Origin of the sequence: Streptomyces hawaiiensis, assembly GCF_004803895.1 — a bacterium.
In the GTDB taxonomy this organism is placed as follows: domain Bacteria; phylum Actinomycetota; class Actinomycetes; order Streptomycetales; family Streptomycetaceae; genus Streptomyces; species Streptomyces hawaiiensis.
This window is the reverse complement of sequence record NZ_CP021978.1, coordinates 5,393,525-6,304,467: the sequence shown is the minus strand read 5'-3', so window position 1 is coordinate 6,304,467 and position 910,943 is coordinate 5,393,525. Positions and strand designations below refer to the sequence as shown.

The 910,943-nt window shown below is 70.8% G+C and carries 820 protein-coding genes, 9 tRNA genes, 26 pseudogenes and 5 riboswitches (2 of these 860 running past the window's edge); of the genes and pseudogenes, 338 read left to right on the top strand and 517 right to left on the bottom strand.

Annotated elements, in window-relative coordinates:
- Together CEB94_RS29235 and CEB94_RS29230 are read right to left on the bottom strand one after the other, a co-directional pair.
- Positions 1 to 54, bottom strand: partial view of a hypothetical protein gene (locus CEB94_RS29235; protein ID WP_175435012.1) — the 5' end (the start) only. 471 nt of this gene lie to the left of the window's left edge; the window shows 54 of its 525 coding nt (coding positions 1–54); it begins with the start codon at positions 52 to 54; its stop codon lies beyond the left edge, outside the window.
- 112 nt (positions 55 to 166) lie between these two features.
- Positions 167 to 1,606: a gamma-aminobutyraldehyde dehydrogenase gene (locus CEB94_RS29230; protein WP_175435011.1), complete on the bottom strand. Its 1,440-nt coding sequence runs from the start codon at positions 1,604 to 1,606 to the stop codon at positions 167 to 169.
- Positions 1,607 to 1,770: 164 nt separating this feature from the next.
- Here CEB94_RS29230 and CEB94_RS29225 point away from each other — a divergent pair, with 164 nt between their 5' ends.
- The 7 genes from CEB94_RS29225 (at position 1,771) to CEB94_RS29195 (ending at position 8,740) form a co-directional block, all read left to right on the top strand.
- Complete coding sequence (locus tag CEB94_RS29225) at positions 1,771 to 2,310, top strand: Lrp/AsnC family transcriptional regulator (RefSeq protein WP_175435010.1); 540 nt, start codon at positions 1,771 to 1,773, stop codon at positions 2,308 to 2,310.
- Between the two features lie 13 nt (positions 2,311 to 2,323).
- A complete protein-coding gene (locus tag CEB94_RS29220; protein ID WP_175437208.1) occupies positions 2,324 to 3,691 on the top strand; it encodes an aspartate aminotransferase family protein in 1,368 nt (455 codons plus the stop codon).
- Between the two features lie 208 nt (positions 3,692 to 3,899).
- A complete protein-coding gene (locus tag CEB94_RS29215; protein ID WP_175435009.1) occupies positions 3,900 to 4,649 on the top strand; it encodes an ABC transporter ATP-binding protein in 750 nt (249 codons plus the stop codon).
- The gene (locus CEB94_RS29210) at positions 4,631 to 6,232 is read left to right on the top strand and encodes a hypothetical protein (protein WP_175435008.1); all 1,602 of its coding nucleotides are present in this window, start codon (positions 4,631 to 4,633) and stop codon (positions 6,230 to 6,232) included. The genes CEB94_RS29215 and CEB94_RS29210 overlap by 19 nt, the downstream gene beginning before the upstream one ends.
- Positions 6,233 to 6,350: 118 nt before the next feature.
- The gene (locus CEB94_RS29205; RefSeq protein WP_175435007.1) at positions 6,351 to 6,758 is read left to right on the top strand and encodes a VOC family protein; all 408 of its coding nucleotides are present in this window, start codon (positions 6,351 to 6,353) and stop codon (positions 6,756 to 6,758) included.
- Between the two features lie 24 nt (positions 6,759 to 6,782).
- Positions 6,783 to 7,904, top strand: coding sequence for an LOG family protein (locus tag CEB94_RS29200; protein WP_175435006.1), 1,122 nt, complete (start codon positions 6,783 to 6,785; stop codon positions 7,902 to 7,904).
- 146 nt (positions 7,905 to 8,050) lie between these two features.
- Positions 8,051 to 8,740 carry an LAETG motif-containing sortase-dependent surface protein gene (locus tag CEB94_RS29195; protein ID WP_175435005.1) on the top strand — a complete coding sequence of 230 codons (690 nt, stop codon included), beginning with the start codon at positions 8,051 to 8,053 and terminating at the stop codon, positions 8,738 to 8,740.
- A 60-nt stretch (positions 8,741 to 8,800) separates the two neighbouring features.
- Here CEB94_RS29195 and CEB94_RS29190 read toward each other — a convergent pair whose 3' ends face one another.
- The 13 genes from CEB94_RS29190 to rpsB form a co-directional block, all read right to left on the bottom strand.
- Complete coding sequence (locus CEB94_RS29190) at positions 8,801 to 9,598, bottom strand: maleylpyruvate isomerase family mycothiol-dependent enzyme (RefSeq protein ID WP_175435004.1); 798 nt, start codon at positions 9,596 to 9,598, stop codon at positions 8,801 to 8,803.
- A gap of 25 nt (positions 9,599 to 9,623) precedes the next feature.
- The gene (locus tag CEB94_RS29185; RefSeq protein WP_175435003.1) at positions 9,624 to 10,643 is read right to left on the bottom strand and encodes an ABC transporter ATP-binding protein; all 1,020 of its coding nucleotides are present in this window, start codon (positions 10,641 to 10,643) and stop codon (positions 9,624 to 9,626) included.
- Positions 10,643 to 12,244 (bottom strand): ABC transporter permease, encoded by a 1,602-nt coding sequence (locus tag CEB94_RS29180; protein ID WP_175437207.1) that lies wholly within the window; start codon positions 12,242 to 12,244, stop codon positions 10,643 to 10,645. The genes CEB94_RS29185 and CEB94_RS29180 overlap by 1 nt, the downstream gene beginning before the upstream one ends.
- A gap of 38 nt (positions 12,245 to 12,282) precedes the next feature.
- Positions 12,283 to 13,320: a thiamine ABC transporter substrate-binding protein gene (locus CEB94_RS29175; protein WP_425472554.1), complete on the bottom strand. Its 1,038-nt coding sequence runs from the start codon at positions 13,318 to 13,320 to the stop codon at positions 12,283 to 12,285.
- Between the two features lie 124 nt (positions 13,321 to 13,444).
- Positions 13,445 to 13,551, bottom strand: a riboswitch (TPP riboswitch).
- A 39-nt stretch (positions 13,552 to 13,590) separates the two neighbouring features.
- Positions 13,591 to 14,697, bottom strand: coding sequence for a dual-specificity RNA methyltransferase RlmN (rlmN, locus tag CEB94_RS29170; protein ID WP_175435001.1), 1,107 nt, complete (start codon positions 14,695 to 14,697; stop codon positions 13,591 to 13,593).
- Between the two features lie 168 nt (positions 14,698 to 14,865).
- Complete coding sequence (locus CEB94_RS29165; RefSeq protein ID WP_175435000.1) at positions 14,866 to 15,411, bottom strand: hypothetical protein; 546 nt, start codon at positions 15,409 to 15,411, stop codon at positions 14,866 to 14,868.
- Positions 15,412 to 15,511: 100 nt separating this feature from the next.
- Positions 15,512 to 16,366, bottom strand: a complete 855-nt coding sequence (locus tag CEB94_RS29160) for an acyl-CoA thioester hydrolase/BAAT C-terminal domain-containing protein (RefSeq protein WP_175434999.1) — start codon at positions 16,364 to 16,366, stop codon at positions 15,512 to 15,514.
- Positions 16,367 to 16,428: 62 nt separating this feature from the next.
- Entirely contained in the window at positions 16,429 to 16,878 is a 450-nt protein-coding gene (locus CEB94_RS29155) for an SRPBCC family protein (protein WP_175434998.1), read from the bottom strand.
- A 119-nt stretch (positions 16,879 to 16,997) separates the two neighbouring features.
- Positions 16,998 to 18,149: a phosphatidate cytidylyltransferase gene (locus CEB94_RS29150; RefSeq protein ID WP_175434997.1), complete on the bottom strand. Its 1,152-nt coding sequence runs from the start codon at positions 18,147 to 18,149 to the stop codon at positions 16,998 to 17,000.
- A complete protein-coding gene (gene frr / locus CEB94_RS29145; protein ID WP_031138209.1) occupies positions 18,149 to 18,706 on the bottom strand; it encodes a ribosome recycling factor in 558 nt (185 codons plus the stop codon). The genes CEB94_RS29150 and frr overlap by 1 nt, the downstream gene beginning before the upstream one ends.
- A gap of 166 nt (positions 18,707 to 18,872) precedes the next feature.
- Positions 18,873 to 19,628 (bottom strand): UMP kinase, encoded by a 756-nt coding sequence (gene pyrH, locus CEB94_RS29140; protein ID WP_175434996.1) that lies wholly within the window; start codon positions 19,626 to 19,628, stop codon positions 18,873 to 18,875.
- A gap of 184 nt (positions 19,629 to 19,812) precedes the next feature.
- The gene (tsf, locus tag CEB94_RS29135; RefSeq protein WP_175434995.1) at positions 19,813 to 20,649 is read right to left on the bottom strand and encodes a translation elongation factor Ts; all 837 of its coding nucleotides are present in this window, start codon (positions 20,647 to 20,649) and stop codon (positions 19,813 to 19,815) included.
- Between the two features lie 173 nt (positions 20,650 to 20,822).
- Complete coding sequence (gene rpsB, locus CEB94_RS29130) at positions 20,823 to 21,782, bottom strand: 30S ribosomal protein S2 (protein WP_175434994.1); 960 nt, start codon at positions 21,780 to 21,782, stop codon at positions 20,823 to 20,825.
- A 273-nt stretch (positions 21,783 to 22,055) separates the two neighbouring features.
- Here rpsB and CEB94_RS29125 point away from each other — a divergent pair, with 273 nt between their 5' ends.
- Entirely contained in the window at positions 22,056 to 22,646 is a 591-nt protein-coding gene (locus tag CEB94_RS29125; protein ID WP_175434993.1) for a murein hydrolase activator EnvC family protein, read from the top strand.
- Between the two features lie 105 nt (positions 22,647 to 22,751).
- Here CEB94_RS29125 and CEB94_RS29120 read toward each other — a convergent pair whose 3' ends face one another.
- The 4 genes and pseudogenes from CEB94_RS29120 to CEB94_RS29105 all read right to left on the bottom strand — a co-directional run.
- A complete protein-coding gene (locus CEB94_RS29120) occupies positions 22,752 to 23,309 on the bottom strand; it encodes a TetR/AcrR family transcriptional regulator (RefSeq protein ID WP_175437206.1) in 558 nt (185 codons plus the stop codon).
- 93 nt (positions 23,310 to 23,402) lie between these two features.
- Positions 23,403 to 24,245 (bottom strand): RNA polymerase sigma factor WhiG, encoded by an 843-nt coding sequence (gene whiG / locus CEB94_RS29115; protein ID WP_175434992.1) that lies wholly within the window; start codon positions 24,243 to 24,245, stop codon positions 23,403 to 23,405.
- Positions 24,246 to 24,517: 272 nt separating this feature from the next.
- Entirely contained in the window at positions 24,518 to 25,678 is a 1,161-nt protein-coding gene (gene dprA, locus CEB94_RS29110; protein WP_175434991.1) for a DNA-processing protein DprA, read from the bottom strand.
- Positions 25,675 to 26,595 (bottom strand): annotated as a pseudogene (locus tag CEB94_RS29105) (YifB family Mg chelatase-like AAA ATPase); the annotation flags it as partial. The pseudogene CEB94_RS29105 and the gene dprA, both read right to left, overlap by 4 nt.
- A gap of 160 nt (positions 26,596 to 26,755) precedes the next feature.
- Here CEB94_RS29105 and CEB94_RS29100 point away from each other — a divergent pair.
- From CEB94_RS29100 to CEB94_RS29080, 5 genes and pseudogenes are all read left to right on the top strand, one after another.
- The gene (locus CEB94_RS29100) at positions 26,756 to 27,892 is read left to right on the top strand and encodes a tyrosine-type recombinase/integrase (RefSeq protein WP_175434990.1); all 1,137 of its coding nucleotides are present in this window, start codon (positions 26,756 to 26,758) and stop codon (positions 27,890 to 27,892) included.
- Positions 27,889 to 28,221 carry a helix-turn-helix domain-containing protein gene (locus CEB94_RS29095; RefSeq protein WP_175434989.1) on the top strand — a complete coding sequence of 111 codons (333 nt, stop codon included), beginning with the start codon at positions 27,889 to 27,891 and terminating at the stop codon, positions 28,219 to 28,221. Before CEB94_RS29100 ends, CEB94_RS29095 begins: the two co-directional genes overlap by 4 nt.
- Positions 28,218 to 30,677 (top strand): hypothetical protein, encoded by a 2,460-nt coding sequence (locus CEB94_RS29090; protein ID WP_175434988.1) that lies wholly within the window; start codon positions 28,218 to 28,220, stop codon positions 30,675 to 30,677. Before CEB94_RS29095 ends, CEB94_RS29090 begins: the two co-directional genes overlap by 4 nt.
- A 431-nt stretch (positions 30,678 to 31,108) precedes the next feature.
- Positions 31,109 to 31,606 (top strand): NUDIX hydrolase, encoded by a 498-nt coding sequence (locus CEB94_RS29085; RefSeq protein ID WP_175434987.1) that lies wholly within the window; start codon positions 31,109 to 31,111, stop codon positions 31,604 to 31,606.
- A 94-nt stretch (positions 31,607 to 31,700) separates the two neighbouring features.
- A pseudogene (locus CEB94_RS29080) lies at positions 31,701 to 32,586 on the top strand (IS982 family transposase).
- A gap of 18 nt (positions 32,587 to 32,604) precedes the next feature.
- On the opposite strand, the gene CEB94_RS29075 reads toward CEB94_RS29080, so the two are convergent.
- The 4 genes from CEB94_RS29075 to CEB94_RS29060 form a co-directional block, all read right to left on the bottom strand.
- Positions 32,605 to 35,325 (bottom strand): tetratricopeptide repeat protein, encoded by a 2,721-nt coding sequence (locus CEB94_RS29075; protein WP_246111943.1) that lies wholly within the window; start codon positions 35,323 to 35,325, stop codon positions 32,605 to 32,607.
- A 292-nt stretch (positions 35,326 to 35,617) separates the two neighbouring features.
- A complete protein-coding gene (locus CEB94_RS29070) occupies positions 35,618 to 35,953 on the bottom strand; it encodes a hypothetical protein (RefSeq protein ID WP_175434985.1) in 336 nt (111 codons plus the stop codon).
- Positions 35,954 to 36,177: 224 nt separating this feature from the next.
- Entirely contained in the window at positions 36,178 to 36,378 is a 201-nt protein-coding gene (locus tag CEB94_RS29065; RefSeq protein WP_175430199.1) for a hypothetical protein, read from the bottom strand.
- Between the two features lie 467 nt (positions 36,379 to 36,845).
- Positions 36,846 to 37,064, bottom strand: coding sequence for a hypothetical protein (locus CEB94_RS29060; protein ID WP_175434984.1), 219 nt, complete (start codon positions 37,062 to 37,064; stop codon positions 36,846 to 36,848).
- 666 nt (positions 37,065 to 37,730) lie between these two features.
- On the opposite strand from CEB94_RS29060, the gene CEB94_RS41125 reads away from it, so the two are divergent.
- On the top strand, positions 37,731 to 37,883 hold the full coding sequence (locus tag CEB94_RS41125; RefSeq protein WP_246111942.1) for a hypothetical protein: 153 nt from the start codon (positions 37,731 to 37,733) through the stop codon (positions 37,881 to 37,883).
- A gap of 459 nt (positions 37,884 to 38,342) precedes the next feature.
- On the opposite strand, the gene CEB94_RS41950 is transcribed toward CEB94_RS41125, so the two are convergent.
- The 3 genes and pseudogenes from CEB94_RS41950 to CEB94_RS29045 all read right to left on the bottom strand — a co-directional run bounded on the left by CEB94_RS41950 (position 38,343) and on the right by CEB94_RS29045 (position 39,658).
- Positions 38,343 to 38,750, bottom strand: a complete 408-nt coding sequence (locus tag CEB94_RS41950) for a hypothetical protein (protein ID WP_342790455.1) — start codon at positions 38,748 to 38,750, stop codon at positions 38,343 to 38,345.
- A gap of 96 nt (positions 38,751 to 38,846) precedes the next feature.
- Positions 38,847 to 39,233, bottom strand: a pseudogene (locus CEB94_RS41945) (DUF6083 domain-containing protein); the annotation flags it as partial.
- Positions 39,234 to 39,394: 161 nt separating this feature from the next.
- Entirely contained in the window at positions 39,395 to 39,658 is a 264-nt protein-coding gene (locus CEB94_RS29045) for a helix-turn-helix transcriptional regulator (RefSeq protein WP_175434981.1), read from the bottom strand.
- A 610-nt stretch (positions 39,659 to 40,268) separates the two neighbouring features.
- Between CEB94_RS29045 and CEB94_RS41120 the strand changes: the two genes are divergently transcribed.
- On the top strand, positions 40,269 to 40,832 hold the full coding sequence (locus CEB94_RS41120) for a hypothetical protein (RefSeq protein WP_246111941.1): 564 nt from the start codon (positions 40,269 to 40,271) through the stop codon (positions 40,830 to 40,832).
- Between the two features lie 266 nt (positions 40,833 to 41,098).
- Entirely contained in the window at positions 41,099 to 41,677 is a 579-nt protein-coding gene (locus tag CEB94_RS29035) for a hypothetical protein (RefSeq protein WP_157851157.1), read from the top strand.
- A gap of 494 nt (positions 41,678 to 42,171) precedes the next feature.
- Here the strand turns inward: CEB94_RS29035 and CEB94_RS29030 are convergent, their stop codons facing one another.
- Positions 42,172 to 42,474 carry a helix-turn-helix domain-containing protein gene (locus tag CEB94_RS29030; RefSeq protein ID WP_175434980.1) on the bottom strand — a complete coding sequence of 101 codons (303 nt, stop codon included), beginning with the start codon at positions 42,472 to 42,474 and terminating at the stop codon, positions 42,172 to 42,174.
- Positions 42,475 to 42,503: 29 nt separating this feature from the next.
- Here CEB94_RS29030 and CEB94_RS29025 point away from each other — a divergent pair, with 29 nt between their 5' ends.
- The 7 genes from CEB94_RS29025 (at position 42,504) to CEB94_RS28990 (ending at position 51,365) form a co-directional block, all read left to right on the top strand.
- Complete coding sequence (locus CEB94_RS29025; RefSeq protein WP_175434979.1) at positions 42,504 to 43,634, top strand: site-specific DNA-methyltransferase; 1,131 nt, start codon at positions 42,504 to 42,506, stop codon at positions 43,632 to 43,634.
- A gap of 125 nt (positions 43,635 to 43,759) precedes the next feature.
- The gene (locus CEB94_RS29020; protein ID WP_175434978.1) at positions 43,760 to 44,884 is read left to right on the top strand and encodes a hypothetical protein; all 1,125 of its coding nucleotides are present in this window, start codon (positions 43,760 to 43,762) and stop codon (positions 44,882 to 44,884) included.
- Between the two features lie 42 nt (positions 44,885 to 44,926).
- A complete protein-coding gene (locus CEB94_RS29015; protein WP_175434977.1) occupies positions 44,927 to 47,140 on the top strand; it encodes an ATP-binding protein in 2,214 nt (737 codons plus the stop codon).
- Positions 47,141 to 47,169: 29 nt separating this feature from the next.
- Positions 47,170 to 47,502 (top strand): winged helix-turn-helix transcriptional regulator, encoded by a 333-nt coding sequence (locus CEB94_RS29010; protein ID WP_175434976.1) that lies wholly within the window; start codon positions 47,170 to 47,172, stop codon positions 47,500 to 47,502.
- A gap of 70 nt (positions 47,503 to 47,572) precedes the next feature.
- Positions 47,573 to 48,787 (top strand): PIN domain-containing protein, encoded by a 1,215-nt coding sequence (locus CEB94_RS29005; RefSeq protein WP_175434975.1) that lies wholly within the window; start codon positions 47,573 to 47,575, stop codon positions 48,785 to 48,787.
- A gap of 277 nt (positions 48,788 to 49,064) precedes the next feature.
- Positions 49,065 to 50,297: a hypothetical protein gene (locus CEB94_RS29000; RefSeq protein ID WP_175434974.1), complete on the top strand. Its 1,233-nt coding sequence runs from the start codon at positions 49,065 to 49,067 to the stop codon at positions 50,295 to 50,297.
- Between the two features lie 309 nt (positions 50,298 to 50,606).
- Complete coding sequence (locus tag CEB94_RS28990; protein ID WP_175434973.1) at positions 50,607 to 51,365, top strand: hypothetical protein; 759 nt, start codon at positions 50,607 to 50,609, stop codon at positions 51,363 to 51,365.
- A gap of 1,735 nt (positions 51,366 to 53,100) precedes the next feature.
- Here CEB94_RS28990 and CEB94_RS41115 read toward each other — a convergent pair.
- From CEB94_RS41115 to proS, 16 genes and pseudogenes are all read right to left on the bottom strand, one after another.
- A pseudogene (locus tag CEB94_RS41115) lies at positions 53,101 to 55,050 on the bottom strand (type I restriction-modification system subunit M); the annotation flags it as partial.
- 326 nt (positions 55,051 to 55,376) lie between these two features.
- Positions 55,377 to 56,081, bottom strand: a pseudogene (locus CEB94_RS28980) (magnesium chelatase domain-containing protein); the annotation flags it as partial.
- Positions 56,082 to 56,483, bottom strand: a complete 402-nt coding sequence (locus CEB94_RS28975) for a YraN family protein (protein WP_175434971.1) — start codon at positions 56,481 to 56,483, stop codon at positions 56,082 to 56,084.
- 85 nt (positions 56,484 to 56,568) lie between these two features.
- A complete protein-coding gene (locus tag CEB94_RS28970; RefSeq protein ID WP_003993268.1) occupies positions 56,569 to 56,877 on the bottom strand; it encodes a DUF2469 domain-containing protein in 309 nt (102 codons plus the stop codon).
- Positions 56,878 to 56,933: 56 nt separating this feature from the next.
- Positions 56,934 to 57,458: an NUDIX hydrolase gene (locus tag CEB94_RS28965; RefSeq protein ID WP_175434970.1), complete on the bottom strand. Its 525-nt coding sequence runs from the start codon at positions 57,456 to 57,458 to the stop codon at positions 56,934 to 56,936.
- Entirely contained in the window at positions 57,448 to 58,227 is a 780-nt protein-coding gene (gene lepB / locus CEB94_RS28960) for a signal peptidase I (protein WP_175434969.1), read from the bottom strand. The genes CEB94_RS28965 and lepB (CEB94_RS28960) overlap by 11 nt, the downstream gene beginning before the upstream one ends.
- Positions 58,228 to 58,278: 51 nt before the next feature.
- Positions 58,279 to 59,241: a signal peptidase I gene (gene lepB / locus CEB94_RS28955; protein WP_175434968.1), complete on the bottom strand. Its 963-nt coding sequence runs from the start codon at positions 59,239 to 59,241 to the stop codon at positions 58,279 to 58,281.
- Positions 59,129 to 60,220, bottom strand: coding sequence for a signal peptidase I (gene lepB / locus CEB94_RS28950; RefSeq protein ID WP_175434967.1), 1,092 nt, complete (start codon positions 60,218 to 60,220; stop codon positions 59,129 to 59,131). Before lepB (CEB94_RS28950) ends, lepB (CEB94_RS28955) begins: the two co-directional genes overlap by 113 nt.
- Positions 60,213 to 60,938, bottom strand: coding sequence for a signal peptidase I (gene lepB, locus CEB94_RS28945; RefSeq protein ID WP_175434966.1), 726 nt, complete (start codon positions 60,936 to 60,938; stop codon positions 60,213 to 60,215). The genes lepB (CEB94_RS28950) and lepB (CEB94_RS28945) overlap by 8 nt, the downstream gene beginning before the upstream one ends.
- Positions 60,939 to 60,983: 45 nt before the next feature.
- Positions 60,984 to 61,334: a 50S ribosomal protein L19 gene (gene rplS / locus CEB94_RS28940; RefSeq protein ID WP_086600014.1), complete on the bottom strand. Its 351-nt coding sequence runs from the start codon at positions 61,332 to 61,334 to the stop codon at positions 60,984 to 60,986.
- Between the two features lie 136 nt (positions 61,335 to 61,470).
- On the bottom strand, positions 61,471 to 62,304 hold the full coding sequence (gene trmD, locus CEB94_RS28935; protein WP_175434965.1) for a tRNA (guanosine(37)-N1)-methyltransferase TrmD: 834 nt from the start codon (positions 62,302 to 62,304) through the stop codon (positions 61,471 to 61,473).
- Positions 62,304 to 62,864, bottom strand: coding sequence for a ribosome maturation factor RimM (rimM, locus tag CEB94_RS28930; RefSeq protein WP_175434964.1), 561 nt, complete (start codon positions 62,862 to 62,864; stop codon positions 62,304 to 62,306). The genes trmD and rimM overlap by 1 nt, the downstream gene beginning before the upstream one ends.
- 82 nt (positions 62,865 to 62,946) lie before the next feature.
- Positions 62,947 to 63,186, bottom strand: coding sequence for an RNA-binding protein (locus tag CEB94_RS28925; protein ID WP_005479813.1), 240 nt, complete (start codon positions 63,184 to 63,186; stop codon positions 62,947 to 62,949).
- A 2-nt stretch (positions 63,187 to 63,188) separates the two neighbouring features.
- The gene (rpsP, locus tag CEB94_RS28920; RefSeq protein ID WP_175434963.1) at positions 63,189 to 63,608 is read right to left on the bottom strand and encodes a 30S ribosomal protein S16; all 420 of its coding nucleotides are present in this window, start codon (positions 63,606 to 63,608) and stop codon (positions 63,189 to 63,191) included.
- A 293-nt stretch (positions 63,609 to 63,901) separates the two neighbouring features.
- A complete protein-coding gene (locus CEB94_RS28915; RefSeq protein WP_175434962.1) occupies positions 63,902 to 64,504 on the bottom strand; it encodes a hypothetical protein in 603 nt (200 codons plus the stop codon).
- 319 nt (positions 64,505 to 64,823) lie between these two features.
- Positions 64,824 to 66,239: a proline--tRNA ligase gene (proS, locus tag CEB94_RS28910; protein WP_175434961.1), complete on the bottom strand. Its 1,416-nt coding sequence runs from the start codon at positions 66,237 to 66,239 to the stop codon at positions 64,824 to 64,826.
- 199 nt (positions 66,240 to 66,438) lie between these two features.
- On the opposite strand from proS, the gene CEB94_RS28905 reads away from it, so the two are divergent.
- Positions 66,439 to 67,293: a methyltransferase domain-containing protein gene (locus CEB94_RS28905; protein ID WP_175434960.1), complete on the top strand. Its 855-nt coding sequence runs from the start codon at positions 66,439 to 66,441 to the stop codon at positions 67,291 to 67,293.
- Positions 67,294 to 67,430: 137 nt separating this feature from the next.
- Positions 67,431 to 68,033, top strand: coding sequence for a hypothetical protein (locus CEB94_RS28900; protein ID WP_175434959.1), 603 nt, complete (start codon positions 67,431 to 67,433; stop codon positions 68,031 to 68,033).
- A 78-nt stretch (positions 68,034 to 68,111) separates the two neighbouring features.
- Here the strand turns inward: CEB94_RS28900 and ffh are convergent, their stop codons facing one another.
- The 5 genes from ffh to nsdA form a co-directional block, all read right to left on the bottom strand.
- On the bottom strand, positions 68,112 to 69,662 hold the full coding sequence (ffh, locus tag CEB94_RS28895) for a signal recognition particle protein (RefSeq protein ID WP_175434958.1): 1,551 nt from the start codon (positions 69,660 to 69,662) through the stop codon (positions 68,112 to 68,114).
- An 81-nt stretch (positions 69,663 to 69,743) separates the two neighbouring features.
- On the bottom strand, positions 69,744 to 72,194 hold the full coding sequence (locus CEB94_RS28890; RefSeq protein WP_175434957.1) for a [protein-PII] uridylyltransferase: 2,451 nt from the start codon (positions 72,192 to 72,194) through the stop codon (positions 69,744 to 69,746).
- 38 nt (positions 72,195 to 72,232) lie between these two features.
- Positions 72,233 to 72,571 (bottom strand): P-II family nitrogen regulator, encoded by a 339-nt coding sequence (locus CEB94_RS28885; protein WP_030231663.1) that lies wholly within the window; start codon positions 72,569 to 72,571, stop codon positions 72,233 to 72,235.
- On the bottom strand, positions 72,568 to 73,905 hold the full coding sequence (locus tag CEB94_RS28880; protein ID WP_175434956.1) for an ammonium transporter: 1,338 nt from the start codon (positions 73,903 to 73,905) through the stop codon (positions 72,568 to 72,570). Before CEB94_RS28880 ends, CEB94_RS28885 begins: the two co-directional genes overlap by 4 nt.
- A 338-nt stretch (positions 73,906 to 74,243) precedes the next feature.
- Positions 74,244 to 75,734 (bottom strand): transcriptional repressor NsdA, encoded by a 1,491-nt coding sequence (gene nsdA, locus CEB94_RS28875; protein WP_175434955.1) that lies wholly within the window; start codon positions 75,732 to 75,734, stop codon positions 74,244 to 74,246.
- 445 nt (positions 75,735 to 76,179) lie between these two features.
- Between nsdA and CEB94_RS28870 the strand changes: the two genes are divergently transcribed.
- Entirely contained in the window at positions 76,180 to 76,845 is a 666-nt protein-coding gene (locus CEB94_RS28870) for a bifunctional DNA primase/polymerase (RefSeq protein WP_175434954.1), read from the top strand.
- A gap of 108 nt (positions 76,846 to 76,953) precedes the next feature.
- Here CEB94_RS28870 and ftsY read toward each other — a convergent pair whose 3' ends face one another.
- A complete protein-coding gene (gene ftsY, locus CEB94_RS28865) occupies positions 76,954 to 78,153 on the bottom strand; it encodes a signal recognition particle-docking protein FtsY (protein WP_175434953.1) in 1,200 nt (399 codons plus the stop codon).
- 303 nt (positions 78,154 to 78,456) lie between these two features.
- Here ftsY and CEB94_RS28860 point away from each other — a divergent pair, with 303 nt between their 5' ends.
- Both CEB94_RS28860 and CEB94_RS28855 read left to right on the top strand, forming a co-directional pair.
- Entirely contained in the window at positions 78,457 to 79,428 is a 972-nt protein-coding gene (locus CEB94_RS28860) for an LLM class flavin-dependent oxidoreductase (RefSeq protein ID WP_175434952.1), read from the top strand.
- Between the two features lie 52 nt (positions 79,429 to 79,480).
- Complete coding sequence (locus CEB94_RS28855) at positions 79,481 to 79,858, top strand: hypothetical protein (protein WP_175434951.1); 378 nt, start codon at positions 79,481 to 79,483, stop codon at positions 79,856 to 79,858.
- 108 nt (positions 79,859 to 79,966) lie between these two features.
- Here CEB94_RS28855 and CEB94_RS28850 read toward each other — a convergent pair whose 3' ends face one another.
- The 4 genes from CEB94_RS28850 to CEB94_RS28835 all read right to left on the bottom strand — a co-directional run bounded on the left by CEB94_RS28850 (position 79,967) and on the right by CEB94_RS28835 (position 86,289).
- Positions 79,967 to 81,385 (bottom strand): sugar porter family MFS transporter, encoded by a 1,419-nt coding sequence (locus CEB94_RS28850; RefSeq protein ID WP_175434950.1) that lies wholly within the window; start codon positions 81,383 to 81,385, stop codon positions 79,967 to 79,969.
- 223 nt (positions 81,386 to 81,608) lie between these two features.
- Complete coding sequence (gene smc / locus CEB94_RS28845; protein ID WP_175434949.1) at positions 81,609 to 85,214, bottom strand: chromosome segregation protein SMC; 3,606 nt, start codon at positions 85,212 to 85,214, stop codon at positions 81,609 to 81,611.
- A gap of 211 nt (positions 85,215 to 85,425) precedes the next feature.
- On the bottom strand, positions 85,426 to 85,629 hold the full coding sequence (locus CEB94_RS28840; protein WP_030852030.1) for a hypothetical protein: 204 nt from the start codon (positions 85,627 to 85,629) through the stop codon (positions 85,426 to 85,428).
- 378 nt (positions 85,630 to 86,007) lie between these two features.
- Positions 86,008 to 86,289 (bottom strand): acylphosphatase, encoded by a 282-nt coding sequence (locus CEB94_RS28835; RefSeq protein WP_175434948.1) that lies wholly within the window; start codon positions 86,287 to 86,289, stop codon positions 86,008 to 86,010.
- A 161-nt stretch (positions 86,290 to 86,450) separates the two neighbouring features.
- Between CEB94_RS28835 and CEB94_RS28830 the strand changes: the two genes are divergently transcribed.
- The gene (locus CEB94_RS28830; protein ID WP_175434947.1) at positions 86,451 to 87,587 is read left to right on the top strand and encodes a CAP domain-containing protein; all 1,137 of its coding nucleotides are present in this window, start codon (positions 86,451 to 86,453) and stop codon (positions 87,585 to 87,587) included.
- Positions 87,588 to 88,257: 670 nt separating this feature from the next.
- Here CEB94_RS28830 and CEB94_RS28825 read toward each other — a convergent pair.
- The gene (locus CEB94_RS28825; RefSeq protein WP_175434946.1) at positions 88,258 to 88,647 is read right to left on the bottom strand and encodes a hypothetical protein; all 390 of its coding nucleotides are present in this window, start codon (positions 88,645 to 88,647) and stop codon (positions 88,258 to 88,260) included.
- 223 nt (positions 88,648 to 88,870) lie between these two features.
- Between CEB94_RS28825 and CEB94_RS28820 the strand changes: the two genes are divergently transcribed.
- The gene (locus CEB94_RS28820) at positions 88,871 to 89,269 is read left to right on the top strand and encodes a winged helix-turn-helix transcriptional regulator (protein ID WP_175434945.1); all 399 of its coding nucleotides are present in this window, start codon (positions 88,871 to 88,873) and stop codon (positions 89,267 to 89,269) included.
- On the opposite strand, the gene mutM is transcribed toward CEB94_RS28820, so the two are convergent.
- The 8 genes from mutM to CEB94_RS28780 form a co-directional block, all read right to left on the bottom strand.
- Positions 89,259 to 90,119 carry a bifunctional DNA-formamidopyrimidine glycosylase/DNA-(apurinic or apyrimidinic site) lyase gene (gene mutM, locus CEB94_RS28815; RefSeq protein WP_175434944.1) on the bottom strand — a complete coding sequence of 287 codons (861 nt, stop codon included), beginning with the start codon at positions 90,117 to 90,119 and terminating at the stop codon, positions 89,259 to 89,261. The genes CEB94_RS28820 and mutM overlap by 11 nt on opposite strands.
- Positions 90,120 to 90,228: 109 nt before the next feature.
- A complete protein-coding gene (gene rnc / locus CEB94_RS28810) occupies positions 90,229 to 91,080 on the bottom strand; it encodes a ribonuclease III (protein ID WP_381105723.1) in 852 nt (283 codons plus the stop codon).
- 7 nt (positions 91,081 to 91,087) lie between these two features.
- The gene (gene rpmF, locus CEB94_RS28805) at positions 91,088 to 91,261 is read right to left on the bottom strand and encodes a 50S ribosomal protein L32 (protein WP_003951102.1); all 174 of its coding nucleotides are present in this window, start codon (positions 91,259 to 91,261) and stop codon (positions 91,088 to 91,090) included.
- A 2-nt stretch (positions 91,262 to 91,263) separates the two neighbouring features.
- Positions 91,264 to 91,908: a YceD family protein gene (locus CEB94_RS28800; RefSeq protein ID WP_175434942.1), complete on the bottom strand. Its 645-nt coding sequence runs from the start codon at positions 91,906 to 91,908 to the stop codon at positions 91,264 to 91,266.
- Positions 91,909 to 92,033: 125 nt separating this feature from the next.
- Positions 92,034 to 93,101, bottom strand: coding sequence for a F0F1 ATP synthase subunit B (locus CEB94_RS28795; protein ID WP_175434941.1), 1,068 nt, complete (start codon positions 93,099 to 93,101; stop codon positions 92,034 to 92,036).
- Between the two features lie 121 nt (positions 93,102 to 93,222).
- Positions 93,223 to 93,702: a pantetheine-phosphate adenylyltransferase gene (gene coaD / locus CEB94_RS28790; RefSeq protein WP_179956584.1), complete on the bottom strand. Its 480-nt coding sequence runs from the start codon at positions 93,700 to 93,702 to the stop codon at positions 93,223 to 93,225.
- A 26-nt stretch (positions 93,703 to 93,728) separates the two neighbouring features.
- Positions 93,729 to 94,316 carry a 16S rRNA (guanine(966)-N(2))-methyltransferase RsmD gene (gene rsmD / locus CEB94_RS28785; protein ID WP_175434939.1) on the bottom strand — a complete coding sequence of 196 codons (588 nt, stop codon included), beginning with the start codon at positions 94,314 to 94,316 and terminating at the stop codon, positions 93,729 to 93,731.
- 112 nt (positions 94,317 to 94,428) lie between these two features.
- Positions 94,429 to 97,671 carry a helicase-related protein gene (locus CEB94_RS28780; RefSeq protein ID WP_175434938.1) on the bottom strand — a complete coding sequence of 1,081 codons (3,243 nt, stop codon included), beginning with the start codon at positions 97,669 to 97,671 and terminating at the stop codon, positions 94,429 to 94,431.
- Positions 97,672 to 97,858: 187 nt separating this feature from the next.
- Here CEB94_RS28780 and CEB94_RS28775 point away from each other — a divergent pair, with 187 nt between their 5' ends.
- Positions 97,859 to 99,697: an HSP90 family protein gene (locus CEB94_RS28775; protein WP_175434937.1), complete on the top strand. Its 1,839-nt coding sequence runs from the start codon at positions 97,859 to 97,861 to the stop codon at positions 99,695 to 99,697.
- A complete protein-coding gene (locus CEB94_RS28770; protein WP_175434936.1) occupies positions 99,694 to 102,642 on the top strand; it encodes a tetratricopeptide repeat protein in 2,949 nt (982 codons plus the stop codon). Before CEB94_RS28775 ends, CEB94_RS28770 begins: the two co-directional genes overlap by 4 nt.
- Before the next feature lie 9 nt (positions 102,643 to 102,651).
- Here CEB94_RS28770 and CEB94_RS28765 read toward each other — a convergent pair whose 3' ends face one another.
- Entirely contained in the window at positions 102,652 to 104,376 is a 1,725-nt protein-coding gene (locus tag CEB94_RS28765) for a DAK2 domain-containing protein (RefSeq protein WP_175434935.1), read from the bottom strand.
- Positions 104,377 to 104,644: 268 nt separating this feature from the next.
- Here CEB94_RS28765 and rpmB point away from each other — a divergent pair, with 268 nt between their 5' ends.
- Positions 104,645 to 104,830 (top strand): 50S ribosomal protein L28, encoded by a 186-nt coding sequence (gene rpmB / locus CEB94_RS28760; RefSeq protein WP_004924906.1) that lies wholly within the window; start codon positions 104,645 to 104,647, stop codon positions 104,828 to 104,830.
- An 83-nt stretch (positions 104,831 to 104,913) separates the two neighbouring features.
- Here rpmB and thiD read toward each other — a convergent pair whose 3' ends face one another.
- Both thiD and CEB94_RS28750 read right to left on the bottom strand, forming a co-directional pair.
- On the bottom strand, positions 104,914 to 105,711 hold the full coding sequence (gene thiD / locus CEB94_RS28755; RefSeq protein WP_175434934.1) for a bifunctional hydroxymethylpyrimidine kinase/phosphomethylpyrimidine kinase: 798 nt from the start codon (positions 105,709 to 105,711) through the stop codon (positions 104,914 to 104,916).
- On the bottom strand, positions 105,708 to 106,673 hold the full coding sequence (locus CEB94_RS28750) for a thiamine-phosphate kinase (protein ID WP_175434933.1): 966 nt from the start codon (positions 106,671 to 106,673) through the stop codon (positions 105,708 to 105,710). The genes thiD and CEB94_RS28750 overlap by 4 nt, the downstream gene beginning before the upstream one ends.
- 206 nt (positions 106,674 to 106,879) lie before the next feature.
- Here CEB94_RS28750 and CEB94_RS28745 point away from each other — a divergent pair, with 206 nt between their 5' ends.
- Positions 106,880 to 107,113, top strand: coding sequence for an Lrp/AsnC family transcriptional regulator (locus CEB94_RS28745; protein ID WP_003997603.1), 234 nt, complete (start codon positions 106,880 to 106,882; stop codon positions 107,111 to 107,113).
- A gap of 20 nt (positions 107,114 to 107,133) precedes the next feature.
- Positions 107,134 to 107,652: a DUF3515 domain-containing protein gene (locus CEB94_RS28740; RefSeq protein ID WP_246111940.1), complete on the top strand. Its 519-nt coding sequence runs from the start codon at positions 107,134 to 107,136 to the stop codon at positions 107,650 to 107,652.
- Positions 107,653 to 107,734: 82 nt separating this feature from the next.
- Here CEB94_RS28740 and CEB94_RS28735 read toward each other — a convergent pair whose 3' ends face one another.
- From CEB94_RS28735 to CEB94_RS28725, 3 genes are read right to left on the bottom strand one after another with little or no spacing between them, the layout of a single operon-like run.
- On the bottom strand, positions 107,735 to 108,892 hold the full coding sequence (locus tag CEB94_RS28735) for a D-alanine--D-alanine ligase family protein (RefSeq protein WP_175434932.1): 1,158 nt from the start codon (positions 108,890 to 108,892) through the stop codon (positions 107,735 to 107,737).
- 59 nt (positions 108,893 to 108,951) lie between these two features.
- Positions 108,952 to 109,962 carry an NAD(P)H-dependent glycerol-3-phosphate dehydrogenase gene (locus tag CEB94_RS28730; RefSeq protein WP_175434931.1) on the bottom strand — a complete coding sequence of 337 codons (1,011 nt, stop codon included), beginning with the start codon at positions 109,960 to 109,962 and terminating at the stop codon, positions 108,952 to 108,954.
- Entirely contained in the window at positions 109,959 to 110,744 is a 786-nt protein-coding gene (locus CEB94_RS28725; RefSeq protein ID WP_175434930.1) for a lysophospholipid acyltransferase family protein, read from the bottom strand. The genes CEB94_RS28730 and CEB94_RS28725 overlap by 4 nt, the downstream gene beginning before the upstream one ends.
- A gap of 158 nt (positions 110,745 to 110,902) precedes the next feature.
- Here CEB94_RS28725 and cofC point away from each other — a divergent pair, with 158 nt between their 5' ends.
- Together cofC and CEB94_RS28715 are read left to right on the top strand one after the other, a co-directional pair.
- Entirely contained in the window at positions 110,903 to 111,541 is a 639-nt protein-coding gene (gene cofC, locus CEB94_RS28720) for a 2-phospho-L-lactate guanylyltransferase (protein WP_175434929.1), read from the top strand.
- A 10-nt stretch (positions 111,542 to 111,551) separates the two neighbouring features.
- Positions 111,552 to 111,755 carry a hypothetical protein gene (locus CEB94_RS28715; RefSeq protein ID WP_031138097.1) on the top strand — a complete coding sequence of 68 codons (204 nt, stop codon included), beginning with the start codon at positions 111,552 to 111,554 and terminating at the stop codon, positions 111,753 to 111,755.
- A 71-nt stretch (positions 111,756 to 111,826) separates the two neighbouring features.
- Here CEB94_RS28715 and CEB94_RS28710 read toward each other — a convergent pair whose 3' ends face one another.
- The 4 genes from CEB94_RS28710 to leuC all read right to left on the bottom strand — a co-directional run bounded on the left by CEB94_RS28710 (position 111,827) and on the right by leuC (position 115,143).
- A complete protein-coding gene (locus tag CEB94_RS28710) occupies positions 111,827 to 112,468 on the bottom strand; it encodes an HU family DNA-binding protein (protein WP_030851950.1) in 642 nt (213 codons plus the stop codon).
- Positions 112,469 to 112,604: 136 nt separating this feature from the next.
- Complete coding sequence (locus CEB94_RS28705) at positions 112,605 to 112,835, bottom strand: SCO5555 family protein (RefSeq protein WP_031138093.1); 231 nt, start codon at positions 112,833 to 112,835, stop codon at positions 112,605 to 112,607.
- A gap of 277 nt (positions 112,836 to 113,112) precedes the next feature.
- Entirely contained in the window at positions 113,113 to 113,706 is a 594-nt protein-coding gene (gene leuD, locus CEB94_RS28700; RefSeq protein ID WP_175434928.1) for a 3-isopropylmalate dehydratase small subunit, read from the bottom strand.
- A gap of 6 nt (positions 113,707 to 113,712) precedes the next feature.
- Positions 113,713 to 115,143, bottom strand: coding sequence for a 3-isopropylmalate dehydratase large subunit (gene leuC, locus CEB94_RS28695; RefSeq protein ID WP_175434927.1), 1,431 nt, complete (start codon positions 115,141 to 115,143; stop codon positions 113,713 to 113,715).
- Positions 115,144 to 115,338: 195 nt separating this feature from the next.
- Between leuC and ndgR the strand changes: the two genes are divergently transcribed.
- The gene (gene ndgR, locus CEB94_RS28690) at positions 115,339 to 116,055 is read left to right on the top strand and encodes an IclR family transcriptional regulator NdgR (protein WP_175434926.1); all 717 of its coding nucleotides are present in this window, start codon (positions 115,339 to 115,341) and stop codon (positions 116,053 to 116,055) included.
- Positions 116,056 to 116,238: 183 nt separating this feature from the next.
- Here ndgR and CEB94_RS28685 read toward each other — a convergent pair.
- From CEB94_RS28685 to CEB94_RS28645, 9 genes are all read right to left on the bottom strand, one after another.
- Positions 116,239 to 116,311 (bottom strand) — tRNA-Glu (locus CEB94_RS28685).
- Between the two features lie 28 nt (positions 116,312 to 116,339).
- Positions 116,340 to 116,411, bottom strand: a tRNA-Gln gene (locus CEB94_RS28680).
- A 20-nt stretch (positions 116,412 to 116,431) separates the two neighbouring features.
- Positions 116,432 to 116,504 (bottom strand) — tRNA-Glu (locus CEB94_RS28675).
- 40 nt (positions 116,505 to 116,544) lie between these two features.
- Positions 116,545 to 116,617: transfer RNA gene (locus CEB94_RS28670), tRNA-Glu, on the bottom strand.
- A 21-nt stretch (positions 116,618 to 116,638) separates the two neighbouring features.
- Positions 116,639 to 116,710: transfer RNA gene (locus CEB94_RS28665), tRNA-Gln, on the bottom strand.
- An 89-nt stretch (positions 116,711 to 116,799) separates the two neighbouring features.
- Positions 116,800 to 117,531 carry an HAD family hydrolase gene (locus CEB94_RS28660; protein WP_175434925.1) on the bottom strand — a complete coding sequence of 244 codons (732 nt, stop codon included), beginning with the start codon at positions 117,529 to 117,531 and terminating at the stop codon, positions 116,800 to 116,802.
- 507 nt (positions 117,532 to 118,038) lie between these two features.
- The gene (gene gltX / locus CEB94_RS28655) at positions 118,039 to 119,523 is read right to left on the bottom strand and encodes a glutamate--tRNA ligase (protein ID WP_175434924.1); all 1,485 of its coding nucleotides are present in this window, start codon (positions 119,521 to 119,523) and stop codon (positions 118,039 to 118,041) included.
- On the bottom strand, positions 119,516 to 120,292 hold the full coding sequence (locus CEB94_RS28650; protein WP_175434923.1) for a fumarylacetoacetate hydrolase family protein: 777 nt from the start codon (positions 120,290 to 120,292) through the stop codon (positions 119,516 to 119,518). The genes gltX and CEB94_RS28650 overlap by 8 nt, the downstream gene beginning before the upstream one ends.
- Before the next feature lie 173 nt (positions 120,293 to 120,465).
- Positions 120,466 to 120,657, bottom strand: a complete 192-nt coding sequence (locus tag CEB94_RS28645) for a hypothetical protein (protein ID WP_175430198.1) — start codon at positions 120,655 to 120,657, stop codon at positions 120,466 to 120,468.
- Between the two features lie 602 nt (positions 120,658 to 121,259).
- Between CEB94_RS28645 and CEB94_RS28640 the strand changes: the two genes are divergently transcribed.
- The 9 genes from CEB94_RS28640 to CEB94_RS28600 all read left to right on the top strand — a co-directional run bounded on the left by CEB94_RS28640 (position 121,260) and on the right by CEB94_RS28600 (position 135,061).
- Positions 121,260 to 125,108, top strand: a complete 3,849-nt coding sequence (locus CEB94_RS28640; protein WP_175434922.1) for a sensor histidine kinase — start codon at positions 121,260 to 121,262, stop codon at positions 125,106 to 125,108.
- A 9-nt stretch (positions 125,109 to 125,117) separates the two neighbouring features.
- Complete coding sequence (locus tag CEB94_RS28635; RefSeq protein WP_175437203.1) at positions 125,118 to 125,531, top strand: roadblock/LC7 domain-containing protein; 414 nt, start codon at positions 125,118 to 125,120, stop codon at positions 125,529 to 125,531.
- Between the two features lie 110 nt (positions 125,532 to 125,641).
- Positions 125,642 to 126,037, top strand: coding sequence for a DUF742 domain-containing protein (locus CEB94_RS28630; RefSeq protein ID WP_030851927.1), 396 nt, complete (start codon positions 125,642 to 125,644; stop codon positions 126,035 to 126,037).
- Positions 126,018 to 126,593, top strand: a complete 576-nt coding sequence (locus tag CEB94_RS28625; protein ID WP_062929254.1) for a GTP-binding protein — start codon at positions 126,018 to 126,020, stop codon at positions 126,591 to 126,593. Before CEB94_RS28630 ends, CEB94_RS28625 begins: the two co-directional genes overlap by 20 nt.
- A 375-nt stretch (positions 126,594 to 126,968) precedes the next feature.
- Positions 126,969 to 130,295, top strand: a complete 3,327-nt coding sequence (locus CEB94_RS28620; RefSeq protein WP_175434921.1) for a sensor histidine kinase — start codon at positions 126,969 to 126,971, stop codon at positions 130,293 to 130,295.
- A 10-nt stretch (positions 130,296 to 130,305) separates the two neighbouring features.
- Entirely contained in the window at positions 130,306 to 130,719 is a 414-nt protein-coding gene (locus CEB94_RS28615; RefSeq protein ID WP_003993185.1) for a roadblock/LC7 domain-containing protein, read from the top strand.
- Between the two features lie 94 nt (positions 130,720 to 130,813).
- On the top strand, positions 130,814 to 131,398 hold the full coding sequence (locus CEB94_RS28610) for a DUF742 domain-containing protein (RefSeq protein WP_175434920.1): 585 nt from the start codon (positions 130,814 to 130,816) through the stop codon (positions 131,396 to 131,398).
- Positions 131,379 to 131,960 (top strand): GTP-binding protein, encoded by a 582-nt coding sequence (locus tag CEB94_RS28605; RefSeq protein ID WP_014675207.1) that lies wholly within the window; start codon positions 131,379 to 131,381, stop codon positions 131,958 to 131,960. Before CEB94_RS28610 ends, CEB94_RS28605 begins: the two co-directional genes overlap by 20 nt.
- Positions 131,961 to 132,040: 80 nt before the next feature.
- Positions 132,041 to 135,061, top strand: a complete 3,021-nt coding sequence (locus CEB94_RS28600) for an NACHT domain-containing protein (RefSeq protein ID WP_175434919.1) — start codon at positions 132,041 to 132,043, stop codon at positions 135,059 to 135,061.
- 59 nt (positions 135,062 to 135,120) lie between these two features.
- On the opposite strand, the gene CEB94_RS28595 is transcribed toward CEB94_RS28600, so the two are convergent.
- The 4 genes from CEB94_RS28595 to CEB94_RS28580 form a co-directional block, all read right to left on the bottom strand.
- Positions 135,121 to 135,315, bottom strand: a complete 195-nt coding sequence (locus CEB94_RS28595; RefSeq protein WP_030851540.1) for an acyl-CoA carboxylase subunit epsilon — start codon at positions 135,313 to 135,315, stop codon at positions 135,121 to 135,123.
- A 35-nt stretch (positions 135,316 to 135,350) separates the two neighbouring features.
- Positions 135,351 to 136,934, bottom strand: a complete 1,584-nt coding sequence (locus CEB94_RS28590; RefSeq protein WP_175434918.1) for an acyl-CoA carboxylase subunit beta — start codon at positions 136,932 to 136,934, stop codon at positions 135,351 to 135,353.
- A gap of 152 nt (positions 136,935 to 137,086) precedes the next feature.
- Positions 137,087 to 139,483, bottom strand: a complete 2,397-nt coding sequence (locus CEB94_RS28585; protein WP_175434917.1) for a polysaccharide lyase 8 family protein — start codon at positions 139,481 to 139,483, stop codon at positions 137,087 to 137,089.
- Positions 139,484 to 140,167: 684 nt separating this feature from the next.
- Complete coding sequence (locus CEB94_RS28580) at positions 140,168 to 141,025, bottom strand: SDR family NAD(P)-dependent oxidoreductase (RefSeq protein WP_175437202.1); 858 nt, start codon at positions 141,023 to 141,025, stop codon at positions 140,168 to 140,170.
- Between the two features lie 370 nt (positions 141,026 to 141,395).
- Here CEB94_RS28580 and CEB94_RS28575 point away from each other — a divergent pair, with 370 nt between their 5' ends.
- Together CEB94_RS28575 and CEB94_RS28570 are read left to right on the top strand one after the other, a co-directional pair.
- Positions 141,396 to 142,001 (top strand): YceI family protein, encoded by a 606-nt coding sequence (locus CEB94_RS28575; RefSeq protein WP_175434916.1) that lies wholly within the window; start codon positions 141,396 to 141,398, stop codon positions 141,999 to 142,001.
- Between the two features lie 217 nt (positions 142,002 to 142,218).
- On the top strand, positions 142,219 to 143,004 hold the full coding sequence (locus tag CEB94_RS28570; protein WP_175434915.1) for a S1 family peptidase: 786 nt from the start codon (positions 142,219 to 142,221) through the stop codon (positions 143,002 to 143,004).
- Between the two features lie 194 nt (positions 143,005 to 143,198).
- On the opposite strand, the gene CEB94_RS28565 is transcribed toward CEB94_RS28570, so the two are convergent.
- Positions 143,199 to 143,777, bottom strand: a complete 579-nt coding sequence (locus CEB94_RS28565; RefSeq protein WP_175434914.1) for a YdeI/OmpD-associated family protein — start codon at positions 143,775 to 143,777, stop codon at positions 143,199 to 143,201.
- 39 nt (positions 143,778 to 143,816) lie between these two features.
- Complete coding sequence (locus tag CEB94_RS28560) at positions 143,817 to 144,401, bottom strand: TetR/AcrR family transcriptional regulator (protein WP_175434913.1); 585 nt, start codon at positions 144,399 to 144,401, stop codon at positions 143,817 to 143,819.
- Between the two features lie 72 nt (positions 144,402 to 144,473).
- On the opposite strand from CEB94_RS28560, the gene CEB94_RS28555 reads away from it, so the two are divergent.
- Complete coding sequence (locus CEB94_RS28555) at positions 144,474 to 145,412, top strand: DMT family transporter (RefSeq protein WP_175434912.1); 939 nt, start codon at positions 144,474 to 144,476, stop codon at positions 145,410 to 145,412.
- A 166-nt stretch (positions 145,413 to 145,578) separates the two neighbouring features.
- Positions 145,579 to 146,748: a Cmx/CmrA family chloramphenicol efflux MFS transporter gene (locus tag CEB94_RS28550; protein ID WP_175434911.1), complete on the top strand. Its 1,170-nt coding sequence runs from the start codon at positions 145,579 to 145,581 to the stop codon at positions 146,746 to 146,748.
- A 407-nt stretch (positions 146,749 to 147,155) separates the two neighbouring features.
- Here CEB94_RS28550 and CEB94_RS28545 read toward each other — a convergent pair whose 3' ends face one another.
- Positions 147,156 to 148,517 carry a hypothetical protein gene (locus tag CEB94_RS28545; RefSeq protein WP_175434910.1) on the bottom strand — a complete coding sequence of 454 codons (1,362 nt, stop codon included), beginning with the start codon at positions 148,515 to 148,517 and terminating at the stop codon, positions 147,156 to 147,158.
- A 114-nt stretch (positions 148,518 to 148,631) separates the two neighbouring features.
- Between CEB94_RS28545 and CEB94_RS28540 the strand changes: the two genes are divergently transcribed.
- Complete coding sequence (locus CEB94_RS28540) at positions 148,632 to 149,318, top strand: SLATT domain-containing protein (protein WP_175434909.1); 687 nt, start codon at positions 148,632 to 148,634, stop codon at positions 149,316 to 149,318.
- A gap of 36 nt (positions 149,319 to 149,354) precedes the next feature.
- Here CEB94_RS28540 and cimA read toward each other — a convergent pair whose 3' ends face one another.
- The 8 genes from cimA to CEB94_RS28500 all read right to left on the bottom strand — a co-directional run bounded on the left by cimA (position 149,355) and on the right by CEB94_RS28500 (position 159,564).
- Positions 149,355 to 150,959: a citramalate synthase gene (gene cimA, locus CEB94_RS28535; protein ID WP_175434908.1), complete on the bottom strand. Its 1,605-nt coding sequence runs from the start codon at positions 150,957 to 150,959 to the stop codon at positions 149,355 to 149,357.
- 301 nt (positions 150,960 to 151,260) lie between these two features.
- Positions 151,261 to 152,505, bottom strand: a complete 1,245-nt coding sequence (locus CEB94_RS28530; protein WP_175434907.1) for a TolB-like translocation protein — start codon at positions 152,503 to 152,505, stop codon at positions 151,261 to 151,263.
- Positions 152,506 to 152,632: 127 nt separating this feature from the next.
- Positions 152,633 to 153,232 carry a TetR/AcrR family transcriptional regulator gene (locus tag CEB94_RS28525; RefSeq protein WP_175434906.1) on the bottom strand — a complete coding sequence of 200 codons (600 nt, stop codon included), beginning with the start codon at positions 153,230 to 153,232 and terminating at the stop codon, positions 152,633 to 152,635.
- An 8-nt stretch (positions 153,233 to 153,240) separates the two neighbouring features.
- The gene (locus tag CEB94_RS28520; protein WP_175434905.1) at positions 153,241 to 154,317 is read right to left on the bottom strand and encodes an agmatine deiminase family protein; all 1,077 of its coding nucleotides are present in this window, start codon (positions 154,315 to 154,317) and stop codon (positions 153,241 to 153,243) included.
- A gap of 9 nt (positions 154,318 to 154,326) precedes the next feature.
- Positions 154,327 to 156,039: an urease subunit alpha gene (locus CEB94_RS28515; RefSeq protein ID WP_175434904.1), complete on the bottom strand. Its 1,713-nt coding sequence runs from the start codon at positions 156,037 to 156,039 to the stop codon at positions 154,327 to 154,329.
- A 193-nt stretch (positions 156,040 to 156,232) separates the two neighbouring features.
- Positions 156,233 to 156,940: an urease subunit gamma gene (gene ureA, locus CEB94_RS28510; RefSeq protein WP_175434903.1), complete on the bottom strand. Its 708-nt coding sequence runs from the start codon at positions 156,938 to 156,940 to the stop codon at positions 156,233 to 156,235.
- A 249-nt stretch (positions 156,941 to 157,189) separates the two neighbouring features.
- On the bottom strand, positions 157,190 to 158,278 hold the full coding sequence (locus tag CEB94_RS28505) for a branched-chain amino acid aminotransferase (protein ID WP_175434902.1): 1,089 nt from the start codon (positions 158,276 to 158,278) through the stop codon (positions 157,190 to 157,192).
- 242 nt (positions 158,279 to 158,520) lie between these two features.
- Positions 158,521 to 159,564 carry a 3-isopropylmalate dehydrogenase gene (locus CEB94_RS28500; protein WP_175434901.1) on the bottom strand — a complete coding sequence of 348 codons (1,044 nt, stop codon included), beginning with the start codon at positions 159,562 to 159,564 and terminating at the stop codon, positions 158,521 to 158,523.
- Positions 159,565 to 159,718: 154 nt separating this feature from the next.
- Between CEB94_RS28500 and CEB94_RS28495 the strand changes: the two genes are divergently transcribed.
- Positions 159,719 to 161,299, top strand: a complete 1,581-nt coding sequence (locus CEB94_RS28495) for a purple acid phosphatase family protein (protein ID WP_175434900.1) — start codon at positions 159,719 to 159,721, stop codon at positions 161,297 to 161,299.
- A 46-nt stretch (positions 161,300 to 161,345) separates the two neighbouring features.
- Here CEB94_RS28495 and CEB94_RS41765 read toward each other — a convergent pair whose 3' ends face one another.
- The 4 genes from CEB94_RS41765 to CEB94_RS28480 form a co-directional block, all read right to left on the bottom strand.
- Positions 161,346 to 161,477, bottom strand: a complete 132-nt coding sequence (locus CEB94_RS41765; protein ID WP_104781486.1) for a hypothetical protein — start codon at positions 161,475 to 161,477, stop codon at positions 161,346 to 161,348.
- A 252-nt stretch (positions 161,478 to 161,729) separates the two neighbouring features.
- Positions 161,730 to 162,272 (bottom strand): GNAT family N-acetyltransferase, encoded by a 543-nt coding sequence (locus CEB94_RS28490; RefSeq protein ID WP_175434899.1) that lies wholly within the window; start codon positions 162,270 to 162,272, stop codon positions 161,730 to 161,732.
- 73 nt (positions 162,273 to 162,345) lie between these two features.
- Entirely contained in the window at positions 162,346 to 163,986 is a 1,641-nt protein-coding gene (pruA, locus tag CEB94_RS28485) for an L-glutamate gamma-semialdehyde dehydrogenase (RefSeq protein WP_175434898.1), read from the bottom strand.
- A 54-nt stretch (positions 163,987 to 164,040) separates the two neighbouring features.
- Positions 164,041 to 165,021, bottom strand: coding sequence for a proline dehydrogenase family protein (locus CEB94_RS28480; protein WP_175434897.1), 981 nt, complete (start codon positions 165,019 to 165,021; stop codon positions 164,041 to 164,043).
- Between the two features lie 152 nt (positions 165,022 to 165,173).
- Between CEB94_RS28480 and CEB94_RS28475 the strand changes: the two genes are divergently transcribed.
- The 6 genes from CEB94_RS28475 to CEB94_RS28450 all read left to right on the top strand — a co-directional run bounded on the left by CEB94_RS28475 (position 165,174) and on the right by CEB94_RS28450 (position 172,903).
- The gene (locus CEB94_RS28475; protein ID WP_425472498.1) at positions 165,174 to 166,511 is read left to right on the top strand and encodes a helix-turn-helix domain-containing protein; all 1,338 of its coding nucleotides are present in this window, start codon (positions 165,174 to 165,176) and stop codon (positions 166,509 to 166,511) included.
- 100 nt (positions 166,512 to 166,611) lie between these two features.
- The gene (locus CEB94_RS28470) at positions 166,612 to 167,931 is read left to right on the top strand and encodes a vanadium-dependent haloperoxidase (protein WP_246111939.1); all 1,320 of its coding nucleotides are present in this window, start codon (positions 166,612 to 166,614) and stop codon (positions 167,929 to 167,931) included.
- Between the two features lie 86 nt (positions 167,932 to 168,017).
- Positions 168,018 to 169,505 (top strand): ABC transporter substrate-binding protein, encoded by a 1,488-nt coding sequence (locus CEB94_RS28465; RefSeq protein WP_175434895.1) that lies wholly within the window; start codon positions 168,018 to 168,020, stop codon positions 169,503 to 169,505.
- Positions 169,502 to 171,265 (top strand): ABC transporter permease subunit, encoded by a 1,764-nt coding sequence (locus tag CEB94_RS28460; RefSeq protein WP_246111938.1) that lies wholly within the window; start codon positions 169,502 to 169,504, stop codon positions 171,263 to 171,265. The genes CEB94_RS28465 and CEB94_RS28460 overlap by 4 nt, the downstream gene beginning before the upstream one ends.
- Positions 171,255 to 172,223 (top strand): ABC transporter ATP-binding protein, encoded by a 969-nt coding sequence (locus tag CEB94_RS28455; protein ID WP_175434894.1) that lies wholly within the window; start codon positions 171,255 to 171,257, stop codon positions 172,221 to 172,223. The genes CEB94_RS28460 and CEB94_RS28455 overlap by 11 nt, the downstream gene beginning before the upstream one ends.
- Positions 172,220 to 172,903 carry an ATP-binding cassette domain-containing protein gene (locus tag CEB94_RS28450; RefSeq protein ID WP_175434893.1) on the top strand — a complete coding sequence of 228 codons (684 nt, stop codon included), beginning with the start codon at positions 172,220 to 172,222 and terminating at the stop codon, positions 172,901 to 172,903. Before CEB94_RS28455 ends, CEB94_RS28450 begins: the two co-directional genes overlap by 4 nt.
- Here the strand turns inward: CEB94_RS28450 and CEB94_RS28445 are convergent.
- Entirely contained in the window at positions 172,890 to 173,468 is a 579-nt protein-coding gene (locus tag CEB94_RS28445; protein ID WP_175434892.1) for a TetR/AcrR family transcriptional regulator, read from the bottom strand. The genes CEB94_RS28450 and CEB94_RS28445 overlap by 14 nt on opposite strands.
- Positions 173,469 to 173,553: 85 nt before the next feature.
- Between CEB94_RS28445 and CEB94_RS28440 the strand changes: the two genes are divergently transcribed.
- Positions 173,554 to 175,107, top strand: coding sequence for an MFS transporter (locus CEB94_RS28440; RefSeq protein ID WP_175434891.1), 1,554 nt, complete (start codon positions 173,554 to 173,556; stop codon positions 175,105 to 175,107).
- Between the two features lie 54 nt (positions 175,108 to 175,161).
- Here the strand turns inward: CEB94_RS28440 and serA are convergent, their stop codons facing one another.
- From serA to CEB94_RS28410, 6 genes are all read right to left on the bottom strand, one after another.
- Complete coding sequence (serA, locus tag CEB94_RS28435; protein ID WP_175434890.1) at positions 175,162 to 176,751, bottom strand: phosphoglycerate dehydrogenase; 1,590 nt, start codon at positions 176,749 to 176,751, stop codon at positions 175,162 to 175,164.
- A 271-nt stretch (positions 176,752 to 177,022) separates the two neighbouring features.
- Positions 177,023 to 178,021 (bottom strand): ketol-acid reductoisomerase, encoded by a 999-nt coding sequence (ilvC, locus tag CEB94_RS28430; RefSeq protein ID WP_175434889.1) that lies wholly within the window; start codon positions 178,019 to 178,021, stop codon positions 177,023 to 177,025.
- 121 nt (positions 178,022 to 178,142) lie between these two features.
- Positions 178,143 to 178,667, bottom strand: coding sequence for an acetolactate synthase small subunit (ilvN, locus tag CEB94_RS28425; RefSeq protein WP_175434888.1), 525 nt, complete (start codon positions 178,665 to 178,667; stop codon positions 178,143 to 178,145).
- Positions 178,668 to 178,693: 26 nt separating this feature from the next.
- Positions 178,694 to 180,541, bottom strand: a complete 1,848-nt coding sequence (locus tag CEB94_RS28420; RefSeq protein ID WP_175434887.1) for an acetolactate synthase large subunit — start codon at positions 180,539 to 180,541, stop codon at positions 178,694 to 178,696.
- Positions 180,542 to 180,771: 230 nt separating this feature from the next.
- Entirely contained in the window at positions 180,772 to 183,819 is a 3,048-nt protein-coding gene (locus CEB94_RS28415) for a putative bifunctional diguanylate cyclase/phosphodiesterase (protein WP_175434886.1), read from the bottom strand.
- A gap of 436 nt (positions 183,820 to 184,255) precedes the next feature.
- Positions 184,256 to 185,206, bottom strand: a complete 951-nt coding sequence (locus CEB94_RS28410) for a 2-hydroxyacid dehydrogenase (protein WP_175434885.1) — start codon at positions 185,204 to 185,206, stop codon at positions 184,256 to 184,258.
- 77 nt (positions 185,207 to 185,283) lie between these two features.
- Between CEB94_RS28410 and CEB94_RS28405 the strand changes: the two genes are divergently transcribed.
- Together CEB94_RS28405 and CEB94_RS28400 are read left to right on the top strand one after the other, a co-directional pair.
- Positions 185,284 to 186,282 (top strand): aldo/keto reductase, encoded by a 999-nt coding sequence (locus CEB94_RS28405; RefSeq protein WP_175434884.1) that lies wholly within the window; start codon positions 185,284 to 185,286, stop codon positions 186,280 to 186,282.
- Between the two features lie 126 nt (positions 186,283 to 186,408).
- Positions 186,409 to 187,578, top strand: a complete 1,170-nt coding sequence (locus CEB94_RS28400) for a PQQ-dependent sugar dehydrogenase (RefSeq protein WP_175434883.1) — start codon at positions 186,409 to 186,411, stop codon at positions 187,576 to 187,578.
- Between the two features lie 13 nt (positions 187,579 to 187,591).
- Here the strand turns inward: CEB94_RS28400 and CEB94_RS28395 are convergent, their stop codons facing one another.
- From CEB94_RS28395 to CEB94_RS28370, 6 genes are all read right to left on the bottom strand, one after another.
- The gene (locus CEB94_RS28395) at positions 187,592 to 187,759 is read right to left on the bottom strand and encodes a DUF6191 domain-containing protein (protein ID WP_246112197.1); all 168 of its coding nucleotides are present in this window, start codon (positions 187,757 to 187,759) and stop codon (positions 187,592 to 187,594) included.
- A gap of 59 nt (positions 187,760 to 187,818) precedes the next feature.
- Positions 187,819 to 190,863, bottom strand: a complete 3,045-nt coding sequence (locus tag CEB94_RS28390; RefSeq protein ID WP_175434881.1) for a helix-turn-helix transcriptional regulator — start codon at positions 190,861 to 190,863, stop codon at positions 187,819 to 187,821.
- A gap of 128 nt (positions 190,864 to 190,991) precedes the next feature.
- The gene (locus CEB94_RS28385) at positions 190,992 to 191,177 is read right to left on the bottom strand and encodes a hypothetical protein (RefSeq protein ID WP_175434880.1); all 186 of its coding nucleotides are present in this window, start codon (positions 191,175 to 191,177) and stop codon (positions 190,992 to 190,994) included.
- 198 nt (positions 191,178 to 191,375) lie between these two features.
- Entirely contained in the window at positions 191,376 to 191,912 is a 537-nt protein-coding gene (locus CEB94_RS28380) for a hypothetical protein (RefSeq protein WP_175434879.1), read from the bottom strand.
- Positions 191,913 to 191,947: 35 nt separating this feature from the next.
- The gene (locus CEB94_RS28375; RefSeq protein ID WP_175434878.1) at positions 191,948 to 192,520 is read right to left on the bottom strand and encodes a GNAT family N-acetyltransferase; all 573 of its coding nucleotides are present in this window, start codon (positions 192,518 to 192,520) and stop codon (positions 191,948 to 191,950) included.
- The gene (locus tag CEB94_RS28370) at positions 192,498 to 194,744 is read right to left on the bottom strand and encodes an MMPL family transporter (RefSeq protein ID WP_175434877.1); all 2,247 of its coding nucleotides are present in this window, start codon (positions 194,742 to 194,744) and stop codon (positions 192,498 to 192,500) included. Before CEB94_RS28370 ends, CEB94_RS28375 begins: the two co-directional genes overlap by 23 nt.
- 339 nt (positions 194,745 to 195,083) lie before the next feature.
- Between CEB94_RS28370 and CEB94_RS28365 the strand changes: the two genes are divergently transcribed.
- Positions 195,084 to 195,887 carry an SAM-dependent methyltransferase gene (locus tag CEB94_RS28365; protein ID WP_175434876.1) on the top strand — a complete coding sequence of 268 codons (804 nt, stop codon included), beginning with the start codon at positions 195,084 to 195,086 and terminating at the stop codon, positions 195,885 to 195,887.
- A gap of 62 nt (positions 195,888 to 195,949) precedes the next feature.
- Here CEB94_RS28365 and gatB read toward each other — a convergent pair whose 3' ends face one another.
- From gatB to CEB94_RS28340, 5 genes are all read right to left on the bottom strand, one after another.
- A complete protein-coding gene (gatB, locus tag CEB94_RS28360) occupies positions 195,950 to 197,464 on the bottom strand; it encodes an Asp-tRNA(Asn)/Glu-tRNA(Gln) amidotransferase subunit GatB (protein ID WP_175434875.1) in 1,515 nt (504 codons plus the stop codon).
- 16 nt (positions 197,465 to 197,480) lie between these two features.
- On the bottom strand, positions 197,481 to 197,720 hold the full coding sequence (locus tag CEB94_RS28355) for a hypothetical protein (RefSeq protein WP_031137961.1): 240 nt from the start codon (positions 197,718 to 197,720) through the stop codon (positions 197,481 to 197,483).
- On the bottom strand, positions 197,717 to 199,219 hold the full coding sequence (gene gatA, locus CEB94_RS28350; RefSeq protein ID WP_175434874.1) for an Asp-tRNA(Asn)/Glu-tRNA(Gln) amidotransferase subunit GatA: 1,503 nt from the start codon (positions 199,217 to 199,219) through the stop codon (positions 197,717 to 197,719). The genes CEB94_RS28355 and gatA overlap by 4 nt, the downstream gene beginning before the upstream one ends.
- Before the next feature lie 5 nt (positions 199,220 to 199,224).
- Complete coding sequence (gatC, locus tag CEB94_RS28345; protein WP_018531282.1) at positions 199,225 to 199,521, bottom strand: Asp-tRNA(Asn)/Glu-tRNA(Gln) amidotransferase subunit GatC; 297 nt, start codon at positions 199,519 to 199,521, stop codon at positions 199,225 to 199,227.
- A 105-nt stretch (positions 199,522 to 199,626) separates the two neighbouring features.
- The gene (locus CEB94_RS28340; RefSeq protein ID WP_175434873.1) at positions 199,627 to 199,998 is read right to left on the bottom strand and encodes a DUF4267 domain-containing protein; all 372 of its coding nucleotides are present in this window, start codon (positions 199,996 to 199,998) and stop codon (positions 199,627 to 199,629) included.
- A 97-nt stretch (positions 199,999 to 200,095) separates the two neighbouring features.
- Here CEB94_RS28340 and CEB94_RS28335 point away from each other — a divergent pair, with 97 nt between their 5' ends.
- Positions 200,096 to 200,683: a TetR/AcrR family transcriptional regulator gene (locus CEB94_RS28335; RefSeq protein ID WP_175434872.1), complete on the top strand. Its 588-nt coding sequence runs from the start codon at positions 200,096 to 200,098 to the stop codon at positions 200,681 to 200,683.
- A 56-nt stretch (positions 200,684 to 200,739) separates the two neighbouring features.
- Here CEB94_RS28335 and CEB94_RS28330 read toward each other — a convergent pair whose 3' ends face one another.
- The 6 genes from CEB94_RS28330 to CEB94_RS28305 all read right to left on the bottom strand — a co-directional run bounded on the left by CEB94_RS28330 (position 200,740) and on the right by CEB94_RS28305 (position 208,583).
- Positions 200,740 to 203,019 (bottom strand): putative bifunctional diguanylate cyclase/phosphodiesterase, encoded by a 2,280-nt coding sequence (locus CEB94_RS28330; RefSeq protein WP_175434871.1) that lies wholly within the window; start codon positions 203,017 to 203,019, stop codon positions 200,740 to 200,742.
- Positions 203,020 to 203,277: 258 nt separating this feature from the next.
- Entirely contained in the window at positions 203,278 to 205,473 is a 2,196-nt protein-coding gene (ligA, locus tag CEB94_RS28325; protein ID WP_175434870.1) for an NAD-dependent DNA ligase LigA, read from the bottom strand.
- A gap of 15 nt (positions 205,474 to 205,488) precedes the next feature.
- A complete protein-coding gene (locus CEB94_RS28320; RefSeq protein ID WP_175434869.1) occupies positions 205,489 to 206,496 on the bottom strand; it encodes a methionine synthase in 1,008 nt (335 codons plus the stop codon).
- A 30-nt stretch (positions 206,497 to 206,526) separates the two neighbouring features.
- A complete protein-coding gene (locus CEB94_RS28315) occupies positions 206,527 to 207,225 on the bottom strand; it encodes an SDR family oxidoreductase (RefSeq protein ID WP_175434868.1) in 699 nt (232 codons plus the stop codon).
- A gap of 18 nt (positions 207,226 to 207,243) precedes the next feature.
- The gene (locus tag CEB94_RS28310; protein ID WP_175434867.1) at positions 207,244 to 207,783 is read right to left on the bottom strand and encodes an LOG family protein; all 540 of its coding nucleotides are present in this window, start codon (positions 207,781 to 207,783) and stop codon (positions 207,244 to 207,246) included.
- Positions 207,780 to 208,583 (bottom strand): class I SAM-dependent methyltransferase, encoded by an 804-nt coding sequence (locus CEB94_RS28305; RefSeq protein ID WP_175434866.1) that lies wholly within the window; start codon positions 208,581 to 208,583, stop codon positions 207,780 to 207,782. Before CEB94_RS28305 ends, CEB94_RS28310 begins: the two co-directional genes overlap by 4 nt.
- 81 nt (positions 208,584 to 208,664) lie before the next feature.
- On the opposite strand from CEB94_RS28305, the gene CEB94_RS28300 reads away from it, so the two are divergent.
- Complete coding sequence (locus CEB94_RS28300; protein WP_175434865.1) at positions 208,665 to 208,988, top strand: DUF427 domain-containing protein; 324 nt, start codon at positions 208,665 to 208,667, stop codon at positions 208,986 to 208,988.
- Between the two features lie 61 nt (positions 208,989 to 209,049).
- Entirely contained in the window at positions 209,050 to 209,832 is a 783-nt protein-coding gene (locus CEB94_RS28295) for an alpha/beta fold hydrolase (RefSeq protein ID WP_175434864.1), read from the top strand.
- A gap of 57 nt (positions 209,833 to 209,889) precedes the next feature.
- Here CEB94_RS28295 and mnmA read toward each other — a convergent pair whose 3' ends face one another.
- Positions 209,890 to 211,020: a tRNA 2-thiouridine(34) synthase MnmA gene (mnmA, locus tag CEB94_RS28290; RefSeq protein ID WP_175434863.1), complete on the bottom strand. Its 1,131-nt coding sequence runs from the start codon at positions 211,018 to 211,020 to the stop codon at positions 209,890 to 209,892.
- 60 nt (positions 211,021 to 211,080) lie between these two features.
- Here mnmA and CEB94_RS28285 point away from each other — a divergent pair, with 60 nt between their 5' ends.
- Positions 211,081 to 211,740 carry an N-acetylmuramoyl-L-alanine amidase gene (locus CEB94_RS28285; RefSeq protein ID WP_175434862.1) on the top strand — a complete coding sequence of 220 codons (660 nt, stop codon included), beginning with the start codon at positions 211,081 to 211,083 and terminating at the stop codon, positions 211,738 to 211,740.
- Between the two features lie 26 nt (positions 211,741 to 211,766).
- On the opposite strand, the gene CEB94_RS28280 is transcribed toward CEB94_RS28285, so the two are convergent.
- The 3 genes from CEB94_RS28280 to CEB94_RS28270 form a co-directional block, all read right to left on the bottom strand.
- Positions 211,767 to 212,936, bottom strand: a complete 1,170-nt coding sequence (locus tag CEB94_RS28280) for a cysteine desulfurase family protein (protein ID WP_175434861.1) — start codon at positions 212,934 to 212,936, stop codon at positions 211,767 to 211,769.
- A 140-nt stretch (positions 212,937 to 213,076) separates the two neighbouring features.
- Positions 213,077 to 213,343: a DUF4190 domain-containing protein gene (locus CEB94_RS28275; RefSeq protein WP_175434860.1), complete on the bottom strand. Its 267-nt coding sequence runs from the start codon at positions 213,341 to 213,343 to the stop codon at positions 213,077 to 213,079.
- Between the two features lie 44 nt (positions 213,344 to 213,387).
- Positions 213,388 to 213,552 carry a hypothetical protein gene (locus CEB94_RS28270; protein ID WP_031103608.1) on the bottom strand — a complete coding sequence of 55 codons (165 nt, stop codon included), beginning with the start codon at positions 213,550 to 213,552 and terminating at the stop codon, positions 213,388 to 213,390.
- A gap of 116 nt (positions 213,553 to 213,668) precedes the next feature.
- Between CEB94_RS28270 and CEB94_RS28265 the strand changes: the two genes are divergently transcribed.
- Positions 213,669 to 214,307 carry a TetR family transcriptional regulator gene (locus tag CEB94_RS28265; protein WP_175434859.1) on the top strand — a complete coding sequence of 213 codons (639 nt, stop codon included), beginning with the start codon at positions 213,669 to 213,671 and terminating at the stop codon, positions 214,305 to 214,307.
- Between the two features lie 127 nt (positions 214,308 to 214,434).
- On the opposite strand, the gene CEB94_RS41110 is transcribed toward CEB94_RS28265, so the two are convergent.
- Entirely contained in the window at positions 214,435 to 214,572 is a 138-nt protein-coding gene (locus tag CEB94_RS41110) for a hypothetical protein (protein WP_246112234.1), read from the bottom strand.
- Between the two features lie 379 nt (positions 214,573 to 214,951).
- Positions 214,952 to 215,812 carry a thioesterase family protein gene (locus tag CEB94_RS28255; RefSeq protein ID WP_175434857.1) on the bottom strand — a complete coding sequence of 287 codons (861 nt, stop codon included), beginning with the start codon at positions 215,810 to 215,812 and terminating at the stop codon, positions 214,952 to 214,954.
- Positions 215,813 to 215,959: 147 nt separating this feature from the next.
- Between CEB94_RS28255 and CEB94_RS28250 the strand changes: the two genes are divergently transcribed.
- Entirely contained in the window at positions 215,960 to 217,195 is a 1,236-nt protein-coding gene (locus tag CEB94_RS28250) for an alpha/beta hydrolase (RefSeq protein ID WP_175434856.1), read from the top strand.
- Here the strand turns inward: CEB94_RS28250 and CEB94_RS28245 are convergent.
- The 9 genes from CEB94_RS28245 to CEB94_RS28205 form a co-directional block, all read right to left on the bottom strand.
- A complete protein-coding gene (locus tag CEB94_RS28245) occupies positions 217,086 to 217,760 on the bottom strand; it encodes a trimeric intracellular cation channel family protein (RefSeq protein WP_175434855.1) in 675 nt (224 codons plus the stop codon). The two genes, CEB94_RS28250 and CEB94_RS28245, sit on opposite strands and share 110 nt — an antisense overlap.
- Positions 217,761 to 217,824: 64 nt before the next feature.
- A complete protein-coding gene (locus CEB94_RS28240) occupies positions 217,825 to 218,946 on the bottom strand; it encodes an ABC transporter ATP-binding protein (protein ID WP_246111937.1) in 1,122 nt (373 codons plus the stop codon).
- 14 nt (positions 218,947 to 218,960) lie between these two features.
- On the bottom strand, positions 218,961 to 220,043 hold the full coding sequence (locus CEB94_RS28235; protein WP_175434853.1) for an ABC transporter ATP-binding protein: 1,083 nt from the start codon (positions 220,041 to 220,043) through the stop codon (positions 218,961 to 218,963).
- Positions 220,040 to 221,050 carry an ABC transporter permease gene (locus CEB94_RS28230; protein ID WP_062931643.1) on the bottom strand — a complete coding sequence of 337 codons (1,011 nt, stop codon included), beginning with the start codon at positions 221,048 to 221,050 and terminating at the stop codon, positions 220,040 to 220,042. Before CEB94_RS28230 ends, CEB94_RS28235 begins: the two co-directional genes overlap by 4 nt.
- Positions 221,051 to 221,141: 91 nt before the next feature.
- A complete protein-coding gene (locus CEB94_RS28225; RefSeq protein ID WP_246111936.1) occupies positions 221,142 to 222,875 on the bottom strand; it encodes an ABC transporter substrate-binding protein in 1,734 nt (577 codons plus the stop codon).
- A 41-nt stretch (positions 222,876 to 222,916) separates the two neighbouring features.
- On the bottom strand, positions 222,917 to 223,915 hold the full coding sequence (locus CEB94_RS28220; protein WP_175434851.1) for an ABC transporter permease: 999 nt from the start codon (positions 223,913 to 223,915) through the stop codon (positions 222,917 to 222,919).
- Between the two features lie 344 nt (positions 223,916 to 224,259).
- Entirely contained in the window at positions 224,260 to 225,060 is an 801-nt protein-coding gene (locus CEB94_RS28215) for an enhanced serine sensitivity protein SseB C-terminal domain-containing protein (RefSeq protein ID WP_175434850.1), read from the bottom strand.
- Positions 225,061 to 225,222: 162 nt separating this feature from the next.
- A complete protein-coding gene (locus CEB94_RS28210; protein WP_175434849.1) occupies positions 225,223 to 226,011 on the bottom strand; it encodes an enhanced serine sensitivity protein SseB in 789 nt (262 codons plus the stop codon).
- A gap of 103 nt (positions 226,012 to 226,114) precedes the next feature.
- Complete coding sequence (locus tag CEB94_RS28205; RefSeq protein ID WP_175434848.1) at positions 226,115 to 226,783, bottom strand: AAA family ATPase; 669 nt, start codon at positions 226,781 to 226,783, stop codon at positions 226,115 to 226,117.
- A 221-nt stretch (positions 226,784 to 227,004) separates the two neighbouring features.
- Positions 227,005 to 227,104, top strand: a riboswitch (glycine riboswitch).
- A riboswitch (glycine riboswitch) is annotated at positions 227,105 to 227,225 on the top strand.
- Positions 227,226 to 227,263: 38 nt separating this feature from the next.
- Here CEB94_RS28205 and gcvT point away from each other — a divergent pair.
- The 6 genes from gcvT (at position 227,264) to CEB94_RS28175 (ending at position 235,120) form a co-directional block, all read left to right on the top strand.
- On the top strand, positions 227,264 to 228,400 hold the full coding sequence (gcvT, locus tag CEB94_RS28200; protein WP_175434847.1) for a glycine cleavage system aminomethyltransferase GcvT: 1,137 nt from the start codon (positions 227,264 to 227,266) through the stop codon (positions 228,398 to 228,400).
- 103 nt (positions 228,401 to 228,503) lie between these two features.
- Positions 228,504 to 228,881: a glycine cleavage system protein GcvH gene (gene gcvH / locus CEB94_RS28195; RefSeq protein WP_175434846.1), complete on the top strand. Its 378-nt coding sequence runs from the start codon at positions 228,504 to 228,506 to the stop codon at positions 228,879 to 228,881.
- A 14-nt stretch (positions 228,882 to 228,895) separates the two neighbouring features.
- Positions 228,896 to 230,158, top strand: coding sequence for a serine hydroxymethyltransferase (gene glyA / locus CEB94_RS28190; RefSeq protein WP_175434845.1), 1,263 nt, complete (start codon positions 228,896 to 228,898; stop codon positions 230,156 to 230,158).
- An 87-nt stretch (positions 230,159 to 230,245) separates the two neighbouring features.
- Positions 230,246 to 231,613, top strand: coding sequence for an L-serine ammonia-lyase (locus CEB94_RS28185; protein ID WP_175434844.1), 1,368 nt, complete (start codon positions 230,246 to 230,248; stop codon positions 231,611 to 231,613).
- Between the two features lie 79 nt (positions 231,614 to 231,692).
- Positions 231,693 to 233,885 carry an McrB family protein gene (locus tag CEB94_RS28180; RefSeq protein WP_175434843.1) on the top strand — a complete coding sequence of 731 codons (2,193 nt, stop codon included), beginning with the start codon at positions 231,693 to 231,695 and terminating at the stop codon, positions 233,883 to 233,885.
- Positions 233,882 to 235,120, top strand: a complete 1,239-nt coding sequence (locus CEB94_RS28175; RefSeq protein WP_175434842.1) for an McrC family protein — start codon at positions 233,882 to 233,884, stop codon at positions 235,118 to 235,120. The genes CEB94_RS28180 and CEB94_RS28175 overlap by 4 nt, the downstream gene beginning before the upstream one ends.
- 12 nt (positions 235,121 to 235,132) lie before the next feature.
- Here the strand turns inward: CEB94_RS28175 and CEB94_RS28170 are convergent, their stop codons facing one another.
- From CEB94_RS28170 to CEB94_RS28130, 9 genes and pseudogenes are all read right to left on the bottom strand, one after another.
- On the bottom strand, positions 235,133 to 235,795 hold the full coding sequence (locus CEB94_RS28170) for an NADPH-dependent F420 reductase (protein ID WP_175434841.1): 663 nt from the start codon (positions 235,793 to 235,795) through the stop codon (positions 235,133 to 235,135).
- A 195-nt stretch (positions 235,796 to 235,990) separates the two neighbouring features.
- On the bottom strand, positions 235,991 to 236,203 hold the full coding sequence (locus CEB94_RS28165; RefSeq protein ID WP_031144255.1) for an EF-hand domain-containing protein: 213 nt from the start codon (positions 236,201 to 236,203) through the stop codon (positions 235,991 to 235,993).
- A 59-nt stretch (positions 236,204 to 236,262) separates the two neighbouring features.
- Positions 236,263 to 237,176: pseudogene (locus CEB94_RS28160) on the bottom strand (helix-turn-helix domain-containing protein).
- 57 nt (positions 237,177 to 237,233) lie between these two features.
- The gene (locus tag CEB94_RS28155) at positions 237,234 to 237,848 is read right to left on the bottom strand and encodes an ADP-ribosyltransferase (protein WP_175434840.1); all 615 of its coding nucleotides are present in this window, start codon (positions 237,846 to 237,848) and stop codon (positions 237,234 to 237,236) included.
- A gap of 91 nt (positions 237,849 to 237,939) precedes the next feature.
- Positions 237,940 to 239,118 carry a YncE family protein gene (locus tag CEB94_RS28150; protein ID WP_175434839.1) on the bottom strand — a complete coding sequence of 393 codons (1,179 nt, stop codon included), beginning with the start codon at positions 239,116 to 239,118 and terminating at the stop codon, positions 237,940 to 237,942.
- 76 nt (positions 239,119 to 239,194) lie between these two features.
- Positions 239,195 to 239,803, bottom strand: coding sequence for an ATP-binding protein (locus tag CEB94_RS28145; protein WP_175434838.1), 609 nt, complete (start codon positions 239,801 to 239,803; stop codon positions 239,195 to 239,197).
- 169 nt (positions 239,804 to 239,972) lie between these two features.
- On the bottom strand, positions 239,973 to 240,740 hold the full coding sequence (locus CEB94_RS28140) for an enoyl-CoA hydratase/isomerase family protein (protein WP_175434837.1): 768 nt from the start codon (positions 240,738 to 240,740) through the stop codon (positions 239,973 to 239,975).
- A gap of 78 nt (positions 240,741 to 240,818) precedes the next feature.
- Positions 240,819 to 242,051 (bottom strand): L,D-transpeptidase, encoded by a 1,233-nt coding sequence (locus CEB94_RS28135; RefSeq protein WP_175434836.1) that lies wholly within the window; start codon positions 242,049 to 242,051, stop codon positions 240,819 to 240,821.
- Between the two features lie 154 nt (positions 242,052 to 242,205).
- The gene (locus tag CEB94_RS28130; protein ID WP_175434835.1) at positions 242,206 to 243,450 is read right to left on the bottom strand and encodes a L,D-transpeptidase; all 1,245 of its coding nucleotides are present in this window, start codon (positions 243,448 to 243,450) and stop codon (positions 242,206 to 242,208) included.
- Positions 243,451 to 243,638: 188 nt separating this feature from the next.
- On the opposite strand from CEB94_RS28130, the gene glgX reads away from it, so the two are divergent.
- Entirely contained in the window at positions 243,639 to 245,891 is a 2,253-nt protein-coding gene (gene glgX, locus CEB94_RS28125) for a glycogen debranching protein GlgX (protein WP_175434834.1), read from the top strand.
- A gap of 210 nt (positions 245,892 to 246,101) precedes the next feature.
- Here glgX and CEB94_RS28120 read toward each other — a convergent pair whose 3' ends face one another.
- From CEB94_RS28120 to CEB94_RS28105, 4 genes are read right to left on the bottom strand one after another with little or no spacing between them, the layout of a single operon-like run.
- Positions 246,102 to 246,746, bottom strand: coding sequence for a response regulator (locus CEB94_RS28120; RefSeq protein ID WP_175437198.1), 645 nt, complete (start codon positions 246,744 to 246,746; stop codon positions 246,102 to 246,104).
- A gap of 7 nt (positions 246,747 to 246,753) precedes the next feature.
- Positions 246,754 to 248,007: a sensor histidine kinase gene (locus tag CEB94_RS28115; protein WP_246112196.1), complete on the bottom strand. Its 1,254-nt coding sequence runs from the start codon at positions 248,005 to 248,007 to the stop codon at positions 246,754 to 246,756.
- Between the two features lie 44 nt (positions 248,008 to 248,051).
- A complete protein-coding gene (locus CEB94_RS28110) occupies positions 248,052 to 248,801 on the bottom strand; it encodes an ABC transporter permease (protein WP_175434833.1) in 750 nt (249 codons plus the stop codon).
- Complete coding sequence (locus tag CEB94_RS28105; RefSeq protein ID WP_175434832.1) at positions 248,798 to 249,709, bottom strand: ABC transporter ATP-binding protein; 912 nt, start codon at positions 249,707 to 249,709, stop codon at positions 248,798 to 248,800. Before CEB94_RS28105 ends, CEB94_RS28110 begins: the two co-directional genes overlap by 4 nt.
- A gap of 269 nt (positions 249,710 to 249,978) precedes the next feature.
- Between CEB94_RS28105 and CEB94_RS28100 the strand changes: the two genes are divergently transcribed.
- From CEB94_RS28100 to CEB94_RS28070, 7 genes are all read left to right on the top strand, one after another.
- Positions 249,979 to 251,763, top strand: a complete 1,785-nt coding sequence (locus CEB94_RS28100) for an ABC transporter ATP-binding protein (protein ID WP_175434831.1) — start codon at positions 249,979 to 249,981, stop codon at positions 251,761 to 251,763.
- Entirely contained in the window at positions 251,760 to 253,622 is a 1,863-nt protein-coding gene (locus tag CEB94_RS28095; protein ID WP_175434830.1) for an ABC transporter ATP-binding protein, read from the top strand. Before CEB94_RS28100 ends, CEB94_RS28095 begins: the two co-directional genes overlap by 4 nt.
- 25 nt (positions 253,623 to 253,647) lie before the next feature.
- Positions 253,648 to 255,447 (top strand): ABC transporter transmembrane domain-containing protein, encoded by a 1,800-nt coding sequence (locus CEB94_RS28090; RefSeq protein ID WP_175434829.1) that lies wholly within the window; start codon positions 253,648 to 253,650, stop codon positions 255,445 to 255,447.
- Positions 255,444 to 257,216, top strand: a complete 1,773-nt coding sequence (locus CEB94_RS28085) for an ABC transporter ATP-binding protein (protein ID WP_175434828.1) — start codon at positions 255,444 to 255,446, stop codon at positions 257,214 to 257,216. The genes CEB94_RS28090 and CEB94_RS28085 overlap by 4 nt, the downstream gene beginning before the upstream one ends.
- Positions 257,217 to 257,386: 170 nt before the next feature.
- The gene (locus tag CEB94_RS28080) at positions 257,387 to 259,447 is read left to right on the top strand and encodes a M4 family metallopeptidase (RefSeq protein ID WP_175434827.1); all 2,061 of its coding nucleotides are present in this window, start codon (positions 257,387 to 257,389) and stop codon (positions 259,445 to 259,447) included.
- A 158-nt stretch (positions 259,448 to 259,605) separates the two neighbouring features.
- A complete protein-coding gene (locus CEB94_RS28075) occupies positions 259,606 to 261,327 on the top strand; it encodes a M4 family metallopeptidase (protein WP_425472497.1) in 1,722 nt (573 codons plus the stop codon).
- Between the two features lie 62 nt (positions 261,328 to 261,389).
- Positions 261,390 to 261,926, top strand: coding sequence for a DUF1990 domain-containing protein (locus CEB94_RS28070; RefSeq protein WP_175437197.1), 537 nt, complete (start codon positions 261,390 to 261,392; stop codon positions 261,924 to 261,926).
- Positions 261,927 to 262,002: 76 nt separating this feature from the next.
- Here CEB94_RS28070 and CEB94_RS28065 read toward each other — a convergent pair whose 3' ends face one another.
- Entirely contained in the window at positions 262,003 to 264,621 is a 2,619-nt protein-coding gene (locus CEB94_RS28065) for a glycosyltransferase family 1 protein (RefSeq protein ID WP_175434825.1), read from the bottom strand.
- Between the two features lie 276 nt (positions 264,622 to 264,897).
- On the opposite strand from CEB94_RS28065, the gene CEB94_RS28060 reads away from it, so the two are divergent.
- The 7 genes from CEB94_RS28060 to CEB94_RS28030 all read left to right on the top strand — a co-directional run bounded on the left by CEB94_RS28060 (position 264,898) and on the right by CEB94_RS28030 (position 275,642).
- On the top strand, positions 264,898 to 266,100 hold the full coding sequence (locus tag CEB94_RS28060; protein ID WP_175434824.1) for a S8 family peptidase: 1,203 nt from the start codon (positions 264,898 to 264,900) through the stop codon (positions 266,098 to 266,100).
- Positions 266,101 to 266,315: 215 nt separating this feature from the next.
- On the top strand, positions 266,316 to 268,439 hold the full coding sequence (locus CEB94_RS28055; protein ID WP_246111935.1) for an alpha-1,4-glucan--maltose-1-phosphate maltosyltransferase: 2,124 nt from the start codon (positions 266,316 to 266,318) through the stop codon (positions 268,437 to 268,439).
- Positions 268,436 to 270,136, top strand: coding sequence for a maltose alpha-D-glucosyltransferase (gene treS, locus CEB94_RS28050; protein WP_175434823.1), 1,701 nt, complete (start codon positions 268,436 to 268,438; stop codon positions 270,134 to 270,136). The genes CEB94_RS28055 and treS overlap by 4 nt, the downstream gene beginning before the upstream one ends.
- 191 nt (positions 270,137 to 270,327) lie before the next feature.
- The gene (locus CEB94_RS28045) at positions 270,328 to 271,770 is read left to right on the top strand and encodes a maltokinase N-terminal cap-like domain-containing protein (protein ID WP_175434822.1); all 1,443 of its coding nucleotides are present in this window, start codon (positions 270,328 to 270,330) and stop codon (positions 271,768 to 271,770) included.
- Positions 271,771 to 271,801: 31 nt separating this feature from the next.
- Positions 271,802 to 274,648, top strand: a complete 2,847-nt coding sequence (glgB, locus tag CEB94_RS28040) for a 1,4-alpha-glucan branching enzyme (RefSeq protein WP_175434821.1) — start codon at positions 271,802 to 271,804, stop codon at positions 274,646 to 274,648.
- A gap of 140 nt (positions 274,649 to 274,788) precedes the next feature.
- Positions 274,789 to 275,235 carry a hypothetical protein gene (locus CEB94_RS28035; RefSeq protein WP_246111934.1) on the top strand — a complete coding sequence of 149 codons (447 nt, stop codon included), beginning with the start codon at positions 274,789 to 274,791 and terminating at the stop codon, positions 275,233 to 275,235.
- Positions 275,232 to 275,642 carry a hypothetical protein gene (locus CEB94_RS28030; RefSeq protein WP_175434820.1) on the top strand — a complete coding sequence of 137 codons (411 nt, stop codon included), beginning with the start codon at positions 275,232 to 275,234 and terminating at the stop codon, positions 275,640 to 275,642. Before CEB94_RS28035 ends, CEB94_RS28030 begins: the two co-directional genes overlap by 4 nt.
- A 46-nt stretch (positions 275,643 to 275,688) precedes the next feature.
- Here CEB94_RS28030 and CEB94_RS28025 read toward each other — a convergent pair whose 3' ends face one another.
- The 4 genes from CEB94_RS28025 to CEB94_RS28010 all read right to left on the bottom strand — a co-directional run bounded on the left by CEB94_RS28025 (position 275,689) and on the right by CEB94_RS28010 (position 279,380).
- A complete protein-coding gene (locus CEB94_RS28025; protein ID WP_175437194.1) occupies positions 275,689 to 277,968 on the bottom strand; it encodes a HelD family protein in 2,280 nt (759 codons plus the stop codon).
- Between the two features lie 124 nt (positions 277,969 to 278,092).
- A complete protein-coding gene (locus tag CEB94_RS28020) occupies positions 278,093 to 278,419 on the bottom strand; it encodes a thioredoxin family protein (RefSeq protein WP_281292528.1) in 327 nt (108 codons plus the stop codon).
- The gene (locus tag CEB94_RS28015; protein ID WP_175437192.1) at positions 278,413 to 278,841 is read right to left on the bottom strand and encodes a MerR family transcriptional regulator; all 429 of its coding nucleotides are present in this window, start codon (positions 278,839 to 278,841) and stop codon (positions 278,413 to 278,415) included. The genes CEB94_RS28020 and CEB94_RS28015 overlap by 7 nt, the downstream gene beginning before the upstream one ends.
- A gap of 29 nt (positions 278,842 to 278,870) precedes the next feature.
- A complete protein-coding gene (locus CEB94_RS28010; protein ID WP_246111933.1) occupies positions 278,871 to 279,380 on the bottom strand; it encodes an Lrp/AsnC family transcriptional regulator in 510 nt (169 codons plus the stop codon).
- A 45-nt stretch (positions 279,381 to 279,425) separates the two neighbouring features.
- On the opposite strand from CEB94_RS28010, the gene CEB94_RS28005 reads away from it, so the two are divergent.
- Entirely contained in the window at positions 279,426 to 280,337 is a 912-nt protein-coding gene (locus tag CEB94_RS28005) for an NAD-dependent epimerase/dehydratase family protein (protein WP_381110263.1), read from the top strand.
- Position 280,338: 1 nt separating this feature from the next.
- Positions 280,339 to 281,238, top strand: coding sequence for an aldo/keto reductase (locus CEB94_RS28000; RefSeq protein WP_175434817.1), 900 nt, complete (start codon positions 280,339 to 280,341; stop codon positions 281,236 to 281,238).
- Positions 281,239 to 281,610: 372 nt separating this feature from the next.
- On the opposite strand, the gene CEB94_RS27995 is transcribed toward CEB94_RS28000, so the two are convergent.
- The gene (locus CEB94_RS27995) at positions 281,611 to 283,284 is read right to left on the bottom strand and encodes a DHA2 family efflux MFS transporter permease subunit (RefSeq protein WP_175434816.1); all 1,674 of its coding nucleotides are present in this window, start codon (positions 283,282 to 283,284) and stop codon (positions 281,611 to 281,613) included.
- A gap of 136 nt (positions 283,285 to 283,420) precedes the next feature.
- On the opposite strand from CEB94_RS27995, the pseudogene CEB94_RS27990 reads away from it, so the two are divergent.
- Together CEB94_RS27990 and CEB94_RS27985 are read left to right on the top strand one after the other, a co-directional pair.
- A pseudogene (locus tag CEB94_RS27990) lies at positions 283,421 to 283,942 on the top strand (IS607 family transposase); the annotation flags it as partial.
- Positions 283,943 to 284,259: 317 nt separating this feature from the next.
- Positions 284,260 to 284,874 carry a TetR/AcrR family transcriptional regulator gene (locus CEB94_RS27985; RefSeq protein WP_175434815.1) on the top strand — a complete coding sequence of 205 codons (615 nt, stop codon included), beginning with the start codon at positions 284,260 to 284,262 and terminating at the stop codon, positions 284,872 to 284,874.
- A 174-nt stretch (positions 284,875 to 285,048) separates the two neighbouring features.
- On the opposite strand, the gene CEB94_RS27980 is transcribed toward CEB94_RS27985, so the two are convergent.
- Entirely contained in the window at positions 285,049 to 286,440 is a 1,392-nt protein-coding gene (locus CEB94_RS27980) for a cation:dicarboxylate symporter family transporter (RefSeq protein ID WP_175434814.1), read from the bottom strand.
- A gap of 179 nt (positions 286,441 to 286,619) precedes the next feature.
- Between CEB94_RS27980 and CEB94_RS27975 the strand changes: the two genes are divergently transcribed.
- From CEB94_RS27975 to CEB94_RS27955, 5 genes are all read left to right on the top strand, one after another.
- Positions 286,620 to 288,287, top strand: a complete 1,668-nt coding sequence (locus CEB94_RS27975; RefSeq protein WP_175434813.1) for a sensor histidine kinase — start codon at positions 286,620 to 286,622, stop codon at positions 288,285 to 288,287.
- A complete protein-coding gene (locus CEB94_RS27970; RefSeq protein WP_175434812.1) occupies positions 288,284 to 288,973 on the top strand; it encodes a response regulator in 690 nt (229 codons plus the stop codon). Before CEB94_RS27975 ends, CEB94_RS27970 begins: the two co-directional genes overlap by 4 nt.
- A gap of 119 nt (positions 288,974 to 289,092) precedes the next feature.
- Positions 289,093 to 290,460, top strand: a complete 1,368-nt coding sequence (locus CEB94_RS27965; RefSeq protein ID WP_175434811.1) for an extracellular solute-binding protein — start codon at positions 289,093 to 289,095, stop codon at positions 290,458 to 290,460.
- A gap of 16 nt (positions 290,461 to 290,476) precedes the next feature.
- Positions 290,477 to 291,397, top strand: coding sequence for a carbohydrate ABC transporter permease (locus CEB94_RS27960; protein WP_175434810.1), 921 nt, complete (start codon positions 290,477 to 290,479; stop codon positions 291,395 to 291,397).
- 5 nt (positions 291,398 to 291,402) lie between these two features.
- Complete coding sequence (locus CEB94_RS27955; protein WP_175434809.1) at positions 291,403 to 292,242, top strand: carbohydrate ABC transporter permease; 840 nt, start codon at positions 291,403 to 291,405, stop codon at positions 292,240 to 292,242.
- A gap of 354 nt (positions 292,243 to 292,596) precedes the next feature.
- Here the strand turns inward: CEB94_RS27955 and CEB94_RS27950 are convergent, their stop codons facing one another.
- Complete coding sequence (locus CEB94_RS27950; protein WP_175437191.1) at positions 292,597 to 293,934, bottom strand: enolase C-terminal domain-like protein; 1,338 nt, start codon at positions 293,932 to 293,934, stop codon at positions 292,597 to 292,599.
- 25 nt (positions 293,935 to 293,959) lie between these two features.
- Positions 293,960 to 295,297: a gluconate:H+ symporter gene (locus CEB94_RS27945; RefSeq protein ID WP_175434808.1), complete on the bottom strand. Its 1,338-nt coding sequence runs from the start codon at positions 295,295 to 295,297 to the stop codon at positions 293,960 to 293,962.
- Between the two features lie 136 nt (positions 295,298 to 295,433).
- Here CEB94_RS27945 and CEB94_RS27940 point away from each other — a divergent pair, with 136 nt between their 5' ends.
- Both CEB94_RS27940 and CEB94_RS27935 read left to right on the top strand, forming a co-directional pair.
- Entirely contained in the window at positions 295,434 to 296,225 is a 792-nt protein-coding gene (locus CEB94_RS27940) for an IclR family transcriptional regulator (RefSeq protein WP_175434807.1), read from the top strand.
- A 106-nt stretch (positions 296,226 to 296,331) separates the two neighbouring features.
- Positions 296,332 to 297,285, top strand: coding sequence for an IS481 family transposase (locus tag CEB94_RS27935; RefSeq protein ID WP_175434806.1), 954 nt, complete (start codon positions 296,332 to 296,334; stop codon positions 297,283 to 297,285).
- 125 nt (positions 297,286 to 297,410) lie between these two features.
- Here CEB94_RS27935 and CEB94_RS27930 read toward each other — a convergent pair whose 3' ends face one another.
- Positions 297,411 to 297,860, bottom strand: coding sequence for a PPOX class F420-dependent oxidoreductase (locus tag CEB94_RS27930; RefSeq protein ID WP_175434805.1), 450 nt, complete (start codon positions 297,858 to 297,860; stop codon positions 297,411 to 297,413).
- Between the two features lie 177 nt (positions 297,861 to 298,037).
- Between CEB94_RS27930 and CEB94_RS27925 the strand changes: the two genes are divergently transcribed.
- Positions 298,038 to 298,796 carry a helix-turn-helix domain-containing protein gene (locus tag CEB94_RS27925; protein ID WP_425472496.1) on the top strand — a complete coding sequence of 253 codons (759 nt, stop codon included), beginning with the start codon at positions 298,038 to 298,040 and terminating at the stop codon, positions 298,794 to 298,796.
- Here CEB94_RS27925 and CEB94_RS27920 read toward each other — a convergent pair.
- Positions 298,793 to 299,818: an ATP-dependent 6-phosphofructokinase gene (locus CEB94_RS27920; RefSeq protein ID WP_175434803.1), complete on the bottom strand. Its 1,026-nt coding sequence runs from the start codon at positions 299,816 to 299,818 to the stop codon at positions 298,793 to 298,795. The genes CEB94_RS27925 and CEB94_RS27920 overlap by 4 nt on opposite strands.
- Before the next feature lie 220 nt (positions 299,819 to 300,038).
- Between CEB94_RS27920 and pta the strand changes: the two genes are divergently transcribed.
- The 3 genes from pta to pyk all read left to right on the top strand — a co-directional run bounded on the left by pta (position 300,039) and on the right by pyk (position 304,910).
- Positions 300,039 to 302,195, top strand: coding sequence for a phosphate acetyltransferase (pta, locus tag CEB94_RS27915; protein WP_175434802.1), 2,157 nt, complete (start codon positions 300,039 to 300,041; stop codon positions 302,193 to 302,195).
- Positions 302,192 to 303,409 carry an acetate kinase gene (locus CEB94_RS27910; protein ID WP_175434801.1) on the top strand — a complete coding sequence of 406 codons (1,218 nt, stop codon included), beginning with the start codon at positions 302,192 to 302,194 and terminating at the stop codon, positions 303,407 to 303,409. The genes pta and CEB94_RS27910 overlap by 4 nt, the downstream gene beginning before the upstream one ends.
- A 73-nt stretch (positions 303,410 to 303,482) precedes the next feature.
- A complete protein-coding gene (gene pyk, locus CEB94_RS27905) occupies positions 303,483 to 304,910 on the top strand; it encodes a pyruvate kinase (protein ID WP_175434800.1) in 1,428 nt (475 codons plus the stop codon).
- Between the two features lie 104 nt (positions 304,911 to 305,014).
- On the opposite strand, the gene CEB94_RS27900 is transcribed toward pyk, so the two are convergent.
- The 4 genes from CEB94_RS27900 to CEB94_RS27885 all read right to left on the bottom strand — a co-directional run bounded on the left by CEB94_RS27900 (position 305,015) and on the right by CEB94_RS27885 (position 309,276).
- On the bottom strand, positions 305,015 to 306,376 hold the full coding sequence (locus CEB94_RS27900; RefSeq protein WP_175434799.1) for a hypothetical protein: 1,362 nt from the start codon (positions 306,374 to 306,376) through the stop codon (positions 305,015 to 305,017).
- The gene (locus CEB94_RS27895) at positions 306,366 to 306,929 is read right to left on the bottom strand and encodes a DUF6114 domain-containing protein (protein ID WP_175434798.1); all 564 of its coding nucleotides are present in this window, start codon (positions 306,927 to 306,929) and stop codon (positions 306,366 to 306,368) included. Before CEB94_RS27895 ends, CEB94_RS27900 begins: the two co-directional genes overlap by 11 nt.
- Positions 306,930 to 307,047: 118 nt before the next feature.
- Positions 307,048 to 307,680, bottom strand: a complete 633-nt coding sequence (locus CEB94_RS27890) for a DUF6230 family protein (protein WP_175434797.1) — start codon at positions 307,678 to 307,680, stop codon at positions 307,048 to 307,050.
- A gap of 621 nt (positions 307,681 to 308,301) precedes the next feature.
- On the bottom strand, positions 308,302 to 309,276 hold the full coding sequence (locus CEB94_RS27885) for a tetratricopeptide repeat protein (protein WP_175434796.1): 975 nt from the start codon (positions 309,274 to 309,276) through the stop codon (positions 308,302 to 308,304).
- Positions 309,277 to 309,510: 234 nt separating this feature from the next.
- Between CEB94_RS27885 and CEB94_RS27880 the strand changes: the two genes are divergently transcribed.
- The gene (locus CEB94_RS27880) at positions 309,511 to 310,131 is read left to right on the top strand and encodes a TetR/AcrR family transcriptional regulator (protein ID WP_175434795.1); all 621 of its coding nucleotides are present in this window, start codon (positions 309,511 to 309,513) and stop codon (positions 310,129 to 310,131) included.
- Positions 310,132 to 310,185: 54 nt separating this feature from the next.
- Here CEB94_RS27880 and icmA read toward each other — a convergent pair whose 3' ends face one another.
- The 3 genes from icmA to CEB94_RS27865 form a co-directional block, all read right to left on the bottom strand.
- Complete coding sequence (gene icmA, locus CEB94_RS27875) at positions 310,186 to 311,886, bottom strand: coenzyme B12-dependent isobutyryl-CoA mutase large subunit (protein WP_175434794.1); 1,701 nt, start codon at positions 311,884 to 311,886, stop codon at positions 310,186 to 310,188.
- A gap of 117 nt (positions 311,887 to 312,003) precedes the next feature.
- A complete protein-coding gene (locus CEB94_RS27870) occupies positions 312,004 to 312,342 on the bottom strand; it encodes a DUF3817 domain-containing protein (RefSeq protein ID WP_175434793.1) in 339 nt (112 codons plus the stop codon).
- A gap of 43 nt (positions 312,343 to 312,385) precedes the next feature.
- Positions 312,386 to 312,895, bottom strand: a complete 510-nt coding sequence (locus CEB94_RS27865) for a MarR family winged helix-turn-helix transcriptional regulator (RefSeq protein WP_031140777.1) — start codon at positions 312,893 to 312,895, stop codon at positions 312,386 to 312,388.
- Between the two features lie 178 nt (positions 312,896 to 313,073).
- On the opposite strand from CEB94_RS27865, the gene CEB94_RS27860 reads away from it, so the two are divergent.
- Entirely contained in the window at positions 313,074 to 314,063 is a 990-nt protein-coding gene (locus tag CEB94_RS27860) for a glycoside hydrolase family 6 protein (protein WP_175434792.1), read from the top strand.
- A 12-nt stretch (positions 314,064 to 314,075) separates the two neighbouring features.
- Here the strand turns inward: CEB94_RS27860 and glxA are convergent, their stop codons facing one another.
- The 4 genes from glxA to CEB94_RS27840 all read right to left on the bottom strand — a co-directional run bounded on the left by glxA (position 314,076) and on the right by CEB94_RS27840 (position 318,675).
- Entirely contained in the window at positions 314,076 to 316,031 is a 1,956-nt protein-coding gene (gene glxA / locus CEB94_RS27855) for a radical copper oxidase GlxA (protein ID WP_175434791.1), read from the bottom strand.
- Between the two features lie 3 nt (positions 316,032 to 316,034).
- A complete protein-coding gene (locus CEB94_RS27850) occupies positions 316,035 to 317,846 on the bottom strand; it encodes a glycosyltransferase family 2 protein (RefSeq protein WP_175437190.1) in 1,812 nt (603 codons plus the stop codon).
- 194 nt (positions 317,847 to 318,040) lie between these two features.
- Positions 318,041 to 318,334, bottom strand: coding sequence for an MTH1187 family thiamine-binding protein (locus tag CEB94_RS27845; RefSeq protein WP_030854324.1), 294 nt, complete (start codon positions 318,332 to 318,334; stop codon positions 318,041 to 318,043).
- Positions 318,331 to 318,675 (bottom strand): DUF3817 domain-containing protein, encoded by a 345-nt coding sequence (locus tag CEB94_RS27840; protein WP_175434790.1) that lies wholly within the window; start codon positions 318,673 to 318,675, stop codon positions 318,331 to 318,333. The genes CEB94_RS27845 and CEB94_RS27840 overlap by 4 nt, the downstream gene beginning before the upstream one ends.
- Before the next feature lie 207 nt (positions 318,676 to 318,882).
- Between CEB94_RS27840 and CEB94_RS27835 the strand changes: the two genes are divergently transcribed.
- From CEB94_RS27835 to CEB94_RS27820, 4 genes are all read left to right on the top strand, one after another.
- Positions 318,883 to 319,515, top strand: a complete 633-nt coding sequence (locus tag CEB94_RS27835; protein WP_175434789.1) for an AIM24 family protein — start codon at positions 318,883 to 318,885, stop codon at positions 319,513 to 319,515.
- A gap of 1 nt (position 319,516) precedes the next feature.
- Positions 319,517 to 320,167 (top strand): AIM24 family protein, encoded by a 651-nt coding sequence (locus tag CEB94_RS27830; RefSeq protein WP_175434788.1) that lies wholly within the window; start codon positions 319,517 to 319,519, stop codon positions 320,165 to 320,167.
- On the top strand, positions 320,164 to 320,964 hold the full coding sequence (locus CEB94_RS27825) for an AIM24 family protein (protein WP_175434787.1): 801 nt from the start codon (positions 320,164 to 320,166) through the stop codon (positions 320,962 to 320,964). The genes CEB94_RS27830 and CEB94_RS27825 overlap by 4 nt, the downstream gene beginning before the upstream one ends.
- A 116-nt stretch (positions 320,965 to 321,080) precedes the next feature.
- Positions 321,081 to 321,557, top strand: coding sequence for a MarR family winged helix-turn-helix transcriptional regulator (locus CEB94_RS27820; protein WP_175434786.1), 477 nt, complete (start codon positions 321,081 to 321,083; stop codon positions 321,555 to 321,557).
- A gap of 7 nt (positions 321,558 to 321,564) precedes the next feature.
- On the opposite strand, the gene CEB94_RS27815 is transcribed toward CEB94_RS27820, so the two are convergent.
- Both CEB94_RS27815 and CEB94_RS27810 read right to left on the bottom strand, forming a co-directional pair.
- Entirely contained in the window at positions 321,565 to 322,974 is a 1,410-nt protein-coding gene (locus CEB94_RS27815) for a sensor histidine kinase (protein ID WP_175434785.1), read from the bottom strand.
- Positions 322,971 to 323,639, bottom strand: a complete 669-nt coding sequence (locus tag CEB94_RS27810; RefSeq protein WP_175434784.1) for a response regulator transcription factor — start codon at positions 323,637 to 323,639, stop codon at positions 322,971 to 322,973. The genes CEB94_RS27815 and CEB94_RS27810 overlap by 4 nt, the downstream gene beginning before the upstream one ends.
- Before the next feature lie 116 nt (positions 323,640 to 323,755).
- Between CEB94_RS27810 and CEB94_RS27805 the strand changes: the two genes are divergently transcribed.
- A complete protein-coding gene (locus CEB94_RS27805; RefSeq protein WP_175434783.1) occupies positions 323,756 to 324,397 on the top strand; it encodes a PepSY domain-containing protein in 642 nt (213 codons plus the stop codon).
- 514 nt (positions 324,398 to 324,911) lie between these two features.
- On the opposite strand, the gene meaB is transcribed toward CEB94_RS27805, so the two are convergent.
- Together meaB and CEB94_RS27795 are read right to left on the bottom strand one after the other, a co-directional pair.
- Complete coding sequence (gene meaB / locus CEB94_RS27800) at positions 324,912 to 325,868, bottom strand: methylmalonyl Co-A mutase-associated GTPase MeaB (RefSeq protein WP_030854298.1); 957 nt, start codon at positions 325,866 to 325,868, stop codon at positions 324,912 to 324,914.
- 34 nt (positions 325,869 to 325,902) lie between these two features.
- Positions 325,903 to 327,102 carry an acetyl-CoA C-acetyltransferase gene (locus CEB94_RS27795; protein ID WP_175434782.1) on the bottom strand — a complete coding sequence of 400 codons (1,200 nt, stop codon included), beginning with the start codon at positions 327,100 to 327,102 and terminating at the stop codon, positions 325,903 to 325,905.
- A gap of 148 nt (positions 327,103 to 327,250) precedes the next feature.
- On the opposite strand from CEB94_RS27795, the gene mce reads away from it, so the two are divergent.
- From mce to CEB94_RS27760, 7 genes are all read left to right on the top strand, one after another.
- On the top strand, positions 327,251 to 327,691 hold the full coding sequence (mce, locus tag CEB94_RS27790; protein WP_175434781.1) for a methylmalonyl-CoA epimerase: 441 nt from the start codon (positions 327,251 to 327,253) through the stop codon (positions 327,689 to 327,691).
- A gap of 233 nt (positions 327,692 to 327,924) precedes the next feature.
- Positions 327,925 to 331,872, top strand: a complete 3,948-nt coding sequence (scy, locus tag CEB94_RS27785; protein ID WP_175434780.1) for a polarized growth protein Scy — start codon at positions 327,925 to 327,927, stop codon at positions 331,870 to 331,872.
- A gap of 183 nt (positions 331,873 to 332,055) precedes the next feature.
- Positions 332,056 to 332,991: a coiled-coil domain-containing protein gene (locus CEB94_RS27780; protein WP_175434779.1), complete on the top strand. Its 936-nt coding sequence runs from the start codon at positions 332,056 to 332,058 to the stop codon at positions 332,989 to 332,991.
- 85 nt (positions 332,992 to 333,076) lie between these two features.
- Positions 333,077 to 334,045, top strand: coding sequence for an ABC transporter ATP-binding protein (locus CEB94_RS27775; protein ID WP_175434778.1), 969 nt, complete (start codon positions 333,077 to 333,079; stop codon positions 334,043 to 334,045).
- A 4-nt stretch (positions 334,046 to 334,049) separates the two neighbouring features.
- On the top strand, positions 334,050 to 334,820 hold the full coding sequence (locus CEB94_RS27770) for an ABC transporter permease (RefSeq protein WP_175434777.1): 771 nt from the start codon (positions 334,050 to 334,052) through the stop codon (positions 334,818 to 334,820).
- A gap of 121 nt (positions 334,821 to 334,941) precedes the next feature.
- The gene (locus CEB94_RS27765; protein ID WP_175434776.1) at positions 334,942 to 336,291 is read left to right on the top strand and encodes an ABC transporter ATP-binding protein; all 1,350 of its coding nucleotides are present in this window, start codon (positions 334,942 to 334,944) and stop codon (positions 336,289 to 336,291) included.
- Entirely contained in the window at positions 336,288 to 337,169 is an 882-nt protein-coding gene (locus tag CEB94_RS27760) for an ABC transporter permease subunit (RefSeq protein WP_175434775.1), read from the top strand. Before CEB94_RS27765 ends, CEB94_RS27760 begins: the two co-directional genes overlap by 4 nt.
- A 6-nt stretch (positions 337,170 to 337,175) precedes the next feature.
- Here the strand turns inward: CEB94_RS27760 and CEB94_RS27755 are convergent, their stop codons facing one another.
- Positions 337,176 to 337,508 (bottom strand): ATP/GTP-binding protein, encoded by a 333-nt coding sequence (locus CEB94_RS27755; RefSeq protein WP_175434774.1) that lies wholly within the window; start codon positions 337,506 to 337,508, stop codon positions 337,176 to 337,178.
- Between the two features lie 264 nt (positions 337,509 to 337,772).
- On the opposite strand from CEB94_RS27755, the gene CEB94_RS27750 reads away from it, so the two are divergent.
- Complete coding sequence (locus CEB94_RS27750; RefSeq protein WP_175434773.1) at positions 337,773 to 338,801, top strand: LLM class flavin-dependent oxidoreductase; 1,029 nt, start codon at positions 337,773 to 337,775, stop codon at positions 338,799 to 338,801.
- An 84-nt stretch (positions 338,802 to 338,885) separates the two neighbouring features.
- Here CEB94_RS27750 and CEB94_RS27745 read toward each other — a convergent pair whose 3' ends face one another.
- Positions 338,886 to 339,278: an SCO5389 family protein gene (locus tag CEB94_RS27745; protein WP_030246492.1), complete on the bottom strand. Its 393-nt coding sequence runs from the start codon at positions 339,276 to 339,278 to the stop codon at positions 338,886 to 338,888.
- Positions 339,279 to 339,531: 253 nt separating this feature from the next.
- On the opposite strand from CEB94_RS27745, the gene nucS reads away from it, so the two are divergent.
- A complete protein-coding gene (nucS, locus tag CEB94_RS27740; RefSeq protein ID WP_031140730.1) occupies positions 339,532 to 340,203 on the top strand; it encodes an endonuclease NucS in 672 nt (223 codons plus the stop codon).
- A 67-nt stretch (positions 340,204 to 340,270) separates the two neighbouring features.
- On the opposite strand, the gene CEB94_RS27735 is transcribed toward nucS, so the two are convergent.
- The 4 genes from CEB94_RS27735 to CEB94_RS27720 all read right to left on the bottom strand — a co-directional run bounded on the left by CEB94_RS27735 (position 340,271) and on the right by CEB94_RS27720 (position 345,206).
- Positions 340,271 to 342,778, bottom strand: a complete 2,508-nt coding sequence (locus tag CEB94_RS27735; RefSeq protein ID WP_175434772.1) for an ATP-binding protein — start codon at positions 342,776 to 342,778, stop codon at positions 340,271 to 340,273.
- A 267-nt stretch (positions 342,779 to 343,045) separates the two neighbouring features.
- The gene (locus tag CEB94_RS27730) at positions 343,046 to 343,369 is read right to left on the bottom strand and encodes an STAS domain-containing protein (RefSeq protein ID WP_003993003.1); all 324 of its coding nucleotides are present in this window, start codon (positions 343,367 to 343,369) and stop codon (positions 343,046 to 343,048) included.
- A gap of 150 nt (positions 343,370 to 343,519) precedes the next feature.
- Positions 343,520 to 344,368 (bottom strand): 3-hydroxyacyl-CoA dehydrogenase family protein, encoded by an 849-nt coding sequence (locus CEB94_RS27725; RefSeq protein WP_175434771.1) that lies wholly within the window; start codon positions 344,366 to 344,368, stop codon positions 343,520 to 343,522.
- Positions 344,369 to 344,459: 91 nt separating this feature from the next.
- Positions 344,460 to 345,206, bottom strand: a complete 747-nt coding sequence (locus CEB94_RS27720; RefSeq protein ID WP_175434770.1) for an RNA-guided endonuclease InsQ/TnpB family protein — start codon at positions 345,204 to 345,206, stop codon at positions 344,460 to 344,462.
- 370 nt (positions 345,207 to 345,576) lie between these two features.
- Here CEB94_RS27720 and CEB94_RS27715 point away from each other — a divergent pair, with 370 nt between their 5' ends.
- Positions 345,577 to 346,149 (top strand): cob(I)yrinic acid a,c-diamide adenosyltransferase, encoded by a 573-nt coding sequence (locus CEB94_RS27715; RefSeq protein ID WP_175434769.1) that lies wholly within the window; start codon positions 345,577 to 345,579, stop codon positions 346,147 to 346,149.
- Here the strand turns inward: CEB94_RS27715 and CEB94_RS27710 are convergent.
- The gene (locus CEB94_RS27710) at positions 346,146 to 346,334 is read right to left on the bottom strand and encodes a DUF5708 family protein (RefSeq protein ID WP_175434768.1); all 189 of its coding nucleotides are present in this window, start codon (positions 346,332 to 346,334) and stop codon (positions 346,146 to 346,148) included. The genes CEB94_RS27715 and CEB94_RS27710 overlap by 4 nt on opposite strands.
- A complete protein-coding gene (locus tag CEB94_RS27705; protein WP_175434767.1) occupies positions 346,331 to 346,912 on the bottom strand; it encodes a hypothetical protein in 582 nt (193 codons plus the stop codon). Before CEB94_RS27705 ends, CEB94_RS27710 begins: the two co-directional genes overlap by 4 nt.
- A gap of 152 nt (positions 346,913 to 347,064) precedes the next feature.
- On the opposite strand from CEB94_RS27705, the gene CEB94_RS27700 reads away from it, so the two are divergent.
- From CEB94_RS27700 to CEB94_RS27690, 3 genes are all read left to right on the top strand, one after another.
- The gene (locus CEB94_RS27700; protein WP_175434766.1) at positions 347,065 to 348,249 is read left to right on the top strand and encodes a sensor histidine kinase; all 1,185 of its coding nucleotides are present in this window, start codon (positions 347,065 to 347,067) and stop codon (positions 348,247 to 348,249) included.
- Complete coding sequence (locus tag CEB94_RS27695; protein WP_175434765.1) at positions 348,246 to 348,887, top strand: response regulator; 642 nt, start codon at positions 348,246 to 348,248, stop codon at positions 348,885 to 348,887. Before CEB94_RS27700 ends, CEB94_RS27695 begins: the two co-directional genes overlap by 4 nt.
- 122 nt (positions 348,888 to 349,009) lie before the next feature.
- A complete protein-coding gene (locus CEB94_RS27690) occupies positions 349,010 to 350,833 on the top strand; it encodes a glycoside hydrolase family 18 chitinase (protein ID WP_175434764.1) in 1,824 nt (607 codons plus the stop codon).
- A gap of 35 nt (positions 350,834 to 350,868) precedes the next feature.
- Here CEB94_RS27690 and CEB94_RS27685 read toward each other — a convergent pair whose 3' ends face one another.
- The 26 genes from CEB94_RS27685 to CEB94_RS27560 form a co-directional block, all read right to left on the bottom strand.
- Positions 350,869 to 351,315, bottom strand: a complete 447-nt coding sequence (locus CEB94_RS27685; protein ID WP_031140706.1) for a DUF2550 domain-containing protein — start codon at positions 351,313 to 351,315, stop codon at positions 350,869 to 350,871.
- Positions 351,316 to 351,445: 130 nt separating this feature from the next.
- On the bottom strand, positions 351,446 to 351,823 hold the full coding sequence (locus CEB94_RS27680) for a F0F1 ATP synthase subunit epsilon (RefSeq protein WP_175434763.1): 378 nt from the start codon (positions 351,821 to 351,823) through the stop codon (positions 351,446 to 351,448).
- A 117-nt stretch (positions 351,824 to 351,940) separates the two neighbouring features.
- Complete coding sequence (gene atpD / locus CEB94_RS27675; RefSeq protein ID WP_175434762.1) at positions 351,941 to 353,377, bottom strand: F0F1 ATP synthase subunit beta; 1,437 nt, start codon at positions 353,375 to 353,377, stop codon at positions 351,941 to 351,943.
- Positions 353,378 to 354,295, bottom strand: a complete 918-nt coding sequence (locus CEB94_RS27670; RefSeq protein ID WP_175434761.1) for a F0F1 ATP synthase subunit gamma — start codon at positions 354,293 to 354,295, stop codon at positions 353,378 to 353,380. It lies immediately after the preceding gene.
- Between the two features lie 20 nt (positions 354,296 to 354,315).
- A complete protein-coding gene (gene atpA, locus CEB94_RS27665; RefSeq protein WP_031140695.1) occupies positions 354,316 to 355,905 on the bottom strand; it encodes a F0F1 ATP synthase subunit alpha in 1,590 nt (529 codons plus the stop codon).
- A gap of 126 nt (positions 355,906 to 356,031) precedes the next feature.
- Positions 356,032 to 356,847: a F0F1 ATP synthase subunit delta gene (locus CEB94_RS27660; protein WP_175434760.1), complete on the bottom strand. Its 816-nt coding sequence runs from the start codon at positions 356,845 to 356,847 to the stop codon at positions 356,032 to 356,034.
- On the bottom strand, positions 356,844 to 357,392 hold the full coding sequence (locus tag CEB94_RS27655) for a F0F1 ATP synthase subunit B (RefSeq protein WP_142159450.1): 549 nt from the start codon (positions 357,390 to 357,392) through the stop codon (positions 356,844 to 356,846). The genes CEB94_RS27660 and CEB94_RS27655 overlap by 4 nt, the downstream gene beginning before the upstream one ends.
- A 38-nt stretch (positions 357,393 to 357,430) precedes the next feature.
- Positions 357,431 to 357,667 carry an ATP synthase subunit c family protein gene (locus tag CEB94_RS27650; RefSeq protein ID WP_031104199.1) on the bottom strand — a complete coding sequence of 79 codons (237 nt, stop codon included), beginning with the start codon at positions 357,665 to 357,667 and terminating at the stop codon, positions 357,431 to 357,433.
- A gap of 79 nt (positions 357,668 to 357,746) precedes the next feature.
- Complete coding sequence (atpB, locus tag CEB94_RS27645; protein ID WP_484422082.1) at positions 357,747 to 358,562, bottom strand: F0F1 ATP synthase subunit A; 816 nt, start codon at positions 358,560 to 358,562, stop codon at positions 357,747 to 357,749.
- 225 nt (positions 358,563 to 358,787) lie between these two features.
- On the bottom strand, positions 358,788 to 359,225 hold the full coding sequence (locus tag CEB94_RS27640) for a Cg1360 family ATP-synthase-associated protein (protein ID WP_175434759.1): 438 nt from the start codon (positions 359,223 to 359,225) through the stop codon (positions 358,788 to 358,790).
- Between the two features lie 297 nt (positions 359,226 to 359,522).
- A complete protein-coding gene (locus tag CEB94_RS27635) occupies positions 359,523 to 360,869 on the bottom strand; it encodes an MraY family glycosyltransferase (protein ID WP_175434758.1) in 1,347 nt (448 codons plus the stop codon).
- 129 nt (positions 360,870 to 360,998) lie between these two features.
- Positions 360,999 to 362,237 carry a serine hydroxymethyltransferase gene (locus CEB94_RS27630; RefSeq protein WP_175434757.1) on the bottom strand — a complete coding sequence of 413 codons (1,239 nt, stop codon included), beginning with the start codon at positions 362,235 to 362,237 and terminating at the stop codon, positions 360,999 to 361,001.
- Positions 362,238 to 362,305: 68 nt separating this feature from the next.
- Complete coding sequence (locus CEB94_RS27625; protein WP_175434756.1) at positions 362,306 to 362,986, bottom strand: arsenate reductase/protein-tyrosine-phosphatase family protein; 681 nt, start codon at positions 362,984 to 362,986, stop codon at positions 362,306 to 362,308.
- Positions 362,983 to 363,630 (bottom strand): L-threonylcarbamoyladenylate synthase, encoded by a 648-nt coding sequence (locus tag CEB94_RS27620; protein ID WP_175434755.1) that lies wholly within the window; start codon positions 363,628 to 363,630, stop codon positions 362,983 to 362,985. The genes CEB94_RS27625 and CEB94_RS27620 overlap by 4 nt, the downstream gene beginning before the upstream one ends.
- 70 nt (positions 363,631 to 363,700) lie before the next feature.
- On the bottom strand, positions 363,701 to 364,546 hold the full coding sequence (prmC, locus tag CEB94_RS27615) for a peptide chain release factor N(5)-glutamine methyltransferase (protein ID WP_175434754.1): 846 nt from the start codon (positions 364,544 to 364,546) through the stop codon (positions 363,701 to 363,703).
- Positions 364,547 to 364,595: 49 nt separating this feature from the next.
- Positions 364,596 to 365,672: a peptide chain release factor 1 gene (gene prfA / locus CEB94_RS27610; protein WP_175434753.1), complete on the bottom strand. Its 1,077-nt coding sequence runs from the start codon at positions 365,670 to 365,672 to the stop codon at positions 364,596 to 364,598.
- 108 nt (positions 365,673 to 365,780) lie between these two features.
- On the bottom strand, positions 365,781 to 366,002 hold the full coding sequence (gene rpmE / locus CEB94_RS27605; protein ID WP_031140670.1) for a 50S ribosomal protein L31: 222 nt from the start codon (positions 366,000 to 366,002) through the stop codon (positions 365,781 to 365,783).
- 210 nt (positions 366,003 to 366,212) lie between these two features.
- Positions 366,213 to 367,349 carry an LCP family protein gene (locus CEB94_RS27600; RefSeq protein ID WP_175434752.1) on the bottom strand — a complete coding sequence of 379 codons (1,137 nt, stop codon included), beginning with the start codon at positions 367,347 to 367,349 and terminating at the stop codon, positions 366,213 to 366,215.
- Positions 367,350 to 367,555: 206 nt separating this feature from the next.
- Positions 367,556 to 369,343, bottom strand: coding sequence for a trypsin-like serine protease (locus tag CEB94_RS27595; RefSeq protein WP_175437188.1), 1,788 nt, complete (start codon positions 369,341 to 369,343; stop codon positions 367,556 to 367,558).
- A gap of 124 nt (positions 369,344 to 369,467) precedes the next feature.
- Positions 369,468 to 371,525 carry a transcription termination factor Rho gene (gene rho, locus CEB94_RS27590; protein WP_175434751.1) on the bottom strand — a complete coding sequence of 686 codons (2,058 nt, stop codon included), beginning with the start codon at positions 371,523 to 371,525 and terminating at the stop codon, positions 369,468 to 369,470.
- A gap of 402 nt (positions 371,526 to 371,927) precedes the next feature.
- The gene (gene thrB, locus CEB94_RS27585; RefSeq protein ID WP_175434750.1) at positions 371,928 to 372,857 is read right to left on the bottom strand and encodes a homoserine kinase; all 930 of its coding nucleotides are present in this window, start codon (positions 372,855 to 372,857) and stop codon (positions 371,928 to 371,930) included.
- 341 nt (positions 372,858 to 373,198) lie between these two features.
- On the bottom strand, positions 373,199 to 374,257 hold the full coding sequence (thrC, locus tag CEB94_RS27580) for a threonine synthase (protein ID WP_175434749.1): 1,059 nt from the start codon (positions 374,255 to 374,257) through the stop codon (positions 373,199 to 373,201).
- A 6-nt stretch (positions 374,258 to 374,263) separates the two neighbouring features.
- A complete protein-coding gene (locus CEB94_RS27575) occupies positions 374,264 to 375,556 on the bottom strand; it encodes a homoserine dehydrogenase (protein WP_175434748.1) in 1,293 nt (430 codons plus the stop codon).
- A gap of 189 nt (positions 375,557 to 375,745) precedes the next feature.
- Entirely contained in the window at positions 375,746 to 377,137 is a 1,392-nt protein-coding gene (gene lysA, locus CEB94_RS27570; protein WP_175434747.1) for a diaminopimelate decarboxylase, read from the bottom strand.
- 16 nt (positions 377,138 to 377,153) lie between these two features.
- On the bottom strand, positions 377,154 to 378,197 hold the full coding sequence (nrtL, locus tag CEB94_RS27565; protein ID WP_175434746.1) for an ArgS-related anticodon-binding protein NrtL: 1,044 nt from the start codon (positions 378,195 to 378,197) through the stop codon (positions 377,154 to 377,156).
- Between the two features lie 104 nt (positions 378,198 to 378,301).
- On the bottom strand, positions 378,302 to 378,931 hold the full coding sequence (locus tag CEB94_RS27560) for a response regulator (protein ID WP_246111932.1): 630 nt from the start codon (positions 378,929 to 378,931) through the stop codon (positions 378,302 to 378,304).
- 64 nt (positions 378,932 to 378,995) lie between these two features.
- Here CEB94_RS27560 and CEB94_RS27555 point away from each other — a divergent pair.
- Positions 378,996 to 379,067: transfer RNA gene (locus CEB94_RS27555), tRNA-Arg, on the top strand.
- Between the two features lie 250 nt (positions 379,068 to 379,317).
- Here CEB94_RS27555 and CEB94_RS27550 read toward each other — a convergent pair.
- The 5 genes and pseudogenes from CEB94_RS27550 to CEB94_RS27530 all read right to left on the bottom strand — a co-directional run.
- Positions 379,318 to 379,614 (bottom strand): GYD domain-containing protein, encoded by a 297-nt coding sequence (locus tag CEB94_RS27550; protein WP_062931637.1) that lies wholly within the window; start codon positions 379,612 to 379,614, stop codon positions 379,318 to 379,320.
- Between the two features lie 243 nt (positions 379,615 to 379,857).
- Positions 379,858 to 380,757 carry a mobile element transfer protein gene (locus CEB94_RS27545; RefSeq protein WP_175434745.1) on the bottom strand — a complete coding sequence of 300 codons (900 nt, stop codon included), beginning with the start codon at positions 380,755 to 380,757 and terminating at the stop codon, positions 379,858 to 379,860.
- Positions 380,757 to 380,948: an RING finger protein gene (locus CEB94_RS27540; RefSeq protein WP_175434744.1), complete on the bottom strand. Its 192-nt coding sequence runs from the start codon at positions 380,946 to 380,948 to the stop codon at positions 380,757 to 380,759. The genes CEB94_RS27545 and CEB94_RS27540 overlap by 1 nt, the downstream gene beginning before the upstream one ends.
- An 18-nt stretch (positions 380,949 to 380,966) precedes the next feature.
- The gene (locus CEB94_RS27535) at positions 380,967 to 381,623 is read right to left on the bottom strand and encodes a DUF2637 domain-containing protein (protein WP_175434743.1); all 657 of its coding nucleotides are present in this window, start codon (positions 381,621 to 381,623) and stop codon (positions 380,967 to 380,969) included.
- Between the two features lie 80 nt (positions 381,624 to 381,703).
- Positions 381,704 to 382,292 (bottom strand): annotated as a pseudogene (locus CEB94_RS27530) (FtsK/SpoIIIE domain-containing protein); the annotation flags it as partial.
- On the opposite strand from CEB94_RS27530, the pseudogene CEB94_RS27525 reads away from it, so the two are divergent.
- Positions 382,291 to 382,572 (top strand): annotated as a pseudogene (locus CEB94_RS27525) (transposase); the annotation flags it as partial. The pseudogenes CEB94_RS27530 and CEB94_RS27525 overlap by 2 nt on opposite strands.
- Positions 382,573 to 382,793: 221 nt before the next feature.
- Positions 382,794 to 383,210 carry an Imm10 family immunity protein gene (locus CEB94_RS27520; protein ID WP_175434742.1) on the top strand — a complete coding sequence of 139 codons (417 nt, stop codon included), beginning with the start codon at positions 382,794 to 382,796 and terminating at the stop codon, positions 383,208 to 383,210.
- A 221-nt stretch (positions 383,211 to 383,431) separates the two neighbouring features.
- Here CEB94_RS27520 and CEB94_RS27515 read toward each other — a convergent pair whose 3' ends face one another.
- Both CEB94_RS27515 and CEB94_RS27510 read right to left on the bottom strand, forming a co-directional pair.
- Positions 383,432 to 384,235, bottom strand: coding sequence for a RipA family octameric membrane protein (locus CEB94_RS27515; protein ID WP_218945937.1), 804 nt, complete (start codon positions 384,233 to 384,235; stop codon positions 383,432 to 383,434).
- Positions 384,236 to 384,238: 3 nt separating this feature from the next.
- Positions 384,239 to 384,628 (bottom strand): TIR domain-containing protein, encoded by a 390-nt coding sequence (locus CEB94_RS27510; protein ID WP_218945936.1) that lies wholly within the window; start codon positions 384,626 to 384,628, stop codon positions 384,239 to 384,241.
- A 249-nt stretch (positions 384,629 to 384,877) separates the two neighbouring features.
- On the opposite strand from CEB94_RS27510, the gene CEB94_RS27505 reads away from it, so the two are divergent.
- The gene (locus CEB94_RS27505) at positions 384,878 to 385,249 is read left to right on the top strand and encodes a DNA-directed RNA polymerase subunit alpha C-terminal domain-containing protein (RefSeq protein ID WP_175434741.1); all 372 of its coding nucleotides are present in this window, start codon (positions 384,878 to 384,880) and stop codon (positions 385,247 to 385,249) included.
- Positions 385,250 to 385,457: 208 nt separating this feature from the next.
- On the opposite strand, the gene CEB94_RS27500 is transcribed toward CEB94_RS27505, so the two are convergent.
- Positions 385,458 to 386,204, bottom strand: a complete 747-nt coding sequence (locus CEB94_RS27500; RefSeq protein ID WP_175434740.1) for a hypothetical protein — start codon at positions 386,202 to 386,204, stop codon at positions 385,458 to 385,460.
- A 373-nt stretch (positions 386,205 to 386,577) separates the two neighbouring features.
- Here CEB94_RS27500 and CEB94_RS27495 point away from each other — a divergent pair.
- Positions 386,578 to 386,655, top strand: a tRNA-Ser gene (locus tag CEB94_RS27495).
- Positions 386,656 to 386,726: 71 nt separating this feature from the next.
- Here the strand turns inward: CEB94_RS27495 and CEB94_RS27490 are convergent.
- Positions 386,727 to 386,879 (bottom strand): hypothetical protein, encoded by a 153-nt coding sequence (locus CEB94_RS27490; protein WP_175434739.1) that lies wholly within the window; start codon positions 386,877 to 386,879, stop codon positions 386,727 to 386,729.
- 251 nt (positions 386,880 to 387,130) lie between these two features.
- Here CEB94_RS27490 and CEB94_RS27485 point away from each other — a divergent pair, with 251 nt between their 5' ends.
- A complete protein-coding gene (locus CEB94_RS27485) occupies positions 387,131 to 387,583 on the top strand; it encodes an Asp23/Gls24 family envelope stress response protein (RefSeq protein ID WP_175437185.1) in 453 nt (150 codons plus the stop codon).
- 141 nt (positions 387,584 to 387,724) lie between these two features.
- Here CEB94_RS27485 and CEB94_RS27480 read toward each other — a convergent pair.
- Positions 387,725 to 388,599 (bottom strand): annotated as a pseudogene (locus tag CEB94_RS27480) (MBL fold metallo-hydrolase).
- A 46-nt stretch (positions 388,600 to 388,645) separates the two neighbouring features.
- Complete coding sequence (ku, locus tag CEB94_RS27475; protein ID WP_484422081.1) at positions 388,646 to 389,665, bottom strand: non-homologous end joining protein Ku; 1,020 nt, start codon at positions 389,663 to 389,665, stop codon at positions 388,646 to 388,648.
- 63 nt (positions 389,666 to 389,728) lie between these two features.
- On the opposite strand from ku, the gene ligD reads away from it, so the two are divergent.
- Positions 389,729 to 390,610, top strand: coding sequence for a non-homologous end-joining DNA ligase (gene ligD / locus CEB94_RS27470; protein WP_175434738.1), 882 nt, complete (start codon positions 389,729 to 389,731; stop codon positions 390,608 to 390,610).
- Positions 390,611 to 390,705: 95 nt separating this feature from the next.
- Here ligD and CEB94_RS27465 read toward each other — a convergent pair whose 3' ends face one another.
- A complete protein-coding gene (locus tag CEB94_RS27465) occupies positions 390,706 to 391,509 on the bottom strand; it encodes a nuclease-related domain-containing protein (RefSeq protein WP_175434737.1) in 804 nt (267 codons plus the stop codon).
- 119 nt (positions 391,510 to 391,628) lie between these two features.
- On the opposite strand from CEB94_RS27465, the gene CEB94_RS27460 reads away from it, so the two are divergent.
- The 7 genes from CEB94_RS27460 to CEB94_RS27430 all read left to right on the top strand — a co-directional run bounded on the left by CEB94_RS27460 (position 391,629) and on the right by CEB94_RS27430 (position 398,319).
- Positions 391,629 to 392,132 carry a protein-tyrosine phosphatase family protein gene (locus CEB94_RS27460; RefSeq protein WP_246111931.1) on the top strand — a complete coding sequence of 168 codons (504 nt, stop codon included), beginning with the start codon at positions 391,629 to 391,631 and terminating at the stop codon, positions 392,130 to 392,132.
- A 180-nt stretch (positions 392,133 to 392,312) separates the two neighbouring features.
- A complete protein-coding gene (locus CEB94_RS27455) occupies positions 392,313 to 393,098 on the top strand; it encodes a hypothetical protein (protein WP_175434736.1) in 786 nt (261 codons plus the stop codon).
- Positions 393,095 to 394,360 carry an ATP-binding protein gene (locus CEB94_RS27450; protein ID WP_175434735.1) on the top strand — a complete coding sequence of 422 codons (1,266 nt, stop codon included), beginning with the start codon at positions 393,095 to 393,097 and terminating at the stop codon, positions 394,358 to 394,360. The genes CEB94_RS27455 and CEB94_RS27450 overlap by 4 nt, the downstream gene beginning before the upstream one ends.
- A gap of 114 nt (positions 394,361 to 394,474) precedes the next feature.
- Positions 394,475 to 394,873 (top strand): SH3 domain-containing protein, encoded by a 399-nt coding sequence (locus tag CEB94_RS27445; protein WP_175434734.1) that lies wholly within the window; start codon positions 394,475 to 394,477, stop codon positions 394,871 to 394,873.
- A 52-nt stretch (positions 394,874 to 394,925) separates the two neighbouring features.
- Positions 394,926 to 396,290 (top strand): FtsW/RodA/SpoVE family cell cycle protein, encoded by a 1,365-nt coding sequence (locus tag CEB94_RS27440; protein ID WP_175434733.1) that lies wholly within the window; start codon positions 394,926 to 394,928, stop codon positions 396,288 to 396,290.
- Positions 396,287 to 397,747, top strand: coding sequence for a penicillin-binding transpeptidase domain-containing protein (locus tag CEB94_RS27435; RefSeq protein ID WP_175434732.1), 1,461 nt, complete (start codon positions 396,287 to 396,289; stop codon positions 397,745 to 397,747). The genes CEB94_RS27440 and CEB94_RS27435 overlap by 4 nt, the downstream gene beginning before the upstream one ends.
- A 62-nt stretch (positions 397,748 to 397,809) precedes the next feature.
- Positions 397,810 to 398,319 (top strand): DUF3291 domain-containing protein, encoded by a 510-nt coding sequence (locus CEB94_RS27430; protein ID WP_175434731.1) that lies wholly within the window; start codon positions 397,810 to 397,812, stop codon positions 398,317 to 398,319.
- A gap of 7 nt (positions 398,320 to 398,326) precedes the next feature.
- Here CEB94_RS27430 and CEB94_RS27425 read toward each other — a convergent pair whose 3' ends face one another.
- Positions 398,327 to 399,439 carry a ferritin-like domain-containing protein gene (locus CEB94_RS27425; RefSeq protein WP_175434730.1) on the bottom strand — a complete coding sequence of 371 codons (1,113 nt, stop codon included), beginning with the start codon at positions 399,437 to 399,439 and terminating at the stop codon, positions 398,327 to 398,329.
- 121 nt (positions 399,440 to 399,560) lie between these two features.
- Between CEB94_RS27425 and CEB94_RS27420 the strand changes: the two genes are divergently transcribed.
- From CEB94_RS27420 to CEB94_RS27400, 5 genes and pseudogenes are all read left to right on the top strand, one after another.
- The gene (locus tag CEB94_RS27420; RefSeq protein WP_175434729.1) at positions 399,561 to 400,499 is read left to right on the top strand and encodes an AurF N-oxygenase family protein; all 939 of its coding nucleotides are present in this window, start codon (positions 399,561 to 399,563) and stop codon (positions 400,497 to 400,499) included.
- A 170-nt stretch (positions 400,500 to 400,669) separates the two neighbouring features.
- Positions 400,670 to 401,271 (top strand): annotated as a pseudogene (locus tag CEB94_RS27415) (RNA-guided endonuclease TnpB family protein); the annotation flags it as partial.
- Between the two features lie 30 nt (positions 401,272 to 401,301).
- Entirely contained in the window at positions 401,302 to 401,955 is a 654-nt protein-coding gene (locus tag CEB94_RS27410) for a TetR/AcrR family transcriptional regulator (protein ID WP_175437182.1), read from the top strand.
- A 10-nt stretch (positions 401,956 to 401,965) separates the two neighbouring features.
- On the top strand, positions 401,966 to 402,289 hold the full coding sequence (locus CEB94_RS27405; protein ID WP_175434728.1) for a hypothetical protein: 324 nt from the start codon (positions 401,966 to 401,968) through the stop codon (positions 402,287 to 402,289).
- 106 nt (positions 402,290 to 402,395) lie between these two features.
- Positions 402,396 to 403,592, top strand: coding sequence for a C40 family peptidase (locus CEB94_RS27400; protein WP_175434727.1), 1,197 nt, complete (start codon positions 402,396 to 402,398; stop codon positions 403,590 to 403,592).
- Here the strand turns inward: CEB94_RS27400 and CEB94_RS27395 are convergent.
- The 5 genes from CEB94_RS27395 to CEB94_RS27375 are packed head-to-tail and all read right to left on the bottom strand — an operon-like array spanning position 403,556 to position 409,927.
- A complete protein-coding gene (locus CEB94_RS27395) occupies positions 403,556 to 404,818 on the bottom strand; it encodes a styrene monooxygenase/indole monooxygenase family protein (RefSeq protein WP_175434726.1) in 1,263 nt (420 codons plus the stop codon). The two genes, CEB94_RS27400 and CEB94_RS27395, sit on opposite strands and share 37 nt — an antisense overlap.
- 13 nt (positions 404,819 to 404,831) lie before the next feature.
- Positions 404,832 to 405,479: a GTP-binding protein gene (locus tag CEB94_RS27390; RefSeq protein WP_175434725.1), complete on the bottom strand. Its 648-nt coding sequence runs from the start codon at positions 405,477 to 405,479 to the stop codon at positions 404,832 to 404,834.
- Positions 405,460 to 405,882: a DUF742 domain-containing protein gene (locus CEB94_RS27385; protein ID WP_175434724.1), complete on the bottom strand. Its 423-nt coding sequence runs from the start codon at positions 405,880 to 405,882 to the stop codon at positions 405,460 to 405,462. Before CEB94_RS27385 ends, CEB94_RS27390 begins: the two co-directional genes overlap by 20 nt.
- Positions 405,879 to 406,403 carry a roadblock/LC7 domain-containing protein gene (locus tag CEB94_RS27380; protein WP_175434723.1) on the bottom strand — a complete coding sequence of 175 codons (525 nt, stop codon included), beginning with the start codon at positions 406,401 to 406,403 and terminating at the stop codon, positions 405,879 to 405,881. Before CEB94_RS27380 ends, CEB94_RS27385 begins: the two co-directional genes overlap by 4 nt.
- Positions 406,400 to 409,927, bottom strand: a complete 3,528-nt coding sequence (locus tag CEB94_RS27375; protein WP_175434722.1) for a sensor histidine kinase — start codon at positions 409,925 to 409,927, stop codon at positions 406,400 to 406,402. The genes CEB94_RS27380 and CEB94_RS27375 overlap by 4 nt, the downstream gene beginning before the upstream one ends.
- 368 nt (positions 409,928 to 410,295) lie before the next feature.
- Here CEB94_RS27375 and CEB94_RS27370 point away from each other — a divergent pair, with 368 nt between their 5' ends.
- Positions 410,296 to 411,081 carry a protein phosphatase 2C domain-containing protein gene (locus CEB94_RS27370; RefSeq protein WP_175434721.1) on the top strand — a complete coding sequence of 262 codons (786 nt, stop codon included), beginning with the start codon at positions 410,296 to 410,298 and terminating at the stop codon, positions 411,079 to 411,081.
- A 14-nt stretch (positions 411,082 to 411,095) separates the two neighbouring features.
- On the opposite strand, the gene CEB94_RS27365 is transcribed toward CEB94_RS27370, so the two are convergent.
- Both CEB94_RS27365 and lon read right to left on the bottom strand, forming a co-directional pair.
- Positions 411,096 to 411,584 carry a MarR family winged helix-turn-helix transcriptional regulator gene (locus tag CEB94_RS27365; RefSeq protein ID WP_175434720.1) on the bottom strand — a complete coding sequence of 163 codons (489 nt, stop codon included), beginning with the start codon at positions 411,582 to 411,584 and terminating at the stop codon, positions 411,096 to 411,098.
- Between the two features lie 190 nt (positions 411,585 to 411,774).
- Positions 411,775 to 414,189, bottom strand: a complete 2,415-nt coding sequence (lon, locus tag CEB94_RS27360) for an endopeptidase La (protein ID WP_175434719.1) — start codon at positions 414,187 to 414,189, stop codon at positions 411,775 to 411,777.
- 175 nt (positions 414,190 to 414,364) lie between these two features.
- Between lon and CEB94_RS27355 the strand changes: the two genes are divergently transcribed.
- A complete protein-coding gene (locus CEB94_RS27355) occupies positions 414,365 to 415,024 on the top strand; it encodes a GNAT family N-acetyltransferase (protein WP_175434718.1) in 660 nt (219 codons plus the stop codon).
- 12 nt (positions 415,025 to 415,036) lie between these two features.
- Here CEB94_RS27355 and CEB94_RS27350 read toward each other — a convergent pair whose 3' ends face one another.
- The gene (locus tag CEB94_RS27350; RefSeq protein WP_175437181.1) at positions 415,037 to 415,837 is read right to left on the bottom strand and encodes a rhomboid-like protein; all 801 of its coding nucleotides are present in this window, start codon (positions 415,835 to 415,837) and stop codon (positions 415,037 to 415,039) included.
- 174 nt (positions 415,838 to 416,011) lie between these two features.
- On the opposite strand from CEB94_RS27350, the gene CEB94_RS27345 reads away from it, so the two are divergent.
- The 5 genes from CEB94_RS27345 to CEB94_RS27325 all read left to right on the top strand — a co-directional run bounded on the left by CEB94_RS27345 (position 416,012) and on the right by CEB94_RS27325 (position 423,060).
- The gene (locus CEB94_RS27345; protein WP_175434717.1) at positions 416,012 to 416,689 is read left to right on the top strand and encodes a spermidine synthase family protein; all 678 of its coding nucleotides are present in this window, start codon (positions 416,012 to 416,014) and stop codon (positions 416,687 to 416,689) included.
- Positions 416,690 to 416,825: 136 nt separating this feature from the next.
- Positions 416,826 to 417,566 carry a response regulator transcription factor gene (locus CEB94_RS27340; protein WP_175434716.1) on the top strand — a complete coding sequence of 247 codons (741 nt, stop codon included), beginning with the start codon at positions 416,826 to 416,828 and terminating at the stop codon, positions 417,564 to 417,566.
- Entirely contained in the window at positions 417,563 to 418,675 is a 1,113-nt protein-coding gene (locus CEB94_RS27335; RefSeq protein WP_175434715.1) for a HAMP domain-containing sensor histidine kinase, read from the top strand. Before CEB94_RS27340 ends, CEB94_RS27335 begins: the two co-directional genes overlap by 4 nt.
- Before the next feature lie 281 nt (positions 418,676 to 418,956).
- On the top strand, positions 418,957 to 422,790 hold the full coding sequence (locus CEB94_RS27330; RefSeq protein ID WP_175434714.1) for a multifunctional oxoglutarate decarboxylase/oxoglutarate dehydrogenase thiamine pyrophosphate-binding subunit/dihydrolipoyllysine-residue succinyltransferase subunit: 3,834 nt from the start codon (positions 418,957 to 418,959) through the stop codon (positions 422,788 to 422,790).
- A 90-nt stretch (positions 422,791 to 422,880) separates the two neighbouring features.
- A complete protein-coding gene (locus CEB94_RS27325) occupies positions 422,881 to 423,060 on the top strand; it encodes a DUF6104 family protein (protein ID WP_018544467.1) in 180 nt (59 codons plus the stop codon).
- Positions 423,061 to 423,082: 22 nt separating this feature from the next.
- Here the strand turns inward: CEB94_RS27325 and CEB94_RS27320 are convergent, their stop codons facing one another.
- Positions 423,083 to 423,913, bottom strand: coding sequence for a hypothetical protein (locus CEB94_RS27320; protein WP_175434713.1), 831 nt, complete (start codon positions 423,911 to 423,913; stop codon positions 423,083 to 423,085).
- Positions 423,914 to 424,061: 148 nt separating this feature from the next.
- Between CEB94_RS27320 and CEB94_RS27315 the strand changes: the two genes are divergently transcribed.
- Positions 424,062 to 425,033 carry a DUF4097 family beta strand repeat-containing protein gene (locus CEB94_RS27315; protein WP_175434712.1) on the top strand — a complete coding sequence of 324 codons (972 nt, stop codon included), beginning with the start codon at positions 424,062 to 424,064 and terminating at the stop codon, positions 425,031 to 425,033.
- A 1-nt stretch (position 425,034) separates the two neighbouring features.
- Positions 425,035 to 426,108 (top strand): PadR family transcriptional regulator, encoded by a 1,074-nt coding sequence (locus CEB94_RS27310; protein WP_175434711.1) that lies wholly within the window; start codon positions 425,035 to 425,037, stop codon positions 426,106 to 426,108.
- Between the two features lie 22 nt (positions 426,109 to 426,130).
- On the opposite strand, the gene CEB94_RS27305 is transcribed toward CEB94_RS27310, so the two are convergent.
- The 4 genes from CEB94_RS27305 to CEB94_RS27290 form a co-directional block, all read right to left on the bottom strand.
- Positions 426,131 to 426,703, bottom strand: coding sequence for a Clp protease N-terminal domain-containing protein (locus CEB94_RS27305; RefSeq protein WP_175434710.1), 573 nt, complete (start codon positions 426,701 to 426,703; stop codon positions 426,131 to 426,133).
- The gene (locus CEB94_RS27300; protein WP_004925761.1) at positions 426,703 to 426,912 is read right to left on the bottom strand and encodes an HTH domain-containing protein; all 210 of its coding nucleotides are present in this window, start codon (positions 426,910 to 426,912) and stop codon (positions 426,703 to 426,705) included. The genes CEB94_RS27305 and CEB94_RS27300 overlap by 1 nt, the downstream gene beginning before the upstream one ends.
- Positions 426,913 to 427,013: 101 nt before the next feature.
- A complete protein-coding gene (locus CEB94_RS27295) occupies positions 427,014 to 427,979 on the bottom strand; it encodes a zinc-binding dehydrogenase (RefSeq protein ID WP_175434709.1) in 966 nt (321 codons plus the stop codon).
- Between the two features lie 375 nt (positions 427,980 to 428,354).
- Positions 428,355 to 429,587 (bottom strand): NAD(P)-dependent malic enzyme, encoded by a 1,233-nt coding sequence (locus tag CEB94_RS27290; protein ID WP_175434708.1) that lies wholly within the window; start codon positions 429,585 to 429,587, stop codon positions 428,355 to 428,357.
- 626 nt (positions 429,588 to 430,213) lie between these two features.
- On the opposite strand from CEB94_RS27290, the gene CEB94_RS27285 reads away from it, so the two are divergent.
- The 3 genes from CEB94_RS27285 to CEB94_RS27275 are packed head-to-tail and all read left to right on the top strand — an operon-like array spanning position 430,214 to position 432,896.
- Positions 430,214 to 431,164 (top strand): ABC transporter substrate-binding protein, encoded by a 951-nt coding sequence (locus CEB94_RS27285; protein WP_175434707.1) that lies wholly within the window; start codon positions 430,214 to 430,216, stop codon positions 431,162 to 431,164.
- A 32-nt stretch (positions 431,165 to 431,196) separates the two neighbouring features.
- Complete coding sequence (locus CEB94_RS27280; RefSeq protein WP_175434706.1) at positions 431,197 to 432,138, top strand: amino acid ABC transporter permease; 942 nt, start codon at positions 431,197 to 431,199, stop codon at positions 432,136 to 432,138.
- A complete protein-coding gene (locus CEB94_RS27275; protein ID WP_281292525.1) occupies positions 432,135 to 432,896 on the top strand; it encodes an amino acid ABC transporter ATP-binding protein in 762 nt (253 codons plus the stop codon). The genes CEB94_RS27280 and CEB94_RS27275 overlap by 4 nt, the downstream gene beginning before the upstream one ends.
- Before the next feature lie 59 nt (positions 432,897 to 432,955).
- Here the strand turns inward: CEB94_RS27275 and CEB94_RS27270 are convergent.
- Positions 432,956 to 433,392, bottom strand: a pseudogene (locus CEB94_RS27270) (SAM-dependent methyltransferase); the annotation flags it as partial.
- A 193-nt stretch (positions 433,393 to 433,585) separates the two neighbouring features.
- On the opposite strand from CEB94_RS27270, the gene CEB94_RS27265 reads away from it, so the two are divergent.
- Complete coding sequence (locus CEB94_RS27265; protein ID WP_175434705.1) at positions 433,586 to 434,236, top strand: CGNR zinc finger domain-containing protein; 651 nt, start codon at positions 433,586 to 433,588, stop codon at positions 434,234 to 434,236.
- On the opposite strand, the gene sodX is transcribed toward CEB94_RS27265, so the two are convergent.
- On the bottom strand, positions 434,119 to 434,553 hold the full coding sequence (gene sodX, locus CEB94_RS27260) for a nickel-type superoxide dismutase maturation protease (RefSeq protein ID WP_175434704.1): 435 nt from the start codon (positions 434,551 to 434,553) through the stop codon (positions 434,119 to 434,121). The two genes, CEB94_RS27265 and sodX, sit on opposite strands and share 118 nt — an antisense overlap.
- A 145-nt stretch (positions 434,554 to 434,698) precedes the next feature.
- On the opposite strand from sodX, the gene sodN reads away from it, so the two are divergent.
- Positions 434,699 to 435,094, top strand: coding sequence for a superoxide dismutase, Ni (gene sodN / locus CEB94_RS27255; protein WP_175434703.1), 396 nt, complete (start codon positions 434,699 to 434,701; stop codon positions 435,092 to 435,094).
- Positions 435,095 to 435,307: 213 nt separating this feature from the next.
- On the opposite strand, the gene CEB94_RS27250 is transcribed toward sodN, so the two are convergent.
- On the bottom strand, positions 435,308 to 435,541 hold the full coding sequence (locus tag CEB94_RS27250) for a hypothetical protein (protein WP_175434702.1): 234 nt from the start codon (positions 435,539 to 435,541) through the stop codon (positions 435,308 to 435,310).
- 17 nt (positions 435,542 to 435,558) lie between these two features.
- Positions 435,559 to 436,713, bottom strand: coding sequence for an inorganic phosphate transporter (locus CEB94_RS27245; RefSeq protein ID WP_175434701.1), 1,155 nt, complete (start codon positions 436,711 to 436,713; stop codon positions 435,559 to 435,561).
- 105 nt (positions 436,714 to 436,818) lie between these two features.
- Between CEB94_RS27245 and CEB94_RS27240 the strand changes: the two genes are divergently transcribed.
- Positions 436,819 to 437,553 (top strand): VOC family protein, encoded by a 735-nt coding sequence (locus CEB94_RS27240; RefSeq protein WP_175434700.1) that lies wholly within the window; start codon positions 436,819 to 436,821, stop codon positions 437,551 to 437,553.
- A 22-nt stretch (positions 437,554 to 437,575) separates the two neighbouring features.
- Here CEB94_RS27240 and CEB94_RS27235 read toward each other — a convergent pair whose 3' ends face one another.
- The 7 genes from CEB94_RS27235 to CEB94_RS27205 all read right to left on the bottom strand — a co-directional run bounded on the left by CEB94_RS27235 (position 437,576) and on the right by CEB94_RS27205 (position 444,979).
- Positions 437,576 to 437,818 carry a hypothetical protein gene (locus CEB94_RS27235; protein WP_246111930.1) on the bottom strand — a complete coding sequence of 81 codons (243 nt, stop codon included), beginning with the start codon at positions 437,816 to 437,818 and terminating at the stop codon, positions 437,576 to 437,578.
- A gap of 45 nt (positions 437,819 to 437,863) precedes the next feature.
- Entirely contained in the window at positions 437,864 to 439,084 is a 1,221-nt protein-coding gene (locus tag CEB94_RS27230; RefSeq protein ID WP_175434699.1) for an RNA polymerase sigma factor, read from the bottom strand.
- A gap of 29 nt (positions 439,085 to 439,113) precedes the next feature.
- The gene (locus CEB94_RS27225; RefSeq protein ID WP_175434698.1) at positions 439,114 to 439,527 is read right to left on the bottom strand and encodes a YciI family protein; all 414 of its coding nucleotides are present in this window, start codon (positions 439,525 to 439,527) and stop codon (positions 439,114 to 439,116) included.
- A gap of 387 nt (positions 439,528 to 439,914) precedes the next feature.
- On the bottom strand, positions 439,915 to 440,499 hold the full coding sequence (locus tag CEB94_RS27220; RefSeq protein ID WP_175434697.1) for a dihydrofolate reductase family protein: 585 nt from the start codon (positions 440,497 to 440,499) through the stop codon (positions 439,915 to 439,917).
- Between the two features lie 650 nt (positions 440,500 to 441,149).
- Positions 441,150 to 441,776: a GNAT family N-acetyltransferase gene (locus CEB94_RS27215; RefSeq protein WP_175434696.1), complete on the bottom strand. Its 627-nt coding sequence runs from the start codon at positions 441,774 to 441,776 to the stop codon at positions 441,150 to 441,152.
- Positions 441,777 to 442,297: 521 nt separating this feature from the next.
- Entirely contained in the window at positions 442,298 to 443,467 is a 1,170-nt protein-coding gene (locus CEB94_RS27210; protein ID WP_175434695.1) for a family 2 encapsulin nanocompartment cargo protein polyprenyl transferase, read from the bottom strand.
- A gap of 105 nt (positions 443,468 to 443,572) precedes the next feature.
- Entirely contained in the window at positions 443,573 to 444,979 is a 1,407-nt protein-coding gene (locus tag CEB94_RS27205; protein ID WP_175434694.1) for a family 2B encapsulin nanocompartment shell protein, read from the bottom strand.
- A gap of 292 nt (positions 444,980 to 445,271) precedes the next feature.
- Here CEB94_RS27205 and CEB94_RS27200 point away from each other — a divergent pair, with 292 nt between their 5' ends.
- Entirely contained in the window at positions 445,272 to 446,180 is a 909-nt protein-coding gene (locus CEB94_RS27200) for a 1-aminocyclopropane-1-carboxylate deaminase/D-cysteine desulfhydrase (protein WP_175434693.1), read from the top strand.
- Between the two features lie 63 nt (positions 446,181 to 446,243).
- Here the strand turns inward: CEB94_RS27200 and CEB94_RS27195 are convergent, their stop codons facing one another.
- The gene (locus tag CEB94_RS27195) at positions 446,244 to 447,842 is read right to left on the bottom strand and encodes a Na+/H+ antiporter (protein ID WP_175434692.1); all 1,599 of its coding nucleotides are present in this window, start codon (positions 447,840 to 447,842) and stop codon (positions 446,244 to 446,246) included.
- 62 nt (positions 447,843 to 447,904) lie between these two features.
- On the opposite strand from CEB94_RS27195, the gene CEB94_RS27190 reads away from it, so the two are divergent.
- From CEB94_RS27190 to CEB94_RS27180, 3 genes and pseudogenes are all read left to right on the top strand, one after another.
- Positions 447,905 to 448,165, top strand: coding sequence for a UBP-type zinc finger domain-containing protein (locus tag CEB94_RS27190; protein WP_175434691.1), 261 nt, complete (start codon positions 447,905 to 447,907; stop codon positions 448,163 to 448,165).
- Positions 448,166 to 448,425: 260 nt separating this feature from the next.
- The gene (locus CEB94_RS27185) at positions 448,426 to 448,839 is read left to right on the top strand and encodes an ATP-binding protein (protein WP_003992877.1); all 414 of its coding nucleotides are present in this window, start codon (positions 448,426 to 448,428) and stop codon (positions 448,837 to 448,839) included.
- A gap of 17 nt (positions 448,840 to 448,856) precedes the next feature.
- Positions 448,857 to 449,992, top strand: a pseudogene (locus CEB94_RS27180) (RNA polymerase sigma factor SigF).
- Positions 449,993 to 449,995: 3 nt separating this feature from the next.
- Here the strand turns inward: CEB94_RS27180 and CEB94_RS27175 are convergent.
- A complete protein-coding gene (locus tag CEB94_RS27175) occupies positions 449,996 to 450,445 on the bottom strand; it encodes a hypothetical protein (protein ID WP_175434690.1) in 450 nt (149 codons plus the stop codon).
- Between the two features lie 116 nt (positions 450,446 to 450,561).
- Here CEB94_RS27175 and CEB94_RS27170 point away from each other — a divergent pair, with 116 nt between their 5' ends.
- Complete coding sequence (locus CEB94_RS27170) at positions 450,562 to 451,530, top strand: diacylglycerol/lipid kinase family protein (RefSeq protein WP_175434689.1); 969 nt, start codon at positions 450,562 to 450,564, stop codon at positions 451,528 to 451,530.
- A gap of 322 nt (positions 451,531 to 451,852) precedes the next feature.
- Positions 451,853 to 452,110 (top strand): WhiB family transcriptional regulator, encoded by a 258-nt coding sequence (locus tag CEB94_RS27165; protein WP_016639615.1) that lies wholly within the window; start codon positions 451,853 to 451,855, stop codon positions 452,108 to 452,110.
- Between the two features lie 212 nt (positions 452,111 to 452,322).
- On the opposite strand, the gene CEB94_RS27160 is transcribed toward CEB94_RS27165, so the two are convergent.
- Both CEB94_RS27160 and CEB94_RS27155 read right to left on the bottom strand, forming a co-directional pair.
- Positions 452,323 to 453,789, bottom strand: a complete 1,467-nt coding sequence (locus tag CEB94_RS27160) for a sensor histidine kinase (RefSeq protein WP_175437178.1) — start codon at positions 453,787 to 453,789, stop codon at positions 452,323 to 452,325.
- A 351-nt stretch (positions 453,790 to 454,140) separates the two neighbouring features.
- Positions 454,141 to 454,830, bottom strand: coding sequence for a TetR/AcrR family transcriptional regulator (locus CEB94_RS27155; protein WP_175434688.1), 690 nt, complete (start codon positions 454,828 to 454,830; stop codon positions 454,141 to 454,143).
- Positions 454,831 to 454,927: 97 nt separating this feature from the next.
- Here CEB94_RS27155 and CEB94_RS27150 point away from each other — a divergent pair, with 97 nt between their 5' ends.
- A complete protein-coding gene (locus tag CEB94_RS27150) occupies positions 454,928 to 455,680 on the top strand; it encodes an SDR family oxidoreductase (protein ID WP_175434687.1) in 753 nt (250 codons plus the stop codon).
- Between the two features lie 91 nt (positions 455,681 to 455,771).
- Here the strand turns inward: CEB94_RS27150 and CEB94_RS27145 are convergent, their stop codons facing one another.
- Entirely contained in the window at positions 455,772 to 456,845 is a 1,074-nt protein-coding gene (locus tag CEB94_RS27145) for an SIS domain-containing protein (protein ID WP_175434686.1), read from the bottom strand.
- 277 nt (positions 456,846 to 457,122) lie between these two features.
- Here CEB94_RS27145 and nagB point away from each other — a divergent pair, with 277 nt between their 5' ends.
- Entirely contained in the window at positions 457,123 to 457,908 is a 786-nt protein-coding gene (gene nagB / locus CEB94_RS27140; RefSeq protein ID WP_175434685.1) for a glucosamine-6-phosphate deaminase, read from the top strand.
- Between the two features lie 63 nt (positions 457,909 to 457,971).
- Here the strand turns inward: nagB and CEB94_RS27135 are convergent, their stop codons facing one another.
- The 7 genes from CEB94_RS27135 to CEB94_RS27105 form a co-directional block, all read right to left on the bottom strand.
- Entirely contained in the window at positions 457,972 to 458,517 is a 546-nt protein-coding gene (locus CEB94_RS27135) for a hypothetical protein (protein ID WP_175434684.1), read from the bottom strand.
- Positions 458,514 to 458,762 carry a helix-turn-helix transcriptional regulator gene (locus CEB94_RS27130; RefSeq protein ID WP_030851643.1) on the bottom strand — a complete coding sequence of 83 codons (249 nt, stop codon included), beginning with the start codon at positions 458,760 to 458,762 and terminating at the stop codon, positions 458,514 to 458,516. Before CEB94_RS27130 ends, CEB94_RS27135 begins: the two co-directional genes overlap by 4 nt.
- Positions 458,763 to 458,836: 74 nt before the next feature.
- On the bottom strand, positions 458,837 to 459,619 hold the full coding sequence (locus CEB94_RS27125) for a DUF899 family protein (RefSeq protein WP_175434683.1): 783 nt from the start codon (positions 459,617 to 459,619) through the stop codon (positions 458,837 to 458,839).
- 174 nt (positions 459,620 to 459,793) lie between these two features.
- Positions 459,794 to 461,332 carry a glycoside hydrolase family 3 protein gene (locus CEB94_RS27120; RefSeq protein WP_175434682.1) on the bottom strand — a complete coding sequence of 513 codons (1,539 nt, stop codon included), beginning with the start codon at positions 461,330 to 461,332 and terminating at the stop codon, positions 459,794 to 459,796.
- A 9-nt stretch (positions 461,333 to 461,341) separates the two neighbouring features.
- Positions 461,342 to 462,205 (bottom strand): carbohydrate ABC transporter permease, encoded by an 864-nt coding sequence (locus CEB94_RS27115; RefSeq protein ID WP_175434681.1) that lies wholly within the window; start codon positions 462,203 to 462,205, stop codon positions 461,342 to 461,344.
- A complete protein-coding gene (locus CEB94_RS27110; protein WP_175434680.1) occupies positions 462,202 to 463,191 on the bottom strand; it encodes a carbohydrate ABC transporter permease in 990 nt (329 codons plus the stop codon). The genes CEB94_RS27115 and CEB94_RS27110 overlap by 4 nt, the downstream gene beginning before the upstream one ends.
- A gap of 71 nt (positions 463,192 to 463,262) precedes the next feature.
- Complete coding sequence (locus CEB94_RS27105; protein ID WP_175434679.1) at positions 463,263 to 464,543, bottom strand: extracellular solute-binding protein; 1,281 nt, start codon at positions 464,541 to 464,543, stop codon at positions 463,263 to 463,265.
- 312 nt (positions 464,544 to 464,855) lie between these two features.
- On the opposite strand from CEB94_RS27105, the gene CEB94_RS27100 reads away from it, so the two are divergent.
- The 5 genes from CEB94_RS27100 to CEB94_RS27080 all read left to right on the top strand — a co-directional run bounded on the left by CEB94_RS27100 (position 464,856) and on the right by CEB94_RS27080 (position 471,398).
- Positions 464,856 to 465,620 (top strand): GntR family transcriptional regulator, encoded by a 765-nt coding sequence (locus CEB94_RS27100; RefSeq protein WP_175434678.1) that lies wholly within the window; start codon positions 464,856 to 464,858, stop codon positions 465,618 to 465,620.
- Positions 465,621 to 465,759: 139 nt separating this feature from the next.
- Positions 465,760 to 466,026, top strand: a complete 267-nt coding sequence (locus tag CEB94_RS27095) for a DUF3311 domain-containing protein (RefSeq protein WP_175434677.1) — start codon at positions 465,760 to 465,762, stop codon at positions 466,024 to 466,026.
- Positions 466,023 to 467,651: a monocarboxylate uptake permease MctP gene (mctP, locus tag CEB94_RS27090; protein ID WP_175434676.1), complete on the top strand. Its 1,629-nt coding sequence runs from the start codon at positions 466,023 to 466,025 to the stop codon at positions 467,649 to 467,651. The genes CEB94_RS27095 and mctP overlap by 4 nt, the downstream gene beginning before the upstream one ends.
- A 124-nt stretch (positions 467,652 to 467,775) precedes the next feature.
- A riboswitch (cobalamin riboswitch) is annotated at positions 467,776 to 467,915 on the top strand.
- A 124-nt stretch (positions 467,916 to 468,039) separates the two neighbouring features.
- Positions 468,040 to 470,391: a ribonucleoside-diphosphate reductase subunit alpha gene (locus CEB94_RS27085; RefSeq protein ID WP_175434675.1), complete on the top strand. Its 2,352-nt coding sequence runs from the start codon at positions 468,040 to 468,042 to the stop codon at positions 470,389 to 470,391.
- A complete protein-coding gene (locus tag CEB94_RS27080; RefSeq protein ID WP_175434674.1) occupies positions 470,391 to 471,398 on the top strand; it encodes a ribonucleotide-diphosphate reductase subunit beta in 1,008 nt (335 codons plus the stop codon). Before CEB94_RS27085 ends, CEB94_RS27080 begins: the two co-directional genes overlap by 1 nt.
- Here CEB94_RS27080 and CEB94_RS27075 read toward each other — a convergent pair.
- Entirely contained in the window at positions 471,311 to 471,553 is a 243-nt protein-coding gene (locus CEB94_RS27075) for a hypothetical protein (protein ID WP_175434673.1), read from the bottom strand. The two genes, CEB94_RS27080 and CEB94_RS27075, sit on opposite strands and share 88 nt — an antisense overlap.
- 93 nt (positions 471,554 to 471,646) lie before the next feature.
- Between CEB94_RS27075 and CEB94_RS27070 the strand changes: the two genes are divergently transcribed.
- Entirely contained in the window at positions 471,647 to 472,609 is a 963-nt protein-coding gene (locus tag CEB94_RS27070; RefSeq protein WP_175434672.1) for a GlxA family transcriptional regulator, read from the top strand.
- A gap of 12 nt (positions 472,610 to 472,621) precedes the next feature.
- Here CEB94_RS27070 and CEB94_RS27065 read toward each other — a convergent pair whose 3' ends face one another.
- From CEB94_RS27065 to CEB94_RS27020, 10 genes are all read right to left on the bottom strand, one after another.
- Positions 472,622 to 473,992 (bottom strand): bifunctional albaflavenone monooxygenase/terpene synthase, encoded by a 1,371-nt coding sequence (locus CEB94_RS27065; RefSeq protein ID WP_175434671.1) that lies wholly within the window; start codon positions 473,990 to 473,992, stop codon positions 472,622 to 472,624.
- Positions 473,989 to 475,074 carry an epi-isozizaene synthase gene (cyc1, locus tag CEB94_RS27060; RefSeq protein ID WP_175434670.1) on the bottom strand — a complete coding sequence of 362 codons (1,086 nt, stop codon included), beginning with the start codon at positions 475,072 to 475,074 and terminating at the stop codon, positions 473,989 to 473,991. The genes CEB94_RS27065 and cyc1 overlap by 4 nt, the downstream gene beginning before the upstream one ends.
- 295 nt (positions 475,075 to 475,369) lie before the next feature.
- Positions 475,370 to 476,020, bottom strand: a complete 651-nt coding sequence (gene def / locus CEB94_RS27055; RefSeq protein WP_175434669.1) for a peptide deformylase — start codon at positions 476,018 to 476,020, stop codon at positions 475,370 to 475,372.
- A 139-nt stretch (positions 476,021 to 476,159) separates the two neighbouring features.
- Positions 476,160 to 477,140, bottom strand: a complete 981-nt coding sequence (locus CEB94_RS27050) for a tetratricopeptide repeat protein (protein WP_175437177.1) — start codon at positions 477,138 to 477,140, stop codon at positions 476,160 to 476,162.
- A gap of 117 nt (positions 477,141 to 477,257) precedes the next feature.
- Positions 477,258 to 478,505, bottom strand: a complete 1,248-nt coding sequence (locus CEB94_RS27045; protein WP_175434668.1) for an HD-GYP domain-containing protein — start codon at positions 478,503 to 478,505, stop codon at positions 477,258 to 477,260.
- On the bottom strand, positions 478,502 to 479,839 hold the full coding sequence (locus CEB94_RS27040; RefSeq protein ID WP_175434667.1) for an HD-GYP domain-containing protein: 1,338 nt from the start codon (positions 479,837 to 479,839) through the stop codon (positions 478,502 to 478,504). Before CEB94_RS27040 ends, CEB94_RS27045 begins: the two co-directional genes overlap by 4 nt.
- A 152-nt stretch (positions 479,840 to 479,991) precedes the next feature.
- Positions 479,992 to 480,303, bottom strand: coding sequence for a mycothiol system anti-sigma-R factor (gene rsrA, locus CEB94_RS27035; RefSeq protein ID WP_033314427.1), 312 nt, complete (start codon positions 480,301 to 480,303; stop codon positions 479,992 to 479,994).
- Complete coding sequence (gene sigR / locus CEB94_RS27030; protein ID WP_175434666.1) at positions 480,300 to 480,986, bottom strand: RNA polymerase sigma factor SigR; 687 nt, start codon at positions 480,984 to 480,986, stop codon at positions 480,300 to 480,302. The genes rsrA and sigR overlap by 4 nt, the downstream gene beginning before the upstream one ends.
- A gap of 256 nt (positions 480,987 to 481,242) precedes the next feature.
- Positions 481,243 to 481,890, bottom strand: coding sequence for an alpha/beta hydrolase family protein (locus tag CEB94_RS27025; protein ID WP_175437176.1), 648 nt, complete (start codon positions 481,888 to 481,890; stop codon positions 481,243 to 481,245).
- Between the two features lie 10 nt (positions 481,891 to 481,900).
- Entirely contained in the window at positions 481,901 to 482,716 is an 816-nt protein-coding gene (locus CEB94_RS27020) for an SOS response-associated peptidase (RefSeq protein WP_175434665.1), read from the bottom strand.
- 50 nt (positions 482,717 to 482,766) lie between these two features.
- Here CEB94_RS27020 and CEB94_RS27015 point away from each other — a divergent pair, with 50 nt between their 5' ends.
- The 4 genes from CEB94_RS27015 (at position 482,767) to CEB94_RS27000 (ending at position 486,417) form a co-directional block, all read left to right on the top strand.
- Complete coding sequence (locus CEB94_RS27015) at positions 482,767 to 483,489, top strand: M50 family metallopeptidase (protein ID WP_175434664.1); 723 nt, start codon at positions 482,767 to 482,769, stop codon at positions 483,487 to 483,489.
- Positions 483,490 to 483,600: 111 nt separating this feature from the next.
- Positions 483,601 to 484,917, top strand: a complete 1,317-nt coding sequence (gene aroA / locus CEB94_RS27010) for a 3-phosphoshikimate 1-carboxyvinyltransferase (protein ID WP_175434663.1) — start codon at positions 483,601 to 483,603, stop codon at positions 484,915 to 484,917.
- 18 nt (positions 484,918 to 484,935) lie between these two features.
- Positions 484,936 to 485,946 carry a ribosome small subunit-dependent GTPase A gene (gene rsgA / locus CEB94_RS27005; RefSeq protein ID WP_175434662.1) on the top strand — a complete coding sequence of 337 codons (1,011 nt, stop codon included), beginning with the start codon at positions 484,936 to 484,938 and terminating at the stop codon, positions 485,944 to 485,946.
- A 147-nt stretch (positions 485,947 to 486,093) separates the two neighbouring features.
- A complete protein-coding gene (locus CEB94_RS27000) occupies positions 486,094 to 486,417 on the top strand; it encodes a DMT family transporter (RefSeq protein WP_175434661.1) in 324 nt (107 codons plus the stop codon).
- Positions 486,418 to 486,424: 7 nt separating this feature from the next.
- Here the strand turns inward: CEB94_RS27000 and CEB94_RS26995 are convergent, their stop codons facing one another.
- The 4 genes from CEB94_RS26995 to CEB94_RS26980 all read right to left on the bottom strand — a co-directional run bounded on the left by CEB94_RS26995 (position 486,425) and on the right by CEB94_RS26980 (position 489,733).
- Positions 486,425 to 487,030, bottom strand: a complete 606-nt coding sequence (locus CEB94_RS26995) for a TetR/AcrR family transcriptional regulator (protein ID WP_175434660.1) — start codon at positions 487,028 to 487,030, stop codon at positions 486,425 to 486,427.
- A 248-nt stretch (positions 487,031 to 487,278) separates the two neighbouring features.
- Positions 487,279 to 488,070: an ABC transporter permease gene (locus tag CEB94_RS26990; protein WP_175434659.1), complete on the bottom strand. Its 792-nt coding sequence runs from the start codon at positions 488,068 to 488,070 to the stop codon at positions 487,279 to 487,281.
- A complete protein-coding gene (locus CEB94_RS26985) occupies positions 488,067 to 489,029 on the bottom strand; it encodes an ATP-binding cassette domain-containing protein (RefSeq protein ID WP_175434658.1) in 963 nt (320 codons plus the stop codon). Before CEB94_RS26985 ends, CEB94_RS26990 begins: the two co-directional genes overlap by 4 nt.
- Positions 489,030 to 489,061: 32 nt before the next feature.
- Positions 489,062 to 489,733, bottom strand: coding sequence for a DUF4097 family beta strand repeat-containing protein (locus CEB94_RS26980; protein WP_175434657.1), 672 nt, complete (start codon positions 489,731 to 489,733; stop codon positions 489,062 to 489,064).
- A gap of 231 nt (positions 489,734 to 489,964) precedes the next feature.
- Between CEB94_RS26980 and CEB94_RS26975 the strand changes: the two genes are divergently transcribed.
- Both CEB94_RS26975 and hisN read left to right on the top strand, forming a co-directional pair.
- On the top strand, positions 489,965 to 490,711 hold the full coding sequence (locus CEB94_RS26975) for a GbsR/MarR family transcriptional regulator (protein ID WP_175434656.1): 747 nt from the start codon (positions 489,965 to 489,967) through the stop codon (positions 490,709 to 490,711).
- 33 nt (positions 490,712 to 490,744) lie between these two features.
- Positions 490,745 to 491,545, top strand: coding sequence for a histidinol-phosphatase (gene hisN / locus CEB94_RS26970; protein WP_175434655.1), 801 nt, complete (start codon positions 490,745 to 490,747; stop codon positions 491,543 to 491,545).
- 37 nt (positions 491,546 to 491,582) lie between these two features.
- Here the strand turns inward: hisN and CEB94_RS26965 are convergent, their stop codons facing one another.
- The 14 genes and pseudogenes from CEB94_RS26965 to CEB94_RS26900 form a co-directional block, all read right to left on the bottom strand.
- Complete coding sequence (locus CEB94_RS26965; RefSeq protein ID WP_175434654.1) at positions 491,583 to 492,818, bottom strand: tyrosine-type recombinase/integrase; 1,236 nt, start codon at positions 492,816 to 492,818, stop codon at positions 491,583 to 491,585.
- Positions 492,819 to 492,900: 82 nt separating this feature from the next.
- On the bottom strand, positions 492,901 to 493,143 hold the full coding sequence (locus tag CEB94_RS26960) for a helix-turn-helix domain-containing protein (protein WP_175434653.1): 243 nt from the start codon (positions 493,141 to 493,143) through the stop codon (positions 492,901 to 492,903).
- 166 nt (positions 493,144 to 493,309) lie between these two features.
- A complete protein-coding gene (locus CEB94_RS26955) occupies positions 493,310 to 494,470 on the bottom strand; it encodes a DUF3631 domain-containing protein (protein ID WP_175434652.1) in 1,161 nt (386 codons plus the stop codon).
- Positions 494,467 to 494,733 (bottom strand): hypothetical protein, encoded by a 267-nt coding sequence (locus tag CEB94_RS26950; protein WP_246111927.1) that lies wholly within the window; start codon positions 494,731 to 494,733, stop codon positions 494,467 to 494,469. Before CEB94_RS26950 ends, CEB94_RS26955 begins: the two co-directional genes overlap by 4 nt.
- An 83-nt stretch (positions 494,734 to 494,816) precedes the next feature.
- A complete protein-coding gene (locus tag CEB94_RS26945) occupies positions 494,817 to 495,710 on the bottom strand; it encodes a bifunctional DNA primase/polymerase (protein WP_175434651.1) in 894 nt (297 codons plus the stop codon).
- Positions 495,707 to 496,015 (bottom strand): annotated as a pseudogene (locus CEB94_RS26940) (DNA methylase); the annotation flags it as partial. The gene CEB94_RS26945 and the pseudogene CEB94_RS26940, both read right to left, overlap by 4 nt.
- A gap of 123 nt (positions 496,016 to 496,138) precedes the next feature.
- Positions 496,139 to 496,603 carry a hypothetical protein gene (locus tag CEB94_RS26935; protein ID WP_175434650.1) on the bottom strand — a complete coding sequence of 155 codons (465 nt, stop codon included), beginning with the start codon at positions 496,601 to 496,603 and terminating at the stop codon, positions 496,139 to 496,141.
- A gap of 204 nt (positions 496,604 to 496,807) precedes the next feature.
- Positions 496,808 to 498,943 (bottom strand): ATP-binding protein, encoded by a 2,136-nt coding sequence (locus CEB94_RS26930; RefSeq protein ID WP_175434649.1) that lies wholly within the window; start codon positions 498,941 to 498,943, stop codon positions 496,808 to 496,810.
- A gap of 79 nt (positions 498,944 to 499,022) precedes the next feature.
- Positions 499,023 to 499,217 (bottom strand): hypothetical protein, encoded by a 195-nt coding sequence (locus CEB94_RS26925; RefSeq protein WP_175434648.1) that lies wholly within the window; start codon positions 499,215 to 499,217, stop codon positions 499,023 to 499,025.
- A 2-nt stretch (positions 499,218 to 499,219) separates the two neighbouring features.
- Positions 499,220 to 499,396 (bottom strand): pRL2-8, encoded by a 177-nt coding sequence (locus tag CEB94_RS26920; protein ID WP_246112194.1) that lies wholly within the window; start codon positions 499,394 to 499,396, stop codon positions 499,220 to 499,222.
- Complete coding sequence (locus tag CEB94_RS26915; RefSeq protein ID WP_175434647.1) at positions 499,393 to 499,710, bottom strand: hypothetical protein; 318 nt, start codon at positions 499,708 to 499,710, stop codon at positions 499,393 to 499,395. Before CEB94_RS26915 ends, CEB94_RS26920 begins: the two co-directional genes overlap by 4 nt.
- Position 499,711: 1 nt before the next feature.
- Entirely contained in the window at positions 499,712 to 500,059 is a 348-nt protein-coding gene (locus CEB94_RS26910; protein ID WP_175434646.1) for an RRQRL motif-containing zinc-binding protein, read from the bottom strand.
- Positions 500,060 to 500,577: 518 nt separating this feature from the next.
- A pseudogene (locus CEB94_RS41940) lies at positions 500,578 to 501,177 on the bottom strand (protein spdB); the annotation flags it as partial.
- On the bottom strand, positions 501,174 to 501,443 hold the full coding sequence (locus CEB94_RS26900; protein WP_175434644.1) for a DUF6284 family protein: 270 nt from the start codon (positions 501,441 to 501,443) through the stop codon (positions 501,174 to 501,176). The pseudogene CEB94_RS41940 and the gene CEB94_RS26900, both read right to left, overlap by 4 nt.
- A 454-nt stretch (positions 501,444 to 501,897) precedes the next feature.
- On the opposite strand from CEB94_RS26900, the gene CEB94_RS26895 reads away from it, so the two are divergent.
- Positions 501,898 to 502,743, top strand: a complete 846-nt coding sequence (locus CEB94_RS26895; RefSeq protein WP_175434643.1) for a sigma factor-like helix-turn-helix DNA-binding protein — start codon at positions 501,898 to 501,900, stop codon at positions 502,741 to 502,743.
- Positions 502,744 to 502,811: 68 nt separating this feature from the next.
- On the opposite strand, the gene CEB94_RS41935 is transcribed toward CEB94_RS26895, so the two are convergent.
- The gene (locus tag CEB94_RS41935) at positions 502,812 to 502,991 is read right to left on the bottom strand and encodes a hypothetical protein (protein ID WP_342789940.1); all 180 of its coding nucleotides are present in this window, start codon (positions 502,989 to 502,991) and stop codon (positions 502,812 to 502,814) included.
- A 942-nt stretch (positions 502,992 to 503,933) separates the two neighbouring features.
- Between CEB94_RS41935 and CEB94_RS26885 the strand changes: the two genes are divergently transcribed.
- Complete coding sequence (locus tag CEB94_RS26885) at positions 503,934 to 504,326, top strand: CBS domain-containing protein (protein WP_175434641.1); 393 nt, start codon at positions 503,934 to 503,936, stop codon at positions 504,324 to 504,326.
- 70 nt (positions 504,327 to 504,396) lie between these two features.
- On the opposite strand, the gene CEB94_RS26880 is transcribed toward CEB94_RS26885, so the two are convergent.
- Complete coding sequence (locus tag CEB94_RS26880) at positions 504,397 to 505,848, bottom strand: catalase (RefSeq protein WP_218945934.1); 1,452 nt, start codon at positions 505,846 to 505,848, stop codon at positions 504,397 to 504,399.
- Between the two features lie 145 nt (positions 505,849 to 505,993).
- On the opposite strand from CEB94_RS26880, the gene CEB94_RS26875 reads away from it, so the two are divergent.
- Entirely contained in the window at positions 505,994 to 506,410 is a 417-nt protein-coding gene (locus CEB94_RS26875; protein ID WP_175434640.1) for a Fur family transcriptional regulator, read from the top strand.
- Between the two features lie 128 nt (positions 506,411 to 506,538).
- Here the strand turns inward: CEB94_RS26875 and CEB94_RS26870 are convergent.
- The 4 genes from CEB94_RS26870 to CEB94_RS26855 form a co-directional block, all read right to left on the bottom strand.
- Positions 506,539 to 506,612: transfer RNA gene (locus CEB94_RS26870), tRNA-Met, on the bottom strand.
- Between the two features lie 86 nt (positions 506,613 to 506,698).
- Entirely contained in the window at positions 506,699 to 508,519 is a 1,821-nt protein-coding gene (locus tag CEB94_RS26865) for a tetratricopeptide repeat protein (RefSeq protein WP_175434639.1), read from the bottom strand.
- A 234-nt stretch (positions 508,520 to 508,753) separates the two neighbouring features.
- Positions 508,754 to 508,827 (bottom strand) — tRNA-Met (locus CEB94_RS26860).
- 56 nt (positions 508,828 to 508,883) lie between these two features.
- A complete protein-coding gene (locus tag CEB94_RS26855; protein ID WP_246112193.1) occupies positions 508,884 to 511,823 on the bottom strand; it encodes a UPF0182 family membrane protein in 2,940 nt (979 codons plus the stop codon).
- A 163-nt stretch (positions 511,824 to 511,986) separates the two neighbouring features.
- On the opposite strand from CEB94_RS26855, the gene CEB94_RS26850 reads away from it, so the two are divergent.
- A complete protein-coding gene (locus CEB94_RS26850; RefSeq protein ID WP_175434637.1) occupies positions 511,987 to 512,529 on the top strand; it encodes a PPA1309 family protein in 543 nt (180 codons plus the stop codon).
- A 47-nt stretch (positions 512,530 to 512,576) separates the two neighbouring features.
- Here CEB94_RS26850 and CEB94_RS26845 read toward each other — a convergent pair whose 3' ends face one another.
- The 4 genes from CEB94_RS26845 to CEB94_RS26830 all read right to left on the bottom strand — a co-directional run bounded on the left by CEB94_RS26845 (position 512,577) and on the right by CEB94_RS26830 (position 515,726).
- Positions 512,577 to 513,668: a YlbL family protein gene (locus CEB94_RS26845; RefSeq protein ID WP_175434636.1), complete on the bottom strand. Its 1,092-nt coding sequence runs from the start codon at positions 513,666 to 513,668 to the stop codon at positions 512,577 to 512,579.
- A 101-nt stretch (positions 513,669 to 513,769) separates the two neighbouring features.
- Positions 513,770 to 513,934, bottom strand: coding sequence for a hypothetical protein (locus CEB94_RS26840; protein ID WP_175434635.1), 165 nt, complete (start codon positions 513,932 to 513,934; stop codon positions 513,770 to 513,772).
- Between the two features lie 115 nt (positions 513,935 to 514,049).
- Positions 514,050 to 514,511, bottom strand: coding sequence for a molybdenum cofactor biosynthesis protein MoaE (locus CEB94_RS26835; protein ID WP_175434634.1), 462 nt, complete (start codon positions 514,509 to 514,511; stop codon positions 514,050 to 514,052).
- A gap of 93 nt (positions 514,512 to 514,604) precedes the next feature.
- Positions 514,605 to 515,726 carry an SDR family oxidoreductase gene (locus CEB94_RS26830; RefSeq protein ID WP_175434633.1) on the bottom strand — a complete coding sequence of 374 codons (1,122 nt, stop codon included), beginning with the start codon at positions 515,724 to 515,726 and terminating at the stop codon, positions 514,605 to 514,607.
- A gap of 192 nt (positions 515,727 to 515,918) precedes the next feature.
- Between CEB94_RS26830 and CEB94_RS26825 the strand changes: the two genes are divergently transcribed.
- A complete protein-coding gene (locus tag CEB94_RS26825; protein WP_175434632.1) occupies positions 515,919 to 517,379 on the top strand; it encodes a zinc-dependent metalloprotease in 1,461 nt (486 codons plus the stop codon).
- Entirely contained in the window at positions 517,376 to 517,903 is a 528-nt protein-coding gene (locus tag CEB94_RS26820; RefSeq protein WP_175434631.1) for an NUDIX hydrolase, read from the top strand. The genes CEB94_RS26825 and CEB94_RS26820 overlap by 4 nt, the downstream gene beginning before the upstream one ends.
- 167 nt (positions 517,904 to 518,070) lie before the next feature.
- On the opposite strand, the gene CEB94_RS26815 is transcribed toward CEB94_RS26820, so the two are convergent.
- From CEB94_RS26815 to CEB94_RS26800, 4 genes are all read right to left on the bottom strand, one after another.
- Positions 518,071 to 518,826 carry an AIM24 family protein gene (locus CEB94_RS26815; protein ID WP_175434630.1) on the bottom strand — a complete coding sequence of 252 codons (756 nt, stop codon included), beginning with the start codon at positions 518,824 to 518,826 and terminating at the stop codon, positions 518,071 to 518,073.
- A gap of 16 nt (positions 518,827 to 518,842) precedes the next feature.
- Positions 518,843 to 519,523 carry an AIM24 family protein gene (locus tag CEB94_RS26810; RefSeq protein ID WP_175434629.1) on the bottom strand — a complete coding sequence of 227 codons (681 nt, stop codon included), beginning with the start codon at positions 519,521 to 519,523 and terminating at the stop codon, positions 518,843 to 518,845.
- Between the two features lie 11 nt (positions 519,524 to 519,534).
- A complete protein-coding gene (locus CEB94_RS26805) occupies positions 519,535 to 521,253 on the bottom strand; it encodes a TerD family protein (protein WP_175434628.1) in 1,719 nt (572 codons plus the stop codon).
- A 142-nt stretch (positions 521,254 to 521,395) separates the two neighbouring features.
- Positions 521,396 to 522,004: a M48 metallopeptidase family protein gene (locus CEB94_RS26800; protein ID WP_175434627.1), complete on the bottom strand. Its 609-nt coding sequence runs from the start codon at positions 522,002 to 522,004 to the stop codon at positions 521,396 to 521,398.
- A 335-nt stretch (positions 522,005 to 522,339) separates the two neighbouring features.
- On the opposite strand from CEB94_RS26800, the gene CEB94_RS26795 reads away from it, so the two are divergent.
- Positions 522,340 to 523,554 carry a ThiF family adenylyltransferase gene (locus tag CEB94_RS26795; RefSeq protein ID WP_175434626.1) on the top strand — a complete coding sequence of 405 codons (1,215 nt, stop codon included), beginning with the start codon at positions 522,340 to 522,342 and terminating at the stop codon, positions 523,552 to 523,554.
- A complete protein-coding gene (locus CEB94_RS26790) occupies positions 523,547 to 524,914 on the top strand; it encodes an ABC1 kinase family protein (protein ID WP_175434625.1) in 1,368 nt (455 codons plus the stop codon). The genes CEB94_RS26795 and CEB94_RS26790 overlap by 8 nt, the downstream gene beginning before the upstream one ends.
- A 16-nt stretch (positions 524,915 to 524,930) precedes the next feature.
- Here the strand turns inward: CEB94_RS26790 and CEB94_RS26785 are convergent, their stop codons facing one another.
- The 5 genes from CEB94_RS26785 to CEB94_RS26765 form a co-directional block, all read right to left on the bottom strand.
- On the bottom strand, positions 524,931 to 525,149 hold the full coding sequence (locus tag CEB94_RS26785; protein ID WP_175434624.1) for a hypothetical protein: 219 nt from the start codon (positions 525,147 to 525,149) through the stop codon (positions 524,931 to 524,933).
- Between the two features lie 142 nt (positions 525,150 to 525,291).
- The gene (locus CEB94_RS26780) at positions 525,292 to 525,615 is read right to left on the bottom strand and encodes a hypothetical protein (RefSeq protein ID WP_175434623.1); all 324 of its coding nucleotides are present in this window, start codon (positions 525,613 to 525,615) and stop codon (positions 525,292 to 525,294) included.
- Positions 525,612 to 525,980: a WhiB family transcriptional regulator gene (locus CEB94_RS26775; protein ID WP_031132355.1), complete on the bottom strand. Its 369-nt coding sequence runs from the start codon at positions 525,978 to 525,980 to the stop codon at positions 525,612 to 525,614. The genes CEB94_RS26780 and CEB94_RS26775 overlap by 4 nt, the downstream gene beginning before the upstream one ends.
- Before the next feature lie 172 nt (positions 525,981 to 526,152).
- Positions 526,153 to 526,482: a hypothetical protein gene (locus CEB94_RS26770; protein ID WP_175434622.1), complete on the bottom strand. Its 330-nt coding sequence runs from the start codon at positions 526,480 to 526,482 to the stop codon at positions 526,153 to 526,155.
- 164 nt (positions 526,483 to 526,646) lie between these two features.
- Positions 526,647 to 528,842 (bottom strand): ATP-dependent DNA helicase UvrD2, encoded by a 2,196-nt coding sequence (locus CEB94_RS26765; RefSeq protein ID WP_175434621.1) that lies wholly within the window; start codon positions 528,840 to 528,842, stop codon positions 526,647 to 526,649.
- Between the two features lie 183 nt (positions 528,843 to 529,025).
- Here CEB94_RS26765 and CEB94_RS26760 point away from each other — a divergent pair, with 183 nt between their 5' ends.
- A complete protein-coding gene (locus tag CEB94_RS26760; RefSeq protein ID WP_003992805.1) occupies positions 529,026 to 529,268 on the top strand; it encodes a mycoredoxin in 243 nt (80 codons plus the stop codon).
- 207 nt (positions 529,269 to 529,475) lie between these two features.
- Here the strand turns inward: CEB94_RS26760 and nudC are convergent, their stop codons facing one another.
- The 5 genes from nudC to CEB94_RS26735 all read right to left on the bottom strand — a co-directional run bounded on the left by nudC (position 529,476) and on the right by CEB94_RS26735 (position 539,683).
- Entirely contained in the window at positions 529,476 to 530,420 is a 945-nt protein-coding gene (nudC, locus tag CEB94_RS26755) for an NAD(+) diphosphatase (RefSeq protein WP_175434620.1), read from the bottom strand.
- 159 nt (positions 530,421 to 530,579) lie between these two features.
- The gene (locus CEB94_RS26750) at positions 530,580 to 531,983 is read right to left on the bottom strand and encodes a dipeptidase (RefSeq protein ID WP_175434619.1); all 1,404 of its coding nucleotides are present in this window, start codon (positions 531,981 to 531,983) and stop codon (positions 530,580 to 530,582) included.
- A gap of 10 nt (positions 531,984 to 531,993) precedes the next feature.
- The gene (locus tag CEB94_RS26745) at positions 531,994 to 535,596 is read right to left on the bottom strand and encodes an ATP-dependent DNA helicase (protein ID WP_175434618.1); all 3,603 of its coding nucleotides are present in this window, start codon (positions 535,594 to 535,596) and stop codon (positions 531,994 to 531,996) included.
- A gap of 90 nt (positions 535,597 to 535,686) precedes the next feature.
- Entirely contained in the window at positions 535,687 to 539,028 is a 3,342-nt protein-coding gene (locus tag CEB94_RS26740; protein WP_175434617.1) for an ATP-dependent helicase, read from the bottom strand.
- Positions 539,029 to 539,293: 265 nt separating this feature from the next.
- Positions 539,294 to 539,683, bottom strand: a complete 390-nt coding sequence (locus CEB94_RS26735; protein ID WP_246111926.1) for an MGMT family protein — start codon at positions 539,681 to 539,683, stop codon at positions 539,294 to 539,296.
- 186 nt (positions 539,684 to 539,869) lie between these two features.
- On the opposite strand from CEB94_RS26735, the gene CEB94_RS26730 reads away from it, so the two are divergent.
- The 3 genes from CEB94_RS26730 (at position 539,870) to CEB94_RS26720 (ending at position 545,825) form a co-directional block, all read left to right on the top strand.
- Positions 539,870 to 542,599, top strand: a complete 2,730-nt coding sequence (locus tag CEB94_RS26730) for a lysylphosphatidylglycerol synthase domain-containing protein (RefSeq protein WP_175434615.1) — start codon at positions 539,870 to 539,872, stop codon at positions 542,597 to 542,599.
- Positions 542,600 to 542,672: 73 nt separating this feature from the next.
- A complete protein-coding gene (locus tag CEB94_RS26725; RefSeq protein WP_175434614.1) occupies positions 542,673 to 544,220 on the top strand; it encodes an alpha/beta hydrolase in 1,548 nt (515 codons plus the stop codon).
- 135 nt (positions 544,221 to 544,355) lie between these two features.
- On the top strand, positions 544,356 to 545,825 hold the full coding sequence (locus CEB94_RS26720) for an alpha/beta hydrolase (RefSeq protein WP_175434613.1): 1,470 nt from the start codon (positions 544,356 to 544,358) through the stop codon (positions 545,823 to 545,825).
- Positions 545,826 to 545,896: 71 nt separating this feature from the next.
- Here the strand turns inward: CEB94_RS26720 and moeZ are convergent, their stop codons facing one another.
- The 8 genes and pseudogenes from moeZ to CEB94_RS26680 form a co-directional block, all read right to left on the bottom strand.
- Positions 545,897 to 547,075, bottom strand: a complete 1,179-nt coding sequence (moeZ, locus tag CEB94_RS26715; protein ID WP_175434612.1) for an adenylyltransferase/sulfurtransferase MoeZ — start codon at positions 547,073 to 547,075, stop codon at positions 545,897 to 545,899.
- A gap of 63 nt (positions 547,076 to 547,138) precedes the next feature.
- Positions 547,139 to 547,888 carry a spherulation-specific family 4 protein gene (locus tag CEB94_RS26710; RefSeq protein ID WP_175434611.1) on the bottom strand — a complete coding sequence of 250 codons (750 nt, stop codon included), beginning with the start codon at positions 547,886 to 547,888 and terminating at the stop codon, positions 547,139 to 547,141.
- On the bottom strand, positions 547,876 to 548,835 hold the full coding sequence (locus CEB94_RS26705; RefSeq protein WP_175434610.1) for an NAD-dependent epimerase/dehydratase family protein: 960 nt from the start codon (positions 548,833 to 548,835) through the stop codon (positions 547,876 to 547,878). Before CEB94_RS26705 ends, CEB94_RS26710 begins: the two co-directional genes overlap by 13 nt.
- Before the next feature lie 120 nt (positions 548,836 to 548,955).
- The gene (locus tag CEB94_RS26700; RefSeq protein WP_425472494.1) at positions 548,956 to 550,497 is read right to left on the bottom strand and encodes a hypothetical protein; all 1,542 of its coding nucleotides are present in this window, start codon (positions 550,495 to 550,497) and stop codon (positions 548,956 to 548,958) included.
- Complete coding sequence (locus tag CEB94_RS26695; protein WP_175434609.1) at positions 550,494 to 552,200, bottom strand: DUF3492 domain-containing protein; 1,707 nt, start codon at positions 552,198 to 552,200, stop codon at positions 550,494 to 550,496. Before CEB94_RS26695 ends, CEB94_RS26700 begins: the two co-directional genes overlap by 4 nt.
- 224 nt (positions 552,201 to 552,424) lie before the next feature.
- Positions 552,425 to 553,145 (bottom strand): annotated as a pseudogene (locus CEB94_RS26690) (ATP-binding cassette domain-containing protein); the annotation flags it as partial.
- Positions 553,146 to 553,197: 52 nt separating this feature from the next.
- Positions 553,198 to 554,457 carry a DUF3152 domain-containing protein gene (locus tag CEB94_RS26685; RefSeq protein WP_425472493.1) on the bottom strand — a complete coding sequence of 420 codons (1,260 nt, stop codon included), beginning with the start codon at positions 554,455 to 554,457 and terminating at the stop codon, positions 553,198 to 553,200.
- Between the two features lie 623 nt (positions 554,458 to 555,080).
- On the bottom strand, positions 555,081 to 556,127 hold the full coding sequence (locus CEB94_RS26680; RefSeq protein WP_175434607.1) for an alpha/beta fold hydrolase: 1,047 nt from the start codon (positions 556,125 to 556,127) through the stop codon (positions 555,081 to 555,083).
- Between the two features lie 256 nt (positions 556,128 to 556,383).
- Between CEB94_RS26680 and CEB94_RS26675 the strand changes: the two genes are divergently transcribed.
- The 4 genes from CEB94_RS26675 (at position 556,384) to CEB94_RS26660 (ending at position 558,348) form a co-directional block, all read left to right on the top strand.
- Complete coding sequence (locus CEB94_RS26675) at positions 556,384 to 556,608, top strand: hypothetical protein (protein ID WP_175434606.1); 225 nt, start codon at positions 556,384 to 556,386, stop codon at positions 556,606 to 556,608.
- 207 nt (positions 556,609 to 556,815) lie between these two features.
- Complete coding sequence (locus CEB94_RS26670; protein WP_175434605.1) at positions 556,816 to 557,463, top strand: TetR/AcrR family transcriptional regulator; 648 nt, start codon at positions 556,816 to 556,818, stop codon at positions 557,461 to 557,463.
- 135 nt (positions 557,464 to 557,598) lie between these two features.
- Entirely contained in the window at positions 557,599 to 557,826 is a 228-nt protein-coding gene (locus CEB94_RS26665) for a DUF3107 domain-containing protein (protein ID WP_030854792.1), read from the top strand.
- A 249-nt stretch (positions 557,827 to 558,075) separates the two neighbouring features.
- Entirely contained in the window at positions 558,076 to 558,348 is a 273-nt protein-coding gene (locus tag CEB94_RS26660) for a hypothetical protein (protein ID WP_175434604.1), read from the top strand.
- Positions 558,349 to 558,628: 280 nt separating this feature from the next.
- On the opposite strand, the gene CEB94_RS26655 is transcribed toward CEB94_RS26660, so the two are convergent.
- Complete coding sequence (locus CEB94_RS26655) at positions 558,629 to 559,378, bottom strand: ferritin-like fold-containing protein (protein WP_175434603.1); 750 nt, start codon at positions 559,376 to 559,378, stop codon at positions 558,629 to 558,631.
- Positions 559,379 to 559,853: 475 nt separating this feature from the next.
- Here CEB94_RS26655 and CEB94_RS26650 point away from each other — a divergent pair, with 475 nt between their 5' ends.
- A complete protein-coding gene (locus tag CEB94_RS26650; protein ID WP_175434602.1) occupies positions 559,854 to 562,421 on the top strand; it encodes a DEAD/DEAH box helicase in 2,568 nt (855 codons plus the stop codon).
- Between the two features lie 98 nt (positions 562,422 to 562,519).
- Entirely contained in the window at positions 562,520 to 563,392 is an 873-nt protein-coding gene (locus CEB94_RS26645) for an alpha/beta fold hydrolase (protein ID WP_175434601.1), read from the top strand.
- A 143-nt stretch (positions 563,393 to 563,535) separates the two neighbouring features.
- Here CEB94_RS26645 and CEB94_RS26640 read toward each other — a convergent pair whose 3' ends face one another.
- Positions 563,536 to 564,441, bottom strand: a complete 906-nt coding sequence (locus tag CEB94_RS26640) for an NYN domain-containing protein (protein WP_175437171.1) — start codon at positions 564,439 to 564,441, stop codon at positions 563,536 to 563,538.
- A gap of 219 nt (positions 564,442 to 564,660) precedes the next feature.
- On the opposite strand from CEB94_RS26640, the gene CEB94_RS26635 reads away from it, so the two are divergent.
- Together CEB94_RS26635 and CEB94_RS26630 are read left to right on the top strand one after the other, a co-directional pair.
- Positions 564,661 to 564,813 carry a hypothetical protein gene (locus tag CEB94_RS26635; protein WP_094057445.1) on the top strand — a complete coding sequence of 51 codons (153 nt, stop codon included), beginning with the start codon at positions 564,661 to 564,663 and terminating at the stop codon, positions 564,811 to 564,813.
- Positions 564,814 to 564,946: 133 nt separating this feature from the next.
- Positions 564,947 to 567,058, top strand: a complete 2,112-nt coding sequence (locus tag CEB94_RS26630) for a trypsin-like serine peptidase (protein ID WP_175434600.1) — start codon at positions 564,947 to 564,949, stop codon at positions 567,056 to 567,058.
- A 9-nt stretch (positions 567,059 to 567,067) separates the two neighbouring features.
- Here CEB94_RS26630 and CEB94_RS26625 read toward each other — a convergent pair whose 3' ends face one another.
- From CEB94_RS26625 to CEB94_RS26615, 3 genes are all read right to left on the bottom strand, one after another.
- Complete coding sequence (locus CEB94_RS26625) at positions 567,068 to 567,673, bottom strand: MarC family protein (RefSeq protein WP_175434599.1); 606 nt, start codon at positions 567,671 to 567,673, stop codon at positions 567,068 to 567,070.
- Positions 567,674 to 567,782: 109 nt separating this feature from the next.
- Positions 567,783 to 568,643 (bottom strand): PHP domain-containing protein, encoded by an 861-nt coding sequence (locus CEB94_RS26620; RefSeq protein WP_175434598.1) that lies wholly within the window; start codon positions 568,641 to 568,643, stop codon positions 567,783 to 567,785.
- A gap of 118 nt (positions 568,644 to 568,761) precedes the next feature.
- Complete coding sequence (locus CEB94_RS26615) at positions 568,762 to 569,403, bottom strand: DUF6758 family protein (RefSeq protein ID WP_175434597.1); 642 nt, start codon at positions 569,401 to 569,403, stop codon at positions 568,762 to 568,764.
- Positions 569,404 to 569,562: 159 nt separating this feature from the next.
- Between CEB94_RS26615 and CEB94_RS26610 the strand changes: the two genes are divergently transcribed.
- Entirely contained in the window at positions 569,563 to 570,786 is a 1,224-nt protein-coding gene (locus CEB94_RS26610; RefSeq protein WP_175434596.1) for an MFS transporter, read from the top strand.
- Positions 570,787 to 570,816: 30 nt separating this feature from the next.
- Here the strand turns inward: CEB94_RS26610 and CEB94_RS26605 are convergent, their stop codons facing one another.
- Positions 570,817 to 571,401, bottom strand: a complete 585-nt coding sequence (locus CEB94_RS26605; RefSeq protein WP_175434595.1) for a suppressor of fused domain protein — start codon at positions 571,399 to 571,401, stop codon at positions 570,817 to 570,819.
- A gap of 454 nt (positions 571,402 to 571,855) precedes the next feature.
- Between CEB94_RS26605 and CEB94_RS26600 the strand changes: the two genes are divergently transcribed.
- Positions 571,856 to 572,971, top strand: coding sequence for a magnesium and cobalt transport protein CorA (locus CEB94_RS26600; RefSeq protein WP_175434594.1), 1,116 nt, complete (start codon positions 571,856 to 571,858; stop codon positions 572,969 to 572,971).
- Positions 572,972 to 572,994: 23 nt separating this feature from the next.
- On the top strand, positions 572,995 to 573,507 hold the full coding sequence (locus tag CEB94_RS26595; RefSeq protein ID WP_175434593.1) for a hypothetical protein: 513 nt from the start codon (positions 572,995 to 572,997) through the stop codon (positions 573,505 to 573,507).
- A 4-nt stretch (positions 573,508 to 573,511) separates the two neighbouring features.
- Here the strand turns inward: CEB94_RS26595 and CEB94_RS26590 are convergent, their stop codons facing one another.
- Positions 573,512 to 574,267 carry a hypothetical protein gene (locus CEB94_RS26590; RefSeq protein ID WP_175434592.1) on the bottom strand — a complete coding sequence of 252 codons (756 nt, stop codon included), beginning with the start codon at positions 574,265 to 574,267 and terminating at the stop codon, positions 573,512 to 573,514.
- Between the two features lie 225 nt (positions 574,268 to 574,492).
- Here CEB94_RS26590 and CEB94_RS26585 point away from each other — a divergent pair, with 225 nt between their 5' ends.
- From CEB94_RS26585 to CEB94_RS26575, 3 genes are read left to right on the top strand one after another with little or no spacing between them, the layout of a single operon-like run.
- Positions 574,493 to 575,776, top strand: coding sequence for a magnesium transporter MgtE N-terminal domain-containing protein (locus tag CEB94_RS26585; RefSeq protein WP_175434591.1), 1,284 nt, complete (start codon positions 574,493 to 574,495; stop codon positions 575,774 to 575,776).
- The gene (locus CEB94_RS26580; protein WP_175434590.1) at positions 575,766 to 576,365 is read left to right on the top strand and encodes a DUF1003 domain-containing protein; all 600 of its coding nucleotides are present in this window, start codon (positions 575,766 to 575,768) and stop codon (positions 576,363 to 576,365) included. The genes CEB94_RS26585 and CEB94_RS26580 overlap by 11 nt, the downstream gene beginning before the upstream one ends.
- A 43-nt stretch (positions 576,366 to 576,408) precedes the next feature.
- Positions 576,409 to 577,542 carry an Mrp/NBP35 family ATP-binding protein gene (locus CEB94_RS26575; RefSeq protein WP_175434589.1) on the top strand — a complete coding sequence of 378 codons (1,134 nt, stop codon included), beginning with the start codon at positions 576,409 to 576,411 and terminating at the stop codon, positions 577,540 to 577,542.
- 135 nt (positions 577,543 to 577,677) lie between these two features.
- On the opposite strand, the gene CEB94_RS26570 is transcribed toward CEB94_RS26575, so the two are convergent.
- The 5 genes from CEB94_RS26570 to sigE form a co-directional block, all read right to left on the bottom strand.
- Positions 577,678 to 578,349 carry a hypothetical protein gene (locus CEB94_RS26570; protein ID WP_175434588.1) on the bottom strand — a complete coding sequence of 224 codons (672 nt, stop codon included), beginning with the start codon at positions 578,347 to 578,349 and terminating at the stop codon, positions 577,678 to 577,680.
- Positions 578,350 to 578,575: 226 nt separating this feature from the next.
- On the bottom strand, positions 578,576 to 579,016 hold the full coding sequence (locus tag CEB94_RS26565; RefSeq protein ID WP_175434587.1) for a sec-independent translocase: 441 nt from the start codon (positions 579,014 to 579,016) through the stop codon (positions 578,576 to 578,578).
- A gap of 217 nt (positions 579,017 to 579,233) precedes the next feature.
- Entirely contained in the window at positions 579,234 to 581,351 is a 2,118-nt protein-coding gene (locus CEB94_RS26560) for a trypsin-like peptidase domain-containing protein (protein ID WP_175434586.1), read from the bottom strand.
- A gap of 131 nt (positions 581,352 to 581,482) precedes the next feature.
- Positions 581,483 to 582,523: an anti-sigma factor family protein gene (locus tag CEB94_RS26555; protein ID WP_175434585.1), complete on the bottom strand. Its 1,041-nt coding sequence runs from the start codon at positions 582,521 to 582,523 to the stop codon at positions 581,483 to 581,485.
- A complete protein-coding gene (sigE, locus tag CEB94_RS26550; protein WP_246111923.1) occupies positions 582,520 to 583,293 on the bottom strand; it encodes an RNA polymerase sigma factor SigE in 774 nt (257 codons plus the stop codon). The genes CEB94_RS26555 and sigE overlap by 4 nt, the downstream gene beginning before the upstream one ends.
- Before the next feature lie 162 nt (positions 583,294 to 583,455).
- Between sigE and CEB94_RS26545 the strand changes: the two genes are divergently transcribed.
- Entirely contained in the window at positions 583,456 to 584,154 is a 699-nt protein-coding gene (locus tag CEB94_RS26545) for an O-methyltransferase (protein ID WP_269465895.1), read from the top strand.
- A gap of 117 nt (positions 584,155 to 584,271) precedes the next feature.
- Here the strand turns inward: CEB94_RS26545 and CEB94_RS26540 are convergent, their stop codons facing one another.
- Both CEB94_RS26540 and CEB94_RS26535 read right to left on the bottom strand, forming a co-directional pair.
- Complete coding sequence (locus CEB94_RS26540; protein ID WP_003966491.1) at positions 584,272 to 584,439, bottom strand: DUF3117 domain-containing protein; 168 nt, start codon at positions 584,437 to 584,439, stop codon at positions 584,272 to 584,274.
- Between the two features lie 153 nt (positions 584,440 to 584,592).
- Positions 584,593 to 584,757 (bottom strand): hypothetical protein, encoded by a 165-nt coding sequence (locus tag CEB94_RS26535; protein ID WP_175434584.1) that lies wholly within the window; start codon positions 584,755 to 584,757, stop codon positions 584,593 to 584,595.
- Between the two features lie 67 nt (positions 584,758 to 584,824).
- Between CEB94_RS26535 and chcB the strand changes: the two genes are divergently transcribed.
- On the top strand, positions 584,825 to 585,628 hold the full coding sequence (chcB, locus tag CEB94_RS26530) for a 2-cyclohexenylcarbonyl CoA isomerase (RefSeq protein ID WP_175434583.1): 804 nt from the start codon (positions 584,825 to 584,827) through the stop codon (positions 585,626 to 585,628).
- Positions 585,629 to 585,715: 87 nt separating this feature from the next.
- Here the strand turns inward: chcB and CEB94_RS26525 are convergent, their stop codons facing one another.
- Positions 585,716 to 586,303, bottom strand: a complete 588-nt coding sequence (locus tag CEB94_RS26525; protein ID WP_175434582.1) for a DNA-3-methyladenine glycosylase I — start codon at positions 586,301 to 586,303, stop codon at positions 585,716 to 585,718.
- Positions 586,300 to 586,689: a DivIVA domain-containing protein gene (locus CEB94_RS26520; protein WP_175434581.1), complete on the bottom strand. Its 390-nt coding sequence runs from the start codon at positions 586,687 to 586,689 to the stop codon at positions 586,300 to 586,302. The genes CEB94_RS26525 and CEB94_RS26520 overlap by 4 nt, the downstream gene beginning before the upstream one ends.
- A gap of 144 nt (positions 586,690 to 586,833) precedes the next feature.
- Between CEB94_RS26520 and folP the strand changes: the two genes are divergently transcribed.
- Positions 586,834 to 587,694: a dihydropteroate synthase gene (folP, locus tag CEB94_RS26515; RefSeq protein WP_175434580.1), complete on the top strand. Its 861-nt coding sequence runs from the start codon at positions 586,834 to 586,836 to the stop codon at positions 587,692 to 587,694.
- A 110-nt stretch (positions 587,695 to 587,804) separates the two neighbouring features.
- Here the strand turns inward: folP and CEB94_RS26510 are convergent, their stop codons facing one another.
- Together CEB94_RS26510 and dapE are read right to left on the bottom strand one after the other, a co-directional pair.
- Positions 587,805 to 588,563: an LOG family protein gene (locus CEB94_RS26510; RefSeq protein WP_175434579.1), complete on the bottom strand. Its 759-nt coding sequence runs from the start codon at positions 588,561 to 588,563 to the stop codon at positions 587,805 to 587,807.
- Positions 588,564 to 588,682: 119 nt separating this feature from the next.
- Complete coding sequence (gene dapE / locus CEB94_RS26505) at positions 588,683 to 589,762, bottom strand: succinyl-diaminopimelate desuccinylase (RefSeq protein WP_175434578.1); 1,080 nt, start codon at positions 589,760 to 589,762, stop codon at positions 588,683 to 588,685.
- Between the two features lie 85 nt (positions 589,763 to 589,847).
- On the opposite strand from dapE, the gene CEB94_RS26500 reads away from it, so the two are divergent.
- Together CEB94_RS26500 and CEB94_RS26495 are read left to right on the top strand one after the other, a co-directional pair.
- Positions 589,848 to 590,828, top strand: a complete 981-nt coding sequence (locus CEB94_RS26500; protein ID WP_175434577.1) for a VldE C-terminal domain-containing protein — start codon at positions 589,848 to 589,850, stop codon at positions 590,826 to 590,828.
- A 341-nt stretch (positions 590,829 to 591,169) separates the two neighbouring features.
- Positions 591,170 to 591,616 carry an ATP-binding protein gene (locus CEB94_RS26495; protein ID WP_175434576.1) on the top strand — a complete coding sequence of 149 codons (447 nt, stop codon included), beginning with the start codon at positions 591,170 to 591,172 and terminating at the stop codon, positions 591,614 to 591,616.
- 75 nt (positions 591,617 to 591,691) lie between these two features.
- Here the strand turns inward: CEB94_RS26495 and CEB94_RS26490 are convergent, their stop codons facing one another.
- Entirely contained in the window at positions 591,692 to 592,783 is a 1,092-nt protein-coding gene (locus tag CEB94_RS26490) for a bifunctional succinyldiaminopimelate transaminase/glutamate-prephenate aminotransferase (protein WP_175434575.1), read from the bottom strand.
- A 119-nt stretch (positions 592,784 to 592,902) separates the two neighbouring features.
- Complete coding sequence (gene fdxA / locus CEB94_RS26485) at positions 592,903 to 593,223, bottom strand: ferredoxin (RefSeq protein ID WP_003973842.1); 321 nt, start codon at positions 593,221 to 593,223, stop codon at positions 592,903 to 592,905.
- A gap of 140 nt (positions 593,224 to 593,363) precedes the next feature.
- Here fdxA and CEB94_RS26480 point away from each other — a divergent pair, with 140 nt between their 5' ends.
- Entirely contained in the window at positions 593,364 to 594,395 is a 1,032-nt protein-coding gene (locus tag CEB94_RS26480) for a GNAT family N-acetyltransferase (RefSeq protein ID WP_175434574.1), read from the top strand.
- Between the two features lie 17 nt (positions 594,396 to 594,412).
- Complete coding sequence (locus CEB94_RS26475; protein ID WP_175434573.1) at positions 594,413 to 595,264, top strand: transglutaminase family protein; 852 nt, start codon at positions 594,413 to 594,415, stop codon at positions 595,262 to 595,264.
- A gap of 91 nt (positions 595,265 to 595,355) precedes the next feature.
- Here CEB94_RS26475 and CEB94_RS26470 read toward each other — a convergent pair whose 3' ends face one another.
- The 10 genes and pseudogenes from CEB94_RS26470 to CEB94_RS41090 form a co-directional block, all read right to left on the bottom strand.
- A complete protein-coding gene (locus CEB94_RS26470) occupies positions 595,356 to 595,970 on the bottom strand; it encodes a response regulator transcription factor (protein WP_175434572.1) in 615 nt (204 codons plus the stop codon).
- On the bottom strand, positions 595,967 to 597,136 hold the full coding sequence (locus CEB94_RS26465) for a sensor histidine kinase (protein ID WP_175434571.1): 1,170 nt from the start codon (positions 597,134 to 597,136) through the stop codon (positions 595,967 to 595,969). The genes CEB94_RS26470 and CEB94_RS26465 overlap by 4 nt, the downstream gene beginning before the upstream one ends.
- Positions 597,133 to 597,873, bottom strand: a complete 741-nt coding sequence (locus CEB94_RS26460) for an ABC transporter permease (protein ID WP_175434570.1) — start codon at positions 597,871 to 597,873, stop codon at positions 597,133 to 597,135. The genes CEB94_RS26465 and CEB94_RS26460 overlap by 4 nt, the downstream gene beginning before the upstream one ends.
- Complete coding sequence (locus CEB94_RS26455; protein WP_175434569.1) at positions 597,870 to 598,781, bottom strand: ABC transporter ATP-binding protein; 912 nt, start codon at positions 598,779 to 598,781, stop codon at positions 597,870 to 597,872. The genes CEB94_RS26460 and CEB94_RS26455 overlap by 4 nt, the downstream gene beginning before the upstream one ends.
- 143 nt (positions 598,782 to 598,924) lie before the next feature.
- Positions 598,925 to 601,660, bottom strand: coding sequence for a hypothetical protein (locus tag CEB94_RS41095; protein ID WP_342789918.1), 2,736 nt, complete (start codon positions 601,658 to 601,660; stop codon positions 598,925 to 598,927).
- 156 nt (positions 601,661 to 601,816) lie between these two features.
- Positions 601,817 to 602,227: a DUF6113 family protein gene (locus tag CEB94_RS26445; RefSeq protein ID WP_175434568.1), complete on the bottom strand. Its 411-nt coding sequence runs from the start codon at positions 602,225 to 602,227 to the stop codon at positions 601,817 to 601,819.
- The gene (gene mshB, locus CEB94_RS26440) at positions 602,224 to 603,084 is read right to left on the bottom strand and encodes an N-acetyl-1-D-myo-inositol-2-amino-2-deoxy-alpha-D-glucopyranoside deacetylase (RefSeq protein ID WP_175434567.1); all 861 of its coding nucleotides are present in this window, start codon (positions 603,082 to 603,084) and stop codon (positions 602,224 to 602,226) included. Before mshB ends, CEB94_RS26445 begins: the two co-directional genes overlap by 4 nt.
- A 61-nt stretch (positions 603,085 to 603,145) precedes the next feature.
- Positions 603,146 to 603,763 (bottom strand): Uma2 family endonuclease, encoded by a 618-nt coding sequence (locus CEB94_RS26435; protein ID WP_175434566.1) that lies wholly within the window; start codon positions 603,761 to 603,763, stop codon positions 603,146 to 603,148.
- A 52-nt stretch (positions 603,764 to 603,815) separates the two neighbouring features.
- Entirely contained in the window at positions 603,816 to 604,778 is a 963-nt protein-coding gene (locus CEB94_RS26430) for a helix-turn-helix domain-containing protein (protein ID WP_175434565.1), read from the bottom strand.
- 225 nt (positions 604,779 to 605,003) lie between these two features.
- Positions 605,004 to 605,262 (bottom strand): annotated as a pseudogene (locus CEB94_RS41090) (ATP-binding protein); the annotation flags it as partial.
- Positions 605,263 to 605,321: 59 nt separating this feature from the next.
- On the opposite strand from CEB94_RS41090, the gene CEB94_RS26420 reads away from it, so the two are divergent.
- A complete protein-coding gene (locus CEB94_RS26420; RefSeq protein WP_175434563.1) occupies positions 605,322 to 605,525 on the top strand; it encodes a DUF397 domain-containing protein in 204 nt (67 codons plus the stop codon).
- Positions 605,526 to 605,594: 69 nt separating this feature from the next.
- Here the strand turns inward: CEB94_RS26420 and CEB94_RS26415 are convergent, their stop codons facing one another.
- A complete protein-coding gene (locus CEB94_RS26415) occupies positions 605,595 to 605,789 on the bottom strand; it encodes a hypothetical protein (protein ID WP_030842840.1) in 195 nt (64 codons plus the stop codon).
- 177 nt (positions 605,790 to 605,966) lie between these two features.
- On the opposite strand from CEB94_RS26415, the gene CEB94_RS26410 reads away from it, so the two are divergent.
- Positions 605,967 to 608,090 carry a S9 family peptidase gene (locus CEB94_RS26410; protein WP_175434562.1) on the top strand — a complete coding sequence of 708 codons (2,124 nt, stop codon included), beginning with the start codon at positions 605,967 to 605,969 and terminating at the stop codon, positions 608,088 to 608,090.
- A gap of 195 nt (positions 608,091 to 608,285) precedes the next feature.
- Positions 608,286 to 608,726 carry a GNAT family N-acetyltransferase gene (locus tag CEB94_RS26405; protein ID WP_175434561.1) on the top strand — a complete coding sequence of 147 codons (441 nt, stop codon included), beginning with the start codon at positions 608,286 to 608,288 and terminating at the stop codon, positions 608,724 to 608,726.
- Positions 608,727 to 608,889: 163 nt separating this feature from the next.
- Here the strand turns inward: CEB94_RS26405 and CEB94_RS26400 are convergent, their stop codons facing one another.
- From CEB94_RS26400 to CEB94_RS26365, 8 genes are all read right to left on the bottom strand, one after another.
- On the bottom strand, positions 608,890 to 610,038 hold the full coding sequence (locus CEB94_RS26400) for an ABC transporter ATP-binding protein (RefSeq protein WP_175434560.1): 1,149 nt from the start codon (positions 610,036 to 610,038) through the stop codon (positions 608,890 to 608,892).
- Entirely contained in the window at positions 610,031 to 611,089 is a 1,059-nt protein-coding gene (locus tag CEB94_RS26395; protein ID WP_175434559.1) for an ABC transporter ATP-binding protein, read from the bottom strand. The genes CEB94_RS26400 and CEB94_RS26395 overlap by 8 nt, the downstream gene beginning before the upstream one ends.
- 11 nt (positions 611,090 to 611,100) lie before the next feature.
- Positions 611,101 to 612,060, bottom strand: coding sequence for an ABC transporter permease (locus CEB94_RS26390; RefSeq protein ID WP_175434558.1), 960 nt, complete (start codon positions 612,058 to 612,060; stop codon positions 611,101 to 611,103).
- Positions 612,053 to 612,982, bottom strand: a complete 930-nt coding sequence (locus tag CEB94_RS26385; RefSeq protein ID WP_175434557.1) for an ABC transporter permease — start codon at positions 612,980 to 612,982, stop codon at positions 612,053 to 612,055. Before CEB94_RS26385 ends, CEB94_RS26390 begins: the two co-directional genes overlap by 8 nt.
- Before the next feature lie 131 nt (positions 612,983 to 613,113).
- On the bottom strand, positions 613,114 to 614,727 hold the full coding sequence (locus CEB94_RS26380) for a peptide ABC transporter substrate-binding protein (RefSeq protein WP_175434556.1): 1,614 nt from the start codon (positions 614,725 to 614,727) through the stop codon (positions 613,114 to 613,116).
- Between the two features lie 602 nt (positions 614,728 to 615,329).
- Positions 615,330 to 617,237: a translational GTPase TypA gene (typA, locus tag CEB94_RS26375; protein WP_175434555.1), complete on the bottom strand. Its 1,908-nt coding sequence runs from the start codon at positions 617,235 to 617,237 to the stop codon at positions 615,330 to 615,332.
- 236 nt (positions 617,238 to 617,473) lie between these two features.
- Positions 617,474 to 618,157 carry a hypothetical protein gene (locus CEB94_RS26370; protein WP_175434554.1) on the bottom strand — a complete coding sequence of 228 codons (684 nt, stop codon included), beginning with the start codon at positions 618,155 to 618,157 and terminating at the stop codon, positions 617,474 to 617,476.
- Between the two features lie 114 nt (positions 618,158 to 618,271).
- Entirely contained in the window at positions 618,272 to 620,458 is a 2,187-nt protein-coding gene (locus tag CEB94_RS26365) for an ABC transporter family substrate-binding protein (protein WP_175434553.1), read from the bottom strand.
- A 288-nt stretch (positions 620,459 to 620,746) separates the two neighbouring features.
- Between CEB94_RS26365 and CEB94_RS26360 the strand changes: the two genes are divergently transcribed.
- The 4 genes from CEB94_RS26360 to CEB94_RS26345 are packed head-to-tail and all read left to right on the top strand — an operon-like array spanning position 620,747 to position 624,661.
- On the top strand, positions 620,747 to 621,037 hold the full coding sequence (locus CEB94_RS26360) for a hypothetical protein (protein WP_031132495.1): 291 nt from the start codon (positions 620,747 to 620,749) through the stop codon (positions 621,035 to 621,037).
- Positions 621,038 to 621,094: 57 nt separating this feature from the next.
- A complete protein-coding gene (locus tag CEB94_RS26355) occupies positions 621,095 to 621,931 on the top strand; it encodes a hypothetical protein (RefSeq protein ID WP_175434552.1) in 837 nt (278 codons plus the stop codon).
- Between the two features lie 16 nt (positions 621,932 to 621,947).
- Positions 621,948 to 623,888: a fumarate reductase/succinate dehydrogenase flavoprotein subunit gene (locus CEB94_RS26350; RefSeq protein WP_175434551.1), complete on the top strand. Its 1,941-nt coding sequence runs from the start codon at positions 621,948 to 621,950 to the stop codon at positions 623,886 to 623,888.
- Positions 623,885 to 624,661: a succinate dehydrogenase/fumarate reductase iron-sulfur subunit gene (locus tag CEB94_RS26345; RefSeq protein ID WP_175434550.1), complete on the top strand. Its 777-nt coding sequence runs from the start codon at positions 623,885 to 623,887 to the stop codon at positions 624,659 to 624,661. Before CEB94_RS26350 ends, CEB94_RS26345 begins: the two co-directional genes overlap by 4 nt.
- 37 nt (positions 624,662 to 624,698) lie before the next feature.
- Here CEB94_RS26345 and CEB94_RS26340 read toward each other — a convergent pair whose 3' ends face one another.
- The 8 genes from CEB94_RS26340 to CEB94_RS26305 all read right to left on the bottom strand — a co-directional run bounded on the left by CEB94_RS26340 (position 624,699) and on the right by CEB94_RS26305 (position 632,656).
- Positions 624,699 to 625,802: a glycoside hydrolase family 18 protein gene (locus tag CEB94_RS26340; protein WP_175434549.1), complete on the bottom strand. Its 1,104-nt coding sequence runs from the start codon at positions 625,800 to 625,802 to the stop codon at positions 624,699 to 624,701.
- A gap of 68 nt (positions 625,803 to 625,870) precedes the next feature.
- The gene (locus CEB94_RS26335; RefSeq protein ID WP_175434548.1) at positions 625,871 to 626,098 is read right to left on the bottom strand and encodes a hypothetical protein; all 228 of its coding nucleotides are present in this window, start codon (positions 626,096 to 626,098) and stop codon (positions 625,871 to 625,873) included.
- A gap of 31 nt (positions 626,099 to 626,129) precedes the next feature.
- Positions 626,130 to 628,766: a SpoIIE family protein phosphatase gene (locus tag CEB94_RS26330; protein ID WP_175434547.1), complete on the bottom strand. Its 2,637-nt coding sequence runs from the start codon at positions 628,764 to 628,766 to the stop codon at positions 626,130 to 626,132.
- Between the two features lie 252 nt (positions 628,767 to 629,018).
- Positions 629,019 to 629,462 (bottom strand): ATP-binding protein, encoded by a 444-nt coding sequence (locus CEB94_RS26325; protein WP_175434546.1) that lies wholly within the window; start codon positions 629,460 to 629,462, stop codon positions 629,019 to 629,021.
- A 124-nt stretch (positions 629,463 to 629,586) separates the two neighbouring features.
- The gene (locus CEB94_RS26320) at positions 629,587 to 630,042 is read right to left on the bottom strand and encodes a (deoxy)nucleoside triphosphate pyrophosphohydrolase (RefSeq protein ID WP_175434545.1); all 456 of its coding nucleotides are present in this window, start codon (positions 630,040 to 630,042) and stop codon (positions 629,587 to 629,589) included.
- A gap of 59 nt (positions 630,043 to 630,101) precedes the next feature.
- On the bottom strand, positions 630,102 to 630,296 hold the full coding sequence (locus CEB94_RS26315; RefSeq protein WP_031132511.1) for an SPOR domain-containing protein: 195 nt from the start codon (positions 630,294 to 630,296) through the stop codon (positions 630,102 to 630,104).
- Between the two features lie 341 nt (positions 630,297 to 630,637).
- The gene (locus CEB94_RS26310; RefSeq protein ID WP_175434544.1) at positions 630,638 to 631,390 is read right to left on the bottom strand and encodes a GntR family transcriptional regulator; all 753 of its coding nucleotides are present in this window, start codon (positions 631,388 to 631,390) and stop codon (positions 630,638 to 630,640) included.
- Between the two features lie 147 nt (positions 631,391 to 631,537).
- Positions 631,538 to 632,656 (bottom strand): DUF4190 domain-containing protein, encoded by a 1,119-nt coding sequence (locus CEB94_RS26305; protein ID WP_175434543.1) that lies wholly within the window; start codon positions 632,654 to 632,656, stop codon positions 631,538 to 631,540.
- A gap of 84 nt (positions 632,657 to 632,740) precedes the next feature.
- On the opposite strand from CEB94_RS26305, the pseudogene CEB94_RS41085 reads away from it, so the two are divergent.
- From CEB94_RS41085 to CEB94_RS26260, 10 genes and pseudogenes are all read left to right on the top strand, one after another.
- Positions 632,741 to 633,058 (top strand): annotated as a pseudogene (locus CEB94_RS41085) (serpin family protein); the annotation flags it as partial.
- Positions 633,050 to 633,310: a DUF4258 domain-containing protein gene (locus tag CEB94_RS41760; RefSeq protein ID WP_281292582.1), complete on the top strand. Its 261-nt coding sequence runs from the start codon at positions 633,050 to 633,052 to the stop codon at positions 633,308 to 633,310. The pseudogene CEB94_RS41085 and the gene CEB94_RS41760, both read left to right, overlap by 9 nt.
- Positions 633,311 to 633,332: 22 nt before the next feature.
- The gene (locus tag CEB94_RS26295) at positions 633,333 to 633,554 is read left to right on the top strand and encodes a DUF2283 domain-containing protein (RefSeq protein WP_031132526.1); all 222 of its coding nucleotides are present in this window, start codon (positions 633,333 to 633,335) and stop codon (positions 633,552 to 633,554) included.
- A 222-nt stretch (positions 633,555 to 633,776) separates the two neighbouring features.
- On the top strand, positions 633,777 to 635,357 hold the full coding sequence (locus CEB94_RS26290; protein WP_175434541.1) for a S8 family peptidase: 1,581 nt from the start codon (positions 633,777 to 633,779) through the stop codon (positions 635,355 to 635,357).
- 192 nt (positions 635,358 to 635,549) lie between these two features.
- Positions 635,550 to 637,136, top strand: a complete 1,587-nt coding sequence (locus tag CEB94_RS26285; protein ID WP_175434540.1) for an SDR family oxidoreductase — start codon at positions 635,550 to 635,552, stop codon at positions 637,134 to 637,136.
- A 4-nt stretch (positions 637,137 to 637,140) separates the two neighbouring features.
- Positions 637,141 to 638,514 carry a cryptochrome/photolyase family protein gene (locus tag CEB94_RS26280; protein WP_175434539.1) on the top strand — a complete coding sequence of 458 codons (1,374 nt, stop codon included), beginning with the start codon at positions 637,141 to 637,143 and terminating at the stop codon, positions 638,512 to 638,514.
- 85 nt (positions 638,515 to 638,599) lie between these two features.
- Complete coding sequence (locus CEB94_RS26275) at positions 638,600 to 639,742, top strand: polyprenyl synthetase family protein (protein WP_175434538.1); 1,143 nt, start codon at positions 638,600 to 638,602, stop codon at positions 639,740 to 639,742.
- Positions 639,739 to 641,340 (top strand): annotated as a pseudogene (locus CEB94_RS40425) (phytoene desaturase); the annotation flags it as partial. The gene CEB94_RS26275 and the pseudogene CEB94_RS40425, both read left to right, overlap by 4 nt.
- 99 nt (positions 641,341 to 641,439) lie before the next feature.
- Complete coding sequence (locus CEB94_RS40420) at positions 641,440 to 642,279, top strand: phytoene/squalene synthase family protein (protein ID WP_425472553.1); 840 nt, start codon at positions 641,440 to 641,442, stop codon at positions 642,277 to 642,279.
- Positions 642,272 to 643,288 (top strand): Rieske (2Fe-2S) protein, encoded by a 1,017-nt coding sequence (locus tag CEB94_RS26260; RefSeq protein WP_246111922.1) that lies wholly within the window; start codon positions 642,272 to 642,274, stop codon positions 643,286 to 643,288. The genes CEB94_RS40420 and CEB94_RS26260 overlap by 8 nt, the downstream gene beginning before the upstream one ends.
- A gap of 58 nt (positions 643,289 to 643,346) precedes the next feature.
- On the opposite strand, the gene CEB94_RS26255 is transcribed toward CEB94_RS26260, so the two are convergent.
- The 4 genes from CEB94_RS26255 to CEB94_RS26240 all read right to left on the bottom strand — a co-directional run bounded on the left by CEB94_RS26255 (position 643,347) and on the right by CEB94_RS26240 (position 648,113).
- A complete protein-coding gene (locus CEB94_RS26255; RefSeq protein WP_175434537.1) occupies positions 643,347 to 644,909 on the bottom strand; it encodes an FAD-dependent oxidoreductase in 1,563 nt (520 codons plus the stop codon).
- A gap of 80 nt (positions 644,910 to 644,989) precedes the next feature.
- Positions 644,990 to 645,739: a class I SAM-dependent methyltransferase gene (locus CEB94_RS26250; RefSeq protein WP_175434536.1), complete on the bottom strand. Its 750-nt coding sequence runs from the start codon at positions 645,737 to 645,739 to the stop codon at positions 644,990 to 644,992.
- Positions 645,736 to 646,950, bottom strand: coding sequence for an FAD-dependent oxidoreductase (locus tag CEB94_RS26245; protein WP_246111921.1), 1,215 nt, complete (start codon positions 646,948 to 646,950; stop codon positions 645,736 to 645,738). Before CEB94_RS26245 ends, CEB94_RS26250 begins: the two co-directional genes overlap by 4 nt.
- A gap of 116 nt (positions 646,951 to 647,066) precedes the next feature.
- Positions 647,067 to 648,113 carry a MerR family transcriptional regulator gene (locus CEB94_RS26240; protein ID WP_175434535.1) on the bottom strand — a complete coding sequence of 349 codons (1,047 nt, stop codon included), beginning with the start codon at positions 648,111 to 648,113 and terminating at the stop codon, positions 647,067 to 647,069.
- Positions 648,114 to 648,275: 162 nt separating this feature from the next.
- Between CEB94_RS26240 and CEB94_RS26235 the strand changes: the two genes are divergently transcribed.
- The 3 genes from CEB94_RS26235 to CEB94_RS26225 all read left to right on the top strand — a co-directional run bounded on the left by CEB94_RS26235 (position 648,276) and on the right by CEB94_RS26225 (position 650,325).
- A complete protein-coding gene (locus CEB94_RS26235; RefSeq protein ID WP_175434534.1) occupies positions 648,276 to 648,908 on the top strand; it encodes an RNA polymerase sigma factor in 633 nt (210 codons plus the stop codon).
- Between the two features lie 106 nt (positions 648,909 to 649,014).
- Positions 649,015 to 649,842 carry a DUF4397 domain-containing protein gene (locus CEB94_RS26230; RefSeq protein ID WP_175434533.1) on the top strand — a complete coding sequence of 276 codons (828 nt, stop codon included), beginning with the start codon at positions 649,015 to 649,017 and terminating at the stop codon, positions 649,840 to 649,842.
- 195 nt (positions 649,843 to 650,037) lie between these two features.
- Positions 650,038 to 650,325: an SPX domain-containing protein gene (locus CEB94_RS26225; RefSeq protein ID WP_175434532.1), complete on the top strand. Its 288-nt coding sequence runs from the start codon at positions 650,038 to 650,040 to the stop codon at positions 650,323 to 650,325.
- 44 nt (positions 650,326 to 650,369) lie between these two features.
- On the opposite strand, the gene CEB94_RS41755 is transcribed toward CEB94_RS26225, so the two are convergent.
- Positions 650,370 to 650,504, bottom strand: a complete 135-nt coding sequence (locus CEB94_RS41755; RefSeq protein WP_281292521.1) for a hypothetical protein — start codon at positions 650,502 to 650,504, stop codon at positions 650,370 to 650,372.
- Positions 650,505 to 650,623: 119 nt separating this feature from the next.
- Between CEB94_RS41755 and CEB94_RS26220 the strand changes: the two genes are divergently transcribed.
- The 3 genes from CEB94_RS26220 to CEB94_RS26210 all read left to right on the top strand — a co-directional run bounded on the left by CEB94_RS26220 (position 650,624) and on the right by CEB94_RS26210 (position 652,358).
- Positions 650,624 to 651,034 carry an LLM class flavin-dependent oxidoreductase gene (locus CEB94_RS26220; RefSeq protein WP_175434531.1) on the top strand — a complete coding sequence of 137 codons (411 nt, stop codon included), beginning with the start codon at positions 650,624 to 650,626 and terminating at the stop codon, positions 651,032 to 651,034.
- 209 nt (positions 651,035 to 651,243) lie between these two features.
- The gene (locus CEB94_RS26215; protein ID WP_175434530.1) at positions 651,244 to 651,630 is read left to right on the top strand and encodes a CPCC family cysteine-rich protein; all 387 of its coding nucleotides are present in this window, start codon (positions 651,244 to 651,246) and stop codon (positions 651,628 to 651,630) included.
- Complete coding sequence (locus tag CEB94_RS26210) at positions 651,627 to 652,358, top strand: HEAT repeat domain-containing protein (RefSeq protein WP_175434529.1); 732 nt, start codon at positions 651,627 to 651,629, stop codon at positions 652,356 to 652,358. Before CEB94_RS26215 ends, CEB94_RS26210 begins: the two co-directional genes overlap by 4 nt.
- Positions 652,359 to 652,606: 248 nt before the next feature.
- On the opposite strand, the gene CEB94_RS26205 is transcribed toward CEB94_RS26210, so the two are convergent.
- Together CEB94_RS26205 and CEB94_RS26200 are read right to left on the bottom strand one after the other, a co-directional pair.
- Positions 652,607 to 653,791: a tyrosine-type recombinase/integrase gene (locus tag CEB94_RS26205; protein ID WP_175434528.1), complete on the bottom strand. Its 1,185-nt coding sequence runs from the start codon at positions 653,789 to 653,791 to the stop codon at positions 652,607 to 652,609.
- Complete coding sequence (locus CEB94_RS26200; protein WP_175434527.1) at positions 653,766 to 654,332, bottom strand: hypothetical protein; 567 nt, start codon at positions 654,330 to 654,332, stop codon at positions 653,766 to 653,768. The genes CEB94_RS26205 and CEB94_RS26200 overlap by 26 nt, the downstream gene beginning before the upstream one ends.
- Positions 654,333 to 654,471: 139 nt before the next feature.
- Here CEB94_RS26200 and CEB94_RS26195 point away from each other — a divergent pair, with 139 nt between their 5' ends.
- From CEB94_RS26195 to CEB94_RS26185, 3 genes are all read left to right on the top strand, one after another.
- Positions 654,472 to 654,636, top strand: a complete 165-nt coding sequence (locus CEB94_RS26195) for a helix-turn-helix domain-containing protein (protein WP_159024987.1) — start codon at positions 654,472 to 654,474, stop codon at positions 654,634 to 654,636.
- A gap of 116 nt (positions 654,637 to 654,752) precedes the next feature.
- Positions 654,753 to 655,712, top strand: a complete 960-nt coding sequence (locus CEB94_RS26190; RefSeq protein WP_175434526.1) for an AAA family ATPase — start codon at positions 654,753 to 654,755, stop codon at positions 655,710 to 655,712.
- A gap of 222 nt (positions 655,713 to 655,934) precedes the next feature.
- Positions 655,935 to 656,075, top strand: coding sequence for a hypothetical protein (locus tag CEB94_RS26185; protein ID WP_175434525.1), 141 nt, complete (start codon positions 655,935 to 655,937; stop codon positions 656,073 to 656,075).
- A gap of 169 nt (positions 656,076 to 656,244) precedes the next feature.
- Here CEB94_RS26185 and CEB94_RS26180 read toward each other — a convergent pair whose 3' ends face one another.
- The 5 genes from CEB94_RS26180 to CEB94_RS26160 form a co-directional block, all read right to left on the bottom strand.
- Positions 656,245 to 658,239: an ATP-binding protein gene (locus tag CEB94_RS26180; RefSeq protein ID WP_175434524.1), complete on the bottom strand. Its 1,995-nt coding sequence runs from the start codon at positions 658,237 to 658,239 to the stop codon at positions 656,245 to 656,247.
- 166 nt (positions 658,240 to 658,405) lie between these two features.
- On the bottom strand, positions 658,406 to 659,128 hold the full coding sequence (locus CEB94_RS26175; protein ID WP_175434523.1) for a M48 family metallopeptidase: 723 nt from the start codon (positions 659,126 to 659,128) through the stop codon (positions 658,406 to 658,408).
- Positions 659,115 to 662,228: a type I restriction endonuclease subunit R gene (locus CEB94_RS26170; protein WP_175434522.1), complete on the bottom strand. Its 3,114-nt coding sequence runs from the start codon at positions 662,226 to 662,228 to the stop codon at positions 659,115 to 659,117. The genes CEB94_RS26175 and CEB94_RS26170 overlap by 14 nt, the downstream gene beginning before the upstream one ends.
- Positions 662,225 to 663,460 (bottom strand): restriction endonuclease subunit S, encoded by a 1,236-nt coding sequence (locus tag CEB94_RS26165; protein WP_218945931.1) that lies wholly within the window; start codon positions 663,458 to 663,460, stop codon positions 662,225 to 662,227. Before CEB94_RS26165 ends, CEB94_RS26170 begins: the two co-directional genes overlap by 4 nt.
- Positions 663,457 to 666,000: a type I restriction-modification system subunit M gene (locus tag CEB94_RS26160; protein WP_246111920.1), complete on the bottom strand. Its 2,544-nt coding sequence runs from the start codon at positions 665,998 to 666,000 to the stop codon at positions 663,457 to 663,459. Before CEB94_RS26160 ends, CEB94_RS26165 begins: the two co-directional genes overlap by 4 nt.
- 258 nt (positions 666,001 to 666,258) lie before the next feature.
- On the opposite strand from CEB94_RS26160, the gene CEB94_RS26155 reads away from it, so the two are divergent.
- Positions 666,259 to 666,633, top strand: a complete 375-nt coding sequence (locus tag CEB94_RS26155) for a hypothetical protein (RefSeq protein WP_175434521.1) — start codon at positions 666,259 to 666,261, stop codon at positions 666,631 to 666,633.
- A gap of 243 nt (positions 666,634 to 666,876) precedes the next feature.
- Positions 666,877 to 667,149 carry a hypothetical protein gene (locus CEB94_RS26150; RefSeq protein WP_175434520.1) on the top strand — a complete coding sequence of 91 codons (273 nt, stop codon included), beginning with the start codon at positions 666,877 to 666,879 and terminating at the stop codon, positions 667,147 to 667,149.
- Here the strand turns inward: CEB94_RS26150 and CEB94_RS26145 are convergent.
- The 7 genes from CEB94_RS26145 to ychF form a co-directional block, all read right to left on the bottom strand.
- Positions 667,142 to 667,432 carry a hypothetical protein gene (locus CEB94_RS26145; protein ID WP_175434519.1) on the bottom strand — a complete coding sequence of 97 codons (291 nt, stop codon included), beginning with the start codon at positions 667,430 to 667,432 and terminating at the stop codon, positions 667,142 to 667,144. The genes CEB94_RS26150 and CEB94_RS26145 overlap by 8 nt on opposite strands.
- Positions 667,433 to 667,550: 118 nt before the next feature.
- Positions 667,551 to 667,772: a DUF7848 domain-containing protein gene (locus CEB94_RS26140; RefSeq protein ID WP_175434518.1), complete on the bottom strand. Its 222-nt coding sequence runs from the start codon at positions 667,770 to 667,772 to the stop codon at positions 667,551 to 667,553.
- Positions 667,772 to 667,942, bottom strand: a complete 171-nt coding sequence (locus tag CEB94_RS26135; RefSeq protein WP_234372094.1) for a hypothetical protein — start codon at positions 667,940 to 667,942, stop codon at positions 667,772 to 667,774. The genes CEB94_RS26140 and CEB94_RS26135 overlap by 1 nt, the downstream gene beginning before the upstream one ends.
- 93 nt (positions 667,943 to 668,035) lie before the next feature.
- Positions 668,036 to 668,866: a helix-turn-helix domain-containing protein gene (locus CEB94_RS26130; protein ID WP_175434517.1), complete on the bottom strand. Its 831-nt coding sequence runs from the start codon at positions 668,864 to 668,866 to the stop codon at positions 668,036 to 668,038.
- Positions 668,863 to 669,408: a DUF6879 family protein gene (locus tag CEB94_RS26125; RefSeq protein ID WP_175434516.1), complete on the bottom strand. Its 546-nt coding sequence runs from the start codon at positions 669,406 to 669,408 to the stop codon at positions 668,863 to 668,865. Before CEB94_RS26125 ends, CEB94_RS26130 begins: the two co-directional genes overlap by 4 nt.
- Positions 669,392 to 669,583 carry a hypothetical protein gene (locus CEB94_RS26120; protein WP_030145782.1) on the bottom strand — a complete coding sequence of 64 codons (192 nt, stop codon included), beginning with the start codon at positions 669,581 to 669,583 and terminating at the stop codon, positions 669,392 to 669,394. The genes CEB94_RS26125 and CEB94_RS26120 overlap by 17 nt, the downstream gene beginning before the upstream one ends.
- A 330-nt stretch (positions 669,584 to 669,913) precedes the next feature.
- Positions 669,914 to 671,002, bottom strand: coding sequence for a redox-regulated ATPase YchF (gene ychF, locus CEB94_RS26115; RefSeq protein WP_175434515.1), 1,089 nt, complete (start codon positions 671,000 to 671,002; stop codon positions 669,914 to 669,916).
- A gap of 168 nt (positions 671,003 to 671,170) precedes the next feature.
- On the opposite strand from ychF, the gene CEB94_RS26110 reads away from it, so the two are divergent.
- A complete protein-coding gene (locus CEB94_RS26110; protein ID WP_175434514.1) occupies positions 671,171 to 671,767 on the top strand; it encodes a DUF6542 domain-containing protein in 597 nt (198 codons plus the stop codon).
- 21 nt (positions 671,768 to 671,788) lie between these two features.
- Here the strand turns inward: CEB94_RS26110 and ppgK are convergent, their stop codons facing one another.
- Complete coding sequence (gene ppgK, locus CEB94_RS26105; protein WP_175434513.1) at positions 671,789 to 672,535, bottom strand: polyphosphate--glucose phosphotransferase; 747 nt, start codon at positions 672,533 to 672,535, stop codon at positions 671,789 to 671,791.
- Between the two features lie 68 nt (positions 672,536 to 672,603).
- Positions 672,604 to 673,629, bottom strand: coding sequence for a 4-hydroxy-3-methylbut-2-enyl diphosphate reductase (locus CEB94_RS26100; protein ID WP_175434512.1), 1,026 nt, complete (start codon positions 673,627 to 673,629; stop codon positions 672,604 to 672,606).
- Positions 673,630 to 674,065: 436 nt separating this feature from the next.
- Between CEB94_RS26100 and xseA the strand changes: the two genes are divergently transcribed.
- The 3 genes from xseA to CEB94_RS26085 all read left to right on the top strand — a co-directional run bounded on the left by xseA (position 674,066) and on the right by CEB94_RS26085 (position 676,241).
- Positions 674,066 to 675,274, top strand: a complete 1,209-nt coding sequence (gene xseA / locus CEB94_RS26095) for an exodeoxyribonuclease VII large subunit (RefSeq protein ID WP_175434511.1) — start codon at positions 674,066 to 674,068, stop codon at positions 675,272 to 675,274.
- Between the two features lie 9 nt (positions 675,275 to 675,283).
- Positions 675,284 to 675,529, top strand: coding sequence for an exodeoxyribonuclease VII small subunit (locus CEB94_RS26090; RefSeq protein ID WP_175434510.1), 246 nt, complete (start codon positions 675,284 to 675,286; stop codon positions 675,527 to 675,529).
- A gap of 121 nt (positions 675,530 to 675,650) precedes the next feature.
- Complete coding sequence (locus tag CEB94_RS26085) at positions 675,651 to 676,241, top strand: malonic semialdehyde reductase (RefSeq protein ID WP_175434509.1); 591 nt, start codon at positions 675,651 to 675,653, stop codon at positions 676,239 to 676,241.
- A gap of 55 nt (positions 676,242 to 676,296) precedes the next feature.
- On the opposite strand, the gene CEB94_RS26080 is transcribed toward CEB94_RS26085, so the two are convergent.
- On the bottom strand, positions 676,297 to 676,821 hold the full coding sequence (locus tag CEB94_RS26080) for a DUF4245 domain-containing protein (protein ID WP_175434508.1): 525 nt from the start codon (positions 676,819 to 676,821) through the stop codon (positions 676,297 to 676,299).
- A gap of 126 nt (positions 676,822 to 676,947) precedes the next feature.
- On the opposite strand from CEB94_RS26080, the gene glpX reads away from it, so the two are divergent.
- The gene (glpX, locus tag CEB94_RS26075; protein ID WP_175434507.1) at positions 676,948 to 677,982 is read left to right on the top strand and encodes a class II fructose-bisphosphatase; all 1,035 of its coding nucleotides are present in this window, start codon (positions 676,948 to 676,950) and stop codon (positions 677,980 to 677,982) included.
- A 79-nt stretch (positions 677,983 to 678,061) separates the two neighbouring features.
- Here the strand turns inward: glpX and CEB94_RS26070 are convergent, their stop codons facing one another.
- Together CEB94_RS26070 and CEB94_RS26065 are read right to left on the bottom strand one after the other, a co-directional pair.
- Positions 678,062 to 678,439, bottom strand: a complete 378-nt coding sequence (locus CEB94_RS26070; RefSeq protein ID WP_175434506.1) for a WhiB family transcriptional regulator — start codon at positions 678,437 to 678,439, stop codon at positions 678,062 to 678,064.
- 114 nt (positions 678,440 to 678,553) lie between these two features.
- Positions 678,554 to 679,273, bottom strand: a complete 720-nt coding sequence (locus tag CEB94_RS26065) for a DUF1707 SHOCT-like domain-containing protein (protein WP_175434505.1) — start codon at positions 679,271 to 679,273, stop codon at positions 678,554 to 678,556.
- A gap of 166 nt (positions 679,274 to 679,439) precedes the next feature.
- On the opposite strand from CEB94_RS26065, the gene CEB94_RS26060 reads away from it, so the two are divergent.
- From CEB94_RS26060 to CEB94_RS26045, 4 genes are all read left to right on the top strand, one after another.
- Entirely contained in the window at positions 679,440 to 681,107 is a 1,668-nt protein-coding gene (locus tag CEB94_RS26060) for a fumarate hydratase (protein ID WP_175434504.1), read from the top strand.
- Positions 681,108 to 681,184: 77 nt separating this feature from the next.
- Entirely contained in the window at positions 681,185 to 682,588 is a 1,404-nt protein-coding gene (locus tag CEB94_RS26055; RefSeq protein WP_175434503.1) for a class II fumarate hydratase, read from the top strand.
- An 82-nt stretch (positions 682,589 to 682,670) separates the two neighbouring features.
- Entirely contained in the window at positions 682,671 to 683,363 is a 693-nt protein-coding gene (gene fomD, locus CEB94_RS26050) for a cytidylyl-2-hydroxypropylphosphonate hydrolase (protein WP_175434502.1), read from the top strand.
- A 301-nt stretch (positions 683,364 to 683,664) separates the two neighbouring features.
- Positions 683,665 to 685,809 carry a SpoIIE family protein phosphatase gene (locus tag CEB94_RS26045; RefSeq protein WP_175434501.1) on the top strand — a complete coding sequence of 715 codons (2,145 nt, stop codon included), beginning with the start codon at positions 683,665 to 683,667 and terminating at the stop codon, positions 685,807 to 685,809.
- Positions 685,810 to 685,873: 64 nt separating this feature from the next.
- Here CEB94_RS26045 and CEB94_RS26040 read toward each other — a convergent pair whose 3' ends face one another.
- Complete coding sequence (locus CEB94_RS26040; protein WP_175434500.1) at positions 685,874 to 688,165, bottom strand: transglycosylase domain-containing protein; 2,292 nt, start codon at positions 688,163 to 688,165, stop codon at positions 685,874 to 685,876.
- Between the two features lie 261 nt (positions 688,166 to 688,426).
- On the opposite strand from CEB94_RS26040, the gene CEB94_RS26035 reads away from it, so the two are divergent.
- The 5 genes from CEB94_RS26035 to CEB94_RS26015 all read left to right on the top strand — a co-directional run bounded on the left by CEB94_RS26035 (position 688,427) and on the right by CEB94_RS26015 (position 693,352).
- Positions 688,427 to 689,362 (top strand): SPFH domain-containing protein, encoded by a 936-nt coding sequence (locus tag CEB94_RS26035; RefSeq protein WP_175434499.1) that lies wholly within the window; start codon positions 688,427 to 688,429, stop codon positions 689,360 to 689,362.
- Positions 689,359 to 689,631 (top strand): type II toxin-antitoxin system antitoxin, encoded by a 273-nt coding sequence (locus CEB94_RS26030; RefSeq protein WP_175434498.1) that lies wholly within the window; start codon positions 689,359 to 689,361, stop codon positions 689,629 to 689,631. Before CEB94_RS26035 ends, CEB94_RS26030 begins: the two co-directional genes overlap by 4 nt.
- Before the next feature lie 174 nt (positions 689,632 to 689,805).
- Positions 689,806 to 690,330: a PadR family transcriptional regulator gene (locus tag CEB94_RS26025; RefSeq protein WP_175434497.1), complete on the top strand. Its 525-nt coding sequence runs from the start codon at positions 689,806 to 689,808 to the stop codon at positions 690,328 to 690,330.
- The gene (locus CEB94_RS26020; protein ID WP_175434496.1) at positions 690,327 to 691,016 is read left to right on the top strand and encodes an ABC transporter ATP-binding protein; all 690 of its coding nucleotides are present in this window, start codon (positions 690,327 to 690,329) and stop codon (positions 691,014 to 691,016) included. Before CEB94_RS26025 ends, CEB94_RS26020 begins: the two co-directional genes overlap by 4 nt.
- The gene (locus CEB94_RS26015; protein WP_175434495.1) at positions 691,013 to 693,352 is read left to right on the top strand and encodes an ABC transporter permease; all 2,340 of its coding nucleotides are present in this window, start codon (positions 691,013 to 691,015) and stop codon (positions 693,350 to 693,352) included. The genes CEB94_RS26020 and CEB94_RS26015 overlap by 4 nt, the downstream gene beginning before the upstream one ends.
- Positions 693,353 to 693,380: 28 nt before the next feature.
- Here CEB94_RS26015 and CEB94_RS26010 read toward each other — a convergent pair whose 3' ends face one another.
- Positions 693,381 to 694,331: a LysR substrate-binding domain-containing protein gene (locus CEB94_RS26010; RefSeq protein WP_175434494.1), complete on the bottom strand. Its 951-nt coding sequence runs from the start codon at positions 694,329 to 694,331 to the stop codon at positions 693,381 to 693,383.
- A gap of 133 nt (positions 694,332 to 694,464) precedes the next feature.
- On the opposite strand from CEB94_RS26010, the gene CEB94_RS26005 reads away from it, so the two are divergent.
- Both CEB94_RS26005 and CEB94_RS26000 read left to right on the top strand, forming a co-directional pair.
- Positions 694,465 to 695,019, top strand: coding sequence for a peroxiredoxin (locus CEB94_RS26005; RefSeq protein WP_175434493.1), 555 nt, complete (start codon positions 694,465 to 694,467; stop codon positions 695,017 to 695,019).
- A 6-nt stretch (positions 695,020 to 695,025) separates the two neighbouring features.
- Positions 695,026 to 695,559 (top strand): alkyl hydroperoxide reductase, encoded by a 534-nt coding sequence (locus tag CEB94_RS26000; RefSeq protein WP_175434492.1) that lies wholly within the window; start codon positions 695,026 to 695,028, stop codon positions 695,557 to 695,559.
- A gap of 79 nt (positions 695,560 to 695,638) precedes the next feature.
- On the opposite strand, the gene CEB94_RS25995 is transcribed toward CEB94_RS26000, so the two are convergent.
- From CEB94_RS25995 to CEB94_RS25980, 4 genes are all read right to left on the bottom strand, one after another.
- On the bottom strand, positions 695,639 to 696,946 hold the full coding sequence (locus tag CEB94_RS25995; protein WP_175434491.1) for an AI-2E family transporter: 1,308 nt from the start codon (positions 696,944 to 696,946) through the stop codon (positions 695,639 to 695,641).
- A gap of 136 nt (positions 696,947 to 697,082) precedes the next feature.
- Entirely contained in the window at positions 697,083 to 697,787 is a 705-nt protein-coding gene (locus CEB94_RS25990) for an aggregation-promoting factor C-terminal-like domain-containing protein (protein WP_175434490.1), read from the bottom strand.
- 419 nt (positions 697,788 to 698,206) lie between these two features.
- Positions 698,207 to 699,532 carry an RNA 5'-3' helicase PhoH2 gene (gene phoH2 / locus CEB94_RS25985; protein WP_175434489.1) on the bottom strand — a complete coding sequence of 442 codons (1,326 nt, stop codon included), beginning with the start codon at positions 699,530 to 699,532 and terminating at the stop codon, positions 698,207 to 698,209.
- 354 nt (positions 699,533 to 699,886) lie between these two features.
- Entirely contained in the window at positions 699,887 to 700,660 is a 774-nt protein-coding gene (locus tag CEB94_RS25980) for an isoprenyl transferase (RefSeq protein ID WP_175434488.1), read from the bottom strand.
- Positions 700,661 to 701,465: 805 nt separating this feature from the next.
- On the opposite strand from CEB94_RS25980, the pseudogene CEB94_RS41075 reads away from it, so the two are divergent.
- Positions 701,466 to 701,845, top strand: a pseudogene (locus CEB94_RS41075) (DNA glycosylase AlkZ-like family protein); the annotation flags it as partial.
- 18 nt (positions 701,846 to 701,863) lie between these two features.
- On the opposite strand, the gene CEB94_RS25975 reads toward CEB94_RS41075, so the two are convergent.
- The 5 genes from CEB94_RS25975 to CEB94_RS25955 form a co-directional block, all read right to left on the bottom strand.
- Entirely contained in the window at positions 701,864 to 702,739 is an 876-nt protein-coding gene (locus tag CEB94_RS25975; protein ID WP_175434487.1) for a class I SAM-dependent methyltransferase, read from the bottom strand.
- 64 nt (positions 702,740 to 702,803) lie between these two features.
- Positions 702,804 to 702,932 carry a hypothetical protein gene (locus CEB94_RS41750; RefSeq protein ID WP_281292520.1) on the bottom strand — a complete coding sequence of 43 codons (129 nt, stop codon included), beginning with the start codon at positions 702,930 to 702,932 and terminating at the stop codon, positions 702,804 to 702,806.
- Positions 702,933 to 703,012: 80 nt separating this feature from the next.
- Positions 703,013 to 703,891: an LLM class flavin-dependent oxidoreductase gene (locus CEB94_RS25965; RefSeq protein WP_175434486.1), complete on the bottom strand. Its 879-nt coding sequence runs from the start codon at positions 703,889 to 703,891 to the stop codon at positions 703,013 to 703,015.
- Positions 703,892 to 703,959: 68 nt separating this feature from the next.
- Positions 703,960 to 704,937, bottom strand: a complete 978-nt coding sequence (locus tag CEB94_RS25960; protein WP_175437163.1) for a hypothetical protein — start codon at positions 704,935 to 704,937, stop codon at positions 703,960 to 703,962.
- A gap of 35 nt (positions 704,938 to 704,972) precedes the next feature.
- The gene (locus tag CEB94_RS25955; RefSeq protein WP_175434485.1) at positions 704,973 to 705,632 is read right to left on the bottom strand and encodes a hypothetical protein; all 660 of its coding nucleotides are present in this window, start codon (positions 705,630 to 705,632) and stop codon (positions 704,973 to 704,975) included.
- Between the two features lie 314 nt (positions 705,633 to 705,946).
- On the opposite strand from CEB94_RS25955, the gene CEB94_RS25950 reads away from it, so the two are divergent.
- Positions 705,947 to 706,330, top strand: a complete 384-nt coding sequence (locus CEB94_RS25950) for a DUF192 domain-containing protein (protein WP_175434484.1) — start codon at positions 705,947 to 705,949, stop codon at positions 706,328 to 706,330.
- Positions 706,331 to 706,386: 56 nt separating this feature from the next.
- Positions 706,387 to 706,521 (top strand): annotated as a pseudogene (locus CEB94_RS41070) (helix-turn-helix domain-containing protein); the annotation flags it as partial.
- A gap of 188 nt (positions 706,522 to 706,709) precedes the next feature.
- On the opposite strand, the gene CEB94_RS25945 reads toward CEB94_RS41070, so the two are convergent.
- The 4 genes from CEB94_RS25945 to CEB94_RS25930 form a co-directional block, all read right to left on the bottom strand.
- Positions 706,710 to 707,630: an SDR family oxidoreductase gene (locus CEB94_RS25945; protein ID WP_175434483.1), complete on the bottom strand. Its 921-nt coding sequence runs from the start codon at positions 707,628 to 707,630 to the stop codon at positions 706,710 to 706,712.
- Between the two features lie 258 nt (positions 707,631 to 707,888).
- On the bottom strand, positions 707,889 to 708,368 hold the full coding sequence (locus tag CEB94_RS25940) for a MarR family winged helix-turn-helix transcriptional regulator (protein WP_175434482.1): 480 nt from the start codon (positions 708,366 to 708,368) through the stop codon (positions 707,889 to 707,891).
- A gap of 11 nt (positions 708,369 to 708,379) precedes the next feature.
- Positions 708,380 to 709,441, bottom strand: coding sequence for an alkene reductase (locus CEB94_RS25935; protein WP_175434481.1), 1,062 nt, complete (start codon positions 709,439 to 709,441; stop codon positions 708,380 to 708,382).
- Between the two features lie 83 nt (positions 709,442 to 709,524).
- Positions 709,525 to 710,430, bottom strand: coding sequence for an NADP-dependent oxidoreductase (locus CEB94_RS25930; RefSeq protein WP_175434480.1), 906 nt, complete (start codon positions 710,428 to 710,430; stop codon positions 709,525 to 709,527).
- A 256-nt stretch (positions 710,431 to 710,686) separates the two neighbouring features.
- Here CEB94_RS25930 and CEB94_RS41065 point away from each other — a divergent pair, with 256 nt between their 5' ends.
- Complete coding sequence (locus CEB94_RS41065; protein WP_246111919.1) at positions 710,687 to 710,839, top strand: hypothetical protein; 153 nt, start codon at positions 710,687 to 710,689, stop codon at positions 710,837 to 710,839.
- Between the two features lie 182 nt (positions 710,840 to 711,021).
- Here CEB94_RS41065 and CEB94_RS25920 read toward each other — a convergent pair whose 3' ends face one another.
- The 16 genes from CEB94_RS25920 to CEB94_RS25845 form a co-directional block, all read right to left on the bottom strand.
- A complete protein-coding gene (locus CEB94_RS25920) occupies positions 711,022 to 711,756 on the bottom strand; it encodes a hypothetical protein (protein ID WP_175434479.1) in 735 nt (244 codons plus the stop codon).
- Between the two features lie 24 nt (positions 711,757 to 711,780).
- Complete coding sequence (locus CEB94_RS25915) at positions 711,781 to 714,252, bottom strand: Flp family type IVb pilin (RefSeq protein WP_175434478.1); 2,472 nt, start codon at positions 714,250 to 714,252, stop codon at positions 711,781 to 711,783.
- A gap of 175 nt (positions 714,253 to 714,427) precedes the next feature.
- The gene (locus tag CEB94_RS25910; protein WP_175437162.1) at positions 714,428 to 715,075 is read right to left on the bottom strand and encodes an OmpA family protein; all 648 of its coding nucleotides are present in this window, start codon (positions 715,073 to 715,075) and stop codon (positions 714,428 to 714,430) included.
- A gap of 11 nt (positions 715,076 to 715,086) precedes the next feature.
- Entirely contained in the window at positions 715,087 to 715,668 is a 582-nt protein-coding gene (locus CEB94_RS25905; protein ID WP_175434477.1) for a hypothetical protein, read from the bottom strand.
- A gap of 16 nt (positions 715,669 to 715,684) precedes the next feature.
- A complete protein-coding gene (locus tag CEB94_RS25900; protein ID WP_175434476.1) occupies positions 715,685 to 716,308 on the bottom strand; it encodes a pilus assembly protein TadG-related protein in 624 nt (207 codons plus the stop codon).
- A complete protein-coding gene (locus CEB94_RS25895) occupies positions 716,305 to 716,538 on the bottom strand; it encodes a hypothetical protein (protein WP_175434475.1) in 234 nt (77 codons plus the stop codon). The genes CEB94_RS25900 and CEB94_RS25895 overlap by 4 nt, the downstream gene beginning before the upstream one ends.
- A 145-nt stretch (positions 716,539 to 716,683) precedes the next feature.
- Positions 716,684 to 717,652, bottom strand: coding sequence for a response regulator transcription factor (locus CEB94_RS25890; RefSeq protein WP_175434474.1), 969 nt, complete (start codon positions 717,650 to 717,652; stop codon positions 716,684 to 716,686).
- 26 nt (positions 717,653 to 717,678) lie between these two features.
- Entirely contained in the window at positions 717,679 to 719,145 is a 1,467-nt protein-coding gene (locus CEB94_RS25885; protein ID WP_425472492.1) for a sensor histidine kinase, read from the bottom strand.
- A gap of 391 nt (positions 719,146 to 719,536) precedes the next feature.
- Positions 719,537 to 720,424, bottom strand: coding sequence for a DUF5936 domain-containing protein (locus CEB94_RS25880; protein ID WP_175434473.1), 888 nt, complete (start codon positions 720,422 to 720,424; stop codon positions 719,537 to 719,539).
- Between the two features lie 16 nt (positions 720,425 to 720,440).
- Complete coding sequence (locus CEB94_RS25875; protein WP_175434472.1) at positions 720,441 to 721,385, bottom strand: type II secretion system F family protein; 945 nt, start codon at positions 721,383 to 721,385, stop codon at positions 720,441 to 720,443.
- Between the two features lie 9 nt (positions 721,386 to 721,394).
- A complete protein-coding gene (locus CEB94_RS25870; protein WP_175434471.1) occupies positions 721,395 to 722,732 on the bottom strand; it encodes a TadA family conjugal transfer-associated ATPase in 1,338 nt (445 codons plus the stop codon).
- Between the two features lie 15 nt (positions 722,733 to 722,747).
- Positions 722,748 to 723,107: a TadE/TadG family type IV pilus assembly protein gene (locus CEB94_RS25865; protein WP_175434470.1), complete on the bottom strand. Its 360-nt coding sequence runs from the start codon at positions 723,105 to 723,107 to the stop codon at positions 722,748 to 722,750.
- Positions 723,097 to 723,432: a pilus assembly protein gene (locus CEB94_RS25860; RefSeq protein ID WP_381103352.1), complete on the bottom strand. Its 336-nt coding sequence runs from the start codon at positions 723,430 to 723,432 to the stop codon at positions 723,097 to 723,099. The genes CEB94_RS25865 and CEB94_RS25860 overlap by 11 nt, the downstream gene beginning before the upstream one ends.
- A 53-nt stretch (positions 723,433 to 723,485) precedes the next feature.
- Positions 723,486 to 724,739 carry a CpaE/TadZ family protein gene (locus tag CEB94_RS25855; RefSeq protein ID WP_175434469.1) on the bottom strand — a complete coding sequence of 418 codons (1,254 nt, stop codon included), beginning with the start codon at positions 724,737 to 724,739 and terminating at the stop codon, positions 723,486 to 723,488.
- A gap of 9 nt (positions 724,740 to 724,748) precedes the next feature.
- Positions 724,749 to 725,456: a Flp pilus assembly protein CpaB gene (gene cpaB / locus CEB94_RS25850; RefSeq protein WP_175434468.1), complete on the bottom strand. Its 708-nt coding sequence runs from the start codon at positions 725,454 to 725,456 to the stop codon at positions 724,749 to 724,751.
- A 70-nt stretch (positions 725,457 to 725,526) separates the two neighbouring features.
- On the bottom strand, positions 725,527 to 726,360 hold the full coding sequence (locus tag CEB94_RS25845) for a hypothetical protein (RefSeq protein WP_175437159.1): 834 nt from the start codon (positions 726,358 to 726,360) through the stop codon (positions 725,527 to 725,529).
- 354 nt (positions 726,361 to 726,714) lie between these two features.
- Here CEB94_RS25845 and CEB94_RS25840 point away from each other — a divergent pair, with 354 nt between their 5' ends.
- Positions 726,715 to 728,403, top strand: a complete 1,689-nt coding sequence (locus CEB94_RS25840) for a chitinase (RefSeq protein WP_175434467.1) — start codon at positions 726,715 to 726,717, stop codon at positions 728,401 to 728,403.
- 122 nt (positions 728,404 to 728,525) lie between these two features.
- Here CEB94_RS25840 and CEB94_RS25835 read toward each other — a convergent pair whose 3' ends face one another.
- The 4 genes from CEB94_RS25835 to CEB94_RS25820 form a co-directional block, all read right to left on the bottom strand.
- Positions 728,526 to 729,842: an Nramp family divalent metal transporter gene (locus CEB94_RS25835; protein WP_175434466.1), complete on the bottom strand. Its 1,317-nt coding sequence runs from the start codon at positions 729,840 to 729,842 to the stop codon at positions 728,526 to 728,528.
- 133 nt (positions 729,843 to 729,975) lie between these two features.
- A complete protein-coding gene (locus CEB94_RS25830; protein WP_246111918.1) occupies positions 729,976 to 730,458 on the bottom strand; it encodes an ATP-binding protein in 483 nt (160 codons plus the stop codon).
- Between the two features lie 80 nt (positions 730,459 to 730,538).
- Positions 730,539 to 731,438, bottom strand: coding sequence for an MEDS domain-containing protein (locus CEB94_RS25825; RefSeq protein ID WP_175434465.1), 900 nt, complete (start codon positions 731,436 to 731,438; stop codon positions 730,539 to 730,541).
- 37 nt (positions 731,439 to 731,475) lie between these two features.
- On the bottom strand, positions 731,476 to 734,010 hold the full coding sequence (locus CEB94_RS25820; RefSeq protein WP_175437157.1) for an ATP-binding protein: 2,535 nt from the start codon (positions 734,008 to 734,010) through the stop codon (positions 731,476 to 731,478).
- 274 nt (positions 734,011 to 734,284) lie between these two features.
- On the opposite strand from CEB94_RS25820, the gene CEB94_RS25815 reads away from it, so the two are divergent.
- A complete protein-coding gene (locus CEB94_RS25815; protein WP_175434464.1) occupies positions 734,285 to 735,637 on the top strand; it encodes a M14 family metallopeptidase in 1,353 nt (450 codons plus the stop codon).
- Here the strand turns inward: CEB94_RS25815 and CEB94_RS25810 are convergent.
- From CEB94_RS25810 to CEB94_RS25790, 5 genes are all read right to left on the bottom strand, one after another.
- Positions 735,634 to 736,152 (bottom strand): hypothetical protein, encoded by a 519-nt coding sequence (locus tag CEB94_RS25810; RefSeq protein ID WP_175434463.1) that lies wholly within the window; start codon positions 736,150 to 736,152, stop codon positions 735,634 to 735,636. The genes CEB94_RS25815 and CEB94_RS25810 overlap by 4 nt on opposite strands.
- A gap of 65 nt (positions 736,153 to 736,217) precedes the next feature.
- Positions 736,218 to 737,696 carry a GntP family permease gene (locus CEB94_RS25805; RefSeq protein WP_175434462.1) on the bottom strand — a complete coding sequence of 493 codons (1,479 nt, stop codon included), beginning with the start codon at positions 737,694 to 737,696 and terminating at the stop codon, positions 736,218 to 736,220.
- A 104-nt stretch (positions 737,697 to 737,800) separates the two neighbouring features.
- Positions 737,801 to 738,211 carry a RidA family protein gene (locus tag CEB94_RS25800; RefSeq protein ID WP_175434461.1) on the bottom strand — a complete coding sequence of 137 codons (411 nt, stop codon included), beginning with the start codon at positions 738,209 to 738,211 and terminating at the stop codon, positions 737,801 to 737,803.
- Positions 738,208 to 738,969, bottom strand: coding sequence for an IclR family transcriptional regulator (locus CEB94_RS25795; RefSeq protein WP_175434460.1), 762 nt, complete (start codon positions 738,967 to 738,969; stop codon positions 738,208 to 738,210). The genes CEB94_RS25800 and CEB94_RS25795 overlap by 4 nt, the downstream gene beginning before the upstream one ends.
- The gene (locus CEB94_RS25790; RefSeq protein WP_175434459.1) at positions 738,966 to 740,000 is read right to left on the bottom strand and encodes a sugar kinase; all 1,035 of its coding nucleotides are present in this window, start codon (positions 739,998 to 740,000) and stop codon (positions 738,966 to 738,968) included. The genes CEB94_RS25795 and CEB94_RS25790 overlap by 4 nt, the downstream gene beginning before the upstream one ends.
- 152 nt (positions 740,001 to 740,152) lie before the next feature.
- Here CEB94_RS25790 and CEB94_RS25785 point away from each other — a divergent pair, with 152 nt between their 5' ends.
- Entirely contained in the window at positions 740,153 to 741,436 is a 1,284-nt protein-coding gene (locus tag CEB94_RS25785) for an amino acid deaminase (RefSeq protein ID WP_175434458.1), read from the top strand.
- 13 nt (positions 741,437 to 741,449) lie between these two features.
- Positions 741,450 to 743,063, top strand: a complete 1,614-nt coding sequence (locus tag CEB94_RS25780) for an N-acyl-D-amino-acid deacylase family protein (protein ID WP_175434457.1) — start codon at positions 741,450 to 741,452, stop codon at positions 743,061 to 743,063.
- 21 nt (positions 743,064 to 743,084) lie between these two features.
- On the opposite strand, the gene CEB94_RS25775 is transcribed toward CEB94_RS25780, so the two are convergent.
- Complete coding sequence (locus CEB94_RS25775; RefSeq protein WP_175434456.1) at positions 743,085 to 744,011, bottom strand: S1 family peptidase; 927 nt, start codon at positions 744,009 to 744,011, stop codon at positions 743,085 to 743,087.
- A gap of 161 nt (positions 744,012 to 744,172) precedes the next feature.
- Positions 744,173 to 744,946 (bottom strand): hypothetical protein, encoded by a 774-nt coding sequence (locus tag CEB94_RS25770; protein WP_175434455.1) that lies wholly within the window; start codon positions 744,944 to 744,946, stop codon positions 744,173 to 744,175.
- A 126-nt stretch (positions 744,947 to 745,072) separates the two neighbouring features.
- Between CEB94_RS25770 and CEB94_RS25765 the strand changes: the two genes are divergently transcribed.
- Complete coding sequence (locus CEB94_RS25765) at positions 745,073 to 746,284, top strand: pyridoxal phosphate-dependent aminotransferase (protein ID WP_175434454.1); 1,212 nt, start codon at positions 745,073 to 745,075, stop codon at positions 746,282 to 746,284.
- Between the two features lie 132 nt (positions 746,285 to 746,416).
- Positions 746,417 to 746,833, top strand: a complete 417-nt coding sequence (locus tag CEB94_RS25760) for an SCO4983 family protein (protein WP_175434453.1) — start codon at positions 746,417 to 746,419, stop codon at positions 746,831 to 746,833.
- Positions 746,834 to 746,969: 136 nt separating this feature from the next.
- On the opposite strand, the gene CEB94_RS25755 is transcribed toward CEB94_RS25760, so the two are convergent.
- The 9 genes from CEB94_RS25755 to CEB94_RS25715 all read right to left on the bottom strand — a co-directional run bounded on the left by CEB94_RS25755 (position 746,970) and on the right by CEB94_RS25715 (position 757,588).
- Positions 746,970 to 748,208 (bottom strand): ABC transporter permease, encoded by a 1,239-nt coding sequence (locus CEB94_RS25755; RefSeq protein ID WP_175434452.1) that lies wholly within the window; start codon positions 748,206 to 748,208, stop codon positions 746,970 to 746,972.
- Entirely contained in the window at positions 748,205 to 748,915 is a 711-nt protein-coding gene (locus CEB94_RS25750; protein ID WP_175434451.1) for an ABC transporter ATP-binding protein, read from the bottom strand. Before CEB94_RS25750 ends, CEB94_RS25755 begins: the two co-directional genes overlap by 4 nt.
- Positions 748,912 to 750,096, bottom strand: coding sequence for an RND family efflux transporter (locus CEB94_RS25745; protein WP_246111917.1), 1,185 nt, complete (start codon positions 750,094 to 750,096; stop codon positions 748,912 to 748,914). Before CEB94_RS25745 ends, CEB94_RS25750 begins: the two co-directional genes overlap by 4 nt.
- A 62-nt stretch (positions 750,097 to 750,158) precedes the next feature.
- Positions 750,159 to 751,073: a hypothetical protein gene (locus CEB94_RS25740; protein ID WP_246111916.1), complete on the bottom strand. Its 915-nt coding sequence runs from the start codon at positions 751,071 to 751,073 to the stop codon at positions 750,159 to 750,161.
- A gap of 101 nt (positions 751,074 to 751,174) precedes the next feature.
- Positions 751,175 to 751,639 carry a hypothetical protein gene (locus CEB94_RS25735; RefSeq protein ID WP_246111915.1) on the bottom strand — a complete coding sequence of 155 codons (465 nt, stop codon included), beginning with the start codon at positions 751,637 to 751,639 and terminating at the stop codon, positions 751,175 to 751,177.
- 59 nt (positions 751,640 to 751,698) lie between these two features.
- On the bottom strand, positions 751,699 to 752,469 hold the full coding sequence (locus CEB94_RS25730; protein ID WP_246111914.1) for a hypothetical protein: 771 nt from the start codon (positions 752,467 to 752,469) through the stop codon (positions 751,699 to 751,701).
- Positions 752,466 to 752,924, bottom strand: coding sequence for a hypothetical protein (locus tag CEB94_RS25725; RefSeq protein ID WP_175434450.1), 459 nt, complete (start codon positions 752,922 to 752,924; stop codon positions 752,466 to 752,468). The genes CEB94_RS25730 and CEB94_RS25725 overlap by 4 nt, the downstream gene beginning before the upstream one ends.
- 10 nt (positions 752,925 to 752,934) lie before the next feature.
- The gene (locus CEB94_RS25720; RefSeq protein WP_175437152.1) at positions 752,935 to 755,172 is read right to left on the bottom strand and encodes a glycoside hydrolase domain-containing protein; all 2,238 of its coding nucleotides are present in this window, start codon (positions 755,170 to 755,172) and stop codon (positions 752,935 to 752,937) included.
- A 586-nt stretch (positions 755,173 to 755,758) separates the two neighbouring features.
- Positions 755,759 to 757,588 carry a phosphoenolpyruvate carboxykinase (GTP) gene (locus CEB94_RS25715; protein ID WP_175434449.1) on the bottom strand — a complete coding sequence of 610 codons (1,830 nt, stop codon included), beginning with the start codon at positions 757,586 to 757,588 and terminating at the stop codon, positions 755,759 to 755,761.
- A gap of 327 nt (positions 757,589 to 757,915) precedes the next feature.
- On the opposite strand from CEB94_RS25715, the gene trhA reads away from it, so the two are divergent.
- The 4 genes from trhA to CEB94_RS25695 all read left to right on the top strand — a co-directional run bounded on the left by trhA (position 757,916) and on the right by CEB94_RS25695 (position 761,686).
- Entirely contained in the window at positions 757,916 to 758,629 is a 714-nt protein-coding gene (gene trhA / locus CEB94_RS25710; protein WP_175434448.1) for a PAQR family membrane homeostasis protein TrhA, read from the top strand.
- Positions 758,630 to 758,739: 110 nt separating this feature from the next.
- On the top strand, positions 758,740 to 760,290 hold the full coding sequence (locus CEB94_RS25705) for an MFS transporter (protein WP_175434447.1): 1,551 nt from the start codon (positions 758,740 to 758,742) through the stop codon (positions 760,288 to 760,290).
- 5 nt (positions 760,291 to 760,295) lie between these two features.
- Complete coding sequence (locus CEB94_RS25700) at positions 760,296 to 760,922, top strand: TetR/AcrR family transcriptional regulator (protein WP_175434446.1); 627 nt, start codon at positions 760,296 to 760,298, stop codon at positions 760,920 to 760,922.
- A gap of 32 nt (positions 760,923 to 760,954) precedes the next feature.
- Positions 760,955 to 761,686: a Mut7-C RNAse domain-containing protein gene (locus CEB94_RS25695; protein WP_175434445.1), complete on the top strand. Its 732-nt coding sequence runs from the start codon at positions 760,955 to 760,957 to the stop codon at positions 761,684 to 761,686.
- On the opposite strand, the gene CEB94_RS25690 is transcribed toward CEB94_RS25695, so the two are convergent.
- The 5 genes from CEB94_RS25690 to CEB94_RS25670 all read right to left on the bottom strand — a co-directional run bounded on the left by CEB94_RS25690 (position 761,683) and on the right by CEB94_RS25670 (position 770,390).
- Complete coding sequence (locus CEB94_RS25690) at positions 761,683 to 764,088, bottom strand: galactose oxidase family protein (RefSeq protein WP_175434444.1); 2,406 nt, start codon at positions 764,086 to 764,088, stop codon at positions 761,683 to 761,685. The two genes, CEB94_RS25695 and CEB94_RS25690, sit on opposite strands and share 4 nt — an antisense overlap.
- Complete coding sequence (locus CEB94_RS25685) at positions 764,085 to 765,278, bottom strand: glycosyltransferase (protein ID WP_175434443.1); 1,194 nt, start codon at positions 765,276 to 765,278, stop codon at positions 764,085 to 764,087. Before CEB94_RS25685 ends, CEB94_RS25690 begins: the two co-directional genes overlap by 4 nt.
- Positions 765,275 to 766,924, bottom strand: coding sequence for an ArnT family glycosyltransferase (locus CEB94_RS25680; RefSeq protein ID WP_175434442.1), 1,650 nt, complete (start codon positions 766,922 to 766,924; stop codon positions 765,275 to 765,277). The genes CEB94_RS25685 and CEB94_RS25680 overlap by 4 nt, the downstream gene beginning before the upstream one ends.
- The gene (locus tag CEB94_RS25675) at positions 766,921 to 768,210 is read right to left on the bottom strand and encodes a glycosyltransferase (RefSeq protein WP_175434441.1); all 1,290 of its coding nucleotides are present in this window, start codon (positions 768,208 to 768,210) and stop codon (positions 766,921 to 766,923) included. The genes CEB94_RS25680 and CEB94_RS25675 overlap by 4 nt, the downstream gene beginning before the upstream one ends.
- Before the next feature lie 146 nt (positions 768,211 to 768,356).
- On the bottom strand, positions 768,357 to 770,390 hold the full coding sequence (locus CEB94_RS25670; protein ID WP_175434440.1) for a thioredoxin domain-containing protein: 2,034 nt from the start codon (positions 770,388 to 770,390) through the stop codon (positions 768,357 to 768,359).
- A gap of 169 nt (positions 770,391 to 770,559) precedes the next feature.
- Here CEB94_RS25670 and CEB94_RS25665 point away from each other — a divergent pair, with 169 nt between their 5' ends.
- The gene (locus tag CEB94_RS25665; RefSeq protein WP_175434439.1) at positions 770,560 to 773,757 is read left to right on the top strand and encodes a tetratricopeptide repeat protein; all 3,198 of its coding nucleotides are present in this window, start codon (positions 770,560 to 770,562) and stop codon (positions 773,755 to 773,757) included.
- Between the two features lie 243 nt (positions 773,758 to 774,000).
- Here the strand turns inward: CEB94_RS25665 and CEB94_RS25660 are convergent, their stop codons facing one another.
- On the bottom strand, positions 774,001 to 774,300 hold the full coding sequence (locus tag CEB94_RS25660) for a hypothetical protein (RefSeq protein WP_175434438.1): 300 nt from the start codon (positions 774,298 to 774,300) through the stop codon (positions 774,001 to 774,003).
- Entirely contained in the window at positions 774,293 to 775,174 is an 882-nt protein-coding gene (mca, locus tag CEB94_RS25655; RefSeq protein WP_175434437.1) for a mycothiol conjugate amidase Mca, read from the bottom strand. The genes CEB94_RS25660 and mca overlap by 8 nt, the downstream gene beginning before the upstream one ends.
- A 147-nt stretch (positions 775,175 to 775,321) precedes the next feature.
- Here mca and CEB94_RS25650 point away from each other — a divergent pair, with 147 nt between their 5' ends.
- On the top strand, positions 775,322 to 775,720 hold the full coding sequence (locus CEB94_RS25650) for a DUF4307 domain-containing protein (protein WP_175434436.1): 399 nt from the start codon (positions 775,322 to 775,324) through the stop codon (positions 775,718 to 775,720).
- A 178-nt stretch (positions 775,721 to 775,898) separates the two neighbouring features.
- Positions 775,899 to 776,396 (top strand): transcription elongation factor GreA, encoded by a 498-nt coding sequence (gene greA / locus CEB94_RS25645; RefSeq protein ID WP_175434435.1) that lies wholly within the window; start codon positions 775,899 to 775,901, stop codon positions 776,394 to 776,396.
- A gap of 55 nt (positions 776,397 to 776,451) precedes the next feature.
- Here the strand turns inward: greA and CEB94_RS25640 are convergent, their stop codons facing one another.
- From CEB94_RS25640 to ilvA, 3 genes are all read right to left on the bottom strand, one after another.
- Complete coding sequence (locus CEB94_RS25640) at positions 776,452 to 777,309, bottom strand: ABC transporter permease (protein ID WP_031132720.1); 858 nt, start codon at positions 777,307 to 777,309, stop codon at positions 776,452 to 776,454.
- Positions 777,306 to 778,283, bottom strand: coding sequence for an ATP-binding cassette domain-containing protein (locus CEB94_RS25635; RefSeq protein ID WP_175434434.1), 978 nt, complete (start codon positions 778,281 to 778,283; stop codon positions 777,306 to 777,308). Before CEB94_RS25635 ends, CEB94_RS25640 begins: the two co-directional genes overlap by 4 nt.
- A gap of 151 nt (positions 778,284 to 778,434) precedes the next feature.
- Entirely contained in the window at positions 778,435 to 779,664 is a 1,230-nt protein-coding gene (gene ilvA / locus CEB94_RS25630; RefSeq protein WP_175434433.1) for a threonine ammonia-lyase, read from the bottom strand.
- Positions 779,665 to 779,827: 163 nt separating this feature from the next.
- On the opposite strand from ilvA, the gene CEB94_RS25625 reads away from it, so the two are divergent.
- From CEB94_RS25625 to CEB94_RS25615, 3 genes are all read left to right on the top strand, one after another.
- Positions 779,828 to 780,334 carry a MarR family winged helix-turn-helix transcriptional regulator gene (locus CEB94_RS25625; RefSeq protein WP_031132727.1) on the top strand — a complete coding sequence of 169 codons (507 nt, stop codon included), beginning with the start codon at positions 779,828 to 779,830 and terminating at the stop codon, positions 780,332 to 780,334.
- Between the two features lie 185 nt (positions 780,335 to 780,519).
- Complete coding sequence (locus CEB94_RS25620) at positions 780,520 to 781,023, top strand: sigma factor-like helix-turn-helix DNA-binding protein (protein WP_175434432.1); 504 nt, start codon at positions 780,520 to 780,522, stop codon at positions 781,021 to 781,023.
- Positions 781,024 to 781,048: 25 nt separating this feature from the next.
- The gene (locus tag CEB94_RS25615; protein ID WP_175434431.1) at positions 781,049 to 781,297 is read left to right on the top strand and encodes a hypothetical protein; all 249 of its coding nucleotides are present in this window, start codon (positions 781,049 to 781,051) and stop codon (positions 781,295 to 781,297) included.
- A gap of 18 nt (positions 781,298 to 781,315) precedes the next feature.
- On the opposite strand, the gene CEB94_RS25610 is transcribed toward CEB94_RS25615, so the two are convergent.
- On the bottom strand, positions 781,316 to 782,470 hold the full coding sequence (locus CEB94_RS25610) for a cystathionine gamma-synthase (RefSeq protein ID WP_175434430.1): 1,155 nt from the start codon (positions 782,468 to 782,470) through the stop codon (positions 781,316 to 781,318).
- Between the two features lie 118 nt (positions 782,471 to 782,588).
- On the opposite strand from CEB94_RS25610, the gene CEB94_RS25605 reads away from it, so the two are divergent.
- From CEB94_RS25605 to CEB94_RS25585, 5 genes and pseudogenes are all read left to right on the top strand, one after another.
- On the top strand, positions 782,589 to 783,710 hold the full coding sequence (locus CEB94_RS25605) for a hypothetical protein (RefSeq protein ID WP_175434429.1): 1,122 nt from the start codon (positions 782,589 to 782,591) through the stop codon (positions 783,708 to 783,710).
- Between the two features lie 81 nt (positions 783,711 to 783,791).
- Positions 783,792 to 784,459: pseudogene (gene msrA, locus CEB94_RS25600) on the top strand (peptide-methionine (S)-S-oxide reductase MsrA).
- A 60-nt stretch (positions 784,460 to 784,519) separates the two neighbouring features.
- Positions 784,520 to 785,680, top strand: coding sequence for an AI-2E family transporter (locus CEB94_RS25595; protein WP_175434428.1), 1,161 nt, complete (start codon positions 784,520 to 784,522; stop codon positions 785,678 to 785,680).
- A gap of 126 nt (positions 785,681 to 785,806) precedes the next feature.
- Positions 785,807 to 786,508, top strand: coding sequence for a DUF4389 domain-containing protein (locus tag CEB94_RS25590; protein WP_175434427.1), 702 nt, complete (start codon positions 785,807 to 785,809; stop codon positions 786,506 to 786,508).
- 82 nt (positions 786,509 to 786,590) lie between these two features.
- On the top strand, positions 786,591 to 787,532 hold the full coding sequence (locus CEB94_RS25585; RefSeq protein ID WP_175437151.1) for a DUF5829 family protein: 942 nt from the start codon (positions 786,591 to 786,593) through the stop codon (positions 787,530 to 787,532).
- On the opposite strand, the gene CEB94_RS25580 is transcribed toward CEB94_RS25585, so the two are convergent.
- From CEB94_RS25580 to CEB94_RS25570, 3 genes are all read right to left on the bottom strand, one after another.
- Positions 787,529 to 788,350, bottom strand: a complete 822-nt coding sequence (locus tag CEB94_RS25580) for an SDR family oxidoreductase (RefSeq protein ID WP_175434426.1) — start codon at positions 788,348 to 788,350, stop codon at positions 787,529 to 787,531. The two genes, CEB94_RS25585 and CEB94_RS25580, sit on opposite strands and share 4 nt — an antisense overlap.
- Positions 788,351 to 788,441: 91 nt before the next feature.
- The gene (locus tag CEB94_RS25575; protein WP_175434425.1) at positions 788,442 to 788,825 is read right to left on the bottom strand and encodes a VOC family protein; all 384 of its coding nucleotides are present in this window, start codon (positions 788,823 to 788,825) and stop codon (positions 788,442 to 788,444) included.
- Positions 788,826 to 788,965: 140 nt separating this feature from the next.
- Complete coding sequence (locus CEB94_RS25570) at positions 788,966 to 790,006, bottom strand: NAD(P)-dependent alcohol dehydrogenase (protein WP_175434424.1); 1,041 nt, start codon at positions 790,004 to 790,006, stop codon at positions 788,966 to 788,968.
- A gap of 180 nt (positions 790,007 to 790,186) precedes the next feature.
- On the opposite strand from CEB94_RS25570, the gene CEB94_RS25565 reads away from it, so the two are divergent.
- Positions 790,187 to 791,101: a helix-turn-helix transcriptional regulator gene (locus tag CEB94_RS25565; RefSeq protein WP_175434423.1), complete on the top strand. Its 915-nt coding sequence runs from the start codon at positions 790,187 to 790,189 to the stop codon at positions 791,099 to 791,101.
- A 269-nt stretch (positions 791,102 to 791,370) separates the two neighbouring features.
- Here CEB94_RS25565 and CEB94_RS25560 read toward each other — a convergent pair whose 3' ends face one another.
- The 5 genes from CEB94_RS25560 to CEB94_RS25540 all read right to left on the bottom strand — a co-directional run bounded on the left by CEB94_RS25560 (position 791,371) and on the right by CEB94_RS25540 (position 799,063).
- A complete protein-coding gene (locus CEB94_RS25560) occupies positions 791,371 to 794,625 on the bottom strand; it encodes a S8 family peptidase (protein WP_425472551.1) in 3,255 nt (1,084 codons plus the stop codon).
- 267 nt (positions 794,626 to 794,892) lie between these two features.
- Complete coding sequence (locus CEB94_RS25555) at positions 794,893 to 795,576, bottom strand: ABC transporter ATP-binding protein (protein ID WP_175434422.1); 684 nt, start codon at positions 795,574 to 795,576, stop codon at positions 794,893 to 794,895.
- Between the two features lie 41 nt (positions 795,577 to 795,617).
- Positions 795,618 to 797,072: an ABC transporter permease gene (locus CEB94_RS25550; RefSeq protein ID WP_175434421.1), complete on the bottom strand. Its 1,455-nt coding sequence runs from the start codon at positions 797,070 to 797,072 to the stop codon at positions 795,618 to 795,620.
- 135 nt (positions 797,073 to 797,207) lie between these two features.
- Entirely contained in the window at positions 797,208 to 798,458 is a 1,251-nt protein-coding gene (locus CEB94_RS25545) for a L,D-transpeptidase (RefSeq protein ID WP_175434420.1), read from the bottom strand.
- Positions 798,459 to 798,733: 275 nt separating this feature from the next.
- Positions 798,734 to 799,063: a hypothetical protein gene (locus CEB94_RS25540; RefSeq protein WP_175434419.1), complete on the bottom strand. Its 330-nt coding sequence runs from the start codon at positions 799,061 to 799,063 to the stop codon at positions 798,734 to 798,736.
- 109 nt (positions 799,064 to 799,172) lie between these two features.
- Between CEB94_RS25540 and CEB94_RS25535 the strand changes: the two genes are divergently transcribed.
- A complete protein-coding gene (locus CEB94_RS25535) occupies positions 799,173 to 799,487 on the top strand; it encodes a hypothetical protein (protein ID WP_175434418.1) in 315 nt (104 codons plus the stop codon).
- Positions 799,488 to 799,533: 46 nt separating this feature from the next.
- Here CEB94_RS25535 and hutH read toward each other — a convergent pair whose 3' ends face one another.
- The 3 genes from hutH to CEB94_RS25520 form a co-directional block, all read right to left on the bottom strand.
- On the bottom strand, positions 799,534 to 801,072 hold the full coding sequence (hutH, locus tag CEB94_RS25530) for a histidine ammonia-lyase (protein WP_175437149.1): 1,539 nt from the start codon (positions 801,070 to 801,072) through the stop codon (positions 799,534 to 799,536).
- A gap of 94 nt (positions 801,073 to 801,166) precedes the next feature.
- On the bottom strand, positions 801,167 to 802,318 hold the full coding sequence (locus CEB94_RS25525; protein WP_175434417.1) for a GGDEF domain-containing protein: 1,152 nt from the start codon (positions 802,316 to 802,318) through the stop codon (positions 801,167 to 801,169).
- Between the two features lie 87 nt (positions 802,319 to 802,405).
- Entirely contained in the window at positions 802,406 to 803,206 is an 801-nt protein-coding gene (locus tag CEB94_RS25520) for an enoyl-CoA hydratase/isomerase family protein (RefSeq protein WP_175434416.1), read from the bottom strand.
- Positions 803,207 to 803,436: 230 nt separating this feature from the next.
- On the opposite strand from CEB94_RS25520, the gene CEB94_RS25515 reads away from it, so the two are divergent.
- Positions 803,437 to 804,114: a hypothetical protein gene (locus CEB94_RS25515; protein ID WP_246111913.1), complete on the top strand. Its 678-nt coding sequence runs from the start codon at positions 803,437 to 803,439 to the stop codon at positions 804,112 to 804,114.
- 18 nt (positions 804,115 to 804,132) lie between these two features.
- Here CEB94_RS25515 and CEB94_RS25510 read toward each other — a convergent pair whose 3' ends face one another.
- The gene (locus CEB94_RS25510) at positions 804,133 to 805,239 is read right to left on the bottom strand and encodes an adenylate/guanylate cyclase domain-containing protein (protein ID WP_175434415.1); all 1,107 of its coding nucleotides are present in this window, start codon (positions 805,237 to 805,239) and stop codon (positions 804,133 to 804,135) included.
- Between the two features lie 325 nt (positions 805,240 to 805,564).
- Positions 805,565 to 806,430: pseudogene (locus tag CEB94_RS25505) on the bottom strand (biotin--[acetyl-CoA-carboxylase] ligase).
- Positions 806,431 to 806,540: 110 nt separating this feature from the next.
- Between CEB94_RS25505 and CEB94_RS25500 the strand changes: the two are divergent.
- From CEB94_RS25500 to CEB94_RS25490, 4 genes are all read left to right on the top strand, one after another.
- Positions 806,541 to 808,145 carry an acyl-CoA carboxylase subunit beta gene (locus CEB94_RS25500; protein ID WP_175434414.1) on the top strand — a complete coding sequence of 535 codons (1,605 nt, stop codon included), beginning with the start codon at positions 806,541 to 806,543 and terminating at the stop codon, positions 808,143 to 808,145.
- A 25-nt stretch (positions 808,146 to 808,170) separates the two neighbouring features.
- On the top strand, positions 808,171 to 808,380 hold the full coding sequence (locus CEB94_RS25495; protein ID WP_031132777.1) for an acyl-CoA carboxylase epsilon subunit: 210 nt from the start codon (positions 808,171 to 808,173) through the stop codon (positions 808,378 to 808,380).
- Between the two features lie 75 nt (positions 808,381 to 808,455).
- Positions 808,456 to 808,584, top strand: coding sequence for a morphogenic membrane protein MmpB (mmpB, locus tag CEB94_RS41745; protein WP_107308373.1), 129 nt, complete (start codon positions 808,456 to 808,458; stop codon positions 808,582 to 808,584).
- A gap of 33 nt (positions 808,585 to 808,617) precedes the next feature.
- Positions 808,618 to 809,238, top strand: a complete 621-nt coding sequence (locus tag CEB94_RS25490) for a Maf family protein (RefSeq protein WP_175434413.1) — start codon at positions 808,618 to 808,620, stop codon at positions 809,236 to 809,238.
- On the opposite strand, the gene CEB94_RS25485 is transcribed toward CEB94_RS25490, so the two are convergent.
- Entirely contained in the window at positions 809,207 to 809,683 is a 477-nt protein-coding gene (locus CEB94_RS25485; RefSeq protein ID WP_175434412.1) for a hypothetical protein, read from the bottom strand. The two genes, CEB94_RS25490 and CEB94_RS25485, sit on opposite strands and share 32 nt — an antisense overlap.
- 336 nt (positions 809,684 to 810,019) lie before the next feature.
- Between CEB94_RS25485 and CEB94_RS25480 the strand changes: the two genes are divergently transcribed.
- Positions 810,020 to 811,792, top strand: a complete 1,773-nt coding sequence (locus CEB94_RS25480; RefSeq protein WP_175434411.1) for an acetyl/propionyl/methylcrotonyl-CoA carboxylase subunit alpha — start codon at positions 810,020 to 810,022, stop codon at positions 811,790 to 811,792.
- 716 nt (positions 811,793 to 812,508) lie between these two features.
- Here CEB94_RS25480 and CEB94_RS25475 read toward each other — a convergent pair.
- Together CEB94_RS25475 and CEB94_RS25470 are read right to left on the bottom strand one after the other, a co-directional pair.
- Positions 812,509 to 813,495 (bottom strand): DeoR/GlpR family DNA-binding transcription regulator, encoded by a 987-nt coding sequence (locus CEB94_RS25475; RefSeq protein ID WP_175434410.1) that lies wholly within the window; start codon positions 813,493 to 813,495, stop codon positions 812,509 to 812,511.
- Positions 813,496 to 813,660: 165 nt separating this feature from the next.
- Entirely contained in the window at positions 813,661 to 815,109 is a 1,449-nt protein-coding gene (locus CEB94_RS25470; protein ID WP_175434409.1) for an NAD(P)H-quinone dehydrogenase, read from the bottom strand.
- Positions 815,110 to 815,204: 95 nt separating this feature from the next.
- Between CEB94_RS25470 and CEB94_RS25465 the strand changes: the two genes are divergently transcribed.
- The 3 genes from CEB94_RS25465 (at position 815,205) to CEB94_RS25455 (ending at position 818,546) form a co-directional block, all read left to right on the top strand.
- A complete protein-coding gene (locus tag CEB94_RS25465; RefSeq protein ID WP_175434408.1) occupies positions 815,205 to 815,642 on the top strand; it encodes a gamma-glutamylcyclotransferase family protein in 438 nt (145 codons plus the stop codon).
- Positions 815,643 to 815,748: 106 nt separating this feature from the next.
- Complete coding sequence (locus CEB94_RS25460; RefSeq protein WP_175434407.1) at positions 815,749 to 816,573, top strand: purine-nucleoside phosphorylase; 825 nt, start codon at positions 815,749 to 815,751, stop codon at positions 816,571 to 816,573.
- Positions 816,574 to 816,908: 335 nt separating this feature from the next.
- Positions 816,909 to 818,546 carry a phospho-sugar mutase gene (locus CEB94_RS25455; protein ID WP_175434406.1) on the top strand — a complete coding sequence of 546 codons (1,638 nt, stop codon included), beginning with the start codon at positions 816,909 to 816,911 and terminating at the stop codon, positions 818,544 to 818,546.
- Between the two features lie 36 nt (positions 818,547 to 818,582).
- Here CEB94_RS25455 and CEB94_RS25450 read toward each other — a convergent pair whose 3' ends face one another.
- Entirely contained in the window at positions 818,583 to 818,942 is a 360-nt protein-coding gene (locus tag CEB94_RS25450; protein WP_175434405.1) for a DUF6204 family protein, read from the bottom strand.
- Between the two features lie 69 nt (positions 818,943 to 819,011).
- Positions 819,012 to 819,716 carry a PH domain-containing protein gene (locus tag CEB94_RS25445; RefSeq protein ID WP_175434404.1) on the bottom strand — a complete coding sequence of 235 codons (705 nt, stop codon included), beginning with the start codon at positions 819,714 to 819,716 and terminating at the stop codon, positions 819,012 to 819,014.
- A 125-nt stretch (positions 819,717 to 819,841) separates the two neighbouring features.
- Here CEB94_RS25445 and deoC point away from each other — a divergent pair, with 125 nt between their 5' ends.
- From deoC to CEB94_RS25430, 3 genes are read left to right on the top strand one after another with little or no spacing between them, the layout of a single operon-like run.
- Positions 819,842 to 820,804 (top strand): deoxyribose-phosphate aldolase, encoded by a 963-nt coding sequence (deoC, locus tag CEB94_RS25440; protein ID WP_175434403.1) that lies wholly within the window; start codon positions 819,842 to 819,844, stop codon positions 820,802 to 820,804.
- 5 nt (positions 820,805 to 820,809) lie between these two features.
- Positions 820,810 to 822,246, top strand: coding sequence for an aldehyde dehydrogenase family protein (locus CEB94_RS25435; protein WP_175434402.1), 1,437 nt, complete (start codon positions 820,810 to 820,812; stop codon positions 822,244 to 822,246).
- Entirely contained in the window at positions 822,239 to 823,123 is an 885-nt protein-coding gene (locus tag CEB94_RS25430; protein ID WP_175434401.1) for an aldehyde dehydrogenase family protein, read from the top strand. Before CEB94_RS25435 ends, CEB94_RS25430 begins: the two co-directional genes overlap by 8 nt.
- A 180-nt stretch (positions 823,124 to 823,303) precedes the next feature.
- On the opposite strand, the gene CEB94_RS25425 is transcribed toward CEB94_RS25430, so the two are convergent.
- Positions 823,304 to 823,699, bottom strand: a complete 396-nt coding sequence (locus tag CEB94_RS25425; protein ID WP_175434400.1) for a hypothetical protein — start codon at positions 823,697 to 823,699, stop codon at positions 823,304 to 823,306.
- 56 nt (positions 823,700 to 823,755) lie between these two features.
- On the opposite strand from CEB94_RS25425, the gene CEB94_RS25420 reads away from it, so the two are divergent.
- Complete coding sequence (locus CEB94_RS25420) at positions 823,756 to 824,460, top strand: uridine kinase family protein (RefSeq protein WP_381103054.1); 705 nt, start codon at positions 823,756 to 823,758, stop codon at positions 824,458 to 824,460.
- Between the two features lie 106 nt (positions 824,461 to 824,566).
- Positions 824,567 to 825,520: an IS481 family transposase gene (locus tag CEB94_RS25415; RefSeq protein WP_175434398.1), complete on the top strand. Its 954-nt coding sequence runs from the start codon at positions 824,567 to 824,569 to the stop codon at positions 825,518 to 825,520.
- 170 nt (positions 825,521 to 825,690) lie between these two features.
- On the opposite strand, the gene CEB94_RS25410 is transcribed toward CEB94_RS25415, so the two are convergent.
- Positions 825,691 to 826,464 (bottom strand): SigE family RNA polymerase sigma factor, encoded by a 774-nt coding sequence (locus CEB94_RS25410; protein WP_175434397.1) that lies wholly within the window; start codon positions 826,462 to 826,464, stop codon positions 825,691 to 825,693.
- Between the two features lie 237 nt (positions 826,465 to 826,701).
- On the opposite strand from CEB94_RS25410, the gene afsQ1 reads away from it, so the two are divergent.
- From afsQ1 to CEB94_RS25385, 5 genes are all read left to right on the top strand, one after another.
- Positions 826,702 to 827,379: a two-component system response regulator AfsQ1 gene (gene afsQ1 / locus CEB94_RS25405; RefSeq protein ID WP_175434396.1), complete on the top strand. Its 678-nt coding sequence runs from the start codon at positions 826,702 to 826,704 to the stop codon at positions 827,377 to 827,379.
- A complete protein-coding gene (locus tag CEB94_RS25400; RefSeq protein WP_175434395.1) occupies positions 827,376 to 828,980 on the top strand; it encodes a sensor histidine kinase in 1,605 nt (534 codons plus the stop codon). The genes afsQ1 and CEB94_RS25400 overlap by 4 nt, the downstream gene beginning before the upstream one ends.
- Positions 828,977 to 829,597, top strand: a complete 621-nt coding sequence (locus CEB94_RS25395; protein WP_175434394.1) for a hypothetical protein — start codon at positions 828,977 to 828,979, stop codon at positions 829,595 to 829,597. The genes CEB94_RS25400 and CEB94_RS25395 overlap by 4 nt, the downstream gene beginning before the upstream one ends.
- A gap of 85 nt (positions 829,598 to 829,682) precedes the next feature.
- A complete protein-coding gene (locus CEB94_RS25390; RefSeq protein ID WP_175434393.1) occupies positions 829,683 to 830,267 on the top strand; it encodes a VanZ family protein in 585 nt (194 codons plus the stop codon).
- Positions 830,268 to 830,329: 62 nt separating this feature from the next.
- Positions 830,330 to 830,542 (top strand): PspC domain-containing protein, encoded by a 213-nt coding sequence (locus CEB94_RS25385; protein WP_175434392.1) that lies wholly within the window; start codon positions 830,330 to 830,332, stop codon positions 830,540 to 830,542.
- A gap of 99 nt (positions 830,543 to 830,641) precedes the next feature.
- On the opposite strand, the gene CEB94_RS25380 is transcribed toward CEB94_RS25385, so the two are convergent.
- Both CEB94_RS25380 and CEB94_RS25375 read right to left on the bottom strand, forming a co-directional pair.
- Positions 830,642 to 830,998, bottom strand: coding sequence for an ATP-binding protein (locus CEB94_RS25380; protein WP_175434391.1), 357 nt, complete (start codon positions 830,996 to 830,998; stop codon positions 830,642 to 830,644).
- A gap of 139 nt (positions 830,999 to 831,137) precedes the next feature.
- Positions 831,138 to 832,295 carry an adenosine deaminase gene (locus tag CEB94_RS25375; RefSeq protein ID WP_175434390.1) on the bottom strand — a complete coding sequence of 386 codons (1,158 nt, stop codon included), beginning with the start codon at positions 832,293 to 832,295 and terminating at the stop codon, positions 831,138 to 831,140.
- 123 nt (positions 832,296 to 832,418) lie between these two features.
- Between CEB94_RS25375 and CEB94_RS25370 the strand changes: the two genes are divergently transcribed.
- Positions 832,419 to 833,177: an alpha/beta hydrolase family protein gene (locus CEB94_RS25370; protein WP_175434389.1), complete on the top strand. Its 759-nt coding sequence runs from the start codon at positions 832,419 to 832,421 to the stop codon at positions 833,175 to 833,177.
- 93 nt (positions 833,178 to 833,270) lie between these two features.
- On the opposite strand, the gene CEB94_RS25365 is transcribed toward CEB94_RS25370, so the two are convergent.
- Positions 833,271 to 834,233 carry a LysR family transcriptional regulator gene (locus CEB94_RS25365; protein ID WP_175434388.1) on the bottom strand — a complete coding sequence of 321 codons (963 nt, stop codon included), beginning with the start codon at positions 834,231 to 834,233 and terminating at the stop codon, positions 833,271 to 833,273.
- Positions 834,234 to 834,296: 63 nt separating this feature from the next.
- Here CEB94_RS25365 and CEB94_RS25360 point away from each other — a divergent pair, with 63 nt between their 5' ends.
- From CEB94_RS25360 to CEB94_RS25350, 3 genes are all read left to right on the top strand, one after another.
- Positions 834,297 to 835,571, top strand: a complete 1,275-nt coding sequence (locus tag CEB94_RS25360) for an MFS transporter (protein WP_175434387.1) — start codon at positions 834,297 to 834,299, stop codon at positions 835,569 to 835,571.
- 95 nt (positions 835,572 to 835,666) lie between these two features.
- On the top strand, positions 835,667 to 836,821 hold the full coding sequence (gene dnaN, locus CEB94_RS25355; RefSeq protein WP_175434386.1) for a DNA polymerase III subunit beta: 1,155 nt from the start codon (positions 835,667 to 835,669) through the stop codon (positions 836,819 to 836,821).
- 151 nt (positions 836,822 to 836,972) lie between these two features.
- A complete protein-coding gene (locus CEB94_RS25350; protein ID WP_175434385.1) occupies positions 836,973 to 837,989 on the top strand; it encodes a sigma-70 family RNA polymerase sigma factor in 1,017 nt (338 codons plus the stop codon).
- Here the strand turns inward: CEB94_RS25350 and CEB94_RS25345 are convergent.
- On the bottom strand, positions 837,873 to 838,259 hold the full coding sequence (locus CEB94_RS25345) for an STAS domain-containing protein (protein ID WP_175434384.1): 387 nt from the start codon (positions 838,257 to 838,259) through the stop codon (positions 837,873 to 837,875). The two genes, CEB94_RS25350 and CEB94_RS25345, sit on opposite strands and share 117 nt — an antisense overlap.
- Positions 838,260 to 838,382: 123 nt before the next feature.
- Between CEB94_RS25345 and CEB94_RS25340 the strand changes: the two genes are divergently transcribed.
- On the top strand, positions 838,383 to 839,315 hold the full coding sequence (locus CEB94_RS25340) for an AEC family transporter (protein ID WP_246111912.1): 933 nt from the start codon (positions 838,383 to 838,385) through the stop codon (positions 839,313 to 839,315).
- Positions 839,316 to 839,397: 82 nt separating this feature from the next.
- Here CEB94_RS25340 and CEB94_RS25335 read toward each other — a convergent pair.
- From CEB94_RS25335 to CEB94_RS25300, 8 genes and pseudogenes are all read right to left on the bottom strand, one after another.
- Positions 839,398 to 840,674 (bottom strand): annotated as a pseudogene (locus tag CEB94_RS25335) (thymidine phosphorylase).
- Positions 840,675 to 840,767: 93 nt separating this feature from the next.
- On the bottom strand, positions 840,768 to 841,172 hold the full coding sequence (locus CEB94_RS25330; RefSeq protein WP_175434382.1) for a cytidine deaminase: 405 nt from the start codon (positions 841,170 to 841,172) through the stop codon (positions 840,768 to 840,770).
- Positions 841,169 to 842,434, bottom strand: coding sequence for an ABC transporter permease (locus tag CEB94_RS25325; protein ID WP_175434381.1), 1,266 nt, complete (start codon positions 842,432 to 842,434; stop codon positions 841,169 to 841,171). Before CEB94_RS25325 ends, CEB94_RS25330 begins: the two co-directional genes overlap by 4 nt.
- On the bottom strand, positions 842,431 to 843,549 hold the full coding sequence (locus CEB94_RS25320) for an ABC transporter permease (RefSeq protein WP_175434380.1): 1,119 nt from the start codon (positions 843,547 to 843,549) through the stop codon (positions 842,431 to 842,433). Before CEB94_RS25320 ends, CEB94_RS25325 begins: the two co-directional genes overlap by 4 nt.
- Positions 843,549 to 845,120 carry an ABC transporter ATP-binding protein gene (locus tag CEB94_RS25315; RefSeq protein ID WP_175434379.1) on the bottom strand — a complete coding sequence of 524 codons (1,572 nt, stop codon included), beginning with the start codon at positions 845,118 to 845,120 and terminating at the stop codon, positions 843,549 to 843,551. The genes CEB94_RS25320 and CEB94_RS25315 overlap by 1 nt, the downstream gene beginning before the upstream one ends.
- A 210-nt stretch (positions 845,121 to 845,330) precedes the next feature.
- On the bottom strand, positions 845,331 to 846,377 hold the full coding sequence (locus CEB94_RS25310) for a BMP family lipoprotein (RefSeq protein WP_175434378.1): 1,047 nt from the start codon (positions 846,375 to 846,377) through the stop codon (positions 845,331 to 845,333).
- A gap of 290 nt (positions 846,378 to 846,667) precedes the next feature.
- Complete coding sequence (locus CEB94_RS25305) at positions 846,668 to 847,711, bottom strand: BMP family lipoprotein (RefSeq protein WP_175434377.1); 1,044 nt, start codon at positions 847,709 to 847,711, stop codon at positions 846,668 to 846,670.
- Positions 847,712 to 848,161: 450 nt separating this feature from the next.
- Positions 848,162 to 849,394, bottom strand: coding sequence for a M20 family metallopeptidase (locus CEB94_RS25300; RefSeq protein WP_175437147.1), 1,233 nt, complete (start codon positions 849,392 to 849,394; stop codon positions 848,162 to 848,164).
- A 301-nt stretch (positions 849,395 to 849,695) separates the two neighbouring features.
- Between CEB94_RS25300 and CEB94_RS25295 the strand changes: the two genes are divergently transcribed.
- Positions 849,696 to 850,382 (top strand): class I SAM-dependent DNA methyltransferase, encoded by a 687-nt coding sequence (locus CEB94_RS25295; protein ID WP_175434376.1) that lies wholly within the window; start codon positions 849,696 to 849,698, stop codon positions 850,380 to 850,382.
- A gap of 68 nt (positions 850,383 to 850,450) precedes the next feature.
- On the opposite strand, the gene CEB94_RS25290 is transcribed toward CEB94_RS25295, so the two are convergent.
- The 4 genes from CEB94_RS25290 to CEB94_RS25275 are packed head-to-tail and all read right to left on the bottom strand — an operon-like array spanning position 850,451 to position 855,294.
- Positions 850,451 to 851,638: a ferritin family protein gene (locus CEB94_RS25290; protein WP_246111911.1), complete on the bottom strand. Its 1,188-nt coding sequence runs from the start codon at positions 851,636 to 851,638 to the stop codon at positions 850,451 to 850,453.
- A gap of 44 nt (positions 851,639 to 851,682) precedes the next feature.
- Complete coding sequence (locus tag CEB94_RS25285; protein WP_175434375.1) at positions 851,683 to 852,621, bottom strand: N-acetylneuraminate synthase family protein; 939 nt, start codon at positions 852,619 to 852,621, stop codon at positions 851,683 to 851,685.
- Between the two features lie 13 nt (positions 852,622 to 852,634).
- Positions 852,635 to 853,879, bottom strand: a complete 1,245-nt coding sequence (locus tag CEB94_RS25280) for an N-acylneuraminate cytidylyltransferase (protein WP_175434374.1) — start codon at positions 853,877 to 853,879, stop codon at positions 852,635 to 852,637.
- 44 nt (positions 853,880 to 853,923) lie between these two features.
- The gene (locus tag CEB94_RS25275) at positions 853,924 to 855,294 is read right to left on the bottom strand and encodes a DUF6716 putative glycosyltransferase (RefSeq protein WP_175434373.1); all 1,371 of its coding nucleotides are present in this window, start codon (positions 855,292 to 855,294) and stop codon (positions 853,924 to 853,926) included.
- A gap of 198 nt (positions 855,295 to 855,492) precedes the next feature.
- Between CEB94_RS25275 and CEB94_RS25270 the strand changes: the two genes are divergently transcribed.
- From CEB94_RS25270 to CEB94_RS25255, 4 genes are all read left to right on the top strand, one after another.
- Entirely contained in the window at positions 855,493 to 856,479 is a 987-nt protein-coding gene (locus CEB94_RS25270) for a glycosyltransferase family 2 protein (RefSeq protein WP_175434372.1), read from the top strand.
- Complete coding sequence (locus CEB94_RS25265) at positions 856,479 to 857,810, top strand: alpha-2,8-polysialyltransferase family protein (RefSeq protein WP_175434371.1); 1,332 nt, start codon at positions 856,479 to 856,481, stop codon at positions 857,808 to 857,810. Before CEB94_RS25270 ends, CEB94_RS25265 begins: the two co-directional genes overlap by 1 nt.
- 171 nt (positions 857,811 to 857,981) lie before the next feature.
- Entirely contained in the window at positions 857,982 to 859,136 is a 1,155-nt protein-coding gene (locus CEB94_RS25260) for an acyltransferase family protein (protein ID WP_175434370.1), read from the top strand.
- A gap of 64 nt (positions 859,137 to 859,200) precedes the next feature.
- The gene (locus CEB94_RS25255) at positions 859,201 to 860,121 is read left to right on the top strand and encodes a class I SAM-dependent methyltransferase (protein ID WP_175434369.1); all 921 of its coding nucleotides are present in this window, start codon (positions 859,201 to 859,203) and stop codon (positions 860,119 to 860,121) included.
- Positions 860,122 to 860,135: 14 nt separating this feature from the next.
- On the opposite strand, the gene CEB94_RS25250 is transcribed toward CEB94_RS25255, so the two are convergent.
- Entirely contained in the window at positions 860,136 to 860,786 is a 651-nt protein-coding gene (locus tag CEB94_RS25250) for a TetR/AcrR family transcriptional regulator (RefSeq protein ID WP_175434368.1), read from the bottom strand.
- A 75-nt stretch (positions 860,787 to 860,861) separates the two neighbouring features.
- On the opposite strand from CEB94_RS25250, the gene CEB94_RS25245 reads away from it, so the two are divergent.
- Positions 860,862 to 862,265 carry an FAD-dependent oxidoreductase gene (locus CEB94_RS25245; protein WP_175434367.1) on the top strand — a complete coding sequence of 468 codons (1,404 nt, stop codon included), beginning with the start codon at positions 860,862 to 860,864 and terminating at the stop codon, positions 862,263 to 862,265.
- Positions 862,266 to 862,275: 10 nt separating this feature from the next.
- Here the strand turns inward: CEB94_RS25245 and leuE are convergent, their stop codons facing one another.
- Both leuE and CEB94_RS25235 read right to left on the bottom strand, forming a co-directional pair.
- Positions 862,276 to 862,923 carry a leucine efflux protein LeuE gene (gene leuE / locus CEB94_RS25240; protein WP_175434366.1) on the bottom strand — a complete coding sequence of 216 codons (648 nt, stop codon included), beginning with the start codon at positions 862,921 to 862,923 and terminating at the stop codon, positions 862,276 to 862,278.
- A 48-nt stretch (positions 862,924 to 862,971) separates the two neighbouring features.
- Positions 862,972 to 864,552 carry an acyl-CoA mutase large subunit family protein gene (locus CEB94_RS25235; protein ID WP_175434365.1) on the bottom strand — a complete coding sequence of 527 codons (1,581 nt, stop codon included), beginning with the start codon at positions 864,550 to 864,552 and terminating at the stop codon, positions 862,972 to 862,974.
- Between the two features lie 141 nt (positions 864,553 to 864,693).
- Here CEB94_RS25235 and CEB94_RS25230 point away from each other — a divergent pair, with 141 nt between their 5' ends.
- Positions 864,694 to 865,542: a L,D-transpeptidase family protein gene (locus CEB94_RS25230; protein WP_175434364.1), complete on the top strand. Its 849-nt coding sequence runs from the start codon at positions 864,694 to 864,696 to the stop codon at positions 865,540 to 865,542.
- Between the two features lie 202 nt (positions 865,543 to 865,744).
- On the opposite strand, the gene CEB94_RS25225 is transcribed toward CEB94_RS25230, so the two are convergent.
- The 4 genes from CEB94_RS25225 to CEB94_RS25210 form a co-directional block, all read right to left on the bottom strand.
- Positions 865,745 to 866,782, bottom strand: a complete 1,038-nt coding sequence (locus CEB94_RS25225; RefSeq protein ID WP_175434363.1) for a hypothetical protein — start codon at positions 866,780 to 866,782, stop codon at positions 865,745 to 865,747.
- Positions 866,782 to 867,456, bottom strand: a complete 675-nt coding sequence (locus CEB94_RS25220; RefSeq protein WP_175434362.1) for an RNA polymerase sigma factor — start codon at positions 867,454 to 867,456, stop codon at positions 866,782 to 866,784. The genes CEB94_RS25225 and CEB94_RS25220 overlap by 1 nt, the downstream gene beginning before the upstream one ends.
- Positions 867,457 to 867,839: 383 nt before the next feature.
- Positions 867,840 to 868,628: a hypothetical protein gene (locus CEB94_RS25215; RefSeq protein WP_175434361.1), complete on the bottom strand. Its 789-nt coding sequence runs from the start codon at positions 868,626 to 868,628 to the stop codon at positions 867,840 to 867,842.
- 153 nt (positions 868,629 to 868,781) lie between these two features.
- Positions 868,782 to 869,399 (bottom strand): RNA polymerase sigma factor, encoded by a 618-nt coding sequence (locus CEB94_RS25210; RefSeq protein ID WP_175434360.1) that lies wholly within the window; start codon positions 869,397 to 869,399, stop codon positions 868,782 to 868,784.
- Between the two features lie 217 nt (positions 869,400 to 869,616).
- On the opposite strand from CEB94_RS25210, the gene CEB94_RS25205 reads away from it, so the two are divergent.
- Positions 869,617 to 870,828, top strand: coding sequence for an N-acetylmuramoyl-L-alanine amidase (locus CEB94_RS25205; protein ID WP_175434359.1), 1,212 nt, complete (start codon positions 869,617 to 869,619; stop codon positions 870,826 to 870,828).
- A gap of 2 nt (positions 870,829 to 870,830) precedes the next feature.
- Here CEB94_RS25205 and CEB94_RS25200 read toward each other — a convergent pair whose 3' ends face one another.
- From CEB94_RS25200 to CEB94_RS25185, 4 genes are all read right to left on the bottom strand, one after another.
- Positions 870,831 to 871,226, bottom strand: a complete 396-nt coding sequence (locus tag CEB94_RS25200; RefSeq protein WP_175434358.1) for a hypothetical protein — start codon at positions 871,224 to 871,226, stop codon at positions 870,831 to 870,833.
- A 154-nt stretch (positions 871,227 to 871,380) separates the two neighbouring features.
- Positions 871,381 to 871,935, bottom strand: coding sequence for a hypothetical protein (locus tag CEB94_RS25195; protein ID WP_175434357.1), 555 nt, complete (start codon positions 871,933 to 871,935; stop codon positions 871,381 to 871,383).
- Positions 871,936 to 872,043: 108 nt separating this feature from the next.
- Entirely contained in the window at positions 872,044 to 872,550 is a 507-nt protein-coding gene (locus CEB94_RS25190) for a hypothetical protein (RefSeq protein WP_175434356.1), read from the bottom strand.
- Positions 872,551 to 872,645: 95 nt separating this feature from the next.
- Positions 872,646 to 874,247 carry a beta-N-acetylhexosaminidase gene (locus tag CEB94_RS25185; protein ID WP_175437146.1) on the bottom strand — a complete coding sequence of 534 codons (1,602 nt, stop codon included), beginning with the start codon at positions 874,245 to 874,247 and terminating at the stop codon, positions 872,646 to 872,648.
- Positions 874,248 to 874,537: 290 nt separating this feature from the next.
- On the opposite strand from CEB94_RS25185, the gene CEB94_RS25180 reads away from it, so the two are divergent.
- The 6 genes from CEB94_RS25180 (at position 874,538) to CEB94_RS25155 (ending at position 879,418) form a co-directional block, all read left to right on the top strand.
- A complete protein-coding gene (locus CEB94_RS25180; protein WP_175434355.1) occupies positions 874,538 to 875,011 on the top strand; it encodes a 2-oxo-4-hydroxy-4-carboxy-5-ureidoimidazoline decarboxylase in 474 nt (157 codons plus the stop codon).
- A 221-nt stretch (positions 875,012 to 875,232) separates the two neighbouring features.
- Positions 875,233 to 875,613 carry a succinate dehydrogenase, cytochrome b556 subunit gene (gene sdhC / locus CEB94_RS25175; protein ID WP_031107855.1) on the top strand — a complete coding sequence of 127 codons (381 nt, stop codon included), beginning with the start codon at positions 875,233 to 875,235 and terminating at the stop codon, positions 875,611 to 875,613.
- A gap of 5 nt (positions 875,614 to 875,618) precedes the next feature.
- Positions 875,619 to 876,101 carry a succinate dehydrogenase hydrophobic membrane anchor subunit gene (locus CEB94_RS25170; RefSeq protein WP_175434354.1) on the top strand — a complete coding sequence of 161 codons (483 nt, stop codon included), beginning with the start codon at positions 875,619 to 875,621 and terminating at the stop codon, positions 876,099 to 876,101.
- 19 nt (positions 876,102 to 876,120) lie between these two features.
- Complete coding sequence (gene sdhA, locus CEB94_RS25165) at positions 876,121 to 877,875, top strand: succinate dehydrogenase flavoprotein subunit (protein ID WP_175434353.1); 1,755 nt, start codon at positions 876,121 to 876,123, stop codon at positions 877,873 to 877,875.
- Entirely contained in the window at positions 877,875 to 878,654 is a 780-nt protein-coding gene (locus CEB94_RS25160; RefSeq protein WP_175434352.1) for a succinate dehydrogenase iron-sulfur subunit, read from the top strand. Before sdhA ends, CEB94_RS25160 begins: the two co-directional genes overlap by 1 nt.
- A gap of 152 nt (positions 878,655 to 878,806) precedes the next feature.
- A complete protein-coding gene (locus CEB94_RS25155) occupies positions 878,807 to 879,418 on the top strand; it encodes a Uma2 family endonuclease (protein ID WP_175434351.1) in 612 nt (203 codons plus the stop codon).
- A 3-nt stretch (positions 879,419 to 879,421) separates the two neighbouring features.
- On the opposite strand, the pseudogene CEB94_RS25150 reads toward CEB94_RS25155, so the two are convergent.
- Positions 879,422 to 879,994 (bottom strand): annotated as a pseudogene (locus CEB94_RS25150) (DUF7737 domain-containing protein); the annotation flags it as partial.
- Positions 879,995 to 880,201: 207 nt separating this feature from the next.
- Between CEB94_RS25150 and CEB94_RS25145 the strand changes: the two are divergent.
- From CEB94_RS25145 to CEB94_RS25135, 3 genes are read left to right on the top strand one after another with little or no spacing between them, the layout of a single operon-like run.
- Positions 880,202 to 880,609, top strand: coding sequence for a hypothetical protein (locus CEB94_RS25145; protein WP_175434350.1), 408 nt, complete (start codon positions 880,202 to 880,204; stop codon positions 880,607 to 880,609).
- 12 nt (positions 880,610 to 880,621) lie between these two features.
- The gene (locus CEB94_RS25140; RefSeq protein WP_175434349.1) at positions 880,622 to 881,116 is read left to right on the top strand and encodes a thiol-disulfide oxidoreductase DCC family protein; all 495 of its coding nucleotides are present in this window, start codon (positions 880,622 to 880,624) and stop codon (positions 881,114 to 881,116) included.
- A gap of 32 nt (positions 881,117 to 881,148) precedes the next feature.
- Positions 881,149 to 881,895 carry a TetR/AcrR family transcriptional regulator gene (locus tag CEB94_RS25135; RefSeq protein WP_175434348.1) on the top strand — a complete coding sequence of 249 codons (747 nt, stop codon included), beginning with the start codon at positions 881,149 to 881,151 and terminating at the stop codon, positions 881,893 to 881,895.
- 19 nt (positions 881,896 to 881,914) lie between these two features.
- Here the strand turns inward: CEB94_RS25135 and CEB94_RS25130 are convergent.
- From CEB94_RS25130 to CEB94_RS25120, 3 genes and pseudogenes are all read right to left on the bottom strand, one after another.
- Positions 881,915 to 883,470 (bottom strand): annotated as a pseudogene (locus CEB94_RS25130) (ABC transporter substrate-binding protein).
- A 190-nt stretch (positions 883,471 to 883,660) separates the two neighbouring features.
- Positions 883,661 to 885,331 carry a metallophosphoesterase gene (locus tag CEB94_RS25125; protein WP_175434347.1) on the bottom strand — a complete coding sequence of 557 codons (1,671 nt, stop codon included), beginning with the start codon at positions 885,329 to 885,331 and terminating at the stop codon, positions 883,661 to 883,663.
- A gap of 23 nt (positions 885,332 to 885,354) precedes the next feature.
- Positions 885,355 to 885,594 carry an SCO4848 family membrane protein gene (locus tag CEB94_RS25120; protein ID WP_030842131.1) on the bottom strand — a complete coding sequence of 80 codons (240 nt, stop codon included), beginning with the start codon at positions 885,592 to 885,594 and terminating at the stop codon, positions 885,355 to 885,357.
- 172 nt (positions 885,595 to 885,766) lie between these two features.
- On the opposite strand from CEB94_RS25120, the gene CEB94_RS25115 reads away from it, so the two are divergent.
- Positions 885,767 to 887,086, top strand: a complete 1,320-nt coding sequence (locus CEB94_RS25115) for a D-alanyl-D-alanine carboxypeptidase family protein (protein WP_246111910.1) — start codon at positions 885,767 to 885,769, stop codon at positions 887,084 to 887,086.
- Here the strand turns inward: CEB94_RS25115 and CEB94_RS25110 are convergent.
- The 4 genes from CEB94_RS25110 to CEB94_RS25095 are packed head-to-tail and all read right to left on the bottom strand — an operon-like array spanning position 887,022 to position 889,846.
- A complete protein-coding gene (locus tag CEB94_RS25110; protein WP_175434345.1) occupies positions 887,022 to 887,951 on the bottom strand; it encodes a YihY/virulence factor BrkB family protein in 930 nt (309 codons plus the stop codon). The genes CEB94_RS25115 and CEB94_RS25110 overlap by 65 nt on opposite strands.
- Positions 887,939 to 888,391 (bottom strand): GtrA family protein, encoded by a 453-nt coding sequence (locus tag CEB94_RS25105; RefSeq protein WP_175434344.1) that lies wholly within the window; start codon positions 888,389 to 888,391, stop codon positions 887,939 to 887,941. Before CEB94_RS25105 ends, CEB94_RS25110 begins: the two co-directional genes overlap by 13 nt.
- The gene (locus CEB94_RS25100; RefSeq protein WP_175434343.1) at positions 888,388 to 889,332 is read right to left on the bottom strand and encodes a decaprenyl-phosphate phosphoribosyltransferase; all 945 of its coding nucleotides are present in this window, start codon (positions 889,330 to 889,332) and stop codon (positions 888,388 to 888,390) included. Before CEB94_RS25100 ends, CEB94_RS25105 begins: the two co-directional genes overlap by 4 nt.
- Positions 889,325 to 889,846 (bottom strand): phosphatase PAP2 family protein, encoded by a 522-nt coding sequence (locus CEB94_RS25095; protein ID WP_175434342.1) that lies wholly within the window; start codon positions 889,844 to 889,846, stop codon positions 889,325 to 889,327. Before CEB94_RS25095 ends, CEB94_RS25100 begins: the two co-directional genes overlap by 8 nt.
- Before the next feature lie 133 nt (positions 889,847 to 889,979).
- Between CEB94_RS25095 and dprE1 the strand changes: the two genes are divergently transcribed.
- Complete coding sequence (gene dprE1, locus CEB94_RS25090; RefSeq protein WP_175434341.1) at positions 889,980 to 891,362, top strand: decaprenylphosphoryl-beta-D-ribose oxidase; 1,383 nt, start codon at positions 889,980 to 889,982, stop codon at positions 891,360 to 891,362.
- A gap of 22 nt (positions 891,363 to 891,384) precedes the next feature.
- Positions 891,385 to 892,140, top strand: coding sequence for a decaprenylphospho-beta-D-erythro-pentofuranosid-2-ulose 2-reductase (gene dprE2, locus CEB94_RS25085; RefSeq protein ID WP_175434340.1), 756 nt, complete (start codon positions 891,385 to 891,387; stop codon positions 892,138 to 892,140).
- Between the two features lie 12 nt (positions 892,141 to 892,152).
- Here the strand turns inward: dprE2 and CEB94_RS25080 are convergent, their stop codons facing one another.
- Complete coding sequence (locus tag CEB94_RS25080) at positions 892,153 to 892,731, bottom strand: 2'-5' RNA ligase family protein (protein ID WP_175434339.1); 579 nt, start codon at positions 892,729 to 892,731, stop codon at positions 892,153 to 892,155.
- A gap of 139 nt (positions 892,732 to 892,870) precedes the next feature.
- The gene (trpS, locus tag CEB94_RS25075; protein WP_175434338.1) at positions 892,871 to 893,884 is read right to left on the bottom strand and encodes a tryptophan--tRNA ligase; all 1,014 of its coding nucleotides are present in this window, start codon (positions 893,882 to 893,884) and stop codon (positions 892,871 to 892,873) included.
- 759 nt (positions 893,885 to 894,643) lie between these two features.
- On the opposite strand from trpS, the gene CEB94_RS41930 reads away from it, so the two are divergent.
- Positions 894,644 to 894,922, top strand: a complete 279-nt coding sequence (locus tag CEB94_RS41930; RefSeq protein ID WP_342789874.1) for a hypothetical protein — start codon at positions 894,644 to 894,646, stop codon at positions 894,920 to 894,922.
- Positions 894,923 to 895,015: 93 nt separating this feature from the next.
- Here the strand turns inward: CEB94_RS41930 and CEB94_RS25065 are convergent, their stop codons facing one another.
- The 3 genes from CEB94_RS25065 to CEB94_RS25055 all read right to left on the bottom strand — a co-directional run bounded on the left by CEB94_RS25065 (position 895,016) and on the right by CEB94_RS25055 (position 898,271).
- A complete protein-coding gene (locus tag CEB94_RS25065; RefSeq protein ID WP_175434337.1) occupies positions 895,016 to 896,464 on the bottom strand; it encodes a glycine hydroxymethyltransferase in 1,449 nt (482 codons plus the stop codon).
- A 33-nt stretch (positions 896,465 to 896,497) separates the two neighbouring features.
- Positions 896,498 to 896,583, bottom strand: a riboswitch (ZMP/ZTP riboswitch).
- A 148-nt stretch (positions 896,584 to 896,731) separates the two neighbouring features.
- Positions 896,732 to 897,907: a glutathionylspermidine synthase family protein gene (locus CEB94_RS25060; RefSeq protein WP_175434336.1), complete on the bottom strand. Its 1,176-nt coding sequence runs from the start codon at positions 897,905 to 897,907 to the stop codon at positions 896,732 to 896,734.
- A gap of 16 nt (positions 897,908 to 897,923) precedes the next feature.
- Positions 897,924 to 898,271 (bottom strand): hypothetical protein, encoded by a 348-nt coding sequence (locus tag CEB94_RS25055; RefSeq protein ID WP_175434335.1) that lies wholly within the window; start codon positions 898,269 to 898,271, stop codon positions 897,924 to 897,926.
- A gap of 124 nt (positions 898,272 to 898,395) precedes the next feature.
- On the opposite strand from CEB94_RS25055, the gene CEB94_RS25050 reads away from it, so the two are divergent.
- The 7 genes from CEB94_RS25050 to CEB94_RS25015 all read left to right on the top strand — a co-directional run bounded on the left by CEB94_RS25050 (position 898,396) and on the right by CEB94_RS25015 (position 907,919).
- The gene (locus tag CEB94_RS25050; RefSeq protein ID WP_175434334.1) at positions 898,396 to 899,241 is read left to right on the top strand and encodes a DMT family protein; all 846 of its coding nucleotides are present in this window, start codon (positions 898,396 to 898,398) and stop codon (positions 899,239 to 899,241) included.
- 127 nt (positions 899,242 to 899,368) lie between these two features.
- Positions 899,369 to 899,947 (top strand): antibiotic biosynthesis monooxygenase, encoded by a 579-nt coding sequence (locus CEB94_RS25045; protein ID WP_175434333.1) that lies wholly within the window; start codon positions 899,369 to 899,371, stop codon positions 899,945 to 899,947.
- Between the two features lie 30 nt (positions 899,948 to 899,977).
- Positions 899,978 to 902,827 carry an aminodeoxychorismate synthase component I gene (pabB, locus tag CEB94_RS41060; protein ID WP_246111909.1) on the top strand — a complete coding sequence of 950 codons (2,850 nt, stop codon included), beginning with the start codon at positions 899,978 to 899,980 and terminating at the stop codon, positions 902,825 to 902,827.
- The gene (locus CEB94_RS25030; RefSeq protein WP_175434332.1) at positions 902,824 to 904,347 is read left to right on the top strand and encodes an AMP-binding protein; all 1,524 of its coding nucleotides are present in this window, start codon (positions 902,824 to 902,826) and stop codon (positions 904,345 to 904,347) included. The genes pabB and CEB94_RS25030 overlap by 4 nt, the downstream gene beginning before the upstream one ends.
- A gap of 23 nt (positions 904,348 to 904,370) precedes the next feature.
- Positions 904,371 to 905,930, top strand: coding sequence for a class I adenylate-forming enzyme family protein (locus CEB94_RS25025; protein ID WP_175434331.1), 1,560 nt, complete (start codon positions 904,371 to 904,373; stop codon positions 905,928 to 905,930).
- Positions 905,927 to 907,105, top strand: coding sequence for an FAD-dependent oxidoreductase (locus tag CEB94_RS25020; RefSeq protein WP_175434330.1), 1,179 nt, complete (start codon positions 905,927 to 905,929; stop codon positions 907,103 to 907,105). The genes CEB94_RS25025 and CEB94_RS25020 overlap by 4 nt, the downstream gene beginning before the upstream one ends.
- A gap of 13 nt (positions 907,106 to 907,118) precedes the next feature.
- Positions 907,119 to 907,919, top strand: a complete 801-nt coding sequence (locus CEB94_RS25015) for an aminotransferase class IV (RefSeq protein WP_175437144.1) — start codon at positions 907,119 to 907,121, stop codon at positions 907,917 to 907,919.
- Positions 907,920 to 907,980: 61 nt separating this feature from the next.
- On the opposite strand, the gene CEB94_RS25010 is transcribed toward CEB94_RS25015, so the two are convergent.
- Both CEB94_RS25010 and pdxR read right to left on the bottom strand, forming a co-directional pair.
- A complete protein-coding gene (locus CEB94_RS25010) occupies positions 907,981 to 908,448 on the bottom strand; it encodes a carboxymuconolactone decarboxylase family protein (protein WP_175434329.1) in 468 nt (155 codons plus the stop codon).
- 49 nt (positions 908,449 to 908,497) lie between these two features.
- Positions 908,498 to 909,886, bottom strand: a complete 1,389-nt coding sequence (gene pdxR / locus CEB94_RS25005) for a MocR-like pyridoxine biosynthesis transcription factor PdxR (protein ID WP_175434328.1) — start codon at positions 909,884 to 909,886, stop codon at positions 908,498 to 908,500.
- A gap of 47 nt (positions 909,887 to 909,933) precedes the next feature.
- Here pdxR and CEB94_RS25000 point away from each other — a divergent pair, with 47 nt between their 5' ends.
- The 3 genes in view from CEB94_RS25000 to CEB94_RS24990 are tightly spaced (each overlapping or abutting the next) and all read left to right on the top strand, a layout consistent with a single transcriptional unit that may run on beyond the window.
- Positions 909,934 to 910,473: a carboxymuconolactone decarboxylase family protein gene (locus CEB94_RS25000; protein WP_175434327.1), complete on the top strand. Its 540-nt coding sequence runs from the start codon at positions 909,934 to 909,936 to the stop codon at positions 910,471 to 910,473.
- Positions 910,470 to 910,916 (top strand): carboxymuconolactone decarboxylase family protein, encoded by a 447-nt coding sequence (locus tag CEB94_RS24995; RefSeq protein WP_175434326.1) that lies wholly within the window; start codon positions 910,470 to 910,472, stop codon positions 910,914 to 910,916. Before CEB94_RS25000 ends, CEB94_RS24995 begins: the two co-directional genes overlap by 4 nt.
- Positions 910,913 to 910,943, top strand: the 5' portion of a protein-coding gene (locus tag CEB94_RS24990; RefSeq protein WP_175434325.1) for an isocitrate lyase/PEP mutase family protein. 689 nt of this gene lie beyond the right edge of the window; 31 of the gene's 720 nt are visible here — the first part of the coding sequence; its start codon is at positions 910,913 to 910,915; its stop codon lies off the right edge, out of view. The genes CEB94_RS24995 and CEB94_RS24990 overlap by 4 nt, the downstream gene beginning before the upstream one ends.

Genomic DNA, 910,943 nt, shown 5'->3' with positions numbered 1-910,943 from the left:
GAAGAAGACCAGCCAGGCGCGGATGCCCTTCACGAGGGCGGCTCTGTCGCTCATGGCGGCACTCTACGCCCATGTTGAACATGTTCAAAAACAGTTTCCGCGGGCAGCGGAACGGCCCCGGGCGAGGCAGAGTGCCGCCCGGGGCCGTGAGGTCAGAACCGCGTGACTACGCGTCCAGCGACGTCATCACGTGCTTGATCCGCGTGTAGTCGTCGAAGCCGTACCCCGAGAGGTCCTTGCCGTAGCCGGACTTCTTGAAGCCGCCGTGCGGCATCTCGGCGACCAGCGGGATGTGGGTGTTGATCCACACGCAGCCGAAGTCGAGCTTCTTGGACATCCGCATGGCGCGGCCGTGATCCTTGGTCCACACGGAGGAGGCCAGCGCGTACTCGACGCCGTTGGCCCACTCCACCGCCTGCTCCTCGCCGGAGAATGACTGCACGGTGATGACCGGGCCGAAGACCTCCTTCTGGATGATCTCGTCGGTCTGCTTCAGGCCCGAGACGACGGTCGGCGCGTAGAAGTAGCCCTTGTCGCCGACCCGCTTGCCGCCGGCCTCCACGCGCGCGTGCGCGGGCAGCCGGTCGATGAAGCCCTCGACCTGCTTGAGCTGGTTGGGGTTGTTGAGCGGGCCGAACAGCACGTCCTCGTCGTCCGGCTGCCCGGTCTTCGTCTCGGAGGCGGCCTTCGCGAGCGCGGAGACGAACTCGTCGTGGATGGACTCGTGGACGAGCACGCGCGTGGCGGCCGTGCAGTCCTGGCCGGCGTTGAAGTAGCCCGCGACCGAGATGCCCTCGACGGCCTTGGCGATGTCGGTGTCCTCGAAGACCACGACCGGGGCCTTGCCGCCCAGCTCCAGGTGGACGCGCTTGACGTCCTTGGAGGCGGACTCCGCGACCTGGATGCCGGCCCGCACGGAACCGGTGATGGAGGCCATCGCCGGGGTCTCGTGCTCGACCATCAGGCGGCCGGTCTCGCGGTCGCCGCAGATGACGTTGAAGACGCCCTTGGGGACGATCGAACCGATGATCTCGGCGATGAGGACCGTCGAGGCCGGGGTGGTGTCGGACGGCTTCAGCACGACGGTGTTGCCCGCCGCGATCGCCGGGGCGAACTTCCACACGGCCATCATCATCGGGTAGTTCCACGGCGCGACCTGCGCGCAGACGCCGACCGGCTCGCGGCGCACGATGGAGGTGAGGCCCTCCATGTACTCGCCGGCCGAGCGGCCCTCGAGCATCCGCGCCGCACCCGCGAAGAAGCGGATCTGGTCGACCATCGGCGGGATCTCCTCGGAGCGGGTCAGCCCGACCGGCTTGCCCGTGTTCTCCACCTCGGCCGCGATCAGCTCCTCGGCGCGCTCCTCGAAGGCGTCCGCGATCTTCAGCAGGGCCTTCTGGCGCTCGGCGGGCGTGGTGTCACGCCAGCCGGGAAAGGCCTCGGCGGCCGCCGCCATCGCGGCGTCCACGTCCGCCTGCCCGGACAGCGGAGCGGTCGCGTACGCCTCGCCCGTCGCGGGATTGACCACCTCGGTGGTCCGTCCGTCGGCGGCGTCCCGGAACTCACCGCCGATGTAGTTGCGCAGACGACGCAGCTCGGTGCTCACTGCCGGCCCTCCAGTTCGGATGTCCAGTACTTGAGACACCCACCCTAGTCGGCCGACCCACGTTTTCAACACCCCCGCTCCCTTCGATCGTGCGGAATCCGCAGGACTCGGGGACTTAAACAACGGATTTCATTGATCGTGGCTTGCGGAAGTGTCGAGACCTCGTGCACAGTGACCTCGTGGCCAGTCGAAGCGCAGACCAGAAGGGGTCGCGGGAGCCCCGCGAGCCCTCCCGCGAGTCCAGGAACGGCAGCTCGCCTCAGCTGGACGCCGTCTCCCTCGCCATCATCGAGCAGCTCCAGGAGGACGGCCGCCGGCCGTACGCCGCCATCGGCAAGGCCGTGGGCCTGTCGGAGGCGGCCGTGCGCCAGCGCGTCCAGAAGCTGCTCGACCAGGGCGTGATGCAGATCGTCGCCGTCACGGACCCGCTCACCGTGGGCTTCCGCAGACAGGCGATGGTCGGCGTCAACGTGGAGGGCGACGTGGAGTCGGTCGCCGACGCGCTGTCGGCCATGTCCGAATGCGAGTACGTGGTGATGACCGCGGGCTCCTTCGACCTGATGGTGGAGATCGTCTGCGAGGACGACGACCACCTTCTGGACGTCATCAACAAACGCATCCGGGCCGTACCCGGAGTGCGCTCCACCGAGAGCTTCGTCTACCTCAAGCTCAAGAAGCAGACCTACATGTGGGGAACCCGATAACCGTGAGGACCCGATAGCCGTGAGCAAGGACCTCTCCCAGACCGCGTACGACCACCTGTGGATGCACTTCACGCGCATGTCGTCGTACGAGAACGCCCCCGTCCCCACCATCGTCCGGGGCGAGGGCACGTACATCTACGACGACAAGGGCAAGCGCTACCTGGACGGCCTCGCCGGCCTCTTCGTGGTGCAGGCCGGACACGGCCGGGTCGAGCTCGCCGAGACCGCCTTCAAGCAGGCGCAGGAGCTCGCGTTCTTCCCGGTGTGGTCCTACGCCCACCCCAAGGCCGTCGAGCTGGCCGAGCGTCTCGCCGGGCACGCGCCGGGCGACCTGAACAAGGTCTTCTTCACCACCGGCGGCGGTGAGGCGGTCGAGACCGCCTGGAAGCTCGCCAAGCAGTACTTCAAGCTGGTCGGCAAGCCCACCAAGCACAAGGTCATCTCCCGTGCGGTCGCCTACCACGGCACCCCGCAGGGCGCCCTGTCCATCACCGGCCTGCCGGCTCTGAAGGCCCCCTTCGAGCCGTTGGTCCCGGGCGCGCACAAGGTCCCGAACACCAACATCTACCGCGCCCCGATCCACGGCGACGACCCGGAGGCCTACGGCCGCTGGGCCGCCGACCAGATCGAGCAGCAGATCCTCTTCGAGGGCGCGGACACGGTCGCCGCGGTCTTCCTGGAGCCGGTGCAGAACGCAGGCGGCTGCTTCCCGCCGCCGCCCGGCTACTTCCAGCGGGTCCGCGAGATCTGCGACCGATACGACGTGCTGCTCGTGTCGGACGAGGTCATCTGCGCCTTCGGCCGGCTGGGCACGTACTTCGCCTGCGACAAGTTCGACTACGTGCCGGACATGATCACCTGCGCCAAGGGCATGACCTCGGGCTACTCCCCGATCGGCGCCTGCATCATCTCCGACCGCCTGGCCGAGCCGTTCTACAAGGGCGACAACACCTTCCTGCACGGCTACACCTTCGGCGGCCACCCGGTCTCCGCGGCCGTGGGCCTGGCCAACCTCGACCTGTTCGAGCGCGAGAACCTCAACCAGCACGTCCTGGACAACGAGGGCAACTTCCGCGCCACCCTGGAGAAGCTCCACGACCTGCCGATCGTCGGCGACGTCCGCGGCAACGGCTTCTTCTACGGCATCGAGCTGGTCAAGGACAAGCACACCAAGGAGTCCTTCAACGACGAGGAGACCGAGCGCGTCCTGTACGGGTTCCTCTCCAAGGCGCTGTACGACAACGGCCTGTACTGCCGCGCCGACGACCGCGGCGACCCGGTCGTCCAGCTCGCCCCGCCGCTGATCTCGGACCAGTCGACGTTCGACGAGATCGAGCAGATCCTGCGCGCCACCCTGTCGGAGGCGTGGACCAAGCTCTGACCGGCCGTCGCTCCGATCGTCTGCCTGGATGATCAACACCGGCCCCGGTGCCGCCCGTTCGAGTGAGAAACGGCGGCCCGGGGCCGCGTGCTGTCCGGCGTCCCGCCGCCTTCTGCCTAGCGTGCCCAGTGACCGATCGGCCCTGCCTTCGTTCCCCCGCACGGGGGATGGACACGGGAACTACGGATCTGAACCGAGGTGTACGCGCATGGAGGCCCCGCCGGACAACGACGTGCTCTGGGCACGCGCCCTGCACTTCCAGCACGACGACGGCTCGCCCGCGCTCTGCGGCGTCTCGCTCGGCGTGCGCGAGGGCGAGATCCTCGCCCTGAGCGGACCGCGCGGCAGCGGCAAGACGACCCTGCTGCGGTGCCTGTCCGGCCTGGTGCCCGTCCGGCGCGGCGAGGTCTGGTTCAACAGCGTGCCCGTGCACACCATGGGCCCCCTCACCCGCGAGCGGCTGCGCCGCGACCGCTTCGGCTGGATCGACCCGGCCCCCTCCCTGGTGCCTGAGCTCAACGCCTGGGAGAACGCCGCGCTGCCGCTGATGCTGCGCGGCACCAGCCGGCGCCGCGCCAAGACCACGGCCCTGGAGTGGCTGGAGCGCCTGGACATCGGCGACAGCGCCCGCAAACGCCCGCACCAGCTGGTGCAGGCCGAGCGTCAGCGGGTCTGCATCGCCCGCGCCCTCGCCCCCGCGCCGTCGGTCCTGTTCGCCGACGAGCCCACGGCGCCCCTGCACCGCGCCGACCGCGCCCATGTGCTGCGCACCCTCACCACGGCGGCCCGCTCCCACCGCATCACCGTCGTCCTGGCCACCCACGACGCCGAGACCGCGGCCCTCGCCGACCGCACGGTGTCCCTGCTCGACGGGCGGCGCGTGCAGACGGTGCACCTGCCGCCGGTCAGCGAGAACGCCGAGCCGGAAGGCCGGGCAGCGTGCTCGCTCTCCGTCTGACCCGCGGCGCCCACCCCGCCGTCCAGCTGCGCCGCCTCCTGGTCGCGGCCGCCTCGGCGGGCACAGGTCTCCTGCTGCTCTGCGCCCTCGGCTACGCGATGGGCCACCCCGGCTCCACCGGCTCCGCCGTGCTGCGGCTGGCCTGGTGCGCCGCCCCGCTGGCCGCCACGGTGTACTTCGCGGTCGCGGTGGCCCGTACCGACCCCGGCACCAAGCCCCGCACGGGCCTCTCGGCGATCGGCCTCGGCCCGGTGCGCATGATGGCCCTCTCGGCGACGACGACGGCCCTGTCCTGCACGCTCGGCTCGATGCTGGCCCTGCTCGTCTTCCTGCACCTGCGGGGCGACCTGACGGGCATGCCCTTCGACGGCGCCGCCGCCGAGTCCCTCGCCGCGGGCCGGCCCCTGCCGCTGCCGGGCGCCCTGACGCTGCTGGCCTTCGTGCCCGTCGGCGCGTCGGTGGCGGTGGCGCTGGCCCTGCGACCGCGTGAGGCGCAGCCGACCGGGCCCCGGGCGGCCCGGATGTACGGCCGCTTCGGCGCCTACCGGCGCACCAGCACCCGCGAGACCTTCGGGGCGTACGGCCGGTTCGGCCGGCAGATCACCCGGCCCACGAACGGCGGCACCGCCGAGCCCGCCGCGAAGAGCGGCCCGCCGGCGGCCCGGACGAGCGGGTCGGCGGCGGCGGTCGCGGCCCCCGGCGGGACGGTGAGCGCGGTCGCGGACCCCCCGGCCCAGCTGCCCGGCCACCCGCTCGATGACCCGGCTCATGCGACCGCCCCGCACCCGGCCCGACCGGAAGCGGCGGATGCGAGCGCCCCGGCCGGCGATCCCGCCCAGTGGCTCAGCCCGCGCGCCGCGACGCCGGACGCCGCCGGTGCCATCAGCCCCGCCGGGGCCCTGACACGGCACCCGGGCCCGCACGCCGCGGCGCCCGACGACGCCGACGGTGCCACCGCCCCCGACGCGACCCTGCCGGACAGCACCGCCGCCCCCTCCGGTCTCCCCTGGGGCATCACCGTGCTGGCCGCGGGCCTCGCCGTGGAGAGCTACACGAGCCGCACCGCCCCCACGCCCCCCGACCTCTCCTTCTCCGGCGCCTCCCCCGGCGTGATGGCGGGCTGGGCGCTGGCCGCCGTCGGGCTGGCCCTGGCCGGTCCGGGCCTGACCCATCTGTGCGGACGGCTGCTCCAGTCGGCCCGCCCCGGTGCCCTGCGGCTCCTGGCCGGCCGCATCCTCATGGCGGAGGCCATGCGCATCGGACGCCCCCTCGGCGTCGTCTGCGCGGTCCTGTCCGCCGCGTGGGCCATGGCGCTGCTGCACGCCCCGGACGGGCTCTCGCTCGGCCCGCTCACCACCCTCGGCGTGCTCCTCGTGGCCGGCTGCACCGTGGCGACGCTCCTCACGGCCGCCGTCGAGGCCCGGCAGGCCCGCGCCGGAACCACCGCCGCACTGTTGCGGCTCGGCGCCCCCGCCACGATGCTGCGCGGCGCCGCCGCCCTGCGCGCGGGCGCGCTGCTCGCCCTGTTCGGTCCGCTCACCCTGACGGTCGCGGAACTGGCGGCGCTCCCCCTGGCGCGCTGAGCCCCACGGCCTTCGCCGGAGAACTCGTACGAAAAAAATCTCCGATCCGCGATGAGTTCCGGACCGGCGCCCGGTCTATCCCCGCGTAACGACACGGACTTGATGGGAGAGACCTCGCATGTACCAGCAGATGATCTTCGTGAACCTGTGCACCGGCGACCTGGACGCCTCGAAGAAGTTCTTCACGGAGCTCGGCTTCACGATCAACGAGCAGTTCAGCGACGACACCACCGCCTCCGTCGTGATCAGCGAGACCATCGTGGTGATGGTGCACACCAAGGAGAAGTACTCCCAGTTCACGAAGAAGGAGATCGCGGACTCGACGAAGACCAGCGAGGCGCTGCTCGCGCTGAGCGCCGAGAGCCGCGAGAAGGTCGACGAGCTGGTCGAGAAGGCGGTCGCGGCGGGCGGTTCCGTCTCGGGCGAGACCCAGGACCACGGCTTCATGTACGGCCGCGCCTTCGACGACGTGGACGGCCACACCTTCGAGGTCGTGTGGATGGACCCGACGGCCGTCGAGGGCTGAGATGCGCTGTGCCAGCATGGGCGGGTGCAGACGATGCCCGCCCATGCGGCCCACCATGACGACCGTGAGATAGAGACCCTCGAGGAGTTCGACGCGACCGTCTCCGCGCGCGGCACACTCGCCGGATACCGCGTCCAGGCCGTCGATCTGACGGATCGTACGCGCGAACTGCTCACCACGGACACGGCGGGCGCGGTCTTCCTCGGCTGCGCGATGCGCGAGGACGCGGCCGCGAAGATCCGCGGCGACGGCGCCCTGGTCTTCCCCCCGGTCCCGGGCCTGCCGTTCGACCCGTACCGCGGCCTGGTCTACTCACCGGACGAACTCTTCGCGTCGCTGGCCGACGGCTACGAGGCCACGCCCGACGCCCTCGCCTACGCCTGGTTCCAGCGCACGAAGGCGGACCGCGACATCCACGCGTCCATGCTCCGCGCGGTCCACGACGACTCCGTCTCGGACGCGCTCGACGAACTGCTGTCCGGTGCCCGGATCGTGGGCGTCATGGGCGGCCACGCGATGGCCCGCGGCACCGAGGAGTACGCCGGCGCCGCACGCCTCGGACGGGAGCTGACCCGGGCCGGGTTCACGGTCGCCACCGGTGGCGGCCCGGGCGCGATGGAGGCCGCGAACCTCGGCGCGTACGCCGCCCCCTTCGGCGACGAGATGCTCACCGAGTCGCTCGGACTTCTCGGCAAGGCACCGCACTTCACTCCGTCGATCACCCAGTGGGCGTCGGCCGCCTTCGAGATTCGCACCCGCTGGCCGCAGGGCGGCCGTTCGGTGGGCATCCCGACCTGGTTCTACGGCCACGAGCCGCCGAACGCCTTCGCCTCCCACATCGCCAAGTACTTCGCCAACGCCACCCGCGAGGACGGCCTGCTGGCCCGGTCCAACGCGGGCGTGGTGTTCCTGCCGGGCGCCGCCGGGACCGTACAGGAGATCTTCGACAACGCGACGCCCAACTACTACCAGTCGCGCGGCGAGCCGACGCCGATGGTGCTGGTGAACCGCGTGCACTGGACGGAGAAGCTGCCCGCATGGCCGCTGCTCCGGTCGCTGGCCGGGGGGCGTTCGATGGAGGCGCGGATCGCGCTGGTGGAGCGGATCGAGGAGGCGCCGGAGGCGTTGAAACGTCTCGGAGGTTAATAAGAAGGCAAAGCAAGTGCTTGCAAGCTGCATATGCGTTGACACTACTTATGTAGCGCTTATAAACCTGTGAGCCTCCCGGCAGTGCTGATGTTCAGTCAACACTGCCTCAGCCCCCCGCATTAGCAATCCTGTAAAGGACAAACGTGGCAGTTCTGTCCGTATCCCGCCGCGCACGTGCCGTGCGTGTCCTCGGTGTCGTCTCCGCCTCGGCCGCGCTCGCGCTCGGCACCGCCGGCAACGCGCTCGCCTGCGACATCAGCGAGTTCTCCGCCGAGGCGAAGTGCGACGGCGACAAGGGCGTCATCACCGTCACCGACGTGGACCCCGCTGGCATCCCGGCCACGGTCACCGTGTACCTGCAGAACAACGGCGCCGACGCGAAGAAGGTGGGCGAGCAGGTGGTCAAGGGCTCGCGCGAAGGCACCACCATCACCTTCGCCGACGACTGGAAGCCGAACGCCCAGTACCGCATCCACGTCAAGGCCGCTCAGTACGTCGACGAGGACATCAAGCCCAACCTCGTCACCCCGGCCACGGCCTGCAAGAAGGAGGAGGAGCCCCCGGCTTCGACTCCCCCGGCGACGCCGACCCCGTCGGCCTCCCCCTCCCAGCCGGCGGAGGAGACCGGGACCCCGGCTCCGGAGCCTTCGGAGAGCCAGAGCACCTCGCCGGCGGCCAACGCGCCCGCCCCGGCCGGTGACTCCAACCTCGCCGAGACCGGTGCCGACTCCAACACCGGCATCATCGCCGGCATCGCGGCGGCCCTGGTCGTCGTCGGTGGCGGTGCGGTGTTCTTCGGCATGCGCCGTCGCGGGGCGAACAGCGACAGCTGACGCCCGCGCACACCGTGATGTGGCCCGTCCCCGATCCATGGGGGCGGGCCACGTCCCGTCTCACCCGAACGTCGCCCGCTCCAGCCAGAACTCCAGCAACTTCCGCTCCCCCAGCACCTCCAGCTCCTGGGCGTCCAGCGGCAGCCGCCGGTAGAACGCGAGCAGCACGGAGGTGAGCGGCCCGCGCAGGGCGACCGTGGCCTGCTCGTGTCCCCGGCGCCAGCGGACACCGTCCTCGGCGAGCTCGACAACCCACTCGGCGTTCAGCCCGGCCCCGGTGTCGGTGGCGTGCAGGTGGATGCTGCGGCCCTCGCCGCGCAGTTCGCTCGCCACGTCGTGCGGCTCCGTGCGCTGCACGTACGCCACGATCTGCAGCCACTCGTCGATCGCGTCGGCGGCCACGTCGGGCGCGACCTCGTAGGGCAGCCCGGCGGCGAGCGTGGCGTCGGCGCGGTGCACGGTGATCTCGTGCGTCATCCGGCGGGCCCAGAACCCGGAGCTGAGGGTCCCCGCCCAGCCCCACACCTTCGCGTCCGGCCCGGCCGCCCGCAGCGCGGCGACGACCTGGTCGCCGGTCTCCGCCAGCCACGCGTCCAGGACGGCGGCCTCACCCCGGCCCTCGGGCCCTTCGACACCCGGCACCTGCTCCTCGGGCACCTCCTCCTGGGCCCGGGTCCGCACCATGAGCTCCACCCAGCGCAGGGCGCCGCCCATGTGCCGGACCAGGTCCTCCAGCGACCAGTCCGGACAGGTGGGCACGGTGCCGGACAGCTCGGCGCCGGAGGTCACGACCGACCTCAACAGACCGACTTGGTGGGCGATTTCGTCACAGTAGCGGTCGTGTGCGAGTAGCGTCATGTCCCGCACCCTAAGCGGGCGCCGATCAGTCGAGCACGGCGATTTCGGCCGCGTCGAACTCCACGCCGACCTCGTCCCCGACCTCCGGTGCCGCCCGCAGCGCACACGCCGCCTCCAGGCGCGGGGCGTCCTCGGGCTGGAGGCGCACGGCGACATGGGTGCCCTTGAAGGTACGCGCGGTCACCGTGCAGCGCAGACCCGCGTCGGCGGGCACCAGGCGCACTCCGGCGGGCCGCACCAGCAGGGTCCGGGTGCCCTGCGGGGCATCCTCCGGCACCGGCACCTTGCCCCACGGCGTGTCCGCGGCCTCCGTCCCGACCGTCGCCTCGACCACGTTCTCGAAGCCGAGGAAGCGGGCGACGAACGCGTCGGCGGGCCGCTGCCACACCTCGAGGGGCGTACCGGACTGGGCGATCCGCCCGTCCCGCATCACCACGACCCGGTCGGCCAGCGCGAAGGCCTCCCCCTGGTCGTGTGTCACGGCGAGCACGGTCGTGCCCAACCGGCCGAACAACTCCTTCAGTTCGACCACCAGCCGCTCCCTGAGCGACCGGTCGAGCTGCCCCAGCGGCTCGTCCAGCATCAGCAGCCGGGGGCTCGGGGCGAGGGCCCGGGCCAGCGCCACCCGCTGCTGCTCGCCGCCGGACAGCGCGGCGATCGCCCGGCGGCCCGCGCCCGGCAGCCCCACGAGGTCCAGCAACTCCTGCACCCGCTCGGCCTGTCGCCGCTTCGACTCGCCGTGCATCCGCAGCCCGAAGGCCACGTTGCCGCCCACGTCCCGCTGCGGGAACAGCTGGTGGTCCTGGAACATCAGCCCCACGCCCCGCCTGTGCGCGGGCACGCCCGCCTGGTCGCGTCCGTCGAGCACCACCTGCCCGGAGTCGAGCGGCTGCAGCCCGGCCACCGCCCGCAGCAGGGTCGACTTGCCGCTGCCGCTGGGCCCGAGCACGCACACGGTCTCGTGCTCGGCGACCTCCAGATCGACGGCGTCAAGCACCGCCCGCCCGCCGAAACGGACCGTCGCGCCCCGCAGAGCCAGCAGCATCAGAACTCCCCCGTCCGGTCCGTGCGGAGCCTCTCCAGCACCAGCAGGGCCACGGCGCACACCACCATCAGAATCGTCGAAAGGGCCATCGCCTGGCCGTAGTTGAGGTCACCGGGCCGCCCCAGCAGCCGGGCCACGGCCACCGGCAGCGTCGGCCGGTCGGGACGTGCGATGAACACCGTCGCGCCGAACTCCCCCAGGGACACGGCGAAGGCGAACCCGGCCGCGATCAGCAGCGCCCGCCGCACCATCGGCAGGTCCACCTCCCGCCACACCCGCCAGGGCGAGGCCCCGAGCACCGAGGCCGCCTCGCGCAGCCGCACGTCCACCGCCCGCAGCACGGGCAGCATGGTCCGCACCACGAACGGCACCCCGACCAGCGCCTGCGCGAGCGGCACCAGGATCCACGAGGACCTGAGGTCCAGCGGCGGCTCGTCGAGAGAGATCAGGAACCCGAAGCCGACGGTCACCGCGGACACCCCCAGCGGCAGCATCAGCAGCGCGTCGAAGCCACGCACGAACCGCCCGGCGTCCCGGCGCGTGAGCGCGACGGCGGCCAGAGCGCCGATCAGCACGGCGATGAGCGTGGCGGCGACGGCGTACGACAGGGAATTGCCGATCGCCTCGATCGGCGGGACCAGGAACACTCCCCCGTCCTCACGGGTCAGCGCCCGGTAGTAGCCGAAGCCGGGCGGGCCCAGGGACCGCTGCACCAGCACCGCCAGCGGCAGCACGAGCAGCACGGCCACGGTGACGAGCACCCCGCCCAGCAGCGCCCACTGCCCCGCGCCGCGCGGCCGGCGCGCGGTCGCGGAGGCGTCCATCAGCCGCAGCGCGGTCTCCCGCCGCCGCACGGTCCAGGCGTGCACCGCGAGGATCGCGCCCACCGCGACGAACTGGATCATGGTCAGTACGGCCGCGGTGGACAGGTCGAAGATCTCGGACGTCTGCCGGTAGATCTCCACCTCCAGGGTGGAGAAGGTGGGCCCGCCGAGAATCTGCACGACGCCGAAGGAGGTGAAGGTGAACAGGAAGACCATGAGCGCGGCGGCGGCCACGGCCGGGGCGAGGGCGGGCAGGGTGACCTGCCGCCAGGCCCTCAGCGGGGACGCGCCGAGCATCCGGGCCGCCTCCTCCTGCCGCGGGTCGAGCTGCGCCCAGAGCCCGCCGACGGTACGGACGACGACCGCGTAGTTGAAGAAGACGTGCGCGAGCAGGATCGCCCAGACGGTGGTGTCCAGCCGTACGCCCCACAGTTCGTCGAGCAGCCCGCCCCGCCCGACCAGCGCCAGGAACGCCGTACCGACGACGACCGTCGGCAGCACGAACGGGACGGTCACGACCGCCCGCAGAACCTGCTTGCCGGGGAAGTCGAAGCGCGCGAAGACGTAGGCGCCGGGGAGCGCGACGAGCAGCGTGAGCGCGGTGGAGACGAACGCCTGCCAGGTGGTGAACCACAGCACGTGCCGGACGTCGGACTGCGCCAGCACCTCCCCGATCCGCCCGAGGTGCCAGGTCCCGTCGGTCTTCAGGCCGCGCGCGACGATCGCGGCGACGGGGTAGGCGAAGAAGACCGCGAAGAACGCGACGGGCACGGCCAGCAGACCGAACCGCGCCGCCGCGCCTCGCCTGCGAGCGGCTACTTCAGTACGAGTGAGGTCCACGACTTGACCCACTGGTCACGGTGGTCGGCGATCTTCGCCGGGTCCATGGTCTCCGGGTCCTTCGCCTGCGGCCCGTACTTCACGAACTCAGTCGGCACCTGGGCGCCCTCGCGCACCGGGTACACGAACATGTTCATCGGCATGTCCTCCTGGAACCGCTGCGTGAGCAGGAAGTCCAGGAACGCCTTGCCGCCCGTGGGGTTCTTCGCGTTGCTGAGCAGCCCGGCGTACTCGACCTGCCGGAAGCAGGTGCCCTCGGCGACCCCGGTCGGTGCCGTGCTCGGCTTCGGGTCGGCGAAGACGACCTCGGCGGGCGGCGAGGAGGCGTACGACACGACGAGCGGACGGTCGCCCTTGGCCTTCTTGCCGCCGGCCGAGCCGGAGAACTCCTCGTTGTAGGCCTGCTCCCAGCCGTCGACGACCTTCACGCCGTTGGCCTTGAGCTTCTTCCAGTAGCTCTCCCACCCGTCGTCGCCGTACTGCGCGGCGGTGCCGAGCAGGAAGCCGAGGCCGGGCGAGGAGGCGGAGGCGTTCTCGGTGACGAGCAGGTTCTTGTACGCGGGCTTGACGAGATCGTCGAAGCTCTTCGGCGGCTGGATCTTGTGGTCGGCGAAGTACTTCTTGTCGTAGTTGACGCAGATGTCGCCGGTGTCCACGGGCGTGACCCGGTGCTTGTCCTGGTCGACGCGGTACTCCGCCTTGATCCGGTCGGCGCCCTTCGCCTCGTACGGCTGGAAGAGGCCGTTGTCGAGGGCGCGCGACAGCAGCGTGTTGTCGACGCCGAAGAAGACGTCGCCCTGCGGGTTGCCCTTGGTCAGGATGGCCTTGTTGACGGCCTGCCCGGCGTCGCCGTCCTTCAGGACGTCGACCTTGTAGCCGGACTGCTTCTCGAAGGCCGCGATGACGTCCTTGGACGCGGCCCACGAGTCGTGGCTGACGAGCGTCACGGTCTTGGAGTCGCCGGACCCCTGACCGCTGTCGGACGACCCGCACGCGGCGAGAGTACCGACCATGCCGAGCCCGACGACCACCGCCGTCAGCCGCTTTGCGTTGATGCTCACTGAATTCCTCCTGGAGTGACCAGGAGAAGACGCGGCCCTGCCCGGGACTTCCGAGGTCCCGGGCAGGGCGCAACAGCTCGAGTGGTGACCGATCTCCCTACCCAGAATGACCTGGGCCAGGTTCGGAGGGTCTGCGGCCGTGTGCCGCACTCTCAGCGCTGTGGCGCTCCCCTGTCGGAATATGCAGGTGTCGAATATGAAGGTGTGCTTACGACGGCCAGACTACCGTTCGGTGGCCGCGAGCTGACCACACGCCCCGTCGATCTCCTGACCACGGGTGTCCCGGATCGTCACCGGCACACCGTGGGCGGCGATGGCCTCCATGAACGCCTTCTCGTCCTCGGGCCGTGAGGCGGTCCACTTGGAGCCGGGCGTCGGGTTCAGCGGGATCAGGTTGACGTGCACCGGCCTGCCCTTGAGCATCCGGCCGAGCCGGTCACCGCGCCACGCCTGGTCGTTGATGTCCCGGATCAGCGCGTACTCGATGGACAGCCGCCGCCCGGACTTGGCGCTGTACTCGAAGCCGGCGTCCAGCACCTCGCGGACCTTCCAGCGCGTGTTCACGGGGACGAGGGTGTCGCGCAGCTCGTCGTCGGGGGCGTGCAGCGAGATGGCGAGGCGGCACTTGAAGCCCTCGTCGGAGAACCGGTGGATGGCCGGGACGAGCCCGACCGTCGAGACGGTGATGCCGCGCTGCGAGAGCCCCAGCCCGTCGGGCTCGGGGTCGGTGAGCCGCCGGATGGATCCGATGACCCGGTTGTAGTTGGCGAGCGGCTCGCCCATGCCCATGAAGACGATGTTGCTGAGCCGCGCGGGACCGCCGGGGACCTCCCCGTCCCGCAGGGCCCGCATGCCGTCCACGATCTGGTGCACGATCTCGGCGGTGGACAGATTCCGGTCGAGACCGGCCTGCCCGGTCGCGCAGAACGGGCAGTTCATCCCGCATCCGGCCTGCGAGCTGATGCACATGGTCACCCGGTCCGGGTAGCGCATCAGCACGGACTCGACGAGCGTCCCGTCGAACAGCCGCCACAGCGTCTTGCGGGTGGTGCCCTGGTCGGTGGACAGATGCCGCACGACGGTCATCAGCTCGGGCAGCAACGCCTCCTGCAGCCGCCCCCGGGCACCGGCCGGAATATCGGTCCACTGCTCCGGATCATGCGCGTACCGCGCGAAGTAGTGCTGCGAGAGCTGCTTGGCACGAAACGGCTTCTCCCCGACAGCGGCTACGGCCTCCTTGCGCTCGGCAGGAGTGAGATCGGCGAGATGCCGCGGCGGCTTCTTGGCTCCGCGGGGGGCTACGAAAGTGAGTTCTCCGGGTGCAGGCATAACCCTCCCAGTGTCGCAGATCAACTCGGGGAGCCCAGGCCGGAGAGGGGTGGGGGTGGTCACCTGTGGGTGCCGACTGTCAGCGTTGGTCGGTCTCGGACGGCCCAGGGGGCTCGCGGTCGCGATCACCGCTTTACGAGTTCGAGCCGGTCCCTAAGCGGACAACTCTCAGGTGTCCGCGCCGTTGGTGGTCGGCAGGAGTGCGGCCAATTCGGCGTCGTCCGGGCGGTGGGCCGCCTCGGCTGCCTTACGCAGAACTGCGCGGTCGACCTTGTCCACATCAGCGATTAGACGAATCACCACGCCGTCGTCGGGCACCGCGTATTCGTGGCTGTCACCGGCCTTGCGGTACCAGGCGTCGCCGTCGTGCTCACAGGTGACCTGCTTCTCTGACACCTCGCCCAGCGGCTGCTTGGGGCAGCTCTCCGCCGTCATCGTGCCATGCCCCACGAAGAGGCCGAACTTGGTGGCACCCTTCTCGGACCGATACGCGGCAACGAACTCGTCGTTGTACTCGCCAACCGACTCCTGGAACACGGTGTAGCCGGAGACCTTGGTGACATAGACGAGTTCCGGCGCGACCCCCCAGTCTCCCGCGGCGGCGTCAAGGTCGGCGCTGTCGGCGGCCGTACCGCCGCTCTTGTCCGCGTCGCATCCTGTAAGGAGAACGGGCAACAAGAGAAGGGGGAGCAGCGCACGCGCGGGTCGCATCATGCGCACATCCTTTCGCATGGGCATGCCACAGGCACAGCACTTTCTGGATTCCCTCAGATCCCGACCAGGCCGGTCACGGCACAGCCGACCTGGTGCGCGATCAACCACCGCCGAGCAGATCGAGGATGTGGGGCCACGCCGCCTCGCCCAGGAGCGCGTCGGCTTCAGCTGTGCCCCCGTACTCGAAGTGCCCGGACGCCGGCGCCGGGCTCTCGCCAGGAAGGCGTGGTCGGTGGCCGGCGTCGTCACGGGCGATCAGACGCACGGTCGCCCCGGTCGAGCGCCGGCGCCGAGCCAGCTGCCGAGCGAAGGGCAGCGACGGCCACATCGCGTCGTCGCCGCCTGCGACCAGGAGCAGATCGGCTCTGGCCGCTTCCACGGGGATCTCCGTCGGCGGAAGCGAGTGAGCGAAGGTCCGCTCGCTCAGTTCGTACCATCCGCGGATGGCCACGGGGCCGCTGTCCGGCTCCGCGGGAATCCAGGAATCGTCCATCGGGACGAACGGCAGCGGCCGCTCCCGCCACGTCCAGGACGAGCGGTACGGGCGGTGCGCTCCGTCGCGGCCCCGGCCGACGTTGCACCAGACCCGCGAGGTGGGTGACAGCGCAAGGGCCACGTCCACGCGCGGATCGTGCACCGCCGTGAGCAAGGCCGCTTCAGCGCCCTTGGAGGTGCCGAGGATTCCGATGCGTCGCGCTCCGCCCCGGCGAAGGAATTCGACGGCGGTGGTGAAGGTCTCCAGGGGAACCTCGCAGATTCCCGGGGGCTGCCCAGGCCCGCCGAACCAGCGGATCGCCAACGCTGTGAAGCCCTGCTGAGCAAAGAGGCGCGCGCGCTCACGTTCGACGCGCCCGCTGGATCCCCCAAGAACCAGGACGCCGACGTCGCTGCCGCGGGCTGGAGCGGCCAGAACACCTTCCCAAGGACCGGCCGGTTCGCGCTCGGTTATGTCCACGTGCCCCCTGTCGTCCTCACGGCTGGACCCCCCGTCGTCGGCACCGCAGGGGAGGCTACGCCCTACTCGCCCGTGTGCTCCAGCCGGTCCTTGAGGAGCTGCTCGTTGCGCGGGAGTTCCTTGCGGACCTGGGGGCGTACGACGAGGGGGACCATGACCTTGCCCATGCCGTGGCCCTCGAAGTCGATGTCGATCGTGACGTGGGAGCGGCGGCCCTCGTCATAGGGTTCGACCTCGCCGTGCACCTGCGCCCGCACCGGGCCGTCGACGCCGCGCATGCCCCAGCTGTGCGGCGGGTCGTACTCGGTGACCTCCATGGTCATCGGCATCACGCGGCGGCCGATGTGCCGGGTCACCCGGACCTTGCTGCCGACGCCGACGGGCCCTTCGTCGAGGCGCTCCGCGGACACGGCGCTCAGCTGCCACTCCGGCATGCGCGGAGCGTCCATGACGTACTGGTAGACCTCCTCGGGACGGCGGTCGACGTCGATGCTCTCTCGGATGATGGCCATGATGACCTCCTTTGGGAGATACATCTGAATCGTCCCACCTCAGGCCCCCGGACGTCTCCCCGAGACGTCAGCGAGCTCCCGCCCAGCCGGACGGGAGCTCGCTGACGAAGACGACCTGTTCAGCCGGAGCCGACGAAGAGCACGAGCAGCAGCCACACCACAGGAGCCGTGGGCAGCAGCGAGTCGAGCCGGTCCATGATGCCGCCGTGGCCCGGCAGCAGCGTGCCCATGTCCTTGATGCCGAGGTCCCGCTTGATCATGGACTCGCCGAGGTCGCCGAGCGTGGCCGTGACCGCGACCGCGAGGCCCAGCACCAGGCCCTGCCACCAGGCGCCGTCGTCGATGAGGAACTGCATGCACAGTGCCCCCGCGACCATGGCGAACGAGACCGCCCCGAGCAGGCCCTCGCGGGTCTTGCCGGGGCTGATGCGGGGGGCGAGCTTGTGCCGGCCGAACCGCCAGCCGACGGCGTAGGCCCCGGTGTCGCTGACGACCGTGAGCAGCAGGAAGGTGAGCACCCGCTGCGGTCCGTCGTCCGCGGTCAGCATCATCGCGACGAAGGTCGCCAGGAACGGCACGTAGAACGCCGCGAAGACGCCCGCGGTGACGTCCCTCAGGTAGCCCTCAGGCGGTTCCGTCATGCGCCAGACCAGGACGGCCAGCGCCGTGAGCGCCATGGCCACCCACGCGCCCTCGGCGCCCCGCACGTACCCGGCGACGACCATCGCGGCACCGCCGAGCGCGAGCGGCACGAGGGGCGCCCGGATGCCCTTGCGTTCCTCCAGCCGCTTGGTCAGCTCCCACAGGCCCACCACCACGGCCACCGCGACGACACCGACGAACACGGCCTTGACGACGAACAGCGACGCGACGATCACCGCACCGAGCCCGACACCGACCCCTATCGCGGCACTCAGGTCGCGACCCGCGCTCTTCTTCGGCGGCTTGGGCGCCGGCTGCGAGGGGTCGGGCATGGGCTCCGGATTCGTGTCGTTTCGGACCGGGGCGCCGCTCGGCCGAGCAGCCCCCCGGTCGTCATCCTGGTTTCCGCCGAATTCGGTCACGTCGGGCACGATGGGCATGGGGCGAGTCTGAGGCGCTTCATACGCATCGTATGCGGGACCCGCCGGAGCGGCCCCCGGGACGTGACCCTGGCCGGGGCTGTGGACCTGCCCGTGGCCGGGGCTCTGCACGTGCCCGTGGCCGTGCCCTTGGTCGGTGGGCCCCCAGTACCCGGCCTGTGGCGGCGCCCCCCAGGAAGAGTCGTTCATCAGACCTCGAGCAGCTCCGCTTCCTTGTGCTTCAGGAGCTCGTCCACCTGTGCGACGTACTTCGCGGTGGTGTCGTCGAGCTCCTTCTCCGCACGGCGGCCCTCGTCCTCGCCGACCTCGCCGTCCTTGATCAGCTTGTCGATGGCGTCCTTGGCCTTGCGGCGCACGGAGCGGATGGAGACCTTGGCGTCCTCACCCTTGCTCTTGGCGACCTTGATGTACTCGCGGCGGCGCTCCTCGGTCAGCTCGGGGAACACCACCCGGATGATGTTGCCGTCGTTGCTCGGGTTGACGCCCAGGTCGGAGTCGCGGATGGCCTGCTCGATGTTGCGCAGGGCCGTCTTGTCGAACGGGGTCACCACCGCCATGCGCGGCTCCGGCACGGAGAACGAAGCCAGCTGGTTGATCGGCGTCGGCGCGCCGTAGTAGTCGGCCACGATCTTGTTGAACATCGCCGGGTGCGCACGGCCGGTGCGGATCGCGGCGAAGTCCTCCTTGGCGACCACGACGGCCTTCTCCATCTTCTCCTCGGCCTCGAGGAGGGTCTCTTCGATCACCACTTGCTCCTGCGTGTCTTGAGTAGGCCCGGCTGCGGTTCCATGTGGGGCGGCGGCCGGCTGCGTCGCGTCTTCTTCCTGCACGGTTCCCGACCGACAGGACATTGTCCATCCCCCGGCCCGGCTCCGTCCCGTCCGTCCCCCGGACGGGGTTGTACCCGGGGTGTCAGTCCCGGCTGCCGGGGTCCCCCACCAGCGTGCCGATCTTCTCACCCTTGACGGCACGTCCGATGTTGCCCTCCGCCAGCAGCTCGAAGACCACGATCGGGAGCTTGTTGTCGCGGCACAGCGTCACGGCCGTGGCGTCGGCGACCTTCAGATCGCGCGTGATGACCTCGCCGTAGCCGAGGTGATCGAACTTCACCGCGTCCGGGTTGGTCTTGGGGTCGGAGTCGTAGACCCCGTCCACGCCGTTCTTGCCCATCAGCAGCGCCTCCGCGTCGATCTCCAGGGCGCGCTGGGCCGCGGTGGTGTCGGTGGAGAAGTACGGCATGCCCATCCCGGCGCCGAAGATGACCACACGGCCCTTCTCCAGGTGACGCACGGCGCGCAGCGGGATGTAGGGCTCGGCGACCTGGCCCATGGTGATGGCGGTCTGCACCCGGCAGTCCACGCCCACCTTCTCCAGGAAGTCCTGGAGGGCGAGGCAGTTCATGACCGTGCCGAGCATGCCCATGTAGTCGGAGCGGGCCCGGTCCATGCCGCGCTGCTGCAGTTCGGCACCGCGGAAGAAGTTGCCGCCGCCGATGACGATCGCGATCTCCGCGCCGTCGCGCACGACGGCCGCGATCTCACGGGCGATCTTGTGCACCACGTCGGGGTCGACGCCAAGGCCCCCGCCACCGGAGAAGGCCTCTCCGGACAGCTTCAGCAGAAACCGGCCGCGCACTTTGCCGTCGTCGCTCTTCTGGGCCTTGGTCATGGGGGATCCCGCCTCTTTCACGTGTTGCACATACCAAGAAGGCCATTGCCGGTGGGGCGGGTTTCGCATCCCATACGGCAATGGCCTCCTCGTCAGATCTGCTGTCGTCCGCCACTTATGTGACGGCGTACGCGGACGACTGCTGTCGACCCTATCGGGGTCGGGCGTCGAGCGCGGTACGGACTCAGATGCCGACCTTGATGCGCGTGAAGCGCTTCAGGGTGACACCGGCCTCGTCCAGGACCTTCTGGACGGACTTCTTGTTGTCGAGCGCGTACGGCTGGCCGAGCAGCGTGGCGTCCTTGAAGAAGCCGTTGAGGCGACCCTCGACGATCTTCGGCAGGGCGGCCTCGGGCTTGCCCTCGGCGCGGGTGGTCTCCTCGGCGACGCGGCGCTCGGACTCGACGACGTCGGCCGGCACGTCCTCCTTGGAGAGGTACTTCGGCGCGAAGGCGGCGATGTGCTGGGCGACGCCCTTGGCGATCTCCGCGTTCGGCTTGTCCAGCTCGACGAGGACACCGATCTGCGGGGGGAGGTCGGGCATCGTGCGGTGCATGTACGCCGTCACGTAGCCGTCGGCGAACTGCGCGAAGCGGTCCAGGACGATCTTCTCGCCCAGGTTGGCGTTGGCCTCGTCGACGAACGCCTGGACCGTCTTGCCGGCCTCGATCTCGGAGGCGAGCAGGGCCTCGAGGTCGGCCGGGGAGGTCTTGGCGACGTGCTCGGCGATGGTGTTGGCCGCGGCCTGGAACTTGTCACCCTTGGCGACGAAGTCCGTCTCGCACTTCAGCTCGACCAGGACACCGGAGGCGTTGTCGTCGGCGATGATCGAGACGACGGCACCGTTCTCGGCGGAACGGCCCTCGCGCTTGGCGACGCCCTTCTGGCCCTTGATGCGGAGTGCCTCGACGGCCTTCTCGACGTTGCCCTCGGCCTCGTCCAGCGCCTTCTTGCAGTCCATCATGCCGGCGCCCGTGAGCTCACGGAGCTTCTTGACGTCGGCGGCGGTGTAGTTCGCCATGAGTCTGTGAATCTCTCTCGAAGTCTGGAAGATCGAAGATCTGCGGATGCGCCCCATGGAGCCGGAAGGCGCGTCCTTGCGCTGACCTACGGGTCAACGGCGGGAGCGGACTCCACCGCGCCGAAGGCGCTGGTGGATACGGGCCGCTCCCGCCGTCAACTCGGACTGACGGGTCAGGCCTGCTCGGCCTCGGCCGGCTTCTCGTCCTCGGCCGGCTTCTCGGCTTCGGCGGCGGGGGCCTCGGCGGCCGGAGCAGCCTCGTCGGCGGGGGCGGCCTCAGCGGCCGGGGCAGCCTCGTCGGCCGGAGCGGCCTCAGCAGCCGGGGCGGCCTCAGCGGCCGGAGCAGCCTCGTCGGTCTTCTTCTCGCCCTCGAGCAGGTCGCGCTCCCACGCGGCCAGCGGCTCGCCCGCGGCCTTGTCGCCCTTGCCCTCGGTGGCGACACCGGAGCGGGAGATGAGGCCCTCGGCGACCGCGTCCGCGATCACACGGGTGAGCAGGGTGACGGAGCGGATCGCGTCGTCGTTGCCCGGGATCTTGTAGTCGACCTCGTCGGGGTCGCAGTTGGTGTCGAGGATCGCGACGACCGGGATGTTCAGCTTCCGGGCCTCACCAACGGCGATGTGCTCCTTCTTGGTGTCCACGATCCAGACGGCGCTGGGCACCTTCTGCATCTCGCGGATACCGCCGAGGGTCTTCTCCAGCTTGGCCTTCTCGCGCGAGAGCACGAGAAGCTCCTTCTTGGTCAGACCGGACGCGGCGACGTCCTCGAAGTCGATCTGCTCGAGCTCCTTGAGGCGCTGCAGACGCTTGTAGACGGTCGAGAAGTTGGTGAGCATGCCGCCCAGCCAGCGCTGGTTGACGAAGGGCATGCCGACGCGGGTGGCCTGCTCGGCGATGGCCTCCTGCGCCTGCTTCTTCGTGCCGACGAACATGACCGTGCCGCCGTGGGCGACGGTCTCCTTGACGAACTCGTAGGCGCGGTCGATGTACGACAGCGACTGGAGCAGGTCGATGATGTAGATGCCGTTGCGCTCCGTGAAGATGAAGCGCTTCATCTTCGGGTTCCAACGACGGGTCTGGTGACCGAAGTGGACGCCGCTCTCCAGCAGCTCCCGCATCGTGACGACGGCCATGGCCGTATCTCCTTGAATTTCTCGGTTGTGCCGCGGATGCCGGACGGCTTCCGCGCCTGACGCCCACTGCGCGCCGTTCCACGAGGGACCGAGGGGCGCTGATACGGGCCCGTTGCCGGGGTTCATATCGGGGCGTGCGAAGTCGACCCGATGACTCGGGTCGCCATCAGAAGTGTACGGGACCCGCGGGGTGCCGGATGACGCCGTTGTCCACAACCGGGCACCCGTCCACAGCCGCGAGCGGCGACACCGGCGTTCCGGGACGCTTTCCGCATGCGAGCGAACCGATGTGTGCGTGTCTGTGCGCGCCTGATCCTGCTGGTGATCGTCACGGCGACGGCCCTGCTGGCCCCTCCCCCACCCCTGTTCGCGGCGGGTACGCCCCTTGCGGACGCCGCCGTCCCGGCGATCGGCCGCACCTGGCCCGTCGGCTTACGTCCCCGGGTCCTGCGGGGCTGGGAGCCCCCGGCCACGGCCTACGGCCCGGGCCACCGGGGCGTGGACCTGGCGGCGCCCACGGGCACACCGGTTCGAGCGGTGGCCGCGGGCCGGGTCTCCTTCGCGGGCCGGGTGGCCGGCAAGGGGGTCGTCTCGGTGGACCTCACGGGGACGGGCGATCCCCCCTTGCGCACGACGTACGAACCGGTGACGGCAACGGTCGAGAAGGGTGCGGAGGTGGAGCCGGGCGAGGTGATCGGCACCGTGGACGCGAGCGGCTCCCACTGCACGGCGGCCACGTGCGTCCACTGGGGGCTGCGCCGCGGCGAGGAGTACATGAACCCGCTGTCGCTCCTGCCGCCCTGGCTCCTGCACAGGGGCCCGTCGAGGCTGCTTCCGGTACGGGGCACCCAGCTGCCCCACTGAGGGCGAGCCACCCCCTGACCTCAGCCCCGGCGCCGTCAGCCCCGCACAGTCCTGGGCACCCAGCCGCCCCCTGAGGGCGAGCCACCCGGCCCGGCTCCGGCGCCGTCAGCCCCGCACACCCCGCAGAGCCATGGAAACCGCCGCATCGACGATGGCGGCCGGCTCCTCCGCCGCCCCCAGCTCGATCCTCCGCACGGCCGCGTCCACCACCCCCTGCAACAACATCGCCGCCAGCCGGGGCTGCTCGTGGCCCAGCTCGCCCAGCGCCTCGACGATCATCGCGACCAGCCCGCCGTGCGCCGCCCGGATCTTCTCCCGCGCCCCCGCATCGAGCTCACTGGCGGAGATCGCGACCACGGCCCGGTGCCGCCGGTCCCCGACCAGCTCCAGCTGCTGCCGCACATACGCCTCGACCTTGGCCTCGGCCGTCTCGGCCCGCTCCATCGCCGCCGACACGTCCGCCGCCCAGACCGGGAAGTCGACCTCGCACAGCTCCTCGACCACGGCCGCCCGTGACCGGAAGTACTCGTAGACGGACGATCGCGCGAGGCCCGTCCGCTCGGCGAGGGCCGGGAAGGTCAGCGCCTCCGTACCGCCCTCGGACAACAAGGAACGAGCCGCGTCCAGCAGGGCGGCTCGCTGCATCGACCGGTGCTCGGCCACGGAGGCCGCTCGAATCCTTGGCACGTCAACACTCTACGGACGCCTCCCGCCGGACGGGAGTGCCTGTTGCCGGCCCGATCACATCCGGCCAGGTCAGCGGCCGAAGCTCGCCAGTTTCGCTCTCAGTTGCAGCACCGACTTGGTGTGGATCTGGCTGACGCGGCTCTCGGTCACACCCAGCACGTTCCCGATCTCGGCCAGGGTGAGGCCCTCGTAGTAGTACAGCGTGACCACGGTCTTCTCCCGGTCGGGCAGCGTGTTGATCGCCCGCGCCAGGAACCTCCGCAGCTCCCGGTCCTCGGCGACCTCGACGGGGTTGTCGGCGGCGGTGTCCTCCAGCGTGTCCATGACGCTGAGCCCGTCGCCGCCCTCACCGCTCCCGTGCAGCAGCTCCTCCAGGGCCACCACGTTGGCCAGCGACAACTGGCTGAACACCGCGTGGAGTTCCTCGACGGCGATGCCCATCTCGGAGGCCACCTCGCCCTCGGTCGGGGTCCGCCGCAGCCGTGCCTCCAGCGTGGCGTACGCACGCTCCACGTTGCGCGCCTTCTGCCGCACCGAGCGGGGGATCCAGTCCAGGGCCCGCAGTTCGTCGATCATCGCGCCGCGGATCCGGGTGATCGCGTACGTCTCGAACTTGATCTCGCGGCCGATGTCGAACTTCTCGATCGCGTCGATCAGCCCGAACACCCCGGACGAGACGAAGTCCGCCTGCTCGACGTTGGACGGCAGTCCCACGCTGACCCGTCCCGCGACGTACTTCACCAGCGGCGAGTAGTGCAGGATCAGCTGCTCACGCAGCCGCTCGTCCCCCGTCGCCTTGTACGACCGCCACAACTCGTCGAGTGTCGAGGGAGCGGGCGGCCGCACGCTGCCACCGTCACGGGCGGCTGGGGGGATCGCCGCCCGGTCGGACCCGGAGGTGTGCTGGGGCATTCGTCGCCTTGTGCCGTTCTGCTGCGCAGTGGTGCTGCTGGGGTGAGCTGTCTGTCTGATGTCGAGTTGCCTGTCCGTGTCGGGATCCACGTGAGCGTAGCGTGACTGCGGTGTCGCGGTGCGCGAAGGGCGGAGGCCGAGGCGGGCGCAGAGATGTTCCGGAGGACGTCCCTCCAGGGCGTCGCGGTCGCTCGGTGTGATCACCCAAGGGCCCCAACTGGGCGCATTTCCAAGGGATGTCGGGGTTCCCCCGGACGGCCGAACACAGACGGTCAACTCAGCCCGCGACCATCGCGGACCGACATCACCGCCTGGCGTGTCAACTTCCAGCCGTCGCCGTGTCGTTCGACGTAACCGAGTGCTCGGAGTTCGTACAGTCTCGCGATCGCGTCGTCCTGTGCGGTCTGTGCGGAGCGCGCGATCTCGTCCGGCCGGGCCACCCCGCGTCCGGGCAGTGCGGCGAGCACCTGCCGGGTGGCTGGTTCCAGCAGGTCCCGGGGCAGGACGGGGCCCCGCCGGTCGGGGGCCAGCTCTCCGATGTCACCGACCAGTTCGACGACGTCCGTGACGTCGGTGACCAGGGTGGCCTCTGCGCGCAGCAGATCGTGCACTCCGGCGGAGAGCCCGCTGGTGGCCGGGCCCGGCACGCCCATCGTGTGCCGGCCGAGGCGCTGGGCCGCCCGTGCGGTGACCAGGGAGCCGCTGCGGTGGGCGGCCTCGACGACCACCGTGCCGCGGGTGAGGGCGGCGATCACTCTGTTCCGCAGGATGAACCGGCTCGGCGTCGGATGATCGCCGGGTGGCAACTCGCCGATCACCAGCCCCTGTTCGGCGATTCTGCTGATCAGCCGGGTGTGGCCGCGGGGGTAGGGCCGGTCGACGCCGCAGGCGAGGACGGCGACGGTGGCGCCGCCGGCTCCGAGCGCTCCGCGATGGGCGGCGCCGTCGACTCCGTAGGCGCCGCCGGAGACCACGACCCAGCCCTGCTCGGCGAGACCGGCGGCGAGGGTCGCGGCCATATGGGCCCCGTACTCGGTGCAGGCCCGGGCGCCGACCACGGCGACCGACTTCAGCGCCCACATCCGCAGGCTGGGCCGCCCGCGCACCCACAGCCCCAGGGGCCGGGCATCCCCCAGATCGTCGAGCTGCCCCGGCCACTCCACGCCCCCGGGAGACACGAACCGCACGCCGGCGTCCCGGGCTGCCTCCAGGTCCCGACGCGGCCGGGCGGCCTGCGCCCTGGCCACCAGCCCGGCCCACCGCTTCCCGCTCACCCCTGGCAGCGCAACCCCGCCCTCCCCCAGCCGCCGTACCACTGCCCCGACGCCGAGCTCCCGAACCCAGCGCCCGCCGACTTCGTCACCGGGCTCGATGACACGAGTCAGCAGGATGCGGCCGAGCAGCTCGTCGTCAGGTTCGTCGCCGGCGCTCATGTCAGTGCCCCGATGGCCATGGGGACGCCTCGCGGCACACCGGTGCGCAGCTGGAGCGCGAGGGCGACGTCCGTGGCGTCGGGCCGGTCGTGGCCGACGAGGTCGGCGAGGGTCCAGGCCACGCGCAGGACGCGATCGAGGCCGCGGGCGGTCAGGACGCCCCGCTCCAGGTTCCGCTCGGCCTCGTCCATCGCGCCGGGCACGGCGTACCAGCGGCTGCGCAGCTCACGGCCGGGCACCTCGCTGTTCGTGCACCAGGGGGTGCCGGCAAGGCGCCCCGCGGCCCGTTCCCGGGCCGCCCGGACCCGGTCGGCGACGGTCGCGGTCGATTCGCCCCTGGCGCCGGAGGCGGTCAGTTCGGTGCGGGTGACGCGGTCCACCTCGACGCGCAGGTCGACCCGGTCCAGGAGCGGGCCGGAGAGCCTGGCCTGGTAGCGGCGGATGACCGAGGGCGGGCACTCGCACAGGTCGTCGCGCTGCGAGAACCGGCCGCAGGGGCAGGGGTTGGCCGCGAGCACCATGAGGAACTTCGCCGGGAAACGCACGACTCCCGCGCTGCGCGCGATCACGACATGCCCCGCCTCCAGCGGCTGCCGCAGCGCGTCCAGAGCCCGGCTGCTGAATTCCGGCGTCTCGTCCAGGAACAACACCCCGCGATGAGACAGCGACACCGCGCCGGGCCGCGCGATACCCGGGCCGCCGCCCACGAGTGCCTGCATGGTGGCCGAGTGGTGCGGGGCGCAGTAGGGGGCGACATCGATCAGCGGCTTGCCCGGGGGCAGCAGGCCCGCCACCGAGTGGACCGCGGTGACCTCGAGCGACTCCTGCCGGCCGAGGCGGGGCAGGATGGCCGGCAGCCGCTCGGCGAGCATCGTCTTGCCGGCGCCGGGCGGGCCTTCGAGGAAGAGGTGGTGCCCGAACTGCGCGGTATTGCACCTGATGCACGATCCGAAGGGGCCTCAGGCCGCTGATCTCGGACAACGCTCGACCACCTCCATACCGTACATCAACTCTGTGACCTGGCAGTTTGCTAGAGAGTTCCCGCCTACTGCAAGATTCGCGCATTGAACGGGAAGGATGTGTGGGGTGTCGAACGGCGTAAGACCGCCCATAACGGGGGCGGCCCGGCTGGAGTTGGTGGACGGGGTTGCCCTACTGCATCCCGAAGACGCGGTCTTCGAGGCGATGCTCAGCGGGTTCGCCAAGCAGCAGCGGGGCGGCCGTCGGCTCGACAAAAAGACGGTCAAGGGCCGTGACGGGCAGCTTCGCCGTTTCGCGCTGTTCACGAACGAGTACCCGTGGAACTGGACGGCCTCGCACATGGACGAGTGGATGATGTCCCTGATCAGCGAGAAAGGGCTGGCCCACTCGACGCTGCGGTCCTACCAGCTGACGGTGCGGCTGTTCTGCGACTTCCTGATTAGCCCGGCCTACGAGTGGGCGGACGAGTGCGAGAAGCGGTTCGGCACGCACCCGGTGCAGATCTGCCACGAGTGGAACACCGTCCAGCACCTGACCGACTACGAGGGCCGGGCCGAGAGGCGGCCGTTCACCCGGGAGGAACTGCAGAAGTTCCTCGACTACTGCGACGACCGGATCGACGTCGCGGCCCGCAGCCGCCGCAAGGGTGCTCTGGCGGCCTACCGCGACGCGACGCTGTTCAAGGTGCTCTACGGCTGGGGCCTGCGCCGGAACGAGGGCTGCAAGCTCGACCTGGTGGACTTCCACCGCAACGCGGCGGCGCCCGAGCTGGGCCGGTACGGGATGCTCCAGGTCCGCTGGGGCAAGGCGACGAAGGGCTCGCCGCCGCGGCGTCGGAACGTCGCCAGCGTGATGCCGTGGGCGGTGGAGGCTGTCGAGGACTACGTGGTCAACATCCGGCCGCGGTTCGGCGTCCCGGACCACCCGGCCCTGTGGTTGACCGAACGCGGGGGCCGCCTTCAGCCGCGCGAGGTCAACGACCGCTTCACCACCTACCGCGACGCGATCGGTCTGCCGCCGGAGCTGACCCCGCACTCGCTTCGCCACAGCCACGTCACGCACCAGATTGAGGACGGTGTCGACCCGAAGTTCGTACAGGATCAGGTCGGTCACCGCTACGCCAGCACGACCGCCATCTACACGGCGGTCAGCGGCGACTTCATGAACACAATGATGCGCAAGGCCCTGGACCGGGCCTTCGAACGGGACGCGGACATGGGAGGCACCGGATGACGGCCAAGCTGGACTACACCTGGCGGCTGCGCGAAATCATGGCCGAGCAGGGCATGTTCACCACTGCCGCCTTGCAGCCGCTGCTGGCCGAACGCGGAGTGACGCTGTCCACCAGTCAGGTCTACCGGCTGGTGACGGAGAAGCCGGAACGTCTCAGCCTGAAGGTACTGATGGCCCTGCTCGACATCTTCGGCTGCCCCATGGACGACCTGATCAAGCCGACCGCCTCCGCTAGGGCCACCCGCAGCAAGCGCACGGCCGACGGCACCGAAGCGGGCATCGGCACGCTTCGCCCGCCGCGGGCACGGATCACCGGGCCGGAGAAATGACCTCTGCACCTGCTGTTCCGCTTCCTGAACCGGACGACATCGTGGTCTCCGTCGTGGCCGGCGTCGAGCCGGACCTGACCGAGAAAGTCGTACGCCAGGCGGTCGCCGACGCGGCGGCTTCCCGGGCCAAGCGCCGCCGCCTGGCCCGCGCTCTCACCGACGACCCGGACCTGCTGACCTCCGGCCGCCCCGAGGGCCCACCCGTGGTCGGTGACTTCATCCGGTCCTTGCTCGCCCACGGCTCCCGCCGGGCCGTCCTGCCGAAGTGCGCCGACTGCGGAAGCGTGAAGAAGCTGACCAGTCTGCGGGCCGACGGCAAGCGCGTCTGCGGTCCATGCGCCCACAACACCCGTGCCGCGTCGCTGAGTTGCGTCGAGTGCTCCCGACCGGCTCGGATCTACCGCCGCACCCGCACCGGTGAGGTGATCTGCCGCGACTGCTTCCAGATGCCCGACGGCGACCCGGTCGCCCTGATCAGCGCGGCCGTCACCGCCGTCGCCCCGGACGCCGATCCTGCGACTGTCCGCCGGGCCGTCGAGTCGGTCGTCCCGGTCGGCAACGTCTACCTGATGTTCCGGCTGCTCTGGGAGATCGAGGACACCCCAGGCATGCTGACCGGCGAGGGCGCCAAGGGGTCCGCGCGGGCCGCCCGGCTGATCACCGCGCTAACCGACGCAGGTATCGCCGTCACCGCTCCGGCCTGCCACGGCTGCGGCGAGGTCCGGCCGCTCACCCACGTGTTCGACGGCCATCGCTGCTGCCTGCTGTGTTACCGCAAGGCCAACTCCGCGGCCTGCGGGCACTGCGGCAAGGAGAGGCCCGTCGCGACCCGCCGCCCGGACGGGACCCCGCTGTGTTCGGCTTGCACGCGCCACGAGGCCGACCATCTGATCATCTGCGTCCTCTGCGACCGGGTCCGCCCCGTCGGACGACGCACCGAGGACGGGCCGCTCTGCCGCGCATGCTTCCGGCCGACCCTGCGGACCTGCTCGTTCTGCGGCAAGGGGCCCCGCCGCTGTTACCGGGCGGCGACCGGGATGCCCCGCTGCGACACCTGCTCACGCACCCGCCGGACCTGCGTGGGCTGCGGGAAGAACAAGTACGCCGCTGCCCGGACCGAGGACGGCCATCTCTGCGAGACCTGCTGGCAAAGGAATCCGATCTCCTTCAACCCCTGCCGGCTCTGCGGCACGATCGAGTATCTGCACAGTTACGGCCGCTGCCACAGCTGCGTCCGTGACCAGCTGGTCCGCGACGCCCTCTCCCGCGACGGCGCCATGCCCCCCCGCCTCCAGCCGGTCCACGACGTCCTGATCGCCAGCGGAGCCATGGCCGGGTTGAAGTTGCTGGCCAAGCCCAGTACCCGCACGATCCTCTACGCGCTCGTGGACGGCACCTGCCCACTCACCCACGAGGGCCTGGACGCGCTCCTGCCAAACAAGTCCGTGGCCTTCCTACGGGCCGCCCTGGTCACCGCCGGCGCCCTGCCCGCACGCGACGAACGGTTCGCGGCCCTGGAACAGTGGATCGCCTCGACGACCGAGGCGGTCACCGACGACAGCGAACGCAAGCTCGTCCGGCGCTTCGCGACCTGGCACCACCTGCGGCGCCTTCGACGCGAAGCCACGAAGCATCCGGTCACCGCGACCCAGACGACGGCGGTCCGGGCCAGCATCCGCGGCGCCGTCGCCCTGCTGGTCTGGCTTCGCGAGCACGGCACTGAACTCGGGCTCTGCAGCCAGGTTCACCTGGACGAGTGGATCGACAGCGGGTCCACGACCCGCTATGACGCCCGCGGATTCGTCGAGTGGTGCCGCAAGAACCGGCACATCGGCAAGGGCCTGGAGATCGCGGCCCGCGAGAAGCTGAGCCACGTCCGGCCCACGGACGAGGACGAACGCTGGGCGCTCAGCCGTCGCCTGATGCACGACGACGGCCTCGCCATCGAGGACCGTTTCGCTGGGCTCCTCGTCTTGCTCTACGCCCAGCCCCTCACCACGGTCTCCCAGCTGCCGGTCACGGCGGTGATCGTCGCGGACTCGCAGACGTCGCTGATGCTGGGCGACAGTCCCCTGCTGCTGCCTGATCCATTGGACAAGCTCGCCCGGCAGCTTCTCGCTCGGCGACGCGGGCACGTCACTATCGGTGCTTCGTCAGACTCGCCTTGGCTCTTCCCCGGAGCCTTCGCGGGCCAGCCCCTCAGCAACGAACACCTGGGCACCCGGCTCAAGCGGATGGGCATCTACTCACGTCCGGGCCGGACCTCCGCGCTGATGGGGCTCTCCACACAGCTGCCGGCGGCAGTTCTCACTGAGCTCCTGGGCATCAGCCCCGAGACCGCCACCGCCTGGACCCAGGAAGGAGGCAACTGGGCACGTTACGCGGCCGAGCTTCCAGGTCGACCGCGCCCCGCATCCCCACAGCCCGGCCCTGGGTGTCTGCGCAACCCGGACTGACGATCCTGCTGGCTCATTCGGTCATGAGGCGGGGGAGAGACCGACGCCGGCAACGTGGTTGACGCCGCTGCGGTCGAGCGGGTGGCCGTTCCATCCTGCGGTCGAGGTCCAACGAGCAGCCAGCCCCGCTCGGCACGGAATAAGCCAGCAGGATCGTCACCGACCGCAAACGTCGGCATCAGCGCGGCCTGACGTTCTGTCGGGGTCCTGACATGACAAGTCGGCCGCGGCGCCCGACTGGGGCGTCTCATGAATGATCATTGCCCGATGTCCCGGGCGTCCTCTCCGCTTCCTTCCACCAGTTGGTCGATGATGTGTTGAACAATGCGCACGTCGGGGTGGTCGGGGCCCAGCATTCGCACCTAGATGATCGATTCCAAGGGATCGTGCACCGCCCGGCGCCGTCGCCGGTAGATGGATAGCCTGCCGGGATGTCCTCGGTGAACCTGCGTCACTCAGTCCGCGCGGTCGTCCTCGATGAGGGTGACCGCATCCTGCTGTGCCGCTTCACCATTCCCAGGCCGACCGGCACGGTGGTCGTGTGGGCGGCTCCCGGTGGTGGTGTCGAGCGTGGCGAGACGCCGCTTGCCGCGCTACGTCGCGAGTTGCATGAAGAGGTAGGGCTGGTCGTCGATACCGACCCTCCACATGTGTGGCACCAGCAGGTCGTCGCCCCTGGCCACGCAGCAGGCTACGACGGAGTGGTCAACGACTATTTCCTTGTCCGTACCGCCTCGTTCCCTCCACGCGGCGCGATGTCCGACAGCGAACTCGCCGCCGAGAACATCGATGGCTTCCGCTGGTGGTGCCTTCGGGATATCGCCGACTACTGCGGTTCCGAGCTGTTCTCACCCCGCGACCTCGCCACACCGTTGGCGGCGCTGATCGCGGAGGGCGTTCCGGCCAGACCGGTGCCGCTCGGCCTATAAGCCTCGCACCCGACGATGGGACACAGCCCCAAACCGCTGACGGGAACTTGCAGATGGCCTGCACACACGAGGCGAGGGAGCCCAACGTCAGTGTGTGAAGACAGAGCTGGACTCCCTCGCGACCGCACTTTACGTGAAGACCGACGACCTACTGAGGGACTCACCCCATCTCGCGCCATGGCGGCCAGCCGTGGGCATCGCCCCTAAGCTCACCGACGCCGAGCTGGTCACCTTGGCGATGATGCAGGCCATGCTCGGCGTCACCTCCGAGGCCAGGTGGCTCCGCCACGCCCGTTCCCACCTGCGGCATCTCTTCCCGTACCTGCCCCAGCAGCCCGGCTACAACAAACGGCTGCGCAAGGCCGCCGGACTGCTTCGGCGCGTCACCCGGCTCCTGGCCCCCGACACCAGTGCGTGGAGCGACGATGTGTGGATCGTGGACTCCACGCCGGTGGAATGCGGCCGCTCACGCGAGACCGTCAAAAGCTCCGACCTGACCGGATGGGCCGAGTACGGGTACTGCGCCAGCCACAGCCGCTTCTTCTGGGGCCTGCGGCTGCACCTGGTGTGCACCCTCCAGGGCCTGCCCGTCGCCTTCGCCCTGACCGGTGCCAAGGCCGACGAGCGCGAGACCCGGCTGGACCTCCTCGCCGCCGAACACACTGATCGGCGACAGGAACTACTTCGGAAGGGGCTTCGAGCACGAGCTGGCCGAGCAGGACATCCGGCTGCTGCGGCCGGCCCGCAAGGGCGAGCCGGAGCGGGCCGCAGCGCCGCTGTTCAAGCCGTTGCGGCAGGTCATCGAGTCGGTCAACGAGACCTTCAAGGGCCAACTCGATCTCGAACAGCACCGAGCACGCACGCCCGGCGGTGTCATCGCCCGCGTCATGCAGCGAATCCTCGCCCTGACCGCCGCGATCTGGCACAACGACCACACCGGACAGCCCGTCCTACGCTCACTGACCGCCTACGATCACTGACCCCTTGGAATAGATCATCTAGTCGGCCAGTGTCTGTGCCGCCCTGGCCGCATCCCACGCTTCCCCCCACCAGGTGGCGAGGTTGTGGCGGGTGGTGAGGGTGTGAGGGTGGTCGGGACCCAGCACCCGCACCATGTCGGCCAGCAGCTCGGCGAACGCCTGCACCGCCCCGACCGCATCCCCCGCCTCCCCCCGCCAAGCGGCAAGGTTGCCCCGGCTGGTGAGGGTGTCGGGGTGGTCGGGACCCAGCACCCGCATCCGGCTGGCCAGCAGGTCGGCGCACGCCTGTGCCGCCCCGGCCGCATCCCCAGCCCTCCCCCGCCAGGTGGCGAGGTTGTGCCGGGTGGTGAGGGTGTGGGGGTGGTCGGGACCCAGCACCCGCACGATGTCGGCCAGCAGCTCGGCGAACGCCTGTGCCGCCCCGGCCGCATCCCCCGCCGTCCCCCGCATGGCGGCGAGGTTGCCCCGGCTGGTGAGGGTGTCAGGGTGGTCGGGACCCAGCACCCGCACCATGTCGGCCAGCAGGTCGGCGAACGCCTGCACCGCCCCGACCGCATCCCCCGCCCTCCCCCGCCAAGCAGCGAGGCTGCTCCGGGCGGCGAGGGTGTCGGGGTGGTCGGGACCCAGTAGCCGCACCATGTCGGCCAGCAGGTCGGCGAGCGCCTGTGCCGCCCCGGCCGCGTCCCCCGCCTCCCCCCGCATGGCGGCGACGTCGTGCCGGGCGGTGAGGATGTCGGGGTGGTCGGGACCCAGCACCCGCATCCGGTTGGCCAGCAGGTCGGCGAGCGCCTGTGCCGCCCCGACCGCATCCCCCGCCCTCCCCCGCCAAGCAGCGAGGCTGCTCCGGGCGGCGAGGGTATCGGGGTGGTCGGGACCCAGTAGCCGCACCATGTCGGCCAGCAGGTCGGCGAACGCCTGTGCCGCCCCGGCCGCGTCCCCCGCCTCTCCCCGCATGGCGGCAAGGTTGTGCCGGGTGGTGAGGGTGTGCAGGTGGTCGGGACCCAGTAGCCGCACGATGTCGGCCAGCAGCTCGGCGAACGCCTGCACCGCCCCGGCCACATCCCCCGACTCCCCCCGCATGGCGGCGAGGTTGCCCCGGGCTGCGAAGGTGTCGGGGTGGTCGGGACCCAGCACCCGCATCCGGTCGGCCAGCAGGTCGGCGAACGCCTGTGCCGCCCCGGCCACATCCCCCGCCTCCCCCCGCATGGCGGCGAGGTTGTGCCGGGTGGTGAGGGTGTGCAGGTGGTCGGGACCCAGCACCCGCACCATGTCGGCCAGCAGCTCGGCGAACGCCTGCACCGCCCCGGCCACATCCCCCGACTCCCCCCGCCAGGTGGCGAGGTTCCCCCGGGCGGTGAGGGTATCGGGGTGGTCGGGGCCGAGACGGCTGCGGGCGCTGGCGGCGAGGTGGTCGAAGTGGTCGATGGCGGCGGTGACCTGACCGGATTCGCCGAGGCTGCGGCCGAGGCGGTACAGCACCGTGTGCGTGTCCGGCCGGTACAGGCCGTCGCCGGCGTGGCGGATGAGGGCATCGGTGTTGGTGCGCAGGGCCTGGGCGAGGGCGGTGTCGCGTTCGGTCTTCGGCCAGACGGCGGCCAGGGCATCGGCGGCGGTGTGCGCGGCATGGTCGTGCTGGTGGGGGGTGTAGTCCTCGCGGGTGGCGCGCTGGATGAGCTGGTGGACGCGAACGGCCTGATGGGGTGTGTCCGGTTGGTGGTCGATGAGGCTGAGCCGGTCCAGGGCGCGCAGGGCGCGTACCGCGTCCGAGCAGGAGACGGGGGCCGGTTGCGGGGTAGGACCGGTTGTGGTGCGGTGTGCGGCGAGGTGGATGCGGGCCGGCTCACTGGTCAGGACGGACTGGGGGATGCCGTTGGCGTCGAGCAGGGCAGCCAGGTGGAGCATAGGCCGGGCCAAGCCGGCGGGGCGCAGGATGTCGGCGCGGTCGATGGACAGGGACCAGGCAGCGGCGAGGGCGGTGGCCTGCTCGTCGGGCAGGGCATCAGGGGCGAGGTCGGTGAGTTTCGTGGCGCGGTCGGCCAGCAGACTGCGGTAGGTGGCCGCGGCCTCGCCGGAGTCGATGAGATAGGCGGCGGCCTGGGCCAGGGCCAGGGGCAGGTGTCCGAGGTCGGCGGCGAGGGTGGTGAGCTGGTCGGCGGGCTCGGTGCGGCCGTGGGCGTTCAGGGCTGCGGTGAGGTAGGCGACCGATTCGTCGGGGGTGAACAGGCCGACCTCGATCCGTCGGCGGCCGTCTCCGAACAGGGCGGCGTCGCGGCGGCGGGTGGTGAGCAGGGTCCGGCCGTGCGGGCTGGCGGGCGGCCACAGGCTGTAACGGTTGCCGGGGGCGTTTGAGTGGACGATGAGGTCGCTGGGGTCGGCGATGTCGTCCAGGACGATCAGCCACCGGCACGGCCGTTGTTCGGGCTTGGGGGTCAGCCAGGCCAGGAACTGTTTCGCGGCCTGCTCGGGGTCCTCGGGGTCGGCCCGGCACAGCTCGACGCCGGCCTGCGCGTATGCGCTCACCACGGAGGACTGGGCGCTCGCGGTGACCCAGACCAGGACGTCCAGGCCGTCGTCGTCCCATGCGGCGCGGGCGTAGTCGGCGGCGAGCTGAGTCTTGCCGACTCCGCCCATCCCGGTCAGCACCTGGGTGAGTACGGCGGTGCCCCCGCTCTCGACCGCCGCCCGCAGCCGGTCTGCCTCGGCGCGGTGCTGGAAGGACCGTGCCTCGGACGGGATCACACCGACCTGGTGCGGCCAGGAGGCTGGTTCTCGCGGTGGGTGCTGCACAGTCAGCCTGTGAACGTAGCCGGTGATGGCGGTTCCGCCGCCGGTGGCCACCGCGTCTCCGGTGCCAGACAGGTGTACCGAGGCGGGGGACTCAGGGCCGCTTCCCGGGGCCGGGCCGCAGTAACCGGTCACGGTCGTCTCATCATCGGCGGCCTCGGCGTTGCCGGTATCCACCACGGTCACCGACGGCTCAGGCTCCTCATCCCGTGCCGTGCGCGATGATGCCTTCGTCATGACCGCGGGCCTAGTTCGAGTAGTCGATGCCGGAGACGGAGTTCTTGCCGCTGGCCTCTCCCGTCCGCTTGGCTGTGGCCGAGCCACGGCCCCGGCCGCCGGGCCGCCGGATGCCGGTGATGCCGCCGCGGCTGGCTATTCCGGTCCGGACGGTCCTATCTGTGGGCCCGGCAGAAGACGGACGCTGGAACAGGGCCCAGAGCAAGGCGGCAATGCCGACGGCGGCCTGAACCGTGGCCCCGGCCAGTTGCCCCGCCCCGGGACTGTCCAGCAGCCAGATCAGCGGTGTGGACAGGACGCCGGCGATCGCCAGCACGATGACCGTGATCTTCCATCCCTGCGACATAACGGCTCCCTTTCGCCCCCACATGCCCGCCGCCAGATGACCGACGGCTCACCACTTCGCATCATCCCGCGCAGTTCTCGCCTGAACCAGGAAACGCACTTTTCGGCATCGCGGTTCCCGCCGCGACCGTCGCCCGCCATGCCGCCAGGCACTCCCCCCGCCGCACGTCGCCGAACATGACACCCCTCGTCTGCGGCTGGTGACGATTCTGCTGGCTTGTTCGGTCAAGTGGCGAGGGAGAGGTCGAGTCGGGCAAGGTGGCTGACGCGGGTGCGGTCGAGCGGGTGGCCGTTCCACCAGGCATCGAGGCGTATGAGGTTGAGCGCGACGGCGGAGAAGACGTGCTCCAGGTGGGTCTTCTGGAGGCCGAGTAGCGGGCACGTCGGGCCCCGTGCCGCGACCGCCCGCGCGGTCAGTTCGGGCACCTTCGGCCACGGCCTCCGCCGCATCGACATTCCACACCCCACCCGCGACCGGGAACGCCAAGACGGCCGCTGCTGTCCCCACCAACGAGCCGCCAGCCCCGCCGGGCACGGAATAAGCCAGCAGGATCACCACCGGGCCTGCGTACCCGGCCCAGAGGCTCCTCGCCGGCAACTTGCCGATAGTGACGTCGCCGGTCGGTTCCATGTCTTCCTCGTTGCTGAGAGTGATGATGCCAACCGGCCATTCTGCTGCATTGCCCGCCCAGGCGTGTAGGCGCTGCCGGCAGCGCGCCAGCGCGCCATCCCCGCGTCCTCCAGGTGCTGGCGTGCCGATTCCTGGATCTCCTCGTGGCCGAGGACGTACGCGAGGGATTCCGTGTCCGGTCGCGAGTTGCGCGCCTGGGCCACGGAGCTCCGCCCGGCCATCGCGTGCAGACGGTCCTTGATCCTCCAGACGGGTTCACCGGTCAAACGGACAGGTCGGCGCCGGTGAGCCCGCCACCGGCGGAAGTGATCAGCCCGAGGAGGCTCTGTTCCAGCAGGGAGCCGTTGAGCAACCGCTTGAGGTCGCGTTCCATGTCCTTGCGGGCGACCCGGACGTGTTCGGAAGGCAGCAGCGCCCACGTCGCGCAGGGGGTGGTCGGCGGCAACGGCGGGTTCAGCCGGCCCGAAACCACGATGCGCATGCCGTGCGGCGGCTCGGCCAGCAGCAGTCCGGCAACGCTGTACGAGTCGGGGGTGGAACTTCGCGTGATTCCCCAGGCTGAAGTTCATGGACGTCCCCATGGGGAAGGCGGAGTTGCTCCGCGGCGACCAGGCGGACGACGCACTTCCCTGGCCGCCCGGCAACCAGCCGATCCTTTAGGTCCGAGCCGGGCGGTCAAGGATGAGCGCAGCTCATCGCGGTAGCGACGCCGCAGGCGTCCTTGACGGCCCGGCTCGGACCGGACACTTCACTGCCGGGCGGCCCGCCCCCTTCCCCCCTCACCCGAATCGTACAAACGAGCGGGGACTACGGAGCCGGTCTGGGGAATTACATGACCGGCGACATCGGGGTCGGGGTCGGCGATCCCCCCGGTCCTCGTCCAGGCCGTCGACCACCAGCACCAGCCGCTCGCCCCGCTCGCGGGAGTGCCGCGCGGCCTCGGCGAGCCTGGGCGCGACCGACGCGGCCGTCAGGGACTGGCCGTAGCAGAGTTATCCACAGGCGTGCGCGGGGCTGGCTGCGGGCCCGTACGGTGTGGGCTTCACTGATCACGAGCACGGGGGTGCGATGTGCCGTACGAGGTCGCCTGGCGATCCAGGCGGAGGATGCGCTGGAGGAACTGCGGCCGCAGGGTCGCCAGGAGGTCATGGAGACGATCGCCGCGGCACTGGTGCAGCCGCGCGAGTGGCCCGAGCCCGGCGGATGGCATGCAGCGGTTGTCTTCGGGCCTCGCTCGTGGGTGGCGTTCACCGCGTTCCTCGGCGGCATTGAGGTGATCGACGTCGGCTGGGCGGGCTGACGCAGTCTGGTGCCTTCGCAAGGAGCGCGGCTGCGCAGGCCAGTACGTCTCGCGGCGTGTGTTCGGTGAGCAGACCGCGCAGCTGGGACTCAAGGCGGTGACGTCGCTCCCGCGTGAGTGCGGTTGTGATGCGTTCGCCCAGGACGTCGCGGGGGCGTCGGCCGCATGCGGCCGCCTCGCGGCGGATCGCGGCTTCGGCGTCCCGGTCAAGGGCGACATTGAGCAGGACGCGGCCACGGCGGTCGGGGTAGTGCGTGCTCAGCACGTCGATCGGCACCACCGTGTCCAGCCGGCGCCGCAGCCTGTGCAGGGCCCGGCCTGGGCTCCTGCCACTTTGTACCGTCATCAGCCGGGTGCGGTCGGCGTTCGCTGCGAACCTCACCCTGTGACGGGCCCGGTCGAGTTCCCGGGCAGTGGCGGGTCTGGTCAAGGAGATCTCGATGGCGTACTGGTGCGTCGTCACAAGTGGGTCCTTCGTCGTGTGTGGCTGCCGGGGTTGGGGCGGCGCCGGTGAGTGGGCAAGCGGGTGTGGACGTGCTCGTGGTGGCGCAGTGGGTCGAAGAGCTCCCAGTCGGCGACAGTGAGGTCCCCGGCTGTGGGGGTCGCGTCGTGCTGCGGGCACCGCTGGCTGCGCCAGCGCAGCTGTTCCTGGTACGGCAGCGCGGACAGGCTGTAGACGGCCATGACGTCCGAGGGAAGCGCCAGCTGTCCGCTTTGCGCGGTCACGGGCATCAGGGTCCACGCGCCCCGCAGGGCGGCAGGGCCGAGCACCTTGGCGGTGCAGCGGACGCGGCGCCGGGTCTGGGTGACGCACTGGATCTCCTCGACCGGGCAGGACGCCAGGTAGCGGACAAACAGCAGCTGCACGATCGGCCGGCTCGGACGGCAGACCTCCTCACCTGGGTTCGGGCCACCCGGTGCTGGGGCCTCGGACGGGGCAAAGAGCCCGGCATCGAGCAGCCTGCGCGTGCACAGGGCCAGAGACCGGCGCAGCCCGGACAGTCGGGGTGCATCGGGCGGCGCCGGACGCGCGGGACACAGCACGGCGTGGGCAACGCGGCACCAGGTGCTCCCGTCGCCCGAGGGGTGAGCGACGCCGGAGCTGACGTGCCAGCGGCAAGACTCCGGCACCTGGTCGGTCGGCAGTTCGTGCGGATGCAGTCGTACCCGGCGCTCGTCGCTGCGCACGTACCACTCGACCGGATTGCCGCACTCGCGGCAGGAGGCCGTCTGGCCGCAGCGCAACAACCGGCTGACACCCTCCGGGTCAACCCGAAGGGACCGCCGCAGGGGGGCGCTTGCACGGCTGCTGTCCCAGCGCCGCGTAGAAGGATGAGGCGAAGAGCACATGCGGGCGAACCTGCCAGCCAACACGCCGCTCAGACACCACCCGGCCCGCCGGACCCCCCAGCCAGCCCAATACTGGGCGACGCCAGTGCGAGCCATTGATCGAGCATTCGAAACGCCGTTGCCGTTTCGGGTGATTCGCGGCAGCCGTCGCACATCCTCGATCAGCCGTCGGCGGCCCCGGGCAGCCCGTGCCCGCGACAGAGGGCCACGAAGAGCTCGTCGAACGGCGTGTCGAATGCATGGGCGAGGGCATGCCAGGTCTTGAGCGTGCCGACGGTGCGCCCCTGCTCAATCTCGATCACAGTGCGCCTGGCCAGACCGCTGCGGGTCGCGAGTTCGTCGTAGCTCCACCCGCGGGCGGCCCGTAGCCGCGCCAGCTCCAGCCGTAGCGCGTCGAGGTCCGGATCGGGCGGAAAGATCGTCACCCGACCATCCGACGGTGCAGACCCCTGCCCTGTCAGTGCAGACCTCTGCCCTATTTCTCCGGCAATCCCGATACGGAGGGGGCAGAGGTCTGCACTACGGTGGCGGCCGCCCGGTCTGGGCGAGGAGGGGCCGGTGCGGGAACGGAAGGAGGGACACTTGTACACGCGACTGCACACAGCGTGCCCTGCGGCGCCGCGCGCCTGGACGGTGGAACTCCGGTCTCAGGCCGGCCAGCTAGTCCTGACATGCCTGCAGTGCCCCTCCGGCGGCCGACCGGTCACCGCGGCCTCCGCCCGCTCGGCGGCGCTGGCCCACCTTGCCCGGCATGCCCGCGCCGATCTGAGAGCGCCTCACCTGCGGACGTGTCACTGCCATGAACGTGGCTGCGGCTGGCACCGGCGTCACCGCGGGTGCGCCGGGCCCATCCGCCTGCTCCTGTCCTGTGAACGCGGCGGTCGGGTGTGGCGCCTCGCCGACGCCTGCGGCGCTTGCGCCGCGGCAACGGCTCACGCTGCCGTCGTACCTGACACCGTGTTGGCCCAGACGCCCTGCCTACCCTCTGGCGGGCTTCGCCGCAGGAGGACCAGAGGGCCAGGCGAGCACGTACGCGTGGCCGAGATCCTCAGCTACCTGGCCGTGGCCCTGCCTTCGGACACATCAGCCGGGGCGCGACTTATCGCCCTTCAGGTCGCGCTGCGAGTGAACGCCGTCCTGCGGGTTGACCTTCCCGCGGGCCTGCTGCGCAGTCTTCGTATCGACAGCCCGGCAGCCTGCCGTGAGCTGGAACGGGCGCGGTGGCTGAGCGTCGTTGCCGGCCCCGGAACAGAGGGGGTAGCACTGCAGCTTCGCGATGCCACGCTACTGACCCAGGCCCCCGCCCGTCCCGATCGAAGGCGCGCTGCCGACTGGGCACTGCGGCGTGGGAGCCTCGCGCGGACGCGCGGGACAGAGCCCAGGCTGCAGCTACTGGGCGTGTATCTCGCGGCGTACAGCGATCCGGACTTGGGAGTGGGACTGCGTGAATACGACCGGGTCGTGCACGACTGCGGCATGCCCGATCACCGCCTATCCCGGGCTCTGCACGACCTCGCGGACAACGGTGTTCTGAAGACGTGGCAGATCTGCCCTGACTCGGGTGACCTGCACTGGAAGCTTTCACCGGGGCAACGGTGAGCGTCCAGGTCCTGTGCGCCGAGGCTGCCCTACGGGACGTCCGAAGCATCACGGAGCCCTGGTGCCCGACGCACCTCGCCCCAGCCTCCAAGTCGGCATTCCCTCAATCAGGTTCAGAGACCACTGTCGGGTCCGGCCCTTCGGAGCCGACACGCGCGCCGGCCCTTGCGGCGGAGCAGAAAGCGGTGGCTCCGGGGAGCCTGAGCCGACAGGATCCAGGTATGTCAGATGAATGGCCCCCGCCCGGGCACTCCTTCCATTACCGGATGAGCACACAGCTGGACGGTGGACCGTCTTTCGACCTGGACATCACCACCCCCAGAGCCCGGTCGAGCGTGGACATCTCCACCTTCAGGGTCGGGCGCCACGGAGGCCCGGACGAAGCCGACCTCGCTTACCGTGAACGCCTCTACGGGCTGATCGGCGCCATCGTGGTCGCCGGCGGCCATGTCGAGGCGGCCATGAAGCGGCTCATACTGCTACTGAGAGACGAGCAGGGCGGCTTCTCGCTCGTCGACAAAACATGGTCCGACCTTCACAAACTGCTGGTGGCGCAATCCCGCAGGAGCATTCCACAGGCCACCGCACTCGCCGAGATCCTTGAGTGGGGCGAGGTCAACGAGCTCAAGCGCCGCCGTGACGATGCCGTTCACGCTTCCTGGTGGAACTGGGACGGCGTGGGCGTCATGCGCTCCCGCTTCTTCAGGAAGCAGGATGGCGCCAACATAGTCTGCACCCTTGAGGACCTCGAGGAGGATGCGAGGCTGCTCTTCGCGTACGCCGAGAAGCTCGACCTGCTTCTCGAAGCGGATTGGCCGCAGGCGAGACTGCCACGCCGGACCTGAGCACCCTCTCCTGCCGTTTCCCGGCGGAACGCGGACGTACAGGCACGACCCCGTGCGGGCGAGGGAGTCCGCCGGCAGGCAACGCGACGTCACCCGGTGTCCCGGGATCGCCTGTTGCTGACGCTCCGTGCTGGCTCCACGATTATCTAGGGCTGTCAAGTGTCCTAGCAGGTCGAGCGACTGATCTGGCGTAAGGCGCGTAAGGGACGCTACTCGGCGCACGGCTACAGGAGGGGTGAGCCGATGGAGGCGCCTGGCCTCAGCCGGACTGGAGGTTCCGGGAAGGATCATGCCGAAGATCTAAATGGGTCGAGCCTGTGGACAGAAGCCGCCAGCGTGCTGCCGCCAGGAGGGCTCGTGCTTACGTCAACTGTGCATCCCGCCCCGATTCCCGCGTTTCTGCGGCATCAGCAGGTCCGGGCCCGGCAGCAACATACCGTGCGGGACTGACAACACCCCCCTGTGGAGCGGAGTTCGCAAGTCGCAAGGCGGGTTCAGTCCGAGGTGTCGACGCTAGGGTTGTCGGCAGCGTGAAGATCGCTTCGGGGAGGCAGGCGGACGGACGCGTACAGCGTGTCGAGCGAAATTCCCAGCTCGGTGGCCAGAGCGGCGACGGTGAAGAACTCTGGTGTGGACGTACGTCCCTTTTCGATACTCCGCACGGTCTCGACGGAGATCCCCGCACTGCGGGCGACGGCCTCGGCCGAGCGCCCGGAGTTCCGCCGGGCCTGCGTCAGGCGGGAGGCCAGCATCTGCCCGCGCCGCCGTGCGTCGGGATCAAGCCTCCTCCGTGACATGGGTGTAACTATACCTGTATCATTACCCCATGACGGTGAACGCGGCGGCCCCTTCCCCCAGTTGGCCTGAGGACGCGCTGCGGCTGAACGCCGTCTGCCCGTACTACACAATGTTTCCGCTGGACTTCCCGCTCCAGCAGCTCGCCGCCCACCCCGAGGCCACCAGAGTGCTGGACCCGTTCTGCGGACGTGGCACCACGCTGTATGCCGCGCGCCTGGCAGGACTGCCGTCGGTGGGCATCGACATCAATCCGGTGGCCGCCGCCATCGCCCAGGCGAAGCTCATCCAGGTCACACCTGGCGCGGTGGTCCGCCTCGCCCAGCAGATCCTCGACGGCGACTCTCGGGGCGAAGTACCCGAGGGCGATTTCTGGCAGTGGTGCTTCGAGCGGGAGACGCTGCGCGAGTTGGTGACACTGCGCGAGGTACTGCTGGAGATGACCACGCCTACGTCGGCCATGCTGCGGGCGGTCCTGCTGGGCATCCTGCACGGCCCCCGCAACAAGAACCTCCCCTCGTACCTGTCGAACCAGATGCCGCGCACCTACGCCTCCAAGCCCGCTTACGCGGTGAAGTACTGGTCCACACGCGGCATGAAGCCGGTACGCGTCCCGACCCTGGAGGTCATCGAGCGGCGGGCCGCACGACTGCTGGACGCGGCCCCGCTCGCCCACGGCGGAAAGGTCCACCTGGGTGACTCCGTCGCGACCCTCAACGGCCTACGACAGAAGTTCGATCTGGTCGTCACCTCGCCTCCGTACTACGGCATGCGCACCTACGTGGCCGACCAGTGGCTGCGTTCCTGGTTTCTCGGCGGCCCTGCAGAGGTCCCCTACGGCACCCACGGGCAGATCGCCCGCCAGCCAAACCAGGAGTCCTTCATCCAGGCGCTTGCCGAGGTATGGGCCGCCGCCGCCCGCCGCTGCAACCAGGGCGCCCGGCTCGCGATCCGCTTCGGAGCCCTTCCCTCGGCCCGCACCGACCCGGAGGCCATGCTGGTGGCCTCCGTGAAGGAGGCGAAGGCCGGATGGGTCGTCAGGGAAGTCCGCCAGGCCGGCGTTCCGCCGAAGCGCACGCGGCAGGCCGAGCAGTTCGGCAAGGCCGGCTCCGCCGTCGACGAGATCGACCTGATCGCCGAACTGGTCGGACTGCCCCGCTGAACAGGTAACCCGGTTACTTCCCACAACTTCATAACTGATTGTCAGTGCCCCGTGGCATGCTGTGTGGGCCAGATGAGTGAACCACTCACCTGTGACAGTCAGAGCGTGGTGTTGGGGAGAAGCGCATGTTCGACGCGGACCAGATCAAGCAGCTCAAGCAACTGATCGGCGAACAGGTCGAAGCCGGCCGCGCGGAGCTGGACAAGCTGGTCGAGCAGACCCACGCCATCCGCTCCGAGGTCAGGGTGATCAAGCCGCGGGCGGCGACATCGGTCGCGCTGATGGCATCCGACGGCGGCAACAACAAGGTCGCCTTCAACCCCTTCTACCTCCAGGTCGTTCGCGTCGTGGACTCCAGCGGCAAAGAGCTGTGCATGGAGGTGGTCTCCCCGATCTCCGACATCGACGCCCTGGGCCGCCACCAGTTCCACGAGGACGGCAGCCCTCGCACCGCGCTGGGCCGGATGATGCACGGCCTGGGCGTCGAACGCCTCCAGGACCTCTCGCCGATGATGTCCGGCAAGTCCCCAAGCTGGGTGCAGGTCTTCCGCGACCTGTGCGAGTGGGCCACGCTGTACGACCTCATCTGCCACCGCGACTACGCGGTCGACACGCTGATCGTCCGCGACGGCCTGCTCCGCGCCAAGATCTTCAAGGGCGAACTGTTCGTAAAAATGGGTGGGTTGATGCATGACGCCATAGAGCGCATCCGGCGTCAGGACCGGCGCAAGGTGTGGCTGGTGGGACTGGCAAAAAACACCCAGGTCCTGGAGTACTACCGGCTGGCGATGTCGCTCTCGGGGGTGTTCAACAACGGCTCCCCCTGCTTCGCCAAGGTCCCCGCCGCGATGCTGGACGAGGTGTACCTCTGGGACGAATACACCCGGGACATCGAGGACGACTCCACGGGCGAGAAGCCGAAGTTCAACATTGGATCGATGTACTTCGTGCGCTTCGGCCCGCACTCTGGCGACCCCATCTGGACTGTGGACGTCATGTCCCGCCAGGACAAGGAGGCCCAGGCGATCTTCGGCTACCTGCAGGCTGACGCGGTGGCCGGTTTCCCCATCCCGTTCTACCCGAACTGCATCCAGCAGGCCGACAGCTACTCCCGCGTCGCCGACCTGGACATGGACATCATCGAAGACCAGCTCGTCGACGCCGTCCGTGACCAAGTCGGCGAGGACAAGGCCCCGGTCATCGACGCCCTGCGACTGGCCTCCGATGTGGCCGCCCGCCGCTACGAGTAACGCACCCTGCCCGTTCTGAATCCTGCGGAGTCACGAACCATCATGAGCCTGTTCGAGCGCGACAAGATCGTCGGAACCTTCCGCGGCTTCGCCGAAAGCGGCATGGAGTTCCACGCCGACCTCGTCCTGCCGCACCACGACGACTTTCAGACTATGGCCATGCACGGCCAATTCGTCCTCGTCCAGCTCGAACACGAGCAGGAGGCGATCCTCGGACGTATCACCACCATCTCTTCCCAGGGGCGCCTCGTCTCTCCCATCGGCGAGGACTACGCCACCCGCGCCGTGCGCGACCAGCGGCCTATCCCCGACGAACTGCGTGAGCGCTACCTGAAGTACAAAGTCGACATCCGCATCCTCGGCGTGCTCCGCCAGGAAGGCGACAAGTACATCTTCGTCCCCAGCCACCGCCGCCTCCCGCACGTCGGTGCCCAGGTCGCGCTGCTGGGCGACGACCTGCTCGCCGAGGTCGTCAACGCCAACGACACCGACGGAGGAGCGGTCCCCATTGGCTACCTCGCCTTCGGCGAGTTCGTCTACGCCGGCAACGACAAGCGCGTCGGCGACACCTCTTGGATGCAGATCCAGCAGCCCACCATCATGCCGACCTTCCAGATCGACAAGCTCGTCGCCCGCCGCAGCTTCGTCTTCGCCCGCGCTGGCTTCGGCAAGTCCAACCTCGTCAAGCTGCTCTTCTCCGCCCTGTACGAGGACCAGCCCAAGGTCCCGCGGCGTAACGGCGAAGCGCCGGTCGGCACGATCATCTTCGACCCGGACGGCGAGTACTTCTGGCCCGACTTCAAGGGCCGCCCAGCCCTGTGCGACGTTCCCCATCTGCGCGATAAGCTCGTCGTCTTCACCAACCGCAAGGGTCCCAGCCCCTTCTACCAGTCCTTCGTCGTCAACGGCGTCAAGATGAACATCAAGGAGCTGCAGGCTTCCCGTGTCCTGGGCATTGCGCTGCCGCCGGAGAAGCAGGACCAGCAGAACGTCGTCAAGCTCAAGTCCCTCAGCGGCCCCAAGTGGAGCCGCCTCGTTGACCTGATCCACCGCGACAAGTACGGCGCCGACCGCGACGAGGTTCGAGAGATCCTCAAGCTCGGCGAGAGCCAGGAGGCGGAGACCAACGCGGCAATCGGAAACATGACCCGTGTTGTCAACGCTCTGCACGACCCCGACAGCCAGTTGCTCAGCGCTCTGAAGGATTGCCTGTCGCAGGGCAAGCTGTGCGTCGTCGACATCTCCCAGATGCGCGGCTCTCAGGGACTCCAGCTCGCCGGCGTGATCCTCGGCGACATCTTCGAGCACAACCAGAACCAGTTCACCGAGGCCGAGCCGAAGTCCATCCCCACCATCGCCGTCATCGAAGAGGCTCAGTCCGTCCTTGGCGGCTCCAGCCAGAGCGAGGACGGCCCCTTCGTCTCCTGGGTCAAGGAAGGCCGCAAGTACGACCTCGGGGCCTTGCTGATCACCCAGCAGCCGGGCAGCCTCCCGCAGGAGCTCCTCAGCCAGGGCGACAACTTCTTCGTCTTCCACCTGTTGTCCCAAGGCGACCTGATCTCCCTGAAGAAAGCCAACGCCCACTTCTCCGAGGACCTCCTAGCCACCCTCCTCAACGAGCCTCTCGTCGGCAACGGTATCTACTGGTCCAGCGCGCCCGGCACCGACCGCCACTCACGTCCGTACCCTGTCTCCGTACGCGTCCTCAGCTTCGAGGACTCCTACAACATGGCCGATCCCGATTACGCGCTCCCTGCCCCCGCCAGCTTCGCCGTCCAGGCCCGCACCGCCGTCGAGGAACGCCGCTCCGAAGCACGGGCCGCTTCGGCCAGCCTGGCCGCCAGCCACCCCCAGAACGAAGGACCCACCCCCGACGACGGTGACGCCCCGGCGGCCGACGACACCGCCATCGCTATTGCTCACCTCAGGGACAAACCCGAGTTCCAGCGGAAGATCCAGACCCCTGAAGGGATCAAGTGGGGCCGGATCGGCTTCCTGCTCGCGGAGAAGGCGCCTGCTCACGCACAGCGCACCGACTCGGCGAAGGATTGGGGATTTGGCCTGGTCAAGGAGGCATTGGATCGTCTCTACCCCGGCAACTGGGAGTCCGTACCGCGGACGGAGCCCGGCAGCACCGAAACCCGCAAGTGGGTCATGCTCAAGGAACACGCTCCGAAGTCTGAGCCGCAAGCGGACACGAAGAACGACGCCAAGCTCTTTGACACCGTAAAGACTGAAGAGGAGCCCCCCTTCTAAGCTCGTGCCACCGCCGAGGAAGGAGTGGCATGACCGCCGGCAACCGCAGCACCCCGCTGACCCGGGCCGAGAGCGACCTTCTTCAGACTCTCTCGGCCCGGTGGACGATGCACATCCTGCTAGCACTGCATACCGCCGACGGCTCGGGACGATTCGGCGAAATCCAGGAAGCCGTCACCGGGATCTCCAACCGTGTGCTCTCCAGCCGCCTTGCGGACCTGGAGGAACGCAGGTTGGTATCCAGGAACGTGACAGCGACCCGGCCGGTCAGCATCACCTACCGGCTCACCGACCTCGGCCAACAAGTTGCTGCCGCTCTGACCCGCCTGCGCGAGGTAGCGAAGTCCCCCTTCAACGCTTAAGTCCGGTGCGCCGAGGGGCAATACCTGAGACTCTGTGATCCAAATCTCAGATCAGATAGAGGCTCAGAGCGTGATCATTCTCGATGCGTGCATCGTCCGGGGTCTCAGCCTGGACGACAGCAGCGCCGACCTGCTGCGGGCGCTGCGCGCCGTCGGCGAACGCGTCGCCATTCCTTGGATGGTGGCGGAGGAACTCCTCGCACAACGGGTCCTCAGCCACCAAGAAGGCCACGACGCGGCAGCCGCGGCGCTGGCCAACTACGCGCGCCACACGCCGTGGAAACCGAGGTATCAGGTTGAGAAGCCCGACGTCGAACGCGTCCGGAAGCACTGGACTGCGGCGTTCGGGACTCTCGTAGAGACACTTCCGCCGAGCCCAGCGGCCATGCAAGCGGCCTTTTTCCGCGAAGCGAACGCTCTCCCGCCCTGTAAGAAGCAGGGAAGGAACAAGACCGGGACGAGGGACGCCGTCATCTGGCTCTCGGCGATCGAGTACGCCCGCGAGCACCGCGAGGAGACCGTCTGCTTCGTCAGCGGCAACACCACGGACTTCGGGAAGGGCAGCGGGTATCCCCCGCCGATGGACCAGGATGTCGCTGACCTCGGCGACCGGTTCATTCACTTCACGAAGCTCGACGAGGTGATCGAACGGTTTACGAAGCGCACAGAGACAGACGAGGTTCTCGCGGCCGAGATCCTCGGCTCACGAACGGTGCTCATCAGCATGGGGGAGGCGGCAGAGAAGCGCCTCGGCGCCTTGAGTGAGACCTTCCCGTGCACGACGCTTGGCCGCGAGGTCGGGCAGGAGACGGCAGTTATGTCCGCTGCGGGCTGGGTCGCGGTCAGGGCGTCGCTCCGCTCCGTGGACAAGCTCCGGGCGTACCGGATCGGCGAGCACGAGTGGTACACGGCCGTCGTCCGGTGGCGTATCTCTGGCATCGCCTACTTCGGCGACGGCGATTTCAGTGCCGGTTCCGCAGGCTCGTCCTGGACCACGTCTGTCCTGTTCACCCCGGACGCCGCCAACCCCCGCTTGACGATCCTCCGCTACGACCTGCCCCTCCCACTTTCCTCCGAGGAGTTCATGTCCCTCGGGCTCAACCAAGCAGTCATTTCGCTCGCCCCGCTAGCCGACGTCATTCTGATGCTCGCTCCAGCGATCAAGAAGCTTGCGCCGCGCGGACTTCCTCGGGCCTACGAAGGGGCGCTGGTGAAGCAGGCTCGACAGAGTGCCCTGGAGCGGCGGCTGAAGGCCGTACTGGCGGACGAAGAAGACGATGCGTAGACGCGAACTGGTCAGCTCCGGTCCCGGCCGGATCCCCCGCCACCGCCGCCTCCGATGCTGCGCCCGTACCGCTGCGCCCTGTGGCTGACCCGTCCGCCGACCTGGCCCCTGCGCGCGGCCGGCGACTTCACGGACGACGTGCCGACGAGGTGTAAGCCCACGCAATGTTCACGACGCTGACCCTCGACTTGGGATGCCCCCCCGGAGGCCCAACAGGACCCGTGCTGGACGAGGGTGCGACCACTGAGTCAAGATCGAGTTGAGGGGGAGGGGAAACTTGAACGAGAAGACTTTCACCGAGATGGCGAGCCGGTTCCTGCGCGCGTCCCTGGACTCGTGGCGCCAAGGGAACCACGCTTTCGCTGTCCTACACGCTGGTGTCGGATGCGAGCACATCCTCAAGGCCTTGCTGTGCCGTCACAACCCCTTGTTGATCGCTGAGAAGGGTGACCAGTCCTTCCGTTTTCACTCTCTTGGCCACGGGGATGCGAACGGCGTCAAGCCTCTCTCTGAGGCAAGGACCATCGGCATACTCGAAGCCTTCAAGACTGCAGCCGTCTTCATGCGCGGCCGTATGCCGGTGAATGAACGGACTTTTCGGCCATTCGCTGACTCCCGCAACGGCGTTGCGCACTCTGCCTACCTCGATGACATGGCCGTCAGGAAGGTCATCGAAACGGGTGTCCAGGTCGTCGAGTCTGTCCGCGCCGAGCTAGGCCTGGACCCAGCTGACTTCTGGGGCGAATACACGAGCGTCTTCGCAGATCTAAGCCAGGTTGCCTCCGTGCCCGCCCCCGCAGGGCCGGCCGAACGGCCTCTTCTGGAACCCTTGGCCCAACAACTTGCACTCGCCGCGCGCGAGCGTGCCCGCTCAGGTGTCTCGGTAGCCCTCAGCACAGGCATTGAAGCCGCCTCCTGGGACGAGGCCACAATGTCCAGAGAGCTCGAAGGGGATGTCACCCGCACTGCGCTGGACGCTGCACTGGTCACTGCACTACGGATCGAGGGATCCCAAGCCGGGCAAGCCGCCGAGAGGCTGCTCGTAGAGTACGGAGTGCTCCCGCTCCCTGCATCGCTGTCCTCCCACGAGGACCCTGGCGTCATGCAGCGGTTCCATACTGCTGTAACGGTCAAGGTCATGATCGCTTCAGGTGTCATCGCTGGACTCGTCGACGTGCAGGGTCGCCACCGCGATATGCCCCTAGTTGACATGCTGATCTATCTCGACCAAAGAGGCTGCCTGATAGGCAGTCGGGCAAGCGGTGACCACGTGTGGTGGCGTGAGTGCCCGGCCTGCGGTTACGCCGGCAACGTGTACGGGGACCTCAGCCCCGTACCCTGCCGCTGCGATGAGTGGGCGCAGTCGTGTATCCACCCTGGCGGGGTTGTCGACGTCGGAACGGTCGAGTCCTTCTCCTGTCCCTTCTGCGGCCTCTCCCTGAGCAACCGCGGGGAAATCGTCACGGCGGGCATCGAATCGCGTACCGAAGCCCCGGAAGAAGATCGGTGAGCAAGCGCGACGGCTGGAGCACGAGTAGGTCTAAGGGCTTGCAGATCATTAACATGTCGTCTTGATCTTGTTGCCGGGTGTGCTCGTTTGGGCGTGGACCCGAGCCTGGGCGACCGATGGGGTCGTCGCGGGCAGAATGACGATGCCGTGTGCCTTGAGCAACCGCCTGTTCTTCAGGAGCATGCGATGGCGGTACAGCTGGTGGCGAACGGTACGGCTAGGAGTTCGGCGGCCAGGGCGATGCGGCCTGCCTGACCAGCGTGAAAGCCATGGCTGGTCAGCGCAAAATAGATTGTGAGAGGAGGCGGCATGGCGGTAAAGGCAAAGCTAGAGGGCCATACCTTCGATCTAGATGCCTTGGTGGAACTCTTCCGCGAGGGCGACCCGAGGGTTAGCAAGGAGGAGGACGGCTACTACCTGAACTCGGCTGAGTTGGTCGGCCTCATGAACGACGGTGGGCGGTTGTTCGAGGCGGCTACTCACCTTCTCCAGCGAGTGACAGGGGTGGCACGTGTCCTGGACAGCAGCTTTCGGCCCGTCAGTCTGCCCGGCACCTTCGTGGAGGATGACGGCACGGGTAACAGGCGGCGTCACCATATTGTGCAGGCTGACACCGCTGTGGTTCGGTCCAAGGCGTACGGCGTAGTTCTGTCAGTGGGTGATGGACAGTCGCCACCATCTCAACCCCCGCCCCCATCACCGCCAGAAGGACCGCCATACATGCAGTTGGCGTCGAGCCACGTCGATGTGGCCGAGACTCTGGAAATCCTGGGCAGGTCAAGCGTTTCGCTAACCTGGGTTGATCTCTACAAGGTCTATGAAATTGTGCGTGGCAACGTGGGAGGCGATAAGCAACTCAAGGCGACGCAGTGGGTGTCCAGTGGTGATCTGTCTGCGTTTACGGCATCAGCTAATCGACCTGATGTGAGTGGCAGCGATGCGCGTCATGCAAGGGCTACCGGGGCTGGACTTCCGAAACGGACGATGAACCTGGCCGAGGGCGAGGCTTTCGTTCGCAGTCTGGTATTGGCCTGGTGGAACTACCTCGGTGGTCAGCCTTCAGCTTAAGGGCTTGCAGATCATCAAGGTGTTGGACGACCTCACCAACTCTCTGGCCCCCGACGGCAATACGCGGCGGGGTCGCCGCCACCAGCCGCACCGCCATCGCACGCTCCTGAAGAACAGGCGGTTGCTGAAGGCAAGGGCATCGTCATTCTGCCCGCGACGACCCCATCGGTCGCCCAGGCCCGGAGCACAACCAGCAACAAGATCAAACCAACGCGTTGATTCCCGCAAGCCCTAAGCCACAATGCCTGCCCCAATGACAGTGGCGAGGCCTGCGGGGACGGGCAGCGTGGCCTTGGCGCGACGGCGCTGAGCCCGGTACTCGACAGCACGGGAAATGGTGGCGATCTACCCTGATCGATCCCTTCCTCAGGCCGTACTTCATGAAGGACGGAGGCTAGAGATCTGGATATGTAATTTCTTTGGGATGATCTCTCAGGCTCTTCAGCGTCAGCACGCCCTGTTCTACTTTATCAACGAGAAATAGCTCGCGAGTCTTGCAATCGGAGCATACGTCCACGGACGCCAGGGGCCAAAGGTCGAGCGGCGCTTTTGTAGGGCCATTCCCTATGTAGATGCGCTTGGGTCTCAACGGGCGCTGACTGGACTCCTCAAGAGGTTCCCAAGCCGGGTGGCTCCCACGGAGACGCTGCTTTACCAGGTTGAAAGAGGCCGTATCGAGGTACTCGCACCGCTCGACCCAATCCCAATGCGTAGTGGCGAGCCAAGATACCGATCTAAGGGTCCGCAGGACGAGGTGTTCAAGTTCATCTGCAGCGTCGCCGATCTCGTGCATTTCACGCACGCCATGAGCATGGGCTGACCCACTATTTCTGAATTCCTTGATCCCTCTAAGCAGCAAGTGTGCATCCCCGCGGGCGTCAGGATCTAGGATCGCCCCTGGTGCGGCCCGCCAGCCAAGAATCGTCGTCCATGTGCCGAAGGTGGCGCCGGATCGAAATTTCTGCCTCAAAGTCTTGAGGAACTCTTCCTTGTCAGCCTGCGCCAACTCTGCCAGGGCGATGATCCCGAGTGTTCGCGCGATACCTTCCCCGAGCTTCAGCAGGGAATCCATTCGCTCCGCCGGATGGGTACTTGGCGCAATACTGCTGATTCGGTACCTTCGGGCCAGTGCTGCCACATGAAATGGGTAGCTCCATTCTGCCCGCGATACTGGATCTTCGAGTGCCTGCGTCAGTCCACCAATCAATAGCGCCTCAGCATCAGCCGCCTGTATGGTCCTGCGTAGCTCTTGAATATTTGAGTCTGCTCCTGAGAATACGTTCGGCAGCAGATCAGATGTCGCGGCCCGGAGCCTGTGTCGGGCGGACTGCACATTCTCGAGGAGATCGTCAAATTCCTCGGCCCGGACAACGTCGACAGGAACCGGCAGCATCATCAGGTCAGATCCTGCGGGCAACTGCTTCGTAGCTGCTGGGGAATTCAGCCACTCGCAGAGGGCTCTACCGGTCCCTGGATCCTGAGGGCGAAGGACGATCAGGGATGTGACAGCTTGGCCGAATAGCTGAGGTAGAAGACGCCAGCTTCCCGACCGCCCCACGATGTCACCGCCGGCGCACGGCGTCAGCGCAGTTATTCCTTCAGGCGGAGAAGGAATCTCCAGAGCAGAATCAACCACGTGAAGATCTTGAGCTCGCAGATAGCGCAGCTTCTCCTTCAAGTAGGAGTTTGCGTCCTCGGGCGACTCCTCGGTTTCGCTGTTTTGGGGTCCGACTCTCTCAGTCACAAGGCGACAGAACTCTTCGAGCGGTTCAAAGGTAGCCTTGAGGCGGGCCACGAAAAACAGTTCCGGTCTGATCTGATAGCCCGTCTTGGTCTTGGCCGGGTCGATCCATGCGTCCGGGATTTTCGGTTTGATCTCGTGCGCGAGGTAGTCATCGACATCCGCGCCCAGGGGAATCCTTTTGTACTCACGCAACTTCGCGTCTGCCTCTACCACCCCTCTCACTCGCTGGATTTCGCCTCTTGGGTCCCGTACACCAATCGCGTCACGCACTGCTTTGGCGAACGGTCCTCCTGTGGGCCAACTCAGGCCAGCCACCGCCACGACCCTCTTCATCGCCGTCAGCGCCTGCGGCTGAGTGTCCCAGGATGAGCCCCGCAGTGTCCTCACGGCCGCCACGAACTGCTCACTCTTTTCAAGCCTCTGTACCGGCTTCGCCGCTGCCAACGCTGTCAGCGTTTCGTCGTTGGCCTCAAAGCGGAGCTTCAATGGCTGCTCCACCGTGACCTGCTGGTACCCGAAGTACTCGTTGTGGAGGACCTTCACCTTGGCATGACGTGGGCTCTTGGGGTCTTGCGCAACCTCCAGCGCCTGTTCGTATAGCTCAGTGATCGCACGGACGTGCTCGTTGCCTACTTCCCGACGCTTATCCCCCATGGACTTGCGCATCTTCTGCCACTCGTCACGCGCATCCAGCAAGACCACTCGGCCCTTACGGTCAGATGTCTTGCGATTCGTGATAATCCAGAGGTATGTAAAAACGCCAGTGTTGTAGAACAACTGTTCCGGAAGGGCGACGATTCCTTCCAGCCAGTCATTTTCCAGTATCCATCGCCGGATTTCCGATTCGCCCGATCCGGCCGCACCATTTGACAGGGGTGATCCGTTAAAAATGATCGCGACGCGGGAACCTCCCTCCCCGTTCACGTCTACCGGCTTCATTTTGGAGATCATGTGCTGAAGAAATAGAAGCGAGCCGTCGTTGATACGCGGCAGTCCGGCGCCGAAGCGGCCGGACGCCCCGAGGTGCTGGTGCTCGCGCTCGACCTCTTCTTTTGCTTTTTTCCATTCAATGCCGTATGGGGGATTAGCAAGGAGGTAGTCGAACTTTCGCTGCGCATGCCCATCATCGGTAAGGGAATCACCGAACGCAATATTGCCTGGGCTCTTTCCCTTGATCAAGAAATCCGACTGGCAGATAGCCCACGACTCTGGGTTAAGCTCCTGCCCGTACGCGTCGACGGTCGCATCTGGATTCAGCTCCTTAATGTGATCCTCGACAGCGCTAAGCATTCCGCCCGTGCCACACGCCGGGTCCATGACAGTGCGGACAGCGCCTGGAGCGGTGACGATATCGCTATCCGGAGAAACCAAAAGATTTACTGTCAGCCTGATGGCATCACGCGGGGTAAAATGCTCACCGGCCGTCTCATTGGAGTGCTCCGCGAACCGGCGAATGAGCTCCTCGAATACGATGCTCATTCTGTGATCGGGTACAACATCAGGGCGCAAATCGAGATCGGCAAATTTACCGGTCACATGTTGGAGCAGTCCAGCGCCGTCCAGCCGCCGAGTCTGCCCGTCGAAATCAAAGCGATCCAGAATCCCGCGAGCTTCGTCCGAGAATGCCCTGACGTAGAGTTGAAGATTTTTCGCCGTGTTCTCCGGATCCGAGGCGATTCCCCTCAGCGTCAGGTGACTCGTGTTGTAGAAGACGTGTCCAGAGGCACGCTGCAGGAGACCCTTCGGGACGATCTCGCTGTCCTCATACTGGTCAGAGAGATCCGCAACTTTGTCGCGCGTTGGCTCTAGTACGCACTCCAGTCGGCGCAACACAGTAAACGGCAGGATAACCTTCCCGTAATCGGATTGTTTATAGTCGCCGCGCAAAAGGTCAGCGACGGACCAGACCAAACCAGTTAGATGCTGCACGCCGTCGTTCACTGAAGCCCCCGAACAGATAGCCAATGTTCAAGGAGAATCGTCCCATGGGTGAGCAGCGTGACGGGTAGGAACTGCCAACAAGGCGCTCATGGGGCACTGTGCACAGCCTCGGTTCGGTGAAGCAGCGCTCCGATCCCTCGCTCCTGCGCACCGAGTCAAGGTCCTCATGCCCAACGGGGCGTCCGTACGGTTGAGATTTATGCTCAGCAGCTCGACCAGCCCATACATCCGGGTTTGCCCATAATGCTCTTTGGCCCGCGCGCTGGGCCGACCTCCAGCCAGGCAGCCAAGCTATTCCTCAGGTTCCGATAGCTGGGGTTACCAATACCCGCTGCGGCCACCTCCACGGCCGTGCGCGCCGAGGTCTGCCCGACGACGTCCGCCAGGTCATGGCCGTGGTCGTGCTGGGCCGCGCCGACGCTGTGCATGCCCGTGGCCGCGCCGGTCCCGGGCATGCGCAGCCCGGCCAGCAAGGGGTCCGGGCGGCCCTGCTCGTCCGGCTCCTCGTCGGGCACCGGTTCGTCGGCCAGAATGGCGATCAACTGCCGCAGGCTGCGGACGCCCAGCACCGACACGCCGGGCACGAGGGACGCCTCGGCGGCGGCGCACTCCGGCACCACCACCTGCTCATAGCCCGCGTCGGCCGCCGCCAGCACCGCCGGCAGCACCCCTCGCACCGGCCGCACCCGCCCGTCCAGCCCGAGTTCGCCGATCATCACGATGTCGGCGAGCACCCGCGGGTCGACGCGCTCCGCCGCGCCCAGCACGGCCGCGGCGACGGCCAGGTCGAAGCCGCTGCCGGACTTCGGTACCGAGGCCGGACTCAGGCCGACCGTGAGCTTCTTCTGGGGCCAGGCCGCGCCCGAGTTGACGACCGCGGCGCGCACCCGGTCCCGGCTCTCCGTGAGGCTCTTGTCGGGCAGCCCCACCAGCGTGAACGCCGCGACGCCGGGTTCGAGGTCGGCCTGCACCTCGACGACCACGCCCTCGACGCCCACCAGCGCCACCGAACACGTACGGGCGAATGCCATTCAGACCACCCCCCGCACATGCTCGACCACGGCGGCGCCGCGGGCCGGCAGCAGCACCCCGACCACGTCGATGCGGACCCCTCCGGGCGGTGCGCCTCCGTGTGCCTGGATCCACCGCTCGGCGAGATCCCGCAGCCGCTCCGCCTTCTGCGGGGTCACGGCCGCCATCGGATGCTCGAAGGGACCCTCCCTGCGGGTCTTCACCTCGCAGACGACCAGGACGTCCCCGTCCCTGGCCACGATGTCGATCTCGCCGGTCCAGCCGGAGCGCCAGTTGCGCTCCAGGACCGTCAGACCGGCCTCGGCCAGCCGGCGTGCGGCCAGGCTCTCCCCGTACTTACCCATGGCACTGCGTGCCAGATGTGCGGTCATGTCGGCACCACCTCCGGCGCCAACGATCACGCACCCACCACCGTGAAGTGGATCTTGGTGGACAGCTCAGCGACTGTGGACAACCTCGTCACCCTCCCGGGTGATCGAGCGGGCGTCACCCGCTCGGCAGCTCCAGGTCGCTCTTGTTCAGCTCCTCGATGTTCACGTCCTTGAACGTGAGGACCCGGACCTGCTTCACGAACCGTGCCGGCCGATACATGTCCCACACCCAGGCATCCGCCATGGACACCTCGAAAAACACCTCACCCTGGACCGAGTGCACCTGCATCTCGTAGTCATTGGTCAGGTAGAAGCGCCGCTCGGTCTCGATCACGTATTTGAACAGACCGACGACATCGCGGTACTCCCGGTAGAGCTTCAGCTCCATCTCGGTCTCGTACTTCTCGAGGTCCTCGGCGCTCATGGCATGTTCCCCTTCAGCCGTGCGATCCCCCCATTGTGCGCCAGTCCCGTGAGCCCCTAGACGATTTCCGGGTCAAGGATCACAGGCCTGGCCGGGGGACCTTCGTCGAGCAGCGTGCGCAGCAGCCCGGCGAGTCTGGTCGGATACACCGTCTCATGTGCCCGGCCCAGTTCCGGACACGTCCACCAGCGCGCTCCGGCGACACTGCGCCGTTCCAGCTCGGTCAGCCCGGTGGCGGCCACCGCCGTGCGCTCCGTACGAGCCAGGTAGTACCACTCGTCCTGGTCCCAGCGGCGGCCCGCGAACGGGAAGGAGCACCTCCGCCGCCACAGCACGGGGCCGAGCTCGACCTCGGTGATGCCCGTCTCCTCGGCGAGTTCCCGCAGGGCGGCCTGTTCACGGGTCTCGTCACCCTCCACTCCCCCGCCGGGGGTGAACCACCAGGCGTCGGCCGGATCGTCTGGCTCGTGCCCGTGCAGCATCAGGATGCGGTCCTGCGGGTCGAGCAGCACGACCCGGGCCACCTTGCGCAGCCCGCCCTCGTAGGTGTCCTGGCCCGCCCCCACGGCCTCAGCGGACACCTGTGGGCTCCGCGCTCGCCCGGCGGGCCCGGGCCGCGCCCGCCCGCTTGGCGAGGGGCCCGTAGGCGCCTCCGCCCAGGACGAGAACGGCGCCGGCGATCACGAGGACGGTGATCGTCCGCAGCGGGCCGGGCGAGGAGAGGGTGCTGAGCGCCTCGAAGCCGGTGGGGCGCTCCAGCATTCCCTTCATGGGCCAGACGACGGCGTCGACGCGGGCGTCCACGGCAGAGCTCGCCACCGTGCCGCTGGCGGCGTCGGTCAGGTGGGCCGTTGAGTCCACGGAGTTGCCTCGCTCGTCGCCGAGCAGGAAGAGACGGCCCTCGGGGACGGTCACCGTCGGGAAGTTGCTCATCTCGGCCGGTGTGCCCTTGGGCAGGTACGTTTCGTCGATCTCCTTGCCGTTGACCTTCAGCTTGCCGTCCTGGCAGCAGGAGACCGTGTCGCCGCCGACGGCGACCACGCGCTTGACCATCGGCGCGTTGGCCCAGGTCGCGTCCTTGAAGACGACCACGTCACCGCGGCGCACCTCGGCGCCGTCGACGCGCTGCGCCAGGATCCGGTCGCCCGCGTCGATCGTCGGAGTCATCGAACTGGTGGGGACGGTGTACGGCCGGTAGACCACCGCTCCCCAGGCGAAACCACCCAGGAACAGCACAAGGCCCAGTGCGACGGCCAGCCCGGACAACCGCTGTCCGGTCCGGCTGCCCACCGGGCCCGTGCCGGGGCCACCGCCGCGCGGGGCCGTGTGCGTCATGCTCTCGCCACCCATGGGTCCGCACCCTACCCGGGGGTACCGGCCGGGGTCAGCCCATGGCCGGGTTCACGGCTTCCTGCGGCGCCAGAGCACCACCGGCACCACACCGAGGAGCGCGATCCCCTGCGGTGCGACCGGCAGACCCGCCGCGTTCGGCTGGGCGTTCAGACCGGACTGGTCGAAGGTGTCCGGCACCGGCAGCGTGGACCAGCGGTTGATCGGCCAGGCGACGACGACGGCACGGCCGACGACATCCTTCACCGGGACCATGCCGTGGTTCTTGTCGGACTGGTTGTAGCGGGAGTCCCGCGAGTTTTGCCGGTGGTCGCCCATGACCCAGATGTAGCCCTCGGGGACCTTCACCTTGAACTTGCCGCCCTGGTCGTCGACGCTGCACGGCGTGTTACCGGCGTAGACGTACGACCGCTCGTCCAGCGCCTTGCCGTTGACCGTGAGCGGGCCGGTGCCAACGCACTGGATCGTGTCGCCGCCGACGCCGATGACGCGCTTGATGAGGTCCTTCTCCTCCGCGGACGGCATGAGGCCGATCCAGCTGAGGAAGGTCTGCAGGGCGTTCGGATCCGCGGTCGGCTCGCCGGCCAGCCAGTTGTCCGGGTCGTGGAAGACGACGACCTCGCCGCGCTCGGGCTCGGAGCCGAACCAGGGGGTGAGTTTGTCGACCAGGACGCGGTCACCCTGCTGGAGGGTGTTCTGCATCGAGTCGGAGGGGATGGAGAACGCCTGCACCAGGAAGGTCTTGATCAGCAGCGCCAGTACCAGCGCGATACCGATCAGGATGGGCAACTCCTTCCAGAAGGAGCGCGGCTTCTTCGGTGTCCGGGCCGTACCGCCCGGCCCCTGGCCCTCGGCTGTCGTGTGCTCGCCCGTCACCTTGTCGTCCTCGGCTGCCCCGGAGTCACTCCCGGAGGTCACGGCGCTGTCCGCGGCCGGGACGGCGGATTCCGCGGGGCGTCCGCGATGCTCCTCGCCGTCGTGTCCGGACCGTGCGCCAACCGCCACATCCCCCACGCCAACTCCTCACTCTGTGCCGCCGCCTGCCCCACACACGACGCAGGCCCACCACTCCCATAACGAGCGGGAGTTCCGCAGGGGTCGGGAGCTGGATCGTTCCGTTCGAATCGTAGGGGGCAACCCTATGCGACAGTTCGGGAGCAGCGGTCGACCCGGTGGCCGAGTCGGACACGGAGGCGTACGTATTCGGTTCCTCCAGCATGTTCCAGTGTCCGAAGGGCCAGGCGATGACCATGGCGCGGCCCACCACCTCGCCTTCGGAGACCGTGCCCCCGTAGTCGGTGTCCTGGTGGGCGCGGGAGTCCGCGGAGTTGTTCCGGTGGTCGCCCATCACCCACAGCCGCCCCTGGGGGACCGTGATGTCGAACGGCGTGTCGGACGGGGCGATTCCGGGGTACAGGTAGTCCTCGTTCAGCGGGACGCCGTTGACGGTCACGCGCCCCTGCGTGTCGCAGCACTGGACGCGGTCGCCGCCGACGCCGACGACCCGCTTAATGAGGTCCTTCTCGTTCTCGGAGGGCAGCAGGCCGATGAAGGTGAGCCCTTCCTTGACCTGCTTGATGACGACGGGGTCGTCCTTCTGCGTGGTGGGCTGCTCGTCCTTGAGCCAGCCGCCGGGATCCTTGAAGACGACGACGTCCCCGCGCTGCGGCTTGGAGCCGAACCACGGGGTGAGTTTGTCGACCAGGACGCGGTCGCCGATCTGGATCGTCTGTTCCATGGAGCCGGACGGGATGACGAAGGCCTGGACGAGGAACGTCTTCAGCACGAGCGCTATCAGGACGGCGACGCCCACGAGGAGCGGTATCTCCTTGACGGCACCGCGCCTGCGGCGCCGCTTGACCTTGCGCTGGAGTTTGCGGCGCTCGGCCCGCGTACGGCCCCCGGACGGGCCGGCGGCGCGCCGGGCGCCGGTGGGCAGCAGGTTCTCCGCGGGGCCCGCAGGGACGCCGCGCGGTTTGCCGCGGTTACCCATGGGCGCCCGCCCTTCCGGCGGCTGGCACACGCGCGTAGGCGTCCGGGCGGTGCAGCCGGGTGGCGTGGCCGAAGGGCCAGATGATCCAGTCGGCGCGGCCGATCACGTCGCCGACGGGGATCATGCCGCCACCCGGCGAGCCGAGGTGGTCGCGGGAGTCGCTGGAGTCGCTGCGGTGGTCGCCGAGGACGAACAGGGTGCCGCCGGGCACGACGACGTCGAAGGCCACCGTGGACGGGCTGTCGCCCGGGTACAGGAAGCCCGACTCGTCGACCGGCCGGCCGTTCACCCGGATCCTCCCCTCCCTGTCGCAGCAGACCACGTGGTCTCCCCCCACGCCCACAACGCGTTTGATGTAGTCCGCGTGCCCGAAGTACCCGGTCCCGTCGAACACGACGATGTCTCCCCGCTGCGGCGCGGCACCGAAACGGTATGCCAACTTATTTACGAGAACCCGGTCCCCGACCCTCAATCCCTGCTCCATGGATCCGCTGGGGATCTGGAACGGCCGCAGCACGAACGTACTGAGCGACAGCAGGAACAACAGGCAGACCAGCAGGGTGAGAGTGATCCGGCCGCCCGGGACCCAGTCGGTGACACGCGACACCAACACGAAACGCGACCGGCCCTCCGGCCCTGCGGAGTCCGAGGTTGTTTCCTCGGAATCGGAAGGGCGGGAGGAGCGGTCGCGCTCCGTGTGCTGTGCTTCGGTGTCCATCGGAGCCAGATGCTATCCGGCCCCGACGCGAACCCCGGAGAGCGCTCAGTTCTCGCGCTTCTCCTTGATCTTCGCGGCCTTGCCGCGCAGCTCGCGCAGGTAGTACAGCTTGGCGCGGCGGACGTCACCCTTGGTGACGAGCTCGATCTTCTCCACGATCGGGGTGTGCACCGGGAAGGTGCGCTCGACGCCGACGGAGAAGGAGACCTTGCGAACCGTGAAGGTCTCGCGCACGCCGGAGCCCTGGCGGCGGATCACGACGCCCTTGAACTGCTGCACACGGGAGCGGTTGCCCTCGATGACGCGGACGTGCACGTTGACCGTGTCGCCCGGGCGGAAGGCGGGGACGTCGCTACGCAGCGACGCGGTGTCGACGGTGTCGAGCAGGTGAGACATTTCGTCTGCTTTCCTCGCTGATGCCACAGGTCATCAACGGAAACTAGGTGTTTCGGAGTGAGGGTTGCGCGGGTCGGGGCGGACGTCGTCTCCCCCTGTGGCAGGGGCGCACGCCGGACGGACGCACAACAGCTGGCTATTCTTCCACGCCGTCGGTCCTGCGCCAAAATCGGTCGTACGGCTCCCCCGCCGGGTCGGGTGCCCAGCCCAGGATGGATAGCATCTCGCGGTCCTTCTTGTCGAAGGCCTTGGGGTCGCACCGCTCGATGAGGTCGGGCCGGTGGGCGGTGGTGCGCTTCAGGGCCTGGTCGCGGCGCCAGCGGGCGATCTTCCCGTGGTGGCCGCTGAGCAGTACGTCGGGGATGTCCCGGCCGCGCCACTCGGGCGGCTTGGTGTAGACGGGCCCCTCCAGCAGGTTTGCCATGGCGCCGGGCGCGAAGGAGTCGTCCCGGTGGGACTCGGCGTTGCCCAGGACCCCGGGCAGCAGCCGAGCCACGGCCTCGGTGACGACGAGGACGGCCGCCTCGCCGCCGGCCAGGACATAGTCGCCGATGGACACCTCGTAGACCGGCATCCGTGTCGCGTACTCGTCGACGACGCGGCGGTCGATGCCCTCGTAGCGGGCCGGCGTGAAGATCAGCCAGGGGCGCTCGGAGAGGTGGACGGCGAGTTCCTGGGTGAAGGGGCGGCCGCTGGGGGTGGGCACGATGAGGGCGGGCGCCCGGGAGCCCGTCTCGTAACCGTCGGCCAGGACGGAGTCCAGTGCGTCCCCCCACGGCTCGGTCTTCATGACCATGCCGGGGCCGCCGCCGTAGGGGGTGTCGTCGACGGTGTTGTGGCGGTCGTAGGTCCAGGAACGAAGATCGTGGACGTGCACGTCGAGCTGTCCACGCGCGCGTGCCTTGCCGACCAGCGAGACGTTCAGCGGTTCCAGGTACTCGGGAAAGATCGTGACGACGTCGAGGCGCATTACGACTCTTCCCGGCCGGAGGCGTCTTCCCGGCTGGAGGCGATCTCGGCGCGGTCGTCGATCAGGCCCGGCGGCGGGGTGATGACGGCCTTCTGCTCCTCGAGGTCGATCTCGGCGACGATCTCCTCGACGAAGGGGATCAGCACCTCACTGCCGTCGGGGCGCGCCACGATGAACAGGTCCTGCGAGGGTAGGTGCGAGATCTCCGTGATGCGGCCGACCTCGGTGCCGTCCGCGGTGACCACGTCGAGGTCGATGAGCTGGTGGTCGTAGTACTCGTCCTCGCCCTCGGGCAGTTCCTCGGGGTCGATGTCGGCGATCAGGAGGGTGTTGCGCAGGGCCTCGGCGCCGGTGCGGTCGCTGACGCCCTCGAAGCGCAGCAGGAGGCGGCCGCTGTGGACGCGGCCCGTCTCGATGGTGAGCGGTCCCGCGGCGGCGGGATCGGTGGTGAGTACGGCACCGGGGCCGAGCCTCAGCTCCGGCTCGTCGGTCCGCACCTCGACGGTGACCTCACCCTTGATGCCATGGGCACGGCCGATCCGTGCGACTACCAGCTGCACGTGTCCATTCTCCTGTCATACGACTGCGGGCCGGGGACGGCCCTGTGGCCCTCCCCGGCCCGAGCCGGTTGCGCGATTGGCGTCAGCGGACGTGGTCCACGTCGACGAGATCGACGCGGACGCCGCGACCGCCGATGGCGCCCACGACGGTGCGCAGGGCGCGTGCGGTGCGGCCGTTGCGGCCGATCACCTTGCCGAGGTCGTCCGGGTGGACCCGGACCTCGAGCACGCGACCGCGACGCAGGTCACGCGAGGCGACCTGCACATCGTCAGGGTTGTCGACGATGCCCTTCACGAGGTGCTCGAGAGCCTCCTCGAGCATGCTCAGGCCTCGGTCGAAGCGGACTCAGCGGCGGCCTCGTCCTTCTTCTCAGCCTTCTTCTTCTGGGTGATCGCCTCACCCTTACCCTCGTCGTCACCGCCGATGGCCTCGAACGACGGGCGCGCGGCCTTCTCGGGCTGCGTCAGCAGCGGAGCCGGGGCGGGCTCGCCCTTGTACTTCTGCCAGTCGCCGGTCTTCTTGAGGATGGCCATCACGGGCTCGGTCGGCTGCGCGCCGACACCGAGCCAGTACGCCACACGCTCGGCGTCGACCTCGATCACCGACGGGTGGTACGTCGGGTGGTACTTGCCGATCTCCTCGATGGCCCGGCCGTCACGGCGGGTACGGGAGTCGGCGACGACGATGCGGTAGTGAGGCGAACGGATCTTGCCCAGACGCTTCAGCTTGATCTTGACTGCCACGGGAGTGGGTTCTCCTGGTTTTGACGTGGTTGGGCACGGCGGGAATGCCGCGTGGGGTTGCGGTACCCGAGTGCCCGATGGACGCGTCAGCCGGAGGCGAGAGGGTTCCTATGCGGCTGTCGAGTACAGCTAGCCATTGTGCCACACCCCATGGGTCGCTCCGGCCCGGGGCCCGGGTCGGAGCGACCGGGCATGCCGACGGCGCACCCGGCGTGGAGGTGGGACACGTCGGGTGCGCACCGGCCGAGCCATGCGCCTTGAGACCGGCAGCCACGAGATGCCGGTGAAGGGCGTCAGCTCGCTACCGCTTCCACGACGTCCGGGATCCGGAACGGCTTGCCGCAGCCGCCGCAGACGATCGGCGCTTGGGCGAGGACCGACGGGACGACCCGGACGTTGCGGCCGCAGTCGCAGACCGCCTTGACGCGGACGCCGCCGCCGGAAGAGCCGTGCCGGGCGGCCGGGCCCCGGAAGGTGCGGGGGGTGTCGGAGGAGGTCGCTGCGGTGTGGGCCTTCAAGGCCCGCTGGAGACGCTCCATCGTCGGCCGGTAGCGGCGCTTCGCCTCGGGGGTGAGCGTGACCAGGGAGAAGCCGCTGCTGGGGTGCGGTTCCTCGGGGTGGTCCAGGCCCAGCTCCTCGGCGATCGCGAGGAATCTGCGGTTGTGGTAGCGGCCGGCGCGGGAGGTGTCGCGGACGCCGCGCGCGGCGGCGATGCCATGGACTGCCTCATGGAGCAGCCGCTCGAAGGAGAGCTCGTGACCGCACGCGGACGACGACTCCCCGATCAGGGACTCTGGCGCGGCAAGGTCGGGCAGCTCGGGGTGGTACCGCTGAATGTCGGCCCACGCCTGTGCCAGCTCTGCGGCGAGAACAGGTGGTGTCTGTGTCGTGCTCACGTAATGACAACGAGCCGGGGTGCCCCAGTGTTCCGATTCCGGGCCATCCCAAATAATTTGCACGTACCCGTCAGTTGCCTCTGATGCGTCCCGACGAGGGCGGGTGCGCTGATCTGTGGAGAAGCCTCACAGCTCACCACAAGGTGGTGCGTAGTCCCGCGTACGCCCACCCGTCTCCCGCCACCGCCCTCAAACGAGACTCTTCGGGCCCCCGAGCGGCGCGCAGACGAAGTCCGCGCGCCGGGGAAGCAGGGGGTCATGAGAACGCAAGAGGCGTTTCGGCCGCCTTGCGTCGCACCCGGTGAGCGCGTGCCCTGACTCAGTAAGCGCGTGCGACGACCGCGACGTTACCGGGTGCGTCACCGTCGTCCGGCACCGACCCGTCCTCGGCGACCAGACACCGTACGGTGACGGCGTGATCGGCCAGCTCGGCCTCGCCCTCCTCGCCGAGCACGGCCCACGGGATGCGCGCCCAGCCGCCGGCCGTGGCGGCCTCGACGGCCTCCGCGAGGGTCGAGACCTCGCTCGTACGGGACTCGCGGCGCTCGCGGGACTGCTTCAGCAGCAGCGCCTGGTCCTCTTCGAGGACCTCGGGGAGCAGTTCGGCCAGGGCGTCCAGGGGGACCGGCTCCTTGCCTCCGGGGATGCGCCGGGCCAGCATCGCGGTGCCGTTCTCCAAGTCGCGCGGGCCGATCTCGATCCGGACCGGCACGCCCTTGAGCTCCCAGTCGACGGCGCGGCGGCCGAAGGGGATGTCGGTGCGGTCGTCGACGTGGACACGGACACCGGCCGCCTTGAGCCGGCCGCCGAGCTCACGGACTTCGGCCAGAACCGGCTCCTCGCCCTTGATGGCGAGCACCACGGCCTGGATCTGCGCCAGCCGGGGCGGGACGCGCAGGCCGTTGTCGTCGCCGTGCATCATCACCAGGGCGCCGATCATGCGGGTGGTGGAACCCCAGGAGGTCTGCCAGACCAGCTCCTGCCGGCTGTCCCTGGACAGGTACCGGGTGTTGAAGGCCTTCGCGAAGTTCTGGCCCAGTTCGTGGCTCGTGGCCATCTGGAGGGCCTTGCCGTCGCCCATCATGCCTTCGAGCGTGAGGGTGTTGACAGCGCCTGCGAACCGCTCCTTGACGGTCTTGCGGCCGGGGACGACGTCCATCGCGAGGACGTTCAGCATGAAGTCCTCGTAGACCCGCCGGTGAATGTGCGCGGCGAAATCGCGTGCCTCCTCGTACGTGGCGTGCGCGGTGTGGCCCTCCTGCCAGAGGAACTCGGACGTCCGCAGGAACAGGCGGGGCCGCAGCTCCCAGCGCACGACGTTCGCCCACTGGTTGATGAGCAGCGGCAGATCGCGGTAGCTCTGCACCCACTTCGCGAAGTACTCGTTGATGATCATCTCGGAGGTGGGGCGGACCACGGCGGGCTCTTCGAGTTCCTTGCCGCCGCCGTGGGTGACCACGGCCAGCTCGGGCGCGAAGCCCTCCACGTGGTCGGCCTCCCGGGCGAGGTACGACTCGGGGATCAGTAGCGGGAAGTACGCGTTCTGGGTGCCCGTCTCCTTGATGCGGGCGTCCATCTCCGCCTGCATCCGCTCCCACAGCCCGTATCCGTACGGTCGGATGACCATGGTGCCGCGCACCGGACCGTTGTCGGCGAGCTCCGCCTTGGTGATCAAGTCCTGGTACCAGCGCGGGAAATCGTCCGCCCGGGGGGTGAGAACGGGTGCCTTGGCCATGGCGGGATGGTACGGGCCCAGGTTGCCGGAATGTGAAATCTCGCCATAGGCACATGACAACTCATAAGCCCTGCCGCATTCCACTGGACGACAGGTCGAGGGGGGAGTTTCCTGGCATACGGGGGTAGTGCGAGCGCACTGTCACGGGGGCCATGGAATCGGGCAAGAGGCAACTCTCGGCGGATTGGGGCGCTTACTTATGACACCTACGCTCGTGCGGCAGCACCTGCCTCACGCGGGGGCCGTACCCCGCGTGGACCTGCGTGCACGCGCGCGTGACTGGTCCGAGATCCAGGAGCGGATGCTCGTACCGCTCTACGAGGCCGTCTACGAGCGACTGGAAGTGGGTCCCGCCACGCGGCTGCTCGGCCTCGGCTGCGGTTCCGGGCTCTCCCTGCTGATGGCCGCCGCCCGGGGAGCGGCGGTCACCGGTGTCGACGCTTCCCCCGAAAGAATGGCCCTGGCGCGGGAGCGGCTGCTGTCCCGGACGCCGGGCACGCGTACGCGTCCAGACACCCGGCTGGTCGACGGCTCGCCCCGGGACACCGCGGTGCCGGGCGCTCCTGGGCACACCCTGGTGACCGCCTTCGAGCCGATCGGGTGCCTGGCGGGCGACTCGGAGGGGCTGGGCGGGCTGCTCGCGGAGGCGACGCCGCTCGCCCAGCGCGGTGCGGCCGTGGTGCTGGCCGGCTGGGGCCCGCCGGAGCGGTGTGCCACGGCGTCCGTGATGCGGGTGGCCACGAAGCTGGCGGAGCCTCTGCGCCAGTCGGGCAGCTGGCGTCCGGCCTGCCGCGACGACCTGGAGGACGTCGCCCAGCGGGCCGGGCTCAAGCCGGACGGCTCGGGGCGGGTGGCGTGCCCCTTCGGCTACGCCGACGTGGACAGCGCGGTGCGCGGCCTGAAGTCGACGGGCCTGTTCGACGCGGCGATGACGGCGACGGACCAGGTGCAGGTGGACAAGGAGCTGACCGAGGCCCTGCATCCGCACCAGCGCCAGGACGGGACGGTGTGGATGCCGAACGTGTTCCGGTACCTGATCGCCCGGACGCCCTGACCAAAGCGTCTTTCGATGCGGGTGTGAATGGTGTGAAGAAAGCACCATGGGGTGCTTTTGGTTTCCCCAAGTGGATCAAGAACGCTTAACGTGATCCACCGCTCGGGGAACCTACACATCTGCATACAGGAGCTGTTGTGCCGCACCACCAGACCGCGCTGCGTCTCGTCGCGCCCGTCGCCGTCCTCGCTCTGACGCTCACCGCCTGCGGTGGCGGCGACGACAACGCCGACGCGAAGAGCCCGGCCACCGAGAAGGCCAAGGTCTTCCCTTCGCCGGAGCCGGTTTCCGGCGGTGAGATGGGGGCCGGCGAGAGCGCCACGGGCAAGGTCGCGGAGGACCCGGGCGAGGTCACCTACGAGGTTCTGGCACAGAAGGTCGACGTAGGCACCGAGGCGGAGGCGGCGAAGGTCGTCTCCGAGCCGGACAAGGTCAAGGGCAAGGTGCTGGCCGTCGCGCACCTGAAGTACACGCACAAGAGCGGACCCGCCCTCACCGAGGGTTCCGACGTGCACGACGGCACCACGGTCTTCGCCGACGGACAGCGCGGCACCGTCCTCATCGGCGCGTCCGAGGACGCCGCGGGCTGCGAGGACCCCTACGACGTCGAGAGCTGGAAGCAGGGCGAGAGCCATGTCTTCTGCGAGACGTACGTGATCCCGGCGAACGCCAAGAGCGTCGAGGTCCACTGGGCCGAGGAGGACGGCGAGCCGTACATCTGGAAGTTCCCGAACGGCTGACCTGCGAGCCGCCTGCACACCACTGAGGGCGCCCCCCTCCAGACAAGGGGGGCGCCCTCACCGCGGTCCGGACGGCCGTCAGCCCATGAACTTCTTGAACTCGTCGGGGAGTTCGAAGTCCTTGCCGCCCTGCTGCGGCAGCCCGAAGGCGCCGCCGCCCTCGGCCGCGGCGGCCCGGCGGGCGGCCTCCTCCTGCTCCTGCTGCTTGCGCTTCATCGGGTTGCCGGAGCGCTGCTTGCCCTTGGCCTGCTTCTGCTTCTTCTTCGTCCGGCCGGGGCCACCACCCATCCCCGGCATCCCCGGCATCCCGGGCATGCCGCCGCCCTGGGCCATGCGGGACATCATCTTGCGGGCCTCGAAGAACCGCTCGACCAGGTTCTTGACCGCGCTGACGTCGACACCGGAGCCCTTGGCGATCCGGGCGCGGCGGGAGCCGTTGATGAGCGTCGGCTCCTGGCGCTCGGCCGGGGTCATCGACTTGATGATGGCGGCCGTGCGGTCGACGTCCCGCTCGTCCAGGTTGTTGATCTGGTCCTTCATCTGGCCCATGCCCGGCAGCATGCCGAGCAGCTTGGAGATGGAGCCCATCTTGCGGACCTGCTCCATCTGGGCCAGGAAGTCGTCCAGGGTGAAGTCCTGGCCCTTCTTGGACGCCAGCTTGGAGGCCATCTTCTCGGCCTCTTCCTGGCTGAACGTCTTCTCCGCCTGCTCGATCAGGGTGAGCAGGTCACCCATGTCGAGGATGCGGGAAGCCATCCGGTCAGGGTGGAAGGCGTCGAAGTCGTCGAGCTTCTCGCCGTTCGACGCGAACATGATCGGCTTGCCGGTGATCTGCCGGATGGACAGCGCGGCACCACCGCGGGCGTCGCCGTCGAGCTTGGAGAGCACCACGCCGTCGAAGCCGACGCCGTCGCGGAAGGCCTCGGCGGTGTTGACGGCGTCCTGGCCGATCATCGCGTCGACGACGAACAGGATCTCGTCCGGGGAGACGGCGTCGCGGATGTCCGCGGCCTGCTGCATCATCTCCTGGTCGATGCCGAGGCGGCCGGCGGTGTCCACGATCACGATGTCGTGGACCTTGGACTTGGCGTGCTCGATGGAGTCCTTGGCGACCTTGACCGGGTCACCGACGCCGTTGCCCGGCTCGGGGGCGTAGACCGCGACACCGGCACGCTCGGCGACGACGCTGAGCTGGTTGACGGCGTTGGGGCGCTGGAGGTCGCAGGCGACCAGCAGCGGCGAGTGGCCCTGCTCCTTCAGCCAGTGGCCGAGCTTGCCCGCGAGGGTGGTCTTACCGGCACCCTGCAGACCCGCCAGCATGATCACGGTGGGCGGCTGCTTGGCGAAGCGCAGACGCCGGGTCTCGCCGCCGAGGATGGTGACCAGCTCGTCGTTGACGATCTTGAGGACCTGCTGGGCGGGGTTCAGCGCCTTGCTGACCTCGGCACCGAGGGCGCGCTCCTTGACGTTCTTGATGAACGTCCGGACGACGGGAAGCGCCACGTCCGCCTCGAGGAGCGCGATCCGGATCTCGCGCGCCGTGGCGTCGATGTCCGCCTCGGAGAGCCGTCCCTTGCCGCGCAGGTTCTTGAAGGTCGCTGAGAGGCGATCGGAAAGAGTATCGAACACGGCGCTCGCGGTCCTCAGGGTTGGTGGCTACAGGGAATCGCCCTCCAGGGTATCCCGGCGTGACAAGTCGCCGGGTCGGCCTCACCCACGCAGTGTCTCCTCCAGCTTCCGTGCCACCGCCGCCGCCTCGTCCCCGGGCAGGGGCGCGCCCTCCTGGCCGGTCACGTAGAAGGCGTCGACGGCGTTGGCGCCGAGCGTCGAGACATGCGCGCTGCGCACCCGTACGCTCGCGTCCTCCAGGGCACGGCCGATGCGGAACAGCAGGCCGGGCGCGTCCTGGGAGCGGACCTCGATGACCGTGGCCAGCCGGGAGGCGGCCGGGTGGACCGACACCCGGGCCGCGGGGGCGACCACGCCCCGGCGGCGCGGATAGGCCGCGTCCCGTTCGGCGAGGCGGCCGGCGATGTCCAGGGAGCCGTCCAGGGCACGGACGAGGTCCGAGCGCAGGCGGGCGGCCTGCGGCAGGGAGCCGTACTCGGCGGCGACCCGCCAGTCCAGCAGCAGGACGGAGCCGTCGACGCCGTCCGGGAGGTGCAGGGAGCGCAGCTCGGCGGTGCGTACGGTCAGCCGGTGCATGGCGAGGACTCCGGCCACCGCGGGCAGTACCCGGGGCTGGTCGGGGACGGCGATGAGCAGCTCCACGCCGAGCGGCTCGGGCTCGCCGGACGGCTCCTGCCCGGCGGGCGGCTCGGTCTGGGCCCGCAGCGAGAGCACGGGGCTGCCCGTCGCTGCCGCCTCGAGGGCGAGCCGCTCCTGCTCGGCGGTCGGCGCTGCCTCCTCGGGGTCGTCCGGGGCGTCCCCGGCGAGCACCGCCGCGACCCGCTTGACCAGGTCGGCGACGAGCGAGCCGCGCCAGGAGGACCAGGCGGCCGGGCCGGTCGCGAGGGCGTCGGCCTCGGTGAGGGCGTGCAGCAGCTCCAGGGTGCCCTGGGAGCCGACGGCCTCGGCGACGGAGCGCACGGTCGCAGGGTCCTCCAGGTCGCGCCGGGTGGCGGTCTCGACGAGGAGCAGGTGGTGCCGTACGAGGGTGGCGATGACGGTCACGTCGTGGTGGTCGAAGCCGATGCGGGCGGCCACGTCCTTGGCGATGATCTCGCCGGCGACCGAGTGGTCCCCGGGCCAACCCTTGCCGATGTCGTGCAGCAGCGCGGCGACCAGCAGCAGGTCGGGGCGGCTGACCCGGCGGGTGAACTCGGAGGCGCGCACCGCGGTCTCGATCAGGTGCCGGTCGACGGTCCACAGGTGCACGGCGTTGCGCTGCGGGCGGCAGCGGACCCGCTCCCAGTCGGGCAGCAGCCGGGTGATCAGCCCCTCGGCCTCCAGCGCCTCCCAGACCTCGATGGTGGGGCGGCCGGAGCCGAGCAGGGTGACGAGCTGTTCGCGTGCCTCGGCGGGCCAGGGCGTGGGAACCGGGCGCACGGTGGCGGCCAGACGCCGTACGGCGTGCAGGGAGAGCGGGAGTCCGGCCTGCGCGGCGGCGGCCGCGGCGCGCAGCGGCAGCACCGGGTCGCGCTCGGGACGCGCGGCGCGGGCAAGCACCACCTCGCCGTCCTGCTCGACCACGCCCTCGGCCAGCGGAGACCGCTCGGTGGCCGGTTTCCCGCCGCCGCCCAGCATGGCGCGCAGCCGGGGCCGCACGGCGCGCGACCGCAGTACGCGTCCCACCTCGCGCCAGGTGACGTCACTGGCGTACGAGACGACCCGGGCCGCCTCGTACACCTGCCGCAGCAGCGTGTCCGCGTCGAGCAGGCCGAGTTCGGCGGCCACCTGGTCCTGTTCCTGGAGGGCGAGCCGGTCGGTGGCGCGCCCGGTGGCCAGGTGCAGGGCGTCGCGGACGTCGAGGAGCCGGCGCCGGGCGTCGGCGAGGCCCTCGCGCGGGGCGTCGGCGAGCCAGGAGGCGGCGACGGCGCGCAGGGCGGTGGCGTCCCGCAGCCCGCCGCGGGCCTCCTTCAGGTCGGGCTCCAGCAGGTACTGCAACTCGCCCTGGCGCTCGGCGCGCTCGGCGCACAGCTCCTGGAGTTCGGGGAGGCGTTTGGGTGCCTGGTTGCGCCAGTCGGCCAGGACGGCCGTGCGCAGTGCGGCGGTGAGGCCGAGGTCGCCGGCGAGGTGCCGGGCGTCCAGCAGGCCGAGCTGCACCTTGAGGTCCTCACCGGCGGTCTTGCGGGCCTCGGCGGGTGTGCGGACCGAGTGGTCGAGGTCCAGGCCGAGGTCCCAGACGGGGTACCAGAGCCGGTCGGCGAGGGTGGCGACCGCCTTGGTGTCGCTGCCGTCGTGCAGCAGGAGCAGGTCGAGGTCGCTGCGCGGGGACAGCTCACCGCGTCCGTAACCGCCGACGGCCACCAGGGAGACCCCGCGCAGCCCCTCGGCGCCCGCGCTGAACAGGCCGGTCAGCCAGTCGTCCGTCAGCTCGGCCAGGGCAGCACGGCGCGGCGGCCCGGACCGCGCCTCCTCGGTGAGGAGACGCAGCCGGGCCGCCGCGTAGCCGCTGGGTCCCGAGTCCTCTGCTTCTTTCTGCACGTCCGTACCCGTCACCCAGTGGCTCCTGTTCCGTTCGCCTGTCTAAAGGACCTTCAGAGCGCGTCGGGTCCGCGCTCACCGGTCCTGACCCGTACGGCCGTCTCGACCGGGATGGACCAGACCTTGCCGTCGCCGATCTTGCCGGTGCGGGCCGCCTTGACCACCACGTCGATCAGCTGCTCGGCGTCGTCGTCCTCGACCAGGACCTCGATGCGGATCTTGGGCACCAGGTCGACGGTGTACTCGGCACCGCGGTAGACCTCGGTGTGGCCCCTCTGACGACCGTAGCCGCTGGCCTCGGTGACCGTCAGGCCGTGTACTCCGAAGGCCTGCAGGGCCTCCTTGATCTCGTCGAGCCGGTGCGGCTTCACGACGGCGGTGATGAGCTTCATGCGTCCACCTTCTTGCTCGCGGCTGCGGCGACCGGGGCCACGGCCGTCTTGGCGGCACCGCCCCCGGCACCGCTGAAGTCGTATGCGGTCTCGGCGTGCTCGGCCTGGTCGATGCCGGCGACCTCGTCGTCCTCGGGGACCCTCATGCCCATGGTCTTGTCGAGGATGAAGGCGAGGATCGCGGAGACGATCAGGGAGTAGGCGAGCACCGCGAAGACACCGGCGCACTGCTTCCAGAACTGGGTCAGGCCGCCGCCGTAGAAGAGGCCCTCGACGGTGGACTGGCCCTTGCCGCTGGCGAAGAGGCCGATCAGCAGGGAGCCGAGGACACCGCCGACCAGGTGGACGCCGACGACGTCGAGGGAGTCGTCGTAACCGAACTTGTACTTCAGGCCGACGGCCATGGCGCACAGCACACCGGCGATGGCGCCGACGGCGATCGCGCCCATCGGGGTGACCGCACCACCCGCGGGGGTGATGGCGACCAGACCCGCGACCGCGCCGGAGGCGGCGCCCAGCGTGGTGAACGCGCCGTGGCGGATCTTCTCGTAGATGAGCCAGGCCAGCATGGCGGCGGCGGTGGCGACCTGCGTGTTGACGAACATCAGCGCGCCGACGCCGTCGTCGTTGCCGAGCCAGGAGCCGGCGTTGAAGCCGAACCAGCCGAACCACAGCAGACCGGCGCCGAGCATGACCAGCGGCAGGCTGTGCGGGCGCATCGGGTCCTTCTTGAAGCCGACGCGCTTGCCGATGACGAGGATCACGCCGAGCGCCGCGGCACCGGCGTTGATGTGCACCGCCGTACCACCGGCGAAGTCGATGACGCCCAGCTCGAAGGCCCAGCCGCCGGCGCCCCAGACCCAGTGCGCGACCGGGAAGTAGACGACCGTGGCCCACAGGGCGATGAACAGCGCCCAGGCGCTGAACTTCACGCGGTCCGCGAGGGCGCCGCTGATCAGGGCGGGCGTGATGATCGCGAACATCAGCTGGAAGACCAGGAACACGAACACCGGGATCGTGTAGCCGGGCCACAGCTCCGTCAGGCCGATGTTGCCGAGGCCGACCCAGTCGGAGTTCCAGCCGATGAGGCTGCCGGAGTCGGTGCCGAACGCCATGGAGAAGCCGTACAGCACCCACAGGATGGTGACGATCCCGAGGCTGATGAAGCTCATCATCAGCATGTTCAGGGTGCTCTTGACGCGGACCATGCCTCCGTAGAAGAAGGCCAGACCCGGTGTCATGAGCATCACCAGGGCGGAACAGATGAGCATGAACCCTGTGTTCGCGGCAGACAGCTTGGGAGCTTCTGCGGCAAGGGTGATGGCTGGTGCCATCGGCGTCTCCTCGTCATTGGTACGGCCCCGTGCGGGCGAAGCCTCGAGCGGAATGAGGGGTGGGCCGGTTATGCGCCACGAGATTGACGCAGCGCGGTTTCGGTGGAAGCCCCTCGTTGTTTCGCGGCCGTGACGAAGGCGCCTGCTGTGTTACGCCTCGATGAACTGCCGGATTGCGGTCGCGCCGATCGTTATCGTGGCGCAACCTTCGGTTTCAGGCAGACGGGGGGAACACAGACCGGCCGCGGTCGGCCTTCCGATGACCTGGCATGGGGGAGCCGAGTCGGGCAGTTCGGGAGGGCCGGCCGCGGCCGGGGTTCCGGGGGTGGTGCGGCTTCTCAGACCGCCTCGGCGGTCTCGGGCAGCTCGGCGGCGAGCAGCTCGGTGAGGTCGACGACCTCACCCAGGTCGCCGAAGTCGCGGGCTGCGGTGTCCACCGTCTTTCGGATACGGGTGTTGACGCGCTCGGAACGGACCTTCTTGGCGACCCGCATGGCCTCGGTGGCGAAGACCGTGCTCTGCTCGGGCTCGCGCTGGAGGAGGTGCACCGTGGCCATGCCGATGAGGTTCAGTGCGTACGACCGCTGGTGCTCGCCGTCCTCGGCGAAGAGCTCCACGGCCCGGTTCATCAGGGGCTCGGCCAGCGAGGCGTACGTGGGGCTGCGGCCGGCGACGTAGGCCAGGTCGCGGTAGGAGTGGGAGTTCTCGCCGTACAGCTCGGCCTCCGAGAAGAAGCGGATCCAGTCGGGATCCGGCTCATCCCACTCGTCGGCCTCGGAGAAGGTGTCCTCGGCCATCCGCACCGCCCGCTTGCACTTGCCGGGCTGCCCCATGTTGGCGTAGGCGCGGGCCTCCATCGCATACAGCATCGACTGGGTGCGCGGGCTCGCGCAGTCCCGGCTGCCGTACTGCGCGAGGTGGATCAGCTCCAGCGCGTCGTCGGGCCGGCCGAGGTGGATCATCTGGCGGCTCATGCTGGACAGCACGTACGAGCCGAGGGGCCGGTCACCGGCCTCCTTGGCGGCGTGCAGCGCGAGGACGAAGTACTTCTGCGCGGTCGGCTGGAGCCCGATGTCGTACGACATCCAGCCGGCCAGCTCGGCGAGTTCGGCAGCGACCTTGAACAGCCGCCGGGTGGTGCTTTCCGGCTGGGGCTCCTGGAGCAGATCGGTCACCTCGTGCAACTGGCCGACGACCGCCTTGCGGCGCAGGCCGCCGCCGCACTGGGCGTCCCACTGCCGGAACATCACCGTCGTGGACTCCAGCAGGTCCAGCTCGGGCTTGGACAGCCGGCCGCGGGCGCGCCCGGAACCGGGGTCGGGCTCGGAGCGCGGGGCCGCAGGTGAGGGGACGAGCCAGCGCTGCATGGGCTCGATGAGGGCCGGGCCCGCAGACAGGACCAGCGAGCTCCCGAGGAAGCCGCGCCGCGCCAGCATCAGGTCGCTGCGCGAGAACTCGCTGAGCAGGGCCACGGTCTGCGGGCCCGTCCAGGGAAGGTCGACGCCGGTCGCGGAGGGGGACTGGCGCGCGGTGCGCAGCCCCAGGTCCTCGACGGAGACGACGACGCCGAAGCGCTCCGAGAACAGCTCGGACAGGATCCTGGGGATCGGCTCGCGCGGGTTCTCGCCGTCGAGCCAGCGGCGCACGCGGGAGGTGTCCGTGGAGATGTGGTTGGCGCCCAGCTGACGTGCCCTGCGGTTGACCTGGCGGGCGAGCTCGCCCTTGGACCAGCCGCTGCGTACGAACCAGGAGGTGAGCAGCTCGTTCTGGCGCTTGTCAGCGTGCGTCGCGCTCGCAGCGTTCGTTCCGCTTCCGCCGTTGCCGCTCACTGGAACGCCCCCATCCCTGAGACCACTTGTCGCCGAGTGCGCCAAGCCCTATCAGCATGCCGGTTCGTACGACCGTCCGTCCGGCCCTTGTCACCCTTCGAACGCAATGACGACTTGCCTCCGGCATACCCACGAGTGCATGTGCCCCCAGGACTCGTGCACACAAAGTAATCCTACGATCACCCGTCCAGCCACGGCTCACACGGAAACGCCACCATTCGCCACCCCTTCGAATGAACTCACGTACGGCTACGCGCGATTCACTTGACACAGCACAACCAGGATCGGGTGCAGCGATGCACTCGGGGGCGCGCGTCGTCGGGCACGCCACCCTGGGCACTTCCGGACGCTGAGTGAACGCACCGCCATCGGGAAGGCGGAAACAGAGAGTCACGCACCGCGTCCGCAGCGTAACCACCGGTGCGTCGGACCCGTTGGAGGGGGCATGGGCTTCACGATCGGGATCAGCCGGGGCATGCGCGACATCCGGTCCGGCTCACGCCGCCGCGGCCGCACGTCGGACGGCACAGCCGTGGCCGAGTACACCGGACTGTGGGGCTGGGACGTGGTCCCGGGCGCCCGCGCCTCGGCGGGCGCCTGCTCCTGCGGCCGCGGCGACTGCCCGGCGCCGGGCGCGCATCCGCTGCACTTCGCGCCGGTGCTCCCCGGCGGCGCGACGCTGGACGACGTGACCGAGACCTGGGGCGAGTTCCCCGGCGCCTCGGTGATGCTGCCGGTCGGCCGGGCGTTCGACGTCATCGAGGTGGCCGAGCCCGCCGGCTGCCGTGCGCTGGCCCGGCTGGAGCGCATGGGCCTGCCCGTCGGCCCGGTCGCGGCGACCCCGGACGGCCGCGCCCACTTCTTCGTCGCCCCCGGCGCCGCCACCGACCTGCCCGGCCTGCTCTACCGCATGGGCTGGGACGACCCGGCCGCCCTCGACCTGCGCGGCCTCGGCCCAGGCGCGCACATCACGGCTCCGCCCTCCGACCGCGGCGGCCTCGGCCCCGTCCGCTGGCTGCGCTCCCCCGCCCTGGACTCGGCGTCCCGGCCGCCGGAGGCCCGCCTGGTGCTGGGCACGCTGGCGTACGTGGCACACCGGTCGCGGGCGTAGGCGCGGCAAGGACACAGAGCGAAGCGCCCGGCCCCGACTGGACCTCGGGGCGGGCGCTTCGCTGTGCACATACGACTTTCGTAGGTGATTCCCGGGCAGGTGCCGAGCTCACTCTCCGATAAGGGCGTCAACGAACGCCTCCGGCTCGAACGGCGCCAGATCGTCCGCGCCCTCGCCGAGCCCGATGAGCTTGACCGGGACGCCCAGCTCACGCTGGACCGCGACCACGATGCCACCCTTGGCCGTGCCGTCGAGCTTGGTGAGCACGATGCCGGTGATGTTGACGACCTCGGCGAAGACCCGGGCCTGGACCAGGCCGTTCTGGCCGGTGGTGGCGTCCAGGACGAGCAGCACCTCGTCGACCGGGGCCTGCTTCTCCACGACCCGCTTGACCTTGCCGAGCTCGTCCATGAGGCCGGTCTTGGTGTGCAGACGGCCTGCGGTGTCGATGAGCACGACGTTCGCGCCCATCTCCTTGCCCTCCTTGACCGCGTCGAAGGCCACGGACGCCGGGTCGCCGCCCTCGGGGCCGCGCACGGTGTGGGCGCCGACGCGCTCTCCCCACGTCTGGAGCTGGTCGGCTGCGGCGGCACGGAAGGTGTCGGCGGCGCCGAGGACCACGCTCTGGCCGTCGGCCACCAGGACGCGGGCGAGCTTGCCGGTGGTGGTGGTCTTGCCGGTGCCGTTGACGCCGACGACCATCACGATGCCGGGCTTGCGGTCCTCCGGCTCGGTCTTGACCGCGCGGTCCATGTCGCGGCCGACCAGCGTGACCAGTTCCTCGCGGAGCAGGGTGCGCAGTTCCTCGGGGGTGCGGGTGCCGAGCACCTTCACACGCTCACGCAGACGCTCGACCAGTTCCTGGGTGGGCAGCACGCCGACGTCGGCGGTGAGCAGCGTGTCCTCGATCTCCTCCCAGGTGTCCTCGTCGAGATGCTCGCGGGACAGCAGGGTGAGCAGTCCCTTGCCGAGGGCGTTCTGCGAGCGGGAGAGCCGGGTACGCAGCCGGATCAGACGGCCGGCGGTGGGTTCCGGGATCTCGATCTCGGGAGCTTCGGCGGGCGGCTCCTCGACTACGACCGGAGCCGAGCCGTCCGGGAGATCCACCTCCTCTATCGTGCGCCGCGGTTCCTCCCGCGGCGTCTCGGCCTCGTCGCCGACGTGCGGCTCGGCCGGTGGGGCGGTGATGTCGGGCGCTGCGGGCGGGGGCGGGGGCAGCTGCTTCTTGCGCCGGCTGCCGACGATGAGCCCGCCGAGCGCGCCGAGCACGACCACGGCGATGACTACAGCAAGGATGACGATTTCCATAACAAGCCCAGTATGGCGTGACCGCCCGCTCAGCCGTTCGTTGTCCACGCGGGGCCGCGAAAGCCCCACCGGGCCGGGCTGGCCCGCGGTCCGGCCTCGCGTCGGCCGGAAGCCTCTGAAGGCGGAGTCACACCGGGTCCAGTATCAGGACTCGCAGGGTGCGCGGAGCAGCGCCCCCAGGGTGTGTCACGCCCCATGCGGTGGGGCGTGACACACCCTTCCCGTCTCACCATGCATCTATGGCAACCTGACGGTACGTCAGCTATGGTCCCCCGACACCCGCCCGGCGGAGGGAGACACCCCATGCCCGTCACGGTCGTACGCTTCAACCTGGTCGCTCCCGGGGCCGGCCCCGCCGAGCTCGGCGCCCGGTACCGGGCGGCCCTGGAGATGGCGGCGTACGCCGACGACCGGGGTATGACCACCGTGCAGACGGAGGAGCACCACGGGGCCGAGAACAACTGGCTGCCGTCCCCGTTCGCCTTCGCGGGAGCCGTCTTCGGCGCCACCCGGCGTGTCGCGGTCACCGTCTCGGCGATCATCGGCCCGCTGCACGATCCGCTGCGGCTGGCCGAGGAGGTCGCCGTTCTGGACCTGCTGAGCAACGGCCGGCTGGTGACGGTCGCCGGGATCGGATACCGGCCGGAGGAGTACGACTTGTTCGGCGTGGACTTCGCCCGGCGCGGCAAGCTCCAGGACGAGCTGCTGGAGACCCTGCTCAAGGCGTGGACCGGCGATGCCTTCTCCTACCGGGGCCGCACGGTCCGCATCACGCCGCGCCCCTTCACCGAACCGCACCCGCTGCTTTTGGTCGGCGGCTCCTCCAGGGCAGCCGCCCGCCGCGCCGCCCGGCTCGGCCTGCCCTTCTTTCCCAGCGCGCATCTGCCGGAGCTGGAGGCGTACTACAAGGAGCTGCTCGTCGAGTACGGCACCGAGGGCTGGGTGATGATGCCCGCCGCCGAGACACCCCTGCTGCACGTGGCCGAGGACCCGGACCGGGCCTGGGCGCGGTACGGGCGGCACTTCCTGCACGAGGCGCGGACGTACGCCTCCTGGCAGTCCGGAGCGGTGCGCTCGGCGGTGAAGTCGGCCGCGACGACGGTCGAGGACCTGCGCGCGGAGGGCGTCTACCGGATCCTCACCCCGGACGCGTGCGTGGCGCTGGGGCTGGACTCCTATGTCCTGCATCCGCTGGCGGGCGGGATGCCGGTGGAGGAGGGGTGGCGCAGTCTGCGGCTGTTCTGCGAGCGGGTGCTGCCACGGCTGGCGGGCTGACGTCCCCGATATCCGCTGGCACGTCGCCGTCCGTCGGTGATGCACTGCGCGCATGACCTTGGCGGTGGATGTGTTCGTGCGCGACGCGAACGGCGAGTGGCGCGTCCTCGACGTCCCGCAGGGGTGCGACGACTCGGCGGGCTTCGAGTCCTGGCGCCGGACGGTGTGGGGCTCGGAGACGGTGCGCTCACTGGGCGCCCGCCGCCTTCCGGTCCTGGCCGAGGACAACCTGTTCGTCGAGGCCGACGAGGTGCCCGGTTTCCTGCGGGAGGTGGCACTGCTGCGGGCGAACCTCGATCTGATCGCCGCCACCACCGAGCGGCCGCGCGGGATCACGGAGCGCCGGGACCAGCTCGGCTCACGGCTGCGGAACATCGAAGCGACCGCCCTGCGCGCCCTGGAAAGCGGTGCCGGCGTACTGATCTGGTGAGGGACAGACCGCCGCCCCGGCTCGGGCAGTGGCCGAATCGGGGCGGCGGCGGTTACGGGGAGAGGGGCAGCGGGGACTTTGGCCCTTCTCCCCGAGCGCGGGGGCGGGTCAGCCCATCTCCTCCAGGGCCTTGCCCTTCGTCTCCTTGACGAACTTCAGGACGAACGGGATCGAGAGCGCGGCGAACGCGGTGTAGATCACGTACGTCACGGAGAGGTTCCAGTCGGCCAGCGACGGGAAGCTCGCGGTGATGGCCCAGTTGGCGATCCACTGCGCGGCGGCGGCCACGCCCAGCGCGGCGGCACGGATCCGGTTCGGGAACATCTCGCCGAGCATGACCCAGACGACCACACCCCAGGACAGGGCGAAGAAGAGGACGAAGATGTGCGCGGCGATCAGGGCGATCCAGCCCTGCGCGGCCGGCAGCCTGCCGTCGACCAGGTGGTACGAGAACGCCCAGGCCTCCAGCGCCAGGCCGACGACCATGCCGACCGAGCCGATGATCGCGAGCGGCCTGCGTCCGATGCGGTCGACGAAGATCATCGCGATGACCGTGCCGAGGATGTTGATGATCGACGTGGTGAAGGAGTAGAAGAACGAGTCCGTCGGGTCGACACCGACCGACTGCCACAGCGTCGAGGAGTAGTAGAACGCGACGTTGATGCCGACGAACTGCTGGAAGACCGACAGGCCGATGCCGATCCAGACGATCGGCTTGAAGAAGAAGCTGCCGCCGAGCAGGTCCTTGAAGCTCGACCGGTGCTCGCTCTGCATGGCGCCCTCGATCTCGGCGACACGGGCGTCGAGGTCCACGTCCTTGCCCTCGACCTCGATGAGGATCTCGCGGGCGCGCTCGTGCTTGCCGACGGAGATGAGGAAGCGCGGGGACTCGGGGATGGCGAAGGAGAGCAGGCCGTAGAGGACGGCCGGGACGACCATGACGCCGAGCATGACCTGCCAGGCCTCCAGGCCCATCAGCTTGCCGCGCTGGTCACCGCCGGCGGCGTTCAGCAGGCCCCAGTTGACCAGCTGCGAGACGGCGATGCCGATGACGATCGCGGCCTGCTGGAAGGAGCCGAGCCGGCCACGGTAGGCGGGCGGGGCGACCTCGGCGATGTAGGCCGGGCCGATCACGGAGGCCATGCCGATGGCGAAGCCGCCGACGACGCGCCAGAAGGCGAGGTCCCACAGCGCGAAGGGCAGCGCGGAGCCTACGGCGCTGATGGTGAAGAGGACCGCGGCGATCTGCATGCACCGGATACGGCCGATCCGGTCGGCTATGCGGCCGGCGGTGGCGGCGCCGATGGCGCAGCCGATGAGGGCGATGGCGATGACCTGGGCCAGGGCTGCGGAGCCGACGTCGTAGCGGCCTCGGATGGCCTCGACGGCACCGTTGATCACGGAGCTGTCGTAGCCGAAGAGGAAACCGCCCATCGCGGCCGCCGCCGCGATGAAGATGACGTGCCCGAGATGATCGGGGTGAGCCGTCCTGGCTCCTGACTTGGGTGCCTGCGCTGTGCTGGTCACGTGTACTCCTCGGGCCACCGGCAACGCTGCCGGAGGGGATCAGCCCTTCGAGGTGCCACCTGAAGGTACCTGAAGGTAAAAGGAACGTTGCCGAGACTATTCCTTCAAGTTTCGAAGTCAATAGCTCTTCTGCTGTGAATCAGGGCAGGCGTGTGGTGGCTATGTGTTCAAGAGTTGAAGTCACCGAGGAGCCGCAGGTGGGACCGGTGTACGCGCCACGCATCTAGCGGAGGCGCTGGCTGATGACCTTCGACACACCGTCGCCCTGCATGGAGACGCCGTAGAGCGCGTCGGCGACCTCCATCGTGCGCTTCTGGTGGGTGATCACGATCAGCTGGGAGACTTCCTGGAGCTCCTGCATGATCCGGATGAGCCGCTGGAGGTTGGTGTCGTCGAGGGCGGCCTCGACCTCGTCCATGACATAGAACGGACTGGGCCGCGCCTTGAAGATCGACACGAGCATCGCCACCGCCGTCAGCGACCGCTCCCCGCCCGAGAGCAGCGACAGCCGCTTGACCTTCTTGCCCGGCGGACGCGCCTCGACGTCCACGCCCGTGGTGAGCATGTTGTCGGGGTCGGTCAGCACCAGCCGCCCCTCACCACCGGGGAACAGGCGGCTGAAGACGCCCTCGAACTCCCGGGCCGTGTCGCGGAAGGCCTCGGTGAAGACCTGCTCGACGCGCTCGTCGACCTCCTTCACCACCTGCAGGAGGTCCGCCCGCGTCTTCTTCAGGTCCTCGAGCTGCTCGCTGAGGAACTGGTGGCGCTCCTCCAGCGCCGCGAACTCCTCCAGGGCGAGCGGGTTCACCTTGCCGAGCTGCTGGTAGGCACGCTCGGCCGACTTCAGGCGCTTCTCCTGCTCGGCCCGGACGAACGACTTCGGCCGGTTGCGCGGATGCTCCGGATCCTCCGGCAGCTCCTCGCCCTCGGCGGGGGGCGAGGGCGGCACGAGCTGGTGCGGTCCGTACTCCGCCACCAGTCCGGCCGGTTCGACACCCAGCTCCTCCAGCGCCTTGGTCTCCAACTGCTCGATGCGCAGCCGCTTCTCGGCGCCGAGTACCTCGCCGCGGTGAACCGAATCCGTCAACTTGTCGAGTTCCGCCTTGAGATCGCGCCCCTCGGTGCGGGCGCGGGCGAGTTCCTGCTCCCGGCGGGCCTTGGCGGCCTCGGCGGCGGTGCGCTCCTCGTCGGCTCGGGCCAGGGAGACCTCGACGTGCGCGAGCAGCTGCCGGGCGCCCGAGCCGACGGCCTCGGCGACGGCCGCCTCGTGCCGCAGCCGGGCCCGCCGCTGCTCGGCACGCGCGCGTGCCTCGCGCTCCGCGCGAGCGGCCCGGTCCAGGGAGTCGGCCCGTCCGGCCAGGCCCTTGACGCGTTCCTCGTGCGTACGGACCTGGAGGCGGGCCTCCATCTCGGTCTGGCGCGCGTTGGCACCGTCGGCTGCGAGCCGGTCCCGGGCAGAGGTGTCGGGCTCCTCCTCGATCGGCATCTCCTCGGCGACGACGAGCCGCTCGGCGAGTTCCTCGACCTCTTCGAGCGCCTTGTCGAGGGCCTCCTGCGCCCGGGCCGCGGCGGCGGTGGACCGCTCCGCCTCCCCTGCCGCGCCGCGCGCCTGTCCGCCGAGCCGGCCGAGCTGCTGGGCGACGGCGGACTTCTCCCGGTCGGCGGCCCGGCGCCGCGCCCCCAGCTCCTCGACCAGGCCGGCGCACTCCTCGCGGCGCTCGACGGCCGCGTGCTGGGTCTCGGCGAGCTCCTCGCACCGGACGGCCAGCTCTTCCAGGTCGGCTGCCGCCTCGTCGACGGAGGCCTGTACTTCGAGGAGGCTGGGGGCGCCCGCGGAGCCGCCGTGGGCGAAGTGCGCGCCGAGCAGGTCGCCCTCGGCCGTTACGGCGGTGAGGCCGGGGTGGGTGTAGACGAGGTCTTCTGCGTCTTCGAGGGTGCCGACTACGACGATGCCGTGCAGGAGACGGCGTACGGCGGGCATGAGGTCAGCGGGACCACGCACCAGGTCGGCGGCGAAGGGGTGTCGGGTGTCCGCGGGTTCGTCGTGGCTGGTCGCGCCCACGCGGCGGCAGCCGCACGTCGGATGCAGCCCCGCGCCCCCAGGGGAAGGATCTGCGGCCAGGAGCAGAGTCGCCCTGCCTCCGTCCTGTTTGCGCAGGAGTCTGATCGCGTCTGCTGCCGAAGACGGGCTCGTCACCGCGATCGCGTCCGCCGCAGCTCCGAAGGCGGCCGCGAGGGCGACTTCGTGCCCCGGGCTCACCGTGAGGAGTTCCGCCGCCGGGCCGAGGAGGCCGGAGAGACGGTCCTTCGCCGCGAGCAGTATCCCGGTGCCGTCCTTGCGGCGCAGTCCGAGTGCCAGGGCCTCGTGGCGGGCCTGCGTGGCGGCGCGCTTGCGTTCCGCCGCCGTGGCCGCCTCGCGCGCTGCCGTGAGGGCGGCCTCGGCCTCGGCCAGCTGCTGCTTCGCCGCCTCGTGCTGCCCGGCGAGTTCCGCGTCGCCGGCGTCGAGGCCGTCGACCTCGGTCTTGAGGGCCTCGTACTCCTCCTGGGCGGCGACGGCACGTTCCCGCGCCTCGTCGCGGGCCGCGGCCAGGCGCTCGATCTCGGCCTGGGCGGAGGCCGCGCGGGAGCGGGCCGCGTTGACCTGGCCGCTGAGCCGGGCCAGGCCCTCGCGCCGGTCGGCGATGGCGCGGGCGGCGTCCTTCAGGCGCCGTTCCTCCTGGGTGAGCGCGCGTTCCAGCTCCGCGCGGTGGGCGACCGTGTCCTCCAGGGCGCGCTCGGCCGCCTCCAGAGCCGCCTCCAGCTCGGCCTCCTGCTCACGGATGCGGGCGGCCTCGCGCTCCATGTCCTCGGGGTCGCGGCCGCGTCGCTCCTCGGGGGGCGCGGAGGTGGCGCTCTTCACGCGGGCGTCGGCCAGCGAGATCGTGCCCCGCACCCGCTCGGCCAGCTGGGAGAGCTCGTACCAGGTCTGCTGGGCGCCCTGGAGGCGCGGCGTGAGCTGCCGTACCTCGTCCTCCAGGAGGGCCTCACGCTGGAGCGCCTTGCGCAGTTCCTGTTCGGCGGACTCCTTGCGCTCCTTCAGCGCGGCCTCGTCGGCGACCTCGGCGTTGAGGGCCTCCCGGAGCCGTACGAGGTCGTCGGCCAGCAGGCGCAGGCGGGCGTCGCGCAGGTCGGCCTGGATGACGGCGGCCCTGCGGGCGACGGCGGCCTGACGGCCGAGGGGCTTGAGCTGCCGTCTGAGCTCGTCGGTGAGGTCCTGCACGCGCGCGAGGTTGGCCTGCATCGCGTCCAGCTTGCGCAGCGCCTTCTCCTTGCGCTTGCGGTGCTTGAGAACTCCGGCGGCCTCCTCGATGAAGGCGCGGCGGCCCATGGGATCGGCATGCAGCACGGAGTCGAGCTGGCCCTGCCCGACGATCACGTGCATCTCGCGGCCGATGCCGGAGTCGGAGAGGAGTTCCTGGATGTCGAGGAGGCGGCAGGTGTCGCCGTTGATCTGGTATTCGCTGCCGCCGTTGCGGAACATGATCCGCGTGATGGTGACCTCGGCGTACTCGATGGGCAGGGCCCCGTCGGAGTTGTCGATGGTCAGGGACACCTCGGCGCGGCCCAGTGGGGGGCGGCCGGTGGTGCCGGCGAAGATGACGTCCTCCATCTTGCCGCCGCGCAGCGATTTGGCGCCCTGCTCGCCCATGACCCAGCTGAGCGCGTCGACGACGTTGGACTTGCCCGAGCCGTTCGGTCCGACGACGCACGTGATCCCCGGCTCGAACCGGAGGGTGGTCGCCGAGGCGAACGACTTGAACCCGCGGAGGGTCAGGGCCTTGAGGTGCACGCCGCCGGACTCTACCGCCCGGGTTGGTCTCACTCCATGAACCCACGGTTTCGCCGTTGAACGCGCAGGGCACATCAGACGTTAAAGACGGTGAAAGGATGCGGGAGCAAGAAAGAAGGGACGCCGACAGGGCGTCCCTTGCACTTCTGACAACTAGGCGGTTATGACGAGCCGCCCAACCACTGCTGTACTGGTGTGGAGCGTGCAGTGATCAGGTGAGCGCAGGCTCCGCCTGGTGTGCGTCAACGCTCTCCATGATCCTGTCGTGAGAAGCGGCAGCCGTCAGCGCTTCGTTCTCCGCCTGGATTCGTCCGAGTTCGGATTCCAGGTCCTGGACGCGCTGCTGGAGCCGTCGCATCTCGGCGAGGAGTCGAGGGTCGGAGCCGCCGACGTAACCGAGAAGCGCCTTTGCCATGATGGATGGTCCTCCACAATGCGTGACCGACCGCTGCGGTGTGGGTCGTGAGGGATTCGCACCCGCAGTCTTGGCAGGGCCTGGAGTTGTACTGCCGTTCAGCCATGCCAAACAGCTAAGGTGCGCGGGGCTTTCAGCGTCTCACCAAAAAGTTTGACGGTCAACACGATCACGCCCCGTATTGGGGGGCGACCCGGGCACGCGCGGCCTGGAACGGCCGTACTGCGGCTTCTACGGGGCCCTCGGGGCGTGGCGATCATCCTTGCGTGCGGAACGTGCCAAGGCAAGCGGTTCTGGCAATCACCAGCGAGTTTCCGTCCTGGGCGGTCGCCTGCGAGCCGTCCGCGGGCGGCCTCGGGAGCCGCCCGGCGGGCGTGCTCAGCGGATGGCGAAGCCGTCGTAGCCGCCGCGAGGTGTGTCCCAGATCTCGGTGACGCCTTCCACGCGGCCGGGCGTGTCGTCACTCTGGAGCCACTCCAGCAACCCTTCGCAGGCCTCGCGCCCGCCCTCGGCGACCACTTGGACGCGGCCGTCGCCCAAATTGAGAGCAAAGCCACTCAGGCCGCCGATCTCCAGAGCCTTGGCCCGCGTGAACCAGCGGAAACCCACACCTTGGACGCGTCCACGCACCCAGGCGACCATTCGCACATCCTCGCTCATGACTGCAACCTAACCGCCCAATCTCCCTCCGGGCACTTCCTCCACTTGCGCCATGCGGTACCGTCCCCCCTCAACGAATCTCATATGAAACTCACACGATCGAGTGAGTTTGGTGTTGATCTCGAGGACGAGTCGACCGCCAGGACGAGGAAGGCCAGGACATGGGACGCCACCGACGCTCCGACGCCGGCCGCGCCGCCACGGGCCGCGCCACGGGAATCACCCACGCCGACGGCTTCGCGGAGGGCCACGATCCGCTGTACTCCACCGCGGAGGACGACGCCCCGACGATGGGCATCGCGCCCTATCTGAACCCGGAGGCGTACGCCGGCAGCTACGGGAAGAGCGAGGCCTACCTGTTCGGGGCGGAGGGGCCCACCGCGGGTGACCACGGCGATACCGCCGTCTTCGCGAGCGACGGCTTCACGCCCGACGGCGGCGCCCGGCGCGCGGGTTCGCACCGCCGCCGTAAGAAGACCGCGCGTCCGATGCGCACCGGACTGCTCGGCGTCTCCGCCGCCGTCGCCCTCGGCACGGTCGCGGTCGCCACCGGCGCCGTGCCCGGCCTCGAGAACTACCAGCTCGGCGGCAACGGCGGGGCCGACAAGGTCCAGGCCGGGGACACGCCGACGAACACTCCGGTCGAGCAGGGCGGCACCTCCGGCAGCGCCGACAGCCGGGACGAGACGTCCACCAGCCGGGACGCCGAGCGTTCCGGCTCTCCGTCGCCGTCCGCCTCGAAGTCGTCGGCCGCGCCGACGAAGACGCCGGAGAAGACGGCGAAGCCGGAGAAGACGCAGGAGAAGACTCCGGAGAAGAAGAAGCCGGCGGCCACTCCGAGCGAGAAGCCGGACCACACGCCCTCACGTGAGGCCACGAAGGCGCCGAAGGCGCCCGGCGCCTCCGCCGCCCTGTCCGGGGAGTCCGCGGCCGCGGCCCAGGTGCTCAGCCTCGTGAACGAGGAGCGGGCCAAGGTGGGCTGCAGCCCGGTCGCCGCCAACAGCGCCCTGACCGGCCTGGCCCAGAGCTACAGCGAGGACATGGCCGCGCGGGGCTTCTTCGACCACACCGACCCGGACGGCCGCACTCCCTGGGACCGGGCCGAGAAGGCCGGGATATCCAACCTCGGCGGCGAGAACATCGCCCGCGGCCAGGCCGACGCCGCTGCCGTGATGGACGCCTGGATGAATAGCCCCGGCCACCGCGCCAACATACTGAACTGCGACTTCAAGACGCTGGGCGTCGGCGTCGAGCTCGGCTCCGGCGGCCCCTGGTGGACGCAGAACTTCGGCTATTGAGATAATCGCAGGTCAGACGGTTAGGCACCCTCGTGGGCCGTCTCCGGGCCGTCAACGGCGGGTTCCGCCTCCGAGAAGATGCGGTCCACGGCGGCGCAGCACCGAGGCATAGAAGTGGTCTGCCCAGAGGTGAGTCACGAAGAGCTGTGGTCCCGCGTCAGCAAGCGGTATGTCCGGCACGAGGACGATCCGAACTCGATCTAGCGATTCGCGGCCCCGGAGCCCGACGAGCGGCACCTTGTCTACGTCGGGGATCCGGAGCCCGCCCTTAAGACGCTGCAATCGGAGCTAGACCGCTCATAGCCGGGACCACGAGGCCGCCAGGGCACGAGTTACAGGTTTCTCTACCTCATCGAGTTACAGGTTTCTACATCATCAAGGCCCGCTAGCGGCAGCGGGGGCGTGGGACGGGGGAAACCCTCTGTTGCTGGTGCGGTCGGCTCCACGGCTATAGGCAGCCACTTTGGGGCGAGCCTCTAAGATCATGGCCCCAACGTCGTGCTTTACCGGGCAAGTCCACGAACTGCCCGACGCGACGCAAGCTCACGGGGCCATGATCATTCGACCCGGGCAGCACCAGTTCGAAGCCGCTGCGCTGCCCCAGACAGTTCGGCCTGCGAAAACGGGAACAGCAGATCAGCCGCTGGTCGAACTACTCGACCGAACAGCGTCAACCACAGTGGCCCCAGTCGGTATTGTCGCCGGTGGTTCCGATTTCCCCACCAAATCGTACGCACGACCCTGCGGCATAGATTTTCACGGGACCAGCGTACTGAGTGTAGTAGCCCGAGTCTGTGACCTTTGTCCCCCCGAGCACCTCAATCCACACCTTCATGCGCAACTTGACCCCAGGAGTGCGCGAGGTGGCAACGGCGCAGTTATAACCATTGCTGTAATAGAGGTCTGCCCAGCCGGTATCGAAGGACACGTGATCAATCTTGGTTCCGGCGCACCCCGAAGCCGCTTGAGCGGTTCCCGTCCCCGTGAACAGCATCGATCCGGCAAGGGCCGCTACGGTCGCAGCCGCCCCAAAACCTTGAATTCCCTTGAATAGCTGCATTTACCCCTCTTCCGTCGAAAGCAAAAAGATACCCAAGGCGCGGAATTGCATCCTTATATTAAAGTAAGGTGACTCGCCTGTCCGTTCAGGCATCTAATTGCGGCCGTGCAGTGGCCGCCTGGATGACAACGCCGACGGAAAGCCCAGGCCGGCGGCCAGACCCTTGCTAACTTCTGGTTAGTGCAACCTGTCGGTTAGCGCTGCGCTGGCGTAGGCTGGGCATATGACCACCACCCAGGAGCTCACGGAGGGGCTCGACGACCTCCCGTACAACGTGTTCGCCAAGGCCTGTCCGTCGCGCGGCACGCTGGAGCACGTCACGGGCCGCTGGGGCGGCCTCGCGCTCGGCGCCCTGTACGAGGGCTCGCTGCGCTTCAACGAGCTGCGCCGCCGCGTCGACGGGGTGAGCGAGAAGATGCTGTCCCAGACGCTGCACGCCCTGGAGCGCGACGGCCTGGTCCACCGCGAGGCCCAGCCGACCAATCCGCCCCGGGTGGACTACGAACTGACGCCGCTGGGGCACGCCGTGGCGGAGCGGCTGCTCGCCCTGATCCACTGCGTGGAGGGCAGCATGGACGAGGTCCTGGCCGCGCGCGAGCGGTACGACTTCGCTAGGGCGTGATCCGCGGCGGCCGCTGGCACTTCGGGCAGTAGTAGCTCGACCGGTTCATCCAGGGCCGCCGCCGCATGGGCGTGCCGCAGCGCCGGCAGGGCAGGCCCTCGCGGCCGTACGCGTCGAGCGACCGGTCGAAGTAGCCCGACTCACCGTTGACGTTGACGTACAGGCTGTCGAAGCTGGTGCCGCCCACCGCGAGGGCCGCGTTCATCACGTCCCGCACATGGCCCAGGAGCATCAGGGTGCGCGGGCGCGTGAAGGTCGCTGTGGGGTGCTCGTAGTGGATGCGGGCGCGCCACAGGGCCTCGTCCGCGTAGATGTTGCCGACGCCGCTGATCAGCGACTGGTCGAGCAGGGCCCGCTTGATCGTGGACCGCTTGCGGCGCAGCGCCCGGTGGAAGGCCTCGTCGTCGAAGAGCGGATCCAGCGGGTCGCGGGCGATGTGCGCGATGACGTCGGGCAGGCCGTCGGGGGTGTTCTCGTGCAGCGAGAGGCCGCCGAAGGTGCGCTGGTCGACGAAGCGGAGTTCGGTGTCCAGGGCGTCGGTGAAGCGGACGCGGACGCGCAGGTGCTTCTCGTCCGGGGCCGTGTGCGGCTGGACCAGGAGCTGGCCGCTCATGCCGAGGTGGGCCAGGATCGACTGGTCCGTGTCCTCCAGGGGCAGCCACAGGTACTTGCCGCGGCGGCTGGGCACGCCGATGCGGTGGCCCTTCAGGCGGTGCGCGAAGTCGTCGGCGCCCGCGAGGTGGCGGCGTACGGCGCGCGGGTGCAGCACCTCGGTCTCGGCGACGGTGCGGTGGGCGACCCACCGCTGAAGTCCGCGCCGTACGACCTCGACCTCGGGCAACTCGGGCATGGGGGTCCCCCGTCACAAGCCTGCGGATGACCCGAGCGCCCGCCCCCGGCAGGGGCGGGCGCTCAGGTGCGCTGTGCTGGGCCGGCCGCCGGGTGAGGGCGGGCGGCTGTCAGCCGTCGACGCTGCCGTCGACGGCCGTGTGGGCGGCTTGAGCCGCTGCCGTCTGCGTCGCCTCGGCGTCTTTCGCCGCCTTGGCGCGCTCGTCCGCCGCGGCCCGGATGGACCGCCATGCGGACTCGGCGGCCTGCTGCTCCGCCTCCTTCTTGCTGCGGCCGGTGCCGGTGCCGTACGAGACGCCTCCGACGCGGGCGGCAGCAGTGAAGGTCTTCTCGTGGTCGGGGCCGGTCTCCGTGACCAGGTACTCGGGAACGCCGAGCCCCTCGCTCGCGGTGAGCTCCTGGAGACTGGTCTTCCAGTCCAGGCCGGCTCCGAGGTTCGAGGACTTCTCGATCAGGGGGTCGAACAGGCGGTGTACCAGCTCCGCCGCCGAGTCCAGCCCCTGGTCGAGATAGACCGCGCCGATCACCGCTTCCAGGGTGTCGGCAAGGATGGACGCCTTGTCCCGCCCGCCCGTGCCCTCTTCACCGCGGCCGAGCCGGATGAAGGAGCCCAGGTCGAGCCCGCGGCCCACTTCGGCGAGCGCACGCGAGTTCACCACCGCGGCCCGCAGCTTGGCCAGTTGGCCTTCTGGCAGGTCGGGGTGGGTGCGGTACAGCGTGTCCGTGACCACGAGGCCGAGGACGGAGTCCCCGAGGAACTCCAGGCGCTCGTTGGTCGGCAGACCGCCGTTCTCGTATGCGTACGACCGGTGGGTCAGTGCGCGTACCAGAAGGGCGGACTCGAGCTTGTAGCCGAGCCGCCCTTCCAGAAGCGTGTGGGACGAGGCCTGGTTGTTGTCCGCCGGAGCACTCCCGCTCACACGGGAAGACTTGTTCTTAGGCGTGGACACAGTGCCTCTCACCAGCCGCTCAGACCTCGAGGACCTGGCGCTTGTTGTAAGTGCCGCACGACGGGCACGCGATGTGCTGCTGCTTGGGCTCGTGGCAGCGCTCGCACGCAACCAGGGTGGGGACCGCAGCCTTCCACTGCGACCGGCGGTGGCGCGTGTTGCTGCGCGACATCTTCCGCTTCGGAACAGCCACGGCTACTTCTCCTGCTTCTCGTCGACGCCCGCTTCGGCGCCGCTCATCTCGTCCTTCTCGCCGTCCTTCATGGTGCCGGCGAGTCCCTGCAATGCCGCCCAACGGATGTCGACGGCGTCGTGGTGGTGGTCCGGGTCGTCCGCCAGCCGCGCGCCACACTCGGCACACAGACCGGGGCAGTCTTCCCGGCACACCGGCTGCATCGGCAGTGCGAGCACCACCGCATCACGCAGCACGGGCTCGAGGTCGAACAAGCCGTCCTCGAGGAAGAGCCTGTCCTCGTCGTCCTCGGCGTCGTCGCCCGGTTCCGCGATCACGCGGCCCCGGTCGTCGGCGTCAGGGTACGAGAACATCTCCTGGAACTCCGCTGCGAGCTGCTGCTCGAGCGGCTCCAGACACCTTACGCACTCCCCCTCGGCCGAGGCACGGGCGGTGCCTGTGACGAGCACCCCTTCCATGACCGACTCCAGGCGGAGTTCGAGCTCCACCGGGGCGCCTTCCGGCACTCCGATGACTCCCTTGAGACCGAGGTCCTGGGGAGCGTCGACCGTGCGAGTCAGGCGCTGCTGCGCACCAGGCCGCCGACCCAGCTCGTGTGTGTCGAACACGAGGGGGTTGCGGTGGTCGAGGCGGGCGTTCAGAACCATTCCTGCTTTCGATCTGCTGAGCGGGGACGCCGCCCTTCGGTGTTCCCGGGCAGCGTTGATCGCGGACGTACGCGCGACCGAAGAGCCAGGATACTGGACCTTTCGCCGTCGGCCCAATCCGGTATTCAGCCCTGGCCGCGGCCCTGCTCGTAGGCCCGCAACTGCTCGGCGCTGATCATGCCGGTGTCGAAGAGACTGGTCTCGTCGAGGGCGTACCCCTGCTGGCCCTGTTGCGCCTGTGAAGCATGCTGCGGCTGCTGCTGGACCTGGTGCGGGTCGTAGGGGGCCTGCTGGGGGTCGTAGCCCTGGTAGGCGTAGGGATCGGCCTGCTGGTAGCCGTACGGGTCCTGCTGGGAGTCGTAGGCCTGCTGCGGGTAGCCGGCGTAGGGGTCGGGCTGGTGCTGGTAGCCGTAGGCGGGCTGTGGCTGTGTGTAGTCCGGCTGTTCGGCGGGCCGCTGGGCCGGGGGCTTCTGCTCGGCCGGGGCGGCCAGGTCGGCGAGGTAGTCGGCGTCGCTGGAGTGCTGGACGGTGCTCGCGTCGTCGGCGAGGGCGCCGAGGTCGTCGGTGGCGATCCGGCCGTGCAGCTTCTGCCGACCGCGGCCGACGGCGTCCAGGGTCTTGGCGAGGACCGCCTCGAAGGCGCCGAGCTTGACGTCGACGTACTCGTCGGCGCTGCGGCGCTGGGTCTCCGGGTCGTGGCTGCGCTCGGGGGCGTCCTCGTCCTCGTAGCCCTGCTCGTCGGTGCCGGGGCCGGTGCCCAGGAGCTTCTCGCGGCCGCGGCCGACGGAGCCCAGGGTCTTGGTGAGGACGACCTCGAAGTTGGCGAGCTTGGAGTCGACGTACTCGTCGGCCTCGGCGCGGATCTCCTCGGCCTCCTGGCGGGCCTCGGCGAGGATCCGGTCGGCCTCGGCCTGGGAGCGGCGGGCGACCTCGGTGCCGGAGATCAGCGAACCGCGCTCGGCGTGCGCGCTCTCGATGATCCGCTGGGCCTCCTGGCGGGCCTGCTCGACCATCTGCTCTCGGCCGCCGATCAGCTCCTGGGCCTGGGCGAGGGAGTCGGGCAGCGCCGCGCGCACCTCTTCCAGCATCGCGAGCAGGTCGGCGCGGTTGACCACGCACGAGGCCGACATGGGCATGGACCGGGCGCCGGAGACCGCGGAGACGATCTCGTCGAGCTTCTTCTGCACGTCCACCGTGTGCTCGCCACTCTCTACAGATGCGTTGGAGACGGACGGGACGACTGTACGGCCATGGGGTGGCACCGGAACACCGGGTGACGGGCAGTCAGGCTCCGGGTGGACGTCCGGGCCCGGTTCAGTCCCTCCTCAGGCGCTCGGTGAGGACCCCCAGGACCTCCGCGGGCACCAGGTGGGAGACGTCGCCGCCCCAGGTCGCGACCTCCTTGACCAGGGAGGACGACAGGAAGCTGTAGGTGGGGTTGGTGGGGATGAAGAGGGTCTCCACGCCCGAGAGGCCGTTGTTCATCTGGGCCATCTGCAACTCATAGTCGAAGTCGCTGACCGCCCGGAGACCCTTGACGATGGCGGGGATCTCGCGCTGCTTGCAGAAGTCCACGAGCAGGCCGTGGAAGGCCTCCACGCGCACGTTGCCGTACTCGGCGGTGACCTGGCGGATCAGGTCGATCCGCTCCTCGATCTCGAACAGGCCCTTCTTGGCCTGGTTGATCATCACCGCGACGTAGACCTCGTCGTACAGCCTGGAGGCGCGGGAGATGATGTCGAGGTGTCCGTTGGTGATCGGGTCGAACGACCCGGGACAGACGGCGCGGCGCACTTGTGATCCCTCGCTCTCCGGTCCGGTCATCGTGCGTCTTCGCACGTAGAGGCGGCGCGACCGTACCAAAACGTTCCCTCGCCGTAGCGGCGGGCCCGGAGGGGTTCGAAACCCTCGGGCCAACGGAATTCACCGCCTCTGGTGCTGCGCTCCACGGTGACGAGGGCTTCCTCCGCGAGCCAGCCCTCTGTACGGAGTGTGAGGAGGATCTCCCGAAGATCGTCGTCCGTGACGGCGTACGGGGGGTCGAGGAAGACGAGGTCGTACGGCTCGCCGGGGGGCGGGGTGCGGATGATCTGTTCCGCTTTGCCTGCTCTGACCTCGGCGCCGGGGAGACCAAGGCTCTTCACGTTCTCGCGGACCGTGCGGACGGCTTTGGCGTCGGCTTCGACGAGGAGGGTGGGGCCGGCGCCCCGGGAGAGGGCTTCCAGCCCCACGGCTCCTGATCCGGCGTAGAGGTCGAGGACCCGTTCGCCTTGCAGGGGGCCGCCGAGGAGGGACTGCCAGGTGGAGAAGAGACCTTCGCGTGCGCGGTCGGAGGTGGGGCGGGTGCCGGTGCCTGGGGGTACGGCCAGGCGACGTCCGCCGGCTGTACCGGCGATCACGCGGGTCATCTGTGGTCCTTGGTCGTGGGCGGCTTCAGGTATCAGTTTGGCTGGTCGCGCCCCCGCGGCGGTAGCCGCATACGGATTACGCCCCGCGCCCCTGAGGGAGAGTCGGTCATCCTCACCCCTTGTCCAAGTACTGCTCTCTCTCCTCGTCCAGAAGGGCGCCCAGAGCCGTGCGCAGGCCGGGAAGGCCGGTCAGCTCCGGGTCGGCCGCCACGACGGCTGTCGCCTCCTCCCTCGCCTCCGCGATGATCTCCTCGTCCTCGATGACCGCGAGCATTCTGAGGCTGGTGCGGGCCCCCGACTGGGCCTGGCCCAGGACGTCGCCCTCACGGCGTTGTTCGAGGTCGATGCGGGAGAGTTCGAAGCCGTCGAGCGTGGAGGCGACCGCGTTGAGGCGCTGGCGGGCCGCGCTCGCCTCGGGCATCTCGGAGACCAGGAGGCACAGGCCGGGTGCCGAGCCACGGCCGACGCGGCCGCGCAGCTGGTGGAGCTGGGAGACGCCGAAACGGTCGGCGTCCATGATCACCATGGCGGTGGCGTTGGGGACGTTGACGCCGACCTCGATGACCGTCGTGGCGACCAGGACGTCGGTGTCGCCGGCGGCGAAGCGGCGCATGGCTGCGTCCTTGTCGTCGGGGTGCATCCTGCCGTGCAGGACTTCGACCCGCAGGCCCTGGAGGGGGCCCTTGGACAGGTGCTCGGCGACGTCGAGGACGGCGAGGGGCGGGCGCTTCTCCGCGGCGTCCTCCGGGGACTCCGGCGGCTTCTTCTTGCCGGACTTCTTGGCATCGTCCTCCTCGTCACCGATGCGGGGGCAGACGACGTACGCCTGGTGGCCGTTCTCCACCTCCTCGCGGACCCTTTCCCACGCGCGGGACAGGAAGTGGGGCTTGTCGGCGGCCGGGACCACATGGCTGGCGATCGGCGAGCGGCCGGCCGGCAGCTGGTCGAGGACGGAGGTCTCCAGGTCGCCGAAGACGGTCATGGCGACCGTGCGCGGGATGGGTGTGGCCGTCATGACCAGCAGGTGCGGGGGCTGTTTGCCCTTGCCGCGCAGGGCGTCGCGCTGCTCGACGCCGAAGCGGTGCTGTTCGTCGACCACGACCAGGCCCAGGTCGTGGAACTGCACCTTGTCCTCGATCAGCGCGTGCGTGCCGATGACGATGCCGGCTTCGCCGGTGGTGAGGTCGAGCAGGGCGTGGCGCCGGGCGGCCGTCCCCATGGAACCGGTGAGCAGCACCACCTTGGTGGCCTGCTCGGCCCCGCCCAGCATGCCGCCCTCGGCCAGCTCGCCCATCATCTCGACGATGGACCGGTGGTGCTGCTGCGCGAGCACTTCGGTGGGCGCGAGCATGGCGGCCTGGCCCCCGGCATCGACGGTGGCGAGCATGGCGCGCAGGGCGACCATGGTGTTGTGGGTGACCGTGAAGTTGTCCGTGACATACGCACGGCTCGGGTGGGCCACGCTGATGCACTGCACGGGCTTGCGGCCCACGTACTCCACGGCCCGGATGCCACGTCGGAACGTGTTGTCCTTCGGCCGCGAACGGAGGCGCTCGGCCTTGCGGGTGAGCCGGAACGGGGCGTACTCGTCAGGCAGGGCCACGGACACGGTGTAGGCGGCCTGCTCCGGGAGCACCCGTGCGCGCCCGCCGAGCGAACGTACGAGCCAGGCGACGTCCTCCGCGAGCCGGTGTGAAGCAGAGCGCAGGGAGATGCCCCTGTCGTCGGTGTGGACCGTGCCGTCCGTGTCCATGAGCCCTTGCAGCAGGGCGAGACGGTCCTTGATCGACGCGTTCTTGAAATCGTCCGGGACGAATGTGGCGTGGGACGCCGCTCCCCACAGGCCCAGTCCACGCAGAGCCTGGATGACGGGGTTCCGCACACCTCCGGTCCGCTCCACGAGCTGGATCGTGTGGTGGCGTCCTCCTCCCGTCACCGGTACCAGCCGGCAGTAGGGCGCCACTGCCGCTGCCACCGCGTCATGGATCTCCTCGTCGATGGTGGAGAGCCGGAGGTCGTGCCGGAACGAGCCGTCTCCCAGCAGCGCACCGAGCAGGTACGGGTCGAGGGGCAGTCCGGCGTCGCCGCCCAGATCGACCGGCCTGGCCGCAGGGATGTACCACTTCGGGGAACCGTCGGCCTTGAGGGTGTCGAGACGGATCTCCCGCGTCGTCCTGACCTCGGGTGCCTGGCCGCGGTGCCACCCGCGACCGGTACCGACGATCCAGAGGTGCTCGTCATCGCACTCGACGGAACTCCCGTCGGACAGGACGAGGCGCCACACGTCGCGCTCTCCCTGCGGGAAGACACCGTCGATCAGCGCGATCTCCCCCTCCGGCACCACCACCTCCTGACCGACCCGCAGATCGCCCATGCGGCGAAAGCCTGTGGGGGTGAGGACCAGCGAGTCGAGGGGCTGGGCCTTGCCCGATCCCACCTCCCCTTGCAGCAGCCGGTGCATCGGGTGGTCGGTGGCCAGGTCGTCGAAGATCTCCCGGGAGACGCGCTGCTGGCCGTCGGTGAGCGTGAAGGGGAGGCGGGCGTCGAAGGCGGTGAGGAGCCCGTCGGGGGCGGGTTTGCGGGGGACGGCGGGGAGTTGGGCGTCAGCGTGGCGGCGGCGGGCCAGGGCCACCTGGAGGACGAAGGCCTCGTCCCACTTGAGGCGGGAGCGGGCGTCCTCGATGTCCGCCTTGGTGTGCGGGCGGTGGATCTTGAGGAGGGCTTCGGGGAGCGGGACCAGGCCGCGGCCCAGGCGCAGGCCGTCCGGGAGCGGGTCGACGGCCTCCTGGGCCGTGGGCAGGACCGTCTGGATCGCCTTGCCGATCTTCCAGGACTCCAGCTTGGCGGTGGCGGGGTAGATCGGGATCAGGGCGCCCGCCCAGGTCTCGACGGACTCCTCCGGGTCGCCGCGCAGCAACTCGTAGGCCGGATGCGCGAGTTGGAGGCGGCGGTTGAAGACGGAGACCTTGCCCGCGAACATCGCGCGTGTGCCCGGCAGAAGTTCCTTGTGGGGCTTGTGGACGCCTGCGCCGAAGAAGACCAGTTGGAGCCGGCCGCTGCCGTCCGTGATCGTGACCTCCAGGCGCTGGCCCTTGCCGCGCGGGGCCTTGGCGGAGGCGAACGAGTGCAGGCGGGCGTCCGCGACCTGGGCGACCACCGTGACGTGCTCGTCCATGGGGAGGTCGGCGAGGTGGGTGAGCTGGCCGCGCTCCTCGTATCTGCGCGGGTAGTGGTGGAGGAGGTCGCCGACGGTGAGCAGGCCGAGATGCTCGGCCATCACCTTCGCGGTGGCGGGGCCGAGCACCGACTTCAGCGGTTGGCGCAGGGGTTCTTCCAGTGCGGGCACGAGATCCATTGCACACCACGCCACTGACAATGGCTCCCAGGCCGCGGCCGGGCCGCCGTAAAGATCCCGGAAGCCCCTGGTCAGGCGGCTGGTTCGGGCCTTAGGATGACGCGCTCCCGGCCCTCTTTCGCGGTCACCGCCCCACCGGGACCGCCCGACCCCGCGCCGTCGCGAGTCCCCCACCGGCGCCGTGAAGATGGACTCCCAGACCTCACAGGCATCCCAGCCCTCCCCTTCGCCCCCGCCACCTCATACGTTCCAGGTCGACCTGCGTGGTCTGGTGGACCTGCTCTCCCACCACCTCTACTCCAGTCCCAGGGTGTATCTGCGCGAGCTGCTGCAGAACGCCGTGGACGCCATCACAGCCAGACGTGCGGACGAGCCCGGCGCCCCCGCCCGGGTGCGGATCCATGCGGAGGGCGGTGCCTTGCGGGTCGAGGACACCGGCGTGGGACTCACCGAGGCGGACGTGCACAGCCTGCTGGCCACCATCGGGCGCAGTTCGAAGCGCGCCGAGGGGCTCGAGGAGGCCCGGTCCGACTTCCTCGGGCAGTTCGGCATCGGACTGCTGGCCTGCTTCGTCGTCGCCGAGCGGATCCGGGTGGTCAGCCGCAGTGCCCGTACGCCCGGGGCGCCGCCGGTGGAGTGGACGGCGTCCGACGACGGTTCGTACACCGTGCGAGAGCTGCCGGACGCCGAGCGGCCCGAACCGGGCACCACCGTGCATCTGGTGGCCCGGGCGGGGGTCGCGGAGTGGCTCTCGCCCGAGCGGGTCGAGGCGTTGGCCCGGGATTTCGGGTCGCTGCTGCCGTACGACGTCCGGGTCGGCGACGAGGCGGTCACCGACCTTCCGGCGCCCTGGGACCGTCCGTATCCGGGCCCGGCGGCCCGCCGTGTCGCCCTCGCCCGGCACTGCCACGACCTGTTCGGCTTCACCCCGCTGGACACGATCGACCTGTCCGTGCCGCTGGCCGGCATCCGCGGGGTGGCGTATGTGCTGCCGTCGGCGGTGAGCCCGGCCCAGCGCGCGGGTCACCGGGTGCACCTGAAGGGCATGCTGCTGACCGAGCGGGCCGAACAGCTGCTGCCCGACTGGGCGTTCTTCGTGCGGTGCGTGCTCGACACGGACAGTCTGCGGCCCACGGCGTCGCGCGAGTCGCTGTACGAGGACGAGACGCTGGCCGGTGTGCGGGAGGCGCTGGGGGAGCGGATCCGGGCCTGGCTGACGGGCATGGCGGCCGGTGATCCGGAGCGGCTGGCGGCGTTCCTGTCGGTGCACCACCTGGGCGTGAAGTCCCTGGCCCGGCACGACCGGGAGATGCTGCGCACGATGCTGCCGTGGCTGCCGTTCGAGACGACCGACGGGCGGCTGTCCCTGGAGGAGTTCGCGCAGCGGCACCCGGTGGTGCACTTCACGCGGACCGTCGAGGAGTACCGGCAGGTCGCACCGATCGCGTCCGCACAGGGCATCGGCGTGATCAACGGCGGCTACACGTATGACAGCGAGCTGGTGGAGGCGCTGCCCTCGGTACGCCCGGGGACCGTGGTCGCCGAGCTGGATGCGGAGACGGTGACCGCGCATCTGGACGCCGTCGACCCCGCCGAGGAGCTGGCCCTGTCCGGTTTCCTGGCGGCCGCTCGGGCCCGGCTCGACCCGCTGGGCTGTGACGTCGTGCTGCGGGCCTTCCACCCGCTCTCCGTGCCCGCGCTGCACCTCGACGACCGGGACGTCCGGCACGAGCGGGCCCGGGCGGACGCGGAGGCACAGGCCGACGATCTGTGGGCGGGGATCCTTGGCTCCCTGCGGGGCAGTGCTCCCCGCGCGCGTCTGGTGCTCAACCACCTCAACCCACTGGTCCGGCGGATCAGCTCGCTGCCCGACCCGGAGCTGATCGGCACCGCGACGGAGTCGCTGTACGGGCAGGCCCTGCTGATGGCGCAGCGCCCGCTCAGGCCCGCCGACTCCGCGCTGCTCAACCGCGCGTTCATCGGCCTCCTGGAGTGGGCCACGCACAGCGAGGACGGTCAGGCATGAGGGAGATCACGGACTTCGACGCCCTGCGCGAGGCGATGGCGGAGAACTCCGGGCAGCCGGAGGGGCCGGCCCGCAACGCGCGCGCGGAGGAGCTGCTGACGGCGGCCGAGAAGCTGGACGTTCCGCTCGCCGTGATCGAGGCGCTCGGCCACCAGCTGAAGGTCTACAACTACAGCTCGGAGAAGGGGAAGATGTTCGTTCCCTTCGCGCGCCTGCTGCGCATGTGGGACGAGCGGCCCGAGGACTTCGACGCGTACGAGACGCACTCGCTGCACTGGGTCTTCAAATGGGTCTCGGCGGGCATGCTCGACCAGCCGCACATCCCGCTCGCCTCGATCGAGAAGTGGCTCGGCGAGATGGAGCACCGTTACCGGCTCGCCGGGCACTCCGAGCGGGCCGTGCGCAGCGCCGAGCACAGTGTGGCCGCGCATGTCGGGGACGTGACGCGGGCCGAGCGGGCGTACGCCGCGTGGCTGGCCGCCGACCGGGACACCATGGCCGACTGCCACGCCTGCGAGCTGCACGGGCAGGGCTGGTGGCAGGCGGAGCAGGGCCGGGACGCGCAGGCGCTGGAGCTGTGGCGGCCGGTGCTGGAGGGTGAGTACGCCTGCGCTCACGAGCCGCACACGGCCCTCGCGTCCTCCTTGGTGCCACTGCTGCGGCTGGGGCGCGAGGAAGAAGCCCGGTCCAGCCATCTGCGGGGATTGCGGCTCGTCCGGGCGATGGAGAGCATGCGTGGCGCGTACGCGGAGCACGTGGAGTTCTGCGCGCTCACCGGCAACGAGGCGCGGGGCCTGGAGCTGCTCGCGGAGCGGCCGGCGTACTTCACGGACGACGGGCATCCGCAGAGCAAGCTGGACTTCATGAGCGTGGTGGCCCTGCTCATGGACCGCCTGACCGGGCTCGGACTGGGCGACCGGCAGGTGCCGGGCCCGGCCGGCCGGGAGTGGACCGCCCGCGAACTCGCCACGCACGCGCGCGGGGAGGCCCTCGCCCTGGCGGCGCGCTTCGACGAACGCAACGGCACGACGCATGTGGGCGAGCGGGCACGCGCGCGTATGGCGCGGCAACCGCTCGCGGAGCGGCTGCCGCTGGGGGTGCGGTCGGTACGGCCGGTGCCGCCGTCCGCTCCCCCGGCGGTCGTGGCCTCGAAGGCCTCCGGCACCGGGCAGCCGGACCTGCCCGCCCTGCTGGACGAGGCGCGGCGGCTGTCGGACGCCCTGATGCCGGGCGCCGTGGAGGCGTGGGCGGTGGCCGCCGAGGCCGCAAAGGGCGCCGAGCTGGATCCGCGCGACCGCGCCGAGATGGCCGACCACGAGGCGATGTCCCTCGGCCCCGAGGGCACCGAGCTCTTCGAACGGGCCGCCGGCCTCTACACGGAGGCGGGCGACCCGGGCGAGGCCCTGGCGGCACGCGCGCGTGGGGCGTACGTCCGCGCGCTCGCCGGCGACGTGGACGGCGCCGTCGCGGCGGTGACCGGCCCGTACGACGAGATCCTCGCGCTGTACGCCGCGGACGGCACCGGGATACGGCAGACGGCGTCCGTCGTGATGAGCCGGGCGCGGATCCTGACGCGCCGGGCGCATGGCGCCGAGGGCGACGCGGCTGCTCTCGCCGAGGCCGAGGCCGCCGTCCGGGAGGTCCTCGCGCTCGTCGACGGCCGGACCGGGAAGGACGTACGGCTGACCGCGCGGGTCGCCGAGGCTCAGGCGATGCTCGGGGAGCTGGCGGGGCTGGCCGGGGATCTGGGGACGGCCGCGGAGCTGTTCGCACGGGGCGCGGCGGCGTTCGTCGCGGCGGGGCTGCCCTGGTTCGCGGTGGAGTACGAGGCCCGGCTGGCCTCCCTGGCCCACCACCTCGGCGACATGGCGGAGGCGGAACGGGCGCTGCGGGCGGCCCTGGAGCACGGTGGATCGCAGCTGGAGGCGCCCGGACGGGCCCAGCTGCACCTTCAGCTCGCCGAGGTCGTCGGCGGCCGGGGCGAGGCCGCGGAGGCCGCCCGGCACGCCCTGGAGGCCGCCCACTGGGCGGACGAGGCGGGCGAGTCGGCGACGCTGGGTGCCTGGGCGCGACAGCAGCTCGGCGGGTTCCTGCTGCGGCAGGGGCGGTGGGCCGAGGCCGCGGAGGTGCTGGAGTCGGCGCTGCCCGACCTGACCGCCGAGACGCACGGCGACGGAGCGGTGGTGCAGACGCAGTGGTGGCTCGGCGACTGCCTGAGCGAGCTGGGCGAGCACCGCGCGGCCGCCGAACGGCGCCTGCGGGCCGCCGAGATCGCCCGGCACTGGCCCGAGCAGCACGACCACGCGACCCTCGCCCACCTGGCCGGCGAGTCCCTCGGGCAGGCCGGACTGCCCGCCGAGGCGGACCGGGCCTACGCACGCGCGGGCGACCTGTGGCGCGAACTCGGCAACGTCCACGGCCTGATCCGCTCCCTGCGCGCCCGCGCCTGGCTGGCGCTCCGCGCGGAGGACGGGCTGGGAGAGGCACGCGGCCTGATGGCGGACGCGGTGCGGGAGTGCGAGGCGGCGCTGGAGGCAGCGTCCGACGAGGAGTCCCGGCAACAGCTCGTCGCCGAACTCGGCCAGACCCACCAGCAGTTCGGTGACCTGCTGGCCCGCTCCGCCCCGGAGGACGCCGAAGCCGCCTCGGTCGCCGAGGTGTTCGAGGAGGCACTGGCCCAAGTGGTGCGTTCGGCCACGGTGTTCGCCTCCCTCGGGGACGGCGCCCTGCACAGCCGCACCGGCGCGGAACTCGCCGCGGGCCGGCTGGAGGCGGACCTGGGCCGGCCCGCCGACGCGGTGGCACGCGCGCGTGCGGTGCTGGCGGCGTACGACGGACACGCCGGCGCGGAGACGGGTCACGGGGACGGTGAGGGCGAGACGGTGCGGGCCCGCCGGGCGGAGGCGCAGCAGCTGTTGCAGCTCCTGACGGAGCGGCGGGACTGAGGCCCGGCCCTACTCCACGCCGATGAGGAGCAGGGCCCCCTGCCGTCCGCCCCGGTACACGACCGTGTCGACGGCGAGGTATCCCTCGCGGACCCGGCCCTCCAGATGCTCGGCGACGGTGTCGGGGACGTCGTCGCCGAGGACCAGGGTGACCATCTCGCCCCCGGCCGAGAGCATGCGGTCCAGAACGGTCTCGGCGGTCACCGCGATGTCCGAGCCGATCACGGCCACGTCCCCGTCGATCAGTCCCAGGACGTCGCCGGCCTGGCAGATGCCGGCCATGGTCCAGGACTGGCGTTCGGCGACGGCGACCTCGGCGTAGCGGGTGGCCCCGGCGGCAGAGGTCATGGACACGACGTCCTCGTCGAAACGGCGATCCGGCTCGTGCACGGCCAGTGCCGCGATGCCCTGGACCGCCGAGCGGGTCGGGATCAGGGCCACGCGGATGCCCTCCGTGCGGACCTGCTCGGCGGCGGCCGCGGCGGTGTGGCGCAGGTCGGCGTCGTTGGGCAGCAGCACGACCTCGCGCGCGTGGGCCCGCCGTACGGCCTGGACGAGCTCGCCGCTCGCGGGCGGCTCCCCGGGGCGTGCGAGCACGGTCGTCGCGCCGGCCTCGGTGTACAGCCCGGCCAGGCCCTCGCCGGGCACGACGGCCACGACGGCCCGCTGGGCGCGTTCCCGGGGCGGTCGCTCGGCTCCGGTGGCGTGGACGTCGTCAGCGCCGAAGTGCGTGATGCGGATCCGGTGGGGCCGCCCGGCCTCGATGCCGGCCTCGACGGCGGCGCCCGCGTCGTCCACATGGACGTGGACGTTCCACAGCCCGTCGCCGCCGACCACCACGAGGGAGTCCCCGAGGGCGTCGAGCCGCTCCCGCAGCCGCTCCACGGCCCGGTCCTCGGCCTCCAGGAGGTAGATCACCTCGAAGGCCGGCCCGTCCTGGTCCGGCACGGCGGCGGCGCTGTCGGCGCACTCGTCCAGGACGCCGTCGACCGGCACGGGGCCTGCCGCGGGGCCCACGCGCGCGCGGGGGCCCCCGGAGGGGCCGGTGCACGCGCTGCCGGCCACCCCCTCCCGTGTCCTCTCCCCCGTGAACGTCTCCACCAGCGCCCCGAGCACCGCGACCAGCCCTCGTCCGCCGGCGTCGACCACCCCGGCGCGTTCCAGGACGGGCAGCTGGCCCGGGGTCGCGGCGAGGGCCGTGCGGGCTCCGTCGTAGGCCGCCCGGGCCACGGCCCCGCAGTCGCCCTCCGCTCCGTCCGCGGCGTCGGCGGCGGCCGAGGCGACCGTGAGGACGGTGCCCTCGACGGGGTGGGCGACGGCCCGGCGGGCGGAGTCGGCCGCGTGCCGCAGGGCGAGCCGCAGGCCCCGGCCGTCGGCCTGGGCGGTGTCGTCGTCGGCCAGTACCTGGGCCATGCCGCGCAGCAGCTGGGCGAGGATCGTCCCGGAGTTCCCGCGGGCGCCGATGAGCGCCCCGTGCGCCATCGCCCGCGCGGCGTCGGCGAGCGTCGGCCCGTCCGGGCCGGACCCGGCCGCGTGCCCGGCGAAGACCGCCTCGACGGCCGCGACGGCCGACTCCACGGTCAGATACAGATTCGTGCCGGTGTCCCCGTCCGCGACCGGATAGACGTTGATCGCGTCGATTTCCTCACGCGCCCGCCCCAGTGTGCCGAGCGCGAGACCGCACCAGGTGCGCACCGCGAGAGCATCGAAGAATGTCTGCGGCACCTGCGCCACCACGCCTCCCTGAGCTGCCGGACGTGGCACGCAGCGTAGACCCCGGGGCGGTGTTCACCGGAAGAGGGAGGGGACCGGGCCCCTGAGCTGCCATGGTAGTTTCGTTGCACGGGTGCAGCCGTTGTATGCTGCTCCGGTTGCCCGATCTGATCGGGCCTTCTCCCTGGCAACGCCACTCAGATTTCGACCGGCTCCTCAAAGCCCGAGAATCTTGATCCCGGCCTGCCGGGATCAACCGTAAGTGCATCTGAAGTCTTTGGAGTGACCCGTGGCTGCCAACTGCGACGTCTGCGGCAAGGGGCCGGGCTTCGGCAACAACATCTCGCACTCGCACCGCCGTACGCCCCGTCGCTGGAACCCGAACATCCAGCGTGTGCGTACCGTGGTGGGCGGGACGCCGAAGCGCGTGAACGCTTGCACCTCGTGCATCAAGGCCGGCAAGGTCTCGCGCTGACGCTCAGCTAGCGCGCGGCCACTGCTGGTTCGCTGCAAAGCCGGCCCACCTCTGGTGGGCCGGCTCTTTGCCGTGCCTGGACATCAGCGCGCGGGACCGGCCCGGAAGCGCCAGCCGTGATCCACGGGCCCGATTCCCCCACCGAGCGCGAACCCGGCCGCGACGGCCCCCGTGACGTACTGCTTCGCCGCCGCCACCGCCTCCGGCACGGACCGCCCCTTCGCGAGCTGGGCGGCGATCGCGGAGGCGAGCGTGCAGCCGGTGCCGTGGGTGTGGCGGTTGTCATGCCTCGGCGCCCGCAGCCAGTGCTCCTCGGAGCCGTCGGTGAGCAGATCGACGGCGTCCCCGGGCAGGTGTCCGCCCTTGATCAGCACCCAGCGCGGCCCGTACGCGAGGACGGCCGCCGCCGCCTCCCGCATCTCCCGCTCCGACTCGACCCGTACGCCCGTGATCTGGGCCACCTCGTCGAGGTTCGGTGTGGCGACCGTCGCCGCCGGCAGCAGCTTCGTACGGACGGAGTCCAGGGCGGAGGCGGCGAGCAGGGCGTCGCCGTGCTTCGAGACGCCCACCGGGTCGACGACCGCCGGGGCGTCCGTGCCCCTGATCAACTCGGCGACCGCCTCCACCAGTTCCGCGGAGGCCAGCATCCCGGTCTTGACCGCCTGGACGCCGATGTCGTCGACGACGCTGCGGTACTGGGCGCGCACGGCCTCCACGGGCAGTTCCCAAGCCCCCTGCACGCCGAGGGAGTTCTGCGCGGTCACCGCCGTGACGACGCTCATGCCGTGCACGCCGAGCGCGAGCATCGTCTTGAGGTCGGCCTGGATGCCCGCGCCGCCGCCGGAGTCGGAGCCCGCCACCGTGAGGACGTTGGGGATCATGACTCTATGTCCCCGAAGTGGTCCCAGCCGCCCTTGCTGGTCCACGGCGCCCCGTCGACCGTCACCTGGGGCAGCGCCGAGGGGTTGAGGACCTCGCCGATGACCTTCCAGCGGGCGGGCAGCTTCACGTCCGGCGGGAACGTCGCCACGATCGCGTGGTCCTCTCCCCCGGTCAGCACCCACTGCATGGGGTCGACCCCGACGGCCTGCCCGATGTCGTTCATCTGGGACGGGATGTCGATCGCCCCGGAGCGGATGTCGATGCGCACCTTGCTGGCCTCGGCGATGTGCCCGAGGTCCGCGATCAGCCCGTCGCTCACGTCGCACATCGCGGTTGCCCCGAGCCCGGCGGCGGCGGGACCCGCGTGGTACGGCGGTTCGGGCCGTCGGTGAGCCTCCACGAACGCCCGCGGCGAGCGGAACCCCCGGGACAGCACCGCGAACCCGGCCGCCGACCAGCCCAGCCAGCCGGTCACGGCGACGAGGTCGCCCGGCTGGGCGCCCGCCCGCGTCACCGGCTCCTGGTTACGCAGGTCGCCGAGCGCGGTGATCGACACCATGATCGAGTCGCCGCGTACGACATCACCGCCGACCACGGCGGCGCCCGCCACCTGGCATTCGTCGCGCAGGCCGTCCATCAGCTCGCTCGGCCAGGTCACCGGCAGTTCGGCCGGGACGACCAGGCCGAGCAGCAGCGCGGTCGGTACGGCGCCCATGGCGGCGATGTCGGCGAGGTTCTGCGCGGCCGCCTTGCGGCCCACGTCGTAGGCCGTCGACCAGTCCCGCCGGAAGTGCCGGCCCTCCACCAGGATGTCCGTGCTCGCCACGACCCTGCGGTCGGGCGCCGCCACCACGGCGGCGTCGTCGCCGGGGCCTACCCGGACCGCCGGGGTGGTGGTCAGACGGGAGGTGAGCTCCCTGATGAGCCCGAACTCACCGAGCTCACCAACAGTGCCCTTCATTGCCCTTTCTCCCCTTCTGTCCCTGTCCGTGCCCGGTCGCGAGGCATCTCAGCCCTCGCTACGGTCGAGGTGACCGTCAAGTTCTGCCGGACCTGCACCCCGGCGCGCAAGACCCGGTCCCCGCAGGTCTCCCCGCGGCGAGCGGCGACGCGATACCGTGGCGTTCCTTTTCCCCACATGATCCTCGTGGCCGCCCTGGAGGTTCCGTGGTACAGGCGTACATCCTGATCCAGACGGAGGTCGGCAAGGCGTCGACCGTCGCCGAGACGATCAGCAAGATCCCTGGGGTCATCCAGGCCGAGGACGTGACGGGACCGTACGACGTGATCGTGCGGGCCCAGGCCGACACCGTCGACGATCTCGGTCGCATGGTGGTCGCCAAGGTCCAGCAGGTGGACGGCATCACCCGCACCCTGACCTGCCCGGTCGTCCATCTGTAGCCCCCGTCTACCCTGTGCCGGTGAACTCTTTCCGTCACCGGCACCGTTGTGTCTTCCGCGTGTTCCGCCTGCCCGCTGTCGCGCTGTTGATCACTGTCGCGGGCTGCTCCTCAGCAGACGACAGCGCGTCGGCGGCGGTTCCCAGTCCGGACGCGAAGGTCGCGGAACTGTGTCGGAACCTGGACAAGGTACTGCCCGCGAAGGTGGACGGTGAGCGCCGCGAGGATCCCGAACCCGCGTCGGCGCTGACGGCGGGCTGGGGCAGCCCGGCGATCATACTTCGCTGCGGTGTGCCGCAGCCGCCCAAGATGATCGACCCGAAGGTCGCGGACGGGCGGGATCCGGACGCGGTCGCCGGCGGTGTGAACGGCGTCGACTGGCTGATGGAGGAGCAGGACGGCGGCGGGTACCGGTTCACCACCGCCAACCGGGAGGCGTACGTCGAGGTCCGGGCGCCGCAGGGCGTGGACAGCTCGAGTGTGCTGATCGATCTGGCCTCGGCCGTGAAGAAGGCGATCCCCGAGGGGATCGCCTCCTGAGCGCCGCGCCAGTGCTCCCGCCCTGAGTCCGCGGGCCGTTCGTGGCTGATCGCGCAGTTCCCCGCGCCCCTTGCGGGTCGATTCAGCGCAGGCCCGTCGAGCGCCGCAGGGCCGCCCGCACCAGCCGGTCGATCAGCTCGGGGTAGCCGACCCCGCTCGCCTGCCACATCTGCGGGTACATCGAGATGGGCGTGAAGCCGGGCATCGTGTTGATCTCGTTGATCACGAACTCGCCGTCGTCGGTGAGGAAGAAGTCCGCGCGGACCAGGCCCTCGCAGGACGCCGCCTCGAAGGCGTCGACCGCAAGGCGCTGCACCTCGGCCGTCTCCTCGGGCGTCAGCGGCGCCGGGACGATGCCGGGCGTGGAGTCGATGTACTTGGCCTCGAAGTCGTAGTACGCCTGCGCCTCGGGCGGGGGGATCTCCGCGGGCAGGGAGGCGCGGGGGCCGTCCTCGAACTCCAGGACGCCGCACTCGATCTCGCGGCCGCGCAGGGCGGCCTCCACGAGGATCTTCGGGTCGTGCCGCCGGGCCTCGGCGATCGCCTCGTCGAGGCCTGAGAGGTCGTCGACCTTGGTGATGCCGATGGAGGAACCGGCGCGCGAGGGCTTCACGAACAGCGGCCAGCCGTGCTCACCGGCGAAGTCCACGATCTTCTTGCGGGCGGCGGCATCGCCGCGCTCCCACTCGCGCGGCCGGATCACCACGTACGGGCCCACCTTCAGCCCGAAGGAGGTGAACACCCGCTTCATGTACTCCTTGTCCTGGCCCACGGCCGAGGCGAGCACACCCGAACCCACGTAGGGGACTCCGGAGAGCTCCAGGAGGCCCTGGAGAGTGCCGTCCTCGCCGTACGGACCGTGCAGCACCGGGAAGACCACGTCGACCTCGCCGAGCGCCTTGGGAACCGATCCCGGCTCGCTGTAGACGACTTCGCGGTTGGCGGGGTCGACCGGGAGGATCACCGCGCCCTCGGCGGACTCGGCGAGGGCGTCGACGCTCGGCGGGCGCCGGTCGACGATCGCCATCCGCTCCGGTTCGTCCGCCGTGAGCGCCCAACGCCCGTCCTGGGTGATGCCGATCGGCAGGACGTCGTACTTCGTCCGGTCGATGGCCTTGAGGACGGCGCCGGCGGTGACCACGGAGATCCCGTGTTCGGAGCTGCGCCCGCCGAACACGACGGCCACACGCGGCTTGCGAGGCGGCTGCTCGGGGCTCTGGGGGAGGTTCTCGGTGCTCATATCGCGTTGAGGGTACCCGTTGGTAGGTCCGGTAGTAAGCGCCGTCGGCGTCGCGTCGCTCAGCGTCGTTCCGGCTTTGCGCTGCGCGACATCAGCTCTTTGAGGGCCACCACCGGGGGCTTGCCCTCGTGCACGATGTCGACGACCGTCTCCGTGATCGGCATGTCGACGCCGTGCCGGCGGGCCAGATCCAGCACCGACTCGCAGGACTTGACGCCCTCAGCGGTCTGCTTGGTGACCGCGATGGTCTCCTGCAGGGTCATGCCCTTGCCGAGGTTGGTGCCGAAGGTGTGGTTGCGCGACAGCGGCGAGGAGCAGGTGGCCACCAGGTCGCCCAGGCCGGCGAGTCCGGAGAAGGTCAGCGGGTCGGCGCCGAGCGCCATGCCGAGCCGGGTCGTCTCGGCGAGACCACGGGTGATGAGCGAACCCTTGGCGTTGTCGCCGAGGCCCATGCCGTCCGCGATGCCCACGGCGAGGCCGATGACGTTCTTCACTGCTCCGCCCAGTTCGCAACCCACCACGTCCGTATTGGTGTACGGGCGGAAGTACGGCGTGTGGCAGGCGGCCTGGAGCCGCTGGGCGACGGCCTCGTCGGTGCAGGCGACCACGGCCGCGGCCGGCATCCGCGCGGCGATCTCCCGGGCCAGGTTGGGCCCCGTCACCACGGCGATCCGGTCCGGGCCGACCTTGGCGACGTCGTCGATGACCTCGCTCATCCGCATCGCGGAGCCGAGTTCGACGCCCTTCATCAGCGACACCAGGACCGTGCCGGGGGCGAGGAGCGGGCTCCACTCGGCGAGGTTGCCGCGCAGGGTCTGCGAGGGCACCGACAGGACCGTGAAGTCGGCGTCCGCCGCGGCTTCGGCCGGATCCGTGGTGGCCCGCACGTTCTCCGGGAGCTCGACGCCCGGGAAGTAGTCGGGATTGGTTCGCGTGGAGTTGATCGCCTCCACGACCTCCGGGCGGCGCCCCCACAGGGTGACCTCGCACCCCGCGTCGGCGAGCACCATGCCGAAGGCCGTACCCCACGAACCGGCGCTCAGTACCGCCGCCTTGACCGGCTTGCTCACTTACCCAGCCCCTCTTCCTGCACGGTCTGCCCGGACTTCTGATGCGTCTGCGTCTGCGTGCGGCGCCGCTGCTCGATCCGCTCCCGGCGCGGGTCGTACGGCGTCTCGGGCGCCTTCTCGCCGCGGATCAGCTCCAGCTGGGCGGTCACAGCGGCCATGATGACCTCCGTGGCCTCCTTCAGCAGGTCCGCGGTCATCTCCCGGTCGTAGAACCGCGCGAGGTCCACCGGCGGCCCGGCGAGCACGCGGTGCGTCTTGCGCGGCAGCAGATGCGGCTTCTTCGCGTACGGCGGCAGCAACTCGTTGCAGCCCCACTGGGCGACGGGGATCACCGGGCACTTCGTCTGCAGGGCGACCCGCGCGGCCCCGGTCTTGCCGGTCATGGGCCAGCCGTCCGGGTCGCGGGTGAGGGTGCCCTCGGGATAGAAGGCGACGCATTCCCCGCGGTCCACGGCCTCGATCGCGGCCCGGAAGGCGCTCAGCGCGTCCGTGCTCTCGCGGTAGACGGGGATCTGCCCGGTGCCCCGCATCGCGGCGCCGACGAATCCCTTCTTGAAAAGCCCGCTCTTCGCGAGGAATCGCGGGACCCGCCCGGTGTTGTACTGAAAGTGCGCGTAAGCGAAGGGGTCGATGTGCGAATTGTGGTTCACCGCGGTGATAAATCCACCCTCGGCCGGAATGTGCTCCATTCCACGCCAGTCCCGCCTGAGCAGAACCACCAGCGGCGGTTTGCAGATCACCGCGGCCAAGCGGTACCAGAAGCCGATTCTGCGGCGGGGCACGCGGACACCTTCCTCTAGGGCCTGAAGCGGGGGCCACGGGGGGCCGCACAAGTGTCGCCCCAGCCCGCCGGTCTGTCGAGAACACCGTACGCCCCGGCACCTCGCCCACCCGATGCCCCGGGTGACAATGACCGCGACAAGAGGAGGACGGAACACCCGTGCAGTGGACCCTGGTCGTACCCCTGAAACCCCTGGCCCAGGCCAAGAGCAGGCTTGCGGACACCGCGGACGACGGGCTGCGGCCGGACCTGGCGCTGGCCTTCGCCCAGGACACGGTGGCGGCCGCGCTGGCCTGCCCGGCGGTAGGGGATGTGGCAGTCGTCACGGGCGACGCCCGCGCGGGCCGTGAGCTGACCGCACTGGGCGCCGCGATCATCCCCGACGAGCCGGGCGGCGGCCTCAACGCCGCCCTCGCACACGCGACGCGGGTCGTACGGTCCGCCCGCCCGGCCCGCGCGGTTGCCGCACTCAACGCGGATCTGCCGGCCCTGCGCCCCACGGAATTGTCCCGGGTACTCGACGCCGCCGCTGAATTCCCGCGTGCATTTCTCCCGGACGCGGCCGCAATCGGCACGACTCTGCTGGCCGCCGCCCCGGGCCGCGAATTGCGCCCGGCCTTCGGTACGGATTCCCGGGCCCGGCACCGCGCCTCCGGCGCCGTGGAACTGCCCCTCGCCGCGGTGGATTCCGTACGCCAGGACGTGGACACCGGCGACGACCTGCGCAGCGCGCTGGCCCTGGGGGTCGGCCCTCATACGGCCGCGGCCGCCGCGCGGTTGCTGATACCCGGGCAGTAGGCTGCGGCCCATGCAGGCGACCGCGTACACGTACGACCCCGAAAGCCGCAGCGGGCAGGTGCTTCTGGACGACGGCACCCCGGTGCCCTTCGACGCGGCCGCGTTCGACGCGGGGGGCCTCAGGCTGCTGCGCCCGGGCCAGCGGGTCCGTATCGAGGTGGAGGGTGCGAAGGACGCGCTCCGGATCACTCTGGTGACCCTGCAGACCCTGTGACCACATGCTGAACACGCCGCGGGCCGGACTCCGTGCGGAGTCCGGCCCGGCGCGTGAGTACCCCGGCGCCCTTACTTCTTGCGGGCAGTGGTCTTCTTGGCGGTGGTTTTGCGCGCCGTCGACTTCTTGGCCGGCGCCTTCTTGGCCGTGGCCTTCTTCGCCGGGGCCTTCTTCGCGGTGGTCTTCTTCGCGGCGGTGGTCTTGGACGTCGCCGTGGTCTTCTTGGCGGGCGCCTTCTTCGCCGTGGTCTTCTTCGCGGCCGCGGTCTTCGTGGTGGCCTTCTTCGCCGTCGTCTTCTTGGCGGTGGTCTTCTTCGCGGCGGCCGACTTCGTGGTCGCCTTCTTGGCGGCGGCCTTCTTGACCGTCGCGCCGGCACCGCCGGTCAGGCTGCCCTTCGGCGCCTTCTTGACGGAGACCTCGCCGCCGCGCGGCAGCTTCTTCGAGCCGCTGACCAGGTCCTTGAAGCCCTGACCAGCGCGGAAGCGCGGAACGGAGGTCTTCTTGACCCGAACCCGCTCGCCCGTCTGGGGGTTACGGGCGTACCGGGCCGGACGGTCGACCTTCTCGAACGAACCGAAGCCGGTGACCGAGACCCGCTCACCCGAGACGACCGCGCGGACGATGGCGTCCAGTACATGGTCGACAGCATCGGCGGCTTGCTGGCGGCCGCCCATCTTGTCGGCAATCGCTTCTACGAGCTGCGCCTTGTTCACGTCTTCCCCTTCGGAGACATCGCCAGAACGAAAGTGTTCAAGCTTTTTCGCACGTTAGGCAGATATATACCGCAAATCAAACACGAAACGGGCTTATCACCCTTGTGCCGCAACGAACTCGACGGTGTCGAGGGGTTCAGCGTTCCTCGTCGGGGATTCGCCCCTCGTCGAGGTCCGCGGTGAACCGCTCCAGCCGCCTTGCCGCGTCGGCGAGATCGTGCTTGGCCGCGGCCGTAATGACCAGCAGCTTCCGGGTCAGCGCCATCCGTACGCCCTCCGGGACTTGCAGTGCGCGCACCCTTGTGTGCGCTTCCTTGAGTTGGTCCGCGACTGCCGCATAGAGCTCGAGTTGGCCGTCGTGTTCCATGCACAGATTGTGCCATCTGGGGCGAGTTGTCGCCTGCGCAGGGGACAACTGTCGCCTCAAGCGGCCTTCCGAGCACACGTGGAAGTCACGGCTGTACCCCTCGGCTACCCCGGCAACCACCGGCATAACGCGGGAAGTTGGCAGCTGAACAGCGGGTGGGCAGGGCCGTTCGGGTGCAGACACAGCTGTACCCCCGATCGGGCTGATCGGGGGTACAGAGGGGGTGTTGCAGTGGCCGAAAGTCGCCTTGTTCCAGGGCGGCGGACCGTGCCCGGGGTCAGACCGGGAGCGTCCGCGGTTTGAACGCCGGGCGCTTCGCCTCGTACGCGGAGATGTCCGCCTCGTTCTGCAGGGTGATCGAGATGTCGTCGAGGCCGTTCAGCAGCCGCCAGCGGGAGTTCTCGTCCAGCTCGAAGGAGGCGGTGATGCCCTCGGCGCGCACCTCGCGGCTCTCCAGGTCGACGGTGATCTCGGCCTGCGGGTCCTTCTCGGTGAGCTCCCACAGCGCGTCCACGGTCTTCTGCTCCGACACGACCGTGAGCAGGCCGTTCTTGAGCGAGTTGCCGCGGAAGATGTCGGCGAAGCGGGAGGAGATCACGGCCTTGAAGCCGTAGTTCTGCAGCGCCCAGACGGCGTGCTCACGGGAGGAGCCGGTGCCGAAGTCGGGGCCGGCGACCAGGACGGTCGCGCCCTGCCGCTCGGGCTGGTTGAGGATGAAGGACTCATCCTTGCGCCAGGCCTCGAACAGCCCGTCCTCGAACCCGTCGCGCGTGACCTTCTTGAGCCAGTGGGCGGGGATGATCTGGTCGGTGTCGACGTTGCTGCGGCGCAGCGGGACGGCCCGGCCGGTGTGGGTGGTGAAGGCTTCCATGGGTGATCAGACTCCAGCGGGCGTGGGGGCGTCGGCGGCGGACAGGTCGGCCGGGGAGGCCAGGTGGCCCAGGACGGCGGTGGCGGCGGCGACCTGCGGAGACACCAGGTGGGTGCGGCCGCCCTTGCCCTGCCGGCCCTCGAAGTTGCGGTTGGAGGTGGACGCGGAGCGCTCACCCGGGGCCAGCTGGTCGGGGTTCATGCCCAGGCACATCGAGCAGCCCGCGTGCCGCCACTCGGCGCCGGCCTCCTTGAAGACGACGTCCAGCCCCTCGGAAACGGCCTGCAGACCGACGCGCGCGGAGCCCGGGACGACCAGCATCCGTACGCCGTCGGCGACTTTGCGGTCCTTGATCAGCTCGGCGGCGGCGCGCAGGTCCTCGATGCGGCCGTTGGTGCACGAGCCTACGAAGACGGTGTCCACCTTGATGGAGCGCAGCGGCTGCCCGGCCTCCAACCCCATGTACTCCAGGGCCTTTTCCGCGGCGTAGCGCTCCGATGCGTCTTCGTACGAAGCGGGATCGGGGACGGACGCCGAAAGCGGTGCGCCCTGGCCCGGGTTGGTACCCCAGGTGACGAACGGCGACAGTCCGGAGGCGTCGATGACGACCTCGGCGTCGAACTCGGCGTCCTCGTCCGTCCTGAGCGTCTTCCAGTACGCGACGGCCGCGTCCCAGTCCTCGCCCTCGGGGGCGTGCGGGCGGCCCTTGAGGTAGTCGAAGGTGGTCTCGTCCGGGGCGATCATGCCCGCGCGGGCGCCGGCTTCGATCGACATGTTGCAGATGGTCATGCGGGCTTCCATCGAGAGCTTCTCGATGGCCTCGCCGCGGTACTCCAGGACGTAGCCCTGGCCGCCGCCCGTGCCGATCTTCGCGATGATCGCCAGGATCAGGTCCTTGGCGGTGACGCCCTCGGGCAGTTCACCGTCGACCGTGATCGCCATGGTCTTCGGGCGGGACATCGGCAGCGTCTGGGTGGCCAGCACGTGTTCCACCTGGGAGGTGCCGATGCCGAACGCCAGCGCGCCGAAGGCGCCGTGCGTGGAGGTGTGGGAGTCGCCGCAGACCACGGTCATGCCGGGCTGGGTCAGGCCCAGCTGCGGGCCGACGACGTGCACGACGCCCTGCTCGACGTCGCCCAGCGGGTGCAGACGCACACCGAAGTCGGCGGCGTTCTTGCGCAGCGTCTCCAGCTGCACCCGGGAGACCGGATCCGCGATCGGCTTGTCGATGTCGAGGGTCGGGGTGTTGTGGTCCTCGGTGGCGATGGTGAGGTCCAGACGCCGCACGCCGCGGCCGCTCTTGCGGAGGCCGTCGAAGGCCTGCGGGCTGGTCACCTCGTGCAGCAGGTGCAGATCGATGAAGAGAAGGTCGGGCTCGCCCTCCGCGCGCCGGACGACATGGTCGTCCCAGACTTTCTCCGCGAGTGTCCTACCCATCGCTTTTCCCTCCGGACGGCGACGATCCGCCGACCCAACTAGAGATCTTGAGGAGGCGGTGCCCGTACCCCTGATTCCGGGCACACACCACCAGGCCCTTACGTCACGGGCCGTTGTGACTTCGTGATTCCAGGGTGGCGCGTTCCACGGAAAATTGAACTTGCGTTTCACAGAGTGAGACGCAAGTATCGTTTCATGGACAACAGTAGCGGCGTCGGCGTTCTGGACAAGGCGGCCCTCGTCCTGAGCGCTCTGGAGTCCGGTCCGGCCACCCTCGCGGGTCTGGTCGGTGCCACCGGACTGGCACGACCCACGGCCCACCGCCTGGCCGTGGCCCTGGAACACCACCGCTTGGTGGCGCGCGACATGCAGGGCCGTTTCATTCTCGGCCCTCGCCTGGCAGAGCTTGCCGCGGCCGCGGGTGAGGACCGTCTCCTCGCCACCGCCGGCCCGGTGCTCACGCATCTTCGTGACATCACGGGCGAGAGCGCCCAGCTCTATCGCCGCCAGGGCGACATGCGTATCTGCGTCGCCGCGGCGGAGCGTCTGTCCGGCCTGCGGGACACGGTCCCGGTCGGTTCGACGCTCACGATGAAGGCCGGCTCCTCGGCGCAGATCCTGATGGCCTGGGAGGAGCCGGAGCGGCTGCACCGCGGGTTGCAGGGGGCGCGCTTCACGGCGACGGCCCTGTCGGGTGTGCGGCGGCGGGGCTGGGCGCAGTCGATCGGTGAGCGGGAGCCGGGCGTCGCGTCCGTGTCCGCGCCCGTGCGGGGGCCGTCGAACCGGGTGGTGGCGGCGGTGTCCGTCTCCGGGCCGATCGAGCGGCTGTCGCGGCACCCTGGGCGTATGCACGCGCAGGCCGTGATCGATGCCGCGGGGCGCCTCTCCGAGGCGCTTCGGCGCACCGGCTGAACCGGCGGCGTGTTTGGAGGAGGTCGGCCTCAACGCCGCGGCAGGCCTTCTCCGACTCAGCGCCATGGCAGAGGCGGTTTCGTCGTCGAGTGCGGGGCGGCGGTGGTTGCTCGCGCGGTTCCCCACGCCTATGGGTTGGACATGAAAAGGCCCTCCACCGAAGTGGAGGGCCTTTTGCTGATGTACCCCCGACCGGATTCGAACCGGCGCTACCGCCTTGAGAGGGCGGCGTGCTAGGCCGCTACACAACGGGGGCCTGGACACTGCGTTTCCGCAGGTCCGAGCTGGTCTACCTGGACTCGAACCAAGACTAACTGAACCAGAATCAGCCGTGCTGCCAATTACACCATAGACCAATGTGGTTTAGACCAGTCAGTACCCCCGACCGGATTCGAACCGGCGCTACCGCCTTGAGAGGGCGGCGTGCTAGGCCGCTACACAACGGGGGCCCTAGCAGTCCCGCGAAGATCGTCGATCGCACGGAACCAGTACCCCCGACCGGATTCGAACCGGCGCTACTGCCTTGAGAGGGCAGCGTGCTAGGCCGCTACACAACGGGGGCGATGCAGATGAGCTCTGCGAGCTGGCCTACCTGGACTCGAACCAAGACTAACTGAACCAGAATCAGTCGTGCTGCCAATTACACCATAGGCCACTGGAACGCAAGCCCCCGAAGGGTTCGTGTTCTAGCTGTGCGCCTGGGGTTCCGGCCTTCCGGCCCGCTCCCGCGGCGCAGGAAGAACATTACCCGAAGGTGGACGGGGCTCCAAAACGAGTATCCGAGCCGAGCAGGGACGGCAGTTCGGCGAGGGAGGCGATGCGGTGCGGCCCGACGGGCGGGTCGATCGTGGCGTACAGACCACTGCGGTCGATCCACACCGACAGCAGTCCGGCGTCGGCGGCACCCCGTCCGTCGATCTCCGGGTGGTCACCGACGTAGGCGACCTGGTGCGGCGCCAGCCCGAGGAATTCGCAGGCCGCGAGGAACGCTCCGGCCTCGGGCTTGGAGACGCCGAGCTCGGCCGCGCACAGGATGGTCTCGAAACGGTCGTGGACGCCGAGGGCGCGCAGCTTGCGGTCCTGGATGTGGAGGCTGGAGTTGGAGAGCACGGCGTGCCGGTGGCTGGCGGAGAGCGCGTCGAGGACGGGCAGGACGTCCGGGAAGAGGGCCCAGACCTCCTCGTAGTGGGTGAGGTACCGCTGGAACCACGCGTCGGCCTCGGCGTCGGTGAGGCGCCGGTCCAGGAACACCCGTACGCGGTCGCGCCGCTGGCCCTCGAAGGTGGCCTCGCCGGCGGAGAAGCGGGCCCACTGCAGGTGGGTGATCTCCCGCCAGTGGTCGATGGCCTGCTCGACGCTGTCGTAGCGGTCGAGCAGGCCCTCGGCCGTGAGGTGGGCGTGCATGCCGAGGCGGTCGGCGGTGGTGTAGTCGAAGAGGGTGTCGTCGACGTCCCAGACCACGGCTTGGATGCTCATACTCCGACCGTACCCACCGCGTCCCGCGCTCAGCCCGGGTTCAGAGTGCCGGAGAGCTTCAGGTCAAGGCCCTGGCCGTCGCGGGGGTGGGCGGTGAGCTTCCAGGCGGGGGCGTACGGCGGCCCCGGTGGAGGCACCGGTCAGCGCGCGGACGAGCGTGCCGGAGGCGTCGCAGGCGGCGTCGCCGGTAAGGCGGGTGGACGGGCTCAGGGCAGGGCTGCGGCGGGTCTGGGGTCCGTCGGTCCGCTCCGGCGGCGTCCAGCTGGAAGCCGCCGGAGCGGACCGGGGCACCCGGCGTCGCGCCGTGGAGGAACAACTCGCCGCCCGCCACGGCCAGTCCCCGCACGCCGGTCGCGGCGGGGGCCCGGGTCACCCTGGCGGTGGTGGGGCCGCCGCTGCCGGTGGGGGTGATTGGCCGGAAGGGTGAACTCCGGGTGGCGGCTGGGCGGACATGGCGAGGGCGGCGCCCGAACCGGACGCCGCCCTCGCCGTGTGTGGTGCTTCGCGTTACGCGGCCAGCTTCGCCAGTGCCGCGTCGATGCGGGCCAGGGTGGTCTCCTTGCCCAGGATCTCCAGGGACTCGAAGAGCGGCAGCCCGACCGTGCGGCCGGTGACCGCGACGCGGACGGGGGCCTGGGCCTTGCCGAGCTTGAGGCCGTGGGCCTCGCCGGCGGCCAGGACGGCTTCCTTGAGCGACTCGGCGGAGGTCCAGTCGGCCGCCTCCAGCTTCTCGCGGGCCGTGCGCAGCAGGGCGTCCGAGCCCTCCTTCATGGCCTTGATCCAGCTGGCCTCGTCCTCCACCGGCTCCGGCAGGAACAGGAAGTCGACGTTGTCGGTGATCTCGGAGAGGACCTTGAGGCGGGTCTGCGCGTGCGGCGCGACGGCCTGCCACTTCGCCTCGTCGAAGGCCTCCGGGGCCCAGGGGGCGAACGGCGCCTGGAGCCAGGGGCGGCAGCGCTCGGTGAAGTCCTTCACATCCAGCAGGCGGATGTGGTCGCCGTTGATGGCCTCGCACTTCTTCAGGTCGAAGCGGGCCGGGTTGGGGTTCACGTCGGAGATCTCGAACGCCGCGATCATCTCGTCGATTCCGAAGACGTCCTGGTCGGCCGAGAGGGACCAGCCGAGCAGGGAGAGGTAGTTGAGCAGGCCCTCGGGGAGGAAGCCGCGCTCCCGGTAGAGGTTCAGGGAGGACTGCGGGTCGCGCTTGGAGAGCTTCTTGTTGCCCTCGCCCATCACGTACGGCAGGTGGCCGAAGGACGGGATCTCCTTGGCGAGGCCCAGCTCGGTCAGCGCCTTGTACAGGGCGATCTGGCGCGGGGTGGAGGAGAGCAGGTCCTCTCCGCGCAGGACGTGGGTGATCTCCATCAGGGCGTCGTCGACCGGGTTGACCAGCGTGTACAGCGGGGCGCCGTTGGCGCGGACGATGCCGTAGTCCGGGACGTTCTCCGGGGTGAAGGTCAGTTCGCCGCGGACCAGGTCGGTGAAGGTGATCGTCTCGTCGGGCATCCGGAAGCGGACGATCGGCTCGCGGCCCTGGGCCTGGTACTCCTCGACCTGGGCGTCGGTCAGCGCACGGCAGTGGCCGTCGTAGCCGGAGGGCTTGCCGGCGGCGCGGGCGGCCTCGCGGCGGGTGTCCAGCTCGTCCTGGGAGCAGTAGCAGCGGTAGGCGTGGCCGGCGTCGAGCAGCTTCTGCGCGACCTCCTTGTAGAGGTCCATGCGCTGCGACTGGCGGTACGGCGCGTGCGGGCCGCCGACCTCGGGGCCCTCGTCCCAGTCGAAGCCCAGCCAGCGCATCGAGTCGAGCAGCTGGGTGTACGACTCCTCGGAGTCGCGGGCCGCGTCGGTGTCCTCGATGCGGAACACCAGGGTGCCCTGGTGGTGCTTGGCGAACGCCCAGTTGAACAGGGCGGTGCGGACCAGGCCCACGTGGGGGTTACCGGTGGGCGAGGGGCAGAAACGGACGCGTACGGGGGAGCCGGGTGCGCTAGCCACGCTTGACAACCTTGTTGGTGAGAGTGCCGATGCCTTCGATGGTGACGGCGACCTCGTCGCCGACGTTCAGGGGGCCGACCCCAGCCGGGGTGCCGGTGAGGATCACGTCGCCGGGGAGCAGCGTCATGGCCTCGGAGATGTTGACGATCAGGTCCTCGACGGAGTGGATCATCTCGCTGGTGCGGCCCAGCTGGCGCTGCTGGCCGTTGACCGTGAGCTGGATGGTGAGGTCGCTCGCGTCCAGGTCCGTCTCCACCCAGGGGCCGAGGGGGCAGGAGCTGTCGAAGCCCTTGGCCCGGGCCCACTGCTTCTCGCGCTTCTGCACGTCGCGGGCGGTGATGTCGTTGGCGCAGGTGTAGCCGAAGATCACGTCCTTGACGCGCTCGCGCGGGACCTCGCGGCACATCCGGCCGATGACCACGGCCAGCTCGGCCTCGTGGTGCACCTCCTGGGAGAAGGAGGGGTACTGGATCTCGTCGCCGGTACCGATCACCGAGGTGGACGGCTTGAAGAAGGCGAAGGGGGCGTCGGGTACCTCGTGGCCCAGCTCGCGCGCGTGCTCGGCGTAGTTGCGGCCGAAGGCCACGACCTTGTTGGGGAGCACCGGCGGCAGCAGCCTGACCTTGCCGACCGGCACCTTCGTGCCGGAGAGCTCGAAGTCCGCGAACGGGATGCCCTTGATGATGTCCAGGACGAGTTCGTCCTGCTTGTCGCCCTCGATGGCGCCGAAGGCGACGTTCCCGTCGATGGAGAACCTGGCGATGCGCACGGGATGCTTGGCCCCTTGACTGAAGCGGCTGGAGTCTGACGCTCCAGGCTAACGCGGGGAGACCTCCCCGCCCCGCGCATTACGAAGGGGCGCCCCGTCGCGGGGGGCGCCCCTCGAGAATCCGTGTCCTGCCGCCCTGAGCAACCGGCGGCCGGTACGCGTACTACCTGGTGTCACTCAGCGGTCGCGGCGGCCGCGACGGGGATCTCCATGAGGACGGTGCGCTTGGGGTTTGCGGTCTGGGCCGGCAGTTCGACGGGGTGCTCCGGCTGCTCCGGCGTCTGCAGTTCGTCGGCGTCGTTCAGGTGCGCCAGCGTCGTGCGTCGCGGGTTGGCGATCTTGTGGAACATCGTCGTCGTCTTCACTGTTTACTTGACCCTGTCCTGTGACGGGCGCCGGACAGGGGTGTGAACCCCGGACGGGCGCGGGTTGTCGGTTGTGCCATCGCTGTAAAGCGTCAGGCTAAACATGCGATTCCCCGGCCCGGTCGCACGGATACCATGATCAGCATGTGAGTTTTCTCACGAATCAGAGGGCGAATCGGTCAATCCGGACTCGCACCCCACCCTAACGAAACGGACATTGGCTCACTGAAGCCATCATTCCGCTCCTGATCATGGCGACTGGGACACCCGGCACGGGTAGGCGACTCGCGGACTTACGTCCGAAATAGACGAACTCGCTTTCTACGGCCGGTGATCCGGCACTCACGTGGTGTCACCTACATCACGGCTCGGCCTACGGGCCTTGTTGGAGATCCTGTGCTGTGCTGGAATCTCACGGACCGCCGCAGGATCGAGCCGGCGCACAGGGGGCGCACAGTCGCGCCGAGTGGCGGCGAGAAGGGGGAGCCAGCGCCGGTCACTCAAGACCACCACGGGGGCGTATTTCAGGGCGTCCCCAGAACGCCGACACCGTGCCCCGCCGTTCAGGCGACGGGGTGCCTGGTCCAGAGGTTGCGACGCTAGTGCAGGGACGTTTCAAGAGGGATGGCAACGCTTCGGCGGAGCCGGAGCCGCACGGCGGGACTGGCCCCATGAATGGCGGCCCCTCGCCCCAGCACGCCCAGAACCAGGGCCCGGCCGGTGACGGCGGCGAGCGCTCCGGGCGCCCCGGCACGTCGACCCCCTCGGGGTCCGCGGGCCCTTCCCCGGCGCTGAAGCCGCCGACGGGCCCGACCGGCCCCGGGCCGCGAATAGCCCTGCGCAACTGGCGCATCTCCACGCGACTGGTGTCGCTGCTCGCCCTCCCGGTGGTCGCGGCCACCTCGCTGGGCGCACTGCGTATCAACCAGTCCATGGACGACATCCAGCAGCTCGACAACATGAAGCTGCTGACGGACATGACCAAGCAGGCCACCGAGCTGTCGGCGGCGCTCCAGGAGGAGCGCGACCAGTCGGCCGGCCCGCTCGCGCACGGCGGCAAGGCGACCGACTTCACGGTCAAGGGGCTTCGCGAGAAGACCGACCGGGCCAGGAAGAACTTCCTCGACAGTTCCGAGGAGATCGACGGCGCCAGCAAGGACGGCAACCTCAAGGGCGTCCGCGAGTACCTCGTCCAGCTCGCCGGTGAGCTGGGCGACCTGGAGCAGATCCGCAAGGGCGCCTACGCCTCCGAGGACAACTCCACACAGACGATCGAGGCGTACCACCGTCTGATCGAGAACCTGATCGACCTCTCCCAGGACATGGCCGAGGCGACCAGCAACCCGGACATGATCCAGCGCACGCGTGCGCTGGCGGCGTTCTCCTCCGCCAAGGAGTACTCCTCGATCCAGCGCGCGGCCCTGGCGGCCGCGCTGCCCGCGAGCAACACCACGACCGGCAAGCTCTCGCCGAACGACCGGCTCTACGCCGAGTCGGCCCTGGAGAGCCAGAATTCCGAGATCCGCAGCTTCAAGAGCATCTACGGCGAGGACTCCGCCGCCGAGCTGCTCAAGCCGATCGAGGACGGCGGCAACTCCACGATCAAGGCCACCGACCTCTACGCGGGCCGTGTCCTGGTCTCCGCGAGCGGTCTCGCCCAGCAGGACAAGCGGTCCTACCGCGACTGGCTGGACGACAGCTCCACCAAGATCCAACAGATGAAGAACATCGAGCACACGCTGCTCGAGGAGATGGAGCAGAAGGCCCGCGAGCTGCGCAGCGCCACCGAGCGCGACGCGATCATCTCCGGTGCCCTGATCCTGATCGTGCTCGGTGTGTCGCTGGTCGGCGCCTTCGTCGTGGCGCGGTCCATGATCCGCTCGCTGCGCCGCCTGGAGGACACCGCGACCAGGGTCGCCTCCGACCGCCTGCCCGAGCTGGTCAAGCAGCTGTCCGAGTCCGACCCGCAGGACGTCGACACGTCCGTGGAGTCGGTCGGTGTGCACTCCCGGGACGAGATCGGCCGGGTGGCCGCGGCCTTCGACGACGTGCACCGCGAGGCGGTCCGCCTCGCCGCCGAGCAGGCCCTGCTGCGGGGCAACGTCAACGCGATGTTCACCAACCTCTCGCGCCGCTCCCAGGGTCTGATCCAGCGCCAGCTGTCGCTGATCTCCGAACTGGAGTCCCGCGAGGCCGACCCTGACCAGCTGTCCTCGCTGTTCAAGCTCGACCACCTCGCGACCCGCATGCGCCGTAACGGCGAGAACCTCCTCGTCCTCGCGGGTGAGGAGCCCGGCCGGCGCTGGACCCGCCCGGTCCCGCTGGTCGACGTGCTCCGCGCCGCCGCCTCCGAGGTGGAGCAGTACGAGCGCATCGAGCTGGCCTCGGTGCCGACCACCGAGGTCGCCGGCCGCGTGGTCAACGACCTCGTGCACCTGCTCGCCGAGCTGCTCGAGAACGCCACCTCGTTCTCCTCGCCGCAGACCAAGGTCAAGGTCACCGGTCACGCGCTGCCCGACGGCCGGGTGCTGATCGAGATCCACGACACCGGTATCGGTCTGTCGCCGGAGGACCTGGCGGCGATCAACGAGCGGCTCGCCTCTCCCCCGACGGTGGACGTCTCCGTCTCCCGCCGCATGGGTCTGTTCGTGGTCGGCCGGCTCTCCCAGCGGCACGGCATCCGCATCCAGCTGCGCCCGTCCGACTCCGGTGGCACGACCGCGCTGGTCATGCTGCCCGTCGATGTCGCCCAGGGCGGCAGGAAGCCCCAGCCCAAGCAGCCCGGTCAGCCGCCGGTCGGTGGCGGCGGTCCCGCCGCCGCGCAGGCCGCCGCCGGTGCGGCCGCAGCCCGGCGCGCCGCCGGTACCGGCCAGGGTGGCGGTGTCCTCGGGGCCGGTGCGTCCGGCGGTGCCTTCGGCGGCGGTGCGTCCGGCGGTGGCCGGCTCGGTCCCGGTCAGAGCCCGCGGGCCGCACTGCCCGGGCGGGACGCGGACGGTGGCCGTCCCGGAGCGCCGGGCGGTGCGCGCGGACCGCAGGGTCCCGGCCCGTCGGCGTCCGAGCAGGGTGGTCCCTCGCAGGGCCGTCCGGCTCCGGCCGGTGCCGGTGCCGGGTTCGGCCAGCAGGCGCCGGGAGCCCCGCAGGGTCTGCAGGCCGCGGGCACCAACGGGCCGCAGGGCCAGGGCGCCTTCGGCGGTGGCCGCAGCCGGAAGAAGCAGAGCGGCAACGGCGAACAGGGCAAGGGCCGCAGGCCGCAGCTGCCGCCGCGCGGCGGGCCGCGGGCCGAGCTGCCCGGCGGCGACGCGCAGCCGCGCGTTCCGAGCTGGAGCGACGAGAACGCCCGGCCTCCGGTGCCGCGTGCCTCGCTGGACGCCCCGCGCGGCCACGAGGAGCAGGACGTCTCCCGTACGTCTTCCCTGCCGCGCGTCGACGACCGTCAGGGTCCCGGCGCGACGGCGGAGATGCCGGCCGTGCCGCGCGACGACGACCGGCAGGGCCTCGGCTCGCCGGCCGACTTCGGCGCCGCTCAGCACGCGGACCCGTTCGGCCCCGACGCGAACGCGCCGCAGGGCCAGGGCCAGTTCGTCCGCCCGGACGTCTTCGGCACCCCGGGCGGCCACCGCGACCCGTCGTCCACGTCGGGCCAGTACCCGGCGCCGCAGTCCTACGACAACGGCTCCACCGGCCAGTACCCGGCACCCCGCCAGGACAACGGCTCCACCGGCCAGTACCCGGCACCCCGCCAGGACAACGGCTCGACCAGCCAGTACCCCGCCCCGCGGCAGGACAACGGCTCGACCGGCCAGTACCCGGCACCCCGCCAGGACAACGGCTCCGGGCGGCCCACCCTCCCGGGTCCGGCCACGCCGGCCGACCCCGCGGGCACGGGTCAGTACGAGCGGCCGCAGGCCAACGGTGGCCGGGGTCCGGCCGACTTCGGCGCCCCGCGTCCGCCCGCCCCGCAGGCCCGGCACGTCCGGCAGGAGCCCGAGGCCCTGCCGCCGGCGTCCGGCCCGGGCGACGGTCGTACTCCGCTGTACGACACGCTGGAGACCAACTGGTTCCACGGCCAGCAGGAGCAGCAGCCGCAGAACGACGGCTCAGCTCCGGCCGCCCCGCAGCAACCGCAGGGGTCCACCGGTCCTCAGCGGTCCGCCCCCGCCGGCTGGCGCTCCTCGCCGAACGACGACCTCGTCCGCCAGGCCGAGCGAGTCCGCCAGCCCGCCGCGGGTGGTGTCACCACCTCCGGTCTGCCGCGCCGGGTGCCCCGGGCGAACCTCGTCCCGGGCACGGCTCAGCAGCAAACCCACCAGAGCGGTCCGCAGGTCTCGCGTGCGCCTGATGACGTACGCGGCCGGCTGACCAATCTCCGTCGGGGAATCGCACAGGGTCGTCAGGCCGGGTCCACCCAGACCGGCAGCCACCCACGGCCCACTCACCAGCAGGAGCGTTAGTTGAGTCCGATGAGCCAGGCGGCACAGAATCTCAACTGGTTGATCACCAACTTCGTGGACAACACCCCCGGGGTGTCCCACACCGTCGTCGTGTCCGCCGACGGTCTCCTCCTGGCGCTGTCGGAGGGCTTCCCGCGTGACCGCGCGGACCAGCTCGCGGCCGTCGCGTCGGGCCTGACGTCACTGACGGCAGGCGCCTCCCGGATCTTCGAGGGCGGTGAGGTGGCGCAGACGGTGGTGGAGATGGAGCGAGGGTTCCTCTTCCTCATGTCCGTCTCGGACGGCTCGTCCCTCGCCGTACTCGCCCACCCCGACTGCGACATCGGCCTCGTCGGCTACGAGATGGCGCTCCTGGTCGACCGCGCGGGCGCGGTCCTCACCCCCGACCTGCGAGCTGAGCTCCAAGGCAGTCTGCTGCACTGATCGGCCCCGGCACCACCCGTCTCACCACATCACCGTCCGGCTGCCACACACCCCACACAGGCCCCGTCAGACGGCTTGCTGACCGACTTGCTGTCCCGCCCGGAGGACCCATGACCCCGCCCACCGCCTCTCATGATCCGTACGCGGAGCCGTACGAGGACGAGGGCGACCAGCCGCTGGTACGGCCGTACGCCATGACCGGCGGCCGGACCCGGCCGCGCTATCAGCTGGCCATCGAGGCACTGATCAGCACGACCGCGGACCCCGCCGCCCTCATGGGGCTGCTCCCGGAGCACCAGCGGATCTGCCACCTCTGCCGTGAGGTGAAGTCGGTGGCCGAGGTCTCGGCACTGCTCAACATGCCGCTGGGTGTGGCCCGGATCCTGGTCGCGGACCTCGCCGAGGCCGGTCTCGTCGCGATCCACCAGCCGGGCGGCGACGACGCCACCGGCGCTCCGGACGTGACACTGCTCGAAAGGGTGCTCAGTGGACTTCGCAAGCTCTGACCCGGGTCGATCCACCACCTCCGCGAAGATAGTGGTGGCGGGCGGCTTCGGCGTGGGCAAGACCACGTTCGTGGGTGCCGTCTCGGAGATCAACCCGCTGCGTACCGAGGCCGTGATGACCTCGGCCAGCGCGGGCATCGACGACCTGACGCACACCGGGGACAAGACCACCACCACGGTGGCCATGGACTTCGGCCGTATCACCCTGGACCAGGACCTGATCCTGTACCTCTTCGGTACGCCGGGCCAGGACCGCTTCTGGTTCATGTGGGACGACCTGGTGCGCGGCGCCATCGGCGCGGTGGTGCTCGTGGACACCCGGCGCCTGGCCGACTGCTTCCCGGCCGTCGACTACTTCGAGAACTCGGGTCTGCCATTCGTCGTGGCGCTGAACGGCTTCGACGGGCAGCAGCCCTACCAGCCCGAAGAGGTGCGCGAGGCGCTGCAGATCGGACCGGACACCCCGATCATCACGACGGACGCCCGGCACCGGGCCGATGCGAAGAGCGCCCTGATCACGCTGGTCGAGCACGCTCTGATGGCACGGCTGAGGTAGCACGCAATTCAGAAGCGCCATACGGCAGTTGTCGTAGATACACCGGAGCCGACTGTGTCCTTTGACACGGTCGGCCAAGGTGTTCATAACGTTTCGGCAGAGGAATCGGGTGGTACGGCCACGCGTCGCGCACATCCGGTCTCGCTGCGCGCACAATCGCCCCGCCTTTTGGCGGGGCTCGCTCTTTATGACCGTTTTATCTGGGGCTTACATCACGTCGATTCCCCGCCCTGGACTGTTTGGAAGAGCGCAGGTCGTCGTGCTGGAATGCCTGAACTGCCCAATAGTCAATGACGTACTCGTCCATCGAGGCGTGTTGGGCTCTGAACACTGCGGCACAACGTTGGTGCCGACCGCCGAGAGGTTGTTGGTCGAGTGAGGCGAAGCAAGAACAGTCCCGAGCCGTCGGCCCGGGGCAACTTCACCCCGCCGCCGCGCACAGCGGCGCCCGCCCCCGTGCCCGGTTCGGAACCGACGGCCGCGCCCGCCGAGAGCGGCGGCCGTCTCTCCCCTCGCAACTGGCGCGTGGCGACCAGGCTGAACGCGATCCTGCTCATACCCGTGCTGGTCGGCCTCGTCATGGGCGGCTTCCAGGTGAAGAGCTCGATTGACACCTGGCAGGAGGCCGAGGACGCGGAGAACACCGCGCGTCTGGTCCGCGCCGCCCTGGCCTACGGCAACGAGCTGCTCGTCGAACGCGACGTGACCGCCGCGCCCCTGCTCCAGGGCAAGGGCGCCAAGGACCCGACGGTCGTGAAAGCCCGCGCGAACACCGACAAGGCGGCCGACGCCTTCGACGAGGCCGTCAAGAACATGCCCGACCGGCCCGGCCTGGAGCGGCGCCTGAAGCGCTTCCGTGAGGTGGAGCCGAAGCTGACGCAGCTGCGTGCGGCCGCCTACACCAGCCAGCTCAAGGGCGTGCAGACCGAAGAGGGCTACGTCGAGACCGAGCACAGGCTGCTGGAGTTCGCCAACGAGCTCGGCCTGGGCACCGGCAACATCACCAGCTACGGCCGTACCGTCTACGCCATCTCCCTGACCAAGGGCGCACTCTCCCTCCAGCGCTCCATCGGCATGCACATGCTGATCAAGCCCGGTCCGGACGGCGGCAACCTGGCCAGCCAGCGCATTGCTCTGTCCTCGTACGCCTACCTGGAGCGCATCGCCATCCAGGAGTACGAGAGCGGCGGCACCGAAGCGGACTTCGCCAAGCTCACGGCGGCCGAGAAGCAGATCAAGACCGATGGCGCGAAGATGGCCGCGGAGGCCAAGGCCAAGGACCCGGACTACGTGCCGCCGCCCGCCAACCCCACCACGATGGTGGCCAGGATCGCGGCAATGCCGTCCACGGACCCGAGCGAGCGCGCCGACCTCGCCCAGGGGGGCATCACCGCGCAGAACTGGTGGGCCGTCACCACGCTGAAGTTCGACGCGTACAACAAGATCGAGACGGAACTGGCCGACAGGGCGGTGACCGAGGCGTCCGACATCGCCGACGACGCCCAGCGCGACGCGTACATCACCGGTGCCGCCGTCGTGGTCGCCCTGCTTCTCGCCTTCATCCTGGCCGGCGCGGTCGCCCGTCAGATGAGCCGCTCGATGCGCCAGCTGCGCAACGCCGCCTTCGGTATCGCCGAGCAGCGTCTGCCGATGCTGGTCGACCAGCTCTCCCGCACCGACCCCGGCCGCGTCGACACCCGTGTCCAGGCCATCCCGATCACCACCACCGACGAGATCGGCGAGGTCGCCCGCGCCTTCGACCAGGTCCACCGCGAGGCCGTCCGGCTCGCCGCCGAGCAGGCCCTGCTGCGGGGCAACATCAACGCGATCTTCACCAACCTGTCGCGCCGCAACCAGTCGCTGATCGAGGGCCAGCTGACCCTGATCACCGACCTGGAGAACAACGAGGCCGACCCGGACCAGCTGGAGAACCTCTTCAAGCTGGACCACCTCGCGACCCGTATGCGCCGCAACGGCGAGAACCTCCTCGTCCTCGCCGGCGAGGAGCCCGGCCGCCGCTGGGACCAGCCGGTGCCGCTGGTCGACGTGCTGCGCGCCGCCTCCTCCGAGGTGGAGCAGTACGAGCGCGTCGAGCTGTCGGGCGTGCCGGAGGCGGAGATCCACGGCCGGGCCGTGACCGACCTCGTGCACCTGCTCGCCGAGCTGCTGGAGAACGCGACGACGTTCTCCTCCCCGCAGACCAAGGTCCGCGTGACCGCCACCCGGCTCCCCGACGGCCGCGTCATGATCGAGATCCACGACAAGGGCATCGGCCTCACCGCCGAGGACTTCGCGGACATCAACCACAAGCTGGCCAACCCGCCGACCGTGGACGCCGCGATCTCGCAGCGCATGGGCCTGTTCGTGGTCGGCCGGCTGTCCGACCGGCACGGCATCCGCGTCCAGCTGCGCCCCTCGGGCGAGCAGGCCGGCACGACCTCGCTGGTCATGCTGCCGGACGCGATCACCCACGGTGGTGGCGGCGAGCAGCACGTGGACCGCGACGAGTTCACCGTCTCGCAGATCATCCCGGAGCAGAACTTCGGCGGCGGCGGCGAGAACTTCGGCCAGCCCATGCGCACGGCCGCGGAGCTCGGCTTCGACGACAGCCGCTACTCCGACGTCCCCGACGACATACGTGAACTGGACCCCGTCGGCCGCTCCCTGATGCGCGAGGAGCGCCGGGCGGCCCTGGAGGCCCAGTCGCACGAGCACCCCGCGCTGCCCGGGCAGAACAGCCAGGAGCCCAACCAGGCGACCGGGTACCGCGACGAGTACAACGGCCGGCAGGGCTACGACACCGGGCAGGCCTACGACACCGGCCAGACCGGCTACCCGGAGCAGCAGCCGTCCGCGTACGACCACCAGGCGCCGTACGAGGAGCAGCAGGCGTCGTACCAGGAGCAGCAGGCGTCGTACCAGGAGCAGCAGCAGGCGTCGTACGAGGAGCCTCAGCGGTCTGCGTACGACGAGCAGTACTACGCGCCGAACGGCGGTCTGCCGCAGAACGACACCTTCTCGCCGAACGGCGGCTACCCGGAGCCCTCCTATGCGGAGCCGGCCCAGGAGGAGTCCCCGGCGCCGGGCTCGGGCGGCCCGGGCGGTTTCGCCGCGTTCGAGCAGCGGCGCCACCAGGATGACTGGCCGCAGCAGGACGGCTACCAGAACGGCTACCCGAGCCAGTACCCTGCTCAGACCCCGGAAACGGAATCTGCGCAGGCCGCTGACGCGAGTGAGCAGGACCGCGTAGGCTTCGACCGTCCGGGACCGGCCCCCTCCAACGGGCACACGCTGACGGACGCCGGGCTCCCCCGCCGCGGAGCCACCGCGAGCGGTACGAACGGCGCGGGTGGCGCACGGCACGCGAGCCCGGAGCCGCCGGCCTCCGCCCCGGAGAGCAACGGCGACAACAGCTGGCGCTCGGCCAACGACGAGCGGTGGCAGCAGGCCTCGCAGCTCCGGAAGCCCAAGGCGGGCGGGGTCACCTCCTCCGGCCTGCCGAGGCGGGTGCCCAAGGCCAACCTGATCGAGGGAGCCGCCGAGAGCACCCCCCAGGGAGGCCCACAGGTCTCCCGCGCCCCGGAGGACGTCCGGGGCAGGCTGAGCAACCTGCGTCGAGGCGTCCAGCGCGGGCGCAGCGCAGGCAGTGAAACGAACGGCCAGGGCTTCGGTCCTGACAGCACCTACAACCAGGAGCGTTAGTGTGAGCCCGATGAGCCAGGCGGCACAGAACCTGAACTGGTTGATCACCAACTTCGTGGACAACACCCCGGGGGTGTCCCACACGGTGGTGGTCTCCGCCGACGGACTCCTTCTGGCGATGTCCGAAGGCTTCCCCCGCGACCGCGCCGACCAGCTCGCGGCCGTCGCCTCCGGTCTGACGTCGCTGACGGCGGGCGCTTCCCGGATCTTCGAGGGCGGCGCCGTCAACCAGACCGTTGTGGAGATGGAGCGGGGATTCCTCTTCATCATGTCCGTATCCGACGGCTCGTCGCTCGCGGTTCTCGCACATCCCGAGGCGGACATCGGCCTCATCGGGTACGAGATGGCACTGCTGGTGGACCGAGCCGGTACGGTCCTGACACCGGACCTTCGTGCAGAGCTCCAGGGGAGCCTGCTCAACTAACAGACGGACGGTGCGTTTTGGCGTCCCGTGGCCGTAAGGTTTCGGGACGCGGCTCCACAGCGATGGGTGTCAGGCACAGTCGGAGGAGGAGAAAGTGGCAACACCCCCAGGCGGTTCGTCTTCGGGCAACTGGTCGTACGGTCCTGCCCAGGGCCAGGGCGACGGTGGTCAGAACCCGAACCGTTACAACTTCCCCTCCGCACCCAGCCACCGGCAGCCGTACGCGCCGCAGGGCCCCGGCCCGTCGCCGTACGACCAGCCGCCGGCGCCGCGTATCCAGCCCGTGCAGCCGCAGCGCCGCACCCCGGAGCCGGCGCCCGGCGGGGCGTCGAACAACCACAATCCGTTGGTGCGTCCGTACGCCATGACCGGCGGCCGGACCCGCCCGCGCTACCAGCTCGCCATCGAGGCGCTGGTGCACACCACTGCGCAGCCGCACCAGATGCAGGGCCAGTTGCCCGAGCATCAGCGGATCTGCAACCTCTGCCGGGAAATCAAGTCGGTCGCCGAGATCTCGGCGCTCCTCACGATCCCTCTCGGCGTGGCCAGGATCCTCGTCGCCGACTTGGCGGAGGCGGGACTGGTCGCCATCCATCAGCCCGGCGGCGACGAGAGCGCCGGCGGCCAGCCAGACGTGACACTGCTCGAAAGGGTGCTCAGTGGACTTCGCAAGCTCTAGCGGAGGGCCTTCCCGCTCCACCACGTCCGCGAAGATCGTGGTGGCTGGCGGCTTCGGCGTGGGCAAGACCACGTTCGTGGGTGCCGTCTCGGAGATCAATCCGCTGCGCACAGAGGCCGTCATGACGTCCGCTTCGGCCGGCATCGACGACCTCACCCACACCGGGGACAAGACCACCACCACGGTGGCCATGGACTTCGGCCGTATCACCCTGGACCAGGACCTGATCCTGTACCTCTTCGGTACGCCGGGCCAGGACCGCTTCTGGTTCATGTGGGACGACCTGGTGCGCGGCGCCATCGGCGCGATCGTGCTGGTCGACACGAGGAGGCTCGCCGACTGCTTCCCCGCCGTCGACTACTTCGAGAACAGCGGCCTGCCGTTCGTCATCGCGCTGAACGGCTTCGACGGCCAGCAGCCGTACACGCCCGACGAGGTCCGGGAAGCGCTCCAGATCGGTCCTGACACCCCGATCATCACGACCGACGCCCGCCACCGGGCCGACGCCAAGTCGGCGCTGATCACGCTGGTGGAGCACGCGCTGATGGCGCGTCTGCGGTAGTCACCCCGTCTGTCCTGCGGCCCTCGTTCCTCCTGTGGGAGGTGTGGGGGCCGCGGTGTTTCGTCCTGGGAGGGGGCGCGGTGAGCGCGGAGGCGGCGGCGTTACGGCTGGGCACGATCGTGGCAAGGACGGCGGCCGACATCTGGCTGGGCGGCAGGCGGCGACAGCAGGAGCGGCACTCCTCGCTGACGGAGCTGGTACGGCTACGGGTGCCCGGGCTGCGGCTGCAGCGGAGTGTGGAGCGACAGTTCGGGCAGATCACCGACGCGGTGTTCGACCGGCTGGAGCCGTATCTGGAGCACGAGTTCCGGGGGCTGGACGAGGCCGGACGGCAGGCCGTGGTCGACGCGGTGTGCGACACGTTCGCGCGGGCTGACCTCTCGGACGAGGCCGTGTTCGCGGCGGACGCCAACCCGGCGGAGCTGATCCGCCGCATCACCGGGTCGGTGCGTGCCCCGGTCGGGCTGAGCGAGGCGGAGTCCCGGCTGTACGAGATGCTCTTCGCCGAGTGCGTCGAGTACTACGTACGGATCGTGCGGAGTCTGCCCGTCTTCGAGGAGCGGGCGGCGGCGGAGCTCCTGGCGCGGACGGCCACGCTCGGCGCCGAGGTGGCCCGGCTCCTGGAGCGGCTGCCGGACCGCTCCCTGCTCGCCCCGGACGGCACGGACCGGGACACGGCGTTCCGGCGCCGGTACCTGGAGCTGGTCAGCCGGGACCTGGACGAGGTGGAGTTGTTCCGGCGTACGTCGGACCGGGCGGCGGGGCCGCGGGTGCGGTTGTCGGTGGCGTACGCGAGCCTGCGGGCGACCGGGGACGACGGGTCCCGGCGCCGGACCGTCCGTTCCCTGTCCCGGCTGCGGCCCGACATGAGCGACTGGGAGGAGGCCGGGGGCGAGAGCTCCGGGATGCGGGTCGAGACCGGGCTCAGCGGTGCCTCGCGGGTGCTGCTGCGCGGCGAGGCGGGTTCGGGCAAGACGACCCTGCTGCGCTGGCTGGCCGTGACGGCCGCCCGCGGCGCCTTTTCCGGGGAGCTGGCCGACTGGAACGGTCTGACGCCCGTCCTGGTCAAGCTGCGGGAGTACAGCGGCCGTACGCCACCGGCTCCCGACGCGATGCTCGACGGGATCGCCGGGCCGATCACCGGCATCATGCCCAAGGGCTGGGTGGAGCGGCAGCTGGACTCGGGACGGGCCCTGCTGCTGATCGACGGCGTGGACGAACTGCTCGACCGGGAGCGCCGGGCGGTCCGGGACTGGCTGCGCAAGCTCCTGATGGCGTACGACGGGGTCCGCGTGGTGGTCACCTCCCGCCCGGCGGCGGCCGGCGCGGACTGGCTGCGCGGGGAGCACTTCACCGCGCTGCACCTGGACCGCATGCGCCCGCCGGACCTGGCGGCCTTCGTACGGCAGTGGCACCAGGCGGTTCGGGAACTGGGCGAGGACCTGCCCTGTCCCGTGGACGACCTCCCGCTGTACGAGCAGTCCCTGCTGACCAGTCTGAAGGACCGCCCGCACCTCCAGTCGCTCGCGGGTACTCCCCTGCTGGCCGCGATGCTCTGCGCCCTGCACCTCAACCGGGGCCGGCAACTGCCCCGGGACCGGATGGAGTTGTACCGGAACGCGCTGCACACCCTGGTCCACGACCGGGATGCCGACCGGAACGTGCCGAGCGCGGTGGACAGCAAACTGAGTCTCAACGACAAGCTCGTCATCCTGCGGGATCTGGCCTGGCGGTTGTCGGACAACAACCGCAGCGAGATCTCCGTTGAGCAGGCCGCCGTGCACGTCGGCAGGAAGCTGCGGGCGATGCGGCACCTGGACGGCATGGAGGGCGGGCGGGTGCTGGACCAGTTGCGCCACCGCTCCGGCATCCTCCGCTCCCCCGCCGAGGCCCGCCTGGACTTCGTGCACCGGACCTTCCAGGAGTACCTCGCCTCGTCGGAGGCGGCCGAGGAGGACCGGATGGGCAACCTGGTCGAGCGGGCGCATCTGGACCTGTGGCGGGAGACGGTCATCATGGCGGCGGGCCATGCGAACGCCCGCCAGCGGGAGGAACTGCTGGGCGGGATCCTCGACCGGGCCGAACGGGAGCCCCGGCACGCGCGGACGCTGCGGCTGCTGGCGGCGTCCTGCCAGGAGACGTTGCCCTCGGTCTCGGAGCGGCTGGCGCAGCGCCTGGACGAGGCCGTGGCGCACTTGCTGCCTGCACGCCGCGAGACGGATCCGCCCGCCCTGGCGGCGGTGGGGCCGAGCCTGCTGCGCAGACTGCCGCAGTCGCTGGGCGCGTTGACGGAGAAGGCCGCCGTTCAGACCGTGCGGACGGTGGCGCTGATCGGCGGTGAGGAGGCACTGGACCTGCTCGCGGGATACGTGGAGGACCGGCGAGACACCGTGATCGATGAACTGGTCGACGCGTGGGGCTACTTCGACGCCGAGGCCTACGCCGGGCGCGTGCTGTCCCGGCTGCCCCTGGAAGGCCGCCGGCTCCGCGTCACGCACTCCGGTCAGTGGCGTCTGCTGACCGAGGTGGGGCCCTTCGCCGGTCTCTCCATCAGCTTGCCCTTCGAGGAGTTCGCCACCCTGGCGGACGTGCCGCCACTGGCGGTTCTGTCGGTCTTCGACCTACGGGGCGAAGCGGACCTCGCCGTGCTGCGGGCCCATCCTGGCCTGACCTTCCTCGTACTGCTGGCTCATGCACCGGTCAGAGGTCTGGAAGTCCTGGGCGAACTGCGCCGTCTGCAGTTCCTGTCCCTCGGCGTGAGGAACACACCGGACTTGGGAGATCTACGGCTGGCCCCGGATATGGATCACCTCGACCTCTGGGGAGTCACCGCCGCTTCCGACGTGTCCAGTCTGGCGAACCACGCCGGTCTTTCCCGTGTAACCCTGCTCACCGAGGAGTTCTGCCTGCCCAGAGGGCTGGACTCGGTGGCGGCCATGCCCGGGCTGCACCTGTCCCTGCACGGCGTCGACGTCGCCGCCTGGCTGCGTTCACCCGGCTTCGTCCCGCCCAGGCTGGCGGAGCTCAGGTTGTACAACTGCGTCCTGCCGGAGGATCCAGGCGCTCTGCGGTTCCGCGGCGTGCAGGTCGTCGTCCGCTGACACCCGCACCACGGCCCCGCCCTCCCGAAGGAGGACGGGGCCGTGAGGGCGTGAAGAGGTCAGCGCCAGCTGTGCGGGGCGCGGAAGCCCGGCTCGCGTTCCAGGCGGCGCCAGCCCGCCTTGATGCGGCCGCGGTGGGCCGGGGTCGGGTCGGTGGGGCGGGCGGCGGCGCGGGCCAGGAGGATGGCCGTGATGGCGGCGACCTCCTCGGGCTCGGCGTGGCCCTTCTCGACGCGGATGTCAGGCGATTCCATGGGTGTCAGTCTCCATGAGGAAGATGTCCGCCGGGTTACTGCGGCGGGTTGCCGTGCTTGCGGGACGGCAGGTCCGCGTGCTTGGTCTGGAGCATGGCGAGGGACTTGATGAGCACCTCGCGGGTCTCGGCGGGGTCGATGACGTCGTCGACCAGGCCCCGCTCGGCCGCGTAGTAGGGGTGCATCAGCTCGGACTTGTACTCCTTGACCATGCGGGCCCGCATGGCCTCGGGGTCCTCGGCCTCGGCGATCTGGCGGCGGAAGATGACGTTGGCCGCGCCCTCCGCGCCCATGACGGCGATCTCGTTCGTCGGCCAGGCGTAGGTGAGGTCCGCACCGATGGACTGGCTGTCCATGACGATGTACGCACCTCCGTAGGCCTTGCGCAGGATCAGCGAGATCCTCGGCACGGTCGCGTTGCAGTAGGCGTACAGGAGCTTCGCGCCGTGGCGGATGATGCCACCGTGCTCCTGGTCGACGCCCGGCAGGAAGCCGGGGACGTCCAGAAGAGTGACGATCGGGATGTTGAACGCGTCGCACATCTGGACGAAGCGGGCCGCCTTCTCGGAGGCCTCGATGTCCAGCACTCCCGCCAGCGACTGGGGCTGGTTCGCCACGATGCCGACGACCTGGCCGTCCATCCGGCCCAGCGCGCAGATGATGTTGCGGGCCCAGCGCTCGTGCACCTCGAGGTAGTCGCCGTCGTCGACGATCTCCTCGATGACCTTGGCCATGTCGTACGGCCGGTTGCCGTCCGCCGGGACCAGGTCCAGGAGGACGTCCGAGCGGCGGCCGGCCGTGTCCGAGGGCTCCGTGCGGGGCGGGTTCTCGCGGTTGTTCTGCGGGAGCATCGACAGGAGGTAGCGGACCTCGGCGATGCAGGTCTCCTCGTCGTCGTAGGCGAAGTGGCAGACACCGGACGTCTCGGCGTGGACGTCCGCACCGCCCAGGCCGTTCTGCGTGATCTCCTCGCCGGTGACCGCCTTGACGACGTCGGGGCCGGTGATGAACATCTGCGAGGTCTCGCGGACCATGAAGACGAAGTCGGTGAGGGCGGGGCTGTAGGCCGCGCCGCCCGCGCAGGGGCCGAGCATGACCGAGATCTGCGGGATCACGCCCGAGGCCTTGGTGTTGCGCTGGAAGATGCCGCCGTAGCCGGCGAGCGCCGAGACGCCCTCCTGGATGCGGGCGCCGGCTCCGTCGTTCAGCGACACCAGCGGGGCACCGGCCGCGATGGCCATGTCCATGATCTTGTGGATCTTCGTGGCGTGGGCCTCGCCCAGGGCGCCGCCGAAGATGCGGAAGTCGTGCGCGTAGACGAAGACCGTGCGGCCCTCCACCGTGCCCCAGCCGGTGATCACACCGTCGGTGTACGGCTTCTTGGCCTCCAGGCCGAAGCCCGTGGCCCGGTGCCGGCGCAACTGCTCGACCTCCCGGAAGGACTCCGGGTCGAGAAGGAGTTCGATGCGCTCCCGCGCGGTCAGCTTGCCCTTGGCGTGCTGCGCCTCGGTCGCCTTCTCGCTCGGTCCGGCCACCGCCTGCGCACGGATCTCGTGCAGTTCGGCCACGCGTCCGCGCGCGTCGGTCGGCTCGCCCGGCGCCTCATCCAAAACGGTCATGTAGTGACCTTACGAAGCCAACCCATGAATGCGGGCCGTCGACTCCTCACAGTCTCCGGCGTGTTTTCCTGGTACCCCTGAACAGAACCATGGCGGGGTGCAGCCTTTTCGACTGCTCAGAGGCGGTGCGGCTTGTAAGGGTCCGACAAGGCTCACGCGAGCGTCACCTCACATCGGTGGGTCGCGCAAGCCGTCCCCGGGGTGATGACGAGGCGGAGCCGGGTGCCTGTCGAGTGTGCCTCGACCGTCTCGTCCACGTGCACGACGCGGCGGACCGGGTGGTCCCAGACGATCTCCAGCGGCTGGCCCGTGCGGGGCGGTTCGCTCACGCAGAGGGTAGCGGTACGGCCCCGGCGGACGATCAGCACGCTCGCGCCGCCGGAGGCGGAGAGCGGGCCCGCCGTCCCCGCCTGCCAGAAGTTGGCGGCCGTGCAGCCGAGGGACGGCACGGTGACCGCCTGGCGGCCGGCGTCGTTGGCGAGGACCGACAGCCAGCGGCGGTCGGAGGCGCGGCGCGCGACCGCGCGTCGGGAGGCCCCGGGCATCAGGACGTAGGCGTACGCGGCGTCTTCGGGGTCGGTGCCGTGCTCGAGCCAGAGGGTCTGCCAGCGGCGGGTGCGCCGCTCCGGCGTGCCGGCGGTGTTGATGTCGGACCAGGCGCCGGTGCGGTCCTCGCGCAGCGCCTTCGGCTCGCGGCCGAGCAGGACCCAGCCGCCGTGGTCCTCCAGGTGGGCCCAGTTCGGCCCCTTGACGAAGCGTTGGGTGCCGGATGCGCCGAGGTTGCGGTTGTCGACGACCGTCTCGACCGGGACGCCGTCGGCGCAGGTGATCCCGGCGCCCAGGCAGATCACCGCGTCCGCGACGCAGAACCAGGACTTGCGGGCTTCGAGGGTGGAGCCGAGGCCCTTGAGGTGCTGGCCGATGGCCGCGTACACGCCGTCGGTGGTGCCGCCGACCCAGCGCGCGTCCGGGCGGGCCGTGCCCCACTCGCCGCCTTCACGGTCGGCGAGCCGCTTGGTGGAGACAGTGGTGCCGGGCAGCCGGTACCAGTCGACGGTCGGCCAGAACCAGTCCGTGTACTGGTCGCTCGCGCCCGCCCACCAGCTGACCATGCCCGCGCCGGTGTGCCAGCCGCGGGGGTTCTCGCCGTTGCCGCACTCGTAGTGGGCGATGCGGTCGCCGGCCATGGCGATGTTCACGGTGAAACCGGGGCCGCGGTGGACGGCACGGTCCATGGCGGCGAAGAGGTGGTGCCCGGCGGGTTCGGGCGCGGCCGGGGCGGGTGATTCGGCGATGGCGTGCAGCCGGGCCAGATCGGCGACGCCGAACTGGGGTGCCGTCAGGATCGGGGTCACGGTGTCCCGGTCGATCCAGCCCTTGACGCGGGCGTGCCAGCGGTCGCGTTCCGCCGGGCTCGCACCGGCCGCGAGCAGGGCGATGGCGGCGATGAGCTGGTGGCCGTGGTAGTGGTCGCTGCGCATGACCTTGCGGTCGTCGGTGGTGAGGTGACCGCGGCTGATGGCCCGGCCGTTGACGCTGTCCATGACCAGCCCGTCGTGGATGAGCGGCACGTAGGCGCGCTCGACGCTGTCGAGGACGATCTGCCGGTTGGGGTCGGTGACCTCCCAGCCGGATCCGGCGAGCAGGGCGAAGAGCCGGCCGAGGCCGTCGAGCATGACCTGGCCGTACGTGCCCGAGTAGGCGACCCAGGTGTGCTGGACGAAGGAGCCGTCGGCGTAGAGGCCGTCGCCCCGGGTGACGTACGGGAAGACCGGGGAGAGCGCGTCCCGGGCGAGGGCGATCTTGGCGGGGTCGCGGCCGAGGATACCGCGCAGGGCGACGGAGCGGCACAGGTCGACGCGGTTGGCGCCGGTGGAGGTGCCGCTGTAGTCGCCGAGGGCCGAGTCGGGGACGAAGTGGTCGACGGCGGCGCATACGGCGCTGACGCGGGCCTCCCCCAGCTCCTCGTGCAGGGCGGCCGCGATGTCGGTGAGCAGCCGGGGGCTGCCGATCTGCCACTCCCACCAGTTGCCGTAGCGGGTGGTGGAGGGGTTGTAGACAGCGGCGGAGAGGTGGTCGAGGCCGCGCAGGATGCCGGCGAGGAGGCCGGGGTCGGCGGTCGAGCCGGTGCCCTGCTGGACGTAGGCCCGGGTCATGGTCCACAGGCGGCCGTAGCTGAGGGTGATGCCGGTCGGCGGGTCGAAGGGATGCCCGGGCCAGAGGGAGTCCGCCGCCGGGGCCATGCTCGCGCGCAGGGCGCGGGCGAGTGCGCCGGTCTCGGCGAGCCGGGTGGCGTAGGGCTCGGCCTTCGGGTCGTAACCCGTGCCGAGGGCGATGCCGAGCCAGCGGCGGCGCAGGGTGTCGTACGGATCGCCAGGAGCACCTTGGTCGCCGGACGCGCCCGACGCGTCGGCGCCCCGGCCGGCGGGCGCCGCGCCACCGGTCGCCGCGAGGACCGCGGCCGCCAGCAGCAGGGCCCGGCGGCTGGGCCGGAGCAGGGCGGCGGCCCCGGCCGTACGGCGGGGGAAGAGGCGGCGCTGGGGAGACATGCCCATGCCCTACCACGGGGAGGCGGTCACCTGAACGGTGGAGCCGGCCGGAGTGACCGGAACGGGCGAACGGCGGGAGTGACCGGGGCGGGCGGGGGGACGGCCAGGTGACCGGAACCGGGACGCAAGGGGGACCGTGACGGGGGGAACGGCCAGGGTGACCGGAACCGGGGGCAAGAGGGACCGGGACGGGGGAACGGCCAACCGGAACCGGGAGGGCAAGGGGGCTGGGGCGGGGGGACGGTCAGCGTGACCGGAACCGGGAGGCAAGGGGGGCCGGGGCGGGGGGAACGGCCAGGGTGACCGGAACCGGGAGGCAAGGGGGGGCCGGGGCGGGGGGGGACGGCCAGGGTGACCGGAACCGGGAGGCAAGGGGGGGCCGGGGCGGGGGGGACGGCCAGGGTGACCGGAACCGGGGGGCAAGGGGGCCGGGACACGGGGACGGCCAGGGTGACCGGAACCGGGACGCAAGAGGGACGGGAACCGGGCAGAGCAAGGGTGACCGGCAGCCCCAGCCGGGTGGCCGCCGTGCCCGCCGCGATGCCGGCCGGCGCGAGCGGCAGCATGGCGGCGTTCAACGCCGCGCCCGCGGATCACTGGCCGGGGTGGGCACGAGCCGGGAACGGCCCGGGTGACCGGACCAGGAACAGCCCGGGTGACCGGAACGGGAACGGCCGGCGGGGGTCAGCCGAAGCGGTTCAACAGGCGGCGGTACAGGCCCGGCGCGAGGCCGCGGACCCGGCCGGGGAGGGTCAGCCAGGTGGGGACGTAAGCCTCGTCGCGGTTGTGCCGGACGGCCTCCCAGATCGTGCCGGCGACGCAGCCGGGCGAGAGGAGACCGGCGCGGGTGCCGTCGTAGGGCCTGCCGCGGCGGGCGTGGAAGGCCGTGTCGACGGCTCCGGGCACGACGAAGGTCACGCCCACGCCCGTACCGCGCAGTTCCTGGCGCAGCGCCTCGGCGAAGGCGGCCAGGCCGGCCTTGGCGGCGGAGTACACCGCCTCCTCCCGCAGGCCCACGCAGCCCGCGACCGAGCCGAGCAGCACCACGCGCCCCCGCCCGGCCGCGATCATGGAGGGCAGCACCTCGCGCACGAGGTGGAGCGTGGCGTTGAGGTCCAGGGTCAGCACCCGGTCGATGTCGGTGTGCGGCATGGCGGTGAAGGGGCCCGTCCAGCCCATGCCCGCCCCGGCGACCAGGACGTCGATCCGGCCGGTGGTGTGCAGCGCGGACCGGGCCAGCAGGCGCGGGCCGTCCGGGGCCGCGAGGTCGGCGGGCAGCAGGACGGCCGAGGTGCCGGACGCCGTCTGCTCCAGGCGGTGCCGGTCGCGTCCGCTGAGGAGCAGCTGCCAGCCGTCCATGGCGAACCGCCGTGCCGTGGCCGCCCCGATGCCGGAGGAGGCACCGGTGACCAGGGCCACGCGCCGGTCGAGTCGTCGCGGCGGCCCGTACTGGTTCACCCGGCCGGGGACGGGGGTCGTGGAGCGGCGCGGGGCGGGGTCCGCCGGTGGGTCGTAGGCCGAGCCGGAGCCGGTGAGTGTCACGAGTCGCTCTCCCCTGCGCTGTGCGTCCGCCGTGGTCTCGTCTGTCTCCATACGGTCACTGGAAACGGAACCCCGTCTCGCCGGACACCGCCACCGCACGGCGGGCCGCCTGGGCCCGGTGCGACACGCCACCGCCGAGCGCACCGGCAGGCTCCGGCCCGTGCGCCACCGCGTTCCGGGCCGCCACCCACCGCGTCCGGCAGGACCACCCCTGCGGGCCGCGCGATTGCGCCGACCGGGGGTACGGGAGGGTGCGGCGGACGCGGGGCGACACACCCGGCGAAGATGTTGAACATTGAACGGAATAGGTCTACGGTGAGTCTCGTTGGAGTAGTTAAACGTTCAACTTCACGCACAGGAGGCACACCTCATGAGCATCTTCAGCCGCAACGACGCCCAGACCGCCACCGCCACCGGTGCCGCCGTGAGCCCCGAGCTCGCCGCTCTGACCGGCGACTACACGATCGACCCCGCGCACTCGACGATCGGCTTCGTGGCCCGGCACGCCATGGTCACCAACGTCAAGGGCAGCTTCCAGGACTTCACCGGCACGCTCCGGCTCGACGGCACCGACCCGTCGCGGTCGACGGCCTCCATCGACGTCGTGATGGACAGCATCAGCACGGGCAACGCCGACCGCGACGGCCACCTCAAGAGCGCGGACTTCTTCAAGGCGGACGAGTTCCCGGCCATGACGTTCCGCTCCACCAAGGCGGAGGCGCTCGGCGGTGACGACTACCGGATCACCGGCGACCTGACGATCCTCGGCACCACCCGGCCCCTCGCCATCGACCTGGAGTTCAACGGCGCCGCGAAGGACCCCTTCGGCAACGAGCGCGTCGGTTTCGAGGGCAAGGCGGAGATCCTGCGCTCCGAGTGGGGTCTGACCTGGAACGCGGCGCTGGAGACCGGCGGCGTCCTGGTCTCCGACAAGATCAAGCTCAACTTCGACATCTCGGCCATCAGGAACGCGTGAGCCCCGCGGGGCCGGCCCGGTGACGTCACCCGGGCCGGTCTGGCCGGTTCCCGCCCCTTGTGCAAAGACTGTCGGCGTTCCCATAATCCAGCAGCAGTATTTTGACCAGTCCATGCCAGCACATGGACGTTCTTTTTGCCCTTGCTGCTGTCATGCACTCGTCAATCTGATGCTTCGGTTGCACCTCCCCAGTCAACCCCCCACGGAAGGCATCACGTTGAAGAGACTTCTCACGGCCCTCAAGAGATGCGCGGTCCTCGGCGCCGCCGCGCTCGCGATCGCCAGTCTCCAGCCCGTCTCCGCCGCGCAGGCCGCCCCGTCGCCCGTCGTCGGCGGGACCCGGGCCGCGCAGGGCGAGTTCCCGTTCATGGTCCGGCTCTCCATGGGCTGTGGCGGCGCGCTCTACACCCAGCAGATCGTGCTCACGGCCGCGCACTGCGTGAGCCGGTCCGGCAACAACACCGGCATCACCGCCACCGCGGGGGTCGTCGACCTCCAGTCCACCAGCGGCCGGGTCCAGGTCCGCTCCACCAAGGTGCTGCGCGCCCCCGGCTACAACGGCACCGGCAAGGACTGGGCGCTCATCAAGCTCGCCCAGCCCATCAACCTGCCGACCCTGAAGATTGCCACCACCGCGCAGTACAACACCGGTGACTTCACCGTGGCCGGCTGGGGCGCGAACCGTGAGGGCGGCTCCCAGCAGCGCTACCTCCTGAAGGCGACCGTGCCGTTCGTCGGCGACGCCGCGTGCAAGGCCTACGGCGGCCTGTACAGCGGCCTCGTCGCGAGCGAGGAGATCTGCGCCGGCTTCGACGCGGGAGGTGTCGACACCTGTCAGGGCGACTCCGGCGGCCCGATGTTCCGCAAGGACAGCGCGGGCGGCTGGATCCAGGTCGGCATCGTCAGCTGGGGCGAGGGCTGCGCCCGGCCCGAGGCTCCCGGCGTCTACACGGAGGTCTCCACCTTCGCCTCCGCCATCGCGTCGGCGGCGTCGACTCTCTGACCTGCGGCTTCAGGGCCCGACACCGAGGGGTGTCGGGCCCGCCCCATGCGGCGGACGGGCCCTGCGGTCTCACCGTCCTCGCGCCCGGTACCGCCTCGCACGTCACGCCGGGCCGCCACCAGGCATCGGGCCCGCCCCATGCGGTCGAAAGACCCCGCCGCCTCCCCCGCCCCCGGCCCGGACTCCCGTCGGGCTCAGCGGTCCGATGCCTGTGACTCCAGCTTCACGACCGCCGCCGCCACCTGCGCGGCCCGGCTCTCCGTCGTCCTGGCTCGGAGTACGCCGAGCATCGCCAGGTAGCGGTCCGTGCGTCCGAGTGTCTCGAAGGCCGCCGCGGCCCGGGGGCTGCGGGCCAGCGCTGCCGCCAGGTCGTCCGGGACCTCGGCCTCCTTCTGGGACGCGTACGCCGCCTCCCACCGGCCGTCCGCCCGTGCCGCCGCCACCTCCGCGCGTCCGCCGGGCCGCATCCGCCCGGCGGCGGCCAGCTCCTCGATCCGCCGGACGTTGACCATGGACCAGAGACTGTCGGGGCGCCGCGGGGTGATCCGCTGGAGGTAGTACGTCTCGTCAAGCCCCTTGCGCTGCCCGGTGATCCACCCGTGGCACAGCGCCACGTCGTTGACGTCGGCGGCGCTGACGGAGGGGACGCCCGAACCCTTCTTCGCGATCCTGACCCAGAGGCCGGGATGCGGGGCCGGGTGGCCGGTGAGCCAGGAGTCCAGGCCGGCCGTGGTATCGAAGGAGAGAGGGCCGGTGCCGTCGGAGGTGGTCATGGCATCACCGTAGGGAGGATGTAGGACAGTTTCCGTCCGCTATGCGAGCAGCGCGCGGGCCTGTTCGCGGGCGTGGGCGATGGCGTCCGTGAAGACGCCCAAGCCGTGGGCGACCAGGGCACCCTCGTGCAGGAGCATCAGCGTCCGGGCCGTCGAGTCCGCCGTCTCGGGCGCGATTTCCTCGGTGAGGCGCGTGAACAGGGCGAGCATCCACCGCTTCTGCCCGGTGATGATCGGGTGGGCCGGATGGGCGGGGTCGCTGATCTCCGCGTGGGCGTTGACCATGCTGCACCCCTTGGGGCTGAACTCCTCCGCCCAGGCGCGCGAGGCGTCGAACACGGCCAGGACGCGCTCGCGCGGGTCCGGCCCGGCCGCGTCGAGGCGCTCGGCAAGGAAGGCCCGCCAGCGCTCGTCGCGGTCCGCCAGGTACTCCACGACGATCTGCTCCTTGGAGCCGAACCGGTCGTAGAGAGTCTTCTTCGTGACCCCGGCCTCGGCGGCGATGAGGTCGACGCCGACGGCATGGATGCCGCGCTCGTAGAACAGCCTGGCGGCGGCCGTCAGGGCACGGCGGGCGGCGGGCGTCATCGTGATCCGGCGCGGGTTCTGGTCGGTGGTACCCATGACACCAGACTATACCGATCTGTATAGTGAGCGGGGAACGAGTAAACCGATCTGTCTACTGGTTGTGATGTCGTGAACGTCCTTCTCTCGCTCGCCTTCGTCCTGTGCTGGAGTTCCGGATTCATCGGGGCCAAGCTCGGCGCCGGCAGCGCATCCGCGCTGACGATCCTGACGTGGCGGTTCCTGCCCCTTGCCGTCGTCCTCGTCGCCGTCGCCGTCGTCATGCGAGCGGCCTGGCGAGGCCTCACCACCCGGGACCTGACCCGGCAGGCCGTGGTCGGCGTGCTGTCGCAGAGCGGCTATCTGCTCAGCGTGTACTACGCCATCCAGCTCGGCGTCTCCAGCGGTACGACGGCCCTGATCGACGGTGTCCAGCCCCTGGTCGCCGGCGCCCTCGCCGGACCGCTGCTGGGGCAGTACGTCTCGGGCCGGCAGTGGATCGGGCTGGGCCTGGGGGTGAGCGGCGTCGCCGTGGTCACGCTGGCCGACGCGGCGGCGGGCGGCGATGTGGCGTGGTGGGCGTACGCCGTGCCGCTGCTCGGCATGCTGTCCCTGGTCGCGGCGACGTTCCTGGAGAGCCGGTCCCGCTCGCGGGTCGCCCCGTCGGTGTCGCTGACCGTCCACTGCGTCACCAGCGCGGTCCTCTTCTCCGTGCTGGCCCTGGCCACCGGGACCGCCGCACCGCCCGCCCAGGGGGACTTCTGGGTGGCGGTCGCCTGGCTCGTGGGGCTGTCCACGTTCGGCGGGTACGGGCTGTACTGGCTCATCCTGAAGCGCTCCGGCGTCACCCGGGTCAACACGCTGATGTTCCTGATGGCCCCGGTCACCGCGGTATGGGGTGCGCTGATGTTCGGTGAGCCGTTCGGCGTGCAGACCGCCCTCGGGCTGACCGTCTGCCTCGCGGCGGTCGTCATCGTCCATCGCGGTGGCGACCGGAGGGACACGCCCCCGACCGCCGCCCGGGCGGAGCCGGAGGAAAACCGGTGGACCCGGTCCCCAGGGCCCGCCTAGCCTTCCGTCCATGTCCAGCCCCGAGGCGTCCAGAATGCGGCCACCGGCTCTCCGGTGGCTGCTCGTGACGCCGATGCCGGGCCGCTGAGGCCGCCCGCTCGCTCCGCTGCCGGTTTGCCGTCCGACCTGTCGTGTCCGACGTCGACTTCCGGTGCGGAGCTTCTTCATGCCGTTCGCTCTTCTTCTGCTGGGCCTTGCCGTGTTCGCGCAAGGCACGTCCGAGTTCATGCTGTCCGGGCTGGTGCCGGACATCGCGCGGGATCTGGGGGTGTCCGTTCCCGCGGCGGGGGCACTGACCTCCGCCTTCGCGGCCGGGATGGTCGTGGGAGCGCCACTCGTGGCGGGGCTCGCGCGGCGCTGGCCGCGGCGGGGCGCGCTCCTGGCGTTCCTCGTCATCTTCCTCGCCGTTCATGTCGTCGGTGCGCTCACCGACAGCTTCACGGTCCTGCTCGCCACGCGGGTGGTGGGGGCGTTCGCCAACGCCGGGTTCCTCGCCGTCGCCCTGGTCGCGGCCGTGGGCATGGTCCCGGCCGATGCGAAGGGGCGGGCCGCGTCCACGCTGCTGGGCGGGGTGACGCTGGCGTGTGTGGCCGGGGTGCCGGCCGGGGCCGTGCTCGGCGAACTATGGGGCTGGCGTGCGGCGTTCTGGGCCGTGGCGCTGGTGTCACTGCCCGCGCTGGTCGCGGTGGCGCGGTCCGTGCCGGGTGGTGCGGCCGAGGGTGCGCCGCCCGCGTTGCGCGGTGAACTGCGGTCGCTGCGCAACCCCCGGCTGCTCCTCACCCTGCTGCTGGGTGCCCTCGTGAACGGCGCGACGTTCTGCACCTTCACCTATCTCGCGCCGCTGGTCACCGAGGTGACGGGGCTGGGCGACCCCTGGGTTCCCGGGGTCCTGGCACTGTTCGGGGCCGGGGCGTTCACGGGGGTGACCGCCGCGGGGCGCTTCGCCGACCGGCGTCCCCTGCCGTTTCTCACGGCTGGGGGCCTCGCACTGGGTGCGGGCTGGTGCGCCCTGGCCCTCGGGGCCGGACACCCGGTCCCGGCACTCGCGCTCGTCTTCGCGCAGGGTGCCCTGTCCTTTGGCGTCGGCTCCACGCTGATCGCCCGGGCGCTGTACGCGGCACAGGGGGCGCCGACGCTGGCCGGGGGTTTCGCGACGGCGGCGTTCAACGTGGGGGCGGCGGTGGGCCCCTGGGCCGGAGGCGCGGTGATCGGCGCGGGGTTCGGATACCGGGCGCCGGTGTGGGTCAGCGCGGCTCTGGTCGCTGCGGCGTTCGCGGTCGCCGGGGTGGCGGTGCGGCGGCAGCAAGCCGTGGGCCAGCGGACGCCACGTCACTGAGCTCGCGTGCCGTAGCGGGCAGGCGCTGGTCGGAACCGGTCCCCCGGGTGCCGTGAAGCGCAGGCCCTGATCGGAACCCGCCCCCGGTGCCGTGAAGCACAGACTCCGGCCCGAACCCGCCCCCCGGCACTGCGAAGCCGGGCACGGGCCCGGGGTCAGAACCCGCCCGCCGCCCCTTGAAGCCCTGTCCCGGGTCAGAACCCGCCCGCCGCGCACCGCGAAGCTCGGGTTCGGGCCCGAGGTTAGAACCCGCCCCCTGGAGCCCTGTCCCGGGTCAGAACCCGCCCGCCGCGCACCGCGAAGCTCGGGCTCGGGCCCGAGGTTAGAACCCGCCCCCTGGAGCCCTGGCCCGGGTCAGAACGCCCCCCCGCGCACCCTGAAGCTCGGGCTCGGGCTCGGGGTCGGGGTCAGAATCCGCCCCCGAAGTCCCCGCCACCGCCGAAGCCTCCGCCGCCGCCGAAGTCCCCATCCCCTCCTCCGAAACCGCCCCCGAAATCGCCGGTGTCGAAGTCCGCGCCGGAGACGTCGCCGCCCTCGTAGCCGCCGAAGTCGCCGTAGCCGGAGCCGTAGTCGGCCCCGTAGGCGGGGGCGGCCATCATGCTGCCGAGCATGGTGCCGACGAGGAGGCCAGGCAGCAGGCCGCCGCCGAAGTAGCCGCCGGCCCAGGGGCCGTACGCCGGTCCGGCCTCCCAGTAGGGGCGGCGGCCGTGGTCGGTGTCGACCTCGCGGATCACCGGGTCGCGGCCCTCGGCGAGACGCCGCTCGTCGGCCGCGCAGACCGGGACCTCGCGGGCGGCGCCGGCCGGGGGCGTCCAGGTGGCGTCGGCGACCGAGGGGCCGTGGCGCGGGTCGAAGAAGCAGGGCGGGCGGCGCTCCGGCAGCGCGTCGCCCTCGCGGCGGGCCGCGAGCCGGGCCAGCGAGAACCGGCCGTCCTCCACGGCCTGGGTGACGGCCCGGACGTCCTCCGGTTTCGCCGCGGCCGCCATCAGGGACTTCGCCTGCTCGTAGCAGTCCAGGGCACGCTCGTAGTCGGTGCGCATCGCGTCGTCGGCGCCGGGTTCGCCGGGATGGAAGTCGAGGCGGTCGAGTTCCTCGCCGAACGCGGTGATGTCCTCGTCGACGACCACCCGCAGCTTCTCCAGCGCGGCCCGCTGCTCCTCCTCGTGGCGGCGCCGGTTGCGGCGGACCAGGGCGTAGGCGCCCGCGCCGCCGGCCGCGGCCAGGGCGCCGATCGTGACCAGGCCGCCGACGGGCACGTCCGTGCCCGAGCCGTCGCTCCAGCTGCTCGGCGCCGAACCGCCCACGTTACGCAGGGCGTCATCGACGAAGTCGTTCAGCTGGGCCTTGGTGTCGCCCGCGTCCTGCACCGCCGTGACCAGGTTGGACACCGCCTGCCGGCCCATCACGGAGCTGTCGGCGCGGGCGTCGAACCGGTCCCCGAGGTGAATGCCGTACAGGCCGGTCACGCCGGTCTCGGTGCGGAGGTTCCGGAAGAGGTCCTGCGTGGGGTAGCCGGCCGGGAGAACCGCCACGAAGACGGGTTTGTCCGCGTCCTTGATCTTGTCGGCGAGCGCCTCCGCGTCCGACGCCGCCAGTTGCCCGGAGGCGGCCGGATCGACGTAGACGGGGTTCTCGCGCAGTTCCTGGGCGACCTTGGAGAGGTCGGTGGCCGCGTGCGCGCCCGGCGCACCGGCCAGCAGCACCGCCAGTACGGCGGCGACCGGCACGATCAGCAGACGTACGACGGTACGCACCAGTGCGGCCTTCATATGTTCGAAGCTACCCGAATCCGCACAGAAAGGGTTATCCGCCGAGGCAGGGATTTGTGGACACGGCTGCGCCTAGGATGCCTCTGGCCATCCAGGAGGGGCGGGAACAGGGACATGTTCGGACGACGCAGGGCTGCGGACATGACGGTGTCCGAGCTGACCGAGCTGGACCGGTCGCGCACGCGGGCCGATCTGCTGTGGGAGCTGTTCCGGCATGCCGAGGCGGAGGTGACGTCGGCGATCGGCTGGTATCTGGCGCGGCGCCGGGGACCGTCGCTGTGGTCGCGTTCCCTGCGGGCGCTCGCCACGCTGCTGGGCGTCGTCGGCACGCTCACGCCGCTGGTGCACGCGGCCTCGCCCACGGCCGTGCAGCCCGAGTGGGGCTTCGTGTTCCTGGCCGGCGGGGCGGGCTGCGTGCTCTTCGACCGGATCTTCGGGTTCTCGGCGTCCTGGACCCGCTACATCCGCGCGGAGATGGCGTTGCAGCAGATCCTCAAGAAGGCGCAGTCCGACTGGGCGCAGGCGTTCCTCAGGACCACCGACTCCCCCAGCGACAAGGAGCAGGCCGCCCTGCTCGGGGTGATCGAGCGGCTGCGGACCGACGCGCAGCGGATCATCGAGGACGAGGGCGCGGCGTGGGTCGGCTATCTGGCCGACGGCGTCGAGGAGCTGACCCGCTCCACCAGCAGCGCCACCGGCCAGCGCTCCCACACGGCGGGCCTCTTCCGCCTCGACCGGACCCCCGGCCGTGACCGGGGCGGCGAGGTCCCGGTACCGCGGTCCCGGGACACGGCGATGTGACACGCGCCCCGGGTGCCCGGCCCGGCCGGACCGTGGCTACTCCGCCGGAGCGACCCCCGCGCGCAGCAGCCCGTAGGTGTAGGCGTCCTCCAGGGCCTGCCAGCTCGCGGCGATGACGTTGTCGGCGACGCCGACCGTCGACCACTCGCCGGTGCCGTCGGACGTGGAGATCAGCACACGGGTCGTGGAGTTGGAGCCGTGCTTGCCCTCCAGGATGCGGACCTTGTAGTCCACCAGTTCCAGCTTGGCGAGCTGGGGGTAGATCTTCTCCAGGCCCACGCGCAGGGACCGGTCCAGGGCGTTGACCGGGCCGTTGCCCTCGGCCGTGGCGACGATGCGCTCGCCCTTGGCCCACAGCTTGACCGTGGCCTCGTTGGCGTGGGAGCCGTCGGGCCGGTCCTCCACGATGGCGCGCCAGGACTCGACCTCGAAGTACCGCAGCGGCTTGCCCTGGACCTCGGCGCGCAGGAGGAGTTCGAAGCTCGCGTCGGCCGCCTCGTACGTGTAGCCCCTGAGCTCGCGCTCCTTCACCCGCTCGACGACCCGGCCGACCAGCTCCCGGTCGCCGCCGAGGTCGACGCCGAGTTCCTTGCCCTTGAGCTCGATGGAGGCACGCCCGGCCATGTCGGAGACCAGCATCCGCATGGTGTTGCCGACCTGCTCGGGGTCGATGTGCTGGTACAGGTCCGGGTCGACCTTGATGGCCGAGGCGTGCAGGCCGGCCTTGTGGGCGAAGGCGGAGAGGCCGACGTAGGGCTGGTGCGTGGAGGGGGTGAGGTTGACGACCTCGGCGATGGCGTGCGAGATGCGGGTCATCTCGCGCAGGCGCCCCTCGGGCAGGACCTTCTTGCCGTACTTCAGCTCCAGGGCCGCCACGACCGGGAACAGGTTGGCGTTGCCGACGCGCTCGCCGTAGCCGTTGGCCGTGCACTGGACGTGGGTCGCGCCCGCGTCGACGGCGGCCAGGGTGTTGGCGACCGCGCAGCCCGTGTCGTCCTGGGCGTGGATGCCGAGCCGGGCGCCGGTGTCCGCGAGGACCGTGGAGACGACGGCCTGGATCTGGGCCGGGAGCATGCCGCCGTTGGTGTCGCACAGGACGACGACGTCCGCACCGGCCTCCGAGGCCGTACGGACGACCGCCTTGGCGTATTCGGGGTTGGCGCGGTAGCCGTCGAAGAAGTGCTCGCAGTCGATGAAGACCCGGCGGCCCTGCTCCTTGAGGAAGGACACGGTGTCGCGGACCATCGCCAGGTTCTCGTCCAGGGTGGTGCGCAGGGCGAGCTCGACATGGCGGTCGTGCGACTTGGCGACCAGCGTGATCACCGGCGCGCCGGACTCCAGGAGCGCCCTGACCTGCGGGTCCTGGGCGGCGGTGGTTCCGGCGCGGCGGGTGGAGCCGAACGCGACGAGCTGGGCGTGCCGGAAGTCGATCTCCTGCTGGGCGCGGGCGAAGAACTCGGTGTCCCGCGGGTTCGCGCCCGGCCAGCCGCCCTCGATGAAGCCCACGCCGAAGTCGTCCAGGTGCCGCGCGATGGCCAGCTTGTCCGCGACCGTGAGGTTGATGCCCTCCCGCTGGGCGCCGTCGCGCAGGGTGGTGTCGAAGACGTGGAACGAATCGTCGAGCTCGCTGGTTTCGGTCATGGTGTCAAGGCTCCTGAGGATGGGATCTCGGTCATACCGGAATGACCGGCTCCACCGCCCTCACATAGTCCCTCGCGCTCTCGCCTCCGGCTGTGGGTGGGCCAGAAATGCGAAAAACCTCTCGCGGGTGCGAGAGGTCTGCGCGCGGGTCGAGGACGACGGTGTCCGCCCGTACCTGGTCGTACGTGGCGGTCACTGCGGACCGGCGCGCCTGCTGCCAATAATCATGGCGAACGAGAGCACGGGGGCAGTCTGGCACAACCCCCGCGCTTCGCTCACCGCCGTCTCAGGATGCGGTCGGTCACTTCAGTCGGCGGACGTAGACGTGCGAGGTGTCGTACGTGTCGCCGGGCACGAGGTCGGCCGATGAGCTGCTGAACGCGACGGTGCGGCCGTCGCGGTCGATCACCGGGGCGGACACGCTCTGGCCGTTCGGGCCGCCCTGGGCGTCCGGACTGGCGAGGACGGTGCGCCCGGCGCGCAGGTCGCGGACGTACGCGCGGGTCGTGTGGTTCGTGTCGCCCGGGTCGGCCGAGGCGAAGGCCAGATACCGGTTGTCGGCGCTGAGCCGCGGATACGCGGTGAAGGCGGCCGGGTCGGCGGCGTCGATCCGGCGCAGCTCACCCGTGTTCAGGTCGCGGACGAAGACGTTGTGCCCCTGGTTGGTGTCGCCCGGGGTGAGCTGCGAGTCGAGCGAGTTGAAGACCGCGTACCGGCCGTCCGCGCTGACCTGCGGGAACTCGGTCTGTCCGTCGGAGGTCCGGCCGTCCGGGGCCCGGTCGGCCCGGATCAGCTCGCCGCTCGGGACGTCACGGACGTATGCGTCGCTCCAGTCGCCCGAGGCGGGGTGCGGGACGAAGAACTGGTAGCCGACGCGCTTGCCGTCGGCGCTGATGGACGGGTGAGTGGCGGCGGTCTTGCGGTCACCGGCGGCGGGCACCTGGCTGATGCGGACCGCCTTGCCGCTGGTGCGGTCGACCCGGTAGACGCGTCCCCAGCGGTCCTCGCCCTCGCCGAAGCCGGACTGCTGGGCGACGAAGGCGACGTAGCGGCCGTCGGCGCTGATGGCGGGCTGACGGCCGGTGTCGTAGCCGGTGTCGACGGTGTCCTTGATCCGCTGCACGGCGCCGGTGGTGAGGTCCTCGACCCAGATGTGGCTCAGGCCGTCGCTCGCGGTGGTGGCGCTGAAGGCCAGGTAGCGGCCGTTGCCGCTCAGGGCGACGTCCTCGATGGAGCCGTCCACCGAACGGCCGGCCGGCCGGGTCGTGCCGGTTTTCAGATCACGGACGAAGGCGTCGGCGGTGCCGTCGGTGTCCCCGGCGACGAGGTTGTCGGCGCTGGAGACGAAGGCGAGATGTCGGCCGTCGGCGCTCAGGCTCGGCCCGCCGGAGGGGCCGTTGCCGTCGGTGCCGTCCGGGGCGACGCTCGCCTTCTCGGTCCGCGGTGCCGTGGTCGCGGCGGCCGCGGGCAGAGCTGCGGCGGTGCCGAGCGCGACGGCCAGGACCACGCCGAGCGCGACGGACGTGGCCCTCTTGGTGCTGATCATGTAAGTGTTCCCCCTGTGTTCCCCGTGGACGCTGATCCCCCGGCCCCGCGCCGAGGGCTCCCCCGAGCCAACATCACCAAGGGCCGGAGGGTCAATCCGTCGTATTGAGTACAACCCGGGCGTGCGTTCAGGTGTCCGCGAGGAGACTGTCGGCGAGGAACTCGTGCACGTGGCGCAGGATCTGCGCCCGGTCGGTGCCGCGCAGGCCGATCGCCACGTGGAGGGAGAAGCCGTCCAGCAGGGCCCGCAGACGGGCGGCGAAGCGGTCCGGGTCGACGCGCCGGAACTCGCCCCGCGAGATGCCCTCTGCGAGCAGTGCGACCAGGTCGCGGTGCCAGGCGCCCTCGATCGCGGCCTGCCGGTCGCGGGCGTCGGCGTCGGCGTTCTGCGAGCGGTTCCAGACCTCCAGCCACAGCGACCAGTGCGGGTCGCGGTGGCCGTCGGGGACGTACAGGTCGACGTAGACGTCGAGGCGTTCGCGGGCGGGCGCGGTCCGGGTCAGCAAGCGCCCCCGCTCGACCCCGAGCCGGCCCTCGCTCCACTCCAGGGTGCGCAGCAGCAGCTCGTCCTTGGAGCCGAAGTAGTAGAGCAGGTGCCCGCTGCTCATGCCGACCTCGCGCCCGAGCGCGGCCATGGTGAGCTTCTCCAGGCCGCGCTGGGCGATCATCTCCATGGCGGCGGCGAGCACGTCCTCGCGGGGCGGGGCCTGCCTTCGCCCACCGGCCATGTGCACTCCTAGGTCCTCGGCTGCTGCTGGGTGATGCAGTGGATGCCTCCACCGCCCGCGAAGATCGTACGGGCGTCCACCAGCGTCACGGTCCGCTCGGGGAACAGCCGGCGGAAGATGCCGGCTGCGATCTCGTCGCGCGGGTCGTCGAAGCCGCACAGCACCACGCCGCCGTTGCAGAGGTAGTGGTTGATGTAGGAGTAGTCAGCCCAGTGGCCGTCGGCCTCCAGGACGGTCGGGGCAGGGATCTCGACGACCTCCAGGCGGCGGCCGCGCGCGTCCGTCCGGGCCTTCAGCAGGCCGATGACCTCCCGGGTCACCTCGTGGTCGGGGTGGGCGGGGTCCGGCTGCGAGTGGGCCACGACGACGCCCGGCCGGGCGAAGGCCGCGACGATGTCGACGTGGCCGAGGGTGCCGAAACCGGGGTGGGGGTACCCCCTGCCCGAGCGAGGCGGAGAGCTTGGGGGAGGGTAGTCGCCGGTCAGGCCGCGCGGCAGCCAGATCGCCTTGCGGGTGCCGAGCTGGGCGTGGATCTCGGCCTCGACCTGCTCGCGGGTCCAGCCCGGGTTGCGCTCCGGGCCGAGCTGGACGGTCTCGGTCAGCAGGACGGTGCCCTCGCCGTCGACATGGATCGCCCCGCCCTCGTTGACGAGCTTCGAGGCGTACGTGCGTGCCCCGGCGAGGTCCGCGACGTGCCCGGCGATCTTCGCGTCGTGCTCCCAGCGGGCCCAATCCTGGGCGCCCCAGCCGTTGAACGTCCAGTCGACGGCAGCCAGTTCGCCCTTCCCGTTGGTGAGGAAGGTCGGGCCGATGTCACGCATCCAGGCGTCGTCGAGGTCCCGCTCGACCGTGTCGATGCCCTCACCCAGCAGCGCCCGCGCCTCGCCCGACTGCCCCGGCCCGCACACCACCGTCACCGGTTCGAAGCGGCGGACGGCCCGGGCGACCGCGGCCCAGGCGACGCGGGCGGCGGCCAGCTCCCCGGGGTCTTCGAAGGTGGGGTTCGGGCCCGGCCAGGCCATCCAGGTCCGCTCGTGCGGAACCCATTCGGCGGGCATGCGGAAGCCGTCGGCGGCTGCGGACATGGTTGATCCTCAGAGGAAGTAGAGACGGTTGAGGGAGACGGACTCGGCGGGTTCGGAGCGCAGCGGCTCGCCGTCGAGGGTGACCAGACCGGTGCGCTGGTCGACGTCGACGGCTCCGGTACGGGAGTTGAGGCGCAGGTCGGCCGGGCCGATGCCGCGGGTGCCGCGCACGGTGACCCTGCGGCGGCGGGTCGGCATGGTGTCGTGCCCCTGGTCGAGCGCGGCCCGGGCGACGAACGCCACCGAGATGTCGGCCGGTGTCGCCCCGTGTGCGCCGAACTGCGGCCCGAGGACGAGGGGTTCGCAGGTGTCGGTCGCCGCGTTCGGGTCGCCGGTCACGCCGTACGCCGGGAAGCCGGCCTTCAGCACGAGCTGCGGCTTGGCGCCGAAGTACTCGGGCCGCCACAGCACGATGTCGGCGAGCTTGCCGGTCTCGATCGACCCGACCTCGTGCGCGAGCCCGTGCGCGAGGGCCGGGTTGATGGTCAGCTTGGCCATGTAGCGCAGGACGCGCTCGTTGTCGTGCTCGTCGTTCGGGGCACCGAACTCGGCCTTCATCTTCCCGGCCATGGCGAACGTACGGCGGACCGTCTCGCCCGCGCGTCCCATGCCCTGCGCGTCCGAGGAGGTGATCCCGATGGCGCCCAGGTCGTGCAGGACGTCCTCGGCGCCCATGGTTCCGGCCCTGATGCGGTCCCGGGCCATGGCGGCGTCGCCGGGCAGGTCGGTCTTCAGGTCGTGGACCGAGACGATCATGCCGTAGTGCTCGGCGACGGCGTCCCGGCCGAAGGGCAGGGTCGGGTTGGTGGAGGAGCCGATGACGTTCGGTACGCCCGCCATCTTCAGGACGTTGGGGACGTGCCCGCCGCCGCAGCCCTCGATGTGGAAGGCGTGGATGGTCCGGCCCTCCAGCACCCGCAGGGTGTCCTCGACGGAGAGGCACTCGTTCAGCCCGTCGCTGTGCAGGGCGACTTGGACGTCGTGCTCCTCGGCGACGCGTAGTGCCGTGTCCAGCGCGCGGGTGTGGGCGCCCATGTCCTCGTGCACCTTGAAGCCGGACGCGCCGCCCTCGGCCAGGGCCTCGATGAGGGGTGCCGGGTGGGACGACGAGCCCCGGCCCAGGAAGCCGATGTTGACCGGCCAGGCGTCGAACGCGTTGAACGCGTGCCGCAGCGCCCAGGGCGAGTTGACGCCGACGCCCCACACCGGGCCGAACTCCTGCCCGATGATCGTGGTCACGCCGGAGGCGAGCGAGGCCTCCATGACGCGCGGCGACAGCAGGTGGACGTGGGTGTCGACGGCCCCGGCGGTGGCGATGAGGCCCTCGCCGGAGACGATGGAGGTGCCCGTGCCGACGACGACGTCGACTCCGTCGAGGGTGTCGGGGTTACCGGCCCGCCCGATCGAGCGGATCCGGCCCTCGCGGATGCCGATCGAGACCTTCCGGATGCCCTGCACGGCGTCGATCACCACGACGTTGCTGACCACGACGTCACAGGTCTCCCGGACCGCGGCGGCCTTCAGGTGCAGTCCGTCACGGGCGGTCTTGCCGAACCCGGCGAGGAACTCCTCGCCGTACCGCTGGGAGTCGGACTCGACGCGAATGGTCAGCCCCGAGTCACCGAGACGGATGCGGTCGCCGGCGCGGGGGCCGTGGGTGGCGGCGTACTCGTGCGGGGTGAGGCGGCGGGCCTCGGCGGGATGGCCTCCCGGGCGGCTCATCGCTCCGCCTCCTGCCCGGGTGTGCCCGGCGCGACCGGGCGCACGCGGCCGCCGGCGCGGCCGTGGACGGCCGCCCGCTCGGCAGAGCGACCTCCCGGCCGCCCCATCACCCGCCCCGCACACCCGGCGGGGCCGCACCCCAGGCGGCTCATCGCTCGCCCCGCGCACCCGGCGGGGCCGCGCCCCTGGCGCCTCATCGTTCGACCTCCTGCTCAGGCGGTGTGTCCGGTATGCCGAGGTAGCCGCAGGCGGCGGCCCGGCGCAGTGCCTCCTCGCGGGCGCCGGGGGCGTCCAGCGGTCCGTCGACCAGCCCGGCGAACCCGATCGCGATCCGCTCACCCCCCATCGGCACCAGCCCGACCTCGACGCTCTCCCCCGGCCCGAACCGCACGGACGACCCCGCGGGCACGGCGAGCCGCATGCCGTAGGCCCGCCCGCGGTCGAAGTCGAGCCGCGGGTTGGCCTCGAAGAAGTGGAAGTGGGAGGTCACCGAGACGGGCACCGCCGCGGTGTTCGTGACCGTGAGCCGTTCGGCCGGCTCGGGTTCGGCCTGCTCCGGCCCGGGCAGCAGCGCACCCGGGGCGTCCGGGCCCGAGCCGCCGCCGACGGGGTCGGAGACGACCGCGAGCCGTGAGCCGTCGTCGAAGACGGCCTCCACGTGCACCTCGGTGACGACGGCGGCGACACCGGGCAGCACGTCGTCCGGGCCGAGCACCGCCCGCGCGCGCTCGATCGCCTCGGCAAGCCGTGCGCCGTCCCGGGCGGCCTCGCACACGGTGTCCGCGACCAGGGCGGTCGTCTCCGGCACGTTCAGCCGCAGACCGCGCGCCCTGCGGGCCCGGGCCAGCTCGGCGGCCGAGAAGAGCAGCAGCCGGTCACGTTCGGTGGGGGTCAGTCTCACGCCTGGGCACCTCCTTGCCATCCACAGTTTAGAGCATCACTCTAACCGGGGATTTCCGCAACCCACGGGTTGCCGTCGCACAGCCGGCAAGGTTTATTTGAGCGTTGCTCCAATATGCTGCGGCCCCGGGCTCGACTTCAGTCGAGCCCGGGGCCGTGGAGGCGACTTCCGCTTCCTGTCCGACCGGATGGGGCGGTGGGTGGACACAGGCCGGGGGCCGGAAACGGAGTCCCCGGGGTGCGGGGCTACTCAGCCCAGACGGTGCATCCAACCGTGCGCGTCGGAGGCCGTACCCCGCTGAACATCGAGCAGCGCCTGCCGCAGCCGCAGCGTGACCTCGCCCGGCTCTCCCCCGCTCTGCTTCCACTCCGCCCCGGCCCGCTTCACCGTACCGACGGGGGTGATCACCGCGGCCGTACCGCAGGCGAACACCTCGGTCAGCGACCCGTTCTCCGCGTCCCGCTGCCACTGGTCGACCGAGACCCGGCCTTCCTCCGCCTCGTATCCGAGGTCACGGGCGACGGCGAGCAGGGAGTCGCGCGTGACACCCTCAAGGATCGACCCGGTGAGCGACGGCGTGACGATCTTGTCGCCGTACACGAAGTACAGGTTCATGCCGCCCAGCTCCTCGACCCACGTGTGCTCCACGGCGTCGAGGTAGCAGACCTGGTCGCAGCCCTTCGCCGCGGCCTCGGCCTGCGCGAGCAGGGACGCCGCGTAGTTGCCGCCCGTCTTCGCGTCACCCATGCCGCCGGGGACGGCACGGACGCGGTCCTCGGAGACCCAGATGGACACCGGCTTCACACCACCGGGGAAGTACGCCCCGGCCGGAGAGGCGATCACCAGGAACAGGTACTCGTTGGCCGGCTTCACACCCAGCCCGACCTCGGTGGCGATCATGAACGGGCGCAGGTAGAGGGACTCCTCGCCGCCGTGCGCCGGCACCCATGCCTTGTCCTGCTTCACCAGGGCGTCGCACGCCTCGATGAACGTCTCGACCGGCAGCTCGGGCATCGCGAGCCGGCGCGCGGAGCGCTGGAACCGCTCGGCGTTCTTCTCGGGGCGGAAGGTGGCGACGGACCCGTCGGGCTGGCGGTAGGCCTTCAGCCCCTCGAAGATCTCCTGGGCGTAGTGCAGGACCGTGGTGGCGGGGTCCAGGGAGATCGGCGCGTACGGCACGAGCTGACCGTCGTGCCAGCCGCGGCCTTCCGTCCACTTGATCGTCACCATGTGGTCGGTGAAGTGGCGGCCGAAACCGGGGTTGGCCAGGATCCCCGCGCGTTCCGCGGCGGAGAGCGGGTTGGCGGAGGGCTTGAGCTCGATCGTGGGCGTCGTCATGGGTTGATGTCCTTCACCGGTTGTAGTGACGGGCCGCGCTCGGTACTGCTCTGATGGTGACCAGTGCTAGGACGTCCGAGCATTCCCTCATTCCGCGGCCTCGCGTTCGATTATCGCCCGGGGGCGGCGGCGGAAGGAACGGGGTGAATGCGGCCCGGTGGTCGATGGTGGCACCCGGCGGGAACATGCGGAAGCCGCCGGGTGCGGATGCGACCCGGCGGCTTGCGGAAAGCAGCGGCGGGTCAGCCGGCTACGCGTACGGCGAGCGCGTCGCCGATCTCCGAGGTGGAGCGGGCGGGCTTGCCGGCGCGCTCGCCGAGGTCGGCGGCGACCGCCTCGTCGATGCGGGCGGCCTCGGCCTCGTAGCCGAGGTGGCGCAGGAGCAGGGCGACGGACAGCACGGTGGCGGTCGGGTCGGCCTTGCCCTGGCCGGCGATGTCCGGGGCCGAGCCGTGCACGGGCTCGAACATCGAGGGGAAGTCGCCGGCCGGGTTGATGTTCCCGCTGGCGGCGACGCCGATGCCGCCGGAGACGGCCGCGGCGAGGTCGGTGACGATGTCGCCGAAGAGGTTGTCGGTGACGATCACGTCGAAGCGCTCGGGCTGCGTGACGAGGTAGATCGTCGCCGCGTCCACGTGCATGTACTCGGTGGTGACCTCGGGGAACTCCTCGGCCACCTTGTTGAAGATGTTCGTCCACAGGTGACCCGCGAAGGTCAGCACGTTGTTCTTGTGGATCAGCGCCAGCTTCTTGCGCGGGCGGGCCTGGGCACGGGCGAAGGCGTCGCGGACCACGCGCTCGACACCGAAGGCCGTGTTCACGGAGACCTCGGTGGCGACCTCGTGCTCGGTGCCCTTGCGGATCGTGCCGCCGTTGCCGGTGTACGGGCCCTCGGTGCCCTCGCGGACCACGACGAAGTCGATCTGCGGCTCGCCCGCGAGCGGGGTGGCGACACCCGGCAGGAGCTTCGACGGGCGCAGGTTGACGTGGTGGTCGAAAGCGAAGCGGAGCTTGAGCAGGAAGCCGCGCTCCAGGACGCCGGACGGCACGCTCGGGTCGCCGATCGCGCCGAGCAGGATGGCGTCGTGCCGCTTCAGGGCGTCGAGGTCGGCGTCGGTGAGGGTCTCACCGGTGGCGTGGTAGCGCCGGGCGCCGAAGTCGTACTCCTCGGTCTCCAGCTTCACATCCTGCGGAAGGACGGCGGAGAGGACCTTCAGACCTTCGGCCACGACCTCCTGGCCGATGCCGTCACCGGGGATCACTGCGAGATTGAGGCTGCGAGACATGCGGGCACCCTACTCCCCGTCCCATGGGATGACACTCGGTGTCCGTGATGCGGACAGGTGGGAGGCACCCGACCGGGGGACGGCACGCGTCCGCCCGGTGCCGTTCACCCGCACGTGGTGCGGACGTTGGCCTACGCTGGGAAGTTCACTGGACATGGAGATCCCCCACTTCGGCATCCCGCCCGAGCTCGCCGGCCGCATGAGCATGGCGGAGCAGCACGAGTACCTGCGGACGCGACTGTCGCGGCGGCGCACCCTGGTGACCGCGGGCGCGGTGGCGAGCGGACTGCTGACCGGCTGCTCCGGTTCCGGCTCCCGTTCCGGGCAGGGCGGCGCCACGGCGTCCGGGAGCCCGTCGCCCAGCACGTCGAAGGCGCCCGGTTCCCTCATCACGCCCTTCGGCCGCCATCTCGCCTTCGGCGCCGACCCGAAGACGCAGATGCGGATCTCCTGGCAGGTGCCGCTCGCGGTACGGGGGCCCTACGTCCGGGTGGGTCTGCGCCCCGACGACCTCGGCCGCAAGGTCGATGCGGAGCTGCGCGCCCTGCACACCCCCGAGCTGAAGGGCGTACGGGCGGCGGTCGAGCAGTACTACCCGCACGCCGCGCTGGACGGTCTGCGCCCGGACACGACGTACTACTACGGCGTCGGCCACGAGGGCTTCGACCCGGCCTCCCCGCGGCACCGCTCGACCGTCACGTCGTTCCGCACGGCACCCGCGAGCCCGCCGGAGCGGTTCGTGTTCACCGCGTTCGGCGACCAGGGCGTCGGCGAGGAGGCGGCCCTGAACGACCGAACGCTTCTGCGCCGCGAGCCCGCGTTCCATCTGCACGCCGGCGACATCTGCTACGCCGACCCCACCGGCAAGGGCAAGGAGTCGGACGTCTTCGACGCGAGCCAGTGGGACCGGTTCCTCAAGCAGACCGAGCCGGTGGCCAGGTCGGTGCCGTGGATGGTGACGACCGGCAACCACGACATGGAGGCCTGGTACTCACCCGACGGCTACGGCGGCCAACTCGCCCGGTTCTCCCTGCCGGACAGCGGCTTCGACGCGCGTACGGCACCGGGCGTGTACGCCTTCACGTACGGCAACGTCGGCGTTATCGCGCTGGACGCGAACGACGTGTCGTACGAGATCCCCGCCAACTTCGGCTACACGGAGGGGAGGCAGACGCGGTGGCTGGACAGGAAGCTCGGCGAGTTGAGGAGTTCGAAGGACGTCGACTTCATCGTCGTGTTCTTCCACCACTGCGCGTACTCGACGTCCACGCACGCCTCCGACGGCGGGGTGCGCGCCGAGTGGCTGCCGTTGTTCGCCCGGCACGAGGTGGACCTGGTGATCAACGGGCACAACCACGTCTACGAGCGGACGGATGCCATCCGGGGCGGCGAGGTGGGCAGGCCGGTGCCGGTCGGCGGCACGACGGATCCGCGGCGGGACGGGATCGTGTACGTCACCGCGGGCGGCGGCGGCAAGGAGCTGTACGGCTTCCCCGACGGCGTGAAGGAGAGCTACGAGGGGAACGCCGCCGACCACGAGCCGGTCGCCACGTTCCGGTGGACCACGTCACGGGAGACCAAGGCGGAGTCGGCACAGTGGTCGCGGGTGCGCTACCGCGGCTTCTCGTTCCTCTCGGTGGAGGCGGAGAGCGGCGCCAGGCCGGGACTGAAGGTGTCGGCGCTGACGTCGAGCGGTGCGCGGATCGACCATTTCGAGGTGCGGCGCGGGGCGTGAAGGCCCCGCACCGCGCCTCGTCGGGCGGCTCCCGTCCTGATGCGGCTCAGTGGCCGCTGGATCCGCCGTTGTCCCTGCGGTCGAGGGCGCGCTGGAGCGCTGCGGCGGCGTTCTTGCGGTCGGATTCGGTCGTACGGGAAACGTGACGGACTCGGCGGCGGACGGTCGTCTCGGCCATGGGAAATCGACTCCTTCGACAGCACGGAGTGCACAGGGAGGGTTACGAGACGCCGGAAGGGGCGGAGAGCAGCGGTGCCGCAGGGGTTGCCTGCACGGGGCCCGGCTCACGTCCGCCATTCGCTTGGTCGAGCGAGACGTTCGGCTCCTACAAAGCTAAGGGAGCGCGGAGCGTCTGTCTCCACAATTACTCGGACTTCCTACTATCTGAGACGGTGGATTGGGTCACACTGCTGTGACCTGCGGTGATCTCTTAGAGGACGTCGCCGTCGCGCCAGTCGAAGAGCAGTTCCTGCCCGGGGTCGAGGGAGCCGGCCAGGGCGGCACGGACGTAGGTGCCGCCCTCCTCGTCCGGCAGGCGGACGATGCCGTCCCGCGGGCTGAGGGCATGCACCTGACCGGTCCACGGCTCCCAGCCGCGGGAGGTGTAGAGCCGGGCCCCGTCGTCGCTGGCGGACAGGGCGCCGAGGTCGTAGGCGCGGTCGACGACGCGTTCCAGTTCCGCCATGACCAGCCCGCCGAGGCCGGTGCGGCGCGCGTCGGCACGGACGGCGACGTTCTCGACGTACCCGGTGCGCAGCCACGTACCGCGGTGCCGCACCCGGCGCATCACGACCGCGCCGTGCGCGGCGAGCCCCGAGTCGTCGTGGACGAGGGCGTGCATGCCGCCGAGGCCGTGGTCCCAGTCGTCGTCGCCGAAGTCGCCGTCGAACGCGGCGTCCAGGAGGCCGCGCACGGCGTCGAGTTCGGCGGGGGTGAGGTCGGCGGTGTGGGCGGTGCGCACGCGGGTGGTCATCGTGCCAGTCTTCCCCCGGGCATGCCGACGGGCCAGGTGATTTCGTCACCTGGCCCGTCGGTGTGGCTGGGTGTCAGCCCATGTGCGGGTACGGGTAGTCCGTCGGCGGGACCAGCGTCTCCTTGATGGCGCGGGTCAGGGTCCAGCGCATCAGGTTCTGCGGGGCGCCGGCCTTGTCGTTGGTGCCGGAGGCGCGGCCGCCGCCGAAGGGCTGCTGGCCGACGACGGCACCGGTCGACTTGTCGTTGATGTAGAAGTTGCCGGCCGCGTAGCGCAGCTTGTCCATGGTGTAGGCCGCCGCCGCGCGGTCGTTCGCGATGACCGCGCCGGTCAGGGCGTAGTCGGAGACGGACTCCATCTGGGTCAGCATCTCGTCGTAACTGCCGGCCGAGCTGTCGTCGTACACGTGCACGGCGAGGATCGGGCCGAAGTACTCGGTGCGGAAGACCTCGTTCTCCGGGTCCGTGCACTCGATGACCGTCGGGCGGACGAAGTACCCCTCGGAGTCGTCGTAGGTGCCGCCCGCGACGATCGTGCAGGAGGCGTCGTTCTTGGCGCGGTCGATGGCGGCCTTGTTCTTGGCGAAGGCACGCTCGTCGATGACGGCGCCGATGAAGTTCGACAGGTCGGTGACGTCACCCATCTTGATGCCGTCGACCTCGGCGGCGAACTCCTCCTTGAAGCCGGAGTTCCAGATCGAGGCGGGGACGTACGCGCGGGACGTGGCGCTGCACTTCTGGCCCTGGTACTCGAAGGCACCGCGGGTCAGGGCGGTCTTCAGGATGGCCGGGTCGGCCGACGGGTGGGCGACGAGGAAGTCCTTGCCGCCGGTCTCGCCGACCAGCCGGGGGTAGGTGCGGTACTTCTCGATGTTCGCGCCGACCGTCTTCCACAGGTACTGGAAGGTCGGGGTCGAGCCGGTGAAGTGGATGCCGGCGAGGTCGCGGTGCTCCAGGGCGACCTTGGAGACCTCGATGCCGTCGCCGGTGACGAGGTTGATGACGCCCTTGGGCAGACCGGCCTCCTCCAGCAGCTGCATGAGCAGCACGGCGGCGTGGGTCTGCGTCGGGGACGGCTTCCAGACGACGACGTTGCCCATCAGGGCCGGGGCCGTCGGCAGGTTGCCCGCGATGGCGGTGAAGTTGAAGGGCGTGACCGCGTAGACGAAGCCCTCCAGCGGGCGGTGGTCCAGACGGTTCCACACGCCCGGGGCGTTGGCCGGCGGCTGCTCGGCCAGCAGGTTGCGGGCGTAGGAGACGTTGAAGCGCCAGAAGTCGATCAGCTCGCAGGGCGTGTCGATCTCGGCCTGCTGGGCGGTCTTGGACTGGCCGAGCATGGTCGAGGCGGCGAGCGTCTCGCGCCACGGGCCGGACAGCAGCTCGGCGGCACGCAGGATGATCGCCGCGCGGTCGTCGAAGGACAGGGCGCGCCAGGCGGGCGCGGCGGCCAGGGCCGCGTCGATCGCGTCCTGGGCGTCCGCCTGCGTGGCGTTGCGGTACGTGCCGAGCACGGCCTGGTGGTTGTGCGGCTGGACGACCTGGAAGGCCTCGCCGCCGCCCATCCGCTTCTCGCCGCCGATGGTGCAGGGCAGGTCGACGGGGTTGTCGGCCAGCTCCTTCAGCCGGGCCTCCAGCCGGGCCCGCTCGGGCGAGCCGGGGGCGTAGCCCTGCACCGGCTCGTTGACGGGGGTGGGGACCTGGGTCACAGCGTCCATGGTTTCCGTAACTCCTTACTGAGCGGTGTTTCGGTCTCAGCCCTTGAAGGGCTGTCAGCCCTTGGTGAGCATCGAGCGGGCGAAGAAGCGCAGGTTGGCCGGCTTCTCCGCGAGACGGCGCATGAAGTAGCCGTACCAGTCGGTGCCGTACGCGGTGTACACGCGCATCCGGTGGCCCTCGGCGGCCAGCCGCCGGTGCTCCTCGGTGCGGATGCCATAGAGCATCTGGAACTCGTACTCGTCGAGCTTGCGCCCGGCCTGGTGGGCGAGTTCCTGGCCGATCGCGATCAGGCGCGGGTCGTGGGACCCGATCATCGGGTACCCCTCCCCCGCCATCAGCGTCCTCAGAACCCGGACGTAGGCCCGGTCGATCTCGTGTTTGTCCTGGTACGCGACCGAGGCCGGCTCCTTGTACGCGCCCTTGACCAGACGCACCCGGCTGCCGCTCGCGGCGAGTCGGCGGGCGTCGGCCTCGGTGCGGAAGAGGTACGCCTGGATGACGCAGCCGGTCTGCGGGAAGTCCTTCCGCAGTTCCTCGTGGATGGCGAACATCGAGTCGAGGGTGGTGTGGTCCTCGGCGTCGAGCGTGACCGTGGTGCCGATCTCGGCGGCGGCCTCGACGACCGGGCGGACGTTCTTCAGGGCCAGCTCGTGGCCGTCCTGGAATGTGCGGGTGGGCCCGCAGGGCCCTTCGAACAGGGCGGTGGTGGGTGACGGGAGGGCCTGTCCGAACATCGACAGCTTGACCGACATCTCGGCGCGGGTGCCGAGCTCCAGCGGCTTGAGGCGGTCGACGAGCTCCAGGTAGGCGTCCCGGGCGGCGGCGGCCTGCGTGGGGTTGGTGATGTCCTCGCCGACGACGTCCATCGTCAGCTCGAGGCCGTCGTCCGCGAGGTCCCGGACGACGGGGACGATGTCGTCGACGTCCTCGCCCGGGATGAAGCGGTCGACGACCTGCTTGGTCACCGGGGCCGCCGAGACCAGGCGTCGCATCCGGTCGCTGCGCGACGCGGCGAGAATCACGGGACCCAGCACGGGGCACCTCCAGAGCACAAGCAACGTGAAGGCCGGACCCCGCGCGTCTGACGCGTCGGGTACGGCACGGAGAACCACCGTGAAACCTAAGGATCCTCCCGATCGTCTGCCATCGACAGCTGTCACGCATCCGTGCCGCAGATCTCAGACAGATGTATGAAGGGCTCCGGGAAGTGCGCGACAATGCCCGGGTGACGTCGGAACACAGGGGCGACTACGAGGAGCTGGTCGACGAGATCTCGGAGCTGCTCGGCGCGCCCGCGACCTTGGAGAACCGGGACTTCGAGCTGATCGCCTTCGGGGCGTACGACAGTGAGGGCGACCTCGATCCGTCGGCCCTGGACCCCGTGCGCACCCGCTCGATCCTCACCCGCCGCTCGACGGCGGCGGTCCGGGCGTGGTTCGAGGGCTTCGGCATCACCCGGGCGGCGGGCCCGGTCCGTATCCCCCCGACACCGGAGGCCGGGGTCTACCGGGGCCGGATCTGCCTCCCCGTCCGGCACCGGGGCGTGGTGCACGGCTACGTCTGGCTCCTGGACGACGATCCCGGCCCGAGCGAACCCCAGCTCGCCGCGGCCATGCAGGTCACGGCCCGCATCGGTGCCCTGCTCGCGGACGAGGCCCAGCACGGCGCCGACCTCAGCCGCGAATTGAGGGCGGTCCTCACCGCCGAGCGCGGCTGGCAGGGCGACATGGCCATCGCCGAGCTCCGCACCGCTCTCGGCCCCCGCGCCGACGGCCTCCATGCCCTGATGTGCGTCGCCCCCTGGCCCTCGGCCGACCCCGACGACGCCCCGTCGGTCCGCGCGGTCCCGGGCGCGACGGCCCTGTGCACCCTGCCGTGGGGGGCGACGGCCCAGTGCCTGGCGGTCCTGATCCGCCTGCGCTCCCCGGACGTCCTGACACCGGCGACGACGGCGGCGGGGCGGTTGCTGGAGCGGGCGCGTGGGGGGAGCGGACCGGCGAGCGCGACTGCGCAGGGGTCGGGCGGCAGCGGTTCGAGCGGAGCCACCACCGCCGGCACGGACGGCGCCTCGGGCGCAGCCGGGAGCCCCGCCGCCGGTATCGCCACCCCCCGCTCCGGCCTCGCCGGCCTGGCGACCGCCTGGTGGGAGGCGTCGGCGGCCGCCCGGGCGGCGCTGGCCGAGGCGCGGTTCGGGCCGGTCGCGCAGTGGGCGTCGATCGGGCCGTTCCGGCTGCTCACGGCCCTGCCCCCGGAAGTCGCCCACGACCCCGTCGCCCGCACGCTGCTCGCCCCGGTCCACCACGACCTGGCCCGTACCGCCGAGGTCTACCTCGACTGCGCGGGCCAGGCCGCCCGGGCCGCCGCCGAGCTGGGCATCCACCGCCAGACCCTGTACTACCGCCTGTCCCGGATCGAGAAGCTCACCGGCCTCGACCTGGACGACGGCGAGGACCGCCTGCTGCTGCACATGGCTCTGAAAGGGGCTCGGCTCGCCCCCGGCGAGACCCCAGGGCCGTCCGGGTGAGAACCCTCGCCCGAACGGGCGGTTTCAGGACGGCCCCCCAACCTCGGTGGCCGCGGCCGGTCACGGTTCTTCCGGTGTGCCATCGGCGGGAGGAGCTCACGTGCGGAACCGACGTGCCTGGTCTGCGACACGAGCGGCGGTGACGGGTCTGGCCTGCGGGGTGCTCGCGCTCGCGCTGCCGGGAGCTCACGCGAGTGCCGGGCCCGGGGGTAGCGCGCGAGCGGCGTCCGGGGCCGGGCCTGCCGCCCCGGAGGAAGGGGGCGCGTCGGTCGTCGTCGAGTGGATGCACACGGCGGATGCCATCATCAAGGCCGAGGCCCGCCCGTCCCCGGCCGAGCTGTTCATCCTTCAGTCCTACGTCTCCACCGCCGTCTACAACGCCGTCGTCGGCGTCACGGGCCGCTTCACCCCGTACCAGTGGGACGAGCGGGCACCTCGTACGGCCTCGTCCGCGGCGGCCGCCGCCTCGGCGGCGCACCAGGTGCTGCGCCATCGCTTCCCCGGGGCCGCGCCCCGGCTGGACACCGCCCTGACCGGCACCCTCGCGCAGATCCCCGACGGCGAGGCCGAGGAGGAGGGCATCGCGTTCGGGAAGCTCGCCGCCGACCACGTCATCGGCCTGCGCCGCGGTGACGGCCGCGGCGCGTCGGTGCGCTTTCCCGCCCGCCCGCGACCCGGCGTCTGGCGGCCCACTCCTCCCGGCCACGAGCCCTTCACCACGGCCTGGGTCGGCAGGGTCCGGCCCCTGCTGCTGGATTCCCCGCACCAGTTCCGCCCCGGCCCGCCGCCTTCCCTCCGCTCGGCCCGGTACGCGAAGGACCTCAATGAACTGGCGTACTACGGAGGGCTGACCGGCTCGCGCCGGACCCCCGAACAGACGGACACCGCGCTGTACTTCGTCGCCCCGGACCTGCAGGAGGCCCTGGGCGACCACGCCACCCGGCACGGACTCGGCATCGCCGAGACGGCGCGCCTGTACGCGGCGGCCAACACGGTCCAGGCGGACGCCGTCATCACCGCCTGGGACTCCAAACTGCACTACGGCACCTGGCGCCCTGTCACCGCCATCCGGGAGGCGGACAGCGACGGCAACCCGGCGACCCGGCCGGACCGGGGCTGGGAGCCGCTGCTCGACACCCCGTCACATCCGGACTACCTCAGCGGCCACGCCACCATGGGCGGCGCGCTGATGCGCATGCTGACCGGGATCCTCGGCACCCCTGAGGTCGACCTGCGCATCCGGTCGGCCACCACCGGTACGACCCGCCACTACCGCTACGCCCACGCGTACGAGCGGGACGTCGTCGACGCCCGGATCTGGGGCGGGATCCACACCCGGACGGCCGACGAGGCGGGAGCCGCCACGGGCCGGCGACTCGCGGCCTGGGCACTGCGGAAGTACTTCCGTCCGGTCCCCTGACCGTCGGGCCGCTTCTGAAAACGATTGTCATCATGCTACGGTCGTGGCGCGTTCAACCATTGACCATGCCTTTGCCGAGGTGTCCCGTGCGCGTCCCTGCTCGTCTCGTCCCCCTCATAGCCGTCACCGCGGCCTCCGCCCTGCTCACCGGATGCTTCTCGGGCGGCGACGGCGACTCCGCCTCCGGCCAGGGCAAGCGCATCCGTCTGGCGATGATGCAGCCCCCGCGTTCCGGCCTGTCCCCGCTGTCTGACGACGCCTTCAAACTGTCGCGCTGGTCCACGGCCGAGACCCTCGTGAAGCTCGACGCGGACGGTGACGCCGAGCCCGCCCTGGCCACCGAGTGGAAGCAGTCCGGCCCGAGCTGGAGCTTCACCCTGCGCGACGGAGTCACCTTCCACGACGGGACGAAGCTCACCGCCGAAGCCGTCGTCAACTCCCTCACCAGGGCCGCCGCCGCCTCCCCCAAGCCCCGCATCCTCGACGGCGTGGACCTGACCGCGAAGGCCGACGGCGACAAGGTCACCGTCACCACCGCCACCGAGGACCCCCTGGTCCCGCAGCGGCTCAGCTCCCCGCAGCTGTCGATCCTCGCCGCCAAGGCCTACCGGGGCAAGACCGTCAACCCCGTCGGCGCGGGTACCGGCCCCTTCGAGCTGACGAAGGCCAACGGCACCTCCTCCGCCGCCCTCGACCGCTACGACGGCTACTGGGGCAAGAAGGCCAAGGCCCCGGGCATCGACGTGCGGTTCGTGCCCGACGGCACCGCCCGCGCGGCGGCCCTGCGCAGCGGCGAGGCCGACATCGTCGAGGCGGTGCCGGTGTCGCAGGCGGCGGTGCTGGACCAGGACCTGATCACCGAGGTCCCCATGCCGCGCACCAACACCCTGTACCTCAACACCGAGAAGGGCGCCTTCAAGGACGCCGCGGTGCGGGCGGCGGCCCGCGAGGCGGTCGACGCCGAGTCGATCGTGAAGGGCGTGTACGAGGGGCGCGCCGACGTCGCCGAGGGGCTGCTCGGCCCCGCCCTGCCGTGGGCGGCCGAGCTGCGGAAGCCGGTGCGGCGGGCCAAGGCCGGCGACCCGGCCGGCAAGACGATCACCCTCGGCACCTTCACCGACCGCGCCGAGCTGCCCGAGGTGGCCGCCGCGCTGCAACAGCAGCTGCAGAAGGCCGGGTTCAAGGTGAAGCTCGACGTCCGCGAGTACGCCAACATCGAGTCCGACGCGCTGGCGGGCGAGTTCGACGCGTTCATCCTCTCCCGGGCCACCGTCCTCGACTCCGGCGATCCGGCCGCCTACCTCTACAGCGACTTCGCCTCCGACGGCTCCTTCAACATCTCCCAGCTCGCGGACGCCGACGTGGACAAGGCCCTGGGGAAGGCCGGCCGGACGCCGACCGGTGACGCCCGGCGCAAGGCGGTCATCGCCGCCGAGGCCGCCGTGCTCGGCACCGACGCCGCCGTGCCCATGCTGCACGAGCGCGTGATCCAGGGCGATGCCGCCGGTGTGGCCGACGCGGCCCACGACCCGCGTGAGCGGGAGCTGGTCACGGCGGACACCTACCTCAAGTGAAGGTCCGTATACGCCGGTTGGCGGGTGCCGCCACGCTGACCCGCCTGCTCTGCCTGATCGCCGTCCTGGCCGCCGTCGGGCTGCTGCCCTGGCTCTCCGGCAGGGACCCGGCCCTGGCCGTGCTGCGAGCCCGCTCCGCCGAGCAGGATCCGACCGAGGAAGCCCTGAACTCCGTACGGCGGGACCTCGGCCTGGACGCCGGCCCTCTGTCCCTGCTGGGCGGCTGGGCCTCGGACCTGCTGCACGGCGACCTCGGCACCTCCTGGGTGTCGGGCACCGAGGTCCTGCCCTCGGTGGTCTCCGGACTCCAGGTGTCGCTGGTGCTGATGGGCGCCTCGCTCGCCGTGGCGCTGCTGCTGGCGTGCGCGCTGGTCGCGCCGGTGCTGGTGCGGGGCCGGGCCTCGGCCGGGGCGTGGGCCGCGATGCTGGCCGCCGTACCCGAGTTCCTGCTGGCCACCGTCGCGCTGCTGGTGTTCGGGGTGTGGCTGGGATGGCTGCCGACGTCGGGCTGGGTGGGACCGGAGAACATGGTCCTGCCGGCCGTGGCCCTCGGCGTCCCCGGCGGCGGGCTGCTCGGCCGTCTGGTCGCGGACGCCCTGCCCGCCGTACTCGACGAGCGGTGGGTGGAGCTGTGGCGGGGCGCGGGGGTGAGCCGGGCGCGGATCGCGGGCGCCGCGCTGCGCCGTGTCCTGCCGCCCCTGGTCCCGCAGTTCGGCATGGTCGCCGTGGGGTTCACCGGCGGCGCGGTCGCCGTGGAGACGGTCTTCGCCGTGCCGGGCATCGGCCGCAGCGCGCTCGGTGCGGCCAAGTCGCAGGATCTGCCGCTGCTCCAGGGCTCGGTGCTCGCGCTGCTCGCGCTCGGCCTGGTCACGGGCGCGCTGGCGGCATTCGCCCGACGACGGCTGCTGGGCCCGGCCCTGCGGGACGCCTCGCTGGCGCTGCCTCCGGCGCGGCCGGTGCGCGCACATCCCGCGATCCCGTTGTCGCTGTTCACCGTCCTCGCCGTGACCATCGGCTGGGGCCTGCTGCGCGACCCCTACGCCGTGAACACCACGGCCCGGCTGGCCGCGCCCTCCTGGACCCACCCGCTCGGCACCGACGGCCTCGGCCGTGACGTGCTCGCCCGGCTGGGCCACGGCGCCGCCTCCACGGTCGGCACGGCGGCGGCCGTCTGCCTGCTGAGCCTGCTGGTCGCGCTCGCCCTCGGTTTCCTGCCCCGGATCGCGGAGGGCGCGGCGGACATCGCCAACGCCCTGCCCCCGGTGATCGTCGGCATCCTGGTGGCGGCAGCCGCCGGTCCCGGCACCGGCGGCGCCGCCCTCGCGGTCGCGCTGATCTCCTGGCCGGCCCTGTCCGCGCACGCGGCGGCGCTGGTGCAGGAGGTACGGGCGTCGGCGTTCCTGACCGCTCAACGGGCCATCGGAGCGAGCCCGTTCTGGATCCTCACCCGGCACGTCCTGCCGTCCGTGGCCGCCCCGGTCGCCCGCCACGCCCTGCTGCGCCTGCCGGGCATCGCCCTGGCCCTGGCCTCACTGGGCTTCCTGGGACTGGGCGCCCAGCCGCCCGCACCCGAGTGGGGCCTGCTGCTCGACGAGTCCCGCGCCTACGTGGAACGCGCCCCGTGGGCGGCCCTCGCCCCGGCGGTGGCCCTGGCCCTGCTCGCCGGCCTCGCGGTGTCGGGGGCGGCGCTGACGCAGGGCCGGAGGATACGGCGCGTCACCCCCGCTCCGGTCAAGAAGGAGGCCCCCGTTGGAGTCTGAGCCACTGCTGTCGGTGCGCGAACTGCGGATCTCCTTCGACGGGGTCGAGGTGGTGCGCGGCCTGTCCTTCGACGTACGACCGCGCGAAGTGCTGGCGATCGTCGGCGAGTCGGGAGCGGGCAAGTCCCTCACGGCCCGTGCGCTCCTCGGCATGCTGCCGCGCGCCGCGGCCACGAGCGGGACGATCAGCCCGGACCTCTCGGCCCAGCGCGGCCGGCGCGTCTCCCTGGTCCCGCAGGACGCCCTGTCCGCGTTGTCGCCCGTGCACCGGGTCGGCGACCAACTCGCGGCCGCCGTACGGTCGGTGGCCGGCGTCTCCCGCAAGGAGGCCCGGGCCCGGGCGGTCGCGGCGCTCGACCGCGTCGGCATCCCGGACGCGGCGCGCAGGGCGCGGGCCTACCCGCACGAGTACTCCGGCGGTATGCGCCAGCGCGCGGTGATCGCCATGGCCACGGTCAACGAGCCGGACATCGTGGTCGCCGACGAGCCCACCACCGCCCTCGACGAGGAGCGCCGCGACCAGGTGCTGCGGCTGCTCGCCGAGCAGCGGGAGGCCGTCGGCGCCGCGCTCGTCCTGGTCACGCACGACATGGACGCCGTACAGGGCCACGCGGACCGCGTGCTGGTCCTGTACGCCGGTCGCCTCACCGAACTCGGTGCGGCGGGCGAGGTGCTGACCCGTCCCCGCGCCCCCTACACGGCCGGCCTGCTCGCCTCCCTCCCGCACCACGCGGCCCCGGGTCGCCGCCTCCCCGCCCTGCACGGCACCCCACCCGCCCCGGGCGCGCTCCCGCCGGGCTGCGCCTTCGCCCCACGCTGCCCGCTCGCGGCGGGCCCCTGCCACACGGCGGAACCGGAGCCCCGGCAGGTGGCCGGCCGCCTGCTCGCCTGCCACCGCCCGGAGGATCTCCCCCACCCGGCCACCGACCTGTTCCTCGAGGAGCGGCAGTCCGCATGAGCGACGATCCCCTGCTCGATGTCCGCGACCTGGTCGTCCGCTACGGCCCGGTCACCGCCGTGGACGGCGCCTCCTTCTCCCTGGCCGCCGGCGAGACGCTCGCCCTGAACGGCCCGTCCGGCTGCGGCAAGTCGTCCACCGCCCTGGCGGTACTCCAGCTGCGCCGCCCGGACGCCGGACGCGTGCGCTTCGAAGGCAGGGAGCTGACGTCCCTCCCGGAACGCGAACTGCGCTCCCTGCGCCCCCGCATGCAGCCCGTCTTCCAGGATCCGTACGGCACGCTCAGCCCCCGCCACCGCATCCGGGACGCCATCGCCGAACCACTGAAGGTCCAGGGCCGCTGGCATCCCACCGACGGCCCCGACCGCGTCGCCGGACTCCTCGACCGCGTCGGCCTCGACCCCGCGTACGGCGACCGCCGGCCGCACGAACTCTCCGGCGGCCAGTGCCAGCGCGCCGGCATCGCCCGCGCCCTGGCCTCCGATCCTCGCCTGCTGGTCCTGGACGAACCGGTGTCGTCACTGGACCCGTCGGTGCGGGCGGGCGTGCTCAATCTGCTCGCCGACCTCCAGGACGACCTGGGCCTGGGCTACCTGTTCATCTGCCACGACCGGGCGGTCGTACGGCACTTCGCGGACCGGGTGATCGAGATGCGCGAGGGGCGCGTCACGTCTCCTTGACGCCCTCGATCACCTGGCGGAGCCCCGCCGCCAGCTGACCCGCCTCCGGCGCCCTCTCGGGGTCGAACGTCCACTGCGCCATGAGCCCCATCATCAGGGTCAGGTAGAAGTACCCGAGGGTGTCCACCCGCTCCTCGGGGACGTCCTCCTCGCGCCCTCCGTGGAAGAGCGTGACGATGCCGCGCGCCCCCTCCCGCTGGGCCCGGGCGAGATGCTCCCGCACCTCCGGCAGCTGGTCCCCCATGGCGACGATCTCCGTGCTGAGCCGCCACATGGACCCTGGGTCGCGCATGGTCCCGATGATGTTCGCCCACACCTCGGTGAACCGCTCCAACGAACCCGGCTCGCCCCCCAGCTCGCCGCCGCCCTCGAACGCGTCGGACATCCCCTCCACCATCTCGACGTACGCCTGCGCCAGCAGCGCGTCCTTCGAGCCGTAGTGGTAGCCGATCGACGCCAGGTTGGTCCCCGACTCCTTGACGATGTCGCGCGCGGTCGTGCGCAGGAAGCCCTTCGCCAGCAGGCAGCGCTTGGCGCCTTCCAGCAGATCCTCACGGTGTCCCATGGCATGTCACCCTATCCGGCACCCAGACGAGCGTATTAAACACACGTACTAGACAAGCGTTTAAGACGCTCGTACAGTCCTGCCCATGACGACCGAACCCCACCCGCACGCCCTCGCCGGCCGCCGCGAATGGACAGCCCTGAGCGTGCTGATGCTTCCGCTGCTGCTCGTCTCGATGGACGTGTCGGTGCTCTACTTCGCGGTCCCTCAGATCAGCGCCGATCTGGAACCCACCGGCACCCAGCAGCTGTGGATCTTCGACATCTACGCCTTCGTCCTGGCCGGACTGCTGATGACGATGGGCGCGCTGGGCGACCGCATCGGCCGCCGCAAGCTGCTGCTGATCGGCGCCGCCGCCTTCGGAGCCGCCTCGCTGGCCGCGGCGTACGCCCACAACCCTGAGGCCCTGATCGCGGCCCGCGCGCTGCTGGGCATCGGCGGCGCGACCCTGATGCCGTCGACCCTGGCGCTGGTCCGCACGATGTTCACCGACCCCGCGCAGCGCGCGAAGGCGATCGCCCTGTGGTCCGGCGTGATGACCGGCGGCGTCGCGCTCGGCTCGGTGATGAGCGGACTGCTCGTCGAGCACTTCTGGTGGGGCTCGGTCTTCCTGGTCAACCTGCCCGCGATGGCCCTGCTGCTGGTCCTCGGCCCGATCCTGCTCCCCGAGTCGAGGGACCCCTCCCCCGGCCGCTTCGACTGGCTGAGCGTGCCGCTGTCGATGGCGGCGGTGCTCCCGGTGATCCACGGCCTGAAGGAGATCACGACGGAGGGCTGGAACGTCCGGTACGTCGTCTCGATCACCGTCGGTTTGCTCTTCGCGGCCCTCTTCGTCCACCGCCAGCGCACGTCGGCCTCACCCATGATCCCGCCCGCGCTGTTCCGCGTCCGCGGCTTCGGGCCCGGCGTCGCGCTCAACCTGCTCTCCCTGTTCGCGATGATGGGCTCGGCGTTCTTCACCACCCAGTACATCCAGTCGGTGCTGGGCAAGAGCGCGCTGGAGGCCTCGCTGTGGTCGCTGCTCCCGTCGGTGCCGATCGGCCTGGCGGCTCCGATGGCTGCCGTGCTGGTCCAGAAGGGCCTGTCCCGCACGACGGTCGTCACGGCGGGCTTCGTCATCTCCGCGAGCGGTTACGGGCTGCTGGCCCTCGCCGGCCCGGACTCGATGTGGCTCGTGCTGAGCGCGTGCGGTGTCCTGGCCTTCGGCATCGTGATGGTGACGACCCAGGTCATGGACCTGGCGATGGGCGCGGCCCCGGTGGAACGGGCGGCCACCGCCTCCTCCCTGATGGAGACCGGCGCGGAGTTCGGCGGCGCCCTGGGCATGGCGGTCCTGGGCTCGATCGGTACGGCCGTCTACCGCCGCGAGATCCCCGGCTCCGCCCCGGCCCCCGCCCACGAGACGCTGGGCGGCGCGCTGGCCGTGGCCGAGCAACTGCCGGGGCGTACGGGGGACGCCCTGGCGACGACGGCCCGGGAGGCCTTCACCAGCGGGATGAACGGGGCGGCGCTCGCGGGCGCGGCCCTGCTGCTGGGCGCGGCGGTGCTGGCGGCGATCACGCTGCGCCGGGTCGAGGTGCGGGAGCACGCATACGAAACGCCGGACGAGCCGAAGAATCTCAGCCCGTCCGGCGTGTGAGGACGAGTCCGTTCAGGGCGAACGGGGGCCCGGGGGCGACAGCCCCCGGGAAGGTCAGGCCAGGTTCACCGAACGAGCGGACGTGGCGCCGATCTCCGCCGCGACCTCGGCCAGCACACCGGCCGTCACCGTGTCGTCCACGGTCAGCACCGCCAGCGCCTCGCCGCCGGCCGCCGCCCGCGACACCTGCATGCCGGCGATGTTGAGGCCGGCCTCACCGAGGATGCGGCCCACCGTGCCGACGACACCGGGGCGGTCCTCGTACTTGAGCACGATCATGTGATCGGCGAGCGCGAGGTCGACGTCGAACTCCCCGACGGCGACGATCTTCTGGAGGTGCTTGGGGCCGGCCAGCGTGCCGGACACCGACACCTCCTCGCCGTCGGCGAGGGTGCCGCGCACCGTGACGACGTTGCGGTGCTCGGTCGCCTCGGAGCTGGTGGTGAGGCGCACCTCGACACCGCGCTCCTGCGCGAACAGCGGGGCGTTGACGTACGACACCGTCTCGTCGACGACGTCCTCGAAGACACCCTTGAGCGCGGACAGCTCCAGCACCTTCACGTCGTGCTGGGTGATCTCGCCGTAGACCTCGACATCGAGGCGGACCGCGACCTCACCGGCGAGCGCGGTGAAGATCCGGCCCAGCCGCTCGGCGAGCGGCAGACCCGGCTTGACGTCCTCGGCGATGACGCCGCCCTGCACGTTCACCGCGTCCGGCACGAGCTCACCGGCGAGGGCGAGGCGCACCGAGCGGGCGACGGCGATACCGGCCTTCTCCTGCGCCTCGTCGGTGGAAGCGCCGAGGTGCGGGGTGGCCACGACCTGGTCGAACTCGAACAGCGGGGAGTCCGTGCAGGGCTCCTTCGCGTACACGTCAAGACCGGCACCGGCGACCCGGCCCTCCTTGAGGGCGGAGTACAGCGCCTCCTCGTCGACGATCCCGCCACGCGCGGCGTTGACGATGCGCACGCTCGGCTTGACCTTGCGCAGCGCCTCGTCGCCGATCAGACCGAGGGTCTCGGGGGTCTTGGGGAGGTGGACGGTGATGAAGTCGGAGACCTCGAGCAGCTCGTCCAGCGACAGCACCTTGACGCCCATCTGGGCGGCGCGCGCCGGCTGCACGTAGGGGTCGTAGGCGACGACCTTCATGCCGAAGGCCGACATGCGCTGCGCGACGAGCGCGCCGATGCGGCCGAGGCCCACGACACCGAGGGTCTTCTCGGCCAGCTCGACGCCGGTGTACTTGCTGCGCTTCCACTCGCCGTTCTTCAGCGCTGCATTGGCCTGCGGGATGTTGCGGGCCGTGGCGACCAGCAGACCGCAGGCCAGCTCGGCGGCGGTCACGATGTTCGAGGTGGGGGCGTTGACGACCATCACGCCGGCCTTGGTGGCGGCGGAGACGTCCACGTTGTCCAGGCCGACGCCGGCTCGTGCGACGACCTTCAGCTTCTTCGCGGCGGCGATCGCCTCGGCGTCGACCTTGGTGGCCGAGCGGACCAGGATCGCGTCCACGTCGGCGATGGCCGGGAGCAGCTCGGCTCGGTCCGCGCCGTTGCAGTGCCGGATCTCGAAGTCCGGGCCCAGCGCGTCGACGGTGGCGGGCGACAGTTCTTCAGCGATGAGTACGACGGGTTTCGAGCTCACGTGAGTCCTCACAAGTCCAGTGCTGCGGACGGCCGTCCCGACGGCCGCAGGCGGTGGAGGGTGGTGGCCGCGTGGAAGACGCACGACGCTGTGGGCCTGACGCGTATGTATGTGTGCAGCAGTCTAGTGGCGCATGGGGCGTCGTCTTGCGCCGCTGCGGAAGGATCACCCGTCCGTGGCCGGACGGGATGGACAACGCCGTACCACCGACGTTACCCGGGGTTCGCCGAAGGGGCCGGAGCGAGATGCTCCGGCCCCTCGGGCAGGCGGCTTACGCCTCCTCGTCGACCCAGCTCATGAGCTTGCGCAGCTCCTTGCCGGTGGTCTCCAGCAGGTGCTCGGAGTCCTGCTTCTTGTACTCGTTGTACTTCTTCAGGCCGCCGTGGTACTCGTCCATCCACTGCTGCGCGAAGGTGCCGTCCTGGATCTCGGCGAGGACCTTCTTCATCTCGGCCTTGGTGGCGTCCGTGATGATCCGCGGGCCGGTGACGTAGTCGCCCCACTCGGCGGTCTCGGAGATCGACCAGCGCATCTTCTCCAGGCCGCCCTCGTACATGAGGTCCACGATCAGCTTCAGCTCGTGCAGGCACTCGAAGTAGGCGATCTCCGGCTGGTAGCCGGCCTCGGTCAGCGTCTCGAAGCCCGCCTTGACCAGCGCCGCGGTGCCACCACAGAGAACGGCCTGCTCACCGAACAGGTCGGTCTCGGTCTCCTCGGTGAAGGTCGTCTTGATGACGCCGGCGCGGGTGCCGCCGATGCCCTTGGCGTACGACAGGGCCAGCGCGAAGCCGTTGCCCGTGGCGTCCTGCTCGACGGCCGCGATGCAGGGAACGCCGCGGCCCTCCTCGTACTGGCGGCGGACCAGGTGGCCCGGGCCCTTCGGGGCGACCATGCAGACGTCCACGCCGGCCGGGGGCTTGATGAAGCCGAAGCGGATGTTCAGGCCGTGGCCGAAGAACAGCGCGTCGCCGTCCTTCAGGTTGTCCTTGATGTGCTCCTCGTAGACCTGGGCCTGGATCGGGTCCGGGACGAGGATCATGATGACGTCGGCCTCGGCGGCGGCCTCCGAGGGGCTCACCACGCGCAGGCCCTGCTCCTCGGCCTTGGCCTTGGACTTGGAGCCCTCGTGCAGACCGACGCGCACGTCGACACCCGAGTCACGGAGCGACAGCGCGTGGGCGTGGCCCTGGCTGCCGTAACCGATGACCGCGACCTTGCGGCCCTGGATGATGGACAGGTCGGCGTCGGCGTCGTAGAACAGCTCGGCCACTTTGGGTTCTCTCCTCGGGAGTGCAGGTGTTGCGTCCCACCGTATGACGGGGGGCGGAAGGGAAGCTCGATGGTCTCGGAATACGGGCGGTCGGCGGCGCGTCGGCCGCCCGTTTCGGGTCTTAGGCCGACCGGTCCAGGGCGCGCAGCGACCGGTCCGTGATGGAACGGGAGCCGCGGCCGATCGCGATCGTGCCGGACTGGACGAGCTCCTTGATGCCGTACGGCTCCAGCATCTTGAGCATCGCGGTCAGCTTCTCGCCGGACCCGGTGGCCTCGATGGTGACGGCCTCCGGGGAGACGTCGACGGTCTTGGCGCGGAACAGCTGGACGATCTCGACGATCTGGGAGCGCGTCTCGTTGTCGGCGCGCACCTTGACCAGGACGAGTTCGCGCTGCACCGCCTGCGACGGCTCCAGCTCGACGATCTTCAGCACGTTGACGAGCTTGTTGAGCTGCTTGGTCACCTGCTCCAGCGGCAGGTCCTCCACGCCCACGACGATGGTGATGCGGGAGATGTCGGGGTGCTCGGTGACGCCGACCGCGAGCGAGTCGATGTTGAAGCCGCGCCGGGAGAACAGGGCGGCGATCCGGGCGAGGATGCCGGGCGTGTTCTCCACCAGGACGGAGAGCGTGTGCTTGGACATGGGTCTGATTCCTTTACCTGCGGCTCTCAGTCGTCTTCGTTGTCGCCGAAGTCGGGGCGGACGTCCCGGGCGGCCATGATCTCGTCGTTGGAGGTGCCGGCGGCGACCATCGGCCACACCATCGCGTCCTCGTGGACGATGAAGTCGACGACCACCGGGCGGTCGTTGATGGAGTTCGCCTCTTCGATGACCTTGTCGAGGTCGTCCGGGGACTCGCAGCGGATCGCGTAGCAGCCCATGGCCTCCGACAGCTTCACGAAGTCGGGGACGCGGGTGCCGCGGGCCTGGGGGTTGACGTCCTCCGGACCGGAGTGCAGGACGGTGTTGGAGTACCGCTGGTTGTAGAAGAGGGTCTGCCACTGGCGGACCATCCCGAGGGCGCCGTTGTTGATGACGGCGACCTTGATCGGGATGTTGTTCAGGGCGCAGGTGGCCAGCTCCTGATTGGTCATCTGGAAGCAGCCGTCGCCGTCGATCGCCCAGACGGTGCGGTCGGGCGCGCCGGCCTTGGCTCCCATGGCGGCCGGGACCGCGTAGCCCATGGTTCCGGCGCCGCCGGAGTTCAGCCAGGTGGCGGGCTTGTCGTACTCGATGAAGTGCGCGGCCCACATCTGGTGCTGGCCGACGCCCGCCGTGAAGATCGTGCCCTCGGGCGCCAGCTGCCCGATGCGCTCGATGACCTGCTGCGGGGAGAGCGAGCCGTCCTCGGGCTGGTCGTAGCCGAGCGGGTACGTCTCGCGCCAGCGGTCGAGGTCGGCCCACCAGGCGGTGTAGTCGCCCTGGTGGCCCTCGGCGTGCTCCTTCTGGACCGCCTGGACGAGGTCGGCGATGACCTCGCGCGCGTCACCGACGATCGGCACGTCGGCGGGGCGGTTCTTGCCGATCTCGGCCGGGTCGATGTCGGCGTGCACGATCTTGGCGTACGGGGCGAAGCTGTCCAGCTTGCCGGTGACGCGGTCGTCGAAGCGGGCTCCGAGGGCGACGATCAGGTCGGCCTTCTGCAGCGCGGTGACGGCGGCCACCGAGCCGTGCATGCCGGGCATGCCCAGGTGCTGGGGGTGGTTGTCGGGGAACGAGCCGAGCGCCATCAGGGTGGTGGTGACGGGCGCGCCGGTGAGCTCGGCGAGGACCTTCAGCTCGGCGGTGGCCTTGGCCTTGAGCACGCCGCCGCCGACGTACAGGACGGGCCGCTTGGCCTGGGTGATCAGCTTGGCGGCCTCGCGGATCTGCTTGGCGTGCGGCTTGGTCACCGGGCGGTAGCCGGGCAGGTCCATGGCGGGCGGCCAGGAGAAGGTCGTCTTCGCCTGGAGGGCGTCCTTGGCGATGTCGACCAGCACCGGGCCGGGGCGGCCGGTGGAGGCGATGTGGAAGGCCTGCGCGATGATCCGCGGGATGTCCTCCGCCTTGGTGACGAGGAAGTTGTGCTTGGTGATCGGCATGCTGATGCCGACGATGTCCGCCTCTTGGAACGCGTCCGTGCCGATCGCCTTGGAGGCGACCTGGCCGGTGATCGCGACCATCGGCACGGAGTCCATGTGCGCGTCGGCGATCGGCGTGACCAGGTTGGTGGCGCCGGGGCCGGAGGTCGCCATGCAGACGCCCACCTTGCCGGTGGCCTGCGCGTAGCCCTCGGCCGCGTGGCCGGCGCCCTGCTCGTGACGGACCAGGACGTGACGCACCTTGACGGAGTCCATCAGCGGGTCGTACGCCGGAAGGATGCACCCGCCGGGAATGCCGAATACCGTGTCGGCGCCGACCTCCTCGAGAGAGCGGATGAGGGCCTGCGCGCCCGTCACCTGCTCGGGGGCGGAGTGATGTCCTCCGGATCGGGGCCGGGGCTGCGGGTGGTGGGCCCCGGTGGCCTGCTCGGTCATCGGCATTCTCTTCTCAGATGCTGAGGGTTTTTGCGAGGTTTGTACGGTCTTCGGCTGCTGCACGAAAGGCGCCTGTGCAACAAAAAACCCCTCGTGCCATAAGGCAAGCGAGGGGAGCGCGCCGGGTGGGGTCGCTGAGCGGTCGAGGCTCAGCGTCAGCCGACGCGCTTTCCAAGTACGAGAATTCGGGTGCGCATGGCACTGACCCTCTCCCCGGCACGCACTCACTGTCAAGTGGGTGGGACGGGAGTCTCATTATGTGAGCGAAGGGCCGTGCCGCCTCCGATGACTGCGGACACACCCGAGCTGTACACCCGCGGGGCGCCGCCCGCGAACGCCGGTTCGACCGGCCCGTTCGGCACCGGATAGTGACCGGATGCGAGCGCCCGGCGCAGCCGGTATTCGTCGAGCGGCCCGGAGAACGCCATGCCCTGGCCGTGCGTGCAGCCCATCGCGCGCAGGGCGATGACCTGCTCGGGCAGATCCACCCCGTCGGCCACGGACTTCAGCCCGAGGTCGCCCGCGATGCGCAGCAGTCCGCTGGTGATCTTGTGCAGGCGCGCCGACTCGACGACACCCTCGACCAGTCCGCGGTCGAGCTTCAGGATGTCGACGGGGAGCCGCCGCAGGGCCGTGATCGCCGCGTAGCCGCTTCCGAACCCGTCGAGCGCGATCCGTACGCCGACCCGCCGCAGGGCGCCCAGACGCCGCTCCAGCTCGTCCAGCGAGACCCTCGGGTCGGCATCGGACAGCTCGATGATCAGCGACCCGGACGGCAGCCCGTGCCGCGTGAGCAGCGCCTCGATCGAGCCGAGCGGCATCGACCGGTCCAGCAGCCGGCGGGCACTCATCCGTACGACGACCGGTACGGACAGCCCGGTCGCGTGCCGTTCGGCGGCCTGCTCGACGGCCTCCTCGATCAACCACCGGCCCAGCTCGGCGGTCTTGTCGCTGTCCTCGGCCACCCGCAGGAACTCCGCCGGGGTGAAGAGCACCCCTTGGGAGGAGCGCCAGCGTGCCTGCGCGGCCACCGACGCGATCCGGCCGTCCTCCAGGGACACCACCGGCTGGTGCAGCAGGGCGAACTCCCCGTCGTGCAGCGCGGCCCGCAGGCGGGTGGCGAGCTCCGCCTTGCGGACGACGTCCTGCTGCATCTGCGGCTTGTACAGCTCGACGCGCCCCTTGCCGCCGGCCTTGGCGCGGTACATGGCCAGGTCCGCGTTGCGCAGCAGTTCGCCCGCGCCGAGGCCCGCTTCCGCGAAGGCCACGCCGATGGAGGCGTTGACACGGACATCGTTGCCGTCGATCAGATAGGGCTGGGACAGCGTCGTCCTGAGGCGGTCGGCGAGCTCCAGGATGTGCCGCTCCCGGGCGTCCCGGTCGCGGGTGTTGTCCCCGGCGATCAGGGCCGCGAACTCGTCCCCGCCGAGCCGGGACGCGGTGTCGCCGTGCCGGACGGATTCCTGGAGTCTGCGGGCGGCCTGGACGAGCAGCTCGTCCCCGGCCTGGTGCCCGATCGTGTCGTTGACGGCCTTGAAGCCGTCCAGGTCGATGAACAGCACGGCCGTGTTCCGCAGGGCCACACCCCGGTCGGAGGCGCGGCGGCCCGAGAGGGCGTGCTGGACGCGCTTGGTGAACAGGGCGCGGTTGGGCAGGTCCGTGAGCGGGTCGTGCTCCGCGTTGTGCTGCAACTGGGCCTGCAGGCGCACCCTTTCGGTCACGTCCCGGCTGTTGAAGATGAGGCCGCCGTGATGGCAGTTGACGGTCGACTCGACGTTCAGCCAGCCTGCCCCACTCTCGGTTTCGCTCGAGCGGGAGGTGCCCCCACCACCCGAGCGGAACCGGCACTCGATGCGCGTGGTGGGTTCCTCGACCGGGTTGGCGGCGAGGAATCTGCGCACCTCGTGCACGACGCAGCCCAGGTCCTCGGGGTGGATGAGGTGGGCCAGTTCCGTACCCACCAGTTCCTCCGCCGGGCGGCCGTACACACCTGCGGCGGCCGGGGAGACGTACCTCAGGACGCCGCTGGGTGCGGCGATCATGATGACGTCGCTGGAGCCCTGCACCAGGGAGCGGAAGTGGTTCTCCTTCTGCGCCAGTTCCTGGGTGAGGGTGATGTTGTCGAGCAGCATGATGCCCTGGCGCACGACCAGCGCGAGCACCACCGTGCCCCCGGTCAGCAGGACCACGCGGTCGACGCTGCGGCCGTTGAGGACGTTGTAGAGGATCCCCAGGGTGCACACGGCGGCCGCGAGATACGGCGTGAGGGCGGCGAGGGAGCCGGAGATGGGCCGGGCGGCCGGGTACCGGCTGTGCTCGGCGCCCGGCAGGGGCATCGGGTGGTGGGGGCCGCTGCGCTGCCCCGGCACGTGCTCGTGCACCACGCGGGTGTGTCCCGTCCCGCCGTGCCGGTCCTGGCCGTGCCGGTCGCCCTCCGCGCGGGGCGCGGCCCACGGGGCGTACGCCAGGAGCAGCGAACCGGCGAACCAGCCCGCGTCGAGCAGCTGGCCGGAGCGGTAGTCGTGGTGCATGAGCGGCGAGGTGAACAGGGCGTCGCACATCACGGTCAGCGCGAGGGCGCCGATGGCGGTGTTGACCGCGGAGCGGTTCACCGCGGACCGCCTGAAGTGCAGGGCGAGCACCATGCTGACCAGCGCGATGTCGAGCAGCGGGTACGCCAGCGACAGCGCGGTGTGCGCCACGCCCGGCCCTTCGGACTTCGCGGCCTGGGCGAGGGCGAGGCTCCAGGCCAGCGTCAGCAGCGAGCCGCCGATCAGCCAGGCGTCCAGCCCGAGACAGACCCAGCCGGCCTTGGTGACCGGCCGCTTGGCGAGCACGAGCAGTCCGACGATCGCGGGCGGCGCGAAGCAGAGGAAGAACAGGTCGGCGTAGCTGGGAGTGGGCACGGGCAGTCCCAGGACCACCTCGTACCACCCCCAGACCAGGTTGCCCAGGGCGGCCATGGCCGAGGAGAGGCCGAACAGCAGCCAGGCGGGCCGAAAGCGGGTGCGGCGGCTGCGGGCGGAGACGAAGCACGAGACGGCGGCGGTGGCGGCCGCGGCGCTCAGGCCGAAGTCGCCCATGAACAGTGCCACTTCGTACGAACCCCAGCCGAGCGCGGAACCGACGGCGTATCCCGCGCAGACCAGGGCGAGGACGAGTTGGAGGGCCAGGCCCGGCCGGTGGCCGGCGACCGGCGTGCGGGGCAGCAGCGCGCCCGGTGACGGAGGCTGTGCCCGCAGCGCTCCGTCCAGCGTGGGGGTGGGGGGCGCGCTCACCGGGCCCTCCCGGTCCGCGCCGCTCCCGGGTCCCGCGGGCCCCGGTGGACCGGCTGGTCATGCCTTCTGCGGCTGCCGGGCCTGCGGTGGTGATGGCTGTGTTCGGTGTGGTGCCCGCTGTGGTTTTCGCTGTGGTGGGTGTGGTGGCCGCCGTGATCGGCGTGGTGACCGCGTCCGCTCGCGGCCGTCCGCCAGGGTCGCCGCCGGCCGCCCCGCCCCGTCGGATCGCTCGTCCAAAGGCCGTGCATCGCCTGTCGCCCCCCTCACAGTCCGAAGTGTCCGTCCCCGGCGCCGAACAGTCCCCGGCGCAGCCCCTGTCGGGACGATACACCAGTCTCGTCACTCAGGGACATAGGTTCTCTACGCTCCGTGACGATCAACAGATATATGAGTACCCACCGCGCCCGAAGGATTGCGGACGGTACTCGAAGGTCTCTCAGTCGGTTGATGCACCCGTCGTAAGGATCACGTTGCGGAGCGGCTCCCGGTTCACATAACGGTTCAACTGGTCCACCAGGAGCCGCTTGGCGCGCGGAAAGAACGCGGAGGTGGGTCCGCCGACGTGGGGGCTGATGAGTACCCCCGGCGCACGCCACAGGGGGTGCTCGCGCGCCGGCGGCTCCGGATCGGTGACGTCCAGGGCGGCGGTGATGCGGCCGCTCTCGAGTTCGGCGAGCAGGGCCTTGGTGTCGACGACGGGGCCGCGGGCGACGTTGACGAGGAGCGCGCCGTCCTTCATCCGGGACAGGAAGTCGGCTCCGGCCAGGCCGCGGGTGGTTTCGGTGAGCGGCGTGGACAGGATGACGACGTCCGCTTCCGGCAGCAGCGCGGGAAGTTCGGTGAGCGGATGCACCGGACCGCGCGCCGTGGTGCGCTCGGAGCGCGCGACGCGCGCCACCCGCGCCACCTCGAACGGAACGAGCCGGTCCTCGATGGCCTCGCCGATCGAGCCGTACCCCACGATGAGGACGTTCTTGTCGGCGAGCGCGGGCCGGAACCCGCCCAGCCACTCTCCCCGGTCCTGTGCGCGGACGAAGTCGGGGATCCCGCGCAGCGAGGCCAGGATCAGCGCGAGGGTGAGCTCGCCGGTGCTGGCCTCGTGCACCCCGCGCGCATTGCACAGCCGCACGCCCGCGGGCAGGTGCCCGAGCCCCGGCTCCACGTGGTCGATCCCGGCGGAGAGGGTCTGCACGACCTGGACGTTGCTCATCCGCCCCATGGGGCGCACGCACAGCGGGCTGGGCTTCATGTAGGGGACGACGTAGAAGGCGCAGTCGGCCGGGTCCGCGGGGAAGTCCTCCCCGCCGTCCCAGAAGCGGTAGTCCGGGCCCTCGGGGAGTCCCTCGATCTCGTCCGGCGGGATGGGCAGCCACACGTCAGCAGTCATGCTCTGGAGGCTATGTCAGGAGCGTGCGACGGCAGAGGTTAGGTTGGGGTGGCTCGAACAGGGAGGGTCACGACCAGGTGGAGCGCAGGACGATCGGCGCGGCGGCGCTCGCGGTGGGGGCCGTCGGACTCGGGTGCATGCCGATGAGCTGGGCCTACAGCGCGTCGAGGCGGCGCGGCGACGAGTCGCTCAGGGCGGTGCACCGGGCGCTCGACCTGGGCGCGTCCCTGCTGGACACGGCCGACATGTACGGCCCCTTCACCAACGAGCTCCTGGTGGGGCGGGCGTTGAAGGAGCGGCGGTCCGACGCGTTCGTGTCGACGAAGGTCGGGCTGCTCGTGGGCGACCAGCACATCGTCGCCAACGGCCGCCCCGGGTATGTGAAGCGGGCCTGCGACGCGTCGCTGCGGCGGCTCCAGACGGACGTCATCGACCTCTACCAGCTGCACCGGGCCGACCCCGAGGTGCCGGTGGAGGAGACCTGGGGCGCGATGGCGGAGCTCGTCCAGGCCGGGAAGGTACGGGCGCTCGGCCTGTGCGCGGTGGGGGCGCGGGCCGGCCGCCGGTCCGGGGCCCGGCTGCACGACGGGACGATCCGCCAGCTGGAGCGGGTGCAGCAGGTCTTCCCGGTGAGCGCGGTGCAGGCGGAGCTGTCGGTGTGGTCGCCGGAGGCGCTGGAGACCCTGCTGCCGTGGTGCCGGACGCGGGGCGTGGGTTTCCTCGCCGCGATGCCGCTGGGCAACGGCTTCCTGACCGGCAGGCTGCGGCCCGGCGCGGGCTTCGAGGCGGACGACCCGCGCGCCCGGCACCCCCGCTTCACCGCCGAGATGATGGCCGCGAACCAGCCGGTCGTCGCGGGACTGCGCCGGGTGGCCCGCCGGCACGGCACGGACGTCACGCCCGCCCAGGTCGCCCTCGCGTGGGTGCTGGCCCAGGGCCCGCACGTGGTCCCGGTGCCGGGTACGAAGCAGGAGCGCTGGGTCACGGAGAACACGGCCGCGGCGGCACTGCGACTGACCCCCGACGATCTCAGGGAGATAGCGAAGCTGCCGCCCGCCCAGGGGTCGTGGGACTGAGCCCCGGTTCCGCCTCCGGTGCGTTTCGGGCAAACCCCTTGTTCCTGGTTCGGCGTTGCGTGATCGGGAACCTGGGAGCCGCGAGCGGTGTATGACAGGGAGAGGACCTGCCCCGTCGAAGGGACCATGATCGTGCCACGTCGAGCCGTCCCGACCGTGCTGGCCGCCGCGCTCCTGCTGACGGCCGGCTGCTCCTCCGACGGCGGAGGATCGTCCGGCGAGGACGAGAGCACCTCACCGAGCCGTACGGCGCCGGGGTCGTCCACGCCGCCGCGGCAGGCCGCCGAGGAGACACCTCCCGCCCGGGGCTCGGTGAAGGTGGTGCGCACCGTCGCCGAGGGCCTGGAGTCCCCCTGGGGTCTCGCTCCGCTGCCGGGCGGCGGCCTGCTCGTCGCCTCCCGGGACGACGGGACGATCCTCCGAGTCGACGAGAAGACCGGCAGGAAGACCGAACTGGGCGAGGTGCCGGGGGTCTCGGCGGCCGGCGAGGGCGGCCTCCTCGGCATCGCCCTGTCCCCCGACTACGCCTCGGACCACATGGTCTACGCCTACTTCACCTCTGCCTCCGACAACCGCGTCGTCCGCATGATCTACAACGAGCAGAAGCCCTCCGGCGAGCAGCTCGGCGCGCCCGACACGGTCTTCAAGGGCATCCCCAAGGGCTTCATCCACAACGGTGGCCGCATCGAGTTCGGCCCCGACAAGATGCTGTACGTGGGCACGGGCGAGAGCGGCGAGACCGGCCTGTCCCAGGACAAGGACTCCATGGGCGGCAAGATCCTGCGCCTGACCCCGGAGGGCGAGCCGGCGCCGGGCAACCCGTTCCCGGACTCGCCGGTGTACTCCTACGGCCACCGCAATGTGCAGGGCCTCGCCTGGGACGGAAAGCAGCGGCTGTTCGCCTCGGAGTTCGGCCAGGACACCTGGGACGAGCTCAACGCGATCAAGCCGGGTGACAACTACGGCTGGCCGGAGGCCGAGGGCGAGTCCGACGACTCGCAGTTCCACAACCCGATCGACCAGTGGAGCACGGCCGAGGCCTCCCCCAGCGGCATCGCCCACGCCGAGGGGTCGATCTGGATGGCGGGCCTGCGCGGCAAGCGGCTGTGGCGCATCCCGCTGAACGGCACCGAGGCCTCGGCCGAGCCGCAGGCCTTCCTGGAGGGCGAGTACGGCCGGCTGCGCACGGTGGTGCCGGCGGGCGGCGACCGGCTGTGGCTGGTGACCAGCAACACGGACGGCCGGGGCAGCCCGAAGGACGGGGACGACCGGATCCTGGAGCTGCGGGTGAGCTAGGGCCCGCGGGGAGTCAGTGCTCGGGCTCCTCGCCGGACGGGCGTACGACGACCTTCCCGGACGCCAGGTCTATCGGCCCGCGTCCGGGGTCGCCGTCCCCGACGTCCTCACGGGTCAGTTCCAGGCGGTTCTGCTCGTCGCGGGTGTGCTTGCGCCCGGGCGAGAACAGTTCCTCGAACACGTTGAACAACGGAGCCTCCCTGGGCCGCGGGATCCGCGACGTCCTTTCCAGCGTATGCCTCAGCCCGCCGGGCCGGGCATGAGCATTTCGGCCGGGAACAGCCCCAGCCGGTGCGCCACCGCCGCGGCCTCGCCCCGCCCGGAGACACCGAGCTTGCCCAGGATGTTGGAGACGTGCACGCTCGCGGTCTTCGGCGAGATGAACAGCTCCTGCGCGATGCGGCGGTTGGTGTGGCCGGCGGCGACCAGGCGCAGCACGTCCCGTTCCCGGCTGGTGAGGCCGAGGGCCTCGACGGGGTCGGCCGGCCCGGGGCCGGGCTCCGCGGCGGGGGTGAGCGGGAGGCGGGCACGCCGGCCGAGCGCGGTGGCGGCGTCGGCGAGCGGCCGGGCGCCGAGGTGCCGGGCGACGGTGTGGGCGAGGCGGAGCAGTTCCGTGGCACGCTCGCGCTCGTCCTCGCCGCCGCACGTCAGCAGGGACTCGGCCAGGCGGTACCGGACGCGGGCGAGGTCGTAGGGCCGGCCCAGGGGTTCGAAGGCGGTGACCACCTCCGACCAGGTGTCCGGGGCGCTCCGGCCCTCGGCGCGGTGCAGTTCGGCGCGGACCCACTGTTCGTGGGCGAGCCAGACGGGGGCGTGGGTGGTGAGGCGCTTGACGGTGCCGAAGATGCCGTCCAGGACCTGCTCGCGGCCGTCACGGGCGGCGGGCAGGGCCCGGGCGTCGGCCTCGGCGGTGGCCGCTTGGAGCAGCAGCGGCCAGGCGTAGCGCTGGGTGCCGAGCGGGAAGCCGGACTCCAGGGTGCGGGCCAGTTCGGCGCGGGCGTCGGCCAGGCGGCCCTCGGCGGCGGCGACGGCGATGGTGAGGCAGGAGATCGGCAGGTCGTGCTGCGGCATGGGGTCGTGCGGGCCGTAGGAGGCGCGGGCCTCGGCGAGATGGCGGGCGGCCTCGGGCACCTGGCCCCGGGCGAGTGCGAGGAACGCCAGGCTGTTGGCGCCGGCTCCGTAGGGCGCGGCCGTCTGCCCGTGCCGCTGGGCGCTGACGGCCGCCTCGGCGGCCTCGTCCCAGCGGCCCAGGGAGATGAGCGACTCGGCGAGGTTGCCCCGGACCCAGCCCTCGGACTCGGTCAGTCGCATCCTGCAGGTGAGCCGCAGGCCCTCGCGCAGGATGTCCACGGCCTCTTCGGAGCGCCCGATGCCTTCCAGGGTGGAGGGCAGGTTCACATGGCTGCGCCCCACGACGGCCGCGAGACCACGGGCCACCACTTCGTCCCTGACCTCGTACAGGTGGGCGAGCCCGGCTTCGATCTGCCCGGCCTCGACCATGAGTCCGCCGAGGGTGAGCCGGGCGTTGGACTCGATCTCGTCGGCGCCCACCATGCGCGCGTACTCCACGGCCCGCTCGGCGGCCGTCAGGGCCTCCGGGCCGGGCTCGCGGAGCATCGACCAGTGCGCGACCGTGGCCAGCACCTCGGCGTGCACCTCGGACGGCGGCAGGCCGCGGACCAGGTCCTGCGCGGTGGCGATCTCCTTCCAGCCGTCGCCCCGGGCGAGCCGCTGCACCAGCCGGGAGCGCTGGATCCAGAACCAGGCGGTGCGCAGGGAGTCGTCCTCGTCGTCCAGCAGGCGCAGTGCCCGCTTGGTGATCTTCAGGGCCCGTTCGCGCTCTCCGCAGAGCCGTCCGGCGACGGCCGCCTCGGCCAGCAGGTCCAGATAGCGCAGCGGGGTGGTGGCGGGGTCGCAGCCGCAGGGCGGGTAGACCTCGGCGTAGTCGACGGGGCGCAGGGTCCGGCGTACATCGTCGGGGGCGGCGTCCCACAGCTCCATCGCCCGTTCCAGAAGCCGCAGTTGCTCGGAGTAGGCGTGGCGCCGGCGGGCCTCGACGGAGGCTTCGAGGACGGCGGGCAGGGCCTTGGCGGCGTCGTGGGCGTGGTACCAGTAGCTGGCCAGGCGCGTCGCCCGCTGGTCGGCGGGGACGAGGGCCGGGTCGCTCTCCAGTGCTTCGGCGTAGCGGCGGTTGAGGCGGGAGCGTTCGCCGGGGAGAAGGTCGTCGCTGACGGCCTCGCGGACCAGGGAGTGGCGGAAACGGTAGCCGTCGCCGCCGGGTGCGGGGGCGAGGATGCTGGCGTTCACGGCGGCCCGCAGGGCCTCGATGAGATCGTCCTCGGCGAGCCGGGCGACGGCGGACAGCAACCGGTACTCGACGGTGGAGCCGCCCTCGGCGACGATCCGGGCGACCTGCTGGGCGGATTCCGGCAGCCCTTCCACGCGGACGAGCAGCAGGTCGCGCAGGGAGTCGGCCAGGCCCGTCCGACAGCCCTCGTGGGCGGCGACGGCGAGTTCCTCGACGAAGAAGGCGTTGCCGTCGGAGCGTTCGAAGATCGCGTCGACCTGGTCCGGCTCGGGTTCCTGGGCGAGGATCCCGGCGACCTGGCGGCCCACCTCGTCGCGGTTGAAGCGGGCGAGTTCGAGGCGGCGGATCGTGCGGAGCCGGTCGAGTTCGGCGAGCAGGGGCCTGAGCGGGTGGCGGCGGTGGATGTCGTCGGAGCGGTAGGTGGCGAGGACGACGAGGCGGCCGGTGCGCAGGGTGCGGAAGAGGTAGGAGAGCAGATGACGGGTGGAGGCGTCGGCCCAGTGCAGATCCTCCAGGGCGAGCACGACGGTGTGCTCGGCGGCGACCCGCTCCAGCAGGCGGGCGGTGAGCTCGAAGAGGCGGGCCATGCCGTCCTCGTCGTGCCGTCCGGTCCTCGACTCGCCCAGCTCGGGCAGCAGCCGCGCCAGTTCCTCCTCCTGGCCGGCGGCCGCGGCGGTCAGCTCACCGGGGAGTTCGCGGCGCAGGGCGCGCAGTGCGGTGGAGAAGGGGGCGAAGGGCAGCCCGTCGGCGCCGATCTCCACGCAGCCGCCGAGTGCGACCACCGCCCCGCGGCGGCGGGCGGCGGCGGTGAACTCCTCGACCAGGCGGGTCTTGCCGACTCCGGCCTCCCCGCCGATGAGCAGCGCCTGCGGCTCGCCCTCGCGGGCGCGGACGAGCGCGTCGTGCAGCGTGCCCAGTTCCTCGGCACGGCCGACGAACACGGGGCTGACGGACCTGGTCTCCACGGCCCCGAGCATCGCATGCGGGTCCGACGGCGCGGCACCGGTTTTCCGACGAACAGCCGGAGCAGCGGCCGCCGTTCCCGTGCGAACGACGACCGCTGCTCCCCGGACGGCCACGCCCGCGGCCGGTCCCGCCCCGGTCTTCACGCGGTCCGGGCGGACCGGAGCCGGCGGAAGCGGCGGCTATGGCTTTCGTGCTCGGCGGAGTCTGCGCTCGCTTCGTGGCGGGCCGCGCGGCGGGCCCGGGCGGCCTCGCGGACCAGGCGCTCGTGGTCGGCCCGGCGCAGGAGGTCGGAGGTGCGCGTCTGCTGGAGCTCGTACTCGTACATGGTGTGTCCCTTGAGGAGAGGCCGGTCACGGAGTGTTCCTCCGCGATGACTTCACTCTCGTCCACCGGGTGGGGCCGCCACATCGGGAGAGTTCCGCATCTTCGGCGCCGGGAGGGGCCTTAGACGCGGCTGAGGGGCCTCAGGGGCTCCGTAAGGTGCTTACGGAACCGCCTGAGGCCCCTCAGGACCTGCGCGCTCTCAGCTCGCGGACGGCAGTCCGAGCAGGACGTCGGTGTACTTGAGGACGGCCAGGAACAGGCCGATGACGCCGAGCGCGACTCCCGCCCAGGCGACGGACTTGATCCAGGGGGCCTGGATCCTGCCCGGCGTGCCGAACGCGGGCCGGGCGAGCGTCACGACGCCGACGACCAGCGCGATCAGCGCGAACAGGCCGCCCCACAGGGCGGTGGTCTGCCAGGCGTCGCCGTAGACCGCCTGGATCTGCTGGGCCACGCCCGCGTTCTGCGCGGTCTCCAGCTGACCGATGAGGTTCTGGCGGGCGGAGGCCACGGTGCCGATCCAGCTGCCGGTGAGCGAGACGACGCCCAGTGCGGCGGAGACCACGGCGGCGGCGCCCTGGCCGACGCCGGAGGGGCTCTCCTCCTTGATCGGCGCATCCTCGGCCGCGGCCGGGACCTCGGCCTGGGGCACCTCGTCGGACTTGGTGGTGTCCACCGCCTTCTCGTCGGTCGTGGCCTTGGTGGCCTCGGTCTCGTCCACTGCGTTCGTTGCCATGTTTCGCACCGTAGGGTCGCTGTCTGAGAAGTCTCTTAATGATCGTTGTGAGCGGCACGCGCGCGTGTGGCGCGCCACTCGGGCGCCAGCACCGACCAGACTTCGAGATCGTGCCGTACGCCACCATAGGGGTGGGCCTCACGTCGTACACCGTCACGGGTCATCCCGAGCCGCCGCGCCACGTTGAGACTCGCCCGATTGCCGGAGGCGGCGACCCACTCGACGCGGTGGATGCCGCGTTCCTCGACGGCCCAGTCGATGAGGACCCGCATCGCGCGCGTGACCAGTCCCCGGCCCGTCGCGGCCGGCTCCAGCCAGCAGCCGACCTCGCAGTTTCCGGTCGCCGCGTCGAAGTTCAGGAACAGCACTCCGCCCACCAGCGTCCCCTCCAGCCACAGGCCGTGCAGGGACCCCGTGTCGGCGGCGCGCATGTCGGCGTAGCGCTGGAGCTTCGCCCGGGCCGAGAGCAGGTCCGTCTCGGTCGTCCCGAACGGGATGTACCGGCCGATGAACTCCCGCCCCCGCTCCAGGTGCGCCAGGAACTCCCCGGCGTGCCAGGGCTCCAGGGGCCTCAGCTCGGCGCCGTCACCCAGGGATATCGCGTACATCCCGCTGCCGCTCCTCCTCCGCCAGGACGTCCGCCACCTCGGCGTCCGTCGCGGCGGCCAGCCTCTCATGGGCGGCGCGGCTCTCGGGCGGCTCGATGCTGACGCGCGGCATGCGCTTGTCCAGCCAGCGGGGCAGCCACCAGTTGGCGCCGCCGAGCAGGTGCATCAGGGCCGGGACGAGGAGCGTGCGCAGGACGAAGGCGTCCAGGGCGACGGCGGCGGCCAGGGCGATGCCGAACATGGCGATCACCCGGTCGCCGCTGAGCACGAAGGCCAGGAAGACGGAGATCATGATGACCGCCGCCGAGTTGATGACCCGGCTGGTCTCGGCGAGTCCGACGCGCACGGCCCGCCGGTTGTCGCCGGTCTCCAGCCACTCCTCGTACATCCGGCTGACCAGGAAGACCTGGTAGTCCATGGAGAGGCCGAAGAGCACCGACACCATGATCACGGGCAGGAAGGGCTCGATGGGCCCCGCGCTGCCGAGGCCGAGCAGTTCGCTGCCCCAGCCCCACTGGAAGATCGCGACCACCACCCCGAAGGCGGAGGCGACGGCGGCGACGTTCATCGCGGCGGCCTTCAGCGGGATGCCGACGGACCGGAAGGCGAGCAGGAGCAGCAGACAGCCCAGGCCGATGACGACCCCGACGAACACCGGCAGCTTGGAGACGATGACGTCGGCGAAGTCGTCGTAGCCGGCCGTCATGCCGCCCACCTGCACATCGAGCGAGGTGCCCGCCTCGGCGCGCGGCAGCACATCGCCGCGCAGCCGGTCGACGAGGTCGCTGGTGTCCGTCGACTGCGGGGAGGACTCGGGGACGACGGTGAGGTATGCGGTGTGGCCGCCGGAGTCGAAGGTCACGGGGGTCACCGAGGCGACGCCGTCGGTGGTGCGGAGCGTGCCGTCGAGGTTGTCCAGGGCGAGCTTGTCGTCGGCGCCGTCGACCTCGGTGACGAGGGTGAGCGGGCCGTTGACCCCCGGGCCGAAACCGTCGGCGAGCAGGTCGTAGGCCTGGCGGGTGGTGGCCGTCCTGGGGTCGTTGCCCTGGTCGGAGGTGCCCAGGTGCAGGGAGAAGGTGGGCAGTGCGAGGACGGCCATGACGGCCAGGGCGACCGCGCCGAGCACCTTGGGGTGGCGCTCCACGAACGCCGACCAGCGGGCGGCGAAGCCGGTGGGCAGCTCGGGTTGCGGCCCGTGCTCCGCGAGGCGGCGGCGCTCACGGCGGCTGAGCGCGCGCATGCCTATGAAGGACAGCAGGGCGGGCAGCAGCGTCACGGACGCGGCGACGGTGAGGATCACGGTGAGGCTGGCCGCGACGGCGACGCCGTTGAGGAAGCTCAGCCGGAGGATCAGCATGCCGAGCAGGGCGATGCAAACGGTGGCACCCGCGAAGACGACCGCGCGTCCCGTGGTCGCGACGGCGTTCGTGGCGGCCTCGGCGACGGACAGCCCGCGTTTCAGCCCGCGCCGGTGTCTGGTGACGATGAACAGCGCGTAGTCGATGCCGACGCCGAGCCCGATCAGCAGGCCCAGCATGGGCGCGAAGTCGGCGACGGTCATGGCGTGCCCGAGCAGCACGATCCCGGCATAGGCGGTGCCGACGCCGACCAGGGCGGTGGCGATGGGCAGCAGGGAGGCGGCGAGCGAGCCGAAGGCGAGGAACAGCACCACCGCGGCGACGATCACCCCGACGATCTCGGCGAGGTGCCCGCCGGAGGATTCGGTGAGCGCGACGGCGCTGCCGCCCAGCTCCACCCGGAGCCCGTCGGTCTCGGCGCTCTTCGCGGTGTCGACGACGGCCCGCGCCTCGCCCTCGGCGATGTCCTCGGCCTGGTCGTGGAAGGTGACCGAGGCGTACGCCGTGCGGCCGTCCGCGCTGATGCGGCCCGTGCCCGGCCCGTCGTAGGGGCTGGTGACCGAGGCCACGCCGGGGAGGTTCTCGATCCGGTCCAGGGTGCGGGCCATCGTCTGCTCGACGTCGGCCGCGCGGACGCTGCCGGACGTGGTGTGCCAGACGACGGTGTCGCTGTCCCCGCCGAGCTGCGGGAAGCCCTCGTGCAGCAGCTCGGTGGCGCGGCCCGACTCGGTGCCGGGGACCTCGTAGTCGTTCGAGTACGTGGTGCCGGCGACGGCGGCGCCCGCGGCGATCCCCGCGAACGCGAGGAGCCACAGCAGGACGCTGAGCAGACGGCGCTGGACACACCAGCGGGCGAGGGCTGCCACGAAAACGTGCTCCCGGAGTTGCCTTGTGTGGATCTTTGACCGGGAACAGTCGTACATGACCTGAACAGCCAGCAAAGAACGCATGAGCAATGCGTCGCCACTCTTACAAACTCACGAGATCATTTGTCTGTTTCGTGGGCTTATTCACAGCGGCCCGAACAGCGCGCCCGGCGGGGAAAACCGGGTGCGGGGCCGGGGGGCCGGCTGTTAGCGTCCGCTGGTCCGAGGAATGCCCGCGGCATACCGCCGCCCGGCCGAAGCAGGTGCATTGTTTGACGGTCCGACCGAGCTCCTACGCATCCCCTTTCTTCCTCAAGGACTCAAGGAGCCCGTTCACCGATGTCGGACATCACCACCCGGAACACGAACGACCCCCTCAGTGACCGTGTGAGCCACCCCGGCTACCCGCGCAGCAACGGCTACGACGCCCGCTGGACCATCGACAACCAGATGGGCCCGCACGCGCTGTGGCTGCTGGAGTGGCTGGCCCCCGCCCTGGGGCTCGACACCCTGAGCCCCGGCTCCCGCGTGCTCGACCTGGGCTGCGGCCGCGCCATGACGTCGGTCTTCCTCGCCAAGGAGTACGACGCCCAGGTCACCGCCGCCGACCTGTGGGTCAAGCCCGACGAGAACGCCGGGCGCATCGCCGAGGCGGGTGTCGCCGACCGCGTCCTGCCCGTGTTCGCCGAGGCGCACGACCTGCCGTTCGGCGAGAGCAGCTTCGACGCCATCGTCTCCATCGACGCGTACCAGTACTTCGGCACCAATGACCTTTACCTGCCCCAGCTGACGCGCCTGCTGAAGCCCGGCGGGCGGATCGGCGTCGTCGTACCGGCACTGCGCGAGGAGATCGACGGCGTCGAGCCGCCGGAGCACCTCAAGCCGTACTGGGAGCCCGGTTTCTGGTGCTTCCACACCGCCGCGTGGTGGCGGCGCCACTGGACCCGCAGCGGGGCGGTGGCGGTCGAGACGGCCGACTGGCTGGACGACGGCTGGCGCGACTGGCTGCGCTGGTGCGAGGTCGTGGCCGAGGAGCACACGGACGAGTGGCACGTCCGGATGGCCGGCCAGTGCGCCGAGATGCTGCGCCTCGACCGGGGCGAGACGCTGGGCTTCGTGCGAGTCGTGGGACGCCGCCTCTGACGGCGTGACGAGGGGGGATGCGCCGGGTTCGGTGCATCCCCCCTCGGTCGCGTCCGCGGGGCTCAGCCCTCGCTGACGCCCAGCTTCTCCAGGATCAGCTCCTTGACGCGGGCCGCGTCGGCCTGGCCGCGCGTGGCCTTCATGACGGCGCCGACGAGCGCACCGGCAGCGGCCACCTTGCCGCCGCGGATCTTGTCCGCGACGCCCGGGTTGCCGACGATGGCCTCCTCGACGGCGGTGGTGAGCGCGCCCTCGTCGGAGACGACCTTCAGACCGCGCTTGTCGACGACCTCGTCCGGGGTGCCCTCGCCCGCGAGGACGCCCTCGATGACCTGCCGGGCCAGCTTGTCGTTCAGGTCGCCCTTCGCGACGAGCTCGGTGACCCGGGCCACCTGCTGCGGCGTGATCGCCAGCTCGTCGAGCGTCTTGCCCGACTCGTTGGCGCTGCGGGCCAGCTCGCCCATCCACCACTTGCGGGCGGAGGCGGCGTCGGCCCCGGCCTCGATCGTGGCGACGATGGGCTCCAGCGCACCGGCGTTGAGGATCGCCTGCATGTCGGTGGCCGAGACGCCCCACTCCTCACGGAGCCGGCTGCGGCGGACCAGCGGCAGCTCGGGCAGCCCGGACCGGATCTCCTCGACCCACTCACGGGAGGGGGCCACCGGGACGAGGTCGGGCTCCGGGAAGTACCGGTAGTCCTCGGCCTCCTCCTTCACACGGCCCGAGGTCGTCGAGCCCGTGTCCTCGTGGAAGTGCCGGGTCTCCTGGATGATCGTGCCGCCGGACGACAGCACGGCCGCGTGCCGCTGGATCTCGAAGCGGGCCGCGCGCTCCACGGACCTGAGCGAGTTGACGTTCTTCGTCTCGGAACGCGTGCCGAACTTCTCCCGGCCGTGCGGGCGCAGCGACAGGTTCACGTCGCAGCGCATCTGGCCCATCTCCATCCGGGCCTCGGAGACGCCGAGCGCCTTGATGAGCTCGCGCAGCTCACGGACGTAGGCCCGCGCGACCTCGGGGGCACGCTCGCCCGCGCCCTCGATCGGCTTGGTGACGATCTCGATGAGCGGGATGCCGGCGCGGTTGTAGTCCAGCAGCGAGTGCGAGGCGCCGTGGATACGGCCCGTCGCGCCACCGACGTGCGTCGACTTGCCGGTGTCCTCCTCCATGTGGGCGCGCTCGATCTGCACGCGGAAGGTCTCGCCGTCCTCCAGCTGCACGTCGAGGTAGCCGTTGAAGGCGATCGGCTCGTCGTACTGGGAGGTCTGGAAGTTCTTCGGCATGTCCGGATAGAAGTAGTTCTTCCGGGCGAAGCGGCACCACTCGGCGATCTCGCAGTTCAGCGCGAGGCCGATCTTGATGGCGGACTCGACGCCGGTCGCGTTGACGACCGGGAGCGCGCCGGGCATGCCGAGGCAGACCGGGCAGGTCTGCGTGTTGGCGTCCTGGCCGAGAGCGGTCGAACAGCCGCAGAACATCTTGGTCTTGGTGCCGAGTTCCACATGGACCTCGAGGCCCATGACGGGGTCGTACGACGCGAGTGCGTCCTCGTACGACACCAGGTCGGTCGTGGTGGTCACGGTGAGTACTTCCCTCTCAGCCCAGCAGGACGTCGTCGTCGCCCAGCCGCTTCAGCTCGCGGTAGAGAATGGCCAGGTTGGTGACGACCGCGGCTCCGGTGACGACGGCGTCGAGCAGCCGCAGCGTGTCGCTGTCACCGCGGGCCTTCTTGATCTGCTTGTAGACGCCGACGGCGCCGAACGCCGACGTGGCCATCGACACGTAGAGACCGGACTTGGAGCTCTTGAAGCCCTTGGCCTTGGACAGTGCGCTCACAGCGACGGAGCCTCCTCGATCAGCGGGTGGCCCCACTTTTCCACGAAGGCGGCCTCGACGGCTGCACCCACCTTGTACAGGCGGTCGTCCTTCATGACGGGGGCGATGATCTGCAGGCCGACCGGGAGGTCGTCCTCCGGGGCGAGACCGCACGGCAGCGACATGGCCGCGTTGCCCGCCAGGTTGGTCGGGATGGTGCACAGGTCGGCGAGGTACATCGCCATCGGGTCGTCGGCGCGCTCGCCGATCGCGAAGGCGGTGGTCGGGGTCGTCGGGGAGACGATCACGTCGACCTGCTCGAACGCCTTGTCGAAGTCCTGCTTGATGAGCGTGCGGACCTTCTGGGCGCTGCCGTAGTAGGCGTCGTAGTACCCGCTCGACAGGGCGTACGTGCCGAGCATGATGCGGCGCTTGACCTCGGGGCCGAAGCCGGCCTCGCGGGTGAGGGAGGTGACCTCCTCGGCGGAGTGCGTGCCGTCGTCGCCGGTCCGCAGGCCGTAGCGCAGGCCGTCGAAGCGGGCGAGGTTGGAGGAGCACTCGGACGGCGCGATCAGGTAGTACGCCGACAGCGCCAGGTCGAAGGAGGGGCAGTCCAGCTCGACGATCTCGGCGCCCAGCTCCTTCAGCAGCGCGACGGACTCGTCGAACCGCTGGATGACGCCGGCCTGGTAGCCCTCGCCGCGGAACTGCTTGACGACGCCGACGCGCATGCCCTCGACCGAGCCGTTGCGGGCGGCCTCGACGACCTGCGGGACCGGGGCGTCGATGGACGTGGAGTCGAGCGGGTCGTGCCCGGCGATGACCTCGTGCAGCAGGGCCGCGTCCAGGACCGTGCGGGCGCAGGGCCCGCCCTGGTCGAGGGAGGACGAGAAGGCGACCATGCCGTACCGGGAGACCGCGCCGTACGTCGGCTTCACACCGACCGTGCCGGTGACGGCGGCGGGCTGGCGGATGGAACCGCCGGTGTCCGTGCCGATGGCGAGCGGGGCCTGGAAGGAGGCCAGCGCGGCGGACGAACCGCCACCCGAGCCGCCGGGGATCTTGGTCAGGTCCCAGGGGTTGCCGGTCGGGCCGTAGGCGCTGTTCTCGGTGGAGGACCCCATGGCGAACTCGTCCATGTTGGTCTTGCCGAGGATGACGATGTCGGCGGCCTTCAGACGCTGGGTGACGGTCGCGTCGTAGGGCGGGATCCAGCCCTCGAGGATCTTCGAGCCGACCGTGGTCGGGATGCCCTCGGTGGTGAAGATGTCCTTCAGCGCGAGCGGGACGCCGGCGAGAGAGCCGAGCTTCTCGCCCCTGTCCCGCTTCGCGTCGACGGCGCGGGCCTGGGCGAGGGCGCCCTCGCGGTCGACGTGCAGGAAGGCGTGCACCTTCTCGTCGACGGCCTCGATGCGGGCGAGGTGGGCCTCGGTGACCTCGACGGCCGTGAGCTCGCCGGAGGCGATCTTCGCGGCGGTCTCGGCGGCCGTGAGCTTGATGATGTTGACGTTGTCCGTCATGGCGGTTAGTCCTCCCCCAGGATCTGCGGCACCTTGAAACGCTGCTGCTCCTGGGCCGGGGCGCCGGAGAGCGCCTGCTCGGGGGTGAGCGACGGACGGACCTCGTCCGCGCGCATGACGTTCGTCAGCGGGAGCGGGTGCGAGGTCGGCGGTACGTCTTGGTCGGCGACCTCGCTGACGCGGGCGACCGCGCCGATGATGTCGTCCAGCTGTCCCGCGAAGTGGTCGAGCTCTTCGGGCTTCAGCTCCAGACGCGCCAGCCGGGCGAGGTGGGCGACCTCCTCGCGCGTGATGCCAGGCATGCAGCGATCCTCTGGGGTGAGTGAATGTGGTGTGGCCTAATCCTATGGGGCTGGGGGCCGTGCCCGTGAAACGGTTTGCCGCCCCGGATGCCTGTCGGGGCGCCCTCAGACCGCGAAGAGCAGTCCGGCGCTGATCAGGACGATGACCGCGGTGGCGAAGTGGACCCCGAAGGCCACCGCCTTCGTACCGCCGTGGCGCAGCACGATCAGGGTGTCGCCCAGCGGTACGAGTGCCACGGCGAGCATGAACCAGGCCTCGGCTCCGGCCCCCGCGAAGGCGAGCAGCGCCAGACCGACCAGCCCGAGAGTGCCGTCCCGCAGGCCCTTGATCGTCAGGTAGGCCCCGGCATCGCCGCCGGGGTCGGCCGGAACGCCGTAACCGGCGGCGGCGGCAGCCGGCTGGAACAGGAACCGGTAGCCGAGGAACAGGCAGAACAGGTTGAGCACGACGGCCAGGGTGTAGGCGGTGACGGTCATGGCTCTCTCCGATTTTTTGAGTTTCTAGCAGCGCTAGGGACAAGAGCGAAGCTAGCAGAGCATCGGCAGGAACGCTAGCAGTGCTAGAATTCGGCCCATGACGATCCAGACGCGCCGGGAGCGCGAACGAGCGGAACGCGAGCGGCTGATCGTGACGGCCGCACGGGAACTGGCGGAGGCGGAAGGCTGGGACGCGGTGACCACGCGCCGGCTCGCCGAGGAGATCGAGTACAGCCAGCCCGTCCTCTACAGCCACTTCAAGGGCAAGGGCGCCATCATGGCGGCGGTGGCGGTGCAGGGCTGCGCGGACCTGGCCGACGAGCTGCGGGCGGCGCGCACGGCGGCCGGGAGCGCCCGCGAGGCACTGGCGGCGGTGGGCGGCGCGTACACCGCCTTCGCCCGGCGGCGGCCCGCGCTCTACGACGTGATCTTCACGCTCGCCGTGGACCTGCCCTTCGCCACCCCCGAGGCGCCGGCCGCTCTCCAGGACGCCTTCGGTGAACTGCTGCAGGCCGTCCTGCCGATCGCGGCGGACGGCGAGGACACGGGTTTGCTGACGGAGACGTACTGGGCCGGGCTGCACGGGCTGGTGACCCTGATGCGCAGCGGTCGGCTACCCGAGGAGGCACACGAGCGACGACTGGCACTGCTGATCGGCCACTTCGTGCCGCCCGGCACGAGCTGAGCGCTCACCCGAGGGAAGTGCAGCAGCCTGCGAGCCGAACAAGCGGGGGGGCCGGCCTACTCGTCGGCCGTCGCCGCGGGCAACGCGGCACGCGGTCGCTGCCACCCCCGGGGCCCCCGCGCCCGCAGCCACGCCGTGGTCTCCTCCGGGGGCATCGCGGCGGCGACCAGCCAGCCCTGGACGGCGTCGCAGCCGAGGTCGCGCAGGCGTTCCCAGGTCTCGTCGTCCTCGACGCCCTCGGCGACGACGAGCAGGCCGAGGGAGTGGGCCAGGTCGACTGTGCAGCGCACGATCTCGGCGTCCTCGGTGTCCACCGCGAGCCGGGCCACGAACGAACGGTCGATCTTCAGCTCGCTGACCGGGAGCCGGCGCAGGTGCACGAGCGAGGAGTAGCCCGTGCCGAAGTCGTCCAGGGACATCTTCACGCCGTGCGCGGTCAGTTGGTTGAGGGTGTCGGCGGCGCGCTGCGGGTCCTCCAGGAGGACGTGCTCGGTGATCTCCAGTTGGAGCGCTCCCGCCGGGACGCCGTGCCGGGCCAGCCGGGCGGCGACGGAGCCGGCGAAGCCGGGGCTGTGCACGTCGCGCGGGGAGACGTTCACCGCGACCGGGACGAACAGGCCCTGGTCGCGCCAGTGCGCGACCTGGCCGAGCGCGGTCTCCAGCACGTACTCGGTGAGATGCGGCATCAGACCCGAGGACTCGGCGATCGCTATGAACTCGTCCGGCGGCACCTTGCCCCGCTCCGGGTGCACCCAGCGGACCAGGGCCTCCAGGCCCGCGACCTGCCCGTCGAAGCGGACCTTGGGCTGGTAGTGCAGATGCACCTCGTGTGCGTCGAGGGCGCGGCGCAGATCGCCCAGCAGGCCGAGACGGTCGGGGGTGTTGGAATCGCGCTTGGACTCGTAGACCTCGACACCGGTGCGGTCCCGCTTCGCCTGGTACATCGCCACATCCGCCCGCCGCAGCAGCCCTTCGGCGTCCAGGGCGTGGTCGGGGAAGACGGCGACTCCGGCACTGGCCTCCAGGACGAGGGTGAGACCGTCGAGGTCGAGGGGGGAGCTGAGGGCGGCGACGAGGTTGCGGGCGATCCGGGTCGCGGAGGTCGTGGAGTCGGCGACCGGCAGTAAGACGGCGAACTCGTCCCCGCCGAGCCGGGCGGCCTCCGCCCCGCGTGGCAGGGCCACCCGCAGCCGGTCGGCGATCTGCAGCAGCAGCCGGTCACCGGCGAGATGACCGAGCGTGTCGTTGACCGACCGGAACCGGTCGAGGTCGATCAGCATCAGCGCGGCGCGGGCGTCGATCCGCTCCGCGTCGTCCAGCGCGGTCCAGATGCGCTCCAGCAGCCACTGGCGGTTGGGCAGCCCGGTCAGCGGGTCGCGCAGCTGCTCCTCCGCCCGGGCCCTGGCTATCCACAGGGTGGAGTCCAGGGCGATCAGGGGGATGGAGAACAGCGGCAGCAGGATCGGCTTGGCCACGGCGACCACGCAGACCAGCGGCGCGATGCCCAGCAGCGCGACGGCGACCAGGCCCTGTCTGGCCAGGGCGGTGCGGGCGACGGTGGGCAGTCCGGGGCGCGGGGCGTGCAGATACCAGAGCAGGACGCGGGTGACCATCAGGTAGGCGACGGCGACCAGGACCACCTCGGGTGCCGTGGCGAGCGTCCAGGCGGCGGGATCCGCCGGGGACTCGACGGACGGCACGGTTCCGAAGACGCCCAGCACGAGTGCGCCGGCGCCGATGCCGAGGAGGTCGACCGCACCGTGCAGCACGCCCTGGCGCCAGCGGTTGCGGCGGGCTATGCCGACCAGCACGACGACCGTGAGGCTGACCATGCCGGCCGGAACCCAGCCGTAGAGCAGCAGCACGGCGAGGGTGAGGGCGGCGCCCGAGCCGGTGCCGCCCCACCAGCGGGAGCGGCCCAGCATGACGAGGTGGCCGACGATGATGCCGGTGAGCACGGCCAGCGCCCAGCCGGCCGTGCCCGCCGGGAAGAGCGCGTGGCCGCCGGTGAAGGCGCGGTAGAAGCCGGCGCCCAGGACGAATCCGGCCGCCGCGACGACGGCCGCGGGCAGCGCGGGCCAGGAGTGGTGCTGTTCGCCGTCCGCGTCGTCCGCGCCGGTCAGTCCGGGCGGATGTTCGGTGATCGGCTGTGCGCCGGGGCCGTCCGCGGCGCGCCCCCCGCCGCCACGCCCCTGCGGGGTGTACTGTCCGACGGCGCGCACCTCCGTAACCGGACGTCCCGCCGGCCGCCCGGCCCCACGGACTGCGCGCCATGCGACCGCCAAGCGGCGCAGGCGCAGCCGTGAGCCCCGCACGGCGCTCTCGGTCGGTTCCATTCCCGTCCCTCTCACAGCCGGCGGTGCCCACGCCCCGCGGCCCGGTGCCCGACAACCCTCAACGGCCCGCGCCCGAAAACCCTTCCCCGCGCTCTGTGCGAGCACGAAGATGCCCCGACCGCAGCTGGGCACGGCAGGCGCACATCTCAACAGTAGGCCGCAGAAGGCTTCCACGGGCAGCGGTCGCCGACGGTTGCCCGAATGCGCCTCAGCCACCCGTATGCATCTGGTATGCGCCGAACGGGTGGCCTTCAACCGCTACTCCTCGGCCGAAAGGGCGACTTCGGCCGCCGCGTCCGGTCCCTGCTCCAGCAGGACCCCGAAACCCTCCTCGTTCAGAACCGGAACCTTCAGCTGCATCGCCTTGTCGTACTTCGTCCCGGGGCTGTCCCCCACCACGACGAACGAGGTCTTCTTCGAAACCGAGCCGGTCACCTTCGCTCCGCGGCTCTGCAGCGCCTCCTTGGCACCGTCCCGCGTGAAGTGTTCGAGGGTGCCCGTGACGACGACGGTGAGGCCTTCGAGGGGGCGCGGCCCTTCGTCCTCGCCGGTGCTCTCCTCCTCCAGGCGGACGCCGGCGGCCTTCCACTTGCGGATGATCTCGCGGTGCCAGTCCTCGGCGAACCACTCCTTGACGGCGGTGGCCACGATCTGGCCGACGCCGTCGGTGTTCTTCAGTTCCTCCTCCGTGGCCTGGTCGATCCGCTCGATCGAGCGGAACTCGCGGGCCAGCGCCTCGGCGGCGACGGGGCCGACGTGACGGATCGACAGGCTGGTGAGGAGGCGGGCGAGGGGGCGCTCCTTGGCCGCGGCGATGTTCTCCAGCATGGCGACCGCGTTCTTGCGGGGCTCGCCCTGCTGGTTGGCGAAGATCGTGGCGACCTTCTCCTCGCCGGTCTTCGGGTCGCGCTTGGGCAGCCCGCTGTCCGGGTCGAGGACGTACGCCTTGATGGGCAGCAGCTGCTCGATGGTGAGGTCGAACAGGTCGCCCTCGTCGGCCAGCGGCGGGGTCTTCGGCTCCAGCGGGGCGGTGAGGGCGGCGGCGGCGACGTAGCCGAAGTGCTCGATGTCCAGGGCCTTGCGGCCCGCGAGGTAGAACAGGCGCTCGCGCAACTGGGCCGGGCAAGTACGGGCGTTGGGGCAGCGCAGGTCGACGTCGCCCTCCTTCATCGGCCGCAGCGCCGTACCGCACTCGGGGCACTCGCCCGGCATGACGAACTCGCGCTCGGTGCCGTCGCGCAGGTCGGCGACGGGGCCGAGGATCTCCGGGATGACGTCACCGGCCTTGCGCAGCACGACCGTGTCCCCGATGAGGACGCCCTTGGCCTTGACCACGTCCTGGTTGTGCAGCGTGGCGAACTCGACCTCGGAGCCCGCGACCGTGACCGGCTCGACCTGGGCGTAGGGAGTGACGCGACCCGTGCGGCCCACGCCCACGCGGATGTTGACGAGCTTGGTGTTGACCTCCTCCGGCGCGTACTTGTACGCGATCGCCCAGCGCGGGGCGCGCGAGGTGGAGCCGAGGCGGCCCTGGAGGGGGATCTGGTCGAGCTTGACGACCACGCCGTCGATCTCGTGCTCCACGGAGTGGCGGTTCTCGCCGAAGTAGGCGATGAACTCCCGTACGCCTTCCAGGCCGTCGACCACCTTGTTGTGCCGGGAGGTGGGCAGGCCCCAGGTCTTGAGGAGGTCGTAGGCCTGGGAGAGCCGGGTCAGGCCGGTGAAGCCCTCCAGGGCGCCGATGCCGTGGACCACCATGTGCAGGGGGCGGGTGGCCGTGACGCGCGGGTCCTTCTGGCGCAGTGAACCGGCCGCCGCGTTGCGCGGGTTGGCGAAGGGCTTGTCACCGGCCTCGACGAGGCGGGCGTTGAGCTCCTGGAACTTCTCCATCGGGAAGTAGACCTCGCCGCGGATCTCCACGAGGTCGGGGACGTCGTCGCCCTTGAGGCGGTCGGGGATCTCCGCGATCGTCCGCACGTTCGGTGTGATGTCCTCGCCGGTGCGGCCGTCGCCGCGGGTGGCCGCGCGGGTGAGGCGGCCGTGCTCGTAGGTGAGGTTCACGGCGAGGCCGTCGACCTTCAGCTCGCACAGGAAGTGGTACTTCTGCTCGCCCAGTTCCCTGGCGATGCGCTCCGTCCAGGCGGCCATCTCCTCGTCGTTGAACGTGTTGTCGAGGGAGAGCATGCGCTGGCGGTGCTCGACCGCCGTGAACTCCGTCTCGTAGGACCCGGAGACCTTCTGGGTCGGTGAGTCCGGGGTGCGCAGCTCCGGGTGCTCCTCCTCCAGCGCCTCCAGGGAACGCAGCAGCTGGTCGAACTCCGCGTCGCTGACGACGGGAGCGTCCTTCACGTAGTAGCGGAAGCGGTGCTCCTCGATCTGCTCCGCGAGGCGCGCGTGCTTCTCCCGTGCCTCGGCGGGCACCGTCGTCGTCTCCGCTTGCTTGTCGCCGGCCACCGTGTCGTCCTCCCGTTACTCTGGGTTGTCCGCGAGGGATCTCGCCGCCCGGGCGCAGTGCGCGAGAGCCGTGCGCGCGTACCCCGGGGAGGCCCCCGCGAGTCCGCACACCGGGGTGACCGTGACCGCCTCCGCGAGAAGCCCCGGTGACAGCCCCAGCCTGCGCCACAGCGTCCTGACACCCATGACGCTACCGGCAGGGTCTGACAATGCGTCCCCCGTGGACGGGACGACACCGGCGAAGAGCCGGGTGCCGCCCTCCACGGCCTCCCCGATCACCTCGTCGTCACGCTCGGTGAGCAGGGAGAAGTCGAAGGAGACCGCGGCCGCGCCGGCCCGGCGGAGCAGGGCGAACGGGACGTCGGGGGCGCAGGAGTGCACGACGACGGGGCCGTCGGTGTGCACCCCGACGAGGTCGCGCAGCGTCTGCTCGACGAGCTGCCGGTCGACGGCCCGGTGGGTGCGGTAACCGCTGGCGCTCTTCACCTGGCCCCGCAGGACGGGGGTGAGGGACGGCTCGTCGAGCTGGAGGACGAGCTGCGCGCCGGGGATCCGCCGCTGGACTTCGGCGAGATGCACACGCAGTCCCTCGGCGAGGGAGGCCGCGAGGTCACGGCTGGCCCCGGCATCGGAGACGGCGGCCTCGCCGTTCCTCATCTCCAGGTTGGCGGCGAGGGTCCAGGGGCCGACGGCCTGGACCTTCAGCGGCCCCTCGTACTCCTGCGTGCACTCCTCCAGGGCGTCGAGGTCCTCGCCGAGCCAGGAGCGGGCCCGCTTGGTGTCGCGCCCCGGCCGGTCCCCCAGCCGCCATCCGCTGGGCTCCACGCGCGCGTACAGCTCGACGAGGAGGCCGGCCGTCCGTCCGATCATGTCGGCGCCCGGCCCCCGGGCGGGCAGTTCGGGCAGGAAGGGGAAGTCCTCGAAGGTGCCGGTGACGGTTTTGGCGGCCTCACGGGCGTCGCCGCCCGGCATGGACCCCACGCCGGTGGCGGCGCCGAACCTGAACTGGCTGTTTTCGCTCACCGGAGCAGCCTACGCAGCGCCCTGGCCGGGTCAGCCTCCCGGGCGCACCGTCAGGTCGTTGACCTCCGCGTCCCTCGGCAGGTCCAGGGCCATGAGGATCGTCGTGGCGACCGACTCCGGGTCGATCCACTTCGAGGCGTCGTACTCCTTGCCCTCCTGCTGGTGGACCTTGGCCTGCATGGGGCTGGCCGTGCGGCCGGGGTAGACCGAGGTGACGCGGACTCCGCCCGCGTGCTCCTCGTGGCGCAGGGAGTCGGCGAGGGCCTTCAGGCCGTGCTTGGAGGCGGCGTACGCGGACCAGTCGGCGTGGGCGTTGAGGCCGGCGCCGGAGTTGACGAAGAGCACGTGGCCGCGGGCGGCGCGCAGTTGGGGCAGGAAGTGACGGGTCAGCTCGGCGGGAGCGATCAGGTTGACGTTGAGCTGATGGCGCCAGGTCTTCGGGGTGAGTTCGCCGACCGGCCCGAGGTCGACGACGCCGGCGATGTGCAGCAGCGAGTCCACGCGGTCCGGCAGCGACTGGTGGGAGAAGGCCCAGGAGAGCTTGTCGGGGTCGGCGAGGTCGCCGACCAGGGTCCGCGCCCCGGGGAACTCGGCCGCCAGCTCCTTGGCACGGCCCGCGTCGCGCGCGTGCAGCACGAGGTCGTCCCCGCGCGCGTGCAGGCGGCGGGCCACGGCCGCGCCGATGCCGGAGCCGGCTCCGGTGATCACATGAGTAGCCATGCCCGCCATGCTCGCATCAGCCCCGGATCACTCGATGCCCCGGCTCTCCTCCAGGTACGCCAGGGCCCCCACCGGCTCCTCGGCGAAGAACACCAGGTCGGTGAGCGGCCGGGGCAGGAAGCCCTCGGCGTCCATGCGGCGGAACTGCTCCTTCAGGCCGTCGTAGAAGCCCGCGGTGTTGAGCAGGACCACCGGCTTGTCGGTGTGCCCGTGCTTCTTCAGCTCCAGGATCTCGGTCGCCTCGTCGAGCGTGCCCGTGCCGCCCACCATGATCACCACGGCGTCGGCCCTCTCCAGGAGCAGCTTCTTGCGCTCGGCGAGGTCCTTCGCGATGACCATCTCGTCGACGCCCGGGCGGGCCTTGGCCGCGAGGAACTGCACGGAGACGCCGGCCAGCCGGCCGCCCGCCTCCTGCACCCCGTCGGCGACCACCTTCATCAGGCCGACGTCGGAGCCGCCCCACACGAGCGTGTGACCGCCCTTGCCCAGCAGCTTGGCGAACTCCCGCGCGGGACGGGTGTAGCGCTCGTCGAGGTCGGCGGCGGACAGGAAGACACAGATGTTCATGAACCCACCGTACGGGCCCGGTCCGCCGCCGCGGTGACCCGCATTTTGGACTGCCGGTGCGGGAGGCGTTCCCAGTCGTCCATGAACCGGGCGTCCAGGCCGTGCCGCGCGGCGAGGCCGGTGAGGGTCCGCGTCCGGTAGTAGAAGTCCTCGTGCAGAACCTGGTGCTCCTCGCCCTCGGTGCGGTCGAAGGTGAAGTCGAAGAACCCGCCGGGCGCGAGGATCCGGCCGACGTGGGCGAAGCACTCCTCGATGACGTGCAGCGGCGAGTGCGAGAAGACGCTGTGCGCGTGCACGACGTCGAAGTGCGCGTCCGGCAGGAAGGCGAAGGTGAGGTCGTCGGCGAGGGCCAGGTAGGGCAGTTTGGGCTGGAGCTTCTCGGCCACGAGGGTGTCCTGGGCGGCGAGCAGGATGTGCGGCGAGATGTCGATGCCGTAGTAGTGCCCGGTGTCGAGGTGGCCGATGAACAGCCGCCCGGCACGCAGGTTGCCGCAGCCGATCTCCAGCATCCGGTGGTGCGGCTGGAGGCCGTGGCCCACCAGGTAGTCGAACTGCATGCGGCCGATCCGCGCCCACTGCTCGCGCGAGGGGTTGTGCCCCACCGCCGCCTCGGTGCTGCGGGCCGCGTCCGAGGCCATCACGGCCCGGTAGTACGCGATGTGGTCGGGGTGGCGCAGCCGCAGCCAGGCGTCCCGCACCACGCGCCGGGCGTGCGCGGGTACCCGCTCCGGGTGGCGCAGGGCGTACCGGAGCTGGTGCAGCGGACTGGAGCGGTTTCCGGCCGTTTCCGTGGCGCGCATGGGGACCTCCTGCCGCAAGGGAAGAACTCCGCTTCAGCCTGCGCTGTACCCAAGGAGTCGGCTACCCGAGGAGGGGCGATCGTGACCACAGGGCATCGCATCACCATCGAGCCGAGCGGCGGGCACGTGCGCGTGGTGCACGGCGGGCAGGTGCTGGCGGAGAGCGACCGGTCGCTGGTCCTGCGCGAGACGGGCTGTCCCGAGCGGTACTACATCCCGCCCGAGGACGTCCGCCTGGACCTGCTGACGCCGTCCGGCTCCCAGACGTACTGCCCGTTCAAGGGCACCGCCTCCTACTGGTCCCTGCCGGACGCGACGGACCTCGTCTGGGCGTATCCGGACCCCAAGCCGGACGTCGCCGAGATCAAGGACCACCTGTGCTTCTACGAGGTGGAAGTGTTCTGATCGGCTGACGCGCCGCCCGCCTCATCGATGAACACCGCGCCGTGCGGCAGTCTGCATGAGCATGGACAAGAAGATCCTTTCGCGCGACGGCACCCGCATCGCCTACGAGAGCACCGGCCGCGGCCCCGCGGTCGTCCTGGTGAGCGGCGCGATGTCGACGGGCGGCACTCTGGCGCCGCTGGCCGTGTCGCTCTCGGAGCGTTTCCAGGCCGTGGTGTACGACCGCCGTGGCCGCGGCGCCAGCGCGGACACGGCGCCGTACGCCGTGGAGCGTGAGGTCGAGGACCTGGCCGCGGTGATCGAGGCGGTGGGCGGCGAGGCACTCCTGTACGGCATCTCCTCGGGCGGTGCACTGGCGCTGGAGGCGGCGGCCAGCGGCCTGCCGGTGCGGCGTGTGGCCGTCTACGAGACGCCGTTCGCGATGTCCGAGGAGGGCGTCAAGGAGCGCGCCGAGTACACCGAGCGGCTGACGGAGGCGCTCGGCGAGGGGCGGCGCGGGGACGCGGTCGAACTGTTCCTGCGGCTGACCGGCCTGGCCGAGGGGGTGATCCAGGGCGCCCGCCAGTCCCCCATGTGGGCCGGCATGGAGGCGATGGCCTCCAGCCTCGCCTACGACGACGCCGTCATGCGGGACGGCCGCGTCCCCCGCTCCCGGCTGGGCTCGGTCGGTGTGCCCGTCCTGGCGGTCGCGGGCGACGCGAGCCCGGGGTGGCTGCGCGAGTCGGCCCGGGCGATCGCGGACTCCGTCCCCGAGGGCACGTACCGCACGCTCCAGGGGCAGACGCACATGGTCGAGCCGAACGTGCTGGCGCCGGTGCTGACCGAGTTCTTCAGCCGGGACTGAGTCGGGCGGCACGGGGGCACGCGCGCGTGGAGCCCGCCGCCGGGTCCGGCGGCGGGATCAGGCCACGCCCGCCGTCGCCCGCACCGTCGAGGCGATCGTCGCCGAGCCCACCACGCGCGTGCCGTCGTACAGCACGATCGCCTGGCCGGGGGCGACGCCGCGGACGGGCTCGGTGAAGACGACCTCCAGGGAACCGTCGACGACTTCGGCGGTGACCTCGGTCTCGCCGCCGTGGGCGCGCAGCTGGGCGGTGTAGCTGCCGGGGCCCGTGGGGGCGGCGCCGCACCAGCGGGGCTTGATGGCCGTGAGGGCGCTGACGTCCAGGGCGGACGCCGGGCCGACGGTCACCGTGTTGTCCACCGGAGAGATGTCCAGGACGTAGCGCGGCTTGCCGTCGGGGGCCGGGGTGCCGATGCGCAGGCCCTTGCGCTGGCCGATGGTGAAGCCGTACGCGCCTTCGTGGGTGCCGAGCCGGTTGCCGGACTCGTCGACGATGTCGCCCTCGGAGCGGCCGAGCCGGTTCGCGAGGAAGCCCTGGGTGTCGCCGTCGGCGATGAAACAGATGTCGTGCGAGTCGGGCTTCTTGGCCACGGCCAGGCCCCTGCGCTCGGCCTCCGCGCGGATCTCGTCCTTGGTGGTGACGGTGTCGCCGAGCGGGAACAGCGCGTGGGCGAGCTGCCGGTCGTCCAGCACGCCGAGGACGTAACTCTGGTCCTTGGCCATGTCGGAGGCGCGGTGCAGTTCGCGGGTGCCGTCCTCGCGGACGATCACCTGGGCGTAGTGGCCCGTGCAGACCGCGTCGAAGCCGAGCGCGAGCGCCTTGTCGAGGAGGGCGGCGAACTTGATCTTCTCGTTGCAGCGCAGGCAGGGGTTGGGGGTGCGGCCGGCCTCGTACTCGGCGACGAAGTCCTCGACGACGTCCTCGCGGAAGCGGTCGGCGAGGTCCCACACGTAGAACGGGATGCCGATGACGTCCGCGGCGCGGCGGGCGTCGCGTGAGTCCTCGATGGTGCAGCAGCCCCGCGCGCCGGTCCGGAAGGATTGGGGATTGGCGGAGAGCGCGAGGTGGACGCCGGTCACGTCATGGCCCGCTTCGGCCGCGCGGGCGGCGGCGACGGCGGAGTCGACTCCGCCGGACATGGCGGCCAGGACGCGGAGGGGGCGGGGGCGCTGCGGGGTTTCAGTCATAACCCTTCCAGGGTAAGGGGGCGCGGGAACCAGGGCCGCCGAGTATCCGTTGTCGATCACATGGGACAGCGGAAGGCTTCGAAGGACGGCGACCGGAAGATCGGCCGTCGCGCGCTGCTGATCGGCGGGACGGTGGCCGCGGCGGGCTCCGCCGTGCTGGCCCGAGACGAGCTGGCGCGGCTGTGGTGGCGCGCCCCGGGCGTCGAGAAGCCGCGTGTGGAAGGTGCGGTCGACTACACGGGCGCGCGCTGGGTGGCGGCGTCGGACGCGAACTGGCGCCGTGCGGACCGGCCCGACGACTTCGGCATAGACATGGTGATCGTCCATGTCACGCAGGGCAGCTTCGACAGTGCGGTGAAGGCCTTCCAGGACCCGGGGCACAAGGCGGCCACGCACTACATCGTCCGGCAGGACGGGCACGTCACGCAGATGATCCGCGAGCTGGACGTGGCGTACCACGTCCGCGACTACAACGAGCGCAGTGTCGGCATCGAGCACGAGGGCTTCGTGGACCGCCCGCAGGACCTCACGGACGAGATGTACGAGGCCTCGGCGCGCCTGACCGCCCGGATATGCGCGCGCTACGACATCCCGGTCGACCGCGAGCACATCATCGGCCACGTGGAGGTGCCGGGCACGGACCACACGGACCCGGGGCGGCACTGGGACTGGGAGAAGTACATGCGTCTGGTGCGGCGGGCGGGTACGACACCGGCCTGACCGTCCGGGCCCGTCGGCAACACCCTTTACGTCAGTCCCGCCGCCCGCGCCCGTTCCACCGCCGGGCCGATGGCCTTCGCCAGGGCCTCGATGTCGGCCTCGGTGGAGGTGTGGCCGAGGGAGAAGCGCAGGGTGCCGCGGGCCAGGTCGGGGTCGGTGCCGGTGGCGAGGAGGACATGGCTGGGCTGGGCGACGCCGGCGGTGCAGGCGGAGCCGGTGGAGCACTCGATGCCCTGGGCGTCGAGCAGGAGCAGCAGGGAGTCGCCCTCGCAGCCGGGGAAGGTGAAGTGCGCGTTCGCCGGGAGGCGCCGCTGCGGGTCCGGGTCACCGCCGAGGATCGCGTCCGGCACGGCCGAACGGACCGCGCTGACGAGGGCGTCGCGCAGGGCGCCGATCTCGCGGGCGAACCACTCGCGCTGCTCGGCGGCCAGCCGCCCGGCTACGGCGAAGGAGGCGATGGCGGGGACGTCGAGGGTGCCGGAGCGCACATGGCGCTCCTGGCCGCCGCCGTGCAGGACCGGTACGGGGGCGTGCTCCCGGCCGAGGACCAGCGCGCCGATGCCGTAGGGCCCGCCGATCTTGTGGCCCGAGACCGTCATCGCGGCGAGGCCGGAGGCGGCGAAGTCCACGGGGATCTGGCCGAAGGCCTGGACGGCGTCCGAGTGCAGCGGGACTGCGAACTCGGCTGCGGTTTCGGCGAGTTCACGGATCGGCAGGACGGTCCCGATCTCGTTGTTCGCCCACATGACGGTGGCGAGGGCCACGTCGTCGGGGTTGCGGGCGATCGCCTCGCGCAGGGCGTCCGGGTGGACGCGGCCGTGGGAGTCGACCGGCAGGTACTCGACGGTGGCGCCCTCGTGTTCGCCGAGCCAGTGCACGGCGTCGAGGACCGCGTGGTGTTCGACGGGGCTGGCGAGGACGCGGGTGCGGGCCGGGTCGGCGTCGCGGCGCGACCAGTAGAGGCCCTTGACTGCGAGGTTGTCGGCCTCCGTGCCGCCCGAGGTGAAGACGACCTCGCTGGGGCGGGCGCCGAGGGCTTCGGCGAGGGTCTCGCGGGCCTCCTCGACGGTGCGGCGGGCCTGCCTGCCGGATGCGTGGAGGGAGGACGCGTTGCCGGTGGCACCCAGCTGGGCGGTGAGCGCCTCTGCCGCCTCCGGGAGCATCGGGGTGGTCGCGGCGTGGTCGAGGTAAGCCATGGTGAGCCCGATTCTACGGCTCCCCTTCGACCGGCCTCAGAGCAAGGCTGGCCGAACGTGAACCGCTTTCCGGCGCGGCGACGGCCCGTCGTCCCCGGGCCCGGCCGCGGCGTACCGGCGGACGGCTGTCCGACGGCGGCTCAGAAGCTCCACGAGATGGTGCTGTCGAACTCCATGAAGGCCGCGAGGACCAGAAGGTCGGCAACGCCCAGACCCAGGCCGAGCCACGCACGGCCGCGACGCTCGGTGCCGCGCCACAGGGCGACACTCGCCAGCACGATGGCGATCGGGCCGAGGAAGAGATTGAGCACGAGCAGGCCGAGCAGGCCGAGGATGAAGGACGCGACGGCCATGCCGTCGGTGTCACGGATGCCGGTGCGGCGTGAGGCCGGAGCGGTGAGCTGCATGGTGATCGACTCCCGAAGTCGGTTCGAAAAGGTGGTGGTCGGTGTCAGTGGGCCTGCGTGTGGCGGCGGCGGCCGCGCTCGCGCAGCGCGAAGATGCCGAGCCAGACGGCGATGACGGCACCGACGGCGACGGAGAAGGTGAGCGGCGCGTGGGCCACGGTGCCCAGCACGACACCCAGCAGCAGGAGTGCGGCGACGATGAACAGCACGGGTAACAGCTCCCAGGGTTTCGGTGAACGGTTGTAGTTACAGTTGTTCACTGACTTCCCAGTCTAGCGCCTCTCATGACTTTTCAATTCCAGAGAACAGTTGTTAACTGCATGGTATGAGTCACACCCTCGGCATCCGGCAGGCCCAGAAGCAGAAGACCCGGCAGGCACTCCTGGACGCGGCCCTCGCGCTGCTGGAGGAGCAGAGCCTGAGCAGCCTGGGACTGCGCGAGGTCACCCGCGCCGTCGGTGTCGCCCCGACCGCCTTCTACCGCCACTTCCGCTCCACGGCGGATCTGGGCGTGGCCCTGGTCGAGGAGGCGCTGGGCAGCCTGCACCCGATGATCCGGACGACGGTGTCCACGACGGGTGACCACGAGGAACGCATCACGCGCGCCATCGACCTGATCGCCCGTCACGTCGACGGGTACCCCGCCCATGTCCGGTTCATCGCCCGTGAACGACATGGCGGAGTTCAGCCGGTCCGGGAGGCGATACGGGACCAACTGGCCCGGTTCGCCCAGGAGGTCAAGGACGAACTGGCCAAGGACTCGATGTCCCGCGGCTGGAGCGAGGACGACCTGCTGATGCTCGCGCATCTCTACGTCGACCAGATGCTGAGCACGGCGTCGCTGTTCCTGGAGGCCCTGGAGGGGCCGGAGGAGGAGCGCGCGGAGCGCACCCGGCGCCTCACCCGGCTTGCGACCCGCCAGATGCGGCTGATCGGCCTCGGCCGGCAGCATTGGCTGGATTGACGCCCTCGGACAACGCGCGGGGGCGGCGCGCCCGTTCACCGGACGCGCCGCCCTCGCCGTGCCCCGGGCGCACCCGAACCGGCCTCTCCTGCGCCTAGCGCACCCAGCGCCCCTGCGCCTACTACTCCTACTGCTCCTTCTGCGACTGCTGCCCCTGCCCGCCCGTGGCCTGGCCGCCGTCACCCAGGCCGCCGCAGCCACCGCCCTGGCCCCCGCCGGGACCGCCCTGGCCGCCCTGCCCGCCCCCCGGCGCGCCGCCGGGCATCCCCGAAGGAGCCCCGGAGGGCGCACCCGTCGGCTTGGCACCCGCCAAGGCGGCACCCGACGGAGTTCCCGAGGGCGCGCCGGAAGGGGCCCCGGCAGGAGCACCGGATGGAGCGCCCGAAGCCGCCCCCGAGGGTGCCTGACAGGCCTGCCGCTCGGACCCGCCGCCACTGTTCGAGGAGGAAGAGGAGTCACCCGAGCCGCAGGCGACCAGGGCCAGGGGCGAGAGCGCCAGCAGGGCCACGGCGGGGAGAAGACGCACACGCTTCATGAGAGACAGCTCCAGGGAAGATGAGGGAGTCGTGAGGCGAGTACTCAACCAACGCCGCTTGGGCCTCCCTTGGGGCCGCCCTGTGACCTGCCTGTCAGCGAGGCAAAGTTCAGCCCAGCCGGGCCCGCGCCAACTGCCGGGACTGCGCGACCAGCCGGTCCGTGCTGTCCCACACCTCGGCGTCCTCCTCCAGGAAGCCGCCGGCGAGGTTGCGCGTGGTGATCGACACCCGCAGCGGGCCCGGGGCCGGGCGGCAGCGGACGTGCACGGTCAGCTCGACGGTGGGGACCCAGCCCTTCAGCCCGATCTCGAAGGCGGTGGGCGGCAGGGCGTCGACCGCGAGCAGCAGGGAGAGCGGGTCGGGGTCGCGTCCGTCCTTGAGTCCGAACCAGGCCCGCATCTCGCCCTTGCCGGAGGGCTGCCCGAGGGCCCAGCCGAGGGTGGACGGGTCGAGCTTGAGCATCAGCCGGTCGGCGATGGCCGAACTGCCGTCGACGGGGGCGGGCCCGTCCTCGGGGCCGAAGCAGTGCTCCAGCGGCGGGATCGCGGGCGGCCGGGCCGTGGTGCGGACGTCGTCGGGCAGGGCGTCCAGGTCGCCGTAGGAGGCGAGGACGCGGATGCGTTCCACCTCGCGGCCCTCGTCGTCGCGCTGGAAGAGCGAGGCCTGGCCGGTCGACAGGGTGCGGCCGGTGCGGACGACGTCCGTGCGGACGACCGCCGGGCCGGGCTGGGACGCGGTCAGGTAGTGCGCCGAGATCGTGAAGGGGTCGGCGTGCGGCAGGGTGTCCGCGAGGGCACGGCCCAGGACGGCCAGCAGGTAGCCGCCGTTGACGGCGCTGATGATCGTCCAGCCGGCGGAGAGGTCGATGTCGTAGACGCCCGGCGCGCGGCGGGTGAGCGCGGTGTCGCGGTCGAACTCGCTGTCGCCGATCGTGGCCCGGGCGGCCGGGGCGGTGGCTGCTTCTGGCATGGCTGAACAGTACAAGAACTTACTACTAAGCGGTAGCTTTCCAGTTCAGGTCCGGGCCGGTCACGCCCGGGTGAGACTCGGGCAATTTCTCGGTAAGTGTCCGACTCGTCCGTAAACCCTCACGCCCCTTCCGCCCTCTGCAGGAGCATGAGCCTCACCGGAACACCGTTCCTCTGCACGCTGGTCGTCCTGTCCGTCGCCGCCCTCGCACTGCCGCTGGTCCTGTGGTCACGCGTCCGCGGGCCCCGGGCCCTGCGTACCGCGGCCCGGGCGCTGATGCTGCTGTTCGCGCAGGGGACGGCCGTGGCCCTGGTCTTCACGCTGGTCAACAACGCCAACAACCTGTACGACAACTGGGCCGACCTGCTCGGCACCGGCGACCATGTGCAGCAGGCGGCGAATCTGGGCGCCGACGGCACCGGCGGCATCTCGCTCGAGCGGCTGCCCAAGGTGCGGCAGACCTTCGAGCCCGCCACCGGACCCGGGATGGGCGCGGCCGGCGGGGTGCGGGTGACCCAGCTCAGGGGCCGGGTGTCGGGTGTGAACGCCGAGGTCTACGTGTGGCTGCCGCCCCAGTACGGCGAACCGGCCTACCGGCACCACAGGTTCCCGGTCGTGGAGCTGCTGCCCGGCTACCCCGGCTCGGCGAAGGCGTGGTTCGGCTCGCTGCACGCGCACGAGCAGCTGGAGCCGCTGATGCGTGGGGGCCGGGTGGCCCCGTTCATCCTGGTCGCGCCCCGCACCAACCTGCTGGCCGGTGTGGACACCGGCTGCGCCAACATCCCGGGCACGGTCAACGCCGACACCTGGCTGAGCGTCGACGTGCCGAAGATGGTCCTGGACAACTTCCGCGCCGAGTCCGCCCCGCAGGGCTGGGCCGTCGCCGGCTACTCGGCCGGGGCGCACTGCGCGGCCAGGCTCGCCGTCGCCCACCCCGACCGCTACCGGGCCGCCGTCAGCCTGTCCGGCTACAACGACCCGATCGGCGAACGCGACTCGCTCACCGCGCAGAGCCCCGCCCTGCGCACCGAGAACAACCCTTACCTGATGCTGCGCAGGGCGCCCGTCCCGCCGCGCATCGCGCTGTACCTCTCCGGCCAGCCGCGCGACGGCTACGAGGCCGCCGTGGCCCTGGAGCAGACCGCGAAGGCGCCGACGACCGTGCACGTGGTGTACATCCCGAAGAGCGCGGGCGGCCACAACATGGCGCTGTGGCGGCCGCAGGTGGTCCCGGTGTTCCGCTGGCTGACCCAGGAGATGGGCCTGCGCCCTGTCACGGCAGGACGGGCTGCTCCTCCTCGCTCACCGTCGACCGCCGGTGCCACGCCCGCGGAGCTCGCCAGTGGTACCGCATCGCGAGCAGGCGCAGTGCGAAGGCGGTGACCACCGCGAGCCCGCTGGTGAGCGGGTTCAGCGCGTCGTAGCGCAGGCACAGGGCGGCCAGGGCGGAGCCGACGATGGCCGGGACGGCGTACAGGTCGCGGTCCCAGCGCAGCAGCGAGGGCACCTCGTTGGCGAGGACGTCCCGCAGCACACCGCCGCCCACGGCGGTGGTCAGACCCAGGCCGGCGGAGGCGGTCAGGCCGAGCCCGTACTCGTACGCCTTGATCGTGCCGGCGACGCAGAACAGGCCGAGGCCGGCCGCGTCGAAGACGTTCACCGCGCCCTGGATGCGCTCCACCTGGGGGTGCAGGAAGAAGACGAGGAGGGTGGCGAGCAGCGGGGTGAGGAAGTACCCCAGGTCCGTGAAGGCGGCGGGCGGTACGGCCCCGATGACCAGGTCGCGGAACAGGCCGCCGCCCAGGGCGGTGACCTCGGCGAGGACGGCCATGCCGAACACGTCGAAGTTCTTGCGCACGGCCAGCAGGGCGCCGGAGATCGCGAAGACGAAGATGCCGATCAGGTCGAGCGTGTGCTGGACGGACGGGCTGAAGAGTTGCTGGAGCACCCCGACATTTTCACCCACGGGTGAGCCCCCGCCCTGATGTGCGAGGGCGGGGGCTCGGCCGGACTCACTTCTCCACGGGGGTGGCGCCGCCGTTCTCCGCGGCGACCTCCTTGGCCGAGGACAGCAGCTTGGTGTCCTGCGGCTGCTGGTCCTCGAAGTTCTCCGGGTGGTGACAGGCGACCTGCTGCCCGACCCGCAGCTCCTTGAGCGGCGGCTCGGTCGTCTTGCAGATCTGCGTCGCCTTCCAGCAGCGGGTGTGGAAGCGGCAGCCGCTCGGCGGGGCGATCGGCGAGGGCACGTCGCCCTTGAGCAGGATGCGCTCGCTCTTGACGCCCCGGCGCTTGGGATCCGGAATCGGCACGGCCGACAGCAGGGCCTTGGAGTACGGGTGCATCGGCGACTTGTACAGCTTGTCGCGGTCCGCCAGTTCGACGATCTTGCCGAGGTACATCACCGCGATCCGGTCGGAGACGTGCCGGACGACCGACAGGTCGTGCGCGATGATCACGTACGTCAGGCCCAGTTCCTCCTGGAGGTCGTCCAGCAGGTTCACCACCTGCGCCTGGATCGACACGTCCAGCGCGGAGACCGGCTCGTCCGCCACCACCAGCTTGGGGTTGAGCGCGAGCGCGCGGGCGATGCCGATGCGCTGGCGCTGGCCGCCGGAGAACTCGTGCGGATAGCGGTTGTAGTGCTCGGGGTTGAGGCCGACCACCGACAGCAGCCGCTGGACCTCCTTCTTCACACCGCCCTCGGGATCGACGCCCTGCAGCCGGAAGGGGGCACCGACGATCGTGCCGATCGTGTGGCGGGGGTTCAGCGACGAGTACGGGTCCTGGAAGATCATCTGCACGTCGCGGCGCATGGGGCGCAGCTCGCCGGTCTTCAGGTGCGTGATGTCCTTGCCCTGGAACTCGACCGAACCGCCGGTCGGTTCGAGCAGCCGGGTGATCAGCCGGCCCATGGTGGACTTGCCGCAGCCCGACTCGCCGACGACGCCGAGCGTCTCGCCCTGGCGCACCTCGAAGTCGATGCCGTCGACGGCACGCACCGCGCCGGTCTGCCGCTGGAGCAGGCCCTTGCGGATCGGGAAGTGCTTCTGAAGGCCGGTCACCTTCAGCAGGACCTCGCCGTCGGCGGTGGTGCCCTTGGTGAGGGTGCCCGCGCTGGTGTCCGGTGTGCTCACCGTTTTGTCGTCGCTCACAGCTTCGGCGCAATCTCTTCGGTCCAGATACGCTCCCGCTGCTCCTGCGTCATGTGGCAGGCGGCCCAGTGCGAGCCGCCGACCTCGGTCAGCTCGGGGCGGACCGTGCGGGTGACGTCGTCCTTGGGGATGTCCGCGTACGGGCAGCGCGGATGGAAGGCGCAGCCGGACGGGAGGTTGATGAGGGAGGGCGGCGCGCCCTTGATCGGGATGAGCCGGTCGGTCTCGTCGCGGTCCAGACGCGGCATCGAGCCGAGCAGGCCCCAGGTGTAGGGGTGGCGGGGCTCGGAGAACACGTCCTCGGCGGGGCCGCGCTCGATGCACCGGCCGCCGTACATGACCAGCAGGTCGTCGGCCATCTCGGCGACCACACCCAGGTCGTGGGTGATCATGATGACCGCGGAGCCGAACTCCTTCTGCAGGTCCCGGATCAGGTCGAGGATCTGCGCCTGCACGGTGACGTCCAGGGCGGTGGTCGGCTCGTCGGCGATGAGCAGCTCGGGGTTGTTCACCAGCGACATGGCGATCATGGCGCGCTGGCGCATACCGCCGGAGAACTCGTGCGGGTAGCCGTTGACGCGCTCGGCCGGCTCGGGGATGCCGACGCGGTCGAGCATCTCGATCGCCCGCTGCTTGGCGGCCTTCTTGCTGACGTCGTGGTGGACGCGGTACGCCTCGACGATCTGCTGCCCGACCGAGTAGTACGGGTGCATCGCCGACAGCGGGTCCTGGAAGATCATGGCCATCTTCCGGCCGCGCAGCCGCCGTACGGCGTCGGGGTCGGCCGCGATCAGCTCCTGGCCGTCCAGCCAGACCTCGCCGGAGACCTTGGCGCGCGCCGAGCGGTGCAGGCCCATCACGCCGAGCGACGTGACCGACTTGCCGGAGCCGGACTCGCCCACGATGCCCAGGGTCCTGCCCTTGCGCACGTCGAAACTGACGCCGTCGACGGACTTGACCAGACCGTCGTCGGTGTCGAAGTGGATGCGCAGATCACGGACGGACAGGAACACGTCGTCCGGGGCGGACGCGGCGGTGGTGTCCGGTTCGCCGAGCGCGGCTTTGTCGAGCTTGCTCACGAGTACCTCACCCGGGGGTCGATGGCGGCGTACACCAGGTCGACGATCAGATTGCAGAAGACGATGAAGAACGCGGCGACCATCGTCACGCCCATGATGATCGGCAGGTCGTTCGTCTGGATGGACTGGATGGCGTAGGCGCCGATGCCCTGGAGCGAGAAGACGGTCTCCGTGAGCACCGCGGAGCCGATGAGGATGCCGAAGTCCATGCCGAAGATCGTGACGATCGGGGTGAGAGCGGAGCGCAGGCCGTGCTTGGCCACGACCGTGGTCTCCTTCAGACCCTTGGCCCTGGCCGTTCTGATGTAGTCCTCGCTCATCGTCTCCAGCATGCCCGCCCGGGTGAGCCGGGCGTAGAGCGCGGAGAAGAGGAAGGCGAGGCTGATCCAGGGCAGCACCAGGTGCCAGGCCCATTCCGCGGGGTTCTCGGTGAACGGGACGTAGTCGACGCTGTCCCAGATGGGGATCTCGTAGACGAAGAGCGCGAGCAGGATCTGGCCGGTGAAGAAGATCGGGAGCGAAACGCCGGCGAGGGCGATGAACATCGCGGTGCGGTCGATCGGCTTGCCCTTGCGCAGCGCCGAGATGACACCGGTCATGACACCGAAGACCACCCAGATCACCGCGGCACCGACGGCCAGCGAGAGGGAGACGGGGATCCGCTCCAGGAGCTGGGGCCACACCTCGACGTGGTTCTTGAAGGAGTACCCGAAGCAGGGTGCGCTGCAGTGCGTCGCGTCGGGACCGAACCGGTAGTCCGCGCCCGCCACGATGCCCTTGACGAAGTTCCAGTACTGCTCGTAGACGGGCAGATCAAGCCCCAGGTTCTGCTTGATCGCGGCGACGGACTCGGGGTTCGCGTCCTTGCCGACGTACTGGGTGGCCAACTGGTCGGCCGTCTGCCCCCCGAGGCGGGGGACGAGGAAGAAGATGGCGAAGGTGACTGCGCTGACCACCAGCAGCAACAGCACCGCGCCCATGACGCGTCGGAGGATGTACGCAGCCACAGCTGTACGGCCCCGGGTGGCCGCGGCGGGGTCGTCCGCCGCGGCCACCCGGTGCCTTCACCTGCCTTTCGAAAGGATCCGGCCTGCTGAATTACTTCGAGGAGCTCATCAGCAGGTAGTCGTACATGCCGAGGTAGGCCTGCGTGACGGTGACGTTGTTCGCGGACGTCGGCCGGAGCAGCAGGTTCTTGCGGTAGACCAGCGGGACGACCGAGGCGTTGTCGAGGACCATCTTGTCGATGTCACCCCAGGCCTTGGTGCGGGCCGCGTCGTCGGTGTTGGCGATCGCGTCCGTCAGGGCCTTGTTGATCTTCGGGTCGTCCAGCTCCATCAGGTTGTTGCCGCCCGAGGGCTTGATCGCGGCACCGTTGATGATCTGGTCGAGGAAGCCGTAGCCGGTCGGCCAGTCGGCACCCCACGCCATCGAGAGCATGCCGAGCTTGTTGTCGTGGACGTAGCTCGGGACACCGGCGAAGTTGGAGAAGTACTTGCCGGAGGGGAACTGCTTGATCTCGACGTTGATGCCGATCTTCTTCAGCGACGCCTGGGTGGCGGTCGCGGCGGCGATCTCGGCGGGGCGGTCGGAGCGGGCGGTCAAGATGGTGTCGAAGCCGTTCGGCTTGCCGCACGCCTTCAGCGCCGCCTTGGCCTTGGCCGCGTCACCCTTGTGACCGTCGGTGGCGTAGGTGTCGAACTTGGTGTAGCCGTTCACGGACGGCGGCAGCAGCGTGGTCGCCACGTCGCCCTTCGGCGAACCGCCCATGGCGTCGAGCACCGACTGCTTGTCGAGGCCCCACTGCACGGCCTTGCGGCACTCGGCGTTGTCGAACGGCTTCACGTTGACGTTGAGCGCGATGTACTGCGTGGCGCCCGCGTAGGAGCTGTCCGTCTGGTTGGCGTACTTGCCGCGCAGCACCTTCGGCTGGGTCTGCGGCTGCACACCCGTGCCGGCCGCGTCAGCCGTGATCTTGTCGGAGAGCAGGTTGTTGTCGACCGTGACCGGGTTGACCTTGAACTTGATCGTGATCTTGTCCGGCAGGGCCTTGCGGACCGGGTCCGTCTTGGCGTCCCACTGCTTGTTGCGCACGAGGGTGGCGCCGCGGCCCTCCTCGTAGGACTGGAACTGGTACGGGCCGGAGGACTGGATGGCCTGCACGTACTTCGCACCGGTGTCCTTGGACTGCGGCACCGGAGCCGTCTGCGAGAACGTCGCCAGGTAGTCGAAGTCGGCGAACGGCTGCTTCAGCTTGAAGACGATCGTCCGGTCGTCCGGCGTCTCGATGGACTTGATGCCCTCGGCGGACTTGTCCTTGTAGGGGCCCTTGTACTTGTCACCGCCCTCCAGGTACGACTTGAAGTACGTCGGGCCGTTGGACAGCGCCTCGGGCGCGAAGTTGGAGCGCTCGATGGCGTACTTCACGTCCTTGGACGTCACCGGGGTGCCGTCCTGGAACTTCACACCCGCACGCAGCTTGTACGTCCAGGTCTTGGCGTCCGGGCTGGACTTGCCGAGTCCCTCGGCGAGGTCCGGCACTACCTCCAGGCCTTCCTTGCCCGCAGCCGGTTTGAACGTGGTGAGCGTTCTGCCGTAGAGGCGGGAGAAGTTCTGGACCCAGCCGTAGTACGTGTTGCCCGGGTCGAGGGAGTCCGGCACGTCCGAGTGCTCGTACGTGACGGTCCCTCCCTTCTTGTCCGACGCGTTGACGATCGAGTTCAGCGCGGCGTCCTTCTTGCCGTTGCCTCCCCCGTCGTTGTCGTCACCTCCGCCGCCGCACGCGGCAGCACCCAGCGACAGTGCCAGGACCGACGCAACGCCGGCGGTCACCCTTCTCGTCTTCACCTGAGGAAGCCCCCTCTTTCGATGGATCACTTGCTGCGAGGGTCGAGGGCGTCACGCAGCCCGTCACCCAGCAGGTTGAAGGCCAGGACGGTGATGAAGATCGCCAGTCCGGGCACGAACATGTACTGCGGATCAGCCGTGTAGAGGTCCACAGCGTTGCTGAGCATGCCGCCCCAGGAGGCCTGCGGCGGAGCGATACCGACACCGAGGAAGCTCAGTGCGGCCTCGAACAGGATGTTCGTCGGGATGATCAGCGTCGAGTAGACGAGGATCGGTGCGACGAGGTTCGGGAGAAGCTCCCGGAACAGGATGTACGGGCCGCGTGCCCCGAGGCTCGTGGAGGCCTCGATGAACTCCCGCTTGCGCAGGGTCATCGTCTGGGCGCGCACGATGCGGCCGATGTACGGCCAGCTGAAGAAGCCGATCACGAAGATCAGCACGCAGATGCGCAGCGGCAGGCCTTCCAGGCCGAAGAAACCGTCCTGCACCGAGGCGGAGATCGAGATGGCGAACAGCAGCAGGGGGAAAGCCAGGAAGGTGTCCATGAGCCTGCTGATCACGCTGTCGATCCAGCCGCCGTAGTAGCCGGCGACGACACCGAGCACGGTGCCGATGCACACGGACAACAGCGTGGCGCCGCCCGCGACCAGGAGGGAGACCCAGGAGCCGTCGATGATGCGGGCGAGCATGTCGCGGCCGTACTGGGGGTCCACACCGAGCGGGTGGTCCCAACTCATGCCTCCCCAGCCGCCCTTGGGGGCGAGCAGCGCCGGGTCGATGAGGTCCTGGTTGAACTTGTTCGGATCGAGGTTGAAGATCCACTGGATCGGCTTGGAGAACACCGCCATCAGCACGAGCAGGATGACGACGACGCCTCCCGCCATCGCCACCTTGTCCCGCTTGAAGCGCATCCAGGCGATCTGGGTGAGCGAGCGCCCTTCGATCTGGCTCTTCTTGACCCCGGAGAGCACGGCCTCGGGCTGTGCTCCGGCTTCCGCCCCGGTGGTCTCGATCGGTGCGGTCACGGTGCGATTGACCCCTCTCGACCCGGCGATCGCCGAGCCCCTGGCTGCCGCTGTAGCGGTTTTGTTTGTCTCGTACACGAGACCGACCCGGCCCGTGTCTTGCGGGGAGTCTTCAACGCTTTGGCGATCTGTTGCCAGACTTGGCGGTGAAAGGATGCGTAAACGTGATGCTGTCTGCGAGGTTCCGTTATCCGGACAGCGGGTAACGGGGGTCGGACGCGCTGGAATAGGGGAATTTTAGGACACAGAGACGCATTCCGCCTCTATCTACGCGCGGAGAGCTGAGCGATTCTCGCGTTCGCGGAGTGGCGCGGGAGGGGCTCCGGGAGGCTGCTTCCAGCCGATCAGTACCGGCCCTGGGCCGGAGGGTATCCGTAGCCGGAGGCCGGGGCCTGGACGGGGGCGGTGGCGTGCGCCTCGCGGTCGTAGAAGGGGCGGGCCTTCGCCCGCAGCCACAGGGCGACCGGGTCGTGCTCGTCGGACATGGCGACGGTCGACACGGGGAGCCCGTCCGGCACGGCACCGAGGGACTGCTGCATCATCGCGCGCACGGAGTCCACGGCCGGCGGCGAGGTGTCGTACACATCCAGTCCGATGGCGAGGTACGGCGCCCCGAGCGCGGGCTGCACCCAGGCGCGGCGCAGCGTGCGGACGGCCGCAGTGCGGTGGGCGTTCTGCGCGAGCAGGGCGTAGAACTGCGGGATCTCGATGGCGGGTTCGGACAGGCGCAGGGGGCCGGCGGGCTGGCGGTCCAGGCCCGTGGCGATCCGGCGCAGGTCGAGCCAGGGGATGCCGACGCCGCCGCCGGGGGCGTGCGGGTTGAGCCAGAGGCCGAAGTGGTCGGGGTAGAGCGCGCGGGCGACGTCGACGCCGTCGACCACCTCGTACGAGCGGTTCCAGCCGCTGGCCGAGAGCTCCTGGGCGGAGGTCACGCAGGGGGCGTAGCCATAGCCGTCGACGTCCATGTTTCCGTACTGGGCGTCTGGGGAGCCGGCCTGGCCGTGCCACAGGAGCATCCAGATCTGGCCGGTGTGCGGGGTCGCGAGCGCGCGCAGGAGTGCCTCGTAGGCGTCGTAACGCCCGGGCGTGACCTGGCGCAGTATGTGCTCGACCTGTCCGGCCGCGGCCGTGCCGCTCGCGCTCACCTTTACCGCCCCTTCGTACAACGCCTCGACCGTGCCCTAGCTTAAGCCCGCGCGCCGACTCGGGACTTGCCCTCGCTCGACGGGGCGGGTCCGTCGGTGGCTTGTCGCGCCCACGCGGCGGAGCCGCATGGTGTCACAGCCCCGCGCCCCTGAGTCGCCGCCCTACCGCTGGTAGAAGGGCCGGACCCTGTCCCTCATCCAGTTGCCCACCGGGTCCTCCGTCACGTCCAGGAGCACCAGGTTGACCGGCCAGGGAGCCGGGGCGGCGGTGACGGCACGGCTGAGGGCGTCCAAGGGGAGGGCGCGCAGGTCGCCTTCCCACTGGGAGAGTTCGACGCCCACGAACATCACGGGGTCGGCGGTCTCGATGGCCGCGAGGCAGCGGCGGGCCGTGACGACGACGCCCGTCGCCTCGAACTCGGCGGAGGCGGCGGCCAGGAAGTCCACCGGGTCGTCCTGCCAGTCGGGCTCGAAGAGGCGGACCCGGCCGCCGCTCGCGGGACCGTCCAGCGGGGTCCGGCCGGCCCGGCACAGCTCAGCCACGGCCGGCGGCGGGAGCGGGATGCCGACCACACCACCGGGGTTGACGGCTATGCCCGCGTGTGGGGGCAGGCCGCGGGCGAACTCCACGGCGGGCGCGATGGTGTACGACATGTGGGAGCCGGCGACCTGGCGGAACTGCTCCTCGGAGCTGAACACCGGCACGAACGCCTGGCCGTCGATCTCGATGCCGGGCAGGTCGAGGGGGCCGCTGTGCGGGCCGCCGCCGCTGGGCAGCGGGATCCATACGAAGCTCCGGCCGAGCACCTCGACGATCCGCCCGCCGGCCGCCGGTCCGGCGCTGAGGGAGGCCGAGAGCACCTCCTCCAGCTCGTTGCCGGGCCAACCGCCGTGCGGGTGGGTCTGCGTCTGCGCCGGAAAGTCCGCGGAGAAGTCCGCCGGGATGTCCATCTTCCTACCGCCTGCCTGGAACCACTGCTGTGGCTCAAAAGGCTAACGGCTCAGGGGCGCGAGGAGGCCGGCCTGTGGACGACGGGGCGGGCCCGGGGGCCCCTCAGCCCGTGAAGCCGATTCTGTGGAGCGCGTTCGCCGCGTCCCGGTCGGCCAGGACGGCCGAGCCGCAGCCGGAAGGGAGGTCGCCGCGTTCCACCGCGCGCAGGAGGCGGGTGCTGGCCGCGCGGTGGCGCAGGAACGCGTAGCGCGAGACACCGCGGCCCCGGTCGCGCTGGCCGGCCAGGGCCTGCTCGGGGGTGACGTCGAGGAGGAGCAGGTGGAGCGTGCCGCCGCGGCGGCGGGCCTCGCGGGCGAGCCAGCGGCGGACCCAGGCCTGCGTGCCGCAGTCGTGCACCACGATGCCCTCACCCGTGCGCAGGGCACGGCGCAGCCCGGCGTAGTGGGCGAGGCGGACGAGCGGGCGGTAGAGCGCGTACGGCAGGGCGCGCGGCATGCGGCGGGCCCAGCGGTCACGGGTGTCCTGGGAGTCGACGCGCCGGTCCGGTACCGCGCGCCGCATCAGCGTGGACTTGCCGCTGCCGGGCAGGCCCGTGACCACGACGAGGTCGCGGGGGCCGAACAGCAGCGCGTGCGGGCCGCGCCCGGCGCGGTCGCGCAGATCGCGGACGACCGGCGCCGGCACCGGGGCGCGGACCGCCCGGACCGGAGCGGCGGCCGGCTGCTCGGGCAGCGCCATGCCCGTCGTCGCGTACGCGGTGGTCCTGTTCACCGTGATCGTCCTCCCCTGGGGCCAGGTACGGAGTCCCATCCCCGCCGAGTGTAAAGAGAAGGTAATGCCGCAGGCCTCTCATTTACGTGCTTGTCCTGCAACAGGGCTGCTACAGGTCGCCGTGTCCGGCGGGCGGGACTCGTGCACTCCCTGGAAAGGTCCCCCTGCCGCGCCGGAAGGATGCGTGCAATGATGTGCGCGCCAACTGCATACCGGCCGTTTGAATCCGCGCGGGAGAGTCCCCAGCACCGCAAGAGCTGAGGCGCCGAAGGAGCAAGTCCCTCCCTTGAATCTCTCAGGCCCCGTTACCGCGCGGGCGAGGCACATCTGAAAAGCGGGCCGCCCCCTGTGTGCGACACGAGGCGTGGCCCCACCCAAGGTGCAAGCCAGGACCCGTGTGGTCATGGCGAACCTCTCAGGTTCCGATGACAGATGGGGAGGAACGACCTCGCCCGTCATTGCCTTGGGAGACGACCGACCGTGAGCAGTACAGGAGAACTCCGTCACACCGCGCTCGATGCCCTGCATCGTTCGCTCGGCGCGACGATGACCGACTTCGCCGGCTGGGACATGCCCCTGCGCTACGGCTCCGAGCGCGACGAGCACACCGCCGTGCGCACGAAGGCCGGGCTCTTCGACCTCTCCCACATGGGGGAGATCACCGTCACCGGCCCGCAGGCCGCCGCCCTCCTCGACTTCGCCCTGGTGGGCAACATCGGCGGTGTGAAGCCGGGCCGCGCCCGCTACACCATGATCTGCCGGGCCGACGGCGGCATCCTGGACGACCTGATCGTCTACCGGCTGGGCGAGACCGAGGCCGCTTCTTCCGAATACCTGGTCGTCGCCAACGCCTCCAACGCCCAGGTGGTCCTGGACGCGCTGACCGAGCGCGCCGCCGGCTTCGACGCCGAGGTGCGCGACGACCGGGACGCCTACGCGCTGATCGCCGTACAGGGTCCGCGGTCGCCGGGGATCCTGAAGTCCCTGACCGACGCCGACCTGGACGGCCTGAAGTACTACGCCGGGCTGCCCGGCACGGTCGCGGGCGTCCCGGCCCTGATCGCCCGGACCGGCTACACCGGCGAGGACGGCTTCGAGCTGTTCGTGAAGCCCGAGCACGCGGTGGAGCTGTGGCAGGCCCTGACCAAGGCCGGCGAGGGCGCCGGGCTGGCCCCGTGCGGCCTGTCCTGCCGCGACACGCTGCGCCTGGAGGCGGGCATGCCGCTGTACGGGCACGAGCTGAGCACCTCCCTCACGCCCTTCGACGCCGGGCTCGGCCGGGTGGTGAAGTTCGAGAAGGAGGGTGACTTCGTGGGGCGCGAGGCCCTGCGCGAGGCCGCCGCCCGCGCCGAGGCCCAGCCGCCGCGTGTGCTCGTCGGCCTGGTCGCCGAGGGCCGCCGGGTCCCGCGCGCCGGGTACGCGGTCGTCGTCGGCGGCGAGGTGATCGGCGAGGTCACCTCCGGCGCCCCCTCCCCCACCCTCGGCAAGCCGATCGCGATGGCGTACGTCGACGCCGCGCACGCCGCGCCCGGCACGACCGGAGTGGGCGTGGACATCCGGGGCAGTCACGAGCCGTACGAGGTCGTGGCGCTGCCGTTCTACAAGCGCCAGAAGTAGACACTGGCCAAAGGGCCGCGGCAGCGGCCCCGTGCCCGTCGTCCCAGCTCACCAGCAGTCCCCCCTTCCACAGCACTCCCGCGCGTACAGGAGAATCCAGGCCATGAGCAACCCCAAAGAGCTGCGCTACAGCAAGGAGCACGAGTGGCTGTCGGCCGCCGAGGACGGCGTCTCGACGGTCGGCATCACGGAGCACGCGGCCAACGCGCTCGGCGATGTCGTGTTCGTCCAGCTTCCCGAGGTCGGTGACTCCGTGTCCGCCGGCGAGACCTGCGGCGAGCTGGAGTCGACCAAGTCGGTGTCCGACCTGTACTCCCCCGTCTCCGGTGAGGTCACCGAGGTCAACGAGGACGTCGTGAACGACCCGTCGCTGGTGAACTCGGCCCCCTTCGAGGGCGGCTGGCTGTTCAAGGTGCGGATCACGGACGAGCCGGGCGACCTGCTCTCCGCCGACGAGTACACCGCGTTCTCCGCGGGCTGAGGAGTCGTAGCCGTATGTCCGTCCTGAACACACCCCTGCACGAGCTCGACCCGGCGGTCGCCGCCGCGGTCGACGCCGAGCTGCACCGTCAGCAGTCCACGCTCGAGATGATCGCCTCGGAGAACTTCGCGCCGGTCGCGGTCATGGAGGCGCAGGGCTCGGTCCTCACCAACAAGTACGCCGAGGGCTACCCGGGCCGCCGCTACTACGGCGGCTGCGAGCACGTCGACGTGGTCGAGCAGATCGCGATCGACCGCGTCAAGGAGCTGTTCGGCGCCGAGCACGCCAACGTGCAGCCGCACTCGGGCGCCCAGGCCAACGCGGCCGCGATGTTCGCGCTGCTCAAGCCGGGCGACACCATCATGGGTCTGAACCTCGCCCACGGCGGGCACCTGACCCACGGCATGAAGATCAACTTCTCCGGCAAGCTCTACGACGTCGTCGCCTACCACGTGGGCGAGGACGGCCGGGTCGACATGGCCGAGGTGGAGCGGCTGGCGAAGGAGTCCAAGCCGAAGCTGATCGTCGCCGGCTGGTCGGCGTACCCGCGGCAGCTGGACTTCGCGGAGTTCCGCCGGATCGCGGACGAGGCCGGTGCGTACCTGATGGTCGACATGGCCCACTTCGCGGGTCTCGTGGCGGCCGGGCTGCACCCGAACCCGGTGCCGCACGCGCACGTGGTCACCACCACGACCCACAAGACGCTGGGCGGCCCGCGCGGCGGTGTGATCCTCTCCACGGCCGAACTGGCCAAGAAGATCAACTCCGCCGTCTTCCCCGGTCAGCAGGGCGGTCCGCTGGAGCATGTGATCGCCGCCAAGGCGGTCGCCTTCAAGGTCGCCGCCTCGCAGGACTTCAAGGAGCGCCAGCGCCGTACGCTGGAGGGTGCCCGCATCCTGGCCGAGCGTCTGGTGAAGGACGACGTCCGGGCCGTGGGCGTGGACGTCCTGTCCGGCGGCACGGACGTGCACCTCGTCCTGGTCGACCTGCGCCACTCGGAGCTGGACGGCCAGCAGGCCGAGGACCGCCTCCACGAGGTGGGCATCACGGTCAACCGGAACGCGATCCCGGACGACCCGCGTCCGCCGATGGTGACGTCCGGTCTGCGGATCGGCACCCCGGCTCTGGCGACCCGGGGCTTCGAAACCGAGGACTTCGCGGAGGTCGCGGACGTCATCGCCGAGGCGCTGAAGCCGTCCTACGACGTGCAGGCCCTCAAGGCCCGGGTGAAGGCCCTGGCCGACAAGCACCCGCTGTACCCGGGTGTGAACAAGTAACGAAGAAACCTTTCGGGTGCCGCGCCGGCCACAAGCGGGCGCGGCACCCACCCCCTCTGCACCACCCCCGTAGTCAGGAGTTCCCCCGTGGCCATCTCGGTCTTCGACCTGTTCTCGATCGGCATCGGCCCGTCCAGCTCCCACACCGTCGGCCCGATGCGGGCGGCCCGGATGTTCGCCCGGCGGCTGCGCAACGAGGAGCTGCTGGCCCCGACGGCACAGGTCCGCGCGGAGCTGTACGGCTCGCTCGGCGCGACCGGGCACGGCCACGGCACGCCCAAGGCGGTGCTGCTCGGCCTGGAGGGCGACTCGCCCCGCACGGTGGACGTCGCGAGCGCCGACGAGCGGGTGGAGGCGATCAAAACCGGCGGCCGGCTGAACCTGCTCGGCGAGCACGAGGTCGCGTTCTCCTTCGACGACGACATGGTCCTGCACCGCCGCAAGGCCCTGCCGTACCACGCGAACGGCATGACGCTGTGGGCGTACGACGCCTCGGGCACGGAGCTGCTGACGAAGACGTACTACTCGGTCGGCGGCGGGTTCGTCGTCGACGAGGACGCGGTCGGGGCGGACCGCATCAAACTCGACGACACCGTCCTGAAGCACCCCTTCCGCACGGGTGACGAGCTGCTGCGCCTGACCGAGGAGACGGGCCTGTCCATCTCCGCGCTGATGCTGGAGAACGAGCGGGCCTGGCGCAGCGAGGAGGAGATCCGCGAAGGCCTGCTGGAGATCTGGCAGGTGATGCGGGACTGCGTGGCGCGCGGCCTGTCCCAGGAGGGCATCCTGCCGGGCGGTCTCAAAGTGCGCCGCCGGGCCGCGAACACCGCGCGCAAGCTGCGCTCCGAAGGCGACCCGCTGGCCCTGTCCATGGAGTGGATCACCCTCTACGCCATGGCGGTCAACGAGGAGAACGCCGCGGGCGGCCGGGTCGTCACCGCCCCCACCAACGGCGCCGCCGGCATCATCCCGGCGGTCCTGCACTACTACGTCAACTTCGTGCCGGGCGCCGACGAGGAGGGTGTGGTCCGCTTCCTGCTCGCCGCGGGCGCGATCGGCATGCTCTTCAAGGAGAACGCCTCCATCTCCGGCGCCGAGGTCGGCTGCCAGGGCGAGGTCGGCTCCGCCTGCTCCATGGCCGCGGGCGCCCTGGCCGAGGTCCTCGGCGGCTCGCCCGAGCAGGTCGAGAACGCCGCCGAGATCGGCATGGAGCACAACCTCGGCCTCACCTGCGATCCCGTAGGCGGCCTGGTCCAGATCCCCTGCATCGAACGCAACGGCATGGCCGCGGTCAAGGCCGTCACGGCCGCCCGCATGGCGATGCGCGGCGACGGCTCTCACAAGGTGTCCCTGGACAAGGTCATCAAGACGATGAAGGACACCGGCGCGGACATGTCGGTGAAGTACAAGGAGACGGCCCGGGGCGGGCTGGCGGTGAACATCATCGAGTGCTGACCCTCTCCCGGCCGACGGCCTGACGGCTGCCCTCGCTCCCTCCTAAGCTGGGTTCTTCGAGCACAGGGGGTGGGGCGCGGTGGCGAGGCGGCCGGAGAGTGTCGATGTCGTGGCGGCGGTGCGGCGGGTCTTCCACGACGGGCTGGCGAGCGGGAAGTCCGCGTTCGCCCAGGAGTTCCCGGCCTGGACCGGGGCGACGGCCTCGGATCTGCGCAGACGGTTCGTGGACCGGCCGGACGAGTCCTCGGACACCTTCCTGGTCAAGCTGCGGCGGCAGCTCGACGGCGCCCCGGACACGACGATCGTGCTGGCGGCCGAGCTGCTGTTCGTGAACATGGCACCGCTCGTGCCCGAGCAGATCGGGCTGGCCAAGAAGCGGCAGATCCTTGGCGAGGTGCTGTCCTGGGCCGACCGCCCGGTGGCTGTTCCGGAGGATCTGGAGCCGGGCCTGAAGGGCTTCCTGCACGGCGGCCAGGGCTTTTTGAACTACCGCTGGGCCCAGTTCCAGATCCTGGTGCTGCTGGTGGAGCGGCTCGCGGGCATGACCGGCACCGAGCGGGAGGCGGTGCTGAAGGATCCGCTGGAGTTCAAGGCCTTGTGCCTGGGCATCCAGGAGTCGGTCGGGCACAAGAAGGGGCGGGCGCAGATCCACGTCCTGCTGTTTCTGCTCTTCCCGGACTTCTACCAGCCGATCGCCAGCGCCTACCACAAGCAGGAGATCGTCAAGGCGTTCGCGGACGAGCTCCCCGAGCCCACCGGAGACGACGACCGCGACCTGCTGGAGCTGTGCCGGACCCTGCGGGCGCAGACCGGGGAGCCGGTCGACTTCTACGACGAGCCGTGGGTGCGCAGGTGGCGCAGGGGGGCCGTCGAGCACGCCCAGCGCGGCTGGCTGGTGCGCGGATACGACGTGGACGGCCGCAACTTCGTCCCGGACTGGCTCCGGCGCGGCTACTGCTCGCTGTCCTGGCGGGAGATGCCCGAACTCCCCGCCGGCTCGGTTAAGCAGCACGTGCAGCAGGCCGTCGCCGAGGCGATGCCGGACGGCAGCGCCCAGATGCGCGCCCAGGCGGCGTACCAGCTGCACGCCTTCCTCACCCTGATGCAGCCCGGCGACCTGGTCGTCACGGTGACGCCGGACGAGGTCCACGTCGGCACGGTCCAGGGCCCGGCTGAGTACGACGCCTCGGACGGCTTGGACAACGCCCGCCGCAGGCCGGTGAACTGGGCCACCGCCGAGCGGCCGCTCGTGCGCGCGGAGCTGCCCGAGCGGGTGCAGGCCCGGCTGCCACTGCCGCCCGCGCTGTACGACGTCAGCAGCATCGCGGCCGAACTCGCCGAGCGCGCCGGGCTGGAGGACGTCGTCGCCGAGGAGCTCGTCGACGTCGACGTCACCAAGCCGCTGGAACTGCCGCCCGTCACCGAGGAGCTGGCCGCGCGGCTGCTGATGCCGCTTGAGTGGCTCCGGGAGACCGCCGAGCAGCTGCAGGAGCACGGGCAGCTCGTCTTCCACGGCCCGCCCGGCACGGGGAAGACCTACCTGGCGCGTGCCCTGGCTCGGCATCTCGCCGGGCCCGACCGGGTGGAGCTCGTGCAGTTCCACCCCTCGTACACCTACGAGGACTTCTTCGAGGGCTTCCGTCCCGTCCGGGGCGAGGACGGCTCGGTGGTGTTCGACATCGTGCCCGGGCCGTTCCGGCTACTCGCCGAACGCGCCGCGAAGGACCCGGCCAACCCGTACGTCCTGGTCATCGACGAGATCAACCGGGCCAACCTGGCGAAGGTCTTCGGCGAGCTGTACTTCCTGCTGGAGTACCGCGAGGAGCCCGTCACCACCCAGTACAGCCCGCACGCCCCGTTCACTTTGCCGGGCAACCTGTTCCTCGTCGGCACGATGAACACCGCCGACCGTTCGATCGCCCTGGTCGACGCGGCGATGCGGCGCAGGTTCGCCTTCCGCCGGCTCTCCCCCGAGAAGCCGCCGGTCCGGGGCCTGCTGGACCGCTGGCTGCGGGAGCGCGGCCTGCCGGACACCGCCGCCCGGCTGCTGGACGAGCTCAACGCCCGGCTCGGGGACGCCGACCGCGCCGTCGGTCCGTCGTACCTGATGAAGCCCGCCGCCGCCCGGCCGGAGGGGCTCGACCTCGTCTGGCGCACCCAGATCCTGCCCCTGCTGGAGGACCAGCTCTACGGGACCGGGACCGACGTGGAGGAGGAGTACGGCCTGCCCGCCCTGCGCGCGGCGCTCGGGGCGGCCCCGGAGGAGGCGTGAGCGGCCTCTTGCTCACCGTGCCGGAGACCGGCCCCGGCATCGTGCGGGAGCTGACGGGCGACCAGCTCGCCGCGCTGCTCACCGTGCCGGGCCTGGTGCGGCTGACCCCGGCGGCGGGCGGACGCTGGCGCCTGCGGGGGAACCAGAAGGCCGGGCTGGTCCGGCTGCGCACCCCCTCCGGGGGAACGGTCCAGCTCCACCTGCGTCCCAAACTCCCCGTGCGGGACCTGCTGTTCCTGCTCTCCTACTCCCCCCACGACCCCTGGCGGCCCGAGCCGGTCGACGCGGCCGAGTCCGACGAACTCCTGCCCGCGGTCGCCGACCTGCTCGCCCGGACCGCCCGCCGCACGCTCGACACCGGAGTGCTGCACGGCTACCGCACGGTCGAGGAGGACCTGCCCCTGATCCGCGGCCGGATCCGCACGGCGGACCAGCTGCGCCGCGTCGGCCTGCCGCTGCCCGTCGCCGTGCGCTACGACGACCACACCCCCGACATCGCCGAGAACCGCCTCCTGCTCACGGCCCTGCACCTGGCCTCCCGGCTGCCCGGAGTCCCGGTACGCACCCGCCAGGCCCTGCACCACCTCGCCGGCCATCTCACCGGCGTCCGCGCCCTCCACGCAGGTGCGCCCCTGCCCCGCTGGACACCGAACCGCCTCAACTCCCGCTACTCGCGTGTGCTGCGGCTAGCGGAGCTGGTGCTGTCCGCCCGCTCCGTCCAGCCGGACGGCGCCAGCCCCGTCGCGGTGGACGGTTTCCTGCTCGACCTGCCGGACGTGTTCGAGCGGTTCCTCACGGTGGCGCTCGGCGACGTCCTCGCCCGTCGGGGGATCCGGTGCGCCGGGCAGGAGGGGCACCACCGACTGGACGAGGCCCGCCTGGTGCGGCTGCGGCCGGACATCGTGCTGTACCGGGCGGGCCGTCCGGTCTCCGTCGTCGACGCGAAGTACGTGTTCCTCGACGGGGCCGCACCCTCCACCGACCACCTCGGCCAGCTGCTCGGCTACTGCACCGCGCTCGGCCTGCCGCACGGCCATCTCGTCTACGCCGCCACCGCCCGGGACGGGCCCACGGACCACGTCATCCGCCGCGCCGGCATCACCGTCACCACCCACGCCCTGGACCTCGCCCGCCCACCGGCCGGGCTCCTGTCGGCCGTCGCGGAACTGGCGGACCGGATCACCGCCACGGCGGCCGGCACCCGCCCCGACGGCCGCACCGCGCACGCGGGCTGAGGAAGGCCTGGTCTATCCGCAGAAGGCCGGCGTGCGCTCCGGGGACGCCTGCGCCAGGGCCTTCTCGACCGCTTCGACGCCGTCGCGCAGGCCGTAGACCGGCGTGTCGGGCTGCTGGCGCCAGGAGTCTTCGATGCCGCCCGCGTCGACGGTGTCGAACCCGAGCGCGTCGATCAGGTCCCGTACCTTGCGCTTGGCCGCCTCGTCGTCGCCGGCCACCGGCAGGGCCATCCGGCCCGGGTCGCCTGCGGGGAGCGGCCGGTCCAGGATGTCCTGGGCGAAGGTCCCGTTGAAGGCCTTGACGACCGGGTGGCCGAGTCGGCGCTCCGTCCAGCGGCTCTCGGTGAGGCCGTCGTCCTCGATCGCGGCGATCCTGCCGTCACGCTGCCGCGGGTAGTAGTTGCCGGTGTCGATGACCGCGACGCCGTCCGCCGCGCCGTCGAACAGACCGGAGGGAAGGTCCGGGACCGCCTTCAGCGGGATGGTGACGACGACGATCTCGGCGCCCCGCGCCGCCTGCGCGACCGTCACGGGTGTCGCGCCGGTCTCCTGCGCCAGGGCCGTGAGCGTCTCGGGGCCTCGGGAGTTGGCGACGGACACGTCGTGACCGAGGGCGGTGAGCCGCCGGGTCAGGTTGCCGCCGATGTTGCCCGCTCCGATGATGCCGATCTTCATGTCCTCGCCTTGCCCTTCCGGAGATGAACAGCGCCTCGCGGAGCCGTCGTGACCGGGGTCAACCTCCGGGACGGGCGGGCTATTCCGAGTCCGAGAAGGTGGTCCTCGCGCGTGTCACGCCAGGGCATGCGCGAGGGGCCCGGTCCGACGATCGCGGACCGGGCCCCTTCGCTCGGCGAACCGGCGAGCCTGCGCCTACTTGTTCAGGTAGGCCCAGAACTCGTCGAAGCTCAGCTGCTTGTCGCCGTCGAGGTCGCGGGTCTTGATGACGACCTCGGCGACCGACTCCGTGACGTTCCAGTCGCCCGACCGGGCGAGGGCGGCCTTGAACTCGGCAGCGGTGATGAATCCGTCCCCGTCCGTATCGATCCGCTCGAACTGCTTGCGTGCTTCCTCGATGTCCGCCACCGATCCGCCCCTCATCTCGTGCTGTACGTCCTGGCGACGCAGGTCTGACGCAGGTCAGGTTAACGGGCCGTGTGTGCCTCCAGCGCGGCGACCACCCAGGTGAACTCCTCGCGGTAGGCCGCCCCGGGCCCGGTGCCCTTCACCACGGCGAGCAACTCGCGGTACCGGGCGACCTGGTGAGTGGCGTGCGACCGCAGCCGGGTGAGCACGGTGGCGGGGTCGGCGTCGCCCAGCAGCTCGCGCAGCACGTCGGCCGCCGCCGGTGACTCGGGGGCGATGCCCCGCTCGCGGGCCTCGGCTCCCAGCTGCACGAGCCGCCGGGAGAACCACAGGGACGCCCCGGCGGGCGCGTCATGACCGCGGTCGGCCGCGTTGAACTCGGCCACCTTGCGCATCGCGCCCGGAAGTCCGGGTCCCGGAGCATCTCGGCCAGCTCCAGCCAGGCGTCGACCTGCTCGGGGGTGGGCTCCTCGGGCAGATCCGCGGCGGTGCTCCGCATGCGGTCACGGATCACCGGGTCCGCGGTGTCCAGCCCGTGGAACACCTCGTCCACGAACTCCTCCACGATCCGCCGCCGCTCGGCCGCCGACAGGCGTGCCAGTCTGTTCACGACAGTCATCTCCTCCGCATCGGAACCCCGCTTCGCCACCGTCGACAGCACCGCGCGGGTCACCTTGAGCGACCGGATCTGCGCGTCCAGGGCGACCACGTGCGCTGCCGCGATCTGCGCGACCGTCGTCTCCCCGGCCAGGACCCGGCGGACGTCCGCCAGGCCGAGGCCGAGCTCGCGCAGGGTGCGGACCAGCTCCAGTCGCGCCACGGACGCCGCGTCGTACAGCCGGTAGCCGCCCGCGGACCGGGCCACCGGGGGCAGGGCGCCCTCGTCGGACCAGTAGCGGATGGTGCGCACGGTGAGTCCGGTGACCCGGGCCAGTTCCCCGATGGTGAGCAGTCCGGTGCCGTCGTCGATCATGTCGGCGAGTCTGGACCCTCCTGCGGGTGGAGACTCAAGGAGCCTCGGAGGTGCTGCTCAGTGCCAGGGGTCGTAGTGCGGGTTGCTTTCGCACTCGCTCATGATCTCCGTCCTGGTCTGCTTGTCGACCGGGCAGACGCCGATGACGTACTGGCGGGCGATGCCGCCGGGGAAGGCGACCTCCTGCTGGTCGGCCCACTTGTGGGTGTCGCCGATGGTCTGGTTGACGTCGATGCCGCCGGGGGCGTCGACGTAGTAGTTGAAGGCGGACTTCCACTTCTTGAACAGGTCGTGGTCGTACGTCGTCGACACGTACGGGGACGGCTGGTTGATCAGGACGTACTTCTCCAGGTCGTACTGGCCGTTCACGACGTCCTTGGGGTGGAAGCCCTCCTCGAAGATCACGGAGGGGCCGCGGCCGTCGGCGCGGTAGAGGGTGCCGCAGGTGGTGCGCCAGGACGGGTCGGGGGTGATGCGGCCGACGTCGACCCGGCGGTCGGCGGCGGCCTTGGCCTTGTCGTCGAACTGGACGGGACACGCGGCCGGCGCGGGGGCGGCGGCCCTGGCGGTGGCGGCCGGAGCCTGGGTGGGCGCGGCGCCCGTGGTGGTGAGGACGGCCGCGAGGCTGAGTGCGGCGGCAGCGGTCCGCCGCCGCAGGCGAAGAGCGATCATGCACGGCACAATCGCGGTTCTGCCGCGGCGGAACCGGGACCCTCACTCGATCAGGGCGTGTCAACTTCCCTTCGGTGGACGGCGGATGGTGTCACCGGAAAATGCCCGTATGGCCGAGCGAGTAGCGGCCCGGCTGCGGGTAGACCGCGAGGCCGTGCGGGCCGCTGCCGACCGGGATACGGGCGAGCTGGGTGCCGGTGCGGGTGTCGATGGCGTACACCTCGGCGTCGTAGCGGCCGGACAGCCACAGCACCTTGCCGTCGGCGGAGACGCCGCCCATGTCGGGGCTGCCGCCGTCGGGCAGGTCCCACTTCTTGGTCAGCTTGTCCTGGGTGAAGTCGAAGACGGAGACGGTGCCCTCGCCGCGGTTGGACACGTACATCTCGCGGGAGTCGCGGCTGACGTAGAGGCCGTGGCAGCCCTTGCCGGTGGGCATCAGGGTGGGCTCGGTGAACTTGTCGCCGTCCAGGACCCACATGCCGTGGGCCATCATGTCGGCGATGTAGAACTTCTTGCCGTCGGGCGAGATCTTCACGTCCTGCGGCATGGCGCCCTCGAACGGCAGCCGCTGCTGCCCGACCACCTCCATGCGCTCGGTGTCGACCTTGAGCAGTTCGCCGCTGAACTCGCAGGAGACGATGAAATAGCGGCCGTCGAGGGAGAAGTCGGCGTGGTTGACGCCGTAGCAGGAGACCGGGACGGTCTTCTTGATCTTCATGGAGTGCGGGTCGCGGAAGACCAGCTCGCGGTCGAGGGAGGCCATGACGACGGCGTATCTGCCGTTGGGCGTGAAGTAGAGGTTGTAGGGGTCGTGGACCTCGACCTCCTTGCCCGCCTTGCCGGTCTTCGGGTCGATCGGGGTGAGGGTGTGGCCGCGGTTGTTGTTGACCCAGAGCGTCTTCAGGTCCCAGGAGGGCACGACGTGCTGGGGCTGCCGGCCCACGGGGATCGTCTCGATGATCTCGTAGGTCTTCGGGTCGATGACGGAGACCGTGTCGGACTCGGTGTTGGGGACGTAGACCCGGGACGGGAAGTCCTTGACCACCGGGGACAGTTTGTTCGGGCGGTCGGCCGCGTAGACGTCCTCGGGGTCCAGGACGGGCGGCATGCCGGGCAGGCCCTCGACGGGCTTCTTCTCGGGCGGGGCGGGAACGGCGGCCTTGGTGCCGCGCGCCTCGGAGGTCCGTTCCCCGCTCCCGGTGCCACAGGCGGCGAGGACGGCGAGGGCGGCACCCGCGACCAGGGCGCTCTTGACGAAATGGCGGTGCATTGCACCATTTAATGGGCGCGTCGGAGGGAAACCCGTGATTCGTCCGTCCGGCGACCGGGTGAGGCATGGCGCGCGCTCAGCGATCGGCGACCCGCATCTCGAACCAGGTGGTCTTGCCCCGGGGCAGCAGATCGACCCCCCAGCGGTCGGCCAGCTTGTCGACGAGGAACAGGCCCCGGCCGCTGATGTCCAGCTCCTGGACCGGCATCAGGCACGGCAGCCCCCGGGAGGGGTCGCGCACCTCGACGCGGATCCAGCCACGGCGCCGGTGCAGCCGCAGTCCGAAGACGCGGGCGCCGGTGTGGCGGACGGCGTTGCCGACCAGTTCGGAGACGAGCAGGACCGCGTCCTCCGTGGTCTTGGGGGTGAGCCCCCACTGGCGCAGGACCACGACCTGGGTGAGGCGCCGGGCGGTGGCCGCGGACTCGGGGCGGGACGGCAGTGGAACCTCTGCCTCCGCCGGGTTGCCGTACAACTCGAGCGCCTTGAGCGCGTGTTCGTCCTCGACGGTCGGCGACCAGCGCGCCGCGGCCGCATGAGCGTGTCCCCGCGGCTGTTCCATACCCTCCAGCCCCGCCATGCCCCCATCATGGCCGCCCGGAGCGCCCGACGGGGCCGTTCCCGGGGAATACGCCCCCCGGGACGGGCGGTGAACCGGCGGGCGTCCGCCATATGCCAAAGGCACTTCGGAACCGCCCGCACCCCGTACGACCTGCCGGAATGTTCCGTTCCGGGGTGAGCGGCGGACTTCCCCGGCCAGATGCGCTTAAGGCTGCCTTAAGGCTGCCATAAACCGCCCCATCGAGGGACCCCGGTTCAGACACCGTGCCAATTGCAAGCCCCTGGAGGGATGTTCAGAGGAACTTCGCCTTGCCCGGGCCCTCCTCCACGAAGCTGCGCATCCCGCGCTCGCGGTCCTCGGTGGCGAACAGGCCCGCGAACCAGTTCCGTTCGATCGCGAGACCCGTGTCGATGTCCGTCTCCAGGCCCGTGTCGATCGACTCCTTCGCGGCGCGCAGCGCGAGCGCCGGGCCCTGCGCCAGCTTCGTGGCCCAGGCGTGCGCCTGCGCGTAGACCTCGTCGGCGGGGACGACCCGGTCCACCAGACCGAGCTCCCGGGCCTCGTCGGCCTTCACCATCCGGCCCGTGAAGATGAGGTCCTTGGCCTTGGAGGGGCCCACCAGGCGGGCCAGGCGCTGGGTGCCGCCGGCGCCGGGGATCAGGCCGAGCAGAATCTCCGGCTGGCCGAGCTTGGCGTTCTCGCCGGCGATGCGGAAGTCGGCACACAGGGCGAGCTCGCAGCCGCCGCCCAGCGCGTAGCCCGTCACGGCCGCGACGACCGGCTTGGGGATCCGGGCCACCGCCGTGAACGAGTCCTGCAGGGCGCGGGCGCGCAGGACCATCGCGGTGTGGTCCATCGCCTGCATCTCCTTGATGTCCGCGCCGGCCGCGAACACCTTCTCGCCGCCGTAGATCACCACGGCCCGGACGTCCGCGCGGCGCGTGGCCTCCTCGGCGAGTTCCTTCAGCCGGTCCTGCGTGGCGATGTCCAGCGCGTTCATGGGCGGGCGGTCGAGACGGAGGGTGCCGACGCCTTCAGCGACTTCGAGAGAGACGGTCATAGGCAGCAGGTTAACGGCCACTAACGCCCAGGGCCCCGGTGCGGTCCGTCACACCGGGGCCCTGGGGTCGGGGAAGAATTACTTCTTCCACTTCTCCCACGACATGTTCCAGCCGTTGAGCCCGTTGTCCGGGTCGACGATCCGGTCCTCGGAGTTCTTGACGACCACCACGTCGCCGACCATCGAGTGGTTGAAGAACCACGCGGCCGGCACCTTCTTGTCCCAGCCGCCGCGCACGTCGCGCAGACCGATGCAGCCGTGGCTGGCGTTGTAGTTGCCGAAGGCGCCGCTCGCCCAGTAGTTGCCGTGCAGGAACGTGCCGGAGGTGGTCAGGCGGATGGCGTGCGGGACGTCCTTGATGTCGTACTCGCCGCCGTAGCCGACCGTCTCGCCGTTCATCCGGGTCACCGGGAGCATCTCGCTGATGACCATCTGGCCGTTCCAGGTCTCCATGCCGGGCTGGCCGGTGGTGACCGGGATGGTCTTGACGACCTTGCCGTCGCGCATGACCTTCATGGTGAGCTTCTTGGCGTCGACGACGGAGACCTGGTTGCGGCCGATGGTGAACTTCACCGTCTTGTCCTGCTCGCCGTAGACGCCGGAGCGGCCTTCGACGCCGTCGAGGTTCAGGTCGACGGTCACCTTGGTGCCGGACTTCCAGTACTTCTCGGGGCGGAAGTCGAGCCGGTCGTTTCCGAACCAGTGGCCCTCGACGTCGACGGCCGGCTCCGTCTTGATGCGGATGGCCTTCTCGACGTCCTCCGGGTTGGTGATGCCCCGCGAGAAGCGGATGGAGAACGGCATCCCGACGCCGACCTCGGAGCCGTCCTCCGGGGTGAAGGTGCCGATGAAGGTGTTCTCCGGGGTCAGCGTGGTGAAGCCCGCGTCCTCCGCGGCCGTGCGGCCCTCGGAGTCCTTGGCGACCGCGTGGACCGTGTACTTGGTGGCGCCGGCCAGGTGGGTGGACGGCGTCCAGCTGGCGCCGTCCCCGGATATCTCGCCGTCGACCTTCTTGCCCTTGGTGTCCTTGACCTCGACCTCGGTCAGCTTCCCCTTCGTGGCGGTGACCTTCAGCGCACCGCTCGTGTCGACGGACTTGGCTCCGTCCTTGGGGGTGATGCCGACGACCGCCTCGGACTGCTTGCTCTGCGCGGCGTCCGAGTCCTTGACCTTGTTGTCACCCCCGCCGGAACCGGAGCCGGTCCCCCCGCCGCCACACGCCGTGACGGCGAGCAGCAGCACGCCGAGTATCAGCGCGAGCACTCCGTTACCGCGTCCAACCGACGCCCCCGATATCGGTCGCCCGTTCAAGTGGTTCTCCCCTCCCCGGGCCTGGTCAGGCCCGCACCCCGCGCGTCCCCCGCGCGTCGGCGAATAGTAACCACAGGGTGGACGGCACCGGCGGCCCGCGATTGTCACTGTTCGGTCCCAACAGATCACCGGGTCAACCCGCCCCCTTGTCGGGCTACTTCACCGCACTGCCCGCCTTCCATGCATTCCAGCCCATATTCCATCCTCCGAGCCCGTTGTCGGGAGAGACCTTTTTGTCATTGCTGTTCACGACCTCGACGACGTCCCCGATGAGGCTGCGGTCGAAGAACCAGCCGGCCGGGGTGTCCGACCCGCCGCCCTTCACATCGCGCAGACCGATGCAGCCGTGGCTGACGTTGGTGCGGCCGAAGACGGTGTGGTGCGCCCAGTAGTTGCCGTGCAGGAAGGTGCCGGAGTCGGTCAGGCGCATGGCGTGCGGGACGTCCGGGATGTCGTACTCACCCTTGCCGTCGCGCTTCTTGAAGCCGACCGTGGCGCCGTTCATGCGGGTGACGTCGAGCATCTCGGTCACCACCATCTTGCCGTTGTACGTGGTGTTCTTGGGCGCGCCCGCCGTGACGGGCACGGTGGCGAGGGGCTCGCCGTCGCGCCGGACCTCCATGGAGTGCGCGGCGGCGTCGACCACGGAGACCTGGCTGCGGCCGACGGTGAAGGAGAACGTCTTGTGCTGCAGGCCGTAGACACCGGGTGCCCCCTCGACGTCGCGCAGGCGCAGGGCGACGGTGACCTGGGTGCCGGGTTTCCAGTAGTCCTCGGGGCGGAAGTCGAGGCGGGTCTTCCCGAACCAGTGCGGGCGGATCTCGACGGCCGGGCGGGCGGTGACGCGCACCGCGCGTTCGACCGCGGCCCGGTTCGCGATCTTCCGGTTGAACTCCAGGGAGACGATCATTCCGGTGCCGACCGTGGCGCGGTTCTCCGGGGCGACGTAGCCGATGAAGCGCTCCTCGGGGACGTACGTCGTGAAGGTGGTGTGCCGGGCCGAGCGGCGTCCGTCGCCGTCCACGGCCACCGCGTCGATCGTGTACTTGGCGGCCAGTGCGAGCCGCTCCTCGTCGGGTTCCCAGATCAGGCCGTCGGCGGAGAGGTGCCCGGGCACCGGGGACTCCTGCGCGTCCTGCGACCTGACGACCTTCACCTTCTCCAGCCGGCCGTCGGGCACGCGCACCCGCAGCTTCTTCCCGGGGCGCACTCCCCTGCTGCCGTCGTCGGGCGAGACCTTGATGACGTCCTCGGGCGCCGGGGGCGCGCCGAACGCCCCGGCGATCCCGCCCGCGTCGTCCGAGGTACAGCCCGTGGCCCCGGCGAGGAGCCCTGCCCATGTCACTACGGCGGCCAGCGCGGCCCTCGCGCGCCGCGCGCGCCCTTGTACGTGCCTCACGAGGTACCCAACGACCGGCCGTGTCCCCGGGAAACGACCATGCCCGCCCCCGGGGAAACGTGAGTGCGACCCACGCTCTGGGCAGAACAGTGGGGAGGACGACGCGCAGGGGAGCCGCGACCCGGGCCGCAGCACAGGGCCGCACCCCTCTGTCCCCCGTCGTCCCACGAGCCGCGGGAGGCTGACAGGTGTCCAGCGCAGCCGAGCAGGAGGCGGTGGCCGGTCATCAGGCCACCGGGAACGGGCGCCAGACCGCCGCCGTGAACGGCGCACGGCGGGCCGCGCCGCCGCCCACCGTGCCCGCGTGGCCGGGCGCGCCGACCCCGCTGGGCGCCCGGTTCCGGGTCGGCCCGGACGGCGTGGCGGGCACCAACTTCGCGTTGTGGGCGGGCGGGGCCGAGGGCGTCGAGCTGTGCCTCTTCGACGAGGCGGGCAAGGAGTCGCGGGTCCGGCTCGCCGAGCTGACCCACGAGATCTGGCACGGCTTCGTCCCCGGCGTGCTGCCCGGGCAGCGCTACGGCTACCGGGTGCACGGCCGCTGGGACCCCTGGACGGGCGCCCGCTGGAACCCGGCGAAGCTGCTCCTCGACCCGTACGCGCGGGCGGTGGACGGGGACTTCAGTCTGCCGCCGGAGGTGTACGGGCACGTGCGCGACTGGCCGCAGCAGCATGTCGCCGACACCGTGCGCGACGACCGGGACTCGGCGCCGCATGTCCCGAAGGGGGTCGTCGTCCACGATGACGACGACTGGGCCGACGACCGCCGCCCGAAGACGCCGTGGGCCGACTCGGTGATCTACGAGCTGCACGTCAAGGGCTTCACCCGGCTGCACCCGGGCATCCCCGAGGAGCTGCGCGGCACCTACGCCGGCCTCGCGCACCCGGCTGCGGTCGAGCACCTGGTGAAACTGGGCGTGACGGCGGTGGAGCTGCTGCCGGTGCACCAGTTCGCCCACGAGGACCATCTGCTGCGCAGAAGCCTCAAGAACTACTGGGGCTACAACTCCATCGGATACTTCGCCCCGCACGCGGCCTACGCGGCCTCCGGGACGACCGGCCAGCAGGTCGGCGAGTTCAAGCGGATGGTGCGCGCCCTGCACGCGGCCGGGATCGAGGTCATCCTCGACGTGGTCTACAACCACACCGCCGAGGCGGGTGAACTCGGCCCGGCCCTGTCCCTCAAGGGCATCGACAACCGCGGCTACTACCGCCTCCAGGACGACGCCCGCCGCTACGCCGACTACACCGGCTGCGGGAACACCCTGCACGTGGTGCAGCCGCAGGTGCTGCGCCTGATCACCGACTCACTGCGCTACTGGGTCACGGAGATGGGCGTGGACGGCTTCCGCTTCGACCTGGCGGCGGCGCTGGCCCGTTCCATGCACGACGTCGACATGCTCTCCCCGTTCCTGGCGGTCATCGCCCAGGACCCGGTGCTGCGCCGGGTGAAGCTGATCGCCGAGCCGTGGGACGTGGGGTCGGGCGGCTACCAGGTGGGGGCGTTCCCGCCGCTGTGGACGGAGTGGAACGACCGGTACCGCAACGCCGTACGGGACTTCTGGCGGCATGCGCTGCCGGACGTGCGGGAGATGGGTTACCGCCTGTCGGGCTCCAGCGACCTGTACGCCTGGGGCGGCCGCAGGCCGTACGCGTCCGTCAACTTCATCACGGCGCACGACGGTTTCACGCTGCGCGACCTGGTGAGTTACGAACGCAAGCACAACGAGGCCAACGGCGAGGGCAACCGGGACGGCACGGACGACAACCGGGCCTGGAACTGCGGCACCGAGGGCGAGACGGACGACGAGGGCGTCCGGGCGCTCAGGCGGCGGCAGCTGAGGAACCTCCTGACCACCCTGCTGCTGTCGACGGGCGTGCCCATGCTGGTCGCGGGCGACGAACTGGGCCGCACCCAGCGCGGCAACAACAACGCCTACTGCCAGGACAACGAGATCAGCTGGCTTGACTGGGAGCTGCTGGAGGAGCCGGGCTGGCAGGCCCTGTTCGCGCTGACCTCCCGGCTGATCGAGCTGCGCCACCGCCACCCGGTGCTCAGGCGCCGGGCGTTCTTCTCGGGCCGGGCCCAGACCGCGGACGGGCTGCGCGACCTGGCCTGGTTCACGTCCCGGGGCACGGAGATGACGGAGCGGGACTGGTACGCGCCCGCCGCCACGCTGGGCATGTACCTGTCCGGCCGGGACATCCCGGGCCGCGACGAGCGCGGGGAGCAGATCCTCGACGACAGCTTTCTGGCCGTGCTGCACGCGGGCGAGGGGCCGGTGAACTTCCAGTTGCCGGGGCCGCCCTGGGCCGAGCGGTACGAGGTCGTCGTCGACACGAGCCTGGAGGAGCAGGGGGAGGCGCCGGGCGTGGAGCACCGGGCGGGCACGGAGATCACGATGCCGGCGCGGGCGGTACTGCTGCTGCGGGTGGCGGGGTGAGTCCACGTCCGCGGCCTGATCCGATCGACAGGCTCAGGTCGTGTCCGCAAAGTCCCGTCGTTCGCCCGGAGGGCGGGCCCCGCGGCGTCTGGTGCGTGCTCTCGGCGTGCCGGGCGGAGACCCTCGTACCGGATGTACTTGAGGCTTCGCCCGGTGCGGCGAGAGTGCGGGCCAGGCGTCGCGGGGCAGGCGGGGCTTCGCGGACACGGCCTAGCCGAGGATCCCCCGGTCGTAGGCCACCGCCACCGCCGCCGCGCGGTCCTTGACGCCGAGCTTGGCGTAGAGGTGGGTGAGGTGGGTCTTCACGGTCGCCTCGCTGATGAACAGTTCGCGGGCGATCTCGCGGTTGGAGGTGCCCTTGGCCACCAGGGCGAGGACCTCGCGTTCGCGGGCGGAGAGCGGCTCGTTGCCCGGGGCCCTGGGCGTACGGACCGCGGAGACGAGGCGGGAGGCCACCGCCGGGGAGAGGACCGTACGGCCTTCCGACGCCGCCCGTACCGCCGTGAACAACTCCTCGCGGGGGGCGTCCTTCAGGAGGTAGCCCGTCGCGCCCGCCTCGATCGCGGGAAGTGTGTCGGAGTCGGTGTCGTAGGTGGTGAGGACGAGGACCTTGGCGCGGGCGCCGGTTCGGCTCAGTTCGCGGATGGCGTCCACTCCCCCGCCGCCCGGCATGCGCAGATCCATCAGGATCACGTCCGGGTCGAGGCCCGCGGCGAGCGAGACCGCCTCGACGCCGTTCGACGCCTCCCCCAGGACGTGGAAGCCCGGAGCGGACTCGAACATGCCGCGCAGGCCGTCCCGGACGACGGGGTGGTCGTCGACGATCAGCAGGGTGATCGGGGCGTCCCCCGTCATGGCGTCCTCAGTCATGGCGGACCAACGGTACGCGAGCCGACACCGCCGTACCGTGGCCCGGTTCGGACTCGACGGTGAGGGAGCCGGCGATGCGTTCGGCGCGGGCGCGCATGCCGGGCAGGCCGAAACCGCCGGTGCTGGTGCGTTCCCGTACGGCGGTCCGGTCGAAGCCGCGGCCGTCGTCACGGATGTCCAGGGTGACCTCGTCGCCCATGAAGGACAGGGTGACGCCGACGCGGGTGGCGTGCGCGTGCCGTGCGGTGTTGGACAGGGCCTCCTGGGCGATGCGCAGCAGGGTGGCCGCGACCTCGTCGTGGAGCTGCTCGACCGTGCCCGTGACGGTGAACCGCACGTGCACGCCGGTGCGTTCGGACCATTGCGACGCGGTCTTCTCCAGGGCCTCGGGCAGGCCGCCGTGCGCGAGGGCGACGGGGGCGAGGTTGTGCACGGAGCGGCGGGCCTCGCCGAGGCTGTGGCGGGCCAGGTCCGTCGCCCGGGCCGCGTGCTGCCGGGCCAGGTCCGGGTCGGGGGTGTTCGCCACGACCTGGAGCTGGGCGATGATGCCGGCCAGCCCCTGGGCGATGGTGTCGTGGATCTCGGCGGCCAGCCGGCGGCGCTCGTCGGCGACCCCGGCCTCCCTCGCCTGTACCAGGAGCTGGGCGTGCAGGGCCGCGTTCTCGTCGAGGGCCTGCTGCAACGCCGCGTTGGTGCGCTCCAGTTCGCTGATGGTGCCGGTCTGGATGCGGGTGCGTTCCTCCTCGCGCGCGGCCAGCCGGCCGAACACGACGATGAGTGCGATGTGGATGCCGAGCAGCCCGCCGAACACCGCCCAGGCCAGCGGCCCGCGCGGGGGCATGCCGCCGGACTGGGAGCCCGCGATCGTCACCGCGGTGCCCAGCAGCCCGAGTTGGAGGGCGCGCCCCCGCAGCAGCCGCTCGGGGCCGACGAAACCGGCGGCGGCGTAGAAGGCGAAGAAGGGGTTGCACCAGCTGAGGGCGAAGCCGAGCGCCCAGCGCACGAAGTAGTAGCAGGCGCCCGGCGCCGACGGGGCCAGGGGCCGCTCGCGGGACCACCGCCCCCACGCCAGCTGCAGGACCACCGCGGCGCCGGTCAGGGCGAGCGCCGTGTACCGCTCCGCCGCGCTCATGCCGACCACGTCCACCGTCGCCAGCGAGAGCAGCGCGCCGGCCGCGAGCATCCCGTACGGTCCCCAGCGGAAGTACGCGGCCCACCGCTGCTCGACACCCGCCAGGTCCGTCATGCCACCAGTCTCGGCCACGGCCCCGCTCCCTCCCCCGGCTCCGGTCATTCCCACCGGAACCAGCGGGCGGCGGACACCGAGAGCACCGCCGTCCACGCCGCGAGTACGGACAGGTGCCCCCACCCCGGCCAGCCGCCCGCGGCCGCCTCGTCCAGCGCCCGCGCGGCGGCGCCGAACGGGGTGCACTCGACGATGCGGGCCAGCACGTCCGGCATGGCCTGCACCGGCACCCACACCCCTGCGCAGAACATCATGGGGAAGAAGACCGCGGTCCCGATCGCCGTCGCGATCTTCGTCGTCCGGGCCCGGGCCGAGACCACCGCTCCGAGGGAGAGCGCGGCGAGCACGGCGAGGAGCAGCGCGAGCAGGTACCCGGCCGGCTGCTCGGGCAGCCGTACATCGAAGGCGAGCCGTCCCACCGTGAGCGTCAGGAGCGCTGAGGTCAGCGCCGCCAGGCCGTTCACCAGCATCTGGGCGGCCAACAGGGACACCGGCCGGACCGGGGTGGTGGACAGCCGGCGCAGGATTCCGTTCTCGCGGTAGCCGGTGATGGTCGGCGGCATCGCCTGCACCCCGGCCATGACCAGGGCGATCAGGACGCTCACGGGCACGTAGACGTCGACGGTCCGCAACCCGCCGAGCCCGTCCTGCGCCTCGCGGAACGACGGCACGGAGCCGAGGATGCCCAGGAGCAGGCTGGGGAAGAGCAGGATCCAGAAGAGACTGCCCGGCTCGCGGCGGAAGAGCCGGAACTCGCTGCGCAGCACAGCCGGGTTGATCAGGGCGGTGCTCATGCGGAGGCCTCCGTCAGGTCCAGGAACGCGTCGTCCAGCGTGGCGTCGGTGACGCGGAGCTGGTGGGCGGTGATGTGGTGGCGGGCGAGCAGGGAGAGCACGGCGTTGACCGTGTCGTCCGTGCCGGACAGCGTGATCCGGCCGTCCTTGTTCTCCATCGCCACCAGGGCGGGGAGGTCGTTCAGCGCGCGGTCGTCCAGCGGTTCGGACGGGGTGAAGCTGATGACGGTGGCGCCCGCGGAGCGGCGGATCAGCCCGGCCGGGGTGTCCAGGGCGGCCACCCGGCCCCGGTCGATCACCGCGATCCGGTCGCACAACCGCTGCGCCTCCTCCATGAAGTGGGTGACGAGCAGCACGGTGACACCCCGGGCGCGGACGTCCTCGATGAGCTGCCAGGTGTCCCGGCGGGCCCGCGGATCGAGGCCGGTGGTGAGCTCGTCGAGGACCACGACCCGGGGGTCGCCGATCAGGGCGAGCGCGATGAACAGGCGCTGCTTCTGACCGCCGGAGAGCTTGGCGAACCGGGTGGACAGCTTCTCCTCCAGCCCGAGGCGTTCGGCCAGGGGGCGCCAGTCGGCGGGGCAGGGATAGAACGTGCTGTACAGCTCCAGTGCCTCGCGGACGGTGAGTTTCGGCTGGAGCGTGCTCTCCTGGAGCTGGGCGCCCAGGACCAGTGCGACCCGTTCGTGGTCGGCGACGGGGTCGAGGCCGGTCACGCGGACGCGGCCGGAGTCGGGCACGCGCAGCCCCTCGACACATTCGACGGTGGTGGTCTTCCCGGCGCCGTTCGGGCCGAGGATCCCGAAGATCTCGCCCTCCTCCACGGCGAAGGAGACACCGTCGACGGCGAGACGGCCGGCGTAACTCTTGCGCAGCTCGGTGACTTCGATGACAGGTGCGGTCGGCATACGAGGAGGATCCCGGCGGGGCGGGGCCCGCCACATCGGCCGTCACGCTCGAACGGACATCAGCCGATCGGCTGATGCGGCGGTACGACCCGGCCGGTGACGCCGTACGACCTGCCGGTGGCGCCGTACAGCGCGGCCGGTGGCGCCGTACGACCCGGCCGGTGCGCCGTACGGCCCGTCGAACGCCCAGGTCGTAGGACCAAGGACCGATTCCGGTCCGGCGGAAACTCGGTGGGCAGTGTCAGTGGCGATCCGTAGGCTCGCTGCTGATGGCCACGACACCCGCCCCCGCCCAGGACCGTTCCGCCGTCCGTACGCTGCTGCGCCTGTGGCCGTACGTGCGGCCCGTGCGGGCGCGGCTGTTCAGCGCCGCGTTCGTCGCGATACTCGCCTCCTGCGTGGGCCTGGTGATCCCGCTCGTCCTGAAGTGGATGGTGGACGGGCCGATCGCCGGCCGGGACCCGGCGGGGGTGTGGCTCGGCGCGCTGTGCCTGCTGCTGCTCGGTTTCACGGAGGCCCTGCTCTTCGGCCTGCGGCGGTGGCTGGTGGCCCGGCCGCTCTCGCACGTCGAGGCGTCGATGCGGGCGGCTCTGTACCGCCACCTCCAGCGGCTGCCGGTGGCCTTCCACGACCGGTGGGCCTCGGGGCAGCTGCTGTCCCGGGGGATGACGGACCTGATGCTGCTGCGCATGTTCCTCGCCTTCCCGCTGACGTTCCTCCTGGTCAACGGGGTGACGATCCTCGTCGGCGTGATCATCATGCTGCTTCAGGACTGGACGCTGGGGCTGGTCATCCTCGGGCCCGCCGTGCCCGTCCTGGTCACCTGCGTGATCTTCGAGAAGCGTTACGCGCTGCTGGCCCGGCGCGCCCAGGACCAGGTCGGCGACCTGACGACGGTCGTCGAGGAGAGCGTGCTGGGCATCCGCATCATCAAGGGCTTCGGCCACCACCGGAGCCAGGCACGGACGTTCCGCGACCTGTCGAGGACGCTGCGCGGCACGGAACTGCGCAAGGCGCGGCTGCTGGCCACGATCTGGGGCGTCATCGTGACGCTGCCGGAGGTGGCGATCGGGGCGGCGCTGGTGGTGGGGGTCGTCCAGGTGGCCGACGGTGTCCTGTCGGCGGGGACGCTGGTGGCGTTCCTGTCGACGGCGCTGGCGCTGCGGTGGCCGGTGGAGTCGATCGGGTTCCTGCTGGCGATGAGCCAGGAGGCGGCGACGGCGACGGAGCGGTACTTCGAGGTGATGGACGAGGAGGTGGAGGGAGCTTCCCCCTCAGGCGCGCGTGCCGGTGCGAAGCAGCCGGGAGACAGAGGGCTCCGCTTCCACGACGTCCGGTTCCGCTACCCCGACGCCCCGCCCGGCACCCCGCCCGTCCTCCAGCACATCGACCTGCACATCCGCCCGGGCGAGTCCATGGCCCTGGTCGGCGCCACCGGCAGCGGCAAGACCACCCTCACCGCGCTCGTCCCCCGCCTCTACGAGCTGACCTCGGGCCGCATCACCCTCGACGGCGTCGACATCACGGACCTGTCCAGGGACGCGCTGCGCGCCAAGGTCGCCGTGGCGTTCGAGGAGCCCACCCTGTTCTCGGCCGCGGTCGGCGACAACGTTCTCATGGGGGCGAAGGACACCGCCGGCGCGGCCGACCTGGAGCGTGCGCTCGCCGTCGCCCAGGCCGACTTCGTGCACGCCCTGCCCCAGGGGACGGACACCCAGGTGGGCGAGCAGGGCCTGAGCCTCTCCGGCGGTCAGCGCCAGCGCCTCGCGCTCGCCCGGGCCGTCGTCGGGCAACCGGAGTTCCTCGTCCTGGACGACCCGCTGTCGGCCCTGGACGTGCACACCGAGGCCGCCGTGGAGGCCGCCCTGCGGCAGGTCCTCGCGGACACCACCGCCCTGATCGTGGCGCACCGCCCCTCGACCGTGCTGCTCGCCGACCGCGTCGCGCTGCTGTCCGGGGGCCGGATCGCCGCGGTCGGCACCCACCACGAACTGCTGCGGACGAACGCCGAGTACGCGCATCTGATGTCAGGGGAAGAGGAGGGCGCACGATGACGGCGGCCACCAGCGCACCGGCCGGCAACAAACCCGACGGGCGACCCGGCGACCTGCCCGCCGCCACCGGCGACCCCTTCGACCGGGACGTCCTGCCCACGCCGCCGGGTGCCACCGGAGCCCTGCTGCGCTCCCTGCTCGCGCCCCTGAAGGCCCGGGTCGCGGTCACGACGATTCTGCTGCTGCTCCAGCAGGCGGTCGTGCAGGCGGGCCCGCTGCTCGTGGCGTACGCCATCGACCGTGCCGTACCGGCGTTCCGCTCGCAGGACCACGGGCCGCTGATCGCGGTGGGTGCCGGCTACCTGGCGTGCGCGCTGGCCGCGGGCGGGCTGCAGTTCGCCTTCGTCGGTGCCGCGGCCCGGGTCAGCCAGGACGTGCTGCTCGATCTGCGCGGCCGGATCTTTCGCCACGCGCAGGCGCTGAGCGTCGACTTCCACGAGCGCTACACCTCGGGCCGGCTCATCTCCCGCTCCACGGCCGACGTGGAGTCGCTGCGCGAACTGCTGGACGAGGGCCTCCAGGAACTCGTGACGGTCATCCTCTCCTTCGTCTACATCTCGGCGATGCTGCTCTGGCTCGACCTGGGCCTCGGGGGCGTGGCGGTGGCGTCCCTGGTGCCGCTCTACGCCCTCGTGCGGTGGTACCAGCGGCGGGCCGGCCGGGTGTACCGGGCACGGTCGACCGCGATCGCGGCCGTCATCGTCAAGTTCGTCGAGACGATGAACGGCATCCGGCCCGTGCGCGCCTTCCGCCGCGAGGCCGCCAACGACGCGGACTTCGGCGTGCTCAACCGGCGGCACGAACGCGTCAACGGCGACGCGCTGCTGGAAATGGCCCGCTACGTCACCGGCTCGCGGCTGGTCGCCAACATGGCGGTCGCGGCGATCGTGCTGTGGGGCGCCCACCGGGTCGCGGACGGCACACTGGCCCTCGGTGTGCTGGCGGCGGCCGTGCTGTACCTGCGGCGGCTGTACGACCCGATCGACCGGCTCGGGATGTTCCTGAACTCCTACCAGTCGGCGGCGGCCTCCCTGGAGAAGATCGCCGGCCTGCTCGCCCAGACCCCGTCGGTCCCCGAGCCGGCCGCTCCCCGGCAGCTCCCGCCGCTCGAGAGCGAACACCCCGGCCGCGAAGTGGTCTTCGACGGCGTCCGCTTCGCCTACCGCACCGGCGGCGAGGTCCTGCCCACGTTCGACCTCACCCTCCCGGCCGGGCAGACAGTCGCGGTCGTGGGCTCCACAGGCGCCGGCAAGTCGACGCTGGCCAAGCTGCTGGCCCGGTTCTACGACCCCTCCGACGGCCGGGTGCTGCTGGACGGCGTCGACCTGCGCGACCTGGCCGTGCCCGAGCTGCGCCGCGGGGTGGTCATGGTGACGCAGGAGGCGTTCCTGTTCTCCGGCACGGTCGCCGACAACATCGCGATCGGCCGCCCGGACGCCACCCGAGAGGAGATCGAGCAGGCGGCGAAGGAGATCGGCGCGCACGACTTCATCAGCGCCCTGCCCGACGGCTACGACACCGACGTACGCAAACGGGGCGGCCGCATCTCCGCCGGGCAGCGGCAACTGGTGGCGTTCGCCCGGGCCTTGCTGGCCGACCCGGCCGTGCTGATCCTCGACGAGGCGACCAGCTCGCTGGACATCCCCGGGGAGCGTGCGGTGCAGCGGGCCATGACGACCGTGCTGAAGGGCCGTACGGCCGTGGTCATCGCGCACCGGCTGTCGACCGTCGAGATCGCGGACCGGGTCCTGGTGATGGAGCACGGCCGGATCGTGGAGGACGGCGAACCGGCCGAACTCATCGAAGGCACGGGCAGGTTCGCGGATCTGCACCGGGCCTGGCGGGACAGTCTGGCGTAGGACGGCGGCGGCAGAGGGCGGGCGGATGATCGACGCGTACGAGGACCCCGGCACACCCGACCGGCGCGGCGGCGCCCGCTACCTGTGGTGGCTGGTCACCCGGCAGCCCGGGCGGTGCGCCGCCGGGGCGATGTTCGGCAGCGTGTGGATGGTGCTGCTGGCGGCGACGCCGTACCTGATGTCCCGGGCGATCGACGACGGCCTGGAGCCCGGCGACATGGGCGCGCTGGCGTTCTGGAGCGGCGCGCTGTTCGTGGTCGGGGCGTTCAACGCCTGGCTGAGCATCATGCGGCACCGCACGATGACCCGGGTCCGTATGGACGCCAACTTCCGCACGGTGAAGGTCGTCGTCGGCCAGGCGGTGCGGCTCGGCTCCTCGCTGTCGCGGCAGATGGGCGCTGGCGAGGTCGTCACGATCGGTGTGGGTGACGTCCAGACGATCAGCCAGTCCCTGACGGTCGTCGGCCCCGGGGTCGGCGCGGTCGTGGCCTATCTGGTGGTCGCGGCCCTGCTGATCTCGGTCTCTCCGCTGATCGCCGCGGTCGTCCTGCTCGGCATCCCGGTCATCGTCCTGCTGGTCGGCCCGCTGCTCGGCCGGTTGCAGGGTTCGGAGGCGGAGTATCGCGAACGGCAGGGCGTGCTGACCGCCCGCATCGGCGACCTCGCCGGCGGCCTGCGGGTCCTCGCCGGCCTGGGCGGCAAGGACCTGGTCTCGGACGCCTTCCGCCGGGACTCCCAGCGGCTGCGCGAACAGGGCTACCGGGTCGGCGCGGTGACCAGCTGGGTCCAGGCCCTCGGCATCGGCCTGCCCACCCTGTTTCTGGCCGTGGTGACCTGGCTCGCGGCCCGCCTGGCCGCGCGGGGCCACATCACCGTGGGCGAGCTGGTGTCGGTCTACGGCTATGTGGCGGTCCTGGTGGGCCCGGTGTCCTTCTGGGTCGAGTGCGGCTACCAGATCAGCCGCGGCCTGGTGTGCGCACGACGGGTCGTCCACTTCCTGCGCCTGGAGCCGATGGCGGACACCGGCACCCGGGACGCCCCGTCCGAACCCGCGGTCCTGTACGACCCCGAGTCGGGCGTACGGATCCGGCCGGGCCGCCTGACGGCCCTGGTGGCGGAACACCCCGCCGATGCCACGGCAGTGGCGGACCGCCTGGCCCGCTACGCCCCGTCGAACGCGACGTGGGGCGAGACGCGCCTGGAAGAGATCGCCCTGCACCAGGTCAGGGCCCGCATCCTGCTGGCGGACCACGAGGCGGACCTGTTCGCGGGAACCCTGTACCAGATGATCGGCGCTCCGGGCACGTCCCGAAGGGGCGCGGGGAACTGCGCGACAAGCCACAACGCACCCGCGGACGCCACGTCACCCCACCCGGCAACCCGGACAGCGCTCCACACCGCCGCAGCCGAAGACATCGTCCAGGCCCTCCCCGACGGCCTGAATTCCTTGATGAGCGCCCAGGCCCGCAACCTCTCCGGCGGCCAGCGCCAGCGCATCCGCCTGGCAAGGGCCCTTCTCGCCGACCCGGAGATCCTCCTCGCCATCGAGCCCACCTCGGCCCTGGACGCCCACACGGAAGCCACCGTCGCGGCCCGGCTCGGCACGGCACGTCAGGGCCGCACCACGGTCGTCACCACCACCTCCCCGCTGGTCCTCGACCACACGGACACCGTCCACTTCCTGAAGGACGGCAAAGTCGTCGCCACCGGCACCCACCACGAACTCCTCGACACCACCCCCGGCTACCGGACCGTCGTCGCGCGGGACACCGGGGAAACCGGGGAAACCGGGGACATCGAGGAGCCCGAGGAGGCCCTGGGATGACCCGCACCCACCTGCCCGTCGCCGCACGGCGGGACGTCCGGCGCGCGATGCTGGACCTCGTACGGGCCGACACCCGCGCCTTCACCACCGTCCTCGGCCTCAACGCCCTCGCCGCCCTGGCCGGTCTGGCGGGACCCTGGCTGCTGGGCCGGATGATCGACGACGTAGGGGCAGGCCGCGGCGTGGAAGCCGTGGACCGGCTCGCCCTCGCCCTCCTCCTGTGCGCCCTCGCCCAGTTGCTGCTGGCCCGCTGGGCCCGCTACGTGGGCCACCGCTTCGGCGAACGCACCCTGGCCCGCGTCCGGGAGAGGTTCGTGGACCGTGCCCTCGCCCTGCCCGCGTCGGTCGTGGAACGCGCCGGCACCGGCGACCTCACCGCCCGCGGCACCTCGGACGTCACGACCGTCGGCAACACCCTGCGCGACGCCGGCCCGGTCCTGCTCATCAACCTGGTCCAGTGCCTGTTCCTGATCGGCGCGGTGTTCCTCCTGGACCCCCTGCTGGGCGCCGTCGGCGTGCTCGGACTGACCCCGGTCCAACTGGCGTTGCGCTGGTACCTGCGCCGGGCCCGGGACGGCTATCTCGCCGAGGGCGCGGCCACGTCCGACGTCGCGGAGATCCTCGCGGCGACCGCGTCCGGTGCCCGTACGGTCGAGGCGTTCCGTCTGGAGAGGCAGCGCAAGGCCGCGAGCCGGGAGGCCCTGGAGACGTCCCGCCGCAGCCGCTTCCACACGCTCTACCTGCGCAGCGTGTTCTTCCCGGCGGTGGAGGTGTCGTACGTCCTGCCCGTGGCCGGTGTGCTGGTGATCGGCGGTGCGCTGCACTCCTCGGGTGGGATGAGTCTGGGGGCGGTGGTGACGGCGGCCCTGTATCTGCACCAGTTGAGCAATCCGCTGGACGAGATCCTGGTCCGGGTCGAGCAACTGCAGAGCAGCGGCGCCTCGTTCGCCCGGGTGGAGGGACTGGCCCGGGCGCCGCGCGCCGCCGGTGAGGGCGAGTGTCCGGATCCGGACGGTGACCGCATCGATGCCGTCGGGGTGCGCTACGCGTACGACGGGGGCGTCGAGGTACTGCGTGGCGTCGATCTGACGGTGCGGCCCGGGGAGCGGCTGGCCATGGTCGGGCCGTCCGGTGCCGGCAAGACCACGCTGAGCCGGCTGATGGCGGGCATCGACGCGCCGACCGCCGGCTCGGTGACCGTCGGCGGAGTGCCGGTCGTCGCGCTGGGGCCGGAGCGGCTGCGCCGCCAGGTCGTCCTGGTCACCCAGGAGCACCATGTGTTCCTGGGCTCGGTCCGCGACAATCTGCGGATCGCCGAACCGGCGGCGCGGGACGAGGAGTTGTGGGAGGCGCTGGCCGTGGTGGGTGCCGACGCGTGGGTGCGGGGGCTGCCGCAGGGTCTTGACACCCCGCTGGGCCAGGGCGGTTGCCGTACCGACGGCTCGCAGGCCCAGCAACTCGCCCTGGCCCGGGTGGTGCTGGCGGACCCGCACACGCTGATCCTCGACGAGGCGACCGCGCTGCTCGACCCGACGACCGCCCGGCACACCGAGCGGGCCCTGGCCGCCGTCCTCGAAGGGCGCACCGTCATCGCCGTCGCGCACCGGCTGCACACCGCGCACGACGCCGACCGGGTGGCCGTGATGGAGGACGGCCTGCTGACCGAACTCGGCACGCACGACGAACTGGTGGCGGCCGACGGGGCCTACGCGGCGCTGTGGCACTCCTGGCACGGGGACCTGCCCGAGGATCGCGAAGCGTCCGCATAACGAACATGAACTTCCGGTCAACGAACCGTTTCCGGCCATTGTGTTGACGCGGTCCTGACAGAAAGCGCGCTCGCCTGCCACGCTTCCCACGACTGCTCCACAGAAACCCCACAGCAACACCTCCACCTCCCCAGGCCGGGCGACCCCCGGTCCCGCAGAAGGAGTCAGTGTTGAGAAGCAGTTCCTCGCGAAGAGGCACCTCCCACAGACGCACTCCCCACACCCCCCGCCGCACCGCGGCCGTGGCCCTCGCCGGCGTCGCCGCGCTGATCGCCGCCGCCGTCCAGAGCGGCACCGCCACCGCAGCCCCGGAGAAGGCACCGTCGGCCGCGAGCAAGGCGAACCCCGGCTCGGAGTCGGTCAAGCTCACCCCCGCCCAGCGCGCCGCACTGATCCGCGAGGCCGACGCCGCCAAGGCCAGGACCGCGAAGGACCTGGGCCTCGGCGCCAAGGAGAAGCTGGTCGTCCGTGACGTCCTGAAGGACCGCGACGGCACCGTGCACACGCGCTACGAGCGCACCTACGACGGCCTGCCGGTCCTCGGCGGTGACCTGGTCGTCCAGGGCACGAAGGCGGACGCCACCGCGGCCGTCGTGAAGGCCAGTCGCGCCGCCGTCAAGCCCGCCACGACGAAGGCCGCGGTGCCCGCCGCGAAGGCCCGGCAGCAGGCCCTGTCCGCGGGCAAGGCGGACGAGGCCAAGAGCCCCGGCATCAACCGCGAGCCCCGTAAGGTGATCTGGGCCGCGAGCGGCAAGCCGGTCGTGGCCTACGAGACGGTCGTCGGCGGCTTCCAGCACGACGGCACCCCGCAGGAACTGCACGTGGTCACCGACGCCACCAGCGGCGAGAAGCTGTACGAGTGGGAGGCGATCGAGACCGGCACCGGCAACACGGTGTACTCCGGCACGGTCGACCTCACCACCACCCAGTCCGGGTCGGCGTACAACCTCACCGACGGCGCCCGCGGCAACCACAAGACGTACAACCTCAACCGCGGCACCTCGGGCACCGGCACCCTGTTCTCCGGCCCGGACGACGTCTGGGGCAACGGCACCCCGTCCAACCTGGAGTCCGCGGGCGCCGACGCGCACTACGGTGCCGCCCTGACCTGGGACTACTACAAGAACGTGCACGGCCGCTCCGGCATCCGCGGCGACGGCGTGGGCGCGTACTCCCGGGTCCACTACGGCAACAACTACGTCAACGCGTTCTGGTCGGACAGCTGCTTCTGCATGACCTACGGCGACGGCTCGGGCAACGCCAACCCGCTGACGTCGATCGACGTGGCCGCGCACGAGATGACCCACGGGCTCACCTCGAACACCGCGGGCCTCAACTACTCCGGCGAGTCCGGCGGCCTGAACGAGGCCACCAGCGACATCTTCGGCTCGACCGTCGAGTTCTACGCGAAGAACTCCTCCGACGTCGGTGACTACCTCATCGGCGAGGAGATCGACATCAACGGCGACGGCACGCCGCTGCGCTACATGGACAAGCCGAGCAAGGACGGCGCGTCCAAGGACGCCTGGTACTCGGGCATCGGCTCGATCGACGTGCACTACTCGTCCGGCCCGGCGAACCACTTCTTCTACCTGCTGAGCGAGGGCAGCGGCACCAAGACCATCAACGGTGTCACGTACGACTCGCCCACCTCGGACGGCCTCCCGGTCACCGGCATCGGCCGGGACAAGGCGGAGAAGATCTGGTTCCGCGCGCTGACCACGAAGTTCACCTCGACCACCAACTACGCGGGCGCCCGCACCGGCACCCTCGCGGCCACCGGTGAGCTCTACGGCACGGACAGCGCCGAGTACAAGGCGGTCCAGGACGCGTGGGCGGGCATCAACGTCGGCGCCCGCTCCGGCGGCGGAGGCGGCGGCGGCACGTCCTTCGAGAACGCCGCCGACGTGTCGATCCCGGACCGGGGCGCGGCGGTCACCTCCTCGGTCACCGTCTCCGGCCGGACGGGCAACGCACCGTCCAACCTCCAGGTCGCGGTGAACATCGTCCACACCTACATCGGTGACCTCAAGGTGGAGCTGGTCGCCCCCGACGGCACGGCGTACACGCTGAAGGGGTACGGCACCGGCGGAAGCGCGGACAACCTCGACACCACCTACACGGTGAACGCGTCCTCCGAGGTGGCCAACGGCGCCTGGAAGCTGCGGGTCCAGGACAACGCGGCCCGCGACACCGGCTACATCAACAGCTGGAAGCTGACCTTCCCGTAGGCCTGTCGACCCGTAGGCCGCCAGGCCCGTAGCCAGTAGGCCCTCAAGTCAGGGCGCCGCCCCGGTGGGTTCGAATCCCCCGGGGCGGCGTCCGTTCCACGTGTCCGGCCGGTACACCTCGTCGGCGATTTCCGGCCAACATCACGGCCACTCCTGACATGTACGCGCCCCAAGTGCCACTCTTCCCCCACGCCGCACAGCACCACAGCACTTCCCCCACACCGAGGAGCTTGTGTGTCCACCTCTTTCTACGCGCGTCAAAGCGCGCCACGCTGGCCATCGCCACCGCCGTCGCCGCCGGCGCCCTGCTCACCACCGGCCTGACCTCCGGCAGCAGCGTGGCCGCGGACTCCGCGAGCAAGCCGGCCCTCGCCGCCGCCCCCGTCCTGCTCTCCGCGCCCGCCCGCACCGCGCTCATCCAGGAGCAGCAGGCGGACGCCACGCGGACCGCGGACGAGATAGGCCTCGGCGCCCAGGAGAAGCTGGTCGTCAAGGACGTCGTGAAGGACGCCGACGGCTCGGTCCACACGCGCTACGAACGCACCTACGCGGGCCTGCCGGTCCTCGGCGGCGACCTCGTGGTGCACGAGTCGAAGTCCGGCGCGGACAAGGGCGTCACCAGAGCCACCAAGGCGGCCCTGAAGGTCGCCTCGCTCAAGCCCCAGGTCACCGCCGCCAAGGCGGAGAAGCAGGCCGTGGCCCTCGCCAAGGGGGCCGGCTCGGCCAAGACCGAGGCGGACTCCGCGCCCCGCAAGGTGATCTGGGCGGCCGACGGCAAGCCCACCCTCGCCTACGAGACCGTCGTCGGCGGCCTCCAGGAGGACGGCACGCCGAACGAGCTGCACGTCATCACGGACGCCGCGACCGGCGAGAAGCTGTACGAGTACCAGGGCATCGAGACCGGCACCGGCAACACCACGTACAGCGGCAAGGTCACCCTGACCACCACCAAGTCCGGGTCGTCCTACAACCTGACGGACGGCACGCGCGGCGGCCACAAGACGTACAACCTCAACCGCGGCACCTCCGGCACCGGCACCCTCTTCTCCGGTTCCGACGACGTCTGGGGCACCGGCAACCCCTCCAACCTGGAGACCGCCGCCGCCGACGCGCACTACGGCGCCCAGGTGACCTGGGACTTCTACAAGAGCACCTTCGGCCGCAGCGGCATCCGCAACGACGGCAAGGCCGCCTACTCGCGCGTCCACTACGGCAACAACTACGTCAACGCCTTCTGGTCCGACAGCTGCTTCTGCATGACCTACGGCGACGGCTCGGGCAACACCAACCCGCTGACCTCGCTCGATGTGGCCGCCCACGAGATGAGCCACGGCCTGACCTCGGCCACGGCCGGGCTCAACTACAGCGGGGAGTCCGGCGGCCTGAACGAGGCCACCAGCGACATCTTCGGCGCGGGCGCGGAGTTCTTCGCCAACAACTCCTCCGACGCCGGTGACTACCTCATCGGCGAGGAGATCGACATCAACGGCGACGGCACGCCGCTGCGCTACATGGACAAGCCCAGCAAGGACGGCGCGTCCAAGGACAGCTGGTCCTCCAGCCTCGGCGGGGTGGACGTCCACTACTCCTCCGGTCCGGCCAACCACTTCTTCTACCTGCTGTCCGAGGGCAGCGGCTCGAAGACGATCAACGGCGTGACCTACAACTCGCCCACGTCCAACGGCTCCACGGTCGCCGGCATCGGCCGGACCAAGGCGTTGCAGATCTGGTACAAGGCGCTGACGACGTACATGACGTCGACGACCAAGTACGCGCAGGCCCGCACGGCGACCCTGAACGCGGCCTCGGCGCTGTACGGCGCGTCCAGCACCGAGTACAAGGCGGTCGCCTCCGCCTGGTCGGCCGTCAACGTCGGCTGACCGAAGCACGACCACGGGCGGTACCCGGAGCGAAGGCGGGTCCGGGTACCGCCCTAGTCTTGGTGACCGTGTCTGATCCGGATCCGAAGAACTTCACCTACGCCGATGTCGGCGCCACCCGCGACCAGGGCTTCTGCCCGCCGGGCTTCCACGCGATGAACGTACGCACCCGCCTCGGCGAGGGCGAGGAGGTCTTCCGCCGGGCCTCGGAAGCGGTCCTCACCTGGGAGATGCACCGGGCGATGGGCGTGGGCATCGACGCGGCCTCGGACCGCGCCGCCCCCGGCGTCGACGTCACGGTCACCCTCGCCGGCATGATCAAGGCCCCCTGCCGCGTGGTGTGGACCGTGGAGGAACCCCGCCGCGCCGGCTGGGCCTACGGCACGTTGCCCGGCCACCCGGAGAGCGGCGAGGAGTCCTTCGTGGTCGACCGCACGGGAGACGGCACCGTCTGGCTGACGGTGAACGCCTTCAGCCGTGCGGCCAAGTGGTACGCGAAGGCGGGCGGCCCCGCGACCAGGGGATTCCAGCACGCGTACGCACGCAGGTGCGGCACCGTCCTACGGAACCTCGCGACGCTGGGTGGCGGGGACACCTGAGGGGCGCGGGGCTGCATCGATGTGCGGCTCCGCCGCGGGGCGCAACCAGCCTCCCCCCACACCCGCAGACGGCGACTCACCGCATCAACAACCCCGCAGCCGCCACCAGATCCTCCGAAGGCCCGGCCACAAGCCCCAACTCCGCACTCGAGGCCAACAGCCGATGCGCGGGAAGGATCCGCACCGTATACCCAAAAGGCCCGGTGCGATCGAGGGACAAGGGCCCTTCATAGACCCAGCGCCCGTCCTGGTCGGGTGACCCCACCGGCTTCAACGGAACGACCGCCGCGTCGGCGATGCGGTCCTCCTCGTCCACACGCCCCGAGACGACCTGCACATCCACGTCATCCGGCCCGAGGTCACCGAGCCCGACCCGCACCCGAAGCCCCAGGGTCGTACCGAGCTCGGCCAGAGCTTCGGACGCGGACGTCTCCACATGGTCGACCGTGACCCCCGGCCACGCCGCCCGTACCCGCCCCTTCCACTCGGCGAGCCCGCGTGCCGTGTCCGGGCCCATGGACCGGTGGGAGAGAGCGGCGGGCGCGTAGAGCCGCTCCACGTACTCGCGGACCATCCGCCCCGCCAGCACCTTCGGCCCGAGCAGGCTCAGCGTGTGCCGGACCATCTCGATCCACCGGTCGGGCAGCCCGCTGCGCCCGCGCTCGTAGAAGCGGGGCGTCACCCGCTGCTCCAGCAGGTCGTACAGCGCCGTGGCCTCTATGTCGTCGCGGTGGTCCGGGTCGGTCCCGGCACCGTCGGCCGTGGGGATGGACCAGCCGAAGTCGGGCTGGAACCACTCGTCCCACCAGCCGTCGAGGACGGACAGATTCAGACAGCCGTTGAGCGCCGCCTTCATGCCGGAGGTGCCGCAGGCCTCCAGAGGCCTGAGCGGGTTGTTCAGCCAGATGTCGCAGCCGGGGTACAGCTTCTGCGCCATCGCCATGCCGTAGTCCGGCAGGAACACGATCCGGTGCCGCACCCGCGGGTCGTCCGCGAACCGCACCAGCTCCTGGATCAGCCGCTTCCCGCCGTCGTCCGCCGGGTGCGCCTTGCCCGCCACGACGATCTGGACCGGCCGCTCGGGGTGCAGCAGCAGGTCCATCAGCCGGTCCCGGTCGCGCAGCATCAGCGTCAGGCGCTTGTACGACGGGACGCGCCGGGCGAAGCCGATGGTCAGGACGTCCGGGTCGAGCACGCCGTCGATCCAGCCCAGCTCGGCCGTATGGGCGCCGCGCTGTCGCCAGGAGGCCCGCAGACGCTCCCGCACCTCGGTCACGAGCTGCTCGCGCAGCACCCGCCGCAGCTCGAAGATGTCCTGGTCGGGGATGTCGGCCACCGCGTCCCAGCGGTCCGAGCCGCCGACGGTCAGCGCGTCCTCGGCGCGCTGGGCGCCGATCTGCCGGGCGCCGAGCCGGAACACCTCGGGGGCGACCCAGGTGGGGGCGTGCACCCCGTTGGTCACGGAGGTGATCGGCACCTCGTCGGCGTCGAAGCCGGGCCACAGGCCGGAGAACATCTCGCGGCTGACGTTGCCGTGCAGCAGGGAGACCCCGTTGGCGCGCTGGGCCAAGCGCAGGCCCATCACGGCCATGTTGAACAGGTTGGGCTCCCCGCCGGGGTAGCTCTCCATGCCGAGCCGCAGGATGCGGTCGACGTCGATGCGGGGCAGCTCGGCGTCGGGGCCGAAGTGGCGGGCTACCAGCTCCCGGTCGAAGCGGTCGATGCCGGCCGGGACGGGGGTGTGGGTGGTGAACACGGTCCCGGCGCGGACCGACTCCAGCGCGGAGCCGAAGTCCAGTCCTTCGGCGCACAGTTCGGCGATGCGCTCCAGGCCGAGGAACCCAGCGTGTCCCTCGTTGGTGTGGAACACCTCCGGCGCGGGGTGACCGGTCAGCCGGCAGTACGTCCGTACCGCCCGGACACCTCCTATGCCGAGGAGCATCTCCTGGAGCAGCCGGTGCTCGCTGCCGCCGCCGTAGAGCCGGTCGGTCACGCCGCGCTCGCCCAGGTCGTTCTCCTCGACGTCGGAGTCCAGCATCAGCAGCGGGACCCGGCCGACCTGCGCCAGCCAGATCCGGGCGTGCAGCTGCTTGCCGCCGGGCAGGGCGAGGGCGACCTGGGCGGGGGTGCCGTCGGGCTCCTCGAGCTGGACGACGGGCAGCTCGTTCGGGTCGAGGACGGGGTAGTGCTCCTGCTGCCAGCCGTCCCGGGACAGGGTCTGACGGAAGTAGCCGTGCCGGTAGAGCAGGCCGACGCCGATCAGCGGGACACCGAGGTCGCTGGCCGCCTTGAGGTGGTCGCCGGCCAGGATGCCGAGGCCGCCGGAGTACTGGGGCAGGGCGGCCGTGATGCCGAACTCGGGTGAGAAGTAGGCGATCGCCGCGGGCAGTTCCTCGGGCTGGGTCTGGTACCAGCGCTCGCCGGTCGTGTAGTCGTGCAGATCGCCCGCGACCGCGGCGAGGCGGCGCAGGAACGGGCCGTCCCCGGCCAGCTCCGCCAGCCGCGCCGGCGGCACGCTGCCGAGCAGCCGGACGGGGTCGCCGCCCGAGGCGGCCCACCGCTCGGGGTCGACGGACCGGAACAGGTCACGGGTCTCCGCGTGCCACGACCAGCGCAGGTTACGGGCCAGATCGCTGAGGGGCCTGAGGGGGTCGGGGAGAACGGGTCGGACGGTGAATCGACGGATCGCCTTCACGGGTTCCACCTCGGCGCGTTCGCTGGATTTCGCAGGGCTTCGACGACGTCTCCTACGACAGTACCGGCGTCGGTGCCTCCGCCGCTGAGGCTCCGCCACCCGACCCCCGATCGGCCTGAACAGCACCATCCGCGGATATGGCCGATTCCGCCCCCATAGGCGTCCTTGTGGTGCTTCACGCGTCACGAGAGGCTGCCTCTGGCGTACCGGTCCGCGCTCGCCGCTCGCGGCGGCGCGCGGCAGCCGTGCGCCGAGTCGAGGAGGGGAACTCGGACCATGACTCGGACGCGCGAGCGGCAGCTGCGCCGGACGGGGGGCCTGGTGGCGGCGGTCTGTGCCGCGGCGTTCTCGGCCATCACCCTGCCCGCGCACGCCGTACCGGAGGGGCGGATACTCGGCGCCGGATCACCCGGCTCCGTGCACGGAAGTTACCTGGTGACGCTGAAGGAGGGCACGGAGGCCCGGTCGGCGGCCGGACAGGGCCTCGCCGGAGCGTACGGGGTGGAGATCAGCCACACCTACGGCACGGTCCTGAACGGCTACGCGGTCCGGGCGGACGAGAGACGGGCCGGGCGGCTGGCCGCCGACCCGCGGGTCGCCTCGGTCGTCCAGGACACGCGCGTGCGGCTCGACGGCACCCAGGAGAACCCGCCGTCCTGGGGGCTGGACCGCGTGGACCAGCCGAAGCCGCCGCTGGACCGGAGCTACACCTGGCCCCGGTCGGCCGGCGCGGGGGTGACGGTGTACGTGATCGACACCGGCGTCCGGACCACCCACGAGGACTTCGGCGGCCGGGCGGGTCACGGCTGGGACTTCGTCGGGGACGACAGGGTCGCCGCGGACGCCAACGGCCACGGCACACACGTCGCCGGCACGGCGGCGGGGACGTCCCACGGCGTCGCCAAGAAGGCCCGGATCGTCTCGGTGCGTGTCCTCGACGCCGCGGGCGGGGGCACCACGGCCCGGGTGATCGCCGGGATCGACTGGGTGACCCGGCACGCGAAGAAGCCCGCGGTCGCCAACCTCAGCCTGGGCGGCCCGCGCAACGACCGCCTGGACGCCGCCGTGCGGGCGTCCATCGCCTCCGGCGTCACCTACACGGTCGCCGCGGGCAACGACGGCAGGCCGGCCGGCCTGTACTCCCCGGGGAGCGTCAAGCAGGCCGTCACGGTCGGCGCGACCGACCGCAAGGATGCAAAACCGGCCTTCTCCAACCACGGTCCGGCGCTCGATCTGTTCGCCCCGGGCGTCGGCATCACCTCGGCCTCCGCCGCGAGCGACACCGCGCGGGCCATCTATTCGGGTACCTCGATGGCGGCTCCGCACGCCGCGGGCGCGGCCGCGCTCTATCTGGATGATCATCCGAAATCGACTCCGGCCCAGGTCGGGAGGGCTTTGACCGCCGGAGCGGCGACCGGGAAGGTCTCCGGCCGGGGCACAGGTTCGCCGGACAAATTACTGCGGGTGCCGCGCGGGTAGGGCGAAGGAGCAGCCACGCCAGGGGGCCGGCCTCGTCCGTCGCGGACGAGGCCGGTCTTGTGTGTCGACATACGCGTGAGTAGTTAACAAAGTGCCGGATTGCCCACCCGAATAGGGTGGGAAGGCTCCTGCGGGTACCCCTCTCAGGAGCACCACGCAGGACCCACCTCCCCACAGACATCCGCCTACCCACGTTGACGCGGACAGGAGCGGTCATGCCCGCCAAGCACCATTCGCCAGCACCCCCCAACCGCCGCACCACCGGGGCGCGCGCACCCGGCGGCGAAGCACGCCCCGCGCGCCCGGCCGAGGCCGGTCCGCCGGCCCCGCCACCACCACCCGTGATCGCCACGACCGCCGTCGGGCGCATACCCGTGCTGGACGTCCGCCCGGTGGTCCAGCACGGACGGCGGCCGGCGAAGGCCGTCACCGGCGAGACCTTCGATATCTCGGCGACCGTGTTCCGGGAGGGGCACGACGCGGTGGCCGCCAATGTCGTCCTGAAGGACCCCGAGGGCCGGCCCGGCCCGTGGACGCCCCTGCGGGAGCTGGCCCCGGGGACGGACCGATGGGGCGCCACGGTCACCGCCGGGGAACCCGGCCTGTGGACGTTCACCGTCGAGGCATGGGGGGACCCGGTCGGTACCTGGCGCCACCACGCCGAGATCAAGATCCCGGCGGGCATGGACACGGACGTCGTCCTGGAGGAGGGCGCGCGTCTGTACGAGCGGGCGGCCGCCGGTGTGCCCGAGGAGGAGGGACTGCGCGACGTGATCCTCACCGCCGTCGACGCCCTGCGGGACGAGGGCCGCCCCGCGGCGGCTCGTCTGGCGGCGGCGCTGACGCCGGAGGTGGACGAGGTCCTGGACCGGCATCCGCTGCGGGATCTGGTCACCAGCAGCGAGCCGCTGCCCCTGCTGGTGGAGCGGGAGCGGGCCCTGTACGGCTCCTGGTACGAGTTCTTCCCGCGTTCGGAGGGCACCGCGCAGCAGCCCCACGGCACGTTCCGCACCGCCGCGCGACGGCTGCCGGCGATCGCCGCGATGGGCTTCGACGTGGTCTACCTGCCGCCGATCCACCCCATCGGCACCACCTTCCGCAAGGGCAAGAACAACACCCTCTCCCCCGGCCCGGACGACGTCGGCGTGCCCTGGGCGATCGGCTCGCCCGAGGGCGGCCACGACGCCGTCCACCCGGATCTGGGCACGCTGGAGGACTTCGCCTGGTTCGTTCAGCGGGCACGTCAGCTGGGCATGGAAGTGGCCCTGGACTTCGCGTTGCAGTGCTCCCCGGACCACCCCTGGGTGCACAAGCACCCGGAGTGGTTCCACCACCGCCCGGACGGCACCATCGCCTATGCGGAGAACCCGCCGAAGAAGTACCAGGACATCTACCCCATCGCCTTCGACACCGACATGGACGGCCTGATCGCCGAGACGGTGCGGGTGCTGCGGCACTGGATGGACGTGGGGGTGCGGATCTTCCGGGTGGACAACCCGCACACCAAGCCGGTCGTCTTCTGGGAGCGGGTCATCGGGGAGGTCAACCGCACCGACCCCGATGTGATCTTCCTGGCCGAGGCGTTCACGCGGCCGGCGATGATGCACACCCTGGCCCAGATCGGTTTCCAGCAGTCGTACACGTACTTCACCTGGCGCAACACCAAGCAGGAGCTGACCGAGTACCTCACCGAACTCTCCGGTGAGGCCGCGTCCTACATGCGGCCGAACTTCTTCGCCAACACCCCCGACATCCTGCACGCCTACCTCCAGCACGGCGGCCGGCCCGCCTTCGAGGTCCGGGCCGTGCTCGCGGCGACCCTCTCGCCCACCTGGGGCATCTACTCCGGCTACGAGCTGTGTGAGAACACCCCGCTGAAAGAAGGCGGCGAGGAGTACCTGGACTCGGAGAAGTACCAGCTCAGGCACCGCGACTGGACCACCGCCGAACGCGAGGGCCGCACCCTCACCCCGCTGCTGACCCGGCTCAACACCATCCGGCGGCAGAACCCGGCCCTCCAGCAACTGCGTGACATCCATTTCCACAACGCCGACCAGGAAGCGGTGATCGCCTACTCGAAGCGGAAGGGTTCGAACACGGTTCTGGTGGTCGCCAACCTCGACCCCCACCACACCCAGGAGGCCACGGTCTCGTTGGACATGCCGCAACTCGGCCTGGACTGGCACGAGTCGGTGCCGGTGCGCGACGAGCTCACCGGCGAGACCTACCACTGGGGCAGGGCCAACTATGTGCGCCTCGAACCGGGCCACAGGCCCGCGCACGTCTTCTCGGTCCTGCGACCGTCCACCCCGGAGATCGGAGGGTCACCCACAACATGATCGTCAACGAACCCGTTCCGGACACCTTCGAGGACACTCCCGCGCGGGACAGGGATCCCGACTGGTTCAAACGCGCCGTCTTCTACGAGGTGCTCGTCCGCTCGTTCCAGGACAGCAACGGCGACGGCGTCGGCGACCTCAAGGGCCTCACGTCCAAGCTCGACTACCTCCAGTGGCTCGGCGTCGACTGTCTGTGGCTGCCACCGTTCTTCAAGTCCCCGCTGCGCGACGGCGGCTACGACGTCTCCGACTACACGGCCGTGCTGCCGGAGTTCGGCGACCTGGCCGACTTCGTGGAGTTCGTCGACGCCGCCCACCAGCGCGGCATGCGCGTGATCATCGACTTCGTCATGAACCACACCAGCGACCAGCACCCGTGGTTCCAGGAGTCGCGCAAAGACCCCGACGGGCCCTACGGCGACTACTACGTGTGGGCCGACGACGACAAGCAGTTCCAGGACGCGCGGATCATCTTCGTCGACACCGAGGCCTCCAACTGGACCTACGACCCGGTCCGCAAGCAGTACTACTGGCATCGCTTCTTCTCCCACCAGCCGGACCTCAACTACGAGAACCCGGCCGTGCAGGAGGAGATGATCTCCGCGCTGAAGTTCTGGCTGGACCTGGGCATCGACGGGTTCCGGCTGGACGCGGTGCCGTACCTGTACCAGCAGGAGGGCACGAACTGCGAGAACCTCCCGGAGACGCACGACTTCCTGAAGCGGGTGCGCAAGGAGATCGACGCGCAGTACCCGGACACGGTGGTGCTGGCGGAGGCCAACCAGTGGCCGGAGGACGTCGTCGACTACTTCGGCGACTACGCCGCCGGCGGCGACGAGTGCCACATGGCGTTCCACTTCCCGGTCATGCCGCGGATCTTCATGGCGGTCCGCAGGGAGTCCCGCTACCCGGTCTCCGAGATCCTCGCCAAGACCCCGGCCATCCCGTCCGGCTGCCAGTGGGGCATCTTCCTGCGCAACCACGACGAGCTGACGCTCGAGATGGTCACCGACGAAGAGCGCGACTACATGTGGGCCGAGTACGCCAAAGACCCCCGCATGCGTGCCAACATCGGCATCCGCAGGCGGCTCGCCCCCCTGCTGGACAACGACCGCAACCAGATCGAGCTGTTCACGGCCCTGCTGCTGTCGCTGCCGGGCTCGCCGATCCTGTACTACGGCGACGAGATCGGCATGGGCGACAACATCTGGCTCGGCGACCGCGACGCGGTGCGCACGCCGATGCAGTGGACGCCCGACCGCAACGCGGGGTTCTCCTCGTGTGATCCGGGGCGGCTGTTCCTGCCCACGATCATGGACCCGGTCTACGGCTACCAGGTCACGAGCGTCGAGGCGTCCATGGCCTCGCCGTCGTCGCTGCTGCACTGGACCCGCCGCATGATCGAGATCCGCAAGCAGAACCCCGCCTTCGGGCTCGGCTCGTACACCGAGCTGCCGTCGACGAACCCCGCCGTGCTGGCGTTCCTGCGGGAGTACGAGGACGACCTGGTGCTGTGCGTCAACAACTTCTCGCGCTTCGCGCAGCCCACGGAGCTGGATCTGAGCGCCTTCGAGGGACGGCACCCGGTGGAGCTGTTCGGCGGGGTCCGCTTCCCGGCGATCGGCGAGCTGCCGTACCTGCTGACCCTCGGGGGCCACGGGTTCTACTGGTTCAGGCTCCGCAGGGAGACCATGTGAGGCCTGAAAAGGCCTGTTGAGGCCTGATCCGCGGAGCGGGCCGCAAACCCCGGCGGCGGGGCGTTTCCCCCGCCCCGCCCGGGGCACGCATCAGTAACACCCCGCCCACCCGCGTGAGCCGGAGGGGCGCCGTCCGGGGCCGGCCGCAGGCGCCGGAGGCGCACCACAAACGGGTGAAAGGACGCGACGCCATGTCGGAAGCCGTCACACGCACCGTCACCGCCCCGCCCGGCCTTCTCGCATCCCTGGATCCGCTGCTGCGGGAGTGGCTGCCGCGGCAGCGCTGGTTCGCGGGCAAGGGACGACCGGTCACCGGGTTCACGCTGGTCGAGGCCACCGAACTGCTCCCGGCCACGTCCAAGCTGGGCCTGTACCACCTGCTCGTCCGCGCCCATCAGCCCGTCGTGCCCTCCCACGGGGCGCCCGGCCACCCCGGTGACTGCTACCAGCTGCTGATAGGCGTGCGCGAGGCGCTGCCGCCTCGGCTGGCGCCCGCGCTGATCGGACATGTGCCGACGGGGCCGCTGGCCGGCCGGACCGTCTACGACGCACTGCACGACACCAGGCCCGCCGAGCTGCTCCTGGAGGCGCTGCGCACCCGCGCCCGGGTCGGCAGGCTCCGCTTCGAACGGGACCCCGGGCAGGACATCCGCTCCGGGCTGGTGCCGCGTGTGGTGACCGCCGAGCAGTCCAACTCGTCGATCGTCTACGGAGATACGTTCATCCTGAAGCTGCTTCGCCGGATCGTGCCCGGGGTCAACCCCGATCTGGAGCTGCCGCTCGCGCTGGCCCGCGAGGGCTGCCCCCGGGTGCCCGCGCCGACGGCCTGGATGGTCGCGGACATCTCCCCCACGGCGGACCCGGTCGTCTCGGCGAGCCCCATGGACCCGGCCGGCCAGCCGTACGTCCTGGGGGTGCTCCAGCCGTTCCTGCAGGGCGCCTCCGACGGCTGGGAGCTGGCGCTGCGCGAGCTGGCCAAGGGCGAGGACTTCGCCGCCGAGGCGCGGGCACTGGGGCGGGCCACCGCAGAAGTGCACACCGCGCTGGCCCGGGCGTTGCCGACCGTCACGCTCGGTCACATGCAGCTCCAGCTCATGGTCGACGGCATGATCGAGCGGCTGGACGCGGCCGTCCAGGCGGTGCCCGCGCTGCGGCCGTACGCCGGTGGGCTGCGGTCGGCGTTCACGGCGCTGGGCGATCTGGCCGCCGAGGGCCGCGCCTGGACCGCGCAGCGGGTGCACGGCGATCTGCACCTCGGGCAGTGCCTGCGCTCGCCGTCCGGCGAGTGGTGGCTGATCGACTTCGAGGGCGAGCCGGCCCGGCCGCTGGCCGAGCGGCGCATGCCGCAGCCGGCCGTGCGGGACGTCGCCGGCATGCTGCGGTCCTTCGACTACGCGGCACGCTCGGCCGATCCTCCCCAGCCGGACTGGGCCGAGACCTGCCGCGCCGCGTACTGCTCCGGCTACGCGGAGGCCTCCGGCCGCGACCCGCGCACCGACCCGGTGCTGCTGCGCGCGTACGAGACCGACAAGGCGATCTACGAGGTGGTGTACGAGGCCAGGCACCGCCCCGACTGGCTGCCGGTGCCCCTGGCCGCCATAGACCGGCTCGCCTCGACCGGCCACCTGACCTGACCGACCCACCCTCGCCCTGGAGGCTCCGCCCGTGACCCCCCGCCCTGAGTCCAGCGGTTCGCGTCCCAAGGGGACCGCCGGGGAGAAGATCCCCGAGCAGCCCACGGCCGCCCAGCAGAAGAGCGCCGCGAAGAAGACGGCGGTGCCCAAACAGGCAGCGGCGAAGAAGGCGGCCCCCGCGAAGACGACCGCCAAGAAGGCCGCCGCAGGCAGGACCACCGTCGGCAAGACCGTGGCCAAGAAGGCGGCGACGAAGAAGACGGCCACCAAGAAGGCGGCGGTCGAGCAACCCGCGGCCGAGGCCGCGGTGAAGAAGACCACCGCGAAGAAGACGGCCGTGAAGAAAACGGCCGCCAAGAAGGCCACGACGGTCAAGGCGACGGCTGCCAAGACCACTGCCACGAAGACCGCGGCCGTGAAGACCACAGCGGCCAAGACCACGGCCGCGAAGTCCACTGCGGCCAAGTCCACGGCTGCGAAGTCGGCCGCGAAGAAGGCCACCGCCGCCAAGAGCACCGCCACGAAGTCCCCCGCCCAGAAGGCCACGACCACCAGGAGCACCGCCGCCAAGGACCCCGCGAAGAAGGCCGTCGCGAAGAAAGGTGCGGTCAAGAAGGCCCCGGCCCGGAAGGCCCCCGCCGGGAAGACCGCTGCCGCCGCCCAGGCCGTTCCGCCGGAGATGGAGGTCGCCGTCTCGCCCGCCGTCGGCGCGGTGGACCGGGACCGGCTGCTCGCCGGAACCCACCACGCCCCGCACTCCGTGCTCGGCGCGCACCCCGTGCCCGGCGGCGTCGCCTTCCGGGCGTTCCGGCCGTACGCCCTGTCGGTCACCGTCGTCGCCGGGGAGCTGCGAGCCGAGCTGCACGACGACGGGGAGGGGTTCTTCTCCGGCGTGCTGCCGCTGCGGGAGGTCCCGGCGTACCGGCTGGTCGTGCAGTACGAGGGGACGGTCCTGGAGACCGAGGACGCCTACCGCTTCCTGCCCACGCTGGGTGACCTCGACCTGCATCTGATCGGCGAGGGCCGGCACGAGGAGCTGTGGACGGCGCTGGGCGCGCACCCGATGACCCACGAGGGCGTGACCGGCACCCGGTTCGCGGTGTGGGCGCCGAACGCGCGCGGTGTGCGCGTGGCCGGCACCTTCAACTTCTGGGACGGCACCGGGCACGTCATGCGGTCGCTGGGCTCGTCCGGGGTGTGGGAGCTGTTCCTGCCGGACGTCGGCGAGGGCGAGCTGTACAAGTTCGAGATCACCCGGCCCGACGGTTCGAAGACGATGCGCGCCGACCCGCTGGCCCGCCGCACGGAGGTGCCGCCCGCGACGTCGTCGGTCATCACGTCCTCGGAGTACGAGTGGGGCGACGCCGAGTGGCTGGCGCGGCGCGCCGAGGCCCCGGCGCACGAGGCGCCGTTCTCGGTGTACGAGGTGCATCTGGCGTCCTGGCGACCCGGACTGACGTACCGCCAGCTCGCCGAGCAGCTCCCCCGGTATGTGCGGAACCTGGGCTTCACGCACGTGGAGCTGATGCCGGTCGCGGAGCATCCGTTCGGCGGCTCCTGGGGTTATCAGGTGACCGGCTTCTACGCGCCGACGGCCCGGCTGGGGACGCCCGACGACTTCCGGTACCTGGTCGACGCGCTGCACCAGGCCGGTATCGGCGTCCTCATGGACTGGGTGCCGGCGCACTTCCCGCGCGACGACTGGGCGCTGGCCGAGTTCGACGGCCGGCCCGTGTACGAGCACGAGGATCCGCTGCGGGCCGCGCACCCCGACTGGGGCACGCTGGAGTTCGACTTCGGGCGCAACGAGGTGCGCAACTTCCTCGTCGCGAACGCCGTGTACTGGTGCGAGGAGTTCCACATCGACGGCCTGCGGGTCGACGCCGTCGCCTCGATGCTCTACCTGGACTATTCGCGTGAGCCGGGCCAGTGGACGCCCAACGAGCACGGCGGCCGGGAGAACCTGGACGCGGTGGCGTTCCTGCAGGAGATGAACGCGACGGTGTACCGCAGGGTGCCCGGCGTGGTCACGATCGCCGAGGAGTCCACCGCCTGGGACGGCGTCACCCGCGCCACCCACCACAAGGGCCCGAGCGGCTTCGGCGGGCTCGGGTTCGGGCTGAAGTGGAACATGGGCTGGATGCACGACACGTTGCAGTACATGAGCCACGAGCCGGTGCACCGCAAGTACCACCACCACGAGATGACGTTCTCGATGGTGTACGCCTACAGCGAGAACTACGTCCTGCCGATCTCCCACGACGAGGTCGTGCACGGCAAGGGCTCCCTGGTGTCGAAGATGCCGGGCGACTGGTGGCAGCAGCGCGCCGGGGTCCGGTCCTACCTCGGCTTCATGTGGGCCCACCCGGGCAAGCAACTGCTGTTCATGGGCCAGGAGTTCGCACAGGGCGCCGAGTGGTCCGAGGCGCACGGCCCCGACTGGTGGCTGCTGGAGCCGGGCTACGGGGCCGAGCCCGACCACCGGGGCGTGCGCGACCTGGTCCGCGACCTGAACACCGTCTACCGTGCGACCCCGGCGCTGTGGCGCCTGGACACGGACCCGGCCGGTTTCGAGTGGATCGTCGGGGACGCCGCCGACGACAACGTCCTCGCGTTCCTGCGGCTGGACCCGGAGGGCGTCCCGGTGCTGGCGGTGTCCAACTTCGCGCCGGTGACCCGCCCGGACTACCGCCTGGGCGTCCCCGATGACGTCCCCGCCTGGCACGAGGCCGTCAATACCGACGCGGCCCGCTACGGCGGCAGCGACGTCACCAACCCCGACCCGGTCAAACCGGAACCCCTGGCCTGGCACGGCCGCCCGGCCAGCATCCGACTGACCCTGCCGCCCCTGGCGACGGTGTGGCTGCGGCCGGCGTAGGAGGCCCGGGCCGCCTGTGACAGGGCTGTGACCGGAGGAGTGGCTTCCGTCACGGCCCGTCCGGGCCGGCCCTGGTGGGGTTGCCGCATGGATGCCACCACCCCGCGGGGCCGGCCGTGCTGATGGGCTTGGGAGTCTCGATGGCCTGTGCCGTCGGCGCGCTCGTGGCCGGGGCGGGGGTCGTCGCGATGGCGCTTCCCGGCCGGCCCGAGCCGTGGCCGGCGCATCTGATGCGCCGTGCGGCGGCGACGGCCGGGTGGGCGGCCGCGGCCGTGTACGCGATGGGGTTCTTCGCCGTCCTGGCGTCGGAGTCCGGCTTCAACGACGGGGCGAACTCGGTCCCGGCTCCGGCCTGCCGCGACGGCTTCGACCCGGCCACGATCGAGGGCCTGAGCCACCACCGGTCCTCGTACCTGCCACTCCGCTTCGACTGCGTCCGAGACGACGGCTCCGTATACTCCGCTGATTCCGGCTATGGGTGGATGAACGGGGCGAGCGCCTCACTCGCCCTGTCCGCCGCCCTGCTCGCCATCGGCGCGGGCTACGCGAGCGAGCTGCGCGCCCGGAAGGCGGCCGTGACGCCGTGACGCTGCTTCCCGTCTTCGCCGGGCTGGTGGTCGGCTGGGTCGCGCTGTGCGGGCTGCTGGCGCATCCCCTGCTGCCGCTGTGGGTGAAGACCTCGGTCTTCTGGTCGATGCCGCTCACCGCCCTCACCTGGGTGTTCATCATGGTGGCGGACGATGCCGGCCTGTTCCCGGAGACCGCTCCCTGCCCCGGGGAGCCCTCTCAGGAAGGCGTCATCGGGAGCGGAAAGGTGACGGGAGTCTCCACGGCGTTTCCGCCGCGGGCCTACTGCGAGTGGGAGGACGGCACCGTCTACGAGCTCACGCCCGGAGCCGAGTTCCTGTTCTGGGTGTTCTTCGCCATGACGGTCGTACCGCTCGCGACCGGACTGTGGCACGCCCTGCGGGATCCGAAGGCGCTTCTGCGGTAGACGGCCCCGCACCCGGCCGTCAGCGGGCGGGTACGGGGCCACTCCGCTACCCGAAGGCCTCCGTCAGGGACTTCGGCAGTTCCCCGGTGTGCAGCACGCCCAGCCGCTGGGTGGCCCGGGTCAGCGCCACGTACAGGTCGCTGGTGCCGTACCGGCCGGGTTCGACCACGAGGACGGAGTCGAACTCCAGGCCCTTGGCCTGGCGCGGGTCGAGCAGGACCACCGTCTGTGTGAGGTCGGGTTCGGCGCCCGCCGTGACACCGTCCAGCCGGGCCGCGAGGGAGCGGTGGAGGTCGCGCGGCGCGATCACCGCGAGCCTGCCTTCGGCCGGGGTGAGCTCCCCGACCGCCTTGGCCACGGCGCCCGGGAGGTCGTCGGTGGCATGCGCCCAGGGGCGTACGCCCGTGGAACGGACCGAGCTGGGCGGCTCGAACTCCGGGTCCTCGGCGCGGACCACGGCCGCCGCGACGTCCATGATCTCGGCCGGGGTGCGGTAGTTGACGCCCAGCCGGGTGTGCTCCCAGCGGTCCTCGACGTACGGGGAGAGGATGCCCGACCAGGAGCCGACCCCGGCCGCCTCCGCGGTCTGTGCCGGGTCGCCGACCAGGGTCATCGAGCGGGTGGGGCTGCGCCGCATCAGCAACCGCCACGCCATGGGCGACAGCTCCTGCGCCTCGTCGACGATGATGTGCCCGAACGCCCAGGTGCGGTCGGCGGCCGCGCGCTCGGCGGCGCTGCGGTGGTCGTCCTCCTCGTGCCGCTCGGCGAAGCGCTCGGCGTCGATGATGTCGTGCGCGGACAGCACCTCGGAGCTCTCGGGGTCGTCCTCCTCCTTGTCCTCGAACTCGTAGGTCCGGGACGCGTACGACACGTCCAGCACGCCCTGGGCGTAGGCGATCTGCCGCTCCCGCTCGCGCTGGGCGCGCTCGCGGGCGAGCCGGTCGTCGTCGCCGAGGAGTTCGGCGGCCTCGTCGAGCAGCGGCACGTCCGCGACCGTCCAGCGCCGGGTCACGGGGCGGCGTACGGCGTCGGCGTCCTCGGCGGGCAGGAACTCCTCCGGCGCGGCGAGGAAGTCCGCGACGAGCCGCTGCGGGGTCAGCAGCGGCCACAGCTGCTCGATGGCCGACCAGACTTCGGGGTTCTCGGCGAGGTCGTCGCGGATCTGGGTGATGTCGCTGGGGTCGAGCATGCTGGACCCGTCGAAGGGGTCGGTGCCGATCCGCTCGGCGTACAGGTCGGTCAGGGCGTTGAGGATGTGGCCCTCGAAGTGCTCGCGGGCGGCGTTGTGGGGCAGCTTCGCGGCACGGGCGCGTTCGCGGGCGACGTTGACCAGACCGTCGTCGAGCATGAGGACCTCGCGGTCGTGCTCGATGGCGATCACCGGGTCGGGCAGGCCCTGCCGGCTGCGCACGACCTCGGCGAGCACCTCGGCCATCTCCGCACGGCCCTTCACGGCGGCTGCCCCGGGCGTGTCGGTCGCGGTCGCCTTCACCCCGGGGAACAGCTCGCCCACGGTCGCGAGGAGCACCCCCGTCTCGCCGAGGGAGGGCAGCACCTCACCGATGTAGCCGAGGAACGCCGGGTTGGGCCCGACGATCAGCACGGCCCGCTTGGCGAGCAGTTCCCGGTGCTCGTAGAGCAGGTAGGCGGCGCGGTGCAGGGCGACGGCCGTCTTGCCGGTGCCCGGGCCGCCCTCCACCACCATGACGCCGCGGTGCGGGGCGCGGATGATGCGGTCCTGGTCGGCCTGGATGGTCTGCACGATGTCGCTCATGCGGCCGGTGCGCGCGGAGTTGAGGGCGGCGAGCAGTACGGCGTCGCCGGTGGGGTCCTCGTGGCCGGTGCGGGTCTGGTCGCCGAGGTCGAGGATCTCGTCGTGCAGGTGGGTGACCTCGCGGCCGTCGGTGGCGATGTGCCGCCGGCGCCTGAGGCCCATCGGGGTGTGGCCGGTGGCCAGGTAGAAGGGGCGGGCGACATCGGCGCGCCAGTCGATCAGGACGGGGGTGCGCTCGGCGTCGTCGGTGCGCAGGCCGATGCGGCCGATGCGGTGGGTGACGCCCGAGGTGAGGTCGATCCGGCCGAAGCACAGGGAGCCGTCCACCGCGTTCAGCGCGGCGAGCAGCCCGGAGCGCTCGGCCACGAGGATGTCCCGCTCGAGTCTGGCCTGCATGGGGGTGTTGCCCTGCGCGAGCGCGTCCGTGACGGAGGTCTCGGCGACGCCGCGCAGCGCGTCCACACGCGCGTACAACCCGTCGATGAATTCCTGTTCCTGTCGCAATTCATCGTCCGGAAATTCGGTGTTTGACAATTCCACTCCCGCCCGGATATACTGTGCTCACTGAACTTCACTGTGACGTCAATCGACTTGAAGTCACGAACAAACAAATATACGCAAGGAAATCCCCCGAGCGCAATTGCTCGGGGGATTTCCTCGTTCCGGGCGCGTCCGGTCACAGCACGTCGGCCAGCTCCTGGAGCAGTCGCCGCTTGGCCCGCGCGCCCACCATCGCCTTCACGGGCTCCCCGCCGCGGAACACCATGAAGGTCGGCATGGAGAGCACCTTGTAGGCGTTGGTGGTCTCCGGATTGGAGTCGACGTCCAGCTGCACGACCTTCAGCCGGTCGCCCTCCTCGGAGGCGAGGGCCTTGAGGACCGGGCCCATCTGCCGGCACGGCGGGCACCAGTCGGCGGTGAACTCCACCAGCACCGGCAGCTCTGCCCCGATCACCTCCGCCTCGAAGTCCGCGTCCGTCACATCCATCACGCCTGTCACCATGGGTCCCCTCCCAGCTCGCAAGCAGGCTCCGGACCGCCCGGAACCTCCGCCTCGGCGGCCAGCTCGGCGCGCGCCAGCTCGGCCCGCTCCAGCTGCCGCGCGACGGTGTCCCGCACGCCGGTCAGCTGGCCGATCAGCGCGTCGAGTTCGTCCAGCTTGCGCCGGTAGACCGCGAGCGACGCCGGGCACGAGTCGCCCTCGGGGTGCCCGGCCCGCAGACACTCCACGAAGGGCCGTGTCTCCTCCAGGTCGAACCCGAAGTCCTGCAGCGTCCTGATCTGCCGGAGCAGCCGCAGATCGCTCTCGTCATAGGCCCGGTAGCCGTTGCCGGTGCGCCGCGCGGGCAGCAGCCCCCGCGACTCGTAGTACCGCAGCGTCCGCGTCGTGGTCCCGGCCCGTGCGGCCAGCTCGCCGATTCGCATGCGCACGAACGTAATCCTTGACCCCCGCGTCAAGGCAACAGCGGTTTCCGCTCCACCGGGGAGGTCAGCACGATCGACGTCGTGGTGCGGCCGAGCGCGGAGACGCCCTCCAGGACGTTCTCCAGATGGACGGTGTCCCGGACGGCGACCTTGAGGATCCAGCAGTCCTCCCCGACCACGTGGTGCACCTCGGTGATCTCGGGACGCTCGATCAGCTCCAGGGTCCTGGGGTGCTTGAGGGTGTAGCCGCCGTGCGGGTTCACGCGGATGAACGCCTGGATGCCGTAGCCGAGCCGGGCCGGCACGACGTGGGCGCCGTAGCCGCTGATCACACCCGCCGCCTCCAGCCGTCGCACCCGCTCGGTGACGGCCGCGGGGCTGAGCCTGACCCGGCGGCCCAGCTCGCTGAGCTTGATCCGGCCGTCGGTCTGGAGCAGTTGGAGGATCTGCCGGTCCAGCGCGTCGAAGGCCACCGATGTTTCGTCGGCGGCGGTGCGTAGATGCCGTGGTTCTTTCGGCGTGGCGGCCTGAACTCCCATGGTTCCCCCTTCAGAGCGTGGATGTACGCCGGGAGAATTATGAACATGGAAAAGGCCCTGAACGTCCTGGTCATCGGCGGGAACCGTTACGTCGGAAAGCGTCTGATCGCACGGCTGCTCTCCGAAGGCCACCGTGTCACCGTGCTGAACCGGGGGTCCTCCCCGCCGCCCGCCGGGGTGGAGCAGTTGCGCGCCGACCGGGACGACGAGCGGTCGCTGACCGGCGCGCTCGGCTCCCGGGTCTTCGACGTCGTCGTCGACCAGGTCTGTTACACCCCGCGCCAGGCGGCGATCGCCCGCCGCGTCTTCACCGGCCGCACCCGCCGCTATGTGCTGACCTCGACGGTCGAGGTGTACGAGTACGAGGACTCCCCCGCCCTCGTACGGGAGGAGGCCGTCGACCCGTCCACCGTCACCGTCGACCCGGATCAGCCCTGGGACGACCCCGCGTTCCTGGAGGCCCACTACGGGGAGGGCAAGCGGCAGGCCGAGGCGGTCCTCGCGGCCGGGCCGGAGTTCGAGTCCACGGCGGTGCGGGTCGCCCATGTGCTGGGCGGCGACGACGACTTCACGGGCAGGCTGGCCCACTACGCCGAGCGGATCCGCACGGGCGAGCCGATCGCCGTGCCGACGTCGAACCGGCCGGCCACCTACGTGTACGTCGAGGAGATCGCCCGCTTCCTGGCCTGGACGGCGGGCGAGGACTTCACCGGGCCGGTGAACGCCGCCTCCCCCGGGGCGCTGAGCACCGAGGAGCTGTGCGCGGCGGTGGCCGCTCATGTCCCCGGCGGCCGGACCGAGTTCCGGCCCATCGAGGTCGGCGAGGTCTCGCCGTTCTCCTTCCGCCGCTCCTACGGCATGGACAACGCCCGGGCCGCCCGGCTCGGGTTCACCTTCAGCGACACCCGGCAGTGGCTGCCGCGGGCCGTCGCCGAGACGCTCGGGAAGGGCGACTGACATGCGCTACCGCAGACTCGGCGGGCTGTGGGTGAGCGCGGTCGGGCTCGGCGCGATGCCGCTGTCCATCGAGGGCCGGCCGGACGAGGAGCGCGCCCTGGCCACCGTGCATGCCGCGCTCGACGCGGGCGTGACCCTTCTGGACACGGCCGACTCGTACCATCTGCCGGGTGCGGAGCCCGGCCACAACGAACGTCTGGTGGCCCGCGCGCTGGCCGCCTACGGCGGCGACACCTCCGGCGTCCTGGTGGCGACGAAGGGCGGCCGCGGCCGCCCGGCGGGCGGCGACTGGACGGTCAACGGCTCCCCACGCCACCTCAAGGCCGCCGCCGAGGCGTCGCGCAAGCGGCTGGGAGTGGAGGCGATCGGCCTCTACCAGCTGCACAAGCCCGACCCCGCGGTGCCCTTCGAGGAGTCGGCTGGCGCGCTGCGCGAGCTGCTCGACGCGGGCACGATCCGGCTGGCGGGCCTGTCCAACGTGGACGCCGACCAGATCCGCAAGGGGCGCGAGATCCTCGGCGACCGGCTGGTGTCGGTGCAGAACCGGTACTCCCCCGCCGTCCGGGACAGCGAGCCGGAGCTGCGGCTGTGCGCGGAACTGGGGTTGGCGTTCCTGCCGTGGAGCCCGCTGGGCGGGCTGGCCCGCAGCTCCCTGGACGGGCCGTCGCGCACGGAGGGAGCCGGCCGCTTCGGCGCCTTCCACGCGGTGGCGGCGGAGCGTGGCGTCAGTCCTCAACAGGTCGGGCTGGCCTGGCTGCTGGCCCGGTCCCCGGCGGTCGTCCCGATTCCCGGGGCGAGCCGTCCGGAGACGGCCGGGGGCTCGGCGGCCGCGGCGGACCTGCTGCTCACGGCGGAGGAAAGGGCCCGGCTGGACGAGGCGGCGGGGCCGGTTCGCGCCTAGGCCGTGTCCACGAAGGGCCGCCTGCCCCGCCGGGGGGGGCGGCTCGGCCGGGCCGTCGACCGGGACGAGGCCGCCCAGGCCGCCCGGCCGGTTCTCGCCTGGCCGTCGACGGGGACAGCCTGCGGAACGGCCCGGTGCAGGTGCCCCGCAGGGGATACGTGCCGGGCACGGCGTGTGCGGGCTGCCGGGCGCCCGCGCGGTGCCGACACCACTCCGGGCCGCTGGAAGCGCCGGACGGCCCCCGGCGCACCTTCTCGCCGCAGCAGAGCGCACCCTCCGGGTGGGCGACGCGCCTCACGGGCACCCCTTGGAGCCGGGCGCGCGCGTGGCGCCTGCCGCCCTTCGGCGGTGGCGCCACGTCCGCGACAGGCCTCAGCGGGCCCCGGCCGACTCCGGTTCCTTGTCCTCCGCGGCGGGCTCGTCCACCGTCTTCGACTTGCCGGGCAGCAGCAGCGCCACCACCACTGTGCCGACGCCCAGGATCACGGCCCCGATCAGGCTGGTGTGGGCGACCGCGTCGGAGAACGCGGACCCGACCGCGTCGGCCATCTGCCGGGCACCTCCGCCGAGCTGTTCGGCCTGCGCCCGAAGCCGCTCGGCCTGCTGGGGGTCGCTGGTGTGCGCGGCCTGCTCGGCGAGCTGCCGGGCCTTGTCGCCGATGCCCTGGGCGACGGCGTACCCGGCGCCGACGGAGTCCTGGGCCGTGGACAGGGAGCCGGCGGGGAGCTTGCTGCCGGCCGTGGCGTCCGAGAGGTGGCCGGAGTACGACGTGGCCAGCAGCGAGCCCAGGATGGCGATGCCCAGCGAACCGCCGAGCTCCAGCGACGTGTCGTTCACCGCGCCGCCGACGCCCAGCTCCGACTCCGGGAACGCCCCCATGATGGCGTCCGTGCAGGGCGAGAGGGCGAGCCCGATCGAGAGGCCGAGGACGACCAGGGGCGCGACGAAGTCGCCGTACGACGAATCCGAACCGACCTGGGTGAGCAGTGCCAGGGCCGCCGTGCCGCCGACCATGCCGGCCGTGACGGTCCACTTCATGCCGACCCGGGGCGTGAGGAGACCGGTGAGGGCCGCTCCGACGAACACGGCGCCCGCCAGCGGCAGCATGCGCAGGCCCGTGTCCAGGGCGTCGTAGCCGAGGACGAACTGGAGGTGCTGCGTCAGGTAGTAGAAGGCGCCGAAGACCGCAAGGAAGAACAGGGCGACGGCGAGGTTGGAGCCGGCGAAGCCGCGGTCGGTGAAGCGGCGGACGTCGAGGAGCGGGCGCGGGTGGCGCAGCTCCCACAGGACGAAGGCGAGAAGCCCGGCTCCGGCGACGACGGCCGCCGTGACGGCCTTGGCGCCCCAGCCGAAGTGCGGCCCCTCGATGATCATGTAGACCAGCGCGGCGATCCACACCACCGACAGCAGTCCGCCGCCGTAGTCGATGCGCCCGCGGTCGGCGGCCTTCGACGGCGGTACGAGGGCGAGGGCGCCGAAGAGGGCGAGGATCGCGACGGGGACGTTGATGAGGAACGTCGAGGACCAGCCGTGGTCCTCCAGCAGCGCGCCGGCGACCAGCGGTCCCGCCGCGATGGCGAGTCCGGCCGTGGCGGTCCACAGGGTGATGGCCTTGGCGCGTTCGGCGCGCGGGAAGGTCGCGGCGAGCAGGGACAGCGTGGCGGGCATGATCATCGCGGCGCCGGCGCCCATCACGGCCCGTGCGGCGATGACCGTCGCGGAGCTGTCGGCGAGGTAGCCGAAGACGGAGCCGCCCGCGAACACGACCAGCCCGAGGACGAGCGCGCCGCGGCGGCTGTACTTGTCGCCTATCGCGCCGAGCAGCAGCATCAGCGCGGCGTAGGGGACGGTGTATCCGTCGATCACCCACTGCAGGTCGGCGCTGGTCAGGCCGAGGTCCTCGGTCATGTCGGGCGCGGCGACGGTGAGGGCGGTGTTGGCCATCACGATGATCAGCAGGCTGAGGCAGAGCACGAGGAGCGCCCACCAGCGGCGTGCGTAGGGGCGGTCCGTCCTCTCGGCCGGTTCGTTCATGACGAGTCGCATGGCAGGGGTTGCCTTCCTCGCTGTTTGCACACAGCTGTGCATTTACACAACGCTGTGCAATCTACGCCGTTGCACAGTACTGTGCAACTCGATGGGGAAGGGGCTGCCAACCACCGCAGGATTCATCAGTGAACGTGTGAAGCTTTCCGAGTGGGCGGCACGTAACGGCGTGCACTACCAGACCGCGTGGACGTGGGCGAAAGATGGCCGCATGCCGGTCCCTGTACGCCAAACGCCGTCCGGGACGGGGCTGGTCGACGAGCCCGCCGCGGAGGCGTCCGGGCGAGTTGTGGCGTACTGCCGCGTCTCCTCGGCTGACCAGAAGCCGGACCTTGACCGGCAGGTCGCCCGCGTGGTCCAGGGAGCCACCGGTCTCGGTCTGCCGGTCGCGGATGTCGTCACCGAAGTCGGCTCGGGACTGAACGGACGCCGCCGCGAACTGCACAGGATCCTGTCCGACCCGGCCGCGGCCGTGATCGTGGTCGAGCACCGCGACCGCCTCGCCCGGTTCGGTGTCGAGCACTTGGAGGCCGTGCTGTCGGCGTCCGGTCGGCGCCTGGTCGTCCTCGACCCCGCCGACACCGCCGACGACTTGGTGCGGGACATCACCGAAGTACTGACCTCGATGTGTGCGCGCCTGTACGGGCGGCGGGCGGCGGGCGGCGGGCGGCGAAGAACCGTGCCGCCCGCGCGGTGGCCGTGGCGACAGGCGAGGCCGCCGGGTGAGAAGTTTCAGCCGCGGTCCGGCTTTGTGGTGCAGGCGTTCCGGTTCGCGCTGGACCCGAAACGCCGCACAGGAGCGTGCTCTTCGGTCGCACTGCGGCGCGGCCCGTGCGGCGCACTGCCGCACCAGCGGCAGAAGGAAACGAGAGACCGTACTCAAGCCGAAGCCCTCACGCTGTGGTGAAGAGACGGACCTTCCGGGCCGAGACGACCGGGATGCTGAAATCCAATGAGGATCGAAGCAACGGCACAATGACGTCCATGACCACGGGTACCAGCCGCGCCGATGCCAACCGCCGCCGCATCCTCGACGTCGCCCTCGCCGAGCTGCTGCGCGACCCCGACGCGTCCATGGACCAGATCGCACGGGCCGCGGGCGTCGTACGGCGGACGGTGTACGGGCACTTCCCGAGCCGCGAGGCGCTGATCAGCACGCTCGTCGACGAGGCCGTGGAAGCCCTGTCGAGCGCGCACGCGGCGGGCCGTGCGGGCGTGCGGGACCCGGCGGAGGCGGTGGCGCGCTCGGTGCTGGCGGTGTGGGAGCTCGCCGACCGCTACCGGCTGCTGATCGCTCTCGCCCAGCGCACGGTCACCATGCAGGGCATCCGGGAACGGCTCGCCCCGGTCCGGGAGGCCGCCACCGGAGTACTCCGGCGCGGCCTCGACCAGGGGGTCTTCACCTCACCGCTGCCCGCGCCGGCCCTGGCGTACGTGCAGGAGCAGATGCTGGTCGCGCTGATGGAGGCGGTGAACGACGGGCTCGTGGCAGCGCAAGAGGCGGGCCGCTGCGCCGCGGTCACCATCCTGACCGCGGCGGGCGTGCCCGCCTCCGATGCCACCGAGCTGGTGGCGAAGCTGAACGACTGATCTTCTCGAGCAGCGCTTCTCCAGCAGCGATCGATCCTCTGAGCAGCGATCGATCCTTTGGAGAAGCGATTGATCTTCTGGGGAATCGATTGATCTTCTTGACGTGCGGACCGGGCGGCTGAGCGACGGGGGGACACCCAGCCGCCCGGAGTCTCGCGGGGGGCGGCGCGGCCGTCAGGCCTTCGCCAGTGCCTTCTCGCCGCCCTGCTCGGGCACCTCCACGTGCTCCTCGGCCGGGCCGTCGTGGCCGTCGTCCAGCAGCGTCTTCTCGTCGAAGGGCAGCTGACCGGCGAGGACCTGGTTGACCCGCTCCTTGTCGATCTCCTTCGTCCAGGTACCGATCAGCACGGTGGCCACGGCGTTGCCGGCGAAGTTGGTCAGGGCGCGGGCCTCGCTCATGAAGCGGTCGATGCCGACGATGAGGCCGATGCCGTCCACCAGGGCCGGCTTGTGCGACTGCAAACCACCGGCCAGGGTCGCGAGGCCGGCTCCGGTGACACCGGCGGCACCCTTGGAGGCGACCAGCAGGAAGAGCAGCAGCGGGATCTGCTCGCCGATCGACATCGGCGTGCCCATGGCGTCGGCGATGAACAGCGAGGCCATGGTCATGTAGATCATGGTGCCGTCGAGGTTGAAGGAGTAGCCGGTCGGGACTGTGATGCCGACCACCGGCTTGCTGACACCCAGGTGCTCCATCTTCGCGATGAGCCGCGGCAGCGCCGACTCGGAGGAGGACGTGGACAGGATCAGCAGGAACTCCCGGCCCAGGTACTTGAACAGCGTGAAGATGTTCAGGCCGGAGATGACGCGCAGCAGGGCGCCGAGCACGATGAAGACGAACAGGAAACAGGTGGCGTAGAAGCCGAGCATCAGCACGGCGAGGCTCTTGAGCGCGTCCACGCCCGCGGAGCCGGTGACGGCGGCGATGGCGCCGAAGGCACCGATCGGGGCGGCCCACATCACCATGGCGAGGATGCGGAAGACGAGCCGCTGGATGTGCTCGATGCCGCGCAGGATCGGCTGGCCGGCCGAGCCCATGCCCTGCAGCGCGAAGCCGGCGAGCAGGGCGATCAGCAGGGTCTGCAGGACCGACTCGTTGGTGAAGGCCGACACGATCGTGGTCGGGATGATGCCGAGCAGGAACTCCGTGGTGTTCTTCGCCTCGGCGTCGATCTGCGCGTGACCGGCGTCCTTGATCGCGTCGGTCACGGCGAGGCCGGTGCCCGGCTCCAGGATGTTGCCGACGACCAGGCCGATGCCCAGCGCGACCAGCGACATCACCATGAAGTAACCCAGGGCGATACCACCGACGGCGCCGACCTTGGCGGCCTTGCGTACCGAGCCGATGCCCAGCACGATCGTGCAGAAGATGATCGGCGAGATCATCATCTTGATCAGCGCCACGAAACCCGTGCCGATCGGCTTCAGCTCTTGCGCGAAGTCCGGTGCGGCCAGACCGACGGCGATACCGGCGGCGACCGCGATGATCACCGCGATGTAGAGATAGTGCGTGCGGTCCCGCTTGGCCTTGGGTGCGGCAGGTGCCGTATCGGCTGCGCTGGTCACGGCGGCCCTCCTTGACGACGTCGTCGGCATCACCGGCGTGCGGCTCACGTCCGGGGGAAAAGGGAGCGGGGGCTCCCGGAGATGCGTTATGGGGAATGCCGTGACTATGTCCTGCTGTGTGAGCGCGGTCACCCTTCCGTTCATATAGTTCACAATCAGCCACGAGGCAGACTGACGACATGCGCTTCTCCGTCCCGGGTCCCCGCAGTCTTGCGGGCCAGCTCTTCGCCATGCAGGCCGTACTGATAGCGGTCGTCGTGGCCGGATACGCGCTGTTCACCTACGTCAGCGACCGCAGCCAGGCCGAGGAGGCCGCGGCGCGCCAGGCCAGGGCGGTGGCGCGGTCCGTCGCCGACTCCCCGTCGGTGCTGACGGCCGCCCGCGCCCCCGACCCGACCGCCGAGCTCCAGCCGTACGCGCTGAAGGTGATGCGGGACACCGAGGTCGACTTCATCACGATCATGGACCCGCGGGGCATCCGCTGGACGCACCCCGACCCGAAGCAGATCGGCCAGACCTTCCAGGGGCACACCGAGCGGGCCCTGCGGGGCGAGACCTTCACCGAGACCTACACCGGCACGCTCGGCCCGTCGGTCCGCGCGGTCACCCCGATCCAGGACGGCCCGAGGGTGGTCGGCCTGGTCAGCGCGGGCATCCGGGTCGAGCAGATAACCCAGCGGGTCCAGGACCAGCTGACGGCCCTGCTCGGCGTCGCGGCCGGCGCGCTGGTGCTGGGAGCGGTCGGCACGTACGTCATCAACGCCCGGCTGCGCCGCCACACCCACGGCATGAACGCCGCCGAGCTCAGCCGGATGCACGACTACCACCAGGCCGCCCTGCACGCCGTACGCGAGGGGCTGCTGATGCTGGACGGGCAGTACCGTGTGGCGCTGATCAACGACGGAGGGCGGGAACTGCTCGGCGTGACCGAGGACGTGGTGGGCCGGTCGGTGGCGGAGCTCGGGCTGCCCGCCCCGCTGACGGGCGCGCTGCTGGCCTCCGAGCCGCGCGTCGACGAGGTGCATCTGACCGCGGCCCGGGTCCTGGTGATCAACACCTCGCCGGTGTCGGGCGGCGAGCGGCGCGGTACGGTCGCCACCTTGCGCGATGTCACCGAACTCCAGTCACTGATGGGCGAGTTGGATTCCGAGCGAGGCTTCACACAGGCGCTGCGCTCACAGGCGCACGAGGCGGCGAACCGGCTGCACACGGTCGTCTCGCTGATCGAGCTGGGCCGGGCGGAGGAAGCGGTGGAGTTCGCGACGGCCGAGCTGGAGCTGGCGCAGGCACTGACCGACCAGGTCGTGGCGGCGGTGAGCGAGCCGGTGCTGGCGGCACTGCTGCTGGGCAAGACGGCCCAGGCGAACGAGCGGGGCGTGGAGCTGATGGTGTCGGAGGACAGCAGCCTCGACGACGGCCTGCTGCCCGAGACCCTGCCGGCGCGGGACCTGGTGACCATCCTCGGCAACCTGATCGACAACGCCGTGGACGCGGCGCAGGGCAGCGTGCGGGCCAGGGTGACGGTGGCGGCGTACACCAGAAACGCCGATGCCCCCGAGCTGGTGCTGCGGGTCTCGGACACGGGCCCGGGCGTGGACCCCGAACACGCCGAGGCGGTCTTCCAGCGAGGCTTTACGACGAAGCCGGCGGGCCCGGGCGGCCGGGGCCTCGGGCTGGCGCTGGTACGGCAGGCGGCCCAGCGGCACGAGGGCTCCCTGACGGTGGCGGAGGCCGACGGGGGCGGGGCGGAGTTCGAGGTACGGCTGCCGCTCGGGGGGTCCGGGACGGCGGCCGAGGGCGTGCCCTGCGGGGCCGCGCCGGCCACAGGCGCTGGAGGCGACGCATGACGAGCAGCGAGAAGGACATCCGCGTCCTGGTGGTGGAGGACGACCCGGTCGCCGCCGACGCGCACGTGCTGTACGTCGGCCGGGTACCGGGGTTCGTGGCCGTGGGCAAGGCGCACTCGGGCGCGGAGGCCCGCCGGGCCCTGGACCGCACCCCGGTCGACCTGCTCCTGCTCGACCTGCACCTGCCGGACGTGCACGGGCTGCAGCTGGCACGCTCCCTGCGGACGGCCGGACACCACGCCGACGTGATAGCGGTGACGTCGGCCCGTGACCTGGCCGTCGTCCGCGAGGGCGTCTCGCTGGGGGTCGTGCAGTACGTGCTGAAGCCGTTCACCTTCGCGACCCTGCGCGACCGCCTCGTGCGCTACGCCGAGTTCCACGCGGCGGTCGGCGAGGCGAGCGGCCAGGACGAGGTGGACCGGGCGCTCGCGGCCCTGCGCGCGCCCGGCCCGGCCGCGCTGCCCAAGGGTCTGAGCGCGCCGACGCTGGAGCGCGTGACGGTGGCCCTGCGCGACAGCGCGGAGGGCCTCACGGCCGCCGGCGTCGCGGAATCGGTCGGCATCTCCCGCATCACGGCCCGCCGTTACCTGGAACACCTGGTCGACGCGGGCCGCGCGGCGCGCCGCCCGCAGTACGGCACGGTGGGGCGCCCGGAGTTGCAGTACCGCTGGGTCACGGGCCAGTGACGGTTCATCAGCCGCCGATCGAACCGCCGCACACGCATTGACCTGACTAGACCACTCAACTTAGGTTCACGACGCAGCCACCCGGCCACAACGCAGTGCGCCCGTAGGAGGTCGTGCCCGTGCGCCCCACCGCCGCCCTCACACCCCTCGTCGCCCTCGTCCTCGCCTCGACCGCCCTCACCGCCTGCGGCGGGGGTTCCGGCAGCGACCCGGACACCGTGAAGGTCTCCTTCAAACAGTCCACGGACAACTCCGTCAAGGTGATGGACACCTATCTCGCGGACATCAGGCAGCAGTTCGAGAAGGCTCACCCCGGCAAGAAGGTCGAGCTCGTCCCGATCAAGGCCCCGGACTCGGAGTACTACACCAAGCTCCAGCAGATGCTCCGCTCCCCCAAGACCGCCCCCGACCTGGTCTACGAGGACACCTTCCTCATCAACTCGGACATCACCAGCGGCTATCTGAAGCCCCTCGACCCGTACCTCGCCAAGTGGCCGGACTGGGACCGGTTCATCGACACGGCGAAGGCGGCGGCCAAGGGCGAGGACGGCAAGACGTACGGCGTCCCCGACGGCACCGACACCCGCGGCCTGTGGTTCAACAAGGACATCTTCGCCAAGGCCGGCCTCCCCGCCGACTGGCAGCCGAGGACCTGGGACGACGTCCTCACCGCGGCCCGCACCATCAAGAAGAAGGTCCCCGACGTCATCCCGCTCAACGTCTACACCGGCAAACCGGTCGGCGAGGCGGCCACCATGCAGACCTTCGAGATGCTCCTCTACGGCACGAACGACGGCCGCACCGACCCCCTCTACGACAAGAACGCGAAGAAGTGGATCGCCGGCGGCCAGGGCTTCGAGGACGCCCTCGCCTTCGTCGAGACGGTCTACGAGGAGAAGCTGGGCCCGGACGTCTCCGACGCGCTCGACCCGAACGTCATGACCCGGGTCCGCGGCGAGTGGCTGCCGCAGGGCAAGCTGGCCATCGCCCTCGACGGCTCCTGGCTCCCCCAGGACTGGCTGCCCGGCAGCGGCCATGAATGGCCCGAGTGGTCGAAGACGCTGGGCCTGGCGGCCATGCCCACGCAGAACGGCCAGGCACCCGGCAAGGTGAGCATGTCCGGCGGCTGGACCTGGTCCATCCCGGCCAAGGCCGGAAACCCGGACCTTGCCTTCGAGTTCATCAAGACGATGCAGACCAGGGCGAACGCGCAGAAGTGGTACGTCGCCAACTCGGGCATCGCGGTCCGCGAGGACGTCGCCGAGGACCCCGCCTACGTCGACGCCCAGCCCGGCATCAACTTCTTCACCGACCTGGTGGCGACGACGCACTACCGCCCCGCCTACCCGGCCTACCCGAAGGTCTCCACGGCCGTCCAGGAGGCGATGGAGGGCGTGACGACGGGCGACACGTCGGTGGAGGAGGCGACGAGCGCCTACACGGACGCGCTGAAGGACGCGACGGACGACCAGGTGGTCGAGCGGTGAGTGAGGGCCCCCGGGCATGACCGCCACCGCACCCCGCCCGCGACTGGCCAAGACCCCCGAGGACACGCACCCGGCACGCGGCCCCCGCCTGCCGGTGCGACTCCTGCCCCTGACCCCCGCGGTCGTCCTCCTGCTCCTCTTCCTCGCCGGCCCGATCGCCTACTGCGTCTACATCGCCTTCACCGATCTCCAGCTGACCGGCCAGGCCCGGGCGTCGTTCGTCGGCTTCGACAACTTCACGCGGGCCTTCGGGGACGAGGCGTTCCTCAACGCCGTATGGCTGACCCTGGTGTTCACGGTCGTGTCGTCCCTCATCGGGCAGAACACCCTCGGCCTGGCTCTCGCCGCGCTGATGCAGCGCGCGTCGAAACCGGTGCGCACCCTCACCGGCGGCATCGTGGTCACGGCGTGGGTCCTGCCGGAGGTCGTCGCCGGCTTCCTGCTCTACGCATTCTTCCGCCGCGAGGGCACCTTGAACGCCATCCTGGACTGGCTGCACCTGCCCTCCCAGAACTGGCTGTTCACCCTGCCGATCCTGGCGGTGTCCTTCGCCAACGTCTGGCGCGGTACGGCCTTCTCGATGCTGGTCTACTCGGCCGCGCTGAACGAGATCCCCCAGGAGATCACCGAGGCGGCGGAGGTCGACGGGGCAGGCGGCTGGCGACGCATGTGGCACATCACTCTGCCCATGATCCGCCGCTCCATCGGCACGAACCTGATGCTCAACACCCTGCAGACCCTCTCGGTCTTCGGCCTGATCTGGGTGATGACGAGAGGCGGCCCGGGCGGCAGAAGCCAGACGCTGCCGCTCTTCATGTACGAACAGGCCTTCCAGAACAGCCTCATCGGCTACGGCACGGCGGTCGCCCTGCTGCTGCTCCTGGTCGGCTCGCTCTTCTCCCTCGTCTACCTGCGCCTGTTGCGGACGGAGGTCTGACACGCATGGCCCACACCCTCACGTCCCGCCGCACGACACGCCGCCTGGCAGCGGACGCGGGCCTCCTGATGGTCGCCGCCGCGTTCGTTCTGCCCCTGGTCTGGGTGGTCCTGTCGGCCCTGGACCCCCACGCGGGTCTGCGGGTGAAGACACCCGACGGCCTGACCCTCGACAACTTCGACGCGATCCTCACCCCCGAGATCACCTTCACCCCCCTCCTCAACAGCATGATCCTGTGCGGCGGCGCGACCCTGCTGACGGTGGTCTGCGCGGCCCTGGCCGCCTACCCGCTCTCCCGCTTCCGCTCCCGCTTCAACCGCCCGTTCCTCCTCACCATCCTCTTCGCCACGAGCCTCCCCATCACCGCGATCATGGTTCCGGTCTACGCGCTCTTCGTCCAGGTGGACCTGATCGACACCACGCAGGGCACGATCCTCTTCTTCACGGCGTCCCAACTCCCCTTCGCCATCTGGCTGATGAAGAACTTCATGGACGGCGTACCGAAGGAGCTGGAGGAGGCCGCCTGGACCGACGGGGCGTCGGCGTTCCAGTCCCTGATCCGCATCGTGCTGCCCCTGATGGGCCCGGGCGTAGCCGTGGTGACGGTCTTCTGCTTCGTCATGATGTGGGGCAACTTCTTCGTCCCCTTCATGCTCCTGCTCACCCCCGACCAGATGCCGGCGTCGGTCAGCATCAACGACTTCTTCGGCAACCGAGGCATGGTGGCGTACGGCCAGCTGGCGGCGTTCTCCCTCGTCTACTCGACGCCGGTGATCCTCCTGTACGTCCTGATCGCACGACGCCTGGGAGGAGGCTTCGCCCTGGGCGGGGCGGTCAAGGGCTGAACGGCGCGGCCCGCAGCAGGGAGGACGAGCGGCTGGAGTAGCCCTGCGCGTCAGGCGCCCGGCGTCGGTGCTGAGGCCGGGTGGGTGCGCAACTCGGCGCGACGAGGTGCCGCTGCGCCCACCCGTGCCGCCCTTAGCGGCACGCATGCCCGCAGCGGGGGCGGCCCGCACCCGCCGTCGTACGCAAGGGGACGTGTCGGGGGGTGTCCGCCCGCAGCTGGTTGGCGCGTCAACGAACAGTCAGTCGGTATGACACCCCATCGCGCCGTTCCGAGGACGGACACCCCCCGACACGGCCCCGACCCACCACCACCGGGCAGGCGCAGACAACGCGCACCCCCACCGAGGCAGGCGTCACCGCACCAGACACGGCCGCTTCGCATCGAACGACCACCCCGGAACCAGACACCGCATCGCCACCGCATCGTCCCGCGCCCCCAGCGCCTTCTCCAGGTACAGCTCATGCGCCGCCAGCAGCCGTTCCATGTCGAGGCCGACGCCCAGCCCCGGCGCATCGGGAACGGCGATCTCGCCGCCCACGATCCGGGGCGGCTCGACGGTCAGCCGCTCCAGCCCCTCCTGCCAGATCCAGTGCGTGTCCAGCGCGTTGTACTCCCCCGGCGCCGCGGCCCCGCAGTGCGTCACCATCGCAAGCGAGATGTCGAAGTGGTTGTTGGAGTGGCACCCCCACGTCAGCCCCATCGCGTTACACAACTGCGCCACCCGCACCGACCCCTGCATGGTCCAGAAGTGCGGATCGGCCAGCGGAATGGACACCGACTGAAGCGCCAGCGCATGCGCCATCTGACGCCAGTCCGTGGCGATCATGTTCGTCGCGGTCGGCAACCCCGTCGCCCGCCGGAACTCCGCGAGCACCTCCCGCCCCGAGTACCCGCCCTCCGCCCCGCACGGATCCTCGGCATAAGCCAGCGTCCCCACCAACGGCGCGCACAACTCCACCGCCTCCCGCAGCGACCACGCCCCGTTCGGATCCAGAGTGACCCGCGCCTGGGGAAAGCGCCGCTTCAGCGCCCGGACCGCCGCGACCTCCTCGCTCCCCTCCAGCACACCGCCCTTGAGCTTGAAGTCCCGGAACCCGTACAGGTCGTACGCCGCCTCGGCCTGCCGCACGATCGCCTCCGCGGACAACGCCTCCTCGTGGCGCACCCGGTACCACTCCACCGAGGAGCCGGGCTCCCGCACGTACTCCAGATCCGTCCGGTCCGGGTCGCCCAGGTAGAAGAGATAGCCCAGCACCCGCACGGAGGCGCGCTGCTGCCCGTCCCCCAGCAGCGCCGCCACCGGCACGTCGAGGTGCTGCCCCAGCAGGTCCAGCAGCGCCGACTCGACCGCCGTGACGGTGTGCACCGTGGTCCGCAGGTCGAAGGTCTGCGCACCCCGCCCACCCGCGTCCCGGTCGGCGAACCGCTCACCGATCTCGCGGAGCACCCGCTTGTAATCGCCGACCTTCGCCCCGACGACCAGGGACTCCGCGTCCCGCAGTGTCCGTGTGATCTTCTCCCCGCCGGGCACCTCGCCCAGCCCGGTCCGCCCCTCGGAGTCGGTGAGCACGACGACGTTGCGGGTGAAGTACGGCCCGTGCGCGCCGGAGAGATTCAGCTCCATGCTGTCCCGCCCGGCGACGGGATAGACGGCGAACGCCGTGACGACCGGCTGCTGACCGATGCTCATCATTGCCCCTTCTCGAAAACCCGGTTCACAGACTCAGAACGTCGAGAACCCACTCGACCACCAGCACCCCGCCGAGCCCGAGCACGGCCAGCACCGTCGTATAAGACGTACGGACCTTGATCGCCTCGACGACCGACAGGTTGAAGTACTCCTTGAACAGCCAGAACCCGGGGTCGTTCACATGCGAGAAGGCGATGGAGCCGCAGGCGACGGCCAGCACCATGACCTCCGGGTGGACCCCACTGCCGGCCAGCAGCGGCAACGCCACCCCGGAGGCCGTGACGACGGCGACGGTGGCCGAGCCGAGGGCGATCCGCAGGATGACGGCGACGAGCCAGGCGAGGACGATCGGGGAGATGGACCAGCCGTCCGTGGCGTCCTTGATGTAGTCGGAGATCCCCCCCTCGACCAGGACGTTCTTGAACGCCCCGCCCGCGCCGATCACCAGAAGGATCATCGCCATCGCCTGGGCCGCCGACGTGCAGGACGCCCCGACGTCGCTCAGGCTGCGCCCGATGCGCGGCCCGAACGCCCACACGGCCAGGCACAGCGTCAGCAGCAGCGCGATGGGCGCCGACCCGAGGAACGCGACGGTGTGCAGCAGGGGGCTCTCGCCCGACGTGGCCATGTCGGTCACCGCTGCGGCGACGATCAGCACGACGGGGAAGAGCGCCACGCACAGCGACCAGCCGAGGCCCGGCATCTCCTCGTCGGTGAACTCGCGTTCGCTGACCAGGCCCTTGGGGATGGACGGCGTCAGCCGCGCGACGAACGGAAGCCGGGGCCAGGTCAGGGCGATGAGCGCGCCGACGGGCACGGCGATGAACAGGCCGTAGAACAGGGTCAGTCCGACGGAGGCGTGGAAGGTCGCGGCGACGGCGGTGGGGCCGGGGTGCGGGGGCAGGAAGCTGTGCATGGTGGACAGCGAGATGGACATCGGCAGGCCCACCCACAGCAGTCTCGCCCCGGTGACCCTGACCAGCGTGAACGCGATGGGCACGACGATGATGAAGGCGACCTCGTAGAACATGGTCACGCCGATCAGCATGGACGTGACCACCATGGCCACCTGGACCCAGCGCGGCCCGAAGGCGTCGAGGAGCTTGCCGGCTATGCGCTGGGCGGCGCCGGAGTCCCCCATCACGCGGCCCACCATCGCGCCGAGCCCGATGGTCAGCATGGTGTCGCCGATCTGGTCCCCGATGCCTTCCGAGAGGACGTCCGGGATGGTCGCCACCGGAATGCCCTGGACCAGCGCCACCCCCACCGCCACGAGCAGCAGTGCGGCGAAGCCGTTCAGTCTCAGCCTGGTCATGAGGAGAAGCAGGATCACAACGCTGATCCCGACGACGAGCAGAGGCAAGGCAGTTCCCCTTTGAACCGGTGTCTCATCCCTGTATGCAGATGGCGTCCACGTATGAAGATGGAGGCTAAGTGGATGAACGGATCGGGTCAATGGGTCGGACGATCACGAATCGAGGGGGACCTACGATGAGCCCATGCAGGAGAGCAGAGGCGTCCGCGGCGTGAAGTCGGCGGCACGGACCGTCGCACTGCTCGAACTCCTCGCCGAACGGGGCGAGGAACCCTCGCGCCTCGACCAGCTCGCGCAGGACCTGGACGTGCCGCGCAGCAGCATGTATCAGCTGCTCCAGACGCTCGTCGACTCCGGCTGGGTCCGCACCGACGCCACCGGCTCCCTCTACGGCATCGGCATCCGCGCGCTGCTCACCGGAACGGGATACCTGGACGGCGACCGGCGCATCCGGCTGGTCCGCCCCTACCTCGACGAGGCGTCGGACGCGCTCGGCGAGACCATCCACCTGGCACGGCTCGACGGCCGGGACGTCGTCTACCTCGCCACCCGCGAGTCCCACGAGTACCTGCGCACCATCAGCCGGGTCGGCCGTCGCGTCCCCGCGCATGCCGGAGCGCTCGGCAAGGCACTGCTCGCCGAGCGCCCCGACGAGGAACTGCCCCTCGGTGACGAGCCGTTGACCGCCCTGACGGAGAACACGCACACCGGCCGTGCCGCCCTGCTCGCCGACCTGGCCGGGGTGCGCGAGCGCGGCTACTCCGTCGACCGCGAGGAGACGGTGCCCGGCATCGCCGGCTTCGGCTTCGCCCTGCGCTACGGCACACCGGTGGTCGACGCCATCAGCTGCTCGGTTCCGGTGGCCCGGCTGACCGGTGAGCACGAGGACCGCATCATCGCCGTGATGCGGGAGGTCCGGGCGCGGATCGAGTCCCGGCTTCCCCCGGCCGCCCCGGGCGCACCCGACTGGCGCTAGGTGTATTGAGCACGAGCGTTGTTGACACCTGGTGCTCGAGTTGATCAAAGGCGAAGACCTCCGGTGTGGTGGAGCTGTCTAGGACTGCACCGCACAGGAGGTCTTCGTGTCCCACCGTAATGCCCGGCTGACCGTTCATGGCAGGCGGCTGCTGGTCGAGCGGGTCCATTCCGGGCGGCCGGTGGCGCATGTCGCCGCCGAGCTCGGTGTTTCACGGGCTACTGCCCACAAGTGGGTGCGCAGGTGGCGGGCCGAAGGCTCGGCAGGTCTGGCAGACCGTTCCAGCCGACCGCTCACGACCCCGCAACGCACCCCCGCCGCCACCGAGCGGGAAGTCTGCGAGCTGCGGCGGGCCCGCAAGCTCGGGCCGGCCCGGATCGGCCCGGTCCTGGGCCTGCCCGCCTCGACCGTGCATCGCATCCTGACCCGCCATGGCCTCAACCGGCTGGCCTGGCTCGACCGGCCCACCGGCACCGTGATCCGCCGCTACGAACGCGACCGCCCGGGCGAGCTGATCCACGTCGACGTGAAGAAACTCGGCCGGATACCCGACGGCGGTGGCCACAAAGTCCGCGGCCGCGACGCCGGCCGCCCCATCCGCGGGATGGGCTTCGACTACGTCCATTCCGCCGTCGACGACCACTCCCGCCTCGCCTACAGCGAGATCCAGGCGGACGAGAAGGTCGCGACCTGCGCGGGCTTCCTCACCCGCGCGGCCGCGTTCTTCCACGCGCACGGCATCACCGCAGTCGAGCGGGTCCTCACCGACAACGCCTGGGCCTACCGCAAGGGACTGGCCTGGAAGCAGGCCCTCGCTGAGATCGGCGCCACAGGAAAGCTGACCCGCGCCTACCGACCCCAGACGAACGGCAAGGTCGAACGCTTCAACCGCACCTTGCTCGACGAGTGGGCCTACCTACAGCCCTACACCAGCAACGCTGAGCGGACCGCAGCCCTCGACACCTTCCTGCACACCTACAACTACCATCGCTGCCACACCGCACTCGGAGGCCAACCCCCGATCAGCCGCGTCAACAACCCTGTGGGTCAATACAGCTAGGCCGTGTCCGCGAAGTCCCGGCCGCCCCGCCCTCCGGGCGAACGACGGGACTTCGCGAACACGACCCAGGAAGCGTTCAGGCAGGGCGGTTCACGGCCCGCCGCCCACCGGGGCCGTGCTCCAGGTCAGCCGTCCGCCCCCTCCGGCAGCACGCCCGTCCGGAACGGCTCGACTCCCTCCAGCCGCCGCACCCGCGTCGGCTCGATCAGCAGCATCACCCGGCGCTCCCCCGGCAGCAGCCACGGGTAGCGGTCCTCGCCGAGGTACTTCCGCGCGAGCCGGTCCATCGCCCGCTCCGCCTCCTCGCCCTCCACGAACCGCACGACCTTCCCGCGGATCTCGGCGCGGTCGTAGGGGTTCGCGGGGTCGTGGTGGGACAGCGAAACGTACGGATTGCGCCGCACATTCTCCTCCTTCACCCGCCCCACCGAGGTGTTGACCATGACGTACTCCCCTTCGATGTCCGCCCACATGGGCGACACCTGAGGCGCCCCGTCCGACCCCACCGTCGCGAGGTGCCAGAAGTTCGGCGCGCGAAGACGCTCGCGAATATGCCCGTTGAGCTTGCCGTTCATGTGACGCACTGCCTTTCCGGACCCACGATCACCGGGCCCGGCGCCATCCTCGCCCGCACACCCGTCCACCCGACAGACGATCTTCAGCCCCACTCGAACCCGCCGGTAGCCGTAGCTTCCTACAATCCGTGATCCTGGCCGAACAGACCGTAGTCGGCACAGCCCCGCGCCCCTAGCTTGTGGCGCGTGCGCCGACCTTCACCCCATCCGAACGAGCCCTCCCCCACGACGACGACTCCGCCCTTCAACGCCCCCGCCGCCCGCCGCCTGCGCGCCGCCCTCGGCATGACCCCCGAGCACGTCGCGTACGGCATGCGCGTCTCGTACGGTCACCCGCACGTATCCCCGGACCATGTCATCGCCTGGGAACGCGGGGCCACGGCCCCGTCCAACTCCGAACTCACCGGCCTCGCGGGCGTGCTGTGGTGCTCACCCGCCGAACTCATCGGCAGACCGCGCACCCTGCGCGAACACCGCATCGCCCGCTGCCTCGCCCCGGAGGACGTGGCCCGGGCCGTGGGGCACGACGTGCACACGTACCTGCGAATGGAGGAGACCGACATCTGGCGCGGCACGGACCGCCAGTCCGCCGCCCTGGCCGATCTGCTCGGGCTCGGCCTGCCCGACTTCGTCACCGTCACGGGCCGGAACACCAAGCTCGGCGAACTGCTGCGCAGCGCCGCCACCACCCGCTGGCAGGCCTACGTCCGCCCGGTGGCCAAACTCGTGCCCCTGGACCGGCGGTGCCTGGAGAACGTCCTGCGGGCCCTGCACGAGGACTACCAGGGGCACATGGCCGCCACCCTGAGCTGGGGCGGCGGCAGCGGTGACGCGGGCGGCGCCGGCCAGGACTTCCTGGACCGGATCGTGGAGCACTTCTGGACGAAGCTCCAGGACGACGACGACCTGGAGGCCGGCTGGAAAACCGACGTCTAGAAGACCGACTCGGCCTCGTCCATCCGGTCCTTCGGCACCGTCTTCAGCTCGGTCACGGCCTCCGCGAGCGGGACCATCACGATGTCCGTCCCGCGCAGGGCGGTCATCCGGCCGAACAGCCCCTGGTGCGCCGCCTCCACCGCGTGCCAGCCGAACCGCGTGGCGAGCACCCGGTCGTAGGCGGTCGGCGAGCCACCGCGCTGGACGTGGCCGAGGATGACCGGCTTGGCCTCCTTGCCGAGGCGCCGCTCCAGCTCGTGGGCGAGGGCGGTGCCGATGCCCTGGAAGCGCTCATGGCCGAACTTGTCTATGGCGCCCTTGTTGTAGTCCATGGAGCCGTCGGCCGGGTGGGCGCCCTCGGCGACGCAGACCACCGCGAACTTCTTGCCGCGGGCGAACCGCTCCTCGACCATCTTCACGAGGTCGGCCGGGTCGAACGGCCGCTCGGGCAGGCAGATCCCGTGCGCACCGGCCGCCATGCCCGACTCCAGCGCGATCCAGCCCGCGTGCCGGCCCATGACCTCCACGACCATCACCCGCTGGTGGGACTCGGCGGTGGTCTTCAGGCGGTCCATCGCCTCGGTGGCGACGCCCACGGCGGTGTCGAAACCGAAGGTGCGGTCCGTGGAGGAGATGTCGTTGTCGATCGTCTTCGGGACGCCCACGACGGGCAGGCCCGCGTCGCTCAGCATGCGCGCGGCCGTCAGCGTGCCCTCGCCGCCGATCGGGATCAGCGCGTCGATGCCGAACTCGTGGATCATGTCGGAGGCGTTCTCGCAGGCCTCGCGGAGCCGGTCACGCTCCAGCCGGGACGAACCGAGGATGGTGCCGCCGCGGGCGAGGATGCCGCTGACCGCGTTCAGGTCGAGGGAGCGGTAGCGGCCGTCGAGCAGGCCCGCGTAGCCGTCCTCGAAGCCGATGACCTCGTCGCCGTAATTGTCGACCGCCCGGTGCACGACCGACCGGATCACGGCGTTCAGGCCGGGGCAGTCGCCGCCTGCGGTGAGAACTCCGATACGCATCGTGCTGTGTCTCCTGCTCGCTGTTGACACCGGTGAGCCACTGCCGATTGTTTCACGCTCCACGGCCCGGTGCGGCACCCCGACCTGACGGGCGTCTTATCTAGCGACAGAGGTATTGTCAAGAGGGTTCTGCTCACCTCGGTGGGCGATTTTTGTGCCCCAGGCTGGACAGCCGATGGGTGTGAGGCCTCCCCCACTCCAGACGAAACGGAGAGCGCGCGTGACCCGCAGCGTGTACGTGACCGGCATCGACCGCGGCGACGGACGCCAGGTCGTCGAACTGGGGGTCATGGAGCTCCTCACCCGGCAGGTCGACCGGGTCGGTGTGTTCCGCCCCCTGGTCCACGACGGGCCCGACCGCCTCTTCGAGCTGCTGCGCGCCCGCTACCGGCTCACCCAGGACCCGGCGACCGTCTACGGCATGGACTACCACGAGGCGTCCGCCCTCCAGGCCGAGGCCGGCACCGACGAGCTGGTGTCCACCCTCGTCGACCGCTTCCACTTGGTCGCCCGTGACTACGACGTCGTCCTGGTCCTCGGCACCGACTACGCCGGCACCCAGCTCCCGGACGAGCTGTCGCTCAACGCCCGGCTGGCGAACGAGTTCGGCGCGTCCGTGATCCCGGTCGTCGGCGGCCGCAAGCAGACCCTGGAGTCCGTGCTCGCCGAGACGCGCAACGCCTACCGCGCCTACGACACGCTGGGCTGCGACGTCCTGGCCATGGTCGCCAACCGGGTGGCCCGCGAGGACCGCGACGAGATCGCCGGCCAGCTCGACTCCCGGCTGCCGGTGCCCTGTTACGTCCTGCCCGACGAACCCGCGCTGTCCGCGCCGACCGTCTCGCAGATCGGCCACGCCCTCGGCGCCAAGGTGGTGCTCGGCGACGACTCGGGGCTCGCCCGGGACGTGCTCGGCTTCGTCTTCGGCGGCGCGATGCTGCCGAACTTCCTGGGCGCCCTGACCCCGGGCTGCCTCGTCGTCACCCCGGGCGACCGCGCCGACCTGGTCGTCGGAGCGCTCGCCGCGCACAGCGCCGGGACCCCGCCCATAGCGGGTGTGCTGCTCACGCTGGACGAGGTGCCCGGCGACCACATCCTCACGCTCGCCGACCGCCTCGCCCCCGGCACCCCGGTGCTGTCGGTGGCCGGCACCAGCTTCCCCACCGCAGAGCAGCTGTTCTCCCTGGAGGGCAAGCTCAACGCGGCCACTCCGCGCAAGGCCGAGCGGGCCCTCGGCCTGTTCGAGCGGTACGCCGACACCGGCGACCTCGCGCGCCGCGTCTCCGCGCCGAGCAGCGACCGCGTCACCCCGATGATGTTCGAGCACAAGCTGCTGGAGCAGGCCCGCTCCGATCTGCGCCGGATCGTCCTGCCCGAGGGCACCGAGGAGCGCGTGCTGCACGCCGCCGAGGTGCTGCTGCGCAGGGGGGTGTGCGACCTGACGCTGCTCGGGCCGGCCGACCAGATCCGCAAGAAGGCCGCCGACCTCGGCATCGACCTCGGCGAGTCCCAGCTGATCGACCCGGCCGCCTCCGAACTGCGCGACGTCTTCGCCGAGAAGTACGCGGCCCTGCGCGCCCACCGGGGCGTCACGGTGGAGCTGGCCTACGACGTCGTCTCCGACGTGAACTACTTCGGCACGCTGATGGTCCAGGAGGGCCTCGCCGACGGCATGGTGTCGGGCTCGGTGCACTCCACGGCCGCGACCATCCGCCCGGCCTTCGAGATCATCAAGACCAGGGGGGCCGCGCGAAGCGCGTCAGGTAGGGCGGTGGTGGGAGACGGGAGGGCCAAGCCGGACACCGACATCGTCTCGTCGGTGTTCTTCATGTGCCTGGCCGACAAGGTCCTCGTCTACGGCGACTGCGCGGTCAACCCGGACCCGAACGCCGAGCAGCTGGCCGACATCGCCATCCAGTCGGCGACCACGGCCGAGCAGTTCGGTGTGGAGCCGCGGATCGCGATGCTGTCGTACTCCACCGGCACCTCCGGCTCCGGCGCCGACGTCGACAAGGTGCGCGAGGCCACCGAGCTCGTGCGCTCGCGCCGGCCCGACCTGAAGATCGAGGGCCCGATCCAGTACGACGCCGCCGTGGAGCCGTCGGTCGCGGCGACCAAGCTGCCCGGCTCCGAGGTCGCCGGGCAGGCGAGCGTGCTGATCTTCCCCGACCTGAACACCGGCAACAACACCTACAAGGCCGTGCAGCGCTCGGCCGGCGCGATCGCCGTCGGGCCGGTGCTGCAGGGTCTGCGCAAGCCGGTCAACGACCTGTCCCGGGGCGCCATGGTCTCGGACATCGTGAACACCGTCGCCATCACGGCGATCCAGGCCCAGTCCCCCGCCCCGGCCCCGAGCGAGAAGGCGACCGCCCAGTGAGCAGCCCGACCCGTGTCCTCGTCCTCAACTCCGGCTCCTCGTCGTTGAAGTACCAGCTGCTCGACATGCGCGACAGCAGCCGGCTGGCGGTGGGTCTGGTCGAGCGCATCGGCGAGCAGACCTCCCGGCTGAAGCACACCCCGGCCGGCGGCGAGAGCCGGGAGCGCGGCGGTGCGATCGCCGACCACGACGCCGCGCTGAAGGCCGTGGCCGAGGAGCTCGCCAAGGACGGTCTGGGCCTGGACTCGACCGAACTGGCCGCGATCGGGCACCGCGTGGTGCACGGCGGCAAGTCCTTCACCGAGCCGACCGTGATCGACGACGCCGTGCTCGCCGAGATCGAGCGCCTCATCCCGGTGGCCCCGCTGCACAACCCGGCCAACCTCACCGGGATCCGCACGGCCCGGGCGCTGCGGCCCGACCTGCCGCAGGTCGCCGTCTTCGACACCGCCTTCCACACGACGATGCCGGAGTCGGCCGCCCGCTACGCGATCGACGTGAAGACGGCCGACGAGCACCGCATCCGCCGCTACGGCTTCCACGGCACCTCCCACGCCTACGTCTCCCGCGCCACGGCGGAGCTGCTGGGCAAGGACCCCGCCGAGACGAACGTGATCGTGCTGCACCTGGGCAACGGGGCGTCGGCCTCGGCCGTGCGGGGCGGTCGTTGCGTGGACACCTCCATGGGGCTGACGCCTTTGGAGGGGCTCGTGATGGGTACGCGCTCCGGAGACATGGACCCCGCCGTCATCTTCCATTTGATGCGTGTTGGTGGAATGTCCGCCGACGAGATCGACACTCTTCTCAACAAGAAGAGCGGTCTGACCGGTCTGTGCGGTGACAACGACATGAGGGAGATCCGCCGCCGCGTCGACGAGGGCGACGAGCAGGCGGAGCTGGCGTTCGACATCTACATTCACCGGCTGAAGAAGTACATCGGCGCCTATTACGCCGTACTCGGGCGGGTGGACGCGGTCGCCTTCACCGCCGGTGTCGGTGAGAACGCGGCGCCCGTGCGGGAGGCGGCCCTGGCGGGCCTGGAGGAGCTGGGCCTGGCGGTGGACGGCGAGCGCAACGCCGTACGGGGGGACGAGGCGCGGCTGATCTCGCCGGAAGGCGCCCGGGTCGCGGTGGCGGTGGTCCCTACTGACGAGGAATTGGAGATCGCGACACAGACCTACGCGCTGGTAATTGGTTCGGGGAATCACACCTGAGCGGCATCCCGCCCTTTTGTATTTTCCGCCAGACGGAATATTCCGTTGCGAAACAAACCGATAGGATCGCCCCATGCGCCGTTCGAAAATCGTCTGTACTCTCGGCCCCGCGGTCGACTCCCACGATCAGCTTGTCGCGTTGATCGAAGCCGGCATGAACGTGGCCCGCTTCAACTTCAGCCACGGCTCGCACGCCGAGCACCAGGGCCGGTACGACCGGGTCCGTGCCGCCGCCAAGGAAACCGGCCGGGCCATCGGTGTCCTCGCCGACCTCCAGGGCCCGAAGATCCGCCTGGAGACCTTCGCCGAGGGCCCCGTGGAGCTGGTGCGCGGTGACGAGTTCACCATCACCACCGAGGACGTCCCGGGCGACAAGACGATCTGCGGGACGACCTACAAGGGCCTGCCCGGTGACGTCACCAAGGGCGACCAGGTGCTCATCAACGACGGCAACGTCGAGCTGAAGGTCACCGAGGTCGAGGGCCCCCGGGTGAAGACGATCGTCATCGAGGGCGGCGTCATCTCCGACCACAAGGGCATCAACCTGCCCGGCGCGGCCGTCAACGTGCCCGCCCTGTCCGAGAAGGACATCGAGGACCTGCGCTTCGCGCTGCGCATGGGCTGCGACCTGGTCGCGCTGTCCTTCGTCCGCGACGCCAAGGACGTCCAGGACGTCCACCGCATCATGGACGAGGAGGGCCGCCGCGTCCCGGTCATCGCCAAGGTGGAGAAGCCGCAGGCGGTGCAGAACATGGAGGACGTCGTGATGGCGTTCGACGGCGTGATGGTCGCCCGCGGTGACCTCGCCGTCGAGTACCCGCTCGAGAAGGTCCCCATGGTGCAGAAGCGCCTGATCGAGCTGTGCCGGCGCAACGCCAAGCCGGTGATCGTGGCGACCCAGATGATGGAGTCGATGATCACCAACTCGCGTCCGACCCGCGCCGAGGCCTCCGACGTGGCCAACGCGATCCTGGACGGTGCCGACGCGGTCATGCTGTCCGCCGAGTCGAGCGTGGGCGCGTACCCGATCGAGACCGTGAAGACGATGTCGAAGATCGTCACCGCGGCCGAGCAGGAGCTGATGTCCAAGGGGCTCCAGCCGCTCGTCCCGGGCAAGAAGCCGCGTACGCAGGGCGGTTCGGTGGCCCGTGCGGCCTGCGAGATCGCCGACTTCCTCGGCGGCCGGGGCCTGGTGGCCTTCACACAGTCCGGCGACACCGCCCGCCGGCTCTCGCGCTACCGCGCGGTCCAGCCGATCATCGCCTTCACCACCGACGAGGGCACCCGCAACCAGATGGCGCTGAGCTGGGGCGTGGAGCCGTACGTGGTGCCGTTCGTCAACAGCACCGACGAGATGGTCGCCCTGGTGGAGCAGGAGCTGGTGAAGCTCAACCGCTTCAACGAGGGCGACATCGTGGTCATCACCGCCGGCTCGCCCCCCGGCGTGCCCGGCACCACCAACATGGTGCGGGTCCACCACCTGGGCGAGGCCAAGGGCTGATCCGTGAAGGGCCGTGAAGGCCCGTACACGCCGCCGAGGGCGCCCCCTGGGATCCAGGGGGCGCCCTCGGTGTGTGCGGCTCCCGAACGGGCTCTGAGGGGCGCTCAGCCGGTGACGAAGTTGTGCAGCCCGGGCACGTGCAGGGTCCCGCCGAACTGACCGGCCTGCTGCACCTTGACGTTGGTGAAGTAGATCAGCGGGATGTTCAGCGGCGGCGGGTGCTCCGGGTCGAACGTGATGGGGATCAGCCCGAGCAGGTTGCCGGAGATGCTCTCCGTGTACATCACGGTGTCGCCGTCGCGGATCGTGGACGTCGAGCCCTTGGCCGCCTGCACGTGGTAGGTCTTGCCGGACTGCTTGTCCTTGACCGTCTGGTGCAGGTCGCCGATGTCGGTGCCGTCGGAGATGACGTACTTCAGCACCTTCTTGACGGTGCCGTTGGCGGTCCGCACCTCCACGATGCCCTGGTAGTCGGCGCCCTTCAGCGTCAGCGAGCTGGCGTTGAGGAACCACGGGTCGTCGGGCAGCGGCACCTTGTTGTCGACGCCGCCCTCGGCGTCGGTGGCGGCCGGGCAGTCGTCGGGGTCCGTGGTGGCACTCGGGGAGGGGCTGGGCGAGGCGGTGGCCTCCTTGGCCTTCTCCGCCGCCTCCTCGGCCGCCTTCTCGACGGCCTTGGTGGCGTCCTCCACCGTCTTGCCGGTGTCCTTCACCGTCTCGGACGCCTTGCCGGTGGTGTCCTTGACGGTGTCCTCGACCGTGCCGGTGGCCTTCTCGGTCGTGTCCTCCGCGTCGCCGGAGGCGTCCTCGGCCGGCTTCTCGGTGCTCTCCGACGCCGAGGCCGACGGGGTCGGGCCGGGGCTCGCCCCGTCCTTGTTCCCGCCGTCGAAGATGCCGCCGATCGCGTCGCCGATGTCCTCCAGCACGTTGCCGCCGCTCTCGGACGGCGAGGGGGACGGAGTGGCGGCCGCGTCGTCGCCGCCCGTGGCGGGCGTGCTCGGGGACGGGGCCGGCTTCGGCTCGGTCTTGTCGTCGGAACCTGAATCCGACGAAGAGGAACCGCCGTCGTTCGCGTCCGTGCCGCCCGAGGGGGACGGCTCCGGGGTCGTGTCGTCCTGCTCGTCCGTCGCGCCGTCGCTCGCCGAGGGGGACGGCGTGGGCGAGGCGGACTCCTCGCCCTTGGAGTCCTTGTCGGAGTCCTCCAGGGCCGCCACACAGTCCTTGTACTCGTCGGCCGTCAGGCTCTTCGACGTCGGGGCCGCCGGGGTGTCGCTGTCGGCGATGGCGAGCGTCGACGTGAAGCCCATGCCCATGAGCACCGCCGTCGGCATCGCCGCCATGGCTATCGCCTTGCCGGTCGGCCTGCTGAACCTGGTGAACAGCGGCTTCTTGGGTGCCGCGTGGCGCGGCCCGGTTCTCACACGGGACGCCCCCACATCAGCCCCGTGGGTCACCTCGTCAGCCGGCACTGTGCCTCCCGTTCGCCCCGTTGGCCGGGTTCGTTCCTGACAGATCGTTCGGCTCGTCCACCCCGTCCACGGGCCGCAGCACCGTGGTGTCGTGGTCGGTGGCCTCGGGAGTCCCGCCCGTGCCGGTGCTGGCCATGGCGACGGGCTGACCCGCGGGCGGTGCGCCCGGCGCCCAGGCCACGGCCATCGCCCCGCCCACGAGGGCGAGGAGGAAGCCGATGAGGAAGCCGCCGAGGTTGGACACGGGGATGGACACCAGCGCCAGCAGGATCGCCGCGACTCCCGCGAAGACGCGGACGTGCTTCTGGAACCAGAGGCTGACGCCCAGTACGACGAGCAGCACGCCGATGATCAGGGACCCGGCACCCGCGGTGGTCGCCATCGCCAGCGTCAGGTGACCGATCTGGAGGTTCGCGTACGGGAAGTAGGCGATGGGCAGTCCACTGAGGAGGACCAACAGCCCGGCCCAGAACGGCCGCTCACCCCGCCAGGCGCGGAACTGCTGCCTCCGGACGGTGAACTGGCCGGTGGCGGCAGGAGTCTCGGCGCTCATGGAAAAACAGCTCCCTGGTACAGCGTTGCTGTGGTGGTGATGTGGGCCCCGCGTGAAGGCGCGGCCGGAAGGTGGACGGGCGGGGGCGCCACCGGCTCCCCCGCCCGTCATCGAGTGCTTAGTAGCACTCCTTGACACCCGTCGACAGCGACATCTTCAGGCCGCTGAGCTTGAAGGTTCCGGCGGTGGTCGCCCACGCCGTCTGCTTCACGTCGGACAGGATCGCCCGGTCGGCCTGCTGGGCGAAGCCGTACGGGTTCGCCGTCTCGCCCTTCCTCATGGCCGGACCCTTGCTGGCGTCCTTGGCGGCCACACCGATGTCGATGTTCTCGAACGTCGCGTCGGCGCTGAGGTCGGCGACGTCGATGTAGAGGTTCTGGGCCTCGACCGGCTTCGCACCCTGACCCGCACGCAGGATCAGGCTGACGTTCCCGAGCACCGGAATGTTCGGGGTGACGACCGACTGGCACAGGTTCTTGATCGTCGCCGTCTTGAACGACGAGACCGCGACCGGGTGGACGGCCTTCTTGCCGTCCATCGTGTAACCCTCGTCGAGGGCGCCGTACTGCGAGAAGCCCTCTCCGACGAGCTGGTCGGTCGTGACCTTGAACGACTGCCCGGAGACACTGAACGACGCGGCGAGAGCGCCCTGCGCGAGGGCGACACCTATCGCAGCCGTGGCGGCGACGCTGGGCACCATGACCACAGCGAACCGCTTCCATCTGGTCCCGCCACGCACCTGGGACTCCATATTTCCTCCTTCTCGGACGTACATCTCCTGTCCTGGCTCGCCCCGATTGGCGGCACAGCCGGGCAGGGATGGGAGAAGTGCTACGTCCTCGGGAAGGAGAGCGCCTGCACTCGGCGGCGCAACTGCGCCCGAATCACCGGCGATCACCCCCGAGCGACAACCACTGGTCGCGCCTGACACGCATCACGCACAACCCTGCTGGACAGGCTTCGCCGGATGAGCGAAGACCCCCCTGTCCAAGAGCCGGCGCCACTGCCGCCGGCTCTGCTCGGTGGGGACCCAGGACGTCCCGCGACCCAACCGGCTGCCGGGGTACGGGATTGGACCGAGCGTGGCCGATCGTGGTGCATTCTCGCCGCCCGCACAAGGGGGTTCGTTACTCGCTAGTAACGGCCGGATAACCGAACAACGACCCATCGGTCTCGGTCGGCGACACAGGGTGGTGTCGAACGGCAGTACAAAGCTGTTGATCGATGGACAGAATCCGACAGATCTACGCCTGCGACTTACTCGTAGTAACAGCGGCCGCGATTACCAAGTTTTGGTAAAACGCGGCCGCAGTGACCCTCTGTCGGCAAACTTTTCACGCGGGCACCACATGCCCGCGCGTTTAACGACTGGTCAGAACAGGGCGCGCGCCAGAGCCCTGCGCGCTGCGATCACGCGGGGGTCGTCGGGCCCGACGACCTCGAACAGCTCCAGCAGCCGCATCCGGACGGCGTCCCGGTCGTCACCCACCGTGCGCGACACGGTCTCGATGAGCCGGCCGAAGGCGTCCTCGACATGGCCGCCCACCAGATCCAGGTCGGCGGCGGCGATCTGCGCCTGCACATCGGCCGGCTTGTCGGCCGCGTCCCGGCGCACCTGCTGCGGGTCGACACCCTGCACCCGCTGGAGCAACTCGGCCTGGGCGAGGCCCAGTTTGGCCTCCTCGTTGCCCGGGTCCTCGTTCAGTACGTTCTTGTACGCCTGGACGGCGCCGGACAGGTCGCCCGAGTCCAGCGCCTGCACGGCGGCCTCGAGGAGCCCGTCGTGCGGACCGGCCGGCCGCTCGGGAGCCGCCGGGGTGCCGCCCGGGTCGGCCTCGGGGTCGACGGTGAGACCGGTCAGGCCGAAGCGCTGCTCGCCGACCTGCACCAGCTGGTCCAGGGTCTGCCGGATCTGCTCCTCGCCCGCCGCCCCCTGGAAGAGCGGCAGCGCCTGCCCCGCGACGACCGCGAACACCGCGGGGATTCCCTGGATGCCGAACTGCTGCATCAGCATCTGGTTGGCGTCGACGTCGATCTTGGCGAGCAGGAAGCGGCCGTTGTACTCGACGGCCAGCCGCTCCAGGACCGGGCTGAGCTGCTTGCAGGGCTCACACCACTCGGCCCAGAAGTCGATGACGACGGGCACCTCGGCGGAACGCTGCAGGACGTCCTGCTCGAACCCCGCCTCATCGACGTCGATGACGAGATCGGTCGGGGAGATCGCCCCCGTCCCGCCCTCCCGGGCGGACTGCGCGCGCGCCTGCTCCGCCTTCGCCTTGGCCTCCTGGGCCGCCTTCACCGCGGCGAGGTCGACGACTCCGCTCATGGACATGTTCCGTGGCTGCATGCGCCTATCCTCCCCCGTACTGCGCGCGCGTGTGAAAAACGGTGTGAAAGCCAGGCCGTTCCGGTGCCTTTCGGCGCCGGGTCCCCACCCCACGCCGGTGTGCTGAGGCCCGTGTACGTCCAGCACGGGCTTTCGCTACGAGTCGTAGCGTAATGCCACAGCGGAGTTCCGGGACACCACCCCCCGGTGATCTCCCTCACGGCCGCACGGGAACCGCCGGTTTATGGTCGGAAGATGCAGAGCCGCAGCCCAGCCAGCCGCACCGGGCGCCCGCGCAGCGCCGCGGCGGACGCCGCGATCCTGGCCGCGACACGCGAGGCTCTGGTGGAACTGGGCTGGTCCAAGCTCACCCTGGCAGACGTCGCGACCCGCGCCGGGGTTGCGAAAACGACGATCTATCGCCGCTGGCCGGGCAAGAACGAACTGGTCGTCGACGCGGTCGCGGAACTCTTCGACGAGCTGGAGCTCCCCGACCGCGGCTCCCTGGCCGCCGACATCGAGGGGGTCGTCCTCCAGTTCGCCACGATCCTGGCGCTGCCGGAGGCGAGAAGCGGCCTGATGGCGGTCGTGGCGGAAGCCACCCGCGACGAGGCCCTGCGGGAACGCATCCGGGCCTCGGTCGTCGACCGCCAGAAGCGCCTGGTCCTGGAGGGCCGCGCCCGGGCCCAGGCCCGGGGCGAACTCCCTCCGGAACCGGACCCCGCCGCGTCCGCCCGCACCGTCGACCTGATCTTCGACATGGTGGCGGGAGCGGTGGTCCACCGCACCCTGGTCAGCGCGGAACCCGCGGACGAGGAATGGGTCCGCGGCTTCACCAGGGTGCTGCTGCACGGGCTGGGCGGCCAGGGCACCTAGGGTGTGGCCGCAGAGTCCCGCCTGCCCCGCGACGCCCGGCACGCCCCAGGTCAGTCAGAACCCTGGGGGTTCGGTGTACACCCCCCACTCGTCCCGCAGGACCCCGCAGATCTCGCCGAGCGTCGCCTCCGCCCGCACCGCGTCCAGCATGGGCTCGATCATGTTCCCGCCGTCCCGGGCCGCGGAGAGCATGCCCTCCAGCGCCGCTCGGACCCGCGCGTCGTCCCGCCCGGCCTTCCGCCCGCCGAGCGCCCGGACCTGCTCACGCTCCACCTCGTGGCTGACCCGCAGGATCTCCAGATCCCCGGTCACCGACCCGGTGTGCACATTCACCCCGACGACCTTCTTGTCGCCCTTCTCCAGCGACTGCTGGTACCGGAACGCCGACTCGGCGATCTCCCCGGTGAACCAGCCGTCCTCGATCCCGCGCAGGATCCCGGAGGTGATCGGGCCGATGGGGTGCTTCCCGTCGGGGTGTGCCCGCAGCCCGCGCTCCTTGATCTGCTCGAAGATCTTCTCCGCGTCCGCCTCGATCCGGTCGGTCAGCTGCTCGACGTACCAGGAGCCGCCCAGCGGGTCGGCCACGTTGGCGACGCCGGTCTCCTCCATCAGCACCTGCTGCGTGCGCAGCGCGATCTCCGCGGCCTGCTCGCTCGGCAGGGCGAGGGTCTCGTCGAGCGCGTTGGTGTGCAGCGAGTTCGTCCCGCCGAGCACGGCCGCCAGGGCCTCCACGGCCGTGCGGACGACGTTGTTGTACGGCTGCTGCGCGGTGAGGGAGACGCCCGCGGTCTGGGTGTGGAAGCGCAGCCACTGCGCCTTCTCGGACCGGGCGCCGTAGACGTCGCGCATCCAGCGGGCCCAGATCCGCCGCGCCGCGCGGAACTTGGCGATCTCCTCGAAGAAGTCGACGTGCGCGTCGAAGAAGAAGGACAGGCCGGGGGCGAAGACGTCCACGTCCAGCCCGCGCGAGAGACCCAGCTCGACGTACCCGAAACCGTCCGCCAACGTGTACGCCAGCTCCTGCGCGGCCGTCGACCCGGCCTCGCGGATGTGGTAGCCGGAGACGGACAGCGGCTTGTACGCGGGGATGCCGGCCGCGCAGTACTCCATGAGGTCGCCGATGAGCCGCAGATGCGGTTCGGGCTGGAAGAGCCACTCCTTCTGGGCGATGTACTCCTTGAAGATGTCCGTCTGGAGCGTGCCGTTCAGGACGGACGGGTCGACGCCCTGCCGTTCGGCGGCGACCAGGTACATGCAGAAGACGGGGACGGCCGGGCCGCTGATGGTCATCGACGTCGTGACGTCACCCAGCGGGATGTCCTTGAACAGCACCTCCATGTCGGCCGCGGAGTCGATGGCGACGCCGCAGTGCCCGACCTCGCCCAGCGAGCGGGGGTCGTCGGAGTCGCGGCCCATGAGCGTCGGCATGTCGAAGGCGACCGAGAGCCCGCCTCCGCCGTTGCGGAGGATCATCTTGTAGCGCTCGTTGGTCTGCTCGGCGTTGCCGAAGCCGGCGAACTGCCGGATGGTCCACGTCCGCCCTCGGTAGCCGGTCGCGTACAGGCCGCGGGTGAAGGGGTACTCCCCCGGCCAGCCGATCCGCTCGAACCCGTCGTAGGTGTCACCGGGCCGCGGCCCGTACACCGGCTCCACGGGGTCGCCGGAGAGCGTGGTGAAGTCGGCCTCGCGCTTGCGCGCGGCGTCGTACCGGGCCTGCCAGCGGCGGCGGCCCTCCTCGGTGGCGTCAGCGTCCATACCCTCGAATTTACTTGGACGTCCTAGTAAATGTCGATGGCTGAGGGGAGTGACCTGGCGAACGGGTGAGGACGACCGCCGCACGCACGCGTGCGGCGGCGGGGCGCCGAAGCGCGCCTACGCCTTGGCGGGCGCGGGCGAGTCCTCCGCGAGCCGGGACTCCAGCTCGTGGCTGATCTTGCGCTCCACGAAGAACGCGGCCGTCGGAACGGTCCCGGCGAGCAGCACCCAGATCTGCTTGCCCACCGGCCACTTCGCCTTGGAGCCCAGGTCGAAGGCGAAGATCAGGTACACGACGTACAGCCAGCCGTGCGCGATGCTGACGACGCGCGTGAAGTCGGCCGCGCCGTTCAGGTCGAGCACATACTTGCCGATCATGCCGAAGGTCAGCAGGACCAGCAGCACGCCGGTGACGTAGGCCATCACGCGATAGCGGGTCAGCACGCTCTTTTTCATGCGGTCGAGCGTAACGACCCGTTCCGGCGGATCTTGCCCCGGGTCACTCCTCCTCGAAGTCGCCCGCCGAGACGCGCAGCGGCCGCAGCATCGCGAAGATCTCCGCGCACTCCTCCGCGTCGTACACCCCGAGCCCGAAGTCCATCGCCATCAGGTCGCGGGTGGCCGACTCGACGACCTCGCGGCCCTTGTCGGTGATGCTGGCGAGGGTGCCGCGGCCGTCGTTCGGGTTGGGCCGCTTGCCGACCAGACCCGACCTCACCAGCCGGTCCACGGTGTTCGTCACGGACGTGGGGTGCACCATGAGGCGCTCGCCGATCTTGGACATCGGCAGCTCGCCGGACTTGGAGAAGGTGAGCAGCACCAGCGCCTCATAGCGCGCGAACGTCAGCCCGTACGGCCTGACCACCGCGTCGACCTCGGCGAGGAGGATCTGCTGGGCGCGCATGATCGAGGTGATCGCGGCCATGGACGGCACGTTTCCCCAGCGCTGCTTCCAGCGTTCGTCGGCGCGCGCGATCGGATCGAAGGAGAGACTGAGCGGCTTCGGCACGAACCCGACCTTACCGGCCGGTCACATGGTGGTCAGCCCTGTCTCGCCCTTCGGGCGCGCGGCATCGGTTCCGGTACGAGGGCGCGGCGAGGCCATGTCCTTTCCATGGCGTTTCACTCCAATGTGTAACGATTGGCGTCCCCTTTGTCACGGCACGTCACCTTCCCCAGGGAGCGGCATGACCCGGCTGATCCACGCCCTCGCGGCCCTCGCGGTGCTCGGTCTCGCCGCGGGCTGCTCGTCCGGCACCGACACGGCGTCCGACGTCGACGCCAGGGAGGCCGGCTACGCGGCCGGCTCCTCCCCCTTCTGGGTCGACCCCGAGAGCCCCGCGGCCCGGCAGGCACGGCTCTGGCAGCGGCAGGGCCGCGGGCAGGACGCCGAGCTGATCCGGCGGATCGCCGACCAGCCGGTCGCGCTGTGGCCGGCGGGCGAGATCGACCCGGCGCCGATGGTGAATGCGGCGGCCTCGGCGGCGAGCCGGGAGGGGAAGACCGCGGTCTTCGTCGCGTACAACATCCCGCACCGGGACTGCGGCCAGCACTCGGCGGGCGGGGCGGCGGACGGGAACGCCTACCGGGAGTGGATCGGGAAGTTCGCCGACGCCCTCGGCGAGGCCGAGGCCCTGGTCGTCCTGGAGCCCGACGCGGTCGCGCACGTCGTGGACGGCTGCACCCCCGGCGAGTACCACGCCGAGCGCGAGCAGCTGCTCGGCGAGGCGATCGCCCGGCTCAAGCAGCAGCCGAACACCAAGGTGTACCTGGACGCGGGCAACGCGGACTGGATCCGTGAGTCGGCCAAGCTGGTGGAGCCGCTGAAGCGGGCCGGGATCGAGCAGGCCGACGGCTTCGCGCTCAACGTCTCCAACTTCCAGACGACCGAGGTGACCACCACGTACGGCGTGCGGCTGGCCGAGGCCCTCGGCGGCAGGCACTTCGTGGTCGACACCAGCCGCAACGGCAACGGGCCCCTGCCCGGCGTGTGGTGCAACCCGCCGGGCCGGGCGCTCGGCACCCCGCCGACGACCGGCACCGGTGAACCCGTCGTGGACGCCTTCCTGTGGGTCAAGCGGCCCGGGGAGTCGGACGGGACCTGCGAGGGCGGCCCGGCCGCCGGGCGCTGGTGGCCGGAGTACGCCCTGGAGCTGGCCCGCAACGCCAAGGGCTGAGCCGGGCCCCGCTCACTCCACGTGCACCCACTTGGCCCGTGAGGGCGTGCCCTCGGCGTCCGAGACGAACAGCATGTACCAGCCGGGCGGCATCAGCGCCGGGTCGCGCGGCACCTCGAACGTCACCGCGTCGCCCTTCCTGGTGATGTCCAGCGCGATGGAGCGCTGCTCGACGTCGGTCGTGTGCGTGACCGCGCTGGGCCGCATCAGCCGGGCCTGGGCCACCCGCTCCGGGTGGTCCGTACGGAACGTGATGCGGTGGTCGTCGTCCAGTGTCCGCGGCCCGTCCTTCAGCGCGGGGCGGTTGCGGGCGTTCTTGTGCAGCGAGGGCGGGGTGAAGACCTCCATGCGCTGCTCGAAGTGGCCCAGCTTGGTGTTCTGCTGGTCGTCGAAGAGCGGGTCGGAGCCGAACGTGGCGACCCGGCCGTCGGGCAGCAGCAGTGCCTCGGAGTGGTAGTTGCGGCCCACCTCTGGCGAGGCGGCCTCCCGGAAGGCGTTGCTCTTCGGGTCGTAGAACTGGGCCTTGAGGATGTTGCTGGCGCTGCGGCCGCGGTAGTCCCTGGAGCCGTTGGACGTGAACACGGTGTCGTCCGGCATGATCACGCTGTTCAGGTAGCGCGTGCCCTGCGGCAGGTCGGGGCCGTCCTCGAAGGCCGGGTTGTCCTTCTTCAGGTCCACGACGGCGGTGCGCGAGGTGGCCTTCTTCGACTCGCCGACGCCGCCCCCGCCGAGGATCATCACCTTCTGGTCCTGCGCCGGGGGCAGCAGCACCGAGGCCGAGGTCTCCGTCTGGTCGAGGTCGGTGAGGCCCGGCACCTTCTCGAACGTGTTCGTCTCCAGGTCCCACAGCCCCGGCTCGCGCCCCTGGTCGGCGGGCCCGTAGCCGGCGTTGGAGGCCGGGTAGAACAGCTTGCCGCCCTTGGTGAGGAACAGTGCCGGGTACGTCGGGAAGTACCGCTTGGGTCCCGGTGACCACTTCTTGGTCTCCGGGTCGTAGATCTCGTTGTCGCCCGGGTCGATCATCCCGACGTCGTCGAGGCCGGACACCGCGAGGACCCGGCCGTCGTCGAGGCCCACGAGCGTCGGGTACCAGCGGGCCTTGCGCATGGGGTCGACGGGGACGTACTTCTCGGCCTTCGGGTCGAACTCGTAGGCGGCGCGGATGCCCTGGAAGTCCTGCTTGTCGAGGGTGATCTTCTCCGACAGGCCGTAGGTGTTCTCGGCGGCCTTGCCCTTCAGGCCGACGACCTCGTACTGCGCCCGCTTCTCGGTGGCCGACAGCGGGCCCTTGTCCACGGCCTCCACGAAGACACGGGCCTCGGCGGCGGTGACCTTGGTCTTCCAGGGCTGCATCACGCCACGGCTGTTGTACGTGACCTTGAAGCTGCGCTTGGCCTTGGGGACGGTGACGTCGAACCGGGTGACGTACTCGACGCCGGCCGGGGAGCGGAAGCGGGTGCCCTTCTTCAGGAACACCGCCTTGTCCGGGTTCTCGTTCTTCACGCGCATGCCGCCGCCGGCCCGGGTCACCTCGCCGTCGAGGAGTTCGTAGCGGGCGGTGCCGCCGGCCACCAGCAGGCGGCCGTCGGGGAGCTGCGCGTGGCCGGCGCAGAAGAAGTCCTCCGGGGTGGGGATCTTCTTGAACGTGTTCTTCTCCGGGTCCCACAGGACGGTGTCGAACTCGCCCTTGTCGAACTTGCGCTGCTCGTTGCCCGACCCGGCGACGATCAGCACCTTGCCGGTGTGCAGCAGGGCCGCGTGGATGGCGTTGGTGCGGTACTCCTCGGGGATGTCGAGCCGGCTCCAGGAGCCGTACTTCGCCTTGTACTCGGGCTGGGCGATCTCGTACGCGTGGTACTGCTCGGAGACGAAGTCCAGTGCGGCCGGGGCGTTGAGGCTTGCCAGGACCGCGATGCCGCCGATGCCCAGGACGGTCTTCTTGGTCTTCTGCGAGGGCTGGTACGCCATGGCCTAGTTGCCTCCTGTCGTGGTGCCGGAGACCGGGGCCGCCGCCGGGGACGCGGTGGCGAGCGCCGGGGCGGGCTCCTTGCTTTCGGGCACGCGCGCGTGCGTGGGCGCGGGCGACTGCGCGGGCTGCGGCCGGTGCTCGCGCTGCTCGCGCAGCAGCGTGGCGGCCCACACCCCGACCGGCGCCAGGGAGATCGCCATGGCGAGGACGGCCCAGGTGCGCATCGCCGCGTGCGTGTGGTCCAGGGCGGCCGACGCGGCCAGGGACGTGGCCAGCAGGGCCGCCCAGAAGAGGTGGATGCGGAAGGTGGCGGGCCGGTCGGGGCTGGCGTCGCCGCCCTTGGGCGTGACGACGAAACGGCTGGGGCGGCACAGCAGGGCCTCACCCAGGGACTTGAGGTAGATCGGCGCCGACAGGGCCGACATCGCCATGCCGGCCAGGCCGCCCGAGCCCTCCGGTTCGTGCGGGGAGACGTTGTGCCGGCGGTTCCACAGATACAGGCCGATCTGGAGCGCGGCCGCGTCGCTGTAGAGCATCATCCACACCGACGCGGAGACCTGGGTGCCGGAGGCGCCGAACCAGAGGAAGAGGAAGCAGCTGAGGATGCCCAGCAGCCAGTTGACGGCCGTCATCGGGTAGTAGACGAGCATGAGGGTGTAGGACAGCAGGCGGCCCGGCGGCATGCTGAAGGGCGCCTTCCAGTACTGCCGGAGAAGCGTCTCGTAGGTGCCGCGCGACCAGCGCATCTGCTGGGTGAAGAAGTCGGTCCAGGAGGCGGGGCCCTCACCGACGGCGAGCACGTCCGGGGTGTAGACGGAGCACCAGTGGCGGCCCGTCGCCGGATTGCGGTGCCGGTGGATCTCGAAGCCCGTGGCCATGTCCTCGGTGATGGAGTCGTACAGGCCGCCGATCTGCTTGACGGCGGTGATGCGTACGACGTTGTTGGTGCCGACGAACATGGGGGCGCGGTAGCGGTTGCCGGCGCGCTGGATCAGGGCGTGGAAGAGGAACTGCTGGGACTCGGCCGCCTTGGTGACGGGGTTGTGGTAGTTGCCGTACACCTGCGGTCCCACGACGAAGGCCACGTCCGGGTCGCGGAAGTAGCCCAGCATCCGCTCCAGGAAGTCCGGGTGCGGGACGTGGTCGGTGTCGACGGACGCGAAGAAGTCGTACGCGTCGCCGTGCATCGCGACCCAGGCGTTGTAGTTGCCGTGCTTGGTGCGGGCCTTGTGGGCGCCCTTGGAGCGGTTCCACTCCGGGACACCGAGCCGCGTGAAGTGCCGCACGCCGAGTTCCGCGCACAGGATCCTGGCCCGGTCGTCGTCGCCCTCGTCGAGGAGCCAGACGTCGAGGGGGCCGGTGTGGTGGATGCGGACGGCTCCCTCCAAAGTCGCGCGGACCATGGAGAGGGGCTCCTTGCCGGGCACGTACGTGGTGAGGAAGGCGACGCGGGTGCCGGCTTCGGGGACGACGGGGACGGGGTCGCGGGCGACCATCGTGGCGTGCGCGACGGAGGCGACGTTGACGAGCATGAAGAGTTCGATGAGCCCGATGGAGATCAGCATGGTGACGTCGAGCCCGATGAGCCAGCGTTCGGCGCCCTCGCGTTCCACCCAGTGGGTGGGCCAGACGAGGTAGGCCAGCAGGGCACCCGTCAGCAGCGGGGCGAGGCTCATCAGGAGGACGGCTCGTATTCGGCGGGGCTCGCGGGAGAGGAGCGAGGCGTACTGGACCCGGTACGCCGCACCGGACGGCTTCGTGAGCGGTCCGGCGAGTCGGCTGTGGGAGTCGTAGTCGTAGCCCTCCGGCCGCACAGCGCCCTCCAGAAGATCGACGTGATCGAAGCGCGACACCCCGATACCCATACGAAAGTGGATCTTTGGGGCGGTGTCGAACTGGGGGCGTCCAGGCGGGTGGGGGCACGGGGGCGCTGTGACGGCGGGCCCCGACGGCGAGAACCCCGGCCTGACCGGGCCGGGGTTCTCGTCGTCACCGCTGCTCTCGGCGCCTACTCGGCGAGGTGCCGCTCCACGGTCTCCACCTTGGACGTGAGGCCGTCCGTCACGCCGGGGCGGATGTCCGCCTTGAGGACGAGGGAGACCCGGGGCGCCCGCCGCTCGACGGCGGCGACCGCGCGCCGGACGACGTCCATGACCTCGTCCCACTCCCCTTCGACGGAGGTGAACATGGCGTCGGTGCGGTTCGGCAGCCCCGACTCCCGCACCACCCGCACGGCATCGGCGACGTACTCCCCCACGTCCTCGCCGACGCCGAGCGGCGTCACGGAAAAGGCGACGATCACGCGCCCACCACGCCATCCTGGCGGGCCCGGGAGGCGATGACCGCGTCTTCGGCCTCACGCCGCAGCCTGCGCTCGGCGAAGAACCCGCCGGTGGGCAGCACCGAGAGGACGAAGTACAGCGCGGCGGTCTTCAGCGACCACTTCGTCCGGTTCCACGCGTCGGCCCAGAAGATCACGTACAGGACGAACAGCACCCCGTGCACCATGCCCATCACCGGCACGGCGTTGAAGTCCGTGGTCCGCTTCAGCACGGAACAGACCAGCAGGAGAAGGAAGGAGATCGCCTCGGGGGCCGAGACCAGGCGGAGGCGGCGGATGGCGGTGGCGGTCTTGATGTCCACGGGTCACCTTCGGTGGGAGAGACGCGGCGGTCTGGACGAGCTGAACGGCTTGTACGGGTCCGACGGTTTGTGAACGCACGCACAAGCGTCCCGCCCATTGTGGCAAACCGCCACGGGCTCCGGCGCCCAGGGGTGCGGTCAGGGTCGTTCTCCACCCACGGGCCCTGTCCGTGGGGCCCGGCCTGCGGCTACCTTCCAGTCGTGGCGATGTTCCGACTTCAGAGCAGCAAGGTGCTCGCCGTCGACATGACCGGGGATGCCGTGAAGGCGAAGAACGGCTCGATGGTCGCGTACGACGGGGAGATGGCCTTCAAGAAGCTCAGCGGTGGCGGCGAGGGCATCCGGGGCATGGTGACCCGGCGGCTGACCGGTGAGCAGATGACGTTGATGGAGGTGAAGGGGCGCGGGACCTGCTGGTTCGCGGACCGGGCCTCCGAGATCAACCTGGTTGGCATCCAGGGCGACAAGCTCTACGTCGAGTCGAGCAACCTGCTCGCGACCGACGGCGGGCTGCGCACGGGGACGGAGTTCACCGGCCTGCGGGGTGCCTCGCAGGGCAACGGACTGTTCACGACGACCGTCGAGGGCCACGGCCAGGCGGCGATCATGTCGGACGGCCCGGCGGTGGTGCTGCGGGTGAGCGCGCAGTACCCGCTGACCGTCGACCCGGGGGCGTACGTGGCGCACCAGGGCAACCTGCGGCAGTCCTTCCAGTCCGGTGTGACGTTCCGCACCCTGCTCGGGGAGGGCGGCGGTGAGGCCTTCCAGATGCGGTTCGAGGGGGACGGTCTGGTGTACGTGCAGCCGAGCGAGCGGAACACGATCGCGGGAGACGTGTGAGATGGCCTTCCGGGAGATCAACGCGAAGATGGTCGAGGCGACGGTCGCGCCGGGTCAGAAGCTGTTCAGTCAGCGCGGCGCGATGCTCGCCTACCAGGGCGAGGTGTCGTTCACGCCCAACACGGCGGGCGGCCAGGGCGGGATCATGTCGATGATCGGCCGCCGGGTCGCCGACGAGGACACGCCCCTGATGACCGTCGAGGGCAGCGGCACGGTCCTCTTCGGGCACGGCGGGCACCACATCCAGGTGATCCGGCTGACCGGCGACACGCTGTACGTGGAGGCGGACCGCCTCCTGGCCTTCGAGGGCTCGCTCCAGCAGGGCACGATGTTCCTGGGCTCGCAGGGCGGCGTCATGGGCATGGTGCGGGGCCAGGTCAGCGGCCAGGGACTGTTCACGACGACGCTGAAGGGGCACGGGGCCGTCGCGGTCATGGCCCACGGCGGGGTCATCGAGATCCCGATCACCCCGCAGCGGCCGGTCCACGTGGACCCGCAGGCCTACGTCGCCCACCACGGTGACGTCCGCAACAAGCTGTCCACGGCCCTCGGCTGGCGGGACATGGTGGGCCGCGGCTCGGGTGAGGCCTTCCAGCTGGAGCTCAGCGGCAGCGGTGCGGTGTACGTCCAGGCGTCGGAGGAGAAGCTGTGAGCACCTACGGAACCCCGGGCGCCGGCCCCGTGGTCTTCGACCCGGCGACGCTGCCGCCCGACGACAACGTCAACGCGTACACCTTCTGCGTGGAGCTCAAGGGGAGCCAGTGGTTCCTGCAGAAGGGGAAGATGATCGCCTACTACGGCTCGATCGACTTCAACGGCGTCGGACACGGCCGGCTGGACCGTCTCGTCCGCACGTCCTTCCATTCGCCACTGCACGCGAGCGACTGGGTCGTGGCGGAGGGCTCGGGCAAGATGCTCCTCGCCGACCGGGCCTTCGACGTGAATTCGTACGATCTCGAAGACGGCAACCTGACCATTCGCTCGGGCAACTTGCTCGCTTTTCAGCCAACTCTGGCACTGAAGCAATCAATTGTGCCGGGTTTTCTGACCCTCATCGGAACCGGAAAGTTCGTGGCCGCGTCGAACGGGCCGGTGGTGTTCATGGAACCCCCGATCCGGGTCGACCCCCAGGCCCTGGTCGGCTGGGCCGACTGCCCCTCCCCCTGCCACCACTACGACCACGGGTACATGACCGGCGTCATGGGCGGTCTACGTGCGCTGACGGGCCTCGGCGGGGCCTCCGGCGAGGAGCACCAGTTCGAGTTCGCCGGCGCCGGGACGGTACTGCTCCAGTCGTCCGAGACCCTGATGGCCGAGCAGGCCACGGGGGCCGTTCCGCACCAGGCCGGAGTGCCCGGTGGCGGGGCGCACAGCCCCCAGGCAGGGCAGTCCGGCGTACCGCGTCTTCCCGGACAGCTGGGGGACCTCCAGCGTCGCTTCGGGCTGTGAGCGGTAGTCTGCGGAGTGTGACATCGAACGCCTGCGCACTGTTGTTCGCCAGACGTGCGTCGTCACACGCCACCCCTCACTAGTTCGCCTTTCAACCTTTTAGGTAGACTTCATTCATGGAGACCGAGACGGCCACCCGCTGGCTGACCGATGCGGAGCAGTGCGCCTGGCGCACCCACCTGGAGGTCAACAGGCTGTTGACGTACCAGCTCGAGAAGGACCTGCAGCCGTTCGGCCTGACAATGAACGACTACGAGATCCTGGTGAATCTCTCCGAGTCCGAGGGCCAGAGGATGCGGATGAGCGACCTCGCCTCCGCCACCCTCCAGTCCAAGAGCCGCCTCTCGCACCAGATCACGCGCATGGAGAACGCGAACCTGGTCCGGCGGGAGAACTGCGAGTCGGACCGCCGGGGGCTCTACGCGGTCCTCACCGACCACGGCATGGCGACGATGCAGAAGGTCGCGCCCCACCATGTGGCGTCCGTGCGCAGGCACTTCATCGACCTGCTGTCCCCCGAGGCCCTGACGGAGCTCGACAAGGGCCTCAAGCCCATCGCGGAGCACCTGCGCGGACAGCGCGGGCGCCCGTAACCGCCCCCTAGGCGAGCGGCAGGCGGAGTTCGAACAGGGCTCCGCCTGCGGGCCCCCGTCCGGCCCTGAGCGTGCCACCGTGCCGGACGGCGACGTCCCGGGCGATGGCGAGACCCAGCCCGGCTCCGCCGTCGTCGCGGCTGCGGGCGGCGTCCAGCCGGACGAACCGCTCGAAGATCCGCTCCCGGTCGTCCTCGGGCACCCCGTCACCGTCGTCCGCCACCCCGACCACGGCCCGGTCACCCTCGCGCCGCACGGTCACAGTGACGGCCGACCGGGCATGCCGCTGGGCGTTGTCGAGCAGATTGGCGAGCACCCGCCCCAACTGCCCCCGCGATCCGGCCACCTCCACCGGCTCCGCCTCCACGGTGACACCCGCCCGCCCCTCGGCCTCCTCCCGGGCGAGCCCGGCGAGGTCGATCTTCGCGTCGTTCGGCCGCTCCCCCGCGTCCAGCCGGGCGAGCAGCAGCAGATCGGCCGCCAGCCGCTGCAGCCGGACGGTGTCCGCCACGGCCCCGTCCAGGTCCAGCAGCTCGGGGTGCGCGGCGGCCACCTCCAGCTGCGTCCGCAGCGAGGCGATCGGGCTGCGCAGCTCGTGGGAGGCGTCGGCGACGAACCGCCGCTGCCGCTCCACGGACGTCTCCAGCGCCGCGAGCGTCTCGTTGGTGGTGCTGGCGAGCCGGGCGATCTCGTCGTGCGTGTCCGGCTCCGGCACGCGCCGCGCGAGGTCCTCGGAGTGGGTGATCGCGGCCATCTCGCGCCTGATCCCCTCCACGGGCCGCAGGGCCCGCCGGGTGACCAGCCAGGTCACACCCGCGACGACACCGAGCAGCAGCGGGAAACCGATCAGCATCACTGTCAGCGCGGTCCGCACGGCCCCGTGCTCGGCGGCCAGCGGGGAACCGGCGTAGACCGTCAGGTGCCCCCGGTCGTGGGTCTCCACCTCGACGGCGGCGAAGCGGTAGTCCTCCGCGTCGCCGTCGATCGTCGCGGACCCGTTGCTGAAGACGCTCTCCCCGGAGATCTCACCGGCTTCGAGGGTCTCGCCCGCGTCCTCGGAGTCGTCATCGTCGTCGCCGGAAAGCGTCGCCGCCGGCTGCGGCTTCACCTTCCCACTGTCCGTCCCGCTGATCCGCTCCAGGTCCTCGCTGGCCGCGACCAGCCGCTCGTGCTCGTCCAGGACCTGCACCGGCCCGTCGTCGCCGTCCAGCCCCGAGAGCTTGTCGTACGGCGTTCCGGCGGCGAGCTCGGAGGCGACCGCCCGCGCGGAGCGCTCCGCCTGCGTACCGGCCTCGCCGATCAGATTGGACCGCAGGGACAGCAGCACGGCGGCCCCTGCGGCGACGAGCGCCACCGCGACCACGAGTGTCGCTCCCAGTGTGGCCCGCGCCCGGACGGATCCGAACAGCCGGCTCATCGTGACGTCTCCAGCCGGTAGCCGGCCCCGCGCACGGTCCGGATCAGCCCCGCCCGCAGCTTCCGCCGCAGCGTGCTGACGTACACCTCGACGATGTTCGGATCACCGTCGTACGCGAAGTCCCAGACGTGCTCCAGGATCTCGGACTTGGACACCACCTCGCCGGCCCGCAGCACGAGGTGCTCCAGCACGGAGAACTCCTTGGCGGTGAGGGCGACTTCGTCCTCGCCCAGAAACACCCGCCGGGCCGCGGTGTCCACCTTCAGGTCCCCGTGCACATGCACCGGCGAGGCTCCCGCGCCCTGCCCGCGCCGCCGCAGCAGCGCCTTGACCCGGGCGACGAGCACGACATACGAGAACGGCTTGGTCAGATAGTCGTCCGCACCGGTGTCGAGCCCCTCGGCCTCGTCGTACTCGCCGTCCTTGGCGGTCAGCATCAGGATCGGCACGTCGTGCCCGGCGGCGCGCAGGGCGGCGCAGACCCGGTAGCCGTTGAGGCCGGGCAGCATGATGTCCAGGATGACCAGGTCGTACGTGCCCTCCGAGGCCTGGTGCAGCCCCTCCCGTCCGTCGTGGACGACGTCCACGGCGTAACCCTCGGCCGTCAGGCCCCTGGCGAGCGACAGGGCCAGCCGCTTCTCGTCCTCCACGATCAACAGGCGCATGCGTAAAGAGTCGCAAAGGGAACCTGAAGATCCCTTCAGGGGCCTTCAGGTTCCTCTCAGCCTCCGTCAGCCAGAGTCGAAGACGTCGAAAACAAAACGACTCAGGAGGAATACGCATGAAGCGCAACATCGTGATCGCCGCTGTGACCGCCGCCGCTCTGATCGGAGGCGGTACGGCCACGGCTCTCGCGACCACGGGAGGCGACGAGGGCTCGGCGCGGCAGGCGGCGAACACGAGGCTGTCGGACGACGACGGCCGCGCCGACCAGGACGACCGCGACGACCGCGACGACGACGCCGCTCAGGTCTCTTCCTCCGATGTCACCGCGCCCGAGGCCATCGCCTCCGCGCTGAAGCACACGTCGGGCACGGTCGTGTCCGCCGAACTGGACGACGAGGACGACAGCGACAAGGTGGTCTGGAAGGTCGACGTCCTGTCGGGCGACAACACCTGGCACAGCGTGAGCGTCGACCCGTCCAACGGCAAGGTCCTCGGTGCGCACACCGACGACGAGGACGACACGGCGCAGGTGCGGACCGCTCTGAAGGGTTCGTCGGTGACGGCCGAGGAGGCCGCGAAGGCTGCCGCCGGCAAGGGCGTGGTGACGTCCGTCGGCCTGGACGAGGACGGCAAGGACAAGTCCTGGGAGGCCGAGACGCGGAAGTCCGGCGGCGCCGAGCAGGACTGGAAGGTCGACCTGGCCACGGCCAAGGTGACAGCGGACCGCGACGACGACCAGGACGACGACCAGGACTGATCGCAGCCCCTTTCAACCGCCCCGACGTCCGTGCTGACGCCGGGGCGTCGCCCAGCCCGGCGCGCCGAGGTGCCGCTGCGCCCACCCGTGCCGCCCCCAGCGGCACGCATGCCCGCAGCTGGGGCGGAACGGGCGCCCGCGACTAGGGCGGGCAGGGCGACCCGCAACTGTGCGTCTGCGACGTCAGGTGGGACGCGCCCGCACCCGCCGTCGTACGCAAGGGGCCGTGTCGGGGGGTGTCCGCCCGCAGCTGGTTGGCGCGTCAACGGACAGTCAGTCGGCGTGAGACCCCATCGCGCCGTTCCGAGGACGGACACCCCCCGACACGGCCCCGACCCACCACCCGGCGATCAGGCGAAGCACGGCGCCGTCCCGAGGACGGACACCCCCCGGCACGTCCCTGACCCCCACCCGGCGCCAGGCGCAAGCGGCCTCAGCCCGGGCGGGGCCCCGCCCCACCACAACCCGGGCGCGGCCCCCGCCCCACCACCCGGCGTCAGACGAAGCAAGCGCCTCAGCCCTCCGTCAACCCCGCCACCAGCTCATCCGCCGCCCGGTAGGGATCCAGCTCGCCCGCGATGATCCGCTCCGCCAGCGCCCCGAGGCGGCGGTCCCCGTGCAGGTCCCCGATCCGCTCCCGCAGCGCCGTCACCGCGATCGTCTCGACCTCCCGCGACGCCCGGGACAGACGCCGCTCCGCGAGGACGCCCCGCTCCTCCATCCAGGCCCGGTGCTTCTCCAGGGCCTCGACGACCTCGTCGACGCCCTCCCCGCGCGCGGCGACCGTCTTCACGATCGGCGGACGCCAGTCGCCCGGCCCCCGGGACTCCCCGAGCCCCAGCATGTGGTTCAGCTCGCGAGCCGTTGCGTCCGCCCCGTCCCGGTCCGCCTTGTTCACGACGTAGACGTCACCGATCTCCAGGATCCCGGCCTTGGCCGCCTGGATCCCGTCGCCCATCCCCGGCGCCAGCAGCACCACGGACGTGTCCGCCTGCGAGGCGATCTCCACCTCGGACTGCCCCACACCCACCGTCTCGACCAGGATCACGTCACAGCCGGCGGCGTCCAGGACCCGGATCGCCTGCGGGGCCGACCAGGCCAGCCCGCCCAGATGCCCGCGCGTCGCCATCGACCGGATGTACACCCCCGGGTCGGACGCGTGCTCCGACATCCGCACCCGGTCCCCGAGCAGCGCACCGCCCGAGAACGGGGACGACGGGTCGACGGCGAGCACGCCGACCCGCTTGTCCTGCTTGCGGTACGCGGAGACCAGCGCCGAGGTCGACGTCGACTTGCCGACCCCGGGCGACCCGGTCAGCCCCACCACGTACGCCCCGCCCGTCAGCGGCGCGAGCGCCGCCATGACTTCCCGCAGCTGCGGGGACGCCCCCTCCACCAGGGAGATCAGCCGGGCCACGGCCCGTGGCCGCCCCTCCCTGGCCTGGGCCACCAGCGTGGAGACGTCCTGCATCACAGCTCCGTTCAGATAAGGGACGTACCGGAACTCAGGCCTTGGGCACGCGCACGATCAGCGCGTCGCCCTGCCCGCCGCCACCGCACAGCGCGGCCGCACCCACGCCACCGCCGCGCCGCTTCAGCTCCAGCGCGAGATGCAGCACGAGCCGCGCACCGGACATCCCGATCGGGTGACCCAGGGCAATGGCGCCACCGTTGACATTCACCTTTTCGGTGGACACCCCGAGGTCCTTCATCGACTGCACGCCCACGGCCGCGAACGCCTCGTTGATCTCGATGAGGTCGAGGTCCGAGACCTCCAGGCCCTCCTTCTTCAGCGCGTGCAGGATCGCGTTGGACGGCTGGGACTGGAGCGAGTTGTCCGGCCCGGCCACGTTCCCGTGCGCCCCGATCTCGGCGATCCACTCCAGGCCGAGCTCCTGCGCCTTGGCCTTGCTCATCACCACGACGGCGGCGGCACCGTCGGAGATCTGCGAGGCGGAACCGGCCGTGATGGTGCCGTCCTTGGCGAAGGCGGGACGCAGCTTGCCCAGGGACTCGGCGGTGGTGTCACCACGGATCCCCTCGTCCTTGCTGAACAGCACCGGGTCGCCCTTGCGCTGAGGGATCTCGACGGGCGTGATCTCGGCCTCGAACAGGCCGTTCTTCTGGGCGGCGGCGGCCCGCTGGTGCGACAGCGCGGCGATCTCGTCCTGCTCGGGCCGCGCGATGCCGAGGCGGGTGTTGTGCTTCTCCGTCGACTCGCCCATGGCGACGCCGTCGAAGGAGTCGGTCAGACCGTCGTGGGCCATGGAGTCGAGCATCTCGATGGCGCCGTACTTGAAGCCCTCACGGGACTTCGGCAGCAGGTGCGGGGCGTTGGTCATGGACTCCTGACCACCGGCGACGATCACGTCGAACTCACCCGCGCGGATGAGCTGGTCGGCGAGCGCGATGGCGTCGAGGCCCGACAGACACACCTTGTTGATGGTCAGCGCCGGCACGTTCATCGGGATGCCGCCCTTGACCGCGGCCTGGCGGGCCGGGATCTGTCCCGCTCCCCCCTGGAGCACCTGCCCCATGATCACGTACTGCACCTGGTCGCCGCCGATCCCCGCACGGTCGAGGGCGGCCTTGATCGCGAAGCCGCCGAGGTCGGCTCCGGAGAAGGACTTCAGCGATCCGAGCAACCGCCCCATGGGCGTACGCGCCCCCGAGACGATCACCGAGCTGGTCGTAGCAGAAGACATGAGCTGCGATCCCCTTACCGGCTGCACAGCCGAGGAGTGAACGAGGGTTTACTTCGAATGTACTGACCGGTACTCCACCCCGTCATCGGGCTGTCGGTGTGATCGCGCGCACGTTGCGTAACCACCTTCGGAGCGCTGCACTGAATCCATGCTGACGCGAATCGACCACATCGGAATCGCCTGTTTCGACCTCGACAAGACCGTCGAGTTCTACCGTGCCACCTACGGCTTCGAGGTGTTCCACTCCGAGGTCAACGAGGAGCAGGGTGTGCGCGAGGCCATGCTCAAGATCAACGATACGTCCGACGGCGGCGCCTCGTACCTGCAGCTCCTGGAGCCCACCCGTGAGGACTCCGCCGTCGCGAAGTGGCTCGCGAAGAACGGGGAGGGCGTCCACCACATCGCTTTCGGTACGGCGGATGTCGACGGGGACGCCGACGAGATCAAGGGCAAGGGCGTACGCGTGCTGTACGAAGAGCCGCGACGCGGTTCCATGGGGTCACGGATCACCTTCCTGCACCCCAAGGACTGTCATGGCGTACTGACAGAACTGGTCACTTCGGCGCCTGTTGAGTCACCTGAGCACTGACCCTCGTACATAGGGGCCGGTAGGGTTGGGGGCGGTCGCCGCTCAGTCCAGGGTGACCGCGGTCCCGCCGTGTGACGGCAGGACCACCGGGGTCCGGGTTTCGGGGGACGAGCGTCGGGGCAGCAGCCTCTGCTCCGCCGATGATCTGACACCATTCCCCGGGGGCCCCGTTCGGCGGATGGACGGAGCTCGTTTGGAGAGTGTTGCGACCAGGGGACGGATGGGACCGCGCAGTGCGGGGCTACGAGAGCCAGGAGCGAGAGCCGGCGGCTGACGTCGACCACCTCTCTCGGTTCGAAGCCGAGATGAAGCGGCTGAAGACCGAACGGGAAAAGGCGATCCAGCACGCCGAGGACCTCGGCTACCAGGTCGAGGTGCTGCGCGCCAAGCTGCACGAGGCGCGGCGCACCATCATGTCCCGGCCCTCCTTCGAGGGGGGCGACATCGGATGGCAGGCCGAGCAGTTGCTGCGCAACGCGCAGATGCAGGCCGACCAGATCCGTACCGACGCCGAGCGGGAGCTGAGCGAGGCCCGGGCGCAGACCCAGCGGATCCTCCAGGAGCACGCCGAGCAGGCGGCCCGGCTCCAGGCGGAGCTGCACCAGGAGGCGGTGACCCGCCGCCAGCAGCTGGACCAGGAGCTGGCCGAGCGCCGCCAGACGGTCGAGTCGCACGTCAACGAGAACGTGGCGTGGGCCGAGCAGCTGCGGGCCCGCACCGAGCAGCAGGCCCGCCGGCTGCTGGAGGAGTCCCGGGCCGAGGCCGAGCAGGCCCTGGCCACCGCCCGCGCGGAGGCCGAGCGGCTGGCGACGGAGGCCCGGCAGCGGCTGACGGGCGCGGCCGAGGAGGCCCGCGCGGAGGCCGAGCAGATCCTGCGCCGCGCCCGCACGGACGCCGAGCGCCTTTTGAACGCCGCCTCGACGCAGGCCCAGGAGGCCACGGACCACGCCGAGCAGCTGCGTACGTCGACCGTCACCGAGTCGGAGTCCGCGCGCCGCGAGGCCCAGGAGCTGAGCAAGGCCGCCGAGCAGCGGATGGCCGAGGCCGAGGAGGCACTGCGCAAGGCGCAGACCGAGTCGGAGAAGCTGGTCACGGAGGCCAAGGAGGCCGCCGCCAAGGCCCTGACGAGCGCCGAGTCCGCGAACGAGACGCGGACGCGCACCGCCAAGGAGCAGGTCGCCCGGCTGGTCGAGGAGGCCACGAAGGAGGCCGAGAACACCAAGTCCGAGGCCGAGCAGCTGGTCGCCGACGCCCGCGCCGAGGCCGAGAAGATCGTCGCGGAGGCCTCCGAGAAGGCCCGCACGCTCACCGCCGAGGAGACCGCGACCCAGCTGTCCAAGGCGGCCCGGACCGCCGAGGAAGTCCTCAACAAGGCGTCGGAGGACGCCAAGAAGACCACGAAGGCCGCGGCCGAGGAGGCCGAGCGGATCCGCTCGGAGGCCGAGGCCGAGGCGGACCGGCTGCGGGCCGAGGCGCACGACATCGCCGAGCAGCTCAAGGGCGCGGCGAAGGACGACACCAAGGAGTACCGCGCCAAGACCGTCGAGCTGCAGGAGGAGGCCCGCAGGCTGCGCGGCGAGGCCGAGCAGCTGCGGGCGGACGCGGTCGACGAGGGCGAGAAGATCCGCGCCGAGGCCCGCAAGGAGGCCGTGGCGCAGATCGAGGAGGCGGCGAAGTCCGCCGAGGAGCTGCTCGCCAAGGCCAAGGCGGACGCGGACGAGCTGCGCACGACGGCCCAGACGGACAGCGAGAGGGTCCGCACCGAGGCCATCGAGCGGGCGACGACCCTGCGCCGGCAGGCCGAGGAGACTCTCCAGCGCACCCGGCAGGAGGCCGAGCGGCACCGTGAGGAGGTCGTCGAGCAGGCCGAGGCGCTCAAGGCGGACGCCGAGCGCGCGGCGCGGGAGCTGCACGAGGAGACCGAGCGGGCCATAGAGGCTCGTCGCAGTGAGGCCGCCGAGGAGCTGACGCGGCTCCAGACGGAGGCGGAGGAGCGTCTGACGGCCGCCGAGCAGGCGCTGTCGGACGCGCGCGAGGAGGTCGCGCGGATCCGCCGCGAGGCCGCCGAGGAGAACGAGCGGCTGCGCGCCGAGGCCGCCGAGCGGATCCGTTCGCTCCAGCAGCAGGCCGAGGCGGAGGCCGAGCGGCTGCGCGACGAGGCCGCGGCGGACGCGTCCACGGCGCGTGCCGAGGGCGAGGCCGTCGCCGTACGGCTGCGCTCGGAGGCGGCGAACGAGGCCGAGCGGCTGAAGTCGGAGGCGCAGGAGAGCGCCGACCGGATGCGCGCGGAGGCGCAGTCCGCCGCCGAGCGGCTCGCCGCTGAGGCGTCCGAGACGCTGGCCGCCGCCCAGGAGGAGGCCAACAGGCGCCGCCGCGAGGCCGAGGAGCTCCTCGGCAGCGCCCGGCAGGAGGCCGACCAGGAGCGCGAGCGGGCCCGCGAGCAGAGCGAGGAGCTGCTGGCCTCGGCGCGCAAGCGCGTGGAGGAGGCGCAGACCGAGGCCGTACGGCTGGTCGAGGAGGCCGACCGCCGTGCCACGGAGATGGTGTCGGCGGCCGAACAGCACGCCCAGCAGGTCCGGGATTCCGTCGCGGGGCTGCACGAGCAGGCCCAGGACGAGATCGCCGGGCTGCGCAGTGCCGCCGAGCACGCCGCGGACCGTACGCGCCGGGAGGCCCAGGAGGAGGCGGACCGGGTCCGCTCCGACGCCTACGCCGAGCGGGAGCGGGCGAGCGAGGACGCCGGCCGGCTGCGGCGCGCGGCGCACGAGGAGTCCGAGGCCGCCAAGGCGCTCGCCGAGCGGACGATGTCCGAGGCGATCGCGGAGGCGGAGCGGATCCGCACGGACGTCGCCGAGCACGCCCAGCGGGTGCGCACGGAGGCGTCGGACGCGATCGCCGAGGCCGAGCAGAGCGCCTCGCGCACCCGGGCGGACGCCCGGGAGGACGCCAACCGCATCCGGTCGGACGCGGCGACGCAGGCGGACACTCTCATCACCGAGGCGCGCAGCGAGGCGGAGCGGCTCACGACGGAGACGGTCCAGGAGACCGACCGGCTGCGGATGGACACGGTCGCCGAGGCCGAGCGGGTCCGTACGGAAGCGGTCTCCGAGGCCGAGCGCGTCCGCTCCGAGGCGGCCACGGAGGCCGAGCGGGTGCGGGCGGAGTCGGTCGCCAAGGCCGACCAGCTGGTCGGGGACGCCACCGGCGAGGCGGAGCGGCTGCGGGCCGAGGCCGCCGAGACGGTCGGTTCGGCGCAGCGGCACGCGGAGCGGGTCCGCGCCGAGGCAGAGCGTGTGAAGACCGATGCGGAGGCGGAGGCGGAGCGGCTCGTCAGCACGGCGCGCGAGGAGGCCGACCGCACCCTGGACGAGGCCCGCAAGGAGGCCAACAAGCGGCGCTCCGAGGCGGCCGAGCAGGTCGACAAGCTCATCACGGAGACCACGGCCGAGGCGGACAAGCTACTGACCGAGGCGCAGCAGCAGGCGCACAAGACCACCGCGGAGGCCGAGGCGCAGGCCGACACGATGGTGGGCGCCGCCCGCACCGAGGCCGACCGGCTGGTGTCGGAGGCGACGGTCGAGGGCAACTCCCGGGTGGAGAAGGCCCGTACGGACGCGGACGAGCTGCTGGTCGGCGCGCGCCGGGACGCCACGCAGATAAGGGAACGCGCCGAGGAGCTGCGGGACCGCATCACATCCGAGATCGAGGAGCTGCACGAGCGGGCCCGCCGGGAGTCTGCCGAGACGATGAAGTCGGCGGGCGACCGCTGCGACGCGCTCGTCAAGGCGGCCGAGGAGCAGCTGGCGAAGGCACAGGCGAAGGCCAAGGAGATCGTCTCGGAGGCCAACTCCGAGGCGGGCAAGGTCCGGATCGCCGCGGTGAAGAAGGCGGAGGGGCTCCTCAAGGAGGCCGAGCAGAAGAAGTCCACGCTGGTCCGGGAGGCCGAGGAGCTCAAGGCCGAGGCGATCCGCGAGGCCAAGCGCACGGTGGAGGAGGGCAAGCGCGAGCTGGAGGTTTTGGTCCGCCGCCGCGAGGACATCAACGCCGAGATCTCCCGTGTCCAGGACGTCCTGGAGGCGTTGGAGTCCTTCGAGGCCCCTTCCACGGGCAAGGACAACGGAGTCAAGGCGGGCGCGACGGTCGGCGCACCCCGTTCGGGTGGCAAGTCCTCGGATAGCTAGCCAAACGGGGCGTATCCGGTGTGTGCTGGGGCCTTTGACCAAGTTTTTGGCAAGCGGTCCGGGGGTTAGCCACTCAAAAGGGGTGTCATTTTCCAGATCAAACGCGCATCCGCTCGATGACACACCGTTTCGGCCCCTAGGATTCCACCTATCACCTCACCGGTCTCATTCGACAGGAACCCCATGAGCGACACTTCCCCCTACGGCTTCGAGCTTGTGCGGCGTGGATACGACCGCGCTCAGGTGGACGAACGTATCTCCAAGCTCGTCTCCGACCGTGACAGCGCTCTCGCCCGCATCACCGCTCTGGAAAAGCGCATCGAAGAGCTCCACCTCGAGACGCAGAACGCCCAGGCCCAGATCACCGACGCCGAGCCGTCGTACGCGGGTCTCGGTGCGCGCGTGGAGAAGATCCTCCGCCTCGCCGAGGAAGAGGCCAAGGACCTGCGCGAGGAGGCCCGGCGCGCGTCCGAGCAGCACCGCGAGCTCGCCGAGTCGGCGGCCCAGCAGGTGCGCAACGACGCCGAGTCGTACTCGGCGGAGCGCAAGGCGAAGGCCGAGGACGAGGGTCTGCGGATCGTCGAGAAGGCCAAGAGTGACGCTTCCCAGCTGCGTTCCGAGGCGCAGAAAGACGCGCAGTCCAAGCGTGAGGAGGCGGACGCCCTCTTCGAGGAGACCCGCGCCAAGGCCGCGCAGGCCGCCGCCGACTTCGAGACGAACCTCGCCAAGCGCCGCGAGCAGTCCGAGCGCGACCTGGCCTCGCGTCAGGCCAAGGCGGAGAAGCGCCTCGCCGAGATCGAGCACCGCGCCGAGCAGCTGCGCCTGGAGGCCGAGAAGCTGCGCACGGACGCCGAGCGCCGCGCCCGTCAGACGGTGGAGACGGCCCAGCGCCAGGCCGAGGACATCGTGGCCGACGCCAACGCCAAGGCCGACCGCATCCGTTCGGAGTCCGAGCGGGAACTCGCGGCCCTCACCAACCGCCGCGACAGCATCAACGCCCAGCTGACGAACGTCCGCGAGATGCTCGCGACGCTCACGGGCGCCGCGGTGGCCGCCGCCGGTACGCCGGCCGAGGACGAGCCGATCTCCCGTGGGGTCCCGGCGCAGCAGTCCCGGTAACAGTCCGGCAAACGGAGTCTGAACCTCCGCAAAGCCCTCTGCCGCTCGGGTGGCAGAGGGCTTTGTCACGTTCTAGCGTGGCGGCATGATTGAGCTGGAGGGGCTGACCAAGCGGTACGGCGAGAAGGTGGCGGTCAACAACCTGTCCTTCACCGTCAGACCGGGCATCGTCACCGGCTTCCTCGGGCCGAACGGCGCGGGCAAGTCGACGACCATGCGGATGATCCTCGGTCTCGACCATCCGACCGCCGGCGACGTCCGTATCGACGGCAAGCACTACCAGCAGCTCAAGGACCCGTTGACGTACATCGGCGCCCTGCTGGAGGCCAAGGCCTGGCACGGCGGGCGTACCGCCTACAACCATCTGCTGTGCCTCGCGCAGAGCAACGGCATTCCGCGCAGCCGGGTGCGGGACGTGCTGGACACGGTCGGGCTGACGGCGGTCGCGAAGAAGAAGACCAAGGGTTTCTCGATGGGCATGGGTCAGCGGCTCGGCATCGCGGCCGCGCTGCTCGGCGATCCGCGGATCCTGATGTTCGACGAGCCGGTCAACGGCCTCGACCCCGAGGGCATCCACTGGATCCGCACCCTGATGAAGTCGCTCGCCGCGCAGGGCCGGACCGTGTTCGTCTCCTCCCATCTGATGAGCGAGATGGCCCTGACGGCCGAGCACCTCGTCGTCATCGGGCAGGGCCGGCTGCTCGCGGACACGTCCATGGCGGACTTCATCGACCGCAACTCACGCAGTTACGTCCGGGTCCGCAGTCCGCAGCGGGAGCGGCTGCTCGACGTGCTGCACCAGGCCGGGATCGTGGCCGTGGAGAGCGGTGACGGGGTGCTGGAGGTGGACGGCGGCAAGGCGGAGCAGATCGGCGAGCTGGCGGCGCAGCACCGGATCACGCTGCACGAGCTGAGTCCGCAACAGGCCTCGCTGGAGGAGGCCTTCATGCAGCTGACCGCGGAGTCGGTGGAGTACCACGCACACAGTGAGACGAGCCCGGCTAGCCCCGAGCCACCGCGGCAGCAATGGGGCGACGGCGGGAAGAGGGGCTGAGCAGATGGCGGTGACACAGGTCGTACGGTCGGAGTGGACCAAGATCCGGTCGGTGGCGTCCACGGTGTGGACACTCTCGCTGGTGGTGGTGGTGACGATCGCCCTCGGCATGCTGATCTCGGCGCTGTCGAAGAGCGAGTTCGACTCGATGAGCGCGCAGGACCGGGTCGAGTTCGATCCGACGTTCATCAGCTTCGCGGGGATGAGTCTCGGCCAGCTCGCGATGATCGTGTTCGGGGTGCTGGTGGTGTCGAACGAGTACAGCACCGGCATGATCCGCACCTCGCTGGCCGCGGTGCCGAAGCGCGGCTCCTTCCTTTTCAGCAAGATCGCGGTCGCCGGCGGGCTCGCTCTCCTGGTCGGCCTCGTCACCAGCTTCGCCGCCTTCTTCCTGGGGCAGGCGATGCTGGGCTCGCACCGGGCGGAGATCGGCGACCCGGGGGTGCTGCGGGCCGTGCTCGGCGGCGGCCTCTACATGGCGCTGATCGCGTTGTTCTCGATGGGCGTCGCCGCGATGCTGCGCTCGCCGATGCTGTCGCTGGGCATCCTGATGCCGTTCTTCTTCCTGATCTCCAACATCCTGGGCAACGTCGACGCGACGAAGAAGGTCGGCCGGTTCCTACCCGACCAGGCCGGCAGCAAGATCATGCAGGTGGTCACGCCGATCGACGACGACACTCCGTACGGGCCGTGGGGCGGCCTGGGGATCATGGGGCTGTGGGTCCTCGCGGCGCTCGTCGGGGGCTATGTGCTGCTGAAGAAGCGCGATGCCTAGGGGGCAGGCTTGGCCTGACCTTTTACCTCGTCTTGGGCGGAACCGTCAGCGCCTCGATATCCTCCTAACCCTTACGGGGGCGTGTGCCCTGCTGTCCTGAACCTTGCGATGGGTGCGGAGCATGATCGAAGCAGTCGGCCTGACGAAGCGCTACGGCGACAAGACCGCTGTGTACAACCTTTCCTTCCAGGTGCGACCCGGAGCCGTCACCGGCTTCCTCGGGCCGAACGGCTCGGGCAAGTCGACGACGATGCGGATGATTCTCGGCCTCGACAACCCGACGGCCGGGCATGTGACGATCGGCGGCTATCCGTACCGCAGACTGCCCAACGCCGCCCGCCAGGTCGGTGCCCTGCTGGACGCCAAGGCGGTGCACGGCGGCCGGTCCGCCCGCAACCACCTGCTGTCCCTGGCCCAGCTGTCGGGCATCCCGGCCCGGCGGGTGGACGAGGTGCTCGGGGTCGTCGGTCTGCAGGACGTGGCCAAGAAGCGGTCCAAGGGCTTCTCCCTCGGCATGGGGCAGCGGCTCGGCATCGCCGCGGCACTGCTCGGCGACCCGCAGGTGCTGCTGTTCGACGAGCCGGTCAACGGTCTCGACCCCGAGGGCATCCTCTGGGTGCGCAACCTGATGAGGGCGCTGGCGGCGGAGGGCCGTACGGTCTTCGTCTCCTCCCACCTGATGAGCGAGATGGCGCTGACCGCCGACCACCTCATCGTCATCGGGCGCGGTCAGCTGCTCGCCGACATGAGCGTGACCGACTTCATCTCGGCGAACTCCGCGGACTTCGCGCGCGTGCGCACGCCCGACACCGAGCCGCAGCAGCGCGAGAAGCTGTCGGCCGCGCTCACCGAGTCGGGCGGGCACGTGCTGCCCGAGCAGGACGGCGCTCTGCGCGTGACGGGGCTGGCCCTGCCGCGCATCAGCGACATCGCGCACGACCACGACGTACGGCTGTGGGAGCTGTCGCCGCACCAGGCCTCCCTGGAGGAGGCGTACATGCGGATGACGCAGGGCGCCGTCGACTACCGCTCGACGATCGACCAGAAGGAAGGGCTCCAGCAGCCGCTGCCGCCCGGCGCGCAGCCGCCGATGCCGGTGCCCGGGCAGGGCCAGCCGGGCTGGTACGCCCCGCCGCCGCCCCAGCAGGGCGGCCGGCCGTTCCCGGCCCCGCCGCAGGGCGCACCGGGGCAGGCTCCGGCGGGCCCGTACGGCGCTCCGGGGGCTCACGGCGCCCCGGGCACACCCGGCCCCGCTCCGAGCGCCCCTGGCGCCCCCAGCGCGGGGACGCCGAACCCGTATGCCCAGCACGCGCCCCAGGCGCCGCAGGGCCCGGCGCAGCCCGCGCCTCAGGCCTCCGTGGCCCCCGTCGCCCAGCCGGCCGCCTCAGCCCCCGCGCAGCCCGCCCCGGTGCCGTCGGCGCCCGCCGCCGCCCCGACCTCCGACCTGACCAAGCCCGAGGACGCACGATGAGCAGCCCCCAGCCCCAGATGCCGCAGGCCGCGCCCGCCTGGCAGGCGGCGCCCGGTTCCGCCCCGTACCCCGGCGGCCCCGGCTACACCTCGCCGATCCCGGTCGTGCGCACGCACCTCGGGAACGCCATCGCCTCCGAGTGGACGAAGATCAGGTCGGTGCGCTCCACGATGTGGACGCTCGGCGTGTTCGTCCTGCTCGTCGTCGGCATCGGTCTGCTGACCGGCATCGTGGTGTCGAGCTCCTCCTCGGACCTGTCCGGCGAGAACGCGCTGTCCCTCGGCTTCTTCGGTCTGCTGCTCGGCAGCATGTGCGTCATCACGCTCGGCGTGCTGACCACGGCCTCGGAGTACGGCACGGGCATGATCCGCACCACGATGGTCGCCTGCCCGAGCCGCGGACGCGTGCTGGCGGCGAAGGCCATCGTGTTCTTCCTGGTCGCGTTCGTGGTGACGCTGGTGGCCGGCTCCCTCGTCGCCTTCCTGCACGTGGCCATGATGGAGGGCAACGGCGCCAGGGACCCCTCCGGCGGTGAGTGGCTCAAGGGCACGGTCGGCATCTCGCTCTACATCGCGCTGCTGGGCCTGCTCTCGCTCCTCGTCGGCTCGATCATCCGGCACTCGGCCGGCGCCATCACCATCATGATCGGCGCCGTGCTGGCCCCGCTGGTGATCGCGCTGTTCATGTTCTCGGAGTCCCTGCAGAAGGTGCGTGACGCCCTGTTCGAGTACTCGATCCCGAACCAGCTCAGCGTCTTCTACGCCAACTCCCTCAGCCAGTCCGGCCCGTCCGGCTGGGACCCGCTGTGGATCATCCTCGGCGCCACGGCCGTCGCGTTCGCCGGCGCCTTCGCGCTGCTGGAGAAGCGGGACGTCTGAGTCCGGTCAGAACCTCGGCGCGTTACGGGACCGCTGCACCCCCGGGGTGCGGCGGTCCCGCGCGTTCCAGCAGGCCCTGTGCCAGTGCCGGCGGTCGTCGACGCCGGTGTGCTCCGACCAGGCCACCACGTGCGGCACCCCGTCCGGGATCAACTGGTCGCAGCCGGGGCAGCGGTACGACTTGCCCTGTGCGCTCGCGCCGGCCACCTGCCGCACGCTCCAGTTCTCTCCCTGCCAGTTCTCCGAGGACTGCCAGCCGCCGTAGCGGCCGGGACGGTCGTCCTCGGCGCTCCGGCCGGACGAAACGGCGCCCTTGGGTCGGTTACGACGCGGGGACACGGGACACCTCTCGGGGCTATACAGGAAGCGGGCCGCGTCCAGCCTACGCGGCGCGCACGAGGGTAGGCGTACGCCACCAATCGCCATAAGTCCCTCGCGGGCACGGCGGGCTCGCCCCCGGGGGCTCTCCCCCGGGCTCCCGGCGGAACGCCCCATTCTGCAGACAATCCGCAAAATACTCCGCCCGGCCGTGTCCTCGGCACGTGTCAGACGGTTATGCCCTGTGGGGGAGCTCCGTGTCGGAGCCAAGGAAGCGGGAAAGCAATGCGCGTTGGAAGTTTCGTGTTGGCGGCCCAGTTCCCCGGTCAGGGCGAGGGGGAGGCGCTGCACCGCGCGGTCCGCTCGGCCGAGGTGGCCGAGGAGGCCGGGCTCGACACGGTCTGGCTGGCCGAGCACCACTTCGTGCCGTACGGCACGTGCCCGTCGGCCGTCACCCTGGCCGCCTTACTGCTCGGCCGCACCCGCCGCATCCGGGTCGGTACGGCGGTCAGCGTCCTGCCCACCGTCCACCCCGTGGCCCTCGGCGAACAGGCCGCGCTGCTGCACCACACGAGCGGCGGCCGTTTCACGCTCGGTGTCGGGCGCGGCGGCCCGTGGGTCGACCTGGAGGTGTTCGGCGCGGGTCTGGAGGCGTACGAGACGGGGTTCCCGGAGTCCCTGGAGCTTCTGGTGCGGTGGCTGCGCGAGTCGTCCGTCGCGGCCGACGGGGAGCGCTTCCGCTTCCGTGAAGTCCCGGTGGTGCCCCGGCCGTCGGAGGCTCTGACGGAGGGGGCGTGGCCCGAGCTCGTCGTCGCCTGCACGTCGCCGGCGAGCGTGCGGCTCGCTGCCGAGCGGGGTCTTTCGATGCTGCTCGGGATGCACGTGGGAGACGAGGAGAAGGCCGAGATGGTCGCGCTGTGGCGGCGGCACGCGCGGGCCTGCGGCCGGTCGCCGGAGGAGATCCGGGGCGCGTCCCATGTGTCGGCCGGCGTCTGCCAGATCGCGGACCGGCGGGTCGACGCGGCGGAAACGCTGATGAAGACGATGCCGGGCTGGCTGAAGCAGGGCTTGGAGGCCCATGTCACGGTCGACGGGCGCACACGCCGGATGCGCGACCCGCTGGCGTACACCGAACTGCTCTGCGGACTGCACCCGGTGGGCACGCCGCGGCTGTGCGCGGACCGGCTGGCGGCGACCAGCGAGCGGACGGGCATCTCCCGCTTCGCGCTGCTCGTCGAGGGCTCCGGAGACCTGGCGGCGACCGAGGAGAACGTGCGGAGGCTGGGTGCCGAGGTGCTCCCCCAACTCGTGTGAGAGCGCGGTGGATTCCTGGGGGCTTGCCGCTCCGGTACAGAACTGCACCTCCCGCGTACGGAGCGGCAAGCAAGCGGCGCCGCGTCAGCAGTCCCGGAACTCAGGTGACTGGTTCAGCACCTGACTGCGGACCGAGGTGAAACGGCCCAGCTTCTCGTCGACCGAGGAGTCAAGCGGGAACACGGCCACCCGGTGGCAGTTCTGGAAGGCCAGGCGCACACCGAAGTGCCGTTGCAGCGCGCCGCGTATCGCGTCACTCGCAAGCGCACGCAGCAGCTGACCGCGTGCCTGCTCGTCCGGCGGGGGCGTCTGGTTGTCGGCGAACGCGCCGCCGTCCACCTTCAGCTGGGCCACCAGTGAGCTGATCATCTCCCACGCGTAGGGCAGGGAGGTCCGGACGCAGTCGACGAATTCCGCTTCGTCGACCTCGCCTCGCTCGGCCTGTTCGAGTAGGGCCGGTGAGACGTCGAGCGACATGAGTTCTCCTCTCGCACCCCCGATGAGCAGGGGTTGCCGGACAGACAGGGGGAGTTCGCGATACCGGACACGCTGCGTACACGCCTCGCGACCTCCCGCTCATACGGTAAGCAACGTACGGTGACGACACCAGGAAAATGCGCAGATGAGACACTCCCGATGAGCACACCATGCACACAATCGGCCATTACCGAACACACGTTTTCCAGGGCGAATCGCGTCGACAGGCGCCCGTCGAGTAGCGTTGCCGACCATGCGTCTCGTCATTGCCCGCTGCTCCGTGGACTACGCCGGGCGGCTCACCGCCCACCTTCCCTCGGCCCCGCGCCTGATCCTGGTGAAGGCGGACGGCAGCGTCTCGATCCACGCCGACGACCGGGCCTACAAGCCCCTGAACTGGATGTCGCCGCCCTGCACGCTGAAGGAGGGCACCGGCGAGGAAGAGGGCGTCTGGACCGTCGTCAACAAGGCGGGCGAGAAGCTCATCATCACGATGGAGGAAGTCCTCCACGACTCCTCGCACGAACTCGGCGTCGATCCCGGCCTGATCAAGGACGGCGTGGAAGCGCACCTCCAGGAGCTGCTCGCCGACCGCATCGAGACACTCGGTGAGGGTTACACGCTGATCCGCCGTGAGTACCCGACGGCCATCGGGCCGGTCGACATCCTGTGCCGGGACGCCGACGGCAAGACCGTCGCGGTGGAGATCAAGCGGCGCGGTGAGATCGACGGCGTGGAGCAGCTCACGCGCTACCTGGAGCTGTTGAACCGCGACCCCCATCTCGCCCCGGTGCGCGGCGTTTTCGCGGCCCAGGAGATCAAGCCCCAGGCGCGCGTCCTCGCGACCGACCGCGGCATCGGCTGCCAGGTCCTCGACTACAACGCGCTGCGGGGCATCGAGGACGACAAGCTGCGGCTGTTCTGACAGCCCGTACGACGACGAACAGGGCCGGGTCCGCGCAACGGACCCGGCCCTGCTGTGTGCACGGGTGTCAGATCACCGTCTCCGGGCTGCTGGGCGTGCCCGTGGTGCTCTGCGGCGCGCTGGCGGTGGTGCTCGTGGGGGCGCTCGGTGCCGGGCCGCTGGCCGAGTCGGAGGTGGACGGGCTGGTCGTCGGCGGTTCCGAGGTCGGCGGCTCGGAGGTGGGCGGTTCCGAGGTCGGCGGCTCGGACGTCGGCGGCTTCGACGTCGGCGGCTTCGACGTCGCCGGGGGCTTGGACGTCGTAGGCGGCTTGGACGTGGACGGCGGCTTCGAGGACGCCGGCGGCTTGGACGGCGACGCGGAGTCGCTCGGGTCCCGCGAACCGCTCGGGGAGTCCGTCGGCGTCGGGTCGTCCGACGTGCCGAGTGTGCCGTCCGGGCCCGGGTCCGTCGGGCGGGCGGCCGCCTCGCCGGTACCGCCGCCACCGTCGTCGTTCGCCGGCCGGTCGGCACCGAGACTGCCGTCGTTGACGCCCTGGCTGGCGGACGGGTTGACGCCCACCTGGTCGGACGGCGGGTTCTGCTCGTTGTCGGAGGTCGCCCCGAGCGTCACCACCGTGCCCAGGACGGCGACGAGCAGGGCACCGGCACCGGCGGCCACGAGGTTGCGCCGGGCCAGGCCCTTGAGGCCGCCACGGGCCCCCCGTGAGGGCGTGGGCGAGCTGCGGTGGGTGACCAGGGACGGGGAAGGCGGCTGCTGGAGCGTCGGGAAGGCCGCCGGAACGCCACCGGGCGGTGACGCCGACTCCTCGTGACGGGTGTCGGGCACCTCCTCCCCCGCGGTCGGCCCGAGCCCGATCGGTGTGCCCGAGCGGTCGGCGACCAGGGCGAGGGCACGGCGGCCGGCGACGGTGCCGCGCTTGTCGGAGAGGGCGCCGCGCAGGCCGATGGAGGCCTCCAGTTCGGCGCGGGCCCGGTCGAGCTGCCCCCCGCACAGGGCGAGGACGCCGAGCTCGTGGTGGAAGTAGGCCTCTTCGGCGACGTCCTCGGCAAGCCGGGCGGCCTCGGCGCCGGCCCGCAGGGCCCGCTCCCAGGCGCTCCAGTGCAGTCCGGCGGCGAACGCGGGGGCGGCGGTGCGGGCCAGGTGCACGGCCGCGCTCTCCTCGCCCTCGGCGGGCGGGCGGGTGGCCGGTCCGAGGACGGCCAGGGCGGCGAGAACCGCGTCGGCCTCGGCACACACGCGCTCCGGGGTGACCGAGGGGTGCCCGGCCCACCAGGAGTAGTGCTGGGCGGCGCTGCGGGCACCGGCCTCGGCCTCGTCGGCGTACCCGGCGGCCTCCAGCTGGGCCGGCACACCGGCCGCGAGGCGGTAGCGGGAGCCGACCGGCGAGACCAGACCGCAGGCGGCCAGTTCACCGAGGGCGGCGTCCGCGTGGGTGTCACCGACCAGGGCGGGCAGATGCGCCTGGTGCGGGACCTCGCCGCCGAGGGCGACGGCGAAGCGCAGGGTGGCGCGGGCGGAGGCGCTCAGCCGGGAGGCGAGCAGCGGCGCGGGCGCGGCGGCCTCGCCGAGCGCGGGCAGCGGCACGTCGTCACCGAGGTCGTAGGCCTCGGCGGTGTCGGCCGGGGCCGCGTCCTCGAAGACGCCGAACTCGTCGACGGCACTGGTGCCGGCGCGCAGCCGGTCGCGCTGGCGCAGCAGGGCGCCGGCCTGGACGAAGCGCAGCGGCAGGCCCTCGGACTCGAACCAGAGGTCGCCCGCCCAGTTGGACTCGTCCTCGGTGAGGGTCCGGCCGACGGCGTGCTCCAGCAGGTCGAGCCCGGCCGCGCGCTCCAGCCCGTCGAGGACGACCTCCTCGACGGCGGCGTCGGCGGAGGGAGCCGGCACGTCCGGGGTGGCGCCGAGCAGGAAGGCGCACTCGGGGGTCGCCTCCAGCAGCTCGTCGAGCGCGGCGCCGCCGAACTCCAGGTCGTCGAGGACGACGACCGCGCCGATGTCACGGACGTAGGTGAGCACTTCGTCCCGGTCCGGGCGGTGCAGAGGGGCGCTGTACACCGCGTGGAACAGGTCGTACAGCAGGTCGCCGGAGGTGCGCCCGAAGCCGTTGAGGCGGACGACGCCGTCGGGGGCGAGGTCGGAGCAGTCCTCGGCGACCAGGTCGAGGAGGCGGGTGCGGCCGGAGCCGGCCGGGCCGGTGAGGCGGGTGGAGCGGCCGCGGGCGAGCAGGCGCACCAGGCGCTCGCGTTCGTCCTGGCGGGCCAGCAGCGGCAGGGCGGGCTGCGAGGGGCCGGGCGGGACGGGCGGGCGGGCCGCGCGATCGGCCTCGGCGCGCTCGGCCGCGCTGAGCTTCACGGGCCGGGCGGGCCGTTCGGCGGGCGGGCAGGCCTCTATCTCACTGCCGTCGACGGGGTTGACGGTCAGCAGGAAGTCGCCGGAGACGAGCTGCACCGTGCGGGCGAGCGCCGGCGCGTGCTGCCCGAAGTCGGGTGCGAGGGATTCCCTGGGAGGGCGCTGGCGCGGCACTGAGCCGTCGCCGTCGTGGCCGAACTCCTCGGGTCCCCGGTTGTCAGGATCCATAGGTCAAGCCCCCCAAAAGCGTGTGTGTGCCTGGAAAAGCCCCTCCCGGCCTTGCTGCACACCGCGCTGTCGCTTCTGGTCCGGTCCCGCTCGAAGGGTGTCAAGGCAGCGGGCAGCCGAACCCTAAACCTTCGCACAGTATCTACGACAGTCCGGGGTACCGCGCCGTCCGTAACGTCACGGTCTCGTGAGGATTGTGCGCGTCGCACGATTCGACGACGGGCGTCCGGGTCTCCTCGGTCGCCCGGCTCACACCCGTACGAGGCGTCACACGCGGGGAAGGGTCTCCACCCCGATGCCCCCCTCGATCGCCAGGATCCGGTGCAGGCGGGTGGCCACCAGCAGGCGCTGCATCTGCGGTGGTACTCCGCGCAGCACCAGGCGCCGGCCGCAGCGGCCGGCCCGCCGGTGGGCCCCCATGATCACGCCCAGTCCGGTGGCGTCCCAGGAGTCCAGTTCGGACAGGTCCAGCACCAGGTCTCCGACTCCGTCGTCGACGGCCGAGTGCAGGACCGTACGGGCGTCCGCCGCGCTCCGGACGTCGAGGCGGCCCCCGACGACCAGCTCGGCGTGGTCGCCCCTGATGTGCATATGCGCTCCCCGTGCGTGCGAATCGTGCTCCGCGTTCTGGATGTGTGTGATGCAACCTCTGACTGTGTGGAGGAGTCAGAGGTTGCTTCTTGTAAGCGAACCGATACCGAATTCACCCTGGCGTGTGATGGGCCCGGGGCATGTGCGGTTTCAGTGCTTGTAGAAGCCCTGCCCGCTCTTGCGTCCGATGTCACCGGCGTCAACCATCCGGCGCATCGACTCGGGAGCCGCGAACTTCTCGTCCTGGGACTCGGTGTAGATGTTGTTCGTGGCGTGCAGCAGGATGTCGACGCCCGTCAGATCCGCCGTCGCCAGCGGGCCCATGGCGTGACCGAAGCCCAGCTTGCAGGCCAGGTCGATGTCCTCGGCACTGGCCACGCCCGACTCCTGCAGCTTCGCGGCCTCGACGACCAGGGCGCAGATGAGACGGGTCGTCACGAAGCCCGCGACGTCGCGGTTGACGACGATGCAGGTCTTGCCGACCGACTCGGCGAACTCCCGGGCGGCGGCGAGGGTTTCGTCGCTGGTCTTGTAGCCGCGGACGAGTTCGCACAACTGCATCATCGGCACCGGCGAGAAGAAGTGCGTGCCGACGACCCGCTCCGGGCGCTCGGTCGCCGCCGCGATCTTGGTGATCGGGATGGCGGAGGTGTTGGAGGCGAGGATCGCCTCGTCCTTCACGATCTTGTCGAGCGCCCGGAAGATCTCGTGCTTGACCTCGAGCTTCTCGAAGACGGCCTCGACGACCACGTCCGCGTCGGCCGCGGCGTCCAGGTCGGTGGTCGCGGTGATGCGGGCCAGGGCGGCGTCGGCGTCGTGCGCCTCGAGCCTGCCCTTGGCGACGAACTTGTCGTACGACGCCTTGATGCCGTCGGTACCCCGCGTCAGCGCCTCGTCGGTGACGTCACGCAGGACCACCTCCCAGCCCGCCTGAGCGGATACCTGGGCGATGCCGGATCCCATGAGGCCGGCTCCGATGACGGCGAGCTTCCGTGCCACTGTGCGACTCCCCTGACGCGCTGCTTATGTCTGCCTCTCGGGCGGACACTAGCGCTCGTGAGGCGGCGTGCGCCTGACTTAGTAACGCGTTTCACGTCTCATGGAGTGAGACCCGTGTCACGTCCCACATGACGGACTTGGCGATCCTCCCCGCGGCCGAAGCCGCGGGGATTCCGACCTCTGAGGTCGGAGCGCTAATTCCTTGCGGTTTTGCGCTGGTTGGCGCTTCACAGACCGGCTGGCGCCGAGGTCTCCACGCCCTGTGACCCGTATGCCCGCGGGCCAGTACATTCTTGGCGCCGACCGTGTCGGCGTGCTCTCGGTGACCACAGGCGGTGCAGACGAACCTCGCTTGGCTCTCGCGGTTGTCCGGATGCACATGTCCACAGGCAGGGCAGGTTGTTGAACTGAAAGCCGGGTTGACGGTGCGCACCGCGGTGCCTGTATGACGGGCACGGTTGCGGACTGCCAGTTCGAAGGAGTGCCAGCCCTTGTCGAGGATCGCGCGGTTCAGTCCGGCCTTCTGCCCGATATGCGTTCCCAACTCGGCTGAGGTCCCTCTGGCGGTGGCGGTCATGCGGGCGTGCCGTTGCTGGAGTCTCCGGTATCGCTGGGCCTCGCCGGGGGTGATGAAGCTCCTGTCGAAGAACCGGCCATCGCTGGTCGCGGCAAGCACCGCCACTCCGCGGTCAATACCGACTCGACCGCGCTCCACCGAGACTGCGGGTCCAGTGGTGCCGGTCTCCACCAGAAAGCTGACGTACCAGTGCTTGCCGTCACGTGAAACGGTGGCTGACTTCAGCGTGCCGCCGAGCGGACGAGACCAGCGGAAGATCATCCAGCCGAGCTTCGGCAGCCGCGCCCTGCCACGCTTGCGTCCGAGCCGCTCGACGGACAGGTGCCGGTCAGGAAACCGGAAGGATGGCTGCCACCGCTGCCTCGCCCTCCACCGCACACCGAACGTGCCATGGGTACGGCATGCTCTGTCCAGGTCCCGAAGGGTCTGCTGGAGAATGTGGGACGGCGCGGTCCTCAGCCACAGATGCCAGTATCTCCTTCCGACCAGCATGTTTCCCCCTGGGCGACGCGATGACCTCACCTCCGTCAACGACGTTCCGACCTTCAGGACACGGGTGCGAATGAGGTGCGCGTGTACGAGACCAATAGGTGAGGAGGTGCGCCCATGACACGACGTCTAGATTGGCCACATGGTCAATCTGACGCGCATCTACACCAGGACCGGTGATCGGGGCACCACAGCCCTCGGCGACATGAGCCGGGTCGCCAAGACCGATCTGCGGATCTCCGCGTACGCCGACGCCAACGAGGCGAACGCGGCGATCGGCACGGCGGTCGCGCTGGGCGGCCTGGACGAGGACATGGTCACGGTCCTCACCCGCGTCCAGAACGACCTGTTCGACGTGGGCGCGGACCTGTCGACGCCGGTGGTGGAGAACCCGGAGTTCCCGCCCCTGCGGGTCGAGCAGTTCTACATCGACCGGCTCGAGGCGGACTGCGACCGCTTCAACGGACAGCTGGAGAAGCTCCGCTCCTTCATCCTCCCCGGCGGCACCCCGGGCGCGGCCCTGCTCCACCAGGCCTGCACGGTCGTACGCCGGGCGGAGCGCTCCACGTGGGCGGCGCTGGAGGTGCACGGCGAGGTGATGAACCCGCTGACGGCGACCTACCTCAACCGCCTCTCCGACCTCCTGTTCATCCTCGCGAGGACGGCGAACAAGGAGGCCGGAGACGTGCTGTGGGTGCCGGGCGGGGAACGCTAGGTTCTGCCCCGCGCGGCGTGCCAGAGGCCGTTGGCGGACAGGACCCCGCCGACGATCATCATCACGATGCCGACCTTGGTGAGGGTGACGACGGGGACCTCCACGTCGCCGGTGAACCGCCACAGCAGCAGGCCGATCAGGAATGTGCCGACGCCCTCCACCGCATACTGCTTCGCCTTGCTCATCGGTGCAGCCTCTCCTTCGGGGTGGTGGCCGCCTCCGGCTCGCCCGCAGGGGCCTTCCGCGGCCAGATCAGATAGCTCAGCGCGATCAGTCCGTGGATGCCGGCTGCGCGCCAGGCGACGTAGCGCCAGCTCTCCAGGGACGTGACGCGGCTCGGGTCGTCCACGTACCAGATCGCGAGCTGGAGGAGCGCGGTCGCCACCGCCGCTCCGATCAGCGTGCCCGTCCAGACCCTGCCCTCGTGACGGGCCCGGGGCATGCCGTACTGCGGCGGCTGCCGGGGCGGCGGGGCTCCGCCGAAGCGGTGGGCCGCGTGGCCGTCGAGCCACTTCACGGTGCGGTGCCCGTGGCCGACGGTGTAGCCGATGTACAGCGCGGCCAGGCCGTGCGTCCAGTTCGGCTCCGCGCCGTTCTTCAGGTCCAGCGCGGTGGCGACCAGCAGGACGACCTCCAGCAGCGGCTCGCACAGCAGCAGCGCCAGCCCCGTCCGCGGCATGCGCAGCAGGTAGCGGAAGGCCAGCCCGGCCGCCAGCAGCACCCAGAAGCCGATCTCACAGGCGGCGATCAAGGCGACGATCACGGTTCGCTCCTCTCGGTCACCCTTCAAGGCTCCCGTCCCGGGCGGCCGGAATCGTCGTCGCGACTGACGAACCCGTGCTACATCGAAAGATGCAGCCGGGGACCCTCCGCGGGGATCAGGCGCGGGGCCGGGCGGCCGTGTTGGATGGGGCCATGGCCGTCCGACTCCCCCGCCCCCGCCGCTTCGACGTCTACGTCGCGCTGGGCGGCCTGCTCGGCGGACTGCTCCTGTGGGGCGTCGGCCTGGCCACCCGTCCGCACACCGAGGCCTACGTGCTCCTGCCGGGACGCTGGCCGCTGCTGCTGCCGCTCGTCGTCATGGCGGGCTGCGAGCTGCTGCGCCGGACCGCCCCCCGCACCGCCCTGCTGATCGGCACGCCCGCGATCGTCCTGGACACCGTCACTCAGGGCAGCCTGGTCACGATCCTGATGTACACCGATCTCATGTACGCGGCCGTCCTGTACGGGCCGCCCGCCTCGGCCCACCGCATCCCGCGCATCACCGGGCTGCTCACGGTGGCCGCAGCCGTGGTGCCGTTCGCGGTCTGGCGCGAGCCCGAAGCGCTGCTCATCGGTGTGATCACCGGCCTGGTCACGTTCGGGCCCGCCGCCACCGGCCTGATCGTCCGCAACCACCGCGATGCCGCCGAGGCGGCCCGGCTGCGCGCCGAGCAGACCGCGCTGCTCGCCGAGATGGACCGCGCCCAGGCGGTCACCGCCGAGCGCGCCCGGATGGCCCGCGAACTGCACGACATGGTCGCCAACCACCTGTCGGCGATCGCCATCCACTCCACGGCCGCGCTCTCCCTGGACGACCCCAGCACCTCCCAGGACGCCCTGACCGTGATCCGTGAGAACAGCGTCGAGGGGCTCGCGGAGATGCGGCGCCTGATCGGGATCCTCCGCGACTCCAGCGGCGACACCGAGCCGGTCGCCGCCCCCACCCTCGACGGACTCGGCGCCCTGGTCGACGGCGCCCGCACCAACGGTCTCGACGTCGTGCTCGACGCGACGCACGGCACGGTCCCCACGCCCGTTGAACTCGCCGCCTACCGCATCGTCCAGGAGTCCCTCACCAACGCCCTCAAGCACGCCGGCCCCGGCCGGGTCACCGTGTCCCTGGCCCAGCCGGACGGCGTACTGAGCGTCGCGGTGACCAGCCCGTACGGCGACCGGGACGGTCCGAGAGCCCCGGGCTCGGGCGCCGGCCTGGTCGGCATGCGGGAACGCGCCGCGCTGCTGGACGGCACGTTCGAGGCCGGCCCGGAGGACTCGCCGGACGGCAAGATCTGGGCCGTACGCGCCACCCTGCCCGTCACCGAAGGAGAACCCGAATGATCCGCGTCCTGGTCGCCGAGGACCAGTCCGCCGTCCGCGCCGGCCTGGTCCTCATCCTGCGCAGCGCGCCCGACATCGAGGTGGTCGGCGAGGCCGCGGACGGCGAGCAGGCGGTGGCGCAGGCCCGTGAACTGCGGCCGGACCTGGTGCTGATGGACGTTCAGATGCCGCGCCTGGACGGGGTGTCGGCGACCCGGCAGGTGGTCGCGGAACAATTGGCCGACGTGCTGGTGCTGACCACCTTCGACCTCGACGAGTACGTCTTCGGGGCGCTGCGCGCGGGCGCCTCCGGCTTCCTCCTGAAGAACACCGAGGCGACGGATCTCCTGGAGGCCGTACGGACGGTCGCACGGGGGGAGGGGCTGATCGCGCCGGCGGTCACGCGGCGGCTGATCGCGGAGTTCGCCGCCAGGCCCGCCCGGGAGCCCGCGGCCGATCCGGCGGTGCTCGACCAGCTGACCCGGCGGGAACGCGAGGTGCTGTCCTGCCTCGGCGAGGGCCTGTCCAACGCGGGGATCGCCGGGCGGCTGGACATGGCCGAGGCGACGGTCAAGACGCATGTCAGCCGCCTGCTGGCGAAGCTGGAGCTGCGCAGCCGGGTGCAAGCGGCGGTGCTCGCGCAGGAGTTGGGGATCTGACCCGACTCGGGTGTGGTGGTCCAGACCTATTGACCGGTGGTCCAGACCTTTCTATTCTCACCGCACCATGAGTGGCGTGAGGCTCAGTCACGCCCCCCACAACTCCATCAAGGAGGCGCAGCATGCGCTTCAGACACAGAGCCGCGGCAGGGTTCGCGACCCTGTTGCTCCCGCTGGCCGGCCTCGTCGGCCTGGCGAGCCCGGCCCAGGCCGCGACGTCCGCCACCGCCACCTACGCCAAGACCCAGGACTGGGGCTCCGGCTTCGAGGGCAAGTGGACGGTGAAGAACACCGGCACCACGGCCATCGGCTCCTGGACCGTCGAGTGGGACTTCCCCTCCGGCACCTCCGTCACCTCCTCCTGGGACGCCGACGTCACGTCCTCCGGCACCCACTGGACCGCGAAGAACAAGTCCTGGAACGGCACCCTCGCCCCCGGCGCCTCCGTCTCCTTCGGCTTCAACGGCAGCGGCTCCGGCTCCCCCGCGAACTGCGAGCTCAACGGCGCCAGCTGCGACGGCGGCACCACGGAACCCGGCGACAGCGCGCCGAGCGCCCCCGGCACCCCCACCGCCTCGGACATCACCAGCACGTCCGTGAAGCTGTCCTGGTCCGCCGCCACCGACGACAAGGGCGTCAAGAACTACGACGTCCTGCGCGACGGCACCAAGGTCGCGACCGTGACGGGCACGTCGTACACCAACACGGGCCTCACCGCCGGCACCGACTACTCCTACTCCGTCCAGGCCCGTGACACCGCCGACCAGACCGGCCCGGTCAGCGGCGCCGTACGGGTCCGCACCACCGGCGGCACCACCGAGCCGCCCACCGGCGACAAGGTCAAGCTCGGCTACTTCACAGAGTGGGGCGTCTACGGCCGCAACTACCACGTCAAGAACCTGGTGACCTCGGGCTCGGCGTCGAAAATCACCCACATCAACTACGCGTTCGGCAATGTCAAGAACGGCCAGTGCACCGTCGACGACACCTACGCCGCCTACGACAAGGCCTACACCGCCGACCAGTCCGTCAGCGGCACCGCCGACACCTGGGACCAGCCGCTGCGCGGCAACTTCAACCAGCTGCGCCAGCTGAAGGCGAAGTACCCGCACATCAAGGTGCTGTACTCCTTCGGCGGCTGGACCTACTCCGGCGGCTTCGGCCAGGCCGCGCAGAACGCGGCGGCGTTCGCCAAGTCCTGCAAGGCCGTCGTCGAGGACCCGCGCTGGGCCGACGTCTTCGACGGCATCGACATCGACTGGGAGTACCCGAACGCCTGCGGCCTGACCTGCGACACCTCGGGTCCGGCGGCATTCAGGAACCTCTCCCAGGCGCTGCGCGCCGAGTTCGGCCCGGACTACCTGGTCACCGCGGCCATCACCGCCGACGGCTCCTCCGGCGGCAAGATCGACGCGGCCGACTACGGCGGCGCCGCCCAGTACCTCGACTGGTACAACGTGATGACGTACGACTATTTCGGCGCCTTCGACAAGGACGGCCCGACCGCCCCGCACTCCCCGCTCACGTCGTACCCGGGGATCCCGCAGGCGGGATTCAACTCGGCCGACGCGATCGCCAAGCTGAAGGCGAAGGGCGTCCCGGCCAAGAAGCTGCTGCTCGGCATCGGCTTCTACGGTCGCGGCTGGACCGGCGTCACCCAGTCCGCCCCGGGCGGCTCGGCGACCGGCGCGGCTCCGGGCACATACGAGGCGGGCATCGAGGACTACAAGGTCCTGAAGAACTCCTGCCCGGCCACCGGCACCATCGCCGGCACGGCGTACGCGCACTGCGGCAGCAACTGGTGGTCGTACGACACTCCGGCCACCATCGGCTCGAAGATGGCGTGGGCGAAGAACCAGGGGCTGGGCGGCGCGTTCTTCTGGGAATTCAGCGGTGACACCGGCAACGGAGAGCTGGTGAACGCCATCGACAGCGGTCTGAAGTAGGCCGGATCACAAGGACGTTCGAAGGGCCGTGAGGCTCAGGCGACATTGACGCGCTGACCGGGCGGGGCTGCCTCGAGCCACGCGAGGAAACCGGTCAGCGCGTCTTCGCTCATCGCGAGCTCGAGACGCGTGCCCCGGTGCAGACAGGCCAGGATCACATGGTCGGAGAGCAGCGCCAGCTCCTCCTCGCCCTCCGGGACACGGCGGCCGGCGACCTCGATCGCCGAACGCTCCAGGACACGACGCGGACGCGGCGAGTACGAGAAGACGCGGTACCACTCGACGCGGTCACCGTTGTAGCGGGCCACCCCGTACGCCCAGCCCTTGCCGCTCCGGTCGCCCTCCTCCGGGGTGTCCCAGCGCAGGCTGGCGTCGAAGGTGCCGCCCGAGCGCTGGATCAGCCGACGGCGCAGGCCGAAGACGAACAGGCCCACCACCACGAGGGCCACCACGATTCCGCACACAGTCAGAGCGAGGACCATCGACACCGACCTCCTCGTCTCCTAGGTAACGGAACGTAAAAATCACCCACATCCGCCTCAGCCGCGGCTGGGTCCGGATCTCTCCGGTACCCAGCCGCGGCTGAGTGACGTCATCACACGGCGGACGGGGTCAGCGCGCCGCCGTGGCAGCCCGCAGACGGACGTCCGCGCGGCGCTGGGCCTCCGCGTCGTCCTCCGCCTTCGCGCGCTCGAGCTCCTGCTCGGCACGCTGGACATCGATCTCGTCCGACAGCTCGGCGACTTCCGCCAGCAGCGAGAGCTTGTCGTCCGCGAACGAGATGAATCCGCCGTGGACCGCGGCGACGACCGTCCCGCCCCCACTGGTACGGATGGTCACCGGGCCCGATTCCAGCACACCGAGCAGCGGCTGGTGACCGGGCATGACGCCGATGTCGCCGGACGTGGTGCGCGCGACGACCAGGGTGGCCTGGCCGGACCAGACCTCACGGTCGGCCGCGACCAGCGCGACGTGCAGCTCAGCAGCCAAGGGTGGCTCCTCGGGTCACCACCCGGCAGGAGTGCCGGGTGTTGGTTACAAGTCTAGTAGGCGTGAATGAGGGGGCGGGACGAACCCCGCCCCCTCATGACTCGAGCACGGCCCGGGTCAGGAGACGCCCAGCTCCTTCGCGTTGCTCTTCAGGTCCTCGAGACCACCGCACATGAAGAACGCCTGCTCCGGGAAGTGGTCGTACTCGCCGTCGCAGATCGCGTTGAACGCGGCGATCGACTCGTCCAGCGGCACGTCCGAACCGTCCACGCCGGTGAACTGCTTGGCGGCGTGGGTGTTCTGGGACAGGAAGCGCTCCACGCGACGGGCACGGTGGACGACGAGCTTGTCCTCCTCGCCGAGCTCGTCGATACCGAGGATCGCGATGATGTCCTGCAGGTCCTTGTACTTCTGCAGGATGTTCTTCACGCGCATCGCGGCGTTGTAGTGGTCCGCCGAGATGTACCGCGGGTCGAGGATCCGGGACGTGGAGTCCAGCGGGTCCACGGCCGGGTAGATGCCCTTCTCGGAGATCGGACGGGAGAGCACCGTCGTCGCGTCGAGGTGGGCGAAGGTGGTGGCCGGGGCCGGGTCGGTCAGGTCGTCCGCGGGGACGTAGATCGCCTGCATCGAGGTGATCGAGTGACCACGGGTCGAGGTGATGCGCTCCTGGAGGGTGCCCATCTCGTCGGCCAGGTTCGGCTGGTAGCCCACCGCGGAGGGCATACGGCCGAGCAGGGTCGACACCTCGGAACCGGCCTGGGTGAAGCGGAAGATGTTGTCGATGAAGAACAGCACGTCCTGCTTCTGGACGTCACGGAAGTACTCCGCCATCGTCAGGCCGGCCAGGGCCACGCGCAGACGGGTGCCCGGGGGCTCGTCCATCTGACCGAAGACCAGGGCGGTCTTGTCCAGAACGCCGGACTCTTCCATCTCCGCGATGAGGTCGTTGCCCTCACGGGTGCGCTCGCCGACGCCCGCGAAGACGGAGACGCCCTCGTGGAGGTTGGCGACACGCATGATCATTTCCTGGATCAGCACGGTCTTGCCGACACCGGCACCACCGAACAGACCGATCTTGCCGCCCTTGACGTACGGGGTGAGCAGGTCGACGACCTTCAGGCCCGTCTCGAACATCTCGGTCTTCGACTCGAGCTGGTCGAACGCGGGGGCCTTGCGGTGGATGGACCAGCGCTCGCCCTCGTGGACCTCGTCGCTGTTCAGCACCTCACCGAGGGTGTTGAACACCTTGCCCTTGGTGAAGTCGCCGACGGGGACGGTGATGCCCGCGCCGGTGTTGGTCACCGAGGCCTGGCGGACCAGGCCGTCGGTGGGCTGCATGGAGATGGCGCGGACCAGGCCGTCACCCAGGTGCTGGGCGACCTCCAGGGTCAGCGTCTTCTTCTCGCCCGCCAGCGCCGGGTCTGCGACCTCGACGTGCAGGGCGTTGTAGATCTCCGGCATCGCGTCGACGGGGAACTCCACGTCGACGACCGGGCCGATGACCCGCGCGACGCGGCCCGTCGCCGTGGCCGTCTCAACAGTGGTGGTCATTTATCGGTCACTCCCCGCGGTCGCGTCGGCCAGGGCACTCGCGCCACCGACGATCTCGCTGATTTCCTGGGTGATTTCGGCCTGGCGGGCCTGGTTGGCAAGCCGGGTGAGCGTCTCGATGAGCTCTCCGGCGTTGTCGGTGGCCGACTTCATCGCGCGCCGCGTGGCGGCGTGCTTGGAGGCGGCCGACTGGAGCAGCGCGTTGTAGATGCGGCTCTCGACGTAGCGCGGCAGCAGGGCGTCGAGGACGTCCTCCGCCGAGGGCTCGAAGTCGAACAGCGGGAGGATCTCGCCCTTGGGCGCGGCCTCCGCCGCCACCTCGTCGAGGCTGAGCGGCAGGAGCCGGGCCTCGATCGCCGTCTGCGTCATCATCGACACGAACTCGGTGTAGACGATGTGGAGCTCGTCCACGCCGCCTTCCGCCGTCTCCGTCTCGATGGCCTCGATCAACGGTGCCGCGACCTTCTTGGCATCCGCGTACGACGGCTCGTCGGTGAAGCCCGTGAACGACTCCGCGATCTTGCGCTCGCGGAAGTTGTAGTGGGCTACACCGCGGCGGCCGACGATGTAGTTGACGACCTCCTTGCCCTCGGCCTCGAGCTGCGCCGTGAGCTTCTCCGCGGCCTTGATGGCGTTGGAGTTGAAGGCGCCTGCCAGACCACGGTCGCTCGTGAGGAGCAGGACCGCGGCACGGGTCGGGTTCTCCGCCTCCGTCGTCAGCGGGTGCTTGGTGTTGGAACCGGTGGCGACCGCCGTGACCGCCCGGGTGAGCTCGGTCGCGTACGGGGTGGAGGCCGCCACCTTGCGCTGCGCCTTGACGACGCGCGAGGCGGCGATCATCTCCATCGCCTTGGTGATCTTCTTGGTCGCGGTGACGGATCGGATGCGACGCTTGTAGACCCGGAGCTGGGCTCCCATGAGTCAGGTCCCTTCCGTCGTCACTTGCCGGCAGCCGGGGTGTCCTCGCCGAGCAGCTTGCCGTCGGAGGTCTCGAACTGCTTCTTGAACTCGGCGATGGCCTCGGCGACAGCCTGAAGGGTGTCGTCGGACATCTTGCCGCCCTCGCGGATGGAGGTCATCAGGCCCTGCTCCTTGCGGTGCAGGTAGTCCAGCAGCTCCTTCTCGAAGCGGCGGATGTCGGCGACGGGAACGTCGTCCATCTTGCCGGTGGTGCCGGCCCAGACGGAGACGACCTGGTCCTCGGTGGCCATCGGCTGGTACTGCGCCTGCTTCAGCAGCTCGACCATGCGCTGGCCACGCTCCAGCTGCGCCTTGGACGCGGCGTCCAGGTCGGAACCGAAGGCGGCGAAGGCCTCCAGCTCACGGAACTGGGCGAGGTCCACGCGCAGACGGCCGGAAACCTGCTTCATCGCCTTGTGCTGGGCGGAACCACCGACGCGGGAGACGGAGATACCGACGTTCAGCGCGGGGCGCTGACCGGCGTTGAACAGGTCCGACTCCAGGAAGCACTGGCCGTCGGTGATGGAGATGACGTTGGTCGGGATGAACGCCGAGACGTCGTTGGCCTTCGTCTCGACGATCGGCAGACCGGTCATCGAGCCGGCGCCCATCTCGTCGGAGAGCTTCGCGCAGCGCTCCAGCAGACGGGAGTGCAGGTAGAAGACGTCACCCGGGTAGGCCTCACGGCCCGGCGGGCGGCGCAGCAGCAGCGACACGGCGCGGTAGGCGTCGGCCTGCTTCGACAGGTCGTCGAAGATGATCAGGACGTGCTTGCCCTGGTACATCCAGTGCTGGCCGATGGCCGAACCGGTGTACGGCGCCAGGTACTTGAAGCCGGCCGGGTCGGACGCCGGGGCGGCGACGATGGTCGTGTACTCCAGCGCGCCGGCCTCCTCCAGAGCGCCGCGCACACCGGCGATCGTGGAGCCCTTCTGGCCGATGGCGACGTAGATGCAGCGGACCTGCTTGTTCGGGTCGCCGGTACGCCAGTTGTCGCGCTGGTTGATGATCGTGTCGACGGCCAGGGCGGTCTTGCCGGTCTGGCGGTCACCGATGATCAGCTGACGCTGGCCACGGCCGACCGGGGTCATCGCGTCGACGGCCTTGTAGCCCGTCTCCATCGGCTCGTGCACCGACTTACGGACCATGACGCCCGGGGCCTGCAGCTCCAGGGCGCGACGGTCTTCGGTCTCGATCTCGCCGAGGCCGTCGATCGGGTTGCCGAGGGGGTCCACCACGCGGCCGAGGTAGCCCTCGCCCACCGCTACGGACAGAACCTCACCGGTGCGCTGCACCGGCTGGCCCTCCTCGACACCGCTGAACTCACCGAGGACGACGCAGCCGATCTCGCGCTCCTCGAGGTTGAGGGCGAGGCCGAGGCTGCCGTCCTCGAACTTCAGCAGCTCGTTGGCCATGACCGAGGGCAGACCCTCGACCTTCGCGATACCGTCGCCGGCGAAGGTGACCGTACCGACCTCCTCGCGCGAGGCCGCGTCCGGCTTGTACGCCTGGACGAAGTTCTCCAGCGCGTCCCGGATCTCCTCCGGCCGGATCGTGAGCTCCGCCATCTGGGTTCCCTGCTCTCCTTGTTGGGCCCGAAGTTTCACTTTGGGGGTCTGGGGGCGACCCCCAGGATTCTTCTGCACGGCCCAACCAGGGCCGTCGTAAGTACGTACTGCCTATTGAGTTGCTGCTCAGCCGGCGAGCCGGCGGCTGGCGTCCTCGATGCGGTCCGCCAGGGAGCCGTTGATGACCTCGTCACCGACCTGCACCCGGATTCCGCCGAGGACCTCGGGGTCCACGTCCAGGTTGAGGTGCATCTTGCGGCCGTAGAGCTTCGCGAGGGCGGCGCCCAGGCGCTGCTTCTGCGGGTCGCTCAGCGGTACCGCTGAGGTGACGATGGCCACCATGCGGTCCCGGCGGTCGGCGGCGAGCTTGGACAGGGACTCGAGTCCCGACTCCAGGCTACGTCCACGCGGCGCGGTCACAAGGCGCGTGACCAGACGCTCGGTCACCGACTGCGCCCGGCCGCCGAGCAGGCTGCGCAGCAGCGCGCCCTTGGCCGAGGTGGTGGCCTTGCGGTCGGTCAGCGCGGCACGCAGCTCGGTGCTGCCGGAGACGATCCGGCCGAACCGGAACAGCTCGTCCTCGACGTCGTCGAGCTTGCCGGCCTGCTGCGCGGCGGTGAGGTCGGCGGTGTCGGCCAGCACCTCCAGCGCGTCCACCAGGTCGCGCGACTGCGACCAGCGGGAGCGCACCATGCCGGCCACCAGGTCGGCGGCCGGGCCGCTGACCTGGGTGCCGAGCAGACGCTGGGCCAGTTCGGCCTTGGCCTCCGCTGCCTGCGCCGGGTCGGTGAGGACCCGACGCAGCGACACCTCGCGGTGGAGCAGCGCGGTGACGGCGGCCAGCTCGTCGGCGAGCGAGCCCGCGTTCACGGACGTCGAGTCCGTCAGCGCGTCGAGACGCTCGCGTGCGGCTGCCAGGGCCTCGCGGCTCGCTCCGTTCATCGTCCGGCCTCGGCCTTCTCCTCGAGCTCGTCGAGGAACCGGTCGATCACGCGGCTCTGGCGGGCGTGGTCCTCGAGGGACTCCCCGACGAGCTTGCCGGCCAGGTCGGTGGCGAGCTTGCCGACGTCCTGGCGCAGCGCGGAAGCGGCGGCCTTGCGGTCGGCCTCGATCTGGGAGTGACCGGCGGCGACGATCTCCTCGCGCTGACGCTGGCCCTCGGCCCGCATCTCGGCGATGAGCGTGGCACCCTGCTCCTGCGCCTCCTGGCGCAGACGCGCGGCCTCGTGCCGGGCCTCGGCGAGCTGTGCCTTGTACTGCTCAAGGACGCTCTGGGCCTCGACCTTCATGGTCTCGGCCTCTTCGATACCGCCTTCGATCGCCGCGCGGCGCTCCTCCAGAACCTTGTTGATGTTCGGAAGCAGCTTCTTCCAGAAGAAGAAGAACACGATGGCGAAGGCGATGGTGCCGACGAGCAGCTCGGGGCCCGGAGGAACGAGCGGGTTCTGCTCTTCCTCGGCCGCCAGCTGCACCAGGTTGGCGATCACATCAGTGCCTTTCGTCGATGCGTGTCAGTAAGCGGTGATTACTTACCGAACACGAACGGCATAACGATGCCGATGAGGGCGAGCGCCTCACAGAACGCGAAGCCCAGGATCTGGTTGGCACGGATCAGGCCGGCGGCCTCGGGCTGGCGGGCCAGGGCCTGGGTGCCGTTGCCGAAGATGATGCCGACGCCGATGCCGGGGCCGATGGCGGAGAGGCCGTAGCCGATGGAGCCGAGCGAACCGGAGACAGCGGCAAGGGTCTCAGTGGCAGCCATGCTGAATCTTCCTTCTCTTTCACGGACCGGCGGGGGTTGGCCACCGGACGTTCTTGGGACTTGCGGGGGCGGGAGGGGCTCAGTGGTGCTCGGCCAGAGCGCCCTGGATGTACGTGCAGGCGAGGAGTACGAAGACGTACGCCTGGACGGCCTGCACGAAAAGCTCGAAGAGGATCATGACCATGGTCATCACGAACGAGATACCGGCCGCCGGGATCATCCAGCTGTTCAGCAGGTACCAGGAGGCGACGGTGAACATGACGAGCATCAGGTGGCCGGCGAACATGTTCGCGAACAGTCGCACCGCGTGCGTGAACGGCCGGACGAGCAGGTTCGAGAAGAACTCGATGACCATCACGAGCGGCAGCACCGGGCCGAGCGACTTGTCGTAGCCGGTGACGTTCTTGAAGAACCCGACGAAGCCGTGCCGCTTGAAGGTCAGCGAGACCCAGGTCACGTAGACGATCGCGGCCAGCACAGCCGGGTACGCGATGATCGACGAGACCGGGAACTGCGCGAGCGGGATCACGGACCAGATGTTCATGATCCAGATGAAGAAGAAGAGCGAGACCATCAAGGGGACGTACTTCTCGCCCTCCTTCTTTCCGAGGGTCTCGTAGACGATGCCGCGGCGGACGAAGTCGTAACCGGCTTCACCCACCATCTGCAGTTTGCCCGGCACCACCTTGGCCTTGCCGAAGGCCGCATAGAAGAAGCCGATGACGAGGATGGTGGTGATGAGGGCAAGCAGCATCACCTTGTTGAACTCGAACCCTCCAACCGTGGCAATCGGCTTGAAGAGGAACGAGTGCAGGCCCGGTGCCGGAAAACCACACCCGTCGGACATGATCCGACAGCTCCAGTCAAAGGCGAGCTGGGTCTGGTCAGCACTCACCGCGGGCTCCTTCGGCGTGACGCATAGGTACGGCAACCTCGTTGTGTCGGCGCGGCGCGCAGCCGCGGATCGGCACCGGACTGGTGTTACGGATGTGAGGGCGGCTGGGGGGCATCGAGCCTCGCGTTCGAGCAGGCGTCAGCTCAGTTGCCCGCGCCCGCGATGCCGCAGTTGGCACCGGACGATAGCAGGAGTTCTCACCGGCCTTTATCGCGCCCCTACCCGTCACGACGACGACCCGGTCTTCTCGGGCTTCTCACTCTTCTCGGAGTCCGGGTCGATGTAGAAGATCTTGGCCTTCATATGCGCACGAGCTTGCGCGGCCATCCACACGACGGTCGCGATGACGAGCCCGAGGGCGAACGTCTTCGCGTTGAAGAGAGAGGTGTCCTTGAAGAGGGCGACGAAGATCAGGAGAAGCAGCAGTTGGGCGACATAGAGCATCAGCCCCATGGCCTGGAACAACTGCGGGAGCGTTTTTGCCGTCCACTGGAGAACGTAGAGACCGATTCCCATGAAGAGGATGGCCAGCACGGTGCCGATGCCCGCCCCGATGGCTCCCTTGCCTCCGGCCACCACGCCACTGACGGCGACCACGACCGCACCGGCAGCGGCTGTGGGTACAGCGCACTGCAAGAGGTTCCGGGCGTCATTGGACGGCATGGCGGCAACTCCGCTTTCGCAGGGGGCAGGGGTGTCGTCATGGACGAGCGTAGTCCCGGGCTGAGTGGAGACCTCACGCCAATGGACCGTCGCACTGCGGTCCTTCGGCTCTATCCGGGGGGTTCTCGTGAACCGTATCACAAACTATTTGATGCAGTCTTTACCTGAAGGTGTGCGCACTGTCACACATGAGAGTGAACCTGCGCGTCTGAGCGAGAACCACGCCGACATGTCTGGTATAGGGCGCTTCGCACACCCATCATGGCCCCACGACTTGGTAATGCTCTAGTCAGATTCTTACCTTGTCCCGGCCTTGCGCCGGTCGGCCAGACGCGAACGGGGGCCGATGGCGGTTGCCCCGTTGACACCGGCGACCCCGGACACCACGGGGGTGCGGTTCTCGGGCCCGGCGGCCGCCTGCTGGTCCGCCGCGGACGCCGGCGTCGAGGCCTCGGGTGCCAGGGCCGCGACCGAGCCGCGTCGCCGGTAGCGCGGCGGCACGAAGCGCTCCATCCAACGCGGGGCACGCGGCGTGAAGCGCGGCAGCAGCAGCAGGAGGAGGCCGATCGCGCTGAGGAAGACGACGCCCAGCACGATCCACATGGACGCCGAGTTGACCGAGTAGGCGAGCGCGCCGAAGGCGATCAGCGCCGACCAGAAGTACATGATCAGCACCGCGCGGCTGTGCGAGTGGCCGATCTCCAGCAGCCGGTGGTGCAGGTGGCCGCGGTCGGCGGCGAACGGGGACTGGCCGCGCCAGGTGCGGCGCACGATCGCCAGGATCAGGTCGGCCGCCGGCACCGCGATGATCGTCAGCGGCAGCAGCAGCGGGATGTAGACGGGGACCGTCTGGTGCACGGCCTCCTTCTCGGACCCCACGTACAGGTTGAGGGCGTCCGGGTCGACCTGCCCCGTGATGGAGATCGCGCCGGCGGCCAGGACCAGGCCGATCAGCATCGAGCCCGAGTCACCCATGAAGATCCGCGCCGGGTGCATGTTGTGCGGCAGGAAGCCCAGGCACATGCCCATCAGGATCGCCGAGAAGAGGGTGGCCGGGGCGGCGGCCTCGATGCCGTACGAGTACCAGATGCGGTAGGCGTACAGGAAGAACGCCGTGGCCGCGATGCAGACCATGCCGGCCGCGAGGCCGTCGAGGCCGTCGACGAAGTTGACCGCGTTGATGGTGATGACGACCAGCGCGACCGTCAGCAGGGTGCCCTGCCACTGGGTGAGCGCGACCGAGCCGACACCCGGGATCGGCAGCCACAGGATCGTCAGACCCTGCACCACCATCACGCCGGCGGCGATCATCTGGCCGCCCAGCTTGATCAGGGCGTCGATCTCGAACTTGTCGTCCAGCACACCGATCAGCCAGATCAGCGCCGCCCCGGACAGCAGCGCCCGGGGTTCGTTCGACGTCTCGAAGACCTGGTTGAGGTTCGTCAGGTGATCGGCGACCAGCAGTCCCGCGCACAGGCCGAAGAACATCGCGATACCGCCGAGTCGCGGAGTGGGCTCCCGGTGCACGTCACGTGCCCGGATCTCCGGCATCGCTCCGGCCACGATCGCGAACTTCCGTACCGGCCCTGTCAGCAGATACGTCACCGCGGCCGTGATGCAGAGCGTCAGGAGGTATTCACGCACGGGCTTCCCCACAGGTCTCGCTGGCCATCTCAGCCTCACACCCTAGCGATGCGCGCATATGGGTGGGGACTTCCGGGTAGCGACGATGGTTGCACGAGTGGCTGTGCACCCTGGTGCGCTTACCCCGACTCAAGCGGGATACGGCGGAAATCCACCGGCCAGCTCCCGCACATCTTCACGGGCTCTCGAGGTCTCCGTCACGCCCCGGAGCACCCCAGTGAGCAGCTCGGCGATCCGGACCATCTCCGCCTCGCCCATGCCCTGCGTGGTGATCGCGGCCGTACCGAGCCGCAGGCCCCGGGCGTCGCCGTGCGGCAGTGCGCAGCAGTCCATGACCAGGCCGGCCGCGGCGAGGCGGCCCCGGGCGCTGCGTCCGTCGACGCCGAGGGGCGCCGGGTCGGCGGTGATCAGATGGGTGTCCGTGCCGCCGGTGGTGACGACCAGGCCCGCCGCGGCCAGCCGGGCCGCCAGAACCCGCGCATTCGCCACCACCTGATGGGCGTACGCGGCGAAGGCCGGTGTTGCCGCCTCCCCGAACGCGACCGCCTTGGCGGCGATGGTGTGCATCTGAGCGCCGCCCTGGGTGAAGGGGAAAACGGCCCGGTCGACCCGCTCGGCCAGCTCCGAGCGGCACAGGACCAGGCCGCCGCGCGGGCCCCGCAGCACCTTGTGGGTGGTCCCGCACACGATGTCCGCGTACGGCACCGGATTGGGGGCCGCTCCCCCGGCGACGAGCCCGAGGGGGTGCGCGGCGTCCGCGATGAGGTAGGCGCCCACCTCGTCGGCGACCTCGCGGAAGAACGCGTAGTCGATGTGCCGGGGGTAGGCGATCGAGCCGCACACGATCGCCTTGGGGCGGCGCGTGCGGGCCAGGGTGCGCACCTGCTCGTGGTCGATGAACCCGGACTCGGCCTCCACGCCGTACCCGACGAAGTCGAACCAGCGGCCGGAGAAGTTGGCGGGCGAGCCGTGCGTGAGGTGGCCGCCGTAGGGCAGGCCGAGTGCGAGGACGGTGTCGCCGGGGCGCAGCAGGGCGGCGTAGGCGGCCAGCACCGCCGAAGAGCCCGAGTGCGCCTGGACGTTGGCGTGGTCGGCGCCGAACAGCGCCCTGGCCCGGTCCGCGGCGAGGCGCTCGGCGACATCGACGATCTCGCAGCCGCCGTGGTGGCGCGCCCCCGGGTAGCCCTCGGCGTACTTGTTGGCCAGGGGTGAGCCGAGGGCGGCCAGCACGGCCGGCGAGGTGAAGTTCTCGGCGGCGATCAACTGGAGCGTCGTCGACTGCCGCTCCCGCTCCGCGAGCAGGATGTCGGCGAGCTCGGGGTCCTGGCGGCGCAGGACGTCGGCCTCGATGGCAGGGGTGACCGTCATGATGGGCTCCGGGCGTCGACGGTGACGTAGGACCAATGTAGGCCCGGGGCCTGCGGAGCGCTCGGTCGTTACGTCTTTGCGGGGACGCCGGTGAGGGCTGTCACGACCGGGTCGAGTGCCTGGTGTATCTCGTCCCCGATGGACCGGAAGAACGTCAGGGGCGCGCCGTACGGGTCGTAGACCTCGTCCGCCTCGGCGGTCGGCGCCAGCAGCCACCCGCGTAGAGCGGCCGCGGCACGGACCAGCGCACGCGCGCGGACGACCACACCGTCCTCCAGGGGCGGCAGGGTCGCCGGGTCGATGGCCTTGACCAGACGGGTGAACTCCTTGAGTGTGAAGGTGCGCAGGCCCGCCGAGTGCCCCATGGAGATGACCTGCGCCCGGTGGTCCCTGGTGGCGGTCAGCACCAGGTCGGCGCGGATCACGTGCTCGTCGAGGAGCTCGCGCCCGGTGAAGCCGGAGGCGTCCGCGCCGAAGTCGGCCAGGACGGTCTCCGCGTGGGACTCCATCGAAGCGCCCTCATGGCCCCAGGTGCCCGCGCTCTCCACGATGAGCCCGCCGCCGAGGATGCCGAGCCGCTCCTTGACGAAATGGCGGGTCAGCCGCTCGGTGATGGGCGAGCGGCACACGTTGCCGGTGCTGACGTGGAGGATGCGGAAGCTGTCACGCGGAAGTCCCACGAAGGTCGTCGTGATCTCCGCCGCGCTTTCCCCGTTGCCTATGCCACGCCCCGATCCAGGGGCCGTCAATTCGCCACCTCGAGGTCGGGTACGACCTTTCGCAGCTCGTCCGCCGTGATGGCACCCGCGCGCAGCAGCAACGGCACCTCACGGGTCACGTCGACGATCGACGACGGGACGTTGCCGGGGGTCGGGCCGCCGTCGAGGTAGACGGAGACGGAGTCGCCGAGCATCTCCTGCGCGGAGTCGCAGTCCTCCGGCGCCGGGTGGCCGGTCAGGTTGGCGGAGGAGACGGCCATGGGGCCGACCTCGGTCAGCAGCTCGATGGCGACCGGGTGCAGTGGCATGCGCACGGCGACCGTGCCACGGGTGTCCCCGAGGTCCCACTGCAGGGACGGCTGGTGCCGGGCGACGAGCGTGAGCGCGCCCGGCCAGAAGGCGTCGACCAGCTCCCAGGCCAGCTCGGAGAAGTCCGTGACGAGGCCGTGCAGCGTGTTCGGGGAGCCGATGAGGACGGGGGTGGGCATGTTGCGGCCCCGGCCCTTCGCCTCCAGCAGGTCGGCGACCGCCTCCGAGGAGAACGCGTCGGCGCCGATGCCGTACACCGTGTCCGTCGGCAGCACCACGAGCTCGCCACGGCGGACGGCGGACGCTGCCTCGCGCAGACCGGTCACACGGTCGGTCGCGTCGTTGGTGTCGTATCGCCGTGCCATCTTTAGCTGGCCTCCTCGTACACGTGCTGCTGGGATGAAGTCCGCGAAGACCGCGGGGTGCCCGGTGTGCTCACGGCAGGGCCTTGCGGGCCGTGGCGAAACGCGGGCGGTTGTTCAGGTCCGGGTGGTCGGCCGCGTCGGTCCAGCCGCGGTCCTCGGCGAAGATCCACGGCACCTGGCCGCCCTGGGTGTCGGCGTGCTCGACGACGACCACGCCGCCCGGGCGCAGCAGCCGGTGCGCGGTGCGTTCCAGGCCGCGGATGAGGTCGAGGCCGTCCTCGCCGGAGAAGAGGGCCATGTCGGGGTCGTAGTCCCGCGCCTCGGGGGCGACGTACTCCCACTCGGTGAGCGGGATGTACGGCGGGTTGGTGATGACCAGGTCGACCTGGCCGTCCAGGTCGCGGAAGGCCGTGAGGGCGTTGCCCTGCCGCAGGTCGACCCTGGAGCCCTCGACGTTCTTGCGGGTCCACCGCAGGGCGTCCTCGGACAGCTCGACGGCGTGCACACGCGAGCGCGGCACCTCCTGGGCGAGGGCGAGCGCGATGGCGCCGGAGCCGGTGCACAGGTCGACGATGCACGGCTCGACGACGTCCATGGCCCGTACGGCGTCTATGGCCCAGCCGACCACGGACTCCGTCTCGGGCCGCGGTACGAACACCCCGGGGCCGACCTGGAGTTCCAGATAGCGGAAGTAGGCGCGCCCGGTGATGTGCTGGAGCGGTTCGCGGGCCTCGCGGCGGGCGATGACCTCCCAGTAGCGGGCGTCGAAGTCGGAGTCCTTGACGGAGTGCAGCTCGCCGCGCTTGACGCCGTGCACGAACGCGGCGAGTTCCTCCGCGTCGGTACGCGGCGAGGGCACGCCGGCGTCGGCGAGCCGCTGGGTGGCCTGGGCCACCTCCGCGAGCAGCAGGTTCACGCAAGTCCTCCGTATTACTCGTACGTGCTCGTACGTGCTCGCACGTGCCTTACGCGGCCGCCAGCTTCGCAGCCGAGTCCGCGTCGACGCAGGCCTGGATCACCGCGTCGAGGTCGCCGTCCAGGACCTGGTCCAGGTTGTACGCCTTGAAGCCGACGCGGTGGTCGGAGATGCGGTTCTCCGGGAAGTTGTACGTGCGGATCTTCTCGGATCGGTCGACCGTGCGGACCTGGCTGCGGCGGGCGTCGGCGGCCTCCCTCTCCGCTTCCTCCTGCGCCGCCGCGAGCAGCCTGGAGCGCAGGATACGCAGTGCCTGCTCCTTGTTCTGCAGCTGGCTCTTCTCGTTCTGGCAGGAGGCGACGACTCCGGTCGGAATGTGCGTGATGCGCACGGCCGAGTCGGTGGTGTTGACGGACTGTCCGCCGGGCCCGGAGGACCGGTAGACGTCGATGCGGAGGTCGTTCGGGTTGATCTCGACGTCGACCTCCTCGGCCTCGGGCGTGACGAGCACACCGGCCGCGGAGGTGTGGATGCGGCCCTGGGACTCCGTCGCGGGCACGCGCTGCACGCGGTGCACGCCGCCCTCGTACTTCATCCGCGCCCAGACGCCCTGGCCGGGCTCGGTGGCTCCCTGGCCGCCCTTGGTCTTCACGGCGACCTGGACGTCCTTGTAGCCGCCCAGCTCGGACTCGGTGGCGTCGATGATCTCGGTCTTCCAGCCGACGCGCTCGGCGTAGCGCAGGTACATGCGCAGCAGGTCGCCGGCGAAGAGCGCCGACTCGTCGCCGCCCGCGCCCGCCTTGATCTCGAGGATGACGTCCTTGTCGTCGCTGGGGTCGCGCGGGACGAGAAGAAGCCGCAGCTTCTCCGTCAGCTCCTCGCGCGCCTTCTCCAGCTCCTTGACCTCGGCGGCGAACTCCGGGTCGTCGGCGCCCAGTTCACGCGCGGCCCCGATGTCGTCGCCCATCTGCGTCCAGGAGCGGTACGTGGCGACGATGGGGGTGAGCTCGGCGTAACGCTTGTTCAGCTTGCGCGCGTTGGCCTGGTCGGAGTGGACCGACGGGTCGGCGAGCTTCTTCTCCAGGTCGGCGTGCTCGGCGACGAGTTCCTCGACGGCCTCGAACATCTTGGGGCTCCTGTGTGCGGACGGGGGTGAAGGGCGGGCGACCAAAAACGCCGGTCCCGGAGCGCCCGGTGTGGGGGGCGCTTCCGTGGACCGGCGAATTGAGGCTCGCTACTTCTTGGAGCCGGCGGCCTTGCCGAAGCGGGCCTCGAAGCGGGCCACACGGCCACCGGTGTCGAGGATCTTCTGCTTGCCCGTGTAGAACGGGTGGCACTCGGAGCAGACATCGGCACGGATGGCACCGGACTCGATGGTGCTGCGGGTGGTGAACGACGCGCCACAGGTGCAGCTGACCTGCGTCTCGACGTACTCGGGGTGGATGTCGCGCTTCAAGGTGTCTCCTAGGTTCGGGAGGGCGCCGGGTCGCTGCCGCGGGGTGCGGGAGCGTGAACCGGGGCCGACGTACCAGTCTGCCAGGACTGGGGCCTACTCCCAAAACCGGGGGTTGTTGTGATCTATTCCCCGCGGGCCGGTGGGGGCTTGTCGCGCCCCGCGGCGGAGCCGCACATCGACACAGCCCCGCGCCCCTGAGGGTGGTGCCCGTCAGGGTGCGGTCACGACGCCCTTGGCCTCGCCCGAGGCGTTGCCCTTTGTCGCGCTCTTGGGGATCGGCCTGTCGTTCTCCAGGGCCTTCCAGATCTGGTCGGCCTTCTTCTCCTGGAGGAGGACGCGGTTGGGGTCGGCCGGGTCGTAGGCCACCGGCATCGTGATCATGTGCATGTTGGACGGGCCGATGCCCTTGAGGCCGCTCGCGAAGGAGGCGAGCTTGTTGACCGAGCCGAGGTCGGAGTCGGTCGTCACCGTCTTGGTCGCGGTCTCGGCGAGGTCGAGCAGCTTCTTCGGGTCCGAGAAGACGCCGACGTCCTTGATCTGGTTGACCAGGGCCTTGATGAAGGCCTGCTGGAGCTGGATCCGGCCCAGGTCGGAGCCGTCGCCGACGCCGTGTCTGGTGCGGACCAGACCGAGGGCCTGCTCGCCGTCGAGCGTGTGGGTGCCGGCCTTCAGCTTCAGATGGCTGTCGGGGTCGTCGATGCTCTTGGTCGTGGTGATCTCGACGCCGCCGAGGTCGTCGATGAGCTTCTGGAAGCCGGAGAAGTCGACCTCCAGATAATGGTCCATACGCAGGTCGGTGATCGACTCGACGGTCTTCACGGCGCAGGCGGCCCCGCCGGTGGAGTACGCGGAGTTGAACATCACGCTGCGCGCGGCGGGGTACTCGTCGCCCTTGGTGTCCGTGCACGAGGGACGGTCGATCAGGGTGTCGCGCGGGATGGAGACCACGCTGGCCTTCTTGTGGCCCTTGTAGACGTGCACGATCATCGCCGTGTCGGAGCGGGCGCTGCCGTCGTCGGTGCCGCCGCCGAGCTTCTTGTTGCCGCCGGCGCGGGTGTCGGAGCCGAGGACGAGGATGTTCTCCGAGCCGTTGTCGGCCTTCTTGGGCCGGTCCGCACCGAGGGCCTGGTCGATGTCGACGCTCTTGAGGTTGCCGTTGAGCTTGAAGTACAGGTACCCGGCCCCGGCGCCGCCCAGCACGACGATGCCCGCGGCGGTCCAGGCCGTGATCAGCAGGCCCTTGCGACGCTTCTGGGGCTTGCGGCGCCTGCCCTTGCCGCGGTGACGCGCTCCGTTGATGCCGGTGTCGCCCGGTATACCCGGACCCGGCGTGCTCTCGGCGGACATGTACTCCTCAGCTCTTCTACGGTCGGTTACCCCCTGCGGTCAGTGCCAGGCGTGGCCGGAGAAGACCTTCCTCGCACCATCGTCGCCCCACCTGGTCAGACGGAGAAACTCGGGAAAGGGTTGCACAACGGACTGCGCCCACCGCGTGGAACGGTGGGCACAGTCCGTGTTCGTCGCTGCGGGGTGAGACCCGCTCACCTGCAATTTCAGCCGAAGATGTCGTACTGCTTGAAATCGGTGCCCACGGACTTCCTTGTGGCAAAGATCTCGCTGGTCCCCTTGCCGGTGCCCGGGTACAGGTAGAGCGTGCCCCCGGGGGTGCGGGCCAGGAAGTCGGCCTTGCCGTCGCCGGTGACGTCGCCGGGCGCGTCGAAGGCGTTGTAGCCGCCCCACGTGCGCACCTTGACCCGGGCCGAGAACGCACCCGAGCCGGCCTTGCCGGTGCCCTTGTAGAGGTAGAGGTAGCTGCCCGACTTGCTGCGGGCGATCAGGTCGGTCTTGCCGTCCCCGTTGTAGTCGCCCTTGCCGCGCACGGAGTTGTACTGGTTCCAGCCGGAGCCCACCTTCACGCGGGGCGCGAAGGTGCCGTTGCCCTTGCCCGGGTAGATCCACATGACGCCCGCGGAGTCGACCGAGAGCAGGTCGGGCAGGTAGTCGCCGGTGACGTCACCGGGGGTGATGATCCGGGTGCGGGTCTTCCAGTTGTCGGCGATCTGCTTGGTGGACCAGGTGCCGCTGGAGATGACGTAGTGCGTCCAGAAGAGGTCGCCGTCGCTGCTGCGCCGGTAGACCAGGTCCTGGTAGCCGTCGCGGTCGAGGTCGGTCTGCAGGACGACGTTCACGCCGTTCCAGTTGCCCCATGACTCGCGGGCGGCGAACGACGTGCCCTTGGAGTCCTTGGAGTAGCCGGTCTTGGTGGAGGCGTTGCGCACCCAGAGGTCGGCCTTGTGGTCGCCGCTGACGTTGGTGTCGTCGAGGCGCGGGTAGGCCGCGCCGACGTACGTGCTGACCTTGCTGAAGACGCTGTAGGCGCCCTTGGCGACGCAGTCGGTCACGCCCCAGGAGACGACGCCGACGATCCGGTTGTTGACGACCAGGGGTCCGCCGGAGTCGCCGTTGCAGGCGGAGACGGTGCCGGTGTCGCTTCCGGTGGCGGGCTTGCCCGCGCAGACCATGTGGCCCTTGACGAAGTCCCTGCCGTACGCGCCGGAGCAGGTCGTGTCGGACTGCACGGGCAGCGTGGCGGTCTTCAGCGTCTCGGAGATGTCGTCGCTGGTGGAGCTGGTGCGGCCCCAGCCGTAGACCTTGGCGCTGGTGCCGGCCTTGTACGAGGTGGTGTCGCCGGACGTCGTCATACGGATCGGGGTGGCCTTGACCGGGACGGGCAGGGTCAGCACCGCGATGTCGTTGTCGATGGTCGTCGCGTTGTACGACGGGTGGTTCCACTGCCGCCAGACGCCGGTGACGGTGCCGCCGTGCAGGTCGGTGCCGTCGGCCGAGGGCAGCTGGGAGGTGCCGGTGACGACGGCGCCGTTGGCGTTCCAGTTGTAGCCCTTGACGCAGTGCGCGGCGGTGAGGATCTTCGTCGGCGCGACGACGGCGCCGCCGCAGAAGAAGCCGACGTCGTCGCCGGTGCTCGACGTGCCCCGGTCGTCGTAGTAGTGGAGCTGCGCCATCCACGGGGCCGTGCTGATGGTGGTCTCGTTGCCGCCGATGACCTTCGGGTCGATGCGGCTCGGGGCGGTGTTCGCGCTGAGCGAGGCTTTGCTCGTCTTGCCGGCGACGTCGTCACCGGCCATGGCGCCCGCGACGCGCTTCTCCAGCTCGGTGAGCGAGGGCGAGCTGGTGGCGGGCTTGATCGTCGGCTGCGGCAGCGGGGTGGCCGCACCGGCGGACGTCGTCAGCAGCGCGCCGGCCACGGCGGCGGCGACACCGGCCGCGGCGACGGGCAGTGCGATGCGTATCCGGCGTCTGTGCCGACCGCCCCCGGGCATGGGTGTACCCACGTATGTCCCCCCTCGGGATCACAAGTTCGAAGAGAGCGTGATCCTAACGTGCACACGACCATCACAAAGGGCCGCCCCCTTACTGGGAGCGGCCCTTTGCGCAGAGATTGCCTCAGTCGCCGTTGCCGGGCGTCGGCGTCGTCTTCTGGATCTGCATCAGGAACTCGGCGTTCGACTTCGTCTGCTTCATCTTGTCGAGAAGCAGCTCCACCGCCTGCTGCTGGTCGAGAGCGTGCAGCACCCGGCGCAGCTTCCAGACGATGGCGAGCTCGTCGGGGGCGAGCAGGATCTCTTCCTTACGGGTGCCGGACGCGTCGACGTCCACCGCCGGGAAGATCCGCTTGTCGGCGAGCTTCCGGTCGAGCTTGAGCTCGGCGTTGCCCGTGCCCTTGAACTCCTCGAAGATGACCTCGTCCATGCGGGACCCGGTGTCCACCAGCGCGGTGGCGAGGATGGTCAGCGAGCCGCCGTCCTCGATGTTGCGGGCCGCACCGAAGAAGCGCTTCGGCGGGTACAGCGCCGTCGAGTCGACACCACCGGACAGGATGCGGCCGGAGGCCGGGGCGGCGAGGTTGTACGCACGGCCCAGACGGGTGATCGAGTCGAGCAGCACGACCACGTCGTGACCCAGTTCCACCAGGCGCTTGGCGCGCTCGATGGCCAACTCGGCGACCGTGGTGTGGTCCTCGGCCGGGCGGTCGAAGGTCGAGGAGATGACCTCGCCCTTCACCGACCGCTGCATGTCGGTGACCTCTTCCGGACGCTCGTCGACGAGGACGACCATCAGGTGGCACTCGGGGTTGTTGTGCGTGATCGCGTTGGCGATCGCCTGCATGATCATGGTCTTGCCGGTCTTCGGCGGCGCCACGATCAGACCACGCTGACCCTTACCGATCGGCGACACGAGGTCGATGATGCGAGTGGTGAGGACACCCGGGTCCGTCTCCAGACGGAGGCGGTCCTGCGGGTACAGCGGCGTCAGCTTGTTGAACTCCGGCCGCCCGCGCCCGGATTCGGGCGCCATGCCGTTGACGGAGTCCAGACGCACCAGCGCGTTGAACTTCTCGCGCCGCTCGCCTTCCTTGGGCTGGCGCACGGCACCGGTGATGTGGTCGCCCTTGCGCAGGCCGTTCTTGCGAACCTGGGCGAGGGAGACGTACACGTCGTTCGGGCCGGGCAGGTAGCCGGACGTGCGGATGAAGGCGTAGTTGTCGAGGATGTCCAGGATGCCCGCGACGGGGATCAGGACGTCGTCCTCGTTGAGCTGCGGCTCGGGGCCCATCTCGTCACGGCCGCGACGGCCCCGGCGGTCGCGGTAGCGCCCGCGACGGCCACGACGGCCGCCCTCGAAGTCGTCGTCGTCCTGCTGCTGCTGGCCACGGTCCTGACGGCCGCCGCCGCCCTGGCTCTGCTGCTGGCCGCGCTGGCCGCCCTGCTGGTCGTCGCCCTTGCCACCGCGACGGTCCCGGTCGCGGTCGCGGTCCCGGTCACGGCCGCGGTCACGGCGGTCGCGACGACGGCCCTCGCCGTCACCGGCGTCGGACTTGGCCTCGTTGTTCTGGGACTGCTGCTGCGACTGCGCCGGCGTCTCGGCCTTGGAGTCGTTCTTCGCCTCGGCGACGATGGTCTCCGTGGCGGCGGCCGGGGCTCCGGCCTCGGCGGTGGCCCGGCGACGGCGACGCTCGGGCGCGTCGTCTCCCCCGCGCTCGTTCTCGCCCGACCGGGAGGCGCCTCCGGCGGGCTGGCCGGGGATCTCGATCTGCTGTTGGGCCACGGCCTTGTCGGCCTTGTCCGCGGGGGCCTGCGAGGCCTCCTTCGCGTCCGCCTTCTTGTCCGCCTTCTCGGCGTTGTCGCCCGTACGGGTCCGCGAGGTGGCGCGGCGCTTGGGCTTGGTCTCGGCGGGGGCCTCGGCCTTCGCGGCCGGAGCGGCGCCGCCGGACGCCTGCGCCTCCTTGATGACCTCGATCAGCTGGCTCTTGCGCATACGCGCGGTGCCCCTGATGCCGAGGCCGGATGCGACCTGCTGCAGCTCGGCCAGCACCATGCCGTCGAGGCCGGTACCGCGGCGCCGCCGGGAGCCGGCACCGGTGGCAGGCGCGGAGGCGTCCGTGGCGGGCGCGGCAGCGGTCTCCTCGACACGTGCGCCCATCAGATCGGTGGTGTCGCTCACGAAGGGTCCTTCCCTGGAGCGGACGTCGGCCTGTCTGGCTCGGCGACCGGTTGTGCTGTCCGGCTTCGGTCCGTGTGGTGTGAACCGTGCCGGGGCGGTGGTCCGCCTAAGCGGCGGAGGAATCTGGTGATGGCGCTTCCTTGAGCCGTGGCACCCAGTGTCAGTGTCACGCGGCGTGGTCGCACCGGTTCCGGAGCGTGCCCTGCGCCCCGCTCAGTGTCCGTGCACGGCGTACGGTCCGACGTACAAAACACAGTGCGGCTTGGGGGGCTCCCGGAAGAATGTCTGTCCCGGACGGGGACACGAGGCACCTCGCCATGGTGGGGTCGGGTGCAGACTTGAGATTAACACTACCGGATCCAACAAACATTCCCCCTCTCGAAATCCGGCAATCGAGCGCTTTCAGATGTCACCGGAGGCCGCGAGCGGCAGTACGCTCGCGCCCTGCTGATCGAGCCGCAGCCGGTTCGCGGCCCACTCCGCGCCCGCCAGGGCCTCGACCTTGTCGGCGGTCTCCGCGTCGGCCAGCGCCATGACCGTCGGTCCGGCTCCGGAGATGACCGCGGGGATGCCGTCGCCCCGCAGCCGCTCCACCAGTGCCGTGCTCTCGGGCATGGCCGGCGCACGGTACTCCTGGTGCAGACGGTCCTCGGTGGCGGGCAGCAGCAGTTCGGGGCGGCGGGTGAGGGCCTCGACGAGCAGAGCGGCCCGGCCGGCGTTGGTGGCCGCGTCGACGTGTGGCACGGTGCGCGGGAGCAGGCCGCGCGCGGTTTCGGTGAGGACCGGCTTTCCGGGGACGAAAACCACCGGAACGATGGAATCCGCGGGCTCCATCCTGATCGCGCGGGCCGCGCCGCCCTCCATCCAGGACAGCGTGAAGCCGCCCAGCAGGCACGCCGCGACATTGTCGGGGTGGCCCTCGATCTCGGTGGCGAGTTCGAGCAGCGCGGTGTCGTCGAGTTTGGCGTCGGCCCCTATGGTCACGGCGCGGGCGGCGACGATCCCGGCGCAGATGGCCGCCGAGGAGGAGCCCAGGCCCCGGCCGTGCGGAATGCGGTTGGCGCAGACGATCTCCAGACCGCGCGGCTGTCCGCCGAGCAGGTCGAAGGCGGTGCGCAGAGAACGTACGAGAAGGTGCTGCTCGTCGCGCGGGAGCGTCTCGCTTCCCTCACCCGCGATGTCGATGTGCAGCCCGGAGTCGGCCACCCGGACGACCACGTCGTCGTACAAGCCCAGCGCGAGGCCGAGGGCGTCGAAGCCCGGGCCGAGGTTGGCGCTGGTGGCGGGGACGCGCACCCGGACGGCGGCGGCGCGGAACGCTGGACCGGCCATCGCTCGATGACTCTCCTTGAGCTGCGGTGATTGTCGAATGACGTTCAGTGGACATTCGATGGCGTACGAGAACCCTGGGGCCGCTGCCGACCGGGGTGGCCGGCCGCTGTCCCGGCCGCGGAGACGGCGCGACACCGTGCTCCCTGCGGAGGCATATGCGGCGGGCGGGTTCAGTACAGCCTATCGAAGGAAGGTTCTGTGGCGACATAGGGCGCACAGGAGGCGCACGATGCGTGTCGTAAGCCCCCTGTGCACCCCCCGTAGGGAAACTCCCCGGGCAAGCGCCGTCTTACGCCGGACCGTGTCGGGCGTTGCACCGGCGCTCGGTGCATACCCGCACGTCAGGCGAGGCCGAGGCGCTCCGCCGCGGTCGCCGCGTCGACGGGTACGGTGACCGGCTGCGGGGCACCGGCAACGGCCCAGTCGGGGTCCTTCAGCCCGTTGCCGGTGACGGTGCACACGATCCGCTGCCCCGGGTCGACCTTGCCCTGCTCGGCGGCCTTCAGCAGACCGGCGACGGACGCGGCGGACGCCGGCTCGACGAAGACACCCTCCTGCGACGCCAACAGCCGGTAGGCGCGCAGGATCTCACGGTCCGTCACCTCGTCGATGAAGCCGCCCGACTCGTCCCGCGCGGCGAGCGCGTACTGCCAGGAGGCCGGGTTGCCGATGCGGATGGCCGTGGCGATGGTCGAGGGGTCCTTGACGACCTCGCCGCGCACGATCGGGGCGCTGCCGGAGGCCTGGAAGCCCCACATCCGCGGGGTCCTGGTCGCCACGCCGCCGGCGGCGTACTCCGTGTAGCCCTTCCAATAGGCCGTGATGTTGCCCGCGTTGCCCACCGGCAGGACGTGGATGTCGGGCGCGTCACCGAGCATGTCCACGATCTCGAACGCGGCCGTCTTCTGGCCCTCGATCCGTACCGGGTTGACCGAATTGACCAGCGCCACCGGGTAGTTGTCGCTCAGGCCGCGCGCGAGCGTGAGGCAGTCGTCGAAGTTGCCGTCGACCTGGAGGATCTTCGCGCCGTGCACGAGGGCCTGGCCCATCTTGCCGAGCGCGATCTTGCCCTGCGGCACGAGCACGGCGCAGACCATCCCGGCCCGCACGGCGTACGCGGCGGCGGAGGCCGACGTGTTGCCGGTGGAGGCGCAGATGACGGCCTGCGCGCCCTCCTCCTTGGCCCGGGTGATGGCCATGGTCATGCCCCGGTCCTTGAAGGACCCGGTCGGGTTCGCGCCCTCCACCTTGAGGTGGACCTCGCAGCCCGTGCGCTCGGAGAGCACCTGCGCGGGCACGAGGGGCGTACCGCCCTCACGGAGCGTCACGACCGGCGTGCTGTCGGAGACGGGCAGCCGGTCCCGGTACTCCTCGATGATTCCGCGCCACTGGTGGGTCATTGCTGGTTACTCTCCTTCAACCCGCATGATGCTGGCGACACCACGCACGGTGTCGAGCTTGCGCAACGCCTCGACGGTCCCGGTGAGGGCGGCGTCGGACGCGCGGTGCGTGACGACGACGAGGGAGGCCTCGCCGTCCTTCCCCGACTGGCGAACCGTATCGATCGAGACTCCGTGCTCGGCGAAGACGGTCGCGACCTGGGCGAGAACACCCGGTTTGTCGGCCACGTCGAGGCTGATGTGGTAGCGCGTGACGACGTCGCCCATCGGGGACACCGGCAGCGCGGCATAGGCGGAATCGCCCGGTCCGGTCGCGCCGCTGAGCCGGTTGCGGCAGACGGCGACGAGGTCGCCGAGCACGGCGGAGGCCGTCGGGGAACCGCCCGCTCCGGGACCGTAGAACATGAGCTGCCCCGCGGCGTCGGACTCGACGAACACGGCGTTGTAGGCGCCGCGGACGGATGCCAGCGGGTGGCTCAGCGGGATCATGGCCGGGTGCACGCGCGCGGTGACGGACGCCCCGTCCTCGGCCCGCTCGCAGATGGCGAGCAGCTTGATGGTGCAGCCCATCTCCTTCGCGGAGGCGAAGTCGGCGGCGGTCACCTCGGCCATGCCCTCGCGGTAGACGTCGTCGAGGCGCACGCGCGTGTGGAAGGCGATGCCGGCGAGGATCGCGGCCTTGGCGGCGGCGTCGAAGCCCTCGACGTCGGCGGTCGGGTCGGCCTCCGCGTACCCCAGGGCGGTGGCCTCGTCGAGGGCCTCCTGGTAGCCGGCGCCGGTCGAGTCCATCTTGTCGAGGATGAAGTTCGTCGTGCCGTTGACGATGCCCATCACCCGGTTGATCTTGTCGCCGGCGAGGGACTCGCGCAGCGGCCGGATCAGCGGGATGGCACCGGCGACGGCGGCCTCGTAGTAGAGGTCCTTGTCGTGCTGCTCGGCGACGGCGTGCAGGTCGGCCCCGTCCTGGGCGAGCAGCGCCTTGTTGGCGGAGACGACGGAGGCGCCGTGCTCGAAGGCGGTGGTGATGAGGGTGCGGGCGGGCTCGATGCCGCCGATGACCTCGACCACGACGTCGATGTCGCCGCGTTTGACGAGGGCGGTGGCGTCGGTGGTGACCAGGGCGGGGTCGATGCCCTCACGGACCCGGTCGGGCCGCCGTACGGCCACGCCCGCGAGCTCCACCGGGGCCCCGATCCGGGCCGTGAGGTCGTCGGCGTGCGTCGTCATGATGCGCGCCACCTCTGAGCCGACCACTCCACAGCCCAGCAGCGCCACCTTCAGCGGACGCGTACGCATCATCCGACCTCGTTTCCTCTTTACCGTCTACGGTGGAACCAGTCTCACTCACCGGACGGGAGTTTCTGCCCCCGGTCCGGATCGTGAGACATGTATTTCATTTCTGCGGGGGCGGCAGACAGGAGATCTTCCGTCGCCTGCCGCGGTCCGCTTCTCGCTTCTTCTCGGCCGATCCTTCTCCGCCGATCCTTCTCAGCCGACGTCGAGACGCAGCAGGTCCTCCTCCGTCTCCCGGCGGACGATCACCCGGGCCTGACCGCCGTCGACGGCGACGACCGGCGGGCGGAGCACGTGGTTGTAGTTGCTGGCCATGGACCGGCAGTAGGCACCGGTCGCCGGCACGGCGATGAGGTCACCCGGTGCCAGGTCGGACGGCAGGAACGCGTCCTTGACCACGATGTCCCCGCTCTCGCAGTGCTTGCCGACGACGCGGGCGAGCATCGGCTCGGCCTGGGAGGTGCGGGAGACCAGCGCGACGCTGTACTCGGCGTCGTAGAGCGCGGTGCGGATGTTGTCCGACATGCCGCCGTCGACGGAGACGTAGGTCCGCAGCCCGTCGAGGGGCTTGATGGTGCCGACCTCGTAGAGGGTGAAGGCGGTCGGGCCGACGATGGCGCGCCCGGGCTCGACGGAGATGCGGGGCGTGCGCAGCTTGGCCGCCTCGCACTCCCTCGTGACGATCTCGGTGAGCGACTTGGCGATCTCGTGCGGCTCGCGGGGGTCGTCGTCGCTGGTGTACGCGATGCCGAGGCCGCCGCCGAGGTCGATCTCGGGCAGTTCGACACCGTGCTCGTCGCGGACGGCCTTCAGCAGCGAGACGACGCGGTGGGCGGCGACCTCGAACCCGGACATGTCGAAGATCTGAGACCCGATGTGGCTGTGGATGCCGACGAGTTCGAGCCCGTCGAGCTGCAGGGCCCGGCGTACGGCCTCGGCGGCCTGCCCGCCGGCCAGCGGGATGCCGAACTTCTGGTCCTCGTGGGCCGTGGCGATGAACTCGTGGGTATGGGCCTCGACGCCGACGGTGATGCGGATGAGGACCTTCTGCCGCGTGCCGAGGCTCTGCGCGATGTGGGCGACGCGAACGATCTCCTGGAAGGAGTCGAGCACGATGTGCCCCACACCGGCCTCGACGGCCCGGGTGATCTCCTCGACGGACTTGTTGTTGCCGTGGAAGGCGATGCGCTCTGCGGGCATCCCGGCGGACAGGGCGGTGGCCAGCTCCCCGCCGGAGCAGACGTCGACGTTCAGCCCCTCCTCGTCGAGCCAGCGCACGACGGCACGGGAGAGGAACGCCTTGCCGGCGTAGAAGACGTCGGCGTCGGCACCGAAGGCGGTGCGCCAGGCCCGCGCGCGAGCCCGGAAGTCGGTCTCGTCCAGGACGTAGGCGGGGGTGCCGAACTCCTCGGCGAGCCGGGTGACGGGGATGCCTCCGACGGTCACGACCCCGTCCTCGTCACGCGTCACGGTCTGAGCCCACACCTTGGGGTCCAGCGCGTTGAGGTCGGCGGGCGGGGCGGAGTAGTGGCCCTCGGGCAGGACGTCGGCGTGACGGGGCCCGGCGGGGTGTGCGGAACGGCTCATGATCTGTTCGTGTCTCTCAGAGATGGTCGGGTGCGTCGATACCGAGCAGGGAGAGGCCGCCGGCCAGCACCGTCCCGGCGGCTTCGGCGAGCGCGAGCCGGGCACGGTGGGCGGCCGAGGGTTTCTCCTCACCGAGGGGCAGCACGGCGGAGAACAGGGGCATCGCGGCGTCGGCGACGGCGAGGAGGTGCCGGGCCAGGCGGTCGGGGGTGTGATGCGTGGCGGTGGCGGCCAGGACGCGGGGGTGGTCGCCGAGTACGGCGAGCAGCGCTTCCGCTTCGCTGACGGGACCGGGCTCGGGGTGGAAGCCGAGGTCGGCGGCGTTGCGCAGCAGGGCCCGGGTGCGGGCGTGGGCGTACCGGACGCGGAAGAGGGGATTGCTCTCCCGCTGGACGAGGTGGTCGCCGGGGATCCGGGGCCGGTCGTGGGCGGCGGGGTGAAGGAGCGCCCAGCGGGCGGCGTCCCGGCCGAGGGGAAGGGGGTCGGCGGGGGCGGGGACGGGGCGGATGGTGACGTACCGGTCGGCGATGCTCGGCCCCCCGGTGGTGACGTCCGCACCGAGGACAGACACCCACTCCGGGGCGGGCCGGCCGTCGCACTCGACACGGACGAAGTCCCCCTGGCTGCGCAGCACACGGGTCACGGCGTCGGCGACCACGACGGCACGCACCTCTGCCGGACACCGGAGCCGGACCGCGGTCCCGCTGAACTCGGTCGTCGCGTGCCCGTACCGCCGCCCGCGCCGCAGGATCTTTTCGACGAGACCGGCGGCGGCGGTGCGCCCGAGGCTGACGTTGAGGAACCCGGGCCCGGTGACGACGACGTCGTCGATGCGCCGCTCGCCCATGAGCCGCGCCCGCAGGATCTCGGCCACGTCACGCGGCGGCCGCCCTGCCGCGCGGGCCAGCTGGAGGGCGATGTTCGTGGCGTAGTCGCCGCAGCCCCCTGGCCCCGGCGGAGTGACCACGGCCCGCTCCGGCACAGTCACGCTGAGCTCACCCTCGCCGACAGCGCGGCGCACGGCGTGCAGCACGGTGCGGGAGAGCTCGACGGGGGTCACGGGACAAGCGTATGGGAGGAAGGGGGTGGTTATGCGAGCCGGTTTCGCTGTGGTCCGGGATGTGGACGCGGCGCCTGTTCGGGGGCCGGGCACGCGTCACTCGCCTACGGCACGGCGGGGAGATCCACTTCCTTCGCCTGCTCCTGTTGGTTGGTAGGGGCGCCGCGTTCCTTGGTATGGACGTCGCGTTCCTTGGGATGGACGTCGCCGCCGGCGTCGGGGCCGCTGCCACGCTGCCGGCCCCCGCCCCGGGCCCGCTCGACCAACTGGCGCACCATGCGGACCAGTTCGGCGGGCTCGAAGGGTTTGGCGAGGAAGGCGTCGACGCCGATCTCGAGCCCGGCCTCGACCTCCTGGTGACCGCAGGCGCTGACGATGGCGAGGGGCGTGTCCCGGGTCCGCGGATCGGCCCGGAGGCGAGCGGCGGTCCGGAGCCCGTCCAGCCGGGGCATGACGACGTCGAGGGTCACGACATCGGGCCGCACCTGATGAACGACATCAAGACACTCGGCACCATCGGCCGCGGTCACGACCTCCAGCCCCTCCAGCTCGAGGTTGACCCTGATCAACTGCCGGATGACCTTGTTGTCGTCCACAACAAGCACCCGGCCCGACGCGCCTGGCACAACTCGAGAGTAGGTCGGCCCCGGCCATCGCGTCCGGGTTTTCCCCACTTCCACCCCCCACGAGCGACCCGCATCCCCGCCCGCCCCCGGCAGCGGAAACCCGTTCATGACCACCCCGAGGGAGCTGGTAGTGTTCTACCCGTCGCCGCGAGCAACAGCTCCACCACGACACGCCCCCGTAGCTCAGGGGATAGAGCAACGGCCTCCGGAGCCGTGTGCGCAGGTTCGAATCCTGCCGGGGGCACCTTGCATGAGGTGCCCAAAGACCCCGCCATCAGCGCTTTCGCTGGGACGGGGTCTTCGCGTATGTGCAGGCGTGTGCGGCCCGGAGCGGGCGTATGTCGGGGTCTGTGGACGAGGCGTGGACGGGATCTTGGGACGTAAGCGCAGGTCATGCCCGGCGCCCCCCAAGGCCCCGGACAGGTCCGGGGGCCTTGGGGGGTACCGCCTTGAGCGTGTCACTCGTACCAACAGAACCTCGACGGGGAAGTCCCTCAGCCGGTGGCTTTGGCGACGATGCGGTCCATCTCCTCCCGGCCGAAGGCTCGCAGGGTCGTGCTACGGACGTTGCCCAACGCGCCGACCTGTAGGAGCACTGCGGTGGCAGTCTCGTCGTCGGGCGCCTCCACGACAGCCACGATGTCGTACGGGCCGACGGTCCAGAAGAGGTTCAGGACCTTCACCCCGAGCTTCTGAGCCGCTGCCGTGAAGGCTTCGGCGCGTTGCGGGGTGTCCTTGTAGCCGCGGACTCCCTGGTCGGTCCAGTTCAGCAGCGCAACAAACGTCGGCATGATCCTTTACCCCTGTAAGTAGACGCACCTAGTCGTGGTCAACTCTGGGCATCATGCGCGTAATGCGCATGAGAGGCGCCTCTGAACGAGTGATGGAAGCCGGCCTTAGTTCATGGCCCGGCCCGACATACACCCCGGAGCCACCGGCGCGGAATTCCTGAGGACAGGAACGCCCCTCTCGGCCAAGGCATGCCGATGCCCCCGGAACAAGTCCGGGGGCATCGGGGCTACCGTCGTCTGCGATCACTCGTACTCGCGCAACAGATCCTCAATACGCCGGTTGGCGACGTCCTGCCGTCCGTCGAGGCACTTGGCGTAGCGGGTGAGCAAAACCTCCACGCTGTTGCCGGCGCGCTCGGCCACCTCGGTGGGGTCGACACCGGCGTTGAGCCACGTCGACAGCGCCGAGTGCCGGAGGTCGTACGGCCGACTCGCGAGCGGCGAGGCCGCGACGGCTGGCGGAAGCGCGAGGAGTCGAGCTTCCTGCCACACGCGGTAGTAGGTCGAGGACGGGACGACCGAGCCCTTCTCGCTGAAGAACAGCCGCCCGTCGTCCGCCGTGCCGAAGGTGGCCAGGTGCTCGCGGAGCACGGCTACGAGGTGAGGCGGGATCGGCACCCGCCTGACGTCCTCGGTCGGCCGGTTCTTCAGCCCGCGGTCGTCATGGGTCTCCCCCGAGTCGGTCCACTGCTTGCCGACAGACGGACGGGTCCGGTGGAGCAGCGCCGAGCCCCAGCCCTGCTTGGGAAGCTTCAGGTCCGTCTCGACGAGGCCGACCGCTTCCGCCGGCCGCAGGCCACCGAAGTACATGGCGGCGAACAGACCCACGAGGCGACGACCACGAGCACGCCGGTACCCGCCCACGTAGGAAACCGCCGCCATGAGGTTCCGTGCCTGCTCCGGATTGGCGACAACCCGCGGGTCGACCTGGTTGGACACCTTCGGCTTCTGCCAGCGGACAGCTGTGATGGGGTTCTCACGCAGCTCCCCCAGGTCGACGGCGTAGTTCGCGGCGTTGACGAAGCCGCAGCGCGGAGCCGTGCAGGCGGCGGTGTGCTTCTCGCGGCCCCGGCCGTCGTAGTACGTGGCGACCTGGACGGGGCCGATGCGGACGACGCGGCGGAAACGGCGGTTGGCGGACATCAGGGCATCTCCTTGTTGGCCTCGCCGGTGAAGTCGGTGACGTGGTCGGCCAGCCAGCGCAAGATCTCGTCGCCCTCGTAGCTGTCGGCGGCGAGGATCACCGGCTCTGCGATCAGCACGGCTTCGGTGAGTCGGTTCTGGCGGGTCAGCTCGGCGGCGCGCTTCAGCGCGCGGAGCGTGGACGGGCGCAAGGGAGAGATTCCTCCGGGTCAGGTGAGTTGGGTGGTGATGGCTTCGGCGAGCGGCATGGGCACACCGAGCCGGGCGCGAAGGGTCGAGGTGTCGATGTCGGTCCCGGTCTGGGCGCGGTGTTCGTCGGCGACCTTGCGGGCGAGGGTGACGAGCGCGGGCGGTACCGGGGACGAAGGCGGTGAAGCCGAATCCGGTGCAGCGGCCGGTAGTTCGGGCGCAACCGTGGGCGGCTCGACGTCTGTGGCGGTCGGTTCCGGCGCCTGTGCCGTCGAAGGTGGTTCCGGTGCCGTCGCCGGGTCCGCGCTGGGATGCGCTGCTCCGTGAGCGAGCAGCGTGCCGCCGAGGAAGGCGACCGCGGGGCAGCCGGCGACGAGGATGCGGAGCCAGGCCGGTACGTCCTCCAGGTCGAGCAGACCGGCGGTGGCGACGTTGGCGCCCAGGGACGCCGTCAGCGCGACAGGGAACCAGCACCACCCGGCCGTTTTCGCCTCACCGGAGCGCAGGCGCCGCCAGGCCGCCACCAACAGCAGGTCGACGGAGACCGGATAGGCCCACGCCTTCCAGCCGTCCTGTCCGGCAGCGAGCGCCAGGTCGTGCAAGTGGGCGAAGGACAGCGCGGCGGCGATCACCGCTTGAACGAGCACGGCGTCCACGCGGACGGGCAGGGCGCGCACGGCAACTCCTTCCAGTTCCGGGCATGGGTGGGGTAGGGGCTTGGCGCGTGACGGCCGCGCCGACCGTGGAAGCGGGTTGGCTATTCGGTGATCGGTTGAGGAGTGGCCATAGGGCTGGACTCCTTCACCGGCACGGGAAGGGCGTAGGGCCGGAAGGGCGCGAGCGCCGGAACGTCCGGGGCGAGGTGTGCCGTCTCGCGGTAGGTGGCCGCAGCGTCGGCGAGGGACAGGTGAGGGGTACGGATGCGGGACCAGCCGCCGGACGTGTCGCCGACGACGGCGAGGCCGGGCAACTCGGCAGCGATGGCACAGGAGGCCAGGACAGCCTCAGGGACGATGTCACCGAGCGCCATCTTCGCGGACGCTTCGTCGTTCACTCGATGGCAGACCCGCCCGGTGAGCTGAGCCCGGAGCATGGTCGCTCCCTTGCCCAGCTCAGCCCCGAAGCGCTGGCCGCAGACCTCCAGGTAGATGCCGGCGGCGCGGCCAAGCTGGGCGAGCCGGAATGAGCTGAGTGACCATCTCGTCCCGTCGCTCTTCCTCCTTCCTCGTGGCGACGAGAAAGAGTTCCGCCACTTCATCGACGAACAGCACGATGGGAGCCGGGCGTTCGTCCTCCGGCAGGCCCCAGACGTCCGAGGTGATCAGCTCATCCGGGGTGCCGGTCGCAGGACTGGTCCCCGTCCCACGCGATTCCGGCCGCCGCACCGGCAACCTGCACCGGCCCAAGCGCTACAGCCGCCGCCTGCGCAGAGTCTTCTGCCTCTCCGCGCAGACCAGCATCGTCCGCGACGGCCCGAACCGGGAGTACTACCTCAAGAAACGCGGTGAGGGCTGCAAACACGTCCAGGCCGTCATCGCCCTCGCACGACGCCGCACCAGCGTGTTGTGGGCTCTCCTACGCGACAACCGAACCTTCACCCCCACCCCACCCACGCAGACCGCTTGAACCAGCTCGACGTCTTGGCAGCGTGGCTAAGGGCGGTCACGCGCGCCTGACCGGTCGACATGCCCGCCGCCGTGGCGGGCTTTCGTCGGCTGAGGCACAAACGATCCCCGAGGCTAGGTGCTACCCGCACTACTGAGGGGCGCCCACGGCCTTGACCCCGGTCATCGAGACTCCGCCGACCTCACGTTATCGGCCGTTGCGGGCCCTGGTAGAACACGCGTGTGACCTACAGATTCACTGCGAAGATCGCCTACGGGTGGCACGAGCCGGGGCCGGACATCTATGCCCTGACTGCCGGAGTTGCCGAGTCAGAAAGCGGAGAAGGCTTCGCGCTTGAGTTCCAGTGCGGCTTCGAAGAACCTGATGCGCAGAACATCCGCAACGGCTGCGACTCATACTGCGTTGTCACCCCCGACCAAGGCACCGCGTACGGATGCGTGCGCACGGTGGAGTTGGAAGGAGACATCCTGCGGGTCACCTTCGACCCCGATTCCTTGGAAGCCCTGTTCCTGGAGGATCTGGTTGTCGAGGCAGTGCTACATGCACCGGCCGCGGACGTAGCCCACATGACGGAGGCACTCACGCGCATCCTCGCTTACGGCCGGCCGAACGCGCTCCCGATCGTGATCGGGCTCTGAACTACGGTCGCCGCTCGGGCCGTCTCCGGGCCGTGCGGGGCGCTCAACGACGACCAACGCTGACAACCACCAACAGCTAAGTCGCAGGTCGCAGCGTTGATCGATTGCACGGCCGCAGGTCAGAGACCCGGCCCTTCACTTCTTCGGCTACTGGTCACACACCCCTGCGCTTGACTCGCCCATTGAAACTCCAGCCCAAACCCGCTACGCCGACCTTCACTTCAAGGTTTCCACACACCAACAGCAACTAGGGAGGCACCTGCAGCCGCAAGCGCATACAGAGCGGTAAGCAGATGAGGTGCCCAGATTTCACGCGACGTGGAAGAGCGATACACCTTAGGGTTCTGGCCCCGCTCTAGAGCCTCCCACTCGGAGTAGAAGATTGCTGCAGGCAGAAACCGCTCAAGTCGGTTGATTACCGCGAATTTCCCTGTATTGAGTTGCCCAAATGAGACGATAAGGCTCTTCCAGGCATGGGCGAGGATCAGCCCCGTCAGGGCGATCACGAGAACTCCAACGGACTTGAGTATCTGGCTTCCACCCGCCTTAATGAAGAACCCTAGCCCTGTCAGTATCACACCATTTGCGGTGATGAAGAAGGTATTTACACCTTGACGGCGGCCTACTAACCCTTCTGAGCTTTGCACCATGAGTTTGTACAGCTCAAAAAGTCGCTCCTTGTCCTCTTCCGTCGTTGGAGGGCCATACGGAACCAACGCCTGAGTGACCCGATCCTGGCTCGTCAACCGCTCTGCCACTTTACGAATGGCCAGCACATAAACAGCGTCCTGCTGTTGCACTGATGAGGGAAGCTGATCGTACGGAAGCAGATGGACATGGGAAGGGTCATGCTTCATCTGCCATGCGCTCCAGACGTCATGTACGTCTGAAGCTGTTACATCAACGCCTTTCGCAAAAGCGAGAGCCGCATACATGTTGAGCAAGTCATTCACGTTGCCGTGAGGTAAGGCGGAGGCTGGGATCTCAGTCCGAATATCAGCGGCCACTTGCTCAATATAGTTCATCCATCACACCCAGGTTGAGAGCCGTGAAGAAATTTGAGTGAAGTCCCATCGAATTACACTCTCTGAGGGGATGCCCTTCGGGAGTGGATGAGTTTCTCCATCATTCACCTGAATCCCAAAGATTTGATGACCTTGCTCAAGAGTTTCTTTGATCTCCCACTCTACCGGCTCTGACTGGTATGTAGTCGCCCCAATCAGAACGATGGTTCCCTTCGTCTCGGCAATCCTGAGCTTGCACTTATTCTTCCATGATGAGTCGAAGGGATCCTGAATGGAGTAGTCGATGAACTCCACCTCATCTTTTGCGTTCCGCGCGTGTTCCCTCAGGAAGTCCCGAGCCCAGCGATCTTCCATACGGAAACTGATAAAGGCCCTCGGGTGCTCCATGTCCATACCTCGCCTCTCCTAGCGGCAGGTATCGTAACACTCGGTGCAAATATGGGTACGGGGGAGCCAGCGGGAGGATTCTAGCGCTAGACAGGGCGCAAGGTAGCCACGTTTTCCCTTTCCTCTCCATCCAGCCCTTTCCACGTGACTGTGCAGTTGAATTGGCTCGGGCTACCCATGGTTAGCGCAAGCGGGAACCGGATTTCCGAATCGGGAGCGATCACATCGATCATCTGGTCATCGTCACGTAGGATCATGCCATCGTCTGGCTCGATCGCTGACCCCGTCTCCGCCACGAATCAGCTCAGGGGTTCCATTTCAATTAAGCGTTTTGTTGAATTCGGGGCCAACCATGAGGCCTACGAGAGCGTTGCAAAACTCGACGTCGAAAAGATGGATGAGGTGCAGCAAGAGTACATCAAGTCACAGCTTGATCGAAGCGTCGATCTTTTGGACCTGACTGCTTTCGCCCGCAGGAAATGCAAAGAACTTGGGTACGACACTGTGGGGAAGATCCTAGCAGCGTCGGAGACTGATCTCCAGAAGGGCAAATATGTCGGCCCCGTGAGATCTCGTCGAGTGATGAACACCGCAACCGCAGCTGTAATGGAATATCTCTCCGGCTGACGTGTAACGTTGCCGGCTGTGAATAACCAAGCCACGCCCCCTTAGTGAGGCCGTGGCTTGGCTCCATTGGTCCCCAGGTCCATCGTGGTGCAGAGTCCTGGGGCGACGTAACTGCCTCCTGTACAGCTATCCAAGAGCATCCGCGTGGACGCGGCGGGCAGTGCCAGCGAGAAGTTGCCGAAGGGCACGAACCTCAATGGGTGGCAGCTCAAGCTTTGTCTGGCAGAGCAATCTCTGCCGCATCCCGCGCTCGCCGGACCGCGTCCGCAAGGGGGTCGGCCATCACAACCGCCTCTTCGCCGGCGAGTCGGACGCGCTGCGTAGCGGTAGCGTCCCCACTTGTCTGAGCCACAAGGTCCAGGTATTCGTCGTTGGCGCTGCCGAGTCGTTCGAGCTGCTCTTGTTGAGCGATCAAGTCATCAATGACCTTAACCTGACTGGCATACTCCTCAAGCGCCACAACGCGTGCCGTGACGTGCCTGCGGCTGGTTCCCAATGCAGCTGCTTGAGAGGACAGAACGGAATCCACCGCTGCCCCGGCGCTTACGGTCGAAGCTCCCCAATGCTTCAAGGTCAACTGATTGATCTTTTCGGTGTCCTTTGCGACTTTCCAGAGCATTTCATGAAGCTCAATGTTATTGCGCGCCTGGTCGACTACGCCCGTTCTATGAGCAGTGGATGTCAGGATACGGTCTACTGCTGTTGCCGCGCGTATAAGCAGAGCTCGGTCCTCCTGCTCTAGATCACAAGGACATACGTACTTACCCGCATGCTGACGAGCAATCACAAGCGTCTGGGCATCTGCCCGCCGTGCCCGAACCTCCTGGACAAACATGATCAGCGTAAGCAGGGCGGCCACTAGAAAGGCGACTCCGACCCAGAAGACAACGTCAGAGACGCTGACCTTGATCACTACCGCGACGCCCATATAGGCACAGACGGCCGAGATGATCACGAACCCGATGGGCCCCAGGGGGCCCATCTTCTTGTTTCGTTTCGCCGCCTGCTGTTCCGCGCGGCGAGTCAACTCCCTAGGCGTAGGGCTTGGGGCACGCTGGCCGTCACTAGACGGCAGCAACTGACACGGAACGCTGGCGAGCACTTCCCGGATCTCCGCCGGAAGTTCGGGGTCAGGGATAGCTCTATCAGACACCGGCACCGACACGACCAACCTGCCCCCTGCGTAGATCCTGTGATGAAGTGGTGGACACTCTAGTGCGCCCATGTCGCGTACTGCAGGGCTCCTGGTCCCCTCCCGTGCGCGGAGAAGCACCCAGGCCCCCCATGGACTACCTGTGGACGGATCGCACGCTATCTATCGTTGGTAGGCCCGTGACCTGTACAGACGTCAGACCCCGCGACGGCCTCCGGAGCCGTGTGCGCAGGTTCGAATCCTGCCGGGGGCACTCGCCCTCATCCTAGGAATGTTCCTACGATGATCAGTGCGGATGCCGACATAAGAGGGCGGGAGTCAGTCTTACTGACTCCCGCCCTCTACGTGTTCGAGACGCTCTCGAACGGGACGAACGCGTCGTCCCTTCTCATCACGCACAGGGCCCAGCGCCGCGATGCCGCGCATCACGTCGAGGATGCCGCCGATCATGAGCATGATGGCCGCGAAGACGGTCACGCCGGTGGCCCATTCGCGGAGGGATGCGGGGGCGCTTCCCGGGTGCGTGGTGGTCCTGCCGGCTACCTCGTTCCCCTGTCGCCAAGGTCGTGCCGCTCTCAGCGTGCACGCGGCAGGACGCGGGCGACCTCACCCGGGAAGGGTGAAGGACACGGAGAGCAGAACGGCACTTTCGCCCCATATGCCCCATTGTTCTACCGTGGAGGGGAACGATGCTGCTCATCCCCTCACCGACCATCGAGGTGACGGTCATGACGGAGACCACTCAGCGCAGGAACGCATCACAGGACGGCAGGGGTGCTCCCGGCACCCGCGGAAGCACCGCCATCGCGGACACGGTCGTCGCGAAGATCGCGGGCATGGCGGCCCGGGAGATTCCGGAGGTGCACAACCTCGGTGGCGGGGTGACCAGGGCCTTCGGGGCTGTGCGTCAGCGGGTGCCGGGCGGGGGCAGCGGGGTCACCCAGGGGGTGAAGGTCGAGGTCGGCGAGCGCCAGGCCGCCGTTGATCTCAATGTGGTCGTCGAGTACGGCGCCGCCATCGCCGACACGGCGGCGGATGTCCGGACCAACGTCATCAACGCCGTGGAGCGGATGACCGGTCTCGAGGTCGTGGAGGTCAACATCGCCGTCGACGACGTCCATCTGCCGGACGACGAGGAGGAGGACGAGGAGTCCGAACAGCGGGAGAGTCGGGTGGTCTGAGGGCCTGGCCCGACGCCCCGGGGTCAGTAGACCTGTACGGCCGCCCCGGGAGCGCAGGACACGCGGACGCGACGACCCGGGCATCAGTACCTGCGCGGCCGCCCCAGGGGCGCACGGCACGCGGACGCGACGACCCGGGGGTCAGTAGACCTGCACGGCCGCCCCAGGAGCGCACGGCACGCGGGCGCGTTCCCCGTGGCCGCAGTGGATGACGCGGTCGCCGAGGCCGATGCGGTCGGCCTCGGCCAGAAACACGGACAGGGGCGAGCGCATCACCGTGTAGTCCCCGTAGTGGACGGGAAGGACGAGCCGGGGGTCGAGGCGGCGGGCGAGTTCGGCGCCCTGGTTGCCGTCCATCGTGACCACGAAGCCGCCGGGGAGGCGGGTGCCGCCGAGATGGAGGACGGCCAGATCGGCGGACGGGAAGCGTTCGGTGATCTCGTCGAGGCCGTCGTACAGGAGCGTGTCGCCCGAGAGGTACAGCCGTATGCGGGGCGGTCCCCCGGCGGGGCCGAACTCGAGCATGCTCCCCATCACCGCGGCAGCAGCCCGCGCAGCACCGCGTGGCCGGCGTGCCGGCCCGGCAGGGCGGTGACCGTGACCTGGACACCGTCGCGTTGGAGGGTGAGCGCCTTCCAGGTGCGCAGCCCGGCCGTGCGGTGGAATCCGTGCACGGTCCTGAGGCGGCGGGCCGCGTGCGGTGTGGTCAGGATCGGCACCGTGTGGTCCAGGTGCCGGCGGGCGCGGCGGTCCCAGTGGTCGCCGTGCAGGTGCGAGAGCACGATCGCGTCGAGGCGGGGCAGTTCGTGGACGTCGAGGGCCGGTTCGGTCAGGCGGCGGCTCAGCAGGCCGTGGCCGAGGTAGGCGTACTGACCCCGGTGCAGGAAGTTCGGGTCGGTGAGCAGGGTGAGCGGGCCGTACGACAGCAGCACCGTCGCGTTGCCGATGAAGTGGATGTCGACCGCGTCGCCGGTGCGATGATCGTGGCGGTCGTGGTGGTTCGTGGGCTGCGGCATAGCGCTCTCCGGTCTCCCCTGGGGAAAGTACCCGCGCGGGAGCGGGTCAGGCCGAGCGCTTGCGGGACGTCGACTTCTTCGCCGCCGTCTTCTTCGCGGTGCTCTTTGACGCCGTCTTCTTGGCCGTCCCCTGGCCCGACTTGGCCGTCGACTTCTTCGCCGCGGTGGTCTTCTTGGCCGCCGTCTTCTTCGTGGTGGACGTCGACTTCTTGCCGCCGGTCTGCTTGGGGGCCGCGCGGGAGGTCTTGCGCTGCGGGAGCGACTTGACCTCGGCGTGCTCGGCCTCCTCGCCCCGCGATTCGCGGGCCGCGCGGACGCTGCTCTCCAGGGCCGCCATCAGGTCCAGGACCTTGCCGCCGGTGGCCGGTTCCGGGGCCTGGGGCGGGGCCTCGCCCGCCGCCTTCGCGGCGATGACCTCCTCCACGGCCTCGCGGTACTCGTCGTGCAGATCCTCCAGGTCGACCTCGCCCAGGGTGTCCATCAGCGCGTCCGCCAGGTCCAGTTCCTGGTCACGGACGGTGACGTTGGTGTCGGGGGCCAGGCCCTCGGGGGTGCGGACCTCGTCCGGCCACAGCAGGCCGTGCATCGCGATGGCCTCGCCGACGACCCTGAGCATGCCCAGGCGTTCCCGTCCCCGCAGGGCGAACTTGGCGATCGCCACCTTGTTGCTGCGCTTCAGTGCCTCGCGCAGCAGGGTGTACGGCTTCGCCGCCGGGGCGCCGCCGGCCTGGAGGTAGTACGCGGCGTCCATCTGGAGGGGGTCGATCCGGTCGGCCGGGACGAAGGCGACGATCTCGATCGTCTTGGCCGTCGGGAGCGGCAGGCTGGACAGGTCCTCCTCGGTGATCGGGATGATCGTGCCGTCCGCGTCCTCGTAGCCCTTGCCGATCTCCCCCTGGGTGACCTCGCGGTCCTCCAGTTCGCAGAATTTGCGGTAGCGGATGCGGCCGCCGTCCTCGGTGTGGATCTGGCGGAAGGAGATCGAGTGGCTCTCGGTGGCGTTCACCAGCTTGATCGGAATGCTGACCAGGCCGAACGAGATGGCGCCGTTCCAGATGGATCTCACGTGCAGCACCCTTCCGGTCACGCTCGGGAGTGTTCGTCACGGTTTGCGTGGGATTCTTATCGTATGGCGCCTATCACGGAGGTGGAGGGGCGACGGCTCGCTCTCAGCAATCTGGAGAAGGTGCTGTATCCCGCCACCGGCTTCACCAAGGGCGAGGTGCTGCACTACTACGCGACCGTCGCCGAGGTCCTGCTGCCCCATCTGCGTGATCGGGCGGTGTCCTTCCTGCGGTATCCGGACGGGCCGGACGGGCAGGTGTTCTTCACGAAGAACGTGCCGCCGGGTACGCCCGACTGGGTCACCACCGCCGAGGTGCCACGGGTCGAGGGGCCCTCGCGGATGGTCCTGGTGCAGGATCTGCCGAGCCTGATGTGGTCGGCGAACCTCGTGGCCGAGTTCCACACCCACCAGTGGCTCGTCGATACGCCGGACGAGGCCGACCGGATCGTCTTCGACCTCGATCCGGGGGCGCCGGCGACCATCGTGCAGTGCTGCGAGGTCGCGCTGTGGCTGCGGGAACGGCTCGCCCGGGACGGCATCGAGGCCTACGCCAAGACTTCCGGCTCGAAGGGGCTGCATCTGCTCGCCGCCGTGCGGGGGGCGTCCTCCGAGCGGGTCTCCGAGTACGCCAAGGCGCTCGCCGTCGAGGCCGAGAAGGCCATGCCGCGACTCGCGCTGCACCGGATGACCAGGAGCCTGCGTCCGGGGAAGGTCTTCGTCGACTGGAGCCAGAACGCCGCCCGCAAGACGACGGCGACCCCCTACACCCTCCGGGCCCGCCCGGAACCGACCGTCTCGGCCCCGGTGACGTGGGAGGAGGTCAGGGAGTGCCGCGCACCTGGCCGGCTGGACTTCCACGCGGTCGACATCGCCCCGAGGATCCAGGACTACGGCGACCTGCTCGCTCCGCTGCTGGACACGGACGGGGCGGGGGCGTTGCCGTAGCGAAGCGACGTAGCTTCTTCGGCCGGGGGGCGGGTGCGGATGTGTGGGGGCTGGTCGCGCGGTTCCCCGCGCCCCTTACGGGCGTGACCCACCCCTCACACCCGAGCCCACGTGTTCCGGTCCCGGGCCATCGCGTGCAGGGCCTCCACGTCCGCTGGTTTCAGGACCCCGCCCCGCTGAGCCAGCCCCTCCACCTCCGTGTCCGTCAGGACGTGGACCGCTCGTGGGACCGTCGGGACGGACACTCCCGCCGGGTCCACCAGGGCGAGTACCGGGCGGACCTCTGCCGTCAGGGCGTAGGAGGCGCGGTCGGCGTCGGTGCGGAGGCGGCGCAGGAGGGGGTGGGGGTCGCGGCGGCCCAGCGTGATCATGGGGTCGGTGATGCGGACGCGCTGCTTGCGGGCGTGGAGGGTGTGGAGGGCGTAGAGGCCGCCGGGGCCGATCAGCAGGTGGTGGATGCGGTCGCCACCGGGGAGTGGCACGGAGTGCAGGGCGTGCCAGCCCGCGCCGTCGAGGCGATCCAGGGCGTCGCCGACCGTCTGCTCGGCCGCGAGGGCCCTGCGGCGCGGGTCGGGGCGCAGCCGGTGGGTGGGGCCGGGGTCGCGGTCGAGGGCGACGATGAGGGCCTCGCCGGGGCGGTTGGGGGCCAGGTCGTCGTCGGGGTGGAGGGTGAGGCGGGCCAGTTCGGCGGGGGTCGGCACCGGCGGCGGTCCTACCGTGACAGGGCCGGTGATGAAGGGTCCGAGGGCCCGCAGGACATCGTCCTCGCGGTCCTCGCCGAGGAGGTTCACCCGGGCCGCATCACGGTCGTACCAGGCGATGTTCCTGCCGTCCGGGAGGCAGACGTACAGCCGCTCCCGGCCGTGCCGCCAGGTCGGTATGACGCGCAGTCCGTTCATGCACCATCACCCCATTCCATGGGAACAGGCGGGGTGCTGCGGGGGCAAGAACCCGGTTACCTTGGAGAGGAGTTGGGCCTGCCCGCGGACCCTCGGGCGGTGATGGTGGGGAGGCGCCGTTGCGTACCCGCAGTAAACCCGACGTGCCCGCTCCGGAGAGTCCGTGGAGCGAGGTCGTGCCCGGGCTCTGGATGGGCGGTCACGAGTACACGGGGGCCATGGGCCATCCGGAGTTCGTCGTCGTGCGGGACGAGTTCGATCTCGTGCAGACGCTGCTGCGGCTGCCGGGGCACGGGCCCGATCCGGGCGTCCGGCACCATGTGTGGCCCATCCCCGACGGGCCGCTGGACGGGACGCAGCTCGCCGGGGTGATCCGGCTGGCCGAGGCCGCGTGCGAGGCGCTGGGCGAGGGCCGCAGGGTCCTCGTCCGCTGTTACCACGGGTACAACCGTTCCGGTCTTGTCGTCGCCCACGCGCTGATGCGCCAGGGCAGCTCCGCCGAGGCGGCGATCCGGTTGATCCGGGCCCGTCGCTCGCGCTGGGCGCTGCACAACGACCTGTTCGTCGAGTACCTGCGGGCCGGACTGGCCACGGCCCGGCTGCTGGAGGAGCTCGCCGAGTAGCACGGCATACGTATGGCATACGTACGGCTGCGCAGGTCCGGTTGCGCACGACCGGCTGCGCACACAGACGGCCACCCTCTCGCGCAAATGGGACTTCCCTACGAATAAGGTGTACGCGGCCGACGGTCGCGTCCGCCTGTGGGACCGCCCACGAACCGCCCACGAACCGCCAGGAGTGCAGTGCCCCTCAGCCGCCCCGGACAGGCCGCCCGTCGCCTCGCCGTCGTCGCCCTCGTGCTGGCCGCCGCCGTGGGCTGCGGGGACACCGGCGGGCTGGAGGGCGCGGGGTCGACCCCGACGGCGCAGGGGCCGGCCCGGCTCTGGCCGGAGCTGACACCGGCGTCGAGCCCGGCCTTCGAGATCGGCGAGGTGAACACCGAGGTGGTCAAGGGGGTGAACGTCCCCGGCGACGACATCCGCCGGGTCGACCCGGTCGAGATCGTCCGGGCCGAGATCGCCCGGAACCCCGGCGACTACGACGGCCAGAAGGCGCCCTACCGCGAGACGGAGCGCAGGATGGCCGACTGCACGAAAGGCCCGGGGCACGGGAGGTGCCCGGTACTCAGGCCGTACTACCGGGATCTGACCGGCGACGGGCTCGACGACCTGACGCTGGGCTTCCCGCTGCTGCCCGGCAGGACGACCGCCGTCCGCGTCTACACCGTCGAGAAGCACCGGCTGGTGCAGGTGATGGCGTGGGAGGACGCGCTCAGCGGTGTCGAGCTGGCCGGGCGTTCCCTGGTGATCCGCTCGCCGTCGGAGGTCGCGGGCTACGAGTACCGCCTGCAGTGGACCTGGGACCGGGACCAGCGGGCCATGCTCCTCACCCACGACGAGATGCTGCGCACCGGCCCGCGCAAGCACTCCCGGCACCCGTCGGCTTCCCCCACCGACTCTCCCGCCGGCTCCACCTCAGCCTCCCCCTCCGCCGCTCCCTCCGTCTCCCCTTCGGCGAGCGGCGGATGAGCCCCACGCTCCCCCAGTGGTCCGGGACTCTCGCCGCGAAGGCCGCCGCCTTCATCACGGTGATGTGCTGCGCGCTGGCCGCCCTGCTCGGCGTCCTGGTGCATGTGCAGGTGACGAACCAGACCGTGAGCCAGGCCCGTGACCAGGCGTTGCAGCGGCTGACGCAGGCGACGGAGCGGTACGAGGCCGGGGACACGTTGCGGCGGGGCGCCGGGGTGGACCCGCCGGAGCTGCCCGGGAAGCTGCGGGACCTGGCGGTGGCCGGGGACCGCGGCACGATGGTCGCCGACCGCGCGGGACGCCCCACGATGTGGGCGGCGGGTCCCGTCGACGGCGAGCGGGCGCTGGCCGTGGCGGTCGACTACTCGCAGCAGGCCCGCACCATCGAGGGCCTGGACCGGGCGATCGTGTGGTCGTCGGGCCTGGCGATCGGGGCGACGCTGCTGGTCGGGGCGTTCGCGGTGACGCGGGTGACGCGTCGGCTGCACACCACGGCGCTGGTCGCGCGGCGGATCAGCGCGGGCGACCTGGACGCGCGCGTGAACGACCCAGGCACCGGCCCGCGCACGGAGGCCGGCCTGCGCACCGAGGCCGGCCCGCGGGACGAGGTGGCCGCCGTTGCCGCCGCGCTGGACTCCATGGCGGCCTCGCTCCAGGACAAGCTGCTCGCCGAGCAGCGGTTCACGGCGGATGTCGCGCATGAGCTGCGCACGCCGCTGACCGGGCTGCACGCGGCGGCCGAACTGCTGCCGCCGGGCCGTCCGACGGAGCTGGTCCGCGACCGGGTGGCGGCGCTGCGCACCCTGACCGAGGACCTGCTGGAGATCTCCCGGCTGGACACCGGCCGGGAGCGGGTGGAGCTGGACACCGAGCGGCTGGGGCCCCTGGCCGAGCGTGCGGCGCGGGCGGCGGGCAACGGCACGGAGGTCAGGGTCGTACGGGATGTGTCCGTGGAGACCGATCGACGGCGGCTGGAGCGGGTGCTGGGCAACCTCGTGGCGAACGCGCACAAGCACGGGCGGGGGCCGGTGGTGCTGACCGTGGACGGTCCGGTGGTGACCATTCGCGATCATGGGGACGGGTTTCCCGAGTACCTGGTCGCCCACGGGCCGCAGCGGTTCCGCACGGAGGGCGGTACGCGGGGGCACGGGCTGGGGCTGACCATCGCGCGGGGGCAGGCCGAGGTGCTGGGCGCGCGGCTGGAGTTCGCTAACGCGCCGGAGGGCGGGGCGGTGGCCACCCTGAAACTGGCGGCGGAGTGAGAGCTCGGGGCGCGTCCCCCTATGGCCCAGCGTGAGGGGCGGCACCCTCGGGGCGCTCCTAATGTGGCGATAAGTCAGCTTCAGTACTTTCGCCCCCACATGGAGGTAACCCCCATGTCCCTGCGCACCCGTCTCTCCATAGCCACCGTCGCCGGGCTCCTCGCCGCCGCGGTTTCCGTCACGCCCGCCGCCGCCGCGCACGACGACTGGGACCCGACGGGCGGCAACGGCAACGGCAACCACCACGGCCACGACGGCCACCACGGCCACCACGACGAGCGCCTCTACAAGGGCGTCGTCACGGCGGACAGGCTGGCGCTGCGCAGCGCCCCGAACCGCGGTTCGCAGATCATCCGGTTCGCCCATCGGGGCGACGTCGTCAAGATCTTCTGCAAGACGGGCGGTGAGACCGTGCGGGGCAATCCGCTCTGGTACCTGCTGACGGACGGCACCTGGGCCTGGGGCGCGGCCCGGTACATCGACAACATCGGCCCCGCGCCACGCTGGTGCTGACACTCGCTCACCCAAAGGCACACAAGACGCACTGTTTGGGTAGGTTCCGGACATGAGCAAGGCCGGAATCACCGTGGCGACGGCGGACCCGCCCGCGCCCGCCGTCCGCCCCCTCCCCCGGCGCCGGGGCATCGAAGTCGCCCTCATCGTGCTGGCCGTCCTGCTGTCGGTCTACGGCTACTGCGCCGTAGGCCTGGCCCGGCACGGAGCACTTCCGCCCGGCGCCGCGGGCTACGGCGCCGGCCTCGGCGTACTGGCGCTGCTGGCCCATCTGGCGGTACGCCTGCGGGCCCCGTACGCCGACCCCCTGCTGCTCCCCATCGGGGTGCTGCTCAACGGGCTCGGCCTGGTGCTGATCTACCGGCTCGACCTGGAGACCCCGGGCGACCGGGCGGCACCCGCCCAACTGGTGTGGTCGACACTGGGGGTGGCGCTGTTCATCCTGGTCATCCTGCTGCTGCGCGACCACCGGGTGCTCCAGCGCTACACGTACGTCTGCGTGGTCTCGGCCCTGGTCCTGCTCACGCTGCCGATCCTGTTCCCGGCGGTGAACGGGGCCCGCATCTGGATCCGGATCGCCGGGTTCTCCATCCAGCCGGGCGAGTTCGCCAAGGTGCTGCTGGCGGTGTTCTTCGCCGCGTACCTGGCGGCGAACCGCAACGCGCTCGCCTACACCGGCCGCCGCGTCTGGAGGCTCCAGCTGCCCACCGGCCGCGTCCTCGGCCCGATCGTCGCCGTCTGGCTGGTGAGCGTGGGCGTGCTGGTCCTGGAGCGCGACCTCGGCACCTCGCTGCTCTTCTTCGGCCTGTTCGTGATCCTCCTCTACGTCGCCACCGGCCGCACCGGCTGGATCGCGGTCGGCCTGCTGCTGGCCGCGCTGGGTGCGGTCGCCGTGGGTCGGCTGGAGCCGCACGTGCACAGCAGGATCGAGACCTGGCTGCACCCCTTCGCCTCGATCGAGGCGGGCGAGGGCGCGAACCAGCTCGCCCAGTCGCTGTTCGCCTTCGCGGAGGGCGGCATGCTCGGCACGGGCCTCGGACTCGGCCACTCCTTCCTCATCGGCTTCGCCGTGAAGTCGGACTTCATCCTGGCCACCGCGGGCGAGGAACTCGGCCTGGCCGGCCTCAGCGCCGTCTTCCTCCTCTACAGCCTGCTGGTGGAGCGCGGCTTTCGCGCGGGACTCGCGCAGCGCGAGCCCTTCGGCCGGCTGCTCGCGGTCGGACTCGCCTCACTGGTGGCGCTCCAGGTGTTCGTGATCGCGGGCGGGGTGACCGGGCTGATCCCGCTGACCGGCATGGCGATGCCGTTCCTGGCGCAGGGCGGCTCGTCGGTCGTCACCAACTGGGCGATCGTGGCACTGCTGGTCCGGGTGAGCGATTCGGCCCGGCGGAGTTACGACGGGCAGGACGCCCGGTGACCCGGCACATCCGGCACGCCGGATACTTCTGCGCCCTGCTGCTGGTGGCCCTGCTGCTGAACGCCGCCCGCATCCAGGTCGTCCAGGCACCGTCGTACGACCGCAATCCGGCCAACCGGCGCCCCGACATCACCCGCTACGAGCAGCCCCGCGGGGACATCCTGGTCGGCGGACGGCCGGTCACCGGCTCCAAGGACACCCGCGAGCACCTGCGCTACGAACGGACCTACACCGACGGCCCGATGTACGCCCCGGTCACCGGCTTCGCCTCCCAGCTCTACGGGACGACGCTCCTGGAGAGCACGGAGGACGGCGTGCTGTCCGGCGCGGATCCGATGCTCGCGCCGTTCCCGCTGTGGAACGACTTCACGCGTGCGCGCAACGCCGGCGGAGACGTCGTCACGACACTCCACCCGGCCGCGCAGGAGGCGGCGTTCAAGGGACTCGCGGGCCGCAAGGGAGCGGTGGCGGCGCTGGAGCCGTCGACCGGCCGGATCCTGGCCCTGGTGTCTGCCCCGTCCTACGACCCCCAGTCGCTGGCCGGCAACGGCTCGGTGGCGTCCCGGGCCTGGGCGCGGCTCAACGCGGACCGGGACCGCCCGATGCTCAACCGGGCGGTGCGGCAGACGTATCCGCCGGGCTCGACCTTCAAGGTGGTCACCGCGGCCGCCGCGCTGGACGCCGGTGTGGTCACCGACCTCGAAGCGCCGACCGACTCCCCCGGCCCCTACCGGCTGCCCGGGACGCGGACGCGGCTGACCAACGCGTCGAAGGGCTGCGCGAACGCCTCCGTGCGCGAGGCCTTCACCTTCTCCTGCAACACGGTGTTCGCCAAGCTCGGCGTGCGGGTGGGTGTGACGGACATGACCGCCACGGCGCACGCCTTCGGTTTCAACAACGGGCAGCTGAGGATCCCCTTCCCGGTGGCCCGGTCCACGTTCGACACCACCCTCGACAAGGCCCAGCTGGCCCTGTCGTCGATCGGCCAGTACAACACCCGCGCCACACCGCTGCAGATGGCGATGGTCGCGGCGGCCGTGGCGAACGGCGGCCAGGTACGGGACCCCTACCTGGTGGAGCGCACGACGAGGCCGGGCGGCAGCACCCTCGCGACGGCCGGCTCGCGGGCGATCCGCCAGGCGATGTACCCGTCCACCGCCGTCGGGCTGCGGGCGATGATGCGGGACGTGGTCGAGAACGGCACCGGGCGCAACGCCGCCATCCCCGGCGCCAAGGTCGGCGGCAAGTCCGGCACCGCCCAGCACGGCCGCGGCAACTCCGGTACGCCGTACGCCTGGTTCGTCTCCTGGGCGCAGGGCGACCGCGACCTGGCGCCGCGGGTGGCGGTCGCGGTCGTCGTGGAGGACGCGGAGGCGGACCGCGGGGACATCAGCGGGGGCGGTGACGCGGCGCCGATCGCACGGGCGGTGATGGAGGCGGTGCTCAAGTCGCGCTAGGAGATGCCCAGTTGATGAGACGGGTCTACCGCGCCGGAAACACCCGACCTAACGTTCGGTCCATGACTGATCCTGCCGCCGCGTACGAACTCGCCGAGGTCAACATCGCCCGCCTGAAGGCCCCGTTGGACTCCCCGCAGTTGAAGGACTTCGTCGACAGCCTGGACCCGGTGAACGCCGACGCCGACGCGGCCGACGGTTTCGTCTGGCGCCTGCAGAGCGACACCGGCAACGCCACGGACGTGTCCGTCTTCGGCGACTCCTGGCTGATCCTCAACATGTCGGTGTGGCGTGATACCGACTCACTGACGGCGTACATGTACCAGGGCAGGCACCGGGAGATGCTCGCCCGCCGCCGCGAGTGGTTCGAGCGCGTGGAGGAGGCCATGGTCACCCTGTGGTGGGTGCCGGCCGGTCACCGCCCGACCGTGGCCGAGGCGGAATCCCGCCTCCTGCACATCCGCACCCACGGCCCGACGCCGTACGCCTTCACCCTGCGGACGTCGTTCCCGCCCCAGGGGGCGACACCGCTGATCGGCGAGGTGCCTCAGGGACTGGGCTGCGCGCTCTGACGGGCGCTCACTCGACCGCCCGCCGCCCCGCGTCGATCGCCCCCCGCACCTCGGCGACCCGCTCCTTCTCCTCCACCGCGAAGCGTTCGGCGTCAAGCTTCTCGGCGATCTCCTCGTCCTGGGACATCAGCAGGTCCAGGCTGGAGTCGCCCATCTCCAGGACGCCCATGTCGACGTAGGCCTGCTGGAGGCGCTCGCCCCACAGGCCGATGTCCTTGACGCAGGGCACGATGCGGCTGAACAGGAGCTTGCGGAACAGGGTGAGGAACTCGGACTGCTCGCTGTACTCCTCCGCCTCGGCTTTGGGGATGCCGAAGTTCTCCAGGACCTCCACGCCCCGCAGCCGGTCGCGCATGAGGTAGCAGCCCTCGATGACGAACTCCTCGCGCTCCCTCAGCTCGGCGTCCGTGAGCTGCCGGTAGTAGTCGCGCAGGGCCATCCGCCCGAAGGCCACGTGCCGGGCCTCGTCCTGCATGACGTAGGCGAGGATCTGCTTCGGCAGCGGCTTGTCGGTCGTGTCCCTGATCATGCCGAAGGCGGCCAGCGCGAGGCCCTCGATCAGCACCTGCATGCCCAGGTACGGCATGTCCCAGCGGGAGTCGCGCAGCGTGTCGTCCAGCAGGGACTGGAGGTTGTCGTTGATCGGGTACAGCATCCCGATCTTCTCGTGCAGGAAGCGGCCGTAGATCTCGGCGTGCCGGGCCTCGTCCATGGTCTGGGTCGCGGAGTAGAACTTCGCGTCCAGGTCGGGGACCGACTCCACGATCCGCGCGGCACAGATCATCGCGCCCTGCTCGCCGTGCAGGAACTGGCTGAACTGCCAGGAGGCGTAGTGCCGCCGCAGATCGCCCCTGTCCTTGTCCGTCAGCTTCGCCCAGTGCCTGGTCCCGTAGAGGGACATCGCCTCGTCCGGGGTGCCGAGCGGATCGCACGGATCCACCTCCAGCTCCCAGTCGATGCGCTTCTGGCCGTCCCACTGCTTGTCCTTGCCCTTCTGGTAGAGGGCCAGGAGACGTTCGCGCCCGTCGTCGTACTCCCAGTTGAAACGGGCCGCGCCGCTCGCCGGCACCTGCCGGACGGACTCTTCCGGTTCCTTGGCGTACAGGTCGAAGGTCGGCATGCCCGCAGGCTCACACGAGGTAGACACCGGGTCAACAAGTAGCGCGCAGGGGATTGACGAGCTTGCTGACAGGCAGTCTCATAAGGGGAACAGTGACGTGTGCACAACGAGGTGGGCAGCCATGACGACCCTGACGGAAGCCGACGCGCTCGACGGCCTGCGCGATGCCCTCGGCCTGCTGAAGGACCGGGAGCAGGTGGCCCAACGGCTGCTCGACTCCTCCGCCAAGCACTCCTTCGATCCCGACAAGGAGCTGGACTGGGACGCGCCCTTCGAGGAGGGCAAGTGGTTCTGGCCCCCGGAGCTGGTGTCGCTCTACGACACCCCGCTCTGGAAACGCATGGGCGAGGAACAGCGCATCCTCCTCTCCCAGCACGAGGCCGCGGCCCTGGCCTCCCTGGGCATCTGGTTCGAGATCATCCTGATGCAGCTGCTGGTCCGGCACATCTACGACAAGGCGGCCACGAGCGCGCACGTCCGGTACGCGCTCACCGAGATCGAGGACGAGTGCCGGCACTCCAAGATGTTCGCCCGGCTGATAGCCCAGGGCGACACGCCCTGGTACCCGGTCAGCCGCGCGCACCAGCAGCTGGGCCGCCTGTTCAAGACCATCTCCACCACGCCGGGTTCCTTCACGGCGACCCTGCTGGGCGAGGAGGTCCTGGACTGGATGCAGCGGCTGACGTTCCCCGACAAGCGTGTCCAGACCCTGGTCCGGGGCGTCACCCGCATCCACGTCGTGGAGGAGGCCCGCCACGTCCGCTACGCCCGCGAGGAACTCCGCCGCCAGATGGTGACGGCCCCCAAGTGGTCCCAGGAGTTCACCCGCATCACCTCCGGCGAGTTCGCCCGGGTCTTCTCGGTGGCGTTCGTGAACCCCGACGTCTACACGAACGTGGGCCTCGACAAGCGCGAGGCCCTCGCCCAGGCACGGGCGAGCGGCCACCGCCGGGAGGTCATGCAGAACGGCTCCAAGCGCCTGACCGACTTCCTCGACGACATCGGGGTGCTGCGGGGTGTCGGACGCCGCCTGTGGAAGTCGTCGGGGCTGCTGGCGTAGATGCCCCCGACTCCGTCATGTCCGTGCAGGGTGACTACTGAGTGGCTGCCCGACGCGATGGAGAGACTCACCTCGAAGTCCTCGAACGCATTTGCTCACATTGTGTGCAATTCCGGTTGGATGTGATCTTTCGCCGCGAGCGGTCGCGAGGCGTCCGTACGGTGATCGGTATGCGCCGGGCCGAGATGAAACGCACGCGACTTGGGCGGGAGCTGTCGCGCAAGGTCAGGGGATCGAGGAACCGGGCCAAGGGCCGCATCAAGGTCGCACGCCAGGGTGGCGAACCGGCGGCGGGACTTCCACCACTAGGTTTCCCCACAGATCATCCGCGACAACCAAGCGGTGTATGTGGAAGACCTCGCGGTGGCCGGTCTCGGCCGGACCCGGCTCGCCCAGTCGGTGCACGACGCGGGATGGTCCGCCGTTCGTCGGCATGCTGGAGTACAAGGCGGTCAAGCACGGCCGCACCTTCGCCGAAGTGGGCCGGGCGTTCCCGTCCTCCCAGGTCTGCTCGGTCTGCGGCTTTCGGGACGGTCCCAAGCCGCTGCACGTCCGGCAGTGGACGTGCAGCGGGTGCGGCACCGTGCACGACCGTGACCACAACGCAGCCCGCAACGTCCTCTTCGAGGGACGCCGTATCGTCGCCGCCGGACGGGCGGAGACGCAAAACGCCTGTGGAGCGCCGGTAAGACGGGCACACGTGCCCGCACAGCGCGGGGAAGCAGGAAGCCCCCGGAAGGGTCAGCCGACCCAAGCCGGAATGTCTGGACTTCAGGCCAGGGAGCACGTCAAGCTGCGAGGCATGACACCATCCGCCCCCACCCCCGCCTACCGGCGACTCAGCGTCGAGGAACGTCGCAGTCAGCTGCTGACGTCCGCGCTGAACCTCTTCGCCCACCGCGCCCCGGAGGAGGTGTCCCTCGACGACGTGGCGGAGGCGGCCGGAGTTTCGCGGCCGCTGGTGTACCGGTACTTCCCGGGCGGCAAGCAGCAGCTCTACGAGGCCGCCCTGCGCTCCGCCGCCGACGAGCTCCAGCACTGCTTCGACGAACCCCGCGAAGGCCCCCTCCTCCCCCGCCTGTCCCGCGCCCTCGACCGCTACCTCACCTTCGTCGACGAGCACGACACCGGTTTCAGCGCCCTCCTCCAGGGCGGCAGCGTCGTCGGGACATCGCGCACCACCGCCATCGTCGACGGCGTCCGCCGCGTCGCCGCCGAGCACATCCTCAACCACCTGGGCGCCACCGGCCCCGGCCCCGGCCTGCGCATGACCGTCCGTATGTGGATCACCGCAGTGGAGGCGTCGTCGCTCATCTGGCTCGACGAGGACAAGCAGCCCCCCGCCGGGGAACTGCGCGACTGGCTCGTCGAGCAGTTCGTGGCGATGCTCACTGTGACCGCCCGTCGCGACCCGCAGACCGACGCCCTGGTCCAGGCGCTCGCCGAGGATGTCTGACACTGATTCCGTGAAGAGCGAAGACACCCCCTTCGAAGGCGGCCCCATGGACGGCAGAGTCCTGCCGGTCCTCCTCGGCATCACCGGCCACCCGCCCAAGACGTACCGCATCCCCGTCCCGGACCCCGACGGCGGGCCGGACACCGTGCTCGTCTACCGCCGCGTCCCCCGCGGGCCGGGCAAGGTCGGCCTGACCGACCGCTGGAAGTACGCGTACGCCCCGGAGGGCGTCCCGCCCCGCCGGCTCAACTGGCCCTGGTCGAAGCCGGACGTCCCACCCCCCGGCAGGCCAGACGCCACGCCGCCCGGCAAGCCGGACGACGCCGACGGGTGACCCCGTTGCGCCGAACCGCGCACACCCACCGCGCGCACCGCCCGCACACGCCTGATCCTCACGATGTCCGGCGGCACCACGCCGCCCCCGCAACGGAGGTGATGGCGTGTCAGGAAAGCTTCTGCGTCTGGTCTGCATCGCGGCGACGGCGGCCGGAACCGTCCTGGTGCCCGCCCCGGCCACGGCCGTTCCCGAGCCGGAAACGGAACAGCACAACGTGGCCGACCTCCTGACAGATCTTCAGGAGCTGTACAGGAAGGCCGAGGAGGCCACCGAGGCCTACAACGCCACCGAGGAGAAGCTGAAGAAGCAGCGCGCCGAGACCGACCGCCTGGACCGCGCCCTCGCGCGCGCCCGGCTCTCCCTGCACGACAGCCGGGGCGCGGCCGGCCGGCTGGCCCGGCAGCAGTACCAGAGCAGCACCGACATCTCCCCGTACGTACGCCTGCTCCTGGCCCGCGACCCGCAGCACGCCATCGAGCAGGGCCATGTGATCGGACGGCTCGCACAGGAGCGGGCCGACACCATCGGCCGGCTGACCGGCAACGAGCGCAAGGCCCACGAGCTGGCCCGCAAGGCCCGCACGGCCCTCGACCGGCGGCTCGCCCTCACCGAGCGGCGCAAGAAGGAACGGGACGAGGTCCGCGCCCGCCTGCACGACGTCGAGGAACTGCTCGCCTCCCTCAGCCGCGACCAGCTCACCGACCTCGCCGAGTTCGAGCAGAACGGCATCACGAAGGCGCAGAAGAAGTTCATGGCATCCGGCGCGCTCGGCAGCGAACACAGCAGCGGCACCGACGAGAGCAAGGGAAGCACCAGCAGCGTCCGCGCCCCCTCGGCCGAGGGCGACCGGGCCGTGCGCTACGCCGTACGGCAGCTCGGCAAGCCGTACGAGTGGGGCACGGAGGGCCCGAGGACGTACGACTGCTCGGGGCTGACCTCGCAGGCCTGGGCCGAGGCGGGGACGCCCATCCCCCGGACCAGCCAGGAGCAGTGGAAGCGGCTGGAGCGGATCCCGCTGGACGAGCTGCGCCCGGGCGACCTGGTCGTGTACTTCCCGAAGGCCACGCACGTCGCGCTGTACCTCGGCGACGGCATGGTCGTCCAGGCACCCCGTCCGGGCGCGAAGGTGAAGGTGTCACCGATCGCGGCCAACCCGGTCCTGGGCGCCGTACGCCCGGACCCCACGGGGAAGCCCCTGCGGCGTTACGAGCCGCCGGAGCTCCCCGAGGGCGCCACGGACGGGTCGGACGAGGGCTACGAGGGTTACGCGGCGCCCGCGCCGGAGACCTCGACCAGGTAGGCCTGCGCCTTGTCCGGGTCGTAGAAGTAGTTCTCGAAGTCGGCCGGGTCGTTGAAGCCGTTGGCGAACCGGTCGGCGACCGGCTGGATCTCACCGGCGGCACCGATGAGGTTCAGGATGTGCTCCGGCGGCGGCGCGAGCATCGCGTTGGTCCACTTGGTGACGTGCTGCGCGGTGTTCCAGTAGCGGTCGAAGGTGGCGCGCATCCACTCCTCGTCGAACGGCTTGTCGCCGTGCTCGACGATCGAGGCGAGGTACGCGGCGGCGCACTTGGACGCCGAGTTGGAGCCCTGCCCGGTGATCGGGTCGTTGGCCACGACGACGTCCGCCACGCCCAGCACGAGTCCACCGCCGGGGAGGCGGCCGATCGGGTTGCGGACGGTGGGGGCGTAGCGGCCGGCCAGCGTGCCGCCGGCGTCGGTCAGTTCGACCTTGGTGGCCCGCGCGTACTCCCAGGGGACGTACCGCTCCATGAGTTCCAGGGTCAGGGAGAGGTGCTCCGCGGGGTCCTTGACACCGTTGAAGGCGTCGAGCGGGCCGCCGGGTATGCCCTCCCAGAACAGGATGTCGGCGCGGCCGGAGGTGGTCAGGGTGGGCATGACGAACAGTTCGCCGACGCCCGGCACGAGGTTGCAGCGGACCCCTTCGGTGCCGGGGTGCTCGGGGCGCGGGCCCAGGCCGTGGACGTACGTCACGGCCAGCGCGCGCTGCGGCTCGCTGTAGGGGGAGCGCTCCGCGTCGCGGCCGAACATCTGGACCAGCTCGCCCTTGCCGGCCGCGACGAGCACCAGGTCGTAGGTGCGGGAGAAGTAGTCGAGGTCGCCGACGGCCGCGCCGTGGATGACGAGCTGGCCACCGCGCTGGGCGAACGTCTCCATCCAGCCGGCCATCTTCACGCGCTGGTCGACCGACTGGGCGTATCCGTCGAGCCTGCCCAGCCAGTCGATGGCGCGGGCGGAGGGGCCTTCGGCCCAGGAGCCGGGGGCGGCGACCGAGACGCCGAGTCCTTCGATCTTCGGGGCCTGGGACTCCCAGAAGTTCAGCTGGAGATCGCGCTCGTGCTGCAGGGCCGTGTGGAACATGCACTGCGTCGACATGACCCGGCCGGTGCGGATCTCGTCCGCCGTCCGGTTGGACATCAGGGTGACCTCGTACCCCTGTGACTGGAGGCCGAGAGCGATCTGGAGCCCGGACTGACCGGCTCCGACGACGAGTATCTTCCGCATGCGGGGCTGTCCTCTACTCGGGGGTTTCGTCGAGCGCGTGGCCCACGAGGGCCAGGAGGGTCTCGATCACGGAGATCCGGCGACGCGCGTCCATGATCATGACAGGTATGTGTCGCGGGATGGTCAGGGCCTCCCGCACGTCCTCCGGCTCGAACAGCTCGCTGCCGTCGAAGTGGTTGACCGCGACCACGTACGGCAGCCCGGAGCTCTCGAAGTAGTCCAGGACCGGGAAGCAGTCCTTCAGACGGCGGGTGTCGGCCAGGACGACGGCGCCGATCGCGCCGCGCACGATGTCGTCCCACATGAACCAGAACCGCTGCTGGCCCGGCGTGCCGAACAGGTAGAGCACCAGGTCGTCGTCGAGCGTGAGGCGCCCGAAGTCCATGGCGACGGTGGTGGTGGTCTTGCCCGGCGTGGCGGTGAGGTCGTCGGTCGCCTCACTCGCCTCGGTCATCAGCGCCTCGGTCTGCAGGGGCGTGATCTCCGAGACGGCGGTGACCAGCGTGGTCTTGCCCACGCCGAAGCCGCCCGCCACCACGATCTTCGTGGCGATCGGGGCGCGGGTGCGGTCCGTCTCCCAGGCGTGCATGCTCTCGCCGGGCTGGACGAACGGGGATGAACCAGCAACGCCGTGAGCGACGTCAGAGACGACGGAGTCCACTCAGCACCCTTTCCAGCAGAGCCCGGTCCGGGCGGCCCGTGCCATGGCCGGTGCCCGTTCCGTACACACGGATCTTTCCCTGGTCCGCGAGGTCGCTGAGGAGCACGCGGACCACGCCGAGCGGCATCTTCAGCAGCGCGGCGATCTCGGCCACCGTACGCATCCGGCGGCACAGTTCGACGATGGCCCGCAGCTCCGGCATCACGCGGGTGGAGAGGTCGCCGTTCGTCAGTTCCTTGCGCTCCTCCGGGGCGTCCAGCGCGGCCGTGCTGGCCACGAAGGTCTCCACGAGGAGGACGTGGCCGAAGCGGGTGCGGCCGCCGGTGAGCGAGTAGGGGCGGACCCGGGCGGGTTTGCGGTCACCGCCGCGGACCGGGAGGTGATGCTTCGGCGTACTGCTCATCGGGCACTCCCCGCCGTCTGGGAATCCTCCAGGGATTTACGGAGCTCGCTGCGGAGTTCGGGCGTCAGCACGTGGCCGGCGCGGCCGACGAACAGGGCCATGTGGTACGCCACCACGCTCATGTCGCAGTCCGCGGAGCCGTGGACGCCGAGCAGCGAGCCGTCGCTGATCGACATCACGAACAGGCTGCCCTCGTCCATCGCGATCATCGTGTGCCGGACCCCGCCGAAATCCATCAGCCTGGCGGCGCCGACGGTGAGGCTGCCGATGCCGGAGACGACGGTGGCCAGGTCGGCGGCGGAGCCGCGCGGGCCGGTGCGCCGGGTCCCGCGGGCCTGCAGGGCCTCCCTCGCCTCCTTGTTGCGGTGGTCGTCGGAGGAGAGCAGCAGCAGTCCGTCCGACGAGACGACCGCGACCGAGAGGATGCCGGGTACCTCCTCGACGAGGTTGGTCAAAAGCCAGTGCAGGTTGCGGGCCTCACTGCTCAGTCCGATCAGTCCGAAGGTACTGGGAGCGGTCAACTGCTTGCCTCCTCGACTGTGCCCCCCGTGGCTTCTTCGGATCCAGCTGGTCCTGCTGCGCCGGTGGCCGGCCGCTGGTGCGAGGCCGTCCTCTCGGCGATCTCCGCCTCCACGTCCCGGTACCCGGCCTGGGCGCCCTGGCGGAAGCCGCCGAGACGGCGGCGCAGCGCGTCGGCGTCGACGGAGCCGCTGCGCTGGCGCGGGGCGGTGGTCGGTGCGGTGATCTTCGGGGTGCGCTTGGGGAGGCCCTTGTCGGTGACGCGGTCCTCCTCCTCGTCGGGCGCACGCTCGTGCTCCGGGCTCTCGTCCCCGTCCGCGTCACCCGTACGGCTCGCGTCGCCGGCCGCGGACGGCCCTTGCGGGCCGCTCTCCCCATCGCCGGCCACGGCTCCGTACCGGCCCGGGCCCGACCCCTCCGGCTGCACCGGGATCAGCAGCTCCATCGTGGTCTCCGCGAGGGACTCCACGGGCGCAGCGGCCTCGACCGGGTCGACGGATGCCGCCGGGACGCCGGGCGCGGCCGGGTCGGCGGGCGCGGCCGAGTCGCCGGGCACGGCCGAGTCGCCGGGCACGGCCGGGTCGGCGGATGTGGCCGAGTCAGCGGGCGCCGCCGGGCCACCGGGCACGGACGGGTCACCGGGCGTCGCCGGGCCGCCGGGCACGGCCAGGTCGGCGGATGCCGCCGGTGCGGCAGGCACGGCCGGGTCGGCATATGTGGCCGAGGCAGCGGGCGCCGCCGGGTCACCGGACACGGCCAGGTCTGCGGGTTCTGCCGGGTCGCCGGGGACGGCTGGGTCGGCGGGCGCCGCCGGGCCGCCGGACACGGACGGGTCACCGGGCGTCGCCGGGCCGCCGGACACGGACGGGTCGGCGGGCGTCGCCGGGCCGCCGGACACGGACGGGTCACCGGGCGTCGCCGGGCCGCCGGGCACGGCCAGGTCGGCGGATGCCGCCGGTGCGGCAGGCACGGCCGGGTCGGCATATGTGGCCGAGGCAGCGGGCGCCGCCGGGTCACCGGACACGGCCAGGTCGGCGGCTGTCGGCCCAGCGGGCGTCGGCGGTTCGGCGGATGCGGAGCGCTCAGCGTGCGCGGCCTGCCCGGCGTGTGCGGTCGCTCCGGCGGGTGCGGTCGGTCCGGCGGGTGCCGCCGGGGCTGCCGCCTCGGTCGGTTTCGACCCCCTGGCCGATTCCGAGCCCCCGGCCGATTCCGAGCCCCCAGCCGGTTCCGGCGCCCCGGCCGGTTCCGAGTGGTGGGTGCCGGTGGTGGGTTTCGCGGCTTCGTCCTGACGTACCGCCTTCTCCGCCAGGGCGACCAACGGGTCGTCTCCGGCCGCGCGGCCGTGCAGGACGTTGGAGTTGGCCTCGGCGTCGGCGCCCGGGAAGGAGTAGGAGTGGGCCGTGCCGGCGAGAGGGCCGGAGGTCGGGACGGCCACGGGCGGGGCGGCGGCGAGGAGCGTGCGCGGCAGGACGACGACGGCCGCGACACCGCCCTGCTTCTGCTCGCGCAGCTGGACGCGCACGCCGTGGCGGTGGGCGAGCCGGGCCACGACGTACAGGCCTAGGCCGAGACCGTCCTCGCCCTCCTGGTCGTACGGCGCCTCGGGGTCGAAGTCGGTGAGGCGGGAGTTGAGGCGCTCCAGCCGCTCCTCGGTCATGCCGATGCCCTCGTCCTGGACGGAGAGCATGACCTCGCCGTTCTCCAGCAGCCAGCCGGAGATCTCGACGGGCAGGTCGGGCGGGGAGAACGAGGTGGCGTTCTCCATGAGTTCGGCCAGCAGGTGGGACAGGTCGTCCGCGGCGAACCCGGCGATGTGCGCGTGCGGCGGCAGCGCGGCGATCCGGACCCGCTCGTACCGCTCGATCTCGCTCACCGCGGCCCGCACGACGTCCACCAGCGGCACAGGTCCGGCGGCATGCTGGACGTGCTCGGTACCGGCGAGGACCAGCAGGTTCTCGCTGTGCCGGCGCATGACCGTCGCGAAGTGGTCGAGCTTGAACAGAGTGGCGAGCCGGTCGGGGTCCTGCTCGCGCTCCTCCAGGTTCTCGATGACGGCCAGTTGCCGCTCGACCAGGCCCAGGGTGCGCAGCGCGAGGTTGACGAACGTCCCGCCGATGGCCGTACGCAGCCGCTCCAGCTGGGCGGCGGACTCGGCGAGTTCGCCGCGCAGTTCCTCGCGCGCGTCGGCCATCTTCTGGCGCTGCCCGACGAGGTGCTTGCGGTCGGACTCCAGCGTGGTGATCCGCTCGGTGAGGGCGGCGGCGTGCGCGTGCAGGGCGTTGACGGAGCGGACGGCCTGGGCGAACTCGTCGTTGCGGCCGGTGAACTTCACCGGCTCCTCGGCCGCCGGGTCCTCGGCCTCGGCGAGGCGCTTGGAGCCCAGGCGCAGGACCGCGAGGGGGCGGGTGAGGCTGCGGGCCATGCCCGTGGCGACGCCGACGGCGAGGAGCATGAGGGCGCCGAGGACCGCGATGCGGATCTCCAGCGCGGTGACGTCGTCGTCGCGCAGCGCCTCGAGGTCCTTGGTGCGGCGGTCGTAGAGGGCCGACTCCACGCCGCGCATCAGGTCGACGCGGGCGGACAGGGCCGCGTCCAGCTTCTTGGAGCCGGTGGCGAGGTCGCTGCGGGAGAGCGTCGGCTGGTCGGTCAGGGTGGCGAGGTACTTGTCGGCGGAGTTGACCTCGGTGCCGGTGACCGTGGAGTCGAAGGAGGCGCGGGCCGGCTTGGGCGCGGTGCCGCGGAAGTCGGCCAGAGCCGCGTCGGAGCGCAGCCTGGCCTGCTGGGCGGCGGCGCTGAGGGCGTCGCGCTGGCGGGTGTCCTCGTCCGAGGAGGTGGAGGTCTCGGTCGGCAGGCCGGTGAGGGGGTCGATGACCGTCCCGGTGCTGCGCGGCACGCTCAGCGCGGCGAGCAGCAGCCCGCGGGCCGCGGCGGCCTGCTGGACGGCGGAGTCCAGCTCGGCCAGCGCGTAGCCGCCGGCACCCGCGCGCGGCGGCGTCTGCTGCGCCAGCTGCTCGGCGAGCCCGTGGAGTTCGGTGATGGCGGCGGAGTACGCCTGGTGCGCTTCGAGGGCGCTGCTCTTGCCGGTGAGCGCCGCCCTGCGTACGGCCGCTATGTCGTCGAGGTCGGAGCGCAGCGAGGCGGGCGTGTCGGTGTCGGACCGCATCTCCTCGACCTGCCGGTCCACCCGGGCGCTGCGCTGCTCGGAGGGTGCCTTGGACTTGGGGCGCCCGGCGGCGATGTAGGAGGTGACGTCGTCCCGCTCGTCGGCGAGGGAGTGCGCGAGGGCGAGGGCGTCCTGCGTCTGCTCCGCGAGCGTCACCAGCTTCTGGGAGTCGTGGAGTTGCCCGGAGGCGGCGAGAACGGACGGGGCGCCGGCACCGGCGATGGCCGCGGCGACGACGGCCACGGCGACGATCAGCCGGTTGCGTACGTGCGTGGGGCGTCCCTTGCCGGTGGGGGGCGTCGGCTCAGCGCCCTGAACGGGGGCCGTCTGCTTGCCTGTGCGACGAGGCCGCGTCTTCTGCACCGGTGCTCGCATTCCTGACTCGTGAACCCTTGGGCCCGGATGACGCTCCGTCAACTGGTGCGTACTCCCGGTACACTTCCCGACCCTCCCAGCGCCGGTGGGCAGCGCACGCGCATCACCTGACCCGCCACCCGAAGGAGTGAACCCCGGACGGGAGTTGAGGGGCAAGTTCCGCAGGCCCTTGCAGCGGCCTTGTGCGGCACGCCGGTTGGACGACGGCGACGGCCGGTGGCAGTATTCGCCACCACGCCTTCCCGGAACAAATCATTCCACCCCAAACCCGGCGTCTGACCTGCGCGGCTGCGCCGGTCCGGCAACCATTGCCAGCCTTTTACGAACCTTGTGAAGGGCTCGTGCAGACTGGCCGGATGCGTACTGAACTCACCTCGGAACCGGGAGACGCCGACCGCCCCAACGAGGACTTCGCCAGTGTCGGGCTACCGGCCTCGGGACAGGGTGGTTCGGTCGTCGTCCTGGACGGCGTCACGCCACCGAAGACCGGGACGGGCTGTCTGCATTCCGTCCCCTGGTTCACCGCGCGCCTCGGTGGCGCACTGGCCGAACTGACCGTTTCACTCCCGGATGTTCCCCTCGTCGACGCCTTGTCCCGCGCCATCGCGCGTACCTCCGAGGCGCACGCCGCAACCTGTGACCTTTCTCACCCTCGAACACCGCAGGCCACCGTGGTCGTGACCCGCTGGAATCCGGACACCGTGGAGTATCTGCTCCTGTCCGACTCGGCTCTTCTGCTGGAATCCCCGGACGGCGTGGTGACACCCGTCCTCGACGACCGGCTGGCCCTGCTCCCCCGCTCGGCGCTGGCCACGGACGCGCTGGTGGACTCCACGCTCCGCAACAAGGAGGGCGGCTTCTTCACGGCGGCGGCGGATCCCTGGGTGGCCCGGCGGGCGGTGACCGGCACCCTGCCCCGCAGCGAGGTCCGCGCCCTTGCCGTGCTGACGGACGGCGCGACCCGCTGGGTGGAGCGGTTCGAGGAGGGCGACTGGACCGACTGCTTCCAGTCGGTCCGCAAGGAGGGCCCGCAGGCGCTGGTGGACCGGGTCCGGACGCTGGAGCGCTCGGACGCCGCCGCGACGTTCCTGGGCCGGGGCAAGCGGCACGACGACGCGACGGTGGTGTTCGTCGAGTTCTAGGAAGCCGCCCGGCCCTACTTGTCCATGCCGCGGTTGAGCTGGTTCAGCAGCCGGGCCAGTTCCGTGACCTCGCGGGAGTCCCAGTCGGCCAGGCGGCCGGCGTAGCGGGCGCGGCGGGCCTCCCGGACCCGGCGGACGCGGTCGCGGCCCTCCTGGGTGAGGGCGACGAGCCAGGCGCGTCCGTCGGCGGGGTCGGGCTCGCGCGCGACCAGCCCGAGTTCCTCCAGGGCCCGCAGCTGGCGGGACATCGTCGCCTTGCCGACTCCGATGTAGGCGGCGAGCTCGGTGGCCCGCTGCTGTCCGCACTCGTCCAGCCGTACGAGCAGGCCGTACGCGGACGACTCCAGGTCGGGGTGGACCTCGCGGGCCATCTCGCCCTGGCTGGCCCGGGCGCGCCGCAGCAGCACGGTCAGCTCGCGCTCCAGCGCCAGGAAGGCGGGCTGATCCACACCGCTTCCGGCCACACCGGTGCCGCGGTGTCCGTCGTTGCCTTCCTCGCGCACGTCAGCCCCTGCCTCGGTCGTCGCCCGGACGTGAGAGTTCCGGTACTGGGATTTTCCGCCATCTGCCGCCATCACCGCAGTTCGGCAAGTATTCCGCAGGTCACGGCGTACGCGTACACAGGGCCACCACACGGTGAAGGCCCGGGCCTCCCTCACGGGAACCCGGGCCTCCCTCATCCGGTCGCGTCCGTCACGCCGCGACCGGAACCTCCGGCACCGCGCCGCTCGTCGCGGGCGCCAGCGCCAGTTCCAGGACCTGGCGGACGTCGGTGACGGCGTGGACGTCGAGCGTGTCCAGCACCTCCGCCGGGACGTCGTCCAGGTCGGGCTCGTTGCGCTTGGGGATGATCACCGTGGTGACACCCGCCCGGTGCGCGGCGAGCAGCTTCTGCTTCACACCGCCGATCGGCAGGACCCGCCCGGTCAGCGAGACCTCGCCGGTCATCGCCACGTCCGTGCGGACCAGCCGGCCGGACAGCAGGGACGCGAGGGCCGTCGTCATCGTGATGCCGGCGCTCGGGCCGTCCTTGGGGACCGCGCCCGCCGGGAAGTGGATGTGCACGCCCCGGTCCTTCAGATCGGCCACCGGCAGTTCGAGCTCGGCGCCGTGGGAGCGCAGGAAGCTCAGCGCGATCTGTGCGGACTCCTTCATCACGTCGCCCAGCTGACCGGTCAGGGTCAGCCCGGCCGCTCCCGTCTCCGGGTCGGCCAGCGACGCCTCGACGAACAGCACGTCACCGCCCGCCCCGGTCACCGCGAGCCCGGTCGCCACGCCCGGCACGGACGTCCGCCGCTCGGCGGGGTCCTGGGCGGACTCGGGCACGTGGTGCGGCCGGCCGATCAGGTCGCGCAGGTCCTCGTCCCGGACGGTGAACGGCAGCTTCCGCTCGCCCAGTTCGTGCTGGGCGGCGATCTTGCGCAGCAGCCGTGCGACGGACCGCTCCAGGGTGCGCACGCCCGCCTCGCGTGTGTACTCGCCGGCGAGCTTGCGCAGCGCGCCCTCGTCGAGGGTCACCTCGTCCTTGTCCAGCCCGGCCCGCTCCAGCTGGCGCGGGAGCAGGTGGTCACGGGCGATGACGACCTTCTCGTCCTCGGTGTAGCCGTCCAGGCGGACGATCTCCATCCGGTCGGCCAGAGCCTCCGGGATCGCCTCCAGGACGTTGGCGGTCGCGAGGAAGACCACGTCCGACAGGTCCAGCTCGACCTCCAGGTAGTGGTCCCGGAAGGTGTGGTTCTGCGCCGGGTCGAGCACCTCCAGCAGGGCCGCGGCCGGGTCGCCCCGGAAGTCCGAGCCCACCTTGTCGATCTCGTCGAGCAGCACGACCGGGTTCATCGACCCGGCCTCCTTGATGGCCCGTACGACCCGGCCCGGCAGCGCGCCGACGTACGTACGCCGGTGTCCGCGGATCTCGGCCTCGTCCCGCACACCGCCGAGGGCGACGCGGACGAACTTGCGGCCCATGGCGTGGGCGACGGACTCGCCCAGGCTGGTCTTGCCGACGCCGGGCGGCCCGACGAGCGCGAGCACGGCACCGCCGCGCCGCCCGCCGACCACGCCCAGGCCTCGGTCGTCACGGCGCTTGCGCACCGCCAGGTACTCGGTGATGCGTTCCTTCACGTCCTCGAGGCCGGAGTGCTCGGCGTCCAGGACCGCCTTGGCGCCCCGGATGTCGTACGCGTCCTCGGTGCGCTCGTTCCACGGCATCTCCAGGACCGTGTCGAGCCAGGTGCGGATCCAGGAGCCCTCCGGCGACTGGTCGGAGGACCGCTCCAGCTTGTCGACCTCCTTGAGCGCGGCCTCGCGGACCTTCTCGGGCAGGTCGGCGGCCTCCACGCGGGTGCGGTAGTCGTCGGACTCCTCGCCCTCCTGCTCGCCGTTGAGCTCGCGCAGCTCCTTGCGGACGGCTTCCAGCTGCCGTCGCAGCAGGAACTCGCGCTGCTGCTTGTCGACGCCCTCCTGGACGTCCTTGGCGATGGACTCCGCCACGTCCTGCTCGGCGAGGTGGTCGCGCAGCTGCTGGGTGGCGAGCTTGAGCCGGGCCACCGGGTCGGCGGTCTCCAGCAGTTCGACCTTCTGGTCGGTGGTCAGGAAGGGCGAGTAGCCGGAGTTGTCGGCGAGTGCCGAGACGTCGTCGATCGCCTGGACCCGGTCGACGACCTGCCAGGCGCCGCGCTTGCGCAGCCAGGCGGTGGCGAGGGCCTTGTACTCCTTGACCAGTTCGGCGACCTGTCCGGGCAGGGGGTCCGGCACGGTGTCGTCCACGCGGGTGCCCTCGACCCAGAGGGCGGCGCCGGGACCGGTCGTCCCCGCGCCGATGCGCACCCGGCTCCGGCCGCGGATCAGGGCGCCCGGGTCGCCGTCGGCGAGCCGGCCGACCTGCTCGACGGTGCCGAGGACACCGGTGTTCGCGTAGGTCCCGTCGATGCGTGGCACCAGGAGTACCCGGGGCTTGCCGGGCGTTGACCGGGCAGCGGCCTGAGCGGCCTCCACCGCGGCACGGACCTCGGAATCGCTCAGGTCCAGCGGGACCACCATCCCGGGCAGCACGACCTCTCCGTCGAGCGGCAGTACGGGCAGGGTGAGCGGTGTGGACGTCGAAGCCATGATCTCCCCTTCGGCAGTCAAGTTGAGCTATGCCGACTCAATGCTTGAGCGGGGCCGGATGTTCCCCCATCGCTGTTCGCTGTCAGCGATCACCGGTGACGCCGGGATCGGGAGGACGCGTAAGGTCCACCGAGTAATAGATGATCAGCCCTTAAGCTCATTACAGGGAGATGGCATGGACGCGACCGTGCAGGCGTGGGTGAACGGATGGGTCGTGTCACGCGGGGCCGCTCCGCCCATGAGCGAGCCGTGGGGCTGGACGATCGACATGGGGATGTACGGGCACGTCACGCGGCACGTGTTCGGCGCGACGGGCGACGACCTCGACGAGACGACCGTCCGCAAGGTGGCCGGCGCGGTGACCGGGAACGGCGTGTGGCTGAAGGCGTTCCGGGATCCGTCGGTGGTCTCCGGCTGGCTGGACGACGACTGGTGGATCGACCCCGAGCCCGGTTATCTGATGACGGTCCCGCTGACGACGGACGTCGCTCCGGCCGCTCCCGACGGCTACCGGCTGCGCGAGTGGTCGCGCGGCGGAGTGACCCGCCTGATGGTGGCCGCGCCGGACGGGTCCCTGGCGGCACGTGGACAGATCACCCCGACGGGCGAGACCGCCGTCGCCGACCAGATCGAGACGGCCCCCGAACACCGCCGCAAAGGGCTGGGCAGTCTCGTCATGCGGACGTTGCAGAACGCCGCCGTCCGGCAGGGGGCGCGGACCGGTGTCCTGGCCGGGACCCCCGCGGGGCGAGGGCTCTACGAGGCGTTGGGCTGGGAGGTGGTGGCCCTGCTGACCAGTGCCAAGCACGGCCCGCCGGCCTCCGCTCGGACCTGAAGGGCGTCGCGGTCAGCCCCCGGCGGGCCCGAGGCGCCTCACGCCCCACCGCCGGGCCACCGGCCAGGTCGCGATCCCGATGCCCAGGGCGATCAGATGCCCCCAGTTCGTCATCGGGTCGGCGAAGGCGACCAGGTCCTGGAGGAGCATCCAGCCGAAGCCGGCCAGCAGCGGCAGGCGCAGCCACAGCGGCAGGAGGCCGGCCAGGGCGCCGATGCCGGCGGCGACGCCGAAGCTGACGCCGTAGTCGAGGCGGTGCAGGGAGCTGCCGGGAAGGTGCCCGGCCAGGACGGCGAGCCCCACGGGCACCTCGGTCGCCAGGGTGGCGAGGACGTGCCCCAGGAGAAAGACAGCAGCCGTGCGCAGACCCCCGATCCGCCGTTCCAGCGCGGTCAGCACCAGCACGAAGGCGATGGCGAACGGCGAGTTCACCCCGCCCGCGACCCACAGCGCGCTGCCGATCAGCACCAGTTCCGGCGTGCGCACCAGGTGGGTCACGTCCGTGCTGGAGGCCTGGAGCAGGGCGTGCACCAGGGCCGGGTCCGCGTACGCGGAGATCAGCGAGGTGAGACAGAGGACGATCGCGTATCCGAAGGTGAACGGCGTTCCCGTCGGGGTGGGCAACAGTCGCCAGGGGCGGAGCGTCCGTGACCGGGGCGCGGCCGCCGGGACGGGCGCCCGCATTCCCGCGCCCGCCGTTCCGTGCGGACCCCGCTGCCGCGGCACCCCGTCCAGCAGCCCCGACACCTCGGAGACGGGCGCGCCCGTCGGCGTGGGTGCGGCCGTCTCGTGGGGCGGCGCGGTGCGTTCCAACACGGGCGCTCCCTTCGGTCGGGTCCCAGCCTTCGCCCCGGACACCTCGCTGTCTGTGATCCGCGCCACACGAGAGGCGATTCACAGCAACCCGAAAGCTTCTCTCTGCGTCCCCCCGCAGGCCCCGTTCGAAATGCCGGGCACCACGCCTCCCGCCCCTGCCAGGATGCCCTCATGCCTACCCCGTACGACATTCCCGATGTACTGGACCGACGCGAGGGCCCGCACGGTGAGGTGGTGCTGCGGCGGCACGGAGAGCGGCTGGAGATCATCGCCAACGGCTGTTTCCTGATGGACACCTCCGACGGCCGCTCGGAGCGGCGGCTGGTCGACGCGGCCCTGGAAGCCCTGGCCGGCCGGGACCACCCCGACGTCCTGATCGGCGGACTCGGCGTCGGTTTCTCCCTCGCGCACGCCGCGGCGGACCCGCGCTGGGGAGGGATCACGGTGGTGGAACGGGAGCACGCGATCGTCGAGTGGCATCTCGACGGCCCGCTCGCCGCCCTCTCCGGCCCGGCCCTGGCGGACCCCCGCACGGAAATCGTCGAGGCTGATCTCGTCGCACACGTCAATGAGACATCCGACACGTACGACGCCCTGTGCCTCGACATCGACAACGGACCCGGCTGGACCGTCACGGAGGGCAACGGAAATCTCTACCGGGAGGCCGGACTGGCAAGCTGCGCAAGGGTGTTGAGGCCGGGCGGTGTTCTCGCCGTCTGGTCCGCCCAGCCATCACCGGAATTCGAAGAAACCTTGCGGAATGCCGGGTTCCAACAGGTGCGTACCGAAGAGATCCCGGTTGCCCGGGGCGTTCCGGACGTCGTGCACCTCGCCATCAGCCCTGGATAGCAAAGGTGTGCTGACTCCCCGTACGCTGCTCCCCTGACGCCGATCATTCAAGCGTCAATCGCAACCATGCGCAGGCATAGCCAGTCAGAAGGAATCACCCCACTGATTCCGGGAAAGCACACCCCAGGGGCGGGCGATGGAGCAGACACAGACCTCCCACAACGGTTCGGCGACGGCTACTCCGGGCGCACAGCGCCGGGTCCTGGTGGTCGAGGACGACCCGACGATCGTGGACGCCATCGCGACCCGCCTGCGGGCCGAGGGATTCCTCGTGCAAACAGCGGGTGACGGTCCGGCCGCGGTCGACACGGCCGAGGCCTGGCAGCCCGACCTGCTGATCCTCGACATCATGCTGCCCGGCTTCGACGGTCTGGAGGTCTGCCGGCGCGTGCAGGCCGCCCGCCCGGTGCCGGTGATGATGCTCACCGCGCGGGACGACGAGACCGACATGCTGGTCGGGCTCGGCGTCGGCGCCGACGACTACATGACCAAGCCGTTCTCCATGCGGGAACTGGCGGCGCGTGTGCACGTGCTGCTGCGCCGGGTGGAGCGGGCGGCCATCGCGGCGGCCACCCCCCGCTCCGGCATTCTGCGCCTGGGCGAGCTGGAGATCGACCACGCGCAGCGCCGGGTCCGGGTGCGCAGCGAGGACGTCCACCTCACGCCCACCGAGTTCGACCTGCTGGTCTGCCTGGCGAACACCCCGCGTGCGGTGCTCTCCCGTGAGCAGCTGCTCGCCGAGGTCTGGGACTGGGCGGACGCCTCCGGCACCCGCACGGTCGACAGCCACATCAAGGCGCTGCGGCGGAAGATCGGCGCCGAGCGGATCCGCACGGTGCACGGCGTGGGTTACGCCCTGGAGACCCCGACGCCATGAGCGGCGGGCCGGCCGGACGGAGAAACCCCGGGGAGCCGGATCCCTGGGGCGGGGTGAGCCCCTTCTCGATCAAGACCAAGCTGGGCGCGCTCGTCGTCATCTCGGTGCTGATCACCACAGGTCTGTCGGTGATCGCGGTGCACACGAAGACGGAGCTGCGCTTCATCACGGTCTTCTCGATGATCGCCACGCTTCTCATTACGCAGTTCGTGGCCCATTCGCTCACCGCACCGCTGGACGAGATGACCGCGGTGGCCCGTTCCATCTCGCAGGGCGACTACACCCGCAGGACGCGGGAGAACCGCCGTGACGAGCTGGGCGACCTGGCCGTGACGATCAACGCCATGGCCGACGAGCTGGAGGCGCAGGACAGCCAGCGCAAGGAGCTGGTGGCGAACGTCTCGCACGAGCTGCGCACACCCATCGCGGGTCTGCGCGCGGTGCTGGAGAACATCGTCGACGGCGTCACGCAGGCCGACCCGGAGACGATGCGCACGGCGCTGAAGCAGACCGAGCGCCTCGGCCGGCTGGTGGAGACGCTGCTGGACCTGTCCCGCCTGGACAACGGCGTCGTACCGCTGAAACAGCGGCGGTTCGAGGTGTGGCCGTATCTGTCCGGCGTGCTGAAGGAGGCCAACATGGTCGCCTCCGTGCGCGCGGGCATCGCCACCGGCTCGGGCAGTCACACCCGTACGGACGTCCATCTGCACCTCGACGTCCACCCGCCGGAGTTGACCGCGCACGCGGACCCCGAGCGCATTCACCAAGTCGTCGCCAATCTCATCGACAACGCGGTCAAGCACAGCCCGCCGCACGGCCGGGTGACGGTCAAGGCGCGGCGCGGCGCCTTGCCGGAGTCGCTGGAGCTGGAGGTCCTGGACGAGGGCCCCGGCATTCCGAAGTCCGAGTGGCACCGCGTCTTCGAGCGGTTCAACCGCGGCAGCGCAAAGCGGCCGCAGGGGCCGGGCAGCGACGGCGGCACGGGCCTCGGCCTGGCGATCGCCCGCTGGGCGGTCGACCTGCACGGGGGCCGGATCGGAGTGGCCGAATCCGAGCGAGGTTGCCGGATTCTTGTCACTCTCCCGGGACTGTCATCTGTGCCAAGTTGACGTAAAGTTCGAAGCGGAGCCACAAGATCCACGAGCGTCCGTGCTGACGGACACGTGTGATCAGGCACAGGCCCGCGCCATCGGCGCCCGGGGCCCTGCCCCGCTGTTCCCTCCTTAAGCGGAACTACGCTTGTTTCCCGCCATTTCAAGCCCCGAAACACAGTTTCAGATGTGACTTGCACGACGTTGAACGGGCCCGGCCTGACCTTCCCCGTCCAGGGGGCGTAGCCTTGATTCCCGCTGTCCATCATCTTGTGAAGCGGAAGAGGGCGGTTGCCGCCGTGTCGCCACAGTCCCCCAGTAACTCGAGCATCTCGACCGACACCGACCAAGCGGGGAAGAACCCTGCCGCGTCGTTCGGTGCCAACGAGTGGCTCGTCGACGAGATCTATCAGCAGTACCTCCAGGACCCGAATTCGGTAGACCGAGCCTGGTGGGACTTCTTCGCCGACTACAAGCCGGGCGCCGCTGCCGCCTCGGCTCCGGCGGGTACCGCGGCCGCGGGGGCCGCGGGGACCACCACCGCTCAGGCGGCCGCTCCGGCCGCTCCGGCCCAGGCCCCCGCCCCGGCGGCCGAGAAGCCCGCCGCCGCTCCGGCCCCCGCCTCGGCTCCGGCCCAGGCGAAGCCCGCCGCGCAGGCTCCGGCTCAGGCCCCCGCTCCGGCGAAGGCCGCCCCCGTCGCGAAGCCGGCCGCCGCCAAGCCGGCCACTCCCGCGAAGAAGGCCGAGCCCGCCGGCGAGGCCCCCGCGGGCCCCGAGCAGATCGTGCTGCGCGGCCCCGCCGCCGCGGTCGCGAAGAACATGAACGCCTCCCTGGAGGTGCCCACGGCCACGTCCGTGCGCGCGGTCCCGGTGAAGCTGCTCTTCGACAACCGCATCGTCATCAACAACCACCTGAAGCGGGCCCGGGGCGGGAAGATCTCCTTCACGCACCTGATCGGCTACGCGATGGTGCAGGCCATCAAGGCCATGCCGTCGATGAACTACTCCTTCGCGGAGAAGGACGGCAAGCCCACCCTGGTCAAGCCGGAGCACATCAACTTCGGCCTCGCCATCGACCTGGTCAAGCCCAACGGCGACCGTCAGCTCGTGGTGGCGGGCATCAAGAAGGCCGAGACGCTGAACTTCTTCGAGTTCTGGCAGGCCTACGAGGACATCGTCCGCCGCGCCCGCGACGGCAAGCTGGGCATGGACGACTTCACCGGCGTGACGGTCTCCCTGACCAACCCCGGCGGCCTCGGCACGGTCCACTCCGTGCCGCGTCTGATGCCCGGCCAGTCGGTCATCATGGGCGTCGGCTCCATGGACTACCCGGCCGAGTTCCAGGGCACGTCCCAGGACACGCTGAACAAGCTCGGCATCTCGAAGGTCATGACGCTCACGTCGACCTACGACCACCGGGTGATCCAGGGCGCGGCCTCCGGCGAGTTCCTGCGGATCGTCGCGAACCTCCTCCTCGGTGAGAACGGCTTCTACGACGACATCTTCGAGGCGCTGCGCATCCCCTACGAGCCGGTCCGCTGGCTCAAGGACATCGACGCGTCCCACGACGACGACGTCACCAAGGCCGCCCGCGTCTTCGAGCTGATCCACTCCTACCGGGTCCGCGGCCACGTCATGGCCGACACCGACCCGCTGGAGTACCAGCAGCGCAAGCACCCCGACCTGGACATCACCGAGCACGGCCTCACGCTCTGGGACCTGGAGCGCGAGTTCGCCGTCGGCGGCTTCGCCGGCAAGTCGATGATGAAGCTGCGCGACATCCTCGGCGTCCTGCGCGACTCGTACTGCCGCACCACCGGCATCGAGTTCATGCACATCCAGGACCCGAAGCAGCGCAAGTGGATCCAGGACCGCGTCGAGCGCCCGCACACCAAGCCGGAGCGCGAGGAGCAGCTGCGCATCCTGCGCCGGCTGAACGCCGCGGAGGCCTTCGAGACCTTCCTGCAGACGAAGTACGTCGGCCAGAAGCGCTTCTCCCTGGAGGGCGGCGAGTCCGTCATCCCGCTGCTGGACGCCGTGCTGGACTCGGCCGCCGAGTCCCGCCTGGACGAGGTCGTCGTGGGCATGGCCCACCGCGGCCGCCTGAACGTCCTCGCCAACATCGTCGGCAAGTCGTACGCGCAGATCTTCCGCGAGTTCGAGGGCAACCTCGACCCGAAGTCGATGCACGGCTCCGGCGACGTGAAGTACCACCTGGGCGCCGAGGGCACCTTCACCGGCCTCGACGGCGAGCAGATCAAGGTCTCCCTGGTCGCGAACCCGTCGCACCTCGAAGCCGTCGACCCGGTCCTGGAGGGCGTCTCGCGCGCCAAGCAGGACATCATCAACAAGGGCGGCACGGACTTCACGGTCCTGCCGGTGGCGATCCACGGCGACGCGGCCTTCGCGGGCCAGGGCGTGGTGGCCGAGACCCTGAACATGTCGCAGCTGCGCGGCTACCGCACCGGCGGTACGGTCCACATCGTCATCAACAACCAGGTCGGCTTCACGGCGGCCCCCGAGTCCTCGCGTTCCTCCATGTACGCGACGGACGTGGCCCGCATGATCGAGGCCCCGATCTTCCACGTGAACGGCGACGACCCGGAGGCCGTGGTCCGCGTGGCCCGTCTGGCCTTCGAGTTCCGCCAGGCGTTCAACAAGGACGTGGTGATCGACCTCATCTGCTACCGCCGTCGCGGTCACAACGAGTCGGACAACCCGGCCTTCACCCAGCCGCTGATGTACGACCTGATCGACAAGAAGCGCTCGGTGCGCAAGCTCTACACCGAATCCCTCATCGGTCGCGGCGACATCACCCTGGAAGAGGCAGAGCAGGCGCTGCAGGACTACCAGGGCCAGCTGGAGAAGGTCTTCACAGAGGTTCGCGAGGCCACCTCGCAGCCGAACATCGTGGAGACGTCCGACCCGCAGGCCGAGTTCCCGGTCGCCGTGAACACCGCGGTGACCACGGAGGTCGTCAAGCGCATCGCCGAGTCGCAGGTCAACATCCCCGACCACATCACCGTCCACCCGCGTCTGCTGCCGCAGCTGCAGCGCCGGGCGTCGATGGTCGAGGACGGCACCATCGACTGGGGCATGGGCGAGACCCTCGCGATCGGCTCCCTCCTGCTGGAGGGCGTCCCGGTCCGCCTGGCGGGCCAGGACTCGCAGCGCGGTACGTTCGGCCAGCGCCACGCGGTCATCATCGACCGCAGCACCGGCGAGGAGTACACGCCGCTGCAGTATCTCTCCGAGGACCAGGCGCGGCTGAACGTCTACAACTCCCTCCTCTCCGAGTACGCGGCGATGGGCTTCGAGTACGGCTACTCGCTGGCCCGCCCCGAGGCGCTCGTGATGTGGGAGGCGCAGTTCGGCGACTTCGTCAACGGCGCCCAGACGGTCGTGGACGAGTTCATCTCGTCGGCCGAGCAGAAGTGGGCCCAGACGTCCGGCGTCGTCCTGCTCCTGCCGCACGGCTACGAGGGCCAGGGCCCCGACCACTCCTCGGCCCGCCCGGAGCGCTTCCTCCAGATGTGCGCCCAGAACAACATGACGGTCGCCATGCCGACGTCGCCGTCGAACTACTTCCACCTCCTGCGGTGGCAGTCGCACAACCCGCACCACAAGCCGCTGGTGGTCTTCACGCCGAAGTCGATGCTGCGCCTGAAGGCGGCGGCGGCGAAGGCGGAGGAGTTCACGACGGGCCAGTTCCAGCCGGTCATCGGCGACGCGTCGGTGGACCCGGCCGCGGTCAGGAAGGTCGTCTTCTGCGCGGGCAAGGTCTACTACGACCTCGAGGCCGAGCGCCAGAAGCGTGGCGTGACGGACACGGCGATCATCCGCATCGAGCGCCTGTACCCGCTGCCGGGTACCGAGCTCCAGGCGGAGATCAAGAAGTACCCGAACGCCGAGAAGTACCTGTGGGCCCAGGAGGAGCCGGCGAACCAGGGTGCCTGGCCGTTCATCGCGCTCAACCTGATCGACCACCTGGACCTCGCGGTCGGCGCGGACGTCCCGCACGGCGAGCGGCTGCGGCGCATCTCGCGCCCGCACGGCTCGTCCCCGGCGGTGGGTTCCGCGAAGCGGCACCAGGCGGAGCAGGAGCAGCTGGTGCGTGAGGTGTTCGAGGCGTAATCCCCCTCGCGCGGTTCGTGCGTGACCGGGCCGCATCCCCCACTCGGGGGGTGCGGCCCGGCCGTTTTTCGCGCACATATCCTTGAGGGCATGTACTTCACGGACCGTGGCATCGAGGAACTGGAGAAGCGGCGCGGCGAGGAGGAAGTCTCCTTCGAGTGGCTCGCCGAGCAGCTGCGGACGTTCGTCGATCTCAATCCCGACTTCGAGGTACCGGTGGAGCGGCTGGCGACGTGGCTGGCGCGGCTGGACGACGAGGACGACGAGTAGGAGACGCGTCGCCGCCGGGGCGTCAGTCGCGTGGGTGGGCCAGGGCGTATGCCAGGCCCCATGCGCCGTGCGCGAGGAGCAGGGCGCCGGCTGTGGCCCAGCCGCTGCCCCGCCGCCGCAGGCCCCGTACCAGGAGCGGCAGGCCCGCCGCCACCTGTGCCAGGGCCAGGGCACCGGCCCTGGGGCCGCCCGTCCAGGGCATCCACGGGCCGAGGCGGCTGTGGTCGACGGTGTCGCGTTCCGCGACCGCTTCGCGCCAGCCCGGCCACTCGACGGGCAGGCTGTCCGGTCGGCGGGCGGCTGCTTCCCGGAGGCGGTCGGCGGGTTCGCCGGGGGCGAGGCCGGCGGGCAGGGAGACGCCCACGCGCGTGAGGACCGCGAGCAGGCCGCGCAGGCGGGTGCGGGCGTCGGCCGCGGAATCGGGCTTCGTCAGCCGCTCGAGGGCCTGGACGTCCAGGACGGGGTCGAGGCCCAGGCGTGCGGCGAAGGTGCGCATCGCCTCGTCCTCCCCCACCGGGACACCGCTCGCGAGCCATACGAAGCCGACCGGGCGGCGGAAGCCGGAGGCGAGCGTGAATCCGGCGTGGTCGCTGTCCCACCACAGGGCGAGGACAGGCCAGGGCGCGCCGACGGCGAGCGCCGTGGCCCAGCCGGTGACCACGCGGTCGACGGGTTCGGCGCCGTCCCGCCAGGGCCGGCCCTCGGGGACGAGGGCGCTCCAATCGCCGCCCGCGCGCGTGAGCTGCATCGGTTCGCGCAGCAGATGGGCGACGGGAGCGACGGACGCGGGTGCCGCCCGGCACAGCAGCAGCGCCCCGGGCGCGGGGCCGGTGCGGGCAGTTTCCGTCGGCATGCTCACACGCTAGGCCGAATCATCATGCTTTGAGCACTTTTGGCCACCCGGCCATCCCCAGAACGGGTGCCTTGACTTTCTCCGACCGCGATATATCGTGAATACGAGAAGACGCGATATGGCGCGTCGAGTCGGGGAGGTCTGCACCATGTCCGAGTGGTCCGTCACGGAACCGAGGAAGCTCACCTTCGGCGAGCCCGTGAGCGATCTGCACGTACGTCTCGTCAACGGAACGGTGAACGTGGTGGGCACGGACGAAGGTTCCGCCCGCCTGGAGATCTCCGCAATCGAGGGGCCGCCCCTGGTGGTGACCCAGCAGCACGGCGTCCTCACGGTGGCCTACGAGGACCTGCCCTGGAAGGGCTTCCTCAAGTGGCTGGACCGCAAGGGCTGGCGCCGCAGCGCGGTGGTCTCCCTGGCCGTCCCGGCCGGCACTCGCGTCGAAGTGGGTGTGGTGGGCGCGGCGGCCGTGATCTCCGGGATCCGGGGCCCGTCGGTGGTGAAGGGCGTCACCGGCGACACGACGCTCGTGGGCCTGTCCGGCCCGGTCCGCGCCGACACGGTCTCCGGCAGCCTGGAGGCCCAGGACGTGACGGGTGACCTGCGGTTCAACTCGGTCTCCGGCGACCTCACGGTGGTCGAGGGCTCCGGCCCCTCCGTGCGGGCGGATTCGGTGAGCGGCTCGATGATCGTCGACCTCGACCCGGACGGCCCGACGGACGTCCGGCTGACCAGCGTCTCGGGCGAGATCGCGATCCGGCTGCCGTACCCGGCGGACGCGGAGGTCGAGGCGAACACGGCGAGCGGCTCCGTCTCCAACGCCTTCGACGGCCTGCGGGTGCACGGCCAGTGGGGCGCCCACAAGATCACGGGCCGCCTCGGCGCGGGCACCGGCAAACTGCGGGCCACCACCGTCTCCGGCTCGATCGCCCTGCTGCGCCGCCCGGCCGGAGAGGACGAGCACAACGAGCCGTGGGACACCCCGCCCGCCAGCCCCGGCGCGGCGGCGGCCCCGGCGAGCGGCCCTCGGAGCGACTCGGGAGACAATTCCGTCTCCGGCCCGGGCGATGATCCCACCACCGTCCCGGCCGACGGCACGACCGACAAGAAGGTGCTCTGACATGCCCCCCGTCTTCGCCCACGGCCGCCTCCGCCTCTACCTGCTGAAGCTGCTGGACGAGGCCCCCCGCCACGGCTACGAGGTGATCCGCCTCCTCGAGGAACGCTTCCAGGGGCTGTACGCACCGTCGGCGGGCACGGTCTACCCGCGCCTGGCCAAGCTGGAGGCCGAGGGCCTGGTCACCCACACCACCGAGGGCGGCCGCAAGGTCTACTCGATCACCGACGCGGGCCGCGCCGAACTGGCCGGCCGCAGCGGCGAGCTGGCCGACCTGGAACTGGAGATCCGGGAGTCGGTCGCGGAACTGGCCGCGGAGATCCAGGCCGACGTGCGCGGAGCCGCCGGCGACCTGCGCCGCGAGATGCGCGCGGCGGCGAGTGAGGCCCGCAGGGACACCGGCACCGGGACCGACGGCTCGGCGGACGCCCCCTACGGTGATTTCTCGCAGTACGGCGACAAGGAGACCTGGCGCATCGCCAAGGAGGAGATGCGCCGTGCCCGGCAGGAGTGGAAGGAGCAGGCCCGGCGCGCCAAGGACGAGAGTCGCCGCGCCCGCGAGGACGCCCAGCGCGCTCGCCGCCAGGCGAAGGAGGCCCAGGAACAGGCCCGCGCCCAGGCCCAGGAGCAGGTGCAGCGCATCACCCGCCGCGTCCAGGAGCAGGTCCAGGACCACTTCGCCCGCGGCGACTGGCCGACGGGTCTGCGCGAGGGCCTGAGCGAACTGGTCAAGGAAGTGGGCGATTTCGGAAAGGACTACGGCAAGGACTTCGGCAAAGACCTCGGCTTCGACTGGACCGGCACCGGCACCGGCAAGCCGGCCGCGGAACCGACACCCGCACAGCCCGCGGAGGACTTCCCCGCCGCCTACGAACCGGCCTGGGCCCACGAGGACGCCACGGACTCCACCGGCGACCCGGCCCGCGACCTGGACCGCCTGCTCGACCGCTTCCGGGACGACATCCGTGACGCGGCCCGCGACCACGGCGTAACCCCCGACCAGCTGAGCGACGCCCGCCGCCACCTGTCGACGGCGGCGGCCCACATAGGAGCCCTTCTGCAGACGCAGAGGAAGTAGGCGCGTCCGGGGGCGCAGCGCTTCAGCCGGCCTTGGCCTCGCCACCACTGCCGTACAGCACCCGCACCAGGGACGCGTACGTCACCCCGTGGTCGGCGAGGACCTCGGCCGGCACACCGGGGCGCAGGGTCAGGGCCAGCAGGATGTGCTCGTCCCCGATGTGCCGGTCCCGCTGTGCGAGAGCGACCCGCAAGGAGCGCTCCAGCACGTCCTTGGCACCCCGGCCGAAGGAGGTCCGGCCCGACCACCACCGCTTGTCCTTGCGGTCGCCGGCCAGGGCACCGACCCCGTGCGTCTCCTCCACCCGGGCGACGATCTCCTCCACGTCGATCCCCAGCCCGGCGAGCGCGTCGGTCTCGGCCTGCGTCAGCCCGGCCCGCCGCCGCGCCTCACGCAGTGCCTCCCGCACGGACTCCCGCCGCTCACCGAGCCCGAGAGCGGCGAGCGCGAAGGACCCACGACTGCCCTCCCGGTCGAGCAGTGCCAGCAGCAGATGCTCCGGCTCCACGCACTGCCCGCCCTCACCACCCCCGTCCACATGCGCGTACGCGCTCTTCACCACTTCCCGGGCGTCTTGCGTGAACCGCTCGAACATCAATGCCTCCCGTACTTCTTGTGCACGGCCTGCCTGCTCACACCGAGTTCCGCGGCGATCTCCTGCCACGACCAGCCCTGGTTGCGCGCGTTGCGCACCTGTACGGCTTCCAACTGCTCCAGCAGCCGACGCAGCGCGGCGACGGCCCGCAGGCCGACCCGTGGATCACGGTCACCGGCGCGCTCGGCCAGATCGGTTGCTTCGGTCATGACGTCAACCTACGTTGACAACCCGTCCACGTCAACCACAGTTGACATACGAAAACGGCCGGCCCACCCCGGACCGACCGTCAACGCACTCTCGAAAGAATTCAGGGATTCGTCAGCACGACCTTCCCGAACTGCTCACCCGAGGCCAGCCGCTCGAAGCCCTCACGCGCGCGGTCCATCGGCATGACCTCGTCGATGACGGGCCGGACACCGGTGGCGGCACAGAACGCGAGCAGGTCCTCCAGTTCGTCCTTGGTGCCCATGGTGGATCCGACGACCTTGAGCTCGAGGAAGAAAATCCGGGTCAGCTCGGCGTGCGAGGGCCGGTCGCCGCTGGTGGCGCCGGAGATGACCAGCGTGCCGCCGGGCTTCAGCGACTTCACGGAATGCGACCAGGTGGCGGCCCCGACGGTCTCGATCACCGCGTCGACCCGCTGCGGCAGCCGCGCCCCGGACTCCAGCGCCTCGACGGCCCCGAGCTCCACGGCCCGCTTCCGCTTGGCCTCGTCCCGGCTGGTGGCGAAGACCCGGAGCCCGGCGGCCTTGCCGAGCACGATGGCGGCCGTGGCGACACCACCGCCGGCGCCCTGCACCAGCACGGAGTCGCCGGGGCGGACACCCGCGTTGGTGAACAGCATCCGGTACGCGGTCAGCCACGCCGTGGGCAGACAGGCGGCCTCCGCGAAGGAGAGCTCCTTGGGCTTGGGCAGGATGTTCCAGGTCGGCACGGCGACCTGCTCGGCGAAGGTGCCCTGGTAGCGCTCGGTGAGGATGGAACGGGGCTCCTTCGGGCCGACCCCGTGCCCGCTCTGTCCGATCACGGAGTGCAGGACGACCTCGTTGCCGTCCTCGTCGACACCGGCGGCATCACAACCGAGGATCATCGGCAGCTTGTCCTCTGCGAGGCCCACGCCACGCAGGGACCAGAGGTCGTGGTGGTTGAGGGAGGCGGCCTTGACCGTGACGGCACTCCAGCCGGAACGGGCCTCGGGAGCCGGACGCTCTCCCAACTCCAGTCCGGACAGCGGCTGGTCCCGGTCGATTCGGGCGGCGTAGACAGCGAACATGACCTTGACGATAAGTTCCACGAGGGACCGAAGGAACCATCCGCCCCTGTGAGACACGCCCTCTTGCCAGGTGCGCGGCAGTGTTGCTGGGGCGGGGCCAGACGACGCTCCCGCACCCGCGTACGGCGAGAAGGGGACGTGTCGGGGGGTGTCCGCCCGCAGCTGGTTGGCGCGTCAACGGACAGTCAGTCGGCGTGAGACCCCATCGCGCCGTTCCGAGGACGGACACCCCCCGACACGGCCCCGACCCACCACCACCGCGCAGGCGCAGACGACGCACACCCCAGACCACCCGAACAGCCCCACCCGAACGCAAAGAAAATGAGATGGCCCCGCCCGGATCCCGGGCGGGGCCGCATCACACCAGCTTCAGCGTCAGCGCCGAGCCACACCTTCGGCCCGAGCCGCAGCCGCCACCGCGGCCGTGACCGCCGGAGCGACCCGCTCGTCGAACGGCGACGGAATGACGTAGTCGGCGGCGAGATCGTCCCCGACCACAGCGGCCAGCGCCTCCGCGGCGGCCAGCTTCATGCCCTCGGTGATCCGGGAGGCCCGCACCTGCAGCGCCCCCGCGAAGATCCCCGGAAACGCCAGCACGTTGTTGATCTGGTTCGGGAAGTCCGACCGCCCGGTCGCGACGACGGCCGCGTACTTGTGCGCGACCTCGGGGTGCACCTCAGGATTCGGGTTCGCCATGGCGAAAACGAACGCGCCCTTGGCCATGGTCGCCACCGCGGACTCCGGCACCGTCCCACCGGACACGCCGATGAACACGTCGGCCCCGTCCAGCGCGGCCTCCAGCGACCCGGTGATCCCGGCCTTGTTCGTGAACCCGGCAAGATCCTGCTTCACCGGCGTGAGGTCGTCCCGGTCCGCCGACACGACACCCTTGCGGTCGGCCACCGCGACATCCCCGATCCCGGCCTCGACCAGCATCTTCGCGATGGCGACACCGGCCGCGCCGGCGCCGGAGATGACGGCCCGCAGCTCCCCCAGCGCCCGCCCGCTCAGCCGCGCGGCGTTCCGCAGGGCGGCCAGCGTCACCACGGCCGTCCCGTGCTGGTCGTCGTGGAAGACCGGAATGTCCAGCCGCTCCTGCAGCTTCCGCTCGACCTCGAAGCACCGCGGTGCCGAAATGTCCTCCAGGTTGACCCCGCCGAACGACGGCGCGAGCCGCACCACGGTCTCGACGATCTCGTCGACGTCCGTGCAGTTCAGGGCGATCGGAACCGCGTCCACGCCACCGAACTGCTTGAACAGGATCGCCTTGCCCTCCATCACCGGGAGGGAGGCCTCGGGCCCGATGTCACCGAGCCCCAGCACGGCCGTACCGTCCGTCACGACGGCCACGACCGATGACTTCCACGTGTAGTCGTGCACGAGCTCCGGCTGCTCCGCGATCGCGCTGCACACCTTCGCGACGCCGGGCGTGTACGCCAGGGACAGGTCGTCCTTGTCACGGACCGGCACGGTGGCCTGCACAGCCATCTTGCCGCCGCGGTGCAACGCGAATGCCGGGTCGAAGGAGTCGAGGGGCTCCGCACTGCCCTCGTGATCCGTATCGCCGGTCTTGCTTTCGCTGCGAGGATTGACGATCTCCGCTGCCACTTCTTTTTACCCCTTAAATCTTCAATGGTTTGAGGGTGGCCACTCCTGGTGAGGGGTGGGCGGGCACCGCGTAGGCCCATGCCGTGCTGTGTACGTGTATACGTACGGGCGCGTACGCGACGGGCGCGCCGCACACGCGCCCTGAGCCCCGGATGAGGGGTGTAAAGACCCTTCTTACCGGACGGACGGCATCGACGACGAGTCCATAACGCGAAGGTCACATGACGGCGCCTTGACTCTTCGTCCAAAATCGGGACAAGACCTGGACAAACGAGCTACAACCACTCAACCATCAACGAAGGCCACGACCCCCGTATCGAAATCCCGGGATTTACCGCAGATCTTCCGGCCGGAAGGGTTGATTCCCATAGAAGGTCCGGCCGTGATGTACCGGAGTGGTGCGGTTCGGGGGTCGCCCGTTATCCGATTTTGACATGGCTGGCCCCCAGAATGCCGCAGTCCGAATGGCAAGATGCCGTAATCACACGAGGTCGCGACACTCGAAGAGGTGTGCTCTCGTCGACCCACGGCACTGCCGAACCCTTCGGCGTGCCACGGCCGCTCCGAACCCATCGGCTGCGGCCCGCCCCATCGGCAACTCCACCCATCCGCCGGAGGAACCCACCATGACCGCAAGCTCCACCCGTCGTACGACCGCCGCGCACTCCCGGCTAGCAGCGGTCGGTGCGATCGCGGTCGCAGGCGCGCTGATGCTCACCGGATGCGGTGACCAGACCAAGGACACCGGCTCGAGCGACACCGCGGCCTCGGCCCCGCTCGCCGACAAGCTGCCGCAGGCCATCCGCGACAAGGGTGTCATCAAGGTCGGTTCGGACATCGCTTATGCCCCGGTCGAGTTCAAGGACAGCTCGGGCAAGACGGTCGGTATCGACCCGGACCTCGCCGCTGCCATGGGCAAGCAGCTCGGGGTCGACTTCCAGTTCGAGAACGGCACCTTCGACACGCTGATCACGGGTCTGCGCTCCAAGCGGTACGACATCGCCATGTCCGCGATGACCGACACCAAGGACCGCCAGGAGGGCATCGACTCCGACACCGGCAAGAAGGTCGGCGAGGGCGTCGACTTCGTGGACTACTTCACCGCCGGTGTCTCGATCTACACCAAGCAGGGCGACGACCAGGGCATCAAGACCTGGTCCGACCTGTGCGGCAAGAAGATCGTGCTGCAGCGCGGCACGGTCTCGGAGGACCTCGCCAAGGCCGAGTCGAAGAAGTGCCCGGCCGGCAAGAAGATCGCCATCGAGCCCTTCGACAACGACCAGCAGGCCCAGACCCGCCTGCGCGCGGGCGGCGCCGACGCCGGCTCGTCCGACTTCCCGGTCGCCGCCTACGCGGTGAAGACCTCCGGTGGCGGCAAGGACTTCGAGCTGGTCGGCGAGCAGGTCGAGGCCGCCCCGTACGGCATCGCGGTCGCCAAGAACCAGACGCAGCTGCGTGACGCTCTCAAGGCCGCGCTGGACGCCGTCATCAAGAACGGCGAGTACGACAAGATCATGAAGAAGTGGGGCGTCACGGACGGCTCCGTGCAGGAAGCCACCATCAACGGCGGCAAGTGACCGCGCCCTAGCGGCACTGAAAGGCAACACCCGTGACTGTTGACATCGACAAGACGCCGGCTGACACGCCCCCGGCCGGACCGGAGGCCATCAAGGCCATCCCGGTCCGGCACTACGGGCGGTACGTGTCCGCCGTCGTCGCCATCGCCCTGCTGGTCGGGGTCGTCTACGCGTTCTCCCAGGGCAAGATCAACTGGGACGCGATCCCGGACTACTTCTTCGACGACCGCATCCTGAACGGCGTCGGCAAGACGCTGCTGCTGACCGTCCTGTCCATGGCGATCGGCATCATCGGCGGCGTCCTGCTCGCCGTGATGCGGCTGTCGAAGAACCCGGTGACCTCGTCGATCGCGTGGTTCTACATCTGGTTCTTCCGCGGCACCCCGGTCCTGGTCCAGCTGATCGTCTGGTTCAACCTGGGCCTGGTCTTCGAGTACATCAACCTCGGGCCGTTCTACAAGGACGAGTGGTCGGACTTCATGACCCCGTTCCTGACGGCGCTGCTGGGCCTCGGCCTGAACGAGGCCGCGTACATGGCGGAGATCTGCCGGGCCGGCCTGCTCTCGGTCGACGAGGGCCAGACCGAGGCGTCGCACGCGCTGGGCATGAGCCACGCCAAGACGCTGCGCCGGATCGTCATCCCGCAGGCGATGCGTGTGATCGTGCCGCCGACGGGTAACGAGGTCATCAACATGCTGAAGACGACCTCGCTGGTCTCGGTCGTCCAGTATCCCGAGTTGCTCCGCGCTGCCCAGGACATCGGCCAGACCTCCGGTGCGCCGGCCGAGATGCTGTTCCTGGCGGCTGCCTGGTACCTGCTGCTGACCTCGGTGTTCAGCATCGGCCAGTACTACCTGGAGCGGTACTACGCGCGTGGCTCCAGCCGTTCGCTCCCGAACACGCCGTTCCAGAAGATCAAGGCGAACCTGCTGTCCCTGTCCAACCGCTCGGCGTCGACGGGAGGCACCGCATGACCGCCATGGTCAAGGCCGAGGGCGTCCACAAGTCCTTCGGCCCCGTAGAGGTCCTCAAGGGAATCGACCTGGAGGTGAAGTCCGGCGAGGTGTTCTGCCTCATCGGCCCCTCCGGCTCCGGCAAGTCGACCTTCCTCAGGTGCATCAACCACCTGGAGAAGATCAACGCCGGCCGCCTGTACGTCGACGGCGAGCTGGTCGGCTACCGGCAGAAGGGCGACAAGCTCTACGAGCTGAAGGACAGCGAGGTCGCCGTCAAGCGCCGGGACATCGGCATGGTCTTCCAGCGCTTCAACCTGTTCCCGCACATGACGGCCGTGGAGAACGTCATGGAGGCGCCGGTCCAGGTCAAGGGCGTGAGCAGGAGCGAGGCCCGCACGCGCGCCCTGGAGCTGCTGGACCGGGTCGGCCTGGCCGACAAGGCGGGCACCTACCCCTCCCAGCTCTCCGGCGGCCAGCAGCAGCGCGTCGCCATCGCCCGGGCCCTGGCCATGGACCCGAAGCTGATGCTGTTCGACGAGCCAACCTCGGCGCTCGACCCGGAGCTGGTGGGTGACGTCCTGGACGTCATGCGCGACCTGGCCGAGTCCGGCATGACGATGATCGTCGTCACCCACGAGATGGGCTTCGCCCGCGAGGTGGGCGACAGCCTGGTCTTCATGGACGGCGGTGTGGTGGTCGAATCCGGTCACCCGCGCGAGGTGCTGACGAACCCGCAGCACGAGCGGACGAAGTCGTTCCTGTCCAAGGTGCTCTGACGGCACGCACGGCGAGGGGGCGGTACGGGATCTCCGTACCGCCCCCGTCGTGTGTACTGCTTCAGGGCCGGCGGCAGGGTGTCCGAGAGCGGGCACCACACCGGCCTGGCCTCGCCGAATCCCTACTCCCGCAGCACGCTCGCGTGCCACGCCGCCGACGGCACGCGCCGTCCGCGTGTTCGCCGTAGATCTCGTAGCGCCGGGCCGTGGGCTGCGCGAGGACCGGGACCTTCGCGGCGAACTGCCACCACTCGGCCCGGCCGAGGGTGCCGTTCCGCTTGGCCTGATCCATGCGGGCGTGCCGCTGTTCCCGCTCCGCCGCGTTGATCCGGGGCGTCGACTCGTCGATCATGTGGTCCGCGTCCATGAAGAGACCGCCGCCGCGGACGAGTCCCGCGACCCGGCCGTAGAGGTCCGCGAGGGGCTCCCGGTGCAGCCAGTGCAGGGCCGTCGCGGTCAGGACAGCGTCGTACGCGTCGTGCGGCGGCTTCACCGGAACCGCTCCTCGCGGTCGGGCAGGTACCACTCCTGCTGCCGGTTCCGGCTCTCCTGCCGGGCGTGCCGGTCGGCGGTGGCCGTCGTGATGTCGGCGTCCGTCATCGGGCCCCTCCCTCGTAATACCCTGGAAGCATCATCAGCTGTTACAAGTGCGCGCTCACGACACCCCAGCCCCTCCGTAAGGACTACAAGTGGAACTGGCCTATTACTCGGACTACGCCGTGCGCCTCGTCAACACCGACGAACCGGCCCGGGGCAAGGACGCCCTGACGTCGGTCGAGGCCGTCCGCGATCTGTTCGGGCCCAGCCAGTCGGCGGCCCGCCGCGCCACCGACGCGGACGTGACCCGCTTCCGCTCGGTCCGGGCCCGGCTGCGCGCGGTCTTCGAGGCGGCCGACTCGGGCGACGAGAGGCTCGCCGTCGACCTGCTGAATTCGCTGCTGCTGGAGTTCCCGGTCAGCCCGCAGATCTCCGGGCACGACTTCCGTGACGACGACGGCAGCCCCCTGTGGCACATGCACCTGGCGGACCATCCGTCGAACGCCACCGCGGGCTACGCGGCGATCGCGGCGATGGGCCTGGCGTTCCACCTGACCGAGTACGGCGTGGACCGGCTCGGCCTGTGCGAGGCGCCGCCCTGCCGCAACGCCTACCTCGACACCTCCACCAACCGCTCCCGGCGCTACTGCTCCGACCGCTGCGCGACCCGCGCCAACGTGGCGGCCTACCGGGCCCGCAAACGCCTGGCGGCCGACCGGTCGGAGAAGACCGGCCTGGCGGCCGACAGCACCCAGCCCAGCAGCGCCCAGGGCGACCGCCGGCCGGGCCTGCGCGGCCGGTAGCGGAACCGGACCCGCCCCAGCACCAGGTCGTCGGGCACGACGCCGTAGTCGGTGCTGTCGCCGCCGGCGTACGCGTTGTCCCCGAGCACCCACCAGCCGCTCTCGCGCCGCTGGGCGACCCGCTTGACCACCAGCAGGTCCTGCTGGAACGGGTGCCGCAGCACGACGACGTCCCCAGGCCTGACCCGGGCCCCGTAGTGCACCAGGAGCCGGTCCCCGTGGTACAGCGTGGGCACCATGGACGGCCCGGTCACCTCGGCGACCCCGAAGGGCGGGGCGGGCCTCCCCCGCTCGGACTCCTGCGACAGCTCCGGCATCACCCGGCACCTCCCCGGTTCTTCGTCCACCAGTCTCAGTCTCACCCCGGACTTTTGTCCTAAGCCCATGGGGGCACCCGCCAAAAGCCGTCCCTCACGGAGTAATGTCCCCTGTGAGAAGACGATCACGAGGAAGGAATGCTCCATGCTTTCCCGCCTGTTTGCCCCCAAGGTCAAGGTCAGTGCGCACTGCGACCTTCCCTGCGGTGTGTACGACCCCGCCCAGGCCCGCATCGAGGCGGAGTCGGTGAAGGCCGTGCAGGACAAGATGGCCGCCAACGACGACCCGCACTTCCAGGCACGCGCCACCGTCATCAAGGAGCAGCGTGCCGAGCTCGCCAAGCACCACGTCTCGGTGCTCTGGAGCGACTACTTCAAGCCCCCGCACTTCGAGAAGTACCCGGAGCTGCACCAGCTGGTCAACGACACCCTGAAGGCCCTCTCGGCCGCCAAGGGCTCGACGGACCCGGCCACCGGCCAGAAGGCGCTGGACTACATCGCCCAGATCGACAAGATCTTCTGGGAGACCAAGAAGGCTTGAGTCTTCCTCTAGGTCGCCTGACCTTCGATTTCCGCTGGTCAGGCCGTCTACCGGTGCAAGAGAAGACGGTGGGCCCCGTATCCGTTACCGGGTACGGGGCCCACCGTCGTCACCTGCCGGGCAGAGCCGCGTCGCTACTCCCCCGGCCCTCCGGTTCCCTTTTTGGCGTTGTGGCTTCGCCAGATACCGATCAGCACCACGATGAGCCGGCCACTAGTGGAACTGAGGGACGATCAGATAGATCCCGTACGCCACCACGGCCGTGCAGGCGAGGAAGCACAGGGTGGCCTGCGTGAGGCCGAGGGCGAAAGTGCCGCCCCGCTGTGCGCGCGTGCCCTCCAGCCGGGCGAGGCCGAGGACGCCGAGGGCGAAGACGACGACCACGGCGACGGTGGCGCCGACGCTCACCGCGGCGACCTGGCCGAGTGCGGTCCAGTCCAGATGCATGTCCGACTTCCCGTCGCTCAGGCGGCCGTGCCGACCGTGGCCGGCGGCTCGGTGTGGATGGTGACTTCCTGTGCGTCGTTGACGTTGTGCGCGTGCACCGGGTTGCGGCGTGAGATGACCACGATGCCCGCGGCGAGGGCCGCGCCGACCAGCGCGACGACCGCCGTACCGGCGTCCCCGCCGTGCTGCACGACCGCGGCGGCCAGACCCCCGACCAGTGCGGCGGCGGGCAGGGTGACCATCCAGGCGACCGCCATCCGGCCCGCGACGCCCCAGCGGACCTCCGCGAGTCGGCGGCCGAGACCCGCACCGAGGATGCTGCCCGAGGCCACCTGGGTGGTGGACAGGGCGAATCCGAGGTGGGCGGAGGTCAGGATGACGGTCGTGGAGGCGGTCTCGGCGGCGAAGCCCTGCGGCGACTGGATCTCGGTGAGGCCCTTGCCCATGGTGCGGATGATCCGCCAGCCGCCGAGGTAGGTGCCGAGGCCGATGGCGAGGCCCGCGGAGACGATGACCCACAGGGGCGGCCCTGCGTCGTGGCTGAGCGCGCCGGCCGAGATCAGGGTGAGGGTGATGACGCCCATGGTCTTCTGCGCGTCGTTCGTGCCGTGGGCGAGGGAGACCAGCGAGGCGGAGGCGATCTGGCCGATGCGGAAGCCCTTGGTGACGGAGTCCTTGCGGGCCCGGTCGGTGAGCCGGTAGGCGAGGTAGGTGGCGAGCAGCGCGGCGACACCGGCCACGACCGGGGAGGCGACCGCCGGCACCAGCACCTTCTCGACGACCTTGTCGAAGTTGACGCCGTGGCTGCCCGCCCCGACCCACACGGCCCCGATCAGCCCGCCGAACAGGGCGTGCGAGGAGCTCGAAGGGAGACCGACCAGCCAGGTCAGCAGATTCCACAGGATCGCGCCGACCAGCCCCGCGAAGATCATGCCCGGGGAGACGAGGGTGTCGTCCACGATGCCGCCCGAGACGGTCTTGGCGACCTCCGTGGACAGGAAGGCACCGACGACGTTGAGGACACCGCTGATCAGGACCGCCGTACGGGGAGCGAGCGCGCCGGTGGCGATGGACGTGGCCATCGCGTTCGCCGTGTCGTGGAATCCGTTGGTGAAGTCGAAGGCGAGTGCCGTGACGATGACGACCGCCACGAGGAACGTGATGTGGTCCATTCCTGAATGCAAACAAGCGCAGGCCAATGGACGGGGAACGGTGCGGCAAAGGCCGGTCAAGGTTCACGCGGGTGGCGGCGACGCGTGCCCTCTACGATCGCGCCCATGAGGATCAGCTGGACATACGCCTTCATCGACCGCCCGCGTGAGGCCTTCGGCGCCGCCTGCGACTTCTGGACGGCGGTCACGGACACCCGCCTGTCCGAACCGCGCGGGGAACACGACGAGTTCGTCACCCTGCTCCCCGACGGCGCCGACGCGTGCCTGAAGGTGCAGGCGGTCGGTCCGGGCCCGGGTGGTGCGCACATCGACTTCTGTGTGGACGACGTACCGGAGTTCGCCGCCGCCGCGGTACGGCTCGGCGCGAGTGTGGCGGCCGACCTCGGGTCGCTCGTCGTGCTGCGCTCGCCCGGCGGGCAGCTGTTCTGCGCGGACCCCTGGCGCGGGCAGGCCTCACGGCCGGGTGTGGTGCGGGGCAGCCGGCTCGACCAGGTGTGCCTGGACGTCCCGGCCTCGGCCTACGGCACGGAAGTCGCTTTCTGGAGCGCGCTGCTCGACGGCTGGGAGTCGCTGCCGGGCTCCCTCCCGGAGTTCCACGTGGTCAAGCCGCCGCCCGGCCTGCCGGTCCGTCTGCTGCTGCAACGCCTCGGCGAGGGGCGCCCGGCCGCCGCCCACCTCGACCTCGCCTGCGCGGACGTCGCGGCGACCCGGGCGCGGCACGAGGAACTCGGGGCCGTCTTCGTGGCCGGCTTCTCCGGCTGGACGGTGATGCGCGACCCGGCGGGCGGCACGTACTGCCTGACGACCCGGGACCCGGAGACGGGCGGGCTGCGCGGCTAGGGGGCTACGCCGCGACGATCCGTCAGGAGCCCCCGGTCCAGGTACCGTACGCGCAGTCGGCGGCCCCGGCTTCCTCAGGCGGCGACGGGCAAGGCGGCAGGTCCGGTGTCTCGTCGGGCTTCGTCTGCTCCCAGACGTACGGCCCCCGAGGCTCTGCCGCGCCCTGCATCCACAGCGTCAACCCGCCCGCGACGGCCACGACCAGCACCCACGCGATCACCACCCTGCGCCACACGGTGCGACGCCGCTCCCCCGGTGCGCCCATGTCCCACACGCTAGTGGCTAGTGGCTAGTGGCTAGTGGCTAGTGGCTAGTGGCTCAACCGTGCCGCCCGGGCCCGGAGATAGCGCTGTTCGGGCAGGCTGAGGGTCTGCGCGGCGGCCGACTCGTAGGCGGCCCGGGCGGCTTCGGGCTCGCCCGCGCGCTCCAGGAGATGGCCTCGTACGGCGTTCAGGCGGTGGCCCTTCAACTCGTCGGCCAGGGCGTCCACCTCGGTCAGGCCTGCGCGCGGGCCGTGGACCATGGCGACCGCGACCGCGCGGTTGAGGCGTTCGACCGGGCCGGGGACCAGGCCGACGAGGACGTCGTACAGGCCCAGGATCTCGGCCCAGTCGGTCGACTCCGGGGAGGATGCCTCGTCGTGCACGGCGGCGATGGCGGCCCGCAGCTGGAACGGCCCCGGGCGGCCCATGGACAGGGCCCGGGTGACCAGCTCGACGCCCTCCTCGATCGCGGCCCGGTCCCAGCGGCCGCGGTCCTGCTCGTCGAGGGGGATCAGCTCGCCGTGCGGACCGCTGCGCGCGTCACGCCGGGCGTCGGTGAGCAGCATCAGCGCGAGCAGACCGGCCACCTCGCAGTCACCGGGCAGCAGCCGGTGGACGGTCCGGGCCAGCCGCACGGCCTCGCCCGCGAGGTCGCGGCGCTGCAGCACGGCGCCGGAGGTGGCGGTGTAGCCCTCGTTGAAGATCAGGTAGAGGGTCTGCAGGACGGACGGCAGCCGCTGCTCCCAGCGGTCCGGGCGGCCGAAGCGCACGCCCCGCACCTTCTGCTTGGCCCGGCTGACGCGCTGCGCCATCGTCGCCTCCGGGACCAGATAGGCCCGGGCGATCTCCGCCGTGGTCAGACCTCCCACGGCACGCAGCGTGAGCGCGATCTGGGCGGGCGGCGACAGGTCCGGATGACAGCACAGGAACAGCAGCGAGAGTGTGTCGTCCTCGCGGGGCGCCCGCTCACCGGGCGGCGGCGCCGTGAAGGCGTCCCGGGGTGTGAGCGCGGCTGCCCGTTCCTCGCGCTGCCGCCGGGCCTGATCGCTGCGCAGGGCGTCGGTGAGCCGCCGCGAGGCGACCTTGATCAGCCAGCCGCGCGGATTGCCGGGCACACCCGCGGAGGGCCACTGCGCGGCAGCCGCGAGCAGCGCCTCCTGTACGGCGTCCTCGGCGGCGTCGAAGTGCCCGTACCGTCTGACCAGCGCACCGAGGACCTGCGGCGCGTTGCCGCGCAGCAGGTCCTCGATCTCGGGTGCGTTTCTCACCGGCGCGTCCCTCGGCGTCGGCCCGGCCCTCAGATGTCCCCGGAACCGTCCATGATCGGACGGATCACGACCGGGTAGTCGGGTGCGCCGGCCGGCTGGGGGCAGCGGGCGACACGGTCGGCGATCTCCGTGACCCGCTCCAGGCTCTCGCACTCCAGGACCCAGTAGCCGGCCAGCAGCTCCTTGGTCTCGCCGTACGGCCCGTCGGTGATCACGGCCTTGCCGTCGTCACCGAGGGTGACGTGCCGGCTCTGCGCCGGCTCGGCCAGGCCCTGTCCGTCGACGAGCTCGCCCGTCTCGGCCAGGTCGTTGTTGATGGCACCCATGTAGGCGAACATGGCCTGCAACTCCTCCGCGCTCCAGGCCGGGGAGTTCGCCGACGCCTTGCCGCGCATGGCTTCGTAGTCCGCCTGCGTGCCCTGCACCATGACCAGGTACTTCATCAGTCCGCTCCTTCGGCTCTCGCCACCCCGGTGGGCGGCTCTTCACAGGGGACGTCGGAGCCGGGCCGCGCATCTCGACACGGGCTCAGGAGTTTTTCGCGGCGCTTTCTCCGCGGGCCGGGTCAGGCTTGGGCGTGGCGGGCGGGGCGGCTTTCCCGGGGGCCGCGGAGGCTTGCCCGCGGCGAGTGCCTTCGACGGTGTGGCCGCTGTCGGCGTCTTCCGCGTCGCGGTCCCCGCACTCGGGGTTGCGGCACGGGCCCGCCACCCAGCGCGGGACCCAGGCGCCCAGCGTCTTGTGACGCCGGACGACCGTTTCCACTGACTGTCCGCAGCCGGGACAGACGGCTTCTTCGCTGCCCATCTCCTCAGAGTAGGCCGGTCGAGGGCTCAGCGCTTCCTGCTGTACACGCGCACCACAGCGCCGTTGCCGAACGTGCGCGCCGACTCCAAAGTGAACTCCGAGAGCGCGAACCCCGCGGCGAACATCGGCATGCCCGAGCCGTACACCAGGGGGTAGGTCTTGATGACGAGCTCGTCGATCTCGTCGAGCAGCTCACCGGCGACCTTCGAGCCGCCGCACAGGTAGATGCCGAAGTCTCCCTCCTCCGCCTTCAGTTCGCGGACCTTGCCGACCAGGTCGTCCGCGATGATCTCCACGTTCGGGTCGGGCGACTCCGTCAGGGTGCTGGAGGCGACGTACTCGCGCAGATGGGCGTAGGGGCTGGTGTTGCCTTCCTTCAAGGCCAGGTCGTAGCTGCCCCGCCCCTGGATGATGGTGTCGAACCGTCTGTTCGGCAGGTCGTCGAAGCCGAGGGCCCGGCGGCCGTGGGTGGGTACGGTCTCCGGATATTCCGCCTTGAGGAAGGCGAGGAACTCCTCGTCGACGAAACGGACCATCGCCGATCCGTCGCCGCCCGGGTCGCCGATGAAGCCGTCGAGGGAACAAGCGATGTAATACGTGAGCTTTCGCAAGCCGGTCTCTTTCCGTAGGCGCTGCCACTGTAACGACTTCAGTTGTAGTACTTCTCTCGTAGTGGTCGCAAGGGTTTTACGGCGCCCGGCGAAAGTGAGAGAAGGGGCTCCGCGTGATCGGCACCCCGGCACCCGGCCACGCTCGCCGACGCCGACGCCGACGCCGACGCCGCCGTCGTCGTCGTCGAGGTTGATCGCGCGCGTGGGGCGCGCGGGCTGACGTTCCGCGCGGCGGGCGGGGAGGCCGGAGTACCTGCGGCACCGCCTCCGACTACGTCACCGGACGCGCCGACCCGCGTGTGCCAGATCGGCACCCGCGTGCACGTACGGCTCGCGCCCGACCCCGGCAGGTCGCCGACCTGATGTCCCGGCCGAAGGAAAGGACCGCTCGCTGGTCACGGCCTTCAGGCACGACCTCATGGAGTCCATGGAGTTTTACCGCACGGCCGGGCTCCCCGGCTGTGAGGAGTCCGTCGCCCGTGCCCTATCCGGCCATGCTCGGGCTGCTCGCTGGAGCATCCGACCCAGCCGGGCGTGCTGGTGGGCGCCCTGTCCCGGGGTGGGCGTGCCGTACGGGCCGGTGGCGCGGATCGTGGCGACGATCCTGCCGGAGGAGGCCGGGCGGGACGGAACCCCCGAGGTCACTCCCGCTACAGGGCCCGGGCGGGTCGCTGCGGCCTGGGCTCGCGCCACATGGGCCACATCGACGGGCCGTCCGGCAGGTCGAGGACCGGGCCGGCGGGCTCGAAGCCGAGGCGCTCGTACAGTTTGCGGCTGCGGGCGTTGCTGGCCTCCAGGTAGGCGGGCAGCCCCTCACGGTCGCAGCGGTCGAGGACGGCCTCGACGAGCGCGGTGCCGAGGCCCTCGCCCTGGCGGCCGGGGGCCACACCGATCATCCACAGGTACTCGTGGGCCCGCCCGGTGGGATGGATGGCGGCCGTCAGCCGGCCGATCCTCTCAATGCGCTCGTTGTCCGGGTCGACGGCCTCCCGCACCTGGGCCGGTCCTTCGTCCTCGGCGTCATGGTCGTCGTGACCCTCGCCTGCGGGCACGGAGAGCCACAGCGCGCAGGCCGAGCCGTCCTCCGTGACGTCGATACGGCCGGCCGCGAGCACGATGTCGGTGAAGGCGGCCATGAGCCCGGGGTGCTTGGCACGGCGGTCCTCCGCGCCGGGGAACACCCAGCCGCTTACGGGGTCGTCCTGGAACGCCTCGTCCAGAAGCCGGACGATCAGCTCCCGGTCCCCTTCGCCCGCCGTCCGGATGGCCACACCCATGCCCCGCCCCTTCGCTCGTCCCGACGGGCGTTGATCGTAGGGGGGTTGGCCTTTGCGGAGGGGTGCGCGCAAGATCTTGGCGGGATTCGATCGAACATTTGCCCAAAGTCGACCGATGCGCGAAGAGGGCGGGCCCCGCACACCGTGGGGCAGTGCGGGACCCGCCGACCGGAGGCCGGTGACCGTGCGGGGTCAGGAGCCGCACGGCCCCGGCGCTCCGGGATCCTGCCCTTCGGTCGCCCGAAGGGACGTCACTGGTGCAGCCCATCGCCGACTTGCCGGCCGTCGACTCCTGCCGGCCGTCGACTCCTGCCGGTCATCGACTTCTGGCGGCCGTCAGCTGCGGTGGGCCATCGGCGCTGACAGCCGTCAGCTGCGGTCGGTCATCGGCCACCGGCGGCCGACGGCTGTTCTCGGCGGGCCACCACTGCAGCCGTTGACTGCCGTCGGCCGACAACTGCCGCAGGCCGCCAACCGCTGCGGGCCGGCTGCTGCTGCGAGCCGTCCACTAGCGTCGGCCGTCAACTGCTGCGCCGTGTCACGAACTCGGCGAGGGCCAGCAGGCCGCCCGCCGTCTCCGGGTCCGGCACCGCTCGGGCCAGCTGCTGCATCGCACGGGCCATGCGGTCGGCAGCCTGGCCCTGAGCCCAGTCACGGCCACCCGCGCGCTCCACGGTCAGGGCGATGTGGTCCAGGTCCTCCTTCTCGCTGGGGCGTACGTACAGTTCGGCGAGTTCGGCCGCCGCCGGTGTGCCGGAGGCGAAGGCCGCCACCACCGGCAGCGACTTCTTCCGGGCGGCCAGGTCGGCACCGGCGGGCTTGCCGGTGCGGCGCGGGTCACCCCATATGCCGATGACGTCGTCGATGAGCTGGAAGGCGAGCCCGGCCTCCCGGCCGAACGCGTCCAGCGCCGCCACTTCCTCGTCCGAGGCGCCCGCGTACAGGCCGCCGATCGCGCAGGCGCTCCCGAGCAGGGCGCCCGTCTTGGCCTCCGCCATGGCGAGCACCTCGTCGAGCGTGACCTCACTGGGGGCGCACCGCTCCATGGCCGTGTCCGCGTGCTGCCCCGCGCACAGTTCGACCACGCAGTCCGCGAGCCGGGCGGCGGCGGCCCGGGACGCCGGGTGCGGATCCTGGGCGAGCAGCCGCAGCGCCAGAGCCTGCAGGGTGTCCCCGGCGAGGATCGCGTCGGCGTCGCCGAACACGGACCACACGGTGGGCCGGTGACGGCGGGTGGCGTCCCGGTCCATCACGTCGTCGTGCAGCAGTGTGAAGTTGTGGACGAGCTCCACCGCGGCGGCCGCCCGGGCCGCCCCCGCCCGCGCCTCGGGCCCGCCGAGGGCTGCCGCCGCCGCGAGGACCAGCGCGGGCCGGATCGCCTTGCCGGAGCCCCCCTCCGCCGGGGTGCCGTCGGCCTGTTCCCAGCCGAAGTGGTACTGCGCGATCCGGCGCATCGGCCCGGGCAGCGAGCCGAGCGCGGCCCGCAGCACCGGGTCGACCTCTGCCCGGGCCCGCTCCAGCAGCATGACCGCCTCGTGCCCTTCGGCCGGTGCCGGCCCGCCGTCCCGCTGCGTCCCGATGGGCACCCGCCTTTCCGCAGCCCCGGCCGCCTGCCGGGGCTCGGCGCCGCGCTGCCCACCGGGGGCGGGCAACGCGGTCTTCGTCCTGGATTCGGTGAGGGACTCACCCATGGGACCGCCTCGGAGAATGAGCGGACGGGGGCGCTGCCGCTGGGCCCGTACTCCGAGGATGTACCCGCCCTGACGGGCGGGGACACGGCCGGCATACAGGGAGCGTCACTGCCAGCGGCCGATCTCGACGTTCTCCAGGACGCCGAGCGCGTCCGGTACCAGCACCGCGGCCGAGTAGTAGGCCGTGACCAGGTATTTGATGATGGCCTGTTCGTTGATGCCCATGAAGCGCACCGACAGGCTCGGCTCGATCTCGTCGGGGATGCCGGAGGCACGCAGACCGATGACGCCCTGGTCGGCCTCGCCGGTACGCAGGGCGATGATGGACGTCGTACGGGCGTCCGAGACCGGGATCTTGTTGCACGGGAAGATCGGCACACCGCGCCAGGTCGGGATGCGGTTGCCGGCCATGTCGATGGTCTCGGGAACCAGCCCGCGCTTGTTGAGCTCACGGCCGAACGCGGAGATGGCGCGCGGGTGGGCGAGGAGCATCTTGGTGCCGCGGCGCCTGCTGAGCAGCTCGTCCATGTCGTCCGGGCTGGGCACGCCGTCGTGCGGCTGGATCCGCTGGTCGTACTCGCAGTTGTGCAGGAGCCCGAAGTCGCGGTTGTTGATGAGCTCGTGCTCCTGGCGCTCCTTCAGCGCCTCGACTGTCAGCCGGATCTGCTGCTCGGTCTGGTTCATGGGCTGGTTGTAGAGGTCGGCCACGCGCGTGTGGATGCGCAGCACGGTCTGGGCGACGCTCAGTTCGTACTCACGGGGCCGGGCCTCGTAGTCGACGAAGGTGTGCGGGATGTCCGGCTCGCCGGAGTGCCCGGAGGAGAGGTCGATCTCCTTCTCGCCGTACTTGTTGGAGCGCTGCGAGGGGATCGAGCGGCGCTGCTGGAGGTGTTCGCGCAGGGTGTCCGAGCGCTCCGCGATCTGCTCGAACTCCTGGCGGGGCAGCACGAGCACGGTGCACGCGGTGAGGGCGCGGGCCGTGTACTCCCAGATCGCGTCCTCGTTCAGCAGCGCGTCGTCGCCGAAGTAGGAGCCGTCGGCGAGGACTCCGAGGGACTCGTCGTCCCCGTACGGTCCCGTGCCGACCTTCTCCACCCTGCCGTGCGCCAGGAGGTACACCTCGTCGGCCGGGCTGCCGAACGAGGCGATCACATCGCCCGCCGGGATCTCCCGCTGCTCGCAGCGGCGGGCGATCTCGAAGAGCACCTCCTCGTCCTCGTACGACCGCAGCGCCGGCAGCTCGCCCAGCTCCGCGGGGATGATCTCGACACGGTCGCCGGTCTTGACGAACGTCAGCCGGCCGTCGCCCACTGCGAACGTCAGCCGCCGGTTCACCCGGTACGTACCACCCTGGATGTCGACCCACGGCAGCATCCGCAGCAGCCAGCGGGAGCTGATCTCCTGCATCTGTGGCACGGACTTGGTCGTGGTGGCCAGGTTCCGCGCGGCCGCCGTGCCGAGACTCTGCTGCGGCTTGGTCTGCTCCGTGCGGACCTCTTCGCCTACCGACATAGAGAACTGCCCTCCCGGTTGTGACCGACGCCCATATGCCTCGGGCATCGATGTGCACGGGCAAGCCTTCCTCACTCGGCGTCGCGGTGCTATTACACGAAAGAGCGGGAATGGATCTTTGCGCTTCTGGGCAGAGGGGGCCCGTTACGGCGTTCGAAAGCGCCCGCGTCCTGGCCCGGGAGGGCCCGTGACTGGGCCCGGGATCGTGGATCGGCCCGGGATCGGGAGCCCGGCCGCAGAGAATCGCGTCAGCCGCGAACCCCCTCCTCCACTCCCGGGTGACAATGACCCGGTGACCAGCCCCGACACCCCCGGACTCGCCGCGCTGCACCCCCGGCTCCCCTCGCCGGTGCAGGAGGTCGTGGACGGCCGGTTCGAGCGCCGGGGCGTGCGGCTGCTGCTGAAGCGGGACGATCTGATCCACCCGGAGCTGATCGGCAACAAGTGGCGCAAGCTCGCGCCGAACCTGACCACCGCGGCCGGCCGTACCGTCGTCACCTTCGGAGGAGCCTGGTCCAACCATCTGCGCGCGACGGCCGCGGCCGGCCGGCTGCTCGGCATCCCCACGGTCGGTGTCGTACGCGGCGACGAGCTGGCCGGCCGGCCCCTCAACCCCTCACTGGCCCGCTGCACGGCCGACGGCATGCGCCTGCACTTCGTCGACAGGGCGACGTACCGCCGCAAGTCCGAGCCGCGGACCCTGGCCGGCGTCCTGCGCGCGGCGGACGCCGAGGAGGCGTACGTCGTCCCCGAGGGCGGCAGCAACACCGACGCCGTGCGAGGCTGCCGGGCGCTCGGCGTCGAACTGCGCGGCCACGCCGAGGCCGTCGCCGTGGCCTGCGGCACCGGCGGCACGCTCGCGGGGCTGGCCGCCGGTCTCGCTCCCGGCCAGCGCGCCCTGGGCGTGCCGGTGCTCAGGGGCGGCTTCCTGACCGCCGGGACGGAAGCGCTGCAGCGTGCGGCCTTCGGTGGCCGGCGCGGCACCTGGAGCATGGACGACCGCTTCCACTTCGGCGGCTACGCGCGCGTGCCCGCCGAGCTCGACGCCTTCGCGACGGACTTCGAGCACCGGCACGGCCTGCCCGTCGAACGTCTGTATGTCGCGAAGCTGCTGTACGCACTCATCACCCTGGCCGGTGAAGGCGCCTTCCCGCGCGGGACGGCGGTGGCGGCCGTGGTCACCGGCCGTCCCTTCCCTTGAGGCAGCTCCTACCCTGAGGCACCCCTTCCCTGAGGCCCCTTTCCTGAGGCACCGCTTCCGTCGTCACGCCGCCTCCCGGAAGGCCGCCGCCTCCTCCAGGTCGAGCCTGCGCAACAGGGTCCGCAGCATCTCGTCGTCGATGTAGCGGCCGTCCCGGAGCTTGACGAACACCTCGCGCTCGGCGGCGATCATCTCCCGCGACAGTCGCCGGTAGGTGTCGTCCACGGACTCCCCGGTGATCGGGTTGGCCTGCCCGAGCCGCTCCCAGACGGCGTTGCGGCGGCGCTCCAGGACGGTGCGCAGCCGGTCGGCGAGCGGGGCGGGCAGGGCGTTGCGCTCGTCGGTGAGGAGCTCGTCCAGGCGCCGCTCGGCGGCCCGGGAAGCCTGCGCCTGGGCGTTGGCCTCGGCGAGCGTCTCGGTCTGCGCGTCCCGCCCGGGGAACTTCAGCAGCCGGATCAGCGGGGGCAGGGTCAGGCCCTGCACGACCAGGGTCCCGATGACCGTCGTGAAGGTCAGGAAGAGGATGAGGTTGCGCTGCGGGAAGGGCTCCTCGCCGTCGTGCATCGTGAGCGGGATCGAGAAGGCGATGGCCAGTGAGACCACGCCCCGCATCCCGGCCCAGGCGACGACGAACGGCCCCTTCCACGTGAGGCTCTCCTCCCGGCCCCGGATCCGGGCCGACAGCAGCCGCGGCAGGAAGGCCGCCGGGTACACCCAGACGAACCGGGCGGCGACGACCACCAGGAAGACGGCGAACGCGTACCAGGCGGCTTCCACACCCTCGTACTCCCCGAGCCCCCTGAGCACCACCGGCAGCTGCAGTCCGATCAGAGCGAACACCGCCGACTCCAGGACGAAGGCGACCATCTTCCAGACCGCTTCCTCCTGTAGTCGCGTGGCGAAATCGACCTCCCACGCGCGGTGCCCCAGGTAGAGCGCGACGACCACGACGGCGAGGACGCCGGAGGCGTGCACCTGCTCGGCGACGGCGTACGCGACGAAGGGGGTCAGCAAGGACAGCGTGTTCTGCGGCAGGGCTTCCTTCACGTGCGTGCGCAGCCAGTGGATCGGCGCCATCAGCAGCAGGCCCACCACAACACCGCCGACCGCCGCGAGCAGGAACTCGCCGATGCCCCCGGCCCAGGTCGCGCCCTCGCCGACCGCGGCGGCCAGGGCCACCCGGTAGGCGGTGATCGCGGTCGCGTCGTTCAGCAGGGACTCGCCCTGGAGGATCGTGGTGATCCGCGAGGGCAGCCCCACCCGTCGGGCCACCGCCGTCGCCGCGACCGCGTCCGGGGGCGCCACCACCGCCCCGAAGACCAGGGCCGCGGTCAGCGGCATGTCTGGCACGATCACGTAGAGGGCCCAGCCGACGACGAAGGTGGCGAACAGCACGTACCCGACGGACAGCATCGCGACCGGCCGCACCTGCGCCCGCAGGTCGAGGTAGGAACTTTCGGTGGCCGCCGTGTGCAGCAGCGGGGGCAGGATGAGCGGCAGGACGATGTGCGGGTCGAGCGTGTACTCGGGCACCCCGGGGACGTAGCTGACCGCCAGCCCCACGGCCACCAGCAGCAGCGGCGCCGGCACCGGAGTGCGCCGCGCGGCCGCGGCGATCGCGGCACTGCCCGCCACGAGCAGCAGCAGTGGCATCACATCCATCGTTCTCGCCCGCCCTCATTTTTCGACGCGGTCTTCCACCCGACCGTCGTAACCTGGCAATCATGAAACAGTGCACGCACGCCGACGCGCTGCCGCACCCCGAACCCGGCCCGCTCAGCGGGACGTGTCCGGAGTGCTTGGCGGAGGGCCTGGATCCGGTGCAACTACGGTTGTGCCTCAGCTGTGGTCATGTCGGCTGCTGCGACTCCTCGCCGGGACGGCACGCGGCGGAGCATCATAAGGAGTCCGGTCACCCCGTGATGCGGACCCACGAGCCCGGGGAGACCTGGCGTTGGTGCTTCGTCGACCATGTCCTGGTGTGACGCGACAGCACCCCGGCGCCGGACGGTTCGACCGTCTGACGTCTGGGTACGTCAACCCGGCGCGCGCTCTTCCCATTTGGGCCCGCCCAACCCCTAGACACGGAGCGTATCCACAGGTTTACTGTGAGTGACGACCAGGGGTTGGGGTCCCGGGGACAGGACCGTCAAGAGCGCGATAGCGTCACCGCTGAACCACGTATCGCGTTATCCCGGGGGGCGACCCTCGGCCCTGAAACGCTTGTACCACCATGGAGGTGAGGGTGTCCCAGATCGCAGGCGAGCCCGCGACCCAGGACTTCGTCGAAGTCCGGCTGCCGGCCGCGGGTGCCTACCTGTCGGTGCTGCGTACGGCCACGGCCGGTCTCGCGGCCCGTTTGGACTTCACCCTCGACGAGATCGAGGACCTGCGCATCGCGGTGGACGAGGCCTGCGCGATCCTGCTTCAGCAGGCCGTGCCCGGCTCGGTGCTCAGCTGTGTATTCCGCCTCGTCGACGACTCACTCGAGGTCACCGTCTCGGCACCGACCACGGATGGTCATGCCCCTTCGCGGGACACCTTCGCCTGGACCGTCCTGTCCGCTCTCGCGGGCAAGGTCTCCTCTGCCGTCGACAAGGACAAAACCGTTTCGATCAGCCTCTACAAACAGCGCGGCGCGGGACCCGGGCCGGCGTGAGGAGCGAGGACGGGCCGGTGCGGGACGAAGAGCGCGGCACACGAGATCTGCCGGCCGAGGGCACGGGCACGAGCGGCCCGAGCGGTGCCCGGCGCATGGCGGACGGCATCAACGGCATCCCCGAGCAGGCCCGCCCGCACCCCGAGGACGACTCCACGGAGGCCGTCCTCCCGGGCGGCGGGGGGCTGGACCGGGACGGTGCCGTGCGGAGCGCGCCTCCGGGCGGGGAAATCGCCGCATCCCCGGCCCAGGGGGGTCCCCCACTCGCGATAAGTCGAGAGTGGCGGAGGAGGCGAGGGCTCGGGGAAGGGCGACGGGCGGGACGATGAGCGAGCACGAGCGACACTCCGAGCATCAGGCGCCGCGCGCACACCACACACCAGGTGCGCACCACGGCTCACCGGACCGCAGCGGGGCGCGCGAGATGTTCCTCAAACTGCGCACCCTGAGCAGCGACAGCCCCGAGTACGCGGAGCTGCGCAACCAGCTGGTCCGGATGCATCTCCCGCTCGTGGAGCATCTCGCGCGCCGTTTCCGCAACCGCGGCGAGCCGCTGGACGACCTCACCCAGGTCGCCACGATCGGCCTCATCAAGTCGGTCGACCGTTTCGACCCCGACCGCGGTGTCGAGTTCTCGACGTACGCGACCCCGACGGTCGTCGGCGAGATCAAGCGGCACTTCCGCGACAAGGGCTGGGCGGTGCGCGTCCCGCGCCGGCTGCAGGAGCTGCGCCTGGCGCTGACCACGGCCACGGCCGAGCTCTCGCAGCTGCACGGCCGTTCTCCCACGGTCCACGAGCTCGCCGAGAAGCTGGCGATCTCGGAGGAGGAGGTCCTGGAGGGCCTGGAGTCCGCCAACGCGTACTCCACGCTGTCCCTGGACGTCCCCGACACCGACGACGAGTCCCCGGCGGTCGCGGACACCCTCGGCGCGGAGGACGAGGCGCTGGAGGGCGTGGAGTACCGGGAGTCCCTCAAGCCGCTGCTGGAGGATCTCCCTCCGCGTGAGAAGCGGATCCTGCTGCTGCGCTTCTTCGGCAACATGACCCAGTCGCAGATCGCACAGGAGGTCGGCATCTCGCAGATGCACGTCTCCCGGCTGCTGGCGCGCACCCTGGCGCAGCTTAGGGAGAAGCTCCTCGTCGAGGAGTGACGGCTACTTCTCCAGGTTGCCGGCGTTGCCGGGCCCGCGGATCCCGAGGGCCCGGGTCGTCTCGGGGTTCACCAGCAGCACGAGCGAGGCGACCGCCACGACCGCGAGGGCGATCCCGGCCGGAATGGCCATGCTGTCGGCCTGCAGCAGGTTGTAGGCCACCGGCAGCGCCATGAGCTGGGTGATGACGGCCGGGCCGCGGCTCCAGCTGCGGCGGCCGAGCAGTCCGCGCGCGGCGAGCAGCGGCAGCAGCGCGAGCACGACCAGCGTGATCCCTCCGGTCACGGCCTGCTGCCGGTCGTCCGGATGGCCCGTGAGGCCGAGGACGAAGATCCAGGCGCCGCCGACGACCAGCGCGAGCCCCTCCAGTGCGGCCAGCAGCGCGGCGTACGTCAGACGTCGGGGGCGGGGGCCGGTGATTTCCTCGGTGGTGGGGGTCTGCTCACTGCTCACCCCTGAAGAGTAGCTCCCGTCATACACGCCCCCCGTGGCGCGGTTCACCCCCGCTCTCTTACCTGATCCCTACCTCGGTATGGGCCCGGTACCCCCCAGTAGGTACGCTGCCAGTCATGCGTGCACTTCTCGTGGTCAATCCGGCGGCAACCACTACCAGTGCGCGCACACGCGACGTACTGATCCATGCGCTCGCCAGCGAGATGAAGCTGGAAGCGGTCACCACCGAGTACCGCGGCCACGCGCGCGACCTGGGCCGGCACGCCGCGGACAGCGACGACATCGACCTGGTGGTCGCCCTCGGCGGCGACGGCACGGTCAACGAGGTGGTCAACGGCCTGCTGCACGCCGGCCCCGCTCCCGGGCATCTGCCCGGCCTCGCCGTGGTCCCGGGCGGCTCGACCAATGTCTTCGCCCGCGCCCTGGGCCTGCCCAATGACGCCGTGGAGGCCACCGGCGCCCTGCTGGACGCCCTGCGCGACGGCAGCGAACGAACCGTCGGCCTGGGGCTGACCTCGGGCACGCCGGGCACGGAGGACGAGGCGGTGCCGTCCCGCTGGTTCACCTTCAACGCGGGGCTCGGCTTCGACGCCGGCGTGGTGGGACGTGTGGAGCAGCATCGCGAACGCGGCCGGAAATCCACACACGCTCTTTACGTGCGCCAGGTCATGCGTCAGCTCCTCGGCGAACCGAACCGCCGGAACGGGACGATCACGCTGGAGCGGGCCGGCGAGGATCCGGTCACCGATCTGGTGCTGTCCATAGTCTCGAACACCTCGCCCTGGACGTTTCTGGGGAATCGCCCGATCTACGCGGCACCTAAGGCCTCGTTCGATACCGGCCTCGATCTCTTCGGTCTCAGCCGCCTGTCCACCGCGGCGGTTGCCCGGTATGGCACCCAGTTGCTCACTTCGTCCCCCGAGCGCGGACCCCATGGCAAGCACGCCACCTCTCTGCATGACTTGACAGAGTTCACCTTGCATTCGAAGGTCCCGCTCCCCCTCCAGATGGACGGTGACCACCTGGGGCTGCGAACAAGCGTGACGTTCACAGGCGTACGCCGTGCACTGCGTGTGATTGTGTGAGCAGAACTGGCTAAAGTCCTTTCACTCGAACGTTTAGGCCAGGGTCCACCCCATGGAAGTACGGCTGTGACCTAGTCGACACCGAAGAATCAAAAAAAACTTTCCAGAAGGGGTTGTATCCGCCGTCGAGGTTTGCGAGTCTCTACGTGGCGATCGAGACGGCCCGCAACACCGGCCTCCACTGATCACAAGAACCCCTCTTCAATTCACAGGACCTTCGCCGGGGAACCTGGCAGTCGGCCCTTCACTTGTTGAGGGATTCGTGAAAGCGTTCACATTCACAAGCAAGCCCTGCACGTAATACCAAGGAGAGGTAGCAGCCATGGACTGGCGTCACAACGCCGTTTGCCGCGAGGAAGACCCCGAGCTCTTCTTCCCCATCGGCAACACCGGTCCTGCGCTGCTGCAGATCGAGGAAGCCAAGGCCGTCTGCCGTCGCTGCCCGGTGATGGAGCAGTGTCTGCAGTGGGCGCTCGAGTCCGGCCAGGACTCCGGCGTCTGGGGTGGTCTCAGCGAGGACGAGCGCCGTGCCATGAAGCGCCGCGCCGCCCGCAACCGGGCCCGTCAGGCCTCCGCCTGACAACCCACCCCTGCTGACAGCCTGAGCTTGGCGGCGCGTGTGCCTGTCGGCACTACTTCGTTGACAGCGAGTACGCATCTCCCGCCCCCGAGCCGCAGCGCGCAGTTCCCCCGATGCGCTTAGTTAAGCAGCAACGAGCTTTAGCCCCGGGCCACTTGGTGGCCTGGGGCTCATTGCTTTTCCGGGCCCTTCTTCCCAGGCTCCGGATTCCGTCACTTCTGCGACCGCACCGGGATGTCCAGGATCACGCGGGTGCCGCGCTCCGGGGCCGGGACCATGTCGAAGGTGCCGCTCAACTCGCCCTCCGCCAGGGTCCGCACGATCTGCAGCCCGAGATTGCCGGCGGTGTGCGGATCGAACCCTTCCGGCAGGCCGACCCCGTCGTCCTGGACCGTGACCAGCAGTCGGGCCTCCTTGCTCGTGCCACCGCGGACCGCCGAGACCTCCACCGTGCCGGCGTCGCCTTCACGGAAGCCGTGCTCCAGTGCGTTCTGCAGCACTTCGGTCAGCACCATCGACAGCGGCGTGGCGACCTCGGCATCGAGAATGCCGAAGCGGCCGGTGCGCCGGCACGCCACCTTGCCAGGGGAGATCTCCGCGACCATGGCCAGCACGCGGTCGGCGATGTCGTCGAACTCCACCCGCTCGTCCAGGTTCTGGGAGAGCGTCTCGTGCACGATCGCAATCGATCCGACGCGCCGCACGGCCTCTTCGAGGGCTTCGCGCCCGCGGTCGGACTCGATGCGCCGGGCCTGCAGGCGGAGCAGCGCGGCCACCGTCTGGAGGTTGTTCTTGACGCGGTGGTGGATCTCCCGGATCGTCGCGTCCTTGGTGATCAACTCGCGCTCCCGCCGACGCAGTTCGGTGACGTCACGGAGCAGGACGAGGGACCCGATGCGGGTGCCCTTCGGCTTGAGCGGGATCGCGCGGAACTGGATGACCCCGTCAGTGGCCTCGATCTCGAACTCGCGCGGCGCCCAGCCGCTGGCGACCTTGGCGAGCGCCTCGTCCACCGGGCCCCGGGTCGGGGCGAGTTCCGCGGTGGTCTTGCCCAGATGCTGGCCGACGAGGTCGGAGGCGAGGCCGAGCCGGTGGTAGGCCGACAGGGCGTTCGGGGAGGCGTACTGGACGATGGCGTCGGCATCGAGCCGGATCAGGCCGTCGCCCACGCGGGGCGAGGCGTCCATGTCGAGCTGCTGGTTCGCGAACGGGAAGGACCCGGCCGCGATCATCTGCGCGAGGTCGGAGGCGCTCTGCAGATAGGTGAGTTCCAGACGGCTCGGGGTACGCACGGTGAGGAGGTTGGTGTTGCGCGCGATGACGCCGAGGACGCGCCCCTCCCGCCGTACGGGGATCGACTCGACCCGGACGGGGACCTCCTCGCGCCACTCGGGGTCGCCCTCGCGCACGATGCGGCCCTCGTCGAGGGCGACGTCCAGCATCGGGCGGCGGCCGCGCGGCACGAGGTGGCCCACCATGTCGTCCTGGTACGAGGTCGGGCCGGTGTTGGGCCGCATCTGGGCGACCGAGACGTACCGGGTGCCGTCGCTGGTGGGGACCCACAGGACCAGGTCGGCGAAGGAGAGGTCGGAGAGCAGCTGCCACTCCGAGACCAGCAGGTGCAGCCACTCGAGATCGGTGTCGTCGAGGGCGGTGTGCTGGCGTACGAGTTCGTTCATGGAGGGCACGTGTGCGAGCGTACCCGGGGGTTCGCACGGCCCTGAAACACCCGCGGGCCGCGGCGCCTGAGAGGGACCCTCAACCCTCCCGGCACCGCAGCCCGGAGCAGCATCGGCCGTGGGGTGTGCGGTCCCGGTCGGCCGAAGGATGAGGAGCCGGGGCAGTCAGGGCAGAGAGCCTCGGTTCCTCGGTCCGTCTTCCTGTGCGGGGAAGACGGAGGCTGGTGCGCGTTGCACACGCGCTCTCGTCACGCATTGTGGACTAGACCACTGAGGGGTGTCCATGCGTTGGAGGCTGTTCGTTGTTGTCTTTTCGGCGACGCGTAGACGCACTGTCGTCCAGCAGGCAGCCTAACCCGTGTGGGTTCCTGTGCGGGGCCAGATGGACAGGGCAATTTCCGCGACCGCCTCCAGTTCCTCCCGGCTCGCCCCGTCGCGTGCCTGTTGTGACATGCCCTGGATCATCGCTCCGGTGTGACGGGCCAGGGCGGCGGCGTCGGTGGCCGGCGGGAGCACGCCGGCGGCGATATCGGCCCTTATACGGCTCTCGAACGCGGCGATGTTGGCGTTGCGGCGGTCCCGCAGCGACTGCTCCACCTCGGGGTTCGAACAGTTCGCGGCCGCGTGGACGACGAGGCAGCCGTGCGGGTGGCCGGGTTCGGTATACGCGCTGGCGGCTTCGCGCAGGGTGCGCTCGACGGCGGCCCACGCGGTGGGTTCCTCGGCGAGGGCGCGTTCGGTGAAGGATCCGTGTCCCGCGCCGTACACGCGGACGACCTCTTCGAAGAGGGACTGCTTGTCGCCGAAGGCCGCGTAGAGGCTGGGGGCCCCGATGTCCATGACACGGGTGAGGTCGGAGACGGACGTGGCCTCGTAACCGTGCTCCCAGAAGGCCAGGAGGGCCTTCTCCAGCGCGGTCTCGCGATCGAAGGAACGGGGGCGGCCGCGGGGCCTGGTCCTGGCCTTGCCGTCCCCGGCGGCCCTCGCGCTCGCGGCGTCAGGCGCCTTACCGGCCCTCGCGGTTCCGTCGTCGTTCACCATGGGGTGCATTTTATAGCGGGCACTAGAGAAATGTCGGCGGGCTGCTGTACGGTCATTTGTGTAGCGACCGCTAGAAAAATGAGAAGGGGGCGCCGCCATGGGCGTGCTCACGGGCAGGACGGCTCTCGTCACGGGGGCGAGCAGGGGTATCGGGCGAGGAATCGCCGAGCGGCTGGGGCGCGACGGCGCGCGGGTCGCGGTGCACTACGGCAGGAACGAGACGGCGGCGAAGGAGACGGTCGCGGCGATCGAGAGGGCCGGGGGCTCGGCGTTCGCGGTGGGCGTGGAGCTGGGGGTCCCGGGGGATGCCGAGGCGATGTGGGAGGAGTTCGACCAGCACGCGGACGGGCTGGACATCCTCGTGAACAACGCGGGCATCGGCAACACACGGCCGATCGGGCAGCTGGACGAGGGAGAGTTCGACAAGGTCTTCGCGGTGAACGTGAAGGCGCCGTTCTTCATCCTCAAGCACGGCATGACGCGCCTGCGGGACGGCGGCCGGGTCGTCAACATCTCGTCGGGGCTGGCCAGGACGGCGGCGATGCCGGACAACGTGGCGTACGCGATGACGAAGGGTGCGCTGGACGTCTTCTCACGGGACCTGTCCAAGGTGCTGGGGAGCCGGGGCATCACGGTGAACTCGGTGGCCCCGGGGATCATCGACACCGACAACACGGCAGCACTGCTGCGCGGCAGCCCCGACGGCTGGGCCAAGGCCGCGGCGCTATCGGCACTGGGCGGGGTCGGCGAGCCTGCCGAGGTCGCCGACGTGGTGGCGTTCCTGGTGTCGGAGGCGGGGCGGTGGGTGACGGGGAGTTGGGTGGATGTGACGGGGGGTTCGCTCACGTAGCCGCGGCGATCCCGGCGGTTGCGGTTACGCCTGCGCCTGCGCCTGCGCCTGCGCCTGCGGTCATGGTGACGTCGCGAAAGCGCCCCCGCCCTCAGTGAGTCTCCGTCACCTTCGCCAATGCCCGGGGCGCGTCCGGGTCCTGGCCCCGGGCGATGGTGACCTCGTAGGCAAGGAGCTGGAGGGGGATGATCTCCAGCACGGGCTGGACCTCCTCGGCCACGTCGTCCGTGGGCAGGACGAAGCCGGCCGATGCCTCCTCGACCTGATGCCTGGGACCGACGACGACGAGGTCGGCCCCGCGGCCGCGCAGCCGGTCCAGGACCGGCTGGAGCGCTTCGCCGCCCTTGCCGTCGGTGACCACGGCGATAACCGGGGAGACGTTGTCGACCATGGCGAGTGGTCCGTGCAGCAGGTCCGCGCCGGAGTAGGAGAGGGCCGGGATGTAGCTGGTCTCCATCAGCTTGAGGGCGGCTTCCTTGGCCGTGGGGTAGCCGTAGCCGCGGGAGGTGATCACCATCCGCTCGGCGAAACGGTAGCGGGCGGCGAGGGTGCGCACCTCGTCCTGCCGGGCGAGCAGCTGCTCGGCGAGGTCCGGCAGGACCTGCGCAGGCGCGCCGTCGCCGCCGCGCAGGCCTTCGACGAAGAGGTAGAGCGCGAGAAGGGAGGCGGTGTAGGTCTTGGTCGCGGGGAGGGCCTTCTCCGGTCCGGCCATGATGTCGATGTGGTATTCGGAGACACCGGCGAGCGGTGAGTCCGGGTTGTTGGTGACGGCCAGCGTGATCGCGCCGGCCTCGCGGGCGGCCCGGGTCGAGGCGACCAGGTCCGGGGAGCCGCCCGACTGACTGACGGTGACGACGAGGACGTCGGTGAGGTCGGGCCGGGCGCCGTAGGCCGTGGTGGTGGACATCGAGGTGAGTCCGCAGGGCAGGCCGAGCCGGATCTCCAGGAGGTACTTGGCGTACAGGGCGGCGTTGTCGGAGGTGCCGCGGGCGGTCAGCAGGACGAAGCGGGGCGCGCGGGCGGCGATCTGCCGGGCGACGTCCTGGATGGCCGGGGCGCCCCCGGAAAGGATCCGGCGCAGGACGGCGGGCTGCTCCGCCATCTCTCGGGCCATGGTCCGACCCGGGGGCTCGCTGAGGGGGTCCGGTGTGGCGGCGGCTGTCATGGCGGGTCCTTCCGGGAGCGGGGCGGCTGCAGAGCCCATTCCACTCCCCCGGGCCGGACAGCGCCCGCCCGTGAGGCCCCCGCTCCGCTCCGAACCCTGCGCGGAGCGGCACTGTTCACCCCCTGGTGACCTGGTCGGCACGGCGGCGCTGCCCCCGTGGGAGCAGCGGTGCACACCCTGGGAGGGGCAGGCCCGCTCTGTTAGATTGGTCTAAACCACACGACCCCTCCCGGGTCCGGTCCCAGTTGAGCACTCCTCTCAGATCGGCAGGCCCAGCGTGGAAGTTGTCATCGTTCCGGACGCCAAGGCGGGCGGCGAGCTCATAGCCGAGGCCATGGCCAGGCTGCTCCGCCGTAAGCCCGGCGCCCTGCTGGGCGTGGCCACCGGCTCGACGCCGCTGCCCGTGTACGAGGCGCTGGCGGCGAAGGTGCGCTCCGGTGCCGTGGACGTCGGGCGGACGCGGATCGCGCAGCTCGACGAGTATGTGGGGCTGCCCGCCGACCATCCGGAGTCGTACCGCTCGGTGCTGCGGCGCGAGGTGCTGGAGCCGCTCGGGATCGGGATGGACCAGTTCACGGGCCCGGACGGCACGGCGAAGGACGTGCAGGGGGCGTGCGAGGCGTACGACAAGGCGCTGTCGGACGCCGGGGGTGTGGATCTTCAGCTGCTCGGGATCGGGACCGACGGGCACATAGGGTTCAACGAGCCGTGCTCGTCGCTGGCGTCGCGGACGCGGATCAAGACGCTGACCGAGCAGACCCGCATCGACAACGCGCGGTTCTTCGACGGCGACATCGGCCAGGTGCCGCACCACGTGATCACGCAGGGTATCGGCACCATCCTGGAGGCCCGGCATCTGGTCCTGCTCGCCACCGGCGAGGGCAAGGCGGACGCGGTCGCGGCGACGGTGGAAGGGCCGATCGCCGCGGTGTGCCCCGCGTCCGCGCTCCAGCTCCACCCCCATGCGACCGTCGTCGTCGACGAGGCCGCCGCGTCGAAGCTGAAGCTGGCGGACTACTTCCGGCACACCTACGCCAACAAGCCGGACTGGCAGGGGATCTGAGGCCTCCAGCCGGCACCGGGCAGATCCGGCGCTCCCCCTCGGGCCTGACCTGGACAACAGGTCCTAGACGCCCACGGCCCCGGGCTCCAGTACGTCGTCGTCGGCCGGCTCGTCCTGGGCGTGCCAGCCGGCCACCCACAGGGGCATCACCCAGTGGACGACGAGGACGGCGATGAGCAGGGGTGCGGCGTAGGCCTTCGGCGCGTCGCCCGCGACCCCGCCCGTGATCAGCAGGCTGACCGCGACCGCGGCCAGGAGCAGGGTCATCACGCGGTGGGCCCGGGCCAGGACGCGGGTGCGTTCCGCCGACTGGCGCTCGTCCAGCACGTGTTCGCGCAGTTCCAGCAGGCCCCGGGTGGCGCCGTTGATCACGCCGGTCGCGAACATCCAGGGCAGTAGCAGCGCCACCATGACGGCCACGGGCCACAGCGGCTCGCCCTTGGCGAGGAAGAAGTGGGTCATCAGACCGCCGAAGGCCAGGGTGAGGGCGGCATGGGCGGCGACGGTCAGGCGGCGGCGCGCCGTGGTGGCGTACCAGGACGCTGCGCGGCGATCGTTCATCAGCCGCAGCATGCTCCGGTCGTAGCGGGTCAGGCGTGTCGTCGTCATGGCTGGTTCCTCCCGTAGACCTCGTCCGTGAGCGGCCGGAACGGTTCGAGGGAGAACAGGGCCTCGACCGGCAGGCCGAAGAACTTCGAGATCTTCAGCGCCAGGTCGAGGCTCGGGTTGTACTGCCCCCGCTCGATGTAGCCGATGGTCTGGTAGTGGGCTCCCACTGCCTCGGCCAGGCTCTGGCGCGACACCTTGTGCTCGGCGCGCACCACGGCCAACCTGTTGTGCACCTGCTCGCTCATGTATAAGAAGTACTACATTCAGGTGCACGGTTACAACCGCGATCCCGGTGGTCGCCGCTGTGAGCGAAGGCGGGTCAGTGGTGGTGGCCGTTGCGGCCGAGGGTCTCCACGGGGGTCGCGCCGGGGCGGGTCCACTGCGGTACGGGGCGGCTGGTCGGGCCCCAGGTGGCGTTCCCGTCGGCGTCCGAGCGCCAGGACCAGCAGGCATCGCGCCCCTCGGGCCGGTCGTCGGGGTTGTCCTCCCAGGCCTCACCGCGGCCGTAGGGCGTCAGGTCGAGCAGGCCGAGGGAGCCGTTGACCCGCTCGTTGCCGCGGCCCGTCGTGCGGTAGGTGAGGAACACGCGGTCGCCGTCGAGCAGGAAGCAGGTGAGGTAGCCCATCGCGCCGCCGACCGGCGCGGCCACGTCGCGCACCGAGTACCAGGGCTGGGTGTATCCCATGAACTCGACGTAGGCGGCCACCTCGTCCCAGCGACCCGTGGTCAGCACGGCGAAGGAGACGCCGCGGGCGTTGAGGTAGACGGCGTCCTTCAGGTGCCATGCGGTGGTGGTGCAGCCCTCGCACTGCCCCTGGTGCGGTGCACCGTCGTGCCACATGTGCTGGTAGACCACGAGCTCGTCGCGGCCCTGGAAGAGGCCCAGGAAGGGCACCGGGCCCTCGGGGCCGACGACCTCGACCGTGCCGTCGAACTCCACCATCGGCAGCCGGCGGCGGGCCGCCGCGATGGCGTCGCCCTCACGGGTGTGGGCCTTCTCGCGGACCAGCAGCTCGTCACGTGCGGTCTGCCAGGTGGCCGGGTCCACCACGGGCGGGCGGCCGGGCAGCGCGGGGGTCGGGTGGTCCGGCGTGGTCGTCATGGTGTCCTCCGTGGAGTCTCGTGCCGGACGGCGTCCCACGACGCCGCTGCTGCGGTCACCGAAGGAGACTCGGCCCCCGGCCGGAACTCATCGCTGCGAAGGGGGCGTCCTCGGCCGGGCCTGCACGGAGGACACCATGACGACCACGCCGGACCGGCCGTGACGGACGTGCTCTCACAGCCCCGTGATCCCGGCGATCACCTCGGCCGCCGCCCGGCCGCAGACGCGGGCCGCGCCATGGGTGGCGATGTGCAGGGCGCCGCGCGGGGCGGCCTGGGGGACGCCCATCTCGACGACGACGGTGTCGGGCCGGGCCGCAAGCACGGTGCCGAGGGCCGAGGCCATCCAGGGGTGGCGGTGTTCGTCTCGGACGACGGCCACGATGCGCCGCGGTCCGGCCGCCTGGAGGGCCGCGCGGCCGGCGCTCTCCCCCGCCTCCTCCTCCGGGCCGTCCCCGGCGGAGAAGCTGCCCGTCACTGTGCCCGGCAGGAGGTGGATGAGCTCGGCGGCGAGGCCCCACGGGGTCTCGTCGCCGACCGCGATGTTGGCGACGGGGGTGAGGGCGGCGACGTAGGGCGGTTCGGTGAGGGGCATGAAGGTCGCGGGGTCGCCGATGCCGGGCGCGGCGGTCACCGTCAGGGCGCGGCGGGCGGCGTGCAGGCCGATCTCGGTGCCGTGGGTGTCCTCGGCCCGGTGGCCGTGCGTGCCGGCCCAGCGGGCCAGGGCCCGTACCCGGTCGGCGGCCTCGGCGAGGCGATCCTCCGGGAGTTCGCCCGTGCGCACGGCCGCGACCAGGGCGTCCCGCAGCCGCAGCACGGTCGCGTCGTCGGCGAGGCCGCCGCCCACGCAGATCGCGTCGGCGCCCGCGGCGATGGCGAGGACGCTGCCGCGTTCGATGCCGTAGGTGCCGGCGATGGCCCGCATCTCCATGCCGTCGGTGACGATGAGGCCGTCGTAGCCGAGCTCGCCGCGGAGCAGGCCGGTGAGGATGCGGCGGGACAGGGTGGCCGGGCGGTCGGGGTCGAGGGCCGGGACCAGGATGTGGGCGCTCATGACGGCCCGGGTGCCGGCGGCGATGGCGGCGCGGAACGGGGTCAGTTCGCGGTCGGCCAGCACCTCGGCGGAGACGTCGATGCGCGGCAGTGCGTGGTGGGAGTCGACGGCCGTGTCGCCGTGGCCCGGGAAGTGCTTGGTGCAGGCGGCGACGCCGGCGGACTGCAGGCCCGTCACATAGGCGGCGGTGTGCCGGGCGGCCAGGCCGGTGTCGGCGCCGAAGGAGCGGACACCGATGACCGGGTTGCGGGGGTCGGAGTTGACGTCGGCGGACGGCGCCCAGTTGAGGTTCACACCGCAGGCGGCGAGGCGACGGCCCAGCTCGTGGGCGACCTGGTGGGTCAGCTCCACGTCGTCGACCGCGCCGAGGGCGTGGTTGCCCGGGAAGGAGGAGCCGGTGCGCACCTCCAGGCGGGTCACGTCGCCGCCCTCCTCGTCGATGGCGACGAGGACGTCGTCGCGCTCGGCCCGCAGCTGGGCGGTCAGGGCGGCCAGTTGGCCGGGGGAGGCGATGTTGCGGCCGAACAGTCCGACGGAGGCGAGCCCCTCACCGAGGCGGCGCAGCAGCCAGTCGGGGGCGGTGGTGCCGGTGAAGCCGGGCTGGAGGACCGTCAGGGCGTCGCGGGTGAGCGTGTCGGTGCCGCTGGCGAGTGTCGTCATCGGGTGAGGTCATCCCTTCACGGCGCCCGCGGTCAGGCCCGCGGCCATCTTGCGCTGGACGAGGAGGAAGAGGGCGACGATCGGCACGGCCATCATCGTGGCTCCGGCCATCATCGGGGCGTATTCGGTGCCGTGCTTGGTGGTGAAGTTGCCGAGCCACACGGTCGCCGTCTGGTTCTTCTGACTGAGCAGCATCAGGGCGTAGAGGTACTCGTTCCAGGCCTGGATGAAACCGTAGACCGAGGTGGCGACCATGCCGGGAGCCAGGAGCGGGAAGACGACCCGGAGGAAGGCGCCGGTGCGGGAGCAGCCGTCGACCATGGCCGCCTCCTCCAGCTCCTTGGGGATGTTGACGATGAAGCCCCTCAGCGTCCACACCGTGAACGGCAGGATGAAGGTCAGGTAAGTGATGATGAGGCCGGTCAGCCGGTCGTACTGGCCCAGGTCGTTGAGCAGCAGGAACACCGGGATGATCATGGCGACCAGCGGGACCATCTGGACCGCGAGGATGCCCACGATCACGATCTTGCGGCCGCGGAAGGCGAACCGGGAGATGGCGAGCGCGGCCAGCAGCCCGACCACCATGCCGATGACGACCACCGTCAGCGACACCACCATGCTGCGGCCGACCGGGCCCCAGAAGTCGGCGATGTCCAGCGCCCGGCCGAAGTTGTCGAAGGTGATGCCGGTCGGCAGCAGGCTCGGGTCCGCGTCGATGGCGTCCTTGGCGGGCTTGAACGCGGTGTTGAGCATCCAGTAGAGCGGGAAGCCGGCGGTGACGAAGACGAGGAGGCCGAGGAGGTTCCAGCCGAGCCGCGACTTTTGGCGGCCGGCTGACTTCTGACGGGCGGCGGCTCCGATGAGCGCACTCATTCGACCTCTCCGATCTTCAGCATCTGCCGCATGTAGACGGCAACGACGCCGAGCAGCAGCAGGACGGTGATCAGCGCGATGGCCGAGCCCTGGGCGTAGTCGTTGACGACGAAGGCCCGGTCGTAGGAGTAGGTGTTGAGGACCTGGAACTCCGGCTCGGGATGGCCGCCCCGCATGACGAACACCTGGGGGAAGACGCCCATGTCCCAGATGACCGACAGGGTCGTGAGCATCACGATGATCGGCTTGAGGACGGGCAGGGTGACATAGCGGAAGACGCCCCAGGAGCCGGCGCCGTCCAGGCGGGCCGCCTCCTCCAGCTCCTTCGGGACCTGGGTGAGACCCGCGCTGAGCGTGATGACCACGAACGGCACGGCGCCCCAGACCACCAGCAGCATGATCACGGCAAGGCCCTCGGGCCCGCTGGCGAACCAGTTGTGGCCGACCATGTCGATGCCGGGCAGCTTGCTGAGCAGCGCGTTGAAGACGCCGTAGTCCGTGTCGAAGAGCCACTTGAAGACCGTGGTCGCCACGATCACCGGCATGCCCCAGCTGGCCACCAGGACGATGTTGATGAGCATCTTCACCCAGCCGGAGACCCGCTGGAGCAGCAGGGCGAGCGCCATGCCGATCACCATCGTGAGGACGACGGCGCCGCCCGCGAAGACGATCGTGCGCACGACGACGGCCCAGAACTCGCCGTCGCCGAGCACCTTGGCGAAGTTGTCGAAGCCGACCGACTCGGCCGGCTGGAAACCCCACAGCTGGGACTGCCCGAACTTCTGGAAGGACAGAGTGACCAGGCGGGCCAGTGGATAGCCCATGACCAGGGCGAGGATCAGCAGGCAGGGTGCGAGCAGCAGCCAGGGGACCGCCGCCCCGCCCGGCGTGCGCTGCCCGCGGGGCCGCCGGTTCTCGGGGGGTGGCGGGGGCGCCTGCCGCGGTGGCGGCACTTTGGCAGGAATGTGGGTGTCTGCGGCACTCATCGCGCGCTCCTTGGCGGTCCCTCAGGTCTTGACGACGGCGGGGCCCCACCGGGTGGGGCCCCGCCCGAAGGTCACTTGGTGTTGATGACCTTGTCGATCGCGGCGTCCGCCTCCTCGGCGGCGGCCTCGACGGACTTCTTGCCGGTGCCGATGCTCTGCAGCATGGTCTGCAGGATCTGGGCCTTCTCGACCTGGCCCCAGCCGGGGGCCATCGGGACGAACCAGTTGGACTCGGCCGCGGTGGCGGGGACGGCCGTCTTCGGGTCGTTCTTGAGCGTGGCGAGATCGGTCTTGTTGTTGGGCAGGTTGCCCTTGGCCATCAGGCCCTTCTGCCCGGAGGAGCCGGCGAACGCGTTGATCCACTCGGCGGCCAGGGCCTGCGCGTCGGACTTCACCGGCACGGCGAGGTCGGAGCCGCCCAGGAAGACGGGCATGTTCTTGCCGGACGGGCCGGGCATCACGAAGTTCTCGAGGTTGCCCTTGAGCTTGCCGGTCTTGTCGTTCTTCGGGTCCTCGGCGGTCGCGCCCTCCCAGGCGGCGGCGAAGATCATGGCGGACTTGCCCTGGCCGTAGACGATGTAGCGGTCGGACTCGTCCTTGGTCTTGTCGCCGTGCATGTAGGAGTCGACGACGTTCTTGAACTCGGTGAGGCCCTTGAGGGACTCGGGCGAGGAGAGGGAGGCCTTCCACTGACCGCCCGACTCGGTGGCGATGGCGCCGCCGGCGTCGTAGACGAAGGACATGGCCGCGTACCAGTCGCGGGTGGGCTGGTACCAGGCGCTGAACTTGTCGCCCTGCTTCTTCTGGATCTTGTCCAGGGCGGCGGTCAGTTCCTTGTAGGTCTTCGGCGTCGACTTCACCCCGGCCGACGCCGCCACGTCCTTGCGCCAGTTGGCGACGCGGCCGCCGGCGTAGTACGGGACGCCGTAGGTCTTGCCGTCGTAGGTGACCGAGGCCTTCAGGCCGTCCAGCCAGGCGTCCGAGTTGTCGAAATCGGCCTGGTCGAGGGGGGCGAAGGCGCCCTTGACCATGTAGCCGAGCATCTCGGTGTTGCCCATCTCGACCACGTCGGGGACCTTGTCCGTGGCGAGGACGGCGTCGAGCTTGGCGTTCTTGTCGGGCCAGCCGTAGTACTCGTGGTCGATCTTGAGGCCGGGGTGCTTCTTCTTGACGGCGGCGTCGGCGGCCTTCACCAGCTCCGGCCAGTTGTTCTGGGCGTCGACGGTGAGCCAGACGGTCAGCTCCTTGGCGTCCGCGCCCTTGTCGGAACCCCCGTCACCCTCGCCGCCGCACGCCGCGATGGAGACCATCATGCCCGCGATACCGATCGCGGCTGTCAGCTTGCGCTTCACGCCACCCTCCTCAGGGATCCCACAACCCCCCTGGCTCCCCGCAGTGAACGTGGGGCCGGGCCTGGACCAATGGTGTAGACCAGTACGGGGAGCTTGGACCAGCCCAGGAGGCCTGTCAAGGGCGACGAGAGGGCCCTGACCAGCTGTTATGCGACCTACATATGCAGGAACCTTTAAGTAAGAACCCAGCGAAAACCCTGGTGGACACGGCATACTGCGGGTAGACCACAGGGAATGGTGGACTAGACCAAAAGCGGCGCCGACGGTATACAAGTGGGATCGTGTCGGCAGACCCAGCCGGGAAGGCGGAGCATGAGCACCGACGTCAGCAGTGCGGAGAACGAGAACGGGGTGCCCGTCCGTACCGCACGCGTGCCCAAGTACTACCGCCTGAAGAAGCACCTGCTCGACATGACGGAGACGCAGGCGCCCGGCACGCCGGTCCCGCCCGAGCGCACGCTGGCGGCGGAGTTCGACACCTCGCGCACCACCGTGCGCCAGGCGCTGCAGGAACTGGTCGTCGAAGGCCGGCTGGAACGCATCCAGGGCAAGGGCACCTTCGTCGCCAAGCCGAAGGTCTCGCAGGCGCTGCAACTGACCTCGTACACCGAGGACATGCGCGCCCAGGGCCTCGAACCCACCTCGCAGCTGCTGGACATCGGCTACATCACCGCCGACGACCGCCTGGCCGGGCTGCTCGACATCACGCCCGGCGGGCGCGTGCTGCGCATCGAGCGGCTGCGCATGGCCAACGGCGAGCCGATGGCCATCGAGACCACGCATCTGAGCGCGAAGCGCTTCCCGGCGCTGCGGCGCTCGCTGGTGAAGTACACGTCCCTCTACACGGCGTTGGCCGAGGTCTACGACGTCCATCTCGCGGAGGCCGAGGAGACCATCGAGACGTCCCTGGCCACCCCGCGCGAGGCCGGCCTGCTCGGCACGGACGTCGGCCTGCCGATGCTGATGCTCTCCCGGCACTCCCTGGCCCGGGACGGCCGGCCGGTGGAGTGGGTGCGGTCGGTCTACCGGGGGGACCGGTACAAGTTCGTGGCCCGGCTGAAGCGGCCTCAGGAGTAGCGGAACCGCTGTTGAGGCGGCTGATGAGGGCCCATTTCATTTGGGTACCGCATTGCGGACGAGGGGTTCCGCTATCGCCACGCCCTGACCTAGATTGCCTGCGCATTACAGGTGATCAGCAAGGGGACGGAGCCGCCTGATGTCGCAAGCCCCGGAAGTCAGCGGAGGGCCGGTGGTGACGCCCATGCGCGTCGTCATCGCCGTCTGCCTCATAGCGCCGTTCGTGGCCATGTTGTGGGTCGGCTCGTACGCCAAGACCGACCCGGCCTTCATCGGGATCCCGTTCTTCTACTGGTATCAGATGGCGTGGGTGCTCATCTCCACCGTCCTGACGATGATCGCCTACAAGCTGTGGCAGCGTGACCAGCGCGCCCGCTCGGCCGCGAAGGGCGGTGCGTCGCAGTGAAGGACGGCGTGAACGGCGTCGCACTGGGCGTCTTCATCTTCTTCTTCCTGGCCGTGACGGTCATGGGCTTCCTGGCCGCGCGCTGGCGCAAGGCCGACAACGAGCAGAGCCTGGACGAATGGGGCCTGGGCGGGCGCTCGTTCGGCACCTGGGTCACCTGGTTCCTGCTCGGCGGCGACCTGTACACCGCGTACACCTTCGTGGCCGTGCCGGCGGCGATCTACGCGGCGGGCGCGGCCGGCTTCTTCGCGGTGCCGTACACGATCCTGGTGTACCCGCTGATCTTCACCTTCCTCCCCCGCCTGTGGTCGGTCTCCCACAAGCACGGGTACGTCACGACGTCCGACTTCGTGCGCGGCCGCTTCGGCTCGAAGGGCCTGTCGCTGGCGGTGGCCGTGACCGGCATCCTGGCGACGATGCCGTACATCGCGCTCCAGCTGGTCGGCATCCAGGCCGTGCTGGACGTGATGGGCGTCGGCGGCGGCGAGGACACCAACTGGTTCATCAAGGACCTGCCGCTGCTGATCGCGTTCGGCGTGCTGGCGGCTTACACGTACTCGTCGGGTCTGCGGGCCCCCGCGCTCATCGCGTTCGTGAAGGACACGCTGATCTACATCGTCATCGCGGTGGCGATCATCTACATCCCGATCAAGCTGGGCGGCTTCGACGACATCTTCGCCAAGGCGAGCGAGGCGTACGGCCAGACCAACCCGGCGACGGGTGCGCCGCGCGGTGCGCTGGTACCGGCCGAGGCGGGGCAGTGGACGTACGCCACGCTGGCGTTGGGCTCCGCCCTGGCCCTCTTCATGTACCCGCACTCGATCACGGCGACGCTGTCCTCGAAGAGCCGTGAGGTGATCCGCCGCAACACCACGATCCTGCCGCTGTACTCGCTGATGCTGGGTCTGCTGGCGCTGCTCGGGTTCATGGCGATCGCGGCCGGGATCAAGGTGCAGAACGGGCAGCTGGCGATTCCGCAGCTGTTCGAGACGATGTTCCCGGACTGGTTCGCGGGCGTGGCGTTCGCGGCGATCGGCATCGGCGCGCTGGTGCCGGCGGCCATCATGTCCATCGCGGCCGCGAACCTCTTCACCCGCAACATCTACAAGGACTTCATCAAGCCGGACGCCACACCGGCGCAGGAGACCAAGGTCTCCAAGCTGGTCTCCCTGCTGGTGAAGGTCGGCGCCCTGGCCTTCGTCCTCACCATGGACAAGACGGTCGCCATCAACTTCCAGCTGCTGGGCGGCATCTGGATCCTGCAGACCTTCCCGGCCCTGGTCGGCGGCCTGTTCACCCGCTGGTTCCACCGCTGGGCCCTGCTCGCGGGCTGGGCGGTCGGCATGGTCTACGGCACGGCCGCCGCGTACGGCGTCGCCTCGCCCACGCAGAAGCATTTCGGCGGCTCCTCGAAGGAGATCCCGGGCATCGGCGAGATCGGCTACATCGGCCTCACGGCGTTCGTCCTGAACGTGGTGGTGACGGTGGTCCTGACCTTCGTCCTGAGGGCCCTGAAGGCCCCCGACGGCATCGACGAGACCAAGCCGGAGGACTACACGGCCGACGCGGGCGACCCGGGGGTCCAGGTGGAACTCCCGCCTGCCACCGCCGGTTCGGCGCACTGACTTCAGGGGCGCGGAGCCCGGCACACACCACCCGCAGCGGGCCGTCGTGATCACGTATCACGGCGGCCCGCCGCCGTTTCCGACACAACATCTGGGGGTGCCTTCCGAACCTGGCACAAGATGTATGCTCATGCTCGCTGTCGCCGCAGGGGAATCCGGTGTGAATCCGGAACTGTCCCGCAACGGTGTGCTTGCGCATGTCTGTTCCCCGAACCGCCATGCACAGGAGTCAGTCCGAGGACCTGCCGACAGCGCACCCGGCCACCCGGCCGGTGTGCCCTGACGTCCGGGCCTCGTGGAATGGGCCGGTGGACGCGACGCCGCGTGCGCTCGCGTGCTGCCCCCTGCCCTCGACGAGGCCCCCGTGCCGAGCGAGGGAGAGCCCCACGTGACCATCGCGCCAGCCGAACCGGTCTCAGCCACCGAAGAGCCCGACGCTCCCGGTACCGCGCTGCTGCGGACCCTGACCGAGCTGACCGCCGACCTCCCCGACGCCGACCCCGGCCGGGTCGCCGCCGCCGCCCTGCGCGGCAGGTCCTCGCGAGCCGACGAGGCGGAGTTGCGTGATCTGGCGACGGAGGCCGCGGCCGGTCTGATCTCCGAGGACCCCGCCTACTCCCGGCTGGCCGCGCGGCTGCTGACCGTCGGCATCCGCGAGGAGGCCGCCTCACAGGGTGTCACGTCCTTCACCGAGTCCGTCGCGGCCGGCCACCGCGAGGGCCTCATCGCCGACCGCACCGCCGAGTTCGTCCGGCTGCACGCGGCCCGGCTCGACGCCCTGATCGACACCGGCGCCGACGACCGCTTCGGCTACTTCGGCCTGCGCACGCTGCACAGCCGCTACCTGCTGCGCCACCCCCACACCCGCAAGGTCGTCGAGACGCCCCAGCACTTCCTGCTGCGGGTGGCGAGCGGCCTCGCCGAGGACGACACCACGCGCGCGCTGGACGAAGTCGCGGCTCTCTACGGCCTCATGAGCCGCCTCGACTACCTCCCCTCCTCCCCCACCCTCTTCAACTCGGGCACGCGGCACCCGCAGATGTCGTCCTGCTACCTCCTCGACTCCCCCAAGGACGAGCTGGACTCCATCTACGACCGCTACCACCAGGTGGCCCGGCTGTCGAAGCACGCCGGCGGCATCGGGATCGCGTACTCCCGCATCCGCGCCCGCGGTTCACTGATCCGCGGCACCAACGGGCACTCCAACGGCATCGTGCCGTTCCTGAAGACCCTCGACGCCTCGGTCGCCGCGGTGAACCAGGGCGGCCGCCGCAAGGGCGCGGCCGCGGTCTACCTGGAGACCTGGCACTCCGACCTCGAGGAGTTCCTGGAGCTGCGCGACAACACCGGTGAGGACGCCCGCCGCACGCACAACCTGAACCTCGCGCACTGGGTGCCGGACGAGTTCATGCGGCGCGTGAACGCCGACGCGCACTGGTCGCTGTTCTCCCCCTCGGACGTGCCGGAGCTGGTCGACCTGTGGGGCGAGGAGTTCGACGCCGCGTACCGGGCGGCCGAGGCGAAGGGCCTCGCGCGGAAGACCCTGTCCGCCCGTGAGCTGTACGGCCGCATGATGCGCACCCTCGCGCAGACCGGCAACGGCTGGATGACCTTCAAGGACGCCGCCAACCGCACCGCCAACCAGACGGCCGAGCCGGGCCACGTCGTCCACTCGTCCAATCTCTGCACGGAGATCCTGGAGGTCACCAGCGACGGGGAGACGGCGGTCTGCAACCTGGGGTCGGTCAACCTGGGGGCGTTCGTGCACCAGGGTGACATCGACTGGGAGCGGCTGGACGAGACCGTCCGCACGGCCGTGACGTTCCTCGACCGCGTCGTGGACATCAACTTCTACCCGACCGAGCAGGCGGGCCGCTCCAACGCCCGCTGGCGCCCGGTCGGTCTCGGCGTCATGGGTCTGCAGGACGTCTTCTTCAAGCTGCGCCTGCCCTTCGACTCACCCGAGGCCAGGGCGCTCTCCACCCGCATCGCCGAGCGCGTCATGCTCGCCGCGTACGAGGCCTCCGCCGGCCTGGCCGAGCGCAACGGCCCGCTGCCGGCCTGGGAGAAGACCCGTACGGCCCGGGGCATGCTGCACCCCGATCATTTCCCGGCCGTTCGCCTGAGCTGGCCGGAGCGCTGGACCGCCCTGCGCGAGCGCGTCGCCACGACCGGCCTGCGCAACTCCCTGCTCCTCGCCATCGCCCCCACGGCGACGATCGCCTCCATCGCGGGCGTCTACGAGTGCATCGAGCCGCAGGTGTCCAACCTGTTCAAGCGCGAGACGCTGTCCGGCGAGTTCCTCCAGGTCAACTCCTACCTGGTGGACGAGCTGAAGCGGCTCGGCGTGTGGGACGCGCGCAGCCGGGAGGCCCTGCGCGAGGCCAACGGCTCGGTGCAGGACTTCGCCTGGATCCCCGAGGACGTCCGCGCCCTCTACCGCACGGCGTGGGAGATCCCGCAGCGCGGCCTGATCGACATGGCGGCGGCCAGGACCCCGTTCCTGGACCAGTCCCAGTCCCTGAACCTCTTCCTGGAGACGCCGACCATCGGCAAGCTCTCCTCGATGTACGCCTACGCCTGGAAGTCCGGGCTGAAGACGACGTACTACCTGCGTTCGCGCCCGGCGACCCGCATCGCCCGCGCCGCACAGGCCGCTGTCCCCGCGCAGGCCACCCCGGATCCCGAAGCGGTCGCCTGCTCCCTGGAAAACCCCGAGTCCTGCGAGGCCTGCCAGTGATGACCACCCAGAACCTTCTCGACCCCGGCTTCGAACTGACTCTGCGCCCCATGCGCTACCCGGACTTCTACGAGCGCTACCGGGACGCCATCAAGAACACCTGGACCGTGGAGGAGGTCGACCTCCACTCGGACGTCACCGACCTAGCCAAGCTGTCACCGGCGGAGCAGCACCTGATCGGCCGGCTGGTCGCGTTCTTCGCGACGGGCGACTCGATCGTCGCGAACAACCTGGTGCTGACGCTGTACAAGCACATCAACTCCCCCGAGGCGCGGCTGTATCTGAGCCGCCAGCTCTTCGAGGAGGCCGTGCACGTCCAGTTCTATCTGACGCTTCTGGACACGTATCTGCCCGACCCGGAGGACCGCAACGCCGCCTTCGCGGCCGTGGAGAACATCCCGTCCATCCGCGAGAAGGCCGAGTTCTGCTTCCGGTGGATGGACTCGGTGGACAAGCTCGACCGGCTGGAGACCCAGGCCGACCGGCGCCGGTTCCTGCTCAACCTGATCTGCTTCGCCGCGTGCATCGAGGGCCTGTTCTTCTACGGCGCATTCGCGTACGTCTACTGGTTCCGCAGCCGGGGCCTGCTGCACGGCCTGGCCACCGGCACCAACTGGGTGTTCCGCGACGAGACGATGCACATGTCCTTCGCCTTCGACGTGGTCGACACCGTCCGCAAGGAGGAGCCGGAGCTCTTCGACGACCGGCTCCGGCAGGAGGTGACGGACATGCTCCGGGAGGCTGTCGAGGCCGAGCTGCAGTTCGCGCGCGACCTGTGCGGGGACGGCCTCCCGGGCATGAACACCGAGTCGATGCGGCAGTACCTGGAGTGCGTCGCCGACCAGCGGCTCACCCGCCTCGGCTTCGCTCCGGTGCACGGCTCCGAGAACCCCTTCTCCTTCATGGAGCTCCAGGGGGTTCAGGAGTTGACCAACTTCTTCGAGCGGCGGCCCTCGGCGTACCAGGTGGCGGTGGAGGGCACCGTCGACCTCGACGAGGACTTCTGAGCCGGCACCTCTGCACGGGCCTCCTGGGCCTCCCTGATCTGCCGGTCGATGCGCCTCTCGCGCACCAGGCCGAGCACGGACGGGAGGACCAGGAGGACCAGGATCCCGAGGGTGGCGGTCATTCCGATCAGCGCTTCTATCTGGTTCGTGTTCATGGACACCACTGTCGCGCGGATGACTCCTTACCGTCAGTGGCAGTACTGCCGTAGACCCTCGAATTACTGCCAATGACGAGGCACACTGGAGGCATGCTGCAGAACGTGGCCGTCGCCCTGCTCGACGGCGTGAACCCCTTCGAACTGGGTGTCGTGTGCGAGGTCTTCGGCACCGACCGTAGCGACGAAGACCTGCCGGTCTACGACTTCGCCGTCGCGTCGGCCGAGGGCCCGGTGCTGCGCATGAACTCGGGCTTCTCGCTCCAGACCGAGCACGGTCTGGAGCGGCTGGAGAGCGCCGACCTGATCGCCGTGCCGGCCGGGCACAGCTACGCGTACCGGGACTTCCCGCCGGAACTGCTGGACGCCCTGCGCAGCGCGGTCGACCGCGGTGCACGGGTGCTGAGCGTCTGCTCCGGCGTCTTCGTGCTGGCCGCGGCCGGGCTGCTGGACGGCCGCCGCTGCGCCACGCACTGGAAGCACGCGAAGGACCTCGCCCGGCAGTACCCGCGCGTGGTCGTCGAGCCGGACGTGCTCTACGTCGACGAGGACCCGGTGATCACCTCCGCCGGCACGGCCGCCGGTATCGACGCCTGCCTCCACCTGGTGCGCAAGGAGCAGGGCACGGAGGTCGCCAACAAGATCGCGCGGCGGATGGTGGTGCCACCGCACCGCGACGGCGGCCAGGCCCAGTACATCGAGCGCCCGCTCCCCCAGCCCGAGGGCGACACGATCGGCGAGGTGCTGGCGTGGATGGAGCGCCATCTCGACGAGGAGGTCACCGTCGAGCAGCTCGCCGCCCACGCCCACATGTCCCCGCGCACCTTCGCCCGCCGCTTCCAGCAGGAGACCGGGACCACTCCCTACCGCTGGATCCTGCGCCAGCGCGTGCTGCTGGCCCAGCGGCTGCTGGAGGCGACGGACGAGACCATGGACGCGATCGCCGGCCGAACGGGGTTCGGCAACGCGGCAACGCTGCGCCACCACTTCGTCCGGGCGGTGGGGACCACCCCGAACGCCTACCGGCGGACGTTCAGGGGCCCCGAGGCGGCCTGAGGCCAGGCGCTCTCACCTCGCCACCGGCCGCACCCGCAGGTCGTGCGGCCGGAGCGTGATCCCCACCCGGGTGTCGTCCCTCGACCCCGCCACCTGCTCGAAGCGGTACCTGGTCGCCAGCGCCGCCGTGATCAGCGTCAGCTGGGCCATCGAGAAGTGGTCGCTCGGGCACTTGCGGTTGCCCACGCTGAAGGGGCTCATGGCGTGCTTCGGGATGTCCTTGACCCGGTCCGGAAGCCAGCGGTCGGGGTCGAACTCCAGGTTGCGCCGGTACGACTTCGGATCGCGCTGGATCGCGTACGGACTGTAGATGATGTCCGCCCCTGACGGAATACGGTATCCACCGAGTTCCGTGTCCCGCACCGCCCGGCGCGTCAGAATCCAGACGGCCGGGCTCAAACGCATGGACTCGACGACGACATTGTTGGTGTGCCTGAGTCCTCGGACGTCTGCGAATGCCACCGGCCTCCCACCGGTGACGGCCTGCACTTCGTCGCGTACCCGGTCGGCGTGTTCGGGGTGCTCCGCGAGCATATGCAACAGCCACATGATCGTGGAGGCGATGGTTTCGCTGCCGGGGGTGAGGATCGCGACGACCTGATCGTGGATCTCCTGTTCCCCGATCGGGTCGCCATTCTCGTCCTTCGCCTCCAGCAATGCCGTCAGCAAATCGTCCGGCTTTTGACCGGATGCCCGGCGCTCGGCGACGATCTCGTCGACGAGGAGATGCAAATCGGCCAATGCCCGGTTGAATTCGCGGTTGGCCGGGAGCGGCAGGTTGTAGAGCGGTCCGAGCGGGACCACCATCCGCCGGTACATCCCCCGGAAGACGGTGGCGAGGGCGACGCACAGCCGCTCCGCCCGCTCGTCCATGTAGTCGCCGCGCAGCAGGCAGCGGGCCGCGATGCGCACGGCCACCCGGAAGGACTCGGAGGTGCAGTCGATCGTCTCGCCGGGCTTCCAGCGCTCGGCGAGCGCGTGGGCCTCCTCTTCCATGATCGGGCCGTAGGCCGGGATGGCGTCGAGCCGGAAGGCGGGCTGGATGGTGCGCCGCTGGCGCCGGTGGCGTGGGCCGTTCGCCGTGGCCACGCCCTCCTTGCCGAGCAGGCCCTCCAGGGACTCCCACAGGGGCCCGGCGATGATGAAGTCGTTGCTCAGCGCCAGGGCGCCGGTCAGGGCAGGGGTGGTGACCGCGTACACCGTCTTCGGCCCGAGCTTCAGCCGGACGACGTCGCCGTGGTCGCGCAGCCGCGACATGAACGCCAGCGGGTCGCGCGCGAGCTTCCAGCCGTGCCCGAGGACGGGGACACCACCACCCGCCCGGGGCGGCTCCCGCAGCTCCACGGCCGGCGGGGTTTCGGGCTGCACGGACTCGACGGTCATTTCTCACCTGCCGCTTCGTTGTTGACGTAAGGGGGCGTGGACCGGTCGTCCCAGCTGTCGACCATGTACCGGCCGGACTCGTGGTGGAACCAGTAGACGGAACTGAACCAGTTCCGCATATTGCTCAGACAGGCCCGCACGGCGGCGCTCAGTTCCTTTCCCCGCACGGAGCCGTCGGCGAGGTCGTCGGCGAACCGTAAGGCCTCCCGCTCGACGTCGATGAAATCGGCGATGCATTTCTCGACGCGGTGCCTGACTTCCGCGACCGCCTGTTCCAGGGTCAGCCCCTCATGGGTGATGAGACTGATTCCGAGATTGTGCACCTCGTCGCCCGCTATCTCCTTCGGAAGCGAGCACAGATCGTTGTACCAGGCGGCGAATTCCTGACTCATCAGCGCCGCCCGCCGATATGCCGGGTGTTTTCGCACGGCGTCCGGGAGTTCACAGCCGGCGGTCGGCTCCAGCAGGTCCGTCCAGATCCAGTGCGCGAAGGTGAGCCGGCGCAACCGAAGGTATTCCTCGACCGTCGGGACGATTCCCTCGGTGCGATTGTGGAACTCCTGGTCGTACGCGTCGATCACCGCGTGGAAGTGCCGGGCGAACCGGAGGTTCCACGTCTGGGGCAGGAACGCGTACAGCCTCAGCACACTGTCCGCGAACCCCGCGACCAGTGGGTCCCCGTGGTGCAGGTGCTCCCCGGGGGAGTCGAGGGCCCGGTGCAGCCGATCCCGCAGCAGCCGCCAGGCGGCGGGACGGCCGTGCACGATGTCGCGGTCGTGCCGGTCGTCCCAGACGAAGAACCACGCGCTGTAGTCGGCGATCGCCTGCATGACCTCGTCGGAGGCGCCGAGGTAGTACCCGGCCATGAGGTCGGTGTAGCAAAGGCCGTCGGCATATTCCTCCACCTTGTCCGCGGGCATGAGCCGCTTTTCGAGCAGCCAGGCCCGGGTCTTCTCCTGGCACTTGGGCCAATACGGGTGGAGTCGCCGGGGAAACGCCGCCTCGATCACCGGGAGAGAGAGCGACGGTGGAACTGCGATCGTGGCCGGTGTCGATGTGGTGCCGTGTGACAAAGCATGCACGAACTAACCCCTCTCAGCCGCCAGTTGGCGCGGGCGCCCCTCCCTTCGTGCCGGGCGTGCGCCGTTGCATACCCCGCTCATCCCATTCAGCACTACAACTGACCGTTCTGGGAACGTATTTGCTTCATTCACTACCCCACAGTGCCGGGAACCTCCCGTTGTGTGACTGCCGGTGGATCACCAGGAGAGCAGAAGCGATCGAACGTGCGACGGACAGGCGAACGGCACAGAGGAACGGCGCCTGTTCAGGGTGGTGAACCCGAACAGACGCCGTGCGGTTGGTGAGGCTGAGGTCTCAGTCGTTGGCCACCACGGGGTAGCGGGGCTCGTTCTCGGCCATCTGCCGCAGCGCGTCCTTGCGCTCCCGCTTGGAGAGCCGGTCGATGTACAGGTAGCCGTACAGGTGGTCCGTCTCGTGCTGCAAACACCGTGCGAAGTACCCGGTGCCACGCACCCGGATCGGGTTGCCCTTCTCGTCCTGCCCGGTCACCTCGGCGTAGTCGGGCCGGGCGAGCGGCGCGTACGCGGTGGGCACCGACAGGCAGCCCTCGTTGCTGTCGTCCAGGCGGCGCTTCTCGGCGGGCAGTTCGACGAGCTTGGGGTTGCAGACGACGCCGGTGTGCCGGGCGCCCTCGTCGTCCGGGCAGTCGTAGACGAAGACCTTCGCGTCGACGCCGATCTGGTTGGCGGCGAGGCCCACGCCCTCGGCGGTGCGCTGGCTGGCGAACATGTCCGCGACGAGCTGCTGGAAGTCGTCGCCGAAGTCGGTGACGTCCTTGCACTCCTTGTGCAGCACCGGGTTCCCGACCACCGTGATCGGCCGCGAGGTCCCCCGCTCCCGCCAGGCCGCCTCGCGCTCCTCGCAGTCCTCCGTGTCGATCACGTACCCCTCGTCATCGACGGGGAGCACGCCCACGTGCTGCTGATCGGTGTCCTGCTGAGCCATGACGTTACGTACGCCTTCCTGAACCTGACCGGGCTGAGATAGCTGATACAGGGTACGCCGGTGTCGTACGCCGTTCTTTTGCTTGGGGGCGCGGGGAACTGCGCGATCAACCACAACGCGGCCGCACCCGGCAACGGCGCTAACAGACCTCTTCCAAATCCCGCCAACCCCGAGAATCCGGACTGTCGGCCACCCACCCGTCCAAAAGCCCCCGGACCAGCGAAGCCGGCGCGGCCAACCCGCACTCCCGCTCCGGCACCCACAGCTGCCCGTCCGTCCGATGCCCCAGCGGCCCGGGATGCCCCGGCTCACTGTGATCGTGCGGATCCAGATGCTCCCCGTCGCCCTCGTCGGACGGCATCCGGGACTCCGAGCACATCCGGCACAGCAACCGCACGGAAGAGGACCAGTCCTCCGCGGCGAACCCGGCGTCCCCGGCGAGCTGCTCCAGCGCGTCCCGGTCCGCCTCCGTCGCCGCCTCCAGCAGCACCACCCAGGTCGGCACGGGCGACGGCGCCCACAGCTCGATCTCGTCGAACACCGGGTACGTGTGCCCGACGGCCGTCGTCCGCTCCCCGTGCGGCACCCCGTCGTGCAGGACGACCTCGCCCCAGCGCCGCCCCGACGACGGCAGGGGGATGGACAGCACCTCGATCCGCGCGGGATCCAGCCGCCGTCCCCACACGACCTCGGCCTCCCCTTCCGGGGACAGCCGTACGGCCGCGCTGCCGAGGTCCATGCCGAGGGGCTCGCCGGAGTCGTTGGCCGCCCCCGGCACCCGCAGCCCGTACGCCTGCCAGGCACGCCGGGCCAGCGGCCAGTCCTGGAGCGCGGTCGCGGCGATGCCGACGTTCCACCAGTCGGGCGCGCCGCTGTCCCGGTCGAGCAGCGCCACGGCCCTGAGTCCGGCCGCCCGCGCCTGCTCCCAGTCGTGCCGGAACTTGTGCAGCAGCGCGAGGTTGAACCAGGACTCGGAGAGCCAGGGCTCCAGATCGGCGGCACGTGTCAACAGGGCGCCCGCGTCCTCGTACCGGCCGTCGCCGATGAGGGTGAACGCCCGGTCTGTGGCCTGCCGCCAGGAGGCGGAGGGCCGGTTCCGTCCCTTGCCGAAGATCCTCACGATTCCCGCCTGCCAGTTCCGTGCGGTGGGCTGGCCGTAGCTGTGTTTCGAGCCCCCGGACACCTTCTCCTTCGCATCCAACCACGTACGGCATCGAGGGCGCTCATTACCCATGGGTTACCCAGCCACGGGCAGCGTCAGACTGCTCCTTGCCAGTACCCGGGCCAGTGATTCCACCACCTCCGGGGCGTACGTCCCGGCGGTGGCGAGCCGGAGTTCCTCCAGTGCCGTCAGCGGCCCGCCGGGCCCTCCTTCCCGGGACTTCTCCTCGTACGCGTTCACGGCCCGGACGATTCGCGCGGCGAGCGGCTGCTCGGCGTAGGGGTCGGCCTGCCGCTCCACGACCACGGCCACCGCCTCGTCGACGCCCGTCTGCCGTACGACGGCCCCGCCGAGCAGGGCGATCCGTCGCTGCTCCGCGGCGGGCAGGGCGGCGGTGGCGCCCGACGGCACCGGGTCGACGAGGCTCAGCTGGCCGATGTCGTGCATGAGCGCGGCGTACTCCAGCACGGCCAGCTCGGGCTCGGTCAGCCCCAGGTCCCGCCCCACCGCCTGGCTGATCGCGGCGACGCGCCGGGCGTGCCCGCAGGGGGTGTATCCGGCGACCTCGGTGGCCCGGGCGAGGGAGGCGATGGTCTGCCGGTAGGTCGCCCGGACGGCGGCGTACCGGCGGAAGGACATCTGGGCGAGCAGCAGCGGCACGGAGAAGACGGGCAGCGCCCACAGCCCCACGACGGCGACCGCCAGCGCCATCACCGCCCCGGTGGCGATGACGGCGGACCCGATGCCGCACACGGCCCGCAGCTCGTCCCGCAGCACCGGCCCGAAGGGCCAGCCGGTGCGGGTGTGGGCCAGGGCGGCGGCGAGCACCGCGTCGCACAGGGCGGTCAGCGACAGCAGCGCGAGCAGCAGCAGGGCGTAGGCGGGGCCGCCCCAGTCGTCGAACATGCCCCGGTTGTACGGGGGCTGGAAGCACACGGCGACGAACCCGACGGTGAGCACCCGGCGCGCCAGGTGGTCGAGGGTGGGCCCCTGTCCGCGGGCGACGTGCGGGACGCTGCCGAGCAGGGAGGCGGCCAGCACGACGGCGACGACCTGGGCGGGACCGTGGTGCGTGGCCCGTCCGCCGGCCTCGCCGAGCAGGGCGTAGGACAGGGCCGCTGCGGCTCCGAGCGGTGCCGGCTCCCGGACCTGCGCGCCGTTGCGCCGGGTGAGCTCGCCGACGGTGACGAGGACGCCGAAGGCGAGGGCGACCCGGCGTTCCTCGAGCCCGTGGTAGAGCGTGACGGCGAGGGAGCCGGCGGCGAGGAGGGCGGCGCAGGCGTGGACGAGGGTGAGGAGCGGTGGCGGCCGGTACGCGCTCATCGGTGTGCTCCCGGGCGACTGGACAGGGGTGCGCCGGGCGGGGGCACCCGGGACGGGCGGGTCTCCTCGTCGTCGGCGGTCACCGCGGGGTGCCATCCGGTCCGCCCGACGGCTTCGACGAGCGCCGCGACCATCACCGGGTCGAACTGGCTGCCCGCGCACCGCTCCAGCTCCGCCAGGGCCACGGCGACGGGCCGGGCCCTGCTGTAGCTCCGGGTGGAGGTCATGGCGTCGAAAGCGTCCGCGACCGCCACGACCCGCGCGGACTCGGGGATCTGACGGCCCACCAGGCCGTACGGGTACCCGCTGCCGTCCAGCCGCTCGTGGTGGTGCAGCACGGCGGCGCGGGCCTCGCCGAGGAAGCCGATGCCACGCACCATCTCGTGCCCGTACTCGGGATGCAGCTCGATCACCCGCCGCTCCTCGGGCGTCAGCGGCCCGTCCTTCCTGAGCAGCCGGGTGGGCACACCGAGCTTGCCCACGTCGTGCAGGATCCCGGCGAAGCGGAGCACCTCGACGCGCTCGTCGGCCATGCCCAGCTCGCGCGCGATCATCATGGAGGCCTGCCCGACGCGCTCGCTGTGCCCGCGGGTGTACCCGTCCTTGATGTCGACGGCCTGGACCAGCGCCCGGATGGTCGCCTGGTGGGCGGCGCGTTCCCGGTGGTACTGCGCGAACGCCCACCACGACACGCACATGGGCAGCAGCACGAGCAGCGCGGCGACCGGTCCGTAGGGGCTGCGCCACAGGACGGCCATCATCAGCCCGGCGAGGCCGTGCACGGCGATCGGCGCGAGCGAGCGCGCCACCAGTCCCCGCCAGGCCCGCCGTACCGGCACCCGCTCCGCCACGGCCAGGATCCCGCCGTCGAGCAGCGCGAGCACCAGGCAGAACGCCAGCACGGCCGCCCCGGCCGGACCGAGGGCGTACGGGACGTCGCCCGCGACGACCGCGTCCCGCCCGCCGAGCAGCCAGTGCACCTTGGCCGCTGCCCACACGCCGAGGACGAGCTGGGCGGCCCGCCAGATCCGTCGCAGCGCCACGGGTCGCTGTCCGACCTGCGAGAGCAGCGCACCGGGCACGACCACCAGCGCCGCCGCGGGTGCCGGCAACAGGAAGGCACCGGCGAGCAGCACGGGGTAGAAGGTCCCGGCCGGATGGAAGATCCCCACGAACCGGGACCGGGCGACGCGCTCGCAGCCGGCGTACAGCGCGGCGAGCAGCGCGACCGCCCACCAGGGCGTGCGGATGCCCGGCAGCGGCAGCAGGCAGAGCAGCGCGGCCATGGCGACACAGGCGATGTAGACACGTGCCCGTGCCGGTACCGCTTCCATGAGCCCCTCCCCTGGCCACGTCCGTCAGGCCCGGAGCCTAGGGCGGCGGCAGGGGGGTCCGCGGGCCGATAACCCGCGGATTAGCACGTTCGAGTGACGTGTTCGAGGGGACTACCCGTGCAGAGAGGGGGTAGTTGAAAAGCGCAGGAGTGTCAGGATTCCTGGGGCGTGGCAGGCGAGGCCGTGACGTCCTGCTCGGGGACGGCCTGGCCGGAGCGGATCAGCTCGATCCGCCCCATGACCTTGTCCCGCAGGTCGCCCGGCACGTCGTCGTGCCCGCAGCAGCGCTTGACGAGCTTCTTCACGGCCTGCTCGAGCCCGTACTTCTCGAGGCAGGGCGAGCACTCCTCGAAGTGGTGCTCGAACTTCACGCAGTCCGAGTCCGGCATCTCACGGTCGAGGAACTCGTAGAGATGATCGAGGATTTCGCTGCAATCCGTCTCGTGCGGCTCTCCGCAGCTCATGACCCCGAGCCTTTCGCTTCGTTCGACTCTCCGGCACCGGCCACGACCATCCCGCGGTCACGGGCGTAGTCCTCCAGCATGCCGCGCAGCTGACGGCGGCCCCGGTGCAGCCGGGACATCACCGTACCGATGGGTGTCCCCATGATGTCGGCGATCTCCTTGTAGGCAAACCCTTCGACGTCCGCGAGATAGACGGCGATGCGGAACTCCTCGGGGATCGCCTGGAGCGCCTGCTTCACGTCCGAGTCGGGCAGATGGTCGAGCGCCTGCGACTCCGCGGAGCGCAAGCCCGTCGACATGTGCGACTCGGCGCGGGCGAGCTGCCAGTCCTCGATCTCCTCGGCCGCGGAGCGCTGAGGTTCGCGCTGCTTCTTGCGGTACGAGTTGATGAAGGTGTTGGTGAGGATCCGGTACAGCCACGCCTTGAGGTTGGTGCCCTCGCGGAACTGGTGGAACGACGCGTACGCCTTGGCGTACGTCTCCTGCACCAGGTCCTCCGCGTCGGCCGGGTTGCGCGTCATGCGCAGCGCGGCCGAGTACATCTGGTCGAGGAACTCGAGCGCGTCCCGCTCGAAGCGCGCACTGCGCTCCGCGGCCGTCTCCGCGCCCGTGCCGCCCTGGCCCTCGGGCTGCTCCGCCTGGCCGTTTTCGGTCCCTGCGTCGGTCCCTGTGACCGGACCCACCTCCTCGAGTGTTCTCGTGAGACCGAGACCGGTCTCACCCGAATCGGAGGATAGACGACGATCCGGTCCGCCCGCCGCCCGAATAGGGGCGGTCCTGGCCGCGTGCAGCACCGTCCAGTCCAGGTCGGCACGGCTGCTGCGGCTCGGGCAGATGGTCGAACCCATGCGGCGGACTCCCTCTCCTACGGCGTCGGTGCTGGTCTCCAGCACGTACCTCCCGCACAACAGTGACCACCGCCCCGGCATTCCCGAAGCTTTACCCGAGTGACCCGGTCCACTCCACGACCGCGTGCGTGATGACCGCCACGGCCTCGTCCTGCGCGATGTCCGCACGCTTCGGCACGGCGAACCCGTGATCCCCGTGCGGAACCTCCACGAGGTCGTACGAACCTTCGGGGAACTCCTCCGGCTTCCCGAACGGGTCGTTGCCGCCCTGCACGACCAGGGTGGGCACCCCGGCGCCCAGCAGCTCCTCGGCGCGGGACTTCTCCGGCTTGCCCGGCGGGTGGAGCGGGAAGCTGAGCGCGAGCACGGCGTGGGCGCCCAGCTCGGTGGCGGTGCGGCAGGCGACCCGGGCCCCTGCGCTGCGCCCTCCGGAGATCACCGGCAGCCCGGGCGCGGCCAGCGCGGGCCAGATGCCGCGCCAGCCGGTGTCCAGCGACTTGGGCGCGGGCGCCAGCTTCTTCCCGGCCACCCGCCAGGGCTGCTCCACCCGGGCCACGGTCACTCCGTGCGCGGGCAGGGCTTCGGCCAGGGCTTTCAGGTCACGGGCCTCGATGCCGCCGCCGGCGCCATGGCTGACGGCGAGCACCAGCCGGGCCTTCTTCGCCTCGTGCCAGGTGATACGGGCGGTTCCGGCGTCGGTCTCGACGGTCTCGGTGGTGGTGCTGGTCCCCTTTGTCACATGCGTCACGTCAGAAGAGTGTGCCCTCTTCGGGCCCTTCCAGCTCCTTCAGCAGCTCCGGTCCGTTGTTGCGGACGTTGCTGACGGCCGTGGCGACCGGGTAGGCCCGCATCAGCCCGGCGGGCGGCGGGGCGAGCAGCTCGCGCAGATCGTCGGCGTCCGTGCGGGACGGGTCCAGCCAGGAATCCCAGCGGTCGGGGGTCAGCATCAGCGGCATCCGGGGGTGGATCTCGGCCAGCGCCCGCGGCCCGTCGGCCGGGGACACCGCGAGCGGGCTCTGCTCGGCCTCCGTGGTGATGACCGAGCACGTCACCCACCAGGCCTGCGGGTGGTCGTCCGGCAGCGTCTTGTCCCGCCAGAACTCGTACAGCCCGGCCATGGCGAAGACCGACCCGTCCGCCGGCGTCACGAAGTACGGCTGCTTGCGGGGCCGCTTCTTCTTGCCCTCGACCTCCAGCTCGCGCTCCTGGGTGCCGGTGACCCACTCGTAATAGCCGTCGGCGGGCAGGATGCAGCGCCGGGAGGTGAAGGCACGGCGGTAGGACGGCTTCTCGTGGACGGTCTCCGCGCGGGCGTTGATCATCCGGGCGCCGCCCTCGGGCGTCTTCGACCAGGACGGGACGAGCCCCCACTTCAGCGTGCGCAGCTGCCGAACCGGCCGCGGGTCGTCCGCGTCTTTCAGGGGGCGGTCCAGCACGGCGTAGACCTCTTTGGTGGGCGCCACGTTGTAATCCGGCGCGAGGGTCTCCTCGGGCTCCCACTTCTCGACCTCAAAGATTCCTGCGAGATCCTCTGGCCTACGACTCGCTGAATACCGTCCGCACATACGTGCCACACTGCCAGATTCCATCCGACCACAGGGAGCCGACGCCGCACATGGACAGCACCGCAATCGCCTCGTTCGCCTCCCTCTGGGACGAGGTGTCCGGCACACAGCCCGATCCCGACCTGTGGGTGGTGATCGCGACGCTGGGCGCCGCGCTCGCCGTGGTGATCCCGCACGGCCTGTGGCGCGTTTCCCGCAACGCCATCACCATCGCCCACGAGGGCGGCCACGGGCTCGTGGCCCTGCTGACCGGCCGCACCCTCACGGGCATACGGCTGCACTCGGACACCAGCGGTCTGACCGTCAGCCGCGGCAAGCCGCACGGCATCGGCATGATCCTCACCGCGGCCGCGGGCTACACCGCCCCGCCCCTGCTGGGCCTCGGCGGTGCGGCCCTGCTGGGCTCCGGCCGCATCACGCTCCTGCTGTGGGCGGCGACGGTTCTGCTGCTCGCCATGCTCGTGATGATCCGCAACGCCTACGGCGCCCTGACCATGCTCGTCACCGGCGGCCTGTTCGTGCTGGTGTCCTGGCTGGCCGGCCCCCAGGTCCAGGCGGCGTTCGCGTACGCGGTGGTGTGGTTCCTGCTGATCGGCGGAGTCCGCCCGGCCTTCGAACTCCAGGCGAAGCGGGCACGGGGCGGGGCCGGGGACTCGGACGCCGACCAGCTGTCGCGGCTGACGCACGCCCCGGCGGGGCTGTGGTTCTTCCTGTTCCACGCGGTGTCGCTGTGCTCCCTGATCGGTGGAGGACGCTGGCTGCTGGAGATGTGACAGCCGGCCCTGAGGGGCGTGGAGCCGCCCCGGTGTGCGGCTCCGCCCCGCGGGCGCGACCGGCGCCCACGGCGCCGCACTCGGACGACGGCCTGCTTATAAAGTGGGGCCATGGCCCCGAACACCGCAGACACCGCCCTCTGGCCCGCCCCGCACGCGAGCGGAGCCGTCGACGCGACGGTCCACGTGCCCGGGTCCAAGTCGGTCACCAACCGCGCCCTGGTCCTCGCTTCCCTCGCCTCCGAGCCCGGCTGGCTGCGCCGCCCCCTGCGCTCCCGCGACACCCTGCTGATGGCCGGCGCGCTGCGCGCGATGGGCATCGAGATCGAGGAGGGGGTCGGCCCCGACGGCACCGGTGAGGCCTGGCGTGTGCTTCCCACGGGTCTGCGCGGCCCGGCCACGGTCGACGTCGGCAACGCCGGCACGGTGATGCGGTTCCTGCCGCCGGTCGCCGCGCTCGCCGACGGCCCCGTCCGCTTCGACGGCGACCCCCGTTCCTACGAGCGTCCGCTGAACGGGGTCATCGACGCGCTGCGGCAGCTCGGCGCCCGGATCGACGACGACGGCCGCGGCGCGCTGCCGATGACCGTGCACGGCAGCGGCGCCCTGGACGGCGGCACGGTCGCCATCGACGCCTCCTCCTCGTCGCAGTTCGTGAGCGCCCTGCTGCTGTCCGGCCCGCGCTTCAACCAGGGCGTCGAGGTCCGCCACACCGGCGCCACCCTGCCCTCCATGCCGCACATCCGCATGACCGTCGACATGCTGCGCGCGGTCGGCGCCCAGGTGGACACGCCCGAGTCGGGCGGCGAGCCGAACGTCTGGCGGGTCTCGCCGGGTGCCCTGCTCGGCCGGGACCTGGTCATCGAGCCGGACCTGTCGAACGCCCAGCCGTTCCTGGCGGCGGCGCTGGTGACCGGCGGCAAGGTCGTCGTCCCGGACTGGCCCTCGCACACCACGCAGCCCGGTGACCGGCTGCGCGAGATCTTCACCGAGATGGGCGGCTCCTGCGAACTGACCGAGTACGGGCTGGTCTTCACCGGCTCCGGCTCGGTGCACGGCATCGACGTCGACCTGGGCGAGGTCGGCGAGCTGACGCCGGGCATCGCGGCGGTCGCGGCCCTCGCGGACTCCCCGTCGACCCTGCGCGGTGTGGCCCACCTGCGGCTGCACGAGACGGACCGGCTGGCCGCGCTGACCAAGGAGATCAACGAACTCGGCGGTGACGTCACGGAGACCGCCGACGGTCTGCACATCCGCCCGCGCCGGCTGCACGGCGGGATCTTCCACACGTACGACGACCACCGCATGGCCACGGCCGGCGCGATCATCGGACTCGCGGTGGAGGGCGTCCAGATCGAGAACGTGGCCACGACGGCCAAGACCCTGCCCGACTTCCCCGATCTGTGGACCGGGATGCTCGGGGCGTAGGACGCGAGGGATCAGGTCATGCGCCGCTACGGCAAGCACACCGACGAGGACGACATCCGCACCCGTCCGGGCCGCCGGAACACCCGGCCCCGGACGAACATCCGCCCCAAGCACGAGGACGCCGCCGAGGGCCTGGTCCTCACCGTCGACCGGGGCCGCCTGACCTGCCTCGTAGAGGACCGTGTGGTCATGGCGATGAAGGCCCGCGAGCTGGGCCGCAAGGCCGCGGTCGTCGGCGACCGGGTGGCCATCGTGGGCGACCTGACGGGCAAGAAGGACGCACTCGCGAGGGTCGTGCGCATCGAGGAACGCACCTCCGTGCTGCGTCGCACGGCGGACGACGACGATCCGTTCGAGCGGGTGGTCGTGGCCAACGCCGACCAGTTGGCGGTCGTCACCGCCCTGGCCGACCCGGAGCCCCGCCCCCGCCTGATCGACCGCTGCCTGGTCGCGGCCTACGCCGGCGGTCTGGACCCGCTGCTGGTCCTGACCAAGTCGGATCTCGCCCCGCCCGACAAGCTGCTGGAGCTGTACGGACACCTCGACATCCCGTACGTCGTCACCAGCCGCGAGGAACTGCAGAACGGCACCGCCCTCGCCCGGGTGCGCGAGCAGCTCGACGGCAAGATCACCGCGTTCGTCGGCCACTCCGGAGTCGGCAAGACGACCCTGGTCAACTCACTGGTGCCGGAGGAGCGGCGGCGTACGACCGGGCATGTGAACGCGGTGACGGGCCGCGGCCGGCACACCACCACCTCGGCGCTGGCGCTGCCGTTGTCGGGCAGCGACGGCTGGGTGATCGACACCCCGGGCCTGCGGTCCTTCGGCCTGCACCACGTCGACCCGTCCCGGGTCATCCACGCCTTTCCCGACCTGGAGCCGGGCACCGAGGGCTGCCCGCGCGCGTGCAGCCACGACGAGCCCGAGTGCGCGCTGGACGCGTGGGTGGCCGAGGGGCACGCGGATCCGGCGCGGCTGTACTCGCTGCGGCGGCTGCTGGCCACACGCGAGCGCAAGGAAGGCGACTGACCTCCGCGTTGTTTGTCCTGGCGTGTGGGCGGTAAGTGCATAATCGCACCCAAGCCGGCTGCGAGCCCGGCCAAAGCCTGACGAGCACGGTCAACGCGAAGAAGCTGACGAAGCGGTCACTGAACGTGGGATACGGGAGGACGACTCATGGCGTGGCTGCTGGTCATCGTGGCCGGGTTGCTCGAGACCGGCTTCGCGGTGTGTCTGAAGCTGTCGCACGGCTTCACCCGGCTCTGGCCGACGGTCGCGTTCTGCGTCTTCGCCCTCGGCAGCTTCGGACTGCTGACCCTGGCGCTGAGAAAACTCGACGTGGGTCCCGCGTACGCGGTGTGGACGGGCATCGGTGCTGCGGGGACGGCGATCTACGGCATGGTGTTCCTGGGTGACCTGGTGTCGACGCTGAAGCTCGTGTCGATCAGTCTCGTCATCATCGGTGTGATCGGGCTGCAGTTGTCGGGGTCGGCGCACTGACGTCCTGTCAGCCGCCCTGCCGGTGAAGGGCGCCGCGGACCAGGTCGGCGACACCGCCCTCGCCGGGCGGTGCGGCCACGCAGGACAGGGCGAGCCGGACGGCGAGTTCGCAGGAGCGGGCCAGGTCGGCGGTGTCGGACTTGGGTGTGCCGGGGCCGGCCAGGGAGGTGACGGCCCGGTCGCGGACGAGGGCGACGAAGTCCCCGGGTGAGGGCAGCGGCCCGTCGGCGCGGCGCTGGGCCGGTACGGCGGAGGTGGACGGCACGGACGTCAGGGCCGGGGCGGGCAGCCTCTCACTCCAGCAGCCGGTGAGCATGGCGCGGACGAGGATGTTGTCCCGGGCCGCGGACGTCGTCCACTCGGCGGTGGCGGTGAGCCGGTCGCGGGGATCGCTGTACCCGGCGAGAGCGCGGTCCACCCCGGCGAGGTATCCGTCGGCCTCTCGTCTCACGAGGGCCCGGGCGAGACCGTCCTTGCTGCCGAACTCGTTGTACAGCGTCTGCCGGGACACTCCGGCTGCCGCGGCCACGTCCACCATCCGTACGGCGGACCACGGCCGGCGCACCAGCGCCGTGTAGGCGGCGTCCAGTAGAGATTCCCGCGCTGCAGGCATCTTCGCCTCCCCTTGGGGCGAGCGGCATTGCGCCCAGGTTTGACGCGCGTGGAACCACTGTCAAGGGTTCGCGAGCGCGTGCGGGGGCGCGTTTCGGCCTTGTCGCGCGGTGCGTTGGCCTGCGTGCCGGGGCTGCACCCGCGCCCTCGCCCCGTGCAGACGAACGGGCGGCGCACTCCGGCGGGATGCCGGTGTACGCCGCCCTGGGGTGGGACGTTCGCGGGAGGTTGCCCGCCTCGTCACGGCGGTTACCTCGGGTCGTCGTTGAACTTCGAGGTCGACCAGAGGTAGCCGAGCACCGCGAGGCCCAGGCACCAGGTGAGGGCGAGCCATCCGTTGTGGCCGATCTGGGTGCCGAGCAGCAGGCCGCGCAGGGTTTCGATGGCCGGGGTGAAGGGCTGGTACTCGGCGATCGGCTGGAACCAGCCCGGCATCGAGTCGAGCGGGACGAAGGTGCTGGACAGCAGGGGCAGCAGGATCAGGGGCATCGCGTTGTTGCCGGCGGCCTCGGCGTTCGGGCTGACCAGGCCCATGCCGACCGCGATCCAGGTGAGCGCGGTGGCGAAGAGCACGAGCAGTGCGAAGGCCGCGAGCCACTCCAGGACGGTGGCGTCGGTGGAGCGGAAGCCGATGGCCACTCCGACGGCGCCGACGAGCACCACGCTGATGACCGCCTGCAGCACGCTGCCGATGACGTGCCCGATGAGCACCGACCCGCGGTGGATCGCCATGGTGCGGAAGCGGGCGATGATCCCCTCGGTCATGTCGTTGGAGACGGAGACCGCGGTGCCGATGGTGGTGCTGCCGATGGTCATCAGCAGCAGGCCCGGCACGACGAAGGCGATGTACGCGGAGCGGTCCGGACCGCTGCCCCCGATGCCCGCGCTCATGGTGTCGCCGAAGATGTAGACGAACAGCAACAACAGCATGATCGGGGTGAGCAGCAGGTTCAGGGTGAGGGAGGGGTAGCGCCGGGCGTGCAGCAGGTTGCGGCGCAGCATGGTGGAGGAGTCGCGCAGGGCGAGGGTGAGGGCGCTCATCGGGCGGTCTCCTTGGGCTGGTGGGGGAGGTTGGCGGGGCCGGTCAGGGCGAAGAAGACGTCGTCGAGGTCGGGGGTGTGGACGGTCAGTTCGTCGGCTTCGATGCCGGCTTCGTCGAGGCGGTCGAGGATGGCGCGCAGTTGGCGCTGACTGCCGTCGCTGGGGAGTTGCAGGGCGAGGGTTTCGTCGTCCGGGGTGGCGTCGCGCAGAGTGGTGGCGGCGTTGTGGTAGGCGGCGGGGTCGGTGAAGCGGAGCCGGACGTGTCCGCCGGGGACGAGGCGCTTGAGTTCGTCGGGGCTGCCTTCGGCGGCGAGGCGGCCGTCGTGCAGGACGGCGATGCGGTCGGCGAGTTCGTCGGCTTCTTCGAGGTACTGGGTGGTGAGGAAGACGGTGACGCCGCCGGTGACGAGTTCGCGGATGATCTGCCACATGTTGTGGCGGGCGCGGGGGTCGAGGCCGGTCGTGGGCTCGTCGAGGAAGATGATCCTCGGGTCGCCGACCAGGGTCATGGCGATGTCGAGGCGGCGTTTCATGCCGCCGGAGTAGGTGGAGGCGGGCTTCTTGGCGGCGTCGGTGAGGTCGAAGCGTTCCAGCAGCTCGGCGGCGACGCGGCGTCCCTCCCGTTTGGGCAGGTGGTGCAGGTCCGCCATGAGGAGCATGTTCTCCTCGCCGGTGATCAGGCCGTCGACGGCGGAGAACTGACCGGTGACGCCGATCGCTGCGCGTATGGCCTGCGGGTCGGCGGCGAGGTCGTACCCGCCGACACGGATCTCGCCGCTGGCGGGGTCCGGCGAGATGAGCGTGGAGAGGATCTTGACGGCGGTGGTCTTGCCGGCGCCGTTCGGGCCGAGCAGGGAGAAGACCGTTCCTTGCGGGACGGCCAGGTCGACACCGTCGAGGACGGTCTTGTCGCCGTAGGACTTTCGCAGCCCGTTCGCCGCGATGGCCAGGTCGGTCATGGGAGGTGCTCCTTCGGAGAGGCTGCGGGCTGCTACAGGCCGCGGGCGGTGATGTCGCCGTGAGCGGTGGTCGCGTGGATGGTCAGGCCGGCGGCGGCGCCGGCGGCGTTGTTGAGGGTGTTGTGGATCCGGCCGTAACCGGTGCCGGCGTCCAGGGCGGCGGAGACGCCGTGGGCGGCACAGACCGCGATGTCGCCCTGCTCGGTGCGCAGCTCCAGGGCGCCGCGCACGGCCTCGGCGACATGGAGGTCTCCCTTCTGGGTGCTGATCTGCGCGGGGCCGCCCAGGCGGCCGACCGAGATGTCGCCGGCGAGCAGGGTGAGGCGTGCGCCGGCGGTCTCGTCGAGCTTGACCGAGCCCTGCGCCGCGTCGAATGCGACGTCGCCGAGCCGTCCGACGCCGCGGAGTTCGGCGGATGCCGCCTTCGCCTCGACGCGGGAGCCGGCGGGCAGTTGGACGGTCACCTCGACGGATCCGGAGTGGCCGAGGATCCGGTTCTTCGACGCCGGGGCCTCGATGCGCAGGACGCCGTCCGCGTAGGCGACTTCGAGCTGCTCCGCGGCCTTCACGTCACGGCTCTTGGTGGCGTCCGCGGGCAGGACCTCGACGGTGGTGTCGGCCCGGTCGGCGGCGATGAACCGGATGCGTCCGGCGGGGATGTCGAGGACGGCCGAGACGGGGGCGGGGCTGTCGAACTTCTGCATCGTGCTCTCCTTCGATCCACTGTCTCCGTGGTTTCCGATGATGGAAAAGCTACGTTGCATTCACAGGCCTGGCAACGACTTCGTTGCACGCAGCCACCATAAATGCAGGTCAAGGCCGAGAAATCATTGCAACGACTATGACGTCTAACGCAACAACACCACGCAGCTCGTTGCAATGAAATGAAGGTGAACGCTAGGGTGCGGACATCACACACCGCGAAGGAGACCGCGATGCCGGGAGGCAGGCTCACTCAGCAGGAACGCCAGCAGATCGCGCTGGGGCTGGCCGACGGCCTCGCCTACGCGGAGATCGCCCGGCGCCTGGACCGCCCGACCTCGACGATCACCCGCGAGGTCATGCGCAACGGCGGCCCGACGGCCTACCGCGCCGACCTGGCCCACCGCGCCACGGAACACCGCACCCGCCGCCGGCAGGCCGCGCCTCGGGGCCCGAAGGCGCCCCCGCAGCCTGAGGGACGGGATGCCGAGGCCGTACGCGAGTACGAGGAGACCTTCACCACCGTGCTCATGGGGTCCGGAATGCCCAAGATGATGTCCCGGGTGATGGCCTGCCTCTGCATGACGGACTCGGGCAGCCTCACCGCGGCCGAACTCGCCCGGCACCTCCAGGTCAGCCCGGCGTCCGTCTCCAAGGCGATCACGTTCCTCGACAGCCAGGGCTTCGTCCGCCGGGAGGCGGACGAAGGCCGCCGCGAGCGCTATGTCGTCGACGAAGACGTCTGGTACCAGTCGATGATGGCCAGCGCGCGGGCCATCGCCCAGGTCGTGGGGATCGCACGGCAGGGCGTCGGCGTCCTCGGCCCCGGCTCCCCGGCCGCCGCCCGCCTGGAGAACGTCGCCCGCTTCCTCGACTTCGTCTCCGAGAGCACCGCCCGCGCCGCGGAGCAGGCACGTGACATCCTCCACACCAAGCCCGAGACCATTCCCGACTCCCCCACTCCCGCAAACCCCCTGTAGCCCCACCCCCACCTCGGCAGATAGGTTCGTCGCATGCCCGACTACCTCGACGACCTGCGTCTCGCCCACGTCCTCGCCGACGCCGCCGACGCCGCGACGACGGACCGGTTCAAGGCCCTCGACCTCAAGGTCGAGACCAAACCGGACATGACCCCGGTGAGCGAGGCGGACAAGGCCGCAGAGGAACTCATCCGCGGCCACCTCCAGCGCGCCCGCCCCCGGGACGCGGTCCTCGGCGAGGAGTACGGCGTCGAGGGCACCGGCCCCCGCCGCTGGGTGATCGATCCGATCGACGGCACCAAGAACTACGTACGGGGCGTGCCCGTCTGGGCCACGCTCATCTCGCTGATGGAGGCCGGCGAGGAGGGCTTCCAGCCCGTCGTCGGCGTCGTCTCCGCCCCCGCCCTCGGCCGCCGCTGGTGGGCCGCGAAGGGCCATGGCGCGTTCTCCGGCCGCAGCCTCACCAAGGCCTCCCGGCTGCAGGTCTCCAGCGTCTCCAAGCTCTCCGACGCCTCCTTCGCGTACTCCTCGCTCAGTGGCTGGGAGGAGCACGGCCGCCTGGACGGCTTCCTGGACCTGACCCGCGAGGTGTGGCGCACGCGCGCGTACGGCGACTTCTGGCCGTACATGATGGTCGCGGAGGGCGCCGTCGACATGTGCGCGGAGCCGGAGCTGTCGCTGTGGGACATGGCCGCCACCGCCATCGTCGTCACCGAGGCCGGCGGCACCTTCACCGGCCTCGACGCCCGCCCGGGCCCTCACAGCGGCAACGCGGCCGCGTCGAACGGCCTGCTGCACGACGAGTTGCTCGGATATCTGAACCAGCGCTACTGAGGGCGTTTGCGGTCTGACCTGCGAGTTTCCCCCACGATCAAGCCGCCTGGGCCGTCGTGGGGCCGTCATCGGCGTCCGCGCCGCCCTCGAAGGCTCGGTTCACCGCTTCCCGTGTCCGCTTCTCGCTGCTCGGCATCAGATGCGTGTACGTTCGCAGCGTGAAGCCCGGATCATGGTGCCCCAGGTACTCCGACAGGGCCTTGATGCTCTCGCCCGCGTCCAGCAGCACGGACGCGTAGAAGTGCCTCAGCGCGTGCATGCCGTTCTCCCGGCCGCGCGGGACACCCGCTGTGTCGAGAGCAGGCCGCCATGCCTTCTCGTTGAAGACGGTGCGGATCACCGGGCGCCCCTCGGCGTTGCGGAAGAACAGGGCCGCCGTGGCCGGTGCGCCGTCGACCGACCTCCACGGCAGCCTCACAGCGGCAGGCGGGTACTGCGCGGTGTGTGCCTCAAGCGCCCGAGCGACGCTCTCCGGCAACGGGACCGTGCGTGACTTGCCTCCCTTGGGCAGTGCGAACACCTGCCGCCCGGCGATGAGCTTCACCTGCCGGACGACGTGAACCACGCCCTCGACGAAGTCCACGTCTTCGACAGCCAGGCCGAGCACCTCGCCTTGTCGCATGCCGCACCCGCCGGCCAAGTCCACCATGGCCCGGTACCGCTCAGGCAGTGCCGAGCGCACCGCCAGCACGCGCTCACGCGACCAGGGAACAATCCGGCGGGCTTCCGGCTTGGGCGCCCGCACCGAGGACGAACGGCACGGGTTGTACGGGATGAGGCGGTCGTCTACGGCCGCAGCCAGCATGGCGTTGAGATTCGCGAAGATGACCCGCTGGTATGCGGCGGCTACTCCCCCGTCTTCGAGCTTCCTCAGCCACTCACGGATGTGAATCGGCCTCAGCGAATCGAGCGAGCGGCTACCGAGGTGCGGCAAGACGTGCAGCCGGATGCGTTGCTCGGTGCTCACGTAGGTTCCGGGGTCCATCGTGAGCGATGCCAACCACCGTTCGGCGTGCTGGCGCACGGTCAAGCGACCGGCACGCGGATCGATGTACTGCCCGCGCGACATGTCCGCCTCGATCCCAGACAGCCACTTCTCGGCGATGCGCTTCTGGCCGTCGGGGAAGCTCTTCGACTTCTCCGTGCCGTCGGGGCCGACGTACCGGGCGCGGTAGCGCATGCCCGTGCCGTGACGGTCGGTCTTGACGCGGACGGTCTTGCCGTTGGTGTCGGTCTCGGTCTTGTACCAGCGGTCTTGGATATGGCCGGCCATACGAGGAGTCGTCCCTTCAGAGCGTGAGGCGGGGAGAGCCACGGCGTGGCTCTCCCCGGGAGGCTGGTGCGATGTGGCCGGGTCAGGCGGCCTCTTGGTCGGAGCTCTTGCATTGGGTGACGTAGGCGCGCACGTCGGCCGGGTCGTAGCGGACGTACTTGCCGATGCGGAAGCCGGGTGGACCGGTGCGCTTCCGGCGCCACTGGTAGACGGTTTCGAGGGGAACTTCGAACATCTCGGCGATGTCGTCCGGCGTGAGGTACCGGTCTGGGAGGCCACCCCGGAGGGTGGCGCGTAGGTCTGACGGTTTGGTCGGGGTCGTCATGAAGCTCCTCCGGCTGGGGCATGGGCCCCTACTCAGAAGTCCGCTACATCCGCTACGCCGCTACATCGCAGGTCAGCGGGGTGTTTTTGTAGCGGAGGGGTGGCGTGTAGCGGCTACGCATGCGCTACGGGGGTGGTGGGCGTAGCCGCTACACGCTTGGGTGCCGCTACAGATTCGGGGTCTCTGAGCTGGGCTGTAGCGGTGTAGCGGCTGTAGCGGAGTCCTGGGGAGGGGGCGAGCAGTAGCGGGTCCAGGCGTCCGCCAGGTCCTCGGCGTGGAAGCCCTTGAGGACTCCGCCGGCGGTGCGGATGTTGCGGGATCGGATGGGGGCGTTGTCGGCGGTCATGTATTCGCCGAGCATCCGGGCCAGGCGCCGGTTGTCGAGCGGCTTGCCGTCGAGGTCGGCCCATGGGGCGTCGTCGAGGGCGTTGAGCCGGTCGAGGATGGCGATGGTGGGCAGCTTGTCCACGCCGATGAGGACGTGGTCGCGCAGGTCGGTCAGCAGGCGGATGCCCAGGCTGTGTTTGTCGGTGGTCTGGGCGGCTTTGACGAGCGTCACGCACGCTTCGCGGGCCCGGCGGGGCCAGTCGCCACCGACGGCGTCCGCGATGGCCACGAGTGGCTCCCACACGTCGGCGGGGCGGTCGGTGACGCCGTCGGGCATCTCCGGCCAGGCCCCGAGCACGAACCCCCGTGCCCGTTCTGCCCATTCGGCGAGCCGGTCACGGAGTTTGTGGCCTTCCGCCTCGTGGATGCGGGCCCGGAAGGGTTCGACGCGTTCGTTGCGGGCCCGCCGGCGCATGCGGATGACGATGGAGCGGGTCAGGATCGTGTCGGGCAGGGAGCCGAGTCCGGCGACGGCGACCGCGCAGTACGAGGGGAAGGCCTGCACGGTCTGGTTGCCGCCGTCTCCGATGCACCGGTAGGTGACGCCGGTGCGGCGGTGACCGGCGTTGAGGAAGCCGCGCAGATCTTCGTTGTCCCCCGCCTTGGGGCCGAAGATCGTGTCGATCTCGTCGAACAGGATCGTGGGCCGGCCATCGGCCCCGGATACGGCCCGGAAGAGCGCGGCAGCCGACGCGTTCACGGCCACCATCGGGTGCGGTACGAGGGTTTCGACGATCTCCAGCGCACGCGACTTACCCGAGCCAGGCTCCGGCGACAGGAACGCCAGCCGGGGTGTGGAGTCGAAGCAGTCGAGCAGGTGGGCGTGCGCGTCCCACAGCGCGACCGCCACGTACGCGGCGTCGGTGGGGAAGACGTTGAAGCGGCGGTGGAAGGCTTCCACTTCGTCGAGCAGCGCGGCGCCGTCGATGGGGTCGGTCATGCGGCGGCCCTTCCTTCCTGGGAGTTGCGCAGGGGGCACACGGTGCGGTGTGCGGCGTGGTCGTCGATCAGGGCGAGCACCCGGGGTTTGCCGACAGCCGAGCGGTCGCGTCCGCACGCGCACTTCGAGGTGGCGGTGGGGACGGCGCCGCGCGGGGTGACGATGTGCAGCCACGCGATGGGGCGGCGTCCGTCGTCGCCGTGCAGGTCAGGGCTACAAGCAGTTCGGACGCCCTGACGGGCGGCGCCATTCGGCTCGCCCACGGTGCCCCGGGGTGCAGTTGACCGTGCGGCGAGCGGACCGGCCGGGGAATCGGTGGTGCTCTTCAAGGGGAGGGGGCGGGTGTTCATGCCGCCTCCCGCGTGCTGGTCTGGTTGTGGGTGATGGACCAGTCCAGGGCGCTGCGCAGGGTGGCGCGGCACTCGGCCGTCGGCAGGCCGGCCGACTCCCCCGCCCCTTGAAGAGCCGTCTCCACCTCGGTGCGGGTCAGATCACCGGACGCGACGAACCGGCCCAATGCCCGCCCAGCACGCAGGAGCATGGCGTTGCGCTGCCCCTCACGGGCTGACGAGACGGCGGCCGTCTCCTTGGCCAGGGCGGCGTCGACGTAGGGCCGATGCCGCCTTCCGGTGGCCGTTGCGGGCCGGTTGACCGGATGGGCGGGCACCAGCAGGGCCTTGAGCCAGTCGGGCACGGGTCGCAGCAGGGCCGGGCCCACAGCCTCGTACGCGGCGCCGCCGATGGTGCTGCCGGCGGCGACGACGTACCCGCCCCATGCGCGGGTGTCGACCAGCGGGGCGAGTGTCCCGGCGGTGTTGTGCAGCCGCACGGCGGCGGGGGCAGTGAAGTACAGGTGCAGCCCACCGCTCGCGGTCCGCACCGTGCGGGTGCGCGGGACGGGCTGCCCGGTGCGCTCGCAGAGCGCCTCAAAGGTCGCCGCGCCGTCAGGCGCGTCGGTGCTGCTGTTGTCCTTGGGCACGTCCAGGTCGACGACCAGCAGCCCGGACGGGCCGGTTGCGATACCGACGTTGAACGGGGCGTGCGCCCAGGCGGCCCGGATGCGGTCGGGGTCGGTGGTGGCCCGCTCCTCCCACTTGCGGTGTCCGCTCGCGCAGGCCCCGGTGCGCGGGCAGGCGGTTTCCCCGTGCAGGGCGGGCCGCTTGGTGTTGGGACGCAGGGGGAAGACGTGCCAGCCGCGTTCGGCGGCGTTTAGGGCAGCGCGGGTCAGGTGCTCGTTCACGCGGCCACCTCCAGCGCGGGGGCGAGGGTGGCGAGGTAGGCGCGGCCGATCCACTCGGTGTAGGCCGGGGGGAGCGCCTCCCTGAGCTTCAGGTGATCGGTGGACCAGTCGATGCCCTTGGCGGTGCGAATCTCGTCCACGGTGGCTTTGCCGCCGCCCTTGCCGTACGCGGCGACGTAGGGGCCGTCGAAGTGCTGGCCGTGTCGGTAGCCGCGCACGCGGCCCCGGTGCTGGGGGTGGGCCGGCTGCACGGTGGTCCAGCCGCCCAGTTCGAAGTAGCGGTGCATGATCACGGCGAGTCCGAGTAAGCCGAGTGCTCGCCGGATGTCGGTGGGTTGCGTCATGCTGGATGTCTCCAGTTCGTCGCTAGCGGTCTGGATGGTCAGGGCGGCCCGGTCTTTGGCGAGAGGGGGCCGCCCTTGGCGTATCTAGCTGTGGAAGTGGTTGCGCTTGAACGTGGCCTTGCGGATGTTCACCGTGGTGCCGCCCTGGTGGCTGCTCGCGCTGAAGATCTGCACGGCGATCCATCCGCCGAAGATGACGGCGGCGAGGGTGATGAGTTGGGTGATGAACGCGGTGAGCGCGGCGATGAACGAGGTGAGCAGGATCAGCCCGCCGCACACCGCGAGGAATCCGACCCCGCCGAGGGCGACGTTCACCGCCGCGCGGGAGACGGGTGGCTTGACGGCCACCGGCTCGGGCTGGGCGGGGTTGATGGCGTAGCCGGTGACGACGCGGCCGTCGGGCAGGACCACGCTCGCCACGGCCGGGACGCTGCCGGGCTGGACGGGAACGAGCGGTGCCGGCGTCACGGCGGCGGGCGTGATGGGGGTGGGGTGGTGGACTTCCACGGCCCGTTCGGTGGGCGAGTGGCCGGGGTGTTCGGGGTACATGCGGAATCCCTTCCGGTGCCGGTTCAGGGAGGCTGAGACACCCCCTTCGGGGTGCCGTATGGCGGGGGTTTCAGGGGCCTGGCCTGCAACGCCTCCCTGACTCCCTGATTGATCATTCGTGCAGGTCAGGGCCAGGGAGGTGGGTCAGGGAGGTGGGTCAGGGAGTTCTCCCTGCCTCCCTGACCCGTCGGGGTCGGCTCCCTGTCATCCGTCGGCGGAAGCGGAACCGTCTCCGTCGCGGTTGGCGAGGGCGCGGGCGACGCGGTCGCGGCTGACGACCATGACGCCGTCGGACTTGTAGGGCTCGGCTCCGGTGCCGTCCAGCACCCGCTTGAGATCGATGAACGACCACTTGCCGTAGGCGTCCTCGCTGAGCATCGCGAGCCGCTTGAGGACGTCCTGCGTGCGCAACCGAGGCGCGTCGCCGACCACGCTCGCGATGTCGGCGAGCGAGTCACGCTCCTCGCCCCGCTCAATGACGTGCAGGGTGGTGACACCATCGCGCAGCGCCTTGGCGCGGGATGCGATCGCCTTGGCGTCGTCGGTGCTGATGTAGTGCGTGCGCACCGTGATGGACGACTGCCCCTTGGGGATCTCGATGCCATCGGAGGCGACGACCAGGGTTCCCTTGTCCAGACCCGGACGCAGCAGGTTGGGAGCGGCGCCGCCATCCACGGCCTTGTCGCCCAGCGCCATGCGGGCCTGCGACTCGGTGCCCAGCGCGAGCGATGCCCGCGTGTGGGCGCCCTCGCGAACCAGCTTGGGAAGGTTCTGGTCGGTGGGGTCCTGCGTGCCCTGCCAGAGCAGGACGTTGACGGCGCGGCCCTGGTTGTGGATCTTCCGGGCGCCCATGTAGTAGCGGGAAGTGGCGCTGGAGCCACCGTAGGGGCGCTTGTCGTCGCCCTTGACCGGGCACATGAACGCGACCTGCGCCTCGTCCACGATGACGACCAGCAGCGGGAACTCCGTGCCGGGCGGCGCCTGGAGGCGGCGGTTCATCTCCTCCACCGCGTCCTCCACCATCTCCGTGACCTGGATGACGTGCTCATCGGTCGGTCCCTGGATGAGCCGGGTGGCGATCCCGTCGAACATGGCCCAGTCCCCAGCGCCCTTGAGGTCGCCCATCCAGAACTCCACCGACCGGTCAAGGGCCAGCCACAGGGCGAGCGCCCGCAGCGCGGCCGTCTTGCCCTGGTTGGACAGGCCGGTGATGAGCAGGTGGCGCTGATACAGGCTCAGGGCGGCAGTGTCGCCGCGTAGGTCCTGGCCCCAGGGGGCCTTGCCCTTGGTGTAGTCGGCGGTCATCGTGTCGTCGGTGACAAGCGGGGACGGGCCGATCGGCTCGTCCAGGGCCCCGGAGTCGGCGATCCACAGCCGCACGGTGCGGGCGGCCTGGGGGATGGTGATGAACACCTCATGCTCGTGCCGGGTGAGGTTCTCGGCGAGCTTGCGGCGCCGGTTCTGCACCTCGATCGTCGACACTCCCGAGGGGAGGGTGACGTCGACCTCGACGCCGCATCCGGCAATCCGGATCGGGCCGAGCATCGAGGCGCCGGCGTCGCCCATCTCCTTGATGGCGTTCTTCAGTGGGGCGATCCCCAGGTCGCGCAGGGCCTTGACCACGATGGACGGGGTGATCGGCTCACCCTCGCCCGATCGGACGTTGGCGGGAAGGGCCCACTGGGGTGCGGCCTGCTGCTTGCGGCCCACCGCCCACAGGGCGAGCAGGGCCAGGAACGGGCCGATGGTGATGGCCGGTCCCCAGACGATTTGCACGATCCGCATGAGGGTGCCGATGAACTCGATGGTCGCGGTCAGCGGGGTGATGACGTCCCCGACCTGCTTGGTGTTGAGCGCCATCACGATCCCGAGGGCGACCAGCAGGCCAACGCTCATCCCGGCGCCGACCCCGACCGCCTTTGCCGCGTCGAGCGGGGAGTGCAGCAGGTCCATGCGGCGGCGGTGCCGGGCGTCACGGAAGCGCTGCAACCGCTCCTCCCACTCAGCGGCCAGCTCCATGTTCCCCGCGGCTTCGGCCGCACGCATGTAGCGCTCGTACCGGGAGCCGGTGCGGCCGTCCCAGGTACGGCGGGCCACGATCCGGCCCCCGTTGAACGTGTACATGCCGTGGCGGGCCGCCGCGCGGGCGGCGGTCTTGGTGTTCTCGTGGGTGGCGGCGGTCTTGATGGCCCGTCCGGAGCGCACCCACAGGGGCACGGGGGCGGGCGGTGCGGGTTCGGGGACCACGGTCAGCGTGGTCACGGACGCGGTGTCGGCCGACAGCTCGGTGTCGGCGGGCGGGTCGGTGTTCTTGTGCAGGTGAACGACGTTGTCACCCATGACGGGAGGGCTCCTGACTGCCCCACGCGGGGCGGGAAGATGAGGGGGCGCCGCCCTGGCAAGGGCGGCGCCGGCAGGGCTAGCGGCGGTGGCTGCGCTGGTGGGCGCGCAGGGCCGCCTTGCAGGCCGGGCACTTGCGTTCCGGGCCGTCGCCGACGACCGGGGCGGGGATGACGTGGCCGCAGATGGCCCGGGTCACGCCGAAGACCAGCGGCCCGCAGTCCGGGCAGTGAAAGTGCGTATTCGGGGCGGTCGTGCGGGCTGTGCGCGGCATGCTCACCACCACCTCGACGGCTTCTTGGGCATGAGGTAGGGGCAGCCGTTGACCATGTGGTCGACGCACTGCGGGCAGTCCTGACGCGGCTTCAAGCGGCGGTGAATGCTCTTGTCGTATGCGTGCTGCCAGCGCTGCGGGCACTGGCCGGGAGGCGTCTCGACGGCGGCCATGGTCACCACCACCCCGAGGACTTCTTCGCGGCCTTGGCCTTGGCGTGCTCATTCACGATCCGCTGCCGCTCGGTCTGCAACGCGGTCAGCTCCGAGATGAGCCGGGTCTGGGCCGCGTTCCACGCCGTCTCCAACCGGCGCTCGGCGCGGTCGGTGCTGCGGCCCCTCACGACCCGGTAGGAGCCGCCGGCCAAGGCGCCGATCACGGCGCGGCGTTCGCCGCCGTTGAGCGGCCACAGTTCACGCTGCTGGACGGCTTCGAGCTTGCGGGTCGTGCCCTGGATCTCGCGGTCCAGGCGGCGGGTGTCGGGCTTGCCCATGTCAGGCACTCCTCAGCTCAGGGGAGGGTTCGGGGAAGGCGCAGGGGGTGCACATGCCGAGCGTGGGCGGGATGACGTAGCCCGCATCGCGGCGGCAGGTGGGGCAGAGGCGGCGGGCGGCGTTGGCTTTGGCCAGGGCCGCCCACCGGCCCGGGGTCATCGGCCGCACGGGCTTGGCCAGGTCGATGCGGTACAGGTAGGCGACCAGCGGGCTTCGGCGGCGGCGGGGGCGTTCGAGCTGGGCCGCCACATCCTGGCCACCGGGGCGTAGGCCTTGGGCGCGCAGTTGGCGGCGGGTGGCGTAGCCGTCCGGGGCCAGGCGCCACCGGAACACCGGCAGCGCCCCCATCACGCGGCCCGCTCAGCCAGCAGCGCATCCCGCAGCTTGCGGGCGTTGGCCGGGGAGGTGCGCAGGGCCCGGCGCAGACCCTCACCCGTGATCTGTGCGTCGGGCCAGTCGGCCGTCAGCGTGCGGGCTTCAGTCATGAGCTGTTCAGGGCTGCGCCGCACACGCGGTGTCTTCGCCGCATCCGGCACCCGACCCGTCGCCCGGACCGGCCGGGTCGACTCCGCCGCAACCGGCCGCGCAACCGGCCGGATCGGGGCTGCCTCGATCGGCTCCGGGGTCGGGGCGACCAGGGGCAGGATCGGGGTGCCTGTGGGGCCCGGTTTGCCGATGTCGAGGGGGACGGGATCGGGCAGGGGCAGGCGGGTCAGGGTGACGGTGAGCGGGGTCGATTTCTCCAGCTCAGCCGTAGACCGTTCCATCCCGGTCTCGGTCGATTCCTCCGCATCCGCGCCACCGTCTGCGATCGGGCTGGCAGTGGTGGCCCAGGTGGGCAGTGCCCAGCCTGTGGACGTGCCCGCTAGGGCACGGGCGGTGCCCTCCCCCTGGTGGGTGCTTTCCAGGGTCGACCATGCCCCCGCCAGCTTCTTGGCAGTCGTGGCCTGGACGCGGGCGACGCGGGCGCCTGCTGCTGTGACCGCCGTCAGCCGGGTCTGTTCCGTTCCTGCTGCGGCCCGCAGCCGGGCCCGGTCCAGCGCGGCAGCGTCCCGTGCCTGCTGCTGAATAGCGCGGATCGATTCCAGCGCCTTGGGAGTCAGAGCGGTCTGTTCCCACAGGCTGTGAACGAGCCACAGGGCCTTAGCGGCGACCGGCAGCCAGGACACCGCCAGCCACGCACCCGCCGAATCCTCAGCGGTCAGTGCGTGGATCACCAGGACACCGGTGGCGAGCAGACCGAAGCCCCAACCCACGGCGGTCACGGCACGGTTGTGGTCGCCCTGCGCGGCAAGGCGCCGCTCGTAAGCGAGGGTGGCCAGCCATCCCCCGTCGATACCGAGACCGACAACCAGGGCGACCGGCCACGGCACCGCCTTGCCCAGCCACATCATCACCACGGCCAGGGTGAGCACCATGGACACGGCCGTCATCGCCACAGCGGGCAATGCCGTCTTGGCCTTCATGCGGCACCCCCGGGCACCGTCGCGGCGGCGGTGGGGTTGGCCACGGCGAGCCTCGCGGCCAGGGCCCGGCGGCGGGCCCGGCGCAGGCGCCGGTTGTCCAGCTCGGTCGGGACGCGGTCCAGGGTGATGATCTGCGCGTCCAGCAGGTCGACGTCCGCCAGGATGACGGGCATCTCCCGCTCGATCGCGGCCAGTTCCGCGTCCGTCGGCTCCATGTAGTCCGCGAATGCGGTAACAGCGTCCTGAACAGTAACGATGTGGTCCATTGGGTCTTGTTCCTCTCGCACAGGAACGGCCCGAACAGCGGTCCCGGTGTTCCCGCACCGGGACCGCGCGCCGTTGAAGTCGGTAGGTCCGGCTCCCCTCAGCGCTGCTCGTACGAGACGAGCAGCGGAGGCAACCGGCCGCAGCAGACTGCGGAGATTGAGTTGCGCTGCACCTAGCACGGGAGTGACCCCGTGCGGCCGCCTACTTGGCCGAGGAGAGGCGGCGTAATCCCCATTCAGTTGTCAAGGAACCGACGCTTCCTTCGTACTCACCCCCGCGGGCTTTCCTCCAGGCGCATTTATGCAGGTCAAACCAGTGCAAGCACTCCCTTCACTGCTGCTTAGGGGGGCTTGCCGAGTCGCCTGATAGGTACCGTAAGCAAACCCAAGGCTGCGCGCAACCCCCTCTCGCGATACAGTTCGTTAGCCCCCCTAGGCGAGCGATTGGAGAGTCGTGCACGACGACATGAAGCGGGTCGCTGACATCGCGGTCCCGGTCGAGCGAGCCAAGGCCGCGATTGACCTGATGGCGACCTATCAGGCCTGGGTGCTGGAGCTGTCCCGCATTCGCCGAGAAGCCATCGAAGAGGCGCAAGCGTCAGGCATGACACAAGCCGAGATCGCCAAGAACCTTGGCGTGAGCCGGGGGCGAGTGGGACAACTGGCGTCTGCCGGGCCACCCCCCGAGCGGGCGTTCTTTGGCACAGACCTGGTCACCGTCTCGCTCGGCGGAAAGACCGAGGCTGGCAAAGAGCCCGACCAGAACCCGAGTGCGGTCGTGGTGCGGGAAGATCTCGACAACTTTGAGCATCTGCGCAAGCTTCTCGGAGGGATGAAGCTTGAGGCTCAGTACGAGGTGATCCCACCCAGCGGCATCGTCAACCTCAACCGTGACAACCACGTGGTCATCTGCGGTCCGCGACTGTCCCCCATCGTCGCCCAAGTGTTGGAGGGTGACCACAACCTGCGGTTTGAGAAGGACCGTGCCTGGCACCTGATGGACCAGAAGACAGGCGAGACGTATCGGTCCCCGATGGATGAGGACGGCTCAGCAGGCGACTTCGGCTACCTCGGACGGCTCCCGCGCCTGGATGGCCGTGGGACGTTTTTGTACATCGCCGGTATCCACGCCATAGGGGCGAACGGAGTCGTGCACTACTTGGAGCACCACTTGGCGGAGCTGTACCGAGAGGTTCGCACTCGACGCTTCTCGACGCTGATCTCGTGTCGTTACGACCCCGAGACGCTGGAAGTGCTGGAGAGCCGTCGAGTCACCCCGCTGTACCGACACGAAAGCTGATCATGCGCGTCTGTGTGGAAACGCAAGGTGGAGGGGCCAACCCAAACGAAGATTGGGTGGCCGGCACTTCAACGCTCGCCGTAGTGCTGGACGGGCTGAGCACTGCCGGGCTGTCCACGGGATGCCGTCATGGCGTCCCGTGGTACGTCGCCCACCTCGGGGGGCATCTTGTGGCTGCTCTGGCAGATCTTGACCGACCACTCGCCGACGGCCTGGCAGACTCTCTCGAACGCGTTGCGGCGGCGCACCCCGAATGTGACCTTGGGGACCCCGGGACGCCATCAGCCACGGTTGCGATCCTGCGGCAGCGACACGGAGTCCTTGACCATCTGGTCCTAGCTGATTCGCCCATCGTTCTCGAAGGCGCCGAGGGTCACACCGTCATCAGCGACCTTCGGGTGGACGAAGTGCTGTCAGAACTGCGAGCTGAGGTTGAGCGCCACGAAACGCATACCTCGGCGCACAGGGAGGCGCTGCAACGTCTTGTGCTGGCTCAGCGGCAGGTGCGCAACACTCCAGAAGGTTACTGGGTGGCCGCAGCCAGCCCAGAAGCGGCACAGCACGCCCTTACCGGCACGACCCAAACGCGAGATGTCCACTCCGCTGCCGTCCTATCGGATGGTGTATCGAGGCTCGTCACGGAGTACGGCATGGCGACCTGGTCTGACGTCTTCGCCACGCTTCTGGCTGGTGGGCCACGTGAGCTGATTGAAGCCGTACGCAAGGTCGAGGCCACAGACCCCTCTGGGCTCCGATGGCCGCGCTACAAGTCTGGGGACGATGCGACCGTGGCCTACTGCCGGTGGTGACCGGAGAGCCAATACGGACAGAAGGCGTCCGCTGGCGGGGCCAGTGAGCATGAGCGGCGGGGCCCTGAAGGCTCATGGATCGAGCAGTGCCCCAGGTCGCACACCCACAGCGGGGCCGTCTGTGGGCCGTCCAAGGGTGGCCGAGGACGACCAACAACGACAAGCAACGACAGCAAACGCCCAGGTATTTGGCGGGCTGCGGAGCAACTCCGCAGCCCGCCAAAGTTGTTGATCAGTACCAGCGCTACTGAGCCCCCCGTTGTTACCGAGCGCCCCCTTGTTGACCCTCCCTTTGCCTGCCACTCTGAGAGTCCCCCCAACTTGTGAACTTGTGAAACGCTGAACAAACGGCGGGGACACTCCCAGGAGGTGGCTCCATCCATGCTCGTCCGTGACGCCATGAGCACTGTCGTCCTCACCATCGGCCCGACCCACACCCTGCGCCAGGCCGCGGCGCTGATGTCCGCGCGCAAGGTGGGGGCGGCCGTGGTCCACGACCCCGACGCCGGCGGCATCGGCATCCTCACCGAACGCGACATCCTCAACTCCGTGGGCCTGGGCCAGGACCCGGACACGGAACGCGCCCACGCCCACACCACCACCGACGTCGTGTTCGCCGCTCCGGCCTGGACCCTGGTGGAGGCGGCGGGCGCCATGACACACGGCGGCTTCCGGCACCTCATCGTGCTGGACGGCGGCGAACCCACCGGCATCGTCTCGGTCCGCGACATCATCCGCTGCTGGGCCCCGGCACGGCAGCAGGTCCCGGCGTGACCACGCGGACGGGCCGGGCCCCCGAGGGGACCCGGCCCGTCCGCCACCGCAAGCGGTCCAGCGCTGGAGTTCAGCCGCGCAGGGCCTGGACCGCGACCTCCAGCCGCTTGCCGTAGTCTCCGTCGGCCCGACGGAAGTTGCCGATCGCGCGCTCGGCGATGTCGTCGCGCGAGACCTTGGCGATGAAGCCCGCCAGGTTGGCGATCAGGCGCTCCTTCTCGTCCTCGCTCATCAGGCGGTAGAGGTTGCCCGCCTGCACGAAGTCGTCGTCCTCGGCATGGACCGGAGCCGGGTGACTGCCCGTCGCGCCGCTCACGGCCGTGGCGGACCACAGCGGCCGGTCCGTCTGGTACGGACCGCCGAAGCTGTTCGGCTCGTAGTTCTTCGCGCCCTTGTGCCGGCCGTCGTACAGGTGCCCGTCTCGGGAGTTGGTGCGCGCCACGGTGGCGTGCGGGCGGTTCACCGGCAGGTGGTCGGCGTTGATGCCGACGCGGTAGCGGTGGGCGTCGCCGTAGGCGAAGAGGCGGCCCTGGAGCATCTTGTCCGGGGACGGTCCGATGCCCGGCACGAAGTGGGCGGGGCTGAAGATCGACTGCTCGACCTCGGCGAAGACGTTCTCCGGGTTGCGGTTGAGCTCCAGCTTGCCGATCTCGACGACCGGGTAGTCCGCGTGCGGCCAGACCTTGGTCAGGTCGAACGGGTTGAAGCGGTACGCCGCCGCCTCGGCCACCGGCATGATCTGCACGCCGACGGTCCAGGTCGGGTACTCGCCGCGCTCGATGGCCTGACGCAGGTCGCGCTGGTGGGAGTCGGGGTCCTCACCGGCGAGCCGGGCGGCCGCCTCGGCGGTCAGGTTCCTGATGCCCTGGTCCGTCTTGAAGTGGTACTTCACCCAGAAGGCCTCGCCGGCCGCGTTGCTCCACTGGAAGGTGTGCGAGCCGAAGCCGTCCATGTGGCGGTACGAGGCGGGGATGCCACGGTCACCGAACAGCCAGGTCACCTGGTGCGTGGACTCGGGCGACAGGCTCCAGAAGTCCCACACGTTGTCCGCCTCGGTCGAGCCGGTGTACGGGTCGCGCTTCTGGGTGTGGATGAAGTCGGGGAACTTGATGGCGTCCTTGATGAAGAACACCGGGGTGTTGTTGCCGACGAGGTCGTAGTTGCCCTCCTCGGTGTAGAACTTCAGCGCGAAGCCGCGCGGGTCGCGGACGGCGTCCGCCGCGCCCAGGTTGCCGGCCACCGTCGAGAAGCGCAGGAAGACCTCGGTCTGCTTGCCGATCCCGGAGAGGAACGCGGCGCGCGTGTACGGGGTGACGTCGGCGGTCACCGTGAAGGTGCCGTACGCGCCCGCGCCGCGGGCGTGCACGACGCGCTCCGGTATGCGCTCACGGTTGAAGTGGGCCAGCTTCTCCAGCAGGAGCTGGTCCTGGACGAGCACCGGGCCGCCGACGCCCGCGGTCTCGCTGTTCTGGTTGTCGGCGACCGGAGCTCCGGCCTCCGTCGTAAGCGGTCCCTGCGTCACGTGCGCCTCCTGCACCATTCCCGACCAGTCCTGTCCACCGGCCAAAGCCGTTCTCGATCCTACAATAGACAATGTCTAAAGCAAGTGAGACTCTAAACTCACACCTGTTCGGGACCTGGTCCCCTTTGCTGTTAGGCTGGTGGCCATGAGTGACCTTCTGGAACGCCTGCGCGGACGCGGATGGCGGATGACCGCGCAGCGGCGCGTCGTGGCCGAGGTCCTCGACGGCGAACACGTCCATCTGACGGCCGACGAGGTCCACGCCCGGGCCGTCGCCAAGCTGCCCGAGATCTCCCGGGCGACCGTCTACAACACGCTGGGTGAGCTCGTGTCCCTCGGCGAGGTGCTGGAGGTCTCGACCGACCAGCGCGCCAAGCGGTACGACCCGAACGCCCACCGGCCGCATCACCACCTGATCTGCGCCCAGTGCGGCGCGATCCGGGACGTCCACCCGGTCGGCAACCCGCTGGCGGACCTCCCCGACACCGAGCGCTTCGGCTTCACGGTCTCGGACGTCGAGGTGACGTACCGCGGCGTCTGCCCGAACTGCGCGGCCGCCTAGCCCGCTCGCACGCGACACACGAGAGCCCCGGCACCGATGGGTGCCGGGGCTTTCTGCTGCCGTGCCACGCACGACGCCGAATACACCGAGGGCCGGAACCCTTTCGGATTCCGGCCCTCGGCCTTCAGTAGCGGGGACAGGATTTGAACCTGCGACCTCTGGGTTATGAGCCCAGCGAGCTACCGAGCTGCTCCACCCCGCGCCGTTGAATGCAACGTTACGTCAACGCGGAGGGCGGATGCAAATCCATTGCCGGGACCCTGCCCGCCCGGTCCCGGCGACAGCGCCTCACGCAGACAGTTCCTGCCGCAGCGCGTCCCTCAACCGCTCCGCCCTCTCGGCGACCGACGCCGGCCCCAGCGACACGGCCCGATCGGCCCAGCGCTGCCCCTCCGCCAGCTCACCCCGACGCGCGTAGACCAGGGCGAGCCGCAACGCCGCCCGCCCGTGCCCGGCGTCGGCGGCCCGCTTCCACCACACCGCCGCCTCGGGCTCGCTCCCCTCCCGGGCCAGCAGCAGCCCGAGATTGAACGCGCCGTTGCGGGATCCGGCCTCGGCCGCCTCCCGGTACCACCGGGCCGCCTCGACGACATCGCCCCGGGCCGCCGCCAGCATGCCGACCCGTACCTGCGCCCGCCGGTGCCCCTGGGACGCCGCCCGCTCGTACCACTCCTCACACTCGCTCCGCCGGTGCACCGGCTCCCCGAGCTCGTGCGCGGGCTCCGGCGGCCGCCGCGCGTCGAGCACGGTCGCCAGCCGGTACGCGGCCTCGGCGCTGCCGCCGCCGGCCGCACACCGCAGATGCCGCTCGGCCTCCTGCTCGTCGCCGTCCCGCAGCATCGCCATACCGACCTGGAGCGCCGCCTCGGTGTGCCCGGCGGCGGCGGCCCGCTCGTACCAGCGCAGCGCGGCCTGCTCCTCGCCCCGGCCGGCGTGCAGGATGCCGAGGTTGAAGGCGGCGTCGACGCTCCCGGCCTCCGCGGCCTTGGAGAACCACGGCTCCGCGCCCGTCTCGTCGCCGCCCCGCAGCAGCAGGATCGCCAGCGCGTTCGCGGCCTCCCGGTGCCCGGCGTAGGCCGCGCGCCGGTACCACTGCTCGGCCTGCGGGGTGCGTCCCTGCTCGGCGCAGAGCAGGCCGAGGTTGTACGCGCCGTTCACGTCGCCCGCGTCCATCGCGGCCCGGTACCACCGCTCGGCGGTCTGGGTCTCGCCCCGCTCGGCGTGCAGCGCGCCCAGGGCGTTGGCCGCGTTGCCGTCGCCGTCCTGGGCGGCCCGCAGCCACCACACGGCGGCGCTCTCGGTGTCGCCCGCGTCGCGCAGCAGGAAGCCGAGCGCGCAGGCGGCCCGCGCCTCGCCGTCCTTGGCGGATGTCAGATACCAGCGCCCGGCCTCCTTGAGCTCGCCGCGCCTCTCCAGGATCGTCCCGAGGTGCAGGGCGGCCCGCCGGTGGCCGCGCGCGGCGGCCTGCCGGTACCACTGCTCGGCCTCCTCGACCTGGACACCGTTGTCACCGTCGGCTTCCCGCGCCGCCTTGCGGTCCAGCGCCCTCGCCAGCCGGTACGCCGCCTCCCGGTGCCCGTGCTCGGCCGCCACCCGCATCCACCGCTCGGCCCCGGCGTCACCGCGGTGCTCCAGCAGATCGGCGAGCGCGTACGCGCCCAGTGTGTGGCCCTGCTCGGCGGACTGGCGCAGCCAGTACTCGGCGGCGGGTTCGTCGCCGCGCTCGCGGTGGTGCCGGCCCAGGGCGTGCGCGGCCGCCGTGGATCCGGCGACGGCGGCGATCCGCCACCATCCGGCGGCCTCGTCGGCGTACCCCCGCTGGTGGAGGAGGACTCCCAGGTTGTTGGCGGCCGCCCGGTCGCCCGCGGCGGTGGCGGCACGCAGATGAGGCTCGGCACCGTCGAGGTCACCACGGCGCAGCAGCATGGCCCCGAGGACACTCATCGCCTCGACGTCGCCGGCCTCGGCGGCGAGCCGCTGACGCAGCTCCTCGGCCGCCTCGTCGGCGATCTCCCCGGTCTCGTCCGGGGTCTCGGTGTCCTCCCGGCTGGAAGGCTGCACAAAACGCCCTGTCTCGAACAGAGTTGCCTTGTCCCCCATAACGTCCATCGTCGCACCACCTGCAACCTGGGTACACCTCGTATACCGCAGCCAGTGAGGTCACTTCAGCGTTTTGTCGACATGCCCACAGAGAGACAAGTCAAACACAGATTGCCCAACTCCCCACGGCGGCGCGGCCACAGCACGGGCCAGCACATGCGTTCACACATCACGAAGGCCCGGATTCCTGTGTGGAATCCGGGCCTTCGGTGTCACTCCGTCACTCGGACATCGCGACTTCAGTAGCGGGGACAGGATTTGAACCTGCGACCTCTGGGTTATGAGCCCAGCGAGCTACCGAGCTGCTCCACCCCGCGCCGTTGTGTTCACAACCGTATCACGGCGCGGGGTGGCATTTGACCAGGCCAGGGACCTAGCTGCTCGGCTTCGGGCTCGGACTGCCGCTCGGGCCGGCGCTGGGCTTGCTCTCGCCGCCCCCGGCACCGCCCGCCCGGCTCGCCTCGGCCTGCGCGTCCTCGGCCCGCCGCAGCGCGTCCTCGAGGTCCTTCTGCGCCTTCCCGTACGCCTCCCAGTCGTTCTTCTTCAGGGCCTCCTGACCCGCGTCGAACGCCTTCTGGGCGTCCTGCAGGGCCTGTTGGACCGTCGGGTTGTCGGACGTCGGCGGTGGTGTCGTCGTATCGCCCTCGTCCGGTGGCTCGGCGGCCGGGCCGTCCGCTCCGAAGACCTTGTTGAGGGCCTCGTCGAGGGTGTTCTCGAAGGCGGTCTGGCCTCCGTAGGTGACCAGCACCTTGCGCAGCAGCGGGTACTTCAGTCCACCACCGCGCACGTAGACCGGCTCCACGTACAGCAGGCCTCCGTCGAGCGGCACCGTCAGCAGGTTGCCGTACTCGACCTCGGAGTCGCCGCCTCTCAGGAGCCTGATGGACTCGGCGATGTCCTCTTGCGAGTTGAACTGGCTCTGGACCTGCTTGGGTCCGTTGACCGTGGTGTTCGTCGGCAGTTTCAGGATTCTGATCTTGCCGTAGTCACTGGTGCCCGCCTCGGCGTCGACCGCCATGAACGCACTGAGGTTGTCCCGGCCGTTGGGTGTGAAGGTCGTCGTCAGCGAGAACGCCTGCGCCTTCTGGTCGGGCATCTTCATGCTCAGGTAGTACGGCGGCACCGCGCTGCCCGCCCGGTTCGTCGGGTCGTCCGGCACCTGCCACACCTCGCTGCCGCTGAGGAACGTCGTGGCGTCCTTCACGTGGTAGCGGGTGAGCAGCTCCCGCTGGACCTTGAACAGGTCCTGGGGGTAGCGCAGATGGTCCATGAGCGACTTGGAGATGTCGCTCTTGGGCTCCACGGTGTTCGGGAAGGCCTTCATCCAGGTCTTCAGGACCGGGTCCTGGGTGTCCCACTGGAAGAGCTTGACCTTGCCGGTGTAGGCGTCGACGGTGGCCTTCACCGAGTTGCGGATGTAGTTGACCTGGTTCTGCTGGGCCACCACCGCGCGGTTGTCGTTGGTGGCGGTCAGCGAGTCGGCGGTGGTGTCACCGAGGGTCGTACGCGAGGAGTACGGGTAGCCGTTCGTCGTCGTGTACGCGTCGACGATCCACTGGATCCGGCCGTCCACGACCGCCGGGTAGGCGTCGCCGTCGATGGTCAGCCAGGGGGCGACCGCCTCGACGCGCTCCTTGGGCGTGCGGTTGTACAGGATCCGCGAACCGTCCCCGATGGCTCCGGAGTACAGGATCTGCGGCTCGCCGAACGCCACCGCGTACGCGGCCCGGTTGACCGGATTGGAGAGGTTGACCCCGCTGTCGCCCTTGTAGCTGGTGGTCTTCTCGCCGTTGTCGTCGGAGTAGTCGATCTCCTTCTGGGGACCGCCGACGATCGAGTACGTCTCGGTCTTCTCGCCGTAGTAGATCCGCTGCTCGTACGTGCCGAGGTTGCCCTCGGAGGGCAGGTCGGACTCCGTGAAGTTCGGCCGGCCCTGGGCGTCGGCGCTGGTGCCCTCGGCGGCGACCACTCCGTACCCGTGGGTGTAACGGAAGTGGTTGTTGATCCAGTTCTTCTTCGGGATGCCCGCCAGGTTCACCTCACGCAGGCCGATGACCGTGTCCTGGTCCTTGCCGTCCTTGGCGTAGCGGTCGACGTCCAGGTTGTTCGGGAACGCGTAATAGTTCCTGATCTGCTGGAGCTGCTGGAACGTCGGCGAGACGATGTTCGGGTCCATGATCCGGATGCTCGCCGTGGCGGGAACATCGTCGCGCAGTGTGGTCTTGTCCTCGGTCTTGCTGCTGCCCGAGTAGTCGGTGACCTTGGTGCCGTCGATGCCGTAGGCCTTGCGCGTCGCCTCGAGGTTCTTCTCGACGTACGGCGCTTCCTTGGCCTGCTCGTTCGGCTGGACCTGGAACTTCTGCACGATCGCCGGGTAGAGACCGCCGATGAGGATCGCGGAGAGCACCATCAGGCCGAAGCCGATCACGGGCAGCTGCCACGTGCGCCGCCAGATGGTGGCGAAGAACAGCAGCGCGCAGATGACGGCGATGCAGAACAGGATCGTCTTCGCCGGCAGATAGGCGTTGGCGTCGACGTACCTCAGGCCCGTCCAGTTGTCGGTCGCCCGGAAGTCGCTGGACTTCACCGCGAGTCCGTACCGGTCGAGCCAGTACGCGACCGCCTTCAGGGCCACGAAGATGCCGATGAGCACCGACAGGTGCCCGGTGGCCGCTGCCGTGGCGCGAGCGCCGGGGCTGGTGACACGCAGCCCGCCGTACAGGTAGTGCGTGAGCGCGGCGGCGATCACGGACAGGATCGCGGCGGCGAAGCCGAAGCCGAGCAGGAACCGGTACCAGGGCAGGTCGAAGGCGTAGAAGGAGACGTCCAGCTTGAACTGCGGGTCCTTCTGCCCGAAGGGCACGCCGTTGACCCACATCAGCCACGTCCGCCACTGACCGGAGGCGGAGGCGCCGGCGATCAGGCCCACCAGGGCGGTGATCCCGAGCAGCAGCCACTTCTTGTAGGGCGCGATGCCCATCCGGTAGCGGTCGAGGTTCTGTTGCTCCATCGACATGGCGCTCAGCGGCGGCCGCAGCCGGTGCGCCAGCCAGATGTTGAAGCCGACGGCCAGGGCCATGAGCAGGCCGAAGACGAAGAAGAGCCCGATCTTGGTCCACAGGGTGGTGGTGAAGACCGAGGAGTAGTTCACCGACCGGTACCAGAGCCAGTCCGTCCAAAAGCCCGCGAACATGGTGAACGCCATGCCGAGAACGGCCAGGACGCCCAGCGTCATGAGCAGGGTCCGGACACGCCGGGACGGGCGGCCCACTCTGATCCGCGGCCCCGAAGGGCCTCCGCCGCGGTCCGGCATCTGGAAAGCCAAGGTGCGCACCTCGAAGTTCGCTGTTGATTCGTCAGGCCCGCGTCTTCACGGACCGTTCGTGGCCCCCGTGATCGTGGGCCCCCACCTATGCAACTTACTCACCGTTTACTCGGTTCCCGATTCCGGCCGGGAACGAGGCAGGATTGTGACCATGTCCAACACTCCCATGGCTGCGAACCCGCTCACCCGGGCCGTTCTCGAGATCGACGAGTACGTCTCCGGCCTCGGCTGGGACCAGTCAGCCCGCCTTTTCGCCCTCGTCGACACCGCACGGCTGCGGGCCGACCAGCCCTCGCTCGCGGACCGGCTCGGTCTGGGGGACGAGTCGGAGAACTCCGGCCTCACCCCGATCGAGCAGGACGAAGTTCCAACGGGCAAGCCGCTCGACGAGTTCCTGGCCACCATCGCCTGGCCCGACGCGGTGGTCGGCTGCGCCCTCGCCGTGGAGCGCCTGATGCTGCCGCCGTCCGCTGAGGCCCAGGTTCCGCAGGGCCTGAGCGAGGCCGCGCTCACGAAGTGGGTGGCCGACCACCCGGACCGCCAGGAGGTCCGCATGACGGTCGGGGTCCTGCGCGACGGCACGCGTGAGTCGGCCCTGCGGCTGCGCGAGAAGGACTCCCCCACCGAGGTCCTGACCGGTTCCGACCTGGTCCCGGGGCTGGCGGAGGGGCTGGCTGCGACGTTCGAGGAGTAGCCCCGGAGGGCCGCGGGGCCCGGGTTTCCGGGCCCTTGGTCCCTGGGCTACTTACCGCACTTCGGCAGATCCGCGGTGTCGCCGCTGCGGATGTCCTCGAGAGCGCCGAGGGCGTCCTTGATGGTGCCCACCTTGATGAGGGTGAGGCCGTCGGGGCTGTCCTTGGCGGCGGCCGCGCAGTTGTCGGCGGGCGTCAGGAAGTACTGGGCGCCCTTGGCCCGCGCGCCCACGGTCTTCATCTCGATGCCGCCGATCGGCCCGACCTTGCCGGCGTCGTCGATCGTGCCGGTGCCGGCCACGAACCTGCCACCGGTCAGGCTGCCCGGGGTGAGCTTGTCGTAGATGCCGAGAGCGAACATCAGCCCGGCGCTCGGCCCGCCGACGTCGGCGAGCTTGATGTCGATGGTGAACGGGAACGTGTGGTCGGTCCCCGCGGAGATCCCCACGATGGCGCGCTTCTCACCGGTGTCGTCGGACGTCGTGGTGGTCATGGTGATGTCCTGCGTCCTGTTCGGCGTCCGCTTCTCCTTCTCCGCGGCGGCCTGCTCCTTGGCCGGCACGATCGTGAAGCGGACGTCCTGGCCCGGCTTGTGCTTGGTGACGAGCTTCGCGACGTCGGCCGGCTCCTTCACCGTCGTACCGTCGACGGCCTTGATCACATCCCCCGCGTGCAGCTTGCCCTGGGCCGGGGAGTCCCTGACGACCGTCGAGACGATCACCCAGGACTTCACCGGGACGTCCAGCTGCTTCAGGGCGGCGACCTTGGCGCTCTCCTGGGACTGGCTGAACTCCTCGGCGTTCTCCTGGGTGGACTGCTCCTCGGTCTTGCCGTCCGGGTAGAGCGTCTCGTGCGGTACGACCTTGTTGTCGTGGGCGAGCCAGCCGTAGACGGCTTCGACCAGATTCATTCGGTAGTCGGCGCTCGTGACCCGGACCGTGGTCATGTTCAGATGGCCATTGGTCGCGTAGGTCTTCTTCCCCGTGATCTGCAGCACCGGCTCACCGTCGTGATCGCCCAGCGTGTTCACCGTCGGCCCCGGGGACATCTCCGCATAGGGCACGGGGATGAACACTCCCGCGCACAGGAGCGCGATCAGCATCAGGGTGGAGGCGAGCATCGTCGCGGTGCGGCGTGGCATGACTCGACAGTACGGGACGGTCCTGTCAGCGCACCGTCAGGGCCGCCCGCCCGGGGCGGCCCTGCGCTGTGCCAAGCCTGTGACCTGCTGGTCTTCGACCGTCAGGCACCCGGCCGGGGCTTCTCCATGGCCTCGCAGAAGCGGGCGTAGCCGGTGAGCTCCGGGCCGTCGTTACGGACCTTTCGGGTCCGGTTGGCCCAACTGCCCCAGAGCCCCGCGCCGATGGCAGCCACAAGCGGAATCAGCAACCAGGCGAGCGCCGCCATGCCGACCTCCAACCCCTTTGAGCATCCGCAACTGACTGATCAGCAGATTAACGATCCGCAGTGACAACGCTCACGCCAGGGGGGCGGTTACGCAACCGGAAGGCGGCTTCCCGGATCAGCAGGCGCCGACCCATTCCTCGGTGCCGTCGGAGAACTTCTGGTGCTTCCAGATGGGCGCTTCGTGCTTCAGGTCGTCGATCAGCTTCCGGCATGCCTCGAAGGCCTCTCCGCGATGCGGGCAGGAGACTGCGACGACCACGGCCAGGTCCCCGACCCGGAGGTCCCCCACGCGGTGCACGGCCGCCAGGGCCCGCACCGGGAACTCGGCGACGACCTTCTCGGCGATCCGCCGCATCTCGGTCTCGACGCTGGGGTGGCACGAATACCCGAGCTCCTCGACATCAGCGCCCCCGTCGTGGTTGCGCACGGTTCCCACGAAGAGCGCGGTGCCCCCGGCCGCGTCGTCCCCGACGGCCCGGAACACCTCGTCCAGGGAGAGGTCCGAGTCCCGGATCCCGATCAGCTTGATCGGGTCCTGCGCGGCCTGCTCACCGGGGTGATCGTTCGTGGTTGCCATGCCTCCATCGTGCCGCACAGGACCGACAGCACGGAATAGAGCTATCGACCGGCACGCGCGCGGACGCGTTCGGAGTCTCCTACAGGGCGTCCCTCAGATCCGCCGCCGGGCCTTCCGCGCCCGCCGTACCACCGCCGCCGCACCGAGCAGCGCCACCGTCGCGCCGGCGGCACCCGCGGCCGTCGCGTCCTTGCGGCCCAGCCGCCGCCCGGCGACCGTGTGCCGGCCGGAGACCTCCCCCAGGAGTTGCGCCAGCACCTCCTCGTTGGTGTACTGCGGCCGCCATCCGGCGTCGTGCAGCCGGCTGCCGCTCACCACCCAGGGGTACATCGTGTACGCCAGGTCTCCGGCCGGGGACGGCGTGAGCCCGATCCGGTGCAGCCGCGCCGCCGCACCCAGCGCGACCGCCGACGGCAGCTCCATCCGGCGGATTCCGCTGAGCTCCTCGACCTCCTCCTGCTCCAGCCAGCCGTCGCACCCGACGGTCAGTTCCCCGTCGACCTTCTCCAGGACGGCGTACTCCAGCGCACTGCACAGGTCCTCCACGTGGCAGAACTGCCACGCGGGCCGCGACCCGGCGACGACGAGGAGCCGGGGAGATTCGAAGTACCTGGTCAGCGCGGTGTCCGTGCCGCCCACCAGCACCGCCGGCCGTACCACCGTCACATTGAGCCCCGGGTGCGCCCGGGGCGCGCGCCGCGCCAGCCGTTCGATCTCCAGCAGATCGCCGACGCCGGTCGCCTCGGCCGTGGCACGCAGCTCGGCGTCCTCGGACAGCGGCAGCTCGTTGTCGGGCAGTGCCCCGTAGACCATCGCCGAGGTGCAGAGCACGACCCGGTGCACTCCGGCCGCCGCGGCCGCCGTCAGGACGGTCTGCGTCCCTCGCACGTTGTAGGCCGTTCGGGCGGCGGCGTCGGTCTCCAAGTCGAGATCCAGCGCCAGGTGCACCACCACGTCGGCCCCGCGCAGCTTGTCCGCGATGGCCGGATCCCGTACGTCCAGAATGTGCCACTGGGCCGCCGCGCACTCGCCGCGCCGCTCGTCGATGGCCACGACCTGCTTGACCTCGTCGGATGCGGCGAGCTGCTCGGTGAGCAGGGCTCCTACGCCGTACGCGGCGCCGGTGACCGCGACGACGGGTCCGCGCGGCGCGGGACTCGCGGAACTGGTTGACTGGTTTCGCGCTGCGCGAACCTGCGGATCTGGGGAACTCACCGGGCGTCTCCAGCGGTTGTCTTCAGTACGAGCGCGTCCGACGCGTGCGTACCAGGTGGCATCCATCCTGCCGCAGGCCGTCAGTCGGCGAAGCACCGAGGCCCGATCCGCCCCAGGTGTCTACGCTGGGTGGTGTTGTCGGGCAGCCGTGCCGCCGGAAAGAACCGGCGGCCCTACCAGCCGAGGAATCCCGTGAGTGACACCCCATTCGGATTCGGCCTTCCGCCGGAGGAGCCGGACGACGGCGACGAGGGCAAGAAGAAGGACCAGGAGAGCGGTGGTGGTCAGGGACCGGCCAACCCGTTCGGTTTCGGCGGCCTGCCCGGAGCCGGAGGCTTCGGCGGAGGCCCTGGCGGCCCCGGCGGCCCCGGTGCGGACAATCCGTTCGCAGCCATGTTCGGGTCGCTGAACCCCACCGACCTGGGCGCCGCGTTCCAGCAACTCGGCCAGATGCTCTCCTACGAGGGCGGCCCGGTGAACTGGGACATGGCCAAGCAGATCGCCCGCCAGACGGTCTCCCAGGGCAGCCCTGACGGCACCAAGGACGCCAGCGTCGGCCCCACCGACCGCAAGGGCGTCGAGGAAGCCGTCCGCCTCGCCGACCTGTGGCTCGACGATGCCACGTCCCTGCCCTCCGGCGCCGCCTCCGCGGTGGCCTGGAGCCGCGCGGAGTGGGTCGAGGCCACCCTGCCCGCCTGGAAGGAGCTCGTCGACCCGGTCGCCGAGCGCGTCGGCACCGCCATGGGCGACGTCCTGCCGGAGGAGATGCAGGCCATGGCCGGCCCGCTGATCGGCATGATGCGCTCCATGGGCGGCGCCATGTTCGGCACGCAGATCGGCCAGGCCGTCGGCGTGCTCGCCGGCGAGGTCGTCGGCTCGTCCGACATCGGACTGCCGCTCGGCCCGGCCGGCAAGGCCGCGCTGCTGCCGGTGAACATCGAAACGTTCGGCAAGGACCTGAGCGTCCCCCAGGAGGAGGTGCGGCTGTACCTCGCCCTGCGCGAGGCCGCCCACCAGCGCCTCTTCGCGCACGTGCCGTGGCTGCGCTCGCATCTGTTCGGTGCGGTCGACGGCTACGCGCGCGGGATCAAGGTCGACACGGCCAAGCTGGAGGACGTGGTCGGCCAGTTCGACCCGCAGAACCCGGAACAGCTGCAGGAGGCCCTCCAGCAGGGCATGTTCCAGCCGGAGGACACGCCCGAGCAGAAGACCGCCCTGGCCCGTCTGGAGACGGCTCTGGCGCTCGTGGAGGGCTGGGTGGACGCGGTGGTCCACGCCGCCGCGAAACCCCGCCTGGCGTCCGCCGACGCCCTGCGCGAGACGCTGCGCCGCCGCCGCGCCTCGGGCGGTCCGGCCGAGCAGACGTTCGCCACGCTGATCGGCCTGGAGCTGCGCCCGCGCCGCCTGCGGGACGCCTCCCGTCTGTGGGCCTCGCTCACGGACGCGCGCGGCGTCGACGGCCGGGACGCCCTGTGGCACCACCCGGACATGCTGCCGACGGCGACCGACCTGGACGACCCGGACGGCTTCGTGCACCGCGAGCAGATCGACTTCTCCGAGCTGGACAAGATGCTCGGCGAGGCGGCGGACAAGCCCGACCTGAAGAAGAAGGACGAGGGCGAGGACAAGAACAAGGGCGACGACGCCGGGTGAGCCTGTACGACGACGCGGTCCTCGTACTGAAGGGGTACGAGGACCAGACGGACCTCCGCCAGGCCTATCTCGACCATCTGGCGGAGCACCCGGACGGCTTGTGGAAGGCCTGCCACGCGGGGCACATCACGGCGAGCGCGCTGGTGATCGACCCCGAGGGCGGCCGGGTGCTGCTCACACTGCACAGGAAGCTGCGGATGTGGCTGCAGATGGGCGGCCACTGCGAGCCGGGCGACGCCTCCCTGGCGGAAGCGGCCTTGCGTGAGGCGACGGAGGAGTCCGGCGTGCCGGGGCTCTCCCTGCTGCCCGGCGGCCCGGTGCGCCTGGACCGGCATCCGATCCCGCCGCCGTGCCACTGCCACTTCGACGTCCAGTACGCGGTCGTGGCACCGCCGGACGCCGCGCACGCGATCAGCGACGAGTCACTCGACGTGCGCTGGTTCGGCTACGACGAGGTTCCGGAGGTGGCCGACGAGTCGGTCGTCCGGCTGCTGCGGGCGACGCGGGCGAGACTCGGGGCCTGAAGGCGTGTGTAAGGGGCGACCGCTTCTGACGGCCGCCCCTTACATCCGGTCCTGACGGCGGGCCGCGCCCCCTCAAGGGCGCGAGGACTGCGCGACCAGCCACGTACGGCTCGCAGCCAGAGCCGGCCCGCAACCCCCGAAGACCGTCCGCCGAACCCGCGGAACGCTCAGCTCCAGACGTTGCCCTGGTTCTGCCCGCGCGCCCCCTGCTGGCCCATGCCGTACTGGGCGGACAGGCCCGAGCCGATCTGGGCGTTCTGCGGAGGCAGCAGCTCGCTGGGCTGGACCAGCGCGAAGCCGGTGCCCATGAAGCTCAGCTCCCAGCCCTCGCCGGTGCTGCCGCGGCGCCGCCACACCCCGGAGGAGTGCGTCTGGGCCTGCATCTGCACCCGCAGGCTCGTCGACCAGGCGACGATCGCGTCGGCGTCGCAGTTGACGTACTTGTCCGGCGTCACATGCAGCAGCAGCGGCATCCCCGAGGTCATCAGAGCGACCTTGCCCCGGCCCGTGATGTTGAGCTGGTACTTCCCGGAGCCGGAGATGCCGTACAGGCTGTCCACGGCGATGACCTCGTGGTGCAGCGAGGAGTCCATCGCCAGCACGTAGCTGCTGTCGACGGTGAGGCCGTCCTGGTCCACCTCCATGACGTGGACGTGCTGCTTGAGGTTGGCGAGGTAGACCGTGCCCTGCCCGTGGCAGCGCATCAGGTCGAGTCCCTCACCGGTGTGCGCACGCGCGCGTGCCTGGTCGTTGGCCTGGTACTCGGCGTCGAACTCGACGAGGCCCTGGTAGGCGACCATGGTGCCCTTGCGGGCCAGGATGTCGTCGTGGCCCTCCAGGGTGACGCGCAGCATCTGCTTGTTCTGCAGACTCCAGCGCTCCTGGGTCTGCTGCTCGTTGTAGGCGAAAATCGGGCTTTGCATGGCTTCTGGCTCCCCCTCAGCCCCGGGCCCGGAGGCGGTCGGTGCTGTCCTCGCTGGGCTGGACGACGACGATGCCCTGACCGGAGAAGGCCATCTGGTAGGCCTCGCCGCTGCCGCGGCCGATCAGCGACTGGGCCCGGAAGCTGCGCTTGCCCTTCACCTTGAGGTTCGGGGACCAGGCGACGAGCGCGTCGGGGTCGACGTATGTCTCGTCCTCACCGCCTCCGCAGTCGACGACGATCGGCTTGCCCCGGGAGGTCAGCGCGACCCAGCCCTGTCCGGAGATCTTGGTGTTCCACAGGCCCTGCCCGGCGAACTTCGCCAGGCCCTTGACCCGCTCCACGCCCCACGTCAGGTGGGCGTCGAAGGCGAGCAGGTTGGTGGCGTTGACGGAGATGCCGTCGCCGTTGAGGTTGATGACGACGACGTTCGCCCCGTAGTCGGCAAGGTAGAGCAGGCCGTCGCCGGAACACTTCATCAGGGGCGCGCCCTCGCCGGTGAGCCAGTCCTTGGCGATCTGGCGGACGGCCGGCGGGTTGGGCTCGTACTGCACGAACCCTTCGTAGGCGACCATCGACCCCACGCGCGCGAGGAGGTCGTTCCCCGTCTGCATGGCGACCTTCAGCATGTGGTTGCCGTGGTTCTCCATGCGGACCGTGACGGGTGCGGGGGCATGGCCCGCGAGCTGCTGTGTCATGACGGGCTCCCTCAGACCTCGTACGGCTGGACGACGATGAAGTTGCCGGGCGCTCCCCGGAACTGGAGGTTGACGCTCTCCCCGGTGTCCCCGGGGTAGGCGTTGCGGCGCATCCGCACCTGGCTGGAGACGACGACCTGGGCGGCGGCCGACCAGGCGACCACGGCGTTGCAGTCGGCGAACGTGGTGGGCGTGACAGGCAGCACCACGGGCGTGCCGTGCGTCTTCACGACGATCGTGCCGGTGCCCTGGAACTGCATGGTGAACAGCGCGCCGCCGGGGATGCCGTGGCCCTCGATACGGCGGACCTCGTACTGGAGGCTCTCGTCGAACGCGAGGACGTTCTCGGCGGAGACACACACGGCGTCGCCCTGGAGCTCGAGGGGGTGCAGCATCGTCGAGTTCTCGGCGAGGAACACCTGCCCCTGGCCGGTACAGCGCATCAGCTGCATCTCCTGGCCGGTGGCGTTGCCCACGATCCGGCCGGAGAAGCCGGCGCCCTTGTAGCTGAAGTCGACCTTGCCCTGGTAGAGCACCATGCTGCCCTGCCGTGCCAGCACGGGCTGTCCGCCGATGCCGAGGTCGACGCGGACCAGCTTCTTGTTCTGCTGGGTCCAGCGCTGCCCTGTCGGCGTCTCCTTGAACTGCTGGAGCGCGGCGGACACACCGGGGCCCTGGGGGGCGCCTTGAGGGACGCCCTGCGGAGCTCCGTAAGGGGCCTGCCCGAACGGCGGCTGCTGCTGGCCGTAGCCCGGGGGCGGCGTGGGCTCGCCGTAACCGGGCGGCGGGGCCGGGGTGTGGGGCGCCTGGGGCTGGCCGTAACCAGGAGGCGGCGGGGCCGTCTGACCGGGGACCTGGCCGTACGGCGCCGGCTGCTGACCCGGCTGGCCGTACGGCGCGGGTGCCGGGGCCGGGGGCGGCACCGGTGAGCCACCGGGCGGGGTGTTCAGGGGCGCGACGATGGTCGGGGCGGCATGCACCTGGGGCGTGGGCGCCGGGGCCGGCGGCGGGGTGGGGCCGGGCGGGGGCGCGAAGCCCTGCGCGGCGGGCTGGGGCGCGGGAGCCGCAGGCGCCGCCGGCGCGGGGGCCGGGGCTGCTTCCGGAGTTCCGGGGACTCCGAACGCGGGCGGGGCGAAGCCCGGGGCTGCGCCGGCCTGCGGCTGCTGCGGGGCGGGGGCGGGGGCGGGGGCGGGCGCCTCCTCTTCGGCCACCTCACCGCCGAAGTTCTGCAGCAGCGCGTCCAGACCGCCGTCGAAGCCCTGCCCGACGGCGGCGAACCGCCAGACGTCCTTGAGGTAGAAGTCGCCCAGCATCACGGCCCGTTCGGTGGAGAACTCCGAGCCGTTGAAGGAGTAGCGCGCCACCTCCTCGCCGCCCGCGACGATGCGGATGTAGCCGGAGGCGATCTGCGACATCTGGCCGGCGCCGTCGATCGTCGCCGTGAAGGACAGCTTCTGGATCTGCGAGGGGATCCGGTCGAGCGTCACCCGGAAGGACTCCGTGTCGCCCGCCTGGGCGCCCAGGAGCTGAATGGACTCCTCGGGGGACTTCGGCTGGTTGAAGAAGACGAAGTACCGGTCGTCCGAGAGCCGTTCGTCGACGTCGAGGCCGAAGCAGCTGATGTCGAAGCTCAACCCGGGGCCGGCGATCTGTACACCTACGTACAGATCGGTGCCCGCGGTGAGGTCACTGATCCTGGCCTTGTGGCCGCGTTGGAATTCCCTGGCCATGCGTAACGACCGTCCCCCATCCAGAACGTGAGTGCGTCGCGCCAGGCTAACGGCAAACTCGGACACCGGACGAGGTCGGTACAGAGCCGGTACACAACGCTCGCTCAGCCGTATCGGCTGTTCGCTCACGGAAAGCGGTCGGTCACCCCGCGGGGCTCTCACCCCGCGCGCCGGGCACATGGGGCAACCGCTCGGCGGCGACCACGCCTTCGAGGTATCCCCGGGCCCGCTCGGTGCGCGGATAGGCCTCCAGGAGTTCCCAGAAGCGGGGTCCGTGTCCGGGGACGAGCAGATGGGCGAGTTCGTGGAGGAGGACGTAGTCGACGACGTACTCGGGCATGCCCTGGAGGCGGTGCGACAGGCGGATGCTGCCCTCTGAAGGGGTGCAGGACCCCCAGCGCGTGTTCTGGTTGGTCACCCAGCGCACCGACGCGGGCCGGGCCCGCCCGTCGAAGTACTGGTCCGAAAGAAGCCGGGCACGCTCGGCCAGCTCGGCGTCGCCGAGGGCCCGCTTGCTCTCCTGGGCGGCCAGCTTGTCGAGCATGACGTTCACCCAGCGCTGCTCCTCCGCCTCGGACATCCGGGCGGGGATGAGCACTACGGTGCGATCGCCCTCGCGGTACGCGGAGACCGTTCTGCGTCGGCGGGCGCTCCTGCGGACCTCGATCGCGCTCGCCCCCGAGCCGCTCGGCGGCTGGCTCGTCGTGCTGCGCTGTGCGGTTCCGGCGCGGTGCAGTGGGTCGGCGGGCACGCCCCGACGTTACCCGCTGCACACGGGGAAGTCCCGGCTCCGGGACGGTTCGGTGCCACCGCTCCCACCGGGCGCCGGATTTGTACGACGAATGCCCGTGCCTGTGGACAACTTTCGGCAGCCGGTGGTGGTTTTGGGCATGCTGGATCTCGTCGGCGAAGCGACGGCGGGGCCGGTCCGGGACCAGGGGCCGTGCCCGCACTCGGGCTCGGCCTGCGCACGGGCTCGGCCTGCGCTCGGGCCGTGCTGGGCAACGGCCTGGGCGTGACCAGCCAACGCCCGCGCCCTCGCTCCACCGGCAAACGGGGACGATCTACGGCATACGGGGGCCTGTCATGCATCCGATGGTGAAACCCGCGCTCAGGCGTGGCTGGCGCGACCTCAAGACCGTGCAGTTCGGGATGACACCGGCGCATGCGATGACGCTCGGCCCGATGGACCTGGCGACGGGCAGCTTCCTCGAGCTGCTGAACGGCACGCGAGGGCTGGAGCTCCTGCGCGAGGAGGGACGCCGCATGGATCTGCCCGACGGTCATGTCGACGGGCTGGTGCGGGGGCTCGCGCGAGCCGGGCTGCTGGACGACGCCCGGGGCGGCGGCCCGGCCGCCGACGCCCTGAGGAAGAAGAAGGAGGTGCTCGACCGGCTGCGGCCCGACCTGGCCGCACTCTCCCTGACGACCTCGGCGCCCGGCGACGCGATCGGGCAGCTGGCGGCCCGGCGCTCGCAGCGCGTGCAGGTGCGCGGCGCGGGCCGGGTCGGTGCCGTGCTGGCCTCGCTCCTGGCCGGGGCCGGCGTGGGCGAGGTGGACGTTCTCGACGGTGGCCGTGTGGAGCCGTGGGACGTCGCGCCGGGTGGGCTCCCCGCGGAATCCGTCGGCGACCGCAGGGACGAGTCGGCCCGCAGTGCCGTGCGCCGGGCGGCCCCGGACCGGCCGCCGCGCCGCGCACCGGCCGACGCATCCGCGAAGGAGGGCGACCCGGGATTTTCGCTGGTGATCCTCGCCCCACGGGACGATGTCGCCGTACATGCGCCCGACCCGGCCGCCGCCGAGCCGCTCATGGCGTCCGGGACACCCCATCTGTACGCCGGTGTCGTGGAGGGCACCGGCGTGGTCGGCCCTCTCGTCCTGCCCGGGGAAACGGGCTGCGCGGGCTGTCTGCACGAGGGCCGCACCGACCGCGACCCGACCTGGCCTCGTCTGGTCGCCCAGTGGCGCTCCGGCAGGCAGCGGCAGGTGCGGCCCTGCGACCTGACGCTGGCCACGACCGTGGCCGGGCTGGCGGCCGCTCATGCGCTGGCCTTCCTGGACGGCCGGGTTCCGTCCAGCGCCGGGGCACGTTGGGAGGTCTCCGTCCCCGGTCTGCACTGGCATGCGCGGCCGGTCCGGGCGCATCCGGCATGCCCCTGCGCTGCTGCGGAGAGAGGAAAAGGGGAGCACCTCTCCGAGGACGGGGAGTGGAAGGAGACAATGGCGGTGCAACGGCCGTCGGAGCAGTGCCGTGAGGCAGAGGCGGAGCGGCCGGCTGGGACTTGGAGGGCGCATGTCTGATCTTCCCCGGAAGGCGGTTACCCGGACCGCCAAGCTCGCCGCGCTCCCGCTCGGCATCGCCGGGCGGGCGACATGGGGATTCGGCAAGCGGATCGTCGGCGAGTCCGCCGAGCTCGTCGGCCGGGAACTCCAACAGCGCACGGCGGAGCAGCTGTTCAAGGTGCTCGGCGAGCTCAAGGGCGGTGCGATGAAGTTCGGCCAGGCCCTGTCCGTCTTCGAGTCCGCGCTGCCCGAGGAGGTGGCCGGCCCCTACCGGGCCGCGCTGACCAAGCTCCAGGAGGCAGCGCCGCCCATGCCGACCCGCACCGTGCACGCGGTGCTGGAGGAGCGGCTCGGCAAGGGCTGGCAGGAGCTGTTCCTGGAGTTCGAGGACAAGCCCGCCGCGGCGGCCTCGATCGGCCAGGTCCACCGAGGGGTGTGGCACGACGGCCGCGAGGTGGCGGTCAAGGTGCAGTACCCGGGCGCCGGCGAGGCCCTGCTGTCTGATCTGAATCAGCTGAGCCGCTTCTCGCGTCTGCTCGGTCCGCTGATCCCCGGCATGGACATCAAGCCGCTGATCGCGGAGCTGAAGGACCGCGTCTCGGAGGAGCTGGACTACGGCCTGGAGGCCCAGGCCCAGCAGGCCCACGCGGAGGAGTTCACGGACGACCCGGACGTGGTCGTGCCGCAGGTGGTCCACCAGTCCGACCAGGTCCTGGTCACCGAGTGGATGGACGGCGTCCCGCTGTCGGAGATCATCTCGGACGGCACCGAGGAGCAGCGCGACCGGGCCGGTCAGCTCCTGGCCCGCTTCCTGTTCTCCGGCCCTGCCCGCACGGGCCTGCTGCACGCCGATCCCCACCCGGGCAACTTCCGGCTCCTGCCCGGCGGCCCGGAGGGCGAGGACGACTGGCGCCTGGGTGTCCTGGACTTCGGCACGGTCGACCGCCTCCCGGGCGGCCTGCCGGCTACCATCGGCGAGTCCCTGCGGATGACCCTCGACGGGGAGGCCGAGGCGGTCTACGAGCTCCTGTGCGCGGAAGGGTTCGTCAAGGAGACCATAGAGCTGGACCCTGACGCCGTCATGGACTACCTGCTGCCGATCATCGAACCGGCCCAGGTCGAGGAGTTCACCTTCACCCGGGGCTGGATGCGCAGCCAGGCGGCTCGTGTCGCCGACCCCCGCTCCCCCGCCTACCAGCTCGCCAAGCAGCTCAACCTGCCCCCGTCCTATCTGTTGATCCACCGGGTGACACTGAGCACGATCGGCGTGCTCTGTCAGCTGGGGGCGACGGTGCGGCTGCGCGAGGAGCTGGAGGAGTGGCTGCCGGGGTTCGTACCGGAGGACCCGGTGGACGGCCAGGCGGTGGCGGAGGCGTGAGCCCCGGTCGCGGGCTTCACCACCAGTCCGAGTCCAGGCGCCCCTCGATGGACCTGAGGTTCTCCCGGGAGCAGGTCTCGCAGTAGTAGTGGCGGGCGCCGTCCTCCACGGAGTACGTCCAGGTGAGTGGTGGACCTTCGGTCAGGACTTGGGCCGATGTGCCGCAGCGGGCGCAGACAAAGCGCCGCGGCTCCGTGGCGGAGCCGTCGTCGCTGCCTCCTGAAGGACTCGTCACCCGGCGACGATATCTCCGCGCCCGGTCGGTACAACGCAGCACGGGGCCGGTCCGTTCGGCACGGACCGGCCCCCGCGGTGAGAGCTTCGGTGGCGGCAGCGCGGCCTCCCTGGCCGGGAGGCCCCGCTTCAGGTGCGGCGGGTTACTGCATGACCGCCATGGCGAGCGCCCGGCGGGCACGCAGCGACGCGCGTTCCGCCCTGCGCTGCATCCGGCGGGCGGTCGCCAGACGCACGGCCTGGCGATCCCGCTCCGCCTCTTGCAGTCGCTCGTGCATATGCGCACGAGCCATGGCTTCTGGAATGAGTTGCATCTCTCGGGTCCTGTTCTGACGCGAGTCCTTCGCGCCGCTGATGGTGAAGTCTTGGGTTGCGGAGCCTGCGGGCTCGTCAGTGGACGGCTTCATCGGGGCCTGCTTCTGGGGGTCGTGCGTGAGGGGGCGGTCGATCGTTCCTGCGGTGTTCATGCTGTGACCGGGTTCTTGCGCGGGCGGCCACGCGGCCGCTTCCGGGCGACGACGACACCCTGGACGAAGAGCTCGCCACCCCAGACGCCCCAGGGCTCACGCCGCTCCTTGGCACCGGCGAGGCAGGCCTCGACCAGCGGGCAGGTGCGGCAGAGGGCCTTGGCGTACTCGACGTCCGCGGGCGACTCGGCGAAGAAGACCTCCGGGTCGTAGGAGCGGCACGGGACGGGTACGCCGAGGTTCTCGATGGCGTCGTCGAGCGCGGTGAGCGCGGTGAGCGGAGTCAAGGCGGGGTCCTCCGTGGAGCCAGGCTTGGGGATCGTGTCGGAAGGCGGTACGGACGGGGCGTGCGCTTCGAGTTGCACGGTTCGTCTTCCTCGTCTGGTCGTTCCGGCCTGTTGGCCGGGGGTGGTGGTACCGGGTTCTTGTCTTGTCCCGAGGCGCCTTCGGTCCGTCATCCCTGTTCAGGGACAAACAGAAGGGCCGCGGATCCCGGATGGGGTTCCGCGGCCCTGAAGGCGCCGGCCTGATCGGCGATCAGGCTGGATCACTCCAGGGTTCTGGCCCACGGAAGGCCCACATCTGGTGGTGCTGCGTCGTCTGCTTCCGGAATCCGGCACCGGTCGCCGTAAAGGCATAGGCGGCCTTCGCCTGTGCCGCTACTGCCGCTTCCAGTGCCTTGGTCGGTCGCTCATTGCGCTCACGGACGGGAAGGCCCGTGGGGGCAACGGAGGCGGAGGCCGGACGGACGGCACGAATGCCGGACAGACCGGTGCCCAGGTTCGAAACGCCGAGCATGCACGCGGAGACGGCCGAGCGATCGGTCATTTTCACGATGCTGACGGAGCTGGTGTAGATGCTGATCACTGGACTCGCCTCCTCTCGGCGTCTCGGGGGACTGGGTGAACCAGTCCGACGGATATGCAAGTACAACACGGAATCAGGGCCTCCGAGAAGGCCGCTGCTCTCGTGCCTAAGAACCTATGGGGATTGCTGGGGCATGCGCAAACTATTTTTTCGACGAGTTCGTGTCAGTCCTGATCTGTGCTCTCCGCCGGCGACTGGCCTGCGCAGATGGCCAGTACATCGGCGCCGTAGCGGGTGAGCTTGCGCATCCCGACGCCCGGGATGCGAGCGAGCTCCCGCTCGTCGTCGGGGGCGGACTCGGCGATCGCCATCAGAGTCCTGTCCGTGAACACGCAGAAGGCGGGCTGGCCGCTGCCGCGCGCCTGGTCGGCGCGCCACTCGCGGAGCCGCTCGTACAGGCCCTCGTTCATGTCGGAGGGGCAGTCGTCGCACCGCATCAGCTTCATCTCGCCCGGGTCGGTCAGCGTGCGGCCGCAGACTCGGCAGCGGGCGGGGACTCGCTGAGCCCGTTTCGGGGCGGACCCCCTGGTTCCGGGGATTCCACGCTCGATTCCGCCCGCTCCGCCGGCGGCGGTGCGACCCGTGGTGGCCGTCGAGCCGGGGCGCAGCCCGTCGAGGAAGCGGCTGGGCCGACGGCTGGGACGTCCGCCGGGTGAGCGGGAGAGCGCCCAGGAGACATGGAGGTGTTCTCGCGCGCGGGTGACGCCGACATAGAGGAGGCGGCGCTCCTCCTCGATCTGTTCGTCGGTCTTCGCGTAGGTGATCGGCATCATTCCCTCGGCGACGCCGACCAGGAAGACGACGTCCCACTCCAGGCCCTTGGCCGAGTGCAGGGAGGCGAGGGTGACGCCCTGCACGGTGGGAGCGTGCTGCGCGTTCGCCCGTTCGTCGAGTTCGGCGACGAGGTCCGCCAGGGTGGCGCCCGGTTTGGCGGCGGCGAAGTCCTGGGCGAGGTTCACCAGGGCGGCCAGGGACTCCCAGCGCTCTCTCACGGCACCGGAGCCGGCCGGTGGCTGCGTTGTCCAGCCCTCTCCCGACAGCACGGCGCGCACCTGGGAGGGAAGGTCGACGACGTCGTCCAGGAGGGAGTCGTTGCCGCCGAAGCGGGCCGCGCCGCGCAGGGCGATGCTCGCCTTGCGCACCTCCGGGCGGTCGAAGAACCGCTCGGCGCCACGCAGCTGGTAGGGCACTGCGGCGTCGGCGAGGGCCTGCTCGTAGGTCTCGGACTGCGCGTTCGTGCGGAAGAGGATGGCGATCTCGGAGGCCGGGACTCCCGAGTCGATGAGTTCGCGGATCCGGCGGGCCGCGCCTTCCGCCTCGGTGGGCTCGTCGGTGTACTCGGCGTAGACCGGCTCGGGTCCGGGGGCGCGCTGGGAGACGAGCTCCAGGCGGTGGTCGGCGGCCCGGCCCCGCGCCTGGGCGAGCAGCCCGTTGGCGAGGTGGACGACCTGGGGAGTGGACCGGTAGTCGCGGACCAGTTTGACGACGGTGGCACCGGGGTGGCGGGTGCGGAAGTCGAGCAGGTGGTCCGGGGTCGCCCCCGTGAACGAGTAGATCGTCTGGCTGGCGTCCCCGACCACGCACAGGCTGTCCCGCTCGCCCAGCCACAGGTCGAGCAGGCGCTGCTGGAGGGGGCTGACGTCCTGGTACTCGTCGACCACGAAGTGCTGGTACTGGGCGCGGATCTGCTCGGCGATGTCGTGCCGGTCCTGCAGGACGGCCACGGTCAGCAGCAGCACGTCCTCGAAGTCGATGACGGACCGCTCGCGCTTGACGTCCTCGTAGGCGGCGTAGAGCTGGGCGATCTCGGCGGGGTCGCGGGGCGACTCCCGGCCGGCCTTGGCGGCGGCGGGCGCGTAGTCGGCGGGGACGGTCTGGGTGACCTTGGACCATTCGATCTCGGCGGTGACGTCCCGCAGCTCGCCCCGGTCGAGCCGGATGCGGCAGGCGGCCGCCGCGTCGGCGACGAGCTGGATCTTGCGGTCGACGAGCCGGGGCAGGGAGCCGCCGATCGCTTTCGGCCAGAAGTACTGGAGCTGACGCAGGGCGGCAGAGTGGAACGTACGCGCCTGGACGCCCGCGGCGCCGAGCTGGCGCAGCCGGCCCCGCATCTCCCCGGCGGCGCGGTTGGTGAAGGTGACGGCGAGGACGCTGGAGGGGTGCAGTACGCCGGCGCGCACTCCGTAGGCGATGCGGTGGGTGATCGCCCGGGTCTTGCCCGTGCCGGCGCCCGCCAGGACGCACACCGGACCGTGCAGGGCCGTGGCCACCTCGCGCTGCTCGGGGTCGAGCCCGTCGAGCACCGCGTCGGCGGAGTCCGGTACCTGCGGGAACAGGGTGGAGTGCGTTGCTGCTGTCACACGGCCATGCTGCCAGGTCGCGGGAGACGGCTGTGCCGGTTGCCCACAGGCACGCACTGATAGTCGTACCAATGCGGCAGGCGTCACGTCGGGCCACGCCCGGAGAGCGGGAATGGTGGACCTTTCACATACGTTCCACCACTGCGACCACCCGCCCCGAGCCACCGAAGGAGCACGAGAGACATGCTGGGCACTGTGACGATGTACAGCACCACGTGGTGCGGCTACTGCCGCCGGCTGAAGAGCCAGATGGACCGCGAGGGCATCGCGTACACCGAGATCAACATCGAGCAGGACCCGGAGTCCGCCGCGTTCGTGGAGAAGGCGAATGGCGGAAACCAGACGGTGCCCACCGTCCTCTTCCCAGACGGCTCGACGCTCACGAACCCCTCGCTGGCTCAGGTGAAGCAGAAGATCGGCGCCTAGTCGCCGTGCGCTTGGCGGGGAAGGCGGCTCCTGAGGCAGCTCAGGAGCCGCCTTCTCGTGGTCTGTCCCACACCACGACCTAGTGCCGATGAGCCAGTCCACGGGTGTCCGGTTGACGGCCATGCCGACGATCGGCCTTCAGGAACGGCGGCCGGCACCGCCGGACGGTGAGGGAACTTGTGGTTCCGGTACGGGGCGTCGCCGCCGTCAGGCGGCACTCCGCGTCGGGAGCGGCTTGCCGTACCAGAGCTCGATCAGGCGGGCCGCGATCGAGATGCCGTAGGGCGGGAGCATTTCGCCGGACTCGAACGCCGCGCCCAACTCGTCGCGGGAGAACCAGCGGGCCTCGTGGATCTCGTCGCCGTCGACCTCGATCTCGGTGGAGGTGGCGCGGGCCAGGAAGCCCAGCATGAGGCTGGAGGGGAAGGGCCAGGGCTGGCTGGCGACGTACTCGACCTGGCCGACGCTGATGCCGACCTCCTCGTGGACCTCACGGCGCACCGACTGCTCGATGGACTCGCCGGGCTCGACGAAACCGGCCAGCGTCGAGAAGCGGCCCTCGGGCCAGTGGACCTGGCGGCCGAGCAGGATGCGGTCGTCCTCGTCGGTCACGGCCATGATCACGGCGGGGTCCGTGCGCGGGTAGTGCTCCGCGCCGCAGGCCTGGCAGCGGCGGATGTGTCCGGCGGCGGCGATGATGGTGCGCTCGCCGCAGCGCGAGCAGAAGCGGTGCGTGCGCTGCCAGTTCTCCAGGCCCACCGCGTGCACCATCAGGCCCACGTCACGGGCGGACAGCAGCGCGCCCGCCTCGCGCAGGCCCGCCGGGCGCGCGGACTGGTCCATGCGCCCGGGCAGCGAGTCCTTCTGGAGGGCGAAGTAGCTGACGCCGTCCTCGTCGATGCCGAGGAAGTAGCGGTGCGCCTCGGTGAGGGGGGCCTCGAAGGAGGGGGTCATGACGAGTTCGGTGTGCCCGTCCGCCGTCTCGTCGATGAGGACCTGTCCGCCGGAGACCACGAAGCAGCGCGTCGTGGGGTGGCTCCACGCCGCCGCGAGCCAGGCCTCGTCGAGCCGGTGGTGGGCGGCCCGGTCGATGCCGCTCGGGGCGGTGAGCGAGATGGGACGGTCGGCGTTGGGGTCGGTCCAGGTGGTCACGGGTGCTTCCAACTCCCCGGTGGAACAGTCGGGTTCGGCGGGCGGTTCAGCGGGACGTACGGCGGGAGGCCGGCCGGGTCCGGCGGGCTCGGGGGGGGTGGGGCGGCGGCGCTTCCAGTGTGCCCCCCGCGTGCGGCCGGTCCGGACGGAACGGGACGCTCAGGGCGCATGGCACCAGTTCTCGGCGAGGTCACCCCACAGGTACGCGGTGGTCTCGACGCCCTTGAGGAGCAGGTCGAGTTCGACTTTCTCGTTCGGGGCGTGCCAGCCGTCCGAGGGGACGGAGATACCCAGGAACAGCACAGGGGCGCCGAGGACGTCCTGGAGGTCCGCCGCCGGTCCGGAGCCGCCCTCGCGCGTGAAGCGGACCGGCTTCTCGAAGGCCCGGCCCATGGCGCGGGTGACCGACCGGAGGGCCGGGTGGTCCAGCGGCGTCAGGCACGGGCGCGTGGCCCCGCTGAATGTGATGTCGCAGCGGATCCCGGGCGACACCTGCTGCTCGGCCCAGGCCCGGACGGCCTTTTCCACCTGGCCGGGGTCCTGGCCCGCCACCAGGCGGAAGGACAGCTTCACCAGGGCGGAGGACGGGACGATCGTCTTGCTGCCGGGGCCCTGGTAGCCACCGCCGATGCCGTTGACCTCCGCGGTGGGGCGGGCCCAGATCCGCTCCAGGGTGGTGTAGCCGGCCTCTCCCTCGGTGGCGTACGACTTGGCCGTGCGCAGCCACTGCTGCTCGTCGAAGGGCAGCTCGGCGAGGAGCTCACGCTCACGGTCGGTGAGTTCGACCACGCCGTCGTAGAAGCCCGGGATCGCCACGCGCGCGTGCTCGTCGTGCAGGGCGGCGACCAGGCGGGCGGCGGCCGTCGCCGGGTTGGGCACCGCGCCGCCGAAGGAACCGGAGTGGATGTCCTGGTCGGGACCGTACAGGCGTATCTCGCACTCGGCGAGGCCGCGCATGCCGGTGCACACCGTGGGGGTGTCCTCGGACCACATGCCGGTGTCGGAGACGATCACGGCGTCGGCGGCGAGCCGCTCGGCCCGCTGCTCGACCAGGGCCCGGAAGTGCGGCGAGCCGGACTCCTCCTCGCCCTCGATCAGCAGCTTCAGGTGCACGGCCGGTGTGGTGCGGCCGGTGGCGGCGAGGTGGGCGCGGACGCCGAGGGTGTGGAAGAACACCTGGCCCTTGTCGTCGGCCGCCCCGCGCGCGTAGAGGCGGTTGTCACGCAGGACCGGCTCGAAGGGCTCGCTGTCCCAGCCGTCCTCCCGGGCGGCGGGCTGCACGTCGTGGTGGCCGTAGACCAGCACCGTGGGCGCCTGCGGGTCGTCACAGGGCCACTCGGCGAAGACGGCGGGCGCGCCCGGCGTCGGCCAGATCTCGGCCGTGGGGAAGCCGGTCTCCGTCAGCTTGGCGGCGAGCCAGTCGGCGCTGCGTCGTACGTCGGGCGCGTGGTCGGGCTGGGCCGACACCGACGGGATGCGCAGCCACTCGGCGAGGTCGTCGAGGAAGGCGGCGCGGTGCTGCTGGATGTACGTACGGACGACGCTGTCCGGGGTCTGGCTCATGGTCACGAGCCTATCGGCCCGCACTGACGTCCTCGGAGTGCGGTTCCTCACCAGGCCCCGCACTCGTGCGCGTGCGCCCGCCCGACTGCGCCCCCGTGTCCGAACCGGCCTCCCCGCCGGGTGGATCCTCCAGCAGCAGCCGCTCCAGGGCGGCGCGGTCCAGGAGCTCCTCGGGGCGTACGACCTCCCCGCTGCGCACGTACAGGAACGCGGCCGTGACCGACTCCGGGGGCACGCCCTGCTGCTCGGCCCAGGCCAGGCGGTAGACGGCGAGCTGGAGCGGGTCGGCGGTGCGGGAGCGGTTGGTCTTCCAGTCGACGATCTCGTACGTCGCGTCCTCCCCGTCGCCCTCCTTGTAGACGGCGTCGATGCGGCCCCGGACGATGCGGCCGGCGATCGCGAGCTGGAAGGGGGCCTCCACCCGGTGGGGCGTGCGGTGCGCGTACTCGGTGCGCTCGAAGGCGTCCTTGAGGGCCTCCAGGTCCCGTTCGTCGGCGATCTCGGCCTCGCTGCCGGGCAGTTCCTCCGGCTCCAGCATGGGCAGCGTGAGCGCTTCGAAGCGGGCCTCGACCCAGGCGTGGAAGCGGGTGCCCCGTCGGGCCGCGGGCTGGGGCGGGCGGGGCATGGGCCGGGCGAGCTCCTGGGCGAAGCCGTCCGGGTCGGCGGCCAGGCGCAGCAGCTGGGACGCCGAGAGCGACACCGGGAGGGGAACGTCGGTGACGCTGTCGCGGGCGCGCAGGAGCTCGCCGGTGAGGGCGTCGAGGTCACGGTCCCAGGAGGCGAGGGTGCGGGCTTCCTCCGGGGTGAGGCGCGGGTGTTCCCGGCCCCGGGGACCAGGCTGCTCGGGGGCCCTGGGGCGGGGGCGGGCGGCCGGGGGCTCCGGTGGGGCCGCCTGGTGGGGGACGGTGGGCCGGGCGTCCCCGTCCGCCGGGTCTTCCCTGGAGGCGTCCTGGAAGGGGTCCTCTTCGAAGACGGCCTCTTCGAAGGGGTCCGGTTCGTCGTAGGGAGGCTCCTCATAAAGAGGCTCGTCGTCCTCGGGGGGCGGCGGCCACTCCGGGTCGTCGAGGGCGCCCGGGTCGTGCGCGGCCGCGGGGTGCCCGTGGTCGTGGGACGCGAGGTCCTGCAGGTGGGCCAGGACGGTCTCGGCGGCCGCCCGGCGGCGGGCCAGGGCTGCCTCGTCCAGGGGCAGCGGCCACACCTGGTCGGCCGTCGCCTGGTGCAGGGCCGGGTTCTCCTCGTCGTCGGCGGGTTCGTCCGCCCAGGCCTCGATCTCGCCGTACCCGGCCTCGCAGTGCTCGTGGAGGGCCTGGAGGAACGCGGACGGTCCGCGGCGCTTCTTCTGGGTGGGCCCCCACCAGTGGCCGGAGCCCAGGAGGAGGGAGCGGGGGCGGGTGAAGGTGACGTAGCCGAGGCGGAGTTCCTCGGTGTGCTGGTGGTCCTTCATGGCTTCATGGAAGGCCTTCAGGCCCTTGGCGTCCCAGGACGCCACGTCGGGCAGGGTGTCGGCGTCGCCGCGCAGCTCGTGCGGCAGGACCTTGCCCTGGGAGGTCCACTTCTCGCGGCCCTGGCCGCTGGGGAAGGTGCCGGTGACCAGGCCGGGGACGACGACGACGTCCCACTCCAGGCCCTTGGACTTGTGGGCGGTCAGCACCTTGACGGTGTTCTCGCCACCCGGCAGGGCGTTGTCGAGCCCCTTCTCGTACTGGGCGGCGGTGCGCAGGAAGCCGAGGAAGGCGAGCAGAGTCGCCTCGTTGTCGCCGGCGGCGAAGGAGGCGGCGACGTCCAGGAAGTTGGACAGGGTTTCGCGGCGGCGGGCGGCCAGAGCGTGTGGCGACGCCGACAGCTCCACCTCCAGGCCGGTGACGGCGAGGACGCGGTGCAGGACGTCCATCAGCGGGTCGGCCAGGGAGCGGCGCAGCTCGCGCAGTTCGGTGGCCAGCCGGGCGAAGCGCACACGCGCGTCGGGCGAGAACGGCAGTCCGTCGTCGTCGCCGCGGCCGTCCAGCGGCGTCTCCAGGAACGTGTCGAGGGCGTCCGCGAGGGAGATCACCTCGGACGGGTCGACCCCCTCGACGGCCTCGGCGAGGCGGCGGTCCTGGTCGTCGTCGTCCGCCACGCGCGTGTGGGCCACGAGGAGCCGGGCGCGCCGCCCCAGCAGGGCGAGGTCGCGCGGGCCGATGCGCCAGCGCGGGCCGGTCAGCAGCCGTACCAGGGAGGCGTTGGCGCCCGGGTCCTGGAGAACCTCGCAGACGGCGACGAGGTCGGCGATCTCGGGCAGGTGCAGAAGCCCGGACAGGCCGACGACCTCCACCGGGATGTCCCGGGCGACCAGCGCGCCCTGGATCTCGGCGAAGTCGGTCGCCGTCCGGCACAGGACGGCGATCTCTCCGGGTGCCGGCCCGGTGCGGACGAGGTGGGCGACGGAGTCGGCGGCCCAGTCGATCTCCTCGGCGTGGGTGCGCAGCAGGGCGCAACGGACCATGCCGTCGCGTTCGGCACCGGGGGCCGGGCGGAGGGCCTCCACGCCCGCATGGAGGGCGCGCAGGGGCTCCGCGAGGTCGTTGGCGAGGTCGAGGAGGCGGCCGCCGCTGCGGCGGTTCTCGCTGAGGGCCTGGCGGGTCGCGGGGCGGCCGTCGGCGTGGGCGAAGTGCTCGGGGAAGTCGTCGAGGTTGGCGACGGAGGCGCCGCGCCAGCCGTAGATCGCCTGGCACGGGTCGCCGACGGCGGTGACCGGGTGGCCGGTGCCCTCGCCGAACAGGCCTGCCAGGAGGACGCGTTGGGCGACCGACGTGTCCTGGTACTCGTCGAGCAGGACGACCCGGAACTCGTCGCGCAGGGCGTGGCCCACCTCGGGGATCCCGGCGAGCCGGGACGACAGGGCGATCTGGTCGCCGAAGTCGAGCAGGTCCCGCTCGCGCTTGGCGGCCCGGTAGCGGGTGACCAGCTCGGCGAGTTCACGCCGGGCGGCGGCCGCGTCGGGGACCTTGCGCAGGTCGGCGTTGCTGAGCTTGGCGCCCCGCAGGGTCAGCAGCAGTTCGGCGTCGTACGCGCGCAGGGCCTCCGGGCGTACGAGGTGCTCGGCGAGTTCGGCGTCGAGGGCGAGGAGGTCGCCGACCAGGTCCGGGAAGGAACGGGTCAGGGCCGGGAAAGGCCCCGGGGCCTCACGCAGGACCCGCGCGGCGAGCTGGAAGCGGGTGGCGTCGGCGAGCAGCCGGGACGTGGGCTCCAGCCCGATGCGCAGGCCGTGGTCGGTCAGCAGGCGGCCCGCGAAGGCGTGGTACGTGGAGATCACCGGCTCGCCCGGCGGGTTGTCCGGGTCGATGGCGTCCGGGTCGGTGACGCCGGCCCTGACCAGTGCCTTGCGCACACGCTCGGCGAGTTCGGCGGCGGCCTTGTTGGTGAAGGTGAGGCCGAGCACCTGCTCGGGGGCGACCTGGCCGGTGCCGACCAGCCACACCACGCGTGCCGCCATCACCGTCGTCTTGCCCGAGCCGGCTCCGGCCACGATCACCTGCGGGGCGGGCGGCGCGGTGATGCAGGCCGTCTGCTCCGGGGTGAAGGGGATGCCGAGGAGCTCTTTGAGCTGTTCGGGATCAGTGATACGGGCGGGCACATCGAAAGGCTAGCTGCGGGCACTGACAGTGGTGGCCGGATCGGCCACCGGGCAGGAAGAAGCGCAGGTCAGCACACGTGGTGCGATACCTCACTCGACGACGTGACGCCCCTCCTGCCGGGCGCTGCACGAGGCCCGGAACGCGCAGTGCGTGCAGTGCTGCCCGGCGGTCGGTGTGAACCGTTCGTCGAGGACCTTGCCGGCGGCGGTGGCCAGCAGGTCACCGACCCACTCCCCCTCCAGCGGCTCCTGGGCCTGCACCTTGGGCAGGCTCTCGCCGCCGTCGCGCTTGGCCGCCCCCTGCCGGAGGTGGACGAGTTCGGCGCCGCCCGGCTCGGGGCGTACACCGTCGAAGGCCTCGTCGACGGCGCCCTCGCGGACGGCCAGCTGGTAGACGGCGAGCTGCGGGTGGCGCTCCACCTCTTTGGAACTCGGCGCCTGCTTGCCGGTCTTGAAGTCGACCACGTAGGCGCGGCCGTCACCGTCCGCCTCGACCCGGTCCATCTGGCCGCGGATGCGCACGCGGTAGTCGCCCGCTTCGAGGGTGACGTCGAAGTCGTGCTCGCTGGCCACCGGGGTACGTCCGGTGCGGTTCATGACGTGCCACTGCAGGAACCGTTCGAGCGCCACGCGCGCGTTGTCCTTCTCCTGGGCCGACTTCCATGGCGCGTCGAAGGCCAGCGCGTTCCACACGGAGTCGAGGCGTTCCATGAGGACGCCGAGGTCGGCCGGGGTGTGCCCGGAGGCGACCTCGTCGGCGAGGACGTGGACCACGTTGCCGAAGCCCTGGGCGGCGGTCGCGGGGGCGTCGGCCTTGACCTCTCGGCCCAGGAACCACTGCAGGGCACAGGTGTTGGCCAGCTGGTCGAGGGCGCTGCCGGAGAGCACGACGGGCTGGTCGCGGTCGCGCAGCGGCACCTTGGACTCGGTCGGCTCGAACATGCCCCACCAGCGGTAGGGGTGCGCGGACGGCACCAGGGGGCGGCCGTCCTCGTCGGCGAGGGCGGCGAGCCGGGCCAGGCGGTGGGCGGCGGCCTCCCGGAGGGCCTCGGAGACGCGCGGGTCGACCGTGGTGGCGCGCAGTTCGGCGACGAGTGCGGCGACGGACAGCGGGCGGCGGGGGCGTCCCGTGACGTCCTTGGGTTCGACGCCGAGTTCGGTCAGGAAGCGGGAGGGCTGGTCCCCGTCGTCGGCGGGGGCCTTGACCGCGGTGACGACGAGGCGCTCACGCGCGCGCGTGGCGGCCACGTAGAACAGGCGGCGCTCCTCGGCGAGCAGCGCACCGGGGGTGAGGGGTTCGGCGAGTCCGTCGCGGCCGATGCGGTCGGCCTCCAGGAGGGAGCCGCGGCGGCGCAGGTCCGGCCACAGGCCCTCCTGGACTCCCGCGACGACCACGAGGCGCCACTCCAGGCCCTTGGAGCGGTGCGCGGTCATCAGGCGGACGGCGTCGGGGCGTACGGCACGCCGGGTGAGGGTGTCGGCGGCGATGTCCTCGGCGTCGATCTCCTCCAGGAAGTTCAGGGTGCCCCGGCCGCCGGTTCGCTCCTCGGCGCGGGCCGCGGTGGCGAACAGGGCGCAGACGGCGTCCAGGTCGCGGTCCGCGTTGCGCCCGGCGGCGCCGCCCCGGCGGGCTGCCCGCTCCAGCCGCGTGGGCCACGGTGTGCCCTCCCACAGGTCCCACAGCGCCTCCTCGGCCGTACCGCCGCCGGCCAGGCGTTCGCGGGCCTTGCGCAGCAGCGCGCCGAGGCGCTGGGCGCCACGCGCGTACGTGGGGTCGTGCACGGCGAGGCGCTCCGGCTCGGCGAGCGCCTGCGCGAGCAGCACGTCGGAGGGCGCCGGCAACGGGTTGCCGGCGGCCCGCTCCTCGTCGCGCAGGGCGCGGCCGAGGCGGCGCAGGTCGGCGGCGTCCATGCTCGCGAGGGGGGAGGTCAGGAGGGTGAGGGCGGTTTCGGTGTCGAGCCAGCAGGTGTCGTGCCGCGTGGAAGGGGCGTCCTCGGAGGCGGGGTCCCCCTCGGCGTCCTGAGGCTCAGCAGATCCCGCCTCCGCCGCGGCCACCGCCCGCAACGCCGTCAGCAGCGGCGCCACCGCCGGTTCGTGCCGCAGCGGCATGTCGTCCCCGTCGACGTCGACGGGGACGCCCGCCGCCGTGAGGGCGCGGCGGACCGTGGGGATGGTGCGGGAGCCGGCGCGCACCAGGACGGCCATGTCGCTCCACGGGACGCCGTCCTCCAGGTGGGCCCTGCGGAGGATGTCGGCGATGTTGTCCATCTCCGTCCCGGACGTCGGGTACGTGTACGCCTCGACGCGGCCGCCGTCCCGTACGGGGGCGAGTTCCCGATGGGCGCGCACCTTCTCGGCGGGCAGTCGGGTCAGGGGCATGCGCTGGGTGAGCAGCCGGGTGGCGGCCAGCAGGCCGGCCCCGGAGCGGCGGGACGTGCGCAGCACGGAGACGGGCGCCGGGCGGCCGTCCGCGCGCGGGAAGGCGTGCGGGAATTCCAGGATGCCGTTCACGTCGGCCCCGCGGAACGTGTAGATCGACTGGTCGGGGTCGCCGAAGGCCACGAGCGTGCGGCCGCCGCCGGCCAGGGCGTCCAGCAGCCGTACCTGAGCGGGATCCGTGTCCTGGTACTCGTCGACGTAGACGGCGTCGTACCGGGCGGCGAGCCACGCCGCGACCTCGGGGCGGCGGGCGAGGAGCACCGCGCGGTGGACGAGTTCCGCGTAGTCGATCACGCCCTGCAGGTCGAGCACGTCCAGGTACTCGGCGAGGAAGGCGGCCGCGGCTCGCCAGTCGGGCCGTCCCGTACGGCGGGCGAAGGCGTCCAGGGCACCGGGGCCGAGGCCCAGTTCACGGCTGCGGGCGAGAACGGCACGGACCTCGTCGGCGAAACCGCGGGTGGTGAGGCAGGCGCGCAGTTCGTCCGGCCAGCGCACGTGCGCGAGCCCGCCCCGTTCCAGATCGACCTGGCCCGCGAGCAGCTCGCGCACCGAGACGTCCTGCTCGGGGCCGGACAGCAGCCGCAGCGGCTCCACGAACAGGTCGCTGTCCTGGTGGGCGCGGACCAGGGCGTAGCAGAACGAGTGGAAGGTGGTCGCCTGGGGAGCGCGGGCGGCCCCGGCCCGCTGGGCCATGCGGTCGCGCAGCTCGACGGCCGCCCGGCGGCTGAAGGTGAGGACCAGGACGCGCTCGGGGTCGCCGCCCCGGGCGACGCGCTCGGCCACGGACTCGACGAGCGTGGTGGTCTTGCCGGTGCCCGGGCCCGCGAGGACGAGCAGCGGGCCCGCCCTGTGGTCAACCACGGAGCGCTGCGAGGCGTCCAAAAGAGGGGGGTCCACGCGGCCAGGAGGGGTACGTACCAGTCGGTAAGCGCCACGGCTCCCCCGCCGCACCCGGGGGTGCGACAGGCCGCTGGTGAAGGAAGAGGAGCTCACGTGGTTCGCCGGTTCTGGTGGAAGTGCTGGTTGGCGGGCCCCGCGCGTGGCGGGCGGTGACCGCGGGGTGACGGGGGCATGCGCAGCCGACGCTACGCCGAGGGGTGAGGTGGAAGCAGGGCTTCCCCTTCTTCCCACCGACCACTCGCGGCACGCGTGGCACTCATGCCCCTCGCCTCACGAACGTACGTCATACCCCCGATGTGCCCCGATTCCCCCGTACGGATCACGGGTCACACGGGAGGCCGTCCGATGGCGGAAGCTGTCAGGTGTGACCCTCCGCGCGATCACCGCCGTCCCACCGCGCCCGTCTCATGTCGATGCGCGGCAGGTGGCCCTCGGCGGCGCGGCTCGCCTCCTTCAGGGGCGTGCCCTCCGCCCGGTAGTGGCCGAGCGCCCGTTGCTCGTGCCCCGGCAGCAGGACGCCGTCCGCGCGGACGACCCGCCACCACGGAGCGGCTCCCCCGTAGAGCGCCATCACGCGGCCGACCTGCCGCGGCCCACCCTGCTCCAGCCACTCGGCGACGTCCCCGTAGGTCATGACACGGCCCGGCGGGATCAGTTCGGCGACGTCGAGCACCCGCTCGGCGTACTCGGGCAGCGCTTGCGCGGACTCGTCCTCGTACCGGCCCCCCTCAGGGCTGTGCTCACTCATCCGCCCCATCCTGCCCCACCCCACCGACAACGGGCCGGGTGTGCTCCCGGGCGTCTTCCTCGCCCGGCAGGAGCGCGTCGGGCAGACTGTCCGCCCCCGCATGTGCACCCCGATTGCCCCGTGTGCCGGTGCGGCATGCCACCATCGTGCGGGCGGTGACCGGTGATACGAGACCAAGAAGAGACGATGAAGCAGCAGGGTGCGCACCCCGAGGGCACAGAGGGCACCTCTGACGCTGCGTCGCGCCCTGGCACTGCGGACGACGGTCCGAAGGCGGCCGCGAAGAAGACCCGGGCGGCCGCCGAGGAGCCCGACTTCGCGCACATCGACGAGGTGGAGGGCGACGAACCGCTGCTCCCCGCGCGCGTGCACCGCCCCTCCGACCTGATGCGCCTCCTGGTGGGCGTGCTCGCCATCGCGATCCTGATCGGGATCGCCGCGTTCGCGCACGGCACCACCTCGGGTCTCGAACAGGACATCAACAAGGGCACCGGGCAGGCCCCCGACCTGCTCATCAAGATCGCGGGGCTGGCCTCCAGCATCGCCATCCTGCTGGTTCCGGTCGCCTTCGCCATCGAGCGGCTGATCAAACGGGACGGACTACGCATCGCCGACGGTGTGCTCGCGGCGGTCCTCGCGCACGGTGTGACCCTCGCCACCGACCTGTGGGTCGCCCGGGCCGCGCCCGACTCGATCCAGGAGGCGCTCACGCAGCCCTCCCCCGGCGACATCCACGCGCTGACCGACCCCGTGCACGGCTATCTGGCCCCGGTCATCGCCTACATGACGGCCGTCGGCATGTCGCGCAGACCGAGATGGCGCGCGGTGCTGTGGGTCGTGCTGCTCCTCGACGCCTTCTCGATGCTCGTCACCGGGTACACGACCCCGTTCTCGATCATCCTGACCGTGCTGATCGGCTGGACCGTGGCCTACGGCACGCTGTACGCGGTCGGCTCCCCCAATGTCCGGCCCACCGGGCAGACACTGATGGCAGGCCTGCGGACCGTCGGGTTCCGACCGGTCAGCGCCTCACGCGAGGACATCTCGGACAACCCGGACACCGGAGACCGGGGCCGCCGCTACTTCGTCACGCTCGAGGACGGCCGGCCCCTGGACGTCACGGTGGTCGACCGGGAGCAGCAGGCCCAGGGCTTCTTCTACCGCGCCTGGCGCAACCTCACCCTGCGCGGCTTCGCCACCCGCAGCAGCCTCCAGTCGCTGCGCCAGGCCCTGGAGCAGGAGGCCCTGCTGGCGTACGCGGCCATCGCGGCCGGCGCCAACGCACCCAAGCTGATCGCCACCTCCGAACTCGGCCCCGACGCGGTGATGCTCGTCTACGAACACAGCGGCGGACGCACCCTCGACTCGCTGTCCGACGAGGAGATCACCGACGGCCTGCTGCGCGACACCTGGCACCAGGTGAAGGCCCTGCAGTCGCGGCGTATCGCGCATCGCAGGCTGGTGGGCGACGCGATTCTGGTGGATCGTTCCGGCACGGTGATCCTCACCGACCTGCGCGTCGGCGAGATCGCGGCCGGTGATCTGCTGCTGCGCATGGACACCTCCCAGCTGCTGGTGACGCTCGGTCTCCGGGTGGGCGCCGAGCGGGCGGTGGCCTCGGCGGTGGGCGTGCTCGGTCCGGACGCGGTGGCGGACTGCCTGCCGATGCTCCAGCCCATCGCGCTCAGCCGCTCCACGCGCGCGACGCTGCGCAGACTGGCCAGGGAGCGGGCACAGCGCGAGCGCGACGCGGTCCTGGAGGCGTCCCGACAGGCCAAGCAGGCCCGCCTGGAGGGGGACGCGGACGAGTCCGTGCCCACCCTGGAAAAGCCCGACAAGAAGGCCGTACGGGCGGAGCAGCGGGCCGAGAAGCGGGCGATCGACGAGGCGCTGGAGGAGGCGCGCGAGGAGGACCTGCTCACGCAGATCCGGCACGCCGTGCTGCGCATCAGGCCACAGGCGCCCGTCGAGCCGGCCCGGCTGGAGCGGGTGCGTCCGCGCACACTGATCAGTTTCATCGCCGGCGCGATCGGTGCGTACTTCCTGCTGACGCAGCTCACGCACATCGAGTTCGGGCCGCTCATCTCGAACGCCGAGTGGGGCTGGGTCGCCGCGGCCGTGCTGTTCTCGATGTGCAGCTACATCGCGGCGGCGATGGCCCTGCTGGGATTCGTACCCGAGCGCGTGCCGTTCGTGCGGACCGTGGCGGCGCAGGTCGCCGGGTCGTTCGTGAAGATCGTCGCCCCGGCGGCGGTGGGCGGGGTCGCGCTGAACACGCGCTTCCTGCAGCGCGCGGGAGTGCGGCCGGGGCTCGCGGTGGCGAGTGTCGGCGCGTCGCAGCTGTTCGGGCTCGGCTGCCACATCCTGATGCTGCTGTCCTTCGGCTATCTGACCGGTACGGAGAAGACGCCGTCGCTGTCGCCCTCCCGGACCGTCATCGCCGGCCTGTTGACGGTGGCGGTGCTCGTCCTCGTGGTCACGTCGGTGCCGTTCCTGCGGAAGTTCATCGTCACGCGCGTGCGGTCGCTGTTCGCGGGAGTCGTGCCGCGCATGCTGGACGTGCTCCAGCGGCCGCAGAAGCTGATCACCGGCATCGGCGGCATGCTGCTGCTGACCGCCTGCTTCGTGATGTGCCTCGACGCGTCGATCCGCGCGTTCGGCGACGAGTCCACGTCGATCAGCATCGCCAGCGTCGCCGTCGTCTTCCTCGCGGGCAACGCCCTGGGGTCCGCGGCGCCGACACCGGGTGGTGTGGGCGCGGTCGAGGCGACCCTGACGGTCGGCCTGATCGCCGTCGGGCTCCCGAAGGAGGTCGCGGCACCGGCGGTCCTGCTGTTCCGCCTCCTGACGCTGTGGATTCCCGTGCTCCCGGGCTGGCTGGTCTTCAACCACCTCACCCGCAAGCAGGCGCTTTAGCACCGGCGACCTCTGCTACCTCGTACGGCACGCGTCCCGCGCGCCCGTCTCGGTACCGCCGCAGGATGGAACCATGCCAACCCTCCTCCGGCTGCGCGCCGTCGCCCTGACCGCCTCCGCCGTGCTGCTGTCCACCGTGCTGGCGGGCTGCGGTGACGACGCCGCCGAGGACGAGGACCTCACGCGGCAGGAACTGAGCTGGAAGGCCTGCCCGTCCCCGGACGCGGCCCAGGGCGGAGGTGCCTCGCCCTCTCCTCTGCCGGACGAGGGTGAGTGGCAGTGCGCGACCATGAAGGCCCCGCTCGACTGGGGCGACCCGAAGGGCGACACGATCGGCGTCGAGCTGATCCGGGTCAGGACGACCGGCGAGGAGAACGAACACATCGGCTCGCTCATCTTCAACTTCGGCGGCCCCGGCGGCTCGGGCGTCACCTCGCTGCCCGCCTTCGCGGAGGGCTACCAGACCTTGCGCACCCGCTACGACCTGGTCAGCTTCGACCCGCGCGGAGTCGGCCGCAGCGACCCTGTGATCTGCGAGAACGACCAGCAGCTCGACGCCTTCTTCCAGCAGGACGCCACACCCGACGACGCCGCCGAACGCACCGAGCTCGTGGAGATCACCAAGGAGTTCAACGACGCCTGCGAGCAGAACTCGGAGAAGATCCTGCCGCACGTGCGCACCACCGACGCGGCCCGCGACCTGGATTTGATGCGGCAGGTCCTCGGTGACGACAAGCTGCACTACTTCGGCATCTCCTACGGCACCGAACTGGGCGGCGTCTACGCCCACCTGTTCCCCGAGCGGGTCGGCCGTGCCGTGTTCGACGCCGTCGTCGACCCCACGCAGGACCCCGAACAGGGTTCGCTGGGGCAGGCCAAGGGCTTCCAGCTCGCGCTCGACAACTTCGCCGAGGACTGCGTGTCGAAGACCGAGGAGTGCCCCGTCGGCGACAGCGCCCAGGACGTGAAGAACCGTATCGCCAGGCTGCTGAACGATCTCGACCGCACTCCGCTCCCGGGTATCTTCCCGCGGCAGCTGACCCAGACCGCGGCGACCAGCGGCATCGCACAGGCCCTGTACTCGCAGGACTTCTGGGAGTACCTCACGGAGGGCCTGGAGCAGGCCTACGACGGGGACGGCAGGATTCTGATGGCTCTGTCCGACTCGATGAACGGGCGCAGCGAGAACGGCGAGTACAGCAACATCACCCCCGCCAACGTCGCCATCAACTGCGCCGACGACAAACCCCGCTACGACACCGCCTACGTCGAGCGGAAGCTGCCCGAGTTCCGGGCCGCGTCCGACCTGTTCGGCGACTACATGGCCTGGTCCATGCTCAGCTGCACCGACTGGGCCGTGCCGGGCTCCGCCGACCGCCCGGCCGTGAGCGCTCCGGGCGCGGCGCCCATTCTGGTCGTCGGCAACACCGGTGACCCGGCCACACCGTACGAGGGCGCGCGGGCGATGGTGAACGCGCTGGGCAAGGGTGTCGGTGTCGAGCTGACGTACCGCGGCCAGGGGCACGGCGCGTACGACAGCGAGAACAAGTGCGTGCAGGGCGCGGTGAACGGCTATCTGCTGGACGGGAAGGTGCCGCCGGCGGGGACCGTCTGCACCTGACACCCGCAGCGACCCCGGCAAACTCGCAGGTCAGAAGGTTATCCACAGGCTGAGTCGGTCGACGCCTGATCTGCCTACCATGGCCTGACCGCCATCCGCGGCACGAAGCGGACGGCCTGCGAGGGGGGATGGGCAATGACGCGCTTCGTTCGATGGACCGCTCTGGCGGCCGCCTCGGTCCTGCTGGCCGCGGGCTGCGGCGGCGGTTCGTCCGACGACGACAGGAGCGGGCTGTCCTGGGGCCGTTGCAAGGCCACCGCCGACGGCCCCGCGCCGAGCAGCGAATGGCAGTGCGCGACGCTGAAGGTGCCGCTGGACTGGTCGAAGCCGGACGGCGAGACGATCGGTCTTGGGCTCATCCGCGCCAAGGCGCGCGGCGGCGACCGCGTCGGATCCCTGCTGTTCAACTTCGGCGGCCCCGGCGCCTCGGGCGTGTCCATGATGCCGTCGTACGCCCCGACCGTCTCCTCACTCCGCGAGCGGTACGACCTGGTGAGCTGGGACCCGCGCGGCGTGGGCGCCAGCGAGGGCGTGCGCTGCCGGGGCGACAAGCAGATCCAGGCCGCCGAATCGGTGGACGTCTCACCGGACACCCCCGCCGAGGAGAAGGCGTACTTCGAGGACGCCGCCGACTTCGCCAAGGGCTGCCGGAAGGACGCCGGGAAGCTCATGGCGCACGTCTCGACCACCGACTCGGCCCGCGACATGGACCGCATCCGGGAAGTCCTCGGCGACGAGAAGATGCACTACTTCGGCATCTCCTACGGCACCGAACTGGGCGGCACCTATGCCCACCTCTTCCCCAAGAACGTGGGACGCATGACGCTGGACGCGGTCGTCGACCCCGGCGCCGACACCGTGGGGCACGCCGAGAACCAGGCCAGAGGGTTCCAGCGCGCGCTGAACGGCTACCTCGAGTCCACGGGCCAGGACCCGGAGGACGGCACACGCAAGATCGCGGACCTGCTGCGGCGGATCGACGCCCGGCCCCTGGCGACGGGCGCACCCGGGCGGAAGCTGACCCAGACCCTCGCGGTCACGGGCATCATCCTGCCGCTGTACAGCAAGGACAGCTGGCCGACCCTGACCAGCGCCCTCGACGCGGCCGAGCAGGGCGACGGCTCGGAGCTGCTGGTCCTCGCCGACCGCTACAACGAACGCGACCCGTCAGGCCGTTACGGCACGACGACCCACTCCCAACGGGTCATATCATGCCTGGACGACAGGCAGCGGCCGACCGCGGCCGGGACGAAGCGGCTGCTGCCCCGGTTCGAGAAGATCTCCCCGGTCTTCGGGACGTTCCTCGGCTGGGACACGGCCGGCTGGTGCCACGACTGGCCGGTGCCCGGGCAGCACGACACCCCGGAGGTGAGCGCCCACGGCGCGGCACCGGTCCTGGTGGTCGGCAACACCGGCGACCCGGCCACCCCGTACGAGGGCGCGCGGAGGATGGCCGACGAGCTGGGCAAGGGCGTCGGGGTGATGCTCACCTGGCGGGGCGAGGGGCATGGCGCCTACGGCAGTGGCAGCGACTGCGTCGACTCCACGGTGAACGCGTACCTGCTGGACGGCTCGGTGCCGAAGGACGGCAAGGTCTGCTCATGACGACGGCGGGGGCTTCGCGCACCCGTGGTGCGCGAAGCCCCCGCCGCTCGGAAAGGGAGGCCGGATTCGGCTCAGTACACCGGCTTGGACGGCTCGATCTGGTTGACCCAGCCGATCACACCGCCGCCGACGTGGACCGCGTCCGAGAAGCCCGCGGACTTCAGGACCGCGAGGACTTCCGCACTGCGGACACCCGTCTTGCAATGCAGGACGATCTTCTTGTCCTGCGGGAGGCCCTCCAGGGCGGTGCCCATGAGGAACTCGTTCTTCGGGATCAGCCGAGCGCCCGGAATGGAGACGATCTCGTACTCGTTCGGCTCGCGGACGTCGATGATGTCGATGCTCTCACCGTCGTCGATCCACTCCTTGAGCTGCTTGGGAGTGATCGTGGAGTCGGCGGCCGCCGCCTGTGCCTCCTCGGAGACGACGCCGCAGAAGGCCTCGTAGTCGATGAGCTCGGTGACGGTCGGGTTGTCGCCGCAGACCGCGCAGTCCGGGTCCTTGCGGACCTTGACCTGGCGGTACTGCATCTCCAGGGCGTCGTAGATCATCAGTCGGCCGACCAAAGGGTCGCCGATGCCGGCGAGGAGCTTGATGGCCTCGTTGACCTGGATGGAGCCGATGGACGCGCACAGCACGCCCAGGACGCCGCCCTCGGCGCAGGAGGGGACCATGCCCGGGGGCGGGGGCTCCGGGTACAGGCAGCGGTAGCAGGGGCCGTGCTCGGACCAGAAGACGGACGCCTGGCCGTCGAAACGGTAGATCGAGCCCCACACGTACGGCTTGTTCAGCAGCACGCAGGCATCGTTGACCAGGTAGCGGGTCGCGAAGTTGTCCGTGCCGTCGACGATCAGGTCGTACTGGCTGAAGATGTCCATCACGTTGTCGGCCTCGAGCCGCTCCTCGTGAAGGATCACGTCCACGTACGGGTTGATGCCCTTGACGCTGTCGCGGGCGGACTCCGCCTTGGAACGGCCGATGTCGGCCTGGCTGTGGATGATCTGGCGCTGCAGGTTCGACTCGTCGACCTCGTCGAACTCCACGATGCCGAGGGTGCCGACGCCCGCGGCGGCCAGGTACATCAGCGCCGGCGAGCCCAGGCCGCCGGCGCCCACACACAGCACCTTGGCGTTCTTCAGCCGCTTCTGCCCGTCCATCCCCACGTCGGGGATGATCAGGTGGCGGGAGTACCTGCGGACCTCGTCTACGGTGAGCTCGGAAGCCGGCTCGACCAGGGGTGGCAGCGACACGGGGACTCCGTTGGTCGGTCAATCACTACGGTTGTTCTCCCCGTAACAGTGCCATGCCCTTTTTCATTCCGAGACACCTGTTCCGATCCGCGAGACGAATTCGTCCCAGTAGCCGGGCATGGCCTCCCAGGGGTCGGTGCGTCCGCCGCGGTCCGTGTGGTCGGTGATCCAGACCGTCGCGGCGCCCTGCCGGCGGGCGATGCGCAGCGCCTCGGCCAGGTGAGGGCGGGGCACGCCGTGGACGAAGTGGCAGAAGCGCTCGGGCGAATGGTCGGCGGTCCACTCGGCCACCTGCGACCAGCGGTAGTCGCTCCAGGGCCCGGAGAAGGTGACCAGCTGGTCGGCGAGCTCGGCGTAGCCGGGGTGCGGGTGGATGCCGTGGCCGAGGACGATGTGGGCAGCGTCACGGATCACGCGGAGCGTGGCGACCGTGCGGCGGACCTCGGGCAGCCCGGCGTGGTCCGCCGGGCACCGCTCCAGGAGGAAGCCGTCGACCTGGTACCAGTCGACGAACCGGTGGGCGTCCGAGATCAGCTCGCCGAAGTTGCGGGTGCCGTACCGGGTGTCGAGGTGGCCGAGGACGCGGATGCCCGCGTTGCGCAGGCGGCCGGCCGCCTCCAGACAGTGCGGGTCGGGGCGGGCTCCGGGGCCGTCGGCCACGTTGAGGACCACCCAGTGCAGCGGTGTGCCGGGGCGGGCCAGCTCGCCCCATTCGGTGGGAGCGAGAAGGGGGTGCGCGTAGCCGGGGACGCCGACGCCGGGGCGCAGTTCCGTGCCCGAGGCGCACCGCGGGGATCTGGTCAGATGCGGCATGCCGCCTCCATCCAGATGTCGGCGAGGGACTCCTCCAGGCCGATCCGGGGACGCCATCCGAGCCGGTCGCGTGCGGTGCGCACATCGGCCTGCTGCCAGCTGCCGCAGCCGTCGGGGTACGGGTATGCGACGGGGAGCGCGTGGTCCGGGTCGGGACGGGGGTGGCCGATGGCCGTGCGCAGGGCGCCGGGCGGGCCGTCGAGTTCGTGGAGGGCACCGCCGTATCCGGCGACGCGGGCGAGGACCGCGGCGGCGTCACGCAGGCGCACGGCACGGCCGGAGCCGATGTTGATGACGCCCTGCGCGGCGGAGAGCGAGGCGGCGTGGACGGCACGGGCCACATCACGGACGTCGACGAAGTCGCGCTGCGCACCCAGGCCGCCGAGTTTCAGCTCGCCGTCGCCGGACTGCATGGCGCGGCGCATGGCCTCGGCGAGACGGCCCAGCGGGGAGCCGGCGGGGGTGCCGGGTCCGGCCGGTGAGAAGACGCGCAGGACGACGGCGTCCAGGCCGGAGCCGAGGACCAGTTCGGTGGCGGCGAGTTTGCTGACGCCGTACGGGCCGCCGGGCCGGGGCACGGCGTCCTCGGCGGTGGAGGAGCCGGGCTGGCTCGGGCCGTACTCCGCGCTGCAGCCGATCTGCACCAGCCGTGCGCCGCAGCCGCTGCGGCGCAGGGCCTCGCAGACGGTGGCGACGGCGACGGTGTTGTGGCGGGTGAGCTCGCGGGCGCCGCCGCGGGTGGCGCCGGCGCAGTTGACGACGACACCCGGGTGGACCGCGTCGAGGAAGCGGGTGAGGGCGCCGGGGCTGCCGGAGGCGAGGTCGAAGCGGACGTCGGCGTCGTCCCCGCGGCCGAGGGCGGTGAGTTGTACGGCCGGGTCGGCGAGCAGACGGTCGGCGACGAAGCGTCCGATGTAGCCGTTGGCTCCGATCAGCAGGACTCTCATCGCGCGGCTCCCCATGTCGCCGGGGTTCCTGGGTGGGTGGTCATGCGGGTTCTCCTCGAGGCGGAAAGGAAGGGATGGGACGGGTGCTGCCTGCGGCGGTGGGGCCGGTGCCGGTGGCGGTCACCGTGCGGGCTGCGGCGGTGCGTGGGCCGAGGCCCGGGTCAGCTTGCGCGTCGTGTGGACCAGGAGGGCCAGGGCCGCCGCTCCGCAGGCGAGGGCGGGGACGCTGCCGGTGCCCCAGGTGGTGACGAGGGTGTCGACGGGGGTGGCGAGGAAGCGGAAACCGGGGAGGCGGGAGGCGAAGACCGTGGCGAGGGCGGCTGCCTCGACCGTGGCCGTCGCGGTGAGGAGCACGGCGGGGGCGTAGGTGAAGCCGTGCGTGGTGAGGAGGCGGGCCAGGTAGAGGAGGGAGCCCAGGGCCAGGGCCTGCGCGTAGGCCGCGGGCTCGTGGAGGACTGCCGTGGAGAGGGTGAGCAGGGCCGCCATGGCGCCCAGGAACAGGGCGAACGTGCCGAGCAGGAGTGGGCGTACGGCGGCGGCGAAGTCCTCCAGGCCGCGGCTGCCCGCGAGTTTGCGACGAGCGCGCGCGGTGAAGAGGTGCGCGGTCCAGGCGGCGGGCGCGCAGGCCAGGGCGAGGGCCAGGACCGGGGCGGCGGTGACGGGCCAGGGGTCGTCGGCCGTGCCGGTGGGCAGGGCGTCGGGGCCTCCGGCGAGAGCGCTGTCGAGCAGGCCGTTACCCAGGAGGGAGTAGGCGACGAGCCACACGGTCCATGGGGTGGTCCTGCCGGACGCCGCACCGGGTCGCGGTCCGGGTCGGTCCGCGTCGGTCCTGCTCAGGGGGCCTCGGCGCAGGGCCGCGCGGAGGGCCAGGGCCACGGCGAGGGCGCCGGCTGCTGCCGCGAACAGGCGTGACTGCCCGTGGGTCAGCTGCACGGCGGTCACGGTGGCGGCGCACAGCGCACCGGGCAGAAGGGTCAGAAAAACCCAGTCGGCGCGCATCCGGGGAGCGGCGGGCGGGGCGGGCAGGGGTGTGTCTCCGTCACGGGAGACCCGCGCGTACATCTCCTCGGCGAGGGAGAAGACGTCCCGGTGGCGGAAGCGGGCGGCGGTGCGGTCGGTGATGCCGTGCGCCTCCAGTCCTGCGGCGATCTCGAGGGGGTCCACCGCGCGCTCGCAGAGCTTGCGGTGACGATGCATCAGCGCCTTCACCGGGTCACCGGCGCCCCGACGCGGGGTGGACGCCTTGCGATCGGCGACCGACTCCCGACTCCTGGGCACCTTGCGATCGGAGGCCGAATCCCGACTCCCGGGCACCTTGCGATCGGCAGTCGAATCCTGACTCCTGGGCACCTCACGGTCGGAGGTCGAATCCCGATCCCCGGGCACCTTGCGATCGGCAGTCGAATCCTGACTCCTGGGCACCTCACGGTCGGAGGTCGAATCCCGATCCCCGGGCACCTTGTGGTCGGAAGCCGAAGCCCCGCTCGCGGGCACCTTGAGGTCGGAGGCCGGCTCCCGGCTCCCGGGGGCCTTGTGGTCGGTGACCGCCTCCGGGGTGGCCGGGTCCGGGTTCGTCGGGTCCAGTGCCTTCGCCGGGCCGGCGTCCCGCGCCCCGGGGCCGGTCGGGGTTCCCGGACGGTCCAGTTCGCCCACGTCGTTCATCGCGCACCCTCCGGGGCGGGGGCGGGCGTGGTGGCGCTTACGGGCCTGTCCGCTGCCCAGCCGGGGGTGTTGCGGGCGGCGAGGCGGGGCGACGCGGCGGTCCAGTGGACGGGCACGTGGGCCTCGGCGGGGACCGCGAACGGCAGCGGCTCCCCCGCTCCGTCGAGGACGACACGGCGGACGGGCGCTCGCGAGACGATCTCCAGGTAAATGCTGTGAAATGCCTCGATGTTCTGCTCGACCGTGAACAGTTCGAGGGCACGGGCGCGAGCGGCGGCCCCCAGGCGCGCGCGACGCTCGGGGTCGCGCAGCAGCGCGACGCACGCCTCGGCGAGCGCCCGCGGATTGCGCGGCGGTACGACGAGCCCCGTGCCGCCGATGACCTCCACGACCGCTCCGACATCCGTCGACACCGTCGCGCGCCCGCAGAGCATGGCCTCGACGAGGCCGACGGGGAAGCCCTCGACGACGCTGGAGAGGACGGTCACGGCGCCCGAGGCGTAGGCGTCGGCGGCGAGCGGGAGTTCGGGTCCGCCGATCTCCTCGAAGGACACCGGGTTGTCCCCGGTGGCGTGGGGGCCCTCGGCCTCGTCGGGGAAGAGCTGGGCGGCCAGTGTCCTGCAGTGGCCGAGGTAGGCCGCGCCCTCGGGCCCGGCGGGGGCGCCGACGATGCGCAGGCGCGTCCTCGGCTCCTGCTTGCGGACTTCCGCGAAGGCGTGCAGCAGCGAGACCAGGTCCTTGGCGGGCTCGACGCGGCCGACCCAGACGAGCGTGTCCGGGTCCGCGCACTCCGGGGACTCGCCCACCTCGGCGAAGGGCCGGGCGTTCATGCCGGGGTAGACCGTGCGGAGCTTCTCGCGGTCGGCACCGCAGCGTTCCTGCCAGCGGCGGGCGTGGGTGTTGCCGGCGGTGACGACCTCGGCCCGTCCGTAGGCCTCGGCCGCGAGCCGGCCCTGGAAGGCCGCCAGCAGGGACCGTACGGCGGGTGGGGCGTCCGGGGCGGTGAGGTAGTGCGTCCGCAGGCGCACGCCGTACTCGGTCACCATCAGGGGCACGCCGGTGAAGTGCCGGGCCAGCAGGCCGGGCAGGGCGGCCGTGCCGCCGGACGCGGCGTGGCAGAGGTCGACCGCACCGAGCCCGTCGTCTTCATACCAGTCGAGGGAGAGAGGGCGCAGGGCGCGCTCCAGATAGGTGGCCACGGCGAGCAGATCCGGTACGCGCGCCTCACGCGCCGCGCGTTGGGCTCCGGGCGCACGACAGGCGCGCTCCAGTGTGCGTACGGCGGCTTCGGAGCGGAGTGCGCCCGCCAGGCCGCCCTCCTCGCGGGCGAGCTCCGCAAGCCCGTACAGAGCGTTGGCGAAACGGTCCGCCTCGGAGGTCGACGCGCCATCGGGCACCCCTGCAATGCCGGCCGCCCCGCACAGCACACCCGCCAGTTCCCCGAAGCACTCGGTGAACCGCCGGCGTGCGCGGCGCCCGAGCACCACCTCGTCGTCCTCGGCCATCCACAGCGGCGCGGTGCGCACCCGGCGGACGTTCCGCGGCAGCGGGATCCAGCCCTCGTCCTCCTGGTGCTCGCTGCGGCTGAGCGCGTAGACGTCGAACTCGTGCTGGGCGAGCCCGCGCACCAGCCGGTCGCACCAGAGCCTGGCGTCACCGCTCACATACGGATAGCCACCCTCCGTAAGCAGTCCGATGCGCACGAGTGCACCCCCGATCTCCCGTATGGGGAGCCGCCGTTGCCCGGCGGCTCGCAGCGGGACGAACGTATGCGGACAAGGCGGTGGTGCGACGGACGGTTGTCCGTCGCACCACCAAAAGGGGTGAACGGTCGTAACTTTCCCGTGCGGGTCGCGTTCTGTCGCGCTAGGAGATCAAACGGGCACGGATCGTCATGTCGCCTCCCATCCCCGTCGCTTCGCCCGGCGTCGCGCGGCGACTCGTACACCTCCCCGACGGGCCCTTCCTCGACGATCCCGCCCCGTCGCGTCACCGCGACCCGGTCGCTGACCTGGCGGACGACGGCCAGGTCGTGTGCGACGACGACCAGCGCGCCCGAGTTCGCGCTGCACCTCGCCGAGCAGGCCGACCACATGGGCCTGGGTGGTGACGTGGAGGGCCGAGACCGGCTCGTCGCAGACGATGACGCGCGGTCGGCCGCGAGCGCCCGGGCGATGCCGGCACGCTGGCGCTGCCCGCCGCCGGACTCATGGGGGTAGCGGTCGAAGTGCGCCGCTTCGAGCCCCACGCGCTCCCGCAGTTCCCCCACGCGCTCCCGGATGCGCCCCTCCTGCCGCTCACCCCGGGCGCGCAGCTGATCGGCGATGGACTCGCCCACGCGGCGACGGGGGTTGAGGGAGGAGACGAGGTCCTGGAAGACCATCTGCACGGCCGGGTTCACCCCGGTGTGCGCCCCGCCCTCGAAGGCCAGCGATCCCGCCGTCGATTCCAGCAGCCCGACGAGCATGCGCCCGAGGGTCGTCTTGCCGCTGCCGCTCTCGCCGACGATCCGGAGGGTCTCGCCGCGGCGCAGGGTCAGCGACACGTCGTCCACGGCCGTGACCGCCCGTCCCGCGCCCGAACTCTCGCTTGAGTCCGGTCGCCTCCAGAACGACCTCGTCGGGAGCAGTCGAGGCCTTCCGCGGCGCGAACTTTCCGAGCATGTCGACGCGAGCCGCGCCACACCGCCGGTGGCGCCTGTCAACTCCCGGGGTACGGCCAGGCGTTGGCGCGGCAGCGGATGCCGTCGTGGTCGAGGAACTTGGTCTGCTGCTGCATGACCGGCGCGAGGTCGCCGTCCTTGTCGCAGGTGACGTGGCCGTAGCCGAGGCGGTGGCCGATCTCGTGGTTGATCAGCATCTGCCGGTAGGCGTGGATCTTGCTGTCGCCGTAGGTCTCGGAGCCTTGCGCCCACCGGTAGGCGTTGATCATCACGCGCTCGGTCGCGGCCGAGTCGCAGGAGACGTTGTCCTCGGTGGTGTCCAGACCCGACTTGGCGCACCAGTCGGCGGTCGTGCCGGGGCTGGCGAGGGTGATCACGAAGTCGGGCTTGCCTGAGTAGATGCGCTCGAAGGTGCGTGCGCCGTTGTGGGCCCAGCTGCGCTGGTCGTTGAGCGTCTTCTGCACGGCCTCGGCGAACAGCGCGGCGTCCAGTCCGAGCCCCTGCTCCACGTCAACGCGGTAGGTGAACTTCTGTCCGGCTCCCGGCCCCTGGGCGATGCCGGGAACGGCGTCGAACTTCCCGGAGCCCTTGAGCCCGGCGCCGAGCGGGTAGGTCTTGCCCATCTTCTCGTCGTAGGTCAGCGGCGTGGCCTCGGGGGCGGGCGCCCGGCCGTCCGCCCGGGACGCGGGGTCCCTGGCGTCGCGGGCCTGGTCGGTGGCGGACTGCGACTGCACGTCGGCGCCGCCGGCGTCGTCGGCGACCTGGCCGGCGACGATCACGGCCAGCACGGTGGTGACGGCCGCGGCCGCGATGCCGGTGAAGGCGCGGCCCTTGCCGCCCTTGCCCGGTACGGGCGTGCCGGTGGGCCTCGCGTCGTCGTGGCCGCCGGACCCGGAGTCGGCCGGGGTGCCGACGCTCCAGTCCGTGACGGAGGCGTAAGCGTCCGCGGCGTGCGCGGAGGCGGGCGTACGGGGCGCGAAGACGTCGTCCTCCTCTTCGACGAAGGCATCGAGATAGTCCTGCCGCGGCCCGGGCACGGATGCCCGGCGCTGCCGCGGTATGGGAACACCGGCGCCAGAGGGCGCCCCGCCGCTCCCCCGCGACTCACCCCAGCCGCCCCCGGCTTCCCGCTGCTCGGGATGCCCGCCGCGGGCTTGCGGGAAGCCGTGCGCGGGAGTCCCGTCGGGCAACCGCGGTACCCCGATCGGCGGCGTACCGCCGGCACCCCGGGGCACACCGTGCGCGGGCGTGCCGTCAGGCAGCCTCGGCACACCCCTGGCCGGAGTCCCGTCGGCCATCCGAGGAATACCCTGCGCCCGAGCCCCGTCGGCCATCCGAGGAGCACCCTGCGCCCGAGCCCCGTCGGCCATCCGAGGAGCACCCTGCGCCCGAGTCTCATCAGCCGGCCCCGGCACACCCCTGGCCGGAGTCCCCTCCTGCAACCCCCTCGGCACACCTCGCGCCGGAGCCCCGTCCGCCAATCGAGGCACCCCACGCGCAGGAGTCCCGTCAGCCGGCCGCGGAACTCCCGGCGCCGCAGTGCCGTCGGCAAGGCGTGGTACCCCGCGCACCGGCGTGCCGTCGGGCAGGCGCGGGATGCCCTGGGCCGGTGTGCCGTCCGGGTGCCAGCCGTCGGGCAGACGCGGCATGCCGTGGTGCGGCGGGCCGTCCGTCGGTTCGGACCAGTCCGTCGGCGCGGGCCGCGGCCCCGGCATCCTGCGCGGGCCCTGGGACGGCCAGCCGCCCTGCGGGGCACCGGGCGGTGCGGTCCGGGCTCCCCGACCGGCGTCCGGCGCCTGGCCCTGGCCCGGCCGGCCCGGCCCCTGCACGGGCGGGGTCCGGCCGTCCCGTGCCGCGGTGGTGTCCGCGCTGTCGCCCTTGACGACCGGCCCGCGGCGGCTGTGGCGTCCCACGTCGCGCCTCAGCCCCCCATGCTCTCGTCGGTGCCTTCTCTGTCGACGGCGTCGCTCCCCACATCCGCCCGGCCGGCCCGCCTCGCCCGCTGCGCGCCCAACTCTCCCGCTTCTTCGAGGAGTTCACGAAACGCCAGGGCCACGGTCTCCGGGTACTCCATCATCGCCACATGACCCGCGTCGGGCAACGTCACCAGCCGGGAGTCACGGAAAGCGCGGGCCGCCTTCTGGGCCATGCGGAAGCCGACGAGCTGGTCGCGGCCGCCGTAGACGAGGAGGGTCGGCGCGAGAACCCGTTCGGCCTGGCGCCACAGTCCCTGCTGGCCGCCCAGCGTGTACGCGTTGACGATCCCGCGCGCGGAGCGCGCCATCGCGTCCCAGAAGTACGGCAGCCGCAGCCGACGCTCCATCTCCTGCACGGCGTTGCGGAATCCTTCCGGCGTCACCCGCCCGGGATCGCCGTAACACAGCGCCGTCACGCCACGGACCCGCTGCTCCGCCGTCCACTCCCGGGTGAGCCGGGTGAAGAGCAGGGCGACACCGGGCACCGCCAGCAGCCCCGTGGGCACGGCGGAGCGCTGCACTCGGATTTCCGGCAGAGCGGGCGACACAAGCGTGAGGGTACGGACCAGATCGGGCCGAACCGCGGCGACACGGGTGGTGATGGCGCCGCCGAGCGAGTTCCCGAACAGGTGAACGGGACCGCGCCCGGAGGCGTCGAGGTAACGGATGACCGCGCGCGCGTGCCCCGTGACGGAGTAGTCGCCGTCGTCCGGTGGCGGGGAGTCGCCGAAGCCCGGCAGGTCGAGGGCCTCGCTGTCGACCGACTCGTCGAGCAGCGCCATCAGCGCCGACCAGTTCTGCGAGGAACCGCCGAGCCCGTGCACGTACAGCGCGGGCGGCAGCCCTTCGCGCGCGGGAGGCCTCGACCGGACCGTCAGAGTGATCCCGGGCAGCTCGACCGACCGCAGGCGCTCACCCTCCGCGACCCGGACGGTCCCCACCTTCGGCAGCACATTGGCGGGCGGCACGAACGGCAGCTCGGTCGAAGACATGCGGCAATGTTACGAGACGATCACGCAGTGACTCATGTGTTCGCCTGTGTTCGCCGTCACAGGAATCGGCCCGTTGAGTCGGCGGAAGAGGAGGCACCCGAGCGCGCATGGGTAGCAGTCAGGGGGGATGAGCACGGCGTCACGTCCCGGACGCGGATCGCATAGCGTCCGGATCGGGTGTCTCCTAGGCTCGTACAGAGGGCACCCGCGTGTGGCCCCTGCATTCCCAGGGACGTTCGTAGGAAGGGAGCCCAGCATGGCCGTAGACCCCACCGACCCGGAGACGTTCGAGGCCGAGGACGCGCCGCAGGCGCAGGAGTTCGACGTCGAGGCCCCCGAGGTCGACGCGGCCGAGCAGCAGGCGGACATCGCGCCGGACCGCGACGACCCGCTGACCGACGTCGACCCGGACCGCGCCAACGAGGCCGACCTGGTGGAGCAGGCCCGGATCGTCTCGCTCGACGAGGACGACTACCGGTGACGTTCGCCGCCGACGGGCGCCGAGCAACTCCACCGGACAGGAAAGAGGCCGCATTTTGCCCGCTCTGACCCTGTTTGAAACCTTCGCAACCGCTTTCGCAACCGTCCGTTCCGTGAAATTCTGCGCTCTCACCGCGCACACCACGGTTACCGAAAAGTACGATGGCGACGCGGCCAGATCCGCACATGGACGAACATGGGAGGCGGCGTGACAGCCATCGAGCAGACAGAGGCGGTTCGCCCGCGGGGCACTCGCCTGCCACGCCGTGCCCGACGCAACCAGCTCCTGGGTGCCGCCCAGGAGGTCTTTGTGGCCCAGGGCTACCACGCGGCCGCGATGGACGACATCGCGGAGCGCGCAGGCGTCAGCAAGCCGGTGCTCTACCAGCACTTCCCGGGCAAGCTCGACCTCTATCTCGCGCTGCTGGACCAGCACTGCGAGTCGCTCATCCAGTCCGTCCGGAACGCGCTCGCGTCGACGAGCGACAACAAGCAGCGCGTCCGGGCGACGATGGACGCCTACTTCGCCTACGTCGAGGACGACGGCGGCGCCTTCCGCCTGGTCTTCGAGTCGGACCTGACGAACGAGCCCGCCGTGCGCGAGCGCGTCGACAAGGTCACGAACGAGTGCGCGGAGGCGATCTGCGACGTCATCGCCGAGGACACCGGCCTGTCGCGCGCGGAGTCGATGCTGCTCGCCTCGGGCCTGGGCGGCCTCGCCCAGGTGGTGGCGCGGTCCTGGCTGCACAGCGACCGCAGCGTTCCGCGCGACCAGGCCGTGCAGCTGCTCACGTCACTGGCGTGGCGCGGTATCGCGGGCTTCCCCCTGCACGGCATGGACCAGCCGCACCACTGACAGGCGCTTTGTTCCCGCCCGGTGTTCGCTCGTGGCGTTCTCGGGCGGAGCATGTACGTCCCCTCACCGGGCTAATGTGTGCTGCGTACGGCGCGGAAGGTCGCGCACATCACTGACCGTCGGAGGGACATAGCCGTGGAGGTCAAGATCGGCGTGCAGCACGCGCCCCGCGAGATCGTTCTGGAGAGCGGTCAGACTGCCGAGGAGGTCGAGCGCGTGGTCGCCGAGGCGCTGGCCGGGAAGTCGCAGTTGCTGAGCCTCGTGGACGAGCACGGCCGCAAGCTCCTCGTCCCGGCCGACCGTCTCGCGTACGTCGAGATCGGTGAGCCGGCCCCGCGCAAGGTGGGCTTCGGCGCGCTGTAGGCGCATGCGTGGAGCGGGGCGGGACGGCTGCGGCCGACCCGCCCCGTTTGCGTCGCCCTCCCTCGGACACCCCTCCTGCGTTGCCCTCGGATTCCCCTTCCGCGTGCTCTCGAATTCCCCTTGCGGCGCACCGCTTCCTCCACGGATGGAGCACAAGTCGCCCACAGGGGTGGTTGGATTCCGCAGGTCAGGGGTAAGACGGGCTACGACCGATGTGGGTAGGCCGGCCATTGTGGGAGGGACCCCGACATGCTCCTGGAAGCGCTGAGTTCCGCGATCCTCGGCCTGGCTCTGGCGTGGGCGGCCACACAGCGCCTGCCGCACCGTCTCCCGGCCCGCTCCATGGTGCTGTCGACCGGTGTCGCCGGTGCCCTCTTCGGGGCCTTCGTCATGCACAGCGCGCTGGACGCCGGGCACGTACTGCTCGTCCTGCTCGGTGCGATGATCGTCTCGGTGGCGTCGCTGTCGCTGCTGCTGCGCCCCGCGGCGGGAAGACTGCGCCGCCGATCGGCGACCGCCTGAGGGGTCGCCGACGGTGGCGGCTCCGATGAAGACGTGGACCGTCCGCGGGAGCTGGGGCCTGTCGTTTGGATCATGCCGGCGTCGCGGGGCGTGGCACGCACATCTGCGGCGTTGTCGTCGGTTGCCAACTCCCCCAAGCTCTCGACTCCGCTCGAGCAGGGGGACCCCCAACGCGTTGGCGCCCTCCTCCGCCTCGCAGCTGCACGCACCACGCCCCGCTCGGGTCGGCTGAATGGGCACGGTCTCTCTCAGCCGACCTGATCCAAACGACAGACCCTAGCTAGGCGGCCAGCCCCAGTGCGGCCATCCGCTTGGTGTGGGCCTCGGTGATCCGCGAGAACATCTTGCCGACCTCGGCGAGGTCGAAGCCGTCCGCGACACCGCCCACCAGCATGGTCGACAGCGCGTCCCGGTCGGCGACCACCCGCTGGGACTGCGACAGGGCCTCGCCCATCAGCCGCCGCGCCCACAGCGCGAGCCGCCCGCCCACGCGCGGGTCGGCGTCGATCGCGGCCCGCACCTTCTCCACGGCGAAGCCGCCGTGCCCCGTGTCGTCGAGCACGGCCAGCACCAGACCGCGGGAGTCGGCGTCCAGCCGGGCGGCGACCTCCCGGTAGAAATCGCTGGCGATGGAGTCGCCGACGTAGGCCTTGACCAGGCCCTCCAGCCAGTCCGAGGGGGCCGTCTGCTTGTGGAACCCGTCGTACGCGGCGACGAACGGCTCCATCGCCCGCGTCGGCTCCTCCCCGATCTCCGCGAGCCGATCGCGCAGCCTCTCGAAGTGGTGGAACTCCGCCGACGCCATCTTCGCCAGCTCCGCCTTGTCCGCCAGCGTCGGCGCCAGTTTGGCGTCCTCCGCGAGCCGCTCGAACGCCGCCAGCTCCCCGTACGCGAGTGCACCGAGCAGGTCCACGACCGCGGCGCGGTACTGCGGGTCGGCGGAGGCCGTCGCCCAGTCCCGGGCGGCGACTGAGGTCTGTTCGGCGGCGGCGGTGTCCGAGGCGTTCTCAGGCTTGTCAGAGCTCGTCATGAAGCGCACAATAGCCCGCCCGCCGGGAGGCGTAAGGCCCTGGTCAATCACTGTGACGACGACTACGTGACCGAATCAGCCATCGCATGTGCGGGATTCCGGGGTATGGTGGTAATGCGCCTGCTGGTACGTCGACGTACCTCGACAGGCCGCACGTATGAGGATGCCCGGTCGGTGGCCCGATCGGCTCCGACCCGACAGCCCTCCCCGGCCGTCCGCCACAGTGCGTACGAGACCCGGAGGGGGACACCCTCAGCGGCATGAGCGCTAGAGCGTCGGCGCGGTCCCGTGCTCTACGGCCCGCCCGTAGGCAGCCGACGTCCCCGGCACGGTCTGACACGACCCCGCGCTCGCCTCGCGCCGCCCACACAGAAGAGGCAGCACCCTGACTACGTTCCGAGAGCTCGGAATCCTCCCCGAGACCGCCGAGGCCCTGGAGGCCGTCGGCATCATCACCCCCTTCCCCATCCAGGAGATGACGCTCCCCGTCGCACTGTCGGGCAAGGACGTCATCGGCCAGGCCAAGACCGGCACCGGCAAGACGCTGGGCTTCGGCCTCCCGCTCCTCGATCGCGTCACCGTCCCCGCCGACGTCGAGTCCGGACGCGCCGAGCCCGAAGACCTCACCGAGGCCCCGCAGGCGCTCGTCGTCGTCCCCACGCGCGAGCTGTGCACACAGGTCACCAACGACCTGCAGACCGCGGGCAAGGTGCGCAACGTCCGTGTCCTCGCCATCTACGGCGGCCGGGCCTACGAGCCTCAGGTCGAGGCCCTGAAGAAGGGCGTCGACGTGGTCGTCGGCACCCCGGGCCGGCTCCTCGACCTCGCCGGACAGAAGAAGCTGAACCTGAAGCACGTCAAGAGCCTGGTCCTCGACGAGGCGGACGAGATGCTCGACCTGGGCTTCCTGCCCGACGTCGAGAAGATCATCAACATGCTGCCGGTGCGGCGCCAGACCATGCTGTTCTCGGCCACCATGCCGGGCGCGGTCATCGGCCTGGCCCGCCGTTACATGTCGCAGCCCACGCACATCTCCGCCACCTCGCCGGACGACGCGGGCGCGACGGTCGCGAACACGAAGCAGTTCATCTACCGCGCGCACAACATGGACAAGCCCGAGATGGTGGCGCGCATACTGCAGGCCGACGGCCGGGGACTGGTCATGGTCTTCTGCCGCACCAAGCGCACGGCGGCCGACCTGGCCGACCAGCTCAAGCAGCGCGGCTTCGCCTCCGGCGCGGTCCACGGCGACCTCGGCCAGGGCGCCCGCGAGCAGGCCCTGCGCGCCTTCCGCAACGGCAAGGTGGACGTGCTCGTCTGCACCGACGTCGCCGCCCGCGGCATCGACGTCGAGGGCGTGACACACGTCATCAACTACCAGTCGCCGGAAGAGGAGAAGACGTACCTGCACCGCATCGGCCGGACCGGCCGCGCGGGCGCGAAGGGTACGGCGATCACGCTGGTCGACTGGGACGACATCCCGCGCTGGCAGCTGATCAACAAGGCGCTGGACCTGGGCTTCAGCGACCCGCCGGAGACGTACTCCACCTCTCCGCACTTCTACACCGACCTCGGCATCCCCGAGGGCACGAAGGGCGTCCTGCCGCGCTCGGAGCGTACGCGCGCCGGGCTGGACGCGGAGGAGCTGGAGGACCTGGGCGAGCCGGGCGGCCGCGGGCCTCGCGGGCGCGGCGGCCGAGGTGGCCGAGGCGACCGGGACGAGTCCCGCTCGGCCGACCACGAGCGGTCGTCGCGTACGCCGCGTCGCCGCCGCCGTACGCGCGGCGGTGCCACGGCGGACGGGGCGCCCGAGTCGGTCGGCGCCCCCGCACCGGCCACTACGGTCACCGATGGCCCCACCGAGGCGGACACCGTGACGGCTCCGCGCACCCCGCGTCGCCGTCGCCGCACCCGCGGCGGGTCCCAGTCCGAGGCGGCCCCGGTCGCGGCGGTCGAGTCCCCCGTGACCGAGCAGGCCGAAACCGCCGTCGCGACGGCGGAGGGTACGGCCGCGGAGGCCCCTGAGACGGCTGCGAAGCCGCGCCGGCGCCGTACGCGCCGGTCGGAGACGCCGGCGGTGGAGACCGAGGCCGCGGTGACGCCGTCGGCCACGGAGCCCGCGATCGTCGCCGAGGCCCCGGCCGCCGCGGACGCCGCGCTGCCCGAGGCTGCCGCCGCCAAGCCGCGCCGCCGCACCCGCAAGGCCACGGCGGCGTCCGCGGCCGAGTCGGCGGTCGACACGGCCGAGGGGACCACCGAGTCCGCACCGGAGCCGACGGAGACGAAGCCGCGTCGTACCCGCAAGACGGCCGCCAAGGCCGAGGCGAGCGTCGACACGGCCGAGGCGACCGAGGCCAAGCCGCGCCGCACCCGCAAGACGGCCGCAGCGGCGGAGGACACCGCCGAGACAGCCGAGGCGAAGCCCGCGCGCACGCGCAAGGCGACGGCAGCGACGTCGAGGGCGGCCGAGGACGCCGTCGACACGGCGGAGGCCACCGAGGCCAAGCCACGCCGCCGCACCCGCAAGACCGCCGAGACCGCGGCCACCGCTACGGCTACGGCTACGGCCGAGGCCGCGGAGACCAAGCCGCGTCGTACCCGCAAGGCCGCCGCCCCGGCGGAGGACGCCGTCGACACGGCCGAAGGCACGGAGGCCAAGCCGCGCCGCCGCACCCGCAAGGCCGCCGAGCCCGTCCCGGCCGCCGCCGAGATCCCGGCTCAGACGGCTCAGGAGCCGGAGGCCGTCGAGGCCAAGCCTCGCCGTACGCGGAAGACCGCCGCAGCGGCCGAGGACGCCGTCGACACGGCCGAAGGCACGGAGGCCAAGCCGCGCCGCCGCACCCGCAAGGCCGCCGAGCCCGTCCCGGCCGCCGCCGAGATCCCCGCGCAGGCGGATCAGGAGCCGGAGGCCGCCAAGCCGCGTCGTACGCGCAAGGCGACCACGGCCGCCACGGCTGCCGCTACGGAGGACGCGGCGGAGGCGAAGCCCAAGGCCCGCCGCACCCGTAAGGCCACGGCCGCCGCGGAGTCCACGGAGGGCTGACACACCCCTCTTTGACGGCCCGGCCCCCCTCACGGGGGGCCGGGCCGTCGGCATTCACCCGGGGCACAGGGCCGGCCCCCAGCCGCTACCCTCGCCCCGTGACCAGCCACCCCGCCTTCCCCCCGCCCCCGGGCGCCCGCGCCTATCCCCTGCGCACCTCGCGCGGGGAGTTCGCCGTCGTCGACTCGTCGCCGAAGGCCGGTGTGGAGGGCAGGGGAGTCGTCCTGATGCTGCCCGGGTTCACCGGGAGCAAGGAGGACTTCAGGTTGCTCCACGAGCCGCTCGCAGAGCGGGGGTACCGGGTCGTCGCCGTGGACGGGCGTGGGCAGCACGAGTCGGACGGCCCCCTGGACGACGAATTTGCCTACTCCCAACGGGAACTGGCCCGGGACGTGCTCGCGCAGGCCGATGCGCTGGGCGGGCCCGTGCACCTCGTCGGGCACTCGCTCGGCGGGCAGATCGCCCGTGCGGCCGTGCTGCTCGACCACTCCCCTTTCGTCTCCTTCACCCTGGTCTCGTCCGGCCCGGCGGAGATCTCCGTGTCCCAGCAGCAGCGCGTGAAGCTGCTGCGGGACGCGCTCGCCGTGCTGTCGATGGAGGAGGTGTGGGAGGCCATCCAGGCCATGGGGCCGCCGGAGGAAGTCGGCGGGCCCGCCCGCGGCCTCGGTGACCAGGACCAGTTGCGCCGCCGTTGGATGGGCCACAGTCCTGCCCAACTGCTCGCGACCGGACGCCAGTTGTGCACCGAGCCGGACCGCGTGACCGAACTCGCCGCGATCCCGCTGCCGTTCCACGTCCTGTCGGGCGCGCACGACGACACCTGGCCGGTGGCGATCTTCGACGAGATGGCCCTGCGGCTGAACGCACGCCGCACGGTCATCACAGGAGCGGAGCACTCCCCCAACGCCGACCGGCCCCTGCCGACGGCCCACGCCCTCGCCGACTTCTGGGACGGCATCGGACCGGCCTGACCGCCTCGCCGGCTCCCGGGACGGCACAGGACCGGCCCGACCACCCCGCCGACTCCCAGGACGGCATCGAACCGGCTCAAGCACCCGCCGACTCCCACGACGGCACAGGACGGGCCTGGTAACCCCGCGGCTCCCGGGACGGCCTAGTACTGCGTCCGCAGGTGATCCCAGAAGCCGTCCCGCAGCGCCCGCCGCAGGTCCGCCTGGCCGCGCAGTGAGTACTGCAGGAGGCCCTCCGCCTCGACGAGCAGGTCCTGGTCCACCGAGCCGGGCAGGTACGGGTGCCCGGGCAGCAGCTCCACCAGCGTGTCCCGGCCGCGTGCCGCCAACCACTTCGCGGCGATCTGCGCGCCCACGAACCGCACGTCCTCGCGGGCGGGCCGACCCGCGGCCGTCTCGTAGGCGGGGGCCGCCGTGCGGCGGGAGACGTACGGCTTGAAGAAGTCGAGGTCGAAGGTGCGCTGGCTGTCGACCTCCCACAGGAGGGGTTCCGCCTGGTTGCGGCCCTCCGGCGCCTCGATGCCCCAGAGGTGGACCCGGGCGCCGTACCCCTGGGCCGCCTCGACCGCCGACACCAGGTCCTCGTCGCCGCCGAGCAGGGCCGCGTCGCTGATGGCGCGGTGCCGGGCGAGGGACTCCAGGTCGGAGCGGATGAGGGAGTCGACGCCCTTCTGCTGGTTGTTGGCGTTGAGGTTGCCGAGCCGCACCTTGACGTCCGGCAGCTCCGCGATGGTCTGCTGCTCGGCCGTGTGGATGCGGCGCCGGGCGCCGTCGTACCAGTAGACGCGCAGCAGCCGGCTGTCCGCGAAGATCGTGCGGGCCTTGTCGATGAGTGCGTCGATCAGACCCTCGGCGTCCAGGTCGAACGCGCGGCGGTCCTCGGTGCCGGCGACGAGGCGTCCACCGGCCGCGTACAGATACCCGGCATCGACGAAGATCGCGTGGGTGGAGGGCGTCTTCGCCACCTCGGCGAGCATGCGCTGGAGCAGCTCGTTGGTGCGGTCGATGCGGGCGCTGAGGGCCGCGAGGTCGTCGTTCATCACCTCCATTGTCCCGGCGGTCACGCTGCGAACACAACCGGTCCCGGTCGGTCCCGTAACCACACTCTTACGGCTTGGTAATTAGCCGTTCGAAAAATTTCCTTAGCGTAGGGAATGTTTGAACCCTGCATCCCTGTTGACCCATAAGGAACACCGGGCACGAGAGCCCGGTGGACCGCACACCGAGTAGTTCTCCTCAGGAGGATGACCAGACGAAGGGAGAAGCCCTTGCGCTTCGAAATCATGCGACTCGACGACGTCGACGGCACACCTGTGGACACGACCGTCGTGGACGCCGCCTCCGTCAACCGCATCGTGCAGCAGGCGGCCGCCATAGGGCAGCGCCTCTGGATCCGCCCGGCCGAGACCACGGCCTCATAACGCGCGCAGCTCTCCCACACTTCGCAGCCCCCGCCCGGCATCGGCCGTGCGGGGGCTCCGCTGTTGCGGACCTGCGCGACCGGGGGCGTACTGGCTGAGGGGCCCAGCGCGAGCCAGAACAGGACGGTGGACCATGTCGGTGACGGACCGGTCGCACAAGGAGCTGCACGAGCAGGCCGCCGACGAGGCCGCGCGGCGCTACGAGGACTCCGCCGCGGAGCGCGAGCGGGTGGAGGACCGGCTGGCGGCCGGTGTGCGGTTCCCGGACTCCCCGGACGCGCTCGCCGTGCGCGCCGACCGGATCCTCGACCGGGGTGGTCTGTCGGCCTCGGCGGTGGTGGCGGACATCCACCGCGAGGCCATGGACCTGCCCGACGCCAACGAGCGGATCATCGACCTGTCCAACGAGCTTCAGGCCTGGAGCTTCCTGCCGCGCGGGGTCAGGGCCGGGGCCACGGTCGCCCGGATCACCCTGCGGCGCGACGGCCGCGAGCTGCCGCACGGCACCGGCTTCCTGGTCTCTCCGCAGCTGATGATGACCAACCACCACGTGCTGCCCGACGAGAGCTTCGCCCGCCGCTGCTTCGTGGAGTTCAGCGCCCAGGTCACGGCGGACAACCTGCCCGACACCGTCGTCCGGATGGAGCTCGACCCCGGGGCCTTCTTCGCGGCGGACCGGCGGCTCGACTTCGCCCTGGTGGCGGTGGCGCCCGCCCCGGACGGCTCTGCCCCGGGCGAGATCTTCGGCTGGAACCGGCTGAGCGTGCAGATCGGCAAGCTGGTGCTCGGCGAGAAGGTGAACATCATCGGCCATCCGCAGGGGCGGCTGAAGGAGATCGCGCTGCGCGACAACGCGGTGCTGGTCCGCCTCGACGACTTCGTCCACTACAAGACCGACACCGAACCGGGGAACTCCGGCTCGCCCGTCTTCAACGACCAGTGGGAGGTCGTGGCGCTGCACCACAGCGGCGTGCCGAAGAAGGACGACCAGGGCCGCGTGCTGCGCAAGGACGGCCGGCCCTGGCAGCAGGGCGACGGCGACGACGCCATCGAGTGGGTCGCCAACGAGGGCGTCCGGATCAGCTCGATCCTCAAGCACCTGGCCGGGCTGGACCTCGACCCGGGGCGGCGTGCCCTGCTGGCCGAGATGGGCCCGGACACCGGACTGGACCGGACCATGGCCACCGCGCCGGCCCGCCCGTCGCCCGTCGCCGGGGCACAGAGCGAGAGGTCGGCGCCGGTACCGGGCGTCACGGCCCCGTCGGCCCCAGCGGTCCCGGTGACGGTTCCCATGACCGGGAGCGAGACCGCGGCCCGCAGACCCCGGGTCGGGCTCCGCGCCCGCGGTACCGCCTTCGGCGGCCGTCAGCACGTGGTCTTCCTGCACGGCCGGGACCAGCAGGACAACCACCCCGACGATCTCCGCCGCACGTGGACGGCCGGCCTGAACCGCGGGCTCACCCTCGCGGGCCTGCAACCGCTCGACCCGGAGGACGTGTGGTTCCCGTTCTACGGCACGAGACTGCACGACCTCGTGAGCGGCAGGGAGAGCACGGCCGAGTCCATCGGCCTGGACCGGGTGAGCGCCGCCGCTGCCGCCGAGGTGTTCGCCGCGGAGTCGCCCACCGGCTCCTACGAGCGACTGCTCTACGAGGCGGCCGCCCGGGCCGGCATGCCCCAGAACGGTCCGGCGACCACGGAGGGCTTCGGTGCGGGCCTGATCGGGGCGCTGCACCGGCCGCTGAGCTGGCTCGCGGCCAAGTCGGACCTCGACGAGTGGACCATCGCCACGTTCCTGCGGGACGTCGACCTGTACCTCGGCGAGAGCGCCGTGCGCCAGGCGGTGCTGGACAGCGTCATGGAGACGATGCCCACCAACGGCGAGCTGGTGCTGGTCACGCACAGCCTGGGGACGGTCGTGGGCATGGACCTGCTGACCCGGCTGCCCGACGGCCTCGACCCGGTCCTGCTCGTCACCGCGGGCAGCCCGCTCGGCCTGGACGGCGTCAATGAGCGCCTCCTCACCCGTGGCCCGCACCAGCCGCCCAGGGTGCGTGACTGGGTCAACGTCTGGTGCCCCACCGACGCGGTGGCCATCGGCTGCCCCCTGGAGGACGAACGGTGGGGGAAGCTCACCCAGCTGGCCGTCCCCAACGGCCGCGAGCGCGCGCACAGGATGGACGAGTACCTCGGCCACCCCGGACCGGCCCGGGAGATCCGCGGCGTCCTGATCCGCCAGGCCTGACGCGGACCGTCAGCTCCCCTGGATCACCTGCGTGACGCCGTTGATGATCTGCTGCACGGCGATCGCGGAGAGCATCATGCCCGCGAGCCGGGTCACCAGGACCACACCGCCGTCCTTGATGATCCGGATGATCACCAGCGAGTACCGCATCACCAGCCACAGCACGACATGGATGGCGAGGATCGCCGCCCACACGGACACCTGCGCGGCGACGCCGTGGGCCTTCTGCACGGCGAGGATGACCGACACGATCGCCCCGGGCCCGGCCAGCAGCGGCATGCCCAGGGGTACGAGGGCGACGTTGACGTCCTTGGTCTGCTTCGGCTCGTCGGTCTTGCCGGTGAGCAGATCCAGCGCGATCAGCAGAAGCAGCAGACCGCCCGCGATCATCAGCGCGGGCACGGACACGTGCAGGTAGTTCAGGATCTGGTGCCCGAGGAGCCCGAACACGGTGATCACACCGCCGGCGACACAGACGGCCTGGAAGGCCATCCGCTTCTGCACCTTGCCGGGCCGGCCGGCGGTGAGCGCGAGGAAGATCGGGGTGATCCCCGGGGGATCCATGATGACGAAGAGGGTCAGGAACAGGGAGCCGAAGACGGCGAGGTCGAACATGAGTGAGCCTTGCGCAGGGGGCTGCCGCCGCGGCCGGGCCGTTCGGTGGGAACGGGTGGGCGCAGCGCGGCGCCGAGTGGGAGAGAAACGGACCTACGGGGGAGAGACCTCAGACGACCCCGCCGGCCCCCGGCACGGGAAACGCCCCGAAGGCCCGCCGCGTGATCTCCCCGTACACCTCGGGATCCGTCGTGTACTCCCCGAGCACGCACGTCTTCCTGCTGCCGTGGTAGTCCGACGACCCGGTCACGAGAAGGCCGAGCTCCTTCGCCAGCCCCCGCAGCCGCGCGCGCGTGTCGGCGTCGTGGTCCATGTGGTCGACCTCGACGCCGTCCAGCCCGGCCGCGGCCATCTCGGCGATGGCGGCCTCCGGCACCGTGAGCCCCCGCTTGCTGGCCCCGGGATGCGCGAACACCGCGACCCCGCCCGCGCCCTTGATCAGCCGGATCGCCTCGAAGGGGTCGGTCTCGTGCTTCTCCACGAAGACCCGGCCGCCGTCGGCCAGCCAGTCCTGGGTGAAGGCGTCGTTCACGGTCGGCACGACACCCAGTTCGACGAGCGCGCTCGCCACGTGCGGGCGCCCGACGGACCCGTCACCGGCGATCCGCGCCACCTGCTCCCACGTCACGGGCACGCCCAGCTCCCGAAGCTTGGCGATCATGCCCTGGGCGCGCGGCACCCGGTCGTCCCGGACCAGCTCCCGCTCGGCGAGCAGCGCCGGCTCCTCGGCGTCGAAGAGGTAGGCCAGCATGTGCATGCTGATCCCGTCGATCCGGCAGGAGAGCTCGGCCCCGGTGACCAGCGTGACTCCCTCGGGCAGCGCGACGATCGCCTCGGCATGCCCGCGGGTGGTGTCGTGATCGGTGAGCGCGACGACGTCCAGCCCGGCCACAGCGGCCTTGCGCACCAGCTCGGCGGGCGAGTCCGTCCCGTCGGAAGCGGTGGAGTGGGTGTGCAGATCGATACGCACGACACGGACTCCAGACACGGGCGGGACGACAGGACTGCTCAAGGATAACCAGCTTTTCGACGCCCCATGTCACACCCGAACCGGGCAAGCGCCCCCTACACCCTGAGCCCTACACCCCTCAGGCTCCCAGCAAGCGCGGCGACAAGGCGCCGCACGGCACCAGCTCGACCTCGGCGCCGGCATCCCGCAGATCCGTCAGCACGAGCTCGTCGTACATCAGCAGCCCGGACTGCTCGGGCCACACCACGGCCCAGAGCCACACCCCCAGCGCCTCACCGGCGAAGACGGCCCGGTCGTCCGGCGCCCCGGCCACATGCCACAGCGGCGTGGGGCGCCCGGCGGCCAGCACCTTCGCCTGAGGCGGCTTCTCGACGTTCATGTGCGGCCCCGGGTCGGGACCGTCCATGCCCGCGTACCGCGCCCCGAGCCCGACCCCGAGCTCCTCGGCCACCAGGATCAGCTCGCCCATCCCGCCGAGCGGTCCGGGTCCCGTGCAGGCGACGGCGGTCGCACGGCCGCCCGTGCGGTCGTCCCCCGCGCAGGCCACGCCCGTGAACAGCCACCCGACCGGCAGGGGCCACGGCATCCACAGCGGCACCTGAGTGCGGTGCACCACGACGTTGAGGGCGTCGACGCTCGGCGGTATCACGGGCTGCACCGGATGAACGGTGCCGTGCGCATCGCACTGCCACGAGTCGGAGAAGAGGCCGGGAGCCCTGACCCGGCCACCGCACTTCGGGCAACTGGGTTCGCCCCTCATAGGGCCCCACGGTCCTACCCCCGCCCCGCCGCGTCAAGGACGATCACCCATCCGGACGGAACCCTTCACCACCCACACTAGATGTAGCCTGCATTAATTAGGCTGGCTAACTTAGTATGTGTATATACCAACTACCTCGCCTGAGAAAGAGAGCACGCAATGGACCCCTTCGACGCCGGAGCGGGCGGCCTCCTGAAGCAGCCCAAGTCCGTCTGGGCGACCGCCGGGGCGTCGGTCGTCGCCTTCATGGGCATCGGGCTCGTCGACCCGATCCTGCCGTCCATCGCCCAGGGCCTCGACGCCACGGCCAGCCAGGTTTCCCTGCTCTTCACCTCGTACTTCCTCATCACCGCCGTCGCGATGCTGGTGACGGGCTTCGTCTCCAGCCGGATCGGCGGCCGCAAGACCCTGCTGCTCGGCCTCGCGTTCGTCGTGGTGTTCGCCGGTCTCGCGGGCACCTCCGGCTCCGTCGGTGAACTGGTCGGGTTCCGGGCCGGGTGGGGCCTGGGCAACGCGCTGTTCGTCTCCACGGCCCTCGCGGTCATCGTCGGCGCGGCGGCCGGCGGCAGTGCCGCGGCGATCCTGCTGTACGAGTCCGCTCTCGGCCTCGGCATGGCCTGCGGTCCGCTGCTGGGCGCCCTGCTCGGGGACGCCAACTGGCGCTACCCGTTCTTCGGCACGGCGTTCCTGATGGCCGTCGGCTTCCTGTGCATCACGGTGTTCCTGAAGGAGCAGCCGAGGCCGGCCCGCAAGACCTCACTGCTGGACCCGATCAAGGCCCTCGGCCACGGCGGCCTCGCCTCCGCGGCGGTCTCGGCGTTCTTCTACAACTACACGTTCTTCACCGTGCTGGCCTTCACGCCGTTCGTGCTGAACATGAGCCCGTACCGGTCGGGAGCGGTGTTCTTCGCCTGGGGTGTGCTGCTCGCCGTCTTCTCGGTGATCGTGGCACCCCGGCTCCAGAAGCGGTTCGGTTCGCTGAAGGTGCTCGGCGGCTCGCTGGTACTGCTCGCGGCCGACGTGCTGGTGCTCGGCTACGGCTCCCACACGACCGCCGTCGTCTGCACGATCCTGTCCGGCGCCTTCATCGGCGTGAACAACACCGTCTACACCGAGCTGGCCCTCGGCGTCTCGGACGCGCCCCGGCCGGTGGCGAGCGCGGGCTACAACTTCGTGCGCTGGTTCGCGGCGGCGGCCGCTCCGTACTTCGCGCCGAAGATCGAGGAGTGGACCGACATCCGCATCCCCTTCGTGGTGGCGGCGGTCACCGCGGTCGCCGGCGCGGTCGTGGTTGTAGTCCGGCGGAAGGCGCTCACACACGAAGCGGAGGAACTGGAGCCGCGGCACGCGACCGAGGACGGCGTCACCGTGTTCGCCAACTGAGGCTGGAAAACTAGGGGTTGGTGAGCTTGCTCACTCCAGCGGGACGGACTTCCGGGACGGATCCCGGAGGTCCGTCCCCTGGTTCAGCCACCGCTCCTGAAGCGCCTGCGCGCCGTGCACCCGCTTCCAGGCGGCCTCGTTCGGGGTCATCGGCAGCAACGGCAGGAACCGCACGGGATCCAGGGGCTCGTCGAGTTCCAGGTCCTCCACCAGGCCGCCCGGCTCGGCGACCAGGACCGAGGTGAACGGAGCGCCCGGCCACAGCGGCTCACCCACGTCGAGGGACGCGCCGGGAGCCACGACCAAGCCCTCCACCTGCGGAGACGCCGCGAGCACGGCGAGCGGGCGGAGCACCTTGCCGGTGTCGGCGCTCCCGGAACGGACCGAGAGGACCAGCTCGGCCCGCGGGCCCTTGACCGGGTCGGTGACCACCGCCGTGGGGTCCGTCATGGGATGCGCGGACATGCCGAGCGTGGCGTAGCGGACGATGTCGCCTTCCTGGAAGCGGAGCACCTCGATGCGGTCCGTGCCCAGGAAGGTGACCGCCGCGCGCGCGTCCGGTTCGCCCAGAGCGGTGCGCAACCGGGCTTCGACCAGAGGAAGAACATCTGCCATGCGGCGAGCATAGAACTCGCCAGTAGGGGGCAAAGCAGCACCTTGACAGTTGTGTCGGCTGCTATTCTTGCCCGGTGGTTCGGGGCAGCACGCAGAAGCGTCGCGATCAAGCCCCGACGCCGAAGGAACTCCCTTACGAGGGACCGGCCGGAGGAGGTGGGGCTGCAATGGATCGAAGTCGACCGTGCAGTAGCACCACGCTCTTCGCGCCGCCGATGTAGCTGCTTCTTTCTCTGGCTGCCACCTCTCGCACTCGCTTCACCGCGGAAGAGCGCTTCGTTCGCTTTGCCTGATCTGCCTCAGTAGCTGAATCAGTAACGAAACCGGCCACCGCGACGGTGCGGTGCTCCCCGCTTTGTGGACGTGCCAAACATCCGTAGTCACTACGTCCTCATTCCGGGTGGTTCCACCCGTCGCCGGCGCCGTTCGTTGCCTGCCCGCGAAGGAGCCCGCCATGTCGATGATCCGCGACCTGCGCGCAGTCGTCCGTCCGTCCCGTGTGTCGCTGCGCAAGGACGGCGGGACGTACGACGCCACCCGCAGCCCCGGGGCGGCCACGGCCGTCGTCGACTGCGCCGTCTACCGGGACGGCCGCCGCATCGAGACCGAGACCGCCCTGACCCCGCACGAGGCGGTGCGCCTGGTGCGCCGCGACGGGGGCTTCGTGTGGATCGGCCTGCACGAGCCGACGGAGGCCGAATTCTCCGGCATCGCCAGTGAGTTCGGGCTGCACCCGCTGGCCGTGGAGGACGCCGTCCAGGCCCACCAGCGGCCCAAGCTGGAGCGCTACGACGACTCCCTGTTCACGGTCTTCAAGACCATTCACTACGTCGAGCACGACCAGCTCGACGCCAACAGCGAGGTCGTCGAGTCCGGTGAGGTCATGTGCTTCACCGGACGGGACTTCTTCATCACCGTCCGGCACGGCGGGCAGGGCTCCCTGCGGGCCCTCAGGCACCGTCTCCAGGACGACCCCGAGCTGCTCGCCAAGGGCCCCTCGGCCGTGCTGCACGCCATCGCCGACCACGTCGTCGACGGGTACATCGCCGTCGCCGACGCGGTGCAGGACGACATCGACGAGGTCGAGACCGAGGTGTTCTCCCCGGGGCGCAAGGGTGCTCCGCGCGGTTCGGACGCCGGGCGGATCTACCAACTCAAGCGCGAGGTACTGGAGTTCAAGCGGGCCGTGTCGCCGCTGCTGCGGCCCATGCAGCTGCTGAGCGAGCGGCCGATGCGGCTGATCGACCCGGACATCCAGAAGTACTTCCGGGACGTCGCCGACCACCTGGCCCGCGTCCAGGAGCAGGTCCTCGGCTTCGACGAGCTGCTCAACTCCATCCTGCAGGCCAACCTCGCGCAGGCGTCCGTCGCCCAGAACGAGGACATGCGCAAGATCACCTCATGGGCCGCGATCATCGCCGTGCCGACGATGGTGTGCGGCGTGTACGGCATGAACTTCGACCACATGCCGGAGCTGCACTGGCGCTACGGCTACCCGGTGATCCTGGGCTTCACGGTGGTCGTCTGCCTCGGCATCCACCGCACACTGAAGCGGAACGGGTGGCTGTGAGCGGCCTGGTTAGGCTGGGCCCCATGACAAGCGAGCTGCTCGACCAGGCCCTCGTCGAGGAGGCCACGAAGAAGTCCGGCCTCGTCTGGGTCCAGGGCCCCGACGGCCCGGCGCGTGCCCTGTGGCACGTGTGGCACGAGGGTGCCGCGTGCCTGGTCGGCGACGGGCCGGGCGAGCAGCCGCTGCCGGGGCTGGCCGACGGCACCGAGGCGAAGGTGACGGTCCGCAGCAAGGACAAGGGCGGCCGGCTTCTCACGTGGACGGCGCGGGTCACCCAGCTCGCGCCGGGCTCCGAGGCGTGGGACGCGGCGGTCGCCGAGCTGAAGGGCAAACGGCTGAACGCGCCCGACGGCGAGGCCATGCCCGAGCGCTGGGCCCGCGAGTGCCGGGTGCTGCGCCTGGAACCGACGGGGGCGAAGACACCCCTGCCCGACGGCTCCCTGTCCGAGCCGCCCCTGCCGTCCCCGGCGCTCACCCGCCGGCCTGTCCCGGCGGGCCTGCCCCGTCTGCTGCTGAAGAAGCGCAAACGGACGTGACGGCCTACGACGTCGGCAACTGCCGGCCGTAGTCCACCGTCTCGTTCTTCTCCGGCTCCCTGAAGGAGAAGTCCTCACCCCAGCCGGAGAACGTGAGGGTGCCCGCGCCGCCGGCCCGCTCCAGGCGCAGCGGATACGGCTTGCCCTCCAGGGAGACCTCCAGCGTGCCGCCGGAGCCCTTGTCCCCGGTGACGCGGATGGTGCGGACGCCCGCCTCCTCGTCGTGGCCGTCCGTGGCGAGCGTCCCGTGCAGGGTCAGCAGACCGTCGAGGAGGAGAGCCTTGTCCGTGAAACCGCTGAACTTCTTGTACGAGGGGTCGCCCTGCGGCACCTTCACGAACTTGCCGCCCAGCTTGGAGGCCGCCGCCGCGTCCCCCTTGCCGCCCTCGTCCTGGCCGCTGCCGTGAGCCCAGAACTCGGCGTCCGCCATGACGTAGAGCTGCTCGCCGATGCGCAGCAGCTTGAAGGTCGCGCCCTTCGAGGTGACGGAACCGTCGCCGCCGTCGTCCTTCAGCCGCATGTCGAGCGTGTACGTCCGCCCGCCGCTGACGACGTTGCCGTGCACCCGGACCGCGCCGGCGGACCCGGCGGCCGACCGGGTCTTGCTCTGGATCTTGGCGGCGGGGAGTCTGCCGACCCCGTTGGTGCCCTCGTTCGGATCCTCCGCGCAGCCGGTGATCACCGTTCCCGTCACGAGCAACGCGCACGTCGCGCTGGCGAGTGCGGCACTGCGGCTGCGGCTCTGGGTAATCGGAGTCACAGGTGGGGCTGCCTCTCTGACGGGAGACCTGAACGGCGTACCGCAGGGTACCGGGGTCGTGCGGACAGGTCGGAGCCAGTCCGTCCGGACCGCCCGCCGACGCGGCCCCGATCGGGACGGGCTAGCCTGAAGCCCACCCGAGCGGGCAATTCGGAAGACACAGGCACAAAGACAGCCACACAGACAGCCACCACGAACCACCCCGCACGAAAAGGAGCCGCGGCCATGGCAGCGGGCGCCCCCCGGATCTTCGTATCGCACCTCCAAGGTGTCGCCGTCTTCGACCCAGCCGGTGACCAGGTGGGGCGGGTGCGCGATCTGGTCGTCATGCTGCGGATGGGTCAGCGACCGCCGAGGCTGCTCGGACTCGTCGTCGAACTCGCCACCCGCCGCCGTATCTTCCTGCCGATGACCCGGGTCACCGCCATCCAGTCCGGCCAGATCATCACGACCGGCGTGCTCAACGTCCGGCGCTTCGAGCAGCGGCCCACCGAGCGGCTGGTCTTCGGGGAGCTGCTGGACCGGCGCGTGACGCTCACCGAGCCCGGCGAGGAGGTCACCGTCCTCGACCTGTCGGTGCATCAGCTGCCGGCCCGGCGGGAGTGGGAGATCGACCGGGTCTTCGTCCGCAAGGGCAGGAAGGGCAGCGCGTTCCGGCGCGCCAAGGGCGAGGCGCTGACCGTCGAGTGGACGGCCGTCACCGGCTTCTCCCTGGAGGAGCAGGGGCAGGGCGCCGAGAACCTGCTGGCCACCTTCGAGCAGCTGCGCCCCGCCGACCTGGCCAACGTCCTGCACCACCTCTCCCCCAAGCGCCGGGCCGAGGTCGCCGCCGCCCTCGACGACGACCGGCTCGCCGACGTACTGGAGGAGCTGCCGGAGGACGATCAGATCGAGATCCTCGGCAAGCTGAAGGAGGAGCGCGCCGCCGACGTCCTGGAGGCCATGGACCCGGACGACGCGGCCGACCTGCTGGGCGAGCTGCCGACGGACGACCAGGAGCGGCTGCTGAGCCTGATGCAGCCCGGCGACGCGGCCGACATGCGGCGCCTGATGTCGTACGAGGACCGCACGGCGGGCGGTCTGATGACCACCGAGCCGATCGTGCTGCGCCCGGACGCCAGCGTCGCCGACGCCCTGGCCCGGGTCCGCAACCGCGACCTCTCCCCCGCTCTCGCCGCCCAGGTGTACGTCTGCCGGCCTCCGGACGACACGCCGACCGGCAAGTACCTGGGCACGGTCCACTTCCAGCGCCTGCTGCGCGAGCCACCGCCCTCCCTGGTCAGCTCCATCCTGGACAACGACCTGCAGCCGCTCGACCCCGAGGCGGAGCTGCCCGCCATCGCGGGCTTCTTCGCCACGTACGACATGGTCGCGGCGCCCGTCGTCGACGAGGCCGGCTCCTTGCTGGGCGCGGTGACCGTGGACGACGTGCTCGACCACATGCTCCCGGAGGACTGGCGGGAGACGGAGTTCCACCTGGACGAGGAGGTGACCACCGATGGTTCCTGAGCGCGAGAGCCTGCGCGAACGCACCCCGGCGGGCGCCACGGCCGCCTCCCGGCCGCGCACCAACCGCCTCGACCAGCCGCTGCCGCGCCGGCGCCGGATCCTGCCCGAGTACGACCCGGAGGCCTTCGGGCGGCTGTCGGAGCGCATCGCGCGTTTCCTGGGCACCGGGCGGTTCATCGTCTGGATGACGGTCGCCATCATCCTGTGGGTGGTGTGGAACATTTTCGCGCCGAGCGGCCTGCGCTTCGACGAGTACCCGTTCATCTTCCTGACCCTGATGCTGTCCCTCCAGGCCTCCTACGCCGCCCCCCTGATCCTCCTCGCGCAGAACCGGCAGGACGACCGCGACCGGGTCAATCTGGAGCAGGACCGCAAGCAGAACGAGCGGTCGATCGCGGACACCGAGTACCTGACCCGCGAGATCGCCGCCCTGCGCATCGGCCTGGGCGAGGTCGCCACCCGCGACTGGATCCGCTCGGAGCTACAGGACACGATCAAGGAAATGGAGGAGCGGCAGAACGGCCACCGTCACGACCCCGTCGTATTCCCGGCGGAACGGTCACGGGGACGTGACGCAGACGACCGGTGAGACGCTTCCCTACGCACCGGTACGGCGCCGTACCATCGTCCTTATGGCTACGGAAGACGCGGTGCGCGAGGCACTGGCGACGGTGAACGACCCCGAGATCCACAAGCCCATCACCGAACTCGGGATGGTCAAATCCGTCGAGATCGGTGCGGACGGGGCGGTCGCGGTCACCGTGTACCTCACGGTCTCGGGCTGCCCGATGCGGGAGACGATCACGCAGCGCGTGACCGACGCGGTCTCCGCGGTCGAGGGTGTCACCCGCGTCGACGTCACGCTGGACGTGATGAGCGACGAGCAGCGCCGCGAGCTGGCGTCCGCCCTGCGCGGCGGCCAGACCGAGCGGGAGGTGCCCTTCGCCAAGCCCGGCAGCCTCACCCGCGTCTACGCGGTCGCCTCCGGCAAGGGCGGCGTCGGCAAGTCGTCGGTGACGGTCAACCTGGCGGCGGCGATGGCGGCCGACGGTCTGAAGGTCGGTGTCGTCGACGCCGACATCTACGGCCACTCCGTGCCGCGCATGCTGGGCGCCGACGGCCGTCCCACCCAGGTCGAGAACATGATCATGCCGCCGTCGGCGCACGGCGTGAAGGTCATCTCCATCGGCATGTTCACCCCGGGCAACGCCCCGGTCGTCTGGCGCGGCCCGATGCTCCACCGCGCCCTCCAGCAGTTCCTGGCGGACGTGTACTGGGGCGACCTGGACGTGCTGCTCCTGGACCTGCCGCCCGGCACCGGCGACATCGCGATCTCCGTCGCCCAGCTCGTCCCGAACGCCGAGATCCTGGTCGTCACCACCCCGCAGCAGGCAGCCGCCGAGGTCGCCGAGCGCGCGGGCTCCATCGCCGTCCAGACCCACCAGAAGATCGTCGGCGTGGTCGAGAACATGTCGGGCCTGCCCTGCCCGCACTGCGACGAGATGGTCGACGTCTTCGGCACGGGCGGCGGCCAGACGGTCGCCGACGGCCTGACCCGCACGACCGGCACGAACGTCCCGGTCCTCGGCAGCATCCCGATCGACGTCCGCCTCCGCGAGGGCGGCGACGACGGCAGGCCGGTCGTCCTGACGGACCCGGACTCCCCTGCGGGCTCGGCCCTCCGCGCGATCGCGGGCAAGCTGGGCGGCAGGCAGCGCGGCCTGTCGGGCCTGTCCCTGGGGATCACCCCGCGGAACAAGTTCTGATCAGAAACGCCCCGGGGGGCAACGCCCCCCAGGGGCGCGGGGAACTGCGCGACCAGCCACAACGTGCCCGCAGCCGCCGCACCACCTGAAGCCGCACGGCGAAGGGGCGCCGAAAGTCCCACGGCGCCCCACGCATCACGCGTACGCGGCGATGTCCTTCACCACGGCGAAGCCGAGCCCATACGCACTCATGCCCCTGCCGTACGCCCCGACGTGCGCCCCGGCCGCGGTGGACCCGGCGAGCACCCAGCCGAACTCGGACTCCCGATAGTGGAACGCCGTCGGCACCCCGTCCACGGGAAGCGACAGCCCGGACCAGTCGGACCCGTCCAGGTCGTCCGCCAGCACCCACGCCGTCTCGGTCTGCTGCTCCAGCCAGTCGTCCCGCAGCGCGTGGTCCATCTGCCCGGGCCAGGTGAAGGACAGCAGCCCCACACCCGCGAGCCACGCCGCGGAGGACACCGAGGTGGCCTCCAGCAGCCCCGTTCCGTCCGCCGTGCGCCGTGAGGGATTCGCCGCCACGGTCACGACGACCGCGAACTTCTCCTTGGTCTCCTGGTCACCCCCGGCGGCATGCTCGTTGCGCACCGAGGGCTCGTCCCCGTGCCCGATCGACCCGTGTTCCACGGCCCCGTCGGCCGTCATACCGACCTGCATCAGCCAGCGCGGTCCCGTGAAGGCCTCGTCGAGGCCGTACCACGGGAAGGGCGCACGCAGGTAGCCGTCGACCGTACGCCGGGCGGAGGGGGCCTGTTGGCCACCCTCCGCGGCCGGCGTCTGCGCGACTGCCCGACTCGTCGTCTCCATGTGCCCGGACGCCTCCTCGCTCTAGTCGGACCGGAACGGCCCGCCCCCCTTCGGGCGTACTCGTCACGGTCCGCACAACAACTCGGCAGCATAGCCACACCGCTGCGAGCAGCAGGGAAACCGCCCGGCGCGTGGGCCGCACGGGCGCCCGGTTCAGGCCGTAGACAGCCCGACCGGAGTATGAAACGCGTCACGCGCACGGGGGCGTACGCCCCTGGCGTGTCGCTCAGGTGGCGTCCGCGTCGAAGGGCGGCCGGTCGTCCGGGGCGGGCGTCTCCGGCTTCTTCGTCATGTCGACACGGCTGCCGGAGGAACCGGCGGACGACGCGGAGGAGGTGTCGGAGTCACGGCTGTGGACGGCGTCGGTGACCTCGGCCATCTCCTTCTTCAGGTCGAAGCCGTTGCGGATCTCCTTGAGCCCCAGGTCCTCGTTGTCCAGCTGCTTGCGGATGAAGGTCTTGGGGTTGAGGTCCTCGAACTCGAAGTCCTTGAACTCCGGGCCGAGCTCCTCCCGGATGTCGCTCTTGGCGCTCTCCGAGAACTCACGGATCTTCCGGATCGTGCGCGTGACGTCCTGGATGACCTTGGGGAGCTTGTCCGGACCGAAGACGAGCACGGCAAGGACGATGAGCGTCACCAGCTCGAGTGGTCCTACGTCATTGAACACCTGAAGCTCCTTGCGATGTCCTCGGTCCTCGGCCCTCGTGGTCGGTGCGGGTCTTGCCGTGGTCCGGGCCGGACCCACGGTACCCGGCGATCCTGTCCGACCGGTACTGTCCCGGGACCTCCGAGTGCGGGAGGTGGGAGCGCTTTCCCGATTGTTTGCCTTGTTGGTCCCTTGTGGGGCCTGATGAGACGGCTTCGCGGGCCCCGGACCTCATGTCTCAGCCACCGGACGATCCGAGGACGAGTGAGACCTTCCGCTCCTTGCCGCCGCGCTCGACGGTCAGCTCCAGCCGGTCGCCGGGCCGGTGCGCCCGGGTCTTGACGATCAGTTCCTCGCCGGAGTGCACACGCTGTCCGTCGACCTCCGTGATGACGTCGCCCGCCTTGATCCCGGCCTTGGCGCCCGGGCCGCCCGCGGCGACCGGCGCCCCGCCCTCGCTGCCCTCGGTGGCGACGCGGGCGCCGTCGCCCGTGTAGTCCATGTCCAGGGTGATGCCGATGACCGGGTGGGTCGCCTTCCCCGTGTTGATCAGCTCTTCGGCGACGCGTTTGCCCTGGTTGATGGGTATGGCGAAGCCGAGGCCTATCGATCCGGACCGGCTGCCGTCCTGCGTGGAGCCGCTGTCCGCCGAGCGGATGGCCGAGTTGATGCCGATGACCCGGGCCCGGGCGTCGAGCAGGGGCCCGCCGGAGTTGCCGGGGTTGATGGGCGCGTCGGTCTGTAGCGCGTCGACGTACGACACGTCGCTGCCGTCGCCCTTCTCGCCGCCGGCCGTGATGGGCCGCTGCTTGGCGCTGATGATGCCGGAAGTGACCGTGCCGGCCAGGTCGAAGGGGGCGCCGATGGCCACGACCGGGTCGCCGACCTGCACGTTGTCCGAGTTGCCGAGGGGCAGCGGGGTGAGTCCGCTGACGCCCTTCACCTTCACGACGGCGAGGTCGTAGCCGCTGTCCCGGCCGACGACCTCGGCCTGGGCGGTCTGTCCGCCGTTGAAGGTCACGGTGATCCCGCCGCCCGATCCGGCGGGCTGTACGACGTGGTTGTTGGTGAGGATGTGCCCGCGGGCGTCGAGCACGAAGCCGGTGCCCGTGCCCTGCTCGCCCGCGCCGCTGACATGCAGGGTGACCACACTGGGCAGGGCCCGCCCGGCGATCCCGGCCACACTGCCCGCGTCCCGCGCGGAGGCCTCCCTCCCGGCCTGCGGCAGCTCGATGGTCCCGACGCCCCCGTTCCGCTCCAGATACGTCCCTACGGCGCCGCCGATGCCCCCGGACACCAGCGCGAGCAGCACGGCACCGAGCACCAGGGACTTCTTGCCCCGCTTGCGCCGCTGTTCTGTACTGAGGACCGCGGCGCCGTTCTGCTGGAGGGGCCCGTGCCCCCCGGCGGCCGCGGGAGCCGCCCAGGGGTCGTAGCGCTGCCAGGGGTCGGTGGCGGGCCCGGAGGCCCGCGCGTCGGCGTGGACCGGCAGGGCCGCCATGGACACGGGGGAGCCGGGGGGCGGCATCTCGACGGGCGGGTGAGCGGCAGGCCCGGGGATGCCAGGAGACGGCATCTCGGTCGACCCGTGAACGACAGGCGCGGGAACGCCAGGCGCCGCCATCTCAGCCGACCCGTGAACGACAGGCGCGGGAACGGCAGGCGCCGCCATCTCAGCCGACCCGTGAACGACAGGCGCGGGAACGGCAGGCGGGGGGCTGTCAAGGGCCGGTGCAGGCGGTACGCCGTGCGCCGACGGCACGGCGGGGGTGCCCGGCGGGGTCGGCTGCCCCGGTATCGCCCCGCCCTGCGTGGGGGTCGTCGCCGGGTGCTGTACGGGCGGCGCGGGCGCCCAGGGCCCGGGTTCGCCGTAAGGCGGGGTGCTGTAGGGGTCGGGGTCGTGCAGCGGCCTGCGAGCGCCTTCGGCCGGCACGGCGGGTGAGCCGGGGGCGACCGGGACGTCCTGGCCTGCCTCCCGGGCAGCGGGGACCGCAGCAGGGGCCTCTACGGCGCCGTCGGCAAGGACCTGGCCGGGGGCGGGTGTACCGGCGACGCCGTCGCCGGTCTCCGCCGCCCCGGGTGCCGATGCGGCGGGCTCGCCTGCGCCCCCGGCCGGAACCGCTTCGGGACGCCTCAACTCGTAGTCGCCGTCTCCGGCGGGCCGAGCCGCAGGACGTGCCAGCTCGAAGTCCCCGTCGGCGCCGGTCGGGTCCGCCGGGGCCGTCACCGGCCCGTGCACCCCGTGCACGCCCGGGTCCTCCGTCACGGCTCCCTGCGTACCCTCAGGCTCCCCCGGAAGGTCCTGCGGCCGTGGACGGCTCCACCACTTCGCTTTCGTGGGCTTCCCCTCGTTCATGCTCTCCCCACAGCCGCGGCACGGCTCGTCGCGGTGGCCGCAGTTCGTCGAATCGGCGCCCGGCCACACCTCGGCGGCGGGCGACAACCCCCGGATTCAATCAGGTTCGCGGCCCGGTGCGCAGAGTCCGGTCAGTGAGCCGTACGCGAGGAGGCGGGGGAAGAGGGGGACGAGGCCGGGTCCGGGAGGGGCACGGCGAACAGGGGGGCCGTGATCTCGGGCACCGAGGACCACGAGGTCAGGGCAGCCGGCGTGGCCGCTTCGAGCGGGCGTATCAGCGGGGACATGGCGGCGGCACCGGCCACGACCGGGGCGGTCAGCGCGTGCAGCGCGTGGTGCCGGGCGGCGAACGGCACCCCGGGCAGCAGCGGCGCCGACACCTCGGTCGGGGCGACCGGGGCATGGCCGAGCAGGTTCTGGCCGTGCACCTGCCCGAGCAGCGGCGCCGTCCGGCGGCGCTGGGATTCGGGCGGTGTCGCGGCGCCGGTGCCCTGGGTGCGCATCGGTGTCACGTTGCTCCCCGTGCCCTGGCCGCCGCGGGCGTCCGTGTCGGTCGGGGTGACGGTGCTGACGCCGCCCAGCGCGATCGCGGCCAGCGACACGGCACCGGCCGCGACGAACGCGAACCGCAGCCGCGAGGAGGACCGGTCGGTGTCGGGCCGGCCGACATCGTGAATACGAAAGCCCCTCCCAGGGGGGAGGCCCCGGTGGCCGGAGGGCAGACCGCTGGTTTCGGAAGGGAGGCCCCGGCTTCCCGGGGAGGCGGGCAGCACGGGCAGGTGCGGCCGGGCCGGGGCGTACCCGAACTCGAACCGCTCGCCGCGCTTCACTCCGAAGGCCCCGGAGGATCCGAACCGTCCGGACAGTCCTCCGGGCAGCCCTCCCCCGCCCGGCGGTGTGAGATCACCGTCCGGGCCGCCGCCCGAGGGTAGTCCCTGCAGGCGGGCCAGGAAACTCTCGGAAGGGGGCGGCGGGGCCGCCTCCGCGAAGACGTTCTTCAGCCGGCGCTGGGCGTCCACCTCCGTCTTGCACTTCGGGCAGGTGGCCACATGCGCCAGTACGCGCTCACGCGCGTCATGACCGAGCTCTCCGTCGACCAGGGCGGAGAGTCGGTCCCCCAGATGCTGCTCTGCGAGGTGACCCTCGGAAGCTTTCGGACGAGATCCGCTCACGCGCTCGCGCCCCCTCCGCCCAAGGCGGGAACACGGGGCACGAAGGAGCGGCGCTCGGCCCGCGCCTGCGGAGAACGGTGCGCAAGGGCCTTGCGCAGCTGGGAGCGGCCACGGTGGATCCGCGAACGGACCGTGCCCAGCTTGACCCCGAGGGTCGCGGCGATCTCCTCGTACGACAGTCCTTCGATGTCGCACAGGACGACCGCGGCGCGGAACTCCGGGGCGAGGGTGTCGAGGGCCTGCTGGACGTCCGCGTCGAAGTGCGCGTCGTTGAAGACCTGCTGCGGCGAGGGCTCCTTGCTGGGCAGCCGCTCGGCAGCGTCCTCGCCGAGCGCGTCGAAGCGGATGCGCTGCTTGCGGCGGACCATGTCCAGGAACAGGTTCGTGGTGATGCGGTGCAGCCAGCCCTCGAAGGTGCCCGGCGTATAGGTCGACAGGGAGCGGAAGACGCGGACGAAGACCTCCTGCGTGAGGTCCTCCGCGTCGTGCTGGTTGCCGGTCAGACGGTAGGCGAGCCGGTAGACCCGGCCGCTGTGCGTGCTGACGATCTCCTCCCACGTGGGCGGAGTCCACGCCTGCCCGTCCGCGTCAGTGGTGAAGGTCGCGGTCTGGGCGAAGTCAGCGGCGTGACTGTGGTCAGCAGCGGTGTCGTTCACGGATGTCAGCCTGCCCGCCGATCCGAGGAAGCGCCGCAGCACTCCTCCGCGATCCACAGGCGCGGCCGCACCTCCCCTGTCAGCTCTGGTGGTGTCCAGTGGAGCCCCTACCATAGCCACCTCGCCCGTTAGGACCGGATAAGCGGTTTTACGAGAATTTGATCTGGGCTGATACGCCTCGTACTGCTGCGTTGGCACTTGCTCGACGTCCTGTTCCACCGCCCGCCCCCCGTCCCGACCCGCGCCACTTGCTCATCCCTTTAAACGACCGGTCCCATCTGCGGGTTCCCGTGCCCAACGGATACAGTCACGCCCAGGCATTCACGGGGACAGGAGAGGGTCATTACCGGCAACCGGCAGACGAGCTGGGCGTTCGCCGACGCCTATGTCGCCGAGGACGAAGCGCTGCACTGGGCCCGGGACCGGGCCCGTGAGGCAGGGCTGCGCTCGGTGACGCCCGGCACGGGCGCCGCGCTGCGGTTGCTGGCCGCGTCCGTCGACGCGAAGGCCGTCGCGGAGATCGGGACCGGCTGCGGTGTCTCCGGGATCCACCTCCTGCACGGTATGCGGCCCGACGGTGTCCTGACGACCGTGGACCCCGAGCCGGAGCACCAGCAGTTCGCCCGCCAGGCCTTCCGCGCCTGCGGCTTCGCCAGCAACCGGGCCCGCTTCATCCCGGGCCGCGCCCTGGACGTGCTGCCCCGCCTCGCGGACGCCGGTTACGACCTGGTGTTCTGCGACGGCGACCGCCTGGAGGTCATGGACTACCTCGCTGAATCGTTGCGTCTGCTGCGCACCGGCGGGCTGGTCGTCTTCGAGGGCGCCTTCGCGAACGGCCGGACGGTGGACTCCGGTCCGCAGCCCACGGAGGTGCTGCGGCTGCGGGAGCTGCTGCGCGCGGTGCGCGAGAGCCAGGAGCTGGTGCCGTCCCTGCTGCCGGTCGGCGACGGTCTGCTGTGCGCGGTGAAACGCTAGCCGGGTCGCACGTTAGCGGAGCCGGAGCCGGGGCAGGCGAGTGTCACCGGTGAGAAAACAGCCGCCCCGGCACCACATGGATGCCGGGGCAGCTGAAAGGGTATGGTCGCTTGCGCCTCAGCCGACGACCTTCTTGAGGGCGTCGCCCAGCGCGTCGGCCTCGTCAGGGGTCAGCTCGACGACGAGCCGCCCGCCGCCTTCGAGCGGAACGCGCATGACGATGCCCCGCCCCTCCTTGGTCACCTCGAGCGGGCCATCACCCGTTCGCGGCTTCATGGCCGCCATGCTCGTTCCCCTTCCTGAAACCCAGCTCATCGTCAAAGCCGACGGCCCTGAAGAAGGGCACACGTGCGGCCCTTGTGGCAGGACCCGCGACACCGGCATCGAACACATTGCTTCCAAGCCATTATCCCGCATCTCAGGACCCGATGACCAACATCAGTCGGCATCGCTTGGGCAACGCACGCGAGCAAAACCACTCAATTCGGCGATGAGACTGCGATACTCCGCCACCGCACACACATCCGCCGAAGCAATCCGGGCGAGAATTCTTTGACGCAGGTCACACGTCCGGTCCGGTTCGCCGTCGGCGATCTCCGTCATGCTGTCCTGCAGACCCGGGGCGTACCGGCCGGTACGCCCCTGATCCGCGACCCGGAGGGGATACGCCATGACCGACACCGTGCTCTACGAGGTGAGCGACGGACTCGCGACGATCACGCTGAACCGCCCGCAGGCGATGAACGCGCTGAACGTGGAGACCAAGGTCGCCCTGCGGGAGGCGGTCCGGTCCGCGGCGGACGACGCCGCCGTGCGGGCGGTCCTGCTGACCGCCGCCGGTGACCGGGCGTTCTGCGTCGGGCAGGACCTCAAGGAGCACATCGGGCTGCTGGTCGCGGACCGGGAGGCCGGGTCGGGTCAGACCATGAGCACGGTGCGGGAGCACTACAACCCGATCGTGCGGGCGCTGGCCGGGGCGGCGAAGCCGGTCGTCGCCGCGGTGAACGGGGTGGCGGCCGGGGCGGGCTTCGGCTTCGCGCTCGCCGCGGACTACCGGATCGTGGCGGACACGGCGGCGTTCAACACCTCGTTCGCGGGGGTGGCGCTGACCGCCGACTCGGGGATCTCCTGGACGCTGCCGAGGGTGGTCGGGCCGGGGCGGGCCGCCGATCTGCTGCTCTTCCCGCGGAGCATCAGCGCGCAGGAGGCGTACGAGCTGGGTATCGCGAACCGGCTGGTGCCGGCCGGTGAGCTGCGGGCCGAGGCCGAGAAGGTGGCGCGGGCGCTGGCCGAGGGGCCGACGGTGGCGTACGCGGCGCTGAAGGAGTCGGTGGCGTACGGGCTGACGCACTCCTTGGAGGAGGCTCTGGAGAAGGAGGACGAGCTGCAGACGCGGGCCGGTTCCTCAGAGGATCACGCGATCGCGGTGCAGGCCTTCGTCAACAAGGAGAAGCCGAAGTATCTGGGCCGGTGAGCTCGGGGCCGTAGCGCGTCTGCGGACCGGTAGGGGCTGGTCGCGCCCGCGCGGCGGAGCCGCACATCGACTCAGCCCCCGCGCCCCTCAAGGGGCGCTTCTCGCCCGGCAGGTCTCCAGGTGATCGTTCACCAAGCCGCACGCCTGCATCAGGGCGTACGCCGTCGTCGGGCCCACGAAGCGCAGGCCTCGCTTCTTGAGGGCCTTGGACAGAGCCGTCGACTCGGGCGTGACGGGCGGGACGTCGGAGAGGGTCTTCGGGACCGGCCGGCCGGCCGGGTCGGGGGCGTGGGACCAGATCAGGGCGTCCAGTTCGCCCGGGGACCACTCGGTCAGCGCACGCGCGTTGGCGAGGGTCGCGTCGATCTTGGCGCGGTTGCGGATGATGCCGGCGTCGGCCAGGAGGCGCTCGCGGTCCTCGTCGGTGAAGGCGGCCACCGATGCGATCTTGAAATCGGCGAAGGCGGCGCGGAAGCCGGGGCGGCGGCGCAGGATCGTGATCCACGACAGGCCGGACTGGAAGGCCTCCAGGCTGAGGCGCTCGAAGAGCGCGTCGTCGCCGTGGACCGGGCGGCCCCACTCCTCGTCGTGGTACGCCACGTACTCCGGGGCGGACAGGGCCCAGGGGCAGCGCGGCGCGCCGTCCGGTCCGGCCAGGGCGGCGCCGTCGCTCACGGCCGGTCCTCCTGCCGCGGGGCGGGCTTGTCCATGGACACGTGGTTCTCCCCGGACGCGTGCACCGGCCCGTGGGCGGAGCTCGACCGGGCGCCGGCCAGGGCCGACTCCAGGTCGGCGATGCGGGCGTCGCGCTCGGCGAGCTCGGCGCCCAGGCGGCTGAGGGCGTCGTCCACGTCCGCCATCCGGTAGCCGCGGGCGGCGAGCGGGAAGCGCAGGCCTTCCACGTCCGCGCGGTCGACCGGGCGGTCCGGCGGCAGCGGATCCCGCAGCCGCTCGGGGGCGGCCTCGGGCAGCGGCCCGTTCTCGCCGCCGCCCACCACGGCGAGCGTCACCGCGGCGACCACGACGGCGAGCGCGACGACCAGGAACAGGAACATAACCATCGCGGGGCCCCCACGGTCGGATGGATCGGACTCTTCGGAAGTCCTCCGAGTCGCATGTTGTCAGGCTCCGATCGTGCCATGCGAGTCCGGCGGTTAGGGTCGCAGGCGGCGTAAGACGGGACGCACCAGGAAAGGTCACAGGGGATGCTCAGGCTGGGCAGGCGAGACTTCGGGACGCACGAGCCGGTGATCATGGCGATCGTGAACCGCACCCCGGACTCCTTCTACGACCAGGGCGCCACCTTCCGCGACGAGCCGGCCCTCGCGCGCGTGGAGCAAGCCGTGACCGAGGGTGCCGCGATCATCGACATCGGCGGGGTCAAGGCCGGGCCGGGCGAGGAGGTCACGGCCGAGGAGGAGGCCCGGCGGACGGTCGGGTTCGTGGCGGAGGTGCGGCGGCGGTTCCCTGACGTGATCATCAGCGTGGACACGTGGCGGGCCGAGGTCGGCCGGGCCGTGTGCGAGGCCGGGGCCGATCTGCTGAACGACGCGTGGGGCGGTGTCGATCCGGGCCTCGCGGAGGTCGCCGCGCGGTATCAGGTGGGGCTGGTGTGTACGCACGCCGGCGGGGCGGAGCCGCGGACACGGCCGCACCGGATCGCCTACGACGATGTCATGGCGGACATCCTGGACGTCACGGTCGGGCTGGCCGAGCGGGCGCTGGCGCTGGGGGTGCCGCGGGAGTCGATCATGATCGACCCGGGGCACGACTTCGGGAAGAACACGCGGCACAGCCTGGAGGCGACGCGGCGGCTGGACGAGATGGTCGCCACGGGGTGGCCGGTGCTGGTGTCGCTGTCCAACAAGGACTTCGTGGGAGAGACGCTGGACCGGCCCGTGAAGGAACGGGTCGTGGGGACGCTGGCGACGACGGCGGTGTCCGCGTGGCTGGGGGCGCGGGTGTACCGGGTGCACGAGGTCGCCGAGACGCGGCAGGTGCTGGACATGGTCTCGGCGATCGCGGGGCATCGGGCTCCTGCCGTTGCCCGGCGCGGGTTGGCTTAGCCACTTCCTTGCCGGGCCCGAGTACCAGGGGGTCCGCCCCCTGGTCCCCCGGCCCTACGCCCACTCGCCGCCCGCATCGGCCGGACAGGAAACCCCGGCTCGAAGCCCCTCTAGCGGCCGGCCTCCTTCGACACCAGGGCCACCGCTTCGTCCACGTCGTCCGTCACGTGGAACAGCAGCAGGTCCTTCTCCGCCGCCTTGCCCTGGGCGATCACCGTGTCGCGGAGCCAGCCGACCAGGCCGCCCCAGTACTCGGTGCCGAAGAGGACGATGGGGAAGCTGGTGACCTTCTGGGTCTGGACGAGGGTGAGGGCCTCGAAGAGTTCGTCGAGGGTGCCGAGGCCGCCGGGCAACACGACGAAGCCCTGGGCGTACTTGACGAACATCATCTTCCGGACGAAGAAGTAGCGGAAGTTCAGACCGATGTCGACGTAAGGGTTCAGGCCCTGCTCGAACGGCAGCTCGATACCGAGGCCGACCGAGATGCCCTTCGCCTCGACGGCGCCCTTGTTGGCCGCCTCCATCGCGCCCGGGCCGCCGCCGGTGATGACGGCGAAGCCCGCCTCGACCAGGCCCCGGCCCAGCCGGACGCCCGCCTCGTACTCGGGTGAGTCCGCAGGTGTCCGGGCCGAGCCGAACACGCTGATCGCAGGCGGGAGCTCGGCGAGCGTGCCGAAGCCCTCGATGAACTCCGACTGGATGCGCAGCACGCGCCAGGGGTCGGTGTGGACCCAGTCGGAGGGAGCGCGTTCGTCCAGCAGGCGCTGGTCGGTCGTCGCCGACTGCACCTGGTCCCGTCTGCGGAGGACCGGGCCCAGGCGTTGTTCGTCCGGCGGCTGCTTCTTCCCCTCGGGGTTGCCGGTCGCCATGTGCGCTCCCTCCGTCGTGCCTGTCTTGCCACCTCAGCGTAGATCTACGCGGGTTACGAACGAGGGACGTGAGCATGTCCGCGATGAAGCGCCGTAAACACGATGACGTCCCGGCGGGGTCAGGCGGTCAGCCAGTTCCTGAGGCGCTCCTCGCCCGCGAGGATCTTCGCGATCTCCACGCGCTCGTCCCGCTTGTGCGCCAGGTGGGGGTTGCCGGGGCCGTAGTTGACCGCGGGGACGCCGAGCGCGGAGAAGCGGGAGACGTCCGTCCAGCCGTACTTCGGCATCGGGGTGCCGCCGACCGCCTCGATGAACGCCTTCGCCGCCGGATGGGACAGACCGGGCATCGCCGCGCCGCTGTGGTCGACGACCTCGAACTCCTCGACCCCGCAGTCCGCGAAGACCTCCCGGACGTGGGCGACGGCCTCCTCGGGCGTGCGGTCGGGCGCGTAGCGGAAGTTGACGGTGACGACGCACTCGTCGGGGATGACGTTGCCGGCCACTCCCCCGCCGATGCCGACCGCGTTCAGGCCCTCGCGGTACTCCAGGCCGTCGATCACGGGCCGGCGCGGCTCGTAGGAGGCCAGGCGGGCGAGGATCGGGGCCGCGGCGTGGATCGCGTTGGAGCCCATCCAGCCGCGCGCAGAGTGGGCCCGCTCGCCCGTGGTCTTCAGCAGCACCCGCAGCGTGCCCTGGCAGCCGCCCTCGACCTGGCCGTCCGACGGTTCCAGCAGCACCGCGAAGTCGCCCTCCAGCCACTCGGGGTGCGTCTCGGAGACGTGCTTGAGGCCGTTCAGCTCCGCGGCGACCTCCTCGTTGTCGTAGAAGACGAAGGTCAGGTCGCGGTTGGGGGCCGGGACCGTGGCCGCGATGCGCAGCTGCACGGCCACGCCCGACTTCATGTCGCAGGTGCCGCAGCCCCACAGGACGCCGTCCTCGTCGAGCCGGGAGGGGACGTTGTCCGCGATCGGGACGGTGTCGATGTGGCCGGCCAGGATCACCCGCTCCGCGCGCCCGAGGTTCGTGCGGGCCACCACGTTGTTGCCGTACCGGTCGACCCTCAGATGGGGCAGCGCACGCAGCGCGGTCTCGATCGCGTCGGCCAGGGGCTTCTCGGTGCCGCTCTCGGAGCGGAAGTCGACGAGCCGGGCGGTGAGCTCCGCGGCGTCCAGCGTGAGGTCAAGCGAGGTGTCGGCCATGCCGTCGACCCTAACGCGCCAGGCCGCGGCCTCACTGTCCACACCCTGCTCATGCCACTCCGTACTCTCCAGTACCTTGTACGGCGTGCCAGAGTCGTCCTCTCCCAAGCGTCGTGGCCGCCTCTTCCGATGCGGGGCCGCCTTCGTGGCCCTGCTCGCGGTCGCCGGCTATCTCCTCGTGCAGTACGTGACCGGGGGCTCGGGCGGACCGGGCTGCAAGGTCGTCTCCGGCAAGGGCGACGGGGCGTCGTACGAGTTCACGCCGGAGCAGGCGGTGAACGCGGCGACGATCACCGCCGTGGGGACCGCGCGCGGCCTGCCCGAGCGGGCCGTGACCATCGCGCTGGCGACCGCGCTGCAGGAGTCGGCCCTGCGCAACATCAAGCACGGCGACCGGGACTCCCTCGGCCTGTTCCAGCAGCGGCCCTCGCAGGGCTGGGGAACACCGAAGGAGATCATGGACCCGACGTACTCGGCCGGTGAGTTCTACGACCACCTGGTCAAGGTGCCCGGGTACACCCGGCTGCCGCTCACCGTCGCCGCGCAGCGTGTGCAGCGCAGCGGCTTCCCGCAGGCCTATGCCAAGCACGAGCCGGACGCCGCGCTGCTCGCCGCGGCCCTCACCGGGCAGTCCGCGGCCACGCTGACCTGCGAGGGCCGCCCGGCCGCGACCCGGGCCTCGGGCCCCGACGGGGTGCGTGCCGCGCTCGTGCGGGACTTCGGGCGGGATGTGCTGGAGCCGGCCGGTGCCGAGGTGGGCGGCTCGTCGACGGCCACGCCGACACCGTCCCCGAGCGGTACGGGCGCAACCGGCGGGCGGACCGTGACCCTGCCGGTGACCGCCGACACCAGCTCCGCGGCCGGGCGGAGCCTGGACCAGCGCGGCTGGCAGCTGGCCCACTGGGCCGTGGCCAACGCCTCCGAGCTGCACATCGCGCGCGTCACCTACGCGGGTCGGGAGTGGGTCGCCGGAAACACCGTCGGCACATGGCGCACCGCCGCGGAGAAGGGCACCGCGGGTGCGGAACGTGACGCGGACGCCGTCCGTATTGTCACGATGCGCTAGATCGCGCAGGGGTACGGTAACTCACCCTTGGGGGTTACCCGTGCGGCTCCGCGCCGACGGTGTGCGCAGGTTTTCGTGCCCTCACCCGGAAACTCCGGAAACCCTTGGGCGCACAGGGCTGGAAGGATTCGGCGGGCTTTCCGGCGGCGACCTTTTTGCCCGTTTGTCCGTAGCCGATTATGCGACGCATTACCAACTCTTTACGTTGCGGCGCCGCAACTTTCGCGGGTTTCAAGCGGTAGTCACTGCGTCCGAGCCGGGGCGATCACAGCCAGTCGATCAACTCCCGGTGCCGGTCGGACACTTCACGAACCTCTGTTCTCTCCCGTCGAAGGAGCACCATGTCCCTCCCCCTGACCCGCCGGATCGCCCGTGCCGCGCTGATCGTCGCTGCGGGAGCGGCCGCCGGGGTCGGTGCGGCCGGCTCCGCCAGTGCGGCCCCCGAGCTGCCGGCCAACCCGAACCTCGGCGGGCTGACCGCCTTGGACGGGGCGAACGTCGGCAAGACCGTCGACGGCGCGGCGACGAACGTCACCAAGACCGCGGGTGACACCGGCAGCAAGACCGTCAAGAAGGCGGTGCCGGCCGCGGGCAAGCTCGGCGGCAAGACGGTCAAGAAGGCCACGCCCGTCGCGCAGAAGGCGGCCGGTGAGGCGGCGGGCTCCGCCGGGCAGCTCGTCGGTGAGGCCACCGGTTCGGCCCAGGGTGGTCTGCCGACGGACTCCCTGGCGAAGGGTGGCGTGCCGTCCACGGGCAGCCTTCCGACGAAGGGCCTGCCGGTCGGCTGACGCCGGATCCGACGGCCGAAGGGGCCCGGGGAAACTTCCCCGGGCCCCTTCGGTATGCGCTCACCGCGGCGGCGGTCACAGACGCCGTACCGCCGCCGCCACCCTCTCGTCCGTCGCCGTCAGAGCCACGCGGACGAACTCCGCGCCCGCCGGGCCGTAGAAGTCGCCCGGTGCCACGAGGATGCCGCGTTCCGCGAGGTGGGCGACCGTATCCCAGCAGGACTCGCCCCTCGTGGCCCACAGGTAGAGGCTGGCCTCGCTGTGCTCGATGCGGAAGCCATGGGTGTGGAGGGCCTCGCGCAGGAGCTCGCGGCGGGACGCGTAGCGCTCGCGCTGGACGCGCACGTGGTCGTCGTCGCCGAGGGCCGCGATCACCGCCGCCTGCGTCGGAGCCGACGTCATCATGCCGCCGTGCTTGCGGATCTCCAGCAGCGGGCCGAGGACCGCCGGGTCACCGGCCAGGAAGGCCGCGCGGTAGCCCGCGAGGTTCGAGCGCTTGGAGAGGGAGTGGACGGAGACGATGCCGTCGTACGAGCCGCCGCTTACGTCCGGGTGCAGCACCGAGACCGGATCGGCCTCCCAGCCCAGCTCCAGGTAGCACTCGTCGGAGAAGAGCAGGATGCCGTGCGAGCGGGCCCAGGCGACGATCCGGGTCAGCTCCTCCTTGGAGAGGACCTTGCCCGTGGGGTTGGACGGGGAGTTCAGCCAGAGGAGCTTCAGGCCCTCGGGGTCCAGCTCCGTCGGATCGTCGTAGGCCTCGTACTCGGCCCGGGCCAGCCGGGCGCCGACCTCGTAGGTCGGGTAGGCCAGGCGCGGGTAGGCCACCCGGTCGCCGGGGCCGAGGCCCAGCTGGGTCGGGAGCCAGGCGACGAGTTCCTTGGATCCGACGATCGGCAGCACGTGGCGGTGGGTGACCTCCCGGGCGCCGAGGCGGCGCTCGACCCAGCCGGTGATCGCGTCGCGCAGCTCGGGCGTGCCCCAGACCGTCGGATAGCCCGGCGAGTCGGCCGCGGCGACCAGCGCTTTCTGGATCAGCTCGGGGACCGGGTCGACCGGGGTGCCGACGGACAGGTCGACGATGCCGTCCGGGTGGGCGGCGGCCGTGGCCTTGTACGGGGTCAGCTTGTCCCAGGGGAACGTGGGGAGGCGGTCGGAGACTGCGGACACGGGTTCTGGCTCACTTTCTGGTCCGACGAGCCGGTTACGGCAAACGCCTCGGACCCGTACGGCGATCAACGGGCTGATCGGGCCGTACGGGACCGAGGCGGCGCTCGTGCGGGCCGCTCTTACTGGTTCTGCGGCGGCAGCGCGGCGACGAAGGGGTGGTCGCGCTCGATCAGCCCCAGCTTGCTGGCTCCGCCGGGCGAACCGAGCTCGTCGAAGAACTCGACGTTCGCCTTGTAGTAGTCCTTCCACTCCTCGGGAGTGTCGTCCTCGTAGAAGATCGCCTCGACCGGGCAGACCGGCTCACAGGCACCACAGTCGACGCATTCGTCCGGGTGGATGTACAAGGACCGCTGGCCCTCGTAGATGCAGTCGACCGGGCACTCCTCGATGCACGCCTTGTCCTTGACGTCGACACAAGGCTGCGCGATGACGTAGGTCACGCTGTCGTTCCTCCTCGATAGGGCGCTGGCGGGCCTCCTCAGGCTCCGCCGCCTGGCGCGCGGGAGCGCGGCGTCGTCGATGCCCGCCCCTAGTATCTCCGTTCCTGGGCATGATCCGAACAGGAGGGGTGAACTGACCTGTGGAATTCTCTGCCGCCGGGCGACTCGAGGTCCGTATCACCGCTGCTGACGTGGGCAAACGGGTCTCAGTGCGGAGCTTGACCGAACATGAGGCTCCGGGTGAGAGATTCACCGACACGGTCGGTGTTCTCACATTTTGGGACAATGGTGTGCTGCTGATCACACGCAAGAGTGGCGAGAGCGTCCGTATCGCGGAATCCGCGCTGGTCGCGGGCAAGACCGTGCCCGCCGCACCGGCGCGTCGCCGCGGCCCGGCCGCCGCCTACGAGGAGCTGGCCCGGGTCGCCGCACGGGCCTGGCGGCCCGTGGAGAGCGAGCGGCTCGGCGCGTGGGAGCTGCGGGCCGCGTCCGGGTTCACGCGGCGGGCCAACTCGGTGCTGCCGCTGGGCGCGCCGGGCGTGCCGCTGGACGAGGCGCTCGACGCCGTACGGCGGTGGTACGGCGAACGCGGACTGCCGGCCTACGTCCAGGCCGCGACCGGTGCCGAGGGCACGCAGGAGCTGCTCTGCGCCGAGCTGGAGCAGCGGGGCTGGGTGCGGGAGGTGACCGCCGAGCTGTGGGCCGGGCCGCTGGCGCCGGTCGCCGACCGGGGTGATCCGGCGGGGGTCGTGCTGTCCCGGGAGGCCGGTGAGGGCTGGCTGGCCCGCTACCAGCGCAAGGGCGTGAGCGAGGTGGCGCTGCGGGTGCTGCACAGCGGGCCCTCCGTGTGGTTCGCGACCGTGTCCGGGGAGACCGGGGAGGCGCCTCCGGCCGCCATCGGGCGGTGTGTCGTCGACGGGCGGTGGGCCGGATTCGCCGCCGTCGAGGTCGATCCGGCCCTGCGGCGGCAGGGGCTGGGCACGGCCGTGATGGCCGCGCTGGCCCGGCGGGCCCTCGACGAGGGCGCGTCGGCCGCGTGGCTCCAGGTCGAGGCCGACAACGCGGGAGCGCGGGCGCTGTACGCCGGGATGGGCTTCGCCGCGCACCACGCCTACCACCACTACCGGGCGCCGGACGACCACCGGCACCGGCCGGTGACCGATTCGTCGTGAGAGGGCACGAGCCAGCTATGCGTCCCCCGTTTCCCCCGTCCCCCGAGCGTTCCGCCGAGCTGCGGCGGCGCTTCGCCGAAGAGGCCCGGTCCGAGCGGCCCGATCTGTCGACGCTGTGCCTGCTGGTGGGCGCGGAGGCGGACGGGGAGCTGGACGAGGCGGGCCTGGACACCGCGCAGATCGAGCTGGACCGGCTGGCCGGGCTGCTGCCGTACCGGCCCGCCGGGCCCCGGGCCTGGGCGGTCGCCCTGCGGGAACTGCTCGGTGAGCGGATGGGGTTTCACGGCGCCCCCGGCGACTATCAGCGCCTGGAGTCCTCGCTGCTGCATGAGGTGCTGGTGCGGCGCAGGGGGTTGCCGATCCTGCTGTCCGTGGTGTGGATGGAGGTGGCCCGGCGGGCGGGGGCGCCGGTGTGCGGGGTGGCCCTGCCGGGGCATTTCGTGGTCGGGTTCGGGCCCGACGAGGGGCGGGTGCTGGCCGACCCGTTCGACGGGGGGCGGGTGCTGAGCGGGACGGATGCGGAACTGCTGGTGGCCGGGGCGACGGGGGCTCAGCTGGATGCGGCGATGCTGCGGCCGGCGGATCCGCTGGATGTGGTGCTGCGGATCCTGAACAACGTGCGGGCGTGGGCCGCTGCCCGTCCCGAGCGGTCGGATGTGGCGTTGTGGGCGGTGGAGTTGTCGCTGTTGTTGCCTTCGCATCCGGCGCGGTTGCGGTACGAGCGGGCGCGGTTGCTCGTGCAGCGCGGGGAGTTCCTGGGCGGGGCCTCGGAGTTGGAGGCCTACGCGAAGGTGGTGGAGGCCGTGGACGAGGCTGCGGCGGAGCGGGTGCGGGGGGAGGCTTTTGCGGCCCGGGCGATGCTCAACTGACGCCTTCTCGCCGTGAGGCTCAGGGTTGCCGGGCGGGTGCGGGTTCGTCTGGGCTTGTCGCGCAGTTCCCCGCGCCCCCAGGAAGGTCGGTTCACAACCAGCCCTTTTCCCGCGCTGCTCGGACCGCCTCCGTTCGGTTTCTCACCGCCAGTTTCTGGATCGCCGTGGAGAGGTAGTTGCGGACCGTGCCCTGCGAGAGGTGCAGGGATGCTGCCAGTTCGGCGTTGGTGGAGCCGTCCGCCGCCGCGCGGAGGACTTCTCGTTCGCGGTCCGTCAACGGGTTCGCGCCCTCCGCCAGGGCCGCTGCCGCGAGCGTCGGGTCGATGACGCGTTCGCCGGTGAGGACCTTGCGGATCGCCTCGGCGAGCTGGGCGGCGGGGGCGTCCTTGACCAGGAACGCGTCGGCGCCCGACTCCATGGCGCTGCGCAGGTAGCCCGGGCGACCGAAGGTGGTGAGGATGACCAGCCTCACGGCCGGGAGTTCGGCGTGCAGGCGGGCCGCGACCTCGATGCCCGTCGCGCCGGGCATCTCGATGTCCAGGAGGGCCACGTCCACGGCGTGTGCGCGGGCCGCCTGCAGGACCTCGTCGCCGCGGGCCACCTGGGCGACGACCTCGATGTCCTCCTCCAGGCCGAGCAGAGCGGCCAGGGCCTCGCGGACCATCGACTGGTCCTCGGCGAGCAGGACCTTGATCGTGCGGCTCATGCCGGGGATCCTACGTCCGCCGGTCCGGCCGTCGGCACCCGGGCGACCAGGCGGAAACCGTGCTTGAGCGGGCCCGCCTCCAGGGTGCCCCCGGCCTTGGTGAGCCGTTCGGTGAGGCCCGTGAGGCCGTTTCCGTGGCCGGTGCCCGGGCCGCCCGAGCCGTCGTCCTCGACGGTGAGTTCCAGCACCGGGCCGTCGAGGGTCTGGCGGCGCAGCAGCTCGACCGAGCAGTGGCGGGCGCCGCTGTGCCGTACGACGTTCGTGACCGCCTCGCGCAGTGCCCAGGCGAGAGCCGACTCGCTCACCTCGGGCACACCGGCGAGGCCGGGCTCGGCGGGCAGTGCGGCGGTGACGCCGGCCGCGGTCAGGGCGACCCGGGCACCGGCGAGTTCGGCGTTCAGGCGGGGGCGCCGGTAGCCGGTGACGGCCTCGCGCACGTCGACGAGGGCCTGGCGGCTGACCTGCTCGATGTCGGCGACCTGCTGGGCGGCCTCGTCGGGGCGGGCGGGCAGCATCCGGCCGGCGAGCTCGCTCTTGAGCGTGATCAGGGAGAGCGAGTGGCCGAGCAGGTCGTGCAGGTCCCTGGCCAGGCGCAGGCGTTCCTCGTTGGCGGCGAGCTGGGCGACGGTGGCGCGGGCCTCGCGCAGGGCGATGGTCGTCCGCACGAGTTCGCGCACGCCGGTCATCGCGAAGCCGCCGAGCAGGGCCGGAATGAGGAGGCTCGCCAGGTAGAAGTGGCCGCCCGGCACCGCGAGCGCGACGGCGGTCAGCAGCGCGCACGTGCCCGGGATCGTCCAGCGGGCCACGCGCAGCGGCAGGGCCGCGCCGGACGCGATCGAGACGTACACGAACAGCACCAGCCACTCGCGGCCCAGGGTGAGGGCGAGGAGCGTGGACTGGGCCGCGAGGACCCCGAGCGAGCCGAGCACCAGGGCGTTGCGCTCGCCGCGCCCGGTGCGGAAGACCAGCAGCATGTACCAGGTGACGAAGGCGGCCAGGCCCAGCCAGCCGAGGATCCGGACGCCCGTGCTGTGGCCGCCGTGCAGCAGGTCGGTGACGGGTGCGCTCAGGTAGGCCAGCCAGATGCCGATCCACAGCGTCTTCACCAACCGCTGTCTGCGGTTGACCGGGCGCTGCCCGATACCGACGACCTCGACGTCGCTCACGCCTTCAGGGTGTCCTTTCGGTACAGCCAGGCCGCGCCGCCCGCGAACAGGACGAAGGACACCACGAGTACGGCGAGGTCCTGGACGTGCGGGGCGCGGCTCTGCTCGATGGCCTGCCCGAGGGCAGCGTACGCGTGGGTGGGCAGCCACTTCGCGATGTCCTGGAGCCAGTCCGGGAAGGTCGTCGTGGGCATCCACAGGCCGCCCAGCATGGACAGGCCGAAGTAGGTGATCATCGTGATCGGGCGGACCGCGTCCCCGCCGGCCAGGTAGCCGATGGCGACGCCGAGCGCGGCGAAGACGAGGCTGCCGGCCCAGATCGCGCCGGTGAGGGCGAGCCACTGCCAGGCGTCCAGGCGTACGTCCTTCACGGCCGCGGCGACGGCGAAGACGATGACGATGGACGGCAGGCTGACGACGGCGGCGCTCGCGGTCTTGGCGAGGACGTAGCCGCGGCCCGGCAGCGTGGTCAGGCGCAGCTGCCGCACCCAGCCGCACTCGCGCTCCTTGGCGATGCGCTCGCTGTTGCCCATGAGGACGGCCGTGAGGGCGCCGAAGGACGCCATGGACACCATCATGTAGGTCGGGAGGGTCAGGCCCGTGCCCGGGACCTTCGCGGTGCTGTCGGCGTTGCCCGCGACGATCAGGAACAGCACCGCCGGGTAGATCACGGAGAAGAAGAGGAACTTGCGGTTGCGCAGGGCGCGGGTGAGTTCCAGTTTGATCAGGCTGTTCACCGGGACTTCGCCTCCTCGGCGGTGGTGATGGCGACGAAGGCCTGCTCCAGGCCGAGCCCGGCCACTTCGAGGTTGCGGGGGTAGACGCCCAGGCCGTACAGGGCGTGGACGGTGGCGTCGGCGTCGGCGGACTGGATGCGCACGGTCCGGCCGGAGATGTCGATCCCGGTCAGGAACGGCAGGGCGCGCAGGGCGGGCTCGTCGATGGCGCCCTCCACGTCGAAGGAGACCCGGCGGGCGCCCGCCCTGGCCTTGATCTCGGTGGCCGTGCCGTCGGCGAGGAGCCGGCCGCGGTGCAGGACGAGGACCCGGTCGGCGACGGTGTCGGCCTCTTCGAGGTAGTGGGTGGCGAAGAGGACGGTCCGGCCCTGGTCGGCCTGCTCGCGCATGGTGGCCCAGAAGGCCTGGCGGGTGGTGACGTCCATGCCGGTGGTGGGCTCGTCCAGGACGATGAGGTCGCTGTCGCCCGCGGTGGCCAGGGCGAAGCGGACGCGCTGTGCCTGGCCGCCGGAGAGTTTGTCGACCTTGCGGTCGGCGATCTGCGCGATGCCCGCGCGGGACAGCACCTCGGAGGGCCGGTACGGCTTCGGGTGCAGGTCGCAGGCGAGCCGCACGAGTTCGGCGACCGTGACCTCGCCCATGAGGCCGCCGCTCTGCAGCATGGCGCCCACGCGTCCGGCGACGACGGCGTCCCGGGGGCTGGTGCCGAAGAGCCGGACCGTGCCGCTGTCGGGCTTCTTGAGGCCGAGCAGCAGGTCGAGGGTGGTGGACTTGCCGGCGCCATTGGGGCCGAGCAGGGCGACGGTCTGCCCCGGGCTGAGGTCGAGGGTCAGTCCGTCCACGGCGCGGACGGCGTCGTATGCCTTGCTCACCTGGTCGAACTCGACCACGGAGGCTGTCGTTGTCATACGGACATCGTGGCTTCGGGGGAGCCGGCGGGGGCAGTGCCGGGCGTCCGGAGTGCCGCATGACAGTTGTCATGTCTGCGAGGTGACGAGGAGAGCCCCTGCCCTCACCGGGCAGGGGCTCTCGTGCGGCGGGTGGCCGGAGGTCAGTTCGGCTTGGTGTCGATGACTCCGATGCGCTCCGCCGGGGTCTTGCCACGCAGGGCCTCGCGCAGCGCCGTGACGACGTCCTGCGGCGTGACGTCCCGCTTGCCGCTCGCGCCCTCGATCTGCACGCCCTCGAAGGTCTGGCCGTATGCCTCCTGCAGCGCCTTGAGGTTGTAGGTGTCCACCAGCTTGCCGTCGACGGCCTTGAAGCTCAGGATCTTCGGCAGGGACAACGCGCCGAACGGGATGCTGTGCGCCGCGTCGGTCTGCACGATGGCCTTGGCCGACATCGCGGGCTGGGCGAAGTCCTTCAGCACCCGGTCGACCTCGGCGTTCGAGACGGTCGGCTGCCGGGTGGTGGTCGGCAGGTTCACCGTGCCGGCCGTGCCGGTCTCCACCTGGGAGCGGTATGCCTGCTCCACGGTCGTCGTCGCCTTGGCGAGGTCGATGCCCTTGCCCACCTTGCCGTACACGGGGACGGCCTTGCCTCCCTTGAACTCGATCGTGCCGTCGGTCGACGCGCCGGAGCCGCCTACGGCGTCCTCCAGAGAGGCGTGCAGCTTCTCCTCGTCGACGGGCATGACCGGCGTGACGACACGATGCTCGCCGAAGAGGGAGCCGATCACGGAGACCGGGTTGTAGTCGCTCTTCGCCGCCGCGTCGGCCGTGGCGTCCATGTCGAACTGCAGGCCCGCGTTGTCCGGGTCGAGGCTGACGGCCTTGCCGCCCACCGACAGCTTCAGCGGCTTGCCCGCATTGCCGTCGAAGGCCTCGTCGAGCTTCTTGACCGCGCCGTCGCGGGTGGTGCCACCGATGTCGACGCCGAGCACGGTGGTGCCCTTGGGCACGTCGGTGCGGTTCATCAGCAGGCCGGCGCCGTAGACACCACCGGCGAGGACGACCACGCCGACGGCCAGCAGCACGAGCTTGCTGCGCCCCTTTTTCTTCGGCGCCTTCGAGGAGCCCGCCGGGGGCGGGGAGACCGGCTCGGGCAACTTCGGAGCCGTGTGCGGCACCGGACCGTCACCGGGCGCGCCCGGGCCGAACGGCGAGGCCGCGCCGGGCGGTACGACGGGGATGCCGCTGGTGACGGTGTGCCCGGAGACGTTGTCGTGCCGGGGGCCGAAGCCCTGGCCGTCCGGGGCCGGCTTCTGCGGGGTGAGGATGGCGGTGTCGTCGCTCATGCCGCCACCGGGGCGGGGGCCTGCGGCGCCGGGAGCGGTGGTGCCGCCCTGGGCGCCCGGGCCCGCGGGGCCGCCAGGAGCTCCGGGTACGCCCGTACCGGCGGAGCCGCCCGAGGCGCCCGTGCCGCCGCCTATGGCTCCGGGGCCGACGGGTGCGCCGGGGCCTCCCGGCCGGCCGGGGTCGTTGAAGGCGCCGGGGGCTCCAGGGCCGCCGGGACGGCCGGGCTCGTTGAAGGCCCCGGGAGCACCGGTGCGGCCCGGGTCGCCGAAGCCGCCAGGGCCGCCAGGGCCGCCGGGACGGCCGGGCTCGTTGAAGGCCTCAGGGCCACCGGGCCTGCCAGGGTCACCGAAACCGCCAGGGCCGCCAGGGGCACCGGACTCGTTGAAGGCCCCGGGGCCACCAGGCCTCCCCGGCTCACCGAAACCGCCAGGGCCGCCGGGAGCACCGGGAGCACCGGGAGCACTGAAGGTTCCAGGGACGCCCGGCTCGTTGCCGAAGCCGCCTGGGGCGCCCGGGTTGCCGGGGCCGCCGGGTGCGTTGAAAACTCCGGGTCCGCCCGGGCCCGCGGGGGCGTTGAAGCCGCCCGGGCCACCCGGGCCGCCCGGCTCGTCGAAGCCGCCCGTTCCACCCGCCGACGGCACCATCGGGCCGTCACCCGTGACCGGTCCGCCCGTCGGGCCGGCCGGGCCCTGGGATCCGGGGCCGCCGTAGCCGTTGGCGGTGCCCGGGCCGGACCGACCGCCGTTGCCGTCCTGCCCGTCGCGGCCGTTCTCCGAGAAGTACGGCAGGTCGTCGCGGCGCTGTTCGCCGCCGCCCGGGGCGGGACGCGAGCCGTTGCCCAGCGGGCCCGCCGCCAAGGCCTCGGTGACGTCGAAGGAGCCGGTGCCGCCGCCGTGCCCGGGCGCGACGGGGCCGCCGGTCGCGCCGCCGGGGAGCCCGGCGCCGTTCGTACCGCCGGACCGGGAGCCGCCCGGCGCGCCCATGGAGCCGACCACGCCTCCGGGCCGCCCGGCACCCGGCCGGGCCCCACCGGACGTGCCGGCACCGGAACCGCCCGCCGCCGGACCCGAACCGCCCGGCAGCCCGGCCCCGTTGCTGGACCCGCTGCCCGGACCGCCCTTGCCTCCGCCGGACTTGCGGGGTGCGAACCAGTCGCTGGCCGGCTTGTCGTCGCCCGGCTGCGCGGGGTCGGCGGGAGGCTCGACCGTGCCCGTGCCCGTGCCCGTGCCCGTGCCCGTTCGCGTGGACGGGGCGGCGCCCGGCGCCGTCGAGGTCTCACCGTGCGTGTCGGTGTCGGCCGAGCTCTCCGCCTCCGCGACGGGTTTGCGCACCACCACGGGCGGAATGGGCCGCGACCCGGGGATGTTGATCCGGATCCGGGTCGTCAGCGTGGTCTCGGTCTTGCGTTCCTCCGGCCGCGTGGCGGAACGGCCCGCGTCCGTACCGGCGTCGGAGACCGTCGGGGTCCCGTACGGCGGCGTACCCGACGGGTAGGCGGCTCCGCCGCGCCCGTTGGGCCCGGAGGACGGAGTGTCAGTTTCACGACTCAAGGCAGGTTCTCCCGGTTGGCTCCGCCGCCCGACACGACCTCACGCGGGCAGCTCGGCGGCGCGCACCACCATACTGGCCACTTCTCGCCCGTATCCCGTGACCGCCGGGGAAACTCACACCGGACCCCCACGGCCACGTCCTGGCGAAGTGGTACGTCACTTGGCAAGTCGGACGGGATCGCCGTCCGGTTGCCGCCCCGGGGCAAGGGTGGCGCAGATCACAGCCACGGCGATGCCTCCGAGCAGGAAGAGATAGGAGCCGCTCCCCGCGGCGAAGAGGAAGTCGCCCTCGGGGCGGCTGGCGGTGAGCAGGACGACGGCGAGCATCCAGCCCGCGGCGGCCGCGACGCCCCCGGCCCGGCCGCGGATGACGCGCGTGGCGCCCAGGACGGCTCCGGCCTCACCGGCCAGCGCGAGCAGCAGTCCACCCGGGAACCACCCGGGCTGCACCAGCGCCCCGGCCACGCCGGTCACGGCGCCGAGCACGAAGAACGCCAGGCAGGCGCCGACGCGTCCGGCGGTGGGCGGCCGCATCGGCTGGGCGAGCATGGACGTCCGGTCGCTCATGAGGTCTCCTCGACACCGGCGAACAGGTCCGTCTCCCGCTCGCCGGGGCCCCGCTCGCCTCGCACCAGCTCGTAGTACTCGGTCGTGAGGATCGGCTGGGCGAGTTCGTTGGACAGCACGAAGTACGGCTCGGCCACAGTGATCTGCGTGGCGTGGGCGCGCATCGCGGCGGCCTTGGCGGCGGCGTGGGCGGTGCCGTCGATCACGGTGGTGATCCGCTCCTCGGGCACGACACCCGGTACGTCGTCGACGTCGGCGGCCTTGGCGAAGGGCGTGCCCGGCAGGTCCTCCCGGAGCCGCGCGAAGGACTCCTCCACAACCGGCCGGGGGACCCGGTTCCAGTAGATTTTGGGGATCGGCAGGCCGGCGTCGGCGGACAGGTCCGCGGCACGCATCGCGACGCGGTGGGCCTGGATGTGGTCGGGGTGGCCGTAGCCGCCGTTGTCGTCATAGGTGACGAGGACGTGGGGGCGTACTTCGCGGATCACTTCGACGAGGTGCGCCGCGGCCTCGTCGACGTCGGCCTGCCAGAAGCAGGCGGGGTCGTCGTTGTCGGGCAGGCCCGTCATCCCGGAGTCGCTGTAGCGCCCGGCGCCGCCGAGCAGGCGGAAGTCCCGGACGCCGAGCCCGGCCATGGCGGCGGTGAGCTCACGGCGGCGGTGCTGGCCCAGGGCGGCACCCGTCAGGTGCGCGAGCTCGGGCGGGATGACCTCGCCGCGTTCGCCGAGGGTGCACGTGACCAGGGTGACGTGGGCACCCTCAGCCGCGTACCTGGCCATGGTCGCGCCGTTGTTGATCGACTCGTCGTCCGGGTGCGCGTGCACCAGCAGCAGACGCCGGTCGGGCAGTTCCGTCATGGGACCAGCCTACGAGGCACCGGACCGCTGTTCGTCGCGCCCAGCGTCCGGATCACGCTCCTCAGGACTCGGCCTCTTCTGCACCGTCGTCCTGGTAGCGCGGAAGACCGCTCGTGGAGATGGTCCACTCACCGATGGTGACGTCTTCGCCGTAGACGAAGTTCTTGCGCACCGCGTAGCGAGGACCTTCCGGGGTGGAGTGGATGTCAGTGAAGACGGCACCGCTGCCGGTACGGGGATCGAAGATCACGTAGATCGGAATGCCGAGCAGTGGATAGTCGCGCATCTTGCCCACCCAGTCGTTCTCCGGGTTGGACCGGGAGACGATCTCGATGGCGGCGACGACCGTATGGGGGTCGACTGAGCCTTCTACGTCGAGATCAGCCCAGGCGATCACCATCACGTCCGGGTGCCGCAAGATGCCCTCGGGCACGTCTTCTACGTCAGGTGTGCCGTTGTGGGCCAGCAACTCGTCTGGCATGACCTTCTCCAGACGGCGGCTGACGTGCGCGGCCGTGACCTCGTGCGGGCCCCCCGGCGACATCATGTCGTGCACGATCCCTTCCTTGGTGACTTCGAACTTCCCGGGAAGGGTGTCGCCCATCGACTGCACGACATCCCTCATGGCCCGGTACAGATGGGAGCCGTCCCGCCGCGCGTTGCCGGGTGCGATGGTCATGGCGCTCGCTCCTCGTCGTCTGTGCCCAGGGGCAAGGATCGTCACGTTCATGCTAGGCGGCCTCCTGGAGGTCTGAGCGGCAGTCGCGGCAGCGGCCGGAGCGGGGAGCGCGGAATCCGCGGTCGCAGCCGTCGCAGTTCTGCATCGGGTGCCGTGCCGGTGGCGGCGGGGCGACGGCCGGTGCCCGGAACGGGGCCGGGGCCGGGAGCTGGGCGGCGATACGGTGGGCCAGGAGGGCGGCGGGCCGTCGTACACCCTCGGGCGGCAGGTCGGCGGTCAGGGCGCGGCGTACGGCGGCGGGGGTGACGTCCCGCTCCAGCCAGGCGGCGACGCCGGGGGCCAGGTGGGCCGTGTCGCAGGCGGAGAGGAGCAGCCGGGGGTCGTGGCGGTGGAGGTCCGCGAGGAGGTCGGTGGCGGCCTGGAGGAGGGCGGGGGCGGGGTACGCGGGGCGCGGTACGTCCGGGAGCGGCTTGCGGGGTGCTCGTTCCCTGCTCGCCGCCCGCGTGGGATGCGTCCGGTCTTCCTCGCACGCCTCCAGCTGCTGTGGTGCAGGCGCGGTTCGGGCCTCCGCCTGGTCGGGGGCTCCCGCGTGGTCGTGGACCTCGGGGCGGTGGCGGGCCGCCGCCGGCTGATTGCACGAGGTCGTGCGGGTCACGATGCGGCCCGTGGAGGTGCGGACGCGTTCGCGGCGCAGGTAGCCGTGGTCCTCCAGTTCGCGCAGAGCGGCAGCGATACGGGTCGCTCCCTCGGGGAACCGGGCGGCGAGGGTCTTGATATCGACAGCGGCGCCCTTCGGCAGCGACTGAAGGTGCGTGCCGAGCCCGATGGCGAGGAGCGAGAGTTCCCTGTGCTGGGCCAGGTGGTTGCCGATCACTGTGAAGCGGGTGGTGTGGCGGATGTTGTCGTGTTGGAGGCCGCCCGTGCGGCGGGCCGCGACGGGCCGCCGGTTCGGGTGCTTGTTGCCCGCAACGCGGGCCTGGGCGTGCGAGGGCACGCTAGGGTTCTGCGTATCCATCAGGAAGTTCCGCTCTTCCTCGGTGGTGAGGCCCTCGCACTGGGATTGCCGTCCCGGCGGGGGCCGTTTCATGTCTGCGGTTGTGGTGGCGCGTTGCGCTGAGCGTCGGGCTTCGGGGGCCGCAAATCCAGCCAGTCCGGAAATGTTCACCCGCCCGAGTGAGCGTGGCCACGGACGGGAGGGGTGAGGCTTGGTGGGGTTCTTTCCCTCGAAGTTCTTTGTCTTTCAGTCGCCGACGGCACCGGAGCGCGAGGGTGCGGGTTCCGGTGGCGTGAAGCTGAGTTCGGCCCAGACGGTCTTGCGCGGGAACTGCCCTTCGGTCACTCCCCAGCGGTCGGCCCAGTACCTCGACGAGCAGCAGACCCCGACCCGACTCGGCCACGGCATCAGGCGCTCGGAGCGCGGGCAGCCAGTCGCCGCGCGTGTCGGTGAGCTCGATGCGGACCGTGGCACCGACCACGTAGAGCGTGAGGCGAAAGCTTCGGCGCAGGCCCTCCCGCCGCGTGAGTCGGCCGCATTCATCGAGCAACTGCTGGGGGAGACATGAGCCGCAAGATCTCGTCCGGGGGCGCCGACCTGGCGTGGTTCAAGAGCAGCTACAGCAGCAGTGAGGGCGACTCGTGCGTGGAGCTCGCCACCGAGCCCGGCACCGTCCACGTCCGTGACTCGAAGAACGTCGAAAGTCCCCGCCTGGCCTTCACCCCCGCCGCGTGGGCCGACTTCGTGCCGTACGCGGTCGGGTCCTGAAGCGCACGAGGCACGCGCTCCGGCCGAGTCCCGGGTCTCACCCGAAGCCCCGGCCGGAAGCCACGACGGTCAGAACTTGATGCTGCCGATCATCCCCGCGATGTTCGTCGTCAGCTCGTTGATCGTGGGAGCGACGGTCGAGGAGGCGAGGTAGAAGCCGAGCAGCATGCAGACGATCGCGTGCCCCGCCTTCAGCCCCGACTTCTTGATGAGTAGGAAGACGATGATCGCCAGCAGCACCACCGCCGAAATCGAGAGTGCCACGGCGGCTCACCTCCAAAGATCCACAAGGGCGCGGGGGGTCGGACTATGGGGGCATCAAATCCGTACAGCAGCCAGCGGGTTCATACCCACTATGCGACATTGATCATAACTATCCGGCTGCGCGCATCGATCGGCGCACGGCCGCACAAGGGGGCGCATGGCCAATATGGTCAGGGCATGACGACCGAGCCTCACTCCTTCCCCCGACGGCACGCCCGTACCCAGCGCTTCACGCTCGGCGCGCCGCGTTCGTTCACCGTGGCGCCCGACGGTTCGCGTGTCGTGTTCCTGCGCTCCGGTTCCGGTACGGACCGGGCCAATTCGCTCTGGGTCCTCGACATGGAGGAGGGCGGGGAGCGGGTGGCCGCCGACCCGCGCGCCCTGCTGGGCGGCGCCTCGGAGGACCTCTCACCCGAGGAACGGGCCCGGCGCGAACGCAGCCGCGAGGGCGGGGCCGGCATCGTCGGGTACGCCACCGACACGGCCGTCGAATTGGCCTCTTTCGCCTTGTCAGGGCGGCTTTTCGCGGCCGAGCTGCGGGCCGGGACGGCGCGTGAACTGCCCGCTCCGGGGCCCGTGATCGACCCGCGTCCGTCGCCCGACGGGCGGCACGTCGCGTACGTCGCGCAGGGCGCCCTGCGGGTGGTGGGCGCCGAGGGGGAGGGCGGCCGGGCGCTCGCCGAGCCGGAGTCGGAGAACGTCTCGTACGGACTGGCCGAATTCATCGCGGCCGAGGAGATGGGACGTTCGCGGGGCTTCTGGTGGGCTCCGGAGTCCGACCGGCTGCTCATGGCGCGGGTGGACGACACGCCGGTGCGGCGGTGGTGGATCGCCGACCCCGCGCATCCGGAACGCGAGCCGCAGCGGGTGCCGTACCCGGCGGCGGGCACCGGCAACGCGGAGGTGCGGCTGTTCGTGATCGGCCTGGACGGGCTGCGCACGGAGGTCTCCTGGGACCGGGCGCGCTACCCGTACCTGGCGCATGTCCACTGGTCAGCGGCGGGGGCGCCGCTGCTGCTCGTACAGGCGCGCGACCAGCGCGGTCAGCTGATCCTTGCCGTGGACCCGGACTCGGGCGCGACCCGGATGGTGCACGCCGACGAAGATCGAACATGGCTTGATCTTTTTCCCGGGGTGCCGTGCTGGAGCCCGTCCGGGCAGCTGGTGCGGATCGCCGACGAGGGCGGTGCGCGGGTCCTGGCGGTCGGGGAGCGGCCGCTCACGGGAGCGCAGTTGCATGTCCGGGCCGTGCTGGACGTCTCCGACCACGACGTGCTGGTCTCGGCGTCGGCGGGCGAGGAGGCCACCGACGCCGAGACGGGCCAGGTGCACGTGTACCGGGTGAACGAGCTGGGCGTGGAGCGGGTGTCGCAGGAGCCGGGCGTGCACGCGGCGGTGCGGGCCGGGAAGGTGACGGTGCTGGTCTCGGCGACGCTGAACCGGCCAGGTTCGCTGGTGCGGGTTCTGCGCGACGGAAAACCGACCAGGACTGTCCCGTCCCATTCCGAAGATCCTGGTATGTCCCCCCGCGTGACACTGACCGAGGGGGGCGCACGCCGCGTCCCGTGCGCCGTGCTTATGCCTCGGGACTACGACGGTGACACCCCCCTGCCGGTGCTCATGGACCCGTACGGAGGGCCGCACGGCCAGCGGGTGGTCGCCGCGCACAACGCGCACCTCACGTCGCAGTGGTTCGCGGACCAGGGCTTCGCGGTGGTGGTCGCGGACGGCCGGGGCACGCCGGGCCGCTCCCCCGCCTGGGAGAAGGCGGTCCACCACGACTTCACGCTGTCGCTGGACGACCAGGTGGACGCGCTGGAGGACCTCGCGAAGCGCCACCCCCTGGACCTGTCCCGGGTGGCGATCCGCGGCTGGTCCTACGGAGGCTGGCTGGCGGGCCTGGCGGTGCTGCGCCGCCCGGACGTCTTCCACGCGGGCATCGCGGGCGCGCCGGTGACGGACTGGGCCCTGTACGACACCCACTACACGGAGCGCTACCTGGGCACGCCGGCGGAACACCCGGAGTCGTACGCGAAGAGCTCGCTGGTCACCGCCGAGGGCCTGTCCTCCCCCGCCGAGCCGCACCGGCCCCTGATGATCGTGCACGGCCTGGCCGACGACAACGTCGTGGTCGCCCACGCCCTGCGCCTGTCCTCGGCCCTGCTGGCGGCCGGCCGGCCCCACGAGGTGCTGCCGCTGTCCGGCGTGACCCACATCACCCCCCAGGAACAGGTCGCCGAGAACCTGCTTCTGCTCCAGGTCGACTTCCTGAAGCGCTCCCTGGGCATCACGACCGCCTGAACACTGCAACGGGCCGGGGCACCTCGCAGCGCCCCGGCCCGTCTACGGCACCCGCACGGCCGTACGCTGACCAGCCTGACGCGTCCGTATATCGGAACCGGGTCGGCGAAGTTGCTTGGGTGTTAACGCAGTTGAGTCGAATGCGTCCGCGGACAAGCGGTTGTTGTCGGCAGGGTCCTCGTGTTTGCTGTGTCGATGTCTGACCTTCGCATCCAGCAGCCGGGCGACGACGCCGGTCTCAGAGACTGGCAGTATGTCCACAACGTGATCATTCCCACTCACGCCCTGTCCATGGCCGAGGTCCGGGAACGTGCCGAGCGCAATCACCTCGAAGTGGCCTACTGCGATGACGTGCTGGTCGGTTGCAGCACAGTGCGCCCGCCGACCGACGACACGCTCACGGCGACCGTGATCGCCCGGGTGCTCGCCGCTCACCGCGGCCAGGGGATCGGCACCGAGCTCTATGGGCGAGGGGTCGACCGGGCGCGGAAGCTCAACGCGAAAACGATCGAGACGGTCGTCCTCTCCTGCAACGAGGACGGGCTGCGGTTCGCGAAGAAGCACGGATTCGTCGAGATCGAACGGTACCTCCTGCCGGGCGACACCATCCCCTGGGTCGATCTGCGCCTTTCCTGACGCCGGCCTGCCCCGGTTCGTCCTTCCGGGCGGGGCGAGCGCGGGGTGCAGACCGTGCGCCCCGCGACCGCGGCGGGCTGCCACTGAAGCAAGCAGCACTGGGTCCGGCACCGAAGTCGGTGCCGGACCCAGTGGGCGGGTACAGCTCCGTCCCAACCACGGCTCACACCGCGTGGACGACGTCCTTCTCCTCGGCGAAGTGACACGCCGACTCGTGCGCCGCCGGGGTGTCCGCGCCCTCGAAGCGCGCGGGGACCGCCAACAAGGGCACTTCCTCGGCACACTTGTCCTGGGCCTTCCAGCAGCGGGTACGGAAGCGGCAGCCGGAGGGCGGGTTGGCCGGGGACGGCACGTCGCCGGTCAGGATGATCCGCTCGCGGCCCTCACGGGCCTCCGGGTCCGGCACCGGGACCGCCGAGAGCAGCGCCTGGGTGTAGGGATGCGTCGGGTGATCGTAGATCTGCTCGTCGGTTCCGATCTCGGCCATCTTGCCGAGGTACATGACCCCGACCCGGTCCGAGATGTGCCGGACGATCGACAGGTCGTGCGCAATGAAGAGGTAGGAGAGGTTGAACTCGTCCTGCAGCTTCTCCATCAGGTTGATGACCTGCGCCTGGACGGACACGTCCAGCGCGGAGACCGGCTCGTCGCAGATGATGATCTCGGGGTTGAGCGCGAGGCCGCGGGCGATGCCGATGCGCTGGCGCTGACCGCCCGAGAACTGGTGCGGGTAGCGGTTGATGTACTCCGGGTTGAGACCGACGACGTCCAGCAGGTCCTGGACCTTGCGCCGGCGGTCGCCCTTCGGCGCCACCTCGGGGTGGATCTCGAAGGTCTCCCCGATGATGTCGCCCACCGTCATACGGGGGTTGAGCGAGGTGTACGGGTCCTGGAACACCATCTGGATGTTCCGGCGGACCGCCTTCAGCGCACGCCCGGACAGCTTGGTGATGTCCTGGCCCTTGTAGAAGATCTCGCCCGCGGTCGCCTTCTCCAGCATCATCAGCAGCTTGGCGACCGTGGACTTGCCACAGCCGGACTCGCCCACGATGCCGAGCGTCTCGCCCTGGTAGAGGTCGAAGGAGATACCGTCGACCGCCTTGACCGCCCCGACCTGCTTCTTGAAGAGGATGCCCTGGGTGAGAGGGAAGTGCTTCACCAGGTTGCGCACCTGCAGGATCGGCTCGCCCCGCTCGACCGGCGCCTCGATCGCGGCGACCGCCTCCGACTCGGAGGGGGCGTCGACGACCTCGACCTCGGAGACGTTCGGCGTGGCGTCCTGCGGCTCGTCGGTCTTGTTGAGCTCAGCCATGGATCGTCTCCTTCCAGAAGTGGCACGCGCTGCCGCGGCCGGCCAGCTCGCCGCCGTCCCGCTCGGTGACGGGGTGCAGCGGCGGGATGTCCGTACGGCAGATGTCCTGCGCCTGCGGGCACCGCGGGTTGAAGGCGCAGCCGGACGGGATACGCGTCAGGTTGGGCGGCAGGCCCTTGATCGCGTACAGCTCCCGGCCCTTCTGGTCCAGGCGCGGGATCGAGTGCAGCAGTCCCTTGGTGTACGGGTGCGCGGGGCGCTTGTACAGCTCGTGGACCGGGGCGCGTTCGACGATGCGCCCCGCGTACATCACGGCGATCTTGTCCGCGACGTCGGCGACCACGCCGAGGTCGTGGGTGATCAGGATCAGACCCATGTTGTACTCGCGCTGCAAGTCCGCCAGCAGGTCCATGACCTGGGCCTGGACGGTCACGTCGAGGGCCGTGGTGGGCTCGTCGGCGATGATCAGGTCCGGCTCCAGGGCGAGGGCCATCGCGATCATGATGCGCTGGCGCATACCGCCCGAGAACTGGTGCGGGTAGTCGTTCACCCGGGCCGCGGCGGCCGGGATGTTCACCCGGTCCATGAGCTCGATCGCCTTGACCTTGGCGTCCTTCTTGGACATGCCCTGGTGCACGCGGAACATCTCGCCGAGCTGGTAGCCCACGGAGAGCACCGGGTTCAGCGAGGACAGCGCGTCCTGGAAGATCATCGCGATCTTGCTGCCGCGGATCTTCCGGCGCTCCTCGTTGGACATCTTCAGCATGTCCTGGCCGCGGAAGAGGATCTCCCCCTTGGGGATGCGGCCGGGCGGCATGTCGAGGATGCCCATGATCGCCTGCGCGGTCACGGACTTGCCGGAGCCGGACTCGCCGAGCACGGCGAGCGTCTCGCCCGCGGAGACGGAGTAGTTGACGCCGTTGACGGCCTTGGCGACTCCGTCACGGGTGTGGAACTCCACGTGCAGGTCGCGGACTTCGAGCAGCGGACGGCCCGTGCCTTCCGAGCCGTCCGGCGCGGGACTCCCGGCCACTTCATCGATGATGGTCACGTACGCCTCCCTCAGCGCAGCTTGGGGTCGAGGGCGTTGCGTACAGCATCGCCGAACATAAGGAACGAGAGCACCGTGATCGAGACCATCACCGACGGGATGATCAGGGTGTGGGGGGCGATACGGAGCTGCTCACGCCCTCGCGCCACGTCGCCGCCCCAGGACACGGCAGTGTCACCGAGACCCACGCCCAGGAAGGACAGGGTGGCTTCGGCCGCGATGTAGCCGCCGAGTGCGATGGTCGCGACGACGATGATGGGTGCGAGCGCGTTGGGCAGGATGTGCCGGAACAGGATCCGGGACGTCGACGCACCGAGTGCCTTGGCGGCCACCACGTAGTCCGCCTGCTTGATGGTGATCACGGCACCGCGCGCGACACGGGCGATCTGGGTCCAGCCGAGGAAGGCGAGGGCCATGATGACGACCCAGACGGTGCGGTCGTCGAAGGAGTTGAGCACCACCAGGGCGCCGAGCAGGAACGGAATGCCGAGGAAGATGTCCGTCATCCGCGAGAGCAGGGTGTCGATCCAGCCGCCGAAGTAACCGGCGATCATGCCGATGACCGTGCCGAGGAGGGTGACGGCGACGGTGACACCCACACCGACGGTGATGGAGGCGCGGGCACCGTAGACCACGCGCGCGTAGATCGAACGGCCCTGGACGTCGTAGCCGAGCCAGTCAGGGGCGAAGACGTGACCCCAGTTCGGCTTGCCCAGATAGTGCTTGGCCAGATCGGCGTCACGCGGCGAGGCGCTGGTGAACAGTCCCGGCCATACCGACATCACCAGCAGGAACACGATCAGCACGGCCGATATCAGGAACAGCGGGTTGCGCCGCAGGTCGTGCCAGGCGTCGGACCACAGGCTGCGGGCCTTGTCGGGAGCCGGGCCGGCGTCGGTCACGACGACGCCCGCGGTGCTCACGGTGTCACCGGGAAGGGCTTCGACCTTCTCGACGGTCTTGTCAGGCATACCGGATCCTCGGGTCCAGGACCGCGTAAAGCAGGTCGACGATCAAGCTGGCGGCGAGGTAGATGAGCACCATCAGCGAGGCGATCCCCACGACCGTGGCGCCCTCACGCCGCGTGAGCGCGTCGTAGATCTCGAGGCCGATGCCCCGCACGTTGAAGATGCCCTCGGTCACGATGGCGCCGGTCATCAGGCTGCCGATCTCGATGCCGAGGAAGGTGACCACGGGAATCAGCGAGTTGCGCATCAGGTGGACACCGATGACACGCCGGCGCGGCAGCCCCTTGGCCACGGCGGTGCGCATGTAGTCGGACCGCAGATTCTCCGCGATCGACGTACGGGTCAACCGGGCGACGTAGGCCAGTGAGAGCGACGCCAGCACGATGGCGGGAAGCGCGAGCTGGGACCAGTCCGCCGAGTCGGTCACGGTGGGCGTGGTGACCTGCCACTTGAACGCGAACTGGTACTGCAGCAGGAAGCCCAGCACGAAGGACGGCATCGACACGAGGAACAGCGTCAGCGTCAGCAGTCCGCGGTCCTGCAGCGTGTCGGGGCGCAGGCCGGCGACGACACCGAGGCCGATGCCCACGAGGGTGACGAAGGTGAAGGCGAAGAGCGTCAGCCGGAGCGTCACCGGGAACGCGTCGAGGATGACGTCACTGATGGGTCGCTGGCTGGCGATCTGGGTACCGAAGTCACCCTGGAACAGCCCCATCATGTAGTTCGCATACTGCTGAAGGAGCGGCTGGTCGAGGCCGAGTTCCTTCTTGATGCTCGCGACCACCGTCGGATCGTACGCCTGATCCCCCATCATCGCCCGGACGGGGTCGCCGGGCAGGGCGTACATCATGCAGAAGATAAGCAGAGTTGACCCGATGAACACCGGGATCATCTGGAGCAGTCGTCGTGCGACATAGCGCCCCATAGGTGCCTCCGTGAGGGGTTAACGCAGGTGCGGGGGCCGTCTCCTGGTGACGAGACGGCCCCACGCACCTCCCACCGCCACCTGAAGGCGGCGGGCTTACGGCCGAGTGGGAAGAGCCCGGAGGGCTCCTCTTACTTGGTGGTGACGGCCCACACTTCGAGGTCACCGTGGAAGTCGACGTTGACGTTGTCGACGTTCTTACCGTGGCCGCCGTTGATGCGGTAGTACCAGAGCGGGATGGCCGGCATGTGCTCCACCAGCTTCTTCTCGACCTCCTGGAAGGCCTTCACCGACTCGTCGAGGGACTTGGCGTTGTCGGCCTTGTTCATCAGCCCGTCGATCTCCTTGTTGGAGAACTTGCCGTTGTTGGCCTCGGCGGTGGTGTGGTACAGCTCCTTCATGAAGTTGGCGTTGACCGGGTAGTCGGCGACCCAGCCACCGCGGTACATGCCCTTCACCTGGTCGTTGTCACGGGCCTCGAGGTCCGTGGCGAAGTCCGGCTTGGGGTCACCGGTGCAGTCGACGCCGGTGGCCTTGCGGATGGACTCGCAGACCGCGGTCACCCACTCCTTGTGCCCACCGTCGGTGTTGTACTGGATGGTGAACTTGTTGCCCGGAACGCCGCCACCCTCCTTGATGAGCTGCTTGGCCTTCGCCGGGTTGTACGTGAACACGTCGGTGTCCAGGTTCTGGTAGCCCTTGACGCCGGGCGGCGTGAAGCCCTTGGCCGGCGTGCGGGTGTTGTTCAGAACCGTCTTGGTGATCGTGTCGCGGTCGATCGCCATCGACAGACCCTGCAGGACCTTCGGGTCGATGTCCTTGAAGGTCTTGGAGTAGAACGCCGGGGTCAGCGTCTGGATGGCCGCGTACGGCTGCTCGATGGCGCCGTCGCCCAGGTCCTGCTTGTACTTCGGCAGGTCCGTCGGGCCGACCTGACGGATCATGTCCAGGTTGCCGGAGACGACGTCCTTGTAGGCGGCCTCGAGCGTCGTGTAGGCCTTGAACTGGACGCCCTTGTTCTTCGCCTTGTTCGGGCCCTGGTACTCATCCCAGGCCTTGACCTGGATGAGCTTCTTGTGGTCCCACTTCTCGAACTTGTAGGGACCGTTGCCGACCGGCTTCTGGCCGAAGGCCTTCGGGTCGTCGTAGAAGACCTTGGGCAGCGGGGCCCACGTGGTGTAGCCCAGCTTGTAGTTGAAGTACGGCATCGTGTACTTCAGCTCGATGGTGAAGGTGTGGTCGTCCACGGCCTTGAGACCGGACATGGTCTCGGCCTTCGGGTCACCCTTCTCCGGGTGGACATCGTCGTAGCCCTTGATGTCCTGGAACCAGAAGGAGTTCTGCTGGTTGTTCTTGATGTTGGCGTACCAGTTCCAAGCGTCGATGTACGACTTGGAGGTGACTTCTTCGCCGTTGTGGAACTTCCAGCCCTTCTTGAGCTTGACCGTCCACGTCTTGGAGTCGTCGGTGGTGACCGACTCGGCGTTCGTGTAGACGATGTCGCCCTTGGAGTCGAAGTCCAGCAGCTGGGTGAACAGGGACTGGATGACATACGAGCCGTTGGACTCGTTCGTGTCCGCCGGGATCAGCGGCTTCTGCGGCTCGCCGACGTCGATCGAGACGTACCCCGCAGGGCCGGAACCCTTGCTCTTCCCCTCACCGTCACTGTCGCCGCCGCAGGCGGTGGCGGCCAGGGCGACGACTATCGCCCCCGCGACCCACTTGGCGCTCTTGGCACCACGCATGGGTTCCTCCTAAGAAGTCATTGGTTCACCGCAAAGGGAGCACAGACAGATCATCGCCACCGCCCGTCGTCGGTGCCGGAAGTCGTCAGGTGCCCCCGCGCTCGTGAGTCGGCGCCGCCTCCAGCGAGTGACCCGTTCATCCGAGCTCTACGCGCCTAACTATCTGCCAAACACCAGGACCGAACCACACTCTCGAGGTCTCGGTTCGATCACAGCTCGCGTATACATCTTCCAAAATCCGGACAAAGGGTTTGGTGAAAGATCCCTGCGAAACGGACTTGTTACACATCTATCGGTGGCAGCTGTCCGTATTCCGGACGCGAGGATGAGAAAAACCGCTTGCGATGACGGCGACCCCCGTGCAGGGTGCCGACAGCGGCTGACCCAGGCTCAACGGGGTTGGGCGGCACGGCCGTTGTGCGAACACCGGGACCGCGAGACGCGCCACTCCCGCAGCAGGGTAGTGGGGGCGGACCGCTCCCGGCGGCTGCCGTGGGCAGATCAAGGGTTTTCCCTACCCTTTTCCTCTGCGTTTCCCCGCCCTTAACGAACGGCACCGGGCACCCCGCCCATGCGGGGTGCCCGGTGCCGTGGGACAGGTGTCAGCCGTGCTTGGCGCGGCTCGCGGCGCGGGCGCGCTCGCGGGCGTCCAGGTTCACCTTGCGGATGCGCACGGCCTCCGGGGTGACCTCCACGCACTCGTCGTCCCGGCAGAACTCCAGGGACTGCTCCAGCGACAGCTTGCGCGGCGGGACGATCGCCTCGAACGAGTCGGCCGAGGAAGACCGCATGTTCGTGAGCTTCTTCTCCTTGGTGATGTTCACGTCCATGTCGTCGGAGCGCGAGTTCTCGCCGACGATCATGCCCTCGTACACCTCGGTGCCGGGGTCCGTGAACAGCACACCGCGCTCCTGGAGGTTCGTCATCGCGAAGGCGGTGACGGAACCGGAGCGGTCGGCGACCAGCGACCCGTTGTTACGGGTCTGCAGGGTGCCGAACCAGGGCTCGAAGCCCTCGTGGATGGAGTGGCCGATGCCGGTGCCGCGGGTCTGGGTCAGGAACTCGGTCCGGAACCCGATGAGGCCCCGGGACGGCACCACGAACTCCATGCGGACCCAGCCGGAGCCGTGGTTCGACATGTTGTCCATACGGCCCTTGCGGACACCCATGAGCTGCGTGACCGCGCCCATGTGCTCCTCGGGCACGTCGATCGTCATGCGCTCGACGGGCTCGTAGACCTTGCCGTCGACTTCCTTGGTGACGACCTGCGGCTTGCCGATGGTCAGCTCGAAGCCCTCACGGCGCATCTGCTCGACCAGGATGGCCAGCGCCAGCTCACCACGGCCCTGCACCTCCCAGGCGTCCGGCCGCTCGGTGTCCAGCACCCGGAGGCTGACGTTACCGATCAGCTCGCGGTCGAGGCGGTCCTTGACCTGACGCGCGGTCACCTTGCGGTCCTTGACGGCCGCCTTGTTGTCGGCGCCCTTGCCGGTGCCGCCACGGCCGACCAGCGGCGAGGTGTTGGTGCCGATGGTCATGGAGATCGCGGGCTCGTCGACCGTGATCAACGGCAGCGGGATCGGGTTCTCGGGGTCCGCGAGGGTCTCGCCGATCATGATGTCCGGGATACCGGCGACGGCACAGATGTCACCGGGGCCGGCCTTCTCGGCGGGCTTGCGGGTCAGCGCCTCGGTCATCATCAGCTCGCTGATGCGGACGTTTCCGATGGTGCCGTCGCGCTTGATCCAGGCGACCGTCTGGCCCTTGCGCAGCTCGCCCTGCTCGACGCGGAGCAGCGCGATACGGCCGAGGAAGTTGTCGGCGTCCAGGTTCGTGACGTGGGCCTGCAGCGGGGCGGCCTCGTCGTAGACCGGGGCCGGGATGTGCTCCAGGATCGTGGAGAAGAACGGCTCCAGGCTGGTGGAGTCGGCCGGGACCGTGCCGTTCTCCGGCTTGGTCAGCGAGGCGATGCCGTCGCGGCCGCAGGCGTAGACGATCGGGAACTCGATCTGCTCCTCGTCCGCGTCCAGGTCGAGGAAGAGGTCGTAGGTCTCGTTGACGACCTCGTCGATCCGGGAGTCCGGGCGGTCCGTCTTGTTGATGCACAGGATGACGGGCAGCCGCTGCTGGAGCGCCTTGCGCAGCACGAAGCGGGTCTGCGGGAGCGGGCCCTCGGAGGCGTCCACGAGCAGGACGACGCCGTCGACCATCGACAGACCGCGCTCGACCTCGCCGCCGAAGTCGGCGTGGCCGGGGGTGTCGATGATGTTGATGGTGATGACATCCCCCCCGTCCTTGGGGTGGTACTTCACCGCCGTGTTCTTGGCGAGGATCGTGATGCCCTTCTCACGCTCCAGGTCGTTCGAGTCCATCATGCGGTCGTCGACGCCTTCGAGCTGGTGCGCGGCGAAGGCACCGGCCTGCTTCAGCATGCCGTCGACGATGGTGGTCTTGCCGTGGTCGACGTGGGCGACGATGGCGACGTTGCGGATGTCGTGGCGCGTGGCCATAAGAAGGCGTACTCCCGGAGTGTGAGGAATGCCCTGCGCGTACGTCGGTGGTGCGCGGGCCCTGCCGGGCTCAACATGCCACGGCCTCACCCCATGGTACGGGGCTGCGGCCGCAGGGGTTAGCCGGGCTACTTCGGTGCAGGTCAGGCCTGTTTTCGAGGTGCTCGGAGCCGGCGCCCGGGCCTATTGCGGGCTGCCGCCCCCTGACCCCCGCTTCGGCCTGGACGGCCTCGCCCTCAGGCGCCGGACGGGCTGGGGCTGTCAGACCCGGCCTGTTGGCAAGCATGCCGGGCGACCTCCCTGGCCAGGGCCGAGTCCGGGCGCTCGTCGCAGTCGGTCAGGCCCGCGATGTCGACCGTCCAGTTCCGGGCGTGGCCGGAGACCGTCCTGCCGTCCGGGCAGGTGTAGCGGAAGTCCGCCGACACCTCCCTCACCCCGGCGTACTGGACGAACTCACCCGCCGCATCGGGAGTGACGCGGTCGTCGTCGAGTTCCGGGGCCGGTTGCCGGACGTCGGTGAACGACCAGGTGTCGCCGCCCGCCTCGGCCAGGGTGCGCGCGTCGGAGTCGATCTCGCCGGTCTTCCTGCCGAGCGAGAAGAGGATCTCCGCGGCGGACGGGGCCGGTCCGTCGGCGCGTACCGAGGGGCTGGGGGTGTACACCCGCCGCACCGGGTTCTGCAGGGCGCCGCCACCCTTGCCGAGCCGCTCGGGGTCGGAGACGCCGGTCAGCCGGTCCCGCTCCGTGACACGGGACCAGGTGAACCTGCCGTCCGCGCAGGCCTTCGTCACGGCCCGGTCGGTCTTGCGACCCTTGTCGTCCCGGTCGCCACCCGCGCCCCCCGTGCACGCCGTCAGCCCCGCCACCAGCACCCCGATGACCAGCCCGGCCCTGCAGGCCCGTCCCACCATGCGGCGCATCCGCCTGCTCCTGTCCCCCGTGCACGGACGCCCGGCGTCCACACCATGATCACTGCTGACCTCATGGTGCGGACGCCGGGCGGGGAACGGCAAGGCGTTTGAGCGTTCTCGGAGCTACGGGGCGGCCGAGCCCTTCGCGGAGGGGCCCGACGCGGGCTTCGCGCCCTTCTTCAGAAAGCCCATGTCCTCGTAGACCGGCGTGCCGAAGCCGAAGGCGCCGGCGTTGACCAGGTTCTTGCGGGCCGCCAGGAGCTGGGGTCGCTGGAAGAGGGGGATCGAGCCGGCCGCCGCCCAGATGCGGGAGTCGGCCTTGCGAATCAGGGAGCGGGACTCGCCCTCGTCGAGGGTGGCCACGGCCTCGTCGAAGAGCTGGTCGACCTGGTCGGTGCCGACGCGGGTGTAGTTCTGCTCGACGTTCAGGGAGCCGTCGGCGGCCGGGACGGGCTTGGCGTAGACGGGGCGGGCGTCGGTGGCGGGGAAGGCCGTGGCGGGCCAGGAGTAGAGGGCGAGGTCGTACTGGCCGGAGGCGATGTGGTCCTTGAAGTAGGACTCGTCGGAGACCTTGGAGATCTCCGTGCCGATGCCGACGCGCTCCAGCATGCGGGAGATGCGGTCCGCGACCGTGCGCAGCGTCTGGGAGCCGGGCCCGGAGGGGAGCACGAAGCGGAGCGTGAGGGGCTTGCCGTTCTTGGCGAGCGGGGCGGCCTCCTGGTTCGCCGGGGCGGCGGTGCCCTTGGGGGCGTACGCGCCGGGGGCGCCGCCCTGGTGCGGCGGCTTGTACTGCTTGCCGTCCTGGGCGAGGTGACCGGCGGGGTCCGGCCCGCGGTGCGCCTTGTTGTCCTCGCCGGCGGTGTACGTGCCGTCGTCGTCCGGCTTCTTCCCGGAGTCGCCGTCGGCCTTCTCGCCCTCGGAGCCGGCCGCCTTCTCCTTCTTCTCCTGCTCCTTGACCGGGCCGCCGCGCACCCACCCGGCGTCCGCGAGCAGCGCCTGGGCCTCCTTGGTGTCCTGGCCGCCGAGAGCGCCGCTGTTGTCGGCGTAGTGGGCCTGGCCGGACAGGGCGAGGTGGCTGCCGACCGGGACGGCGGGCAGGCCGAGGGGCCCCAGGACGGCCTGGGCCAGTTCCTTGCGGTCCAGGGCGCGGGCGACGGCCCTGCGTACCCGTTCGTCGGTGAGCGGGCCCTCGGCGCCGTTCAGGGCCAGCTGGGTGAAGGCGGGCTCCAGGGACTTGCGGACCTCGAAGCCGCTGAGGGCCTGCTGCTGCCGGGTGTACTTGGCGGCCGCCTTGCGCAGCTTCTTGCGGGCGACGGTCTCCTCGTCGGCGGCGTCCTCGTCGGAGCCGTTGGCGACGGCCCAGGAGCGCAGGGAGGCCGCGGCGGACCGGTCGGCGCCGGGGCCCATCAGCGGGCTGGCGGAGCTGTGGGGGCGAGCGGCGACGGTGATGCGGCGGGCGGCGGCGGGGTCGATCTCGGCCAGGTCGAGGGTGCCGGCGGCCAGCTCGGCGGCCCGCTTGTCGCGCGGGACGGTGCGCAGCACGATCTCGGAGAGCTTGGCCGGCTCGCCCCACCAGCGCGGGTTGCGGGTGAGGGTGATCTTCCCGTCCTCGCGGTCGGCCTTCTTCAGCGTGAAGGGACCGGCGGTGACCTTGAGCTTCTTGCGGGCCCCGTCGTTGAAGGAGTCCGGGGTGCCCATGACGTCCTTCGGGTACAGCGGCGAGAACAGCGAGCGCCAGTCGGCGTAGGGGCGGCTGAAGGTGACCCGGACCTCCAGGGCGTTCTCGCCGCGCTCGATCTTCTGGATGCGGTCGTAGCCGGCGTTGCGGGCGGTCCAGTACGCGGTGTCCTTGCCGGACAGGGCGCGCCACTGGGCGGCGAAGTCGGCGGCGCCGATCTCCCGGCCGTCGCTCCAGACGGCCTGCTGGTTGAGCTTGTACAGGACGACCTGCTTGGGCTCGGTGTCGACGACCTTGGCGGACTCCAGGTAGTCGGGGTTGCGCTCGGGGCGGCCGGAGGCGTTCATGCGGAACATCGACGGCAGGACGGCCTGGGCGACGCGGGTGGTGGTGGCGTCGGCGTCCGACTGGAACGTGTTCAGCGTGTCGGGCACCGAGTCGACGGCCCAGCGCAGGGTGCCGCCGTCGGCGATCCGGTCGCGGGGGGCGGGCTGGATGTCCTGCCCGGCGAGCGGCTTGCCGGACGGGTCCTCGGAGGCGCATCCGGTGAGCGCGGGCACCGCGAGCACTCCCGCGGTGAGGAAGGCGACCGAGCGCGTGACCGCACGCGGGCCAACGCGGTGCTGGGACATCTGTGCTACCTCCGGGAAGCCGCGGGCGTTATGATCACTTTTGGCGGTATTTGGAGTTCATCTGATGTATGCGGCCACTGAAGAGGAAAGGGTTCGGCAACACAGGGCGACACGGCGGTCACGGGTGGGAAGCCACCCGTGCGGCCCAATGCACCGCACGGTGCACCCACACGCCTCGGCCAATCGATGCACATCCCTTCACAGCACAAGGTGTGACGCGCAACACTCGCAGGCGCATGAGCGTTGCCGCCTTGGGCCGCGAAGGACCCGTGGAAGTGAGGGCAAGTCATGTCCGTTCACGACGAACTGACGTCAGTCCAGCGCACCCTCGACGACCTGTTCCGGTCGCTGGGGCGCCTGGAGAAGCAGCTCGGCACCGGCGGCCTGGAGATGCGCCGCGTCCGGGCCGATGCCAACCACCTGCGCGAGAGCGTCGCCCTGCTGCGCGACGCCGCCGCGTCACCGGCCGCACCGAAGCGCCCCGAGCTCGTCACCATCTCGGACACGCCGTACGACTCCGCCCTGTGGAGCGACTCGGACGACGAGGGGCTCGGCGCCCGGGACCGGCGCGCTCCCTGACCCGGGGAGGAGTCGAGCGCGACCGGCACCTCCCCCGAACCCGACCGGAGTCGTCACGTGGCCACTGGTACGGAACGCCCTGCCACCGAACCCCCGCACCCGAGAGGCGGCGTGCGGGGCGGCACGCGCGCCGCGATCGCCGCCCCGCACCTGCGCACCGACCGCTGGTGGCTGGCCCCGGCCGGCACGGCCGCGGGCCTGCTGGCCTTCATCGTCTACTCGACCTGGCGTGCCTTCGCCGGCGCGGACTACTACGCGGCGCCGTACGTCTCCCCGTTCTACTCGCCCTGTCTGGCGGAGAACTGCGAGCCGATGAAGGCCGGCCCCAACTGGGAGATCTTCGGGAGCTGGTGGGGGATCTCGCCCGCGATCATCATCCTGATCTTCCCGCTCGGCTTCCGCCTGACCTGCTACTACTACCGCAAGGCCTACTACCGGGGCTTCTGGGCGTCCCCGCCGGCCTGCGCGGTGGCCGAGCCGCACAAGAAGTACACCGGTGAGACCCGCTTCCCGCTGGTCCTGCAGAACATCCACCGGTACTTCTTCTACGCCGCGCTCGTGGTCGCCGGGATCCTCACCTACGACACCGTGCTCGCCTTCCGCGACGAGACCTACGCGTGGGGCCACATGGGCCTCGGCACCCTCGTGTTCCTGGTCAACATCGTGCTGATCTGGGCGTACACGATCTCCTGCCACTCCTGCCGGCACATCGTCGGCGGCAAGCTCAAGCACTTCTCCAAGCATCCCGTGCGCTACCGGATGTGGCAGTGGGCGGGGAAGCTCAACGCCCGGCACATGCAGCTCGCCTGGGCGTCGCTGGTGAGCGTGGCGCTCGCCGACTTCTACGTCTATCTGGTCGCGTCCGGTGCCTTCGACGATCCGCGATTCTTCTGATGAGTGAGGCGTTCTGATGTCCGTGGTCGACCGGCAGGAGTGGGACGTCGTCGTGGTGGGCGCGGGCGGTGCCGGGCTGCGCGCCGCCATCGAGGCCCGCGAGCGGGGTGCCCGTACGGCCGTGATCTGCAAGTCGCTGTTCGGCAAGGCGCACACGGTGATGGCCGAGGGCGGCATCGCGGCGGCGATGGCCAACGCCAACGAGAACGACAGCTGGCAGGTGCACTTCCGCGACACCATGCGCGGCGGGAAGTTCCTCAACCAGTGGCGGATGGCCGAGCTGCACGCCCAGGAGGCGCCGCAGCGGGTGTGGGAGCTGGAGACCTGGGGGGCGCTGTTCGACCGCACCAAGGACGGCCGGATCTCCCAGCGCAACTTCGGCGGCCACGAGTACCCGCGCCTCGCGCACGTCGGCGACCGCACGGGCCTGGAGCTGATCCGCACCCTCCAGCAGAAGATCGTCTCCCTCCAGCAGGAGGACTACGAGGAGACCGGCGACTACGAGTCCCGGCTGAAGGTCTTCCAGGAGTGCACGGTCACGCGCGTCCTCAAAGAGGACGGGCGGGTGTCCGGCGTCTTCGGCTACGAGCGCGAGTCGGGCCGCTTCTTCGTGCTGGAGGCACCCGCCGTGGTGATCGCCACCGGTGGCATCGGCAAGTCCTTCAAGGTGACCTCGAACTCGTGGGAGTACACCGGCGACGGCCACGCCCTGGCCCTCCTCGCGGGCGCGCCCCTGCTGAACATGGAGTTCGTGCAGTTCCACCCGACCGGCATGGTCTGGCCGCCGTCGGTGAAGGGCATCCTCGTCACCGAGTCGGTGCGCGGCGACGGCGGGGTGCTGCGCAACTCCGACGGCAAGCGGTTCATGTTCGACTACATCCCCGACGTCTTCAAGGAGAAGTACGCCGAGACGGAGGAGGAGGGCGACCGCTGGTACGACGACCCGGACCACAACCGGCGCCCACCCGAGCTGCTCCCCCGCGACGAGGTCGCGCGGGCGATCAACACCGAGGTGAAGGAGGGGCGCGGCTCGCCGCACGGCGGCGTGTTCCTCGACGTGTCGACCCGGATGCCCGCCGAGGTCATCAAGCGCCGGCTGCCGTCGATGTACCACCAGTTCAAGGAGCTGGCCGACGTCGACATCACCGCCGAGGCGATGGAGGTCGGGCCCACCTGCCACTACGTGATGGGCGGGGTCGCGGTCGAGTCCGACACGGCGGCGGCGCGCGGGGTGCCCGGGCTGTACGCGGCCGGTGAGGTGGCCGGCGGCATGCACGGCTCCAACCGGCTCGGCGGCAACTCCCTGTCCGACCTTCTCGTGTTCGGCCGCCGCGCGGGCCGGCACGCGGCCGAGTACGCGGCGGAACTGGCCGGGGCGCGGCCCGCCGTGGACGACGGGCAGATCGATGCCGCCGCCGCCGAGGCCCTGCGGCCCTTCTCGGCCGAGGCGGAGATCGAGGAACCGGCGGGCGGCCCGCCGGAGAACCCGTACACCCTGCACCAGGAACTCCAGCAGACGATGAACGACCTGGTCGGCATCATCCGCCGCGAGCCGGAGATGGAGCAGGCCCTTCAGACGCTGGCCGAGCTGCGGCTCCGGGCGCGCCGGGCCGGGGTGGAGGGGCACCGGCAGTTCAACCCGGGCTGGCACCTCGCCCTCGACCTCAGGAACATGCTGCTGGTCAGCGAGTGCGTGGCGCGGGCCGCGCTGGAGCGCACCGAGTCGCGCGGCGGGCACACCCGTGAGGACCATCCGGGGATGGACCGCGCGTGGCGGCGGATCAACCTGCTGTGCGCGCTCACCGACCCGACGGGCGGGCTGGCGGCGACGGACCCGGTCCGCGGCCAGATCACCCTCGCCCGCGAGACCACCGAACCCGTCCGTGCCGACCTGCTCGCCCTGTTCGACAAGGAGGAGCTGGTCAAGTACCTCTCCGAAGAGGAGCTCTACGAATGAGCGGCTATACGGCCCACTTCAAGGTGTGGCGCGGGGACGTGAGCGGCGGCGGCCTGGAGGACTTCGAGGTCGAGGTCAACGAGGGCGAGGTGGTGCTCGACATCATCCACCGCCTCCAGGCCACCCAGGCGCCCGACCTCGCCGTGCGCTGGAACTGCAAGGCCGGCAAGTGCGGTTCCTGCTCGGCCGAGATCAACGGCCGGCCGCGGCTGCTGTGCATGACCCGCATGTCGGTGTTCGGCCGGGAGGAGACGATCACGGTGACGCCGCTGCGGGCGTTCCCGGTCGTCCGAGATCTCGTCACCGACGTCGGTTTCAACTACACCAAGGCCAGGGAGGTCCCGGCCTTCGTACCGCCGGCCGGGGTCGCTCCCGGCGAGTACCGCATGATGCAGGAGGACGTGGACCGCTCGCAGGAGTTCCGCAAGTGCATCGAGTGCTTCCTGTGCCAGGACACCTGCCATGTGGTGCGCGACCACGAGGAGAACAAACAGGCGTTCGCCGGGCCCCGTTTCCTGATGCGGGTGGCGGAGCTGGACATGCACCCGCTGGACGCGGCGGCGGAGTCGGGGCTGGACCGCAAGACCACCGCCCAGGACGAGCACGGCCTGGGCTACTGCAACATCACCAAGTGCTGCACGGAGGTCTGCCCCGAGGGCATCAAGATCACGGACAACGCGCTGATCCCGCTGAAGGAGCGGGCGGCCGACCGCAAGTACGACCCGCTGGTGTGGCTGGGCTCGAAGATCAGGAGGCGCTCTTCAGCAGGGTGAGCGACCGGTGCGGGCCGGGGCGGGCGGCGGGCCGTGGTCAGCGCACCCAGTCTTCCTTGTAGGCACGCCAGTCCGCTTCGGTCGCGGCGAAGTCGATGTACAGCGCGACGCCGAAGTTGGCCCGGTCCACGTCCGTGCGGGACAAGCCGAGGCGGACGCCCCGGACCGCTGCGGGCACGGTCTCGGCGTGGCCCCAGTGGTCGAAGTTGCTCTCCCAGTAGAAGGGCAGGCCCATCAGCAGGTCGGTGGAGGGCGGGGTGACCTCCAGGGCGAGGGAGGTTTGCTGGGCGACGTAGCCGCCGTAGGTGCCCTCCAGCGGCTGCGCGGTGTCGTACGACATCACGGCGATCTGGTCGACGCGGCGGGCGACCTGGCCGAAGAACTCCTGCGACCACCACTTGGGGTGTTCGGTGAACAGGCCGAAAACGGTGTGAAGGGCGGGGAGCGGGTCGATCTGGTGGGCCGCGACGGAGAGTCGGGCGTCGCGGGAGCGGGTCTCGCGGCGCAGGGCGTCCAGCAGGGTGAGGTAGTCGCGGTCGTCGGACGGCATGGGCTCCAGGTCGAGGTGGATGCCTTCGTAGCCGGTGTCCAGGACCTGGCGGGCGGAGCGGACGACGGCGGAGCGGGTGTCCGGGTCCCCGATGCGCATGCCGTCGGAGTCCTCGTCGGCCAGGACGTCGCCCAGGAAGGCCTGCACACGGACCCCGGGCAGCTTCTCGTGGACGGCGTCGATGAACCAACGGGCCCTCGGATACACCGACTCGGGGAGCGTGCCGTCGTGCTCCAGCGGGCCGGAGTGGACGTACAGGTCCCGGATGCCGGTGTCTTGCAGGCGGCGGGCCAGGGCGGTGACGTCGGCGTCCTTCTTGCGCCCGTCGACCCAGGCGTGGCCCAGCCAGAGGGCGTCGCGGTTGCGGGTGTGGGTGCCGTCGGCCGGGTCGCCCATGTAGTTGACGCGCAGGGCTGTCAGAACGGAGAGAAGGGGGAGCAGGAGGAGCAGGGGGAGGGCGATGGCCGTGCGTCTGACCCAGCGCCGGCGCTTCTTGCCTCCTCCGGTGCCGGGTGGGGAAGCCTGCGGCGGGGCCGTCTCACCACCGGCGTCCGTGGCTTCCTCTGAGGTGGTGCCGTCCGCGTGGCCCATGCCGTCTCCCCCCGGTGGTGCGGTTGGTGTTGCCGGGGATGACGATCAGCACGGACGTTCGGTTGCGATCAGCCGGCGCGCTCTGCCGGGTGCCGGACGTGCAGGTGTCCCTCGCCGGGCCAGGCGGGCGGCCGCACCGGCAGGACGGCGGTCAGTTCGTACGCGCTGCGGCGCAGGGCCTCGTCGCCGCTCAGTGCGGCCGGCCCGGCCGCGTCCGCGGGGTTCCAGGGGCGCAGGACCAGGGCAGGGTCCGTCGGTGTCGCGTCTGCCGGGGGCCGGGCCGTGGTGTCGGGCATGGGGCGGTCGTACGGTAGCCGCCGGCCGCTCTCAGAACAGGCTCAGCAGGGCCTCCGCCGGGTCCGTCAGGCTCGTGTCGCCTCCGGGCAGGGGCAGTTCGAACCACACCGTCTTGCCCCGGGGTGTGCGGCGGGAGCCCCACGCGGCGCTGAGGAGGCCGACGAGCTGGAGGCCGCGACCGCCCTCGTCGGTGTCGCGGGCCCGGCGGCGGCGGGGCTGGACCAGGCCGGAGTCCCAGACCTCGCAGACCAGGGTGCGGTCGAGCAGGAGGCGAAGGCGGATCTCGCCCTCGCCGTAGCGCAGGGCGTTGGTGACCAGTTCGCTGACCAGGAGCTCCGTGGTGTCGACCAGGGGTTCCATGTCCCAGGCGAGCAGCCGGGCGCGCGCGTACTCGCGGGCCCGGCCCACGCTGCGCGGCTCGCGCGGCAGGGTCCAGTCACCGACGGATTCGGTGGGCAGCCCTTGCACACGTGCCATCAGCAGCGCGATGTCGTCCTCGCCGTGATGGGTGTCGAGGGTGTTGAGGACGTGATCGCAGACGTCCTCCAGCGGCTGGGCGGGGTCGGAGAGGGCGCTGACGAAGGCCTGCAGGCCCTCGTCCAGGGGGTGGTCGCGGCTTTCGACCAGTCCATCCGTGTAGAGCGCGAGCAGGGCGCCTTCGGGCAGTTCGACCTCGACCTCCTCGAAGGGCTCGCCGCCGACGCCGAGCGGCAGGCCCGGCGGCACGTCGAGCATCAGCGCCGGCTCGCCCGGCTCGACCAGCACGGGCGGCAGATGGCCCGCGTTGGCGAAGGTGCAGCGCCGGGTGACGGAGTCGTAGACGGCGTAGACACAGGTGGCGAGGTAGACCTCCGACAGGTCCGCCTCGCGGGGTCGGCGGGCCGCCCGGGTCGCCTGCTGCACCCCGCCGGGGGCGCCGAGGCCGCGAGCGATCTCGTCCAGCTGGGAGAGCACCTCGGCCGGTTCGAGGTCGAGCTGGGCCAGGGTGCGGACCGCCGTACGGAGTTCGCCCATGGCGACGGCGGCGCGCAGGCCGCGGCCCATGACGTCGCCGACGACCAGCGCGGTGCGGTGCCCGGGCAGTTCGATGACGTCGAACCAGTCGCCGCCGACCTCGCTGGGCCGGCCGGTGTTGACGCTGCCGGGCAGATAGCGGCAGGCGATGTCGAGGCCGGAGGCCTCCGGGTCGCCGGGCGGGAGCAGGGACCGCTGCAGTATCAACGCGCGTTCGTGCTCGCGGCGGTAGAGGCGGGCGTTGTCGATGCAGACGGCCGCGCGTGCCGCCAGTTCCACGGCGAGGTCGCGGTCCCGGTCGCCGAACGGCTCGCTGCCCTTCGTCCGGGCGAACTGCACGAGCCCGACGACGGTGTCGTGGGCGACCATCGGCACGGCGAGCGTGGACTGCACGAGCCCGCCGTCCTCGCCCGGGACGGTCTGCGGGCGGGCCGTGCGCAGGGCGTCCGCACAGGACGAGTTGAACGGGTAGTGGTGGACGGCGCCGACCGCGACGGGCACCCCGGTGCCGGTGAAGGGCGCGTCGGAGACGGCGCTGGCGAAGGCGACGCGGCGCAGCTCGGCGCTGCCGTCGGCGAGCCCGGGCGGGGTCTCGTCGCCGGCCAGCAGGCCCTGGTAGAGGTCGACCGTGGCCAGGTCGCAGAAGCCGGGGACGACGACGTCGAGGAGTTGCCGGGCCGTGGTCTCCAGGTCGAGGGAGTTGCCGATGCGGGCGCCGGCCTCGTTCAGCAGGGCGAGGTTGCGCCGGGCGGCGGCGGCCTCGCGAGCGGCGGCGCGACGGGCGGTGATGTCGGTGCCGAGCCAGGCGATGCCGATGGGGCGGCCCGAACCGCTGTGTACGCGATAGAGGTTGACGGACCAGTGCCGGCGCTCGTCGGAGCCCGGCACGAAGCCCGTGACGTGCATGTCGGTGATGGAGTTGCCGGTCTCCAGCACGCGGCGCAGGGTCGCGGCGACCCGCTCGGCCTCGCCGCGCAGGAGGTAGTCGTGGACGCCCTTGCCGCGGTGGTCGTCGGGCGTGCCGCCGAAGATGGACGCGAACCGCTGGTTGGCGCGGCGGACCCGCAGGTCGGGGTCGATCAGCAGGAAACCGAACGGGGATTGACTGAAAATGGCCTGCGAAGCGGCGAGGTCGGTCTCGATGCTGCGCAGCGTGCGCACGTCGACGACGATGCAGACGGCCGCCTTGTCGCCCTCCTCGGTACGCGTCGGCATGACGTACACCTCGGCGAGCCCCTCGCGGCCGCACTCCCCCTCGACGCCCTTCGGCATCCGGAAGGGCACCACGCCGGTCCACTCGCGTCCGTCGAGGATCTCGGCCATCTTGCGCATGCCGTGCTCGCGGTGGCGCGGGTCGATGAACGCCTCGATGGGGTCCATGCCGACGGCGCGGCCGGCGGGGATGCCGAAGAGGTGCTCGGCGCGCAGGCTCCACTGCTCGACCAGCCCGTCGGGGCCGATGGAGAAGGACGCGACCTTGATGTAGTCGTAGATGGATCCGGGGGGACTGCTCTGCCACATGGCGTCCCCGTGCGGGACCCCGTCGGCCGCGAGCGCACCTCCCACCGCGGAGGCCAGGCCGTCGGCAGCCCTCGCCCTCGCGCCCTCCGACGGGTCCTCCGACTCCGTGGCCTTCGCTGGTATCTCGCTCACGCGAACCGTCCCCTCCAGCTCACCGCGTCCGGCACCGGTCACCGGGGGCGGCTGCCCGCAGTATCCAGCACTACGGTGCCGCACAACACGGTGTTCACGATCACAGCACGGTCCCGATGATTTTCGGTCCGGACCGTGACAACACTTCCAGTCTTCTAACCAGGGGACACGTCGTCGAACCCCGTCCGCCGGCAACCGCCACTGGCCTGAACCAATCGCTCTACAGCGGTAGGACGTACGTACACCGGATTTTCACTCCGGCACCGCGAGTTCGAACCACACCGTCTTGCCCGTGACGCCCGGCCGGGTGCCCCACCGGCGGCAGGAGGAGGCCACCAGGTGCAGTCCGCGGCCGCTCTCGTCCTCGAGGCGGGCGGGGCGCTCGCGGGGCGGGTCCGGCAGCGGGTCGGAGACCTCGACCAGGAGGACGCCGCCCAGGCCCGAGGGGCGGACCAGGCGGACCCCGATGGGGCCCGTGGCGTGCCGTAGGGCGTTGGTGACCAACTCGCTGACCAGCAGAGCCGCGAGGTCCGCGAGGCTGTCGAGACCCCAGTCGCGGAGCCGGCCGCGGACGGCCTGGCGGGCGGTGCGCACGGCGCCCGGGTCGGCGGGAAAGGTCCAGTCGGCGCAGCCACCCTCGGTCTCGATCACGCCGATCACTTCCCAGGCAGGAGCCCCGCCCATGTCCGATTTCATGGGGTTAATGGGCACATACCCGATATCCGAGGCGGAGTACCGCGCGGGCTGGCGCACTGTGGCACGAAAGGCGTAGGGGGCGCCTTTACGGCACTGCGTCGAGGCCGCACGCCCCCGGCCCGCTTCAGGCGCCGGGCTCTTCCGGCACGCCGGAGCCAGGGCCGCGAGAGGTGAGGCCCTCCACGGCCCCCAGGTGCGCGAGCGCCTGCCGTACGGCCGGGACGTCCTGGTCGAGCCAGTGCACGTCCCAGATCTCGTCGGGGCCGAGCCAGCGCAGTGCGTCGTGGTCCTGCAGGGGCTCGGGGGCGGCGGAGCCGGGTCGCAGCCGGGCGGTCCACACCTGCAGGACGTACGGCGCCCTGAGGGGCCACTCGCCCGGGACGCGCCCGCTCACCTCGGCGTCGACGCCGAGTTCCTCGCGCAGCTCCCGCGCGAGCGCCGCGTCGGCCGTCTCCCCGGGCTCGACCTTGCCGCCGGGCAGCTCCCAGCGCCCGGCCAGCTCGGCGGGCGCGCTGCGCCGGGCGGCCAGCAGCCGCCCGTCCTCGACCAGCGCGGCACCTACGACGATCCGCTCGCTCATGCGGGGAGCCTACGGGAGCCCCGCCGATCTCCGGGGCGCTCCCCGGGGCCCCACGACGGTCAGTCGTGCGCCACGGCCGACCCGTTCTGGCCGAGCCGCTCGACCCAGTACAGCTGCTTGTGGCCGCGACCGTCGAGGCTGTCCGCGATCTTCTGGGCCTCGGCCCGGGTCGCGTACCGGCCCACTCGGTAGCGGTTGCCGTTGTCGTCCTCTCGTATCACGAGCCAGGGAAGAGTGACCGTGCTGTCGTTCATCGCGCCCCTCCACTTCCCACCCGCGGCCTGTGCCGTGCCCCACCCGCTAAGGAAACCGCAATGCGCATATGCCCGAGCCTACGCCTAACCTTCACGGAGCGAATACGGCTTTTCACAAAGAGGTACGCAACCAGCCAGAACGCAGGGGGCGCACGCCGACGAACGCGCCGTCCGTGTACCTCGGCGCAACCAACCGGAGGCATACCGCATACACGACCGCGGACCTGCGCGAACGACGACCGGCCCCGGACCCCGCGGCGCCCGGGCCCGCGACGGTCCGCACGGCGATCGTGTGAGCGGGGCGCGCGGGGAGCGCGCCGCGGTGCGGATGTGAGCGTTCGCTACTTGACCGGAAGGTGGTAGGCGACCCGGTACCGATCGGCCGGGATGACCACGTCGGCCGTCTCCACCGGGCGGCCGGAGGCGTAGAACGTGCGCTGGATGACCAGGACCACGTGCCCCGGGACGCCGCCCAGGACGAGCAGCTCCTCGGCGAGGCCGGGCCGGGCGCCGACCTCCTCCGTGACGTTGTCCACGATCACGTCGATGGCGCGCATGCGCTCGACGACGCCCATGCCGCCGACCGGCCCCTCCTCCGGCAGCATCACGGGCGTACGCCCCGTCACGGCGAGGGGCTCCCAGGAGGTGGAGAGCATCATCGCCTCGCCGCTCTCGCGGTAGAGATAGCGCGTGCACATGACCCGCTCGCCCGGCTCGATGTCCAGCCGCTCGGCGACCGCGACGCTCGCCTCGGACTGCTCGCTGCTGGACTCCCAGGTGCCGCGGCCCTCCCCGTCGGCCTGCTCCTGGCGGAACGGGGTGGCCCCGCCGGTCGGGCGGTAGCCGGAGCGGGAGATGCGCCGGGGCACAGGCCGCTCACGCACATACGTCCCCGAGCCGGAGCGGCCCTCGACCAGGCCTTCCGCCATGAGCACCTTGCGGGCCTCCAGCGCGACGGTGTCCGAGACCCCGTACTCCTGGCGGATTCTGGCCTGGGAGGGGAGGCGGGTGTGCGGTGGCAGCTGACCGTCGACGATCTTCTGGCGGAGATCACCCGCGACGCGCAGGTACGCCGGCTGCTCACCGAATGTCACTGGCCGCTCCCATCAGGTTGTACAGACAGCAACAGCGTCGCAACCGTAGGTTGTGCGGTGCAAGCAAAGGCCAGAGAATCACTCGATGTGATGACTTGGTGGCCCTGAGGGCTTTACGCAGGCAGTTTCTCCCCGCTATGGCCGCCGTCACACCTGCGCTTCGGAGTCTCCGCTCTCGCGCTCCCCGGCGGCCGGCGGGGTCGCCGCCAGTCCGAGTGCCTTGCGGGCCGTGACGGTGGCCGGCCCGTCGACGGACCCGTACGCCTTGTCGTAGTGCCTGTAGTACGCATCCGCGTCCGAGGCGGTGCTCGCCCTCTTCCACTCCTCCCGGGCGTCCTCCAGGCCGTCCACCAGGTCGGCGACGGGCCTGCGGGCACCGGCCGGCCAGGGGTGGCCGCGCAGGGCCTCGATCTGTTCGCCGAGCACGTCGTGGACCTGGCCGGCCCAGGCCCGGTGTGCGGCGAGGTCGTCGTCGGGGGTCTTCTCCGGCTCCTCGTAGAGCGCCGTGTCGAGGGCGTTGGCCGTCGACAGGAAGACGACCTGGCCGGTGTCGAGGGTGGTGGGGTCGCCGCGCAGGGAGCCGGTCAGCTTGATCCCGGCCTCGGTGTTGCCGAAGAGGCAGGTGATCGCGCGGTCGCCGTAGCGCCAGCTCTCCCGGGACGGCATCAGGTAGTACACGTCGACATCGGCCGGCATCGCCCAGGTGTCCATCGCGTACTGGTCCTGGAGGGCGTAGCACCTCTCGTCGGCGATGCCGGTGATCCGGGCGTCGCCCGGGAAGGCGTCGCCCGGCAGCGTGACGACCGCGAACACCTCACCGTCGTGTCCGCCCTCGCACGGCACCCGGTCGACGTCATAGGTGTCGCCCTCCAGCCCGCCGGGCGCGTCGAAGCAGTCGCCCTTGTCCAGCGAGAGGCTCTCGTTGCCCTGCGCGCCGTCCTTGACCCCCTCCCAGGCCTTGTGCGCGGCTCCCGTCGACAGCACCACCGCCCACAGCACGATCCCGACGGAGGACAGCACCGCCCCCGCGATCGCCATGCCCCGTCCGCTCTGCCCGGACCGCCGGATCTGCCGCAGCGCGACCAGCCCGAACATGAGCCCCGCGGCGGGCAGGAAGCAGAACACACCGAGCACGAGGGCTGCGACGGCGAGGGCGTTGACGGAGACGGGGGTGCCGTAAGGGCGGTATGCCTGGGGCCGGTCGGCGGGGGGCGGGCCGTACGGGCCCCGGGGCTGCCGGCTCCCAGGGGGCGGGGGTATCGACACGGGTACGTTGCTCCTGGCTGAGGCGGTGGGCGGGGATCCGTCGTACGGCTGCGCGCATCGTAAACGGCGGGGTGACGGGGTGGAATGCGGGCGATGGACCCGGCGGTACAGGCGGCGAACCGGCTGACGGCCCGATGGGCGTCGGGGGCCGGCGCGGACACGGTGTTCTCGGCGGCGGGGGTCTGGCCGCTGCTGGCGCTCCTCGCGGACGGGGCGGCGGGAGCGGCCCGCGAGGAGCTGGAGGAGGCGCTGGGCCTGCCGGCCGGTCAGGCGGGTGCGGCGGCGCGGGAGTTCCCGGCGATGCTGACCGGGATCGACGGCCTGTCGTCCGCCCTGGGGTTGTGGACCGCGCGGTTCGTGGAGCTGCGCGAGGAGTGGGCGGCGGGGTTGCCGGTGGTGGCGGACCCGGCGTGGTTCATCCCGATCGCGATCGTCGCCGGGCGGCTGCTGCTCTCCCAGGGCGTCAAGAGCATCTCCAAGCACGCGGCTCAGCGCATGGCCCAGCGCGGCATCGACCAGGAGATGGTCGCGCCTACCGTGAAGACCGGCAAGAAGACCAAGGGCAAGTCGCCGGGGACGTGGAAGTACACCACCGGCAAGGTCTGGGTCGTGATCAACAAGGCGGGCAACGTCGTGTCCGTCGGCCGCAACTGAGCCCGTTCCGGAGAGGCGAAGCATGCACATCGAGTACGACCGCGAGAACGACACCGCGTATGTCTCTCTCGTCGCGCACATCGCGGACGGCGCCGCCGTCCGGCAGATCCCCGTGGACGGGGTCGGGGCGGACGCCGAGGTGTTCCTCGACGTGGACGCGTCGGGGCGACTGCTGGGCATCGAGGTGATCGGTGCCGGCGGTGCGCTGCCGGCGGAGGTGCTGGAGCAGTCCTCGGCGGGCTGACGGCCTCCCCCGGAGCGTCTTCGACGACTGACGGCCCGTCACAAGGGTCCTGCCGTTTCCGTGCAGGGCCCTTGTGCAATTCCTGTGGAGGCCTCAATCTTTCGCTGACGCACAGGAGTAGCCGCTGGCTTGACATGGTCATGACCTCTGGCCTCATCGGCGGCGACCGACGGGCGTGCACCACACCCCACAGCGCACCACCGATTGAGGAGGACCCCTCAGATGGCAGTGACGCGTACTCCCCACAGATCCTCCCGGCGCAGACTGACCGCGCTCGGCGCGACGGCCACCGCGGCCCTCGTCGCGAGCCTCGTCTCCGCCCTCCCCGCCGGCGCGGCCCCGGTCGCGGCCGAAGGGCGCGTCCAGTACGAGGGCGCCGCGAACGCCGTCGCCGACCGTTACATCGTCACCCTGAAGACCGAGAAGGCCGGTTCCGCCGAGGGCCGCGCGCTCGCGCGCAAGTACGGCGCCGACATCGAGCGGACGTACACCAAGGCCCTGAACGGCTACGAGGTCGAGGCCTCCGAGTCCGAGGCGAAACGTCTCGCTGCCGACCCGGCGATCGCCTCCGTCGTGCAGAACCGGACGTTCTCCATCACCGGCACGCAGCCCAGCCCGCCCTCCTGGGGCCTGGACCGCATCGACCAGAAGAGCCTGCCGCTGAACAGCTCGTACACCTACCCGGACTCGGCCGGCGAGGGCGCCACGGCGTACGTCATCGACACCGGCGTCCGCATCACGCACGGCGACTTCGGCGGCCGCGCCTCCTACGGCTACGACGCCGTCGACAACGACAACACCGCCCAGGACGGCCACGGTCACGGCACGCACGTCGCCGGCACCGTCGCCGGAAGCGCCTACGGCGTCGCCAAGAAGGCCAAGGTCGTCGGCGTCCGCGTGCTGAACAACTCCGGCCAGGGCACCACCGCCCAGGTCGTCGCCGGCATCGACTGGGTCGCCCGGAACGCGGTCAAGCCCGCCGTCGCCAACATGTCCCTCGGCGGCCCCGGCGACACGGCCATCGACACGGCCGTCCGCAACGCCATCACCTCCGGCGTCACCTTCGTGGTCGCGGCCGGCAACGAGTCCACCAACGCCTCCACCCGGTCCCCGGCCCGCGTCACCGAGGCCGTCACGGTCGGCGCGACGACGTCGAGCGACGCGAAGGCGAGCTACTCCAACTACGGCACCGTCCTGGACCTGTTCGCACCGGGCTCGTCCATCACCTCGGCCTGGAGCACGAGCGACTCGGCGACCAACACCATCTCCGGTACGTCGATGGCGAGCCCGCACGTCGCCGGCGCCGCCGCCCTGCACCTGGCCGCCAACCCCACGGCCACGCCCGCGCAGGTCTCCGCCGCGCTGACGTCCGCCGCCACGACCGGCGTCGTCACCAGCCCCGGCACCGGATCGCCCAACCGGCTCCTGTACGTCGGCGGCGGTACGACCACCCCGCCCGGCCCGCGCTTCGAGAACACCGCCGACCAGGCCATCGCCGACAACGCCACCGCCGAGTCCCCGGTGACGGTCTCCGGCGTCTCCGGCAACGCCCCCTCGGCCCTGGCCGTCGAGGTGCACATCGTCCACACCTACATCGGTGACCTGCAGGTTCAGCTGATCGCCCCCGACGGCACGGCGTACACGCTGAAGTCCTACGGCACCGGCGGCAGTGCGGACAACATCGACACCACGTACACCGTGAACGCCTCCTCGGAGGCCGCGAACGGCACATGGAAGCTGCGCGTGAGCGACAACGCCCGCTACGACACCGGGCGCGTCGACGCCTGGGCGCTCCAGTTCTGACCCGCACTGTTCTGACCCGTACTGCGCGAACCGGGGGCCGGGCTGCTGACAGCCCGGCCCCCGGCCGCTCCGTCGCTCGGGCGCCCGGAAGCGTCGTGCATCCGCCGAGGGCCCCCAGCGGGAAGTGTTCGCGCCGGGGCCGAGCCGTGACCCGGCAGCACGGCGACGGTGCCGGAGAACGGAGGCACGACCATGGCCACGGACGGGCAGCAGCCGCACTGCCTGGTCACCGGGGCGTCCGGATACATCGGCGGGCGCCTGGTACCCGAGCTGTTGCGGGAGGGCCACCGCGTCCGGTGTCTCGCCCGCTCCCCCGGCACACTCCGCGACCACCCCTGGGCGGCGCACGCCGAGACGGTCCGTGGGGACGTCACGGACCCGGAGTCGGTCGCCTCCGCGATGCGCGGTGTCGACGTCGCCTACTACCTGGTGCACGCCCTCGGTTCCGGCTCCCGGTTCGAGGACACCGACCGCGCCGCCGCCCGGATCTTCGCCGGACAGGCCCGGGCCGCCGGCGTACGGCGGATCGTCTACCTCGGCGGACTCACGCCGCGCGACGTCCCCGAGCGGTCGCTCTCCCCGCATTTGCGGTCCCGGGCCGAGGTGGGAGAGATCTTCCTCGACTCGCCCGTGCCCGCGACCGTGCTGCGGGCCGCCGTCGTCATCGGCTCGGGGTCGGCGTCGTTCGAGATGCTGCGCTACCTCACCGAACGCCTGCCGGTCATGGTCACCCCCAGCTGGGTGCACACCCGCACCCAGCCCATCGGCGTACGGGACGTGCTGCGCTACCTCGTCGGGTCGGCCACCATGCCGGACGACGTCGACCGGGCCTTCGACATCGGCGGGCCGGACGTCCTCACCTACCGGGACATGATGCTGCGCTACGCCGCCGTCGCCGGACTGCCGCGGCGGTTCATCCTGCCGGTCCCGGTCCTCACCCCGCGGCTGTCCAGCCACTGGGTCGGGCTCGTCACCCCCGTGCCCGCCTCCCTCGCCCGGCCGCTGACCGAGTCGCTGCGGCACGAGGTCGTCTGCCGCGAACACGACATCGCCCGGTACGTCCCCGACGCCCCCGGCCGTCCGCTGCCGTTCGACGAGGCGCTGGCCCTGGCGCTGCGCAGGGTGCGGGAGGCGCAGGTCTCCACGCGCTGGTCCTCGGCCTCGGTGCCCGGGGCGCCCAGCGATCCACTGCCCACGGACCCGGACTGGGCGGGCGGCAGCCTCTACCAGGACGAACGGCACCGGCCGGTCGAGGCCTCACGGGAGGCCTTGTGGAGGGTGATCGAGGGCATCGGCGGCGACAACGGCTGGTACTCCTCCCCGCCGGCCTGGGCGGCCCGGGGCTGGCTGGACCGGTTCGCGGGCGGGGTCGGACTGCGCCGCGGACGGCGGGACACCGAGCGTCTGCGGGTCGGCGACTCGCTGGACTTCTGGCGGGTCGAGGAGATCGAGCCCGGTCATCTGCTGCGGCTGCGCGCCGAGATGCGGCTGCCCGGACTGGCCTGGCTGGAGATGTGCGCCGAGACCGACGACGAGGGCCGCACCCGATACCGGCAGCGCGCCCTGTTCCATCCGCGCGGCCTGCTGGGCCACGCCTACTGGTGGAGCGTCGCCCCGTTCCACTCCGTCGTGTTCGGTGGCATGGCGCGCAACATCGCCCGGGCCGCGTCCGGCGGCGGCACGAGCGGACGCCGGGGCACCGCGCGCATCCGGCGGGTCCGCGAGCGGCGAAGTCTCCGGGAGCAACCCACGAAACCCGCACCACCGCACCTGGAGTGACGCCATGACCGTCGCGGTCGTCCTGTTCACCTCGGACCTGCGTCTGCACGACCATCCGCCCCTGCGTGCCGCGCTGGACACGGCGGCCGAGGTGGTGCCCCTGTTCGTCCGCGACCCCGCCGTCCACGCCGCCGGATTCGACGTGCCCAACCGCGCCGCCTTCCTCGCCGACTGCCTGGCCGACCTCGACGCCTCGCTGCGCCGGCGCGGCGGGCGGCTGGTCGTGCGCGCCGGGCCGGTCGCCCGGGAGGTCCGCGCGGTCACCGCCGCGTGCGGTGCCACGGAGGTGCACATGGCCGCGGGGGTCACCGGCTACGCCCACCGCCGGGAGGAGCGGCTGCGCGAGGAACTCGACGCCTGCGGTGTCGCGCTGCGGGTGCACGACGGTGTGGTCACCGCCGTCGCGCCGGGGGCCGTGACACCGCTGGGCTCGGACCACTTCGCCGTGTTCACCCCGTATCTGCGCCGCTGGTCCAAGGAGCCGCTGCGCGATCCCCTGCCCGCGCCGCGTGCGGTGCGCGTCCCCGACGCGGTGCGCGGCGAGCGGTTGCCGTCCCGCGCGGGGGTGGCGGACGTGTCACCGGATCTCCCGGCCGGCGGGGAGTCGGCGGGGCGCGACAGGTTCGCGCGGTGGGTGGACGCCGGCCTGTCCCGGTACGAGGAACGGCACGACGATTTGGCCGGTGACGCGACCTCGCGCCTGTCGCCGTACCTCCACTTCGGGGCCCTCTCGCCGGTGGAGGTCGTCCGGCGAGCCCGTGAGAGGGGCGGCGCCGGGGTGGACGCGTTCGTCCGTCAGCTGTGCTGGCGCGAGTTCCACCACCAGGTCCTCGCGGCCCGGCCCGAGGCGTCCGTCCAGGACTACCGCACCCGGGGCGACCGGTGGCGCGGCGAGGACGAGGCCGCCGAGGACATCGCCGCGTGGCGGGAGGGCCGCACCGGCTACCCGGTGGTCGACGCGGGCATGCGCCAGTTGCGCCACGAGGGCTGGATGCACAACCGGGCCCGGCTGCTGGTGGCGAGCTTCCTGACCAAGACGCTGTACGTGGACTGGCGGATCGGCGCCCGGCACTTCCTGCGGTTCCTGGTGGACGGCGACCTCGTCAACAACCAGCTGAACTGGCAGTGGGTCGCCGGCACCGGCACCGACACCCGTCCCCACCGCGTCCTCAACCCCGTGCTCCAGGGTAAGCGCCACGACCCGGACGGCACGTACGTACGCCGTTGGGTGCCCGAACTGGCGGACGTCGGCGGCGCCGCGGTGCACGAGCCGTGGCGGCTGCCGCGGGACGAGCGGGCCCGGCTCCGCTATCCCGCGCCGCTCCTCGACCTCGGCGAGGGCCTGGCCCGCTTCCGGCAGGCCCGGGGCCGCGACTGAGAGCCCGGCACCGCCGCGCATCCGAATCACCGCTCCGCGCGGAAGCACTGAGGTGCGGATGACCGGAAGCGAGAAGGGGTTGCGCATGCTTGGACCGTGGCCGACGGCGGCCGGACCGGCGGAGACGAACCCTGCCCCGCTCACCGCTCCCGGGGCCACGCTCGCCATGGAGGCGGTCCTGGAGCGGGTGCTCGAGGCGCGGCTGCGGCAAGCCCGCGACACCGACGCGGTGTTCGCCCGCGAGATGGCCGATCGCGTCGCCGGGTTCGTCCGGCGGGGCGGCAAGCGGCTGCGTACCGCGTTCGTGTGGTGCGGCTGGCGGGCCGCGGGCGGCTCGAGCGACGCGGGCGCGGTCCTGCGCACCGGGGCCGCCCTGGAACTGCTCCAGGCCTGCGCCCTCGTCCACGACGACGTGATGGACGGATCACCCCTGCGCCGGGGCGCGCCCGCGATGCACGTGGACTTCGCCCGGGAACACCGGGCCGGCCGGACGGGCGGGCCCGCCGGGTCGTTCGGGACGTCGGCCGCCGTGCTCGCGGGCGACCTGGCGCTGGCGTGGGCGGACGATCTGGTGACGGAGACTGCGCTCTCCTCGCCGCACGGCTCGCGGCTGTACGACGAGTGGCGGGCCATGCGCACCGAGATGGTCGCCGGCCAGTACCGCGACCTGCGCGCGCAGGCCAGCGGCTCGTCCGGCGCCGAGGAGGCGCTGGCCATCGCCGTCCTGAAGAGCGCCCGGTACACGGTCGCGCGGCCCCTGACGCTGGGCGCGTCGCTGGCCGGTGCGGACGCCCGCGTCCTGGGCGCGCTGCGGGCCGCGGGCCGGTGCGCGGGGCTGGCCTTCCAGCTGCGCGACGACCTCCTCGGGGCCTTCGGCGACCCGGCGCTGACCGGCAAACCGGCCGACGAGGACCTGCGCTCCCGCAAGCTCACCCCTCTCCTGGCCGCCGCCGTCCGGCTCGCGGAAACCACCGGCGACCAGGACGCCGCCGCCGTACTCGCCCCGGACGCGGCCGGCCGGCCGGGACACACCGTCGAGCGGATGCGGGCGGCGCTGGAACGGACGGGCGCCCGGGGCGAGGTGGAAGCGAGGATCGCGGACCTGGCGGCCTCCGCTCTGCGGCATTTCGGGGCGAGCGGCGCCGCCCCCGGCGTGCGGCGGGAGTTCGCCGCCCTGGTCGAGCGGGCCTCGGGCGTCGCCCCGCACCACACCGAGGAGCTCGTATGAGGACGGTGACGGGACCGACGGACCATGTCGTCGTGGTGGGCGCCGGCCTGTCCGGGCTGGCGTGCGCCCTGCATCTGCTGGGCGCCGGCCGCCGGGTCACGCTCGTCGAACGGGACGCCGGCCCGGGCGGCCGGGCCGGACGGGTACGGCTCGGCGACTATCTGGTGGACACCGGGCCGACCGTGCTGACGATGCCGCATCTGGCCGACGAGGCGTTCGCGGCCGTCGGCGAGAGCCTCGGCCGGCACGTCGAGCTGATGCCCCTGCACCCCGCCTACCGGGCCGGTTTCGCGGACGGGACCTCGCTCGACGTGCACACCGACGGCGACGCCATGGAGGCGGAGGTGCGGCGCTTCGCCGGACCGGCGGAGGCGGCGGGCTACCGCAGGCTGCGGGAGTGGCTGGAACGGCTGTACCGGGCGCAGATGCGCCGGTTCATCGACACCAACTTCGACTCGCCCCTCCAGCTCGCGCACCCGGACCTGGCCCGGCTGGCGGCGCTGGGGGGCTTCCGGCGTCTTGACGGCCGGATCGGCCGCTTCCTCTCCGACGCCCGTCTGCGCCGGGTCTTCTCCTTCCAGGCCCTGTACGCCGGAGTGGCGCCGGCCCGGGCTCTCGCGGCCTACGCGGTGATCGCCTACATGGACACGGTGGCCGGAGTCTGGTTCCCCAAGGGCGGCATGCACGCCCTGCCCCGGGCGATGGCGGACGTGGCGGCCGGTGCCGGTGCCGAGCTGCGGTGGTCGGCCGAGGTGAGCGCGCTGGAGCGCTCCGCGGACCGGGTGCGGGCCGTCCGGCTCGCCTCGGGTGAGCGCATCCCGTGCGACGCGGTGGTGCTGACCTGCGAACTGCCCGCCGCGCACCGGCTGCTGGGCCGGGCGCCCCGCCGCCCGGTACGGCTGCGGCACTCGCCGTCCGCGGTCGTCCTGCACGCCGGGACCGACCGCACCTGGCCCCAGCTCGCCCACCACACGCTGTCCTTCGGCGCCGCGTGGGAGCGCACCTTCGACGAACTGACCCGCTCGGGAGCGCTGATGAGCGACCCGTCTCTGCTGATCACCCGTCCGACCACGCACGACGCCTCGCTGGCGCCGCCCGGCCGCCACCTCCACTACGTCCTGGCGCCCTGCCCCAACACCGCCGTCGGCCCCTGCGCCGCAGCCTGGCGGGACCTGGGCCCGCGCTACCGCGACAGCCTGGTCGCCGAGCTGGAACGCCGCGGCCTCGACGGGTTCGCGGACAGCGTCGAGGAGGAACTGCTGGTGACCCCGCTCGACTGGACGGCCCGGGGCCTCTCGGCGGGCAGTCCCTTCTCCGTCTCCCACACCTTCGCCCAGACCGGGCCCTTCCGGCCGCGCAACCTCGTACGCGGGCTGGACAACGTGGTGCTCGCCGGCTGCGGGACCACCCCCGGTGTCGGCGTACCGACGGTGCTCATCAGCGGGAAACTCGCCGCCGCCCGCGTCACCGGGGGCCGCACCCGGGGGCCCGGGCGGGCCGGCTCCCGGACCGCCGCCCGTCCGCCCCGCCCGCCCCGTCCGCAGCAGGTGCCCATGACCCGTCGTGAACTGGACGCCGCCGGGATCACCGACCCCGGCCTGCGCGCCGCCTACGGCCGGTGCCGGCAGCTCAACGCCCGGCACGGCCGGACCTACTTCCTGGCCACGCGCCTGCTGCCGCTGGAACGCCGGTCCGCGGTGCACGCGCTGTACGGCTTCGCCCGCTGGGCCGACGACATCGTCGACGACCTGGACCGGCGCCTGACACCCGACGAGCGGGACCTGCTGCTGAAGCGGCTGGAGGGCGACCTCGCCCACGGGCTGCGCACCGGCGGCGGGGCCGAACCGGTGGTCCGGGCCGTGGCCGACACCGCCGACCGCTTCGGCATCCACCCGGCCCTGTTCGCCGACTTCCTCGCCTCGATGCGCGCCGACCTGACCGTCACGCACTACCCCACCTACGCCGATCTACGGGCCTACATGCACGGTTCGGCCGCGGTGATCGGCCTGCAGATGCTGCCCGTGCTGGGCACTGTCGTCCCGCGCGAGGAGGCAGCGCCGCACGCGGCGGCCCTCGGAGTGGCGTTCCAGCTGACCAACTTCCTGCGGGACGTGGGAGAGGACCTGGACCGCGGTCGCGTCTACCTGCCCGCGGATCTGCTCGCCGCCCACGGCGTGGACCGGCCGCTGCTGGAGTGGAGCCGGCGAAGCGGCCGCCGCGACCCGCGCATCCGGGCGGCCCTCGTCGCGGCCGAGTCCCTGACCAGGGACGTGTACCGGACGGCACAGCCGGGCATCGCGATGCTCGACCCGCGGGTACGCCCGTGCATCCGCACCGCGTTCACGCTGTACGGCGGGATCCTCGACGCGATCGCGCGGCACGACTACACCGTGCTGCACCGCCGAGCGGTGGTCCCCCGCCGCCGGCGGGCGGCCACCGCCGCGGCCGGTGTCCTGAAGGTGGCCCGCGCGCGGTGGCAGACGGCGCCCGCGGCGGAGCACGCCACACTGGAACGGAAGGGACCGGGTCGTGGCTGACCGAGCGGACAAGGCACGCTGGACATCACCGCTGCGGCGGCGCCGCGGCCCCGGCTGGGCGGAGCAGAGCCCGACCTGGAGCGCGGCCCGGCCGGCGCTGATCGCCGACACGCTGAAACGGGCGTCCGCCCGGCCTTCCGGCAACTGGTTCGTGGTCGGCGCCTCCCGGGACGTGCGCTCCGGCAGCCCTTACGGCAGGACCGTCGGCGGTGCCGAGGTGGTGCTGTGGCGCTCGGAGTCGGGCGGCCTCCAAGCGGGCCCCGGCATCTGCCCGCACCTCGGTGCCCCACTGCGGGACAGCCGGGTGGTGTGCGGCACGCTGGTGTGCCACTGGCACGGACTGGCCCTGGACGGCTCCGCGTTCGCCGGCTGGCAGCCGTACCCCGTCCACGACGACGGGGTGCTGGTGTGGGTACGGCTCGACGCGGTCGGCGGTGAGGAACCCGCGGAGCGGCCCGTGGTTCCGGCGCGTCCGGCACCGGGCACCGGGGTGGACGCCGTGTTCACGGCGGTGGGGCGGTGCGAACCGCAGGACGTGGTGGCCAACCGGCTCGACCCGTGGCACGGGTCCTGGTTCCATCCGTACTCCTTCGTCGATCTGACGGTCGCCCGGGAACCCCGGGGCGAGGAGGGGGGCGACGCCGACGACGCCTTCGTGGTCGATGTCTCCTTCCGGGTGGCGGGTCGTCTGGTGGTGCCCGTACGGGCCGAGTTCACCGCGCCGGAGCCGCGTACCGTCGTGATGCGCATCACCGACGGCGAGGGCGCCACGTCCGTGGTGGAGACCCATGCCACGCCGCTGACCGCCGCGGCCGCCCGGCAGCCCAGGACGGCCGTGATCGAGGCGGTCGTCGCCGCTTCGGACCGGCGCGGTTTCGCGCTGGCCCAGGCGGCGGCCCCCGTGCTGCGCCCTCTGATGCGGCGCACGGCCGGGCGGCTGTGGCGCGACGACCTGGCCTACGCCGAGAGGCGCTGGGCGCTGCGCAGCACCGGACGGTTCCCCGGGTGAGGTGACCTTGCCGGACGGGCCTGTGCGGGTCGTCCCGGGCCCGTCCGGCGGCCGGGCGTCACCGGCGCGCCGGACGTTCCGCGAGCGCGCCGAGTGCCCGCAGCGCCCGGGAGCGTCCCGCCCGGGGCACGCTCCACAGCACCTGGCCGCGGACGCCCCACCCGGCGAGCAGGGCGTTGGCCGCCAGAAAGCCGGTGGTGGCGGCGCGTTCCATCAGGGCCACGGGCAGGTCGCAGCGGAGTCCGTCGCCGGCCAGCGTCAGCCACGGGTGAGGGGTCCGTACGGTGGGGCGCCGGTGGTGGGTGCCGACCGGGAAGAGCGGGCAGTCCGAGCGCCACTCGTGCCGGGCGTCGACGACGCGCGCCTGGCGGGTCTCCGGGTACACCCGCCGCAACTGCCCGAGCAGCGCGTCCTGCACGGTCTCGGGCTGCGCGCCGGCGGGGACGGCGTAGGCATGCAGTTCCACGACCGAACCGCCACTCTTCGCGGCCCAGCGGGCGGCCTCGCCCTCGTAGCGTTCCAGGACGCTGATGTTGTCCAGGCCGTCGTAGCCGCTGGTGCCGAGGAAGCCGGGCCGGTCGGCGCGGACCGGCCGGTCGAGCCAGAGCCGCGAGACGAGGAACGGCGGGGCGGTGCGCAGGGCGGCGACGTCCTCGCGCCAGGGGGCGGTGCCCAGGCGGGGCGAGGCGGCGACGACCTGGCGCAGTCCCCCGGTGTCCAGGGCGAGTACCACTGCGTCGTACCGGCCGGTGCCGGTGCCGGTGCGCACCTCGGCTCCCCCGGTGCCGGAGGGCTCCACGCCGTGCACGGGGGTGCCGGTGCGGACGGTCGCGCCGAGGCGCCGGAGGTAGTCGGCGAGCGGCTCCCACAGGGCTTGTGGGAAGGGCTCGTCGGGCACGTCGAAGAGCAGTCCCTCCGAGGAGCCGAGGAAGTAGATGTGGAACATCAGCATCAGTTCGGCGGCGGAGAGTTCGTGCGGGTCGGCGAAGAAACTGCGTGAGAACACCTCGAACGCCAGGTGGTGCGCGGCCTCGGGGAAGCGGACGCGTTCGAGGAAGGCGGTCGCGCTGACCTGGTCGAAGCGTGCGTACACGTCGGGCACGCGCACGTCCAGGAGGGGCAGCGCCGCCCGGGCGTCCAGGGCGGTGAGGTCGCGCCGGCCGAAGGTGGGGCTGAGGGCGACGAAGCCGAGGGCGCTCAGGGGCGGGGTGCGCGGGACGCGGGCGAAGCTGTCGGTCAGTCCGCCGCTGTGTCGCAGGGGGTAGTCGGGCAGCGGGGTGAGGCGGGCGAGGGCGGGGTCGGTGCGTCGCAGCAGGCCGCGCAGGTTGTAGTACTGGCGGAAGAAGGCGTGGAAGCCGCGGCTCATGGTCACCTCGGAGCCGTCGGCCAGCCGGGTGCGGTGACCGGCGAGGCGGCCGCCGAGGGACTCCTCCCGTTCGTAGAGGGTCACCCGGGCGCCGCGTTCGGCCAGTGCGGTGGCGGCGGCGAGACCGGCGATGCCGCCACCCACCACGGCGACGGACGGGGCGTCCCCGCGCGCGAACCGGTCCCGGCCGGGCACGGGCATCAGGACCTCGGCCTTGCGGTCCCGTCCACGGCGGGCGGCAGTGCGGGTGCTCATCGAGCGGCCTTCTCCGCCTCCACGTGTGCGGGTGCTCACCGGGCGGCCTTCTCCGCCTCCACGGGCGGCGGTCTGGGTGCTCATCGGGCGGCCTCCGCGGCGTCGGCGGCGACGGCGTCGGCGGCGGATCCGTTGCGGGCGACGAACGTGTGCGTGATGCCGGTCTGCCATCCGGCGAGGGGCAGGGCACGCGCACCCGTGAATCCGGCCCGCGTCAGCCGCCCGGTGAAGACGGCAGCGGTGTCGAAGTCGAGGACGCTGTGCCACAGGTGCCGGTACAGGGCCCGGTCACCGGTGAGCGTGCCCGCCGGGATGATCACTGCCCGGCACACGGCCGTCCACAGCGCCCGGTGCGCCGGCGATCCGCCGAGGCTGTACTCGTGGACGGCGAGCCGCCCGCCCGGCCGCAGCAGGGTCCGCACCGTGCGCAGGACGCCGTCCGGGTCGGAGACGTTGCGGAACAGGTAGGCGGCGAAGACCGCGTCGAAGGGCCCTTCCACGGCCGCGTCGAGTTCCTCGGCGCTCAGGTGGAGGAAGCGCACGCCGTCGGGCCACGGCTTGGCCAGCGCCCGGCGCAGCATGCCCGCCGAGGCGTCCACGGCGGTGATCCGCGCGCGGGGCGCGGCCCGCAGCAGGGCCCGGGTGGAGGCGCCGGTGCCGCAGCCGAGATCGAGCAGGTGCAGGCCTGCCCCGCCCCCGGGGAGCCCGAGCCGGCGGGCCGAGCGCAGCAGGTCGGCGCGGTAGCCCGGGCTGAGGCCGGTGAGGCGGTCGTAGGTGCGGGACGCGTGGTCGAAGGCGCGTGCCAGGTCGTGGTCGCGCAGCAGGGTCATCGGGGGTTCTCTCCGGTTCCTGGGGCGGGGTGGGTGCGGCGGGGCAGGAAGGGCACTTCGAGCGCGGTGCGCAGCATCGGGCCCACCGGGGTGCGCAGTCCGATGCCCCACTCCTCCCGGACCGAGGTGGCGCCGTCGAGGAAGCGCAGCAGGCGCTGTGCCGGGGTCCGGCGGAACAGGCCGGTGAAGAACGCGGGGCCGTCGATCCGCCCGGTGTCCAGGGCCCGCAGCAGCACCGCGTCCATGGCGAGCGCCCGCCTCCCGTGCGGTGCGGGCACGGTTGCGCGGCCGTCCCGCAGGGCGGCGGCGATGGCCCGGCTGTGCCGCTGTACGGCCGCGAAGGTGTAGCCGGTGGCGGGGCGGGTCGCACCGCCCGCCGTCCCGATGCGGAAGACGGCCGCCCCGGCCCGCCGGGGGAAGCGGGCGTCGGTCATGGGGATGACGCCCTGCTCGGCCGTCTCCACGCTGAACTCGCCCAGGCGCAGCACCCCGCGGGCGTAGTGACCGAGCGCCGCCTCGTAGGCCGCGGTGGTCAGCGGGACCCGGGAGAACTCGGTGTACTCGACGAGGGCCCGGTCGGGGGCCAGCGGCAGGACGTAGCCGAAGGCGAGCCCGTGCCGCGGCTGGGGCACCCGGAAGTCCATGAGGTCGGCGACCGCCGGGTCGAACCGGTCGGTGCGGGTGCGCACGAACCAGCCGCGGAAGTGCTGCAGCAGGTGCGTCCGGGCCGGCGGCAGCGCGGGCAGGGGCCGGGAGTCGAAGACGTACCGGGCGCGCAGCGTCAGCGTCCGGCCGCCGGGTGCCGTGCAGCGGACCTCCGCGCCTCCGGGCACGTCGCGCACCGTGTCCGCCGTCGCGCGCAGCAGCCGCCCGCCGGGCGAACGCGCCAGTCGCGCGTGCACGAGCCGTTCGAACGCCGCGGAACGCACCATGCGGTAGCGCGAGGGGGCCGGATCGACGGTGAGCGGGCTGCCGTCGGGGCCGTGCACCCGCAGCAGGGGCCAGCCGGCGGTGACCGCTTCGTCGAGGTCGCCGTCGCCCTGGTCCCAGTAGCACCAGGTCCGCTCCGCCGGACGCAGGGGACCTTCCGGCGGCTCCACGACGGTCACGGTCGCGGCGCCGGTCTCGACCAGCCGGTACGCGAGACTGAGGCCGGCGGCACCGCCCCCGACGATCACCACGTCCGGCGTGCCGACAGGCCCCGGGATCACCGGGCCCACCACGCGCCGCTCATCCGCACTCCGCTCCCGGCCACCCGCTCGGCTGTGTCCTGTGCTTCGTCCACCGTTTCGGGCCGACGGCCGTGTTCGGATGCAGCCGGCCGGAGCTACCGCGACACGACCGACTCCAGAACCGCGACGGCCTCGGCCAGGCCTGCCGGACGCGGCAGGCCGGCAACGGACCGGCCGGTCCAGCCGGGCCCGATCGTCAGGACGGCCGGCTTGCGGCGGGCACCCCGTACGCCCCACTCCATCGCGGCCACGTGCTGGGCGAGCGGCCGGCTGGCGGTCGTCCGGGACTGCGCCCACAGCCCCACCGCCGCCGGTCCCGTTCTGCGGACGGCCGTGACCAGTGACTCCACGGGCAGGGCACCGCCGAACATCCGCACCGGCAGACCGCGTTCGGCGAGCGCGGCGGCCAGCACCTCCAGGGGCAGCGTGTGGTTCTCCCCGGGCACGCACGCGAGGACGGTGGTCGCGCCCGGGCGGTCGGCCGTCGCGGGCGGGGCGCCGCGCCGCAGCGCGCCGGAGACGTGCCAGGACAGGAAGTGCTCGACCTCGACGTACTTCTCGCCCGAGCTCTCCCACTTGCGGCCGACCGCCTGAAGGGTCGGCATGATCACCTCGGTCCACGCGGCGACCAGCCCGTGCTCGTCGATCGCGGTCTCGAGCAGCTCGTCCAGTGCGGCGGCGTCGAGGCGCAGGGCGGCACGGGCGATGCCCTTGCATTCCTGACGCACATCGCCGAGGCGCAGCCCGCTGCCCGCCCGGCTGCGGGCCCGGGCGGGCGGCCGCGGCGACGGGCCGGCGGCCCTCCGGCCCGGGACCGCCTCCTTGCGTGCTCGGGCAGCCCGCCCGGCCGGGACGGCCTCCGGCGTCGCTTCGCCGAGCACCGTGCGCGCCGCCTCGGCGGGCGGTATCCCGGTCGCCGTCAGGGCGCACATCCGCTCCAGGCGGGCCACGTCCGCGGGGGTCCACCGCCGGTGCCGGCCACCGGTGTGCGCCTCGGGTCCGAGGCCGTAGCGCCGGTCCCAGGTGCGGACCGTGGTGGGAGCGACCCCCAGCCGCCTGGCCACCTCCCCGGTGGTCAGCCCGCCACCGGCGGGCGCGCTCTCGCGTCCGGGGCCCTGGCTGTCCCGTTCGTGTACACCCATACCTCCGACTGTACGACGCACAAACGATGCATGTTGAGATGCGTCGTTTGTCCGCCGAACACTGGCTTCGAGCGCACGGTCGCGGCTCGGCACAGCGCGACCGGTGCGGTTCGGCAGACGGCCTTCCGTCCCCGCACGACGCACTGCAGGAGGAACCAGGCCATGATCACGAACACGCGACCCACCGCCCTCGCCGCGCCCGCCGCGCCCGCCTCGCCCGCCTCGCCCGCGGACGAGACGCGGTACGAGGAGGAGCTGGCCCGTGGCCTCGTCGCCGCCGACGAGGAGGCGTTCGCCGCGATCTACCGGCGCTGGGGCTCGCTCGTCCACACCATGGCCACGCGACTGCTCGGTGACAGCTACGAGGCGGAGGACGTGACCCAGCAGGTCTTCCTCGGCGCCTGGCACGGCCGGGCCGGATTCCGCCCCGAGCGGGGCCCGCTCGGCGCCTGGCTGGTCGGCATCACGCGCCGCAAGATCGTCGACGCGCTGGCGGCCCGGACCAGGCGCCTGACACTCATCGACTCGGCCGGCCGCGACGCGGACACCACCGGGCCCGACGAGGCGGCACCGGAGCGCGTCCTGGACCGGGTGCTGCTCGTCGACGCCCTGGCACGGCTGCCGCGCCATCAACGGGAGGTGCTGTGCCTGGCCTTCTACGAGGACCTCACCCAGGCGCAGATCGCGGAACGGACCGGCATGCCCCTGGGGACCGTCAAGAGCCACGCCCGCCGCGGCCTGCACCGGCTGCGCATGGTGATCGAGCAGCCCCCGGCCCCCGGCCCGGACCTGTAGCGGTGCCGCCGTACGCGCATCCGCGGCGGCCCCCACACCTGAAACAGCACCGAGACTCCGCACCGTACGGAGACCCCTTCACAGGGATTTCGAAGGGATGATTCCCATGACCTCCCACACCCGCCTCGCCCTCGCCGCCTCGGCCGGGGCCTGCGCTCTGGCCCTCGGCGTTTGCGCGCCCGCCCTCGCCGGTCAGCAGGACAGGGCCATGGTGTCCGTCTTCCACGGCATCCCCGGCATGACCGTGGACGTGTACGCCAACGGCGACGAACTGATCGGCGGCTTCGAGCCCGGCACGGTGACGGACCCCCTGTCCCTCGACGCCGGGACCTACGACATCCAGATCTTCGAAGCGGGCCAGGGCCCCGGCGGAACCGCCGCCCTGGAGAAGAAGATCGAGGTGCCCGAGGGCGCGAACACCACGGTCGCCGCCCACCTCTCCGCCGACGGCACACCGCGGTTGACGGCCTTCACCAACGACGTCTCCCAAGTCGGCGTCGGCACGTCCCGCCTGACGGTCCGCCATGTCGCGGCCGCGCCGGCCGTGGACGTCCGGGCCGGCGGACAGCCGGTCTTCACCGGCCTGACCAACCCGAAGGAGGACACCGCCGAGGTCGACGCGGGCACGAGCAACACCGATGTGGTGCTCGCCGGTACGGACAGCGTGGCCATCGGCCCGGCCGACCTGAAGCTCGGCGAGGGCACCGGCAACGTCGTCTACGCCTGGGGCAGCGCCGAGGACAAGAACCTGGCGCTGGTCACCCAGACGTTCAGCGGCATGGCGTCGTCGCCCCGTGGCGTCCCCGCGGGCGGCAGCGGTGCCGGTGTCGCGCCGAACTCCTCCGACCTGGGGCCTGCCTGGGCCGCCGGGGCCGGAGCGGTCGCGGTGACGGGCGTGCCGGCGGCCCGCCGGGTCGCCCGCCGGCGTGGATGACGGCACGCGACGGCTGACGGGACCGATCGTGGCGGCAGCCGTCCTCGGTTGTCCGAGGGGCGAGCCCCTGAACCACCGCGTCGTCTCACGCGTCACCGTGCCGGAGCACGACCTGCGGCCCTCGGCAGTGCTCCGGAGTCTCGTCGTCACGGCGGAGCCCGTCGAGTCCCGCACGCCAGGGAACGGGAGGGCGCAGTGGCCCACGTAGAGCGCGCGCACCTGGTGGAACTGGCGCTGCGCAACGCCACCCCGACCGACACCGACACCGAAGCCCTGCGCCATGTCCAGCACTGCGACCGCTGCCGTGCCGAACTCCGCGTGCTGGCCCGCCTGGTGACGGCCGCGCGCACAGCGGAGGCGGTGGACCTGCCGGCCCCGCCCCCGGAGCACGTCTGGCGGCGCATCACCCGGCAGGTCTCCCGCGAGACGGGCACACCCCCACCGCCGAACCACCCGCGGCACACGCCGGGATCCGACTCCTGAGAACCAGACCCGCACGCCTGCCACCCAGGGGGCGCCCTCGTTGGTCACGGACGTTCGTTGCCTGGACCATCGATGCGCCTCATCGCACCGGTCGCGACCTCGCCCGCGGGCGCGCTGCTGGGCGCCACCAGCACCAGCTGCGACAGCGGCAGTTGCAGCTCCAGCACGACCAGCACCACGAGCTGCGCCTGACTCGACCCACCGCCCGGTCGCGCGTCACCGGCGCGTGACCGGGCCGGCCGCCCGAACCTCCGCAGACCCGACGGCGCCCGCGCAACCCCGAGGAAGGACACGTCAGTTGACTCGGCGCGGTATCTCCCTGCTGCCCGACTGCCGACCGGAGCGCCGGTCCGCGACGGCGTACTACCACGACGTCCTCGCGATCAGCCGCCTGGCCGACAGCGCGGGCCTCGACTACGTCAAGATGACCGAGCACTACCTCGGCTCCTACGGCGGATACTGCCCGAGCCCGTTGACCCTCCTCGCCGCCGTCGCCGCGCAGACCAGCCGGATCCGCCTGATGACGGCGGCACTGCTGCCGGCGTTCCACCACCCGGTCCAACTGGCCGCGCACATCACCTACGTCACTGGCGACTGGCTCTTCATGTTCCTGGTCCCACCGGTCACATACGCCGTGGAGTCGGCCCTGCGCGGCGGCCGCGCCCGTCGCTGGGTCCCCCGGCGCGAGCGGTCGTCCGGCCACGGGTGACCTGCCACGCCCAGCCCGTGCGGGCCCATCTCTTCTCGAAGAAGGCGAAGGGGCTCACCTTCGACGGTGAGCCCCTTCTCCCGCGTGGGCATGCGTTGGCTCCCGACGGCTGTTTACGGGTGTCCTGCGGACTGGCTGCGGACTGGCCGGGGGCTCCGAGGCGGCGAAATCCCTGGAACACCAGGGGGGCTTGCCAGGAGACTGCGCAGGTGAGCCACTCCTGCCCCTGTCCCTGCCGCGGGCACCGCGTGCTGGACGCGATGCCCGGCTCGTACGAGATCTGCCCCGTCTGCTTCTGGGAGGACGACGGGGCCCGGTTCCGCTGGCCGACCATGGCAGGCGGGGCGAACAAGGTCTCCCTGATCGAGACCCAGCGCAACTACCAGGACTTCGGCGCCTGCGACGAGCACGGCCGACGCTTCGTGCGACCCCCGGCAGCGGACGAGCCGCTCGATCCGGCATGGCGTCCGATCGACCTCCGCCTCGACTCCTTCGAGGAGCGGGAGGCACAGGACCGCGCCCCACGGCCGGAGGACCGCTCCGTGCTCTGCTGGTGGCCGCACCCCTTCTGGCGCCGGGACCACTGCGCATCATGACCTCCCACATCGAGAGACTCGTCCAGCAGCTCGACGGCCAAGCCGGTGAGTCCTACGACGCCCGCGCGGAGCTGATCTGGATCGGCGCCGACGCCATACCCGCCGTCGTCGACGGGCTGCCTTCCCTCGGCGGCTTCGGTCAGCTGACCGCCATCGAGGTCTTCGAGGAGGTGGGCGATCCCCGTTGCGGCCCTGCCCTCATGGGCCTCCTGGACAGCGGCAACCCGACCGTCCGCGAATGGGCGGCCACGGCCCTGGCAAACCTGGAAATCGACGGCGCCATCGAGGCCCTGCGCCGCGCCTACCGCGCCTGCCTGCGACGCGCGACCCCGCCCGACTGGACCGAGCCCATCGGCATCCGCTGGGCTCTGACGGAACTTGGCGCCCGCAGCCCCGTCGTCCCGCCGCTCACCACGCGACTACGAGCCAAGGCCGCGGATGACGCCCCTGGCTGGCCCTCGGCCCACTTCACCGAGATCATCAACGACCTGGCCGACCACGCCCAGGTGATCCTTCACTCCCAATTCTGGCGGGTGGACGCCGGCCGCACGTACGGAATCCCGGGCACCGCCCTGGACTGGGAACCCGACTGGACCGCGCCCTGGGAGCACCTGGTCGAAGAGTCCCGCACCTGGTCTCTGCTGGAAGCCTCCGAAGCCCCCGTCGGCGACGACATCTTCGTCGCTCCCACCTGGATCGACCGTGCCGACGTATACCTGGGGAGGTGACCGATGCATCCCAGCACCCCAAGGAGACCGACTACGGCCATGGGCGAGGTGCAGGGGACTCTCCGGCCCTCGGCGTTGGCGCGCCGGGGGCCCTCCGTCGTAGGCCAGACGGCCTTTGCCGAAACGTATTAGACGTTGAAGCGGAACGTTCATGGGATTCCCTCCTGCCCAGTGTTCCCAAGGGTTTCCGCCCCTCGAAGAGGCACAGGGTCAGCACCAAGTCAGCACCGTGTCGCCGAGTCAGCACGTCATGCCGCCACGGCAACGGCGCGTACCGGCGACGGCCGAAGCGCCTGCTGCATCACGTCCCGGCACCGGTCCCACGCCTCAGGCACCAGGTGCCCGTACGTGTCGACGGTCGTCTTGATGTTCCGGTGACCGAGCCAGCGGCTCACTTCGTGGATCGGAACGCCGTTCGCGAGCGCCGTCGAGGCGAAGAAGTGGCGCAGCGAGTGAGGGGTGTACTTCGGCTTCATGTCCGGGGTGACCACGCCCGCCGCCGCGCACGCCTTCCGCCAGTGGTAGCCGTACGTCGACGCCGTGGGCATCTTCCCCTTGCCCCGCTCACGCGGTGCGAACAGCGCCTCTACGCCGTCGACCTCGACCGTGCCCCAGCGCTTCAGGTGGTTGCCGATCTCCTGGTCAAGGAACGTCGGCGTGGGCACGTCCCGGTACTCGTCCGCCGTACGGTGCTTGAGCGGCACGAAGCGGGTCACGCAGTCACCCTGATTCGCCTTGGCGCTGATCTGCCGGCGCAGCCGCAGGAAGCCCTCTCGCTGGCAGTCGTAGGTCATCCCGAGAGCCTCGCTGATACGCAGCCCAGCACCCGCCTGGAGCCACACCGTGAGCTGGTACTGATCGGACATGGCGGCGGCGATGGCGTACACCTCCGCGAGCGTCGGTATCTCGTCCGGGTCGACGGCGGCGCCTGCCGTCTTGATCGGCGGCACCCCGTCGCACGGGCTCTCGTATATGCGCCGTTCCTTGACGGCCGTCGCCATCATGGCGCGCAGGATGTTCATGCGGTCGTTGACTGTCGATGCCGCCAATCCGCCGTTCACCATGGCCGTCTGAAGCTTCTTCACATCCGGGATGGTGACGCTGGCGAGGGTGCGGGCACCGAGCGCGGGAACCAGGTGGTTCGAGATGAAGCCCTGGTAGTTCCGTCGGGTCGACTCGTTCACCTGGTGCTGCGCGAGCCACTCTTCCGCCCACTTGCGCATGGAGATCTGCCCGAGCTGGTGGTCGATGTAGACCCCGGCCCGCTTGTCGTTCTCCGCCTTGACGCCGAAGCTCTCGGCCTCCCGCTTCGTGGGGAACGACTTCTCCCGCTGCCACCCCGTCCGCCCACCGGGCTCGCGGTACCGGACTGTCCACAGGTGCGCGCACCGGGTCTTGTTCCGGCAGTCACACTTCTTCAGTACCTGCGCCACTCTTCATCCCCCTGAGCACCTCGTCGGCCTTCTCCGTCAGCTGTCCGCCCGCCTTGCCCTCGACCTTGGTCAGGAAGCCGCGCTTCCGTGCAGCGCGCAGGTGCCCCTTGAGCGTGGCCTGCTTGATGTTCGTAATCTCCTCAAGCGCCTGGATCGGGGCCCGCTCGCCGATCTCGACGACCCGCACATAGACCGCCGAGAGCATGGCCAGGTACCTATCGGTGACCCCTCTGGGCGCGTCGGCGAGCCACCCACGCAGGAGTCCTGCTTCCTCCTCCACGGCCTGGTCAATACCGGTCGGAGCTGCGTCGAGCATCTCCACGAACGATCTGGTGTCGATCTGCCGGAGCACCGTGCTGGACAGGCCGCGGGCGATCTCCTGCGGGTCGCCGTCTTCGTAAGGTTCGATCCGAATCTCCTGCGGCCCACCGCCCACGGAGTCGGCTGGCCGCCACATCGTCACCTTCCATGAGCCGATACGCCGGTGAATCTCGATGCCCGCACGCGACGGCGGACCGTCAGGGCTACGTGTGATCTCCATGCGAGGAACGTACGAGCCCATTCAGCCCCAGTCAAGTCTAGATGTGACGCATCCGGCTTTGACAGAACCAGACGCACTGCTCAGGATGGTGCCGGTACGACGAACCGAAGGAGATCCGCCTTTGCACCACAACCGCCTGATGACCGTTGACGAACTGGCTGAGTACCTGGGCAAGAAGCCCGCCTGGATCTACAACAACCACCGGATACTCGGCCTCCCGTCCCGGAAGGTCGGCGGCAGCCTGCGCTTCCGCATGTCCGAGGTCGACCGCTGGCTCGACCGGGAGTGCCCGGCCTCGGCCTGACCTGCGGTCCTCTCACCCGTACCCGACCGAATGGAGGTCACATGATCCCGCCACCCGGCGGGAGACAGCGGCGTACACCTGTGCCGCTCCGCTCAAAGGAAGGACGGCCACGCACGGTGGGAGCCATCAAGGACAAGGGGCGGCAGCTCCACGAGATCGAGCGGGTCCCGTACGAGGACGCGTTCCTGATCGGCGACCTCCTCACCACCCGGACAACATTGCTGGCGGGCGAGCCCAAGGCGGGCAAGACACTGCTCAGCGCGGGCATGGGCATAGCCCTGCTCAACTGCGAGCCGACGTTCCTCGGCCTGCCGGTGCATCGAAGAATCGACCACATCGTCTACGGCCTGACCGACGACGGCGCGGCGGAGGAATTGAAGGAGCGGCTGGGCGGTGCCGTACCGGACGACTCTGTGACCATCTTCCCCGTCCGGGACGCGGGGGACTCCGGCTACTGGAAGGGCATCTACGAAGACCTCGCGGACATCAGGCCGGGCCTGTTCGTCCTGGACAACATGCTCGGCGCGCTCGCACCGGGTGAGGACATCTCATCCCCGGTGACAGCGCAACGGTTCGGGCACAGCTTGCGTCCGATCACGGACATGGGCATCCCCGTGCTGGCGGTGACGCACACCCCGAAGGGAACGGCGGAAGGAATGAGCGTCGCATCCTCGCCCATTGGCGGACGGGCCATCGCGGCCGGCGCTCGCGGCATCATCACCTTGAGGAACTCCGGCAAGCGCGGGCGGCGCATCGAAGTCAAGATGAATCGCGCCCGGGAAGACCTCAGCCTCGACGTCACCGTGCACCGGGCCAGCGCGACCAGCGAGGTCCCTGTCTGGGAGCGGGCGAGGCCCCAGATCAAGGCCGTCGACATGCCGAAGGCGAAGCCCTGGGACGAAGTGCTCGCAGCGCGGATCATCGAGGAGCAGCCGGAGGAGACGAACTACAGGCCGCTCGCCCAGCGGTACGCCCCGACGGTCGGCAAGAGCGTGGAGACCATTCGCCCCAAGCTCAGGGAGGCCCTGGAGTACGTCGACGGGCGCTGGACCCGGAGGCGCTCCGAGCCCGCCTGATCCGTGGTGGTGGTGATGCAGCCCCCTTACAGAAAGTGTCACCACCACCAGCTACCTCGCTCCGCTCGGCAAGCCTCGCTCCTCCTTCTACTTACGTAAGTACGTCAGGATCTCTGGACACTGGCGGCCTGTGGCCGACCAGCACGCAGGCCACTGGGGGACTACGAAAGCCCGAGGCCTCGAAGCCCGCCAGACAAAGGCAGCGGCTCCCCGAAGGAGCTGTTGAACGAGCAAGACGACTTACTCAAGTACGCGATTGCGCCCAGCGGCGAAGCCGTAAGCCTGTGCAGCGGCGAAGAGCAAGTACGTGAAGCCGTCAAGAAGCCCAACCAGGAAGCGGCCTATCGGCCGTTCTTCACGTAGACGACTTACGAGGCTCGACTTGCGTATTTGCTCTCGCCGCTGCCTTCCTCGGGGCCGCGGATGCGGCCCACTCGTCAGGAGTCGGTGAGGCTCACGTCCAGTTTCTGACGCCGTTGCTCCCTACCCATGGCCTTCCGCCGTTGCCCTTCACCGCCGTAGGGATGGGGCCTCACGAGGTGGCGGCAGCTCCGATCGTTCCGCTGTCCCCCGCCCTGGCCGCGGGCACCGTACCGTCGCCCACCAGATCCATGACCGCGTCAGTGTGTTCCCTGATCAGATAGTCCATGGCGTGCTCGGTCGACGACTGATACTCAAGCTGCTCGCTGTAGAAGCGAAGCCGCTCCTGCGCGTCCTCGATGATCTCGCCCCAGGTGCGTACCCAGATCCGGTACCTGGGCTGGTTGACAGCACATCCAGGCATTCGGTCCTGCTGGTGGGCAAGTTGGCGAAGACCGTCGTCCATGGCATTGCCGACGAGCCAGAAGTCCCAGGTCACCTTGGGGTCCCGGAACCGGTCGTCGTTCATAACCGCTTGCGCATAGCTGTTGATCTGCGTGAACTCGGACATGCCGAGGGTGACACTCGACCTCTTGAGTTCGATCACGAGGTGGTGACGCTCCCCTTTCCGCTGCCGGGCAGCACGGGACAGCATCAGGTCGACGATCCCCCGACTCCCGTCCTCCCTCAGAACGGGGGCCGGTGCAGGTGTGTCCCGATCGAGAAGACGACAGTGCTGTCTCAGTACCTCGTTCAGACTCCGGTCGCTGACGTGCAGTCCGTACTCCTCGCCGAAGATCCAGCACTCATTCTCCAGGATCCGGTGCAGCTCCGTGCGTTCCTTGACCCGCCCCTTGGCCACGGGGTCGAAGACGAGGCGCTCCAGGGCAGACAGGAAATCGAGGCGTCCGGTTGTCGCGGTCGACGCCTTGATCAGGGCGGACAGCGGCGTACGATCCAGCAGCCGACTGAGTTCTGTCTGCTCCTGCTTGGAAAGCGCGAATAGCTCCTCGGCGATGCGCAGCACTTCGCCCGGTTCGTGGGTCAAGACGGAGCGCAGAAGCGCGAAGGACACCTTCTGGGCCCTCTTGCTCGCCGGCAGGTGCCGGACGACCGCGGTCGCCACGGCGTCGAACGTCTCGCGCTCCGCGCGCTCCTGATCGTTGGCGGGCTCTCCTGTATACGGGTAGAAGCCTTCCGCACGCCACGAGTCGACGAGCTCACGACGGCGCTCGTCGGCACGGGAACGGAAGTGCTCACGCATTCGCTCCCGGGCTTCGGCCAGTACCTCGGCAGCGGGTCCCTCCGGTGTCCAATCGGCGAAGGCGAGGTCGCCGACCGAATCGTCCTCGAACCCCGACCAGGACAGGTACGCCGTGAAGTGGAAGCCCGGAGCCTGGATCTCCGGCTTCAGCTGCGCCAAGGACATACCTCGGCCGTCGCAGAGGAACAGAGCCCGGGAGTACGGACGCGACCATTCGATGATCTTCAGCTGGGCCGACGGGTGAGAACTGCCCGGCGGGGCCGCCACCTCATACGTATCGACGTGAACCTGCTCCGACGCCGGGTCCAGCCGCGTCCCGTCGTAGGTGATGCAGATGTCCGGGTACGCCTCCAGGTGAAGCGCGAAGGCGGCAGTGAGCGCGGTACGGGCGGCATCCTCGGTCAGCTTCTGGAGGTCCTCCCCGCCGAACGCCTCGAAGACCGTCCCCGTTGCGTCGGCCGTCGGCTCGGGATCGCTGACGTCGAACTCGTCCATGGAGCTGCGATCGGACTCGATGACCACACGCCGGCGGATCCCCCGCGCACCGCTGACGCTGGTCCAGCGCACCTCACTGCCGAGCGCGAAGGCCCGGACTCGGCCCCGCCCGTTCTTCCCGTGCAGCACGCGCTTCTTTACCTCACTGACCTGCGTGCGCTTCTTCCAGGACGTACCGATCTGCTCGAAGTAGTCGCTGCACTTCTCCGCCGCGATACCAGTACCGTCGTCGAGCACGGCTACCCGGTCGACTCCGTCGAAGTCGTTGCGCTCAAGTACGACGGTGACGTTCTCGGCATCCGCATCGAGAGAGTTCCAGATCAGCTCCTCGACGGCTCCCACAGGATGACGAAGCCGGGCAAGCTCCTCGACGTGTCCGCGCCCTACGGTCAACCGAAGCTTCGCCATGGGGTCGGCACCTTTCACGTCAGCGTCATCTCTTAGGGCCTGCGGGGAGGGAGGCAGAACGCTCCCCACGTCATTGTCATTAACTCGGATACCTGATGAACGTCACTCACTGTTTACGAGCGTCGGACGTGCACGATCCGCTCCTTCGCCTGCGCGGCCTGGCACGTCACGTCCACAGCTCGTCGGCGAGCGGCTCCGCGTCCAAATCGTCGCGGCGACTGCGCCAGTCCGGCAGGCAGCTGTCCATCAGCCGGGCGAAGCGCGGGCCATGCCCGCGTTCGAGGAGGTGCGTCATCTCGTGGACGATGACGTACTCAAGGGACGCCGGGTGCTTCTTGGCCAACTCGGAGTTGAACCACAGGCGGCCGGTCTCCTGGTTGCACGAGCCCCACTTGGTTTTCATCCGGCGGATGCCCCACCAGGGCACCGAGACGCCGAGCTTCGCCTCCCACCGCTCGATGAGCGGAGGGACGGCGCGTCGGAGCTGCTCTCGGTACCACTGGTCGAGCAGGTCTCGGCGTCCCTGGTCGTCAGTTCCCGGAAGCGCGTACAGGACCAGTCGATCTCCGTCGATCTCCACGTGCGGACGTCCGGGGCGTTCAACAACCTTCAGGCGTCGCCTCACACCCCAGCTGTAGTGGGACTCTCCACCCACCATTTCTCGCACGGACTGCCGTCGAGCCGATCGCAGCTCGTCCTGCTGTCGTCTGATCCACGGCAGCCGCTGGATGACGGCCAGCCTGACCTGGTCGTCATCCATCCGCTGGGGTGCCGCCACCCGGACACGGCCCACCGGCGGATAGACACCGATGTGCAGGTTCTTGATGTCCTTGAATTCCACCTGGACATCGATGCCGAGGACGGTGATCCGCGTGCTAGTGATACTCATGCCTTGCTTTCACCAGTTCGAAGAGCTCATCGAGCCGGTCGAAGTCGTCGGGCAGCGCACGCTTGACCGCGATGCGCAGCTTCTTCTCCCTCATTGGGCTTCCCGCCCAGTTGTGCGGCTTGTTGTGCAGCACCGTGGTGTCGACTTGGATAGCCAGCTGCTGGTCGTCGCGGAAGAAGTCGCACAGCGCTCTGCGTGCGCCGTTGTCAGCCCACTTCGGGTACCGCTCGGCGTCGCCTGAGTTCCTGCTTCCAAGATCCGCCGCCGTCTCCAGCAGCTTGGCGAGGTACTCCTCGTACTCGATCGCACCCTTGCGACGCTCCTCGATTATCGCGTCGAGCAGCTGTGACATCTCGTCGAAGTACTTCGGGTTCGTCGCATGCTCGTCGACGATCACCTTGCGCATGTTGTTGGTGATGGTCGCGGCAACGGCTTCGGGGTTGCTCTTGATACCCGTAGGCAGCTTGTCGACGGCGCCCGCACCCAGTTCGACGATGAGCTGGATGAGTCCGGCGTCCTCGAAGTCGGACACGGTCCTAGACGCGTCCGCCTGGATGTAGGTGTCCAGGAGGAAGCGCATGCCTGCCTCGTACTGCTTGAAGTCAACGTCCTCGCCTGCGCCGAGCTTCACCTCGGCCCGGACGTCCACGTAGTGGCGGACCTCCTTGCGGATGTCCTCGGCGGCCTGCGGCGAGTACTTGGCTGCCTCCATGTCGTTCGCCAGGTTGGCGAAGGCCCGCGTCACCGCTGCGACGGCCTTATACAGCTCGACACGCTTGGGCTCGTTAGCCTTGAGCTGTGCGGCGTTGCCCTGCTCAGCGGCGCAGAAGTACTGCTGGTACTGGAGTGTTCCTCGGGGCGGCGCGACCGGCTCGCACAGTGCGCGGATACGTTCCAGCGCATCGTCCAGGTCCTTTCGCCCCTTGTCGATACGGTCGCTCAACAGGCCCTCGATGTCCTGCCGCTCATAGGCGTCGAACATCCCGGACGTGTAGTCGGTGACGGCATCCTGAAGGGAGTTGAAGAGGTCGCGGTAGTCGACGATGTAGCCGTACTGCTTGTCATCCCCGTCGAGCCGGTTGACGCGGCAGATGGCCTGGAACAGGCCGTGGTCGCGCATCTTCTTGTCGATGTAGAGGTACGTGGCACTCGGCGCGTCGAAGCCGGTCAGGAGTTTGTCGACGACGATGAGGAGGCGCATACGGCCAGGCTCCTCGACGAACTGCCTCTTGACCTCCTTCTCGAACTCCTCGACCTTCGTCATCGCCACGTCTTCGGGCTCGTTGAAGTGGGCGGCCAGCATCTTCCGGTAGATCTCGTACTTCCGGAGGTTCTCTGTGTGGCCGGCACCGGAGTCCTCCTTGGAGATGTCTCCCGGACTCGGCTTGTAGCTGGTGACGATGGCGCATTTGCCGTCGAAGCCCGCCTTGGAGAACAACTCGTAGAACTTACATGCCTGGTAGACGCTGTCACCGACCAGCATGGCGTTCCCGCGGCCGTCCTTCAGACGGTCCTTGGTCTCCATATCCATCAGGATGTCCTGGACGATCTGCATCGCCCGAGGCTCGGAGGAGACCACCTTCTGCATCGTCCCCCAGCGCTTCTTCAGCTCCGCCTTGGACAGGTCCGTCATGCCCTTGGTCTTGGCCGCGAACCACTTGTCGACGTGCGCGGCAGAGGTCAGCCGCTGGTCGATCGCACGCGCCTCATAGCTCAGGTCGAGTACGACGCCATCCTTGATGGCCTCGTCGAACCTGTACTCGTGGATGAAGGTACCGAAGGTCTCCATGCTCGTGCCCTTGTCCGCCTTGAGCAGGGGCGTTCCCGTGAAGCCGATGAACATCGCGCCGGGCAGCAGGCGCTTCATCGCGGCATGCATCTTGCCGGACTGGGTGCGGTGGGCTTCGTCGATGAAGACGAACAGGTTGCCCTTGGCCTTGAAGTTCATTGGGACGTTGGCCTTGAGCTCCTCGATGAACTTGTCCTGCGCCTTCTCCTCTTCGCCTACGTTGCCCACAGAGCTGCGGAACTTGTGCACGAGGGAGCAGATGAGCCACTCGGTGGACTTGTTCAAGGTGTCCAGGAGATCCGCGCCGGACTTGGTGCGGTAGATCTTCTCGTTGACGCCGTTGAAGACCTTCTCGATCTGCTCGTCCAGCTCTTCGCGGTCGGTGATGAGGAGGACACGGGGGTCCTTCTGGCTCTCACGGATCCACTTCGCCAGCCACACCATCGTGAGCGACTTGCCCGACCCCTGGGTGTGCCAGATGATGCCGCCCTCACGACGACCGATACGTTCCTGTGCCTTCTTCACGCCGAAGTACTGGTTGTGGCGGCACGCTTTGCGGACACCGGAGTCGAACACGGTGAAGTCGTGGATCAGCTCCAGGAGACGCTCCTTGCCGCAGAGTTGAAGCAGGGCGCGGTCCAGCGGCCCCTCGTCGGAAGACTCCTCTCCCTCTTCCGCCTCCTCCTTCCACTCCAGCCAGTACTTCTCAGGCGTGTCGATGACTCCGTAGCGCAGCCCTTCGACGTCGTTGCCGGCAAGCACGAGCTGGACCGTCGAGAAGAACGGCCGGATGAAATCTGGCCGTTGATTGCCGATGGTCTGCCGAATTCCCTCACTCACGGCCACATGGGAACGCTTGAGTTCCAGAGTCGACAGTGCCAGGCCGTTTACGTAAAGCACGATGTCGGGGCGCTTCGTCTGCCGTCCGACGATCGTGACTTCCTCGGCGATGGCGAAGTCGTTCTCATGCGGTTTCTTCCAGTCGATGAGCCAGACCGTCTTATTCTTCTCATCGCCTCCCGGATTGACGCTCACCCCGTAGCGCAGCAAGCCGTACACATCGCGGTTCGCCTCGTACAGGTCTCGGCCACCTCCGAGCGCGGCGGCCTTCTTCAGCTGGTCGATCGCCCTGGTGATGAGGAGGTTGCTGTAGCCCCGCGTACGGAGGTTCTCCTCCAGCAGCCCGACCTCGATGTTCGAGTTGCCAGCACGGCGCTCATGGTTGCCGAGATAGCGGTAGCGCAGCCGCTTCTCAAACATCCGGATGACACGCTTCTGAGTCTCGCGCTCTACCTGCCCGACGTCACTCATTCGTCGTCCTCCCCCTGAACAGGCAGGCGCGTCCGTCCCGTGAGGAGCTCCTGCATCATCCCAGTCCTGATTAGACGCGCCTTATCAAGGCGAAGACCCAGCACCGCAATTTCATTGTCAATATCGCTTACAGTACTCGCGATTACATTCTGCTCTTCGATCTTGGGAGCGTAAATCGGAAGCTGCGCGAACTCCCGCCCGTTGATTCCTGGTTGACCGCTTCGGACTGAGGTGCGCGCCACCCAGTCCCAGTACCCCTTGGTCTGGGCGAAGAGTGCGAAGAACGCGGGGTTGAGAACGTTCGGGTCGGGGGCGATATTGATCAGGAATCCCGCGTATACGAGTTCACCATCGCGAGGATCATAAAGATACGACTTCCCCACGCTGGCACCAGTTCGAGCGAAGACAAGCTCTCCCTGATTGAGCCGATAGTTGACACTCTGCGGGTGGTCTACACCAACCTCGGCGGAAAACCTACCAAAGTCATCAATATCCGTGATGCGGATATATGTGGGCGTCCCTGAAGTCAGCGGCACGGCTGCCGCATTGATCCCATAGCGAGGCGGGCGGAGGAGCAAATCCCCGAGCTGCCGCTCTTCCCGCACACCGTTCTCACCAGTCGGCGCACGGCCCGCCCTGTCGAAGAACTGCTGAAGCATGCCCTGTTTGACCAATCGCTTCTTTGCAATCAGGCTTTCCAGCGCGTTAATTAGCCGGTCCGTATCATCGAGGACTCGACCAATCGCCTCCTGCTCGGACGGCGACAGCAGTGGCAGGGGCATGTCGACGAACTTGTCGCGGGGCAAGTGGGCGATGCTCGTCTGTGTCACGTAGTTCGCGAAGACTCCGGTAGCTGCCCAGTGTTCGAGGAACGCCAGCATCAGCCGAACGTCGTAGCCCTCCTTGCCACCTCTGGGCCTCAGCCGGTGCAGGGACTTCTGGAAGTAGCACTCATCGAGTTGGTCTTGCCAGATCGCCGCCCGTCCGACCTCACCCCCCTCGCACACGAGGAGATCACCATGGCGCAGACGATATCGATGGAGGTCAGTCCGGGTCATCGGAACAACGCCTGCCGCACTGACATCGATCCGGCCCCACTGCACCGCCCTGTTGCCAAGGTACGGCTTGCGCTCGCCGGTGTTCCGGGCGGCGTCGAGCATTTTTCCAAGCTGTACGTCGAACTGCTCCCCTACGGTGGTCACAGCCCAGCGCGATGCGAATGAGGTGCTCACTGCACCCCCATTTCGGCAAGATTCCGGGCGACCTCGACTTCGAGCCGTTCCAATTTCGCGGATAGCGCGCCGACGGGCTGGGCGTAGCGCTCGCCGAGTACCCTAATGCGGCTCACCAGCGCGAGCGTCAGTGCCTCCACCTCGGCGACGACGCGGGAGACGACCGTCGCTAGCCACTTATCGTCCAAAACAAGTGTGCTGACGTCGACTTCCGTGAGCTCACCATATTTGCTAAGTGTCGCAAGGTGGAGCGCCACTTCCGCCTCCTTGGCTGCTTTCTTGGCTACCGCCTCCGCGTTGTACAGCTTGATCAGATGCGACAGAGCTGCTACCTCGTCAGCATCCGTACCCTCGTGCCGGACCTTCTTTAGGCGGGTCGAAGCAAGTACCTTGTTGATCTTTTCGTCGTCCATTGCTTCTACCAGGAGCCCACCCTCAACAGCATGCTCCTCGACGTACTCCTCGACCAGGCGACTCGCTTCCTCTGATACCGACATGAGCTCATCGACCTCAGATCGTTCCTTGGCAAAGTAGCGCTCAACGATCAGATTCGGCGGGAGGAGATCCATCTTGTATTTCTCGGCACTGCGGCCCGTACCCACCACGAGGTCGGGGGTCTCGGAGAGCCTTCGGTCCTTGTCCACCCCGAACTGGCGCGGCATGGCCGCTTCGAGCCAGCCGTCGTTCATAACCATGAAGACGTCGTCGTGCATGACGTCGTGCCAGTACGTCATGAGCTGTTCGTAGACGTCGTACTCGTCCAGCAAAGGAACTGCTTTGAATCGGGCCAGCAGGTCGTCACCGAGCTCGGCGATGAGGTCATTCGGCCGGGTGGTCTCGTCGATCCCTTCGAGCCTCTTGCGATGGGCGGCGAACCACTCGGTGGTGAGCTCCCGGGCTTCTTGGGTGAACTTCTGGAACTCGAGGGAATCAAGGATGACCTGCTGGACCTGGCCGACATCGATGGTCAGGTCGCTGTAACCAGGACGGTTCGGCTGGAACAGCTGATCTCGCAGCTGCGGGAAGGCATCCCAGTAGCCGCTGAGCGCGTCGAGGTCACGGTTCGGGATGCCGCCGTGCAGGTGTGCGTGGAGGTCCTGGATGTCCTCGGGCTCGGAGGAGTCGATGTACCGGGCGATATTGAGGTTGTAGTCGTTCTTCGGGTCGGCGATCTCCGCCAACGGAACCATGCGCGCGTAGCGGTCGATCGTGGTCTGTCGCGTGAAGACGTCGACGATCTTGTGGATGTCCTGGCTGCGGAGGCGGTTCTTGTTGCCGTTCTTGATGAAGCCCTTGGACGCGTCGATCATGAAGACGCCGGTGCGTCCGACGGCGTTCTCCTTGTCCAGAACGATGATGCAGGCCGGGATACCGGTCCCGTAGAAGAGGTTCGCGGGGAGGCCGATGATGCCCTTGATGAACCCCTGCTTCAGCAAACGCTGGCGGATGTCTGCTTCGGCGTTGCCACGGAAGAGCACGCCGTGCGGGAGGATGACCGCTGCCTTGCCTGTGCTCTTGAGCGACTTGAGGATGTGCAGCAGGAAAGCATAGTCGCCGTTCTTCTCCGGCGGCCAGCCGTACTCGAAGCGTCCGTACTCTTGCTCCAGCCCGTTACTCCAGGACTTGCTCGAGAACGGCGGATTGGCCACGGCGAAGTCGAACGTCTGGAGTGCGTTCCCGTTGGTGAACTGCGGGCTCGTGATCGTGTCGCCTTTGAGGATCTCGGCGTCCTCGTTCCCGTGCAGGATCATGTTCATCTTGGACAGCGCCCACGTGGCGTTGTCTTTCTCCTGGCCGTAGATCGTGATGCCGCGTGACGTCTCGGCAGCGACCTTCAGGAGAAGCGAGCCGGAGCCGCAGGTCGGGTCGTAGACCGTCTGGTCCTGGCGGGTGTTCTTGGTGATGCCGACCACCTTGGCCAGGACGCGGGACACCTCGGCAGGCGTGTAGAACTGGCCCTTGCTCTTGCCGGACTCGGTGGCGAAGTGACGCATCAGGTACTCGTAGGCGTCACCGAGGAGGTCGTCGCCCTCTGCTCGCGAGCCTCGGAAGTCAAGGTCGCTGAAGATCGTGACGAGCTTGGAGAGCCGGTCCTGGATTTCCTTGCCCTTGCCGAGCTTCTCCCCGTCGTTGAAGTCGGCGAGGTCGATGACGTTGCGCAGGTCGTTCGCCTCGGCGAGCCGATAGATGATCTTGTTGAACCGATCGCCGATCTCCTTGTCGCCCTTGGCAGCGACCATGTCGTCGAAGGAGCCGCCGGGCGGGACGTCGATGAGACTGTCGGGGTCCGCCTTGGCCTTGTCGGAGACGTACTTCACGAAGAGCAGCGTGAGGATGTAGTCCTTGTACTGGCCGGCATCCATCCCGCCACGCAGCTCGTCGCAGCTCTTCCAGAGCGAGCTGTACAGGTCTGTCTTCTTGAGGGCCAAGGCTCTTCTTCCCGGTAAGTCATGGCGGTCGCGCGGGCCGCCAACCCTGATGCCTGCGGCGTGACGTACGTCGCGCGGCCGTTTCCAGCCGTCGATGCGCGTTCCACGCAAGCGGCAGCCGAGTCCACGCGGGAAGCGTAGTAGAGAAAGCGGCCGAGCTGCCCTGTATGGGAAGAGAGGCACCTCGCGGCCGACGCCAAGCAGAGCCGCCCGGCGGGCGGGCCACAGAGCGAAGACGGCAATCGGCTGCGGCGGCCAAAGGATGCACCTTCACGAGGACGCGAAGACGTACGAGCGCCACGGAACCTGATCGGGCGATGTCGGGTGATTGCCTGACAGGCGAGGGACGGGTCCGGTAGATCTGTGCGCGTGACTGACTGTACGCCCAGCGATCCCATCCCCGAGGACGGCGAGCCCACCTCTTTCGCCAAGGCGAAGGGCTGGGTCAGCAAGCACAAGCCGAAGATCCTCGCCGTGGCCGGCACGGTCGGCAGCGCGGCTCTGACCGTCGCCGTCCTGGCCGCTAGGCATGCCGAGGAACAGAACGTCGCCGAGGAGTCCCAGGACACCGGGTCGGCCGCCGACTCTGCAGAGGAGAAGGAGCAGCGGAACCCGCCCACCAAGCACAACGTCGCCCCGCACAAGAGACGGCTCGCAGACGGCCGCGAGATCGACGTGTCGGGTTACGAGCGGGGCGGCTCCTCGAAGGACGAGGACGAGGACCCCGGCGAAGCCGCGGCCTGAGCGCTTCTCATTCCTGTGCAGTGCCGACGGATGCCCTGCAGAACGGTTGGATTGCCGCTGACCTGCGGCTTCTATCGCCGCCGGAGGGAGCGCCACAGCTGCCCCGTCGCCCCTGGAACCGTGGCAGAACCCGAGCTGCTAAGACGCGGCGGCCGACGACGGGCCCCTTCGGGGGGCGTACCCCCACCCCCGCTCTCACCTCTGGCTCTTCACGCCGCCCGCCGCCGTCCGTGCGATCCGCGCATGATCAAGCTGACGTGGGCCCTGGTGGCCGAGCACGTGGACGAGTGGACCGGGGACGACGCGGCGCAGGGCGCGGCCGTACTCGAAGCCAGAGTGGGGGCCTCGGTCGAGGCGATCGGCATGAAGCCGGAGGCCGTGCAGCATTGGCGTACGGACTTCCTGACCCCCGTTGTCACGTCACTGCGCACGGAAGGCGCGGCAGCTCTCGCCAGGGGAGAATCATGGAGCCGGGCGGCCGGGCCGTTCATGGCCTGCGCATCCCCGCTCAGCTGAACACAGCCCGTCTCGTGAGCCGGGCAGGCTGACCGGCTCGCCGAGTGGGGCGGAGCCTTGGAGCCGCGATGAAGCTCAGGGCTCCAGCTGTGCGCCTTGCGGCGCGTTCCTCCTTCTCCCGGAGCATCGCCTGGTAGGCCGCCTCCACCTGTTCCGTCGGGAAGCCGAACCTGTTGAGCACCCACCAGACATCTTCGGCCGTCGGCTCCGGGGCATTGGCCAGCTGTTGTTCGATCCACTCCTTCCTGGTCATCGTCTTCTTCGGCTCGGAACGCTTCGCCATGGGTTTCGTCCTGTTCGATCTCATACGGAGGCTTGTGTCTGTGTCCAGTGCTGGGGGCCGTCGGCGTCCCCTCCAGCGCGTCTGACTGCAACTGAAGCAAGGGACGCTCGCGTCGCCGTCACCCCGCCCGCACCACCAGAGCGAACGACGTGCACAGCCGCCTGAATCCCTCGTGGCCGGTGCGTCCCGTGTGCCCCATGCACTCGATGTCCACGGCCGCCCCGTCCTCGGAAGGCGTCGCCGACCAGTCGCAGCGGAGGCACTCGGCCTCGAACGTCACGTCGGTGTCTGGGTGCTGGGTGATCCGATGCGTGACGTACCGCAGCACAGCGCGGGGCATTACTCGCCCCCGTGCGCGTCCCGCAGGTGTGCGCGCAGGGTCACGTTCATGTCGGACACCTTGGAGTAGTCCCAGACCGACCCGGCGTTGGCCCGTTGTACCGCGAGGCCGAGGCAGTCCCGGCAGCCCGGGACGGGCTCCGGCCGTGCCGGCGGTAGGGAAGAAGCCACCGGCTCCGGCAGCGTTGACGGTTCTCCGTGCATCTCGTATGCCTCCCCGTATCTCGTCGAGAAGGCCATGGTCAGCCGGTCCGGGGGCCGAAGCTAGGGCGTTTCCCGTTCGCGCAAGAACGCGTCCCGGATGCCCTCGACTAGGTCGCGCATTGCGTCCCCGGCAACGGACACGGAGGCGAAGCGGTCGAACTTCTCGACGTATAGGGAGACGTCCCGTGGGTCGGTGACGACCACCTCGGCGTGTGTCGTCTCGACCGTCACCACACGGTCGTCCCGGATGACGAAGGAGTGACCGGGCACGTCGCGCTGCGGCGCGTCGAGGGGGACCACGCGCACGTCCACGTTCGGCAGGCGGGATACCGACACGATGCGGTCCAGCTGGCCCGCCATCATCGCGGGCGGAAGGAGACGCCAGCGCAGGACGGGTTCCGTAACCACGAAGTGCAGGGCTTTGCTGGTGTCGTACAGGACGCGTTGCCGCTCGATCCGGGCGGAGACCGTACGGGAGAGCTGTTCGTCCGTGAGGCCCTTCGGCTCCAACACTGCCCGGATGTACTCGGGCGTCTGGAGCAGACCGGGAACCAGGGACGGCTGGAAGAGGCGCAGGAGCGTCATCGAGGACTCCAACGCCCTGATCTGCTCCTGCTTCTTGTGGTAGCCCATGCGCCGAAAGAGGCGCCATGCGGTTGCCTCTGTGGCCTGTGCGCGGGCTACAGCGAGGTACTCGGCCTTGATCTCCGGGGACACGTCCAAAGCCGTGAGGATGCGTTCCACGTCCGCCGTCGCCGGGGCGACACGGCCGTTCTCGAGCTTCGACAGCTTGGCGGTCGACATGACTGCGCTGCGGGCGACGGCCTTGGCCTCCTTGCCGGACGCCTGCCGCAGCGCCCGCAGCGCGGCGCCGAGTTCTGCCTGATTCACGCTGCTCCGTGCTTCCCCCACCACTCGGTGAAGGGCACCGACATGGCCAGGGCGACGCTTCGATACGTCGCGTACTCGGACTCCTCGCCCGTGGGCAACGCCCCCGGTGCCGGGACGAACGTCGGCCCGGTGAACGCGCCGTTCTCGTCGTAGTTGAGCACCACAGGCTCGCGGCCGTCGAAGAGCCAGAAATCGGGCACACCCTCCAGCGGATTCGGGCGGTCGGTTGTGTCGAGGATGTGGAACTCCTCACCCGCCGTCATGTTCGTCTGGTAACCCCAGCTCAGCTCGTAGCGGAGGTACGGCGTGAGCGGGCGGGACAGGACGTGGACGCGCACCATGCGCTTGCCGCTCCCCGTCGCCTTTCGCACGGTCTCCAGCCAGTCTGCGTTGTAGTCGGCGGGCTTGGTCTCCCCCGCGAGGAAGGCACGGAAGGCGGCAGGGTTACCCGAGTTGCTGTAGTCGTCGAGGGTCTCCAGCCGGAACGCCTCCTCCTGGAAGGTGGAGAAGCGGGCAGCCAGGTCGTTAGATGCGCTGATCACGGATTGCCTTCCGGATGAGGTCCATCGGGATTTCCACCAGGGATTCACCCTCCGGCACGTCGAGGCCGTGTCCTGTCGGCACGCCTCCCTGCACGATCAGGGTTCCCTTGTCGGTCGCATACAGGGTGGGACAGTCCCCGTTCTCACAGGTGGTGGCCAGCTTCGTCAGCCTCATACGGTGCCCCCTCGTTCCCGTGCTCCGGTGTCCCGTTCATCGTTCCCAGCCGGCGGCCTGCACAACAAGAGGTTCGGGTTTCCAGAACGGGAAACCGGTCCGCCGTCGCTTCGTCCGGGTCAATCCCTCGGCTGTCCTCCCCTCTCCCTCCGGAGACCCAGGTCAGAGCTTCTGAGAGTCGCCGCCGGGGTCAGCACCAAGTCAGCACACGACCCGGAAACAGCCTGAATCCGCAGGAGAAATCAGGAAGGGGCCAGACCCGATGATCTGGCCCCTGACCTGGGGCTTCATGCCCTGACCAGCCACGTTAGCCGATCAAGGAATCAGGCACTACACGTTGAAGCGGAACTCCACCACATCCCCGTCCTGCATGACGTACTCCTTGCCCTCCATCCGCGCCTTCCCCTTCGCGCGGGCCTCCGCCACCGAGCCCGTCTCCACCAGGTCGTCGAAGGAGATGACCTCCGCCTTGATGAAGCCCTTCTGGAAGTCGGTGTGGATGACGCCGGCGGCCTCGGGGGCGGTGGCGCCCTTCTTGATGGTCCAGGCGCGGGATTCCTTGGGGCCGGCGGTCAGGTACGTCTGGAGCCCCAGCGTGCGGAAGCCGACGTGGGCCAGGGTCGCCAGGCCCGGCTCCTCCTGGCCGACGGACTGGAGGAGTTCCAGCGCCTCGTCCTCGTCGAGCTCGGCGAGGTCCGCCTCCAGCTTGGCGTTGAGGAAGATCGCCTCGGCGGGGGCGACCAGGGCCCGCTGCTCGTTCTTGAAGTCCTCGTCGGTCAGCTCGTCCTCGTCGACGTTGAAGACGTAGAGGAACGGCTTGGAGGTGAGCAGGTGCAGGTCGTGCAGGAGCTCCGCGCGCTCGCTGCCCTGGACGAGGCCGTGCGCGAAGAGCGTGTCGCCCTTCTCCAGGATCTCCTTGGCCTCCTCGACGGCCTTGACCTTCGGCGCGATGTCCTTCTTGATGCGCGACTCCTTCTGGAGGCGCGGCAGGACCTTCTCGATGGTCTGCAGGTCCGCGAGGATCAGCTCGGTGTTGATCGTCTCGATGTCGTCCTTGGGCGAGACCTTGCCGTCCACGTGCACGACGTTCTCGTCCTTGAAGGCACGGATGACCTGGCAGATCGCGTCGGACTCGCGGATGTTCGCGAGGAACTTGTTGCCCAGGCCCTCGCCCTCGGAGGCGCCGCGCACGATGCCGGCGATGTCGACGAAGTCGACCGTGGCCGGAAGGACCCGCTGCGAGGAGAAGATCTCCGCCAGTTTCGTCAGGCGGGGGTCGGGCACGCCGACGACGCCGACGTTGGGCTCGATCGTGGCGAACGGGTAGTTGGCCGCCAGCACGTCGTTCTTGGTCAGGGCGTTGAACAGGGTCGACTTGCCGACATTCGGCAGACCGACGATTCCGATCGTGAGCGACACGTTGCGACTTCCCGTGAGTGGAGGGCCAAGGGGCCAGGGGACCGGCCGATCCACCAGTCTACGGCGTGTCCGGAACCGCCCCGGCGACCTATCGAACGCTTGGCCAAGCCGCGGCCGACGGCGTGTCTGAAGGGCTATTCGGCATATTGAACGACCTAAGTTGGTGCGGTGGAGCAATACAGGACGCGATCTGCCCAGTACGGACCGCGACGTCGGGACCGGCCCAGGCCGCCCCGGCAACCCGTGCCGTCCCAGGCGGGACGGGGAGCGGGGGGCGAGGCCGTGCGTTCGGCGCGAGCGCCCGCGCCGCGGCGCCGCCCGGCGCCGGTACGACGGCCCGCGCCGACACCGGCACCCGTCGCCGGCCGGCTGCCGAACCCCCGGCTGACCGGGCTGGGCAGCGGGCTGTTCTGCGCGGTGGTGATGTTCCTGCTCGGCGCGCTCTGCTCGGCGCTGTTCGGGGCGTCTCTGACGGCGTACGGCGTGCTGTTCCTGCCGGTGTGCGTGCTGACCGCCCTCTGGGTGCGCGGGGGCGACCTGATGACCGCGCCCGTCGTGGTGCCGATCGCGTTCGCTGTGGGGCTGCTGCCGGTGGCCGACGGCGAGGGAGGGGCCGGCGGCACCCTGATGGGCATGGTGGCGGCGCTCGCCACGCAGGCCGGCTGGCTGTACGGCGGGACGCTGATCGCCGGGCTGATCGTGATCGTGCGGCGGATCCGGCTGGTGCACCGGCGGCGGACGGCCGGAGCCCGGTCGCCGGTGTGACACGCCCCAGACGAATCGGCCCTACCGCTCGGCCGCCCGCATCGCGGCGCCCACGATCCCCGCGTTGTTCTGCAGCTGCGCCGGGACGATCTCGGCCTTGATGCCCTCGATGGAGGGCAGGAACTTGTGGGACTTGCGGCTGACGCCGCCGCCGATGATGAACAGCTCCGGCGAGAACAGCATCTCGACGTGGGCGAGGTACTTGCGCACGCGGTGCACCGCCCAGTGCTCCCACGTCATGTCGTGGTCCTCGCGGGCCTTGCTGGAGGCCCGCTTCTCCGCGTCGTGCCCGTCGAGCTCCAAGTGGCCCAGCTCGGTGTTGGGGACGAGGACGCCGTCGACGAAGAGCGCGCTGCCGATGCCCGTGCCGAGGGTCAGCAGGATCACCGTTCCCCTGCGGTCGCGGCCGGCGCCGAAGTGCATCTCGGCGACACCCGCCGCGTCCGCGTCGTTGACCACCGTCACCGGCAGCCCGCCCAGCCGGTCGCCGAGCAGCGCGCGGGCGTCGGTGTCGATCCAGCTGTCGTCGACGTTCGCCGCCGTGCGGATCGTGGCTCCGCCGGTGACCACGCCCGGGAAGGTGACCCCGACCGGGCCCGTCCAGCCGAAGTGGTCGATGACCTGTTTGACGCCGTCGGCCACCGCGTCGGGTGTGGCCGGGTGGGGTGTGAGGACCTTGTGGCGCTCCTGCGCCAGGTCGCCCTTGTCCAGGTCCACCGGGGCACCCTTGATCCCGGATCCGCCGATGTCCACTCCGAAGATCTGCATGGCCCTACGCTACGACGAACGACTGACAGTCACAGGCCGGACGGCGGTGCTGCCCGGCCTGTTCTCGATCACTCCCCGGAATTTTCACCGGTCCCGGCGCCACCGCGCTCGGCGGCCAGGGCCACGGCCTCCTCGCGCAGGTCGCGGCGCAGCTCCTTGGGCAGGGAGAACGTGATGGACTCCTCCGCCGCCTTGACGATCTCGACGTCCTCGAAGCCGCGCTGGGACAGCCATTCCAGGACCTGCTCGACCAGGACCTCCGGGACGGAGGCGCCCGAGGTGACGCCGACCGTGGTCACACCCTCCAGCCAGGCCTCGTCGATCTCGTCGGCGAAGTCCACGAGGTAGGCCTCACGGGCGCCGGCGATCTTGGCGACCTCGACGAGCCGCTTGGAGTTGGAGGAGTTGCGCGAGCCGACCACGATGACCAGTTCCGACTCGGCGCCCATCTGCTTCACGGCCAGCTGGCGGTTCTGCGTGGCGTAGCAGATGTCGTCGCTGGGCGGGGAGATGAGCTGCGGGAACTTGTCCTTCAGGGCGTCGACGGTCTCCATGGTCTCGTCGACGGACAGCGTGGTCTGGGAGAGCCAGACGACCTTGGACGGGTCGCGGACCTCGACCTTCGCCACATCGCCCGGTCCGTCGACGAGCTGGATGTGGTCGGGGGCCTCGCCGGAGGTGCCGATGACCTCTTCGTGACCCTCGTGGCCGATCAGGAGGATGTCGTAGTCCTCGCCCGCGAAGCGGACGGCTTCCTTGTGGACCTTGGTGACCAGGGGGCAGGTGGCGTCGATGGTGGCGAGGCGACCGCGCTCGGCCTCCTCGTGGACGACGGGGGCGACCCCGTGCGCCGAGAACATCACGATGTTGCCCGGGGGGACCTCCTCCGTCCGCTCGACGAAGATCGCGCCCTTCTTCTCCAGGGTCTGCACGACGTACTTGTTGTGGACGATCTCGTGCCGGACGTACACCGGAGCGCCGTACTGCTCCAGGGCTTTCTCGACGGCGATCACGGCGCGGTCCACACCCGCGCAGTAGCCACGGGGGGCGGCGAGCAGGACACGGCGGCCAGGCGAAGCAGACATGCGTCCCATCGTAAGGCCGCGTTCGGCGGGTCAGAGATCGCGTGTGTGTGAAGTCCCCGGGAAGACTGACATGGCGTGACGCGAGTGACGTACGGCGGGAGCGGAGTGGTGGGCGCGGGGTGGCTCACGGCGGGATTGGCGGTGCAGCGCGGCCGGGGAAGGCGACGCCCTCGCCGTGATCGTCCGAAGCCGTCGGGAAACGCGCAGGTGGTGGGCGCGGTGTGGCCCACGGTGGATTGGCGGTGCCGGCGGTGCAAGTCAGCCGCGGCGGCCTCGCCGTGATCGTGGAGTGCCGGGTGCCACGCGGCCCCCGGCGGCACCTGTCCGCAGGTGCCCGAGAGCCCTGCGCCCGTGAGGCGGCGGGGGTTGCTTGCGGGGCGGGCACGATGCGGCAGCGGCGGGCGGATGACCGGCGATGTCAGCGACGGCCACTACCCTCGCGGGCATGGCTGTGAACACGACTCCGGAAGCCCCGCTGCCCGTCGGCGAGGTGTCGCGGCTCATCGGGGGCTGGATCGACCGGCTCGGGGCGGTGTGGGTCGAAGGGCAGATCACGCAGTTGTCCCGACGGCCGGGCGCGGGTGTGGTGTTCCTGACGCTGCGGGACCCGTCGTACGACATCTCGGTGAGCGTCACCTGCTACCGGCAGGTGTTCGACGCCGTCGCGGACGTGGTGAGCGAGGGCGCCCGGGTCGTCGTCCTCGCCAAGCCCGAGTGGTACGCCCCCCGGGGGCAGCTGTCGCTGCGGGCCGCCGAGATACGGCCCGTCGGGGTCGGGGAACTGCTCGCGCGCCTGGAGCAGCTGAAGAAGTCCCTCGCGCGGGAGGGGCTGTTCGCGCCGGAGCGGAAGAAGCCGCTGCCGTTCCTGCCGCAGCTGATCGGGCTGGTCTGCGGACGGGCCTCGGCCGCCGAGCGGGACGTGCTGGAGAACGCCCGGCACCGCTGGCCCGCCGTGCGCTTCGAGGTGCGCAACGTCGCCGTGCAGGGCGTGCACGCCGTGCCGCAGGTCGTGCAGGCCGTGAAGGAACTCGACGCGATCGACGACGTGGACGTGATCATCGTCGCCCGGGGCGGCGGCAGCGTGGAGGACCTGCTGCCGTTCTCCGACGAGCAGCTGATCCGCACGGTCGCGCAGTGCCGTACGCCCGTGGTGTCCGCCATCGGGCACGAACCGGACAACCCGCTGCTGGACCACGTCGCCGACCTGCGCGCCTCCACCCCGACCGACGCCGCCAAGAAGGTCGTGCCGGACGTCGGCGAGGAGTACGAGCGGGTGCGGCTGCTGCGGGACCGGGCGCGGCGGTGCGTGGCGGCGCTGGTGGACAGGGAGGAGCGCGGGCTGGCCCACGCGCTCGCGCGGCCGTCCATAGAGGATCCGCACCGGATGATCGACGTGCGCGCCGACCAGGTGGCGGACCTGCTCGACCGGGGCCGGCGCTGCCTGCGGCACCAGCTCGACCGCGCCGAGTCGGAGCTGACGCACACGCACGCGCGCGTGGTGGCCCTCTCCCCCGCCGCGACCCTGAAGCGCGGGTACGCCGTGCTGCAGAAGGCGGACGGGCACGCCGTCCGCGACCCCGGCGAGGTGACGCCCGGCGAGGCCCTGCGCGCGCGGGTCTCCGAGGGCGAGTTCTCCGTACGAGTGGACACATAGGGTGGGTGGATGACCAGCGAGGTTGATGAGACGCCGGGCACCAGCGAGGCGCTCGGGTACGAGCAGGCGCGGGACGAGCTGATCGAGGTCGTCCGGCGCCTGGAGGCGGGCGGTACGACGCTGGAGGAGTCCCTCGCGCTCTGGGAGCGGGGCGAGGAGCTGGCCAAGGTGTGCCGGCGCTGGCTGGACGGGGCCCGGGCGCGGTTGGACGCGGCGCTGGCGGAGGAGGCCGCGGGGCCCGAGGACGCGGAGTAACTCGGACCGTCCGGTTCGGAGTGGCACACGACACCCTCCCTTTGGTTGAACGTTGAACTTCATTCGCGTACGGTCGAAGACGTCAGCCGATCTTCCGGACCGGACACGAGAAAGCGCATCCATGTCCCTCGCTCTTGACCGCGCCGCCCAGGACCTCCTGTTCCGCGATGCCCGCACCGCCAACACCTTCACCGACGAGCCGGTGACCGACGAGCAGGTGCAGGCGATCTACGACCTGGTCAAGTACGGTCCGACCGCCTTCAACCAGACCCCGCTGCGCATCACCCTGGTCCGCTCCCCCGAGGCCCGCGAGCGCCTGGTCGCGCACATGGCCGAAGGCAACCGGGCCAAGACGGCGAGCGCCCCGCTGGTGGCGATCCTCTCCGCGGACAACGAGTTCCACGAGGAGCTGCCGCACTTGTTCCCGGCCTTCCCGCAGGCCAAGGACGCCTTCTTCACCGAGCGCCCGGTGCGTGAGAGCGCCGCCGCGATGAACGCCGGCCTGCAGGCCGCCTACTTCATCATCGGCGTCCGCGCGGCCGGCCTGGCCGCCGGTCCGATGACGGGCGCGGACCTGGAGGGCATCCGCAAGGAGTTCCTGGACGACGACCACGCCCCGCTGATGGTCGTCAACATCGGCCGCCCCGGCCCGGACGCCTGGCACCCCCGCTCCCCGCGCCTGGAGTTCGACCAGGTCGTCACGACCGTCTGACCGACGGACACGACAAAGGCCCCCGGCATCCGCCGGGGGCCTTTGTCATACGCGTTCACTTCGTTCGCAGCGCCTCGGCCATCTTCGTCAGCTGGGCGAACGACGCGGTGCCCGTCACGACCGTCGTCGAGCCCTTGGTGCCCTCGAGGACCAGCGCGTCGTACCGGCCGCCCTCGTATCGGGTCCAGGTCTCGCCGCCGATCTTCTCGGTCCTGCCGGTGTCCCGCGCGCCCTGCGTCGCCTCGTCGAGGAAGACCGGGCGCCGCTGAGTGGACTGCTCGACCGCCACGTACTCCCCCTCGGGATCGTGGAAGCCGAGGTGCCAGGCGTCGAACTGGTCGCCCCGGAAGCGGACGGAGGTGGCCTTCCACGCGTCGGGCAGACCCTGGGGCGCGGCCACCGGGTAGGAGGCGGCGCGGCGTGCCGTGAGCAGCTCGACCCGGTAGTCGACGGCCTTGACGTCGGGCGCGCTGTCGTCGTGCGGGATGAAGAGGTACACGAAGCCCGCCACCAGGACGATGACTCCCAGGGAGAGGATCATGTCCCGCGCCGTCTTCTGCTTGCCGTTCGTGCCTGCCACGCCCCTATCGTCGCAGGTCCCTGCCGCGCTCATCCGTGGGGGCCCCTGCTCATTTTGCGGGCTCGGCGATAGAGTCGGGCGACGCAACCCTCATCCGGCCGTCGTCGTACAGAAAGGTGCGCTCCGATGACCGAGCATCATCACTTGCCGTCCGAACTCGATGTGCCCTCCGAGGCCCCCGACCGCAACCTCGCCCTGGAACTGGTCCGGGTCACCGAGGCGGCGGCGATGGCCGCGGGCCGTTGGGTCGGGCGGGGTGACAAGAACGGCGCCGACGGTGCCGCGGTACGCGCCATGCGCACCCTCGTCTCCACCGTCTCGATGAACGGCGTCGTCGTCATCGGCGAGGGCGAGAAGGACGAAGCCCCGATGCTGTTCAACGGGGAGCGCGTGGGCGACGGGACCGGGCCCGAGTGCGACATCGCCGTCGACCCGATCGACGGCACCACGCTGACCGCGAAGGGCATGACCAACGCGATCGCGGTGCTCGCCGCCGCCGAGCGCGGGTCCATGTTCGACCCGTCCGCCGTCTTCTACATGGACAAGCTCGTCACCGGACCGGAGGCGGCCGACTTCGTCGACATCAACGCCCCGGTCTCGGTGAACATCCGCCGGGTCGCCAAGGCGAAGCGGTCCGCGCCGGAGGACGTGACGGTGGTGATCCTGGACCGCCCGCGGCACGAGGGCATCATCAACGAGATCCGGGAGACCGGGGCGCGCATCAGGCTGATCTCCGACGGCGACGTGGCCGGCTCGATCCTGGCGCTGCGCGAGGGCACGGGCGTCGATCTGCTGCTCGGCATCGGCGGTACGCCGGAGGGCATCATCTCGGCCTGTGCGGTGAAGTGCCTGGGCGGCACGATCCAGGGCAAGCTGTGGCCCAAGGACGACGAGGAGCGGCAGCGGGCGATCGACGCGGGGCATGATCTCGACCGGGTGCTGACCACCGAGGACCTCGTCACCGGCGAGAACGTGTTCTTCGTGGCCACCGGCATCACCGACGGGGAGCTGCTGCGGGGCGTCCGCTACCGGGCGGAGACCGCCACGACCGACTCGATCGTCATGCGGTCGCGGTCGGGCACGGTCCGCCGGATCTCCTCCGAGCACCGGCTGAGCAAGCTGCGGGCCTACAGCGCGATCGACTTCGACAAGGGGAAGTAACCCCCGAGGAGAAGAAGACCGGCACGACGAAAGGGCGTCCCCGGTGCGGTGGGGACGCCCTTTTCGTACGGCTCGGCCGTCAGCCTGCCGCCGCTATCCGGCTCTCCGGGCGGGCCGCCTTCTTCAGCTCCATGTCGCGGCGGCGGCGCCGGGCCAGGACCACGCGGCGTTCCGCGGCGGTGAGGCCGCCCCAGACGCCGTAGGGCTCGGGCTGGAGCAGGGCGTGTTCGCGACACTCGACCATCACCGGGCAGCGGGCGCAGACCCGTTTCGCCGCCTCCTCCCGGGACAGCCGCGCGGCGGTGGGTTCCTTGGAGGGAGCGAAGAACAGGCCGGCCTCGTCGCGCCGGCACACCGCCTCGGTGTGCCACGGGGCGTCTTGATCCCTGTCTCGCGCTGGCACCCGCGGGGCCGGAACGGCAGCGACCTGCAGGGACGAATGCGGCGGTTGCAGCACGGTCTACTCCTGACGACGGCTTCGCGAGCGAGAGACGATGCAGCAAGGCCTACCCGCTGTACGCGCGCCTATGCACTGAGTTCCGAACCGCCGGTTTCGAGTGATTCGCGACTGTCAATGCCCCAGGTGTTTGCGCAAACTTCTGTCCACCTTGCGCTGCACCCGGTCCAGGATGTCCGCCACGGCCTTGCCCCGCTTCGGCCGCGCCTCGACGCTGCCCATGACGGCCCAGCCGTCGACGTAGACGATGGGGGCCTCCGGTTCGCCCGAGTCGAGCGTGGCCACCTCGAAGCTGCCGAGGACTCCGCCGCCCATGCCGCGCAGCGACACGTTCTCCGGGACGCGGATGTCGACGCTGCCGAAGATCGCGAACGACTTGACGACGACCTGCTGGTGGTCGAAGAGGGCCTCGCTGAGGTCTATCTCGACACTGCCGAAGATCGCGTACGCGTGGATGCGGCGGCCGGCGCGCCAGCGGCCTTTGCGGACGGCGCCGCTGAAGATTGCGACCACGTTGTCGTCCGGGTCGATCGGGATGGCGCCGGCCGTGGGGCGCCAGGGGGCCGGGGCATGGCCGGGGCCGGGGCCCTGGCGATGGGCCGCGGGCAGGTCCCGTATGAAGACCTCCAGCTCGCCGACGGTCTTGGCGCGCAGCACCCCCTCGACTCGCTCGGCGTGCTCGTCCGCGGTGAGGCGGCCCTCGGCCAGGGCGTCATGCAGGATGTCGGCGATGCGGTCGCGCTCGGCGTCGGAGGCGCGGAACTCGGTGTCGGAGGCGCGGAGCGCGGAGACGGCGGGCTCCTGCTTCTGAAGGTCCTGCTTCTGAAGGTCCACGGAAGCAGCGTACCGAAACACGATAGATCGCGACACCCCCACGATTCTTTCGTGGGGGACCAACTGAGCCTTACCTCACAAGCTCGCCGTCGGCGGCAGGTTCTACGCTGGTTGACGCCCGCCAACGGAGGCGGGCCGCCGTCCGCCGAGTGAGGAATGGGCTGAGATGCCTGAGTTCGCGTACACCGATCTGCTCCCCCAGGGAGAGGACACCACCCCCTACCGGCTGGTGACCTCCGAGGGTGTCTCCACGGTCGAGGGGCCGGACGGGCGGACCTTCCTCCAGGTGGAGCCGGAGGCGCTGCGCAAGCTCGCCGAGGAGGCCGTCCACGACATCCAGCACTACCTGCGCCCGGCCCACCTCGCGCAGCTGCGCCGCATCATCGACGACCCCGAGGCGTCGGGCAACGACAAGTTCGTGGCGCTGGACCTGCTGAAGAACGCGAACATCGCGGCGGCCGGTGTGCTGCCGATGTGCCAGGACACGGGCACGGCGATCGTGATGGGCAAGCGCGGGCAGAACGTGCTGACGGCCGGCCGCGACGAGGAGGCGCTCAGCCGCGGCATCTACGACGCGTACCAGAACCTGAACCTGCGCTACTCGCAGATGGCTCCCCTCACCATGTGGGAGGAGAAGAACACCGGTTCCAACCTCCCCGCCCAGATCGAGCTGTACGCGGCCGACGGCGGCGCCTACAAGTTCCTCTTCATGGCGAAGGGCGGCGGCTCGGCCAACAAGTCGTTCCTGTACCAGGAGACGAAGGCCGTCCTGAACGAGTCCTCCATGATGAAGTTCCTGGAGGAGAAGATCCGTTCGCTGGGCACCGCGGCCTGCCCGCCGTACCACCTGGCGATCGTGGTCGGTGGCACGTCCGCCGAGTACGCGCTGAAGACCGCGAAGTACGCCTCCGCGCACTACCTGGACGAGATCCCGGCCGAGGGCTCCGAGCTCGGGCACGGCTTCCGGGACAAGGAGCTGGAGGAGAAGGTCTTCGAGCTGACGCAGAAGATCGGCATCGGGGCGCAGTTCGGCGGCAAGTACTTCTGCCACGACGTGCGGGTGGTGCGTCTGCCGCGGCACGGGGCGTCCTGCCCGGTCGCCATCGCGGTGTCCTGCTCCGCCGACCGCCAGGCCGTCGCGAAGATCACCGCCGAGGGCGTCTTCCTGGAGCAGCTGGAGACGGACCCGGCGCGGTTCCTGCCGGAGACGACGGACGAGCACCTCGACGAGAGCGACGTCGTCCGGATCGACCTGAACCAGCCGATGGACGAGATCCTCGCCGAGCTCACCAAGTACCCGGTGAAGACCCGCCTGTCCCTGACCGGCCCGCTGGTCGTGGCCCGCGACATCGCGCACGCCAAGATCAAGGAGCGGCTGGACGCGGGCGAGGAGATGCCCCAGTACCTGAAGGACCACCCGGTGTACTACGCCGGTCCGGCCAAGACGCCCGAGGGCTACGCGTCGGGCTCCTTCGGCCCGACCACGGCCGGCCGGATGGACTCCTACGTGGAGCAGTTCCAGGCGGCGGGCGGCTCCAAGGTGATGCTGGCCAAGGGCAACCGCAGCAAGCAGGTCACGGCCGCCTGCGACGCCCACGGCGGCTTCTACCTCGGCTCCATCGGCGGCCCGGCCGCCCGTCTGGCCCAGGACTGCATCAAGAAGGTCGAGATCGTCGAGTACGAGGAGCTCGGCATGGAGGCCGTCTGGAAGATCGAGGTCGAGGACTTCCCGGCGTTCATCGTCGTCGACGACAAGGGCAACGACTTCTTCCAGGACCCGGCGCCGGCCCCGACGTTCACGTCCATTCCGGTACGCGGCCCCGGACTCGCCTGACAACGGCGGTGACGATTCATCTCCACGGGGAACAGTGGTCGCGGTGCTGACGCTGTGACACGTGGAGGTGATCGTCGATGACCGACGAGCAGGACAGGACCGAGTACCGCACCGAGCACGACTCCATGGGCGAGGTGAGGGTGCCCGCCCACGCCAAGTGGCGTGCCCAGACCCAGCGGGCGGTGGAGAACTTCCCGATCTCCGGGCAGCGCATCGAGCGCGCGCACATCGAGGCGCTGGCCCGGATCAAGGGGGCGGCGGCCAAGGTCAACGCCGAGCTGGGAGTCCTGGACAAGGACATCGCCCAGGCGATCCAGGAGGCGGCCGGGGAAGTCGCCGAGGGGACGTGGGACGAGCACTTCCCGGTCGACGTGTTCCAGACCGGGTCCGGGACCTCGTCCAACATGAACACCAACGAGGTCATCGCCACCCTGGCCGGTGAACGGCTCGGGCGGGCCGTGCACCCGAACGACCACGTCAACGCCTCCCAGTCGTCCAACGACGTCTTCCCCTCCTCCATCCACATCGCCGCCACCGCCGCCGTGACGCGCGACCTCGTCCCGGCCCTGGAGCACCTCGCCGCCTCCCTGGAGCGCAAGGCCGAGGAGTTCGCCGACGTCGTGAAGTCCGGGCGGACGCACCTCATGGACGCCACGCCCGTGACGCTGGGCCAGGAGTTCGGCGGGTACGCCGCCCAGGTGCGGTACGGCATCGAGCGGCTGGAGGCCTCCCTGCCCCGGCTCGCGGAACTGCCCCTCGGCGGCACGGCCGTCGGCACCGGCATCAACACCCCGCCCGGCTTCTCCGCCGCCGTGATCGAGGAGGTCGCCCGCACCACCGGGCTGCCCCTCACCGAGGCCCGGAACCATTTCGAGGCGCAGGGCGCCCGGGACGGCGTCGTCGAGACCAGCGGGCAGCTGCGGACCATCGCGGTCGGGCTGACGAAGATCGCCAACGATCTGCGGTGGATGTCCTCCGGGCCGCGCACCGGCCTCGCCGAGATCGCCCTGCCCGACCTCCAGCCCGGCTCCTCGATCATGCCGGGCAAGGTGAACCCGGTCATCCCGGAGGCCGTCCTGATGGTCGCCGCGCAGGTCGTGGGCAACGACGCCACCGTCGCGACCGCGGGCGCCGCCGGGAACTTCGAGCTCAACGTGATGCTGCCCGTCATCGCGAAGAACGTGCTGGAGTCGATCCGGCTGCTCGCCAACGCGACGCGGCTGCTCGCCGACCGGACCGTCGACGGCATCACCGCCGACCGCGAGCGGGCGCGGGAGTACGCCGAGTCCTCCCCCTCGGTCGTCACGCCGCTGAACAAGTACATCGGCTACGAGGAGGCCTCGAAGGTCGCCAAGAAGGCGCTGGCCGAGCGGAAGACGATCCGTCAGGTCGTGCTGGACGGCGGGTACGTGGAGCGCGGGGACCTGACCGCGGAGCAGCTCGACGAGGCGCTCGATGTCCTGCGGATGACGCACCCGTGACGAAGGGACGCGACGTGTGCCCGGCGCGTGAACCGTGACACGCGCCGCAGCGTCGTATGCCTACGGCACCTAATATCTGTTCATGGCAGACGGTGGAGCGATGAGACGCGTGGAAACGGGTGGTGCGGCAGGCTTCTGGGCGCCCGGGAGCCGGATCCTGTGGCGGTACCGGGAGAACGGCGGCAGGCACGTGCACATCGCGCGTCCCGTCACCGTCGTCCAGGACGACGCCGACCTGCTCGCCGTGTGGCTGGCACCCGGCACCGAGTGTGTGAAGCCCGTGCTCGCCGACGGCACGCCCGTGCACCTGGAACCGCTGGAGTCGCGCTACACCAAGCCGCGGACCGTGCAGCGCGACCGGTGGTTCGGCACGGGTGTGCTGAAGCTGGCCCGGCCCGGCGAACCCTGGTCGGTGTGGCTGTTCTGGGAGCCGGGCTGGCAGTTCAAGAACTGGTACGTGAACCTGGAGGAACCGCTGGCCCGTTGGGCGGGCGGCGTCGACTCCGTCGACCACTACCTGGACATCTCCGTCCATCCCGACCGAAGTTGGCACTGGCGGGACGAGGACGAGTTCGCCCAGGCCCTGCGAGACGGGCTGATGGACGACCAACAGGCCGAAAAGGTACGGGCGGCGGGACGGGACGCGGTCGAGGTGATCCGCGCCTGGGGGCCGCCGTTCTCGGAAGGCTGGCAGCACTGGCGCCCGGATCCGTCCTGGGCGGTACCGTCACTGCCGGAGGACTGGGATCGTACGCCTGCGCAAGTGTCCTCATGAGACCCTTGATGCGCCCCCGGGCAAGAAACGTAGGATCGTCCTCCGCAAGGGCGCGCGGCGGCAACTACCGGAGCACGCGCTGGGCTTGACCGATCGTCACCGAGGGGCGGCAGGACGTGAGCGAGGGGTACGAGGGCAACACCGGCAGGGCCTGCGCCACAGGCCCCCTGGGCCGCAGACGGCCGGCCGGTGGCACAGGAACAACCTCTGACCACGCGGGAATTCCGTTCCTGGGGCACGTATTCCGGGTATCGGAGTTTCGGCGGGACCAACTGCGCGCGCGGCGCGCAGCCCCGGACGGATGGATTCGACACGCGTGACGGAGCAGCCGACCTCGTTCGAACGCCCCCAGACGGGCGTCGACCCCGCGGATCCCCGCGGGGCGTTCGTGCACACCCCGACACCGGCGCGTGCGCCCGGTGCGGGCGCCTTACCGGTACAGGGCCGCCCCGGCGGCGACGTCACCGTTCCGGTCACGACGGCACACAGCACGCCGGGCACGTCGGAGCCGGGCACCTCCACGCCGTTCGGCAAGGGCAAGGACACCGTGAGCGACCCCGCCTCCGAGCACTCCCAGCCGGGTGCCGAGCAGACCGCCGAGCGCGAGACCCCTCGGCCGCGACCCGCCCCCGAGGGCATTCCGGTCCAGCCGGCCGACGAACAGGACCGGCCGGCGGTGAACTCCGACGGGCAGGAGCGCCGCAGCGGCCAGAGCCTGCCGCCCGGCCGGCCCACGCCCATGCGGCGGGACGGCGACCGGCTGAGGTTCGTGGGGGCCGCCACCCGGCGGATCGCCCGCGGCATCGATCTCGACGAGATCGTGATGGGGCTGTGCCGGGCCACCGTGCCCACCTTCTCCGACGCGATCCTGGTCTATCTGCGCGACCCGCTGCCGGTCGGCGACGAGCGGCCCACCGGCCCGCTGGTGCTGCGGCTGCGCCGCACCGACCGGATACCGGCGGAGCGCGACACCGAGAACGGCTTCCTGCCGGCCACGCAGCCCGAGCCGAACGAGCTGGACACGGTCGGCGCCGAGCTGTGCGAGGTGCGGCCCGGCAGCGCGCTCGCCGAAGTCCTGCGAGGCGTACGCCCGGTGTTCACCGACGCCCCGGCGGCCCGCGCAGCACTGCCGGAGCTGCTGGGTGACGGCGGCGAGTTCGCCGTGCCGGACGGGCAGCGCGCGATCCTCGCCCCGCTGCGCGGCCGGCGCCGGGTCATCGGTGCCGCGCTGTTCCTGCGCCGCCCCGAACGCATGGCCTTCGAGCCGGACGACCTGCTCGTGGCCGCCCAGCTCGCCACGCACAGCGCCCTCGGCATCGACAAGGCCGTGCTGTACGGCCGCGAGGCCTACATCGCGGACGAGCTCCAGCGCACCATGCTGCCCGAGACGCTGCCCCGCCCGACGGGTGTGCGGCTGGCCTCCCGCTACCTGCCGGCCGCGGAGACGGCCCGGGTGGGCGGCGACTGGTACGACGCGATCCCGCTGCCCGGCAGCCGGGTGGCCCTGGTCGTCGGTGACGTCATGGGGCACTCCATGACGTCGGCCGCCATCATGGGCCAGCTGCGCACCACGGCCCAGACCCTCGCCGGCCTCGACCTGCCGCCGCAGGAGGTACTGCACCACCTCGACGAGCAGGCCCAGCGCCTGGGCGTGGACCGCATGGCGACCTGCCTCTACGCGGTCTACGACCCGGTATCGCACCGCATCACCATCGCCAACGCCGGTCATCCGCCGCCCGTCCTGCTCCACCTGGGCGGCCGCGCCGAGGTGCTGCGGGTGCCCGCCGGTGCCCCGATCGGGGTCGGCGGCGTGGACTTCGAGGCGGTGGAGCTGGACGCGCCCGCCGGCGCGACCCTGCTGCTCTACACCGACGGCCTGGTCGAGTCCCGGCTGCGCGATGTGTGGACCGGCATCGAGCAGCTGCGGGAGAAGCTCGCCGCGGTCGCGCAGCTCACCGGGCCGGATCATCCGCCGCCCCTGGAAGCGCTGTGCGACGAGGTGCTCGACATGCTCGGCCCGGGCGACCGGGACGACGACATCGCGCTGCTCGCCGCCCGCTTCGACGGGATCGCGCCCAGCGATGTGGCGTACTGGTTCCTGGAGCCGGAGGACGCGGCCCCCGGCCGGGCCCGTCGGCTGGCCCGGCGCGCGTTGCAGCGCTGGGGCCTGGAAGAGATGAGCGACTCCGTCGAGCTGCTGGTCAGCGAAGTCGTGACGAACGCCGTGCGGTACGCGTCCCGGCCGGTGACGCTGCGGCTGCTGCGCACGGACGTGCTGCGCTGCGAGGTCGGCGACGACGTGCCGCAACTGCCGCGGCTGCGCCAGGCACGCGCCACCGACGAGGGCGGACGCGGGCTGTACCTGGTGAACCGGCTGGCCCGGCGCTGGGGCGCGACCCGGCTCAGCACGGGCAAGGTGGTCTGGTTCGAGCTCAACCGCGGCTGACGGACGCCGCGTACGGACAACGCCGAAGGGCGCCCGGTGTGCACCGGGCGCCCTTCGGCGTCTCCTACTGGTCGTCGCCCGGCTTGATCGGGTCGAACGGGTCACCGCCGTCGCCCGGCGGTGTCGTCTGCGGGGCCGTGGGCGGGGTGAAGGTGGGCGGTGTCGTCGAGGGGCTGGGCGGCGGGGACGACGACGGCTTCTCCGTGGTCGGTGGCGGGGACGACGACGGCTCCTCGGTCGTCGGCTCCTGCGTCGGCTCCTTGGTGGTGGGCTCCTCGGTCGGCGTCGGCGTCCAGGTCGGCTGGACGGCCGCGCCCTGCTGGGTGTCCAGGTCGAACTTGCTGACGTCGTCCATCACGCCGAAGGTGTACGCCGCCCAGATCTGCGCCGGGAAGCCACCGCCGTTGACCCGGGGCTCGCCGCCCGCCTTGTACATCGGGACCTGGGCGTGAGTCTTGGCGTCCTCGCCGAACAGGCCGACGGAGGTCACCAGGGTCGGCGTGTAGCCGGTGAACCAGGCCGACTTGTTGTTGTCGGACGTACCCGTCTTGCCCGCGACCTGCTGGCCGTCGCGCCGGGGGTTGTTCCGTACGGAGGCCTGGGCGGTGCCGTCGTCGACCACGCCGGTCAGCACCGAGGTGACGGAGTCGGCGGCCTCGCGGCTGATGACCTGGTCGCCGACCGGGTCGGGCATGGTGACGGTCTGGTTCAGGTGCTCCGCCGACTTCAGGACGGCCGGGGTGACCTTCTTGCCGTGGTTGTCGAGGGTCGCGTAGACCCCGGCCATCTGCAGGGGGCTCGCGCCCATGCTGCCGAGTGTCTGGGCGGGCACGGCCTCCATGTTCTCGGTGTCCATGCCGAGCTTGCCGGCGACCTTCACCACCTCGGACATGCCGACGTCGACGCCCATCTGCGCGAAGACGGAGTTGACGGACTTGTTCATCGCCGTCTGGACGGAGATCGGGCCGTAGTTCCGGTCGTCCTCGTTCTCGGGGGCGAAGCCGACCTTGGTGCCGTCCTCGACGACCTGTCGCTTGCTCGTGCCGTCGTAGACCGTGTTCGCGGTGATCGGCTTGCCGTCCTGCGTCTTCGCCTGCTCCTCCAGGGCCGCGGCGAGGATGACCGGCTTGAAGGTGGAGGCCGGCTGGTAGTCGGAGCGGGTGGCGTTGTTCGTGTAGTGCTTGAAGTAGTCCTCGCCGCCGTACATCGCGACCACCGCGCCGGTCTTCGGGTTCACGGACGCGGCACCGGCCTGGACGTTCGCGTCGACCTTGCGCTTGTCCGGGTCGAGCTTGCTGTTCAGCTGCTGCTGGACGGACTTCTCCAGCGCCGCCTGCTTCTTCTTGTCGATGTTGAGCGTGAGGGTCCAGCCGCCGGCGTTGACCATCGCCTCGGCTTCCTTGGTGCTGTCGGCGGTGCCCTCGGCGACGAGCTGCTTCTCCAGTGCGGAGTTGGCGGCGTTGACCAGGTAGCCCTTCTGGCCCGCCATGCCCGGAGCGGGCTTGGGGTCCTTCGGCACGGGGAACTTCATGTCCGCTCGCTCGGACCGGCTCAGCCAGCCCTCGTCGACCATGTTGTTCAGGACGTAGTTCCAGCGCGCCTTCACCAGCTTCTTACCGTCCTCCGAGGCGACGGCCCAGTCGTACTGGCTCGGAGCCTGGAGCAGTGCGGCGAGGTAGGCGCCCTGCGCAACCGTGAGCTTCTCGGCGTCGGTGCGGTAGTAGGCCTGGGCAGCGGCCTGGATGCCGTAGGCGTTGCGGCCGTAGTAGCTGGTGTTGATGTAGCCGGCGAGGATGTAGTCCTTGGACTTCTCGCGGTCCAGCTTCAGCGAGATGACCAGTTCCTTCAGCTTGCGGGATACGGTCTGTTCCTGGGTCAGGTAGTAGTTCTTGACGTACTGCTGGGTGATGGTGGAACCACCCTGCGCACCCTTGCCGGTCACGGTGTTGAGCAGACCGCGGGCCGTGCCCTTCAGGTCGACGCCGGCGTCCTTGTAGAAGGTCTTGTTCTCGGCGGCGACGAAGGTGAGCCGCACGTCCTTGGGGACCCTGGACAGGTCGACGACCTCGCGGTTGACCTTGCCGTCGCGGGCCATGACCGAGCCGTCGCTGTACTTGTAGATGTTGCTCTGGCGTTTGGCGTCGGCGTTCCCCTCGGGGATGCCGATCATCATGTACAGCACGATGAAGGCGCCCATGCCCAGCAGGCACAGGCCGAGGAAGGTGCCGAGAATCTTCTTCCAGGTGAAGAGCCTGCGTATGCCGCTCTTCCCGGCCGCGGCCGACGAACGGCGGCGCTTGGGTGCCGCCCGGCGCCCACCGCGCTGTCGGGCGCGTCTCTCTTCCGCTCGTCCCATGGGTCCGATCCGCTCCGCTTCGTTCATGTGTGCTCACGCGTCACACAGGTTCGCCGCTCAGGTCAGCTCAGAAAGCTAACACCGGGAGATAAGAGATAGGGCTGCCGATCCGGCCCTTTGCGGACGTGACAATCAGCACCCATCCCAACGGAACCGACGTACGAGACACGCGCAGGGTTGCCATGACGCGATAAAGTGATATCACTTAGATAGAGAGAAGCTATGCGGGAGTGGCTTCGACAGGAGAACGGGGGACCACCCATGTCCACACACGACACGCAGGTCACCGCCGACGTGCCCGAGATGCCGGCGCCACGGGTGCGGGAGTTCACCGCGCACAGCATCGGCGGCGGGCTCGCCCTGCTGCTCGGCCTGCTCGGGCTGCTGGCCGGAGCCGGGCTGATCGCACTCGCCACCTCGGTGGACGCGGACGGCGCCAAGGCCGGCCTGATCATCGGCGGCATCCTGGTCGCGCTCGCGGCGTTCCTCGCCATGTGCGGGCTGAACATGGTGGCACCGGGCGAGGCCCGGGTCGTCCAGCTCTTCGGCCGCTACCGGGGCACCATCCGCCAGGACGGCCTGCGCTGGGTGAACCCCTTCACCTCGCGCACGAAGATCTCGACGCGCGTCCGCAACCACGAGACGGCCGTCCTCAAGGTCAACGACGCCTACGGCAACCCGATCGAACTCGCCGCGGTCGTGGTGTGGCGCGTCGAGGACACCGCCCAGGCCACCTTCGAGGTCGACGACTACATCGAGTTCGTCTCCACCCAGACCGAGGCGGCCGTGCGGCACATCGCCATCGAGTACCCCTACGACGCCCACGAGGAGGACGGCCTCTCGCTGCGCGGCAACGCCGAGGAGATCACCGAGAAGCTCGCCGTCGAACTGCACGCACGCGTGGAGGCCGCCGGCGTGCAGATCATCGAGTCCCGCTTCACGCACCTCGCCTACGCCCCCGAGATCGCCTCGGCGATGCTCCAGCGCCAGCAGGCCGGAGCGGTGGTCGCGGCGCGGCGGCAAATCGTGGACGGCGCGGTGGGCATGGTGGAGGCCGCGATCGCCCGTATCACCGAGCGGGACATCGTGGAGCTGGACTCCGAGCGGAAGGCGGCGATGGTGTCGAACCTGATGGTGGTGCTGTGCGGTGACCGGGCCGCGCAGCCGGTCCTCAACACCGGGTCCCTCTACCAGTGACGGTCCCTCCCGAAGGTCCGGGCCCGCAGCGCCGGCCGCAGCAGCAGCAGCGCAAGCAAGTGCTGCTGCGGCTGGACCCGGCGGTGTACGAGGCGCTCGCGCGGTGGGCCGGGGACGAGTTGCGGTCGGCGAACGCGCAGATCGAGTTCCTGTTGCGCAGGGCGCTGGCGGAGGCGGGGCGGCTGCCGCGGGAGACCGGGCCGCTGCCCCGGCGGGGGCGTCCGCCAGGATCCCCCGGGGGCTCGGCGCCCGGGCCCCCGCCCGCCTGACCGGACCGGGGCCCCCGGCCTGGCCGAACCGGGTCCCCGGCCTGGCCGAACCGGCTTCAGGGCTGTTGCGGAACCGTGACGAACGCCCCCCGACCTGCGCTCCAGCACGCCCGGCCATGACCTGCACACCCGGCGTATACATGCCGCGTATACACGCCGTGTACAGTCCTGGTCATGTCCATCGGTCACACTCTCCTGGGGCTCCTGGAGTCCGGCCCGCGCCACGGTTACGACCTGAAGCGGGCCTTCGACGAGAAGTTCGGTCACGACCGGCCGCTCCACTACGGCCAGGTCTACTCGACGATGTCCCGTCTGCTGAAGCACGGGCTCGTCGAGGTCGACGGCATCGAGGCGGGCGGCGGGCCCGAGCGCAAGCGGTACGCGATCACCGAGGCCGGCATCACCGACGTCGCGCGCTGGCTCGCCACGCCCGAGAAGCCGGAGCCGTACCTCCAGTCGACCCTCTACACCAAGGTCGTCCTCGCGCTGCTCACCGGCCGCGACGCCGGTGACATCCTCGACACCCAGCGCTCGGAGCACCTGCGCAGCATGCGGATCCTCACCGACCGCAAGCGCAAGGGCGATCTGGCCGACCAGCTCATCTGCGACCACGCGCTGTTCCACCTGGAGGCGGACCTGCGCTGGCTGGAGCTGACCGCGGCGCGTCTGGACAAGCTCCGCGAGGCGGTGACCCGGTGACGATTCCCGCTGGTTCGCTCCTCACCGCCCAGGACCTGCGCAAGGCGTACGGGCCGACGACCGCGCTCGACGGTGCCGAGTTCTCCATTCACCCGGGCGAGGTCGTCGCCGTGATGGGCCCGTCCGGGTCGGGCAAGTCGACGCTGCTGCACTGCCTCGCCGGGATCGTCATGCCCGACTCGGGCTCGATCACGTACAACGGGCGCGAGGTGACCGCGATGAGCGATGCCGAGCGCAGTGCGCTGCGGCGCTCCGAGTTCGGGTTCGTGTTCCAGTTCGGGCAGCTCGTACCGGAACTCACCTGCGTCGAGAACGTCGCGCTGCCACTGCGGCTGAACGGATCGTCCCGCAAGGAGGCCGAGCGGACCGCGCTGGCCTGGATGGAACGGCTGGAGGTCGACGACCTGCGCAAGAAGCGCCCCGGTGAGGTCTCCGGCGGCCAGGGGCAGCGGGTCGCCGTCGCCCGGTCGCTGGTGACGAACCCGCGGGTGGTCTTCGCCGACGAGCCGACCGGCGCGCTCGACTCGTTCAACGGCGAGCGCGTGATGGAACTGCTCACCGACGCCGCCCGGTCCGCCAACACGGCCGTGGTGCTCGTCACGCACGAGGCGCGGGTGGCCGCCTACTCCGACCGCGAGATCGTCGTTCGGGACGGCAGGTCGCGGGACATGGAGCGCGTCGTATGAGCGTCGGGCAGTGGACCCGGGACCTGGCCATGGGGGCCCGGTTCGCCTTCGCGGGCGGGCGTGAGGGGTGGACCCGGGCGCTGCTGACGGCCGTCGGTGTCGGGCTCGGTGTCGCGCTGCTGCTGCTCACCACCGCCATCCCGAACGCGCTGGCGGAGCGGGACCGGCGGGAGGAGGCGCGCAGCGACCACACCTTCAGCCAGCAGAAGATACCGAAGGCCGAGGACACCCTGATCGTCCTCGACTCGGACACCACGTTCCGGGACCAGGACGTGCGCGGCCGGATGCTGGAGGCGGAGGGCCCGCGGGCTCCGCTGCCTCCGGGGGTCGAACAGTTCCCTGCGGCGGGCGAGATGGTCGTCTCCCCCGCACTGAAGGAGCTGCTCGCCTCCGACGAGGGCAAGCTGCTGCGGGAACGGCTGGACTACCGCGTTGCGGGCACCATCGGCGAGGAGGGGCTCGTCGGCCCCCGGGAACTCGCCTACTTCGCGGGCGGCACGGGACTCGCGGAACGGCTCGAGGGCCTCGCCAGCGGGGCCCGGATCGACAGCTTCGGCAATCCGGACCTGGGGTCGGCCGACGCATGGGACCCGGTGCTGCTCCTGCTGGTGCTGGTCGTCTTCGTCGTGCTGCTGATGCCGGTCGCCGTGTTCATCGCCGCGGCCGTGCGGTTCGGCGGCGAGCGGCGCGACCGCCGCCTGGCGGCACTGCGGCTGGTCGGCTCCGACAGCCGGATGACCCGGCGGATCGCCGCCGGCGAGGCACTCGCCGGTTCGGTGCTGGGGCTCGTCCTCGGCACCGGGTTCTTCCTGCTCGGACGGCAACTGGCGGCGTCCGCCGAGGTGTTCCACGTCAGCGTGTTCCCGAGCTATCTGAACCCCTCGCCCGTGCTGGCCGTCCTGGTCGCCCTGGCGGTGCCGGCGGCCGCGGTCCTGGTGACGATCCTCGCCCTGCGCGGGGTGGTCATCGAGCCGCTCGGCGTGGTGCGCACGGCCAAGCCCGCGCGGCGCCGGCTGTGGTGGCGGCTGCTGCTGCCGCTGGGCGGGCTCGCGCTGCTCTTCCCGATGGTCGGGCAGGGCGACGACGGCGGGGAGTTCAATCAGTACCTCGTCGTCGGCGGCGTGATGCTCCTGCTGGTCGGCGTCACGGCCCTGCTGCCCTGGGTGGTGGAGACGGTCGTGGCCCGGCTCGGCTCGGGCGGGATCGCCTGGCAACTCGCCGTGCGCAGGCTCCAGTTGAGCAGTGGTGCGGCGGCCCGGATGGTCAACGGCATCGCGGTGGCGGTGGCCGGGGCGATCGCACTGCAGATGCTGTTCGCCGGAGTGGAGGACAACTACACCAGGGCGTCGCAGTACGACGTCTCCCGGGCCCAGATGAGCGTGGACCTGCCGAACGGCGCCGACGCCTCGGCCGTCATCGGGAAGTACCGCGACACAGAGGGCGTACGCAAGGTCACCGCACTGTCCGACGTCTATCTCGGCGACCGGCGCGGCGAGGCGGACTCCTACATCCAGATCACCGTGGCCGACTGCGCGTCGCTGCGCGAGGTGGCCACACTCCCCTCCTGCCGCGACGGCGAGGTCTTCGCCGTCCAGGGCTCGGAGGACGACAGCGAGGGCGCCCACCTGGCCAAGCCCGGCACGACCCTGTGGGCCGACCCGGAGGACTCCGGCCGCTCCGGCGACCGCCGGGCCTCCTTCACCGTGCCGCAGAAACTCCGGCAGGCCCAGTCCCGGGAGGACCCCACCGGGTATCAGCGCGGCGGCCTCCTGGTCACCCCCGGCGCGCTGCCCGAGAAGCTCGCGGCGTTCACCTCCCCGCAGCTCTTCCTGAGCCTGGACAGCTCGATACCGGACGCGTACGACCACGTGCGCAACACGGCCGCGCGGCTCGACCCGGCGGTCCAGCCGATGACCTGGCAGAGCATCGAGAGCAACGACCGCTACGCCACCATCCGCACCGGCCTGTCCGTCGGCGCCGCCTGCGTGCTGGCGCTGATCGGGGCGAGCCTGCTGGTCTCGCAGCTGGAGCAGCTGCGCGAGCGCCGCAGGCTGCTGTCGGCCCTGGTCGCCTTCGGCACCCGGCGCCGCACCCTCAGCCTGTCGGTGCTGTGGCAGACGGCGATCCCGATCGGTCTCGGTCTGCTGCTCGCCGCGGCGGTGGGCACGGCCCTGGGCGCGGTCCTGCTGCGGATGACCAACACGTCGGTCCGGGTGGACTGGCCGAGCGTGCTGTCCATGACCGGCATCGGCGCGGGCGTCGTCCTCGTGGTGACGCTGCTGAGCCTGCCGCCGCTGCTGAGGCTGATGCGGCCGGACGGGCTGCGCACCGAGTAGCGGCAGGCCGTACGGTCCGTCCGGGTCGTCAGGTGTCCTGCTCCAGCACCCGTACGGGCAGCGGGCGCAGCGCCTGCCGCAGGGCGGCCGCGAGCTCCTCGTACTCCGCGCCGCGCGCGGCCCCCATCCGCATCGCCAGCGCGATCCGGCGGGTGGGGGCCGGGTCGGCGAAGTACCCGGTGAGGAGCTGGTTGCTGCGGGAGGTCTCGACCTTGAGGGCGGTGCGCGGCAGCAGTGTGACGCCGAGTCCGCCCGCGACGAGCTGCACCAGCGTGGACAGCCCGGCCGCGGTGGTGGTGACCGGCACGTCGTCGCGGCCGGCCTCCCGGCAGATGTCGAGGGCCTGGTCCCGCAGGCAGTGCCCCTCGTCCAGCAGCAGCAGATTCAGCTCGCGCAGCGCCTGACGCGGAATGCCCTCGCGGCCGCCGAGCCGGTGGTCGAGCGGGGTGACGAGCACGAAGTCCTCGTCGAACAGCGGCAGTTCGGCCACGCCCGGTACTCCCAGGGGCACTGCGAGCAGCAACAGATCGAGCCGGCCGCCGGCGAGGCCGTCGAGCAGGCTGGCGGTCTGCTCCTCGTGCACCTGGAGGTCGAGGTGCGGATAGCGTTCGTGGACGAGCCGCAGGACGGTCGGCAGCAGATAGGGCGCGACCGTCGGGATCACGCCGAGCCGCAGCACCCCGGTGAAGGGCGCCCGGACCGCCTCGGCCTCCTCCAGGAGCGCGCCCACCTCCCCCAGAACGGCCTTGGCCCGTACGGCGATCCGCTCGCCCTCGGGTGAGAGCAGCACCTTGCGCGTCGTACGCTCGAGGAGCGTCACTCCGAGTGTTTCCTCCAGGGCCGACACGGCGCCCGAGAGGGCGGGCTGGCTCATGCCGATCGCCGCGGCAGCGTCCCGGAAATGAAGGTGTTCGGCCACGGCCGCGAAGGCACGGAGCTGGGCCAGGCTGGGCTGCCTGCGCTTATTACCGACAGTCACTGATAACTACCTCCGATCAACTCGACCGAGTGTAGCTATTTCCGTAATCAATCGAGCCTGTGCCAACATCAACACAGTCCAACCCATGGGAAACACCCGCAATCCGGGTGTTTCTTCGCTGCAAGGAGTGTGTGTGCTCACCGTCGGTGACAAGTTCCCCGAGTTCGACCTGACCGCCTGTGTCTCGCTGGAGAAGGGCAAGGAGTTCCAGCAGATCAACCACAAGAGCTACGAGGGTCAGTGGAAGGTCATCTTCGCGTGGCCCAAGGACTTCACCTTCGTGTGCCCGACCGAGATCGCCGCCTTCGGCAAGCTGAACGAGGAGTTCGCGGACCGCGACGCGCAGGTCCTCGGCTTCTCCGGTGACTCCGAGTTCGTCCACCACGCCTGGCGCAAGGACCACGACGACCTGCGCGACCTGCCGTTCCCGATGATGGCCGACTCCAAGCACGAGCTGATGCGCGACCTCGGCATCGAGGGCGAGGACGGCTTCGCCAAGCGCGCGGTGTTCATCGTGGACCAGAACAACGAGATCCAGTTCTCGATGGTGACCGCGGGCTCGGTCGGCCGTAACCCGAAGGAGGTCCTCCGGGTCCTGGACGCGCTCCAGACGGACGAGCTGTGCCCCTGCAACTGGTCGAAGGGCGACGAGACCCTCGACCCCGTCGCGCTGCTCTCCGGGGAGTGATCTGACATGTCGCTGGATGCCCTGAAGTCCGCCATACCGGACTACGCCAAGGACCTGAAGCTCAACCTGGGCTCGGTCATCGGCAACTCCGACCTGCCGGCCCAGCAGCTGTGGGGCACGGTGCTGGCGACGGCGATCGCCTCGCGCTCCCCGATCGTGCTGCGTGAGCTGGAGCCGGAGGCGAAGGCGAGTCTGTCGCCGGAGGCCTACACGGCGGCCAAGGCCGCTGCCGCGGTGATGGCGATGAACAACGTCTTCTACCGCACCCGTCACCTCCTTTCGGACCACGAGTACGGCACCCTGCGCGCGGGCCTGCGGATGAACGTCATCGGCAACCCGGGCGTCGACAAGGTCGACTTCGAGCTGTGGTCGTTCGCGGTCTCCGCCATCAACGGCTGCGGCATGTGCCTGGACTCCCACGAGCAGGTGCTGCGCAAGGCCGGCCTCGACCGCGAGGTCGTCCAGGAGGCGTTCAAGATCGCCTCCGTGATCCAGGCGGTCGGCGTCACGCTGGACGCCGAGGCGGTTCTGGCCGAGTAACCCCCGGCCGCACGCCCCGCATGGCAGGGCCCCGCCCACCTGACCGGTGGGCGGGGCCCTGTTGGCCTTTCGCGCCGGGCTACTCGGACGGCGTCTGCGGGGTCGGCTCCGCGCTCACCGCCGTGGCCCCGCGCGGCCGCACCGAATGCCGGAGCGCCGCCTTCTGCGAATACGACCGCAGATACCCCACGACCGTGTTGGTCACCGCCACCAGCGGCACGGCGACGACAGCGCCCCCGATCCCGGCCACCATCCCGCCGGCCGCGACCGACAGCACCACCGCCAGCGGATGCACCCGCACGGCCCGTCCCAGGATGAACGGCTGCAGGATGTGCCCCTCGATCTGCTGCACCGCGAGTACCACCACCAGCGTCATGACGGCCGTGAACACCCCCTGGGTGACCAGCGCGACGACCACGGCCAGCGCCCCGGAGGCCACCGCGCCCACCAGCGGGATGAACGCGCCCAGGAAGATGAACACCGCCAGCGGCACGGCCATCGGAACATCGAGGAAGTAGATCCCGAGCCCGATGAAGATCGCGTCGATCAGCGCGACGATCACCGTGCCCCGCACATACGCCGTCAGCGTCCGCCACGCCGCCGGACCGGCCCCGGCCACCCCCGGCCGAGCCGCCGCCGGCACCAGCTTCAGCGTCCACTGCCAGATCCGCTTGCCGTCGTAGAGCAGGAACAGCGTGCAGAAGACGGCCAGCAGGATCCCGGTCAGCGCCTCGACGACGACCGTCACGCCCTCCAGACCCGCCGAGGTGATCTGGTCGGTGTTCGCCCCGACCGCCTCACGCAGGTTCTTGGCGATCTCGTTGATCTGCTTGTCCGTGACGTGGAAGGGGCTGTTCAGCAGCCAGTTCCGCAACTCGTCGATGCCGTCCTGGATCTGGCCCGAGAGGTCGTCGATGTTCTCCATGACCTGCCAGGTCACGAACCAGCCGATGAGGCCCATGACGACGAAGCCGAGGATCGCCGTCAGCGCGGTCGCCGGCCCGCGCGGCACGCCGTGGCGCCGCAGCCGCGCCACCGTCGGCTGCAGCATCGCCGTGATGAGCAGCGCGATGACGAACGAGAGCACCACGAGCTGGACGGCGCTGATGACCCGCATCAGCACCCATACGGTGCCCGCGAGGACGAGGAGCCGCCAGCCGGCCTCGGCTGCGACCCGCACCCCCCACGGCACGGCCAGCGCGGGATCGGGACGGGCGGCGACGTCGGGCGCGTAGTCCGGGGGCGGCGGCACGTGTTCGTCGGCGAGCGTCCGGGACTCGGAGTCGTCCCGCTCCCGTTCGGCCTCGGCACGGCGTGCGTTGTACCGCTCGCTCATATCGGTCAGCCCGGCACCGAGCCGGCCGAGCCACCCTGGCACTCGCGACATGATCCGTCCTTTTCCCCCGTCTTGGCGCACCACTCCCCCGGGGAGCCGTCCGTCCGACCGTACATGGCGCGAGCCCCGCACCGGACGACGGTGCGGGGCTCGCGCGAAGGACGGGATCGGCCGTGGGCCGGTCGGCTCAGTACCAGTGGTTGGCCTGCCAGAACGACCAGGCGTCACAGGGGCTGCCGTAGCGGTCGTTCATGTAGTTCAGGCCCCACTTGATCTGGGTGGCCGGGTTGGTCCGCCAGTCGGCGCCGACGGACGACATCTTGGAACCGGGCAGCGCCTGGAACATGCCGTAGGCCCCGGAGGAGGGGTTGACCGCCTTGTAGTTCCAGTCGGACTCGTGGTCCACGATGTTGCTGAAGCACTGGAACTGACCCGACGGCACAACCTGCCGTGCCATGGCCTGGATCTGGGCGATGCTGTAGGAACTCGCGACGGGGAAGTCGGAGATGTCCTTGGAGCGGCTGGCGGCGGCTTCCTTGACCTCCGCGGCGCGCTCCTTGGCCTCCTTCGCCGCCTTGGCCGCCTTCTCGGCGGCCTCCTTCTTGGCGACGGCCGTCTCGGCGGCGGCCTTGCGGGCGGCCTCCTCGGCGTCCTTCTTCGCGCTTACGTCCGCCTGGATGGCCTGTGCGTCGGCCTGCTGCGTCAGCGACGCGGTCTGCACCTGGGCCTGCTGGCCCGCGGGGATGTCCGCGAGCAGCGTCGCGCCGCTTGCCGTCGCTTCGGCGTCGTTGTTCTGCGCGGTGCTGCCCGAGGCAACGCCGACGACGCTTCCGACAGCGGTGACCGCTGTGGCCGAGGCCACTGCGAATCCCCGGACCGAGATCCGGCTCACACGGTTTTCCTTCCAGCATCGCCCGCTTCGGTGACCCTCGCGGACGCAATCGTGCCCCTGGCACAGGCCTCCCCAACTGCGGGGTCACGGGAGGCGCGGGCCCGGTGGGCAACTCCCCCGAGGGGAGCGCCGTGTGTTGCTCGGGCGGCATACGACATCGCTATGCAGTTGATGCTGTTGCTTTGTGGTGCCGTACCGCTGGGGGTACAGGTGTGTCGTATGCGGGGCCTGACAGGAGTGAGACTCTGCCGTAACACGACGGGGCAAGGCAATTCCGAGTCGCGTGTGAAAGCTCACATCCCGTTTGGCGCGGGAGATTCACAGAAAGGTCCACATGCGAAGGCGCCGCCCGGCTAGGCTCTTCGCCTTCTCCGGACGGCACCAACTATCGCGTAACCGCCACTAGTTACTCGGGACGGTCAGATCTGACCATCTTCGAGCATTTCGGTCACAAGGGCGGCGATCTGGGACCTCTCGGACCGCGTAAGGGTCACGTGCGCGAAGAGCGGATGCCCCTTCAGCTTCTCGACGACGGCGACCACACCGTCGTACCGGCCGACCCTGAGGTTGTCCCGCTGGGCCACGTCATGAGTGAGAACCACCCGTGAATTGGCCCCGATCCGGGACAGAACGGTGAGAAGTACGTTCCGTTCCAGCGACTGGGCCTCGTCCACGATCACGAACGCGTCGTGCAGCGAGCGGCCGCGGATGTGGGTGAGCGGCAGGACCTCCAGCATCCCGCGTGCGGTGACCTCCTCGATGACCTCCCGGGACGTGACCGCCGACAGCGTGTCGAACACGGCCTGCGCCCAGGGGCTCATCTTCTCGGCCTCGGAGCCCGGCAGATAGCCCAGCTCCTGCCCGCCCACCGCGTACAGCGGACGGAAGACCATCACCTTCTGGTGCTGGCGGCGCTCCAGCACCGCCTCCAGTCCCGCGCACAGTGCCAGCGCCGACTTGCCGGTGCCGGCCCGGCCGCCCATCGACACGATCCCGACATCCGGATCGAGCAGCAGGTCGAGCGCGATCCGCTGCTCGGCGCTGCGGCCCTTGATGCCGAACGCCTCACGATCCCCGCGTACGACACGGATGGCGCCCTCGGGCGTGACCCGCCCGAGCGCCTTGCCGCGCTCCGACTGGATCATCAGGCCCGTGTGCACCGGCAGGCCGGCGGCCTCGGGGACGTGGACGTGTCCCTCCTCGAAGAGGATGTCCACCTGCTCGCCTGGCAGGGTCAGTTCGGACATTCCGGTCCAGCCGGAGGAGTCCGTGATGGCGAGCTCCGCGCGGTACTCCTCGGCGAGGAGCCCGACGGAGGAGGCCTTGATCCTGAGCGGGAGGTCCTTCGATACGACGGTGACGTCGAACCCCTCGGCCTGCAGATTGCGGGCGACCGCGAGGATGCGGGAGTCGTTGTCCCCCAGGCGGTAGCCGCTGGGCAGCACGCTGGGGTCCGAGTGGTTGAGCTCGACACGGACGGTCCCGCCCAGATCCCCGATCGGGATGGGGGCGTCGAGGCGGCCGTGCCGGACGCGGAACTCGTCGAGCAGGCGCAGGGCCTGCCGGGCGAAGTAGCCGAGTTCGGGATGGTGCCTCTTTGCCTCCAGCTCCGTGACCACGACGATGGGGAGCACGACCTCGTGCTCGTCGAAGCGGTTCAGGGCGTTCGGGTCGGCCAGCAGGACGCTGGTGTCGAGAACATAGGTGCGCCGGTCGGGCTTGTGGCGCTTTGTGCTGGTCACCACGGAAGGACGTACCCCCTCGGATGAGGTCGGGGAGCGACGGAATGGAGCTGGACCGGTCGTCGGCCGCCCTGCGCGGGCCGAAAACCGGCCCTCCGCCTCTTCGTCCGTGCTGTGACCGCACGATCGGGCTGGTGCAAAGGGCCTCCCGGGCGGACGGCCCCGTGCCGTCCGCTGAGATCCGACACCCGTGGTTCGGGCGTCGACCTGTCTGGGTTATGCCCTCGAACGAGCGTCGCCATGCCAAGGCATATGACGGCGAGCCGGTGAACTCCGTGTGACGCGTGTCTTCGAAGGGGTACCGGGAGGGGTCGCGACGTGGGACGTCCCGCGTCCCGCCGTCCGCGGACGGGTGCTTCAGCCGCCGTAGCGCCGGTGGCGGGCGGCGTAGTCACGCATGGCGCGCAGGAAGTCGACCTTGCGGAACGCCGGCCAGAACACGTCACAGAAGTAATACTCGGAGTGCGCGGTCTGCCAGAGCATGAATCCGGACAGGCGCTGCTCGCCACTGGTGCGGATCACCAGGTCGGGGTCGGGCTGGTCGCTCGTGTAGAGGTGACGCCCGATCATGTCGATGTCGACCGCCTCGGCGAGCTCCTCCATCGAGGTGCCCTTCTCCTGGGCGTCGAGCAGCATCGAGCGCACGGCGTCGGCGATCTCCTGGCGGCCGCCGTAGCCGATGGCGACGTTGACCACTATCCCGTCGACGTGCGCGGTGGTCTCCTCGGCCTCCTTGAGGACCGTCTGCATCCCGGAGGGCAGCAGATCCGGCGTGCCGACGTGGCGCACGCGCCAGCGGCCGTCGGCGGCCAGGGTGCGGGCGACGTCCTCGATGATGCCGAGCAGGGGGCCGAGCTCGTTCTGCGGCCGGTCGAAGTTGTCCGTGGACAGCAGCCAGAGCGTGACGACCTCGACGTCGGTCTCGGTGCACCAGCCGAGGAACTCCTCGATCTTTCCGGCGCCGGCCCGGTGACCGTCGACGGTGCTGGAACCGGCGGCCTTCGCCCAGCGCCGGTTGCCGTCCATGATGACGCCGATGTGCTTGGGCACCTGAGCGTGGTCCAGGTGACCTTCCACCCGGCGTGCGTACAGCCTGACCAGCAGGCCGCGCAGCTTGTCGCGCAGGTTCACGTGATCGTCAGCCCCTCCGTACGGATCGGACAGGCCGCGGCATGCGGCCCGGTCGTGGCCGCGGGCGGTCCCTGTCCGTATGGCAGTCCCCGGGGGCGAAGCCTACCCCCGCTGCGCCCGCGGGCCGCCAACCGGGGCGGAACGAGCGGTTCCGGCCGGTGGTTCGAACCACCCGGCGGACCAACAAAAAACGGGCCGGTCCGTGGGGGGGAGACGGACCGGCCCGAGGGGGGGTTTCCACCATAACCCTTTGTAAGTGATGCTGCGTGCATCGGCGTGCCACAACTACTCTCCGGAGTCGCCCGGCGACGCGGCGATGCTCACGGAGGCCCTCGTTCAGGGCTCGCTCCCGGCCCGGAACATGGCGCATACGCTGGGGAATCGGGCCCTCAAGGGCAAGATCCGGAGGATTTGCCGCATCTTGGGGGCTGGACGGGTGACTTGTCCGGCATCCCCCCGACGGGTGAACCGGCCGCGAACGCCCACTTGACCCGGGGTCGCCACCAGGCCGTCTCCGATTCGCCGCTTTGCCGCCCCGACATAGCCACTGCCCGGCTCGGCGGGGAAGCCCTGGCACCGCGCAGCCCCCTCCACCGCGCGGTACCGCCGCGCAGCTTTGCTCACGCGAATCGCCTCGGTCCGAATTTACGTGAGTGGCGGCGCGGAGGCGAGCTGCGGGCGATAACGATGTGAAAACCCTCGTCGGAAGATGCGTAAGTGCGGTGAGTGAAAGGAGTGACCCATGTCCCCGGGCGGCTCAGCCGGGGATCCAGGCCGGGATCTGTCCTCGAGGTCCGCTTCGAGGGGGACACCGGCGTGGGTGGCGGCGGGCGACACCGACTTCCCGGACGGCCCGGCGCGGGGTGTGCGCCTGCTCCCCTACTTCGACGCCTACGTCGTCGCCGGCCGGCCCGCGAACGGCTGTTCCCCGGGAAGAGGTACGAGCGCGCCCTCGGCGGCGGCCAGGCGGGCAACCACCCGGTGCTGCTCGTCGACGGTGTCGTGGTGGGGTGTGGCACCAGCGGCCCCGGGGCCGCCGTACGACCGTCACGGTCGAGCCGCTCATCCGGCTGACGGCACGACAGGAGCGGGAGCTGGGCGAGCAGGTGGAGCGGAATGGGTGAGGTGCTGGAGGCAATGGCGGAACCGGTGGTGGGAGAGGTGACGGTGGGTCCGCACGCGTGATCATGAGCTCGGGGTGCGTCAGCCCGGCTTACGCGCGTCGAGGAGGTGGCGGGTGCTGTGGGCGACGAAGGGGCCTTCGGCCCGGATGCGCTCGTGCAGCTCCCGGAGCTGCGGCTCGTACGCCTCGACGGTGAAGCCGGGGACCATCCAGACCACCTTGCGCAGGAAGTGCACGACCGCGCCGATGTCGTGGAACTCCATGCGCAGCCGCTCCGCCCGCAGACCGACGACCTCGAGCCCGGCGGCCTCGGCGTCGGCACGCTCCCGGTCGGGGTGGCGGGTGCTGTGTACGTCGTCCGGCTGGGGTCCGAGGAAGTACTCGACGAGTTCGAAGCCGCTGCCCGGGCCGACGTGCTGGGCGAAGTACGTCCCGCCGGGCCGGAGGACGCGGGTGATCTCGTCCCAGTGCGGGCGGACGGGATGGCGGCTGACGACCAGGTCGAAGGCACCGTCGGCGAAGGGCAGCGGGTCGTCCTCGGCAGCGGCGACGACCGCGACGCCGCGCGGACGGAGCAGGGCGGTGGCTTTGGCGACGTTGGGGGGCCAGCCTTCGGTGGCGACGGTGAGGAGGGGTGGCTTTGCCGGGGCGGCGTCGGCGGCTTCGGCGGCCTCGGCGGCTTTGTCCGTGGCCTTGGCAGTGGTGGGCTTGGCTGTGGCTCCGGAGAGGGCGAAGTCCAGCACCTCACCGCCCCCGGTCTGCACATCGAGCACGGCGCTCGCCCGGCCCAGCCGCTCGGCCATCGACACGGCGTAGCCCCAGGAGGGGCGTGCTTCCGTCGCCCGCCCTTCGAACCAGGAGAAGTTCCAGCCGTCCGTCGGGACGGAAGCGCCTTCAGCCAGGAGGTCTTCGAAGGCGGTGGGGTGTGAGGGGCGGGGTTCCGGGTGCTCTGCCATGGGGGGAGGGTGGCAGGGGGTGGGCGGGAACGCTCGGTATTTTCCTCGACGAGGAGGGTGCTCCTCACGGGAGGACGAACACGAGGTACTCGTCCTCGCCGTGCCGTACGGTGCCGGTCCACTGGAAACCGTGCTTCTCGAGGAGGCGTAGGGAGCCGGTGTCCCCTTCCCCGTCGAAGGTCACGGCCTGCACGAAGACGGTGTCGTCCCGGAGGACCTCGGTCTTCCAGTGCCGCAGGAACGCGTCGCGCGGCCGGGGCGTGGCAGCGGCCCTCAGGGAACCAGGGGTCGCACTTCCTCGGCCGCGAACCGCACGAACCCCTCCGGGTCGGGCTCGTCCGCGGTCGGCTGCAGCACGACGCTGTCGGCCCCGGCCTCGACCAGCCGCTCGACGGCCTTGGCGACGGCCCCGGCGTCTCCGGCGACCCCGAGGTCCGGAACGGCTTCGAGCCCCTCGTCCGCGAGCTCCGCGCGCAGCCGGGCGGCGGCGTCATGCCCGGTGGCGGTGAGCAGATAGGCGACGACAGGGTGCGGCCCGTCCCCACGCCCGGCCGCCGCCCGCCCCTCCGCCACGAGCTGCCGCGCCTTGCGCACGCCCTCGGCGTTCGTGGAGGCGGTGAGAATGGTCCCGTCGGCGGCCTCCCCGGTGAGCCGCAGCGACCGCGGCCCGGTGGCCCCGGCCAGCACCCCGCCGTGGGGCCCTTCCGGCGGCCAGTCGAGGGCCACGTCGTCGAGCTTGACGTACCGCCCGTCGACGGTGACCCGCTCGCCGCCCAACAGGGCCCGAAGCGCGAGCAGATGCTCCCGCAGCAGGGTGACGGGCGACTCGACCCGGGCGCCGACCTGCCCCATCCAGTCCTGCACGCCGTGCCCCACACCGAGGATCGCCCGCCCCGGGAACATCCGGTGCAGTGAGGCGGCCTCCATGGCCGTGATGGCAACGTTCCGCAAGGGCACGGGCAACAGCCCGACCCCGACCCGCACCCGCTCGGTCCACGCGAGGGCAGCGGCGGCGGTGGAGATGCCGCCTTCCCTGAAGCAGTCCTCCCAGAGCCAGAGCTCTTGGAGTCCTGCGCTCTCCGCGACTTCACAGACCGAACGGAGTTGCTCGGGGGCGAGTTGGGGGCGGAAGACTGCGCCTAGTGTGGTCATGGTGGCTTCCTACCCGGGACTGGCAGTGCCGGGCAACACACTTATGAAAGTCGGAGCTGTCGCTCGGCTCAGCGGTTGACGGCCTGGATCTCCTGCACGACGACGTCCTGGGTCGCACCGAACGTGCCGTCGGGCAGGTCGCCGCCTGCGCCGCCGGTGCCGGTCCAGTCGATCTCCCAGGTGACGGTGGCCTGGAGGGGGTACGTGCCGTTGCCCGAGGAGCGCAGGTACCTCACTCCGCAGGGCGGGGTCTGGTCGGCCTTGCCCTTGGCGTAGGGCTCGCCGATGCGGTCGTCGTTGACTTCGCAGATGCCGGAGGCCGGGTAGGTCACGGCGTCCTTGGTGCCCGGTTCGATCCTGAGCGACACCGGTCTCGCGGTCGCGGTCGCGGTGATGCCGATGACGGGTACGGACGCCGTGACGGACACCGGTTTGAAGTCTGCGACGTCCAGCCAGGCCCAGGTCGGCAGGTTGACCTTGGTCTGTGCGGCGGGCGCCAGGGTGACCTTGGTGCCGGGGACGCGGATCTCGGCGTAGGCGAGTTCGGCGAGGACCTTCGGAGTGACGGCGTTCTCGATGTTCGCGGGCGGAGGGGCACCCTGGTCCACCCAGAAGATGGGTTCCTCACAGGAGTCCCAGCCCGGGGGGAAGTCCCGGTTGACGAACGAGTCCCAGAAGTAGCCCTTGCCGGTCTTGTCCTTGTTGAAGTCCTTGTACGGCTTCCCGTTGACGTAGCGGTCCCGCTGCTTGGCGTCCCACTCGTAGCCCGTGGAACCGGCCTCCCAGGTCGGCTCGAGGTACTTCTGAAGCTGTTCCGGGGTGTACTTCGGGGCGTACCAGCAGGGGGGCGGGGTCCAGGACGTGGATGACGTCAGGGCGCCGGCGGAATTGCCGCTGCCGTTCTTCGAACGGTCGAAGACCACGCCGCCAACAGTGACGGAGACGGTGCCGTCTTTGCCTGAGTCGGCCTCCTGCGTTTCGCCGTCCGTGCCGCCGAACCCCTTCTCGGCGTAGGCGGGGCCGGTCATGGTCAGGGCCGCCGCCATGAGGCCCGCGGTGCAGAGCAGGCGCCTGGTACGAATCAGGGCTGACACTTCGCGCTCCCCCGCTGCGAGATCAGTCGCTCGGTGACCCATACGCCGTTGTCGTTCTTGCGCAGGGTGCCGGCGTAGACGACGTAACTGTCCTTCGTCACCGGCGTGACATCGGTCTTTCCCGTCTTCAGGAACTTGTTGAACGCCTTGCTCTGGTCCTCGCAGTACACGAGTGCGGCCGTGCCGTCTTCCTTGATGGTCAGGCTCTCGTTGTAGTAGCGGGTCAGACCGGTCGTGCGTGCGTCGTGGTCGACGAACTCCTGGATGTACTTCTGGCTCTCGGCGGCGGCCGTGCCCTCCGAGTAGAAGCGGTAGGCCTTGTCGAGGGGGTTCTGCTTGGCGATTGCCATGTCTACGGCCCTGATGCGCTGCTCGGCATCGTTGAGCGCGGCGTCCTTCTGGGCGTCGCCGGTCTTCGTCCATTCGAACTCGTAGGTCACGTCCGACGGCAGCCTGATCTCCGGCCGGCCACCCGCGGCCGATGCGCTCGGGCTGGGAGAAGGTGACGTTTTGTCCCCGGTGTCGGCGCCCGCGATCTTGTCGTTGTCCTTGCCCTTGGAGCTGTCGTCGCTCCCGCACGCGGACAGCGTCAGGGCCGCAGCGGCGGTCAGCGTGAGCGCTGCGAGCAGGGTGGGGCGGCGGTTCACGGTCGGCTCCCGGGAGGTGGCGAGGCTTCTCTTGAGCGAACCAAAGCTATCCAGCGGGGTGCGGCCGCACCAGGGTGAAGGTTGTCAACTCGCGGGGCCTATGGGGAGGAATCGGCGATTCGTCGTCCCGTTCCAGCCGTAACGGTTGCATAACGCGTTCCATGCCGGGCGCCAACAGTGCTGCCCTGTGGGGCGTTTCAGTCAGGAACGAGCAAAGGGCATGGGCCCGTGGGTCCATGTGAGGGGCTGTCCTCTGCGGATACCTTCGGGGCCGGAGAGCCATGGGCAGGCGGCACGGTCGGAGGTGGGTCCGGATGGGGCGGCATTGGCGGGACGGGCGTGGTGAGCTGGTCGTGCACGGGGGTTCTGGAGAGCTGTCCGTCACAGTGCCGCTGGAGATCGCCACCTCCTATCGGGCCCGTACGAAGGGGCTGTTGGGGCGGGACTCCATCGACGGGGCGATCCTGCTCTCTCCCGCCAACAGCGTGCACACGTTTCGTATGCGGATGCCGATCGATGTCGCCTACCTGGACCGTCACCTGCGCGTCATCGCCGTGCGGACCATGCGGCCGGGGCGGCTGGGGATGCCTCGGCTGCGGGCCCGGCATGTGGTGGAGGCAGGGGCCGGGGCGATGAGTGAGTGGGGAGTTCGGAACGGGGCTCGGGTGGACGTGGTCGTGCCGGTGGAGGGAGGTTAGGACCTCGGTCCAGGGGCTTCTACGGCAGGTCGCTCACCCGCGGCCGGACACCAGCAGTCATCGACGAGCGGCGGCTGCTCGAAGCCCGGCGCCTGCTGGGAGGTGGCGGTTGGGACGCCCGGGCTGTGGCCGTCCCTCTCGGGTTCACCGATCCCGCGAACTTCGGCCGCCTCTTCCGTGGCCATGGGGGACACCGGGTGAAGCCCCCGGGATCGCGGGGCTTCACCGGGCCCCTCATCCCGGCCGGGGCAGCGCTGAGCGCCCGCCCCGTCACCCGTTCGGCTCGGCCGGAACGGTTGTCGAGTGGTTCGGCCAGGAGGGACGGGCCCGAGGCGTCCTGGTCAGGCCGCCGGGCGGCGAGAAGGGGCCGAGGGTCCTGTCACCGGTGCCGCGCGGTGCGCAGCTCGTCGGTGTATCGGGCGAGGGCCTCCTCGGCCGTGGGTACGGGGCCGAACAGCTGCTCCTGGCGGTGGGGGTCGGCGACGTAGCGTCCGGTCTCGAACCAGCGGAACATCGCGGCCATGTCCGCGATCAGGGGCATGAAGCGGCCGGCGACGGCTCCTGCGGTGCGTGCTACGGCGGACGGGACGGCCCGCACCTTGATCTTCTTTCCGGCCCGGCTGCCCATCACGTCGGCCACCTCTCGCATGCTGACCGGACGGTCCCAGCCGATGTCGATCCGCTCACCGGCCTCGGCCTCGACGTCGACCGCGGCTGCCAGGTACGCCGCGAGGTCGGAGGTGTGGACGAAGGTCAGCGGGACGGTGGCCTTGCCGATCCACACCATGCGGTCCTTGTCGACCGGGTTGCCCGCCATGCTCGCGACCTGGTCGAGGAACGCCCCCGGGCGCAGGGCGACGAACGGGACGCCGAGCTGTTCGAGCCTGTCCTCGGCGAGCTTCTTGTGCCAGAAGTGCGGGACCTGTGGCGTCTGGTCGCTGGTGAGGATGCTGGTCAGGACGAACCGCCGGATGCCGGTGCGGTGGGCGGCCTCGGCGAGGTTGGCGTTGCCGATGGTGTCGATGTCGTTGGCGTTCTTGCCGCCGCGGGTGTAGCCGGCGGCGGTGGTGATGACGGCGTCGGCACCGTTCATCGCGGCCACGAGCGAGTCGACGTTGAGCATGTCGCCGCGGGCGATCTGAACGCCCCGGCTTTCGAGCCGGCCGGCGTCGCTGGCCGGCCTCACCAGGGCGCGGACGTTCTTGCCGCGCCCCAGGAGTTCGTCGACGACCTTGCTCCCCAGGGAGCCGGTCGCCCCGACGACGAGGACCGGGAGGGCGGTTGAGTCGGTGGCAGGCATGAGGGTCTCACTTTCCGTCAGGTCATCAGCGAGGGGCTTGGTGGGGCGGGGCAGGCGCGGCTGCAGACATAGGCGCCTGCGTGCCGGGGGGCCGATGGAGGCGGGCCGTGGGGGCGGGTCCGCGGTGCGCCTCGCCGCCGGAACGTGCCGCGTCCGAAGGCAGCCGCGACGGGTTGGGTGCCAGGGCCGGCCTGGCGGTGGTCGCGCCGCATGCGGGACGGTGTGCACTCCATTCCGCGTGGGGTGCACACCGGGCAGTCACGCGGACTCTTCTTCCGGCAGCGCGCGGCTGCTGATCGCCTCGGTGATGGCGTACGCGGTCTCGACGAAGGACTCCGCCTGGCGCTCCGACAGATTCCGGGCGGTGGTCTCCTCCAGGGCCCGCCACAGGGCCGCGATGGGTTCACGCATGGCGCGGCCCTTGTCGGTGAGGTGGACGACCATGACGCGCCGGTCGTGTGCGGCCGGCTCGCGCACGAGCAGGCCGGCGTCCTGCATGCGGCGCAGGGACTTGGAGACGGTGGAGTGGTCCAGGCCGACGCTTCCGAGCAGTTCGGACTGGGTCTGGCCGTCCCGGTCGAGAAGTTGCATGAGCAGCAGTTCCTGTCCGGGGTGCAGGTCCATCTCGCGGAGCATGGCGGCGGCGTAGGCGCGGTGGGCGCGGGCGAGTTGGAAGATCGCGTAGCTCATCGGTCCTGCGCCGGCCGTCGTGGGGATGCGGGGTTCGGGGGTGGGCATGGTTCGGTTCCTCAGTCGGTGTGGGTGGGGTAGTCGGTGTAGCCGGCCGCTCCGCCGCCGTAGAAGGTCGCCGGGTCGGGGGTGTTCAGCGGCGCGCCGGCGCGGAGCCGCTCGACCAGGTCCGGGTTGGCGAGCGCGAGGGCGCCGACGGAGACGAGGTCGGCCGTGCCGTTGTCGATGTCCTCGGCGCGGGCGGGCAAGTCGGAGCCGCCCCTGTTGAGGATCAGCGTGGTCGGCCACAGCGCGCGCAGAGTGCCCAGCAGCTCCTCGTCGCCCGCGTGCATCACGTGGAGGTAGGCCAGGTCCAGGGGGCGCAGGGCGTCCAGGAGCGCCGGATACAGCTCGGCGGTGTCGGACTCGGCGATGTCGTTGTAGGGGTTTGCGGGGGAGATACGGATGCCGGTGCGCTCGGCGCCGATCTCGTCGGCCACGGCTGCGGCGACCTCGACGGCGAAGCGGATGCGGCCCTCGATCGAGCCGCCGTAGCCATCGGTGCGCTGATTGGTGTTGTCGGACAGGAACTGATGCACCAGGTAGCCGTTGGCGCCGTGGATCTCCACGCCGTCGGCGCCGGCCGCGACGGCGGCCGCTGCGGCGCGGCGGAAGTCGTCGACGGTCGTCGCTACCTCCTGCGTCGACAGAGCACGGGGGGTCGGCATCTCCTGGGGCCCCGACGCCGTGAACATCGCGCCCTGCGGCCGGATCGCCGAGGGGGCGACCGGCCGGCGGCCGTGGGGGGTGTTGTCGGGGTGGGCGATGCGTCCGGTGTGCATCAGCTGGATGACGATGCGGCCGTCGGCCGCGTGCACGGCGTCGGTGACCTTGCGCCACCCGGCGATCTGCTCGTCATTGTGGATGCCGGGGGTCAGGAGGTAGCCCTGGCCGTCGGCGGAGGGCTGGGTTCCCTCGGTGATGACGAGCGCGTGCGAGGCCCGCTGGGCGTAGTACTCGGCGTTCAGCTCGGTGGGGACGCCTTCGGGCGTGGAGCGGTCACGGGTCATGGGGGCCATGACCAGGCGGTGCGGCAGAGAGATGCCGCCAAGAGTGGTCGGCGTCCACAGGGAATCCAGCATGAGGGGTCCTTCGATAGGGCGGTGACCGGCCGGTCACCGCAAAAGGCAGCGGGTGGTTGTGGGGAGGCGGTGGGCGGGCGTGCTCAGTCGATGGTCAGGACGAGCTTGCCCCGCACGTGCCCGGCGTCGCTGACCTGCTGGGCCGTGGCCGCCTGGTCGAGCGGGTAGGCGGTGACGGTGGTGACGAGCTTGCCGGCCGCGGCGTCCTGGGCGAGGGCGGCCAAGCGGGCGGTCGAGCGTTCCTGGGACCCCTGGGAGAAGGTGATGCCCAGCTGCCGTGCACCGAAGTCGGCGATGGTGACGATGCGCTCGGTGCCATCCCGCAGGGTGATGGAGTCCTCCAGGGCTCCCTTCCCGGCCAGGTCGAACACCGCGTCCACGCCCTCGGGGGCCAGCGCTCGCACCCGCTCGACCAGACCGTCGCCGTACACGGTCGCGGTGGCGCCGAGCGAGGTGAGGTACTCCTGGTTGGAGGGGCCCGCGGTGGCAATCACGCGTGCTCCGCGGGCCGTGGCGAGCTGGACCGCCAGGGTTCCCACCGCTCCGGACGCGCCGTGCATCAGCACGGTCTCCCCGGCGGCCACCTCCAGCAGGTTCAGGACCCGCTCGGCCGTCTCACCGGCCACCGGCAGCGCGACCGCGTGCCGCCAGTCGAGGCCGGCGGGCTTGGGGGCCACGGTGGTGGCCAGCGCGTACTGGGCGTACGAGCCGGTGTCCGACCAGCCCAGCACCTCATCGCCGACCTGCACGTCGCTCACGCCCTCACCCAGGGCGTCCACCACGCCGGCGAGCTCGCCACCGGGGACGGCGGGGAGGGTCGTCGGGCGGACGGCCTCCAGCAGACCGGCGCGGATCTTGCCGTCCAGCGCGTTCAGCCCGGCGGCCTTCACGCGGACCCGGACCTGGCCGGGGCCGGGCTGAGGCACCTCGATGGCCGCCTCGTGCAGCACGTCCGGGCCGCCGAACTGATCGAAAACGATTGCTTTCATGATGACTCCATATCTCTTCGGCCACCAGAAGCGTGGCTGGCCACATAATTAAGGTAGCAGCAATCGTGTGGCTAGCCAAGTATTTGCGAAGGCAGTCCACCTCGGCTCACGTCGAGGTGCGGCGACCACTTGCATGGCCGACCGCGCAACGACAGCTGGAGGCCGCCGGGAAGCTCGCCGGGGAGCTGGAGGGCTCGCACCACCCGTCCGGCATCGTGTTCACGGTGCCGGCGGCGATGTCCGGCACGGAGCACGAGTGCACGAGTACATCCGCGACCGCACCCTCGAAGGCCACGAGTCCGCCCGCAAGCGCGGCAAGACCATCGGCGGCGCGGGCGTCACCGACGAGCGGGCACGTGATCACCCGGCTGGTCTGCGCTGGTGTCCGTGCCAGGACTCCGGGGCCTGATCGCGGTCCCGGTCGGCCACGTCCGCATCGACGCCTTCCGTCCGCACCGCCTGTGTCAGGGCCTCGGCGAGCGATACCGGCGGCCCGGTCGGCAGCAGGTCACAGATCATCGGTCAGTCCTGTCGTACACCGCCTCTGCCCGGCCACGGCCTGGGGGTCGTGGGTGAAACGCGGATGTGCTGTCAGTGGCTGGTCCCTTCGCTCCCCAGGTCGAAGAGCGTGCTCTGCGCGGCTTCCGCGTTCTGCCAGCTCGCCGGCCCGCCCGGCTTCACCGCCAGTCGCCCCAATGCCGCCTTGGCCTCGGGGCTCCCCACCGCGCCCAGCAGTTCGACGGCCGGGTCGGCACCGATGTCCTCGATCACGCAACGCTCGGCGAGGCCCACCGCCCAGTCGGCGAAGCGCCCCGGATCAGGGTCGAGAGCCAGCCAGCGGAACACCGAGTCGGCGATGTCGTCCCGCAGCAACGGGATCATGGCCAGCACCGCCGCTTCGACGTGCCGCACGACATGCCGGTGCAGCGGATACAACTGAGGTCGGTCCTGCCACGCACGGACCAGCTCGTCGACGCCGGACCATGTCACGTGGCTCGGGCGGGGCATGCTCTCCCCCACGGCCTGGTGGAATTCCTCCCACACGTGCCGCAACAGGCCGGGCGACGGAGGATCCGGCACCTGCGGAGCCAGTGCCGGATCCTCCAGGAGCACGGTCAGCACACGCCGGGCTTCGGCCAGCCGCTCGTCGGTACGGGGCAGCTCCGCGATCCGCCTCCAGTCGCTCTCGTCCCAGGGCTGGGGCAGGGACCGCAGAGCGTGGGGCAGGACGTAGTCACCCTCCGGGTCGCGCCAGCGCGCGACCCGCGGATCCCACATCTCCTCGGCATTCGGCTCCGTGCCCGGCCCACTCATCCCGAGTCCCACCCACGTCTCGTCTCCGTCGTTTGCTCAGTCGATGCCCAGGTACGCCTTGGCGCTCTCCGGGTCTTTCATCCTGGACCAGTCCATCGTGCCGCTCGCGGTCCGCTCGTCGACGGCGCGTTGCATCCTGCCGAGCTGGTCGGCGGACAGGCCTTGGCCCGCCACTGTCACGTCCACGTCGTTCTTCGCCATCTCACCGGCCGCCGTCCGGGTGTCCTTCGCCGGCTTGCCGTTCCGGGCGGGCTTGAACTCACTGAAGACCGAAGGCCAGCGATCCGTCGTCTCGACCTCCACGGTGGCCTTCCGGCCGGGCTCCCTGCCCGCCCACTTCTTCAGCCGCTCGACCTGGTGGGCGAAGTCCGCCTTGCGCATGGCGGAGCCGGCGTTCTTGACCTCCTTCACGTGAACGGTGCCGCTCCTGTCCTTGTAGACCACGTCGGCGTCGGGAATCTCATCGAGATTCACCTTCTCCCCGTTGCCCAGGTCGGCCTCCTTCCGGTTCATGTTGCCGCCGACACCGGCGTCCACCCGGGTGCCGGGGGCCGCGTCGTCGGCGGCGCGCCGTACGGCGTTCACCTCGGCACGGGCTTCCGCCAGCTTGTTGGCGTCCGGAGCGTTGACGACCTTGCCCTCCAGTGCGGCGGCGGCGTCGCCGTTGACGTTCTCGCGGCGCGCCAGGTCGGCGATCTCGTCGAGTGCGGCGGCCGCGTCCTCCGTGCCGATCTCGGCCTTGCCCGGGTCCGGGTTGTCCTTGGCCCGGTCGACGAGCCCGTCGATCTGGTCGCCGGGGACGGAGGAGCCCCGCTCCCGCAGGGCGGCCTTCGCGGCTTCGGCGCGGGCCTCGAGCGTCTGCTGCTCCGCCGCGTCCGCCTGCTTCCGGGCCTCCTCGGCCTCCTGCTTGGCCTCCTCGTCGCAGCCGTCCTGGGCGAGGATGACGTACTTGGTGTCCTCGGCGCGTACGACGTGGGCGGCCGAGGGGCCGACCGCCAGGACCGTGGTACCCGTGCCGGAGGAGCCGGTGAGGGGCGCCGGTTCCTGCGGGGCGTCGCCGTACGGCGTCCCGCGGGCCGGGGAGGCGATGGCGCAGCCGGATTCACGGGCCTTCTTCTCCGCCTCGTCCGCCGCCTCGTCGGCCTCCTTCGCGGCCTTCTCGGCGCCGGGGACGTCGCCTGCCTTGGCGGCCTTACCGGCATCCTCCGCCGCGTCGGCCGCCTTCTCGGTGAGCTTGCCCACGTCGCCGAGCTTCCCGAGTTTGCCCAGCTTGCCGAGTTTTCCTACGAGCTTCGCCTCGCCGTAGCCGGGGATGAAGAGAGAACCGACGTTCCAGATGACCGTGGTGACGGCACGGGTCTCGTTGCCCTTGTCCCACTGGTCGCGGACCTCGTCCCCGATGAACATGTCGTCGAGGATCTTTCCGCCCGAGTTCAGGGTCGCGCCGCCCCAGTAGCTGAGTGCGTCGAGGTAGTCGCCCTTCGCCCATTTGTCACCGGCGTCCTTGGCGTCCTGCGACCACTGGCCGGCGATGAGGCCGCCGTAGTCCTTCAGGCCGTCCAGGGTGTCGAGCGGATTGGTGACGGTGTCCCAGATGCCTTTGAGTTCGCCTCCTATACCGTCCACGAAGAGGCCTTCGCCGACTTGCTTGAGCTGATCGCCCGTGCAGCCGAAGAAGGCACCGAAGCCGCTGAAACAGCCGTCGTCGCCCTTCTTCTCGTCGTCCTTCTCGTCGCCGTCGGCCGTCTCGTCGGCTTTCCTGTCTTCGGTGGCCTCGTCCCCGCCGCCGGGGTTCTCCTGGGGAGCGGGCTCGTTGCCGGGGCCGGCCTCGGTCCTCGGTTCCCCGGGCGCCGCCGGGGACGCGCAGGCCGTGCCCGTGACCTTGCATACGGCTGACTGGAGGCCGCCGTAGATCTGCGGGCCCGGGCCGGTGACGACCAGGGCTGTGATGATCGCGGCGACGACCGCGATGAGGCCGGCGTACTCCACCGCCGTCTGGCCCTCGTCCTGGCGCCGGCGGAGCATCCGGGGCAGGGAGAAGGGGCGGCGTTCCGCGCGCTCCCGGCCGGGGAGGCGGTACCAGTCGCGGCTTTCCCGACGGGTGAGGAAGTAGAGGACGAGGAGCGGGAGGAACAGCTGGGTGAAGCCGCGCGGTGAACCGTCGGTGATGTTCGCTGTCGCGCCGAGGATCAGCCACGCCTGTACGGCGATCAGGGCGGCCCGGGTTCTGGTTCCGCCCTGCCAGGTGCGGCGGGCAAGCCACCAGCCGAGGGTGCCCGGGGCCGCCGCGTAGGCGGTCAGGGCCAGGACACCGCCGTCCACGGCGTCGTACGAGGCCGCGGTGAGCAGGACGCCGAGGCCGCCGAGCAGGGTGATCGCGAAGAGGGTGTGGGTGAGGACCAGGGCGGTCGCGAGTGAGCCCGGCATCGGACGGCGGCCGCGGCCGTTGCCCGGCGGGGGCCATGCCGCTCCGGCTCCGGAGTGTGGTGGATGCCCGGTCGAGGCCATGCCCCCGCCCCCTCCCTCGGTCTACGACACCGCCCGAGAGTAGGGAGGGGCAGGCGGGGCGGGATGGGTCCGTGGCCCCAAAACGGGGCCCACGCGGGAGGCCCAACGGGTCAGGGGAGACACGGGGTGGCGCCTCTGGACCCAGGCATGAGGGTGTGGGCCGCCGCTCCCCCGGTCAGCTCTCCGAGCGGGGGAAGGAGACCTCGACCCGGCGGTTCTTCTTGCGGCCGGTTTCCGAGGAGTTGTCGGCGATCGGGTACTGCTCGCCGTAGCCGCGGACCTCGTACGTGACGTTGGAGTCGGTCAGTTCCTGGTCGAGGATGTTCTGGACGGCGTCGGCGCGTTTCCGGGACAGGACGTCGCCGTGGGCGGAGGAACCGAGGTTGTCCGTGAAACCGAAGACGCGGATCTTCGTCGCGTTCTGCGTCTTGATCTCCTCGGCGATCGCGGAGATCCGGGCCTTCGCCTCGCCGCTGAGTTTCGCGCTGTCCTTGCCGAAGAGGACCTCGGCCTGGAGGGCGAACTTGACATCGGCGTTGGTGTCTTCGCGACGTTCGTCGCCGCTTTGGTCTTCTACGACCTGTTTGATGTCGAGGACTTTGGCGGAGGCCAGGGTGGCGCCTTCGGGGAGCTTGAGGTCGGGGTCGTTGGGGTCGACCTCGACGGGGGCGGAGGCGGAGGCCTCGGTACCAGGGGGGACGCCGGGGGTTTCGTCGGCATGGGCCGAGACAGCGCCGTAGAGGTTCGTGGCCACCATGAGGCCGGCGGCGGTGAGGACCAGGGCGAGGCGTGGTGTCGCCGGTCGGGTGCGTGTGCGGGTCATCATGGCCGGCCTCACCCGGAGATCTTGATGGTGCCGCTGGAGAACGTGGGGACCTGCAAGTCGACCTCGGTCGTGCTTGTCGGAGGTGCGGGGAACTGCATGAAGACCGGGAGTGTCTGCCCCGCCTCAAGGTTGCCGAGGCCGGTTGTCGTCAGCGGGCGCCCTTCAGTGTCTCGGAGCGTGTAATAGCGCTTCTTCCCCTTGGCGTCCACGAGGGTGGCACCACCGAGCGAGGGGCCGTGCGCGATGACCTCCGTCTCGTCACCGCTCGTCTGAGGGGGGACCACTGCGGACTTGTCTCCGTCGTTCTTTACGACCCCGTTCACGGTGAGGAAGCCGCCCGAGTCCCGCGCGGCAGACGTGATCTGAAGGAGCAGTCCGCCCGTGCCCTTCAGTTCCGCCAGCGGTGTCTCCGACTGCCCCTCCTGCGCACTCGGCTTGGATCCAGTGTCCTTGGAAGCAGTCGCAGACGGGGTCGGCTTGTCCTCGTCGCCACCGCCGCCACCGCAACCCGCCACGCCGAGGACCAGTCCGGCCGCAACGGTCAGCGCGACCGCTCCCCTGCGGGCCTTCGCAGTGAACCGAATGCTCATCTCTCTGCTTCCTTCATCACTCGTCGTTCGCTAGTGGGTCGGCCAGATGGACGTCGAAGAGGTCTTCGGGTTCCGGCAGAACATCGAGGTCGTCCGGGTCCAGCACCCAGTCCTGTTCGTCCTCGCACAAGAGCTTCGGCAGGACGTCGGGACCGGCGTTCCCGGCCGGGGGGTCGAAGTCGCAACGGGCCTCAATCACGGCAGTGGCGGAAGCATGCGCCTTCCGACCCGCCTCGCCGGGGACGATCGATTCCCCCATGGGCTTGTTGGTCTGCACCTCGACCGAAAAGCGCAGAGGCCCCTCCGGATCCGGGCACGAGAGCACTCTGGCGTCGTTCTGCTCGGCAAGCTGATACGCACGCCAGCATGACGGGCCGATGTCTTCGGCACTGCCCTCGAAGATCGCCTGCCACTTGCTCGGGTTGAGTACGTCTGTCACCCACGCGTCGGCGAGTTGGTCCCGCCTGTCCTGCGCTGCCGCGAGAGCCGCCGCGTCGGCGGCTGTCTGGGCGCCGTTCCTGTTCACCGCGGCTTGACCGACCGCGAAGTACGCGAACGCGAGAAAGAGCAGGCCCCCCACCACTGTGATGTAGATGGGGAAGGCCTGCCCTGCGTCGCCGTACCGGCGAAGTCGTGTCAAGGAGCGACCTTGGCGATCTGCGCCTGGATCTTCCCGAGAATCGTCTGGCCGAGGCTGGTACCCGTAATCGCCAGCACGATCGCCACCACCACCGCGATGATGCCCAGGTACTCGACAGCCGTTTGCCCCCGGTCGCCGGCGCGGCGCTGCATCGCCGCGGCCGTCGTGTTCTTCCAGCCGTTCACGCGGACCTTGGTCGCGACGGCGGTCTTCAGCATCAGGTCGCTCATGGTGTTCCCCTCCGGGTTCGGCTGTGTCGCTTTCGACACGAGGAACGTACGACCGGACAAGCTCCCCGCCAGAGGGCCCCAGGGCCCAATTCCGGGCCCAATCGCTCGGGCCCGACCGGCTGTTCCCCCATCGCGTCACCGAAGGTCACCCCAGTCCCCGGTGTGCGTCCGGCGCCGTGCCGATCCACTTCGCGGCGGCCTCGGAGCGACTGGTGCTGTGGAGCTTGGCGAAGATGCGGTTGATGTGGTTCTTGACGGTCTTCTCGCTGATGAAGCACGTGGCGGCGATCTGCTGGTTGTTCATGCCGGACGCGATGAGGTCCATGATCTCCGCCTCCCTCGTGCTCAGTTGGAACCGCGACCTGTCGGGAGCGGCCGGACGGCCACTCGTCCACTCAGACGAAGACTGTCCCACATGCGGTTGCATTTGCGAAAGGTTTCCTGAAGGAATGGGCGGGGTCGGGGTGAAGGGTGGACCGAAACTCGCTGATGAGGTGGGCTGTTGAGGTTGCTTATACGGTTGCGCGGAGGCAGAAATTCCGTATGCAGTCGCACTCGATGACCGGCCCAGGCCGTCCGGCAGGGGCGACGCCGGGCCCGGGCCTTGGCGGAGTTGCGCCAGCAGGGCGCCCGCCGCTGTGGGGGTGAAGTGGGCCCGGCCCTCCTTGATGCCCCGTACGGCGTCGACCAGCTGGTCGGCCGTGAACTCGCCGTGGACCAGGTAGCCGCCCGCTCCCCGGCGCAGGGCCTCCTGGACGATCTCCGACTCCCTGCTGTAGGTCAGCATCACCACCGGGGCGATCCCCACCAGGTACGGGAGGGCCGAGATGCCGTCCACGCCGGGCATGCGGACGTCGAGGAGGACGACGTCCGGGCGGTGCCGGTGGGCGGCCTCGTAGGCCTGGCGGCCGTCGGCGGCCTCCGCCACCACCTCGATGTCCGCGCGGCCGGAGAGCAGGGCGGTGAGGCCGGCGCGGACCACGGGGTTGTCGTCCGCCACGACGACCCGGAGGCGGCGGGCCGGTTGTGCCGGCCTCGGGAGCGGAAGGTCGGCGAACGGGTGGTGCGGTGGCGGCTGCGGGGCGCCGGTGGGGTGGGGCGTCTGGTCCGGCATCCGGGGCCTCCTCTCGGGTCGTGGGGTCATGCGGTGGGGGTGGTCAGGGCGGCCAGGGGGAGTTCCAGGCGGACCTCCGTGCCCTGGGGATGCCCGCCGCGGCCTATACGGATGCGGGCGCCGACGGAGGCCGCGCGTTCCACCATGCCGACCAGACCGAAGTGGCCCGCGCGTCGGAGTTGTTCGAGGGTGGTGCCGGGTGGGAGGCCGCGTCCGTCGTCGTAGACGCTGATGCGGAGCAGGTCGCCGTGGACCCCCGCGCTGACGTCGACGCGGGTGGGGTGTGCGTGGCGGTGGGCGTTCTCCATGGCTTCCGAGGCGATGGTGAGGAGCTGGCGGGCCACCGCCGGTGGGACCGGGGGCACGGCGTGGGCGCCGGTGGGGCGGTAGACCGCCGGGAGGCCGGTGCGGGCGCTGAAGTCACGGGTGCGGGCGGCGAGTTCGACCAGCACGTCCGTGGCCTGGGCGGGGTCCGATTCGCGGCGCAGGTCGGCCAGGAGCTCGCGGGATTCGGCGGCGGCTCGGCGGGCCGAACGGGCGACCAGTTCCGCCTGTTGTCTGATCAGGGCCGGGTCCATGCGGTCGGCGCCGGCCGAGCCGGTGAGGCCGTCGGCGGCCAGGGCCACTCCGTGCAGGGTCTTGGCGACCGAGTCGTGCATCTCGCGGGCCAGGCGAGCGCGTTCGGCACTGACCGCCTCCGTCACGGCGAGACGGGCCTGCACGGTCGTGAGGGCCTGGGTGGCAGCGCCGAAGCGGAGCATGAGGTTGCGGAGGCTGGAGCCGACGGCTCCGGCGATGACGCAGAGGCCGGGCAGGAGGGCGGACTCGGTGATGCCGGGGGCCGGGTTCTCCTGTGCCGCGTGGATGAGGAGCAGGAGAAGGGCCTGGAGCGAGGCGAAGACCGCTGCGCCGCGCCAGCCGTAGACCAGGCCTGCCAGGAGGGGGGTGCAGACGCTGACGTAGGCGAGGGTGCTGTCGGGGCCGGCCGCGATGAGGAGCAGGGCGCCGAAGAGGGTGTCCGCGGCGAGGAGGGAGGGGTGGCGCAGGAGGAGAGGGCCGAAGCGTTCCCAGTCTCTGAACAGGACGTAGGAGGTCATGAACGTGACGACCACGGCCGCGCCGACGAGGCGGGTGGGGAGCCCGTCGTTCGCGTTGACGAGGGCGGTGGGGGTGGCCAGGGCGATCATGGCCAGGCGGAAGCCGAACACCTGGCGGCACATGGCCTGGAGGGCGTTGACCTGGATGTCGATCGCGGGGTTGGCGGGCGTGCCGTTCGCCCGGCCTTCGGCCGGGACCGGGTTCCCGGCCGGGCCGCCCGTGCGGATGTGGTCGCCGGGTGCGGGTGGTCCTTGTGGGGGCGCGGCACCATCGGCGGCCGACCGGCCGTTCACCTGTGCTTGCGGACCGCGTGCCGCATGCCGTGCCGGGTCGCTGCCCGCGGCTGTCGGCCCCGGCCCTGGCGCAGGCGCATCCGCCCCGGTCACCCGGGGCATCGGTCCCGACGCAGGCGCATCCGCCCCGGTCACCCGGGGCATCGGTCCCGACGCAGGCGCATCCACCCCGGCCCCCTGGGGCACCGCCTCTGCCGGCATCGGCCCCGGCGCAGGCGCATCCATCCCGGTCACCCGGGGCACCGCCCCCTTCCGCCGCCCGCCCCCCTTGATTCGCAGCGTCGGCTCGCCCCTCACCGCCGCCTCCCACCCCGGCGGCAGCGCGGGCGTCACGGACGTCACCGGTACGTCCGGCGCACCCGTGCGGACATGAGCCGGCAGCACCGTGCCCGCCGGAGGCGTCGTGATCTCCGGTGTCTGCTCGGCCCGGCGGCGGCGACGCGCCAGCAGCCCCGTCCGCTCCCCTGTCATCGACATACCGTCGCCCACTCCCCTACTTCCCCGTCACCGAGCCGAAGTCCGTGCCCGAGCCGAGGATCAGGCCCGCGCCGAGCAGCAGCATCGTGGCCGGGACCATGAAGGTAGTGATCATCATCGTGGCCTTGGGGACGGCCCGGGCCGCCTTGCGGCGGGCGTTCTGCGCGTCCGTACGGCGCATGTCCTTGGCGAGGGACACCAGCGTGTCGACGATCGGCGCACCCAGTTCCTCGCCCTGCTGGAGCGCCGTCACGAACATGGCCACCTGCTCGGAGTCGTTGCGGCGGCGCAGTTCCGCGAAGGCCTGGCGGCGGCTCATGCCGAGGTCCATCTGGCGCAGGGTGATGCGCAGTTCGTCGGCCCAGGGGCCCTCGTACCGGGACGCGACCCGGTCGAGCGCCTGGCGGAATCCGAGGCCGGCGCTCACCACGACCGCCAGGACGTCCAGGAAGTCCGGAAGGGTCCGTTCGATGACGTCCCTGCGGATGCGGATCGCCGACCAGATGCCGACCTCCGTCCAGAACGCCCCGAAGGCCAGCAGGAGCAGGGCGACCAGCAGTTGGCCCCGCATGAGGAAGACCAGGAAGCCCACGACCCCCAGGAAGCCGTAGACCGCCCGCCGCGCCGCGTATCTGTCGATCGTCAGGCCGCCGGGGTTGCCCGCGAGGTCGATCTTGCGGCGGTACTTCGCCACCTGCTTGGGGCCCATCAGCCGCAGCACCGCGGGCGCGTAGCGCATGCCCATGCGGTCGATGAGCGAGTCGACCGCGCCGGTGCGGGTGGAGCCGACCTCCAGGGCCAGGGCGAGGTCGCCGGGCAGTTTCGCCTCCGCCCGGTACATGCGGATGCCGGCGAAGACGCCCCAGACACCGAGGCCCATCAGCAGGGCGAGGAGCAGTCCCATGGTTGCCTCCGGGCTCTCAGACGTCGATGCGGGACAGGCGGCGGATGAGGACGAAGCCGACGGCGTAGAGCGAGAAGGCGATGATGACCGCCCCCTGGCCGAAGGGGGAGCCGGTCATGCGGTCCAGGGCGCCGTCCTTCACCCCGTTCATGAGGAAGAGCGAGCCGACGCCCAGGACCGGGACGGCGTACGACGTCATGGTGACCTGGGAGAGCTGGGTGCGGACCTCGCGCCGGGTCTCCTTGCGTTCCTCCAGCGTCTCCGTCAGGTTGCGCAGGGCGCCCACCACTTGACCGCCGGCCCGGTTCGACAGGACGAGGGTGGTGACGAGGACGACCAGTTCGCGGGAGGGGAGGCGGTCGGCGAGTTCGCCGAGGGCGTCGTCCATGGACGCGCCGACCGCCAGCTGGTTGGAGACCTTGCCGAGTTCCTCGCCCGCCGGGGCCTCCATCTCCTCGGCGGCCATGCCGATCGCCGTACGCAGGGCGAGGCCCGCCTGGGTGGCGTTGGCGAGGATGCGGGCCATTTCGGGGAGCTGGTTGATGAACTTCTCGATGCGCTTCTGACGTTGCCAGTTGAGGAACTGGACGGCGACCCCGATGCCGAGCAGGCCCGCCAGCGGCCCGAAGAACGGGGCCAGGGCCGCCTGGCCGATCAGCCAGAGACCGGCGACCGTGGCGAGCATGTAGACGAAGAACTCGCCGGGCGTGATGTCCAGGCCGGTCGCCGCCAGGCGCAGTTCCAGCTTCTTGCCGAGCCTGGTGCGCCGCAGACGGCGGTCGATCCCGCGGAAGTTGCGGCGCCGGCCACCCGCCGGGATCCGGCCGGTGGCGGACAGGCGGTCGACCAGTGCCTGCCGCTGTGCCTTGCCCGTGGCGTAGGAGTGCAGGCCGAGGACCGCGAGGACGCAGGTCAGCAGGGTGATGCCGGTGGTGAGCGTGATGAGCTGTTGCAGTTCCATCGGTCGGTCCTACCTGGCTTCTCGGGTGGCTAGCTGGTCCGCGGACCGGGCGATGCCGAAGGCCTGCGGGAGGGGCTGGCTCGCCATGTAGAGGCGGTCGGCGGTGCGGCGTGGGAGGGGGTGGTACTCGAAGGCGCCGTGGATACGGCCGTCGGAGGTCATCGGCCGGGCATTGAAGCGGGCGACGGTGACCAGGCGGTAGGGGTCGCTTCCGTGGCTGTCCATCAGGGCGATCTCGGTGATGCGGCGGGCGCCGTCCGCGAACCTCGTCAGCTGCACGATGACGTCGACCGCGCTGTTGATCTGGTCGTGCAGCGCCACGAAGGGGATCTCCACGTCCGACATGGACGCCAGGGTCTGCAGTCGCATCAGCGCGTCCTCGGCGCTGTTGGCGTGGACGGTGGCCAGTGAGCCGTCGTGGCCGGTCGACATCGCCTGGAGCATGTCGAGGGACTCGCCGCCGCGGACCTCACCGACGACGATCCGGTCGGGGCGCATGCGCAGGGAGTTGCGGACGAGGTCGCGGATCGAGATCTGCCCCTTGCCCTCGACGTTCGGGGGCCGCGACTCCAGGCGGATCACGTGGGGCTGCTGGAGCTGGAGTTCGGCGGAGTCCTCGATGGTGATGATGCGTTCGCCCTGGGGGATGAGTCCCGACAGGGCGTTCAGCAGGGTCGTCTTTCCGGTGCCCGTCGCACCCGAGACGATGATGTTGAACTTCGCCTGCACGAGGCCCGCCAGCAGGTACAGCATGTGCTCGTCGAGCGAGCCGAGGCCGATCAGCTCCTGGAGCGTGAAGGAGCGCGGGAAGCGGCGGATGGTGAGGGTGGCGCCGGTCAGGGACAGCGGCGGGATGATGACGTTGACGCGCTCGCCGGAGGGGAGGCGGGCGTCGACCATGGGGTTCGACTCGTCCACGCGGCGGTTGACGGTGGAGACGATCCGCTCGATGGTCTGCATCAGCTGGTCGTTCGAGGCGAAGCGCAGGGGCAGTTGCTCGACCCGGCCGCCGCGCTCCACGAAGATCGCGTCCGGGCCGTTGACCATGATCTCGGTGATGGAGGCGTCCTCCAGGAGCGGCTCCAGGATGCCCAGGCCCAGTGCCTCGTCGACCACCCTGCGGATCAGCTGCGAGCGCTCGACCGTCGACAGGACCGGGCCCTCGCGGCTGATGATGTGCCCGAGCACCCGCTCCAGCCGCGCCCTGCGCTCGGCGGCGGCCAGCGAACTCATCTCCGCGAGGTCGATCTCCTCCAGGAGCTTGGCCCGGTAGGAGGCGACCATGTGGCCGTCCTCGCCCCGGTTGCCGTTCTCCTCGGGGGTGTTGATGCGTGCTCGCAGGCTCATGAGTCCGTGCTCCGTTCAGTGGTCGCGCGGCATCGTCGCGGTCTTGCGGGCCGTGCCGAAGTTGTCCTTGCCCGGGAAGACCGACGGGATGGTGATCTCGGCCGTGACCGTGACCTCGTCGGCGCCGAACGACGCCGGACAACTGGTCTCGTCGGCCAGCCAGCTGCTCACCGCCGCCCGGCAGTCCGCCTCGTGCGGCCCCTCCAGCGACGCGCTGCGCGCCCCCGTCCGGGCGGCCGTACCCGCCTGCTGGGCCGTGTACGCGATCAGCCCCAGCTGTACGGCCGCCAGGGCGACGAGGAGGAGGATCGGCAGGAAACCGATGTACTCGATGGCGACTTGGCCGCGGTCGCGGCGCTCGGGGTCACGGGGCACCCTTGTCCTCCTCCACCGCTCCGGCGTGTCCGCGGATCTGGATCGGCACCGACAGAACGCCCGGGAAGAGGACCGGGACGTCCAGACTCACGGCGGCCGTGACGTATCCGGAGCCGCCACAGCTCACGTCGGCGCCGGAGCGCCACGCCTCCGACAGGTGTTTGAGGGCGGCGGCCTCGCACGCAGCCTCCCGCGGCCCGCCCGGTGCCGCCGCCGTGCCCTCACGCACCGCCTCGTCCGCCGCGTTCCCCGCGAGGACGAACGTGTAGCCCACGAGGACCACCTGCCACAGCGCGATCAGCGTCACGATGATCGTCGGCATCATCCCGAGGAACTCGATGGTCACCTGGCCCTTGTCCCGCTCCTCCAAAGGCACGCTCACCCCTCCCTCCTGCGCCGAAAGCTCACCGGCCCCCGGTCCCCGCCCCGGAACCCCCGGCCCCCCTTCCGGTCGCCGTCCGCGACCTTGATCAGGTCCAGTTCGCCCGCCAGGCCCCACAGGGCCTGCTTCACCGAGCTCTTGTTCTCCAGTTCGTGGACGCGGCCCGCGTCCACGACGCTCTGCAGTTCCTTGAAGTTGGCGGGGACCACCGTCGCCGCGACCGCCGTGCCGGTGATCTTCTGGATCAGGGGCGGCTGGATCTCCGTGGCGCGCGAGTGCCGGTTGACGACGACGGTCGTCTCCTCGGCCTTGCGGATCTGCAGCCGGTCCCACATCCGCACGGCCCGTTTGGCGCCCCGTACGGCGACCACGTCCGGCGTGGTGATCAGCAGGGCCCGGTCGGCCATCTCCACGGCCGCCGCCCCGGCGCCGCCGAGCTGGGCACCGCAGTCGATGACGACGACCTCGTAGCGGGAGCGCAGGGCGCTGACGATCTGGCGGGCGGCTCGGTCGGTGACGTCCTCGCCGCGTTCCCCTTCGGCGGGGGCGAGCAGCAGGGCGAGGCCGGTGTCGTGGCGGAAGACGGCGTCGGCCAGGACGCGCGGGGAGATGTCGGTGATGGCGGCCAGGTCGACGACGGAGCGGCGGAACTGGACGTCCAGATAGGAGGCGATGTCGCCGGTCTGGAGGTCCATGTCGACCAGGGCGGTGCTGCGGCCGGAGGCCTGGGCGGCCAGGGCCAGCTGGATCGCGGTCAGGGTGGCTCCGGCTCCGCCCTTGGCGCCGCTGACCGTGACGACGGTGCCGCCGACGCCGGTGAACACGTCGCCGCCGGCGCCCAGGTGCCGTCGTACGCCGGCGGACCACTGGGCGACCGCCTGGACGCGGCTGGCGAGTTCCTCGTAGCCGAGGGGCAGGGCGACCAGGCCGCGGGCGCCGTAGTCCATGGCGGCCTGGAAGAGGCCGGGGCTCGCGTCGGAGGTGATGAGGATGACACCGGCGGCCGGGAAGCGCAGGGCCACTTCACGGATCAGTTCCAGCGCGGGGACGGGGCCGATGCGCTCGTGGACGATCACGACCTCCGGCAGCTCGTCGACCGATTCGGCGGCCAGCCGCGCGAGGGTGTCGATGAGCTGGGTGGAGTCGACCACCGGGGCGACGGGCTCGGCGTCCGGGAGCTGGCTGAGCAGCGTCGTGACGGACCGGACCGCGTCCGCGTCACCGACTGCCGGGAGGATCCTCGTGGGCATGGCAGCCTCTCACTTGTCCTTCGCGAGTTCGTACGTCCGGTCCCGCTCGGGGACGGTGGCGTCGCTGCCGGGCGCGACGAGGGCGAGCCGGACCCGCTTGGCGAACGACTCGGCGTAGGTGATGCGCTGAGCGTCGAGGGCGGACAGCGCGAAGGTGATCGGGACGGCGTCGGTGGGCTGCTGGGTGCGGTTGCCCTCGTCGGGCTTGAGCGCGGTGATTTTGCCGACGTCGAGGACCTTGGCGTCGGTGATGATGATCTTCGACTGGTCGGGGTCGCCCTCGCGCGCGCCCTCGAAGGTGGCGTAGACGTTGACCGAGGCGCCGGGCGTGATCTTGCCGGCCACGCCGGTCGCCGCGTCGATCATGATGGCGACCTCCTGCTGGCCGGGCTGGAGGGCCGGCCGGCGGACGATCATGTCGGACTGGAGCAGGGAGCCCGCGCGCAGCGTGGTCACGGCGATCTTGCCCTGGATCTCCCGCAGATCGGTGACCGCGGTGTCGGACAGCCACCGTTCGGGCATCTTGATCTTCTCGAACTGGCCCGTGCTGAGGGCGGTGTAGGGCGGCACCTCGGATTTCAGCCGGTAGGCGGTGACCTCGGGGCCGACCTTCGACTTCACGTCACTGATGACGGAGAGCACGCCGGCGAAGGCGCCGAGGGCGCAGACGACCGACAGGAGCAGGAGAATCACGCCGCGGCGCTGACGGGAGTTCATGAACCGGACAACCTCGTTGGGGATATCGGTCGAGCGGGATCGGAACAGTGCTGACGAGCGGTGTCAGGCCTCACCCGACGGCCGTTCGGCTCTCGAGCTGTTTGCGGGGCGGGCTGTCGTGGACGGGTGGCGTGGCCGAGCAGAAGACGCAGCGGTCGCCGATGACGTCGATGCCGCACCAGTGGCACTGGCTGCGCCGAACGGACGTGACCAGCTGGTAGAGGACGGACAGATCGGGCAGGTAGCTGCAGAACTCGATGAGCTTGCCGGTGCCCCACCAGCCGGGCGACTCGGCCGGGAGCTGGGTCTCGCGCAGCCCCTGCACCTTCCAGGAGGGGGCGAGGGTGCCCGTGACCCAGTCGGACTGGAGCTGCCCCTTGGCGACCAGCATCCAGGTGCCGAACTCGGGGCCGGGCAGGGCCGCTTCGGGGGTGATCTTCACGAGGTGCGGCTCGGGGTGGGCGAGGACGCCGAACTGGCTGCCGGGCACCCAGGACTTGGCGTGCGACTTCAGGCCGACGGGGACGCGGTCGAGGCGGGCGACGGAGCCCAGCAACGCGCCGGCATGGATGTAGTGGACGAGCAGCCGGCCGGCCGAGGCGAGCACGCCGGGGCTGATGTCGCAGGAGGCGAGCTGCCGTAACTGGCGGGCCAGGACGGCCAGTCCGAGAGGCGGCAGATCCGGCCGGAACAGGGCGATCCGGTCGCTCTCCATGAGGGAGCGCAGGGTGTGCAGCCGTCGCCGCAGCGCGGTGGGCGCGGACCCTGAGCAGACCACGATCACATGGCCGTGGTGGTCGACCAGGGCCTGCATCTCCGCCAGCGCCTGATCCAGGGGGCGTCGTTCGACGTCCCGCAGTACGACGGCGGGCAGGGTGCGTTCGTCCTGTGGTGGCAGCGCCATGTCGGCGCTGGTCACGGCAATGGCAGTTGGCACGCGCAGCTCCCCGTTTCCCCATGCCCACCGGAACGCCGGGTGTCACTCCGGCGCACCGTGTCGACTTCACTGCGTGACTACCTCAGCACTGTATCCACGGCTCTGTGACCGGAGAACAGCGTTTGTGTAGCTGAGGAGCAACTGTCGTTGCACAAGATGCGTCAAAACGGGGCAGGTTGAGCATCTCGCCGGTCGTCGACCTGGGTTCGGGGTCTGGCCGGTGGGCCGGCGGGCCGGAGTGGCAGTCTTCGACGACCGAAGGCGGTCACAGATTGGTCTGGACCTCTTGACAGTGGACGTGGTCTGGACCATTTTCTTGTCATGTCCAGACACAGACGATCCCTGCGGCTGTGGTCGGGTGCCGTCACGGCTGCCCTGACCCTCACTGTCACGACCGTCGGCCAGGCCAACGCCGCCGACGTCAACAACGCCAGGAACGCCGGCTTCGAGTCGGGCCTGAGCGACTGGACCTGCTCGGCGGGCAGCGGCACGACGGTCTCCTCCCCGGTGCGCACCGGAACGGCCGCGCTGCGGGCGACCCCGTCGGGGCAGGACAACGCGCGGTGCAGTCAGACGGTGGCGGTGAAGCCCGACTCCACCTACACCCTGGGCGCCTGGGTCCGGGGCGGCTACGCCTACCTCGGCGTCTCGGGCACCGGCACCACGGACGTCTCCACCTGGACGCCGGACTCCTCCGCCTGGAAGCAGCTGTCGACCACCTTCACCACGGGCTCCTCGACGACCTCGGTGACGGTGTACACGCACGGCTGGTACGGGCAGGCGGCGTACTACGCGGACGACGTGTCGGTGTTCGGCCCCGACGGCGGCGGGGGCACGGACCCGGGCCCGACGATCCCGTCCGCACCGAGCGGCCTGAACGTCTCCGGTACGACGACCTCCTCGGTCTCCCTCGCCTGGAACACCGTGCCGGGAGCGACGGGGTACACCGTCCACCGCGACGGCACGAAGGTGACGGCCGTCTCCGGCACGTCGGCGACGGTGACCGGGCTCGCCGCCTCGACGTCGTACTCCTTCCAGGTCACCGCGACGAACGCGGCGGGTGAGTCGCCGAAGTCGGCGGCGGTGACGGGCACCACGAACAAGCCCAGCGGTCCGGGCCCCGCGCTTCCCAAGCACGCGGTGACCGGCTACTGGCAGAACTTCGACAACGGCGCGGCCATCCAGCGCATCTCGGACGTCCCCGCCGCCTACGACATCATCGCTGTGGCCTTCGCGGACGCGACGGGCACGCCCGGGGCGGTGTCGTTCACGCTTGACTCGGCCGGTCTGAACGGCTACACCGTCGACCAGTTCAAGGCGGACGTGAAGGCGAAGCAGGCCGCCGGCAAGAAGGTCGTCATCTCGGTCGGCGGCGAGCGCGGCACGGTGTCGGTCAACGACGCCGCCTCCGCGACGAACTTCGCGAACAGCGTGTACTCCGTGATGCAGACGTACGGCTTCGACGGCGTCGACATCGACCTGGAGAACGGCCTGGACGCGACGTACATGACGCAGGCGCTGCGTGCCCTGTCGGCGAAGGCGGGCCCCTCGCTCGTCCTCACGATGGCTCCGCAGACGATCGACATGCAGTCCACGTCCAACGCGTACTTCCGGACCGCGCTGAACGTGAAGGACATCCTCACGGTCGTCAACATGCAGTACTACAACAGCGGTTCCATGCTCGGCTGCGACGGCAAGGTCTACAGCCAGGGCTCGGTCGACTTCCTGACGGCCCTGGCCTGCATCCAGCTGGAGAACGGCCTCGCCCCGTCCCAGGTGGGCCTGGGTCTGCCGGCCTCGACGCGCGGGGCGGGCAGCGGCTACGTCTCACCGGCCGTGGTGAACAACGCCCTGGACTGCCTGGCCAAGGCCACCAACTGCGGCACCTTCACACCGCCCCGGACGTACCCCGACCTGCGCGGCGCGATGACCTGGTCGACCAACTGGGACGCGACGGCGGGCAACGCGTGGTCCGGCGCGGTGGGACCGCATGTGCACGGGCTGCCGTAGCCGGGCTGACATCACCGGTGGGGTGAGGGGCGTTCCGCGTTCCCCTCACCCCGTCGGTCGGTAGTGGTCGAGCACCCACGCCGGTTGCGGGAACCACTCCTGGAGCCGCGACCGGGGCTGCCCTAGAAGAACTCCCCCCACGGCTGGTCCCAGACCTGCTTCACGCACAGGATCAGGAACAGCAGGCCGGCGATGGCGAGCATCGCGTTGCTGAGGGGACCGCTGCGCCACTCGCGGGGTGTGCGGGAGGAGTTGAGGAGCCAGATCAGGGTGGCGGCGAGGAAGGGCAGGAAGGCCGCGCCGAGAACGCCGTAGAGGATGATCAGGCGGAAGGGCTGGCCCTCGAAGAGCAGGATCATCGGCGGGAAGGTCAGCCAGAGCAGGTAGGCGCGGAACGGCCAGGAGCGTTCGCGTGCCCCCGAGGCGACCTCCTCGCCCTTGGCCTGGCCCTTGCCGGACAGGCGGGTCGCGAAGTCGGCGAACATCAGGCTCACGCCGTGCCAGACGCCGATCAGCGAGGTGAAGGACGTGGCGAAGAAACCGATCAGGAAGAACTTCGCCGTCGCCGGGCCGTACTCGTCCTCCAGAATGTCGCCCAGCTGGATCAGTCCCTTGTCGCCGCTCGCGATCGCGACGTTCGCCGAGTGGAGCAGCTCCGCGCCCACGAACAGCATGGCGATGACGAAGATGCCGGTGGTGGCGTAGGCGACACGGTTGTCCAGCCGCATGACCTTCATCCAGCCCGTGTGGGTCCACCCCTTGGCGTTGACCCAGTAGCCGTACGCCGCGAGCGTGATCGTGCCGCCCACGCCGCCGATCAGGCCCAGCGTGTTGAGGATCGAGTCCTTCTCGTCGGGCAGGACCGGGAGGAGACCGGCGAAGGCGTCGCCGAGGTTCGGCGTGACCCGGATCGCCAGGTACACCGTCACCACGAACATGACGCCCACCAGGACCGTCATGACCTTCTCGAACACCGCGTACTTGTTGAACCAGACGAAGACCAGACCGACCAGACCGCAGGCGATGCCCCACCACTTGAGGTCCATCACGTCGGGGAACAGCGCCTGCAGCGGCAGCGCGCTCGACGACATCGCCGCCGCGCCGTAGACGAAGCCCCAGACCACGACGTAGACCGCGAAGAACCAGGTCGTCCAGCGGCCCAGGCTCGCCCAGCCGTCGAACAGGGTGCGGCCCGTGGACAAATGCCAGCGGCCCGCCGCCTCGGCCAGGGAGATCTTCACCAGGCAGCCGATGATCGCCGCCCACAGGAGGGTGTAGCCGAAGTTGCTGCCCGCGATCAGCGTGGCGACCAGGTCACCGGCGCCGACACCGGTCGCCGCGACGACGATGCCCGGACCGATGTACTTCCAACTCGCCTTCCGGGGCTGTGGGGGGTGTGTGGCCTCGTTCTCCGTGGTGTTTCCCGTGGTGTCCGCCATGCAGGTCAAGAAAGCCCAAAGGCGCCTGTGGGGCAAGAGGGCCTGACCGGATCTTCACGTGATGCCCGTACGGCACCCTTGCCCGGCCGGGCCCCGGCGGCTGGGCTCACCGCCGGGGCCGACCGGCGGAGCGTCACGGCTGTCGCCGACCACAGCCGTCCGCCCCGCACGTGCCGAGCTCGAACCACACGGTCTTGCCCGGCCCGTCCCGGTGGCAGCCCCAGCGCTGGGCGAGCGCGTCCACCAGGAACATTCCACGGCCGCTCTCCCCGGTGCCCGCGCCCAGCACCCGCGGCACGCGGCGTTCGGTGTCGGCGACCTCGCAGCGCAGTACGCCGTGCGCGGCGAAGAGCGTGAGCCGGAAGCGGCTCCCGGCGTGCACCAGGGCGTTGGTGGCCAGTTCACCGACGAGCAGTTCGGCCACGTCCGCGACCTCACCGCGGTCGGCGAGCCCCCATCCCTCCAACTGTCTGCGGACCTCCGCGCGAGCCTCACGGACGGCGGAGGGCCGCGGTGCGTACTCGACACTCAGATGGCCTGCTCCCAGCGGTGGTTGCGGGAACGGGCCGTAGTGGGCGTCGGGGTCCGGGAGGTGCCGCCCGGAGAGTCGCAGCATGGGTCCAGGGTGATCTGGGGGTGTGGTCCGGCGCAGGGGGAGGACTACCCGATCCCCTACCTGCTTGTGCAGGCAGGGGGCTATGCGTACTGGAGACGGACCGTCGTTCCCCCGGCGTCGTCGCGGATGTCCACGTACGCGCAGACCTGACGCGCGTACCACAGCCCCGGGCCCGGTTCCGGGCCGGCGGACGGCGGGACGAAGCCGGCGAGCGGGTCGTCGAGCCGTCGGGCCGAGCGCAGTTCGCAGACGCAGGCGGGTGCCTCGCCCCACAGCAGGGCGTCACCGCTGAGGGGCGCGAGGGCCGCCGCGGTCTCCGCGACGGCGGCGGCGAACAACTCGGCGTCCGCGACGGGCAGTCCCCGCCCCACCGCCCAGCTCCGCACGGCCGCGGCGTGCGGCTCCGCGAGGGTCCGCACCCCGGCCGGCGGCAACGGCAGCGGTACGGCGTCGAGTTCGGCCGCGAGCCGCAGCGGGTCCTGGTACACCTCCGTGTCGGGGTGGGTGCGGCGGGCCGCCGCGACGACGGCGGGCCCCGCGGTGCGGGTGTCGTACGCGCACAGGGCGGTCGTGGACATGGGCGCGAAGAGGAGGTTGGCGAGGGCCTCGTAGCGGATCCACTCGGTGGTCTCGCGGGCCGAGCGGCCGGCGCGGCCGCTCCAGACGGGTTCCATGACGAGGTGGATGCGGCCGCCGGGGCCGGCGTGCGCGGTGAGGTACGCGGCCGCACGGGCGACGGCGTTGGCGGCGGAGCCGGTGTACCAGTCGGCGTGCGGGATGCAGGTGACGCCCTTCGCGTCGGGGCCGAGGGCGTCCCGCAGGAGGTCCAGGTTGCGCGGGGCGGCGATGGCCACCGGCGGCGGTTCGCCAAAGGCGCCGAGGCCTTCGCCGAGGAAGGGCAGGGCGGCGGCCAGGAAGCCGTCGTCGGAGTCGAAGACGGCCATGCGGTGGTCGAACGGGCTGACTTCTGCGGTGGTCATGTGATCCCCTCGGGTGGGTGGGTTCGGGTGCCGTGGGTCAGCGCTGTGCCGTCATCCAGGCCGCGATCTGGCTGCGGTTGCTGAAGCCGAGCTTGCTGAGGATGCGTTCCACATGGCCTTCCGCGGTGCGGCGGGCGATCACGAGGCGGTCGGCGATCTGCTGGTTGGCGAGCCCCTCGGCGACGAGCTGGGCGACCTCGCTCTCGCGCCGGGTCAGCCGGACCGTGGTGTCGTCCTGCGGTGCCGGGGCCGCGGAGTGCGGGCGGCCCGGCTCGTGGAGGGCGTGGCCGACCAGCTCCGCGAGACCGAGCGCCCCGCCCCGCCGGTGGGCCCGCTCGAACGCCTCGCGCCCCAGGGCCCGGCCCACCCGCTCCTCGCTGTCCCGGCGTACGGAGTTGAGGGTGTGGGAGCCCCAGCGGCCGGTGTCGATGTCGGCCCAGACGCGGTCGGCGCCGCCCAGCAGCACGGCGGCGTGCTCGTGAGCGCCGCGTTCGGCCGCGATCGACGCGAGCAGGTCGAGGGTGAGGGCGATGCCGATGACGTCGTGGACGGCGAGTTTGAGCCGCAGGGCCTCACGGGCGTGCCGTTCCGCCCGGGGCCAGTCGCCGCGCACGGTGTGTGCCAGGGCGAGCATGCGCAGCACATAGGACCGGACCCACTGCTCGCCGTGCCGCTCGCACAGCCGCAGGGCCTGCTCGCAGACCTCGACGGCCCGCTCGGCCTCGCCCAGGAAGCCCAGCGCGCAGGCGAGTTCGACCTGGTCGAGGCCGACGAGGCTGAGGTGCTGGCCGGGCACGGGGCCGCGGGCGACGGTGGTCTCGAAGTGCCGCAGCGCTCCGGGCAGGTCGTCGCCGAACAGCCGGATGACGCCGAGCACGTACTCGGCGTGCGCGGCCTCGGCGGTGTCGCCGAGGGCGCGGGCGAGCGCGAGGGCGTCGGTGGCGTGGCGGCGGCCCCGGGGGAAGTCCCGGGTGGCGGCGGCCAGCAGGCCGGCGACCCACAGGCCGCGGGCTCGTTCCCGGGTCGGTTCGGGGGCGGCGCTCAGGGCGCGGTCGAGCCAGTGCAGTCCCTCGCGGGCGGCGCCGCAGGCGTGCCAGTAGAACCAGAGCGTGCCGGCGAGGCGCAGCCCGGCGAGGGCCTCGCCGGGGGTGGAGAGACTGAAGTCGAGGGCGGCGCGCAGGTTGTCCCGGTCGGCGCGCAGCCGGGCGACGGTCTCCGGCTGCCCGGGGCCGAACCAGCCGCGCTCGCACTGCGCGGCCCGCCGCACCATCAGGTCCCGCTGCCGCCGCCGGGCGGCCTCCTCCTGCCCGGCACCCCGCCGCAACTGCTCCAGCCCGTACTGCCGCAGGGTGTCGAGCAGCCGGTACCGCACACTGCCGGGCCCGGGCTCCCGGCAGAGGACGGACTTGTCCACGAGCCCGGCGACGGCTTCGAGGACGTCGTCCGTGCGCGGGCCCGGGGGTGGGGGCAGGGTGACGGTGCCGGTGGGCGCCGCCGCGGGCCGGGCGGGTACGCCGGAGCCGTCCGTGGGCCGGGCGGGTACGCCGGAGCCGTCCGTGGGCCGGGCCGGCAGCGCGGGCAGGGCGGCGTGCGGGAGCGCGCCGAGCCGGGCCCCGCCTCTCGGAGGCGGGGCGTCACCCCCCGGAGGCCGGGCGTCGTCCTCCGGGGTGCCGACCGCGCACACCGCCTCCGCCGTCTCCAGGTCGAAGTCGCCCGCCAGGACCGACAGCCGGGCCCACACCGTCCGCTCGGGGAGAGTGCACAGGTCGTGGCTCCAGGAGACCGCCGCTCGCAAGGTCTGGTGGCGGGGCAGGGCGGCGGGGCTGCCGGTGGTGAGGAAGCGGTAGCGGTCGTCGAGGCGGTCCAGGAGCTGGTCGACGTCGAGGACGCGCATGCGGACGGCGGCGAGTTCGATGGCGAGGGGCAGACCGTCCAGGCGGTGGCACAGCCGGGCGACGGAGGCGCGGTTGGCGGGGGTGAGACGGAAGCCGGGGACGACGGCGGCGGCCCGGTCGGCGAAGAGGGTGAGGGCCGGGTAGCCCTCGGCGGCGGACAGGTCGCCGTCCGGGTCGGGCACCGGCAGGGGCCGTACCTCCAGCAGGTGCTCCTCCGTGAGGCCGAGCCGGTGCCGGCTGGTGGCGAGGATCCGGACGCCCTCGGTGCCGTGCAGCAGGGCCGCGGCGAGCCGGGCGCACGCACCCGCAAGGTGCTCGCAGTTGTCGACGACGAGGAGCAGCCGCCGGTCCCGCAGCTGTTCGACGAGGGCGTCCAGGGGTGGCTGGGCGGAACGGTCGTGGAGGCCCAGCGCGTCGGCGGCGGCGAGCGGGACGAGCGCCGGGTCGTGTAGTGCGGACAGGTGCACGAAGCGCACGCCGTCCGGGAAGGCCCGCTGCACCCGGGCCGCGATGCGTGCGGCGAGCCGGGTCTTGCCGACGCCACCCGGTCCGGTCAGTGTCACCAGCCGTGCGCGGGCCAGCAGTTCGCGGCCCCGGGTCAGTTCGCCACGCCGGTCGACGAAGCTGGTCGTCTCGGCCGGCAGGTGGTGGTCCCGTCGGGGCGCTGATCCGCCCATGATCAGCCAGTTCTCTGAGGGGTGGGGGTCCGGGGATCCGGACACTCCGGCTCCCCTTGCGCGGACCCTCACTCTCTCCCGGTGCGTACATATATGCACGCCGGAGCCACACCTGTGGGTGTACTTCTGCCGGGACACCTCGACCGTGGCGCCGCGCGCGTACACTGCGCGGCTGCTTTCAGTCTTGACCTGCTCATGCCATTAGCAGAACGATATGCGCCACCCGCACCACGTACGTCGCACGGAACAACCCCACCTCCCACAAGGAGATTTCATGCGACTTCGCATACGAGGCTCCGGTGCCCGCACCGGCAGACGCACCGCGGCCCTGGCCGGCCTCCTCGCCCTCGCCCTCGCGGCGCCCCTGTCCGCGACGACGAGCGACGCCACCGCCGACAGCGCCCGCAAAGCGGCCGCTTCGGCCGACGACGTCCGGCAGTACGAGGTCCACCTGCACGCAACGGCCAAGGACCGCACGGCACTTCAGCGCACGGGCGTGACCGTCGACGAGGCGCACGGTCACGGTGTCGTCGTCTCCGGCCGCGTCGACCAGATCAAGAAGCTGCGCGCGCTGGGCTACGAGGTCACCCCGCTCGGCGCGGTGCCCGACCGCTCCGCCGGCGAGGACGACGTCCGGCTCCTCGACTTCCCGTCGGCCGACTCGAAGTACCACAACCACGCGGAGATGACGAGCGAGATCAACTCGATCGTCTCGGCCAACCCGTCCATCGCGAGCCAGCGCGTGATCGGCAAGTCCTACCAGGGCCGGAACATCGTCGCCGTCAAGATCAGCGACAACGTGGCCAGTGACGAGGCCGAGCCGGAGGTGCTGTTCACGCACCACCAGCACGCCCGCGAGCACCTGACCGTCGAGATGGCGCTCTACCTGCTGCGCGAGCTGACCTCCGACTACGGTTCCGACTCGCGCGTCACCGGCATGGTGAACAACCGCGAGATCTGGATCGTCCCGGACATCAACCCCGATGGCGGCGAGTACGACATCGCCACCGGCTCCTACCGCTCCTGGCGCAAGAACCGCCAGCCCAACTCCGGTTCCTCGTACGTCGGTACGGACCTGAACCGCAACTGGAACCACCGCTGGGGCTGCTGCGGCGGCTCTTCGGGCTCCCCGTCCTCCGACACCTACCGGGGCCGGTCGGCGGAGTCGGCGCCCGAGGTGAAGGTCGTCGCCGACTTCGTGCGCAGCCGGGTCGTCGGCGGCAAGCAGCAGATCAGGGCCGGGGTCGACTTCCACACGTACAGCGAACTGGTGCTGTGGCCCTTCGGCTACACGTACTCCGACACGACGACCGGGATGACCGCCGACGACCACGCGGCGTTCAAGACGGTCGGGCAGAAGATGGCCGCGAGCAACGGGTACACGGCGGAGCAGTCCAGCGACCTGTACATCACGGACGGGTCGATCGACGACTACCTCTGGGGCGCGCACAAGATCTTCGGCTACACGTTCGAGATGTATCCGAGGTCCGGTGGGGGTGGGTTCTACCCGCCCGACGAGGTGATCGAGCGGGAGACCTCCCGTAACCGCGATGCGGTGCTGCAACTGCTGGAGAACGCGGACTGTATGTACCGGTCGATCGGCAAGGAGAGCCAGTACTGCGGTTAGCCGGCGTCTTCCTCTTCCTCGAAGTAGGCGTCCAGCACCGCGTCCAGCTGTTCGTCCCACTCCTTGAAGTGGCTCCTGGCCGGTGCCTCGATCTCGATCGGGTACCAGCGCCGGTCAGGGGTGTGGACGGTGACGGTGTACCGCTTGCCGAAGCGGGCCGTCTCCGTCTCGACCGCGCCGATCTCGTCCCAGCGGAACTCGCACTCCTGGTCGTCCAGGGACATGTGCACGCCTCTGTGATCGGCGACCATCTTCGCGCGACGGTCGGACGCCTCGAAGACGGGGCCGTCGGTTTCGGTCTCCTCCTCCTGCTCGGCAGGGGACGCCTCCTCCGCCTTCTCCGACTCGGCGGCGGCCGCTTCGGTCTCCTCGACGTCTGCGACCTCAGGCTCCTTCTCCGGCCCGTCCTCCTCCGCCTTCGCTGCGGACGCGGGTGACGTGAGCCCGGGGATGAATGCCGGGTCGAATCCGGCGCCTTCCAGGGGCTGGCTGCTCGAACCTATGCGCTGCTCCACAGCGAAGCAGTATGGTCGACAAACCTGTGCCGCACACAGTCGACCCCGACTTCGTTATCAGACGCCTACACGAACAGGCTCAACACCGCCGCCACCACGAACCCCGCCACCGAGAGCACGCTCTCCAGCACCGTCCAGGTCTTGAGCGTGTCCCGTTCACTGATGCCGAAGTACTTGGCGACCATCCAGAAGCCGCCGTCGTTGACGTGCGAGGCGAAGATCGAGCCCGCCGAGATGGCCATGATGACCAGGGCGACGAAGGCCTGGGAGTGGTCGCCCTCGGAGAGCAGGGGGGCGACGATGCCGGCCGTCGTCACGATGGCGACCGTCGCCGAGCCCTGGGCCACGCGCAGGACCACGGAGATCAGGTAGGACAGGACGAGCACCGGCAGGCCCACGTCGTGGAACGTGTCCGAGAGGGCCTGGGCGACGCCACTGGCCTTGAGGACGGCGCCGAAGACGCCGCCCGCGCCGACCACCAGCAGGATGTTGCCGACCGGCTTGAGGGACGCGGTCGACACCGTCTCCAGGGACTTGCGGGACCAGCCGCGGCGGATGCCCAGCAGGTAGTACCCGAGGAACAGGGCGATCGTCAGCGCCACGAACGGGTTGCCGAAGAACTCGATCACCGAGCGGAGCGTGGAGGGGTCGAGGGCGATCGAGGAGAACGTCGCGGCGAGGATGAGCACCAGCGGGGTGCCGATGATGCCGAGGACCGTGCCGAGGGAGACCGGCTGCTCGCTGGGCGGGACCCCGGCGGCCCGCTGCTCGTCGACGACGGCCTGCTTGGCCTCCTGCGCCGCTTCGACCATGTCCTGCGGGACGGGCACGAAGATGCGGCGGCCGACCCACGCCGAGTAGCCCCACGCGGCCACCACGGCCGGCAGGCCGCAGACGATGCCCATCAGGATGACCCAGCCGAGGTCGACGTTCAGCAGACCGGCGGCGGCCACCGGGCCGGGGTGCGGGGGCAGGAAGGCGTGCGTGACGGACAGGCCGGCGAGCAGCGGCAGGCAGTAGAGCAGGATCGACTTGCCCGAGCGCTTGGCGGCGGCGTAGACGATCGGGGCCAGGACGAAGATGCCGACGTCGAAGAAGACCGGGATGCCGAAGATCAGGCCCGTGAGGCCCATGGCGAGCGGCGCGCGCTGCTCGCCGAACAGGCCGAGCAGACGCTTCGCCAGCACCTCGGCGCCGCCGCTGACTTCGAGGATCGCGCCGAGCATGGTGCCCAGGCCGATGATGATCGCGACATGGCCGAGAATGCCGCCCATGCCGGATTCGATGGTGGAGACGGCGTCCGACTTCTGGACCGTGCCGAAGAGTTCGGTGACCGACAGCCCGGCGGCGAGGCCGACGGCTATGGAGACCGCGAGCAGGGCGACGAACGGCTGGAGTCTCGTCTTGATGATGAGAAAGAGCAGCAGCACGATGCCGAGCGCGGCGGTGAGCAGGAGTCCGGCCGTACCGTCGACGAGGAGGAGCAGTCCTCCGGTGTGGGGTGGGGTCTCGGCAGGGGCGGACGCGGCGAGCGAAGGGGACATTCGGGGGTCCTCTACGTAAAGGCATACGGTTTCTGGGCAGGGGGGAGCGCGGCGCGGCGCATCGAACGGCGCCGCGCCTCGGAAAGGCGGGAGGATGGGGTGGGTCAGCCGAGGACGGCCAGGGCGTCGATCTCGATGAGGAGACCCGCGGGCAGTCCGACGTAGACGGTCGTGCGCGCGGCGGGCGGCTGGGTCAGGCCCTGCTCCTCGAAGTACGCGTTGTAGATCTCGTTCATCTCGGCGAAGTGGGCCACGTCCGTCAGGTAGACGCGGATCATCATCACGTCGTCCCAGGAGGCGCCGCCCTCCTCCAGGATCGCCTTGACGTTGGCCAGGGTCTGGAGGGTCTGCTCGCGCAGGGCCGGCCCGGCGGGCGTGGGCGGCTTGCCCTCCTCGGCGGGCAGGAAGCCGACCTGGCCGGCGACCTGGAGGATGTTGCCCTTCTTCACCCCGTGCGAGAACTTCGCCGGCGGGGTGGTGTGGGTCTTGGGGGTGAGTGCGATCTTGTCCGTCATTCGGTGCCCTTCAATGGTGTCCTGCCGGAGTACTCGCCGCTGATGGCGTCCGCCGTACGGCGCACCAGCGGCAGGAGGGTGAGGAGTTCGTCGGCGGTGACGACGACGTTCGGCGCGGAGACCGACATCGCGGCGACGACCCGGCCGTCGGCGCCGCGGACGGGCGCCGCGACGCAGTTGATGGACTCCTCGTGGCCGCCGAGGTCGGTGGCCCAGCCCTGTTCGCGCACCTTGTCCAGTTCGCGCAGGAACGCGGTCGCGTGGGGTGTCGAACGGGACGTGTACGTGGGGTAGTCGAGCTTCTCCGCGACCGTCCGCCGCTCGTGCTCGGGCAGATCGGCGAGCAGGAGCTTGGCGACCGCGGCGACGGTGATGGCCACGGGCTTGCCGATGCGGGAGTACATCCGCACCGGGTAGCGGCTCTCGACCTTGTCGATGTAGAGGACCTCGTTCTCCTCGTACACGGCGAGGTGCACGGTGTGCCCGCAGTCCTCGTTGAGGCGGACCAGGTGGGGGTGGGCGATCTCGCGGACGTCGAGGTTCTCCATCGCCTCCTGGGCGAGGGCGAAGAGCCGGGCGCCGAGGCGGTAGCGCTGGTCGGACTGGCGGTAGACGAGTCCGTGCTCGTGCAGGGTGCGCAGCAGGCGCAGGGCCGTGGACTTGTGCACGCCGAGGCGGTCGGCGACCTGCCCCAGGTCGGCGGGGCCCTCGGCGAGCAGCGGCAGGATGCTGAGCGCGCGGTCGACGGTCTGGCTCATGACGTACGTACCTCCTCGTCGGCCCGCTGTGTCCGCTCGGTCCAGCCCGGGCCGAGTCGCAGTCTCCCCCATGCCGTGTCGTCCAGGGCGACGAGCCGGTCGGCGTGCTCCCGCGCGGGCGCTGTGGCGAGGTCGCCGGGCACGGTGAGCGCGGCGGCGGCCATCAGATGCCCGTGCCGCAGCCGTTCCCGTACGGGCAGTGCGCGCAGGGTGGCGGAGAGGAACCCGGCGGCGAAGGCGTCCCCGGCACCGACGGCGGCGACGACGTCGACCCGGGGCGCGGGCACGAAGGTGACGTCCCGCCTGTCGAAGACGGTGGCTCCGGCGCCGCCCTGCTTGACGACCAGCACCTCGGGTTCGGGGAGGGCGGCGCGGACGGCTTCGGCGCTGTGCAGCCCCCATGCCTCGTCCTGCCCGACGAACACGAGGTCCGCGCCCCGGGCGAGGTCGCGCAGCACCGTCGGGGCGGTCGTGTCGCGCCACAGGCCGGGCCGGTGGTTGACGTCGAAGGAGATCAGGGGGCGGCCGGGGCGGCGGACGGTCAGCTCGCGCATCAGGTCCAGGCAGGTCCCGGAGAGCGCGGCGGTGATCCCGGAGAGGTGCAGCACGCGCCCGGCGCGCACGGCTGCCGGGTCCGGATCCGTCACGGTCATCGCGGAGGCCGCGGAACCGGCCCGGTAGTACGCCACCTCGTGGGCGTCGCCGGCCCGGTCCCCGGCGGTGCGGAAGTAGATGCCGGTGGGGCGGCCGGGGTCGCGCCGGACGTGCGCCACGTCGACCCCGTAGTCGCCGATCGCCTCGACCAGGTGGTCACCGAACGGGTCGGCCCCCACCCGGCTGACCCACCGCGCGGAGTGTCCGGCCGCGGCCAGCACACACGCCACGTTCGACTCCGCCCCGCCGATCCCCCGCTCGAAGGACGGCACGTCGGCGAGGCGCCCCGGCCGGGAGGGCAGGAACGTGACCATGGACTCGCCGAGCGCGACGACGTCCACGACGTCGGGGGCGTTGCGGGGTCCGGTGGGGGTCACGATGCTCGGCTCCTCGTCGGGGCGTGGATGTCGGGGCGCGGGGCGGCCGGTGACGGTTTCATTGACCGGCGGTGGCCGAGATGTTAGACAGCGTTCAGCGCCATACGCAATGAAGGTTGCAGAGATTGCAACACCGCAGATCAGGAGGGTCCATGTCAGCCGACACCGCAGCCGAGTCCCTCGCGCGGCTCGCCGCCGAGCGCGTCGATCACCGCTTCAAGGGCCTCCCGCCGGATGCCGACGGACTGACCGTCGCCGAGCTGGCCGGGCAGCGCCGCAACCTGTTCACCGGCGGCTTCGCCACGCCCGTGCTCGCGCTGTCCGCCGAGCGCCTGGAGCACAACCTGAAGCTGATGGAGACCTACGCGGCCCGGCACGGCCTGGCCTTCGCGCCGCACGGCAAGACCTCCATGGCGCCGCAGCTGTTCCAGCGGCAGATCGAGCACGGGGCATGGGGCATCACGCTGGCCGTGCCGCACCAGGTACGGGTGGCACGGGCCTTCGGGACCCGGCGCGTGTTCCTCGCGAACGAACTGGTCGACGCGGCGGCCCTGCGCTGGATCGCCGCCGAGCTCGACGCCGACCCGGACTTCGAGCTGGTCTGCTACGTCGACTCCGTACGCGGCGTCGAGCTGATGGACGCCGCGCTGCGGGACGCCGACGCCACGCGCCCCGTGGACGTCGTCGTCGAACTCGCCGCCGGGGAGGGCGCCCGGACCGGAGTGCGTACGGAGGCGGAGTGCGCGGCGGTCGCGGACGCGGTGGCCGGGACCCGGACCCTGCGCCTGGTCGGTGTCGCGGGCTACGAGGGCGAGGTGCCCAAGGCCGACACCGAGCGGGTGACGGCATGGCTGCGGCGGCTGGTCGCGCTCGCCGCCGACTTCGACAAGGCGGGGCGATTCGCCGGGCTGGACGAGATCGTGGTCAGCGCGGGCGGCAGCGCCTGGTTCGACGCGGTCGCCGAGGTCTTCGCCGGGATCCCCGGACTCTCCCTTCCCGTGCTGAAGTTGCTGCGCTCGGGCGCGTACGTCTCGCACGACGACGGCCACTACCGCAAGCTGACCCCGTTCAACCGGGTCCCCGAGGAGGGCGCCCTGGAGCCGGCGTTCCGGCTGTGGACACAGGTGGTGTCGCGGCCTTCGGCCGAGCAGGCCTTCGTCAACGCGGGCAAGCGGGACGCGGCCTACGACCTCGACCTGCCCTTCGCCCAGATGATCCGCCGGGACGGCGCCGAGCGCCCGGCCACCGGCGTCTCGGTGACCGCACTGTCCGACCAGCATGCCTGGCTCGCCACCACGCCGGAGGCGGATCTGGAGGTCGGCGACTGGGTCGGGCTCGGGCTGTCCCACCCGTGCACCTCGTTCGACAAGTGGCAGCTGATCCCCGTCGCGGAGGCGGACGGCACGGTCGTCGACTACGTCCGCACGTTCTTCTAGGAGGCCGGGCGCGATGGAAGAGCTCGTCATCCGGGACGCCGACGTCGTCGACGGCTCCGGCTCGGACGCCTACCGGGCCGATGTCGTGGTCGACGGCGGCCGGATCGTCGGAATCGTCAAGGAGGCCGCCGCGGCCGGCTGCCAGCGGCCGAAGGCCCGCCGGGAACTGGACGCCGAGGGGCTCGTCCTCTCCCCCGGTTTCGTCGACATGCACGCCCACAGCGACCTGGCGCTGCTGCGCGACCCGGACCACAGCGCCAAGGCCGCGCAGGGCGTCACCCTGGAGGTCATCGGCCAGGACGGCCTGTCGTACGCGCCGGTCGACGACCGCACGCTCGGCGAGGTGCGGCGGGCGATCGCCGGGTGGAACGGCCCGGGTGACGACATCGACTTCGACTGGCGCACGGTCGGTGAGTACCTGGACCGCCTTGACCGCGGGATCGCCGTGAACGCGGCCTACCTCGTCCCGCAGGGCACGGTCCGGGCGCTCGCCGTCGGCTGGGAGGACCGCGAGGCCACGCCCGGCGAGCTGGACCGGATGCGCCGGCTGGTCGCCGAGGGCCTGGAGCAGGGCGCCGTCGGCATGTCGTCGGGGCTGACGTACACGCCCGGCATGTACGCGCAGGACGCCGAACTGACGGAGCTGTGCCGGGTGGTGGCGTCGTACGGCGGCTACTACTGCCCGCACCACCGCTCCTACGGGGCCGGGGCCCTTCAGGCGTACGAGGAGATGGTCGCCCTGACCCGGGAGGCGGGCTGCTCCCTCCATCTCGCGCACGCCACCATGAACTTCGGCGTGAACAAGGGCCGGGCGCCCGAGCTGCTGTCCCTGCTGGACGAGGCGCTCGCGGCCGGATCCGATATCAGCCTCGACACCTACCCGTACACACCGGGCTGTACGACGCTGGCGGCCGTGCTGCCGAGCTGGGCGAGCGAGGGGGGCCCGGGGGAGACCCTCAGGCGGCTGGCGGACGAGGGGACGGCGGAACGCATCCGCCACCACCTGGAGGTCACCGGGTCCGACGGCTGCCACGGCGTGCCGGTCGAGTGGGACACCATCGAGATCTCCGGTGTGAACGACCCGGCCCTGGCCGACTACGTCGGCCGGACGATCGAGGAGTCGGCGGCCGTCCGGGGCGAGGAACCCTGGGTGACCGCGCGCGGACTGCTGCTGGCCGACCGGCTGGCCCCGACGATCCTCCAGCACGTCGGCCACGAGGAGAACGTCCGGGCGATCATGCGCCACCGGGTGCACACCGGCGGCTCGGACGGCATCCTCCAGGGCGCGAAGCCGCATCCGCGCGCTTACGGCACCTTCCCGCACTACCTCGGGCACTACGTCAGGGAGTTGGGGGTGCTGTCGCTGGAGGAGTGCGTCGCGCACCTCACGTCCCGCCCGGCGGCGCGGCTCCGCCTGCCGGACCGGGGCCTGGTCCGTGAGGGCTATGTGGCCGACTTGGTGCTCTTCGACCCGGCGACGGTCGCGGCGGGCTCCACGTTCGCGGAGCCGCGCACGCTGCCGACGGGCATTCCGTACGTCCTGGTCGACGGCCGGTTCGTGATCGAGGACGGCCGGCGCACGGACGTGCTGGCGGGCCGGGCGGTCCGCAGGACTCCTCCCGCGTGACCGCCCGGCCGGCACCCTGCCTTACGGCTTGGGCAGGGTGCAGCCGCTCGCGCTCAGGTCGAGCTTGTTGTCGATCCCGAAGCAGGCCGGGATCCCGTAGGTCTCCTGGGCGTAGTTGATGCCCTTGCGGACGGTCACGGTGCCGTTCGCGTCGACCTCGCACGGGTTGTTCACCGTGCAGCGCTCACCGTCCTCGTTGCCGGTGTTGTTGACGGCGACGACCTTGTTGGTGGCCTGGTCGACGACGGGCGAACCGGACGTGCCGCCGATGGTGTTGCAGGCGGAGGTGTAGCGGACCGAGTCCTTCCAGGTCCAGTCGCCCTCCTTCAGAGTGGGCACGAACCCGTCGATGGAGCAGCTGTAGATCCGCTTCCAGTAGCCGGAGGGGATGCTGATGGCGCTGCCGGCGACCGGGTGCTTGTCGTTCAGCGTCAGCGCGTTGATGTTGTACGAGCTCTTGATCTGCCCGTAGGTGGTGGTGAGCTGGTACAGCGCGACGTCCGTGTCGGTCATCGTGCCGTAGGCGAGCTTGGCGGCGCGCAGGGTGGCGACGCGCGAGCCGGAGGCGTTGAGCAGAGTGAAGGTGCGACTGGAGGCCTTGTCGACGAGGACCTGGCCGGGGCCGGGGAACCCGGACTCCAGGCAGTGGCCGTTGGTCATCACGAGCGCCGGGTCGTTGTCCTCTGAGTCCGGCATGCGGACGACGGAGCCCGAGCAGTTGCTGAGCGCGACGGTGCCGGCGAAGTTCACGGCCTTGGCCTTCGGGCCGCCGAGCCCGGACAGCGTCTGCTCCACGGAGTTGACCACGCCCGAGACGGCGGACGTGACCTTGCCCGTGTCCGCGGCCTTGCCGAGGCCCGTGGGGGCGGCATCGGCAGCGGTCGCGGGGGCCGCGCCGGCCCCGGCTATCGCCAGGGCGCAGAACGCGGCGGCGAGAGGTTTTCTCATGGGGGGTCCCCTCTTGCGACGGAGGCGGCCGGAAATCCTCCGGCCGCCTTCACTGTTGTCATGTGCATTGTGATCGTCGCGAGGGGGTGACACAAGAACCTGTTCCACAACCGGAATCCCGGCGTCCCGCCCGACCCTACTCAACCGCCCTTACCGGCCGGTCACTTGGGTCCCTTGGTACCGCCGCGGCCGTGTCCGGGTTTTCCGCCGGAGTTGCCGGGTGCCGAGGTCGTGGCGGTGGGGACGGTGTCCGCCGTGGCGTCGGCCGGGGGGCTGCCGGCCGGGGGCCGTGCGCCGTCCGTGCCGGACACGGACGGGGTTCGGCTCACGGTGAGGGACGGCGGCGCGGACGCCGCGCCGGACGGCCCGTCAGGATCGCCCGGCCCGGCGACGAGCGGAGCCTCAGAGGCCTTGGCCGGACTCGACGTCGCGGTCGCCGCCGTCGGCGACTCCCCCGCCGTCGGCCCCGTGCCGCCGCCCTCGCCGCCCCGCGTCCCGCCGGAGGGCGAACCCGTAAGGGAGAGCCCGGCCATCAGAGCGACCACCGACACGGCACCCACGGCACCGGCGGCGACCGCCACGCGGCGCGCGGGCCGCGGAGCCGGCTTGCGGCGCGCACGGTGGCCCGCACCGGACCGGCCACGCGCCGGCACCGCGGGCAGCTCACGGGTGTCACCGGTGCCGCCCGCACCGCCCATGCCGCCGGGGAAGGCGCGAGTGGCGTCCGCACCGTCGCCGGGGGTCGCGGCGCTGCCGGTCGGGCGCGCGGCGTCGTGGGCCGCCGTGTCGTACACGTCCCGCCATCCGTGCGCCGCCGCCGGATCCGTGTACGCGTCGTACGCCGGAGGCGCGGCGGGCTGCGGCAGATACACGTTCGGCGCACCCTGCGGCTCGCGGCCGGTCACCCCGTCGGCGTACTCGAATGGCTGGGACATGGCGGCGCATTCTAGGGACCGAAGGTGCTGGTGGGACAGCGTGCGGCGATATCGCCGCAAATCCTCGCGTCTCACGTGGCGGAAAACACGGCCCGAGAGGCATTACCGGGCCGTAAGCTCCCAGACATGCAGGTGATCCAGTCGACCAAGCTCGCCAACGTCTGTTACGAGATCCGGGGCCCGGTGCTCGAGGAGGCGATGCGACTGGAAGCCGCCGGTCATCGGATCCTCAAGCTGAACACCGGCAATCCGGCCGCGTTCGGCTTCGAGTGCCCGCCGGAGATCCTGGAGGACGTCCTGCGCAACGTGTCGTCGGCGCACGGCTACGGCGACGCCAAGGGCCTGCTGGCCGCGCGCCGGGCGGTCGTCATGCACAACCAGACCCTCGGCATCGAGACGGACGTCGAGCACGTCTTCATCGGCAACGGCGTCTCCGAGCTGATCGTGATGGCGATGCAGGGCCTGCTGGACGACGGCGACGAGGTCCTCGTGCCCGCGCCCGACTACCCGCTGTGGACCGCCGCCGTCTCCCTGTCCGGCGGCACCGCCGTGCACTACCGCTGCGACGAGCAGGCCGACTGGATGCCGGACCTCGCCGACATCGAGCGCAAGGTCACCGACCGCACCAAGGCGCTCGTGATCATCAACCCGAACAACCCCACGGGCGCCGTCTACGACGAGGCGATGATCAAGGGCCTGACCGACATCGCCCGCCGCCACAACCTGCTCGTCTGCTCCGACGAGATCTACGACAAGATCCTCTACGACGGGGCCACGCACACCCCGACCGCCTCCGTCGCCCCGGACCTGCTCACCCTCACCTTCAACGGCATGTCGAAGGCCTACCGCGTGGCCGGCTACCGGGTCGGCTGGATGTCGATCTCCGGGCCGCGCGCCCACGCCGACTCCTACATCGAGGGCCTGACCATCCTGGCGAACATGCGCCTGTGCGCGAACATGCCCGGGCAGCACGGAGTCGTCGCGGCACTCAGCGGGCGGCAGACGATCAACGACCTGGTGCTGCCGGGCGGGCGGCTGCGCGAGCAGCGGGACACGGCCTACGAGCTGCTGACCCAGATCCCCGGGGTGAGCTGCGTGAAGCCCAAGGGCGCGCTGTACCTCTTCCCGCGCCTCGACCCCAAGGTCTTCAAGATCAAGGACGACCGCCGCATGGTCCTGGACCTGCTCCGGCGCGAGAAGATCATGGTCGTCCAGGGCACGGGCTTCAACTGGCCGGAGCCGGACCACTTCCGGGTGGTGACCCTGCCGACGGTCGGGGATCTGACCGACGCGATGGGGCGGATCGGCCACTTCCTGGACGGCTACAGCCAGCCCTGATCCCGCGAGACCCGGCCTCGCCCGACTGCCCGCTCACGCTATGTGCGCGGGCAGTCCGGTTTTGTGAACAACTCAACTTTAGACGAAATCCAAGCTAGGATGGTTTCCTGTAAGAACTCAGGAGGCCTTCCCATGTACGAACCGATCCGCGCCAAGTCGGTCCACAGCACGGTGGACGGCCCCAACCCCGACTTCCCCCACCGTTCCCGTGAGGAAGAGCTGGACATCCAGCTCGCGGGCCACCTCGCCGCCCTGCTCGCCGTCACGGACGAGCTGCGCGCGACGCAGGCCTCGGCCGACCTGGACACGGCGGCGGAGCGGCTCGCGGAGCAGGTGGGCCGGCTGAGGGGTGGACCCGCCCCGGCCCGGGCGTCCGGCACCCGGCGCGAGCGGAGCGCCGCGGCCCTGCACCGGCGGGCGCACGCCCTGGCGGGCCGCGCGCTGGTCGTCGCCGCCTCCCGCGCCGACACGGCGGCCGCGATCCTGGCCGCCGAGCGCATGGACGCCCACACGGCGGCTCTGGAGCCGCGCGCCCTGGCGTCCCGCTGAGCCCTTCGGGGCTCCCCCTGACGGCCCCGGTCCGCGCGCACCCGCAGCGACGCGCGGACCGGGCGCCACGTCTCTGCGTCGGCTTGAGCCGGGTATCCCCGTCGAGGTGTCGCCCCTGGGCGGCTGCGGGGCCGGCTCAGCGGCGCAACGCTTCGACCGGTGGGATGCGGGACGCTCTCCACGCCGGGTACAGGCCGGCAAGCAGTCCGGCGACCAGGCCGAGGGTCGGGGCAGCGGCCAAGGTGGCGGGGTCGATCACCGGCGTCCACTGCCTCGCCGCGGCGACGGCGACCACGACGACGGTGCCGATCGAGGTGCCGACGAGCCCTCCGAGGAGGCCGAGCATCGCTGACTCGGTCAGGAACTGCAGGGTGATGTGAACGCCACGCGCGCCCAGAGCACGTCGCAGGCCGATCTCTCCGGTCCGTTCCAGCACTGCCACCAGAGTGGTGTTCGCGATTCCGACGGCCCCGATGATGAGGCAGACCCCTGCGAGGAGAAGGAACAGCTGGCTCAAGTCATCGCTGACCGCGGCGCGCAGGGACCGCGGGTCCGGAGGCGCTGTCACCTTGAAGTACTCGGGATGGTCCGGGCGCAGGGCGACCGCCACCTCGTCCGCGATCTGGCCGGCGGCACCGAGCTGAGTCGAGATCAGCATTTGTGCCCCTTCGTCCGTGGGGGCTCCCCACGTCCGTTCCGCCACCGAACGCGGCACCGTGATGGACATCAGAAGCTCCGGCTTCCGCTCGACGTCCTTCAGAACGCCGATCACGGTGAAGGCGGTGCTGCCGATGAAGACGGCCGGTTGCGTGCGCAGCGTGGTGATACCGAGACGCGCCGCGGTGGCCTGGCCGATCACGGCGACCCTCTGGTGGTGCGTGTCGTGAAAGCCGTCGAAGGCCCTGCCTTCGGTGAACTGGGCTTGTGACGCCTGCCAGATACCGGGAGAGGCGGCGATCACCTGCGTCTGGGCGTCGACGCTGTTGGCCGATCCGACGGGGGCGGCTCGCACCGCTTCCTGTGGCCCGAGCCGGACACTCCAGGAGACACCCGCGGCGAGCGCGCCGTTCAGTCGGGTGATGCGGGCGTCGGCGTCCCGCGGGAACGACAGATCCCGGGCTGCGGCGTCACCGGAGCCGATGTCCGTGACGCTGACCTCGGTGGCCGTCAGCGAGTTGAACCGATGGTCGATCTGCGACGTGGCTGTCCCGGTGAGACCCAGGACCGCGATGAAGGCGCCGACACCGAGAACGGTTCCGAGCGCGGTGAGAACCGACCGGGCCGGTCGCTGAAGCATGCCGGCCACGGCTTCGGACAGCAGATCGCGTACGGCCAGCCGGGACCGCTCCGGGGCGCTTCGACGGTGTGTCGTCATGCCGCCCCCGGCCGGTGGCCGGAGTCGTGGAGAACGCCGTCGCGGATCGTGACGGTGCGTTGTCCGTGCTCCGCGACCTGACGATCATGGGTGATCACGACGGTGGTCATGCCGTCGCGATGCAGGGCGTCCAGCAGTTCGAGCAGGGATGCGGACGTGGCGGAGTCCAGATTCCCCGTCGGCTCGTCGCACAGCAGGAGGGAGGGCTCCCCCACCAGGGCGCGCGCGACCGCGACGCGCTGACGTTCGCCGCCCGACATCTGGGTGGGGAGGGCGGCAGCACGGTGTGCCAGACCCACGCGCTCCAGGACCGCGGCGGCGCGCGCACTGCGCTCCCGCCGGGGAACAGCCCGGTAGACCAGGGCGAGTTCGACGTTCTCCAGCGCGCTGCGATGGGGCAGGAGATGGAAGGCCTGGAAGACGAACCCGATCCGTTCCCCGCGCAGGGCAGCCAGACGAGAGGCGCTCAGGGCCGCCGTGTCGATCCCGTTCAGCAGGTACTGGCCCTGCGTGGGGGTGTCCAGGAGCCCCGCGATGTTCAGCAGGGTGGACTTGCCCGAGCCCGAGGGCCCGACCACGGTGACGAACTCCCCGTCGGCGATGCGCAGATCGCAGGGACGCAGGGCGTCGACGGCAGGAGGACCCGGGTAGCGGAGTCCGACGCCACGGAACTCGATGACCGCGCTGTCCTTGGTGGTCGTGGTCACGGCCTGCCCGCAGTCGCTCTCATGTGCACTCCCACGACCACCCGGGCACCGGCCTCCAGGCGTGCGCCCTGCCGCGGGACGATCTCCACGTATCCGTCCCCCGACACACCGACGGTGACGGGGATCCGGCGCTCCTTCCGCCCTGTCCGCTCGGTGACGCTGGTCAGACCGTCGGCACCGGTCGAGACGGCCGACGAGGGCACGGCGAGGACCTTCCCCCGCGACGAGGCCGCCACAACGGTCAGCTGCACGTTCTCGCCGTTCAGTTTCCTGGGCAAGGGCCGGGACGGTGTCACCTTGACCGTGTACTTCTGCTCGCCCGGCTCCTCGCCACCGTCTTTGACGGTGGCGCGCTGCAACGCGACGGATTCCACTTCTCCGCTGAACTCGCGCCCCGCCGTGTCGGAGTAGATCCGCACCTTCTGGCCTGCGCGAATCATCCCCTTCTCCTGCGGTGTCACGGAACCCTCGACGGTGAGCTCGCCGGAGGACAGGGACAGCAGGTTCTCCCCGGCTTCGTCCCCCACTGCGGTGCGCACTTCCTCGACGTACGCGGGGAAGGAACGGACGAAGACCACTTCTGACATCGGGAAGGTGGGAAGGGCGCGCGGCGGCGCCTCCTCGGGCTTCGCCGCCGGGGAGGCCGATGCGTCGGGTCGGGGAGCCTCGGCCGGGATCACGGGGGCCTCGGTGACCGGCACCTCATAACCGATGGAGCGGTAGAGGGACGTCAGGGCCCGTTCGGTGCCCCGGCCGAAGACGCCTGAAAGGTCGTTCCCCGTCGGGTGGCCGGAGCCCCGAAGCGCCGCCTGGAGCTGGGCGACGTCTTCGCCGCGCTTACCGGGCACGAGGTCACGGTAGGCGGGAACGGCGCCCTCCAGGACGAACAGCGGACGACCCGAGACTTCGAGAAGCACCTGCCCGGCGGCGAGCTTCCGGCCGGGAGCGGACCTGACCTTGGTCACCACCGAGCGTCCGGCGTCCTCGCCGGCTCGGGGCCCGGAGGAGATGTCGGTGCGCTGGGAGGCGGTGACCTTCCCACGGGTGATCAGTGCCTGGGAGATCACCCGGTCCTCCACTTCCGCCGTGAGGATGTCCGGTGGCGGAGGTGCCGTGTCCGCGGCGACCTGCGCCGGGGACTTGATGAGAAGGGCAGCGCCCGCGCCGGCTCCGGTGCACACGAGACAGGCCAGTACCAGGAAACCGAGAGCCTTTCGACGCTGAGCCAGGCCACGAGAACGCATCATGAGCCCGCTATGACATGGGCGGCCTTCTTCACGGCCGAATTCAGGGATTCCTTCTCCCCGTTCAGCCGCTCGGCTCCCGACTCGATCTCTTCTTTCTGCATCGCCACCTCCGCATCGAACCAGACCCTGGCGACCTTGGTCTTGTCCCGGCAGGAGATGTCAGCGGTCGCGGTCCTGATCTCGAGCGGCGTGACGCTCTGCGAACCGAACTGCGGGTCATCGCTGGCGTCGAGCGGCCGCGCGTAGTTGAAACCGCTCTTCTTCATGCAGGCGGACCAGGCCGCGAACGCTTCGACGACCTCGGGGACCTGCTGGGACCGGGCGAAGGTCTCATTGCTGATCGTCTGGGCGATCGTGGTGTTCGCACCGCCGGCGGAGATCCTCCGGTCGGCCTCGCCGAGACAGCCGCCCTCCGGTACGGGCTTGCCCCCCACCTGCTTGACGCCGCCCTCCAGGGCCCGCGTGTCCGGGCCGGTACCCGACGTACCGTCCAGGGCACCCTTTTCGACGGCCCGGTCGTACGCTTCCTGCTCCTCGGCCGCCGGCTTGTACCCCCGCTCCTCGGCGAGGGCCATGTCGTGAATCCCGTAGCGCCAGTCGACCAGGGTCTTGCCGCCCAGACGTGGCAAGTCGGCGGCCGGCTGCCAGGAGAAGCCGAAGCCCTTCATGCAATCGCCGACGAGTATCTTCCGAGCCTGCGAGATCTGCTTCCGCTCGGTCTCCGACGGCAGGTAGCCCTCGATCGGGAGCACCCATGTCGCAGGATCGGCCGCGTCGAACGGAACAGTGGGCTTCGGTGTCGCCACCGGCGACTTCGCCGTGGTCGCGTCGCCCGAGCAACCGGCGAGCGACACCAGAGTCGCCGCGATCAACAGCGAACCGACGCCTGCTCGCCTGGCCTTCATACGCATGGGAGTACCTACTACTGGAGGGAAGAAAAAGAGAGAGCGGCGACTGCGGCCCGCCGCCGGCTGCACAGCCGACCGCAGGCCGCCCTGTGTGCCGATACGAATCAGAGGGTCTGCCAGGCGAACGAGGCGTTCTCGTTCTTGGTGACCGAGAGGTTGGTCTGAGAACGCGGGCTCGACCAGTCCGCGGAGCCCTTGTAACCGCTGTTGTAATACGTCACGGCGTAATAGGTCGAGTGCTTGTTTTTCACCGACGCGGCATTGTTCTTGATGCCCTGCAGATCTCCGTTTCCGCCGTGGCAGAACTTCAGCGGCTGGGTGCCGCCCTGAGGGGCCCCGCCGATCCGCTCGTCAGCGAAATCCCAGACGCTGTAGCCGATGTTGCGGTAAGCGCCGCCGTAGTTCGAGTTGTAGTAGATCGCGTATTTGAAATCGGACGCTGCCTGGGACCTCTGGCACGCTTCGGGGCTCGTCTGGTTTTCGAACCCGGTGTTGGCGTGGGCGGAAGGGGTCATGAACGCCCCCATCGCCACGGCCGCCGCTGCCACGAGAGCGGACTTTCTCTTCACTGCCTTCTCCTTGGTGTTCGGCTGCGAAATCGGAAGCCCGGGCCAGGCGCGAAGCGGCGTCAGGCCGCATTCCGCTGGCGGCGGGCGAGGGCCTCGGCGGCCGAGCGGCGGCCCCTTTCGTGGACGTCCACGAGAGTGCCGGCGCCCTCACCCGCGGTCCTCTCGCCGCCGGCGCGGAGGCGTTCGGCGACGGTGGTCAGGCGCTTGTCGTCGGGGCCGACAGCGAGGTAGAAGAGGGCTTCGTCGACGGCGCGGTCGTCGCCACCCCAGCGGACCACACCGTCGAGTTCGGCGAGGATGTCGCGCAGCACCGCGAGTTCCAGGGGGAAGTAGCCGCCCTTGACGCCGGGCGGGTAGTGGCCGGGCCGGATACGGACGGCGGTGCCGGAGGCCAGATTGCGGGCGGGCCCGCGCAGCCCCTTCGGAGCGGTCCAGCCGACGGCCTCGCCGGGCTGGAGCTCGGCGATCTCGTAGTGGAAGCGGCGGACGAGGTGGACCAGGACGGTCTCGGGAGCGCCGAGCCGGATCTGGAGGTCCGTCACCGCGGTGCCGGGCACGGGCCGGGTGGCGATGGATCCGCCCTTGTCGGCTGCGGTCTCCATGTCCCACCCGTTGGCCGAGTCGGCCCCGGCGAGGAGCCGCTTGTTACGGGCCTCGGCCCGTGCGACGCCCTCGCGGACGGCCTTGGGGAAGGTGTAGTCCCGCGGCTCGGCGGCGTACGCGGGGGTGGCCAGTGCCTCCGAGTACGGGACCGCCGCCGCGGCGGCGGTGACGGCGGCGGCACGCAGCAGGAAGCCTCTGCGGGACAGCGGTGCGGGAGCGTCGGTCACGTGGTCCTCTTCTCGGGATGCTCGGGTGTGGTGGTGCGGCGGTGTTCGGCGAAGGCGATCAGAGCGAGCGTCACCGCGATCACCGCACTGACCGTCATCACGGGCGCGATGAAGCCGGGGACGGCCGCCGCGTACGAACCACCTGACGACATGCGGCAGTCGAGGGCAGGCGGCAGGTAGGACACGCTGTAGCCGCTCACCTGCCCGTACAGCGAGAGGTTCGCGTCCTGGCAGGCCTGGGCGGTGCCGCTCTCGTCGCGGAAGAGCGACACCAGGCCCCAGACCCAGGCGACCGCGGCGAGGGCTCCGGCGAGCGCGGCGCCGCCGCGCGCCACGGCCCCCGGACCACCCCTGCCGATCGCCGGGAAGCCGTACCCGACGAGAGCGAAGGCGGTCACGGCGGCGACGACGATGCAGAGCAGCAGGGGCAGGGCGGCGGGATACGTGGTGGTCATGGTGACCACCTCACCCGCCGGCGAGCTGCCGGGCAAGGTTGTTGTACTTCTCGAAGATGTAGTACAGCCCCATGCGCTTGGCGGCATGGGCCTCGGCCTCGTTGCCCCAGCCCTGGTAGCGGCGGATGATCTCGAAGACCTCGCCCTCGGTGTAGTTCAGGCTCATGGCGCGCAGCTTGGTCTCGCCTGCCGGGGGGTTCTGGCCGCCGGGCTTGCCCGCGACGCCCCAGAGGTGGATCAGCGGCACGGTCCGCATGGTGAAGGCGTTGTCCTTGTTGACCTTCTGCCACATCGTCCAGATGTCTGCGTCCTTGGTCGGATCGAGACGGGTGCCGGTGACGAAGCCGTTGTCGATGCAGTGGTTCCAGGCGCGGATGCCGTTCTCGCCGCTGATCTGCCCGATGCCGGTCGAGGAGTCCTTCTTGATGCCGACGCCGTTGAGGTGGTACTGGGCGACCGCGTGGTCCACGCCCTGGTCGATGAGGTCGTAGTGCCGCATCTCCCAGTAGGCGGAGGTCTGGATCATCGCCTTGCGCATGTTGTACGCACGGGACAGCTGGGTGGTCTGTGCGTCGTGCGACATGATCGTCTCGAAGCACTGGGTGTGCGTGAAGAGACGCGCGTTGGTGCCGGTGCCGCCGTCGTCCTCGTAGCCGATGCTGCGCATGTAGCGGCTGAGGTCCGCGTGCAGCGCGTTGAGGAAGGAGCCGTCGAAGCCGACGTCGGGGCGCGGCGGCCGGGGCGCGTTGAAGGAGGCCTGGCCGGTGTCGCGTCCGGAGGCGATGTTGACGTCGATCTCGATGGAGCCGGCGCCGGAGCCGACGGTGCGGGTGACGATCTGGTCGTACGCCCAGTCGGCGGGCAGCGGGTAGCCGAAGTTCCCGGAGAAGCCGGAGGACATGTCGGAGACGAAGGAGGCGGTGGAGTGCCCGGTCTCGCCGACCCGGGTGCAGACGTTGCGCGGCCCGTACACGCCGACCTTGAACTCCGCGCCGTCGGCGGCCAGCGCGTCCACGATGCCCTTGAAGTGCGGCAGGACGTTGGACGTCACCTCGTGGTCGAGCGCGTCGAAGTCGACGGCGAAGAAGATCCGGGTGCCGGGCTTGAAGCCGTGGTCGAGGGCGGCGTTGGCGGCGGCCTGGCCCGCGGCCCGTCCGGCGGCGTAGTTGAAGCCGGCGGCGTCCCTGCCGTACGTCTGGTAGATCGGGAAGCAGCGCAGGCCGTTCGCGGCGATGGTGGCCAGCTCGCCGGGCTGGATGGCCTTCTCGGGGAGCGAGGTGGCGCTGGGGTTGGTGAGGTAGCGGCCTATGTACTTCACGCCGGCCGCCTTGAGGGTGGCCGCGCGCGCGTCCGTGATCTTGGTGACGCCGTCGCAGGCCTCGCCGCTACGACTCTGGTCACCGTAGGAGACGAGGAGTGAGGCCCAGGTGGAGAAGTCGCCCTTGCCGGTGACCGGGAGCTTCGCGAAGGACTGGAAGCTCTGGACGGCGGTGGAGACCGCGCTGGTGAAGTTACCGAAGGCGACCGGGCGCTGGTTGAGGATCATCGCGCCGGTGAAGAGCCGTGCCCAGTTGCCGGAGCTGCCGACCGACAGGGTGTGCGACTTGAGGCCGGATTGGGTGCCGGGGCCGAAGACACCGTTGGCGACCCCGTCCGCCATCCCGATCTCGTACTGGACGGCGAAGAGCATCGACTTGGCGACGTCGCGCGAGTGGTGGCCGTCGCAGGGGATGACGTAGTAGTCCTTGCGCAGGACGTACTGGCCGTTGAGCCACTGCTGCACCGCGCGAACCGCGTTGGAGCCGCCGCTGACGGTGACGTACGCGTCCATGTTGAACAGGCCCTTGATGACCTTCGGCCACAGTGCGCTGCCCGGGTAGACGGCGCTCAGCCCCATGTCGGCGTTGAGCTGGGTGACGGACTGCTTGACGCGGTCGCTGTAGGTGCCGTCGATGGCGCTGCCGTCGTAGCCCTTGCAGTACAGGGCGGACTGGATGATCCGGCAGAAGTCCGCGTGGGGCACGTTGTTGGCGTCGATCTTGCCGTACTTCTCCGCGATGGCCGCCAGGGTGGCCGGCCCGAAGCTGTTCGACAGGTTGGTGATGCCGAGCTCGTACTGGAGCGCGCGGGTCAGGGCATACATGGTGGGCCAGCCGGTCTGCCCGTTCTCCTCGACGGTCATGCCGATGCGGCTGCCGTACACGCGGTTGATGAAGACCTGGGCTTGACGCACCATCTCGTCGGCCATGAAGCGCCCTCTCAGCTGGGGGATGCGGGGCCGCGCCTGGTCGGGCGGCATGTGGTGGGTGGAGCGGCACTGGGCGGGAGAGGTCCCGCTGTTCGGACACCGGACAGCTCCGGCCTCGGTGGGCACCGACGGCCGGAGGGGCGGAGGGGCGGAGGGGCGGAGGGAGCGAAAGGCGCGAGTGGGTTCAACGCCCGTGAACAGCCTTTCACTTGACCATTTCATAACCCGGACATCAGACGATCTTGGATTGATCCCAGCAATAGCACCCAGATCGGACCCAGCGGGCGAGCAGTTGTGATCGATCTGTGCCCAAGGTGAGGCCGAACGTGCGCACAACCTTTCGCGCGCTCAAGCGTCCCAACTGCATGGACACATACGGAATGTGCGGTCCCGTCACATCGGAGGACGGTGACCGCGAGCAACGTGGCGAGTGAGCGAGGGGGCGCGACGGCGCACAGCGAAAAGCAGGGGTCCGCACACATGGTGCGAACCCCTGCCGGGGGTGCTGTCACCGCGGCCGGCCGTGACGATGTTGCTGGTCAGGGCACTGTCGGTTCCGGCCGGCCGCGGAGTTCGGGGGTGCGGCTCAGCCGAGGCGCTCCACCAGCGCGCGGTACTGGTCCCACAGCTCCTTCGGCGTGTGCTCGCCGAAGGTGTTGAGGTGCTCGGGGACCAGGGCGGCCTCCTCGCGCCAGACCTCCTTGTCGACCGTGAGCAGGAACTCCAGGTCGGATTCGGCCAGTTCCAGGCCGTTCGTGTCGAGGGCGTCCTTGGTCGGCAGGATGCCGATCGGCGTCTCGACGCCCTCGGCCGTGCCCTCCAGGCGCTCCACGATCCACTTCAGGACCCGGGAGTTCTCGCCGAAGCCGGGCCAGACGAACTTGCCCTCGTCGTCCTTGCGGAACCAGTTGACGTAGTAGATCTTCGGCAGCTTGGACTGGTCCTTGTCCTTGGCCACGTCGATCCAGTGGGCCATGTAGTCGCCCATGTTGTAGCCGCAGAACGGCAGCATCGCGAAGGGGTCGCGGCGCAGCTCGCCGACCTTGCCCTCGGCGGCGGCGGTCTTCTCGGAGGCCACGTTGGCGCCGAGGAAGACGCCGTGGTTCCAGTCGAAGGACTCGGTCACCAGCGGTACGGCGGTGGCGCGGCGGCCGCCGAAGAGGATCGCCGAGATCGGCACGCCCTTGGGGTCCTCCCACTCCGGCGCGATGATCGGGCACTGCGAGGCCGGGACGGTGAAGCGGGCGTTGGGGTGCGCGGCCGGGACGCCGGACTCGGGCGTCCAGTCGTTGCCCTTCCAGTCCGTCAGGTGGGCCGGGGACTCCTCGGTCATGCCCTCCCACCACACGTCGTTGTCGTCGGTGAGGGCGACGTTGGTGAAGACGGAGTTGCCCCACAGCGTCTTCATCGCGTTGGCGTTGGTGTGCTCGCCGGTGCCGGGCGCGACACCGAAGAAGCCGGCCTCGGGGTTGATGGCGTAGAGGCGGCCGTCCTCGCCGAAGCGCATCCAGGCGATGTCGTCGCCGATGGTCTCGACCGTCCAGCCGGGGACGGTCGGCTCCAGCATGGCGAGGTTGGTCTTGCCGCAGGCGCTCGGGAAGGCCGCGGCGACGTACTTGGACTCGCCTCGCGGCGGGGTCAGCTTCAGGACGAGCATGTGCTCGGCCAGCCAGCCCTCGTCACGGGCCATCACGGAGGCGATGCGCAGGGCGTAGCACTTCTTGCCGAGCAGGGCGTTGCCGCCGTAGCCGGAGCCGTAGGACCAGATCTCGCGGTCCTCGGGGAAGTGCGAGATGTACTTGGTCTGGTTGCAGGGCCAGGGGACGTCCGCCTGGCCGGGCTCCAGCGGGGCGCCCAGGGTGTGCACGGCCTTGACGAAGAAGCCGTCGGAGCCGAGCTCGTCCAGGACCGCCTGGCCCATGCGGGTCATGGTGCGCATGGACACGGCGACGTACGCCGAGTCGGTGATCTCGACGCCGAGCGCGGACAGCGGCGAGCCGAGCGGGCCCATGCAGAAGGGCACGACGTACAGGGTGCGGCCGCGCATCGAGCCGCGGAAGAGGCCGCCCCGGCCCCCGGAGCCCTGGAAGATCTCCCGCATCTCGGCGGGGGCCTTCCAGTGGTTGGTCGGGCCGGCGTCCGCCTCCTTCTCGGAGCAGATGAACGTCCGGTCCTCCACGCGGGCGACGTCGGTGGGGTCGGAGGCCGCGTAGTAGGAGTGGGGGCGCTTGATCGGGTCGAGTTTCCGGAAGGTGCCCTTCTCGACGAGCTCCCCGCACAGTCGCTCGTATTCGGCCTCGGATCCGTCACACCAGACCACGCTGTCCGGCTGCGTCAGCTCGGCGATCTCGTTGACCCACGAGATCAGCCCCTGATGAGTGGTGGGGACGGTGGGAGCCGCGATGTCGCGCGCCACGATTGCTCCTAAATGAGGGATTTTTGGTGATGTGGAGGCCCCGTGGGGGCTGCGACCCGGATGCTTCAGGGTGGATCTTGGCGCTCATCCGGTGCCGACCGCACTCATTTGATCATCCGACGCTCGCGCCCATCTGTCCAGAGGAGCGCACAGGTGAGCAACGTGAGGCTCGCCACGGTTTCCCGCGCCCGCTTTGCACGCACATTGCGTTCACCTGGCAGTCCATTTGCGTGACCATCATCAGGTCACGGTGAGAGGATGGCCACTCTTCGCCGGTCAATCCGTGGCACCGATACGCCACTACGGTTCCGTAGCTACCATTCGGCCATGACTGCGTTCGTCCCCGACGCGCCCACGGACTCGGCGGCCGACGGCCACGGTCCGCAGGCGCTCTCCCTGCCACACCCGGTGAAGCCGAAGCTGCGCGGCTGGCTGCACCTCGGCATGTTCCCGGCCGTCCTGGTCGCGGGCCTGGTGCTGACCGCCCTCGCCGACTCCTCCAGAGGGCGCATCGCCTGCGGCGTCTTCGCCCTGACGGCATGCCTGCTGTTCGGCGTGAGCGCGCTGTACCACCGGGGCGACTGGAGCCCGCGCATGGACGGCGTCCTGCGACGGCTGGACCACGCCAACATCTTCCTGATCATCGCGGGCACCTACACGCCGCTGGCCATGCTGCTCCTGCCGGGCGCCAAGGGCGAGTGGCTGCTGTGGGGCATCTGGGCCGCGGCCGTGGCCGGCATCCTCTTCCGCGTCTTCTGGGTCGGCGCCCCGCGCTGGCTCTACACGCCCTGTTACATCGCGATGGGCTGGGCGGCCGTCTTCTACCTGCCGGACTTCATGCGGACCGGCGGTGTCGCCGTCCTCGTCCTGGTCGTCGTCGGCGGCCTGCTCTACAGCGCGGGCGGCGTGGTCTACGGGATCAAGCGGCCGAACCCGTCACCGCGCTGGTTCGGCTTCCACGAGGTGTTCCACTCCCTCACCCTGGCGGCCTTCATCGCGCACTACGTGGGGATCTCACTGGTGGCGTACCAGCACGGGTAGCCCCCTCTCGCCCACGAAAGAGGCCACGGCTTGCGAGCCGTGGCCTTTTCGCATGCCCGGGGATCCCCAGATATTGACAGTCCCCATCTTTTGAAAGCTACTCTCATTTCATGGCTACTGTCATTACGCCCGACCCCCGCCGCTGGTGGGCCCTGACGGCCCTGGTCGCGAGCATGCTCACGCTCGGCTTCGACATGACGATCCTCAACGTCGCGCTGCCGACCCTGGCCGAGGATCTCGGCGCGAGCACGGGCGAACAGCAGTGGACGGCGGACGCGTACGTCGTCGTCTTCGCGGCGCTGATGCTCCCCGCCGGGCTGCTCGGAGACCGGTTCGGGCGGCGGCTGATGCTGGTCACCGGACTCGGGATCTTCCTGGCCGGCTCGGTCATGGGCGCCCTGGCCCCCGACGTGACCTGGGTCGTCGCCGCCCGGGCCGTGATGGGCGTCGGCGGCGCCCTGGTCATGCCGCTCGCGCTGTCCGTGCTGCCCGCGCTGTTCGGGCCGGACGAGCGCTCCAAGGCGATCGGCGTCATGTCGGCCGCCTCCGCGCTGGGCATGCCGCTCGGCCCGGTCCTGGGCGGCTGGCTGCTCGACCACTTCTGGTGGGGCTCCGTCTTCCTGATCAACGTCCCGATGGTCGGCATCGGCGTCGCAGCCTGCCTGTTCCTGCTCCCCGAAACGCGCGATCCGTCCTCCCCCAAGGTCGACATCATCGCCACGGCCCTGACCGCGGCCGGTCTCGGCGCCCTGGTCTTCGCCATCATCGAGGCGCCCACCCGCGGCTGGGGCGACCCCCTGGTGGCCGGGTTCCTCACCGGCGCCGCCGTCCTGCTCGCCGGGCTGGTGCTGCGCGAGCGGCGGGCGGCACGGCCCATGCTCGACATGGAGCTTCTCGGCCACCGCGGCTTCCTCGTGAACGCCCTCACGGCGACTCTGGTCACCTTCGTCCTGGCGGGCCTGCTGTTCCTGCTGCCGCCCTACCTCCAGATCGTCCTCGGCCACGACACGCTCGGCACCGGGCTGCGGCTGCTGCCGATGATGGGCGGCCTGATGGTCGCGGCGCGCGGCGCCCAGCCGGCCGTCGCCCGGTTCGGCCCCCGCGCGGTGATCACCTGCGGCCTGGTGGTGCTGGCGTTCGCCGCGTTGCTCGGCAGCCGTACGGCACCCGACTCCGGCTACGGCTTCACCGCGCTGTGGCTGACCGTCACCGGTCTCGGCTTCGGCTTCGCGGTGGTCCCGGCGATCGACGGGGCGCTGGCGGCGCTACCCGCCGACCGGGCCGGCAGCGGCTCCGGGCTCCTGATGACCCTGCGCCAGGTCGGCGGCGCGATCGGCATCGCCCTGCTCGGCAGCCTGCTCGCGGGCGTCTACCGGGACCGCCTCGACGTCACCGGACTGCCCGCCCGGGCCGCCGACACCGCCGGGGAGTCCGTGGTGGCCGCGCACCTCGTCGCCGAGCGCACCGGCGCGGCCGGCCTGGCCACCTCCGCGAACAGCGCCTACGTCCACGGCATGGGCGTCGTGCTGCTGGTGTGCGGTGTCGCGGCCCTGGTCGCCGCGCTGCTCGCCGGGGTGTTCCTGCCCGGCACCCGGACCGCCCCGGCCGGCGAGCACGGCACCCCGGCCATGGCCGGGCCCGAGGCCGATGCCCGACAATGACCTTCATGACGGCCGCACGCACCACCCCCGCCGACCGCCCCCAGCCGGGGCTCCGGGAACGGAAGAAAATCAAGACCCGCCGGGCGATCCGCACCGCGACCTACGCGCTGATCGAGGAGCAGGGCTACGACGCCACGACGATCGAGCAGATCGCCGAGCGCGCCGAGGTGTCGCCGTCGACCGTCTTCCGGTACTTCCCCACCAAGGAGGACATCGTCATCACCGACGAGTGGGACCCGGTGATGATGCAGGAGCTGCGGACCCGGCCGCTGGAGGAGTCGTGGGCCGACACCCTCCGGCACGTGATGCGCACGGCCCTCGACCTGAGCCTCGCCGAGGAGCCCGAGGTGACGCGGCTGCGGACGCGGCTCGGGGTCGAGGTCCCGGCCGTCCGCGCCCGGATGATGGAGAGCATGGCCGCGACCGGCCGGCTGCTGCGCGAGGCCCTCGCCGAGCGCTCCGGGCTCGACCCCGACGGCCTGGAGCTCCGGGTCTTCGCCATGTCCGTGATGGGCGGCCTGATGGAGGTCTCCCACTACTGGGCCGAGACCGGCCACCGCGACGACATCCGGGACCTCGTCGACCGCGCCCTGGACGTCCTGGAGGTCGGCCTGCCGACCGGAACACCCTGAGACCGGCGCCTTCGCCATGGCATCCTGACCGGGTGAACGGTCCCGAGATCCATGTCGAGTTCGCCCCCGAGCTGCGGGTGTTCGTGCCCCGGGCCCGGCAGGCGGGCAGCGTGCGGGCCGCCACCGACGGCTTCTCCAGCCTCGGCCATGTCATCGAGTCGCTGGGCGTGCCGCTGACCGAGGTCGGCGCGCTGCTGGTGGACGGCCGCGAGGTGCCCTTCGCGCACGTTCCGGCGGCCGGCGAGTCGGTGACCGTAACGACCGTGGCGCGCCCCCAGAAGGTCCCGGGCGCTCCCCTGCGCTTCCTCCTCGACGTGCACCTGGGCACGCTGGCGCGCCGGCTGCGCCTCCTCGGCGTGGACACGGCCTACGAGTCGACCGACATCGGCGACCCGGCCCTCGCGGCGCGTTCGGCGGCCGAGCAGCGGGTGTTGCTGAGCCGCGACCGGGGGTTGCTGCGCAGGCGCGAGCTGTGGGCGGGGGCGTTCGTGTACAGCACGAGCCCCGAGGAGCAGCTGCGTGACGTCCTGGACCGGTTCCGGCCCGAGCTGCTGCCGTGGACGCGTTGCACCGCGTGCAACGGGCTGCTCCGCAAGGCGACCAAGGACGAGGTCGCCGACCAGCTGAAGCACGGCACGCATGTCACGTACGACGTGTTCGCGCAGTGCACCGCGTGCGGCCGGGCGTACTGGAAGGGCGCGCACCACGAGCAGCTGGAAGCCATCGTGGAGCGCGCCCTGGAGGAGTCCCGCAGCAACGGCTAGCGGCGCTTCACGTCACCCTTGCCGCAGGCGGTCCCGTCCCGGTTCCGGTCCAGGCCCAGGGGGTCGTCCTTGCCGTTGACCTTCAGGCGGCCGTAGTCGTTCGCCTTCAGCCACTCACAGCGGGCTGCCGTCGTCTTCTTCACCTCCGCCGGGAAGCCGGTCGGCACGCAGACGTTGATCGAGCCGTAGTGGCGGTCGCAGCCGGAGATCGTCGGGCTGACCTTCTGCGAGGTGCGCTTCTTGCCGGGCTTGACCACCCTGCCCGTGGGCTCGTCCGCGAAGTCGTGGACGTGGGCCGAGGCGTCCGTCGCCTTGAGGGCCTGCGGGCCCTGGAGGTGCACCCACTTCGCCACCGACGGCACGCCGTTGGCATCGACCGCGAAGAGCATGTACCAGCCGGGCGGGGCCAGGTTGGGGTTGCTCGTCACGTTCAGGTCGACGTTGTCGCCGTCGACGGACAGCGGCAGGTCCACGAACCGCTGGTTCGGGTCCGAGGAGTGCGTGACGGCGGCCGGGCGGATCAGCTCGGCCTTGGCGATGGGCCGGTCGACGGTGATCCGCTGGGTGTCGCCGTAGTTCCACTCGGTGTCGATGACGGAAGTGATCTGCGGACGCGGGCCCTTGAACAGGTAGGGCGGACTGTAGACCGACACGTCGTGGTTCCAGGTGCCGTTGCCCGGGTTGTCGCCGGTGGTCATCACGCGGCCGTCGGGCAGCAGGAACGCCGAGGAGTGGTAGCCGCGCGCCTCGGGGTCGACGGCCACCGGGTCGAAGGTCTCCGACTCGGGGTCGAAGATCGACGTCTCGTAGACGGGGTTGGCGCGGTTGTGCAGCGCGCCGCCGGTCTCCAGCACCTTGCCGTCGGGCAGGAGCACCGCGGAGAGGTACATCTTGCCCTGGTTCCCGGTCTGCGGGACGGGCCCGTCGCCGAGGTCGACCGTGCCCTGCGGGATCGGCGGACCGGCCACGTACGAGGGGCTGGGCTGCTTGAGGTCGATGATGTCGGTCAGGCGGTTGGCCTCCGGGTTGGAGTCGATGTTGCCGCCGCCGAGGGTGAGGACCTTCTGGTCCTGGGCCGGGGGCAGCAGCACGCTGGCCGACTGGTCGCGCTCGTCCTTGTTCTGCAGGCCCGGCACCTGGGTGGTGGTGTTGGCGTCGTAGTCGTAGATCGCCGAGCCGGTGCCGGGGATGTTGTTGCCGAAGACGTGGCTGCCCGAGTAGAAGAGGCGGCCGTCCTGCATGAGGATCATCGACGGGTACAGGCCCCAGTACGACCAGGTCTGGTTGACCTTCCACAGCGGCTGCCACTGCTGCTCGGCCTCGGAGAACAGCTCGGCGGCGACCGAGCCGGTGGAGTCCTCCTTCAGGCCGCCGAAGGAGATGACGTCACCGTTGCCGAGGATCGTCGCCGACGGGTACCAGTGGCCGTCGTTCATGTCGTTGGTCTTCGTGTAGGTCTCGGTCTCCGGGTCGAAGATGTACGAGTCCTTGTAGCCCTGGTAGCCGACGCGGCCGTCCGCCGTCGGGTAGCCCTTGTTGCCGCTCATCACGAGCACGCGCCCGTCCTGGAGCTGCACGTGCCCCGCGCAGAACATGTCCTTCGGCGTGGGGACGATCTTGTAGGAGCCGTTCGCCGGGTCGTAGACGGCCGAGGTGAAGGTGCCGGCCTCGAACATCGACTTGTCGTTGCCGGAGCCCGCGATCAGCAGCACCTTGCCGTTGTGCAACACGACGGAGTGCATGGAGCGGACCGGGTTCTGCGTGGGCAGCACGTCCCACCTGCCGTCGGCGCACTGCTCGGCGGTGCCGGTGCACTCCGGGGGCAGGACCGGGTCGGGGACCTGGTCCATCGTGTAGTCGTCGGTGGTGGCGGAGCCCGTGCCGTAGACGGACACGCCCCAGGAGATGCGGTCGGTGCCGGCCGGGACCTCGGGGGTGCGGACCGTGGCCTCGGTCCAGTCCCCGGCCAGGTCCAGTGTCTTGAGGTCGGTCCAGTACTGCCAGCCGGCCGTGGCGTCGTGCCGGAACAGCGTGATCGAGGCGTCCGGGGTCGTCGTCTTGTACCAGAGCCCGAGGTCGTACTGCTTGCCCGGCGTCACCACCGGCGCACACGCGGCGGACTCGGTGATCAGCGCCTTGCGGTCACCCTCGGCGCGGCGGGTCAGCTCGACCTTCATGGCCTTGGAGCCGGTGTGCGCGTCGGCCGTGGCGGTGAAGGTGAAGTCGTTGTCACCCCAGCCGGACTTCTCCCAGCAGTAGGGCATGTCGCCAGTGCCGGCGGTCTCGAAGCCCGGGTTCTTGATCAGGTTGGCGGCCGAGGCCGGCTGGGGCGCGGTCAGCAGGAGGCCGGCCGTGAGCGCGCCCACGCCGACGAGTGCGGTCCTTCTCCGGTACTTGTTCATACGGCTCTCCTCGCGGTGCGGCCGTCGCGCACGGGCTCCTCACCGGCCCGGCGCGGCAGGTAGACCAGCGCTTCGGTCGCCACGAAGCGCAGGACGAACGTCGTCACCAGCGCGAGCGCGGTGGCGGACAGCACGCCCAGGTGGAACTGGTGCACGAACAGGGCGATCAGCGGGATGCGCAGCACCAGGTCGGCGTTGGCGAGCAGCGCGAACCGCCCGGCCCGGTCCCACCAGCGCCGGTGCCGGCGCCGCTCGCGGAACAGCAGATGCTCGATGAGCACGAAGTTCCAGGCGACGCCCAGCTGGTTGGCGAGGATCTCCGCCGGTACGTAGTGCATGCCGGCGGCGGTCAGCGCCCACAGGCCGAGCAGATTCGGTACGAAGCCGGTCAGCCCGATCAGACCGAAGCCGATCATCCGCGCGACCGGCGAGGCCGCACGCAGCCCGGCCAGATGGCGCAGGAAACGGAAGCCTTCCTGGGCGGTCGACTTGGACTGTCCGGCGAACCGGTCCTGGAAGACGAAGGGCACCTCGGTGACCCTGCCCGGGCGGCTGCGGACGGCGAGTTCCAGGAGGATCTTGTAGCCGAGCGGCTGGAGCACCTCGGCGGTGACCGCGCTGCGACGGATCGCGAAGAAGCCGCTCATCGGATCGCTGATGCCGTGCAGCCGGCGCGGGAACAGTGCCTTGGTCAGCCAGGTCGCCCCGCGCGAGACGGCCACGCGGTAGCTGCCCGCGAGTCCGGCCCGGCTGCCGCCCTTGATGTACCGGGAGGCGACGACGAGCCCGGCGTTCGCCCGCTCGCCGGTGGCGACCAGGTCGGGCACGAGGGACGGCGGATGCTGACAGTCGCCGTCCATGACGACGATCCAGTCGGACGTGGCCGCCTTCAGGCCCTCGACCACGGCGCCGCCCAGCCCGCCCACCTTCTCCTCCCGGTGCAGCACGGTCACCGGGAACGGGCAGTCCTGCGCCGCCTTCTCGATGACCTCGGGCGTGTCGTCGGTGGAGTCGTCCACGAAGACGACCTCGCAGGGCAGCCGGGCCGGGACGGCTTCGGTGATCTGGTGCAGCAACTGCCGTACGTTCGCCGACTCGTTGAACGTCGGTACGACGATCGTGACGGCTCCCGGCTCGGGGATCTCGGCGGTCTCGACGACCTCGCCGGGGACGGTGGACTCCTGGCTCATCGCGCGCCTCCGGCGGACGTCTGGATCTGACGGATCTCGATACGGTCCTCGCCGGTGCCGAAGGTGGCGACCGGGTCCGAGTGCTCCATGGCGGCCTTGACGTTGGGCAGGTCCGCCGCGTCGCGCCTGACGGTCGGCGAGGCGACGACGTAGTCCAGGTCCTTCCAGCCGCGCGGCATCGTCTTCGTCACCGCCGGGTCGAGGTCGGCCTTGTAGAACCAGATGACGCCGAGGCCCGGCCGGTAGCCCTGGTGCACCAGGTCCAGCCAGAGGGCGTCGTCGACCAGCACCCGGGTGCGCTCCGGGTCCTCGACCTCTGTGGCCAGCCACTTGGACGCCGCCTTGTAGGGAGCGTTGGCGTCGGTGGTGACGGCCGTGCGGGCGCCGTCGTACCAGCGCGGGACGACGTAGGCGCCGGCAGCCAGGGCGAGGACGGCGGCGAGCGCGTACCGGCTCACACCGACGTACCGTTTCTCCGCCTCGGAGCGCCAGCGGCTCAGCACCGCGTGAGCGACGGACGCGGTGCCTCCGGCGAGGACCAGCGCGAGGAACGGCAGGGCCTGGATCACGTACATCGCGGGCAGGTAGCCGTTCGGGCGCAGGGCCAGCGCGGCGAAGATCGCGACAGCCAGGGCCGGTCCGGCCAGAGCGCGGGCGGTGACCGACCAGCGCCAGGTGACGAGCAGGAGCAGCGCGCCCGCGAGGCCGCCGATGGGCAGGACCTTGTCGTAGTACAGCCACGACTGGAGCACGCCCCAGGAGCCGGAGCCCTCGTCGAGGATGAAGCCCGAACCGGGCCGGGTCATCTGGTACTTGACGCCGTCCCAGAGGGAGACGTGCCCGGCGCCCGGCAGCAACTCGCCCTTCAGCAGGGCGAACAGGGGGTAGGAGAAGCCGATCAGGACGCAGGCCGTGACGGCTCCGGTGAGGGCGAACTTGCGGGTGTCACGGTGGCTGTGGCGCCACATGGTGAGGAACAGGGCGGGCAGGACGACGAGCATCGTCTCCTTGGTGAGGACGGCCGTCGCCGCCGCTATGCCCGCGCCGAAGTGGTGCCAGAGGTGGCGGCTCGGGGACGCGGCCAGCGTGAACGCCAGCAGTGTCCACATCACCGCGAGGTTGTCGAGGAAGATCTCCCGCTGGAGGATCACGGCCAGCGGAGAGAGCCCGAAGAACACCATGCCGAGCGCGGCGGCCCAGCGGGGCAGCGCGAGACGGCGGCCCAGCACGTAGACGAGGACCGCGCTGATGCCGCTGATCACCAGCATCGCGGCGCGCATGGTGCCCACCGTCATCGACTCGGGGCTGATCAGCGCGGGGATCCAGGTCAGCACGGCGATCTGGATCCAGCCGAGCGGCGGGTGGTCGTACCAGTAGGTGTAGTGGGCAAGGCCGTTGCCCTGCTGGACCGACCAGGCCTGGGCGAGGTAGGTGCCCTCGTCGTCGCTGAGGGCCGGGTAGTCGCCGATGTTCCAGCCCTGCACGACGAGGATCGCCACGAGGAGGACACCGCACAGGATCAGGTCGGTCCGGGAGGAGCGCAGCCGGCTCGGCGGCTCCACGCGACGGTGCGCACCGGTGCCGGGCACGGGCCGGCGCTGCGCGGGGGCCTTCGCAGTGGTCACCGCGGGAAGGGTGGAGGTCACGCGGGCACGTCCTCTCGGGTCACGGGGACGTCCTGGCGGCTCATGGCCGTCTCGTCGAGATGCGCGCCGACATGGCTCGTCAGCTCCCAGTCGTTGCGGCCGCGCTGCTCACGCCACACGGCCCGCACGGCCGCACCGGCCAGCAGGACCTGGTAGAAGGGGCCGCCCACAACCAGCTTCAGGTAGTGCGCGAAGCGGACCCGCAGCCCGTACTGCTTGCCGAAGTCGTGCAGTCCGACGATCTCGAAGACGAAGGTGACCAGGGCGGTGACGGCCGGCAGGAAGGTGATGAAGGCGATGCCGACGGGCACGTCGAGGAACAGGGCGATCGCCACGTTCAGCGGGATGATCAGGCCGGTGAAGGCCTGCATGAACGGCGTCATGAGGGTGTAGCGGGCGAGCAACCGCTGCCCGAGGGTGGGCAGTTGCTTCCAGTCCTTCTTCCGGTACACCTGGAGAAAGCCCTGGTTCCAGCGGGTGCGCTGCTTCAGCAGGGACATCAGAGAGCCCGGGGTCTCCTCGCGGGTCACCATGTCGGAGTCGTAGGCGACGACGACCTTCTTGCCGATGCTGGACAGGCGCACGCCCAGGTCGCAGTCCTCGGCGAGGCAGTCCGGGTCCCAGCCGTCGGCGTCCCTCAGGACGTTCGTGCGGACGAAGACGGTGTTGCCGCCGAGCGGAATGAAACCTTTCTGCGCGTGCAGGTGGAGCCGCGAGCGGAACCAGAAGAAGTACTCCAGGCAGTTGCGCAGGCTGTACCAGCTGGAGTGGAAGTTGATCAGCTGCACCCCGCCCTGGACGACGTCCGCGCCGGTGGTGCGGAAGGCGTGGTCGACGTGCGCGAGGAGCTCGGGGTGGACCTGGTCCTCCGCGTCGAAGACCCCGACGACGTCGCCGCGGCAGTGCGGCAGGGCCGTGTTCATGGCCTTCGGCTTGTTCTTCTTCTCGTGGCGGTCGACGACGACCCGGACCCGAGGGTCACGCGCGGCGGCCTGCTCGGCCACCGCGGTGGTCTCCGGGTCGTCGTGCCCGACGATCACGATGATCTCGAAGCCGGTGTGGCTCGACTCCAGCAGCCGCTGGATCGTGTGGTCCAGCACCGCCTGTTCGTGCCGCGCGGGCAGCAGCAGCGAGAAGGAGACGTGCTCGTCCCCGTCCGGACTGCTGAACCGGGTGGAGGCGAGCACTTCCGGCGTACGCCAGGCGTGCATCTGCCACCACAGGGTGAACGCCGCCATCCAGAACAGGGCCAGTGAAACGGCAGCGATGAAGACAGACGTCAGCAAACAGATCCCCCCAGATCCCAGAACCCCCGAGCGTGACGGTGGGCCGGTACGGCCCCATCCGCCACGTCACTGTGCAGAGATTAAGGGGGAACTGTGAAGCCTGGGGGCTGTTCAGATAAAGACCATGTTTCCGTTGATACGTGACTTCAGCCACTCAAGACCGTGCGCAGCCGGTCAGGCTCGGTCGTCGGGGCATCGCACGTGAAGTTACGGCAGACGTACGCGGCCGGTTCACCGCCGACCAGCGGACGGTCCGTGAGCAGCGGGAACTCCTCGCTCTGCGGGGTACCCACGGCGACCACCGCACCGGGCGCGGTGCCCAGAAGTGCCGTGCGGTGCAGGGTCCTTGTGGCCTCGTGGTCGAGGGCCGGCCCCACGATCGCGACCTCACGCGGCCCGTCCAGCACGGCCTCCGCCGCGGCGAGCCCCCACCCGATGAAGCGCGGCACCCGCGGCCCGAGCGCCTTGACGACCCCGAGCGCCTTCTCGGCGGCGGCGCGGTGCGGCTCGGACCCGGTGTGCGCGGCGTAACTCAGCAGGGCGTTCGCGGCCGCGGTCCAGCCGGACGGAGCGGCGTTGTCGGTCGGGTCCTGCGGACGGCGGATCAGCCGCTCGGCGTCGGCCGCGGTGTCGTACAGCGAACCCGACTCGGGGTCGGTGAAGCGCACCAGGACGTGATCGAGGAGGAACCCGGCGAACTCCAGCCAGACACCCTCCCCGGTGACGGACGCGAGCGCGAGGAAGCCCTCCGCCACGTCCGCGTAGTCCTCCAGGACACCGGCGTTGGCGCCGGCGTGGCCGTCCTTGCTGGTGCGGGTGAGCCGGGCCTGTTCGTCCAGGTGCAGCCGGACGAGGAGGTCGGCGGCGGCGACGGCGGCCTCGACCAGGTCGGGCCGGTCGAAGTAGGCACCGGTCTCGGCGAGCGCGGCGATCGCGAGGCCGTTCCAGGCGGCGACGATCTTGTCGTCCCGGCCGGGCGCGGGCCGCTCGGACCGCTTCGCCAGCAGCCGCTCCGAGATCGAGGCGGCCTTCCCCGCGTCGAAGAGGGCGTCCCGCACGGGCAGTTGGAGGACGGACGCGCCCTCCTCGAAGGTCCCCTCCTCGGTCACGCCGAAGTGCTGCGCCGCGAGCTCGGCATCCTGCTCCCCGAGCACCTCGCGCAACTGCTCCGGCGTCCACACGTAGTACGCGCCCTCGACGTGCCTGCCCGTGCCGTCGTCGCTGTCGGCGTCCAGCGCGGAGGCGAACCCGCCCTCGTTCGTGCGCAGTTCACGCACCATGAAGTCGGCGGTCTCCAGAGCGACCCGGCGCGCCAGCTCCGAGCCGGTGGCACGCCACAGATGGGCGTAGACCCGGCACAGCAGGGCGTTGTCGTAGAGCATCTTCTCGAAGTGCGGCACGACCCAGTCGCGGTCGACGGAGTAGCGGGCGAAGCCGCCCCCGAGCTGGTCGTACATACCGCCCCGGGCCATGCGCTCACAGGTGTCCCGCGCCATCTGCAGGGCCCCCTCGGCGCCCGTGCGGGCGTGGTGGCGCAGCAGGAACTCCAGCACCATGGACGGCGGGAACTTCGGCGCCCCGCCGAATCCGCCGCGCTGCGGGTCGTACTCCCGGGTCAGCGCGAGCAGCGCCTGCGCGAGCTCCTCCTCGCCCGGGGTCCGCGCGTCACCGTAGGAGATCTCCCGCCCGGCCAGGTCCCGGACGATCTTCCCGGCGACCTCGGTCACCTCGTCCCGCCGTTCGTCCCACGCCTGGTGCACGCCCTGGAGCACCTGCCGGAAGGACGGCATGCCCTGGCGGGGGGCGGGCGGGAAGTACGTACCGAAGTAGAACGGCTCGGCGTCCGGAGTGAGAAAGACGGTCATGGGCCAGCCGCCCTGCCCGGTCGCCGCCTGCACGGCCTCCATGTAGACGGCGTCGACGTCGGGGCGCTCCTCGCGGTCGACCTTGACGCTCACGTAGTGCGCGTTGAGGTACTCGGCGGTCTCCTGGTCCTCGAATGACTCGTGAGCCATGACGTGACACCAGTGACAGCTGCTGTATCCGATGCTGAGCAGCACGGGCACGTTCCGCTTCCGGGCCTCCTCGAAGGCCTCGGCCGACCAGGGCCACCAGTCGACGGGGTTGTCGGCGTGCTGAAGGAGATAGGGGGACGTCTCGTGCGCCAGTCGGTTCGGCATGCTTCCATCCTGCCTCACGGCGGCCACCCGACCACGGAAGCCGTCCCTCGGGCGAGCGGGCGGCTCGCAGGTCACCGGACCGCAAACGTTGATCGTCGCCCCCTCGCGCTGACGCCTCCCACCAAGGACACTCGTAGGCACAGGAGTTGCCGCCGGAGGGGGACCTGACATGCGGGACAGTCATCGGGCGGAGGCCGAGCGGCTGTTGGCGCGGGCCGTGGAGGAGGAAGTGCGCCGCTCGGGCGGGCGCAGCGACGGGAAGGTGCTGCTCGCGCGGGCGCGCGGGGGGCTCGACGCGATGGCGCGGAGCGCGGGCGAGGAGTACGAGGCCTACACGCGCGCCCTGGACGAGGCGGCGGCCGGGCAGCTGACCTTCGGGCAGCGTTACGCCCGGGACGGGGCCGGGACGCCGCTGCTGGTGGCCGCGGTCGCGGCCGTCGCGGCCGTCGTCGCCGACCTGGCGCTCGGCACGGACACCGGGACGGCGCTGGGCGCCGGCGTGACGGTGGGTGTCGTGGGCGCCGCCGCGACGGTGGTGAAGGTGGTCGGGTCGCACCTGCCGGCCGCGAGCCGCCGTGCCGGGGCCGTGAGCCAGCCGGGCGGGCCGGAGCAGTTGCGGCTGCAGTGGCTGACGGCGCTGGAGGTGCGGGGCATCCGGCCGTTCCTGGATCAGCAGCGGGTGCTCGCGGCCTCGACCGGGCCGAAGAAGACCGGGCCACGGCTGCGGGGCACGGACAAGAGCGCGGCGGCACGCGGGCGCAACGTGCTGGAGCAGTCCTTCGGGCAGCTCCCGGAGCCGGCGGAGCCGTTCGCGGGACGGCGGCACGAGCTGGCGCAGATCCGGCAGTGGGTGCAGTCGGCCCGGGCGAGCACGCAGACGCAGCCGACGGTGGTCGTGCTGCACGGCACGCCCGGCAGCGGCCGTACGACGCTCGCGGTGCACGCGACGCACGACCTGAAGGACTACTTCCGCGGTGCCTGTGTCGTCGATCTGCGCGCCGACGGGCCGGGCGAGTCCCCGCTGTCCACCCGTGACGCCCTGCTGCATCTGCTGAACCGGCTCGGTGCGCCCCGCGAGCAGTTGCTGTTCCGCGAACGCTCCTCCCCCGACCAGCAGGTCAAGCGGCTGGGCGAGCTGTACCACCAGCATCTGACGGGCCTGCCGGTCACAGTCGTCCTCGACGACGCCTCGGGCCCGGAGCAGATCCGTGCCCTGGTCCCGGAGCGGTCCGACAGCCTGGTGCTGGTGACCGCGCGGGGCCCGCTGGAGCTGGAGGGCCTGCCCGCGCGGGTGCACCAGCTGGCGGTGGCGCCGCTGGACGCCGCCGGCGCGGAGGAGTTGCTGGGCGCGGCGGCGCAGGACCGTTCCGGGCCGTACGACGCGGAGTCCGCGGACCGGGTCCGGGAGCTGTGCGGCGGGCTGCCGCTGGCGCTGCGCCTCGCGGGCTCGTGCCTCGGTCCGCGCTCGCCGCGCGCGCTGGCCACGGACCTCGCGGCGTACGGCCCGGTCGAGCCGGTCGAGCGCGCCCTGTGGCTGCGCTACACCGACCAGCCGGAGACCGTACGGCGGCTGCTGCGCCGGCTCGCTCTGGCCGGCCGGGCCTCGCTGGGTGCCGCCGCGGCCGCCGCGCTGCTGGCCACGGACGAGGCGGAGGCGAAGCGTCATCTGCAGACCCTGACCCGTGCCGGGCTGATCGACCATGTCCGGGGCGACCGCTACCGGCTGCACGACCTGGTCCGTTCCTTCGCCCAGGCCCGCCTGCTCGACGAGGAGGACCCCGCCGAGCGCACGGCGGCACAGGAGCGGCTGATCGTGAACTACGCCGAGCTGGCCGACTCGGTACTGCGGATGGTCGACGGCAACATGTCGACCCGGACCAACCGCTTCAGCCCGTACGGCTTCACCTCCCTCGACGAGGCGCTGCGCTGGCTGGACGAAGAGTCGAGCTTCATCACGGCGGCGCTGCGGCACGCCGAGGGCGTGGACCAGGCGGCGGTGCTGAACCTGCTGGGTGCCCTGTGCGACTACTGCCTGCTGCGGGGTGACCTGTACCGCCTGGGCGAGATCAGCGAACTGGCGCAGGCGGTGGACGAGGGGCTGCTGGTCCGCTCGGTGCAGTGGCGCACGGGTATCGCGGCACGGCAGCTGGGCGAGCTGGACAAGGCACGTACGACCCTCACGTCGGTCGTGGACCTCTACCGGGAGGCCCATCACGACGCCGGCGCCGCCCGTGCCCTGTGCTCCCTCGGCATCACCCTGCACCACCAGGGCAATCTGACCGAGGCGTCGGAGAGGCTCCGTGAGGCCCTGGCCCTGCAGGCCTCGCCCGAGCTGGCCGTGGACCGGGCGTGGACGATGCACGCCCTCGCGGCGGTGGAGCGGGACCGGGCCCGGCTGGCGGAGGCGCTGGATCTGCTGACCGAGTCCCTGGTGCTGCACCGCGCGGGTGAGTCCGTGCACGGCCAGGCGTGGGCGCACTTCCAGCTGGGTCAGCTGGGGCTGCGCATGGGCGATGTCCCGCGGGCCGAGTCCGAGCTGCGGGCGGCCCTGGAGCTGTACGGCCGGACCCGTGACGCCCGTGGTGAGGCATGGGCCCTGACGCAGCTGGCCCGGGCGCTGCTGGTCGCCGGTGAGGCGTCCCCGGCGGTGGAGGAGCTGCGCGGGGCTGCCGCCCGGCATCGCGACAACGAGGACGCGCGCGGCGAGGCCTGGACCCTGTACTACCTGGGCCAGGCCCTGGAGGAGACGGGCGACCTCGATCAGGCGGTCCGCGAGCTGGAGCGCGCCCGCACGATGTTCTCCCGCATGCGGGACGTCTACGGCCTGGCCTGCGCCCGCCACCACTCGGCCCGCGTCACCCGCGACCAGCGAGCGGCTCAGACGGGTTCCCTGCGCAATTCAGGCTTCGCGCGGCAATTGCTGGTCGATGCCCGGGCCGACTTCCAGCGCATCGGCGTCGCCCACGGCGAGGCATGGACCTGCCTGGAACTGGCGGTCGTGGACGCGGGCAACGCGCGCACCCAGCAGGCCCTGGCCCTGTGCGACGAGGCGGTGGAGCTCTTCGCGTCCTACGGCGACCGCCGGGGCGAGGACTGGGCCCGTTTCCTGCGCTGCACCCTCCTGCCCTACGCGGCCCCGGGCGGCATGGAGGTGGGTACGGCGGTGGCCCAGGAGGAACTCGCGCGGTTGTCCCGCGCGAGCCATGGGCTGCGCGACCGGAAGCTGGACGACTACCTCGACGCGTACCAGCTGCTGCTGGAGCGGGGCGTGACGCTGGAGGCGGGCTGGCAGGCCTGGCGGCTCGGCATGGTGCCGAACCGGCATGCGCGCGAGGTGATGGGCGTGGTCGTGGAGTCGAAGGCGTAGGCCTGAGGGCGGGCGGGCACCCCCGTCGGCGGCGCTCCCCGGGGCGCGCCGGGCACCTGCCCGCGGCGCTCCCCAGCGCGCGACACACCCCACGGCAGCTCTCCCCGATGGGCGAGCCATGCGTCAGGCGACGCTCCCCGATGCGCGAGCCACCCCTCCGGCGGCGCTCAGCGATGCGCGAGTCACCCGTCGGCGGCGCTTGGTGCCGGGCCACCGACGGGTGGCGTCCCCTCGGGTGGGGCGTCAGCCCTGCTTCTTGCCGCCCCGGCCGGAGGGCTCCGCTTCCGCGGCTTCCGCTTCCGTCCCGGACGGCTCCGCCGTGGACGGTTCCGGCTGCTCGGCCTTCGGGTCGGGGACCTGGGTGAAGTCGACCCGGTTCATGTGCCGGCTCATGGACTTCATCAGGGCCCACACCGCCAGGGCCATCGCCGCGAAGACGATGAAGCCGAGGACGCCGGGGGTGACCTTGTCCTCGTCGACCTCCTTGGCGAAGGAGACGAGGTGCGTCATTGCCAGGCTTGCGCTTGCGCTCATGTCAGGCATTGTCGCGGATGCCCGCAAAGAGGTCGTCCTCGGGGAGGGAGGTATCGACGAGGGCCTTCGCCAGCTCGTACTCCTCCGTCGGCCAGACGTCCTTCTGGATCTCCATCGGGACCTTGAACCAGCCGCCGTCCGGGTCGATCTGCGTGGCGTGGGCGATCAGTGCCTTGTCGCGGATCTCGTAGAACTCGGCGCACGGGATGTGGGTGGTGAGCGTGCGCTGCTTCATGCCGAACTCCTCCCAGCGCTTGAGCCAGTCCCCGTAGGGGGACTCCATGCCGCGGTCGAGCATCGCCTGGTGCAGGGCCTCGGTGCGCGGGCGGTTGAAGCCCTGGTTGTAGTAGAGCTTCTGCGGCTGGTAGGCGGGGCCGTACTCCGCCTCCGGGTACTTCTCGGTGTCCGCCGCCGACTCGAACGCCACCATCGAGATCTTGTGGGTCATGATGTGGTCGGGGTGCGGGTAGCCGCCGTTCTCGTCGTAGGTGGTGATCACCTGCGGGCGGAAGGCGCGGATCTTGCGCACCAGCTCACCGGCCGCGTGGTCCACGTCCTCCAGGGCGAAACAGCCCTCCGGCAGCGGCGGCAGCGGGTCGCCCTCGGGCAGGCCCGAGTCGACGAAGCCGAGCCACTCCTGCTTGACGCCCAGGATCTCCCGGGCTTCGTCCATCTCCTTCTTGCGTACCTCGTGGATGTGCTCCTCGATGTACGCGTCGCCCTGGAGCTTGGGATTGAGGATGGAGCCGCGTTCCCCGCCCGTGCAGGTCACGACCAGCACGTCCACCCCCTCGGACACGTACTTCGCCATGGTCGCAGCGCCCTTGCTCGACTCGTCGTCGGGGTGGGCGTGAACGGCCATCAGTCGCAACTGGTCAGTCAAGACTCAATCCTCAGTAAGTCGGCGCCCTGTGTGCGTCGGCGCAATCAGCGGCTTCTATAGTGACCGAATCGGGGGGCGAATAATTCCGGGACCCGGTCCTGGAGCCCCTTCCGGGACCTTCGTCCCGGCCCGGCCTGGAGGACGATCATGAGTACGGCGAGCACGCGACTGCCCGAGGGCCGATACGGCCGTTCCTCGGACGAGCGCGCCGACCGCACGCTCAAGGTCGTGGGCGTCGTCCTCGCGGTGGCGCTGCTGGGGCTCCTCGGCTGGTTCGGCTACCACTACGTGGCCAAGAGCGAGATCAGCGCCGAGGTGATCACCTTCGAGCCGGGCAAGGAGTCCGTGCAGGTGCATCTGGAGGTCCGCAAGGACGCCGGCACCGACGGCTACTGCACCGTGCGCTCACAGGCCGAGAACGGGGCCGAGGTGGGCCGGGCCGACTTCCGCTTCGACGGGGACGCGACCCGCATCGACAAGGTCGTCACGCTCCGCACGACCTCCCCGGGGACGACGGCCGAGCTGCTGGGCTGCCACGCCGGCTGACGACAACCCGGCGTCACCTGGAATACGTAGGGCCTGACCTGCCTTGACGTGATTCTGGTGGCTTATGTCCTCCCCCTTGGGCCCCTGAATTGTTAGGCTCGTGGTTTCGCCCATCCGTGAAGGAACATTCTTCTGGGTAGGGCGATGCTTTGTATCCCAGTACCTACGAGGAGCACCTGTGACCCAGACCAGCGAGAACGTCACCTGGCTGACCCAGGAGGCGTACAACAAGCTCAAGGCTGAGCTTGAGTACCTTACTGGTCCCGCGCGGGCGGAGATCTCCGGGAAGATCGCCGCGGCGCGCGAGGAGGGCGACCTGCGTGAGAACGGCGGGTACCACGCGGCCAAGGAGGAGCAGGGCAAGCAGGAGCTCCGTGTGCGCCAGCTGACCCAGCTCCTCGAGAGCGCCAAGGTCGGTGAGGCACCCGCGGCGGACGGTGCGGTGGCACCCGGCATGGTCGTCACGATCGCGTTCGACGGTGACGAGGACGACACGCTGACGTTCTTGCTCGCCTCCCGCGAGTACGCGAGCTCCGACATCGAGACGTACTCGCCGCAGTCGCCGCTGGGCGCCGGCGTGATGGGCCACAAGGTCGGCGAGGACGCCGAGTACGAACTGCCGAACGGCAAGAAGGCCGCGGTGAAGATCCTCAAGGCCGAGCCGTACGAGGGCTGACCGGCCCTCCGAGCCCTGAGCTGCCCCCGGCGCCGCTGCGGCACCGGGGGCACTGTCATGCCGTCGCCGAGCGGTACTTGCGCACCGCCAGGGTCCGGAACACCACCAGGATCAGAATCGAGTAGATCAGCGAGGCCCACACGGGGTGCTGCATGGGCCAGGCGTCCGACGGCGACTGGCCCGGGTTGGCGAAGAGCACGCGGCAGGCCTGGACCGTGGCGCTGAAGGGGTTCCACTCGGCGATGTGGCGCAGCCAGGGGGTCATGTGGCTGGTGTCCACGAACGCGTTCGAGATGAACGTCACCGGGAAGAGCCAGATCAGACCGCTGGACGTGGCCGCCTCGGGGGTCCGGACCGACATGCCGATCAGGGCGCCGATCCAGGTGAACGCGTAGCCGAGCAGGAGCAGCAGGCCGAAGGCGGCGAGGACCTTGGCGGCATTGGTGCTGCCGTCCGACCCGACACGCCAGCCGACCAGCAGGGCGACCACGGCGAGGACCACCAGGGTCAGGGCCGTCTGCACGGAGTCGGCGAGGGTGCGCCCGGTGAGCACCGCGCCGCGCGCCATGGGCAGGGAACGGAAGCGGTCGATGAGGCCCTTGTGCATGTCGTCGGCGATGCCGGCACCGGAGCTGGCGGTGGCGAACGTGACGGTCTGCGCGAAAATGCCCGCCATCAGGAAGTTCTTGTAGTCGGCGGCGCTGGTGCTGTTGCCGATCTGCATGGAGCCGCCGAAGACGTAGGTGAACAGCACCACGAACATGATCGGCTGGATCAGGCCGTAAATGATCATCTCGGGGATCCGGGACATGCGGATCAGGTTGCGCTTGGCGACGACCATCGAGTCCCGGATCGACTGACTGACCGGGTTCGCGGCCGGCGCGACCCGCACGGTGTCGGTGACGGCGCTCACTGGGCGGCCTCCTTGTCGTTCTCCTGGTCCTTGACCTCGGCCACGTGTCCCGTGAGGGACAGGAAGACGTCGTCGAGGGTCGGCCGGCGCAGGCCGATGTCGTCGATCTCGATGCCCCGGGTGTCCAGTTCGCGGATGACCTCGGCGAGGAGCTTGGCGCCGCCGGTCACGGGAGCGGTGAGCTTGCGCATGTGCTCCTCGATCTTGGTCTCGCCCTTGCCGAAGCCGGCGAGGACCTCGGCGGCGGCCTGGATGTGCTCGCGCTCGTGCACCACGACCTCGACGCGCTCGCCGCCGGTGCGGGCCTTGAGCTGGTCGGAGGTGCCCTGGGCGATGACCTTGCCGTGGTCGACCACCGCGATGTCGTGCGCCAGGTGGTCGGCCTCCTCCAGGTACTGCGTGGTGAGCAGCAGCGTCGTGCCGCCGGAGACGAGTTGCTTGATGACCTCCCACAGCTGCTGGCGGTTGCGGGGGTCGAGGCCGGTGGTCGGCTCGTCCATGAACATCACGGGCGGCGAGACGACCAGGGCGGCCGCGAGGTCGAGGCGGCGGCGCATGCCGCCCGAGTAGGTCTTGGTGGGGCGGTCGGCCGCGTCCGCGAGGTGGAACTGCTCCAGCAGCTCGGCCGCGCGCTCCTTCGCCGCCTTCGCCCGCATCTGGTAGAGCTGACCGACCATCTGGAGGTTCTCCCGGCCGGTCAGGTACTCGTCGACGGCCGCGAACTGGCCGGACAGGCCGATGGAGCGGCGGACCGCGTCGGGCTGCTTGAGCACGTCGAGGCCCGCGACGACGGCCCGTCCGCTGTCGGGCCGTAGCAGGGTCGTCAGGCAGCGGACGGTGGTGGTCTTGCCCGCGCCGTTCGGCCCGAGCAGGCCGAGGACCGTGCCCTCGGGCACGTCGAGGTCGACACCGTCCAAGGCCTTTACGTCACCGAAGGTCTTGACCAGACCTTCGGCGTAGATGGCGCCTGGCATATGAGTCTCCACGTCTTCGGGGATGACCGGACAGACGCGTCCGGCAGGTTCTCACCGACACACCATAACGCGATGTATCGCGTCTCACAATGAGTTTTTCCACGGTGCACTCCGTGAGACGAAATGATCTTCGGCCGGCTCGGGCGCCTGGTCAGCCGATGACCGTATAGCCCGCCTCGCGCAGCGCCTGACCCACCTCGGCGCAGTGCGCCGGGCCCTTCGTCTCCAGGTGCAGTTCGACCTCCGCCTCCGTGAGCCCGAGCCGTGGGTCGGTTCGCACATGGCTCACATCCAGGACGTTAGCGTCGACCACTGACAACACGCCGAGAAGAGTGGCGAGAGCACCGGGCCGGTCCGTCAGCCGCAGCCGGACCGCCAGGTAGCGGCCCTGCGCGGCCATGCCGTGCCGCAGCACCCGCTCCATCAGCACCGGGTCGACGTTGCCGCCGGACAGCACCGCGACGACCGGGCCCTCGAAGGCGCCGGGCTCGCTCAGCAGCGCCGCGACCGGGCTCGCCCCGGCCGGTTCCACGACCAGCTTGGCCCGCTCCAGACACAGCAGCAGCGCGGCGGACAGCTCGTCCTCGCTGACCGTGCGCACCTCGTCCACCAGCTCACCGATGATCCCGAACGGCACGTCGCCGGGCCGCCCGACCTTGATGCCGTCGGCCATCGTCGCCGGGTTGCCGACCGTCACCGGCCGGCCCGCCGCCAGCGAGGGCGGGTAGGCCGCCGCGCCCGCCGCCTGGACGCCCACGATCCGCACGTCCGGCCGCACCGACTTCACCGCCACCGCGATCCCGGCGGCCAGCCCGCCCCCGCCGATCCCGACCAGGATCGTGCGTACCTCGGGGCACTGCTCCAGGATCTCCAGGCCGACCGTGCCCTGGCCCGCGATGACGTCGGGATGGTCGAAGGGGTGGATGAACACCGCGCCCGTCCCGGCCGCGTACTCCTGCGCGGCGGCCAGCGTCTCGTCGACCACCTGGCCGTGCAGCCGCACCTCCGCCCCGTAGTCCCGGGTGGCGCTGACCTTGGGCAGCGGGGCGCCGTTCGGCATGAACACCGTGGAGCGCACACCGAGCAGGGAGGACGCCAGGGCCACGCCCTGCGCGTGGTTGCCGGCGCTCGCGGCGACGACACCGGCGGCGCGCTCCTCCGGCAGCAGACCGGCGATCCGGACGTAGGCGCCGCGCAGCTTGAACGACCCCGTCCGCTGGAGGTTCTCGCACTTGAGATGCACCGGTGCACCGACCATCTGGGACAGGTGCCTGCTGCCCTCCATCGCGGTCACCCTCGCCACACCCGAGAGCATCTTCTGCGCGCCGCGCACGTCGTCGAGGGTGACGGGCCGAAAGGAGTCAGCCGTGCTGTAGCTCATGACTCCAGCATCGCAGTCCACAGGCGGGAACGACCGTTGTGACCAACCTCCGAGACCCGCTTTGCGCAGCGCCGGTACGGCCTGCCTTCGGGCCGCGTACCCTGTCCCCCAATCTGCCAGCCCTCCACGAAGTGAGCCCCCGGCCATGCCCACAACACCTGAAATGTCGATGGACATGACGACCGTCGGTGACACCGGTCTTCTCGACACGCTGCAGCACGAGGTGGCGCTGTTCGCCCGCCGTGCCGAACAGACCCGGCTCGGCGGAGTCGGGCAGGTGCGCAACTCCATGGACCGCGCCGCGTATCTGCTGCTCAACCGCCTCGACAAAGAAGGCCCGATGGGCGTCAAGGCGCTCGCCGCGAGCATGGGGATCGACTCGTCGACGGTCACCCGGCAGGTGGCTCCGCTCGTCGACACCGGCCTGGTCAAGCGCACCTCGCACCCCGAGGACGGGCGCGCGGTGGTGCTGCAGCTGTCCCCGCGCGGGCAGGCCCGCCTGGAGGAAGTGCGCTCCTCCCGGCGGCAGTTGATGGCCGAGCTGACCCACGACTGGGAGCCGGATGAGCGCGAGGCGTTCTGTGACCTCCTCACGCGCTTCAACACCGCGCTGTCCTCCCGGATGGCGGCGCAGGGCGTGCCGGGACCGGAAGCGCAGTCGACGGCCTGAACGCCTCACGGCGCGGGATCCGCGCTGCTACGGCACGACGAGCGGGGCCCCACGCGTGCGTGGCGCCGTCCGAGCCGTGCGCGGCTCTTGACCCCGGGGCTGTCCCTGGCCTGATATGAGACCGGGCCCCGTCGCGCACGGCCGGGTGCCCGCATCCTCAGGGTCGCCGTCAGGCGGGAGGCGCGGTGCTGGAGCGGCAGGCGTCCCGGGCAGCCCGTCGCGCCCGGGAGTTCGAGGCGTTCGTCGCGGGCGCGGCCGGGCGGCTGCTGCACGCCGCCACACTGCTCACCGCCGAATCCCCCGACGACAACCCCCGCGCGCGGCGCCTGCTGACGCTGTCACTGGCACACACGTACGCCAACTGGGACCGGCTGCGCGCCGACGACCCGTACGACCGCACCCGTTCGCACCTGGCCACCCGCTTCGCGCGCGGCGCGTGGCACCACTACGGCGGACTCGGCCGCTCCCGGCCGCACCCCGCCGGCCCCATGGCCCCGCTGACCCCCCAGGAACGGCTGATCCTGGTGCTCAGGCTCCACGAGGGCGTCGCCGAGGAACAGACGGCGGCCCTGCTCGGGCTGTCCCCGGAGCGCGTACGGGCGATTCTCCACCGGGCGACGTCGACCCTCCTGCACCGGCCGCGGGGCCCTGCGCCCGCGGTCACGGCCACGAAGGCGGTGCCGTCATGAACCCGGCCGGCGACCGGAGAGCGACATGAGCGGCAACGACCGCGAGGCGGCCGTACGGCGGCTCCTGGAACAGGCGCCACGGCCCGTGCCGCCCGAGATCCACACGGAGGCGGTGCGCCGCGGCGGCCGCATGCTGCGGCGCAGGACACTCGCCCGCCGCCTGATGTGGCTGCTGCTCTTCGCGGCTGCCGTGGCGTTCATGGTGTGGGCGCTGACGGCCCGCCCGTGGGTGGAGCCGCCGTCCGACACGACTCCACCCCTCACCGGCTGGTGACCCCGCGAGGGGGCCGCTCTAGCCGAGCGCCTGCTGAAGGTCCTCCAGCAGGTCCTCGGCGTTCTCGATGCCCACGGACAGACGCACCAGGTCGCCGGGGACCTCCAGGGCCGAGCCGGCCACGGAGGCGTGCGTCATGCGGCCGGGGTGCTCGATCAGTGACTCGACGCCGCCCAGGGACTCGCCGAGCGTGAAGATCCTGGCGCGGTTGCAGACCTCGACGGCCGCCTCCTCGCCGCCCTCGACGCGGAAGGAGACCATGCCGCCGAACGACTTCATCTGCTTGGCGGCGACCTCGTGACCGGGGTGCTCCGGCAGGCCCGGGTACAGCACGCTGCTCACGCGCGCGTGCCGGGTGAGCATGTCGGCGACCTTGGCCGCGTTCTCGCTGTGCCGGTCCATGCGCACGGAGAGGGTCTTGGTGCCGCGCAGCACCAGCCAGGAGTCGAAGGGCCCGGCCACCGCGCCCATCGCGTTCTGGTGGAAGGCCAGTTCCTCGCCCAGGCCGGCGTCGCCGGTGATCAGGGCGCCGCCGACGACGTCGGAGTGGCCGCCCATGTACTTGGTCAGGGAGTGCACGACGATGTCCGCGCCCAGCGCCAGCGGCTGCTGGAGGTAGGGCGTGGCGAAGGTGTTGTCGACGACGAGGCGGGCGCCCGCGTCCCGGGCGACCTGGGCGACGGCGGCGATGTCGGTGATGCCCAGGAGCGGGTTGGAGGGGGTCTCCACCCAGACGACCTTGGTCTTCGGGGTGAGGGCGGCCCGTACGGCCGCCGGGTCGCTGGTGTCGGCGACCGACCACTCCACGCCCCAGCGGGCGACGACCTTGGCGAACAGGCGGAACGTGCCGCCGTACGCGTCGTTCGGGATGACCACGTGGTCACCGGGGCTGAGCAGCGTACGCAGCAGGCAGTCCTCGGCCGCCAGCCCGGACGCGAACGCGAGACCGCGGCGGCCGCCCTCCAGGGCGGCGAGGTTCTCCTCCAGCGCGGTCCTGGTGGGATTGGCGCTGCGGCTGTACTCGTAGCCGCCGCGCAGGCCGCCGACGCCGTCCTGCTTGTAGGTCGAGACCTGGTAGATCGGCGGGACGACCGCACCCGTCAAGGGGTCGGCGGTGTTGCCCGCGTGGATCGCGAGCGTCTCGAAGTGCTGACTGATGTGCCTGTCGCTCATGAGCACCGAGGGTAGTGCGCCGACGCGAAGAGTGCCGGGGGACGGGGCGAGAGGGAGTTTTCCACAGGTTCCGGGAGCAGGTTGGCCAATTGTCGGCGCCGTCTGGTTCGCTTGTTGCATGGAGATTCTCTGGGTCCTGATCGCGCTGGTCATGCTGGGCTTCGTGCTGCTCCCCTTCCTGCGGCGCAGGCGCGGCGGTGCGATAGGGCTGGTCTCGCCCGACCACCCGGACGCCGCGGACCCGGCGAACTACGGCTTCGTCCTCGAGGAGGAGCTCGACATCCGCATGCCCGGCCCCGACCAGGACCTGCTGGACGTCCTGGACGTGGTGCAGCGCACGCGGGACCACCGCGCCGCACAGCAGCTCCTGGCGGGCACGGAGGCGGAGGGCGAGCGGCGCTGGCAGCGTGTGCAGGCCTTCGCGGGCGCTGCCTCGCTGGAGCTGTCGCAGCGGCCCGGCGGGGTGAGCGAGGCGCCGGGCGGGCAGTGGCTGCGCGTGTGGCGGGCCGAGGCGCCCAAGGACGCGGGCGGTGCGGCGGTGCACGCCGAGTTCCTGGTGCAGCAGGCGTGGCGGACGGCGACGCCCGGGACCGACGAGTTCCGGATCATCATGGAGGAGGCGAAGACGGCGTGCGGTGACGCGGCGCTGCTGGCCCCCGGTGACCCGATCCCGTACATCGTCGAACTGTCGGTGGCCCGTGGTCTCGGCTACTCCCAGAAGGACTTCGAGCAGGTCTGGCTGAAGATCCTGGACCGCGCCCCGGCCCACATGGGGGCGCACCTGGCCGCGCTGCACTACTGGTGCGAGAAGTGGCACGGCTCCCGGGCGGAGGCGTACGCGTTCGCCGAGGCCGCGGCGGCCCGGGCACCCCGGGGCTCCCTCCTCTCGGCGATGCCCCTCTTCGCGGTGTTCGAGCACCTCCCAGAGGTGACCCTCGTCGGCAGCTTCTGGCAGAGCGAGGTCGTCACGAAGGCGGTCCACGGCGCGCTGCACGCGGTGCACTCGGCCCGCCCCGACGACCCGATGCTGGCGCATGTGCGGCACCTGCTGATGTTCTTCCTGGTCCGCAGCGAGCGCTGGTCGGAGGCCATGAACCAGCTGATCCACATCGACGGTCACGTGGGCGCCCTGCCCTGGACCCTGTCCGGCGACCCGGCGGCGGAGTTCGCGGTGTACCGGGCGCTGGCGGTGGCCGGCTACGAGGCGAACGGCGGCAGCCCGGCGAGCCTGCCGCACTGAGCCCCGCCGGGGCCGGATCCCCGCCGGAATTCCGGGAGGTCGGGGCTCGTTGCAGAGGGCGTCGCCCCGATTGGAGACCGCATGTTCCCGCACCGCCGTACATCCCAGCTGCCCACCCCCGAGCAGGCACTGTCCGGCCGCCCGGAGCCGGCGTTCACGGTCCCCGACCGCCACACCGTCCTCGGCAACCCGCTGCTCGGCCCCTACCCCGAGGGCCTGGAGAGGGCCGACTTCGGCCTGGGCTGCTTCTGGGGCGCCGAGCGCACGTTCTGGCAGCTCCCGGCCGGTGTCTGGACGACCCTCGTCGGCTATCAGGGCGGCCACACCGAGAACCCCACGTACGAGGAGGTCTGCTCGGGCCTGACCGGCCACACCGAGGTCGTGCGCGTGGTCTTCGACCGGAGCAGATCTCGTACGAGCGCCTCCTGAAGACGTTCTGGGAGTCCCACGACCCCACGCAGGGCTTCCGCCAGGGCAACGACGTGGGCACGCAGTACCGCTCGGCGATCTACACCCACACCCCCGAGCAGGAGGCCACCGCCAAGTCCTCCCGCCAGGAGTACCAGAAGGTCCTCACGTCCTCCGGCTACGGCGACATCACCACGGAGATCGTGCCGACGCGGGGCCGCCCCTTCTACCCGGCGGAGGGCTACCACCAGCAGTACCTGGACAAGAACCCGGCGGGCTACTGCGGTATCGGCGGCACAGGGGTGTCCTGCCCGATCGGGGTGGCCAAGGCCGGCGGGTGACCGCCGGGATCTGAGGGACGGGGCTGCTGCTCGTGTCCGGGCAGCCAATAGGGTGCCTGCGTGACTGCGCCCCTGAGTTCTGACAGATCCCGTGCCGCGTTGCGGATATCCGCGCGGGTTTCCGCCGAGTTGCTGCTGGTGTTCGCCATGTCGGCCGTGGCCCTGTGGCTGCTGGGCCGGATGTGGTCCGTGGTGTGGCCGCTCGTGGTCGGGCTGCTGCTGACCACGCTGACCTGGCCCATGGCCCGGTTCCTGCGCCGGCGCGGGTGGCCGCCCGCGCTGGCCGCGTCGGTCGTGACCGTGCTGTTCCTGCTGGTGGCCGTCGGCGTGGTGGCGTTGATCGCCGTGCCGGTGGCGTCCCAGTCGGGAGAGCTGACCGACGGTGTCGTGGAGGGGATCCAGCGGCTGCGCGAGTGGGCCGCCGGGCCGCCGTTGAACATCGGGGACGCGCAGATCAACCAGGCGTTCGACAGCGCGGTCTCCCGCGCCCAGGAGGGCGTCGGCAGCATGGTGGGCGCTGTCGTCACCGGGGTGAGCACCGTGGTGAACGGCGTCGTCACCGCCGTTCTCGCGCTCTTCCTGATGTTCTTCTTCCTCAAGGACGGCCCGCGGTTCCTGCCGTGGCTGTCCCGTCAGCTGCCCGGCCGGCTCGCCACGGACGTGCCGACCGTGTTCGCACGCGGCTGGGCCACCCTGGGCGCCTTCGTGCGGTCCCAGGCGGCCGTCGGCCTGCTCGACGCCGTCCTGATCGGCCTGGGCCTGTGGGTGCTGGGCGTCCCGCTGGTGCTCCCGCTGGCGGTGCTGACCTTCGTCTCGGCGTTCGTGCCGATCATCGGAGCCCTGTTCGCCGGCTTCGTCGCGGTGCTCATCGCGCTCGTCTCCAACGGCCTGACGGACGCGCTGATCGTGCTGGTCATCATCGTGGTGGTGCAGCAGCTGGAGGGCAACGTCTTCCAGCCCATGATCCAGAGCCGGGGTCTCGGCCTGCACGCGGCCGTCGTGCTGCTCGCGGTGACCCTGGGCGGCAGCCTGGCCGGCATCGTGGGCAGCCTGCTCGCCGTGCCGATCGCCGCGCTGATCGCCGTGGTCTGGAACTACGTGCGCGAGCAGCTCGTCGACCCGGCGGGCGAATCGGGGACCGGCGGACAAGGAGCCGGCGGACAGGGAGCCGGCGAACCGGGGACCGACGAACCGGGCTCCGGAGCCACCGTCCCGTCATAGCGGCCCGTAGTGGCCGTAGCGCGGCCGTAGTGGCCCCGTAGGGGCGACCCGACGCGCGAACGGCCCCGCTCAGGTCGCGGGGCCTCTCCTCGCCTGCGAGTCTGCAGGCGAAGGGAGGGCCGCCCCATGATTCCTGTCGCCGCGTCACCCGTGCGTCTGGAGGCGTCCGTCGATCCTCGCCTGTCCCGGTGGATGTGGCTGGTGAAGTGGCTGCTCGCCATCCCGCACTACATCGTGCTGGTGTTCCTGTGGATCGCGTTCGCCGTCGTGACCGTGATCGCCTTCTTCGCCATCCTGTTCACCGCCCGCTACCCGCGGCCCCTCTTCGACTTCAACGTCGGCGTGCTGCGCTGGAACTGGCGGGTCAGCTACTACGCGCACACCGCGCTCGGCACCGACCGGTACCCGCCGTTCACCCTCGCCGACGTGCCCGACTACCCGGCCCGCTTCGACGTCACTTACCCCGAGCGGCTGTCACGCGGACTGGTGCTGGTGAAGTGGTGGCTGCTGGCGATCCCCCAGTACATCGCCGTCGCGATCATCGCCGGTGGCGGCTGGGGCTGGGACGGCGGGGACGGCTGGCGGGGCGGCGGGCTGATGCCCTATCTCTCCCTGGTCGCCGTGGTCATCCTGCTCTTCACCGCCCGCTACCCGCGGCACCTCTTCGACTTCCTGATCGGCCTCGCCCGCTGGACGGCACGGGTGACGGCCTACGCCGCGCTCATGACCGACCAGTACCCGCCGTTCCGGCTCGACATGGGCGGGCAGGAGCCCCCGCTCGCATCACCACCGGCGTCGCCGCCGACATCCCCACTGACCAAGGCCTGACCCCGCAAAGGGCACAATCCGCAGCGGAAGCGATTCCTCCCGCTCTACGCTCCCTCGCATGGTTCTCAGACGAGCGTTACAGCTGATCACGGTCATCGCTCTGGCCCTCGCGGGGGCGGTCCAGGGCGGGGCGGGCACGGCAAGGGCCGACGAGAACGGGACGGCGACCGGGCGGCAACTGCTGTTCTACAACCACGCCTACGGAGTGCTCGACCGGGCGACCGCGGACGCCATCGAGCACTCCTCCTATCTGAGGGACTTCGCCGACTTCCAGGTCCGTACCACGACCGGCTCCGGCGGGCAGACCTGGACCGGCCGCTATCTGATGGGCCGCGAGACGTACTTCGAGCTGTTCGGGGTGGGGGACGTGCCCGGCAAGGACGGCACCCTCGGCTCCGCCGGCCTGGGCGTGTCGACCGAGCGCGCCGGGGACCTGCCCACGGTGATCGAGCGGCTGCGCGCGTCGGGGATCACCGACCCGGTCGAGTTCCAGCAGACACGCGACTTCGGCGACGGCGTCCCCGTGCCCTGGTTCGACGCCGTCTTCACCACCGACCAGTACGACCTCTTCGGCGCCTGGGGGATGGAGTACCGGCCGGAGTACTTCGCCGACCCGCGCGGCAACACCGAGCCCGCCTCCCACCCCGGCGACGTGGGCCGGGAGCGCTACCTGCCCGACGCCTACCGCGGCCATCCGATGCGGGACGTGACCGGCATCCGGCTCGCGGTGACCGCACGCGATCTCGCCAACACGGTGCCGTTGCTGAAGGCCGGCGGGTTCGCCGTCCGGTCCCTGCCGGGCGGGGGCGTCGTCGCGAAGGGCGGCGGCACCACGATCCGGTTCGACTCCGTGCCTCTGGACCGGGTGGGCCTCAGGCAGGTCGAGATGTCGCTGAACCAGCCGGTGTCCTACCGGCACGTGGAGCGGATCGGCCACTCGGCCCTCGTGGTCGGCCCGGGGTCCCGCGCGGTGTGGACCTTCGAGGAGCAGGACCGGCCCGGTGGGGCGGGGCAGGGCTCCTAGGAGATGTCCGTAAGGTCGTGCCGTCCGCCCGGAGGCCGGCGGGACTCTGCGGAGACCTGGCCCAGCTTCTCCCCCAGGAACTCCTCCCACGTCCGCTTCCCCGCCTCCGCCCCGGCCGGTGTCAGGTTCGCCCCCGCCCGGTACGCCCGCCCCGCCTTCCCGGGGATGCGCACCGGGAGCATGGGGCGACGCCTGCCGCGCAGGCGGAGGTAGGGGCGGGCCAGGGCGGCGAGGTCGTAGAGGTTCGGCCCGGTCAGGTCCGGGACCGGGCCGGACGGGGCGCCGAGGGTCAGTTCCGCGAGGCGGGCGGCGACCTCGCGCGAGTCGACCGGTTGGAGCCGGAGGCCGCCGGGGACCGGGAACACCGGCAGCTTCGCCATCTTCTCGACCATGGCCAGCGCGAGGTCATGGAACTGGGCCGCGCGCAGGGTCGTCCACGGGATGCCCGAGTCGGCGACGGCCCGCTCCGACTCCAGCTTCGTCCGCATCCAGGCCAGCGGCACCCGGTCGGCGCCGATGACCGAGATGTAGAGCAGGTGGCGTACGCCGGCCCGGGACGCGGCGCGCACCAGGGCGCGGGTCGCCTCGTCGTCGGCCTTGGGGCCGCCCGCCAGGTGCAGCACGGTCTCCGCGCCGTCCACGGCGGCCTCGACACCCTCGCCCTTCAGCAGGTCGCCGGTGACGTACTCGACACCGTTCGCGGCGGGGCGGGCGTGCCGGGTGAGGATCCGCACGTCGTGGCCGGACGCGCGCAGCAGCGGGACGACGTGGCCGCCCAGGGTGCCCGTGCCGCCGGTGACCAGGATCGGTGAGGTCATGACTGCTCCCCAGCTCTTCGTCGGGTGATGTCGCCTTCGCCGGTATGACGCGCGGCGGCGCGACGATGTGACGAGAAGGGGTGCGGACGGTTCAGCCGCCGCTGCCGTAGGGCCTCGTGATGATCTCCAGGCGGTGGCCGTCGGGGTCGTCGAAGTAGGCCCCGCGGCCGCCGTCGTTGTGGTTGATCTCGCCGGGGCGGCTGTGGAACGGGTCCGCCCAGTACGTCAGGCCGGCCCGCTGGATGCGGCCGAAGATCTCGTCGAACTCGTCCTCCGAGACGAGGAAGGCGTAGTGCTGCGGCGTGATGGCGCCGGGGCTGTCCATGAAGTCGAGCGTCACGCCGTTGGGGATCTCGACCGGGAGGAACGGACCGTAGGGCGGACTCACGTCGAGCCCCAGGATGTCGGCGAGGAAGCGGGCCGAGGCGCGCTTGTCGTGGGCCGCGACGATGGTGTGGTTCAGCTGCACGGTCATGGTGGGCCTCCCCTGACATACCTGGTGGACCCCCCTGGTCCACTCCCCCATGTGTACCCCGCGTGCGCACTCTCGCGCATCACGAAGGCCCTGAGGCCCCGGCGCGCGCCGGGGCCTCAGGGCCGCGAAACCGTCCGGTCTCAGATGGTGGCCGTGTCGATCACGAACCGGTAGCGCACGTCGCTGGCCTGGACCCGCTCGTACGCCTCGTTGATCTGGTCACCGCGGATCAGCTCGATCTCGGCGCCGAGGCCGTGCTCGGCGCAGAAGTCCAGCATCTCCTGGGTCTCCGCGATGCCACCGATCATGGAGCCGGCGAGGGTCTTGCCGCCGCCGATCACCGAGAAGAGGTTGAGGGAGACGGGCTCCTCGGGGGCGCCGACGTTGGCCAGCGTGCCCTCGGTCTTCAGCAGCGACAGATAGGCGTTGAAGTCCAGCGGGGCCGACACGGTGGACACGATCAGGTCGAACGTGCCCGCCAGCTCCTCGAAGGTCTTCGGGTCGCTGGTGGCGTAGTAGTGGTCCGCGCCCAGTCGCAGGCCGTCCTCCTGCTTGCGCAGGGACTGCGACAGCACGGTCACCTCGGCGCCGAGCGCGTGGGCGATCTTCACGCCCATGTGGCCGAGGCCGCCCAGGCCGACGATCGCGACCTTCTTGCCGGGGCCGGCGCCGAAGCGCTTGAGCGGCGAGTAGAGGGTGATGCCGGCGCACAGCAGCGGGGCCGCGACGTCGAGGGAGAGGCCGTCGGGGATGCGGACGACGAAGTTCTCGTCGACGACGACGTTCTGCGCGTAGCCGCCGTAGGTGGGCTCGCCGTCCTTGCCGATGCCGTTGTACGTCGGGACGTTGCCCTGGACGCAGTACTGCTCACGGCCGGCCTTGCAGTTCTCGCACTCGCGGCAGGAGTCGACCATGCACCCGACGCCCACGCGGTCGCCCACGGCGAACTTGGTGACGCCCGAGCCGACCGCGGAGACGACACCGGCTATCTCGTGGCCGGGGACCATCGGGAAGATCGCCTCGCCCCAGCCCTCCTGTGCCTGGTGGATGTCGGAGTGGCAGATGCCGGAGAACTTGATGTCGATCAGGACGTCGAACTCGCGGACCTCGCGACGCTCGATGGTGGTGCGCTCCAGCGGAGCCTTGGGGGCGGGAGCGGCGTACGCAGCAGCAGTGGTCATGCCGGGGGTTCTCCTAGCGGGGTTGTGTGCCCGGCTGCTTTCTGGATCTTCTGACCGGGCACGACCACCAGGGTGCCCGATCCACGAGCGCTCACCCAGACCACGGTTTTGCGTACGCACACGGTGCGTACCACTGGCGGGGTCAGGCTTGTATGCGTACGACCGTGAATACTGGACCGCATGGACGAACAGCCCGAACCCGCACAGACGGCCGGTGGCGGCCTGGACCGGCGCGCTGATCTCAGTGAGTTCCTGCGCACACGGCGTGCCCGGCTGAAGCCGGAGGACGTGGGACTGCCCGACTTCGGGCGCCGGCGGGTTCCCGGGCTGCGCCGCGAGGAGCTCGCGCAGCTGGCCGGGGTGTCCGTGGCGTACTACACGCGGCTGGAGCAGGGCAACGGGAACAACGTCTCGGCGGAGGTGCTGGACGCGATCGCGCGCGCCCTGCGGCTGAGCGACGCCGAGCACGCGCACCTGATGCATCTGGCGAAGCCGAAGCAGCACAAGAAGAAGCCGATGGCGCGCAGCCAGCAGGTGCGGCCGGCGCTGCGGCATCTGCTGGCCTCGATCGAAAGCGTCCCCGCGTACATCGTCGGGCGCCGCTCGGACATCCTGGCCTGGAACCGGATGGCCGCGGCCCTCTTCGGTGACTGGGCCGAGCTCCCGGCGCCGGAGCGGAACTGGGCGCGGATGGTGTTCCTCAGGCCCGAGTACCGCGAGCTGTTCGTGGAGTGGGACCAGAAGGCGTCCGACATCGTCGGCTACCTGCGCATGGACGCGGGCTGTCACCCGGACGACCCGCGGCTGTCGGCCCTGGTGGGTGAGCTCTCGGTGAAGAGCGAGGACTTCCGCCGCCTCTGGGCCGCCCATGACGTCAAGGAGAAGAGCTACGGCGTCAAGCGCGTGCGTCACCCTCTGGTCGGCGAGCTGACTCTCTCCTTCGAGACGTTCCGTCTGGTCGACGACGGCGAGCAGTCCCTGATCACGTTCCACGCGGAACCGGGCACGCCGTCGGCCGAGGCGTTGCGGCTGCTGGCGAGCTGGGGGGCGGACGCGACCCGCTCGGGTACCAAGGCTTCGACACCGTCGGAGTGACAGCCACCCGCACCTCAGTCGCCCCCACCTCAGCGGCCTGCGCCTCAGCCGGCCCCACCTCAGCCGCCTGCGCGTAGGCCCCCCGGCCTCAGTCGACGATGCCGAGGTCCTCCCGCATCAGCCTCCGCATCGCGGACAGCCGCGGCTCGGCCTCCTTCAGCTCCAGCAGCGCGCCCTGCGCGACTGCGGCGGTCGAGGACCCTACTGATGCGGTGGGCCCGCCGGAAGCCGAAGCTCCCGACGGGCCGTCAACGCGCTTGCGCTACCGCTTACTTGCCGTAGTACGCGTTGTAGATCGAGATCGTCGACTTGTTGCCCTTCTTGTCGGCGATCTTGGCGTGGAAGGAGATGGCCTTCCCCTTCGCCGGGTTCTTGACGCTCACCTTGCCGTCCTTGACAGTGAGCTTCTTCCAGGTCTTGCCGTAGTCGTACGACGCGTACACCGACAGCGACTTCAGGTTGCCGCCCTTGGCCGCGCCCTCGACGGTGACCGGGACCTTGACGGTCTTGCCGGCCGGGACCTTGCTGTCCAGGCCGGTGACCGCGTGGAAGCGGGCCGTGGAGGCGGGCAGCTTCGTGATGTCGTTGGTCTTCTTCGAGCGGAACGTCCAGCTGGCGTCGATGCGGGTGGAAGCCGCCGCGACCTTGACGCTGCGCTTGACCGACGTCGTCAGCTTGTACGCGGCGTCACCGGCCGGGACCTTGAACTGCTTGTCGCCGAACAGCGGGTCGTCGTTGCTGCCGACCTTGGTGCCGTTGCGGTACAGGGTCGTGTCGACCGCGGAGAACTTCGAGTAGCCCACGTTGCCCTTGCCGTCGGCGAACAGCGGCAGGGAACCGTAGATCTCGTTGCCCTCACGGAAGACACCGAAGTCACCGCTCAGGCGCGGGCCGAAGACAGCCGTGTTGACGGTCTTCGAGTAGCTCTTGCCGGCGGCGAACTTGTGCGTGCCCATTGCGTAGGCGGCCTCTTCGACCGGGAAGCCGTCCGCGTCCACACCGCCGGTCTGCGCGAACTCGAGCTGCCACTGCACGCCGCCCTGGGCGGACAGGTGGAGCGTGCGCGTGCCGGGCAGGGTCTGCTGGATGCCGATCGAGGAGGCGCCGGTGCTCCACGGCATCCAGCCCACCGCGTTGATCGAGCCCTTCTTGCCGCTCGCGGGACCACCGAGGCCGGCCTTCACCGTGGCGAGCTCGCTCGCCTTGTAGTGCTTGGTGAAGCCGGTGGCGAGCTGCTTGACCGGGCCGCCGGCGATGACGTTGTACTCCTCCTTGGCGCCCTTGGACCAGTGGCCGTCCCACTGCTGGGTCACCGAACCGTCGGTGATCTGCGGGCCGACGTGGGCGCTGCGGAACTTGTCGTAGGAGTCCAGCCACCAGCCGAAGCCGTAGCTGCTGTCACCGGCCTCCACGGTGTAGTCGGCCGAGGCGAACTCCGACTTGGCGCCTGCGGCCGGGACGGTGATGTCCACCGGCTTGGCCTTGCGGGCGTCCAGCGTGATCGTCGTGTTCTTGCTGAGGTTCAGCTTGGGCTGGGCGAGCCAGTCGACGCCCTCGAACTTCTCCGGGTCGTCGCCCGCATAGATGTTCGTGTTGAGGACGTAGGCGCCCTTGGGGAGACGAGTGGTGACGGTGCCGTCCTCGTCGTACGGCATGGCCCCCTTGCCCTTGCCCAGGCCCGCGATGCCGGTCAGGTCGGCGCTGTAGTTCTTCGCCGCCTTGCCGTCGCGGTCGAGGAACTTCAGCGTCACGTCATACGACTCGACCTCGCGCTGCACCGCCGCCGCCGTGCGGACGGTCTGGCCGCCGCCCGTCGCCGTCACGTACGCCGAGTAGGCGCCGTCGACGGTGCCGCCCAGCTTGGTGTTGACGGTGAACGGCACGGAGGCCTTGCCGCCGGCCGGGACCGTCACCGAGGTGGCGCCGAGCTTGAAGAAGCCGGCCGGGACGGCCTGGCCCTTCGGGTTGGTGGCCGTCGACGCCAGCTTCAGCGTGACGTCCTTCGTACCGAGGTTGCGGTACGTCAGCTCCTTGGTGACCGGCTTGTCGTCGGTGTGCGGCCACTGCTGCACCCCGAAGCCGACCGAGGCCGGCTCGGCGATCACGGACTGCTTGATGGCCTTGTCGACCTGGATCCGGCCCGAACCCTGCTCGAACGGGGTGTACTTGCCGCCCTTGGTGGAGCCGGTGAGGGCGCCCTTCAACTCGGCGTACTTCCACTGCGGGTGCTGCTGCTTGAGGATCGCCGCCGCGCCCGCGACATGCGGCGTCGCCATCGACGTACCGGAGATCGTCATGTAGCCGGCCGGCTTCTCGCCGACCTCCCCGGCTATCGCGTTGCCCGGGGCTGAGGCCGCGGTGATGTCCACGCCGGGCGCGGTCACGTCCGGCTTGAGGGCACCGTCCATGCCGGGGCCGCGGCTGGAGAAGTCGGCCAGCTTGTCCTTGTCGTCGACCGCGCCGACGGTCAGGGCCGCGGCGGCGCTGCCCGGAGAGCCGACGGTCTGCTCACCGAAGTCGCCCTCGTTGCCGGCCGCGATGGCGAACAGGACGCCCTTCTCGTCGGACAGCTTGTTCACCGCCGCTTCCAGCGGGTCGATCGCGGGCGTGTCGCCGCCGCCCAGGCTCATGTTGATGACGTCGGCGCCCTCGGCGACGGCCCACTCCATGCCGGCGAGGATCTCGGAGTCGCTGCCGAATCCGCCGTCGTCGAGGACCTTGCCGTTGAGGATCTTCGCGCCGGGCGCGACACCCTTGTACTTGCCGCCGGACTTCTTGCCGGTGCCGGCCGCGATGGACGCGACGTGGGTGCCGTGGCCGACCTTGTCGGTGGCGTCGGGCGAGGTGGTGAAGTTCTTGGCGCCCACCACCTGACCCTTGAGGTCGTCGTGGGTGGCGTCGACACCGGTGTCCAGGACGGCGATCCTGACGCCCTTGCCGTCGTAGCCGGCCGCCCACGCCTTGGGGGTGCCGATCTGCGGGACGGACTTGTCGAGGCTGGCCTTGCGGACGCCGTCGAGCCAGACGTGCGCGATACCGGAGGCGGTCTTCTCGCCGTTGGTGACCGCGTCCCAGAGCTCGGGCGTGTCCTTCTGCGGAGTCTGCACCGCGTCCGCGTTCACGGACTTCAGCGCGTGGCGCAGGGTGCCGGCGTCGCGGACGTCGGCCTTGGTCGCCGCGGCGCCGCCCTGGTAGCCGACGATGACCTTCAGGCCCTTCTTCTGGGCCTTGCGGGTCGTGGACTTGTTGAGCTCGGTGACGTCGAAGAGCCGCTGGTCGAGCTTGCCGGTGGCGACCAGACGGGCCGCGTCGGCCGGGATGACGAGAGTGTGGCCGTCGACCTTGCGGACCTGGACGGGCACGTTCTCACGGCCCTTGGCGTGCTCCAGGCCGATGACACGGCCCTTGGCGTCCAGGACGACGCGGTCGCCGGTGATCAGTGTGATGCGGTGCTTGGCGGTCTGGGACGCCGGCTTGGCGGCCGCTGCCGCCCGCTCGCCGTCGGCCGACGCCGGGCTGGTCATACCCGCCGCCAGGGCCACGGCCGCCGCTGTGGCGACCGTGGCCGCGCACGCCCTTTTCACGTGTCTGCGCAAGTTTCCCCCTTGCAGAAGAACCGGGTGAATTCCCCGTTCACCCGGCCGGGGGTGGTCTCGTACACGTGCCCGTACGCCCCCCGGAATACGCAGTATGCCGAGGGGTGATCAGGTGCTCAATAGATGAGAACAAGGTAAGAAATCCGTCGGCCGGCTGTTACACGGCCGCAGGAACTCCGTTACAGGGCCGGGCGGTTACGCACGCGTGTTCTCCCTGACGGTGATCCGGCCCTTGCGGATGGTCGCCACGCGCGGGGCTTTGTCCGCGAGGGCCGAGTCGTGGGTGACCATCACGAAAGTGAGGCCGAGCTCTTTCCACATGCGGATCAGTACGTCCATGATCTCGTCGCGCATCGACTCGTCGAGGTTGCCGGTGGGTTCGTCTGCGAGGAGCACCTTCGGCTGTTTCACCAGGGCCCGGGCGATGGCGACGCGCTGCTGCTGACCGCCGGACATCTCGCCGGGCAGATGCGCGAGGCGCTCGCCGAGACCGACCGATTTCAGTGCCTCGGCGGCCTGTTCGCGGCGCTGTCTCGGCTTCACGCCGAGGGGGACGAGGGCGGTCTCCACGTTTTCCTGCGCGGTGAGCGTCGGGATGAGGTTGAAGGACTGGAAGACGAAACCGATGCTTTCGCTTCTTACGCGGGTCAGTCGCGCCTCCGGCAGTGCGGCGAGGTCGGTGCCGTCCAGGACGATTTCGCCCGAGGTCGGGCGGTCCAGTCCGCCGAGCATCTGGAGCAGGGTGGATTTGCCGCCGCCCGTGGGGCCCTGGATGACCAGTCGGTCGCCGTCGGGGATGGTCAGGTCTATGCCGTCGAGGGCGTGGACGGTGTCTTTGGACCGGGTGTAGTGCTTGGTCACGGCTCTGAGTTCGTACATGTGGGGCTCCTGGAATCGTCTGTGGGTGAGGGCTGTGCCCGCTACTCGACTCGGCGCAGGGCGTCCGCCGGGCGGAGCCTGGAGGCCCGCCAGCCGCCGAACGCACCGGCGGTCAGCCCGCCCGCCACGGCCAGGGCGACCGCGAGGGCGATGGTCGTCAGGCTGACCGGGGCGGTGAGGGCGACATCGAGGGTCCTGGCCGCCGCCGCACGGCCCGGGCCGCCCCTGAAGCCCCCGAAGCCGCCGCCACCGGCCCCGCCTGCCCCGCCCAACTGCGCCTGCAGCGTGGGACTCACGGCGGTCACGGCATACGCCCCCGCCAGCCCCAGCGCGATCCCCAGCGCCCCGCCCACCAGGCCGTTGACCACCGCCTCTCCGACCACCTGCCGCGTCACCCGGCCCGACTTCCAGCCCAGTGCCTTGAGCGTGCCGAATTCGCGTACCCGGCGGGAGACCGCCGAGGACGTCAGCAGGCCCGCCACCAGGAACGCGGCCACGAGGACCACGATCGACAGCCACGTTCCGACGCTCGCGGCGAGGGAGGAGGCCGTGGACAGGGAACCGGAGACGGTGTCGGCGAGGTCCGCGGAGGTGGTGACCGTCGTGCCCGGGACGTTCTTCCGGATCTGGGACTTGACGCCGCCGATCCGCTGGGAGTCGGTGGCCTTGACGTAGATCGTGGTGACCTTGTCCTTGGCGTCGGCCAGCGTCTGCGCCCGCTTCAGCGGGATGTAGAGGTCGGCGGCCGCGTCCCCGCTGTCGGCCGTGGCGATGCCGACCACCGTGAACTCGGTGCTCTTGACGGTGACCGTGGAGCCGGCCTTGAGCTTCTTCTCCTTGGCGTACGCCGAGTCCGCCACGGCGACCTTCGCGTCCGCCTCGCTCGTCGTGAACGTACGGCCGCTGGTGATCTTCGAGGAGGTCAGCGGGCCGAGGGCCGGTTTGGTGACGTCGGTGCCGTAGACGGAGTAGTTGTTGACGTCGAAGTCGGCGCCGCCGCCCTCGACACGGCCCTGCGGGGAGGGCTGGGCCCCGCCCCGGCCGCCGGGCTGTCCGCCGCCGCCCTCACGCTGCTCGAACCGGCCCCGCGTGAACGCGCCGCTGACCTTGACGACCTGGAGGCTCAGCCCGCCCACCGCGTCCGCGACGCCGCTTTGCGCGTCGACCTTGCCCACGGTCGAACCCGCCAGCGTCTGGAAGCCCTGCACCATGACTCGGTCGCTGCTCTGCTCACCGCCCGAGCCGTCGTCCTGGGCGTCGAAGCGGAAGCGCGGCCGCTCGGAGCCGCTCCCGGCCGGTGCCGCCGCCTTGGTGACGGTCATGTCCGTGCCCAGTCCGTACAGCGACTGGAGGACCTTGTCCTGCGCCCTGCCCATGCCGGCGGACACGGACGTGACGACGATGACCAGCGCGATGCCCAGCGCGAGTCCGGAGGCGACGACGAGGGCCGCTTTTCTGCGGCGGCGCAACTCGCGCCTCAGGTAGGTGAAGAACATGGCGGCAAGCTAAGGACCGTCTGTGATGAGGGCTTGAGCCGCGCATAAGAGCTGGATGAGAAGAGAGGAAAGGCCGCCGCCCACCCCTGGTCCGGGGTGGGCGGCGGCCTTTCCTCAGTGCGGCCGAGCTGACCGTCAGAGCTCCGAGCCGGCCTTCCAGTCGGCCCAGCTCATGTTCCAGCCGTTGAGGCCGTTGTCCGGCGCGATGGTCTTGTCGCCGGTGTTCTCGACGACCACGACGTCACCGATCATCGAGTTGTTGTAGAACCACGCGCCCGGCGTGTTCGGGTCGTTGGCACCCTTGGCGTCCTGCAGGCCGACGCAGCCGTGGCTGGTGTTCACGCTGCCGAAGATGGACTTCGCGCCCCAGTAGTTGCCGTGGATGAACGTGCCGGAGCTGGAGAGGCGGATGGCGTGCGGCACGTCCTTGATGTCGTACTCGCCCTTGCCGTCGTCGTCCGTGAAGCCCACGGTCGCGCCGTTCATGCGCGTCTCCTTGAACTTCTCGGACATCACCATGATGCCCTCGTAGGTCTTGTTCTCGGGCGAGCCGGCGGAGATCGGGATCGTGCGGACGACCTTGCCGTCCTGCGTGATCTTCATCTGCTTGGTCTTCGCGTCGACGTACGAGACCTGGTTGCGGCCGATCTTGAAGGTGACCGTCTTCTGCTGGACGCCGAAGACGCCCTTGGCTCCCTCGACACCGTCGAGCGCGAGCTTCAGCGTGACGGTGGAGCCTTCCTTCCAGTAGTCCTCGGGGCGGCAGTCCATGCGGTTGGCGTTGAACCAGTGGCAGGCGACCTCCTGGCCGCCGGTCGTGCTGACCTTGATGCCCTTCTGGACGGCCGCCTTGTTGGTGATCGCCTTGTCGAAGTTGATCGAGACCGGCATGCCGACGCCCACGGTGGTGCCGTCGTCCGGGGTGAAGTTGCCGATGAAGCTGTTGGCCGGGGAGACCGTGGTGAACGAGGCGTTCTCGTGGGCGACGCGACCGTCGGAGTCCTTCGCCTCGGCCGACAGCTTGTAGGTGGTGGACCGCTCCAGCTGGGTGGTGGGCTTCCAGCTGGTCTTGTCGGCGGATATCTGGCCGCTGACCTCGGTGCCCTCCGACGTCGTCATCTTCACGTTCGTGAGCGTGCCCTTGCTCACGGTGACGGCGGCGGAGTTGTTGATGGAGGCGTTGTCGGAGCCGTCCTCGGGTGTGATCTTGATCTGGGCCTCGGAGGCCTTCTTCGCCGCGGCCTCGTCGACCTTCGACTGGGAGCTGTCGCCTCCGTCGCTCCCGGAGGCGCTGTCGTCGCCTCCTGAACACGCCGAGAGCATCAGCACTCCGCCGAGCAGTGCGGACGCGACCGTCAGGCCCTTGCGCCGCTTACTGACCGTCATCACACGCTTCTCCATCGTTGCCGATTTCCCCAAAACCCCGAGTGTCCCCGTCTGTCCCCGTCACCACTGAGTGCCCCCGTCGGGACCCGTGAGTCCTCGTCCGGAACTTTCAACGCTACGACCGGTTCGTCCGGTTCCCCAGGTCGCGCAGGTGTGGGGATCACCACGTCCGTGACGGACGGGGCCGGTCGATACGGGTGCGGTCGGTGCGCCGCTTGAGACGCCAAGACCCCGGGCGGCGGTTGCCGCCCGGGGTCACGAGTTTCCCGAGCAGCTCAGCCGTCGCTGTCGTCGCCATCATCCTCGTCGAGGTCCCACTCCGGCGAATCGGGGTCGTAGTCGATCCGCTCACTGCTCCAGGAGGCCTGCTGGAGCTCCACCCCCGGCACCTGGCTGACCAGGTCGAACGGGTCCACGAGGTAGGCGAGGGCCTCCGCGGTGTCTTCCGTCACAGCGCCCTCGGCGTGCGCCCGTTCCGCCGCCGGCGTCTCGGCCTCGTCGGCGATCCGGCGCAGTGCGGACTTGGTGACCGCGTCCGCGTCGTCGACCTCGAGGACGAGTTCCACCCGAAGCCGTACAAAACGTGATGTCTCTGGAGTGCTCATGGCGGGAGCGTACGTCCAGGCCCTCCCGTGACTTTCCTGTGACCCGCGACTTTCACTAACATCGCCCCACACGGCCAATTCACCAGCGCCACAAGGGGATCGATATTCCGTGTCATCCGCTCGCCGTCCGTTGCTGACCGCCACCGCCGCGGCGTCCCTGCTGGGCGCCCTGTGGTTCGTTCCGTCCGCGAACGCGTCGTCGGACTCCCCGGTGAGAGACGCGGTCTCGGCGAGTCCGTCGCCGCAGGTCACGGAGCAGGCGCGGATCGCGGCCACGACCGCGGACGCCTCCGTCACCGGGACCCGTCTCGCCGACACCGGCAGCTTCGACAGCACGCCGTACGTGATCGGCGGGACCTTCTGCCTCACGCTGGGCGCCGGGTTCGTCGTGTACTCGGTGCGCCGGGAACGCCTCGGTTTCTGACGGCCGTTGATGCGGGGCCCCGCCGGACGACAGGGCCCCTGCCGCCCTACTGGAGCGGCCCGGTGACCTTCTCGACCGCGGCCAGCAGCCGCCCGTCGCGCACGAACGCGTCCGCCGCGGCGAGGTCGGGCGCGAGGAACCGGTCCGCTCCGGGTCCCTGGACTCCCGCCTCCCGTACGGCGTCGATGACCGCCCGCGACGCGGGCGCCGGGGCCAGTCCCTCGCGCAACTCGACGGCGCGCGTGGCGGCGTAGAGCTCGATGGCGATCACACGGGTGAGGTTGTCGACGGCCGTGCGCAGTTTGCGCGCCGCCGACCAGCCCATCGAGACGTGGTCCTCCTGCATGGCGGAGGACGGGATCGAATCGGCCGACGCCGGCACGGCGAGCCGCTTCAGCTCGCTCACCAGCGCGGCCTGCGTGTACTGAGCGATCATCAGGCCCGAGTCCACACCGGGGTCGTCGGCGAGGAACGGCGGCAGGCCGTGGCTGCGGTTCTTGTCGAGCAGCCGGTCGGTGCGCCGCTCGGCGATGGAGGCGAGGTCGGCGGCGGCGATGGCGAGGAAGTCCAGGACGTACGCGACGGGCGCCCCGTGGAAGTTGCCGTTGGACTCCACGCGCCCGTCGGGCAGGACGACCGGGTTGTCCACGGCGGACGCCAGCTCGCGGTCGGCGACCAGCCGGGCGTGGGCCATGGTGTCCCGCCCGGCGCCGGCCACCTGCGGGGCGCAGCGCACCGAGTAGGCGTCCTGGACGCGCGGGGCGTCGTCCTGGTGGTGCCCGGTCAGGCCCGAGCCCTTCAGCACGGCCAGCATGTTGGCGGCGCTGGCGGCCTGCCCCGGGTGTGGGCGGATGGCGTGCAGTTCGGGGGCGAGAACCCAGTCGGTGCCGAGCAGGGCCTCCAGGGACAGGGCGGCGGTGACGTCGGCGGACCGGTAGAGCGTGTCCAGGTCGGCCAGGGCCATCACCAGCATGCCGAGCATGCCGTCGGTGCCGTTGAGGAGGGCGAGGCCTTCCTTCTCGCGCAGTTCGACCGGCTGGATGCCGTGCGCGGCGAGGAGTTCGGCGGCCGGGCGTACGACACCGTCGGGGCCCTCGGCGTCCCCCTCGCCCATGAGGGCCAGCGCGCAGTGGGACAGCGGCGCGAGGTCGCCGGAGCAGCCGAGGGAGCCGTACTCGTGCACGACCGGGGTGATCTGGGCGTTGAGGAGGTCGGCCATGGTCTGCGCGACCTCGGGGCGTACGCCGGTGTGCCCGGAGCAGACGGTCTTCAGCCGCAGGAACATCAGGGCGCGGACGACTTCCCGCTCCACGGCCGGGCCCATCCCGGCGGCGTGCGAGCGGACGATGTTGCGCTGGAGCTGGGCGCGCAGCTCCGGGCTGATGTGCCGGGTCGCCAGGGCACCGAAGCCGGTGCTCACGCCGTACACGGGGTCCGGCTTGGCCGCCAGCGCGTCCACGATCTCGCGGGCCGCGGCGAGGGCGGTCACGGCCTCCTCGGAGAGCTGGACGCGGGCGCCGCCGCGCGCCACGGCGAGCACGTCGGACGCGCTCACCCCGGACGTCCCCACCACCACAGTGTGCATATCCATATTCAGGAGCGTACGCAGTGAATTCGATGATGTCACCACTGGGGGCGGCGTTCGCCCCTTACCGAATACGTCACACCGCCCGGGCGGGTCAGGGCGCCTGCCGGCCCCGGAATCGCCGGCGCTCACCGCCGGCCTCCTGGGACGGCTCGTCCGCGAGCCGCACGACGGGGTCGTCCGGCCCGGCCCGGCCTGCCACGACCGGCCTGCTCGCCCGCTCGGCCTTGGCCCGGTACTGGGCGGCGTCGGCGAGCCGGAAGAGCCGCCGGGCGGAGCGCACGGGCCCGATCGGGTCCCCGGTGGAGGCGACCCCGCAGGCCACACCGTCCCCGAGCTCCAATTCGGCGGCTCTGCGGCACAGTTCACCGGCCGCCTTGACGACCTGGTCGGCGGGCGGTCCGACCGCGAGCAGACAGAACTCGTCCCCGCCGAGCCGCGCCGCCAGCGCCCCCGGCAGCATGGCCCCGCACAGCGACAGCACCGACCCGAACCGCTCCAGGAGCCGGTCGCCGGCGGCGTGCCCATGGGTGTCGTTGACCCGCTTGAGCCCGTTCAGATCGCAGACGACGAGACTGACGACGGCCCCGTCCCTGCGGTGCCGCTCGATCGCCCGCTCCAGGCGTACGTCCACGGCACGGCGGTTGGCGAGGCCGGTGAGGGAGTCGGTGAAGGCGAGCCGCCGGGCCTCCTCCAGCCGCTCGGTCTGGGCGATGCCGGCGGCCACGACGGAGGCGAGGACGGTGGCGAAGTCGGCGTCGCCCCGCCCGAAGACGGCCTCACCGGCCGGGCGGGCGACATACAGCTCGCCCCAGGCCCGGCCGTGCAGCACGATCGGCGCCACCACGCAGCAGCCGCGACCCCGGCGGCGCAGGGCCGCGACCCGCTGATGGCAGTACCCGGGCCGCCGCCCCGCGGCGGGCCCCTCGGCGGTCTCCACCCACGCGTCGGGCTCCCCGCCACCGGCCCACTGCTCGTGCAGGAACTCCGTGATCTCCGCGAACTGGTGCACCGGGTAGGCCTCGTCCTCCGGGAACTCCTCCTCACCCTCGGCCAACTCACCGACGTTCACGAGGACCCTCAGCCGCCCGAGCTCCCGCTCCCACACCGACAGCGCGGCGAAACTCCCACCCAGCGCCCGGCACGCCCCGGCGGCCGCGGCACGCCAGGCCTCACGCGACCCGTGCGCGGCCGCCATCCCCTGAGCCAACGCGACGACGGCCGCCAGCCGTCTGTCCTCACCCATCACTCCAGGCTAGGGAGTTTCCAGCCATTCTGACCTGTTTACGACGCGAACGGGGACGACCGGTTCGGCCCGGGTCCGCTCCGGCCCCTACTCGCCCGGCCACTGCGGCTTGCGCCGCTCGTTGAACGCCGCGACGCCCTCCGCCCGGTCCCCCGAGAACGCCGTGGCCCGCCACGCCGCGTCCTCTACTTCGAGCCCGGCCCGCAGATCCAGCCCCTGCCCGAGCCGCAACGCCCGCTTCGCCGCCCGGAGCCCCACCGGGGAGTTCCCGGCGATCCGGCCCGCCAGCGCCAGCGCCTCCTCCCGGTCCCGTCCCTCCTCCACCAGCTGATCGACCAGCCCCAACTCCCTCGCCTCCACGGCCTCCACCCGCCGCGCGGAGAAGATCAGCTCGGCCGCCCGGGCCGCCCCGACCCGCCGCGGCAGCAACTGTGTGCCCCCGCCCCCGGGGATCACCCCGACCGAGACCTCCGGCAGCCCCACCACCGCCGTCCGGTCCGCCACGATCACGTCACACGCCAGCGCCAGCTCGAACCCGCCCCCGAGCGCGAACCCGTGCACCGCCGCCACCGTCGGCACCGGCAGCTCCAGCACCCCGGTGTACGCCCCCCGCGTCACCGGCCGCTGCCGCAGCAGATCCGCGTCGCTGAACGAGTTCCGCTCCTTCAGATCGGCCCCGACGCAGAACGCCCGCTCATGCGTCGAGGTCAGCACGACCGCCCGCACGTCCCGGTCCTCCCCCAGCGCTGAACACGCCCCGGCGATGGAGCGCGCCATCTGCGTCGACACCGCGTTCATGGCCTTGGGCCGGTCGAGGACGAGCTCCGCGACATACCCCTGCTCATGCCGCCGCACCAGCACGAACTCCCCGAACCGTTCCTCACTCATGCACCCTCCGGTTAACGCGGGTTAACAAGGTCGACGCTCGCATCATCGCAGCAGCGTCCCACCCGCGAAAGGGCGGACGTGTCCCTCTCCCACCACCCCCCGCCCACCCGTTCGAGTGACATCACCCCAACTCGGCCCAACCGCCCCATGGCAGCGCATAGCGTGCGTCCCTCACGGCGCGCAGGGGGCGCATGTGCATCGGGGAGGGACCGTTTCGGGGAGGGACCGTGATGACGACGAACACGCCGACGAGGCCGCAGGGGGACACCAGGGCCGCCACGGCACCCCACCGGCATGAGCCGCCCGTGTCCCACGAGCCGGCCCCGGCCGAATCCGGCCCCCTCGCCCCCCGTGTCCGGGGCCGCCACCGCAAGCCCCGTCCCCGCAAGGTCCTGCTCGCCGCCGGCGGCCTCGCCCTGGCCGCGGGCGCCCTGAGCCTCCTGCGCCTGACCTCCGGTCCGAGCGCAGGCGCCGGCACCGTCGAGGCAGAGCCCCGCCCGGACCCGGTCACCACCGCCACGGACGACGCCACCGGCACGGCCGCGACCTTCCCGTCGGCTCCCGACCCGAGCCCCTCGTCACCCACGGCCTTCGGCGGCCTCGCCCCGTCACCGGCCACCAAGGGCGCGCCGCCGTCCCCGTCCGGCACGACCGGCACCCCTGCGGCCTCCACGGCCGCCGCCTCCGCGCCCACGACCATCCCCGGCACCCCGAACCCGCCGGACGCCCCGGCCCCGGCGCCGACGGCCTCGGATGGCAACGCCACGCCCCCGGCCCCGCCCGCACCGCCGAGCCGGACCGCACCGGCCCCGGCACCCAAGCCCGACGAGCCGAAGAAGCCGCACGACCCCGGCCTGTGCGTGCCGGTCATCGGCCTGTGTGTGGACTCGCCGCTCGACCGCCGGTGACGTCCCAGGGGCAACCGGCTACGGCGCGCCCGCCCGCCGCGTGAGCAGCCACGGCTCCACGACGCCCAGGCCACGCACCGGCCGCTGCCACATCGGCTGCAGCCCGAACCGGTACACCGGGGGCTCCTCGCCCTCCTTCTCCGCCGCCGCGGCCTCGTCGGCCGCCTCCGCCTCCGAGGCCGGGGCGTCCCGCGTACGGATCAGCTCCTCGGCGAAGGCCGTGTCTACGAGGACGGCGTCCTTCGGAGCTATCGAGGTGAGCCGGGAGGCCAGGTTCACGGTCGTACCGAACACATCACCCATACGGGTGGTCACCGTGCCGAACGCCATGCCGACGCGCAGCTCCGGCATCGTCTCGTCGTGCGCCATGGTCTCGATCAGCCGCAGGGCGATCTCGGCGGCCGTGCCCGCGTCGTCGGCGGCATAGAGCACCTCGTCACCGAGGGTCTTGATCAGCCGCCCGCCGTTCGCGGCCACCAGGTCGGCGGCCGTGGTCTCGAAGGCCTCGACCAGCTCCCCGAGCTCCTCCTCCTCCATACGGCGGGTGAGTCGCGTGAACCCGACCAGGTCGGCGAAGCCGACGGCCAGCCGCCGGTCGACCATCTCCTCGTCGTCGGCCGCCTGCACGACCCGTCCGGCCGAGGCGGCGAGCTGCCGGCGCCAGACGTAGACCAGGAACTCCTCCAGCTCGGGCAGGAGCAGCTCGACGATCGGGTACGTCACCTCGGTGCGCGTCATGCCCGGCTCCGGCGGCTCGGTCAGCCCCTCCAGGAAGGAGTCGATCTGCCACTCGGCGAGCCGCGCGGTGGTCTGCCCGGTGGACCTGGCCACCTGTACGGCCATCGCCTCGCTCAGCAGCCCCGCCTCGACGAGACCGGCCAGGCGCCGCAGTGCGAGCACGTCGGCCTCCGTCAGGGCCTTGGCCTGGCCGATGTCGGCGAAGCCCATGGCCCGCCAGAAGCGGGAGGCCAGCTCCATGGAGACGCCGGCGCTGCGAGCCGCCTGAAACGGGGTGTAGCGGCGCTCGGCGCCCAGGATGAGCCCTTCGAGGCGCAGGGCGAGCGGATCCTCGCCGGAGTCGGCGCCCTGCGCGTCCTCGCCGGAACCCGAGTCGTCGACGGTCACGCGTGTTGCCCTTCCGATCTGTCACGGTCATGTATCGACCGGCCTCAACTCTACGGCAGGTGTGCGCCAGCTCACTCCGTTAGGTTCGGCCGAGGGTGAGGTGCCCGGCGTTGTACAGGAACTCGGCGTCTCGTGCCGCTGCCCCCAGGGGGCTCCGCCCCCTGGACCCCCGATCGGCCTGAACGGCCTCGTCCTCAATCGCCGGGCGGGCTGGAAACACCTGGCCCACTCCCAGCGCCGGGCCGCTGTCCCGCTCAGCTGCGGGCAGTCGTGCCGCTGGGGTGGCACCCCGCTCCGCCGCGTCGCGGAACGCCCCGGCCTCGGCTCAGGCCGGCCTCAGGTGCACGATGTCCCCGGCCCCGACCGGCTCCTGCACCCCCTCCTCCGTCGCCAGGACCAGCCGCCCGTCCCCGTCCACAGCCACCGCTTCCCCCACAACCGCCCGGTCCCCCGGCAGCTCCGCCCGGACCACCCGGCCGAGCGTCGCGCAGCCGGCCGCATATGCCTCCTGCAACCCGCACACGCCCGGGTCGCCCTCGGCCGCGCGCCACTTGCCGTACCAGTCCTCCAGGGAGCGCAGTACCCCCGCAGCAGCGGGTCCCGGTCCGTGCTCACCGCCCCGGCCAGCCCCAGCGAACCCGCCGTCGGCACGGGCAGCTCGTCGTCCTTGAGGGAGACATTGATGCCGACCCCGATGACGACCCCGTCGTCGCCGGCCCGCTCGGCCAGGATCCCGCCGGCCTTGCGTTCCGCTCCCCCCACCGTGACCAGCAGATCGTTCGGCCACTTCAGAGCCGTGTCCACGCCCGCCGCCCGCGACAGCCCCGTCGCCACCGCGACCCCCGTGAGCAGCGGCAGCCACCCCCACCGCGCCACCGGCACCTCGCCCGGTGTGAGCAGGACGGAGAAGAAGAGGCCGGAGCGGGGCGGCGCCGTCCACTGGCGGTCGAGGCGGCCGCGCCCGGCCGTCTGCTCCTCGGCGACCAGCACCGCGCCCTCGATCGCCTCGCCCTTCGCCGCCCGGGCCACCAGATCGGAGTTGGTGGAGCCGGTGCGCTGCACCACGTCCACCTCCGACCACAGGCCTCCCCGCACCAGCAGACCCCGGCGCAGGGCGGTGACGTTGAGGGGCGGGCGGTCCAGGTCCGACCAACGGCTTCCGTTCGGCTCTGATGCATCTCGCGGCGTCATGCAAGCCACCCTAGGTGTGGTAAACGCCGCACTGCCGATGCGGAGGCACCCCACTAGTCTACGGATGAGTAACCGTCCCCCCTTTTGAGCAGGCAGGGAGCCGCATCCCGATGTCCGAGCCGGAAGAGCAGCAGCAGCCCGACATTCACACGACCGCGGGCAAGCTCGCGGATCTGCAGCGACGCATCGAGGAAGCGACACACGCCGGCTCCGCACGCGCCGTCGAGAAGCAGCACGCCAAAGGCAAGCTGACGGCCCGTGAGCGGATCGAGCTCCTGCTCGACGAGGGCTCCTTCGTCGAGCTCGACGAATTCGCCCGGCACCGCTCCACCAACTTCGGCCTCGACAAGAACCGCCCGTACGGCGACGGGGTCGTCACCGGGTACGGCACCGTCGACGGCCGCCCGGTCGCCGTGTTCTCCCAGGACTTCACCGTCTTCGGCGGCGCCCTCGGCGAGGTCTACGGCCAGAAGATCGTCAAGGTCATGGACTTCGCCCTGAAGACCGGCTGCCCGGTCATCGGCATCAACGACTCCGGCGGCGCCCGCATCCAGGAAGGCGTCGCCTCCCTCGGCGCCTACGGCGAGATCTTCCGCCGCAACACCCACGCCTCCGGCGTGATCCCGCAGATCAGTCTGGTCGTCGGGCCGTGCGCGGGCGGCGCGGTCTACTCCCCGGCCATCACCGACTTCACGGTCATGGTCGACCAGACCTCGCACATGTTCATCACCGGCCCCGACGTCATCAAGACCGTCACCGGCGAGGACGTCGGCTTCGAGGAGCTGGGCGGCGCCAGGACCCACAACGCGACCTCCGGAGTCGCCCACCACATGGCGGGCGACGAGAAGGACGCCATCGAGTACATCAAGCAGCTGCTGTCGTACCTGCCGTCCAACAACCTCTCCGAGGCGCCGGCCTTCCCGGAGGAGGCCGACCTCGAGGTCGGCGACGAGGACCGCGAGCTGGACGCGATCGTCCCGGACAGCGCGAACCAGCCGTACGACATGCACACGGTGATCGAGCACGTCCTGGACGACGCCGAGTTCTTCGAGACGCAGGCGCTGTACGCGCCGAACATCGTCACCGGCTTCGGCCGGGTCGAGGGCCGCCCGGTCGGCATCGTCGCCAACCAGCCGATGCAGTTCGCCGGGTGCCTGGACATCAAGGCCAGCGAGAAGGCCGCCCGCTTCGTGCGGACCTGCGACGCCTTCAACGTCCCGGTCATCACGTTCGTCGACGTCCCCGGCTTCCTGCCCGGCGTCGACCAGGAGCACGACGGCATCATCCGGCGCGGCGCCAAGCTGATCTACGCCTACGCCGAGGCGACCGTCCCGCTCATCACGATCATCACCCGCAAGGCCTTCGGCGGCGCCTACGACGTCATGGGCTCCAAGCACCTGGGCGCCGACCTCAACCTCGCCTGGCCCACCGCCCAGATCGCCGTCATGGGCGCCCAGGGCGCGGTCAACATCCTGCACCGCCGCACCATCGCCGAGGCCGAGGCGAACGGCGAGGACCTCGAGGCGGTCCGGGCCCGGCTGATCCAGGAGTACGAGGACGCCCTCCTCAACCCCTACGTCGCGGCCGAGCGCGGCTACGTCGACGCCGTGATCATGCCGTCCGACACCCGCCGGCACGTCGTACGAGGTCTGCGTCAACTGCGTACGAAGCGGGAATCCCTGCCTCCGAAGAAGCACGGCAACATCCCCCTCTAGCCCGCAGCGAGCCCAGGAGGCCCACATGACGATCAAGGTCGTACGGGGCAACCCGACCCCGGAGGAGCTGGCCGCCGCCCTGGCGGTGGTCAGGGCGCGCGCCGCGGCGGCGGCGGCAACGCCGCCCGGCGCGCCGGCCACCCGCGACTCCTGGTCCGACCCGTCCCGCATCGCGGCCCACCGCCTGCCCCAGCCGGGGCCGGCGGCGTGGGGCCGTACCTACTGGCCGGGGTGACCTGTGGGGGTGGGCCCGACAAGTTGAGTACGCGTACTCAGGCGTCGGCCCACCCCCGGCCCGACCATGGAAGGCATGCTGTGGTCCGACCCCGAGAACGAACCGCCCGAAGAGCTGCGTGACATGCAGGGCATGCTGCGGCGGCTGAGCGTTCTCCTGGCCCTGGCGATGGTGCTCGCGATGATCGTGATCGGAGTGAGGTGAGTCCGCCTCGCCAAGGTGACTAACCTGACGGGCATGACTGCTCAGCGCCGCAGGCGACTCGTCCTCGCCTCCCAGTCCCCCGCCCGGCTCGGACTGCTCCGCCAGGCCGGCCTCGCCCCCGAGGTCATCGTGAGCGGCGTCGACGAGGACGCCGTCACCGCCCCCACCCCCGCCGAGCTGGCGCTCGCCCTCGCCGAGGCGAAGGCCTCCGTCGTAGCGGCCCGGCCGGAGGCCAAGGGCGCGCTCGTGATCGGCTGCGACTCGGTGCTCGACCTGGACGGCCGGGCCCTCGGCAAGCCCGCGGACGCCGAGGAGGCCACCGCCCGCTGGAAGTCGATGCGCGGCCGCGCCGGCACCCTCCAGACCGGCCACTGCGTCTACGACACGCTCACCGGCCGCTACGTCTCCGCCACGGCGTCCACGGTCGTCCACTTCGGCGAGCCCACCGACGAGGAGATCGCCGCCTACGTCGCCTCGGGCGAACCCCTCTACGTCGCCGGGGCGTTCACGCTGGACGGCCGCTCGGCCCCGTTCATCGACGGCATCGACGGCGACCACGGCAACGTCATCGGCATCAGCCTGCCCCTGGTCCGCCGGCTGCTGGCCGAACTGGGCGTGGGCATCACGGAGTTGTGGGCGCCGGCGGAGAGGTGACCGGAGACCCCTCGCCGCTCTTCCCGCCCCCGGGCGCGGCGTCGGCGGGCTCCGCCGGGCGGTCGTACGTCATCAGCAGCAGCACGATCGCGGCGAGGACCAGCACCATGAACAGGAACGCGGGCCAGCCGACCAGGCCCCAGGTGAACGCGCCCAGCACCCCGTGCACGACCGCCGCGCTGATCAGCAGTACGCGTCCGAAGCCCGCCGGGGGCCGGTCCCGCAGCGCCACGAGCAGGGCGACCAGGCCGCACAGGGCGAAGTAGAGGCCGAAGGCGATCCCGCCGATCTTCGACGACACCGACATCATGTGCGGGTCCAGCCCGGCCAGCGACATGTCCTGCCGGTCGACGACGACCCCCAGGAACCAGTTGAGCACCGCGACGCCGAACGCCTCGGCGAACAGCACCACCGCCACGACCCACGCCACCGGCCTGCGTATCACCGGGCCCACCCTCTTCCGCTTTGAGACATCGCGAACGCTACTAACCGGTAAACCGCGGGACAAGGGTTCGACCGCGGGCAAAGAATCATTGGGCCATTCGTAGGGACTCCACAAAGAAACCGAGTGGCCCGCAGCACGTGATGACAGAGACCTTGGCCACAGGAGAGGGCTAGGGTTTCCCGGAGGAGTACTGCGTACCGCGGTGCGACAAGGGATTTCGCGGGTCGAGCGGCCACACATCACGCTCCGTGTGGGCAAGCTCACCACTGGGGACGGGTCGTAGTGCCGTGTCGGCAGTCCCTAAACTCGGCTTGTTTCAAGGAGGGAGCCTCAATCGTGCGCAAGGTGCTCATCGCCAACCGTGGCGAAATCGCTGTCCGCGTGGCCCGGGCCTGCCGGGATGCCGGTATCGCGAGCGTGGCCGTCTACGCCGACCCGGACCGGGACGCTCTGCATGTCCGCGCCGCGGATGAGGCGTTCGCCCTGGGCGGTGACACCCCGGGCACCAGCTACCTCGACATCGAGAAGGTGCTGAAGGCCGCCCGCGAGTCGGGCGCGGACGCGATCCACCCCGGTTACGGCTTCCTCTCCGAGAACGCCGAGTTCGCGCAGGCGGTCCTGGACGCGGGCCTGATCTGGATCGGCCCGCCGCCGCAGGCGATCCGCGACCTCGGTGACAAGGTCGCCGCCCGGCACATCGCGCAGCGCGCGGGTGCCCCGCTGGTGGCCGGTACGCCCGACCCGGTGTCCGGTGCCGACGAGGTCGTCGCGTTCGCCGAGGAGCACGGCCTGCCGATCGCGATCAAGGCCGCTTTCGGTGGTGGCGGTCGTGGTCTGAAGGTCGCCCGCACCCTCGAAGAGGTGCCGGAGCTGTACGACTCGGCGGTCCGTGAGGCCGTCGCCGCCTTCGGCCGGGGCGAGTGCTTCGTCGAGCGGTACCTGGACAAGCCGCGGCACGTGGAGACCCAGTGCCTGGCCGACCAGCACGGCAACGTGGTCGTCGTCTCCACCCGTGACTGCTCCCTGCAGCGCCGCCACCAGAAGCTGGTGGAGGAGGCCCCCGCGCCCTTCCTGTCCGAGGCGCAGGTGGAGGAGCTGTACTCCGCCTCCAAGGCGATCCTGAAGGAGGCCGGCTACGTCGGCGCCGGCACGGTCGAGTTCCTCGTCGGTGTCGACGGCACGATCTCCTTCCTGGAGGTCAACACGCGTCTCCAGGTGGAGCACCCGGTCACCGAGGAGGTCGCCGGCATCGACCTCGTGCGCGAGATGTTCCGTATCGCCGACGGCGAGGAGCTCGGCTACGGCGACCCGGAGCTGCGCGGCCACTCCTTCGAGTTCCGCATCAACGGCGAGGACCCGGGCCGCAACTTCCTGCCCGCCCCCGGCACGGTCACGACGTTCGCCCCGCCGTCCGGCCCGGGTGTGCGTCTGGACGCGGGTGTGGAGTCCGGCTCGGTCATCGGCCCGGCGTGGGACTCCCTGCTGGCCAAGCTGATCGTCACCGGCCGTACGCGCAAGGAGGCGCTGCAGCGGGCCGCCCGCGCGCTGGAGGAGTTCCAGGTCGAGGGCATGGCGACGGCGATCCCGTTCCACCGTGCGGTGGTGAAGGACCCGGCGTTCGCGCCGGAGCTCACGGACTCGTCCGACCCGTTCACGGTGCACACCCGCTGGATCGAGACGGAGTTCGTCAACGAGATCAAGCCGTTCGCCGCGCCGGCCGAGGTGGACGCGGACGAGGACCCGGGCCGCGAGACGGTCGTGGTCGAGGTCGGCGGCAAGCGCCTCGAGGTCTCCCTGCCGTCGTCGCTGGGCATGTCCCTGGCCCGTACGGGTCTCGCGGCGGGTGCCAAGCCGAAGCGCCGCGCGGCGAAGAAGTCGGGCCCGGTGGCCTCCGGCGACACCCTGGCCTCCCCGATGCAGGGCACCATCGTCAAGGTCGCCGTCGAGGAGGGCCAGGAGGTCAAGGAGGGCGACCTGGTCGTCGTCCTTGAGGCCATGAAGATGGAGCAGCCCCTGAACGCCCACAGGTCGGGCACGATCAAGGGCCTGTCGGCCGAGATCGGCGCGTCGGTGACGTCGGGCGCGGCGATCTGCGAGATCAAGGACTGATCCCCGAGGGACGAACGCCTACGGCGCGGCCCCGAGTCGGGGCCGCGCCGGGGGGTGTCCGTCCTCGGAACGGCGCGATGGACTCGGACGCCGACTGACTGTCCGCTGACGCGCCAACCGCTGCGGGCGGACACCCCCCGACACGTCCCCTGCTCACCGTCCGCGGCTGCGGGCACGTCCCACCGAGCGCCGCAGACCCCCGGCCACGCGGGTCACCCACCCCCGCCTGGCCGCGAGTCGGTCGCCCGACACCGCCTAGTTCGGGGTCGCCCGGCTCCGGCTGGCTGCGGGTCACCCGGCCCCGCCTGGCTGCGAGTCGCCCGGCCCTACCTGGCTGCGGGTCACCCGCCGCGCCCCAGCCGCGGGTCACCCAACCTCGCCTGGCCACGGGCCACCCGACCCCGCCTGGGCGCGGGTCATGCGGCCCCGCCTGACTGCGGTCGCCCGCCGCGCCACAGTCACGGGTCACCCGGCCTGCCTGGCTGCGGGTCACCCGCCGCGCCCAGCCGCGGGCGCCCGTCCCGCCCCAGCTGCAGGGCATTGCGTGCCCGCCCCTAGCCGCGGGCATGCGTGCCGCCCCCGCTGCGGGCATGCGTGCCGCTAAGGGCGGCACGGGTGGGCGCAGCGGCACCCCGCTCCGCCGGGTTGCGGAACGCCCCTGCCTCAGCGACAACGCCGAGCACCTGGCAGGCGACAGCAACCGGACCCCCGGTCCTCTACCGCCGCCGCAAGTCCGCCACCCGCGCCCGCTCCGCCCCGGGGCTCTGCTCCCCCAGCATCGAGGCCGAGGCAGACCTCAACTGCCCCCCAGCCCCCGGCACCTGCCGCCGAGGCCCGGGCAGTGGCACATCCCGGCGCTGCTGACGCGCCGGGACGGCATCACCCCCGGGGCCCCCCGCGCCCGACCCGGCCGAACCCCCTTGCCCCCCGGCCACGGCGATCTGCACGCCCTGGTCGGCAAGCGCCTGGAGTTCCGTGGCCGCACGGTCGTCGTGGGCGGGCGGCTCGTCCGTGACGAGGCGCGTGATGAGATCCGTCGGCACGGTCTGGAACATGGTGTCGGTGCCGAGCTTGGTGTGGTCGGCGAGCACGACCACCTCCGCCGCGGCCTGCACCAGCGCCCGGTCGACGGACGCCGACAGCATGTTGGACGTGGACAGCCCGCGCTCGGCGGTGAGCCCGCTCCCGGACAGGAACGCCCGCGACACCCGCAGCCCGTGCAGGGACTGCTCGGCCCCGCTGCCGACCAACGCGTAGTTCGAACCGCGGAGCGTACCGCCGGTCATCACGACCTCGACCCGGTTGGCATGCGCCAACGCCTGGGCGACGAGGAGGGAATTGGTGACAACCGTCAGCCCGGGCACCCGGGCGAGCCGGCGGGCCAGCTCCTGGGTCGTCGTACCCGCCCCGACCACGATCGCCTCCCCCTCTTCCACGAAGTTCGCGGCGAGGTCGGCGATGGCGGTCTTCTCGGCGGTCGCGAGATGAGACTTCTGCGGAAAGCCGGACTCCCGCGTGAAACCGCCCGGCAGTACCGCACCGCCGTGCCGGCGGTCGAGGAGTCCTTCTGCCTCCAGCGCGCGCACGTCCCGCCGTACGGTCACTTCGGAGGTCTGGACGACGCGGGCGAGCTCACGGAGCGACACGGCCCCGTTCGCTCGCACCATTTCGAGGATCAATTGGCGACGTTCTGCAGCGAACACGAAACTGACAGTAACGCCAGCGACCGTCTGCTTTCAGCAGTTTGCGCTGAATAGCAGAAGATGTTCGCACCGAGCAGCGGGAAGTGGTATAAGGCCTAGTCCCGCAGCCTATGCCGCACGAATGGTCGAACACTCCCCGTGACCAGCGAGGAGTCGGTTTCGGCCTCAGCCCTCGCCGTTCTCCTTGCGGGTGTGCAACTGCCGTGCCACCTCGGCGATCGAGCCCGACAGGGAGGGGTAGACGGTGAAGGCGTTCGCGATCTGTTCGACTGTCAGATTGTTGTCGACCGCGATCGAGATGGGGTGGATCAGTTCCGAGGCGCGCGGCGCCACGACGACACCGCCCACCACGATGCCCGTGCCCGGCCGGCAGAAGATCTTGACGAAGCCGTCGCGGATGCCCTGCATCTTGGCGCGCGGGTTGCGCAGCAGCGGCAGCTTCACCATCCGGGCGTCGATCTTCCCGCCGTCGACATCGGCCTGCGTGTAGCCGACGGTGGCGATCTCCGGGTCGGTGAAGACGTTCGACGAGACCGTCTTCAGGTTCAGCGGGGTCACGGCGTCGCCCAGGAAGTGGTACATGGCGATGCGGCCCTGCATGGCGGCGACGGAGGCGAGGGCGAACACGCCGGTCACGTCACCGGCCGCGTACACGCCCGGAGCGGTCGTACGCGAGACCTTGTCGGTCCAGATGTGGCCGGACTCGCGCAGCCGGACGCCGGCGTCCTCCAGCCCCATGCCCGCGCTGTTGGGCACGGCTCCGACGGCCATGAGGCAGTGCGAGCCGGTGATGACGCGCCCGTCGGCGAGGGTCACCTCGACCCGGTCCCCGACCCGTTTGGCGGACTGCGCCCGGGAACGTCCCATGACGTTCATGCCGCGCCGCCGGAAGACGTCCTCCAGCACGGCGGCCGCGTCCGGGTCCTCGCCCGGCAGCACCCGATCGCGCGACGACACGAGCGTCACCCGCGACCCGAGCGCCTGGTAGGCCCCGGCGAACTCGGCGCCCGTCACACCCGACCCGACCACGATGAGCTCCTCGGGGAGTTCGTCGAGGTCGTACACCTGGGTCCAGTTCAGGATCCGCTCGCCGTCCGGCAGGGCGTCGGGCAGCTCACGGGGGTGCCCGCCGGTGGCGATGAGCACGGCGTCAGCCGTAAGGGTCTCTTCGCTCCCGTCGGCGGTGCGCACCACGACCTTGCGCGACCCGTCGAGCGCCTGCATGCCCTCCAGCCGCCCGCGCCCACGCATGACCCGCGCTCCGGCACGCGTCACGGAGGCGGTGATGTCGTGCGACTGGGCGAGCGCGAGCCGCTTCACACGCCGGTTGACCTTGCCCAGGTCGACACCCACCACCCGGGCGGCCTGCTCCATGGGCGGGGTGTCGTCGGCGACGATGATCCCCAGCTCCTCGTAGGAGGAGTCGAAGGTGGTCATCACCTCAGCCGTGGCGATCAACGTCTTCGACGGCACGCAGTCGGTGAGCACCGACGCCCCGCCCAGACCGTCGCAATCGACGACGGTCACCTCCGCGCCGAGTTGAGCGGCCACCAGCGCCGCTTCGTATCCGCCGGGTCCGCCACCGATGATCACGATCCGAGTCACGTACTCCATTGTCCCGCACCGCTCAAGGTGCCACCGCCCCGGGGCCCCGCCGAACGCCTGTTGTTACGACAGTGACGCCGGGGCACCTGCCGTACCCTCTCCCCATGTCGCTCTACGCCGCGTACGCCGGCAACCTCGACGCGCGGCTGATGTCCCGCCGCGCCCCGCACTCGCCGCTGCGCGCCACCGGCTGGCTGAACGGATGGCGGCTGACCTTCGGTGGCGAGCACATGGGCTGGGAGGGCGCGCTGCCGACGATCGTGGAGGACCCGCTGTCCCAGGTCTTCGTCTCGCTGTACGACATCGCCCCGATGGACGAGGAGTCGCTCGACCGCTGGGAGGGCGTGGGCCTGGACATCTACCGTCGTACGCGCGTACGGGCCCACACCCTGGACGGCGAGGACTCCGCCTGGGCCTTCACCCTGAACGCCTACGAGGGCGGCCTGCCCTCCGCCCGCTACCTGGGCGAGATCGCCGACGCGGCCGAGTCGGCCGGCGCTCCTCACGACTACGTGATGGAGCTCCGCAAGCGCCCCTGCTGACGGCCGCCCGCGCGAGCCGCCTCGTCGGAAACGACAAGACAACGATCGCCACCCCGTGAGCTCTGCCATCTACGCGCGTAGGCTTTCACCGGCTACCCTCATCGGCGTGAACGCATCTCTTCTTCCGGACGACATCCAGGGCGACCCTCACGCGGCCGCCGACGCCGCCGCGGCCCGCCTGCGCGAACTCACGGGCGCCGAGACCCACGACGTCGCCCTCGTGATGGGCTCCGGCTGGGCCCCGGCCGTGGACGCCCTGGGCGCCCCCGAGGCCGAGTTCCAGGTCACCGAGCTCCCCGGTTTCCCGCCGCCGGCGGTGGAGGGCCACGGAGGCAAGATCCGCTCGTACCGGATCGGCGACAAGCGCGCCCTGGTCTTCCTGGGCCGTACGCACTACTACGAGGGCCGCGGGGTGGCCGCGGTCGCCCACGGCGTCCGCACCGCGGTCTCGGCCGGCTGCAAGACGATCGTCCTCACCAACGGCTGCGGCGGCCTGCGTGAGGGCATGCGCCCCGGCCAGCCGGTCCTCATCAGCGACCACATCAACCTCACCGCCACCTCCCCCATCATCGGCGCGAACTTCGTCGACCTGACCGACCTGTACTCCCCGCGCCTGCGGGCCCTGTGCAAGGAGGTCGACGCCACCCTGGAGGAGGGCGTCTACGCCCAGTTCCCCGGCCCGCACTACGAGACCCCGGCCGAGATCCGTATGGCCCGGGTCATCGGTGCGGACCTGGTGGGCATGTCGACGGTCCTCGAGGCGATCGCCGCGCGCGAGGCGGGCGCCGAGGTCCTGGGCATCTCCCTCGTCACGAACCTCGCCGCGGGCATGACGGGCGAGCCCCTGAACCACGAAGAGGTCCTCCAGGCGGGCCGCGACTCCGCCACCCGCATGGGCTCGCTCCTGGCCCAGGTCCTGGGCCGCCTGTAAGAAGGCTTCGGCAGGGCGGGCGGCTGCGGGCCCGTTGTGGCTGGTCGCGCAGTTCCCCGCGCCCCTAGGCGGCTGCAGCCGGCCGGCGCCAAGAAGCAGCCGCGGCCGCCCACGGCGAGAAGGGGACGTGTCGGGGGGTGTCCGCCCGCAGAGGTTGGCGCGTCAACGGACGGTTGGTCGGTACCCGACCCCATCGCGCCGTTCCGAGGACGGACACCCACCGGCGCGGCCCCGACCCACCGCACCCCGGTAGGCGCTACGCGCACCCCCACGGCCCCGCACAGGCCGCCGCAGGCACCCCGGCACCACCCACAACCGAGAGGCTGACACCGACCGTGCACGACGAACTCATCGCACAGGCCCAGGCGTGGCTCACCGAGGACCCCGACCCGGAAACCCGCACCGAGCTCGCCCGCCTCATCGACGCCCGGGAGCACGCCGAACTCGCCGCCCGATTCGGCGGCACCCTCCAGTTCGGCACCGCCGGCCTGCGCGGAGAACTCGGCGCGGGCCCCCTGCGCATGAACCGTTCGGTCGTCATCCGCGCCGCCGCCGGCCTCGCCGCGTACCTCAAGAAGCAGGGCCACGACAACGGCCTCGTCGTCATCGGCTACGACGCCCGCCACAAGTCCCACGACTTCGCCCAGGACACCGCCGCCGTCATAACCGGCGCCGGCCTGCGCGCGGCCGTCCTCCCCCGCCCCCTGCCGACCCCCGTGCTCGCCTTCGCGATAAGGCACCTCGGCGCGGTCGCGGGCGTGGAGGTCACGGCCAGCCACAACCCGCCCCGCGACAACGGCTACAAGGTCTACCTCGGCGACGGCTCCCAGATCGTCCCCCCGGCGGACATCGACATCGCCGCGGAGATCGCCGCCGTCCCGTCCCTCACCACCGTCCGGCGCCCCACCGAGGGCTGGGACACCCTCGACGACAGCGTCCTCGACGCCTACCTCGCGCGCACGGACGCCGTCCTGTCCGAGGACTCCCCCCGCACCGCCCGCACGGTGTACACGGCGATGCACGGCGTCGGCAAGGACGTCCTCCTGGCCGCCTTCGCCCGCGCCGGCTTCCCGGAACCCGTCCTCGTGGCGGAGCAGGCCGAGCCCGACCCGGAGTTCCCGACCGTCGCGTTCCCCAACCCGGAGGAACCCGGCGCGATGGACCTGGCCTTCGCGACGGCACGCGCCGGCGCGACCGCCCCGGACCTGATCATCGCCAACGACCCGGACGCCGACCGCTGCGCCGTCGCCGTAGCGGACGGCCCCGACTGGCGCATGCTGCGCGGCGACGAGGTCGGCGCCCTGCTCGCCGCCCACCTGGTCCGCCGCGGAGCGACCGGCACCTTCGCGGAGTCGATCGTCTCGTCGTCCCTCCTCGGCCGTATCGCCGAGAAGGCGGGCCTCCCCCACGTCGAGACCCTCACCGGCTTCAAGTGGATCGCCCGCGCCGAGGGCCTGCGCTACGGCTACGAGGAGGCCCTCGGCTACTGCGTGGACCCCGACGGCGTACGCGACAAGGACGGCATCACGGCCGCGCTGCTGATCACGGAACTGGCCTCACAGCTCAAGGAGGAGGGCCGCACCCTCCTCGACCTGCTGGACGACCTGGCGGTGGAGCACGGCCTGCACGCGACGGACCAGCTCTCGGTCCGCGTGGAGGATCTCTCCCTCATCGCCGCCGCGATGCGCCGCCTGCGCGAACAGCCCCCGACGCAGCTGGCCGGCCTGCCGATCACCCGTACCGACGACCTCACCAAGGGCACGGCCGAACTCCCGCCCACGGACGGCCTGCGCTACACCCTCGACGGCGCCCGGGTGATCGTCCGCCCGAGCGGCACCGAGCCGAAGCTGAAGTGCTACCTGGAGGTCGTGATCCCGGTGGGGTCCCACCAGGGCCTCCCCACGGCCCGCGCGAAGGCGACGGCGCTGCTGGAGTCGATCAAGCGCGACCTGTCGACGGCGGCGGGCATCTGAGGCCGAGGCCCCGCACCACCGCCCCCTGCCGACGGCTCATGAACTCTTCCGGGCGGCCTCCCGCCGCTGCCGCTTGCCGAGAGGCGCCTGGGAGAGGTCCTCGGCGGTGGACCTGAGGTTCTTGTAGCCGTACCCGCGCTGCTCCAGCCACGCTCGCGCCGACTCCTCGGCCCGTTCGGTGGCCTCCAGGATGTCCTCCTCGGCCTCCCCGGAGTCCAGGAAGCGGAAGGTGAAGGCGGGCCGCACGGCCACGTCGTACGTGAGGCTCCCCTCGGGTGTGAAGGCCGCGCGCAGCACGTCGTGCTCCGCGGCCCGCTCCAGCAGCTCGGCCCGCTGCCCGGCGCTCAGCCCGTCGAAGACGCCTCGGACGGTGACACGAAAGGTACGGGTGCTCATGCCCCGAATTTAGGCTCGGGGAGCGCACCGGTTCCACCGCTTTTCGCAGCGGGCCCGCTGGTCCGGCCGTCAGCCCACTGCCAGCAGGATCAGCACCAGTACCGCCCCCGCGGCCGCCGGCGCCAGCACCTCGTAGGCCCACCGCACGGTCACTTCGCCCCGGGCCGACTCCGCCTGGTGCCGCGCCTCGTGCAGCCCGCGCAGCTCGTCCATGATCCGGTCGGTCTCCGCCCGCACGGGCCCGTCCGACACGGGCTCGTGGCTCAGGCCGTGCCGCAGCCCCGCGGTCATCCCGAGTGCGCTGCCGCGGCTCTCTTCCCGCCCCGTTTCCCGCTGTGCCTGCGCCGTCGCCCGCATCTCGCGCCGGGCGGCCTTCTTGCGGGCGCGCAGCGAGACCGGCACGGCCCACAGCTGGTACTTCGCGCCGGACTCGGTGAGGACCTCGTTCGAGTAGGAGGAGCGCAGCGAGGCGACCCGCCCCCAGGGCAGGACGACGACGCGGAAGGGGTTGCGGATCCGCAGGCGGTCGTCGCCGGCGTACACGGCCGGCCTGAGGGTGAAGGCGACGATCAGCGGGACGACGAGGAGCAGCACGGCGAGCGCCAGCCACGGCGTGCGCCCCTCCCCGGAGATCACCGCGTCGATGCCGAGCCACCCGGCGACGGCCAGCAGCAGCACACCACCGGCGATGGCCGGAACCGACCGGTACACCCGGTCCTTGGACTCGGGCTCCGGAGGCTGCGGCGCCGGCGACTGGGATTCGGGGCTCGTCATGTCTCGATTCTGCCGGACCCGTCCGCACGTCCCACATCCGCCCAAGGGCAGTCGTTCGGATCGGCCTGAAGACAACCGGAGGGCTGTACAGCCGCTACGCGCGTAGATATGCTCGTCTGGTGACCATGCCCAGTTCTGCACTCACCGCAGCTCACCCCCTCAAGGACGTCGCCGCGTCCGACAGCGCGCTGCGCCGCTTCCTTCACGGGCTCCCCGGCGTCGACGCGGTCGGGCTGGAGGGCCGTGCGGCCTCCCTCGGCACCCGTTCGATCAAGACGACCGCCAAGGCGTACGCCATCGACCTCGCCATCTCGATGGTCGACCTGACGACGCTGGAAGGCGCGGACACCCCGGGCAAGGTCCGGGCGCTCGGCGCGAAGGCGGCCAAGCCCGACCCGACGGACCGTACGACGCCCGCCACCGCGGCGGTCTGCGTCTACCCCGACATGGTGGCCGTGGCCAAGGAGGCCGTCGCCGGTTCCGGCGTGAAGGTCGCCTCGGTGGCCACGGCGTTCCCGGCCGGCCGCGCCGCGCTCGACGTCAAGCTGGCCGACGTGCGCGACGCCGTCGCCGCCGGTGCCGACGAGATCGACATGGTCATCGACCGCGGAGCGTTCCTTTCGGGTCGGTACGTGAAGGTGTACGACGAGATCACCGCCGTGAAGGAGGCCTGCGGGACCTCCGCGCGCCTGAAGGTCATCTTCGAGACGGGCGAGCTGTCGACGTACGACAACATCCGGCGCGCGAGCTGGCTCGGGATGCTGGCGGGCGCGGACTTCATCAAGACCTCCACCGGAAAGGTCGCGGTCAACGCGACCCCGGCGAACACGCTGCTCATGCTGGAGGCGGTGCGTGACTTCCGGGCGCAGACCGGCATCCAGGTCGGTGTGAAGCCGGCCGGCGGCATCCGCACCTCCAAGGACGCCATCAAGTTCCTCGTGCTGGTCAACGAGACGGCGGGCGAGGACTGGCTGGACAACCACTGGTTCCGCTTCGGCGCCTCCTCGCTGCTGAACGACCTGCTGATGCAGCGCCAGAAGCTGGCCACCGGCCGCTACTCCGGTCCCGACTACGTGACGGTGGACTGATCACCATGGCACCCGTATTCGCATACGCCCCGGCCCCCGAGTCGCGCGCGATCGTCGACATCGCGCCCTCCTACGGCCTGTTCATCGACGGCGAGTTCACGGAGGCGGCCGAGGGCCGGGTCTTCAAGACCGTCTCGCCCGCGACCGAGGAGGTCCTCTCCGAGATCGCCCAGGCCGGTTCCGAGGACGTCGACCGTGCGGTGAAGGCCGCGCGCCGGGCGTTCGAGAAGTGGTCGGCGCTGCCGGGCGCGGAGCGCGCCAAGTACCTGTTCCGCATCGCGCGGATCATCCAGGAGCGCAGCCGGGAGCTGGCCGTCCTGGAGACCCTGGACAACGGCAAGCCGATCAAGGAGACGCGCGACGCGGACCTGCCCCTGGTCGCCGCGCACTTCTTCTACTACGCGGGCTGGGCCGACAAGCTCGACCACGCCGGCTTCGGCGCGAACCCGATGCCGCTGGGTGTCGCGGGCCAGGTCATCCCCTGGAACTTCCCCCTCCTCATGCTGGCGTGGAAGATCGCCCCGGCGCTCGCGACCGGCAACACGGTCGTCCTGAAGCCGGCGGAGACCACGCCCCTGTCGGCGCTGTTCTTCGCGGACATCTGCCGCCAGGCGGGCCTGCCCAGGGGCGTCGTCAACATCCTCCCCGGCTACGGCGACGCGGGTGCCGCGCTGATCGCGCACCCGGACGTGAACAAGGTCGCCTTCACCGGCTCCACGGCCGTCGGCAAGGAGATCGCGCGCACGGTCGCCGGGACGCGCAAGAAGGTCACCCTGGAGCTGGGCGGCAAGGGCGCGAACATCGTGTTCGACGACGCCCCCATCGACCAGGCCGTCGAGGGCATCGTCAACGGCATCTTCTTCAACCAGGGCCAGGTCTGCTGCGCCGGCAGCCGCCTGCTGGTGCAGGAGTCGATCCAGGAGGAGCTCCTGGAGTCCCTGAAGCGCCGTCTGTCCACGCTGCGCCTCGGCGATCCGCTGGACAAGAACACGGACATCGGCGCGATCAACTCCGAGGAGCAGCTCACCCGCATCACCTCGCTCGTCGAGCAGGGCGAGGCGGAGGGCGCCGAGCGCTGGTCCCCGGCATGCGAACTGCCGGAGAGCGGCTACTGGTTCGCCCCGACGCTGTTCACGAACGTCACCCAGGCGCACCGGATCGCCCGGGACGAGATCTTCGGCCCGGTCCTGTCGGTGCTGACGTTCCGCACGCCGGACGAGGCGGTCGCCAAGGCCAACAACACGCCGTACGGCCTCTCCGCCGGCATCTGGACGGAGAAGGGCTCCCGCATCCTCGCGGTCGCGAACAAGCTCCGCGCGGGTGTCGTCTGGTCCAACACGTTCAACAAGTTCGACCCGACGTCGCCGTTCGGCGGCTACAAGGAGTCGGGCTTCGGCCGCGAGGGCGGCCGCCACGGCCTGGAGGCGTACCTCGATGTCTGATCGGCTCAACGTCCTGAAGACCTACAAGCTGTACGTCGGCGGGAAGTTCCCGCGTTCCGAGAGCGGCCGGGTGTACGAGGTGACGGACTCGAAGGGCAAGTGGCTGGCGAACGCGCCCCTGTCCTCCCGCAAGGACGCCCGGGACGCGGTCGTCGCGGCCCGCAAGGCGTTCGGCGGCTGGTCCGGGGCGACGGCGTACAACCGCGGCCAGGTCCTCTACCGCGTCGCCGAGATGCTGGAGGGCCGCCGCGACCAGTTCACCCGTGAGGTGGCCGAGGCCGAAGCGCTGTCGAAGTCCAAGTCCGCGGCGGTCGTGGACGCCACGATCGACCGCTGGGTCTGGTACGCGGGCTGGACCGACAAGATCGCCCAGGTGGTCGGCGGCGGCAACCCGGTCGCGGGCCCGTTCTTCAACCTGTCCTCCCCCGAGCCGACGGGCGTGGTCGCGGTCCTGGCCCCCCAGGAGTCGTCCTTCCTGGGCCTGGTGTCGGTGCTCGCCCCGGTGATCGCGACGGGCAACACGGCGGTCGTGGTGGCGAGCGAGAACGCCCCGCTGCCCGCCCTGTCCCTGGCCGAGGTGCTGGCCACCTCGGACGTCCCCGGCGGCGTGGTCAACGTCCTCTCGGGCCGCACGGCGGAGATCGCGACCCCGCTCGCCTCCCACCAGGACGTCAACGCGATCGACCTCGCGGGCGCCGACGAGGTCCTGGCGAAGGAATTGGAGATCGCGGCGGCGGACAACCTCAAGCGCGTTCTTCGTCCACAGCCTGTGGATTACGCCGAGACTCCCGGCATCGACCGTCTGACGGCGTTCCTGGAGACGAAGACGGTCTGGCACCCCACGGGGTCACTGGGCGCGTCGGGTTCCTCGTACTAGCCCCGCACCCCCTCGGTACGGAAGCCCCGGTCCTCCCCCGTCCAGGAGACCCGGGGCTTCTCCGCGCCAGCCTCAGATGCCGAGCCGCTGTCCGATGCCGTCGAGCCGGCTCACGGTCACCGTGACGGACCGGCTCGGTGTCGTCGCGATTGCGGGAGGTCCCACTCCGGGCGCGGTGACTTACCGCGAGAGCGGCTCGGTCACGCTCTCCACCACCGGGATGCCCCCGATCGACGGTGCCTGGGCCACCGGCCCCGTCACCTCCCGGGACGTCACCGGCTTGAAGTCGGCGACCTCGGTGCCGACGCTGTTGTCGAGCGGGTCGACTCCCGTGCCGGCGAGGGGGTTGGGCTTGAGGCCCGTGGCCGTGCCGGTGGCGTAGGCGAGGGTGTCGCTCGCGGCCTGCAGGCCCGCCCGGGGGTCGGTCTTCCCCATGGAGGTGTGGACCATGTCCAGGACCGAACCGGTGCCCGCCGCGGCCGTGGCCGCACCCGCTCCCAGCGCCATGCCCGCGGTCGCGAGGACGGCCAGGGCACGCTGGGCGGTCGGCTTCTTGGATGAGTCGTGTCGGGTCATCACTGCCACCTCTTGACGCTGTGAGTAATCAGAACGACACGAAGGGTAGTTGAGATGTGACGCGCGCATCAAAGGCGACCCGCGGGGTCGTACGGCCCCCGATGGATGCCTCACACTGGTGTCCCGTGAGTTCCCCTCTGCCCATACCGACGCGAGTCGTGCTGCTCTGCGGCCCTTCCGGCTCCGGCAAGTCCCTCCTCGCGGCCCGCTCCGGCCTCCCGGTGCTGCGACTCGACGACTTCTACAAGGAGGGCGACGACCCGACTCTGCCCCTGGTGGCGGAGAGCTCCGACATCGACTGGGACCATCCGGACTCCTGGGACGCGGACACGGCCGTCGCCGCGATCGTCCGGCTGTGCCGCACGGGCCGCACAGAGGTACCCGTCTACGACCTCTCGCTCAGCGCCCGCACCGGCGGCGAGACGGTCGACATCGGACGGACCCCGCTGTTCATCGCGGAGGGCATCTTCGCCGCGGAGATCGTCACGCGCTGCCGCGAACTCGGCGTCCTCGCCGACGCGCTGTGCCTGAGCCGCGGCCCGGTGAAGACCTTCCGCCGCCGCTTCCTGCGGGACCTGAAGGAGGGCCGCAAGTCGGTGCCGTTCCTGCTGCGCCGCGGCTGGCGCCTGATGCGGCAGGAGCGCACGATCGTGGCCCGCCAGACGGCACTGGGCGCGTACGCCTGCGACCGCGACGAGGCGATGGGCCGGCTCGCGGCCGCGGCGGCCGGCCGGTGCGCGAGCCTCCGTACGGCGGCCTAGCTGTATTGAGCACGAGCGTTGTTGACACCTGGTGCTCGAGTTGATCAAAGGCGAAGACCTCCGGTGTGGTGGAGCTGTCTAGGACTGCACCGCACAGGAGGTCTTCGTGTCCCACCGTAATGCCCGGCTGACCGTTCATGGCAGGCGGCTGCTGGTCGAGCGGGTCCATTCCGGGCGGCCGGTGGCGCATGTCGCCGCCGAGCTCGGTGTTTCACGGGCTACTGCCCACAAGTGGGTGCGCAGGTGGCGGGCCGAAGGCTCGGCAGGTCTGGCAGACCGTTCCAGCCGACCGCTCACGACCCCGCAACGCACCCCCGCCGCCACCGAGCGGGAAGTCTGCGAGCTGCGGCGGGCCCGCAAGCTCGGGCCGGCCCGGATCGGCCCGGTCCTGGGCCTGCCCGCCTCGACCGTGCATCGCATCCTGACCCGCCATGGCCTCAACCGGCTGGCCTGGCTCGACCGGCCCACCGGCACCGTGATCCGCCGCTACGAACGCGACCGCCCGGGCGAGCTGATCCACGTCGACGTGAAGAAACTCGGCCGGATACCCGACGGCGGTGGCCACAAAGTCCGCGGCCGCGACGCCGGCCGCCCCATCCGCGGGATGGGCTTCGACTACGTCCATTCCGCCGTCGACGACCACTCCCGCCTCGCCTACAGCGAGATCCAGGCGGACGAGAAGGTCGCGACCTGCGCGGGCTTCCTCACCCGCGCGGCCGCGTTCTTCCACGCGCACGGCATCACCGCAGTCGAGCGGGTCCTCACCGACAACGCCTGGGCCTACCGCAAGGGACTGGCCTGGAAGCAGGCCCTCGCTGAGATCGGCGCCACAGGAAAGCTGACCCGCGCCTACCGACCCCAGACGAACGGCAAGGTCGAACGCTTCAACCGCACCTTGCTCGACGAGTGGGCCTACCTACAGCCCTACACCAGCAACGACGAGCGGACCGCAGCCCTCGACACCTTCCTGCACACCTACAACTACCATCGCTGCCACACCGCACTCGGAGGCCAACCCCCGATCAGCCGCGTCAACAACCCTGTGGGTCAATACACCTAGCCGGTCAGGGCACAAAGAAAAGCGGGACTGGACGGACCCCCCGGCCCTCCAGCCCCGCTCCTGTACTCCCCCGTTGTTCTCCCCCGAGTCCCCACCCTCCTGTGGAGACGCCCCCCAGCGTCTCCCCAGTTCCCCCGTGGGCCCCCTTGTGGTGCTCCCCCCCCGGGCCTTCAGGCGACGAGCTCGCCGAAGGCGTCCTCCTCGTCACGGCCGAAGCTGAGGACCTCGTCCTCGCGCAGCCGGCGGAGCGACCGCCAGATGCTGGACTTCACCGTGCCGACACTGATGTCGAGGATCTCCGCGATCTCCGGGTCCGTGCGGCCCTCGTAGTAGCGCAGGACCAGCATGGTGCGCTGGAGTTCGGGCAGCCGGGCCAGGGCCTGCCACAGGACCGCGCGCAGCTCGGTGCCGCGCATCGCGTCCGTGTCGCCGGCCGTCTCCGGCAGTTCCTCGGTCGGGTACTCGTTGAGCTTGCGGCGCCGCCAGGCGCTGATGTGCAGGTTGGTCATGGTGCGGCGGAGGTATCCGCCGACCGCCGCCTTGTCACTGATCCGCTCCCACGCCCGGTAGGTCGAGAACAACGCGCTCTGCAGCAGGTCCTCGGCCTCGAAGCGGTCACCGGTCAGGTGGTAGGCGGTTGCGTACAGGGAGGCGCGGCGCTCCTGGACGTAGGCGGTGAACTCCGCCTCCGTCAGCGAACGGCGCTCCCCCGAGCCCTCCCCGTACGCTGCTCCCCCGGCGGTGCCCGCGGCGGCTGCGGCCGCGGACCCCTTGTTGATCTCCCCCGTGGGTGCGTCAACCACCGTCATGTAGGCGGTGTGCTGACGCCCGGTGCCGCGAGCGCACCCCCGCCCGCTCACGGCACCGGACTTCTCGGAACCCCGGTGCACGTCGTGCAGACGCGTGACAACTGCGCTGGTGCTGATGCCGTGCAGCGTGTTCATCTCGCGCCCCCCGTCGTGGACTTCCGGTGTGCGGCCCGCCGATGGGGCGGGCTTCCTTGCCTGTGCCGAGAAGCTTGCCGCCGCACTTTCATGGCCGTGTCCGCCGACTGTCACAGACCTGTCACAGGGGTCGGCCACAGGTCGATCACAGGTCGTACACACGCGTCGGCGGTACCGGCCGCACCGAGTGGGCCCCACCGGTCGAACCCCGAGCCCTCCATGGGCCAGAATGAGCGCGTGCCTTCCCTGTTGCTGATCGAGGACGACGACGCCATCCGGACGGCCCTGGAGCTCTCACTGACGCGCCAGGGTCACCGCGTGGCGACCGCTGCCACCGGTGAGGACGGTCTGAAGCTCTTGCGCGAGCAGCGGCCGGATCTGATCGTGCTGGACGTGATGCTGCCCGGCATCGACGGGTTCGAGGTGTGCCGGCGCATCCGGCGCACGGACCAGTTGCCGATCATCCTGCTGACCGCGCGCAGCGACGACATCGACGTGGTGGTCGGGCTGGAGTCCGGCGCCGACGACTATGTCGTCAAACCGGTGCAGGGGCGGGTGCTCGACGCCCGGATCCGGGCCGTGCTGCGGCGCGGCGAGCGGGAGTCGAACGACGCGGCGAGCTTCGGCAGCCTCGTCATCGACCGCTCGGCGATGACCGTGACGAAGAACGGTGAGGACCTCCAGCTCACGCCGACCGAGCTGCGGCTGCTGCTGGAGCTGAGCCGGCGGCCGGGCCAGGCGCTGTCCCGGCAGCAACTGCTGCGGCTGGTGTGGGAGCACGACTACCTGGGCGACTCGCGGCTCGTGGACGCGTGTGTCCAGCGGCTGCGCGCCAAGGTCGAGGACGTGCCGTCGTCCCCGACGCTGATCCGTACCGTGCGGGGTGTCGGTTACCGGCTGGACGCGCCTCAGTGACCCAGGCGCACCAAGGGGGGGCCCGCGGCTGGACCGGGGCGCGCAAGGGAGTTCTGTCGCGGCTGCGCTTCACCAGCCTGCGGCTGCGACTGGTCGTCGTCTTCGGCCTGGTGGCCCTGACGGCCGCCGTGTCCGCGTCCGCGATCGCGTACTGGCTCAACCGCGAGGCCGTGCTCACCCGTACCCAGGACGCCGTGCTGCGCGACTTCGAGCAGGAGATGCAGAACCGGGCGGGCGCTCTGCCCGCACGTCCCACGCAGGACGAGCTGCAGCACACAGCGGGCCAGATGGCGGGCAGCGACCAGCGCTTCAGCGTGCTGCTGGTCGGCCGCGACACCGAGGGCAGGACCGTCTACGGCAGCTCCGGCGGGCTGAACGGCTTCTCGCTGCGCGACGTGCCGGTCTCGCTGCGCACGGCGGTCAACAAGACGCAGAAGCCGGACGGGGCCGACAAGCACCCGCACCACCTGTACTGGCAGCGGATAGTCGACCACGACACGCCGTATCTGGTGGCCGGTACGCGCGTGATCGGCGGCGGCCCGACCGGTTACATGCTCAAGTCGCTGGAGCCGGAGGCCAAGGACCTCAACTCGCTGGCCTGGTCGCTGGGCATCGCCACGGGGCTCGCGCTGATCGGCTCGGCGCTGCTCGCGCAGGCCGCGGCGACGACCGTGCTGAAGCCGGTGCAGCGGCTCGGGGCGGCCGCGCGGCGGCTCGGCGAGGGCAAGCTCGACACCCGGCTGCGGGTGTCCGGGACCGATGAACTCGCCGATCTGTCACGGACGTTCAACAACGCGGCCGAGGCGCTGGAGAAGCGGGTCGCCGACATGGCCGCCCGCGACGAGGCGTCCCGGCGGTTCGTGGCGGACATGAGCCATGAGCTGCGTACGCCGCTCACCGCGATCACCGCCGTGACGGAGGTGCTCGAGGAGGAGCTGGAGGCGGAGACCGGCAGCATGGACCCGATGATCGAGCCCGCCGTGCGGCTGGTGGTCAGCGAGACGCGGCGGCTGAACGACCTGGTCGAGAACCTGATGGAGGTCACCCGCTTCGACGCGGGCACCGCCCGGCTCGTCCTGGACGACGTCGACCTCGCCGACCAGATCACCGCCTGCATCGACGCCCGCGCCTGGCTGGACGCGGTCGAGCTGGACGCCGAGCGCGGCCTGCACGCCCGCCTGGATCCGCGTCGCCTGGACGTCATCCTGGCCAACCTCATCGGCAACGCGCTCAAGCACGGCGGCTCCCCGGTGCGGGTGTCCGTGCGGGAGGCGGACGACTCGATCGTCATCGCGGTGCGGGACCACGGGCCCGGCATTCCGGAGGACGTCCTGCCGCACGTCTTCGACCGCTTCTACAAGGCCAGCGCCTCCCGGCCGCGTTCCGAGGGCAGCGGTCTGGGGCTGTCCATCGCGCTGGAGAACGCCCACATCCACGGCGGTGAGATCACCGCGGCCAACTCGCCCGACTCGGGCGCGGTGTTCACGCTGCGGCTCCCGCGCGGCTCCTCCCCCGCGGAGGAGGAGCCCGCCGAGGACGACCTGGAGCCCGGGGGCGACACCGACCGGCCCCAGGGCGAGGACTCGAAGGGGGACGCATGAGGACCGCACGTCTCGCGGCCGTGTCTCGTCTGCTGGCCGTTGCGGCGTTCGCCGTCCTGCTGGCCGGCTGCGGCATCCGGGCCACGGAGGTGCCGACGAACTTCGGGCCCGCGCCCTCGCGGGTGCAGTGCTCGCTCAGCGAGCCGGACGTCTCCACGCAGGCCGCCCGGGGGCTGCCGGTGCAGGTGTTCCTGCTGTGCGGGTCCTCGCTGGTGACCGTCGACCGGACGGTGCGGGTCCCGGACGGCGCGGCCGACTCCGAGCGGCGCATGCTCGTCGCGCAGGGCCTGCTGGACCAGCTCGCCACACCGCCGTCGACCGCCGAGAAGGAAGCCGGCTACAGCACGGACGTCCGCGGCGGCATCATCGTCGGCGGGCCGCGTCCCGGCGACCCGGAGGACACGCTGCGGCTGAGCACGGCACCGGCCGGTCTCACCTCCTACGCCCTCGCACAGGTCGTCTGCACCTTCTCCGACTCGGCGGCGGCCGAGGGCGACGGCTCGGTGGTCCTGGGCGGGCCCGGCGCCGAGGCCCCGCGCCGCTACGAGTGCACCGACGAGGTGCGGGCGCGGCCCGGCAGCACGGAACCGCCGTCGAAGGACGTGGCCGGGGAGTGACCCGCCCGGGCTGTGGCGCATGCCTCACATGCCTACCCGGCCCCGTCCCGGAACCGATCCGGCCGGAGGGGGCGTCTAGGGGGGCGTGCAGCGTCAAGGCTCCATCGGCGGCAGCGCCGCGTTCCGCATCCGTGTGACAGGAGGTGTCCTCCTCGTCGTACACCTCGCGTTCGTCGCCTGGTTCACGCTGCGGCCGCTGGACGTGCCCTGGGTGATGCCCGCCAATCTGCGGCCGTTCGCCGGCATCCGGGCCGATCTCGCCCTGGGCTGGCTCGAAGCGGCCCGCCGGATCGGCGAGAAGCTGGCGCTGCTCGCCCCGCTGGGTGTACTGCTGCCGATGGTGAGCGGCAGGCTGGTCGTCTCGCCGCTGGCCTCCCTGCTGCGCACCGTCGCGGCCGGTGCCCTGCTGTCGTGGTGCATCGAACTGCTGCAGACCGGCGTGCCCGGTCAGGTCGTCGACGTCGACTCGCTGTTCCTGAACACCGCGGGCGTGGCCCTCGCGCATCTCGCGCTGGTCCCGGCGGGCCGCTCCTGGTTGCGTCGGCGCACCATCACCCACCTGCTCCGTACGCCCCTCCCCCCGGAGGAGTCGGCTCAGGGTCGGACCCCGACGATTCCCAGGGTCGGGATCGCCCCGTGGAGCGACGCTTTGCCCCCTTCGTCTCCGTAGCGTGGAGTGCAGATGGGGTACTCGGACGAGAGGCCTCACACACCCTCACGAAGGAGTCGCACATGTCCCGCCCCGTCCGCCCCACCCACGGCCGCATGATCGGCGGAGTGTGCGCCGCGCTCGCACGACGCTTCGGCACCTCCGCGACGACGATGCGGGTGATCTTCCTGATCTCGTGCCTGCTGCCCGGCCCGCAGTTCCTGCTCTACATCGCGCTGTGGATCCTGCTGCCCTCCGAGGACAAGACGCACGGCAAGGCCCAGACGGCCTGGTAACGCCCGTGCGTGAGAACGCCGATGGGGCGCACCCCGTGCAGGTGCGCCCCATCGGCGTGTGTGTCCGCCTCGGCGTGTGTGTCCGCCTCGGCGGGAGGGTCAGGCGACCGGCACGCCGTTCACCGGCAGGCCCTGCGTGGGCAGGTCCTGCACCGGGAGCCCGCCGAGCAGCTTGGCGGCCGGGCCGGTCGGGCCCTGGGCGAGCAGCTGCCCGGCGACCGGCTGGGCGGCGGCGAGACCAGTACCGGCCAGGGTCTGTCCCTGGCCCACCGCCTCACCCGAGCCCGCCGGCAGCGTCTGGGAGAGCTGCTCCGCCGGGAGCGCCGCGGTGACGGTCTCCATCGTCTGGGCGGTGTCCGGGAGGGCCGGGGCGGCGTTGGCGGCACCCGCACCGGCGGCGGCGAAGGCGGCACCGAGAGCGGCGACACCGAGGGTCTTGGCAGCAGACTGCTTCATGAAATGCGTCCTCGTAACGGGATGACGGGGTGTGAGCGGTTCAGCGACCGTAATCACGCGGCCCCGTCCGCCGCAAACATCGAAATGCGGACGGATGGTGAACACCGCCCGCATTCACTGTGCGCCGAATACCCCCGAATCAGCCGTCCGAGGAGCCAGAACCGCTGGTGGAAGCGGTCTGACGGAACAGCCATTCGGATTTCAGCTCGGCATATCCGGGCTTGATCACGTCATTGATCATGGCCAGTCGTTCATCGAAAGGAATGAACGATGATTTCATCGCATTGACGGAGAACCACTGCATGTCGTCGAGCGTGTAACCGAACGCCTCGACAAGGTGCTCGAATTCCCGGCTCATGCTGGTGTGGGACATCAGGCGGTTGTCGGTGTTGACCGTGGCCCGGAAGTGCAGCCGGCGCAGCAGACCGATGGGGTGCTCGGCGTACGAGGACGCTGCCCCGGTCTGGAGGTTGGAGCTCGGGCACAGCTCCAGCGGGATGCGCTTGTCCCGGACGTAGGAGGCCAGCCGGCCGAGTTCGACCCGGCCGTCCTCGTGGACCTGGATGTCGTCGATGATCCGCACACCGTGCCCGAGCCGGTCGGCGCCGCACCACTGCAGGGCCTGCCAGATGGAGGGCAGGCCGAAGGCCTCACCGGCGTGGATGGTGAAGTGGTTGTTCTCGCGCTTGAGGTACTCGAAGGCGTCGAGGTGCCGGGTGGGCGGGTAGCCGGCCTCGGCACCCGCGATATCGAAACCCACCACCCCCAGGTCGCGGTGGCGGTTGGCGAGTTCGGCGATCTCCAGGGCGCGGGCCGCGTGCCGCATGGCGGTGAGCAGTGCACCGACGCGGATGCGCAGGCCGTTCTCCCGTGCGCGCCGCTCCCCCTCCCGGAAGCCCTCGTTGACGGCCTCGACGACCTCTTCGAGGCTGAGGCCGCCCTCCAGGTGCTGCTCGGGGGCGTAGCGCACCTCGGCGTAGACGACGCCGTCCGCGGCCAGGTCCTCGGCGCACTCGGCGGCGACCCGGACCAGGGCGTCGCGGGTCTGCATGACGCCGACGGTGTGGGAGAACGTCTCCAGGTACCGCTCCAGGGAACCGGAGTCGGCGGCTTCGCGGAACCAGACGCCGAGCTTCTCCGGGTCGGTGTCGGGGAGCTGCGAGTAGCCGCTCCCGCGGGCGAGTTCGACGATCGTGCCGGGGCGCAGACCGCCGTCGAGGTGGTCGTGCAGCAGAACCTTGGGCGCCCGGCGGATCTGGTCCGGTGTCGGGGTGTTCGCGATGGGCTGGCTCGTCATTTCCGCACTCTAACTCCTACGCGCGTAGATGGCGCGTTCCCGGATGCTTTGCGTTTTCGTCGATACGTAACGGTGATCCCAAGGACGGGTCGAGTACACCCGCGCTTCTGACACTGTTCTGTCATGGCACACCAAGCGACGCCGGTTCGCAGGGCCCGGCTGGGCAGGGCACTCGGTCCGGAGCCGACGGCGGTGAGCGGCGTGGTGCTGCTGCTCCCCGGCGGCGACGAGGTCTCCGGCCGCAGGCCGTCGCCCCTGCTGGCGGCCGCCTCCGTGCGCGGCGTCGGGCGCCGGCTGGCCCGCGCGGGCCGGGACGAGGGTCTCGCCGTGCACGTGGTGCACTACCGCTACCGCGGGTGGAACGGCGGCGAGGCCAATCTCGCACAGGACGCGACCTGGGCGGCCGACGAGATCGTCCGGCGCTACGGGGACGTCCCGGTCTGCCTCGTCGGGCTCGGGATGGGCGGCCGGGCGGGGTTGCGGGCGGGTGGCCACGAGGCCGTCAACTCCGTGCTGGCGCTCGCCCCTTGGCTGCCGGAGGAGGACGTCGCGGCGCCACCCGAACCGGTGAAGCAGCTGGTCGGACGCCAGGTGCTGATCGTGCACGGCACGAGCGACGGGCGGACGGACCCCGAGCTGTCGTTCCGGCTGGCGGCGCGGGCGAAGAAGGCGAACCGGGACGTGTGCCGGTTCGAAGTGCACGCGGACGGCCACGGGTTGCACCAGTACCGGGACGAAGTTCTGGCTCTGGCCGAGGACTTCGTTATGGGGGCGGTGTTCGGGCGGCCGGTGTCGCGGCCCGTGCGGGACGCGTTCGCCGCGCCGCCGCCGTTGGGGTTGCGGATGCCGCTCGCTGCGGGGTTCAGCCCTTCGAGGCGGTAGCGCCGTTGGGTGCCGGTTCATCGGCCTGTGCGGGTTGCATGGGGCTTGTCGCGCCCACGCGGCGGAGCCGCAGATCGACACAGCCCCGCGCTCCTAGGTGGGGAGCAGACTGCCCCTTCTTGAGAGCAGGAACCTTTTGAAGGCTGCTACCGGCGGCGTGTCCGGGTGGCCCTCCAGCCAGGCCACTCCGATCTCACGGGCCGCCCGGGGGGCCGTGACCGTCAGTTCCACCACGCCCGGGCGCGGGACCGCCGGCGGGGGCAGGAGGGCCACGCCCAGGCCCGCCGCCACCAGGCCCCGCAGGGTTTCCGCCTCCTCCCCCTCGAAGGCGATACGGGGCTTGAAGCCGGCCTCCTTGCAGAGGTCGTCGGTGATGCGGCGCAGGCCGTAGCCGGGTTCCAGGGTGACGAAGGTTTCGTCCGCCGCCTCGGCGAGGCGGATGCGGCGGCGGCCGGCCAGGGAATGGTCGGCGGGGACGACCAGGCGCAGCTTCTGCTCGTCCAGGCGGCGGGCCACCAGGTCGGGGGCGTCCGGCACCGGGGACGTCAGGCACAGGTCGAGCTCACCGGCGCGAAGGCGTTCCAGCATGGCCTCGCCGTAGTTCTGGACGAGGCTGAAGCGGACGCGCGGGTGGTCGGCGCGGAAGGCGTGCAGAAGGCCCGGGACGGTCTCGGCGCCCATGGTGTGCAGGAAGCCGAAGGCGACCTTGCCGGTGGCCGGGTCGGCGTCGGCGCGCACCTCCTCGGCGGCGCGCTCGACCTCGGCCAGGGCGCGTTCGACGGAGGCGAGGAAGGTGCGGCCGGCCGGGGTGAGGGAGACCGTGCGGCCGTGCCGGGCGAAGAGGTCGACGCCCAGGTCCTGCTCCAGGCGAACCATGGACCGGGACAGTGTCGACTGGGGGACGTTCATCTCCTGGGCGGCGCGGGTGACGTGCTCGGTGCGGGCGACGCCCGCGAAGTACGCGAGGCGCGGCGCCAGCACCTTCGACATCTCTGCCATGTCTTCTGTGTCACTGCTTGGTGACAGGCGGGGCTGTGAGCTCGGTTGATGCACCATGGGAACGATTATGACCGTTCCATGCATTGGACGGATGAGTAGGGGCGTCCGTAGTTTCGAGGCATGTCTCCCGCCAGTACCAAGGCGTCCACCGTCGTGGGCGCCGATGCCTCTGTTCCTGCCGCCGACTCACGTGTCTCCCCGGGCGGACCCGGCTACCGCCGGATGAGCTTCGCCCTCTTCCTCGCGGGTGTCGCGACCTTCGCGCTGCTCTACTCCACCCAGGCGCTGCTCCCGCTGATCTCCGGCGAGTTCGGGGTGGCGGCGAGCGACGCGAGCTGGACCGTGGCCGCCGCGACGGGCGGGCTGGCGTTGTTCGTGCTGCCGATGAGCGCCCTGTCGGAGCGCTTCGGACGCCGTGCGGTCATGACCGCGTCGCTGGCCGTGGCCGTCACGCTCGGGCTGCTGGTGCCGCTGGCCCCCTCCCTCGGTGTGCTGATCGCGCTGCGGGCGCTGCAGGGTGCCGCCCTGGCCGGGCTGCCGGCGTCGGCGACGGCGTATCTCGCGGAGGAGGTCAGCCCGAAGGCGCTGGTCACCGCGATCGGACTGTTCGTCGCGGGCAACAGCGTGGGCGGGATGAGCGGCCGGGTCATCACCGGCTGGGTCGCGCAGGAGTGGGGCTGGCGGGTCGCCGTCGGTGTCATCGGTGTGATCGCGGTGGCGTGTGCGGTGGCCTTCCGGCTGCTGCTGCCCGCCCCGAAGCACTTCAAGGCCGGTTCGCTGCGGCCGCGCGTCCTGGGCCGGACGGTCCGCGGCCATCTGTCCAACCCGCTGCTGTGCCGGCTGTACGCGATCGGCGCGCTGTTCATGACGGTGTTCGGCGGCGTGTACACGGTCATCGGCTACCGGCTGACCGAGGCCCCGTTCTCGCTGCCGCAGGGCGTCATCGGCTCGATCTTCCTGGTGTACCTGGTCGGCACGGTGTCGGCGTCGACCGCGGGCCGGCTGGTCGGGCGGCTGGGCCGCCGGGGCGCGCTGTACGCGGCGGGCGGCACGACGGCGGCGGGCCTCCTGCTGTCTTTGGCGGGCTCCCTCCCGCTGGTCCTGCTGGGTCTGGTCCTCATCACGGGGGGCTTCTTCGCGGGCCACGCGGTCGCCTCCTCGGCGGTCAGCAAGACGGCCACGCACGGCCGCGCCCAGGCCTCGGCGCTGTACCAGTCCGCGTACTACATCGGCTCCAGCGCGGGCAGCACGGTCGGCGCGATCGCCTTCCACGCGGGGGGCTGGGCCGGGACGGTCGGGGTCGGGCTCCTGGCGGTCCTGGGCGTCGTGACGATCACCGTCTTCGGGACCCGGGCGGCACGGCTGCAGCGTCGCCAACTGGCCACGGCCGCCTGAGCATCGAGAGCATCCCCCCTGGTCGGGGCCGGTTGTCAGTGGGTGCGGATACCGTCCGCACCGGCTGATCACCGGACCGAGCAGGGAAATTTTTCATGGAGTTCCGGGTCGACCGTACGGAGTTCGCCGACGCCGTGGGCCGGGCGGCGCGCGCGCTGCCCGGGCGGACACCGGTGCCGGTGCTGGGCGGGCTGCTGCTGGAGGCGGACGCGGGGCGGCTGTCCGTGACGGGGTTCGACTTCGAGGCGGCGGTGCGGGTGGAGGCCGACGCGGAGGTCACGGCTTCGGGGCGGGTGCTCGTCCTCGGGCGGCGGCTGCTGGACGTCTGCCGGGTACTGCCGGACGGGCCGGTGGGCTGTGTGCTGGAGGCCTCGCGGTTCACCGTGGAGGCGGACGGCACGCGCTTCGGGCTGTCGACGCTGCCGCTCGCGGAGTACCCGTCCCTGCCCGCCCCGCCCGCGCCCTACGGCACCGTCGACGCCGCCGCCTTCGCGACCGCCGTCGCCCAGGTCGCGGTCGCCGCCGGGCGCGACGACACACTGCCCCTGCTGACGGGGGTCCAACTGCGCCTCGACGGCGGGGAGATGACCCTGGCGGCCTCGGACCGCTACCGGTACGCGGTGCGGCGGCTGGGGTGGAAGCCGGAGGCCGCGGACGCCGGCGAGGGCGTGGCCGTGGAGACCCTGCTGCCCGCGCGGCGGCTGCTGGACGTGGCGCGGTCGCTGGGGCGTGGCGGGGACGTGCGGATCGGGTGGGAGCCGGGCGGGGGCGGCGGGCTGGTCGGGTTCGAGGGCGGGCGGACACGGACCGCGCTGCGGCTGCTGGACGGGCGGCTGCCGGCGTACACGACGCTGTTCGACATGGCAGGGGCCGCGGTCGCCGAGGTGGAGCGCGAGGGGCTCGCCGAGGCGGTGCGGCGGGTCGCGGTGGTGGCGGAGGCGAACAGTCCGGTGCGGCTGGACTTCTCGGCCGGCGGATCCGTACGGCTGCGCGCCGGCTACGGGGACGACGTGGCGGCCCAGCGGCTGCCCGCCACGCTGAGCGGCGCCGACCAGATGCCGGTGGCGTTCAACCCGGCCTACCTGCTGGACGCGCTGACGTCCTTCGAGAGCCCGCGGGTACGACTGGAACTGCTCGGGGCGGGGCAGCGGGCGCTGCTGCACGCCGTGCCGGGCGACGGGGAGGCGGCTACGGCCGCGGCGGCCGGGGAGCACCGACATCTGCTCATGTCGGTCAAGGAGCTGCTGTGAAGGCCCGCGTACCTGCCGCAGCCGGTCTGGATCACCTGCTTCCACCTGCGCTTTCGTGCGCTCGGGGGGCCGTTGTCAGTGGGCTGCGGTAGCTTCCGAAGTGCTGGGGCGCGAAGGCGCGTGAACAGAACGTCCACAGGGGTGGGTGGAGATGGCGAACGGCACGGCGACACCGACGGACCTGGACATCAGGCTGGAGGCACACCGAACCGAGCTGACGGGGTACTGCTACCGGATGCTCGGCTCCTCCTTCGAGGCCGAGGACGCGGTGCAGGACACGATGGTCCGCGCCTGGCGCAGCTACGACAAGTTCGAGGGCCGCTCCAGCCTGCGCTCCTGGCTCTACCGCATCGCGACCAACGTGTGCCTGGACATGCTGACCGCGGGCAACAAGCGCGCCCGGCCCATGGACCTGACCGAGTCCACCCCGCTCGCCCAGGCGGCCCTCTCCCCCCGACCGGACAACACCTGGCTGGAGCCCATGCCGGACGCCCGTGTGCTGCCCACGACCGAGGATCCGGCGGAGGCGGCGATCGCCAAGGAGTCCGTGCGGCTCGCCTTCATGGCCGCTCTGCAGCAGCTCCCGGCCAAGCAGCGGGCCGTGCTGATCCTGCGCGAGGTCCTCGCCTGGAAGGCCAGTGAGGTCGCCGAGCTGCTGGACACCTCGGTGGCGTCGGTGAACAGCGCCCTGCAGCGGGCCCGCGCGACCCTGGCCGAGCGGCAGGAGCCGGGCGCGGACGCGGCCGTCGCCGACCCGCTGGACGATGACCAGCAGAAGCTGCTGGACCGCTATGTGGCGGCCTTCGAGGGCTACGACATGACGGCGCTGACGGCCCTGCTGCACGAGGACGCGGTCATGACGATGCCGCCGTTCGACCTGTGGCTGACCGGCACGCGAGACATCACCGGCTTCATGACCACCCTCGGCGCGCCCTGCGCGGGCTCCCGGTTGGTGCCCGTCCAGGCCAACGGCCTGCCGGGGTTCGCCCAGTACAAGCCGGACCCCGAGAAGGGCGGCTTCACGCCGTGGGCGGTCCAGGTACTGGAGATCTCAGAGGGCCGGATCACCGGGTTCCACTGCTTCCTCGACACCCAGCGCTGGTTCCCGCTGTTCGGCCTCCCCCTCCACCTCGAAGCGGAGACCGACCAGGTCGAGCAGGGCGCGTAGGGACGGGTCGGGGTCGCGCAGCCGGATCCGGCCCCCGGCCCGGCGGGCGGCCAGCTGGAGCCTCGCCAGCAGGTCGACGGCGGCGAGCCCCGGCGGTCCCAGGCCCGCGACATCGCACACCACGACCCGGGCACCGCTGCCGTGCAGCAGTGCCCGCACATCGTCGCTGAGCCCTCTCACCTCGTCCGGGGTGACGGGGCCGGGCAGTACGAGCACGGGCGGTGTCATGGCGTCCACGATCGGTAGACCGGGCGGGCGGCTGTAACTCATCGCGACTGTCCGTCCTGTCGGCGCCGTGAGGATCACATTGACCCGGGCAGTGCCTTCCCCGGAGGGTTGGCTGTATGCCCCAACCATCTGCCCCGGCCGTGCTGCCCGATGCCCTCTTCACCGGTGGTGAGGCGCCGTGCGGGGGTGCTGAGCGGGTTCGCGGTCATCGCCGTCGTCATCGGCGTCGGCTATCTGATCGGGCGCCGGGGGTATCTGGGCGGCGGTGGCCGTGAGGTCCTGACCAAGCTGGCGTTCCACGTGGCGTCCCCGGCGCTGCTCTTCACGACCCTGGCGCAGGCCGACCTGTCCGTGATCTTCTCCGACCGGCTGCTGGTCACGGCGATGAGCACGGCAGCGGCGGCCGGGGTCTTCGTGGCGGTGGGTGCGGCGCGCGGCTGGGGCGTGGGCCGGACGACGATCGGCGCTCTGTGCTCCAGCTACGTCAACTCCGGGAACCTGGGCATCCCGATCGCCGTGTACGTGCTGGGCGACGCGTCGCTGGTCGCGCCGGTGCTGCTGTTCCAGCTGGTCGGGGTCACACCGGTGGCGCTGACGGTCCTGGACCTGGTGAGCGGCGAGGAGCAGCGGCCCCTGTGGCAGCGGCTGCTCACGCCGCTGCGCAATCCGATAGCCCTGGGCTCCCTGGCGGGGGTGGCGGTCTCGGCGTCGGGCCTCACGGTGCCGGGCCCTTTGATGGACCCCTTGACCCTGATCGGCAACATGTCGGTGCCGGCGGTGCTCTTGGCCTTCGGCATCTCCCTGCACGGCAGCACACTTCCGCTGCGCGGCGCGGAACGGGCCCCTGTCCTCCTCGCCGTGACCCTCAAGGCGGTCGTCCAGCCGCTGGTCGCCTGGGCTCTCGCAGCGGGCGTCTTCGGCCTTGACGGGGCATCCCTGCTCGACGTGGTGGTGACGTCGGCGCTACCGGCGGCCCAGAACCTGTTCACGTATGCGAGCAGCTACCGGGTGGGCGAGGTGCTGGCGAGGGAGGCGATCCTGCTGTCGACGGTTCTGGCGGTGCCGGTGTTGGTGGTGGTGGCGGCGGTGCTGGGGTGACTGGGCTACGGCCAAGTCGCCCGAGCCGAACGGGACCGGCGGGGGTTCACCGGTCCCGTTCACCCGAGAGGGAACCCCCTGGTCAGGCGATCCGCTCCAGCACCACCGGCGACGCCGTGAAGTCCGTTCCCGGCGCGGCGATGTCGTAGGAGCCCTCGACCGCCTGGAGGGCGTACTCGAAGCGGTCCGGGGTGTCCGTGTGGAGGGTCAGGAGGGGCCGGCCCTCGGTGACCTGGTCGCCGGGCTTGGCGTGCATCTCGATGCCCGCGCCCGCCTGGACCGGGTCCTCCTTGCGGGCACGGCCCGCGCCGAGGCGCCAGGCGGCGACGCCGATGCCGTAGGCGTCGAGGCGGGTCAGGACGCCCGAGGCCGGGGCCTTGATGACGTGCTGCTCGCGGGCCACCGGCAGTTCCGCGTCCGGGTCGCCGCCCTGGGCCGCGATCATGCGGCGCCAGACGTCCATCGCCGAGCCGTCAGCCAGGGCCTTCGCCGGGTCGGCGTCCTTCACTCCGGCCGCGTCGAGCATCTCGCGGGCCAGGGCGATCGTCAGCTCGACCACGTCCGCCGGGCCGCCGCCCGCCAGGACCTCCACCGACTCGCGGACCTCCAGGGCGTTGCCGGCGGTCAGGCCGAGGGGAGTGGCCATGTCCGTGAGGAGCGCGACCGTCTTCACGCCGTGGTCCGTGCCCAGGCCGACCATGGTGGAGGCCAGCTCGCGGGCGTCCTCGATCGTCTTCATGAAGGCGCCGGTGCCGACCTTCACGTCCAGGACCAGGGAGCCCGTGCCCTCGGCTATCTTCTTCGACATGATCGAGGAGGCGATCAGCGGGATCGCCTCGACCGTGCCGGTGACGTCGCGGAGGGCGTAGAGCTTCTTGTCGGCGGGGGCCAGGCCGTCGCCCGCCGCGCAGATCACCGCGCCGGTGCCGTCCAGCACCGAGAGCATCTCCTCGTTCGACAGCAGGGCGCGCCAGCCGGGGATCGACTCCAGTTTGTCCAGGGTGCCGCCGGTGTGGCCGAGGCCGCGGCCCGACAGCTGGGGGACGGCCGCGCCGCAGGCGGCGACCAGGGGGCCAGCGGCAGGGTGATCTTGTCGCCGACGCCGCCTGTGGAGTGCTTGTCGGCGGTCGGGCGGGACAGGGACGAGAAGTCCATGCGCTCGCCGGAGGCGATCATCGCGGCCGTCCAGCGGGCGATCTCGCGGCGGTTCATGCCGTTCAGCAGGATCGCCATGGCGAGAGCGGACATCTGCTCGTCGGCGACCTCCCCGCGGGTGTACGCGTCGATGACCCAGTCGATCTGCGCGTCGCTGAGCTCGCCGCGGTCCCGCTTGGTGCGGATGACGGAGATGACGTCCATGGCCATGGCTTGGCTTTCCCTTCCGAGGGTTCCAGAAGCCGTACGGCCCCTCCGAGCCGGTCGCGTGAGCGACTCAGGGGGGCCGTACGGGGATTACTTGGTGAGGTGGTCCGGGCCGAAGGCCTGGGGCAGCATCCGGGACAGCGGCAGGATCCCCGCCGGGGTCTCCAGCAGGAGGTCGGGGCCGCCGAACTCGTGGAGCAGCTGGCGGCAGCGGCCGCACGGGACGAGCGTGGCGCCGTCGCGGTCGACGCAGGTGAAGTGCGTCAGCCGGCCGCCGCCGGTGTTGTGCAGCTCGGACACCAGGCCGCACTCGGCGCACAGGCCGAGTCCGTACGAGGCGTTCTCGACGTTGCAGCCGGAGATGATCCGGCCGTCGTCGACCCGGGCCGCCACGCCGACCGGGTAGCCGGAGTACGGGGCGTACGCCCGGGACATGGCGTCCCGGGCCACCGCACGCAGCTTCTCCCAGTCGGCGTCCGGGCCGGTGCCGGTCACTTGCCCTGCCCCTTCCGGTACGGCATGCCGTTGGCCCTCGGCATCCGCAGCCGCTGCGCGGACAGGGCGAGGACGACCAGGGTGATGACGTACGGCGTGGCGGAGACGACCTGGTTGGGGACCTCGTCGGTGGTCGCGTACCAGGTGAACACCAGGGCGCCGGCGATCAGGGTGGCCACGGCCGGGACGTACTTCTTGCGGACGACCAGCCAGATCGCGCCGATGATCAGCAGCAGCGCGCCGAGCAGCAGCAGGGCGTGGACGTTGGCGGAGCCGCCGCGCAGGTTGAGGCTGTCGGTGTAGCCGAACAGGCCCGCGCCGAGGGCGAGGCCGCCCGGCATCCAGTTACCGAAGATCATCGCCGCGAGGCCGATGAAGCCGCGTCCGCTGACCTGGCCCTCCAGGTAGAAGGGGTTGGCCACGATGGACAGGAAGACACCGCCGAGGCCGGCCAGGCCGCCGGAGATGACGACGGCGATGTACTTGTACTTGTAGACGTTGACGCCGAGGGACTCGGCGGCGACCGGGTTCTCACCGCAGGAGCGCAGCCGCAGGCCGAACGCGGTCCGCCACAGGATCCACCAGGTGGCGGGGATCAGGGCGACGGCGATCAGGGTCAGCCAGGACACGTTGGTGACCAGGCCGCCGAGCAGGCCGGCGATGTCGGAGATCAGGAACCAGCCGTGGGCGTTGAGGTCCCTCAGGGCGTCGGACAGTCCGGGCACCGTGAAGTTCCCGAGGGAGTCGACCGCCGGGGACTGCTTGGCGGAGCCGCCGGTGTGGCCCTCGAAGGCCAGGGGCGCGAGGTAGCGGGTGGCGCCGAGGGCGAGGATGTTGATCGCCACACCGGAGACGATGTGGTTGACGTTGAAGGTGACGGTGACGAAGGCGTGCAGCAGGCCGCCGAGCGCGCCGCCGAGGATGCCGACCAGGACACCGGTCCACGGGCCCCACTGGAAGCCGGCCCAGGCACCGAACCAGGTGCCGAGGATCATCATGCCCTCGAGGCCGATGTTGACCACGCCCGCGCGCTCGGCCCACAGACCGCCGAGACCGGCGAGGCCGATCGGCACGGCGAGCTGGAGCGCGGTGGACATCTGGCTGACGTTGGTGATGCCGTCGGCGCCGGTGATGAGGCGCACGATCGAGGTGAGCGCCAGGCCTCCGGCGATGATGAGCAGCAGGACGGGCCACGACAGGCGGCGGCCGGTCGGCGCCGCGGGCTGCAGCGTGGGCTGGTTGACGTCGGTCGCGGTGGTCATCGGCCAGCCACCTCCTTCGTGTTCTGAGCGCCGAGGACGTGACCGGCGGCGAGTTCGGCACCGACGCGGCGCTGCTGGCGGCGCAGGCCCCATTCGCGGACGGCCTCGTAGGAGACGACGACGGAGAGCACGATCAGGCCCTGCATGATGACCGCGATCTCCTTGTCGTAGCCGTGGAAGTCCAGCTCGGGCGAGGCCTTGTCGAGCCAGGCCCACAGCAGGGCGGCGAAGGCGATGCCGACGGGGCTGTTGCGGCCGAGCAGGGCGATGCCGATGCCGAGGAAGCCGATGCCGGTGGGGAAGTTCAGGTCGTAGGTGTGGGTGTCGCCGAGCAGGATCGGCAGGCCGGCGAGGCCCGCGATGCCGCCGGAGATCAGCATGGCGCTGAGCACCATGCGCTTGGGGTCGACGCCGCTGGCCGCGGCGGCGGTCTGCGAGGCGCCGGAGGCGCGCAGGTCGAAGCCGAAGCGGGTGCGGTTGAGGACGACCCAGTAGCCGATGCCGAGCAGGACGGCGAGCAGCACCAGGCCGTAGATCTCGCCGGCGGCGCCCATCGGGATGCCGGGGATCCAGCCGGACTCGTGCATCTCGCCGGTGGTGTTGTTGTTGCCGACCTTCACGCCGAAGACGTCGGGCAGCCACAGGTAGGCGATCACGGAGGTGGCGATCGCGTTGAGCATGATCGTGGCGACGACCTCGCTGACGCCGCGGGTGACCTTGAGGACACCGGCGATGCCGGACCAGAAGGCGCCGGTGAGGACGGCGGTCAGGAGCAGCAGCGGGACCTGCAGGGCGGCCGGCAGGTGCATGTGGGCGCCGACGACGGCGGCCATCATGGCGCCGAGCTGGTACTGGCCGTCGACGCCGATGTTGAACAGGTTCATCCGGAAGCCGATGGCCACCGCGAGGGCCGCGATGTAGTACATCGAGGCCTGGTTGATGACCAGCACCTGGATGTCCGAGAAGCCGATCTGCTCGAACATCAGGGCGAACGGCTCGAAGGGACTCTTGCCCGAGGCGAGCAGCACGATCGCGCTCAGGACGAAGGCCACGGCCAGCGCGATGACCGGTCCGGCCACCGCGAGGAGCACGCGCTCCTTGTCGAACTTCTTCATCAGCGGGCCTCGTCTTCCGGAGACTCGGGGGCGTCGGCCTTCGAGGTCTCGGGGGTGTCGTCGTGCTCGAGGTGCCCGGTGGCGGCACCGGTCATGGCCGAGCCGAGCTCCTCGGGGGTGATGGTGGCCGGGTCGGCGTCCGCGACCAGCTTGCCGTTGTAGATCACGCGCAGTGTGTCGGACAGGCCGATCAGCTCGTCCAGGTCGGCGGAGATCAGCAGCACGGCCAGGCCTTCGCGGCGGGCGTCGCGGATGTGGTCCCAGATGGCGGCCTGGGCTCCGACGTCCACGCCCCGGGTGGGGTGCGCGGCGATGAGGAAGCGCGGCTTGTGGCTCATCTCGCGGCCGACGATCAGCTTCTGCTGATTGCCGCCGGACAGGGAGGCGGCGGTGACGTCGATGCCGGGGGTGCGGACGTCGTACTCCGTCACGATCCGGCGGGTGTCCTCCTGGGCCGCCTTCGGGTCCAGCCAGACGCCCTTGGCGAGGGGCTTCTCGGTGACGTGGCCGAGGATGCGGTTCTCCCAGAGGGGCGCCTCCAGGAGCAGGCCGTGGCGGTGCCGGTCCTCGGGGATGTAGCCGATGCCCTGTTCGCGGCGCCTGCGGGTGGGCCAGGCGGTGATCTCCTCGTCGGCGAGCCGGATGGTGCCGGTGTCGGCGGCCCTGAGGCCGATGAGCGCGTCGACCAGTTCGGTCTGGCCGTTGCCCTCGACACCGGCGATGCCGAGGACCTCGCCCGCGTGGATGGTGAAGCTGATGTCGTCCAGGAGGGCCTTGCCGCCCGGGGTCGCGAGGCGCAACTGGTCGACGGTGATGACCGGGCGGTCGGTGACCGTGGACTCGGCCGTCTCGGGTGTGGGCAGCTCGCTGCCGACCATCATCTCGGCGAGCTGACGGGGCGTCGTCTCGGCGGGGACGGCCGTACCGACGGTGGTGCCGCGGCGGATGACCGTGATGTCGTCGGCGACGGAGAGCACCTCGCCGAGCTTGTGCGAGATGAAGATGACCGACAGGCCCTCGGAGCGCAGTTCGCGCAGGTTGGCGAAGAGGGCGTCGACCTCCTGCGGCACGAGCACGGCGGTCGGCTCGTCGAGGATGAGGGTGGTGGCGCCGCGGTAGAGGACCTTGAGGATCTCCACGCGCTGGCGGGCGGCGACGCCGAGCTCCTCGACCAGGAGGTCGGGCTTGACGTCGAGGCCGTAGCGCTCGGAGAGTTCCTTGATCTTGCGGCGGGCCCTGGCGCCGATGCCGTAGAGCTTCTCGCTGCCGAGGACCACGTTCTCGAGGACCGTGAGGTTGTCGGCGAGCATGAAGTGCTGGTGGACCATGCCGATGCCGCGGACGATGGCGTCGGCCGGCGAGGAGAAGCTGACCTGCTGCCCGTCGACGGCGATGGTGCCCTCGTCCGGCTTCTGCATGCCGTAGAGGATCTTCATCAGCGTGGACTTGCCGGCGCCGTTCTCGCCGACGAGGGCGTGCACGGTGCCCTTGCGGACACTGAGGTGGATGTCGTGGTTGGCCACGACACCGGGGAAACGCTTGGTGATCCCGGCGAGTTCGACGGCGGTCACCGATTCGTTGACCGCCGCTCCGGCCGGAGGGCTGCTGGACGCGTTGATGGCGCACTCTCCTGGGGACGGGGGCCGTCTACGCGCGTAGCGCCCCTACGGCATACAAAGGGGCCGACGCCCCGCGGCAACGGGGTACGAGGAGCAGCCCCCCGTAACCCGTCGAGCGGACGTAACCCCGGGGGTTACCGCCTGCTTCGAGGCAGTCGCTCGTCAGCTGCTCTTGACCTTGATCTCGCCGCTGATGATCTTCTCCTTGGCCGTCTTGATGGCTGCCTGGAGCTCGGCGTCGTCCGCGAACTTCGGGTTGGAGTTCGACAGGCTCACCTCGCCGGTCTTCAGATCGCCACGAACGATACCGGTCTCGGGCTTGCCGTCCTCGACCGACTTCGCCAGGTTGTACACCGCCTTGGCGACGTCCTTCATCGCCGAGGTCAGGATGGAGTCCTTGTACTTCGCGAGGGCTTCCTGCTGGTACTGGTCGGAGTCGACACCGATGGCCCACACCTTGTTGGCGGCGGCGGCCTCGATGACACCCTGACCGGACAGGCCGGCGGCCGCGTACACCACGTCGGCCTTCTTCTCGATCTGGCCCTCGGCAGCCGTCTTGCCCTTGTCGGGGCTGGCGAAACCGCCCTCCTCGGCCGTCTGGGTGAGGTACTGGGAGAGCACCTTGACCTTCGGGTCGGTCTCCTTGACGCCCTGCGCGAAGCCCGCCTGGAACTTGTGGATCAGCGGGATGTCCACACCGCCGACGAAGCCGACGACCTTCGACTTGGAGGTCTTGGCGGCGGCGACGCCGGCCAGGTAGGAGGCCTGCTCCTCGTTGAAGACGAGGTCGGCCACGTTCTTGGTGTTGATCGTGGCGTCGTCGACGATGCCGAAGGTGGTGTCGGGGAACTTCTCCGCGGCACCCTTCACGGCCGCGGCGTACGCGTAACCGACACCGATGACCGGGTTGTAGCCCTGCTTGGCCAGGGAGGCCAGGCGCTGCTCCTTGTCGGCGTTCGTCTCACCCTCGGTGGGCTCGACGTCGGCCGTCTGGTACCCGAACTCCTTCTTCGCCTGTTCCAGGCCCGCGTAGGCGGCGTCGTTGAAGGACTGGTCACCCTTGCCGCCGACGTCGTAGGCGATGGCGAGCCCCTTGTCGCCCTTCGAGTCGGACGACCCGGAGGTCGAGGTGCTGCCGCAGGCGGAGAGCGCGAGGGCCAGGGAGGCGGTCGCTGCGCCTGCGACCGTGATCCGGGAAATCCGGCGCATGTGTGGGTGCTCCTGTCGTACAACGAGGTCGCACAGCGCCGGGACGGTTCAGCTTCAGCGCTGGCTTCGCCGCAGATTAACGCGCGTAGACCTGCCTGAAAACCCCTTCTGTCCACCTTGTTATGCGCCCGTGGCCAAGCCATCACCGGGCCTTGGTCCGGGCGTTGCCGACCGCAAACGGAAGGTGGCGCTGGGTGATCCCGTTCCGCGGGGGCGGGAAGCACGGAGCGGACGGACACCCTGGGGTGTCCGCCCGCTCTGCTGCCCTGCGAGGGCTGTTCTGCTCGGCTCTACTCGGTCTTGACCTTGATGGAGCCGTCGTTGATGCCCTGCTTCGCCTTGTCCACGGCCTCCTTGAGCCCCGCGACCTTGGCGAACTCGGGGTTCGCCTCGGAGAGGCCGACGCCCTTGACCTTCAGGTCGAAGGTCTGCTTGCCGGTCAGCGGCTTGTCGTCCTGGACCGACTTGGACAGCGCGTAGACCGCACCGCCGACGTCCTTGAGCGCGGAGGTGAGGATGGAGTTCTTGTACGGGGCGAGAGCGGCCTGCTTGTACTGGTCGGAGTCGACGCCGATCGCCCAGACCTTCGCCTTGGCGGCGGCCTCGATGACGCCCTGTCCGGACAGGCCGGCGGCCGCGTAGAGCACGTCGGCCTTCTTCTCGATCTGGCCCTCGGCGGCGGCCTTGCCCTTGTCGGGGCTGGAGAAACCGCCCTCCTCGGCCGTCTGGGTGAGGTACTGCGACAGCACCTGCACCCCGGGCTTGGTGTCCTCGACGCCCTGCTTGTAGCCGGCCTCGAACTTGTGGATCAGCGGGATGTCCACGCCGCCGACGAAGCCGACGACGTCGGTCTTGGTGGCCTTGGCGGCGGCCACACCGGCGAGGTACGAGGCCTGTTCCTCGGCGAAGACGAGGGAGGCGACGTTCTTGCCCTCGACCTCGGAGTCCACGATGCCGAAGGTGGTGTCCGGGTACTTGGCGGCCACGGCCTTCATCGCCGGGCCGTAGGCGAATCCGACGCCGATGACCGGGTTGTAGCCCTGCTTGGCCAGCGACGCCAAGCGCTGCTCCTTGTCGGCGTTCGTCTCGCCCTCGGTGGGCTCGATGTCGGCCGTCGTGTAGCCGAACTCGTCCTTGGCCTTCGTCAGGCCGGCGTAGGCGGCGTCGTTGAAAGACTGGTCGCCCTTGCCGCCGACGTCGTACGCGATCGCGACGCCGCGGTCGCTGTCGCCGCTGTCGCCGCTGTCGCCGCTGGTACCGCCGCAGGCCGTGGCGACGAGCCCGAGCGACGCGACCCCCACCGCGACGCGGGTCAGTTTGGAAATCCGACGCATCTGAAGTTCCCCATTCTCCAAAGCCCCGCAGTGGGTGCTCGGTTCGGCGCACATTAACGCGCGTAGACACTCCTGGGAACGGTTCGCCGCGGGGCCGTTATCCATTCGTGCCGATGGCCGGTTACGCCCTTGTGAACCACGGGATCGAACGGGGTCGAAAGGTGTACTCGGGAATACGGCGCGTGTCTACCTCGCCACGCGCACCAGGCTGCCGTGAGGCTGCGCCGCTCGCAACCGGAGGCTCCGCCGGGGTGGCCGGTGGGGGTGGCCAGGGGTGTCGCCGCCCGGGTCGGGTCGTGGGGGCTTGAGGTCGTTGTCGGTGTGCGGCTTCATTGTGGCTGGTTGCGCAGTTCCCCGCGCCCCCAAACAGGGGCGCCTGCTTGGGGGCGTTGGCGGTGTGCGGTGGTGTTGTGGCTGGTCGCGGCGTTCCCCGCGCCCCGCAGGGGGACGCTAGCGGAGGCCGTTGACGAGGGCTGCGGCTGTGAAGAGTTCCACTCCGACCGTGATGGCCGACTCGTCGACGTCGAAGTCGCCTTGGTGGAGGTCGCGCACGTGGCGTTCGCCGGGGGTGCGGACGCCCAGGCGGGCCATGGCGCCGGGGACGTGCTCGAGGTACCAGGAGAAGTCCTCGCCGCCGAGGCTCTGCTCGGTGCCCTCGACGGACTCGACGCCGCGCCGGGCGATCATGGCGTCGCGCAGCAGTTCGGTCACGCCGGGCTCGTTGACGACGGGCGGGACGCCGCGCACGTAGTTGATCTCCGACTTGGCGCGGTACAGGTTGGCGATCTCGTCGATGGCCGCGACGACGACGTCGGGGGCCTGCCGCCACGCCTCGATGTCGAGGCAGCGCACGGTGCCGGACAGCTCGGCGTGCTGCGGGATCACGTTCGGCGCGTGGCCCGACTCGACGCGGCCCCAGGTGATGGCGATCCCGCTGCGGCTGTCGAAGCGCCGGCCGACCAGCGCGGGGACGTCGGTGACGACGCGGGCCGCGGCGGTGACCAGGTCGGTGGTGAGGTGGGGGCGGGCGGTGTGGCCGCCCGGGCCGTCGAGGCCGATCTCCAGCCGGTCGCATGCGGAGGTGATGGGGCCCTCACTGAGCCCGATCTTGCCGGCGTCCACGCGGGGGTCGCAGTGCACGGCGATGATCGCGCCGACGCCTTCCAGCGCCCCGCTCTTGATGGCGTCGGCGGCGCCGCCGGGCAGCACCTCCTCGGCGGGCTGGAAGATCAGCCGGACGGGGCGGGGCAGCGTGCCCTGCCGGTGCAGTTCGGCGAGGACCAGGCCGGCGCCGAGGACGACGGTGGTGTGCACGTCGTGGCCGCAGGCGTGCGCGCGGTCGGGCACGGTCGAGCGGTACGGGCACTCCGTCTTGGTGTCCGGGATCGGCAGGCCGTCGATGTCGGCCCGCAGGGCGAGCATGCTGGGACCGCCGTCCCACTGCTCGCCCTCCACGCCGATGTCACAGACGAGTCCGGTCCCTACGGCGAGGACGCGCGGCTTGAGGCCGGCCCGCTCGAGCCGCTCCTTGATCGCGGCGGTCGTGCGGAACTCCTGGTTGCCGAGCTCCGGGTGCATGTGCATGTCGCGTCGGAACGCGATGAGCTCGGCCCGCAGAGCGTCGGGCAGGGCACCGGGAAGTACGGCTCCTCCGGGAAGGTCGACCTCGGACTCCAGTGACATCAGTGGCTTCACCCTTTGAAGGGTAGGGCGCCCAGGCGGTCGGCTGACCCTGGATCAACAAAACTTCAACCCGATAGGGGAAGAAAATATGACCGCCCGGCGCATAGCTATCAAGTGAGATGGGTAAACTGGCCTGCCTTTTGGGCCCGGACCGGGCCACCCACCTCCCGGAGTGTGACTTCGGACACACCGGCGTCACGACTCCGGTATCCATCCATCTTCTCCACGGATACCACGCCCTGCGCGGTGAACACGGGCTTGTTCATCTGCCGGGACGCGCGCCCCCGCTAGTGTGCGCTCCGTGCGCGCCCCCGAGTTCTTACAGTCCACGCAGTCCTCCTACGACGCCATCGCCGAGGCCTATGCCGCCGAGCACCCCGACAGCCTGGCCGGAAGACCGCTGGAGCGGGCGCTGCTCGCGGCCTTCGTGGATCTGGTCCGGGCCTCCGAGGGCACCGCGCGGCCCCCGGTCGCGGACATCGGCAGCGGTCCGGGGTACGTGACGGCACGGCTGCACGAGGCCGGGCTGCCGGTGTTCGGGATCGACGCCTCGCCCCGCATGGTGGCCCTGGCCCGCCGGGCCCACCCGGGCCTGCGGTTCCATGTCGGTTCGATGACGGCCCTGGACCTGCCGGACGAGACGCTCGGCGGCATCGTCGCGCTCTACTCGATCATCCACGTGCCGGACGACCATCTGCCCGCGGTCCTGGCCGGGTTCCGCCGCGTCCTGCGGCCGGGCGCGCCCGTGCTGCTCGGCTTCCAGTCCGGTGACGAGGACGGACACCAGCGCCTGACCGAGCGCTACGGCCAGGAGATCTCGCTCGACTATTACTGGCGCACCCCGGACACCGTCGCCGGACACCTCACGCAGGCGGGCCTGCGGCTCCACGCCCGCGTCCTGCGCGAGCCCGAGCCCGGCGAGAAACTGCCGCGCGCGTTCCTGCTGGCGCGCCGGCCGGTGCTGGCCGGGGAGTCTGCGACGGACTAGACGACTCCGCCCTCTGGCCCTCGACTGCCCCGGGCATCGCGGCCACGCGTGCCGCCGCCGTACCGGCCCTAGCCGGCCGCCACCGCTCCCGGCGTCCCCGTCGGGCCCGGCAGGGCCGTGAAGCTTGCCGTGCCTGCCGACTTCGTGGGGCCGGCCGGGTCCGGAGGGTCCGGGTGCAACGGCGCCGCCGGGTTGGCCGCGGCCGTCGGAGACAGCCGGTGGACGTCCCGGGCCGTGCCCGTGACTCCGGACAGGAAGCCCTGGGCTCGGGGCGAGGCGTGCGCCGTCAGCCACTCGGGGTCGATGTCGCACACCGCGACCCGTACCTCCGTGCCGGACAGGGCCAGGGGGAGAGTGTGGACGACCGTGGAGGGGAAGCTGAGGATCGTCCGGCCGATGGGGCCGCGGCGGGCGATCAGTTCGAGGGGGAGTTCGGGGCGGACGATCTCCAGGCCCGTCTCGACCGCGAGGCGGTGGAGCTTGTCCGTGCTCTCGCGGCGGTGGGCGAAGTAGCGGGTGGCGCCGTGGGTCTTGGCCAGGGCTTGGACGGCCTCCAGGTAGCGGCCGTCGTCCACAACTCCGGTCTCCACCAGGGACGTGCCCACCATGTCCGCGCCCTTGGTGATGCGGGGCGGGCCGAAGCGGGCCCGGGTCCAGGCGAAGGTGTTGGCGCCGACCGTGACGCCCGCCGGGGTCTGCGCCATCGGCATGGAGGAGAAGATCTCGATGCGGCGGCTGCCGGAGGGGGTCAGACGGCGGCGGGCCGAGGAGGACACCGGCGCGAAGATCAGGTCGCGGGGGCCGGGGCGGCCGCCCTTGCGGTGCCAGCGCACCAGGCGTTCCCCCCGGGCCAGCTGCCCGACGAACTCCATCGTCGCCGTGCCGTCGTCGACGACGACCAGGTCACGGGCGCGGGTGATCGTCAGCAGCAGCTGGACGTAGCGGGAGAAGGGGTCCCCCAGTACGACCCGGCGTGCCCTGCGGAGCAGGCCGGTCAGGCCGCCGATGGTCTGGAAGGGCGCCAGGGGCCCGCCGCGCGCTTCCTCCCAGCGGACCTGGTGTCCCTCGTCGCGGGCCAGGTCGGACATCCGCCGCAGCTGGCCGCGCGTCATCGGGTCGAGGGGTGACAGCACCACGAGGGTGAGCCCCACGCCGGGCGCATGCGCGTGCGCCCACTCCAGCACGTTCAGCAGCTGTACCGGGCTCTCGACGAAGGCGAGAGTGTGGGGGCCGGCGTTCCCGGCGCGGGGGCTCATCGACGTACGACCGTCCCGTCGTAAGGGGGTTGTGGGGGTGGTGCTCAGACGCCGACCGGCTCGCCCGCGGCCGTGGCGATCTCCGCCTCGGCGACCGCACCGGCGACGCGGCGCAGCTTCTTCATCGGGCCCAGCTCGGACTCGTAGACCTTCTTGACGCCGTCGCCGAGGGAGGCCTCGATGGTGCGGATGTCGCGGACGAGGCGGGTGAGGCCCTGCGGCTCCACGGAGGCGGCCTGGTCCGAGCCCCACATGGCGCGGTCGAGGGTGATGTGACGCTCGACGAAGGTGGCGCCCAGGGCGACCGCGGCGAGGGTGGTCTGCAGGCCGGTCTCGTGGCCGGAGTAGCCGATCGGGACGTTCGGGAACTCCTGCTGCAGGGTGTTGATGACGCGCAGGTTGAGCTCCTCGGCCTTCGCCGGGTAGGTCGACGTGGCGTGGCACATCAGGATGTTGTCGGAGCCGAGGACCTCCACCGCGTGGCGGATCTGCTTCGGCGTCGACATGCCGGTGGACAGGATCACCGCGCGGCCCGTGGAGCGCAGGGCGCGCAGCAGCTCGTCGTCGGTGAGGGAGGCGGAGGCGACCTTGTGGGCGGGGACGTCGAACTTCTCCAGGAAGGCGACGGCCTCGGTGTCCCACGGGGAGGCGAACCAGTCGATGTTCTTCGACTTGCAGTAGTCGTCGATCGCGCGGTACTCGTCCTCACCGAACTCCACGCGGTGGCGGTAGTCGATGTAGGTCATCCGGCCCCAGGGCGTGTCGCGCTCGATGTCCCACTGGTCGCGCGGGGTGCAGATCTCGGGGGTGCGCTTCTGGAACTTGACGGCGTCGCAGCCGGCGTCGGCGGCGGCGTCGATCAGCTTGAAGGCGTTCTCGAGATCGCCGTTGTGGTTGATGCCGATCTCACCGCAGACGTAGACCGGACGGCCCGGGCCGACCTCGCGCGAACCGAACGTGCGGATACGGGAGTTGGTGCTCATGGCAGAGATGTCCTTACTTGGTGAGGGAATCGAGAGAGGGGCCGAGGATCCAGCTGGCGATCTCTCGGATCGCGCCGTCGCCACCGGGGACGGTGGTGACCGCGCGTGCGGCGCCGCGCACGACGTCGTGGGCGCTCGCGACCGCCACGGGCCAGCCCACGAGGGCGAAGCACGGGAGGTCATTGACGTCGTTGCCGACGTAGAGCACGCGCTCCGGCGCGATGCCCTGCTCCTCGCACCACTGCTTCAGCGCGAGGTCCTTGCGGTCGATGCCGTGCAGCACCGGGAGCTTGAGCTTCCGGGCCCGGGCGGCGACCACAGGGTTCTGTTCCGTGGACAGGATCAGCATCTGCAGGCCGCTCCTGCGGAGGGCCGCGATGCCGAGTCCGTCCCCGCGGTGCACGGAGACGAACTCCCGTCCGTCGGAGTCGACGAGCACCCGGTCGTCGGTCTGGGTGCCGTCGAAGTCGAGGACGACCGCGTCGATGTCGTCGGCGGTCGGGAGCGCGCCGGGGCGGTCCGCGTCGAAGAGCGGCGCGAGGGCCCGGGCGCGGGCGAGGTCGTGCGGGTCGTCGATCTCCAGCACGCGCGCGGGGTCGGTGCGGACCAGCTCCGTGCGGCCGAAGAAGCGGTGCTGGTGCTTGCGGAAGCCGGTCGCCTCCATGGCGTAGGCGGCGCCGGTCTCCAGCAGGTCCTGGGGGCGGTCCTGGCGGCGGGGCCGGAAGGACTTGTCGTGGTTGACGCCGTAGCCGCCGGTGGTCACGCCGGAGGTGGCCTCGGTGTCCACGTCCCGCCAGATGAACCCGTGGAAGGGCGCCACGGTCACCGCGGTGTCGGCGCCGTGCTCGGCGATCGCGCCCGCCACCCCGTCGATGTCCTCGCGGACGATGAACGGGCTGGTGCACTGCACGAGCAGCACCACGTCCACCGGCGCCCCGTGCAGGGCCTCGTGGGCGTCCATGGCGTGCAGGACGGCGGCCTCGGAGGTGGCCGTGTCGCCGGCGATGGCGGCGGGCCGCAGCACCACCTCGGCGCCGGCCTCACGGGCGGCTGCCGCGATGGCCTGGTCGTCGGTGGAGACCACGACGTCCGTCACCAGCCGGGTGGCCCGGCACTCACGGACCGCCCGTGCCACCAGGGGGACTCCGCCGACGGGGAGGAGGTTCTTCGCGGGCACGCCCTTGGAGCCGCCGCGCGCGGGGATCACCGCGAGCACGCGGCGCACCGGGGCGCCTCGGCCCGCTTCCGGGTGGGACATGGGGTCTTCTCCTTGGGCTCCGTGGACGGAGGTCTCGGGGCGGCTCACAGCTCGCCCATCCGCCGGATGACGGGCGCCACGCGCTGCACGCCGTGCCGGTAGGCGCCGCGCGCCGCCCGGCGCACGATCTGCCGGACCGGTCCCGGGTCCTTGTCGGCGGCGGGCGCGCCGGGCAGCGGGGTGCCGTCCGGGCCGAGGTGGTGGCGGGCGAGGATCCCGGGCAGATAGCCGGGCGCGGTGACGGGGGTGTAGTACGGGGTCAGCGGCGGCAGACCGCCGGGCCGGGCGAGAAGCTCGGCGATGCGGTCGCGGGCCGCGTCGAAGGCCGAGTCGTAGGAGCCGTCCGCCGCGACGCCCTGCCGGGAGACCCACTCCTCGTCGGGCGCGGGCCGGTGCCCGGCGTCGAGCTGGTCCCAGGAGGCGAGGCAGCCGGAGCCCACGAAGTGGTGGTTGCCGAGCGACTCGCGGATGCCGAGGTCGCTCAGCACGACCGTGGGGATACGGCGGTGCAGCGACTCCAGGGCGGCCGTGGAGCTGACCGTCACCAGCAGGTCGGTGCGGTCGAGGACCTCGCCCATGTTCCCGTACACCAAACGGAAGTTGGCGGGCGGATCGAGGGGCTGCACCAGCTTCTGGTACGGCAGCTCCTCGATGTGGGTGGTGTGTTCGCCCGGCCTGGAGCGCAGTTTCAGCAGCACCTCGCGCTCGGGGTGCCTGCGGGCGTGCCGCACCAGCCGGTTCAGCAGGTACGTACGGTCCTTGCGGTTCTCCGGGACGGAGGGCTGGGCGGCGAAGACGACGGTGTAGGGCCTGCGCCCTTGCTGCGCAGAGGGGTCGTTTTCACCGTCGTACGGCGCACCGCCGAGGAAGGGCAGGGCCACCTCGGTGACCGCGCAGGCGTCGGCGCCGACCCCTTCGTAGACGGCCCGGAAACGGTCCGCGTCCTGGCGGGAGTTGGCGAGGACCAGGTCCGCGCCGTGCCGCAGCAGCAGGCCGTCGGCGAGCTTCTCGTAGACGACACCGACGTAGCCGGTGACGACGACGGGCCGCTCGGTGCGGTTCTCCCAGACGCGTCCCAGGCCGTGCAGCATCGCCTGCACACCGCCGCCGACCAGGGAGAGGACCAGGACGTCGTATGACCCCTCGGCCATGGCGCGCAGGAACTCGACGGCGGTGACCTCCCGCAGTGAGTCGGCGCGCAAGCCCACTTCCTCCAGCTGGCGCGGTGTGGGCGTGGCCCGGCCGCGCAACAGGAATCCGTCGAGGAGGGGGCCGGCTTGCGCGCCCTCGCTCGGTGCGGCTTCCATGGACGGTCGCGGGGCGATGCGGTCCGCGGTCAGCGCACCCCATTTCCATCGGGTGTCGGAGTCCGCGAGGACCGCGATTCGCGGGCGCTTCGGTGTACTTACTGGCACGCCGAAGACGCTAGGAAGCGAATGCTAGGTATGGCGGAACCGCGACTCAACGAAAAGTTAACAACAGCCCACCGAGAGCCGAACTGGCCTGCTGGAAGGCGGGAAGTACACGGGGTGCACCGTTCTGACACATGGAGTTCACCCGGTGTACTTTCATCGGAAAGTTCCGCTGCCGGGCGGCCTCCTAACGTTTTGCGGGTGCCTAAGCTTTCCGTGATCGTGCCGTTCTACAACGTGCAGCAATATGCCCCGGACACCCTCAGAAGCCTTCGGTTGAACGCTGACCGCGATTTCGAGTTCATCCTGGTCGACGACCATTCCAAGGACGAAACTCCGGCCATTCTCGAACGAGCGGCCGAGGACCTTTCGGATGTCGCCCAGGTGCGGTACATCCGCCACGAGCAGAACGGCGGTCTCGCCACCGCGCGCAACACCGGCCTGGACGCGGCGCAGGGCGAGTACCTGACGTTCCTGGACGGCGACGACTGGCTGGCTCCCGGCTACCTCACCGAACTGGTGTCCGCGATGGACGACTTGGGGTGCGACTTCGTGCGCACCGACCATGTCCAGGCCACCGCGCGCGCCCGTTCCGTGCACCGGGTCCCGGTCGGACGGCGCTGGGAGGCCTTCGACCCGCGGGAGGCGATCCTCCCGGCCCACCGCTCCACGTCGGTGGACTACGCCTACGCATGGGCCGGCGCGTACCACCGCCGTCTCGTCGACAAGGGCGTGCTCCACTTCACCGACGGGCTGCGCACGGCCGAGGACCGGCCGTGGATCTGGAAGCTGCACCGCGAGGCGGAGTCGTTCGCCGTGGTGAGCCTGCTGGGCGTGTTCTACCGGCGCGGAGTGGCCTCGTCCCTGACGCAGATCGGCGATGTCCGCCAGCTCGACTTCATCCGCGCCTTCGACCAGGTGATCGAGGAGACGGCCGCGGACCGCGACGCCGACCGGCTGCTGCCCAAGGCGGTGCGGACGTATTGCGCGATCATCGCCCACCACCTCTCCAACGAAGACAGGTTCGAACCGGCCGTGGCCAGGCAGCTGCGGTCGATGAGCGCGGCGGCCATCAAGCGCATGCCGCAGGACGCACTCGCCGACGCACTGGAGGCCATGGACATGGACCGTTCGTCCAAGCTGCGGCGGCTGCGGCGCCGGGTCACCACGACGGGAGCGGCCGCCTGATGCCCGGGACCACTCAGATCTTCTGCGCCTCGACGCTGTACGGCGTCGCCACCCTGGCCGCCGCGATCGACTCCGACCTCTTCGAGGAGCCGGACCGCCGGGTGCTGCTGGTGTTCAACAACACCGCCACCCCGGAGACGTCTACGGCCCTCGACGAGATGCCGGGCTTCGCCCCGCTGCGCGAGCACTTCGACGAGGTGCTGTCCTGGAACGAGGCCATCCGCCCCTTCCACCCCGGGGCCTGGACGCCGCGCGCCGACGACATCCCCCTCTTCGAGCGCTACCTGCGGCTGCTGTGGGGCCTCGGCGACGACCGGGTGAGCCTGGTGCTGGAGTCCATCCAGGTGACGCCCGCCCTGACGGTGGCCCAGCTGTTCACCGACGCCCCCATCGACGTCTACGCCGACGGGCTGATGAGCTACGGCCCCACCCGCAACAAGCTCGACCCGCTGGTCGGCACGCGCGTACGGCGGCTGCTGCACCTCGATCTGGTGCCGGGACTCACGCCGATGCTGCTCACCGAGTTCGGCGTGCCGGCGCACCTGGTGCCGACGCCCGCGTTCCTGAAGGTGCTCGGCGAGGTCGCCGAGACCGTGCCCGAACTGCCCGCCCTGCCCGATGAGTCGGCGCTGCTGCTCGGCCAGTACCTGTCCGCGCTGAACATCCTCTCCCCCGAGGAGGAAGAGGACCTGCACGTGCGGATGATGCGGGGCGCCGTAGCCCGCGGCCACCGCACGGTCGTCTTCAAACCGCACCCGAGCGCACCTGCCCGCTACAGCCGCGCTCTGGAGACGGAGGCCGAGCAGCTCGGCGTGGACCTCACGGTCCTGGACGCACCGGTGCTCGCTGAGGTGCTGTTCGACCGGGCCCGGCCCGCCCTGGTCGTCGGCTGCTTCTCCACCGCCCTGTTCACGGCCTCCGCGTTCTACGACCTGCCGGCCGCGCGCATCGGAACCGAGCTGCTCCTGGAACGGCTGACGCCGTATCAGAACAGCAACCGGGTTCCGACCACCCTGGCGGACGCGCTGCTGCCCGACCTGGAGAGCGGCGAGGACGGTGACGTGCTGCCGGCCGAGCGGCTGACCGCCCTCCTCACGGCCCTCGGGTTCACCATGCAGCCGCAGATCTACCCGGATCTGCGCCCGCAGGCCGAGCAGTTCCTCGCCCGGCATCTCGGCCCGCGCACCCGGCGCTACTTCAAGAAGCGCCGTCTCACCGCGCTCGGGCTGCCCGGCGGTATTCCGCAGCGGCTGGCGTTCCTGCCGCGCAACTCCACGGCACGCCGGGTGGTCCGGCGGGCCCGGGCGCTGCGCAAGGCGGTACGCCGCTGAGCCGGTCCCGCTGGGCGGCCCGCCCGGGCGACATCCAGATGAATCCATGGGGACCGGCAGGCGAAGCCTGTCGCCATCGAACGTAATTCCGTCAACTCTCGTCCTAGGGTGTCAGGCGCCCGCCCACAGGCGGCTCAGGCAAAGGACATACGAGCCACAGAGGTTTCCAGCGTGACCGAGACGGCCGTCAGCCCCCGCAAGCCCCAGCCCGGTGTCGCCGTGCTGGTCGAACCACCGGGCGCCACGACCGTCCCACGGCGCAGAAGGGACTCCGCCGGGCGGCTGCGCGCCCTCGACGGACTGCGGCTGGTGGCCGCGCTGATGGTGGCGCTGTACCACTACGGCGGACGCGGCGGTGAGGTCGCCCAGGCCTGGGGCACCTCGCCCAAGGACCAGTTCCCGACCCTGCACTCGCTGTTCGCCTACGGCTGCCTCGGTGTGCAGGTCTTCTTCGTGATCAGCGGGTTCGTCATCTGCATGAGCGGCTGGGGCCGTCCCCTGAAGTCGTTCTTCGCCTCCCGCGCCTCCCGGCTGCTGCCCGCCTACTGGGTGGCGGTCCTCATCGTCACGGCGGTGTTCGCGCTGCCGATGGTGGCCTACAAGGCGGTCTCGCCCAGCGACGCCCTCGTCAACCTGACCATGCTGCAGATGCCGCTGGGCGTCGACCGGGTGCTCGGCGTGTGCTGGACCCTGTGGGCGGAGGTCCGCTTCTACGCCCTGTTCGCCCTGTGCGTCGTCCTGCCCGGGGCGAACCGCCGCCGGGTGATCATGTTCTGCGCGGGCTGGACGCTGGCGGCGGTGATCGCCGAGAACGCGAACATGCCGCTGCTCGACATCGTCCTGATGCCCGAGTACGCGCCCTTCTTCATCGGCGGCGTCGGCCTCTACCTCGTGCACCGCGACCGGCGGGACGTCTACGGGTGGTCCATCGTGGCCGTCAGCTGGCTGATCGGCCAGCACTTCGCGGTGCGGGGGCTGTGGCACGCGCCCGACCCGGAGGCCTTCTCCTACCGCTCCTCGTTCGGGATCATCGCCGTCGTGACGTTCGGCTTCGTGGCGGTCGCCGCGATCGCGCTGGGCCTGCTCAACCGGGTGAACTGGCGGTGGCTGACGGTCGCGGGCGCGCTGACGTACCCCTTCTACCTGGTCCACGAGCACCTCGGCTGGGTGGTGATCCACGCCCTGCACCGCGGTCTGGGGCTGGCGTCCGGGGTGACCTTCGCGCTGACGGTGGCGTCAATGCTGCTGCTGGCGTGGTTGCTGAACAAGTATGTGGAGAAGCCGCTGACGCCCCTGCTGCGGGCGGCCCTGACGAAGGTCCGCTGACCCTGTTCACGGGACGTTCAACCGGCCGTCGATCGGGGCAACGCTCAGAGAGAAGGCTCGCCTCATGACCCACGCACAAGCGACCGACACGCACCCCGGCGAGCTCGCCGACGTCCCGGGCTGGTTCCCGCCGCTGGACCAGATGCTGTTCACCTGGTTCCTCGAACAGCAGAAGAAGGCCGGCACAAAGGGCGACCTGCTGGAACTCGGCGTCTACATGGGCAAGAGCGCGATCCTCCTCGGCCACCACCTCCAGGACGGCGAGCACTTCACCGTCTGCGACCTGTTCGAGGGCGACGCCCCGGACGGGGCCAACCAGGCGGAGGCGGCCAAGTCGTACGCCTCGCTCACCCAGCAGGCGTTCGAGCGGAACTACCTCTCCTTCCACGACACCCTGCCGACGGTCATCACCGGCCCCAGCTCCCTGGTGCCGGAGAAGGTGGCCGCCGGCACCTGCCGCTTCATCCACATCGACGCCTCGCACCTGTACGAGCACGTGCACGGCGACATCGGCGCGGCCCACGACATCCTGCTGCCCGAGGGCATCGTGGTCCTCGACGACTTCCGGTCCGAGCACACCCCGGGTGTCTCGGTCGCCGCCTGGGAGGCCGTCCTCAATCGCGGTCTGAACCCGGTCTGTCTCAGCACGCAGAAGCTGTACGCCACCTGGGGCGATCCCGAGCCGCTCCAGGAGGAACTGCTGGAGATGCTGCGGCAGCGCTCCGACGTAGGGCTGAGCATGCAGGAGGCGGCCGGGCACCGGCTGATCCGGGCCCGCTCCCGCGGCATGAAGCCGCCGTCCTTCCCGCCCTCACGGCACTACGTGGAGCCCGTGGCCACGCCGGCCCCCGCCCCCCAGGTCGCCGAGTCGCGTGCGGCGCGCCCGGCCCGGCCCGCTCCGTCCCGGGCCCGCCGGCTCGCCAAGGACCTGCTGCCACCCGTGGTCACCCGGGCCGTACGGCGGGCCCGCGCGAAACGGTCCTGATGCGCCGGACCCCGTCATGAGACCCCGTAGCGCGCCCCGATCCCCCCGATCACGAGGGCCAGTCCCTCCTCGAAGTGCCGGTCGTAGTCCCCGAAGATCTCCGCGCCCGCCTGAGCCGACAAGGGAAAGTCGGCCATCAGGCGGGCGCGTTCGTCCATGTCGTAGCCCTCGCGGCGCTCGCCCGGCAGCGGCTGGACGCCCTGCTCCTCGGTGACGAAGCCCAGCGTGTACAGGTACGTCGTGGTGAGCGCGCGGGCCGCCTGGGCGAGGGTGAAACCGGCGGCCGTGAACAGGCGGAGGTTGTCCTCCATCTGCCCGGCGTGCTCGATGCCGGTGAAGCGTGAGCCGCTGAACACCTTCGCGCCGTCCCGGTAGCCGAGCAGCGCCGCGCGCAGCCCTCGGTTGGTCCTCAGCAGTCGCTCCTGCCAGGTGTCGGCGGGGTCGAGGGCGGTACCGGCGACCATCCGGCGGAACATCTCCGTCGCCATCTCGTCGAGCAGTGCCTGCTTGTCCTTGAAGTGCCAGTAGAGGGCGGGCGCCTTCACGTCCAGTTCCCGGGCGATGGCACGCAGGGTCAGGCCGTCCAGGCCCGTCTCGTTCAGCAGCCGCAGCGCGGTGCCCGCGACCCGTCGGCGGTCCAGGGGCTCACGTCGTTCCGTACTCACACTTGACAACTTAACACCGTTAAGGCGACTCTCGTGAAGCGAAGCTACTTAACAGCGTTAAGGAGAGGGTGGCCGATGGACAGGGACACGGACGTGCTCGTGGTGGGCGCGGGCCCGACAGGTCTGGCACTCGGCATCGATCTCGCCCGGCGGGGCGTGGCCGCGCTGGTCGTCGAGCGGGCGGAGGCATTGTTCCCCGGCTCGCGCGGCAAGGGGATCCAGCCGCGCACGATGGAGGTCTTCGACGACCTGGGCGTGCTCGACGCGATCCGCGCGGCGGGCGGCACCTACCCGGTGGGGATGATCTGGCAGGACGGCAGACGGGCGGGCGAGCACCGGATGTTCGACGCGGCCGAGCCGAGCGAGGACGCGCCGTACACCGAGCCGTGGATGGTGCCGCAGTGGCGCACGCAGCGGATCCTGCGGGCGCGGCTGGAGGAACTGGGCGGGGAGGTGGCCTTCGGCCGGGAAGTCGTCGGGCTGGCGCAGGACCAGGGCGGTGTGCGCGCGGAGTTCGCCTCGGGCGAGGTCCTCACCGCCCGCTACGCCGTGGCGGCGGACGGCGGCCGCTCAACCGTGCGCAGGCTGCTCGGCATCGGTATGACCGGCGAGACCGTCGACCCGAACCCGACGCTGGTGGCGGACGTCCGGATCAGCGGCCTGGACCGGGACAACTGGCACGTCTTCCCACCCGGTGAGGGCGGCGGCTTCCTCGCGATCTGCCCGCTGGCCGGCACCGAGGACTTCCAGCTGGTCGCGCAGTTCCCGGACGGGACGGCACCGGACCTCTCCCTGGAGGGCATCCGGAAGGTCGTCGCCACCCGCTCGCACCTCGCGCCCGAGTGCCTGACGGAGTTGCGCTGGGCCTCGGACTTCCGCCCCCGGGCGGCCCTCGCGGACCGCTTCCGCTCCGGGCGGCTCTTCCTGGCCGGCGACGCGGCGCACGTGCACTCCCCTGCCGGCGGCCAGGGCCTCAACACCAGCGTCCAGGACGCCTACAACCTGGGCTGGAAGCTGGGCGCAGTGCTGCGTGGCGGCGCGGACGCGGCCCTGCTCGACTCCTACGAGGAGGAGCGGCGGCCCATAGCCGCGGACGTGCTCGGGCTGTCCACCCGTGTGCACCGGGGCGAGACCCGGCGCGGCGAGGCGACCCGGCAACTCGGCCTCGGCTACCGGCAGTCGTCCACCCGCGAGACCCGGACCGGCCCGGGCCCGCTCCGGGCGGGCGACCGCGCACCCGACGGAACGGTGGCCGGCGTCCGGCTCTTCGACGCGTTCCGCGGCCCGCACTGGACGCTGCTGGCCTTGGGCGGCGCACAGGCACCGGATCCCGGCGGGCGGATCCGGGTCGTCCAGGGCCCCGCACCCCGCACGTACGGGCCCGGCCTGTACCTCGTCCGCCCCGACGGCTATGTCGGCTGGGCGGCGGACACGGCGGCCGGACTCCCGGACTACCTGGCCCGCTTCGGCCGGTGCTAGGGGGCTTGCCCTACGGACCCGCCAGCGACAGTTTCACCGCGAAGCCCAGGAACAGCGCGCCCGCCGCCGAAGTCGCCCCCGCCGACAGGCGCCTGCGGCGGCGGAAGGCGGCGGCCAGCCTGGTGCCGCCGAATATCAGCGCGCTGAGGTAGAGCACGCTGGCGAGCTGGGCGAGGACGCCGAGGACGACGAAGGACAGGGCGGGATAGGCGTACCCCGGATCCACGAACTGCACGAAGAAGGCGACGAAGAAGAGGATCGCCTTCGGGTTGAACAGGCTGACGACGAAGGCACGGCGGAAGGGCCGCTCCTCGGCGGGCTCGGGCACCCCGTCACCGGCGGTCCGCTCCCCCCGCGTCCGCCACATGCCCCAGGCGGCCCGCAGCATGCCGAGGGCCAGCCAGGTCAGATATCCGGCCCCCGCGTACTTGACGATGGCGAACAGCACGGCGTTCGCCTGGAGCAGCGAGGCGACTCCGGCCGCGGAGAGCGTCATCAACACCGTGTCCCCGCACCAGACTCCGGCAGCGCCGCTGTATCCGGCACGCACGCCACGGCGGGCGGCCACGGACAGTACGTACAGCGAGTTGGGGCCGGGCAGCAGGACGATCAGCACGAGGCCCGCCAGGTAGGTGGGCAGATCAACGACACCGAACATGCGAATGAGTGTGGCACGCGGGTCTGACACCCCCGCCCCGGCGATCGGTCAGAAGACGTCGGACGGGACGTACGCCCCCCACACCTCACGCAGCGCGGTGCAGACCTCGCCGACGGTCGCCCGGGCCCGCAGGGCCTCCTTCATCGGGTAGAGGACGTTGTCCTCGCCCCCGGCGGCCTTCTTCAGCGCGGCCAGGGCCGCGTCCACGGCCGGCTGGTCGCGCTCGGCGCGCAGCCGGGCCAGGCGTTCGGCCTGCCGGGCCTCGATGGCGGGGTCGACGCGCAGCGGCTCGTACGGCTCTTCCTCGTCGAGCCGGAAGCGGTTGACGCCGACGACGACGCGTTCGCCGGAGTCGGTCTCCTGGGCGATGCGGTAGGCGTTGCGTTCGATCTCGTTCTTCTGGAAGCCGCGTTCGATGGCGTCGACGGCACCGCCCAGTTCCTCGACCTTGGCCATCAGCTCCATGGCAGCGGCCTCGATGTCGTCGGTCATCTTCTCGATGACGTAGGACCCGGCGAACGGATCGACGGTCGCCGTCACGTCCGTTTCGTGGGCGAGGACCTGCTGGGTGCGCAGGGCGAGACGGGCGGATCTGTCGGTGGGCAGGGCGATGGCCTCGTCGAAGGAGTTGGTGTGCAGGGACTGCGTGCCGCCAAGCACCGCGGCCAGACCCTGCACAGCGACCCGGACGAGGTTCACCTCCGGCTGCTGCGCCGTCAGCTGCACCCCTGCCGTCTGGGTGTGGAAGCGCAGCATCAGCGACTTGGGGTCCCGCGCGCCGAACTCCTCGCGCATCACCCGGGCCCAGATCCGGCGGGCGGCACGGAACTTGGCGACCTCCTCCAGGAGCGTCGTGCGGGCCACGAAGAAGAACGACAGCCTCGGGGCGAAGTCGTCCACGTCCATGCCCGCCGCGACAGCGGTGCGGACGTACTCGATGCCGTCGGCGAGGGTGAAGGCGATCTCCTGCGCGGGCGAGGCTCCCGCCTCGGCCATGTGGTAGCCGGAGATCGAGATGGTGTTCCACTTCGGGATCTCGGCCCGGCAGTACCGGAAGATGTCCGCGATCAGCCGCAGCGAGGGCTTGGGCGGGAAGATGTAGGTGCCCCGGGCGATGTACTCCTTCAGGACGTCGTTCTGGATCGTGCCCGTCAGCTGCTCCGCGCCGACCCCCTGCTCCTCGGCGACCAGCTGGTACATCAGCAGCAGCAGGGCCGCGGGGGCGTTGATCGTCATCGACGTCGAGACCTGGTCCAGCGGGATCCCGCCGAACAGCACCCGCATGTCCTCGACCGAGTCGATGGCGACCCCCACCTTGCCGACCTCGCCGTGCGCGATCGGGGCGTCGGAGTCGTGGCCCATCTGGGTGGGCAGGTCGAAGGCGACCGACAGACCCGTGGTGCCGTTGGCGATCAGCTGCCGGTAGCGGGCGTTGGACTCCGCGGCCGTACCGAAACCGGCGTACTGGCGCATCGTCCAGGGACGGCCGGTGTACATCGACGGATACACACCACGGGTGTACGGGTACGCCCCCGGCTCCCCCAGCTTCTCCGCCGGATCCCAGCCCTGGAGGGACTGCGGCCCGTAGACCGGCTCGATGGGCAGTCCGGACTCCGACTCACGCGCCATGGTGGGTTGCCTCCCGCAGAGCAGTGACCTCGCTCACCACCATGCCCCCTGGTTCGCGACGGGTCACGCCCGGGGAAGCATCTCAGGTGACATCCGGGCACGCCGGTGAGACGAGCGGGGGGCCGTGTGCGTACTACGGGCATGGGGAGAGCGTTCGTGGCGGGACTCGCCGTGGTGGCCGCGCTGACCGGCTGCACGGTGCAGGCCCCCGACGACGAGGGGAAGCGCCGCTCGCCGGTGCACATCGAGCTGCCCGGCGCCACCCCGTCCCCGGACCGCACGCCCGCCGGTGGCGGCGACGAGCCGGACCCGGCGTCGCCGTCGGACGACGACAAGCCCGGTGCGGCTCCCGCCCCGCCCCGCGTGCTGTGGTCCCGCGGCGACACCGGCCGGGACGTCCGGGAGCTCCAGGCCCGGCTGCGGCAGGTCGCCTGGCTGTTCGACGGGCCGACCGGCACGTACGACGAACCGACGCAGCGGGCGGTGAGCGGGTTCCAGGGCAAGCGGGGACTGCCGCGCACCGGGAAGACCGACGCGGTCACCTGGCAGCGGCTGCTGCGCATGACGCGCGAGCCTGGCCGGTGGGAGCTGTTCTTGATGGGCGGCCAGCAGGCCGACCCGCCGGACGCGCGCTGCCGGACCGGCCGGGTGCTCTGCGTCGACAAGACCAGCAGGACGCTGCGCTGGATGGTCGACGGGCGGACCGTGTCGACGATGGCGGTCCGTTTCGGCTCGCAGTACACGCCGACCCGGGAGGGCGTGTTCTCCGTCTACTGGAAGTCCCGCGACCACGTGTCGACGCTCTACGACTCGCCCATGCCCTACGCGATGTTCTTCAGCGGCGGCCAGGCGGTGCATTTCTCGGCGGACTTCGCCGCCCGGGGCTACGCGGGCGCCTCGCACGGCTGCGTCAACGTACGGGACGAGGCGGCGATCGCGGAGCTGTACGCGCAGGTCCGCGACGGCGACAAGGTCGTCGTGTCCTGGTGACGGCGGGGAGGCGAAGTTGGGGCGCGGGCGGGACCGGGGGAACGTGTCCCGCCCGCGCTCAGGTGCACGAGCCGTAGGTACGGGGGGAACCCCGGCTCTGTGCAACGGCCGATGACCAGTCGGCTCACTCATTACTGCGCCGGGGCGGCCGAAAACGTCACACCCTTGGCCAGGAAATTTTCACGGAGTGCGAAACCGCAGGTCACAGCGGTGCGAGAGAGCTCCGGAACCGGCCACGGTCCGCGGCGTCCTCGTCGTCGGCCTTCTTCTCGGCCTGCTTGTCGGCCTTCTTCCCGGCCCGCTTGTCGGCCTTCCGCTCGGCCTTGTCCTGCTTCGGGTCCTGGTTGCGGTCCTGGTCGGGGCCCCGGTCCGCGCCCTCGCCCCGGGGCAGGCCCTTGTCCGCGTGGTCGTCGTTCCCGCGTTCCCCCGAGCGGGAGCCGGCCGAGGACAGGACGCCCTTGCAGTACTTCCACACCCGCAGGCCACCGGCGGCGTCCCGCAGGGCGCGCCTGCGGTCGGGGTCCAGCCGCTTGCCGTCGCGGAGGTCGCGGCAGGCGGAGGTGATCTCCTCGCGGTCGTCCGGGCGGTCCTTGCGGTCGTCCGGCTTCGGGGCGGCGTCGTCGCGCCCCTCGTCCCGGTCCCGCGTACCGGAGGACCCGCCCGCCGAGGAGCCGTTCGGGGTGTCGTCGGGGGTGGAGCCGCCCTGCGCGGCGTCGCTCGGCGAGGGTGACACCAGCGGGCGTTCCGGGTGAGTGACGGCGGCCGAGACGGAGGCGCCGGGGCCGGGCTCGCCGCCGCCGAACGGTGCCCTCAGGGCTCCGGTTCCAGCCGCGAGGGCGACCCCGCCGACCATGCCGACGGCCAGCGCGGCGGCCAGGGCGAGGCGGGCGGGACGGGCCCAGCGGGGCCGCCGGGCGACGACGATGCCGCTGTCGCCAGGGGTTCCGATCCGGACCAGCCCGGCCTCGGCGACCTCGGCCGCGTCCTGCCGGCCGGTGGCCGGGCGGGCCGCGGCCACGTCGGCGCCTTCCGCGCGGACCTTGCGGAAAGCGGCCATCGCCGCGGCTTCGCCGGGGAGTTCATCGCTGGTCAGCGGGGGTGTGGCGGACAGTGCGCCGAGGGTCCTGGCGAGGTGTTCGGCCTGGTCCCGGCCGGCGCCTTCGACGGCTCCGGGTGGCTCTCCGCTCAGCAAACGCTCCGCCGTTTCGCGGTCCAGCCACCTGTACTGCTCGTCGGCCATCACACATCCTTCTGCGTCCGCGCAACGCTATGCGTCACACCTGCGGACGTCACCGCACCGCCGCGCGGTTCTCGCTGGGGCGGCAGGGCGTCGAGCACCCCGGCCGATTCCGGATCGGCCTGCGGGTCGTCGCCGAGCAGTTCGGCGAGCCGCTTCAGACCCCGGTGCGCCGCCGTGCGGACCGCGCCCGGGCGCTTGCCGAGCGTCTCGGCGGCGGTCTTCGCGTCGAGCCCCACCACCACGCGCAGCACGACCGCCTCGGCCTGGTCCTGCGGCAGCCGGGAGATCAGGGAGAACGCGCCGTCGGTGGCGAGCGCCTCCATGGCCTCGCCTGCGGTGTCCGACTCGGCGGCCCGGCCGGTCAGCTCGGTCTCGTCACCGCCGATCGCGGGCCGGCGCCCGCGCATGCGTATGTGGTCCAGCGCGCGGTTGCGGGCGATCCGGGCGGCCCAGCCGCGGAACCGGTCCGCGTCACCGGTGAACCGCTCCAGATCGCGGGCTATCTGAAGCCACGCCTCGGACGCCACGTCCTCGGCGTCGGGGTCGCCGACCAGCGTCCGTACGTACCCGAGCAGCCGCGGATGCACCGTGCGGTAGACAGTCCGGAACGCGTTTTCGTCTCCGTCCTGTGCCGCGCGCACCGCAGCGGTCAGCTCCGCGTCGTCCCCCAGCACCGCGCGCCCTTCTGCGCCTCAACCGGCGCCGCTTTCGCGGACCGGGTTCTCGCCGTTGTGGTTGCTCAATTGGTGGTTGCGGTTACAAGCCCGCAGGTGGTTGCGGTGGTCTTGCCGCCTTCGCGTTGGCGCGAATGGCACGTTACGACCTGAAACCACTCCCCGTCCATGTCCGTCCGAGATGCAACTAAGCCGTGACGCCGCGGGGTGTGACAGAAAACGCACACCGGGCGCTGTAGGAAGTACGGGCCGCCGCGCGGCCCGTGCCGCGCGACGGCCGGGGCCTCTCCTGTGGGGGGTGGCGGCCTCGGCCGTTGCCATGGCGGGTGCCGGCGGATACGCCCACTCGGCCCGGCGGTTCCGGCCGGCGTTCGCGCAATCCCTTACCGCTGACGGTCGTTGGGCTGGGAGCGCTTGTCCTCGCTCCGGTTCTTGCCCGCGCCGTTGTCCGGCCCTTTGCCCGCGCCGTTGTCCGCGGCGGGTGTGCCGTCGTCCTTGGCGGGTGTGCCGCCGTCCTTGGCGGGGTCGCCGTTCCCGGAGCCACCGCTCACGCCCCGCTGCTCGGCCGGTTGCCCGGCGCAGTACGCCGTGACGTTCCTCTCACCGCCCGCGGCGGCCACCAGACGCTGCCAGGCCGTCGCCTCCATGGCCTTGCCGCGCTCCCCGGCCCGCTCGTAGGCGCGGCAGTGGGCCTCGGTGTCCTGGGCGGGGGCCGGCCGGTCCGGGTGGGCGGGGGCCGAGCCGGTGCCGGTGCCGGGGCTGTGGCTTTGACGGGGAGGCTTCCCGGCAGGGTCGCGCGGGGCGCTGCTCGGGGCGGGCGGGCGCTCGGGGGCGTCCTTCGTGCCCTCCCCGGGCGATCCGGCCACGCCGATCGCCGCCACGGCGACACCGCCCAGCGTGAGGCTGGCGAGCAGCACGGACAACGTCGTCTTCAGGGACCGCCCCAGGTGGCGCCGTTCCCGGGCACGCCAGTCGTCCCGGCGTCGGGTGCGCGTCCGCAGGGCACCGGCGTCCCGGGCGGCCCGGAAGGCGGCCACGGCCCGCTGCTCGGCCTCCGCGTCGACACCGTCCCGGATGAGGGAGGCGACGATCAGCGCCTCCACGTCGGAGTCGAGGAGGGCGTGACGGGAACCACGGCCGGAACGCCCGCCGTCGCTCTGCCGTTCACCCATGTCCGTTTCCGTTCCTGCTCGATCCGATCGTTCCGTCCGCTCCACCGGCGTCGGCCGGCCCGCCGCGCCCCAGTACGTCCCGCCGGTCCGCCCTGTTCAGGGCGCCGGGTCCGCGGGAGCCGCCCGCACCGTGAGCGAAACCGCCGGTTCCGCTCACGTCGACTCCCCCAGCGTCCGGGGAGCCTCATCCGTCACACTCGCCGCGCCCAGCTGCCCGGCGAGGCGTTTCAGGCCCCGGTGGGCGGCCGTGCGTACCGCGCCGGGCCGCTTGCCCAGCACCCGTGCGGCCGCCGGGCCGTCGAGGCCGACCACCACCCGCAGCAGCACGGCCTCGGCCTGGTCGGGCGGCAGCCCCCGGACCAGCTCCAGGGCGCGCTCGGTGGAGATGGCCTCCAGCGCCTGGTCGTGCGTGCTCTGCGGCCCGGGCAGGTCCAGGACGTCCTGCTCCAGCGCGGAGGGCCGGGGCCGTACCCGCTGCCGGCGCAAGTGGTCCAGCGCCCGGTGCCGGGCGATGGTCGCCGTCCAGCCGCGGAAGCCGGCCCCGTCGCCCCGGAACCGCCCGAGGTCCCGGGCGATCTCCAGCCAGGCGTCGGACGCCACGTCCTCCGCGTCGTCCCCGACCAGGCCGCGCAGATAGCCGAGCAGTCCGGGCTGCACGAACCGGTAGGCGACCGCGAAGGCCGCCTCGTCACCCTGCTGGGCCCGCGCGACGGCCGCGCCCAGTTCCCCGTCGTACGCCTGCCCGCGCCGGGGTTCCGCTCCGTGACCCAAGTACCGTCCTCGTCCGTGCCGAGTGCGCGCCCTCCCACCGTGATCAGCGCCGGCCCGCGCGGAAGTGTCACAGCGCGTCAGGCCGCCGGGTGCCGACGACCGTTCGGGTCAACCCTGCCCGCCGTCCTCGGGAGCCCGGCCCCGCGGGGGTTTCGGCCAAGTGACGTACCGGGGAGCTCTGCTCGCGATGCCACCGCCCACGAAAGGCGAGCGCCGTATGACACCCCGCCTCCTGCGCACCGCCGTCGCCACCGCCCTGGCCCTCGGTGCCCTCGGTCTGACCCAGCCCGCCCGGGCCGCCTCCTCGGACGGTGTGCACACCGTCCGGGTGCCGGACGGCGACCCCCACGAACGGTCCCTCGCCCCGCGCACCACCGAGCCGTTCAGCCTGATCGGCGTCACCTGGGACGACCCGGAGGCGGCCCTGGACGGCACCGCCCAGGTGCGCACCCGCTCCCGGGAGAGCGGCGCGTGGAGCGCGTGGCGCCCCCTGGAGACCGACGTCCGAACGCCCGAGGCCGGCCTCGACCGGGACCGGGCCGGTGTGCGGGGCAGCACCCAGCCGCTGTGGACCGGGCCCTCGGACGGCGTCCAGGTGCGCGTCTCGGGCTCGCGCCTGCCGGCGGGGCTGCGCGTCGAACTGGTCGACCCCGAGGCCGGGCCGGACGCCGTGCACACCGAGGCCGTCGAGCCGGACGTCGTCGGGCCGGCCGCCGGTTCGCTCTCGGCCGAGCGCCCCGTCGTCACGTCGCGCTCCGCCTGGGGCGCCGACGAGTCCCTGGTGAAGGACCCGCCCACGTACACCGGCGACACCAAGGCGATGTTCGTCCACCACACGGCGGGCACCAACGACTACGCCTGCTCCGAGTCGGCGTCGATCGTGCGCGGCGTGTTCCTCTACCACGTGCAGAGCAACGGCTGGAACGACATCGGCTACCACTTCCTCGTCGACAAGTGCGGCACCGTCTTCGAGGGCCGTGCGGGCGGCATCGACAAGCCCGTCCTGGGCGCGCACGCCTACGGGTTCAACACCGCCACCAGCAGCGTCTCGGTGCTCGGCGACTACTCCACGGCGGCCACCAACGCCGCGGTGCGCGAGTCGGTCGCGAAGGTCGCGGCGTGGAAGCTCGGCCTCTACGGCATCGACCCGACCGGGACGGTCGTCCTGACCTCCGGTGCCGACAACGGCAAGTACAAGCTGGGGCAGAAGGCCACCTTCCACCGCATCTCCGGGCATCGCGACGGCTACCCGACCGAGTGTCCCGGGCAGCACCTCTACGACGACCTGCCCGAGATCCGCACCCTGGCCGCGAACGCCGGCAAGCCGGCGGCCGAGCCCGCTTCGCAGCCGCCGGGGCTCCTGGACGAGGACGAGGACGAGGACGAAGGCGAGAACGACGACGCGGACGCGGGCGTACTCGGGCGGTGACGCTACGGCCGGGGCCCGGTGCTCACCGCGTCCCGGCACAGCAGCCGCAGCGATCCATGGCCGGCGTAGCAGCGGCGGGCCTCGTCGATGGGATCCCACAGGCGCCCCTCGGGGGTGCGGATCCAGTGGTCGCCGCCGGTCGCCCACCACTCGGCGCCGGTCTGACGCACTATCACCTCACCCGCGTAGGCGCCGAAGCCGCGCAGTACCTGCTGGACGGCGGCGTCGGGTGCTCCTTCCCGCCGTATCGCCTCGATCATCCGGTCGATGCTCCACAGACTCTGTGCCGAGTAGTCGAGGTGCAGCCGTGCCCCCTCGCGCATCGTCGCCACTGTGTCCGCCGCCCATCGCAGCGGCTTGGCAGCCGCCGATGGCCTGGTCTCCGCTTGAGTCGTCACATCCCGGAAAGCGTTGTGGCGAAGCGTTTCGTCACCCGGAATCGGCGGCTTCCCCGAAGCGGCGCAGGACCACCCCAGCTCGCTCAAGGGACAGTCACAGGACTCTTCCAGGAAGCGGGGTTTAGGACCCTCGGGCTCCCGGCGGCCCTCTGCCTCAGCCCTGTTGCCGGCTCCGGCGGGACACCACCGCGCGCAGCACCCGCCGCCCCTCGATCGACACCTCCAGCGCCCGGCGCAGCCCGGCCGGGCCGTGACCGGCCAGGACCTCCAGGACGGTGATCTGGCGGCGCAGTTCGGCGGCGACGAGCGGGGACATGCCGTCCGTACGGCCCTCGCGGCGGGAGTCGACGGACGAGGCCTCGTCCTCGGCGGTGTCCAGGAGCCGGTGGATCTGCAGGGATGCGACGGAGCAGGCGTCGGCCCACACCCGCACTCCGGCGGCGGACCGATCGGCGGGAGCGGCCTCGAGCATCCGGTGGGCGAGCACGGCCGCCCGGTCCCCGGCGCCGGCCGCGTCCAGCTTGCCGCGGGCCTGCTCCAGCCGCTCGCCCCAGTCACCGGCCTCGGCGCCGTCACTGAGGCTCGCCCACACCGGCCGCAGGAGCTCGTCGTCGCCGCCCAGCAGGGGCACGCACCGGTCCAAACAAGCCAGCCCGCTCGCGGCCAGCCCGCGTTCGTCGGCCTGTGCGATCAACTCCACCAGGCTCATCCACGCCTCCCTCCGCGGGCCTTCTCAGGGGCCCGACCAGGCCGCTACCGACCCTCGCCCCTCACGGAACCCGCACTTCCCCTTACTGCGCGCAACGCCCCCGGAGTGTCACAGGGGCACCACGCCCAGTCTGTCCAGGAAGCGGAACAACAAGTTTTCGGCCAGGGGATCGGGGTCTGACGTCAGTACGTCCACCAGCGCGCCGGCGTTCACTTCGCACCCGGCCTCGGCGGCCCAGCGCACGGCGCGCTCGGCGGCGTCGCCGGGTTCCAGGAAGTAGTCCTCCAGCGTGAGGCCCTCCCGGTCCGCCCCCACATACCCGGCCATCGCGGAACGCGCGAGGCAGGTCGTCCACGCCCCGCTCTGCGGAGCCGCGGCCTCCAGCACCACGCACTCGCTGTTCATGACGTACCCGAAGAGCGCGGGCGCCCCGGTCTCCCGGGCGAGGGCGTTCATGTTCCCGATGTCGCCGTCGCTGCTCGGGTACTCCCACACCTGCCATCCGCCCGGCGCCGAGGCGCGCCGCGTCGCACCGTCCCCGGCCCCCGCGAGCGCGTCCAGCTCCGGCAGCGGCCGCTCCCCCCGGCCCACGACGAAGTATCCCCAGTAGCCCATGTCCCGGTTCCCCCCGGCATATTCGATTCCACTCGCGTCAGAAGACCACCACAGCCGTACGGGAGTTCGCAGCCGTATGCGCCAATTCGTGCCGGTCAGCCGAGCCTGTCCGCCAGCGCCCGGAACTCCGTCCAGGACAGCTCGGGCTTGTCGGGGTCCCACAGCTTCTGGACGGTCGCCCGCAGCGGCATCCGGATCCCGGCCGCCACCTGGTCTTCCGTCTGGGAGCCGGCGAGGTCGCACCACACCGCGAAGGACCCGCCGAGGATCTGGCCGTCGTAGCGCGCCGGCACGGCCGCGGTGCCGCGCAGCACCCGTGGCGTCCACTGCTCGTAGATCCGCTGGCCCGTCGGGTAGACGAACGTCTGCGGCTCGCCGAGCACGTAGTACAGGAACTCGTCGTTGTAGTTGATCACCTTGCGGCCGGCCTGCAGGTACTCCAGGGGCGGCCGGGCGCCGATCTCCTTGCCGGTCCAGTAGGCGACCTGGATGTCCTTCGCGGCCTGGACGGAGGTGCCGCGGAAGAAGCCGTCGTTCCAGGCGCGCGGGACGCGCTGGTGCCTGCGGACGGTGTCGGCCCGGTCGTTGAGCCAGCCGGTCGTGAGGTCGGCGACCGTCGCACCGGAGCCGTACTTCTCCCGGGCGGCGGCGGCCAGCTGCGGGAACGACGCCTCCGGGTTCGACCGGGTCAGCGCCTGGTACTCGTCGCCGCCCAGGTGCCACGGCCCGCCGGGGAAGAGGTCCGCGTACTCGTTGAGCAGATCGTCGACGATCTGAGCGCTCTGGGCCTTGGAGATGTCGATGGCGCCCTGCACCGCCGACCCCTGCGCGGTGCGCAGTTGCAGGTCGGGGTGGGCGTCGAGGACCGCGCCGAGGTGCCCGGGCGAGTCGATCTCGGGCACGATCGTGATGTGCCGGCTCCGCGCGAGGTCGATGATCTTCCGCACCTGCGCCTTGGTGAGATGCTGCCGCGACACGATCTCGGGATGCGAGGAGGACTCGATCCGGAAGCCCTGGTCGTCGGAGAAGTGCAGCCCCAGCTGGTTGAACTTCAGATCGCCCAGTTCCCGGATCCGGTCCTCGATCCAGCCGGCCGTGAAGTTCTTGCGCGCGATGTCCAGCATGAAGCCGCGCTGCGCCTTGGCCGGCTCGTCCTTCACGACCCCCTCGGGCGCCGTGCCGCCGTCGTGCGTCTCCTGCTTGAGCGTGCGGGTGCCGTAGAAGACGCCCGCCTCGGAGGGCCCGGCGATCTCCACCCGCCCGTCGCGCACGGTCATCACGTACGACTCCGGGTTCGCGCCCTTGCCCTCGTTCAGCGCCAGCCGCAGGTCCCCGGCTCGCTTGTCGTCCTTCTCGCCCGCGTACGCCATTCCCAGCTCGCCGGCGACCAGCCGCCCCTCGTCGGCCAGCGCCGGGTCGGCCACGACCACCCGGTTGCCCTTCCCGGGACGCCAGCCCGGGCCCCGCGCCGGCTCGTGGTCACGGACGGCGGGGATGGTCCGGGGCGTCTCGGACAGGGCATAGGAGCGGGTCGGGCTGGGGGTGGGGCCCGCCTCCGGCGCTCTGTCCGGCGGCGCCGCCGCGGTGGCCCCCCGCGAGGCTCCGGCCTCCGAGGCCGTGGACCCGCCGTCGCCGCCCGAGGCCGCCCAGAGCCCGAGACTCACCCCGGCCGCGACCACGACCAGCGCTACGGCCATGGCCACGACCAGCACCTGCCGCTGCTTTCCCTGCTTCGCCGAGATCCGGCGCCTGTGCTGACTCACACCGCCAACCTAAAACCCGGGGCCGCTTGGCGCGCGTCCACCACGCGTTCCGAATCTCTCTCTCCCGGGTGAAATTCAGGCATCCTTCGGACACGTCATGGTCGTACTCGATAGCGTGACGTCACATCTCTCACAACTTGCCCTGCCGACACACGTGACGCCCACGAGGACCCACGCTGCCTGCGCACCGTCTCCCAGACCTCCCCGGCCGGCTCGCCATACCGGTGGAGCACTTCAACGCAGCCTCCGAGGAGGACCTGGAGCAGGCCCTCCTGCCCTGCCTGCGCAGCCACCGCTGGGCCCGGCGTGTCGCCGAGCACCGCCCCTACCCGGACCTGGACTCCCTGCTGGCCGCCGCGGACGAGGCGGCCTACGACCTGGCCTGGCCCGACCTCACGGAAGCGCTGGCGGCCGAGTCCCTGCCCGCGCTGCCGCCGGACACCTACTCCGCGGCCCACACCGCCCTGAGCGCGGCCCACGCCGCCTACGAGGCCCGCTTCGGACACGTGTTCGTCATCTGCCTGGACGGTTTGTCCCCGTCCGAGACCCTGGACCGCCTCCTCGAAGCCATCCGGTCACGATTGACCAACGATCCCGAGGAGGAGCGGGCGGTGACGGCGGACGAACTCCGGCGGCTCGCGAGGCAGCGTCTGCTGCATGCGCTCAGGGGCGCGGGGAAATGCGCGCTCAACCACTGACACCCCGCACCCGGCATCGCGGACAGACCACCCACGGGCCCCGGCCGCACTAGCCCACCAGTACCCCTTTGCGTGCCAGTTTGATCACACCCCGGGACCCGGGCTCAGCCCAGCGACAGCGCATCGCTACGATGCTGGGGGCCGGTGGACCGTACCCGGCCGGGCCCGACCGACACACCAAGCCGGCGCGGCCCCAATCCCCGCTCCCGGAGGAAACTTCCGTGCCGGCTGGAACGCTGTACCGCGGCCGGGAAGGAATGTGGTCCTGGGTGGCTCATCGAGTCACCGGCGTCCTCATCTTCTTCTTCCTGTTCGTTCACGTGCTGGACACCGCACTCGTCCGTGTGTCGCCCGAGGCCTACGACACCGTCGTGGCCACGTACAAGACGCCGATCGTCGCGCTTTTGGAGTACGGCCTCGTCGCCGCCATCCTCTTCCACGCGCTCAACGGCCTGCGCGTCATCGCCGTCGACTTCTGGATCAAGGGCGCCCGCTACCAGAAGCAGATGCTCTGGACCGTCGTCGCCCTGTGGGTCGTGCTGATGCTCGGGGCGATCTACCCCGTCCTCGGCCACGCCGCTCGTGAACTGTTCGGGAGCTGACGCCAATGTCCACGACTGAGAAGACCGCTGCCGGCGTCGGCCCCGTCGAGGGCGGCGCCGTCTACACCGTCGACAACCCGGCGCCCTTCATCGAGGCTCCGCGCCAGCGCACCAGGAAGTCCCCGAAGAGCACCGGGGGCAACTTCGAGCTGGCGGCCTGGCTGTTCATGCGCCTGTCGGGCGTGGTGCTGGTCGTCCTGGTCCTCGGCCACCTGCTGATCCAGCTCGTGCTGGACGGCGGCGTCTCCAAGATCGGCTTCGCCTTCGTGGCGGGCCGCTGGGCGTCCCCGTTCTGGCAGGTCTGGGACCTGCTGATGCTGTGGCTCGCCATGCTGCACGGCGCCAACGGCCTGCGCACGGTCATCAACGACTACGCGGAGCGCGCGAACACCCGGCTGTGGCTCAAGGGCCTGCTCTACACCGCCACGGTGTTCACCATCCTGCTGGGCACGCTGGTGATCTTCACCTTCGACCCGAACATCCGCTAGGCACGGGGCTGCGAGAATCATGAAGATCCACAAGTACGACACCGTCATCGTCGGCGCCGGTGGCGCGGGCATGCGCGCGGCCATCGAGTCCACGAAGCGCAGCCGCACCGCCGTGCTGACCAAGCTGTACCCCACCCGCTCCCACACGGGCGCCGCGCAGGGCGGCATGGCCGCCGCGCTCGCCAACGTGGAGGAGGACAACTGGGAGTGGCACACCTTCGACACGGTCAAGGGCGGTGACTACCTGGTCGACCAGGACGCCGCCGAGATCCTGGCGAAGGAGGCCATCGACTCCGTCCTCGACCTGGAGAAGATGGGCCTGCCGTTCAACCGCACGCCGAACGGCACGATCGACCAGCGCCGCTTCGGCGGTCACAGCCGCAACCACGGCGAGGCCCCGGTCCGCCGCTCCTGCTACGCGGCCGACCGCACCGGCCACATGATCCTCCAGACGCTGTACCAGAACTGCGTCAAGGAGGGCGTGGAGTTCTACAACGAGTTCTACGTCCTGGACCAGCTGATCACCGAGGTCGACGGCGTCAAGAAGTCGGCCGGTGTCGTGGCGTACGAGCTGGCGACCGGTGAGATCCACGTCTTCCAGGCGAAGTCCGTGGTCTACGCGTCCGGCGGCTGCGGCAAGTTCTTCAAGGTGACGTCGAACGCGCACACGCTGACGGGTGACGGCCAGGCGGCTGTCTACCGCCGCGGTCTGCCGCTGGAGGACATGGAGTTCTTCCAGTTCCACCCGACCGGCATCTGGCGCATGGGCATCCTGCTGACGGAGGGCGCCCGCGGTGAGGGCGGCATCCTCCGCAACAAGGACGGCGAGCGCTTCATGGAGAAGTACGCGCCGGTGATGAAGGACCTGGCGTCGCGTGACGTCGTGTCCCGCTCCATCTACACGGAGATCCGTGAGGGCCGCGGCTGCGGTCCCGAGGGCGACCACGTCTACCTCGACCTCACCCACCTCCCGCCGGAGCAGCTGGACGCGAAGCTGCCCGACATCACGGAGTTCGCCCGCACCTACCTCGGCATCGAGCCCTACACGGACCCGATCCCGATCCAGCCCACCGCGCACTACGCCATGGGCGGCATCCCGACGAACGTCGAGGGTGAGGTCCTGGCGGACAACACCACGGTCGTCCCCGGTCTGTACGCGGCCGGCGAGGTCGCCTGCGTGTCCGTGCACGGCGCCAACCGCCTCGGCACGAACTCGCTGCTGGACATCAACGTCTTCGGCAAGCGCGCGGGCATCGCCGCCGCGGAGTACGCGCAGAACGCGGACTTCGTCGAGCTGCCGGAGAACCCGGCCGAGCTCGTGATCGAGCAGGTGGAGCGGCTGCGCGACGCCACCGGCACCGAGCGGGTGGCGGAGCTGCGGCGTGAGCTGCAGGACACGATGGACGCCAACGTCATGGTGTTCCGCACCGAGCAGACGATCAAGACGGCGGTCGAGAAGATCGCGGAGCTGCGCGAGCGCTACCGGAACGTGTCGATCCAGGACAAGGGCAAGCGGTTCAACACGGACCTGCTGGAGGCCGTCGAGCTGGGCAACCTGCTCGACCTCGCCGAGGTCATGGCCGTCTCCGCGCTCGCCCGCAAGGAGTCCCGCGGCGGTCACTACCGCGAGGACTACCCGAACCGCGACGACGTCAACTTCATGCGGCACACCATGGCGTACCGCGAGGTCGGCGCCGACGGCTCCGAAACCGTCCGTCTCGACTACAAGCCGGTCGTCCAGACCCGCTACCAGCCGATGGAGCGTAAGTACTGATGGCTACCCCCGTTCTGGACAAGGAAGACGCGGCCGGCAAGCCCGAGCCCGGCTTCGCCGACTCCCCCTACATCACGGTCACCTTCCGGGTCCGCCGCTTCAACCCCGAGATCGCGGCGGAGGCCACCTGGGAGGACTTCCAGGTGGAGATCGACCCGAAGGAGCGCGTTCTCGACGCCCTCCACAAGATCAAGTGGGAGCTCGACGGCACACTCACGTTCCGCCGCTCCTGCGCGCACGGCATCTGCGGTTCGGACGCCATGCGGATCAACGGCAAGAACCGTCTTGCCTGCAAGACGCTGATCAAGGACATCAACCCGGAGAAGCCGATCACGGTCGAGGCCATAAAGGGCCTGACGGTCCTGAAGGACCTCGTGGTCGACATGGAGCCGTTCTTCCAGGCGTACCGCGACGTCATGCCCTTCCTCATCACGAAGGACACGAACGAGCCCACGCGTGAGCGTCTCCAGACCGCCGAGGACCGCGAGCGCTTCGACGACACCACGAAGTGCATCCTCTGCGCGGCCTGCACGACGTCGTGCCCGGTCTTCTGGAACGACGGCCAGTACTTCGGCCCGGCCGCCATCGTCAACGCGCACCGCTTCATCTTCGACTCGCGTGACGAGGCCGGCGAGCAGCGCCTGGAGATCCTCAACGACCGCGACGGCGTGTGGCGCTGCCGCACGACCTTCAACTGCACGGACGCCTGCCCGCGCGGCATCGAGGTCACGAAGGCGATCGCCGAGGTGAAGCGGGCGCTGATCACGCGCCGCTACTGAGATCGATCGCTTGCGCTCGAGGGCCCTGTTTCCGCTGGAGACGGGGCCCTCTGGCATATGCCACACCATCGGGTGAACGCAGCGGGACGGGCCGCCCGGAGGTCGTCCGGCCTACGATGATGCTCTCGACACCAGCCACGGGAGGCACCCTGATGTCCGCTGCAGCCGTCGAGCGGCCTTACGGAAGGCGTCCGCTGATCGCGGAGGCCAACCGGCTCATGGAGCGCAACCCTGGCTACCGAGTCGAGATCATCGGAGGCCAGATCCTCGTGTCCCCACCCCCTGACGGCGCGCACGCGGTGGCCCTGACCGACCTCATGCTGCCCTTCATGGAAGCGGGCCTCCATGGGCCGGAATCGAAGCTCGTTCAGGGCATCGGCCTCTGGCTGCCGACCGGTACGGAGGACTACGCGATCCCGGACCTGTCCCTCGTGGACGCCGATTACCGGGACCACCTCATCGAGAACAACTGCTACGACCCCGTCTGCTTCCGCCTGGTCCTGGAGGTCACCTCCAGCAACTACCGGTCGGACCTGCGCACCAAGGTCACCGCGTACGCGGAGGCGAAGGTCCCCGTGTATGTCATCGTCGATCGCAAGCACCAGCGCCTGCATGTCCTCACCGAACCCGCCGGGGACTCCTACGAGAAACACCGTCCGCATGCCCCCGGCGAACTCGTCACGCTCCCCGACACCGTCGGCGCCGAAGTCACCCTGGACGTCGCCGCGATCCTGGAGGCGGGCCGGTCGGGCTCGGACGACTGACACTCACAACTGGCTCAGGATCGAAGGGTCCGTGATCTTCGTGTCCGCCGCCAGCATCATCGCCTTGCTGAGGATGACCGACAGCATGCGGTCGCCCTCGTAGGGGAGGTAGCCCGTCCCGGGGGTTGCCGGGGCGGACTTCGGGACGATGCAGAGGTACTGGTCGTTCGGGGTCATGAGGATGTTGCCCGAGCCCAGGTGGATCTTGTAGGTGTGGCGGTCGCCGCGGACGTGGAGGAAGCGGCCCTCCAGGGTGCAGCGGTCGGCTGTCGCCAGACGCGGGACCAGGCGTTCCAGCAGGAGCCTGCGGGTCTCGGCGCTCTGGTTCAGCTCGCCGAAGCCGTACGACGTCCAGTACTCCCGGAAGCGGCTGCCTGGGCCGCCGTCCTGCCAGGTCGGGTCGTTGCCGATGCTGGAGACGCCGACGAACAGGTCGACGTCGCGCAGGACTTCGGAGAGGACCAGGGGCGGGATGTCCTCCAGGGGGATGGGGGCGACGGGGTCCTGGCCGTCACGGAGCCACATGGCGTACTCGCCGCCGTAGCGGTGGGCCGAGTTCTGCGGGGCGTCGATCGGGGCAGCCGTTCTTCGGCGATCTCCAGCTCCCAGGCCGTGCGCCGCTCCCCCGCCGTCGTCTCGTCGACGAACGTCACGATTCCCATGCCGACGACCGTACGAGCCACCACTGACAATCACCCCGCGACCACCGTGTTGAACATGTTCAAAAGTAGGTCTACAGTCTTCCTCGACAGCGTTTTGAACGTGTTCAAGAAGGGTGGGGCTATGGACCGCACGGTCATCTCCTACGTCATCTACCTGCTGGTCAGCATCGGTCTGACCATCTGGGTGGCCCGCACGCTCAGCCGGAACGGCAGGGTCTTCCTCGCCGACGTGCTGCACGGCAACGAGAAGCTCGCCGAGGCCGTCAACCACCTCCTGGTGGTCGGCTTCTACCTCGTCAACCTCGGGTTCGTCGCGCTGTACCTGAGCGACGACGAGACCATCACCGACGCCCGCGGCATCTTCGAGGCCCTGTCGACCAAGCTCGGTGTGGTGCTGCTGGTGCTCGGCGTGATGCACCTGGCCAACGTCTACGTGCTCAACCGGATCCGGCGCCGGGGCGCGATGGAACGGGAGCAGGTGCCGCCGGTGCCGCCGCAGGGCTGGGTCGCCCCCACGGCGCAGGCCTGAGCGGAGACCGTCATGAACGCACCCGCACCGGTCCGCCGGCTCACCGTCCTGTACGACGCCGAGTGCTCCCTGTGCGCGTTCCTGCGCGACTGGCTCCTGCGGCAGCCGCAACTGGTGCCGCTGGAGCCGGTCCCGGCCGGCTCCGAGGAGGCCCGGCGGCGCTTCCCCGCCCTCGACCACGGCGCCACCCTCGACGAGATCACCGTCGTCGGCGACGCCGGACAGGTCTACCGGGGCCCCGCCGCCTGGGTGGTCACCCTGTGGGCGCTGCGCGAGCACCGGCCGCTCGCCCACCGGCTGAGCACCCCGTCCGGCGCCCGGCTCGCCAAGGGCGCGGTGCTCGCCGCCGCCAAGTGGCGCGGGGCGCAGTGGCACCGGGGGCAGCGCGGCGGGGCGCAGTGGGGCGGACGGGTGTACCGGCGGGCGGACGGCTGGTCGTACGCCCCCGGCAGCGGCTGGAGCTACACCGCGCCGGGCTGCGCCGACGGCACCTGTGCCCCCCGGTAGCCGCACTCCTGCTGACGTTAGGCTCTCTTCCCGTGCCCGCGAAGAACGACGGCCCCGACGACGGCGCCACCCCCACCAAGTCCGAGCAGACCCGCGCCCTGATCCTGGAGACGGCCATGCGGCTGTTCCAGGAGCACGGCTACGACAAGACGACGATGCGGGCCATCGCCAAGGAGGCCGGGGTCTCCGTCGGCAACGCCTACTACTACTTCGCGGGCAAGGAGCACCTGATCCAGGGCTTCTACGACCGTATCGCCGCCGAGCACCAGGTGGCGGTCCGGGAGATCCTGGACCGGGAGAGCGAGTTGGAGGCCCGTCTGGCGGGGGTGCTGCGGGCCTGGCTGGACATCGCCGCGCCCTACCACGAGTTCGCGGTGCAGTTCTTCAAGAACGCCGCCGACCCGGACAGCCCGCTCAGCCCCTTCTCGCCCGAGTCGGAGCACGCGCGCGAGGAGGCCATCAGCGTCCACCGGGAGGTGCTCGCCGGGGCCACCAAGACCAAGGTGCCCGAGGAACTGCGGGACGCCCTGCCCGAGTTGATGTGGCTGTCCCAGATGGGGCTCGTCCTGTACTGGATCTTCGACCGCACCGAGGGGCGCGAACGCAGCTACCGGCTCGCCGAGCGCGGTGCCCGGCTCACCGCGCGGGGCGTGGCCCTGGCCCGCTTCCGGGTGCTGCGGCCGCTCGTACGGGAGGTGCACGACCTGTTCACGGAGTTCCTGCCGGGGATGACGAACGCCGTCCCGGATCCGGCGGCCCGGCGGCGCACCGGCTCCTGAGCCGTGGCCGGGCGGGCCGTCAGAGCGCGGTGAGGCTCCACAGGCGGAACACGCCCGTGCCGTCCGCCAGGTACTGGCCGCCGCCGACGTCCTCGGTGGTGACGACGTACTCCTTGGCCTGCCACAGCGGCAGCACCGGGACGTCCTGCGCGACGGTCTGCTGCACCGAGCGGAAGTCCTGGTCGGCCTCGGTCCGCTCGGCGTAGCGCCGGCTGTCCTTGATGAGCCGGTCGACGGTCTTGCTGCTGTAGCCGGTGTTCATGGCGCTGCCGGTGCCGACGAGCGCGGCGCCGAAGGTGTCCGGGTCGGGGAAGTCGGCGACCCAGCCGACGGCGTACGCGTCGAGCTTGCCGCTCGCCCACTGCTTCTGGAAGGCGGTCCACTCGTAGCCCTTGAGGGTGACCTGGAACAGGCCGCTCGCCTCCAGTTCCTTCTTGAGCTCGGCCGCTTCCTGCTTGCCGGCGCCGCGGCCCTCGGCGTAGCCGTAGGTGAAGTGCACCGGCAGGCTCACGCCGGCCTGGGTGAGCAGCTGCCGGGCCTTCTTGGGGTCCTGCTTGGGGTAGTCGTCGAAGAACGAGGCGGTGTGCCCGGTGAGACCGGCCGGGATCAGGGAGTACAGGGGGTCGACGGTGCCGTCGTAGACGGTGGCGGCCAGCCGCTCGCGGTCGATCAGCCAGGCCATGGCCTGCCGGACCTTCGGGTCGTGCAGCGGCTTGCCCGCGCGGGTGTTGAAGTACAGGTTCCGGGTCTCGGAGCCGTCCGCCTCGTACACGCGCTGGCTGGGGTCGCTCGGGTTGAGGCCGGCGAGGACGCCGGGGGCAGCTGGTCGGTCGCGACCTCGACCTGCCGGTCCTTCCAGGCGGTGTCCAGGGCCTCGGGGGTGGCGTAGTAGCGCAGTTCGACGGGCCGGGCGGCGCCGCCGCTGACGGCGCCCCGGTAGTGCCGGCTGGGCGCGAGGACCGCGTCGTGGTCCTTTGTGTACGAGGTGAGGGTGTACGGGCCCGTGCCGTCGACGCCGTCGTCGGTGCGCAGCTTGCCGGCCGGGTACGCGGTGCGGTCGACAATCGAGCCGGCGCCGGTGGCCACTTTGAAGGGGAACGTCGCGTCCGGCGAGGTCAGGTGGAAGGTGACGGTCATGCCCTCGGCGTCCACGGAACCGAGCGTGCCGAGCAGGGACGCCGGGCCGACCGGGGACTTGATCTTCAGGATCCGGTCGAAGGAGTACTTCACGTCCTCGGCGTTCATCGCCCGGCCGCTCGGGAAGGTGAGGCCGTCGCGCAGCTCGCAGCGGTACGTGGTGAGGTCGCCGTGGGCGAACGCGCAGGTCTTCGCCGCGTCCGGCACGGGGGCGGTGCCGCCCGGCGCGAAGGTCAGCAGTGACTGGAAGACGTTGCTGAACAGCGCCCAGGAGCCCGCGTCGTAGGCACCGGCCGGGTCGAGCGAGGTGACGCCGTCCGTCGTGCCGACCGTGATGGTCTTCCCGTCGCCCTTCGACGGCAGGAACTGCCAGGCGCCCACGCCCGCGGCGGCCAGGACCAGCAGCCCCGCGAGTATCCGTATGCGAACCGATCGCATCGGCTCTGCCCTCCCCAGGCCCTTTGAGACCCGTTGGGGCCCTTGTGTGTATGCCACACCCCTTCGTGGCGGGCTCACCCAATCACAGGATTTTGAGCAGGGGGAAGGGAGATCTGATGAGTTGGGAAAGAACTTACCAATGGGCGTTTCGGTGCGGTTTCACAGCACTCTCACAGGAGGTGCGCTGCTGTCAGGCCTGCTTCGACGCGAGCTCGATCAGGGTGATGTCCGACGGTGCGCCCACGCGGGTGGGCGGGCCCCAGGCGCCGGCGCCGCGCGAGACGTAGAGCTGGGTGTCGCCGTACCGGTCCAGGCCCGCGACGGTGGGGTTGGCGCCGGCGGCGATGAGGTTGCCGGGCCAGAGCTGGCCGCCGTGGGTGTGGCCGGAGAGCTGGAGGTCGACGCCGTGCTCGACGGCGTCGTGGATCTGGACCGGCTGGTGGGCGAGCAGCACGCATGCGCGTGCGGTGTCCCGGTCGCCGAGCGCCTTCGCGAAGTCGGGGCCCTGGCCCTCGTCCTCGCCCGCGACGTCGTTGACGCCGGCGAGGTCGAAGTACGGCATCTCCCTGCGCGCGTTCTCCAGGGGGTTCAGGCCCAGGCGGCGGACCTCCTCGACCCACTGTCCGGCGCCGGAGAAGTACTCGTGGTTGCCGGTGACGAAGTAGGACCCGTGACGGGCCCTCAGCTGGGCGAGCGGGGCCGCTGCGGGGCCGAGGTCCTTCACACTGCCGTCGACCAGGTCGCCGACGACCGCGATCAGGTCGGGCTGGGTGGAGTTGATCGTGTCGACGACCTTCTGCGCGAAGCCGCGTCCCAGGACCGGGCCGAGGTGCACGTCACTGACCACGGCGATCCGATACCCGTGCGCGGCCCGCGGCAGCTTGGCCAGCGGCACGGTGACCCGCTTGACCTTCGGCCCGCGCAGCACACCGTACGTCCCGTACCCGACGGTCCCCACGGCAGCGGCCGCGGCGGCCCCGGCGACGACCCGTGAGACGAAGAGACGGCGAGAGGGCCCGGTGGGGCCGGCGGCGGACCGCGGGGAGCCCTCGGGGGCGCCTGGCGCGGGGTCGGCCTGCGGGCCGGGGGCGGTCGCGGAGCCGGTCGTGCTACGGCTGGGGGCGGGCTGCGAGGCGGGTGCGGGTGCGTGGGTCACGCCGCCGCCGTTCGCCTGCGGCGCGGAGGGCGCGGCCGTGAGCGCACCTGCGCCGTGGTCGGGCTGGGGCGGGGCCGCGGGTGCCTGGGGCGCGTCGCTGGCCGGCTGTGGGGCTGCCGCCGTCGCGGCGGCTGCAGTCGCCCCACCGGCGCCGCCCGACTGCGAGGCGGTCGCGGGCGCGGGGGTCGTGCCGGTGTTGTCCGCCGGCCGCGTGGCCGTCGGGGCCGCGGTGCCGCTGCCGTTCCTCTGGGGGTCGGTCGCGGGAGTACGGCCCACGGGTGAGCCGGGTACCGTGGCTGCGGCGGCGCCGGGCCTGGAGGTCGCAGCCGGCTCCCCGGTGGTCGGCGCCGGGCCGGGTCGCGGGGCCCCGTTCGTGCGTCTCGCGCGGTGTTCGAGGAAGCGGTGCAGGAGTGGTCGGATGACCTCCCCGGCCACCACCGCCAGCAGCAGGTATATCGACAGGGCCAGCCACAGGAAGCCCGGCCACGCGAGGACCTGCTGGAGCCAGAAGGGGGCGCCCGAGCGTTCGGCGACCAGGGCCCCGATCGCCAGGGCCCAGCCGCCGGCGATCAGGACCGCGCCCGCGCGGCGGGTGAGGCCCGGGCCGCGGGTCGTGTCGCGGAACAGGCGACGCCACACGTACCAGTTGGCCGTCACGACGACGGCCAGGACCAGCACTGCGACGAGTACGAAAACGATGACCACGGTGTCGTGTCTCCCGATCGCGGCTATGACGTCCGGCGCAGTGCGCGCAGACCACGCAACCCGATGGCCCCGACAGCCGTCCCCAATACGAAGGAAACGACGGCGAGCAGCAGGTGCACCCAGAAGTAGGCCGTGGGACGACCGTCGTCGAAGGCGAGCCCGCTGCCGTCCGCGACCAGGTTCTTGACGAAAGTGATCCAGATGACCCAGCTCCACACCCCGAAGGCGAGCAGGAACCAGGAGACGGGGCGGCTGAGCTTCACAGAATCAGACCTTTCATCACAGCGCCGGGCTCCCGGGGCCGGCCGGGGGTCCGGGGGTTGTCCCCCGGATGAGCACAGCATGAGACCAGTATCGCCAGGGCCTGTCCGGTTCCGTTCGCGGGGTGGGGCCGGAGACGGGACTTCCCCCCGTACGGCATGTACGTTTCCGACCGTGTCCGCTCCGAAGAAGACCACTGGGCGATCCCTGCTGGTCACCTCCGCCGTCCTGTCGTCCCTCGCCCTGGCCGCTCCCGCCGCCGTCGCCGCCCCCAGCCCCTCGGCAAGTCCTTCGGGCAGCCCGTCGGCCACTCCCCCCGCGTCGATGTCGACCGTGGGCGGCGCCCGGCTCGGCGAGCCGGGAACGCAGGTGAACCTGGCGAGCGGCGTACCGGTGCTGCCGAAGGACGTGAGCGCCCGCTCCTGGATCGTCGCCGACGCCGAGACCGGCGACGTGCTGGCCGCGCACAACGCGCACTGGCGCCTCGCCCCGGCGAGCACGCTGAAGATGCTGTTCGCGGACACGCTCCTGCCGAAGTTTCCGAGGGACGCCAAGCACAAGGTCGCCCCCTCCGACCTGGCGGGCATCGGCTCGGGCTCCAGCATGGTCGGCATAAAGGAGGAGGAGACGTACACGGTCCACGACCTGTGGCTGGGCGTCTTCCTGCGCTCCGGCAACGACGCCGTGCACGTGCTGTCCGCCATGAACAAGGGCGTCGAGAACACCGTCAAGGACATGAACGAGCACGCCGAGGAGCTCCAGGCCCTCGACACGAACGTCGTCAGCCCGGACGGCTACGACGCCGAGGGGCAGGTCTCCTCCGCGTACGACCTGACGCTGATCGCCCGCTCCGGGATGCAGAAGAAGGACTTCCGCGAGTACGCCTCGACGGTCAGCGCCAAGTTCCCCGGGAAGACGAAGAAGGGCAAGAAGGGCAAGCCGGTCCGCGAGTCCTTCGAGATCCAGAACACCAACCGGCTGCTGTCCGGCGACTCCGACGTGCCCGTCTACCAGGGCATCGCGGGCGTCAAGAACGGCAACACCACCAACGCGGGCGCCACCTTCACCGGCGTCGCCGAGCGGGGCGGCAAGGTGCTGCTGGTGACGGTGATGAACCCGGAGAAGCCCGAGCACAACGAGGTCTACAAGGAGACGGCCCGGCTGTTCGACTGGGGCTTCAAGGCGGCCGGGAAGGTGCAGCCGGTCGGCGAGCTGGTGCCGCCCAAGGGCGCCGCGCAGGCCAGTGCCCAGCCCGGCGCGAACCCCTCCGGCGAGGCCGGCGGCTCCGGGGACGGCGGCAGCGGCACGGCCGGGACCGGTTCGAAGCCGGTGGCCAGTGCCCCGGCCGCGGACGGCTCCAGCGGCATCGGGACCGCGCTCGGCATCACGGGCGGGGTGCTGGTGCTGCTCGCGGGCGGCGCGTTCCTGGTCAACCGCCGCTGGCCGCTGCCGGATCTGGTGCGCCGCCGGACTCGCCCGGGCGACGAGGACTGACGCCCGGGAGTTCGTCCTCCTTGCTCTGCGTCGCCGTCCAGGAGGCGCAGAACAGCACCAGCTTCGAGGTGAAGTTGATCCACAGCAGCAGTGCGACGGGCACCCCGAACGCGCCGTACATGCTCTTCGCGGCCACGCCCTGCAGATAGCCGCTGAGCAGCAGCTTCAGCAGTTCGAAGCCGATCGCTCCGGTCAGCGCCGCCACGAACAGGCGGTGGCGCGTCGGCTCGACGCCGGGCAGCAGGGTCAGGACGTAGAGCAGGAGCAGGAAGTTGGCGAGGACGGCGATCAGGAACGCGGCGATGTGCAGCAGGACCCCGCTCCAGCCGCCCTCGTCGATGCCGAGTCCCCGGGTGATCCAGCCGATCATCGCGGAGGCGACGGCGGAGGCGGCGATGGTGACGAGGAGCGCGCCGCCGAGGCCGATCAGGACACCCGCGTCCTTGCCGTAGCGCAGAACGGGGTTCTCCTCCTCGTCGGACAGCTCCCACACCGCCCGCAGACACTCGCGCATCGAGCCGGCCCAGCTGACGCCGGTGAAGAACAGCAGGGCGCCCGCGATGAGTCCGATCGTGCCGGCGTTGTCCACCAGGCCGGCGATGTCCAGCTGGTCGGAGATGCCGGGGACCTGCTCGGCGAGCTTGTCCCGCAGCTTTTCCTCCTGCTCCGTGCTGAGCGTGGCGGCGGCGATGGTGGCGGACACCGTCAGCAGCGGGAACAGCGCGACGAAACTCCTGAAGGTCATCGCGGCGGCCAGCCGCGTCCAGTTCACGCGGTCCAGCCGCTCGTACGACCGCCACGCGTGCGTGATCATCAGCCGCTCCGCCCACGGCCCGATCAACGGGAGCTTTTTCAGCCAGTCCATGATCCGACTCTGCCCTCCGCCCGGAACACCCATGTACGGGTACCCCAGAACCGCAGGACTGTGGCCAGCGCCATACCGATGACCGCCCCGGAGACGGTGTCCGCGCGCTGCGAGGTGAGGCCGAGGCCGTAGTGGCTGACGGCCAGGCAGAGCAGTTGTACGGCGGCTCCGGCGAGATTCACCGCGAAGAACACGGCGCAGGGGCGCAGGCCCGGTGCGCGCGTGGTCCGGTAGGTGCCGAGGGCGTTGCCCGCGTAGGCGACCGTGCAGGCGGCCAGGAAGGACAGGGACTTGGCGGTGAGCGGGTCGAGTCCGGCGGGGCCGCGCAGGCCGGTGAACAGGGCGAGGTCGACGGCGTAGGCGAGGAGACCGACGGTGGCGAAGCCGATCAGCTCCCGGCGGCACGGGAGCGTGGGGCTCCGCCACGCGCGCGTGGTCACCAGTTCGCCACTGCCAGGCCGTACATCGCCACCCACGCCACGCCGATGAGGGCGAGCGCGCGGTCGCGCAGGACGACGTCCTCGGGTTCGCCGGCCGTGCCGCGGTCGGCGAAGACGGCGTACCGCAGGATCGCCAGGATGAAGGCCACCATGGACAGTTGGCGCCAGGGCAGCACGCTGGTGTGCGGGACGCCGCCCTCCTCCATGGCCCACAGGCAGTAGCCGAGGACGGCGACTCCGGCCGCGAGCTGCCAGACGAAGCGGAGGTAGCCGGTGGTGTACTCGGTGAGCAACGCGCGGGTGGCGCCGGCCTTTCCGGCCATCTGGACGGCTTCGGAGTAGCGCTTGGCCGACACCATGAACAGGGCGCCGAAGCCGGTGGTGATCAGGAACCAGCGCGACAGCGGGATGCCGAGGGCCAATCCGCCGATCACGGCCCGCATGAGGAAGCCGGTCGTGACGACGGCGAGGTCGACGACGAGGACGTGCTTGAGGCTGATGCAGTAGGCCAGTTGCATGGCCAGGTAGGCGGTCAGGAGGGCGGCGACGGTGGGGCCGCACAGCCAGGCCGCGGCGGTGGGCGCGAGGACGCCGAGGCAGCCGCCGACGGCGTAGGCGACGGGCACCGGGACCTGCCCGGCGGCGACCGGGCGGTGCCGCTTGACGGGGTGGGCGCGGTCGGCGTCGGCGTCGCGGGCGTCGTTGACGAGGTAGACGGCGGCGGCGCAGGCGGTGAAGAGGGCGAAGACCAGGGCGAGTTGGATCAGGGCGTGACGGGAGAAGAGCTCGCCGGCGGCGGCCGGGGCGGCGATGACGAGGACGTTCTTGATCCATTGCTTGGGGCGCGCGGTCCTGAGGAGACCGGTCAGGAGGCCGCCCTCGCGGGGTGGCGCGGGCCGCTCCCGGGGGGTGCGCTGCCGCAGGACGGCCGTCTCAGTCATGGCGGGCGCCTCCCCGCATCCAGCGGGCGCCCAGCCGGGCCGTGAGGGCGCCGAGGGCCGCGCCGGCGGCGACGTCGGAGGGGTAGTGGACGCCGGCCACGAGGCGCGAGACGCACACGGCGGCGGCGAGCGGCGGGACCGCGTGTGCGCCCAGGGCGCCGAAGGCGACGGCGGCGGCGGCCGCGGAGGTGGCGTGCGAGCTGGGGAAGGAGTGCCGGCCGGCGGTGCGCACCAGGGGCTCGACGTGTGCGGGGCGCGGTCGGCGCACGATCCGTTTCACTCCCATGCTGACGAGGTGCGCCGCGGCGGTGAGGGCCGTGCCCCGCAGCCAGGCGCCGCGTCGCCCGCCGTCGACGGCGGCTCCGGCGAGCCCCGCCGCCAGCCACAGCGCCGCGTGCTCCCCCGCCCAGGACAGGGCACGCGCGGCGCCGGCCACACGCGGGTCGGTGCCGCACTCCCTGAGCGCCGAAACGATCCGGTGGTCCATGTCGTGCAGGTCGTCGAGGTCGTCCATGTGGACTCACTGTTCACGCCCGTCAGGCCTGAACTCCGGCAATATTGAGCGACATCCCATTAATCACCCATTTCGGGGAGGGATGCCATGTTCTCGAACTAATAGCCCACACTAGGGCGATACGGTCACGGACATGTCTGCCGACACCGATTCCGACCCGGACGTCATGGGCCTGGACCACACCACCGTCACGGGCTGGGGCCGCACCGCCCCCACCGCCGCCCGGCTGATCCGCCCACGGACGTACGAGGAGGCCGCGACGGCCGTCCGGGAGTGCGGGGCCCGCGGCGGGATCCCCCGGGGCCTGGGGCGGGCGTACGGGGACGCGGCGCAGAACGCGGGCGGGTCCGTGCTCGACATGACGGCCCTGGACCGTGTGCACGCGATCGACGCCGACGGCGGGACCGTGCTGTGCGACGCGGGCGTCTCCCTGCACCGGCTGATGGAGGTGCTGCTGCCGCTCGGCTGGTTCGTGCCGGTCACCCCCGGCACCCGGTACGTCACCGTCGGCGGGGCGATCGGCGCCGACATCCACGGCAAGAACCACCACGTCTCGGGCTCCTTCGCCCGGCATGTCCTCGCCCTCGAACTGCTCACCGCCGACGGCGAGATCCGCACGGTCGTCCCCGGCACGCCGCTCTTCGACGCCACCGCCGGCGGCATGGGCCTGACCGGCGTGATCCTCACCGCGACGATCCGGCTCCAGCCCGTCGAGACGTCGCTGATGTCGGTCGACACCGAGCGGGCGACGAACCTCGACGACCTGATGGCCCGGCTGGCGGCCACCGACCACCGCTACCGCTACTCGGTCGCCTGGATCGACCTGCTGGCCCGGGGCGCCACCACCGGCCGCGCGGTCCTCACCCGGGGCGACCACGCGCCGCTGGACGCGCTTCCCGCACGCCTGCGCCGCGACCCGCTCGCCTTCCGCACCCCCCGCCTCCCGGCGACCCCCGCGATCCTCCCCGAGGGCCTCCTCAGCCGGACGACCGTGGGCCTGTTCAACGAGCTCTGGTACCGCAAGGCCCCCCGCACCCGCACCGGCCAACTCCAGCGCATCTCCGCCTTCTTCCACCCCCTGGACGGCGTGCCGCACTGGAACCGCGTCTACGGCCGCGGCGGCTTCGTGCAGTACCAGTTCGTCGTCGGCTACGGCCGGGAGGACGCCCTGCGCCGCATCGTGCGCCGCATCTCCGAACGCCGCTGCCCGTCCTTCCTGGCCGTCCTCAAGCGCTTCGGGGAGTCCGACCCGGGCTGGCTGTCCTTCCCCGTGCCGGGCTGGACGCTGGCACTGGACATCCCGGCGGGCCTGCCCGGCCTCGGCGCCTTCCTCGACGAACTCGACGAGGAGGTCGCCGCCGCCGGCGGACGCGTCTACCTCGCCAAGGACGCCCGGCTGCGCCCGGAGCTGCTCGCGGCCATGTACCCGCGCCTCGACGACTTCCGCCAACTGCGCGCCCAGCTGGATCCGCGCGGGGTGTTCGTGTCCGACCTGGCCCGCCGCCTCAGTCTGTGAGCAACCTCTAGGAGCTGCTGTCATGAAGGACGCCTTCGGCCTCCCCCAGTCCCTGCTCGTCCTCGGCGGTACGTCCGAGATCGCGCTGGCCACCGCCCGCCGGCTGATCGCCCGCCGCACCCGCACGGTCTGGCTCGCGGGCCGCCCCTCCCCCGCGCTGGAGGAGGCCGCCGGGCAGCTGCGCGGGCTCGGGGCCGACGTGCACACCATCGCGTTCGACGCGCTCGACCCGGCCTCCCACGAGGCCGTCCTCGGCAAGGTCTTCGCCGAGGGCGACATCGACATGGTGCTGCTCGCTTTCGGGCTGCTCGGCGACCAGGCCCGCGACGAGCGGGAGCCGGAGGCGGCGGTGCGGGTCGCGCAGACCAACTACACGGGCGGGGTCTCGGCGGGCCTGGTGTGCGCCCGCTCGCTCCAGTCCCAGGGGCACGGCTCCCTGGTGGTGTTGTCCTCGGTCGCGGGCGAGCGGGCCCGCCGCGCGAACTTCATCTACGGATCCAGCAAGGCCGGCCTCGATGCCTTCGCGCAGGGCCTGGGCGACGCGCTGCACGGCACGGGCGTGCACGTCATGGTCGTACGCCCCGGCTTCGTGCGGACGCGGATGACCGCCGGTCTGCCCGAGGCGCCGCTGGCGACCACACCCGAGGCGGTCGCGACGGCCGTGGAGCTGGGGCTGCGGCGCCGCGCGGAGACGGTGTGGGTGCCGGGGGCGCTGCGCGTGGTGATGGCGGCGCTGCGGCACCTGCCGCGCGGGGTGTTCCGGCGGCTGCCGGTCTGACCCGCGGGCGGGTCAGCGGGTGGGGACCGAGCCGCGCTCCACCCGCCCGGCCTGCGGGGGGACCACCGAGCCGCCGAAGGGGAACTCGCGGAGCTTGCGCCAGACGCCGTCGGCGCCCTGCTCGTAGAGGGCGAAGCCGGTGCAGGGCCACTCGGCCTCGTAGCCGGCGAGTTCCTCGAAGGCGCGGTCCATGGCCGCCTCGTCGATGCCGTGCGCCACGGTGACGTGCGGGTGGTACGGGAACTGCAGTTCGCGCGCGGCCGGCCCGGCGGGGTCGCGGACCTGCTGCTGGAGCCGCGTGCAGGCCTCCGCGCCGGAGACGACCCGGACGTACACCACCGGCGACAGGGGCCGGAAGGTGCCGGTGCCGGACAGCCGCATGGGGAACGCGCGGCCCGCCGCGGCGACCTCGGCCAGATGCGCCTCGACGGCCGGCAGGGAGGCCTCGTCGACCTCCGTCGGCGGCAGCAGGGTGACGTGCGTGGGGATGCCGTGAGCAGCGGCGTCGCCGAAGCCCGCGCGCAGCTGCTGGAGCTCGCTGCCGTAAGGCTCCGGGACCGCGATCGAGACACCGATCGTTACGGTCCCCACGTCGTCTCCTGTCGTGTCAGTGTGGCCGCTGATACGACCACCCGGTTATCGACTGTACGGCCACGGCCGGGTTACGGGCAGGCGCAACCGAAGTGATGTACAGCGCTGTTCGGTGGTACGGCTGTGCGCGGGGGTGGGTTCAGTGCTTGGCGGGCAGGAAGCCGACCCTGTCGTACGCCTGGGCGAGGGTCTCGGCGGCGACCGCGCGGGCCTTCTCGGCGCCCTTGGCGAGGATCGAGTCGAGCGTCTCGGGGTCGTCCAGGTACTGCTGGGTGCGCTCCCGGAACGGCGTCACGAAGTCGACCATGACCTCGGCCAGGTCCGTCTTGAGCGCGCCGTAGCCCTTGCCCTCGTACTTCTCCTCCAGCTCGGCGATGCCCGCCCCGGTGAGGGTCGAGTAGATGCCGAGGAGGTTGCTGACGCCCGGCTTCTCGGCGACGTCGTAGCGGATCACGGTGTCCGTGTCGGTGACGGCGCTCTTGACCTTCTTGGCCGTGGCCTTGGGCTCGTCGAGGAGGTTGATGAGGCCCTTCGGCGTGGACGCCGACTTGCTCATCTTGATCGACGGGTCCTGAAGGTCGTAGATCTTCGCCGTCTCCTTGAGGATGTACGGCTTCGGCACGGTGAAGGTCGGGCCGAAACGGCCGTTGAAGCGCTCGGCGAGGTCGCGGGTGAGCTCGATGTGCTGGCGCTGGTCCTCGCCGACCGGGACCTCGTGGGCCTGGTAGAGCAGGATGTCCGCGACCTGGAGGACCGGGTACGTGAACAGGCCGACCGAGGCGCGCTCGGCGCCCTGCTTGGCGGACTTGTCCTTGAACTGGGTCATCCGGCCGGCCTCGCCGAAGCCGGTGAGGCAGTTCATGATCCAGGCGAGCTGGGCGTGCTCGGGGACGTGGCTCTGCACGAAGAGCGTGCAGCGGTCCGGGTCGAGACCCGCCGCGAGGAGCTGGGCCGCGGCCAGGCGCGTGTTCGCGCGCAGGTCCTTCGGGTCCTGCGGGATGGTGATCGCGTGCAGGTCGACGACCATGTAGAACGCGTCGTGGGTCTCCTGGAGGGCCACCCACTGGCGGACGGCGCCGAGGTAGTTGCCGAGGTGGAACGAGCCGGCGGTGGGCTGGATCCCGGAGAGCACGCGAGGTCGGTCAGAGGCCATGCTCACCATTCTCTCAGGTCCCGGAGGCCGATCCGGAACCGGCCGGAAACAGCCGGGATCCCGTTCGGCCCCGGCGGTGTAACAAGGGTGTGAGGACGCGGGAGGAGCCGTTCACGACGGTGCTCGGACGCGTGTGGACCTGGAGGGGGACCGATGCGGGCACGGGTCGGAGCGACCAGAGAACGGGTCCGGGGCGGGACGGGCAGAGGACGGGCCCGGGGCGGTACGGGTATGGCGCGGGCCCGGGGCGGGGTGCGGCGGATGCTGGTCGTGACGGTGGCGGTGGCCCTGGCCGGGTGCGCGACGGCGACGACCGCCGGGGCCTTCCGGCGCGAGGGCGGGACGCCCCCGATGTGGCGATGGTCGTCGCGGGCGGCACCGGGCGGACCGCGGTGGTGGCGGGCACCGGAGCACTCCCCGCGCAGGAGCCGGACCTCCCCGACGGGGAAACCGCCGTCGCGGACCACACCGGACGGACCACGGCCGTGGCGGGTGTCGGAGGTCTGCCCGGGCGGGGGCGGGACGTTCCCGATGTGGCGATGGTTGTCGCGGGTGGTACCGGGCGGACCGTGGCGGTGCGGTCGGGGGAGCCCGCCTTTGCCCGGCTGTGGCAGTTGTTGCAGCCCACGCACGCGGGGACGGAGCGGGTGCCGGAGGGCTGGGCGGAGGGGGACTTCCCGCCGGCGCGGCTCACGGTGGTCTGGGAGACTGTCCGGTGTCGGCGGCTGGCCGAGCACGAACCGGCCGCCGGGCGGGGACGTGGCCGTCGAGCGGCAGGACCAGCTGGTGGTGACCGAAGACGGCGCGCCCTGGGTGCGCTCGGATCCGGCGCCCGCCGTGGAGGACGACGACATCCGCTGGCACCGGGCGCCAAAGTCGGTCTTCGAGCGGCTGGACCTGGCCCGGCTGGTCGGTGACGCGGAGGGCGGGCCCGTGGAAAGCACGGCCGCCGCGGATCTGTCCGGTCCGGCGCGGGGCGATGTGCGGTGGGCGGGCTGGTGGCCGGGCTCGCGGCCGGTGTCGGCGGCGTGCTGCTGATACGCCGCGCGGCGGCCCGGCGGGAAGCCGGACCGCCGCGGGAGGAGCCGTGTCAGGTCCTGGTCGACCTGGACGGGTGACGAGCCGTGGGCGTCAGCCCAGGTCGATCTCCGGGTACAGCGGGAAACCGGCCACGAGGTCGGTGGCGCGGCGGGAGATCTCGTCGGCGACCTTGGCGTCGAGCACGTGGGCCGCCTTGGAGGGAGCGCCCGACTTGGTCGTGCCCGGCTCCGTGGTGGTGAGGACGCGGTCGATGAGGCCGGCGACCTCGTCCATCTCGGCGGTGCCCAGGCCACGCGTGGTCAGGGCGGGGGTGCCGATGCGGATGCCGGAGGTGTACCAGGCGCCGTTCGGGTCGGCGGGGATGGCGTTGCGGTTGGTGACGATGCCCGAGTCGAGCAGGGCGGCCTCGGCCTGGCGGCCGGTGAGGCCGTAGGAGGAGGCGACGTCGATCAGGTTCAGGTGGTTGTCCGTGCCACCGGTCACGAGGGTCGTGCCGCGGCGCATCAGGCCCTCGGCGAGGGCCCGGGAGTTGTCCACGATGCGCTGGGCGTAGTCGCGGAAGGACTCCTGGCGGGCCTCGGCCAGGGCCACGGCCTTGGCGGCCATGACGTGCGGGAGCGGGCCGCCGAGGACCATGGGGCAGCCGCGGTCGACCTGGTCCTTCAGGGAGTCGTCGCACAGGACCATGCCGCCGCGGGGGCCGCGCAGCGACTTGTGGGTGGTCGTCGTCACGATCTGGGCGTGCGGGACCGGGTCGAAGTCGCCGGTCAGGACCTTGCCCGCGACCAGGCCGGCGAAGTGCGCCATGTCGACCATGAGGGTCGCGCCGACCTCGTCGGCGATCTCGCGCATGATCCGGAAGTTCACCAGGCGGGGGTACGCCGAGTAGCCCGCCACGATGATCAGCGGCTTGAACTCACGGGCGCTCGCGCGCAGGGCCTCGTAGTCGATCAGGCCGGTGGCCGGGTCGGTGCCGTAGGAGCGCTGGTCGAACATCTTGCCGGAGATGTTCGGGCGGAAGCCGTGGGTGAGGTGGCCGCCGGCGTCCAGGGACATGCCGAGCATGCGCTGGTTGCCGAAGGCCTGGCGCAGCTCCGCCCAGTCGGCGTCGGTCAGCTCGTTGATCTGGCGGACGCCGGTCTTCTCCAGGAAGGGCACCTCGACGCGGGCGCCGAGGACGGCCCAGAAGGCGACGAGGTTGGCGTCGATGCCGGAGTGCGGCTGGACGTAGGCGTGGCGGGCGCCGAAGAGTTCCTTGGCGTGCTCGGCGGCGAGGGACTCGACGGTGTCGACGTTGCGGCAGCCAGCGTAGAAGCGGCGGCCGATGGTGCCCTCGGCGTACTTGTCGCTGAACCAGTTGCCCATCGCCAGGAGCGTGGCCGGGGAGGCGTAGTTCTCGGAGGCGATCAGCTTGAGCATCTCGCGCTGGTCGGCGACCTCCTGGCCGATGGCGTCCGCCACGCGGGGTTCCACGGCACGGATCACGTCGAGGGCGGCGCGGTAGGCGGTGGAAGCGGTGGAGAGGGGCTCGGCTGACATGTGTGGACCTCCGGACGTTGCGTTCAGCGTTCACGGTACGGCCCAGGCGCACGGCACTCATCTCTCGGGCCGCTCCCCGATGGTTCGTCCATCCCAGCGCGCCAGTCACGGCCCTCGGTCAGCCTACCGGGTGGGGTGGGCGGGGGGCGTCCGCCGGGTTGCTCTTCGGTGCCGGGTGCGGGTCGCATGTGGTTGATCGCGCCCACGCGGCGAAGCCGCACATGTCACAGCCCCGCGCCCCTTACAGGCGTGGGCCCTCAGCCCCTCTTAGAGGATCACGTGGGGCAGGAACCTCGCGTACTCGTCGGTGATCAGGCCTGAGGACTCCCTGATGCCCAGACCCGCCGACTCGTTCTCCACCACCCACGCGCCCAGGACCACTCGGTTGCCGTCGAAGTCGGGGAGCGGGGCCAGTTGCTGGTAGCAGCAGGGCTCGTCGCGCAGGGCGGGGGCGGATCCGGGCTCGTGGACCGTGACGCCCGCACCCTCTCGGCCGAGGAGGGGCTTGGCGACCCAGCCCGGCAGGTCTCGCGGGCCGTCCAGGTACGCCGGGAGGAGGTTGGGGTGGCCGGGGTAGAGCTCCCAGAGGACGGCGAGGAGGGCCTTGTTGCTGAGGAGCATCTTCCAGGCCGGCTCGATCCAGAGGGTGGAGCCCGTGCCGCCGCCGTTGTCGAGGGTGTCGAGGACGTGGTCGGCGAAGCGGTCGGTGGTGAGCCATTCCCAGGGGTAGAGCTTGAAGACGCTGCGGATGAAGCGGAGGCGCTGGTCGACGAAGCGGCCGGAGAGGCGGTCCCAGCCGATCTCCTCCATGGAGATCCAGTCGGTGGCGAGGCCGGCCTGCTCGGCGGTCTCCTTCAGGTAGGCGACCGTCATCATGTCCTCGCCGAGTTCGTCGGCGGAGGAGTACGCGAAGTAGAGAGGGCTGCCCGGCGGGAGCAGGGCGGCCTGCTTCTTCCAGGCGCCGATCAGGCGTTCGTGCAGGGAGTTCCACTGGTCCGCGCCGGGGAAGCGTTCCTCCATCCAGAACCACTGGGGTGACGCGGCCTCCACCAGTGAGGTGGGGGTGTCGGCGTTGTACTCCAGGAGCTTGGCCGGGCCGGTGCCGTCGTAGCGGAGGTCGAAGCGGCCGTAGACGGAGGGGAGTTCGGCGCGGCGGTGCCAGGCCTCGGCGACCGTGCGGGCGACGCGGGGGTCGGTGATGCCCAGGTCGGCGAAGCGGTCCTCCGTGACGATGTGCTCGGCGGCCGCCAGGCACATGCGGTGGAGGTCCTCGACCACCTCTTCGAGGGCCTCGATCTCCTCCAGGGAGAAGACGTAGTACGCACTCTCGTCCCAGTAGGGGCGCAGGGAGTCGTCGGGGTAGCGGGTGAGGGGGTAGATCAGGCCCTGTTCCTCGACGGTCCGCTGCCAGCCGGGGCGGGGCTCCATGGTCCGGCGTTCCATCTGCCGTGCCCGCCCGTCAGCCGCCGCCGCTGCCGGAGCAGCCGAAGCCGCCCCGGTCGACGGCCTCGCTGCGGCTGAAGGTGCCGTTGTCGGCGTAGCCGCCGCTGGTGTCGGCGTCGTAGTACCAGTCGGCGTCGGTGGCCGTGGCCTTGCCGGTCTTCTTGCGGCCCTTGCCGGAGGAGGACGTACCGGACGAGCAGTTCTTGTCGGCGACGATCTTGTAGCCGTTGATGTAGTCGTAGCTGTCCCGGTCCACGCAGCGGCGGTCGGGGTCGGAACCGCACGCGGACAGGGCCGCCGCGAGGACGCCCATGCCCCCCAGCACCACCGTGCTCGAGCGCAGCCTTCGCCGTGTTTCAGCCATGTGCGTGCTCCCCCAGTCTCCCCGTCGTGCACTGACAGACGGTCAGCCTAGAGATCGGTGTGAACGGGCGCGCATGGCCCCCCGTCGGCAGCCGCTCCCCTACTGTCGATTTGTGATTTTTGGAATGGTGTGTGCCCTTGGTGCGGCCGTCTGCTTCGGTACGGCGACGGTGTTGCAGGCGATCGCCGCGCGGTCGGCGGCGGCGACCGGCCCGGGCGGGGACCTGGCACTGCTGTGGCGGGCGCTGCGGCAGTGGCGGTATCTGGCCGGCCTCGCGCTGGACGGGCTCGGTTTCGTACTCCAGATCCTCGCCCTGCGGTCCGTGCCGATCTACGCCGTGGGGGCGGCGATGGCCGCGAGCCTCGCGGTGACGGCCGTGGTCGCGGCGCGGCTGCTCAAGGTGCGGCTGAGCCGCGTCGAGTGGGCGGCGGTGGCGGTGGTGTGTGCCGGGCTCGCGCTGCTGGGGCTGGCGTCGGGGGCGGAGGGCGACGAGGCCGGGCCGGCCGGGCTGAAGTGGGCGATGCTCGGGGCGGCGGGTGGGGTGCTGCTGCTCGGGGCGGCGGGCGGGCGGCTGCCGGAGCGGGGGCGGGCGCTGGCGCTCGGGCTGGGGTCGGGGCTCGGGTTCGGGGTGGTGGAGGTGTCGGTGCGGCTCATCGACGGGCTGTCGCCCGGTGAGCTGTTCCCCAATCCGGCGACGTACGCGCTGCTGCTCGGCGGCGGGGCCGCGTTCCTGCTGCTGACCTCGGCCCTGCAGCGCGGGTCGGTGACGACGGCGACGGCCGGGCTGGTGCTCGGAGAGACCGTCGCGCCCGCGCTGATCGGTGTGGTGTGGCTCGGGGACCGGACGCGGCCGGGGCTGGGGTGGCTGGCGATCCTCGGTTTCGCGGTGGCGGTGGCCGGGGCGCTGGCGTTGTCGCGGTTCGGGGAGGCGCCGGTGGAGGCGGAGGAGCGCGCTGTCGCACCGCGGTGAGCGGAAGGGCTTTCCCAGCTGTGGAAAGTCTTCGCCTTCCGGACAATCTTCCAGCTGCCTTGCGAAGAACCGGAAAATTGTTTGTTGAATCTTGAACGCGCGGTGAGCGCTTTCCGTACGGGACGGCGTGACCAGTAATCCAGTCACGGTCACCGTGGCCTATCGCGTGACGCCGGGCCGTGCGGCCGACTTCCACTCCTGGGGGTGGGCCTTACTGGGCGCGACCGCGCGGCAGCCGGGGTTTCTGGGGGGTGGCGTACTTGTCGACGGAGGGGCGGAGTGGCATGTCGTCTATCGCTTCGCCAGCGAGGGTTCGGCCCTGGCCTGGGAGAAATCGCCCTCCCGGGAACAGTGGGACGCCCGACTGGAGGGGGTCGCCCGGGAGGCGGAGCGCCGGAGGGTGCCGGGTGCCCGGGCCTGGTTCGACGCGCAGACCCTTACACCCGCGCCACCGGCTCCGCCGTCGAAATGGAAACTGTGGTTCGTGAATATGAGCGCGGTTTTCCCGCCGGTGCTCCTGTTCAATCTGACGGTGCTTCCCTATCTCGGTGACCTCAATGCACTGTTTCGCACGCTGTTGTTGTGTCTGTGTGTGACGGCCCTTGTCACCTGGATTCTCATGCCGCGGCTCCAGCGTTTCTTCCGGAAATGGCTGTACCCGTCGCTCCAGGCGCTGCGCGGGCGGCACAAACGCCGGGCCACATAGGCCCGCGAACGAACAGAGGGAGGTGGGCGGGTGAAGACCCTGCTCATCGACAATTACGACTCTTACACGTACAACCTGTTCCAGCTGATCGCCGAGGTCAACGGCGAGGAGCCGGTCGTGGTCCGGAACGACGCGCCCGTCGACGGTCTTCCTGATCTCCGGGCGTTCGACAATCTCGTGGTCTCCCCCGGCCCCGGGCATCCGGGCGAGACCCGTGACTTCGGCATCGGGGGCAGACTGCTCGCCACCTCGCCGGTTCCGGTGCTCGGTGTGTGTCTGGGGCATCAGGGCATCGCGCTCGGCGAGGCCGGGCTGGTGGGGCCCGCTCCGGAGCCGCGGCACGGGCATCTGTCCACGATCCGCCATGACGGACGGGACCTGTTCCACGGCCTGCCGCAGCACTTCACCGCCGTCCGCTACCACTCCCTGGCCGTGCGCGAGCCCCTGCCGGAGACGCTGGAGGCCACGGCCTGGGCGGAGGACGGTGTCCTGATGGGGCTCCGGCACCGCAGCCGGCCGCTGTGGGGAGTGCAGTTCCATCCGGAGTCGGTCCTCACGGAGTACGGGCACCGCATGCTCGTGAACTTCCGGAACCTCACCGCCGCGCGGGCGGGCAAGCTGCGCACGAAGAACACGGCGGTGCCGTCGCACGAGGGGGTCCGTCGGCGGCCGCTCGTCCCGGAGTGCGATACGGGGGCCCGCCGGATACCGGGGGGCGTTCTCGACCTTGCCGGCCTGCGTCGTCCCGTGGCCGCGGCCGCCTTCCAGGTCGCCGCACTCGCGCAGGCCACTGCGAGCACGCCTGGCGGGGCCGGGGCGGCCGTGTGCGGCGGGGCCGGGGCGGTGTTGTCCGGCGGGGCCGGGGCGGTCGTGCCCGGCGGGGCCGGGACGCTCGTACACGGCGAGCCCGGGACGCTCGCGCCCAGCAGGTCCGGGACACTCGCGACCGGCAAGCCCGGGGCAGTCATACCCGACGGGCCCGAGACGGTCGTACCCGGCCGAGGCGAGGCGCTTGCGCCCAGCGGGCCCGCGGCAGTCGTACCCGACGAGCCCGAGACGGTCATACCTGGCGAGGCCGAGACGCTCGCGCCCAGCGAGGCCGAGACGCTCGTGCCCAGCGGGCCCGGGACGCTCATGCCCAGCGGGCGCGGGACGCTCGCGTCCGGCGAGCCCGCGGCAGTCGTACCCGACGAGCCCGGGACGCTCGCGGCCGGTGGGGCCGTCGCGTCGGGTGAGGTCGTCTCGGCTGCTGCGGTGGCCGGTGGCGTCGGCCCCGTGGGTTCGGCCGATGCGCCGGGCCGGGGCGCCCCGGACGCGGAGCAGGAGACGCATGCCGAGGCCGGCCCGTCCGCCGCCATCCCCCGGCCCCGCCGGCCCGGGCGGGTCGGGTATCGGCTGCATACCCGGCGGGTCACCGGGGCCGTTGACGCCGAGGCGGTCTTCGGCCGGATGTTCTCGGGGTCGCCGCGGAGCTTCTGGCTGGACAGTTCGCTGGTCGAGCCGGGACGGTCGCGGTTCTCGTTCCTCGGGGACGACCAGGGGCCGCTGGCCGAGTTCGTGCGGTACGACGTCGGTGCCGGGCGGTGTGAGATCGAGCGGGCGGGGCGGCCCATGCGGCGGGTGAGGGCGAGTGTCTTCGACTACCTGAAGCGGCAGTTGAGCAACCGCCGGGTGGACGCGACCGGGCTGCCGTTCGACTTCACCGGCGGCTACGTCGGTTACTTCGGCTACGAGATGAAGGCGGACTGCGGGTCGTCCAACCGGCACCGCTCCCCCGCCCCGGACGCCGCCTGGCTGTTCGCCGACCGGGTGATCGCGGTGGACCACGAGGCGGGGTACACCTACGCCGTGTGCCTGGCGGAGGACACCCCGCAGGCCGCGCGGGAGGCCGCCGACTGGCTGGAGGGCGTACTGGCCGGACTCTCCTGCGTGGCGGCGGAGCGCCCGCCGCTGCCCGGAGAACCGGCCCCGGCCGACCCCGGCGCCGCCGAGCCGTGGCTGGTGCGCGACCGGGCGACGTATATCGCCGACATCGAGGCGTGCCGGCGGGCGCTGCGGTCCGGCACCAGCTACGAGGTCTGCCTGACGAACGCCGCCCGGTTACCCGCCCCTCCCGACGCGCTGGAGTTCTACCGGACGCTGCGCCGCGACAACCCGGCCCCCTATGCGGCGTTCCTGAGGTTCGGGGAGTTGGAGGTGGCCGGTTCCTCGCCCGAGCGGTTCCTGCGGATCGGCCGGGACGGCACCGCCGAGGCCCGGCCCGTCAAGGGCACCGCGCCCCGGGGCGACGGGCCGGAGGAGGACGCCCGGCTGCGGGACGCGCTCGCCTCGGACGCCAAGACGCGGGCCGAGAACCTGATGATCGTGGACCTGCTGCGCAACGACCTGGGGCAGGTCTGCCGGACCGGGACCGTGCGGGTCTCCAAGCTGATGGCCACGGAGACGTACGCCACCGTGCACCAGCTGGTGTCGACCGTGGAGGGCAGGCTGCGGGCGGGCACGGACGCGGTGGACTGCGTACGTGCCTGCTTCCCGGGCGGGTCGATGACCGGCGCGCCGAAGCTGCGCACGCTGGAGATCATCGACTCGCTGGAGACCGAGGCCCGCGGCGTCTACTCCGGCGCCCTCGGCTACTTCGGGTGCGGTGGCGGTGCGGACCTCAGCATCGTGATCCGCACCGCCGTCTTCGCCGACGGACTGATGCATCTGGGGGCGGGCGGTGCGATCGTGCTCGGCTCCGATCCGGACGCCGAGTACGAGGAGATGCTGTTGAAGACGGCGGCCCCGATGCGCGCCCTCCACCGGCACACGGCCGACCGGATGCGGCAGCAGGGCCCGCCGGGGCAGAAGGCCGGGGCGGCCGGGGAGGCCCGGCGATGACCAGTCCGCAGGTCACACCGAGCCCGGCCGAGGCCGAGGCGCCCGGGAATCTCGCGGCCCACCTGGCGGAGCTCGCCGAGCGGCGCGGGTGGACCGGCCGGACCGCGTTCCACCAGGGACACCGGGCCTGGACCCACGGTGAGGTGCACGGCCTCGCCGCCCGCGCGGCCACGGTGCTGGCCGGGTACGGGGTGCGCCCGGGAGACCGGGTGCTGCTCGCGCTGCCGGACTCCCTCGCCTGGGTGACGGCGTTCCTCGGCACCGCCCGCCTCGGTGCCGTCGCGGTCCTGGTCAACCCCGAACTCCCCGCCGCCGACCACGCCTTCCTGGCCGAGGACACCGACGCCGTGCTGTGTGTGACGGGGCCGGGCTTGGAGGAACCCTTCGCCGGCCGGACAGCGCTCGGCGCCGACCAGCTGATGGCCCTCGCCCCCGCCGCCGAGCCCGCCCCCGCCCACCAGGTCGACGCGCACAGCCCGCTCTACGTGCAGTACACCTCCGGCACCACGGGCCGTCCCAAGGGCGTCGTGCACACGCACGGCGATCCACGGACGTACCACGACCTGGTCGGGCGGCGGGTGCTGCGGATCACCGCGGAGGACGTCACCCTGTCGGTGTCGAAGCTCTTCTTCGCCTACGGGTTCGGCAACGCGTTGGTCTTCCCGCTGTTCTCCGGCTCGTCCGCCGTGCTGGTGGACCGGCGGCCCTCTCCGGCCACCATCGACGAGCTCGTCGCCCGGCACCGGGTGACGCTGCTGTACTCCGTGCCGTCCGCGTACGCCGCGCTGGTGGTCGAGCGGGGCAACGGGCACGAGGGCTGCTTCGCCTCGGTGCGGGCCGCGGTGTCCGCCGGTGAGGGGCTGCCGGAGGGGCTGGCCCAGCAGGTCACCGCCCTGCTGGGCGCGCCGGTGCTGGAGCAGATCGGCTCCACCGAGGCCGGTCACGCGTTCTGCGCCAACGGCTTCTCCCACCACCACCCGGGCACCGTGGGCCGGCCCGTGCCCGGCTTCGAGGTGGAGCTGCGCGACCGTGACGGGCATCCGGTGCCGGACGGCGACGAGGGCGAGATGTGGGTGCGCGGACCGACGGTGACACCCGGCTATCTGAACCGGCCGGAGGAGACCGCCCGGACGCTGGTCGGCGGCTGGCTGGCCACGCGGGACCGGGCCCGCCGCGAACCGGACGGCACCTACCGGCATCTGGGCCGCGCCGACGACATGGAGATGGTCGGCGGCATCACCGTCTCCCCGCTGGAGGTGGAGGCCGTCCTGCGCGGCCATCCGGCGGTGCGGGAGGTGGCGGTGGTGGCCGTTCCCGACGGGCGCGGGGCGAGCCGGCTGCGGGCCTTCGTGGTCCCCGCCCCGCCCGTTCGGGACGGACTGGCCGACGAGTTGACCGGCCTGGCGCGCGAGAACCTCGCCGCGTTCAAGGTCCCCCGCAGCGTCAGCTTCGTCCCGTCGCTGCCGCGCACCGCGACCGGGAAGCTCCGCCGCCATCTGGTGCGCAAGGGCGCCTGGTGAACACCACAGAGAGGAACGAGCCCATGCGACAGCCCCTGCTCGCGGACCGCGGCTTCTATCTGGGACCGGTCTTCCGGCGTGCGGCCGACCGGCACGGGGCCGTCTTCGTCACCCTCGACCGGCCGCTCGACGTCGCCCCCTCCCTGGGCGTCGACCTGAGCTACAGCGTGCTGGCCGATGTGGTCGAGGAGTTGTCCGGCCGGCTGTGGGAGGCCGGGGTGCGGCCCTCGGAGCAGGTCGTCGTGCACAAGGCCGACAACGTCGACATCATGCTGCTGACCTGCGCTGCCTCCCGTATCGGGGCCGTGCCCGTGCTGCTGTCGCCCGCGCTGGCCCCCGACGTGGCGGGGCAGCTTCTCGAGCGGCTGCGGCGGCCCTGGCTGATCACCGACGCCGCGACGCTGGACGGGCTGAAGGACATCGCCCTGTCCGGGCTCGTGCGGCGGACGCTGTCCGTGGACGAGGCACCCGGGGCCGAGCCGCTGGCGGCGTACCCCGGCGCCGAACCGCCTCTGCCCGTCCGGCTCCATCCCGGCGAACCCGCCCTGATCACCCACAGCTCGGGCACCACCGGCGTCCCCAAACTGGCCGTGCACTGCGCGCGGACCATGTGGAACCGGCTCGTGCCGCAGCAGGCGATGGGCTGGCCCACCCGGGGTGAGACCGCCGCACTGCACATGTCCTTCGTGCACTCGCGCTTCTACCATCTGCTCGGTGTCCTGCTGCACTTCGGCAGCCCGCTCGTGCTGATCACCGACCCGGATCCGGCCGCGGTCGGCCCGCTGCTGGCCCGGCACCGGCCCGGCATCGTCGAGACACACCCCAACACGTTCGTGCTGTGGGAGGAACTGGCCGGCGCGCCCGGCGCCCCGCTGTCCCGGGTCCGGTCCTACGGCTCGACGTTCGACGCGATCCATCCGCGTACCGTGCGGCGGCTGCTGGACGCGTCGCGGCGCCGTACGCCCTGGCTGATCCAGCTGTACGGGCAGAGCGAGACGGGCCCGGTGGCGTTCCAGGTGGTGACCCGGCGCGGTGCCGCCCGGGCGGACGGCCGCCGGGTCGGGTTCGGGATACCCGGCTTCACCCGGGTCCGGGTCTCCGACGCCGAGGGCGGGCGGGTGCCGCCCGGCACTCCGGGCCGCATCGAGGCGCGCACCCGGGGACGGATCCTCACCTACCTCGGCATGCCGGAGCGCTACGACCGTCAGCTCACCGACGGCTGGTGGGAGATGGGCGACCTGGGCTACCGCAGCCGCCTGGGCGCGCTGTACCTGATCGACCGGGAGGTGGACCAGATCGACGCCGTGCACAGCAACCTGGAGGTCGAGGACGCGCTGATGTCCCGGCTGGAGGAGCTGCGCGAGGTCGTGATCGTGCCGGGGGCGGACCGTGAGCCGGTGCCGGTGGTGTGCGTGCGCGGCGAGCGGCCCCTGGACCCGGAGCGCTGGCGGCGGGCCACGGACGGGCTGCCGGCGATGGCCGAGCCGCGGCAGTGGCGGTTCGAGGACCTGCCGATGACGGCGACCTGGAAGGTGAAGCGGGTGGAGATCGCCCGGATGCTCGGCGAAGGCGTCAGGGCATGACCCCGGTCCTGGTGGTGGGCGCCGGGCCGGTGGGCCTGTCGGCGGCCCTCGCGCTACGGGCGCACGGCCTGCCGGTCACGCTGCTGGAGGCCGATCCGCAAGGCCGTGAACGGCCCGGGAGCCGGGCCCTGTTCGTGCACCGGGAGACCCTCGCCCTGCTGGACGGGATGCTGCCCGGCCTCGCCGCCGAGATCACCTCGTACGGACGGACCTGGCACACCAGACGCACCCTGTACCGGGGACGCGAGGTCTACGCCCGGACCTTCCCGCCCCCGTCCGGCCCGCCGCCGTTCACCAGCCTGCGCCAGACGGACACCGAACGTTTTCTGCGGGCGGCCTGTGAGCGGGCCGGGGTCGGCTTCGTGTGGGGCGCCCGCGTGACGGGCGTGCACAGCACGGGAAGCGGGGTCCGGCTGACGGGTGCGGACGGGCGGGAGTGGAGCGCTTCCCACGTCGTCGCCGCCGACGGGGCCCGCTCGGCGGTCCGGCGCGAGCTGGGCATCGAGCTGGAGGGCACCCGCGGCGAGGGCTTCCACGTCGTCGTGGACGTCGCCGATGTGCCGGGCGCCGAGCTGCCGTGGGAGCGGGTCTTCCACTACGAGCATCCCGGGGCCGGCGGCCGCGGTGTCATGCGGGTGCCGTTCACCGGGGGCTTCCAGGTCGACCTCCAGTGCCGCGACGACGACCGGCCGGAGGAGTTCGGCACCGAGGAGGCCGTACGGCGCTGGCTGCCCGCGATCGTCGGGGACGGCTACGGCGAGAGGATCCTGTGGGTGTCGGTGTACCGCTTCCTGCGCAAGGTGGCGGCCTCGTTCACCGATCCGCACCGGCGGGTGCTGCTGGCCGGTGAGGCGGCGCATCTCTTCCCGCCGTTCGGGGCGCGCGGGATGAACAGCGGGATCGCGGACGCGGCGGCCGCCGCCGAGGCGATCGCCGCCGGGACCGGCGAGGCGGTCGCGCGCTTCGCCGAGGTGCGGCGCGCGGCGGGTCTGTTCAACATGGCCGCCGCCGGTACGGCCCTGGACCATCTGCGGCCGCGCCGCCGGATCGTCCGGGTCAGGCAGCGGGCCGCGGCGGCCCTGGCGCCGGTGCTGCCGTGGTGTGGATCCTGGCTGGAGCACGCGCCGTACGGGCCCCGGCACGGGGCGCCCGCCGTCGCGGGCCGCACGTACTGAGGAGGACCTCGTGGTGACAAGACCGGCGGTGGCGGAGGGCCTGTGGGCGTGGACGCCCGGCCGTGGCCTGGCCCCGGCCCCGGAGGGGACGGCCGAGGGGCGGCTGCTCGTCGCGGACTCGTGGCTGCTGCGCGAGGGCGGGGTGCGGGCCTATGCCCGGCACCGGGAGCGGTTCTCGCGGTCCTGCGGTGAGTGCGGCGGGCCGGAGCCGCGCCGGCTCCTGGCGTTCTGGCGGGACGTGACCGCCGCGCTGCCGCGCACGGGGGCGTGGTTCCCCCGGGTGGAACTCGCGGCGGGGTCCCTGGAGCTGCGGCTGCTGCTGCGGCCCGCTCCGCCGCTGGGCGCGGGGGTGCGCCTCTGGGCGGCGGGCCAGTCCGATCCGCGGACCGTGCCCCGCCGCAAGGGCCCGGACCTGGACACCCTGGCCCGGGTGCGCCGCCGGGCCGCGGTCGAGGGCGCGGAGGAGGCGGTGCTGATCGCCCCCTCGGGCACGGTCCTGGAGTCGGCCACCGCCAGTGTCCTGTGGTGGGAGGACGACATCCTGTGCCTGCCCCCGCCGCGGCTGCCCGTCCTGCCGGGTGTGACGGCCGGGCTGGTGCAGGAGCGGGCGCTGCGCTGCGGGTTCCGGATCGCGCACCGGGAGCGGACCGTGGCCGAGCTGGAGGGCCGTGAGGTGTGGCTGGTGAACGCGCTGCACGGAATTCGGCCCGTGACGGGCTGGATCGGACGGCCGATGCGGGTGCCTCCGGCGGAAAGGGCCGGGGAATGGCGCACCTGGCTGGACGGCGTCATGGAGCCGCTGCCGGCCGACTGAATTGCGGGAGAAACAGCGACGCCGGGCCGAATTCGACCCGGCGGCTTTTCTCTTGCCCTTTTCAGTTTTTCGGGACCATGCGGGTCGCTATCGCGATGCGGTTGTAGGCGTTGATGACGGTGGCCGACCAGATGAGGGCGGCGATCTGGTTCTCGTCGAAGACCCCGGCCGCCTCGGCGTAGACGGCGTCGGGGACGCGGCCGTCGTGGACCAGCGTCACCGCCTCGGTCAACGCCAGGGCGGCGCGCTCGCGTCCGGTGAAGAAGGGCGTCTCCCGCCAGGCGTTCAGGGTGTGGATGCGCTGCTCGGTCTCGCCCTGCTCGCGGGCGTCCCTGGTGTGCATGTCGAGGCAGAACGCACAGCCGTTGATCTGTGAGGCGCGGATCCTGACCAGTTCCAGCAGTTCCGGTTCGAGTTTGGCGTCCTGGGCGGCGGAAACGGCGGCGGTGTGCAGGGAGCCCATTGCGGCGGAGACGTCCGGGGTGATTTTCTTCAGGGCTACGCGGGGCAGGGAGGAATTTTCACTCATGGGGTGACCATATCCGCCGGACGGCAATTCCGAAGGGGAATGCGCGCGATTATCCGGGCAGTACCGCGCACAGCGCGTCCAGCGCTCCCGACCAGGCGTGGTCCGGCGGGGTGCCGTATCCGACGACCAGGGCGTCGACGGGCTCGGCCCGGGCGGCGGGGTGGGTGTACCGGGCGAGTCCGTGGAGCGCGAGGCCCCGCCAGTTCGCCCCCTGGACCACCGACTGCTCGGTGCCGGGCGGCAGCCGCAGCAGGACGTGCAGACCGGCGGCGATGCCGGTGACGCGGGCTCCCGGGGCCCGGGCCGTGACAGCGGCGACCAGGGCGTCCCGGCGGCGCCGGTAGCGCAGGCGGGTCGCGCGGACGTGCCGGTCGTAGGCGCCGGAGGTGAGGAACTCGGCCAGGGTCAGCTGGTCCAGCACCCCGCAGGTGTCGACGCCGCCCTTCGCCGCCGCGACCTCCTCGGCGAGGTCCGGCGGCAGCACCATCCAGGCCAGCCGCAGCCCGGGAGCGAGGGACTTGCTGGTGGTGCCCAGGTGGACGACCCGGTCGGGGTCCAGGCCCTGGAGCGCGCCGACGGGCTGCCGGTCGTAGCGGAACTCACCGTCGTAGTCGTCCTCCAGCACCAGTCCCCCGGTGCGCCGGGCCCAGTCCACGACGGCCGTACGGCGGTCGCGGTGCAGGGGCACGCCCATGGGGAACTGGTGGGCGGGGGTGAGCAGCAGCGCGTCGGCTTTGGACAACCCGCCCGGGTCGGTGCCCAGCCGGTCGAAGGGCAGCGGGGTGGTGTCCAGGCCGGAGGCGGCCAGGATCCTCCAGTGCGCGTCGAGGCCGTACGACTCGCCCGCGACCGTCCGCGCCCCGCGCGCCCGCAGGACCGTGCCGAGCAGCTTCAGGCCGTGCGCGAACCCGGCGCACACCACGATCCGTTCGGGGTCAGCGCGCACGCCCCGGGCCCGGGAGAGGTACCCGGCGAGTGCGGCCCGCAGCTCGGGGCGGCCGCGCGGGTCGCCGTAGTCGAGCGCGTGGTGCGGGGCGGCGGTGAGGGCGCGGCGGGCGGCCTTGAGCCACTCCGCACGCGGGAAGGACGCGAGGTCGGGGCTGCCGGGGCGCAGATCGTAGGCCGGGCGGGCGGGTGCGCGGGGGTGGGGTGCCGTGCCGGACGGCGGGACGACCTCGCGCGCGGCGACCCGGGTGCCCGAGCCCTGCCGGGCGGTGAGCCAGCCCTCGGCGACCAGGTCGGCGTAGGCGTCGGCGACCGTGTTGCGGGCGATGCCCAGGTCGGCGGCAAGGGCGCGGGAGGAGGGCAGCCGGGTGCCGGGGGCCAGCCGGCCGGAGCGCACCGCCTCGCGCAGGGCGTCGGTCAGCCCCCGGCGCAGGCCCGGGCCGGTCGGCTCCACGTGCAGGTCGACGCCCAGAGTGGCCCACTGTTCCGCCATGGAAATGGACCATACCCCTGGGCTGCTTCCTTCCTAGGGTCGAGGGCATGACGACGCACACCGATGACACGACGGGCGTGGAGTACGCCCCCGAGCAGCCCGCCCGCCTGGAGTGGGCCAAGCACGCGCCCGAGGTCTACAAGGCGATGGTCCGGCTGGAGATCGCCGCCCGGCAGGGGCTCGACCACAAGCTGTACGAGCTGGTGAAGATCCGCGCCTCCCAGATCAACCACTGCGCCTTCTGCATCGACATGCACACCAAGGACGCCCTCGCCTCGGGTGAGAGCGTCGAGCGGATCGTGCAGCTGAGCGCCTGGGAGGAGTCGCGGCACTTCTACACCGCGAAGGAGATCGCGGCCCTGGAGCTGACGGAGGCCGTGACGGTCCTGACTGGGGGCACCTCCCAGGCTTTCGGCTCTGGGGGAGGTTTCGTGCCGGACGAGGTGTACGACAACGCCGCGAAGCACTTCGAGGAGGCCGAGCTGGCGCAGGTCATCGCCGCGATCACGGCGATCAACGCCTGGAACCGGTTCGGGGTGACCTGCCGTATGACGCCCGGGTACTACGAGCCGGGGCAGTACAAGTGACGGCTCGGACCCGGCTGCTCGACCCGGCGGTCGGCCGGGCCCTGTCCGCGCTCAGCAAGGTCGCCAAGCAGGGCCTCGGCGACCCGGCCCTGGCCGAACTCGTGGTGATCCGGGCCTCGCAGCTCAACCACTGCGCGTTCTGCCTCGACATGCATCTCACGATCGCCCGCGAGTACGGGGTGAGCGAGAAGCAGCTCGATCTGCTGACCGCGTGGGAGGAGGCCGAGAACGTCTTCGACGAGCGGGAGCGGGCCGCGCTCGCGCTGACGGAGTCGGTGACCGTGCTGACCGCCGGTTTCGTGCCGGACGAGGTGTACGAGCGGGCCGCCAAGCACTTCGACGAGGTGCGGCTCGCCCATCTGCTCGGGCTGATCGTCGCCATCAACAACTGGAACCGGGTGATGGTCAGCCGCCGTATCGCGCCGGGGGGTTACACGCCATGAGCAAGGTTGATGTGTTCCGTGCCCTGC

Coding starts and splice junctions, on each gene's coding strand:
- CEB94_RS29215 (WP_175435009.1), top strand. CDS start 3,900: ATGGAGGCCCCGCCGGACAACGACGTGCTCTGGGCACGCGCCCTGCAC.
- CEB94_RS29205 (WP_175435007.1), top strand. CDS start 6,351: ATGTACCAGCAGATGATCTTCGTGAACCTGTGCACCGGCGACCTGGAC.
- CEB94_RS29190 (WP_175435004.1), bottom strand. CDS start 9,598: ATGACGCTACTCGCACACGACCGCTACTGTGACGAAATCGCCCACCAA.
- CEB94_RS29185 (WP_175435003.1), bottom strand. CDS start 10,643: ATGCTGCTGGCTCTGCGGGGCGCGACGGTCCGTTTCGGCGGGCGGGCG.
- CEB94_RS29175 (WP_425472554.1), bottom strand. CDS start 13,320: ATGGTCGGTACTCTCGCCGCGTGCGGGTCGTCCGACAGCGGTCAGGGG.
- rlmN (WP_175435001.1), bottom strand. CDS start 14,697: ATGCCTGCACCCGGAGAACTCACTTTCGTAGCCCCCCGCGGAGCCAAG.
- CEB94_RS29165 (WP_175435000.1), bottom strand. CDS start 15,411: ATGATGCGACCCGCGCGTGCGCTGCTCCCCCTTCTCTTGTTGCCCGTT.
- CEB94_RS29155 (WP_175434998.1), bottom strand. CDS start 16,878: ATGGCCATCATCCGAGAGAGCATCGACGTCGACCGCCGTCCCGAGGAG.
- CEB94_RS29150 (WP_175434997.1), bottom strand. CDS start 18,149: ATGAACGACTCTTCCTGGGGGGCGCCGCCACAGGCCGGGTACTGGGGG.
- pyrH (WP_175434996.1), bottom strand. CDS start 19,628: ATGACCAAGGCCCAGAAGAGCGACGACGGCAAAGTGCGCGGCCGGTTT.
- tsf (WP_175434995.1), bottom strand. CDS start 20,649: ATGGCGAACTACACCGCCGCCGACGTCAAGAAGCTCCGTGAGCTCACG.
- rpsB (WP_175434994.1), bottom strand. CDS start 21,782: ATGGCCGTCGTCACGATGCGGGAGCTGCTGGAGAGCGGCGTCCACTTC.
- CEB94_RS29125 (WP_175434993.1), top strand. CDS start 22,056: ATGCGAGCGAACCGATGTGTGCGTGTCTGTGCGCGCCTGATCCTGCTG.
- whiG (WP_175434992.1), bottom strand. CDS start 24,245: ATGCCCCAGCACACCTCCGGGTCCGACCGGGCGGCGATCCCCCCAGCC.
- dprA (WP_175434991.1), bottom strand. CDS start 25,678: ATGAGCGCCGGCGACGAACCTGACGACGAGCTGCTCGGCCGCATCCTG.
- CEB94_RS29100 (WP_175434990.1), top strand. CDS start 26,756: ATGTGTGGGGTGTCGAACGGCGTAAGACCGCCCATAACGGGGGCGGCC.
- CEB94_RS29095 (WP_175434989.1), top strand. CDS start 27,889: ATGACGGCCAAGCTGGACTACACCTGGCGGCTGCGCGAAATCATGGCC.
- CEB94_RS29090 (WP_175434988.1), top strand. CDS start 28,218: ATGACCTCTGCACCTGCTGTTCCGCTTCCTGAACCGGACGACATCGTG.
- CEB94_RS29085 (WP_175434987.1), top strand. CDS start 31,109: ATGTCCTCGGTGAACCTGCGTCACTCAGTCCGCGCGGTCGTCCTCGAT.
- CEB94_RS29070 (WP_175434985.1), bottom strand. CDS start 35,953: ATGTCGCAGGGATGGAAGATCACGGTCATCGTGCTGGCGATCGCCGGC.
- CEB94_RS29060 (WP_175434984.1), bottom strand. CDS start 37,064: ATGCGCATCGTGGTTTCGGGCCGGCTGAACCCGCCGTTGCCGCCGACC.
- CEB94_RS41125 (WP_246111942.1), top strand. CDS start 37,731: ATGGAGACGATCGCCGCGGCACTGGTGCAGCCGCGCGAGTGGCCCGAG.
- CEB94_RS29035 (WP_157851157.1), top strand. CDS start 41,099: ATGAGCACACAGCTGGACGGTGGACCGTCTTTCGACCTGGACATCACC.
- CEB94_RS29030 (WP_175434980.1), bottom strand. CDS start 42,474: ATGTCACGGAGGAGGCTTGATCCCGACGCACGGCGGCGCGGGCAGATG.
- CEB94_RS29025 (WP_175434979.1), top strand. CDS start 42,504: ATGACGGTGAACGCGGCGGCCCCTTCCCCCAGTTGGCCTGAGGACGCG.
- CEB94_RS29020 (WP_175434978.1), top strand. CDS start 43,760: ATGTTCGACGCGGACCAGATCAAGCAGCTCAAGCAACTGATCGGCGAA.
- CEB94_RS29015 (WP_175434977.1), top strand. CDS start 44,927: ATGAGCCTGTTCGAGCGCGACAAGATCGTCGGAACCTTCCGCGGCTTC.
- CEB94_RS29010 (WP_175434976.1), top strand. CDS start 47,170: ATGACCGCCGGCAACCGCAGCACCCCGCTGACCCGGGCCGAGAGCGAC.
- CEB94_RS28990 (WP_175434973.1), top strand. CDS start 50,607: ATGGCGGTAAAGGCAAAGCTAGAGGGCCATACCTTCGATCTAGATGCC.
- CEB94_RS28970 (WP_003993268.1), bottom strand. CDS start 56,877: ATGAGCGCCGAGGACCTCGAGAAGTACGAGACCGAGATGGAGCTGAAG.
- lepB (WP_175434969.1), bottom strand. CDS start 58,227: ATGGGTGGCGAGAGCATGACGCACACGGCCCCGCGCGGCGGTGGCCCC.
- lepB (WP_175434967.1), bottom strand. CDS start 60,220: ATGGGTAACCGCGGCAAACCGCGCGGCGTCCCTGCGGGCCCCGCGGAG.
- lepB (WP_175434966.1), bottom strand. CDS start 60,938: ATGGACACCGAAGCACAGCACACGGAGCGCGACCGCTCCTCCCGCCCT.
- rplS (WP_086600014.1), bottom strand. CDS start 61,334: ATGTCTCACCTGCTCGACACCGTCGACACCGCGTCGCTGCGTAGCGAC.
- trmD (WP_175434965.1), bottom strand. CDS start 62,304: ATGCGCCTCGACGTCGTCACGATCTTTCCCGAGTACCTGGAACCGCTG.
- CEB94_RS28925 (WP_005479813.1), bottom strand. CDS start 63,186: ATGCTCGAGGAGGCTCTCGAGCACCTCGTGAAGGGCATCGTCGACAAC.
- proS (WP_175434961.1), bottom strand. CDS start 66,239: ATGGCCAAGGCACCCGTTCTCACCCCCCGGGCGGACGATTTCCCGCGC.
- CEB94_RS28905 (WP_175434960.1), top strand. CDS start 66,439: ATGACACCTACGCTCGTGCGGCAGCACCTGCCTCACGCGGGGGCCGTA.
- CEB94_RS28885 (WP_030231663.1), bottom strand. CDS start 72,571: ATGAAGCTCATCACCGCCGTCGTGAAGCCGCACCGGCTCGACGAGATC.
- CEB94_RS28880 (WP_175434956.1), bottom strand. CDS start 73,905: ATGGCACCAGCCATCACCCTTGCCGCAGAAGCTCCCAAGCTGTCTGCC.
- CEB94_RS28870 (WP_175434954.1), top strand. CDS start 76,180: ATGGGCTTCACGATCGGGATCAGCCGGGGCATGCGCGACATCCGGTCC.
- ftsY (WP_175434953.1), bottom strand. CDS start 78,153: ATGGAAATCGTCATCCTTGCTGTAGTCATCGCCGTGGTCGTGCTCGGC.
- CEB94_RS28860 (WP_175434952.1), top strand. CDS start 78,457: ATGCCCGTCACGGTCGTACGCTTCAACCTGGTCGCTCCCGGGGCCGGC.
- CEB94_RS28855 (WP_175434951.1), top strand. CDS start 79,481: ATGACCTTGGCGGTGGATGTGTTCGTGCGCGACGCGAACGGCGAGTGG.
- CEB94_RS28840 (WP_030852030.1), bottom strand. CDS start 85,629: ATGGCAAAGGCGCTTCTCGGTTACGTCGGCGGCTCCGACCCTCGACTC.
- CEB94_RS28835 (WP_175434948.1), bottom strand. CDS start 86,289: ATGAGCGAGGATGTGCGAATGGTCGCCTGGGTGCGTGGACGCGTCCAA.
- CEB94_RS28830 (WP_175434947.1), top strand. CDS start 86,451: ATGGGACGCCACCGACGCTCCGACGCCGGCCGCGCCGCCACGGGCCGC.
- CEB94_RS28825 (WP_175434946.1), bottom strand. CDS start 88,647: ATGCAGCTATTCAAGGGAATTCAAGGTTTTGGGGCGGCTGCGACCGTA.
- CEB94_RS28820 (WP_175434945.1), top strand. CDS start 88,871: ATGACCACCACCCAGGAGCTCACGGAGGGGCTCGACGACCTCCCGTAC.
- mutM (WP_175434944.1), bottom strand. CDS start 90,119: ATGCCCGAGTTGCCCGAGGTCGAGGTCGTACGGCGCGGACTTCAGCGG.
- CEB94_RS28800 (WP_175434942.1), bottom strand. CDS start 91,908: ATGGTTCTGAACGCCCGCCTCGACCACCGCAACCCCCTCGTGTTCGAC.
- rsmD (WP_175434939.1), bottom strand. CDS start 94,316: ATGACCCGCGTGATCGCCGGTACAGCCGGCGGACGTCGCCTGGCCGTA.
- CEB94_RS28780 (WP_175434938.1), bottom strand. CDS start 97,671: ATGGATCTCGTGCCCGCACTGGAAGAACCCCTGCGCCAACCGCTGAAG.
- CEB94_RS28775 (WP_175434937.1), top strand. CDS start 97,859: ATGGACTCCCAGACCTCACAGGCATCCCAGCCCTCCCCTTCGCCCCCG.
- CEB94_RS28770 (WP_175434936.1), top strand. CDS start 99,694: ATGAGGGAGATCACGGACTTCGACGCCCTGCGCGAGGCGATGGCGGAG.
- thiD (WP_175434934.1), bottom strand. CDS start 105,711: ATGATCCCCAACGTCCTCACGGTGGCGGGCTCCGACTCCGGCGGCGGC.
- CEB94_RS28750 (WP_175434933.1), bottom strand. CDS start 106,673: ATGAAGGGCACTGTTGGTGAGCTCGGTGAGTTCGGGCTCATCAGGGAG.
- CEB94_RS28735 (WP_175434932.1), bottom strand. CDS start 108,892: ATGAGCACCGAGAACCTCCCCCAGAGCCCCGAGCAGCCGCCTCGCAAG.
- CEB94_RS28715 (WP_031138097.1), top strand. CDS start 111,552: ATGCAGGCGACCGCGTACACGTACGACCCCGAAAGCCGCAGCGGGCAG.
- CEB94_RS28705 (WP_031138093.1), bottom strand. CDS start 112,835: ATGGAACACGACGGCCAACTCGAGCTCTATGCGGCAGTCGCGGACCAA.
- leuD (WP_175434928.1), bottom strand. CDS start 113,706: ATGGAAGCCTTCACCACCCACACCGGCCGGGCCGTCCCGCTGCGCCGC.
- leuC (WP_175434927.1), bottom strand. CDS start 115,143: ATGGGTAGGACACTCGCGGAGAAAGTCTGGGACGACCATGTCGTCCGG.
- ndgR (WP_175434926.1), top strand. CDS start 115,339: ATGGACAACAGTAGCGGCGTCGGCGTTCTGGACAAGGCGGCCCTCGTC.
- CEB94_RS28660 (WP_175434925.1), bottom strand. CDS start 117,531: ATGAGCATCCAAGCCGTGGTCTGGGACGTCGACGACACCCTCTTCGAC.
- CEB94_RS28635 (WP_175437203.1), top strand. CDS start 125,118: ATGAGCCAGGCGGCACAGAATCTCAACTGGTTGATCACCAACTTCGTG.
- CEB94_RS28630 (WP_030851927.1), top strand. CDS start 125,642: ATGACCCCGCCCACCGCCTCTCATGATCCGTACGCGGAGCCGTACGAG.
- CEB94_RS28615 (WP_003993185.1), top strand. CDS start 130,306: ATGAGCCAGGCGGCACAGAACCTGAACTGGTTGATCACCAACTTCGTG.
- CEB94_RS28595 (WP_030851540.1), bottom strand. CDS start 135,315: ATGGAATCGCCTGACATCCGCGTCGAGAAGGGCCACGCCGAGCCCGAG.
- CEB94_RS28590 (WP_175434918.1), bottom strand. CDS start 136,934: ATGACCGTTTTGGATGAGGCGCCGGGCGAGCCGACCGACGCGCGCGGA.
- CEB94_RS28585 (WP_175434917.1), bottom strand. CDS start 139,483: ATGTCTCCCCAGCGCCGCCTCTTCCCCCGCCGTACGGCCGGGGCCGCC.
- CEB94_RS28575 (WP_175434916.1), top strand. CDS start 141,396: ATGAGCATCTTCAGCCGCAACGACGCCCAGACCGCCACCGCCACCGGT.
- CEB94_RS28565 (WP_175434914.1), bottom strand. CDS start 143,777: ATGACCACCTCCGACGGCACCGGCCCTCTCTCCTTCGATACCACGGCC.
- CEB94_RS28560 (WP_175434913.1), bottom strand. CDS start 144,401: ATGGGTACCACCGACCAGAACCCGCGCCGGATCACGATGACGCCCGCC.
- CEB94_RS28550 (WP_175434911.1), top strand. CDS start 145,579: ATGCCGTTCGCTCTTCTTCTGCTGGGCCTTGCCGTGTTCGCGCAAGGC.
- CEB94_RS28545 (WP_175434910.1), bottom strand. CDS start 148,517: ATGAAGGCCGCACTGGTGCGTACCGTCGTACGTCTGCTGATCGTGCCG.
- CEB94_RS28540 (WP_175434909.1), top strand. CDS start 148,632: ATGTTCGGACGACGCAGGGCTGCGGACATGACGGTGTCCGAGCTGACC.
- cimA (WP_175434908.1), bottom strand. CDS start 150,959: ATGACCGAAACCAGCGAGCTCGACGATTCGTTCCACGTCTTCGACACC.
- CEB94_RS28530 (WP_175434907.1), bottom strand. CDS start 152,505: ATGATCAGCACCAAGAGGGCCACGTCCGTCGCGCTCGGCGTGGTCCTG.
- CEB94_RS28525 (WP_175434906.1), bottom strand. CDS start 153,232: ATGGCCGGTGGGCGAAGGCAGGCCCCGCCCCGCGAGGACGTGCTCGCC.
- CEB94_RS28520 (WP_175434905.1), bottom strand. CDS start 154,317: ATGTCCGCAGCCGCCGACGGCTTCCGCATGCCCGCCGAATGGGTTCCG.
- CEB94_RS28515 (WP_175434904.1), bottom strand. CDS start 156,039: ATGAGCCGCCCGGGAGGCCATCCCGCCGAGGCCCGCCGCCTCACCCCG.
- CEB94_RS28505 (WP_175434902.1), bottom strand. CDS start 158,278: ATGACGACGCCCACGATCGAGCTCAAGCCCTCCGCCAACCCGCTCTCC.
- CEB94_RS28500 (WP_175434901.1), bottom strand. CDS start 159,564: ATGTCTCGCAGCCTCAATCTCGCAGTGATCCCCGGTGACGGCATCGGC.
- CEB94_RS28495 (WP_175434900.1), top strand. CDS start 159,719: ATGGAGATCCCCCACTTCGGCATCCCGCCCGAGCTCGCCGGCCGCATG.
- CEB94_RS41765 (WP_104781486.1), bottom strand. CDS start 161,477: ATGGCCGAGACGACCGTCCGCCGCCGAGTCCGTCACGTTTCCCGTACG.
- CEB94_RS28490 (WP_175434899.1), bottom strand. CDS start 162,272: ATGACCACCCGCGTGCGCACCGCCCACACCGCCGACCTCACCCCCGCC.
- pruA (WP_175434898.1), bottom strand. CDS start 163,986: ATGGACGCTGTGACCCAGGTCCCCACCCCCGTCAACGAGCCGGTGCAG.
- CEB94_RS28475 (WP_425472498.1), top strand. CDS start 165,174: ATGTATGAAGGGCTCCGGGAAGTGCGCGACAATGCCCGGGTGACGTCG.
- CEB94_RS28450 (WP_175434893.1), top strand. CDS start 172,220: ATGAGCGACGATCCCCTGCTCGATGTCCGCGACCTGGTCGTCCGCTAC.
- CEB94_RS28445 (WP_175434892.1), bottom strand. CDS start 173,468: ATGGGACACCGTGAGGATCTGCTGGAAGGCGCCAAGCGCTGCCTGCTG.
- CEB94_RS28440 (WP_175434891.1), top strand. CDS start 173,554: ATGACGACCGAACCCCACCCGCACGCCCTCGCCGGCCGCCGCGAATGG.
- ilvN (WP_175434888.1), bottom strand. CDS start 178,667: ATGTCCAAGCACACGCTCTCCGTCCTGGTGGAGAACACGCCCGGCATC.
- CEB94_RS28420 (WP_175434887.1), bottom strand. CDS start 180,541: ATGACCGAGCAGGCCACCGGGGCCCACCACCCGCAGCCCCGGCCCCGA.
- CEB94_RS28410 (WP_175434885.1), bottom strand. CDS start 185,206: ATGACTGCTGACGTGTGGCTGCCCATCCCGCCGGACGAGATCGAGGGA.
- CEB94_RS28400 (WP_175434883.1), top strand. CDS start 186,409: ATGATCGTGCCACGTCGAGCCGTCCCGACCGTGCTGGCCGCCGCGCTC.
- CEB94_RS28390 (WP_175434881.1), bottom strand. CDS start 190,863: ATGCTCGGGGCCGTGGAGACCAGGTCCGTCAGCCCCGTGTTCGTCGGC.
- CEB94_RS28385 (WP_175434880.1), bottom strand. CDS start 191,177: ATGTACGAGTACGAGCTCCAGCAGACGCGCACCTCCGACCTCCTGCGC.
- CEB94_RS28380 (WP_175434879.1), bottom strand. CDS start 191,912: ATGGCAACGAACGCAGTGGACGAGACCGAGGCCACCAAGGCCACGACC.
- CEB94_RS28375 (WP_175434878.1), bottom strand. CDS start 192,520: ATGTACGCGATATCCCTGGGTGACGGCGCCGAGCTGAGGCCCCTGGAG.
- CEB94_RS28365 (WP_175434876.1), top strand. CDS start 195,084: ATGTCGGACATCACCACCCGGAACACGAACGACCCCCTCAGTGACCGT.
- gatA (WP_175434874.1), bottom strand. CDS start 199,219: ATGACGGACAACGTCAACATCATCAAGCTCACGGCCGCCGAGACCGCC.
- gatC (WP_018531282.1), bottom strand. CDS start 199,521: ATGCCTGGCATCACGCGCGAGGAGGTCGCCCACCTCGCCCGGCTGGCG.
- CEB94_RS28340 (WP_175434873.1), bottom strand. CDS start 199,998: ATGACCGTCACCGCCTACACCCTGGCCGTCGTGCTCAACCTGTTCTGC.
- CEB94_RS28335 (WP_175434872.1), top strand. CDS start 200,096: ATGACGATCCAGACGCGCCGGGAGCGCGAACGAGCGGAACGCGAGCGG.
- CEB94_RS28330 (WP_175434871.1), bottom strand. CDS start 203,019: ATGGAACCGACCGAGAGCGCCGTGCGGGGCTCACGGCTGCGCCTGCGC.
- CEB94_RS28315 (WP_175434868.1), bottom strand. CDS start 207,225: ATGGCGGGCATGGCTACTCATGTGATCACCGGAGCCGGCTCCGGCATC.
- CEB94_RS28310 (WP_175434867.1), bottom strand. CDS start 207,783: ATGAACATCTGTGTCTTCCTGTCCGCCGCCGACCTCGACGAGCGCTAC.
- CEB94_RS28305 (WP_175434866.1), bottom strand. CDS start 208,583: ATGCGCGCCACGGAAACGGCCGGAAACCGCTCCAGTCCGCTGCACCAG.
- CEB94_RS28295 (WP_175434864.1), top strand. CDS start 209,050: ATGGACAAGAAGATCCTTTCGCGCGACGGCACCCGCATCGCCTACGAG.
- mnmA (WP_175434863.1), bottom strand. CDS start 211,020: ATGACTGAAACCCCGCAGCGCCCCCGCCCCCTCCGCGTCCTGGCCGCC.
- CEB94_RS28285 (WP_175434862.1), top strand. CDS start 211,081: ATGGGACAGCGGAAGGCTTCGAAGGACGGCGACCGGAAGATCGGCCGT.
- CEB94_RS28280 (WP_175434861.1), bottom strand. CDS start 212,936: ATGGCTTACCTCGACCACGCCGCGACCACCCCGATGCTCCCGGAGGCG.
- CEB94_RS28275 (WP_175434860.1), bottom strand. CDS start 213,343: ATGCAGCTCACCGCTCCGGCCTCACGCCGCACCGGCATCCGTGACACC.
- CEB94_RS28265 (WP_175434859.1), top strand. CDS start 213,669: ATGAGTCACACCCTCGGCATCCGGCAGGCCCAGAAGCAGAAGACCCGG.
- CEB94_RS41110 (WP_246112234.1), bottom strand. CDS start 214,572: ATGCCCGGCGGCGCGCCGGGGGGCGGGCAGGGCGGCCAGGGCGGTCCC.
- CEB94_RS28255 (WP_175434857.1), bottom strand. CDS start 215,812: ATGCCAGAAGCAGCCACCGCCCCGGCCGCCCGGGCCACGATCGGCGAC.
- CEB94_RS28250 (WP_175434856.1), top strand. CDS start 215,960: ATGAGCCTCACCGGAACACCGTTCCTCTGCACGCTGGTCGTCCTGTCC.
- CEB94_RS28210 (WP_175434849.1), bottom strand. CDS start 226,011: ATGGACATCCCGGCGGACTTCTCCGCGGACTTTCCGGCGCAGACGCAG.
- gcvH (WP_175434846.1), top strand. CDS start 228,504: ATGAGCAACCCCAAAGAGCTGCGCTACAGCAAGGAGCACGAGTGGCTG.
- glyA (WP_175434845.1), top strand. CDS start 228,896: ATGTCCGTCCTGAACACACCCCTGCACGAGCTCGACCCGGCGGTCGCC.
- CEB94_RS28170 (WP_175434841.1), bottom strand. CDS start 235,795: ATGAAGATCGGCATCATCGGAGCGGGCAACATCGGCGGCAACCTGACC.
- CEB94_RS28155 (WP_175434840.1), bottom strand. CDS start 237,848: ATGATCGCTCTTCGCCTGCGGCGGCGGACCGCTGCCGCCGCACTCAGC.
- CEB94_RS28150 (WP_175434839.1), bottom strand. CDS start 239,118: ATGCACCGCCATTTCGTCAAGAGCGCCCTGGTCGCGGGTGCCGCCCTC.
- CEB94_RS28140 (WP_175434837.1), bottom strand. CDS start 240,740: ATGACCGTCTCTCTCGAAGTCGCTGAAGGCGTCGGCACCCTCCGTCTC.
- CEB94_RS28120 (WP_175437198.1), bottom strand. CDS start 246,746: ATGACGGGGGACGCCCCGATCACCCTGCTGATCGTCGACGACCACCCC.
- CEB94_RS28115 (WP_246112196.1), bottom strand. CDS start 248,007: ATGACGGACCTGGCGGGTGTCGAGCAGCGGTGGGCCGCGTACTTCCGC.
- CEB94_RS28110 (WP_175434833.1), bottom strand. CDS start 248,801: ATGAGCACCGCCCTGATCAACCCGGCTGTGCTGCGCAGCGAGTTCCGG.
- CEB94_RS28105 (WP_175434832.1), bottom strand. CDS start 249,709: ATGCCGACCGCACCTGTCATCGAAGTCACCGAGCTGCGCAAGAGTTAC.
- CEB94_RS28100 (WP_175434831.1), top strand. CDS start 249,979: ATGGCCACGACACCCGCCCCCGCCCAGGACCGTTCCGCCGTCCGTACG.
- CEB94_RS28095 (WP_175434830.1), top strand. CDS start 251,760: ATGACGGCGGCCACCAGCGCACCGGCCGGCAACAAACCCGACGGGCGA.
- CEB94_RS28090 (WP_175434829.1), top strand. CDS start 253,648: ATGATCGACGCGTACGAGGACCCCGGCACACCCGACCGGCGCGGCGGC.
- CEB94_RS28085 (WP_175434828.1), top strand. CDS start 255,444: ATGACCCGCACCCACCTGCCCGTCGCCGCACGGCGGGACGTCCGGCGC.
- CEB94_RS28075 (WP_425472497.1), top strand. CDS start 259,606: ATGTACGCGCCCCAAGTGCCACTCTTCCCCCACGCCGCACAGCACCAC.
- CEB94_RS28060 (WP_175434824.1), top strand. CDS start 264,898: ATGACTCGGACGCGCGAGCGGCAGCTGCGCCGGACGGGGGGCCTGGTG.
- CEB94_RS28055 (WP_246111935.1), top strand. CDS start 266,316: ATGCCCGCCAAGCACCATTCGCCAGCACCCCCCAACCGCCGCACCACC.
- treS (WP_175434823.1), top strand. CDS start 268,436: ATGATCGTCAACGAACCCGTTCCGGACACCTTCGAGGACACTCCCGCG.
- CEB94_RS28045 (WP_175434822.1), top strand. CDS start 270,328: ATGTCGGAAGCCGTCACACGCACCGTCACCGCCCCGCCCGGCCTTCTC.
- CEB94_RS28035 (WP_246111934.1), top strand. CDS start 274,789: ATGGCCTGTGCCGTCGGCGCGCTCGTGGCCGGGGCGGGGGTCGTCGCG.
- CEB94_RS28020 (WP_281292528.1), bottom strand. CDS start 278,419: ATGGTGACAGGCGTGATGGATGTGACGGACGCGGACTTCGAGGCGGAG.
- CEB94_RS28015 (WP_175437192.1), bottom strand. CDS start 278,841: ATGCGAATCGGCGAGCTGGCCGCACGGGCCGGGACCACGACGCGGACG.
- CEB94_RS28010 (WP_246111933.1), bottom strand. CDS start 279,380: ATGGGAGTTCAGGCCGCCACGCCGAAAGAACCACGGCATCTACGCACC.
- CEB94_RS28005 (WP_381110263.1), top strand. CDS start 279,426: ATGGAAAAGGCCCTGAACGTCCTGGTCATCGGCGGGAACCGTTACGTC.
- CEB94_RS28000 (WP_175434817.1), top strand. CDS start 280,339: ATGCGCTACCGCAGACTCGGCGGGCTGTGGGTGAGCGCGGTCGGGCTC.
- CEB94_RS27995 (WP_175434816.1), bottom strand. CDS start 283,284: ATGCGACTCGTCATGAACGAACCGGCCGAGAGGACGGACCGCCCCTAC.
- CEB94_RS27985 (WP_175434815.1), top strand. CDS start 284,260: ATGACGTCCATGACCACGGGTACCAGCCGCGCCGATGCCAACCGCCGC.
- CEB94_RS27975 (WP_175434813.1), top strand. CDS start 286,620: ATGCGCTTCTCCGTCCCGGGTCCCCGCAGTCTTGCGGGCCAGCTCTTC.
- CEB94_RS27970 (WP_175434812.1), top strand. CDS start 288,284: ATGACGAGCAGCGAGAAGGACATCCGCGTCCTGGTGGTGGAGGACGAC.
- CEB94_RS27960 (WP_175434810.1), top strand. CDS start 290,477: ATGACCGCCACCGCACCCCGCCCGCGACTGGCCAAGACCCCCGAGGAC.
- CEB94_RS27955 (WP_175434809.1), top strand. CDS start 291,403: ATGGCCCACACCCTCACGTCCCGCCGCACGACACGCCGCCTGGCAGCG.
- CEB94_RS27950 (WP_175437191.1), bottom strand. CDS start 293,934: ATGAGCATCGGTCAGCAGCCGGTCGTCACGGCGTTCGCCGTCTATCCC.
- CEB94_RS27940 (WP_175434807.1), top strand. CDS start 295,434: ATGCAGGAGAGCAGAGGCGTCCGCGGCGTGAAGTCGGCGGCACGGACC.
- CEB94_RS27930 (WP_175434805.1), bottom strand. CDS start 297,860: ATGAACGGCAAGCTCAACGGGCATATTCGCGAGCGTCTTCGCGCGCCG.
- CEB94_RS27920 (WP_175434803.1), bottom strand. CDS start 299,818: ATGCGTATCGGAGTTCTCACCGCAGGCGGCGACTGCCCCGGCCTGAAC.
- pyk (WP_175434800.1), top strand. CDS start 303,483: ATGCGCCGTTCGAAAATCGTCTGTACTCTCGGCCCCGCGGTCGACTCC.
- CEB94_RS27895 (WP_175434798.1), bottom strand. CDS start 306,929: ATGAGCGCCGAGACTCCTGCCGCCACCGGCCAGTTCACCGTCCGGAGG.
- CEB94_RS27890 (WP_175434797.1), bottom strand. CDS start 307,680: ATGGAGTCCCAGGTGCGTGGCGGGACCAGATGGAAGCGGTTCGCTGTG.
- CEB94_RS27885 (WP_175434796.1), bottom strand. CDS start 309,276: ATGCAGCCACGGAACATGTCCATGAGCGGAGTCGTCGACCTCGCCGCG.
- CEB94_RS27880 (WP_175434795.1), top strand. CDS start 309,511: ATGCAGAGCCGCAGCCCAGCCAGCCGCACCGGGCGCCCGCGCAGCGCC.
- icmA (WP_175434794.1), bottom strand. CDS start 311,886: ATGGACGCTGACGCCACCGAGGAGGGCCGCCGCCGCTGGCAGGCCCGG.
- CEB94_RS27870 (WP_175434793.1), bottom strand. CDS start 312,342: ATGAAAAAGAGCGTGCTGACCCGCTATCGCGTGATGGCCTACGTCACC.
- CEB94_RS27860 (WP_175434792.1), top strand. CDS start 313,074: ATGACCCGGCTGATCCACGCCCTCGCGGCCCTCGCGGTGCTCGGTCTC.
- glxA (WP_175434791.1), bottom strand. CDS start 316,031: ATGGCGTACCAGCCCTCGCAGAAGACCAAGAAGACCGTCCTGGGCATC.
- CEB94_RS27835 (WP_175434789.1), top strand. CDS start 318,883: ATGTTCCGACTTCAGAGCAGCAAGGTGCTCGCCGTCGACATGACCGGG.
- CEB94_RS27830 (WP_175434788.1), top strand. CDS start 319,517: ATGGCCTTCCGGGAGATCAACGCGAAGATGGTCGAGGCGACGGTCGCG.
- CEB94_RS27820 (WP_175434786.1), top strand. CDS start 321,081: ATGGAGACCGAGACGGCCACCCGCTGGCTGACCGATGCGGAGCAGTGC.
- CEB94_RS27815 (WP_175434785.1), bottom strand. CDS start 322,974: ATGAGCCGGCTGTTCGGATCCGTCCGGGCGCGGGCCACACTGGGAGCG.
- CEB94_RS27810 (WP_175434784.1), bottom strand. CDS start 323,639: ATGCGCCTGTTGATCGTGGAGGACGAGAAGCGGCTGGCCCTGTCGCTC.
- CEB94_RS27805 (WP_175434783.1), top strand. CDS start 323,756: ATGAAGCGCAACATCGTGATCGCCGCTGTGACCGCCGCCGCTCTGATC.
- meaB (WP_030854298.1), bottom strand. CDS start 325,868: ATGCAGGACGTCTCCACGCTGGTGGCCCAGGCCAGGGAGGGGCGGCCA.
- CEB94_RS27795 (WP_175434782.1), bottom strand. CDS start 327,102: ATGTCTTCTGCTACGACCAGCTCGGTGATCGTCTCGGGGGCGCGTACG.
- mce (WP_175434781.1), top strand. CDS start 327,251: ATGCTGACGCGAATCGACCACATCGGAATCGCCTGTTTCGACCTCGAC.
- CEB94_RS27780 (WP_175434779.1), top strand. CDS start 332,056: ATGAGCGACACTTCCCCCTACGGCTTCGAGCTTGTGCGGCGTGGATAC.
- CEB94_RS27775 (WP_175434778.1), top strand. CDS start 333,077: ATGATTGAGCTGGAGGGGCTGACCAAGCGGTACGGCGAGAAGGTGGCG.
- CEB94_RS27770 (WP_175434777.1), top strand. CDS start 334,050: ATGGCGGTGACACAGGTCGTACGGTCGGAGTGGACCAAGATCCGGTCG.
- CEB94_RS27765 (WP_175434776.1), top strand. CDS start 334,942: ATGATCGAAGCAGTCGGCCTGACGAAGCGCTACGGCGACAAGACCGCT.
- CEB94_RS27760 (WP_175434775.1), top strand. CDS start 336,288: ATGAGCAGCCCCCAGCCCCAGATGCCGCAGGCCGCGCCCGCCTGGCAG.
- CEB94_RS27750 (WP_175434773.1), top strand. CDS start 337,773: ATGCGCGTTGGAAGTTTCGTGTTGGCGGCCCAGTTCCCCGGTCAGGGC.
- CEB94_RS27745 (WP_030246492.1), bottom strand. CDS start 339,278: ATGTCGCTCGACGTCTCACCGGCCCTACTCGAACAGGCCGAGCGAGGC.
- nucS (WP_031140730.1), top strand. CDS start 339,532: ATGCGTCTCGTCATTGCCCGCTGCTCCGTGGACTACGCCGGGCGGCTC.
- CEB94_RS27735 (WP_175434772.1), bottom strand. CDS start 342,778: ATGGATCCTGACAACCGGGGACCCGAGGAGTTCGGCCACGACGGCGAC.
- CEB94_RS27730 (WP_003993003.1), bottom strand. CDS start 343,369: ATGCACATCAGGGGCGACCACGCCGAGCTGGTCGTCGGGGGCCGCCTC.
- CEB94_RS27720 (WP_175434770.1), bottom strand. CDS start 345,206: ATGATCTTCCGCTGGTCTCGTCCGCTCGGCGGCACGCTGAAGTCAGCC.
- CEB94_RS27715 (WP_175434769.1), top strand. CDS start 345,577: ATGGTCAATCTGACGCGCATCTACACCAGGACCGGTGATCGGGGCACC.
- CEB94_RS27710 (WP_175434768.1), bottom strand. CDS start 346,334: ATGAGCAAGGCGAAGCAGTATGCGGTGGAGGGCGTCGGCACATTCCTG.
- CEB94_RS27700 (WP_175434766.1), top strand. CDS start 347,065: ATGGCCGTCCGACTCCCCCGCCCCCGCCGCTTCGACGTCTACGTCGCG.
- CEB94_RS27695 (WP_175434765.1), top strand. CDS start 348,246: ATGATCCGCGTCCTGGTCGCCGAGGACCAGTCCGCCGTCCGCGCCGGC.
- CEB94_RS27690 (WP_175434764.1), top strand. CDS start 349,010: ATGCGCTTCAGACACAGAGCCGCGGCAGGGTTCGCGACCCTGTTGCTC.
- CEB94_RS27685 (WP_031140706.1), bottom strand. CDS start 351,315: ATGGTCCTCGCTCTGACTGTGTGCGGAATCGTGGTGGCCCTCGTGGTG.
- atpD (WP_175434762.1), bottom strand. CDS start 353,377: ATGACCACCACTGTTGAGACGGCCACGGCGACGGGCCGCGTCGCGCGG.
- CEB94_RS27670 (WP_175434761.1), bottom strand. CDS start 354,295: ATGGGAGCCCAGCTCCGGGTCTACAAGCGTCGCATCCGATCCGTCACC.
- atpA (WP_031140695.1), bottom strand. CDS start 355,905: ATGGCGGAGCTCACGATCCGGCCGGAGGAGATCCGGGACGCGCTGGAG.
- CEB94_RS27660 (WP_175434760.1), bottom strand. CDS start 356,847: ATGAACGGAGCGAGCCGCGAGGCCCTGGCAGCCGCACGCGAGCGTCTC.
- CEB94_RS27650 (WP_031104199.1), bottom strand. CDS start 357,667: ATGGCTGCCACTGAGACCCTTGCCGCTGTCTCCGGTTCGCTCGGCTCC.
- CEB94_RS27640 (WP_175434759.1), bottom strand. CDS start 359,225: ATGCCGTCCAATGACGCCCGGAACCTCTTGCAGTGCGCTGTACCCACA.
- CEB94_RS27630 (WP_175434757.1), bottom strand. CDS start 362,237: ATGACGGTCACCCCTGCCATCGAGGCCGACGTCCTGCGCCGCCAGGAC.
- CEB94_RS27620 (WP_175434755.1), bottom strand. CDS start 363,630: ATGGCACGGCGATACGACACCAACGACGCGACCGACCGTGTGACCGGT.
- prfA (WP_175434753.1), bottom strand. CDS start 365,672: ATGTTCGAGGCCGTCGAGGAACTCGTCGCCGAGCACGCCGACCTGGAG.
- CEB94_RS27600 (WP_175434752.1), bottom strand. CDS start 367,349: ATGTCCGCCGAGAGCACGCCGGGTCCGGGTATACCGGGCGACACCGGC.
- CEB94_RS27595 (WP_175437188.1), bottom strand. CDS start 369,343: ATGCCCGGGGGCGGTCGGCACAGACGCCGGATACGCATCGCACTGCCC.
- thrB (WP_175434750.1), bottom strand. CDS start 372,857: ATGGCCGGTCCAGCGTTCCGCGCCGCCGCCGTCCGGGTGCGCGTCCCC.
- thrC (WP_175434749.1), bottom strand. CDS start 374,257: ATGACCCACCAGTGGCGCGGAATCATCGAGGAGTACCGGGACCGGCTG.
- CEB94_RS27575 (WP_175434748.1), bottom strand. CDS start 375,556: ATGATGCGTACGCGTCCGCTGAAGGTGGCGCTGCTGGGCTGTGGAGTG.
- lysA (WP_175434747.1), bottom strand. CDS start 377,137: ATGAGCCGTTCCGCACACCCCGCCGGGCCCCGTCACGCCGACGTCCTG.
- CEB94_RS27560 (WP_246111932.1), bottom strand. CDS start 378,931: ATGAACGGGTTTCCGCTGCCGGGGGCGGGCGGGGATGCGGGTCGCTCG.
- CEB94_RS27550 (WP_062931637.1), bottom strand. CDS start 379,614: ATGCCGACGTTTGTTGCGCTGCTGAACTGGACCGACCAGGGAGTCCGC.
- CEB94_RS27545 (WP_175434745.1), bottom strand. CDS start 380,757: ATGTCCGCCAACCGCCGTTTCCGCCGCGTCGTCCGCATCGGCCCCGTC.
- CEB94_RS27515 (WP_218945937.1), bottom strand. CDS start 384,235: ATGAACTATATTGAGCAAGTGGCCGCTGATATTCGGACTGAGATCCCA.
- CEB94_RS27510 (WP_218945936.1), bottom strand. CDS start 384,628: ATGGACATGGAGCACCCGAGGGCCTTTATCAGTTTCCGTATGGAAGAT.
- CEB94_RS27505 (WP_175434741.1), top strand. CDS start 384,878: ATGCCATCGTCTGGCTCGATCGCTGACCCCGTCTCCGCCACGAATCAG.
- CEB94_RS27485 (WP_175437185.1), top strand. CDS start 387,131: ATGACGGAGACCACTCAGCGCAGGAACGCATCACAGGACGGCAGGGGT.
- ligD (WP_175434738.1), top strand. CDS start 389,729: ATGGCGCCTATCACGGAGGTGGAGGGGCGACGGCTCGCTCTCAGCAAT.
- CEB94_RS27465 (WP_175434737.1), bottom strand. CDS start 391,509: ATGAACGGACTGCGCGTCATACCGACCTGGCGGCACGGCCGGGAGCGG.
- CEB94_RS27450 (WP_175434735.1), top strand. CDS start 393,095: ATGAGCCCCACGCTCCCCCAGTGGTCCGGGACTCTCGCCGCGAAGGCC.
- CEB94_RS27445 (WP_175434734.1), top strand. CDS start 394,475: ATGTCCCTGCGCACCCGTCTCTCCATAGCCACCGTCGCCGGGCTCCTC.
- CEB94_RS27440 (WP_175434733.1), top strand. CDS start 394,926: ATGAGCAAGGCCGGAATCACCGTGGCGACGGCGGACCCGCCCGCGCCC.
- CEB94_RS27430 (WP_175434731.1), top strand. CDS start 397,810: ATGACTGATCCTGCCGCCGCGTACGAACTCGCCGAGGTCAACATCGCC.
- CEB94_RS27425 (WP_175434730.1), bottom strand. CDS start 399,439: ATGCCGACCTTCGACCTGTACGCCAAGGAACCGGAAGAGTCCGTCCGG.
- CEB94_RS27420 (WP_175434729.1), top strand. CDS start 399,561: ATGACGACCCTGACGGAAGCCGACGCGCTCGACGGCCTGCGCGATGCC.
- CEB94_RS27410 (WP_175437182.1), top strand. CDS start 401,302: ATGACACCATCCGCCCCCACCCCCGCCTACCGGCGACTCAGCGTCGAG.
- CEB94_RS27395 (WP_175434726.1), bottom strand. CDS start 404,818: ATGCGGAAGATACTCGTCGTCGGAGCCGGTCAGTCCGGGCTCCAGATC.
- CEB94_RS27385 (WP_175434724.1), bottom strand. CDS start 405,882: ATGAGCAGTACGCCGAAGCATCACCTCCCGGTCCGCGGCGGTGACCGC.
- CEB94_RS27370 (WP_175434721.1), top strand. CDS start 410,296: ATGCGTACTGAACTCACCTCGGAACCGGGAGACGCCGACCGCCCCAAC.
- lon (WP_175434719.1), bottom strand. CDS start 414,189: ATGGCTTCGACGTCCACACCGCTCACCCTGCCCGTACTGCCGCTCGAC.
- CEB94_RS27355 (WP_175434718.1), top strand. CDS start 414,365: ATGGACGCGACCGTGCAGGCGTGGGTGAACGGATGGGTCGTGTCACGC.
- CEB94_RS27345 (WP_175434717.1), top strand. CDS start 416,012: ATGCCTACCCCGTACGACATTCCCGATGTACTGGACCGACGCGAGGGC.
- CEB94_RS27340 (WP_175434716.1), top strand. CDS start 416,826: ATGGAGCAGACACAGACCTCCCACAACGGTTCGGCGACGGCTACTCCG.
- CEB94_RS27335 (WP_175434715.1), top strand. CDS start 417,563: ATGAGCGGCGGGCCGGCCGGACGGAGAAACCCCGGGGAGCCGGATCCC.
- CEB94_RS27325 (WP_018544467.1), top strand. CDS start 422,881: ATGTACTTCACGGACCGTGGCATCGAGGAACTGGAGAAGCGGCGCGGC.
- CEB94_RS27320 (WP_175434713.1), bottom strand. CDS start 423,913: ATGCCGACGGAAACTGCCCGCACCGGCCCCGCGCCCGGGGCGCTGCTG.
- CEB94_RS27315 (WP_175434712.1), top strand. CDS start 424,062: ATGTCCGAGTGGTCCGTCACGGAACCGAGGAAGCTCACCTTCGGCGAG.
- CEB94_RS27310 (WP_175434711.1), top strand. CDS start 425,035: ATGCCCCCCGTCTTCGCCCACGGCCGCCTCCGCCTCTACCTGCTGAAG.
- CEB94_RS27305 (WP_175434710.1), bottom strand. CDS start 426,703: ATGTTCGAGCGGTTCACGCAAGACGCCCGGGAAGTGGTGAAGAGCGCG.
- CEB94_RS27300 (WP_004925761.1), bottom strand. CDS start 426,912: ATGACCGAAGCAACCGATCTGGCCGAGCGCGCCGGTGACCGTGATCCA.
- CEB94_RS27295 (WP_175434709.1), bottom strand. CDS start 427,979: ATGTTCGCTGTCTACGCCGCCCGAATCGACCGGGACCAGCCGCTGTCC.
- CEB94_RS27285 (WP_175434707.1), top strand. CDS start 430,214: ATGACCGCAAGCTCCACCCGTCGTACGACCGCCGCGCACTCCCGGCTA.
- CEB94_RS27275 (WP_281292525.1), top strand. CDS start 432,135: ATGACCGCCATGGTCAAGGCCGAGGGCGTCCACAAGTCCTTCGGCCCC.
- sodX (WP_175434704.1), bottom strand. CDS start 434,553: ATGCCGGAGCTGTCGCAGGAGTCCGAGCGGGGGAGGCCCGCCCCGCCC.
- sodN (WP_175434703.1), top strand. CDS start 434,699: ATGCTTTCCCGCCTGTTTGCCCCCAAGGTCAAGGTCAGTGCGCACTGC.
- CEB94_RS27250 (WP_175434702.1), bottom strand. CDS start 435,541: ATGCATCTGGACTGGACCGCACTCGGCCAGGTCGCCGCGGTGAGCGTC.
- CEB94_RS27245 (WP_175434701.1), bottom strand. CDS start 436,713: ATGGACCACATCACGTTCCTCGTGGCGGTCGTCATCGTCACGGCACTC.
- CEB94_RS27240 (WP_175434700.1), top strand. CDS start 436,819: ATGAGGATCAGCTGGACATACGCCTTCATCGACCGCCCGCGTGAGGCC.
- CEB94_RS27235 (WP_246111930.1), bottom strand. CDS start 437,818: ATGGGCGCACCGGGGGAGCGGCGTCGCACCGTGTGGCGCAGGGTGGTG.
- CEB94_RS27225 (WP_175434698.1), bottom strand. CDS start 439,527: ATGAAGTACCTGGTCATGGTGCAGGGCACGCAGGCGGACTACGAAGCC.
- CEB94_RS27215 (WP_175434696.1), bottom strand. CDS start 441,776: ATGGGTGTGGCCATCCGGACGGCGGGCGAAGGGGACCGGGAGCTGATC.
- CEB94_RS27210 (WP_175434695.1), bottom strand. CDS start 443,467: ATGGGTGAGTCCCTCACCGAATCCAGGACGAAGACCGCGTTGCCCGCC.
- CEB94_RS27205 (WP_175434694.1), bottom strand. CDS start 444,979: ATGTCGGTAGGCGAAGAGGTCCGCACGGAGCAGACCAAGCCGCAGCAG.
- CEB94_RS27195 (WP_175434692.1), bottom strand. CDS start 447,842: ATGGATGTGATGCCACTGCTGCTGCTCGTGGCGGGCAGTGCCGCGATC.
- CEB94_RS27190 (WP_175434691.1), top strand. CDS start 447,905: ATGAAACAGTGCACGCACGCCGACGCGCTGCCGCACCCCGAACCCGGC.
- CEB94_RS27170 (WP_175434689.1), top strand. CDS start 450,562: ATGCGTGCACTTCTCGTGGTCAATCCGGCGGCAACCACTACCAGTGCG.
- CEB94_RS27165 (WP_016639615.1), top strand. CDS start 451,853: ATGGACTGGCGTCACAACGCCGTTTGCCGCGAGGAAGACCCCGAGCTC.
- CEB94_RS27160 (WP_175437178.1), bottom strand. CDS start 453,789: ATGAACGAACTCGTACGCCAGCACACCGCCCTCGACGACACCGATCTC.
- CEB94_RS27155 (WP_175434688.1), bottom strand. CDS start 454,830: ATGGTGAACGACGACGGAACCGCGAGGGCCGGTAAGGCGCCTGACGCC.
- CEB94_RS27150 (WP_175434687.1), top strand. CDS start 454,928: ATGGGCGTGCTCACGGGCAGGACGGCTCTCGTCACGGGGGCGAGCAGG.
- CEB94_RS27145 (WP_175434686.1), bottom strand. CDS start 456,845: ATGACAGCCGCCGCCACACCGGACCCCCTCAGCGAGCCCCCGGGTCGG.
- CEB94_RS27135 (WP_175434684.1), bottom strand. CDS start 458,517: ATGACGACGACACGCCTGACCCGCTACGACCGGAGCATGCTGCGGCTG.
- CEB94_RS27130 (WP_030851643.1), bottom strand. CDS start 458,762: ATGAGCGAGCAGGTGCACAACAGGTTGGCCGTGGTGCGCGCCGAGCAC.
- CEB94_RS27125 (WP_175434683.1), bottom strand. CDS start 459,619: ATGACGACCACGCCGGACCACCCGACCCCCGCGCTGCCCGGCCGCCCG.
- CEB94_RS27120 (WP_175434682.1), bottom strand. CDS start 461,332: ATGACGACACTCGCCAGCGGCACCGACACGCTCACCCGCGACGCCCTG.
- CEB94_RS27115 (WP_175434681.1), bottom strand. CDS start 462,205: ATGAGTGCGCTCATCGGAGCCGCCGCCCGTCAGAAGTCAGCCGGCCGC.
- CEB94_RS27110 (WP_175434680.1), bottom strand. CDS start 463,191: ATGAGTGCCGCAGACACCCACATTCCTGCCAAAGTGCCGCCACCGCGG.
- CEB94_RS27100 (WP_175434678.1), top strand. CDS start 464,856: ATGAGCACCGACGTCAGCAGTGCGGAGAACGAGAACGGGGTGCCCGTC.
- CEB94_RS27095 (WP_175434677.1), top strand. CDS start 465,760: ATGTCGCAAGCCCCGGAAGTCAGCGGAGGGCCGGTGGTGACGCCCATG.
- CEB94_RS27080 (WP_175434674.1), top strand. CDS start 470,391: ATGACCACCCAGAACCTTCTCGACCCCGGCTTCGAACTGACTCTGCGC.
- CEB94_RS27075 (WP_175434673.1), bottom strand. CDS start 471,553: ATGAACACGAACCAGATAGAAGCGCTGATCGGAATGACCGCCACCCTC.
- CEB94_RS27070 (WP_175434672.1), top strand. CDS start 471,647: ATGCTGCAGAACGTGGCCGTCGCCCTGCTCGACGGCGTGAACCCCTTC.
- CEB94_RS27065 (WP_175434671.1), bottom strand. CDS start 473,992: ATGACCGTCGAGTCCGTGCAGCCCGAAACCCCGCCGGCCGTGGAGCTG.
- def (WP_175434669.1), bottom strand. CDS start 476,020: ATGGCTCAGCAGGACACCGATCAGCAGCACGTGGGCGTGCTCCCCGTC.
- CEB94_RS27045 (WP_175434668.1), bottom strand. CDS start 478,505: ATGAGCGCGTACCGGCCGCCACCGCTCCTCACCCTCGTCCACGCCTGC.
- CEB94_RS27040 (WP_175434667.1), bottom strand. CDS start 479,839: ATGGAAGCGGTACCGGCACGGGCACGTGTCTACATCGCCTGTGTCGCC.
- rsrA (WP_033314427.1), bottom strand. CDS start 480,303: ATGAGCTGCGGAGAGCCGCACGAGACGGATTGCAGCGAAATCCTCGAT.
- CEB94_RS27020 (WP_175434665.1), bottom strand. CDS start 482,716: ATGTGCGGACGGTATTCAGCGAGTCGTAGGCCAGAGGATCTCGCAGGA.
- CEB94_RS27015 (WP_175434664.1), top strand. CDS start 482,767: ATGGACAGCACCGCAATCGCCTCGTTCGCCTCCCTCTGGGACGAGGTG.
- aroA (WP_175434663.1), top strand. CDS start 483,601: ATGGCCCCGAACACCGCAGACACCGCCCTCTGGCCCGCCCCGCACGCG.
- rsgA (WP_175434662.1), top strand. CDS start 484,936: ATGCGCCGCTACGGCAAGCACACCGACGAGGACGACATCCGCACCCGT.
- CEB94_RS27000 (WP_175434661.1), top strand. CDS start 486,094: ATGGCGTGGCTGCTGGTCATCGTGGCCGGGTTGCTCGAGACCGGCTTC.
- CEB94_RS26995 (WP_175434660.1), bottom strand. CDS start 487,030: ATGCCTGCAGCGCGGGAATCTCTACTGGACGCCGCCTACACGGCGCTG.
- CEB94_RS26990 (WP_175434659.1), bottom strand. CDS start 488,070: ATGAGCGCCCTCACCCTCGCCCTGCGCGACTCCTCCACCATGCTGCGC.
- CEB94_RS26985 (WP_175434658.1), bottom strand. CDS start 489,029: ATGACCGACCTGGCCATCGCGGCGAACGGGCTGCGAAAGTCCTACGGC.
- CEB94_RS26980 (WP_175434657.1), bottom strand. CDS start 489,733: ATGCAGAAGTTCGACAGCCCCGCCCCCGTCTCGGCCGTCCTCGACATC.
- CEB94_RS26975 (WP_175434656.1), top strand. CDS start 489,965: ATGCCGGGAGGCAGGCTCACTCAGCAGGAACGCCAGCAGATCGCGCTG.
- hisN (WP_175434655.1), top strand. CDS start 490,745: ATGCCCGACTACCTCGACGACCTGCGTCTCGCCCACGTCCTCGCCGAC.
- CEB94_RS26965 (WP_175434654.1), bottom strand. CDS start 492,818: ATGGCCGGCCATATCCAAGACCGCTGGTACAAGACCGAGACCGACACC.
- CEB94_RS26960 (WP_175434653.1), bottom strand. CDS start 493,143: ATGACGACCCCGACCAAACCGTCAGACCTACGCGCCACCCTCCGGGGT.
- CEB94_RS26955 (WP_175434652.1), bottom strand. CDS start 494,470: ATGACCGACCCCATCGACGGCGCCGCGCTGCTCGACGAAGTGGAAGCC.
- CEB94_RS26935 (WP_175434650.1), bottom strand. CDS start 496,603: ATGTACCCCGAACACCCCGGCCACTCGCCCACCGAACGGGCCGTGGAA.
- CEB94_RS26930 (WP_175434649.1), bottom strand. CDS start 498,943: ATGGGTGACAACGTCGTTCACCTGCACAAGAACACCGACCCGCCCGCC.
- CEB94_RS26925 (WP_175434648.1), bottom strand. CDS start 499,217: ATGCCGCGCACAGCCCGCACGACCGCCCCGAATACGCACTTTCACTGC.
- CEB94_RS26915 (WP_175434647.1), bottom strand. CDS start 499,710: ATGGGCAAGCCCGACACCCGCCGCCTGGACCGCGAGATCCAGGGCACG.
- CEB94_RS26910 (WP_175434646.1), bottom strand. CDS start 500,059: ATGGGGGCGCTGCCGGTGTTCCGGTGGCGCCTGGCCCCGGACGGCTAC.
- CEB94_RS26900 (WP_175434644.1), bottom strand. CDS start 501,443: ATGGACCACATCGTTACTGTTCAGGACGCTGTTACCGCATTCGCGGAC.
- CEB94_RS26885 (WP_175434641.1), top strand. CDS start 503,934: ATGCTCGTCCGTGACGCCATGAGCACTGTCGTCCTCACCATCGGCCCG.
- CEB94_RS26875 (WP_175434640.1), top strand. CDS start 505,994: ATGAGTGACCTTCTGGAACGCCTGCGCGGACGCGGATGGCGGATGACC.
- CEB94_RS26865 (WP_175434639.1), bottom strand. CDS start 508,519: ATGGACGTTATGGGGGACAAGGCAACTCTGTTCGAGACAGGGCGTTTT.
- CEB94_RS26855 (WP_246112193.1), bottom strand. CDS start 511,823: ATGCCGGACCGCGGCGGAGGCCCTTCGGGGCCGCGGATCAGAGTGGGC.
- CEB94_RS26850 (WP_175434637.1), top strand. CDS start 511,987: ATGTCCAACACTCCCATGGCTGCGAACCCGCTCACCCGGGCCGTTCTC.
- CEB94_RS26845 (WP_175434636.1), bottom strand. CDS start 513,668: ATGCCACGCCGCACCGCGACGATGCTCGCCTCCACCCTGATGCTGATC.
- CEB94_RS26840 (WP_175434635.1), bottom strand. CDS start 513,934: ATGGCGGCGCTCGCCTGGTTGCTGATTCCGCTTGTGGCTGCCATCGGC.
- CEB94_RS26835 (WP_175434634.1), bottom strand. CDS start 514,511: ATGGCAACCACGAACGATCACCCCGGTGAGCAGGCCGCGCAGGACCCG.
- CEB94_RS26815 (WP_175434630.1), bottom strand. CDS start 518,826: ATGCAAAGCCCGATTTTCGCCTACAACGAGCAGCAGACCCAGGAGCGC.
- CEB94_RS26810 (WP_175434629.1), bottom strand. CDS start 519,523: ATGACACAGCAGCTCGCGGGCCATGCCCCCGCACCCGTCACGGTCCGC.
- CEB94_RS26805 (WP_175434628.1), bottom strand. CDS start 521,253: ATGGCCAGGGAATTCCAACGCGGCCACAAGGCCAGGATCAGTGACCTC.
- CEB94_RS26795 (WP_175434626.1), top strand. CDS start 522,340: ATGCATCCGATGGTGAAACCCGCGCTCAGGCGTGGCTGGCGCGACCTC.
- CEB94_RS26790 (WP_175434625.1), top strand. CDS start 523,547: ATGTCTGATCTTCCCCGGAAGGCGGTTACCCGGACCGCCAAGCTCGCC.
- CEB94_RS26780 (WP_175434623.1), bottom strand. CDS start 525,615: ATGAACACCGCAGGAACGATCGACCGCCCCCTCACGCACGACCCCCAG.
- CEB94_RS26760 (WP_003992805.1), top strand. CDS start 529,026: ATGCTGGGCACTGTGACGATGTACAGCACCACGTGGTGCGGCTACTGC.
- CEB94_RS26750 (WP_175434619.1), bottom strand. CDS start 531,983: ATGAGCCAGACCCCGGACAGCGTCGTCCGTACGTACATCCAGCAGCAC.
- CEB94_RS26735 (WP_246111926.1), bottom strand. CDS start 539,683: ATGAGTGAGCACAGCCCTGAGGGGGGCCGGTACGAGGACGAGTCCGCG.
- CEB94_RS26730 (WP_175434615.1), top strand. CDS start 539,870: ATGAAGCAGCAGGGTGCGCACCCCGAGGGCACAGAGGGCACCTCTGAC.
- CEB94_RS26725 (WP_175434614.1), top strand. CDS start 542,673: ATGCCAACCCTCCTCCGGCTGCGCGCCGTCGCCCTGACCGCCTCCGCC.
- CEB94_RS26720 (WP_175434613.1), top strand. CDS start 544,356: ATGACGCGCTTCGTTCGATGGACCGCTCTGGCGGCCGCCTCGGTCCTG.
- CEB94_RS26710 (WP_175434611.1), bottom strand. CDS start 547,888: ATGCCGCATCTGACCAGATCCCCGCGGTGCGCCTCGGGCACGGAACTG.
- CEB94_RS26705 (WP_175434610.1), bottom strand. CDS start 548,835: ATGAGAGTCCTGCTGATCGGAGCCAACGGCTACATCGGACGCTTCGTC.
- CEB94_RS26700 (WP_425472494.1), bottom strand. CDS start 550,497: ATGAACGACGTGGGCGAACTGGACCGTCCGGGAACCCCGACCGGCCCC.
- CEB94_RS26685 (WP_425472493.1), bottom strand. CDS start 554,457: ATGGCCGACGGGACTCCGGCCAGGGGTGTGCCGAGGCTGCCTGACGGC.
- CEB94_RS26680 (WP_175434607.1), bottom strand. CDS start 556,127: ATGTCTTCGACCGAGCTGCCGTTCGTGCCGCCCGCCAATGTGCTGCCG.
- CEB94_RS26675 (WP_175434606.1), top strand. CDS start 556,384: ATGGCCGTAGACCCCACCGACCCGGAGACGTTCGAGGCCGAGGACGCG.
- CEB94_RS26660 (WP_175434604.1), top strand. CDS start 558,076: ATGCTCCTGGAAGCGCTGAGTTCCGCGATCCTCGGCCTGGCTCTGGCG.
- CEB94_RS26655 (WP_175434603.1), bottom strand. CDS start 559,378: ATGACGAGCTCTGACAAGCCTGAGAACGCCTCGGACACCGCCGCCGCC.
- CEB94_RS26650 (WP_175434602.1), top strand. CDS start 559,854: ATGACGCTCCCCGTCGCACTGTCGGGCAAGGACGTCATCGGCCAGGCC.
- CEB94_RS26640 (WP_175437171.1), bottom strand. CDS start 564,441: ATGGAGGTGATGAACGACGACCTCGCGGCCCTCAGCGCCCGCATCGAC.
- CEB94_RS26630 (WP_175434600.1), top strand. CDS start 564,947: ATGTCGGTGACGGACCGGTCGCACAAGGAGCTGCACGAGCAGGCCGCC.
- CEB94_RS26625 (WP_175434599.1), bottom strand. CDS start 567,673: ATGTTCGACCTCGCCGTCTTCGGCTCCCTGTTCCTGACCCTCTTCGTC.
- CEB94_RS26615 (WP_175434597.1), bottom strand. CDS start 569,403: ATGAGGGGCGAACCCAGTTGCCCGAAGTGCGGTGGCCGGGTCAGGGCT.
- CEB94_RS26610 (WP_175434596.1), top strand. CDS start 569,563: ATGGACCCCTTCGACGCCGGAGCGGGCGGCCTCCTGAAGCAGCCCAAG.
- CEB94_RS26605 (WP_175434595.1), bottom strand. CDS start 571,401: ATGGCAGATGTTCTTCCTCTGGTCGAAGCCCGGTTGCGCACCGCTCTG.
- CEB94_RS26600 (WP_175434594.1), top strand. CDS start 571,856: ATGTCGATGATCCGCGACCTGCGCGCAGTCGTCCGTCCGTCCCGTGTG.
- CEB94_RS26595 (WP_175434593.1), top strand. CDS start 572,995: ATGACAAGCGAGCTGCTCGACCAGGCCCTCGTCGAGGAGGCCACGAAG.
- CEB94_RS26585 (WP_175434591.1), top strand. CDS start 574,493: ATGGCAGCGGGCGCCCCCCGGATCTTCGTATCGCACCTCCAAGGTGTC.
- CEB94_RS26580 (WP_175434590.1), top strand. CDS start 575,766: ATGGTTCCTGAGCGCGAGAGCCTGCGCGAACGCACCCCGGCGGGCGCC.
- CEB94_RS26575 (WP_175434589.1), top strand. CDS start 576,409: ATGGCTACGGAAGACGCGGTGCGCGAGGCACTGGCGACGGTGAACGAC.
- CEB94_RS26570 (WP_175434588.1), bottom strand. CDS start 578,349: ATGGAGACGACGAGTCGGGCAGTCGCGCAGACGCCGGCCGCGGAGGGT.
- CEB94_RS26560 (WP_175434586.1), bottom strand. CDS start 581,351: ATGAACGAGGGGAAGCCCACGAAAGCGAAGTGGTGGAGCCGTCCACGG.
- sigE (WP_246111923.1), bottom strand. CDS start 583,293: ATGGTAGGGGCTCCACTGGACACCACCAGAGCTGACAGGGGAGGTGCG.
- CEB94_RS26540 (WP_003966491.1), bottom strand. CDS start 584,439: ATGGCGGCCATGAAGCCGCGAACGGGTGATGGCCCGCTCGAGGTGACC.
- CEB94_RS26535 (WP_175434584.1), bottom strand. CDS start 584,757: ATGACGGAGATCGCCGACGGCGAACCGGACCGGACGTGTGACCTGCGT.
- chcB (WP_175434583.1), top strand. CDS start 584,825: ATGACCGACACCGTGCTCTACGAGGTGAGCGACGGACTCGCGACGATC.
- CEB94_RS26520 (WP_175434581.1), bottom strand. CDS start 586,689: ATGGTTATGTTCCTGTTCCTGGTCGTCGCGCTCGCCGTCGTGGTCGCC.
- folP (WP_175434580.1), top strand. CDS start 586,834: ATGCTCAGGCTGGGCAGGCGAGACTTCGGGACGCACGAGCCGGTGATC.
- CEB94_RS26510 (WP_175434579.1), bottom strand. CDS start 588,563: ATGGCGACCGGCAACCCCGAGGGGAAGAAGCAGCCGCCGGACGAACAA.
- dapE (WP_175434578.1), bottom strand. CDS start 589,762: ATGGCCGACACCTCGCTTGACCTCACGCTGGACGCCGCGGAGCTCACC.
- CEB94_RS26495 (WP_175434576.1), top strand. CDS start 591,170: ATGTCCCTCCCCCTGACCCGCCGGATCGCCCGTGCCGCGCTGATCGTC.
- CEB94_RS26475 (WP_175434573.1), top strand. CDS start 594,413: ATGCGTCCCCCGTTTCCCCCGTCCCCCGAGCGTTCCGCCGAGCTGCGG.
- CEB94_RS26470 (WP_175434572.1), bottom strand. CDS start 595,970: ATGAGCCGCACGATCAAGGTCCTGCTCGCCGAGGACCAGTCGATGGTC.
- CEB94_RS26455 (WP_175434569.1), bottom strand. CDS start 598,781: ATGACAACGACAGCCTCCGTGGTCGAGTTCGACCAGGTGAGCAAGGCA.
- CEB94_RS26445 (WP_175434568.1), bottom strand. CDS start 602,227: ATGAGCGACCGGACGTCCATGCTCGCCCAGCCGATGCGGCCGCCCACC.
- mshB (WP_175434567.1), bottom strand. CDS start 603,084: ATGACGGAACTGCCCGACCGGCGTCTGCTGCTGGTGCACGCGCACCCG.
- CEB94_RS26435 (WP_175434566.1), bottom strand. CDS start 603,763: ATGACCATCGCACCCGGCAACGCGCGGCGGGACGGCTCCCATCTGTAC.
- CEB94_RS26430 (WP_175434565.1), bottom strand. CDS start 604,778: ATGGATACGCAGAACCCTAGCGTGCCCTCGCACGCCCAGGCCCGCGTT.
- CEB94_RS26420 (WP_175434563.1), top strand. CDS start 605,322: ATGAGCCGCAAGATCTCGTCCGGGGGCGCCGACCTGGCGTGGTTCAAG.
- CEB94_RS26410 (WP_175434562.1), top strand. CDS start 605,967: ATGACGACCGAGCCTCACTCCTTCCCCCGACGGCACGCCCGTACCCAG.
- CEB94_RS26405 (WP_175434561.1), top strand. CDS start 608,286: ATGTCTGACCTTCGCATCCAGCAGCCGGGCGACGACGCCGGTCTCAGA.
- CEB94_RS26400 (WP_175434560.1), bottom strand. CDS start 610,038: ATGGCTGAGCTCAACAAGACCGACGAGCCGCAGGACGCCACGCCGAAC.
- CEB94_RS26390 (WP_175434558.1), bottom strand. CDS start 612,060: ATGCCTGACAAGACCGTCGAGAAGGTCGAAGCCCTTCCCGGTGACACC.
- CEB94_RS26385 (WP_175434557.1), bottom strand. CDS start 612,982: ATGGGGCGCTATGTCGCACGACGACTGCTCCAGATGATCCCGGTGTTC.
- CEB94_RS26380 (WP_175434556.1), bottom strand. CDS start 614,727: ATGCGTGGTGCCAAGAGCGCCAAGTGGGTCGCGGGGGCGATAGTCGTC.
- typA (WP_175434555.1), bottom strand. CDS start 617,237: ATGGCCACGCGCCACGACATCCGCAACGTCGCCATCGTCGCCCACGTC.
- CEB94_RS26370 (WP_175434554.1), bottom strand. CDS start 618,157: ATGCGCCGCATGGTGGGACGGGCCTGCAGGGCCGGGCTGGTCATCGGG.
- CEB94_RS26365 (WP_175434553.1), bottom strand. CDS start 620,458: ATGTCCCAGCACCGCGTTGGCCCGCGTGCGGTCACGCGCTCGGTCGCC.
- CEB94_RS26360 (WP_031132495.1), top strand. CDS start 620,747: ATGTCCGTTCACGACGAACTGACGTCAGTCCAGCGCACCCTCGACGAC.
- CEB94_RS26350 (WP_175434551.1), top strand. CDS start 621,948: ATGTCCGTGGTCGACCGGCAGGAGTGGGACGTCGTCGTGGTGGGCGCG.
- CEB94_RS26345 (WP_175434550.1), top strand. CDS start 623,885: ATGAGCGGCTATACGGCCCACTTCAAGGTGTGGCGCGGGGACGTGAGC.
- CEB94_RS26340 (WP_175434549.1), bottom strand. CDS start 625,802: ATGGGCCACGCGGACGGCACCACCTCAGAGGAAGCCACGGACGCCGGT.
- CEB94_RS26335 (WP_175434548.1), bottom strand. CDS start 626,098: ATGCCCGACACCACGGCCCGGCCCCCGGCAGACGCGACACCGACGGAC.
- CEB94_RS26325 (WP_175434546.1), bottom strand. CDS start 629,462: ATGAAATCGGACATGGGCGGGGCTCCTGCCTGGGAAGTGATCGGCGTG.
- CEB94_RS26320 (WP_175434545.1), bottom strand. CDS start 630,042: ATGAGCGAGCGGATCGTCGTAGGTGCCGCGCTGGTCGAGGACGGGCGG.
- CEB94_RS26315 (WP_031132511.1), bottom strand. CDS start 630,296: ATGAACGACAGCACGGTCACTCTTCCCTGGCTCGTGATACGAGAGGAC.
- CEB94_RS26295 (WP_031132526.1), top strand. CDS start 633,333: ATGCACATCGAGTACGACCGCGAGAACGACACCGCGTATGTCTCTCTC.
- CEB94_RS26290 (WP_175434541.1), top strand. CDS start 633,777: ATGGCAGTGACGCGTACTCCCCACAGATCCTCCCGGCGCAGACTGACC.
- CEB94_RS26285 (WP_175434540.1), top strand. CDS start 635,550: ATGGCCACGGACGGGCAGCAGCCGCACTGCCTGGTCACCGGGGCGTCC.
- CEB94_RS26280 (WP_175434539.1), top strand. CDS start 637,141: ATGACCGTCGCGGTCGTCCTGTTCACCTCGGACCTGCGTCTGCACGAC.
- CEB94_RS26275 (WP_175434538.1), top strand. CDS start 638,600: ATGCTTGGACCGTGGCCGACGGCGGCCGGACCGGCGGAGACGAACCCT.
- CEB94_RS26255 (WP_175434537.1), bottom strand. CDS start 644,909: ATGAGCACCCGCACTGCCGCCCGCCGTGGACGGGACCGCAAGGCCGAG.
- CEB94_RS26250 (WP_175434536.1), bottom strand. CDS start 645,739: ATGACCCTGCTGCGCGACCACGACCTGGCACGCGCCTTCGACCACGCG.
- CEB94_RS26240 (WP_175434535.1), bottom strand. CDS start 648,113: ATGGGTGTACACGAACGGGACAGCCAGGGCCCCGGACGCGAGAGCGCG.
- CEB94_RS26235 (WP_175434534.1), top strand. CDS start 648,276: ATGATCACGAACACGCGACCCACCGCCCTCGCCGCGCCCGCCGCGCCC.
- CEB94_RS26230 (WP_175434533.1), top strand. CDS start 649,015: ATGACCTCCCACACCCGCCTCGCCCTCGCCGCCTCGGCCGGGGCCTGC.
- CEB94_RS26210 (WP_175434529.1), top strand. CDS start 651,627: ATGACCTCCCACATCGAGAGACTCGTCCAGCAGCTCGACGGCCAAGCC.
- CEB94_RS26200 (WP_175434527.1), bottom strand. CDS start 654,332: ATGGAGATCACACGTAGCCCTGACGGTCCGCCGTCGCGTGCGGGCATC.
- CEB94_RS26195 (WP_159024987.1), top strand. CDS start 654,472: ATGACCGTTGACGAACTGGCTGAGTACCTGGGCAAGAAGCCCGCCTGG.
- CEB94_RS26180 (WP_175434524.1), bottom strand. CDS start 658,239: ATGGCGAAGCTTCGGTTGACCGTAGGGCGCGGACACGTCGAGGAGCTT.
- CEB94_RS26175 (WP_175434523.1), bottom strand. CDS start 659,128: ATGAGTATCACTAGCACGCGGATCACCGTCCTCGGCATCGATGTCCAG.
- CEB94_RS26170 (WP_175434522.1), bottom strand. CDS start 662,228: ATGAGTGACGTCGGGCAGGTAGAGCGCGAGACTCAGAAGCGTGTCATC.
- CEB94_RS26150 (WP_175434520.1), top strand. CDS start 666,877: ATGATCAAGCTGACGTGGGCCCTGGTGGCCGAGCACGTGGACGAGTGG.
- CEB94_RS26145 (WP_175434519.1), bottom strand. CDS start 667,432: ATGGCGAAGCGTTCCGAGCCGAAGAAGACGATGACCAGGAAGGAGTGG.
- CEB94_RS26140 (WP_175434518.1), bottom strand. CDS start 667,772: ATGCCCCGCGCTGTGCTGCGGTACGTCACGCATCGGATCACCCAGCAC.
- CEB94_RS26120 (WP_030145782.1), bottom strand. CDS start 669,583: ATGAGGCTGACGAAGCTGGCCACCACCTGTGAGAACGGGGACTGTCCC.
- ppgK (WP_175434513.1), bottom strand. CDS start 672,535: ATGCAGATCTTCGGAGTGGACATCGGCGGATCCGGGATCAAGGGTGCC.
- CEB94_RS26100 (WP_175434512.1), bottom strand. CDS start 673,629: ATGGGACGCATGTCTGCTTCGCCTGGCCGCCGTGTCCTGCTCGCCGCC.
- xseA (WP_175434511.1), top strand. CDS start 674,066: ATGGCTGTGAACACGACTCCGGAAGCCCCGCTGCCCGTCGGCGAGGTG.
- CEB94_RS26090 (WP_175434510.1), top strand. CDS start 675,284: ATGACCAGCGAGGTTGATGAGACGCCGGGCACCAGCGAGGCGCTCGGG.
- CEB94_RS26085 (WP_175434509.1), top strand. CDS start 675,651: ATGTCCCTCGCTCTTGACCGCGCCGCCCAGGACCTCCTGTTCCGCGAT.
- glpX (WP_175434507.1), top strand. CDS start 676,948: ATGACCGAGCATCATCACTTGCCGTCCGAACTCGATGTGCCCTCCGAG.
- CEB94_RS26060 (WP_175434504.1), top strand. CDS start 679,440: ATGCCTGAGTTCGCGTACACCGATCTGCTCCCCCAGGGAGAGGACACC.
- CEB94_RS26055 (WP_175434503.1), top strand. CDS start 681,185: ATGACCGACGAGCAGGACAGGACCGAGTACCGCACCGAGCACGACTCC.
- fomD (WP_175434502.1), top strand. CDS start 682,671: ATGGCAGACGGTGGAGCGATGAGACGCGTGGAAACGGGTGGTGCGGCA.
- CEB94_RS26045 (WP_175434501.1), top strand. CDS start 683,665: ATGGATTCGACACGCGTGACGGAGCAGCCGACCTCGTTCGAACGCCCC.
- CEB94_RS26040 (WP_175434500.1), bottom strand. CDS start 688,165: ATGGGACGAGCGGAAGAGAGACGCGCCCGACAGCGCGGTGGGCGCCGG.
- CEB94_RS26035 (WP_175434499.1), top strand. CDS start 688,427: ATGTCCACACACGACACGCAGGTCACCGCCGACGTGCCCGAGATGCCG.
- CEB94_RS26025 (WP_175434497.1), top strand. CDS start 689,806: ATGTCCATCGGTCACACTCTCCTGGGGCTCCTGGAGTCCGGCCCGCGC.
- CEB94_RS26015 (WP_175434495.1), top strand. CDS start 691,013: ATGAGCGTCGGGCAGTGGACCCGGGACCTGGCCATGGGGGCCCGGTTC.
- CEB94_RS26000 (WP_175434492.1), top strand. CDS start 695,026: ATGTCGCTGGATGCCCTGAAGTCCGCCATACCGGACTACGCCAAGGAC.
- CEB94_RS25995 (WP_175434491.1), bottom strand. CDS start 696,946: ATGTCGCGAGTGCCAGGGTGGCTCGGCCGGCTCGGTGCCGGGCTGACC.
- CEB94_RS25975 (WP_175434487.1), bottom strand. CDS start 702,739: ATGGCAGAGCACCCGGAACCCCGCCCCTCACACCCCACCGCCTTCGAA.
- CEB94_RS25965 (WP_175434486.1), bottom strand. CDS start 703,891: ATGACCACACTAGGCGCAGTCTTCCGCCCCCAACTCGCCCCCGAGCAA.
- CEB94_RS25960 (WP_175437163.1), bottom strand. CDS start 704,937: ATGGCGGCGGCCCTGACCATGACCGGCCCCGCCTACGCCGAGAAGGGG.
- CEB94_RS25950 (WP_175434484.1), top strand. CDS start 705,947: ATGGGGCGGCATTGGCGGGACGGGCGTGGTGAGCTGGTCGTGCACGGG.
- CEB94_RS25945 (WP_175434483.1), bottom strand. CDS start 707,630: ATGCCTGCCACCGACTCAACCGCCCTCCCGGTCCTCGTCGTCGGGGCG.
- CEB94_RS25940 (WP_175434482.1), bottom strand. CDS start 708,368: ATGCCCACCCCCGAACCCCGCATCCCCACGACGGCCGGCGCAGGACCG.
- CEB94_RS25935 (WP_175434481.1), bottom strand. CDS start 709,441: ATGCTGGATTCCCTGTGGACGCCGACCACTCTTGGCGGCATCTCTCTG.
- CEB94_RS25930 (WP_175434480.1), bottom strand. CDS start 710,430: ATGAAAGCAATCGTTTTCGATCAGTTCGGCGGCCCGGACGTGCTGCAC.
- CEB94_RS25915 (WP_175434478.1), bottom strand. CDS start 714,252: ATGGCCTCGACCGGGCATCCACCACACTCCGGAGCCGGAGCGGCATGG.
- CEB94_RS25910 (WP_175437162.1), bottom strand. CDS start 715,075: ATGACCCGCACACGCACCCGACCGGCGACACCACGCCTCGCCCTGGTC.
- CEB94_RS25905 (WP_175434477.1), bottom strand. CDS start 715,668: ATGAGCATTCGGTTCACTGCGAAGGCCCGCAGGGGAGCGGTCGCGCTG.
- CEB94_RS25895 (WP_175434475.1), bottom strand. CDS start 716,538: ATGAGCGACCTGATGCTGAAGACCGCCGTCGCGACCAAGGTCCGCGTG.
- CEB94_RS25890 (WP_175434474.1), bottom strand. CDS start 717,652: ATGCCGGACCAGACGCCCCACCCCACCGGCGCCCCGCAGCCGCCACCG.
- CEB94_RS25885 (WP_425472492.1), bottom strand. CDS start 719,145: ATGCCCCGGGTGACCGGGGCGGATGCGCCTGCGCCAGGGCCGGGGCCG.
- CEB94_RS25880 (WP_175434473.1), bottom strand. CDS start 720,424: ATGGGACTGCTCCTCGCCCTGCTGATGGGCCTCGGTGTCTGGGGCGTC.
- CEB94_RS25875 (WP_175434472.1), bottom strand. CDS start 721,385: ATGGAACTGCAACAGCTCATCACGCTCACCACCGGCATCACCCTGCTG.
- CEB94_RS25870 (WP_175434471.1), bottom strand. CDS start 722,732: ATGAGCCTGCGAGCACGCATCAACACCCCCGAGGAGAACGGCAACCGG.
- CEB94_RS25860 (WP_381103352.1), bottom strand. CDS start 723,432: ATGATGCCGACGATCATCGTGACGCTGATCGCGCTGTGGCAGGTGGTC.
- CEB94_RS25855 (WP_175434469.1), bottom strand. CDS start 724,739: ATGCCCACGAGGATCCTCCCGGCAGTCGGTGACGCGGACGCGGTCCGG.
- cpaB (WP_175434468.1), bottom strand. CDS start 725,456: ATGAACTCCCGTCAGCGCCGCGGCGTGATTCTCCTGCTCCTGTCGGTC.
- CEB94_RS25845 (WP_175437159.1), bottom strand. CDS start 726,360: ATGGCGCTGCCACCACAGGACGAACGCACCCTGCCCGCCGTCGTACTG.
- CEB94_RS25840 (WP_175434467.1), top strand. CDS start 726,715: ATGTCCAGACACAGACGATCCCTGCGGCTGTGGTCGGGTGCCGTCACG.
- CEB94_RS25835 (WP_175434466.1), bottom strand. CDS start 729,842: ATGGCGGACACCACGGGAAACACCACGGAGAACGAGGCCACACACCCC.
- CEB94_RS25830 (WP_246111918.1), bottom strand. CDS start 730,458: ATGCTGCGACTCTCCGGGCGGCACCTCCCGGACCCCGACGCCCACTAC.
- CEB94_RS25825 (WP_175434465.1), bottom strand. CDS start 731,438: ATGACCACCGCAGAAGTCAGCCCGTTCGACCACCGCATGGCCGTCTTC.
- CEB94_RS25820 (WP_175437157.1), bottom strand. CDS start 734,010: ATGGGCGGATCAGCGCCCCGACGGGACCACCACCTGCCGGCCGAGACG.
- CEB94_RS25815 (WP_175434464.1), top strand. CDS start 734,285: ATGCGACTTCGCATACGAGGCTCCGGTGCCCGCACCGGCAGACGCACC.
- CEB94_RS25805 (WP_175434462.1), bottom strand. CDS start 737,696: ATGTCCCCTTCGCTCGCCGCGTCCGCCCCTGCCGAGACCCCACCCCAC.
- CEB94_RS25800 (WP_175434461.1), bottom strand. CDS start 738,211: ATGACGGACAAGATCGCACTCACCCCCAAGACCCACACCACCCCGCCG.
- CEB94_RS25795 (WP_175434460.1), bottom strand. CDS start 738,969: ATGAGCCAGACCGTCGACCGCGCGCTCAGCATCCTGCCGCTGCTCGCC.
- CEB94_RS25785 (WP_175434458.1), top strand. CDS start 740,153: ATGTCAGCCGACACCGCAGCCGAGTCCCTCGCGCGGCTCGCCGCCGAG.
- CEB94_RS25780 (WP_175434457.1), top strand. CDS start 741,450: ATGGAAGAGCTCGTCATCCGGGACGCCGACGTCGTCGACGGCTCCGGC.
- CEB94_RS25775 (WP_175434456.1), bottom strand. CDS start 744,011: ATGAGAAAACCTCTCGCCGCCGCGTTCTGCGCCCTGGCGATAGCCGGG.
- CEB94_RS25770 (WP_175434455.1), bottom strand. CDS start 744,946: ATGTCCCAGCCATTCGAGTACGCCGACGGGGTGACCGGCCGCGAGCCG.
- CEB94_RS25765 (WP_175434454.1), top strand. CDS start 745,073: ATGCAGGTGATCCAGTCGACCAAGCTCGCCAACGTCTGTTACGAGATC.
- CEB94_RS25760 (WP_175434453.1), top strand. CDS start 746,417: ATGTACGAACCGATCCGCGCCAAGTCGGTCCACAGCACGGTGGACGGC.
- CEB94_RS25755 (WP_175434452.1), bottom strand. CDS start 748,208: ATGACGACACACCGTCGAAGCGCCCCGGAGCGGTCCCGGCTGGCCGTA.
- CEB94_RS25740 (WP_246111916.1), bottom strand. CDS start 751,073: ATGCGTATGAAGGCCAGGCGAGCAGGCGTCGGTTCGCTGTTGATCGCG.
- CEB94_RS25725 (WP_175434450.1), bottom strand. CDS start 752,924: ATGACCACCACGTATCCCGCCGCCCTGCCCCTGCTGCTCTGCATCGTC.
- CEB94_RS25720 (WP_175437152.1), bottom strand. CDS start 755,172: ATGGCCGACGAGATGGTGCGTCAAGCCCAGGTCTTCATCAACCGCGTG.
- trhA (WP_175434448.1), top strand. CDS start 757,916: ATGACTGCGTTCGTCCCCGACGCGCCCACGGACTCGGCGGCCGACGGC.
- CEB94_RS25705 (WP_175434447.1), top strand. CDS start 758,740: ATGGCTACTGTCATTACGCCCGACCCCCGCCGCTGGTGGGCCCTGACG.
- CEB94_RS25700 (WP_175434446.1), top strand. CDS start 760,296: ATGACGGCCGCACGCACCACCCCCGCCGACCGCCCCCAGCCGGGGCTC.
- CEB94_RS25690 (WP_175434444.1), bottom strand. CDS start 764,088: ATGAACAAGTACCGGAGAAGGACCGCACTCGTCGGCGTGGGCGCGCTC.
- CEB94_RS25685 (WP_175434443.1), bottom strand. CDS start 765,278: ATGAGCCAGGAGTCCACCGTCCCCGGCGAGGTCGTCGAGACCGCCGAG.
- CEB94_RS25670 (WP_175434440.1), bottom strand. CDS start 770,390: ATGCCGAACCGACTGGCGCACGAGACGTCCCCCTATCTCCTTCAGCAC.
- CEB94_RS25665 (WP_175434439.1), top strand. CDS start 770,560: ATGCGGGACAGTCATCGGGCGGAGGCCGAGCGGCTGTTGGCGCGGGCC.
- CEB94_RS25660 (WP_175434438.1), bottom strand. CDS start 774,300: ATGCCTGACATGAGCGCAAGCGCAAGCCTGGCAATGACGCACCTCGTC.
- CEB94_RS25650 (WP_175434436.1), top strand. CDS start 775,322: ATGAGTACGGCGAGCACGCGACTGCCCGAGGGCCGATACGGCCGTTCC.
- CEB94_RS25635 (WP_175434434.1), bottom strand. CDS start 778,283: ATGCCAGGCGCCATCTACGCCGAAGGTCTGGTCAAGACCTTCGGTGAC.
- ilvA (WP_175434433.1), bottom strand. CDS start 779,664: ATGAGCTACAGCACGGCTGACTCCTTTCGGCCCGTCACCCTCGACGAC.
- CEB94_RS25625 (WP_031132727.1), top strand. CDS start 779,828: ATGTCGATGGACATGACGACCGTCGGTGACACCGGTCTTCTCGACACG.
- CEB94_RS25615 (WP_175434431.1), top strand. CDS start 781,049: ATGAGCGGCAACGACCGCGAGGCGGCCGTACGGCGGCTCCTGGAACAG.
- CEB94_RS25610 (WP_175434430.1), bottom strand. CDS start 782,470: ATGAGCGACAGGCACATCAGTCAGCACTTCGAGACGCTCGCGATCCAC.
- CEB94_RS25605 (WP_175434429.1), top strand. CDS start 782,589: ATGGAGATTCTCTGGGTCCTGATCGCGCTGGTCATGCTGGGCTTCGTG.
- CEB94_RS25590 (WP_175434427.1), top strand. CDS start 785,807: ATGATTCCTGTCGCCGCGTCACCCGTGCGTCTGGAGGCGTCCGTCGAT.
- CEB94_RS25580 (WP_175434426.1), bottom strand. CDS start 788,350: ATGACCTCACCGATCCTGGTCACCGGCGGCACGGGCACCCTGGGCGGC.
- CEB94_RS25575 (WP_175434425.1), bottom strand. CDS start 788,825: ATGACCGTGCAGCTGAACCACACCATCGTCGCGGCCCACGACAAGCGC.
- CEB94_RS25570 (WP_175434424.1), bottom strand. CDS start 790,006: ATGACCACTGCTGCTGCGTACGCCGCTCCCGCCCCCAAGGCTCCGCTG.
- CEB94_RS25565 (WP_175434423.1), top strand. CDS start 790,187: ATGGACGAACAGCCCGAACCCGCACAGACGGCCGGTGGCGGCCTGGAC.
- CEB94_RS25560 (WP_425472551.1), bottom strand. CDS start 794,625: ATGACCAGCCCGGCGTCGGCCGACGGCGAGCGGGCGGCAGCGGCCGCC.
- CEB94_RS25555 (WP_175434422.1), bottom strand. CDS start 795,576: ATGTACGAACTCAGAGCCGTGACCAAGCACTACACCCGGTCCAAAGAC.
- CEB94_RS25550 (WP_175434421.1), bottom strand. CDS start 797,072: ATGTTCTTCACCTACCTGAGGCGCGAGTTGCGCCGCCGCAGAAAAGCG.
- CEB94_RS25545 (WP_175434420.1), bottom strand. CDS start 798,458: ATGACGGTCAGTAAGCGGCGCAAGGGCCTGACGGTCGCGTCCGCACTG.
- CEB94_RS25540 (WP_175434419.1), bottom strand. CDS start 799,063: ATGAGCACTCCAGAGACATCACGTTTTGTACGGCTTCGGGTGGAACTC.
- hutH (WP_175437149.1), bottom strand. CDS start 801,072: ATGCACACTGTGGTGGTGGGGACGTCCGGGGTGAGCGCGTCCGACGTG.
- CEB94_RS25525 (WP_175434417.1), bottom strand. CDS start 802,318: ATGGGTGAGGACAGACGGCTGGCGGCCGTCGTCGCGTTGGCTCAGGGG.
- CEB94_RS25520 (WP_175434416.1), bottom strand. CDS start 803,206: ATGAGTGAGGAACGGTTCGGGGAGTTCGTGCTGGTGCGGCGGCATGAG.
- CEB94_RS25515 (WP_246111913.1), top strand. CDS start 803,437: ATGACGACGAACACGCCGACGAGGCCGCAGGGGGACACCAGGGCCGCC.
- CEB94_RS25500 (WP_175434414.1), top strand. CDS start 806,541: ATGTCCGAGCCGGAAGAGCAGCAGCAGCCCGACATTCACACGACCGCG.
- CEB94_RS25495 (WP_031132777.1), top strand. CDS start 808,171: ATGACGATCAAGGTCGTACGGGGCAACCCGACCCCGGAGGAGCTGGCC.
- mmpB (WP_107308373.1), top strand. CDS start 808,456: ATGCTGTGGTCCGACCCCGAGAACGAACCGCCCGAAGAGCTGCGTGAC.
- CEB94_RS25490 (WP_175434413.1), top strand. CDS start 808,618: ATGACTGCTCAGCGCCGCAGGCGACTCGTCCTCGCCTCCCAGTCCCCC.
- CEB94_RS25470 (WP_175434409.1), bottom strand. CDS start 815,109: ATGGAGTACGTGACTCGGATCGTGATCATCGGTGGCGGACCCGGCGGA.
- CEB94_RS25465 (WP_175434408.1), top strand. CDS start 815,205: ATGTCGCTCTACGCCGCGTACGCCGGCAACCTCGACGCGCGGCTGATG.
- CEB94_RS25450 (WP_175434405.1), bottom strand. CDS start 818,942: ATGAGCACCCGTACCTTTCGTGTCACCGTCCGAGGCGTCTTCGACGGG.
- CEB94_RS25445 (WP_175434404.1), bottom strand. CDS start 819,716: ATGACGAGCCCCGAATCCCAGTCGCCGGCGCCGCAGCCTCCGGAGCCC.
- deoC (WP_175434403.1), top strand. CDS start 819,842: ATGCCCAGTTCTGCACTCACCGCAGCTCACCCCCTCAAGGACGTCGCC.
- CEB94_RS25435 (WP_175434402.1), top strand. CDS start 820,810: ATGGCACCCGTATTCGCATACGCCCCGGCCCCCGAGTCGCGCGCGATC.
- CEB94_RS25430 (WP_175434401.1), top strand. CDS start 822,239: ATGTCTGATCGGCTCAACGTCCTGAAGACCTACAAGCTGTACGTCGGC.
- CEB94_RS25425 (WP_175434400.1), bottom strand. CDS start 823,699: ATGACCCGACACGACTCATCCAAGAAGCCGACCGCCCAGCGTGCCCTG.
- CEB94_RS25410 (WP_175434397.1), bottom strand. CDS start 826,464: ATGAACACGCTGCACGGCATCAGCACCAGCGCAGTTGTCACGCGTCTG.
- CEB94_RS25395 (WP_175434394.1), top strand. CDS start 828,977: ATGAGGACCGCACGTCTCGCGGCCGTGTCTCGTCTGCTGGCCGTTGCG.
- CEB94_RS25385 (WP_175434392.1), top strand. CDS start 830,330: ATGTCCCGCCCCGTCCGCCCCACCCACGGCCGCATGATCGGCGGAGTG.
- CEB94_RS25380 (WP_175434391.1), bottom strand. CDS start 830,998: ATGAAGCAGTCTGCTGCCAAGACCCTCGGTGTCGCCGCTCTCGGTGCC.
- CEB94_RS25375 (WP_175434390.1), bottom strand. CDS start 832,295: ATGACGAGCCAGCCCATCGCGAACACCCCGACACCGGACCAGATCCGC.
- CEB94_RS25370 (WP_175434389.1), top strand. CDS start 832,419: ATGGCACACCAAGCGACGCCGGTTCGCAGGGCCCGGCTGGGCAGGGCA.
- CEB94_RS25365 (WP_175434388.1), bottom strand. CDS start 834,233: ATGGTGCATCAACCGAGCTCACAGCCCCGCCTGTCACCAAGCAGTGAC.
- CEB94_RS25360 (WP_175434387.1), top strand. CDS start 834,297: ATGTCTCCCGCCAGTACCAAGGCGTCCACCGTCGTGGGCGCCGATGCC.
- dnaN (WP_175434386.1), top strand. CDS start 835,667: ATGGAGTTCCGGGTCGACCGTACGGAGTTCGCCGACGCCGTGGGCCGG.
- CEB94_RS25350 (WP_175434385.1), top strand. CDS start 836,973: ATGGCGAACGGCACGGCGACACCGACGGACCTGGACATCAGGCTGGAG.
- CEB94_RS25345 (WP_175434384.1), bottom strand. CDS start 838,259: ATGAGTTACAGCCGCCCGCCCGGTCTACCGATCGTGGACGCCATGACA.
- CEB94_RS25325 (WP_175434381.1), bottom strand. CDS start 842,434: ATGACCACCGCGACCGACGTCAACCAGCCCACGCTGCAGCCCGCGGCG.
- CEB94_RS25320 (WP_175434380.1), bottom strand. CDS start 843,549: ATGAAGAAGTTCGACAAGGAGCGCGTGCTCCTCGCGGTGGCCGGACCG.
- CEB94_RS25310 (WP_175434378.1), bottom strand. CDS start 846,377: ATGCGCCGGATTTCCCGGATCACGGTCGCAGGCGCAGCGACCGCCTCC.
- CEB94_RS25305 (WP_175434377.1), bottom strand. CDS start 847,711: ATGCGTCGGATTTCCAAACTGACCCGCGTCGCGGTGGGGGTCGCGTCG.
- CEB94_RS25300 (WP_175437147.1), bottom strand. CDS start 849,394: ATGTCACTGGAGTCCGAGGTCGACCTTCCCGGAGGAGCCGTACTTCCC.
- CEB94_RS25290 (WP_246111911.1), bottom strand. CDS start 851,638: ATGAGCCCCCGCGCCGGGAACGCCGGCCCCCACACTCTCGCCTTCGTC.
- CEB94_RS25285 (WP_175434375.1), bottom strand. CDS start 852,621: ATGAGCACCAACTCCCGTATCCGCACGTTCGGTTCGCGCGAGGTCGGC.
- CEB94_RS25280 (WP_175434374.1), bottom strand. CDS start 853,879: ATGTCCCACCCGGAAGCGGGCCGAGGCGCCCCGGTGCGCCGCGTGCTC.
- CEB94_RS25265 (WP_175434371.1), top strand. CDS start 856,479: ATGCCCGGGACCACTCAGATCTTCTGCGCCTCGACGCTGTACGGCGTC.
- CEB94_RS25255 (WP_175434369.1), top strand. CDS start 859,201: ATGACCCACGCACAAGCGACCGACACGCACCCCGGCGAGCTCGCCGAC.
- CEB94_RS25245 (WP_175434367.1), top strand. CDS start 860,862: ATGGACAGGGACACGGACGTGCTCGTGGTGGGCGCGGGCCCGACAGGT.
- leuE (WP_175434366.1), bottom strand. CDS start 862,923: ATGTTCGGTGTCGTTGATCTGCCCACCTACCTGGCGGGCCTCGTGCTG.
- CEB94_RS25235 (WP_175434365.1), bottom strand. CDS start 864,552: ATGGCGCGTGAGTCGGAGTCCGGACTGCCCATCGAGCCGGTCTACGGG.
- CEB94_RS25230 (WP_175434364.1), top strand. CDS start 864,694: ATGGGGAGAGCGTTCGTGGCGGGACTCGCCGTGGTGGCCGCGCTGACC.
- CEB94_RS25225 (WP_175434363.1), bottom strand. CDS start 866,782: ATGGCCGACGAGCAGTACAGGTGGCTGGACCGCGAAACGGCGGAGCGT.
- CEB94_RS25215 (WP_175434361.1), bottom strand. CDS start 868,628: ATGGGTGAACGGCAGAGCGACGGCGGGCGTTCCGGCCGTGGTTCCCGT.
- CEB94_RS25205 (WP_175434359.1), top strand. CDS start 869,617: ATGACACCCCGCCTCCTGCGCACCGCCGTCGCCACCGCCCTGGCCCTC.
- CEB94_RS25195 (WP_175434357.1), bottom strand. CDS start 871,935: ATGAGCCTGGTGGAGTTGATCGCACAGGCCGACGAACGCGGGCTGGCC.
- CEB94_RS25190 (WP_175434356.1), bottom strand. CDS start 872,550: ATGGGCTACTGGGGATACTTCGTCGTGGGCCGGGGGGAGCGGCCGCTG.
- CEB94_RS25185 (WP_175437146.1), bottom strand. CDS start 874,247: ATGGCCGTAGCGCTGGTCGTGGTCGCGGCCGGGGTGAGTCTCGGGCTC.
- CEB94_RS25170 (WP_175434354.1), top strand. CDS start 875,619: ATGTCCACGACTGAGAAGACCGCTGCCGGCGTCGGCCCCGTCGAGGGC.
- sdhA (WP_175434353.1), top strand. CDS start 876,121: ATGAAGATCCACAAGTACGACACCGTCATCGTCGGCGCCGGTGGCGCG.
- CEB94_RS25160 (WP_175434352.1), top strand. CDS start 877,875: ATGGCTACCCCCGTTCTGGACAAGGAAGACGCGGCCGGCAAGCCCGAG.
- CEB94_RS25155 (WP_175434351.1), top strand. CDS start 878,807: ATGTCCGCTGCAGCCGTCGAGCGGCCTTACGGAAGGCGTCCGCTGATC.
- CEB94_RS25145 (WP_175434350.1), top strand. CDS start 880,202: ATGGACCGCACGGTCATCTCCTACGTCATCTACCTGCTGGTCAGCATC.
- CEB94_RS25140 (WP_175434349.1), top strand. CDS start 880,622: ATGAACGCACCCGCACCGGTCCGCCGGCTCACCGTCCTGTACGACGCC.
- CEB94_RS25110 (WP_175434345.1), bottom strand. CDS start 887,951: ATGGACTGGCTGAAAAAGCTCCCGTTGATCGGGCCGTGGGCGGAGCGG.
- CEB94_RS25100 (WP_175434343.1), bottom strand. CDS start 889,332: ATGACTGAGACGGCCGTCCTGCGGCAGCGCACCCCCCGGGAGCGGCCC.
- CEB94_RS25095 (WP_175434342.1), bottom strand. CDS start 889,846: ATGGACGACCTCGACGACCTGCACGACATGGACCACCGGATCGTTTCG.
- dprE1 (WP_175434341.1), top strand. CDS start 889,980: ATGTCTGCCGACACCGATTCCGACCCGGACGTCATGGGCCTGGACCAC.
- dprE2 (WP_175434340.1), top strand. CDS start 891,385: ATGAAGGACGCCTTCGGCCTCCCCCAGTCCCTGCTCGTCCTCGGCGGT.
- trpS (WP_175434338.1), bottom strand. CDS start 893,884: ATGGCCTCTGACCGACCTCGCGTGCTCTCCGGGATCCAGCCCACCGCC.
- CEB94_RS25065 (WP_175434337.1), bottom strand. CDS start 896,464: ATGTCAGCCGAGCCCCTCTCCACCGCTTCCACCGCCTACCGCGCCGCC.
- CEB94_RS25060 (WP_175434336.1), bottom strand. CDS start 897,907: ATGGAACGCCGGACCATGGAGCCCCGCCCCGGCTGGCAGCGGACCGTC.
- CEB94_RS25055 (WP_175434335.1), bottom strand. CDS start 898,271: ATGGCTGAAACACGGCGAAGGCTGCGCTCGAGCACGGTGGTGCTGGGG.
- CEB94_RS25050 (WP_175434334.1), top strand. CDS start 898,396: ATGGTGTGTGCCCTTGGTGCGGCCGTCTGCTTCGGTACGGCGACGGTG.
- CEB94_RS25030 (WP_175434332.1), top strand. CDS start 902,824: ATGACCAGTCCGCAGGTCACACCGAGCCCGGCCGAGGCCGAGGCGCCC.
- CEB94_RS25025 (WP_175434331.1), top strand. CDS start 904,371: ATGCGACAGCCCCTGCTCGCGGACCGCGGCTTCTATCTGGGACCGGTC.
- CEB94_RS25020 (WP_175434330.1), top strand. CDS start 905,927: ATGACCCCGGTCCTGGTGGTGGGCGCCGGGCCGGTGGGCCTGTCGGCG.
- CEB94_RS25010 (WP_175434329.1), bottom strand. CDS start 908,448: ATGAGTGAAAATTCCTCCCTGCCCCGCGTAGCCCTGAAGAAAATCACC.
- pdxR (WP_175434328.1), bottom strand. CDS start 909,886: ATGGCGGAACAGTGGGCCACTCTGGGCGTCGACCTGCACGTGGAGCCG.
- CEB94_RS25000 (WP_175434327.1), top strand. CDS start 909,934: ATGACGACGCACACCGATGACACGACGGGCGTGGAGTACGCCCCCGAG.